The organism is Bradyrhizobium cedriense, assembly GCF_054602315.1.
Window position 1 is genome coordinate 115,344 of record NZ_JBTSWB010000003.1, and the last position, 896,678, is coordinate 1,012,021.

General features: G+C 64.0%; 895 protein-coding genes, 8 tRNA genes, 6 pseudogenes and 2 riboswitches (2 of these 911 cut by a window edge). Of the genes and pseudogenes, 401 read left to right on the plus strand and 508 right to left on the minus strand.

Annotated elements, in window-relative coordinates:
• On the minus strand, positions 1-91 hold the 5' portion of the coding sequence (locus ACYCVF_RS12100; RefSeq protein WP_061027306.1) for an amino acid ABC transporter substrate-binding protein. 926 nt of this gene lie to the left of the window's left edge; only the first 91 of its 1,017 coding nucleotides appear in the window; its start codon is at positions 89-91; its stop codon lies beyond the left edge, outside the window.
• A gap of 379 nt (positions 92-470) precedes the next feature.
• Here ACYCVF_RS12100 and metC point away from each other — a divergent pair, with 379 nt between their 5' ends.
• On the plus strand, positions 471-1,655 hold the full coding sequence (gene metC / locus ACYCVF_RS12105; RefSeq protein WP_459595748.1) for a cystathionine beta-lyase: 1,185 nt from the start codon (positions 471-473) through the stop codon (positions 1,653-1,655).
• 175 nt (positions 1,656-1,830) lie between these two features.
• Positions 1,831-3,522 carry a Na/Pi cotransporter family protein gene (locus ACYCVF_RS12110; protein ID WP_459595749.1) on the plus strand — a complete coding sequence of 564 codons (1,692 nt, stop codon included), beginning with the start codon at positions 1,831-1,833 and terminating at the stop codon, positions 3,520-3,522.
• Between the two features lie 9 nt (positions 3,523-3,531).
• On the opposite strand, the gene ACYCVF_RS12115 is transcribed toward ACYCVF_RS12110, so the two are convergent.
• The 6 genes from ACYCVF_RS12115 to ACYCVF_RS12140 all read right to left on the minus strand — a co-directional run bounded on the left by ACYCVF_RS12115 (position 3,532) and on the right by ACYCVF_RS12140 (position 14,708).
• On the minus strand, positions 3,532-3,870 hold the full coding sequence (locus ACYCVF_RS12115) for a lipid-A-disaccharide synthase N-terminal domain-containing protein (RefSeq protein WP_028176420.1): 339 nt from the start codon (positions 3,868-3,870) through the stop codon (positions 3,532-3,534).
• Positions 3,867-4,604, minus strand: a complete 738-nt coding sequence (locus ACYCVF_RS12120; protein WP_459595750.1) for a glycosyltransferase family 2 protein — start codon at positions 4,602-4,604, stop codon at positions 3,867-3,869. The genes ACYCVF_RS12115 and ACYCVF_RS12120 overlap by 4 nt, the downstream gene beginning before the upstream one ends.
• A 64-nt stretch (positions 4,605-4,668) precedes the next feature.
• A complete protein-coding gene (locus tag ACYCVF_RS12125; protein ID WP_459595751.1) occupies positions 4,669-5,514 on the minus strand; it encodes a phosphatase PAP2 family protein in 846 nt (281 codons plus the stop codon).
• A gap of 1 nt (position 5,515) precedes the next feature.
• Complete coding sequence (locus tag ACYCVF_RS12130; protein ID WP_459595752.1) at positions 5,516-7,258, minus strand: ArnT family glycosyltransferase; 1,743 nt, start codon at positions 7,256-7,258, stop codon at positions 5,516-5,518.
• Between the two features lie 50 nt (positions 7,259-7,308).
• Positions 7,309-9,369, minus strand: coding sequence for a penicillin-binding protein 1C (gene pbpC / locus ACYCVF_RS12135; protein WP_459595753.1), 2,061 nt, complete (start codon positions 9,367-9,369; stop codon positions 7,309-7,311).
• 134 nt (positions 9,370-9,503) lie between these two features.
• Positions 9,504-14,708 carry an alpha-2-macroglobulin family protein gene (locus ACYCVF_RS12140; protein ID WP_459595754.1) on the minus strand — a complete coding sequence of 1,735 codons (5,205 nt, stop codon included), beginning with the start codon at positions 14,706-14,708 and terminating at the stop codon, positions 9,504-9,506.
• A gap of 84 nt (positions 14,709-14,792) precedes the next feature.
• On the opposite strand from ACYCVF_RS12140, the gene ACYCVF_RS12145 reads away from it, so the two are divergent.
• From ACYCVF_RS12145 to ACYCVF_RS12160, 4 genes are all read left to right on the plus strand, one after another.
• On the plus strand, positions 14,793-15,116 hold the full coding sequence (locus tag ACYCVF_RS12145; RefSeq protein ID WP_459595755.1) for a hypothetical protein: 324 nt from the start codon (positions 14,793-14,795) through the stop codon (positions 15,114-15,116).
• A 245-nt stretch (positions 15,117-15,361) separates the two neighbouring features.
• On the plus strand, positions 15,362-16,237 hold the full coding sequence (locus ACYCVF_RS12150; protein ID WP_459595756.1) for a helix-turn-helix transcriptional regulator: 876 nt from the start codon (positions 15,362-15,364) through the stop codon (positions 16,235-16,237).
• 139 nt (positions 16,238-16,376) lie between these two features.
• Positions 16,377-17,810, plus strand: a complete 1,434-nt coding sequence (locus tag ACYCVF_RS12155) for an amidase (RefSeq protein ID WP_459595757.1) — start codon at positions 16,377-16,379, stop codon at positions 17,808-17,810.
• Between the two features lie 259 nt (positions 17,811-18,069).
• A tRNA-Arg gene (locus ACYCVF_RS12160) sits at positions 18,070-18,146 on the plus strand.
• Positions 18,147-18,525: 379 nt separating this feature from the next.
• Here the strand turns inward: ACYCVF_RS12160 and ACYCVF_RS12165 are convergent.
• Positions 18,526-18,882, minus strand: a complete 357-nt coding sequence (locus ACYCVF_RS12165; RefSeq protein WP_459595758.1) for a hypothetical protein — start codon at positions 18,880-18,882, stop codon at positions 18,526-18,528.
• A gap of 308 nt (positions 18,883-19,190) precedes the next feature.
• Here ACYCVF_RS12165 and ACYCVF_RS12170 point away from each other — a divergent pair, with 308 nt between their 5' ends.
• Positions 19,191-19,409, plus strand: a complete 219-nt coding sequence (locus ACYCVF_RS12170; RefSeq protein ID WP_459595759.1) for a hypothetical protein — start codon at positions 19,191-19,193, stop codon at positions 19,407-19,409.
• Positions 19,410-19,447: 38 nt separating this feature from the next.
• Here the strand turns inward: ACYCVF_RS12170 and ACYCVF_RS12175 are convergent, their stop codons facing one another.
• Positions 19,448-20,725, minus strand: a complete 1,278-nt coding sequence (locus ACYCVF_RS12175; protein ID WP_459595760.1) for a hypothetical protein — start codon at positions 20,723-20,725, stop codon at positions 19,448-19,450.
• Positions 20,726-20,838: 113 nt separating this feature from the next.
• Here ACYCVF_RS12175 and ACYCVF_RS12180 point away from each other — a divergent pair, with 113 nt between their 5' ends.
• Complete coding sequence (locus ACYCVF_RS12180) at positions 20,839-21,066, plus strand: DUF2171 domain-containing protein (protein ID WP_459595761.1); 228 nt, start codon at positions 20,839-20,841, stop codon at positions 21,064-21,066.
• Between the two features lie 126 nt (positions 21,067-21,192).
• On the opposite strand, the gene ACYCVF_RS12185 is transcribed toward ACYCVF_RS12180, so the two are convergent.
• The gene (locus ACYCVF_RS12185; protein WP_459595762.1) at positions 21,193-21,405 is read right to left on the minus strand and encodes a hypothetical protein; all 213 of its coding nucleotides are present in this window, start codon (positions 21,403-21,405) and stop codon (positions 21,193-21,195) included.
• A 573-nt stretch (positions 21,406-21,978) separates the two neighbouring features.
• On the opposite strand from ACYCVF_RS12185, the gene ACYCVF_RS12190 reads away from it, so the two are divergent.
• Complete coding sequence (locus tag ACYCVF_RS12190) at positions 21,979-22,140, plus strand: hypothetical protein (protein ID WP_459595763.1); 162 nt, start codon at positions 21,979-21,981, stop codon at positions 22,138-22,140.
• 298 nt (positions 22,141-22,438) lie between these two features.
• Here ACYCVF_RS12190 and ACYCVF_RS12195 read toward each other — a convergent pair whose 3' ends face one another.
• From ACYCVF_RS12195 to ACYCVF_RS12205, 3 genes are all read right to left on the minus strand, one after another.
• On the minus strand, positions 22,439-23,206 hold the full coding sequence (locus tag ACYCVF_RS12195) for a hypothetical protein (protein WP_459595764.1): 768 nt from the start codon (positions 23,204-23,206) through the stop codon (positions 22,439-22,441).
• A gap of 173 nt (positions 23,207-23,379) precedes the next feature.
• Positions 23,380-23,616, minus strand: a complete 237-nt coding sequence (locus tag ACYCVF_RS12200) for a hypothetical protein (RefSeq protein WP_459595765.1) — start codon at positions 23,614-23,616, stop codon at positions 23,380-23,382.
• A gap of 76 nt (positions 23,617-23,692) precedes the next feature.
• Positions 23,693-23,929: a hypothetical protein gene (locus ACYCVF_RS12205; protein WP_459595766.1), complete on the minus strand. Its 237-nt coding sequence runs from the start codon at positions 23,927-23,929 to the stop codon at positions 23,693-23,695.
• 265 nt (positions 23,930-24,194) lie between these two features.
• On the opposite strand from ACYCVF_RS12205, the gene ACYCVF_RS12210 reads away from it, so the two are divergent.
• On the plus strand, positions 24,195-24,542 hold the full coding sequence (locus ACYCVF_RS12210) for a DUF6481 family protein (protein WP_459595767.1): 348 nt from the start codon (positions 24,195-24,197) through the stop codon (positions 24,540-24,542).
• 124 nt (positions 24,543-24,666) lie between these two features.
• Here ACYCVF_RS12210 and ACYCVF_RS12215 read toward each other — a convergent pair whose 3' ends face one another.
• Positions 24,667-24,912 (minus strand): pentapeptide MXKDX repeat protein, encoded by a 246-nt coding sequence (locus ACYCVF_RS12215; RefSeq protein WP_061020816.1) that lies wholly within the window; start codon positions 24,910-24,912, stop codon positions 24,667-24,669.
• Positions 24,913-25,229: 317 nt separating this feature from the next.
• Here ACYCVF_RS12215 and ACYCVF_RS12220 point away from each other — a divergent pair, with 317 nt between their 5' ends.
• The 3 genes from ACYCVF_RS12220 to ACYCVF_RS12230 are packed head-to-tail and all read left to right on the plus strand — an operon-like array spanning position 25,230 to position 28,158.
• Positions 25,230-26,252, plus strand: coding sequence for a TRAP transporter substrate-binding protein (locus tag ACYCVF_RS12220; protein WP_459595768.1), 1,023 nt, complete (start codon positions 25,230-25,232; stop codon positions 26,250-26,252).
• Positions 26,249-26,803 (plus strand): TRAP transporter small permease, encoded by a 555-nt coding sequence (locus tag ACYCVF_RS12225; RefSeq protein ID WP_459595769.1) that lies wholly within the window; start codon positions 26,249-26,251, stop codon positions 26,801-26,803. The genes ACYCVF_RS12220 and ACYCVF_RS12225 overlap by 4 nt, the downstream gene beginning before the upstream one ends.
• Positions 26,800-28,158 carry a TRAP transporter large permease gene (locus ACYCVF_RS12230; RefSeq protein WP_459595770.1) on the plus strand — a complete coding sequence of 453 codons (1,359 nt, stop codon included), beginning with the start codon at positions 26,800-26,802 and terminating at the stop codon, positions 28,156-28,158. Before ACYCVF_RS12225 ends, ACYCVF_RS12230 begins: the two co-directional genes overlap by 4 nt.
• Before the next feature lie 103 nt (positions 28,159-28,261).
• Here ACYCVF_RS12230 and ACYCVF_RS12235 read toward each other — a convergent pair whose 3' ends face one another.
• Complete coding sequence (locus ACYCVF_RS12235; protein ID WP_459595771.1) at positions 28,262-28,945, minus strand: GntR family transcriptional regulator; 684 nt, start codon at positions 28,943-28,945, stop codon at positions 28,262-28,264.
• Positions 28,946-29,177: 232 nt separating this feature from the next.
• Here ACYCVF_RS12235 and ACYCVF_RS12240 point away from each other — a divergent pair, with 232 nt between their 5' ends.
• From ACYCVF_RS12240 to ACYCVF_RS12255, 4 genes are all read left to right on the plus strand, one after another.
• Positions 29,178-29,786 carry a TRAP transporter small permease gene (locus ACYCVF_RS12240; protein ID WP_459596455.1) on the plus strand — a complete coding sequence of 203 codons (609 nt, stop codon included), beginning with the start codon at positions 29,178-29,180 and terminating at the stop codon, positions 29,784-29,786.
• Positions 29,786-31,051 (plus strand): TRAP transporter large permease, encoded by a 1,266-nt coding sequence (locus ACYCVF_RS12245; RefSeq protein WP_459595772.1) that lies wholly within the window; start codon positions 29,786-29,788, stop codon positions 31,049-31,051. Before ACYCVF_RS12240 ends, ACYCVF_RS12245 begins: the two co-directional genes overlap by 1 nt.
• A gap of 23 nt (positions 31,052-31,074) precedes the next feature.
• Positions 31,075-32,058: a TRAP transporter substrate-binding protein gene (locus ACYCVF_RS12250; RefSeq protein ID WP_459595773.1), complete on the plus strand. Its 984-nt coding sequence runs from the start codon at positions 31,075-31,077 to the stop codon at positions 32,056-32,058.
• A 75-nt stretch (positions 32,059-32,133) separates the two neighbouring features.
• Entirely contained in the window at positions 32,134-33,060 is a 927-nt protein-coding gene (locus ACYCVF_RS12255) for a dihydrodipicolinate synthase family protein (RefSeq protein ID WP_459595774.1), read from the plus strand.
• Between the two features lie 101 nt (positions 33,061-33,161).
• Here ACYCVF_RS12255 and ACYCVF_RS12260 read toward each other — a convergent pair whose 3' ends face one another.
• The 4 genes from ACYCVF_RS12260 to ACYCVF_RS12275 are packed head-to-tail and all read right to left on the minus strand — an operon-like array spanning position 33,162 to position 38,883.
• On the minus strand, positions 33,162-34,073 hold the full coding sequence (locus ACYCVF_RS12260; RefSeq protein ID WP_459595775.1) for a hydroxymethylglutaryl-CoA lyase: 912 nt from the start codon (positions 34,071-34,073) through the stop codon (positions 33,162-33,164).
• Between the two features lies 1 nt (position 34,074).
• The gene (locus tag ACYCVF_RS12265; RefSeq protein ID WP_459595776.1) at positions 34,075-36,078 is read right to left on the minus strand and encodes an acetyl/propionyl/methylcrotonyl-CoA carboxylase subunit alpha; all 2,004 of its coding nucleotides are present in this window, start codon (positions 36,076-36,078) and stop codon (positions 34,075-34,077) included.
• A gap of 4 nt (positions 36,079-36,082) precedes the next feature.
• On the minus strand, positions 36,083-37,687 hold the full coding sequence (locus ACYCVF_RS12270) for a carboxyl transferase domain-containing protein (RefSeq protein WP_459595777.1): 1,605 nt from the start codon (positions 37,685-37,687) through the stop codon (positions 36,083-36,085).
• A 23-nt stretch (positions 37,688-37,710) separates the two neighbouring features.
• Complete coding sequence (locus ACYCVF_RS12275) at positions 37,711-38,883, minus strand: isovaleryl-CoA dehydrogenase (protein ID WP_459595778.1); 1,173 nt, start codon at positions 38,881-38,883, stop codon at positions 37,711-37,713.
• Positions 38,884-38,996: 113 nt separating this feature from the next.
• Between ACYCVF_RS12275 and ACYCVF_RS12280 the strand changes: the two genes are divergently transcribed.
• Positions 38,997-40,025: an AraC family transcriptional regulator gene (locus ACYCVF_RS12280; protein WP_459595779.1), complete on the plus strand. Its 1,029-nt coding sequence runs from the start codon at positions 38,997-38,999 to the stop codon at positions 40,023-40,025.
• A gap of 103 nt (positions 40,026-40,128) precedes the next feature.
• Here the strand turns inward: ACYCVF_RS12280 and ACYCVF_RS12285 are convergent, their stop codons facing one another.
• The 5 genes from ACYCVF_RS12285 to ACYCVF_RS12305 form a co-directional block, all read right to left on the minus strand.
• Entirely contained in the window at positions 40,129-40,425 is a 297-nt protein-coding gene (locus ACYCVF_RS12285) for a DUF3551 domain-containing protein (RefSeq protein ID WP_459595780.1), read from the minus strand.
• Positions 40,426-40,638: 213 nt separating this feature from the next.
• Entirely contained in the window at positions 40,639-41,130 is a 492-nt protein-coding gene (locus tag ACYCVF_RS12290; protein WP_459595781.1) for an Lrp/AsnC family transcriptional regulator, read from the minus strand.
• Positions 41,131-41,259: 129 nt separating this feature from the next.
• Complete coding sequence (locus ACYCVF_RS12295; RefSeq protein ID WP_459606426.1) at positions 41,260-42,120, minus strand: DMT family transporter; 861 nt, start codon at positions 42,118-42,120, stop codon at positions 41,260-41,262.
• 71 nt (positions 42,121-42,191) lie between these two features.
• Positions 42,192-42,728: a TetR/AcrR family transcriptional regulator gene (locus tag ACYCVF_RS12300; protein ID WP_459596456.1), complete on the minus strand. Its 537-nt coding sequence runs from the start codon at positions 42,726-42,728 to the stop codon at positions 42,192-42,194.
• Between the two features lie 312 nt (positions 42,729-43,040).
• Complete coding sequence (locus ACYCVF_RS12305) at positions 43,041-43,346, minus strand: ETC complex I subunit (RefSeq protein WP_061020800.1); 306 nt, start codon at positions 43,344-43,346, stop codon at positions 43,041-43,043.
• A gap of 258 nt (positions 43,347-43,604) precedes the next feature.
• Here ACYCVF_RS12305 and ACYCVF_RS12310 point away from each other — a divergent pair, with 258 nt between their 5' ends.
• Together ACYCVF_RS12310 and ACYCVF_RS12315 are read left to right on the plus strand one after the other, a co-directional pair.
• Positions 43,605-44,780, plus strand: coding sequence for an OpgC domain-containing protein (locus ACYCVF_RS12310; RefSeq protein WP_459595783.1), 1,176 nt, complete (start codon positions 43,605-43,607; stop codon positions 44,778-44,780).
• Positions 44,781-44,947: 167 nt separating this feature from the next.
• Positions 44,948-45,373 carry a translational machinery protein gene (locus tag ACYCVF_RS12315; RefSeq protein ID WP_459595784.1) on the plus strand — a complete coding sequence of 142 codons (426 nt, stop codon included), beginning with the start codon at positions 44,948-44,950 and terminating at the stop codon, positions 45,371-45,373.
• A gap of 59 nt (positions 45,374-45,432) precedes the next feature.
• On the opposite strand, the gene ACYCVF_RS12320 is transcribed toward ACYCVF_RS12315, so the two are convergent.
• The 5 genes from ACYCVF_RS12320 to ACYCVF_RS12340 all read right to left on the minus strand — a co-directional run bounded on the left by ACYCVF_RS12320 (position 45,433) and on the right by ACYCVF_RS12340 (position 48,807).
• Positions 45,433-45,627 carry a hypothetical protein gene (locus tag ACYCVF_RS12320; protein WP_061020797.1) on the minus strand — a complete coding sequence of 65 codons (195 nt, stop codon included), beginning with the start codon at positions 45,625-45,627 and terminating at the stop codon, positions 45,433-45,435.
• 779 nt (positions 45,628-46,406) lie between these two features.
• Positions 46,407-46,483, minus strand: a tRNA-Pro gene (locus tag ACYCVF_RS12325).
• 101 nt (positions 46,484-46,584) lie between these two features.
• The gene (locus tag ACYCVF_RS12330; protein WP_459595785.1) at positions 46,585-47,070 is read right to left on the minus strand and encodes a DUF192 domain-containing protein; all 486 of its coding nucleotides are present in this window, start codon (positions 47,068-47,070) and stop codon (positions 46,585-46,587) included.
• A 114-nt stretch (positions 47,071-47,184) separates the two neighbouring features.
• Positions 47,185-47,847 carry a cold-shock protein gene (locus ACYCVF_RS12335; RefSeq protein ID WP_459595786.1) on the minus strand — a complete coding sequence of 221 codons (663 nt, stop codon included), beginning with the start codon at positions 47,845-47,847 and terminating at the stop codon, positions 47,185-47,187.
• Positions 47,848-48,045: 198 nt separating this feature from the next.
• Entirely contained in the window at positions 48,046-48,807 is a 762-nt protein-coding gene (locus tag ACYCVF_RS12340; protein WP_459595787.1) for an SIR2 family NAD-dependent protein deacylase, read from the minus strand.
• 235 nt (positions 48,808-49,042) lie between these two features.
• On the opposite strand from ACYCVF_RS12340, the gene ACYCVF_RS12345 reads away from it, so the two are divergent.
• Entirely contained in the window at positions 49,043-49,207 is a 165-nt protein-coding gene (locus ACYCVF_RS12345; protein WP_271528287.1) for a hypothetical protein, read from the plus strand.
• A gap of 72 nt (positions 49,208-49,279) precedes the next feature.
• Here the strand turns inward: ACYCVF_RS12345 and ACYCVF_RS12350 are convergent, their stop codons facing one another.
• On the minus strand, positions 49,280-49,567 hold the full coding sequence (locus ACYCVF_RS12350) for a hypothetical protein (protein WP_459595788.1): 288 nt from the start codon (positions 49,565-49,567) through the stop codon (positions 49,280-49,282).
• A gap of 281 nt (positions 49,568-49,848) precedes the next feature.
• On the opposite strand from ACYCVF_RS12350, the gene ACYCVF_RS12355 reads away from it, so the two are divergent.
• Both ACYCVF_RS12355 and ACYCVF_RS12360 read left to right on the plus strand, forming a co-directional pair.
• Positions 49,849-50,079, plus strand: a complete 231-nt coding sequence (locus tag ACYCVF_RS12355) for a hypothetical protein (RefSeq protein WP_459595789.1) — start codon at positions 49,849-49,851, stop codon at positions 50,077-50,079.
• Between the two features lie 74 nt (positions 50,080-50,153).
• Entirely contained in the window at positions 50,154-50,279 is a 126-nt protein-coding gene (locus ACYCVF_RS12360; RefSeq protein ID WP_459595790.1) for a hypothetical protein, read from the plus strand.
• Here ACYCVF_RS12360 and ACYCVF_RS12365 read toward each other — a convergent pair.
• The 3 genes from ACYCVF_RS12365 to ACYCVF_RS12375 form a co-directional block, all read right to left on the minus strand.
• Positions 50,276-50,488, minus strand: a complete 213-nt coding sequence (locus ACYCVF_RS12365; protein WP_459595791.1) for a hypothetical protein — start codon at positions 50,486-50,488, stop codon at positions 50,276-50,278. The two genes, ACYCVF_RS12360 and ACYCVF_RS12365, sit on opposite strands and share 4 nt — an antisense overlap.
• Before the next feature lie 628 nt (positions 50,489-51,116).
• The gene (locus ACYCVF_RS12370) at positions 51,117-51,311 is read right to left on the minus strand and encodes a hypothetical protein (RefSeq protein WP_459596496.1); all 195 of its coding nucleotides are present in this window, start codon (positions 51,309-51,311) and stop codon (positions 51,117-51,119) included.
• A 657-nt stretch (positions 51,312-51,968) separates the two neighbouring features.
• A complete protein-coding gene (locus ACYCVF_RS12375) occupies positions 51,969-52,265 on the minus strand; it encodes an HU family DNA-binding protein (RefSeq protein ID WP_018323108.1) in 297 nt (98 codons plus the stop codon).
• Between the two features lie 330 nt (positions 52,266-52,595).
• On the opposite strand from ACYCVF_RS12375, the gene ACYCVF_RS12380 reads away from it, so the two are divergent.
• On the plus strand, positions 52,596-53,090 hold the full coding sequence (locus tag ACYCVF_RS12380) for a hypothetical protein (protein WP_459595792.1): 495 nt from the start codon (positions 52,596-52,598) through the stop codon (positions 53,088-53,090).
• A gap of 331 nt (positions 53,091-53,421) precedes the next feature.
• The gene (locus ACYCVF_RS12385) at positions 53,422-53,724 is read left to right on the plus strand and encodes a hypothetical protein (RefSeq protein ID WP_459595793.1); all 303 of its coding nucleotides are present in this window, start codon (positions 53,422-53,424) and stop codon (positions 53,722-53,724) included.
• 619 nt (positions 53,725-54,343) lie between these two features.
• Here ACYCVF_RS12385 and ACYCVF_RS12390 read toward each other — a convergent pair.
• From ACYCVF_RS12390 to ACYCVF_RS12400, 3 genes are all read right to left on the minus strand, one after another.
• On the minus strand, positions 54,344-54,556 hold the full coding sequence (locus ACYCVF_RS12390; protein WP_459595794.1) for a DUF2934 domain-containing protein: 213 nt from the start codon (positions 54,554-54,556) through the stop codon (positions 54,344-54,346).
• 174 nt (positions 54,557-54,730) lie between these two features.
• Positions 54,731-54,955 carry a hypothetical protein gene (locus tag ACYCVF_RS12395; RefSeq protein WP_459612931.1) on the minus strand — a complete coding sequence of 75 codons (225 nt, stop codon included), beginning with the start codon at positions 54,953-54,955 and terminating at the stop codon, positions 54,731-54,733.
• Positions 54,952-55,146, minus strand: coding sequence for a hypothetical protein (locus tag ACYCVF_RS12400; protein WP_459606425.1), 195 nt, complete (start codon positions 55,144-55,146; stop codon positions 54,952-54,954). Before ACYCVF_RS12400 ends, ACYCVF_RS12395 begins: the two co-directional genes overlap by 4 nt.
• 128 nt (positions 55,147-55,274) lie before the next feature.
• Here ACYCVF_RS12400 and ACYCVF_RS12405 point away from each other — a divergent pair, with 128 nt between their 5' ends.
• Genes ACYCVF_RS12405 through ACYCVF_RS12415 form a run of 3 tightly spaced genes read left to right on the plus strand, consistent with a single transcriptional unit; the run spans position 55,275 to position 55,863 of the window.
• Entirely contained in the window at positions 55,275-55,466 is a 192-nt protein-coding gene (locus tag ACYCVF_RS12405; protein ID WP_459595797.1) for a DUF3072 domain-containing protein, read from the plus strand.
• A gap of 58 nt (positions 55,467-55,524) precedes the next feature.
• Positions 55,525-55,677 carry a hypothetical protein gene (locus tag ACYCVF_RS12410; protein ID WP_459595798.1) on the plus strand — a complete coding sequence of 51 codons (153 nt, stop codon included), beginning with the start codon at positions 55,525-55,527 and terminating at the stop codon, positions 55,675-55,677.
• Between the two features lie 33 nt (positions 55,678-55,710).
• The gene (locus ACYCVF_RS12415; protein WP_459595799.1) at positions 55,711-55,863 is read left to right on the plus strand and encodes a hypothetical protein; all 153 of its coding nucleotides are present in this window, start codon (positions 55,711-55,713) and stop codon (positions 55,861-55,863) included.
• 289 nt (positions 55,864-56,152) lie between these two features.
• On the opposite strand, the gene ACYCVF_RS12420 is transcribed toward ACYCVF_RS12415, so the two are convergent.
• Positions 56,153-56,284, minus strand: a complete 132-nt coding sequence (locus tag ACYCVF_RS12420; RefSeq protein ID WP_459595800.1) for a hypothetical protein — start codon at positions 56,282-56,284, stop codon at positions 56,153-56,155.
• A gap of 315 nt (positions 56,285-56,599) precedes the next feature.
• Positions 56,600-56,794, minus strand: a complete 195-nt coding sequence (locus tag ACYCVF_RS12425) for a hypothetical protein (protein WP_459595801.1) — start codon at positions 56,792-56,794, stop codon at positions 56,600-56,602.
• A gap of 766 nt (positions 56,795-57,560) precedes the next feature.
• Between ACYCVF_RS12425 and ACYCVF_RS12430 the strand changes: the two genes are divergently transcribed.
• Together ACYCVF_RS12430 and ACYCVF_RS12435 are read left to right on the plus strand one after the other, a co-directional pair.
• On the plus strand, positions 57,561-58,013 hold the full coding sequence (locus ACYCVF_RS12430) for a VOC family protein (RefSeq protein WP_459595802.1): 453 nt from the start codon (positions 57,561-57,563) through the stop codon (positions 58,011-58,013).
• Positions 58,014-58,301: 288 nt separating this feature from the next.
• Positions 58,302-58,940 carry a glutathione S-transferase family protein gene (locus ACYCVF_RS12435; protein ID WP_459595803.1) on the plus strand — a complete coding sequence of 213 codons (639 nt, stop codon included), beginning with the start codon at positions 58,302-58,304 and terminating at the stop codon, positions 58,938-58,940.
• Positions 58,941-59,217: 277 nt separating this feature from the next.
• On the opposite strand, the gene ACYCVF_RS12440 is transcribed toward ACYCVF_RS12435, so the two are convergent.
• The 3 genes from ACYCVF_RS12440 to ACYCVF_RS12450 are packed head-to-tail and all read right to left on the minus strand — an operon-like array spanning position 59,218 to position 59,947.
• Positions 59,218-59,385 carry a hypothetical protein gene (locus ACYCVF_RS12440; protein WP_459595804.1) on the minus strand — a complete coding sequence of 56 codons (168 nt, stop codon included), beginning with the start codon at positions 59,383-59,385 and terminating at the stop codon, positions 59,218-59,220.
• 5 nt (positions 59,386-59,390) lie between these two features.
• Complete coding sequence (locus ACYCVF_RS12445; RefSeq protein WP_459596457.1) at positions 59,391-59,636, minus strand: hypothetical protein; 246 nt, start codon at positions 59,634-59,636, stop codon at positions 59,391-59,393.
• 56 nt (positions 59,637-59,692) lie between these two features.
• Positions 59,693-59,947 carry a PilZ domain-containing protein gene (locus ACYCVF_RS12450; RefSeq protein ID WP_440640194.1) on the minus strand — a complete coding sequence of 85 codons (255 nt, stop codon included), beginning with the start codon at positions 59,945-59,947 and terminating at the stop codon, positions 59,693-59,695.
• 225 nt (positions 59,948-60,172) lie between these two features.
• On the opposite strand from ACYCVF_RS12450, the gene ACYCVF_RS12455 reads away from it, so the two are divergent.
• A tRNA-Glu gene (locus tag ACYCVF_RS12455) sits at positions 60,173-60,247 on the plus strand.
• A 15-nt stretch (positions 60,248-60,262) separates the two neighbouring features.
• Here the strand turns inward: ACYCVF_RS12455 and ACYCVF_RS12460 are convergent.
• Both ACYCVF_RS12460 and ACYCVF_RS12465 read right to left on the minus strand, forming a co-directional pair.
• On the minus strand, positions 60,263-60,772 hold the full coding sequence (locus ACYCVF_RS12460; protein ID WP_459595805.1) for a site-specific integrase: 510 nt from the start codon (positions 60,770-60,772) through the stop codon (positions 60,263-60,265).
• 145 nt (positions 60,773-60,917) lie between these two features.
• The gene (locus ACYCVF_RS12465; protein ID WP_459595806.1) at positions 60,918-62,189 is read right to left on the minus strand and encodes a hypothetical protein; all 1,272 of its coding nucleotides are present in this window, start codon (positions 62,187-62,189) and stop codon (positions 60,918-60,920) included.
• A gap of 378 nt (positions 62,190-62,567) precedes the next feature.
• On the opposite strand from ACYCVF_RS12465, the gene ACYCVF_RS12470 reads away from it, so the two are divergent.
• The 5 genes from ACYCVF_RS12470 (at position 62,568) to ACYCVF_RS12490 (ending at position 67,272) form a co-directional block, all read left to right on the plus strand.
• A complete protein-coding gene (locus ACYCVF_RS12470; protein WP_459595807.1) occupies positions 62,568-63,233 on the plus strand; it encodes a hypothetical protein in 666 nt (221 codons plus the stop codon).
• Between the two features lie 229 nt (positions 63,234-63,462).
• Positions 63,463-63,720: a hypothetical protein gene (locus tag ACYCVF_RS12475; protein WP_459595808.1), complete on the plus strand. Its 258-nt coding sequence runs from the start codon at positions 63,463-63,465 to the stop codon at positions 63,718-63,720.
• Positions 63,721-64,246: 526 nt separating this feature from the next.
• A complete protein-coding gene (locus ACYCVF_RS12480; RefSeq protein WP_459595809.1) occupies positions 64,247-65,287 on the plus strand; it encodes a PrsW family glutamic-type intramembrane protease in 1,041 nt (346 codons plus the stop codon).
• An 85-nt stretch (positions 65,288-65,372) separates the two neighbouring features.
• Positions 65,373-65,951, plus strand: coding sequence for an HdeD family acid-resistance protein (locus ACYCVF_RS12485; protein WP_459595810.1), 579 nt, complete (start codon positions 65,373-65,375; stop codon positions 65,949-65,951).
• 235 nt (positions 65,952-66,186) lie between these two features.
• Entirely contained in the window at positions 66,187-67,272 is a 1,086-nt protein-coding gene (locus ACYCVF_RS12490) for a 3-deoxy-7-phosphoheptulonate synthase (RefSeq protein WP_459595811.1), read from the plus strand.
• A 43-nt stretch (positions 67,273-67,315) separates the two neighbouring features.
• On the opposite strand, the gene ACYCVF_RS12495 is transcribed toward ACYCVF_RS12490, so the two are convergent.
• Genes ACYCVF_RS12495 through epmA form a run of 3 tightly spaced genes read right to left on the minus strand, consistent with a single transcriptional unit; the run spans position 67,316 to position 69,757 of the window.
• Entirely contained in the window at positions 67,316-67,570 is a 255-nt protein-coding gene (locus ACYCVF_RS12495; protein WP_061026813.1) for a hypothetical protein, read from the minus strand.
• Between the two features lie 43 nt (positions 67,571-67,613).
• A complete protein-coding gene (locus ACYCVF_RS12500) occupies positions 67,614-68,708 on the minus strand; it encodes a lysine-2,3-aminomutase-like protein (protein ID WP_459595812.1) in 1,095 nt (364 codons plus the stop codon).
• The gene (epmA, locus tag ACYCVF_RS12505; protein WP_459595813.1) at positions 68,705-69,757 is read right to left on the minus strand and encodes an EF-P lysine aminoacylase EpmA; all 1,053 of its coding nucleotides are present in this window, start codon (positions 69,755-69,757) and stop codon (positions 68,705-68,707) included. The genes ACYCVF_RS12500 and epmA overlap by 4 nt, the downstream gene beginning before the upstream one ends.
• A 162-nt stretch (positions 69,758-69,919) precedes the next feature.
• On the opposite strand from epmA, the gene efp reads away from it, so the two are divergent.
• The 3 genes from efp to ACYCVF_RS12520 all read left to right on the plus strand — a co-directional run bounded on the left by efp (position 69,920) and on the right by ACYCVF_RS12520 (position 73,190).
• On the plus strand, positions 69,920-70,486 hold the full coding sequence (efp, locus tag ACYCVF_RS12510; RefSeq protein ID WP_459595814.1) for an elongation factor P: 567 nt from the start codon (positions 69,920-69,922) through the stop codon (positions 70,484-70,486).
• A gap of 43 nt (positions 70,487-70,529) precedes the next feature.
• Complete coding sequence (locus ACYCVF_RS12515) at positions 70,530-72,131, plus strand: M23 family peptidase (protein ID WP_459595815.1); 1,602 nt, start codon at positions 70,530-70,532, stop codon at positions 72,129-72,131.
• Between the two features lie 78 nt (positions 72,132-72,209).
• Positions 72,210-73,190 (plus strand): DUF808 domain-containing protein, encoded by a 981-nt coding sequence (locus ACYCVF_RS12520; RefSeq protein ID WP_459595816.1) that lies wholly within the window; start codon positions 72,210-72,212, stop codon positions 73,188-73,190.
• Positions 73,191-73,242: 52 nt separating this feature from the next.
• Here ACYCVF_RS12520 and ACYCVF_RS12525 read toward each other — a convergent pair whose 3' ends face one another.
• On the minus strand, positions 73,243-73,746 hold the full coding sequence (locus tag ACYCVF_RS12525) for a cupin domain-containing protein (protein ID WP_459595817.1): 504 nt from the start codon (positions 73,744-73,746) through the stop codon (positions 73,243-73,245).
• A gap of 21 nt (positions 73,747-73,767) precedes the next feature.
• A complete protein-coding gene (locus ACYCVF_RS12530) occupies positions 73,768-74,247 on the minus strand; it encodes a carboxymuconolactone decarboxylase family protein (RefSeq protein WP_459595818.1) in 480 nt (159 codons plus the stop codon).
• A gap of 53 nt (positions 74,248-74,300) precedes the next feature.
• Between ACYCVF_RS12530 and ACYCVF_RS12535 the strand changes: the two genes are divergently transcribed.
• A complete protein-coding gene (locus tag ACYCVF_RS12535; protein ID WP_459595819.1) occupies positions 74,301-74,822 on the plus strand; it encodes a MarR family winged helix-turn-helix transcriptional regulator in 522 nt (173 codons plus the stop codon).
• Positions 74,823-74,844: 22 nt separating this feature from the next.
• Here ACYCVF_RS12535 and ACYCVF_RS12540 read toward each other — a convergent pair whose 3' ends face one another.
• Both ACYCVF_RS12540 and ACYCVF_RS12545 read right to left on the minus strand, forming a co-directional pair.
• Positions 74,845-75,096, minus strand: coding sequence for a hypothetical protein (locus ACYCVF_RS12540; protein ID WP_459595820.1), 252 nt, complete (start codon positions 75,094-75,096; stop codon positions 74,845-74,847).
• Positions 75,097-75,168: 72 nt separating this feature from the next.
• Entirely contained in the window at positions 75,169-75,426 is a 258-nt protein-coding gene (locus tag ACYCVF_RS12545) for a hypothetical protein (RefSeq protein ID WP_459596458.1), read from the minus strand.
• Positions 75,427-75,559: 133 nt separating this feature from the next.
• Here ACYCVF_RS12545 and ACYCVF_RS12550 point away from each other — a divergent pair, with 133 nt between their 5' ends.
• Positions 75,560-76,789 (plus strand): lytic murein transglycosylase, encoded by a 1,230-nt coding sequence (locus ACYCVF_RS12550; RefSeq protein WP_459595821.1) that lies wholly within the window; start codon positions 75,560-75,562, stop codon positions 76,787-76,789.
• 69 nt (positions 76,790-76,858) lie between these two features.
• Here the strand turns inward: ACYCVF_RS12550 and ACYCVF_RS12555 are convergent, their stop codons facing one another.
• The 3 genes from ACYCVF_RS12555 to recJ form a co-directional block, all read right to left on the minus strand.
• Positions 76,859-77,650, minus strand: coding sequence for an aldolase (locus ACYCVF_RS12555; RefSeq protein WP_459595822.1), 792 nt, complete (start codon positions 77,648-77,650; stop codon positions 76,859-76,861).
• Positions 77,651-77,745: 95 nt separating this feature from the next.
• The gene (locus ACYCVF_RS12560) at positions 77,746-78,555 is read right to left on the minus strand and encodes an SDR family NAD(P)-dependent oxidoreductase (protein ID WP_459595823.1); all 810 of its coding nucleotides are present in this window, start codon (positions 78,553-78,555) and stop codon (positions 77,746-77,748) included.
• Positions 78,556-78,646: 91 nt separating this feature from the next.
• Positions 78,647-80,488 (minus strand): single-stranded-DNA-specific exonuclease RecJ, encoded by a 1,842-nt coding sequence (gene recJ / locus ACYCVF_RS12565; RefSeq protein ID WP_459595824.1) that lies wholly within the window; start codon positions 80,486-80,488, stop codon positions 78,647-78,649.
• A 286-nt stretch (positions 80,489-80,774) separates the two neighbouring features.
• On the opposite strand from recJ, the gene ACYCVF_RS12570 reads away from it, so the two are divergent.
• The gene (locus ACYCVF_RS12570; RefSeq protein ID WP_459595825.1) at positions 80,775-81,851 is read left to right on the plus strand and encodes a methyl-accepting chemotaxis protein; all 1,077 of its coding nucleotides are present in this window, start codon (positions 80,775-80,777) and stop codon (positions 81,849-81,851) included.
• A 162-nt stretch (positions 81,852-82,013) separates the two neighbouring features.
• Here ACYCVF_RS12570 and ACYCVF_RS12575 read toward each other — a convergent pair whose 3' ends face one another.
• On the minus strand, positions 82,014-82,964 hold the full coding sequence (locus ACYCVF_RS12575; RefSeq protein WP_459595826.1) for a LysR substrate-binding domain-containing protein: 951 nt from the start codon (positions 82,962-82,964) through the stop codon (positions 82,014-82,016).
• 66 nt (positions 82,965-83,030) lie between these two features.
• Between ACYCVF_RS12575 and ACYCVF_RS12580 the strand changes: the two genes are divergently transcribed.
• Positions 83,031-84,419, plus strand: a complete 1,389-nt coding sequence (locus tag ACYCVF_RS12580) for an MFS transporter (RefSeq protein WP_459595827.1) — start codon at positions 83,031-83,033, stop codon at positions 84,417-84,419.
• Positions 84,420-84,632: 213 nt separating this feature from the next.
• Here the strand turns inward: ACYCVF_RS12580 and ACYCVF_RS12585 are convergent, their stop codons facing one another.
• A complete protein-coding gene (locus ACYCVF_RS12585; protein ID WP_459595828.1) occupies positions 84,633-85,664 on the minus strand; it encodes a glycosyltransferase family 4 protein in 1,032 nt (343 codons plus the stop codon).
• Between the two features lie 726 nt (positions 85,665-86,390).
• On the opposite strand from ACYCVF_RS12585, the gene ACYCVF_RS12590 reads away from it, so the two are divergent.
• Positions 86,391-87,362, plus strand: a complete 972-nt coding sequence (locus tag ACYCVF_RS12590; protein WP_459595829.1) for an MBL fold metallo-hydrolase — start codon at positions 86,391-86,393, stop codon at positions 87,360-87,362.
• 51 nt (positions 87,363-87,413) lie between these two features.
• Here ACYCVF_RS12590 and ACYCVF_RS12595 read toward each other — a convergent pair whose 3' ends face one another.
• The 3 genes from ACYCVF_RS12595 to ACYCVF_RS12605 all read right to left on the minus strand — a co-directional run bounded on the left by ACYCVF_RS12595 (position 87,414) and on the right by ACYCVF_RS12605 (position 92,109).
• The gene (locus tag ACYCVF_RS12595; RefSeq protein ID WP_459595830.1) at positions 87,414-90,560 is read right to left on the minus strand and encodes an efflux RND transporter permease subunit; all 3,147 of its coding nucleotides are present in this window, start codon (positions 90,558-90,560) and stop codon (positions 87,414-87,416) included.
• Positions 90,561-90,565: 5 nt separating this feature from the next.
• Complete coding sequence (locus ACYCVF_RS12600) at positions 90,566-91,678, minus strand: efflux RND transporter periplasmic adaptor subunit (RefSeq protein WP_459595831.1); 1,113 nt, start codon at positions 91,676-91,678, stop codon at positions 90,566-90,568.
• Positions 91,679-91,908: 230 nt separating this feature from the next.
• Positions 91,909-92,109 carry a hypothetical protein gene (locus ACYCVF_RS12605; protein WP_459606423.1) on the minus strand — a complete coding sequence of 67 codons (201 nt, stop codon included), beginning with the start codon at positions 92,107-92,109 and terminating at the stop codon, positions 91,909-91,911.
• On the opposite strand from ACYCVF_RS12605, the gene ACYCVF_RS12610 reads away from it, so the two are divergent.
• Positions 92,099-92,629 carry a TetR/AcrR family transcriptional regulator gene (locus ACYCVF_RS12610; protein ID WP_459606422.1) on the plus strand — a complete coding sequence of 177 codons (531 nt, stop codon included), beginning with the start codon at positions 92,099-92,101 and terminating at the stop codon, positions 92,627-92,629. The two genes, ACYCVF_RS12605 and ACYCVF_RS12610, sit on opposite strands and share 11 nt — an antisense overlap.
• Positions 92,630-92,636: 7 nt before the next feature.
• Here the strand turns inward: ACYCVF_RS12610 and ACYCVF_RS12615 are convergent, their stop codons facing one another.
• Positions 92,637-93,365 (minus strand): haloacid dehalogenase type II, encoded by a 729-nt coding sequence (locus tag ACYCVF_RS12615; protein ID WP_459595832.1) that lies wholly within the window; start codon positions 93,363-93,365, stop codon positions 92,637-92,639.
• 157 nt (positions 93,366-93,522) lie between these two features.
• Here ACYCVF_RS12615 and ACYCVF_RS12620 point away from each other — a divergent pair, with 157 nt between their 5' ends.
• Positions 93,523-94,719: a hypothetical protein gene (locus ACYCVF_RS12620; RefSeq protein ID WP_459595833.1), complete on the plus strand. Its 1,197-nt coding sequence runs from the start codon at positions 93,523-93,525 to the stop codon at positions 94,717-94,719.
• A gap of 77 nt (positions 94,720-94,796) precedes the next feature.
• Here ACYCVF_RS12620 and glpX read toward each other — a convergent pair whose 3' ends face one another.
• From glpX to ACYCVF_RS12640, 4 genes are all read right to left on the minus strand, one after another.
• A complete protein-coding gene (glpX, locus tag ACYCVF_RS12625; protein ID WP_015686400.1) occupies positions 94,797-95,798 on the minus strand; it encodes a class II fructose-bisphosphatase in 1,002 nt (333 codons plus the stop codon).
• Between the two features lie 80 nt (positions 95,799-95,878).
• Entirely contained in the window at positions 95,879-97,195 is a 1,317-nt protein-coding gene (locus tag ACYCVF_RS12630; protein ID WP_459595834.1) for a homoserine dehydrogenase, read from the minus strand.
• A gap of 29 nt (positions 97,196-97,224) precedes the next feature.
• Complete coding sequence (locus ACYCVF_RS12635) at positions 97,225-98,445, minus strand: LL-diaminopimelate aminotransferase (RefSeq protein ID WP_459595835.1); 1,221 nt, start codon at positions 98,443-98,445, stop codon at positions 97,225-97,227.
• A gap of 226 nt (positions 98,446-98,671) precedes the next feature.
• Positions 98,672-98,947: a hypothetical protein gene (locus ACYCVF_RS12640; RefSeq protein ID WP_459595836.1), complete on the minus strand. Its 276-nt coding sequence runs from the start codon at positions 98,945-98,947 to the stop codon at positions 98,672-98,674.
• Positions 98,948-99,200: 253 nt separating this feature from the next.
• On the opposite strand from ACYCVF_RS12640, the gene ACYCVF_RS12645 reads away from it, so the two are divergent.
• Positions 99,201-101,009 carry a PHA/PHB synthase family protein gene (locus ACYCVF_RS12645; protein ID WP_459595837.1) on the plus strand — a complete coding sequence of 603 codons (1,809 nt, stop codon included), beginning with the start codon at positions 99,201-99,203 and terminating at the stop codon, positions 101,007-101,009.
• A gap of 62 nt (positions 101,010-101,071) precedes the next feature.
• Positions 101,072-101,470, plus strand: a complete 399-nt coding sequence (locus ACYCVF_RS12650; protein WP_459595838.1) for an MAPEG family protein — start codon at positions 101,072-101,074, stop codon at positions 101,468-101,470.
• Between the two features lie 150 nt (positions 101,471-101,620).
• Here ACYCVF_RS12650 and argC read toward each other — a convergent pair whose 3' ends face one another.
• The 3 genes from argC to ACYCVF_RS12665 all read right to left on the minus strand — a co-directional run bounded on the left by argC (position 101,621) and on the right by ACYCVF_RS12665 (position 104,022).
• Positions 101,621-102,604 carry an N-acetyl-gamma-glutamyl-phosphate reductase gene (gene argC / locus ACYCVF_RS12655; RefSeq protein ID WP_459595839.1) on the minus strand — a complete coding sequence of 328 codons (984 nt, stop codon included), beginning with the start codon at positions 102,602-102,604 and terminating at the stop codon, positions 101,621-101,623.
• A complete protein-coding gene (locus tag ACYCVF_RS12660) occupies positions 102,601-103,266 on the minus strand; it encodes an FMN-binding negative transcriptional regulator (RefSeq protein WP_459595840.1) in 666 nt (221 codons plus the stop codon). Before ACYCVF_RS12660 ends, argC begins: the two co-directional genes overlap by 4 nt.
• A 225-nt stretch (positions 103,267-103,491) precedes the next feature.
• Entirely contained in the window at positions 103,492-104,022 is a 531-nt protein-coding gene (locus ACYCVF_RS12665) for a DedA family protein (protein WP_459595841.1), read from the minus strand.
• Between the two features lie 271 nt (positions 104,023-104,293).
• Between ACYCVF_RS12665 and parE the strand changes: the two genes are divergently transcribed.
• From parE to ACYCVF_RS12685, 4 genes are all read left to right on the plus strand, one after another.
• The gene (gene parE / locus ACYCVF_RS12670) at positions 104,294-106,336 is read left to right on the plus strand and encodes a DNA topoisomerase IV subunit B (protein WP_459595842.1); all 2,043 of its coding nucleotides are present in this window, start codon (positions 104,294-104,296) and stop codon (positions 106,334-106,336) included.
• Between the two features lie 444 nt (positions 106,337-106,780).
• Positions 106,781-107,563 (plus strand): outer membrane protein, encoded by a 783-nt coding sequence (locus ACYCVF_RS12675; RefSeq protein WP_459595843.1) that lies wholly within the window; start codon positions 106,781-106,783, stop codon positions 107,561-107,563.
• A 296-nt stretch (positions 107,564-107,859) separates the two neighbouring features.
• Positions 107,860-108,045, plus strand: a complete 186-nt coding sequence (locus ACYCVF_RS12680) for a hypothetical protein (RefSeq protein ID WP_018641722.1) — start codon at positions 107,860-107,862, stop codon at positions 108,043-108,045.
• Positions 108,046-108,066: 21 nt separating this feature from the next.
• Entirely contained in the window at positions 108,067-108,837 is a 771-nt protein-coding gene (locus tag ACYCVF_RS12685; RefSeq protein ID WP_459595844.1) for an SDR family NAD(P)-dependent oxidoreductase, read from the plus strand.
• 108 nt (positions 108,838-108,945) lie between these two features.
• On the opposite strand, the gene ACYCVF_RS12690 is transcribed toward ACYCVF_RS12685, so the two are convergent.
• From ACYCVF_RS12690 to ACYCVF_RS12710, 5 genes are all read right to left on the minus strand, one after another.
• The gene (locus ACYCVF_RS12690; protein WP_459595845.1) at positions 108,946-109,713 is read right to left on the minus strand and encodes an outer membrane protein; all 768 of its coding nucleotides are present in this window, start codon (positions 109,711-109,713) and stop codon (positions 108,946-108,948) included.
• Positions 109,714-109,892: 179 nt separating this feature from the next.
• Positions 109,893-111,140 (minus strand): FAD-dependent oxidoreductase, encoded by a 1,248-nt coding sequence (locus tag ACYCVF_RS12695; protein ID WP_459606421.1) that lies wholly within the window; start codon positions 111,138-111,140, stop codon positions 109,893-109,895.
• 164 nt (positions 111,141-111,304) lie between these two features.
• Positions 111,305-111,715 carry a hypothetical protein gene (locus ACYCVF_RS12700; RefSeq protein WP_459595847.1) on the minus strand — a complete coding sequence of 137 codons (411 nt, stop codon included), beginning with the start codon at positions 111,713-111,715 and terminating at the stop codon, positions 111,305-111,307.
• Positions 111,716-111,791: 76 nt separating this feature from the next.
• Positions 111,792-112,007 (minus strand): hypothetical protein, encoded by a 216-nt coding sequence (locus tag ACYCVF_RS12705; RefSeq protein ID WP_459606420.1) that lies wholly within the window; start codon positions 112,005-112,007, stop codon positions 111,792-111,794.
• A gap of 91 nt (positions 112,008-112,098) precedes the next feature.
• Positions 112,099-113,610, minus strand: coding sequence for a caspase family protein (locus ACYCVF_RS12710; protein WP_459595848.1), 1,512 nt, complete (start codon positions 113,608-113,610; stop codon positions 112,099-112,101).
• A 197-nt stretch (positions 113,611-113,807) separates the two neighbouring features.
• On the opposite strand from ACYCVF_RS12710, the gene ACYCVF_RS12715 reads away from it, so the two are divergent.
• From ACYCVF_RS12715 to ACYCVF_RS12725, 3 genes are all read left to right on the plus strand, one after another.
• Positions 113,808-114,767, plus strand: coding sequence for a helix-turn-helix domain-containing protein (locus tag ACYCVF_RS12715; RefSeq protein WP_459595849.1), 960 nt, complete (start codon positions 113,808-113,810; stop codon positions 114,765-114,767).
• A gap of 298 nt (positions 114,768-115,065) precedes the next feature.
• Positions 115,066-116,580: a DEAD/DEAH box helicase gene (locus tag ACYCVF_RS12720; RefSeq protein WP_459595850.1), complete on the plus strand. Its 1,515-nt coding sequence runs from the start codon at positions 115,066-115,068 to the stop codon at positions 116,578-116,580.
• 154 nt (positions 116,581-116,734) lie between these two features.
• Complete coding sequence (locus ACYCVF_RS12725; protein WP_459595851.1) at positions 116,735-117,802, plus strand: GGDEF domain-containing protein; 1,068 nt, start codon at positions 116,735-116,737, stop codon at positions 117,800-117,802.
• A gap of 45 nt (positions 117,803-117,847) precedes the next feature.
• On the opposite strand, the gene ACYCVF_RS12730 is transcribed toward ACYCVF_RS12725, so the two are convergent.
• From ACYCVF_RS12730 to ACYCVF_RS12765, 8 genes are all read right to left on the minus strand, one after another.
• Positions 117,848-118,312 (minus strand): TfoX/Sxy family protein, encoded by a 465-nt coding sequence (locus ACYCVF_RS12730; RefSeq protein ID WP_459595852.1) that lies wholly within the window; start codon positions 118,310-118,312, stop codon positions 117,848-117,850.
• Between the two features lie 198 nt (positions 118,313-118,510).
• Positions 118,511-118,852, minus strand: a complete 342-nt coding sequence (locus tag ACYCVF_RS12735; protein WP_014495548.1) for a HesB/IscA family protein — start codon at positions 118,850-118,852, stop codon at positions 118,511-118,513.
• 118 nt (positions 118,853-118,970) lie between these two features.
• Positions 118,971-119,342 (minus strand): SUF system Fe-S cluster assembly protein, encoded by a 372-nt coding sequence (locus tag ACYCVF_RS12740; protein ID WP_459595853.1) that lies wholly within the window; start codon positions 119,340-119,342, stop codon positions 118,971-118,973.
• Positions 119,339-120,586: a cysteine desulfurase gene (locus ACYCVF_RS12745; RefSeq protein ID WP_459595854.1), complete on the minus strand. Its 1,248-nt coding sequence runs from the start codon at positions 120,584-120,586 to the stop codon at positions 119,339-119,341. The genes ACYCVF_RS12740 and ACYCVF_RS12745 overlap by 4 nt, the downstream gene beginning before the upstream one ends.
• Positions 120,583-121,905, minus strand: coding sequence for a Fe-S cluster assembly protein SufD (gene sufD, locus ACYCVF_RS12750; RefSeq protein ID WP_459595855.1), 1,323 nt, complete (start codon positions 121,903-121,905; stop codon positions 120,583-120,585). Before sufD ends, ACYCVF_RS12745 begins: the two co-directional genes overlap by 4 nt.
• A 12-nt stretch (positions 121,906-121,917) precedes the next feature.
• Positions 121,918-122,670, minus strand: a complete 753-nt coding sequence (gene sufC, locus ACYCVF_RS12755) for a Fe-S cluster assembly ATPase SufC (RefSeq protein WP_459595856.1) — start codon at positions 122,668-122,670, stop codon at positions 121,918-121,920.
• A 61-nt stretch (positions 122,671-122,731) separates the two neighbouring features.
• Positions 122,732-124,228 (minus strand): Fe-S cluster assembly protein SufB, encoded by a 1,497-nt coding sequence (gene sufB / locus ACYCVF_RS12760; RefSeq protein WP_459595857.1) that lies wholly within the window; start codon positions 124,226-124,228, stop codon positions 122,732-122,734.
• Positions 124,229-124,341: 113 nt separating this feature from the next.
• Complete coding sequence (locus ACYCVF_RS12765) at positions 124,342-125,481, minus strand: cysteine desulfurase family protein (protein ID WP_459595858.1); 1,140 nt, start codon at positions 125,479-125,481, stop codon at positions 124,342-124,344.
• 346 nt (positions 125,482-125,827) lie between these two features.
• On the opposite strand from ACYCVF_RS12765, the gene ACYCVF_RS12770 reads away from it, so the two are divergent.
• Positions 125,828-126,475: an alpha/beta hydrolase gene (locus ACYCVF_RS12770; protein WP_024337874.1), complete on the plus strand. Its 648-nt coding sequence runs from the start codon at positions 125,828-125,830 to the stop codon at positions 126,473-126,475.
• On the opposite strand, the gene ACYCVF_RS12775 is transcribed toward ACYCVF_RS12770, so the two are convergent.
• The 3 genes from ACYCVF_RS12775 to ACYCVF_RS12785 all read right to left on the minus strand — a co-directional run bounded on the left by ACYCVF_RS12775 (position 126,472) and on the right by ACYCVF_RS12785 (position 128,677).
• Positions 126,472-126,795, minus strand: a complete 324-nt coding sequence (locus tag ACYCVF_RS12775; RefSeq protein WP_459595859.1) for a DMT family transporter — start codon at positions 126,793-126,795, stop codon at positions 126,472-126,474. The two genes, ACYCVF_RS12770 and ACYCVF_RS12775, sit on opposite strands and share 4 nt — an antisense overlap.
• Positions 126,796-126,803: 8 nt before the next feature.
• On the minus strand, positions 126,804-127,481 hold the full coding sequence (locus tag ACYCVF_RS12780) for a glutathione S-transferase family protein (protein WP_459595860.1): 678 nt from the start codon (positions 127,479-127,481) through the stop codon (positions 126,804-126,806).
• A gap of 92 nt (positions 127,482-127,573) precedes the next feature.
• Complete coding sequence (locus ACYCVF_RS12785) at positions 127,574-128,677, minus strand: anhydro-N-acetylmuramic acid kinase (RefSeq protein WP_459595861.1); 1,104 nt, start codon at positions 128,675-128,677, stop codon at positions 127,574-127,576.
• A gap of 165 nt (positions 128,678-128,842) precedes the next feature.
• On the opposite strand from ACYCVF_RS12785, the gene tyrS reads away from it, so the two are divergent.
• The 4 genes from tyrS (at position 128,843) to ACYCVF_RS12805 (ending at position 134,127) form a co-directional block, all read left to right on the plus strand.
• Complete coding sequence (tyrS, locus tag ACYCVF_RS12790; protein WP_459595862.1) at positions 128,843-130,096, plus strand: tyrosine--tRNA ligase; 1,254 nt, start codon at positions 128,843-128,845, stop codon at positions 130,094-130,096.
• Between the two features lie 56 nt (positions 130,097-130,152).
• A complete protein-coding gene (locus ACYCVF_RS12795) occupies positions 130,153-131,412 on the plus strand; it encodes an MFS transporter (RefSeq protein WP_459596460.1) in 1,260 nt (419 codons plus the stop codon).
• Between the two features lie 219 nt (positions 131,413-131,631).
• Positions 131,632-132,042: a DoxX family protein gene (locus tag ACYCVF_RS12800; protein WP_459596461.1), complete on the plus strand. Its 411-nt coding sequence runs from the start codon at positions 131,632-131,634 to the stop codon at positions 132,040-132,042.
• Between the two features lie 390 nt (positions 132,043-132,432).
• Positions 132,433-134,127 carry a methyl-accepting chemotaxis protein gene (locus ACYCVF_RS12805; RefSeq protein WP_459595863.1) on the plus strand — a complete coding sequence of 565 codons (1,695 nt, stop codon included), beginning with the start codon at positions 132,433-132,435 and terminating at the stop codon, positions 134,125-134,127.
• A 140-nt stretch (positions 134,128-134,267) separates the two neighbouring features.
• Here ACYCVF_RS12805 and ACYCVF_RS12810 read toward each other — a convergent pair whose 3' ends face one another.
• Positions 134,268-138,077: a hypothetical protein gene (locus ACYCVF_RS12810; protein WP_459595864.1), complete on the minus strand. Its 3,810-nt coding sequence runs from the start codon at positions 138,075-138,077 to the stop codon at positions 134,268-134,270.
• Between the two features lie 195 nt (positions 138,078-138,272).
• On the opposite strand from ACYCVF_RS12810, the gene ACYCVF_RS12815 reads away from it, so the two are divergent.
• Both ACYCVF_RS12815 and ACYCVF_RS12820 read left to right on the plus strand, forming a co-directional pair.
• Positions 138,273-138,962 carry a peroxiredoxin gene (locus ACYCVF_RS12815; protein WP_459595865.1) on the plus strand — a complete coding sequence of 230 codons (690 nt, stop codon included), beginning with the start codon at positions 138,273-138,275 and terminating at the stop codon, positions 138,960-138,962.
• Between the two features lie 111 nt (positions 138,963-139,073).
• Positions 139,074-140,429 (plus strand): M23 family metallopeptidase, encoded by a 1,356-nt coding sequence (locus tag ACYCVF_RS12820; RefSeq protein ID WP_459595866.1) that lies wholly within the window; start codon positions 139,074-139,076, stop codon positions 140,427-140,429.
• An 82-nt stretch (positions 140,430-140,511) separates the two neighbouring features.
• On the opposite strand, the gene ACYCVF_RS12825 is transcribed toward ACYCVF_RS12820, so the two are convergent.
• The 6 genes from ACYCVF_RS12825 to ACYCVF_RS12850 all read right to left on the minus strand — a co-directional run bounded on the left by ACYCVF_RS12825 (position 140,512) and on the right by ACYCVF_RS12850 (position 149,161).
• Complete coding sequence (locus tag ACYCVF_RS12825) at positions 140,512-141,444, minus strand: DMT family transporter (protein WP_459596462.1); 933 nt, start codon at positions 141,442-141,444, stop codon at positions 140,512-140,514.
• Between the two features lie 190 nt (positions 141,445-141,634).
• On the minus strand, positions 141,635-142,507 hold the full coding sequence (locus ACYCVF_RS12830) for an NAD(P)-dependent oxidoreductase (RefSeq protein WP_459595867.1): 873 nt from the start codon (positions 142,505-142,507) through the stop codon (positions 141,635-141,637).
• 2 nt (positions 142,508-142,509) lie between these two features.
• Positions 142,510-143,641 (minus strand): peptide chain release factor 2 gene (gene prfB, locus ACYCVF_RS12835; RefSeq protein WP_459595868.1). Its coding sequence is split into 2 segments (ribosomal slippage): positions 142,510-143,571 and positions 143,573-143,641, totalling 1,131 coding nucleotides; the frame shifts between segments, so codons are not numbered across the junction.
• A gap of 109 nt (positions 143,642-143,750) precedes the next feature.
• Positions 143,751-146,252 (minus strand): penicillin-binding protein 1A, encoded by a 2,502-nt coding sequence (locus ACYCVF_RS12840; protein WP_459595869.1) that lies wholly within the window; start codon positions 146,250-146,252, stop codon positions 143,751-143,753.
• 230 nt (positions 146,253-146,482) lie between these two features.
• On the minus strand, positions 146,483-147,778 hold the full coding sequence (locus ACYCVF_RS12845) for an N-acetylmuramoyl-L-alanine amidase (protein WP_459595870.1): 1,296 nt from the start codon (positions 147,776-147,778) through the stop codon (positions 146,483-146,485).
• A gap of 615 nt (positions 147,779-148,393) precedes the next feature.
• Positions 148,394-149,161 (minus strand): hypothetical protein, encoded by a 768-nt coding sequence (locus tag ACYCVF_RS12850; protein WP_459595871.1) that lies wholly within the window; start codon positions 149,159-149,161, stop codon positions 148,394-148,396.
• A gap of 51 nt (positions 149,162-149,212) precedes the next feature.
• Between ACYCVF_RS12850 and ACYCVF_RS12855 the strand changes: the two genes are divergently transcribed.
• Both ACYCVF_RS12855 and ACYCVF_RS12860 read left to right on the plus strand, forming a co-directional pair.
• Positions 149,213-151,627 carry an Rne/Rng family ribonuclease gene (locus ACYCVF_RS12855; protein ID WP_459595872.1) on the plus strand — a complete coding sequence of 805 codons (2,415 nt, stop codon included), beginning with the start codon at positions 149,213-149,215 and terminating at the stop codon, positions 151,625-151,627.
• A 65-nt stretch (positions 151,628-151,692) separates the two neighbouring features.
• The gene (locus tag ACYCVF_RS12860; RefSeq protein ID WP_459595873.1) at positions 151,693-152,925 is read left to right on the plus strand and encodes an NAD(P)/FAD-dependent oxidoreductase; all 1,233 of its coding nucleotides are present in this window, start codon (positions 151,693-151,695) and stop codon (positions 152,923-152,925) included.
• 88 nt (positions 152,926-153,013) lie between these two features.
• Here the strand turns inward: ACYCVF_RS12860 and ACYCVF_RS12865 are convergent, their stop codons facing one another.
• The 3 genes from ACYCVF_RS12865 to ACYCVF_RS12875 form a co-directional block, all read right to left on the minus strand.
• Complete coding sequence (locus ACYCVF_RS12865) at positions 153,014-154,348, minus strand: dicarboxylate/amino acid:cation symporter (RefSeq protein ID WP_459595874.1); 1,335 nt, start codon at positions 154,346-154,348, stop codon at positions 153,014-153,016.
• A gap of 96 nt (positions 154,349-154,444) precedes the next feature.
• Positions 154,445-155,002 carry a biotin transporter BioY gene (locus ACYCVF_RS12870; RefSeq protein WP_459596463.1) on the minus strand — a complete coding sequence of 186 codons (558 nt, stop codon included), beginning with the start codon at positions 155,000-155,002 and terminating at the stop codon, positions 154,445-154,447.
• 90 nt (positions 155,003-155,092) lie between these two features.
• Entirely contained in the window at positions 155,093-156,280 is a 1,188-nt protein-coding gene (locus tag ACYCVF_RS12875; RefSeq protein ID WP_459595875.1) for a pyridoxal phosphate-dependent aminotransferase, read from the minus strand.
• Between the two features lie 190 nt (positions 156,281-156,470).
• On the opposite strand from ACYCVF_RS12875, the gene ACYCVF_RS12880 reads away from it, so the two are divergent.
• From ACYCVF_RS12880 to aat, 10 genes are all read left to right on the plus strand, one after another.
• A complete protein-coding gene (locus ACYCVF_RS12880; protein ID WP_459595876.1) occupies positions 156,471-157,871 on the plus strand; it encodes a M48 family metalloprotease in 1,401 nt (466 codons plus the stop codon).
• A gap of 98 nt (positions 157,872-157,969) precedes the next feature.
• Positions 157,970-158,737: a DsbA family protein gene (locus ACYCVF_RS12885; RefSeq protein ID WP_459595877.1), complete on the plus strand. Its 768-nt coding sequence runs from the start codon at positions 157,970-157,972 to the stop codon at positions 158,735-158,737.
• Between the two features lie 211 nt (positions 158,738-158,948).
• Complete coding sequence (locus tag ACYCVF_RS12890) at positions 158,949-159,791, plus strand: DUF1236 domain-containing protein (RefSeq protein WP_459595878.1); 843 nt, start codon at positions 158,949-158,951, stop codon at positions 159,789-159,791.
• 230 nt (positions 159,792-160,021) lie between these two features.
• Positions 160,022-160,489 carry a type II 3-dehydroquinate dehydratase gene (gene aroQ / locus ACYCVF_RS12895; protein WP_459595879.1) on the plus strand — a complete coding sequence of 156 codons (468 nt, stop codon included), beginning with the start codon at positions 160,022-160,024 and terminating at the stop codon, positions 160,487-160,489.
• A gap of 35 nt (positions 160,490-160,524) precedes the next feature.
• Positions 160,525-161,019, plus strand: a complete 495-nt coding sequence (gene accB, locus ACYCVF_RS12900; protein WP_459595880.1) for an acetyl-CoA carboxylase biotin carboxyl carrier protein — start codon at positions 160,525-160,527, stop codon at positions 161,017-161,019.
• Positions 161,020-161,109: 90 nt separating this feature from the next.
• On the plus strand, positions 161,110-162,465 hold the full coding sequence (gene accC / locus ACYCVF_RS12905; RefSeq protein WP_459595881.1) for an acetyl-CoA carboxylase biotin carboxylase subunit: 1,356 nt from the start codon (positions 161,110-161,112) through the stop codon (positions 162,463-162,465).
• A gap of 104 nt (positions 162,466-162,569) precedes the next feature.
• The gene (locus ACYCVF_RS12910) at positions 162,570-164,096 is read left to right on the plus strand and encodes a sensor histidine kinase (RefSeq protein ID WP_459606418.1); all 1,527 of its coding nucleotides are present in this window, start codon (positions 162,570-162,572) and stop codon (positions 164,094-164,096) included.
• Complete coding sequence (locus ACYCVF_RS12915; RefSeq protein WP_459595883.1) at positions 164,093-164,533, plus strand: response regulator; 441 nt, start codon at positions 164,093-164,095, stop codon at positions 164,531-164,533. Before ACYCVF_RS12910 ends, ACYCVF_RS12915 begins: the two co-directional genes overlap by 4 nt.
• A complete protein-coding gene (locus ACYCVF_RS12920; RefSeq protein WP_459595884.1) occupies positions 164,530-165,633 on the plus strand; it encodes a sensor histidine kinase in 1,104 nt (367 codons plus the stop codon). Before ACYCVF_RS12915 ends, ACYCVF_RS12920 begins: the two co-directional genes overlap by 4 nt.
• Before the next feature lie 57 nt (positions 165,634-165,690).
• Complete coding sequence (gene aat, locus ACYCVF_RS12925; protein ID WP_459595885.1) at positions 165,691-166,371, plus strand: leucyl/phenylalanyl-tRNA--protein transferase; 681 nt, start codon at positions 165,691-165,693, stop codon at positions 166,369-166,371.
• A gap of 112 nt (positions 166,372-166,483) precedes the next feature.
• Here aat and ACYCVF_RS12930 read toward each other — a convergent pair whose 3' ends face one another.
• The gene (locus ACYCVF_RS12930; RefSeq protein ID WP_459595886.1) at positions 166,484-167,521 is read right to left on the minus strand and encodes a DUF2155 domain-containing protein; all 1,038 of its coding nucleotides are present in this window, start codon (positions 167,519-167,521) and stop codon (positions 166,484-166,486) included.
• A 209-nt stretch (positions 167,522-167,730) separates the two neighbouring features.
• Between ACYCVF_RS12930 and ACYCVF_RS12935 the strand changes: the two genes are divergently transcribed.
• The 3 genes from ACYCVF_RS12935 (at position 167,731) to ACYCVF_RS12945 (ending at position 170,073) form a co-directional block, all read left to right on the plus strand.
• Positions 167,731-168,678 (plus strand): alpha/beta hydrolase, encoded by a 948-nt coding sequence (locus ACYCVF_RS12935; protein WP_459595887.1) that lies wholly within the window; start codon positions 167,731-167,733, stop codon positions 168,676-168,678.
• Between the two features lie 14 nt (positions 168,679-168,692).
• Entirely contained in the window at positions 168,693-169,700 is a 1,008-nt protein-coding gene (locus ACYCVF_RS12940; RefSeq protein ID WP_459596464.1) for a Na+-dependent transporter, read from the plus strand.
• A gap of 121 nt (positions 169,701-169,821) precedes the next feature.
• Positions 169,822-170,073: a PepSY domain-containing protein gene (locus ACYCVF_RS12945; protein ID WP_459595888.1), complete on the plus strand. Its 252-nt coding sequence runs from the start codon at positions 169,822-169,824 to the stop codon at positions 170,071-170,073.
• 75 nt (positions 170,074-170,148) lie between these two features.
• On the opposite strand, the gene ACYCVF_RS12950 is transcribed toward ACYCVF_RS12945, so the two are convergent.
• Entirely contained in the window at positions 170,149-171,087 is a 939-nt protein-coding gene (locus ACYCVF_RS12950) for a GlxA family transcriptional regulator (RefSeq protein ID WP_459595889.1), read from the minus strand.
• Between the two features lie 112 nt (positions 171,088-171,199).
• Here ACYCVF_RS12950 and ACYCVF_RS12955 point away from each other — a divergent pair, with 112 nt between their 5' ends.
• The gene (locus ACYCVF_RS12955) at positions 171,200-171,886 is read left to right on the plus strand and encodes a DJ-1/PfpI family protein (RefSeq protein ID WP_459595890.1); all 687 of its coding nucleotides are present in this window, start codon (positions 171,200-171,202) and stop codon (positions 171,884-171,886) included.
• Positions 171,887-172,283: 397 nt separating this feature from the next.
• On the opposite strand, the gene ACYCVF_RS12960 is transcribed toward ACYCVF_RS12955, so the two are convergent.
• Positions 172,284-172,691 carry an NADH:ubiquinone oxidoreductase subunit NDUFA12 gene (locus ACYCVF_RS12960; protein ID WP_459595891.1) on the minus strand — a complete coding sequence of 136 codons (408 nt, stop codon included), beginning with the start codon at positions 172,689-172,691 and terminating at the stop codon, positions 172,284-172,286.
• Between the two features lie 243 nt (positions 172,692-172,934).
• Here ACYCVF_RS12960 and ACYCVF_RS12965 point away from each other — a divergent pair, with 243 nt between their 5' ends.
• The 3 genes from ACYCVF_RS12965 to ACYCVF_RS12975 all read left to right on the plus strand — a co-directional run bounded on the left by ACYCVF_RS12965 (position 172,935) and on the right by ACYCVF_RS12975 (position 176,608).
• On the plus strand, positions 172,935-173,687 hold the full coding sequence (locus ACYCVF_RS12965; RefSeq protein WP_459595892.1) for a BA14K family protein: 753 nt from the start codon (positions 172,935-172,937) through the stop codon (positions 173,685-173,687).
• A gap of 246 nt (positions 173,688-173,933) precedes the next feature.
• Positions 173,934-174,356, plus strand: coding sequence for a response regulator (locus tag ACYCVF_RS12970; RefSeq protein ID WP_459595893.1), 423 nt, complete (start codon positions 173,934-173,936; stop codon positions 174,354-174,356).
• Entirely contained in the window at positions 174,353-176,608 is a 2,256-nt protein-coding gene (locus ACYCVF_RS12975; RefSeq protein WP_459595894.1) for a CHASE3 domain-containing protein, read from the plus strand. The genes ACYCVF_RS12970 and ACYCVF_RS12975 overlap by 4 nt, the downstream gene beginning before the upstream one ends.
• A gap of 14 nt (positions 176,609-176,622) precedes the next feature.
• On the opposite strand, the gene ACYCVF_RS12980 is transcribed toward ACYCVF_RS12975, so the two are convergent.
• Entirely contained in the window at positions 176,623-177,318 is a 696-nt protein-coding gene (locus ACYCVF_RS12980; RefSeq protein WP_459595895.1) for a Crp/Fnr family transcriptional regulator, read from the minus strand.
• A 301-nt stretch (positions 177,319-177,619) separates the two neighbouring features.
• On the opposite strand from ACYCVF_RS12980, the gene ACYCVF_RS12985 reads away from it, so the two are divergent.
• The 5 genes from ACYCVF_RS12985 to ACYCVF_RS13005 all read left to right on the plus strand — a co-directional run bounded on the left by ACYCVF_RS12985 (position 177,620) and on the right by ACYCVF_RS13005 (position 182,458).
• Entirely contained in the window at positions 177,620-179,614 is a 1,995-nt protein-coding gene (locus tag ACYCVF_RS12985) for a DUF3604 domain-containing protein (RefSeq protein ID WP_459612934.1), read from the plus strand.
• Between the two features lie 15 nt (positions 179,615-179,629).
• The gene (locus tag ACYCVF_RS12990) at positions 179,630-180,493 is read left to right on the plus strand and encodes a peptidyl-prolyl cis-trans isomerase (RefSeq protein WP_459595897.1); all 864 of its coding nucleotides are present in this window, start codon (positions 179,630-179,632) and stop codon (positions 180,491-180,493) included.
• Complete coding sequence (locus tag ACYCVF_RS12995; RefSeq protein WP_459606417.1) at positions 180,490-181,485, plus strand: HupE/UreJ family protein; 996 nt, start codon at positions 180,490-180,492, stop codon at positions 181,483-181,485. Before ACYCVF_RS12990 ends, ACYCVF_RS12995 begins: the two co-directional genes overlap by 4 nt.
• Before the next feature lie 203 nt (positions 181,486-181,688).
• Positions 181,689-182,009: a hypothetical protein gene (locus tag ACYCVF_RS13000; protein WP_459595899.1), complete on the plus strand. Its 321-nt coding sequence runs from the start codon at positions 181,689-181,691 to the stop codon at positions 182,007-182,009.
• A 17-nt stretch (positions 182,010-182,026) separates the two neighbouring features.
• Positions 182,027-182,458: a hypothetical protein gene (locus ACYCVF_RS13005; RefSeq protein WP_459595900.1), complete on the plus strand. Its 432-nt coding sequence runs from the start codon at positions 182,027-182,029 to the stop codon at positions 182,456-182,458.
• Positions 182,459-182,497: 39 nt separating this feature from the next.
• Here ACYCVF_RS13005 and ACYCVF_RS13010 read toward each other — a convergent pair whose 3' ends face one another.
• Positions 182,498-184,423, minus strand: a complete 1,926-nt coding sequence (locus ACYCVF_RS13010) for a DUF3604 domain-containing protein (RefSeq protein WP_459595901.1) — start codon at positions 184,421-184,423, stop codon at positions 182,498-182,500.
• 127 nt (positions 184,424-184,550) lie between these two features.
• Positions 184,551-185,447, minus strand: a complete 897-nt coding sequence (locus ACYCVF_RS13015) for a DMT family transporter (protein ID WP_459595902.1) — start codon at positions 185,445-185,447, stop codon at positions 184,551-184,553.
• 760 nt (positions 185,448-186,207) lie between these two features.
• Between ACYCVF_RS13015 and ACYCVF_RS13020 the strand changes: the two genes are divergently transcribed.
• The 5 genes from ACYCVF_RS13020 (at position 186,208) to ACYCVF_RS13040 (ending at position 194,641) form a co-directional block, all read left to right on the plus strand.
• Positions 186,208-189,978 carry a vitamin B12-dependent ribonucleotide reductase gene (locus ACYCVF_RS13020; RefSeq protein ID WP_459595903.1) on the plus strand — a complete coding sequence of 1,257 codons (3,771 nt, stop codon included), beginning with the start codon at positions 186,208-186,210 and terminating at the stop codon, positions 189,976-189,978.
• A 139-nt stretch (positions 189,979-190,117) separates the two neighbouring features.
• A complete protein-coding gene (locus ACYCVF_RS13025) occupies positions 190,118-191,398 on the plus strand; it encodes a nucleotidyltransferase domain-containing protein (RefSeq protein WP_459606416.1) in 1,281 nt (426 codons plus the stop codon).
• A gap of 432 nt (positions 191,399-191,830) precedes the next feature.
• Positions 191,831-192,886, plus strand: a complete 1,056-nt coding sequence (locus tag ACYCVF_RS13030; protein WP_459606415.1) for a CBASS cGAMP-activated phospholipase — start codon at positions 191,831-191,833, stop codon at positions 192,884-192,886.
• Positions 192,887-193,084: 198 nt separating this feature from the next.
• Complete coding sequence (locus ACYCVF_RS13035; RefSeq protein WP_459595905.1) at positions 193,085-193,600, plus strand: chromosome partitioning protein ParB; 516 nt, start codon at positions 193,085-193,087, stop codon at positions 193,598-193,600.
• A gap of 177 nt (positions 193,601-193,777) precedes the next feature.
• Positions 193,778-194,641, plus strand: coding sequence for a nitroreductase family protein (locus ACYCVF_RS13040; protein WP_459595906.1), 864 nt, complete (start codon positions 193,778-193,780; stop codon positions 194,639-194,641).
• Positions 194,642-194,849: 208 nt separating this feature from the next.
• Here the strand turns inward: ACYCVF_RS13040 and ACYCVF_RS13045 are convergent, their stop codons facing one another.
• Entirely contained in the window at positions 194,850-195,116 is a 267-nt protein-coding gene (locus tag ACYCVF_RS13045; protein WP_061848285.1) for a DUF2312 domain-containing protein, read from the minus strand.
• 110 nt (positions 195,117-195,226) lie between these two features.
• Here ACYCVF_RS13045 and ACYCVF_RS13050 point away from each other — a divergent pair, with 110 nt between their 5' ends.
• Positions 195,227-196,009: a methyltransferase domain-containing protein gene (locus tag ACYCVF_RS13050; protein WP_459595907.1), complete on the plus strand. Its 783-nt coding sequence runs from the start codon at positions 195,227-195,229 to the stop codon at positions 196,007-196,009.
• Positions 196,010-196,091: 82 nt separating this feature from the next.
• The gene (locus ACYCVF_RS13055) at positions 196,092-196,793 is read left to right on the plus strand and encodes a transglycosylase SLT domain-containing protein (RefSeq protein ID WP_459595908.1); all 702 of its coding nucleotides are present in this window, start codon (positions 196,092-196,094) and stop codon (positions 196,791-196,793) included.
• Positions 196,794-196,896: 103 nt separating this feature from the next.
• Here ACYCVF_RS13055 and ACYCVF_RS13060 read toward each other — a convergent pair whose 3' ends face one another.
• Positions 196,897-197,175 carry a hypothetical protein gene (locus ACYCVF_RS13060; RefSeq protein ID WP_459595909.1) on the minus strand — a complete coding sequence of 93 codons (279 nt, stop codon included), beginning with the start codon at positions 197,173-197,175 and terminating at the stop codon, positions 196,897-196,899.
• Between the two features lie 258 nt (positions 197,176-197,433).
• Between ACYCVF_RS13060 and ACYCVF_RS13065 the strand changes: the two genes are divergently transcribed.
• The gene (locus ACYCVF_RS13065; RefSeq protein WP_459595910.1) at positions 197,434-197,589 is read left to right on the plus strand and encodes a hypothetical protein; all 156 of its coding nucleotides are present in this window, start codon (positions 197,434-197,436) and stop codon (positions 197,587-197,589) included.
• Here the strand turns inward: ACYCVF_RS13065 and ACYCVF_RS13070 are convergent.
• The 5 genes from ACYCVF_RS13070 to ACYCVF_RS13090 form a co-directional block, all read right to left on the minus strand.
• Positions 197,573-197,866, minus strand: a complete 294-nt coding sequence (locus ACYCVF_RS13070; protein WP_459595911.1) for a hypothetical protein — start codon at positions 197,864-197,866, stop codon at positions 197,573-197,575. The two genes, ACYCVF_RS13065 and ACYCVF_RS13070, sit on opposite strands and share 17 nt — an antisense overlap.
• A gap of 139 nt (positions 197,867-198,005) precedes the next feature.
• Positions 198,006-198,671 (minus strand): cell envelope biogenesis protein TolA, encoded by a 666-nt coding sequence (locus tag ACYCVF_RS13075; RefSeq protein WP_459595912.1) that lies wholly within the window; start codon positions 198,669-198,671, stop codon positions 198,006-198,008.
• Between the two features lie 145 nt (positions 198,672-198,816).
• Entirely contained in the window at positions 198,817-199,221 is a 405-nt protein-coding gene (locus tag ACYCVF_RS13080) for a VOC family protein (protein WP_459595913.1), read from the minus strand.
• 209 nt (positions 199,222-199,430) lie between these two features.
• Positions 199,431-199,790, minus strand: a complete 360-nt coding sequence (locus ACYCVF_RS13085) for a c-type cytochrome (RefSeq protein WP_459595914.1) — start codon at positions 199,788-199,790, stop codon at positions 199,431-199,433.
• Positions 199,791-199,913: 123 nt separating this feature from the next.
• Complete coding sequence (locus ACYCVF_RS13090; protein ID WP_459595915.1) at positions 199,914-200,366, minus strand: pyridoxamine 5'-phosphate oxidase family protein; 453 nt, start codon at positions 200,364-200,366, stop codon at positions 199,914-199,916.
• A gap of 166 nt (positions 200,367-200,532) precedes the next feature.
• Here ACYCVF_RS13090 and ACYCVF_RS13095 point away from each other — a divergent pair, with 166 nt between their 5' ends.
• Together ACYCVF_RS13095 and ACYCVF_RS13100 are read left to right on the plus strand one after the other, a co-directional pair.
• On the plus strand, positions 200,533-200,706 hold the full coding sequence (locus ACYCVF_RS13095; protein ID WP_459595916.1) for a hypothetical protein: 174 nt from the start codon (positions 200,533-200,535) through the stop codon (positions 200,704-200,706).
• A gap of 111 nt (positions 200,707-200,817) precedes the next feature.
• Complete coding sequence (locus tag ACYCVF_RS13100) at positions 200,818-201,174, plus strand: zinc ribbon domain-containing protein YjdM (RefSeq protein ID WP_459595917.1); 357 nt, start codon at positions 200,818-200,820, stop codon at positions 201,172-201,174.
• A gap of 6 nt (positions 201,175-201,180) precedes the next feature.
• On the opposite strand, the gene ACYCVF_RS13105 is transcribed toward ACYCVF_RS13100, so the two are convergent.
• The 4 genes from ACYCVF_RS13105 to ACYCVF_RS13120 all read right to left on the minus strand — a co-directional run bounded on the left by ACYCVF_RS13105 (position 201,181) and on the right by ACYCVF_RS13120 (position 203,246).
• Positions 201,181-202,101, minus strand: a complete 921-nt coding sequence (locus tag ACYCVF_RS13105; RefSeq protein WP_459595918.1) for a DMT family transporter — start codon at positions 202,099-202,101, stop codon at positions 201,181-201,183.
• A gap of 179 nt (positions 202,102-202,280) precedes the next feature.
• Complete coding sequence (locus ACYCVF_RS13110) at positions 202,281-202,535, minus strand: hypothetical protein (protein WP_459595919.1); 255 nt, start codon at positions 202,533-202,535, stop codon at positions 202,281-202,283.
• A gap of 172 nt (positions 202,536-202,707) precedes the next feature.
• A complete protein-coding gene (locus tag ACYCVF_RS13115; RefSeq protein WP_459595920.1) occupies positions 202,708-202,911 on the minus strand; it encodes a hypothetical protein in 204 nt (67 codons plus the stop codon).
• A gap of 164 nt (positions 202,912-203,075) precedes the next feature.
• Positions 203,076-203,246: a Flp family type IVb pilin gene (locus tag ACYCVF_RS13120; protein ID WP_459595921.1), complete on the minus strand. Its 171-nt coding sequence runs from the start codon at positions 203,244-203,246 to the stop codon at positions 203,076-203,078.
• Between the two features lie 363 nt (positions 203,247-203,609).
• Here ACYCVF_RS13120 and ACYCVF_RS13125 point away from each other — a divergent pair, with 363 nt between their 5' ends.
• Positions 203,610-204,917, plus strand: coding sequence for a M15 family metallopeptidase domain-containing protein (locus tag ACYCVF_RS13125; RefSeq protein ID WP_459595922.1), 1,308 nt, complete (start codon positions 203,610-203,612; stop codon positions 204,915-204,917).
• 4 nt (positions 204,918-204,921) lie between these two features.
• On the opposite strand, the gene pdxY is transcribed toward ACYCVF_RS13125, so the two are convergent.
• The 3 genes from pdxY to ACYCVF_RS13140 all read right to left on the minus strand — a co-directional run bounded on the left by pdxY (position 204,922) and on the right by ACYCVF_RS13140 (position 207,090).
• Positions 204,922-205,740 carry a pyridoxal kinase gene (gene pdxY / locus ACYCVF_RS13130; protein ID WP_459595923.1) on the minus strand — a complete coding sequence of 273 codons (819 nt, stop codon included), beginning with the start codon at positions 205,738-205,740 and terminating at the stop codon, positions 204,922-204,924.
• Between the two features lie 40 nt (positions 205,741-205,780).
• Positions 205,781-206,422 (minus strand): FMN-binding negative transcriptional regulator, encoded by a 642-nt coding sequence (locus ACYCVF_RS13135; RefSeq protein WP_459595924.1) that lies wholly within the window; start codon positions 206,420-206,422, stop codon positions 205,781-205,783.
• Positions 206,423-206,526: 104 nt separating this feature from the next.
• On the minus strand, positions 206,527-207,090 hold the full coding sequence (locus ACYCVF_RS13140; RefSeq protein WP_459595925.1) for a TetR family transcriptional regulator: 564 nt from the start codon (positions 207,088-207,090) through the stop codon (positions 206,527-206,529).
• 241 nt (positions 207,091-207,331) lie between these two features.
• On the opposite strand from ACYCVF_RS13140, the gene ACYCVF_RS13145 reads away from it, so the two are divergent.
• Positions 207,332-207,676 (plus strand): DMT family transporter, encoded by a 345-nt coding sequence (locus tag ACYCVF_RS13145; RefSeq protein ID WP_028179789.1) that lies wholly within the window; start codon positions 207,332-207,334, stop codon positions 207,674-207,676.
• Positions 207,677-207,697: 21 nt separating this feature from the next.
• Here the strand turns inward: ACYCVF_RS13145 and ACYCVF_RS13150 are convergent, their stop codons facing one another.
• From ACYCVF_RS13150 to ACYCVF_RS13165, 4 genes are all read right to left on the minus strand, one after another.
• Entirely contained in the window at positions 207,698-208,018 is a 321-nt protein-coding gene (locus tag ACYCVF_RS13150; protein ID WP_459595926.1) for a hypothetical protein, read from the minus strand.
• A 73-nt stretch (positions 208,019-208,091) separates the two neighbouring features.
• Complete coding sequence (locus ACYCVF_RS13155) at positions 208,092-208,298, minus strand: hypothetical protein (protein WP_459595927.1); 207 nt, start codon at positions 208,296-208,298, stop codon at positions 208,092-208,094.
• A 227-nt stretch (positions 208,299-208,525) separates the two neighbouring features.
• A complete protein-coding gene (locus tag ACYCVF_RS13160; RefSeq protein WP_459595928.1) occupies positions 208,526-208,807 on the minus strand; it encodes a hypothetical protein in 282 nt (93 codons plus the stop codon).
• A 185-nt stretch (positions 208,808-208,992) separates the two neighbouring features.
• Positions 208,993-210,915, minus strand: coding sequence for an FAD-binding monooxygenase (locus ACYCVF_RS13165; RefSeq protein WP_459595929.1), 1,923 nt, complete (start codon positions 210,913-210,915; stop codon positions 208,993-208,995).
• Between the two features lie 103 nt (positions 210,916-211,018).
• Between ACYCVF_RS13165 and ACYCVF_RS13170 the strand changes: the two genes are divergently transcribed.
• Both ACYCVF_RS13170 and ACYCVF_RS13175 read left to right on the plus strand, forming a co-directional pair.
• Positions 211,019-211,483, plus strand: a complete 465-nt coding sequence (locus ACYCVF_RS13170) for a MarR family winged helix-turn-helix transcriptional regulator (protein WP_459595930.1) — start codon at positions 211,019-211,021, stop codon at positions 211,481-211,483.
• Between the two features lie 116 nt (positions 211,484-211,599).
• Positions 211,600-212,028: a COG4315 family predicted lipoprotein gene (locus ACYCVF_RS13175; RefSeq protein ID WP_459595931.1), complete on the plus strand. Its 429-nt coding sequence runs from the start codon at positions 211,600-211,602 to the stop codon at positions 212,026-212,028.
• Between the two features lie 51 nt (positions 212,029-212,079).
• On the opposite strand, the gene ACYCVF_RS13180 is transcribed toward ACYCVF_RS13175, so the two are convergent.
• Positions 212,080-212,676: a L,D-transpeptidase gene (locus tag ACYCVF_RS13180; protein ID WP_459595932.1), complete on the minus strand. Its 597-nt coding sequence runs from the start codon at positions 212,674-212,676 to the stop codon at positions 212,080-212,082.
• Between the two features lie 343 nt (positions 212,677-213,019).
• On the opposite strand from ACYCVF_RS13180, the gene ACYCVF_RS13185 reads away from it, so the two are divergent.
• Complete coding sequence (locus ACYCVF_RS13185) at positions 213,020-214,018, plus strand: hypothetical protein (RefSeq protein ID WP_459595933.1); 999 nt, start codon at positions 213,020-213,022, stop codon at positions 214,016-214,018.
• Between the two features lie 356 nt (positions 214,019-214,374).
• Positions 214,375-214,605: a DUF6894 family protein gene (locus tag ACYCVF_RS13190; RefSeq protein WP_459595934.1), complete on the plus strand. Its 231-nt coding sequence runs from the start codon at positions 214,375-214,377 to the stop codon at positions 214,603-214,605.
• Positions 214,606-214,701: 96 nt separating this feature from the next.
• Here the strand turns inward: ACYCVF_RS13190 and ACYCVF_RS13195 are convergent, their stop codons facing one another.
• Positions 214,702-215,487, minus strand: a complete 786-nt coding sequence (locus ACYCVF_RS13195) for an SDR family NAD(P)-dependent oxidoreductase (protein WP_459595935.1) — start codon at positions 215,485-215,487, stop codon at positions 214,702-214,704.
• 127 nt (positions 215,488-215,614) lie between these two features.
• On the opposite strand from ACYCVF_RS13195, the gene ACYCVF_RS13200 reads away from it, so the two are divergent.
• Both ACYCVF_RS13200 and ACYCVF_RS13205 read left to right on the plus strand, forming a co-directional pair.
• The gene (locus ACYCVF_RS13200) at positions 215,615-216,007 is read left to right on the plus strand and encodes a hypothetical protein (RefSeq protein ID WP_459595936.1); all 393 of its coding nucleotides are present in this window, start codon (positions 215,615-215,617) and stop codon (positions 216,005-216,007) included.
• A gap of 110 nt (positions 216,008-216,117) precedes the next feature.
• Positions 216,118-216,366 (plus strand): hypothetical protein, encoded by a 249-nt coding sequence (locus ACYCVF_RS13205; RefSeq protein ID WP_459595937.1) that lies wholly within the window; start codon positions 216,118-216,120, stop codon positions 216,364-216,366.
• Positions 216,367-216,382: 16 nt separating this feature from the next.
• Here ACYCVF_RS13205 and ACYCVF_RS13210 read toward each other — a convergent pair whose 3' ends face one another.
• The 5 genes from ACYCVF_RS13210 to ACYCVF_RS13230 all read right to left on the minus strand — a co-directional run bounded on the left by ACYCVF_RS13210 (position 216,383) and on the right by ACYCVF_RS13230 (position 219,800).
• Entirely contained in the window at positions 216,383-216,568 is a 186-nt protein-coding gene (locus ACYCVF_RS13210) for a hypothetical protein (protein WP_459595938.1), read from the minus strand.
• 172 nt (positions 216,569-216,740) lie between these two features.
• Complete coding sequence (gene minE / locus ACYCVF_RS13215; protein WP_459595939.1) at positions 216,741-217,022, minus strand: cell division topological specificity factor MinE; 282 nt, start codon at positions 217,020-217,022, stop codon at positions 216,741-216,743.
• Complete coding sequence (gene minD, locus ACYCVF_RS13220) at positions 217,019-217,834, minus strand: septum site-determining protein MinD (RefSeq protein WP_454648164.1); 816 nt, start codon at positions 217,832-217,834, stop codon at positions 217,019-217,021. Before minD ends, minE begins: the two co-directional genes overlap by 4 nt.
• Positions 217,835-217,853: 19 nt before the next feature.
• Complete coding sequence (gene minC / locus ACYCVF_RS13225; RefSeq protein ID WP_459595940.1) at positions 217,854-218,552, minus strand: septum site-determining protein MinC; 699 nt, start codon at positions 218,550-218,552, stop codon at positions 217,854-217,856.
• Between the two features lie 231 nt (positions 218,553-218,783).
• Positions 218,784-219,800, minus strand: a complete 1,017-nt coding sequence (locus ACYCVF_RS13230; protein ID WP_459595941.1) for an ABC transporter substrate-binding protein — start codon at positions 219,798-219,800, stop codon at positions 218,784-218,786.
• 100 nt (positions 219,801-219,900) lie between these two features.
• On the opposite strand from ACYCVF_RS13230, the gene ACYCVF_RS13235 reads away from it, so the two are divergent.
• The 6 genes from ACYCVF_RS13235 (at position 219,901) to ACYCVF_RS13260 (ending at position 225,111) form a co-directional block, all read left to right on the plus strand.
• The gene (locus ACYCVF_RS13235; RefSeq protein ID WP_459595942.1) at positions 219,901-220,548 is read left to right on the plus strand and encodes a TetR family transcriptional regulator; all 648 of its coding nucleotides are present in this window, start codon (positions 219,901-219,903) and stop codon (positions 220,546-220,548) included.
• An 84-nt stretch (positions 220,549-220,632) separates the two neighbouring features.
• A complete protein-coding gene (locus ACYCVF_RS13240) occupies positions 220,633-221,403 on the plus strand; it encodes an ABC transporter permease (protein ID WP_459595943.1) in 771 nt (256 codons plus the stop codon).
• A gap of 30 nt (positions 221,404-221,433) precedes the next feature.
• Entirely contained in the window at positions 221,434-222,471 is a 1,038-nt protein-coding gene (locus ACYCVF_RS13245; protein WP_459595944.1) for an NAD-dependent epimerase/dehydratase family protein, read from the plus strand.
• A complete protein-coding gene (locus tag ACYCVF_RS13250) occupies positions 222,458-223,279 on the plus strand; it encodes a GNAT family N-acetyltransferase (RefSeq protein ID WP_459595945.1) in 822 nt (273 codons plus the stop codon). Before ACYCVF_RS13245 ends, ACYCVF_RS13250 begins: the two co-directional genes overlap by 14 nt.
• Before the next feature lie 6 nt (positions 223,280-223,285).
• The gene (locus ACYCVF_RS13255; protein WP_459595946.1) at positions 223,286-224,341 is read left to right on the plus strand and encodes a dihydrodipicolinate synthase family protein; all 1,056 of its coding nucleotides are present in this window, start codon (positions 223,286-223,288) and stop codon (positions 224,339-224,341) included.
• Positions 224,329-225,111: an ABC transporter ATP-binding protein gene (locus ACYCVF_RS13260; protein WP_459595947.1), complete on the plus strand. Its 783-nt coding sequence runs from the start codon at positions 224,329-224,331 to the stop codon at positions 225,109-225,111. The genes ACYCVF_RS13255 and ACYCVF_RS13260 overlap by 13 nt, the downstream gene beginning before the upstream one ends.
• A gap of 24 nt (positions 225,112-225,135) precedes the next feature.
• Here ACYCVF_RS13260 and ACYCVF_RS13265 read toward each other — a convergent pair whose 3' ends face one another.
• The 4 genes from ACYCVF_RS13265 to ACYCVF_RS13280 all read right to left on the minus strand — a co-directional run bounded on the left by ACYCVF_RS13265 (position 225,136) and on the right by ACYCVF_RS13280 (position 228,371).
• Entirely contained in the window at positions 225,136-226,227 is a 1,092-nt protein-coding gene (locus ACYCVF_RS13265) for a TRAP transporter substrate-binding protein (protein ID WP_459595948.1), read from the minus strand.
• A 202-nt stretch (positions 226,228-226,429) separates the two neighbouring features.
• Positions 226,430-226,933: an SMI1/KNR4 family protein gene (locus ACYCVF_RS13270; RefSeq protein WP_459595949.1), complete on the minus strand. Its 504-nt coding sequence runs from the start codon at positions 226,931-226,933 to the stop codon at positions 226,430-226,432.
• Positions 226,934-227,027: 94 nt separating this feature from the next.
• Positions 227,028-227,285, minus strand: a complete 258-nt coding sequence (locus tag ACYCVF_RS13275) for a hypothetical protein (RefSeq protein ID WP_061021784.1) — start codon at positions 227,283-227,285, stop codon at positions 227,028-227,030.
• A gap of 66 nt (positions 227,286-227,351) precedes the next feature.
• Positions 227,352-228,371 carry a DUF2778 domain-containing protein gene (locus tag ACYCVF_RS13280; protein WP_459595950.1) on the minus strand — a complete coding sequence of 340 codons (1,020 nt, stop codon included), beginning with the start codon at positions 228,369-228,371 and terminating at the stop codon, positions 227,352-227,354.
• 131 nt (positions 228,372-228,502) lie between these two features.
• Here ACYCVF_RS13280 and ACYCVF_RS13285 point away from each other — a divergent pair, with 131 nt between their 5' ends.
• Positions 228,503-228,964 carry a DUF1810 domain-containing protein gene (locus ACYCVF_RS13285; RefSeq protein ID WP_459595951.1) on the plus strand — a complete coding sequence of 154 codons (462 nt, stop codon included), beginning with the start codon at positions 228,503-228,505 and terminating at the stop codon, positions 228,962-228,964.
• 72 nt (positions 228,965-229,036) lie between these two features.
• Positions 229,037-231,118 (plus strand): methyl-accepting chemotaxis protein, encoded by a 2,082-nt coding sequence (locus tag ACYCVF_RS13290; RefSeq protein WP_459595952.1) that lies wholly within the window; start codon positions 229,037-229,039, stop codon positions 231,116-231,118.
• A gap of 97 nt (positions 231,119-231,215) precedes the next feature.
• Here the strand turns inward: ACYCVF_RS13290 and ACYCVF_RS13295 are convergent, their stop codons facing one another.
• Together ACYCVF_RS13295 and ACYCVF_RS13300 are read right to left on the minus strand one after the other, a co-directional pair.
• Positions 231,216-231,806, minus strand: a complete 591-nt coding sequence (locus ACYCVF_RS13295) for an NADPH-dependent FMN reductase (RefSeq protein ID WP_459595953.1) — start codon at positions 231,804-231,806, stop codon at positions 231,216-231,218.
• Between the two features lie 50 nt (positions 231,807-231,856).
• Entirely contained in the window at positions 231,857-232,816 is a 960-nt protein-coding gene (locus ACYCVF_RS13300; RefSeq protein ID WP_459595954.1) for an AraC family transcriptional regulator, read from the minus strand.
• A gap of 291 nt (positions 232,817-233,107) precedes the next feature.
• On the opposite strand from ACYCVF_RS13300, the gene ACYCVF_RS13305 reads away from it, so the two are divergent.
• The 3 genes from ACYCVF_RS13305 to ACYCVF_RS13315 are packed head-to-tail and all read left to right on the plus strand — an operon-like array spanning position 233,108 to position 235,724.
• Entirely contained in the window at positions 233,108-234,217 is a 1,110-nt protein-coding gene (locus ACYCVF_RS13305) for a DUF2336 domain-containing protein (RefSeq protein WP_459595955.1), read from the plus strand.
• Positions 234,214-234,543, plus strand: coding sequence for a PilZ domain-containing protein (locus ACYCVF_RS13310; protein ID WP_459595956.1), 330 nt, complete (start codon positions 234,214-234,216; stop codon positions 234,541-234,543). The genes ACYCVF_RS13305 and ACYCVF_RS13310 overlap by 4 nt, the downstream gene beginning before the upstream one ends.
• Positions 234,544-234,602: 59 nt before the next feature.
• Positions 234,603-235,724 carry an HD-GYP domain-containing protein gene (locus ACYCVF_RS13315; protein WP_459595957.1) on the plus strand — a complete coding sequence of 374 codons (1,122 nt, stop codon included), beginning with the start codon at positions 234,603-234,605 and terminating at the stop codon, positions 235,722-235,724.
• Positions 235,725-236,043: 319 nt separating this feature from the next.
• On the opposite strand, the gene ACYCVF_RS13320 is transcribed toward ACYCVF_RS13315, so the two are convergent.
• The 11 genes from ACYCVF_RS13320 to ACYCVF_RS13370 all read right to left on the minus strand — a co-directional run bounded on the left by ACYCVF_RS13320 (position 236,044) and on the right by ACYCVF_RS13370 (position 245,726).
• Positions 236,044-237,003, minus strand: coding sequence for a threonine ammonia-lyase (locus ACYCVF_RS13320; RefSeq protein ID WP_459595958.1), 960 nt, complete (start codon positions 237,001-237,003; stop codon positions 236,044-236,046).
• Positions 237,004-237,008: 5 nt separating this feature from the next.
• The gene (locus tag ACYCVF_RS13325; RefSeq protein WP_459595959.1) at positions 237,009-237,725 is read right to left on the minus strand and encodes an ABC transporter ATP-binding protein; all 717 of its coding nucleotides are present in this window, start codon (positions 237,723-237,725) and stop codon (positions 237,009-237,011) included.
• Positions 237,722-238,471, minus strand: coding sequence for an ABC transporter ATP-binding protein (locus ACYCVF_RS13330; protein ID WP_459595960.1), 750 nt, complete (start codon positions 238,469-238,471; stop codon positions 237,722-237,724). The genes ACYCVF_RS13325 and ACYCVF_RS13330 overlap by 4 nt, the downstream gene beginning before the upstream one ends.
• Positions 238,468-239,412 (minus strand): branched-chain amino acid ABC transporter permease, encoded by a 945-nt coding sequence (locus ACYCVF_RS13335; RefSeq protein ID WP_459595961.1) that lies wholly within the window; start codon positions 239,410-239,412, stop codon positions 238,468-238,470. Before ACYCVF_RS13335 ends, ACYCVF_RS13330 begins: the two co-directional genes overlap by 4 nt.
• A 2-nt stretch (positions 239,413-239,414) precedes the next feature.
• On the minus strand, positions 239,415-240,281 hold the full coding sequence (locus tag ACYCVF_RS13340; RefSeq protein ID WP_459595962.1) for a branched-chain amino acid ABC transporter permease: 867 nt from the start codon (positions 240,279-240,281) through the stop codon (positions 239,415-239,417).
• Positions 240,282-240,292: 11 nt separating this feature from the next.
• Positions 240,293-241,507 (minus strand): amino acid ABC transporter substrate-binding protein, encoded by a 1,215-nt coding sequence (locus ACYCVF_RS13345; protein WP_459606414.1) that lies wholly within the window; start codon positions 241,505-241,507, stop codon positions 240,293-240,295.
• Between the two features lie 31 nt (positions 241,508-241,538).
• On the minus strand, positions 241,539-241,937 hold the full coding sequence (locus tag ACYCVF_RS13350) for a RidA family protein (RefSeq protein ID WP_459595964.1): 399 nt from the start codon (positions 241,935-241,937) through the stop codon (positions 241,539-241,541).
• Positions 241,938-241,971: 34 nt separating this feature from the next.
• On the minus strand, positions 241,972-242,517 hold the full coding sequence (locus ACYCVF_RS13355) for a RidA family protein (RefSeq protein ID WP_459595965.1): 546 nt from the start codon (positions 242,515-242,517) through the stop codon (positions 241,972-241,974).
• The gene (locus tag ACYCVF_RS13360; protein WP_459606413.1) at positions 242,511-243,569 is read right to left on the minus strand and encodes a carbon-nitrogen hydrolase family protein; all 1,059 of its coding nucleotides are present in this window, start codon (positions 243,567-243,569) and stop codon (positions 242,511-242,513) included. The genes ACYCVF_RS13355 and ACYCVF_RS13360 overlap by 7 nt, the downstream gene beginning before the upstream one ends.
• A 176-nt stretch (positions 243,570-243,745) precedes the next feature.
• Positions 243,746-244,723 (minus strand): LysR family transcriptional regulator, encoded by a 978-nt coding sequence (locus ACYCVF_RS13365; protein ID WP_459595967.1) that lies wholly within the window; start codon positions 244,721-244,723, stop codon positions 243,746-243,748.
• A 67-nt stretch (positions 244,724-244,790) separates the two neighbouring features.
• Entirely contained in the window at positions 244,791-245,726 is a 936-nt protein-coding gene (locus tag ACYCVF_RS13370; RefSeq protein WP_459595968.1) for an ornithine cyclodeaminase family protein, read from the minus strand.
• Positions 245,727-245,939: 213 nt separating this feature from the next.
• Between ACYCVF_RS13370 and ACYCVF_RS13375 the strand changes: the two genes are divergently transcribed.
• Positions 245,940-246,089 (plus strand): hypothetical protein, encoded by a 150-nt coding sequence (locus ACYCVF_RS13375; protein ID WP_459595969.1) that lies wholly within the window; start codon positions 245,940-245,942, stop codon positions 246,087-246,089.
• A 175-nt stretch (positions 246,090-246,264) separates the two neighbouring features.
• On the opposite strand, the gene ACYCVF_RS13380 is transcribed toward ACYCVF_RS13375, so the two are convergent.
• Together ACYCVF_RS13380 and ACYCVF_RS13385 are read right to left on the minus strand one after the other, a co-directional pair.
• Entirely contained in the window at positions 246,265-246,468 is a 204-nt protein-coding gene (locus ACYCVF_RS13380) for a hypothetical protein (RefSeq protein WP_459595970.1), read from the minus strand.
• 132 nt (positions 246,469-246,600) lie between these two features.
• A complete protein-coding gene (locus tag ACYCVF_RS13385; protein WP_459595971.1) occupies positions 246,601-247,278 on the minus strand; it encodes a nitroreductase in 678 nt (225 codons plus the stop codon).
• 110 nt (positions 247,279-247,388) lie between these two features.
• On the opposite strand from ACYCVF_RS13385, the gene ACYCVF_RS13390 reads away from it, so the two are divergent.
• Complete coding sequence (locus ACYCVF_RS13390) at positions 247,389-248,351, plus strand: alpha/beta hydrolase (RefSeq protein ID WP_459595972.1); 963 nt, start codon at positions 247,389-247,391, stop codon at positions 248,349-248,351.
• A 5-nt stretch (positions 248,352-248,356) separates the two neighbouring features.
• Here the strand turns inward: ACYCVF_RS13390 and ACYCVF_RS13395 are convergent, their stop codons facing one another.
• Complete coding sequence (locus tag ACYCVF_RS13395) at positions 248,357-248,821, minus strand: cupin domain-containing protein (protein ID WP_459596466.1); 465 nt, start codon at positions 248,819-248,821, stop codon at positions 248,357-248,359.
• A 202-nt stretch (positions 248,822-249,023) separates the two neighbouring features.
• Between ACYCVF_RS13395 and ACYCVF_RS13400 the strand changes: the two genes are divergently transcribed.
• Positions 249,024-249,272, plus strand: a complete 249-nt coding sequence (locus tag ACYCVF_RS13400) for a hypothetical protein (protein ID WP_459595973.1) — start codon at positions 249,024-249,026, stop codon at positions 249,270-249,272.
• 140 nt (positions 249,273-249,412) lie between these two features.
• On the opposite strand, the gene ACYCVF_RS13405 is transcribed toward ACYCVF_RS13400, so the two are convergent.
• Positions 249,413-250,288 (minus strand): MBL fold metallo-hydrolase, encoded by an 876-nt coding sequence (locus ACYCVF_RS13405; protein ID WP_459595974.1) that lies wholly within the window; start codon positions 250,286-250,288, stop codon positions 249,413-249,415.
• Positions 250,289-250,430: 142 nt separating this feature from the next.
• On the opposite strand from ACYCVF_RS13405, the gene ACYCVF_RS13410 reads away from it, so the two are divergent.
• Entirely contained in the window at positions 250,431-251,408 is a 978-nt protein-coding gene (locus ACYCVF_RS13410; RefSeq protein ID WP_459595975.1) for a glycerophosphodiester phosphodiesterase family protein, read from the plus strand.
• Between the two features lie 173 nt (positions 251,409-251,581).
• Here the strand turns inward: ACYCVF_RS13410 and ACYCVF_RS13415 are convergent, their stop codons facing one another.
• Together ACYCVF_RS13415 and ACYCVF_RS13420 are read right to left on the minus strand one after the other, a co-directional pair.
• Positions 251,582-253,204: an ABC-F family ATP-binding cassette domain-containing protein gene (locus ACYCVF_RS13415; protein WP_459595976.1), complete on the minus strand. Its 1,623-nt coding sequence runs from the start codon at positions 253,202-253,204 to the stop codon at positions 251,582-251,584.
• Between the two features lie 122 nt (positions 253,205-253,326).
• Positions 253,327-254,925 carry a multicopper oxidase family protein gene (locus tag ACYCVF_RS13420; RefSeq protein ID WP_459595977.1) on the minus strand — a complete coding sequence of 533 codons (1,599 nt, stop codon included), beginning with the start codon at positions 254,923-254,925 and terminating at the stop codon, positions 253,327-253,329.
• Between the two features lie 342 nt (positions 254,926-255,267).
• On the opposite strand from ACYCVF_RS13420, the gene ACYCVF_RS13425 reads away from it, so the two are divergent.
• From ACYCVF_RS13425 to ACYCVF_RS13435, 3 genes are read left to right on the plus strand one after another with little or no spacing between them, the layout of a single operon-like run.
• The gene (locus tag ACYCVF_RS13425) at positions 255,268-258,039 is read left to right on the plus strand and encodes a xanthine dehydrogenase family protein molybdopterin-binding subunit (protein ID WP_459595978.1); all 2,772 of its coding nucleotides are present in this window, start codon (positions 255,268-255,270) and stop codon (positions 258,037-258,039) included.
• Positions 258,036-258,560 (plus strand): (2Fe-2S)-binding protein, encoded by a 525-nt coding sequence (locus ACYCVF_RS13430; protein ID WP_459595979.1) that lies wholly within the window; start codon positions 258,036-258,038, stop codon positions 258,558-258,560. Before ACYCVF_RS13425 ends, ACYCVF_RS13430 begins: the two co-directional genes overlap by 4 nt.
• Before the next feature lie 7 nt (positions 258,561-258,567).
• Positions 258,568-259,185, plus strand: a complete 618-nt coding sequence (locus ACYCVF_RS13435; protein WP_459595980.1) for an Isoquinoline 1-oxidoreductase subunit — start codon at positions 258,568-258,570, stop codon at positions 259,183-259,185.
• A 528-nt stretch (positions 259,186-259,713) separates the two neighbouring features.
• Here ACYCVF_RS13435 and ACYCVF_RS13440 read toward each other — a convergent pair.
• A complete protein-coding gene (locus ACYCVF_RS13440; protein WP_459595981.1) occupies positions 259,714-259,968 on the minus strand; it encodes a hypothetical protein in 255 nt (84 codons plus the stop codon).
• Between the two features lie 144 nt (positions 259,969-260,112).
• Between ACYCVF_RS13440 and ACYCVF_RS13445 the strand changes: the two genes are divergently transcribed.
• Positions 260,113-260,844, plus strand: coding sequence for a DUF3750 domain-containing protein (locus ACYCVF_RS13445; RefSeq protein WP_459595982.1), 732 nt, complete (start codon positions 260,113-260,115; stop codon positions 260,842-260,844).
• A gap of 36 nt (positions 260,845-260,880) precedes the next feature.
• Here the strand turns inward: ACYCVF_RS13445 and ACYCVF_RS13450 are convergent, their stop codons facing one another.
• The 8 genes from ACYCVF_RS13450 to ACYCVF_RS13485 are packed head-to-tail and all read right to left on the minus strand — an operon-like array spanning position 260,881 to position 269,715.
• The gene (locus tag ACYCVF_RS13450) at positions 260,881-261,891 is read right to left on the minus strand and encodes an FAD-binding oxidoreductase (protein WP_459595983.1); all 1,011 of its coding nucleotides are present in this window, start codon (positions 261,889-261,891) and stop codon (positions 260,881-260,883) included.
• A 25-nt stretch (positions 261,892-261,916) separates the two neighbouring features.
• On the minus strand, positions 261,917-263,059 hold the full coding sequence (locus ACYCVF_RS13455) for an ABC transporter substrate-binding protein (protein ID WP_459595984.1): 1,143 nt from the start codon (positions 263,057-263,059) through the stop codon (positions 261,917-261,919).
• Positions 263,060-263,072: 13 nt separating this feature from the next.
• Positions 263,073-264,263, minus strand: a complete 1,191-nt coding sequence (locus ACYCVF_RS13460) for a YlbE family protein (RefSeq protein WP_459595985.1) — start codon at positions 264,261-264,263, stop codon at positions 263,073-263,075.
• Position 264,264: 1 nt separating this feature from the next.
• On the minus strand, positions 264,265-265,881 hold the full coding sequence (locus tag ACYCVF_RS13465) for an ATP-binding cassette domain-containing protein (RefSeq protein WP_459595986.1): 1,617 nt from the start codon (positions 265,879-265,881) through the stop codon (positions 264,265-264,267).
• Positions 265,878-266,828: a branched-chain amino acid ABC transporter permease gene (locus tag ACYCVF_RS13470; RefSeq protein ID WP_459595987.1), complete on the minus strand. Its 951-nt coding sequence runs from the start codon at positions 266,826-266,828 to the stop codon at positions 265,878-265,880. The genes ACYCVF_RS13465 and ACYCVF_RS13470 overlap by 4 nt, the downstream gene beginning before the upstream one ends.
• The gene (locus ACYCVF_RS13475) at positions 266,825-267,694 is read right to left on the minus strand and encodes a branched-chain amino acid ABC transporter permease (RefSeq protein ID WP_459595988.1); all 870 of its coding nucleotides are present in this window, start codon (positions 267,692-267,694) and stop codon (positions 266,825-266,827) included. The genes ACYCVF_RS13470 and ACYCVF_RS13475 overlap by 4 nt, the downstream gene beginning before the upstream one ends.
• An 18-nt stretch (positions 267,695-267,712) precedes the next feature.
• Positions 267,713-268,327, minus strand: a complete 615-nt coding sequence (locus ACYCVF_RS13480; RefSeq protein ID WP_459595989.1) for a hypothetical protein — start codon at positions 268,325-268,327, stop codon at positions 267,713-267,715.
• Between the two features lie 23 nt (positions 268,328-268,350).
• Positions 268,351-269,715, minus strand: coding sequence for a Rieske 2Fe-2S domain-containing protein (locus ACYCVF_RS13485; RefSeq protein WP_459595990.1), 1,365 nt, complete (start codon positions 269,713-269,715; stop codon positions 268,351-268,353).
• 155 nt (positions 269,716-269,870) lie between these two features.
• On the opposite strand from ACYCVF_RS13485, the gene ACYCVF_RS13490 reads away from it, so the two are divergent.
• Positions 269,871-270,866, plus strand: a complete 996-nt coding sequence (locus ACYCVF_RS13490; RefSeq protein ID WP_459595991.1) for a LysR substrate-binding domain-containing protein — start codon at positions 269,871-269,873, stop codon at positions 270,864-270,866.
• A 175-nt stretch (positions 270,867-271,041) separates the two neighbouring features.
• Here the strand turns inward: ACYCVF_RS13490 and ACYCVF_RS13495 are convergent, their stop codons facing one another.
• Positions 271,042-271,746 (minus strand): GrlR family regulatory protein, encoded by a 705-nt coding sequence (locus tag ACYCVF_RS13495; RefSeq protein ID WP_459595992.1) that lies wholly within the window; start codon positions 271,744-271,746, stop codon positions 271,042-271,044.
• A 312-nt stretch (positions 271,747-272,058) separates the two neighbouring features.
• Positions 272,059-272,529: a hypothetical protein gene (locus ACYCVF_RS13500; protein ID WP_459595993.1), complete on the minus strand. Its 471-nt coding sequence runs from the start codon at positions 272,527-272,529 to the stop codon at positions 272,059-272,061.
• 150 nt (positions 272,530-272,679) lie between these two features.
• On the opposite strand from ACYCVF_RS13500, the gene ACYCVF_RS13505 reads away from it, so the two are divergent.
• Positions 272,680-273,138 carry a hypothetical protein gene (locus ACYCVF_RS13505; RefSeq protein WP_459595994.1) on the plus strand — a complete coding sequence of 153 codons (459 nt, stop codon included), beginning with the start codon at positions 272,680-272,682 and terminating at the stop codon, positions 273,136-273,138.
• Between the two features lies 1 nt (position 273,139).
• Here ACYCVF_RS13505 and ACYCVF_RS13510 read toward each other — a convergent pair whose 3' ends face one another.
• From ACYCVF_RS13510 to ACYCVF_RS13525, 4 genes are all read right to left on the minus strand, one after another.
• A complete protein-coding gene (locus ACYCVF_RS13510; protein WP_459595995.1) occupies positions 273,140-273,961 on the minus strand; it encodes a tetratricopeptide repeat protein in 822 nt (273 codons plus the stop codon).
• A gap of 32 nt (positions 273,962-273,993) precedes the next feature.
• Entirely contained in the window at positions 273,994-274,677 is a 684-nt protein-coding gene (locus tag ACYCVF_RS13515; protein WP_459595996.1) for a substrate-binding domain-containing protein, read from the minus strand.
• A gap of 18 nt (positions 274,678-274,695) precedes the next feature.
• Complete coding sequence (locus tag ACYCVF_RS13520) at positions 274,696-275,397, minus strand: GrlR family regulatory protein (protein WP_459595997.1); 702 nt, start codon at positions 275,395-275,397, stop codon at positions 274,696-274,698.
• 192 nt (positions 275,398-275,589) lie between these two features.
• Positions 275,590-276,624 carry a glutamine synthetase beta-grasp domain-containing protein gene (locus ACYCVF_RS13525; protein ID WP_035672635.1) on the minus strand — a complete coding sequence of 345 codons (1,035 nt, stop codon included), beginning with the start codon at positions 276,622-276,624 and terminating at the stop codon, positions 275,590-275,592.
• A 540-nt stretch (positions 276,625-277,164) separates the two neighbouring features.
• Here ACYCVF_RS13525 and ACYCVF_RS13530 point away from each other — a divergent pair.
• A complete protein-coding gene (locus tag ACYCVF_RS13530) occupies positions 277,165-277,368 on the plus strand; it encodes a DUF2735 domain-containing protein (RefSeq protein WP_459595998.1) in 204 nt (67 codons plus the stop codon).
• Positions 277,369-277,481: 113 nt separating this feature from the next.
• Here ACYCVF_RS13530 and ACYCVF_RS13535 read toward each other — a convergent pair whose 3' ends face one another.
• Positions 277,482-277,793 carry an MliC family protein gene (locus ACYCVF_RS13535; RefSeq protein WP_459595999.1) on the minus strand — a complete coding sequence of 104 codons (312 nt, stop codon included), beginning with the start codon at positions 277,791-277,793 and terminating at the stop codon, positions 277,482-277,484.
• 66 nt (positions 277,794-277,859) lie between these two features.
• Between ACYCVF_RS13535 and ACYCVF_RS13540 the strand changes: the two genes are divergently transcribed.
• The 4 genes from ACYCVF_RS13540 to ACYCVF_RS13555 all read left to right on the plus strand — a co-directional run bounded on the left by ACYCVF_RS13540 (position 277,860) and on the right by ACYCVF_RS13555 (position 280,490).
• The gene (locus tag ACYCVF_RS13540; RefSeq protein WP_459596000.1) at positions 277,860-278,603 is read left to right on the plus strand and encodes a tyrosine-protein phosphatase; all 744 of its coding nucleotides are present in this window, start codon (positions 277,860-277,862) and stop codon (positions 278,601-278,603) included.
• Between the two features lie 22 nt (positions 278,604-278,625).
• Positions 278,626-279,306 (plus strand): SDR family oxidoreductase, encoded by a 681-nt coding sequence (locus ACYCVF_RS13545; protein ID WP_459596001.1) that lies wholly within the window; start codon positions 278,626-278,628, stop codon positions 279,304-279,306.
• 96 nt (positions 279,307-279,402) lie between these two features.
• Positions 279,403-280,089: a DUF2161 domain-containing phosphodiesterase gene (locus tag ACYCVF_RS13550; RefSeq protein WP_459596002.1), complete on the plus strand. Its 687-nt coding sequence runs from the start codon at positions 279,403-279,405 to the stop codon at positions 280,087-280,089.
• Between the two features lie 95 nt (positions 280,090-280,184).
• Positions 280,185-280,490, plus strand: coding sequence for a hypothetical protein (locus ACYCVF_RS13555; RefSeq protein WP_028182079.1), 306 nt, complete (start codon positions 280,185-280,187; stop codon positions 280,488-280,490).
• A 78-nt stretch (positions 280,491-280,568) separates the two neighbouring features.
• On the opposite strand, the gene ACYCVF_RS13560 is transcribed toward ACYCVF_RS13555, so the two are convergent.
• Both ACYCVF_RS13560 and ACYCVF_RS13565 read right to left on the minus strand, forming a co-directional pair.
• Positions 280,569-281,174: an N-acetyltransferase family protein gene (locus ACYCVF_RS13560; RefSeq protein WP_459596003.1), complete on the minus strand. Its 606-nt coding sequence runs from the start codon at positions 281,172-281,174 to the stop codon at positions 280,569-280,571.
• A gap of 152 nt (positions 281,175-281,326) precedes the next feature.
• Positions 281,327-281,725, minus strand: a complete 399-nt coding sequence (locus ACYCVF_RS13565) for a PaaI family thioesterase (RefSeq protein ID WP_459596004.1) — start codon at positions 281,723-281,725, stop codon at positions 281,327-281,329.
• A 118-nt stretch (positions 281,726-281,843) separates the two neighbouring features.
• Between ACYCVF_RS13565 and ACYCVF_RS13570 the strand changes: the two genes are divergently transcribed.
• Positions 281,844-282,623 carry a cobalamin-binding protein gene (locus ACYCVF_RS13570; RefSeq protein ID WP_459596005.1) on the plus strand — a complete coding sequence of 260 codons (780 nt, stop codon included), beginning with the start codon at positions 281,844-281,846 and terminating at the stop codon, positions 282,621-282,623.
• A 151-nt stretch (positions 282,624-282,774) separates the two neighbouring features.
• Here the strand turns inward: ACYCVF_RS13570 and kynU are convergent, their stop codons facing one another.
• From kynU to ACYCVF_RS13595, 5 genes are all read right to left on the minus strand, one after another.
• The gene (kynU, locus tag ACYCVF_RS13575) at positions 282,775-283,977 is read right to left on the minus strand and encodes a kynureninase (RefSeq protein WP_459596006.1); all 1,203 of its coding nucleotides are present in this window, start codon (positions 283,975-283,977) and stop codon (positions 282,775-282,777) included.
• 8 nt (positions 283,978-283,985) lie between these two features.
• Positions 283,986-284,825 (minus strand): tryptophan 2,3-dioxygenase, encoded by an 840-nt coding sequence (gene kynA / locus ACYCVF_RS13580; protein ID WP_459596007.1) that lies wholly within the window; start codon positions 284,823-284,825, stop codon positions 283,986-283,988.
• A 36-nt stretch (positions 284,826-284,861) separates the two neighbouring features.
• Positions 284,862-285,671, minus strand: coding sequence for an alpha/beta hydrolase (locus tag ACYCVF_RS13585; protein WP_459596008.1), 810 nt, complete (start codon positions 285,669-285,671; stop codon positions 284,862-284,864).
• A 274-nt stretch (positions 285,672-285,945) separates the two neighbouring features.
• On the minus strand, positions 285,946-287,223 hold the full coding sequence (locus ACYCVF_RS13590; protein ID WP_459596009.1) for an ArgE/DapE family deacylase: 1,278 nt from the start codon (positions 287,221-287,223) through the stop codon (positions 285,946-285,948).
• 55 nt (positions 287,224-287,278) lie between these two features.
• Positions 287,279-288,004, minus strand: coding sequence for a pyridoxamine 5'-phosphate oxidase family protein (locus ACYCVF_RS13595; RefSeq protein WP_459596010.1), 726 nt, complete (start codon positions 288,002-288,004; stop codon positions 287,279-287,281).
• 75 nt (positions 288,005-288,079) lie between these two features.
• Between ACYCVF_RS13595 and pdxR the strand changes: the two genes are divergently transcribed.
• Entirely contained in the window at positions 288,080-289,549 is a 1,470-nt protein-coding gene (pdxR, locus tag ACYCVF_RS13600; protein ID WP_459596011.1) for a MocR-like pyridoxine biosynthesis transcription factor PdxR, read from the plus strand.
• 66 nt (positions 289,550-289,615) lie between these two features.
• Entirely contained in the window at positions 289,616-289,861 is a 246-nt protein-coding gene (locus ACYCVF_RS13605) for a DUF6719 family protein (RefSeq protein WP_459596012.1), read from the plus strand.
• A gap of 12 nt (positions 289,862-289,873) precedes the next feature.
• Here the strand turns inward: ACYCVF_RS13605 and ACYCVF_RS13610 are convergent, their stop codons facing one another.
• Positions 289,874-290,236 (minus strand): hypothetical protein, encoded by a 363-nt coding sequence (locus ACYCVF_RS13610; protein WP_459596467.1) that lies wholly within the window; start codon positions 290,234-290,236, stop codon positions 289,874-289,876.
• A 33-nt stretch (positions 290,237-290,269) separates the two neighbouring features.
• Positions 290,270-290,434: a hypothetical protein gene (locus tag ACYCVF_RS13615; protein ID WP_459596013.1), complete on the minus strand. Its 165-nt coding sequence runs from the start codon at positions 290,432-290,434 to the stop codon at positions 290,270-290,272.
• A gap of 405 nt (positions 290,435-290,839) precedes the next feature.
• Between ACYCVF_RS13615 and ACYCVF_RS13620 the strand changes: the two genes are divergently transcribed.
• Positions 290,840-291,058 carry a hypothetical protein gene (locus ACYCVF_RS13620; protein ID WP_459596014.1) on the plus strand — a complete coding sequence of 73 codons (219 nt, stop codon included), beginning with the start codon at positions 290,840-290,842 and terminating at the stop codon, positions 291,056-291,058.
• Here ACYCVF_RS13620 and ACYCVF_RS13625 read toward each other — a convergent pair.
• Positions 291,048-291,596: a CreA family protein gene (locus ACYCVF_RS13625; RefSeq protein ID WP_459596015.1), complete on the minus strand. Its 549-nt coding sequence runs from the start codon at positions 291,594-291,596 to the stop codon at positions 291,048-291,050. The genes ACYCVF_RS13620 and ACYCVF_RS13625 overlap by 11 nt on opposite strands.
• 231 nt (positions 291,597-291,827) lie before the next feature.
• Here ACYCVF_RS13625 and ACYCVF_RS13630 point away from each other — a divergent pair, with 231 nt between their 5' ends.
• The 4 genes from ACYCVF_RS13630 to ACYCVF_RS13645 all read left to right on the plus strand — a co-directional run bounded on the left by ACYCVF_RS13630 (position 291,828) and on the right by ACYCVF_RS13645 (position 295,758).
• On the plus strand, positions 291,828-293,345 hold the full coding sequence (locus ACYCVF_RS13630) for a L,D-transpeptidase (RefSeq protein ID WP_459596016.1): 1,518 nt from the start codon (positions 291,828-291,830) through the stop codon (positions 293,343-293,345).
• 91 nt (positions 293,346-293,436) lie between these two features.
• Positions 293,437-294,006, plus strand: coding sequence for a glutathione peroxidase (locus ACYCVF_RS13635; protein WP_459596017.1), 570 nt, complete (start codon positions 293,437-293,439; stop codon positions 294,004-294,006).
• A 164-nt stretch (positions 294,007-294,170) separates the two neighbouring features.
• Entirely contained in the window at positions 294,171-295,199 is a 1,029-nt protein-coding gene (locus tag ACYCVF_RS13640) for a polysaccharide deacetylase family protein (RefSeq protein WP_459596018.1), read from the plus strand.
• Between the two features lie 7 nt (positions 295,200-295,206).
• Complete coding sequence (locus tag ACYCVF_RS13645) at positions 295,207-295,758, plus strand: dihydrofolate reductase (RefSeq protein ID WP_459596019.1); 552 nt, start codon at positions 295,207-295,209, stop codon at positions 295,756-295,758.
• A 3-nt stretch (positions 295,759-295,761) separates the two neighbouring features.
• Here ACYCVF_RS13645 and ACYCVF_RS13650 read toward each other — a convergent pair whose 3' ends face one another.
• Together ACYCVF_RS13650 and ACYCVF_RS13655 are read right to left on the minus strand one after the other, a co-directional pair.
• Positions 295,762-296,214, minus strand: a complete 453-nt coding sequence (locus ACYCVF_RS13650) for a DoxX family protein (RefSeq protein ID WP_459596020.1) — start codon at positions 296,212-296,214, stop codon at positions 295,762-295,764.
• Between the two features lie 182 nt (positions 296,215-296,396).
• Positions 296,397-298,706 carry an NADP-dependent malic enzyme gene (locus ACYCVF_RS13655; protein ID WP_459596021.1) on the minus strand — a complete coding sequence of 770 codons (2,310 nt, stop codon included), beginning with the start codon at positions 298,704-298,706 and terminating at the stop codon, positions 296,397-296,399.
• A 247-nt stretch (positions 298,707-298,953) separates the two neighbouring features.
• Between ACYCVF_RS13655 and ACYCVF_RS13660 the strand changes: the two genes are divergently transcribed.
• Entirely contained in the window at positions 298,954-300,921 is a 1,968-nt protein-coding gene (locus tag ACYCVF_RS13660) for a hypothetical protein (RefSeq protein WP_459596022.1), read from the plus strand.
• Positions 300,922-301,171: 250 nt separating this feature from the next.
• Here ACYCVF_RS13660 and aspS read toward each other — a convergent pair whose 3' ends face one another.
• Complete coding sequence (gene aspS, locus ACYCVF_RS13665; protein ID WP_459596023.1) at positions 301,172-302,944, minus strand: aspartate--tRNA ligase; 1,773 nt, start codon at positions 302,942-302,944, stop codon at positions 301,172-301,174.
• A 196-nt stretch (positions 302,945-303,140) separates the two neighbouring features.
• Here aspS and ACYCVF_RS13670 point away from each other — a divergent pair, with 196 nt between their 5' ends.
• Positions 303,141-304,613, plus strand: a complete 1,473-nt coding sequence (locus tag ACYCVF_RS13670; protein ID WP_459596024.1) for a protein adenylyltransferase SelO — start codon at positions 303,141-303,143, stop codon at positions 304,611-304,613.
• Between the two features lie 15 nt (positions 304,614-304,628).
• On the opposite strand, the gene ACYCVF_RS13675 is transcribed toward ACYCVF_RS13670, so the two are convergent.
• The gene (locus ACYCVF_RS13675) at positions 304,629-305,639 is read right to left on the minus strand and encodes a M23 family metallopeptidase (RefSeq protein WP_459596025.1); all 1,011 of its coding nucleotides are present in this window, start codon (positions 305,637-305,639) and stop codon (positions 304,629-304,631) included.
• A gap of 252 nt (positions 305,640-305,891) precedes the next feature.
• Here ACYCVF_RS13675 and ACYCVF_RS13680 point away from each other — a divergent pair, with 252 nt between their 5' ends.
• Genes ACYCVF_RS13680 through ACYCVF_RS13695 form a run of 4 tightly spaced genes read left to right on the plus strand, consistent with a single transcriptional unit; the run spans position 305,892 to position 309,901 of the window.
• Positions 305,892-306,740, plus strand: a complete 849-nt coding sequence (locus ACYCVF_RS13680; protein ID WP_459596026.1) for a phosphodiesterase — start codon at positions 305,892-305,894, stop codon at positions 306,738-306,740.
• A 1-nt stretch (position 306,741) separates the two neighbouring features.
• Positions 306,742-307,692 (plus strand): carbohydrate ABC transporter permease, encoded by a 951-nt coding sequence (locus ACYCVF_RS13685; protein WP_459596027.1) that lies wholly within the window; start codon positions 306,742-306,744, stop codon positions 307,690-307,692.
• On the plus strand, positions 307,689-308,558 hold the full coding sequence (locus ACYCVF_RS13690; protein ID WP_459596028.1) for a carbohydrate ABC transporter permease: 870 nt from the start codon (positions 307,689-307,691) through the stop codon (positions 308,556-308,558). The genes ACYCVF_RS13685 and ACYCVF_RS13690 overlap by 4 nt, the downstream gene beginning before the upstream one ends.
• 11 nt (positions 308,559-308,569) lie before the next feature.
• Positions 308,570-309,901 carry an ABC transporter substrate-binding protein gene (locus ACYCVF_RS13695; protein WP_459596029.1) on the plus strand — a complete coding sequence of 444 codons (1,332 nt, stop codon included), beginning with the start codon at positions 308,570-308,572 and terminating at the stop codon, positions 309,899-309,901.
• A gap of 75 nt (positions 309,902-309,976) precedes the next feature.
• Here the strand turns inward: ACYCVF_RS13695 and ACYCVF_RS13700 are convergent, their stop codons facing one another.
• A complete protein-coding gene (locus ACYCVF_RS13700) occupies positions 309,977-310,966 on the minus strand; it encodes a zinc-dependent alcohol dehydrogenase family protein (RefSeq protein WP_459596030.1) in 990 nt (329 codons plus the stop codon).
• Positions 310,967-311,069: 103 nt separating this feature from the next.
• On the opposite strand from ACYCVF_RS13700, the gene ACYCVF_RS13705 reads away from it, so the two are divergent.
• Positions 311,070-311,969: a LysR family transcriptional regulator gene (locus ACYCVF_RS13705; protein ID WP_459596031.1), complete on the plus strand. Its 900-nt coding sequence runs from the start codon at positions 311,070-311,072 to the stop codon at positions 311,967-311,969.
• A 352-nt stretch (positions 311,970-312,321) separates the two neighbouring features.
• Positions 312,322-313,470 carry a ribonuclease D gene (gene rnd / locus ACYCVF_RS13710; RefSeq protein ID WP_459596032.1) on the plus strand — a complete coding sequence of 383 codons (1,149 nt, stop codon included), beginning with the start codon at positions 312,322-312,324 and terminating at the stop codon, positions 313,468-313,470.
• Positions 313,471-313,596: 126 nt separating this feature from the next.
• Here rnd and ACYCVF_RS13715 read toward each other — a convergent pair whose 3' ends face one another.
• The 5 genes from ACYCVF_RS13715 to ACYCVF_RS13735 form a co-directional block, all read right to left on the minus strand.
• The gene (locus tag ACYCVF_RS13715; protein WP_459596033.1) at positions 313,597-314,979 is read right to left on the minus strand and encodes an aspartate aminotransferase family protein; all 1,383 of its coding nucleotides are present in this window, start codon (positions 314,977-314,979) and stop codon (positions 313,597-313,599) included.
• A 229-nt stretch (positions 314,980-315,208) separates the two neighbouring features.
• Entirely contained in the window at positions 315,209-315,379 is a 171-nt protein-coding gene (locus ACYCVF_RS13720) for a hypothetical protein (protein ID WP_459596034.1), read from the minus strand.
• Between the two features lie 30 nt (positions 315,380-315,409).
• Entirely contained in the window at positions 315,410-315,973 is a 564-nt protein-coding gene (locus ACYCVF_RS13725; RefSeq protein WP_459596035.1) for an isochorismatase family protein, read from the minus strand.
• Positions 315,974-315,998: 25 nt separating this feature from the next.
• The gene (locus tag ACYCVF_RS13730) at positions 315,999-316,619 is read right to left on the minus strand and encodes a GNAT family N-acetyltransferase (protein WP_459596036.1); all 621 of its coding nucleotides are present in this window, start codon (positions 316,617-316,619) and stop codon (positions 315,999-316,001) included.
• Complete coding sequence (locus ACYCVF_RS13735; RefSeq protein ID WP_459596037.1) at positions 316,606-317,223, minus strand: hypothetical protein; 618 nt, start codon at positions 317,221-317,223, stop codon at positions 316,606-316,608. Before ACYCVF_RS13735 ends, ACYCVF_RS13730 begins: the two co-directional genes overlap by 14 nt.
• A gap of 71 nt (positions 317,224-317,294) precedes the next feature.
• Between ACYCVF_RS13735 and ACYCVF_RS13740 the strand changes: the two genes are divergently transcribed.
• Positions 317,295-318,335: a LysR family transcriptional regulator gene (locus ACYCVF_RS13740; RefSeq protein WP_459596038.1), complete on the plus strand. Its 1,041-nt coding sequence runs from the start codon at positions 317,295-317,297 to the stop codon at positions 318,333-318,335.
• A gap of 18 nt (positions 318,336-318,353) precedes the next feature.
• On the opposite strand, the gene ACYCVF_RS13745 is transcribed toward ACYCVF_RS13740, so the two are convergent.
• Complete coding sequence (locus ACYCVF_RS13745; RefSeq protein WP_459596468.1) at positions 318,354-319,304, minus strand: autotransporter outer membrane beta-barrel domain-containing protein; 951 nt, start codon at positions 319,302-319,304, stop codon at positions 318,354-318,356.
• Between ACYCVF_RS13745 and ACYCVF_RS13750 the strand changes: the two genes are divergently transcribed.
• Entirely contained in the window at positions 319,273-319,653 is a 381-nt protein-coding gene (locus ACYCVF_RS13750) for a hypothetical protein (RefSeq protein WP_459596497.1), read from the plus strand. The genes ACYCVF_RS13745 and ACYCVF_RS13750 overlap by 32 nt on opposite strands.
• A gap of 215 nt (positions 319,654-319,868) precedes the next feature.
• A complete protein-coding gene (locus tag ACYCVF_RS13755; protein WP_459596039.1) occupies positions 319,869-320,075 on the plus strand; it encodes a cold-shock protein in 207 nt (68 codons plus the stop codon).
• Between the two features lie 94 nt (positions 320,076-320,169).
• On the opposite strand, the gene purN is transcribed toward ACYCVF_RS13755, so the two are convergent.
• Positions 320,170-320,823, minus strand: a complete 654-nt coding sequence (gene purN, locus ACYCVF_RS13760) for a phosphoribosylglycinamide formyltransferase (RefSeq protein WP_459596040.1) — start codon at positions 320,821-320,823, stop codon at positions 320,170-320,172.
• Positions 320,823-321,896, minus strand: coding sequence for a phosphoribosylformylglycinamidine cyclo-ligase (gene purM / locus ACYCVF_RS13765; RefSeq protein ID WP_459596041.1), 1,074 nt, complete (start codon positions 321,894-321,896; stop codon positions 320,823-320,825). Before purM ends, purN begins: the two co-directional genes overlap by 1 nt.
• A 156-nt stretch (positions 321,897-322,052) precedes the next feature.
• On the opposite strand from purM, the gene ACYCVF_RS13770 reads away from it, so the two are divergent.
• The 4 genes from ACYCVF_RS13770 (at position 322,053) to ppx (ending at position 327,224) form a co-directional block, all read left to right on the plus strand.
• Positions 322,053-322,595 (plus strand): CDP-alcohol phosphatidyltransferase family protein, encoded by a 543-nt coding sequence (locus ACYCVF_RS13770; protein ID WP_459596042.1) that lies wholly within the window; start codon positions 322,053-322,055, stop codon positions 322,593-322,595.
• Positions 322,596-322,686: 91 nt separating this feature from the next.
• Complete coding sequence (locus tag ACYCVF_RS13775; RefSeq protein WP_459596043.1) at positions 322,687-323,364, plus strand: P-loop NTPase family protein; 678 nt, start codon at positions 322,687-322,689, stop codon at positions 323,362-323,364.
• 152 nt (positions 323,365-323,516) lie between these two features.
• Positions 323,517-325,706, plus strand: a complete 2,190-nt coding sequence (locus ACYCVF_RS13780; RefSeq protein WP_459596469.1) for an RNA degradosome polyphosphate kinase — start codon at positions 323,517-323,519, stop codon at positions 325,704-325,706.
• Positions 325,707-325,721: 15 nt separating this feature from the next.
• Entirely contained in the window at positions 325,722-327,224 is a 1,503-nt protein-coding gene (ppx, locus tag ACYCVF_RS13785; RefSeq protein WP_459596044.1) for an exopolyphosphatase, read from the plus strand.
• 55 nt (positions 327,225-327,279) lie between these two features.
• On the opposite strand, the gene ACYCVF_RS13790 is transcribed toward ppx, so the two are convergent.
• From ACYCVF_RS13790 to ACYCVF_RS13800, 3 genes are read right to left on the minus strand one after another with little or no spacing between them, the layout of a single operon-like run.
• A complete protein-coding gene (locus ACYCVF_RS13790; protein WP_459596045.1) occupies positions 327,280-328,650 on the minus strand; it encodes a sensor histidine kinase in 1,371 nt (456 codons plus the stop codon).
• On the minus strand, positions 328,647-329,312 hold the full coding sequence (locus ACYCVF_RS13795) for a response regulator transcription factor (protein WP_459596046.1): 666 nt from the start codon (positions 329,310-329,312) through the stop codon (positions 328,647-328,649). Before ACYCVF_RS13795 ends, ACYCVF_RS13790 begins: the two co-directional genes overlap by 4 nt.
• The gene (locus ACYCVF_RS13800; RefSeq protein ID WP_459596470.1) at positions 329,312-329,638 is read right to left on the minus strand and encodes a PepSY domain-containing protein; all 327 of its coding nucleotides are present in this window, start codon (positions 329,636-329,638) and stop codon (positions 329,312-329,314) included. Before ACYCVF_RS13800 ends, ACYCVF_RS13795 begins: the two co-directional genes overlap by 1 nt.
• Before the next feature lie 236 nt (positions 329,639-329,874).
• Between ACYCVF_RS13800 and ACYCVF_RS13805 the strand changes: the two genes are divergently transcribed.
• The 5 genes from ACYCVF_RS13805 to ACYCVF_RS13825 all read left to right on the plus strand — a co-directional run bounded on the left by ACYCVF_RS13805 (position 329,875) and on the right by ACYCVF_RS13825 (position 335,462).
• A complete protein-coding gene (locus tag ACYCVF_RS13805) occupies positions 329,875-330,150 on the plus strand; it encodes a PepSY domain-containing protein (RefSeq protein ID WP_459596047.1) in 276 nt (91 codons plus the stop codon).
• Positions 330,151-330,161: 11 nt separating this feature from the next.
• On the plus strand, positions 330,162-330,725 hold the full coding sequence (locus ACYCVF_RS13810) for a cytochrome b/b6 domain-containing protein (RefSeq protein ID WP_459596048.1): 564 nt from the start codon (positions 330,162-330,164) through the stop codon (positions 330,723-330,725).
• A gap of 217 nt (positions 330,726-330,942) precedes the next feature.
• Entirely contained in the window at positions 330,943-332,076 is a 1,134-nt protein-coding gene (locus tag ACYCVF_RS13815) for an efflux RND transporter periplasmic adaptor subunit (RefSeq protein ID WP_459596049.1), read from the plus strand.
• A complete protein-coding gene (locus ACYCVF_RS13820; RefSeq protein ID WP_459596050.1) occupies positions 332,077-335,154 on the plus strand; it encodes an efflux RND transporter permease subunit in 3,078 nt (1,025 codons plus the stop codon). It begins immediately after the preceding gene.
• Complete coding sequence (locus ACYCVF_RS13825) at positions 335,151-335,462, plus strand: DUF3240 family protein (RefSeq protein WP_459596051.1); 312 nt, start codon at positions 335,151-335,153, stop codon at positions 335,460-335,462. Before ACYCVF_RS13820 ends, ACYCVF_RS13825 begins: the two co-directional genes overlap by 4 nt.
• 7 nt (positions 335,463-335,469) lie before the next feature.
• Here the strand turns inward: ACYCVF_RS13825 and ACYCVF_RS13830 are convergent, their stop codons facing one another.
• The 3 genes from ACYCVF_RS13830 to ndk all read right to left on the minus strand — a co-directional run bounded on the left by ACYCVF_RS13830 (position 335,470) and on the right by ndk (position 339,324).
• Positions 335,470-337,803, minus strand: a complete 2,334-nt coding sequence (locus tag ACYCVF_RS13830) for a TonB-dependent receptor (protein WP_459596052.1) — start codon at positions 337,801-337,803, stop codon at positions 335,470-335,472.
• Between the two features lie 193 nt (positions 337,804-337,996).
• Positions 337,997-338,857 carry a TerC family protein gene (locus ACYCVF_RS13835; protein WP_459596053.1) on the minus strand — a complete coding sequence of 287 codons (861 nt, stop codon included), beginning with the start codon at positions 338,855-338,857 and terminating at the stop codon, positions 337,997-337,999.
• Between the two features lie 44 nt (positions 338,858-338,901).
• Positions 338,902-339,324 (minus strand): nucleoside-diphosphate kinase, encoded by a 423-nt coding sequence (gene ndk, locus ACYCVF_RS13840; RefSeq protein ID WP_459596054.1) that lies wholly within the window; start codon positions 339,322-339,324, stop codon positions 338,902-338,904.
• 300 nt (positions 339,325-339,624) lie between these two features.
• Between ndk and ACYCVF_RS13845 the strand changes: the two genes are divergently transcribed.
• The 3 genes from ACYCVF_RS13845 (at position 339,625) to ACYCVF_RS13855 (ending at position 342,178) form a co-directional block, all read left to right on the plus strand.
• Entirely contained in the window at positions 339,625-339,882 is a 258-nt protein-coding gene (locus ACYCVF_RS13845) for a sulfur globule protein precursor (protein WP_459596472.1), read from the plus strand.
• Positions 339,883-340,095: 213 nt separating this feature from the next.
• Positions 340,096-340,269 carry a hypothetical protein gene (locus tag ACYCVF_RS13850; RefSeq protein WP_459596055.1) on the plus strand — a complete coding sequence of 58 codons (174 nt, stop codon included), beginning with the start codon at positions 340,096-340,098 and terminating at the stop codon, positions 340,267-340,269.
• A gap of 46 nt (positions 340,270-340,315) precedes the next feature.
• Positions 340,316-342,178 carry an ABC-F family ATP-binding cassette domain-containing protein gene (locus ACYCVF_RS13855; protein ID WP_459596056.1) on the plus strand — a complete coding sequence of 621 codons (1,863 nt, stop codon included), beginning with the start codon at positions 340,316-340,318 and terminating at the stop codon, positions 342,176-342,178.
• Between the two features lie 298 nt (positions 342,179-342,476).
• Here the strand turns inward: ACYCVF_RS13855 and ACYCVF_RS13860 are convergent, their stop codons facing one another.
• The gene (locus ACYCVF_RS13860; RefSeq protein WP_459596057.1) at positions 342,477-342,947 is read right to left on the minus strand and encodes a MarR family winged helix-turn-helix transcriptional regulator; all 471 of its coding nucleotides are present in this window, start codon (positions 342,945-342,947) and stop codon (positions 342,477-342,479) included.
• Between the two features lie 98 nt (positions 342,948-343,045).
• Here ACYCVF_RS13860 and ACYCVF_RS13865 point away from each other — a divergent pair, with 98 nt between their 5' ends.
• From ACYCVF_RS13865 to ACYCVF_RS13875, 3 genes are read left to right on the plus strand one after another with little or no spacing between them, the layout of a single operon-like run.
• Positions 343,046-343,414, plus strand: a complete 369-nt coding sequence (locus tag ACYCVF_RS13865) for an antibiotic biosynthesis monooxygenase family protein (RefSeq protein ID WP_459596058.1) — start codon at positions 343,046-343,048, stop codon at positions 343,412-343,414.
• Between the two features lie 13 nt (positions 343,415-343,427).
• Positions 343,428-343,895 carry a hypothetical protein gene (locus ACYCVF_RS13870; RefSeq protein WP_459596059.1) on the plus strand — a complete coding sequence of 156 codons (468 nt, stop codon included), beginning with the start codon at positions 343,428-343,430 and terminating at the stop codon, positions 343,893-343,895.
• Complete coding sequence (locus tag ACYCVF_RS13875) at positions 343,861-344,151, plus strand: tripartite tricarboxylate transporter substrate-binding protein (RefSeq protein ID WP_459596060.1); 291 nt, start codon at positions 343,861-343,863, stop codon at positions 344,149-344,151. The genes ACYCVF_RS13870 and ACYCVF_RS13875 overlap by 35 nt, the downstream gene beginning before the upstream one ends.
• A 231-nt stretch (positions 344,152-344,382) precedes the next feature.
• On the opposite strand, the gene ACYCVF_RS13880 is transcribed toward ACYCVF_RS13875, so the two are convergent.
• The 3 genes from ACYCVF_RS13880 to ACYCVF_RS13890 form a co-directional block, all read right to left on the minus strand.
• Positions 344,383-344,871, minus strand: coding sequence for a hypothetical protein (locus ACYCVF_RS13880; protein WP_459596473.1), 489 nt, complete (start codon positions 344,869-344,871; stop codon positions 344,383-344,385).
• Between the two features lie 165 nt (positions 344,872-345,036).
• Positions 345,037-345,489: a DNA polymerase III subunit chi gene (locus ACYCVF_RS13885; protein WP_459596061.1), complete on the minus strand. Its 453-nt coding sequence runs from the start codon at positions 345,487-345,489 to the stop codon at positions 345,037-345,039.
• Positions 345,490-345,495: 6 nt separating this feature from the next.
• The gene (locus ACYCVF_RS13890) at positions 345,496-346,995 is read right to left on the minus strand and encodes a leucyl aminopeptidase (protein ID WP_459596062.1); all 1,500 of its coding nucleotides are present in this window, start codon (positions 346,993-346,995) and stop codon (positions 345,496-345,498) included.
• A 339-nt stretch (positions 346,996-347,334) separates the two neighbouring features.
• Here ACYCVF_RS13890 and lptF point away from each other — a divergent pair, with 339 nt between their 5' ends.
• From lptF to ACYCVF_RS13935, 9 genes are all read left to right on the plus strand, one after another.
• Positions 347,335-348,504: an LPS export ABC transporter permease LptF gene (lptF, locus tag ACYCVF_RS13895; protein WP_459596063.1), complete on the plus strand. Its 1,170-nt coding sequence runs from the start codon at positions 347,335-347,337 to the stop codon at positions 348,502-348,504.
• Complete coding sequence (lptG, locus tag ACYCVF_RS13900) at positions 348,501-349,598, plus strand: LPS export ABC transporter permease LptG (protein WP_459596064.1); 1,098 nt, start codon at positions 348,501-348,503, stop codon at positions 349,596-349,598. Before lptF ends, lptG begins: the two co-directional genes overlap by 4 nt.
• On the plus strand, positions 349,598-352,087 hold the full coding sequence (locus tag ACYCVF_RS13905; RefSeq protein WP_459596065.1) for an LPS-assembly protein LptD: 2,490 nt from the start codon (positions 349,598-349,600) through the stop codon (positions 352,085-352,087). The genes lptG and ACYCVF_RS13905 overlap by 1 nt, the downstream gene beginning before the upstream one ends.
• A 61-nt stretch (positions 352,088-352,148) precedes the next feature.
• A complete protein-coding gene (locus ACYCVF_RS13910) occupies positions 352,149-353,084 on the plus strand; it encodes a peptidylprolyl isomerase (RefSeq protein WP_459596066.1) in 936 nt (311 codons plus the stop codon).
• Positions 353,084-354,124: a 4-hydroxythreonine-4-phosphate dehydrogenase PdxA gene (gene pdxA / locus ACYCVF_RS13915; protein ID WP_459596067.1), complete on the plus strand. Its 1,041-nt coding sequence runs from the start codon at positions 353,084-353,086 to the stop codon at positions 354,122-354,124. The genes ACYCVF_RS13910 and pdxA overlap by 1 nt, the downstream gene beginning before the upstream one ends.
• Complete coding sequence (gene rsmA / locus ACYCVF_RS13920; protein ID WP_459596068.1) at positions 354,121-354,978, plus strand: 16S rRNA (adenine(1518)-N(6)/adenine(1519)-N(6))-dimethyltransferase RsmA; 858 nt, start codon at positions 354,121-354,123, stop codon at positions 354,976-354,978. Before pdxA ends, rsmA begins: the two co-directional genes overlap by 4 nt.
• A gap of 93 nt (positions 354,979-355,071) precedes the next feature.
• On the plus strand, positions 355,072-356,130 hold the full coding sequence (locus tag ACYCVF_RS13925; protein WP_459596069.1) for an alcohol dehydrogenase: 1,059 nt from the start codon (positions 355,072-355,074) through the stop codon (positions 356,128-356,130).
• Positions 356,131-356,206: 76 nt separating this feature from the next.
• A complete protein-coding gene (locus ACYCVF_RS13930; protein ID WP_459596070.1) occupies positions 356,207-356,443 on the plus strand; it encodes a hypothetical protein in 237 nt (78 codons plus the stop codon).
• 211 nt (positions 356,444-356,654) lie between these two features.
• Positions 356,655-357,374 carry a Crp/Fnr family transcriptional regulator gene (locus tag ACYCVF_RS13935; protein WP_459596071.1) on the plus strand — a complete coding sequence of 240 codons (720 nt, stop codon included), beginning with the start codon at positions 356,655-356,657 and terminating at the stop codon, positions 357,372-357,374.
• A gap of 24 nt (positions 357,375-357,398) precedes the next feature.
• Here the strand turns inward: ACYCVF_RS13935 and ACYCVF_RS13940 are convergent, their stop codons facing one another.
• Positions 357,399-358,136, minus strand: coding sequence for a Crp/Fnr family transcriptional regulator (locus ACYCVF_RS13940; protein ID WP_459596072.1), 738 nt, complete (start codon positions 358,134-358,136; stop codon positions 357,399-357,401).
• A gap of 154 nt (positions 358,137-358,290) precedes the next feature.
• Between ACYCVF_RS13940 and ACYCVF_RS13945 the strand changes: the two genes are divergently transcribed.
• Together ACYCVF_RS13945 and ACYCVF_RS13950 are read left to right on the plus strand one after the other, a co-directional pair.
• Positions 358,291-358,533, plus strand: a complete 243-nt coding sequence (locus ACYCVF_RS13945; RefSeq protein ID WP_459596073.1) for a hypothetical protein — start codon at positions 358,291-358,293, stop codon at positions 358,531-358,533.
• Positions 358,534-358,551: 18 nt separating this feature from the next.
• The gene (locus tag ACYCVF_RS13950; protein WP_459596074.1) at positions 358,552-359,253 is read left to right on the plus strand and encodes a Crp/Fnr family transcriptional regulator; all 702 of its coding nucleotides are present in this window, start codon (positions 358,552-358,554) and stop codon (positions 359,251-359,253) included.
• A gap of 20 nt (positions 359,254-359,273) precedes the next feature.
• On the opposite strand, the gene ACYCVF_RS13955 is transcribed toward ACYCVF_RS13950, so the two are convergent.
• Both ACYCVF_RS13955 and ACYCVF_RS13960 read right to left on the minus strand, forming a co-directional pair.
• Positions 359,274-359,594 carry a low affinity iron permease family protein gene (locus tag ACYCVF_RS13955; RefSeq protein WP_459596075.1) on the minus strand — a complete coding sequence of 107 codons (321 nt, stop codon included), beginning with the start codon at positions 359,592-359,594 and terminating at the stop codon, positions 359,274-359,276.
• A gap of 72 nt (positions 359,595-359,666) precedes the next feature.
• The gene (locus ACYCVF_RS13960) at positions 359,667-360,275 is read right to left on the minus strand and encodes a cupin (protein ID WP_459596076.1); all 609 of its coding nucleotides are present in this window, start codon (positions 360,273-360,275) and stop codon (positions 359,667-359,669) included.
• A gap of 243 nt (positions 360,276-360,518) precedes the next feature.
• On the opposite strand from ACYCVF_RS13960, the gene ACYCVF_RS13965 reads away from it, so the two are divergent.
• The 4 genes from ACYCVF_RS13965 to ACYCVF_RS13980 all read left to right on the plus strand — a co-directional run bounded on the left by ACYCVF_RS13965 (position 360,519) and on the right by ACYCVF_RS13980 (position 366,151).
• Positions 360,519-361,679: a helix-turn-helix transcriptional regulator gene (locus ACYCVF_RS13965; RefSeq protein ID WP_459596077.1), complete on the plus strand. Its 1,161-nt coding sequence runs from the start codon at positions 360,519-360,521 to the stop codon at positions 361,677-361,679.
• Positions 361,680-362,885: 1,206 nt separating this feature from the next.
• A complete protein-coding gene (locus ACYCVF_RS13970; RefSeq protein WP_459596078.1) occupies positions 362,886-364,229 on the plus strand; it encodes a caspase family protein in 1,344 nt (447 codons plus the stop codon).
• Positions 364,230-364,259: 30 nt separating this feature from the next.
• Entirely contained in the window at positions 364,260-364,757 is a 498-nt protein-coding gene (locus tag ACYCVF_RS13975) for a hypothetical protein (RefSeq protein ID WP_459596079.1), read from the plus strand.
• A 152-nt stretch (positions 364,758-364,909) separates the two neighbouring features.
• Entirely contained in the window at positions 364,910-366,151 is a 1,242-nt protein-coding gene (locus ACYCVF_RS13980; RefSeq protein ID WP_459596080.1) for a hypothetical protein, read from the plus strand.
• Here the strand turns inward: ACYCVF_RS13980 and gmk are convergent.
• From gmk to ACYCVF_RS14025, 9 genes are all read right to left on the minus strand, one after another.
• Entirely contained in the window at positions 366,084-366,743 is a 660-nt protein-coding gene (gene gmk / locus ACYCVF_RS13985) for a guanylate kinase (RefSeq protein ID WP_459596081.1), read from the minus strand. The genes ACYCVF_RS13980 and gmk overlap by 68 nt on opposite strands.
• Positions 366,744-366,746: 3 nt before the next feature.
• Positions 366,747-367,634: a YicC/YloC family endoribonuclease gene (locus ACYCVF_RS13990; RefSeq protein WP_459596082.1), complete on the minus strand. Its 888-nt coding sequence runs from the start codon at positions 367,632-367,634 to the stop codon at positions 366,747-366,749.
• 115 nt (positions 367,635-367,749) lie between these two features.
• Positions 367,750-369,039, minus strand: a complete 1,290-nt coding sequence (gene mltG / locus ACYCVF_RS13995) for an endolytic transglycosylase MltG (protein ID WP_459596083.1) — start codon at positions 369,037-369,039, stop codon at positions 367,750-367,752.
• Positions 369,040-369,164: 125 nt separating this feature from the next.
• Positions 369,165-370,430 carry a beta-ketoacyl-ACP synthase II gene (fabF, locus tag ACYCVF_RS14000; RefSeq protein WP_459596084.1) on the minus strand — a complete coding sequence of 422 codons (1,266 nt, stop codon included), beginning with the start codon at positions 370,428-370,430 and terminating at the stop codon, positions 369,165-369,167.
• A gap of 107 nt (positions 370,431-370,537) precedes the next feature.
• The gene (locus ACYCVF_RS14005; protein WP_008551805.1) at positions 370,538-370,777 is read right to left on the minus strand and encodes an acyl carrier protein; all 240 of its coding nucleotides are present in this window, start codon (positions 370,775-370,777) and stop codon (positions 370,538-370,540) included.
• 311 nt (positions 370,778-371,088) lie between these two features.
• Positions 371,089-371,826 (minus strand): 3-oxoacyl-[acyl-carrier-protein] reductase, encoded by a 738-nt coding sequence (gene fabG, locus ACYCVF_RS14010; RefSeq protein ID WP_459596085.1) that lies wholly within the window; start codon positions 371,824-371,826, stop codon positions 371,089-371,091.
• Between the two features lie 104 nt (positions 371,827-371,930).
• Positions 371,931-372,890, minus strand: coding sequence for an ACP S-malonyltransferase (fabD, locus tag ACYCVF_RS14015; protein WP_459596086.1), 960 nt, complete (start codon positions 372,888-372,890; stop codon positions 371,931-371,933).
• A gap of 173 nt (positions 372,891-373,063) precedes the next feature.
• The gene (locus ACYCVF_RS14020) at positions 373,064-374,089 is read right to left on the minus strand and encodes a fatty acid desaturase family protein (RefSeq protein WP_459596087.1); all 1,026 of its coding nucleotides are present in this window, start codon (positions 374,087-374,089) and stop codon (positions 373,064-373,066) included.
• 3 nt (positions 374,090-374,092) lie between these two features.
• Positions 374,093-374,797, minus strand: a complete 705-nt coding sequence (locus ACYCVF_RS14025) for a TetR/AcrR family transcriptional regulator C-terminal domain-containing protein (RefSeq protein WP_459596088.1) — start codon at positions 374,795-374,797, stop codon at positions 374,093-374,095.
• Positions 374,798-375,142: 345 nt separating this feature from the next.
• Between ACYCVF_RS14025 and rpsF the strand changes: the two genes are divergently transcribed.
• From rpsF to rplI, 4 genes are all read left to right on the plus strand, one after another.
• Entirely contained in the window at positions 375,143-375,610 is a 468-nt protein-coding gene (gene rpsF / locus ACYCVF_RS14030; protein ID WP_456746988.1) for a 30S ribosomal protein S6, read from the plus strand.
• Positions 375,611-375,615: 5 nt separating this feature from the next.
• Positions 375,616-375,855, plus strand: a complete 240-nt coding sequence (gene rpsR / locus ACYCVF_RS14035; RefSeq protein WP_212371059.1) for a 30S ribosomal protein S18 — start codon at positions 375,616-375,618, stop codon at positions 375,853-375,855.
• Between the two features lie 129 nt (positions 375,856-375,984).
• Entirely contained in the window at positions 375,985-376,962 is a 978-nt protein-coding gene (locus tag ACYCVF_RS14040; RefSeq protein WP_459596089.1) for a DUF2232 domain-containing protein, read from the plus strand.
• A 47-nt stretch (positions 376,963-377,009) separates the two neighbouring features.
• Entirely contained in the window at positions 377,010-377,612 is a 603-nt protein-coding gene (gene rplI, locus ACYCVF_RS14045; RefSeq protein WP_459596090.1) for a 50S ribosomal protein L9, read from the plus strand.
• A 113-nt stretch (positions 377,613-377,725) separates the two neighbouring features.
• Here rplI and ACYCVF_RS14050 read toward each other — a convergent pair whose 3' ends face one another.
• The 3 genes from ACYCVF_RS14050 to ACYCVF_RS14060 all read right to left on the minus strand — a co-directional run bounded on the left by ACYCVF_RS14050 (position 377,726) and on the right by ACYCVF_RS14060 (position 379,862).
• A complete protein-coding gene (locus tag ACYCVF_RS14050) occupies positions 377,726-378,193 on the minus strand; it encodes a PaaI family thioesterase (protein WP_459596091.1) in 468 nt (155 codons plus the stop codon).
• 11 nt (positions 378,194-378,204) lie between these two features.
• On the minus strand, positions 378,205-378,801 hold the full coding sequence (locus tag ACYCVF_RS14055) for a TetR/AcrR family transcriptional regulator (RefSeq protein ID WP_459596092.1): 597 nt from the start codon (positions 378,799-378,801) through the stop codon (positions 378,205-378,207).
• 104 nt (positions 378,802-378,905) lie between these two features.
• Positions 378,906-379,862, minus strand: coding sequence for a hypothetical protein (locus ACYCVF_RS14060; RefSeq protein ID WP_459596093.1), 957 nt, complete (start codon positions 379,860-379,862; stop codon positions 378,906-378,908).
• Between the two features lie 274 nt (positions 379,863-380,136).
• On the opposite strand from ACYCVF_RS14060, the gene ACYCVF_RS14065 reads away from it, so the two are divergent.
• From ACYCVF_RS14065 to alr, 3 genes are all read left to right on the plus strand, one after another.
• Entirely contained in the window at positions 380,137-381,387 is a 1,251-nt protein-coding gene (locus ACYCVF_RS14065) for a class I SAM-dependent methyltransferase (protein ID WP_459596094.1), read from the plus strand.
• A gap of 756 nt (positions 381,388-382,143) precedes the next feature.
• The gene (locus tag ACYCVF_RS14070; protein WP_459596095.1) at positions 382,144-383,652 is read left to right on the plus strand and encodes a replicative DNA helicase; all 1,509 of its coding nucleotides are present in this window, start codon (positions 382,144-382,146) and stop codon (positions 383,650-383,652) included.
• A gap of 46 nt (positions 383,653-383,698) precedes the next feature.
• Complete coding sequence (gene alr / locus ACYCVF_RS14075; RefSeq protein WP_459596474.1) at positions 383,699-384,922, plus strand: alanine racemase; 1,224 nt, start codon at positions 383,699-383,701, stop codon at positions 384,920-384,922.
• 13 nt (positions 384,923-384,935) lie between these two features.
• Here the strand turns inward: alr and ACYCVF_RS14080 are convergent, their stop codons facing one another.
• Positions 384,936-385,154, minus strand: coding sequence for a hypothetical protein (locus ACYCVF_RS14080; protein WP_459596096.1), 219 nt, complete (start codon positions 385,152-385,154; stop codon positions 384,936-384,938).
• Positions 385,155-385,193: 39 nt separating this feature from the next.
• Here ACYCVF_RS14080 and ACYCVF_RS14085 point away from each other — a divergent pair, with 39 nt between their 5' ends.
• Positions 385,194-385,964, plus strand: coding sequence for an exodeoxyribonuclease III (locus ACYCVF_RS14085; protein ID WP_459596097.1), 771 nt, complete (start codon positions 385,194-385,196; stop codon positions 385,962-385,964).
• A gap of 202 nt (positions 385,965-386,166) precedes the next feature.
• On the opposite strand, the gene ACYCVF_RS14090 is transcribed toward ACYCVF_RS14085, so the two are convergent.
• On the minus strand, positions 386,167-386,943 hold the full coding sequence (locus ACYCVF_RS14090) for a potassium channel family protein (protein ID WP_459596098.1): 777 nt from the start codon (positions 386,941-386,943) through the stop codon (positions 386,167-386,169).
• A gap of 301 nt (positions 386,944-387,244) precedes the next feature.
• Between ACYCVF_RS14090 and ACYCVF_RS14095 the strand changes: the two genes are divergently transcribed.
• Positions 387,245-387,970: a sulfite exporter TauE/SafE family protein gene (locus ACYCVF_RS14095; protein WP_459596099.1), complete on the plus strand. Its 726-nt coding sequence runs from the start codon at positions 387,245-387,247 to the stop codon at positions 387,968-387,970.
• 7 nt (positions 387,971-387,977) lie between these two features.
• On the opposite strand, the gene ACYCVF_RS14100 is transcribed toward ACYCVF_RS14095, so the two are convergent.
• Positions 387,978-390,029 carry a putative bifunctional diguanylate cyclase/phosphodiesterase gene (locus tag ACYCVF_RS14100; protein WP_459596100.1) on the minus strand — a complete coding sequence of 684 codons (2,052 nt, stop codon included), beginning with the start codon at positions 390,027-390,029 and terminating at the stop codon, positions 387,978-387,980.
• A gap of 17 nt (positions 390,030-390,046) precedes the next feature.
• Positions 390,047-391,195 (minus strand): ABC transporter substrate-binding protein, encoded by a 1,149-nt coding sequence (locus ACYCVF_RS14105; RefSeq protein WP_459596101.1) that lies wholly within the window; start codon positions 391,193-391,195, stop codon positions 390,047-390,049.
• Positions 391,196-391,590: 395 nt separating this feature from the next.
• On the opposite strand from ACYCVF_RS14105, the gene ACYCVF_RS14110 reads away from it, so the two are divergent.
• The 7 genes from ACYCVF_RS14110 (at position 391,591) to ACYCVF_RS14140 (ending at position 400,610) form a co-directional block, all read left to right on the plus strand.
• Positions 391,591-392,994, plus strand: a complete 1,404-nt coding sequence (locus tag ACYCVF_RS14110) for an adenylate/guanylate cyclase domain-containing protein (RefSeq protein ID WP_459596102.1) — start codon at positions 391,591-391,593, stop codon at positions 392,992-392,994.
• A gap of 97 nt (positions 392,995-393,091) precedes the next feature.
• Positions 393,092-394,537 carry a DNA repair protein RadA gene (gene radA, locus ACYCVF_RS14115; protein WP_459596103.1) on the plus strand — a complete coding sequence of 482 codons (1,446 nt, stop codon included), beginning with the start codon at positions 393,092-393,094 and terminating at the stop codon, positions 394,535-394,537.
• 169 nt (positions 394,538-394,706) lie between these two features.
• Positions 394,707-395,336, plus strand: coding sequence for a CvpA family protein (locus ACYCVF_RS14120; RefSeq protein ID WP_459596104.1), 630 nt, complete (start codon positions 394,707-394,709; stop codon positions 395,334-395,336).
• A 28-nt stretch (positions 395,337-395,364) separates the two neighbouring features.
• A complete protein-coding gene (purF, locus tag ACYCVF_RS14125) occupies positions 395,365-396,888 on the plus strand; it encodes an amidophosphoribosyltransferase (RefSeq protein ID WP_459596105.1) in 1,524 nt (507 codons plus the stop codon).
• A gap of 257 nt (positions 396,889-397,145) precedes the next feature.
• Entirely contained in the window at positions 397,146-397,886 is a 741-nt protein-coding gene (locus ACYCVF_RS14130; protein ID WP_459596106.1) for an SDR family NAD(P)-dependent oxidoreductase, read from the plus strand.
• 81 nt (positions 397,887-397,967) lie between these two features.
• Positions 397,968-399,116 (plus strand): NHL repeat-containing protein, encoded by a 1,149-nt coding sequence (locus ACYCVF_RS14135; RefSeq protein ID WP_459596107.1) that lies wholly within the window; start codon positions 397,968-397,970, stop codon positions 399,114-399,116.
• Between the two features lie 267 nt (positions 399,117-399,383).
• Positions 399,384-400,610: an ABC transporter substrate-binding protein gene (locus ACYCVF_RS14140; protein ID WP_459596108.1), complete on the plus strand. Its 1,227-nt coding sequence runs from the start codon at positions 399,384-399,386 to the stop codon at positions 400,608-400,610.
• A gap of 185 nt (positions 400,611-400,795) precedes the next feature.
• On the opposite strand, the gene der is transcribed toward ACYCVF_RS14140, so the two are convergent.
• The 8 genes from der to ACYCVF_RS14180 all read right to left on the minus strand — a co-directional run bounded on the left by der (position 400,796) and on the right by ACYCVF_RS14180 (position 409,433).
• A complete protein-coding gene (gene der, locus ACYCVF_RS14145) occupies positions 400,796-402,178 on the minus strand; it encodes a ribosome biogenesis GTPase Der (protein ID WP_459596109.1) in 1,383 nt (460 codons plus the stop codon).
• A gap of 50 nt (positions 402,179-402,228) precedes the next feature.
• Positions 402,229-402,771, minus strand: coding sequence for a hypothetical protein (locus ACYCVF_RS14150; RefSeq protein WP_459596110.1), 543 nt, complete (start codon positions 402,769-402,771; stop codon positions 402,229-402,231).
• A gap of 31 nt (positions 402,772-402,802) precedes the next feature.
• On the minus strand, positions 402,803-403,456 hold the full coding sequence (locus tag ACYCVF_RS14155; RefSeq protein WP_459596111.1) for a tetratricopeptide repeat protein: 654 nt from the start codon (positions 403,454-403,456) through the stop codon (positions 402,803-402,805).
• Positions 403,457-404,023: 567 nt separating this feature from the next.
• Positions 404,024-404,428: a P-loop NTPase gene (locus ACYCVF_RS14160; protein ID WP_459606412.1), complete on the minus strand. Its 405-nt coding sequence runs from the start codon at positions 404,426-404,428 to the stop codon at positions 404,024-404,026.
• A 128-nt stretch (positions 404,429-404,556) separates the two neighbouring features.
• Complete coding sequence (locus ACYCVF_RS14165) at positions 404,557-406,149, minus strand: class I adenylate-forming enzyme family protein (RefSeq protein WP_459596113.1); 1,593 nt, start codon at positions 406,147-406,149, stop codon at positions 404,557-404,559.
• A 73-nt stretch (positions 406,150-406,222) separates the two neighbouring features.
• Positions 406,223-406,807, minus strand: a complete 585-nt coding sequence (locus tag ACYCVF_RS14170) for an NnrU family protein (RefSeq protein WP_459596114.1) — start codon at positions 406,805-406,807, stop codon at positions 406,223-406,225.
• A gap of 194 nt (positions 406,808-407,001) precedes the next feature.
• On the minus strand, positions 407,002-407,580 hold the full coding sequence (locus tag ACYCVF_RS14175; protein ID WP_459596475.1) for a hypothetical protein: 579 nt from the start codon (positions 407,578-407,580) through the stop codon (positions 407,002-407,004).
• A 230-nt stretch (positions 407,581-407,810) separates the two neighbouring features.
• Positions 407,811-409,433 (minus strand): peptide chain release factor 3, encoded by a 1,623-nt coding sequence (locus ACYCVF_RS14180; protein WP_459596115.1) that lies wholly within the window; start codon positions 409,431-409,433, stop codon positions 407,811-407,813.
• 159 nt (positions 409,434-409,592) lie between these two features.
• On the opposite strand from ACYCVF_RS14180, the gene sugE reads away from it, so the two are divergent.
• Entirely contained in the window at positions 409,593-409,907 is a 315-nt protein-coding gene (sugE, locus tag ACYCVF_RS14185) for a quaternary ammonium compound efflux SMR transporter SugE (protein ID WP_459596116.1), read from the plus strand.
• On the opposite strand, the gene ACYCVF_RS14190 is transcribed toward sugE, so the two are convergent.
• From ACYCVF_RS14190 to ACYCVF_RS14220, 7 genes are all read right to left on the minus strand, one after another.
• The gene (locus ACYCVF_RS14190) at positions 409,900-410,907 is read right to left on the minus strand and encodes an inorganic phosphate transporter (RefSeq protein WP_459596117.1); all 1,008 of its coding nucleotides are present in this window, start codon (positions 410,905-410,907) and stop codon (positions 409,900-409,902) included. The genes sugE and ACYCVF_RS14190 overlap by 8 nt on opposite strands.
• 69 nt (positions 410,908-410,976) lie before the next feature.
• Entirely contained in the window at positions 410,977-411,621 is a 645-nt protein-coding gene (locus tag ACYCVF_RS14195; RefSeq protein WP_459596118.1) for a DUF47 domain-containing protein, read from the minus strand.
• Between the two features lie 155 nt (positions 411,622-411,776).
• Complete coding sequence (locus ACYCVF_RS14200) at positions 411,777-412,745, minus strand: branched-chain amino acid ABC transporter permease (RefSeq protein ID WP_459596119.1); 969 nt, start codon at positions 412,743-412,745, stop codon at positions 411,777-411,779.
• A 1-nt stretch (position 412,746) separates the two neighbouring features.
• Positions 412,747-413,610, minus strand: coding sequence for a branched-chain amino acid ABC transporter permease (locus ACYCVF_RS14205; protein ID WP_027574219.1), 864 nt, complete (start codon positions 413,608-413,610; stop codon positions 412,747-412,749).
• A 67-nt stretch (positions 413,611-413,677) separates the two neighbouring features.
• Positions 413,678-414,895 carry an ABC transporter substrate-binding protein gene (locus ACYCVF_RS14210; RefSeq protein ID WP_459596121.1) on the minus strand — a complete coding sequence of 406 codons (1,218 nt, stop codon included), beginning with the start codon at positions 414,893-414,895 and terminating at the stop codon, positions 413,678-413,680.
• 40 nt (positions 414,896-414,935) lie between these two features.
• Positions 414,936-415,682: an ABC transporter ATP-binding protein gene (locus tag ACYCVF_RS14215; protein ID WP_459596122.1), complete on the minus strand. Its 747-nt coding sequence runs from the start codon at positions 415,680-415,682 to the stop codon at positions 414,936-414,938.
• Entirely contained in the window at positions 415,675-416,430 is a 756-nt protein-coding gene (locus ACYCVF_RS14220) for an ABC transporter ATP-binding protein (protein ID WP_027574222.1), read from the minus strand. The genes ACYCVF_RS14215 and ACYCVF_RS14220 overlap by 8 nt, the downstream gene beginning before the upstream one ends.
• A gap of 308 nt (positions 416,431-416,738) precedes the next feature.
• Here ACYCVF_RS14220 and ACYCVF_RS14225 point away from each other — a divergent pair, with 308 nt between their 5' ends.
• Positions 416,739-417,419: a PAS domain-containing protein gene (locus ACYCVF_RS14225; protein WP_459596123.1), complete on the plus strand. Its 681-nt coding sequence runs from the start codon at positions 416,739-416,741 to the stop codon at positions 417,417-417,419.
• Here the strand turns inward: ACYCVF_RS14225 and ACYCVF_RS14230 are convergent.
• Positions 417,416-417,775: an ArsC family reductase gene (locus ACYCVF_RS14230; protein WP_459606459.1), complete on the minus strand. Its 360-nt coding sequence runs from the start codon at positions 417,773-417,775 to the stop codon at positions 417,416-417,418. The two genes, ACYCVF_RS14225 and ACYCVF_RS14230, sit on opposite strands and share 4 nt — an antisense overlap.
• A gap of 102 nt (positions 417,776-417,877) precedes the next feature.
• Here ACYCVF_RS14230 and ACYCVF_RS14235 point away from each other — a divergent pair, with 102 nt between their 5' ends.
• The gene (locus tag ACYCVF_RS14235) at positions 417,878-418,249 is read left to right on the plus strand and encodes a tRNA-binding protein (protein WP_459596124.1); all 372 of its coding nucleotides are present in this window, start codon (positions 417,878-417,880) and stop codon (positions 418,247-418,249) included.
• 8 nt (positions 418,250-418,257) lie between these two features.
• Here ACYCVF_RS14235 and ACYCVF_RS14240 read toward each other — a convergent pair whose 3' ends face one another.
• Complete coding sequence (locus ACYCVF_RS14240) at positions 418,258-418,962, minus strand: glutathione S-transferase family protein (protein ID WP_459596125.1); 705 nt, start codon at positions 418,960-418,962, stop codon at positions 418,258-418,260.
• Between the two features lie 85 nt (positions 418,963-419,047).
• On the minus strand, positions 419,048-419,245 hold the full coding sequence (locus tag ACYCVF_RS14245; RefSeq protein WP_459596126.1) for a hypothetical protein: 198 nt from the start codon (positions 419,243-419,245) through the stop codon (positions 419,048-419,050).
• Between the two features lie 106 nt (positions 419,246-419,351).
• Between ACYCVF_RS14245 and ACYCVF_RS14250 the strand changes: the two genes are divergently transcribed.
• The gene (locus tag ACYCVF_RS14250; RefSeq protein WP_459596127.1) at positions 419,352-419,573 is read left to right on the plus strand and encodes a hypothetical protein; all 222 of its coding nucleotides are present in this window, start codon (positions 419,352-419,354) and stop codon (positions 419,571-419,573) included.
• Here the strand turns inward: ACYCVF_RS14250 and ACYCVF_RS14255 are convergent.
• Complete coding sequence (locus ACYCVF_RS14255; RefSeq protein ID WP_459596477.1) at positions 419,567-420,232, minus strand: DUF429 domain-containing protein; 666 nt, start codon at positions 420,230-420,232, stop codon at positions 419,567-419,569. The two genes, ACYCVF_RS14250 and ACYCVF_RS14255, sit on opposite strands and share 7 nt — an antisense overlap.
• A gap of 556 nt (positions 420,233-420,788) precedes the next feature.
• Here ACYCVF_RS14255 and ACYCVF_RS14260 point away from each other — a divergent pair.
• Positions 420,789-422,129 carry an RtcB family protein gene (locus tag ACYCVF_RS14260; protein ID WP_459596128.1) on the plus strand — a complete coding sequence of 447 codons (1,341 nt, stop codon included), beginning with the start codon at positions 420,789-420,791 and terminating at the stop codon, positions 422,127-422,129.
• Positions 422,130-422,212: 83 nt separating this feature from the next.
• Here the strand turns inward: ACYCVF_RS14260 and ACYCVF_RS14265 are convergent, their stop codons facing one another.
• The 4 genes from ACYCVF_RS14265 to ACYCVF_RS14280 all read right to left on the minus strand — a co-directional run bounded on the left by ACYCVF_RS14265 (position 422,213) and on the right by ACYCVF_RS14280 (position 426,404).
• Positions 422,213-423,400, minus strand: coding sequence for a serine hydrolase domain-containing protein (locus ACYCVF_RS14265; protein ID WP_459596129.1), 1,188 nt, complete (start codon positions 423,398-423,400; stop codon positions 422,213-422,215).
• A 69-nt stretch (positions 423,401-423,469) separates the two neighbouring features.
• A complete protein-coding gene (locus tag ACYCVF_RS14270; RefSeq protein ID WP_459596130.1) occupies positions 423,470-424,201 on the minus strand; it encodes a GNAT family N-acetyltransferase in 732 nt (243 codons plus the stop codon).
• Positions 424,167-424,514 (minus strand): Lin0512 family protein, encoded by a 348-nt coding sequence (locus ACYCVF_RS14275; RefSeq protein WP_239623194.1) that lies wholly within the window; start codon positions 424,512-424,514, stop codon positions 424,167-424,169. Before ACYCVF_RS14275 ends, ACYCVF_RS14270 begins: the two co-directional genes overlap by 35 nt.
• Before the next feature lie 225 nt (positions 424,515-424,739).
• Complete coding sequence (locus tag ACYCVF_RS14280) at positions 424,740-426,404, minus strand: acetolactate synthase large subunit (protein ID WP_459596131.1); 1,665 nt, start codon at positions 426,402-426,404, stop codon at positions 424,740-424,742.
• A gap of 215 nt (positions 426,405-426,619) precedes the next feature.
• On the opposite strand from ACYCVF_RS14280, the gene ACYCVF_RS14285 reads away from it, so the two are divergent.
• Complete coding sequence (locus ACYCVF_RS14285) at positions 426,620-427,498, plus strand: bifunctional helix-turn-helix transcriptional regulator/GNAT family N-acetyltransferase (protein WP_459596132.1); 879 nt, start codon at positions 426,620-426,622, stop codon at positions 427,496-427,498.
• 288 nt (positions 427,499-427,786) lie between these two features.
• Positions 427,787-429,442: a YHYH protein gene (locus ACYCVF_RS14290; protein WP_459596133.1), complete on the plus strand. Its 1,656-nt coding sequence runs from the start codon at positions 427,787-427,789 to the stop codon at positions 429,440-429,442.
• A 60-nt stretch (positions 429,443-429,502) separates the two neighbouring features.
• Here the strand turns inward: ACYCVF_RS14290 and ACYCVF_RS14295 are convergent, their stop codons facing one another.
• The 3 genes from ACYCVF_RS14295 to ACYCVF_RS14305 form a co-directional block, all read right to left on the minus strand.
• A complete protein-coding gene (locus tag ACYCVF_RS14295) occupies positions 429,503-430,723 on the minus strand; it encodes an MFS transporter (protein ID WP_459596134.1) in 1,221 nt (406 codons plus the stop codon).
• Between the two features lie 246 nt (positions 430,724-430,969).
• Positions 430,970-431,953 (minus strand): NAD(P)H-quinone oxidoreductase, encoded by a 984-nt coding sequence (locus tag ACYCVF_RS14300; protein ID WP_459596135.1) that lies wholly within the window; start codon positions 431,951-431,953, stop codon positions 430,970-430,972.
• The gene (locus ACYCVF_RS14305; RefSeq protein WP_459596136.1) at positions 431,950-432,501 is read right to left on the minus strand and encodes a hypothetical protein; all 552 of its coding nucleotides are present in this window, start codon (positions 432,499-432,501) and stop codon (positions 431,950-431,952) included. The genes ACYCVF_RS14300 and ACYCVF_RS14305 overlap by 4 nt, the downstream gene beginning before the upstream one ends.
• Before the next feature lie 123 nt (positions 432,502-432,624).
• Here ACYCVF_RS14305 and ACYCVF_RS14310 point away from each other — a divergent pair, with 123 nt between their 5' ends.
• Entirely contained in the window at positions 432,625-433,542 is a 918-nt protein-coding gene (locus ACYCVF_RS14310) for a LysR family transcriptional regulator (RefSeq protein ID WP_459596137.1), read from the plus strand.
• Positions 433,543-433,611: 69 nt separating this feature from the next.
• Positions 433,612-434,071 (plus strand): annotated as a pseudogene (locus tag ACYCVF_RS14315) (cupin domain-containing protein).
• A 16-nt stretch (positions 434,072-434,087) separates the two neighbouring features.
• Here the strand turns inward: ACYCVF_RS14315 and ACYCVF_RS14320 are convergent.
• Together ACYCVF_RS14320 and ACYCVF_RS14325 are read right to left on the minus strand one after the other, a co-directional pair.
• Positions 434,088-434,666, minus strand: a complete 579-nt coding sequence (locus tag ACYCVF_RS14320; RefSeq protein ID WP_459596138.1) for a DUF308 domain-containing protein — start codon at positions 434,664-434,666, stop codon at positions 434,088-434,090.
• A gap of 83 nt (positions 434,667-434,749) precedes the next feature.
• Positions 434,750-435,334: a TetR/AcrR family transcriptional regulator gene (locus ACYCVF_RS14325; protein ID WP_459596139.1), complete on the minus strand. Its 585-nt coding sequence runs from the start codon at positions 435,332-435,334 to the stop codon at positions 434,750-434,752.
• A gap of 77 nt (positions 435,335-435,411) precedes the next feature.
• Between ACYCVF_RS14325 and ACYCVF_RS14330 the strand changes: the two genes are divergently transcribed.
• Complete coding sequence (locus ACYCVF_RS14330; RefSeq protein ID WP_459596140.1) at positions 435,412-435,909, plus strand: peptide deformylase; 498 nt, start codon at positions 435,412-435,414, stop codon at positions 435,907-435,909.
• 107 nt (positions 435,910-436,016) lie between these two features.
• Here the strand turns inward: ACYCVF_RS14330 and ACYCVF_RS14335 are convergent, their stop codons facing one another.
• Positions 436,017-436,670, minus strand: a complete 654-nt coding sequence (locus ACYCVF_RS14335; RefSeq protein WP_459596141.1) for a hydrolase — start codon at positions 436,668-436,670, stop codon at positions 436,017-436,019.
• Between the two features lie 151 nt (positions 436,671-436,821).
• Between ACYCVF_RS14335 and ACYCVF_RS14340 the strand changes: the two genes are divergently transcribed.
• The gene (locus ACYCVF_RS14340) at positions 436,822-437,697 is read left to right on the plus strand and encodes a LysR family transcriptional regulator (protein ID WP_459606411.1); all 876 of its coding nucleotides are present in this window, start codon (positions 436,822-436,824) and stop codon (positions 437,695-437,697) included.
• Positions 437,698-437,728: 31 nt separating this feature from the next.
• On the opposite strand, the gene ACYCVF_RS14345 is transcribed toward ACYCVF_RS14340, so the two are convergent.
• Both ACYCVF_RS14345 and ACYCVF_RS14350 read right to left on the minus strand, forming a co-directional pair.
• Positions 437,729-438,091, minus strand: coding sequence for an ArsR/SmtB family transcription factor (locus tag ACYCVF_RS14345; RefSeq protein WP_459596143.1), 363 nt, complete (start codon positions 438,089-438,091; stop codon positions 437,729-437,731).
• Complete coding sequence (locus tag ACYCVF_RS14350) at positions 438,091-438,753, minus strand: SRPBCC family protein (RefSeq protein ID WP_459596144.1); 663 nt, start codon at positions 438,751-438,753, stop codon at positions 438,091-438,093. Before ACYCVF_RS14350 ends, ACYCVF_RS14345 begins: the two co-directional genes overlap by 1 nt.
• Before the next feature lie 175 nt (positions 438,754-438,928).
• Between ACYCVF_RS14350 and ACYCVF_RS14355 the strand changes: the two genes are divergently transcribed.
• A complete protein-coding gene (locus tag ACYCVF_RS14355; protein ID WP_459596145.1) occupies positions 438,929-439,279 on the plus strand; it encodes a cupin domain-containing protein in 351 nt (116 codons plus the stop codon).
• Between the two features lie 124 nt (positions 439,280-439,403).
• On the opposite strand, the pseudogene ACYCVF_RS14360 reads toward ACYCVF_RS14355, so the two are convergent.
• Positions 439,404-439,529: pseudogene (locus ACYCVF_RS14360) on the minus strand (AraC family transcriptional regulator); the annotation flags it as partial.
• A 231-nt stretch (positions 439,530-439,760) separates the two neighbouring features.
• Positions 439,761-441,020, minus strand: a complete 1,260-nt coding sequence (locus ACYCVF_RS14365; protein ID WP_459596146.1) for a serine hydrolase domain-containing protein — start codon at positions 441,018-441,020, stop codon at positions 439,761-439,763.
• 490 nt (positions 441,021-441,510) lie between these two features.
• On the opposite strand from ACYCVF_RS14365, the gene ACYCVF_RS14370 reads away from it, so the two are divergent.
• A complete protein-coding gene (locus ACYCVF_RS14370; protein ID WP_459596147.1) occupies positions 441,511-443,703 on the plus strand; it encodes a right-handed parallel beta-helix repeat-containing protein in 2,193 nt (730 codons plus the stop codon).
• A gap of 285 nt (positions 443,704-443,988) precedes the next feature.
• Here the strand turns inward: ACYCVF_RS14370 and ACYCVF_RS14375 are convergent, their stop codons facing one another.
• Both ACYCVF_RS14375 and ACYCVF_RS14380 read right to left on the minus strand, forming a co-directional pair.
• Positions 443,989-444,768, minus strand: coding sequence for an SDR family oxidoreductase (locus ACYCVF_RS14375; protein WP_459596478.1), 780 nt, complete (start codon positions 444,766-444,768; stop codon positions 443,989-443,991).
• A 35-nt stretch (positions 444,769-444,803) separates the two neighbouring features.
• On the minus strand, positions 444,804-445,133 hold the full coding sequence (locus tag ACYCVF_RS14380; RefSeq protein WP_459596148.1) for a nuclear transport factor 2 family protein: 330 nt from the start codon (positions 445,131-445,133) through the stop codon (positions 444,804-444,806).
• A 93-nt stretch (positions 445,134-445,226) separates the two neighbouring features.
• Here ACYCVF_RS14380 and ACYCVF_RS14385 point away from each other — a divergent pair, with 93 nt between their 5' ends.
• Positions 445,227-446,174 (plus strand): LysR family transcriptional regulator, encoded by a 948-nt coding sequence (locus ACYCVF_RS14385; protein WP_459596479.1) that lies wholly within the window; start codon positions 445,227-445,229, stop codon positions 446,172-446,174.
• 278 nt (positions 446,175-446,452) lie between these two features.
• Here ACYCVF_RS14385 and ACYCVF_RS14390 read toward each other — a convergent pair whose 3' ends face one another.
• Positions 446,453-447,187, minus strand: coding sequence for an SDR family oxidoreductase (locus tag ACYCVF_RS14390; RefSeq protein WP_459596149.1), 735 nt, complete (start codon positions 447,185-447,187; stop codon positions 446,453-446,455).
• A 48-nt stretch (positions 447,188-447,235) separates the two neighbouring features.
• Here ACYCVF_RS14390 and ACYCVF_RS14395 point away from each other — a divergent pair, with 48 nt between their 5' ends.
• From ACYCVF_RS14395 to ACYCVF_RS14405, 3 genes are all read left to right on the plus strand, one after another.
• The gene (locus ACYCVF_RS14395) at positions 447,236-448,180 is read left to right on the plus strand and encodes an AraC family transcriptional regulator (RefSeq protein WP_459596150.1); all 945 of its coding nucleotides are present in this window, start codon (positions 447,236-447,238) and stop codon (positions 448,178-448,180) included.
• A 562-nt stretch (positions 448,181-448,742) separates the two neighbouring features.
• Positions 448,743-449,132, plus strand: coding sequence for an ester cyclase (locus ACYCVF_RS14400; RefSeq protein WP_459596151.1), 390 nt, complete (start codon positions 448,743-448,745; stop codon positions 449,130-449,132).
• A 41-nt stretch (positions 449,133-449,173) separates the two neighbouring features.
• Positions 449,174-449,527: a helix-turn-helix transcriptional regulator gene (locus ACYCVF_RS14405; protein WP_459596152.1), complete on the plus strand. Its 354-nt coding sequence runs from the start codon at positions 449,174-449,176 to the stop codon at positions 449,525-449,527.
• A 168-nt stretch (positions 449,528-449,695) separates the two neighbouring features.
• On the opposite strand, the gene ACYCVF_RS14410 is transcribed toward ACYCVF_RS14405, so the two are convergent.
• From ACYCVF_RS14410 to ACYCVF_RS14425, 4 genes are all read right to left on the minus strand, one after another.
• Positions 449,696-450,676, minus strand: a complete 981-nt coding sequence (locus tag ACYCVF_RS14410) for an AraC family transcriptional regulator (protein ID WP_459612932.1) — start codon at positions 450,674-450,676, stop codon at positions 449,696-449,698.
• A 59-nt stretch (positions 450,677-450,735) separates the two neighbouring features.
• Entirely contained in the window at positions 450,736-451,575 is an 840-nt protein-coding gene (locus ACYCVF_RS14415; protein ID WP_459596154.1) for an oxidoreductase, read from the minus strand.
• Positions 451,576-451,734: 159 nt separating this feature from the next.
• Positions 451,735-452,139, minus strand: coding sequence for a PIN domain-containing protein (locus ACYCVF_RS14420; RefSeq protein WP_459596155.1), 405 nt, complete (start codon positions 452,137-452,139; stop codon positions 451,735-451,737).
• The gene (locus tag ACYCVF_RS14425; RefSeq protein WP_459596156.1) at positions 452,136-452,378 is read right to left on the minus strand and encodes a ribbon-helix-helix domain-containing protein; all 243 of its coding nucleotides are present in this window, start codon (positions 452,376-452,378) and stop codon (positions 452,136-452,138) included. The genes ACYCVF_RS14420 and ACYCVF_RS14425 overlap by 4 nt, the downstream gene beginning before the upstream one ends.
• A 165-nt stretch (positions 452,379-452,543) precedes the next feature.
• Between ACYCVF_RS14425 and ACYCVF_RS14430 the strand changes: the two genes are divergently transcribed.
• Together ACYCVF_RS14430 and ACYCVF_RS14435 are read left to right on the plus strand one after the other, a co-directional pair.
• Positions 452,544-452,843 (plus strand): hypothetical protein, encoded by a 300-nt coding sequence (locus ACYCVF_RS14430; RefSeq protein WP_459596480.1) that lies wholly within the window; start codon positions 452,544-452,546, stop codon positions 452,841-452,843.
• Entirely contained in the window at positions 452,840-453,271 is a 432-nt protein-coding gene (locus ACYCVF_RS14435) for a PIN domain-containing protein (protein ID WP_459596157.1), read from the plus strand. The genes ACYCVF_RS14430 and ACYCVF_RS14435 overlap by 4 nt, the downstream gene beginning before the upstream one ends.
• 335 nt (positions 453,272-453,606) lie before the next feature.
• Here the strand turns inward: ACYCVF_RS14435 and ACYCVF_RS14440 are convergent, their stop codons facing one another.
• The 3 genes from ACYCVF_RS14440 to guaA are packed head-to-tail and all read right to left on the minus strand — an operon-like array spanning position 453,607 to position 457,466.
• Complete coding sequence (locus ACYCVF_RS14440) at positions 453,607-455,064, minus strand: phosphoribosyltransferase-like protein (RefSeq protein WP_459606410.1); 1,458 nt, start codon at positions 455,062-455,064, stop codon at positions 453,607-453,609.
• A 59-nt stretch (positions 455,065-455,123) separates the two neighbouring features.
• Positions 455,124-455,864, minus strand: coding sequence for a DUF6602 domain-containing protein (locus ACYCVF_RS14445; protein ID WP_459606409.1), 741 nt, complete (start codon positions 455,862-455,864; stop codon positions 455,124-455,126).
• 3 nt (positions 455,865-455,867) lie between these two features.
• Entirely contained in the window at positions 455,868-457,466 is a 1,599-nt protein-coding gene (guaA, locus tag ACYCVF_RS14450) for a glutamine-hydrolyzing GMP synthase (protein ID WP_459596160.1), read from the minus strand.
• 146 nt (positions 457,467-457,612) lie between these two features.
• Between guaA and ACYCVF_RS14455 the strand changes: the two genes are divergently transcribed.
• A complete protein-coding gene (locus tag ACYCVF_RS14455; RefSeq protein WP_459596161.1) occupies positions 457,613-457,984 on the plus strand; it encodes a nuclear transport factor 2 family protein in 372 nt (123 codons plus the stop codon).
• Between the two features lie 18 nt (positions 457,985-458,002).
• Here the strand turns inward: ACYCVF_RS14455 and ACYCVF_RS14460 are convergent, their stop codons facing one another.
• Entirely contained in the window at positions 458,003-458,455 is a 453-nt protein-coding gene (locus tag ACYCVF_RS14460; protein ID WP_459596162.1) for a winged helix-turn-helix transcriptional regulator, read from the minus strand.
• Between the two features lie 86 nt (positions 458,456-458,541).
• Here ACYCVF_RS14460 and ACYCVF_RS14465 point away from each other — a divergent pair, with 86 nt between their 5' ends.
• From ACYCVF_RS14465 to ACYCVF_RS14475, 3 genes are all read left to right on the plus strand, one after another.
• Complete coding sequence (locus ACYCVF_RS14465; protein WP_459596163.1) at positions 458,542-459,804, plus strand: MFS transporter; 1,263 nt, start codon at positions 458,542-458,544, stop codon at positions 459,802-459,804.
• A 67-nt stretch (positions 459,805-459,871) separates the two neighbouring features.
• Complete coding sequence (locus tag ACYCVF_RS14470) at positions 459,872-460,204, plus strand: DHCW motif cupin fold protein (RefSeq protein WP_459596164.1); 333 nt, start codon at positions 459,872-459,874, stop codon at positions 460,202-460,204.
• Between the two features lie 259 nt (positions 460,205-460,463).
• Positions 460,464-460,673 (plus strand): cold-shock protein, encoded by a 210-nt coding sequence (locus tag ACYCVF_RS14475; protein WP_015686739.1) that lies wholly within the window; start codon positions 460,464-460,466, stop codon positions 460,671-460,673.
• Positions 460,674-460,880: 207 nt separating this feature from the next.
• Here ACYCVF_RS14475 and ACYCVF_RS14480 read toward each other — a convergent pair whose 3' ends face one another.
• Both ACYCVF_RS14480 and ACYCVF_RS14485 read right to left on the minus strand, forming a co-directional pair.
• Positions 460,881-462,182 (minus strand): RsmB/NOP family class I SAM-dependent RNA methyltransferase, encoded by a 1,302-nt coding sequence (locus tag ACYCVF_RS14480; RefSeq protein ID WP_459596165.1) that lies wholly within the window; start codon positions 462,180-462,182, stop codon positions 460,881-460,883.
• A 68-nt stretch (positions 462,183-462,250) separates the two neighbouring features.
• Positions 462,251-462,673 carry an MAPEG family protein gene (locus tag ACYCVF_RS14485; protein WP_459596166.1) on the minus strand — a complete coding sequence of 141 codons (423 nt, stop codon included), beginning with the start codon at positions 462,671-462,673 and terminating at the stop codon, positions 462,251-462,253.
• Positions 462,674-462,827: 154 nt separating this feature from the next.
• Here ACYCVF_RS14485 and ACYCVF_RS14490 point away from each other — a divergent pair, with 154 nt between their 5' ends.
• Together ACYCVF_RS14490 and ACYCVF_RS14495 are read left to right on the plus strand one after the other, a co-directional pair.
• Positions 462,828-463,442, plus strand: coding sequence for an acriflavin resistance protein (locus ACYCVF_RS14490; RefSeq protein WP_459596167.1), 615 nt, complete (start codon positions 462,828-462,830; stop codon positions 463,440-463,442).
• A gap of 68 nt (positions 463,443-463,510) precedes the next feature.
• Positions 463,511-464,350, plus strand: coding sequence for a metallophosphoesterase family protein (locus tag ACYCVF_RS14495; protein WP_459596168.1), 840 nt, complete (start codon positions 463,511-463,513; stop codon positions 464,348-464,350).
• Position 464,351: 1 nt separating this feature from the next.
• On the opposite strand, the gene ACYCVF_RS14500 is transcribed toward ACYCVF_RS14495, so the two are convergent.
• From ACYCVF_RS14500 to ACYCVF_RS14510, 3 genes are all read right to left on the minus strand, one after another.
• A complete protein-coding gene (locus tag ACYCVF_RS14500; protein ID WP_459596169.1) occupies positions 464,352-464,651 on the minus strand; it encodes a hypothetical protein in 300 nt (99 codons plus the stop codon).
• A 148-nt stretch (positions 464,652-464,799) separates the two neighbouring features.
• On the minus strand, positions 464,800-465,822 hold the full coding sequence (locus ACYCVF_RS14505; protein WP_459596170.1) for an NADP-dependent oxidoreductase: 1,023 nt from the start codon (positions 465,820-465,822) through the stop codon (positions 464,800-464,802).
• A gap of 193 nt (positions 465,823-466,015) precedes the next feature.
• Positions 466,016-467,581, minus strand: a complete 1,566-nt coding sequence (locus ACYCVF_RS14510) for a winged helix-turn-helix domain-containing protein (RefSeq protein WP_459596171.1) — start codon at positions 467,579-467,581, stop codon at positions 466,016-466,018.
• 194 nt (positions 467,582-467,775) lie between these two features.
• Between ACYCVF_RS14510 and ACYCVF_RS14515 the strand changes: the two genes are divergently transcribed.
• The 3 genes from ACYCVF_RS14515 to ACYCVF_RS14525 all read left to right on the plus strand — a co-directional run bounded on the left by ACYCVF_RS14515 (position 467,776) and on the right by ACYCVF_RS14525 (position 470,220).
• Positions 467,776-468,528, plus strand: a complete 753-nt coding sequence (locus ACYCVF_RS14515; protein ID WP_459596172.1) for an SDR family oxidoreductase — start codon at positions 467,776-467,778, stop codon at positions 468,526-468,528.
• A gap of 175 nt (positions 468,529-468,703) precedes the next feature.
• Entirely contained in the window at positions 468,704-469,525 is an 822-nt protein-coding gene (locus tag ACYCVF_RS14520) for an alpha/beta fold hydrolase (protein ID WP_459596173.1), read from the plus strand.
• A 47-nt stretch (positions 469,526-469,572) separates the two neighbouring features.
• On the plus strand, positions 469,573-470,220 hold the full coding sequence (locus ACYCVF_RS14525; RefSeq protein ID WP_459596174.1) for an HD domain-containing protein: 648 nt from the start codon (positions 469,573-469,575) through the stop codon (positions 470,218-470,220).
• 134 nt (positions 470,221-470,354) lie between these two features.
• Here the strand turns inward: ACYCVF_RS14525 and guaB are convergent, their stop codons facing one another.
• Positions 470,355-471,848: an IMP dehydrogenase gene (guaB, locus tag ACYCVF_RS14530; RefSeq protein WP_459596175.1), complete on the minus strand. Its 1,494-nt coding sequence runs from the start codon at positions 471,846-471,848 to the stop codon at positions 470,355-470,357.
• A 388-nt stretch (positions 471,849-472,236) separates the two neighbouring features.
• On the opposite strand from guaB, the gene ACYCVF_RS14535 reads away from it, so the two are divergent.
• A complete protein-coding gene (locus ACYCVF_RS14535; RefSeq protein WP_459596176.1) occupies positions 472,237-473,727 on the plus strand; it encodes a DHA2 family efflux MFS transporter permease subunit in 1,491 nt (496 codons plus the stop codon).
• Positions 473,728-474,080: 353 nt separating this feature from the next.
• Positions 474,081-475,694: a calcium-binding protein gene (locus tag ACYCVF_RS14540; RefSeq protein ID WP_459596177.1), complete on the plus strand. Its 1,614-nt coding sequence runs from the start codon at positions 474,081-474,083 to the stop codon at positions 475,692-475,694.
• Here ACYCVF_RS14540 and ACYCVF_RS14545 read toward each other — a convergent pair.
• On the minus strand, positions 475,691-476,395 hold the full coding sequence (locus ACYCVF_RS14545; RefSeq protein ID WP_459596178.1) for an RlmE family RNA methyltransferase: 705 nt from the start codon (positions 476,393-476,395) through the stop codon (positions 475,691-475,693). The genes ACYCVF_RS14540 and ACYCVF_RS14545 overlap by 4 nt on opposite strands.
• 1 nt (position 476,396) lies before the next feature.
• A complete protein-coding gene (locus ACYCVF_RS14550) occupies positions 476,397-477,470 on the minus strand; it encodes a Ppx/GppA phosphatase family protein (RefSeq protein ID WP_459596179.1) in 1,074 nt (357 codons plus the stop codon).
• Positions 477,471-477,680: 210 nt separating this feature from the next.
• Here ACYCVF_RS14550 and ACYCVF_RS14555 point away from each other — a divergent pair, with 210 nt between their 5' ends.
• The gene (locus ACYCVF_RS14555) at positions 477,681-480,053 is read left to right on the plus strand and encodes a xanthine dehydrogenase family protein molybdopterin-binding subunit (RefSeq protein ID WP_459596180.1); all 2,373 of its coding nucleotides are present in this window, start codon (positions 477,681-477,683) and stop codon (positions 480,051-480,053) included.
• Positions 480,054-480,305: 252 nt separating this feature from the next.
• Here the strand turns inward: ACYCVF_RS14555 and ACYCVF_RS14560 are convergent, their stop codons facing one another.
• Positions 480,306-481,106, minus strand: a complete 801-nt coding sequence (locus tag ACYCVF_RS14560; protein WP_459596181.1) for a hypothetical protein — start codon at positions 481,104-481,106, stop codon at positions 480,306-480,308.
• Positions 481,107-481,211: 105 nt separating this feature from the next.
• On the opposite strand from ACYCVF_RS14560, the gene ACYCVF_RS14565 reads away from it, so the two are divergent.
• Genes ACYCVF_RS14565 through ACYCVF_RS14575 form a run of 3 tightly spaced genes read left to right on the plus strand, consistent with a single transcriptional unit; the run spans position 481,212 to position 484,600 of the window.
• Positions 481,212-481,703: a YaiI/YqxD family protein gene (locus ACYCVF_RS14565; protein ID WP_459596182.1), complete on the plus strand. Its 492-nt coding sequence runs from the start codon at positions 481,212-481,214 to the stop codon at positions 481,701-481,703.
• 2 nt (positions 481,704-481,705) lie between these two features.
• Complete coding sequence (locus tag ACYCVF_RS14570; protein WP_459606408.1) at positions 481,706-483,517, plus strand: ABC-F family ATP-binding cassette domain-containing protein; 1,812 nt, start codon at positions 481,706-481,708, stop codon at positions 483,515-483,517.
• A 3-nt stretch (positions 483,518-483,520) separates the two neighbouring features.
• Positions 483,521-484,600 carry a D-TA family PLP-dependent enzyme gene (locus tag ACYCVF_RS14575; protein ID WP_459596184.1) on the plus strand — a complete coding sequence of 360 codons (1,080 nt, stop codon included), beginning with the start codon at positions 483,521-483,523 and terminating at the stop codon, positions 484,598-484,600.
• Between the two features lie 70 nt (positions 484,601-484,670).
• Here the strand turns inward: ACYCVF_RS14575 and ACYCVF_RS14580 are convergent, their stop codons facing one another.
• From ACYCVF_RS14580 to ACYCVF_RS14615, 8 genes and pseudogenes are all read right to left on the minus strand, one after another.
• Positions 484,671-485,888, minus strand: coding sequence for a BaiN/RdsA family NAD(P)/FAD-dependent oxidoreductase (locus ACYCVF_RS14580; RefSeq protein WP_459596481.1), 1,218 nt, complete (start codon positions 485,886-485,888; stop codon positions 484,671-484,673).
• A complete protein-coding gene (locus ACYCVF_RS14585; RefSeq protein WP_459596185.1) occupies positions 485,885-486,802 on the minus strand; it encodes an SDR family NAD(P)-dependent oxidoreductase in 918 nt (305 codons plus the stop codon). Before ACYCVF_RS14585 ends, ACYCVF_RS14580 begins: the two co-directional genes overlap by 4 nt.
• Positions 486,803-487,082: 280 nt before the next feature.
• Positions 487,083-487,562: a MaoC family dehydratase gene (locus ACYCVF_RS14590; protein ID WP_459596186.1), complete on the minus strand. Its 480-nt coding sequence runs from the start codon at positions 487,560-487,562 to the stop codon at positions 487,083-487,085.
• 130 nt (positions 487,563-487,692) lie between these two features.
• Positions 487,693-489,411, minus strand: a complete 1,719-nt coding sequence (locus ACYCVF_RS14595; RefSeq protein WP_459606407.1) for an AMP-binding protein — start codon at positions 489,409-489,411, stop codon at positions 487,693-487,695.
• Positions 489,411-490,313, minus strand: a pseudogene (gene mmsB, locus ACYCVF_RS14600) (3-hydroxyisobutyrate dehydrogenase); the annotation flags it as partial. The gene ACYCVF_RS14595 and the pseudogene mmsB, both read right to left, overlap by 1 nt.
• 13 nt (positions 490,314-490,326) lie before the next feature.
• Entirely contained in the window at positions 490,327-491,394 is a 1,068-nt protein-coding gene (locus tag ACYCVF_RS14605; RefSeq protein WP_459596188.1) for an enoyl-CoA hydratase/isomerase family protein, read from the minus strand.
• Complete coding sequence (locus ACYCVF_RS14610; protein WP_459596189.1) at positions 491,391-492,536, minus strand: isobutyryl-CoA dehydrogenase; 1,146 nt, start codon at positions 492,534-492,536, stop codon at positions 491,391-491,393. Before ACYCVF_RS14610 ends, ACYCVF_RS14605 begins: the two co-directional genes overlap by 4 nt.
• A 122-nt stretch (positions 492,537-492,658) precedes the next feature.
• On the minus strand, positions 492,659-494,155 hold the full coding sequence (locus ACYCVF_RS14615; RefSeq protein ID WP_459606406.1) for a CoA-acylating methylmalonate-semialdehyde dehydrogenase: 1,497 nt from the start codon (positions 494,153-494,155) through the stop codon (positions 492,659-492,661).
• A gap of 102 nt (positions 494,156-494,257) precedes the next feature.
• On the opposite strand from ACYCVF_RS14615, the gene ACYCVF_RS14620 reads away from it, so the two are divergent.
• Positions 494,258-495,166, plus strand: coding sequence for a LysR family transcriptional regulator (locus ACYCVF_RS14620; RefSeq protein ID WP_459596191.1), 909 nt, complete (start codon positions 494,258-494,260; stop codon positions 495,164-495,166).
• A gap of 21 nt (positions 495,167-495,187) precedes the next feature.
• Here the strand turns inward: ACYCVF_RS14620 and ACYCVF_RS14625 are convergent, their stop codons facing one another.
• Together ACYCVF_RS14625 and ACYCVF_RS14630 are read right to left on the minus strand one after the other, a co-directional pair.
• The gene (locus tag ACYCVF_RS14625; RefSeq protein ID WP_459596192.1) at positions 495,188-495,814 is read right to left on the minus strand and encodes a TetR/AcrR family transcriptional regulator; all 627 of its coding nucleotides are present in this window, start codon (positions 495,812-495,814) and stop codon (positions 495,188-495,190) included.
• A gap of 64 nt (positions 495,815-495,878) precedes the next feature.
• Positions 495,879-496,412, minus strand: coding sequence for a PaaI family thioesterase (locus ACYCVF_RS14630; protein WP_459596193.1), 534 nt, complete (start codon positions 496,410-496,412; stop codon positions 495,879-495,881).
• Positions 496,413-496,567: 155 nt separating this feature from the next.
• On the opposite strand from ACYCVF_RS14630, the gene ACYCVF_RS14635 reads away from it, so the two are divergent.
• The 3 genes from ACYCVF_RS14635 (at position 496,568) to ACYCVF_RS14645 (ending at position 500,242) form a co-directional block, all read left to right on the plus strand.
• Positions 496,568-497,338 (plus strand): enoyl-CoA hydratase, encoded by a 771-nt coding sequence (locus tag ACYCVF_RS14635; protein WP_459596194.1) that lies wholly within the window; start codon positions 496,568-496,570, stop codon positions 497,336-497,338.
• Positions 497,339-497,643: 305 nt separating this feature from the next.
• Entirely contained in the window at positions 497,644-498,840 is a 1,197-nt protein-coding gene (locus ACYCVF_RS14640) for an acetyl-CoA C-acyltransferase (RefSeq protein ID WP_459596195.1), read from the plus strand.
• A 112-nt stretch (positions 498,841-498,952) separates the two neighbouring features.
• Positions 498,953-500,242 (plus strand): MFS transporter, encoded by a 1,290-nt coding sequence (locus ACYCVF_RS14645; protein ID WP_459596196.1) that lies wholly within the window; start codon positions 498,953-498,955, stop codon positions 500,240-500,242.
• Between the two features lie 73 nt (positions 500,243-500,315).
• Here the strand turns inward: ACYCVF_RS14645 and ACYCVF_RS14650 are convergent, their stop codons facing one another.
• The gene (locus tag ACYCVF_RS14650) at positions 500,316-500,783 is read right to left on the minus strand and encodes a hypothetical protein (protein ID WP_459606405.1); all 468 of its coding nucleotides are present in this window, start codon (positions 500,781-500,783) and stop codon (positions 500,316-500,318) included.
• 367 nt (positions 500,784-501,150) lie between these two features.
• On the opposite strand from ACYCVF_RS14650, the gene ACYCVF_RS14655 reads away from it, so the two are divergent.
• Positions 501,151-502,626 carry an FAD-binding oxidoreductase gene (locus ACYCVF_RS14655; protein WP_459596198.1) on the plus strand — a complete coding sequence of 492 codons (1,476 nt, stop codon included), beginning with the start codon at positions 501,151-501,153 and terminating at the stop codon, positions 502,624-502,626.
• A gap of 97 nt (positions 502,627-502,723) precedes the next feature.
• On the opposite strand, the gene ACYCVF_RS14660 is transcribed toward ACYCVF_RS14655, so the two are convergent.
• From ACYCVF_RS14660 to ACYCVF_RS14675, 4 genes are all read right to left on the minus strand, one after another.
• The gene (locus tag ACYCVF_RS14660; protein ID WP_459596199.1) at positions 502,724-503,335 is read right to left on the minus strand and encodes a hypothetical protein; all 612 of its coding nucleotides are present in this window, start codon (positions 503,333-503,335) and stop codon (positions 502,724-502,726) included.
• 343 nt (positions 503,336-503,678) lie between these two features.
• Complete coding sequence (locus ACYCVF_RS14665; protein WP_459596200.1) at positions 503,679-505,376, minus strand: GMC family oxidoreductase; 1,698 nt, start codon at positions 505,374-505,376, stop codon at positions 503,679-503,681.
• Positions 505,377-505,485: 109 nt separating this feature from the next.
• Positions 505,486-507,045, minus strand: a complete 1,560-nt coding sequence (locus ACYCVF_RS14670) for an acyl-CoA carboxylase subunit beta (protein ID WP_459596201.1) — start codon at positions 507,043-507,045, stop codon at positions 505,486-505,488.
• Positions 506,975-507,949 carry an IclR family transcriptional regulator gene (locus ACYCVF_RS14675; protein WP_459596202.1) on the minus strand — a complete coding sequence of 325 codons (975 nt, stop codon included), beginning with the start codon at positions 507,947-507,949 and terminating at the stop codon, positions 506,975-506,977. The genes ACYCVF_RS14670 and ACYCVF_RS14675 overlap by 71 nt, the downstream gene beginning before the upstream one ends.
• 94 nt (positions 507,950-508,043) lie before the next feature.
• Between ACYCVF_RS14675 and ACYCVF_RS14680 the strand changes: the two genes are divergently transcribed.
• The 4 genes from ACYCVF_RS14680 to glsA all read left to right on the plus strand — a co-directional run bounded on the left by ACYCVF_RS14680 (position 508,044) and on the right by glsA (position 513,750).
• Positions 508,044-508,265 (plus strand): biotin/lipoyl-containing protein, encoded by a 222-nt coding sequence (locus tag ACYCVF_RS14680; protein ID WP_459596203.1) that lies wholly within the window; start codon positions 508,044-508,046, stop codon positions 508,263-508,265.
• Between the two features lie 143 nt (positions 508,266-508,408).
• Positions 508,409-509,575 carry a TAXI family TRAP transporter solute-binding subunit gene (locus ACYCVF_RS14685; RefSeq protein WP_459596204.1) on the plus strand — a complete coding sequence of 389 codons (1,167 nt, stop codon included), beginning with the start codon at positions 508,409-508,411 and terminating at the stop codon, positions 509,573-509,575.
• 233 nt (positions 509,576-509,808) lie between these two features.
• Positions 509,809-511,881, plus strand: a complete 2,073-nt coding sequence (locus ACYCVF_RS14690; RefSeq protein ID WP_459596205.1) for a TRAP transporter permease — start codon at positions 509,809-509,811, stop codon at positions 511,879-511,881.
• Positions 511,882-511,902: 21 nt separating this feature from the next.
• The gene (gene glsA, locus ACYCVF_RS14695) at positions 511,903-513,750 is read left to right on the plus strand and encodes a glutaminase A (protein WP_459596206.1); all 1,848 of its coding nucleotides are present in this window, start codon (positions 511,903-511,905) and stop codon (positions 513,748-513,750) included.
• A gap of 68 nt (positions 513,751-513,818) precedes the next feature.
• Here the strand turns inward: glsA and ACYCVF_RS14700 are convergent, their stop codons facing one another.
• From ACYCVF_RS14700 to ACYCVF_RS14765, 14 genes are all read right to left on the minus strand, one after another.
• The gene (locus ACYCVF_RS14700; protein ID WP_459596208.1) at positions 513,819-514,121 is read right to left on the minus strand and encodes a nucleoside triphosphate pyrophosphohydrolase family protein; all 303 of its coding nucleotides are present in this window, start codon (positions 514,119-514,121) and stop codon (positions 513,819-513,821) included.
• Between the two features lie 26 nt (positions 514,122-514,147).
• Positions 514,148-514,675: a carboxymuconolactone decarboxylase family protein gene (locus ACYCVF_RS14705; protein ID WP_459596209.1), complete on the minus strand. Its 528-nt coding sequence runs from the start codon at positions 514,673-514,675 to the stop codon at positions 514,148-514,150.
• A gap of 466 nt (positions 514,676-515,141) precedes the next feature.
• A complete protein-coding gene (locus tag ACYCVF_RS14710; RefSeq protein WP_459596210.1) occupies positions 515,142-515,501 on the minus strand; it encodes a Zn-ribbon domain-containing OB-fold protein in 360 nt (119 codons plus the stop codon).
• Complete coding sequence (locus tag ACYCVF_RS14715; RefSeq protein ID WP_459596212.1) at positions 515,501-516,634, minus strand: thiolase family protein; 1,134 nt, start codon at positions 516,632-516,634, stop codon at positions 515,501-515,503. Before ACYCVF_RS14715 ends, ACYCVF_RS14710 begins: the two co-directional genes overlap by 1 nt.
• 147 nt (positions 516,635-516,781) lie before the next feature.
• Positions 516,782-517,981 carry a CaiB/BaiF CoA transferase family protein gene (locus ACYCVF_RS14720; RefSeq protein ID WP_459596213.1) on the minus strand — a complete coding sequence of 400 codons (1,200 nt, stop codon included), beginning with the start codon at positions 517,979-517,981 and terminating at the stop codon, positions 516,782-516,784.
• Positions 517,982-518,105: 124 nt separating this feature from the next.
• Positions 518,106-518,312 carry a hypothetical protein gene (locus ACYCVF_RS14725; protein WP_061026411.1) on the minus strand — a complete coding sequence of 69 codons (207 nt, stop codon included), beginning with the start codon at positions 518,310-518,312 and terminating at the stop codon, positions 518,106-518,108.
• Positions 518,313-518,433: 121 nt separating this feature from the next.
• Entirely contained in the window at positions 518,434-519,603 is a 1,170-nt protein-coding gene (locus ACYCVF_RS14730) for an acetyl-CoA acetyltransferase (RefSeq protein WP_459596214.1), read from the minus strand.
• A gap of 60 nt (positions 519,604-519,663) precedes the next feature.
• Positions 519,664-520,314 (minus strand): bifunctional 4-hydroxy-2-oxoglutarate aldolase/2-dehydro-3-deoxy-phosphogluconate aldolase, encoded by a 651-nt coding sequence (eda, locus tag ACYCVF_RS14735; protein WP_459596215.1) that lies wholly within the window; start codon positions 520,312-520,314, stop codon positions 519,664-519,666.
• Between the two features lie 10 nt (positions 520,315-520,324).
• The gene (locus tag ACYCVF_RS14740) at positions 520,325-521,299 is read right to left on the minus strand and encodes a sugar kinase (RefSeq protein WP_459596482.1); all 975 of its coding nucleotides are present in this window, start codon (positions 521,297-521,299) and stop codon (positions 520,325-520,327) included.
• A gap of 23 nt (positions 521,300-521,322) precedes the next feature.
• Complete coding sequence (gene denD, locus ACYCVF_RS14745) at positions 521,323-522,309, minus strand: D-erythronate dehydrogenase (protein WP_459596216.1); 987 nt, start codon at positions 522,307-522,309, stop codon at positions 521,323-521,325.
• A 63-nt stretch (positions 522,310-522,372) separates the two neighbouring features.
• Positions 522,373-523,296: a carbohydrate ABC transporter permease gene (locus ACYCVF_RS14750; RefSeq protein ID WP_459596217.1), complete on the minus strand. Its 924-nt coding sequence runs from the start codon at positions 523,294-523,296 to the stop codon at positions 522,373-522,375.
• Positions 523,297-523,377: 81 nt separating this feature from the next.
• Complete coding sequence (locus tag ACYCVF_RS14755; RefSeq protein ID WP_459596484.1) at positions 523,378-524,295, minus strand: carbohydrate ABC transporter permease; 918 nt, start codon at positions 524,293-524,295, stop codon at positions 523,378-523,380.
• A 100-nt stretch (positions 524,296-524,395) separates the two neighbouring features.
• Entirely contained in the window at positions 524,396-525,715 is a 1,320-nt protein-coding gene (locus ACYCVF_RS14760; RefSeq protein ID WP_459596218.1) for an ABC transporter substrate-binding protein, read from the minus strand.
• Positions 525,716-525,783: 68 nt separating this feature from the next.
• Positions 525,784-526,851: an ABC transporter ATP-binding protein gene (locus ACYCVF_RS14765; RefSeq protein WP_459596219.1), complete on the minus strand. Its 1,068-nt coding sequence runs from the start codon at positions 526,849-526,851 to the stop codon at positions 525,784-525,786.
• Positions 526,852-527,052: 201 nt separating this feature from the next.
• Between ACYCVF_RS14765 and gntR the strand changes: the two genes are divergently transcribed.
• The 7 genes from gntR (at position 527,053) to ACYCVF_RS14800 (ending at position 533,436) form a co-directional block, all read left to right on the plus strand.
• The gene (gntR, locus tag ACYCVF_RS14770; RefSeq protein ID WP_459596220.1) at positions 527,053-528,153 is read left to right on the plus strand and encodes an HTH-type transcriptional regulator GntR; all 1,101 of its coding nucleotides are present in this window, start codon (positions 527,053-527,055) and stop codon (positions 528,151-528,153) included.
• A gap of 120 nt (positions 528,154-528,273) precedes the next feature.
• Positions 528,274-530,103, plus strand: a complete 1,830-nt coding sequence (locus tag ACYCVF_RS14775; protein WP_459596221.1) for an IlvD/Edd family dehydratase — start codon at positions 528,274-528,276, stop codon at positions 530,101-530,103.
• 118 nt (positions 530,104-530,221) lie between these two features.
• Positions 530,222-530,953, plus strand: coding sequence for an SDR family oxidoreductase (locus ACYCVF_RS14780; protein WP_459596222.1), 732 nt, complete (start codon positions 530,222-530,224; stop codon positions 530,951-530,953).
• Positions 530,954-530,971: 18 nt separating this feature from the next.
• Positions 530,972-531,718: an SDR family NAD(P)-dependent oxidoreductase gene (locus ACYCVF_RS14785; protein ID WP_459596223.1), complete on the plus strand. Its 747-nt coding sequence runs from the start codon at positions 530,972-530,974 to the stop codon at positions 531,716-531,718.
• Positions 531,719-531,725: 7 nt separating this feature from the next.
• Complete coding sequence (locus ACYCVF_RS14790) at positions 531,726-532,118, plus strand: GFA family protein (protein WP_459596224.1); 393 nt, start codon at positions 531,726-531,728, stop codon at positions 532,116-532,118.
• 152 nt (positions 532,119-532,270) lie between these two features.
• Complete coding sequence (locus tag ACYCVF_RS14795) at positions 532,271-532,951, plus strand: site-2 protease family protein (RefSeq protein ID WP_459596225.1); 681 nt, start codon at positions 532,271-532,273, stop codon at positions 532,949-532,951.
• 62 nt (positions 532,952-533,013) lie between these two features.
• Entirely contained in the window at positions 533,014-533,436 is a 423-nt protein-coding gene (locus tag ACYCVF_RS14800; protein WP_459596485.1) for a hypothetical protein, read from the plus strand.
• Here ACYCVF_RS14800 and ACYCVF_RS14805 read toward each other — a convergent pair.
• The 6 genes from ACYCVF_RS14805 to ACYCVF_RS14830 form a co-directional block, all read right to left on the minus strand.
• Positions 533,424-534,236 (minus strand): energy transducer TonB family protein, encoded by an 813-nt coding sequence (locus ACYCVF_RS14805; RefSeq protein ID WP_459596226.1) that lies wholly within the window; start codon positions 534,234-534,236, stop codon positions 533,424-533,426. The genes ACYCVF_RS14800 and ACYCVF_RS14805 overlap by 13 nt on opposite strands.
• 10 nt (positions 534,237-534,246) lie before the next feature.
• On the minus strand, positions 534,247-534,705 hold the full coding sequence (exbD, locus tag ACYCVF_RS14810) for a TonB system transport protein ExbD (protein ID WP_061026395.1): 459 nt from the start codon (positions 534,703-534,705) through the stop codon (positions 534,247-534,249).
• A 3-nt stretch (positions 534,706-534,708) separates the two neighbouring features.
• On the minus strand, positions 534,709-535,674 hold the full coding sequence (exbB, locus tag ACYCVF_RS14815; protein ID WP_459596227.1) for a tonB-system energizer ExbB: 966 nt from the start codon (positions 535,672-535,674) through the stop codon (positions 534,709-534,711).
• Positions 535,671-536,360, minus strand: a complete 690-nt coding sequence (locus ACYCVF_RS14820) for a Fe2+-dependent dioxygenase (RefSeq protein WP_459596228.1) — start codon at positions 536,358-536,360, stop codon at positions 535,671-535,673. The genes exbB and ACYCVF_RS14820 overlap by 4 nt, the downstream gene beginning before the upstream one ends.
• A gap of 2 nt (positions 536,361-536,362) precedes the next feature.
• Positions 536,363-538,768 (minus strand): TonB-dependent receptor, encoded by a 2,406-nt coding sequence (locus tag ACYCVF_RS14825; protein WP_459596486.1) that lies wholly within the window; start codon positions 538,766-538,768, stop codon positions 536,363-536,365.
• Positions 538,769-538,974: 206 nt separating this feature from the next.
• Positions 538,975-539,214, minus strand: a complete 240-nt coding sequence (locus ACYCVF_RS14830; RefSeq protein ID WP_459596229.1) for a hypothetical protein — start codon at positions 539,212-539,214, stop codon at positions 538,975-538,977.
• A gap of 372 nt (positions 539,215-539,586) precedes the next feature.
• Between ACYCVF_RS14830 and ACYCVF_RS14835 the strand changes: the two genes are divergently transcribed.
• The 3 genes from ACYCVF_RS14835 (at position 539,587) to ACYCVF_RS14845 (ending at position 544,531) form a co-directional block, all read left to right on the plus strand.
• Complete coding sequence (locus tag ACYCVF_RS14835; protein WP_459596230.1) at positions 539,587-540,753, plus strand: efflux RND transporter periplasmic adaptor subunit; 1,167 nt, start codon at positions 539,587-539,589, stop codon at positions 540,751-540,753.
• The gene (locus tag ACYCVF_RS14840) at positions 540,750-543,896 is read left to right on the plus strand and encodes a multidrug efflux RND transporter permease subunit (RefSeq protein WP_459596231.1); all 3,147 of its coding nucleotides are present in this window, start codon (positions 540,750-540,752) and stop codon (positions 543,894-543,896) included. Before ACYCVF_RS14835 ends, ACYCVF_RS14840 begins: the two co-directional genes overlap by 4 nt.
• Positions 543,897-543,961: 65 nt before the next feature.
• Positions 543,962-544,531 carry an invasion associated locus B family protein gene (locus tag ACYCVF_RS14845; RefSeq protein ID WP_459596232.1) on the plus strand — a complete coding sequence of 190 codons (570 nt, stop codon included), beginning with the start codon at positions 543,962-543,964 and terminating at the stop codon, positions 544,529-544,531.
• A 13-nt stretch (positions 544,532-544,544) separates the two neighbouring features.
• On the opposite strand, the gene ACYCVF_RS14850 is transcribed toward ACYCVF_RS14845, so the two are convergent.
• Positions 544,545-546,833: an arylsulfatase gene (locus ACYCVF_RS14850; protein WP_459596233.1), complete on the minus strand. Its 2,289-nt coding sequence runs from the start codon at positions 546,831-546,833 to the stop codon at positions 544,545-544,547.
• A gap of 107 nt (positions 546,834-546,940) precedes the next feature.
• Here ACYCVF_RS14850 and ACYCVF_RS14855 point away from each other — a divergent pair, with 107 nt between their 5' ends.
• Positions 546,941-547,615 (plus strand): TetR/AcrR family transcriptional regulator, encoded by a 675-nt coding sequence (locus ACYCVF_RS14855; protein ID WP_459596234.1) that lies wholly within the window; start codon positions 546,941-546,943, stop codon positions 547,613-547,615.
• Between the two features lie 15 nt (positions 547,616-547,630).
• On the opposite strand, the gene ACYCVF_RS14860 is transcribed toward ACYCVF_RS14855, so the two are convergent.
• The 4 genes from ACYCVF_RS14860 to ACYCVF_RS14875 form a co-directional block, all read right to left on the minus strand.
• Entirely contained in the window at positions 547,631-547,993 is a 363-nt protein-coding gene (locus tag ACYCVF_RS14860; protein WP_459596235.1) for a DUF1428 domain-containing protein, read from the minus strand.
• A 162-nt stretch (positions 547,994-548,155) separates the two neighbouring features.
• Positions 548,156-548,229: transfer RNA gene (locus ACYCVF_RS14865), tRNA-Gln, on the minus strand.
• 307 nt (positions 548,230-548,536) lie between these two features.
• A complete protein-coding gene (rnz, locus tag ACYCVF_RS14870; RefSeq protein ID WP_459596236.1) occupies positions 548,537-549,439 on the minus strand; it encodes a ribonuclease Z in 903 nt (300 codons plus the stop codon).
• A 30-nt stretch (positions 549,440-549,469) separates the two neighbouring features.
• Positions 549,470-550,096, minus strand: coding sequence for a TetR/AcrR family transcriptional regulator (locus ACYCVF_RS14875; RefSeq protein ID WP_459596237.1), 627 nt, complete (start codon positions 550,094-550,096; stop codon positions 549,470-549,472).
• Positions 550,097-550,295: 199 nt separating this feature from the next.
• On the opposite strand from ACYCVF_RS14875, the gene ACYCVF_RS14880 reads away from it, so the two are divergent.
• Together ACYCVF_RS14880 and ACYCVF_RS14885 are read left to right on the plus strand one after the other, a co-directional pair.
• Complete coding sequence (locus ACYCVF_RS14880; RefSeq protein WP_459596238.1) at positions 550,296-551,540, plus strand: efflux RND transporter periplasmic adaptor subunit; 1,245 nt, start codon at positions 550,296-550,298, stop codon at positions 551,538-551,540.
• A gap of 176 nt (positions 551,541-551,716) precedes the next feature.
• Entirely contained in the window at positions 551,717-554,905 is a 3,189-nt protein-coding gene (locus ACYCVF_RS14885) for an efflux RND transporter permease subunit (protein WP_459596239.1), read from the plus strand.
• A gap of 215 nt (positions 554,906-555,120) precedes the next feature.
• Here the strand turns inward: ACYCVF_RS14885 and ACYCVF_RS14890 are convergent, their stop codons facing one another.
• The 6 genes from ACYCVF_RS14890 to ACYCVF_RS14915 form a co-directional block, all read right to left on the minus strand.
• Positions 555,121-555,618: a hypothetical protein gene (locus tag ACYCVF_RS14890; protein ID WP_459596240.1), complete on the minus strand. Its 498-nt coding sequence runs from the start codon at positions 555,616-555,618 to the stop codon at positions 555,121-555,123.
• Between the two features lie 86 nt (positions 555,619-555,704).
• Complete coding sequence (locus tag ACYCVF_RS14895) at positions 555,705-556,151, minus strand: MaoC family dehydratase (protein WP_459596241.1); 447 nt, start codon at positions 556,149-556,151, stop codon at positions 555,705-555,707.
• A 385-nt stretch (positions 556,152-556,536) separates the two neighbouring features.
• Positions 556,537-556,959, minus strand: coding sequence for a hypothetical protein (locus tag ACYCVF_RS14900; RefSeq protein ID WP_459596242.1), 423 nt, complete (start codon positions 556,957-556,959; stop codon positions 556,537-556,539).
• Between the two features lie 12 nt (positions 556,960-556,971).
• Complete coding sequence (locus tag ACYCVF_RS14905; RefSeq protein ID WP_007592399.1) at positions 556,972-557,193, minus strand: hypothetical protein; 222 nt, start codon at positions 557,191-557,193, stop codon at positions 556,972-556,974.
• A 200-nt stretch (positions 557,194-557,393) separates the two neighbouring features.
• Positions 557,394-558,212 (minus strand): lytic murein transglycosylase, encoded by an 819-nt coding sequence (locus ACYCVF_RS14910; RefSeq protein ID WP_459596243.1) that lies wholly within the window; start codon positions 558,210-558,212, stop codon positions 557,394-557,396.
• A gap of 34 nt (positions 558,213-558,246) precedes the next feature.
• Positions 558,247-560,100, minus strand: a complete 1,854-nt coding sequence (locus ACYCVF_RS14915; RefSeq protein ID WP_459596244.1) for a flavin-containing monooxygenase — start codon at positions 560,098-560,100, stop codon at positions 558,247-558,249.
• Positions 560,101-560,278: 178 nt separating this feature from the next.
• On the opposite strand from ACYCVF_RS14915, the gene ACYCVF_RS14920 reads away from it, so the two are divergent.
• Entirely contained in the window at positions 560,279-561,904 is a 1,626-nt protein-coding gene (locus ACYCVF_RS14920; RefSeq protein ID WP_459596245.1) for a long-chain fatty acid--CoA ligase, read from the plus strand.
• A gap of 58 nt (positions 561,905-561,962) precedes the next feature.
• Entirely contained in the window at positions 561,963-563,174 is a 1,212-nt protein-coding gene (locus ACYCVF_RS14925) for an acyl-CoA dehydrogenase family protein (protein WP_459596246.1), read from the plus strand.
• 129 nt (positions 563,175-563,303) lie between these two features.
• Here the strand turns inward: ACYCVF_RS14925 and ACYCVF_RS14930 are convergent, their stop codons facing one another.
• The 5 genes from ACYCVF_RS14930 to ACYCVF_RS14950 form a co-directional block, all read right to left on the minus strand.
• Positions 563,304-564,212, minus strand: a complete 909-nt coding sequence (locus ACYCVF_RS14930; protein ID WP_459596248.1) for an amino acid ABC transporter substrate-binding protein — start codon at positions 564,210-564,212, stop codon at positions 563,304-563,306.
• A 146-nt stretch (positions 564,213-564,358) separates the two neighbouring features.
• Entirely contained in the window at positions 564,359-565,792 is a 1,434-nt protein-coding gene (locus tag ACYCVF_RS14935; RefSeq protein WP_459596249.1) for an amidohydrolase family protein, read from the minus strand.
• A gap of 16 nt (positions 565,793-565,808) precedes the next feature.
• Positions 565,809-566,834: an ABC transporter substrate-binding protein gene (locus ACYCVF_RS14940; protein WP_459596250.1), complete on the minus strand. Its 1,026-nt coding sequence runs from the start codon at positions 566,832-566,834 to the stop codon at positions 565,809-565,811.
• 42 nt (positions 566,835-566,876) lie between these two features.
• Positions 566,877-567,653 (minus strand): ABC transporter permease, encoded by a 777-nt coding sequence (locus ACYCVF_RS14945; protein WP_061026348.1) that lies wholly within the window; start codon positions 567,651-567,653, stop codon positions 566,877-566,879.
• Complete coding sequence (locus tag ACYCVF_RS14950; RefSeq protein WP_459596251.1) at positions 567,653-568,516, minus strand: ABC transporter ATP-binding protein; 864 nt, start codon at positions 568,514-568,516, stop codon at positions 567,653-567,655. Before ACYCVF_RS14950 ends, ACYCVF_RS14945 begins: the two co-directional genes overlap by 1 nt.
• A gap of 190 nt (positions 568,517-568,706) precedes the next feature.
• On the opposite strand from ACYCVF_RS14950, the gene ACYCVF_RS14955 reads away from it, so the two are divergent.
• Positions 568,707-569,465 (plus strand): GntR family transcriptional regulator, encoded by a 759-nt coding sequence (locus tag ACYCVF_RS14955; protein ID WP_459596252.1) that lies wholly within the window; start codon positions 568,707-568,709, stop codon positions 569,463-569,465.
• Here ACYCVF_RS14955 and ACYCVF_RS14960 read toward each other — a convergent pair.
• Positions 569,462-569,878, minus strand: a complete 417-nt coding sequence (locus ACYCVF_RS14960; protein ID WP_459596253.1) for a nuclear transport factor 2-like protein — start codon at positions 569,876-569,878, stop codon at positions 569,462-569,464. The genes ACYCVF_RS14955 and ACYCVF_RS14960 overlap by 4 nt on opposite strands.
• Positions 569,879-570,025: 147 nt before the next feature.
• Here ACYCVF_RS14960 and ACYCVF_RS14965 point away from each other — a divergent pair, with 147 nt between their 5' ends.
• Both ACYCVF_RS14965 and ACYCVF_RS14970 read left to right on the plus strand, forming a co-directional pair.
• Positions 570,026-571,267 (plus strand): amidohydrolase family protein, encoded by a 1,242-nt coding sequence (locus ACYCVF_RS14965; RefSeq protein WP_459596254.1) that lies wholly within the window; start codon positions 570,026-570,028, stop codon positions 571,265-571,267.
• A gap of 182 nt (positions 571,268-571,449) precedes the next feature.
• Positions 571,450-571,764, plus strand: coding sequence for a hypothetical protein (locus ACYCVF_RS14970; protein WP_459596255.1), 315 nt, complete (start codon positions 571,450-571,452; stop codon positions 571,762-571,764).
• Here the strand turns inward: ACYCVF_RS14970 and ACYCVF_RS14975 are convergent.
• Genes ACYCVF_RS14975 through ACYCVF_RS15000 form a run of 6 tightly spaced genes read right to left on the minus strand, consistent with a single transcriptional unit; the run spans position 571,743 to position 576,655 of the window.
• Positions 571,743-572,693 carry a DUF1932 domain-containing protein gene (locus ACYCVF_RS14975; protein WP_459596256.1) on the minus strand — a complete coding sequence of 317 codons (951 nt, stop codon included), beginning with the start codon at positions 572,691-572,693 and terminating at the stop codon, positions 571,743-571,745. The genes ACYCVF_RS14970 and ACYCVF_RS14975 overlap by 22 nt on opposite strands.
• On the minus strand, positions 572,690-573,559 hold the full coding sequence (locus tag ACYCVF_RS14980; protein WP_459596257.1) for a substrate-binding domain-containing protein: 870 nt from the start codon (positions 573,557-573,559) through the stop codon (positions 572,690-572,692). Before ACYCVF_RS14980 ends, ACYCVF_RS14975 begins: the two co-directional genes overlap by 4 nt.
• A 24-nt stretch (positions 573,560-573,583) precedes the next feature.
• Positions 573,584-574,267: a 4-carboxy-4-hydroxy-2-oxoadipate aldolase/oxaloacetate decarboxylase gene (locus ACYCVF_RS14985; protein ID WP_459596259.1), complete on the minus strand. Its 684-nt coding sequence runs from the start codon at positions 574,265-574,267 to the stop codon at positions 573,584-573,586.
• A complete protein-coding gene (locus ACYCVF_RS14990) occupies positions 574,264-574,977 on the minus strand; it encodes a PIG-L deacetylase family protein (protein ID WP_459596260.1) in 714 nt (237 codons plus the stop codon). Before ACYCVF_RS14990 ends, ACYCVF_RS14985 begins: the two co-directional genes overlap by 4 nt.
• Before the next feature lie 51 nt (positions 574,978-575,028).
• The gene (locus tag ACYCVF_RS14995) at positions 575,029-575,913 is read right to left on the minus strand and encodes an amidohydrolase family protein (protein ID WP_459596261.1); all 885 of its coding nucleotides are present in this window, start codon (positions 575,911-575,913) and stop codon (positions 575,029-575,031) included.
• Between the two features lie 31 nt (positions 575,914-575,944).
• Positions 575,945-576,655: a TetR/AcrR family transcriptional regulator gene (locus ACYCVF_RS15000; RefSeq protein WP_459596262.1), complete on the minus strand. Its 711-nt coding sequence runs from the start codon at positions 576,653-576,655 to the stop codon at positions 575,945-575,947.
• An 84-nt stretch (positions 576,656-576,739) separates the two neighbouring features.
• Between ACYCVF_RS15000 and ACYCVF_RS15005 the strand changes: the two are divergent.
• Positions 576,740-577,282 (plus strand): annotated as a pseudogene (locus tag ACYCVF_RS15005) (tripartite tricarboxylate transporter substrate-binding protein); the annotation flags it as partial.
• Between the two features lie 189 nt (positions 577,283-577,471).
• Positions 577,472-578,392 (plus strand): PepSY domain-containing protein, encoded by a 921-nt coding sequence (locus ACYCVF_RS15010; RefSeq protein ID WP_459596263.1) that lies wholly within the window; start codon positions 577,472-577,474, stop codon positions 578,390-578,392.
• 14 nt (positions 578,393-578,406) lie between these two features.
• Here the strand turns inward: ACYCVF_RS15010 and ACYCVF_RS15015 are convergent, their stop codons facing one another.
• Positions 578,407-579,552 (minus strand): mechanosensitive ion channel family protein, encoded by a 1,146-nt coding sequence (locus ACYCVF_RS15015; RefSeq protein ID WP_459596264.1) that lies wholly within the window; start codon positions 579,550-579,552, stop codon positions 578,407-578,409.
• A gap of 127 nt (positions 579,553-579,679) precedes the next feature.
• Between ACYCVF_RS15015 and ACYCVF_RS15020 the strand changes: the two genes are divergently transcribed.
• A complete protein-coding gene (locus ACYCVF_RS15020; RefSeq protein WP_459596265.1) occupies positions 579,680-580,930 on the plus strand; it encodes a DUF763 domain-containing protein in 1,251 nt (416 codons plus the stop codon).
• Positions 580,931-580,966: 36 nt separating this feature from the next.
• Here the strand turns inward: ACYCVF_RS15020 and ACYCVF_RS15025 are convergent, their stop codons facing one another.
• The 8 genes from ACYCVF_RS15025 to ACYCVF_RS15060 form a co-directional block, all read right to left on the minus strand.
• Entirely contained in the window at positions 580,967-581,209 is a 243-nt protein-coding gene (locus tag ACYCVF_RS15025) for a hypothetical protein (RefSeq protein WP_459596266.1), read from the minus strand.
• Between the two features lie 33 nt (positions 581,210-581,242).
• Entirely contained in the window at positions 581,243-581,506 is a 264-nt protein-coding gene (locus ACYCVF_RS15030; RefSeq protein ID WP_459596267.1) for a hypothetical protein, read from the minus strand.
• Between the two features lie 15 nt (positions 581,507-581,521).
• Positions 581,522-581,662, minus strand: a complete 141-nt coding sequence (locus ACYCVF_RS15035; protein WP_459596269.1) for a hypothetical protein — start codon at positions 581,660-581,662, stop codon at positions 581,522-581,524.
• 88 nt (positions 581,663-581,750) lie between these two features.
• Positions 581,751-581,951, minus strand: coding sequence for a hypothetical protein (locus ACYCVF_RS15040; RefSeq protein ID WP_459596271.1), 201 nt, complete (start codon positions 581,949-581,951; stop codon positions 581,751-581,753).
• Positions 581,952-581,964: 13 nt separating this feature from the next.
• Positions 581,965-582,150 carry a hypothetical protein gene (locus ACYCVF_RS15045; RefSeq protein WP_459596273.1) on the minus strand — a complete coding sequence of 62 codons (186 nt, stop codon included), beginning with the start codon at positions 582,148-582,150 and terminating at the stop codon, positions 581,965-581,967.
• A gap of 144 nt (positions 582,151-582,294) precedes the next feature.
• Positions 582,295-583,548, minus strand: a complete 1,254-nt coding sequence (locus tag ACYCVF_RS15050) for a cytochrome P450 (RefSeq protein ID WP_459596274.1) — start codon at positions 583,546-583,548, stop codon at positions 582,295-582,297.
• 91 nt (positions 583,549-583,639) lie between these two features.
• Positions 583,640-583,963 (minus strand): hypothetical protein, encoded by a 324-nt coding sequence (locus ACYCVF_RS15055; RefSeq protein ID WP_459596275.1) that lies wholly within the window; start codon positions 583,961-583,963, stop codon positions 583,640-583,642.
• Positions 583,964-584,069: 106 nt separating this feature from the next.
• Entirely contained in the window at positions 584,070-584,843 is a 774-nt protein-coding gene (locus tag ACYCVF_RS15060; protein WP_459596276.1) for a ferredoxin--NADP reductase, read from the minus strand.
• A 155-nt stretch (positions 584,844-584,998) separates the two neighbouring features.
• Here ACYCVF_RS15060 and ACYCVF_RS15065 point away from each other — a divergent pair, with 155 nt between their 5' ends.
• Positions 584,999-586,195 (plus strand): amidohydrolase family protein, encoded by a 1,197-nt coding sequence (locus ACYCVF_RS15065; RefSeq protein ID WP_459596277.1) that lies wholly within the window; start codon positions 584,999-585,001, stop codon positions 586,193-586,195.
• A 122-nt stretch (positions 586,196-586,317) separates the two neighbouring features.
• Positions 586,318-587,007: a hypothetical protein gene (locus ACYCVF_RS15070; RefSeq protein WP_459596278.1), complete on the plus strand. Its 690-nt coding sequence runs from the start codon at positions 586,318-586,320 to the stop codon at positions 587,005-587,007.
• A gap of 16 nt (positions 587,008-587,023) precedes the next feature.
• Here ACYCVF_RS15070 and ACYCVF_RS15075 read toward each other — a convergent pair whose 3' ends face one another.
• The 8 genes from ACYCVF_RS15075 to ACYCVF_RS15110 form a co-directional block, all read right to left on the minus strand.
• Positions 587,024-587,479 carry a MarR family winged helix-turn-helix transcriptional regulator gene (locus ACYCVF_RS15075; RefSeq protein WP_459596280.1) on the minus strand — a complete coding sequence of 152 codons (456 nt, stop codon included), beginning with the start codon at positions 587,477-587,479 and terminating at the stop codon, positions 587,024-587,026.
• Positions 587,480-587,492: 13 nt separating this feature from the next.
• Positions 587,493-588,197, minus strand: coding sequence for an ABC transporter ATP-binding protein (locus ACYCVF_RS15080; protein WP_057028850.1), 705 nt, complete (start codon positions 588,195-588,197; stop codon positions 587,493-587,495).
• Complete coding sequence (locus ACYCVF_RS15085; RefSeq protein WP_459596281.1) at positions 588,194-588,985, minus strand: ABC transporter ATP-binding protein; 792 nt, start codon at positions 588,983-588,985, stop codon at positions 588,194-588,196. The genes ACYCVF_RS15080 and ACYCVF_RS15085 overlap by 4 nt, the downstream gene beginning before the upstream one ends.
• Positions 588,982-590,871, minus strand: coding sequence for an ABC transporter permease (locus tag ACYCVF_RS15090; RefSeq protein WP_459596282.1), 1,890 nt, complete (start codon positions 590,869-590,871; stop codon positions 588,982-588,984). The genes ACYCVF_RS15085 and ACYCVF_RS15090 overlap by 4 nt, the downstream gene beginning before the upstream one ends.
• Before the next feature lie 149 nt (positions 590,872-591,020).
• Entirely contained in the window at positions 591,021-592,223 is a 1,203-nt protein-coding gene (locus ACYCVF_RS15095; RefSeq protein ID WP_459596283.1) for an ABC transporter substrate-binding protein, read from the minus strand.
• A gap of 29 nt (positions 592,224-592,252) precedes the next feature.
• Positions 592,253-592,837: an amino acid synthesis family protein gene (locus tag ACYCVF_RS15100; RefSeq protein ID WP_459596284.1), complete on the minus strand. Its 585-nt coding sequence runs from the start codon at positions 592,835-592,837 to the stop codon at positions 592,253-592,255.
• A gap of 27 nt (positions 592,838-592,864) precedes the next feature.
• Complete coding sequence (locus ACYCVF_RS15105; RefSeq protein WP_459596285.1) at positions 592,865-593,761, minus strand: UPF0280 family protein; 897 nt, start codon at positions 593,759-593,761, stop codon at positions 592,865-592,867.
• Positions 593,758-595,215 carry a 6-hydroxynicotinate reductase gene (locus tag ACYCVF_RS15110; RefSeq protein WP_459596487.1) on the minus strand — a complete coding sequence of 486 codons (1,458 nt, stop codon included), beginning with the start codon at positions 595,213-595,215 and terminating at the stop codon, positions 593,758-593,760. Before ACYCVF_RS15110 ends, ACYCVF_RS15105 begins: the two co-directional genes overlap by 4 nt.
• Positions 595,216-595,456: 241 nt before the next feature.
• Here ACYCVF_RS15110 and ACYCVF_RS15115 point away from each other — a divergent pair, with 241 nt between their 5' ends.
• Both ACYCVF_RS15115 and ACYCVF_RS15120 read left to right on the plus strand, forming a co-directional pair.
• Positions 595,457-595,939: a (2Fe-2S)-binding protein gene (locus ACYCVF_RS15115; protein WP_459596286.1), complete on the plus strand. Its 483-nt coding sequence runs from the start codon at positions 595,457-595,459 to the stop codon at positions 595,937-595,939.
• A complete protein-coding gene (locus ACYCVF_RS15120; RefSeq protein ID WP_459596287.1) occupies positions 595,939-599,469 on the plus strand; it encodes a molybdopterin cofactor-binding domain-containing protein in 3,531 nt (1,176 codons plus the stop codon). The genes ACYCVF_RS15115 and ACYCVF_RS15120 overlap by 1 nt, the downstream gene beginning before the upstream one ends.
• Here ACYCVF_RS15120 and ACYCVF_RS15125 read toward each other — a convergent pair.
• Positions 599,466-600,434: a catechol 2,3-dioxygenase gene (locus ACYCVF_RS15125; protein ID WP_459596288.1), complete on the minus strand. Its 969-nt coding sequence runs from the start codon at positions 600,432-600,434 to the stop codon at positions 599,466-599,468. The two genes, ACYCVF_RS15120 and ACYCVF_RS15125, sit on opposite strands and share 4 nt — an antisense overlap.
• A gap of 422 nt (positions 600,435-600,856) precedes the next feature.
• On the opposite strand from ACYCVF_RS15125, the gene ACYCVF_RS15130 reads away from it, so the two are divergent.
• From ACYCVF_RS15130 to ACYCVF_RS15140, 3 genes are all read left to right on the plus strand, one after another.
• Positions 600,857-602,596 (plus strand): ATP-binding protein, encoded by a 1,740-nt coding sequence (locus ACYCVF_RS15130; protein WP_459596289.1) that lies wholly within the window; start codon positions 600,857-600,859, stop codon positions 602,594-602,596.
• A gap of 103 nt (positions 602,597-602,699) precedes the next feature.
• Positions 602,700-603,278, plus strand: a complete 579-nt coding sequence (locus ACYCVF_RS15135) for a peroxidase-related enzyme (RefSeq protein ID WP_459596290.1) — start codon at positions 602,700-602,702, stop codon at positions 603,276-603,278.
• Between the two features lie 10 nt (positions 603,279-603,288).
• Entirely contained in the window at positions 603,289-603,783 is a 495-nt protein-coding gene (locus ACYCVF_RS15140; RefSeq protein ID WP_459596291.1) for an MgtC/SapB family protein, read from the plus strand.
• A 43-nt stretch (positions 603,784-603,826) separates the two neighbouring features.
• Here ACYCVF_RS15140 and ACYCVF_RS15145 read toward each other — a convergent pair whose 3' ends face one another.
• The 4 genes from ACYCVF_RS15145 to ACYCVF_RS15160 all read right to left on the minus strand — a co-directional run bounded on the left by ACYCVF_RS15145 (position 603,827) and on the right by ACYCVF_RS15160 (position 607,623).
• Entirely contained in the window at positions 603,827-606,388 is a 2,562-nt protein-coding gene (locus ACYCVF_RS15145) for a cation-translocating P-type ATPase (protein WP_459596489.1), read from the minus strand.
• Positions 606,388-606,630 (minus strand): hypothetical protein, encoded by a 243-nt coding sequence (locus tag ACYCVF_RS15150; protein WP_459596292.1) that lies wholly within the window; start codon positions 606,628-606,630, stop codon positions 606,388-606,390. Before ACYCVF_RS15150 ends, ACYCVF_RS15145 begins: the two co-directional genes overlap by 1 nt.
• An 88-nt stretch (positions 606,631-606,718) precedes the next feature.
• A complete protein-coding gene (locus ACYCVF_RS15155) occupies positions 606,719-606,862 on the minus strand; it encodes a hypothetical protein (protein WP_459596293.1) in 144 nt (47 codons plus the stop codon).
• Between the two features lie 137 nt (positions 606,863-606,999).
• Positions 607,000-607,623 carry a ParB-like protein gene (locus tag ACYCVF_RS15160; RefSeq protein ID WP_459596294.1) on the minus strand — a complete coding sequence of 208 codons (624 nt, stop codon included), beginning with the start codon at positions 607,621-607,623 and terminating at the stop codon, positions 607,000-607,002.
• Positions 607,624-607,939: 316 nt separating this feature from the next.
• On the opposite strand from ACYCVF_RS15160, the gene ACYCVF_RS15165 reads away from it, so the two are divergent.
• From ACYCVF_RS15165 to ACYCVF_RS15190, 6 genes are all read left to right on the plus strand, one after another.
• A complete protein-coding gene (locus ACYCVF_RS15165) occupies positions 607,940-608,281 on the plus strand; it encodes a hypothetical protein (protein ID WP_459596295.1) in 342 nt (113 codons plus the stop codon).
• Positions 608,282-608,528: 247 nt separating this feature from the next.
• Positions 608,529-608,816 carry an acyl carrier protein gene (locus ACYCVF_RS15170; protein WP_007592476.1) on the plus strand — a complete coding sequence of 96 codons (288 nt, stop codon included), beginning with the start codon at positions 608,529-608,531 and terminating at the stop codon, positions 608,814-608,816.
• Positions 608,817-608,826: 10 nt separating this feature from the next.
• Positions 608,827-609,297, plus strand: coding sequence for a 3-hydroxyacyl-ACP dehydratase FabZ family protein (locus ACYCVF_RS15175; protein ID WP_459596296.1), 471 nt, complete (start codon positions 608,827-608,829; stop codon positions 609,295-609,297).
• Complete coding sequence (locus tag ACYCVF_RS15180; RefSeq protein WP_459596297.1) at positions 609,294-610,496, plus strand: beta-ketoacyl-ACP synthase; 1,203 nt, start codon at positions 609,294-609,296, stop codon at positions 610,494-610,496. Before ACYCVF_RS15175 ends, ACYCVF_RS15180 begins: the two co-directional genes overlap by 4 nt.
• 17 nt (positions 610,497-610,513) lie before the next feature.
• Positions 610,514-611,791, plus strand: a complete 1,278-nt coding sequence (locus tag ACYCVF_RS15185; protein ID WP_459596298.1) for a beta-ketoacyl-ACP synthase — start codon at positions 610,514-610,516, stop codon at positions 611,789-611,791.
• Positions 611,792-611,799: 8 nt separating this feature from the next.
• Complete coding sequence (locus ACYCVF_RS15190) at positions 611,800-612,732, plus strand: lipid A biosynthesis lauroyl acyltransferase (protein WP_459596299.1); 933 nt, start codon at positions 611,800-611,802, stop codon at positions 612,730-612,732.
• A gap of 139 nt (positions 612,733-612,871) precedes the next feature.
• On the opposite strand, the gene ACYCVF_RS15195 is transcribed toward ACYCVF_RS15190, so the two are convergent.
• The 7 genes from ACYCVF_RS15195 to ACYCVF_RS15225 form a co-directional block, all read right to left on the minus strand.
• Positions 612,872-613,981, minus strand: a complete 1,110-nt coding sequence (locus tag ACYCVF_RS15195) for a polyamine ABC transporter substrate-binding protein (protein WP_459596300.1) — start codon at positions 613,979-613,981, stop codon at positions 612,872-612,874.
• A 6-nt stretch (positions 613,982-613,987) separates the two neighbouring features.
• On the minus strand, positions 613,988-615,181 hold the full coding sequence (locus ACYCVF_RS15200) for an aminotransferase (protein WP_459596301.1): 1,194 nt from the start codon (positions 615,179-615,181) through the stop codon (positions 613,988-613,990).
• A gap of 8 nt (positions 615,182-615,189) precedes the next feature.
• Positions 615,190-615,516 (minus strand): rhodanese-like domain-containing protein, encoded by a 327-nt coding sequence (locus ACYCVF_RS15205; RefSeq protein ID WP_459596302.1) that lies wholly within the window; start codon positions 615,514-615,516, stop codon positions 615,190-615,192.
• Positions 615,517-615,673: 157 nt separating this feature from the next.
• Entirely contained in the window at positions 615,674-617,602 is a 1,929-nt protein-coding gene (locus ACYCVF_RS15210; RefSeq protein WP_459596303.1) for a potassium transporter Kup, read from the minus strand.
• Positions 617,603-617,742: 140 nt separating this feature from the next.
• Complete coding sequence (locus ACYCVF_RS15215; RefSeq protein ID WP_459596304.1) at positions 617,743-619,644, minus strand: potassium transporter Kup; 1,902 nt, start codon at positions 619,642-619,644, stop codon at positions 617,743-617,745.
• 175 nt (positions 619,645-619,819) lie between these two features.
• Positions 619,820-620,650 carry a flagellar motor protein MotB gene (locus ACYCVF_RS15220; RefSeq protein ID WP_459596305.1) on the minus strand — a complete coding sequence of 277 codons (831 nt, stop codon included), beginning with the start codon at positions 620,648-620,650 and terminating at the stop codon, positions 619,820-619,822.
• A gap of 23 nt (positions 620,651-620,673) precedes the next feature.
• A complete protein-coding gene (locus tag ACYCVF_RS15225) occupies positions 620,674-621,447 on the minus strand; it encodes a motility protein A (RefSeq protein ID WP_459596306.1) in 774 nt (257 codons plus the stop codon).
• 302 nt (positions 621,448-621,749) lie between these two features.
• Here ACYCVF_RS15225 and ACYCVF_RS15230 point away from each other — a divergent pair, with 302 nt between their 5' ends.
• Entirely contained in the window at positions 621,750-622,043 is a 294-nt protein-coding gene (locus tag ACYCVF_RS15230) for a hypothetical protein (protein WP_459596307.1), read from the plus strand.
• A 10-nt stretch (positions 622,044-622,053) separates the two neighbouring features.
• On the opposite strand, the gene ACYCVF_RS15235 is transcribed toward ACYCVF_RS15230, so the two are convergent.
• The 4 genes from ACYCVF_RS15235 to ACYCVF_RS15250 form a co-directional block, all read right to left on the minus strand.
• Positions 622,054-622,773, minus strand: a complete 720-nt coding sequence (locus tag ACYCVF_RS15235; RefSeq protein WP_459596308.1) for an RraA family protein — start codon at positions 622,771-622,773, stop codon at positions 622,054-622,056.
• Between the two features lie 124 nt (positions 622,774-622,897).
• Positions 622,898-623,779, minus strand: coding sequence for a CDP-alcohol phosphatidyltransferase family protein (locus ACYCVF_RS15240; RefSeq protein ID WP_459596309.1), 882 nt, complete (start codon positions 623,777-623,779; stop codon positions 622,898-622,900).
• Between the two features lie 79 nt (positions 623,780-623,858).
• Complete coding sequence (locus tag ACYCVF_RS15245; RefSeq protein WP_459596490.1) at positions 623,859-624,563, minus strand: phosphatidylserine decarboxylase; 705 nt, start codon at positions 624,561-624,563, stop codon at positions 623,859-623,861.
• A 72-nt stretch (positions 624,564-624,635) separates the two neighbouring features.
• Positions 624,636-626,594, minus strand: coding sequence for an ABCB family ABC transporter ATP-binding protein/permease (locus ACYCVF_RS15250; RefSeq protein ID WP_459596310.1), 1,959 nt, complete (start codon positions 626,592-626,594; stop codon positions 624,636-624,638).
• Between the two features lie 201 nt (positions 626,595-626,795).
• Between ACYCVF_RS15250 and ACYCVF_RS15255 the strand changes: the two genes are divergently transcribed.
• Positions 626,796-627,401, plus strand: a complete 606-nt coding sequence (locus ACYCVF_RS15255) for an LOG family protein (RefSeq protein WP_459596311.1) — start codon at positions 626,796-626,798, stop codon at positions 627,399-627,401.
• Between the two features lie 3 nt (positions 627,402-627,404).
• Here the strand turns inward: ACYCVF_RS15255 and ACYCVF_RS15260 are convergent, their stop codons facing one another.
• From ACYCVF_RS15260 to cysS, 4 genes are all read right to left on the minus strand, one after another.
• Positions 627,405-627,782 carry a VOC family protein gene (locus ACYCVF_RS15260; protein ID WP_459596312.1) on the minus strand — a complete coding sequence of 126 codons (378 nt, stop codon included), beginning with the start codon at positions 627,780-627,782 and terminating at the stop codon, positions 627,405-627,407.
• Positions 627,783-627,905: 123 nt separating this feature from the next.
• Entirely contained in the window at positions 627,906-629,504 is a 1,599-nt protein-coding gene (gene cimA / locus ACYCVF_RS15265; protein ID WP_459596313.1) for a citramalate synthase, read from the minus strand.
• Positions 629,501-629,992 carry a GNAT family N-acetyltransferase gene (locus tag ACYCVF_RS15270; protein WP_061023993.1) on the minus strand — a complete coding sequence of 164 codons (492 nt, stop codon included), beginning with the start codon at positions 629,990-629,992 and terminating at the stop codon, positions 629,501-629,503. Before ACYCVF_RS15270 ends, cimA begins: the two co-directional genes overlap by 4 nt.
• 115 nt (positions 629,993-630,107) lie before the next feature.
• Complete coding sequence (cysS, locus tag ACYCVF_RS15275; RefSeq protein ID WP_459596314.1) at positions 630,108-631,490, minus strand: cysteine--tRNA ligase; 1,383 nt, start codon at positions 631,488-631,490, stop codon at positions 630,108-630,110.
• Between the two features lie 291 nt (positions 631,491-631,781).
• Between cysS and ACYCVF_RS15280 the strand changes: the two genes are divergently transcribed.
• On the plus strand, positions 631,782-632,075 hold the full coding sequence (locus ACYCVF_RS15280; RefSeq protein WP_459596315.1) for a hypothetical protein: 294 nt from the start codon (positions 631,782-631,784) through the stop codon (positions 632,073-632,075).
• A 144-nt stretch (positions 632,076-632,219) separates the two neighbouring features.
• Complete coding sequence (locus ACYCVF_RS15285; RefSeq protein WP_459596316.1) at positions 632,220-633,398, plus strand: DUF2865 domain-containing protein; 1,179 nt, start codon at positions 632,220-632,222, stop codon at positions 633,396-633,398.
• A gap of 22 nt (positions 633,399-633,420) precedes the next feature.
• On the opposite strand, the gene ACYCVF_RS15290 is transcribed toward ACYCVF_RS15285, so the two are convergent.
• Genes ACYCVF_RS15290 through ACYCVF_RS15300 form a run of 3 tightly spaced genes read right to left on the minus strand, consistent with a single transcriptional unit; the run spans position 633,421 to position 636,944 of the window.
• Positions 633,421-635,178 (minus strand): NAD+ synthase, encoded by a 1,758-nt coding sequence (locus tag ACYCVF_RS15290; protein WP_459596317.1) that lies wholly within the window; start codon positions 635,176-635,178, stop codon positions 633,421-633,423.
• Between the two features lie 19 nt (positions 635,179-635,197).
• Positions 635,198-635,551, minus strand: coding sequence for a diacylglycerol kinase (locus tag ACYCVF_RS15295; RefSeq protein ID WP_459596318.1), 354 nt, complete (start codon positions 635,549-635,551; stop codon positions 635,198-635,200).
• Between the two features lie 4 nt (positions 635,552-635,555).
• Complete coding sequence (locus tag ACYCVF_RS15300) at positions 635,556-636,944, minus strand: class II 3-deoxy-7-phosphoheptulonate synthase (RefSeq protein ID WP_459596319.1); 1,389 nt, start codon at positions 636,942-636,944, stop codon at positions 635,556-635,558.
• 182 nt (positions 636,945-637,126) lie between these two features.
• Here ACYCVF_RS15300 and ACYCVF_RS15305 point away from each other — a divergent pair, with 182 nt between their 5' ends.
• The gene (locus ACYCVF_RS15305; protein ID WP_459596320.1) at positions 637,127-638,023 is read left to right on the plus strand and encodes an alpha/beta hydrolase family protein; all 897 of its coding nucleotides are present in this window, start codon (positions 637,127-637,129) and stop codon (positions 638,021-638,023) included.
• 7 nt (positions 638,024-638,030) lie between these two features.
• On the opposite strand, the gene ACYCVF_RS15310 is transcribed toward ACYCVF_RS15305, so the two are convergent.
• Positions 638,031-638,294, minus strand: a complete 264-nt coding sequence (locus ACYCVF_RS15310; RefSeq protein ID WP_459596321.1) for a hypothetical protein — start codon at positions 638,292-638,294, stop codon at positions 638,031-638,033.
• A 153-nt stretch (positions 638,295-638,447) separates the two neighbouring features.
• Positions 638,448-639,161 (minus strand): response regulator transcription factor, encoded by a 714-nt coding sequence (locus tag ACYCVF_RS15315; RefSeq protein WP_459596322.1) that lies wholly within the window; start codon positions 639,159-639,161, stop codon positions 638,448-638,450.
• A 444-nt stretch (positions 639,162-639,605) separates the two neighbouring features.
• Here ACYCVF_RS15315 and ACYCVF_RS15320 point away from each other — a divergent pair, with 444 nt between their 5' ends.
• The 5 genes from ACYCVF_RS15320 to ACYCVF_RS15340 are packed head-to-tail and all read left to right on the plus strand — an operon-like array spanning position 639,606 to position 644,050.
• Complete coding sequence (locus tag ACYCVF_RS15320; protein ID WP_459596323.1) at positions 639,606-640,838, plus strand: acyl-CoA dehydrogenase family protein; 1,233 nt, start codon at positions 639,606-639,608, stop codon at positions 640,836-640,838.
• A 17-nt stretch (positions 640,839-640,855) separates the two neighbouring features.
• Positions 640,856-641,404, plus strand: a complete 549-nt coding sequence (locus ACYCVF_RS15325; RefSeq protein ID WP_459596324.1) for an NAD(P)H-dependent oxidoreductase — start codon at positions 640,856-640,858, stop codon at positions 641,402-641,404.
• Between the two features lie 54 nt (positions 641,405-641,458).
• A complete protein-coding gene (locus ACYCVF_RS15330; RefSeq protein ID WP_459596325.1) occupies positions 641,459-642,259 on the plus strand; it encodes an alpha/beta fold hydrolase in 801 nt (266 codons plus the stop codon).
• A gap of 20 nt (positions 642,260-642,279) precedes the next feature.
• Positions 642,280-642,723: a cupin domain-containing protein gene (locus tag ACYCVF_RS15335; RefSeq protein ID WP_459596326.1), complete on the plus strand. Its 444-nt coding sequence runs from the start codon at positions 642,280-642,282 to the stop codon at positions 642,721-642,723.
• 49 nt (positions 642,724-642,772) lie between these two features.
• Positions 642,773-644,050, plus strand: coding sequence for an MFS transporter (locus ACYCVF_RS15340; protein ID WP_459596327.1), 1,278 nt, complete (start codon positions 642,773-642,775; stop codon positions 644,048-644,050).
• A 72-nt stretch (positions 644,051-644,122) separates the two neighbouring features.
• On the opposite strand, the gene ACYCVF_RS15345 is transcribed toward ACYCVF_RS15340, so the two are convergent.
• Genes ACYCVF_RS15345 through ACYCVF_RS15360 form a run of 4 tightly spaced genes read right to left on the minus strand, consistent with a single transcriptional unit; the run spans position 644,123 to position 646,207 of the window.
• Positions 644,123-644,707, minus strand: coding sequence for a TIGR00645 family protein (locus ACYCVF_RS15345; RefSeq protein ID WP_459596328.1), 585 nt, complete (start codon positions 644,705-644,707; stop codon positions 644,123-644,125).
• 32 nt (positions 644,708-644,739) lie between these two features.
• Positions 644,740-645,378 carry a TerC family protein gene (locus ACYCVF_RS15350; protein ID WP_459596329.1) on the minus strand — a complete coding sequence of 213 codons (639 nt, stop codon included), beginning with the start codon at positions 645,376-645,378 and terminating at the stop codon, positions 644,740-644,742.
• Complete coding sequence (locus tag ACYCVF_RS15355; protein ID WP_459596330.1) at positions 645,375-645,737, minus strand: hypothetical protein; 363 nt, start codon at positions 645,735-645,737, stop codon at positions 645,375-645,377. The genes ACYCVF_RS15350 and ACYCVF_RS15355 overlap by 4 nt, the downstream gene beginning before the upstream one ends.
• The gene (locus ACYCVF_RS15360; RefSeq protein ID WP_459596331.1) at positions 645,734-646,207 is read right to left on the minus strand and encodes a TerB family tellurite resistance protein; all 474 of its coding nucleotides are present in this window, start codon (positions 646,205-646,207) and stop codon (positions 645,734-645,736) included. The genes ACYCVF_RS15355 and ACYCVF_RS15360 overlap by 4 nt, the downstream gene beginning before the upstream one ends.
• A gap of 392 nt (positions 646,208-646,599) precedes the next feature.
• Here ACYCVF_RS15360 and ACYCVF_RS15365 point away from each other — a divergent pair, with 392 nt between their 5' ends.
• The 4 genes from ACYCVF_RS15365 (at position 646,600) to ACYCVF_RS15380 (ending at position 650,408) form a co-directional block, all read left to right on the plus strand.
• The gene (locus tag ACYCVF_RS15365) at positions 646,600-647,427 is read left to right on the plus strand and encodes a class II glutamine amidotransferase (protein ID WP_459596332.1); all 828 of its coding nucleotides are present in this window, start codon (positions 646,600-646,602) and stop codon (positions 647,425-647,427) included.
• A 19-nt stretch (positions 647,428-647,446) separates the two neighbouring features.
• Positions 647,447-648,676: a carboxylate-amine ligase gene (locus ACYCVF_RS15370; RefSeq protein ID WP_459596333.1), complete on the plus strand. Its 1,230-nt coding sequence runs from the start codon at positions 647,447-647,449 to the stop codon at positions 648,674-648,676.
• Positions 648,677-648,738: 62 nt separating this feature from the next.
• A complete protein-coding gene (locus ACYCVF_RS15375) occupies positions 648,739-648,924 on the plus strand; it encodes a hypothetical protein (RefSeq protein ID WP_459596334.1) in 186 nt (61 codons plus the stop codon).
• Between the two features lie 344 nt (positions 648,925-649,268).
• On the plus strand, positions 649,269-650,408 hold the full coding sequence (locus ACYCVF_RS15380) for a hypothetical protein (RefSeq protein ID WP_459596335.1): 1,140 nt from the start codon (positions 649,269-649,271) through the stop codon (positions 650,406-650,408).
• 9 nt (positions 650,409-650,417) lie between these two features.
• On the opposite strand, the gene gor is transcribed toward ACYCVF_RS15380, so the two are convergent.
• From gor to rpiA, 3 genes are read right to left on the minus strand one after another with little or no spacing between them, the layout of a single operon-like run.
• Positions 650,418-651,806 (minus strand): glutathione-disulfide reductase, encoded by a 1,389-nt coding sequence (gene gor / locus ACYCVF_RS15385; RefSeq protein ID WP_459596336.1) that lies wholly within the window; start codon positions 651,804-651,806, stop codon positions 650,418-650,420.
• A 46-nt stretch (positions 651,807-651,852) separates the two neighbouring features.
• Complete coding sequence (locus ACYCVF_RS15390; RefSeq protein WP_459596337.1) at positions 651,853-652,401, minus strand: DUF2059 domain-containing protein; 549 nt, start codon at positions 652,399-652,401, stop codon at positions 651,853-651,855.
• Complete coding sequence (gene rpiA, locus ACYCVF_RS15395) at positions 652,398-653,117, minus strand: ribose-5-phosphate isomerase RpiA (RefSeq protein ID WP_459596338.1); 720 nt, start codon at positions 653,115-653,117, stop codon at positions 652,398-652,400. Before rpiA ends, ACYCVF_RS15390 begins: the two co-directional genes overlap by 4 nt.
• Positions 653,118-653,273: 156 nt before the next feature.
• Between rpiA and ACYCVF_RS15400 the strand changes: the two genes are divergently transcribed.
• The 4 genes from ACYCVF_RS15400 to ACYCVF_RS15415 all read left to right on the plus strand — a co-directional run bounded on the left by ACYCVF_RS15400 (position 653,274) and on the right by ACYCVF_RS15415 (position 657,734).
• Positions 653,274-653,948 (plus strand): HAD family hydrolase, encoded by a 675-nt coding sequence (locus ACYCVF_RS15400; protein ID WP_459596339.1) that lies wholly within the window; start codon positions 653,274-653,276, stop codon positions 653,946-653,948.
• Between the two features lie 316 nt (positions 653,949-654,264).
• Positions 654,265-655,299 (plus strand): GTP 3',8-cyclase MoaA, encoded by a 1,035-nt coding sequence (gene moaA / locus ACYCVF_RS15405; protein WP_459596340.1) that lies wholly within the window; start codon positions 654,265-654,267, stop codon positions 655,297-655,299.
• Between the two features lie 170 nt (positions 655,300-655,469).
• Positions 655,470-656,051 (plus strand): TRAP transporter small permease subunit, encoded by a 582-nt coding sequence (locus tag ACYCVF_RS15410; protein WP_459596342.1) that lies wholly within the window; start codon positions 655,470-655,472, stop codon positions 656,049-656,051.
• A 27-nt stretch (positions 656,052-656,078) separates the two neighbouring features.
• The gene (locus tag ACYCVF_RS15415; RefSeq protein ID WP_459596343.1) at positions 656,079-657,734 is read left to right on the plus strand and encodes a TRAP transporter large permease; all 1,656 of its coding nucleotides are present in this window, start codon (positions 656,079-656,081) and stop codon (positions 657,732-657,734) included.
• 210 nt (positions 657,735-657,944) lie between these two features.
• Here the strand turns inward: ACYCVF_RS15415 and ACYCVF_RS15420 are convergent, their stop codons facing one another.
• A complete protein-coding gene (locus ACYCVF_RS15420; protein WP_459596344.1) occupies positions 657,945-659,324 on the minus strand; it encodes a sensor histidine kinase in 1,380 nt (459 codons plus the stop codon).
• A 1-nt stretch (position 659,325) separates the two neighbouring features.
• Positions 659,326-660,000, minus strand: coding sequence for a response regulator (locus ACYCVF_RS15425; RefSeq protein WP_459596345.1), 675 nt, complete (start codon positions 659,998-660,000; stop codon positions 659,326-659,328).
• Positions 660,001-660,349: 349 nt separating this feature from the next.
• On the opposite strand from ACYCVF_RS15425, the gene ACYCVF_RS15430 reads away from it, so the two are divergent.
• Positions 660,350-660,559: a hypothetical protein gene (locus tag ACYCVF_RS15430; RefSeq protein ID WP_459596346.1), complete on the plus strand. Its 210-nt coding sequence runs from the start codon at positions 660,350-660,352 to the stop codon at positions 660,557-660,559.
• A 152-nt stretch (positions 660,560-660,711) separates the two neighbouring features.
• Here ACYCVF_RS15430 and ACYCVF_RS15435 read toward each other — a convergent pair whose 3' ends face one another.
• From ACYCVF_RS15435 to ACYCVF_RS15455, 5 genes are all read right to left on the minus strand, one after another.
• Positions 660,712-660,999, minus strand: coding sequence for a YunG family protein (locus ACYCVF_RS15435; RefSeq protein ID WP_459596347.1), 288 nt, complete (start codon positions 660,997-660,999; stop codon positions 660,712-660,714).
• A 241-nt stretch (positions 661,000-661,240) separates the two neighbouring features.
• Complete coding sequence (locus tag ACYCVF_RS15440) at positions 661,241-662,329, minus strand: TRAP transporter substrate-binding protein (protein ID WP_459596348.1); 1,089 nt, start codon at positions 662,327-662,329, stop codon at positions 661,241-661,243.
• A 165-nt stretch (positions 662,330-662,494) separates the two neighbouring features.
• On the minus strand, positions 662,495-663,583 hold the full coding sequence (locus tag ACYCVF_RS15445) for a TRAP transporter substrate-binding protein (protein ID WP_459596349.1): 1,089 nt from the start codon (positions 663,581-663,583) through the stop codon (positions 662,495-662,497).
• 203 nt (positions 663,584-663,786) lie between these two features.
• Positions 663,787-664,923, minus strand: coding sequence for an Mrp/NBP35 family ATP-binding protein (locus tag ACYCVF_RS15450; protein WP_459596350.1), 1,137 nt, complete (start codon positions 664,921-664,923; stop codon positions 663,787-663,789).
• 129 nt (positions 664,924-665,052) lie between these two features.
• Entirely contained in the window at positions 665,053-665,490 is a 438-nt protein-coding gene (locus ACYCVF_RS15455) for a VOC family protein (RefSeq protein ID WP_459596351.1), read from the minus strand.
• A 185-nt stretch (positions 665,491-665,675) separates the two neighbouring features.
• On the opposite strand from ACYCVF_RS15455, the gene ACYCVF_RS15460 reads away from it, so the two are divergent.
• The 5 genes from ACYCVF_RS15460 to ACYCVF_RS15480 all read left to right on the plus strand — a co-directional run bounded on the left by ACYCVF_RS15460 (position 665,676) and on the right by ACYCVF_RS15480 (position 670,766).
• Positions 665,676-666,548, plus strand: a complete 873-nt coding sequence (locus ACYCVF_RS15460) for an NAD(P)-dependent oxidoreductase (protein ID WP_459596352.1) — start codon at positions 665,676-665,678, stop codon at positions 666,546-666,548.
• A 230-nt stretch (positions 666,549-666,778) separates the two neighbouring features.
• A complete protein-coding gene (locus tag ACYCVF_RS15465) occupies positions 666,779-668,179 on the plus strand; it encodes a sodium:proton antiporter (protein WP_459596491.1) in 1,401 nt (466 codons plus the stop codon).
• Positions 668,180-668,339: 160 nt separating this feature from the next.
• Complete coding sequence (locus tag ACYCVF_RS15470) at positions 668,340-669,935, plus strand: sensor histidine kinase (RefSeq protein WP_459596353.1); 1,596 nt, start codon at positions 668,340-668,342, stop codon at positions 669,933-669,935.
• A 44-nt stretch (positions 669,936-669,979) separates the two neighbouring features.
• Complete coding sequence (locus ACYCVF_RS15475) at positions 669,980-670,183, plus strand: DUF1289 domain-containing protein (protein ID WP_459596354.1); 204 nt, start codon at positions 669,980-669,982, stop codon at positions 670,181-670,183.
• Positions 670,184-670,211: 28 nt separating this feature from the next.
• Positions 670,212-670,766, plus strand: coding sequence for a TIGR02281 family clan AA aspartic protease (locus ACYCVF_RS15480; RefSeq protein WP_459596355.1), 555 nt, complete (start codon positions 670,212-670,214; stop codon positions 670,764-670,766).
• 110 nt (positions 670,767-670,876) lie between these two features.
• Here the strand turns inward: ACYCVF_RS15480 and dusA are convergent, their stop codons facing one another.
• On the minus strand, positions 670,877-671,872 hold the full coding sequence (dusA, locus tag ACYCVF_RS15485) for a tRNA dihydrouridine(20/20a) synthase DusA (RefSeq protein WP_459606404.1): 996 nt from the start codon (positions 671,870-671,872) through the stop codon (positions 670,877-670,879).
• Positions 671,873-672,005: 133 nt separating this feature from the next.
• Between dusA and ACYCVF_RS15490 the strand changes: the two genes are divergently transcribed.
• Positions 672,006-673,094, plus strand: coding sequence for a site-specific integrase (locus ACYCVF_RS15490; RefSeq protein WP_448042957.1), 1,089 nt, complete (start codon positions 672,006-672,008; stop codon positions 673,092-673,094).
• Between the two features lie 344 nt (positions 673,095-673,438).
• Here ACYCVF_RS15490 and ACYCVF_RS15495 read toward each other — a convergent pair whose 3' ends face one another.
• The gene (locus ACYCVF_RS15495) at positions 673,439-673,891 is read right to left on the minus strand and encodes a hypothetical protein (protein ID WP_459606403.1); all 453 of its coding nucleotides are present in this window, start codon (positions 673,889-673,891) and stop codon (positions 673,439-673,441) included.
• Between the two features lie 60 nt (positions 673,892-673,951).
• Between ACYCVF_RS15495 and ACYCVF_RS15500 the strand changes: the two genes are divergently transcribed.
• Positions 673,952-674,449 (plus strand): hypothetical protein, encoded by a 498-nt coding sequence (locus tag ACYCVF_RS15500; protein ID WP_448042955.1) that lies wholly within the window; start codon positions 673,952-673,954, stop codon positions 674,447-674,449.
• A 287-nt stretch (positions 674,450-674,736) separates the two neighbouring features.
• Here ACYCVF_RS15500 and ACYCVF_RS15505 read toward each other — a convergent pair whose 3' ends face one another.
• On the minus strand, positions 674,737-675,054 hold the full coding sequence (locus tag ACYCVF_RS15505) for a hypothetical protein (protein ID WP_448042954.1): 318 nt from the start codon (positions 675,052-675,054) through the stop codon (positions 674,737-674,739).
• A 379-nt stretch (positions 675,055-675,433) separates the two neighbouring features.
• Here ACYCVF_RS15505 and ACYCVF_RS15510 point away from each other — a divergent pair, with 379 nt between their 5' ends.
• Positions 675,434-676,447 (plus strand): PIN domain-containing protein, encoded by a 1,014-nt coding sequence (locus tag ACYCVF_RS15510; protein WP_448042953.1) that lies wholly within the window; start codon positions 675,434-675,436, stop codon positions 676,445-676,447.
• Positions 676,448-676,564: 117 nt separating this feature from the next.
• Entirely contained in the window at positions 676,565-677,830 is a 1,266-nt protein-coding gene (locus tag ACYCVF_RS15515) for a transposase (RefSeq protein WP_448042952.1), read from the plus strand.
• A gap of 67 nt (positions 677,831-677,897) precedes the next feature.
• On the opposite strand, the gene ACYCVF_RS15520 is transcribed toward ACYCVF_RS15515, so the two are convergent.
• From ACYCVF_RS15520 to ACYCVF_RS15535, 4 genes are all read right to left on the minus strand, one after another.
• A complete protein-coding gene (locus ACYCVF_RS15520; RefSeq protein ID WP_448042951.1) occupies positions 677,898-679,532 on the minus strand; it encodes a hypothetical protein in 1,635 nt (544 codons plus the stop codon).
• Between the two features lie 86 nt (positions 679,533-679,618).
• The gene (locus tag ACYCVF_RS15525) at positions 679,619-680,512 is read right to left on the minus strand and encodes a hypothetical protein (protein ID WP_448042950.1); all 894 of its coding nucleotides are present in this window, start codon (positions 680,510-680,512) and stop codon (positions 679,619-679,621) included.
• Positions 680,513-680,573: 61 nt separating this feature from the next.
• Complete coding sequence (locus ACYCVF_RS15530; RefSeq protein ID WP_448042949.1) at positions 680,574-682,886, minus strand: ThiF family adenylyltransferase; 2,313 nt, start codon at positions 682,884-682,886, stop codon at positions 680,574-680,576.
• A 4-nt stretch (positions 682,887-682,890) separates the two neighbouring features.
• Positions 682,891-684,042 (minus strand): ComEC/Rec2 family competence protein, encoded by a 1,152-nt coding sequence (locus ACYCVF_RS15535; protein WP_448042948.1) that lies wholly within the window; start codon positions 684,040-684,042, stop codon positions 682,891-682,893.
• A gap of 277 nt (positions 684,043-684,319) precedes the next feature.
• Between ACYCVF_RS15535 and ACYCVF_RS15540 the strand changes: the two genes are divergently transcribed.
• Together ACYCVF_RS15540 and ACYCVF_RS15545 are read left to right on the plus strand one after the other, a co-directional pair.
• Positions 684,320-685,894, plus strand: coding sequence for a DUF2235 domain-containing protein (locus tag ACYCVF_RS15540; protein ID WP_448042947.1), 1,575 nt, complete (start codon positions 684,320-684,322; stop codon positions 685,892-685,894).
• A 42-nt stretch (positions 685,895-685,936) separates the two neighbouring features.
• Entirely contained in the window at positions 685,937-686,482 is a 546-nt protein-coding gene (locus ACYCVF_RS15545) for a hypothetical protein (protein WP_448042946.1), read from the plus strand.
• Positions 686,483-686,526: 44 nt separating this feature from the next.
• On the opposite strand, the gene ACYCVF_RS15550 is transcribed toward ACYCVF_RS15545, so the two are convergent.
• Positions 686,527-686,712, minus strand: a complete 186-nt coding sequence (locus ACYCVF_RS15550; protein WP_448046270.1) for a hypothetical protein — start codon at positions 686,710-686,712, stop codon at positions 686,527-686,529.
• 26 nt (positions 686,713-686,738) lie between these two features.
• Positions 686,739-686,972: a hypothetical protein gene (locus ACYCVF_RS15555; RefSeq protein WP_448042945.1), complete on the minus strand. Its 234-nt coding sequence runs from the start codon at positions 686,970-686,972 to the stop codon at positions 686,739-686,741.
• A gap of 125 nt (positions 686,973-687,097) precedes the next feature.
• Between ACYCVF_RS15555 and ACYCVF_RS15560 the strand changes: the two genes are divergently transcribed.
• The 3 genes from ACYCVF_RS15560 to ACYCVF_RS15570 all read left to right on the plus strand — a co-directional run bounded on the left by ACYCVF_RS15560 (position 687,098) and on the right by ACYCVF_RS15570 (position 689,520).
• Entirely contained in the window at positions 687,098-687,976 is an 879-nt protein-coding gene (locus ACYCVF_RS15560) for a CBASS oligonucleotide cyclase (RefSeq protein ID WP_448042944.1), read from the plus strand.
• A complete protein-coding gene (locus ACYCVF_RS15565; RefSeq protein WP_448042943.1) occupies positions 687,969-688,628 on the plus strand; it encodes an SLATT domain-containing protein in 660 nt (219 codons plus the stop codon). The genes ACYCVF_RS15560 and ACYCVF_RS15565 overlap by 8 nt, the downstream gene beginning before the upstream one ends.
• A gap of 208 nt (positions 688,629-688,836) precedes the next feature.
• Positions 688,837-689,520 carry a DNA-3-methyladenine glycosylase gene (locus ACYCVF_RS15570; RefSeq protein ID WP_448042942.1) on the plus strand — a complete coding sequence of 228 codons (684 nt, stop codon included), beginning with the start codon at positions 688,837-688,839 and terminating at the stop codon, positions 689,518-689,520.
• Positions 689,521-690,215: 695 nt separating this feature from the next.
• Here the strand turns inward: ACYCVF_RS15570 and ACYCVF_RS15575 are convergent.
• Complete coding sequence (locus ACYCVF_RS15575; protein WP_459606402.1) at positions 690,216-690,455, minus strand: helix-turn-helix domain-containing protein; 240 nt, start codon at positions 690,453-690,455, stop codon at positions 690,216-690,218.
• Between the two features lie 94 nt (positions 690,456-690,549).
• On the opposite strand from ACYCVF_RS15575, the gene ACYCVF_RS15580 reads away from it, so the two are divergent.
• Positions 690,550-690,951 (plus strand): hypothetical protein, encoded by a 402-nt coding sequence (locus tag ACYCVF_RS15580; RefSeq protein WP_448042940.1) that lies wholly within the window; start codon positions 690,550-690,552, stop codon positions 690,949-690,951.
• 36 nt (positions 690,952-690,987) lie between these two features.
• Here ACYCVF_RS15580 and ACYCVF_RS15585 read toward each other — a convergent pair whose 3' ends face one another.
• From ACYCVF_RS15585 to ACYCVF_RS15640, 12 genes are all read right to left on the minus strand, one after another.
• Positions 690,988-691,203, minus strand: coding sequence for a DUF2274 domain-containing protein (locus tag ACYCVF_RS15585; protein ID WP_448042939.1), 216 nt, complete (start codon positions 691,201-691,203; stop codon positions 690,988-690,990).
• Between the two features lie 3 nt (positions 691,204-691,206).
• Positions 691,207-692,397 (minus strand): TraB/TrbI/VirB10 family type IV secretion system protein, encoded by a 1,191-nt coding sequence (locus ACYCVF_RS15590; protein ID WP_448042938.1) that lies wholly within the window; start codon positions 692,395-692,397, stop codon positions 691,207-691,209.
• 80 nt (positions 692,398-692,477) lie between these two features.
• Positions 692,478-693,503: a P-type conjugative transfer protein TrbG gene (gene trbG / locus ACYCVF_RS15595; protein WP_448042937.1), complete on the minus strand. Its 1,026-nt coding sequence runs from the start codon at positions 693,501-693,503 to the stop codon at positions 692,478-692,480.
• Positions 693,500-694,204 (minus strand): conjugal transfer protein TrbF, encoded by a 705-nt coding sequence (gene trbF / locus ACYCVF_RS15600; protein ID WP_448042936.1) that lies wholly within the window; start codon positions 694,202-694,204, stop codon positions 693,500-693,502. The genes trbG and trbF overlap by 4 nt, the downstream gene beginning before the upstream one ends.
• Positions 694,205-694,569: 365 nt before the next feature.
• Complete coding sequence (gene trbL / locus ACYCVF_RS15605) at positions 694,570-695,370, minus strand: P-type conjugative transfer protein TrbL (protein ID WP_459606401.1); 801 nt, start codon at positions 695,368-695,370, stop codon at positions 694,570-694,572.
• Between the two features lie 11 nt (positions 695,371-695,381).
• Complete coding sequence (trbJ, locus tag ACYCVF_RS15610; protein ID WP_448042934.1) at positions 695,382-696,134, minus strand: P-type conjugative transfer protein TrbJ; 753 nt, start codon at positions 696,132-696,134, stop codon at positions 695,382-695,384.
• 27 nt (positions 696,135-696,161) lie between these two features.
• Entirely contained in the window at positions 696,162-698,732 is a 2,571-nt protein-coding gene (gene trbE, locus ACYCVF_RS15615) for a conjugal transfer protein TrbE (RefSeq protein ID WP_448042933.1), read from the minus strand.
• Positions 698,726-698,983, minus strand: a complete 258-nt coding sequence (locus ACYCVF_RS15620) for a VirB3 family type IV secretion system protein (protein WP_448042932.1) — start codon at positions 698,981-698,983, stop codon at positions 698,726-698,728. Before ACYCVF_RS15620 ends, trbE begins: the two co-directional genes overlap by 7 nt.
• Entirely contained in the window at positions 698,983-699,351 is a 369-nt protein-coding gene (locus ACYCVF_RS15625) for a TrbC/VirB2 family type IV secretion system protein (protein WP_448042931.1), read from the minus strand. The genes ACYCVF_RS15620 and ACYCVF_RS15625 overlap by 1 nt, the downstream gene beginning before the upstream one ends.
• Before the next feature lie 18 nt (positions 699,352-699,369).
• On the minus strand, positions 699,370-700,353 hold the full coding sequence (trbB, locus tag ACYCVF_RS15630) for a P-type conjugative transfer ATPase TrbB (protein ID WP_448046269.1): 984 nt from the start codon (positions 700,351-700,353) through the stop codon (positions 699,370-699,372).
• Entirely contained in the window at positions 700,346-700,897 is a 552-nt protein-coding gene (locus ACYCVF_RS15635) for a CopG family transcriptional regulator (protein ID WP_459606400.1), read from the minus strand. The genes trbB and ACYCVF_RS15635 overlap by 8 nt, the downstream gene beginning before the upstream one ends.
• 11 nt (positions 700,898-700,908) lie before the next feature.
• Positions 700,909-702,933 (minus strand): conjugal transfer protein TraG, encoded by a 2,025-nt coding sequence (locus ACYCVF_RS15640; protein ID WP_448042929.1) that lies wholly within the window; start codon positions 702,931-702,933, stop codon positions 700,909-700,911.
• 424 nt (positions 702,934-703,357) lie between these two features.
• On the opposite strand from ACYCVF_RS15640, the gene ACYCVF_RS15645 reads away from it, so the two are divergent.
• The gene (locus tag ACYCVF_RS15645) at positions 703,358-704,707 is read left to right on the plus strand and encodes a GSU2403 family nucleotidyltransferase fold protein (protein ID WP_448042928.1); all 1,350 of its coding nucleotides are present in this window, start codon (positions 703,358-703,360) and stop codon (positions 704,705-704,707) included.
• Positions 704,708-704,715: 8 nt separating this feature from the next.
• Here the strand turns inward: ACYCVF_RS15645 and rlxS are convergent, their stop codons facing one another.
• Positions 704,716-707,028: a relaxase/mobilization nuclease RlxS gene (rlxS, locus tag ACYCVF_RS15650; RefSeq protein ID WP_459606399.1), complete on the minus strand. Its 2,313-nt coding sequence runs from the start codon at positions 707,026-707,028 to the stop codon at positions 704,716-704,718.
• Here rlxS and tnpA point away from each other — a divergent pair.
• The 3 genes from tnpA to tnpC all read left to right on the plus strand — a co-directional run bounded on the left by tnpA (position 707,021) and on the right by tnpC (position 709,804).
• Positions 707,021-707,851 (plus strand): IS66 family insertion sequence element accessory protein TnpA, encoded by an 831-nt coding sequence (gene tnpA, locus ACYCVF_RS15655; protein ID WP_459606398.1) that lies wholly within the window; start codon positions 707,021-707,023, stop codon positions 707,849-707,851. The two genes, rlxS and tnpA, sit on opposite strands and share 8 nt — an antisense overlap.
• The gene (gene tnpB, locus ACYCVF_RS15660; RefSeq protein WP_459606397.1) at positions 707,848-708,201 is read left to right on the plus strand and encodes an IS66 family insertion sequence element accessory protein TnpB; all 354 of its coding nucleotides are present in this window, start codon (positions 707,848-707,850) and stop codon (positions 708,199-708,201) included. Before tnpA ends, tnpB begins: the two co-directional genes overlap by 4 nt.
• A gap of 67 nt (positions 708,202-708,268) precedes the next feature.
• Entirely contained in the window at positions 708,269-709,804 is a 1,536-nt protein-coding gene (tnpC, locus tag ACYCVF_RS15665) for an IS66 family transposase (RefSeq protein WP_459606396.1), read from the plus strand.
• 572 nt (positions 709,805-710,376) lie between these two features.
• On the opposite strand, the gene ACYCVF_RS15670 is transcribed toward tnpC, so the two are convergent.
• The 6 genes from ACYCVF_RS15670 to ACYCVF_RS15695 all read right to left on the minus strand — a co-directional run bounded on the left by ACYCVF_RS15670 (position 710,377) and on the right by ACYCVF_RS15695 (position 714,413).
• On the minus strand, positions 710,377-710,592 hold the full coding sequence (locus tag ACYCVF_RS15670; protein WP_459606395.1) for a hypothetical protein: 216 nt from the start codon (positions 710,590-710,592) through the stop codon (positions 710,377-710,379).
• Between the two features lie 240 nt (positions 710,593-710,832).
• Positions 710,833-711,846 (minus strand): class I SAM-dependent methyltransferase, encoded by a 1,014-nt coding sequence (locus ACYCVF_RS15675; protein WP_459606394.1) that lies wholly within the window; start codon positions 711,844-711,846, stop codon positions 710,833-710,835.
• A gap of 428 nt (positions 711,847-712,274) precedes the next feature.
• Positions 712,275-712,814: a S26 family signal peptidase gene (locus tag ACYCVF_RS15680; RefSeq protein WP_459606393.1), complete on the minus strand. Its 540-nt coding sequence runs from the start codon at positions 712,812-712,814 to the stop codon at positions 712,275-712,277.
• Complete coding sequence (locus tag ACYCVF_RS15685) at positions 712,804-713,025, minus strand: helix-turn-helix domain-containing protein (RefSeq protein WP_074447823.1); 222 nt, start codon at positions 713,023-713,025, stop codon at positions 712,804-712,806. The genes ACYCVF_RS15680 and ACYCVF_RS15685 overlap by 11 nt, the downstream gene beginning before the upstream one ends.
• Positions 713,026-713,174: 149 nt before the next feature.
• Entirely contained in the window at positions 713,175-713,990 is an 816-nt protein-coding gene (locus tag ACYCVF_RS15690; RefSeq protein WP_459606392.1) for a DUF2285 domain-containing protein, read from the minus strand.
• Between the two features lie 99 nt (positions 713,991-714,089).
• Complete coding sequence (locus ACYCVF_RS15695; protein ID WP_440640818.1) at positions 714,090-714,413, minus strand: DUF736 domain-containing protein; 324 nt, start codon at positions 714,411-714,413, stop codon at positions 714,090-714,092.
• A gap of 337 nt (positions 714,414-714,750) precedes the next feature.
• On the opposite strand from ACYCVF_RS15695, the gene ACYCVF_RS15700 reads away from it, so the two are divergent.
• The gene (locus ACYCVF_RS15700; protein WP_459606391.1) at positions 714,751-714,996 is read left to right on the plus strand and encodes a DUF736 family protein; all 246 of its coding nucleotides are present in this window, start codon (positions 714,751-714,753) and stop codon (positions 714,994-714,996) included.
• A 504-nt stretch (positions 714,997-715,500) separates the two neighbouring features.
• Here the strand turns inward: ACYCVF_RS15700 and ACYCVF_RS15705 are convergent.
• From ACYCVF_RS15705 to ACYCVF_RS15755, 11 genes are all read right to left on the minus strand, one after another.
• The gene (locus ACYCVF_RS15705) at positions 715,501-715,653 is read right to left on the minus strand and encodes a hypothetical protein (RefSeq protein ID WP_448042923.1); all 153 of its coding nucleotides are present in this window, start codon (positions 715,651-715,653) and stop codon (positions 715,501-715,503) included.
• Positions 715,654-715,815: 162 nt separating this feature from the next.
• Complete coding sequence (locus tag ACYCVF_RS15710; protein WP_459606390.1) at positions 715,816-717,678, minus strand: ParB/RepB/Spo0J family partition protein; 1,863 nt, start codon at positions 717,676-717,678, stop codon at positions 715,816-715,818.
• Positions 717,679-717,708: 30 nt separating this feature from the next.
• Positions 717,709-718,722 (minus strand): ArdC family protein, encoded by a 1,014-nt coding sequence (locus tag ACYCVF_RS15715; protein ID WP_459606389.1) that lies wholly within the window; start codon positions 718,720-718,722, stop codon positions 717,709-717,711.
• A gap of 455 nt (positions 718,723-719,177) precedes the next feature.
• Entirely contained in the window at positions 719,178-719,714 is a 537-nt protein-coding gene (locus ACYCVF_RS15720; protein ID WP_459606388.1) for a cysteine hydrolase family protein, read from the minus strand.
• A gap of 33 nt (positions 719,715-719,747) precedes the next feature.
• Positions 719,748-720,386, minus strand: a complete 639-nt coding sequence (locus tag ACYCVF_RS15725) for an acyl-homoserine-lactone synthase (protein WP_459606387.1) — start codon at positions 720,384-720,386, stop codon at positions 719,748-719,750.
• Between the two features lie 186 nt (positions 720,387-720,572).
• Positions 720,573-721,301, minus strand: coding sequence for an autoinducer binding domain-containing protein (locus ACYCVF_RS15730; protein WP_459606386.1), 729 nt, complete (start codon positions 721,299-721,301; stop codon positions 720,573-720,575).
• 87 nt (positions 721,302-721,388) lie between these two features.
• Entirely contained in the window at positions 721,389-722,321 is a 933-nt protein-coding gene (locus ACYCVF_RS15735) for an electron transfer flavoprotein subunit alpha/FixB family protein (RefSeq protein ID WP_459606385.1), read from the minus strand.
• Positions 722,321-723,070 carry an electron transfer flavoprotein subunit beta/FixA family protein gene (locus ACYCVF_RS15740; protein WP_459606384.1) on the minus strand — a complete coding sequence of 250 codons (750 nt, stop codon included), beginning with the start codon at positions 723,068-723,070 and terminating at the stop codon, positions 722,321-722,323. The genes ACYCVF_RS15735 and ACYCVF_RS15740 overlap by 1 nt, the downstream gene beginning before the upstream one ends.
• A gap of 15 nt (positions 723,071-723,085) precedes the next feature.
• Positions 723,086-724,108, minus strand: coding sequence for an NADP-dependent oxidoreductase (locus tag ACYCVF_RS15745; RefSeq protein ID WP_440640826.1), 1,023 nt, complete (start codon positions 724,106-724,108; stop codon positions 723,086-723,088).
• Between the two features lie 63 nt (positions 724,109-724,171).
• Positions 724,172-725,329 carry an acyl-CoA dehydrogenase family protein gene (locus tag ACYCVF_RS15750; RefSeq protein ID WP_440640827.1) on the minus strand — a complete coding sequence of 386 codons (1,158 nt, stop codon included), beginning with the start codon at positions 725,327-725,329 and terminating at the stop codon, positions 724,172-724,174.
• A gap of 54 nt (positions 725,330-725,383) precedes the next feature.
• A complete protein-coding gene (locus ACYCVF_RS15755; RefSeq protein ID WP_448042920.1) occupies positions 725,384-726,172 on the minus strand; it encodes an enoyl-CoA hydratase/isomerase family protein in 789 nt (262 codons plus the stop codon).
• A gap of 238 nt (positions 726,173-726,410) precedes the next feature.
• On the opposite strand from ACYCVF_RS15755, the gene ACYCVF_RS15760 reads away from it, so the two are divergent.
• Genes ACYCVF_RS15760 through ACYCVF_RS15770 form a run of 3 tightly spaced genes read left to right on the plus strand, consistent with a single transcriptional unit; the run spans position 726,411 to position 729,123 of the window.
• The gene (locus ACYCVF_RS15760; protein WP_459606383.1) at positions 726,411-727,511 is read left to right on the plus strand and encodes a phosphotransferase family protein; all 1,101 of its coding nucleotides are present in this window, start codon (positions 726,411-726,413) and stop codon (positions 727,509-727,511) included.
• Positions 727,508-727,993 (plus strand): hypothetical protein, encoded by a 486-nt coding sequence (locus ACYCVF_RS15765; RefSeq protein ID WP_440640830.1) that lies wholly within the window; start codon positions 727,508-727,510, stop codon positions 727,991-727,993. The genes ACYCVF_RS15760 and ACYCVF_RS15765 overlap by 4 nt, the downstream gene beginning before the upstream one ends.
• 14 nt (positions 727,994-728,007) lie before the next feature.
• A complete protein-coding gene (locus ACYCVF_RS15770; protein ID WP_448042918.1) occupies positions 728,008-729,123 on the plus strand; it encodes a hypothetical protein in 1,116 nt (371 codons plus the stop codon).
• Between the two features lie 96 nt (positions 729,124-729,219).
• Here the strand turns inward: ACYCVF_RS15770 and ACYCVF_RS15775 are convergent, their stop codons facing one another.
• From ACYCVF_RS15775 to ACYCVF_RS15805, 7 genes are read right to left on the minus strand one after another with little or no spacing between them, the layout of a single operon-like run.
• Positions 729,220-730,206 carry an NAD(P)H-dependent flavin oxidoreductase gene (locus tag ACYCVF_RS15775; RefSeq protein WP_459606382.1) on the minus strand — a complete coding sequence of 329 codons (987 nt, stop codon included), beginning with the start codon at positions 730,204-730,206 and terminating at the stop codon, positions 729,220-729,222.
• Complete coding sequence (locus tag ACYCVF_RS15780; RefSeq protein WP_459606381.1) at positions 730,206-731,117, minus strand: SDR family oxidoreductase; 912 nt, start codon at positions 731,115-731,117, stop codon at positions 730,206-730,208. Before ACYCVF_RS15780 ends, ACYCVF_RS15775 begins: the two co-directional genes overlap by 1 nt.
• Before the next feature lie 10 nt (positions 731,118-731,127).
• Positions 731,128-732,306 carry an acyl-CoA dehydrogenase family protein gene (locus ACYCVF_RS15785; protein WP_459606380.1) on the minus strand — a complete coding sequence of 393 codons (1,179 nt, stop codon included), beginning with the start codon at positions 732,304-732,306 and terminating at the stop codon, positions 731,128-731,130.
• A gap of 30 nt (positions 732,307-732,336) precedes the next feature.
• A complete protein-coding gene (locus ACYCVF_RS15790; RefSeq protein WP_459606458.1) occupies positions 732,337-733,194 on the minus strand; it encodes an HpcH/HpaI aldolase/citrate lyase family protein in 858 nt (285 codons plus the stop codon).
• Positions 733,195-733,196: 2 nt separating this feature from the next.
• Positions 733,197-733,652, minus strand: coding sequence for a MaoC family dehydratase (locus ACYCVF_RS15795; protein ID WP_061879093.1), 456 nt, complete (start codon positions 733,650-733,652; stop codon positions 733,197-733,199).
• 12 nt (positions 733,653-733,664) lie between these two features.
• Positions 733,665-734,864, minus strand: coding sequence for an acetyl-CoA acetyltransferase (locus tag ACYCVF_RS15800; protein WP_061879094.1), 1,200 nt, complete (start codon positions 734,862-734,864; stop codon positions 733,665-733,667).
• A gap of 2 nt (positions 734,865-734,866) precedes the next feature.
• Positions 734,867-736,138, minus strand: a complete 1,272-nt coding sequence (locus tag ACYCVF_RS15805; protein ID WP_459606379.1) for a hypothetical protein — start codon at positions 736,136-736,138, stop codon at positions 734,867-734,869.
• A 288-nt stretch (positions 736,139-736,426) separates the two neighbouring features.
• Here ACYCVF_RS15805 and ACYCVF_RS15810 point away from each other — a divergent pair, with 288 nt between their 5' ends.
• From ACYCVF_RS15810 to ACYCVF_RS15845, 8 genes are all read left to right on the plus strand, one after another.
• Complete coding sequence (locus ACYCVF_RS15810) at positions 736,427-737,317, plus strand: SDR family oxidoreductase (RefSeq protein WP_459606378.1); 891 nt, start codon at positions 736,427-736,429, stop codon at positions 737,315-737,317.
• A gap of 30 nt (positions 737,318-737,347) precedes the next feature.
• The gene (locus ACYCVF_RS15815) at positions 737,348-738,520 is read left to right on the plus strand and encodes an acyl-CoA dehydrogenase family protein (RefSeq protein ID WP_459606377.1); all 1,173 of its coding nucleotides are present in this window, start codon (positions 737,348-737,350) and stop codon (positions 738,518-738,520) included.
• A gap of 62 nt (positions 738,521-738,582) precedes the next feature.
• A complete protein-coding gene (locus tag ACYCVF_RS15820; RefSeq protein ID WP_440640837.1) occupies positions 738,583-739,071 on the plus strand; it encodes a MarR family winged helix-turn-helix transcriptional regulator in 489 nt (162 codons plus the stop codon).
• A gap of 16 nt (positions 739,072-739,087) precedes the next feature.
• A complete protein-coding gene (locus tag ACYCVF_RS15825; protein ID WP_459606376.1) occupies positions 739,088-739,849 on the plus strand; it encodes an SDR family oxidoreductase in 762 nt (253 codons plus the stop codon).
• Positions 739,850-739,923: 74 nt separating this feature from the next.
• Positions 739,924-740,718, plus strand: a complete 795-nt coding sequence (locus ACYCVF_RS15830) for an enoyl-CoA hydratase-related protein (RefSeq protein ID WP_448042908.1) — start codon at positions 739,924-739,926, stop codon at positions 740,716-740,718.
• 17 nt (positions 740,719-740,735) lie between these two features.
• A complete protein-coding gene (locus ACYCVF_RS15835; protein ID WP_459606375.1) occupies positions 740,736-741,977 on the plus strand; it encodes an acetyl-CoA hydrolase/transferase family protein in 1,242 nt (413 codons plus the stop codon).
• Positions 741,978-741,994: 17 nt separating this feature from the next.
• Entirely contained in the window at positions 741,995-742,924 is a 930-nt protein-coding gene (locus ACYCVF_RS15840; protein WP_197968768.1) for a beta-keto acid cleavage family enzyme, read from the plus strand.
• 46 nt (positions 742,925-742,970) lie between these two features.
• Entirely contained in the window at positions 742,971-744,278 is a 1,308-nt protein-coding gene (locus tag ACYCVF_RS15845; protein WP_459606374.1) for an enoyl-CoA hydratase-related protein, read from the plus strand.
• Positions 744,279-744,353: 75 nt separating this feature from the next.
• Here the strand turns inward: ACYCVF_RS15845 and ACYCVF_RS15850 are convergent, their stop codons facing one another.
• Complete coding sequence (locus ACYCVF_RS15850; RefSeq protein ID WP_459606373.1) at positions 744,354-745,136, minus strand: enoyl-CoA hydratase/isomerase family protein; 783 nt, start codon at positions 745,134-745,136, stop codon at positions 744,354-744,356.
• Between the two features lie 73 nt (positions 745,137-745,209).
• The gene (locus tag ACYCVF_RS15855) at positions 745,210-746,400 is read right to left on the minus strand and encodes a CaiB/BaiF CoA transferase family protein (RefSeq protein ID WP_459606372.1); all 1,191 of its coding nucleotides are present in this window, start codon (positions 746,398-746,400) and stop codon (positions 745,210-745,212) included.
• 289 nt (positions 746,401-746,689) lie between these two features.
• Between ACYCVF_RS15855 and ACYCVF_RS15860 the strand changes: the two genes are divergently transcribed.
• The 4 genes from ACYCVF_RS15860 to ACYCVF_RS15875 all read left to right on the plus strand — a co-directional run bounded on the left by ACYCVF_RS15860 (position 746,690) and on the right by ACYCVF_RS15875 (position 750,220).
• On the plus strand, positions 746,690-747,304 hold the full coding sequence (locus ACYCVF_RS15860) for a histidine phosphatase family protein (RefSeq protein ID WP_459606371.1): 615 nt from the start codon (positions 746,690-746,692) through the stop codon (positions 747,302-747,304).
• A gap of 10 nt (positions 747,305-747,314) precedes the next feature.
• Complete coding sequence (locus tag ACYCVF_RS15865; RefSeq protein WP_459606370.1) at positions 747,315-748,400, plus strand: acyl-CoA dehydrogenase family protein; 1,086 nt, start codon at positions 747,315-747,317, stop codon at positions 748,398-748,400.
• 25 nt (positions 748,401-748,425) lie between these two features.
• Positions 748,426-749,568 carry an acyl-CoA dehydrogenase family protein gene (locus ACYCVF_RS15870; protein WP_459606369.1) on the plus strand — a complete coding sequence of 381 codons (1,143 nt, stop codon included), beginning with the start codon at positions 748,426-748,428 and terminating at the stop codon, positions 749,566-749,568.
• A 208-nt stretch (positions 749,569-749,776) separates the two neighbouring features.
• A complete protein-coding gene (locus ACYCVF_RS15875) occupies positions 749,777-750,220 on the plus strand; it encodes a MarR family winged helix-turn-helix transcriptional regulator (protein WP_459606368.1) in 444 nt (147 codons plus the stop codon).
• 24 nt (positions 750,221-750,244) lie between these two features.
• Here the strand turns inward: ACYCVF_RS15875 and ACYCVF_RS15880 are convergent, their stop codons facing one another.
• Complete coding sequence (locus tag ACYCVF_RS15880; RefSeq protein WP_459606367.1) at positions 750,245-751,426, minus strand: ABC transporter substrate-binding protein; 1,182 nt, start codon at positions 751,424-751,426, stop codon at positions 750,245-750,247.
• A gap of 186 nt (positions 751,427-751,612) precedes the next feature.
• Here ACYCVF_RS15880 and ACYCVF_RS15885 point away from each other — a divergent pair, with 186 nt between their 5' ends.
• Positions 751,613-752,506 carry a MaoC/PaaZ C-terminal domain-containing protein gene (locus tag ACYCVF_RS15885; protein WP_459606366.1) on the plus strand — a complete coding sequence of 298 codons (894 nt, stop codon included), beginning with the start codon at positions 751,613-751,615 and terminating at the stop codon, positions 752,504-752,506.
• 29 nt (positions 752,507-752,535) lie between these two features.
• Here the strand turns inward: ACYCVF_RS15885 and ACYCVF_RS15890 are convergent, their stop codons facing one another.
• From ACYCVF_RS15890 to ACYCVF_RS15935, 10 genes are all read right to left on the minus strand, one after another.
• Positions 752,536-753,456, minus strand: coding sequence for a Bug family tripartite tricarboxylate transporter substrate binding protein (locus ACYCVF_RS15890; protein ID WP_459606365.1), 921 nt, complete (start codon positions 753,454-753,456; stop codon positions 752,536-752,538).
• A 135-nt stretch (positions 753,457-753,591) separates the two neighbouring features.
• Positions 753,592-754,188 (minus strand): histidine phosphatase family protein, encoded by a 597-nt coding sequence (locus tag ACYCVF_RS15895; RefSeq protein ID WP_448042896.1) that lies wholly within the window; start codon positions 754,186-754,188, stop codon positions 753,592-753,594.
• A 137-nt stretch (positions 754,189-754,325) separates the two neighbouring features.
• Positions 754,326-755,477, minus strand: coding sequence for a CaiB/BaiF CoA transferase family protein (locus tag ACYCVF_RS15900; protein WP_459606364.1), 1,152 nt, complete (start codon positions 755,475-755,477; stop codon positions 754,326-754,328).
• A complete protein-coding gene (locus tag ACYCVF_RS15905) occupies positions 755,474-756,727 on the minus strand; it encodes a 3-hydroxyacyl-CoA dehydrogenase (protein ID WP_459606363.1) in 1,254 nt (417 codons plus the stop codon). The genes ACYCVF_RS15900 and ACYCVF_RS15905 overlap by 4 nt, the downstream gene beginning before the upstream one ends.
• Complete coding sequence (locus ACYCVF_RS15910; RefSeq protein WP_459606362.1) at positions 756,702-757,382, minus strand: nitroreductase; 681 nt, start codon at positions 757,380-757,382, stop codon at positions 756,702-756,704. Before ACYCVF_RS15910 ends, ACYCVF_RS15905 begins: the two co-directional genes overlap by 26 nt.
• The gene (locus ACYCVF_RS15915; RefSeq protein WP_459606361.1) at positions 757,375-758,424 is read right to left on the minus strand and encodes a phosphotransferase family protein; all 1,050 of its coding nucleotides are present in this window, start codon (positions 758,422-758,424) and stop codon (positions 757,375-757,377) included. Before ACYCVF_RS15915 ends, ACYCVF_RS15910 begins: the two co-directional genes overlap by 8 nt.
• 5 nt (positions 758,425-758,429) lie before the next feature.
• Positions 758,430-759,674 carry an acyl-CoA dehydrogenase family protein gene (locus tag ACYCVF_RS15920; RefSeq protein ID WP_459606457.1) on the minus strand — a complete coding sequence of 415 codons (1,245 nt, stop codon included), beginning with the start codon at positions 759,672-759,674 and terminating at the stop codon, positions 758,430-758,432.
• Between the two features lie 22 nt (positions 759,675-759,696).
• On the minus strand, positions 759,697-760,491 hold the full coding sequence (locus ACYCVF_RS15925) for an SDR family NAD(P)-dependent oxidoreductase (protein ID WP_459606360.1): 795 nt from the start codon (positions 760,489-760,491) through the stop codon (positions 759,697-759,699).
• A gap of 10 nt (positions 760,492-760,501) precedes the next feature.
• Entirely contained in the window at positions 760,502-761,263 is a 762-nt protein-coding gene (locus tag ACYCVF_RS15930) for an SDR family NAD(P)-dependent oxidoreductase (RefSeq protein WP_459606359.1), read from the minus strand.
• Positions 761,260-762,912: an AMP-binding protein gene (locus ACYCVF_RS15935; RefSeq protein WP_459606358.1), complete on the minus strand. Its 1,653-nt coding sequence runs from the start codon at positions 762,910-762,912 to the stop codon at positions 761,260-761,262. Before ACYCVF_RS15935 ends, ACYCVF_RS15930 begins: the two co-directional genes overlap by 4 nt.
• Before the next feature lie 204 nt (positions 762,913-763,116).
• On the opposite strand from ACYCVF_RS15935, the gene ACYCVF_RS15940 reads away from it, so the two are divergent.
• Positions 763,117-764,136, plus strand: coding sequence for a zinc-binding dehydrogenase (locus ACYCVF_RS15940; RefSeq protein WP_459606357.1), 1,020 nt, complete (start codon positions 763,117-763,119; stop codon positions 764,134-764,136).
• A gap of 50 nt (positions 764,137-764,186) precedes the next feature.
• Here the strand turns inward: ACYCVF_RS15940 and ACYCVF_RS15945 are convergent, their stop codons facing one another.
• The 5 genes from ACYCVF_RS15945 to ACYCVF_RS15965 are packed head-to-tail and all read right to left on the minus strand — an operon-like array spanning position 764,187 to position 768,731.
• Positions 764,187-765,398 carry an ABC transporter substrate-binding protein gene (locus ACYCVF_RS15945; RefSeq protein ID WP_459606356.1) on the minus strand — a complete coding sequence of 404 codons (1,212 nt, stop codon included), beginning with the start codon at positions 765,396-765,398 and terminating at the stop codon, positions 764,187-764,189.
• A gap of 36 nt (positions 765,399-765,434) precedes the next feature.
• Positions 765,435-766,130: an ABC transporter ATP-binding protein gene (locus ACYCVF_RS15950; protein WP_459606355.1), complete on the minus strand. Its 696-nt coding sequence runs from the start codon at positions 766,128-766,130 to the stop codon at positions 765,435-765,437.
• On the minus strand, positions 766,127-766,825 hold the full coding sequence (locus tag ACYCVF_RS15955; protein ID WP_459606354.1) for an ABC transporter ATP-binding protein: 699 nt from the start codon (positions 766,823-766,825) through the stop codon (positions 766,127-766,129). Before ACYCVF_RS15955 ends, ACYCVF_RS15950 begins: the two co-directional genes overlap by 4 nt.
• 2 nt (positions 766,826-766,827) lie before the next feature.
• Positions 766,828-767,832, minus strand: coding sequence for a branched-chain amino acid ABC transporter permease (locus ACYCVF_RS15960; protein ID WP_459606353.1), 1,005 nt, complete (start codon positions 767,830-767,832; stop codon positions 766,828-766,830).
• A 41-nt stretch (positions 767,833-767,873) separates the two neighbouring features.
• On the minus strand, positions 767,874-768,731 hold the full coding sequence (locus ACYCVF_RS15965) for a branched-chain amino acid ABC transporter permease (protein WP_061879125.1): 858 nt from the start codon (positions 768,729-768,731) through the stop codon (positions 767,874-767,876).
• Positions 768,732-769,069: 338 nt separating this feature from the next.
• On the opposite strand from ACYCVF_RS15965, the gene ACYCVF_RS15970 reads away from it, so the two are divergent.
• Positions 769,070-769,936: a MaoC/PaaZ C-terminal domain-containing protein gene (locus ACYCVF_RS15970; RefSeq protein WP_459606352.1), complete on the plus strand. Its 867-nt coding sequence runs from the start codon at positions 769,070-769,072 to the stop codon at positions 769,934-769,936.
• A 409-nt stretch (positions 769,937-770,345) separates the two neighbouring features.
• On the opposite strand, the gene ACYCVF_RS15975 is transcribed toward ACYCVF_RS15970, so the two are convergent.
• The 4 genes from ACYCVF_RS15975 to ACYCVF_RS15990 all read right to left on the minus strand — a co-directional run bounded on the left by ACYCVF_RS15975 (position 770,346) and on the right by ACYCVF_RS15990 (position 773,949).
• The gene (locus ACYCVF_RS15975; RefSeq protein ID WP_459606351.1) at positions 770,346-771,125 is read right to left on the minus strand and encodes an SDR family NAD(P)-dependent oxidoreductase; all 780 of its coding nucleotides are present in this window, start codon (positions 771,123-771,125) and stop codon (positions 770,346-770,348) included.
• A gap of 28 nt (positions 771,126-771,153) precedes the next feature.
• Positions 771,154-772,371 carry an ABC transporter substrate-binding protein gene (locus ACYCVF_RS15980; RefSeq protein ID WP_459606350.1) on the minus strand — a complete coding sequence of 406 codons (1,218 nt, stop codon included), beginning with the start codon at positions 772,369-772,371 and terminating at the stop codon, positions 771,154-771,156.
• A gap of 65 nt (positions 772,372-772,436) precedes the next feature.
• On the minus strand, positions 772,437-772,919 hold the full coding sequence (locus ACYCVF_RS15985) for a hypothetical protein (RefSeq protein ID WP_459606349.1): 483 nt from the start codon (positions 772,917-772,919) through the stop codon (positions 772,437-772,439).
• Entirely contained in the window at positions 772,912-773,949 is a 1,038-nt protein-coding gene (locus ACYCVF_RS15990; RefSeq protein ID WP_061879131.1) for an amidohydrolase family protein, read from the minus strand. Before ACYCVF_RS15990 ends, ACYCVF_RS15985 begins: the two co-directional genes overlap by 8 nt.
• Positions 773,950-774,120: 171 nt before the next feature.
• Here ACYCVF_RS15990 and ACYCVF_RS15995 point away from each other — a divergent pair, with 171 nt between their 5' ends.
• The 6 genes from ACYCVF_RS15995 to ACYCVF_RS16020 are packed head-to-tail and all read left to right on the plus strand — an operon-like array spanning position 774,121 to position 779,248.
• On the plus strand, positions 774,121-775,413 hold the full coding sequence (locus ACYCVF_RS15995) for an aromatic ring-hydroxylating oxygenase subunit alpha (protein ID WP_459606348.1): 1,293 nt from the start codon (positions 774,121-774,123) through the stop codon (positions 775,411-775,413).
• Positions 775,414-775,424: 11 nt separating this feature from the next.
• A complete protein-coding gene (locus ACYCVF_RS16000; RefSeq protein ID WP_061879133.1) occupies positions 775,425-775,910 on the plus strand; it encodes an aromatic-ring-hydroxylating dioxygenase subunit beta in 486 nt (161 codons plus the stop codon).
• Positions 775,911-775,925: 15 nt separating this feature from the next.
• Positions 775,926-776,687: an SDR family NAD(P)-dependent oxidoreductase gene (locus tag ACYCVF_RS16005; RefSeq protein WP_459606347.1), complete on the plus strand. Its 762-nt coding sequence runs from the start codon at positions 775,926-775,928 to the stop codon at positions 776,685-776,687.
• Positions 776,688-776,743: 56 nt separating this feature from the next.
• Complete coding sequence (locus ACYCVF_RS16010; RefSeq protein WP_459606346.1) at positions 776,744-777,487, plus strand: TetR/AcrR family transcriptional regulator; 744 nt, start codon at positions 776,744-776,746, stop codon at positions 777,485-777,487.
• Complete coding sequence (locus ACYCVF_RS16015) at positions 777,484-778,380, plus strand: VOC family protein (RefSeq protein ID WP_459606345.1); 897 nt, start codon at positions 777,484-777,486, stop codon at positions 778,378-778,380. Before ACYCVF_RS16010 ends, ACYCVF_RS16015 begins: the two co-directional genes overlap by 4 nt.
• A gap of 25 nt (positions 778,381-778,405) precedes the next feature.
• Positions 778,406-779,248, plus strand: a complete 843-nt coding sequence (locus ACYCVF_RS16020) for a VOC family protein (protein WP_459606344.1) — start codon at positions 778,406-778,408, stop codon at positions 779,246-779,248.
• Here ACYCVF_RS16020 and ACYCVF_RS16025 read toward each other — a convergent pair.
• Both ACYCVF_RS16025 and ACYCVF_RS16030 read right to left on the minus strand, forming a co-directional pair.
• Positions 779,233-779,402 (minus strand): annotated as a pseudogene (locus ACYCVF_RS16025) (ABC transporter substrate-binding protein); the annotation flags it as partial. The gene ACYCVF_RS16020 and the pseudogene ACYCVF_RS16025 sit on opposite strands and share 16 nt — an antisense overlap.
• 1,003 nt (positions 779,403-780,405) lie before the next feature.
• Complete coding sequence (locus ACYCVF_RS16030) at positions 780,406-781,044, minus strand: TetR/AcrR family transcriptional regulator (protein WP_239622987.1); 639 nt, start codon at positions 781,042-781,044, stop codon at positions 780,406-780,408.
• 242 nt (positions 781,045-781,286) lie between these two features.
• Between ACYCVF_RS16030 and ACYCVF_RS16035 the strand changes: the two genes are divergently transcribed.
• From ACYCVF_RS16035 to ACYCVF_RS16065, 7 genes are read left to right on the plus strand one after another with little or no spacing between them, the layout of a single operon-like run.
• The gene (locus ACYCVF_RS16035; protein ID WP_239622986.1) at positions 781,287-782,600 is read left to right on the plus strand and encodes a phytoene desaturase family protein; all 1,314 of its coding nucleotides are present in this window, start codon (positions 781,287-781,289) and stop codon (positions 782,598-782,600) included.
• 3 nt (positions 782,601-782,603) lie between these two features.
• Positions 782,604-783,458, plus strand: coding sequence for an ABC transporter ATP-binding protein (locus tag ACYCVF_RS16040; RefSeq protein WP_459606343.1), 855 nt, complete (start codon positions 782,604-782,606; stop codon positions 783,456-783,458).
• Positions 783,455-784,252, plus strand: a complete 798-nt coding sequence (locus tag ACYCVF_RS16045; protein ID WP_239622985.1) for an ABC transporter ATP-binding protein — start codon at positions 783,455-783,457, stop codon at positions 784,250-784,252. The genes ACYCVF_RS16040 and ACYCVF_RS16045 overlap by 4 nt, the downstream gene beginning before the upstream one ends.
• The gene (locus ACYCVF_RS16050; RefSeq protein WP_239622984.1) at positions 784,252-786,186 is read left to right on the plus strand and encodes an AMP-dependent synthetase/ligase; all 1,935 of its coding nucleotides are present in this window, start codon (positions 784,252-784,254) and stop codon (positions 786,184-786,186) included. The genes ACYCVF_RS16045 and ACYCVF_RS16050 overlap by 1 nt, the downstream gene beginning before the upstream one ends.
• Positions 786,187-787,059 carry a branched-chain amino acid ABC transporter permease gene (locus ACYCVF_RS16055; RefSeq protein WP_239622983.1) on the plus strand — a complete coding sequence of 291 codons (873 nt, stop codon included), beginning with the start codon at positions 786,187-786,189 and terminating at the stop codon, positions 787,057-787,059.
• Positions 787,060-787,063: 4 nt separating this feature from the next.
• Positions 787,064-788,110, plus strand: coding sequence for a branched-chain amino acid ABC transporter permease (locus ACYCVF_RS16060; protein WP_459606342.1), 1,047 nt, complete (start codon positions 787,064-787,066; stop codon positions 788,108-788,110).
• Between the two features lie 34 nt (positions 788,111-788,144).
• Positions 788,145-789,305, plus strand: a complete 1,161-nt coding sequence (locus ACYCVF_RS16065; protein WP_459606341.1) for an ABC transporter substrate-binding protein — start codon at positions 788,145-788,147, stop codon at positions 789,303-789,305.
• Positions 789,306-789,337: 32 nt separating this feature from the next.
• Here ACYCVF_RS16065 and ACYCVF_RS16070 read toward each other — a convergent pair whose 3' ends face one another.
• The 7 genes from ACYCVF_RS16070 to ACYCVF_RS16100 are packed head-to-tail and all read right to left on the minus strand — an operon-like array spanning position 789,338 to position 795,997.
• Positions 789,338-790,522 (minus strand): enoyl-CoA hydratase-related protein, encoded by a 1,185-nt coding sequence (locus ACYCVF_RS16070; protein ID WP_459606340.1) that lies wholly within the window; start codon positions 790,520-790,522, stop codon positions 789,338-789,340.
• A 29-nt stretch (positions 790,523-790,551) separates the two neighbouring features.
• Positions 790,552-791,745 (minus strand): acyl-CoA dehydrogenase family protein, encoded by a 1,194-nt coding sequence (locus ACYCVF_RS16075; protein ID WP_459606339.1) that lies wholly within the window; start codon positions 791,743-791,745, stop codon positions 790,552-790,554.
• The gene (locus tag ACYCVF_RS16080; RefSeq protein ID WP_459606338.1) at positions 791,742-792,677 is read right to left on the minus strand and encodes an alpha/beta hydrolase; all 936 of its coding nucleotides are present in this window, start codon (positions 792,675-792,677) and stop codon (positions 791,742-791,744) included. The genes ACYCVF_RS16075 and ACYCVF_RS16080 overlap by 4 nt, the downstream gene beginning before the upstream one ends.
• 1 nt (position 792,678) lies before the next feature.
• Positions 792,679-793,431, minus strand: coding sequence for an SDR family NAD(P)-dependent oxidoreductase (locus ACYCVF_RS16085; protein ID WP_459606337.1), 753 nt, complete (start codon positions 793,429-793,431; stop codon positions 792,679-792,681).
• Between the two features lie 2 nt (positions 793,432-793,433).
• Positions 793,434-794,228, minus strand: a complete 795-nt coding sequence (locus ACYCVF_RS16090) for an enoyl-CoA hydratase/isomerase family protein (RefSeq protein ID WP_459606336.1) — start codon at positions 794,226-794,228, stop codon at positions 793,434-793,436.
• 15 nt (positions 794,229-794,243) lie between these two features.
• Positions 794,244-794,738 carry an aromatic-ring-hydroxylating dioxygenase subunit beta gene (locus ACYCVF_RS16095; protein WP_239622975.1) on the minus strand — a complete coding sequence of 165 codons (495 nt, stop codon included), beginning with the start codon at positions 794,736-794,738 and terminating at the stop codon, positions 794,244-794,246.
• Positions 794,738-795,997, minus strand: coding sequence for an aromatic ring-hydroxylating oxygenase subunit alpha (locus ACYCVF_RS16100; protein ID WP_239622974.1), 1,260 nt, complete (start codon positions 795,995-795,997; stop codon positions 794,738-794,740). The genes ACYCVF_RS16095 and ACYCVF_RS16100 overlap by 1 nt, the downstream gene beginning before the upstream one ends.
• Before the next feature lie 1,521 nt (positions 795,998-797,518).
• Here ACYCVF_RS16100 and ACYCVF_RS16105 point away from each other — a divergent pair.
• On the plus strand, positions 797,519-798,763 hold the full coding sequence (locus tag ACYCVF_RS16105; protein WP_459606335.1) for a hypothetical protein: 1,245 nt from the start codon (positions 797,519-797,521) through the stop codon (positions 798,761-798,763).
• Positions 798,764-798,835: 72 nt separating this feature from the next.
• Here the strand turns inward: ACYCVF_RS16105 and ACYCVF_RS16110 are convergent.
• The 3 genes from ACYCVF_RS16110 to ACYCVF_RS16120 form a co-directional block, all read right to left on the minus strand.
• Positions 798,836-798,909: transfer RNA gene (locus tag ACYCVF_RS16110), tRNA-Gly, on the minus strand.
• A 332-nt stretch (positions 798,910-799,241) separates the two neighbouring features.
• A complete protein-coding gene (locus tag ACYCVF_RS16115; protein WP_459604466.1) occupies positions 799,242-799,445 on the minus strand; it encodes a hypothetical protein in 204 nt (67 codons plus the stop codon).
• Positions 799,446-799,471: 26 nt separating this feature from the next.
• Positions 799,472-799,657 (minus strand): hypothetical protein, encoded by a 186-nt coding sequence (locus tag ACYCVF_RS16120; RefSeq protein WP_459604465.1) that lies wholly within the window; start codon positions 799,655-799,657, stop codon positions 799,472-799,474.
• 193 nt (positions 799,658-799,850) lie between these two features.
• Between ACYCVF_RS16120 and ACYCVF_RS16125 the strand changes: the two genes are divergently transcribed.
• Positions 799,851-800,231 (plus strand): YciI family protein, encoded by a 381-nt coding sequence (locus ACYCVF_RS16125; RefSeq protein WP_061030100.1) that lies wholly within the window; start codon positions 799,851-799,853, stop codon positions 800,229-800,231.
• A 9-nt stretch (positions 800,232-800,240) separates the two neighbouring features.
• Here ACYCVF_RS16125 and ACYCVF_RS16130 read toward each other — a convergent pair whose 3' ends face one another.
• Entirely contained in the window at positions 800,241-800,831 is a 591-nt protein-coding gene (locus ACYCVF_RS16130; RefSeq protein WP_459604504.1) for a TMEM175 family protein, read from the minus strand.
• A 121-nt stretch (positions 800,832-800,952) separates the two neighbouring features.
• Between ACYCVF_RS16130 and ACYCVF_RS16135 the strand changes: the two genes are divergently transcribed.
• The 4 genes from ACYCVF_RS16135 to ppk2 all read left to right on the plus strand — a co-directional run bounded on the left by ACYCVF_RS16135 (position 800,953) and on the right by ppk2 (position 806,404).
• Positions 800,953-803,010 (plus strand): ATP-dependent helicase, encoded by a 2,058-nt coding sequence (locus tag ACYCVF_RS16135; protein WP_459604464.1) that lies wholly within the window; start codon positions 800,953-800,955, stop codon positions 803,008-803,010.
• 57 nt (positions 803,011-803,067) lie between these two features.
• A complete protein-coding gene (locus ACYCVF_RS16140; protein ID WP_459604463.1) occupies positions 803,068-804,048 on the plus strand; it encodes an NADPH:quinone oxidoreductase family protein in 981 nt (326 codons plus the stop codon).
• A gap of 95 nt (positions 804,049-804,143) precedes the next feature.
• Positions 804,144-805,175 carry an LLM class flavin-dependent oxidoreductase gene (locus ACYCVF_RS16145; protein ID WP_459604462.1) on the plus strand — a complete coding sequence of 344 codons (1,032 nt, stop codon included), beginning with the start codon at positions 804,144-804,146 and terminating at the stop codon, positions 805,173-805,175.
• A 95-nt stretch (positions 805,176-805,270) separates the two neighbouring features.
• Positions 805,271-806,404 (plus strand): polyphosphate kinase 2, encoded by a 1,134-nt coding sequence (gene ppk2, locus ACYCVF_RS16150; protein ID WP_459604461.1) that lies wholly within the window; start codon positions 805,271-805,273, stop codon positions 806,402-806,404.
• A gap of 34 nt (positions 806,405-806,438) precedes the next feature.
• On the opposite strand, the gene ACYCVF_RS16155 is transcribed toward ppk2, so the two are convergent.
• Positions 806,439-806,810, minus strand: a complete 372-nt coding sequence (locus ACYCVF_RS16155) for a GIY-YIG nuclease family protein (RefSeq protein WP_459612933.1) — start codon at positions 806,808-806,810, stop codon at positions 806,439-806,441.
• A tRNA-Tyr gene (locus ACYCVF_RS16160) sits at positions 806,775-806,860 on the minus strand. The genes ACYCVF_RS16155 and ACYCVF_RS16160 overlap by 36 nt, the downstream gene beginning before the upstream one ends.
• Before the next feature lie 206 nt (positions 806,861-807,066).
• Between ACYCVF_RS16160 and rlmB the strand changes: the two genes are divergently transcribed.
• Positions 807,067-807,897, plus strand: coding sequence for a 23S rRNA (guanosine(2251)-2'-O)-methyltransferase RlmB (gene rlmB, locus ACYCVF_RS16165; protein WP_459604460.1), 831 nt, complete (start codon positions 807,067-807,069; stop codon positions 807,895-807,897).
• A 72-nt stretch (positions 807,898-807,969) separates the two neighbouring features.
• Here the strand turns inward: rlmB and ACYCVF_RS16170 are convergent, their stop codons facing one another.
• Both ACYCVF_RS16170 and ACYCVF_RS16175 read right to left on the minus strand, forming a co-directional pair.
• Complete coding sequence (locus ACYCVF_RS16170) at positions 807,970-808,503, minus strand: hypothetical protein (protein WP_459604459.1); 534 nt, start codon at positions 808,501-808,503, stop codon at positions 807,970-807,972.
• Positions 808,504-808,547: 44 nt separating this feature from the next.
• The gene (locus ACYCVF_RS16175; protein ID WP_459604458.1) at positions 808,548-809,033 is read right to left on the minus strand and encodes a hypothetical protein; all 486 of its coding nucleotides are present in this window, start codon (positions 809,031-809,033) and stop codon (positions 808,548-808,550) included.
• Positions 809,034-809,315: 282 nt separating this feature from the next.
• Between ACYCVF_RS16175 and ACYCVF_RS16180 the strand changes: the two genes are divergently transcribed.
• Together ACYCVF_RS16180 and ACYCVF_RS16185 are read left to right on the plus strand one after the other, a co-directional pair.
• On the plus strand, positions 809,316-809,789 hold the full coding sequence (locus tag ACYCVF_RS16180) for a hypothetical protein (RefSeq protein ID WP_459604457.1): 474 nt from the start codon (positions 809,316-809,318) through the stop codon (positions 809,787-809,789).
• 181 nt (positions 809,790-809,970) lie between these two features.
• Positions 809,971-810,045 (plus strand) — tRNA-Thr (locus tag ACYCVF_RS16185).
• A 33-nt stretch (positions 810,046-810,078) separates the two neighbouring features.
• Here the strand turns inward: ACYCVF_RS16185 and ACYCVF_RS16190 are convergent.
• On the minus strand, positions 810,079-810,792 hold the full coding sequence (locus ACYCVF_RS16190; RefSeq protein WP_459604456.1) for a class I SAM-dependent methyltransferase: 714 nt from the start codon (positions 810,790-810,792) through the stop codon (positions 810,079-810,081).
• Positions 810,793-810,960: 168 nt separating this feature from the next.
• Here ACYCVF_RS16190 and ACYCVF_RS16195 point away from each other — a divergent pair, with 168 nt between their 5' ends.
• From ACYCVF_RS16195 to ACYCVF_RS16205, 3 genes are all read left to right on the plus strand, one after another.
• Positions 810,961-811,158: a hypothetical protein gene (locus tag ACYCVF_RS16195; RefSeq protein ID WP_459604455.1), complete on the plus strand. Its 198-nt coding sequence runs from the start codon at positions 810,961-810,963 to the stop codon at positions 811,156-811,158.
• Positions 811,159-811,427: 269 nt separating this feature from the next.
• Positions 811,428-811,802: a hypothetical protein gene (locus ACYCVF_RS16200; RefSeq protein ID WP_459604454.1), complete on the plus strand. Its 375-nt coding sequence runs from the start codon at positions 811,428-811,430 to the stop codon at positions 811,800-811,802.
• A 299-nt stretch (positions 811,803-812,101) separates the two neighbouring features.
• On the plus strand, positions 812,102-812,356 hold the full coding sequence (locus ACYCVF_RS16205) for a hypothetical protein (RefSeq protein ID WP_459604453.1): 255 nt from the start codon (positions 812,102-812,104) through the stop codon (positions 812,354-812,356).
• Between the two features lie 15 nt (positions 812,357-812,371).
• Here the strand turns inward: ACYCVF_RS16205 and ACYCVF_RS16210 are convergent, their stop codons facing one another.
• From ACYCVF_RS16210 to ACYCVF_RS16225, 4 genes are all read right to left on the minus strand, one after another.
• A complete protein-coding gene (locus ACYCVF_RS16210) occupies positions 812,372-812,614 on the minus strand; it encodes a DUF6719 family protein (protein ID WP_061030075.1) in 243 nt (80 codons plus the stop codon).
• A 242-nt stretch (positions 812,615-812,856) separates the two neighbouring features.
• Positions 812,857-813,564, minus strand: coding sequence for an outer membrane protein (locus ACYCVF_RS16215; RefSeq protein WP_459604452.1), 708 nt, complete (start codon positions 813,562-813,564; stop codon positions 812,857-812,859).
• A gap of 284 nt (positions 813,565-813,848) precedes the next feature.
• Positions 813,849-814,244: a hypothetical protein gene (locus ACYCVF_RS16220; protein ID WP_459604502.1), complete on the minus strand. Its 396-nt coding sequence runs from the start codon at positions 814,242-814,244 to the stop codon at positions 813,849-813,851.
• 228 nt (positions 814,245-814,472) lie between these two features.
• Positions 814,473-814,865: a His-rich protein BRANT gene (locus ACYCVF_RS16225; protein WP_459604451.1), complete on the minus strand. Its 393-nt coding sequence runs from the start codon at positions 814,863-814,865 to the stop codon at positions 814,473-814,475.
• A gap of 249 nt (positions 814,866-815,114) precedes the next feature.
• On the opposite strand from ACYCVF_RS16225, the gene ACYCVF_RS16230 reads away from it, so the two are divergent.
• Both ACYCVF_RS16230 and ACYCVF_RS16235 read left to right on the plus strand, forming a co-directional pair.
• Positions 815,115-815,657, plus strand: a complete 543-nt coding sequence (locus ACYCVF_RS16230) for a tetratricopeptide repeat protein (RefSeq protein WP_459604450.1) — start codon at positions 815,115-815,117, stop codon at positions 815,655-815,657.
• Positions 815,658-815,779: 122 nt separating this feature from the next.
• Positions 815,780-817,168: a serine hydrolase domain-containing protein gene (locus ACYCVF_RS16235; RefSeq protein ID WP_459604449.1), complete on the plus strand. Its 1,389-nt coding sequence runs from the start codon at positions 815,780-815,782 to the stop codon at positions 817,166-817,168.
• On the opposite strand, the gene ACYCVF_RS16240 is transcribed toward ACYCVF_RS16235, so the two are convergent.
• Complete coding sequence (locus tag ACYCVF_RS16240; RefSeq protein ID WP_459604448.1) at positions 817,155-818,723, minus strand: S10 family peptidase; 1,569 nt, start codon at positions 818,721-818,723, stop codon at positions 817,155-817,157. The genes ACYCVF_RS16235 and ACYCVF_RS16240 overlap by 14 nt on opposite strands.
• A gap of 256 nt (positions 818,724-818,979) precedes the next feature.
• Here ACYCVF_RS16240 and ACYCVF_RS16245 point away from each other — a divergent pair, with 256 nt between their 5' ends.
• The 3 genes from ACYCVF_RS16245 to ACYCVF_RS16255 all read left to right on the plus strand — a co-directional run bounded on the left by ACYCVF_RS16245 (position 818,980) and on the right by ACYCVF_RS16255 (position 821,014).
• Positions 818,980-819,759: an NAD kinase gene (locus ACYCVF_RS16245; RefSeq protein WP_459604447.1), complete on the plus strand. Its 780-nt coding sequence runs from the start codon at positions 818,980-818,982 to the stop codon at positions 819,757-819,759.
• Positions 819,760-819,861: 102 nt separating this feature from the next.
• Complete coding sequence (locus ACYCVF_RS16250; protein WP_008549760.1) at positions 819,862-820,407, plus strand: response regulator; 546 nt, start codon at positions 819,862-819,864, stop codon at positions 820,405-820,407.
• A gap of 28 nt (positions 820,408-820,435) precedes the next feature.
• Positions 820,436-821,014: an Hpt domain-containing protein gene (locus tag ACYCVF_RS16255; RefSeq protein WP_459604446.1), complete on the plus strand. Its 579-nt coding sequence runs from the start codon at positions 820,436-820,438 to the stop codon at positions 821,012-821,014.
• 122 nt (positions 821,015-821,136) lie between these two features.
• Here the strand turns inward: ACYCVF_RS16255 and ACYCVF_RS16260 are convergent, their stop codons facing one another.
• The 4 genes from ACYCVF_RS16260 to folE all read right to left on the minus strand — a co-directional run bounded on the left by ACYCVF_RS16260 (position 821,137) and on the right by folE (position 824,932).
• Positions 821,137-822,312 (minus strand): DUF2336 domain-containing protein, encoded by a 1,176-nt coding sequence (locus ACYCVF_RS16260; protein WP_459604445.1) that lies wholly within the window; start codon positions 822,310-822,312, stop codon positions 821,137-821,139.
• A gap of 231 nt (positions 822,313-822,543) precedes the next feature.
• A complete protein-coding gene (locus ACYCVF_RS16265) occupies positions 822,544-823,617 on the minus strand; it encodes a lytic transglycosylase domain-containing protein (RefSeq protein WP_459604444.1) in 1,074 nt (357 codons plus the stop codon).
• Between the two features lie 172 nt (positions 823,618-823,789).
• Positions 823,790-824,212, minus strand: a complete 423-nt coding sequence (gene hisI, locus ACYCVF_RS16270; protein ID WP_459604443.1) for a phosphoribosyl-AMP cyclohydrolase — start codon at positions 824,210-824,212, stop codon at positions 823,790-823,792.
• A 27-nt stretch (positions 824,213-824,239) separates the two neighbouring features.
• A complete protein-coding gene (folE, locus tag ACYCVF_RS16275) occupies positions 824,240-824,932 on the minus strand; it encodes a GTP cyclohydrolase I FolE (protein ID WP_459604442.1) in 693 nt (230 codons plus the stop codon).
• A 241-nt stretch (positions 824,933-825,173) separates the two neighbouring features.
• Between folE and ACYCVF_RS16280 the strand changes: the two genes are divergently transcribed.
• The gene (locus ACYCVF_RS16280) at positions 825,174-825,641 is read left to right on the plus strand and encodes an iron-sulfur cluster assembly scaffold protein (RefSeq protein WP_459604441.1); all 468 of its coding nucleotides are present in this window, start codon (positions 825,174-825,176) and stop codon (positions 825,639-825,641) included.
• 115 nt (positions 825,642-825,756) lie between these two features.
• Here ACYCVF_RS16280 and ACYCVF_RS16285 read toward each other — a convergent pair whose 3' ends face one another.
• Complete coding sequence (locus ACYCVF_RS16285; protein WP_459604440.1) at positions 825,757-826,656, minus strand: COG3904 family protein; 900 nt, start codon at positions 826,654-826,656, stop codon at positions 825,757-825,759.
• Positions 826,657-826,886: 230 nt separating this feature from the next.
• On the opposite strand from ACYCVF_RS16285, the gene yidD reads away from it, so the two are divergent.
• From yidD to ACYCVF_RS16300, 3 genes are all read left to right on the plus strand, one after another.
• Positions 826,887-827,219 carry a membrane protein insertion efficiency factor YidD gene (yidD, locus tag ACYCVF_RS16290; RefSeq protein ID WP_459604439.1) on the plus strand — a complete coding sequence of 111 codons (333 nt, stop codon included), beginning with the start codon at positions 826,887-826,889 and terminating at the stop codon, positions 827,217-827,219.
• Positions 827,220-827,310: 91 nt separating this feature from the next.
• A complete protein-coding gene (locus tag ACYCVF_RS16295) occupies positions 827,311-827,517 on the plus strand; it encodes a hypothetical protein (protein ID WP_459604438.1) in 207 nt (68 codons plus the stop codon).
• A gap of 247 nt (positions 827,518-827,764) precedes the next feature.
• Complete coding sequence (locus tag ACYCVF_RS16300) at positions 827,765-827,899, plus strand: cupin domain-containing protein (protein WP_459612935.1); 135 nt, start codon at positions 827,765-827,767, stop codon at positions 827,897-827,899.
• Between the two features lie 15 nt (positions 827,900-827,914).
• Here ACYCVF_RS16300 and ACYCVF_RS16305 read toward each other — a convergent pair whose 3' ends face one another.
• Together ACYCVF_RS16305 and ACYCVF_RS16310 are read right to left on the minus strand one after the other, a co-directional pair.
• Positions 827,915-829,129, minus strand: a complete 1,215-nt coding sequence (locus ACYCVF_RS16305) for a hypothetical protein (RefSeq protein ID WP_459604437.1) — start codon at positions 829,127-829,129, stop codon at positions 827,915-827,917.
• Between the two features lies 1 nt (position 829,130).
• The gene (locus ACYCVF_RS16310; RefSeq protein WP_459604436.1) at positions 829,131-830,498 is read right to left on the minus strand and encodes an APC family permease; all 1,368 of its coding nucleotides are present in this window, start codon (positions 830,496-830,498) and stop codon (positions 829,131-829,133) included.
• 328 nt (positions 830,499-830,826) lie between these two features.
• On the opposite strand from ACYCVF_RS16310, the gene ACYCVF_RS16315 reads away from it, so the two are divergent.
• Positions 830,827-832,164: an alpha/beta hydrolase gene (locus tag ACYCVF_RS16315; protein ID WP_459604435.1), complete on the plus strand. Its 1,338-nt coding sequence runs from the start codon at positions 830,827-830,829 to the stop codon at positions 832,162-832,164.
• Between the two features lie 64 nt (positions 832,165-832,228).
• On the opposite strand, the gene ACYCVF_RS16320 is transcribed toward ACYCVF_RS16315, so the two are convergent.
• Together ACYCVF_RS16320 and ACYCVF_RS16325 are read right to left on the minus strand one after the other, a co-directional pair.
• On the minus strand, positions 832,229-832,606 hold the full coding sequence (locus tag ACYCVF_RS16320) for a hypothetical protein (RefSeq protein ID WP_459604434.1): 378 nt from the start codon (positions 832,604-832,606) through the stop codon (positions 832,229-832,231).
• Between the two features lie 91 nt (positions 832,607-832,697).
• The gene (locus ACYCVF_RS16325) at positions 832,698-833,873 is read right to left on the minus strand and encodes an MFS transporter (RefSeq protein ID WP_459604433.1); all 1,176 of its coding nucleotides are present in this window, start codon (positions 833,871-833,873) and stop codon (positions 832,698-832,700) included.
• 184 nt (positions 833,874-834,057) lie between these two features.
• Here ACYCVF_RS16325 and thrS point away from each other — a divergent pair, with 184 nt between their 5' ends.
• The 3 genes from thrS to ACYCVF_RS16340 all read left to right on the plus strand — a co-directional run bounded on the left by thrS (position 834,058) and on the right by ACYCVF_RS16340 (position 838,087).
• The gene (thrS, locus tag ACYCVF_RS16330; RefSeq protein ID WP_459604432.1) at positions 834,058-836,100 is read left to right on the plus strand and encodes a threonine--tRNA ligase; all 2,043 of its coding nucleotides are present in this window, start codon (positions 834,058-834,060) and stop codon (positions 836,098-836,100) included.
• Positions 836,101-836,192: 92 nt separating this feature from the next.
• The gene (locus tag ACYCVF_RS16335) at positions 836,193-836,756 is read left to right on the plus strand and encodes a nitroreductase family protein (protein ID WP_459604431.1); all 564 of its coding nucleotides are present in this window, start codon (positions 836,193-836,195) and stop codon (positions 836,754-836,756) included.
• A gap of 62 nt (positions 836,757-836,818) precedes the next feature.
• Entirely contained in the window at positions 836,819-838,087 is a 1,269-nt protein-coding gene (locus ACYCVF_RS16340; protein WP_459604430.1) for a serine hydrolase domain-containing protein, read from the plus strand.
• On the opposite strand, the gene ACYCVF_RS16345 is transcribed toward ACYCVF_RS16340, so the two are convergent.
• Together ACYCVF_RS16345 and ACYCVF_RS16350 are read right to left on the minus strand one after the other, a co-directional pair.
• A complete protein-coding gene (locus ACYCVF_RS16345; RefSeq protein ID WP_459604429.1) occupies positions 838,073-840,535 on the minus strand; it encodes a putative bifunctional diguanylate cyclase/phosphodiesterase in 2,463 nt (820 codons plus the stop codon). The two genes, ACYCVF_RS16340 and ACYCVF_RS16345, sit on opposite strands and share 15 nt — an antisense overlap.
• A 231-nt stretch (positions 840,536-840,766) precedes the next feature.
• The gene (locus tag ACYCVF_RS16350; protein WP_459604428.1) at positions 840,767-841,627 is read right to left on the minus strand and encodes a LysR family transcriptional regulator; all 861 of its coding nucleotides are present in this window, start codon (positions 841,625-841,627) and stop codon (positions 840,767-840,769) included.
• A gap of 122 nt (positions 841,628-841,749) precedes the next feature.
• On the opposite strand from ACYCVF_RS16350, the gene ACYCVF_RS16355 reads away from it, so the two are divergent.
• Entirely contained in the window at positions 841,750-842,724 is a 975-nt protein-coding gene (locus tag ACYCVF_RS16355; RefSeq protein WP_459606334.1) for a zinc-dependent alcohol dehydrogenase family protein, read from the plus strand.
• A gap of 51 nt (positions 842,725-842,775) precedes the next feature.
• Here ACYCVF_RS16355 and ACYCVF_RS16360 read toward each other — a convergent pair whose 3' ends face one another.
• Positions 842,776-842,970 (minus strand): hypothetical protein, encoded by a 195-nt coding sequence (locus ACYCVF_RS16360; RefSeq protein WP_061019875.1) that lies wholly within the window; start codon positions 842,968-842,970, stop codon positions 842,776-842,778.
• A 334-nt stretch (positions 842,971-843,304) separates the two neighbouring features.
• Positions 843,305-844,378, minus strand: coding sequence for a hypothetical protein (locus tag ACYCVF_RS16365; RefSeq protein ID WP_459604426.1), 1,074 nt, complete (start codon positions 844,376-844,378; stop codon positions 843,305-843,307).
• A 249-nt stretch (positions 844,379-844,627) separates the two neighbouring features.
• On the opposite strand from ACYCVF_RS16365, the gene ACYCVF_RS16370 reads away from it, so the two are divergent.
• Positions 844,628-845,656: a patatin-like phospholipase family protein gene (locus ACYCVF_RS16370; RefSeq protein ID WP_459604425.1), complete on the plus strand. Its 1,029-nt coding sequence runs from the start codon at positions 844,628-844,630 to the stop codon at positions 845,654-845,656.
• Positions 845,657-845,662: 6 nt separating this feature from the next.
• On the opposite strand, the gene ACYCVF_RS16375 is transcribed toward ACYCVF_RS16370, so the two are convergent.
• Positions 845,663-846,091, minus strand: a complete 429-nt coding sequence (locus tag ACYCVF_RS16375) for a CBS domain-containing protein (protein ID WP_459604424.1) — start codon at positions 846,089-846,091, stop codon at positions 845,663-845,665.
• Positions 846,092-846,274: 183 nt separating this feature from the next.
• Positions 846,275-847,081, minus strand: a complete 807-nt coding sequence (locus tag ACYCVF_RS16380; protein WP_459604423.1) for a rhomboid family intramembrane serine protease — start codon at positions 847,079-847,081, stop codon at positions 846,275-846,277.
• Between the two features lie 688 nt (positions 847,082-847,769).
• Here ACYCVF_RS16380 and ACYCVF_RS16385 point away from each other — a divergent pair.
• Positions 847,770-848,192: a hypothetical protein gene (locus ACYCVF_RS16385; RefSeq protein ID WP_459604422.1), complete on the plus strand. Its 423-nt coding sequence runs from the start codon at positions 847,770-847,772 to the stop codon at positions 848,190-848,192.
• Between the two features lie 194 nt (positions 848,193-848,386).
• Here ACYCVF_RS16385 and ACYCVF_RS16390 read toward each other — a convergent pair whose 3' ends face one another.
• The gene (locus tag ACYCVF_RS16390) at positions 848,387-848,806 is read right to left on the minus strand and encodes a response regulator (protein ID WP_459604421.1); all 420 of its coding nucleotides are present in this window, start codon (positions 848,804-848,806) and stop codon (positions 848,387-848,389) included.
• Positions 848,807-849,114: 308 nt separating this feature from the next.
• Between ACYCVF_RS16390 and ACYCVF_RS16395 the strand changes: the two genes are divergently transcribed.
• On the plus strand, positions 849,115-849,669 hold the full coding sequence (locus ACYCVF_RS16395; RefSeq protein WP_459604420.1) for a PAS domain-containing protein: 555 nt from the start codon (positions 849,115-849,117) through the stop codon (positions 849,667-849,669).
• A gap of 141 nt (positions 849,670-849,810) precedes the next feature.
• Positions 849,811-850,944 (plus strand): DJ-1/PfpI family protein, encoded by a 1,134-nt coding sequence (locus ACYCVF_RS16400; RefSeq protein WP_459604419.1) that lies wholly within the window; start codon positions 849,811-849,813, stop codon positions 850,942-850,944.
• 64 nt (positions 850,945-851,008) lie between these two features.
• Here ACYCVF_RS16400 and ACYCVF_RS16405 read toward each other — a convergent pair whose 3' ends face one another.
• Positions 851,009-851,395, minus strand: coding sequence for a COG4315 family predicted lipoprotein (locus ACYCVF_RS16405; protein ID WP_459604418.1), 387 nt, complete (start codon positions 851,393-851,395; stop codon positions 851,009-851,011).
• A gap of 145 nt (positions 851,396-851,540) precedes the next feature.
• On the opposite strand from ACYCVF_RS16405, the gene ACYCVF_RS16410 reads away from it, so the two are divergent.
• Positions 851,541-852,047 (plus strand): GNAT family N-acetyltransferase, encoded by a 507-nt coding sequence (locus ACYCVF_RS16410; protein WP_459604417.1) that lies wholly within the window; start codon positions 851,541-851,543, stop codon positions 852,045-852,047.
• A gap of 128 nt (positions 852,048-852,175) precedes the next feature.
• Entirely contained in the window at positions 852,176-852,472 is a 297-nt protein-coding gene (locus ACYCVF_RS16415) for a hypothetical protein (protein ID WP_459604416.1), read from the plus strand.
• 75 nt (positions 852,473-852,547) lie between these two features.
• On the opposite strand, the gene ACYCVF_RS16420 is transcribed toward ACYCVF_RS16415, so the two are convergent.
• The 3 genes from ACYCVF_RS16420 to ACYCVF_RS16430 form a co-directional block, all read right to left on the minus strand.
• On the minus strand, positions 852,548-854,488 hold the full coding sequence (locus ACYCVF_RS16420; RefSeq protein WP_459604415.1) for a DEAD/DEAH box helicase: 1,941 nt from the start codon (positions 854,486-854,488) through the stop codon (positions 852,548-852,550).
• Between the two features lie 232 nt (positions 854,489-854,720).
• Positions 854,721-855,149, minus strand: coding sequence for a VOC family protein (locus ACYCVF_RS16425; RefSeq protein ID WP_459604414.1), 429 nt, complete (start codon positions 855,147-855,149; stop codon positions 854,721-854,723).
• A 102-nt stretch (positions 855,150-855,251) separates the two neighbouring features.
• Positions 855,252-856,403, minus strand: coding sequence for a zinc-binding dehydrogenase (locus ACYCVF_RS16430; RefSeq protein WP_459604413.1), 1,152 nt, complete (start codon positions 856,401-856,403; stop codon positions 855,252-855,254).
• A 237-nt stretch (positions 856,404-856,640) separates the two neighbouring features.
• On the opposite strand from ACYCVF_RS16430, the gene ACYCVF_RS16435 reads away from it, so the two are divergent.
• The 4 genes from ACYCVF_RS16435 (at position 856,641) to ACYCVF_RS16450 (ending at position 860,044) form a co-directional block, all read left to right on the plus strand.
• Positions 856,641-857,882, plus strand: a complete 1,242-nt coding sequence (locus tag ACYCVF_RS16435; RefSeq protein ID WP_459606333.1) for an MFS transporter — start codon at positions 856,641-856,643, stop codon at positions 857,880-857,882.
• Between the two features lie 175 nt (positions 857,883-858,057).
• A complete protein-coding gene (locus tag ACYCVF_RS16440; RefSeq protein ID WP_024340745.1) occupies positions 858,058-858,669 on the plus strand; it encodes a PilZ domain-containing protein in 612 nt (203 codons plus the stop codon).
• A 320-nt stretch (positions 858,670-858,989) separates the two neighbouring features.
• Positions 858,990-859,613, plus strand: coding sequence for a transglutaminase-like cysteine peptidase (locus ACYCVF_RS16445; protein WP_459604411.1), 624 nt, complete (start codon positions 858,990-858,992; stop codon positions 859,611-859,613).
• Positions 859,614-859,816: 203 nt separating this feature from the next.
• Complete coding sequence (locus tag ACYCVF_RS16450) at positions 859,817-860,044, plus strand: hypothetical protein (RefSeq protein ID WP_459604410.1); 228 nt, start codon at positions 859,817-859,819, stop codon at positions 860,042-860,044.
• A gap of 42 nt (positions 860,045-860,086) precedes the next feature.
• On the opposite strand, the gene ACYCVF_RS16455 is transcribed toward ACYCVF_RS16450, so the two are convergent.
• Complete coding sequence (locus ACYCVF_RS16455) at positions 860,087-860,794, minus strand: GntR family transcriptional regulator (protein ID WP_459604409.1); 708 nt, start codon at positions 860,792-860,794, stop codon at positions 860,087-860,089.
• A gap of 253 nt (positions 860,795-861,047) precedes the next feature.
• On the opposite strand from ACYCVF_RS16455, the gene ACYCVF_RS16460 reads away from it, so the two are divergent.
• The 9 genes and pseudogenes from ACYCVF_RS16460 (at position 861,048) to ACYCVF_RS16500 (ending at position 868,845) form a co-directional block, all read left to right on the plus strand.
• Positions 861,048-862,034, plus strand: coding sequence for an ABC transporter ATP-binding protein (locus tag ACYCVF_RS16460; protein ID WP_459604408.1), 987 nt, complete (start codon positions 861,048-861,050; stop codon positions 862,032-862,034).
• Between the two features lie 41 nt (positions 862,035-862,075).
• On the plus strand, positions 862,076-863,365 hold the full coding sequence (locus tag ACYCVF_RS16465; protein WP_459604407.1) for an ABC transporter substrate-binding protein: 1,290 nt from the start codon (positions 862,076-862,078) through the stop codon (positions 863,363-863,365).
• Between the two features lie 5 nt (positions 863,366-863,370).
• Positions 863,371-864,324, plus strand: coding sequence for an ABC transporter permease (locus ACYCVF_RS16470; protein WP_459604406.1), 954 nt, complete (start codon positions 863,371-863,373; stop codon positions 864,322-864,324).
• A gap of 2 nt (positions 864,325-864,326) precedes the next feature.
• On the plus strand, positions 864,327-865,205 hold the full coding sequence (locus ACYCVF_RS16475) for an ABC transporter permease (protein ID WP_459604405.1): 879 nt from the start codon (positions 864,327-864,329) through the stop codon (positions 865,203-865,205).
• A 20-nt stretch (positions 865,206-865,225) separates the two neighbouring features.
• Positions 865,226-865,957, plus strand: coding sequence for an aspartate/glutamate racemase family protein (locus tag ACYCVF_RS16480; RefSeq protein ID WP_459604500.1), 732 nt, complete (start codon positions 865,226-865,228; stop codon positions 865,955-865,957).
• A gap of 163 nt (positions 865,958-866,120) precedes the next feature.
• Complete coding sequence (locus tag ACYCVF_RS16485) at positions 866,121-866,930, plus strand: outer membrane protein (protein ID WP_459604404.1); 810 nt, start codon at positions 866,121-866,123, stop codon at positions 866,928-866,930.
• A gap of 20 nt (positions 866,931-866,950) precedes the next feature.
• Positions 866,951-867,132 (plus strand): annotated as a pseudogene (locus ACYCVF_RS16490) (aspartate/glutamate racemase family protein); the annotation flags it as partial.
• A 156-nt stretch (positions 867,133-867,288) separates the two neighbouring features.
• Positions 867,289-868,095: an outer membrane protein gene (locus ACYCVF_RS16495; RefSeq protein WP_459604403.1), complete on the plus strand. Its 807-nt coding sequence runs from the start codon at positions 867,289-867,291 to the stop codon at positions 868,093-868,095.
• Positions 868,096-868,350: 255 nt separating this feature from the next.
• Positions 868,351-868,845: a hypothetical protein gene (locus ACYCVF_RS16500; protein WP_459604402.1), complete on the plus strand. Its 495-nt coding sequence runs from the start codon at positions 868,351-868,353 to the stop codon at positions 868,843-868,845.
• A 177-nt stretch (positions 868,846-869,022) separates the two neighbouring features.
• Here ACYCVF_RS16500 and ACYCVF_RS16505 read toward each other — a convergent pair whose 3' ends face one another.
• Entirely contained in the window at positions 869,023-869,400 is a 378-nt protein-coding gene (locus ACYCVF_RS16505) for a hypothetical protein (RefSeq protein ID WP_459604401.1), read from the minus strand.
• Positions 869,401-869,502: 102 nt separating this feature from the next.
• Positions 869,503-869,820, minus strand: a complete 318-nt coding sequence (locus ACYCVF_RS16510) for a hypothetical protein (RefSeq protein WP_459604400.1) — start codon at positions 869,818-869,820, stop codon at positions 869,503-869,505.
• Between the two features lie 112 nt (positions 869,821-869,932).
• On the opposite strand from ACYCVF_RS16510, the gene ACYCVF_RS16515 reads away from it, so the two are divergent.
• On the plus strand, positions 869,933-870,097 hold the full coding sequence (locus ACYCVF_RS16515) for a hypothetical protein (RefSeq protein ID WP_197433510.1): 165 nt from the start codon (positions 869,933-869,935) through the stop codon (positions 870,095-870,097).
• A 2-nt stretch (positions 870,098-870,099) separates the two neighbouring features.
• On the opposite strand, the gene ACYCVF_RS16520 is transcribed toward ACYCVF_RS16515, so the two are convergent.
• Both ACYCVF_RS16520 and ACYCVF_RS16525 read right to left on the minus strand, forming a co-directional pair.
• Positions 870,100-870,630 carry a gamma carbonic anhydrase family protein gene (locus ACYCVF_RS16520; RefSeq protein WP_459604399.1) on the minus strand — a complete coding sequence of 177 codons (531 nt, stop codon included), beginning with the start codon at positions 870,628-870,630 and terminating at the stop codon, positions 870,100-870,102.
• Between the two features lie 83 nt (positions 870,631-870,713).
• Positions 870,714-871,043 (minus strand): DUF6949 family protein, encoded by a 330-nt coding sequence (locus ACYCVF_RS16525; RefSeq protein ID WP_459604398.1) that lies wholly within the window; start codon positions 871,041-871,043, stop codon positions 870,714-870,716.
• Positions 871,044-871,264: 221 nt separating this feature from the next.
• Between ACYCVF_RS16525 and ACYCVF_RS16530 the strand changes: the two genes are divergently transcribed.
• Positions 871,265-871,972, plus strand: a complete 708-nt coding sequence (locus ACYCVF_RS16530; RefSeq protein ID WP_459604397.1) for a hypothetical protein — start codon at positions 871,265-871,267, stop codon at positions 871,970-871,972.
• Between the two features lie 240 nt (positions 871,973-872,212).
• Here the strand turns inward: ACYCVF_RS16530 and ACYCVF_RS16535 are convergent, their stop codons facing one another.
• Positions 872,213-873,067, minus strand: coding sequence for an AraC family transcriptional regulator (locus ACYCVF_RS16535; protein ID WP_459604396.1), 855 nt, complete (start codon positions 873,065-873,067; stop codon positions 872,213-872,215).
• 240 nt (positions 873,068-873,307) lie between these two features.
• Between ACYCVF_RS16535 and ACYCVF_RS16540 the strand changes: the two genes are divergently transcribed.
• The 3 genes from ACYCVF_RS16540 to ACYCVF_RS16550 are packed head-to-tail and all read left to right on the plus strand — an operon-like array spanning position 873,308 to position 877,055.
• Complete coding sequence (locus ACYCVF_RS16540) at positions 873,308-875,434, plus strand: molybdopterin-containing oxidoreductase family protein (RefSeq protein WP_459604395.1); 2,127 nt, start codon at positions 873,308-873,310, stop codon at positions 875,432-875,434.
• 2 nt (positions 875,435-875,436) lie between these two features.
• Entirely contained in the window at positions 875,437-875,742 is a 306-nt protein-coding gene (locus ACYCVF_RS16545; RefSeq protein WP_091889461.1) for a ferredoxin family protein, read from the plus strand.
• The gene (locus ACYCVF_RS16550) at positions 875,739-877,055 is read left to right on the plus strand and encodes an FAD-dependent oxidoreductase (RefSeq protein WP_459604394.1); all 1,317 of its coding nucleotides are present in this window, start codon (positions 875,739-875,741) and stop codon (positions 877,053-877,055) included. Before ACYCVF_RS16545 ends, ACYCVF_RS16550 begins: the two co-directional genes overlap by 4 nt.
• A gap of 26 nt (positions 877,056-877,081) precedes the next feature.
• Here ACYCVF_RS16550 and ACYCVF_RS16555 read toward each other — a convergent pair whose 3' ends face one another.
• Positions 877,082-877,300 (minus strand): DUF3126 family protein, encoded by a 219-nt coding sequence (locus ACYCVF_RS16555; RefSeq protein ID WP_007602550.1) that lies wholly within the window; start codon positions 877,298-877,300, stop codon positions 877,082-877,084.
• Positions 877,301-877,423: 123 nt separating this feature from the next.
• The gene (gene cysE, locus ACYCVF_RS16560) at positions 877,424-878,248 is read right to left on the minus strand and encodes a serine O-acetyltransferase (protein WP_459604393.1); all 825 of its coding nucleotides are present in this window, start codon (positions 878,246-878,248) and stop codon (positions 877,424-877,426) included.
• 276 nt (positions 878,249-878,524) lie between these two features.
• Here cysE and ACYCVF_RS16565 point away from each other — a divergent pair, with 276 nt between their 5' ends.
• The gene (locus ACYCVF_RS16565; protein ID WP_459604392.1) at positions 878,525-879,883 is read left to right on the plus strand and encodes a hypothetical protein; all 1,359 of its coding nucleotides are present in this window, start codon (positions 878,525-878,527) and stop codon (positions 879,881-879,883) included.
• Here the strand turns inward: ACYCVF_RS16565 and ACYCVF_RS16570 are convergent.
• A complete protein-coding gene (locus ACYCVF_RS16570; RefSeq protein ID WP_459606332.1) occupies positions 879,870-880,205 on the minus strand; it encodes a hypothetical protein in 336 nt (111 codons plus the stop codon). The genes ACYCVF_RS16565 and ACYCVF_RS16570 overlap by 14 nt on opposite strands.
• A gap of 923 nt (positions 880,206-881,128) precedes the next feature.
• Here ACYCVF_RS16570 and ACYCVF_RS16575 point away from each other — a divergent pair.
• Entirely contained in the window at positions 881,129-881,593 is a 465-nt protein-coding gene (locus ACYCVF_RS16575) for a hypothetical protein (protein ID WP_459604390.1), read from the plus strand.
• 80 nt (positions 881,594-881,673) lie between these two features.
• Here the strand turns inward: ACYCVF_RS16575 and ACYCVF_RS16580 are convergent, their stop codons facing one another.
• The 4 genes from ACYCVF_RS16580 to ACYCVF_RS16595 all read right to left on the minus strand — a co-directional run bounded on the left by ACYCVF_RS16580 (position 881,674) and on the right by ACYCVF_RS16595 (position 887,735).
• The gene (locus tag ACYCVF_RS16580; protein ID WP_459604389.1) at positions 881,674-882,330 is read right to left on the minus strand and encodes a Crp/Fnr family transcriptional regulator; all 657 of its coding nucleotides are present in this window, start codon (positions 882,328-882,330) and stop codon (positions 881,674-881,676) included.
• Between the two features lie 339 nt (positions 882,331-882,669).
• Positions 882,670-885,228: an autotransporter family protein gene (locus ACYCVF_RS16585; protein ID WP_459604388.1), complete on the minus strand. Its 2,559-nt coding sequence runs from the start codon at positions 885,226-885,228 to the stop codon at positions 882,670-882,672.
• Positions 885,229-885,678: 450 nt separating this feature from the next.
• On the minus strand, positions 885,679-886,434 hold the full coding sequence (locus ACYCVF_RS16590) for an alpha/beta fold hydrolase (protein ID WP_459604387.1): 756 nt from the start codon (positions 886,432-886,434) through the stop codon (positions 885,679-885,681).
• Positions 886,435-886,598: 164 nt separating this feature from the next.
• Positions 886,599-887,735, minus strand: a complete 1,137-nt coding sequence (locus ACYCVF_RS16595; RefSeq protein WP_459604386.1) for a hypothetical protein — start codon at positions 887,733-887,735, stop codon at positions 886,599-886,601.
• A 304-nt stretch (positions 887,736-888,039) separates the two neighbouring features.
• Between ACYCVF_RS16595 and ACYCVF_RS16600 the strand changes: the two genes are divergently transcribed.
• Complete coding sequence (locus ACYCVF_RS16600) at positions 888,040-888,285, plus strand: zinc-finger domain-containing protein (protein ID WP_131871198.1); 246 nt, start codon at positions 888,040-888,042, stop codon at positions 888,283-888,285.
• Between the two features lie 19 nt (positions 888,286-888,304).
• Positions 888,305-889,507 (plus strand): FAD-dependent monooxygenase, encoded by a 1,203-nt coding sequence (locus tag ACYCVF_RS16605; RefSeq protein WP_459604385.1) that lies wholly within the window; start codon positions 888,305-888,307, stop codon positions 889,505-889,507.
• Positions 889,508-889,532: 25 nt separating this feature from the next.
• On the opposite strand, the gene ACYCVF_RS16610 is transcribed toward ACYCVF_RS16605, so the two are convergent.
• The gene (locus tag ACYCVF_RS16610) at positions 889,533-889,958 is read right to left on the minus strand and encodes a twin-arginine translocation pathway signal (RefSeq protein WP_459604384.1); all 426 of its coding nucleotides are present in this window, start codon (positions 889,956-889,958) and stop codon (positions 889,533-889,535) included.
• Positions 889,959-890,132: 174 nt separating this feature from the next.
• On the opposite strand from ACYCVF_RS16610, the gene ACYCVF_RS16615 reads away from it, so the two are divergent.
• The 3 genes from ACYCVF_RS16615 (at position 890,133) to ACYCVF_RS16625 (ending at position 891,977) form a co-directional block, all read left to right on the plus strand.
• Positions 890,133-890,221: transfer RNA gene (locus ACYCVF_RS16615), tRNA-Leu, on the plus strand.
• A gap of 359 nt (positions 890,222-890,580) precedes the next feature.
• Entirely contained in the window at positions 890,581-891,783 is a 1,203-nt protein-coding gene (locus tag ACYCVF_RS16620) for a multidrug effflux MFS transporter (RefSeq protein ID WP_459604383.1), read from the plus strand.
• A 53-nt stretch (positions 891,784-891,836) separates the two neighbouring features.
• The gene (locus ACYCVF_RS16625) at positions 891,837-891,977 is read left to right on the plus strand and encodes a hypothetical protein (RefSeq protein WP_459604382.1); all 141 of its coding nucleotides are present in this window, start codon (positions 891,837-891,839) and stop codon (positions 891,975-891,977) included.
• A gap of 180 nt (positions 891,978-892,157) precedes the next feature.
• Here the strand turns inward: ACYCVF_RS16625 and ACYCVF_RS16630 are convergent, their stop codons facing one another.
• Positions 892,158-893,765, minus strand: coding sequence for an ABC transporter substrate-binding protein (locus tag ACYCVF_RS16630; protein WP_459604381.1), 1,608 nt, complete (start codon positions 893,763-893,765; stop codon positions 892,158-892,160).
• A 269-nt stretch (positions 893,766-894,034) separates the two neighbouring features.
• Here ACYCVF_RS16630 and ACYCVF_RS16635 point away from each other — a divergent pair, with 269 nt between their 5' ends.
• A complete protein-coding gene (locus ACYCVF_RS16635; protein WP_459604380.1) occupies positions 894,035-895,165 on the plus strand; it encodes a M20/M25/M40 family metallo-hydrolase in 1,131 nt (376 codons plus the stop codon).
• Between the two features lie 201 nt (positions 895,166-895,366).
• Positions 895,367-895,471: riboswitch (glycine riboswitch) on the plus strand.
• 3 nt (positions 895,472-895,474) lie between these two features.
• A riboswitch (glycine riboswitch) is annotated at positions 895,475-895,580 on the plus strand.
• Between the two features lie 67 nt (positions 895,581-895,647).
• Positions 895,648-896,678 carry the 5' portion of a D-amino acid dehydrogenase gene (locus ACYCVF_RS16640; protein WP_459604379.1) on the plus strand. 271 nt of this gene lie beyond the right edge of the window, so only the first 1,031 of its 1,302 coding nucleotides appear in the window; the start codon lies at positions 895,648-895,650; the stop codon falls past the right edge of the window.

Genomic DNA, 896,678 nt, shown 5'->3' on the forward strand with positions numbered 1-896,678 from the left:
CCTTGACGGTCTTGAGCGTCTGCGCATCGGCGGCTTGGGCAGAGAGGCCGGCGGTGAGAGCAAGAGTGAGAGCCAGGGTTACGCGTTTCATGGGCTTCGGGCCTTTCAAGGTCGTCTCAAGTTCAGGAACGTTGCACAGGATCATCTCCGCCAGGCTGGGCCTTGCAAGAGTCATGCTGGAAAAACTCTGCCGAACACTCGCCGATGCCGGGAGGCCATACCTTAATCCCTGCCGAACGGCGCCCGCCATGTTGGCTGCGGCACCTCGTCCGGTCAGACGATGGATCGAAGGTCGCGGCAGGCCCCTCAACATGCGGCGACTGAATAGCGCCTGCACATCACAGAACGACTGGCCTGCCGGGTCAAGGGGTTGACGGGACTCTTCTGTGTTCTGTTATTAACGACCACGGCCTTTCGGCCGGCCCGCGGGCGAGACACCCCGGTGGAAACGCGATTTTGAAGGCAGGCGCATGGATTCCTCGCACCCCCAAGAGCAGCACGCCGAGACCCGGCTGGTCACCTCCGGCCGCGACACCAAGGCGCAGAAGGGGTTCGTCAATCCGCCGGTGTTCCACGGCTCCACCGTGCTCTATCCCACCGCCGAGGACCTGCACGCCCATCGCGGCGAGTTCACCTATGGCCGCCACGGCAGCCCGACGACAAGGGCGTTCCAGGACACGCTTATGGCGCTGGAGGGCCCACAATGCGCCGGCGTCGGCATCGTCCCGTCCGGGCTGTCGGCGATCTCCACCACGCTGCTCTCGGTGCTGAAGGCCGGCGACCACATCCTGGTCGTCGACAACGTCTATCGGCCCTCGCGCAATTTCTGCAACGGCATGCTCGCCCGCTACGGCGTCGAGACCAGCTATTTCGATCCGCTGATCGGCGCCGGCATCGACAAGCTGTTTAAGCCCAACACGCGCGCGGTGCTGGTCGAGGCGCCGGGCTCGCAATCGTTCGAGATGCCCGATATCCGCGCCATCGCCGAGGTCGCGCATGCCCGCGGCGCGCTCGTCATCGACGACAACACCTGGGCGACTCCGCTCTATCACCGCTCGCTCGAACAGGGCGTCGACATCAGCATGCAGGCGGCCACCAAATATATCGGCGGCCATTCCGACATCATGTTCGGCACCATCTCGGCCAACGCCAAGGCCTGGCCGCAGATCGCCGAAGGCATCCGCCTGCTCGGCGTCTGCGCGGGCCCCGACGACGTTTTTCTGGCGCTGCGCGGATTGCGCACGCTGTCGGTGCGGCTGGCGCAGCATCATCGCTCCGGGCTCGACATGGCGCGCTGGCTCGCTGCCAGACCCGAGGTCGCGCGGGTGCTGCATCCGGGACTCGAAACCGATCCCGGTCATGCGATCTGGAAGCGTGACTTCACCGGTGCGTCGGGCCTGTTCAGCATCGTGTTGAATCCGGCACCGCAGAAAGCGGTCGACGCCATGCTCAATGCGCTCAAGCTGTTCGGCATGGGCTTCTCCTGGGGCGGTTTCGAGAGCCTCGCGATTCCGTTCGACTGCGATGCCTATCGTACCGCGACCAAGTGGGCGCCAGGCGGCCCGACGCTGCGTCTCCACATCGGGCTGGAGAGTATCGACGACCTCAAAGCCGACCTCGATCGCGGCTTCGCAGCCCTCAAGGCGGCAATGTGAGCCCGCTCACAAGGCATTGTGCACGATGACGCGGCATCCTCCCGGCAGGCGCGCAATCGCGAGCCCCAGGAACATGCGGCACTCGTAAACGTTAGCGTCGATGCGCCAACAAAGGGTTTGATACGCTGCCGTTTGGCGCTAGCCTCACCAATCGACTCCAATCCGGATACGGAGCATGGGAACGTTGGTTCTGCTCGATCTCATGGGCGGCGTTGCGCTGCTGTTGTGGGGCCTGCACATGGTCCACAGCGGGATCCTGCGCGCCTTCGGCCCCGACTTGCGGCGCCTGCTCGGCAAGGCGCTGAGCAACCGCGCCAGTGCCTTCGCCGCCGGCCTCGGGCTCACGGCGCTGCTCCAGAGCAGCACGGCGACCGCCCTGATCACCAGCTCGTTCGCCGCCGAGGGCCTCGTGAGCCTCGCCGCCGCGCTCGCCATCATGCTCGGGGCCAATGTCGGCACGACGCTGATCGTCCAGGTGTTGTCGTTCAACATCGCGGCCGTTGCGCCGGTGCTGTTCGTGCTCGGCCTCGTCGCCTTTCGCTCCGGCCCGCGCTCCCGGATCAAGGACATCGGCCGCGTCTGCATCGGCCTCGGCCTGATGCTGCTCTCGCTGCATATCCTGCTCGACACGCTGGCGCCGGCGGAGAACGCGCCCGGCGTCCGCGTCGTGATGTCGGCGATCACCGGTGATCCCACCCTGTGCATCGTCATCGCGGCCCTCGTCACCTGGGCGGTGCATTCGAGCGTCGCCAGCGTGCTGCTGATCATGTCGCTGGCCTATTCGCAGTTCATTACGCCTTACGCAGCCCTTGCATTGGTGCTCGGGGCCAATCTCGGCAGCGCCATCAATCCGATATTCGAGGGCTCAAGGCGCGACGATCCCGCGAGCTATCGCCTGCCCGTCGGCAATCTCGTCAACCGCGTGGTCGGGATCGCCCTCGTCCTGCCCTTCCTAGGCGCGATCGCCGAGCACATGCACGCCTGGCAGCCCGATCTCGCCAAGATGACGGCGGCTTTCCACATTGCGTTCAATCTCGGCACCGCCGTCGTCTTCATCGGGCTGGTCGACACCATTTCGCGCCTGCTCACCCGCCTGTTGCCGGATCGCGTGCACGAGCCCGACCCGGCCCGGCCGCGCTATCTCGACGAGAGCGCGCTGGAGACGCCGTCCCTGGCGCTCGCCGATGCCGCCCGCGAGACGTTGCGCATGGGTGATCTCGTCGAGGTGATGCTGCGCAAGGTGATGGCGGCGATGATGACGGGCGACCGTGCGCTGGTCGATCAGGTCTCCAAGATGGACAATCTCGTCGACGGTCTCGACGAGGCCATCAAGCTCTACGTGACCAAGCTCATGCGGGGCAGCCTCGACGAGAGCGAAGGACGGCGCGCGATGGAGATCATCTCCTTCGCGATCAACCTCGAACACATCGGCGACATCATCGACAAGAGTCTGAGCGAGCTCGCCACCAAGAAGATCAAGCGGCGCTTCCAGTTCTCGGCGGAAGGGGCCGACGAGCTCGCCGCTTTCCACAAGCGAACGATGGACTCGCTGCGGATCGCGTTCGGCGTCTTCATGTCGGGCGATTCCAACGAGGCGCGCAAGCTGCTCGTGGAGAAAGCCGCGCTACGCAACACCGAGCTCGCCGCCGTCGAGCGCCATCTGGATCGGCTGCGCGAGGGCCGCCCCGAAACCATCGAGACCACCTCGCTGCATCTCGACGTGCTGCGCGACCTGCGCCGCATCCACTCGCATATCTGCTCGGTCGCCTATCCCGTGCTCGATGCGGCCGGGGAGCGCTCCCGCAGGACCGAGGCGGATACGGCCGCCCTGCCCGCCTCGGGTGCCGCGTCGGCGCTGCCGCGATGAGACCCGGGATCAGCGATCCAGCGTCTTCGAGGCGCTGCCGCGGTTCTTCCAGATCAGCATGATGTTCCTGATGTAGATGACGGTCGCGAGCGACTGTCCGAGGATGATGACCGGCTCGCGCTTCACGACGCCGTAGACCAGCGTCATCAGCCCGCCGCCCATCGAGCAGAACCAGAACGCCATCGGCACCACGCTGTTGCCGGCGCGCTCGCTTGCGATCCACTGCACCAGGAAGCGCGCGGTGAAGAACAATTGCGCGACGAGCCCGAATGCGAGCCAGAAATCGAACTTGGCGACGAAGACGTCGTAGAGATAATTGCTCAGCGCCTGACCGTATTGAATGATCATGCGTTCACCTCGGTCACTTCCGGAGTCGGCTTCTTGCGGCGGATCAACCACCACACGCCGGCGAGGTCCATGATGCCGATCCACAGCCGGTCGAAGAAGCCATAGTTCGATACGCCGGAATGGCGCGGCCGGTCGATCACGTCGACATAGGCGATGTCGTAGCCTTCGCGGCGCACCAGCGCGGGCAGGAAGCGATGCAGTCCGTCGAAATAGGGCAGCATCAGGAAGACGTCGCGCCGGAACGCCTTCAGCCCGCAGCCGGTGTCGCGCGTGCCGTCCTTGAGGATGGCATTGCGAACCCCGTTGGCGACGCGCGACTGCAACTTCTTGAAGCCGGTGTCCTTGCGTCCGATCCGCTGGCCGGCGGCGAGCCCGACACGTCCCGCTCCCTTCTCGACCGCCGCGATTAAATCCGGCAGGAACGCCGGATTGTTCTGGCCGTCGCCATCGAGCGTCGCCACGATCCCGCCCCGCGCTGCGCGCACGCCGCTGCGCACGGCCGCGGATTGGCCGCCCGATCTGGCATGGCGGAGCTGACGCAGATTGTCCCGCTGCTTCATGATGGCGGCAAGCCGCTCGCCGGTCGCATCGGTCGAGCCGTCATTGACGTAGATGATCTCGTAGGCCCAGCGGCCATCGAGCGCGGCGCCGATCTCCGCGATCAGCGGCGCGATATTGTCGGCTTCGTTGCGCACGGGAACGACGATGGAAACCGAGGGCTGGGACGTCGACAAATCAAGGCTCGTGGTTGGAAATTGACCCGCCTCGGGGAACCGGCGTCCCGGCAGGCAGCCGCTTTTATGGGGCGGATGCCCGGTGGGCAACCCTTTTGAGCCGGTCCGAAACCGTCCCCGGAAGAGGCACGATGGTGCCGTCGGAGCGGATGGCAAAACCTAGTCTTCGGGCTGCGAACCAGTAGCGAACCGCCATGGCGCAAACCGTTCCGACCAGGGCACCGGCCACGACGTCGCTTGGGTGATGCGCAAGCAGCACCAGGCGCGTCAAAAGGATCACGATTGCGTAAGTGAACATGAACACGCGCAGGCGCGGCCACAGTGCCGAGACGGCGAACGCCAGGGCGAACGCGGCCACCGCATGGCCCGATGGCAGGCTCGCATAAGCTCCCGTCCCCTCGAACGGAACGAAGTTGAACGGATTGGCCTTGCCGCCGACGAACGGACGGCCGCGCCCGATGACATATTTCAGGATCTCGGCGACCAGCGCCGCCACGGCAACAGACAGAAACACGAATTGCAGCCGCGTGCCGAAGTCGAGCAGCAGCGCGCGGCGGGTCCCCTGCAGCCCGGCCGCGACAAGAGCCAGCACCACGAGCGCAGCCCCCAGCACCGAGAGCAGATACTCGTCCTTGCCGAAATCGGTGAGGATGCGGATCGGCCACAGGCTGGGCGTGCCGCGCGGCGGCATCAGCAGGATCCCGGTCTGATCGAACCCGACCATCAGCACGATGACCAGCGCCGCGCCCGCTGCGCTCAGCCAGAGCGAATGCCGCGCCAGATTTCGGGCGGCCTCGGCCCGCCGCGAATGCGAGGGCGAACGCACGAGCTGCGCCAACCCGCGCCAGGACACGGCGAGCAGCTGCGCGGGATAGCCGTCACGCGGAGCAAGGTCGGTCGGCGCCCGCATGCTATTCAGTGCCTTCGGAGCGGAAGATCGAGATCGAGATGGCGCGCCCTTGCGAGAAGTTATAGCCGTCGATGCGCGCGCCGACCTTGTAGCGCAGGCCGATCGCCTCGGCGCGCTGCACGAAGCTGCGCTCCGAGCGCTGCTCGATCAGCGCGAAGCGACAACTTCCCTGCCGCAGGAAATCCGCCGCACCGGACCCGTCGGTGAGCACGGTCCGGGTGCCCGCCAGGAAGACGAGGCTCGGCTCGTGATAGCCGGCCGCGGCCGCCCTCGGTCCGACGCAGGCAACGTTGCGAAGCGCGCGCGCGATCTCGACGCTCGGAAACAGCGGCGTCAGCGACGGCAGCACGATTCCGTAGACCACCACCGCCAGCGCCAACGCTGCGACCAGTGCGTTGAGCAGCGAGCGCTCGGCGCGATTGTTGTCGTAGAGCCACCAGGCGAACAGGCCGAAGATCAGCGAAGCCGCGATGAACGGCCAGGCCACGAAGGCCGGCTGCCGCGTCAGCATCACCGCGCCGACGACCGCGATGATCGAGGCGGCTGCGGGGATGGCGAACCACCAGGCCGAACCGCGCATCAGCCAGGAGCGTGACAGAACGCGCCGCTCCACCGCGCCTGCGGTGAGGATCGCGATCGCAGGGTACAACGGCAGCACGTAATGCGGCAGCTTGGTCAGCACCGCCTCGAACACAATCCATGACGGGATCAGCCACGCCAGCAGGAACTGCGCGCCAGGCTCGCGCCGCGCCCGCCACACCGCGGGCGCAGCCATCGCCGCGAGCGGTGCGCCCGGCCAGAACGTGATCCAGAACAGCGCGAGGTACAGTCCGGGCGGCGCGCCATGGGATTCCTGGGCCCCCAACTTGCTCAGCATGTCGCCGCCGACCGAGTCGGCGAAGAAGGCATCGCCCGCGCGCCAGAAGATCGCGAGGAACCAGGGCAGCACCAGCACCAGCATCCACATCAGGCCCCAGAGCGGGCGCAGCTTCCACAGCCAGGACGCATCCCGATCCTGGATCGCAAGCACGACGATGGTGAAGCCAGCGAACATCAGGATCAGCGGGCCCTTGATCAGGACGCCGACAGCGAGCGCGGTCCAGAAGATCGCGGGCCAGCTCCAGGGCGGATGCGTCTCGTCCTCGGCGCGCTGCCAGGATAGATAGGCCCGCGCCATCGCGCCCATCGCGGCGACGACGCAGAACAGCAGCATCGCGTCGGTCTTCGCCAGCCGCGCCTCGACGCCGAGCAGCACCGAGGCGCACATCATCAGCGCCGCCAGCACTGCGGCGCGCCGCGTGACGAAGCCGAGCGCGGCCCAATAGGTCATGAGCACGGCGCCGATCGCGCCCATCAGTGACGGCAACCGGTAGACCCAGATGCGCAATTCGGCCTTGGGCAGCTTGAGCATCGATGCTGCCTCGACGGTCGCCGATTGCAACCAGTAGATGCCGACCGGCTTCTTGTAGCGGACGTCATCCTGAAAGCGGATGTCGACATAGTCGCCGCTCTCGACCATCTGCTTGGTGGCCTGGGCGAACCGCGCTTCGTCGCGATCGATCGGCGGGATGGTGAAGAAGCCCGGCAGAAACAGCAGCAGCGCGCAGAGCACCAGGAAGCCGACCGCGCGCGCATGGCTGGCCGTGACGATGTCGAGCAGGCGCACGAGCCCGCTGCCCGGATTTGCGGGCGATTTCGACTCGCGGGGCGCTCCAAAACGGGGGCTTGGGTAGGTCTCGGCCATTGGTTCCGCTTACGCCGAAACCGCCATCGCCACAACCGCTTGAGGCAGGGTCATTGAATTCGAATGACGACTGTGTCCGCGGCGCCCGTGGCGTCGATCACGGTGAGCCGGGCAAAGCCTGGACCGGGCGGATCGATCAGCCGCTGACGGCGGCCGTCGATCTCCCCGAGCGCGTTGCCGTTAACCATGACGGTCATGGGCAGCACGCCGCCGGCGACTTTGACCGGCATGGCTGCGCTTTCCCTGCCAGCCGATCGATCGACGTCGATGCGCGAGCCGTTGAGCGGAAACTGGATATGCAGCGCCTGCTCGTTCCCGGTCCGCACCAGTTCCCCGACCGGGCGGAACCGCTTCAGGGGCAGCGGCAGCTTGGCGTTGCCGGCCACCAGGGTTCCCTTGGGAGCCTTCGGCAGTGGGGCGAGCGTCTTGCCGGATCTGGCGAACGCATCGAACAGGATCGGCGCGGCAGCGACGCGGCCGATCAGGCCGGGAACGGGAGCGCCGTCGGGCCGGCCGACCCAGACGCCAATCGTCATGCGGCCGTCGAAGCCGACCGACCAGGCATCGCGATAACCGTAGGAGGTCCCGGTCTTGAACGCGATCCGATTGTGGGCGGCGTTCTCCGGCGGCGGCGTTCCCAACAGCACGTTGCCGACCTGCCACGCCGCGACCTGATCCAGCAGCCGGAGCGGCTCGCGGTCATCCTTATCAGTCATGATCTCGCGCAGCGGCTTGGTGGTGCCGAGCCGGGCGAAACCTGCATAGAGGTGTGCGAGGTCCTGGAGCGTCACGCCGACGCCGCCGAGCCCCATGGCAAGCCCTGGGGTCTCGTCCTTGGGGAGAACCAGATTGCCGCCAGCTTGCCGCAAGCGTGAGGACAGGCGGCTCGAGCCGACGCGGTCGAGCAGCACGATGGCCGGCACGTTCAGCGACAATTGCAGCGCCTTCCGCACCGGTACCGTGCCCTGGAAGGTCATGTCGAAATTTTCCGGCGCGTAGGAGCCGAAGCGGACCGGCCGGTCATCGATCAGGCTGTCTGGATGGACAAAGCCGTCCTCGAAGGCGAGCCCGTAGATGAACGGCTTCAGCGTCGAGCCCGGCGAGCGGATGGCGCGCGTCATGTCGACCTGCCCTGCCCTGCTCTCGTCGAAATAATCGGCCGAGCCGACGCGGGCGAGCACGTCGCCGCTTTCATTGTCGACCACGACGATGCCGACCGAGATGTTCGGCCCGAGCGCGATGGCGCGGTCGCGCGCCAGCGGCTCCAGGACCTTCTGCAGGTTCGCGTCCAGCGTCAGCTTGATGACCGGCGTGTCCTTGACCGTCGAAAGCGCGGTGTCCGAGGCGTGCGGCGCCAGGATCGGCATCGGCTTGCGCAGTTTCGGCACGGGCACCGCCTTGGCCTGCTTGGCTTCGTCGGCGCTGACCACGTTTTCCTCGACCATGCGGTCGAGCACACGGTCACGCGCCTTGCGCGCTGCCTCCGGATGGCGGTCGAGACGGCGCGTTTCCGGCGATTGCGGCAGCGCCACCAGCAACGCAGCTTCGGCCAGCGACAGCCGCTTCGGCTCCTTGCCGAGATAGGCGATCGAGGCGGCGCGGATGCCTTCGAGATTGCCGCCATAGGGCGCGAGTGCGAGATAGAGGTCGAGGATCTCGTCCTTGCTCAGCGTCCGCTCGATCTCGATGGCGCGCACCATTTGCCGCAGCTTGGCGTAGAGCGAACGCTGCCGTCGCGGCTCCATGAGGCGCGCAAGCTGCATGGTGATGGTCGAGCCGCCAGAGACGATGTGGCCGCGCGTTCCGAGCTGCAACGCCGCGCGCCCCAGCGCCAGCGGATCGATGCCGTCATGGGCATAGAAGCGCTGGTCCTCATAGGCAAACAGCAGTTTCAGGTATGTCGGATCGACGTTCGCTCTGGCATCGACCGGCAGCCGCCAACGCCCGTCGGCCATGGCATAGGCACGCAGCAGCTTGCCGTTGCGGTCGACGATGGTGGTGGAGACCTGCCGCGCTTCGCCGAGCGGGAGAGGACCGAGGGAATAGACCCAGGCGACGAAGCCGACGATGGCGAGGATGACCGTGAGCGCCAGGGCGGAGAGGATACGCATGATTGAGCGCTTTGCTCCTCCGTCATTCCGGGGCGGCTCGAAGAGCCGAACCCGGAATCTCGAGATTCCGGGTATGGTCCTTCGGACCATCCCGGAATGACGAGATACTCGGTTGACCTCGCTCATCTCATCGCTCACTTCGCCGCCCGCACCTCGACGCTTCCCGTGCCGGTCCGCCCATAGCGCGAGGGATTGTACATGTCCTCGACATAGGCTTGCGGCAGCACGTATTTGCCGGGCGAAACCGCGCGCACCACATAGGCGACGGTGAAGACCGACTTGGAATCCGAGGCGCGGTCGACGGCCGCGGTGAAGCGGTCGTCGCGGAACTCGGTATCTTCAGGTTCCTCTCCGTCCTCGATCCAGTCCAGCGTACCACTGTCGCCGGAGGACACCAGCTTGGGATTGTCGATCTCCAGGCCCGCCGGCAGATAGTCGGACACCATGATGTGACCGTATTCCGGCTTGGCCTCGGTGATCTTCAGCACCACCGCAAAGCGCTGGTTCTGCTTGACCTTGCTGATGTCGGCCGGCTTGCCGTCCAGAGTGAAGTAGCTCCGCTCGATCTTGAAGCCGTTCGATGCGGCGGGCTCCGGCGTCACCGGCGAACCCGAGACCGAGACCACCGCCTGCACAGGTGCATCGCCGGCGTTGGTGATCTTCAGCGGCTTGCCCTCCAGCGTCGCGGCCTTGTAGCTGCGGTACAGCGCGGTCTTGACCGGCTGGCCGTCCACTTCCATGGAGAGGTTTTCCTTGGCCAGCGCCCGGGCCGCCAGCACAAGCCACGCATTCTCCTGCGTGGAGGTGTAGGGCGTTAGCCCGCGCGCGGTCTCGACCCGCGACACCGCCTGGATCAGCGTCGCCTTCGGCGCATTGCCTTCGCTCGCGAGCGACACCAGCGCTGCGGCATCGCGGAGCTGCGAACCGTAATCGGTGCGGCCGAACTCCAGCACTGGCTTGGGGGCGAGGCTGTCGAGCGCGGCGCCATAGACGCGCTCGGCGCGGTTGCGGTCACCGACCAGGGCGAGTGCTGCCGCAAGCTGCGACTTCGCGATCGGCGTCGCGAGGTTGGCGAGCTTGGTGTCGGCGAGATAGCGGAGATCGCCGATGGGCGCAGCGCCGTTCCGCGCGAGTACGTAGAGCCCGTAAGCGAGATCGCGTCCGCCGTCCTTCTCCGGCTCGTCGGCGTTGACGACCGAATTGCGGATGCGGTCGAGCGCGTTCTTGAACAGCACGTCCGGCACCGCAAAACCCTTCTCGCGGGCGCGGGTCAGGAAGTCCGTGACATAGGCGTCCAGCCAGGCATCGTCGCCGCCGGCGGACCAGAGGCCGAACGAGCCGTTCGAGCCCTGACGCGCCAGCAGCCGCTCGATCGCGTCGCGGATGCGCTGGTCGACCTCGGTGTCCATGGCCAGATGCGCACCGGCGGCGAGATCATTGACGTAGAGCAGCGGCATGGCGCGGCTCGTGATCTGCTCCGAGCAGCCATAGGGATAGCGGTCGAGTGCTTTGAGGATCGTCGCCGCGTCGAGCGCGGTCGACAGGCTCGCCGAGACCGAGACGCTGCCGGTGCCCGGCACGAGGTCGGAGAACATGTCCGAGGTCAGCGTCAGGCTCTCGCCCTTGGCGAGCGTCCGGATCGAGCGCCGCGCCAGCACCTGTGTCGCCGCCTTGACGTCGAGCGCGTAGTGGCGCGCGAGCGCAAGGCCGTTCGGCCCCTTGATGTCGACGTCGAGCGTCGCCTGCCCCGACGCCGTCGCGTCGATCGCCAGCGAGAAGGAGTTGCGCTGCTTGGCGGCGAGCTTGACCGTGGTGGCGGGATTGCCGGTCATCTTCACCGGGCCGCCCGTCTTCACGTTGATGACGTAGTCGCCGGCCTGGCCCTCGACATTGTCGATCTCGAGGTTGACCGTGCCGCGGTCGCCGTTGAGCAGGAAGCGCGGCAGGGTCGTTGTCAGCACCACGGGATCGCGGATCACGACGTCGGTGTTGGCGCGGCCGAGCTTGGTCGCGGTCCATGCCACCGCCATCACGCGTGCCGTGCCGGCGAACTCCGGAACGTCGAAGTTCACTTCAGCGGTGCCGTCGGCGGCGACCGTGACGATGCCCGAATACAGCGCCAGCGGCCTTTGCGCGGGCGGGGAGCCCTGGAGCTCGCCCGCACCGGCGTCGCCGCCGGACTTGATCTGGCCGCGGGTGCCCGACATGCCGTCGATCAAGTGCCCGTAGAGATCGCGGATCTCGGAGGTCAGGCGGCGCTGGCCGAGATAGTAATCGTCGGGTGCCGGCGGCTTGTAATTGGTGAGGTTGAGGATGCCCACATCGACCGCGGCGATGACGATCTTGGCGTCCTCGCCCGGATTGAGCCCGTCGAGCTTGACGGGGATCTTCAACGTGGAGTTCGGCCGGATCAGCGCCGGGGGCGTCAGCTTCACCTGCAACGTGCGGGCCTGCTTGTCGATGCCGAACCATTTCAGCCCGATCGCCCGGCCAGGCATGCGCTGGGCGGCCGCATCGAGGGGACGGCGCAGCGTCGCCACGACGTAGGCGCCGGTGCCCCAATCCTTGCCGATCGGGAGCTTCACCTGGGCGGTGCCCTCCTTGACGTCGATGGTCTGCGTCGTCAGCAGTCGGTCGCCGACCACGTTGATGGTCAGCTTGCCGGCGCTGCGGACGTTGACCGACACCGTCATGGTGTCACCCGAGGCGTATTGCGGCTTGTCGATCGACGTCTCCAGCAGGTCCGGCGTGTCGGCGCTGCCGTCCGAATACCAGCCGACGTCGAACTGCACCGAGGTCACCGGGCCGTCGGCATCAGCCGACTTCACATCGAGACGATAGCGGCCGGGCTGGGGGTTCAACGAAATTCGCGACGGCTTGTCGGCGGCGATCACGACATCGCCGTCGGCAACGCGCGAGGTCGACTTGACCGGCTCGTACTCCCAGTAATTGTTCTGGCGATACCATTGGTAGCGCGACTCCATCTTCAGGAGCTCATAGCGCAGCCCGTCGCGCGGCAGTGTCTTGCCCTCAGGCGAGACGAACACGACGTCGAACTCGGCCTTGTCGCCGTCGGCGACGTTCTTGTCGCCGAACAGCGGCTTCACGCCGATCATGGCGGTCGCCGGCGCGATCGGCAGCACCAGCTTGCGCTCGACGGCGCGGCCGCCGGTCTCGACCATGCGCACGAAGATCTGCGCCTCCTGCGGACGGGTCGAGCCCGGCTGCTTGTCCAGCGTCACCGGGAAGGTCGCAACGCCGTTGGCGTCGGCCTCGGGCAGGTTCTCCAGCGGCGTGCGCTCGTTCGAGGTGGTCTCCTCGTCGTCGACACCGAATTGGTAACCGGCAAAGCCCGGACGCTCGCTTGCGGGCGCGACAAGCATGTCGCCCTCGAGCTGGAGACCGGAGGCCGGCGCGCCGTAGAGGAAATGGCCGTCCGCCTTCAGCTCCACTGGAGCATTAGCTTTGATCAGCTTGTCCTTGGCCGACAAGTCGAATTCGATCCGGTGGGGGACGTAATCCTCGACCAGGAAGGTGGTCTCGCCGACCGAAGAGCCTTTCGGGTCGGTGAAGGCGCGCACGCGCCACGTTCCGGTCGGGACGGCCGAGTTGAGCGGCACGGCCAGCGTGCGGCCGCCGGCGCCCTGGTCGGCCAGCACGGCGCGGCGGAATTCGACGCCGTCCGGGCGCTCAACCACCAGCGTCATCGGCCCGCCCGTCACGGCGTTGCCCTGCCCGTCGCGCAGGAGCGCCGTGAGATAGACGGTTTCGCTGGAACGGTAGACGCCGCGCTCGGCGTAGACGAACGCGTCGGCGCCGGCCGGCACCGCTCGCCCCGAGACGCCGCGGTCGGACAGATCGAAGGCGGAGGACTTGAGGCTGAGGAAGGCATAGTCGGCCTTATCACCCGTGACGGTGAGCATTGCCGGCGACAAGCCGCCCTCGCCGCGCGCGAGCCCGGCCTCGAACAGGACGTGGCCGCTGTCGTCGGTCTTGCGGGTGGCCAAGATCTCGTTGTTGCGGGCGATCAGCCGCACCTCGGCCTTACCCACCGGATCGGTCGAGGCCAGCGAGTTGACGAAGACATGGATGCCGTCATTGCCGGAGTAAGCGGCGACTCCGAGGTCGGAGACGATGAACCATTGCGTCGCGAGCTGGGACTCGTCGTCCGAGCCCGGCCCCTTGGCCGCGGCCGTCATGACGTAGACGCCGGGCTGAAGCTCGCCGAGCGCCTGGTCAACCGGGAATGCAGTGGTGACGTCCTGGTTCAGCGTCATCGCGGTCGCAAGCTCGCCCGACCAGACCTTGACACCGCGCTCGTTGCCGAGATCGCTGAGCTGGTACTTGGACAGCGTCCTCTGGAAATCGCTGTCGACCACCGTGTTGATCAGATTGCGGTCGCCGATGCGGAACACGTCGATGTTGACCGCAGGCGTATTGACGCTGACCACGGGAATGCCGCGCTGGCCGGTCCGCGGCAACACATAGGCGCGGCTGGTGAAGCGTACGAAGGGTTTGCGGTCGCGCACATAGATGTTGAATTCGGCCGATTTCGGCAGCCCCTCCTTCACGGTGGACGGCAGGCCGGCGCGCAAGTTGACGTTGTAGCGCTCGCCGTGCTTCAGCCCGTCGACGCAGAGCTGCTTGCCCTCGGCCGACAGCGCCGGCTTGTCGGTCCCAGCCAGCGCCAGGAACGGCGCGAAATCCGTACGCTTGGCAAGCTCTTCCGAGAACTGGAAGCAGGCGCGCGGGCTCGCCGAGTCCGAGTCCACGGTGTAGTCGAGCAGTCGGAAACCGTGCTCGTCGCGCAGCTTCTCATATTGGCCGCGGACGTCGGCGACTTCGCGCATGTCGAGCGAAAGCCGCAGCGAATCCAGCGCCGGCCGCCACAATTTTCGTTCGGCCAGCGACTTGCCGAGCACGGCGAGCGCGTCGGCCTCTTCGCCCGGATTTCCGGCGCGCTGGTAGGCGATGTAGGCCGCGGTCGAAGCGCGTTCGAGCAGGAAGGTCTGCTCGCTCGAGTTCTTCGGGGTGATCTGGAAGATGACCTTTGCGAGCCGCAGCCAGTTGCCGGCATCGTCAGGCGTGGTCGCTGCGATCTGGCCGAGCACCGAGAGGCCGGTGCGATAATCATTGCGGCGGAAGGCGGCGTCGGCGTCCGTCTTGAGCGTCGCGTTGGACTTGGCGACCGGCCCCGCCTCGCTCTTGATCTGGGCCTCCAGCTTGATCGCGGAATCCGCGAGATCGTCGCGCTTGAACGCCTTGTCCGCGGCGTGCGCGGCGACAAGGCCGAACGCCAGCGCGGCGCAGAGTGTGACGGCGCGAACCAGACCGATCATGATGGACTCCCGGATATCGCAGCGAACGCCGCGGTCAGATGAAATGCTCGGAAAGGTGACGGACTCAAGGCGAAGGAACCAAAGGTGCAAATCGTCGCTTTCGCCATGGCAAAGCAAGCCCAAAGCTGCCCCAAGGACCGCCGCCTCGAAGCGGCGGCAGAGGATGAGATTTCCCGGCATAGCACGTCCCGGGAGCGCGACATGGTCTGCCGCGAAGTCCAAGTAGCGCATCAAACGCACCGCCGCTGCGCTTTGTCGCTTGCCGGACGAAAACGGTTCGGTTCAGGCTTGGCGGATGTCAGATTTTTTTTGCGCTGGTCGAGAATCGCCAAGGCATCGCTTGCCTCTGGCCGGCGCGTTCCGAAGTCAGCCATCTCCCCCACTGGCACTCAAATTGCTTTCGTGTGACACTGATAGCGATCGGAGTAGACAGTTCGCCCCTGGGCCGCGTGAAATAAAGTGCGCAAGGTTGACCAACGAGCTGCTATCCACCTCCCGGCATACGGATCGGCCGCTCGGGCCTGTGTACGACTGACATGACTGTCCGTGATCGATCAGGAACCAGCCTCGCTCGACGTACCAGTGCCTTCCTGCTTGAACTTTACGCACTGGCGCGCGCGCTGCCGCTCGACCGCTTTCAGGAAGCCACACTTTTGCGGCTGCGCGACCATTTACCGTTTCGGTCTGCCTATTGGGGCATGCTGCGGGCGCAACCGCGCGGGGCGCTGACGCTGCACAGTTCTTTCGTCGACGTTTTGCCGCACGACTTTGTCCGCGACTGGGAGACCGTCAAGCACAAGGATGCACTGGCGGCAAAGGTGGTTGCCACACCCGGCGTCGCGGCCAGTATGAGTGCGAGGGCCATGGGCCATGCCGAATTTGTCGCCCTGGGCAATCGGTTCGACATCGCCAGCGCAATGTCGATCGCGGTCGCCACGCCAATCCCTTGCTTGTTTGCCTTCCTGTCACTTTATCGGCCGGCCGATACCCCCGGATTTGGCCCCGCCGACCGGTCCTTTCAGGAGCTCATCATGCCGCATGTCGCAGCTGCCTGGCATGCGAACCGGCTGCACCATGTCGAAGGCCTGCGGGCGCGCTCGGACGTCCTTCGAGAGGGCTTTGCCGTTGCCGATCAGCACGGCCTGCTACATGCGAGTGACGCAACCTTTGCCGCGTTGATGAGCCTTGAATGGCCGCGCTGGCGTGGACCGGAGTTGCCTCGCTTGCTGCGCGACGCAACGAACGCCGGTCACAGGTATGACGGCCGTGCCTTGAGCGTCGATGCCGCCCCCCACCATGGCCTGGCCGTGCTTCGCGTCCGTCCCCGCGACGCGACGGGCCGCTTGTCGCCGCGCGAGACAGAAATCGTGGACTTGTATCGCGAGGGCCGATCCTACAAGGAGATCGCGGCGTTCCTCGGCTGCTCGCCCTATACAGTGCGGCACCATCTTCGCGCGATCTACGACAAGCTGGGCGTGAACAACAAGGTTGCGCTCCTGCATCTCGCCAGTCGCCCCCGCTCCTCCTAGCTGGGTCGCGCGCCCCGGCGCCGCCACGACCGCGCAGGGGGGTGGAACATCTGGTCGATGGTGAACCATCTGCAATCCCGCTTTCCTGATCGAGGCTCTCGAGACTCGAGCCATGTCACGAGCCATGTCAGGAGACAAGATGAAGCTCGACGAATACGCAAGGTACGACGGATTGGGGCTCGCCGAATTAGTTCGAAACGGTGAGGTGAGCGCGGCAGAGTTGGCGGCAACCGCCCGCTTGGGCATCGAAAAGGTCAACCCCACCATCAATGCCGTCATAGGTAATATCGACTCGCAATCGCCCGAGCCGGCCGACGGCCCGTTCGCTGGGCTGCCGTTCCTCATCAAAGACCTGGTCATGCACGCTGAAGGCGTCCGCTGCGACATGGGCAGCCGGCTTGTCGAGGACAGCTTCGTCTCGCCGCATGACACCGAGTTGATGCGCCGCTTCAAGGCCGCAGGCTTCGTCGCGATCGGTCGCACCAATACCCCCGAATTCGGCTTCTGCTCCACGACAGAACCTGTTCTCTACGGGCCGACACGTAACCCATGGAATGTCGGGCGCTCCCCGGGCGGCTCCAGCGGGGGTTCCGCCGCCGCCGTCGCCGCAGGTATCGTGCCCATCGCCCATGCCAATGACGGGGGTGGCTCCATTCGGATCCCCGCGGCCATGTGCGGCGTGGTCGGCCTGAAACCTACTCGTGGACGCACCCCGACCGGTCCCGAGTTCGGCCAACCCCTGCACGGCCTGGGCATCGAACACGTGGTCACACGTACGGTGCGCGATTGCGCGGCGGTGCTCGATTCGGTGCTAGGGCCGGGGGTCGGAGATCCCTTCGTCATTCCGCCGCCGTCGCGGCCCTACGCCGATGAAATCGGCGCTCCGACAGGGCGGCTGCGCGTCGCGGTGTCCTTGTCCGGCATGAAGGGAGCGCGTGCCGGAGGCGATGTGCGCGATGCCGTCATGCGGGTGGTACGCGAACTCGAAACTCTCGGTCATGAGGTGAGCGAAGCCTCGCCCGCCTATGACGAAACCATGTTCCACAAGGCGAATATCGTCTATTGGTGCGGCTTCCTGGCTGCGGGGATTCTCGGCACAACCCAGCTCAACGGACGCCGCCCTTCTCCGGAGACGCTCGAAGCCACGACCCTCGCCTGCTACCAATACGGGTTGGGCCTAAAGCTCGTCGATCTCGAAATGGCCGACGCATTCGCAAACGTCGTCTGCCGGTCGGTTGCGCCCTTCTTCAACGAGTACGACGTGCTGCTCACACCGACCCTCGGAGAGCGGACCGTGGCGCTGGGGCATCTCGACGCCAACGATCCATCGCTGGATGCGCAGGGCTGGTACGATCGCCTGTTCAATCACGCCTCATACACGGCCCTTTACAACATGACCGGGCAGCCCGCGATTAGCCTGCCACTGACGACGGACTCCGAAGGAATGCCCCTGGGCATGCAGTTCGTCGCACGTTTCGGGGCCGAGGATATTCTGCTGCGGCTCGCGGCCCAGCTCGAGCAGGCCCTGCCGTGGACGGGCCGACGGCCCGGGGTGCATGTTGGAGCGGCATAGTCCCATGGCTGCCGGGATGACCGCGCACCGCTGCTCGTGGAGCGGCACGTGATCTTTATCTATCCCACGCCTCGCCTTGACGCCTCGCCTTGACTCCTCGCCCTGGCCCCGGGACCAGCAAGAGCCGAACTCAGCGCTTTTGGGGTTGAGGCGGAAAGGGCGCGGATCGGGCTTGGCCAACCCGCGGATTTTTCATATTTGGAGTGATAGAAGACAGGCAGGCGGTTAACCGAGGCCGGCGCAAGGCCCGCCTCGAGACGGTCCCGTAGCTCAACTGGATAGAGCATCAGATTTCTACTCTGAGGGTTGCAGGTTCGATTCCTGCCGGGATCGCCAATTGTTGCCCACACTAACAATAGCCTCACCGCGTTGTGGGTTTGTTCCCTCCAGGCGATGCTGACAAGGTGCGGCTGTCTGATAGCGAGCGGCGCTTCGTCTGTTGGCCTGCGGGAGTCGCGGCGTCGACGTTCGTACAGCTTGGCGACCGTAGCTGCGAAAGAGGCCGGAAGCCAAGCCGGTCTAATCGTCTGTGCGGGAAAGCGCCTTCGCCGTGCGCGCTGCCTTGCGCACGGCCGTCTCGCTTGCAGCGAGTACCCGATAACTGTGTTCCAGGGCCTCGAGGTGATGGCGGGCGAAATCGTTTCTGGCACTCTCTTTTGCCGCCCGGTAGTGCTCGGCTCGCTCTAGAAATTCCTCCGGCGTCACCTGAGCGGTCTCAATTCAACTTGCGTCGGAGCTTCTCGATCAGGGCGCGCTGCTCCTCGATGCTCTCGCTGACAACTTGCTTGAGGTCCTCCGTCGCCTTTTCATTGTCGACGTTGGAGTCCTTCGATGTTTCGGAGGCTTCTTTGTTCATGTGGTTCAATCCGTCGTTGCAGGCAACGATTGACTTCCTCTCCGGTTTCAAAGGAACCCCACCACCAATCGCCCGCAGCGGCTCTCGTGTCAGCCGGGCACTATTGTCACACAATCTAAGTTCCTGGAAAGGAACAGCATTTTCTTCGCGCGACGAAACACTGCTGAAACAAAGTAGTGTTTTGTTGAGGAAACCGGGGCTGGCTGCATAGTTCACTTACATCTTTTCACCCGGAGTTTTTTGACAGTGGGGCCGCAGCGGATGTCCGCTGCGGCCTTTCTGTTTGCCGTCAGAAAACGCCGGCCCGGCAGCCTGGTCTTCGTCTTGCCGCCGGCGCCTCATTCCGTCGATCTGCGCACTCTGAGACAAGGGGTCGCTTGAGGAGACCAAGGACGCCCCGTCGTCCTTCACGAACGCGTGGGTAGTTTCGCTCCGGGCTTTGAACCGAGCACATGAGCCCTATCTATGCGCCGGGCGACGTGTGCCCAAAAAGGATCCCGATGCCTCAATCTGAATGGACCAGAATGGCCGTCGCATCCGCGGTGGCGATCGTCGCGATGTCGTACCTGGCGATTGACGCAGGCGTCGTAACCACCAACGTGGTCACAAAGCCCATCAAGGTGGCGCAAGCATCGATCGTCGGCGCCGCGATGGGCCAGCATCACCTTGCCTTCGCAGTTCAGGAGTGGGCGCGCGGCGGCCACGAGAGGCCGGCCTTGGAGCAATGCCTGGCGATCGATTGATCCCGGCATATCCTCACGCGGCTACCGACGATGTCTATTCACCCTTCTCCCTGATGCGTCCGCCACCACCGCGCAATCGCGGCCGCCAGACCTTTCCAAAGCTCCGTCGGAAGATCCGAGACGGCCACCCGGACGCTGTACTGATCCGTGGTCGCATCGTGAAACCACTCGGTTGCCGCGAAATCGAAGCCGAAACTGCCGGCGTGGCGGATGGGAAAGCCCTCTTGGCGCAATTCGCCGCTCATGTCTTCGGCAGCCTGCCGCGCTGTCGCCTCGTCGAGCGCGCGTTTTCCCCGTAAGGTCACATAGAGGCCATGGGCGAAATGAAGCTCGGCCGAGAGCGCCGGGAGCGTCGCGGCAAAATACCGGGCTGAGCTTCGGCCGTTGCGCAGGATCGCCGCGACGCGCCTCTTCGTAAGGACCCAGTACTCCGTGCTGCCCGCGAAGGGCGGGAAGTGAGCCGGCAACGCCGCGCCACCGAGCAGCCGCACCGCGTTGCGGGTTTCCGCCGCGAGACGTGTCCATTCAGGGCGCCCTGCCCGCTGCTGGTGCTCAGTCCCATGCACGAAAACGGCCGAGCCGAGCCGGCCATATTCCGCTCCGAGCGAATCGAGCTTGTTGTGGCTTCGCACCAGCACCAGCGGAATTCCGTATCGCCGGGCCCACCTCAAGACACGCCTGATGCGGCCTGACCTGCCGGCGAAACACGTCGTATCGAAGATCAGGAGGTCGAGGCCCGAGCCGTCACAGCGTAGCGCCGCCTCGAAGGCGCCGGCCAGGGAGCAGGAATCCAGCAGAAGTATTCGCGGCAAACTCGACGGAGCAAACGCATCGCCCAGCGGCAGCTTCAAGGCTTCGAGCCGCAAATGAGGGACGAAGCCCCGGATCAGCTCCAGCGTTTCGCCGTAGGAACCTGGAAGCGCCAGGACATCAGCCTTCTCGACGATTTGCGCGGAAGCGAGCAGCACGGCGGAGAGCGCCGCCATGCCTGAAGCTGTGTAGATCGCCGTGCTCGTGCAGCCGCAGTCGAACTCATAGAACGAAGGACCGCGGACCGTCAGATCGGCCCGCTGGTAGTCGTAACTGAACTGGAACGGCCCGCTGGCGGGATCGGCGGTGTGCGACCAGGCCGTCTCCGTCGCCTGCCACTCCTGCAATTCGTGCTCCGCCCTCAGCGCCGCAGTGATCCGGAATTTGGATCTGACGACGTCCTCGACGGAACGCGGACGCGCCAACTCGAGCCGGTTTCTCAGGCAATCGTTCAACAGCCCGAGTTCCTGATGCTTTCGTTCCAGATAGGCTGGAATGGTCTCCATGCGCGTCTTGACAGATCCGGTGCGGCGTCAACGTGCAGAAGGCGCCATGGGTCCAAAGCGCCTGCTGCAACGAACATCGATCTTCGCCGTTGAATGGGTGCAAGGAGGACAGCATGTCTGACATCAGAGAGCACATGAAGATCATCGGCAAGGACGGAGCACATGTCGGTACCGTCGATCGCGTCGAGGGCAACCGCATCAAGCTGACGCGGAAGGACAGCCCGGAAGGTCACAAGGACCATCATCACTACATCGACACGAAATATGTCGGTGCCGTCGAAGGCGATGTCGTCAAGCTGTCGGTGAATGCCGACGCCGTGCCGAAGACGGAAGCCGCCTGAAACACTGAGCCCCTTCGGGGGCTTTTTGTTTGTTCATGGTCCGACTCCCCTTCGTTCGCAAGGCACGAATCGCGATCGCAAATCGAGGGGCCGAGCATTCGTTAATGAACGGTTCAACCAGATCGGTCATGCACTCACGAGGACCGGCCGCAACCGGTAGGCATCGATCGCCGCGTTCGACAAAAGCAATCGGCGTCGCTCTCCACGCAGCATCATGCGGTCGATACGGTTCAGGATGAAGCGTGCCGATTCCTTGTGCTCGCCCGTGAGCAGGCCGGATTGGTCGAGGTAGCTCCAGGCGATCTCGAACGATTGTGCGCGTAGCTCTGGGTCGGTCATGGCCGCACAACGTTGCCGCGGAACGAATGTTCCTGCCTGCCGAGTTGGGCAGCCTCTCGAGCCGCCCGGGATTTCAGCGGCGGAGTTGATCCGGAACGAACCTGCGCGCAGAGCGTTGCATGTGCGAAACGAGTGGTGCCGACCTACCAGCCCGGGTCGGCTTTGAAGGGCCCCGTGCTTGTCCCCCGAGCACGGGGCTTTCTCATGTGGGGCAGCCTATCAGCTTTGGATGCGCCCAGCCCGATCCGCCAAGCCCGCTTGCTCCTCGCGCGGACCGCGGGCGAGCTGCTGCCATGCCAGAGCCAGCTGAATCAATCGTTGCCGATCGGCGCCCTCGGATTCCGCGGCCAGCTTCATTGCGGCCTCAGCTTCGTGCTGTGGATCGTACTGAGTACTCATGAGACCGAGTTTAGACAGCCGATCTGGACAGGCGCATGGCAATTTCGCCCGTATGATTGCGGGGTGCCTTCCTCGTCGCGCATGCCTCATTCGATGGATCTGTGAACTGCGTCACAGCCTGCACCTGTTATCTCCGCTAAAAACGATTCAACGCTCCATGGCGGAGGTCAGGTCATGACACACAAGGCGGCGGCAGAGACGATCGCCCCGACCCAGCGACATAGGTCCGACCTGCTCGGCATCGCCTATCTCGGCACCATCGCCATCGTGATGCTGGCCTGGATCGGCGGCCTGGTCTGGGGCACGATCGCATTCTTCACCTGGCTCGTGTCCTGACGCGCGAAGCAATCGGCTCGCTTGCCACACGCATAAGCTGCGTGAGCCGATCTCCGCTAGAGCAGGAAAGGCAGTGCCTGAGAGAGTTTGATCCCGCCGCAAACGATCATGGCCCAGAGCGCCACGCTGATCTGGATGGCATCCAGCATGTCCCTACATCCCCGCGAATCATCCCGATTTTTCTTTTGAGATTTGCGTGAGGCGACAACGAGCGCCAGCGCTAATTTCAAGCTTCGCCGGCGCGCAAAAAAAGAGGCGGGCTCAGCCCGCCTCCGCACTCCAATGTGGCTCGCAGAACTCAGTAGCACGCGCGGGGATCGGCCTGCACGTACTGCCCGTTCGGATAGCGGTAGTAGCAGGTGCCCTGCGCCCAATAATAGCCGGGCTGGGATGCCGCGGTGGCGCCTGCAATTGCGCCCGTTGCGCCACCGAGAACCGCGCCTGCCGCAGCCCCCGTTGCGTTGCCCGAGATCAGGCCGCCAAGCACGCCGCCAACGATCGCGCCACCCAAGGCACTCACGCCGGGATCAGCCGGCGGCGGCGGCGGCGGTGGCGGCGGGGCATACGCGACCGGCGGCGGAGCATAGGCCACCGGCACGTCGTCGATGTAGTCCTCCGAGATGTACGCGGGCGGGCCAGCCATTCGTTGCGGATAGTAATACCAGACGCCGCCAACGTCCCACCACCAGCCGGAGCGGCCGTTGCGGACTTCGTGGCGCCAGCGTCCGCCGTCCCAAGCGCGATTGCCGCGATAGCTATGTCCACCCCAGTCCCGCGCCGGGGCAGGACCACGCGCATGACGTCCCTGCGGCGGGCCGCCGGCATCGTGCCCGCGAGGCCCAGCATGGGGCTGGCCGCCGGATTGAACGGGCCGGGTCGCCTGCTGCGGCGGGGGGCCCCTGCGCATGTTCTGATTGGCCTGAGGCGGCGCGCCTGCAGCCGGCCCGGCCGACGGCTGGCCGGCATCTCTCGGCGATCTGGCGTCTTGCGCCTGCGCCGACAGCGCAAGCAGCGACATGGCCGAAACCACGGGAATGACAATCTTCATGCGTTTGGACGCACTCATGCGTGCTCGCCCCCTGCTCTCTCGATGGCCGCGGTCCCGGGTGCGATCGGCGAATCGCCGCGTCCCGGGCTGATGCCGGCCGAAACAACTGCCCTGCTTGATCGGCCAAGTCCCGTTACAAATGATTAAGATCACGACATTTTTTCGGCCCAACGGGGCACGTTGGAGCGCGCCTAGCGAGCCGGCTCGATCACGTTGCAGTTGCTTCGCCCGGACATCAGGCAGTCCTGCATCTTGCTGGCTGCCGTGAGATTCCGGGTGAGCCACCAACCGACGCCCAGGATCGCGATCGCAATGATCAATCCGGCGATTGCACCCCGGCGGTTGTCACCGGACTGCCGATTGGGCTGACGGTTCGGTCGAGGATTGAGCCCGTCGCCCGGCTCGGATCTGGATTCTGGCTTCGACATGCCGCCTGGTCGCACTGGGGAGCCGGCTTTTATCACCTCTGCGGCGTCGCGTCACATCCCGATCAGACCGCGCAATTCAGCCTCGGGTCGGCGGAATCGCATCCTTGCGCGAGGTTTCGACCGCTGGAATGGCCTGCTGGACCCGCGGTGCGCAGCTCGTGAGCACGAATGCGGTCTGGGTGCATTCCCAATCCGCGCCTAACAAGGCACTTTCAACGGGCTGTGGACGAGCGAGCAGCAGCGCGGCTGCGGCCACGCCTGCGAGGACGAAAGCGATCGCGAGCGCCTTCAGACTTGGTTTTGAGATCATCATGCCCGTACTCCGTCTCGTATCGGGGGGACGCTAGGCGTCGCCCTCGTGCTCCCTTATGAGGGAAATCACAATTCGGCAGTTTTTCCGGGCTACGAGAGATCGTCGGGGTGGGCGATTTTTCGTCGACCTGATCGGCTGCGAATATAGTGGCTTCGCGACGCGCGCCGATGTACACGCTTCTGCGTCGCGTGGCGCCTGCTATGCCCAGCCGACGTACCAACAGGCAGCGATGTAGGATCGAAAGCGAGGAAGACAAGGCTCGTCGATGAGTGGATTCAGGGAACCCGGCTTCACAGACCGGCAAAAGGCAGCGCAGGACGCTCGCAAGAATCTGTTGAACAAATTCAAGTCGCAGCCGGGTCCCGATGATCCGGCCGTTGCGGCTCGTCGCGCCGAGCGCGAAGCCCTCGCCGCCAAGCGCGCCGAGGCCAAGGCCGCGCGCGAAGCCGAGAAGGCCGAGCAGAAGCGCCGCGAGGAAGAAGCCAAGGCGGCCGAAGCCGAGCGGACAGCACGCGAGGCCCAGGAAACCGCCGAACGGCTGGCGGCGCTCGAAGCCGAACAGAAGGCCAAGCGGGACGCCCGCTACGCGGCCCGCAAGGCCAAGCGCAAGTAAGGCACGCTGGTCACGTTCAATTGTAATTGAACGAAAGCCCGTTCCGGAGGCGGCCCAAAGGCCGCCGCCGGAATTAGGGCTGCGCGGCCGCCCCAAGATGGCGCCGCGCGATGACGACGAAGGATCAATTCTTCTTCATCATCCCGTCGTCCTTCTTCATGCCATCCTTCGACATGTGGTCCTTCTTCATGCCGTCGTCCTTGGACATGGTGTCCTTCTTCATCATGCCGTCCTTGGACATCGTGTCCTTTTTCATCATGCCGTCATCCTTGCCCATCTTGTCCTGAGCAAAGGCGGCCGGCGCAAACGCGAGGCCAAGCGAGAGAGCGGCAGCCGAGACGCCGAGCACGATGCGGGTGCGAGTGGTCATGGTTCAACTTCCCTTCGAGATGGTGTTGTCAGCGACGGACGCCGCTATTCAATCTCGACGGATCGACAGCCGGCGTCGTTACGCCGCCTGCCGATAAATTTTCGCGAGCGCTCCGCTATCCCGCCGCGCGGCCTGCTCCCGCACTCGCAACCTGAAAGTGTGCAGCGCAGCACGGCCGGCACTTGCCTGGGCACTCGGTCTCGAACTATCAGATGAGAGACTATCGGGTGAATGACCGGCTCGGATGGGCCTACGGGCCGGTCTCGCAGCCTCAAGCCCAACCAAAGCAAACAAGAAGCGTCCGAGGAAATCCCATCATGCTCACGCGCCGCCATCTGCTCGCGACCGCTGTCGCGGCACCCGCAATCCTTCGCTTCGGCACCGGCACCGCGCAGGCCGCGACCACGCTGAAGATCTCGCACCAGTTCCCGGGCGGCACCATCGACAAGGGCGATTTCCGCGACCGGCTCTGCCGCATGTTCGCCGCCGAGGTCGCCAAGCGCAGCAATGGCGACATCGCCGCCGAGATCTACCCGAACTCCTCGCTGATCAAGACCAACGCGCAGTTCTCCGCGATGCGCAAGGGCGCGCTCGACATCAGCCTCTATCCGATGCCCTATGCCGGCGGCGAGGTGCCGGAAACCAATATCGGCCTGATGCCGGGCCTCGTGACCACCTACGACCAGGGCCTGCGCTGGAAGAAGGAGCCGGTCGGCAAGGCGCTGACCGATTTCCTTGCCGACAAGGGCATCATCCTGCTCACCTGGGTCTGGCAGGCCGGCGGCGTCGCCAGCCGCTCCAGGCCCATCGTCGCGCCCGAGGATGCCAAGGGCATGAAGGTGCGCGGCGGCTCGCGCGAGATGGACATGGTGCTTCAGACCGCCGGGGCCTCGGTGCTGTCGGTGCCGTCGAACGAAATCTACGCGGCGATGCAGACCGGCGCCTGCGATGCCGGCATCACCTCCTCCACCAGCCTGATCTCGTTCCGACTCGAAGAGGTCGCGAAGTCGCTGACGTCAGGCGCCGGCACGTCCTACTGGTTCATGCTCGAGCCGCTGATGATGTCGAAGACGATCTTCGACAAGCTGCCGAAAAACCACCAGGACATCCTGCTCTCGGTCGGCACCGAGCTCGAAGCCTTCGGCCGCAAAGGCGCGCAGGATGACGACATCGAGGTCGCCAAGGTCTATGAGAAGGCCGGCGCCAAGGTCTCGGCGCTCGACGCAGCGACTGTCGGCAAGTGGCGCGACATCGCCCGCGACACCGCCTGGAAGGACTACAGCGGCAAGACCGCGACCGCGGCGAACCTGCTCAAGCTCGCGATCGACGTCGCGGCATGAGCCACGGTCCGCTTCCGGATCGTGACACCCCGTCGAGCGCTGCCGCAGGGCCCGGCCTTGCGGCAGCAATCGATCGCAGTCTCGCCATCCTCAACAGCATCATCGTGGTGTTCGCGGCGATCGCCCTAGTCGCGGCCTGCAGCATCCTGAGCTACAGCGTGCTCAGCCGCGCTCTCTACAAGGCCGCCAATTACTGGCAGGACGAGGCCGCCGTGTTCCTGCTGGTCGGCGCGACCTTCATGACGGCGGCTTACGTGCAGCAGAACCGCGGTCACATCGGCATCGAGGCCTTTGTCGGACTGCTCTCGCCTCTGGCGAACCGGATCAGGCTCTGGCTGGTCGACGCCGCCACCTTTCTGTTCTGCGCTTTCTTCACCTGGAAATCCTGGACGCTGGCGCACGAGGCCTATGTCGATGGCCAGGTCTCGAACTCGATGTGGTCGCCGCCGCTGGCCATTCCTTATACGCTGATGGCGCTCGGCATGAGCCTGCTCTGCATCCAGATCCTCGTGCAGCTTGCGCTGCCTTTCACCGGAGCCCGGCGGCCATGAGCGTCTTCGGTATTGGCCTCGCTTACGGGATCGTGACGCTGCTCGTAATGTTTTCGGGCATGCCGATTGCATTCGCGCTCGGCGCGGTCGCGGTCGCGTTCATGGCGATCTATATGCCTGCCGCGTCGCTCGATACGGTGACGCAGAACGTCTACGAGGAAATGGCCTCGATCACGCTGCTGTCGATCCCGCTCTTCATCCTGAAGGGCGCCGCGATCGGCAAGTCCCGCGCCGGCCAGGATCTCTATTTGGCGCTGCATGCCTGGCTGCACCGCGTGCCCGGCGGCCTCGGCGTCGCCAACGTGTTCGCCTGTGCGCTGTTCGCGGCCATGGCGGGCTCCTCGCCTGCGACCTGCTCGGCGATCGGATCGGCCGGCATCCCCGAGATGCGCAAACGCGGCTATTCCGGCGGCTTCGCCGCCGGCATCATCGCGGCAGGCGGCACGCTGGGCATCCTGCTGCCGCCCTCGATTACCATGATCCTGTTCGCGGTCGCCGCCGAGAAGTCGCTTGGGCGCCTGTTCCTCGCCGGCATCGGTCCCGGCCTGCTGCTGGTCTTCCTGTTCGGCGCCTATGCCGTCGTTCGCTTCCGCCAGGAATATGCCGCTGCCGAAGCGGTCTACAAGAACGGCGGACCGGAGGCTCCGATCCTGCATCGTGACGAGTACACGCTCGCCGAACGCTTCAGCGTGCTGCCGCGCGTGATCCCGTTCGTGCTGCTGCTGACCGGCGTCATGGTCGCGCTCTATGGCGGCTACGCCACCCCGTCGGAAACGGCCGGCCTCGGCGGCCTGCTCGCGCTGGCGCTGATCGCCGCGATCTACAGCGTGTGGCGCCCGAGCGACCTCGCTCCGATCATGAAGTCGACGATCCGGGAATCGACCATGCTGATGATGATCATCGGCATGTCGCTGCTCTATTCCTACGTGATGAGCTATCTGCACATCTCGCAGTCGGTCGCCGAATCCATCGTCGCGATGCACCTGCCGCGGTGGGAGCTGCTGTTCGCGATCCTCGTCATGGTCGTCGTGCTGGGCTTCTTCCTGCCGCCGGTCTCGATCATCCTGATGACGGCGCCGATCATCCTGCCGCCCTTACGCGCCGCCAATTTCGACATCATCTGGTTCGGCGTGGTCATGACCATCGTGATGGAGATGGGGCTGATCCATCCTCCGGTCGGCCTCAACATCTTCGTCATCCGCAACGTCGCGCCGGACATTCCCCTGCGCGAGGTGATCTGGGGCACCCTGCCCTTCGTGCTGCTGATGATGCTCGCGGTGCTGCTGCTGTGCCTGGTGCCGGGAATCTCGACCTGGCTGCCGGATCTCGTGATGGGGCCGGACGGGAGCAGGTAGCGCCAGTCGCTACTGCCTTGGAGTGAGCAAGGCGGAGCGTGCAAACTATCTGTGGGCGATTTCGGAAGCATGGTGGGCACGGCGCTCAGCGCCTTTGCTCACCCTACGATTTCTCCTTGCGCCGCGACCGCGGTGCGTTCGCCACGACCTGCAACAGATCCTTCCGCACGGCCTCGATGTGCCGCTCCAGGAAGCGGCAGGCCTCCTCCACCTTCTGCGCGCGGCAGAGCGCGATCAGATGGGCGTGCTCCTTTTCCGCTGTCCCCATCGCCTTGGTGTTGGAGAGCTGGAGACGAGTATAGCGGTCGCTGGTCTGGAGCAGTGACAGCACGATCGCGCGCGTACGCGGCTGCGGCGCGTGGACGTAGAGCGCCATGTGGAAGTCGGCGTTCAGCTGGCCCCAGTCGCTGACGTTCCTCGCCTTGATCGCCTTCTCGAATCTCTTGTGGATGTCGTCGAGTCCCTCGAAATCCTCCGCGGTGAAGCGCGGCGCCGATTGCGCGAGCAGGCGCGGCTCCAGGATGCAACGCAGGTCGAACACGTCGTTGATCTCGTCCAACGACAGCTCCGAGACGATGGCGCCCTTCTGCGGCACGATGCGCACCAGGCCTTCGGCCTCGAGCTGAAACAGCGCTTCGCGGACGGGAATGCGACTGACGCCATAGACCTCACCGAGCGCATCCTGACGCAACTGCGATCCCGCCGGATGGGTGCCGTCGAGTATCGCCTGCCGGAGCTGGTCGACGATCGCAGCCGACAGGGTGCGATGCTTCAGAGGCTGTTTCATCTGACCTTCCGACTTCCCTTCCCGACTCATCCGGCCGAAGCGGTCTCTCTCTTGCATGGTGAAGCGCCCGGCAAAAGCCGAGTGCGCACAAAAACCGGGTGCCCAGCAAAAGCGCGTCCTGCCGCCGAATTGACCGCAAACTCCGTTTGACTCCCAAAATGTATAAATTATACATTTGGTAATCGCACGCCAAATCTTCGGGGTTGGGTCCTCTTTCATGATCGAGCAGACGATGCCGGCCACGCGTGCATTCAGCGTCCGACGCATGGTCGTTCGTATGTCGGGCGCCCTGCTCGCGGGCGAGCGCCTGGCGCTGATGGGGCTGATGTACCTGCTCACCGGATTGATCCTGGTGAACGTCGTCACCCGCTACTCGCATTTCCCGATCTACTGGATCGATGAATCCGCGGTCTATTGCGTGGTCTGGCTGACCTTCATCGGCGCCTCCGCGATGACGCGGCTGCGGCTCGATTTCGCGGTCACCATGCTGACGGAGCGCCTGTCGGCGCAACATCAGAAGCTCGCCAAGGTAATTTCGACCGGCCTCGTCGTCGTGTTCGGCGTCGCCCTGATCGTGACCTGCGTGCTCTGGATGGACCCGATCGGGCTCGCCCGCGCCGGCTTCGACGGGCGCAAGCTCGCGGCGGAAACCTTCAACTTCCTCTACACCGAGCGCACCCAGACGCTGAACTGGCCGACATGGGTGCTCTATCTGACGCTGCCGATCTTCGCGATGTCGATGACCATTCACGGCCTCGCCAATCTGCTGGAAGATCTCGAGCTGGTCCCGCGCACGTCGCCAAGAGGTTTCCAGCTGTCCGAGCTGGACGGGGTCAACTGATGATCACGTCAGCGGCCTTCATGACGTTCATGCTGGTCGGCGTGCCGATCGGCCTCTGCCTGTGCCTCGCCGGCCTCGTCTATATCGCCGCGTCCGGCAATCCCGTGCTGTTCCAGTCCTATCCGCTCCAGCTGTTCGGCGGCGTCGACAGCTATGGCCTGATCGCCATCCCGCTCTTCATCCTGATCGGCGAGATCATGAACGGCGGCGGCATCACACGGCGCATCGTCGACATGGCGATGGCCTTCGTCGGCTCGCTCAAGGGCGGGCTCGCCTACGTCAACATCCTCGCCAACATGTTCATCTCCTCCATCCTGGGATCTGCGACGGCGCAGGTCGCCATCATGGCCCAGATCATGGTGCCGGAGATGGAGAAGAAGGGCTACGACAAGACCTTCGCAGCCGGACTGACCGCCTATGGCGGCATGCTCGGCCCGATCATCCCGCCGTCGGTGATGTTCGTCGTCTACAGCGTGCTGGCGCAGGTTTCGGTCAGCGACATGCTGATTGCCGGCATCGTGCCCGGCGTCATTCTCACGGTGATGTTCTGCCTCGTCATCGCGCTGATGGGCTATGTCTACAACTATCCGCGCGCGGACTATCAGACGCCGCGCCAGCGGATCATGACGATCCTGCGGACCTCGCCGACGCTGCTGATCCCAATCGTCATCGTCGGCACCATTCTCGGCGGCCTCGCCAACGCGACCGAATCCGCGGCCGTCGGCGCGGTCGCCGCCGCGCTGGTCGGAAAGTTCTGGACCAGGGAGTTCGAGTTCTCCCAGCTGCCGCAGATGATGCTGCGCAGCGCGATCTATTCGGCGATCGTGCTGTTCCTGGTGGCGGCCGCGGCCGTGTTCTCCTGGGTCCTGATCTTCGGCAAGGTTCCACAGGAGACCGCCGCCTGGATCCAGACGGTCGCCAAGGATCCGGTCAGCTTCATGCTGATCTGCAACGTCATCCTGCTGCTGATCGGCACGGTGATCGACGGCATTCCCGGCCTGATCATGACGGTGCCGATCCTGCTGCCGGTTGCGACCGAGGTCTATCACATCGATCCCAGGCATTTCGGCGTCGTGGTGGTGATCAACCTGGTGCTCGGCCTGCTGTCGCCCCCTGTCGGGCTCTGCTTCTTCGTCGCGGCCGCCGTCACGGGCGCCAAGCCCGGCAAGATGTTCATGGTGACGCTGCCCTTCTTCGTCATCTCCTGCGTCCTCCTCGTGCTGCTCTCGCTCTATCCGTCGCTCTCGCTGATCCTCGTCAAATAGGCCATCCAATAAGGAGCCCGACCATGTCGCTTTCTCGCCGCCGCTTTCTCGCCGCCAGCGCCGCCGCATCGGTGTTCGCGCCGTCGCTGGCGCTCGCCCAGGCCAAGGAATTCCGCCTCGGCCTGATCACACCGAACGGTCATTCCTGGAACAAGGCTGCGCTCAAATTCGGCGAAGATCTCAAGGCCGCCACCAACGGTCGCCTGACATTGACCGTGTTCCACTCCGGCCAGCTCGGCAACGAGCCCGCGATGATGCAGCAATTGCAGTCCGGAGCGCTCGACATGGGCTTTATCCAGGCCGCCGAGCTCGGCTCGCGCGTGCCGCACATCGCCGCGATCAACGCACCTTACATCGTCCGCTCGACGCCGGCGGTGGCGAAGTTCGTGCGGCATCCGGCGGCGGTCAAGCTGTTCGACGTGCTGCCGCAGGAGACCGGCACCATCGGGCTCGGTTGGGGCATCACCGGTATGCGCGCGGTGTTCTCGTCCAGGGATCTGCACTCGCTAGCCGACATCAAGGGCATGAAGCTGCGCATCAACCCGACGCCGGTCTATCGCGACTTCTATTCTTCGCTTGGCGCAGCTCCAACCCCGATCCCGACGCCGCAGGTGTTCGACGCAATGGCGAACGGCCAGGTCGACGGCCTGGAGGCCGATCTCGAATTCTCCTGGAATCAGCGCTTCGACAAGGTGTCCAAGGTCATCCTGCAGATGAACGCCGTCTTCATGCCGATGGCAGCCGTCGTCTCGGGTCGGATCTGGCAATCGCTGCCTGCAGCCGATCGCGAACTGATCACCAAGACCATCAAGTCCACGCTGGACACGCAGATCGACGAGCTCGCCGGCAACGAACCCGCGCTGATCGAGAACTTCAAGAACGCGCCGATCCCGATCCGCCAGGTCGACGCCAAGGACACCGAGGCCGTCGTCGCCGAGTTCGACAAGATCTGGCTGCCCAAAGCCCCCGTCCTCGCCGAGCTGCGCAAGGTCGGCGCGACGCTCTGATCCCAACCATCGTCCTCACGTCAATGCCCGGCGGATCGAACGATCCGCCGGCACAATTCCAATCGGAGCCAAGCAATGAGCCCACGCATCTCCTGGGAAGGCGTCTTCCCGGCCGTCACCACGCAATTCAACGACGACCTGTCGCTCAATATCGATGCGACCGCGAAGGTCATGGACGGGCTGATCCGCGACGGCGTTTCGGGTCTGATCGTCTGCGGCTCGGTCGGCGAGAACACCTCGCTCGAACGCAAGGAAAAGATCGCGATCATGGAGACCGCGAAGTCGGTCGCGGCCGGCCGGGTGCCCGTGCTGTGCGGCATCGCCGAATTCACCACGGCCTTTGCGGTCGAGACCGCGAAGGAAGCCGCGCGCATCGGCATCGACGGTGTCATGGTGATGCCGGCGCTGGTCTATTCCTCCAAGCCGCACGAGACGGCCGCGCATTTCCGCGCCGTCGCCTCGGCAACCGACCTGCCGGTGATGCTCTACAACAATCCGCCGATCTACAAGAACGACGTCACCCCGGACATCCTTGCCTCGCTCGCCGACGTCGAGACCGTCGTCTGCTTCAAGGACTCCTCCGGCGACACCCGGCGCTTCATCGACACCCGCAACATGGTCGGTGACCGCTTCGTGCTTTTCGCAGGCCTCGACGACGTCATCGTCGAAAGCGTCGCCATGGGCGCGGTGGGCTGGGTCTCCGGCATGTCGAACGCCTTCCCGCGCGAGGGCGAGACACTGTTCCGCCTCGCCAAGGCAGGACGCTTCCCTGAGGCGATGCCGCTCTACGAATGGTTCATGCCGCTCTTGCATCTCGACGCACGGCCGGACCTGGTCCAGTGCATCAAGCTCTGCGAGCACATCATGGGCCGCGGCACCGCACTGACCCGCCCGCCCCGCTTGGCACTGCTGCCGCAGGAAAAGGCCGAGGTCGAGGCCATGATGGCCAAGGCGCTGAAGAACCGTCCGCGTCTGCCGGATGTCGGCCTGAAGGCGGCCTGACCGTCTCCGTTGTCATTGCGAGGAGCGAAGCGACGAAGCAATCCAGGCTGCTACCTCGGAGAGATTCTGGATTGCTTCGCTGCGCTCGCAATGACGGAGGACTAGGAAGCCGCCCGCTTCCGCTTGGCGTTCAGCGCGGACGCCACGCGGCTCACGGGCGGCTTGCCCAGCACGCCGCTCATCGCGTTGGTGGCCGCCAGGAGCTTGTCCATATCGACGCCGGTCCTGATGCCCATGCCTTCGAGCATGTAGACGACGTCCTCGGTCGCGACATTACCGGTCGCGCCCGGAGCGTAGGGGCAGCCGCCGAGGCCTCCCGCAGCGCTATCGATGACGCGGACGCCCTCTTCCATCCCTGCATAGAGGTTGGCGAGCGCCTGGCCGTAAGTGTCGTGGAAATGCATCGCGAGCTTGGCTGCGGGAATGTTGGCCGCAACCGCACGCAGCATCTCCTTGGCCTTATCAGGCGTGCCGACCCCGATAGTGTCCCCCAGCGAGATCTCGTAGCAGCCGAGATCGAACAGCGTGCTGGCGAGATCGGCCACCGCCTTCGGCTTGATCTCGCCGTCGAACGGGCAGCCGAGCACGCAGGAGATATACCCGCGCACCCTGACGCCGTCGGCCCTGGCGCGCGCCAGCACCGGCTTGAACCGCTCGATGGACTCCGCGACCGTGCAGTTGATGTTGGCGCGCGAGAAGCCTTCGGAAGCCGCCGCGAACACCGAGACGACTTTCGCGCCGGCCGCGCGCGCGGCATCATAGCCCTTCTCGTTCGGCACCAGCACGTGGAACTCGGCGCCCTGCACGTGGTTGACGCCGCGCAGCACGGCGTCCGAGCTTGCCATCTGCGGAATCGCCTTGGGCGACACGAAGGCGCCGACCTCGACCGTATCGAGACCGGCCGCGACCAGCGCCTCGACGAAAGCAATGCGGCCCTCGACGCTGACCGGCGTCTTCTCGTTCTGGAGGCCGTCGCGCGGCCCCATTTCAATGATGCGGACGGGATCGCTCATGTCACTCTCCGGACGGTTCGACCACGGCGAGCTCGACGCCCTCCTGCACGATGTCGCCGACCTTGCATTTGATGGACTTCAATACCCCGGCATAGGGCGCGCGCAGCGTCTGCTCCATCTTCATCACTTCCAGGGTCAGGATCGGGGCGCCCTTGTCGAGCTTCGCTCCTTCCTCGGCCAGCACGGCGACGACGGTGCCTGGCAAGGGCGCCGCAATCTTGTCCTCCCCGGTCTGCTCCTCGCTCTCGCCGCCGAACGGATCGACCCAGTGCAGGTCGAAGCGGCCGTTGCGCGTGCGCAAGTAAAGCTCATGGCCGTCGATCACGGCCGCGACGGACGATTTGACGCCGTCGAGTGTCAGGTCGAAGCCGCCCTCCCTCGCCGCGATCGCGAACGCCAATTCGCGCTCGCCGATCACCAGCGTCGAGGGCCCACTGCCGTAATTCAGCGTGATCTTCTGCTCCGGTCCGTGACCGACGCGGAAGGCAAAGCTGCGCTGGCGGCGGCCGACCGGCTGCCAGCCGAAGGTCTGCCAGGGCGAATTTGCCTGCGCACCGGCCGCCTGTTGCTCGTCATTGAGGATCGACGCCACCGCGGCGCAAAGCTCGAGCTCGCCGGGTGCCGGCGCGGCCTGTGTCAGAACCGCAAGCTCACGCTCGATGAAGCCGGTGTCGATCGCATTCATGCGCACCTTGGGATGCGTCATCAGCGCCGACAGGAACGGGATGTTCGTCACGATGCCGCGGACGTCGGACTCTTCCAGCCCGCGATTGAGCCGCTCGATCGCGACATCCCGCGTCGGCGCCCAGGCGATCATCTTGGCCAGCATGGCGTCGTAGTAAGGCGACACGCTGTCGCCTTCGCGATAGCCGGCGTCGATGCGCAAGCCCCCGGTTTCCGCCGGCAGCCGCCAGGTCGATATCCTGCCCACCGACGGCATGAAGTTCTTGGTCGGGTTCTCGGCGTAGACGCGCGCCTCCACCGCATGGCCGTTGAGCCGGATCTCGTCCTGCTTCAGCGGCAGCGCCTCGCCGAAGGCGACACGCAGCTGCCATTCGACGAGGTCGATGCCCGTGATCAGCTCGGTCACGGGATGCTCGACCTGGAGGCGCGTGTTCATCTCGATGAAGAACACGTCCTTGCCGTCGGAGACGAACTCGATCGTGCCGGCGCCGACATAGTTGACGGCACCCGCCGCCTTTCGTGCGGCGGCGCAGACGGTCTCGCGCTGGGCGGCGTTCAGCGTCGGTGACGGCGCCTCCTCGATCACCTTCTGGTGCCGGCGCTGCAAGGTGCACTCACGCTCGAACAGCGAAAGCAGGTTGCCGTGGCTGTCCCCGATCACCTGGACCTCGATGTGGCGGGGATTGTCGACATATTTTTCGATCAGCATGCGGTCGTCGCCGAATGCCGCCTTGGCCTCGCGCTTGGCGCTGACGATCGCGGGCCCAAGCTCGGCCGCCGAGCGTACGATGCGCATGCCGCGCCCGCCGCCGCCGGCCGAGGCCTTCACCAGGATGGGGAAGCCGATCCTGTCCGCGGCCTTCGAAAGCGTCGCCTCGTCCTGGGCCTCGCCGTGATAGCCGGGCACCAGCGGCACGCCGGCCTTCTCCATCAGCGCCTTGGAGCCGGACTTCGAGCCCATGGCATTCATCATGTCGGCGGTCGGGCCGATGAAGACGAGGCCGGCGTCATAGCAAGCCTGCGCGAATTGGGCATTCTCCGACAGGAACCCATAGCCGGGATGCACGGCCTCGGCACCGGTCTTGCGCGCCGCTTCGATCAGCCGCTCGACATTGAGATAACTGTCGCGGGCCCGCGCGGGCCCCAACAGCACGGCTTCGTCCGCCAGCGCGACATGCATCGCGTCGCGGTCGGCCTCGGAATAGACCGCGACCGTGCGCAGGCCCATGGCGCGCGCGGTGCTGATGACCCGGCAGGCGATCTCGCCGCGGTTGGCGATCAGGAGCGTGCGAAAACGCCGGTAGAGCTTTGAGCGGTCCATCGCATCACATCCTGAACAGGCCGAATTTCGTCGGCTCGATCGGCGCATTCGACGCCGCCGAGAGGCCGAGGCCGAGCACGAGGCGCGTGTCGGCCGGGTCGATCACACCGTCGTCCCACAGGCGCGCGGTCGCGTAGTAGGGATGCCCCTGGCTCTCATATTGCGCGCGAATGGGCTCGCGGAACTTGTCTTCCTCTTCCTTCGACCAGCTCTCGCCCTTGGCCTCGATGTTGTCGCGCCGTACCTGGCTCAGCACCATCGAGGCCTGCTCGCCGCCCATCACCGAGATGCGCGCGTTCGGCCACATCCAGAGGAAACGCGGCGAGTAGGCGCGGCCGCACATGCCGTAATTGCCGGCGCCATAGGAGCCGCCGATCACGACGGTGAATTTCGGCACCGAGGCGGTCGCGACCGCCGTCACCAGCTTGGCGCCGTCGCGCGCGATACCGCCGGCCTCGTATTTCTTTCCGACCATGAAGCCCGTGATGTTCTGCAGGAACACAAGGGGAATGCCGCGCTGGCAGCACAGCTCGATGAAATGCGCGCCCTTCAGCGAGCTTTCGCTGAAGAGAATGCCGTTGTTGGCGATGATGCCGACCGGATAACCCCAGATATGGGCGAAGCCGCAGACCAGCGTCGTGCCGTAGAGCTTCTTGAATTCGTCGAACTCGGAGCCATCCACCACACGCGCGATGATGTCGCGCACGTCGAACGGCTTGCGGCCGTCGACCGGCACCACGCCGTAGATCTCCTCCGCCGCAAACAGCGGATCGCGCGGCGGATGCATGTTGAGGTTCGGCCGTGCCGACGGCTTCAGCGTGCCGACGATGCGCCGCGCGATGCCGATCGCATGGGCATCGTTCTGGGCATAGTGATCGGTCACGCCGGACTGGCGCGAGTGCACGTCGGCGCCGCCGAGCTCCTCGGCGCTGACGACCTCGCCGGTCGCTGCCTTCACCAGCGGCGGGCCACCGAGGAAGATAGTGCCCTGGTTGCGCACGATGATGCTCTCGTCCGACATCGCCGGCACATAGGCGCCGCCTGCCGTGCAGGAGCCCATCACGATCGCGACCTGCGGAATGCCCTGTGAGGACATCTGCGCCTGGTTGTAGAAGATGCGGCCGAAATGCCGCTCGTCCGGGAAAATCTCGTCCTGCAGCGGCAAGAAGGCGCCGCCGGAATCGACCATGTAGACGCAGGGAAGATTGTTCTGTCGCGCGATGTCCTGCGCGCGCAGATGCTTCTTCACCGTCATTGGATAATAGGTGCCGCCCTTGATGGTGGCGTCGTTGGCGACGATCACGCATTCCCGGCCCGAGATGCGCCCGACCCCGGTGACGACGCTCGCCGAATGCACGTCACCGCCATAAAGGCCATAGGCCGCAAGCGGCGACAGTTCCAGGAACGAGGTGCCGGGGTCGACCAGCAGGTCGACGCGCTGGCGCGCCAGCATCTTGCCACGCGCGGTGTGGCGATTGCGCGAGACCTCGCCTCCGCCGCCCGCGACCTGGCTCAGCTTCTCGCGCAAGTCGGCGACGAGCGCGCGCATCGCCTCGGAATTGCGCGCATAGTCTGATGAAGAAACATCGATGCTGGAATGGAGCGGCATGGTGATTCCAATGAGGTGAACGTTTAGGCCGTCTCGGCCATGAGCTCGCGGCCGATCAGCATGCGGCGAACCTCGGAGGTGCCGGCGCCGATTTCGTAGAGCTTGGCGTCGCGCCACAAACGCCCCACAGGGAATTCGCTGGTATAGCCGACGCCGCCGAGCGCCTGGATCGCCTCGCCCGCCATCCACGTCGCCTTCTCCGCGGAATAGAGGATCGCGGCGGCCGCGTCCTTGCGCAAGCTGCGCGCGTGGTCGGCGCGGTCGCAGGCGCGCCCCACGGCGTAGACATAGGCTCGCGTGGCCTGCCAGGTCGAATACATGTCGGCGAGCTTGCCCTGCATGAGCTGGAAATCGCCGATCGGCTGGCCGAACTGCTTGCGCTCGTGCATGTAGGGTACCACCGCGTCCATGCAGGCCGCCATGATCCCGAGCGGGCCGCCCGAGAGCACGGCGCGCTCATAGTCCAGGCCGGACATCAGCACCTTGACGCCCTCGCCCACCTTGCCGAGCACGTTCTCCTCCGGCACCTCGCACTCGTCGAAGAACAGCGGATAGGTGTTGGAGCCACGCATGCCGAGCTTGTCGAGATGCTGGCCGTGGGTGAAGCCCTTGAAACCCTTCTCGATCAGGAAGGCGGTCATGCCGCGCGGGCCGGCCTCCGGATCGGTCTTGGCATAGACGACCAGCACGTCGGCGTCGCCGCCATTTGTGATCCACATCTTGGAACCGTTGAGCACGTAGCGGTCGCCGCGCTTGTCGGCGCGCAGCTTCATCGAGACGACGTCGGATCCGGCTCCCGGCTCGGACATCGCGAGCGCGCCGACATATTCGCCCGAGATCAGCTTCGGCAGATAGCGCTGCCGTTGCGCGTCGTTGCCGTTGCGGCGGATCTGGTTGACGCACAGGTTTGAATGGGCGCCGTAGGACAGGCCCACCGCCGCCGAGCCGCGCGAGATCTCCTCCATGGCGACGATGTGGGCGAGATAGCCCATGCTGGAGCCGCCATATTGCTCCGGGGCGGTCATGCCGAGCAGGCCGAGGTCGCCAAAGCGCTTCCAGAGGTCCGCCGGAAACAGGTTTGCCTTCTCAATCTCGGCGGCACGCGGGGTGATCTCCGCCTCCACGAAGGCGCGAAGCGTGTCGCGCAGCAGGCTGATGTCTTCGCCCAGATCGAAATCGATGCTCGGGATGTTCAAGGCGATTTCCTCCGTATTTTGGGGTCCGAACCTAGCGGGGTCCCGGGCCTCTTGCAGTCGAAAAGGTTGCATTTTCCGCCAAACTTGGCGAGGATTTTCCGGAGGGATTTCCGATGCCTTTTCAAGCCGCCACAGCAATCCCGCGCCGCGCCGTCACCCCTGCCGCCTTCGTCCGCGGTGTGGTGGCAGCCTATGAGCGATACGGCCGCGATCCCGCGGAGGCATTGAGCCGTGGCCAGGTCGCGCCGGACTTCCTCAATTCTCCGGATGGGCGGGTCACCGCCGCCCAGTTCGAGGCCCTGGCGGGCCATGCCATGCGCGAGCTCGACGACGAGGCGCTCGGCTGGTTCTCGCGGCGGCTGCCTTGGGGCACCTACGGCATGCTGTGCCGGGCCTCCATCACCGCTCCGACGCTGGAGGTCGCGCTCAGGCGCTGGTGCCGGCATCACCGTCTGGTCACCGAGGACGTGCTGCTCGACCTCGAGGTTGGCGAGGAGACCGCAATCGTGTCGATCAGTGAGTTGCGCGATCTCGGGACTTTCCGCGAGTTCTGCCTGGTCACCCTGTTCCGCTACGTGCTCGGCTTCTCCTGTTGGGCCGTTGATTCCAGGATCGCGCTCCGCGCAGCTGAATTCCCTTACCCCGAGCCCGGCCACGTCTCGGTCTATCCGACCATCTTTTGCCGGACCGTCCGCTTCGATGCGGACCGCTCGGCCATCGTCTTCGACAAGCACTATCTTTCGCTGCCGCTGACGCGCAGCGCGGCCGATCTCGACAACATGCTCAAGGGCGCGTTGCGGCTGACCGTGCTTCCCTACCGGCGCGACCGGCTGCTGGTCGAGCGCGTGCGCCGCGTGCTTCGCCATGCGCGCGGACGCGCGCTCGGCGCCGAGGACGTCGCGCGCGAGCTGGCGCTGTCCACCCGCACGATGCATCGGCGCCTGCGCGAGGAGGCGACCTCGCTGCGCGATCTCAAGGAAGAGGCGAAGTTCGAGCTCGCCAAGCAGGAGCTGATGCGCGGCCGCACCCCGATCAAGCGGATCGCGGAGATCGCCGGCTTCCGCAACGAAAAGAGCTTCTCGCGCGCGTTCCGCGGCTGGACCGGCACAAGCCCGCGCGAGTTTCGCGGCCGTTACCGGTGAGGCGCGAGCCAGCGCGACCTTGTGAGTCCATCATGGACGGGGGGCGGCCCCGGAGACGGATCCCGGAGTCCGCAACGTCTCCAAGCCGGTCCGGATTGCAACGTCAGTTCGAGTTGGTCTGCCCGCCCGGCCGAAGCTTGCGCGATTGCGACCGCTTGGGCTGATAGGCCAATGCGTCATTCGGTGTCTTCGCTCCACCGCTCTGCGCACACATGCCGCCGATGCCGTCGGCCGCGGCGCGGCAGGCCTCCATCGTCGGATAGCCGCAACCGTGGGCGGCCTGTGCACCATTGGTGATGCAGTAGTCCTCGGCCTGCGCGGCGGGCGCGGCCATCATGAGAAACGCAGATGCAAACAGCGTCGCAGCGGATGCAACGAACGTCTTCGAGATAGATGTCATGGTGTCTTTCCTGCTTCAGGGTCCCACAAAGGGGAGGCCTCGGCATGCCAACACGCTGAGGTCCGCGCCTCGCATCTAGGCGGCACAGGGGAACCGGCAATCACGGCTCGCGCATCGCAGGGCTTCCCGGTTCTCATGTCACAGTTACGTGACTTACTCACGCATCGGAATTCGGATTATCGACATTTCGACGCCGGGGAGTGTTCGGATCCCCTATCCTGCAGTCGCCGCGACGACCTCCTGCAACGGCAGCGGCACGTCCTTTGCGACGCCAAGCACCGGGAAGCTCCGGACGTTCTTCACGTCAGGCATCGCCGCGAAATGCAGGAGCTGCTGGCGCATGCTCTCGACGCTCGGCGCCACGCATTTGAGGAGATAATCGGTGTCGCCCGAAATCCGCCAGCACTGCTGGATGCGCGGGATCGCGGCGATCGAGCTCTCGAACGCCTCCAGCACTGGCTGTGCCTGACTGCCAAGCTGGATCGAGACGAACGATACAACCTCATAGCCGAGCCGCCGCTCGTCGATCACGGCCCGCACCGCCCGGATCACGCCACGGCTGAACAACGACTTCAGCCGCCGCAGGCAGTTCGGCGCGGACACGCCGACGCGCAGCGCAAGCTCGTTGTTGCGAACCCGCCCGTCCTGCTGCAGCTCGGATAAGATCTTCAGATCGACGCCGTCGAGCTGGTCACGCCCGGCCATCCCCCACCTCGTCACGCTCCCGTCAGGCCCGCCAGCGAAGCACGCGGCGGAATCGATGCCAAGGCCCGGAAAAGGGATCCTGGCCGATTATGTCGCGCGGCCGACGTCACAGCTGAACAGGACAGGGATTCAAATTGGTCGAGCGCTCGGCCTGACTTGTGTCATGGCGACGCCGGCGATCGCGAGCAGCCCACCGATGATCAACCTTGGGGTCATGCGGTCGCCAAGAAATAACACGCTCGAAACCAAGGCGAACACCGGGAGCAGCAGACCGAAGGGGGCGACGCGGTTCATGGAGCAACGGGCGATCAGCCAGAACCAAAGGCCGAATCCGACAATTCCTCCGATGAAAATCGTGTAGGCGAGTGCCAGCCAACCGCGTCCATCCGCCGTGACAAGGCTGGCCATTTGACCATGTTCAATGAGCAGCGACATCAACATGACCTGCGGCACCGTGAGCAGTGACGACCACCCCATCAACATTAACGGATCAAAAGGGCCGTAGCGTTTCGTCAAGACGTTTGACACTGCGAATGCGAACGCCGCCCCGATCACAAGCAGGAGGGGAAGGATGTTTGCCGATGGGCCGGGCTCCGCTGCCAACACGACCACGCCGACGCATGCAAGGACCACTCCGGCGGACGTGGTGACAGACGGTCTCTCCGCGAGCAGCGGCCAGGCCAACAGGACGGTGAAGGGCGTGGCGAGTTGATACGCGACGGCCGACATGCTTCCCGAGCCGAGCCCAAGGCCAACATAGAACAGCCCGAAGTTCAGGCCGCCAAGGAAGAGCGAAATGGCTGCGACCGGGCCGACCTGCCCACGTGTGGGCCTCTTGACGAACGGAACAAGCAACAGCGCGATGGCCAGGAAGCGCAGTGCGAGGAAGAAGAGCGGCGGAAACTCCGTGACGCCCGCCTTGATCGCCACGAACTGGTAGCCCCAGAGCAAGGGAACGGCCACCGCGCAGATGATCTGGATGGCAGACATGGCACTTCTCCTTTAAAGACCGATCAGTCCAGATATTGGCGCGCCGATAGCGGAGCCACGCCATGGGTTATTCACTTGATGAAGCGATCGAGAAGAGCCTCGACGGTGGCTTGCGACGTGATCCGTGTCGGTGCCGTTTTGCCGACCACGCGTAGCCCCTCGACGAAACAGACGAGGATTCGGGCGGCACTTGAAGGGTCGACACCATCAGCCAACCTGCCCGCCGTCTCCGCGCGGGAAAGTGCATCCGCCACCCTTGCCTCCATGGCTTTGAAAAAGCTCGCGACGCGACGACCGACTTCAGCATCCTGGCCGGCCAGTTCCATGGCCGTGGCCACGAGCAGGCATCCGCGCCGGCCATTGGCGCCGCTCGTGCGGTCAACATAGCCCGCAAGGTAGGCCCGCAGGCCCTCGACCGGCTCGTTGTGGGGATCGAATTCGATATCCATTCGTGTCAGGGCATCGGCGATGTAGCGATCAAGCGCCCGCAGGAAGAGCGAGTGCTTGTCGCCGAAGGCGGCGTAGAGGCTGCCACGCGAGAGTTTCGTCGCACGAAGAAGATCCGGGAGCGCCGTCGCGTGATAGCCGCGCGACCAGAATACGCCCATGGCGCGTTCGACAGCAGCATCCACGTCGAAGCTTCGGGGCCGGCCTCGGGGCAACTGCGCTGGGGTTCGGGACCTCATTACTCATATATAGACCAATCGGTCTTTAAATCGCAAGGACCGCCCTGGGTCGGAAGCGGTATCGGCTGACGGGGTGCTATTTCTCTCGATAATGAGGCCGGCTGCATGGTCGGTCGTCAGGCTGCGACCATGCCGATAACCGGAGCTGACGATCTCCCCCGCGTCATGACGACCGGGATTTCGGCCCTCAAGGCCTTTCATGCGTCGGCAGGTAGCGCCTGCGCAGCCCGCCCCTCAATGCGTCCAGGGCTCGCCGCGCCGGAAGGAGAAATTGTCCGCATAGGCAACCGGGCGGCGGATCGACTCCTTCGGCTCGATGACCTGGTAGGCGATGCCTTTGCGCTCGCAATAGGCGATCGCCTCTTCCTTGCTATGGAAGCGCAGCGTGATCTGCTGCTTCATGTCGCCCGACGAGGTCCAGCCCATCAGCGGCTCGACCGAACGCGGCTGCTCCGGCTCGTAGTCGAGCTGCCATTCCTTCGTCTTGGACCGGCCGGATTGCATCGCGTTCTTGGCGGGCTTGAAAATGCGTGCGGTCATGGGTGGTCCGGGCCTCTTGGTCTTTTCGTTCGATTCCGATGCGTCACGGTGGCAGTTGGTGGAAACCGCCGGCATAGTATAGAGACACCGTTCGGGAAATGTTCGGTTGATTCCGGCTCCCGGGGTGCCCTGTTTATTGGGTATAGTCATTATGCTGCACCGTGACAATTGCGTACCCGCCTTCCTCGCCGGGATGCCGCCCGGCGGCTCGACCTCACCGATCGCCGCGCTTCTGTCCTATCCGAAAGCTTCCGTCGCATGGCCCTCCTGAACATCAGTGCAACGCTTCCCGACAAGGGCCGCGATCTCCGGCTCGACCTGTTTCGCGGCGTCGCGAACTGGGCGATCTTCCTCGACCACATCCCCGACAACGTCGTGAACTGGATCACGACGCGCAACTACGGCTTTTCCGACGCCGCCGACCTGTTCGTCTTCATCTCCGGCTATACGGCGTCCTTCGTCTACGCTCGGATGATGCTGGAGCGCGGCTTCATCGTCGGTGCCACGCGGCTCACCAAGCGGGTCTGGCAGCTCTACGTCGCCCACATCATCCTGTTCGTGATCTACATCGCCTCGATCAGCTATCTCGCGCTACGCTTCGGCGACTCCGAGATGATCAACGAGTTCAACGTCGCCGGCCTCGTCGACAACGCCACCGAGACGCTGCGCCAGGGCCTGTTCCTGCGCTTCAAGCCGCTCAATCTCGACGTGCTGCCGCTCTACATCGTGTTGATGGGGCTGTTCCCGCCCGTGCTGTGGTTCATGCTGCGCAAGCCCGATTTGACGATGGCGCTATCCATCGTGCTGTGGCTCACCGCCCGCCATTTCGGCTGGAATCTGACGGCGTATCCAGCCGGGCAGTGGTACTTCAACCCGTATTGCTGGCAGGTGCTGTTCGTGTTCGGCGCCTGGTGCGCGCTGGGCGGTGCACGCCGCTCGATGGCGCTGATCAACGCGCCGATCACGCTCTGGCTGTGCCTCGGCTATCTGCTGTTCGCGTTGGTCATGACCATGGCCGGCCGCTTCCCCACCTTCGCCGGCATGTTCCCGGAGTGGCTGTTCTCGGCCTTCAACCCGAATGACAAGACCAACCTTGCACCGTACCGCTTCCTCCATTTCGTGGTGATCGTGATCCTGGTGATCCGCTTCGTGCCGAAGGAGTGGCCGGGGCTGGAGTGGAGGGTGTTCGATCCCTTGATCGTTTGCGGCCAGCAGTCGCTCGCCGTGTTCTGCGTCGGCGTGTTCCTGTCCTTCGTCGGCCATTTCGAGCTGTCGATGAGCTCGGGCTCGCTACTCGCGCAGGTCTTCGTCAGCATCGCCGGCATCGCGATCATGACGACGGTGGCCTATTACATCTCGTGGTCGAAGAAGCAGGACAAGCCGCTGAAGCCGCCGCCGCCCAAGCCGGAGGCAGCCGCGCCAAAGGCGGCCTGAGCCGGCGATTCCTGCTCTTCGGAGCGCCCTCCCCCGTTGCCCCGCTCGTTGAGCCGGGATCGAATTGACATGGGTCAACAGGGGCACAGCCGGTCCGCATAGTGTCGCCGCGACATGCGCCGCCGCACCGAACTTCGGCGGCCTCCTCTCGCACAAGGCCCAGACACATGCCCACTCATTTTCACGCCGTGATATGGATCGACCATTCGCAGGCCAGGATCTTCCATCTCGGCCTCAGCGGCTCGGACGAAATCACGCTGCATCCGCATCTGGCGACACGCCATCTTCATCACAAGGCCAATGCGATCGGCAGCGGCCATGCAGCTCCCGACAAGGCATTCTACACTGAGGTGACCAAAGCCCTCGCCGACGCCGGCGAGATCCTCATCATCGGTCCGGCGAACGCGAAGACGGAGCTTGCCAGCCACATTCGCGCGAGCTTACCCGATCTGGCCAAGCGGATTGTCGCGGTGGAAGCAGCCGATCATCCTTCCGACGCCGAGATCGTCGCCTATGCGAAGCGTCACTTCAAACTGCCGCTGCCGCGCGTGCAGACACCGGGCTCGGCAGCAGGCGAGCGGCATTCGGGTTAGGACCGCACGGCCTCAACAACCAGGGGCGAGATGATGGTTCATCCCAATCTCACCGCGCTTCATGCCGCCTCTTCGTCGTCGAACTCGGTGAATTTCCTGTAGATCCAGTCGCGGCCGTCGTGGCGGCGCCAGACCTTGCCGACCACGAACTGCCCATTGATGGAGCGGCGCGGCACGATCACTGTCCACAGGTGCCAGATCTCGGTCCAGCTCGACTGCGGACCGACGGCCTTGAGGTTGCGATCAAGAGACATGGGCAGAACTCGCTGGCGCAGGACTCAACCGACTCGCGCCGCGACGAACCGTGATCTGTGGTCGCACAGATTGAAGAAGCCGATCGCGAGCCTGGCCCAATCTGATAGCAGCCGCCAAGACGGCCGCAACAACCGCTCGCCTTTAACCTAACCGATCAACCTTACTCCTTGGGATGGATCCGCGCTTTCGGTTGAAAGCCCGCGCCGGGTTTCCTAGAATGCGCGCGATTTGAGAATGAGCGCGCTGTTTCGGCGCACGGTGATTTTCGAAGTGACCTCGAACTTTGCAAGCAGTCTCACGTTTTGAAAAACAATTGGTTTGCGGGGGACAACAATAATGAAGCTGCAATGTGCACGTCTGCGCCTCGCGCTGTTGGGGCCGCCGGCGCCAGTCCAAAGGACGCCGTCACAAGAGCCGCCGCAAGCCGCCAACGACAACCAGGCCGTCTGGTCATACATCCCGTTTCCGCCGGGCTGGCACGCCTCGAACTGACTCCTCCCGGCGGTACAACGCCGCGCAAGCGGAATCTCGGGGCTTGGCGGCGGCGTCACTTCGAACGTTGCGCGCTGAAACCGCAGCACACAAACGCCTGTGGCGAATGCTGAAGGTTCGAGGCGGCTGTGCCGGCAAGCAGTCTCCGGAATAGGCGTGGTCGGATGGTGATGTTGCGGTTGGGGTTGACCTGCGCTCTCGCCTGAACCGCCTGGCGCATCGCCGGCTGGAGCCCGTGTCGAGGACCAGCGCCTCCGAGCATTAGATTGGCGTTGAAGCTCGGGACTGGTCGGGGCAGCTGGATTCGAACCAACGACCTGCAGTACCCAAAACTGCCGCGCTACCAGGCTGCGCTATACCCCGAATGTCCGGCGAGCCCCGTCGATACACGCTTCCAGAGGCGCCAGCAAGCTTCCCAAGCGGGGCTTCAAACCCGCCAGCAAGGCCGGCGTCCCCGCTCCGCCCTATTTGCTGCTGAACAGGGGGTGGCCGACGCGGTCACCCGGGCGGATGCCGTACTTCTGCGCCGTTCCCGCTACCACCTCCAGCACGGCCCGGGCGGGGCCCCGGGACGAGATGACCTTCGTCGACAGCGGCTCGGTGTTCTCGGCGATACGCAGGATGCGGCCATCGGCGCGGATGAAGATCATGTCGAGCGAAACATAAGTGTTCTTCATCCACATCGAGATTTCCTGCTCGGGATTGAAGTCGAACAGCATGCCTTTGCCGTCCGGCAGCTCCTTGCGATACATCAGGCCGGTCTGCTTCTCTTCCTCGGTCGTTGCCATTTCCACCGAGAACACCTGCACGCCGTTCTTGGTGACGATCTCGAGCGGCTGGAAGCTTGCGGCGCCGACGGGCGCGCTGGCGACGGCACAGCCGGCGATGACGAGGATGGCGGCAAGCCAGCCCTTCGCAACGGACCAGACGGCCTTTCGGTCAAAACTCATGGGGGCTCTCGAGGCGTGGGACTTTTCCAGTCCTTACGCGGCGGCCGCCGGAAAGAAAAGAGGCGCGCCGGCCAGCCGGCACGCCTCTGCTCACGATTGCGGGAATTGGTGCCTTCAGTGCGACTGCAATCCCGGCGATCCGGTCTCGGGATGGATCTCGGCTGCCATCATGCCCTTGGAGCCGGGCCCGAAGCGGACGAGCACATACTGGCCCGGCCTGAGTTCGGTCATGCCGAAGCGGCGCAGCGTCTCCATGTGCACGAAAATGTCGGGCGTGCCCTCGCCGCAGGTCAGGAAGCCGAAGCCGCGCAGCCGGTTGAACCATTTGACCTGGGCCCGTTCCAGCCCGCTGGTCGGGGTGACCGTGACATGGGTGCGCGGCGGCAGCATCTGCGCCGGATGGATCGCGGTCGACTCGTCCATCGAGACCACGCGGAACGCCTGGTAACCCTTGGCCCGCTGGATGCACTCGACGACGATGCGGGCGCCTTCATAAGCGGTCTGGAAGCCGTCGCGCCTCAACACGGTCACGTGCAGGAGGACGTCCGGCCATCCATTGTCTGGAACGATGAAGCCATAGCCCTTGGAAGCGTCGAACCATTTGATGACGCCATGGACCTCGACCAGATTGGCGCCCGTCTCGCCAAGCCCGCTGAAGGGACTGAGGGCGCTGTCGCGGCCGGCACCGCCGTGCTCGCCCGGCGTCATTCGCCCGGGCGATACTCCCTGCCCGGGAATCCCGAGCTTCTTGGACTCAAATCCGTCCGACGACCCCATAACCCCGGACCCCACACTGCCATGCAACCCGCCACATTGGCGGCGCTCGAATCACGCGTCTTTGGAGAACCTTCTCGACTCGACGCGACGCGAATCTTTCGACTCAAAAGATAACACTCCCGGTTGCGAGGCATAGACAAAAAAGAGATTCGCCGGAACCTATGAACAGCTTGCACTGCCGCGAATCAAACTGATGCCTCAATTACCGACAAAGGGCCCGAGCGCTTCGCCGATGTCGTGGCGGATCACGAGGTCGGCGATGTCGTCCTGATCGGTCGGCTCGCGATTGATGATCACCAGGCGGGCACCGGCGCGCTTGGCCATCATCGGGAATCCCGCCGCGGGCCAGACCACGAGCGAGGAACCGATCGCGATGAAGAGGTTGCAGGCTTGCGACAGCGCAGTGGCGCGCTGCATTTCGTCGTCCGGCATCATCTGGCCGAAGGAGATCGTGGCGGCTTTCACCGGCTCGTCGCACGCGGTGCAGCTCGGCGCCGCGCCGTCGCGCTCGAAACGGTGCTTCACCCAGTCGAGCGGATAGGCCTGCCCACATCCGATGCAGCGCGCATAAGTTGTATTCCCATGAAGTTCAATTACGTGCTCGGCGGCGAAGCCCGAGGCTTGGTGCAGATTGTCGATATTCTGGGTGATGACGGCGGGAACCTTGCCGGCGCGGTAGAGCGAGGCCAGCGCGCGGTGGCCGCGACCGGGCTTCGCAGCGGCAAAAATCTCCTCCATCGCGAAGCGGCGGCGCCAGGATTCGTCGCGCGCGCCCTGGCTCGCCACGAACTCGTCGAACGGGATCGGACGATAGCGCGTCCAGATTCCGCCGGGCGATCGGAAGTCGGGAATGCCGCACTCGGTCGAGATGCCGGCGCCGGTGAACGGCACGATGGACTTGGCCTCGGCGATCATCTCGCCGAGCCGCTCGACGCCGCTCCGAAGATCCGTTGCGATCAATCGCGCCTCCCGACTCGTTTTGCCTGACAGCAACATGCGCAAACGGCAAGATTGCTGACGCTCTTATCAAGCGCGAACGCGATGCGCTCGGCAATTTTTACAATCCTGCAATGCCTCCTCCCCATTGACGCCCCAATCAGGAGCGCCAATGGATGTATTGACGCGACTCAAAGTGATTGCGGCGGCAGTGCTTGGGTTCAGGTGTGCACATGCTCAGGTGTAGAGGGGATTTGACATGACCGAGGACGAAGAACGCAAAGCTCGTGAGCGCGATGAGATCGCCGCCCGTGTCGCCGCCTTCCGTGCCACGCAGGAAAAGTTCCAGCGCGAGCGCGAAGAATACTTCGTGTCGACGCTGGAGAACGCACGCAAGGTCGAGCGGCCATCGCTCTGGCCGTAGATCATCGCGAAAGCAAACGCGAAGACGTGAGAAAAGCCCGGAGCATCGCTCCGGGCTTTTCTCTATTGGCGACTACCAATGCCGCCAGTGGTGATGGTGGTGGCGGTAATACGGCCCGCCGCCGTAATAAGCGTAGGGACCGGGTCCGTAATAGTAGCTCGGCCCGCCGTAATAGCCGTAGCCCGGACCGTAATAGGGACGGGATGCGGCGACGGCGCCCGCGGTGATCGCGCCGGCGGCAAGGCCGAACGCAAGGCCCGGGCCGATACCGCGCCCGCGCGCCTCGGCCGGCGCTGGCGCCGCGACCGCGGTCACACCGACCGCCGCGACGGTGGCCAGAACTGCCAATGTCTTCGTCATGCTCTTCTCCTTCGCGTGTCCTGGAGACAACCGCGAGCGCCTGCGATGGTTGCGCAACGGGCGGGAACCGCCCCCTGTCAAAAAAGATCGAATGGCGGGAACGAAATCGCCGGACACGGATTGATGTTCCAAGTGCGGGAGCCTCCGCCATCCGGGTTGAGGCAACAGCACGAAGACCCCGCCAGCATCTCCGCGATGCTGGCGGGGTTTTCAGTTTCACGGGAGCAAATGGCAGCAGACAGTGATTGCTGCCAGCGGGGCGAACGATCGAGGAGAAGAGTTTGCCGCTATCCGCTTTGCTCGCCCGTATCCGCAGGCTCGTTCCCAAGTCCGATGATCAGCATTACGACGAGATCGTCCGCGGCTTCGGTGTCGGCACGCTGCGCCCGCCGGCGACGCCCATGAGCGACCGCGAATTGGCCCAGGCGATCGCCGAGTTCCTGAAGGAGCAGCCCTCCAGCGAAACCGTCGCGACGCTTGGCCGCCGGCTCGACCCCTCCTCTCCGGTCTGAGCAGCGCTCGCCCTGGCCGCGGAACATGCGCTCGCCGGGCACGTTGACGGTGCCTTAAGACGAGGAGATGCGACATGCCTGTTTGGCTTGAAGTGCTGGTGAACCTGTCCGGCTATGCGGGCTTCGTTGCGCTGGCGACGCGTGGCGCCGGCTGCCCTGATACCGCGACGAACGATCCGATCTGCGGCGGCGAGCGTTAATTGGCGTGCGGCGGCTGTCCCGCCGTGCGCACCAGCCGGTCCGCCTTGACCGCAACGCGTGTGTCCTCGGCCTGTGGCCGCAGCGAGAAGCTGATCAAAACGAAAGCGAGACAGAACAGCGTGCCGACGATGGCGACGCGCCGGTAAGTCTGCCGGTCGCCCTGGTAAAAGGACGGCTCTGAAAGAGGTGTCTCTGAAAAAGGCGTCATGGCAAAATTGCTTCTTGGCAAAGTCGTTCTTGCTTGTCCTTGCCAGACACCTACGCCAACCCGCAGCAAGCGCAACGCGATTGGGCTTTTAACCTAACCGAATAGGGTTATCGGCATCCCCGCAAGCAATCGTTAGGCAGTCCGAGGCGGGCACCTTTGCAGGAGCCCCGAACGGTGACCGGCTTTGTTCCAGCTTCGACTCCATTTCGTTCTCGAGGAACGAATCGGAATCGCAGAAATCGACGCAGGGCAATTCCTAACAAAAGGCGTGCATGGCCACCCGAACGCGTCATCCCGTTCAACATCGATCCGGCGGCGGCGCTTGCGCGCTGACGGCTGTCTTGGCGCAAGCGCAGCGATCGTACAGAACATTTTGCAGCCTCGATCAGAAGCGGCACGCATCCATTGTGGCTCCTCACCTCACTCTCGCGCGGAGGATGCGGACGGGATCGTGCCAAGCATCACGCCATCGATCCGATACGCGCGGCCGCATCACCGGCAAGCCAACGCGTTCTGCATCCGACTCCATTTCGTTCTCGAAGAACGAATCGGAGTCGCGAAAATCAGTGCGGAGCGATTCCTAACGATCGATGAAGGCGCGCGCGTCGGCAAACTCCTCGGCGGCCCATCAAGCGCGAGCCGTCAGAGCGACATCGCGCTTGCCCGTTGCTGGGTATCGCCGACTGAGGTCGGCCGGCCGCTTCGGCTTCCCCTTCGAGAAGCATTCGAGGATCTGGATGCGGAGCTCTTCGGCGGCGGGGCCCTCGACCTTCCTGAGCTCGTTCCAGAGTCTGATCACTTCGCGCTGTTTATCCACGGTCATGAGTCACCTCCAAATCGTCCATCAAGGCGGCTCACACTAGAACAAAATAAGAACAAAAGTCCAGCCCTTCGCGAGACGTTTCGCGGGCGTGTCGCGCTGAACCTTTTCGGCGCAGCAAAGACACATAGGAGCTGGGGATTTCAGCGCCCAGTTACACGGCAGCGCCGCGTGGCGAACATATTCCGTCACCGCGGCGCTGTTGCTTTTTAGAATTTCAACTTTAAGTTACGCGCATGGCTGACGGCCAGGCGCTGAAATCCCAGCGCCGTCAGCCCGAAGAGCCTCGCGCGAAAGCGCGGGGTTTTTCTTCTTTTGTGAAGCCGTAATTTGGCTGGGCGCGCCGATTGCAGCGACCCGAAAGCGGCACCGCCCCTCGCACCGACCGGGGAAAATCATCGCAGCCGTTCGGCTTCAAGAACCTCGCACCGAGAGATACTCATCGAGGCGCGGATCGTTTGCGAACCTCGTGAGAACGAAATCCCGATGGATTTCGCTCTCCCGGCTTGGGGAAAACCGCACAGCCCGTCGGCGCAGCGACGGGCGCGCTTTATTGATCGCCGTGGCGATCTCCGGCATCGTCACTGCCGGGCACCACCTTGTCGTCAGCCATTGATCGCTGCGCTGTCTGGCGAAAGCGGCAACGACATTGCCGGCGCCTCAGACGGCGTCCTTGGCCACCTTCAGCGGCGAGGCCTTGACCGACTTGCTCGCGGGCTTCGCCGCAAACTGCATCGGCTCCTTGGTGAAGGGATTGACGCCCATGCGGGCTTCGGTCGCGGGCTTGTTCACCACCGACATCTTCACGAAGCCTGGAATGACGAACTCGCCGGACTCGTTGAGCTCCTTGTAGCCGACCGTCGCCATGTACTCGATCACCGACTTCACGTCGTTCTTCGAAAGCTGCGTGCCCTCGGCGATCGCATCGATCAGCTGGGTCTTCGTCATCTTCGCCATGTTTCTGAATTCCTTTGAATGGGTGCGCGCGTAAACTCTGCTGTGGACGCGGACGGACCCGCGGAGGCGCGCTTCTGATTCATGCCAGAGGTCATGAAGTGACCGGGCTTAGAGCCCATCGAAGCTGAAAACGCAAGCAGGGCTTCTGCGGAGTTCCCGACTTCCCACCGCTTGTGTTGAACCATATGCCGGCTGGCGCGTCTCATTGTTGAAGTCCCCAAGCTTCACCCCATTCAGGGAGCCCCGCTTCCCCCAAGCGAGGTTTTCGCTTTTGATTCCCGGCAGAACACCGCGGCTGCTATATGGTCCGGTATTTCTTGCGAGGGGCTCATGAAGGTTGCCATCGTCATCGCCGGCTTGATCGTTGTCGCCGCTGCCGCCGTGATGGCGATCCGGCCAGACCTCTTGAAGCCTGCATCCCTGGCACATGTGAAGAAGTCCGACATTTTCGGCTTCTCCCCCGGCATGACGTTCGAGGAGACCGACAGGCTCGTCGGTCAACGTCGTTACCGCTGCCGCCAGGGTGGGGGTTCGTACATCCTCGAATGCGACATCAATGGCGCCAAGGTCACGGTCACCAGCGACGACGCGGACTCCAGGCATCCCATCCGGCGCGTCACTGCGGAGTTGAATAGTCCCGCACCACAAGACGCTGCGGTCAAATCGATCTCGGAGCAGTTCAATTCCGAGCCCATCAAGGACTCCCGCGAGGGATGGACATGGATCGTCGGCCGCGGATTCAAGCTGAGCTATGACGGCATCGCCCTGCAGCTCACCGACGAGGCCACGGACGCGCGGCCCCGGAAGGAAGAAGCAAAGCGCTAAGAGCGTCTTCGAGCGAAGTGGACAACGGTTTCGCGTCAACAAAACGCGTCAAGGCAAGAATCTAGAGCCGCGCTCCGATTCCACGGAACGCGAAAGTCTCCAGGCGGAGCATGATCCGGAGCCGGACGGCTCATCGCCGCAAAGTGTGCGGCGTTTTTTCCGGAGGATCAGGCGCAGACGACGAGCGCGCCACGATCATTCATCCTGATCTCGTCGCGCCTTTGGCACGTCGCCTCGTCGAGAAACATGTGGCCAGCCTCGTTTGTTGAGACTTCGGTAACCTAACGCAGCCACTCTCCTCACCAGGTATTGTTGCGTTGGAGTATCCGCCGTGCTGGATTTTGACGAGCTGCGTGAACTCGCGGCAGACGTTCGCGTGTTTATCGACCTCGCCGACGACAAGGCCGAAGCGGTCAAGGCCGTCATCGCGGCCTACGACGTGGTCCTGGCCATCTTCCCGTCGCAGGAAGGCATGGGTCTCCATGTCATCAAAGGCAAAGAGATCCTCAGCGAAATCGCGACGTCCCGCACCCATGCGGTCTACAGCCACACGGCCATCGCGGTCCCGGACCTCGAGCATGCAGAAGTGCTCAAATACCTGACCGCTCCGGTCGAGCAGCGGATCGCGGCCTGATTGCAATTGGCGCATCAACCTCCTGAGGGCCCGCCGCGGGCGGACGTCTCGAATGGGCCGCGAGAGATAACCGTGGCGCGTGCCGTTCGTTTTGAACCTTCCGCCGGCTGAAGCGTCTTACAGTTGAAGCGTCCCCAAGCTTCACCCCGACAGAGAACCCCGCTTCCCCCCGGCGGGGTTTTCGCCTTTGGCGCTGCATCAGCCCGCCCCTGATTTCAAGCCCTTCTTTGCCGTTGACCCGGCGATCGCTTGCCCGCACCATTTACGATGGGCAGCGTTTTGAGGAGGCGTGATGCCGAAAACCCTGGTGGAATTCAGAGCGCAGAACCTTCGTTTGCTTCAACGGCTTTGTCCCGACGACCCGCGATATATTGAATCCTGGCTGAAGCAATTCGATGAGCAGAACGGGATCGCATCCGAAGTTCATTTGAAGTCCGGCAAGACCCGAGGTGCTTCTCCGCGCAAGCGGGCGTCCGCAACGGGCAGGACCAGATCATCTCGTCGTTCGGTTCATTCGGTTTCATGAGACGGGAGCCGTTCGCGCCGGACCGGCGCGAAGCGGCGCGTCAAGACGAGAGTCCGGCGCTTCGGTTCTGCTTCAAGCAGAACCGCTAATCCTCTATGCGGCGCGGCGCTTCTTTCGCTGAGCCGCAGGTTTGGCTTTCTGCTTATCGGAGCTTGTCCTCGAGACCCGCGCAACGGTTGCGAGAGATGCGGAGAGGATCTCGCGTTGCGCTTCGAGCCAGTGTCTTTCGGCGTGGCCGTGCTCGGCACCGCCCTCCATCCAAAGCTGATAGGCACGCTCGCGGATCGCTCGTTCCAAGTCTGACATCGCTGTCCTCTCCGATTTCGAGCGGCATCCTGAGCGGGGTCGGTTAACAAGCTCTCAAGCGAGAGACGTTCCGTTGCCGGAACACAAGGCCTCGTCTGCCAAGCTGCATTCGCAAAGCGCAAACGTAAGCACCGAGCCGCGCGGACGCACCAGCGCCGGCACTGGCCGCGCGCCTCACGGAATGTCCCCCACTTTCCGGCTGTCGCCGATTGAAACCGGCTTGTTGAGGAAATACTCGCGGTTGCCCGTCGCGGCCTCCGCATACTGATCGATCGCCACGATGATGGCCTGGACATGGGCATAGCACCACCCTTCCCGCGTTGCCCTTCGGCGAACGTCCTCGAGCGCGGTCAGGAAGGGCGACAGCTCTCTCTCGTCGTCGAACCAGCGCCGGCTCACCATGTCCTCCCGCCGAGAACCCTGCCCTTGGTCGGGCGCGGTTGCGCCGCCTTCAGCGCATCTCGCTCCGCGCAAAGGGCTTCAATCTTCGCCTCCATCCGCGACAGCAGCGCTTCGGCCGAAGCAGTCCCGATCCCTGCCCGTTGCAGCTGGAGGATCTCCTTCCGCTGCCTGCCCATCTGGATGCGCATCCGTTCGATCTCCCGCCTGACGAAGTCCAGATCCGGCATGTTCCGCCTCGCGATTTTGAATATGGTCCAAGAGAACAAAAAAGGAACGGAAAGTCGAGTCCGACGTTGGACGGAAAAGGAGATTGGTGATGGCCGACAACACCCAGAAGGACCCGAAGGACTGGGTTTCCGGGGACGATCCGATGACGGGAGCCCAGGAATCCTACCTCAAGACCCTCGCCGAGCAGGCGCATCGGGACCTGCCCAGAGAAGAGCTGACCAAAGCCGAGGCCTCGGAGCTGATCGACGAGATGCGGCAAAAGGCCGGGCTGGAGCGCTGACCCGTATTCTTGCGGGAATGCGGAGCCATGTGTATGCAAACGAAATTGGGAATCGAAAATGCCTTATTTCGTTTGCGCCCGCGACGGAGCGGGCCAGATCATCCTGAAGCGCGACACACGCGAAGCGGCCGAGAAGAAGGCCGCCGAGCTCCGCGACATGGGCTATTTCGAAGTCGAGATCATCGCGAAGGATGTCGAGAAGGCGGCGTGAGGAACGGGTGTCTTGCGGCCGAGTTGGCCATGCATGACCAAAGCATCGCTCCAGCACCAGGCCGACCACGCCGAAGCTCTCGCCGCACAGACGGCGGATGGCGAAATCAGAGAAGCTCTGCTGAAGGCTGCGGAGGAATACCGGGCCCAGCTTGAGAGCGGTGAGGACAAAGCCGAGCCTGAGTAAGGCGCGCCGTATTGGATCAGCAAGCTATCGCGTCTGATCTCGGCGGAAGCTTGCGCGCGCCTCGCCTTCGAGACGACCACCTTTCTGTGATCTCCTTAGCATGAAGCTCATCGGTTAGTGCGGGTGGAAGCTGCGGCCGCGCACTCTGTATTCAAACTGAGGAGCCCCCCGCGACGAGCGTCTCGAAGGAAGGCTGCAGGAAACACACTCAAATGCGAAGCCCAGCTTTTCGCTCCGGCGCGACCATGATGGTTTTCGCACAAGATGCCGATCGTGGCATTGGACTTCTTCAAAAAAGGTCGCCGGCGAACTTTATGATGCTGACGATCAGGCCTGATAGGCATGCCGCGATGCCGAGATCGGCCAGGTAAAGCAATGCCCGACGTTCGTCCTCGGTCAGTTCTGCCAGAGCCTTGCGCATCTTCCCTCTCCATGGCTTCGATGGAGCTCGTCGTCATAGAGGACATTCAGCAGATTGCTGATAGCTCGCCAGAACACCGAGGTCTGTTTGACGGCTTCCCATCACGCCGCATGCTGGTACTCCACCCACTTTGCGGAGCAACGCGAATACGAACGGAGCGTTCCTTGCACAGTCCTTTGAATGAGCTCACCTGCAGCCTTTCAGAATTTGCCGGAGGCTTTGCACGGCTGCGCCCCGGCGGAATTTCGGCCGGTGAAAAGCCCCGCTTAGGTGCTCACGGCCTTGAGTGAAAGCCTGCGGGGGAAATCGTATCCTTCAAACGCTATCGCGCATTTGTTTCCGTCCGATGCGATGACCAATCGCACCAAGGACTCCGGCCAGGAAACACATTACGAGGAACTTGCTCCAACCCGGTCCGTCGAAAACGAACTTGTTCACGATGAGTGCAATCAAAACGCCGTAGCCGGCGAAGATCAGGCCTTTCCACCGTATCGTCCAGTCGTAGCTCATCGCCGTCCCCTTAGTTGAGAGTTGGACAAGCAGTACCGCAAGGCAATCGGGCCATCTGTGAGTAACCGCACTCAAGAATGCTTGATGAATATATGTTCTGGCTCAAGCTTCTCCGCATATCCAAGACCTCAACCATTTCTGCGGAGGCGCTTACGCCGGCATGCTTCTTCTGTTTGAACAGGAAATAGTCATTCCCTTTCTGGCGCCATGCGTCTCTAGGCGAGTGCATTGGCTCTCAAACTATTCTCAATGCATCGGTTGATGGCACCTCTCGGGGGGGCTCCTGTCCTTGCGGGTCGGTCATCTACACCTCCTCGATTCAAGCTAGCCAAAGTTCCTGAAGCCGATGAAGAGCAACCCGAACATCAGGAATTATCAGACCCGTTCCGGCAATCACCAGCAGTGCCGCTTTCCACCACGCGAGGCCGCGCTTCTGTACCCGCAAGGAAAGCGCGGCTGCGAAGCTGGCGAAAGCGTCCAGGGTGAACGCTGCATCGTGACTAGGTCACGATACGTAATTCAGGTTCATTTTACACCCCGCCTGCGGCGCTATCCCGGCCCGCCCCAGGCCCTTTGGGCATTAAGGCGGTTCGGCACCCACACGGGTTGGTCAGAACTGCAGCAGATCCTGCATCTGGGGTCATCAGGGCAACGTGAGTTTCACCCGCACGTATGTCAGTGCCACCATACGGATTTTGCTGCTAGTTTATGCTCCCAGTGCCCAGCCGCACGTAAGAACTGCAAACGTCTCAAGGAGTCTTCCAAAATGCGATACCTTCACACCATGCTGCGCGTGCGCAATCTCGATGTCGCGCTGAAGTTCTATCAGGATGCGCTGGGCTTGAAGGAGGTGCGGCGGATCGAGAACGACAAGGGACGCTTCACGCTGGTTTTCCTCTGCTCGGCGGACGATCTCGAGGCACTGAAGAAGCAGCCGCAGACGCGCGGCGCGCCGCTGGTCGAGCTCACTTACAACTGGGACGAGGAGAAATATGGCGAGGATCGCTTCTTCGGCCATCTCGCCTATGAGGTCGACGACATCTACGCCACCTGCGAGAAGCTGATGAAGGCCGGCGTCACCATCAACCGGCCGCCGCGCGACGGCAACATGGCTTTCGTCCGCTCGCCGGACCTGCATTCGATCGAGCTCTTGCAGAAGGGCGATCCGAAGCCGCCGCAGGAGCCGTGGCTGTCGATGCCCAACATCGGTCACTGGTAGGTTTGCGCGCGGGAACAAGCGCGCACGGTCCGCGTTCATCCTCCAGTGATGCGATTGGAGGAGAATACAATGGCGAGAGGGCTGTTGCTGTGGATGGTTGGCGTGCCGATCCCCGTGATCATTTTGTTGTGGCTGTTCTTCGGCCGCTGACCGTCGGGTTGAACCTTGCAATGGAAGCTCCGCCTCGTGCGGAGCTTTTTGCATGAGGGGCGCGCCGCAATCTCGCATCGCGCAAAGCAGCGAATTCCGCTATCACCCGCAGCAATCGACAATGCGGGGAGACGCTTCATGCCTGATACCAAGCTCACGATCTGGGGCCGCGCCAATTCGGTCAACGTGCAGAAGGCGCTGTGGTGCCTGACCGAGCTTGGCCTCGCTTACGAGCGCATCGACGCCGGCATGAGTTACGGCAGGACGCGCGAGGTCGAGTATCTCGCCATGAACCCCAATGCGCGGATCCCGACGCTGGTCGAGGGCGACTTCGTGCTGTGGGAGTCCAATTCCATCATGCGCTATCTTTGCCTCGCACATGGCCTGGGCACGCCGATCTATCCGGAGGCGCCGAAGCTGCGCGCCAGCGTCGACCGCTGGCTCGACTGGACGCTGTCGACGGTGCAGCCGGTCGATCGCCCGGTGTTCTGGGGCATCGTGCGCACGCCGCCCGCCGAGCGCGACATGATCCAGGTGCAGCGGGATGCCGACGCCGCCGCCGAGGTCTGGGCCATCGCCGACCGCCTGCTCTCCTCGCGCCGCTTCATCGAGGGCGATGCATTCACGCTCGCCGACATCGCGATCGGATCCTATGCGCGGCGCTGGCTCGGGGTCGAAGGCATCAGCCGGCCGGCGCAGCCGCACCTCACCCGCTGGCTCGCCGAACTCGGCAAACGGCCAGGATTTGCACAGTTCGTGGCACCGCCGATGTCGTGAGCGCTGGCCGGGCGCACGCGGCCGCGATCACGCGAGGAATCGTCGTCGTGGCGCAGCCGCTCCGCGCTCGAGCAGCCTGCGGACGTCGTCGCGTGAGCGGAGGTGATGTCTGAGCAGCCGCGCGTTCGATCGGCCGCATCTTCAACGATGACATCATACCCCTGTTTTGCCCGACGCGTCAAAGACACATTCGCAAAATCCTAAAAGTGACAATGCTCAGCGTTTTCCGTGGCTTGGCTACTGTGCATGGGGTTGTTTTCGCGGTTTTGTCGGGGTGCTAGCGCCAGCCGCGCTCCGCCACCAGGACGGCGATGATGAGCACCAGCGTCACCGCGGCGGTCGCCAGCCGTGCCGTCCAGCTCAGCCCGCGGCCGATCCACCACAGCAGCGCGCAGTACATCAGCACGGGGACGATGATATCGAGCCGCAACAGATCCGCCGGCATGGCCGTCAGCGCCGGATGGCGGTGTCGATGCTGATCGAGCCGCCGATCTTCACGCAGGTCCCGGTGCCCTCGACCATGACGAAGCGCGGGCCGTAGGCGGCACAGGAGCCTGCCCTCGCCTTCCCGGCGGTGCTCTTTAACGGCAGGGCGTTGCCCGCCTGCGGCCGTTCGGCAGGCGGCAGACGCAGGCTCTCTGCCGCGGTCGCGGACGTGGCCAGCAGCGAGATCAGGATGAGGAGCGGCGTGCGCATCGCCGCCTTGTAGCCCGGACCGGCGCCGCGCGCCATCGGGGCGGCCGGGTCTGCGATCAGATGAACCTGACGCCCGCCGACTTGCCGCGGCGCCAGACCACCTGGCAGCTCCGCCCGGTGCGTGCGTCGCGTGCGAACGCCATCCGGATCACGCCGGGAAGCTGGCTCGCGTCCTCGTCCATCGTGATCTTCGCGCCCGTGTCCGAGATGTCCTGCACCAGGCAGTGCCGCGCAGCGAATCCGCCGTCGAGCGTGATCCAGGCGTGCTGGGACAGCAGCTTGCGGGCTGCGCGCTTTTTCGGCGGTGGCATTAGCGAAAATCTCCCCGTCCAGCGCTACGCAGGGAACCCTAAGAAATCGTTGAAATCGCCTCCGAATGTTCCCGGAGCCGGCGCTGTCCACCGGAGCCGGAAGTCCGTTCCCGAACGGCTTGCCCGGGAGCGCAAAGGCCACTATACGTTCGCCCGCTGCAAGCCGCCGGGCCCTGTTCGGCCGGCCAGCGGCCGTGCCGCGGAAAGCGGCGGGGCCCTGCGTTTGCTCCCTTCGTCTATCGGTTAGGACGCCACCCTTTCACGGTGGAGAGAGCGGTTCGATTCCGCTAGGGAGCGCCAAAAAAGACCGAACAATCATAGCGTTGTAGGCAGATTAGCCAGCCCGGTTAGCCAGGCTTCGGGCGCCGCCAATTCATCAGCGGTTCCATCGCCATCCCCGCCATGACCTCCTGCTCGGCCTCCCGGCTGTAAAGCTCGGCGTGCTCGATGTTGTCGATCAGGCGCCCCCGGGTTGTCGCCATGTGCAGCGCCAGTTGCTTCCGAGCGTCTTGCGCAGCCCGTCCGGCGGCATGCCGGCGGCCTTGGTCCAGCGCCGCATGCGACCGTCAGGCCCTTGGCGCTGAACGGCTTGCCCCGAGCGGTCATGACCACGAACGACCGCTCCTCAAGATCCCGGATCGCGTCGAGCGCGTCCTGTAGATTCGGATGGATGGGCAGCACCAGCGCCTTGCCCGTCTTTTGCTTGAACTCGGCCGGCTTAACCCGCGTCACGTCCGACCGGCGGTGCCCGAAATAGAGCGCCGCCGAATAGACCAGCCGCGGCGTTGTGCCGACAGGCCAGCGGGCCTCGAACTTGTCGAGCATCTCGTCCGGCCACGCCTTCCAACCCTTATAGCCGGGCCGATACTTCACCCGGTGAGTCGGATCGTTCCGCGCCGACCAGCTTGCGGATCACCCGCAGCAAATGAGCCGCAGCGTGCGGCGTTTCGGACCTGCGCGCGAGCAGAGGTCAAGAGCCGCGCTCCGACATACTGAGGCCGACGCGCATTGTACTCGCAGCTTCGAAGATCGTAATGCCGCGGGACCGGATCAAATCGTCGACCTGGTCAGGTGTCAGCTTGCCGGCTGCGATCATCTGATCCGTCTTGAAGTCGTCAACCACAAATGCCTTGCCAGCATCGCGGCAAATAAGGTTGGCTTGGCGGCAGAGCACCGGCCCATGCAGTTGAGCGACCCTGTTGACCATGTCGATGTGCCGACGCTCTGCAGCATAGACACTTGCCCGAAATGACTGGTTCAACAGCACCTCCGCGCTTTCCTGTCGCGTGGAGGCGATCAGGCGAAGCGCCAGCAAGGCAACTGCGATGTCACGTCTCGGCCCGCTGTTGGTTTGCGCGAGCGCCGTACCGACGCCGACACCCGCTGCAAACATCAGATCGAAGGCGGCGTTGCCAAAGACTCCATCGCCAAGCCATTGCACCATGCAGGAAAGCAGCCCCCAGCCTACCATAAGTGCTGTAAACCGCGCGCCGCGGCCGCCTTCGACAACTGCCCATATGCCCCAGATCACAACAGCAAGAACGATCCATTGCAGGTGACCGAGTTGGCTAATCAGGTGCCCAAGCCTATACGCGCGAGGCGTCAGCAAGTTATCGACGAATCCGAGTCCGAAAATCGCGACGCAAATAGCTAGGCCCGCACCAGCGGCAAGACCGCTCATCACGACCGGACGCAGCCGTCCTTGTAACAATAGCCACGAGACTGCCGTGAGTGGGATGCCGATGTTGTTGTGCTTCCAGAATCCAGCGACCACCATCACGAGCAGCGCCGGCTCGACTGTCTTTCCCACCTTGTCCCTCTTAAGAAACCAAACGAGGCCAGCGCCCATGATCGCAAGGCCGGCAATCTGAGGATCATTCGCTCCAACGTAAGAGGTCGCGTTGTGCGCCATTAAAGATACGTACCAGAGCGCGCCGAGCACCCCGCCCAGAATCGCTCCCGTGAGGAACCGCACGATCAGCACGATCTCGATGGCAATGCCGATCAGCCCCACGATCGAGAGAGCGCGCCCGGCAAACAGAGGATCGCCGAAAATCCTCCCGAGCCAGCCGACTACGAAAAACGAAAGTGGCGGGTAGTTGTTTACGATAAGCTGATCGGAGCCAGGATACAGCGGCAGGCCGGCCGCCGCGGCATCCTGATGATAGGCGTTCCACGATTCGGTAAACCAGATCTCGATCGGGAACTGCGCCCGCCAGATCGGCCATACCATGAAATACACTGCGAGCGCGCCCAGCGCGCACACGTGCACGATGCCCCGTTTAGTCAGCTCCCCAGCCATATCTGGCTAATAGGCACAACTACTGAGGGAGTGCAACCGTGGCGCTACCGGACAACGCGGTAAACCTTCGCCCAGCGTGTCGCCCGGAAGACGACCCGAGCGCCGACGCAAATGAACGACCGGTTAGCCAGGCGTGAAGAACGTGCGAGCAACATGCCGGCGAAACTACTGGGCTAACCATTTGACTTATCGAATCGTGGCGCTTCCGCTAGGGAGCGCCAGCTGCGCGATGGCCTGCCAACGCAGGCAATCCTGAGCCGGCATGAACTCCCGGCCTCCGACTTCCGACCAATCTCCGATCGGAACCGGTATAGGCCCATGGAGCAGCGCGAAACCATCCCCGAAAGCCATTCCGGCGCTGCCCTGCAGCCGCCGCCCTGGATGCATCGTGCGCCCTCCCATGCCCCGGACCGGCGTGCCAGGATGCTGGAGCACATGGCGCGTGCCAGATCGCTTCCGCAGCGCCAGGCTGCGGCCACGCGGCCCCTCGCATCGTCGCCGCTCGCGGCCGGCATGACGATTCTCGGTGATGCCTACGGCTACGCAGTCCTGTTCGGCATCATTACGCTCCTGGTCCAGTCCAGCATTCCTCTCTACCTCGGCGCGTTTCTCTTCCTGAGCGACGGCACGCGCATCGAAAGCGCACTCGGAACGATAGGGATCAGGTTCGAGCCCGACACGATCGGGCCCGACATCGTCAAGGGCTCCGCGTTCTGGTTCACCTGGATCGCGCTGCTCGTGTCCATGAGAAGCTCCGTCCCCGCCTGGCTCGCCGCTTGGACGCCACCGGCCGTCTCATGGTCATCGGTCGCCGGCATCGCTCTCGCGCTCGCCATTTTCGATGCGCTCGCAGCGCTGACGCTCCGGCGCGCAGGTCCGACGTTCGGATTGGCGATCAGCCCGGACGGCCCGGCTTGGACGACGATCAAGCTCGTCCTACTCGCTGGCGCGCTGGCGCTGCTGGTGTTGCTCGGGCTGGTCTGAACGCTATCGCTTGCGCCGCGACGAGATTGCGACTTTACGCCGCCAGCTATCGCGCCAGCTCCGTTCGCGCGCTTCCCGGAAATTGACCCTGCCGATATGCGCCGCCGCAGTCGGCCCGAGGACAGGCCGGACGAATCATTGCCCTATCATGGCCCCATTTGCGGGATCAGTTTTTATGGGTCCGGCCTCGCGACGGGCGTCATTTGCGGACTTGCGATCGGGGAACCGAATGGCAGTCGACAAGATCGCAGTTGAGAAGATCACGTGGGACAGGGTCGGCCGGGTCACCCAGCCCGGACGCTATATGTACACGTTCGGCTGGCTCACCATCACCGCCGGCGACCTCGAGATCTGGAGGCGATATCCGCAGGCTGCCTTCACGCTGCTCGCGCAGCATTCCGAGCCGCACGAGACCGTCGGCGAGGAATTCCATCTGGGCGCCTTCGACATCGCACCCGACGCCCCGCCACCGTTCACCCGGCACTGAGGGCCGAAAGCGCGGGCCATTCGCGGGAACGCTGGCACGAGCGTTGCTTCATCATCGCCATGATACACATCCCTGCCGTCGATCAGGCCTTCCTGCTGCTGCTCATCGTCTTCTGCCTCGGCACGTGCCTCGTCCGCGCGTTCTGGGAGCTGAAGCAAATCCGGGCACGCCGGATCGCTCCACCGCCCCGGGGGCGGATGACCAAGCGGGGCTAAGGCCGCCGGCAGCGCACTCTGCCATGGAGAGAGGCCATCCCCCTCCGCGGATCCGCTGCCGAGACACATGCGCCGTGAATCGAGGAAACCCGCACATTCCTTTGATCGGACTTGCCAATCTGAACCGGGCCCTGGGCGCGCGGCAATTGCCATGGATGACGAGCATCTTTTGTCATGCAATTGATTACGCTTGTATTCGCCGATGAACGGAAGCCGTCGCGCGCGTTAAGCGAGCCGACAGCAGGCGCATGACACATGGTCGCATCGGTGAACGTAGATAAGCGGATCAAGGGAACCTATTTTCGGCGCCAATGTACCTGATCGAAGCGCTCCCCACCGTCATTGGAACTGCCGCCATCGCCCCGGCGCTGCTCATGCTGTGGCTCGTCATCGCGGCTGAAGAGCGCCCCGGCCCGCCAGCCCAGGTCTGGACTGCGTTCCTGCTCGGCGCGGCCAGCATTTCCCTCCTCGGCCTCGCCCGCGCCCCCTTCGCCAAGATGGTCGCAGCCCCCGACGATCCCTGGGCGGCCTTGGCCATGCATTCGATCTTCGGCGTCGCGCTGCCCGAGGAAGCCGTCAAGGTGATCGCCATCGTGCTGATCTCCTCGACCAAGCGGCGGACCTTCGCCAATCCGATGGACACCGTGGTCTATGGCGCCGCGGTCGGCCTCGGCTTCGCCGCTTACGAGAACCTCGCCTATCTGGTCCAGCACGCGGAGATGTGGCGTTCGCTGGCCGCCCTGCGCAGCGTGCTGACCGTGCCCTTCCACGGCGCGCTCGGCATCATTGCGGGCGCTTACCTGACGATTGCGCGCGCCGGCACGGCGTTGGGCGCGAACCGCCACCATCGCGACTGGGCCCGTCTTTCCAGCCGGCTGTTGATCTTCGCCGCTCCGCTCGCGCTGCATTCGGCCTTCGACTTTCCGCTGCTGACGCTGCAGCGCATGCCCGATCTCGATCCGACGCTCCGGATGTGGCTGGGTGCCGCGAGCCTCTTGATCGGCTTCGGCTCGATTGCTTTCGCCATCCGCCTGGTTCGGCGTGTCGCGCGCCACCATGCGCCGCGGACCGACGTCGCACGCGAGCGGCTCAGCCAGCTCCGCCGGATGTGGGCGCTGCTGCTGGCCGGCGGCGGCATCGGCTTTCTCGGGCTCGCCTTCGTGCTGACCTCGATCCATCACTGGCTGATCAACCCCGAGCGCAACCTGACACTGGCGCTGATTCCGATCGGCTTCGTCTCGATCCTCCTCGGCCTTGCGCTTCTGATTGTCACAACGGCGATCTACATTCTCGGCCGCAACCGCATCCGCACAAGCGCGGACGGGTTTTCCTCGGCGCCTGGCGGCGGCTGAGGCGCGGGATGGTAAGCACCGTGCACACCGAGTAGATTGAGCTCAGATTGAGCTGCATGGGCGGCTTTGCGAGATCGAGACCATCATGACATCGCCTGAGGAATTTTCACGGCTGCAATCCGCAATGAACCAGGCGGTCAAGACGCATTGGAAGGCCTTCCTGTTCGAGGGCATCCTGCTCGTGGTTCTCGGCGTTGCCGCATTGGTGCTCCCGCCGCTCGCGAGTCTTGCGACCGCGATCTTCCTCGGCTGGATGTTCCTGATCGGCGGCATCGGCGGACTGATCGCGACCTATTGGGCGCGCAGCACGCCTGGCTTCTGGTGGTCGCTGGTCTCGGCCGCGCTGGCCGTGCTCACCGGTATGCTGCTGCTGGCCCGGCCGATGCAGGCCGTGCTGACGCTGACCATCGTGCTCGGCGCCTATTTCCTCGCCGAGGGCGTCGCCACCATCATGTATGCGCTGGAGCATCGCCGCGAGCTCAGCGGCCGCTGGTCGTGGCTCCTGGTCTCCGGCCTCGTCGACATCGCGATCTCGTTCATGGTGATCACGGGACTGCCGAGCTCGGCGGACTGGGCGATCGGCGTCCTCGTCGGTATCAACCTGCTTTTCGGCGGCGCCACCCTGATCGGCATGGCGCTGGCGGCACGCAAGAACAACACCTGAAGTTTCCCGCTGCCCGACGCGCGCTTTGGGGGGTGACAACCCGCCAGCGGCACGCTATATGGCCGGTCATGATCACCGTCGCCACCAGCTATTTTTGGTACTTTAGCTACGACAGCTCGCTGGCGGCGGGAGGATCGCGCTCAATCTGACACATTGCAGCAAACGTCCGAACAAGCCGCCAGACCTGGCGGCTTTTTTAATGGCCGGCAGGTTCTAAAACAGACAGGAGCCCGCCGTGCTGAGCACGACCGACGATCTTCGCATCCGTGAACTGAAAGAGCTGAGCACACCGGAAGAGGTGATGCGGGAGGTCCCGCGCACGCTCACCGCGACGCGCGTGGTGATGGCCGCCCGCAACGCCATCCACGCCACCCTGGGCGGCCAGGACGACCGCCTGCTGGTCGTGGTCGGCCCCTGCTCGGTGCATGATCCAAAGGCCGCGCTCGACTACGCCGAGCGGCTTGCGCGCCTGCGCGAAGACCTTTCCGACCAGCTCGAGATCGTCATGCGCGTCTATTTCGAGAAGCCGCGCACCACCGTCGGCTGGAAGGGCCTGATCAACGACCCCGATCTCGACGGCAGCTTCGACATCAACAAGGGCCTGAGGCTGGCGCGTAACGTGCTGTTGGCGGTGAACAATCTCGGCCTGCCCGCCGGCACCGAATTCCTCGACATGACGACGCCACAATACATCGCCGACCTCGTCTCCTGGGCCGCAATCGGCGCCCGCACCACCGAGAGCCAGATCCATCGCGAGCTGGCTTCTGGGTTGTCCTGTCCGGTCGGCTTCAAGAACGGCACCGACGGCAATGTGCGGATCGCGGCGGACGCGGTGAAGTCGGCCTCGCATCCGCATCATTTCATGGCGGTGACCAAGCTCGGCCGCTCGGCGATCGCCTCGACCGCGGGCAACGAGGATTGCCACATCATCCTGCGCGGCGGCAGCAAGCCCAACTACGACGCGGCAAGCGTTGCGGCCGCCTGTAATGAATTGACCAAATCCGGCGTCGCGCCGCTCGTGATGGTGGATGCAAGCCATGCCAATTCGAGCAAGAAGCCGGAGAACCAGCCGCTGGTGATGGCCGACATCGCCGGCCAGATCTCGGGCGGCGAGAGTCGCATCATGGGCGTGATGATCGAGAGCAATCTCGTCGCCGGCCGCCAGGACGTGGTGCCCGGCAAGCCGCTCACCTACGGCCAGAGCATCACCGACGGCTGCATCGACTGGCCCACCACGGCGACCGTGCTCGAGCAACTCGCCGACGCGGTCGAGATCCGGCGCAACGGCCAGCGCGCAGGGCTGCACGAGCGATCGGCCTAGCTGAAGCAAAGCGGGCGGGGCAATGCCCTGCCCGCCTCACCGCCTAGCAGCCGCGGCAAATGCTCTTGATCTTGCGATCAAGCTCCGCGTCTTCCTTGTTCGCCGGCGTGTTCGGATTGCTCAGATTCTTCTCGCTCGGCACGTCGGCCGCACGCGGCTGGCGGTGACCGACGGGCGCCGGCAATACCGATCCGGGGATCGCACCGCCGGATGTCGAGCCTTTCGAGCCACCGGTCTGCGCAACCGCCGCGTCGCCAAGCAAGACTGCGAGCGAAACTGCCAGCATGATCTTCTTCATTTTCACTTCTCCATGCTCAAACCGGCGCGCTCTCAATCCCCGCTCAGCTCTCGGGCGGGTAAAGGTGAACGTCGCCGCAATAGTCCACGATACGATAGCGCGTTTCGGCTCCGGCATCACCCGCGTCGGCTGCGGTATTATACGGCGCCAGCACGTAGCCTGGCCCTGCGGGCGCTTTGCCGGCGCCGCCGGGTATGTCGATGACGTAGTCCGGCTGGCACAGTCCTGACACCCGGCCACGCAACTGCCGCATCAGGTACTGCCCCTGCGCCAGCGTCGTTCGCAAATGCGCGGTGCCCGGCGCGAGATCTCCGTGATGCAGATAGTAGGGCTTGATCCTGCATTCGACGAAAGCTCTCATCAAATCCGACAGAGCGGCGACGTTGTCATTGACGCCGCGCAACAGTACGGACTGGCTCACCAGGGGAATTCCGGCATCGACGAGCCGCGCACAGGCAGCCCGCGCGGGCCCCGCCAGTTCGCGCGCGTGGTTGGCGTGCACCGCCAGCCAGGTGGCCGCGCCCGTGACCTTCAGCGCCGCAACCATCTCCTCGCTGACGCGCGCGGGATCGGCCACGGGAACGCGGGTGTGCAGGCGGATGATCTTGACGTGATCGATCGCAGCGAGCTCGGCCATAATCTCGCTCATGCGACGCGGCGACAGCATCAGGGGGTCGCCGCCGGTCAGGATCACTTCCCATATCTCGCCATGCGAGCGGATGTAGTCGATCGCCGCGCGGTAGGCGCTGTCCGATAGCGCATTCTCCTTGCTAGGCCCCACCATCTCGCGGCGGAAGCAGAAGCGGCAATAGACCGCGCAGACGTGAACGAGCTTGAACAACACGCGGTCGGGATAGCGGTGCACGATCCCGGGAACCGGCGAATGCGGATGGTCGCCGATCGGATCGGCGTTCTCGCCAGGCTTCAGGTCCAGCTCGGCTGCGGTCGGAACGAATTGTCGGGCGATGGGATCGTCGGGATCAGTCGTGTCGATCAGCTCGACCAGCGCCGGCGTGATCGCCACCGCATAGCGCGCGGCAACGCGTTCGAGCGCCGGCAGCGCTGCTGCGGGGGCCAGACCCTCGGCGACGAGCTCGGCAGGCTCGCGCAGGGTGCGTGCAAGATTCGTCTTCGTCATCTCTCATCCGCAGGCGGTGTCCAGACCACCTGATCAATTCGTGTTGCGCCGCTCGCCAGCATCACCAGCCGGTCGAAGCCGAGCGCGACGCCGCTCGCCTCCGGCATTTCGGCAACGGCAGCCAGAAAATCCTCGTCGAGCGGATAGGCTTCGCCGTAGCGGCGCTGCTTCTCCGTCATCGATTCCGTGAAGCGCTTTCGCTGCTCCTCGGCGTCGGTCAACTCGCCAAAGCCGTTGGCGAGCTCGACGCCGCATGCATAGACCTCGAATCGCTCGGCGACCCTCGGATCGTCCGGCTTCACCCGCGCCAGCGCCGCCTCTGGAGATGGGTATTCGAACAGGATGGTCAAACGCCCCTGCCCCAGATGCGGCTCGACATGCTCGACCAGGACCTTGCTGAAGATGTCCGACCAGGTGTCGTCCTCGGCCACACGGACCTTGCCGCCGGCGGCCGCGGCGAGCGCGGCACGGTTACCCTCGCCGCCCGAGATTGTCGACAGCAGATCGATGTCGGCGAGGCGTTCGAAGGCACCCGCGACCGTCAGGAGCTCCGGCTCGGCGAAGGGATCGGCGGTCCGGCCCCGGAAGGAGAAAGTCCCGATTCCGGTTGCCTGCGCCGCACGAGCGATCACGACGACGCAATCGGCCATGATGGCATCGTAGGGGGCACCCGCCCGGTACCATTCAAGCATGGTGAATTCGGGCAGATGCAGGTCGCCGCGCTCGCGATCCCGGAACACCCGGGCGAACTCGAAAATCCGCGTCTCGCCTGCCGCCAGCAGCTTCTTGCAGGCGAATTCGGGCGAGGTCCGCAAGTATCGGCTGGCCCGGCTGCCGTCGGGCCGCATGATCTCGGTCCGGGGGGCGTGCAGATGGGTCTCATTGCCCGGAGAGACCTGAAGGACCGAGGTTTCGACCTCCATGAAGCCCTGTTCGGCGAAAAAGCCCCGCAAAGCTCCGGTCACCACGGCCCTGGACTGGAGGAACGGCCGCCGGTCAAGGTGCCTGCCCGGCGACCAGAAAGGCGACATCGGCTTGTCCCCAGCCATTAGCCGAGGGCCCCAACCGACAGCAAAGTGCTGGCATCCAACGGCAAAATCAGTATGTTGCGGCCCGAAACGGGCGCCGAGGTCCGATTTGAGGCCCCAAGTCCCCCAGCAATTTGACCACGTCCTGGCCGCAGCCGGGCCAAGCAAGCAGGAAATACACCTTTGAGAGTCATCGCCAGTTCCATTCGCAAGGGCAACGTGATCGAGCAAGACGGCAAGCTTTATGTCGTCGTGAGCGCCGAGAACATTCATCCCGGCAAGGGCACCCCGGTCAGCCAGATCGAAATGCGCCGAATTTCGGACGGGGTAAAGATTTCCGAGCGCTACAAGACCACCGATCAGGTCGAGAAGGCCACGATCGAAGAGCGCAACTACACCTACCTGTATGAGGACGGCGACGGCTACCACTTCATGAACCCTGAAAGCTACGATCAGGTCCAGGTGTCGAAGGACGTCGTCGGCGACGCGGCCGCGTATCTTCAGGAGAGCATGACCGTCAAGCTGTCCATGCACGATACCAACCCGGTGTCGATCGCACTGCCACAGCGCGTGACGCTGGAGGTGGTCGATACCGAGCCGGTGACCAAGGGGCAGACCGCCTCCTCCTCCTACAAGCCCGCGGTGCTCTCCAACGGCGTGCGCACCACCGTGCCGCCGCACATCACGGTCGGCACGCGCGTCGTGGTGATGACCGAAGACGGCTCCTACGCCGAGCGCGCCAAGGACTAACGAGCAATCGAGGATCGGAACAGGTGCCGCCGGGGGCGAGGCAGTGAGCAGGAAGAGTTTCCGCTTCGTCTCGCTTCTTCTGGCGTCGCTGTCGCTGCTCATTGCCGCACCGCTCGCTGCGGATGAATTCCGCAGCCCGTCGCTCACGGCCCTGCGCGTCGACTGGCGCGCAGCGCTTGACCAACTCCGTGACGAGATCAAGAGCCACCCCCAGATCGCGGGCGACTTCATCTTTGCACCCCGCCGTTCGGTGCCGCGCTACGATCCACGCGCGATGCCCGCACTGGTGCAGCTCAACGCGATTTCCTCGCGCTTCTTCACCGGCATTGCCCGAAGTCCCGTACCCGTGCTGCTGCCGTTTGACGCCGCCGCGTACCTCGCGGCGCAGCGCAGCGGCGCCCCGGCGACGCTCGCGCCGTCGCGGTACCAGGCCGACTTCAATCCCGTCGACATGTTCGATGCCGGTCCTGCCGGCTATAGCGCGACCTTCTCGTTCGAGCCCGGCGCCGGCGAGGGCATGCCGAGCCGGGTGTTCGCAAGGCCGGTCGAGGTGCAGATCACGGGCTCGGCGCTCGTCTACGACATCGCCGATCCCGCCGGCGGCAAGGGGGAGCCAGTCAAGCCGCTCGTGACAACCTACCCGGACCTGCGCAAGTTCATTCGCGAAGGCTATGTGCGCTACGCTTTCACGCGCTTCGGTGTCGCCTATGTGGTGTCGATCCAGTGCCTCGACAGCGTCACGAGGCCGCGGCGGCTCGCCTGCAAGGAGGCCTATCCGGTCGCCGAGCGCTTCCTGAAGGCGCTGCGCGTCGCGGGCGGCCAGCGCATGCGGCCATTGATGGACATTGCCTCCAGCATCATCGATCGCCCGGCGGGACGCTCGCCGGATTTCAGCTACAGGCCGAGCGGCGACATCATCCCGAACACCGGCTACCGCAAGCAAGGCGGCCATCCCGACCCAATGGCTTATGCGCAAATACGCTTTCCGCTCGAGAAGGCACCGGCCTTCGTGCGCTCGCAATCGTACGGCAAACGCGACAAGAGCGAAGGTCCGACCGCCTACCCCTGGCGCGACAATTTCTGCGAGTCGCGCAGTTTCGAGGTGTGGCAATGTGGCGGTGGCTACGGCCACCAGGGCGAGGACATTCGCGCCGCCGACTGCCCACCGCCCGGGGAGCGCCGCGAACCCTGCGATCCCAAGCAGCGCGCCGTCGTCGCAGTGCGAGACGCCGTCGTGATCCGCGGCGCCAAGGACCAGGCTGCGACGCTTCAAGTCAACAGCCGCACCGAGCACATCCGCTTCCGCTACATGCACATGAACCCGCATGCGATGAACGCCGACGGCGTGCTTAATGGCCGCATCGTCACCGAAGGCGAGAAGATCGGCGTGATCTCGAACTATCTCGACCATCCAGCCGGCACGTCGATGCACCTGCATTTCGACGTGCAGGTTTTCACCCGCGACGGCTGGATCTGGGTCAGCCCCTACGTCACGCTGGTCTCGGCCTATGAGCGCCTGATCCGCGCCCGCGGTCGCGAGATCGGCCCGGAGATCGCAGGAGGCCCGCAGCCTGTGGCGCATGTGCTGCCCGGGGACGTGATCAAGCCGGACCTGCGCGAGGGGTCGAGCGGCGAGGACAATTGACGACGTGCTCGTTCCGACGCCGGGGGGAGCGTGCTGTCGGGCACTCCGCCGGCCCGAACGAAGAAGGGACAGGGTTTGATGAGTGTCGGACTGATCGGTCTTCTCGACGATATCGCGGCGATAGCAAAGATGGCGGCGGCCTCGCTCGACGATGTGGCGAGCCAGGCGGCCAAGGCCGGCACAAAGGCCGCTGGCGTGGTCATCGATGATGCAGCCGTGACGCCAAACTACGTCATCGGCTTTGCCTCGAAGCGGGAGCTGCCGATCGTCGGCAAGATCGCGCTCGGATCGCTGCGCAATAAGCTGCTGGTTCTGCTTCCGATTGCCCTGCTGCTCGGCTATTTCCTTCCCGCCGCGGTCACGCCGCTGCTCATGCTTGGCGGAGCCTTTCTCTGCTACGAGGGAGCCGAGAAAGTGCTCGAAGCGGTGCTGCCGCATCATGCGCATCACCACGAAGCGCAGCTCCAACCGATTGCGTTGAATGCCCGCTCGGTCGAGGACGAGAAGGTCGCGAGCGCCATCAAGACGGATTTCATCCTGTCGGCGGAGATCATGGCCATCACGCTGGCCGCCATCCCCGCGGGCAGCATCTGGACGCAGGCACTGGTGCTGGCCCTCGTCGCCATCTTCATCACGGTTGGAGTCTACGGCGTGGTCGCACTGATCGTGAAGGCGGACGATGTCGGCGTGGCCCTTGCCCGCTACGATGGCGTCTCGGTCATTGGCGGCGCAATCCGTTTGCTTGGACGCGCGCTCGTCCGCGGCATGCCCGCTTTCCTCGCGGTGCTGAGCACCATCGGCACGGCCGCCATGATCTGGGTCGGCGGCGGCATCATCCTGCACGGCATCGAGAAATACGGCCCGCCCGCAGTGGGCCGCACGGTCCATGCCGCAACCGAGGCTGCCGCACACGCCCTTCCATCCGTTGCGGGCATCGTCGAATGGTCGGTCGAGGCAGCCATCTCAGGCGTACTTGGACTGCTTGTCGGCGCGCTTGCGATTCCGGTCGTCGAATACGGGCTCTCACCGGCATGGAAACGGTTGAAGCGACCGGCCTGAACAGAGGCTGGTCGTGGATCGAGCTTGCTCGCCGCTTCGGGCCGACGCGGGCCTACTCCAAGAACGTCGTGAGCTGCGCACCCTCGTCGACCACGAACACCGCAATCAATTCCGCCGGCTCCGTGGCGCTGGCATTGGCCGAGACCAGATGCGTCGAGCCCGGCGGCTCGAAGAAGGACTGGCCGACGCCAAACGTCTCGACAGGACCGCCGCCGAGCTGGGACCGGATCTCGCCCTTGGTGATGTAGGCGGTCACCGACCCCGCGTGACGATGCGGGCGCGAGAATCCGCCGGGACCGTAGGACACGCGCACGATGGTGACGCGCTTGCCCGGGACGTTGGGCAGCGCATAGGAGCCGATCGGTTCGACCTTGTCGAGCGGCGAGCCCTCCGCCGCGGTGGCGCAAAGTGGGGCCAGCGCGCCCGACACAGTATCCATCGTCACCGGCAGCGCCTTGCCGATCGCAAGCGCGCAGGCAAGCCCTGCGATGACGGCGAGCGCCGTCGAACGTGACGGCGCCGGACGCGGCACGGCGGAAAAGCTCATCGCTGTCATCGTGACCTCCCCTCGTGCCGATCAGGACGCAGCGGCGGCTGCGGCAGCCGGCCGCTTCGCCGGCGTCCAGCGATAGGCGGCGCCAAAGCGATTCCAGACATTGATCGATGCGACTGCCGAGGTCAGGTACATCAGCTCGGATTGGGAAAACTCGCGGGCAGCTTCCGCATAGATCTCCTCGCTGACGCCGTCCGGCAAGAAGGTGAGCACCTCCGCCCAGGCCAGCGCGGCCCGTTCGCGCGGCGAAAAGATCGGCGCCTCGCGCCAGACCGCCACGAGGTTCAGTTTATCCACGGGCACCCCGATGCGTTCGGACAACAGAACATGATGCTGCACACAGAAGGCACAGCCATTAATCTGCGAGACGCGCAGCTTGACGAGCTCAAGAAGCTGCTTGTCGAGCCCGGCCTTGGCCGCGACCTGGCCCAGCGCCAGCACCAAGTCGTAAGCATCGGGCGCGATCCGCTTGAAATCCTCATATTCGCTGCGGGCGTGTGACATTGCCGTTCACCTCGTCTATTATAAGAGCACTTATATCTTATAAGAGCTCTTATATGTCGCGCAAGATGAACGACGTCGCAAAATCGCGAACGCGGCGAAAGACGGTGGAAACCGGCGCCGCCCATGTTCCGGCTCCCGGCGAAGGCAAGCGCGGCGAGCAAGGCTATCTCGGCTACCTGCTGCGACAGGCCCATGCCGCGGTCCGGCTGAAGATGGAGCGCACCCTCGCCGATCTCGGCGTGACCTCACCACAATTCGCGGTGTTGACCATGCTCAACGCTTATCCGGGTCTCTCGGGGGCCGATGTCGCCCGCCTGACCTTCCTGACCCCCCAGACCGTCGGCGTCATCACTCGCAACCTCGAGCGCGACGGCGCGATCGCGATGACGCCCCATCCGGTCCACGGCCGCATCCAGCAATGGACGCTCACACCGCGCGGCGCGACTCTCTTGAACGCATGCCGACAGCGGGTGCTCGAATTGGAGAAGCGCCTCGCTCGGGGGCTGGACATCAAGGCGGAAACCGCGGTCCGACGGTGGCTTGCCGGCATCGCGGCCGAGTTGCACGAGGGCTAGACGCCTTCGCGCCCGAGGGATGCTACCCGCCCTTCAACACGTTCTTGACCTCGCCGTCAGGCCAGGTCTCGTCGGCCGCGATCACCCGCACGCGGCTCTGGTCGGCGGTATTCACCAGCACGTGCGAACTCATCCCCTCGCCGCTGTGCTCGAGACGCAAATCGGTTTCGGGCTTCCAGCCCAGCGTGATCGCGAGGTCACCGGGAAAGATCTGCCATTGCGATCCATCGTCGAGTTCGACGACGTGGCTTTCCGCATGCGTTCGTATTTTCATTCCACCCCGATCTTCGATGAACAGACTGCATGCGGACGCGGGGCCCCGGCATGTGGCCGGGGCCCTGGTCCGTCAGTCGTCGTGGTGAATGACGGTCTTGCTGCGGTTGCCGAATTCGTCTTCCTTCTTGATCACCGTGGTCCGATCTGCGGGCTCGCGTTCCCTGATGACCGTGGTACGGTCCCGATCGCGGTCCCGCTCACGATGTTCGTGCGACTGGCCAACCGTCACGCCAGCGCCGCCCGGACCGACATGAACGCCCACTTCATCGGCGAACGCCGGCGCCGCGAGGGCTGTCACCATGGCAGCGGCAAATAGATGCTTCTTCATCTTCTCCTCCTCGCTCTCATGGGGGAATGCGGGACTGCGACGGTTTGTTCCGGTGAAACAAGGCATGGAATCGGGCGCGCAGATGTTCCAGGAACCCACTCACATGCGCCATGTTTCCGGCTAGGATGCGCCCATGACGCACGCTGATTCCTCACCTCATCCAACGCGCCGCGCCCTGCTCCAGTCGACGCTCGGCGCAGCCGCCTTGCTTGCGCTCCCGTCCCGCGCCGTCGCCGCGCCCCCGGGTTTCGACGAATGGCGCGAGAGCTTTCGCGCACGCGCGATGGCGAAAGGCATTTCGGCCACGACCTGGCAGCGCGTGATGGGGCGGGTCGAGCCGGACATGAGCGTGTTCAAGCAGATGCGCAACCAGCCGGAATTCAACGAGCAGCTCTGGCAATACATCAACCGCCGCGTCTCCGACTGGCGCATCATCAACGGCAAGATCGCGCTGAAGAACAACGAGGCGCTGCTTGCGCGCGTCGAGCGCGATTTCGGCGTCGAGCGCGGCACGCTGCTGGCGCTGTGGGGCGTCGAGTCCGCCTATGGTGATCCCCTGGTGCAGCAGAACCACATGAGGCCGGTGTTTCCCTCGCTCGCCGCGCTCGCCTGGAACGAGCCGCGGCGCAAGGCCTATTGGGAGACCGAGTTGATCAACGCCTTGCGCATCGTCGACAAGGGCTGGAGCACTCCCGAGGAGATGCGCGGCTCTTGGGCCGGCGCGATGGGGCATTCGCAATGGATGCCGGAGGTCTGGCTCAATGTCGGCATCGACTATGACGGCGACGGCAAGGTGTCGCCGTTCGGCAAGCCGGACGACGCGCTGGGCTCGACCGCGAAATATCTCGTCAATCGCGGCAAGTGGCACCGCGGCGAGCACTGGGGCTACGAGGTGCGCGCGCCCGGCAACATGAACGGAAGCCGCACCTACGCGGCATGGCAGGCGGCAGGCGTGGCCCGCGCCGACGGTCAGCCGTTCCCGCAGCCGAACGCATCCGCGCAGATGTGGACGCCGGTCGCGGGCGGACCGACCTTCCTGCTGGGACCGAACTTCTATTCAGTAAAAAGCTACAACCCTTCGATGAACTATGCGCTCGCAATCTGCCATCTCGGCGATCGCTGCCTGGGCGCCCCGCCCTTCATCCAGCCCTTCCCCGGTTCTGAGCGCGCACTGACGCTCGCCGAGGTGCAGGAGATGCAGACGCGCCTGACCAAGGCCGGCTTCGACACCGGCGGCACCGACGGCCGCGTCGGCAACGACACGATGAAGGCGGTCAAGGATTTTCAGCAGCGTGCCGGGATCACGCCGGCGGATGGCTATGGCGGGCTGAAGGTGCTGGCGAAGCTCCGGCAGGGATTGTAGGAGCGCGCTCTCTCGCTCCGTCATTTCCGGGCGCGCCACTTGGCGCGCGCCCCGGAATGACAGTCTGCCTCAGTGCCTGTACTGCGGCTCCTCCGCATCGAGCTGGCGGCGGATGGCGGCGAGATGGAGCCGCGCGGATTCGGCATCGCCTTCGCGCATCTGCTTGTAAGTCGCGGCTGCAATCGCGGGATCGACCGGAAACACCTTTCGTCCCGTCGACATCGCCAGCACCTGCACCTCGGCGGCACGTTCGAGGTAGTAGAGATCGTCCCAGGCCTCGGCAATCGTCGGGGCAAGCACCATCACGCCGTGATGTTTCATGAAGACGATATCGGCATCGCCGACGCTCGAAGCGATGCGTGCACCTTCGCGGTTGTCGAGCGCAAGCCCGTTGTAGTCGCGATCCACCGCGGTGCGGCCATAGAATTTCAGCGCGGTCTGGCCGGCCCAGATCAGGGGATCGCCCTCGGTCATCGACAGCGCCGTCGCATAGGGCATGTGGGTGTGGAAGGCCACCTTGGCACGCGGCAGGCGCTTGTGCATTTCGGCATGGATGTAGAAGGCGGTCGCTTCCGGCACGCCCTCGCCGTCGAGCACGTTGCCATGGAAGTCGCAGATCAGGAGCTTCGACGCAGTCAGCTCGCGGAAGGCGTAGCCATAGGGATTGACGAGGAACAGGTCATCATGGCCGGGCACCACGGCCGAGAAGTGGTTGCAGATGCCCTCCTCGAAGCCGTTGCGCGCCGCCATGCGGAAGCAGGCTGCCAGATCCTCGCGCGCGGTGCGGATCGCATCGGTGGCGAGGTCCGGCCGGTTCGAACGATGGGGCGCGGGTGAGGACGCGTGAAGACTGTGCGCCATGCGAAGGACACCTGTGTCGGTTGGAAGCTTCCTGCGTTGTACAGGGCTGGCGCCTGCGCGTCAGCCCCTGCAACCGCCACCCTGCCCTGCGCGGCTCAGGTCCGCCGCGGCACGCCGCCGGCATTCATGCCGCCGTCGATGACGAGCTCGCTGCCGGTGACGTAGCGCGAGGCATCGGAGGCCAGATACAGCACGCCGGAGGCGATCTCCGCGGCATGGCCGGCACGGCCAAGGGGCGTGATGACCTTGGCGCGCTCCTCCGGATCGATCGGGGCGTTCTGACCTGCGCCGGTCGCCCCCGTCGGGATCTTGCCCCAGATCGGGGTATCGATGATGCCGGGATGAACCGAGTTGACGCGGATGCCGTCGCCCGCGGTCGCGCACTCCATCGCGATCGATTTGGCGAACAACCGCACGCCGCCCTTGGTGGCCGAATAGGCCGACAATCCGGGCGAGCCGCGCAGGCCCGCCAGTGAGGACATCATGACGATCGAGCCGCCGCCGGTCTTGCGCATCAAGGGGAGGCAATGCTTGACCGAGAGAAACACGCCATCGAGATTGATCGCATTCTGCTTGCGCCAGTCGGCGAGCGTCATGTCGACGATCGAGGGGACGGAAATGCCGATGCCGGCATTGGAGACCATGATGTCGAGCCGGCCATAACGCTTGGCGACCTCGGCGACGACCTCGATCCAGCGTTCCTCGCTGGTAACGTCCTGCTCCAGGAAGATCGCCTTGCCGTCGGCTTTGGTGACGCGTTTGATCAGCGCTTGGCCCCTCAGTTCATCGATGTCGGTCGCGATAACTGTGGCGCCTTCGCGCGCGAACAGCTCGACGATTGCCTCGCCGATGCCGGAGGCACCGCCGGTCACCAGCGCGACCTTGCCCTCAACCTGCCCTGCCATGTTCACTCCCTTTCTTCTTTGTTGTTTGAGGCCGTCATCTTTCGCGCACGATCCTTGTCGGAAACCGCTTCGCGCTTTACCGGACCGTGCACTATCTAATCACGGATGGCCCCTGGTCCGGTAGCGCCACGTCGACGACGCGGAATTGCACGCGCTCGGCGCCCTGGTAGCGATCGACCGACAATGATCCCGCGACATGCAGCTGCTGGCCACGGTTGGCGAGCAGCGCGTTGCCAAGCTTCTGGCCGACCGAACGGAACGCGATGCCGTTGACGATGGCGCCGTCGCCGGACTTGAAGCGCAGGCGCAGATGCGCCTGGCCGACCTCGTCGGCAAATACCAGTTGGTGCGCCGGCAGCGCCAGCACGGGCTCTGGATTGCCGCTGCCGAAAGGACCGGCGCGGTTGAGGATCGTCGCAAGCTCCGGCGTCACCGCCCGTGCGGAGACCGCGCCGTCGATATAGAGCTCGTTGACGTGGCGCGCCTCCGCCACGTCGCGCGCCAGCGCGTTCTCCAGATAGGCGCGGAATTCGGCGAGCTTCTCTTTGCGCAGCGTCACGCCCGCCGCCATTGCGTGGCCGCCGCCCTTGAGCAGGATGCCGTCGGCGACCGCCTGCCGCACCGCCTTGCCGAGATCGACGCCGGCGATCGAGCGGCCCGAGCCCGTGCCGATCCCACCGGGCTCGAGCGCAATGGCGAAAGCCGGCCGTGAGAATTTCTCCTTCAGGCGCGAGGCGACGAGGCCGACCACGCCGGGATGCCAGCCTTCCGATGCCGTGACGATGACGGCGAGCTTGTCCTCGAGCCCGATCGAGGCCAGCGCCTCGGCTTCAGCCTGCGCTTCCGCGGCCTGCTCGATGACACGGCGTTCGCTGTTGAGTCGGTCGAGCTCCGCGGCGATCCGTGCCGCCTCGACGCTATCGCTTTCCAGCAGCAGCCGCACGCCGAGATCGGCGCGGCCGATGCGGCCGCCGGCATTGATGCGTGGCCCCAGCATGAAGCCGAGATGCCAGGCTTCGGGTGGACCGTTGAGCCGTGCGACGTCCATCAGGGCGGTGTGACCCACATGGTCGCGGCGCCGCATCGCGATCAGCCCCTTGGCGACGAAGGCGCGGTTGAGGCCGATCAGCGGCGCCACGTCCGCGACCGTGCCGAGCGCAACATGATGCAGCATGCCGAGCAGATCGGGCTCGGGCATCTCGCTGCTCCAGAAGCCCCGCTGGCGCAACTCGCGGTTGACGGCGACCAGTGTCACCAGCACGAGGCCGACGGCGGCGAGATGGCCGAGGCCCGAGAGGTCGTCGGGGCGGTTCGGATTGACCAGCGCGTCGACCTCGGGAAGATCGAGGCCGCATTGGTGATGGTCGATCACGACGACGGACATGCCGAGGCGCTTGGCTTCCGCCAGCGGTTCCATGCTGGTGGTGCCGCAATCGACGGTGATCAGCAGCGTCGCACCCTTTTCGGCCAGCGCACGAACGGCTTCAATGTTCGGGCCGTAGCCCTCGAAGATGCGGTCGGGAATGTGGATCAGCGGATCGAGCCCGCAATGGCGCAGGTGCCAGGCGAGCAGTGCCGCCGAGGTCGCGCCATCGACGTCGTAATCGCCGAAGATCGCGACCTTCTCGCCCCTCGCCGCGGCATCGGCGATTCGCTTGGCGGCGGCTTCCATCTCCGTCACGGTGAAGGGATCCGGCAGCAGCTTTCGGATGGTCGGATCGAGGAAGTCGGGCACGGCGTCGATGTCGACCCCGCGGCCTGCCAGCACCCGCGCCAGCAGTTCGGGCAATTGGTGCCGCTGCACGATGGCGAGCGCCTGTGCCGCCCCGCGACCGTCCAGACGGTCGCGCCAGAGCTTGTCGGTCAGCGAGCGCGCCACGCCCAGGAAAGCCTGGGGCGCTTCGACGGGCAAGGCGGTGGCGGGCGGCGTCATGACGGGGGGCAACTTGTTGGAAACTCGGGTCCAGGCGATCACGCGGACGCACGGTCACTGGCTTTCCGGAGGATTGGCCGGCAATTGGCCCGGATTTGCAACGGCCCGACCGCACAAACCGGTGGATGGCCGCTCGACCGGCCGGGTGACTACCATTTAGGCATTCCGCGGAGCAGCAAATTAAGCAGGCGTTAGGCGGAATCTTCGAAAAAGAATCGTATTCGATCTGTAAGTCGTTGTTCCCCGTTCATTGCAGATCAGGCCTCATTGCCAAGGGAAGTCCCCGATGTCTGCTGCGCTGGGTCTCAAAGCCAAGCCGATCGCCACCGACCCCACCGAAGATGATTCCGACATCTCCGTGCTGATCAACCGCCTCACTGCGGAGGTCAACCAGATCGCGGTCGACAAGACCAAGTCGATCCAGCAGATCACCAACCAGATGAAGATGCTGGCGCTGAACGCGCTGATCGAGAGTTCGCGCGCCGGCGCACAAGGCGCAGGCTTTGCCGTGGTGGCGCAGGAGGTGCGCGGCGTCGGCCAGCAGGTCGAGACCATCGCCCGCGAACTCGAAACCCAATTGACGAAACGCACCGGCGATCTCGTCTCCTCGATCGAACGGATGAGCCAGCGTTCGCGCGGCGAACGCATGGTCGACCTGTCGCTCAATGCCATCGAGCTGATCGACCGCAATCTCTATGAGCGCACGTGCGACGTCCGCTGGTGGGCCACCGATTCCGCCGTCGTCGACTGCGCGGCTGAGCCGAGCGCTGCGGCCGTAAATCACGCCTCGCAGCGCCTCGGCGTGATCCTGGGGGCCTACACGGTCTACCTCGATCTCTGGCTCTGCGATCTCGACGGCAACGTCATCGCCAACGGCCGCGCCGACCGATTTCGCGTCGTCGGCCAGAACGTCGCCCACACCAAATGGTTTCGCGAGGCGCGGTCCCTGCGCTCCGGTGACGACTACGTCGCCGGCGACGTCGAGAACCAGCCGCTGCTCGGCAACGCGCAGGTCGCGACCTATTGCGCCAGCGTCCGCGCCGGCGGTCAGGCCAATGGCGCGCCGATCGGCGTGCTCGCCATCCATTTCGACTGGGAGCCGCAGGCTCGCGCCATCGTCCAGGGCGTCCGTGTCGGCGACAACGACAGGGCCCGCGTGCTGCTGGTCGATTCGAGTTTTCGCGTCATCGCAGCGTCCGACGGCCATGGCATCCTCAGCGAGCGCATCTCGATCTCGCTGAACGGCCAGCGCTCCGGCTTCTATCACGAGCGCAACGGCACACTGGTCGCCTTTCATGCGACGCCCGGCTACGAGACCTATCGGGGACTCGGCTGGTATGGCGTGATCGTCTGCGGAGCGTGAGCCCGGGCACGGCCAGCTGAAAAGCGCGAAAACAACCCCATGCACAGTAGGCAGGCCGTTGTTTGCACAACGTTTTCGAAGGCGCCTTGAGATGCAATCCCGCCGTTTGACACGTCAGGCAAAACAGCGTGAACGCACAAGATGCGGAAGGCGCGAGCTTTCTCACGAACCTTTCGAAGCACCGGCAGCCTGAGTTGCGATCCAATCTGTAAAGTGGCGCACGCGCTTGTCTCCCGTCAGAGCGGCACGCCAGCGCACAAAGTGAGCCTTCCCGGACGGCATGTCCCATTTCGACGGCAAGACCCTGCAGAGCCGGCGAGCGGCGATTGCGTCCTGAACCAGCAGAGAGCGCGCCAGCACCACGCCTGTCCCCTCGATGGCGGCTGCGAGCGCGAGACTGAGTGAACTGCAGCGCATGGCTTCTTGGACCGGCGCCGAGATGCCCAATCTTTCGAACCAGACCGGCCAAGACCACTCTGCTCCATCGTTGCGACCGGGTGGACCTTTGTGGACGATCGGCAGGTCGACGAGCATCCTCGGACTCGACAGAGGCCGACCTCCCGGGACGAGGGCTGGCGCAGCGACAGGGAAAACATACTCGTTGAAGAGCAGGCGTTGCGTCGAGTTCGGGCGCGCTGATGATTTCGGCAGCCACAGGATCAGGACATCGACGTCCGCGGCACGCGCCTGCGCCTCGCTTTCGACGACGACAAGGTCGAGACCAACGTCGGGATAAGCCGTCGTGAAGGTCGGCAGCCGCCGCACCAGCCAATAATGCGCCAAGGCGGAGCCTACGCCAACCTTCAGGATGGCGGGTCGCACCGCAGCCCTCGACCGGGCGCGCAGACCTGCCATGTCATCGAGCAGTCGACCAATGTCGTCCAGCAAAGACTGTCCCGCCGAGGTCGGCGACAGGCCGTTGCCCGTCCGGTTCAGAAGCAACGCGCCGACGAAACTCTCGAGTCTCTTCAGACGATGGCTGATCGCACTTTGCGTGATGCGTAGTTCGCTCGCGGCGAGCGTCATGCTGCGATGGCGGGCGGCGGCTTCAAATGCGACGAGGCCGTCGAACGGCGGAAGGGCTCTCATGTTGCACTTATGAACGAGATTCATGGTGACGTGAAGCGAACAAGACCGGAGAAAGCGGTTGTCTTTCCTACCTCATCAGCGAATGCACGCATGTCAGCATCTCAGCGACCGCCACTATCCCATGATTTGGCGGCCTTGCCCGGCATGACGCCGGCCGTCATTCTCGGCCTTGCCGCGTTCCTCACCAACTTCGATGTCACCGCCGTGATTGTCGGTTTGCCCGCGATCGCTGGTGATCTTGGACTGGGCTTCGCCGGCTACGCCTGGGTGATGGATGCCTACAGCCTTGCATTCACCGGCTCGTTGCTGATTGCCGGAGCGCTCTGCGACCGCTATGGCCGTCGCAAGGCGATGCTGGGGGGAAATCTCGTCTTTGCTGCGGCCTCCGTGGCCTGTGGTACGGCATGGGACGGCCTGTCCCTCTCACTTGCCCGCGCGCTTCAGGGAATCGGAGCGGCTTTTGTCGTCACAGGCGGCATGGCGCTGATTGCCACGACTTACGCGGACGCGAGCGCCCGAACGCGCGCGTTTTCCTGGCTCGGCGTCATGTCCGGCGTTGCGATGGCGGTGGGCCCCACAGTCGGCGGCATTGTCGCCACTTGGATGGGATGGCGGTGGATATTCCTGGCCAACGTTCCGCTTTGCTGCCTTGCCGGCTGGGCCATCCCCCACTTCGTGAAGGAGTCGCGGGAGGCTGCGCCCCGGTCCATCGACATACTCGGAATGGCTCTCCTCATCGCTGCCCTGTTCGCCATGATCGAAGCCTTGCTGCAAGCACGATCCGCACCGACACTCGCCTTGGTGGGCTGCTCTGTTAGCCTGCTGCTGATGGCTGTCTTCGTTGTTCAGCAGATGCGGCAAGATCAGCCTCTTTTCGCTCCCGGCATCTTCCTGCATCGTTCGATGATCGGGATCGCGGTGCTTCTCGCGGCGGTTTCAGTCGGATATTGGGCCCTGCTTGTTTACCTGCCGCCGTTTCTTGCCGCGGCCGCAGGACTCGGTACCGACGCGGGCGGCGCCGCTATGCTCGCAGCCACCCTTCCGATGTTGTTCATCCCGTCTTTCGGCGGTAGGAGCATCCTGGCACTCGGGTGGCGGCGGCATTTTGCTCTTGCCATGACGATCTCGACCATCGGTATCTCGCTTCTCCTTGCGTCATCGCTCTGCCGCGATCAGATGCCGATATGGCTCATCGGGACCGCCATGATGCTCTGCGGCGTCGGGGCGGCACTGGCACATCCTCAGCTGTCAGGGGCAGTCGTCGCATTGGCGCCGATGGAGCAAGCCGGCATGGCGTCCGCCGTGACCATCGTCGTTCGGCAGGCTGGCTTCGCCATAGGCATCGCCGCGATGGCTGCACTGCTCGGTAATGCCGGCGAGGTTGACGGCTATATCTGGCCGTTCGCATGCGCGACGCTGGCGAGCGGATTGGGAGTTCTGGCGGCTATTGTATTACTGCCGCGCCGATCGCCACGCTGAACACTAGACGAAATAATTCCGGGCGGGGCGCGCCGCAACGACAAGGAGTTGACGACGTCGATCGCGAGGTAGCGCCGGAGCAGCAGACGATAGGCTGACGTCAACCGGGGGCCCATCGCGAACGCGGCCGGCCTCTCTGAAGCGAGAGAGATGAACATCCGCCCCGCTTCTTTCGCGAGCGACAACGGCACTTCCGCCGTCGCGTGTTAGTTCTCAAGCCGGGGTGGCAACCAACTCGCGGTATCGGTCTTCGTACTGTCGCGCCATTCGGCCTGCGGTGAAACGTTCCTCAAAGCGGGCGCGCACCCTCCTTCGATCCAGCTTGCCCAATTCGCCGACCGCCTTGACGGCCTGCTCCTCGTTCTCGACGATGAAACCGGTCAGGCCGTGCTCGATGACCTCAGGGACGGAACCAGCGCGGTAGGCGATCACGGGCGTTCCGCAGGCCATCGCCTCGATCATGACCAACCCGAAAGGCTCCGGCCAAGCGATCGGAAACAGCAGAGCGGCTGCTCCGCCAAGGAATGATTGCTTCTTCACGTCGTCGACTTCGCCGACAAGCTGGATCTTCTCGCCGTCGATCCTGGGCGCGAGGTGTTTCCTGAAGTAGGCGGTCTCGGCGCGCGGAATCTTCGCGGCGATTCGGAGAGGCATCCGGACTGCCTGCGCGATGCGGATGGCGTCCTCCGGCCCCTTGTCTGGCGTGAGGCGGCCAAGAAACGCCAGATAGGACCCGTCCTCAGAGGAGGCGCACAGCAGCTCCGCGGGTAGCCCGTGTTGGATCGTTTCAATCCATTTCGCATCCGGGAGTGGCAGGCGCTGGTGATTGGAAATCGAGACGAAACTCGCATCGGGGAATTGCCGAGCTACATCAGGCAACCCGGGCAGATCGAGCCGGCCGTGCAGGGTTGTCAGGAACGGCACGCCAAGGCGGCTGAGCAATGGCAGATGCAGCCAGTCGACATGGGCGTGGATCACATCGAAGTCTCTGGCTCTCAGCGCGATTGCCTCCATCAGCATCGCGCAGGCAGCGCTCGGATCGGCACCCTTCCGGCCGAGACGCAGCGCGCGCGGCCACACCGGGTGAAGCTTGCCGGCCGTTCGGGAGTCGCCGCTGGCAAACAGCGTGACATCGTGGCCAAGCTTGACAAGTTCATCCACCAGCCAGGCCACCACCCGCTCGGTGCCGCCGTAAAGCTTCGGAGGGACGCTTTCGGCCAAGGGGGCGAGCTGAGCGATGCGCATGAGGGGCCCTATACCGCTGAACGCATGATCAACACGATGGCCGCAGATAAAAGGTTCGAGATTGCAAGCAACGTCCAATCCGGCCTCGCGCTTGCGCTCGCCAGGCGGCAGATGCGCCTCTCAATGAGTCTCAACATTCGTCATCGGAAAGCCGCTCGAGATAGGCAAGCCCGAATCCCGCGAGTTCCTGGGCGTCACCGTTGCTCTCGTGTGCTTCCCACCTCCCTTGCAGATGACGCTCGAGGAGGCACCGACGGCCATCCGCAGCATCGACATCGCGATGCCGCGCGCGATACACGCACCAAGCAGTATCAACCGCTGTTCGTAGAGGGCCGTCTTCGACCATGTTCCCAGTTCCGACGCAGAGATATCCATGGGACGCCAACTCGTCGCGATGACGGAAGTTTCCAACTTTTCCCGAAAACGTCCAAGCCTGCGCGCTGTTGCGAGCGCAGTCAGCGCTCGCAATGACCTCACTTTGAAAATTGCGTAACGCGCAATTCCGCGTGCTCTGGTTGGACGGGGCGTGCCCATGCATGCCGCATTCGCGCTCTGCATATCGTTCTCGCTCAGGCTGCGGAGCCAATTGATTCTACTTGCGAGCCTTCCGTAACCGGCGCAGCATGGCCTCTGCCGACCTTCGGCCGCAAGGCTGATCAGGCCGGTCGCAACGCGCGAACAATTGCGCAAGATACGCAAGACAAAAGACTAAAGCGGAGGAAATGCATGACAATCGATGTCTCTCGTCGGTCCCTGCTCGCGCTTGGCGCGGGCCTCGGCGCCAGCGCCATGCTCGGCAGCAGCGCGATGGCGCGGGCTCCCAAGCTCGGCACGCAGACGCCCTACTGGCACCGCTTCATTCTCGGCGATGCCGAGGTGACCGTCGTGTCCGATGGACCGTTGCCGCTCGGCGACCCCTCCGGAACGTTCACCGGCGTGCCCAAGGAAGAAGTCAAGAAGATGCTTGCCGACAATTTCCTGTCGCCGGACAACGTCGTGCTCGAACAGAACTCGCCGATCGTGAACACCGGCGACAAGCTCATCCTGTTCGATACCGGCATGGGCAGCTCGAAAATGTTCGGCGCCAGCACCGGGCGACAACAGAAGAGCATGACCGAGGCCGGCATCAAGCCGGGCGACATCGACGCCGTGGTCTGCTCGCATGCCCATATCGACCATATCGGCGGCATCGTCGACGAAGGCGGCAAGCCACTGTTTCCGAACGCGCAAGTCTACATCTCACAGACCGATTTCGACTTCTGGACCGACGAGGGCAAGCTCGGCAGCCCGGCCAAGGACTTCGTCGTCCACGCCCGCAAGAACCTGCTGCCGGTTCGCGACCGCATCGTGTTCTTCAAGGACGGCCAGGAATTCCTGCCCGGCGTGCAGGCGATCGCGGCGCCCGGCCACACCGTCGGCCACACCATCTTCATGGTCTCGTCGGCGGGAAAATCGTTCGCCTTCCTCGGCGACCTCTCGCATCATTCGGTGCTGCTATTGGAGCGGCCGCGGATGGAGTTCTCTTACGACACCGATCCGAAGCAGGCGGCGGACACGCGCGTCAAGCTGCTGACGATGCTCGCGGCCAACAAGACCCCAGTGATGTCCTATCACTTCGCCTGGCCGGGTTACGGCCATGTCGCCAAAGCGGGCGACGGATTCCACTACTATCCGGAACCGATGAAGATGACGCTGTAGGCCGGCAAATCAGCTCCGGGCGGCGCCAGCGGCCCGGAGCCGCGATTGAGCTCATTCGGCGGGCTCCGCGTGGGCAAGTGGCGTCGAGCCGGCTGCGTCGGGCTGCGCCCCCGGAAACATCCGTCGGACGAGCACGAACAGCGCAGGGACGAAGAAGATGCCGAGCGCGGTTGCCGCGATCATGCCGCCGGCTACTCCGATGCCGACCGCGTTCTGGCTGGCGGAGCCGGCGCCGGTCGCGACCGCCAGCGGCAGCACGCCGAGAATGAAGGCGAGCGAAGTCATTAGGATCGGGCGCAGCCGCTGGCGCGCGGCGTGTAGCGTGGCCTCCACGAGGCTGCGGCCGGCCGCGATCTGCTCAAGGGCGAACTCGACGATCAGGATCGCGTTCTTCGAGGCAAGACCGATGGTGGTGAGCAGACCGACCTGGAAATAGACGTCGTTGGCCTGGCTGAAAAGCGTCGCCCCGAGCAGCGCGCCGAGTACGCCGATCGGCACCGTCAGCATCACCGCGAACGGAACCGACCAGCTCTCATAGAGCGCGGCGAGGCTGAGGAACACGATCAGCAGCGAGATCGAATACAGGTACAGCGTCTGGCTGCCGGTCAGCCGCTCCTGGAACGACAAACCGGTCCATTCGTGACCGTAGCCCTTGGGGAGCTTCGCCATCTGCTCCTCCACCGCCTGCATGGCGACGCCCGAGCTGATGCCCTGCCCCGATTGTCCCTGAAGCTCGACGGCGGCGACGCCGTTGTAGCGCTCCAGGCGCGGCGAACCAAAGCTCCAGCGATTGGTAGCGAGCGCCGAGAACGGCACCATCGAGCCCGCGGTGTTACGCACGTACCAGCGTCCGATGTCGCTGGTATCCATGCGGAACGGTGCATCGCTCTGGACATAGACCTGCTTGACGCGGCCTCGGTCGATGAAGTCGTTGACATAAGCGCCGCCCCACGCCGCCGACAGCGTGGTGTTGAGATCGCTCAGGCTCACGCCGAGCGCCGTGGCCTTGGCCTGGTCGACGTCGAGATTGAATTGCGGCGTGTCGTCCTGACCGTTCGGCCGCGCCTGCGCCACGCGCTTGTCCGCCGCGAGCTGGCCGAGAAGCTGGTTGCGCGCCTGGATCAGCGCCTCGTGGCCGTTCCCGCCGGTGTCCTGAAGATAGACGTCGAAGCCACCAGCATTGCCGAAGCCCGGGATCGGTGGCGGCAGCACGGCAAACACCATCGCATCGCGGATCCGGGCAAACGCACCCATGGCGCGGCCGACCACGGCCTGCGCCGAGGCCCCCGCATGCTTGCGCTCGTCGAACGATTTCAGGCTGACGAAGGCAAGACCAACGTTCTGCCCCTGGCCGGCGAAGCTGTACCCACTGATCGCGAACACGCCTTGCACGGCATCTTTCTCGTTGTCGAGGTACTGGTGCTCGACCTGCTTGATGACGTCGAGCGTCCGCGTCGAGGTGGCGCCGACCGGAAGCTGGATCAGGGTCATGATCGAGCCCTGGTCCTCCTCGGGCAGGAACGAGCTCGGCAGCCGCTGGAACAGGACGACCATGGCGGCGACGATCGCTGCGAATGCGATCAGGACGCCGGCGACACGCTTGATCGCGCCGGCCGCTCCGCGCTGGTAACCATCGGCCATGCGGTCGAAACCGCGGTTGAACGCGCCGAAGAAGCCGCGCCTGGCGCCGTGATCCTTCGGCGGCTTCAGGATGGTGGCGCACAGCGCCGGCGTCAGCACCAGCGCTACTAGAACGGAGAGCAGCATCGCCGTGACGATGGTCAGCGCGAATTGCCGATAGATGATGCCGACCGAGCCGTTGAAGAACGCCATCGGGATGAACACGGCCGACAGCACGACCCCGATCCCGACCAGCGCGCCGGTGATCTCGCGCATGGACTTCTCGGTCGCCTCGCGCGGGGAGAGATGCTCCTCCGCCATCACGCGCTCGACGTTTTCGACCACGACGATGGCGTCGTCGACCAGCAGGCCGATCGCGAGCACCATCGCGAACATCGTCAACGTGTTGATGGAATAGCCAGCCAGCGCGAGCACGCCGAACGTCCCGAGCAGCACCACCGGCACGGCGATGGTCGGAATGATGGTGGCGCGCCAGCTCTGAAGGAACACGAACATCACGACGAAGACGAGAGCGATCGCCTCGAACAACGTATGGATCACCTTCTCGATCGACAGTTTCACGAACGGCGTGGTGTCGTAGGGATAGATGACGCGAAGCCCCTCCGGCATGGTGGCCGTGAGCTGGGCGATGCGCGCCTTCACCGCTTCGGAGGTGGCAACGGCATTGGCGCCGGTCGCGAGGCTGATGCCCATGCCGGCCGCCGGCTTGCCGTTGTAACGCGCGGTGGAATCGTAGGATTTCGAGCCGAGCTCGACGCGAGCGACGTCGCCGATACGGACGGTCTGGCCCGTCGTGGCGGTGCGCAGGATGATGTCCTTGAACTGCTCGACGGTCTGCAGGCGGCTCTGCGAGGTGATGGTCGCGTTGAGCTGCTGGCCGCCGACGGCCGGAAGACCGCCGAGCTGCCCGGCCGTCACCTGGGTGTTCTGGGTCTGGATCGCCGCAGTGACGTCGCCCGGCATCAGATTGTATTTGGCGAGCTTGTCGGGATCGAGCCAGATCCGCATGGCGTATTCGGCGCCGAACAGCTGCACCTGGCCGACGCCGGCGACGCGGCTGATCGGGTCGTTGATCGAGGACGCGACGTAATCGGCGATGTCGCTGGCACTGAGCCGGCCGTCATCGGAGACGAAGCCGAGCACCATCAGGAAGCTCGACGACGACTTCACGACCTTGATGCCCTGCTGCTGCACGACCTGCGGCAGCAGCGGGGTGGCGAGCTGAAGCTTGTTCTGCACCTGCACCTGGGCGATGTCGGCATCCGCCTCGTTGGTAAAGGTCAGCGAAATCGACACGGCGCCGGTCGAGGTGCTCGACGACGACATGTATTGCAGATGGTCGAGGCCGGTCATGTTCTGCTCGATGACCTTGGTCACCGAGTTCTCGGCGGTCTGGGCGTTGGCGCCGGGATAGGTCGCGCTGATCGTGACGACGGTCGGCGCGATCTGTGGGTATTGCGCGATCGGCAGGCGCATGATCGCGAGCACGCCGCCCAGCATGATCAGGATGGCGATGACCCAGGCGAAGATCGGCCGCTTGATGAAGAAATGCGACATGACGATTACCGCTCCGTTACCGCGACTGCCGGCTGCGCCTCGGCCCGCCGGGTCGGGCTCACCGTGAGGCCGGTCGCCGGATCAACCGCGATCTCGACGGTCTTGACGGGCGCGCCGGGACGCGCCTTTTGCGTTCCGTCGACGACCAGACGGTCGCCCGACTTGGCGCCGGCGCGAACGAGCCAGTTGCCGTCGACCGCCTCTCCGAGGTCCAGCGTCCGCTGCTCGACTTTGCCGTCCTCGTCGACGAACATCGCCACCGCCTGCCCGAGCGGATTGCGCGAGACCGCCCGCTGCGGCACCAGGATCGCGTCCGTGTCGACGCCGGCAACGACGCGTGCGCGCACATACATGCCGGGAAGCAGCAGGCGCTCGGGATTGGCGAAGATCGCGCGCGATGAGACCGAGCCGGTGCTCTCGTTGACGCTCGTATCGGTGAAACCATACTTGCCCTTGTGGCCATAGACCTTGCCGCTCTCCATCAGGAGTTCGACCTGCACGCCCCCCGCCGGACGCTTGAGCTGGCCGCTGGCGACCTCGCTCCGCAGCCGCTCCATCTCGGAGGTCGACTGGTCGAGATCGACATAGACCGGATCCAGCTGCTGGATCGTCGTCATCGCGGTGGCCTGGCTCGCGGTGACGAGTGCGCCTGGCGTGATGGTCGACTTGCCGATCCGGCCCGAGATCGACGCGGTCACCCTGGTGCGGTCGAGCGAGATCGCCGCGGTGTCGCGGTTGGCCTGCGCCGCATGCAGATCGGCCTCGCCCTGCTTGTAGGCGGCAACGGCGTCGTCGACGTCCTGCTGGCTGGCGGCATTGGTCTGAAGCAGCTGGGTCTTGCGCGCCGCCTTCAGGCGCACGCTGACGAGCGTCGCCTCCGCCCGTTGCACCGACGCCTCGGCGCTCGCCAGCCCGGCCTTGTACTGCACCGGATCGATCTCATAGAGCAGGTCGCCCTCCCTCACCTCGGCGCCTTCCACGAAGTCGCGCTTGAGCAGAATGCCCGTGACCTGCGGCCGGACCTCCGAGACCTGATAGGCGACGACGCGCCCCGGCAGGACGGTCGATATCTTCGCCTCCTGCGGCTTCAAGGTCACGATGCCCACCTCCGGCACCATGTGTGGTGGTCCGGCCTGCTGATTCTGGTCCCCGCAAGCTGCAAGCAACAGGGCAAATAACGGAACAGCTCGGGCGATCAAAGGACGCATGATGACGATCCATCGGGTGAGTTGCGGCCCTCGATTTGGGGGCGGCGCGCGGAAACATCCGGAAACTCTTCGGTTTCCATCAGGAAACTTGATAGTTTCCTTCACCGAAGTCAAGTGCTAGGCTGCGCATGAAACTGCGTTCAAGCAGTCGTGAAGCAGCTCAAGTCGGATGATCCCATGGCTAGAGAATCCAGCAGTCTCAGGCGCACGGCGCCGTCTTCGGAGCGAGCCAAGCCTGCCATCGAACTGCCCGCCCCGGACGCGCGCATGACGCAATTGCTGGCGGCGGCGAAGGACACCTTCACCAGCAAGGGATTCGCCGCAACGACGATGGACGACATCGCCAGGGCTGCCGGAATGTCGAAGAAGACGCTCTACAAATTGTTCGAGAGCAAGACCGACCTGTTCCGCGCCATGCTGCTGCGCAGTCTGCCCGCCGCCGATTATGCAGAGGCGCCTTTGGAAGGGTCACCCGTCAGCCGGCTTCGAAACATGCTCCGGGAGGCTGCAGACGTGGCGCTGTCGCCCGGCGAGATTGCGCTGCAGCGGCTGATCATCGGTGAACGCCAGGCCTCACCGGCGCTGGGGCGCATGTTCGCCGAAGTCATCATCGAAAGCGGCATGAATCACATCATCGAGCTGCTCAAGACGATTCGCCTCGAGCCGCGTTTTCAAGGCGTGCCCCTCCGCCTGATCGCCGAGATGCTGTTCGGCATGGTGTTCAGTCACGATCACTTCAGGCTGCTGACCGACACCGGATTCAAACTCAATCGCCGCGTGCTGGACAAGCGGATCGACCTTGCGATCGCAACTTTCTGTGCGCCCGAGGACCAGGCCGGCGAACTGCCTCGCCCGGGCTAAGCGGCGATCAGCAGCCGAGCCTATCGGCGATCCCGCCGAAATCCCTCGCGACGATATCCCAATTGCCCGTCGCCTCGAAGTCGACCTTCTGCAACGGTCCGTACTCCGTCGGCCGCGCCACGAAGGCGGTCTTGAGCCCGTTCTTCTGCGCGGCCGCAAGATCGCCGTTGTGGGCGGCGACCATCATCACCTCTTCCGGCTTGAGGCAAAGCAGGCGCGCGGCGCCGAGATAGGTTTCCGGATCGGGCTTGTAGTGCTCGAACAGCTCGGCCGACAGGATGAGGTCCCAGGGCAGGCCGGCGAATTTCGCCATGTTGGTGAGCAGCGCGACATTGCCGTTCGAGAGCGGCGCGATGACGAACTTGGACTTGAGCCGGGTCAGGCCGGCGACGCTGTCCGGCCAGGCATGCAGGCGGTGCCAGCCCTTGGTGAGATAATCGAGATCGGCTTCCGTCAGCCCCTTGATCGCGAACTTCTCGACAAGCTTGTCGAGCGAGCGGCGGTGCAGATCATCCAGCATGACATAGCCGCGCTCTGGATGTTTGCGCACGTCGTCCATCGAGGCCATGTACATGCCGCGCCAGCCGTCGACCAGAGCGGTCCAGTCGGCGCTGATGCCGCGTCCCTTGGCCCACCACATGAAGTCAGTGATCAGGCTGGTGCGCCAGTCCACGACGGTGCCGAACACGTCGAAGACAAGGGCTTTGACGGCGGAGAGATCGGATGCTGGCGTCATGTTTCGCTCCGCGGATTTTTCCTGCGCCCGGTTGGCTCCGGCTGAGATCGAGAGCTTTAAAGCATGATCCTTTCCATGCAACAATAGCGGTTGTCCGCCACACCTCGTCCGTCCGCGACGAGCAAAGACTCCGCCCCAGCGTGCGCATGCATCTGCCATGACGACCTTCCCTGTCGCATACGTTCTGCTCGATCATGCCCGCCTCCCGGATGAGGAGGCGTTGATCCGGACACTGCGCATTCGTCATCCCGACTTGCAGTGGAGCCCCGGCGGGCTCTCACGCAGCAACGCTGCCGACGATCCGATGTTCATCCGTGCCGGCGATCATCTCATGACGATCCTCATGATGCCGGCGCCGATACCTTACGATCAGGAATTGTGGCAGCGGGCTTCCTGGCTTTGGCCGGAAGCTTTCCACGCCGTTGGCCGGCATCGTGCGCACCTCATCGTGGCGCCGATGGGCTCTGCCGAAAGCAATAAGGCAATGAAGGCGCTGAATTATGCCGAGAATACGCAGCTCACGACCGCTTTTGTCGGGGCCGTGGTCGCGGCATTGCCGGAAGTTGCCGCCGTCGTCTGGCGGGGAAATGTCGGCCGCTCGCCCGAGATGTGGCTGGACCAGTCACGTAACGCCTTTGCTCCCTATCCAAATCAACCCTTCGCATTGTGGATCGAGATCGTCCCCTATCTTGCGGGCAAGACCCTGGGAGCATTGACGATCGGATTGTCCGCATTCACGGGACGAGAGATCGAATTCGAGGTGGATGGGCTCGATCAACGCACCGTCACCTCCCGTGTTGCCCAGCTTTCATCCTACCTTATTGCCCACGGCCTGGACGACGGTCCCAGGAGCGGCGCGGTATTCGAGGCCGACTCCGAAATTGACCATCGCGTCGCGGTGTTACATCGCAGTTCCCGCTTCAATATCGGACCCGTCATTTCGTTTGCATCCCTTGATGATCGATCCGGGAGAGTCAGGACCTTTCCGATCATTCCCGCCGCCATCGCCCGAGATCATCCGTTGCTGGTCATGCTGGGCAAGGTCGGGCTTTTCGATCCGGCACAGGCCGAGAACCAAATCAGGCTCAGGCCCGATCATTATGAATCGGAGGTCCGCCTCGAGGCCTTCGACCGAGGCCTCTCGCAGGCCCTGTCCGGCATGATCGCAACCGACATCTATGCCGAGGCCAATACGAACGCGCGCCGCGCGCTCGCGAATGGAGATATGGCGTCCGCGAAAGCCGTTCTCCAGCCCTGGGCCGATGAAGTCGGCGAGCTTCAACAGGCTGTCAAATTCGCCCTGACCGTTTGCGACGCGTTCCTGTTCATGCCCGCGCCGCTCCGCAGCCCATAACAGACAAGCGCGGAATCACGTCTGCGGCGCGCGTCCGATCGGAGCAGCCGAACGATCGCGCGCGGACGGTCGCGACATCAATCCAGATGGAACTTGGCGAGTTCCCGGTGCTCGGCCTTGATGTAGCGCACGGTGCCGGTGACGGAGCGCATCACCACCGTCTCGGTCTCGATCACGCCGTCCTTGCGGAACTTGACGCCCGAGAGCAGCGAGCCCGTGGTGACGCCGGTGGCGGCGAACAGGCAGTCGCCGCGCGCCATGTCCTCGATGCCGTAGATCATCTTGGGATCGTTGACGCCCATCTTGGCGGCGCGCTCGATCTTCTCCCCGGAATCGAGGATCAGGCGGCACTGCATCTGGCCGCCGATGCAGCGCAGCGCCACGGCCGCGAGCACGCCTTCCGGCGCACCGCCGGTACCGAGATACATGTCGACGCCGGTGTTGTCGGGGTCGGCGCAGTGGATCACGCCGGCGACGTCGCCGTCGGTGATCAGGCGCACCGCGGCGCCGGTCGAGCGCACGCTCTCGATGATGCTGGCATGGCGCGGACGGTCGAGCACGAGAACGGTGATGCCATCCGGCTGGACGCCCTTGGCCTTGGCGAGGCGGCGGACGTTCTCGGCCGGTGTGGCATCGAGCTCGACGACGCCCTTGGCGTAGCCGGGGCCGATCGCGAGCTTCTGCATGTAGACGTCGGGCGCGTGCAGCAGCGTGCCGCCGTCGGCCATCGCCATCGTGGCGATCGAGCCCGGCATGTTCTTGGCGCACAGCGTGGTGCCTTCGAGCGGATCGACCGCGATGTCGACCTGCGGGCCGGCGTTCATGCCGACCTTCTCGCCGATGAAGAGCATCGGCGCCTCGTCGCGCTCGCCCTCGCCGATCACGATGGTGCCCTCGATCGGCAGCTTGTTGAGCTCGCGCCGCATGGCGTCCACCGCGGCCTGGTCGGCCGCCTTCTCGTTGCCGTGCCCGCGCAGTCGCGCCGACGACACCGCCGCCCGCTCGGTCACGCGCACGATCTCCAGCGTGAGAATACGCTCGAGCAACGCTTGCGGCGGGACTGAAATATGGGTCGACATCGGCTTACTCCTTCGAAACGGTTCTGGACGGACATTCCGCCCGCATCAACTCGCAGCACCCACGGTTCGTTCGAACCGTGTCAGTTCTTCTCGATCCGGATTACCTGCGGCCGTCCGCTGATCACCTTGTCGCGCTGCACGGCGGCGAGCGCGCGGCGCACGGCGTCCTCATGCGTCGCATAGGTGATCAGGATGACAGGCACGGGCACCGCCTTGCCGTTGCCGGGCGGAGCACCGCCATTGGGGTGGCGCTGCACGATCGACTCGATCGAAATCTTCTGCTCGGCGAGCCGCGTCGCGATCGCGGCCGCAGTGCCGGGGAAATCGCGCGCGAGCAGGCGGATGTAGTAACCACCTTCATGCCGTTCCATCGGCGCCTTCTTGGTGTCGCGCAGTTGCGAAATCGGCCGGCCGAACGGATTGGCGCGGATGCCGCGCGCGACATCGGCGATGTCGGCGACCACGGCGGATGCGGTCGCCGCGCCGCCAGCGCCGGGGCCGACCAGCGTGATCGGCGGAATGCCCTCGCCGTCGATCGTGACCGCATTTGTGACGCCCATCACCTGCGCGATCGAGGACGATTTCGGAACCATGGTCGGATGCACGCGCTGCTCGATGCCCTTGGCGGTGCGAACGGCGACGCCGAGCAGCTTGACGCGGTAACCGAGATCGGCGGCCGCCCGAAGATCTTCCGGCGCGATGGAGGAGATGCCTTCGACATACACTGCGCTCTGAGCAACTTTCGTGCCGAAGGCGAGGCTGGCGAGAATGGCGAGCTTCTGCGCGGTGTCGTGGCCGTCGACGTCGAAGGACGGATTGGCTTCGGCATAGCCGAGCCGCTGCGCATCCTTCAGGCACTCGGCGAAGGACAGGCCCTCCTGCTCCATTCTCGTCAGGATGTAATTGCAGGTGCCGTTGAGGATGCCGTAGACGCGGTTGACGCCGGTTCCGGCAAGACCTTCGCGCAACGTCTTGATGACGGGAATGGCAGCCCCGACCGCTGCCTCGAAATTCAGCGCACCGCCGTGCTTTTCAGCCGCCTTCGCGAGCTTGAGGCCGTGCTTGGCCAGCAGCGCCTTGTTGGCGGTGACGACGGACTTGCCGGCGTGGAGCGCAGCTTCGACCGCGGAGAGCGACGGATCGCCTGCGCCGCCGATCAACTCGACGAAGCAGTCGACCTCGGGGTGGGTGGCCAGCGCCATCGGATCCTTGGCCCATTCGAGGCCGCGCAGGTCGATGCCGCGCTTCTTCGCCTTCGAGCGCGCAGTGACGGCGACGACGCGGATGCCGCGGCCGCTGCGGCCCGCGAGCACGCGCGCCTGGGTTTCGATCAAACGGATAACTTCGGCGCCCACGGTGCCGAGCCCCGCTATGCCCACTTTCAGGGGTGCAACCATGATGTCTTAGAAAACCTGCCGAAGAGAACTCAACGCCGATTGGCGAGCGGAACGACGTTGTGCAACGTTTCGATGCCGCTTTCAAGGAAGCGGCGTACGCCGCGCGCGGCCTGCCTGATCCGTTGCTCGTTTTCCACCATGGCGATGCGGACATATCCTTCACCATGCTCGCCGAAGCCGACGCCTGGCGAGACCGCGACACCGGACTTCTCGACCATCAGGGTTGCGAACTGCATGCTGCCGACGCTGCGGAAGGCTTCCGGCAACGGCACCCAGGCGAACATCGAGGCTTCCGGCGGCGGGATCTCCCAGCCGGCGCGGCCGAACGATTCCACCAGCGCGTCGCGGCGCTTGCGGTAGGTGTCGCGCATCTCCTTGATGCAATCGTCCGGACCGTTCAGCGCGGCGGTCGCGGCAACCTGCACCGGCGTGAACGCGCCGTAATCGAGGTAGGATTTGACGCGGGCGAGCGCGGCGATCACACGCTCATTGCCGACCGCAAAGCCCATGCGCCAGCCCGCCATCGAATAGGTCTTCGACATCGACGTGAACTCGACCGTGACGTCCATCGCGCCCGGCACCTGGAGCACCGAGGGCGGCGGATTGCTCTCGTCGAAATAGACTTCGGCATAGGCGAGATCGGACAGGATCAGGATCTCGTGCTTCTTCGCGAACGCAACGAGGTCCTTGTAGAAGTCGAGGCTCGCGACATAGGCGGTCGGATTCGAGGGATAGCAGACGACCAGCGCGAGCGGCTTGGGAATCGAATGCACGATCGCGCGCTCGGCCGCCTCGAAGAATTGCGGCGTCGGCTCCGAGGGCACCGAGCGGATCACGCCGCCCGCCATCAAAAAGCCGAAGGCATGAATCGGGTAGCTCGGGTTCGGACAGAGGATGACGTCGCCGGGCGCGGTGATCGCCTGCGCCACGTTGGCAAAACCTTCCTTCGAACCCAGCGTCGCCACCACCTCGGTGTCGGGGTTCAGCTTCACGCCGAAGCGGCGGGCGTAGTAGGCGGCCTGGGCCCTGCGCAGCCCCGGGATACCGCGCGAAGCCGAGTAACGGTCGGTGCGTGGCTTGCCGAGCGTCTCCTTCAGCTTCTCCAGCACATGTGGCGGCGCCGGCAGGTCCGGATTGCCCATGCCGAGGTCGATGATGTCGGCGCCGGCATTCCGCGCAGCCGCCTTGGCCCGGTTGACCTGCTCGAACACGTAAGGCGGAAGGCGGCGAATGCGGTAAAATTCTTCCATGGCTCTCTGGGCTCCGGGCAACCGGTCAGGACAGAATCGACAGGCCACGAGGGCCATTCCAAGGGGCGCTCAATCCAGTCGCGAAACTCACTCAAAATCAAATGTTTAGAGCAATCATCGACGACCAAGGCTGAAGTCGTTCGCCCTGACTCTTGGCTGAACCGTGATCTTTTAGCACGGCAAGGCGCAGGCGCCAGCGATTACCTTGCCCGCTAACTTCATGGACCTATTTGGCGTCCTTTGCGGCAGCCGCCTGGCGATCGCGTGCGGCGGCCAGCTCGGCTTCGATCTTGGCGCGCTGCTCCGGCGGAATGATCGCCTGATCGCGATCCGGCGGTAGATCGTGCACCGGCAGATAGGTGCCCGGCTCCCTGACATGCGCCTGCGCATCCGCGGGCGTCAAATCCGCGAACTGGCTCGAACACCCGCCGAGGGCGAGTGCCGCAATCAGCAGCGCGCCGCAGATCGGCAGCGTCTTTTGCAGGTCCCATAACGCCAACACTTGGGAAATCCCCTACTCGTCCCAAAGCACGGCCCCGGGCAACCTTACCCAAGACCGCGCCCAAGCTCAAACCATTGCTGCCCAAATGGTGCGAGCGAGAAAATAGCCCATGCCCAACAAGCCGAGCGGTGCGGCCCGATTGTGACGGAACCAAGAAGATTTGTCGCAGTGCAACACATCTTCGAGAGTGTTTAACGTCAAACATGCGAGCTTCGCGGTGACGAATACGGAATGAATCGTTACTGTTCTGCTCATGAGTATGGCCACGACCGACACGCCGAAACCCGGGACGAAGTTCGATGCGGAAGCCTTCGCGATGAATGTCGCGCGGGCGATGGAGAGCGGCGGCAAGGCACTCGCCGCTTACCTCAAGCCGCGCGAGAGCGGCGAGGTGCAGGATCGCCCGCCGGCCGAGCTTGCCGAGGTCATCAAGACCTTCACGTCGGTCGCCGAATATTGGCTTTCGGATACGTCCCGCTCCTCCGATCTCCAGACCAAGCTCGCGAAGGACTATCTCGACCTCTGGGGCGCGGCGGTGCGCCGCATGGCAGGTCAGGACGCTCCACCGGCGATCGCGCCCTCGCCGCGCGACAAGCGCTTTGCCGATCCGGAATGGAAGTCGAACCAGTTCTTCGACTTCGTCATGCAGCTCTATCTGCTCACGGCCAAGTGGGCGCAAGATCTGGTGCGCGATGCCGATGGGCTTGATCCGCAGACCCGCCGCAAGGCGGAGTTCTACGTCCAGCAGGTCATCAACGCCGTGTCGCCCTCCAACTTCGTGCTGACCAATCCGGAGGTGCTGCGCGAGACGGTGGCCAGCAGTGGCGAGAACCTCGCGCGCGGCCTGAAGATGCTGGCCGAGGACATCGCGGCCGGCAAGGGCATGCTGAAGATCCGCCAGTCCGATCCGGACAACCTCGTCGTCGGCGTCAACATGGCGACGACGCCGGGCAAGGTGATCTACCAGAACGGGATGATGCAGCTGATCCAGTACGCTCCGACCACGGAGACGGTGCTGCGCACCCCGCTCCTGATCGTGCCGCCCTGGATCAACAAGTTCTACATCCTCGATCTCAAGCCGGAGAAATCCTACATCAAGTGGTGCGTCGACCAGGGCATCACCGTCTTCGTGATCTCATGGGTCAATCCCGACAAGCAGCTCGGCAACAAGAGCTGGGAAGACTACATGAAGGAAGGCCCGCTCACGGCGATGGACGTGATCGAGAAGGTCACCGGCGAGATGAAGGTGCACACCGCCGGCTATTGCGTCGGCGGCACCATGCTCGCGACCACGCTGGCCTGGCTCGCCGAAAAGCGCCGCCAGCGCGTGTCGTCCGCGACGTTCTTCGCCGCCCAGGTCGACTTCACCCATGCCGGTGATCTCCTGGTATTCGTCAACGAGGAGCAGATCGCAGCGCTCGAGCAGGACATGAAGGCGGCCGGCGTGCTCGAAGGCTCGAAGATGGCGATGGCCTTCAACATGCTGCGCTCCAACGATCTGATCTGGTCTTACGTCGTCAGCAACTACCTGAAGGGCCAGCAGCCGAGCGCGTTCGACCTGTTGCACTGGAACTCCGACGCGACACGGATGACCGCGGCCAACCATTCCTACTACTTGCGCAATTGCTATCTGGAGAACCGGCTCTCCACCGGCACGATGGTGCTCGACAACACCCTGCTCGATCTCTCCAGGGTGAAGGTGCCCATCTATAATCTCGCCACCCGCGAGGACCACATCGCGCCCGCGGAATCGGTGCTGTACGGCTCGCAGTTCTTCGGCGGTCCGGTGAAGTACGTCCTGTCCGGCTCGGGCCACATCGCCGGCGTCGTCAATCCGCCTGCCTCGAACAAGTACCAGTACTGGACCAACGACAACATCAAGGACGTCAGCATCGCGCAGTGGATGAAGGGCGCCGAGGAGCACAAGGGCTCCTGGTGGCCGGACTGGCGCCAATGGCTGGGCGGGCTCGATCCCGAGGAAGTTCCCGCGCGCTTGGTCGGCAGTGAAGCATTCCCACCGATCGAGGACGCACCCGGCAGCTATGTCAGAGTTCGCGCATAGCGGAATCTCCCGCGCTTTTGTATAGACAGGCCTTCGGCACAGCGACGAGAGGGGACCGGACTATGACGCGCGAATTGTTCTGGCTGACGTGTACGGTGATCCTGACCGGGATCCTCTGGGTTCCCTACATCATCAACCGTTGCCAGGTTCGGGGGCTGAGCGGTGCCATGGCCAACCCGGCGCGCGGCGACAAGCCGCAGGCGGAATGGGCCAACCGGCTGATGTTCGCGCATGACAACGCGGTCGAGAACCTCGTCATCTTCGCGCCGCTGGTCCTGATCCTGAACGCGATCGACTATTCCACGAAATGGACCGTGCTCGCCTGCGCCGTTTATTTCTGGTCGCGCGTCGCACATGTGATCGTGTACGCGCTCGGAGTCCCGGTGTTCCGTACGCTGGCCTTCACCGTCGGCTTCCTTGCCCAGGCCGTGCTGGCGCTGGCGATCTTCAAGGTGCTGTAATCCCGTCTCCTTGATAAGGCCGCGGCGCATCAGTGACGCGCCGCAGAGCCGGGCCAGCAGGCCACAAGCGAAGCAGGAATGGGCTCGGCTCTGCAGCGCATCACCGACTAAGTGCTGCGCTGCGTCCGGGTCATCAGTGAGTGGCTGCCCCTACTCCTCCGGCAATCCCAGCATCAGCCGCATGTTCTGCACGGCTGCCCCGGATGCACCCTTGCCGAGATTGTCGAGCCGGGCGACCAGCAACGCCTGATGATATTTGTCGCTGGCGAAGACGTAGAGCTCGAGCATGTTGGTCTCGTTCAGCGCCTCCGGCTCGATCCGGCCGCCCTTGGTCGCCTCGTTCTGGAGCGGCATCACCTTGACGTATTTCGAACCCGCGTAACGCTTTGCCATCGCCGCTTGCAGGTCGGCACCGCCAGGCTTGCCCGGCAGCGCGTCGAGCTGCAGCGGCACCGAGACCAGCATGCCTTGCCGGTAGTTGCCGACCGAGGGAATGAAGATCGGCCGCCGCGTCAGGTTGGAATAGAGCTGCATCTCCGGCAGATGCTTGTGCTCGAAGCCGAGGCCATAGAGCTCGAAGGACGGCGCGCTGCCATCTTCGAAGCTCGCGATCATCGACTTGCCGCCGCCGGAATAGCCGCTCACGGCATTGACGGTGACGGGATAATCCTGCGGCAGCAGGCCGGCATCGACGATCGGCCGCAGCAGCGCGATCGCGCCGGTCGGATAGCAACCGGGATTGGAAACCTTGTTCGCCGCCTTGATCTTGCCGGCCTGGTCCGGGGTCAGTTCGGGAAAGCCATAGGCCCAGTCGGGCGCGACCCGGTATGCCGTCGAAGCGTCCAGCACCTTCGGCGCAGACGTGCCCATGCTGTCGACCAGCGCAACGGTTTCCTTGGCGGCGTCGTCGGGCAGGCAGAGGATGACGAGGTCCACCTCCTCCATCAGCGCCTTCTTGGCCGCGGGGTCCTTGCGCTTGTCGTCGGCGATGGTCTTCACCGCAACATCGCTCTGGAGCTTCAGCCGCTCGTTGATGCCGAGGCCGGTGGTGCCGGAGCCACCGTCGACGAAGACGGTGGCAGGCTTCCTTGCCGCGCCGGTGGTCGAGGCTTTCGTCGTCTCAGCGAGGCTCATGGCGCGCTCCTTTCGAGCTTGTTCGTGTCGTCTGCGAAGATCTGCGGGCGGGTCTGCAGCATCAACCGTGAAATCTCTCCGGCGTCGGCATCACCGGCGCCGAGCGCATTTGCGATCGCTGCGAAATCGGCGTCCGACTTGTGCTGGTTGAGCTTGAAGCTGCCCTCGACCTCTTCAACCGTCATGACCAGACCCACGATCGCCTTCTTCATCGCCTCGAACCGCCCGGCGTTCATCTTGCCCGACGTCCATGGCTTCTTCGGCAACAGCCGGCTCTCGAACTTGTCGCTGAGCGTGTCGACCTGCACCGACAGTTCCTCGTCCGTCAGGAGCCGCACCGGCCCGCTCAGATGCACCGACTGGTAGAGCCAGGTCGGGACCTGATCCGGCGAGACGTACCAGTCCGGCGATACATAGGCATCGGGGCCGTTGACCGCGAGCAGCCAGGACGCGGCGCCATCCGCCAGCTTTAGCAGCGGATTGTGACGGGCGAGATGGAAGGCCGCCTGCGGCGTGCCGTCAGCGGCATAGGTCAGGTAGAACGGCAATGGCGAGGCGACCGGCTTGTGACCGTCGAAGGCGCACACTGTCCCGAAGCCGCGCTCCTCGGCGAACTTCAGGCTCGCGGCGCGGTCCTGTTTGAAGAAGGGTGGTGTGTACATCGTGGTCTCCTGCTGGGCCTCCGTGGGGAGCCGCCGGATCAGATCGCGCTGACAGGAGAGAGGATGCCGCGGATCGGGTCCAGCGGCAAAGACGATGATCTCAAACGCGATCGACCGCCCAAACCGCTAAAGAGCGGCGGCGGCGAGGGGCGAACATGATGGTCGCGGCGTTGATCATGGCGCGCGGCTATAAGGCCAGATCGGGTTTCGGTCAAGGTGCCGGCGTCAGATGACGCGCCAGATCCATTCCATGAGCTTCGCGAGCACGTCGCCGAACAGCAGAAGCACGGCCGACCAGATCAGGGCCGAGACGAAATTAGCGGCCTGGAAGCTCCAATAGGGCATCTCGAAGATCCCGGCCGCGAGCGGCACGGAGGCCCTCAAGGGGCCGAAGAAGCGCCCGATGAAGATGCTGGGTATGCCCCACTTGCGCACGAAGGCCTCCCCTCTGGGCAGCAGGTCCGGATAAAGCGAGAGCGGCCATATCTGGGCAACTCTTTCCTTGTAGCGGTAGCCGAACCAGTAGGAGACCCAGTCGCCCAGCGCCGCGCCGAGCCCGCCGGCGATCCAGACCGGGAAGAAACTGATGCCGCTGACCCCGATCAGCGCTCCGATGGCCACCAGCGCGCCCCAGGCCGGCACCAGCAACGATATGAACGCCAGCGACTCCCCGAAGGCGAGCAGGAAAACGACCGGTGCCGCCCAAGCCTGGTGAACGCGCACGAAGTCGGCCAGGGCGTGCGCAATCTGCTCCATTCAAAATAGCCTTCCGCCCCGTCTCAAGGTGCTGCCGATGAAAAGGACTGGTAAGCCAAGGACTTGTGTGACATCAAGTCACAAAAGCCGAGATGGACCGGACCGGGGCGTCAATTTGCCGGGAACTGGCCGGCCTGCGGCGTAAAATCGCCGGGATTGGCTCCCAACCACACCGCCCCGGGTGCCCTGCGATAACCTTTCCCAGTCAGAAGTGGCATAGTCGCCCCAACCGATTCGCCGCCCTTGCGGCCTCAGAAGCGCATCAAGATATATGTCCAAGCAGTTGAAGCCCAAAGCAAAAGACGACTTTTTCGGCGGCGACGAGCCGAAACCCCGCGCCGCCAAGCCGGCGCCGCGCGGAAGCGGCGGAGAAGCCGACTACACGGCCGCCGACATTGAGGTCCTCGAGGGCCTGGAACCGGTGCGGCGGCGGCCTGGCATGTATATCGGCGGCACCGACGAGAAGGCGCTGCATCACCTGTTCGCCGAAGTCATCGACAACTCGATGGACGAGGCGCTGGCCGGACACGCGACCTTCATCGAAGTCGATCTGAGCGCGGATGGATTCCTGACCGTCACCGACAACGGCCGCGGCATCCCAATCGATCCTCATCCGAAGTTCCCGAAGAAGTCGGCACTCGAAGTCATCATGTGCACGCTGCATTCGGGCGGCAAGTTCGACAGCAAGGTCTACGAGACGTCGGGCGGCCTGCACGGCGTCGGCATCTCCGTGGTGAACGCCCTCTCCTCGCGTCTCGAGGTCGAGGTCGCGCGCAGCCAGAAGCTCTATCGCATGAGCTTCGAGCGCGGACATCCCAAGGGCAAGCTCGAGGATCTCGGCAAGATCAACAACCGTCGCGGCACGCGTGTGCGTTTCAAGCCCGACACCGACATCTTCGGCGCCAAGGCCGCGTTCAAGCCGCAGCGCCTGTTCAAGATGACGCGCTCGAAGGCGTATCTTTTCGGCGGAGTCGAGATCCGCTGGAACTGTGCGCCCGAGTTGCTCAAGGGCGTCGAGGACGTACCGGCGGAGGCGACGTTCCACTTCCCCGGCGGCCTCAAGGATTATCTCGCAGCCGCGATCCATGCCGACACGCTGGTGCATCCCGATATCTTCTCCGGAAAATCGGGCCGCAACGGCGCGCACGGCGCCTGCGAATGGGCCGTGGCCTGGACCGCGGATGCCGACGGATTCCTCTCCTCCTACACCAACACCGTGCCGACACCGGATGGCGGCACGCATGAATCCGGCCTGCGCAGCGCGCTGTTGCGCGGCTTGAAGGATCATGCCGAGCGCGTCGGTCAGGGCAAGCGCGCGGCCTCCGTCACCTCGGAAGACGTGATGGTCGGCGCCGCCGTGATGCTCTCGGTGTTCGTGCGCGAGCCCGAATTCCAAGGCCAGACCAAGGATCGTCTCGCCACCGCGGAAGCGCAGCGCATCGTCGAGCAGGCGATGAAGGACCCGTTCGACCATTGGCTCTCGGGCAATCCGAACATGGCCAACCGGCTGCTCGACTTCGTGATCGACCGCGCCGAAGAACGGCTGCGCCGGCGGCAAGAGAAAGAGACCGCGCGAAAAACCGCCGGCAAGAAGCTGCGCCTGCCCGGCAAGCTCGCCGACTGCACGGACGCCGGCACCGACGGCTCGGAGCTGTTCATCGTCGAGGGCGACTCGGCCGGCGGCAGCGCCAAGCAGGCGCGCGACCGCAAGACCCAGGCCGTGCTGCCGCTGCGCGGCAAGATCCTCAACGTCGCCTCCGCCGGCAAGGACAAGCTGACGGCGAACGCCCAGCTCTCCGATCTCGTGCAGGCGATCGGCTGCGGCACGCTCGCGCAGTATCGCGAAGAGGATCTGCGCTATCAGCGCATCATCATCATGACCGACGCCGACGTCGACGGTGCGCACATCGCTTCGCTGCTGATCACCTTCTTCTACCGGCAAATGCCCCGGCTGATCGACGAGGGCCACCTCTTCCTCGCGGTGCCGCCGCTCTACAAGCTGACCCACGGCACCAAATCGGTCTACGCCCGCGACGACAAGCACAAGGACGAGCTGACCAAGAGCGCGTTCAACGCCAACGCCAAGGTCGAGGTGAACCGCTTCAAAGGCCTCGGCGAGATGATGCCGGCGCAGCTCAAGGAAACCACCATGGATCCGGCCAAGCGGACGCTGCTCAAGGTGGTGCTGCTCGCCGACGATCGCGATACCACGGCCGATTCGGTTGAGCGCCTGATGGGCACCAAGGCCGAGGCGCGATTCGCGTTCATCTCCGACAAGGCCGAATTCGCCAACGAGGATCTGCTGGACGTCTGAGGCCGCAACCAGGCGGCGAATTCCAGGACAGCCCCGGCCCTAAAGCCGAGGCTGTTTTGTTTTGAAGGGATGCCTGTTCCAGGCTTGCCCCGTGCGCCGCCGGTGCTTTTCGTTGATTCCCAGATCGTCGCAGAGCGACTCGGCCAGCGACTCACAGGCGCCGAGGCCGAGGCAGGATTGCCTTCACTTCAGCCAGAGCCGAATTTGCTAACGAGACGTTACCCGAAACCCAATCTTCAACAATCCGACAAGATACTGAAATATATCGCCTTTTATGGATGCCGGCGGCAGCACTGCAATTACCCCCGCACCGGCGTTTTCCGGCGACTGTGCCTGCCCGGCAACAGCATTTTGGCGAGAACCGTCTATAGTCCGGGACATCAGATGAAACGAACTTCAGTGCGCTCGCGCCTGCTACGACATACCAAGGTTGGGGATTTTGACATGAAGAAGACTCTGCTCGCTCTGACCGCGGTTGCCGCGATGACCGGTTCGGCCTCGGCGGCTGACCTCGGTGCCCGTCCCTATGCGAAGGCCCCGATGGCCGCTCCCGTTGCCAACTGGACCGGGTTCTACGTGTTCGGCGGCGGCGGCGGTGGGCTCTCGAACGCCGACCAGAGCATCGTGGATACGGCCACCGGCACGCCGTTGACGATCACGCAGCGCCAGGGTGGCTCCGGCTGGTTCGGCACCGTCGGCGCCGGCTATGACTGGCAGTTCAGCGGCACCTGGGTCGCCGGTGTGTTTGGCGACGCCCAGTTCGGCAGCATCCGCGCCACCATCCAGGATCCGATCTTTAGCATCACCGGCAACCAAAAGCTGGAAACCTCCTGGGCCGCGGGTGTGCGCCTCGGCTGGCTGGTCGCCCCGAACGTTCTCTCCTACGTCAACGGCGGTTACTCCGGCGCTCACTTCGGTCAGACCAACTTCACGACGCTGGGCGGCACTCCCGTGGGCGTCCATCTCGCCAGCTACGATCGTCACGGCTGGTTCATCGGCGGCGGCGTCGAGAACAGCCTGAACATCTTCGGCCTCACCTCGCCCGGCTGGTTCATGAAGACCGAGTATCGTTCGGCCTTCTACAACGCCAAGACCCAGACCGAGCTCTTGGATGGCACCAACGCGCCGCTCATCAACAGCGTCCGCGCCAACAGCTGGAACCAGACGATCTCGACCTCGCTGGTCTACCGCTTCAACTGGACCGGTCCGGTCGTCGCGAAGTACTGATCTGATCTCACGATCAAACGTCAAAGCCCCGGCATCGTCCGGGGCTTTTCGTTTGGGGGCGGCTTGCCGGCAATGCCTTGCACGTCGGCGCACCGGATTTCGCTCGCGGACCAACCGGCCCCGCCGATTGCACAGCCGCGAGTTGCAGGGACACGCTCCCTCCCCGCGGACGGCCCGCGCCGGCGCCGCCATTGTGTCCGAGCCGAAGCTGCGGCTACTGTACGAGCAAGCTTTCGCGGGCGGCGGTCATCCTTCTTTGCCGCTCGCGACAGAAGCGGGCCGATAGGGAGGAATGCATGCGCAGATTTCTGCTTGTTGCAGGCCTGTTTGCGACTGCCGTCGGGCTGCTGTGGATCGGACAGGGCACGGGCACCGTTCCGTGGCCGCGATCAAGCTTCATGGTCAACCAGCTGCAATGGGCGGGCTATGGCGCAGCCATGGCCGGCTTTGGGCTGGTGCTGATCTGGCAGAGCAACCAATAGAAGAAACCAGGGAATAAAAGCATGACATCCAGCCGGTTCGATCTTCGCGGCAAGGTCGCGATCGTCACGGGAGGCAATGGCGGCATCGGGCTCGGCATGGCGCGCGGCCTGGCCGATGCAGGCGCCGACATCGTCGTGGTCGGACGCAACGAGACCAAGTCCGCCGCCGCCGTGGCCGACCTCAAGCAACGCGGCGCGAAGGCGATCGCAATCACCACGGACGTGACCGACAAGGCGGCCGTCGCCGCCATGATCGAGCGCGTCGTCAAGGAGCTTGGACGCATCGACGTGCTCATCAACAATGCCGGCATGAGCATCCGCAAGCCGCCGCACGAGCTCGAGCTCGACGAGTGGAACAAGGTGATCGACACCAATCTCACCAGCGCCTTCGTGTGCTCGAAGCTGGCCTATCCGGCGCTGAAGGCATCCGGCAACGGCAAGGTGATCAACATCGGCTCGATGATGTCGATCTTCGGCGCGAGCTTCGCGACAGCCTATGCGGCGAGCAAGGGCGGCATCGTGCAGTACACCCGCGCCTGCGCCAACGCCTGGGCGCCCGACAACATCCAGGTCAACGCGATCCTGCCGGGCTGGATCGACACCGATCTCACCCGCGGCGCGCGGCAGCAGGTCTCGGGACTGCACGAGCGCGTGCTGGCGCGCACGCCTGCGGGGCGTTGGGGTGACATCGACGACTTCGCCGGCATCGCCGTGTTCCTCGCCTCGCCGGCGTCGAACTTCGTCACGGGCACCGCGATCCCCGTCGACGGCGGATTCTCCGTGATGGCTTAGTCCCGGCCCGCACGCAAAGAGCCTGCTCGCAAAAAAGGAGCCCCGGACGAAGCCGGGGCTCTCAGAGTTTGGCAGTGATCGTCTTTTGTTGGTGCTTGGTTGACGTGCTCAGTAACGGGCGATGGTCGGCGCATCGAACTTGTAGCTCGCGCGCACGACGGCCCACTGGATGTCGCGCGGCTTGGCATCGAAGGTGTAGTTACCCGAGGTGCCGCCGAGCTGATAGGTCTGGCTGCCGAAGGCCGCATAGTTGTATTCGACGCCGACGATCCAGTTACGGGTGACGCCGTATTCCCAGCCGGCGCCGATGGTCCAGCCGTTCGCCCAGTGCGTCTGTCCGCCCGAGCCTGTCGCCGGGCCGACCGTGTCGGTCACCGAGAGGCGGTTGTTCACGCCGGCATAGCCGCCCTTGATGTAGAAGAGGTTGTTCTGAACGGCGAAGCCGGCGCGACCGACGACAGTCGCGAGCACGTTGGCGCGCCAGGAGAACACGTCGTCCCCAGCACCAAAGGCGGTGTTCGTGAACGACCCCTTGTTGTCGAGGCCGGAGATCGTGCCTTCCATGCCGAACACGAAGTTGTTGGCCTGCCAGTTGTAGCCGATCTGGGCGCCGCCCATGATGCCCGAGCCGCGTTGACGATAGCCCTCTCCCGGGATCAAATCGCCGAACGCGGCGCCAGTCCCGTTGTTGATGAACTGCTCGTTGGTCCAGGCGCCGCCGATATGGCCGCCGACATAGAAGCCGGTCCAGTTGAACAGCGGCTCGACGTAGGCGGGCGCTTTCGTGTAACGCGCACCGAGATCGGCGGCGGAAGCAGCACCGGTCGAAACCAGAGCGGTCGTGCAGGCGAAGGCAGCAATCAATTTATTACGCATGGTACACCCCGTGTCCTCAGATGGGCGCACGGTCACACGCAGCTCTTACTCAAATTTGAATCAAGATAGTTAAGACGCCGAATCGACGAGTATCGCGAATGGAATCCGTCCTCGCTGTTGCATGCTGGCAACGCGCGAGACGCGATATAAGGCGGCATTATTCCTAACGAACTGCCGCGCTATGGCGCCGGCGCCGCCTTCGAATGCACGTGCTCGGGCCGCACACCGAGCGCAAGAAGGCGCGCCGGGATGCCCTGGAGCCAAGGCAACGCGGTGATGAGGCGCACGATCAGCGGCACCTTCAGCGGCCGGTCGCCGCTCTGGAGCGCGCCGCTGATGACGTTGTTCTGGACGGCCATCTGCATGCGCTGCGTCATCTTCACGGGGAATTCGCGGCGGTGGCGCACGGCATCAAGTTCGTGTTCGGACGGGCAGCCGTCGCGCAGCTTCTCGGCAAGAAGATTGGCGGTAGCGACCGCATCCTGCACGGCGAGATTGACGCCGACGCCGCCGACCGGCGACATCGCGTGGGCGGCGTCGCCGATGCACAGCAGGCCCGGCTGCGTCCAGCGCGGCAGGCGGTTGATGGCGACGGTCAGCAGCTTGACGTCGTCAAAGCTCTTCACGTCGGCGATCCCATGTCGAAGGACCGGGGCCATGCGCACGACATCGTCGAGCAGCGCCTGCAATCCCCTCGCCTTCACCGCCCCGTGCTGTCCCTTGGCGATGACATAGGCGCATTGCCAATAGTCGCCGCGGTCGAAGGTGATCATCATCTTGCCGGGCTCGACCCGTGCGAACACGTTTTCGGTCTCGTCTGGCCTGCGGCCGGCGCGAAACCAGAGCACGTCCATCGGCGCGCCGATCTCCTCGACGGCGAGGCCGGCGCGCTCGCGCACCGTCGAATGCCGGCCGTCGCAGGCAATGGTGAGATCAGCCTCGATGTCGATGAAACCGTCAGGCCTCTTCGCCCGCACGCCGGCGATCGTCTCGCCGCGGCGGATCAGATCCACCGCCTCCGTGCTCATCATCACCTCGAGCGAGGCAAAGCGCTGGCCGGCCTCACGCAGGAAGTTGAGAAAATCCCATTGCGGCATGAAGGCGATGAAAGGGTACTTCGTACGCAGCCGGCCGAGATCGGCGATGCGCACCGGCGTCCCGCCGAACAGACCGTCCATCTTCTGCAGGCGCTGGTGCGGCAGCTCCAGGAACCCGTCGATCAGGCCGAGTTCGTCCATGACCTCCAGCGTCGAGGGATGCACGGTGTCGCCGCGGAAATCGCGAAAGAAATCCGCATGCTTCTCCAGCACCACGACATCGATGCCGGCCCGTCCCAGCAAATAGCCGAGCATCATGCCCGCCGGTCCGCCGCCGACGATGCAGCAGCGGACTTTCATGGTCCCGTTGGATGTTGGATCGGATGTCATGGCCGCCGCGATCTGCGAGTATGGTCAAGATGACGATACTAACGCGATTCAGGCCGGGTGCAGTCTCAATTCGTCGGCGCAGGCCGAGGTTGGCAGCGACAAACCAATGCCAGCTTGCAGAGAAGGCCCGCTTTGCGCGGGCCTTTCACGAAAAGCGAGTTGGACTATTTCTGATCTTCGTTGCTGGTCCCGGTGCCCGGACTGCCAATCGGCAACCCGTTCGCCGCACGACCGACGCCCGAGTTTCGCTCGGCTTGCGCCGCCGCAGGCGTCTTTCCGTTCGCGGTCGGAGGCTGAACGTTCGGATTGTTCTGACTGTTGTTCGTGTTGACGTTGGCCCCGGTAGTGGTGCCGTGCGTCCCCATGCCCGACGGAGCCGACGGCCCGGAATTGGCGCTGCTGGACGATGTGCCCGTTCCGGCTCCTGAACTCGCCGCGGATCCTGAGCTGGCGCCGCCCGCACCGCCACCTGCACCACCGCCGCCGCCGCCGCCGCCGCCGCCACCTCCTTGAGCAAGGGCAGCCGTCGAAAGTGCAGCACAAGCGATGGTCACGAGGATGGTTCTGCGGATCATGATCGTCTCCCTGGTTTGACAGACAATCCAAGTCAGCAGGGGTTGTTCCTTCCGCGGGAGATCACGTTCGCCGGCCTCAGGGCTTTGGTGACTTCCGGTCCCAGGGGCGCTTGCCGTCGGCGTCGCGGTCCCATGGTCGCGCGGTTGGAGCTATCCGATCATCCTCGGCGGCCCTCGCTCGATCGGCCTGGACGCGTTCGCGGTCGGTGAGCGGTGGGGCTGTGGGGACCGGATTCGTCTGGGCCAGAACCGGAAACGTCGTCAGCAGCGCGACGATGAAGAACTTTGTCATCCCCGGTGCTAGCACTTTCGCCTTGGCCTGTCCGGATTAAGTGCGTCCACTCCGCATGACAATCCCGTCACAATCCCCGCTGAGCAGCGCATCAATTGTTGCTGCGGTTCACGCTGCGAAAGCTCTTGATCTCCGAGACGCTGCCGTCGCGATAGGTCAGCTCCACCGAGACGGACTGCGTGCTTGGCGCCAGCTTCATGTAGAGCGGCATGCCGGCGGTGACCGCGCTGGGGTCGCGCATGTCGCAAGGCGGCATCTTCAGCACCTGGTTGGGCACGGCGCTATCGATGCCGATACGCACCTCGCGGATGGCACAGCGGTAGGACACGAGGTGCGTGTAGTAGACCAGAAGCCCGTTGAACTCGCGGAACGACAGCCAGCTCGTCGAGGTCATGTCGAGGATCTTGCGCTGGTCGCGGATCAGCGCGGCCTCGGGATCGAACCTGATCGGGAACGGCCCCTGCATCTCGCCGGACTGATCGACATAGCGGACCTCGATGGTGCCGGCCGCAGCATCCGGCGGCAGTTCGATCGACGGGTTCGGCATGCGCTTGCGCGTGCGCGGATCGAGCGTGTCGATGAATCCGGTTTCGCGGAAATCGCCCTTGCCGGCCATACGCCAGGAAATACCAAGTGTCGGGTCGGCGAAGGAGAACGTAACGCTCCAGCCGCCATTGTGCCGCGAGAAGCTCGCGATCGGCGCGTTGATGGTCTCCTCCCTCGGCATCTGCGGCACCGAGACGGGAGGCAGCGCCGCAAGCTTCTGCGGCGGCGGATCGGCCGGCCGCGCTCCCTCCTTGGACACGCCGCTGAGGAAGACATCGTCGACCATCTGATCGAAATAGACCGGGACCTGCCTGTGCTTGACGGTCTCGGCCATCTCGCTGACGGCACGGCGCGTGCGCTGCGCCACCTGCACGAGGTTCTCGCCGGGCTTGAGCAGCTCCCTGGCGAAGGTGCGCGTGAACACCGAATTGGGATTGGCATCGTCATTGGACAGACGATCGAGCGCGGTCTGGCGCGGTCCTGCCGAGAACACCGAGAACACGCCTTCCGGCAGTTGCGTCATCGGCGCGAGCCCGCCGCCTCCGGCGACTGCGCGGGTCCCCCTGCGCTCGAACGGGTTGTTGCGGCAGGCGTCGAATACCAGGATCGAGGTCCGCGCCTTCTTGTTCTGGAGACGCTCGACGATGCGGTCGGCCAGGATCGAGGCGTCGCGCACCAGCTCTTCCTGCCCTTCCGTCGCCGCCGGCACGTCGGTCGGCAGCAAATAGTTCTGTCCGGCGATCTCGAAGCCGTGGCCGGCATAGAAGAAGAACGCGGTGTCGCCGGGCTCGATCGCCTTGTCGAAGGCAAGCAGCGTCTCGGAGAATTGCTGCCGGTTCTGGTTCTCGGCGACCATCACCGAAAAGCCGAGCTGCTTCAGCGTGTCGCCCATCGTGCGGGCGTCGTTGACGGCCTTGAGCAGCTTCGGCACGTTCCGGTAGTCGTTGTTGCCGACCACGAGCGCGACGCGCTTCTCGGCATGCGCGGGAGCTGCGAAGCCACTCAGGCTCGCCACAAGGCCAAAGGCAGCCAGTATTCTGAAAAGCCGACGCGTCATCGCATGTTTCCCGCTGCAGAACGGCCTGTGCCGGCTCCCTCGAACGGTCGTTCATGGAAGCCCTCAACCGTCGATCTGATAGTCGGCCCAGCCACAACGACGGTTCAAGGGCCTTTGTCGTCCGATTCCATCCTCGGCCTATGGCAGATTCGCGCGGAATCTGCTTTTTCTTGGGCATTCCGCTGAGAGGGGCTGCCGTGTATCGCTGGTGCACCGACGAGGTCGAGCCGCACGACCGCTTCGACTATTGGCGTGACGTGCGCGCCAAGGGATTGTTCGGCGTCACCGCCGAGCTCGCGCGCGAACGGCGGGCGGACTTCTTCGGCGAATTCTCGCTGCGCCAGCTTGGCGGCGCGGGCCTCGTCGAGCTGAAGGCCTCGCCCTACGCGGTCGAGCGCAGCACGTCCGACATCGCCGAGGCCCCCGGTGACGCGATCTGCGTCTACCAGCAGCTCGGCAGCGGCGGCCGGTTCTCCGGCATGCGCGCAAGCGACTTTGCGATCGCCAACGGCGCGTTCGCCACCAGCCATACCGACCTGCCCTACCGTACCGCGCCGCTGGGCGCAGGCGGCTTCCACCTGCGCATCCTGAAGATCCCGATGGGCATCATCCCGGCGCAGGACAAGCGCATGCGCGAGCTCGCGCCCCGGACGTTCAGCGATCCGGCCCTGGCGCCTCTGCTCGGCGCCTGCTTTGCCGATCTCGACGAGACCAGCGAAGATACCGGCGTCGATGCAGCCTCGCTGGTCCAGGCGCTGGCCCATCTGGCGCTGATTGACCGCGGCATCGTGCGGCCCGGCAGCCGGCGCGGACAAGCCGCACTGCGGACCGCCCGCCTCTCGTGGGCCCGGCGCCTGATCGCACGCCACCTGCAAGACCCCCGTCTCGCCCCAGCCATGGTGGCGGACCAGCTCGGCGTATCCGTGCGCCACCTGCACATGCTGTTCGAGACGGCAGCAAAGAGCTTCTCGCAGACCGTGACGGAGGAGCGCCTGAAGCAGAGCCGCCGCCTGTTGCGCGAGGCGCCGGAACGGCTGATCGCCGACATCGCGGCCTCCTGCGGCTTCGAAAGCGTGGCGACCTATTACCGGGTCTTCAATGCCGCCTATGGCATGGCCCCCGGCGACTTCCGGGCAAGGGGTTCGGATGGGCTTTAGCCGTCGTCTTGCCGTTGCGGCCGGAACGACGGGGTGACCGGAAAATCCCAACGAAGCCCGTCATTTGAGCAAAAACCTCAGGTTTTTTAGGGTCTTCCCGCGCCCACTCCATTGACTTTGGCCGATTCCTGCCTATGTTCCGGGTCGACGCGGCTCAGATCGAAGAGCGATTCTTGAGCCTTGCGCTTTGTTCGCGTGAGTCAGCACCCCCAGCTTCCTAGAGAGCGCGCCGTTTAGGGGTGGAACGCGACAGCCTTATTACCCTCGATTCCGAACGGCGGTTTCGACCAGAGGCTCAATGTCCTTTTCAAATCTCGGACTGTCCGAAAAAGTCCTCGCCGCAGTGGCGGCCACCGGTTACACCACCCCCACCCCCATCCAGGAACAGGCGATCCCCCACGTCCTCGCACGCAAGGATGTGCTCGGCATCGCCCAGACCGGCACCGGCAAGACAGCTGCCTTCGTGCTGCCTATGCTCACCATCCTCGAAAAGGGTCGGGCCCGCGCGCGCATGCCGCGCACGCTGATCCTTGAGCCGACCCGCGAACTCGCGGCCCAGGTGAAGGAAAACTTCGACCGCTACGGCGTCGGCCAGAAACTCAACGTCGCGCTCCTGATCGGCGGCGTTTCCTTTGGCGACCAGGACGCCAAGCTGATGCGCGGCGTCGACGTGCTGATCGCAACCCCGGGCCGCCTGCTCGACCACACCGAGCGCGGCGGCCTGCTGCTCACCGGCGTCGAGCTGCTCGTCATCGACGAAGCCGACCGCATGCTGGACATGGGCTTCATTCCCGACATCGAGCGCGTCTGCAAGCTCGTCCCGTTCACGCGGCAGACGCTGTTCTTCACCGCGACCATGCCGCCGGAAATCCGGCGCATCACCGAGACTTTCCTGCACAATCCGCAGAAGATCGAGGTCTCCAAACCCGCCACGACGGCCGTGACGGTCACGCAGGCCCAGGTGCCCGCCGGGCGCGAGGCGCATGAGAAGCGCGAACTGCTCCGCCGCCTGCTGCGCGAGGCCAAGGATCTCAAGAACGCGATCATCTTCTGCAATCGCAAGCGCGAAGTCGCCATCGTTCACAAATCGCTTCAGAAGCACGGCTTCAGCGTCGGCGCGCTGCACGGTGACATGGACCAGTCGGCCCGCACAGCGGCACTCGAACAATTCCGCAAGGGTGAGCTTCCGCTGCTCGTCGCATCCGACGTCGCCGCCCGCGGCCTCGACATTCCCGAGGTCAGCCACGTCTTCAATTTCGACGTTCCCCACCACGCCGACGATTACGTCCACCGCATCGGCCGCACCGGCCGCGCCGGTCGCACCGGCACCGCGATCTCGATCGTGACTCCGCTCGACCAGAAGTCGATGGTGGCCATCGAGAAGCTGATCGGCCAGAGCATTCCACGCGCCGAAGGCGATTTCGAAGTCCACGCTGAAGCTTCCGACGCAACCGAGCGTCCGCGCGAGTCGCGTGGCCGCGAACGTTCACGCGGCGGACGCGGCAAGCCGCAGCGCGGCCGCGAGCGCAGCCACGAGCCGCGCGAGGCAAGACATGCTTCCGAGGCGAGGCATTCTCCGGAGGCAAAGCATTCTTCAGAGGAACGGCAGCCCGCCGAGGCAAGGCATCGGTCTGACGAGAAGCGTCGGGCGGAGCCCCGTCAAGCGGCGCGCCAGCAGCCCGGCACGTCGCACGTGCCCTCGATCGGCCGTCCCGAGCCGCGCCGCCAGCGCGAGATCGACACCGAGCCGGGCGATCACTCGCATCTGCCGGCGTTCCTGCTGCGGCCGGTTCGCTCCCCTGCCGGGGCCTGAAGCGCGGGTTTCGGTTGAGCTAAGACAAAGCACACTTTTCGAGACGCTTCGTGGACGTATATTTACGGGGCGTTCACGATCGTCCGTTAGCCTACGAACATAATTTAAGCATTGCTGCGGTCGATGGCGCGCCGACCGCTGTGGGGTATGTTCCGTGGTCAAGGTGCTCGACGAACACGAACGCACGATGGCGTTCGCCGAGGTTGCGCTCGGTCAGATCCGATCGCTTCGGCAGACGGCAATTCCCCGCAATTACGAGATCTGGTACGTCTATGCCACGGGCTATAACGCACCGCTCAACAAGATCATCAACGAGACGCTGGCGCGCAGCGGCAAGCTGACCGAAGCCGATCTCGAACAGATTTACGAGACCTATCTCTCCCACATCAAGACCACCGACCGAATCGACAAGGTTGGCGCGCGCGTCATCGGCGAGATCGACGACGTGATGAAAGTCCTGGGTGACGCGCTCGGCAGAACCGGCGCTTACGATGCCAGCCTGTCTGGCGCGGCAGACAAGCTGGCTTCGGCCAAGAGCCGCGACCAGATCAAGGCGGTCGTCGAGGCGCTGCTGCGTTCGACCAGCGAGATGCGCGAGACCAACAAGGCGCTGGAAGACCGGCTGACACTGTCGAAGAACGAGATCAGCAATCTCCAGCAGAGCCTGGAAGCGATCCGCGCCGAGAGCCTGACCGATCCGCTCACCGGCCTCGGCAACCGCAAATATTTCGACCGCATGATCGGCATGGCCGTGCAGAGCGCGCTCGCCTCGGGCGAGCCGCTGTCGCTGCTGCTGTTCGACATCGATCACTTCAAGTCGTTCAACGATTCCTACGGCCATCTCACCGGCGATCAGGTGCTGCGGCTCGTCGGCCTTTCGCTGAAGCAGACCATCAAGGGCCAGGATATCACCGCACGGTATGGCGGCGAGGAATTCGCGGTCGTGCTACCCAACACCTCGCTGCGCCAGGCGCTCACGGTGGCCGACCACATCCGCCGCGCCGTGATGGCGAAGGAATTGAAAAAGAAATCGACGGGCGAGATCCTCGGCCGCGTCACCATCTCCGTCGGCGTCTCCTTGCTCAAGGAGGGCGACGACACCGACGCGCTCATCGAGCGTGCGGATGCCTGCCTCTACGCCGCCAAGCGCAACGGCCGCAATCGCGTGATTTGCGAGGCCGATCCGGAATACGCGGCGGAGACGCGCAGCCGGGTGGCGTAGGTCTTCACCTGGCTCCTGTGGGCGGGCACGTGACGCCCAGCATCTCTATCCTGGAGGGTGGGCACGCTTTGCTGCTTTGCCCACGCTGCGGACCGCCTTCTTGGCGGTCTTCTTGGCCGGCCGCTTCTTCGCAACGGGCTTCTTCGGCTCCACTTTCTTCGCCGTCGCCTTCTTCGCCTTCGGCCGCTTCTTCACCTTCGCGCGTTGGGCGGCGGCGAGCGCCGCCCTCGCCCATTGTGCAAGCTCTGCGGAATCGTCGAACAGGCGTGCGGGCAGCTCCCAGTAGGAGTTGACCACCACGGTCTTGGCGCGGGTCGAGTATTGAAACGGCTTTGAGCCTTCGGCTTCAAAGTCCGGAATGGTTTGCTGGTCGGCACGGAAGAACAGGCCGGCGCGCAACGACAGAGCGAAGTTGGTCCCATCTGCCGAGATACCGTAGCCGGAGAACATCTTTCGGATGGTGACCGGGCCGAAATCGGCGAACAGGTCGATCAGGAATTCGCGGTCCATGGCTGAACATTCTCCCCAACCTCGTCCCGGCGAACGCCGGGACCCGCAACTACGGGGAGCAGTTTAGCGAAGACTGGCAGCTGTAACAGTACGGTACTGGTCCGCTCCTCCCCGAGGGATCACGCGGTATGGGCCCGAAGCCCCGTGCGCAATTACGCACCAGGCCGGGACGACGGCAGCCTGATTGCGCCAGCCGGGTTACCCGTCGATCTTGGCCGGCCGCAGCTCGACCGATTCGCCGCAGCCGCAGGCGGAGACCTGGTTGGGGTTGTTGAACACGAACTGGGCCTGCATCTTGTCGGCCTTGTAGTCCATCTCGGTGCCGAGAAGGAACAGCACGGCCTTGGGATCGACCAGGATCTTGACGCCCTTGTCCTCGACGACCTCGTCGGTTGGGCGGACGTCATGGGCGTATTCGACCGTGTAGGACTGGCCGGCGCAGCCCCCGTTCTTCACGCCGACGCGCAAGCCGACGATCTCCGAATCGGCGCGCTGGGTCAGTTCGCTGATGCGCTGGGCAGCGGCATCCGTCAGCCGCATCACTTGCGGGCGGGGCCGCCGCGGCTTCGGAGGCGATGCTGGTGTCGAGCCTGACGAGATCTGGGTCATGTTATCTATGTGGTCCGTTGCGGAGCGATTTCAATGCGGCCTGGAACCGTCACCACATATTGAGCACGAGGCGCGCCTCGTCGCTCATGCGTTCCGGGGACCACGGCGGCTCCCAGACGACCTTGACGTCGACCACGCCGACGCCGGGCACGCTGGCCACCGCGTTCTCGACCATGGTCGGCAACTCGCCGGCGGCCGGGCAGTTCGGCGTCGTCAGCGTCATCTGCACGTCGACCGAGCGATCGTCCTTGATCTCGACCTTGTAGATCAGGCCGAGCTCGTAGATATCGGCGGGGATTTCCGGGTCGAACACCGTCTTGAGCCCGGCGATGATCTCGGTGGTCAGACGCTCGGTCTCCTCCGGCGGCAGCGCCGAGTGAGTTTCCATCGGATTGGCTTTGACTTCAGCCGTGTCACTCATGCGAACAAATCCCGCGCTTTCAGCAGCGCCTGTGTCAGATGGTCGACCTCTTCCCGCGTATTATACATGCCGAACGAGGCCCGGCACGTTGCAGTCACGTTGAACCGCTCTAAAAGCGGCATCACGCAATGCGTGCCGGCGCGCACCGCGATGCCCTGGCGGTCGATCACGGTTGCGACGTCATGGGCATGCGCGCCCTTGAGCTCGAAGGAGATCACCGGGCCCTTGCCTCGCGCCGTACCGATCAGCCGCAGCGAATTGATCTCGCGTAGGCGCTCCTGGGCATAGGTGGTGAGATCGTGCTCGTGGGCGGCGATGCGCTCCTTGCCGATCGAATTGACGTAGTCGATGGCGGCGCCAAGGCCGACGGCTTCGACGATGGGCGGGGTTCCGGCCTCGAACTTGTGCGGCGGGTCGCCGTAGGTGACGATGTCGCGCGAGACTTCGCGGATCATCTCGCCGCCGCCGTTGTAAGGGCGCATCGCGACGAGGTGGTCGTACTTGGCCCAGAGCACGCCGATGCCGGTCGGTCCGTAGACCTTGTGGCCGGTGAAGACGTAGAAGTCGCAGCCGATGTCCTGGACGTCGACCGGCAGATGCACCGCGCCCTGGCTGCCGTCAACGAGCACGGGGATGCCGCGGGCATGGGCGATCTTGACGACGTCCTTGACCGGCACGATGGTGCCGAGTGCATTCGACATCTGCGTGATCGCGACCAGCTTGGTCTTCGGCGTCAGCAGCTTCTCGAACTCGTCGATGAGGAAATTGCCCTCATCGTCGACCGGTGCCCATTTGATCACGGCACCCTGGCGTTCCCTGAGGAAGTGCCACGGCACGATGTTGGAGTGGTGCTCCATGATCGAGAGGACGATCTCGTCGCCTTCTTTGATGTTCGGGCCGCCCCAGGACGAGGCGACCAGGTTGATCGCCTCGGTCGCGTTGCGGGTGAAGATCACTTCTTCGGTGCGGGGCGCGTTGATGAACTGGGCGACCTTGGTGCGGCCGCCCTCGTAGGCTTCGGTCGCGGCATTGGCGAGGTAGTGCAGGCCGCGATGCACGTTGGCGTATTCGCTGGTATAGGCCTGCGTCATGCGATCGAGGACAGCACTCGGCTTCTGCGCGGAGGCCGCGTTGTCCAGATAGACCAGCTTCTTGCCGTAGACCGGCATTGCGAGCGCCGGGAAATCCTGGCGCACGCGCGCGACGTCATAGGTGCCGTTCTTGACTGCCGGATGCGTGCTCATGACCGCCGCTCCAGCCAGCGCTCGGCGATGCCGATCACGTGCTCCCGCAAACTGTCGTCGGCGATCTGCTCGATCGCCTCGCCCACGAAGGCCTGGATCAGCAGTGCCTGGGCCTGCTTCTCCGGCAGGCCGCGCGCCTTCAGGTAGAACAGCAGGCTGTCGTCAAGCGCGCCGGCAGTGGCGCCGTGGCCGCAGGAGACGTCGTCGGCAAAGATCTCGAGCTCGGGCTTGTTGTCCGCCTCGGCTTCGTCCGAGAGCAGCAGCGCGCGCGTCATCATCTTGCCGTCGGTCTTCTGCGCGTCGGGACGGACGATGATGCGACCCTGGAACACCGAATGGGCGCGGTCGTCGATCACGGCGCGGAAGATCTCGCGGCTGACGCAGTTCGGCACAGCATGATCGACCACCAGCGTGGTGTCGCCATGCTCGGTCTTCTGCAACAGGTTGACGCCGTTGATGGAGAGCTCGCTGCCCTCGCCCGCCAGCGTGATGAAGCCCTGCAGACGGCTGACGGCTGCGCCGCTGGTCATGTTGAAGAAATTGAGCTTGGTATTGGCGCCCACGGTGACGAACTGCGAGGTGATGTTCACCGCATCCGGCGCATCGTCCATCAGGCGAATGTGCGCGACATCGGCACCATCGCCGATCCAGAGGATCACCGCATCGTTGACCTGATAGCCGCCTGCCTTTCCGGCCGCGACGAATGTCTCGATGATCGTGGCACGAGCACCTTTGCCAATCCGCAGATGCGAGCGGGTGAACGCGGACGCGCCAGCCGCCGTCGCAACATGGATGATTTGGATCGGCGCGGCCAGTTGCACGCCGTCGGCGATCGTGACGACCACCCCATCCGTCGCCATGGCTGCATTGAGCGAGATCACTGCATCGGTCGAGGTGGTCCGGAGGAGATCGCCGGCGACCGGGTTGGCCCCATTGTCCAGGATATCGCGCAGCGTCGTGACACCCGCTTCTGAAACCAGCGCGCTCGCGTCGGAAAGATCGGCCGCGAAGACGCCGTCGACCAGCACCAGCTTGCGTGCGCCCGCGATCGCATGCGCCTTCACCGCGTCCACGGCGCGCTTCAACGCAGCCGCATCGGGCGCGGCTGCCAGCGGCAGCACCTCGCCGACCAATGCACGCAGGTCGGTGTATTTCCATTCCTCGATCCGGCGGTGCGGCAGGCCGAGACGCTCATAGGTCTCGAAGGCCTCGCGGCGCACTGCGGTGACCGCGGGCGTACCCGGCAGCCGGCCCTCGGCGCTGGCGAAGAGATCGCTCACCGCGCGGCTCTTTCCGGTCTTTGCCACAGCAACGTTCATCACAAACAATCCTTACGCGGCATCCTCGAACTGGGCGTAGCCGGACGCTTCCAGCTCCAGCGCCAGCTCCTTGCCGCCGCTCTTCACGACGCGGCCCTTCGACATCACGTGCACGACGTCGGGCACGATGTAGTTCAGCAACCGCTGATAGTGGGTGATGACGACCATCGAACGCTTGGGCGAACGCAGCGCGTTGACGCCGTCGGCCGCGATGCGCAGCGCGTCGATGTCGAGGCCGGAATCCATCTCGTCGAGGATGCACAGGCTCGGCTCGAACAGCGCCATCTGCAGCACCTCGTTGCGCTTCTTCTCGCCGCCGGAGAAGCCGACATTGACGCCGCGCTTGAGCATGTCCTGCGGAATATTCAGCGATTTCGAGACTTCACGGACCTTCTTCAGGAAATCGGGTGTCGAATATTCGCTCTCGCCGCGCGCCTTGCGTTGCGCGTTGAGCGCGGTGCGCAGGAAGTTCATGGTGGCGACGCCGGGAATCTCGACCGGATACTGGAACGCCAGGAACACGCCCTTTGCCGCGCGCATGTCCGGTGACATCTCCAGAAGGTCCTCGCCCCTGAAAAGGATCTGGCCGTCGGTGACCTCGTAGCCGGGCTTGCCGGCAATGACGTGCGAAAGCGTCGATTTCCCGGAGCCGTTCGGCCCCATGATCGCATGCACCTCGCCCTCGTTCACGGTCAGCGTCAACCCGTGGAGGATTTCACGCTCCTCGACACGAACCTTCAGGTCTTTCACTTCAAGCAAAGCCATTTTGGTGTCCAGTTTATTCAATTGGTGCATGGCGCGCCGGGGCGCACCGCAAGGGTCGGGATTAACCGACCGACCCTTCGAGCGAGATCGAGATCAGCTTCTGCGCTTCCACCGCGAACTCCATCGGCAGTTGCTGCAGCACGTCCTTGACGAAGCCGTTGACGACGAGGCCGACCGCTTCTTCCTGGCTGAGCCCGCGCTGGATGCAGTAGAACAGCACGTCCTCGGAGATCTTCGAGGTGGTCGCCTCGTGCTCGAATGTCGCCGACGAGTTCTTGGCCTCGATGTACGGCACGGTGTGCGCACCGCATTTGTCGCCGATCAGCAGCGAGTCGCAGGCGGTGAAGTTGCGCGCGCCGGTGGCCTTGCGGTGCGCCGTGACCAGGCCGCGATAGGTGTTCTGCGACTTGCCGGCGGCGATGCCCTTGGAGATGATCCGGCTCGTCGTGTTCTTGCCGAGATGGATCATCTTGGTGCCGCTATCGACCTGCTGATAGCCGTTCGAGATCGCGATCGAGTAGAACTCGCCGCGCGAATTGTCGCCGCGCAGGATGCAGCTCGGGTACTTCCAGGTGATCGCCGAACCGGTCTCGACCTGGGTCCAGGAGATCTTGGAGTTGTTGCCGCGGCAGTCGCCCCGCTTGGTGACGAAATTGTAGATGCCGCCCTTGCCTTCCGAATTGCCGGGATACCAGTTCTGCACCGTCGAATATTTGATCTCGGCGTCGTCATGCGCGACGAGCTCGACCACGGCGGCGTGCAGCTGGTTCTCGTCGCGCTGCGGCGCGGTGCAGCCTTCGAGATAGGAGACGTAGGAGCCCTTGTCGGCGATGATCAGCGTGCGCTCGAACTGGCCGGTGTTGCGCTCGTTGATGCGGAAATAGGTCGACAGCTCCATCGGGCAGCGCACGCCCGGCGGCACGTAGACGAACGAGCCGTCGGAGAACACCGCCGAGTTCAAGGTCGCATAGAAATTGTCCGAGGTCGGAACCACCGATCCCAGATATTTCTGCACCAGTTCAGGATGCTCGCGGATCGCCTCCGAGATCGGCATGAAGATCACACCGGCCTTCTTCAGCTCCGCCTTGAAGGTGGTCGCAACCGAAACCGAATCGAAGACAGCATCGACCGCAATCTTGCGCCGGGCCGGGTCTTCCTCGCCCACCTTGGGCTCGACCCCTTCGAGCATGGCGACTTCCCGCAAGGGGATGCCGAGCTTCTCGTAGGTCTTGAGGATCTCCGGATCGATCTCGTCGAGCGAGGTGATCGTCTTCTTCGGCTTCGGCGCCGAATAGTAATAGAGATCCTGGAAATCGATCCTGGGGTAGTCGACGCGCGCCCAGGTTGGCTCGGTCATGGTGAGCCAGCGCCGATAGGCTTCCAGCCGCCACTGGAGCATCCAGGCGGGCTCATTCTTCTTCTCGGAGATGAACTTGACGGTCTCTTCCGACAATCCCTTGGGGGCCTTGTCGGACTCGATTAGGGTCTCAAACCCATAACGATACTGGTCGACGTCGATGCGCTTCACGCGCTCGACCGTCTCTTGTACGGCTGGCATTCTATCCTCCGCTCGCGGTTTCAAGGACCGCGGTGGATCAAACTTGGTCGAGTATTACGATATTTCTCTGCGGAAAGCACGGGCTTAGAACCGTTCAAGCCGTGTTTCGTCGCTTAGCCCTTAAGTAGGGTATTACCAAGCTTTCGCCAAGCCTCTAACGCCCTCTTGATGTCCTCTGGCTCCGTGGACCAGCCAAGACTGAGGCGCACTGCTCCCTGGGCGACCGCAGGGTCGCAGCCCATGGCAGACAGGACGTGGGACGGCTGGACCTTTCCCGAGGAACAGGCGGAGCCTGAGGAAACCGCGATGCCCTCCAGGTCGAAGCCGATCACCGCGGTTTCGGCCTTCAGACCCGCCGCGGTGAACAGTACGGTATTTGGCAACCGCTCCACATCGTCGGCAAAGATCGTCGCTGCAGCAATGCCGCGAAGGCCATTTTCCAAACGATCTCTGAGAGTTGTCATTCGGTTCACATCTTCCGGCAGAGTCTGAAGCGCGGCCTTCACCGCCGCCCCGAATCCGGCGATGCCCGGCACATTCTCGGTTCCTGCACGACGGTTGAGCTCCTGCCCGCCGCCCCGCAGCACCGGATCCATGCCGGCGATCCCTTCCGCCATCACCAGTGCGCCAACTCCCTTGGGGCCGCCGATCTTGTGCGCAGAAAACGTCGCAAGGTCGGCACCTACGGAATTGATGTCGAACGGGATTTTACCGAGTGCCTGGATCGCATCCGTGTGCAGGAGGCCGCCTGCCGCGTGGACGATGCTTGCGGCCTCAGCAATGGGCTGGAGCGCACCGGTCTCGTTGTTGGCGGCCATGATCGAGACCAGGGCCGGCGGGCCGTCCTTGAGCTGCATCTTCAGATGATCGAGATCGACCACCCCGGAGCGCGTGACTTCGATCAGGCCAATCTTGTCCGCCGGGAACCGGCCTCCGGCGAGCACCGAAGCATGCTCGACTGCCGACACCAGCAGCCGCTCGACTGGGCCGCCAAGGGGGCCCCGCAACCCCGGCGATAGCGCCAGTGCATTGGCCTCGGTTCCAGCGGAGGTGAAGACGACGTTCCGCGGCAGCGCTCCCACCGCGGCTGCCAACATGGCACGGGCCTCCTCCACCAGCCGTCGCGCCGCTCGCCCCTCGGCATGGACCGACGACGGATTGCCAGCCAAATCCCAGGCGGCCAGCATTGCGCTGCGCGCCTCGGCGCGCAGCGGCGTGGTCGCATTCCAATCGAGATAGACGCGGCTCGGCATATGGTAATATATTACTTTCTGAGGAACCGTGGCCTGCTGGCCTGCCCGCGGGACATGGCGCGCCGTCGCGCCCTTGGCAACCGCGATTCCGTCTCCGCGGCGCCCGATGACATGGCCATGACACGCTAACACCTTGAGCCAATTGGGTGATGTTCAAGATGCTTGCTTTTTGACCCTCAGCCTATGTTAGAACGCGCACCGTCAAGTCACCGCGCGCTCTCAGCGCATCACCGCAAGGCGCGCCTTCTCACCCTTCATTCGCGCTTCCATCGGCATCTGCCGACGAGGCTACAATCGGTTGATTGCTAGGGATCATCTCTCCAGGAAATCAATCAAGAGATCACCGATGCCCGAAGTCATTTTCACCGGCCCTGCTGGCCGTCTCGAAGGCCGCTATCACCCGGCCAAGCAGAAGAACGCGCCGATCGCGATGATCCTGCATCCGCATCCGCAGTTCCACGGCACGATGAACCATCAGATCGTGTACCAGTGCTACTACGCCTTCGCGCATCGCGGCTTCTCGGTGCTGCGCTTCAACTTCCGCGGCGTCGGCCGCAGCCAGGGCTCGTTCGACCATGGCACCGGCGAATTGTCGGATGCGGCGGCAGCCCTCGACTGGGCGCAGACCATCAACCCGGAAGCGCGCGCCTGCTGGGTCGCCGGCTTCTCCTTCGGCGCCTGGATCGGCATGCAGCTCCTGATGCGCCGGCCCGAGGTCGAGGGCTTCATCTCGATCGCGCCGCCCGCGAACCTCTACGACTTCTCGTTCCTCGCGCCCTGCCCGTCGTCGGGCCTGATCGTGCATGGCGAGAAGGACGCGGTGGTGCCTCCGAAGGACGTCAACACGCTGGTCGAGAAGCTGAAGACGCAGAAGGGCATCGTGATTGATCAACAGATCATCCCCGGCGCCAACCATTTCTTCGACGCCAAGCTCGAGCCGCTGATGGAAACCATCACGGCCTATCTCGACATGCGTCTGGCGAACGTGCGCTAAGCGAGTTTCAGCGCGACGATCCCCAACAGCACGAGCGCGATGCCCGCAAGCTTCATCGCGCTCAAGGTCTCTCCGAACAGCACCACGCCCATCAGGAGGGTCCCGGCGGCGCCAATGCCGGTCCACACCGAATAGGCGACGCCGACCTCGAGCACTTTCAAGGCGCGTCCGAGCAGGAAGACGAACGCGGCGAGCAGCACCAGCGAAGCGATGCTCCAGCCCGGCCGCGTGTAGCCTTCCGCATATTTCATCGCGATCGCCCAGCCGACGTCGAGCAGGCCTGCGAGCACGAGCATGGCCCAAGCCGATGACGGCGACATCGGCGCGCTCAGGCGGCAAGCTTGAGCAGATGCGCGTCGTGTCGCACGAGGAAGGCACGCAGCAATTGGGGGTAATCCGCGCCGACCGCCGAGCGGACGCTCGGACGTTTCGCGAGCTCGGCGCGCCACGACCGCACCTTCGGCAAGTCTTCGAAGACGCCGAGCTCCGCAATCTCATCGAACACATCGAAATAGCGGAAGACGGGTGCGAACACCGCATCGACCAGGCTGAACGCCTCCCCCGCGAAATACGGCCCCGCGCCCAGCGCCGCTTCGACGCGCGCGAACTTCGCGGCGAGCGCCTGGCGCTTGCTCTCGAACGTTGCCGGGTCGGTCGTCGTCTCCAGGCCCCAGAGATCGCCGAGAATGGCCGATCCGAACTCCATCCAGGCGCGGTGCTCGGCACGCTTGAGCGCATCCGCCGGATGCAGCTTTGCGCCGCCTTGGGTTTCATCGATGTATTCGCAGATCACATTGCTCTCGAACAGCGTGACCTCGCCCTTCTCCGTCGACACCACCAGCACCGGCACCTTGCCGAGTGGCGATAGTCTCAGAAACCAGTCGGGTTTGCCGGCGAGATCGATATCGATCCGCTCGAACGGCGCGCCCTTCTCCTTGAGCGCGATCACCGCGCGCTGCACGTAGGGGCAAAGCTTGTGGCTGATCAGTTTGAGCGTAGCGGTCATGGCGAGGATTCCGGCAATTAGATGCAACTGCATAAATATAGATGCACTTGCATTAACCCGTCAAGATGGATGCATCTGCATACATCCCGTCCTCAGGGCCGCGCGATCACTCCGCCCGTCATCGGCATCGGCACGCCGGTCGTTGCGGGATAGGACAGTGGCAGGCCCTTCAGGCCGCGCGCAGCGAGGAAGCCGAAGGCCTGCGCCTCGATGGCGTCGGAGGCCCAGCCGAGCGTCTCGGCGGCCTCGACGGTTGCCGAGCCCACGCGGTCCCGCAGCATCCGCAGCAGGGTCAGGTTGCGGGCGCCGCCGCCGCAGACGATCCAGCTGCGCGGCCGTCGCGGCAGCAGCGGAATGATGCGCGCGATCGCGGCGGCGGTGAAGGCGGTCAGCGTCGCGGCGCCGTCGGCCGGCGCGACGTCGCCGAGCCTCAGCGCGGCAAAATCGTTGCGGTCGAGCGATTTCGGCGGCGGCAGCGCAAAGAACGGCAGCTCCAGCGCCCGGGCGATCCAGGCTTCATCCACTTTGCCGAGCGCCGCGAATTTGCCTTCCGCATCGAACGCCTTACTCATGGTGCGATACATGAAATCGTCGAGCAGTGCGTTGCCGGGGCCGGTATCGCAGGCAATCAACGCGTCGTTTCCGTCGATATAGGTGATGTTGGAGACGCCGCCGATATTGACCACGACGATCGGCGGCTCGCGCTGCAGCGAATGGACGAGCGCGCGGTGGTAGACCGGCACCAGAGGCGCACCCTGCCCGCCGGCCTCGACGTCGGCGGCGCGGAAATCATGCATCACCGGGATATGGATCGCCCTGGCCAGCGCCGGCGCGTCGCCAATCTGCACCGTCAGCCGTTTCTCGGGCCGGTGCAGCACAGTCTGGCCGTGGAAGCCGACGATGTCGATATCCTCCGGCCTCATGCGGTTCTGGGCGAGGAACGCCGTGACCGCCTCGGCATGGGCCCGCGTCACCGCGCGCTCCGCCTCGGCCAGAATGCCCGGCCGGGCGTCGCGTTGCTGCAGATGCACGGCCTCGCTCAGCGCCTGGCGCAGCAGGTTGCGCTCGGCCGGGCTGTAGGCCCGGTAGCCGGACGGCCCGAACGCCTTCACCTGTTTTCCGTCGGTTTCGATCAGCGCCACATCCACCCCGTCCAGCGAGGTGCCGCTCATCAAACCGAGTGCCGTCAACATCATGGATCAGCGTCCTCAAGAGACCCTCCCTGGCCTGCCGATCTTGTGCCAGAGGGACACATCTTATAATGCCAACGCGCCAAGTGGCGGGCGGCAAGCGGGTTCCCACGCTAGACCCCTAAATTGCCCCCAAAACAGTAAACCAAGAATTGTTGGGCATGCCGACAGATGACTGCATTTAAATCGGACTTCCTCAATACCTTGCAGGAACGTGGTTTCATCCACCAGTGCTCCGATTTCGAGGGGCTGGACGCCCTCGCCGCCAAGGGCGAGGCCACCGCCTATGTCGGCTACGATTGCACCGCCCGCTCGCTCCACATCGGCAATTACCTGACCATGATGATGCTGCACTGGCTCCAGCAGTCCGGCAACAAGCCGATCACGCTGATGGGCGGCGGTACCACCATGGTGGGCGACCCCTCCGGCAAGGACGAGACGCGCGCGATGCGCACCGTCGCCGAGATCGAGGCCAACAAGGAATCGATCCGCGGCGTGTTCGCAAAGGTGCTGCGCTATGGCGAGGGCAAGAGCGACGCCATCATGCTCGACAATGCGGAGTGGCTAACAAGGCTGAACTGGATCGAGATGCTGCGCGACGTCGGCCGGCATTTCTCGGTGAACCGAATGCTGACCATGGACTCCGTGCGGCTGCGTCTCGAGCGCGAGCAGGAGATGAGCTTCATCGAGTTCAACTACATGGTCTGCCAGGCCTACGACTTCGTCGAGCTCGCCAAGCGCACCGGCTGCCGCCTCCAGATGGGCGGTTCGGACCAGTGGGGCAACATCATCATGGGCGTCGATCTCGGCCGCCGCATGGGCACGCACCAGTTGTTCGCGTTGACGACGCCGCTGCTGACCACTGCATCGGGCGCCAAGATGGGCAAGACGGCGCAAGGCGCGGTATGGCTCAATGCCGACCAGTTCTCGCCGTATGACTTCTGGCAGTACTGGCGCAACACTGAAGACGCCGACGTCGGCAAGTTCCTAAAGCTGTTCACGACGCTGCCGATGGCCGAGATCAAGAAGCTCGAAACGCTCGGCGGCTCGGAGATCAACGAGGCCAAGAAGGTGCTTGCGACCGAAGCAACCGCGCTGCTGCACGGCCGGGACGCTGCGAACGAAGCAGCGGAGACCGCGCGCCGCACCTTCGAGGAAGGCGCGCTCGCCGAAAGCCTGCCCACCGTGGAAATTCCGCGAGGCGAGATCGACGCCGGCCTCGGCGTGCTCAACGCCTTCGTCAAGGCAGGCTTGGTTGCCTCCAACGGCGAAGCGAGGCGCCAGATCAAGGGCGGCGGCCTGCGCGTCAACGACGCGCCCGTCACCGACGAGAAAATGGCACTGTCCCTCGGCGATCTGACGCCGGAAGGCGTGATCAAGCTGTCCTTCGGCAAGAAGAAGCACGTCCTCATCAAGCCTGCATAGGCGTATGAGCTTTTCACTGCTTGTCAGGTCGCGCCGAAGCGCGCTCCCTGACGGCAATGGACCAGAACACGCCCAGGGGAACTAGCAGGGAGCAGGTCGGAAGCACCCAGCGGAACGCAGTGCGCACCGCACTCCTCGTGCTTGGCCTGTGCTTTACGCTGGCTGTTCTTGGCCGCGGACTCAGCGAGAGCTTCACCGTCTTCCTCAAGCCGATTTCCGAAAACCTCGGCTGGGATCGCGCCCAGGCCGTCTCGATCTATTCCCTCACCTGGCTTGTCAGCGGGCTGACCGCACCACTGGTAGGCCGCCTGTTCGACCATTCCGGACCGCGCATCGTCTATGCGCTCGGGTTGCTCTTGCTCGGTTCGGCCTTTCTGATCGCGAGCCATGCGCAAGCACTCTGGCAATTCCAGCTTTCGATCGGCATCTGCGTCGGCATCGGCGTTGCCTTCATCGGCAATGTGCCCAACTCGATCCTGCTCGGGCGCTGGTTCGGCCCAAAGTTGCCGACCGCCATGGCGGTGGTCTATTCGGCGATGGGCGGCGGCGTGCTGGCACTGCTGCCGGCCTCGCAGCTTCTGATTGATCGTCTCGGCTGGCGCGAAACCTACCAGGTCTATGGCATCGCCGCGCTCGGGCTGCTGGTGCCGCTGCTGCTCCTGCCCTGGCGCATGTTCGCGGCCGGGTCACCGCACGTCGCCAAGAAGAGCGATCCGGATTTCGTCGACAACGGCTGGACGCTTCTGAGCGCGATGCGACACCACGCGTTCTGGGCGCTGTTCTCGACCTTCTTCTTCACCGCGGTCGGCATGTACGCGATCGCGGCACAGATCGTGACCTATCTGATCGACGCCGGCTTTCCGCCGCTCCAGGCCGCGACCGCCTGGGGTTTTTCGGGCGTCGTCCTGGTGTTCGGCATGCTCGGCGTCTCCGCGCTCGACGGCCTGATCGGACGCCGGCCGTCGGTCCTGCTCAGCTACGCGATCTCGATCCTCGGCATCGTTCTGCTCTGGCTGCTGCAGTACTATCCTAACGTCATCCTGCTCACCGGCTTCGTCGTCTGCTTCGGCAGCATGATGGGCTCCCGCGGCCCGCTGATTACGGCAACCGCGATGAAGATCTTTCGCGGCAAGCGCGTCGGGACGATCTTCGGCACCATCTCGATCGGCAGCGGATTGGGCTCGGCCTTCGGTTCATGGAGCGGCGGTCTGATTCACGACGCAACGCACGGCTACAATCTCCTGCTCGCCTTCGCACTTGCGAGCGTAGTCCTCGGAATGATTCCATTTCTGGTCGTCCCCGCCTTGCGCGAGTAAGTCTCCCCGCCGTAACCAGCATCCCTCGGCATCACCGGGATATTACGGACCAGCGCGACGAACGCCGGCGAAAAAAGCCGCCCTCGTCCGGCTGAAGGGCCAAGCCTGCCGTATTTTTTCAGACATGACGAAAATGTCAGCGTGGAATTGCTCCTGGGTGGCTTGCGAGACGAAACTGAATACGATCCAAGTCGCGCATTGGATGGAGGGCACAAACCAATGGACTTTCCCTATCTCACTCGCTTTCAACCGGTTCTCTTGAGCCTGTTTCGCTTCGTCACCGGCCTCTTGCTGTTCCAGTATGGCGTCGCCAAGCTGTTCAAGTTTCCGGCTGTTCCGATGTTCGCTAAAGTCGAACTGATGTCACTTTACGGCGCTGCCGGGACGCTTGAACTGGTGCTCGGCGGTTTGCTGATGATCGGCCTGTTCTCGCGACTGTCAGCCTTCATCCTGTCCGGTGAAATGGCGTTTGCCTACTTCATGGGCCACATGTTCAGGGGCGAAACGCCGGTGTTCCTGCCATTGCTGAACAATGGCACGCTCGCAATCCTGTTCTGCTTCGCCTGCCTATACCTGTCGGCAGCCGGCGGTGGCCCGATCAGCGTCGATGCAGCAATGGGCAAGAAATAGCCGCTGCAACCGCCGGCGCACGCGCGCCGCGTACACACACCCGTCTTACCCGCCAAGCACGACGGCACCGGCAGATTTCCGGTGCCGTTTCAGCGCGCCCCCAGCACGTTCCAGATGAGAACGAGGGCCGCGACGAGCAGCACGGACATAATGATGCGATGAACGAATCGTTTCATTGCCGTCCAGCCAGGCTCTTTAACTACCAACGTCCAAGATCGGCTCTCTCCCTCATACGGCAAAAGCCTGCCGGCAAGGCTGTTTGCCTGCACGATTGCGCATGAGCCTGCGAACCTTGTCCTGCGGGGCGGGCGGCGCATGCCTCCCGTTCAGGATTGGTAAGAACTTCATGCTACCCATGCGAGCAATAACAACCATTCCGTAGGGGCTGTGATGAAGCTGCTGAGTCACCTGAAGATCCGCACGAAGCTTGCAAGCATGGTCTGCCTTGCGGCTCTCACAGTCACGGCCATCATCGGCGTATCGGCCGTGCTCAGCAAGAGCCGCATGGTGGAGGATAGGGTCCAGCAGATGCGGACCGCCGTCGAGCTCCTCTATACCTACGCACAATCGCTTCAGGACGAAGTGACCGCCGGCAAGATCACGCAAGCCGAGGCCAAGAGCCTGTTCCACCAGCGCGGCCGCCGCATGAGCTTCAACGGCGGCCAGGGCTACCCGGTGGTCTACAATCAGGACACCTCCCTGGTCGTGAACGGCGCCAATCAGCAGCTCGAAGGCAAGATCACCGGCGCCAAGGATTCCAACGGCGTGCTCATCGCCGACGCCATCATCAAGGCCGGCAGCGAGACCGCGCAGGGCGGCGTGACATCCTATCTCTACCCCCGCCCCGGCCAGACCGAGCCGGTTCGCAAGACCGTCTTCGCGCGCAAATTCGCACCCTGGAACGTGACCATCAGCTATGGCCTCTACGTCGACGACATCGATGCCGACGTGCGCGCGCTGACGCTGGAGCTGGCCGCGATCGGCGCCGGCCTGATGCTGCTGATGGCGACCTTGTCCTGGCTGATCGCCCGCGACGTGCTCAGCGCGCTCGACCGCCAGAAGACCCGCATGCAGGTGATCTCCGAAGGCGCCATCGACCAGCCGGTCGAGGAGACCGACCGCGGCGACGAGATCGGCCGCATGGCCGAGACCCTTGAAATCCTGCGCCAGACTGCATTGACAGCGCGCGCGCTGGAGGCCGAACAGGCCGCCACCAAGACGCGCAGCGAGCAGGAGAAGCGCGACGCCCTGATTGCGCTTGCCGACCGCTTCGATGCCTCCGTCGGCCAGCTCGTCGGCCTGATGGCCTCCGGCTCCGGTGAGCTCGAGGCTACCGCCCAGTCGATGTCGTCGACCGCCGAAGGCACCAATCGCCGTGCCGCCGTGGTCGGCTCCGCCGCCACCGAAGCCAGCCAGCGCGTCCAGACGGTCGCGGCTGCCGCCGAAGAGCTCTCTTCCTCCATCACCGAGATCAGCCGTCAGGTCGCGCAATCCGCCGAAGTGACGGGACGCGCGGTGGACAGCGCCCGCCGCACCGACACCATCGTTCGCGCGCTCTCCGACGGAGCCCAGCAGATCGAGCACGTCGCCGAACTGATCTCCAGCATCGCGGCACAGACCAACCTGCTCGCCCTCAATGCCACCATCGAGGCCGCACGTGCCGGCGAAGCCGGCCGCGGCTTTGCCGTCGTCGCCTCCGAGGTGAAGTCGCTGGCGAGCCAGACCGCGGAAGCCACCCGCGAGATCGGCGACAAGATCGCCCAGATCCAGGGGGCCACCAGGGAGGCCGTGGACGCGATCGGCGGCATCACCGCCACCATCGAGGAGGTCAGCCGCATCGCAACCTCGATCGGCGCAGCCATCGAGGAGCAAGGCGCCGCCACCGCCGAGATTGCCCGCAGCGTCTCGCAGACCGCGGAGGCGACCAAGGAGGTCACAACCAATATCGGCGTCGTCAGCACCGCTGCGAACGAGACCGGCAACGCCGCCGGGATGGTGCTCGCCGCAGCCTCGAACCTGTCCAAGCAGGCCGAGCAGCTCTCCGGTGAAGTCGGCACGTTCCTCGCCGGCGTGCGCGCGGCCTAACCGCCGCCATCACCTGAATATCCACAAGAGGTCGCTATGCCCGGGCTTGTCCCGGGCATTCACGTACTTGGCGTCGTATGGTCAGACGTGGCTGCCTGGGACACGGCGGCCAGGACGCCGGGGACAACGGAGCCCGGCGTCTATCGCCGCGGGAGGCTGCAACCGCTCGACAGCTGGCGCGTCGATCCGGTCGAGCCGTCGCTGGACTGCGAAGGAAATTCGTCGAAGGGCGAGTTCTGCTTGCCGGTGTTGAATTCGAAGATCTTGCGGAATAGGCCCGGAGCCATCGCCGAGATTGGATTGACGCGCATCACCGGCGCAGCAGGAGTGCCGACGACCTCATAGGTCACGCCGATCAACCCCTCCTTGTCGCCGCCGCCGAGGAAGATGCCGAACAATGGGATCTGGCCGAAGATGTTGTTGACGCCATACATCGGCACAAACGTGCCGCTCATGCAGACCTGGTTGCCGGGATAGTCGATCGAGCCTTCGATGGTGGCACCGATCATCGGTCCTTTGACCACGCCGTCGCGAATCGTGAGCGCGCCGTTCTGCCGGGTGAATTCGGCACGCAGCGCGCTGAAGGAGACGCCGCTGCCCGTGCCGTTTGGCGCGCCCGCGGCGACGCGCTCGAGCTGCGCCTCGCCCTTCACCGTGAAGTCGCGGACGTTGATGAGGCCCTCGCGCGCGCTGTTCGGCTCCGACGTCGGCGGCTCCATCGCCACCACCATCTGGCCGCCGACCGCCTTGGTGTAGGTGTCGGTGAAGCGTAGCAGCGCGCCGGCATCGTTGGTCTGAAGGTAGATCACCTCGCGATTGCCCTGGGCGCGGCCGCCGCGCAAATCGGCGGCCACCGGAGTGTCGCGGCCGATCTTGCCGCTGAGCGTGAAGGCCTTGATGGCGCCGTTGCGCTTCGACATCTTTGCATCGACGCTGCGCATGGCCTCGCCGTTGAACCCCGCGACTGCACCGAGCTTCACGTCGATGTCGAAATCGACGTTCTTCATCTTGTTCTTGGCGTCGTCCTTGGCGTTGCCTGAGATCGCCGACTTCAGGAAGCCGCGGCCGTCGAACACGTCGCCGCGCATCGTGCCGCGCACCACACCGTCCTGGCTGCGCTCCACTTTGAGCGACGCCTTGTCGCCGTCGGACGGCGCGTAGGTCGGGAAATTCGCGCTCATGAGATCGCCGTTCGCATCGACCTCGAGCGAGCCCTTGATCGAGGCGCCGCCGCCCTCGATCACGATGTCCTCGAAACGGGTCGACTGCGCCGTCGGCACCACCTTGAAGCTGGCCTTGCCGGACTTGCCGGGCAGCTTGACCCAGCCGGGAAGGATGTTGTCGAGCTTGACGGAGGTCAGGTCGGCCTCGACGCCGAGCTTGGTCGTCTGCTCCGCACCGCCCGCGATCTTGCCCGACAACCTGATCGGCAACGATCCGCTGACTGCGGGGCTCAGATCGAATCCCAGTCGCGCGCGGCTGGCATCGTCCAGCGTCGCCTGCAATCTGACATCCGCATCGCCCTCGGCCGGCTTGCGATAGTCGAGCGAGGCCGCCTGGCCGTTGATCTTCACGTCGCCCTTGACCTGATAGCCCTGGTTGCTGGCGACGATCTTGAGGGTGTTGGCCTCCAGTTTCTGATTCATCACGAGCTTCTCGGCGGCAAAGCCGTTGAGGTCGGCGGTGACGGAATAGGTCGTGTCAGCCTTGGTCAGCTCGCCCTTGACCGGCATTCCGAGCTGGATGGTCGCCGAGAACGTCCCTTTGCTGGTGTTGGGATCGACGACGGTCGCCGACAGATCGCTCAGCCGATCGTTGGCGAGCATTTCCGCAGCCGCAGGCACGGGGCCATCGACACGGAACCTGCTTCGCGACGGCGACGGCTTGGGCGCCATGTCAGGCACCTCGAAGACGAAGTCGGAGATCGTGACCTTGCGACCCGAGGGCGTATCCGCAACGCCCTGCCCGATGTTCACGGTGGCGGTGCGCCCGGTCACGCGCGCCTTCAAATCGGCATCGCGTACCACCGGCATGCCATCCACGGGGCGGACCGCGACACCGCTCGCCACGATGTTGACCGACAGGCCGTCGTCCGGAATCGGCGGGCCCTTGCGCGGAAGATTCTTGGTCGGCGAGTTGACGCCGATTTCGATGCGCTGGAGCGTGCCGCGCTCGATCCGCTCGATGACCCATTCGCGCAGTTCGGGGACGATCAGCGTCGGCCACATCCGCTTCAGCGCGGAGGCCGACATCGGCGTTCCCGCAAAGCCGAGCGTGAGCCGCGGCTCGCCGGAATAGTCGATCGCGCCGGTGCCGGCGACGCCAATCTCCCCGTTGGACACATCGGCCTGGGTCAACAAGAGGCGCTTGTGGTCGGTGTCGAAGCGGAAGCCGATCGCAATGCGGTTGAACACGAGCGGCGGCTCGTTGTCGATGCCGCCGAGCAGGATCGAGCCGCCGCTGAAACCGAGCTGCCAGTCATTGGTGGTGCCGTTGGGCGGCTCCAGATGAGCCAGCAGCGTCAGGCGGTTCGCGCCGGAGAGAATCTTGAACGGTGCGACCAGCACGCGCCGGTTGGCGTCCCACTCGACATTGATCTCGGCCGAGTCGATCCCCATCGGATAGTCGGGCGTGTCGGTGTCGATGATGTTGCCGGCGCCGACCGCGATCTTGCCGCGGAAAAACGTCGGCACGCCATCGCGGCCGAGCTCGCCCTTGAGCTCGCCCGTGAGCGGCAGGTCGGCGGTATAGGTGAGGTCCTTCACCCGCAGAGCCAGGAGGATGTTGGAGGTCGAGACCTTGTCGGCCTTGATGTCGACCGAACGTACGCCGTTCTCGGCCGGGCCGATCGTGGCGCGCAGCATCCACGGGCGCGCGCCCTCCTCGCCGAGGCTGAGCGCGACGCCGCCGCGGCTCGGCCGGCGCAGGTTGAGCGTGATGTTCTCGAACGACCATTTGCTGCCGCGCTGCTGATCGTCGACGATCAGATTGCCGTTCTTGAGACCGATCTCGTTGAGGTTCTGGCCGTCGAGGCCGGTCATGCTCAGACTGTCGAGCCAGTCGAGGCCCTGGAGGATGCCGCTCTGCGCGGCTGCCTGCGGTGCGGCAGGCGGCACATCCGGGCTAGCAGGCGCGGTCGCGAACGGCGGCGGCGGGACACTGTTGCGCGGGAATGTCGGCGGCAGGCCCGCGTCCTTCTTGGACGCGACACCGGTCGCAAGCGGTTTCGCGGTGTCGCCGGCGGACACGGTGACGGTGCCGTCGGGCGCAATGCGAATTGCGAGCTCGGCATCGACGAGATTGAGGCTTTCGGCGCGCAGCCGCCCCATCAGGAGACCGGCACCCGACAGTTTCACCTCGGCCTTCGGTGCGCTGGCGACCACGGCGTGATCGCGGTCGCGAACGATGATGTCTCGGATGCGGACGGCGATGCGGACCCGGCCGGTGCGCTCGATCTGAGTGCCGCCAATCTCAACCGTGTTGCCGTGTCCGATATTGTCTTCGATCGCAGCCGCCAGCCATGGCGTCGCGATGTCCAGATTGATGGGACCGGCGCCGAGCCGCCACCACAGCGCACCGAAACAGCCCGCGAAAACGACGACCAGAGTGCTGACGACGACGACCAGACGCTTCAACCAGCGACCGCCACCCTGCCATCGGCGCAACGCGCCGAATCCGTCGCCGAAGCGGTGGAAGCGCGAACCGGAACGCGCCAGCAGCCGGCGTGCACGATGGCGCGCCGCCGCTTCCTGATCCGGATCCCAGTCGGCGTCGTCCCATTCCTGCGGCTCAGGTTGGCCGCCGCGCCGATCGAAGTCCCGATTGTAGTCCTGGGGCGACGTATTCCTTGCCATTGCCTCTCGATACAGGCGCCCATCATAGGATTGAGCGCCGCCCGGACCGCAGCCGCCCGCGGGAAGCGAAGCTCCCTGCGCCGGCACTGCCGCCATTCCTCGAATATTCCTGCTGTTCGTCATTTCGCCCCGGGAGCGCGTTCAACGAGCAGTGGGGTGGTCTGTGGAATTCCTTGTAACCATACTCCGGCGTCGTCAGACTTGCCCAGCCGAGGGCGCGAGTCCGGCACGCCGGACGAGAGCTGCAATACCGCTTCGGTTGACCCGCCGAAAGCGTCGAAAGGAAGGCGTATGTCCAAGAAATCCCGAAAGAAATCGTCCAAAACGTCCTCCGGCAACCCGACCGCCAAAAAGAAGACCGCGAAAACGCGGGCATCGACTCAGGCAAGGTCCGTGAAAACACAGCGGACAGCGGCCCGCAAATCAACCGGGACCATAGCAAAAGCAGGATCACATAAGGCCGCGTCGAAACAGTTAAATTCATCCAAATCGGCCTCCCCGCCGGCCGAGGCGAAGTCGGGCTTGGCCGAAGGTCAAAAGGCCCCCGCCTTCCGCCTGCCTCGCGATGGCGGCGACGTGGTCACACTGGCGGACTTTGCCGGCCGAAAGCTTGTCCTCTTCTTCTACCCCCGGGCCGACACGCCAGGCTGCACCCGGGAAGCGGTCGACTTCACCCGCCTGGCCGACGCCTTCGCTGCCGCCGGCACGGCCGTGCTCGGCATTTCCGCTGATCCCTTAAAGGCCCAGGAGAAGTTTCGCGACAAGCACAAGCTCGGCATTCCTCTGATTTCAGATGAGCGGCACGAGATGCTGGACGCCTATGGCGCCTGGGGCCAAAAATCCATGTATGGCAAGAGCTTCCTGGGGATTCTTCGCACCACGATCCTGATCGGGACCGACGGCAGGGTGGCCCGGGTCTGGCGCAATGTCCGGGTCGACGGCCATGCCGACGAAGTGCTGGAAGCGGCAAGGAGCCTTTAACCAGTCCTTCAAATTCGCGCGCTCCCGTTTCCGGAAAATTAACCATGACCGGCCCAGATTGCCGCGGCAATGAGGCCGCAAGGAACCCATCCGACCGGCGCGGGAGTGCCGATGTCGAAAAGTTCTGCCCAATACTCGCACTACCCCCAGCATCATCCTCACGACCACGGGCGGACTCTCCACCGCCGTCCGGCTGCCGCCGCGGCAGCAACCGTGATTCCCCTGCCCGCCACCGACGACGCCTACACCATCGTCCATGCCGGCAAGCAGGTGCGCTTCGGCCCTGTCGTATTCTGGATCGTGGTTGGTACCGTGGTGCTGCTCGGGCTGTGGTCGGCAGCGACGGCCACCTATTTTGCCTTCCGTGACGATGTCCTGACCCGCCTGATCGCCCGCCAGGCCGAGATGCAATACGCTTATGAGGATCGCATCGCCGAGTTGCGGGCCAAGGTCGACCGCACCACCAGCCGTCAGTTGCTCGACCAGGAACAGTTCGACCAGAAGCTCGACCAGATCATGAAGCGCCAGACGGCGCTGGAGTCCCGAGCCACGGCGCTTGGGGCCATGCCCGACGTGACCGGCTCGATTCCCCGTTCCGCCCCGCAGCGCGGCGATGCTGGCCAGGCCACGCCGAAGCCGTCGCCAATCAGCGATACAGTCATCTTCGTCGCGCCGCCGGACCGCGAAGCGCGCCTCGAATCGCGCGCCCCGACCGTCGCGGCGCCGCCGACCAGCCAATTCGCCAGGAATCAGGGTTTCGACAATGTCCTGGTCCGGCTCACGACTTCGCTTGACCAGGTCGAGCGACGCCAGATGGCGGCGCTCAGCGCCGTCGAGGAAAGCATGGATTCGCGCATGCGCCGGATGCGCAGCGTGGTTAGCGATCTCGGCCTGAACCTCGCCAATCTCGAAGCCGCGGTGCCGCGCAGCGCGATGGGCGGGCCGTTCGTACCCGTCAAATTGACGGCGAATGCCGGACCCTTCGAAAAGCAGCTGTACCGCATCAACACCACGCGCGCCGAGATGGACCGTCTCAACCGGACGCTGGCGCTGGTGCCCTACCGCAAGCCCGTCATCGGCGAAGTCGAGTTTACCTCCGGCTTCGGCGTGCGCAGCGATCCTTTCCTCGGACGGCCCGCGATGCATACCGGGCTCGACTTCCGCGCAGCAACCGGCGATCCCGTTCGCGTCACCGCCAATGGCAAGGTGGTGTCGGCGGGCTGGTCCGGCGGCTACGGCCGCATGGTCGAGGTCGATCACGGTAACGGGCTGTCGACCCGCTATGGCCATCTCTCGGAGATCAATGTCAGGGTCGGCGAGATCGTGAAGATCGGCCAGGTCGTCGGGCTCGTCGGCTCGACCGGCCGTTCCACCGGTCCGCATCTGCACTATGAGACCCGCATCGAGGGTGAGGCGGTGGACCCGCAGAAATTCTTGCGCGCCGGCGTGCGGCTGAGCGCGGGCTAGTTTCCAACCTCGTCACCGGACGAGACCGGCACGTCGCTGGCAAATGTCGCGAGGTCGCCAGCCCCTGGCAGCGTCACGATTTTCACGGAGTTGAACGCCGCGTCGGAACCTCCACTGCGCGCCGGCGCAATACGCGTCCATCGATCACGAGTAGCGCGCTGGCAATGACCAGGGCGCCGGCAATCTCGCGTACTGAAATCGGCTCGCCCAAGACGAGATAGCCGAGCAGGATTGCAGTGACGGGAACGAGGAGCGTTACCAACGTCACGTTTGTTGCCCCTGAGCGCCGCAACACTTGGAAAAAGACGAGATACGCGAGCGCGGTCGAGAGACCAGCCGAGCCGAGCACGGCGAGCCAGGTCGTCACGCCGGGCATCGGCAAGCGCCATGGCCGGTCGAACACGAAAGCCAACACCGTCATCATGACCGTCGATGCGAGCAATTGACATGTCGCCGTCGCAAGCGGAGGTGATTTCGACAGCCAGCGCCGTGCCACCAAGGCCGCGAATCCGTAGCTGAGAGCCGCACCCAGGCAAAGCAGGATCCCGATCCCCTGGCCGGTCAGCAATTCGATCCCAGCCCCCTTGAGAATGATGACGCCGATCAGGCCCACGACAACACCTGCAGCCCGACGCGCTATCAGCCTCTCCTCTCCGACGACCGCCATGACGACGACGGTGAATAAGGGTGTGGTAGCGTTGAGGATCGACGCCAGCCCGCTAGAAATGTACAATTGCGCCGTCACGATCATAGAAAAAGGCAATACATTGTTGAGCAACGCCATGGCGGCATACGGCCACCAACTCGCGACGTCTCCCGGAAGGCTGATCCGATAAAGCCGCAGCAGAGGCAGAAGCAAGGCCGCACCCACCGCCACTCGCAGCAGCACTAGCGTCAATGGCGGCAATTCCCTCAAGGCTGCGCTGTTGAAAAAGAACGAGCCGCCCCACAGGATCGAAAGGAGGGCCAACAGCAACCAGTCGCGTGCGTCGATCCTGTTATCCGTCGGAAGCATGACGTCTCGCATCTGGCGCCCAGAGCCGTCGCCTAAAGCCTGATCCGGAAAAATGCGAAGCGGTTTTCCGGAAAGATCATGCGTAAACAACAACCCAAAGCGCGATGACGATTCATCCAAATCTCATCGCGCTTTAGCGCGAAGCCATGGAAGTGACCACCCGATTTCCGGCAGCAGGTTTCGCGCCCCGTTATTTCGGCCGCGACACCAGCTCGATCATCCTGCCCTCGTCCGCGTCGGGCATCGCCGCCTTCGCCTGTGCGTAGGCCTCGACTGCGGCGCGTGCGACCAGGGGCTTGTCGGCCAGCAGGCTCTCGGCGAGCTTCACGGCATAGGCGGCATCCTTGTGCCGCAGTGCCGTCGTGAACGTCGCGCCGGAAAAATCGCGGGCGACCATGCGCCTGGAGTGACGCTGCACCTGCGGGCTTGCGGCAACGCCCGCCTGGATCGAGTCCAGCACGAGGTTCATGTCGAGACCGGCCTGCTCGGCGATCGCGAGGCCTTCGGCAAGACCAGCGATCTGGATCGCCCCCATCAGGTTGTTGATGAGCTTGTAGACCGTGCCCGAGCCGACCGGCCCGAAATGGCGGATGGTCGAGCCGATCGGTTCGAGATAGGGCCGCGCGCGTTCGAGATCGGCGGCGTCGGCACCGACCAGCAGCGTCAACTTCCCGGCCGCCGCCGCGTCCGGCAATCCGGTCACGGGGCAATCGATATAGATCAGCCCGCGCGCGTTCAGCTCGCGCCCCATCTCGCGAGCATGGTCATAGGAGACGGTGGAGCATTCGATCGCGATGGTACCGGCCTTCGCTGTCTTGGCCGCGCCGTTCGGACCGAGCCAGACCGCGCGCGAGGCCTCGTCGTCGGCGACCATGGTCACGACCGCGTCGGCATCGATTGCGGCGTCCTCGGGCGAGGTCGCCCAATGCGCACCGCGCGCGATCAGGTCTGCCGCCTTGGCCTTGCTGCGATTCCACAGCGTCACCGTGAAGCCGGCATCGATATAGCGGCCGGCCATGCCGTGACCCATCCGCCCAAGCCCGATGAAGGCGACACGGGGCATGGCTATTCCACGTCCTCGATCTCGCCGGTCGTGGTGCCGAACGCGCGCTGCGCCAGCGTCGCGGCCATGAACTCATCGAGTTCCCCATTGAGGACGCCCGCGGTGTCGGAGGTCTGCACACCCGTACGCAGATCCTTCACCATCTGGTAGGGCTGAAGCACGTAGGAGCGGATCTGGTGGCCCCAGCCAATGTCGGTCTTGGCGGCCTGGTCGGCAGCAGCCTTTTCCTCGCGCTTCTTCAGCTCCATCTCGTAGAGCCGCGCGCGCAGCATGTCCCAGGCCTGCGCCCGGTTCTTGTGCTGGGAGCGGCCGGCCTGGCAGACCACGGCCACGCCGGTCGGGATATGCGTCAGGCGCACTGCGGATTCAGTCTTGTTGACGTGCTGGCCGCCGGCGCCGCCCGAGCGCATGGTGTCGACGCGGACGTCGGATTCCTTGATGTCGATCTTGATGCTGTCGTCGATGACGGGGAAGACCTGCACGCTCGAGAACGAGGTGTGCCGCCGCGCGTTGGAATCGAACGGCGAGATGCGCACCAGGCGATGCACGCCGGCTTCCGTCTTCAGCCAGCCATAGGCGTTGTGCCCGGAGACCTGGATGGTCGCAGATTTGATGCCGGCCTCTTCGCCCTCGGATTCTTCCAGGAACTCGACCTTGAAGCCGTGGGTTTCGGCCCAACGCGTGTACATGCGCAGCAGCATCTGCGCCCAGTCCTGGCTCTCGGTGCCGCCGGCGCCGGCATGGACTTCGAGATAGGAATCGAAGCGGTCCGCTTCGCCCGACAGCAGCGCCTCGAGCTCGCGCCGCGCCACTTCCTTCTTGAGGTTCTTCAGCGCAGCTTCGGCTTCGGCAACGACGCCGTCATCGCCCTCTGCCTCGCCGAGTTCGATCATGCCGATGTCGTCTTCGAGCTCCTGCTCGACCTTGCCGATGCCCGATAGCGCATCCTCGAGCGAGGTGCGCTCCTGCATCAGCTTCTGGGCTTTCTGAGGATCGTTCCAGAGGTTGGGATCTTCTGCGAGCTTGTTCAGCTCGGCGAGGCGCGCCGTCGATTTCTCGACGTCAAAGATGCCTCCTCAGCAGCCCGACTGACTGCTTGATCTCTTCTACCAACCGTTCGATTTCGGCGCGCATGTCGTTCTCTGATCTCGCGGAATCCGTCCGCGTTCGATTGCAATCGGGATGTAACGGCGGCGGCGCCAAAGCGCAACCGCCGGGCGACGGGAAACGAGGGCGTTATCCGCTAATACAGCCCGCCGGTGCCCGGCCGCATGAAGAAACCGGAATCCGGCTGTTGCTGCTGCGAGGCCGGCATGCGGCCGTCGGCGTCGGCAACGCCGATGACCGAATAATTATCCGGCGGCGCCGTGCCCGGCTTGAACGCTTCGAGGATGGTTCCGCCGGTCTCGCCCGGGCCTGCGCGCATGCCGGTCTTGGAGACGACGCGCACGAGCTTGATGCCGGCCGGCACCTTGAACGGCACGGCGGGCTTGTCGGCGAGCGCGAGCTTGAGGAAATCGCGCGCGATCGGAGCTGCGAGATGGCCGCCCGTCGCGGCATTGCCCTTACCGAGCGGACGCGGCTTGTCGTAGCCCATGTAAATGGCGACGGCGATGTCGGGCGAGAAGCCGACGAACCAGGCGTCCTTCGCCTCGTTGGTGGTGCCGGTCTTGCCGGCGACGGGTTTGCCGACGTCCTTGATGACCGTGGCCGTACCGGCCTGCACCACGCCTTCCATCAGCTCGGTGATCTGATAGGCCGTCATGGAGTCCAGCACTTGCTCGCGGCGGTCGATCAGCTGCGGCTCGGGCTGGTTCTTCCAGCCGCCCGGCGCGTCGCAGCCGCGGCATTCGCGCTGGTCATGCTTGAAGATGGTGTGGCCGTAACGGTCCTGGATACGGTCGATCAGCGTCGGCTTCACCCGGCGGCCGCCATTGGCGAGCATCGAGTATGCCGTGACCATGCGCATCGCCGTCGTCTCGCCGGCGCCGAGCGCGTAGGAGAGATAGTTCGGCAGCTCGTCATAGACGCCGAAACGGCGGGCGTACTCGCCGATCAGCGGCATGCCGATGTCCTGCGCGAGGCGCACCGTCACGGTGTTGAGCGACTGCCGCAATGCATTGCGCAGCGTTACCGGTCCCTGGAATTTGCCGGAGGAGAAGTTTTCAGGCCGCCACACGCCGGCGCCCTGCCCCTGGTCGATTTCGATGGGCGCGTCCAGCACCACCGTCGACGGCGTATAGCCGTTGTCGAGCGCGGCCGAATAGACGATTGGCTTGAACGACGAACCCGGCTGCCGATACGCTTGCGTGGCGCGATTGAACTGGCTCTGGTCGAACGAGAAGCCGCCGACCATCGCGAGCACGCGGCCGGTCCAGGGATCCATCACCACCATGGCGCCGGAGACTTCGGGGATCTGGCGGAGCCGGTACTGGCCTTCGACGGGGTGACCGTCCTTGTAGAGCGGATCGGCATAAATCACGTCGCCGGGTTGAAGCACCTGCGACACCGCCGTCGGCGTCTTGCCCTTCGTGCCGCCCTGCAGGGCCCGCGCCCAGCGCACGCCGTCGACCGTGACGATGCCGGTCTCGCGCTGCTTGCTGACGGCGCCGCCAAGCTCGCGGCTCGGCTGGAAGCCGATGCGCGCCGACTGGTCGCTGGTCTCCAGCACGACCGCCATGCGCCATGGCGAGATGTCGGAGAGCGACTTGATCTCGGCGAGCTTCACGCCCCAATCACCCGAAATATCGAGCTTGCTCATGGCGCCGCGATAGCCCTGCTGCTCGTCATAGTTCACGAGGCCGGCGACCATGGCCTTGCGCGCCATGACCTGGATCTTCGGATCGAGCGTGGTGCGAACCGACAGGCCGCCCTCGTAGAGCTTCTTCTCGCCGTAGCGCTCGAAGATGTCGCGGCGGACTTCCTCGGCGAAATATTCGCCGGCGAAGGTGTGGGCGCCGTTGGAACGGCTGGTGACAGCCAGCGGCTCCTTGCGCGACTTGTCGGCGTCGGCCTGCTTGATCCAGCCGTTCTCCACCAGACGGTCGATGACGTAGTTGCGGCGCTCGATGGCGCGGTCGCGGTTACGAACCGGATGCAGCGTCGCCGGCATCTTCGGCAGCGCCGCCAGATAGGACGCTTCCGCCACCGTCAGCTCGTTCACCGACTTGTCGAAGTAAACGAGCGAAGCGGCCGCGATACCGTAGGCGCCGAGGCCGAGATAGATTTCGTTCAGGTACAGCTCGAGGATCTTGTCCTTCGAGTAGGTCTTCTCGATCCGCATCGCCAGCAAGGCTTCCTTGATCTTGCGGGCGAAGGAGACCTCGTTGGTGAGCAGGAAGTTCTTGGCGACCTGCTGGGTGATCGTGGAGGCCCCCTGCGGACGGCGGTTGGAGCCGTAGTTCTGCAGATAGAGCAATCCGGCGCGCGCCATGCCGGTGTAGTCGATGCCGCCATGCTCGTAGAAATTCTTGTCCTCGGCGGCCAGGAACGCGTTGATCACGAGCTTGGGCACTGCCTGGATCGGCAGATAGAGCCGCCGCTCCTTGGCGTATTCGCCGAGCAGCGAACCATCGACCGCGTGCACGCGAGTCATCACCGGCGGCTCGTAATCCTGAAGCTGAGAGTAGTCCGGCAAGTCCTTGGAGAAATGCCAGATCAGGCCTGCCACGGCCCCGACACCGACAAGGAACACCACTGTTCCCGCGGCGAACAGGAAGCCCATGAACCGCACCAGCAAGCGCATTATCTGTTTATCCGTTCAAACTCTGGATCAGCCAAGTATCAGCCCCTGGCGCCCCCAAACAGGCGCCAACCTCACGTCACGAATTCACCGACTTACGCAATCACATCAATGCCGGACTTGAGACGCTTGCCGAACAGGATTCTCGCCGATTCCGGAACCCCATGCGGCGTTTTTATAAAGCGTCCGCTGTGGCCAAACTAGGGCTTTTGGGGCGGGAGGGACAAACCCTTTCAGTTCGAGGCCCCGGCTGTGGCCATCCGCTTGGTCAAAAAGCCGTCGATCGCCTGCGCCATCGAGCTCACGGCGCGGGACCGCCAGCCTTCGGAGACCAAGTGCTCGAGGTCACCCTTGTTGGAGACATAGCCGATCTCGACCAACACCGAGGGCACATCGGGCGCCTTCAGGACCCGGAAGCCGGCGGACTTCAAGGGATGCTTGTGCATCCGCACCGTCGACTTCATTTCGCCCATCAGAAGGCGGGCGAAACGGTTTGAAAAGGTGCGGGTTTCGCGTTGCGTGAGGTCGATCAATATGTCGGCGACGTCGGTCGGCTCCTCCGCGAGGTTGAACCCGGCGATCGCATCGGCCCGGTTCTCCGCGTCCGCGAGGCGCTGGGCCTCGGCATCGGACGCCTTGTCGGAGAGCGTATAGATGGTCGCGCCCTGCGCGTCGCCCTCGGCTCGTGGCAGCGCATCCGCGTGAATCGAGATGAACAAAGCCGCCTTGAGGTTACGGGCGATTTTGGTCCGGTCAGCGAGGGGAATGAAGGTGTCGTCTTCCCGGGTCATGACCACGCGGTACTTCCCGGCCTTCTCCAGCTTGTCGCGCAGCGCGCGGCCAAAAGCCAGCACCAGGTTCTTCTCGCTCTCGCCGCTCGACTGCGTGCCGTTGTCGATGCCGCCGTGACCGGGATCGATCACGACCACCGGTCGACCGTCGGCCTTCTGCTGCGCGCCATCTGGTGCCGCGGCGACGGGAACTGTGGCAGGCGGCGCCTCCGCGATCGCTGGCCGCAGCTCGGGACGGTGTTCGGGGGCAAGCGATGACACGAAAGCGGCGCGCTCGACCTCCTCCAATTCCAGCACGAGCCGAGCCGGCTGGCCGTTGGCCGCCTCCACGACGTAGGAATTGGCGATCTTCGCCGGACCGGTCAGATCGAACACGATTCGCGAGCCGCCGGGCATGACGAGCCCATACCGGAAGGCCTTGACCAGTCCCCGCCCCCCGCTCCCCGCGCCGGCGGGCAGCTGAAAATTGAGTTGCGGCACGTCCACCACCACGCGGTAGGGGTCGGCCAGCGTGACGGCGCGGAACGTAACCGTCTGGTCGATGTCCAGGATGAAGCGTGTCTGCTTGCCGTCGCCGGCAAGCCTGGCGGCCGAGGCGGTCGGAAAATTCACTGCGGCGACAGCGGCTTGCCGCTGGCTTTCCGCAGCAATGAGGCGCGAGGAATCAGCGCACGGCAATGCCGCGGTGCACAGCAACACGCTTCCAAGCAAAACCCGTCGATTTGTGCGGCTCGCCACCGATTCCGTGCCTCCGAGCAGCCCTTTTAACGCAATAGAACCACAGGGTTAATCGATCCTTAATGACGGAAACGCGAAACTCGGCGACTGTGACCGCCGTGCGACGCTTCGCTTGCACGGATGGCTCATTCCTCGTATGTACGGAATGCTGACGGCCGATATTTTCGGTTGTGTCGTATTCAGCCTCCCGGTGCAGCGCCGGAACTCTCAAGGTTTGGGAATTCCAGCGTTTTCCGTTTCCCTCTAAGACCAGCGCGGTGCGCGGCAGCGAGGTGGAACGGGGGCAAGCCCCGGTGGCGGACGGTCTCGGGTTACCACTCATGTTACCGGGACGGTTCTGACGGCGGCGTAACCCATTACCCGGTCCCTTGATCCCAAGGGAGCGGTTCGTTCCCCAAGGCGAGCGCGCTCGCGCCGTGCCTGGCCAGCAGCAACTGATTGAAGGGCGGCCTCGCCGCCCAGTGTTTCATACGGGCCGACGCTTGATGCGCCAGACTGTGCCGACGAAATCTGAAGGACCATTCGCGACGCTGCGGAGTGACAATCCCGCGCGTCGCAACGGTCCTGAAGCTTCCGGTTCGGCAAGGCGCGAGAGACGGCGTTTCGGCCTTCCCCTCACCCCCGAATCAGGTGGACCGTCGCGTCACCCGGCGGCGCGATACGCGCCCACGGTTTATCGCGTCCGCCGCCGCCAAGAGTTAAGACATGCCCAACAAGATGTTGATCGATGCCACCCACCCGGAAGAGACCCGGGTCGTCGTGGTCCGCGGCAATCGCGTCGAAGAGTTTGATTTCGAGACCGCGCAACGCAAGCAACTGCGCGGGAACATTTACCTCGCCAAGGTCACAAGGGTCGAACCCTCGCTCCAGGCCGCCTTCGTCGAATATGGCGGCAACCGCCACGGCTTCCTCGCCTTCAGCGAAATCCATCCCGACTATTATCAGATCCCTGTCGCCGACCGGCAGGCGCTGATCGAGGCCGAGGAACAGGCCCATCGCGAGGCCGAGGAAGAGAGCGAGAACCGCTCGCACGGCCGCCGCCGTTCCCGCCACCGCAACGCCCGCCGCCGCGGTCATGGCGAGCGCGTGCGCAGCGACGTCGTCGAAGGCCTCGACGCCGGCGCCGATCCCGCAGCCCTGCCCGTCGAGGGACAGGACCTGTCGGCACAGGCCGAGGGCACTTCGCACGAAGGCGAACACCTGCACGCCGATGCGGACCATCACGGCGAGCACGAGGGCGACGATCATCACGACCACGACCATGGCGATCATGATCACGGCGGTCATCTGGCCCATGATGACGATCACCATCACGACCACGATCATGACGATCATGGTCACCACGGCGAGCACGATCATCACGACCACGATGATCACGGCCATGATCATGCCGACGAGGCGCCCGCGCCTGTCGCGGCCGTCGGCGCCGAGCCCGTGGTCGCGACCGAGACCGCTGCCGAGCCGCAGGAGGCCGTCGCCTCCGAATGGCCCGCGGAGGCTCTGGCCGAGACCGTGACCTCTGCCGCCGAGCCGGCCGACGCCGTCTACGCAGCCGGCGAGATCATCGAGGCGCCCCACCCCGAGACCTCGGATGAAGCCGGCGAAGACGACGAGGAAGACGACGAGGACGAGGACGGCGAGGAAGCCGAAGAGGAAGTCGTCGAATCCGTCGGCGGCGACGACGTGCTGGAGGAAGTGCCGGAGCGCACCTTCCGCCCGCGCCGCCAGTACAAGATCCAGGAAGTGATCAAGCGCCGCCAGGTGATGCTGGTGCAGGTGGTCAAGGAAGAGCGCGGCAACAAGGGCGCGGCGCTGACGACCTACCTCTCGCTCGCCGGTCGCTACGCCGTGCTGATGCCCAACACCGCGCGCGGCGGCGGCATCAGCCGCAAGATCACCAGCGCGCAGGATCGTTCGCGCCTCAAGGAAGTGGTGCAGGATCTCGACGTACCCGAGGGCATGGGAATCATCCTGCGCACCGCCGGCGCCGCCCGCACCAAGCCCGAGATCAAGCGCGACTTCGAATATCTGATCCGGATGTGGGAGACGGTGCGCGACCTGACGCTGAAGTCGCAGGCCCCCACCCTCGTCTACGAGGAAGGCTCGCTGATCAAGCGCTCGCTGCGCGATCTCTACAACAAGGAGATCGACGAGATCTCGGTTGCCGGTGAGGCCGGCTACCGCGAAGCCCGCGACTTCATGAAGATGCTGATGCCCGCCAATGTCAGCGCGGTGAAGCAGTATCGCGACGGCCAGCCGCTGTTCTCGCGCATGGGCGTCGAAAGCCAGCTCGACGCGATGTTCTCGCCGACCGTGCAGCTCCGCTCCGGCGGCTACATCGTGATCAACCAGACCGAGGCGCTGGTCTCGATCGACGTCAACTCGGGACGATCGACCCGCGAGCACCATATCGAGGACACCGCGCTCAAGACCAATCTGGAAGCGTCCGAAGAGGTCGCCCGCCAGCTTCGTCTGCGCGACCTCGCCGGCCTGATCGTCATCGACTTCATCGACATGGACGAGAAGCGCAACAACCGCGCGGTCGAGCGCAAGCTGTCGGATTGCCTGCGGCAGGACCGCGCGCGCATCCAGGTCGGCCGCATCTCGCATTTCGGCCTGCTCGAGATGTCGCGCCAGCGCATCCGCGCCAGCGTGCTCGAGAGCTCGACCGATCCGTGCCCGCATTGCGGCGGCACCGGCCATGTCCGCTCGGTGTCTTCGGTGGCGCTGCAGCTGCTGCGCGGCCTCGAAGAGATCCTGATGAAGGGCGCGACCCACAATCTGGTGGTCCGCACCCGCACCGATGTCGCGCTCTATGTGCTCAACCACAAGCGCGGCCATCTGCGCGATCTCGAGAACGGCTTCAAGGTCACGCTGTCGGTCATCGCCGACCCCAGCGTCAGCGGCCCGCAGGCGTATGTGATCGACCGCGGCGAGCAGGTGCATACGCTCGAAGCCGCCAAGGCGCTGCTCGCGGCCCAGGCGGCTGCGAGCCCGCCGCCCCAGGCCGAAGAAGCCTATGACGAAGAGGACGGCTTTGACCTGGAGACTGAATCCGAGGTCGAAACCGAGGAGACGGAAGGTCTTGCCGACGAGCAGGCTGCCGGCGAGGCTGCCTCCGAGCAGGACGGCCAGCGCCGCAAGCGCCGTCGCCGCCGGCGCGGCCGCAGTGGCCCGCGCGACGGCGAGTTGCGCGAGGATACCGCCCCCACGCTGCCCGAAGCGGCCGTGATGGCCGGAGAAGGTGAAGAGGATGCCGAGTCCGAGCCGGAAGGCGAGGACGGCGAAGAACAAGCAGCGCGTGGCGAGCAGCAGGGCAGCGGCGAGCGCCGGCGCCGGCGTGGTCGCCGCGGCGGACGCCGCCGTCGCGGTGGCGGCGAGGAAGGTCTTGCCGGCTCCATCGGCGACGAGCTCGGCGCCAGTCTGCCATCGGAGGCGACCGAAGCGGTTGCCGATTTCGACGGCTTCAGCAGCGAGGCCGCGCCCTCGATCGCGGAGGCCGAGCACATCCAGGCCGAGCACACCGACGAGCCGCAAATCGCGCAGCCCGAGCCGCACGCCGAGGTGCAGACCGAGGCGCCGGCCCAGCCGGAGCCGGTTCCCGCCACGACGATCGCAACGCCAGAAGAAGAGCCCGCCGGCGACAAGGCCGCGCGGCGTCGCTCCACAGTCCGGGAAAAGGTGAGCTTCCAGCTGAACAGCCAGGCGGAGCCCGCAACGCCGGTGGCGCAGGCGCCCGAACCTGTTGCTGCGCCGGCAGCCGAGCCCGCACCGGAGGCCGCAAGCGAAACCACGGCTGCCCCGCGTCGTGCCGGCTGGTGGTCACGCCGTTTCGGCGGCGGCGAGTAAACGAACAGTGGAGTTGAAACCGCCCGGCCAAACCGGGCGGTTTTGATTTGGCGAGGTCAGCTTCGATGCAAAGCGCGATCGTTCTCGGCGGCGGCATGATCGGCGTGAGCGCGGCGCTGCACCTGCGGCAGCGCGGCTGGTCCGTCACCCTCGTCGATCGCAGGGAGCCGGGCCGCGAGACCAGCTACGGCAACGCCGGGATGATCCAGGCCGAAGCGGTGCGCCCCTATCCCATGCCGCGCGACTTCGCCTCGCTCTTGAAGATCGCGACCGGCCGTACCAACGACGTGCGCTACAGCCTGTCCTCCCTCCACCTCCACGTCGAGCCCCTGCTCCGCTACTGGTGGCATTCGGCGCCGAAGCGGCATCGCGAGGCAATCGAGGCTTGGGCACGGCTGATCGCGCACGCAACGGCCGAGCACGACATCCTGATCCGCGAAGCGCATGCCGACAATCTCATCCGTCGCGCCGGCTACCGCGCATTGTTTCGCGACCCCGCTTCTTTTGATCTCTCGATCAAGGCCGCGGAGGAAGATGGGCGCGAGTTCGGCGTGAACTTTCGCGTGCTGTCGGGCAGCGAGCTTGCCAAGGCCGAGCCGATCCTTCGCGACGATCTCCCCGGAGCGATCCATTGGCTCGACACCTGGACGGTGTCCGATCCCGGCGCGCTGGTCACGGCCTATGCCGATTTGTTCGAGCGCCTCGGCGGCACGATCGTGCTCGGCGATGCACGATCGCTGCAACAGACCGCGACCGGCTGGTCGGTCGACACCGACAGCGGACGCCTCGATGCGCCCCACGCCGTCGTGACGCTCGGGCCGTGGTCGCCCGACCTCCTTCACAAATTCGGCTATCGCATCCCGCTGGTGCGCAAGCGCGGCTACCACATGCATTACAGCGGCGGCGCTTCGCTCGACCTGCCGCTGATCGACAAGACGGGCGGCTATGCCATGGGCCCGATGGCCAAGGGCATCCGCATCACGACAGGAGCGGAGCTGACGCGCCCGGAGGCGCTCGCAACGCCGGTTCAACTCGCCAGCGCCGAGGCCTCCGCGCGTGAGCTGATCGACCTTGGCCGTCGCGTCGAGCCGGATCCATGGTTCGGCACCCGGCCCTGCACGCCCGACATGCTGCCGGTGCTCGGCCAGGCTCCCCGTCATCCAGGCCTCTGGATGAACTTCGGCCACGGACATCAGGGCTTTACGCTTGGGCCCGCCACCGGACGTCTGCTCGCGGAGATGATGAGCGGCGAGACGCCGGCGATTGATCCTGCGCCGTACAGGCCGGGACGGTTTTAGACTGGACGCAAAGGAAAAGGGCCGGTCGAGGATATCGACCAGCCCTTTGCTTCGAGAGAAGACGGCGCCGTCAGCTACGGCTTGCGGATCAGTCCGTCGTGATCGCGGTCTCCATGTCGGTCGGATCGATCTCCTTGGCGAGGTTGGCATTGAGCTTGTCGCGATCGAGCTCGCCTTCCCACCAGGCGACGACCACGCAGGCAACGCCGTTGCCGCACAGGTTGGTCAGGGCCCGGCACTCGCTCATGAACTTGTCGATGCCGAGCACGATCGCCATGCCCGGCACGAGGCGCGGATCGACCACGGCCAGCGTCGCCGCCAGCGTGATGAAGCCTGCGCCGGTGATGCCGGAGGCGCCCTTCGAGGTCAGCATCGCCACGACCAGGATCGTGGCCTGCTGGCTGAAGCTGAGGTCATAGCCGAGCGCCTGCGCGATGAAGAGCGTCGCGAGCGTCATGTAGATGTTGGTGCCGTCGAGGTTGAACGAGTAACCCGTGGGCACGACGAGACCGACCACCGACTTGGAGCAGCCGAGGCGCTCCAGCTTCTCCATCAGGGACGGCAGCGCGCTTTCCGAGGACGAGGTACCGAGCACGATCAGCAACTCGTCCTTGATGTAGGCCAGGAACTTGAAGATCGAGAACCCTGCCATTCGGGCGATGAGACCGAGCACGACGAACACGAACAGCGCCGCGGTGACGTAGAACGTGGCGATCAGCCCGACCAGGTTGAGGATCGCGCCGGTGCCGAACTTGCCGATCGTATAGGCCATCGCGCCGAACGCGCCGACCGGGGCTGCACGCATGATGATGGAGATGACTCCGAACACGGCGTGCGCGGCATCGTCTATGAAGCTGCGGATGGTGTGGCCGCGCTCACCGAGGCTCATCAATGCGAAGCCGAACAGCACCGCGAACAGCAGCACCTGCAGGATCTCGCCTTGCGCGAAGGCGCCGACCACGGTGTCCGGAATGATGTGCAGCACGAAGTCGACCGACCTCTGACCGGCCGCCTGCTTGGCGTAATTTGCGACTGCGGCCTCGTTAGCCGCGCCACCGCCGAAGCCGGCGCCGGGCTTCACCAGATTGCCGATAACGAGACCGATCACCAGTGCGAAAGTCGAGACGACCTCGAAATAGAGCAGCGCCTTGACGCCGATGCGGCCGACCTTCTTGGCGTCCTGGATGTGGGCGATGCCGGAGACGACGGTGCAGAAGATGATCGGAGCGATCACCATCTTGATCAGCTTGATGAAGCCGTCGCCGAGCGCCTTGATCCATTCGTTGGTGGCGACCTGCGGCCAGAGCCAGCCGACGATGGCACCGAGCACGATGGCGATCAGCACCTGGACGTAAAGGACCTTGTACCACGGCTTGGCCGCGGGCGGCGCGACCGGCGCCCCCGCCATCGTTGTCGTCGTCATCGGGTTCACTCCCCCTCAAGACACAGGGCCAGCCAAGATCAACTTCAAGATCAACTTGGCCGCCCCGTCAATTGGAACTGCTCGTGACGGCGCGTATTACCCGCGGCGCTCGACGATACGACGTGCCGCCGGCATCAGCATCGCGCCGAGCGCATTCTTGATCAGCGAGGCCGCAATGAACGGCACGATGCCGACCTGCCAGGCCTTGGCGGCGCCGAGACCAAGGCCGAATGCCAGCCAGCCGAAGCCGGCGGCGAGAATCACGACATGGCCGACGGCCATGGCCGCAAACAGCAGCATCACGTTGCGATCCCAGCCGCGCTCGGCCAGCCAGCCGGTCAAGAAGGCTGCCGCAATGAAGCCGAACAGGTAGCCCGCGGTCGGTCCGACCAGCGGTGCAATTCCACCCACCGGGCCGGCAAACACCGGAAGGCCAAGCGCGCCCTCGGCGAGGTAGGCGATCATGGTTGCGCTGCCAAGGCGCCAGCCATAGGCGGCTCCGATCATCAGCACCACCAGCGTCTGCAATGTCATGGGCACATAGGGCAGTGGCAGGCTGACCTTTGCTGACAGCGCCATCAGCGCGCTGCCGAATGCAATCAGCACCACGGCGCGCAGGGCGCCGACGGCTTCGCCCGGGCTGCTCGGCCAGATCAATGCGGCAAGAGATGAATGCGAAGCGGCGGCAGGCGAAGCAGATTGATCAGACAAGTTGAACTCCGGAAGGCTGTCGAAAACTGGCGGCTATTTAAGCCAGTGAGCGATCCGGTCAACTGCCTCGCGCATCTCTTCGGCTGAACGTGCGTAGGAAAACCGAACGAACGAGCGTCCATGGATGGGATCGAAATCGAGGCCCGGAGTCGCCGCAACATGCGCCTGCTCCAGCATTTGCTTGGCGAATTCGAAGCTGTCGGAGGTGAAGTCGGAGACGTCGGCATAAAGATAGAAGGCGCCGTCGGCCGGCAGGAATCTCGTCAGTCCAGCCTTGGGCAGTCCATCGATCAGGATACGCCCGTTTTCCTGATAGCCGTGCTTGATCTCCTCCATCTCGGCCGCGCCGTCGAAGGCTGCCTCTGCCGCGATCTGCGACAGCGTCGGCACCGAGATCGACAGGTTCTGCTGGAGCCGCTCGATCGGCCGGACCAGGATTTCGGGCACGACGATCCAGCCGACGCGCCAGCCCGTCATGCAAAAATACTTCGAGAACGAGTTGATCACGAGCGCGTGCTCGGACAGCGCCGCCGCCGTCACTGCCGGAAACGCGTAGTCGAGCCCGTGATAGATCTCATCCGAGATGAAGCGGATGCCAGCATCTTCCGCCGCCGCAATGAGGCCCGAGAGCGCCTCGCGCGACATCATCGTGCCCGTCGGATTCGCGGGGCTGCCGACCAGCACGCCCTTCAGCGGCGCCTTGCGATGGGCGGCGAGCAGCGCCTCGCCGGTGAGCGCATGGCGCGTCTCGTTCGTGGTCTCGATCAGCACCGGCTCGCAGCCGAGCGCGGTGAGGATATGACGGTATGGCGGATAGCCCGGCACGGTCACGGCGACGCGATCGCCGGGCTCGAACATCGACAGGAAAGCCAGAACGAAGCCGCCGGAGGACCCTGTGGTCACCACGATCCGCTCGGGGCTGACGTCACAGCCATAGGTGTCGCGATAATGGCGCGCGATGCGCTCGCGCAGACTGGGGATGCCGAGGGCGGAAGTATAGTCGATCCGCGCCGCCTCGAGCGCGGCATGGGCGGCGGCGACCGCGGTCTTCGGCGCGCGGGCCGCGGGCTGGCCGACCTCCATGTGGATGACACGGCCGCCGGCGGCCTCGATTCGGGCCGCCGCGGCCATGACGTCCATCACCATGAACGGGGGAACGTCGCTGCGGCGGGAGGGTTCGAGCCACTGCCCCAACCGGTTCCTCAATGTCGCATCGTGCATCGATCTCTGCTATCGCTGGCGACCGATCCGTCCGGTCCGGAAAACGGAGCGCTTGCGCCCCAGACTGGCCGCATTGTACGGGTCATAAAGGGCACGGCTCATAGGGGCATATCGCGTATCCGGGCCGCCGCCAACCGCCAAAACCAATCACGACACTGCTTGATCAAGACCGTTTGACCCAGATCACTTGATGTTGCTCAAGATTGCATCGCGCCAAAAGGCCTCCGCCCTCACTGCGCTCGTCACCGCCATGGCGATCGCGCTGACGCCGTTCCCGGCCGCGCATGCGCAGGCCAAGGGGCCGCCGGTGCTGCGCGACACCGAGACCGAGCAGCTGCTGCGCGAATACACGCGCCCGATCCTCCGGGTCGCCGGTCTGGAGAAGCACAACATCCAGATGGTGATCATCAACGACGGCTCGTTCAACGCGTTCGTCGCGGACGGCCGCCGCATCTTCGTCAATTGGGGTGCCCTGCTCCAGTCGGAGACGCCGAACCAGATCATCGGCGTGCTCGCGCACGAGACCGGGCATCTGGCGGGCGGCCATCTGTCCAAGCTGCGCGAACAGCTCGCCACCGCCCAGACCCAGATGATCATCGCGATGCTGCTCGGCGCCGGCGCGATCGCTGCGGGCAGCACCCGCAGCTCGAGCGCCGGCAACAACGGGCTGGCAAATGCCGGCGCGGCCGCGATCGCCGCTCCGCAGGAGATGATCCGCCGTACGCTGCTGTCCTACCAGCGCCAGCAGGAGGAGAACGCCGACCGCGCCGGCGTGAAATTCCTGACGGCGACCCAGCAATCGCCGAAGGGCATGTACGAGACCTTCAAGCGCTTCACCAGCGAGAGCCTGTTCGCCTCGCGCGGCGCCGATCCCTATCTTCAGTCGCATCCGATGCCGGCCGAGCGCGTCGCCGCGCTCCAGGAATTCGCCAGCTCCAGCCCATACTGGAACAAGAAGGACGATCCCGCGCTTCAGCTCCGGCACGACATGGTTCGCGCCAAGATCTCCGCCTTCATGGAGCGGCCGGAGACGGTGTACCGCCGCTATCCCCAGACCAACGACAGCTTGCCGGCGCGCTATGCCCGCGCCATCAGTACCTATCTGCACGGGGATTTGCGCAGCGCGCTCACCCAGATCGACGCGCTGATCCAGGTGCAGCCGAACAACCCATATTTCTACGAGGTGCGCGGCCAGGCCCTTCTGGAAAGCGGCAAACCGGCCGAGGCGATCGCCCCCCTGCGCAAGGCGGCGCAGCTCTCGAACAACGCACCCCTCATCGAGATGTTACTTGGGCAGGCTCTGGTTGGAACCGATAATAAGGCCTACACCGATGATGCCGTTCGGATTCTCCGCGCCGCTGTGGCGCGAGAGCCCGAGGCGGCCCTCGGCTATACCCAACTCGCGATGGCCTACGGCCGGAAGGGAGACTATGCCGAGGCAGATCTCGCCTCGGCCCAGGCCGCCTACCTGCGCGGCGACAACAAGACCGCCCGCGAGCTTGCCACGCGCGCGAAAACCCGTTTCGCCGTCGGCACGCCTGGATGGGTCAAGGCCGACGACATCGTGGCGGCGAAGCCGTCGCGCAACTGACGCAACTCGAACGACGCCTGATACCACGACGTCACGACACCGAGCTCAAGTCCATCGGGACTTTTCTCGAAACCTGCTTTGGATAAGAGGATTTCACCATGCCTTCGCTGCGCCTGCTTGCTCCTGCGTTGTTTGCGCTCGCCATGTTCGGCGCAGCCGTGCCCGCCTCGGCCGACGGTTTCTCCGACAGCCAGCGCACCGACATCGAGAAGATCATCAAGAACTATCTCGTCAGCCATCCCGAAGTGCTCGAGGAGGCCATGGCTGAACTCAGCAAGCGCCAGGCCGCGGCGGAAACGCAGAAGCACGAGGCCAGCATCGCACAGAATGCCGATGCGATCTTCAACTCGCCGCGCCAGGTCGTGCTCGGCAACAAGGATGGCGACGTCACCTTCGTCGAGTTCTTCGACTACAATTGCGGCTACTGCAAACGCGCCATGGGCGACATGCTCGAACTCATGAAGAGCGATCCGAAGCTGAAGGTGGTGCTGAAGGAGTTTCCGGTGCTGAGCCAGGGCTCCGTCGAAGCGGCCCAGGTCGCGGTCGCCGTGCGCATGCAGGATCCCTCGGGCAAGAAATACCTCGATTTCCACCAGAGGCTGCTCAATGGTCGTGGTGCGGCGGACAAGGCGCGTGCGATTCAGGCGGCCAAGGAAGCCGGCCTCGACACTGCGAAAATCGAAAAGGACATCGCCAGCCCCGAGGTGCGCGCCACCATCGAGGAGAACTTCAAGCTTGCAGAAGCGATGGGCATGAACGGTACGCCGAGCTACGTGATCGGCAAGCAGATCGTGATCGGAGCCGTCGGCGTAGAAAGCCTCAGGGAAAAGATCGGCATTGCCCGCTGCGGCAAAGCGACTTGTTGATCACACGTTCTACGATAACGAAGACGCGCAAAAGGCCGGCTGAAAAGCCGGCCTTTCTTCTTGCGCCAGACCTTGGCGCGATTTTGCAAAGTCATTCATCTGGCGTTCAACAAACAAATGCCGCGGAACAGCCAATGTTCCGGAACAAGTCAAATCTCCTTTCGTTGTCGGCGCGGGCAATGACGCAGAGAAACACGTGAGGAGAATTTCGATGTTGAACCGCTTTATGATCTCAGTTGCCGCAGCAGCACTCGTGGCGGGCACCGGTCTGGCGAACGCACAGGGTACCATGGGCCGCGACAGCGGCGGCGGCGCAGGTGGCGCGCAGACGCAGCAATCGCAGCCCTCTGGCGGCGGTGCCGAGCGTGGTGGCGCGATGGGTCGCGATTCCATGAGCCATGACAAGGGTACTGTCGGCCAGTCCGGCGGCTCCAGCGGCATGAAGTCCGATCGGGCCTCCGAGGACAAATCCGGCGCGATGAAGGACGATCGCTCCTCGGGTGGTGCGATGAACAAGAACGCGGCCGAAGACAAGGCCGGCGCCACCAAGGGCCAGCGCACGGATGACCGCGCACAGGGCCAGATGGACAAGTCCCAGCAGGACAAGTCCAAGAGCATGAGCCAGGACACGACCAAGTCCGGAAGCAAGGACCAGAAGGACATGAAGGCTGAGGGCAGCAAGAGCGGCACCTCGACCAACAACGCCGACAGCCGTCAGGGCACCGGCACGAACCAGAACGCGCAGGGCCAGAGCTCGACCTCATCCTCGACCACGGTGGGACAGGCCGGGGCCGCTGCCAAGCTTTCGACCGAGCAGCGCACGCAGATCACGTCGGTGATCCGCGAGCAGCGCGTGCAGCCCGTGACCAACGTCAACTTCTCGATCTCCGTCGGCACCCGCGTGCCGCGCGAGGGCATCACGCTTCACGCCCTGCCGTCCCGGGTCGTGTCCATCTATCCGGAGTGGCGGACCTACAGGTACGTCCTGGTCCGCGATGAGATCGTGATCATCAATCCGGACACCTACGAGATCGTGGCAGTGCTGAACGTCTAAGGCCGGATACCGGCAACCCCAGGGGGCGGGCAGCGATGCCCGCCCCCCTTCGCATGCGGCCGGCAGCCCATGCTTCGGACTGGTTAACAAGCAATTTCCGTAGTTTCCGCACAGGTTTTTGCGCACTGGATGAGGTGCCTGACCCCGCCCCTCAGGCCCTTCAAGGCTTCCCCTCACGCGCTTTGTTACCTATAACCCCGCCACGCCGAAGCACCTCTTCCGGGATTGGAATGGCCGAACCTGCAACCGACACGATCCTCGTCCTGAACGGGCCGAACCTCAACATGCTGGGGACGCGCGAGCCCGAAAAGTACGGCCACGGAACGCTGGCCGACGTCGAGGTGCTGTGCCGGGAGACGGCGGCGACGTTCGGCCTCAAGGTCGATTGCCGCCAGTCCAACCGCGAAGGCGAATTGATCGACTTCATCCACGAGGCGCATCGGCGCAGGATGAAGGGCATCGTGATCAATGCCGGCGGCTATTCCCACACCTCGATCGCGCTGCACGACGCGCTGCTCGCGGTGCAAATTCCGGCGGTCGAAGTGCACGTGACCAACATCCACGCCCGCGAGAGCTTTCGTCATCACTCCTACACCGCACGCGCGGCCTTCGCCTCGCTCTGCGGCTTCGGCATCGAGGGCTACCGCCTCGCCATTCAGGGCCTTGCCGCCAAGCTCGGCATCAAGCCCAACGCCTGACGCTCCCTTCCAACAGAACATTCGGATCAAACAACATGGCGCGCCAGCCAGACGACAAAGCAGCCGCAAAGTTTTCCAGCGAGGATTCCGCGCTCGTCCGCGAGCTTGCCTTGCTGCTCGATGAGACCAGCCTCACCGAAATCGAGATCGAACGGGCAGGCCTGCGCCTGCGCGTCGCCCGCAACATCAGCATTGCCGCGACGATGCCGATGCCGATGACAGCCGCTCCCGCCGCACTTCCGATGACTGCAGGCGCCGCCGCGCCCGGCACTGCTGCGCCCGATCTGTCGAAGCATCCCGGCGCCGTGATCTCGCCGATGGTCGGCACGGCCTATTGGGCGCCGGAGCCGGGCGCAAAACCGTTCATCGAGGTCGGCACCAAGGTCTCGGTCGGCCAGACGCTGCTCATCATCGAAGCCATGAAGACGATGAACCAGATCCCCTCGCCGCGCGCCGGCACGGTGACGCAGATCCTGGTCGAGGACGGCCAGCCGGTCGAGTACGGCGAGCCGCTCGTGATCATTGAGTAAGCGAATGAGGAATAGCGAATAGCGAATGGTCCAGCCCTTCCCTACTCGCCATTCGCCACTCGCCATTCGCTACTTCGCCCCTGAGGCACCATGTTCGACAAGATCCTCATAGCCAATCGCGGCGAGATCGCCCTTCGCATCCTCAGGGCCTGCAAGGAGCTCGGGATCGCGACCGTGGCCGTGCACTCCACCGCCGACGCCGACGCCATGCATGTGCGCCTGTCGGACGAGAGCGTGTGCATCGGGCCGCCGCCGTCCAAGGACAGCTATCTCAACGTGCCCGCGCTGCTCGCGGCCTGCGAGATCACGGGCGCCGACGCCGTGCATCCCGGCTACGGCTTCCTGTCGGAGAACGCGCGCTTTGCGGAAATTCTCGAAGAGCACAATCTGCACTTCATCGGTCCCAAGGCCGAGCACATCCGCCTGATGGGCGACAAGATCGAGGCGAAGAAGACCGCCAAGCGCCTCGGCATACCCGTGGTGCCCGGCTCCGACGGCGCTGTCGGTCCAGATGACGACTCGATGGCGATCGCGAAGGCGATCGGCTTCCCGGTCCTGGTCAAGGCGGCAGCCGGCGGCGGCGGCCGCGGCATGAAGGTCGCCCACAGCGAGGCCGACCTGCAGGTAGCCTTGTCGACGGCGGCCAACGAGGCCAAATCCGCCTTTGGCGATGCCTCCGTCTATCTCGAAAAGTACCTCGAGAAGCCGCGTCACATCGAGATCCAGATCCTCGGCGACGGCCGCGGCGGCGCGATCCATCTGGGCGAGCGCGACTGCTCGCTGCAGCGCCGGCACCAGAAGGTCTGGGAAGAAGGCCCCTCGCCCGTCCTCGCGGCGGCCGCACGCGCCAGGATCGGCGAGACCTGCGCGAAAGCGATGCGCGAGATGAAATATCTCGGCGTCGGCACCATCGAGTTCCTGTTCGAGGACGGCGAGTTCTACTTCATCGAGATGAACACCCGCATCCAGGTGGAGCATCCCGTCACCGAGAGCATCACCGACATCGACCTCGTGCTGGAACAGATCCGCATCGCCGCCGGCGGGGATCTGCCGGCCAGGCAGGACGAAGTCCAGGTCATCGGCCACGCGATCGAATGCCGCATCAACGCCGAGAATCCGCAGACCTTCCGACCCTCGCCGGGCCGGATCCTGCAATATCACCCGCCGGGTGGCCTGGGCGTCCGGATCGATTCCGCCGTCTATCAGGGTTACACGATCCCGCCCTATTACGATTCCCTCGTCGGCAAGCTGATCGTGCATGGTAAGACCCGCGCCGAATGCCTGATGCGGCTGCGCCGGGCGCTGGACGAGATGGTGGTCGAAGGCATCGAGACCACACTGCCGCTGTTCCGGGCCCTGGTGCGCGAGGACGACATCATCAACGGCGACTACCACATCCACTGGCTGGAACAGTATCTGGCCGGCAAGGAACCCGCCGCCAAATAATCTGCCGGCCTGGAACCCTTTGGCCCCTCTCGCGTTCTGGACGGTCGGGGCCAGTTCCAAGGGGGCGTTTTGAACTTCACTGAACATAAAGCAGGTGAACCGTCGTGACGGCTGAAGCCCTCCGGCGGCGCGCGTTTTGGCTGGTCCTGCTGTTCGCGGCGGGCCTTTTGGTGCTGACCGCGATCAGCGCCGGCTCCGTCTATCTCGTCAACAAGGCCAGAGACGACAACAAATGGGTCGTCCACACCATCGAGGCCCAGAACCGGATCAACGCCCTGCTGCTGGAAATCCGGCGGGCCGAAAGTTCAGCTCGGGGTTTCCTCCTGACCCAGGGCACGAACTTCAAGGCCGACCATGACAAGGCCGTGGCGGCGATCGTCCCCGCGCTCGATAAGCTCACTCGACTGACCGGCGACAATCCGGCGCAACGCCAAAACATCGAAAAGCTGAGCACCGCGATCGAGACCCGGCTTGGCCAGTTTACGCAGGAAATGGAATTCATCGGCCAGGGCCAGCCGGACAAGGCCGCAGATGTGGTGCGCGAAGCCGCCTCCACCGACACCACGGCCGCCATCGCCCAAGTTGCGACGGCCATGCTCCAGGAAGAGGAACGGCTGTTTCGTCTGCGCTCGACCAACGCGGATCGCAGCCAAACCCTGGCGGCATCGATGACGGGCGTCGGCTCCGGTCTGGTCGTGCTGCTCGCGCTGATTTCGATCTGGCTGGTGCGGCGCTCGATCCGCGCCCGCGACGAGGCCGAAAGGCGCCTGCGCGATGCCAACGTCAATCTGGAGGCTGTCGTCGACGAACGCACGGCCGATTTGCGCGAAGCCAATGACGAGATCCAGCGCTTTGCCTATATCGTCAGCCACGATCTGCGCTCGCCGCTCGTCAACATCATGGGCTTCACCAGCGAGCTCGAGGAGCTCGGCGGCGACATTTTCCGGCGGATCGGCAGCCTCGCCCAGGTCCCCGCGGGCGGGCCGCCACTGGCCCCCGCCGCGCCGGGCGAGACCACGCTGGACGGCGCCGACAAGCAGCTTTCGGAGGATTTTTCCGAAGCGCTCGGCTTCATCAAGACGTCGATCGCCAAGATGGACCGGCTGATCTCGGCCATCCTCAATCTCACCCGCGAGGGCCGGCGCGAATTCCAGCCGGTGAAGATCGACACGCGCGAGCTGATCGAGGCCATCGTCTCGACGCTGGCGCACCAGGCGGCCGAGGCGCAGGCCGAGATCCACCTCGAGCCCCTGCCAAACCTCGTGAGCGACCGTCTGGCCCTCGAGCAGATCTTCTCGAACCTGATCGACAATGCGGTCAAATATCTCAAGCCCGGCATACCCGGCGAGATCAGAATCCGCGGGCGCACCAAGCTCGGCTACGCTATCTTCGAGATCAGCGACAACGGCCGCGGGATCGATCCGAAGGACCACCAGCGGATATTCGACCTGTTCCGCCGCGCGGGAACCCAGGACAAGCCCGGCCAGGGCATTGGCCTTGCGCATGTACGTGCACTTGTGCGTCGCCTCGGCGGCACCATGTCGGTATCATCGGAACTGAACGCGGGCAGCACCTTCACGATCACGCTGCCGATCGCCTGGAATGTGAGCAACCGGAACACAGATCGATGACCCAGCCTGTCACCATCATCATGATCGAGGACGACGAGGGCCACGCCCGCCTGATCGAGCGCAATATCCGCCGCTCCGGCGTCAACAACGAGATCGTCTCCTTCCAGAACGGCACGGACGCGATGATGCACCTGTTCGGAGCCGACCGCTCCGGGCTGGTTCAGAAGGGCAATGCGCTCCTGATCCTGCTCGATCTCAACCTCCCCGACATGACCGGGATCGACATTCTGAAGCAGATCAAGGAGAACAAATATCTGAAGGCCTCGCCCGTGGTGGTGCTGACCACCACCGACGACTCCCAGGAAATCAAGCGCTGCTACGAGCTGGGCTGCAACGTCTACATCACCAAGCCCGTCAACTACGAGAATTTCGCCAATGCCATCCGGCAGCTCGGCTTGTTCTTCTCGGTCATCCAGGTCCCGCCCGCCGCCTCATGAACCAGCACACGCCGACACTGCTCTATATCGACGACGACGCCGCGCTGGCGCGCCTGGTCGACCGCGGCCTGACGCGGCGCGGCTACAGGGTCGTTCACGCCGCGAGCGGCGAGGAAGGCCTGGAGCGCATCCGCAGCGCGCAGACGAGCGGCGGCATCGACGTCGTCGCGCTCGACCAGTACATGCCGGGTCTCGACGGGCTGGAGACGCTCGAGCAGATCATGGCCATCCCGGACGCGCCGCCGGTCGTATTCGTCACTGCATCGCAGGATTCCAGCATCGCGGTGACCGCGCTGAAGGCGGGCGCGGCCGACTATCTGGTGAAGGACGTCCAGGGCGACTTCATCCCGCTCCTCCACGTCGCTGCCGAAGGCGCGCTGCGCCAGGCCGAGTTGCAGAGGGCACGCGAGGAAGCCGAAGCCGAGATCCACGCCTCGCGCGACCGCTACGCGGCGCTTGCTGCCGAACGCGAGCTCTTGCTGCGCGAGGTCAACCACCGCGTCGGCAACTCGCTCCAGATCATCGCCTCGCTGCTGCACCTCCAGGCGAGCTCCGCCGCGCAGGACGAGGTCAAGGTGGCACTGACCAATGCGATGGGCCGTGTCGCCGCGGTCGCTCAGGTGCACCGCCGGCTCTATACCTCGCAGGACCTCAAGAGCGTGGTCCTGAACCAGTACCTGGATTCGCTGCTCGAGGATCTCCGCCGCTCCGCCGAAGGCAACCGGATGTCGCGCCTGACGCTGAAGGCCGAGCCGATCGAGATCGATCCCGACCGCGCGGTCGCCGTCGGCATCATCGTCAACGAGCTGGTGATGAACGCGGTGAAATACGCCTATCCCGACGGCGCCGGCCCGATCCATGTCGAGCTGGTCTCGCAGGGCGAAGATCTCCTGCTCTCGATCACCGACGATGGCGTCGGCGACAACGTCAAGGCCGATCCGCGCTCCACCGGCATGGGCCAGCGCATCGTCGCGGCCATGGCCTCGAAGCTCGACGCTTCGGTCGAGCGCGATCCCGCGCATTCCGGAACCCGGATCGTCCTGAAGTTCGGCCGCCTGCCCGCTCTCCCCGGCAAGACCAGCACCGCCGCCGCAAGCTGACCTCGCGCCCCGCTGCCCCCATCGCAAGCGCAAGACGATCCTGCTATGATCTGGGCCATGACTTCGCGCGACTCCGCCCCGTCTGAAATCACGCCGGCCGTGCTGCTGCGCGCTTATGCCTGCGGCATCTTCCCGATGGCGGAAAGTGCCGACGATCCGACCCTGTTCTGGGTCGAGCCGGAGCTGCGCGGCGTCATCCCGCTCGACGGATTTCGCGTCGCCTCGCGGCTCGCGCGCACCGTGCGTTCGGATCAGTTCCGCGTGACCGTCAACACCGCGTTCAAGGCGACCATCGCCGGCTGCGCCGCGCCGCAGGCCGGGCGCGAGGACACCTGGATCAACAAGCGCATCCGCGACCTCTATGGCGGCCTCTTCGACCTCGGCCATTGTCACAGCGTCGAAGCCTGGCAGGGGGACGACCTCGTCGGCGGGCTCTACGGCGTCAGCCTCGGGCGGGCGTTCTTCGGCGAGAGCATGTTCCACACCGCGCGCGATGCCTCGAAGGTTGCGCTGGTGCATTTGGTCGCGCGGCTCATTCATGGCGGCTTCGAGCTGCTCGACACTCAATATGTCACCGATCATCTCAAGAGCTTTGGCGCGGTCGAGATTTCGCGGCGACGCTACACGGCACTGCTCGACAAGGCGCTTGCAGGTGACCCCGGCGATTTCCTGAGGCTCTCGGCCGGCGAAGCCATCCCGGGCGCACGCGCGCTCGAGATCATCGCCTCACGGCAATGATCAATAGCCGCACTTAAATCCCGATGCGGTCAGGATGAATCGTCCGCGCTTCAGGTTGTCGTTGAAGCATGATCGTTTCGGAAAACCGCTGCGCACTTTTCCGGATCATGCTTTAGCGGCCGAGCCCGGGGATACCGAACAGGCCTGGCCGCTGCTCCGGCGGCGGAGGCGGCGGCGGTGCCGGTTGCTGCTGCTGGATCGGCGGCAGAGGCTGCGGCGGACGCTGCTGCACGGCCTGCTTGGGCGCGGCCTTCTTCTGCGCGGCCGGCGGAGGTGCGGGCTTGCTCGACGGATCTGGCGCCGCGGTCGCGATCGTCTGCTGCGGCTCTTTGCAGTCGGTGAGCCAGATGTCGTAGATCGGATGCTCCACGCCGTGCAGGCCGGGGCTCGCGGCATACATCCAGCCCGAGAAGATGCGTTTCACCTCGCCCTGCAAGGTGATCTCGTCGACCTCGACGAAGGCATCGGTGTTGGCGGCCTCCGTCGCCGGCCGCGTGTAGCAGGCGTCCGTCTTGACGCGGAGCGCGCCGAACTGGACGGTCTCGCCGATCTCCTCGTCGAAATTGATGATGCGCCCGGTGATCTTGTCGAGGCCCGAGAAGGTGGCCTTCTTGTTCACGATCTTCTGGGCAGGCGGCTCGGTCACGACCTCGTCGCCCGGCTGGAGGCTCGCCGGCGTCTGCGGAACCGCTCCCGGGGCGCCCTTCTGCTGGGGCTGGCGCTGACCGGGTGCACCCGGGGCGCCCTGCGGACCGGGCGGCGAGATCGCGGCGGACGGTGGCTGGTTCGGCGGCGCGACGGTCGAACCCGGCGGCGGCGCCAGGGGCTGGGTCTCGACCGGGCCCGGCATCACGTTGCCCTGCCGACCGGGAGGCGGCAGCATCGGACGCGACGGCAGCACGCGGCCCTGCGGCGGCAGCTCCGGCACCTCTTCGTCGTCGTCGGGAATCTGCTGCGGCTGCGGCTGACCGCGCGGAATGCTGCCGGGCGGTCGCAGCGGCGGCGGATCCGAAAAGATCGTGCCGATCTGCGCCTGAGCCGGCGTCGCAACCGTCAGTCCGGTGGCGGCCAAAAGCGCCGCAAGACCTGTCAGGGTAATGGTTCGAAACATCTCGCGCGGCTTCAACAGCGAATCGGGCTTGTTGGACATTCTACAGGGGATACCGCCGCTCGCAGGCCATCCGGTTAACACGCCGAATACGGCGGGGGAAGGGCGGCATCCCTGCCCTTCCTGGCGCGCTCTGGCCAGACCGGCGCCTGGATGGGATAGTCAAAGGCCCCTCCCCGGGGCGAAGTCAGGCGCCGCCCCCCAAAAAATGACACCAGCCGGAAACCCCCAGGTCCCCTAGGTCCCCCTTCATGCCCGTTGTGCTCGATCCCGATGCCGCCGCCGTCTACAAGGCCTTCCAGGAGGCCGGTCGCCCCGCCTACGAGACGCTGACCGCGGACGAAGCGCGCGCCTATTACTCGCAGGCGCGCTTTGCCACCAACCCCGAACCGCCGGAGCTCGCCCGCATCGCGCCGCTGGCCATCCCGGCGCCGCACGGCGCGATTCCAGCCCGCATCTACGTTCCGAACGAACTGCGCCGGCACGACGGCCTGTCGCCGGCGCTGGTGTTCTTCCATGGCGGCGGCTGGGTGATCGGCGATCTCGACTCCCACGACGTCGTCTGCCGCCAGCTTGCCGTTTCAGGCGCACTGATCGTGATCTCGGTCGACTACCGTCTCGCCCCCGAGCACAAGTTTCCCGCCGCGGCCGAAGACGCCATCGCCGCGACCAAATGGGTCGCCGCGAACGCGCGCGAACTCGGCATCGACGCCGCGCGCCTTGCGATCGGCGGCGACAGCGCCGGCGGCAATCTCGCCGCGGTCGTGGCGCTCGCCGCGCGTGACGCCGGCGGTCCGGCCATCGCGGGCCAGGCGTTGATCTATCCGGCGACCGATTTCGCCATGACGCACGGCTCCCACATCGAGCCTGAGACCAGTGTGCTGCTGACGCATTCGGTGATCCGCTGGTTCCGCGATCACTATCTCAACGGCGCTGCCGACATCCACGACTGGCGCGCCTCGCCCGCGCGCGCTGCGAGCCTCATTGGACTCCCGCCGGCCTACGTGCTGACCGCCGGCGCAGATCCCTTGCGCGACGAAGGCGACGAATATGCCGCGCGCCTCAAGCAGGCCGGCGTACCCGTGACTTACAAGCACTATCCGGGCCAATTCCATGGCTTCTTCACCATGGGGAAATTGTTGCGAGAGGCCAATGTCGCCGTCGGCGAGATCGGTGCGTGGCTGAAGGGATTGGGCTGACGCCGCCGTCCCGCATGCCTTCCGTTCTTCATACGATCTTCGCTCTCCCCCTCCGCGCTCTGACATGGCTCGGCGGCCAGGGCACCCGCGCGGTGGCGGCCATCGCCTTCATCGCGGTCGCGGTGCCGCCGCTCGGTGCAGTGCTGCGGCCCTACGTCACCGAGGCGATTTTCCTCCTGCTCTGCATCTCCTTCATGCGCGTCGATCTCGTGGCGCTGTACGGACATCTGCGCAGGCCTGCGCTGGTCGCAGCCGCCACGGCCTGGACCACGATCGCCGTGCCGCTGGTCTTCGGATTGATCTCCCATGCGACCGGGCTCACCAATAATTCGCCCGGCCTGGCGCTCGCGCTGATGCTCCAGGGCGTGGCCTCGCCGATGATGGCCGCACCGGCCCTTGCCGCGCTGATGGGGCTGGACGCCACCCTCGTGCTGGTCACGCTGGTGACCTCGACTGCGCTCGTTCCCTTCACCGCCTCGTTGTTCGCAAGCCTCTTTCTCGGCGGCATGCTCAGCATCTCGCCGCTGACGCTCGGCCTCAAGCTGCTCGGCATCCTCGCGGCATCGCTGCTGGCAGCGACCATCATCCGCCGCCTGTTCGGCAGCGAGGCGATCCAGCGCCACAAGCAGCCGATCGACGGGCTCAACATCATCATCCTCCTGGTGTTCGCCTCGGCGGTGATGGGCGACGTCGCCAGCGACCTGGTCGCCGCCCCCCTGTTCACGATCGCCGTCGCGCTGCTGGCCTTTACGGTCTATTTCACCCTGCTCGCGGTCACGACGCTGATCTTCCGCCGCGTCGGCACCGAGCGCGCCTTCGCGATCGGCCTGATGGTGTCACAGCGCAATCTCGGCCTGATGCTGGCGGCGACCGCGGGCGCGCTGCCGGCAACGACCTGGCTGTATTTTGCGCTGACGCAGTTTCCCATTCATCTTGCGCCGTACATGCTGATGCCGATCGCAAGGCGCCTGACCGCGCGCGCAGATGCATCTGGCGAGGCGCCGGCAAATGGCACCACATAGCATTCCTCATCAGTTCGGGAATTGCCGCCCCGAGCCGGCTGTTCACTCATTTGCACCGCCGCAGACGAGGAACATCAGTTCCGCGATCCCGTTGAAGCTTCTCACGATCAGGAGGTTCGCGATGAAGTTTGCCACAATTCTGGTTCTCGGTTCGCTCGCCTTGGCCTCAGCAGCAAGAGCAGATCAGCCTGGACCTGACTGGATGCCGATGGAGCAGGTGAAGGCCAAGGTCATGGAATCAGGCTATTCGCAGGTGACGAAGCTCGAAGCCGACGATGGCCAGTGGGAGGGCGAAGGCGTCAAGAACGGACAGAAGATGGAATTCCATGCCGACCCCAAGACCGGCGTGATCGTGAGCGAAAAGCCGGATTGATAGGCATCGTCAATCTCCGCTCTTGAACGCGGACGTCGCCGTTCCGCAGGGCGCACCGAGTTCAAGAGCACACGCCTAACCCGTCCGCGCCGCACGCCGCAGCGCCTGTGGCGGCTGACCGAAGGCGCGGATGAAGGCGCGCCGCATTCGCTCGGGGTCGCGGAATCCGGTCGTTTCCGCCACGAGCTCGATCGCCTCGCGCGAGGACTGCACGCGTTCGCGCGCGACTTCGAGCCGCAACCGCTCGATGGCCTTGGATGGCGTGGTGCCGGTCTCGGCCGCAAAGGCGCGGGCAAAGTGCCGCGCGCTCATGCCGGCACGATCGGCGAGGTCCTCCACCGTCAGCGGCGCGTCGAGGTTTTCGCGCGCCCAGGACAACAGCGCGCCGAAGCGTCCGTTCGGCGCCTTCAACTCCAGCAGCGATGAGAACTGCGACTGCCCGCCGCTGCGGCGGTGATAGAGCACGAGCTGGCGCGCAGTCTCTTGCGCGATCTCCTCGCCATGATCCTCGGTGACCATCGCCAGCGCGAGATCGATGCCGGCCGTGATGCCCGCCGACGTCCACACATTGCCGTCGCGGGTGAAAATATGGTCCGGCTCGAACTTCACCTTCGGATAGCGCGCGACGAAATCGCGGGTGCGGCCCCAATGGGTGGTGGCGCGGCGGCCATCGAGCAGTCCGGCCTCGGCCAGCACATAGGCGCCAGAGCAGACGCTGGCGACGCGCACGCCGCGCCGCGCCAAGCGCTGCACGAAGGCGCGCGTGATCTCGCAGCGCGCGGCGTCGGCAACGCCCATGCCGCCGGCCACGACCAGCGTCGTGATGGCGTTCGCCGCCTTGAGATCGCGCGCCATCATCTCGACGCCCGATGAGCTCCGCACCAGTCCCGGCTTCGCCGCCAGCACGCGAATGCCGGGCGCTTTGCCGGTGCAGCGCGCTGCGACCTCGAACGCCGAGATCGGGCCTGCGGCATCGAGCAGCTGGAAATCAGGAAAGATCAGGATGCCGATCATGCGCTGTGTCCGAAAGAGAGGCTGTGTCCGAAAGTGAGGGAATTATGCCATTTCGGACAGGAAAGCACCATGCCATCCTGCCGGCGTCAAGCTCGCAATTGGAGATCTCCCGATGTCGTCACCGCTCCAGATCGGAATCCTGGTGTTTCCGCGCGTCACCCAGCTCGACTTCACGGGCCCCCTGCAGGTCTTCGCCATGGTTCCCGGCGCGAAACTGCATCTGATCTGGAAGCGGATCGAACCGGTGCCGAGCGATTCTGTCCTGACGCTGACGCCGACCACGACCTTTGCGGATTGCCCTCAGCTCGACGTGATCTGCGTGCCCGGCGGCCACGGCACCAACGACCTGCTCAACGACGAGGAGGTGCTGGATTTCCTGCGGCGGCAGGCCGCAGGCGCCAGATACGTCACCTCGGTCTGCACGGGATCGCTGGCACTCGGCGCCGCCGGCCTTCTGAAGGGCTACCGCGCCGCCACCCATTGGAGCGCGATGGACATGCTCGCCCAGTTCGGCGCGACACCGACGAAGACGCGCGTCTGCATCGATCGAAACCGCATCACCGGCGGCGGCGTCACCGCCGGCATCGACTTCGCGTTGACGCTGGTGTCGATCATGGTCGATCGCACCACGGCGGAAGCGATCCAGCTCCAGATGGAATACAATCCGGCCCCGCCGTTCAGTTCGGGCTCGCCCGAGACGGCACCGGCGGACGTGCTGGCGTTGCTGAAGGAACGCGGCGCACAGAACCAGGCGCAACGCCTGGAAGCGGTCAAGCGCGCGGCTGAAAAGGTGAATTAGGCTCCGCTGCATCGCTGAGCCGCCGAAGAAGCTGCGCCGCGTCCGGGGCACGAGGCTTCGCATACAGAAAAAGGCCGCTCGGTTTCCCAAGCGGCCTTTCCTGTCTCACGGCGGCTGCACATTCACATCGGGCGATTTCGGAGCTTCCAGACCGGGGGCCTATCTCCCGATCGAGTCCTGGTCGGCGGCCGCTGCATTTCGGGACAGTCGCGAGCTGTTGCCCGAACCGAACGCGATGGTCTCCCATCTCCGTAAGATGGGATCATTGAGCCGCATCGCCCGCATCAGCGCAACGTCCACGCAGGCGGCATCCCCGCTCTTCCCGCTGTCCACAGCGGGGCGGCGCGGATGCATGTGCATCCGCTTCGGACGAACGGGGTTTGGGGGCAGATTAAGCCTAGCCGGGAGTCCAGGGCTGGTAGTCGCCGGTCGCCTTCGGACGCTTGCCGCTGGCAAGCGTCGAGCCGGAGGGCCGATAAGCCTTCGCCGTGCCGGTGAGATTCGGCTGGTGCGGCTTTTCCCACTCGCGCGGCTGGTAGTTGTCCTGCGTCGGCGGCACATCAACGGTGTGATGGATCCAGCCGTGCCAGGATGGCGGGATCCGGCTCGCTTCGGCATAGCCGTTATAGACCACCCAGCGCCGCTCGAAGCCGAGCGTCGGATCGATCGCCCCGCCGCGCGTGCGATAATAGAGATTGCCCTGCTCGTCCTGGCCGACCAGTTCCCCGTACCGCTTGGTCCAGAGCTGGGTGCCAAAGGTTTGGCCATTCCACCAGGTGAAGAACTTGAGGAAGAATTGTTTCATGCGGCAAGGGCCCTGCTTCGTCCGGGTCCTGATGCCATCCGGGCAGCGAAATGTCCAGTTCGGCGGGTGCGTCGCTGCCCTCCGCTGGTCCGGCTACCAAGCAAGCCCCTGCCGCAAAGCGGACGCGATCCGTTCATGCCGGGTACAGCAGCGACGAGCGAGGCTCCGCTCAAGCGCAAACCGGCGTGATCCCAGGAACTCCAAGCCATTCATAGGGTTTGCTTCCGGGAAAGGAGTTTCATCATGAACAGTCTGAAAGTATTGGGTGCCGCCGCGGCGGTGGCATTGGTTCTACCCTTGGCGAGCCCGAGCTTTGCCCAGCGTCCCGGAGTAGGCGGAGGCGGTGGCGGTGGCGCGCACGTCGGTGGCGGTGGCGGCGGCGGCGGTGCTCACTTCGGTGGCGGCGGTGGCGGCGCGCGCATGGGTGGCGGCGGTATGGGCGGTGGCGCCCAGATTGGCGGCGGCGGTGCTGGCTTCCAACGAGGTGGCGGCAACTTTGCGGCCGGCGCGGCCGTTCGTCCGGGCGGTGGTAGTTTCGCAGGCGGCGCGGTCCGTCCGGGTGGCGGCGGCTTCGTAGGCAGCGGGGTCCGTCCCGGCGGCGGCAGCTTCGTAGGCGGCATGGGGAGCCGTCCTATTGCCTCGCCGTCTTTCAGCGGTACGCGTCCCGTCGCAACTGCAGGCAATTGGCAGGGCGGAAGCAACTGGAGCGGTCGCCACGGGCATCATCATCATCGCCGCGGCGGATTCTGGCCGGGCTTTGCGGCAGGCGCGGCAATCGGCGGCCTCGGCTCGTATGCCTATTACGGCGGCGGCTACGGCTACGGCTACTACGATGATCCCTACTACTACGGCAGCTACTATGACGAGCCGTCGGTCGCGGTGGTTGCGGATGGCGGCGGCGACTCCGCTGCCTATTGCGCGCAGCGCTTCAAATCGTACGACCCGGCCTCTGGCACCTATCTCGGTTACGACGGTAGGCGTCATCCCTGCCCGTAAGCAGACCCCGAAAAGCTGGAACAAGGGCGTCGCAGCGATGCGGCGCCCTTTTTCACGCTTGGCGTAGCCTCTCCTGTCGCGGCTGCGGCATGCTCGCACCGCGCGAAGATGCGTACAAGTCGATGCAAATGGACCTCTATGCACCACGCCGTGCATATCCTTCGCGATTCAGTCCTAAATTGACCGGACACACGATTCGCGGATATCACCAATCGCAGTGGAGGCTTCGATCACTTGGGAAGTGTCATGCCGCGTATTCTCGTGGTTGACGACGATCCGATGGTCGGCGCGACCATCGAAGTCCTCCTGCAACGTAAGGGCTTCGACGTGACGCTGACCGACGGCGGAGAAACAGGACTGGCTGCGCTGGAATCGCAGGCCTTCGACGCGATGCTGGTCGATATCTTCATGCCCCACATGCGCGGTTTCGAATCCATCCGCATCTTTCACGAGCGCGCACCGGCCACTCCGCTGATCGCGATGTCCGGCTACGCCTTCGCCTCGTCCTCCTCGCCATCACCCGACTTTCTCCGCATGGCACTTGAGCTCGGCGCAACGCGCTGCCTGCGCAAGCCGTTCACGCCGGAAGCGCTGCTGACCACGATCCGCGAATGCCTCGCCGGCGCGGCCGGGAGCGCACAGCCGAAGGACGAGAAAGAAGCCCCTTGATTCCAACGCAGCGCGTCATTCTCGGTACCGGACTTGCCATCCTCCTGATCATCGCCACGGCTTCGATCGCCCTCGACGTCAAGTCGCGATCCGACGCAGTATGGGTGAATCATACGATTAAGGTGCAGAAGAAGATCTCCGATCTGCGCGTGCTGCTGCGCCGTGCCGAGAGCGCCGCGCGCGGCTACGAGCTCTATCGCACCCCGGGCTTCAGCGACGAATTCCAGGCGGTGCAAGCCAGCATCGCGCCGGCCCTCGCCGACCTCAAGCGCGAAGTGCGCGACAATCCCGATCACGTCGCTTTGCTGGAAGGCACCGAGCCGCTGGCGCTGCGCCGGATCGAGATTGCCGCCACCGCGATGCGCCTGCGCGCCGAGAACGACGAAGCCGGCATCGCCGCGCTCAACGGCAAGGCCGAGGGCCGCGGCCTCATGGACACGGTGATGCGCAATCTCGACCATCTGAGCGCCGAGGAAGAGCGCCTGCTCGCCGAGCGATCCCAGGATTCGCGCCGCACCGGCATCGTGCTGCTCGGTATCGACGTCGCCGGTGCCGTGCTGATCCTGCTCCTGGTCGCGCTGGTGATGCGCGAAAGCCGGCGCGCCACGGGTGAGCTCCAGAGCTCTCTCGAGCAAACACAGGCCGCCAAGGAGGCGCTCGCGGCGGCGGTGGCTGAACGCACCGAGCATCTGGTCACCGCGCATGACGAGCTGCGCCTGTCGGTCAACGTGCTGCAAAGCACGTTCCACAGCATGGCGGAGGCGGTGCTGGTCATCGACGACGAGGGCAATGTCCTGCTCTCCAATCCGGCCGCGGAGCGTATGCTGCTGCATCGCGTCGGCATGAACGTGAGCAACCTGCGCGCGCTGTCCGATGTGTTTCGCGGCGATGGCGTCACGACTCTCGAGGACGACGAGCTGCCGTCGACGCGCGTGCTGCGCGGCGAGCACTTCGAAGAGCTGGAGATGATCGTCCACCCGCGCAGCGGCAATCCTCCCCGCCATCTCATGATCAGCGGCCGGCCGATGCGGGACGGGCGCGGCAACATCTCGGGGGCGGTGCTGGTCTATCACGACGCGACGACCTCGCGCGAGACGGAACGGCAGCTCTACCAGTCGCAGAAGCTGGATGCGATCGGCAAGCTGACCGGCGGCGTCGCACACGACTTCAACAACATGCTGACCGTGATCTCCGGCAACACCGAGACGCTGGTGGAGAGCCTGAAGGGCCAGCCCGAGCTCCAGCGCACGGCGCGGCTGATCGACGATGCCGCCGAGCGCTGCGCCGAGCTGATCCAGCATCTGCTGGCGTTCGCGCGCCGGCAGCCGCTCGAGCCGCGCAACGTCGACATCAACGCCGCGATATCGGACATCGCGAAGCTCCTGCGTCCCACCCTCGGCGAGCAGATCCAGATCGAGACCGCGCTGGAGCTGGGGCCGATGACCACGCATATCGATCCGTCCCGGCTGACCAATGCCGTCCTCAACATGGCGATCAACGCGCGCGACGCGATGCCGAACGGCGGCAAGCTGCTGCTGGAGACCCATCGCGTCGTGCTCGATGAAGCCTATGCGCAGGCCAATGCCGACGTGACGCCCGGCCCCTATGTCATGCTCGCGGTCAGCGACACCGGCACCGGCATGCCCTCCGACGTCCAGCAAAAGGCGTTCGAGCCCTTTTTCACCACCAAGGAGGTCGGCAAGGGCAGCGGGCTCGGCCTCTCCATGGTCTACGGCTTCGTCAAGCAATCCGGCGGCCACATCAAGATCTACAGCGAGGAAGGCTACGGCACCACGATCAAGCTCTACCTGCCGCCGGGCGAAGGCATGTCGGACGCGGCCGCTCCCGTCGCTCCGCAAGCCGAGGGCGGCGCCGAGACCATCTTCGTTGTCGAGGACGACCCCTTGGTGCGCAACTTCGTCACCACCCAGCTCCAGAGCCTCGGCTACAAGACGGTGGCCGCGCCCGACGGCAGAACTGCGCTGGAATTGATCGAGGCCGGCCAGAGGTTCGATCTGCTGTTCACCGACGTCGTCATCCCCGGCGGCATGAGCGGCCGCGACCTCGCCGAGGAGGTCGCCAGGCGCCGGCCGGGCCTGAAAGTGCTCTACACCTCCGGCTACACCGACAACGCCATCGTCCATCACGGCAAGCTCGATGAAGGCGTGCTGCTGCTGACGAAACCCTACCGCCGCAATCAGCTCGCCGAGATGATCCGCAAGGCGCTGGGCGGCGGAACGGTGGCGCGCTAGCTTGGCGCGCGAAGTCATTCGCGCAGCATTCTCCTCAGCCGGTCCGGCGCAAGCAGCTCGATGCGGCGGTACGACAGCGCCACGCATCCATCGGATTCCAGCGCGCGCAAGATCGCGCCGGCAGTCGTACGCGCCACATTGGCCATATGCGCGAGATCCTCGTGATTGATGTCGATCTCAATCGGACATTGGCTTGGCGGGGTTGTCAGCCGACAACCCGCCGTCCGAAGCAGAACGGCGACGAACCGCTTGACGTGGTTGCGTATCATCAGGTCGTCGGCTCCTCCCAGAGCCAAGCGAAGATGATCGAGCGTTACGAGACCCAAATAGCGCCACGCTGAAGGATCGCGCTTGACGATCTTGTCCACGGCAGCAAGAGGCAAATGGAACAATTCGCTGTCTCGCGTGGCCGTGAGGCCGATCATCCGAGGCTGACGCGTAAAGGCGGCCGCCTCTCCAAACCAGGTACCCGGCATCGCGAAATGTGCGACGTAGGGCCCCTGCTCCTGCGGTGCCATCGTGACGCCAAGGCCACCGGCCACGAGACCGAACATGCCGCCGGGCTTGTCTCCGATCGAGTAGACCGACGCGCCCTGCTGGAATCGCTTGAGCAGGCATCGAGCCAGCACTTCGTCTTGGAACGATGCAGGTGTCTGGCTCAGCCAGCCTTGGCTGAGGACCGTCCTGCGCGCGGCATCGCGGTGCAACATCCGGCCTCCAATTGACCACCCGTGAACATTTGCCGATGCCATCTCCTGATAGTCTGTCGCAATAATTCGTCTTTTGATCCATCTCAACGTGTGCAGTGGCGCGCAAGGCCGAATGCCACGGCCTGCCCGCGCATATTGTAATCTGGGCTTGGGCTTGAGCGCAGGCCGTTACGTCGGCCGTCTCACCGCGAGTCGACGCACATCAACGCACCAACGTCGAGGTGCATGAGCGAATTGATGCGAACGCCAGCCGGCGCGCCAGCGAAGGACGAACACAATGGTGGCTCGACGCTCGATCGCGATGGCAGTTGCAGCATTTTGGCTTGCTGTCGCCGTTCCCGAAAACACCCAGTCGCAATCCGCGGCGGCTGGAACGACCAGCGATGATGTTTCGGTGAAAGGAGCCTTTGATCCGGACGACGGTGTCGACCGCGTAACCACCCCGGAGATGCCGGCCAACACCGGGGCGAATAAACATTACTCACCCTATGCCGGCAGAAACTATCCCACCCGCGTGTTCTTTGGCGACACCCATCACCACACCGCCAATTCAGGCGACGCCTTCATGGCGGGCGACCGCCTGACGCCCGAGCAATCCTATCGTTTCGCGCGCGGCGAGGAGGTCGTCTCCTCATCCGGCGTGCCGGCGAAGCTGTCGCGTCCGCTGGATTTCCTTGTCGTGTCCGATCACGCCGAGGGTCTTGGCCTCGTCTATCAGATCTATGACGGCAATCCAGCGTTCGCCTCCGATCCCACCTTGGCCCGATGGGGTCAGGTAATGAAGACCGGCAGTCCGACCGAGGTGGCTGCGGCCAAGACTGAACTCACCTCTGCGCAAGCACAAGGCACGCTGCCGCCTGCGATCAAGGACCCGAAAATCGTCGGCCCAATCATGCGGACGGCTTGGCAGGATTACACGGCGACCGCGGAAAAGTTCAACGAGCCCGGCCGTTTCACCGCGATGATCGGCTTCGAGTGGACCTCGGTTCCCGGGGGCAACAATCTGCACCGCAACGTGCTGTTCCGCGACAACAAGGACAAGGCCGACCAGATCGTGGTGCCATTCTCGGCCTGGCAGAGCGAAGACCCGGAAAAGCTTTGGGACTGGATGGACCGGCAGGAGAAGAAGATCGGGATCCAGCTTCTGGCGATCCCGCACAACGGCAATCTGTCGAACGGTCGAATGTTCGAGTCGGTGGATTTCGCCGGCAGGCCGCTTTCCAGGGACTACGCCGAGCGCCGTGCTCGCTGGGAGGTGTTGCAGGAAGTAATGCAGACCAAGGGTAGCAGCGAGACGCACCCGACGCTGTCGCCGAACGACGAGTTTGCCAATTTTGGTATCCAGGGCTGGGACAACGGCAACCTGACACTTCAGGACAAGCCGGCCACGCCCGCAATGCGTCCGTTCATGTACCTGCGCGGAGGACTGCTGCAGGGTCTGGTGCAGGAACAGAAACTTGGCGTGAACCCATTCAAGTTTGGGTTCATCGGCGGCACCGATGTTCACAATTCCCTGACCGCGATCGAATCCGACAATTACTACGGGAAGCATGTCGAGCAGGAGCCGCATCCCGACCGCTGGTCGTTCATCGAGAAGAAGGGTTTCGGCTTCACCCGCTACACATGGAACTACGAAGCCGCGGGATACGCCGGAGTATGGGCAACCGACAATACGCGCGAGGCCCTGTGGGACGCGATGAAGCGCAAGGAAGTCTATGCGACGTCGGGGACCCGACTGACGCTACGCTTCTTCGGCGGCTGGGACTTCAAGCCGGACGATGCCCGCTCGCGCTATCTTGCCGACGCCGGATATGCCAAGGGCGTGCCGATGGGAGCGGACCTGCCAAGCGCACCTTCGGGCACCGGGGCGCCAACCTTCCTCGTCGCGGCAATGAAGGATGCGCTGGGGGGCAATCTCGACCGCATCCAGATCGTCAAGGGATGGCTCGACAAGGCCGGGCGGCCGCAGGAGCAGATATACAACGTGGCGTGGGGCAATGCCCAGCGCCGGAAGCCCGGCAAGGACGGCAGGCTGCCGCCGGTGGGAGACACGGTCGACGTGGCGCACGCCACCTGGACCAACACGATCGGCGAGTCCGAACTCTCGGCCGTCTGGAAGGACCCGGATTTCGATCCGTCGGTTCGTGCCTTCTACTATGCGCGCGCCATCGAGATCCCGACCCCGCGTTGGACCGCTTATGATCAAGTCCGATTCAAAGTCAAAATGTCGCCGGAAGTGCCGATGAAGCATCAGCAGCGCGCATGGGCGTCGCCGATCTGGTACACACCACCGTAGGCGATCATCGCAATCATGCTGAAACATCTCCTCAAAGAGCCGCTGCTGCATTTCCTGGCGCTGGCTGTCGCTGTCTTCGTCGCCTACAACGTCTTCAATCGCTTTGAAGCCGGCAAGCCTGACGAAATCATCATCACGGACGCCCGGGTTGATCGACTTGCCGCGCAGTTCAACGCGATCTGGCAACGGCCGCCGACATCCGCGGAGCTGAAGAGCCTGATCGACGACTATGTCAAGGAGGAGATCTTCGTCCGTGAGGCGCTCGCACTTGGCCTCGACAAGGACGACGTAATCATTCGCCGTCGTCTGCGCCTCAAGATGGAGCTCCTGAGCGGCGCCGAAAGCGCGACCCTGGCGCCGACCGAAGCCGAGCTGGAAAAGTATCTGAAGGATAACTCCGCCAGGTTCGAAGTCGATCCCGCTTATGCTTTCGCGCAGGTGCTGCTGAGCCCGGACCGGCACGGCGACAATATCGAACAGGACGCCGCTTCTGTGCTCCAGGCCCTGCGCACGACATTGTCGATTGATCCAGGCGAGCTCGGGGACGCGACGCTGCTTCCGCCCAAGCTCGGGCTCACCGGCAAGGCAACGATCGGCCGGACGTTTGGTCCCGCGTTCGCCGAGGCGCTCGGCAAGATCGTCCCCGGGCAGTGGAGCGGCCCCATCGAGTCGGACTTCGGGCTGCATGTCGTCCTGATCACCGAGCATCAGGCTGGGCGCACACCTGCGCTTGCCGACGTTCGTGCCGCAGTCGAACGCGAGTGGGCGACCGATAAACGGAAGGCGATCGAGGAGCACCTTGCCGCACTGCTGACGCGCTACCGGATCACGGTGGAGGAAACACCGAAGGGCGAACCTCGACAGGCGACCGCTCCATGATCCGTCTGGCCGGCGTTTTCCTGGTTCTCGCGCAGTTGTTCGCAGTCGATCTCGCCACGGCCGATGAACTCCGGCCCGCCTATCTCGACATCAGGGAAACGGCAGCCGACGAATTCGCGGTCGTTTGGAAAGTGCCTGCGCTCGGCGATTTGCGACTGAGCGTCTACGTTCGCATGCCCGAGTCGTGCCGATCAAAAGTCGATCCGGTCAGGACGATCCAGGCGGGGTCCTTTTTCGAACGATCGCGCGTTGTCTGCGCCGGCGGATTGAAGGGCCAGAAGATTGCGCTCGATGGCCTCAAATCGGGCGTGACGGACGCGCTGGCGCGAATTGAGTACCGCAACGGCACCACCGAAGTTGCCCGGATCACCCCTGACTCACCGATCATCGTCGTCGTGGGCTCCCAGAGCAGCTTCGACGTTGCGAAAACCTACCTGTTGCTGGGAATCGACCACATTCTCACCGGTTTCGACCATTTGCTCTTCGTGCTGGTGTTGATGCTGCTGATCCGCGATCCATGGATGCTGGCGAAGACGATCACCGCGTTCACGATCGCCCACAGCATCACGCTCGCGGGCGCCACCCTTGGCTATTTCAGCTTGCCGCAAAAGCCCGTCGAGGCCGCCATCGCGCTCAGCATCGCCTTCGTGGCCAGCGAGCTCATCAAGATCAAGGCGGGCGAACGGCGGCTCTCGCAAGCCTATCCATGGGTAGTGGCCTTTGCCTTCGGCCTGCTCCACGGCTTCGGCTTTGCCGGGGCGCTCAAGGAGACCGGATTGCCGCAACTGGACATCCCGCTGGCTCTCCTCATGTTCAACGCCGGCGTTGAAGCCGGCCAGCTGCTGTTCGTCGCAACGATCCTCGTGGCGGTCAGATCAGCGCTCGCGCTCGTCACCTTGCCAGTCGTTCCGACCCGCCTCGCCGCGGCCTACGTGATCGGCACGACGTCGATGGTATGGTTTGTCACGCGGATCGCCAGCTTCGCGATCTAGCGATCGCTCGGCGCGCGCGGCCATCATGCGTGCTCCAGCACGGTGTTCGGAATTTGCGGCGCGAGACTGCACAGCGCAGACCTGCATCGCACCGCAAGATTCGGCCGTGGATTGATCGCCCGTGATCAGTGTCGACTCCGTCCCCTGTTATTCTTTGCTCAAACGGCGGCTTTTCGCGTGTATGCGAGCTGGAGGAGGCACAAATGAAAGCATCCGCCATCTTGATCAGAGCGCTCCTGGCAATGCCTTTGTCGCTGGTTGAGGTCGTGCCGGAGGTATTGCCGGATGCGCGCAGCCATCTGCACGACGGCCGTCAGCATCTGCGGCTGGATGGGCTTCACTACGCTCGTGTTTTGGCCCTTTGCGATGGTATGGGCACATCTCGACCGGCCGATCGCGGCAACCGAAGGGCCACGCAAGGCGACGCCGCAGTCCATGGCGGCCACATACAGATCGCCGGCGTCATGCGAATGGCGCCGATGCGGATCACGAGTTGGACCAGCTACCTGCATTTCACGTCGTGAACCGGGGAGACGCCGCCATGATCAGAAACGGGCTGTACGCACTATCGGTCGAATTGCGGGACGGGATCGAAGGTGGAGGCAACGGCGTCCTCGTCCTGCGCGACGGCACGATCCGCGGCGGCGATTCCTTCTTCTATTTCACCGGCAGCTACGTCTGCTGTGAGGGCAAGTGGAAGGGCCAAGTCACATCCCGGGAGCACACGCTCAACGTGGCGACGCGGCCCTTTGCTCGAAAGGTCGCTACCATCGGCTTTAGTGGAACCTATACGCTTCACGGTGCCGAAGCCGACAACACCGCATTGCTTGGCAAGCGGAGCATCCCGTTCAGCACATCCTTGCGGCTGCTGCTGCCGGACCAAATCGGGGAAATGCCGATACTCGATGGCCGGCGCGAGGAACATCTCCGATATGAGCAAGCAGGAGCGCTCGCCTTGGTCGGCCGGCGATAAGACCGGTCGATGTAGCGAGGCTCCGCGATCCGGCGATATCTACCTGGCAGCCGTGTACCAGATCGGCGACGTCCAGGCCCGTTCCTGCACCTTGGCTGCGACGCTATCAAGCAACGGCAGCTTCGAGCGCACGGCGTCGTAAGTGCTCCAGCGCGGCGTTGGGATCTGCAGCACGCGACCGTAGTACAGCGCATGCTGGGCGGGATCGAACTCGTCGTCGACCCAGGTGCCGGTCAATTGCGAGCTGCCGGCCGAATTGCTGTAGGTTGCCGTCTTCACGTCGACCGTATCGGCCACCGTAGGCAGCTTGCCATCCGGGCCAATCTTCCGGTCGCCCGACCATGCGACGTCGACGATCCTCTCCTGCGGCGTGCCGTCTGCACCGACCCAGCCCTTGATGATCTGGATGCGATCGAGACTGGCGTCCTTCGGCCCCTTCAGCGCCATCACGTTGAAGCGTAACGGGCGCTTCTCGCCGGCGGCAACCGCCGGCAAGGTGCCCCCCATCGGCACGCCGAGCCGGTAGCCGTTCTCGGCCATGGCTTTTGGATTGGCGTCGGGTCCCGGAAGATCGAATCCTGCGAACATGCGGACCTTGATGCGGACACCGCTGGTGGCAAAGGTCTCTTTTGCCTTCATCGCGTCCCAGATGGCGCCGCGCGTGTTGCTGGTCGCCCAGACGCCGGTGAGCGCGCCGGGATTCAGATCTGTGCCGGCGATCCAGCCACCGACCTCCGCCGTCCGGCGTCGCTCGACCGTGCCGTCAGCGGCGCCGTGGCTGCCGACCCGGAAATTGCCTTCGTCGGTATCGCCGGGTGTCCCGTTGTGACTGTCGGTTCCCCCGACGACACCATACTTGTAGGGGTTGGCGCCCAGATTGCGCTCATACTCGAGCCCTTTCACGAGCCCGTAGCGAACGAAATTTTCCTTCTTGGTCACGCGTCCGCTGTAGCTCGCCATCGAGTCCGCGTTCTCGAAGTTCGCAAATTCGTCGGCGGCCCAGAATTTGCGATGAACCTCCGAATTGCCCTTCACCTGCATCATCTCGATCAGCGGCTCGAAATGGGCGCGCGTCTTCGCGTAGGCTGCATCGATCGGTTGGCCTTGCGGATCGAGCGGGTCGAACATCATGGCTTTGCTGGCGTTCGAATTGTGCGGGATCGCAATCACGGATGCGCCGATCTTTTCCAGGCCGCCCATCCATGCCCAAAGCGCGTCCTCGCGGTTGATCTCGATGTAGCTCATCGGGATCTCGGGCACACGGATGTCCCGGAAGAAGACGTTGCGATGCAGATTGCCGCCCTTTGGCGCGGCGCTCCACTCGAACGCGGGAATGGTCGTGAACTTGCCGGGATGATAGTTCCGCTCGGCGGCCTCGATTTCGATCACCCAGGCACTTTTCGTCGTGTCTGGACCGGCGAAAAAAGGCGGGTGTTGCGGCGTATCGGACCGGTTGCTTTTCACGACGTAGTTCAGGAACCAGGCTTCGCGATCCTCGATCGAGGTCATCGACCGCAGCTCCTTCAGCTTGTCCTGATCGTGTCCAGGCGCCCGTTCGATCAAAGTCGAATACATCTCGCCGAGATACTCGGCGTGGTCGGTCACCGCAGCGAAGTCGAGCGGCTCGGCGATGCGATGCGGCTGCCCGTTGACCACCATCTTCTCGCCCTGGGCGAAGCGATAGGCGGCATCCGGCGTGAGTCGCGCACCGCCGAGATAGGCATCCAGCGAATAGGCGGTGTGAACATGCGTTTCGCCGAAATAGGCGTCCCGGAGCGGATTTGACGGAGCCCGGGCCTCGGCGGCCACGATGCGCGCCTGCTCCTTCTGAATGGCCGGATTGGCCACCAAGAGCTTCAGATCGCCCGCGTGCGCCGAAAGCGCCAACAAGGATGCGACCAGCAGCACGCTGCTGCCGACGGCACAATGGCCGATGGTGGCAACATCACGCGTGTCAGGCTCCACGATCGGGCTCCGCATTGCCTCGCCAGCAGGCGCTCTTCTATCATGCGCCTGCTGGCCTGATTGTTCGCCGGCGAACAGTGCGGCCTTCACTGCAGCAGAGCCGTCTTGCCAAGGTAGGCTGCTCGCCCTAACGCGTCGCCAGCACCACCGCGGCCAGCGTGAAGATCAGCGCCGCGATCTGCCCTGGCCCGAGCGGCTCGCCGAGCGCGAAGGCCGAGGCCACGACACCGATCACCGGCACCGCCATGGTGCCGATCGCGGCGACCGAGGCCGGCAGGCGCGCCAGCGCCGCGAACCAGCTGACATAGGCGATGCAGAACTGCACCACGGTCGAATAGAGCAGCAGCCACCAGCCGAGCGGCGTCACCTTGGACAGATGCGTGGTCTCCACCAGCAGGCCGATGATGGAGATCGGCAGGCAGCCGATGCCGATCTGCCAGGCGGCGGCCGTGAGCGGCGGCAGATGGATCGGATACTTCTTCGAGAACACCGTGCCGACGGCGAAGCCGAACGCGCCGGCCAGCGCCATGATGATTCCAGGCGCTTTCTCCGCGCTGGCGGCGATGCCGTTGCCGCCCATGATCGTGGCAAGGCCCGCAAAGGCCATCACCAGCCCCAGCGTGCGCAGCACGGTCGGCCGCTCGCCCAAGACAGGCCAGGCGATGATCGAGGCCCACACCGGCATGGTGTAGGCGATCAGCGCCGCCTCGCTCGCCGGCAGCCAGAGCAGCGCGAGGCCCATCAGCACCATCCAGCCGGTGACGTTGAGCAGGGCTGCGATCAGCAGGCGCGGCCAGATCGGCCCCTCCACGCGCAGGCTTTGCCGGCGCATGATCGCGAGCAGCGCCAGCAGCACGGCGCCGAGCACGCCGGTCACCCCACGCAGGGTCAGCGGCGGCAGCTCGGCGAGCAGGAATTTCGTCACCGGCCAGTTGAAGCCCCAGCCGATCGAGGTGATCGCGAGGAACATCAGGCCGGCCGGGGCGATGCGCGCTCGCGCATCCCGGCGGGTCGAATCATGCATGTGGGCAGTCCGGCAAAATCTTGCGGCCAGCTTGGCCCGGATTCGCAGGGCAAACCACCGTCCCGGCGGGCATGCCTGCCCTCACCTGCCGTAGGGCTACGTGAGTCCCGCCGGCGCAATCCCGGTCGGGAAAAATATACCTGCCCTGTGAACAGCGGGATGAAGCCTGCGCATCACCACAAGATGCGAATTTTTTCGGTTGGGAATCCGTGAGGACTCACTGATACTTGGCTCCACAACAGGCGCGGCGAAGACCCCTGTTATCCCCCATAATCCACCATATTTAGTATTTGATTCAGGAACTCGCACTAGTTCTTGACGGGCGCAACGGAGAGTCCTAGCTTTCGATCCGTTCGGCGCGAGTGAGTTTGCGTCCCGCCGGCACTCCCCCAAAGGGTCTCGCAAATCTCAGCTCCGCCGGCCAGCCAAAGGCTGCGGAATGAGGGCTTGTCTGCCCGCGAGATGCGGACTTTTCGGGCGCCAGAACGGGCCGGCAACAGGCTCGGATGGCATCGGTAGACGTTGTGACAGTGGGGCGTTGAACGCATGTCGGGCCCATCCCCTTGGGGGCGGATGTGTCAGGGCATGCCGGCCGAATCGATGCACGCATCGACATCGCGCCGGGAGAACAAGGGCCGGGTCCACCGGCTGAGCTGCGGTGCGCTGAGGCCATATGGCCGACGGTGCCGCGAATGAAATGACGACCCGGCACGTCCTCAACGAGGGGCGGGACCGGTCAACGAATAGGACGGGGCAAGACATGCGGATTGAGCGGCGCCACACCACTGCGGGACAGTCACCTTATGCCGGGATCGAGTTCCGGCTGACCACGTCGGAGATTCGCAATCCCGACGGTTCGGTCGTGTTCAAGCTGGACAATGTCGAAGTGCCGACCGAGTGGTCGCAGGTCGCCTCCGACGTGCTGGCCCAGAAGTATTTCCGCAAAGCCGGCGTTGCCGCGCGCTTGAAGAAGGTCGAGGAGGAATCCGTCCCCTCCTTCCTGTGGCGCTCCGTGCCCGACACTGAAGCTCTCGCCGCGCTGCCCGAGAAGGAGCGCTATGTCAGCGAGCTCTCGGCCAAGCAGGTGTTCGACCGCCTCGCCGGCTGCTGGACCTACTGGGGCTGGAAGGGCAAGTATTTCACGACCGACGAGGATGCCCAGGCCTTCTACGACGAGCTCCGCTACATGCTCGCCAGGCAGATGGTCGCGCCGAACTCGCCGCAATGGTTCAACACCGGCCTGCACTGGGCCTATGGCATCGACGGCCCCGGCCAGGGCCACTATTACGTCGACCCCTTCACCGGCAAGCTGACCAAGTCGAAGTCCGCCTATGAGCATCCGCAGCCGCACGCCTGCTTCATCCAGGGCGTGGGTGACGACCTCGTCAACGAGGGCGGCATCATGGACCTCTGGGTCCGCGAAGCGCGCCTGTTCAAGTACGGCTCCGGCACCGGCTCCAACTTCTCGCGCCTGCGCGGCGAAGGCGAGAAGCTCTCCGGCGGCGGCCGCTCGAGCGGCCTGATGAGCTTCCTCAAGATCGGCGACCGTGCGGCGGGCGCCATCAAGAGCGGCGGCACCACGCGCCGCGCCGCCAAGATGGTCGTGGTCGACGTCGATCACCCCGACATCGAGACCTATATCGACTGGAAGGTGAAGGAGGAGCAGAAGGTCGCCGCCCTCGTCACGGGCTCCAAGATCAACCAGAAGCACCTCAAGGCCGTGCTGAAGGCCTGCGTCAACTGCGAGGGCTCCGGCGACGATTGCTTCGACCCCGAGAAGAACCCGGCGCTCCGCCGCGAGATCAAGCTCGCGCGCCGCAGCCTCGTGCCCGACAATTACATCAAGCGCGTCATCCAGTTCGCCAAGCAGGGCTACAAGGACATCCAGTTCGACACCTACGACACCGACTGGGATAGCGAAGCCTATCTCACCGTGTCCGGCCAGAACTCCAACAACTCGGTCTCGCTGCGGGACGACTTCCTGCGCGCGGTCGAGACCGACGGCGACTGGAATCTCACCGCCCGCACCTCGAAGAAGGTGACGAAGACGCTGAAGGCGCGCGATCTCTGGGAAAAAATCGGCTACGCCGCCTGGGCCTCGGCCGACCCCGGCCTGCACTTCAACACCACGATGAACGACTGGCACACCTGCAAGGCGTCCGGCGACATCCGCGCGTCCAATCCGTGCTCGGAATACATGTTCCTGGACGACACGGCGTGCAACCTCGCCTCCGCCAACCTGCTGACGTTCTACAACACCGAGACCAAGCGCTTCGACGTCGAGGGCTACGAGCATCTCTGCCGCTTGTGGACGCTCGTGCTCGAAATCTCCGTGATGATGGCGCAGTTCCCGTCGAAGGCGATCGCCGAGCTCTCCTACGAGTTCCGCACGCTCGGCCTCGGCTACGCCAATATCGGCGGCCTCTTGATGACCATGGGCCTGCCCTATGACAGCAAGGAAGGCCGTGCGATCGCCGGCGCGCTGACCGCGATCATGACCGGCATCACCTACAAGACCTCGGCGGAGATGGCCTCCGAGCTCGGCACCTTCCCCGGCTACAAGAAGAACGCCGCGCACATGCTGCGCGTGATCCGCAACCACCGCCGCGCAGCGCACGGCCAGTCCAACGGCTATGAGGCGCTCAGCGTCAACCCGGTGCCGATGGACCTCGTGTCCTGCCCGCAAGCGGACCTCGTCACCCACGCCCAGGCGGCCTGGGATGCGGCGCTCGAGCTCGGCGAGAAGCACGGCTATCGCAACGCCCAGACCACCGTCATCGCGCCGACCGGCACGATCGGCCTCGTCATGGATTGCGACACCACCGGCATCGAGCCCGACTTCGCCCTGGTGAAGTTCAAGAAGCTCGCCGGCGGCGGCTACTTCAAGATCATCAACCGCGCCGTGCCGGCCGCGCTGCGCGCGCTCGGCTATCGCGAGAGCGAGATCGCCGAGATCGAGGCCTACGCCGTCGGCCACGGCTCGCTCTCCAACGCGCCCGGCATCAACGCCTCGACGCTGAAGTCCAAGGGCTTCACCGATGAAGCCATCGCCAAGGTCGAGAAGGCGCTGCCGACCGCCTTCGACATCAAGTTCGCCTTCAACAAATGGACTTTCGGCGAGGACTTCATCCGCGACCAGCTCGGCATCGGCGCCGAGGCGATCGCGGCCCCCGGCTTCGACCTGCTCCAGGCCGTCGGCTTCACCAAGCGCGAGATCGAGGCGGCCAACGTCCACATCTGCGGCGCGATGACGGTGGAAGGTGCCCCGCACCTCAGGCCTGAGCACTATCCGGTGTTCGACTGCGCCAATCCCTGCGGCAAGATCGGCAAGCGCTATCTGTCGGTCGAGAGCCACATCCGCATGATGGCGGCGGCGCAGCCCTTCATCTCGGGCGCGATCTCCAAGACCATCAACATGCCGAACGACGCCACGGTGGAGGACTGCAAGTCCGCCTACATGCTGTCGTGGAAACTGGCATTGAAGGCCAACGCGCTCTATCGCGACGGCTCCAAGCTGTCCCAGCCGCTCAACTCGCAGCTCATCAGCGACGATGAGGACGAGGACGATGCGGTCGAGACCCTCTACGAGAAGCCGATGGCGGCGCGCACCGCCCAGGTCTCGGAGAAGATCGTCGAGAAGCTGGTCGAGCGCATCATCGTGATGCGCGAGCGCGAGAAGATGCCGGATCGCCGCAAGGGCTACACCCAGAAGGCGGTCGTCGGCGGCCACAAGGTCTATCTCCGAACCGGCGAGTATGACGACGGCCGTCTCGGCGAGATCTTCATCGACATGCACAAGGAAGGCGCGGCGCTGCGCTCCTTCATCAACAACTTCGCCATCGCGGTGTCGCTCGGCCTGCAATACGGCGTGCCGCTGGACGAATATGTCGACGCCTTCACCTTCACCCGCTTCGAGCCGGCGGGCCCCGTGCAGGGCAACGACAGCATCAAGTACGCGACCTCGATCCTCGACTACGTCTTCCGCGAGCTCGCGGTGAGCTACATGTCGCGGTTCGACCTCGCCCATGTCGATCCCAATGAGACCGGATTCGACGCGCTCGGCAAGGGCGTCGACGAAGGCAAGGAGCCGGACGAGGACGGCGGCCACCAAGCCACCCGCCTGGTCTCGCGCGGCCTCACCCGCTCCCGCACCGACAACCTGGTGGTGATGCGCGGCGGCTCGGCCGCGGTCAGCCAGGGCAACGACAGCGCACCCTCCGGCGGCAGCAAGGTCACGGCGATGGCCTCGCATGGCGCGAGCCCCCGCCTCAGTGACGCCCTCGAGGGCGCCGTCGCCCTGAAGCAGGAAGTCCAGCACGACCTCTCCCCCACGGAGAAGCTGGAGCAGCTCCAGTGGAGCAAGGCCGGCAGCGCCGCCACCGCCGTCCCGTCAAAGGCCGAGCGACGCGCGGAAGCCAAGGCCAAGGGCTACGAAGGCGAGATGTGCTCGGAGTGCGGCAACTTCACGCTGGTGCGGAATGGGACCTGCATGAAGTGTGATACGTGCGGAAGTACGACGGGGTGTAGCTGATCACCCGAGAAGATGACACAACGATAGACTGCGCACTTTACCACTGAAAGGCACGATTCCGGCGGTCGCCATCGACCGCCGGAAAATGGTGGAAGGAACGAAACGGGAATTGAAGCTAGAGTTGTAGAGGAGCATCGATATGAACTATTCCGATCGCCATCTGCGTCAGATCGCAAGTTACTCCACTATTGATGTCATGCTGGCCGACGTCGCGATCCGGATTCAGCTTAGTCCTACCGATTACCAGCTCGCAGTCGACCATTACCACGCGATCAACGAGTGGCTCGAACGCGATGATAGCCCGCTCAAGGGTTACGTTCGCGACTTCTACACGCAGGGTGGCTTCGCAATCGGCGCTACAGTCGCGCGCCACTCCAGCGACGACGAATTCGACATCGACGTAATGGCCGATCTTGCCTACCCCGTCGACGTTGATCCTGAAGATGCGCTTGCGACACTGCATGACGCAATCCGCGGCGAACGCGGCTCGCGATACTACCTCAAGAGCGACCGAAAGACCCGCTGCAGCACCGTCAACTACGATGGCATGCATCTCGACGTGACGCCCACAGTCCGGCTGATGGGCACCGTGGAGAAGACTGGGCTGATCTTCCATTCCAAGCCCCAAGACCCTTCTGAGCCGAAGATGTCGCTGTATGCGAACCCACACGGCTTCGCGCAGTGGTTCATCGCCCGGACGCCGCCGGACCAAGACTTCGGAACCTTCTTCGAGCGCAGGTCCTTGGACTACGATCGCGAACGTGCGATCCTGTCGAGGCGCGCCGATGCGGCACCGGTGCCTGATCAGTGCCCCGCATATCAGAAATCGCGCGCCGTCATCGCGCTGCAGTTGATCAAGCGCTGGCGCAACTTAGCTTACGACAAGCGGCACCCAAGCCGGAGGCTGCCTCCCTCGGTTCTGCTGGCATTCTACGTGGCTAACCACGCTAACCAGACGACCTCGCTGGCAGAAGAGCTCGGCCACCAAGTCGAGTGCTTGCTGGCCATCGTACGAGAGGCGAACGACCGTGGCGAGAGGGTCTTCGCCAGCAACCCGATGTGCCGTGAGGACATCCTCACTGATCGCTGGCCTGCGGATCTCAGCGACCAGGCGATCTTCATCCGCGAACTTACCGACTTCGCCGTGAAGATCCGGCGGCTGCGCGGAGATATCGCCCTCCCCGAGATGCAGCAGATCCTCGAAGATCTGTTCGGAGAGAAGCCGGCGCGCTCGGCGATAAAGGAGCATGTTCAACGCGTCGCCAAGGACGTGGGCTCAAGCGGCACTCGCTTCATGCCCGGCAAGGCCGCGATTCCTGTCGCGGTCGCGGGCGGCGCTTCGGCGCCGAGTACCTCCAAATCCGCGCCGCCGCACCGTTTTTTCGGCGAGCATCCCGATGACCTACCTAAGCGTAAATGAGCAAGACGCCGCGATCCGGCGCCTCTTTCCAGATTTCCGGCTGACGGCTTCGGCTGATTGGATAGGGATTTGGGAAGGTCCGGTAAGGCCGGCGGCCAAGACCTACACGATTCGGATTGTGTACTTCCGGAGAAGGTACTTTGACGGTTGGCATCTCGCAAATCCATACGTCACGGTTCATGTCGTGAACCCACTGATAGGCGAGTCCATGGTGGAAGGCGACATTCTCCCACACATCTACTGGAACGATCGCGCACCTCTGTGGCCCGCGCTCTGCCTCTGGGATCCAGATGAGATGTACTGGGGTCCGGAGATGGCGATCGCTACCACGATCATCCCGTGGACGTCGGAATGGCTGTTGTTCTTTGAATACTGGCAGGTATCCGGAGAATTCCTAGGACCCGGTCGTCACCCGCCGAGGAGGCGCAACAAATGCCCGAACCCGCCAGCAACTTTAGACCCGGCGACCCGCGCTCAAAGGGAGCGATTCCTCAACGCCGAATTCCACAGGATTGGCCAAAAGGCCGGCGTTTTCGGATCTTATCTATCGATGGGGGCGGCATTAAGGGACTGTTCCCTGCAACTGTTCTTGCCGAACTCGAGCAGCGATTTCTGGACGGCGGTCCCATCACCAAGTATTTCGATTTGGTCGCAGGCACCTCGACTGGAGGAATCATTGCGCTTGGCCTCGGCGCCGGCCTAAGGGCATCAGAGCTCGCAGAGCTTTATTCCAGCCGAGGCGCGGAGATATTTCCGGAGCGCGGTCTCATCCGCAAAAATCTCCGCGTCGCACGAAATCTTCTACGCTATCAGTATGAACGAACGGCTCTAGAAAGCATTCTGCTCGATACCCTTGGCGCTAAGCTCTTGGGAGATTCTGTTGTTCGTCTTTGTATTCCGTCTTTCGAAGGCAAGCACAGCGAGGTCTTTGTCTTTAAGACGCCGCACCATCCCGATTATAAAGTCGACCGCTTTGAGCCAATGGTAAAAGTCGCCTTGGCGACTTCCGCTGCGCCGACCTATTTTCGTCCACTAGAGCACAACGGCTACACACTCGTGGATGGAGGTGTTTGGGCCAATAATCCCATTATGTTAGCGATTATTGAGGCCTTAATCTGTTTTAATCTCGAGCGTGATCAGATTGACGTCCTGAGCTTAGGTTGCGGCGAGGACCCATACGTCGTGTCAGCAGATCAGATAAATTCAGGCGGCCAATTGGCTTGGTCTGACGTAATTTTCGCTGCCATGCGTTTGCAATCCCTGTCCGCTACCAATCAAGCGCGCCTCCTTCTTGGTCCACCCGCTATTCGACGTTTCGAACCACCATCAAACTCCGTGCCAATTCCTCTCGATGATTTCCGTCGATCCTTCATTGAATTAGTGCCCGCAGCGCGCGCAGTCGCGGACCGACATGGAGATCAACTCGCAGAAAGCTTCTTCTCTACCCCGGCAACTCCGTATACGCCTCAGCCACTACCCGAAGCATAGATTTGATTGGAAGGCGAGCACGTAGGAATTGCACTTACAATGCAAGCTGCGCTGTTGCCGTAGTCACAGCTTGGTTCCGGCATCGATGCTCATCAATACCCTGCTGCCGAATTGCCTTTGCGGTCGAGCCCTTCCCTCCTAAACTCCCGACACCACCGTCACGGGTTCCGACGGGTCCGGTAGAAGCGGAGTCGAGTTATGCCCACACCGGAAAGCTTCCCGATCGAGAAGATCTTCGTTCCCACGAAGCAGAAGAAAGCTATCAAGCCGGAGATCGTCGGGGAGATCGCGGAAAGTATTCTGGAGATCGGGCAACAGGCCCCGATTTCCGTTCGGCTCGACGGAGACCGCCTCGTTCTGGTCGAGGGACTGCATCGGTTAGAGGCCTGCAAGGCGCTTGGCGAGACGACCATTCTCGGTGTCCTGGTCCCGGCGGAGCTTGCTCAGCACAAGCCGCTGCTGGCCGAGCGACCCGAAGTCGAGGCAGAGCGCATCAAGATGGCGCGATTGAAACAGTTGCGCCTGGAAAAGGAAGCCGCGGAGGCTTCGAGTGCTGGCTTCAAGAGCGCCAACGCAACGCAAGCGTCGCGCACCCGTCCGGCGAAAGGCGTCCGCGACAATCCGAAGGCATCACCGGGCCGGATTGCGAAATCGAAACCGAAATCATTGTCGGCCTGGATCACGCAGCAAAAGGGCAGCGGCGACCGCTATTGATGGCGGGGATCAGCTCGTAGGATGGGTAGAGCCCTTGCGAAACCCATCATCCTGCGACGTTTGATGGGTTTCGCTCCGCTCTACCCATCCTACTCACTACACCCCCGCCAAGTCCGCCTTCCGCCACCGCCCCCTCCGCCCTAAACTCCCGCCAAACACAATCGGGAGGACTGTCCGATGACCGAGGGGCCGCTATTCCATGACATCATTCGCAAACGCCGCAGCGTGCGCAAGTTCGAGCCGGGCCGCAGCGTCGGGCGTGATGTGCTGGAGCGGATCGTCGATTGCGGGCGGTGGGCGCCGTCGGGGGCGAACGTGCAGTGCTGGGATATCATCGTCGTCGACGATACAGCGATGCGCGACAAGGTGCTCGCGGTGTTCCTGCGCCAGGCGCAGCGGCTGGTCGATCATGCCAAGGGCTTTCCGGCGGTGAAGAAAACTTATCTGGCCAACACCGTCGCGATCATCCTCGTGCTCGGCGATCCCCGCTGGAAGGTCTGCTTTCCGCAGGCGACCTCGCCCGAGTTCGATGCCGAGTATAGGGACAACAACGAAGCGATCTTCTACTGCTCGCTCGGCGCGGCCATCCAGAACATCCAGCTCGGCGTCACCGCGGAAGGACTGACCTCGGCCTGGCTCTCCGGCGGCGGCGAGGCCGAGACCAATCGCGAGCTTGCGGACGTGCTCGGCTATCCCGAGTGGATGACGGCCTATGGCACCATCCCGATCGGCTATCCCGCCGTCGACCAGGATCGCCGCTATCGCCGTCCGCTCGGCCAGCTCCTGCACTGGAACGGCTACCAGCCGGCGCAATATCGCCGCCACGCCCAGGTCGATTTCTACGAGAGCACGCTGCGTCCCTTCGCGATGTATCGCGACCAGGAGTCCATGGACGCCTGGCCGGACCGCAACGAGATGCTGGGCGAGTGGACGGACGCCTTCACAGGTCCCGTCAGCAACCCCGCGCAAGCCCTCGAAAGCGAAGCCGACTTCTCCCACCCGCGGGTGATCGGCCAGGCCACCAAGCGGCGTCGGAGCTGAAGCGTCCTTGCACGAGCTGAGCGCGCGCCTCGTCCTTCGAGACGACCGCTTCGCGGTCTCCTCAGATGAGGCTAAGCAGCATCGGAGGTTGAAACTGGCGCAAAGCCCTCGGTCCTCATCCTGAGGGCCCGCCAACGGCGGGCGTCTCGAAGGATGGCCACAGGCGAGATCGCTCTATATGCGATTCCCCTGCATCAACCCGCTTCCCTCACGCCGCCTTCGCCTGCTCCGGCGAGGCCGTTTCCATCGCGCGCATGTAGAGGTCGAGCAGGCTTTCGCGCTCGTCGCGCTCGTTCTTGTCTTCCTTGCGCAGCTTGATGATCTCCTTGAGGATCTTCACATCGAAACCCTCGCCCTTGGCTTCCGCGAAGACTTCCTTCTTCTGTTCGCTCAACTCCTGCATTTCGGTGTCGAGGTTCTCGATCCGCTCGACGAAGGAACGGATCTTGCCGCCGGGAATGGTGATGTCGGACATGGTGCCTCTTTGCTGACTGAGGTCGTGAAAATGACCGCAGAAAAATGACCAATGTGTTAACCTCGCCGCCCGCGCATTGCGCCCTGTGGAAACGCCGAGGGAGCCGTTTCATGCCCGAGATTCGCTTCGATGACGGTGCCGCCTATGAGCAGATGATGGGAGTCTGGAGCCGTTCGGTCGGCGAGGTCTTTCTCGACTGGCTCAGGCCGGCACAAGGGCTGCGCTGGATCGATGTCGGCTGCGGCAATGGCGCCTTCACCGAGCTCATCCTGGCACGTTGCGCGCCAACCGACGTGCAGGGCATCGATCCCTCGCAGGGACAGCTCGCCTTTGCCCGCACGCGTCCCGGTGCGCGCGGCGCGGTGTTTCAAACGGGCGATGCCATGGCACTGCCATTTGAGGCGGAAAGTTTCGACGCCGCGGTGATGGCCCTGGTTCTCGTCTTCGTGCCGGACCCGACGAAAGGTGTGGCCGAATTGGCGCGAGTCGTTCGCCCCGGCGGCCTGGTTGCGACCTACATGTGGGACATGCTGGGCGGCGGAAATCCGCTCGATCCGATCCTCGAGGAGATGCGCGCGATGGATCTGTCGCCGACGCGTCCCCCGCACATGGAAGTGGCCACCCTTGCCGCTCTCCAGGACCTTTGGCGCGCGGCCGGACTGCAGCAGATCGAGACCCGCGAGATCACCGTGCAGCGGACGCTCCGCGATTTCGACGAGTTCTGGACCGTGGAGACGAAGTCCCCCTCCATCGCCCCGGTGATCGCTTCCATGCCGGCGGCCGATGTCGCCGCACTGATGCAGCGCGTGAAGGCGCGCCTGCCAACGGATGCGGACGGCCGCATCACCTGCAGTGCCCGCGCGCACGCGATCAGCGGACGCAAGCCGGGCTGACGACTTGGCGCGGCGGGGGATTGGTCGCAACGCCCGGCGAGGCGCTCGCTGGGTCCGCAGGAGATTCGCGCGAGCGCCGCGGATGGTTGGGATCGCGACCATTGCGGCGCTTCTGCTTGCAGCCGTCGCACTCCTGAACACCGCCTATCAAATCATCCGCAAGCCGACCGAGCTGTTCGCCGTCCTCGGTCACGCTCTCGACAAGGAGCCGGCCGAGACGTGGGCGAGATACGGGCCGCTGTTCCGGAAAGCCTCCACCGCGGCGATCACGCCGGAATTGCTGGCCGCGCTGGCGCAGGTGGAGAGTTCAGGCAATCCGGTGGCGCGCACCTATTGGCGCTGGCGATGGAGCCTCAACCCGCTCGCGATCTACCGCCCCGCCTCCAGCGCCGTCGGCCTGTTCCAGATGACCGACCCGGCCTTCACCGAAGCCGCCCGGTTCTGCGTCCGCGGCAACGCGGTCACGGAGACCGGCTGCGGGCCGGGCTTCCTTTATGTCCGCGCGATCCCGAGCCACGCCATCGAGCTGGCGTCGGTGTATCTCGACCGCCAGCTGGCGCTGGTTCTCACCCTCGCGGGCGATGTGAAGGCAAGCGCGCAGCAGAAGCAGGATCTGGCCGCCTTCATCCATCTCTGCGGCGCAGGCCCGGCAACCGCCTACGCGCGCCGCAAGTTTCAGATGATATCAGGCGAACGCTGCGGCGATCACCTCGTCGCGGGCTATGTCGGCCGGGTCAACGCGATGAAGCGGCAGTTCCTGCGGCTTGCGGCGGAGGGCGATTAGCCGTAGCCCGGATGAGCGAAGCGACATCCGGGACTTCCGTTGCCGAAGCACCCCGGATATCGCTTCGCTCATCCGGGCACCGAGACCACGCGAGTGGCCGGCTCTACCACCAATACGGCCAGCGCCATCCCTCGTAACGAACATAGGACGACACCAGCGGCGGACCGTAGGGATCGACCTTGTCGTCTTCCGGGCGATAGCGATAGCGCGGAACGATGTTGTAATCCCATGGCGTCGGCCGCAGCACCGGCGCCGTGACGATCAGCCTCTCCTGCGGCGCGCGAACCACTTGCTTCCGCGGCTTTGCTTCGGCAGCCGATGTTGCAAGGCCGCTCAGCACCAGGGCCGTTCCGAGCGCATAGGCGATGGTCATTGTCTTCATTGCATGGGTCTCCTTGCTGCCAGAGTGCAAAAGGACGCACGGCAAGGCAAGCGAATTTGCGCGCGAGCTTTGCGGGAATGACCGATGCCGGCCCGGCGTCGCTGCGAAGAGCGAAGGCGGAAGCAATCCAGGCCGTCTCGGCCGGAACAGGCTATCGCACATGACAATTTTTCCCTGCGGCCATCCTTCGAGACGCCCGCCTTCGGCGGGCCCTCAGGATGAGACGCGAGTGCGCGGCGGCAGTTTCGGCGGGCACCGATGCTGATGAGCCTCATCCTGCAGATGCTGATGAGCCTCATCCTGAGGAGACCGCTGAAAGCGGTCGTCTCGAAGGACGAGGCGCTTGCTCGAACCGATCCCAGCCGTGCCACGGCCCTGCGTCGCCCGCGCGTGAGCCTCACGCGCCGCCTTTAACATCCAACAACGCAAGCGCCCGCGGCACCTGATCGCGATCGGCAACCAGCACATATTCCTGTCGCGACAGGCTGGCGCCGCTCGCGAGCACGATCGCGTTCTTCGGGCAAAGGCCGAAACATCCGGTCATGATCAGCTTCGCCGGCTTGGGGCCGTCGCGCCTGCTCGCCTTCAGTTCGGATTTCAGCGCACGCCTGACGTCGCGGCCCTCGTCGCTGCGCTTCAGGCATTTTCGGCAGACCATGATCGGCGCCGCGCGGCGCGATCTGGCGATCATCGGAGATTTGGGGCTTGCAGATTTCGGCGGCTTTTCAGGCATTGCAGACCTATATGGGACGTCAGCTCATATAGGGATGGAACGGCGATCTCGCTGCCTGAACGAATGCGATGCACGGTGGATCCGGGTTTGCGCGGCCCTACTCCCGCGCCCGGCGCAGCGCCTGCTCCAGCTTCATTCGCTGCTTGTCCCAGCGGTCCTGCTCGGCCTCGGCGCGCGCGTCCAGCGCAGCCCGATCGGCCTCGATCTCCTCGCTCCGCGATTCGTGCTCCCGCCTCGCTTTGTCCAGCGCCGCCTGCGCGGTCGCGACCGCCTTGTCCCGGCGTGCGCGCTCTTTGGCGCGGGCGGCCTCCTCCTTCCTTCGCTCGGCTTCGCGCCGGCGCTCCTCCTTCTCGAACGCCGCCGCAGCCTTGCGTGCGGCTTGATCGTCGATCTTGCGGGACGGCTTCCTTGCGGCCCTGGCCGGACGCTTCGTGGACTCGCGTTTGGGCTTGCGTTCGGGCCTGCGTTGGCGCTTGCCCTCGTCCTCGCCGAGATCGGTCGGCAGCTCCGCGCTCTCGCTGAACGGCCCGTCCGAGCCGACCGGACGCCTGAGCACGATGCCGGGCTTCGCCATGGTCGCCGCGACGATGTCGGGGTCCTCGGTCTCCGTCGCGGCGCCCTGATGGAAGAGATTGGAGCTGGCGCCCCAAGCTTCGAGCGCGGCCTTCATCGAGGGCGCGGCGATCGCCTGGTCGTAGAAGCCGAGCGAGGTCCGGTAGGTCTTCAGCTTCCTCGTCGTTTTGCTTTTCTGCTTTTTTGCCATGTCGCCCCGATGTCAGCTTCGCCGCCGTCCGCCGGCGATCGCAGCAAGCGTAGCCCGGATGAGCGAAGCGATATCCGGGATTGATCCTGCCGAGCTATTTCCCGGATGTCGCTCCGCTCATCCGGGCTACGAACCCGATCGCGAACTACGAACTCTCCAACAACGCGTCATACCCTTTCTCGCTGAACGCCAGCAGGCAGAACCCGTGCCCGAACGGATCGGCCAGCATCGCGATCCGGCCATAGGGCGCGTCGCGCGCGGGCGCCTCCAGGATCGCACCGGCACGAAGCGCACGCGCGACGGCGGCGTCGACGTCCTCAACGACGACGTCGAGATGCACGGGCGTCCAGTGCCGCTCGTAGCGGCGGCGGTCGCCGCCGGCGCCGACCGTGCCGGCCTGCTTGGTCAAGAGATACACCGGCGCCGGCCAGCCGAGCAGCTCGACGAAGTCTGCGCCGAAGCGGCGGCCGACCGTCAGGCCGAAGGCTTCGGTGTAGAAGGTCGTGGCTTTGGCGACGTCGGGGACGTCGATGTTGAGGAGGAAGGTCATGACAGGCTCGTCGCGCGTTACGGAGCGGGCGGAGGCTACGCATCGAACGCCGGGGCGTCGAGAGGACTCCACCGTGACATCATGCACCTGTTTTGCCCGACGACGCAAAGAAAATTCGGTATCGCCGAAGTCAAATCAAATCCCGAGCGATTCCAAGGCGATGTCTACTGTGCATGGGGTTGTTTTCGCGAAATGTCGTTTGGCCGGTCCTATTTGCTCTTCAGGCTCAGGATATAGGCCGAAAGCGCATCGGCCTGCTCCGGCGAGATCACGAGGTTCGGCATGTTCCGGTGGCTGGTCCGCCAGAACACCTTGAGCGACAGCGCGGTGGTGCCGCTGCGGTCGGCGATGGCCTGGAAGCTCGGGGCCTCGTCGAAGAAATCGGTGATGCTCCGCTCGACCGCGTGACATGACTGGCACCACGCCTGCGCCAGGCGTTGTCCTTCGGCAACCGTGCGCGAGACGGGCCTCGGGGCCCCCGCGGCGGTGTGGACGACGCTGAAGAGGAACAGCACCGACAGAATGATCAGGATAACGATGCCGATGGAGATTCGAACACTGTGCGACATCGCCAAACCTCACCGCGATTGAATCATCGAGCCAGCCTAGATTTGCACCACAAGGCCAGGTTGATCTGCGTCAAGGAAGGAGCGGATGATCGCCCTGGTCCTCGCAGCCTGCCGCCCGCGTCCTCAGCACGTCACGAGATCGGTGTGGCCGAATCCCTTGGAGTAGTCGAGCAGCGAGATCACCGTCGGTGTGAGGCGGATCAGCCGCACCTCGGAAGGCTTCGGCACCGTCAGGCCCAGCGCCTTCTGCTCGGGATAGCGCGCCATCAACAGGGCGATCGCCTTCTCGGCCTCGGCCGGGTCGGTCACGGCCGCCGCCCGCGCCGCCATGGACAGGCCGGTGATCTCCATCACTTCCGCCGGGTCGTCATCGATCGCCAGCGACACGCGGTCGTCGCGGGACAGGTTCTGCGCCTTCTGGCTGTCGATGCCGCAGAGGAAGTAGATGGTGAAGCCTTCGTTGGCATAGCCGACGGTCGTCACCTGCGGCCAGCCGTCCGGGCGAACGGTTGCGATCCGCATCGTACGGTGCTGGTCCAGCAAGGCCTGGATCTTGTGTCTGAAAGCGTCGTCCATCGCGCGGCCTCCGGTGGTCATTGCCGGAGAAGGATACGACCCTCGCGCGCGATGCCGTTGACGCAGCTCAACTCGCGCGGACGGCATTGCCTCATTGATCTCGCCGCTCGCCAAGTTCACGGCGACCGCATAGGCTCGCGCGCATTCGACGTCAGGAGGCATCATCATGAACGAGAACCGCTATTACGGCGTCCGGGTCGAGGGCGCGAAATACGGCGTGGGGTTCGGCTCGGCGCTGGCCATCGCGATCTCCTACACCAATAACCAATCGATCCTGTGGGCGATCATCCACGGCATCCTGGGCTGGCTCTACGTGATCTTCGTCGCGCTGTTTCGGTGACATCGCACCGGCGGGCCGGGCGCGGCCTGCGCCGTTCGCAGCTTTTCCTTGCTTTCCCGGTTCCCGCCCCTACGGTCGCGCCGCGAACGAACCGGGGAGACGAGACAGACAATGACCGACACGATGAAATGCCCGGCCTGCAATTCCGAGCACGCCTATCAGGACCGCGATCTCTGGGTTTGCCCGGAATGCGGCCATGAATGGAGCGGCGCGGCGGACGCGGCCGCGGCCGCGGACACCGCGCAGGATGCCGGCGTGCGCGATGCCAACGGCAATTTGCTCGCCGACGGCGACAGCGTCATCGTGATCAAGGATCTCAAGATCAAGGGCTCCTCCTCGGTCGTCAAGGGCGGCACCAAGGTGCGCAACATCCGCCTGCAGGAGGCCAGCGACGGCCACGACATCGCCTGCAAGATCGACGGCATCGGCGCGATGAACCTGAAATCGGAGTTCGTGCGGAAGGCGTGAGGTCCGCTAGCTTTGCCGCTGCGCCAGATAGAACCCGCACAGCACCGTCACGAGCCCCGCCGTCTGCAACATCGTCGGCGGCTCGCCGAGCAGCAGCCAGCCGATGAGCACGGTCAGCGCCGGCACGCAGGCCGGAAACACCGAGGCGCGGGCAACGCCGAGGCGCTGGACCGAGACGGCGTAGAGATAGAGCGCGGCGGGCCCGGCGAGCACGCCCTGCACCAGTGCCTGGATGGCGTTCTCGGTCACGCCGATCGCCGCGATATGGGCGAGGCCGACGGTCGCGATGTAGATCGGCAACAGCAGCAGCGACAGCGCGTTGATCACCAGCGCAGCCGACACGGCCGAGACGCGCCAGCGGCGCAGGGCGGCACCGAAGCCGGCGAACATGAACCCGGCGAGCACGAAGATCAGATCGCCCTGCACGCCCTCGGCCCCGATATGGCCGATCGATTCCGCGCCGATCACGCCGAGGCCGCCGACGATGACGACCGCGCCGGCAAACCTCGAGGCGGAAATCCGCTCCTTCAGCACGACCGCCGCGAGCAGGAGGCCGCCCAGCGTCGCGCAAGAGGGCTGGATCACGCTGCCATGGCCGAGCGGCACGAACAGGAAGCCGGTATAGGAGATCAGCGACATCACGGGGCCGCCGAGCACCATCAGCACGAGCCCCCTGCTCCAGCCGATGCCGCAGAGATCGGAGAAGCCCGCGCGCGCCACCAGCGGCAGGAACGCGATCCCCGACCAGACATAGCGATGAACGAGGAGATCGACCGGCGTGAAGCCGACCTTGAGGCCGTGCCGCGTGCCGGCGAAGCCGAGCGCCCAGAACAGCGCCGCGGCAAGGCCGCAGACGATGCCGAGCATGGCCGGCGCTGCGTCGTTCTTCTGAGTGGGAGCGTCAGCGCCGCTCGTCCGCTGATCCATGGATCAAGCGATACGTCGGCGCGTTTGGCGGCTCAACCCACGCTGCTGCAGGGCTGGCACGCGGGCCGCAGTGATTGCCGCACGCGCGATGCACATGGGGCATGGTGATGTTCAACGGCCGCAGGGGCGGTGAATCTCGCGCCAGGCGAGGCTCCACCTGACCCCGCTCGAGTTCAGCCTCAGCGGGCTGCACCCGTGGTGACGTCCGCGGTCGTCACCTTGCGGGGGCCGAGCACCTTCGCCTGGTGGACCGAGGCGGCCGTTGTCGGCGCCGAGACCTGCTGCTCGACATGCGCAGCGCCGAGCACGCGCACCTGCAGCGGAGAAACCGGCAAACCGTTGGCCGCATAGGTCGGCAGTTCGGCCGCGACGGCCGCAGTACCGCCCACGATCGTCAGGATGGCGGCGGCGATCGACAAAGTCTTCTTGTTCATTGGTGATGCTCCAGGAAATACGGGTCGGAGCATATTTAGGCGCGCTTTGCTGCATTGCGACATGTTTTGTTGCATTGCAACAACGCGCATGATGCATGGCAATAGCCGAATAAGCGCAAGGCCTTGGACGAATCACGCTGTCTGCGACATTGCCGCTTCTTTGGGCAGCAACTCAACCGCCGAGCACGTTCCCCCAGCCATCGAAGAGATAAGTCTTCCAGGCCACGGTTCCGTCCCCGCCGGGTCGGCTGGCACGCCGGTAGTCGTCGGCCTGATCGGCGGTCCAGGTAATGATCGTGTCCGAAAGACGGTCGTGCAGGATGGCCGGCTCGCTGGGATCGAAGGCGTCCATGGGACGAAGGGTAGGATGCGTCATGGCCGACCAAACGCGCCGGCCGCAGCAAAGTTGCGGCACGGCCTCGGGCAAAACATAGCGCCGAGGAAAGGCGAACTCAAAGAGCGATGCCACAGGCCTCACTCGTGGCAGCGGCGCAAAAGCGTTGCGGCGCGTGCGGCACACGAGAGGGGGATGCACGCGCCCTATTTCAACGCGGTTGCCAGCGATTGCAGCTTTGCGACGAGATCGGTGCCGAGGGCGTAGATGATCTCGATGATGGCGAGCGCGATTGCGGCTGCGATCAGGCCGTATTCGATCGCGGTGGCGCCGGATTCATCGGCGGCGAACTCGGCCAATATGCATTTCAATTTCACAGGCGCCGCCCTTCAAAAACCCATCGGATATTGATTCTACCGAAGATTGTCAGAACGGGAGAAATGCACGACAACAATCCAAGATTGCGCCAATGCGATCGCTGCAAATTGACGAAAAATGCTGCTGTCGCCGACATTTGCGTGCCGGGTGAGGCTCGCGCCATCATGGAACCCGCGTTGCGCCTCGGCAACACTCGCCCAGAAAGGATATTCTCGCCCATTTGCGCCATTGCGCCGCCACACCCTCCCCCGAACAATCGACGCGCTGCGTGCCTTTACGTGCAAGACTGTTTTCGTCACGTCTGTTTGCATCATGATGTTCGGACGAGATGGTTCGAACAGAACCGTTTGGAGGCAGGGATCATGAACGATCGGCGGTCTCTTCTGGTGGCGGTGTCGTGTCCCTCGGCTGTTCTGGCCGGCTGGCTGGCGTTGTCTCTCTCCGCCTATGCACCCGCCCTCATCGAGAACAGCGGCGCCAACGTGGCGGCTGTCTCGCGTGCCAAGGATCTCAGCCGCCTTGAGCTCGCCGACGTGCCGCGCGCTGCGACCCTCGAGGATGGCCTCGCCCTGACCGCCGATATCGCCGCCGCGGTCGCTGCGCCGATTGCCCCGGCAGCGACGGCGCAGGAAACGCCCGAGGAGGCCGCTCCCGCAGTCAAGCTCGCTTCGGCCGATCCGGTGCTGATCCTGCCGCCGGAGCCGGCACCCGCGCCGCAGATCTCACCTGAACCGGAGCCCGTCGTCAGCGAGGCAGCCCCAGCTCCTGCTCCAGAACCCGTCAAGCTCGCGTCCGCCGATCCCACCGAGATCGTGGCGACGGATGCATTGTCCCCCGCGGCGATTGCGAGCGGGCCCGTCACGCTTGCCAGCAAGCCATCTCCGCCGGCCGACACCGTCGCGGTGCTCGACGAATGCTTCGTCATCGAGGCCTGTATCGACCGCTACCTCTGGGCGCTTTATCAGCGCACCGCGAAGGAGGACACGATCAAGGTCCAGGAGCGGCGCGCCGTCACCATCAAGCGCAAGGGCAAGACCGTCACGGTGATGCGCAGCTTCACCAAGCTGGTCGATCAGGACTTCGGCTGGAAGGATCCGAAGGCGGCCGAGCGCGCGGGCATGTCGATGATGGATTACGTCATCGGCGGCATGGACAAGAGTTTCAAGCAGAAGCTGTTCCGCACGCTGCTCGCGGCCGAAGCCGCCGGCCTGTCGCCGGGTATCACCAGCGCGTTCCGCGACGACTACCGCCAGTCCATCGCGAGCGGCCTGAAGGCCGCCTCCGACCGTTCCTATCATGGCGGCAGCACACGCGGCGGCTATGGCCACGGCATGGCGGCCGACATCGTCAGCACCCAGGGCAACAACCGAGCGCAGCGCTGGGTCTCGACCGAGATCCTGTGGAAGTGGGTCGACGCCAACGGCAAGGCGTTCGGCATCGGCCGCCCCTATCTCGGCCGCGATCCGCCGCATGTCGGCCCCATCGACGGAAAGGAATATATCTCGCGCCGCGGCGTTGCGACCGACCGCAAGGAAGCCGCCAACGTCAAGCCGAAGAAGACGCGTGCCGTCGCCAGCGCCAAGCCGCCCAAGGCGCAGGCCGCGCGGGAGCAGAGGAGCCCGGCCAAGCCGCAGAAATCGGCGCAATCGGCCGTGAAGCCCGCGACCTGAACCGTCAGGCGTCGCGTGCGAGTGTCGGCAGCGGCACGAGCCGCATCTCGGCGGTGCCGGCTTCCTGCGTGCGCACCAGCACCGCAAAGATCGTGTCGACCGAAAGACGTACTGCCGACTCGATCGCTTCGCCCTTGGCGAGATGCGCCGCGATCAGCCCGGCGAGAAGATCGCCGGTGCCGTAGGGGCGGATGGACAGGCGCGGCGTCGCGAAGCGCGACAACTGCCCGTCGGCGCACAGGATCGTCTCCACCTGCCCCTCCGCCGTATCAGCGAGGGTGCAGCCGGTGGCGACGACGTCGGTGCGGCCTGCGCCTGTCAGCGCGGCGCACGCCACGCTGAGACCCTGGACATCGGCCACGGCGAGACCGGAGAGCAATTCGAGCTCGAACTGGTTCGGAGTCGTGAGGTTCGCCGCCGGCAGCAGCCGGTGCCGGACCACGTCCAATATGCCATCAGCAACATAGACGCGGCCGTCATCGCCGATCACGGGATCGCAGAGATAGACGAGCTTCGCATTCCGCGTGCGTGCCCGCTCCACGAAATCGGCGATCACGGCGGCATTGCCGGGTGAGCCAACATAGCCGGTGACGAGCACGGTGGCTTCGTCGACCAGGCCGCGCTCCTCGACGCCCTTCAGGAGATCGGCGACGAGTTCGGTCTCCAGCACCCGACCGCGCAGGCTGGGATAGCGTGGATGGTTCGACAGCAGCGTCGTCGGCACCGCCGCAACGTTCACGCCCTCCGCCTGCATGGCGTAGACGGCCGCGCTGTTGCCGACATGGCCGTGGACCACTTGGCTCTGAATGGAGATGACGAGCATGAGGAAGGTCCGTAAGGTCAAACGTTGCGCGGGGCAAGAGTTACGGCATCTCGTATCCAAGCCCCTGCCGCAGCGCCTGCATCTTGCGCGCCAACCGCCGGTGACCCGACTCCTCCGACCGCGCCAATCGATCGGCGACCGCGACATGGTCAGCATCGCTCTTGTGCTGGTTGAGCTTGGCCTGCCCTTCGACCTCATCCACCACGAGATCGACGACGCGGATCGCAGCCAGCATGCTCTCGCGCTTGCCCGGCTCCATCTGCGCGAGGTCCCAGGGTTCTTTCGGCAAACGCGCTTCGGAGACTGCGAGCAGCGCATCGCCGTGTCCGCGGTTCTCGTCGAGCCCGCGCAGATGGGCCACGCCCGACAGGTGCACCGCTTCGTAAAGCCAGGTCGAGACGTTGTCGCGTGAGGCATACCAATCGTTGGAGACATAGGCATCGTCGCCGGTAACGATCAGCAGAAATCGTCTGCTGCCATCGGCCAGCGCCACAAGCGGATTTTTGGCGGTGAAGTGAATCTGCACGACAGTATGCCCGCCGCGCTCGGTCAGCACGAATGGCACGTGCGAGGCCCGCGGCCCGCGCTCGTCCGCCGCCACGATCACGCCGAAGCCGCGAGATGCGGCAAATTCCAGCGCGCGCTGCGTCTCGATGCGGAACTGGGCGCGGAGAATGTGCATGGCGCGGGGACTCGATGAATGGATGACGAACGCGGCGAGGCTCACCCATAATCCCCCGAAATCTGAATAACAATCAACCTTCGAACGCTGATACCAGCAATCCCTCAGCGCCGCGACAACCTCGCGAGATAGGCGCAGAACATGTCGGCCATGGCGTCGGCATAGGCTGCGATCTCCGCCTCACTCCGCATCTGTTCCGAAAAACTCTTGCTGACTTCGCTCAGCGTCCTCGTGATCAGTTCGCCGGCGAGGGTGCGCGTCGCATCCGAAGCTTTGGACAGCGTCTCGCGCATGAAGGCGGCGACGATGCCCTCGCCGGCCGCCCGTGCGTCCCGCGCCTCGGGCGCATCGCGATAAAGCGGCGCGGCATCATTGAGCGCGATTCGTATGACAGCTTCCTCGCACTCGGAGCGGATGAAAGCGTGAACCAGTGTGCGCAGCCGTGCCCGCGGCGGCCTCGCCCGGTCGGCGAGGATGACTTCGAGCAGCCCGCTGGCGCGCCGCCACTCATCGCTCTGGAGACGAAACAGGATCGCCGCCTTGTTCGGAAAATATTGATAGGCCGATCCGACGCTCACGCCGGCCCGCTCTGCCATCCGCGCCGTCGCGAAGCGCTGCGCTCCCTCCTTCGCCAGAACCTGAACAGCGGCATCCAGGATGGCCGCCACCAACTCCGTGGAGCGGGCCTGTTGCGGCTGTTTTCGTGAGGAAACTGAAAGGCTGCGGATCGATTGAAGCCCACGTTCGACCGTCGCTATGTCACGGAGCCGCTGCGCGATTCATCGCGCGGCGGTCTGGTCATCCGGACCGACCGCGGAGCCTTTGCGCCGCGCTCCAAGCTGTCGCAGGCTCGTCACCCCCGCGTGGTATGCGCCGTCATATGTCAGCCCTCGTCGGCCTGGTCTCCGCATGAGCTCCGTCTTCAACGCCTATACGGCTCTTGCCCTCGCCATCGTGTTCGAGGTCACCGCGTCGGCGTTCCTGCAGCAGTCCGCGCAGTTCACCCGTCCCTGGCCGACGCTGGCGATGGTGCTGTTCTACGTCGCCTCGTTCTACGCGCTGTCGGTGGCGATCCGGGTCATCCCGTTGAGCATCGCCTATGCGATCTGGGGCGGGGTCGGCATCATCCTAACCGCCACCGTCTCCTTCGTGCTGTTCCGCCAGATCCTGGACGCCGCAGCCTTCGTCGGCATCGCGCTGATCGTGTCCGGGGTCGTGGTCATCAACCTGTTCTCGGAGACCACGGTGCGTTGATGCCGCCCGGTGCCGGCGCGCCTACTGGCTCTGCACCGGCTTGGGCTGACGCGGCGCGGATTGAGGCGGCTTTGCGCCAGGCTTGGCCGCACCCCGGGGCGGCGATTCATCGACCGACACGAGGTAGGCGGCGAGTGCCCTGGCCGAGTCGGCGCTGGTTGCGTAGTGGTCCTTCAGGAACCATGACAGCGTCAGGGTGAAGCGGCCCTTGGCCAAGCCGCGCGGGCTGCGATGGCAGGTCGCGCAGCCGTCAGCAAACAGCTTCGCGGGCGATTTGCCGGCGTCGAGATTTTGCGCGGCCGCGTCCGTCACCGTCAGCCCGGTGGCGGCTGCGACAGTCATCAGGGGCACAGTCAGGCCGCGCCAAGGTCGAAACAACGACGTCAAACTGTCGTCCCCTCGCCCTGTCTCGCGATCACGCCGCCGACAGCTGATCGAATTCGGGCGGCGCGTAAGCCTTGCCGTCCTGGTCGGTGACGACGACCCGCCACCCCTCGCTCGCCCACACTTTTGCCTTCGCCACGATGACCAACCGGCTCTCGCGGGCGAAACTGTACTTCTCGTTGTCGCGTTCTGCGACCATTTTGTAGGCCAATTCGCATCCCCTTGCGTCGCCCTGCACCCAACTTCGTCGTGGCAGCGGGCTTTGGCGGCAATTCGCCGGGAGCGTGGCAATTTGGTGCCATCCGCAGGTATGGCCGGCCCCGTGCCTTCCGGCTACGGAGCCGATTCTCACATGTAGAGCTGCGATAGAACACGATCCGGGAAAGTGTGAAACGGTTCTCCGAAAAGATCATGCTCGCGCAAAGATCCGCGCGCGATGACGGTTCATCCGGATCTCATCGCGCTTCAGTGCACGCGGATAATATGGGGTCGGCCGAGATTGATCAGGCCTTGCACCGCCGAGAGGCGGTCATCGAGAGCTGCAATGGTGAGCAGCAGGTTGTTACGGCGCTCGTCGAGCAAGCCCATCTCGGCGCCGGTGAGCTTTGGGCTCGCCCGCTCCTTGTTGATCGCTTCGAGGGACTTGCGCAGGCCGGCAATCAGGGCGGCCAGCTGTTTGGCCTCCTTGGTCATCGACCGCTTCGCGACGTCGTGCTGACGGCGCGTCTCTGCTTGGCTCTGTCTCATCGTCATCCTCCCGTGCCCCGCTGCCCCGAGTGGATGCTTACAGCTTTGAGTAGACATATTACGATCGATGAAATCTGTCCGCGAAGAACTTTCTTAAATTGTACGCGCACGGAACCGGGCCACCGAAAGAAGCCCGGCGGGTTCACTATTCATCCGTCGTCCATCGCAGCAGGTGCGGCGCTGCGTCAGTTCAATTTCAGCATGAAGCCGTCGAAGTACGACGCAAGCCCGGCATAATCGTCGAGCGGCAGCACATGCGCGACATACTGATCTGGCCGCACCACGACCATGCAGCCGTTGTTTCGATCGATGCCTCGCATTGCGAAAACGTCGTGGCCACCCTTCAGGTCCGGGCAAAACATCTTCTCGTAGTCGATCAGACCATAGCGGCCCTTGCGCGGAAGCAGCAGCGACGGCATCGCCACGACGGCAAGCTCGCGATGGTCCTGCTGGAAGACGGCGCGCAAGTCGATCACGCTGTCGATGTCGGCGCCCGCTCGCGTATAGCGTCTGATCGGCGACTCCCTGGCTTCGGCGAGGAAGCTGCACAGCGCGCGAATGGCCGAGCCGGGAGCCGCAGGATCTTCCGCGGGCGCGAACGCGTAGAGGCGGAAACGGCCGTCGGCCTGCGCGGCGTGGCCGAGATGGACCGACTTGGCATCCGCCAGTCGGATCACCGGCGCGGAATGGAAGCGCTTGCCGATGACGAAACCTTGCGCCAGGTGCTGATGCGAAGCCGTGCCGGTGAGCACCGATGACTTGTAATGCGTTGCCGTGCCTGCGGTGTAGCGGCCGTGCCTGACGAAATAGTCCTGCGTCTTAGCGGCATCGGCGCCGCCGGCCTTGGCAGCGGAGGCGAGAATCGCCGCCCATTCGCGGTCGAAATCGATCAGCTCCTTCGCGACCGCCTGGCGCTCCGCCGAATAGGAATGCAGCAGGCTTGGGGCACACTGTCTCCGCAAGACGGCAGCGAGCTTCCAACCGAGATTGAAGGCATCCTGCATCGAGACGTTCATGCCCTGCCCGGCCTTCGGGCTGTGGGTATGGCAGGCATCGCCGGCGATGAAGATGCGCGGCAGGCACGTTGCGATCTCGTTCTCCGGCGCGTCGTCGAACTTGTCGGCAAGGCGCTGGCCGATCTCATAGACCGACCACCAGGCGACCTCCTTCACGTCGAGTGTATGCGGCTTCAGGATGCGCTGCGCCTTGGCGATCACATCGTCGGAGGTGATGTTGCGGTTCGCGACGCGCTCGCCGACATTGAGCTTTGCGAGCTCGACATAGATGCGGACCATGTAGCCGCCTTCACGCGGAATGATCAGCAGGCTGCCGTCCCCGGCCGACTGGATCAGCGACTTGAATCGGATGTCCGGGAAATTCGTCACGGCCAGCACGTCCATCACGCCCCAGGCGTGGTTGGCGGAATCGCCATGCAGTTCGCGCCCGATCGACTTGCGCACCGTGCTGCGTGCGCCGTCGCAGCCGACGACGTAGCGCGCCCTGATGGTCTCGACCTTGCCCTCGTTCGCGGCATCGACGCGTTCGAGGCGCACGGTCACGGCATGATCGGCGGCACCGGCTGCCGCATCGACATGGAGGTCAAGCACGCGTCGGCTGTAATACGGCTCGAGCTTCGCCGGTGATCTGCGCATGAGGTGGAGGAAGCAGTCATGGATGCGCGCCTGGTTGAGGATGACATGCGGGAATTCCGACAGCCCGTCCTCGACATCCTGAACCCGGCCGCTGCGGGTGATGGTCTCCGGTGTCCGCTCTTCCGGCTTCCAGAACGTCGTTTCGTTGACCCAATAGGCCTCCTTCAGCACCCGTTCGCTGAAGCCGTAGGCGTGAAACATCTCCATGGTGCGGCAGGCAATGCCATCGGCCTGCCCGACCAGCAGGCGGCCCGGCTTCTGCTCGACGATGCAGGTCTTGATGTCGGGGAATTGCGCAAGCTGGGCGGCGAGCGTCAGGCCCGCAGGCCCGCAGCCCACGATGAGAACATCGACCTCGTCAGGCAGGGTGCCTGTCGCGCCCAGCGCCTGAACACGCTCGGCGGGATCGGCAATTTCGGGATCGCCCGGCTGAAATCCATTCAGATGGAATTGCATGAGCACCTCTCCCGGCGATGTTCTATTTGGATATTGATCAGTATGCTGACTATCAGTATACTTGTCAACGACCCGCATCTTGCTGCGAGCTCCGGAGGATTCGGTGAAAGACAACAACGAGATGCCGGGACATCTGGCGCGCCGCTTCCAGCAGATCGCGGTCGCGGTATTCCTGGCCGAAGTCGAAGGCGCCGGCTTCGATCTCACGCCGGTGCAGTACGCCGCGCTCGCGACCATCAAGGCCAATCCGGGGCTCGACCAGGTGACGCTCGCGGGATTGATCGCCTACGACCGCACCACCATCACCGGCGTGATCGATCGCCTCGTCCAGAAGGGCCTCGCGGAGCGCCGCGCCTCCAGCCGCGACCGCCGCGCGCGGGAGCTCGAGATTACCGACGAAGGCCGGCGCACGCTGCGCAAGATCACGCCGGCCGTCGAATCCGCGCAGCGCATCATGCTGCGTGGCTTGAGCGCCAAAGAAGGCAACGAGTTGATGCGGCTGTTGCGCAAGGCCATCGCCGCCGGCAACGAGCTCAGCCGCGCCCCGCAACGTGACGCGCAAGTCTAATCCCAAACCATGTCCGAATTTGTCGCAGCGCACGAAACCAGGAACTAACCTTCGCCTGCTAACCTCGGCCGCATTGGGCTTAACGCGCAATTAACTTTGCGGGGCGGAGTTTCGGAATGTTCAGGTTCCTCGTTATGGCCGCAGCCATAGCGCTCTCGACAAGTCATGCGGTCGCAGGCGGCCATGGCGGCGGCGACCCACCTCCGCCGAAGGTCGAGGCGCCGGTGGCTCCAGCGAAGGTCATCCTGACCAAACAGGGCCCCAAGCTCGTCGATCTCAACGGCATGACGCTCTATACCTACGAGCGCGATACCACCGGAAAGACCTCGAGCTGCAACGGCAAGTGCACCGAGAGCTGGGTTCCGCTGACAGCAACGGCCGACGCCAGGGCCGTCGGCGACTTCACCGTGATCAGCCGCGACGACGGCAGCAAGATGTGGGCGTACCGCTATCGTCCGCTCTACACCTCACCCGCCGACAAGGCGCCGGGCGACGCCAACGGCATCGCCACGACGTTACAATGGCGAATCGCTCGGCCTGAGTAGCGGCGCCCAACGACCTCTATCCAGGACGCGAATTGATCGCTCGCGGAGCACTCACCCGCGCCAGCGCGCGCCCGTGGCAGCCTGCGCGTTCTGCCCGGGCGGCAGCACCACGACCATCGAATTGAGCTTTACCCGGTCGTAGAGATCGATCACGTCCTCGTTGCGCATCCGGATGCAGCCGGAGGAGATCGCCTGCCCGATATATTCGGGCTGGTTGGTGCCATGGATGCGGTAGAGCGTGTCCTTGTTGCCGACATACAGATAGATGCCCCGCGCGCCCAGCGGATTGGCGGGACCGCCGGGAACCCGCGCCGGATAGGGACCGAGCCGCGCCTGGATATCCGCGGTTGGAACCCAGTCCGGCCATTCCGCCAGACGGCCGACCCGCGCGACACCGGAGAACGCCATGGCCTCCTCTCCGACCGCCACGCCGTAGCGGATCGCCTTGCCGTCAGGCAGCACATAGTAAAGGTAGCGCGCATCAGTATCGACCAGGATCGTGCCCGGCTGTTCCTTGCGGTGGTAGTCGACGATATGGCGGAGATATTGCTCAGACACTTTCGCCTGCGCATAAGGCGCGTGCGCGAGCAACTGACGATCGCGCGGCGTCATGCTCGCATCCGTCGACGGCGAAAGTGTCGTCTGCATGCAGCCGCCCAACGGCAACAAGGCCGCAACGAACAAAACGAGTAGAGATCTTGGCACCGCCGGCCCCCCATAAAGCATAGGCTAACCCCCAGATTCCCCACATGCTGCCAAAATCGTGCAGAAAACAAGGCGGGGCGGAACACGTGCGCGTGTTCGACGGACGGGTTCCATGATCACAAACGGCGGAGGACTGTCTCATCATCTCCATCCCCACGCCTTGCTTTGGTCAAACCCGGCTGGACTCGTGCGCATGGGAGCTCGGGGTGGGTTCACCTCGACAGATCGGCCTCCGCGCCGATACGGACAACCAATATTTCAAACACTGGGCTTCAAAGGAGCTGCAATGCTCGCGACGCTGAACGCCAAGCAAATCGTCGATGAGATCGTGAAGGACACGGTCAAGGACAACGATCCGCACGACGCGGTTCAGATCTCTCCCGAGATCGTGCTGGCCTCGCGGCCCACCAACGTGTCGCCTGCGCTGGCGCCGGAGATTGCACCGCGTCCGGAGCCGAAGTTCGCGCCGGAGCCGGCGCGCGCGCCAGAGCCCACCATCAACGTCGTCTACGGAAAACCCGCCGTGCTACCATCGGTCGACACGGCTGTCCGCGTCGCATCCAGCGTTGATCCCGTCAGGCAGAAGCGATCCTCGGTCGGCAAGTGGCTGCGGGGCGCGTCGGTCGCGTTTTTGTTCGCGGGCGCCAGCGTGGCGGCCTCGATTGCCTGGGAGCAACACGGCGACACCGCAAAGAAGATGCTCGCCGAATGGACGCCGATGCTGGCGTCGTTGATGTCTTCGTTGATGCCTTCGGCATCGCAGACGACACCTGTTGCCGCCTTGCAGGCTGCGCCGCCTCCGGCACAAGCAACAGCCGATCAAACGATCGATCCGTCAGCGCCGCCGCCCCCAACTCAAGCCGCCGTTGCGGCGACGTCGGCCCAGCCCGACCCCGCGCAATCGGTGCAGTCGATGTCGAACGACCTCGCCGCGATGGCGCAGCAGATCGAGCAGCTCAAGGCCAACATCGCCGAGCTGAAGGCCGGACAGGAGCAGATGGCCCGCGAGATGGCGAAAGCAGCTGCGCCGAGGCCGGTGACTGCCGAGACCAGGCCGGTCGATCCACGCGCCCGCGCTGCTGCGCTCCCGGCACAGCCCACCGCACCGCCGGTTCGCAAGCCGAAGCCGCCTGTGACGCGGACCTACATGCCGGCCTCTTCGCCCGCGTCGCTCGCACCTCCGCCATCGCAGGCTGCCACGGTTCCGCCGCCCCCGGTTGCGACCACACAAGCCGTTGCCGATGACGATGGACCCATCGTGCGTCCGCCGTTGCCGCTCCGCTAGTGTCGTAAGGTGGCGCAGGCTGCCCGAGTCGATGTGATGCAGTGAGTCCGGGCGATTACGGGAGCGATGTCTCGCTCGTTTTTCCGTTCAAGAGAAAAGGCCGTCGGGATCTATGCCGCCGGCCTTCTCTTGCAGCTGCCGGTTCCCGGAGCCCGGTTCTGCTGCAATTCCATGCCTTAAGATCGCGTACGCATATTTAATAAATTCTTAACGAGCCTGCGGGCTGCACATCATTTCTGCGTCATACGCACAGAGATTCCGCGTCCTGTTCATTCGGCAGATGTCGACTCAGTGGTACCATCGGATTCGTGTTGAGACTTGCTCTGAAGCTCAGATCGTCACACCGGGGAATTCGGATGCCCTACTACTATTTCGATCTTGTGGTTGGTGGTGAGTTCAAGAACCAGGGTGGAATCATCCTCGAAGACATCGAGGTTGCCTCCGATCGCGCCAATCAATTGGCTTGCGAGCTGTCGCAGGTGAAGCCCGAGCTGCAACAGAAGGGTTGTGCGGTGCGCGTCACCGATCGCGACCACAACGAGCTCTACCGCACGCCGCTCGATCCGGTGCCGGCCTGGCAACGCTAGGCAGGACTTCTTCAAGCGAAGTGGATGCCGGTTCGCGTTGAGAAAAACGCGACGAACCGGACCCCAAAGATCGCTCCGACGGCATCGGAACGATCTCTACTCTTCGAGCGCCGGCGGCTCGAACCAATTGGTCAGCGACAGGCCGCCGTCGACGACGAAGGCTGCGCCGGTGACGTACGCCGAGAGCTTGTTCGACAGCACCGTGAGTGCCATCGGCACCAGATCGCCGGCCTCACCGAGACGCCCGAGCGGAATGTGCCGCGCCAGCGCAGGATCCGCAACGAAGCCGCCCGCCGCTATCGCTCCGGGCACCAGCGCGTTGACGCGAATATCGTGGCGGCCAAACGTCTTGGCCAGCTCCTTCACCAGCATGCCCAGCCCCGCCTTCGCCGTCGAATAATGCGGCAGGTTGCGGGGCGTGCCCGCGTGCAGCGAGGTGAGAAGCAGGAACGAGCCCGGCCGCCTCGCTGCGATGAGCCGCTTTGCGATCTCGCGCGCCAGGTGAAAGCCGGCGTCGAGATTGACGGCATGCATCTCCTGCCAGGTCCTGCGATCGACCGCGAACGCATGATCGGCCTCCCGCCGCGGCGGCGAGGCGCTTTGGACGAAATGCGTGACCTCGCCCAGCGCGGCATGCGCGGCCGCCAGCAGCTCATCGCAGGCCTCGAGCCTGGCGAGATCGCCGACCCAAGGCACGGCCAGAGCGGGCCGCTCGCTGGCGCTGATCGCGTCACGCACCCGCTCGGCGCTCACGTCCGCGAACACGGTCCGCACGCCCTCGCCGACCAGGCCCTGCGCGATCGCGCGGCCGATGCCATTGCCCGCGCCGGTGACGAGCGCGGTGTCGCGTGCGGGATCGAACGGCGTGCTGAACAGGCTCATGTCGCTCTCCGAGACTGGGGAGCGTCAGGTTAGCCTACTGCCCCGACGCAGGACAATTGCGCCGCGCGCCATTGCGGAGCGGCGCGCCGACCGCTAGCCTCTCAAAAAAACGGAGGAGGTTCCAAGGATGCGCGCCGGTTTTCTCATGACGGGGCTGTTGCTGCTGGCTGCGCCGGCCCAGGCGGCTGACGCTCCGCCGCGATCGACCTATGTGACGATGGTCTTGCAGGCCTTCGCCGCCAAGGTCGAGTGCCCCAACACGGATCTCGTCTATCAGGACCTGGTGCAGAAGGCGCAGCAGATGCACCTGCCCGACGGTACCACCGAGAAGGTGCGCAAGGCGATCGCCTGGATGCACACCGGCGGCAAGTTGGGCGAGAAGCAGGACGACGATCTGATGGCCGAGGTCGCGGTCGCGACCCAGGCGACCGACATGGACCAGCGCCGCCTCGGCATGACCGGCTGGTGTGAGGCCCAGAAGACCAACCTCGCCGGCCTGATCCGCAGCAAGGGCGGCTAGCGAGCCGGCTTCGCCGGTTAAGCACGCCGCGACGGAACCTCCGCTGCGGCCCAAAATCGTCACAATCCTTGAAAGTATGCAGCCTCTTCGAATTCGAACAGGAGGCCCTCATGCGGAGTATCCATTTCGTTTTCGCCGGCGCGATTGCAGCCGCCACGGTGCTGACTGCGCCCGTACTGGCGAGGAATTCAGACACCCAGAAGGGCGAGGAAAAATCCAACTCGTCGTCCTGCAGCGCCTATCAGCAGGGGCCGGACGGCTCGTGGGAGCCGCTCCCCTGCAAGGGGATGGGCGAACGCGCGCAGCCGCAGACGCAGAACCGCACATCGCCCCACGGCGCCGATCGCGGAGAGCGTTGAAGCGCGCTTACGACTCTCAGCTCTGATGGGGGCCGCGCATGATCTTCATGGCATCGGCGATGTGGCGCCATTCCCTGGCCTCGTCGGCCTCGCCGCGGTCCTCGCAGGCCTGCGCCTGCTCGGCGGCCTTCGCGATCGCAGCAAAACCGTGCTGTTCGAGCATCTGCCGCGCGACGGTGTGGACCTGAACCTCGGACATCATGGGCGCTCTCCCGGCTGGCGGAAACCGCGGTGCCCGGTCCGGCGTTCCGCGGGTCCCGGACAACGATCTCGTTGCGCGTCCCGTTCCCGCCCGCCACGACAAAGGCGGCCCGCCATGCCCGGCGGACCGCCTTCTCACCCACCCCAAAACGAGTAGTCCTCGGCCGCGGTCCCTACGCGACCGCCACGCGCTTGCCCTCGAAATCGTTGGGCACTTCGATGTCGACCTCCAGGGTCGAAACCTCGTCGCCGCGCTCGAGCCGGACGATGACCTTGGTCGGGTCCAGCGCCACATGCCTGGACACTACGGCGAGAATTTCCTCGCGCAGCACACCGAGCAGATCGGGCTGGCCGCGCATTCCACGTTCATGGGCAAGCAGGATCTGCAGCCGTTCGCGAGCGACGGGTGCCGAGGCCTTCTTGCCGCGGAGAAGTCGAAGCAGACCCATGCTCATGCAGCCCTCCGTCGCAGCAAACGATCCATCAGACCTCTGCGCTCGGCAGGAACATGCATCGTGACGTTCTCTCCGCAGAGGCGCTTGGCCGCGTCCATATAGGCCCGCGCCGGCGCTCCATCCGCGTTCGACAAGGTCACCGGCGTGCCGACGTTGGACGCCTTCAACACATCCTGGCTCTCCGGGATGATGCCGAGCAGGGGTGTCGCCAGGATCTCGAGGATGTCGTCGATGGTCAGCATCTCGCCGCGCGCGGCGCGGGAGGGATCGTAACGGGTGATGAGGATGTGCTTCTCGACGCGCTCGCCCTTCTCGGCCCGCACCGTCTTGGAATCGAGCATGCCGATGATACGGTCGGAATCGCGCACCGAGGAGACTTCCGGATTGGTGACGATCACGGCCTCGTCGGCGAAGCGCATCGCCATGGAGGCGCCGCGCTCGATGCCGGCCGGGCTGTCGCAGATCACCCAGTCGAAGCGGCTGCGCAGATCGTCGATGACCTTGCCGACGCCCTCTTCCGTCAGCGCGTCCTTGTCGCGGGTCTGCGAGGCCGGCAGCAGCCAGAGATTCTCCAGCCGCTTGTCGCGGATCAGCGCCTGCGGCAGTTTCGCGACGCCCTGCACCACGTTGATGAGGTCGAACACGACACGGCGCTCGGCCCCCATCACGAGGTCGAGATTGCGCAGGCCGACGTCGAAATCGACGACGACGACCTTGTCGCCGCGCTGCGCGAGCGCCGCTCCCAGCGCGGCGGTCGTGGTGGTCTTGCCGACCCCGCCCTTGCCTGATGTCACGACCAGTACCTTGGCCATCTCGATTGTCTCCTTCTGGTCAGTTCAGCGCGGTAATTCGCATGGTATTGCCTTGCAGGAAGGCCTGGGCCGGCCGCCCCCGCAAGGCCTCGTCGATGTCGTCGGCGGTCTGATAAAACCCATCGATTGCAAGCAGTTCGGCTTCGATCTTCTGACAATAGATGCGCGCGCTGGTGTGACCGTTCACGCCAGCCATCGCGCGGCCGCGGAGCGCGCCGTAAACGTGGATGGAGCCGCCGGCGACCACCTCGGCGCCGGACCCGACCGAGCCGAGAATGGTGACGTCGCCTTCCGGAAAGATCACGGTCTGCCCGGAGCGCACGGGCGCTTCGAGCAGCAGCGAGGTCGGCTTGACCTCGGCCTTCGTCTCGGTTTTCTTCGGTGCGCTCGGCCCGACCACGCAGCTGCGCCCGCCCGACAGCAGCGGCGGCATCATGGGGGTCAGCTTTCCCTCCTCCACCCCTTCGATACCGAGCACGCGGATGTTGCGGTCCTGAAGGCTGGTGAGCAGATGGCCTATGCCGGACTGGCTGAGATCAACCGAAGACAGATCGATAACCACCGGCCGGCCGGCGAAGAAGCCCGGCGAACGCGCGATCGTCGCGTCGATCTCCTGCAGCCAGTCCTGGATCGGGACCGTCGGCGTGAACACGAAAGCCACATAGGAGCGCCCGCGCAGGCGCACCATCTGACGTTGGACTTTTGCTGCAGCCTCCATAGCGGCCGACTCGTTCCCTGTTATTGAATGGTTAACGATGCGGCGGATATGGTTAACGGCCGGTTAATTTCTCCTTGGCCACGTGAATGGGTCGGCCGGGGACGCCGGCTGCTCCCGCACCGTCACTGCGAGGAACCCTCGCGACGAAGCAAATCCAGCCTGCCTCCGCAGAGGCAGTTTCCGGATTGTTTCGCTACGCTCGCGATGAAGCAGGATGGAGCTGCCCTCCCCCTACTTCTTCACCTTGCTCGCATCCATCTTGATGTTCGGATCCAGCATCTTCGTCGTGAACACCGTCGTCACGTCGAACGGCTTTTCCATCCCTAGATAGGTATGGACCAGCTCGTAATCCTTCTTCATCCGCTCGCCGTCGATCCAGCCGAGCGCCTTGGTGGTCGTGAACTCGTCCGTCATCAGGAACTTGATGCGCTCCCACTGGCGTTCCTGGTTGGCGCGGTCGAGCCCCGAGACCTGCGCGAGCAGCGCGTTCAGGCACGGGGCTACGTCGGCGACGCAGGCCGCAAATGCCTTCTGCGTGACGCGCACGAAATCTTCGGCGACCTTCGGATTCTTCTGAAGATAGGCACCGTTGACGATCAGCGAATTGCCGTAAGGGTTGAGCCCGATGTCCTTCCAGTTGACGTAGCCGAGATCGCCACCGAACTCGATCACCTTCAGATCGTGCTCGTTGTAGAAGTCGCTGATGATATCGACCGTGTGGCTCTTGAGCGCCGCGATCTTCGCAGTCGGGCCGACATTGACGAAACCGACGGAGTCCGGTGCAAGACCTGCGGCCTTGGCGAAGGCCGGCCACATCACGCGCGAGGCATCGCCGGGCGGATTGCCGATCTTGTGGCCCGCGAAATCCTTCACCCCGTTCACGCCGTAGCTCTTCAACCAGTAGAAGGTCTGGCCGGTATTGGCATAGACGCTCATCACGGCAACCGTGTCGGCGCCCTTGCTCTTGGCGACCAGCATGGTCGCGAGATCGGCAACGCCGAAGGGCGAGCCGCCGGAGCCAACCTTGGCGGCGGAGACGCCGGAGCCCTTGCCGGTCTCGATGGTGAGATCGATGCCCGCCTTCTCGTACCAGCCCTGCGCCTTGGCGTAGTAATACGGCGAGTGGTCGGCCGTCGGCGTCCAGTTCAGGATCAGATTGACCGCCTCGCCCGCGCACGCGGGCACCGCCGACACACCGAGCATCAGGGCCAACACCAGGGCAGATCCCGCCGCCTGCAAACGCTTCATCGCATCTCTCCTCATTGCCGCGACCCGGCTTGTCGCTCTCCCCGTGTGAGGATACCAATGCAACAAGCCCGCCCTCAACTTGTCAACTGTTTGGTTGGAAATGCCCGCGAAACGATCTGGCGACACCGTGCCGCAGCGCCGCGACCCCGTCGCCACCCGCAAGAAACTGCTGACCGCGGCGCGCCAGGAATTCGCCCGGCACGGCCTTGCGGGCGCCCGCGTCGACGAGATCGCAGATCGCGCCGGCGTCAACAAGCAGCTCGTCTATCATTACTTCGGCGACAAGGACGCCCTCTACCTCGCCGTGCTCGAATGGGTCTATGAGGACATCCGCGAGCAGGAGCGCAGGCTCAATCTCGAAGGCCTGCCGCCGGAAAAGGCGATCCGCAAGCTGATCGAAGCCTCGTTCGACCATCTCGCGGCGAACCCTGATTTTATCGTGCTTCTGAACGACGAGAACCGCGGCGGCGCCCGTCATGTCCGCGGCTCGACCCGGCTGGAAGCGATGCACTCCCCACTGGTCACCAGCGTCTCCCACATCCTCAACGAGGGAGTCCGTTCGGGCGTATTCCGCAAGGGGATCGATCCCGTCCAGCTCTACATCTCGATTGCCGGCCTCAGCTATTTCTTCTTCTCCAACACGCCGACGCTGTCGGCGATCTTCGGCAAGGACCTGTCGAGCCGGACCCAGCGGCGCGCCCGCCGGCGGCATGTCGCAGACCTCGTGCTGCAGTCGCTCCGGCCATAATCAACCAACTGGTTGAAAGTTTCCGCAAGGCCGGTTAGGCTTGCGACCTGCGGCAGGGTGGCTGCCGGCAACGGGGAGCAATCGGTGGCAGGAGACGGGGCACGCACCTGGCGCAGCTTTGCGATCATCCTGATCGTGCACCTCGTCGTGCTCGTGCTGTGGCAGGTCGCGGTCGACGCCTTCCAGGTGCCGAAATTCATCCTGCCCTCTCCGCTCGCGACAATTCAAACATTGGGAACCACAGGCTATGCCTGGGGCGCCAACACGCTGGTGACGGCAATCGAGATCCTCGGCGGCTTCGCGCTCGGCGCCTTCGTCGGCGTCGCGCTCGCCGTGATCTTCAGCTGGGCACCGCTGCTGAGCCTCGTGCTGCTGCCGCTGTTCGTGACGCTGAACATGATCCCGAAGGTCGCGCTCGGCCCGCTCTTCATTGTCTGGTTCTCCTACGGCATCGTGCCGAACATCCTGATCGCCTTCAGCATATGCTTCTTCCCGATCCTGCTCACGACCGCGCGGGGCCTGCGGGAAGTCGAGCCGGACCTGCTCGATCTCGTGAAATCGCTGCGCGGATCGCGCTGGACGCTGTTCCGCAAGATCCAGCTGCCGGGATCGCTGCCCTACATCTTCTCCGGGATGAAGGTCGGTGCCATCCTCGCGGTCGCCGGCGCCATCGTCGGCGAGTTCATCGCTTCCGAGCGCGGGCTCGGCTACCTCATGATCCAGGTGCAGTCCTCGCTCGACACGCCCGCGATGGTGATGGCCGTCGTGCTGCTGACACTGCTCGGGGTCGCTCTCTACGGCCTGGTGCTCGCGCTCGAACGCATGTTCGTGGTCGGCGACGCAAGACAAAACTGAAACGGCAGAACTAAGACCAAGGACAAATCCATGCTGCTCACCCGCCAGACGCTGCCGAAGACCATCCCTGACATCGCGGCCCTCGACGATCTCCTGTGCCGGCCGACGCAGGCCCTGATCGACGACCTCAAGAAGGTCGATGGCGACATTATGATCCTCGGCGTCGCCGGCAAAATGGGGCCGACGCTGGCGGGCCTTGCGAAAGCGGCCGCGCCGGATCGCCGCGTCATCGGCGTTGCGCGCTTCAGCGAACCCGGCGTGAAGGAGTGGCTGCAGGCGCGCGGCGTCGAGACGATCAACTGCGATCTGATGGACGAGAAGGCTATTCAAGCCCTGCCGAAAGCGCCCAACATCGTCTTCATGGCCGGCCGCAAGTTCGGCGCCGAGGGCGATCTGTCGCTGACCTGGGCGATGAACGCGCATGTGCCGGCGCTGGTCGCGCAGGCCTTCCCTTCGTCCCGCATCGTGGCGTTCTCCACCGGCTGCATCTATCCGTTCGTGCCGGTCGACGGCAAAGGCTCGACCGAGGACATGGCGCCGAACCCGCCGGGCGAATACGCGCAGTCCTGCGTCGGCCGCGAGCGCATGTTCGAGTATTTCTCGCGCAAGTTCGGAACGCCGGGCCGCCTGTTCCGCCTCAACTACGCGATCGACATGCGCTATGGCGTGCTGCACGACATCGCGACGAAAGTGCTGACGGGCGCACCGATCGACGTCAGCCTCGGCCATGTCAATTTCATCTGGCAGGGCGATGCGTCCGCGCAGGCGCTGCGCTGCCTCGCCCATTGCACGACGCCGACCTCGCCGATCAACGTCAGCGGCCACGAGATTTTGGCCGTGCGCGATCTCGCCCAAAAATTCGGTGCAAGGTTCGGCCGCGCACCGGTGCTGACAGGCAAGGAAGAGCCGACCGCGTGGCTGACCGACACGTCGAAGGCGGTCGAACTGTTCGGCCTGCCCGTCGTTGACACCGAGCAGCTGATCGCCTGGACCGCGGATTGGGTCTCTCGCGCCATGCCGAGCCTGGGCAAGCCCACCAAATACGAGGTGCGCGATGGCCGCTACTGACGGTCCGCGCATCGACCGGCTCGGCGTCGAGGATGCAGACGCGGGCCTTGCGCTCTCGACCGAAGCGCACTGGAACCAGACTATCGAGGACTGGCGCTTCTTCTTGAGAGAGGGCTTCGTCTTCGGCATCCGTGACGGCGCACGGCTCGTCGCGACTGCGGCCCTGCTGCCCTATTCCGGCAACAATGCGTGGATCAGCATGGTGCTGGTGACGGCGACGCATCGGCGCCGCGGCCTTGCGACGCGCCTGGTTGATGCTTGCATGGATACGGCGCGCCAGAATGGCCTGACGAGCTGGCTCGACGCCACACCCGACGGGGCCGCGGTCTACGGGCCGCTCGGCTTCACGCCGACGCTCGAATTGCGTCGGCTGAAGCTAGCGAATCCCGAGCCGTCACGCGGTCCGGCACCGGGGCCCGCAACGCTCGAGGCGCTTCGTGCCCGGGACCGGCGGGCGACTGGTCTCGACCGAACCGCCCTGCTCGCCGCCTTCGCGCAGCGCTCCGGCTCCCGCATCGTCGCCGCCAACGGCGCCATCGCGCTGGTCCGCGACGGCAGAACCGCGCGCCATATCGGGCCGCTGTTCGCTGATCATCCTGCCGAAGCGCTGGCTCTGGTTGACGTGATCACGCGGTCCGAGAGCCGTCCTCTCCTGCTCGACGCCGTCGCCGAGCAAAGCGCGTTCTTGGATGGATTGCTAGCCGCTGGCTGGACCATCGAGCGGCCGTTCCAGCGCATGCGGTTCGGCCCCGCCACCATCGCCGCCGAAGAAACGCCATTCGCCGTCGCCGGCCCCGAATTCGGATAGGACATCATGCATCACAGCCAGATCAATGCCGACGTCCGCAAGCTGATTGCCGACGGCACCGTGCTGCCGGCGCATCCGCTTGCGCTCACCGCCGAGCGACAGCTCGACAAGACGTACCAGCGTGCGCTGACGCGCTATTACATCGACGCCGGCTCGGGAGGCCTTGCCGTCGGTGTGCATACCACGCAGTTCGCGATCCGCGACGTCGGCCTCTACCGTCCCGTGCTCGAGCTCGCCGCCGAGACCGCAGCACACTGGACCAAGCGGCCGCTGGCGCTGGTAGCGGGCCTCGCCGGACCGACCTCACAGGCAATCGCCGAGGCCCGTACCGCGCGCGACATCGGTTACCATGCGGGCCTGCTGAGCCTCGCCGCGATGAAGAGCGGCTCCGAGGACGAGATCATCGCGCATTGCACCTCCGTCGCCGCCGAGATTCCACTGGTCGGCTTCTATCTCCAGCCCGCCGTCGGCGGCGTCGTCCTGTCCAGCCGGTTCTGGCAGCGCTTCGCCTCGATCGACAATGTCATCGCGATCAAGATCGCGCCGTTCAACCGCTATCGCACGCTGGATGTGCTCCGCGGCGTGGCAGCCGCCGGCGCGCTCGACCGCGTCGCGCTCTACACCGGCAACGACGACCACATCCTGCTCGACCTGATGCTGCCGTTCGATCTTCGCGACAAGGGCATCACCACACGCACTTATTTCAAAGGCGGCCTGCTCGGCCACTGGTCGGTGTGGACCGCGAGCGCCATCAAGCTGTTCGAGCGCTGCAAGGCTGCGCGGCACAAGGACAGCGTGCCCGCGGACCTGCTCGCGCTCGACGCCCGCGTCACCGACTGCAACAGCGCTTTCTTCGACGTCGCGAACAATTTCCACGGCTGCATCGCCGGCTGCCACGAGGTGCTGCGGCGCCAGGGCCTGATGAAGGGCCTGTGGTGCCTCGATCCGAACGAGGGCCTTAGCCCCGGCCAGAAGGAGGAGATCGACCGCGTCACGCGCGAGCACGCCGACCTCAGCGACGATGCCTTCGTCGCCGCGAACCTGGACAAATGGCTGGCATGAGCTCGGATCCCTTCATCAGCCTGCAAGGCGTCCGAAAGGTCTATCGCTCCGGCGGCATCGAGTTTCTCGCGGTGTCCGACGTCACCATGGACGTGCAGGAAGGTGAGCTCGTCTCGCTGGTCGGCCCCTCCGGCTGCGGCAAGACGACGGTGATGAAGATACTGGCCGGTCTCCATGGCGCCGACGGCGGCACCGTCAAGATGGGTAATGCCAGGAGCCCGTTCGATCCGACGCGGGACATCGGCATGGTGTTCCAGCAGGCACTGCTCTTGAAATGGCGGACCATCCTCGACAACGTGCTGCTGCCGGCCGAGATCGTCGGCCTGCCGATGAAGGCCGCGCGCGAACGGGCGCGCGATCTGCTCCACCTCGTCGGGCTTGCCGGCTACGAGCAGAAATATCCGCAGCAGCTCTCCGGCGGCATGCAGCAGCGCACCGCAATCGCGCGCGCCTTCATCCACGATCCGAAACTGATCCTGATGGACGAGCCGTTCGGCGCACTGGACGCGCTGACGCGCGAGCAGATGAATCTGGAGATGCTGCGGATCTGGCGGGAGAGCGGCAAGACCATCATCTTCGTCACGCATTCGATCCAGGAAGCCGTCTTCCTGTCCTCGCACTGTGCCGTGCTGACAGCGGGTCCGGCGAAAATGGCCGACTATTTCGCGATCGACCTGCCCTTCCCACGCGACCTGCCGCTGAAAACGACGGACGCATTCGGCGCCTATGCGCGAAGGATCTATGCGAAGCTGGGATTGGGCGCGGCGTAAGACACCGCGCCCACGTTCTTGCGCTCAGGTCTTGTTGCGCATCTTGCTGAGCAGATAGTTGTCGTAGAAGTTCTCTGCGATCTGCGTGTAGAACAAGAGCTCCTTCATATACGCGTCGTGGCTCTCCTTGGTCCGCTTGAACAGGTCGCTCTTGGCGGCGAGCTCGTTCAGATGATCCTGGGTCGCGTTGTAGCAGGCCTCCAGCACCGGCTGCGGGAACGCCTTCAGCTCCGTGCCGTTTGCGATCAGCCGCTTCAGCGCACCCGGGTTCACGCTGTCGTATTTCTCGAGCATCCAGGCACCGGCCGCCGAGCCCGCCTGGTTGACGATCGCCTGATATTGCTTGGGCAGCGAATTCCACTTCTCGTCGTTGACGATCATGTGCAGCATGGCGCCCCCTTCCCACCAGCCGGGAAAGTAATAATACTTTGCGACCTTGTAGAAGCCGAGCTTCTCGTCGTCATAGGGGCCGACGAATTCGACCGCGTCGATCGTGCCCTTCTCCAGCGCCGGATAGATGTCGCCGCCCGCGATCTGCTGCGGGACGACCCCGAGCCGCGCCAGCACGTGGCCGCCCATGCCGGCGATGCGGAATTTGAGACCCTTGAGGTCGTCGACCGTCTTGATCTCCTTGCGGAACCAGCCGCCCATCTGGGTGCCGGAATTGCCGCAGAGGATGGCGTGCGCCTTGAAGGGCTTGAGCGCCTCATTGGTGAGATCGGCGCCGCCGCCGAAATGCCACCAGGATTCCTGGTGGCGGTGATTCATGCCGAACGGCGCACCGGTCGCATAGGCCAGCGCCGGCTCCTTGCCGATGTAGAAATAGAGCGGCGTCTGCGCCATCTCCACCGACGCGGTGCTGACCGCATCGAGCGCCTGAAGGCCGGGCACGAGCTCGCCCGCCGAGAAGGTCTGGATCTGGAATTTGTTGTCGGTGGCTTCCGCGACGTATTTCGCGAAGGTCTGCGCCGTGCCGTAGATCGTGTCGAGCGATCTCGGGAAGCTCGAGGTCAGGCGCCATTTGATCTCGGGCGCGCTCTGCGCGATTGCAGGTGCGGCAATCAGCGTGGCGGCGCCGGCGACTGCGCCGCCGCTTAGGAATGTACGGCGTTTCATGATGGTCTCTCTCCCTTGAACTCAGCATCGATGGATGGCTTGGGCCACCGGCTTGGCGAACCGTTTGCCCGTTCCTGGAGCGGAGTTCAAGCTGGGACGGAGAAGACAGTGCCCGCTTGCATCAGATACCGATCCGCGGCCGACGGGAGCCTCGCGCAGCCCGCACCTCTGCGCGGGACACGCCGCTCAGCCGGCGCCTCGCTCACGTAGCTGCGGCTTCCTCGTACAGTCCGGCGATGAAATCGCTGAATGTCGATGCAAGCGGCAGGACATAGCCCCACTTGTCGGACATGGCCTGCGCCAGGGTCCATGGTTTCTCGTACTCGGCAACCTCGTGGTCCATGAACCAGATGCTGCCGAAATGGGCCTTGTCGATTGTCATGCAGATCGGATTGCCGCCGTGGTCGCTCATGATCCACAACAGCTCATCCACAGTCGGCCATTGCGGCGTCTGACGCGTCCGCACCAGCGAGCACTCGTCGGACCGCAATCCCAGGACCTCTTGCACCGCACCCGCCCAGTGCCCCTGCGGCCAGTTGAACTCGGCCGACCCCTGGTGATAGCCACCGGCGCAGGCCAGCAGGAAGCGGCGATAGTCGTCCGGCAATCGGCAGCCGATCGAGGTCTCGAACGCTGCAAGCGCCGCCTCGGACGGCTGCTCCGCGCCGTCGCTGTCGATGCCCGCGATGAACTCTGCTAATTTCATGAACCCTCTCTCTGGCGCGGAAACGCGCATGCCTTCGTCGCACCCGTCTTGCAGCGGGTTCGAGCGAAGGATCAGAACGAAAGGAGCGTTTCTCTCAGAGCAGCTTCGCGCTCACGAACAGCGCGCGCACGGCGTTGGTGGCCTGCACCGCGAGCATGGCATTGTCGGCAGCGCCCTCCAGGGCCGCGACGGCATCCTCGTGCAGCGAGCGGAATTCCATCCACTCGACCGATTTGAAATTGGTCAGGAATTGATAGGCCTGACCCACGGTCGCGATCGCCAGCGTGTCGCCGTTCAGCTTGATCTTGAACGTCGTGCGCAGCGGGGTCTCGGAGCTGGATGGATCACTCATGGGCTGCTTCTGGACGAGGACGACTTGACGAAGGGGAAATGGCAGCCCCGCCGTGACGGGAGAATATCAGGAATTGGTGCTGGCGCGCTGGGAGGCGGTCGCAGACCCGCGCAGGCTGGGCACCACGACCAGACGATTGAACTCGCCATTGTCGTAGGCCTTGATGAAACGGTCATAATCCTTGATCGAGACGCAACCGTTGGAATCGCCGCGCGGTCCGAGCATGTAGTTGTGGGTGAGCAGGCCCACGCGGCCGAGCGCGCTGGTGCCTTCGACCGGAGTCATGCGCAACGCGCGGACGCCGTGGAACGGCTTTTCGCGCGGCTTCAGATCGTAGGTCGCCGGCGGCGTCGCGCCGACCATGCGACGGTCGACATGGTCAGGGTTGTCCATCAGCGGGCCCAAGCCGGAATGGGCTTCCAGCGTCACGCCGCTGGGCAGATAAACCGCCTTGGCCGAGATGTCATAGACCGCCGTCCGCGAATCGTAGCCGAGGGCGGCAAGATCCGGCGCCTTTGTGAACAGCCCGCTATCCGGCGTCAGAGAGGCCAGCTTGATCTTGTCCGTGAATTTTTCGAAGAAATTGCGGTTATCGGTCCTGGTGCCGGTGTCGGCATAGGCCTGGCTGGATGCGATCTGGGATGCCAGATCGGCCTGGACGGGACGCGAGCGCGGCATCGGAACGGCGTCGGCCCGCTGCGAGGGCCTTGCCTCCTCGGCCGCAGACCGGTCGTCATCGGTCAGCATCGAGCGCCAATCGTCGCCCTGGAGCTTCTGCGCGAGCATCGCCTTGGCATCCCGCAGCCTGAGCTGGACCGCATTCACGGCAGAGCGCTCCAGCGTCCGCAGCCCGAGCTCGCGGGCGGGAGGATTGCCGGAGACCGAAGCGAAGCGGTCATCAAACGAAGGAGGATTGGCCGGCGGCAAGGCTGCGGAGACGAGCGGGGTCGAATCGCCCATGTCCGTGACCCACGCGGCAGCGCCGACCGCCAGCGCGATCGCGGCCAGTGACAACAGAATCGTTTCGGCCCGCCCGACACGGCGGCGCGACAACAGCCTCTCGGCATGTCCTGCGTCGGAAACCATCAGATCCCCAAATCGACCCCCGGGGGAGCCCACCCCCACCCGGAGACTCTGTACCAGCTACCACATTGGGAGCCAAAAGTTAGGCATAATCGCGGCCGACGAGGCTCCGGCAAGGTAACCTGAGGTATCCAATGACCGATCCTTTCGATCTGGAGCGCTTTGTTCAGGCCCAGGACCCCGTCTATCGCGACGTCCAGGACGAGCTGGCCCGGGGCCGGAAGCAGACTCACTGGATGTGGTTCATCTTCCCGCAGGTGGCAGGCCTCGGCTTCAGCGCCATGTCGCAGCGCTACGCCCTTCGCTCCCGCGCCGAGGCCGAAGCCTATCTCGCCCACCCCATCCTCGGGGAACGCCTGATCGACTGCACCGGGCTCGTGCTCGCGGTCGAGGGCAGGACCATCAACGCGATCCTCGGCGCACCGGACGACGTGAAATTCCGCTCGTCGATGACGCTGTTCGGCGCGGTCTCCGACGAGCCCGTCTTCGATCGGGCCATCGCCCGATATTTCGCGGGCGTACCAGACGCCGCCACGCTGCAGATTCTGGCGAAGCTCGACCGCGCGTCTGGCTGGATTGACCGCCAGGGAGCGTAACCCGAGATTAACACGGGTTATCTATTGTCCGTGCAAATTGAACTCTCGTCGCACGTCATTGCCGGACAGATCATGAAAATCGGTACGCTCCTGACCACCGCCATCGTCTCGCTCTCGACCGTGGGCGGCGGCCTCGCCGTCTATGTCGCCGTGACGAGATACCAGACGATGGAACGGATCACCGAGGCGCAAGGCCGTCTGGCGATCGTTCGCGCCGTCAGCGACATTCCGCGCTATCTCAACCCCGAGCGCGGCTTCTCCACCAACATTCTCTATGGCCCTGCCACGATCGATCCGGCGCTGCTCACCGAACAGGACAAGCTGCGCAAGGCAACCAACGGCGCGCGCGACAAGATGAACGCGCTGCGCAAGGAGTTGCCCGGCTCGTTCGACGACGGCAACACCATCGGCAGCAACATCGACGGCATCAATGCGAAATTCACCGCGTTGCGGGAGGCCATCGACAAGGCGCTCACGGGCCCGGCGGAGGCGCGCAAGGACGCGGCCAAGAAGATCGTCGCCGAGAACGCCGTGCTCAACGGCGGCGTGACCGCACTGCTCAACGAGCAGGTCCGCCGCATGGCAATCCTGAACGGCGACGCCTATCGGCAGGCTAGCTACGCCAACATCGCCATGACGCTGCGCGATGTTGGCGGCTTCAATTCCAGCCTGCACAAGAATCTCGTCGGCGGCAAGAAACCGGCGACTGACGCCGAGAAGGCGGACATCGCTCGCTCGCAAGGGCGCAACGACCAGATCGTGATGTCGCTGCAGGAACTGCGCGGCAATCCGGCAACCCCGGCGAATGTCGCCGCGGCGCTCGAGAAGTTCAATTCGATCTATGTCGAGGAGTTCGGCCGCGAGCTCAAGCTGGTGAAGGACGGCGCGGTCAGCGGCAAGTACGAACACGACATGGACACCTATTACGCCGCGACCCAGCGGGGGCTTGGCACCATCATCGAAGTCCGCGACGCCTTCTATGACAACGCCGAGCAAATCCTCGCCGGAGCCTCCTCGGCCGCTCGCACCAGCTTCACCATCGCGCTGCTCGGCCTCGTCGCCGTGCTGATCGCGAGCGTCGGCCTTGTCGTGACGGTCCGCCGCCGCGTCTGCGCCCCGATCGTCAGCCTGACGAGCCGGATGTCGCGCCTTGCCGACGGCGACCTTGCCGACGAGATCCCCGGCGCCGAGCGCTCCGACGAGATCGGGGCGATGGCCGCGGCAGTCCAGGTCTTCAAGGACAACATGATTCGAGCCGACCGGCTTGCCGCAGAGAAGCAGGCCGAGAATGACGGCAAGATGCGCCGCGCGCAGGCGCTCGACGACCTCACTCGCGCCTTCGAGGCCAAGATCACCGAGCTGGTCGGCGGCCTCTCGCGGGCCTCCGCGACGATGGAGAGCACGGCGAAGTCGATGACGTCGACCGCGGCGCAGACCAACAGCCAGGCCGCGGTGGTCGCCGCCGCCTCCGAACAGACCTCGACCAACGTGCAGACCGTCGCCAGCGCCACCGAAGAGCTGACCTCCTCGATCGCCGAGATCGGCCGTCAGGTCGCCCAATCCACCGAGATCGCGGCCCGCGCCGTCGACAATGCCCGCCGCACCGGCGACACCGCCCGTGCGCTCGCCGAGGGCGCGCAGAAGATCGGCGACGTCGTCACGCTGATCCAGAGCATCGCCGAGCAGACCAACCTGCTCGCCCTGAACGCGACCATCGAGGCCGCCCGTGCCGGCGATGCCGGCCGCGGCTTTGCCGTGGTCGCCTCCGAGGTGAAGTCGCTGGCCGGCCAGACCGCCAAGGCCACCACCGAGATTTCCGAGCAGATCGCGGCGATCCAGACCGCGAGCGACGAGACCGTGGCCGCGATCCGCAACGTCGCCGACGTCATCGCCGAGATCGACCAGATCGGCGCCGCCATCGCCGCCGCGATCGAGGAACAGGGCTCCGCGACCAAGGAGATCGCCCGCAGCGTCCAGGAGGCCGCCCGCGGCACCCAGGAGGTCAACAGCAACATCTCCGGCGTGCAGCGCGCCGCCGACGACACGGGCGCCGCCGCGAGCGAGGTGCTGGGCGCCGCCGAGCAGCTTTCGACGCAATCGCGCGATCTGGCCGGACAGTTCGACCGCTTCCTCGGCGAGGTCAGGGCCGCTTAAAGCATGATCCGGAAAAGCGCGCAGCGGTTTTCCGAAAAGATCCTGCTTGAACAACGACCTAAAGCGCGATGACGGTTCATCCTGGTCGCATCGCGCTTTAGTACGGCGGCGCCTTGCGCGCCCGCTGCGCCTTGGCGGCTTCGATCCACCAGGCGAGATCGTCGGCAAAGCGCGGGAAAGAGCGCTCCAGGGCCTTGCCGCCATCGCCGATCGGCTCGCCATCCTCCGACAGCGTCTGCGCGATCGGGCCGACGCCGATGGTGCTCGACACCACCACCATGCCCATCTCCGACAGCGTTCCGTGCCAGGCCGTCGCGGCGCGCGCGCCGGACAGCCGGCCGGCCGAGTAGCTCACGATCGCGGCCGGGCGCCAGAACCACTCTTCGAGGAAATGGTCGGTAAGATTCTTCAGGCCGGGCTGGATGCCCCAATTGTACTCGCCGGTGACGAAGACGAAGCCGTCGGCGCCGCGGATCTGCCCGGCAAGCTTCTCCAGCGCTTCGGGCGCCGCGCCCTTGGGATATTCCTTGTACATGCGGTCCAGCATCGGCAGGCCGATCGCCTTGGCGTCGATGAATTCGACGTCCTCGCCGCGGCCGCGCAGGCGATTGATGACGAAATTCGCAAGGCGGACGCCCATGCGGTCGGAACGGTAGGAACCGTAGAGGACGAGAATGCGGTTGCTCATGGCCGGACGGTACCACAAAACCGGCGCAAGGCCCTACTCGATTCGTCGGCCTATCGCCGGCGACCGCGCTCCAGCGTTTGCGACGGCGTCTCGCCGAACTGGTCGCGGTAGCTCCTTGAGAAATCGCTGAGATGCCAGAAGCCAAACGCCAGCGCGACCGCCTTGACGCTATCGGCCCCGGCAAGAAGCCGGTGGCGGACCAGCCACAGCCGGCGCAAGCGCAAATAGCGATGCAGGCTTAGGCCCCGATAACGGCGGACGACGTCGTTCATGGTGCGGACGGACAGCCCGAGCCTGCGCGCGATCTCATCGCTGTAGATCGGCTGCGACAGGTCGTCAGAGAGCAGCGCTCGGACGTTCTGGAATGTCTTGAAACTTCGTCCGTCGTTGGGGCGCAGGGTCCAGCGGGACGAAACGACGTTTTCGAAGGCCTCGTCGACAGCTGCGAGCAGGGACTCCCTCATCGCCACGCCGTCTAAGGAAAGCCCCGGTGACTCGACCGGGTCGGACGCCGCGGCCAGCACCTCACGAACCACGCTGCGCAGCCGGTGCAAGCCGGCCGCTGAGACCTCAAAAATCTTGAAGTTCGAAAGGGTCGGCGGCCAGCCACGCCCCCTCACCTCCGGCCTGAAAACCACCGAGGCGATTTGCCGCTGCACCTCCTCGACGATGGTGTAGGCCGCGCCGCCACGGCCAATGACCACGGCGGGTCGCGCACCTTGCGAGCCATTGAAGCGAATGGGTACGTCGAGGGCGTCCATCGTGAAGCCAATGGCCGTGCAATTTTCGACGAGCTGTGCATCGACAACCCGAGGAAACGCGCGCGTCAAATTCACGTCGCAGCCCGGCAGCGACAGGATCGTCTGCTCAGCCGAAGTCTCAGCCGAAATCCTCCGTACGAGAGGCGTAAATTCGAAATTCAGCCCGCGTATGGCGCTTCGGAATTCGTCGACGTCTGAAAAGCGAAACGTCTTGAGTGCCAACCTGGACACATCATCAATGTTGTTCATGGAAATAGGAACGCAGCGTCGCACTGAACCTTGGACCCGGCCGCGCCCCCGGCCCCTTCGATTTTCCGTTAATTCGAAAGAAATCAATCTTAACGTGTCTTGATCAATAGGCGAAGGGTCCAGATTAAAGAATAAGCCTCGACGCCCGTCTCGCCGAATTTCGATAGCGTTTTCGGCCCGGTCGGCGGTGCTTCAATACCGAACCTTCCTAATTTAAAATGAGAATTAACTCCTTTGAGGCGCAATGACGGGGGTTTAATCGTCGAAATTATTTCATTTTCAGGCTCCGCCATGATGGCAAATCCGCCTGCTGATATTCTGGTCGAGTTGGAAGACGCGGTCGCAACGTGTCCGCCCGATCGCTGTACCCGCATCCTCTCCGGCATTTTGCAGCTGGTCACCAGCAGCCGCGACCGGCCTCAGCAATTGCTCGCCAATGTAGCCGACGGGGTTCTGCTGCGATTGACGGAGCGGGTTGATACCAGTGCGCTGATTGATCTCAGCACCGCGCTCGCGGAGCTCGAGCTGGCTCCGCCGAAGACCGTGCGACGCCTCGCCTCGCATCGCGATCCGGAGGTGGCGTGTCCTGTCCTGCTCAGGTCGCAGTCACTGTCGACCGCCGATCTCAAGTCGATCGCGGCCGCGAGCGACGAGCGGCAGCAATGTGCGATCGCCAACCGCGCGCCTATCGATCCGACGGTGGTCGAGACGCTGATCAACGGCGGCGCTCGCAACGTATGCATTGCCCTGATCGGCAATCCAGAAGCACGATTCTCCGATACCGCCTACATTGCGCTCGTTGAGAAGTGCGTGACGGATGATGAACTCACCAAGGCGCTGGCGCTCAGGCCGGACACGCCCGACGCGGTCATGCAGAAGCTGCTGCCGGCCTCACCAGCTCCGAAATCCAGCATGGCGCCGAAGGCCACTGTCTCGGTTCAAGCCGCAACGGCCGCGCCAATCGTCCCCAAGCTGCCCTGCGCGGCCGCCTATGCCAGCGCACGGCCGGAGATCGTCGCGCTCAACCGCATCGGCAAGCTCAACGATTCCACGGTGAACCGCTTCGCCATCCGCGGCGAGACCGCCAACCTCTTCACGGCGCTATCGGTTCTTTCGGGAGCCCCCATCGGGATCGTCGAGCACGTCATGACCGATGACGATTGCGAGGGTCTCGTCATGGCTTGCCGCGCCTCGCGGCTGAACTGGCAGACCACGCTGGCCATCTTGAGCAACCGCGGCGGCAAGAGGCTTTCCTTCGCCGAACGCGAGCGCGCGCAGCACATTTTCGAGACGTTGCTCCTGTCGACCAGCCAGTGGACGGTGCGCTGGGGGGAAATTGCCGCGGACGCCGAGGGGAGCAATCGGGGAAACCGCGGCGCTAAAATGGGGGTCAGCCGATGAAATTCGACGGTCGTAAAGCCGCTCGCGTGAAAATGGACCACAGGCAGCCGATCAATCTTATGGGTTCGGACGGGACCTGGCGACGCAGCTGCGTCCTGCTGGACATATCGCAAAGCGGTGCCAAGATCGAGGTCGAGGGCACGCTCGACGTGCTCCAGGCCAAGGAGTTCTTCATGCTGCTGTCGTCGACCGGCCTCGCCTACCGGCGCTGCGAACTGGTCTGGATCGACGGCACCACGGCCGGCGTCCATTTCGTTACCGCTGACGGCAAGAAGAAGCCCGCAGCCACACCAGCGCCTGCGCAGGACGCCGTTCAGAGCAAGTAGATCCTAACGTTCGATCCTTCGTTTCGGCATCCCTACAGTCGCAGACACCAGGTCAGACCGTGCAGCACGCGCGAACCAGATCCGGCCCCGTCAATGGTGGCGGCGGCATCCGAGACAAGGGAGCGGCTCGTCCCTTCCTTCATGTGCTTGCCGACACGTCCGACAAGCTCTCGGGTGTCTGCTCGCTCCTCGAAGAGAAGTTCACCATCTCGGGCGAGCGGCTCGATGCCGATTCCAGGCTGTCGCAGACGCCGGCTGCCATCGTCATCCGCGCCGAGCTGCGGGACGTCGATAATATCGCCGCCATCAAGAAGCGTGCGGGCAAGCTGGCCAAGGCCGGCAAGCGCATTTTCCTGCTCGAGCACACTTCGCACGTCTGCATTTCGCAGGCCTACGCGCTCGGAGCAACGCTGGTCCTTCCCAGCACCGTCGGCCGGAGCAGACTGCTGGCGGCGCTGACCGACCCGGCCGACGCGGTTTCCGCTTCGTCAGGCGACGCACTGCAACCGGATAGCGCCGTCGAGACCGCGGCGACGGCGATCGCTTCGATGTTCACGGCCGTGACGCTCGGCCAACCGCTTGACGTCGACGGCACCAAGGAAGCCGGTCGCCAGATCGCCGATCGCATCACCCAGCATGGCCTGACGGAGTGGCTCATGACGGTGCGGCGCCATCACGAAGGAACCTATCAGCATTGCCTGCTCGTGACGGGTGTTGCCATCGACTTCGGTCTGAGCCTCGGCGTCGGCAAGGCCGACCTCGAACGTCTCTACTCGGCTGCCATGTTCCACGACATCGGCAAGGCGAAGATTCCGCTCGCCATCCTCGACAAGCCGAGTCGCCTCGATGATTCAGAACGAGCGCTGATCGAAACGCATCCGACCGCCGGCTACGAGTTCCTCAAGGGGCACGACGGAATCTCGCCGGAGATACTCGATGCCGTTCGCCATCATCACGAGTACCTCGACGGGAGCGGCTATCCCGATGCGCTCAGCGCCGAGAGCATTGGCGACATCGTACGGATTCTGACGATCTCGGACATCTTCGCGGCGCTGATCGAACACCGGCACTACAAGTCGACCATGCCGCGCGCAGAGGCCTATGACGTTCTGTGCGGGATGAATGGCAAGCTGGAAAAGGCATTGGTCCACTCGTTCAAGCAGGTCGCGCTCACGCGTTGAGCGCGGCAGACCGTGCTCGACGCGACCTTAGGCTTTCGAAGGATCACCAAGGCCATTCATGACAAGCATGCCGCACATTTTTTCGAGATGACTTTTGCGAGGCTCAGAAACCGCCCAACGCAGGGTTGTCGTTCCTCTGCGACCATACTGCGCAAAAGGAGCGTAACGCGTGCGGGAAGCGCAAAGGCGCGGCGCAATCCATCAGCCGCAGTCAAGCTATAGTCGATCCGCTCCTACACCGGCGATCCGGGGGTCGTTGATAGCTTTTGTTTCGCGATTCAGGGCCATGGCTGCCGCCCTTGGGACGACATCGGAATGATCACTTGGCATCGACCAGTTGCTGGAAACGGTCTTCCGTCACATTTTGTCCAGTACCGATGCAGACAATCTTCCCTGCGGTGCCAACGGCATCTGTCGATGCCAGGACCGCAGCCAATGCTGCCGCACCGGCAGGTTCAAGCCGGTAACCGGTTTTACTGAAATACTGCCGCATCGCCTCGACGATCTGGCTGTCATCGACCAGCACAATGTCGTCCACATAGCGCTGCATCAGAGGGAACGTATTTTCTCCGGGAATCTGCACCTTGATGGCATCGGCAATCGACGAACTGGGGCCGGGCAATCCGATCCGACGGCCCGCGATCAAGGACTCGAATGTATCGAGTTCCTCGCGGGGCTCGACACCGATGATCCGAACGGACGGCTCCTGCTGCTTGATAGCGGCCGCAATACCAGCAATTAGGCCGCCACCACCGACCGGTACATATACCATCGCTGGCAGCATCTCGTTCAGGATTTCGAGGCCAATGGTCGCCTGGCCGGCCATGACTGCTGGATGATCGTAAGGCGGGATCAGCGCGAGCCCTTCGGTGGTAGCGTGCTGCTCCGCCAGCCGGCGCCGCGCCTCAGACGACGTCTCCGCCATTAGCACCCTTGCCCCTAGGCTTTGCGTCTTTTCGACCTTGTGTTCGGGAACATCTGGCGACATGACGATGGTCGCCGCCGCCCCCGCAGTCTTCGCCGCCAGCGCGACAGCCTGCGCATGATTGCCGGTTGAATAGGCGATTACACCCCGTTGCCTCTGTGCATCCGACAGCTGAGCGATAGCGTTCGTTGCTCCGCGAATCTTGAAAGAGCCGGTGGGCTGCAGGTGTTCGGGCTTCACATAGATCGCATGCCCCGCCTGTGACAGGCCCAAATTAATCAATGGCGACGTCGCGATCCTTCCCTGTATCCGGGTATGAGCCTGCTGAATTTCTTCAAGAGGTAAGAATGTCATCGCGTTTACTGTCCCAAATAGGCCGCCTGGATACCGCCATCGGCGGCCAGATCCGCCGCCCTCCCAGACTTGGTGATCCTGCCCTGATCGAGGACGAAGCCGTATTGCGCAACATCCAGCGCTGTCATGACATCCTGCTCAATCAGAAGCACCGAGATACCCTGATCATTGACCGTCTTCAGCGCAGCCACCAGCTCATCGACTAGACGGGGGGAAAGGCCGAGCGACAGTTCGTCGATCAGCAGCAGCTTTGGCTGGGCCATAAGCCCGCGACCAATCGCACACATCTGCTGTTCGCCGCCGGACATGGTGGAGGCATCCTGGCTGGCGCGCTCGCGCAGCTTGGGAAAGATGGTCATGACCCTATCGAGATCGGCGGCGATGCCGCCGCGGTCATTGCGCAGGTAGGCGCCCATCAGCAGGTTGTCTTTGACCGACATGGTCTGGAACAGACGCCGTCCCTCCGGGACATGCACCAGACCCAACGCCACTATATCCTGGGGCGTCATACGCCGCATATCCTCGCCCCGGAATCTGCAGGTCTCGCCGTCGCGGCGGACCAGACCGGAAAGGGCGCGCAGCAGGGTCGTCTTGCCGGCACCATTGGAGCCGATCAGGCAGACGATCTGCCCGTCCGAAACCTGCAGGCTAGCATCACGCACGACGGTAATGTCGCCATACCCCGCCGTCATGCGCCTGACAGAAAGCAGACAGCCAGTCATGCCGACCCTCCGTTACGCTCGGCATAGCGCTTGCCCAGATAGGCTTCGATCACCTGTGGGTCGCGCATGACATACTCTGGCTTGTTGTCCGCGATCAGCCGGCCGTTATGCAGGACCACCAGACGGGTGCTGACATTCAGGACTACCTTCATCAGATGCTCGATCAGCAGAATGGTGATGCCCTGCCGAGCCAGGGCGCGGATCATATCGAGGGCACTATCGATCTCGGTGGAGTTCAGTCCGGCATTGACCTCGTCCAGCAACAGAAGGCGGGGCTTCATGGCCAAGCTCTTGGCAAACTCCAGCCGCTTGCGGCCAGCCAGCGGCAACACTGACGCGAGCAGATTGGCCTTGTCGGCGAGAGCGGTGAACTCCAGATGCGCCATGGCAGCATCCCGCGCCGCCGCAAGGCTTGCGGCTTGGCCAGCGAATAGCGCTGCGGCAGCAACGTTATCCAGCACGGTCATGCGCGGGAACGGCTGCATCACCTGGAAGGTGCGCGATATCCCGATTCGACCGATGCAGTGCGACGGCAGACGGTCGATCCGCCGTTTCTCGAAGAACACCGCGCCCGATGTTGGCGGATGAACGCCAGTAATGGCATTGACCAGTGTGGTCTTGCCTGCGCCGTTCGGGCCAATCAGGCCAATGATCTCGCCGGCACCGACTTCGAAGCTGACATCATCGAGCGCAGTCAGACCACCAAACCGCCGCGTGACATGAGACAGGGAGAGCAATGTCGTCACACCCCCTCCTTACCGACCGGTTTGCGGATCAGGGCCCTGATCAGAGCCAGCGGCGACAGCCGGGCTACGCCCTGCGGTAGGTACAGGATCAGCAGCACGATAATCAGGCCCAGAATACCGGTATGAACCGTGAGGAAATTGCGCCAGATCACTTCCTCAAGCAGAACGAAGACGGCTGCGCCCAGCAGCGGTCCGTACACCGTTCCGGCACCACCCAGCAGCACCATGACGATCGGCTTGACCGATATCAGGATGTCAAACACATCCGAGGGATCGATATAGTTTATCCAGTTTGCATAGACCCCGCCCACGCCGCCAGCCAGAAGGCCCGACAGCGTGAAGGCAGCGACCTTGTAGAAGGTGGCATTGACGCCGATCATCACGGCGGCCGCCTCATTCTGCTCGATACAGCGGAAGGCAATGCCAAGCCGTCCCCTGTCGATCCGCATTGTTATGATCAGGGCTGCAATGACGATAATGCCCATGGCCGCCAGGAACAGGCAGCCCTGCTGCTGGATGCTCAGTCTTGCCACCGGCAGGTTGAGGCCCATGCCGCCACCCGTGAGGTTGGCCGCGCCGTTCACGATTTCACGCAACACTTCAGGAATGACTAGACTGCCAACAGCAAAGTAATGCCCGCGCAGCCGCAGGATGGCGACGCCGATGGCGGCTGCCAGGGCCGCGGAGACCAGTGGGGCCACCAGCCAGGCCTGCCAGAGCGGCAGACCGGCATTCTGCATGATGGCAGCTGTATAGGCGCCCACACCGAAGAAGGCGGCCGTTGCGAAGGAAGGATACCCGGTATAGCCGCCGATGATGTTCCACGACAACGCCAGCCCAGCATACATCAGCGCCGTGGTCGCAACTCGCATCGCGTAAGGGTCGCCCGCCATGGACAAGGCGATACCGCCCGCGACAAGCGCAGCGATGACAATCGCCATTCTCACTGATAACCCTTTCGACCCATGATGCCCTGAGGACGCACCAGCAGCAGGACGATTAGCAACAGAAACGCGACGGTCAGCGCGTGATCGGGGCCGAGCAGAACAGCGCCGGCGCTTTCCACTAGCCCTAGCGCGATGCCGCCGACCAGCACGCCGGGCACGCTGCCCAGACCGCCCAGCACGCAGACGATGAAGGCTTTGCCCAGATAGACGCTGCTGGTGGTCGGCGAGATCGGAAAGATCATACTGAGGATCGCACCGGCCGCCCCGGCCAGTGCGGCACCGATAGCAAAAGTCAGCGCATAGGTCCGCACCACATTCACGCCCATCAGGGCGGCCGCATCGCGATCCATGCGCACCGCCACGATGGCACGGCCCATCCTGGTATACTTGAGCAGCAGAAACAGCGCCGCCACGATCAGAACGGCCAGTGCAGTCCCGGCTACACGGTCGGCGGGCAACGCCGCGCCGAGGACATCATAGCTGCCGCGTGCCCCTTCGATGGTCACCTTGCGGAAATCGGCCTTGAAGGCGACGATCATCGCATTGTCGAGCATCAGGTTGAGTCCGAAGGTCAGCGTCAGAGTCACCAACACCGTGGTATTGATGACCGGGTTGATGACGATGGCCTGCAGGCCGTATCCGATCACGAACAGCAGGGCAGCGGCCGGAACGATGGCCAGAAACGGCTGCACGCCGAGCATCTGGTGTGCGAAGAACGCCACATATGCGCCCAGCAGAATGAACGAGCCGTGCAGGATGTTTATGATATTCAGCACGCCCCAAACCAGGGAGAACCCGGCGGCAATACATCCGTATATGCCGCCGAGCACCAGTCCGTTGGCTATGACCTGAGTGACAAGCATGTCTGTGGCCGTCAGCGCGGATTGATTTTCAGGTCGCCGGTTTTGATGCTGTCAGGATAGATCGCCACAGGTCGCTTGTCCTGGATTTGGAACACGGGCGGCACGTAGGAATTCGCCTGACCCGTAGCGCCGAAGGCAATTGGGCCGAAGAAGGTGTCGGCCTTCAGCGCGACCAAGGCATCGCGGACCTTTGCCGCCTCGATGCTGCCGGCCTTTTCGACAGCGAGCTGCAGGGTCGTACCGGCTAGGCTGCCCACGGCATTGGTATAATCGGGATCGTTGCCGAACTTCTTGCGGAAGCTGTCGCTATCAGCCTGCGCCGTGGCGAACGGTCCTTCACCGCCATAGCGCACCGCCGGATGCCACCAGGTCGCGCTCAGCACATTCTCGCTCAGCGGGCCAAGAGCCTCGATGAATTCGCGGTAGGACGGACCGATGATCATACTGACCACCGGCAGGTTGACGCCCAGTTCCGACATCTGCTTGCGAACGAGGATCATGTCGTTCGTATAGCCGGTGACAAACAGCCAGTCGGGCTTCAGCGACTTGATCTGCGCTAGGGCGGAGGAATGATCCAGCGTACCGATGGCGTATTTCTCCGAATACACCACCTCCATGTCGCGCTTCTTGGCCGACTTTTCGGCGTCCCGCGACAGCGCCAGCGGGAACAGATCGTTGCGCGATAGGATGGCGACACGCACCTTGCCCGACAGCTTCTGCTTGATCAGGTCGGCCAGTGGCTCGGTCAAGGTGTCATTCGGCGTGAACAGGCCGAACAGATACTTGTAGCCCTGGTCAAAGACTTCGGCCGAGGACGCCGTGCCGGCAACGGTGGGGATGCCGTATTTCTCCGACGTCGCGCTAGCTGCCTTCGTGGCACCGGAACCGAACGGCGAGAACAGGAAGTTCACCTTGTCCTGACTTACCAACTTGTCCACCAACTGCACCGCACGGGGCGTGTTGGACTGATAGTCAGCATAGACCATCTCGACCTTGTAGGTCTTGCCGCCTGCCCTGATGCCGCCCCGCGCGTTGACCGCTTCGCTCCACAGGTCATAGCCCTGCTGCAGCTTCTGACCTTCCGGGGACAGCGCGCCCGTCAGCGGCAGCGGCGCACCGATCCTGATGACTTCGGCAGCGAATGCCGGAACACCATACACGACGGAACCTAGGAGAAGCGATGCCACCACAAGACTGCGGCGCGTGTAGACGATATTGTGAATCATGAATGTCCCCCGTTTATTCCGTTGCGGTATTTCAGTCGGCAGCGATGGCGATGGCTTCAACCTCAAGATCGGCTTCAAACGGCCAGGATCCGACAGCCACGCAGGTGCGCGCAGGCGGCAGGCCCGGAAAATATTCTTTGTACGTTTTGTTGATCGTCCCGAAGAATCCCGAGTTGGAGACATAAAGCGTCACCATCACGCAATTTTCCAATGCACTGCCCGCATGCTCTAGCGCCAACTTGAGGTTGGCCATCGCCTGCCGCAGTTGCGCGACGATGTCGCCCTGCAGCATGATCTGGGTCGCAGGATCAATCGGCGGCAGGCCGGACACGAACACAAACCCCTTGGCCTTCGTAGCCACCGTCAGAGGCACCCCGCGATTGGCAATCGCTTCGGAAAGGCCTGGTACGTGGATTTTCTCGATCGACATTGCTTCTCTCGGGATGCCTCTTCTGAGAGTCAACTCAGATGGCGAATTCGGCGTTGATCTCGCAGGGAGCGTTCAGCGGCAGGACGTTGACGCCGACCGCGGTGCGGGTGTGCTTGCCGGCATCGCCGAACACCTCGACCATCAGATCGGAAATACCATTCATCACCTGCGGCTGCTGGTAGAAATCCTGCGCCGAGGACACGAAGCCATCGATGCGCACCACAGCCTTGATGCGATCAAGATCGCCGTTCAGATGCCGCTTGACCAAGGCCAGCATGTTGATGCCGACGATGCGCGCCGCGGCCCGGCCTTCTTCCAAGCTCAGGTCGCTGCCGACGCGCCCCTTAAAAGCGAGCTCCTTGCCGCGGAATGGAATCTGGCCGGCGACATACAGCGTGCTGCCATGGGTCAGGGTCGGCGTGTAATTGGCCACCGGCGCGGGACCGCTTTCGGGCAGTTCGATGCCAAGTTGCTTGAGCCGCATTTCAATGCGGCCCTGCGTCTGCGCTACAACAGGCTGGGCAATGGCGGCGGCGACGGCTGCCGCACCTAACATGACTTCACGACGCGCAATCAGCATGACTTAGTCTCCTTGAATTCTGTTTCACTGTTCAGGAAATCAGATCTCTGCGATGCGGGATCGGCCTGCCGTGCGGGTGCGCGATTGACTACGTGCAGATTGCTGCGGGGCGTTTCATCCACAGTCAGCTGGAAGATGTCCGGCCGCGAATAGTGGCCGACCGGATCGAAATCGAAGCGGGCGCGATCAATCGCGTTCAGATCCAGGCTGGCACGAAGGATGGCCTCGCCTTCAAAATTCGGCGCGGCGATCACTTCCCCCAAAGGGTCGATAATGCAGCTGCCGCCCGGCGACACCACCGTTGCCGGATCGTCGCCGAACTCGGTTTTAAAGAACTCTGGATAGTCTGAGCGGCGGGCATACTGCGCGGCAGAGAGGACAAAGACCCGACCTTCCAGCGCGATATGGCGCATGCTGGGCAGCCAGGTTTCGCGGCTGTCGACGGTGGGAACGCAGTAGAGCTCAACGCCCTTGGCATACATGGTCTGCCGCAGCAGCGGCATGTAATTTTCCCAGCAGATCACCGCACCCATGCGACCGATCTCGGTCTGGATCACGGGCAACGTCGAACCGTCACCCTGCCCCCAGATTAGCCGCTCCGCCGCGGTCGGCATCAACTTGCGATGCTTGCCCAGCAAGGCACCGGTCGGCCCGAAAAACAGCACAGCGCAATACAGCGTGCCGCCATCGCGCTCCAGCACGCCGATTACGAGATACACGCGGTTCTGGCGCGCCACATCACTCAGCCGGTCGAAGTCCGGACCATACAGCGGCAACGCGCTCTCGTAATAGCGGCGGAACAGTTCACGGCCCTCCGGCTTGCGGGAACCGACCACCACGCCAAAGCTCATGCCGCGCGGATAGGCGGACAGGAACGCTTCGGGAAAGACAACGAGTCTAGCACCCTGCCGGGCCGCGTCGCGGGTCAAGTCAGCGACCTTCTGGATGCTGCGCCCCAGATCGAAGCCCACGGGCGCCGCTTGGACAACCGCTACTTCCACCGGAGCTGAACGTTCCGTGCCGCTGCTTGCGTGTAACCAGGACCCGCTCATGCTTGTGCTCCCGCGTGACAATCGTGCTGCAGGCATTGTAGAACTGAAACGAGCGGTCAAAAGAAGTAGAATTGAGACACCGTCGCGTTCTCGAAAAGAGAACGCTCCTCGTGCGCAAAACAGGCACTCCCAACTCAACAAATGAGCATTGCCACCGGAAGTACGCCTTGTGGATTCTAGCGCGTGCGTTTGGCCGGCTTTGCGGCTTTGCCCTTGCGCAGCAGGAAGTTCTCGGCTGTGAAGGCCTTCAGCGCGGCACTGATTTCGACAAGTAGCCGCTGACCTGCCGAGGACAGCCCGCGATCGCGATGGGTGCACAGCGTCACCGTCGCACTGGTCAGGCCGGTATCGCGAATCTGGATCGCCACCAGTTCACCGGCCGCGCATTCCCGCACCACGGCGAAAGCCGGCAGAACCGTCAGTCCCATACCCGACCGCGCATAGGCCTTCGCCATTTCGATGGAGTTGATGGTCAGCAAGGGTTTGAGCGATATGCCCTGCTGGGCCGCGGCTTCGTCCAGCAGGCGCCGGATGCCGAAAGAGCGGTCGGGGAGACCTAGCGGCTGCGTGCAGAGTTCTTTCACCGTCAGGGCGGAGCGCCCGGCCAGCGAATGCCCCTTCGCCACGATCACATAGACAGGGTGCTTAGCCTCATAAGCCACATCGATTGCGCGATCGGGTTGCGGATTGAAGGCAATGCCGATGTCGCCGCGATCCTCGATCAGCGCATCGATCACATCCTGCGTGCCCGTCACGACCACATCATAGGTGATCTGCGGATAGGTCCGGTTGAAATCGGCCAGTAGCGGTAGCAGGAAATCCGCCACCACGCCCTCAACGGCATAGATCGTCACGTGGCCACGACGCAGGTCGCGCAGGTCGTCGATCTCGCTGCGAATGCGCTCGATCTGACGCAGTGTCTGCCGCGCGCCGACCGCGAAGACCTCTCCTGCTGCTGTCAGCCGCAGTCCACGGGCGTGCCGCTCGAACAAGGCGACGCCGAATTCGTATTCGAGGTTGGAAACATGCCGGCTCAGCGCTGACGCTGCGATATTGAGCTCTTCAGCCGCCTGCCGGATGGACTGGCATCTTACGATTTCCAGAAAATAGCGCAGTACGTTAGTTTGCACCGGATGCAGGGCCCTCTCCGTCAAGGAGGTGACCCTATCATAAGTGGCGCTGGCAGAAACGGGGCGTCTGGCCCGGGAAGTCGGCATCGAGTCAGGCAGAATTCAGCGAGGAGAGTACCAGCTCCGCCCCCACCGCATCCTGGAAGCCAAGCCCGGTCGAATCGAAGACCAGCACATCATCCGGCCGCCGGTTCAGCCCGGCCGTGCCGGCCAGCACCTCACCCAGATTATAGGCGGACCGCGTCGCCAAGTCGGGCCACTGCAGTTCGCCATACTGGCGGCATTGCGGCACGCTGTCGGCCACCACATGAGCGACCTGATTCATGAAGGCCGCAGACAGCTCGCGCTTGCCCTTGGCGTCCGCCCCCATGGCGACAATCACGGCGCCTTTCTTGGGCGCCTGGGTTGTCAGGATCGGCTCCTGGGCAGGCGTGGCCGTCACCACCACATCGCTGGCCACCACCTCGTCGAGCGAACCCAGCGTGACCGGGATGCGCAACTCGCCAGTGATCCGGTCGGCCAGCAATGCGGCCTTGGCCCGGTTGCGGCCCCAGATGCGGATCTGCGAGATGGCACGCACGCTGCTGATGGCGCGCGCATGCCAGTAAGCTTGGGTCCCGGTGCCCACCAGGCCGAGCTCTATCTCATTCGGCCGAGCCAGCGCGCCGATGGCAACCGCGCTGGCGCCTGCCGTACGCATATCGGTGATATGACCGGAATCGCACAGGATCGCCCTCATCTTGCCGGTCGTGCGATCCGCCACCACGATGGCGCCATCGCGCGTGGGCATACCCTTCGAGGGATTGTCGTAAAAGCAGGTGACGATCTTCACGCAGGCATCGTTGTTCGACATCAGATAGCCCGGCTTGACATGCATCTCGCCATTGGCTTCCGGGAAATCGATGTTTGTAATCGGGGCAGACCGCGCCTTACCCTGGTTATAATCGATGAACCCCCGCTCCAGGGCCGGCACTAGACGAGCAAAATCAAGGACGCGCTTGATTTCATCGGTGGAAACAATGCGCATGACGCCGCTCTCCAAAACACTTGTGCGGTCGAGGATGGAGAAAACCGGGCGTACAGAATAGTGCCGTTTCTCTCACGGCCCGTTATCCGATTGGCAACGCTTGACCGGACCGGCCGATCGTTCGCCGGCAACGCAGGGTTCTCCAGATCGCCTCTACTCGCATGCCGCGCCGGGGCCTATCGCTTTCTGATCGCAATTTCAGGACGATTGACCATGAACGCGGATATGCGCGCGCCCCGCCTTGAGCATGACTCTCTTGGTGAGATGGCCGTTCCGGCGGGGGCGTATTACGGAATCCAGACGCAGCCAGCGCTGGACAACTTCCGCATCTCTGGCATTGGCATCAACCATTCCCCAACCTGATCAGTGCCTTTGGCATGGCGAGGAAGGCCAGCGCCAGGGCCAACAGAAAGCTTGGCTACCTAGAGGCCGAGAAGCACAGGAGCATTGCCTAGGCTTGCGACGAGCTAATCGCCGGCAGGCTGCATGAGTGGTTCACCGTCCACGTATTTCAAGGCGGTGTGGTACCTCAACCGACTTAGTGAGTAGCGCGATAGCTGGCGCGGCGCCGGATGGACCGGCAGGCCAGCCCTTCGGCCAGCAGCTTCATGTCCTCGTGCCGGCCGCTGCGAATGAGGCGGCCGAACTCGTCGGGTGTGAAAGGAAGACTTGGATCATCGTCGATCTTGTGCCGCATTCGCGGACCGAAGAACCGCCGAACCAGGCTAGCCAGCCGCCGCATGTCAATTCCCTCGCGCCAGCAACAAACCTCTTAGTCCGCATATTGTTCCTCCCGCACCTTCGAGATTGCAAGAGGCCGCTTGGGGCTCCGCACCAAATATTTCCGCCGGAGAATAATCTCCTCCTCATCGCGCTAATCGGCAAAACCAACGTAGCGCACGAACTCGTCGTTGTGCTCGCGGTCTGAGCGAACGGCGTTCGCGGCAAAGTTGTCGTCGGGATAACCCATCGCGACGCAGGTCATGATGATCTCGTCCTCCGGAATCCTCGCGACCTCGCGCACGATGTCGGAACGCATGATGCCCTGCCCGTTGATCACCGAGCCGAGGCCACGGTCCCACGCCGCGAGCACGATGCCATAGCAGAGCGCGCCGAGGTCGAAATGGCAGACCGCGCCGGGATCGAGTACGCGGTCGTAGGTCAGGACCAGCGAGACCGGCGCGTCGAACTGGCGGAAACCGCGCAGCACCCAGTCCTGCCGCATCGGCTTGTCGTCGCGCGCAATGCCCATCGCGCCGAACAGCTTCTTGGCGATGTCGACCTGCCGCGTGCGATGCACGCCCTGATACTCGCCATGGCTGACGATGTCGCGCTTGACCTTGGCGCCGCCGATCATCTCCTCCATGTTGCGTCGGCGCACCTCCTCGAGCGGATGACCCGCGAGCACGTGGACATGCCAGGGCTGGGTGTTCATCGACGACGGCGCGCGCTTGGCGCTCTCGATGATCGCCTCGATCACCGCGCGGGGCACCGGCTCGTTCCTGAAGCCGCGCACGCTGCGGCGCGACTGGACCAGCGTTTCGAATTCCACCTCTTGAACCTCCCTGCCCGTTCGTCCGGCGTTGCGGCGGCGGTTGCCGACGCCGCGCGCAAAATCTATGCTGGCCCGCAAGCAAGACCAAAAATCCCGGAGGACCCGCCATGGCCGCGCCGCTCGATCCCGTCATCGCCCAGATCATTCCGCTCATGCCGATGCGAGATCCCACGGTCATGACGCCACAGAGCGCCCGCGATTCCTTGCGCGCACTGGCTGCCTCGCGCGCCGCCATTCCACCCCCGCCGGTCGATAGCGTGCAGGATACCAAGGTGAAAGGCGGCGCCGGCCCGCTCGATGCGCGCGTCTACCGGGTCGGCACCACGCCGGCACCGACCGTGGCTTTCTTCCATGGCGGCGGCTGGGTCGCGGGCGACCTCGAGACCCACGACCGGCAGGCGCGCAACCTCGCGATCGAGACCGGCGCGGTGGTCGTCTCCGTCGACTATCGCCGCCCGCCCGAGACGCGCTTTCCCGGCGCCTTCGAGGACGCCTTCGCAGCGGTCAGCGACGTCTTCAACCGCGTCGCGGAATTTGGCGGCGATGCGAAGCGCCTCGGCGTTGCCGGCGACAGCGCCGGGGGCAATCTCGCGGCGACGACCGCGATCGCCTGCCGCGATGCCGGCATCAAGCTCGCCGCGCAATTGCTGGTCTATCCCGTGACCGACGTTCTCGGCAGCTACGCGGACGCGCGCGAGAACGCGCGCTATCCCTCGCGCGCGGAGAATGCCGAGGGCTACTTCCTGACGCGCGCCACGATGGAATGGTTCTGCGGCCATTATCTCGCCGATCCCGGCCATGCTTCGGACTGGCGTGTCTCGCCGCTGCGTGCGGCATCCCTCGCCGGTGTCGCGCCCGCGATTGTCACCACCGCCTGGTTCGATCCGCTGCGCGACGAGGGCGCAGCCTATGCGCGGGCACTGGAGGCGGCCGGCGTCCGGGTCAAGCACCATGAGGGCCCCGGCCTGATCCACGGCTATTTCGGCATGGGCGATGCCTCGGACGTTGCGCGGGCCGAGGCCCAGCGCGCGCGAGCCGACTTCAAGGCGTTGCTCATGCGGGAAGTCTGAGGCTGCTAGGTTCGGTGCGCCCGCTGCGCGCCAGTGTGTCCCCAGGTCTCGTCCCAATCCTGGCCGGCGGCGTCGACAACGCGGCCGTCGGCTTCGAAGAACTTGTTCGGCACCTGGAAGATCGCCAGGATCAAGGCGCCATCGGGACACCAGGCGGCATGCCGGCTACCTGCCTCGCGCCAGATGAATTCGCCCGCCTTGCAGGCGATCCCCCTGGCCGGCCCGTCCTTGTCGACGAGGGCGCCTTCGATGACGTAGCTCTGCTCGATGCCGACATGCTCGTGGTCGGGCAGCACGGATCCCGGCGCAAAGCGCATCAGCGCGGTCATCAGGCCTGTGCGGCGATCAAAAAGCAGCGTCTTGGCCTCGCAGCCCGGAAAGCGCGTCTTCTGCCATTCCATGCCTTGCGGCTGAACCAGGTGAGAATGCTGTTCGGCGACTTCCTCACCCTTCGGGATCGCGGCGTCCATCATGATGCTCCCTCTCCACTCTCGACCGCCCAACGCTAGCAGGATCGCGCGGCCGGGTCAGCGAGCAGTGCAACAAGAATAGACCGTCACCGACCGCGGCGTAAAAATCGGCACGACGACCGAACATATCCGCTCATCCTGCTTGATTGCGCCATGATTCCCGGTTCCAATCTCCCGGCCATTTCTGGTTCAGGAGACACCCATGATGAAGCGGATTTTTCTCGCGGCGATCGTCGCTACCTTTGCGGCGGGATCGGCCTTCGCACAAGAAACCTGCGAGAGCAAAGCCGTCAGCAAGGACGGCAAACCGCTGGCCGGCGCCGCCAAGACCTCGTTCCTGAAAAAGTGCAAGGCGGATGCCTGCGCGCCCAAGGCGGTCAGCGCCGATGGCAAGCCGCTCGCCGGCGCCGCCAAGAACAGCTTCATGAAGAAGTGCGAGACCGGCGCCTGATCGCAGCGGACTCGCTGCTTTTCTGGCGAGTATTCGCGCTACGCACTCGTCATGCCCGGGCTTGTCCCGGGCATCCACGTTCTTCGTGCAGCGCTAAAGATCGTGGATGGCCGGGACGAGCCCGGCCATGACAGAGGACTTCACGCCCTCCTGAACCGATAATCGAACGCATCGCCGAGCGGCTTGATCAGCCCCACCGTCGGCGCCGGAAAATGCACCGGCAGGATCAGCGTGTCGGTGTCCGCAACCGACGCAAAGAATTTTCGCCGTGAGACCGCCGACTGCTTCGGATCCCAATCCGGCATCGCCGACCAGTCCGGCTCGCGGCACTGGATCTGGTGGTGCATGAGATCGCCCGCGACCACCGCACGCTGGCCCTTTGAGAAGATGTTCACGCAGCAATGGCACGGCGAATGCCCGGGCGTCGGCGTCAGCGTCACGGTGTCGTCGAGCGCGTAGTCGTCATCCACCAGCAACGCCTGCCCGGCCTCGACGATCGGCAGGCAATTGTCGCGGAAGACCGTGCCCGGCGGATTATTGCCCTTGGCATGCTCGGACTCCCAGGCCGCGTACTCGCCCTTGTGGAAGACGTACTTCGCGTTCGGAAACGTCGGCACCCAGCGTCCGTTGCGCAAACTCGTATTCCAGCCGGTGTGGTCGATGTGCAGATGGGTGCAGAAGACGTAGTCGATCTGCTCGAAGCCGATACCGAGCGCGAACAATTCGTTGCGCCAGCGCTCCTTGCCGGGGAAATCGAATGGCGGCGGATGGCCCTTGTCCTCGCCAGTGCAGGTATCGACCAGAATGGTATAGCGCGGCGTGCGCACCACGAAGGTCTGATAGGTGATCACCATCATGCCGCGCGCGGCGTCGAACACCTCCGGCTCCATCGTCGGCAGGTGGCGGTTGAACACGCCTTCGTCATAGACCGGGAAAAAGTCCTGCGGCCGCCGCCACGGCCCCTCCCGCTCGATCACCGCATCGATGGTGATGTCGCCGATCCGAAGTTGCTTCATGGTGCTCGCTCCCCTTTTTGTGAAAGCGTAGCGACCGGACTCGGAGCATTCAAGACAACGCTTGCACGGGGCCGCCATGCGCTGAGTGCCGCAAATCAACCTCAAACACCGGAGATACAGATCGTGGAATGAGGAATGTCTGGTGGGCAGGAAACTGAGAATGACCGCGGCAATCATGATTGCCGTCGCAGCTGGAATCTACGTCAACAACTCAAGCCTTCTGGCGCCGCATCAGGGTGGCAAGCCGGTCCTGCTCGCGCATCGCGGCATGGCGCAGCGCTTCGACGAGCGGGACCTGAAGAACGACACCTGCACCGCCGCGCGGATGTTGCCGCCCGCGCACGATTATCTCGAGAACACGCTGCGCTCGATGCGCGCGAGCTTCGAGGCTGGTGCGGATGTCGTCGAACTCGACGTGCACCCGACCATCGACGACGAGTTTGCCGTCTTCCACGACTGGACGCTCGACTGCCGGACCGACGGCAACGGCGTTACCCGCGCGCAGAGCATGGCAAAGCTGAAGACGCTCGACATCGGCTACGGCTACACCGCCGACGGCGGCAAGACCTTCCCGTTCCGCGGCAAGGGCGTCGGCATGATGCCGTCGTTATCGGAGGTGTTCACCGCCTTCCCCGACAAGAAGGTCCTCATCAACGTGAAGAGCCGCGACCCAGACGAAGGCGAGAGACTTGCCGGCGTGCTGAACGCACTGTCGGCCGAGCGGCGCCGGTTGGTCATGGTCTATGGCGGTGACGAGCCCATCGACGCGATCCGTCGCCTCACCCCCGATGTCCGCACGATCTCGCGCAGGACTATCCGGAGTTGCCTGACCCGCTATATCGGATATGGCTGGACCGGCCTCGTCCCGGCGGACTGCCGCAACGCGATGGTGCTGGTGCCGATCAACGCCGCTCCCTGGCTATGGGGCTGGCCCGATCGTTTCCTCGCACGCATGAACGACGTCAACAGCGCGGTGTTCGCGCTCGGTCCCTACAGCGGCGGCAACTTCTCCACCGGAATCGATACCCCGGAGATGTTCGCGCGGCTTCCGCAAGGCTACTCCGGCGGCATCTGGACCAACGAGATCGAGGCAATCGCCAAGATCGCGGGCAAGAACTGAAGCGCTGAGCTTGACTGCGCGATGCCAATCGGCGGGTCACCTCTCCCGCAGGGACAGGTCGGAGCGCACGAAAGATGCGCTCTGGGTGAGGGGCTACTGTCTCACGGCTTGTTGCATCCCTCACCCCGACCTCTGCCCGCCGGACAGAGGTGAATGACGACCGCTAGCACGCGCTAGCTCCGCAACCCCGGCGCCTCCTGCCCGGTCTTCGCGACATACTCCGTGTAGCCGCCGCCGTACTGGTGGATGCCGTCCGGCGTCAGCTCCAGCACGCGATTCGACAGGACGCTGAGGAAATGCCGGTCATGCGAGACGAACAGCATGGTGCCATCGAAATCCGACAGCGCATTGATCAGCATTTCCTTGGTGGCGAGGTCGAGATGGTTGGTCGGCTCGTCCAGCACCAGGAAGTTCGGCGGGTCGAACAGCATCTTGGCCATCACGAGGCGCGCCTTCTCGCCGCCCGACAGAACGCGGCAGCGCTTCTCGACATCGTCGCCGGAGAAACCGAAGCAGCCAGCGAGCGCGCGCAAGGAGCCCTGCCCCGCGGTCGGAAACTGATCTTCGAGCGATTGGAACACGGTGCGCTCGCCGTCGAGCAGGTCCATCGCGTGCTGGGCGAAATAGCCCATCTTGACGCTGCCCCCGAGCGCCACCGTGCCTTCGTCCGGCTCGCTCGCACCGGCAATCAGCTTGAGCAGCGTCGACTTGCCGGCGCCGTTGACGCCCATCACGCACCAGCGCTCGCGGCGGCGGATCATGAAGTCGAGGCCGTCATAGATGCGCTTGCTGCCGTAGCCCTTGTGCACGTTCTTGAGCGCGACGACATCCTCGCCCGAGCGCGGCGCCGGCGGAAAGTCGAACGCCACGCTCTGGCGGCGGCGCGGCGGTTCGACCCGCTCGATCTTGTCGAGCTTCTTCACCCGGCTCTGCACCTGCGCGGCATGCGAGGCGCGCGCCTTGAAGCGCTCGATGAACTTGATTTCCTTGGCAAGCATGGCCTGCTGGCGCTCGAACTGCGCCTGCTGCTGCTTCTCGTTCTGCGCGCGCTGCTGCTCGTAGAACTCGTAATCGCCGGTGTAGGTCGTGAGCGAGCCGCTATCGATCTCGATCACCTTGGAGATGACGCGGTTGATGAACTCGCGGTCGTGCGAGGTCATCAGCAGCGTGCCTTCGTAGTCGTGCAGGAATTTTTCCAGCCAGATCAGGCTTTCGAGATCGAGATGGTTGCTCGGCTCGTCGAGCAGCATGACGTCGGGACGCATCAGGAGGATGCGCGCCAGCGCCACGCGCATCTTCCAGCCGCCGGAGAGCTTGCCGACGTCGCCGTCCATCATCTCCTGGCTGAAGCCGAGACCGGACAGCGCCTCGCGCGCACGCCCATCGAGCGCATAGCCATCCAGCTCCTCGAACCGGTGTTGCACCTCGCCGTAGCGCGCGATAATCTCGTCCATCTGGTCGGCCTTGTCGGGGTCCGCCATGGCGGCCTCGAGCTCGCGCAGTTCGGCCGCCACTTCGCTGACGGGACCCGCCCCATTCATCACCTCGGCCACAGCGCTGCGGCCGCTCATCTCGCCCACATCCTGGTTGAAATAGCCGATGGTGATGCCGCGATCGGTGGAGACCTGACCCTCGTCGGGCAGTTCCTCGCCGGCAATCATCCGGAACAGGGTGGTCTTGCCGGCGCCGTTCGGGCCGACAAGCCCGATCTTCTCGCCCTTGTTGAGGGCGGCGGAGGCTTCGATGAACAGGATCTGGTGGCCGGCTTGCTTGCTGACGTTGTCGAGGCGGATCATGAGGTCTTTTTGGGGGATTTTTGCGTTGCAGCGTCATAGGCCATGCGGGCTTCCAGGGGAAGCCCGGCCGCACCCGGATTCCGCCTCGCTGGAGGCCGAATTCCCGCAATTCGTCCATCGGCTTAGGGCTTGTAGACCTCCACCGTCTGCATCATGCCCATCTCCTCATGGTTCATCATGTGGCAGTGGAGCATGAAGACGCCGGTGAAATCGAGGAAGCGGGAGCGGAATACGACCTCGCCGCCCTTGCGCTCGACGATCACCGAATCCCGCCATTCCGGGGTCGCCAGCGCCTTGCGGTTGACCGAGACCACCTGGAACGGATTGGTATGAATGTGGAAGACGTGGTCGTCATGTTCATGCGTGTTGACGATGGTCCATTCCTCGACCGCGCCCAGCTTGACCCGGTGATCGATCCGCGACGGATCGAACTTCTTGCCGTCGATGAAGAAGCCGAACTCCTGCCAATGCCCCGCGGCATCCGCTTCCGGCGCGGTGGCGGAGAGAACCAGCTTGCGGCGGCCCGTGATCTCCGCGTCCTTGATGGTTGCGAGCGGCGCCGGAGAAAGATTGCGCGGCAGCTTCATGTCCATCGGCGTGCCCGAGACCACGATGCGCGCCAGCGGCCCGGTGGGCGACGGATGGCCCTGATCGTAGGGCGCCGCGTTGAAGGCGTAGGTGCCGGCAGCGCCTGCCTTGACCAGGATGTCCGCCCGCTGGCCCGGCGCGATCAGGAGCTGCTTCATCGGCTGCACCGCGCCGAGCTGGATGCCGTCATAGGCGATCGCATGCAGATCGTGCTTCTCGAGATCGAGCAGCATGTCGTCCTGATAGGCCGCATTGAGAATGCGCCAGCGCTGCACCTCGCCCGGCCGCATCTCGATCATCGGCCGCCGCTGACCGTTGATCGCGAGGAAGCGCGTCGCGGTCTCCGGAAACAGCGTCTCGAAATTCTCCACCATGCCGTTGGCGTCGAACACCACCTGCGTCAGCACCAGCAGGCGCTCGCGTGCGGCCGTGATCTCCGGCACGTCGGCAAAATCGCCTTCGACGATGATGGCGCCAACCATGCCGCTCGACATCTGGATGTCGGCGCTGCCGTGGTGGTGCGGATGGTACCAGTAGGTGCCGCGCGTGTGGTCGGCCGGTAGCGTGATCTCGATGTTGTAGCTGTGGCCGGGCGCCATTGAGCGCATGACGTTGTCGGCGATGCCGCTCGGGCTCGCATGGGCGCCGTGGAAATGAAAATTGGTGTTGTTGAACTGATGCGGACGGCTGATGTCGGCCGGCAGCGCGTCGCGGTTCGGCGGCAAATCGTTGGTCATCTTGATCCGCAGCGTCTCGCCGGGCTTCATGCGCAACGTCGGTCCGGGGCTGCCGCCTTCGTAGGACCGGACATAGAGCCTGACCCCGCCGATCTGGCGATAGGCGTAACCGACGCGCAAGGTCGTGCTCAACACGCCGCCCACCGACCGCCGCACCTCGGGCTCGACCAGCGGCTGATCCATGGCGGGAACCGGCGGCTCCGGCACCATGCCCATGGCCGGCGACATGTCCGCATTGCGCGAGGCGCCCGCATGGTCGTGCATCGCATGCTGCGCCTTCGCGCCACCTGCGATCAGCGATAACGCGCCCACTCCGCCAAGCAGCTGGCGCCGCGACAATGTCGTGGTGCCGGTCACGAAGCTGGCCGAAGCGCCGTCGTTCGGATCGTGCTGCATTGTCGGTCTCCCGCCCCGTTGCTGCGATCCGTTCTTTCAATTTGATTCGACTGCAAGGCAAGCGGAAACGGCTTCTCGATCCGTGCACGCACGACACGCGGCGTCTTCATCGGATGTAAACGGCCTGCCGATTCTATGCGTGCATGACGAATCGTGACAGCTTCGGGCCAGCGTTGGCACGTACCAATGGCAGGGATGCCGTCAGCATCGTGAGCCTCTAAAGCATGATCCGCAAAAGTGCGCAGCGGTTTTCCGAAAAGACCATGCTTAAACAACAACCTAGCGCGATGACGATTCATCCTGATCGCATCGCGCTTTAGAACCTTGCACAAGGATCAGATCATGCGGCCTTCGCGACGCACGTTCGTGAAGTGGTTGTCGGCGGGAGGCATTTCAGTCAGCCTGGCGCACCTCGCTTCGGCGGCAAGCGTCCCCTTCGCGGCGCACGAGACGCTTCCCGGACGGGGGCAGTTCAACCCCGCGGCCAAAGGCGCCGGCCGCGTCGACGGCGTCGCAAAAGTCACGGGTGCAAAGCTTTACGCCTCCGACTTCCGTGCCAACGATCTCCCCGGCTGGCCGCAGACCACCTCGCATGCGATCCTGATCCGCGCCAACGACGCCACGCATGTCTATGCCGGCCTCGACCTCGCCCGCCTCGACGGCGCGCTAAAACCTTCCGTCGTCGTCACCGCCGCCGATCTCGACCGCATCGGCACGCAGGTTCCGGAGTTCTACGCCGGCGACCTGTTCTGCCCGCTCGGCAGGACGCCGCTCTATCTGGGGCAGCCGGTGGCGCTGCTGATCTTCGAGAAATTCGACGCCTTCGACCGGGCACGCCTCGCCCTGCGCGACGGCACCTTTGTGAGGTTCGGGGAGGAGACCGGCCCGGTGATTGCGCCCGACTACGGCGCCTATCGCTTCACGCGCGTGGCTGGCCCCTCGCCCGAGAAGCCCGACCTCTATTCGCCGATCCAGGCCGGCTGGGTCTCGCCCAAGAAGGTGCAGAACGCCGCGCTACCGGTGTGGTCGCCGCTTGCGAAGGAGATGCCGCCCGATTACGCCAAGGCCGCCAGATACGGCGAACAGATCCGCGCCGAGCTCGCGGCGGAGGATGCTTCGCTCCTGGTGCTGGACCGCGAGTTCGAGACGCAGTCGGTCGATCCGATGTTCCTGGAGCCGGAATGCGGGCTCGCCTGGTACAGCGGCAAAGGCGGCAATCTCGAGCTCGTGCTCGGCGTACAGTCGCCTTACGAGGCCGCGGAGTCGCTCGCACATCTGCTCGCCAAGGCGCGCGCCCCCTACAAGCCCTCGCACATCAACGCGCAATTCGCCCATGTCGGCGGCGGTTTTGGCGGGCGCGACCACACCTCCTTCATCCTCTATGTCGCGCTGGCCGCGATCTGCTTTCCCGGCAAGCCGGTGCGGCTGGCGCACGACCGCTACCAGCAGTTCCAGGGCGGCATCAAGCGTCACCCGATCAAGATGCGCTCGCGCATCGGCATCGATCGCAACACCGGCCTGATCAAGGCCTTCGCCGCCGATCACGTACTCGACGGCGGCGGGCTCGTCAATTTCTCCGCCAATGTCGCCGTGGTGGCCGCGACCGGCGCGATCGGCATCTACGACATCCCCAAGGTCGACGTCACCACGGTGGCGTTGCATTCGCGCGGCGTGACCGCAGGCTCGATGCGCGGCTACGGCACGCTGCAGACCATGACCGCGCTCGAAGTGCTGATCGACGAGGCGGCCAGCGAGCTCAAGCTTGATCCGATCGCGTTCCGCCGCCGTAACGCACTCAAGCAGAACGGCCGGACCATGACCGGCAATCCCTACATCGTCTCGGTGCGCACACCCGAGATCCTGGACAAGCTGGAACGGCATCCGATCTGGCAGCAGCGCGCGCAGTTCAAGCAGGCGTCGTCCGACCGGCTGGTCGGCACGGGGGTTGCCTGCGTGACCAAGGACTACGGCTCCGGTGCGGACTGCTCGCTCGGCCGCGTCGAGCTCTCCCCTGAGGGCAGAATCGCGATCTTCTGCGACCACGTCGAGATGGGCAACGGCATCGGCACGGCGCTGGCGAATCGCGTTGCTGGCCATCTCGGCGCCATCGCCGACGAGGTCTCGGTCGCCCGCGTCGACAGCTACGACGTCCTCGGCCTCGTCACCTCGGGCGATCCTTACACGATGGACCAGAAAACCCAGGACGCCGCCGAGCGCAATCCGCGCTGGGTGCCCTCGATCAGCTCGGCGACTTCGGCTTCGATCGGCGCGCATGTCGGCACGCATTCCTCGGCGGAAGCTGCCCGCGTCATCTTCCGCTTCGGCCTGTGGGCCGCGGCGCTGGAGCTGTGGCGCATCCCGAAGAGCGATCCGCGCGCCAGGCAATGGGCAAGCGCGCGCTGGCAGAACGGCCAGCTCACGATGCCCGGCCTCGCGCCGCTGGCCCTGCCGGTGCTCGCGGCCACCGCCCATGCGCGCGGCTTCGTCACCGGCGCGGTGGCGCACAGCTTCTCCCGCTGGGCCTGGTCGCGCGCCCGCTTCCCCCTGTTCGGCGAGCAGTACCGCGCCGAGATCGACGCGCTGGCGATCCGCCGCGGCAACGGCAGGTTCGAGCGGATCGGCCGCGCCAGCGTCAAGTTTCCGCCGACCGACAACAACCGCATCGGCACCGCCTACACCTCGATGTGCGGCACCCTCGTTCGCGTCGAGATCGAGCGTGCCAGCGGGAATCTGCGCATCGCCAAGGCCTACAGCGTGTTCGAATGCGGCACGGCGCTCGTGCCGGAGGTGGTGATGGGCCAGTCCCACGGCGGCTTTGCCATGGGCGTCGGCTACGCGCTGCTGGAATCCCTGCCGCCGTTCGAAGGCGGGCCCGGCAACGGTGAATGGAATCTCGGCCGCTACCTGGTCGCGCGCGGCTCGGACCTGCCGCTGCGCGATCTCGAGATCGAGATGCTGGAGCCGCAGACCGCGGATGAGGCCCCCAAGGGCATGGCGGAGGTCGTCATGATCCCGATCGTGCCGGCGCTGATCAACGCCATTCATGACGCCACCGGTCACCGCTTCCGCGCGCTGCCGGTCACCTCGAACCTCCTGAAGGGAGTGCTGGCGTGACGACCCTCAGCCTCACCATCAACGGCCAGAAGCACGGTCCGATGGAGGTCCGCGACGATCTCTCGATGAACGATTTTTTGCGCGAAGTGCTGGGCATGACCGGGACCAAGTTCGGCTGCGGCGCCGCGCAATGCCTGAGCTGCGCCATCATCGTCGATGCGCCCGACGGCATCAGCTACACCAGCCCCACCTGCGTCGTTCCCGCCGTAAGCTTCGACGGCAAGTCGATCCGCACCGTCGAAGGCCACGCCAGGGACGGCCAGCTCTCAGCCCTGCAACAGGCCTTCATCGACCATTTCGCCTTCCAGTGCGGCTATTGCACCGCCGGCTTTCTTGGCGAAGGCCAGGTGCTGCTGGAACGCCTGGCGCGCAAGCCGGTGCCGCGCGAGGCGCTGGAGCAGACGATCGCGGATGCGCTCGACGGTCATCTCTGCCGCTGCACCGGCTACATCAAATACCACGAGGCGGTGCGCGACGTGATCCTCGCCGATCCCAATCGCTACCTCGTCGCGACCAAATGAGCGGCCAATGATGTCAGATGCCCGGTTCAAGACGATGGCCGTGATCGCCGCGCTCGCGGGCAGCCTTGGTGCCGGCTACGCTGCATCGGACGCGGCGAGCCACGCGCTGGCCTCGCCCGAGAGCTTTGCCGGCATCGTCGACAGCGAGAAACGCTCGGCGGCGATCTTCACCGAGCTCGGAAAAGTCCTGACCCATCCGCGCTGCACCAATTGCCATCCGGCGGGCGACAGCCCACGCCAGGGCGACAATCCCCGCCCGCATCAGCCGCCGGTCACGCGCGGCGCCGACGGCCACGGCCTCGAGACGATGCGCTGCCACACCTGCCACCAGAACGCCAATTTCGAACCGGGCCGCATCCCCGGCCATCCCGAATGGCACCTCGCCCCGCGCGAGATGGCCTGGGAGGGCAAGAGCATCGGTGATATCTGTCGGCAGATCAGCGATCCCAAGCGCAACGGCGGGCGCAAGATCGAAGAACTGATCGACCACATCGGCAAGGACACCCTGGTCGGCTGGGCCTGGAAGCCGGGCTTCGGACGCGCACCCGTGCCCGGCACGCAGGATCAGGCCGGCGCGCTGGTCGAGGCCTGGGTGAAGACCGGAGCGACCTGTCCGGCGCCGTGAGCCGGCGAAGGCGAATACTCGCGACTTCGGCTTCCAAGGGACTTCGGCTTCCAAGCGACTTCGGCTTCCAAGGATCGTGCGCACCGCGGATGGTTGGTCGTCACTTCCTGAGGATGCCCGTATTGGTATTTCCAAGCTGCTGGATGGCGGCGTTTGCCGCTGGCGTGTTGTAGGTCGGTCGAGATCCACCGCCGTCCTGACCCGGAGGGGTCGCGCCGAGTCTCTCGCCCGTGGTTCCCCGGCTTTTTGCATTGGACGTATTGGGCCCTGGGGAACCGCCGGTCCCGCTCAGCGTGGTCCCGTTCGAGAGTGTCGAGCCACCCGCGCCGCCCGAACCAGCTGCGCCCGCGCCGCCCGCGGATGACGAGCTCCCGGAAGCGCCGCCTGAGCTTTGCGCCACGGAGCACGAAATGGTGCCCAGGAGGATAACAATTGCGACCGCGATACGCCTCATTTGACCTGTCCTCCATCTGCCAGCAGCTTCGAAAGCGCTGGAGTTCCTCGTGATGAAACGCGCAAGCTCACAGCCTATCGGCGGCGAGCGATCCATGCTCCAGCTAGAAAAGCAATGAACAGCGACCGTAAAGGCGCCTTCACCGTCGCCTCGCGCAACTGGTCGGCCCATCGCCTCGAAGAGGCCAAAGAAGGCGAGTGGAGCTGCGGATCGACAGCTCCTCGCTGCTCTCGGGAACCCGGACGCAGGCTGGAGGTCCGCTCCATCCCGGCCTGATCGTTCGTCAGCCCGGAGGCTTCCGTCATTGCCTCGGCTTCCTTCATGTCCATTCGCGTGGTCCAATCCTGTTGCCGCCCGTCCGGCTGTGGTGACAAGGTCCGTCCGGAACAGTGAGCGCGGCTATGGCGGCGGCATTCATGCGAACTATATGGTTTGTCGAAGGTCCCCGCCGTACCGCTCCCTTGAAGAAGCCCTTGCTGATCTTTCTGTTCCTCGTCTTCGCACCGCTTACCGCGTCAGCGGTGAGATATTTCTGGCTGAGCGATGGCCGCGAGAACTGGCAAACGGCCGATCGGTCGAGCGCAGGTCTTCTGGCCGCCGCTGCGGATCATCCCGAAGCCGTCGTAAGGGTGTTCGCAGCGAGAACGGTGCGATGGCGCAGCATCTTCGCAGTCCACACCTGGATCGTCGTAAAGGAGAAAAGCGCGGCGACCTACACCCGTTACGACTACACGGCGTGGGGCGAGCCGATCCGCACCAACGGCTTTGCTCCGGACGGGCGGTGGTTCGGCGCTGCGCCAGAAACCATTGTAGCTGTAGATGGAGCGCGCGCGGAGGCGCTGATCCCCAAGATCCGGTACGTGGTCGAGAATTACAGGTTTCGGTCTTACGGAGATTACAGCGTCTGGCCGGGTCCCAATTCGAACACCTTCGTACAGGCCGCACTCGACTCCGTCCCGGAGCTCCGAGCCGTCCTGCCGCCGACCGCGATCGGCAAGGACTTCCCGTACACCGGCAAATGGTTCGGCGTAACGGCGTCCGGCACGGGCATCTATGCTTCGCTTGCCGGGTACCTCGGCTTTTCGGTTGGCTGGGTCGAAGGCCTGGAGCTCAATTTCTTCGGCGCCGTGCTCGGCTTCGACGTCCGACGCCCGGCGCTCAAGCTCCCGGGCCTCGGCCGCCTTGGGGTACCCCCGGGCCTGTGAGGACGCTTGGATCACCGTTCGGAACTTGCGTCCTGCTCAAGCCGGCGCCCCGGTCGCCACGAACCGCTCTGCAATGATGTTGTCGGCAGCAGCGCCCAGCTCGATCGCAACGCGACGCGCGCTGTCGGCCATTGCCGGCGGGCCGCACAGATAGACATCGTGTCCCGCGAGAGATCGGTCTCCGATCAGATCGGTCACGAGTCCTTGGCTGATATCGGGCGGGCTGGGCCCATGGGTCACGGATATCTGCAGGTCCAATTCCGGAATCGCCTCGGCGAGCGCGTGCAGTTCGTCGAGGAAGAACAGATCACTGGCGGAGTTCACACCGAAGCACAGCGTAACCTTCCGCTTTTCGCCAGGCGCGTTGATCTGCCGCAGCATGGACACCATCGGCGCCACGCCCGTGCCTCCCGCGACCATCAGCACCGGCCGACCGCTGGACCTCAGATAGAAGACGCCCTGCGGACCCCGGCACTGAATGACGTCGCCGGCCGCAGCCTGCGACGTCAGGTAGCGGGACATCGCCCCGTCGTCGATCAGCCGAACCAGAAACTCCAGGGCGCGGTCGTCGCCGGGTGCGTTGGCCATCGAGTACGATCGCCACTGGGTCGTGCCCGGCACCTGCAGATTGACATACTGTCCCGGCAGAAACCTGATCGGCGAAAGCCCAAGCGTTTGCGCGACGACCCGGACCACGGACGTGCTTAGCCGTTCGATGCTGGCGAGCTTCATCGAGAACGGCTTCGCCGGGATCAGCTTGCCGCGCTCATAGGGTAGCCGTATCTCGACGTCGTTTCGGGCTATGGCGACGCAGGGCAGCATCTCGCCGGCGTCGATCTCGTCCTGCGACAGCGACACCGACGAGCCGTCTTCGTAGTCGAGATCGCCGCCGAGACAGGTCGCGCGGCAGGTCTGGCAGTCGCCGACCTCGCAATCCGAGCTCAGCGGAACTCCGGCACGGCGCGCCGCGGCGAGGACGGTCTCGCCGGACTTCGCCTCGACGCGGACGCAATCGTCGTCCGCGAAGCGGAGGGAAAGGTTCGGCATGGCTTCGCTCCTGTCCGTACGGCGTTCACTGCGCGAGCGTGAACTTGCCGTCCTTTACGGTCAGCATCACGACGCTGTCGGCCTTGGCGCCGAAATGATCGTCGGGACCATAGGAATACACCGCGGTCACGCCGACATAGTCCTTCAGGCCTTCGATGGCGTCCCGAATTCTGGCGCGGTCGGTCCCCGCCTTGCCGATCGCCGCCGCGATCATGTTGACGGCGTCGTAGGCGTTCCCCGCGAAGGTCGCCGGCGGCTTGCCGTACTTGCTCTGATAATCCGTTACGAAGCTTCGCAGAGCCGCTTTCTGCGGATCGGAATCCTTGAGCGAGTCGATCACGTAGATCTTCGACGACGGGATCAGCACGTCGTCAGCTGATCCGCCGGCCAGCCGGAGGAAATTGAAATCGTTGGCGGCGTGCGACATGTACAAGGGCGCGGCTAGGCCGAGCTGACGATAGTTCTTGGCTGCGATCGCCTGCCCAGGACCGGTCGCCCAGATCACCACCGCATCGGGCTGCGCGCTACGGATCTTGGTGAGCTGCGGCGTCATATCCTTGTCGGCATTGGCGTAGGATTCCTGGGCGACGATGGTCAGGCCGAATGAGTCCGCATTCTTGACGAGCTGATCGCGACCGCTGGTGCCGAACGGAGAATCCGCATACAGGAGCGCGATCTTCTTGGCTCCGCGCTTGCGCATGTCGTTCATCATGACGCTCTGAACCAACACGTCGGTCAGCGGCGACAGGAACATCCATTTTTTGTCCTGCGCGGGCAGTACGATGCCGCGGGAGCCGCCATTGGATATCATGGGCGTCGCGGCATTCTGAACCGTGTCGATGATCGCGTAGGACGAACCGCTGTTCATCGGGCCGACCAGGGCGACCACGGCGCTCTGTTCCAGCAGCCGCTTGGCAGCAGTGACCGATTTGGTGTTGTCACCCTCGGTGTTGACGTTGTCGAGTTCGAGCTTTTTGCCGGCGATGCCGCCTTTGGCATTGATCTGCTCGATCGCGAGCATCGCGCCCTCGAGTCCCGGCTGGCCGAGCGAGGCCAAGGGACCGGATGTCTCGAGCAGGCCACCGATCTTGATCGTGTCTTCCGCGTGCGCTCCGGCGACGGACGTCATGAGCACAAGAGCAGCCAGTATGGCTTTGGTCGTCATCATCAGATCCCCTGGGTTAGGAAGTCGTAGGTACGAGCGAAGTGACGGCTTCGGCGAACGGATCCGAGGGCGGCCGAAAGATTCCGCCGCCGATCCTGCCGTTGTTTCCCTTGCGGTCGAGAATGCCGAGTACGATGTCGAGTGGCGAGCCGCCGCGCGCGAGGCTCCGAGCGACCGTCCCGACTCTGATTCCGCTCCGCGCGAAGCCGGGATGAATCGCGGGCAGCAGTTCCGCGGCTTCAGCCGCGGGCCCGCCGGCTCGTGGCAGTGACATTGCGGTCATGGCCCCGAAGCCCATGGCGTCGACCAGGGCACTGTCGCCGATCGCGCCGAGGCGGTCGCTGCTCTGAAAGCCGGGCAGCAGATTGCCCTGTGGCGGCTCTGCCGGCGCGACGAACCAGCGCGCGCCGCTGCCGCCGAGCTTGACGCCGCAATCGATACCGTTGCCGCCGAGCACAGTTACAATGCTGCTGCCCTCCCCCACCCCGGCCTTGGCGATGCACTTCACCGCCGCCATCCAGAGATTCAGGAAGAAGGCCGAGGCCCTGTCCAGAAAGCGACGCTCCGGCGTATCGCCACCGAGACGCGGCGCGAGTTGCTCGATCAGATTGCGTGTCGCAGCGGAGGTTCGCGAATGGCAATCGTCGCCGTCCATCAGCGCGCGGTCGGCAATCTCGATCAGGGAGATATCCCGGTCGGCGACGATCTCCAGCGTCGCAGCAAGATTGCCGTTCATCCAGCGCAGATGGGTCAGCACCTCGCGACTGCACAGCCCCAGCCGCTGCGCCAGCGCCATCCCTCCGTTGAGCGGACTGAAAGCGACGTTCGCCGGTTCGGCGGCATCGGTGACGATCTGCACCGCCATGTTGGGCGACAGCACCGCGGCGAGCGGCACGACCGCGTCGAAATCTTGCGCGGGCGCCAATTGAACCTCGCCGCGCGTCAGCATCGCGCGGGCCGAACTCTCGTCCGAAGCCCAGCGCTCGAACAGGATTGCCATCACTGCACTGTTGACGATCGGCGCCGCAACCGCATCGGGGCGGACGGGAGGGCCGGCATGGAGGATGGTCCGGTCCGGAAACACCATGACGTCGCGTGCCGCCGCGACGCCGCGCCAGACCGGCCGCACCGCATGCATCCGCGTGAGCGCGGCGCGATCGGCGGGGTGAAGGTCGGTTTCGACTGCGACGGCGGATGGATCGGGCAATTCAGCCTCCGTTGATCGCGACGACGTTACGGCCCGCTTCGGCTCCGTCCACACCGGCCTCGCTCGACCCGAGATAGGCCTCGGTGAGGTGGCGGTCCTGAAGCAGCGTGCGACCAGGCCCCTCTGCGATGACCCGTCCGTTCGCGAGCACATAGCCGCGGTCCGCGATGGACAAGGCCGCGGTCACGTTCTGCTCCACCAGCAGGATCGTCAGCCCCTGCTCGCGCAGCCGTTCGACACAGCGCAGAATCTCGGTCAGCACCTGCGGCGCGAGGCCAAGCGACGGCTCGTCCAGCATCAGCAATTTGGGCTCGCCCATCAGGGCGCGGCCGATCGCCACCATTTGCTGCTGCCCTCCGCTGAGGGTACCGGCGAGTTGGTCGGCACGCTCCTTGAGCACGGGAAACAGCTCGTACACCGTCTCCAGCCGCTGCTCGAAGCTGATCCGCTCGGCGGAACTTCGCCAGATGACGTGATGAAAACCGCGCGCGCGGCGCAGCGCGTAGCGTCCCGCCGCGAGGTTTTGAAGGACCGTGAGCGAGCGGAACAACGCACGCCCCTCCGGCACAAGGCTGATGCCGCTCGCCACACGCTGGTCCGCCGCAGTGCCACGCAGGTCCATCTGACCGAACATCATCTTTTCGGCGGCGCAGTTCTCCACTCCGGCGATCGCCCGCAGCAAGCTGCTCTTGCCAGCACCATTGGCGCCGACCAGCGCGACGATCTCTCCGCGGCCGATCCCGAGCGAGACGCGATCCAGCGCGAGCAGGCCGCCGTAATTGACGCCAAGACCGTCGATTTCGAGCAACGGAGGCGCGACGGCGCGGGTCACTTTCGTCGCTTGCGGCGGAGCGTCGCGACGACCCAGATAGGCATCGAGCACGCGCGGATCTCGGCGCACTTCCACCGGCTCGCCGTCGGCGATGATGCGGCCTTGGTCCAACACCAGGATGCGGCGCGCCAGCCGGCTCACCAGGGGCATGTCGTGGTCGATGAACAGGATGGTCTTGCCGGCGCGCGAGAGTGACAGGATGATGTCGCCGAGCGCCCGTTTCTCGAGATCGTTCAGGCCGGCGCCGGGCTCGTCCAGCACGAGCATACGTGCACCGGAGGCGAGCACGCGCGCAATGCTGAGGAGCCGTCGCTGCCCGGCGGTCAGAACCGATGCTGGTTGATCGGCGAGGTCGGTCAATCCAACCGCCGCGAGATGCTCGTCGGCCTCGCACCTCAGACTGCCATGATCGAGCAGCGCCGCGCCGCGGCCGATGATCGAGGACAGCAGACCGAGACGATGATGCGCGACGCCGCCAACCATCACGTTCTCGCGCACCGTGAGTTGCTGGAAGGGCTCGGCTGCCTGGAACGTACGCGCCAGTCCGCGGGCGACGACGCTGTGGGGCGCTTCGCCGGTGATGGTCTCGCCGTCGAACCGCACCACCCCGGTCTGCGGAGCGATCTCGCCGGAGAGGACGTTGAGCAGCGTGGTCTTTCCGGCGCCGTTCGGGCCGATCAGCGCGACGAGCTCACCGCCATGGACGTCGAAGCTGACGTCGGTCAGCGCACGGAACGCGCCGAAGCTCACCGAGGCGCCCGCGACCGAGAGAAACGGACCGCTCATCGCGTGCTCCCCGCGGTCGCCGTCCCCCGGGCGCGCCTCGCGATCGTCCCGAGAGCGCGCAACAATCCGTTGGGGCAGTAGATCACGCTGACGACCAGCAGCGCCCCGTAAGCCACGATGTCGTAGGCGCCGAGCGGCTTCAGAAGCTCGCCGATAATGGTGATGAAGATGACGCCCAGCAGCACGCCCCAGACATCGGCGAAACCTCCGATCGCCACCATCAGCAACAGCTTGATCGAGAAGCCGACGTCGAACGGGCCCGGGCTGAGATAACCGATATAATGCGCGTAGAGGCCGCCGCCGAGCGCGCAGAACAGGCCGCTCACCATCATGATCAGACGCTTGATGGACTGGACGTTGTTGCCGACCGAGCGCGCCGTGGCTTCGTTTTCCGCGATCGCCCGCATTGCAAGGCCGGTGGGCGAGGCCACGAGATTCTGCGCGCCGAGGATCGCGGCGATCGTCGCCGCCCCGACCACCGACAGCATGGCGAGATCGCTGCGCAGCGTGAATCCGAACAGGCTCAGCGGTGGGATGCCCGACAGCCCGTCCTGACCACCCGTGACGCCGTGCATTTCGGTGAAACAAATCTGAACGATGATGCCGAATGCCAGAGTCGCCATCGCCAGGTAATGTCCCTTGAGACGGAACACCAGCCAGCCGATAGCCCAGGCCAGCAAAGCCACCAGCGCGGTTGACAGCAGGATATCGACCCAGGCGGGGACACCAAGCCATCTTCCGATCAGCGCGGCACCATAGGCTCCGAGGCCATAGAACGCGGCGTGGCCGAGCGAGATCTGGCCGGTGAAGCCGGCGATCAACGCCAAGCCGATGGCAGGGAGTGCCTGCAAGCCGATCACCACCAGCAGGCTCACCACATAGCCATTGCCGATCGCGGCACAAGCCAGCAGAACGACGATCAGTGCGAGGACGCGCCACCACGTCATGCGCGCACCCGATCATAGTCGCCGAGCAGCCCGCCGGGACGGAACAGCAGAAAGCCGAGCAGCAGCGCGAAGGCGATCGCGTTCTTGTAGCCGGAGGAAACATAGCCTGCGGAGAACGCCTCCAGCACGCCGAGCACGAGGCCGCCGACCGCGGCGCCGACCGGCCCGCCAAAGCCGCCGACGATGCAGGCGACGAACCCCTTTATTCCCAGTTGCAGGCCGCTGTCGTATTGGGTCAGCGCGATGGGCGCGACCACGATCCCGGCGATTGCCCCGAGTGCACCCGACATGACGAAGCCGACCAGGCTCATGGTCTCGACTTTCATTCCGACCAGCCGCGCTGCGAATGGATTCATGGCGCAGGCCCGGAACATCTGGCCGAGATAGGTGCGGCGAAACAGCAGGTCGAGCCCGCCCATCGCCACGATGCCAACGCCGATGACCCACAGCGACTGCGGCATCACGGTCGCGCCCAGGAAGTGGATCAGCTTTTCGCCCGAGAACGCCGGCATTGGCTGCGCGTCGGTTCCCCAGACGATCGCTGCCATGCCTTGCAGCACCACCCCCACCCCAATGGTGACGATGATCCCGCGCATGACGTCGCCGCGGACAGGCTGAATGGCTGTGCGCTCGATCAGCACCGCCACCACGCTGGTGATTACGATGGCGAGCAGGATCGCCAGCCACAGGGGCGCGCCAGCGACATTCAGCGCGATCGCACTCATCGCGCCCACCATCGCGAAATCGCCTTGCGCGAAGTTGACGATGCCGGTGACGTTGTAGATGCAGGTGAAACCGACGCCGATCAGCCCATAGATGCTGCCCACCACCAGTCCACTGATGAGAAACTGTAAGGCGTCGGACATCAGTCCTTCCTCCGCGCGTTAGACCTGCATCCAGGATTCGGAAAACGCCAGAAACGCCGTGCTCTTGCGTGTCCCGGCAAAATCGCGCTGCATCACCTTGCCGGCGAGCGGGCGGCCGTTGATGGTCACGGCCCCCTCGCCCGCGTCGAGGAACAGGCTGTACATCTGGTGGAGCTTCGTTGGGCCGTTTTCAGCGGGCATGTCGACCGCGTAGGGCGCGCCGAGCTTCGACCAGGTCGCGACCACCTCGACATCGGCGGCGCGCACGACCTCCGAGTAGGTCGACAGCGTGCTGCCTTCGCGGCGGCATTCGATCAAAGGCAGGTGCGTGACCGCGCCGATGCCGGGAGACACCCGGAAGGACGCAAACTTCGAGAAGAACTCGGCGATCAGATATCTGGCGAGCGGCTCGTTGTCGCTGATGCAGAAATTGTCGACCTCGGGACGGCCCTTCGCAATGCCGGGCTTGTCCAGCACGACGATTCCGCTGCCCATGCCGTGCGCTGAGTAGAAGATGCGGAAGAAGCACATCAGTCCAGTCCACGGACCGTCCTGCGTGTCCTTCAGATAGATGCCGGGATTCTCGCCGGTCCAGGCCACTGCACCCGGATGAATGGGACTCTTGTTGGACACGTTGAAACTCTCTTATTCGAGGCTCAGGCCGCAGCCTGCGATGCGACGGTGCGTTCGTATTCGCTCAGAAGCTTGCGGACGACGTCGTGTCTGTCGTCGGCGGCGTGATGATCGCCCGCGATCACGATCTCGGTCACACGGCGTCCGATCTCTTCCTGGAGTTCGAGATCGTCGACACCGGCGATCGTCGGGATCGCCAACACTGTGTCGTGGCAGTATGTCGGGATCAACCCGCTCGAGCGGAGCGTCGAGCGCGGCGGCTCCTCGCCGGCGGCGACTTTCCGGATGTCGCGACGCAGCAGCTTGCGCAGCATCACCACTCCCTTGTCGCAGTAGGTAAGGTGCTCGAGCGAATGAAGCGCGATCGGCCGTTGGGTGACGATGGCGTCGTAGTCGCCCGGCAGACGCTGCCGGTCCTCGAACGACCCGCCGGCGCCCTGACCGTAGAAGTCGACCTTCTCCAGGCCGCAATCCTCTTCCTTGCCGATCCCGCGGGGGTTGACCTCGGGATGGAAGTGCCGCCATCCGATCACCTTGCACGTCGTGTTGTCGATCGGCGTGGTCCAGCGGGTGATGCCGACGCGACCGAACTGCTTGGCATCCTGGCCATCCTCCCAGATATGCCCGACCTGCGCGAGGTTCGGCATGATGATGTCGTTGGAACGGACCCAGACCTTGTCCTTCCAACGCCGCGTGGTGACGTAGATCATTCCGGTCGGCGTCTCGACAAAGTCCATCACCGGCAATTCGCCCCACGTGTCGGAGAAATGCGAAAAGGTGACGCGGGTGTGCAGGAACACGGCATGGGCGGGGTCCATGACGTTTTCCTGTACCTGCAGCCAGTTGCAGGGATAGGTGATGCAGTACGGCACCAGCTTGTCGCCCGGATACTCGTAGCTGTCGAAGACTGGAAACTCCGGAATGCTGTCGGGTGGCCCGAAGTAACCGAAAATCAGGCCTTTGTACTCCTTGCAGGGATAAGCGCCGTGAAACAGCCGGTCCTTGAGCGCACTTCCGGGGGGATCGCCCGGCGTTTCCAGCACCTGCCCATTCACGCCGAACAGCCAGCCGTGATAGCAGCAACGCAATCCATTCTCCGTCGGCAGCCCAAACTCCAGCGACGTGCCGCGGTGGCTGCAATGCCGGTCCAGGATGCCGTACTCGCCCTGGGTGGTGCGAAACACAACAAGGTCTTCACCGAACATGCGGAAGCCGAGGGGCACGTCCGAGAGTTCGGACGTCAACGCGATCGGTTGCCAATAGCGCCGCAGCAGCTCGCCGGCTGGCGCCCCCTTCTCCACATGCGTGAGTTCGACGTTCTCTCCAGGTATCTCCCGCTTGAGATAGCCACCATAGGCTGTCGTAAGAAACTGCTTTTGCGCAACCATCGCCGCCCTCGTCCGCTCGCGCGGGTTTTTGAATTAGTCTCATTCGAGTATTGTGCGGGGCTCTGGTTCTGCCAATAATAGTTACTTGCACGATGAGTTTGGAAATCTTGAACTGCTCATTCGGACAGCGGTAATGCTCACGATCAGAGCAGGAAATGCCCCAAATTAGAGCCTTTGAGGAGGTCGGCCGGTTGGCGAGCGAGAAATACAGGGACCAGATCGAAGTTGGCGAGGCCGTCCCCAAGCTATCGCTGCGACAGCTCACTTATTTTCTCGCAACTGCGAACCATGAGAGCGTATTGCGCGCCTCGGAAACCCTGAACGTGTCGTCCGCTTCGATCTCGACTGCGATCTCCCAGATCGAGGAATTCCTTCAGACACAGCTCTTCATCCGGCGTCACGCGCGCGGCCTGGTGCTGACCTCGGCCGGACAGGATCTCGCCGCTCACGCGCGAAACATTCTGCTCCACGCGCGCGAGATCGAGGCTGTTGCGCAGCGGGGCCCGTTTCGAGCCGCTGGCCGCATCAGCGTCGGATGCCTCGCAACCATCGCGCCCTATCTGGTTCCTCTGGTGTTGCGAGACCTGCAGGAGAAGCATCCCGACATTGAGATGCGATGGCGAGCGGACAAGCACGAAGCGCTGCTCGACGGTCTGCACAACGGAAGTTTCGACCTGATCATCGTCTACGACTACGATATTCCGACAACGCTTCACGCCCTGCCGTTAAGGTCGATGCCCATCCAGGTCGTGCTGCCGAGTGGCCATCCGCTCGCCTCCAGTCAGAGTTGCGCCCTGTCTGATCTGGTTGGCCTGCCGATGGTGCTGCTCGATCAGCCCCGGACTCGCGACTACTTCTTGTCGTTGTTCGGAAATCGGGGTCTCAGCCCAACCATCGCGCACCGCGTCGACTCGTTCGAGATGGTACGCAGCCTCGTGGCAAACGGATTCGGCTTCGCACTGCTGAACTTTGTGCCGCCCTATAATGTCTGCGGCCATGGTACGCTGACGTCCCGGCCGGTCGCCGATGTGGACCGGCCGCAGAACCTCGTGCTCGCCCGATTGTACCGATTTCGCGCTCCACGGCTGGTCGACGAGTTCTTCAACAGCGTCAGCTTCGCCGCCCAGCAGCTGACAATATCGACCCCCTAGCCAAGCTGCACGATGCGGCCGGCATGGCCGGCCCGAGCCGGCACGATATTTGCTCTCTCATGCCAGGCTGGGTCAGATGCGAGGCGATCGATGTTTCTCGATGCGATAAAGGCAGACGTGAAGTTTCTCGCCGAGGGTGCGAGGTTCATTCCCTACCATTGAGCGAGCGGGTGGTTTACGCCCGCCGCATCAGCTTGAGCGAGGCCGCGAGGCGCAGGCTGCGCTTGCCGGCGAGCGCGATGCCTTCGAGTTCGCCGCTGTCCTCGTTGCACGTTCCGGAGAATCCGATCCCCACCTCAAGGCCGCCGAACACCGGGTTGTCGCCCTTCGCCGGCGTGTGCTCTTGGTTCAGCATCTCGCCCTTCCAACGGCCGTCCGCCGAGGAATAGGAGCCGAGATAATAGAAGAACGCATCGCCCCCGAGGATGCGGCCGTCGATCAGCAGCATCACGCCGGACAGTCCGGCATCAACGCCGTCGAGCGCGCGCAGGCTCATCCCGTAGAGCCCGTTGGCGATGCCGCCTTGGCCAATCGTCCCGCGTGACGGCAGCACACCGTCATCGAGCCGCGTGAGATTGGCCCAGAACCTGGCACCCGGCATGGTATCCGCGCCGCCCTCGAGACGGATCTGGTTGCCGTGGAGCCGGCCGCGCGCCCCGATCGAGGCGACGTCCGCTCCCATCAGCGGCTTGTAGTTGGGATCGTGGTTGTGCCGCTCGGTGATCACCTCGGCGACGATCTCGCCGTCGCGCTCGAGATAGGTGCCGAGATGCGCGAAGCCCGAATTGCCGCCCAGCATCTTGCCGTCATGCAGGCACATGATGCTGCGGCCGAAGCCGTCGTTGACGCCGTATTCAACCTTGTAGAGCCCGTCCAGCAACGCAATGAACCCACGAAATTGAAAAGGGATTGCGGGCTACCTAGCATCGCCGCCGCACTGAAGCCACCGGCTTTCCGCAGGACCGCTCACAGGACGTTCGCCCGCCACGATGCCATCATGCCCCTGTTTTGCCCGACCGGTCAATAATCCTTTTCGTAAAATCAGCAATAAGCGATTTCAATGACTTGGCTACTGTGCATGGGGTTGTTTTCGAGGTTTTGTTCTGGAGGACACCCCGCCCGCCTCAGTGACGTCTAGTCATAATCGCGCCTGTCGGGTTTGCGGACTCACCCCGCTGCGCTCGACATTCGTTCATGGCTTGGACGGCGGCGCAAACTGCTGATTGGCGAATGGCTCCTGCTCGGAAGGAACCTTCATGATGACGAAGTTACGATTCATCGAGCGGTGGCAGGCATTGCAGCCCTCGGTCAGATTGCCGAAGGCTTTTGCGAATTTGCGGCCGTCCTTCGCCGTGAGCGCGTCGGTGATCGATTGCAGCGACGGCTCCAGCGTCGTGACGTTGCTGACGGGAATGCCCGAGTACAGCACGGCGGCCTCGACCAGGCTGGTCTTGAGCTGGCGCAGCTCATAGGCCGCAAGCTCCCAGTGCTGGGCCTTGCCGGCCAGCCAGAGTTTCTGGTGACGCGTCTGCGCGATGCCCATGATGTCGCCGAGGCGCGGGACGTACAGGTCCGAGGATGGCGATTTGAGGTCCTGCGCCGTTGCCACGGCGGTTATCGCGCTTAGGCCGGCCAGGGCCAGTATCCAACTCGTGAGCCTCATCGCAGATCTCCATTCCCGTGAGATCCAAGTGTAAGCCGGCGCGGCGCCCGGGAGTCTTGCGCTCGATCAAGGGCGGCGTCGATCCCGTCGGCGCAAGCACGCGATAATCTGCGGTTCGAACCCGCCTGCGCGGACATGCGACCAAGTGGCATGGATACGCTGCAGCCATCAGCAGAAGACGAGATCAGCGCAATCATCGCCAGGGCGGCGAAGCAGCCGCTGCTCGATACGGCCTACGAGCTCTGGCGCCAGCGCTACCGGTTCGACACGATCGAGGGGCGCCCGACCGCCGAGGAGATCCGCATCAATCGGACGCTGACGCCGGAACAGTTCAGCGCGAAACGCCGATATGAACGCGACCACGCCCATGAAGGGCCGATGTTCGGCTATGTGAAGCGCGCCCATCCGCGCGCTGACGATGAGGCGATCAGGCAGGCCATCATCACCGCCGTCAATTTCGAGGACGCGTATAGCGAGCATTTCGACTGGGACGGCGATTTCGGGGACTGCGTGGCGCGCGCGGTGGCGCAGGCCGCGCGAACACATTCCTTCTATCTCGAGACGACCTATCGTGACGCCCGCAACGATCTCGCCTATTACATGAAGTGAGTTAGAAGCACAGCGTGGTGACGAGCTTGCCCTGCTTGTCCTTGATCGCATAGGGACAGCGCAGCCGCTCCAGCGCCTTCTTGGCGTCGTCGTCGCCGAGCGCCGCGGCCCGCTCGTAATAGGCTTTCGCCGCGTCCTTGTCCTTGGGCCCGCCGCGGCCTTCCTGCGCGAAGGCGCCCATCCGCTCGAGCGCGCCGGGATGGTTCTGCACCGCCGCCTTCTCGAACAGCGCACGCGCCGCGACATCGTCCTTGGCACCGCCCTCGCCTTCGGAGAGCATCAGGCCGAGCTGATACTGCGCTTCAGCGTTGGTCTCGGCAGCCTTGCCGAGCAGCGCGCGCGCCTGCGCGGGATCGGCGGGCGCGCTGCCACCTGCGCCGCCGAGTGCGGCAAGATTGCTGACACCGCGAGGATTGCCTGATTGCGCCGCCTTCTCGAACAGCTTTCGCGCCTGCGCATCGTCCTTCGCAACGCCCGTACCGGTGGCATAGGACACGCCGAGTTCGACCATCGCCGCACTCGATCCCTTTTCGGCGGCCTTGCGCCAGGCCGCGATCGCCTCCGCCGTCTGCCGGTTGGCGGCATAGGCGCGTCCGAGCGCGAACATGGCGCGCCGTGACGATGCTGCGGCCTGTTTGCAGAACTTGACCGCGGTCGCGACGTCGGCGGCAGCGATCTCCGCCACGCCCTTCACGTCAGCCGGCTTGTCGGGATCGCTGGGATCGGCAGCGACCCGGTCGCACAGAACGAGGTCGGCCGTTTGCGCCTGCGCCGTCAGCGGCGCGGCGAGCGCGAAGAGAATGGCAAGGAGATAAGTCCGCATGAGCATCACGTTGCGTCCCCGTCCCGGCAAATTCAAGGCTCGAGTCCCGATTGGCGCAGCACGGGCACGACATCAGGCGATGCCAGATAGCGCAGCAGCCGGTCGGCGGCTTCGGCATGTTCCGCAGTCGCCATGCGGCCGGCCGAGAACACAGCTGGCGTCTGCAGATCATGCGGGATCGGGCCCACGACCTCAATGCCGCCGACCTGCTTCAACTCGCTGATCTGCTGCACGGCGAGGTCAGCCTCGCCGGTCACCAGCCGCTCCGCCGTGAATCCCTGCTCGACGATGGTGGCCCCAGCGTTGATCTCGGCCTCAATGCCCATCCGCACGATCAGCTGGGCGAAGTACACGCCGCTGGCGCCGAGCCGCGAATAGGCGACGGACCGCGCCGCGAGCAACGTCCTGCGCAGCGCGGCTTCACTGCCGATCTCGGGATGCGCCTGCCCGGCTCTCACGGCGATGCCGACGAAGGAGCGCGCCAGATCGGACGCGCCGCCGGCAATCACGCGCCCTTCGTCGATCATCTCATCGAGCCCTTCGCGGGTGAGGATGACGAGATCGGCGGTCTCCCCTTCGCGCAAGCGCTTGAGCAGCGCCAGGGTCGGCGCGAAGTCGGCATCGACATGGATGCCCGTCGTAGTCTCGAAGGCCGAGGACAGGCTGCGCATCGCGCCCATCAGGCCGAGCGTCGAGAGCATGCGGACATTTTCCATGAGCAGTTCCCGGCGCGATCAGGCGCGATGCATCAGCTTGAGTGCGGCGGTCAGGCGCAGACTGCGCTTGCCGGCAAGCGCGGTCGCCTCCAGCACCGCCTGGTCCGCATCGTAGCTGCCGGAGAAGCCGATGCCGACCTCATGGCCGCCGAAGATCGGATCGTCCTTGGCCGGCGTATGCTCCTGGTTCAGAATCTGCCCCTTCCAGCGTCCTTTCGCGGCGGTGTAGCTGCCGAGATAATGGAACGCAGCATCGCCGCCGAGGATGCGGCCCTGGTTGAGCAGCATCACGCCGCTGAGGCCGCCGTCGAGTCCGTCGAGCATGCGCAGATGGATCGAATAGAGACCGTCGGCGATGCCGGCCTCGCCGACGCCGCCGGCGATCGGCACTTCGTCTTCGGTGATCGGCGTCATCAGCGACTGGAAAGGCACGCCGGGCAGCTCCTTGAGCTCGCCCTTGAAACGATAGAGGTCGCCGTCGGCCCAGCCCTTGGCGAGCAAGGTCGCATCGTCGGTGCCCGCCATAGCGCGGTAGTTCGGATCGGGGTTATGGCGGACGGTATTGATCACGACGTCCACGCCATCGCCGGTCTTCTCGTAGGTGCCGATATGCGCAAAGGCCGAATTGCCGCCGAGCATCTTGCCGTTGCCGGCATGCATCACGCTCCGGCCGACGGCATCGCCGAGCTGAAACCGCACCTTGTAGAAGCCTTCAAACACCAGCTGTGTCCCCGGCCCTGCGCGCATCCTGGAGCACTATCCCGCTTTCGGCGGCGATGGACAAGTTTCGCGAAGCTGAGCTCGGCAGAGACAGGAACGGTTTCGATCCAAATGCAAAATCCGCCGGAGCCTTGCAGCTCCGGCGGATTGAGACCAACCCGGGCCAGCCCCCCAGCCCGGGCCGGGAGGATCTTAGGCCGCGGCCTTCTTGTCGGTCGGCACGGACGCGATCGTCTTCAGGATCTGCGAAGCGATCTGGTAGGGGTCGCCCTGCGAGTTCGGACGACGGTCTTCCAGATAGCCCTTGTAGCCGTTGTTGACGAAGGAGTGCGGAACGCGGATCGAAGCGCCGCGATCGGCAACGCCGTAGCTGAACTTGTTCCACGGCGCGGTCTCGTGCTTGCCGGTCAGACGCTTGTCGTTGTCCGGGCCGTAGACGGCGATGTGGTCCATCAGGTTCTTGTCGAAGGCGGCCATAAGCGCCTCGAAATACTCCTTGCCGCCGACCGTCCGCATGTACTCGGTCGAGAAGTTGGCGTGCATGCCCGAGCCGTTCCAGTCGGTGTCGCCGAGCGGCTTGCAGTGGAATTCGATGTCGATGCCGTACTTCTCGGTCAGGCGCAGCATCAGGTAGCGAGCCATCCACATTTCGTCAGCGGCCTTCTTGGAGCCCTTGCCGAAGATCTGGAATTCCCACTGGCCCTTTGCGACTTCCGCGTTGATGCCTTCATGGTTGATGCCGGCAGCGAGGCAGAGGTCGAGATGCTCTTCGACGATCTTGCGGGCGACGTCGCCGACGTTCGAGTAGCCGACGCCGGTGTAGTACGGGCCCTGCGGCGCCGGGTAACCCGAGGCCGGGAAGCCGAGCGGACGGCCGTCCTTGTAGAAGAAGTACTCCTGCTCGAAACCGAACCAGGCGCCGGCGTCGTCGAGGATGGTGGCGCGCTTGTTGGACGGATGCGGGGTCTTGCCATCGGGCATCATGACTTCGCACATCACGAGCACGCCGTTGGTGCGCGCAGCGTCCGGGAAGACGGCGACCGGCTTCAGCACGCAATCGGAGCTGTGGCCTTCGGCCTGCTGGGTGGAGGAGCCATCGAAGCCCCAGAGCGGAAGCTGCTCGAGCGTCGGGAACGACGCGAATTCCTTGATCTGAGTCTTGCCGCGCAAATTCGGAGTCGGCGTATATCCGTCGAGCCAAATGTACTCGAGCTTATACTTGGTCATTGAGCCTCTCTGTAGATGATGCGAAAGGTTTGGGGGCCCGGAGGCCCCTGAACGTTTTGTACCCGGCCATCATCGGCCGACCCTTTACAAGCATTTGTCGTGCCAAAAGGCCGCAGTACGGCAGGTTTTACCCCGCGCCCGATCGATCCGACGCCAGGCGTGCCACCCACCCCCGCCTGCGTCATAGCCGCGCACCTTCGCGTGAAGCTGCACCGCAAAAACCCCGCGGAAATCGCCCGATTCTGCAGCAGATCAGGCCGCCCTGGATGGTGCCGATGAAACGCGCATCAACGCCTCGCAACTTTCGTAAAGTCTGGCGTCGTGCCCAGCAACCTTTGGAATAGCCCAGGCGTTGATCACGGAGAGGGTGCCTTGGAGGATGCACAAGGCTACCTGCCCACAAATTGGGCGGCAACTGATTTGCTTTTCAGCACTTTCCAATGAGGGAAGCGCGGCCGATATGGGGACTCCAGTAACCACAATCGAACGAGTCGGGCGCACCATTGGAGGCCAAGGCGCTTCGACCAAGGAGAAATCGCAATGATGAACAATGGTCTGAGTCATGGATCTGCGAAGATCTATCAATTCCCCGCCGGGGGCCGCGCGGCTCTTGCCGGACGCCGCTATGGCGAGACCCGCCTTCCTGCCGATCACGCCTCGCTTCCTGCGAACGTCTCGATCTGCAGCGATAGCTGGTACCATCAGGACGCGGTCGACGAAGCCAAGCCGAAGTGGGATCGCTGATGTCCACGGCCGGTTTGATACCGCCGCGCCCTCGCAAGCGCCCGGCGGCAGTTTGAAAAGGGTCGAAACAACGAAGTTTCGGCCTTTTTTGATTCTTCCACGAGCGACGCAGCTCAGGTCACTCCGCAGGCCGTGACCGGCCGCTTCAGGTGCTTGACCGTGGTGGCCCCCGTCTTCCCAATGGTCAGTGTGATACCGCCCCCCGAATAGCGCACGCCAGAAACCGCCAACCGCTTGGCGAGCGTGACGGGTTCGCCGTCGATCTGAAGAAAGGCGCGCTTGTCGCCATCATAAAAACCAACGATGAACCGGGTACCATCGGCACAGCGATAGGTCTGGAACGTCTGCGCATCAGCCTGTCGCCCGTACCAAATTCCGCCCGCCAGCATCGTGATCGCCAAAAGAATGGCCTTTTGCCGACCCATGATTGCCCCCTTAGGTCTCAAGGACGCCCGTCGTACGTCCAGTGGAACATAATCGAAGCTGATCTCATGTCAGACTCCCCTGCCCGCCATCTCGCCCTGCAAGGCGCCAGCAATTTTCGCGATCTCGGCGGCTATCCGACCACCGATGGCCGTATCACGCGCTGGCGGCACATCTTCCGCTCCAATCATCTCGGCCAGCTCACCGCTGCCGACGTCGAGATCGTCCGCGCGCTGGGCGTCAGAAGCGCATTCGATTTCCGTGGCCTGGAGGAGCGCGCAGCCGGCATCTGCGTCGTGAACGAGATCACGGTGCACTCCCTGCCGATCGAGCCAACCGTCGTCGCCGCGTTGCGCGCCGAACTCGCCCGGGGCACGCTCACCGCGCCGGTGGCGCTCGAACTCATGCGCGAGTCCTATCGCAACTATGTTCGCCACAACACGCACTGTTTTCGCGCGCTGTTCGGCCATCTTCTGGAAGACTGCGTGCCGCTCGTGATCCACTGCACTGCCGGCAAGGACCGCACCGGCTTCGCCAGCGCGCTGATCCTGCATGCGCTGGGCGTACCTGACGACGTCATTGCCGATGATTACCTCTTGACCAACCGGCACTACAAGCGCGACGCAGCAAACGCCTCCGATCTTCCTGCCGATGTTCTCGACGCGATCGGCGGCGTCGAGGCCTCTTACCTGGCGGCCGCTCTCGAAGCGGTCGGCAGCGAATATGGCGATCTCGAAACCTATTTGCGCGAAGGGCTCAAGCTCGGCACCGCAGAGCGGACCGCGCTCAAGGAGCGCTATCTCCAATCTTAGGCCCCGCGCCGGGAGAACGATGATGCAAGACAAGGTCCTGATCGTGACGGGCGCAAGCGGCGCGCTTGGCAAGGTGGTCGCCGAAATGGCGCTGGCACGCGGCGCGCGCGTGGCCGGCATCGATCACGCGCCTTCGCAAGCCTCCACAGGCGCTGGCCGCATCGAGATCGGCGGCGTCGACCTGTCCGACGCGGCGCAGGCGAAGACGGCCGTTGAGACGGCGGCCAAACATTTCGGCCGGCTCGATGCGCTGATCAACATTGCCGGCGGCTTCGCCTTCGAGACCGTCGGCGACGGCGACATCAAAACGTGGCAGCGCATGCATGCGCTCAACGTGCTCACCGCGCTCAACGCCTCACGCGCGGCGCTGCCGCACCTCGCCGCGTCCAAGGCTGGCCGCATCGTCAACATCGGCGCCATGGGCGCGCTCCAGGCCGGCAGCGGCATGGGGCCCTATGCGGCCTCGAAGGCAGGCGTGCATCGCCTCACCGAAGCGCTCGCTCAGGAGTGGAAGGGTAAGGTCACCGTCAACGCCGTGCTGCCCTCGATCATCGACACCAAGGCCAACCGCGCCGACATGCCGAAAGCCGATTTCTCCAAATGGGTGACGCCGCAGGAACTCGCCGAGGTCATCCTGTTCCTTGCCAGCGACGCCGCGAGCGGCGTCACCGGCGCGCTGATCCCGGTCGCAGGACGGGTATGATTGCGTCTTGCTCGAATCGTCCGAACACCGGCTGGATTCAATCGGAGCCGAGAAGGCTCTAGACTAGCCGCAACTGATTCTCCGATCGGAACTCCCTTGGAAACCGCGCTTTACCTGCCCGTCAAACGCTTCCTCGAAGAGCTCGGCTTCACGGTGAAGGGCGAGATCGGCGGCTGCGATCTCGTCGGCCTCAGCGGCGGCGACCCGCCGGTGGTGGTGGTCGGCGAGCTCAAGCTCGCCTTCAATCTCGAGCTGATTCTCCAGGCGGTCGACCGCGCACCGGCGGGCGATGAGGTCTGGATCGCGGCGAAGATGTCGGCACGCGGCAAGGGACGCGAGAGCGACGCGCGCTACCGCAATCTCTGCCGCCGTCTCGGCTTCGGCATGCTCGGGGTGACCGATCGCGGTCAGGTCGAGGTGCTGGTGAAGCCGCCGACAGCGGCGGCGCGTCGCGAGCCGAAGATTCGCTCACGGCTCGTTGCCGAGCATCAGCGGCGCCAGGGCGATCCCGTGCTCGGCGGCAGCACCCGCGCACCGATCATGACGGCCTATCGGCAGCAGGCACTGGCGTGCGCCTCGGCGCTTTCCGAAGGCCCAAAGCGGGTGCGCGAATTGCGCGAACGCTGTCCCGACGCCGGCAAGATCTTGCTTAACAATGTGTATGGCTGGTTCGAACGCGCTGAACGCGGAATCTACGCACTCACCGAAGCCGGACGCGCCGCGCTGAAGCGCTGGCCGCAGCAGCGGGTCGAGCCCGATGCAGGTGTTGCGTCACCGCCATGACACCCGACCGGTGCATAGCTGAGATGCCACACCGATTTCATATTGCAATGCAACATTCTCGGCACTAGGTATCCCGGCATCACGATGAGGCCGTTATGAGCGCAGACTGGAATACCAAATATGGCACGCGGCGCGTCCGCCACGATCCGCCCACCCTGGACGAGGCGATCTTCGCCGCCGTCGGCATCACCGACGACCAGGCTCAGCAGGCCGAAATCGCTGCAGCCTTGATGGGGATGCCGCTCGATGTCGTTCAGGCCGAGGTGAAGAAGCAGGCCCGCACCAACAGCCGTATCACTGCGACGCGCGTGATCGCCGGCGAGCAGGGCGCGCAGCGCTCCGTGGTGGTCGAACGCCGCGTCGTGCGCCGTTTCGGCAACGACAAGCGCACCGGCACCTGAACGTTCATTTCACTGCCCAGAATACAAAGCGGACCGGCCTTGCCGGTCCGCTTTGTGATTCCGTCTGCCATTTTCAGGCTATGCGGCGCGATTGCCGTACATGCTCGAGATCAGCTTCCAGCAAGTGCTGTTGAAGCTGAGAAGCGCGTGCCCGGCCGTGAAGGGCGAGGCCGCGAGATCGGCAAGCTCGGCCTCAGGCGTCTTGGCGAGGTCGATTGTACCGGTCGATTCACCGTGGCGGAAAGCGAGATGCGCCCCGAACTTCCTGGCGAGCGCCCGCATCGCGTGATTCTCGGCGCCCGTGGTGATGCGCAACTGCTTGTAGCCCCTCCAGCGCGCTTCCGCGATCAGGCGGCGGAACAGCGCGGTGCCGACACCCTGGCGGCGCGCCGAGGCTTCCACGCTGAAGGCGACCTCAGGCAAGGAATCACCCTCCGGCGGATGCAGTTCGGCCGCACCGCGGACCATGCCGTCGACGATATAGGCAACGATCACGGTGCCGTCGTCGGCGCAGCGGGCGGCGTAGCGCTCGATGAAGCTGTCGTCGAGAAAGCCGTTGAAGCGGTCGTGCCTGCTGCCGGCATCCAGCCTCAACAGGTGATCGCGCAGAAGCGGCAATTCTTCCTTCTGGATCAAGGTCCGTACATAGCCGGGAGCGGTCCGGACGGTCTCTTCAAGTACCACGTCAAAACTCCTCTTGGTGTCCCTCGAGGAGGCGTTCGAATCCCTAGGTCTCCTATATTGTGCATCGCACCATAATTTTCAAGCCGGAGGCCTGCCCAAGTTTCGGGCATCGAAAGCGACTAATTCGTTAATGGAATCAAAGTCTCGTAGTCTTACAGGACCAGCTGCGTCTGGGTCACCACGGCGACCAGCTTGCCGTCCTCGGTCTCCAGCCGGGTGGTCCAGATCTGGGTCCTCCGGCCACGATGAACCGGAGTGGCCGTGGCGATGACCGTGGTTCCCTCCTTGGCTCCGCCGATGAAATTGGTCTTGCTCTCCAGCGTGGTCGTGCCCTTGGCATCCTCGGGCAGATTGATCACGGTCGCCGCCGCGCCGACGGAATCGGCCAGGGCCATCACGGCCCCGCCATGGATGGTGTGGTGAAGCGTGCAGAGATCGGGGCGGACCGTCATCCGCGCCACCACGCGGTCCTTCCCAGCCTCGACGAACTCGACGCCCTTGAGCTCGGCGAACGGCATCTTCATCGCTTTAAGTCTATCGAGCGGCGTCATCACATCTCCTCCCAATTGCTTGTTGTCTCAGGGTGAATTGCTTCGCGCGGCAAAGCAATGACGTCCGAGGTAATGGCGGTGCTGACATATGCGCCGCGTTTGCGCATATGCTCCCTCCATGCGCCACTTCCCGCCCCGCCGCGTCGTCTGTCTCACCGAAGAGACGGTCGAGACGCTCTATCTGCTCGGCGAGCAGGACCGTATCGTCGGTGTCTCCGGCTATGCGGTGCGCCCACCGCAGGTGCGGCGCGAGAAGCCACGGGTGTCGGCTTTCGTCTCAGCGGACATCCCGAAAATCCTGGCCTTGGAGCCGGACCTCGTGCTCGCGTTCTCCGATCTCCAGGCCGGCATCGTCGCGGACCTCGTCCGCGCCGGCATCGCTGTCCACGTCTTCAACCAGCGCGACATCGCCGGGATCCTGGCGATGATCCGCACGCTGGGTGCACTGGTTGGCGCCGCCGGCTGCGCGGAAGACCTCGCGCGGGGCTTCGAGCGGCGCCTTGCGGCAATCGCAGTAATGCCCCGCCCCGCACCGCCGCCAAAGGTCTATTTCGAGGAATGGGATGATCCGCTGATTTCGGGCATCGGATGGGTGTCCGAGCTGATCGAGATTGCCGGTGGCAAGGACGCCTTTCCGGACTTGCGCCATCGGCAGGCGGCGAAGGATCGCATCATTTCACCGGACGACGTGCGTAAGGCTGCGCCCGACGTGATCCTCGCATCGTGGTGCGGCAAGAAGGTCGTACCCACCCGCATCAAGCAGCGCGACGGATGGAGCGGCATCCCGGCCGTGCGCGACAATCGCATCACCGAGATCAAGTCGCCGATCATTTTGCAGCCGGGACCCGCGGCGCTGACGGACGGCCTCGATGCGATCGTGACGGCGTTGTGGGGATGAACGCGCCCAATCTGCTCACCGTCATTACGAGGGAAGCGAAGCAATCCAGCGTGTCACTGCGGAGGGATTCTGGATTGCTTCATCGCATCAGCGCAAAATTGCTTCGCAATTTTTTCGCGGGCTCCTCGCAATGGCGGCTGGGCCGGCGTCCTCACGTCACCGCGTTCACGACCTGGTACTCCGGCCGACGCCACACCTCTCCCCTGATCACCTCCTCGATGATCTCAGCCGCCCGCATGATCTCGGCTTCGCCGATGTACAGCGGCGTGAGGCCGAACCGCATGATGTCAGGGGCGCGGAAATCGCCGATGACGCCGCGGGCGATCAGGGCCTGCATGGCGGCGTAACCACCATCGAAAGCGAAGGAGACTTGCGATCCGCGCTGCGCATACGCGCGTGGCGTCACCAGCTTCAGCGACGGACAGCGGTGTTCCACCTCGGCGATCAGGAGATCACCGAGCGCCAGCGAGCGTGCGCGGACTTCAGCGATATCGACGCGGTCCCAGATGTCGAGCGAGGCTTCCAGCGCCCCCATTGCCAGCACTGGGGGCGTACCGACGCGCATGCGCTCGACGCCACCGGCGGCTGCGTAAGCGAGTTCAAATGCAAACGGCTTTGCGTGGCCCATCCATCCCGACAAGGCTGCGCGCGCAGTATCGGCGTGGCGCGGCGCGACGTAGAGGAAGGCGGGCGCGCCCGGGCCGGCGTTGATGTATTTGTAAGTGCATCCCGCGGCGAAATCGGCGCCACAGCCGGCGAGATCGACCGGCAGCGCACCGGCGGAATGGGCAAGGTCCCAGACCGTGACAATGCCGAGCGCATGTGCTTTCGCGGTCAGCTTCGCCATGTCGTGGCGGCGGCCGGTGCGGTAGTCGATCTCGGTGACGTAGAGGACTGCGATCTCCTCCGACAGCGCCAAGTCGATCTCTTCCGGTGCCACCAGGCGCAATTGATGGCCGCGCCCGAGCGTTTCGATCAGACCCTCGGCCATGTAGAGATCGGTCGGGAAATTGCCGGTGTCCGACAGGATCACCTTGCGCGACGCGTTCATGTCGAGCGCGGCGGCGAGCGCCTGATAGACCTTGAGCGACAGCGTGTCGCCGACCATCACGGAACCGGCTTCCGCGCCGATCAGCCGCGCGATGCGGTCGCCGACATGGCGCGGCTGGGCATACCAGCCAGCGGTGTTCCAGGCGCGGATCAGCTCATTGCCCCACTCTTCTGTGATGACCCGGTTGACGCGCTCGGCAACGCCCAGCGGCAGCGCACCAAGCGAGTTGCCGTCGAGATAGATCACGCCGTCAGGCAAATGGAACAATGCCCTGGTGTCGTCGTAGACGCGAAGCCTGGTCATGGACATCCCTACAGAATGGTGCGCACGCGCCAGAGTTCGGGAAACAGTTCGACCTCCAGCATGCGCTTGAGATAGCTGACGCCGCCGGTGCCGCCGGTGCCGCGCTTGAAGCCGATGACCCTCTCGACCGTCGTCACATGGTTGAAGCGCCAGCGCCGGAAATAGTCCTCAAAATCGACCAGCTTCTCGGCGAGCTCATAGAGCATCCAGTGCGTCTCCGGCGCCTCGTAGACGATACGCCAGGCCTGCAGCACGCCTTCGTTGAAGCTGTGGGTCTCGCGAACATCGCGAGCCAGCACCGCCGCGGGCATCTTGAGCCCGTTGCGGTCCGCAAGCCGCAGCACCTCGTCATAGAGGCTTGGCGTCGCAAGCTCGGCTTCGAGCAGTTTCGTCGTCGCCGCGTCGTGCGCGTGCGGCTTCAGCATGGCGTGGTTGCGGTTGCCGAGCAGAAACTCGATCAGCCGGTATTGCCGCGACTGGAAACCCGAGGACTGGCCGAGTTGCGAGCGGAAGCGCGTGTATTCGCTCGGCGTCATGGTGCGCAGCACGTCCCAGGCGCCGTTCAGCTGCTCGAAGATGCGCGACATCCGTGCCAGCATCTTCATGGCGGGCTGCACCTCGTCTTTGGCGATGGCCCGGCGCGCGGCGCTGAGTTCGTGGATGGCAAGCCGCATCCAGAGCTCCGTGGTCTGATGCTGGATGATGAACAGCATCTCGTCATGCGCCTCCGACAGCGGATGCTGCGCGCCAAGGATCGAATCCAGCGCAAGGTAGTCGCCGTAGGACATTCTCCGGGCGAAATCAGTCTCGGCGCCTTCGCTCGTGGGATCGTAGTCGCTGGACGTCATGACAAGGTCCTTTCGATCTATCTTCCCGGGCTTTGCTCAGTCGAGGCCGATCAGGCGGGCGGTGATCAGCGAGGATGGATCCTTCAGTCCGTCGATCACAGTAAAATGGTTCCGGCCGGGCTCGACGACGAGGTGGGTCGGCACATCGAAGCCGGTCCAGACATTGGCCAGCAGATCGGACTGGCGGATGAACTCGGGCCGCTCGCTGGCGCCGACCCAGGCGGTCACAGACGAACGCCCGCGCGGCAGATGCAGCGCGGCGCTTTCCAGCGTCGCCTCCTCCATCGTCATGCGCAGCGTGTCGTTCATCTTGGTCTTCAGGAGCGGACGCAGATCGTGCAGGCCGCTGATCGAGAGCGTACCGGCGACGCGATTGTAGACGGCCGACTCGAGGCGACTGTCGTCGCACAGCATGCGGGTGACGAGATGGCCGCCGGCGGAATGGCCGGCGAGTCGGATCGGACCTGCGACGAGCGAGGCCGCCTTGGCGATGGCTGCGGCGATCTCGGCCGTGATGTCGGAGATGCGCGCGGCCGGTGTCAGCGTGTAGCTCGGCAGCGCCACCGTCCAGCCGTGATGCCGCGCGCCTTCGGCCAGATCGGTCCAGGTCGATTTATCGAAGCGCATCCAGTAGCCGCCATGGACGAACACGACGAGGCCCTTGCTGTCGCCGTCCGGTAGGACCAGGTCGAGCTTCTGGCGCTCGCCGGCGCCATAGGGAATATCGGCACGAAACTCCCTCTGTCCCGCGCGATACGTCGCCGCCCGCTCCGCCCACAGCGCCGGCATCTTGTCCGAGCCCGGGATATGGGCCGAATTGGCATAAGCGTCATCCCAATCGCGCATCGTGATTTCCTCGACGGACTCAAGTCCAACAAAGCGGAGACCAGTCTGCCACCGGCAAGGCCGCCATCCTAGTCTTTATTTTAAGCTTAAAGGATTTGCGCGCGCCCGTGTTTCGGGCAGCGGAGCGGCAACTATTCCCGCCTGAATAGGGATCTGGCGGGCCGCCTCCCTCATTGCGAGCGAAGCGAAGCAATCCAAATCTTGCCGCACGGCAGCCTGGATTGCTTCGTCGTTTCGCTCTCGCAATGACGGCGGAAAGAGCGACGCTCGATCGCTACGCCTTCTCGACCCCGCACCATTCCGCGATGAACAGGGCCATCGCCTTGGTCGTCTTCTTCAGCGAGTCCAGGTCGACATATTCGTTGAAGCCATGCATCTCGCCGCCGCTGGCGCCGAAGCAGAGGCTCGGGATACCGTGATTCAGGCCGTAGAAGCGGGTGTCGGTCAGCGCGGTGAAGACGAGATCCTCGACCGCGCCGCCGTAAACGGCGTTGAAGGCCTTGCCGAACGCTGCTTCCGGCGCGGCGGCGTCGGTCAGTTCATAGCCTTCCGAAAGGAAGCCCGACCATTCGATCTCCGGCGGATTGTTGGCGAGGAAGCGGTGGTTGCGCGCCGCGGCCGCGACGCAAGCCATGATCTCCTTCTGGTGATCGGCGATCGACCAGCCCGGCAACACGGCAATCCGGCAGTCGACGTCGCACCAGGCCGGCACGCTCGAGGCCCAGTCGCCGCCCTTGATGATGCCGGGGTTGAAGTTGATGGGATGGTTGAGCGTCTTGAAGTGACGATCGGCCTTGGCGCGCTCGTTCCATTCGATCTCGAGCTTTTGCAGTGCCTGGATCAGGTGGTACGCCGCCATGATCGCGTTCGCGCCAGAACCTGCGAAGGCAACGTGGGTCGGATGCCCCTTCACGCGCAGGCGAAACCAGATCACGCCGACCTGCGAGCGCACCATCTTGCCGCCGGTCGGCTCCGGAATGAAGCAGGCGTCCGCGCGATAGCCGCGCTGCAACGTCGAGAGTGCTCCGACGCCGGTGCTCTCCTCCTCGATCACCGACTGGAAATGGATCCGCGCCGTCGGCCTGAAGCCCGCCGCCTTGATCGCATCGAGGGCATAGAGCGCACCGATCGTGCCCGACTTCATGTCGCAGGCACCGCGGCCGAACATCTTGCCGTCCTTGATGACCGGCGAGAAGGGCGGCGTATCCCACAATTCCAGCGGGCCCGCCGGAACCACATCGCAGTGCCCCTGCAGGATCAGCGATTTGCCGCCGTTGGTTTGCGGACGGTAAGTACCCACCACCGTGCGCGCCTTGGAGAAATCGTGCTCGATCGGACCGAAGCCGCGCAGATCTTTGAGGTCATCGACATTGATGTGCCAGTCGTCGACCTCGTAGCCGCGCTCGCGCAAGAGGTCGCCGATCATGTCCTGGCACGGCCCCTCCGCCCCGCGGGTCGAAGGGATTGCGACGAAATCGCGGGTGGCTGCAAGCTGAGCTTCGAAGCCGCTGTCGACGGCGTCCAAAATCCTCTGCTGCGTTTCGGCATTCATCAGGGCAACTCCAGGCATCTCAATGGTTCTCAAGGAGTGCGCAAACTAACCGATTTCAGCCGTTCGGGTACTCCACAAAATAGGCATCCCGCAATGCATCTTCGAGCAGCCGGCCTTCGGCATAGCCATTCAGCGTGGCGGGCCGGCTCACGCCGTCCAGCAGGCGCGGGCACGGCTCCGGAGCGCCGAGCACGGTGCGCACCGGGATGCGCTCGGCATAGATCGGCAAGGCATAATCCTCGTCGTCGTCAGCCACGCCCTTGGCGCGGATCTTGGCCGAGGCTTCCTCGATTGCCATCGCGATGAAGGACGTCGCCTTGATCTCCTGCGTGGTGCTCTGTCGCAGCCCAGCGGTGCGATCGGGAAAGAAGCGGTCGACCATGGCGATGACCGCCCGCTCCTTCTCCTCGGGATCGGTGACGAGATAAGCGGCTCCAAACGCCATCACCGCGCGGTAGTCGGCGGAATGGTTGAAGCCGCAGCGCGCCAGCACGAGGCTGTCGAGATGAGCGACCGTCAGGCAGACGCGTTCGCCCTTGGTCTGGTTGCGCAACATGCGGCTGGCGCTCGAACCGTGCCAGTAGAGCCTGGTGCCCTCGCGCCAGAAGAATGTCGGGGTGCAATAGGGCTGGCCGTCGATCACGTAGGAGACGTGACAGAGCATCGAGGAATCCAGGATGCGATGAACCGTGTCGTGATCATAGAAGCCGCGGTCGTGCCGGCGCTTCACCTGGTTGCGCGCCGATGTCGGATAGGAATTTGAGGTCTTGGTCTGGCTCACGGCCGCTCCCGCTCGGATTGGAGGAATTCCAGAGCAGTTGTAGCGGGGCTTTTGGTCTGCGATAGTTCCAATTCCATGCGAAAAATTCCGACCAATTCCTCGACCCGCAGCAAGTCCGAGCTACCGCTCGACCTCACGGGGCCGCACGTCACGGCCGGCGCCTCCGCCGCGCACCGGCTCTATCAGGCGCTGTGCGAGACTATCGTCTCCGGCCTCGTCAAGCCCGGCGAGCTGCTGCCGCCATCGCGGACGCTGGCCAGCCAGACCGGCTTCCGGCGTAACGCGGTCGTCACCGCTTATGAGCGTCTGATCGCCGACGGCTTTGCCGACGCGACCGTCGGCTCCGGAACGTTCGTCGCCGCACGTATCCCTGCGCGGCCGACCGAGCCAGACAAGCCGAAGGCGGTTGTCGAAACGCCCACGCAGGGTGCATTCGCGCTCGGCTGCACCCATATCGACGAGCGTGCGGTGCAGCGTTTTCGTGCTTTCGTCGGTCGGCGCATGCGCGCGTTCGGGTCCGAGCACCTGCATTATGGCGACCCCCGCGGCAGCCGCGAGCTACGTGCAGCGATCGCCGATCATCTGCTGTCGGCGCGCGGACTGCGCTGCGACCCCGATCAGATCATGCTGACGTCGGGCACGCTGCACGCGCTGCGCATCGTGATGAGCGCGATCCTGAAATCCAACGACCAGGTCTGGTGCGAGGATCCCGGCTACCCGGCCGTGCGGAAAACAATCGCGCTTTGCGGCTACCGCACCGTGCCCGTCCCCGTCGACGAGCACGGAATGCGCGTCGCCAAAGGCCGCATCGCGGCGCCGTCCGCGCGCGCGGCCTACGTCACACCGTCGCACCAGTTTCCACTGGGCGTACAGATGTCGATGCCGCGGCGGCTCGAGCTTCTGGACTGGGCCAGGCAAGCCGGCGCATTCGTGCTCGAGGACGATTACGACAGCGAGTTCCGCTATGACGGCGCACCGCTGATGTCGCTCGCCGGTATCGATCGCCTCCAGCGCGTGATCTACCTGGGCACGTTTGCCAAGACGCTGTTTCCGGGCCTTCGCATGGGCTATTGCGCCCTGCCCGAACGCCTGATCGCGGAGGTGACGACAGCGCGCGCGGCGCTCGACCGCTTTCCCGGCACGCTGATGGAAGGCGCGGTGGCCGACATGCTCAATTCCGGCGCCTTCGCCGCGAACCTGAAGCGCGTGCGAAAGCTCTATCGCGAGGCGCGCGATGCGCTCGCCGAGACGCTGGAGGCCAAATCCGACGGCGCGCTATCCGTGCCGATGCCGTCCCAGGGCCTGCATCTTGTCGCCCGGTTCGATCCTTCGGTGGCCCTGTCGGTGGCAGCGCAGGCCAAACACGCGGCCGGCGCCGAAGGCTGGCTATTGGCCGACACTTATTCACGTGCGCGTCCACTGCCCGGCTTCGTGCTGGGATTTTCGGGGCAAGCAATTCCACAACTCGTGGCGTCCGCCGACCGGCTGGCGCGGGAATCGCGCTCGGCCTTGCGCGCGAAAAGCAGATCGGGCCGGCGAGTATAGCCAAGCTTCACTATCAGAATCGCTGACCGGCCCCTACATTGCGGCTTCAATTCCGGGAGCTTCGTCATGTCCCTCCTTCGCGCCGCCTGCTTTTCGCTCCTGATCGCCTCCGCGCTTGCCTCGACGGCGCGTGCAGGCAGCGTCGGACGCGAGCAGGACATCGTCGATCTGAAGCTCGGCCAGCGTGTGCTCGTGGATGACGGCACCTGCCCCGCCGGTCAGGTCAAGGAGGTGCGCGGCGCCAGGATGACGGACAAGGGTGTCTCGCGCACGAGTTCCTGCGTGCCGCGGCGCGGGCCGAAAGCGAAATGATCAGCTGAGAAGCTACTTTGCCGGATCGAACATGCACTGCAGGGTCGGCTTGGCGATCTTGGTGAAGGTCGGACCGATCTCGCCCTGCTTGGAGGCCGGCACCCAATCGGTCTCGATGGTGGGAACGCCCGTCTCGCTGATGCCGCGCAGCAGCGCTTCGCGCAAATCGCGGTCCTCGACGGCCGCGGCGGCGTGGTCGTGCAGACAGCCACAGACCTCCTCCGGATGCTCCCAGCGCCCCTGCATGCGGGGCGCGCACTGGCGCACGAATTCGCCGCGGGGATCTGGCAGCCTGGAGGGTGCGCGGACTTGCGCCTCAGCGGCGCCGATCGTCAGAACGGATATGAACGCTGCGGCGTAGATACGGACGATCATGATGGCCATTGCCGGCTGATTTTCTGTTGGCGATCAGAGGCGCGTGGCAAGCACGATCGGCTGCGGTGCGGTAGTCGTCAGCGGGGAACCGGTGTACTGGAAAGTGCCGACACCGGGCAGGCTTCCGTCCGGCGCGCCGGCGAAGGAGGAACCAGCGAGCACGAAAGCGAAGGCAAGGATGAAACTGAGCGCGCGCATGGTCTCGTCTCCGAATTCGTCGCCGGCGATACGCCGTCGTCGTTGCGAAGCTGATAACCATGGGTGGTTTCGCGCGTGATGCGCCAAACACGGAAAATGGTTTCATCCTTGGCGAGAATTGTTTCGTGGCGCTCGGGACGACGAAACACTCAGCCAAAATCTCAATCATTTCAGGTGGCTATCCCCGATGCCCAAAGCATCCTGACAAGTTCCCGCCCGAGCCTGGATCGGGCTCGAGCGCAGCGTCGTCATGCTCCCGCCTCACGGGCTTCACACGCATTTTACGTTTTTCTGCTGAAGAGACCCAAACGAAGGCTGGGCCCTGTCGAACCGGGGGCGCTTCGGCTGCGACCCAAGCCATCGAGATCGAGACGCCCGGGATCACCGGGCGCGTTTCACGTGAGGATGGCCATCATGATGGCGACAGATCGCGCAGCGAAGCGCGAGGCGGTCCAACCGACGGGCCGCGGAGATCAACAACCAGTTCGCAGCGGCGCCATATCGGCTGGCGAAATGGCGCTGCAATCGAGCCGCGGCTTTGAAGCCGCGCCCCAGACATTCGTGCGGCTCACCGGCTCACATCTTGCGAAGCCGCGCGCGGGCAGCACCGTCGTCACTGAGTGAAGAACTCGCCGCACTTCTGGACGTTCGCGTCCGTCGGTCCCCAGGGCATGATCGGTACGGTCGAAGTCGAGTTCTTCGGCGAGCCCTCGATCAGCCTGTCTGAATAGACCATGTAGACCAGCACGTTGCGCTTGGCGTCGCAGCCGCGCACAATCTGCATCTTCTTGAAGAATAGCGAGCGCCGCTGACGGAACATGTCGTCGCCCTGCTCCATCTTGTTCTTGAACCTGATCGGAGCGACCTGGCGGCAGGCCAGCGAGATGTCCGAGACCTCCTCGGCCAGGCCAAGCCAACCCTTGAAGCCCCCCTTCTCCGGCACTGTGAAATGACAGGCGACGCCCTCGACTTCTGGATCGTCGAGACCATAGGTCGCGAGCTTGTCGTTCGGGCTCATCCATTTGAACACGGTCGAGCGGCGGAAGATCAGATCGGGCTCGTCAGCGGCAGATGCCGATGCCATCGTCGCGGCCAGAGCCAGGAGGAATAAAGCGAACCCTTTCAAGCGGATGCCCAAAGGACTGGGGAAACGAGATGACATGAAGCTCTCCGGTAACAAGTCCCCGCAATGTAGGAACGCGACAGCCCGACAGGAAGGCGATAGGCTGCCGGGCGCGGCCTCCGTTTACCGCTCCGTGAGGCTTTTTTGCTACGGCTTGGACAAATGCAACTGATCGCAGAACCACCCTGCTGGTGAACGCGTATCCCCTCTGTGAGACTAACGCGTATCCCCTCTGCGAGACTAATGTTGATTTGGATTATGGATTCGAGGATGAACAGCGTGAACGGGTCAGGTTCTTCTGCCAAGCCGGCGCGGCTGTGGCAGGTCGCCATTTTGACGGCGGCGGGCGCGATCGGCGCGACCGGCCAGGCGGACGCAGCGTTTTATTATTGGGCGGACTATTCCGACGGATACTATTACGCCCGGCAGGACCGGCTTCCCGAAATACCGCGCCAGAAGCCGCTGAAGCGAGGCTCCGCAAGCAAGAAAGGAAGCGTCGTCGAGAAGGAAGCCGGTGCCAAGCCGCAGGGACCGCTCGTCATCGTCGTGTCGATCGACCGGCAGAAGATGACGGTCTACGACAGCACCGGCGTGCTCGCGGAATCCCCGGTGTCGACGGGCATGAAGGGCCACTCGACGCCGATGGGTGTGTTCAGCGTCATCCAGAAGCACAAATTCCACCATTCCAACATCTATAGCGGCGCGCCGATGCCGTACATGCAGCGGATCACCTGGTCCGGCGTCGCCATGCATGCCGGCGCGCTGCCGGGCTATCCTGCTTCGCATGGCTGCATCCGCATGCCCATGGCGTTCGCGATGAAGATGTGGAATTGGACCCGGATGGGCGCACGGGTCATCGTCGCGCCGGGCCAGATATCACCCCAAGGCTTCTCCCATCCCCTGCTCGCCTCCGTGCGCGTGCCGCCTCAGCCCACGGCAAGCCTCGAGCCGCAGACCAATGTCGGCGACAAGGCCGACAAGGGCGCCGCCAAGCCCATGGAGACGAAGACTGCCAGCGCCGACAGCGTCCTCGATCTGCGCGCGTCCGTCGGCCACGCCGTGATGTCGGATGTAACGACGGGCAATGCGCCAGCGCGCGAGGAAGCCGCACCGGCCGCCAAGGTCAAGACGGCCGAGGCAACTGATACGCCCAAGCCGGCCAGCGACGACAAGCTCGAGGCCGTCAAGGCCGAACCGGTCACGACGGAGGCGGGGGAAGCCACGAAGCCCAGCGCACAGGCCACTGCACCGGCGCCCGCCACCTCGCTCGATGCGAAGGACGTGAGCCGCGTTGCCGATCCTGCGCCGGCCGCAAAGCCGGAAGCGCCCAAGCGGAGCGGCCGGATCGCCGTCTTCATCAGCCGCAAGGATTCCAAGCTCTACGTGCGGCAGAATTTTGCGCCGCTGTTCGAGGTGCCCGTCACGATCGCCGCCGGCGACCGGCCGCTCGGCACCCATGTCTTCACCGCCGAAGTCGACAAGACCGATGCCAATGCGCTGCGTTGGTCGGTGACGTCGCTACCGATTTCCGTTCGCGCAGCCGCGCGCGATGACGACGGACGCGCGTCGCGCCGCCCGCGTGGCGCCAACGTGATCCCCGTTGCCGCAAAGCCCATGATCGCGTCGGACAGCCCGGCTGAGGCTCTCGACCGCATCTCGGTCCCCGCCGACACCATGGCGAAGATCAACGAGATGCTGACGTCAGGCGGCTCGATCATCGTCTCTGACCAGGGCATCAACCAGGGCGAGACCGGCGAGGGCACAGACTTCATCGTGCGGCTGTACTAGCAGCGTCACTGCCCCGATAACGCGGTGTTGACGAGGCGGGGTCGCGCCGGCGGAGTATCGTGCTCTCCGGGTCATTTCGGGGGACGCCGTCATGATGAACCGCAGGACCATGCTCACCGCGGCGCTTGCGGGTGCCCTCGTACCAACGACGCGCGCCCTTGCCGCAGGCGGCATGAGCCGGATCTCGGCCTACGCCTTCTCCTTCCCCGCCTTGTCCGGCGACGACATCCGTCTTGCCGCGTTCACCGGCAAACCGCTGCTGGTGGTGAACACCGCCTCGCTCTGTGGCTACACCCCGCAATATGCGGGTCTGCAAGAGCTCTGGGGCGAGTTTCGCGAGCGTGGGCTCACCGTGATCGGCGTGCCATCGAACGATTTCGGCGGCCAAGAGCCCGGCGGCACGAGCGAGATCACGGAGACCGCGCACCACCAATATGGTGTTACCTTCCCGGTCACCGCCAAAGCCGTGGTGGTCGGAGCAAAAGCGCACCCCTTCTACAAATGGGCCGCTGACGCCCGACCGAAGGAAGTTCCGCGCTGGAACTTCCACAAATACCTGATCGGGCGAGACGGCTATATTGCCGATGTCTTTCCGTCAGCCGTCGAACCAGCCGACACGCGAATCAAGACGGCCATTGCCAGGGCGCTGGCCGATAGTTGACCGCAGGCGCCCCATCCGGTTGGGCACAATTGTGGCGCGGCATCAAACAGCCGTTGCAATGGCGAGGGCCCACCATCTAGGCTAGGATCGTTTTGGGCAGGACGGTTCTTGCTGCGAGCGAAAAGCCGCGGTGGAACAACGGGATCAATCTCGAGGACAACACCATGCGCGTGGCGGCAGGACTGATTTTGGCAGGCACGATGTCGGTGGCGATGACCGGCGCAGCATGGGCGCAAACAGCGGCCGCGAAGCCGGCAGCCGCGACGCAGGCCGCACCGGCGGCAGCAATGCCGGTCGCGTCGGCGCCTGCTACGACTCCGGCAGCCGCTCCAGTTACGGGCGCAGCACCAGCGGGGTTCGTCAATCCGCCCCCGCCCAAACAGGCGCCGCAGCCGGCCCGCGCCGCCTGCAACACGCCGGGCGCGCTCGGTGTGGCCCGCACGGTCGAGATCGACACCACCGGCGGTCCCGGCTTCGGCTTCGAGCACTTCAAGGAGCTCGACTTCCTGCGCGACAAGGAGGTGGTGCTGACCTTCGACGACGGCCCCTGGCCGCGCAACACGCCTGCGGTTTTGAAGGCGCTCGCTGACGAATGCACCACCGGCATCTTCTTCATCATCGGCAAGCACGCGACCTACGAGCCGGAGATCCTGAAGCAGGTCTACGCGGCCGGCCACACGGTCGGCGCCCACACCTGGTCGCACGCCAACCTCAACAACAAGAAGTTCACCGAGGCGCAGCGCAAGGACGAGATCGAGAAAGGCTTTGCGGCCGTGAAGTGGGCGCTCGGCGGCATCTCGCCCTCGCCGTTCTTCCGCTTCCCGGCCCTCCAGCATCCGCCGGAGATGGTCACCTATCTCGGCAACCGCAATGTCGGGATATTCTCCTGCGACATCGACTCGTTCGACTTCAAGGCTTCGAAGCCCGAGAAGATCGTCGAGACCGTGATGAAGAAGCTCGACACCAAGGGCAAGGGCATCATCCTGATGCACGACTTCCAGAAGCATACCGCCGAAGCCCTGCCCGAGCTGCTCAAGCGTCTGAAGGCCGGCGGCTACAAGGTGGTCGCGATGCGGGCGAAATTCCCGGCTTCGACACTGCCCGAATACGATCAGGAACTGGTCAAGGACCTCAAGCTCCCGACGGTAAGCCAGCGCCCGGTCAGTTCCGTGGTGACGACCGTTTCCGAATAGAAGGCCGTTGTCTTTCCGCATCGAAGGCTACGTCATCGTCTCCGCGGACGGCATGCTTGCCGACGCCGATCGCGTCATGCCGGACAGCCTGAAGTTCGAAGGCGACAAGCTGTTCTTCGAGCAGGCGCTCGATCGCGCCGCGCTGATCGTGCATGGCCGCAACTCGCACGAGCGGCAGCCGAATTCGCCGAAGCGCAAGCGCCTGATCCTGACCCGCAAGATCAGGGACCTCACCGTCGATCCGGAGATGCCGAATGCGACGCTGTGGAATCCGCAGCACGCGAGCTTCGAGGCGGCCTGCGCCTTCGCGGACGTCGCCTCCGGCATGATCGCCATCATCGGCGGCCCGGTCGTATTCGACATGTTCATGGACCGTTACGACGCATTCTGGCTATCGGAAGCTCCGCATGTGCGGCTGCCCGGTGGCGAAGGCTGCTTTGTCGGTGTGCCGGCGCGGACACCTCGCGAGGTACTGACTTCGCACGGGATGAAGCCGGGCGGGCCGTATCTGCTCGATGCGGCGCATGAGGTGACTGTGACCCCTTGGCGCAGGAGCTAGGCGCTACACGTCGCCATAGGCCGCCTCGGCCGGGCGCGTGGTGCGGCCGTAGCCGATGATCATGCAAAGTGCGCCGATGATCGACAGGTTCTTGAGCGCGTCGACCAGCATCTTGGCGTTGTCCGGCGGGGTCTGGTTCCAGAAATCGTAGAACAGGATGGTTGCGACGGCGACGTAGATGATCAGCAGCATCGCGAAGAAACGCGCGGCAAAATTCAGCGCGATCATCAGCCCCGCGATGATCTCGAGCCCGCCGATCGCGATCGCCAGCAGCTGCGGCGTGGTCATGGCCGTCGCCTCCTCGACCTGCGTGGCGTAAGGCGCGATGACATCAGGCACCACGAGCTTGGTGGCGATGAAATCGGCGGTCGCCTGGATGGCAAAGAGCTTGGTCGCGCCCGTGTAGATGAACAGCACGGCGAACAGGATTCGCCCGAAAGTCACGAACGCTGGCATGATCGGCCTCTTGGCAAAGCGCTACCGCACGGAACGCTTGAGGGGATTATGAAGAGTCGGCTTGCGCTTTTCAAACGGGCAAATGGAGAACTGCGAGGAATTCAAAACGCGCCTCGCATTCGCTACCCCTTCTCCCACAAGGGAGAAGGAACAGCACCTCCGGCGGCACTGCAGCCCGCTCTTCAGGTGAACAACGTCGGCTGCTGCCGGGCTGCCCGCTCCTGCGCTTCGACGACGGCCACGGCCGTCATGTTGAGAATGCCGCGCGCCGTCACCGACGGCGTCAGGATATGCGCGGGGCGCGCCGGACCGACCAGGATCGGGCCGACGGGAAGCGCATCCGCCAGCGCCTTGATCATCTGATAGGCGACGTTGGCAGTGTCGAGGGTCGGCATGATCAGGATGTTGGCCTCGCCCTCGAGCTTGGAGTGCGGCAGCACCATTCTTCGCGCAGCGGCTGAAAGTGCAGTGTCGCCCTGCATCTCGCCGTCGGCCTCGATCTCCGGATGCTTGTCCTTCAACAGCTGGGTCGCCCGCCGCATCTTGCGTGAGGACTCGGTGTCGTAGCTGCCGAAATCAGAGTGCGAGACGAAGGCGATCTTCGGCTTGATGTTGAAGCGCTGCACATGAACCGCCGCGAGTGAAGCGATCTCCGCAAGCTCCTCCGCGCTCGGATTGGGGCGCACCTGCGTGTCGGCAATAAAGAAGGCGCCCTTGCTGGTGATCAGCAACGCCAGCGCCGCGTAGTCGCTGATCCCGGGCGAGAAGCCGATGATCTCGCGCACGTGGCGCAGATGGCTCATGTAGCGGCCCTCGACGCCGCAGAGCATCGCATCGGCCTCCCCGCGCACCACGGCAAGTGCGGCAATGACCGTGTTGTTGGTGCGCACCACCGTGCGTGCCGCATCCGGCGTCACGCCGCGTCGGCCGGCGACCTCGACATAGGACTGCACGTAGGAGCGGTAGCGCGGATCGTCCTCGGGATTGACCAGGTCGAAATCCTTGCCGGCGCGGATCGAGAGGCCGAAGCGCTTGATGCGCGTTTCCACGACCGAAGGACGGCCGACCAGGATCGGCCGCGCCAGGTTCTCCTCCAGCACAACTTGCGTCGCGCGCAACACGCGCTCATCCTCGCCTTCGGCATAGATCACGCGGACCGGCTGGGTCTTTGCCTTGGCGAACATCGGCTTCATCACGAGGCCGGAGCGGAAGGCGAAGCGCTCGAGCAGTGCGGTGTACTCGTCGAAATTGGTGATGGGCCGCGTCGCGACACCCGACTCCATTGCCGCCTTGGCGACGGCCGGCGCAATGCGCAGAATCAGGCGCGGGTCGAACGGACTCGGGATCAGCGAACCCGGGCCGAACCCTTGCGTCTCGCCGGTGTCGAAGCCTTGTGCGACCGCATCCGACGGAGCCTCGCGCGCGAGCTGCGCGATGGCCTCGACGGCGGCATGCTTCATCTCCTCGTTGATCGCGGTGGCGCCGACGTCGAGCGCGCCGCGGAAGATGAAGGGGAAGCACAGGACGTTGTTGACCTGGTTCGGATAGTCGGAGCGTCCGGTGCAGATCATGGCGTCGGGGCGCGCCTTTCGCGCCTCCTCCGGCATGATCTCCGGCGTCGGGTTGGCGAGCGCCATGATCAGGGGCTTTTCGCCCATCGCCTTGGCCATCTCGGGCTTGAGCACGCCGGGTGCCGAGAGCCCGATGAAGATGTCGGCGCCGCCGATCACGTCGGCGAGCGTGCGCTTGTCGGTCTTCTGCGCATAGACCGCCTTCCAGCGATCCATCGAGGTGTTGCGCCCCTCATGCACGAGACCGTCGATGTCGCAGACCCAGATATTCTTGTGCTGGGCGCCCATCGAGACGAGCAAGTTCAGCGTGGCGAGCGCGGCGGCCCCTGCCCCCGATGCCACGATCTTGACGTCCGACAGCTTCTTGCCGTTCAGCCTGAGGCCGTTGGTGATCGCCGCGGCGACGATGATGGCGGTACCGTGCTGGTCGTCATGGAAGACCGGGATCTTCATGCGCTCCTTCAAGCGCGTTTCAATCTCGAAGCATTCCGGACCGCGGATGTCTTCCAGATTGATGCCGCCGAAGGTCGGCTCTAGCGCCGCAACCGTCTCGACCACGCGGTCGATGGTGTCGGCAGCGATCTCGATGTCGAACACGTCGATACCGGCGAATTTCTTGAACAGGACCGCCTTGCCTTCCATTACCGGCTTGGAAGCCAGCGGGCCGATATTGCCGAGGCCGAGCACGGCGGTGCCGTTCGAGACCACCGCGACCAGATTGGCGCGGGTGGTAAGCGTGGCCGCCTCGGCCGGGTTCTTGGCGATCTCGGTGCAGGCCGCGGCGACGCCCGGAGAGTAGGCGAGCGCGAGGTCGCGCTGGTTGGCAAGCGGCTTGCTTGCCTGGATCTCGAGCTTCCCGGGGCGCGGCAGACGATGGTAGGCCAGCGCCGCCTGGTGGAGATCATCAGAATAGGACGACATGCGGAGTCTTGCCTCACGTTACCGGCATCAAAATGCATGATCCGGAGCTGCCGCCCAAGCGAAACGGTATTTCCGGGTCATGGAAACGGGATGAAGCACGCCGGGTGCCCCGGTGGCAACATCCGATTGCTCCCCCGTCAACAGGGCGCGCAGTCAACTGTCTGAAAACCATAGCTTTCCCTGGACCGCGTGGCGTTTGCCGAATATGGCAGGTTGCACGGTTTGGAACGAGCAACTGGAGCTGGGAATGAAGCGAATCCTGATCGGCGTGATCGCGGCAGCCGTGCTCGGAGCCAGCGGATGGTTCGGCTTCAATCTCTACGTCCAGCACCGGGCCACCGCCGAGGTCGAGGCGGCGTTCGAACAGATGCGCTCGGGCGGCGGCAAGGCCAGCCATGGCAAGATCACGTTCGAGCTCGCGACCCGGACGCTGACGATCGAGGACATCAACGTGGAGCCCGCCCATTCGGACCTCGCCAACGTCAAGATCGCGAAGGTCACGGCAATCGGCATACGCCAGCCAGATGAGGCTCATTTCTCGGCCGAGAGTATTGAAGCGTCGGGTGTCGAGGCCGCCTTCACATACGCCGAGCAGACGAAGCTCAAAGCGAACTACAAGATCCCGCTGATCAGCGCTCGCGACTTTTCCGGTCCTACCCGTGCAGCCAGCGCTCCGCCGTCCGGCTCGATCATCGACATGTACCGCTTCGTGCTCGCGCAATACGCGACCATCTCGGCGTCCTCGATCGCGGCGCCCACCGTCGCGGTGAACATCGATGCGGGCACCGGCAATGCCGGCGGCGGAGATTATGTCTATTCGGGTCTGTCGGTTTGGAACGTCAACCGCGGCAAGATCGAAACGGCGAAGACTGACCGCGTCACCTATACGCTCGACCTGCCCCAGCCGGGCAGGCCCGCGAAAATGACGGGCGAGCTGTCCGGTTTGGCCATCTACGATTTCGACGCAAGCGTCCTGACGGCCGCGCTCGATCAGCAAGGGGCGAGCGACGACGGTTTTCACAAAATCTATCGACGCATCTCAGCCGATTCCTACGTGGCGACAATGGCTCCAGGCGTGCGCGTAAAGATCGACGGCATGACTTTCGACGACATTGCGATCCGGCCCTCGAAATTCCGTCCGGCCGAAATCATCGCGCTGCTGCCGGCTGACGGCTCGACCCCGACGCCAGCGCAGTCGCGCGACATGATCGCGAAGGTGGCCGACTGCTTCGACGGGTTTCAGATCGGCAAGGTCGAAATCGGCAGGCAAACGGTCGAGACGCCGCAAGGGACGGGGCGGCTCAACGCCGTGAAATACGATCAGGACAGACTAGCGCTGGAGGGCCTCGACATGCCGCTGCCACAGGGGCAGCTCAAGATGGAACGCTTCGCGCTGAAATCCTTCAGCGCCGCGAATCTGATGCGCTGGGCGGCCAGCCTCAAAATTCCCGGACAGCCGCCCTCGCCCGATCAGATGCTGGGCCTGTTCCGCGTGCTCGAAGGGGCCGAGATCAAGGGCGTTGTGGCGCCCTACAAGAACACACGCCAGCTCGTCACGATCGACACGCTCAGCCTGAACTGGGGCCAGCTTGTCGGATCGATTCCGAGCAAGGCCGATCTGGTCCTGAAAATGGTTACGCCCACCGATCCCGCCAATCCGGCGCAACGGCCGCTGATCATGGCGGGCATCGACAAGCTCGCGATCAACCTCGATTTCGGCGCCGCCTGGACGGAGTCTTCGGGTGCCTTTGCGCTCGCGCCCGCCATGATCGATCTCGGCAATCTCGCCAGAGCCCAGGCCCGCTTCACACTCGCCAACGTGCCGCGCGGCGTGTTCACGACCGATCCGGAGCAGGCCATGAACGATGCCGGCCAGATCGAGACCGGCGCGATCGAGCTCTCCTTGTTCGACAGCGGTGCCGTGGATCTCGTCGTGGCGCAGTTTTCACGCATCCAGAATGTCAGCCGCGACGCCGCGCGCAGCGCCATCGTCGAGATGATCCGCGCGCAGGGCGAGAGGTTCGCGGCATCCAATCTCGACGCAAAGACGACGGCGGACGCGCTGGCCGACTTCGTCTCGACGTCGGGGCAGACGCTCTCCCTCAAGCTGACGCCGCTTGGCAAGCTGCCGGCGCTTCAGCTCATGGACCTCCTGAACAGCGAGCCGGTTATCGCGCTGGCGCAGTTCAGGATCGAGGCGTCGACGGGGCTGTAGGAGAACGAGGCGCAGCACTCTCCACGTCATTGCGAGCGTAGCGAAGCAATCCAGAGTCCCTCCGCGGAAAGGTAATGGATTGCTTCGCTACGCTCGCAAAGACGACGCGGAGAGCTGACGCGATTTCAGACGCGGTAGGTGGGCAAAGCGAAGCGTGCCCACCGCCTTACAGCAAGCACTAAAGCCGGATGGTGGGCGCGGCGCTATGCGCCTTTGCCGCCCAACGGGACTGCGTCCGAGGCACGCAGCCTCACTTCTGCGGCAGGTTCACCCGCACATGCAGCTCGCGGAGCTGCTTGGTGGTGGCTTCCGATGGCGCGCCCATCAGCAGGTCCATGGCCTGCTGGTTCATCGGGAACAGCGAGATCTCGCGCAGATTGGTGGTGCCGCAAAGCAGCATCACGATGCGGTCGACACCCGCCGCCATGCCGCCATGCGGCGGCGCGCCGTACTGGAAGGCGCGGTACATGCCGCCGAAGCGCTCGACCACTTCCTGCTCGCCATAGCCGGCGATCTCGAATGCCTTCACCATGGCTTCCGGCACGTGGTTGCGGATGCCGCCGGAGGCGATCTCGTAGCCGTTGCAGGTGATGTCGTACTGGAACGCCTTGATGGTCAGCGGGTCCTGGCCCTTCAGTGCGTCGAGGCCGCCCTGCGGCATCGAGAACGGGTTGTGCGAGAAGTCGACCTTCTTGTCGTCCTCGTTGTACTCGTACATCGGGAAGTCGACGATCCAGGCAAGCTCGAACCGCTCCTTGTCGGTGAGGTTCAATTCCTCGCCGACCTTGTTGCGGGCAAGGCCCGAAAACTTCCAGAACTTGTCGGGATCGCCGGCGACGAAGAAGGCGGCATCGCCCTCCTTCACGCCGAGCTGCGCACGGATCGCGGCGGTGCGCTCGGGCCCGATGTTGTTCGCGAGCGGGCCTGCACCCTCACCGCCCTCGCGCCACATGATGTAGCCGAGGCCGGGCTGGCCTTCGCCCTGCGCCCAAGAGTTCATGCGGTCGCAGAACGCGCGGCTGCCGCCGCCCGGTGCCGGGATCGCCCACACCTGGTTCTTGGGGTCCTCGAGCATGCGCGCGAACACCTTGAAGCCGGAACCGCGGAAGTGCTCGGAGACGTCCTGCATCTCGATGGGGTTGCGCAGGTCCGGCTTGTCACTGCCGTATTTACGCAAGGCTTCCGCGAAAGGAATCCGGCGCCAGCCCTTCGTGACTGGCTTGCCCTTCGCGAACTCCTCGAACACGCCGGTGATGACGGGCTCCATCGCCGCGAACACGTCTTCCTGCGTGACGAAGCTCATCTCGACGTCGAGCTGGTAGAACTCGCCCGGCAGGCGATCGGCGCGCGGATCCTCGTCGCGGAAGCAGGGCGCGATCTGGAAATAGCGATCGAAGCCCGACATCATCAGCAGCTGCTTGTACTGCTGCGGCGCCTGCGGCAGCGCGTAGAACTTGCCGGGATGAATGCGCGAGGGCACCAGGAAGTCGCGCGCGCCTTCCGGCGAAGACGCGGTCAGGATCGGCGTGTTGAACTCGAAGAAGCCCTGCCCCTCCATGCGCCGACGCATCGACTTGATGATCTCGACGCGCGTCATGATGTTCTGGTGCAGTTTTTCGCGACGCAGGTCCAGGAAGCGATATTTGAGCCTGATGTCTTCGGGGTATTCCTGATCGCCGAACACCGGCAACGGCAGGTCGCCGGCCGGGCCGAGCACCTCGATCTCGCTGACATAGACCTCGACCTTGCCGGTCGGCAGATCGTCATTGTCGGTGCCCTCGGGGCGGCGGCGAGCCTTGCCGTCCATTCGCACCACGTATTCCGAGCGCAGCTTTTCGGCGAGCGAGAATGCCGGCGAGTCCGGGTCGACCACGCACTGGGTCAGGCCGTAATGGTCGCGCAGGTCGATGAACAGCACGCCGCCATGGTCGCGGACGCGATGGACCCAGCCCGACAGGCGGACCGTCTCGCCAATGTTGCTCTCGCGGAGCGCGCCGCATGTATGTGACCGGTAGCGATGCATGGTCGTCCCAAAATCAATGTCGGAGGATACGAATCGAACGGCCCGTCACGGCCGGTCCGAAGTTGCGGCAGGGTTTACCCGACGAGGACCAAGGCGGCAACCAAGGGAACGCCCTGTTTTGGACCCGGAAGGCCCATTTTTGGCTTATCAGAGACCGAGCCTTTGCCATCAGGCGTTCCAGCCCTATCTTGAGACCATGACCGTGCATTTCCCCTTCCAGAACTCCTATTCGGCCCTGCCGGACAGCTTCTACGCCCGCGTCGCGCCGACCCCCGTCGCAGCCCCCCGGCTGATCAAGCTGAACCGGCGGCTGGCAATCCAGCTAGGGCTCGATCCCGACCTGCTGGAGACCCCGGAGGGCACCGAGATCCTGGCCGGCAAGACGGTTCCCGCCGGCGCGGATCCCATCGCGATGGCCTATGCCGGCCATCAGTTCGGGCATTTCGTTCCCCAGCTCGGCGACGGGCGCGCCATCCTGCTGGGCGAGGTCATCGATAAGGACGGCGTCCGCCGCGACATCCAGCTCAAGGGCTCGGGCCCGACCCCGTTCTCCCGCCGCGGCGACGGCCGCGCCGCGCTCGGCCCGGTGCTGCGCGAGTACATCGTCAGCGAGGCGATGCATGCGCTGGGAATCCCGACCACGCGCTCGCTCGCCGCCGTCGTCACCGGCGAGCACGTCCTCCGCGAGACCGCGCTGCCCGGCGCGGTACTGACGCGCGTTGCCTCCAGCCACATTCGCGTCGGCACCTTCCAGTTCTTCGCTGTCCGCCGCGACACCGAGGCGATCCGCCGGCTCGCCGATCACGTCATCACCCGCCATTATCCGGACCTGCTTCAATCGAAGCGGCCGTATCACGACTTGCTTGCCGCCGTCGTCGCGCGCCAGGCCGAGCTCGTCGCGCGATGGCTGCTGGTCGGCTTCATCCACGGCGTGATGAACACCGACAACACGTCGATATCAGGCGAGACGATCGACTACGGCCCATGCGCCTTCATGGACGCCTACAACCCCGCGCAGGTCTTTTCCTCGATCGACGAGATGGGCCGCTACGCCTATGCCAACCAGCCGCGCATCGCGCTGTGGAATCTGACGCGCCTCGCCGAATGCCTGCTGCCGCTGTTCTCGGACGAGCAGGAGAAGGCGGTCGCCGAAGCCCAGGACATCCTCGGCGCCTTCTCGGACACCTTCAGCGCCGCCTATCAGGCAGGCCTGCGCAGGAAGGTCGGCTTGTTCACGGAGCGCGACGGCGACGAGGCGCTGATCCAGGACCTGCTGGATGCCATGGCGAAGAACCAGGCCGACTTCACCCTCACCTTCCGCAAGCTCGGCGACGCCGCGGCCGATGATGGCGCCGACGTGCGCGCCCAGTTCATGGAGCCCGCAGCTTTCGACGAATGGGCCGGACGCTGGCGCGCGCGCCTCGCGCTCGAACCGCAGACGGCGGCGGAGCGGCGCGCGGCGATGCACGCCGTCAACCCGATGTTCATCCCGCGCAACCACCGCGTCGAAGCCGTGATCCAGGCCGCGGTGAACGATGACGACTACGCGCCATTCGAGGAATTGGTGAAGGTGCTGGCGAGACCGTTCGAGGATCAGCCGGAGCATGCGGCCTACGCCGACCCGCCGCTGCCGGACCAACGGGTGTTGCAGACGTTCTGCGGGACGTGAGGCGCGCCAGCGTCCCTACTTCGTCGCCTTCCTGACCCCGCCGAACGAGGCCGCATCGAACTTCTGGGGATCGACGGGCTCGTAGCGTGACCACTCCATGTCGGACATCTTGCCGTAACGCTCGGTCCACGCCTTGTCCGTCGTTATGTTGCCAGGCGCGACCGGGCGAAGCTCGAAATGCAGCACCTTGTTCGGGCCGATCTCACCGATCGTATCCTTCGCCTTGACGCTCGCGCCCACCGCAAGCGGCTCGCCCTTCGGCCCATTGATGCGGCCGAGCTGGACGTAGCGCGTGTAGACGATGCCGCCGTTGGGATAGCTGTGCCTGAGCACGACATAGCGGCCGCAGCCGCCGATCACAGGCAGATCGGCCGGCGCCTGCTCGCTGGTCTCGATCTTGATGACGATGCCGTCCGCCATTGCGGCCACCGGGCCGCCCGCCTTGTCGGAGGTGAAATCGATGCCCGGATGCTCATCCTTGGTCCAGCATCCGCAGGACGTCACGGACTTGTCCTCCGCTTTGTCGGCACGCGGAAAACTGCGCGGGGTCAGGAATTCGTTGACCAGCAATCCCGGCCCTTCCGGCGAGGTGAAGGCGTGGATCGCATAAAGCGAGAGCTTCTCGCCGACCGGCACCTCGTTCGGAAGAAACCCATAGACCACATCCTGGATGAAGACTTTCAGCTCCTGCCCCTTGGTGGAGCGGACCGTGATGCAGTTGGTCGCCTGCAGGCCGTCGGCATCCGGCTTGGGCATGCCGCTCATGATCAGCGATCGCTTGAGCGCTCCGCTTGCGCATGGCGCCCCGTGCGAGGCCAGCGTTACGTCGAGCTTCAGCGGCGACATCGGATAGACGTCGAGGCCGCTCGCAGGCCGCCGCCGCGCCAGCAATTCGTCGAGATCGATCTCCTTGTAGCGTGCGAAATTGAATTCCGCGCGGGCCGCATCGGGGATGGCATAGGAAACGATAGTCAGCAGAAGGGCCGCAGGCCATCCCAGCTTGCGGAGAACACGCGGCGTCAACATGCGAAGATCTCGTGATGCAAATTCAATGAGCAGCCCGAGCAAACCATAGCCGCACCTTCGCGGCAAGGTAGATCGCGCCATGCGCCTCAATCGGGACAGGTCATCCCGCGGCAGGCGGACTGTCAAAGCCTATCCACACCATCGGTGTGATGCGGGAACCGCTGTCATCAAACTGAAACACACGCGCTCTAACCGCCTGTCAGGGTCGTCTTGCCGGAGACGTCCATCCTCCAACGGTCCCGACAGCGCGCCATGCCATTCAAGTTCATCCACCTCACCGACACGCATCTCGCGAACCCCGGCTCGATGCTCTACGGCCTCGACCCGCGCGCCCGGCTGGATGCGGCGATCGCCGACATCAACCAGCATCAGTCCGACGCTGCGTTTGCGGTGGTCACCGGCGATCTCACCCATTGGGGCGAGGCTGAGTCCTACGCCAACTTCGCTGAGGCGATGGCGGCGCTGAAGATTCCCTACATCGCGATGGTCGGCAATCACGACAAGCGCGTCACCTGCCTCGACACACTGAAGGCCTCGCCGCGCGATTCCAACGGCTTCGTGCAGGGCACGCGCACAACCGAGCATGGCCTGTTCGTCTTCCTCGACACGCTGGACGAGACCAGCCATGCTGGCGAGATGTGCGCCAAGCGCCTCGGCTGGCTCGCGAACACGCTGGCGGCTGCGCCCGCGGACATGCCGCTCGTCGTGTTCATGCACCATCCGCCCTTCCCGGTCGGCGTGCACGCGATGGACGAGATCGGACTGAAGCAGAGCGCGGAGTTTGCCGAGGTGATCGCGCCCTATCGCGCGCGCATCCGTCATCTCTTCTTCGGCCATGTGCACCGGCCGATCTTCGGCAGCTGGGGCAAGATTCCATTCTCGACCCTGCGCGGCACCAACCACCAGGTCTGGTTCGAGCTCGACCAGAGCGCGACGCATCTCGCCAGCCACGAGCCGCCGGCCTACGGCGTCGTGCTGATCGACGACGAGAACCTCGTCGTGCACAGCCACGACTTCCTCGACCAGAGTTTGCGCTTCCCGTTCGCCCCGCCCGCGGGAATGGACGGCCGCGACTACGCGCTCAATTTCCCGGCGCGGTGAGATGAGCCTCGCCGAATCCGCGGCTCTCTCCGTCGCGACCCCGGCAGCGCCGCGCCTCCACCTCCTCAAGCGCGTCACGAGGCGTCTCAAAGCCTCGCTGCCGGCCTATCTGCTGCTGCTGCCCTCGCTGATCTTCCTCGCGCTGTTCACCTACGGCGCGATGGGCCGCGTGCTCGTGGACGCGCTCTATCAGCGCGCCACACCGAAGGCGCCGCTCCGCTTCGTCGGTCTCGACAATATCGCGGCGGTGCTGGGCGACCCTGCCTTCACCGGCGCCGTCATCAACAACCTGATCTACGCCGTGGGCACGGCGGTGCCGAGCATCGCCCTTGCGCTGCTGTTCGCGCTGGCGCTCTCGCGCACCAACGCGGTGACCAGCGCGCTCCGTGCCGCGCTGTTCCTGCCGGTGCTGATCCCGATGGTCGCGGCGTCCGCGCTGTTCCTGTTCATCTTCCTGCCCAATGTCGGCCTGCTCGACTACTACATCGGCCGGCTGCTGCCGGTGCTGCCGAACTGGCTGGGCGACCCCGACATCGCGCTCACTGCGATCATGATCATCACGATCTGGAAGAACGCCGGCTATTACATGCTGTTCTTCCTCGCCGGCCTCCAGGCCGTGCCCGAGGACGTGATGGAAGCCGCGCATCTCGACGGCGCGGGTCCATATCAGCGCCTGCGCCATATCATCCTGCCGGAGCTCAAGCCCACCTTCCTGTTCGTCACCGTCATCGCAATCCTCAACGCGGTGACGCAGGTGGACCATGTCTTCGTCATGACCCAGGGCGGGCCATCCAATTCGACCAGCCTCGTGCTGTTCTATATCTACCAGCAGGCGGTCGAGCATTACGATATCGGCAAGGCCTCCGCGGCGACGCTGCTGACGCTGGCTGCGCTGATGAGCCTCACCGCGCTCTCCTTCCGTACCATGGCGAACCGCGAGGGCGGGGCATGAAGCTGTTCGACCACCTGTTCAGGGACGCCCCGCTCGCCACCCGGGGCGAGATCACGCCGAAGCTCGGCTTCGCGCTGACGGTGCTGCTCGCGATCGTCTGGCTGATCCCGTTCCTGTGGATGGGCGTGGCGACGCTGCGCCCGGCCTCGGACGGCATCAACGCCATGGCCGAGCTGATGCCCAGTCTGAAGCCGACGCTCGACAATGTCAGGGATGCCTGGGAGATCGGCGATTTCCCGCGCTACACGCTCAACACGACGATCATCTGCGCCGGCATCCTGCTGGTGCAGTTCGTCACCATCACGCTGGCGGGCTTTGCCTTCGCCCGCCTCGACTTTCCCGGCAAGACGCTGATCTTCTACCTGTTCCTGATGCAGCTGATGCTGGTGCCGGTGCTGCTGATCGTGCCGAACTTGAGCCTGGTGGCGCAGCTCGGCCTCTATGACACCCTCCTTGGGGTGATGATGCCGTTCTTCGCCTCCGCCTTCGGCACGTTCCTGATGCGCCAGGCGTTCGAGGCCATCCCGACCGAGCTGGAAGACGCCGCCCTGATCGACGGCGCCAGCCTGCTCCAGCGCATCCGTCACATCTACGTGCCGCTGTCCATGCCGAGCTTCTCGGCCTTCGCCATCATCTCCGTGACAAGCCACTGGAACGACTTCCTGTGGCCGCTGATGGTGATCAATTCGCCGGACAAGCGGCCGCTCACGGTCGGCCTCTCCGTCTTCACCAAGACCGCGGAAGGCACCCAGGCCTGGGGCACCATCGCCGCGGGCACGCTGATGGTGATCGCGCCGCTGCTCGTCGCCTTCCTGATCTTCCAGAAGCGCTTCATCAGTTCTTTCGTCACCTCAGGCATCAAATAGGAGATTTTCCGATGCTGTTTTCCCGCAGGATCATGCTCGGCCTCGCCATGGCCGGCACTTTGGCAGGCGCCCTCGCCTTCCCGGCGATGGCCGAAGGCCCGACCGAGATCGACCTGTTCTTCCCCGTCCCCGTCGACGGCAAGCTCGCCCGCGACATGGGCACGTTGATCAAGGAGTTCAACGAGACCCATCCGAACGTCAAGGCGACCGCCGTCTACACCGGTTCCTATGACGATACGCTGATCAAGACGCGCGCCGCGATCAAGGCCGGCAAGCCGCCGGCCGCCGTGATCATGTCGGCGAACTTCCTGCTCGACATGCAGATCGAGAACGAACTCACCAATCTCGACAGCCTGATCGCCGCCGACGGCAGCACCAAGGAGAAATTCCTGGGGCAGTTCTTCCCGGCGCTGCAGGGCAACGCCGTGATCAACCGCTCGGTCTACGGCGTGCCGTTCCACAATTCGACGCCGCTGCTCTACATCAACGCCGACAAGGCCAAGGAAGCCGGCCTTGATCCGAGCAAGCCGCCGCAGACCTGGGCCGAGCTCACCGACTGGGCCAAGAAGCTCACCAAGCGCGAGGGCGACAAGGTGACCCAATGGGGCATCGCGATCCCCTGCGCCTACGACTATTGCGGCTGGATGATGGAAACGCTCACCATGAGCAATGGCGGGCGCTACTACAACGAGGAGTTCGGCGGCGAGGTCTACTACGACACGCCTTCGATGCTCGGTGCGCTCAGCTGGTGGAACGACCTCATCCATAAGCACAAGGTGCATGCGCCCGGCGCGACGCCCGGTCCGGCCGTCAGCACCTCCTTCATCTCCGGCAATGCCGCGATGATGATGCTGTCGACGGGCTCGCTCACTTACGTGCGCGACAACGCCAAGTTCAACTACAAGGTTGCCTTCATTCCGCGCAACGTCCGCAACGCCGTGCCGATCGGCGGCGCCTCGCTGATCGTGCCGGCCGGCCTCGAGGCCGACAAGCAGAAGGCCGCCTGGACGCTGATCAAGTGGATGACCTCGCCCGAGAAGAGCGCCTGGTGGAGCCGCGCCACCGGCTATTTCGCGCCCAATATGGCCGCCTACAAGACGCCCGACATGGTCGAATTCCTCAACAAGAACCCGGACGCCAAGACCGCCGTCGAGCAGCTCGACGTCGCCAAGCCCTGGTTTGCGACCTACAAGACCGTCCCGGTCCGCAAGAACCTCGAGGACGAGGTGATGCTGGTCCTGAACGGCAAGAAGCAGCCGAAGGAAGCCCTCGCCGCCGCCCAGAAGGCCGCCGACGAGACGCTGAAGCCGTACAACGCAGAGACCTCGTTGAAGCTGCCGTAGGGCCGCCGACAACGCGCATACGACTTCGGCGCTCCACAGCGTGGAGCGCCGAAGCCGTCGCTGGGCGACGCGATTTCAGATCGTCACCACGATCTTGCCGAACTGCGTGTTCGACTCCAGAAAGCGATGCGCCTCGACGATCTCCTCGAACCGGAACGTCCTGGCAATGATCGGCTTCAACGTTCGGTCCGACAGCCCATCGAGAATGAACGCCTTTGCCTTCGCAAGACGCGCGGGATCGCAGATGATCTCGTGCACGAGGTAGCCGCGCAGCGTCAGGCTCTTGCCGAGCACGTTGAAGAGCGGGAACGGCGTCGGTTCGGGGCTCAAGCCGCCATACTCGATCAGGACCCCGCCCGGCGACATCGCCGTGGTCAATGGCTCGAATGCGGGACCGCCGACAGCGTCAAATACTACGCGGACGCCCTTTGAACCGGCGATCTCCGTCAGCCGCGCACCGATGTTCTCCTCGTCCGAGACGACAATTTGAGCGGCGCCGGCATCGTGCAAGGCTTGCCGCTTGACGGAGGTCCGTGTCAGGGCGACCGGAACGGCACCGATCCGGTTCGCAATCTGGATCGCCGCGAGCCCGACACTGCTCGACGCCGCCGTGACGGCGACGACGTCCCCTGGCCCAAGCCCGGCGATGTCGACCAGCGCGCCATAGGCCGTCAGATACTGCATCCATATTGAAGCCGCCGCCTCGAAGCCGAGTTTGGGCGGATGCTTCACGACGAGTTCGGCTGGAAAGGACGCAAGCTCGGCATAAGCCGGCCATCGCACCATCGACAGCGGCGGGACGATGCTCACGGCATCACCTGGCGCGACGCTGGTCACGTCATCCCCGACCGCCTCGACGACGCCTGCCGCCTCCAGACCCAGCCCCGACGGAAATGTCGTGGTCTCGATGTAGGTGCCCCTCCGCAACAGGGCCTCGGCCCGGTTGAGACCGAGGGCTCTGACCCTGATCTGCACCTCGCCCGTTGCCGGCGGCTGAACATCGACGGTCTCGATGCGCAGCACTTCGGGACCACCATGGCGATGAAAGCGAACGGCGCGGACCATGGAGACACTCCAAAACAGTTGAACTGAATGGAGCTATGCCTATCCCGCGGACGCGGATAAATCGTCGAACCAAGCAAACAGTCGAAACCAGGAGTTTTCAATCATGGACCGCCTGACCAGCATGGCTGTTTTCGTCAGGGCTGCCGATCTCGGCTCGTTCGCGGCGGCAGCCGACGCCCTGGAGATGTCGGGGCCCATGGTCGGCAAGCATGTGCGCGTTCTCGAAGAGCGCCTCGGCGTCCGCCTGCTCAACCGCACCACGCGGCGCCAGAGCCTGACCGAAGCGGGCCAGGCCTATTACGAGCGCTGCCGCGCGGTCCTCGCCGAGGCGGAAGCTGCCGACGCCGCCGTCACCGACGAGCTCTCCGAGCCGCGCGGCAGGCTGCGCGTGACCATGCCGTCCCTGCTGGGACGGCACTGCATCGCTCCCTTGCTGATGAAGCTCGCGCGGAAATATCCGCATCTCGAGCTCGACCTTTCCTTCGGCGATCCGATCGCTGACATCATCGAAGCCGGCTATGATCTTGCGATCCGGACCGGCGATCTTGCCGACCAGTCCGGTCTGATCGCGCGGCGCATCGCGAGCCAGCGGATGGTGGTGTGCGCCGGGCGCTCGTATTTGCGGACGAACGGCAAGCCAAAATCGCTCGACGATCTCGCTGCACATCAGGCGATCATCTATCGTCGCTCAGGGCGCGTCAGGCCGTGGCTGTTCCCGCAGCAAGGCGAGCCTCCGCGCGAGATCCTGCCCGCAGGCAGGCTGAGGCTCGACGATCTCGAGGCCATCGCCGATGCCGCCGCGCAAGGCATGGGACTCGCGTGGCTGCCCTACTGGCTCGTTCGCGAACGTCTCGACACCGGTGCTCTGGTCCGGCTCTTCGGCGGCCAGCCTGAATTCCTCTACGACTGCCACGCGCTCTGGCCACGTTCGCCCCGGCTGCCGCCAAAAGTCCGCAGCGCCGTAGACACATTGGCCGTCGCTCTACCGAAGCTGATGACGTGACGGTGGCTTGCCGCCATTAACTCCCCGTCCACCATGCGGCCCGCCCCGCCGCCGGTAACCACGAGAATTAACAGACCCTCAACGTACGCCCGACAAATCTATCAATGTTTCTGGAGATTTCGCCGTGGATTTGTTGGTTATCGAGTTCCTGGGACTGGCTCTGGTCGTCATGTGCGTGCTCGTGGTGGCGCTGCCCTGTGCGCGAAAATCCTCGCAGCGGGTCCGCTACGAATAGGATTTTCGTCGGAAAAAGGCGCTTCCGGCCCAAAAGCAAGGCTCGAATTCGCTTAGAGCCCCTTGACATCACAGCACTTTCGGCAGAACGGCTGATGTCAAGTGTCATGGGCCGTTCATGGATTTGATTACCACTACCGCTGACCTCACGGCTGCCTGCAGCCGACTGGCCAAGCATCCCGTCATCACCGTCGATACGGAGTTCCTCCGCGAGACCACCTATTACCCGCTGCTGTGCGTGGTGCAGATGGCCAGCGCCGAGGAGGCCGTGGTCATCGACACCCTGGCCGAGGGCATCGACCTCAAGCCGTTCTTCGAGCTGATGGCCAACGAGGGTGTGCTGAAGGTGTTTCACGCTGCCCGCCAGGACATCGAGATCATCTGGCACCAGGCCAACATCATCCCGCATCCGGTGTTCGACACCCAGGTTGCCGCGATGGTGCTCGGCTACGGCGACAGCATCGCCTACGACGCGTTGGTCGAGAAGGTCACCGGCCACCGCCCGGACAAGACCCACCGCTTCACCGATTGGTCGCGCCGCCCGCTGACCAAGGAGCAGATGCATTACGCCGTGTCCGACGTCACCCATTTGCGCGACGTGTTCGCAGCGCTCGACGCCGACCTCAAGAAGCGCCGCCGCAGCGAATGGGTCTCCATCGAGATGGAAGTCCTGACCTCGCCCAGGACCTACGACTTCCACCCCGAGCGCGCCTGGGAGCGACTAAAGACGCGGGTGCGCAAACCCAAGGACCTCGCGGTGCTGATGGAGGTCGCGGCCTGGCGCGAGCAGGAGGCGCAGAGCCGCGACGTGCCGCGCGGCCGCGTACTGCGCGACGACGCAATCACGGACATCGCGACCCACGCGCCGACCACGCTGGAGAAGCTCGCACATCTACGCTCGGTGCCGAAAGGGTTCGAGAAATCCAAATGGGGCGCGGACATCGTCGCCGCGGTCGAGCGCGGACTGGCGCGGGACTTTTCGAAACTCCCCAAGCTGGAAAAACCACGCAACAACTCCAACGGCGCCGCCATCGTCGAGCTGTTGAAGGTGCTGCTGCGGATGACCGCCGAGCGCCATGCGGTCGCGAGCAAGGTGATCGCGACCATCGACGATCTCGAAGAGATCGCGGCAGACGATGACGCCGACGTGCCGGCCTTGCACGGCTGGCGCCGCGAGCTGTTCGGCGATGCCGCGCTGAAGCTGAAGCGCGGCGAGCTGGCGCTGGCGATCGAGAAAGGCCGTGTGATCGGGGTGCAGCGGGCCTAGCGAACAGCTTCGCTGCCTTCACATCGTTGTTGCGAGCGAAGCAAAGCAATCCAATCTGCCTCCGCGGAGCCGATCTGGATTGGTTCGTCGCTTCGCTCCTCGCAATGACGAGGAGAGAGCGAGGCCTTACGCCGGCGTCAGCTTCGCCACTTCGCCCTTCATGTCGTTCAGCACGCCCGAGATCGCGGCGACCAGTTCGTCGATCTGGGCCTTGTTGACGATCAGCGGGGGGCAGATGGCGATGGCATCCAGCATGTTGCGCGAGATCACGCCGCGCTCCTGGAGCATGCGGCTGGCGATGCCGCCGACCGCGCCCGGTGTCGCCGCTGCGGTTTTGCGGCCCTTGTCGAGCACGAGTTCTAGGGCCGCGATCATGCCGACGCCGCGGACCTCGCCGACCAGCGGATGGCTGGCGAGCTCGCGCAGCTTGCCCTGCATGTAGGCACCGAGCTCGGCGGCATGCGCGACCAGGCCACGCTCCTCGATGATCTTCAAATTTTCCAGCGCAATCGCCGAGCCGACCGGATGGCCGCCCGCGGTGAAACCGTGGCCGAGCACGCCGATCTTGTTGCTCTCGTCCGCGATCGGCTCGAACATGCGGTCGTTCATGATGATCGCCGACAGCGGGAAATAGCTCGACGTGATCTGCTTGGAGACGACCATCACGTCCGGCTTGATGCCGTAGGTCTCGCAGCCGAACATCCTGCCGGTGCGGCCGAAGCCGCAGATCACCTCGTCGGCGACCAGCAGGATGTCGTACTTCTTCAAGACCGCCTGAATCTTCTCCCAATAAGTCGCCGGCGGCACGACGACGCCGCCCGCGCCCATCACGGGCTCGCCGAAGAAGGCCGCGATCGTCTCAGGCCCCTCCTTCTGGATCAGCGCATCGAGCTCCTCGGCCCGCCGCGTCGCGAAGGCCTCCTCGCTCTCGCCGGGCGCACCGTCCTTGTAGAAATGCGGCGACCCCGTGTGCAGGATGTTCGGCAGCGGCAGGTCGAACGAGCGGTGGTTGTTCGGCAGGCCCGTCAGGCTGGCGGATGCAATTGTGACGCCGTGATAGCCGCGCATGCGGCTGATGATCTTCTTGCGCTGCGGCTGGCCGAGCGAATTCGAACGATAGGCGATCAGCTTCAACACGGTGTCGTTGGCTTCCGAGCCGGAATTGGTGAAGAACACCTTGCTCATCGGCACAGGCGCGAGCGCGACCAGCTTCTCGGCAAGGTCGATCGAGGGTCCGTGCGATTTGGCGGAGAAGGTGTGGTAGAATGGCAGCGCCAGCATCTGCTTGTGCGCGGCCTCGACCAGCCGCTTCTCGTTGAAGCCGAGTCCGACACTCCACAGGCCTGCCATCGCCTCGAAATAGCGCTTGCCCGATGCGTCGAACACGTAAGGCCCCTCGCCACGCTCGATCACCAGCGGACCGGCCTGCTGGTGGGCACGCGCATTGGTGTACGAATGGAGCTGATAGGCCACATCCCGGGCCTCTTGCGAATTGGGCAGCATGGACATTTGCGAGATCCTTGAAAGCGTCACGTCGCAGGCAGAGCCGGCGTCATCACTCGATGGCAAGTACCTTGGCTATTGCGACAGCGCAGAACTTGCAACGCCAATTCGTCGGCAGCAAGCGCTCAGCTGCAATGCACAAAGCCGCACGACCAGGAGCGCGCGTGCCACGAACGCACATGCCAGGAGCGCACATGCCAGGAGCGCACCTGCCGGGACCGCGCTCGGCCAGCTCTCACGGCGCGCGGTCGTCGTCCCCATCGCCGGCGGCGGCAACGGCCTCCCTCACCTCCACCAGCGCCATCGAGAGCAAATAGACTGTGGTGGCCAGGCCAAGCCGGCGCGCCCTCTCGGCGGCACGCGACAGATCGCTGGCCAGCTCCTCGAGCTCGTCTCCCCGTGACAATTTCTCACCCCATCCGCCGGTTGCGGCCGCCTACACCGCAACAGCGCCGCTGGTTCTGATCAGTTCGGCGCTGGACTGGATCGTAGCAAAATTCCCGATGACATTCACTACCGCACGCCGGTAGGCAGCGGCGTCGTCCGTGCCCGGCTGCCGGCAAGCCACGGCGTCAGCGACCACCTGGTACCGATGGCTGCGGTGAAACCCGTCGATGGCGGTGGCCAGGATGGTCTCGTCCAGAGAGAATCCGATCAGAATGCAGCGCGTCGTCCGGATACTGGACATGTGGTCCACGAACCGCGACGAGCTGTAGGCGGACGGCAGCGGATGCTCGAACGTCATCTCTCCCGGACGCGGCCTGGTCTGGGCGATCCAATCGGTCAGCCTGGATGCCGGATTGAACCAGGCCGCCTGCGCGATGCGCTTCAGATGCATCACCGGCCACAGGTTACCGCGCCACAGCGTCAGGAGTTCCAGGCAGCGCGCCGTCGCCGCATCGCCCTCCAGGATGACGTGGCGACGGCCAGGGGTCAGATATTCGACCTGGAGATCCGCACAGACCAGGATCGGCGGATCATCATGGATGGAAGCCGGCATCTTGTTGCGCGCTGTTGCATCTGTTTCAGCGATCGGCGAGTGCGAGGTCCCGTAGCGGCGATGTGACCGCCCGCCCCGCCGAGGCATCGAGGACGCCAGGCCGGTCCCAATCGCCCTCGGGGCGGATGATCACATAGGGATCGCTGTCCAGCGTGATGGCATCCGGGCCCGGCTCGATCTCCAGCAGCATTTCCGTATAGGAAAAATCCGAGAAGGTGATCTTGCGGCTGTGACCGAGCGGCTTGGCGCCGAAATGGGCCCAGAAATCGACCAGCCGGTCCTGCGCCTGACCGTAGATCTTGCGAAAGCCCTTGCGCTTCACATAGTCGACGCTGGCCTGCACCAGCTTGAACGAGATGCGCGAGCGCCGATGTTGGTGACGCACCGCCAGCCGCTCCACCTTGGCGAAATCGCCGAAAAAGCGCACTCGCAGACAGCCCGCAGGCTCGTTGCCGACGAAGCCGATGAAATGCGCCGCGACCATGTCGTTGCCGTCGAACTCCTCCTCGAACGGACAATCCTGCTCGGCGAGATAGACCGCCGAGCGGATGGCGGTCACCAGCATGAGATCGCTCGGATCGCGCGCGAGGCGGATGGTGATGGCGCGGGAACAGGGCTTGGCGAGAGGAATCCTAGTACCGTGCATCTGCAAAACTCCTTGCTTGGACGATCGCACCCGGCATGCGCATCGGCTGCCGATGCCAGGGGCGCTCGTAACACCACAGTTCGGGTTGGAAGCTCGGGACAGGCGCAAAGCCTGTCGCCTTCATGATCTCGCGTCCGGCCACCGTTGACGGCTGCGCATAGCAATCGGCGCCGCGAAACCTTATCTGGCGCAGGTGAGCCGCGGCCTTGCCGAGACCGGCGACGCCGCGGCCCGTCGCCGCGATCGCCCAGATGTAGATGGCAGCGACGTCTTCGTTCGCCGATGCGAGATAGCACGTCTCGGGCGCGGTGAGACGGATCTCGTCGAGCAGCAGCGCATCGTGTCCGCGGTCGTTGAGAAACAGGAGCGCCATGCCGCCGACGAGCTTGCCCTTCCGGCTGAAGGTGAGAATACTTTGAGGGTCGAGAGTGAAGTATCGCGCAAGCTCCGCTGTGCCGATCTGTACGCCCGGAACCAGTTGATGCGCCATATCCGAAAGCGCCTCGATTTCGGAGAATTGCGCACAGCGGACGTCGACGTCCGGGCTCAGCGGCAAGGCATCGAAATCATGCCTTGCGGCAAACGAGCCCCTTTCCATACTCATGTCACGCCTCTATCGTTCGAGGCTTTCGTGCCCCGCTATGACGATGAGCTTAGCGGCTGGGGATCAGGAGTATGCAGCAGTTATTGCACCGGGGTGCTGCGATGATGCAGCACCGTGAAGAAGCCCTGGATGCGTCCTGGGACGATTTGAAGCTGTTTTTAGCGTGCGCAAAGTATAAAAGTTTTCGTAATGCCGCCGAAGAGCTCGGACTCACATCCACCACCCTGATGCGCCGCATCGACCGGCTCGAAGAGAGCATCGGGTGCAAGCTGTTCCTGCGCGACCAGAGCGGACTCACGCTCAGCGATGAAGGCACGGCCATGATCGCCGACGTTGCGCTTATGGAACGTCATGCCTTCAACATCTTCCGCCGCGCCTCGCGCTCGTCGAACGACACCTCGGGCACCGTGCGCGTCGCCGTGACGGAAGGCCCCGGCAATTTCTGGATCCTGCCGCGACTGATCGATTTCCAGAAGACCTACCGCAAGATCACGGTCGACCTGCGCTGTGCGATGGAGCAGGCCGACGTGGCCCGGCTTGAATCGGACATCGCCATCCAGCTCGAGCCGCCGACCAATCCCGATCTGATCGTCGCCAAGCTCGGCCGCCTCCACATCTATCCCTTCGCTTCCAAGGAATACGAAAGACTCTACGGCGTGCCGGCAACGCTCGCCGAATTGAAGAACCACCGCATCGTCAAGCAGAGCGCGCCGCAGGTCGATGACGGCGCCTATGCCCGCGTGCTCGGGCTGAAGTCGCTCGAGGGCATCGTCGGCATCAAGACCAATTCCTCGGTCGGCGTGCTCTATGCGGTGGAGCGCGGCGCCGGCATCGGCTTCCTGCCGACCGTGTCGATCGCGCTCGGTGCGCCGCTCGTTGCCGTCGATCTCGGCGTCAGCCATCACGCAGATCTCTGGCTCACCTATCACAAGGAGTTCCGCACCTCCGAGCGTCACAAGATCGTCGTCGACTGGCTGAAGAAGATCTTCGATGCCAGAACCTATCCCTGCTTCCGCGACGAGTTCATCCATCCGAACGCGCTGGTACCGATGATGACGGCCGCGCGCGAGGGATTTGGATTGACGGGCTATGTCGCGGCAACGCCGGCTTGAGCGCGGGCGAGCTTCAGCTCACCATTTGTATTCGAAGCCGGCCATGCCCTGGTGCGAGGTGAGCTCGTTGCGGAACTTGCCGTCGTAATTGATGTAGAGTCGTGCCACGTTGGTCAGGCTGAGCGAAGCCGAGGCACCCGCATCCACGCCATAGCGGCTCTCCCCGATACCGGGGACCACGATGCTTTGGGCGCCCAGGCTGACCTGAATGGATCCCAGATCCTGGTGGAAATTGTCGACGAACTTGCCATACGCCGACAGATCCAAAACCTTCTGCTCGATGATGAAGTAACGGCCGATCTCGGCCCCGACCATGAGACGCGCGCGCGAGACCGCCGTCGAGCCGACGTTGAGCGGATCAAGACCGCCGGCTTCCTGGAACGTCGCGCTGGTGGCGCGCACATATTCCAGCGCGCCCTTGGGCACGATGCGCATCTGGTCCTTGGTCCAGTAGTAACTGATTTCGGTCAGCGCGCCGTCGACCGCGGCGCGATAGGCCGCGGTCGCAGCGCCAAGGCCGGTGTCGCGGCTGGACCGAACCTTTCCGAAGCCGTGCACCACCGCAAAGGCCCACGTCCACGGGCCCTTGTCGACCGAGCCGCTGAAGCCAAGCTGGGTGAGGTCGAGCGTTGCGGACTGCAGCGCCAGCGGCACGTCGATGTCGGTGTGGCTCTGATCGACGGAGAAGCCGAGATTGACGCCTGGCGCCACACGCGCGCCAAAGCCGGCGACGCCGCCCAAGGTCTTGCGCATGTCGCCGACGAAGTCTCCTTGCGCGTCGGTCCGAACCGAGATGCCGTAGCCCTCGAACCAGGTGCGATAGCGCGGATCCTCCGTGCTCGCCGCCGCGCCGCCGCCGCCGGGATTGGTCCGGAACGCCCGAGCGAAACCGTTCGAGGCCTGATTGCCCAGCCGTTCCAGGAAACCGGAGCCGAGATTGAGCATGCTGCTTCCGGTCGAGCTCGGCATCGGGACCGGGGTTGGCGAGGGCGTGGGTGTCGGGGTCGGCGTAGGCGTCGGGCTTTGTGCAAGGACGGGCGTCGCCGCCGACAGCGCAACGATGAGCGCAACGGCCATCGCGACCGCTGCCGCGACCCGACGGACGCGGTTCAGCCCGATCGTCTGCCGTGTCCCTGGTGGCTGCGCGGTGCAGCGCATGACGAGAAATCCCGAAGCAAAGGGCGACGCGCAAAAACAACACGAACTCGCGGCGCAGGTGGCGATTTGGGCCGAACTGCCACGGAGCGTCAATCGGCTGGAGCGCCGAGGCACCGGTGATTGCTCGATTGTGGTTCCGCTGCAACAGGTCGCAAATTGAAGCCGGACACGCCTGCGTCGGGCTTGAAATTTACGCACAGCTTGCTAGCGGGCGATTTTCATGTTGCAATATCGGGCACAATCGGAATTGGCCGCTCGACTGTGCGTTTCGCGACATTGAGATTCAAGACTCGAACAGACTTCCGGAAGCCCGTTTGTGGCGTGGCACGCGAAGAGCGGCCGCGTCCTTTTTTATCTAGTGGAGGAGACTAAGCGATGCCGCAAAAGGGCACGGTCAAATGGTTCAACCCGACCAAGGGCTATGGGTTCATCAAGCCGAACGGCAGCGACAAGGACGTGTTCGTCCATATCTCCGCCGTCGAGCGTGCCGGACTCTCCACCCTCAACGAAAACCAGGTGGTTGAATTCGACCTCGTGGAGAACCGCGGCAAATCATCCGCGGAGAACCTCAAGGTCACCTGATTTCTCTCGAGCCTGACAAGCGAGAGATCATGACACCGCCCCCGGCTCTGGCCGGGGGATTTTGTTATTAGGCAAGCGCCGCGGGATTGTCGCGTCAGCTCACCACCGGCGACACCAGGAAATTCTCCGACGGGCCGCTCCCCGTCGTCCTGCAGACATCACCTTCGATCCGGACCTTGCCGGTCGCGAGCAGCCGCAGCGCCTCGGGATAGATGCGATGCTCGACTTCGAGGATACGCTCCGACAGCGTATCCCCCGTATCGTGGTCGCTGACGGGCACAGCGCCCTGCATCACGATCGGACCGGCATCGGTCTCGGGAATCACGAAGTGCACCGTCGCGCCCGACAGCTTGACGCCTGCGCGCAGGGCCTGTCCGTGCGGGTCGAGGCCGGGGAAGGACGGCAGCAACGAGGGGTGGATATTGAGCATCCGCCCGTACCAGGCCTTGGTGAATTCCGCCGTGAACAGGCGCATGAAGCCGCCCAGACAAATCAGCTCGATGCCGTGCCGGTCGAGCGCTGCCTGCAGCACCTTCTCGAAACCGGCGCGGTCCTTGCCGAACGACTTGCTCTCGATCACCTCGGTCTTCACGCCGCTCGCCCTCGCCTTCTCGAGTCCGGGCGCATCGGGCTTGTTCGAGATGACGAGCGAGATCTCTGCCGGAAAATCCGGCGTGCTTGCTGCCCTGATCAGCGCGGCCATGTTGGAGCCGCGCCCGGAGATCAGGATGGCGACGCGGCGCTTCATCACAGCGCCAGATCGAGATGGCCGTTATAGACGACGCGGTGCTCGCCCTCGGCAGGGATCACGGTGCCGAGCTGCGCCACGGTCTCGCCGGCATCGGTGAAGACCTCGACGACCTTGTCGACCTTGTCGGGCTCGACGATGGCGATCATCCCGATGCCGCAATTGAAGGTGCGGAGCATTTCCAGCTCGGCGATGCCGGCCTGCGCGGCCAGCCATTTGAACACCGGCAGGACCGGCAAGCGTGCGAGGTCAATGCCGACGCCGAGGTGCTTTGGCAGCACGCGCGGGATGTTATCGGTGAAGCCGCCGCCGGTGATGTGGGCGAGCCCCTTCACCGCGCCGGTCTCGCGGATCGCGCGCAGGCAGGATTTGACGTAGAGCCGCGTCGGCGTCAGCAGCGCACCGCCGAGCGTCATCACCGGTGCGAACGGCGCTTGCGCCCCGAAGCCGAGGCCGGATTGTTCCACGATCTTGCGCACCAGCGAAAAGCCGTTGGAATGCACGCCCGACGAGGCCAGACCGATCACGGCATCGCCCGCAGCGATGTCGTTGCGCGGCAACAGAGTACCGCGCTCGGCGGCACCGACGGCAAAGCCGCCGAGGTCGTAGTCGCCGTCTTTGTAGAGGCCTGGCATCTCGGCGGTCTCCCCGCCGATCAGGGCGCAGCCGGATTCGCGGCAGCCCTCCGCAACGCCGGCGACGATCGAGGCCGTGGCCTCCGGATCAAGCTTGCCGCAGGCGAAATAATCCAGGAAAAACAGCGGCTCTGCGCCCTGCACCACGAGGTCGTTGACGCTCATGGCGACGAGGTCGATGCCGATGCCGCCATGCAGGCCGGTCTCGATCGCGATCTTGACCTTGGTGCCGACTCCGTCGGTTGCGGCTACGAGTATAGGGTCCTTGAAGCCGGCCGCCTTGAGGTCGAAAAGGCCGCCGAAGCCGCCGATCTCGGCGTCGGCACCCGGCCGCGCGGTGGCACGCACCATCGGCTTGATCAGGTCGACCAGGCGGTTGCCCGCGTCGATATCGACGCCTGAATCGGCGTAAGTGAGGCCGTTTTTGCGGTCGGTCATGCCCGATTTCCAGTGGGTTTGCGGCTGGTTACGTCGAATTCCGGGGACGCGCAATGGCTCGCATGGCGCTCCTCCCTATACTATGTAGATATCAACCGGTTCAGCCTCCCGAGGGGGCCGGATTCGAGGTCAGACCGGGTGCCGGGAAGCGCTTTCGTGAGTATTCCGAACATCATTACTCTGGGCCGCATCATGCTGGTCCCGATCATCGTCTGGGCCATCGTGTCGAGCCAAATGGAGGTGGCGTTCGCCGTCTTCCTGATCGCCGGCATCAGCGATGCCGTGGACGGCTTTTTGGCCAAGCGCTTCAACATGACGAGCGAACTCGGGGCCCTGCTCGATCCGCTCGCAGACAAGGCGCTACTGGTTTCGATCTACATGGCGCTCGGCATCTGGGGCGCAATTCCGCGCTGGATTGTGATCCTGGTGGTCTCGCGCGACATCATGATCGTCGCCGCCGTGATGGTATCCTGGCTGTTCGATCGGCCGGTCGAGATGAAGCCGTCCAAGGTGTCCAAGCTCAATACTGTGGTACAGGTGGCGTTCGCGGCGCTGGTGCTGGCGGCGCTTGCCTTCGGCTTCAAGCCGGCACCTTATGATATCATCCTGATGGGCCTCGTCACGCTCTTCACGCTCTCCTCCGTGTCGCTCTATCTCGTCGAGTGGCTGCGGCACATGAGCACGATCGAGGCCAAATGAGCCAGGATGCGGCCTGCAAGAGGCCAAGTCCCGCATCATCAGGTCGAATCTCTTCAAACGGGCCGGCGCGCCGGCATGGAGCAAAGCAAGCGTGGCAGGCCGCGTCCATCCCCGACAATTGGCGTTCTCGCTTCCGCACGCGGAGAGCCTCAGCCGGGACAATTTCCTCGAAGGTCCGGCCAACGCTGCCGGCGTCGGCCTGATCGACAGCTGGCCGGAATGGCCAAACCGGGTCATGTGGCTGGCCGGCCCGGAAGGCAGCGGCAAGAGCCATCTCGCCGCGATCTGGGCCGAGCTTTCAGGCGCCCGCTCGACCACCGCCAACGCCCTGACCGCGGCAGGCGTGCCGGGCGCGCTCGCCACCGGCGCGCTGGTGGTCGAAGATCTCAAGGCAAAGGATTTTGACGAGCGCGCCCTCTTTCACCTGATGAACCTCGCCCGCGAGGAAGGCGCCTACGTCCTCTTCACCGGGCGCGAGGCGCCGGCCTCGCTGGAGATCGAGCTTCGCGACCTGCGCTCGCGTCTGCGGGCCGTTCCGGTGGTCGCGCTCCTGCCCCCCGACGACCAGCTCTTCCGCGGCCTGATCGTCAAGTTCTGCGCCGACCGCCAGCTCACGGTGGATGAGAGCGTGGTGGGCTACCTCGCCACCCGCCTGGAGCGGTCCTCGGCCGCCGCCCGGCAGGCCGTGGAACTGCTCGACGCTGAAGCCCTCCGCCTCGGCCGTCCCGTAACCCGGGCTCTAGCGGCAGAGCTGCTCAGGGACGCCTGATCGGCGCGGCTCCTTCAAGTCCCCGAAGCCAGCTTGACGCCGCGGAGAGGCGGAACATCAATGTCATCGAAACGTCATCGGTGTAACACATGCTCCCCGGGGTTTTGCGCATAAGTCGCAAAGTGAGGCGAGACAGGATGGACCGACTTCTGATGGACTCTGCGCAAGCTGTTGAAACTAAAGAGAAAGCCCAAGAACCCGAGGGCTTGCCGGCGATCGCATCCAGCCCTGAACGGTTCATCAACCGCGAGCTGTCCTGGCTGCACTTCAACCGCCGCGTCCTGGAGGAAGCGGTCAATCCCAACCACCCCGTGCTGGAGCGGGTGCGTTTCCTGTCGATTTCGGCGAATAACCTCGACGAGTTCTTCATGGTCCGCGTCGCCGGCATCAAGGCCCAGGTGCGCGAGGGCATTGCCGAGCGCAGCCCCGACGGCCTGACGCCGTCCGAGCAGCTCGCGCTGATCAACCGCACCGTCTCCCAACTCGCCTCCGACCAGCAGGCGATCTGGCGCGACCTGCGCAGCGCGCTGGCCGAGGTCGGCATCGTGCTGGTCGACGGCAAGGAAGTCTCCAAGGCGGAACGGACCTGGATCGAGGACTATTTCCTCAACAACGTCTTCCCACTGCTGACACCGCTCGCGATCGATCCCGCCCACCCTTTCCCGTTCATTCCGAGCCTCGGCTTCACCATCGCGCTCCAGCTCACGCGCGCCGCCGACGGCAAGCAGATGAACGCGCTGATCCGCATGCCCGGCAAGATCGACCGCTTCATCCGCCTGCCGGCCGAAGGCACGGTGCGGCTGATCTCGCTGGAGCAGGCAACCGCCCTTTTTATCAACCGCCTGTTCCCCGGCTACAATCTGCACGGCCAGGGCGCCTTCCGGATCATCCGCGACTCCGAGCTCGAAATCGAGGAAGAGGCCGAGGACCTCGTCCGCCTGTTCGAGACCGCCCTCAAGCGCCGCCGGCGCGGCTCCGTCATCCGGCTCGAGATCGATGCCAAGATGCCGGAGCAGTTGCGCAGCTTCGTGCAGCACGCGCTGTCGGCCGCCGATGACGAGGTCTTCCTGGTCGACGGCGTGCAGGCGATGAACGAGCTCTCGCAGCTCACCCGCCTCGACCGGCCCGATCTCGAATTCACCCCTTACGTGCCGCGCCATCCCGAGCGCGTGCGCGAGCACGGCGGCGACATCTTTGCGGCGATCCGGCAGAAGGATCTCGTCGTCCATCACCCCTACGAATCCTTCGACGTCGTCGTGCAGTTTCTGCAGCAGGCCGCACGCGACCCAGATGTCGTCGCGATCAAGCAGACGCTCTACCGCACCTCCAACAACTCGCCGATCGTGCGCGCGCTCGCCGAAGCGGCCGAAGCCGGCAAATCCGTCACGGCCTTGATCGAGTTGAAGGCTCGCTTCGACGAAGAGGCCAACATCCGCTGGGCGCGCGACCTCGAACGCGCCGGCGTGCAGGTCGTCTACGGCTTCCTCGAACTGAAGACGCACGCAAAACTCTCGATGGTGGTGCGCCGCGAGGGCGGCAGCCTCACGACTTACGTCCATACCGGCACCGGCAACTATCACCCGGTCACCGCGCGCATCTACACCGACCTCTCCTACTTCACCTCCGATCCGACCATTGGCCGCGACGCCGCGCGCGTGTTCAATTTCATCACCGGCTATGCCGCGCCGAGCGATCTGGAAAGGATGGCGGTGTCGCCGCTGACCTTGCGCAAGCGCATCATCGAGCACATCCAAGGCGAGACCGCGCATGCGCGGCACGGCCGGCCCAGCGCGGTCTGGATGAAGATGAACGCGCTGGTCGACCCCGACATCATCGACGCGCTCTACGAGGCCTCCCAGGCCGGCGTCCAGGTCGAGCTCGTGGTGCGCGGTATCTGCTGCCTCAGGCCCGGCATCCCGGGCCTGTCGGAGAACATCCGCGTCAAGTCAATCATCGGGCGCTTCCTGGAACACGGCCGAATCTACTGCTTCGGCATGGGCCAGGGCCTGCCGAGCGCCAAAGCGGCTGTGTATATCTCGTCCGCCGACATGATGCCGCGCAACCTCGACCGCCGCGTCGAGGTGCTGTGCCCGCTGCAAAATCCCACGGTGCATCAGCAGGTTCTCGAACAGATCATGGTCGCCAATCTGAAGGACAATGAACAGAGCTGGCAGTTGTTGCCGGACGGGTCGTCAACGCGTATGAAGACCGCGAAGGGCGAGGAGCCTTTCAACGTCCACAACTACTTCATGACAAATCCGAGTCTGTCTGGCCGTGGAAAGTCGCTCAAGGAATCCTCGCCGCGTCGTCTCACGCGCCGGAACGAACGCCATCAATCCTGACCGGGGATTTGCGACGTGAAGCGGCCGCGCAAGCGCGGCTCGAGCGTCGCGGTGATCGACATCGGCTCCAACTCGGTCCGTCTCGTCGTCTACGAGCGACTGTCGCGAAGCCTCATCCCGATCTTCAACGAGAAGACGCTGTGCGGCCTCGGGCGCGAGGTGCAGAGCACGGGCCTGCTCGCGCCCGACGCCGTCGACAAGGCGCTGACCTCGCTCAAGCGTTTCCGCGCATTGTGCCGCGTGATGCAGGTCGGGCGGGTGTTCGCGATCGCGACCGCGGCCTGCCGCGACGCCTCCAACGGCCCCGACTTCATCGCCAGGGCCGAGCGCATCTGCGCGGTGAAGATCGAGATCCTGTCGGGCCCGCGCGAGGCGCGGCTGTCGGCGCTCGGCGTGATCTCGGGCATCCATCATCCCGACGGCATCGTCGGAGACCTCGGCGGCGGCTCGCTCGAGCTGATCGACGTGCGCCGGAACACCGTACGCAGCGGCGTGACGCTGCCGCTCGGCGGTCTCGCGCTCCAGGATCTCGCGCACAAGTCGCTCAAGCGCGCCGATCGCATCGTACGCGAGGAGCTCGACGAGGTGCCGCAGCTCACCGCAGGCCGCGGCCGGACCTTCTACGCCGTCGGCGGCACCTGGCGCGCGCTCGCGCGCATCCACATCATCCAGAGCGGCTATCCGCTCCAGGTGATGCATGGCTACTCGATTTCTGCCGCCGAGGCCCTCGACTTCTCGCGCCGCCTTCGGCGCCTCGCAGCCGCCGATATGCTCGCGGACATCGAGATCGTCGCCGATGCGCGGCGGCCGCTCCTCACCTATGCGGCGCTGGTGCTCGAGCACATCATTCGCGTGGCAAAACCCAAGAACATCGTGTTCTCGACCTTCGGTGTGCGCGAGGGCCTGCTGCACGAGAAGCTGCCGGAGATCGAGCGCAACAGGGACGGGCTGATCTGCGCGGCCGAGGAGCTGAACCAGTTGCTGTCGCGCTCGGCCAAACACGCCCGCGAGCTGATCGCCTGGACTGACCGCCTCGTGCGCATCGTCAAGCTGCGCGAAAGCGAAGCGGACCGCCGCTTGCGCCACACCGCATGTCTGCTGTCCGACATCGGCTGGCGCGTGCATCCCGATCATCGCGGCGAGCAGACGCTGAGTCTCGTCGTCAACGGCAATTTCGGGGCGATCACGCACATCGAGCGCGCCTTCGTCGGCCTGTCGGTGTTCTATCGCTATGCCGGCCTGAACGAGGAGAACCAGCCGCCGGTCACCATGCAGGAGCTGTTGACGCCGGCCCAGCTCGAACGCGCGCGCCTGCTGGGCGCAGCGTTGCGCGTCGCGCATCTGATCTCGGCAGCGCGTCCGGGCGTCCTGCCCGCCACGCATTTCCGCAGCCAGAGCCGCAAACTGATGCTGGTGTTCGAGCACCGCCTCTCCGACCTCGTCGCCGACCGCGTCGGCAGCCGCTTCCGCCAGCTCGCCCGCCTGATCAACCGCACCGGCTCGATCGTGAGGCGCTGACAAACAGAGCCAGCGCGATGCGCCCTGGGGTTGAGACGCGCAACGAGCAGGCTGGTCACGCAACGAGGAGACGACTGTCCTGTGGCGCGACGACGGCCTTCAGTCCGCCGAGTTCGGAATCGGTGAGAACAAGCTGCCACCCATAAGCGCTGAGCACGTCCTGAACGATAGCGAGGCCGAGGCCGGCCCCCTCGCCACGTTCATCAAGCCTTACTCCACGCTCGAGTACGCGGGCGCGCTCGGCGAACGCGATTCCCGGGCCGTCGTCCTCGACGGAAATCGCCGGATTCGCGGTGGCATTGGCCCCAATGCGCACCTGCGTCCTGGCGTGACGGGCGGCATTCTCCAGGAGATTGCCGAGCACTTCGGCCAGATCGGTGCGATCGAGCGGTACGCTCGGCTCGCCCGCTATGCAGGTCTTGAACTCGAGCCGTTGCGCTGCGGGCGTGCGCGCCAGCGTCAGCATCAGGGACTGGACAAGCGATCTGAGGGGCGTGGAAATTGCGCCGCGCCGTCGTGCCGTCCCCCGCGCCCGGGCGCGTGCCAACTCGCGGTCGACGTGACGGCTCATCGTGTCGCCGACGGCTTCGATTGCCTGGGCGACGTCCTGCTCACCGCGCTGACGCAAGCGCGCGACATCTGCCGCGAGTGCGGCGAGCGGCGTCTTCAGCCCATGAGCCAGGTCGGCGGCGCGGCTGCGCGAACGCTCGATCTCGCGTTCCTGGGCGTCGATGAGGCTGTTCATCTCTTCCACCAGAGGCTTCACCTCGGCAGGAACATCGGCGGGGAGATGCTTGCGCTGCCCGGAGCGGACGTCCGCGACGCCGCGGCGAAGAGCGTCGAGCGGACGTAAGCCCAGCGCGACCTGGATCGAGGTGGCCGCCGCCAGCACCAGCCCCAGCATCCCGAGCGCCAACGCCAGATCCCTTGCGAATTGCGATGCGGCGACCGCCACGCGGGCGAGATCGGCCGCCACAGCGACACGCACCGGCGCGCGGCGGTCGCCCATGGTCAGCAACACGCGGCGTTCACTGGCCAGGAGCCGTGCGTTCGCAGGCCCGGGGATGACATGACGGTGCAATTCGCGAGGCGACGGTTCGTCCTGCGGCAGATCCAACGCCGTGTCCCACAGCGAACGCGAACGCAGCACCTGACTGCCGTCGTCTGATACCTGCCAGTACAAGCCAGAAAGTGGATCTGCGAAACGCGGATCGGCCGGCGGCCGGCCCACCACCAGCCTGCCCTGCGCATCGACGTCGATACCCGCGACGAGTTGCTTCAGATAGACGTCGAGGTCGTCGCCGATGGTGCGCGTGACGTGGCGTTCGAACAGCAGCGTCAGCCCGGCGCCGGCAATCGTCAGCGCGACCAGGATGGCTACAATTCCGCCAGCGACCAGTCGCAGCCGCAGGGAGCCCCAGCTCACGGTGTCGTCTCCGGTACCAGATAGCCGAAGCCGCGCCTGGTCTCGATCAGATCGGCACCGAGCTTCTTGCGCACTCGGCCGACCAGCACCTCGAGCGCGTTCGACTCGTGGTCCTCGCCGTGGCCGTAGACGTTCTCGTCGAGCTCCTGCTGCGACACCACGCGGCCTCGGTGGTGCAAGAGAAAGGCGATCAGGCGATATTCCAGCGGCGACAACGCGACGTGTACGCCGCGCAGTGTCACTTTCATCTGACGCTCGTCGAGTTCGACCTCGCCGGCGGCAATCCGAGGAGAAGCTTGCCCCACCGAGCGGCGCACGATCGAGCGCAGGCGCGCCAGCAATTCTTCCATGCGAAACGGCTTGGGCAGGTAGTCGTCGGCGCCGGCGTCGATACCATCGACGCGCTCGGCCCAGCTGCCGCGCGCCGTCAGTATCAGCACCGGCATCGACCTTCCGTTGGCGCGCCAGCGCTTGAGCACCGCCAGACCGTCCATGCCGGGCAAGCCGAGATCGAGGACGACGGCGCCGTAATCCTCGGTGTCACCGCGGAACCAGGCTTCCTCGCCGTTGCGGACCATCTCGACCACATAGCCGGCCGCGCGTAGCGCCCTCTCCACATCGGCCGATATCCGTCGGTCATCCTCCACGAGCAGCAGGCGCATCACTTCTCCTTGATGCGTTCAATCTCGCCGCTGCGCGCGTCCACGTACGCTTCGTAGAGGCGGCCCTTGTCATCGACCAGGCGAAACTCATAGATCCAGCGGCCGCGCGCACGCTCTATTTCGACGCCGGCAACCTCGCCCGGCAGCTTGCCACGCACGGATGCGAGGATATCGGCGAGCGGCTTGATTTCGCCAGCCTCGACAGCGCGGCGAACCGCGTCGGGGGCACCTTTGTCGTGATCGCTTGCTGACGCAGGCACGGACGCAAGCAGCACTCCCGCCAGCAATGGCACTGCAAGGAATTCCAAAAGGCGAGGTCGTTGCATGGGCAAAGCATGCCCTATTCGACCTGACAGATCGCTGACGTGGATCAACAAGGCCCGTCAGGGGCGGCGGCCGCGGTTGCCGCCAGCTCTTTCTGCTCGGGCGCGTGACCCTCGTTGGCCGCTCGGCTGACAATTCACTGACATGCTCCAACAGGTGGCGGTCAGGGCTCTTCTGCCAATGTCCGCACATCGCCTCGCCGCATGCCGCGGCCTGGCGCCACAAGCCGGAGAGACCCATGCGCAAGATCACCTTCTTCACCGTTACCGCCGCCGTGCTCGCAGCCGCCGCGACCGCTCATGCCGGCAGCCTCGGGCGTCCCTGCACAGCAGCGCCACAGACGAGCTGGCTCCCGCTTCAGCAATTGCAGGCCAAGATCGAAGCCCAGGGCTACAAGGTTCAGAAGGCCAAGCTCAAGAATGCATGCGGTGAACTCTACACGATCGACAGGTTTGGCAGCCGGATCGAATTGTTCGTCGATCCGACCAGCGGCCAGATCGTCGGTCAGCTGTAGGGAGCTGAGCGATGAGCGCCATTCACGAGACGACCCTAGCCGGCGGCGAGACGCCGACGGCCAAGGTCAAGGTCTGGGATCCCTTCGTGCGCGTATTCCATTGGTCGCTGGCCGGGCTGTTTCTGCTCGCTTATGCGACCGGCGACGAGATCGAAAGTGTCCATATCGCAGCCGGCTACACGATTGCCGGCTTGCTTGCGGTACGAATTGCGTGGGGTTTCGTGGGGCCCCGCCATGCGCGCTTCAGAGACTTCGTGCGCTCGCCGCACGCCGTCTTCGCCTATATGCGCGACGTGGCACTGCTCAAGGCGCCCCGCTATCTCGGTCACAATCCCGCCGGCGGCGCGATGGTCGTGGCGCTGATCGTCACGCTGATCGGCACCTGCACCACCGGCTGCATGATGACCAGCGGCAGCTTCTGGGGAGAAAAATGGGTGGAGGAGGTGCATGAGTCGTTCGCCAACCTCATGATCGGCCTCGTCGTCGTCCACGTGCTCGGCGTCCTGGTGGCGAGCTTCGAGCACAGCGAGAATCTGGTGAAGGCGATGATCACGGGAAGCAAGCGTCCATCGTAACCGGGGCCGAGGAGCCGGTTCATTATCTCTCGACGAACTGGCTCCCGTTCCACCACAGCGTTCGGCGCTTGCCGCGCCCGTCCAGGACTTCAAGGAAGGCCCGATCGCGGGAAGAAGATAAATGCCGCTTGAGGCAAATCAACCAAGGCGGTGGTGGAGTAAGGCAAAGATGCAATCGAACAGCACTTCGCCCGCCGGTGAGCGTGGGACATCCCTAATGCGAGTCAGTCGCGCCACTCTCCTTCTCGCCTCTTCTCGGGCCACGCTCGCTCGTACGCTCGTTGTGATGGCATTGAGCTTCTTACCTTCCGTGGCGATGGCGGAGAATGAGCTGAAGCTGAGCGATGTGCAGGCGCGCAATCTCGGAGTGCGCGTGACCCACCCGGTCGCGATCCGGACCGATCTGACGCTGCCCTATCCCGTCAAGATCGTGATCCCCACACAGCAATTGTGGGTCGTCAGCGCGCCGGTGGCCGGCATGGTCGCCACTCTCCTCGTCGGGCGCGGAGACCGCGCCTCGGCCGGCCAGCCGCTTGTCACGCTGGAGAGTCCAAGTTTCGTCTCCCAGCAGCGCGACTACCTGCACGCGATCGCTCAGGAGCATCTGGCCAGCCAGCAGCTGAGGCGGAACGCCGATCTGTTCGAGGGCAAGGCCGTGCCGCAGCGCGTGCTGGAGGCCAGCCAGGCTGAAGCGCGCCAGGCCGCTCTCGTGGTCGCCGAGCGGCGTCAGATGCTGCATCTGAGCGGGATGTCCGACGAAGCCATTTCTCGGCTGGCCCAGGAGGCGGCGATCAGCGCGACGCTCACGGTCAATGCGCCGCAAACCGCATCCGTCGTCGAGGTCGCGGTGTCGCCGGGACAGCGGCTCGAACAATCCGCGCCGCTCGTCAAGCTGGCGCGGCTCTCACCACTATGGGCTGAAATCGCGGTTCCTGCAGCCAATATTCGCGCAATCCGCACCGGTGCGAAAGTCGAGATCGAGGGCTATACCTCCCCCGGCAAGGTCGTGCTGGTCTCCGACACCATCGACCCTGCCACCCAGACCATCCTGGTTCGCGCAGAAATCCCCAACGACGGAGAGCTGCATCCCGGTCAGACCACCGTTGCCCGCATCGGCTTTCTCTCCGCCGGCGAAAGCACATGGGAGATTCCCTATAGTGGGCTGGTGCGGCGGGGCGAACGGACCTCGGTGTTCGTTGCAATAGCCGGCGGCTTCCGGCTGGTCCCGGTCAAGCTTGTTGCGGACGACCAGGACCATGTCGTGGTGTCCGGTCCTATCACGGAGCAGGACGAGATCGCGATCGGTGGCATCTCGGCGCTTCGCGGCATTCTCTCGGGGCTGGGGCAATAGATGCTCCGGCGCCTGGTTGCGTTCGCGCTTTCGCAGCGACTGTTCGTCCTGCTGAGCGTGCTGCTGCTGGTCGGCGCCGGCGCCGTCCTGCTACCCGGCCTGCCGATCGACGCGTTTCCCGACGTATCGCCGGTTCAGGTCAAGATCATCATGAAGGCGCCGGGCCTGACGCCCGAGGAGGTCGAGCAGCGCATCACGGTTCCCATCGAGCTCGAACTGCTCGGACTGCCGAACAAGAAGGTCCTTCGTTCGACCACGAAATATGCACTGGCCGACATCACCGTCGATTTCGAGGACGGCACCGACATCTACTGGGCGCGCAACCAGGTGTCGGAGCGGCTGTCGAACATCGCCCGTGACTTTCCCGACGGGGTGACCGGAGGTCTTGCGCCGATCACGAGCCCCCTCGGCGAGATGTTCATGTTCACGATCGACAGTCCCGAGCTTTCGCTCGCCGAGCGCCGAACCTTGCTGGATTGGGTGATCCGTCCCGCGCTGCGAACGGTCCCCGGCGTTGCCGACGTCAATGCGCTCGGCGGTTACGTCCGCGCCTTCGAGATCGTGCCGCGCAACGATGCGCTCGCCGCGCGCGGCATTTCCTACGACGTGTTTCGCCGGGCCATCGAAGCCAATAGCCGCAACGATGGTGCCGGTCGGGTGAACCAGGGCGAGGACAGCGCGCTGGTCCGGATCGAGGGCAGCATCCGGTCGATCGAAGACATCAAGGCCATCGTCGTCGACGCCCGCGAGGGCGTGCCGATCCTGGTCAACGACGTGGCGAACGTCAAAATCGGGACGCTGACCCGCTACGGCGCAGTCACCTCGGACGGCGGCGGCGAGACCGTCGAAGGGCTCGTCCTCGGCTTGCGCGGCGCCAACGCCGGTCAGCTCGTCCGCGACGTGCGCGCCCGGCTCGCCGAGCTGCAACCCTCGCTGCCGAAAGGCGTCTCCATCAACGTGTTCTATGACCGCAGCCACCTGGTCAACCGCGCGGTAGGCACCGTGGTGCGGGCGCTCGGCGAGGCCACTGCCCTGGTCATCGTCCTCCTGCTGCTTTTCCTCGGCAACTGGCGGGCCTCGCTGGTGATCGCTCTCAGCCTGCCGCTGGCCATCGTCTTCGCATTGATCGTCATGCGCGTGGTCGGCATGTCGGCCAACCTGATGAGCCTAGGCGGACTTGCGATCGCGATCGGCATGTTGATCGACGCACTGGTCGTCGTGGTCGAGAACATCGTCGGCAATCTCGGCAAGCACGAACCGGGCAAAGCTGCTGTTCCGCTGATCCACCTGGTGTACCGTTCGGTGTGCGAAGTCCTGGAACCGGTCGCCTCGGGCGTGCTCATCATCATCATCGTGTTCATACCCCTCCTGACGCTGCAGGGACTGGAGGGAAAGCTGTTCATCCCGGTCGCGCTGGCCATCATCTTCGCTCTCACCGGTTCACTGCTGCTGGCGCTCACCGTGATCCCGGTCATGACCTCCTTTGTACTCAAGTCAGGATCGCATCGCGATCCCATGCTGGTCCGTGCGGCGCAATGGGTCTACGCGCCTGCATTGGATTGGGCCCTGAAGAACGAACGCAAGGTGATGGCTGCGGCGCTCATCGGCCTGGTCGCTGCGGGATTCGCCTATACCAGGCTCGGCAAGACCTTCATGCCGACGATGGACGAAGGCGACGTCATCGTCAGCGTGGAGACGCTGCCTTCCGTCAATCTCGACGAGTCGCTTGCCATGAATGCGAGGATTCAGAAAGCGCTTCTGGCCGTGCCGGACGTTGCCGGCATCGTCGCGCGGACCGGGTCGGACGAGCTCGGCCTCGATCCCATGGGCCCCAACCAGACCGACACGTTCCTCGTGCTCAAGCCCGCCGCCGAGAGGCAGACCGACAATCGGGAGGCTTTGCTGCAGAAGCTCCGCGAGGTCCTCGCCGGCTTTCCCGGCATCTCGCTCAGCTTCACCCAGCCCATCGACATGCGCGTGCAGGAGATGATCAGCGGCGTGCGCGGCGACGTCGCCGTCAAGATCTTCGGCCCGGACATCACGAGGCTGAACGAAGCCGCAGCCAAGTTGTCGGCTATCCTGTCCAGCATCGACGGTGCCGAGGACGTCTACACGACGCTGAACGAAGGCGCTCAATATTACACTGTTGCGGTCAATCGCATGGAGGCGGGCCGCCTCGGCCTGACCGTGGATTCCATCGTCAACTCGCTCCGGACCCAGATCGAGGGCCGAACGATCGGGACCGCACTCGAGGAGGGCCGACGCACACCCATTCTCGTCCGCGGCAGCGAGACGACCAGGGAGGCCCCGACGCTGTTGGCGAGCCTGCCGCTGACTCTCGCTTCCGGACAGCACGTCGCGCTGTCGCAGGTCGCGCGAATCCAGCGTGTCGACGGACCGGTGAAGATCGACCGCGAAGATGGGGCGCGCATGAGCGTCGTTCGCGCCAACGTCCGCGGGCGCGACATGGTCGGCTTCGTCGAAGCGGCCCGCCAGAAGGTTGCGACCGAACTCCCGCTCCCGAACGGCTACCGGCTGACATGGGGCGGACAGTTCGAGAACCAGCAACGCGCCGCCGCACGCCTGTCCATCGTGGTTCCGGTCGCGATTGGTCTGATCTTCCTGCTGCTCTTCACCACATTCGGCGCCATCCGGCAGGCCTTGCTGGTCCTGGTCAACATCCCCTTTGCCCTGATCGGGGGCGTCTTCGCACTGGTCCTGACGGGCGAGTATCTGTCGGTGCCGGCCTCGGTTGGATTCATCGCGCTGCTCGGCATCGCCGTCCTCAATGGCGTCGTTCTGGTGTCCTACTTCAACCAACTCCGCGCCCATGGCCTAAGCGAAGATCGCATCGTCGTCGAGGGCGCCAAGCGCAGGCTTCGGCCCGTGCTGATGACCGCGAGCATCACGGCGCTCGGCTTGATCCCGTTGCTGTTCGCCTCCGGGCCAGGATCCGAAGTGCAGCGACCGCTTGCCATCGTCGTGATCGGCGGGCTGCTGTCGTCCACCCTGCTCACCCTGATTCTCCTGCCGATCCTGTATCGCCGCTATGGTGGAACGTCGAAGGTGGCGAAATGAGCGATCGGCCGGTCTGTCTCACGCTGATCGTACCGCGTCAGCTCCGCGACGAGGTGTTCGACTATCTCATCGAACAGACCGACCTCCTTTCGGGATTCACGGCATCGCACGGAGCCGGTCACGGCGCCGAAGTCCGATTGCAGACGGCCGCCGAACGCGTGAAGGGCCACGCCGATCAGACCGTCGTGCAGATGGTCCTGGCAGAGAGAAACGCCGCCGGCCTGCTCGACCGGCTGCGGGCTTCATTCGCCGGAACGAAGCTCGTCTATTGGACGATGCCCGTGACGGAGTTCGGCACGATCGATTGAGACCACCTCAGAAATCCGTCGACATCGACAAGAGCAGGGTTCGCGGCGCCCCTTGCGCCAGTGCCGAGTAGCTTGCGACGCCGGCCCAGTAATTGGTGTCGAACACGTTCTGGACCAGGGCCCGCAGCGTGACGGGCCGGTTGTTGATGCGCGTGCTATAGCGCGCGCCGAGATCGAGCCGGGTCCAGGCCGGAACGACCTGCGTGTTTGCCCCATTCAGATATTGGTGCCCGGTATAGATGGTGTTTGCGACCAGCGTCAGTCCGGGTGCGAACGGGGTGTCCCATTCAGCGGACAGATTGGCCTGCACCTCGGGCACTCCTATCGGCGTCTTGCCGATATTTGCCAGCGTGCTCGTCTTCGTCAGCACGGCGTCGATCAGCGTCACGCCGCCAAGGACGCGAATGCCCGGCTGCACTTCTCCGAACACGGTGAATTCCACGCCGCGATTGCGCTGCTCCTGATCGGCCCGGAAGATGTTGTCGGCTCCCGTCTGCCCCGACGGCTTGGTAATCTCGAACAGGCTGATCGTGGTCGCCAGCATGCCGAAATCGACCTTGACGCCTGCTTCCTTCTGCTTGCTGAGATAGGGTGCAAGGACCTCGCCTTGATTGCTCGCCGTGTTCGGTGCCAAGTCGCCCTTGCTGAGCCCTTCGATGTAATTGGCGTAGAGCGAAACGTTGCTCCAGGGCTTGACGACGACGCCAACCATCGGCGTGTACGCCGTCTGGTCATAAGCGGCGGTCACAGCTCCCGTGGTTGTGTTGTAGTTGTTCGACTTGACGCCCTGCTGCCTGACGCCGACGGTCAATTGCAGGCGTTCCTGGAAAATTGACATGGTGTCGGCCAGCGCAAGGCCGGTGAGTTCGGTATCCGACAGCTTCGGCACGGTCGCGGGAGCCGGTACGAGCTGCTGGGGACGCGCGATCGGCGCATAGATGTTGGACAGCACCGGCGTGCCGTTCACCGAGCCGCGCGCGATTTCGTCCGTGTAGTAGCTTCCCTGGAAGGTCACGACGTGACTGATCGCGGCGGTGTCGAACCGCGCGCGCACGCCGGCGTCGGCCACGTTCCTGTCGATGTCGAACTTGAAGCGTCCCGGAGTGGAGGTGGTGTTGCCCGCCGCATTCAGGATCGTCGGCGTGCCGAACAGACGATCGACCTGGGTCCTGCCGCCACCGGCGTCGGCAAACACGGTCACAGTTTCAGTCACATCGTATTCGGCGCGCGCCAGCAACGAGTTGTCGTGAACCTTGGCCCATTCCCAGGCCTGCGTCACGTTGCGCCGACCGACCGGCGCCGTCGGGACCGCGACGCCCATTGCGACCAGGAACGGCCGCGTGGGGGCGTCGAACTTTTCTTCCTGGTCGATGAAGTCGAGCGAAGCTCTGAATTTCTCGCCGCGATAATCGAACGCCGCGGAGCCGACATGCGCCTCCCGGCTCTGGTTGTCCAGCGGCGTATCGCCGTTGTGATAGCTGCCATTGACGCGAATGCCGAATTCGCGGTTCTCGCCGAACCTTCGGCTCACGTCGAGATGCGTACCGAACTGTGATCGCGTCGCGTAGTCGGTCGTCACCCGTGTAAGATCGACGTCTCCCGCACGCTTCGGCACGATGTTGATGGTGCCGCCGACGCTGCTGTTTGGCGCCATGCCGTAAAGCAGCGCAGTCGGCCCCTTGATGATTTCGATGCGCTCGACATAGTCGGTGAACACACGGTAGTTCGGCGCAACGCCATAGACTCCGTTGAAGGCAATCTCTCCGACGTTGCCCTCCCCGATCGGAAAGCCGCGGATGAAGAAAGAGTCGAGGATGCCGCCGGTCTGCCCCGTGAAACGGACCGAAGGATCGTTGCTGACGACGTCTGCGACCGTAACGGCCTGTTGATCTTCGATCTTCTTCGCCGTGTAGCTCGTGATGTTGAACGGCGTATCCATGAAATCCTTGTTGCCGAGCAAGCCGACCTGACCTCCCCGGGCGACCTGCCCGCCTGCGTAGGTCGGCGGCAGTGCGCCGGGCCTCGCAGCCGTGGGGGTCGCTTCCGCCTGCAACTTGGCCCGCTCGTTCGCGGGCGCGCTACGGCCCGCCCTGCGGCCTGGATTGGAGCGCGGACGTGCGCGCGGCTTCGGCGCGTCTGCTGTGACCGTCACGGCCGGCAACGTCGCCTGCTCTGCCCCCGTCCCGGCGCTTTGCGCGTTGGCGCCGTGCAGGAAGCCGTCGGCGAACAAGGCGATCGAGACAAGGGAGGCGGCGAATGCCGCGGGGCTGGAGAACCTCGGAGGCGCTTTGACGGTGGACGCCAGAACAGCAGTGGAACGGCAAATGACTTTCGACGGCATCTCGCAGCAGCTTCCGGTTTGATGAATACCGGGGCGACGTGATGGTGGAACAGTCACCGAGTCAACGAAAGAGCCTTTACTTTCAGTAGTTTAGAATAAGACAAGATCTAAATATGGGGAGAAGCGCCGGCTGCTGGCCGCGGCTGTCCCCTGGATCGCAACCGGCTCAGTGCGGACACCGCTGCCGTCCCAATCACTCCGCTGAGGCCTTGGCGTGGCGCTCGGAGGATTCGAGCGCCTCCTGGGTCAGGCTGCGTCGGCGCCAGATGTAGCCGACCACCAGCACGACCACGACGCCGAGCATGGCGCAGAGATATTCGCCACCTGCCCCGCCATGGCCGAACTGCGGAGGAATACGCAGCGCGCCGAGCATGCTGTCCAACGAGGTGCCCAGCGGGCCGTCGAGCAGCGCATGCAGCTTCGGCGCGATGCCCGGGTCGGTCGCGATCACCTCACCCGCAACCCAGCCGAGCAGCGCAGCGCCGGCCCAGACCAGGACCGGCAGCTTCGCGAGCAGCGCCATGATCAGCGCGGCGCCGGCGACGATCAGCGGCACGCTGATGGCGAGGCCGAGGATCAAGAGCGGCACGCTGCCATTGGCCGCGGCGGCGACCGCAATGACGTTGTCGAGACTCATGACGATGTCGGCGACCACGACGATCTGGATGGCGTGCCACAGATGCGAGGCGGACTCGACGTCGTCCTCGTCCTCGTTTTCCGGCACCAGCAGCTTGGCCGCGATCACGATCAGCGCGAGACCGCCGGCGAGCTTGAGGTACGGCAGCCCCATCAGGGTGGCGACGATTCCGGTGAAGATGATCCGCAGCATCACCGCTGCGCCGGCGCCGAAGATCATGCCCCAGAGCCGATGGCGCGGCGAGAGACCGCGGCAGGCGAGCGCAATCACCAGCGCGTTGTCGCCGGAGAGCAGAATGTTGATCCAGATGATCTTGCCGACCGCAATCCAGAAGGTCGGTTCGGCCATCTCATTGCGGAACTGGGTGAAGAATGCCCCGATCGTAGCGGGATCGAAGATCTGCCAAAGCCAGTCCACAATGAGTCCTTTCGCCCGTCGTCCCTAACCTGTCGGCCGATGGATCAGCCGACGATCTCGTTGCCAGAGAAGAACTGCGCGATCTCAATCGCGGCGGTCTCGGGCGCATCCGAACCGTGCACCGAGTTTTCGCCGATCGACTTGGCGTAGAGCTTGCGGACGGTGCCCTCGGCAGCCTTGGCCGGATCGGTCGCGCCCATCACCTCACGGTACTTGGCGATCGCGCCCTCGCCTTCCAGAACCTGCACCACGACCGGACCGGAGATCATGAAGTCCACGAGTTCGCCAAAGAAGGGGCGCGCCTTGTGGACGGCATAGAAGGTCTCGGCCTGCTCCCTGGTCATGCGAATGCGCTTCTGCGCGACGATGCGCAGACCCGCCTTCTCGATGACGGCGTTGACCGCGCCGGTCAGGTTACGCTCGGTCGCGTCGGGCTTGATGATCGAGAAGGTGCGTTCGATGGCCATAAATCTTGTCCCTGGGAAAAGCGGTGGTTCGGAGTTGCGGGGCTTATATCGGCGCCTTTGCCGGACGGCAAGCGATCGCGAAACCGCCGCACAGGAGCTTCGCCGCTGAGACGGGCTGCAATTTCAGCAAGGATGACAACAATTTCACCCAGATGAACCCAATCTGAAACCGCCGTCAGGGATCGGTTCAGCTTCCCCGGAGTAAGGTCGGATGCATCGAAGCCGAGGCCTGATCGTCGGGCGGATCGTTCCGACGGTCTTTCCATCGACGCGATAGCCCCGCACCGGCAGTCTTAGGAGATCACCACGTTGAGGAAACTTTCGCTTGCCGCCGTCGCCGCGGTCGCGCTGGGTGGCGCGCTGGCGCCGACCTCCGCTTCCGCCCATTGGCACGGCGGCTGGCATCGCGGCGGCTGGCACCATGGCCACCACGGCTGGGGTGGGCCGCGCTTCTATGCCGGCGGCCCGGTCTCTTACGGTTATGGCGGTTGCTATGTGCGCCGGCTGGTCCCGACCCCCTGGGGACCCCGCTGGCGGCTGATCAACCGCTGCTACTGAGCCCGTCAGCACCTTTCCAAGGGTACCTAAGCCCCCCAGGTACCTTCCAGGAGAAGCCCCGGCGCTCCCCTCGCCGGGGCTTTGCCTTGAGCGGACAAGGCCCGGTTCATACAATTTTTACGAGAATGCCCGGCATTTCCCACAATCAGCGAAACCAATTGGGCAGCAATGACTTGGTACCGTGTCCTCACTTTGCGAACACGGAACCCCGCGATGGCTGGCCTTCTTGCCAATGACAGCGAACAGATCGACCGGCGTACCAGCCGCTCGATTTGCGACGCCGTGGCCGAACGGCTGCAGCAGAACCTCCGGCCCGAACCGCGCCTCCCGACACATCTCGAGGAGCTCCTCAACCAGTTGAGGCAGCGCGAGCGCGAGGCGCACTGACGGAAAAACGAGTTGCGTTCGACGCGCCTTGCGGTGACAAGGCCGCATGCTGTCCATCACCGATCTCTCAATCCGTCTCGCCGGACGCCTTTTGATCGACAACAGTTCCGTGCAGATCACGCCCGGATCACGCGTTGGCCTGGTCGGACGCAACGGCACCGGCAAGTCGACCCTGTTCAAGGTGATCCGCGGCGAGCTTGCGGCCGAGCACGGCTCGGTCACGCTGCCGCCCCGCTGGCGCATCGGCAGCCTCGCGCAGGAAGCGCCGAACGGGCCCGAAAGCCTGATCTCCGTCGTGCTCAAGGCCGACCTCGAACGCGACACGCTGCTCGCTGAGGCCGAACACGCGACCGATCCGCACCGGATCGCCGAGATCCAGACCCGGCTCGTCGACATCGACGCGCATTCGGCGCCGAGCCGCGCCGCCGCCATCCTCTCCGGCCTCGGCTTCTCCGCCGCCGATCAGCTCCGCCCCTGCGCCGAGTTCTCCGGCGGCTGGCGCATGCGTGTCGCGCTCGCCGCGACGCTGTTCGCGGCTCCCGACCTCCTGCTGCTCGACGAGCCCACCAATTATCTCGATCTTGAAGGCACGCTGTGGCTGGAGGATCACCTCGCGCATTATCCGCGCACGGTGATCGTGATCAGCCACGACCGCGACCTCCTGGAAAGCTCGGTCGACCAGATCCTGCACCTGGAGCGCGGCAAGCTCACGCTCTACAAGGGCACCTATTCCTCGTTCGAGGAGCAGCGCGCCGCGCGCGAGTTGCTCGATGCCAAGCAGCTCAAGCGCCAGGAAGCGGAGCGCGCGCGGCTGCAAGCCTTCGTCGACCGCTTCAAGGCCAAGGCTTCCAAGGCGCGGCAGGCACAGTCTCGCGTGAAGATGCTGGAGCGGCTGAAGCCGATCACGGCGCTGGTCACCGAGGACGTGCGCGAGATCAGCTTTCCCGCGCCGGAGAAGATCCTGTCGCCGCCGATCATCGCGGCGGACAACGTGTCGGTCGGCTACGACCCGGCCAGCCCCGTGCTCAATCGCGTCACCCTGCGCATCGACAATGACGACCGCATCGCGCTTCTCGGTGCCAACGGCAACGGCAAGTCGACGCTCGTGAAGCTGCTCGCCGGGCGGCTCGCGCCGTTCTCCGGCAGGGTCACGCGCGCGGACAAGCTGTCGATCGCCTATTTCGCGCAGCATCAGCTCGACGAGCTGAACGAGGACGCCTCCACCTACGACCACGTCCGCAAGCTGATGGGCGATGCGCCCGAAGCCAAGGTGCGCGCCCGCGCCGGCGCGATCGGCTTTTCCGGCAAGGCGGCCGACACCAAGGCCGGCAAGCTCTCGGGCGGCGAGAAGGCGCGGCTGCTGCTGGGGCTGGCGACCTTCTTCGGCCCCAACATGATCATTCTGGACGAGCCGACCAACCATCTCGACATCGACAGCCGCGCCGCGCTCGCCGAAGCCATCAACGAATTCCCCGGCGCTGTCATCATGGTCTCGCACGACCGCTACCTGATCGAGGCCTGCGCCGACCGGCTCTGGATCGTCGCCGACCGCACCGTCACCAACTACGACGGCGACCTCGACGAATACCGCCGCCTGGTGCTGTCCGCGCGCAACGCGGAAAGCTCCCCGCGCGAGCGCAGCGCCGCGCTCGAGAAGCCGCAGCGCGCGAGGTCGGACAATCGCGGCTCGCTGAAGAAACGCATCGCGGACGCCGAAGCCGAGATCGCCCGCGTCACCGAGATCATCGCCAAGATCGACACCGCGCTGGCGCTACCCGACATCTTCAGCCGCGATCCCAAGCAGGCCGCGCAACTGTCGAAGGCGCGCGTGAACGCAGCCGAGGCACTGGCGCGTGCGGAGGAGCAATGGCTCGAGGCGAGCGCACAATACGACGAGGCGGCAGGGTAGCGCCTCCGTCGCGTGGGCTGCTCGATCAAAATGTGACGAAACAACCCCATGCACAGCACCGGTGCCAGAATACCGATCAATGAACGATTGAATTTGCAGCCCTTTAGTGGCTCCACTCTCGTGGTTCCGAGGTCGCGATTGCTCGCCGCAATGGCTCAGTCCGCGTATTGCCCGGCTGCCTTGATGGTCGGAGTCCACCGGTCGATCTCAAGCGTCAGCATCGCGCCCAGGGCCGCGGGCGGCGTTCCGGCAGCACATCGCGAAGAGCAGCCGTCAACTCTCACCGGTTCGCCGCGCCCTAAGCCTCGCTCTCCGTATCGCTCTCGAGCCTCGTCCGCAGGTCCGCGACGATGCGATGAACGGTTTGCAGGTCCTTGACCGAAAGCCCCTTCGAAAGGCTATTGACCCACGGCGCCTGCAAAGCCATGGCGGCATCGAAAGCGCGCCGCCCCTTGTCTGTCAGGACGACAAGCTGCGCGCGGCGGTGATGCGGATTGGCCTCGAAAGCAACAAGTCCTTCCGCGTTCAGGTCATTGACGATGCGCTGCACGTTTTGGCGATTGGCACCCAGATCGCGGGCAAGCCAGGCCACCGGCTGGGGACGCTCTGCGTCCATGATGGCGCCAAGGATCTGCCAGCGGGCGCTCGTGAGCCCGAGCCGGGCCACCAGGCGGTCCCCTGCGGTCAGGAGCAGGCTATTCAGCCGGAACAAGTCAAGCATGAGGTTCGTCAGAGCATCACCGGCCGGCGTTCGTTGGGGCTTCGGCATCCGTCACCATGGACTGTTATTGACATGATGATGTCAAATAGCTAGTTTGCTCAGGATACCCCATTGACAACATGACACCAAACTGAACGGAGCCGGCCATGGCGCACCTCCGCCCACTGGACCCCGACTTTCCCATCGAACGCCAGCTTGGCATCGACACCAGCCCTGTGGTCCTAGTGAATGTGTTCACCCTCGACCAAGCCCACGAACAAAGCTTCCTCCAAATCTGGCAAGACGATGCCGCCTTCATGAAACGGCAGCCGGGCTTCATTGCCACCCAGCTTCATCGTGCGATCGGTGAAAGCCCGACATATCTGAACTACGCCATCTGGGAATCGACTGCCCACTTCCGGGCTGCATTCAAGCACCCTGAGTTCAGATCGAAGATCTCAGCCTATCCCTCGACCGCAGTCGCCTCTCCGCATCTGTTCCGCAAGGTCGCCGTGCCCGGCATCTGCGTCGCGTAGCTTCGGCAGGCCCATGACAGGGATCATCCATCCATTGGCGGGCGCGATCGCGCTGACGACCATCGCGACCTTCTGGCTTTCCACGGCTCTCTCCGAGCTGTTTGCGTCACACGCGAGCGTGGCCATGGTCAAGACGGCGATACCCTGGGGCTTCCTGTTACTGGTTCCGGCGATTGCGGTGACGGGGGGCTCAGGGTTCCTCCTCGCAAAGGGGCGACGCGCTGGCCTGATCGGGGCAAAGATCAAGCGCATGCCTTTCATCATCGGCAACGGCATCCTGGTTCTCATTCCCGTCGCCTTGTTTCTTGCCTCCAAGGCGAAGGCCGCCGAGTTCGACACCACGTTCTACGCGGCGCAGACTCTCGAATTGCTTGCAGGCGCGCTGAACATCGTTCTTCTCGGCCTAAACATGCGCGACGGTTTCAAGATGAAGGGCCGTTTCCGCGTTGGCCAATCTGACAACACCAAGGCTCTGCCCTGAGGGGCGCTACACGGCTTTTGATCGGTCCGCCCGAGACGAGCAATCCACCGCTTTTCGCGAGGAGACCGAACCTGATCCGCTTCGCGCTTGCCTTGCTCTTGCTGCTATCGCTGGCAGCATCGCCTCGGTGCTGCCGCATGTCCGCGACGGCAGTTTGCGCGCTCTCGCGACCACATCGCTGCGGCGCTCACCAGCCGCGCCCGATGTGCCGCCGCTGGACGAGCTTGGCTTTCATGGCTTTGAAGCGAACGCCTGAATGGCAACGGCCGGAACGCCGGCTGCGATCGTCTCACGCCTGCACGAGGAGGCTGAGAAGGCCGTGGCAGCGCCGACTGCGCGACAGAAGTTCGCGGCCCTCGGCATGGAAACGGTCAAGCGTCTGCCGAGCGAGTTTGCCGATCAAATCCGGGCCGAGGCTCGGAAATGGGCAGAGCTGATCAAGCGGTGGGATTGCGCCGATCCAGTGATCGGCAACCGAGGCCGAGCCTCAGGCCGCGTGTTTCTTCTTCGGCTTCGCCGTCCTCGGCATCGGCTGCGGATCCGGATTGCCCTCGATCGAGGACAGCCGACCGGCCGTGAAGGTGTAGATGCCCGCACGCGGCCCGGTGGTCCACGTGACCACCGCAACGCGGCGGCCGGCGGCATCATTGGAGAGGTTGACGTTCGAGGGTGCGCCGATGCCGCGCACCACGTCGCATTCGGTATGGCCGAGCGCGACCGTACCGCCCATCGGCGCCGGTGCCGTGGTCGATGCATTGGCATCGGCCGGTCCGGGCGGCGGCGCCATGCCGGGACAGGCACCGTCGGCGCTGACGAGATCCTCAGCACCCACCGGCTTGTCCGGCGTCAGCGGCGGCGATTCGATCGAGATGTTCTTGATGAAGAGGCGGCCGGGCCGCTGGAACCATTCTGCGTCCTTCGACAACAGATCGGTCCCGCCCGAGCAGCCCGCGACCAGCGGTGCTACGGCAGCCAACGCAATCATGAGCGAGCCGGGAAGCTTTTGATGTCGCACGATAAACTAATTCCCCGCCTGAAGGACCAGCCCTAAACGATTGTCCCAACATCCCTTTGCGGCACGAAGGTGGCCGAGGCCATCATCCTTCGAAAAGTGCAAATTATCATTAATTGCGGACCGTTGCTAATTCCGCTTCTGCCACCTGCCCCGCTCGTCGGCCTGCCAATAGGTGACATCAAATCCCCGCGCCTTGCAATCCGTCCAGGCGCTGCGCGCCAGCGCCAGCGCGTCCGGATCGTCGCCGTTGAAGAGCAGCACCATGCGCTCATAGGCCTGTGCGTCCTGCGGCAGCGCAGCGTTGTCGATCAGGAAGCGGACATTGGCGCCGTTCGGATTGTCCGCCTCGATCGCCAGCACGATCGGCTGGTCAGCGGCATCGTTCACGCGCCATGTCGCATGTGGCAGGAAGGAATCGTCGCGATAGGTCCATAAATGCGCGTCCAGCGCCTCGGCGCGCTCTTCCGAGCTCGACTGCACCACGACGCGCCAGCCGCGCTCGAGCGATTTCTCGAGAAGCGGCGGCAACACATTCTCCACCGTCATGTTTTGCAGATGGTAGAACAGCACTTCAGTCATCTCGGATCATTTGCGCTCGTAGTGGTCGGAGACCAGGCGGTCGAGCAGGCGAACGCCGTAGCCACTTCCCCAGCTCTGGTTGATGTCGGTCTTCGGCGCGCCCATGGCGGTGCCTGCGATGTCGAGATGCGCCCAGGGCGTGCCGTCGACGAAGCGCTGGAGGAACTGCGCCGCGGTGATCGAGCCGCCGTGGCGGCCGCCGGTGTTCTTCATGTCGGCAAACTGGGAATCGATCAGCTTGTCGTATTCGGGGCCGAGCGGCATGCGCCAGACCTTCTCCCCGCTTTCGACGCCGGCCACGAGCAGCCGGTCGGCGAGCTCATCATTGTTGGAGAACATGCCGGCGTGCTCGGTGCCGAGCGCCACCATGATCGCGCCTGTCAGCGTGGCCAGATCCACCATGAATTTCGGCTTCACTCTCTTGGCGACGTACCAGAGCACGTCGGCCAGCACGAGGCGGCCCTCTGCGTCGGTATTGATGATCTCGATGGTCTGACCGGACATCGAGGTGACGATATCGCCCGGCCGCTGCGCGTTGCCGTCGGGCATGTTCTCGACGAGGCCGATGGCGCCGACCACGTTGACCTTGGCTTTGCGCGCAGCGAGCGCATGCATCAGGCCGACGACGCAGGCCGCGCCGCCCATGTCGCCCTTCATGTCCTCCATGCTCCCGGCCGGCTTGATCGAGATGCCGCCGGTGTCGAAACAGACGCCCTTGCCGACGAAAGCGACGGGCGCCTCGCCTTTCCTGCCTCCGTCCCAGCGCATGATCACGGTGCGGCTCGGCCGCGCCGAACCCTGGCCGACGCCGAGCAGCGCGCCCATGCCGAGCTTCTGCATCGCCTTGACGTCGAGCACCTCGACCTTGACGCCGAGCTTGCGGAGCTGAGCGGCGCGGCGCGCGAATTCCTCGGGGAAAAGCACGTTCGGCGGTTCGTTGACGAGGTCGCGCGCGATGATCACGCCGTCGATGACGTGACCGGCCGAGGCAAACGCCTTCTTCGCAGAACCTGCGTCGCCCACTGCAAGCGACACGTCGGCGCGCGAGCCGCCCTCCTCGCCATCCTTCTTCTTGGTCTTGTAGCGGTCGAACTTATAAGTGCGCAGGCGCAGGCCCGAGGCGAGCGCGACCGCCTGCTCGCTCGTCATGGCGCCACCGGGCAGCTCCGCCATGACGGTCATGGCGGTGGTGCCAGCGGGCAGCTTGCTGGCGGCCACGCCGCCGAATTTGAGGAAATCGTTCGTCTTGAGGCCGGTCGCCTTGCCGGCGCCGATCACGATCAGCCGGGTCGCCTTCACGCCCTCCGGCGCCAGAATGTCCAGCGCGGCCGCGCTTTTACCCTTGAAGGCGGCGGCGGCAGCCGCGCGCTTCACAAGATCGACACCGCCACCCAGTGCCTTGGCCGTCGCCGGGCCGAGCTTCAGGCCCTCGTCGCAGAACACCACCAGGATGCCACGAGGAGCGGCAGACAACGGGACAAAGCCGACCTTGATGGCATCGGACATGGGTAACTCCTTTAATGCATGGAACTTTCGCCGTTCGGCGGTGCCGGCCACGGGCCGGAGCTGAACGGCGATTCACTGAGGCTTTCCCCACTATGGGCCAGCGGCCCGCCCGATGCCAAGCGTCGCCGTTGCCGCCTGGCCACAACCAGCAAAATATTAACCATATATTGAAGGTGCCACGGGGCAGCCATTTTGTTGACGGATCAAAGGGATGGTAGTGAGAAAATGAACCGCCGGAAGAGCTGTTGGTCAACCATGGGGCCCCCCTGACCGGGGATTGGTTGGCAGCCGGAATTCTGGTCGACATTCGGGGGCTGATGGGGATTCGTGCGGTAGCGCATGGGGTCGATCGATAGGTATATCTTCCGCACGACGCTGGCGTCGTTTGCGCTGGTCCTGGTCAGCCTCACCGGCGTGATCTGGATTACGCAGGCGCTGCGCGGCATCGACCTCATGACCAGCCAGGGTCAGACCATCCTCACCTTCCTCGGCATCACCAGCCTCGTCATCCCGGCCCTGGTCCTGATCATCTCGCCGATCGCGCTGATGATCGCGATCTCGCACACGCTGAACAAGCTCGCGACCGATTCCGAGATCATCGTGATGAATGCCGCCGGCTTCTCGCCATTCCGGCTGTTCTATCCCTTCTTCTACGCCACCTGCGTAGTGGCGCTGCTGGTCGCCTTCATCGCGGCCTATCTCGCCCCCGACGGCATGCGGCGGATCAAGCAGTGGGATGCCGAGATCACCGCCGACGTGCTCACCAACATTCTCCAGCCCGGCCGCTTCGCCCAGCTCGACAAGAACCTGACGATCCGGATCCGCGAGCGCCAGCCGGGCGGCATCCTCGCCGGCATCTTCATCGACGACCGCCGCGATCCGAACGAGCGCGTGTCGATCGTCGCCGAGCACGGGGAGATCGTGAAGAACGAGACCGGCTCGTTCCTGGTGCTGGAGACAGGCAATCTCCAGCGCTTCGAGGCGGGCAAGCGCGACCCCGCGCTCGTGGCGTTCGGCCGCTACGGCTTCGACATGTCGAAGTTCTCGGGCCAGGGCCGCGACGTCACCCTCGGCATCCGCGAGCGCTATCTCTGGGAGCTGTTCTCGCCGTCCGAGAACGACCCCGTCTACAAGCAGATTCCCGGCCAGTTCCGCTCGGCGCTGCACGACAGCATTCTGGCGCCGATCTATCCCTTCGCCTTTGCCGTCCTGACATTCGCTTTCCTGGGGGCGCCGCGCACCACCCGTCAGAGCCGCAATTTCTCGATCGGCTCCTCGATTGTCGCGGTGTTCGGCCTGCGCATGGCCGGATTCGCCTGTTCGGTGGTCGCGGTGAAATCGCCGGGCGCAGTGCTGGTCCAATATGCGCTGGTCGGCGGCGCGATCGGCATCGGGCTCGCGATGATCATCGGCGGCGTCGTGGTCGAGCCGCCCGCCGGCCTGATGGAAGCCATCAACAGGTCGAACGCGCGGATCGCGCGGCTGTTCGGACGTCCGGCCACCGCATGAGCATGCTCACCAACACACTCGGGCGTTATTTCGCCGGCCGCTTCGTCGTCGCAGCGCTCGGCGTCTTCGGCGGCATTTTCCTGCTGCTGGTGCTGGTCGACTACATCGAGATGGTGCGCAAGACCTCGGGGCTGGCCTCCGCGTCCGCGATCATGGTGGCCGAGACCTCGCTGTTCCGTGTGCCGCAACTGCTGGAGAAGCTGACGCCGTTCTGCATGCTGATCGGCGCCATGACCTGCTATCTCGCCCTCTCCCGCCGGCTCGAGCTCGTGGTGGCGCGCGCCGCCGGCATCTCTGCATGGCAATTCATCTCGCCCGCGCTCGGCAGCGCGCTTTTGATCGGGGTGATCGCCACGGTCGCCTACAATCCGATGTCCGCGAACCTGCGCGAGTTGTCCAAGCGCATGGAAGCCGAGCTGTTCGGCTCGGCGCCCGGCGGCGGCATCCAGGACGCCTCCGGCTTCTGGCTGAATCAGGTGACCAGCGACGGCCAGACCATCATCAATGCGGCACGCAGCGAGCAGCAGGGCATCCGACTCACCGGGCTGACGCTGTTCCGTTTTGACCCGGACCAGCACTTCAAGGAGCGGGTCGAGGCGCGCGAGGCGACGCTCGAGGCCGGCCGCTGGCTGTTCAAGGGCGTCCGCCGTTTCTCGCTGGACGCCCCGCCGATCGATCAGGCCAACCTGGAGATTCCGACCACGTTGACCGAGGCGCAGGTCCGCAACAGCTTTTCCACCCCCGAGACTGTGTCTTTTTGGCAACTACCGAGCTACATCCGCTCATCCGAGAGCTCGGGCTTCGCGACAGCCGGATACCGACTCCAGTATCAGAAGCTGCTGGCGCAGCCGTTTTTGCTTGCCGCAATGGTGATGCTCGCGGCCTCCGTGTCGTTGCGCTTCTTCCGGATGGGCGGCGTGCAGAAGATGGTTTTGAGTGGCGTGGGCGCAGGCTTTCTGCTCTACGTTCTGTCGAAAGTAACTGAGGATTTGAGCAAGGCTGAGTTGATGCATCCGATCGCTGCGGCGTGGTTGCCCGTTGTGGTGGGCGGCCTCACCGGCTTTTTGGCCTTGCTCTATCAGGAGGACGGATAGTGACTGCCGTCCACCGAGGGCTCGTGTCCCGTTTGACGCGGCGCATTTCGGTGCGCGCGAGCGGGCGCGGCTTGTCCGTCCGCAGGCTCCTGATTGCCGTCGTCGCTGCGTCCTCGCTCGGCGGGTTGATCGACGTTGCCGCCGTGGCGCCGGCCCATGCCCAGAGCTTCACCTATAATCCGCTGCCGCCGCGTCCGAAGCCGCCGAAGATCGCCAACGACAACCAGATGCTGGTTCAGGCGACCGAGGTCAATTACGACTACAACAATTCGCGCGTCTCCGCTGTCGGTAACGTTCAGCTGTTCTACAACGGCACCAGCGTCGAGGCCGACAGGGTCATCTACGACCAGAAGACCAAGCGGCTGCATGCCGAAGGCAACATCCGCATGACGGATGCCGACGGCAAGATCACCTATGCCGAGATCCTGGATCTCTCCGACGATTACCGCGACGGTTTCGTCGATTCGCTGCGCGTGGACACGGCCGACCAGACCCGCATGGCCGCGAGCCGCGCCGACCGCTCCAGCGGCAACTACACGGTGTTCGAGAACGGTGTCTACACGGCCTGCGCGCCGTGCAAGGACGATCCGAAGAAGCCGCCGCTGTGGCAGGTCAAGGGTGCGCGCATCATCCACGACCAGCAGGAGAAGATGCTGTACTTCGAGACGGCACAGCTCGAATTCTTCGGCGTGCCGCTCGCCTACATGCCCTATTTCTCGACGCCCGACCCGACCGTGAAGCGCAAGTCCGGCTTCCTGATGCCTGGCTATTTCCCGGGCACTGCGAACACGGGATTCGGCGCCGAGGTTCCCTATTACTGGGCGATCGCGCCCGACATGGACGCCACCTTCACCCCCCGCTTCATGACGCGGCAAGGCGTGATGCTACAGGGCGAATTCCGCCAGCGCCTGATCGACGGCGCCTACCAGATCCGCGCCTACGGCATCAACCAGCTCGATCCCGGCGCGTTTTCCGGGCAGCCCGGCGACCGCGACTTCCGCGGCGCCGTCGACACCAAGGGGCAGTTCGCGCTGAACGACAAATGGGTCTGGGGCTGGGACGGCGTCCTGATGTCCGACTACTATTTCTTCTCGGACTACCGGCTCTATCAGTACCGCGATCCGCTCGGCTCGTTCCTGCTGCTGCCGACGGAAGCGCTATCGCAGCTCTATCTCACCGGCGTCGGCAACCGCAGCTTCTTCGATGCCCGCACGATGTACTGGCTGAGCTATTCGGGCAACCAGAGCCAGGTGCCGATCGTCTATCCGGTGATCGACTATTCCAACGTGCTGAACTATCCCGTCTTCGGCGGCGAGTTCAGCTACAAGACTAATTTCGTGAACCTGTCGCGCGACGAGGCGGTGTTCGATCCGATCACGACGGTCGCCAACACCAGCAGCCTGTGCACCACGGCGTCGGCCGATCCGCTGGCCCGCACGCCTTCGCAGTGCCTGCTGCGCGGCTTCCCCGGCACCTACACTCGCCTCACGGCGGAAGCGCAGTGGCGCAGATCCTTCACCGATCCGTTCGGCCAGATCTGGACGCCGTTCGCCAGCCTGCGCGCCGACGCGATCAACTCCTCGGTCTCCAACCAGCCCGGCGTCTCGAACTACCTCCCCGTGGGCGACACCCAGGCGTTCCGCCTGATGCCGACCGTGGGCCTGGAGTACCGCTACCCCTTCATCAACATTCAGCCCTGGGGCTCGACCACCGTCGAGCCGATCGCGCAGATCATCATCCGGCCGAACGAGACCTATGCCGGCAAACTGCCGAACGAGGACGCCCAGAGCATGGTGTTCGACGCCTCGAACCTGTTCAGCGTCGACAAGTTCTCCGGCTATGACCGCGTCGAGGGCGGCGGACGCGCCAATGTCGGCGTGCAGTCCACCACGCAGTTCGACCAGGGCGGCGCCATCAAGGTGCTGTTCGGCCAGTCCTACCACCTGTTCGGCCTCAACTCCTTCGCGGTCCAGGACACCATCAATACGGGCCTGGATTCCGGCCTCGACAAGCCGCGCTCCGATTACGTCGCGAGCGCCAGCTACTCGCCCAACAGCACCTACACGTTCAGCGTCCGCTCCCGCATGGACGAGCAGACCTGGAACGTGCAGCGCTTCGAGGCGGAAGGCCGCGCCAACTTCAACCGCTGGTCGGTCAGCATGCTGTACGGCAATTACGCGCCGCAGCCGGAGCTCGGCTATCTGACCCGCCGCGAGGGCATCCTGACCACAGGCTCGGTGAAGATCGCGACCAACTGGGTGGTGTCGGGCTCGGCGCGCTGGGACCTCGAGGCCAACAAGATCAACCAGTATGTGCTCGGTGCCGGCTATGTCGACGATTGCTTCGTGCTGGCGGCGAACTATGTAACTTCGTATAGCTACGCGGCCGGCACTGCGCCGCCCACGCTGAGCCACGCGTTCATGTTCCAAATCGGCCTGCGCACGCTGGCGACCTCGTCGACGACCAACAGTTCCGCCGGCCTCCAGTGAACGGTTTGAAGTGCCGGCCGCGTTTGCCTCATCACGACGTGGCTGACATGCGAGCGACATCATGACGACCCCATTGCCAGTCTTCCGCCTCCTTCTCGCCATCGGTGCCGGGCTCATGCTGACCGCCCTGCCCGCGCCGTCGCACGCGCAGAATATCGTCGTCATGGTCAACGGCGACCCGATCACCGATTTCGACATCGAGCAGCGCGCCAAGCTCGACCAGCTGACGACGCAGAAGACCCCAAGCCGGCAGGAGGTCATCAACCAGCTGATCGACGACAGGGTGAAGCTCAAGGAAGGCAGGAAGTACGGCGTCAATCCCGGCGTCTCCGACGTCAACCAGTCCTACGAGGGCATGGCGCAGCGTATGCGCATCACGCCGGATCAGCTCACCAAGTCGCTCGAATCCAAGGGCGTCCGCCCGGAGACGCTCAAAGGCCGCATGAAGGCCGAGATGGTCTGGACCAGCCTCGTGCGCGGCCGCTACAAGGAGCGCCTCCAGGTCGGCGAACGCGACGTCGCGCAAGCGGTGCAGGCCCAGACCGGCGAGAAGCTCCAGGTCGAGGGCACCGAATACAAGATGCAGCCGATCGTGCTGATCGTGCCGCGCGGCTCGTCGCCGGCGTTCCTTGAAACCCGGAAGAAGGAAGCCGAGAACTATCGCGCGCGCGTCGGCAGCTGCGAGGAAGCCAACTCGCTGTTCCGCTCGACGCCGAACGCCACCATCCGCGACACCGTCACCAAGACCACGGCGGAGCTTCCCGAGCCGCTGCGCAAGGTGCTGGACGACACGCCGATCGGCCACATGACCGCGCCCGAGATGACCAAGAACGGCATCGAGATGGTGGTGCTGTGTTCGCGCAAGCCGACCATGATCGACACGCCGAAGAAGCGCGAGGTCCGCGAGAAGATGTATCAGGAGAAGTACGAGAAGACCCAGAAGGCCTATCTCGACGAGCTCCGCAAGGCGGCGATGATCGAATATCGCAACCGCTGATGGCCAAGCCCCTCTCAGAGTCGTCCACCAAGTCCGCAGCCAAGCCCCTTGCCCTGACCTTGGGAGAACCCGCCGGCATCGGCCCCGACATCGCGATCGCGGCCTGGCTGAGGCGCCGCGAGCTGAACCTGCCCGCCTTCTACCTGCTCGGCGACGAAGCGCTGATCGCGCGTCGCGCCAAGGCGCTCGGCGCCGGGATCAGGATCGCGTCGTCGAGCGCCGGCGAGGCCGCTTCCGCCTTCGCCGATGCCCTCCCCGTGGTCGCGACCGGCGAGCATGCGACCGCCGAGCCCGGCAAGCCCGATGCATCCAGCGCGCCGGCCGCGCTCGCCTCGATCCGTCAGGCGGTCATTGACGTGCGCGCGGGCCGTGCCGGCGCCGTCGTCACCAACCCGATCGCCAAGAGCGTGCTCTACCGATCGGGCTTCCGCCATCCCGGCCACACCGAATTCCTCGCCGAGCTTGCCGCGGAGAACGGCCGCGTTCCGCAGCCGGTGATGATGCTGTGGTCGCCGCGGCTCGCCGTGGTGCCCGTGACCATCCATGTCTCGCTGCGCGATGCGCTGGCCCAGCTCACCAGTTCCCTGATCGTCTCGACCGTACGCATCGTCGCCACGGAGCTGAAGTCCCGCTTCGGCATCGCAAAGCCGCGCATCGCGATCTCGGGCCTCAATCCGCATGCCGGCGAAGACGGATCGCTCGGCCACGAGGAGCAGACCGTCATCGCCCCGGCGCTGAAGGTGCTGCGCAACGACGGCATCGAGGCCAGGGGCCCGCTGCCCGCCGACACCATGTTCCACGAGGCCGCGCGGCAAACCTATGACTGCGCGGTCTGCATGTATCACGACCAGGCGCTGATCCCGATCAAGACGGTCGCCTTCGAGGACGCCGTCAACGTCACGCTCGGCCTGCCCTTCATCCGCACCTCGCCCGACCACGGCACCGCCTTCGACATCGCAGGCACCGGCAAGGCAAATCCGGCGAGCCTGATCGCGGCGCTCGAGCTTGCGAGCCGCATGGCCGCTTCCCAAAGCCGATGAGCGCGATCGACGACCTCCCGCCGCTGCGCGAGGTCATTCGCCAGCACGCGCTGTCGGCCAGGAAATCGCTCGGCCAGAACTTCCTGCTCGACCTCAATCTGACCGCGCGCATCGCGCGCGCGGCCGCGCCGCTGGACGAGGCGACGATCGTCGAGATCGGCCCCGGCCCGGGCGGGCTGACGCGGGCGCTCCTCGCGCTCGGCGCCAAACGCGTCATCGCCATCGAGCATGACGAGCGCGCAATCCCTGCGCTGGAGGATATTTCGGCACGCTATCCCGGCCGCCTCGAGATCGTGCATGGCGATGCCATGACCTTCGATCCGCGCCCGCTGCTCGGCGATGGCAAGGCCAAGATCGTCGCCAACCTGCCCTACAACATTGCCACCCAGCTTCTCATCAACTGGCTCACCATCGAGCCCTGGCCGCCCTGGTACGAGATGATGGTCCTGATGTTCCAGCGCGAGGTCGGCGAGCGCATCGTGGCGCGCGAGGACGAGGAGGCCTATGGCCGGCTCGGCGTGCTCGCCAACTGGCGCTGCGAGACCAGGATCCTGTTCGACATTGCGCCGTCCGCCTTCGTGCCGCCGCCGAAGGTCACCTCCTCCGTCGTGCGCCTCGTGCCGCGCCCAGAACCTCTGCCGTGCGATCGCAGGCTGCTGGAGCAGGTCGCCGCAGCAGCCTTCGGCCAGCGGCGCAAGATGCTGCGGCAAAGCCTGAAGTCGCTCGGCGTCGATCCCGCGCGGCTCGCACAGGCCGCCGGCGTCGATGCGACGCGGCGCGCCGAGACCGTTCCGATTCCAGGCTTTGTTGCCATGGCGCGCGAATTGGCCGATATACGCGGCGAAGCAGCATGATCCGGACCCGAAGGGCCGCGTTAGCGCAAAGCGCGACGCCGTTCTCCGAAACAGACCATGCTCAAACAATGAGCTAATTTCGGAGGAAGAAATATGGCGTTGATGCGCAGGCAGTCCCTGGTCAAGTTCGACGCGCCCTTGTGCGAGACCGTCATCGACACGCCGAAGCCGCAAGGCCGCGAGGTGCTGGTGCGCATCGAGCGCTGCGGCCTCTGCCATTCCGACCTGCACATCCAGGACGGCTATGCCGATCTCGGCGGCGGCAAGAAGCTCGACACCACGCGCGGCATGACGCTACCGTTCACGCTCGGCCACGAGATCGCCGGCGTCGTCGACGAAGTCGGCCCGGACGTGCCCGCCGGCCTCATCGGCGCGAAGAAGGCGGTGTTTCCGTGGATCGGTTGCGGCCAGTGCCGCGATTGCCTGAACGGCGACGAGAACCTCTGCGTCAAGCAGCGCTTCCTCGGCGTCTCCATCGACGGCGGCTTCGCCACCCACGTGCTTGTTCCCGACGCCAAATATCTGCTCGACTACGATCCCCTGCCCGTCAACCAGGCCGCGACCTTGATGTGCTCCGGCGTCACCGCCTATGGCGCGCTCAAGCGCCTGGTCGATCGTCCGCGCCAGCGCAACCTCTTGCTGATCGGCCTCGGCGGCGTCGGCATGATGGGCCTGTCGTTCGCGCAGGCGATGTTCAAGCAGCCGATCACGGTCGCTGACCTCTCACCGGCCGCGCGCGACACCGCGCTGAAGAACGGCGCCGCCGTCGCCTACGATCCGGCCGAGCCTGACGTCATCAAGCGCATCCTCAAGGAGACCGAAGGCGGCTTCGACGAGATCGTGGATTTCGCCGGCAACGAGAAGTCGATGGCCTTTGCCGTCGCGGTCGCTGCGCGCGGCGGCAAAATCGTGGTCTCCGGCCTCATGGGTGGCCAGTTCACGCTGCCCATGGTGCAATGGGTCTACAAGCGCATGACCATCGAAGGCTTCATGGTGGGCACGCTCAGCGAGGCTCACGAGCTGATGGCGCTGGCACGCGCCGGAAAGATCAAGCCGACTCCGATGCGCGAGGAGCCGATGGGCGACGTGCAGAAATGGATCGACGAATTACGTGCCGGCAAGGTCGTCGGCCGCATCGTGCTGACGAACTGACTAACTCCAGCGGCGGGCCTGACGGAAGTCTCGCCCGCCGCACGGAACGCCTTCGACCCGGCCGCGTTGGCTGCCCATGTCCATTCGCTGCACTGTCGAAAGCGCGTTCTTCATCGCCTGGAGCTGCCTGGAGACGAGCGGCGAGCTCGGTCCGCCGGACGAGAGCGCGAACGTCCTTCTCGACTCCATCGAAGCGCAGCTCAAGACTGGTGAACGCCGGCAGTTGATGCTGGCGAACAAGGCGATCGACGCCTACCGCGCGCACGTCGCGCTGAACCGATCGTCGCGGGACTGCGAAGCCCATTTCGGGTGAACGATCGATCGCCCCACTCGGACCCGACGGCTTTCGGGCGGATCGGGGCCGGCGGTCCGCCGACCAGAGCACATGGCACGGCGTCAGCCGCACGCCTTCCAAGTTTTCAACGCCCGAACATCCGTTGTGTGCACTTTGGAACCGTCGGTTCCGCCGCGGAAACGTAGGTTTCCCGCTGGCGCCGATTCCCGGCTTGCCAAGAGAACACGTTGTGCCCGGTCGGCCCCAGAACGATCTGCTCCGGCAGCTCACCCATCAGGACTTCGAACTGCTCGCGCCTCACCTTCAGCCAGTCGAGGTCGAGGCGAGCCACATCCTGCATCACGCCGGCGACAGCGTGGCGGCGGTTCATTTTCCCTGCGGTCCGGCGCTCGTGTCGTTCGCCGTCCCCGTTGATGACGACCGCGAGGTCGAGAGCTTGCTGGTGGGCCGCGAGGGTGCGGTGGGCATTGCCCCCGGCCGCACGCCCTCGCTCGCCTATTCGCGGATTGTCGTGAAGCTCGGCGGCACACTGGTCCGGCTGCCGCTTCGGGCCTTCGAGCAGGCGCAGCAAAGGTCACCCACGCTCCAGGAGGTGTTCTCGCGCTATGCCGACTGCCAGTTCGCGCAGCTGCTGCAGACCGCGGCCTGCAACGCCGCCCATTCCATCGAGCAGCGCGCCGCCAAGTGGATCATCTCCGCGCAGGAACATATCGGCGGGGCCGAGATTCCCGTTACGCACGAGCAGCTCGCCGGCATGCTGGGCGTCTCCCGCAGCTATGCCAGCCGCGTTATCCAGATGTTCAAGGCGAGGCGCATACTCGCGACGCGCCGCGGCGCCCTCCTGGTCCTCGACGCGTCGGCGCTCGCCGCAAGGGCCTGCTGCTGCGACGTTTGGGTGAACAGGTATTTTGACGAGGTCCGGGGCCAAGCGGCAACCGCCGAGGGCTAAACTGTCTCGTCTAATGCCTCCGTCTCACCCGCGCGGCGGCGACTGCCGCTTCAGGTGCAGATAGATTGGGCTGAAATCCCCGAGCCGCTGCAATTCACGCCATTGCGACACGATCAGCTCGCCCTCGCGCAGGTCCATGGCTCCGCTCCGCCTGAGGTCGGCGAGTGTCCGATTCACCGTCGCGATCGCCATGCCCAGCGTCTCGCCGAGCTGGGCCAGGCTGATCGGCACGCGGCAGCGATTGCCGCGGACCAGCTGCGCGGCGCGCGCGCGGTAGAACAGCTCGCAGAACAGGTGCGCCATGCGCGCCTGCATCGGCCGGGCGCTGTTGTTGGTGATGGCCTCGCGAAAGATTGCGGCATCGAGCAGCGTCTCGCGCCAGACGGCCAGCCCCAGGGCGGGCCGCCGCCGGAACGCGGCGATCAATTCGCGATGCGGGATGAAGGCCACCGACGCCGACCCAAGCGCGCAGAGCCCGTGGTCCATCTGGTCGATGAAAAGACCCTGCGAGTCCGGCAGGTCACCGGCGAGATGAAACGAGAGATATTGTCGTCCACCGCTGAAAAGCAGATGGTAGCGCGCGACCATGCCGGAGACGACCAGCGCCGAATGTTCGGGCTCGTCGCCCTGCCGGATGAAATCCTCGTTGGGCGCGAAATCACGCTGCGTGAAGGTGAGTGCCCGGATTTCGGCAATATCCTCCTCTGCCAGAGCGGTATGCTCGGAGAGGTTCCGGATCAGCACGTCGTGGGCTTTTTCCATGGGGCAGCCAAAAATCGCGCCGGTTCTATCAAATGATACGTCCGGCTTGGTTCAGCGGACTAGAACGCTGGTCAGAAGCACAGGTTGCTAACCGGCCTGCGACGCATCGGATCGCAGCCGCACATTCCATATTTCGGACCGAGCCGACCTTCTCATGAGCCCTACGACGACGATTCTGGAGCGCATCCGCGGCCTGTTCGCATCTGACACGGGCGGCCACCTGGACAGCATCAGCGACGCCCTCCTCAAGGCAACGCTGAAACAGCCGGCCCGCCCGATGTCGGATCAAGAACTCGCCCGTGCCATCCGCGAGTTCCGCGCCGCTCCGGTCTCCGACTGGAGCATCGCAAAACTCTCGCGGCGCTTCGTCGAGGCGTCGGCGCCGCACGACAGCTGAAGCGCGCACACGATTCTCATGCCGCATCCCAAGTTTCTCGCGCGCCTCCAGACGATCGAAGGACTTTCCGAGCAGGAACGCCGGCAAATCGCCGGCTTGCCGTCCACACTGCGCCAGGTCGCGGATGGCGAGATCGTGCTGCGGCAGGGTGAGACCGCTTCACGGTGCGTCTTCGTCGTCAGCGGTTTCCTTTACCAGTCCCGCATCGTCGGCGATCGCAGCCAGACCCTCGCGTTTCACGTTCCCGGCGACATGCCGTGCCTGCACACGCTGCTGGTGTCGCCGCTGGATGCGGACCTGGTCGGGCTCGGCCCGACCATCGTCGGCTCCGTCGCGCATGGCCAGCTTCGCCAGCTTCTCGACAGCTCCATCCACTTGACCCACGCCTTCTGGCGCGAAACGCTGATCGACGCGGCGATCTCGCGGCAGTGGATCGCGCGCCTCGGCGCCCAGGCGGCGCTGCCCAAGGTCGCGCATCTCATCTGCGAGCTCTCAGCGAGGCTGGAAATCGTCGGCCTCGTCAAGGACGGCAGTTTCCAGATGCCAATGACGCAGCGGCACGTTGCGGATGCCTGCGGGCTGTCGATCGTCCACGTCAACCGTACCATCCAGGAGCTGAGGCATCGCGGGCTGATCGCGTGGGAGGGCAGCGAGATCGAGCTGCTGCAGCCCGACGAGCTGCGCAAGCTTGCGGATTTCAGGCCTGACTATCTGAGCTGAGCGCGGCGGCATACGAGGCACTAGCTCGTCCGTCGAATCTCCTCCCGTTGGGACTCGACCTCCTCGGCGTCCTCGTCGTCGACCTTCATGACGTGGTCGCGGCCGGCCACCTTGAGCAGCTCATCGAGCTTGGCGTGGATCGCCTGGGTGTCGCGGTGCTCGGCGCGCTGGATCACCAGCGTCATGCCCCACGTCGCCAGCGTCGCGAACGAGTGCCATTCGAGTCCATTGCCCAAGGTGATCCAGGCCACGCCATAGGCCAGGAACACCGCGAACGCGGCCGGGCGGGACGTGGCGACGCCGATCTCGGTGAGCCAGCCTTTTGACTTGGGCAGAGCCATGCGCGGCAACTCGCGTAGGGCACCGCCGTTCCCGGAAAAGCTGAGGACGTGTCGCTCCAGTCGCCTCTTGCTCTAGGATCGCGACGAATGCGGCCGCCAGTGTTCGAGCAGCGGACCGCCGGACCCCAGCACCGGATCGGTCTTCGGCTTGCGGACCTTGGCGATGCGCTTGACCGCGTCGGGACGCTCCCGCGTGTCGGTGCACTCGTCGTACGTGCCGTCCTGCGGGTAGGCTCCGACGACCAGAAAGTCCCGGCTGGACTCGATCAGCCGGTGTCCCGTGCCCGCGGGCAGGATCAGAACGTCGCCGGCCTTCACATTCAGGATGCGCCCCTTGATGCCGCCGCACTCGATCCTGGCGGAGCCGCGCGCCACGCCCATCACTTCGTGGATCTGCGAATGATAATGGACGAAGTCGTACACGGTGTCGCGCCACGACCGGCCCCAGCCGTTCGTGTCGAACAGCGTGTCGATGATGACCTCCGGCGGAAAACGCCCGGGCTTCAGATTCACCGCGCCGCGATAGAACAGCAGCGGAAGCTTCGGATTGTTCGGCACGATTCCATCGTCGCGAAAATGGATGGCTGCCGGCTTCCGCGCCCGCACCCGCAAAGTTGCCGCATCGGGATGGTCTTCCACGAGCTTCTTGGCAAAATTCTTGATCTGATCCTTGACCGGCATGCTTTCTCCTCAGCCGCGATTCAACGGCGGCAGAGGTGAGAAGTTTCGAGGTGGAACGGGCCTCATGGAAGAAGGACTCAATCCGTCAAGCTGCCGCCGGCTGAGCAATGCAGGACTCCGGCTCGAAGGAAATCGTGCCGCAAGCCGAGCCGCTGGCTCGCCGCCGCGCCACCCGGGCGACCACCGCGGCAGGGATTTGGCGAGCCGGCTCGTTCCATAGGAGCCTCCGGAGGCTCCCTCCATATGGCTGATTGCGTCGCTAGGGCATCCAGCTATAATTGCGTCATTGGCTCTTTCGCACTGCGCATGAGTGGATCTGGGCATCTCGATCAACTGATTGACCGCATCTACGAGGCCGGGCTGATACCCTCATTGTGGCCCGAGGTCCTCAATGAGATCGGTATCGCTATCGGCGGGAATGGCGGCCTGCTTTTCGCAGTACGCGACGGCTATGTCAGTGCGGTCAATTCCGCTAATCACGATCAGACGATGCCTCTTTTCCTGAAGGAGGGATGGAGCGAGCGCGATCCGTTGCTGCCGCGTGCCGCCGCTCTGAACTATGCTGGCTTCCTCAATGATGGAGACCTTCTGTCGGAGGAGGAGATTGCGACCAATGACGTGTATTGCAATTTCTACCGCAGGCACGGAATTGGCTACAGAGCCGGAACAATCATCCCAATACCGAGCGGAGATTCGATTGCGATAGTCATGCCGCGGCACCAGGACAATGGACCGGTGCCGCGCAACATCGTCCAGGTCCTTGATGACTTGAGGCCGCATCTGGCTCGCGCATCCCTGACCGCAAACCGGCTTGGCTTCGAACGCGCTCGCGCGCAGGCCGATGCGTTGCAGGCGATCGGGCTCCCCGGAGCGATATTGCGCGAAGGTGGCCGATTGCTGACGGCAAACGGCCTGTTCGAAGCACTCATGCCGTCGCTATTCCACGATCGCGCCGAACGGTTGACTTTGACCGATGCTGCCGCGGACGGGTTGTTCTTGGCAGCGCTGGCGACTTCGTTCGCCGGCAACAGTCGGATGGTCAACTCCGTTGCCATCGCAGCGGCGATGGATCGCGTGCCGATGGTCCTGCATGTCATCCCCGTGCGCGGATTGGCACGCGATATCTTCACTCGAGCCACTTTCATGCTCGTCGTGACTCCAGTCGATCGCGGCGCGGTACCGACTGCGGAAGTTCTGCAAGGGCTGTTCGACCTGACGCCGGCAGAGGCCCAGGTAGCGCGTGGCGTTGCACAGGCGGAATCGCTCGACGCGCTCGCCGCAGCAATCGGCGTAGCGCGAGAGACAGTACGCACGCAGCTCAAAGCCGTGCTTTCAAAGACCGGTCTATCGCGTCAGCAGGAGCTCGTCAGCCTGCTCGCCGGCAAGGCATTGCGCGGCGACTAGACTGTTATGCATCCGCAAAGCGTGGATCAGACCAGGATAATCTTACGCTGGCTTCTCGCGCGGCGTGAACTCCCTTGGGCTTTTGATCGCCTGTCCTCGTTATGGCACGCGCCGGGCTGGATCAGACGTGCCTGAGTCACGCAAGCTCCTCTTCACCCAAATGGGTGAAGACATAAGTCGGCCCTCCGGGTTCAAGTCTGTCCAAGTTGGATGTTTGACGAGAAGCGGCAGCGATGGTCAGACCGGCGTTTTCGATATTCGAAGTGATCTTGGTGCAGCGCAGAAGAAAATGGACCTGGAGCATCTGCACAAGCGAGGGAGCAGTCGTGGTGCACGGGCGGGAACCAAGTCGACCTGCCGCAAAGTACCAAGCTGAAAGAGCACTTTTCATGCTGCTTCTGACCGCGCCCTACCGGTCGCGACTTCCTGTATAACGAAGCCCTCATTGAGCTGCGTCTGGCTCAACCGACGTTGACCGACCGAGGCGTCGGGCAAAACAGCTCGTCAATCCCTCGGCGTAAAAACATTTTACTTTTCCGAATTTCGGTTTTATGGCATATCCACGTCATCCCGGCCCTGCCAAAGGGGCGCTTCGCGATCGTCACGAGATGCGGGCCGGGTGGCGGTGGACGCGGCAGCGCCGGCGCGGATCAGCGTGATGACAGGGCGGGCAACCGTGAGGCATCGCGCAGACGCGATACGACACGGCGCCGTAACAGCGGTCTCGTCTGTGCCGGGGGCGAGCACACGCAAGCCCTCGGGCATTGAGGCGGGACCGTCCGCGGACGGAGAAGTCGTGTGGTCCTGACGCCCGGGGTCTGTGCGTCAAGGCTTGCGGTGATGTGGCGGCCCGACCGGGTGCGCGCATCAGCCATCTGCAAGGCGACGGGGGCAATAGTGCATCGCTCCCCGAGGAGAGCACGAAGGACACCGTTAAAACCAGCCGCGCAGGGAAGGCCGAGCGTTCGGCCAATCCGTGATCCACCCCGTGTGCATTTCTATGGCGCACGGATCTGCGGGTGCCGCCGGCGCCCGGCCTTCCCTGCGCCCTTTGGCCTCCATCGGGCGATGTGACGAAGCAAGACTCGGGCGAAACGCGCCGCGAGATCGCCTGGGCATGGTCCCTCGCACGGGCACAGGCCGCCGCGCTGCTTTTCGCCTGCACGCCGGGGTGTTAGACTAACGCCATTGCTTTGGGGATTTTTGATGCGCGCGAGGATTTTCAATCGCGTTGCGGGGCTGGCGGCACTGGTCGCGGCATCGCTTGCCGCCATGCAACCAGCCTCGGCCGAGAAGCGCATCGCGCTCGTGGTGGGCAACTCCGCCTACAAGAACATCACCCCGCTCGACAACCCGTCGAGGGACGCGAGCCTGATGGCGGAGACGCTCGGCGCTCTCGGCTTCACGCTGGTCGGCGGGCGCGCCCAGCTCGATCTCGACAAGAGCGCGATGGACCTCGCGGTGCAGAACTTCGGGCGACAGGTCCAGGGTGCCGACGTCGCATTGTTCTATTATGCCGGCCACGGCGTACAGGTCGCGGGCTCCAACTACCTCGTGCCCGTCGGCGCCAACCCGACCCGCGAGGCCGATGTCGATTTCCAGATGACCGACGTCAACCTCGTGCTGCGCCAGATGCAGGGCTCCGGTACGCGCCTCAATCTCGTGATCCTCGATGCCTGCCGCAACAACCCCTTCGGCTCGCGAGGCCTGCGCGCATCGGACGGCGGCCTTGCACAGATGCGCGCGCCCGAGGGCACACTGATTTCCTATGCGACCCAGCCCGGCAACGTCGCCCAGGACGGCAGCGACGGCCACAGCCCCTATACCAAGGCCCTGGCAACAACGATCCGGGTCGCGGGCCTCGACGTGTTCCAGACCTTCAACCAGGTCGGCCTCGCGGTGAAGCGCGCCACCGCGGGCGCGCAGCAGCCCTGGGTCTCGTCCTCGCCGATCGACGGTACCTTCTATTTCGTCCCGCCGACGCAAGCCGCCCCGCCGCAGGTCGCCACGATGCGGCCCGATCCGCTGCCGGCGGAACGCCTGCGCGCCGATCCCGACCGCGTTCCCTTGCGCGATGCCGTGCTGCTGAGCGAACTCAGCGAGCGGCTCTACGAGCTCAATTTCGACCCCGATACACCCGACGGCCTGACGCGCGCCATTACGAAGCTCCAACAGCGGATCTCCATGACGCCAACGGGCGAAGCGACCGAGGGCCTGCTGCTGCGGATGCGCAGGATGGAGGATCTGAAGCCCTGGGGCTCGATCGTCTACGGGCCTGATAGCAGCAAATGGGGGATATCGTGGAACCACGCCTCGCGGCGGGCGGCCGTGGCGGATGCGCGCGGCAATTGCGGCGGCGCCAAATGCCCGATCGAACTCTCGTTCTACGGCAGAAGCTGCGGTGCCTTCGCCATCTCCGACAAGTCGTGGTCGCTTGTCCAGCGCGACAGCGTGCAGCGCGCGAAGGAAGCCGCGCTTGACGAATGCGGCAAGGCTGGCAAAGCTTGCCGCATTATCGGATCCGTCTGTGCCGACGGCTCCGGCCGCTGATGCCCTTTTTCATTTTTGGATTGCCTGCCCATGCCCAACGCCGCCGTGCGCACGATTGCCCTCGCCTGTCTCCTCAACCTCGCCTTCGTCCTCCCTTCCGCCTTCGGCCAGTCCGGCAGCGCCGGCGGCTCGATCGGCAATGACGAGAAATCGCTATCCGGCTCGCGGTCGGACCGCTCGGCCGAGCCGGCACCGACCTCACGCCGGAGCAAGCCTGCCGAAGAACCGCGCTCGTCCTCGCGAAGAAGCGGCGGAGGTGGTGGAGGTGGCGGGGGCTTTGACGGCGCCTGGATCGTCACCAGCGTCGGCTGCGGCGGCTCGACGAGCGGCGCAGTCGTCGTCACCTCCGGGAAGGTCATCGGTGAAGGCGTGAGCGGAACGGTCAGCCCGAGCGGCTCGGTCAGCACCCGCGGCCAGGGCCAGGGTGTCACCTTCACCGGGGCAGGCCGCCTCTCCGGCCGAAGCGGTTCCGGTACGTGGCGTCGCTCCGACGGCTGCGGGGGAACCTGGACCTCAGCCAAGCAATAAAGGCGGGCCATGCCCTGAATCCGCGGCGGAATGAGCGTCGCGCAGGCCCGATTCAAGCCACATCCTCTCCGGATTTGCGGCTCATTGCCACCCAACTCTTTGACGAGAAGGGACTGGTTGAGAGTTGCGTCATGCGTAAACGGGAGACCAGGATGGGCAACCGCACCGCAAAATTCGTATCTGCGCTTGTAGGCAGCATCATTGCCGGCGCACCACTGGCCGCCCTGTCGCAGAACGCGCCGAGCGCATCGAGCACCGCCAACGCGGCCGCCGAGTGCCTCACCTCGCCGAAGGGCGCAGCGCCGCAGGGGCAGCACTGGTACTATCGCCTCGAGCGTTCGACCAAGCGTCAATGCTGGTATCTGCGCGCCGCGGCCGACAAGAATGGTGCGAAAGCCGCGCAGACCGCACAGGCCACGAGCGATACGCCGACAGCGGATGCCCCGGCGCCGCAGCAGCACACGGTGCAGGACGCGCGCGCCGAATATCTCGCGCCGCCGAGCAGCGGTGCAGCCCCCAAGACGCCAAGCGCTCTCGCACAAGCTCCAGCCGCCACGCCGACGCAACACTCTGCGGACCAGACGACCGACGGCAACGCCCCCCAGCCCGCCGCGCCCTGGCCAGATGTCCCCACGGCGTCCGCTCCGCCGGCGACGCAGCCGGCACCTGCCGCGGTCGCAGCCGCGCAGCCGGCAAAACCATCCAAATCGCTTTCCCCCGTGGCGCTCGCTGCCGCTGACAGCACAGTCGACAAGCCGACCGGCTCGCTCCAGATGCTGCTGCTCGTGATCGGCGGCGCGTTGGCGCTGGCCGGCATCCTCGCCAGCGTCATCTATCGCTTCGCCGGCGGGCGCGTCCGCGTCCACTCCGCGGACCGTCACAGCTATTGGGACGATTGGGAGCCGCAGCAGCAGGATGCAAGCCGCGCGCCCTGGCACGCTGCACCGACGGCTGACGCCCATCCGCCGCGGCCGGTCGACTTCGATGCGGCTCGTCCGCAAGCGCGGAAGGCGACAAAGCAGGTGACCAAGCTTGCGACGCTCGGCCGCGAGATCAATCTGATCGACGCGCGAAAGCCGGCTGCTACCACTCCGGCCGCAGGCCACGCCCAGCTCAAAAGCAGCGAGGTCGAGCCCAAGACGTTCGACAAAGCGTTCGACAGGAAATTCGAGGTCGTGGCCACAGCGCCCAAACTCGCCACGAACGAGATCGGCGAACACCGCGCAGAGCCGGCGGCTGATCGCGACGACACGGAGGCCGTCGACATCGACGTCATCACGACGATGCTGGAACAGCTGGCGAAGGAAGGGCCGCGCCTGTCGCGGCCTAACCTTGAAGCTGACCTTGCAAATTTCGCACGAAGCCTACGAGGCCAATCTGCCGCTCGCGCTTGAGGCGCTCGGCCTTCAGGATCGACTGCACCTCGGAGAAGGCCTCGTCGACGTCGTGGTTGATCACGATGTAGTCGTACTCGGCCCAGTGGCTCATCTCGTGGCTGGCGCGGCTCATCCGCTTGCGGATCACCTCGTCGGAATCCTGCGCCCGTGAGTGCAGGCGCCTCTCGAGGTCGGCTGCCGAAGGCGGCAGGATGAAGACGCTGACGACGTCGGCGCGCGCCTTCTGGCGCAGCTGCTGCGTGCCCTGCCAGTCGATGTCGAACAGCACGTCCTGTCCCGCCGAAAGCGCCGCCTCTACCGGGCCGCGCGGCGTGCCGTAGCTGTTGTCGAACACGGTCGCCCATTCCAGGAGCTCGTCGGCCTTCACCATCGCGTCGAACGTGGCCTTGTCGACGAAGGAATAATCCTTGCCGTTGACCTCGCCCGGACGCATCGGCCGCGTCGTTGCGGACACCGACATTTTCAAGCCGGGCATCCGCTCGATCAGGAGACGCGACAGCGTCGTCTTGCCCGCGCCCGACGGCGAGGACAGCACGAACATCAGTCCACGCCGTTCGAGACCGTCAGTTCCGTGACCGCCCGTCGTCATCGATCACTCCAGATTCTGGACCTGCTCGCGGAACTGCTCGACCACGTTCTTCATGGCCAGCCCGGTGTTGGTCAGCTCGATGTCGTTCGACTTCGAGCAGCAGGTGTTGACTTCCCGGTGAAACTCCTGCGCCAGGAAATCGAGCTTGCGCCCGATCGGGCCGCCCTTGCCGATCAGCTCGCGCGCCTGTGCGATGTGCGAGGCGATGCGGTCGAGCTCCTCGCGGATGTCGGCCTTGGTCGCGATCAGGATCGCTTCCTGCATCAGCCGGTCTGAATCGAAGCGGTCGGAGGTGTCGAGCAGGGTCGCGATCTGCTCGGCGAGCTTGGCCTTGATCGCCTCCGGCTTGCGGCCGGGTGCGGCCTCGGCCTTGGTGGCGAGCTGCTCGATCTCGTCGACGCGCTGGGTCAGGATCTGCCCCAGCGACGTGCCCTCGCGCTTGCGCATCTCGACGAGGTCGGCGAGCGCCTTGTCGAATGCGTCGGCTGCAGCGGCCCGCGCGGCCTTGTCCTCCTCCTCGTCGCCTTCGGGCTCGGCGACCTCGACGACGCCCTTGATGGCGAGCAGGCCGTCGATGCTCGGCGCCACCGCGTCGACCTTGCCGGAGATCAACACGGCCGCCTTCAGGACTGCGTTGAGCACGTCCTCGTTCACGCGCACCGTGGCGGCGGCGTTGGCGCGCTTGACGTTGAGATTGGCGTAGACCGTGCCGCGCGACAGCAGCTCTCCGGCGCGCTTCTTGGCGTGAGCCTCGAGCTCGTCGAACCCCTGCGGCAACCGCACCCTGAGGTCAAAGCCCTTGGCGTTGACCGACTTCAGTTCCCATTCGAACGTGTACGGCCCGCTCGCGCCGTGGCTTCGGGCAAAGCCGGTCATGGACGACAGAGCCATCAGTTCAAATTCTCCAGAACACGGGATTCGCGAGGCCATCAAGCCACGCGAATCTTAAGACTATTTTGCCGGAAAGTGGAATCCGCAATGTCCACAGGCAGGTCCGCGCGCAAGCCTAGCGCTGGACCACCGGCGGCGAGGACTGCACCGCGCCTTGCCTTCCCGGCGCGGGATTGGCGGGAGTGGCTGGATTGGCCGGGCGCGTCGCCGGCCTTTTCTGCTGGTTCGGGCGCGCCGGTGCGGTCGCGGTCGGCGCATCGGCGGCGGCCGGCGCGCTGGCCGCCGGCGGCTGCGCGTCCTCGGGCGGCTCGACCGTGTCGTTCTGGATCTGCTTCTCCAGCGCACGGAGCTTTGCGACGTTCTTCTGGTGCGCGTCGTAGGTCTCGGTGAAGGAGTGCCCGCCGGTGCCGTCCGCGACGAAATAGAGATCGCGGGTGCGCGCCGGGTTGGCGGCGGCCTCGAGCGAGGCGCGGCCCGGATTGGAGATCGGGCCCGGCGGCAGGCCGTCGATGACGTAGGTGTTGTAGGGCGAGGGCTGCGTGATCTCGCTGCGCTTGATCGGACGGCCCAGCGTGCCCTTGCCGCCGACGAGGCCGTAGATGATCGTCGGATCCGACTGCAGCTTGATCCTCTGCTTCAACCGGTTGACGAACACCGCGGCGACGCGGCTGCGCTCGTCCGGTTTGCCGGTTTCCTTCTCGACGATGGATGCCAGCGTGACGAGCTGCTCCGGCGTCTTGACCGGAATGTCCTGGTTGCGGCGCTCCCAGATCTCGGCCAGCACGCGCTTGTGCGCCTGCTGCATGCGCTGGACCACCTGCTCGCGTGGGGTGCCGCGCGGGAATTTGTAGGTTTCCGGCAACAGCGTGCCTTCGCGCGGCAGCTCGCGCACGCTGCCGGTGAAGATGTCGTTGTCGGACAGCCGCGCCACGATCTGCTCGGAGGTCAGGCCCTCCGGAATCGTGACGGCATGCTGCACCACCTTGCCCTCGACGATGGTGGCGATGACGTCGCGAAGCGACGCGCTCTTCTGGAACGAGTACTCGCCCGGCTTGAGGTCCGAGCTCGCCTTCAGAGCGGCGACGCTGGCGATGAACACCCATGGATTGACGTCGGTGACGCCTTCCCGGTTCAGCGTCTCGGCGATGTCGCGCTTGCCCGCCCGCTGCGGGATGTTGACGATCTTGTCTTCCCTGAGCGGCCCGGGTGCTTCCAGCAATTGCCGGCCGTAGTAATAGATGCCGCCCGCGCCGAGCATGGAGATCAGCAGCAGGGTGATGATGGCATTGCCGACGATCACGAACGGATTGCGCGCGCGGTCCGATCGCTTGGGCGGCGGCGGGAGTTGCTCGGGCTCGAGCGCTGCCCGCGGACTCCGGGGTGAAATGGGCGGCCTTTCACTCATCGAAACAACCTGAATCCTGCCGGTTCAATCGCGGCCCGACAATCGCTTGCCCTGCCAAAATGCACGCGCCCACGTCCATGACTATCGCCGAATGCGGCAAAACGGTGGATTCGTCTCAAACGCAACTAACTGACCAAGCGCCGGACGATCACCGACGCGTTGGTACCGCCAAAACCGAAAGAATTCGACAATGCGACGTTGACCTCGCGCTGCTTCGCCTTGTGCGGCACGAGATCAATCGCGGTCTCGACCGACGGGTTGTCGAGATTGATCGTTGGCGGCACGACATTATCGCGAATCGCGAGAATAGCGAAGATCGCTTCGATCGCGCCGGCCGCGCCGAGAAGATGGCCGGTCGACGACTTGGTCGAGGACATCGCCACCTTGGAAGCGGCATTGCCGAGCAGACGCTCGACCGCGCCGAGCTCGATCTCGTCACCGAGCGGCGTCGAAGTGCCGTGCGCATTGATGTAGTCGAGATCGGATGCGGTGAGGCCGGCGCGCTTCAGCGCCGCCAACATGCTGCGGAAACCGCCATCGCCGTCGGGCGACGGCGAGGTGATGTGATAGGCATCGCCCGACAGGCCATAGCCGATCACCTCGGCGTAGATCCTCGCGCCACGGCGCCTGGCGTGCTCGAGCTCTTCCAGCACCAGGACGCCGGCCCCCTCGCCCATCACGAAACCGTCGCGGTCCTTGTCGTAGGGACGCGAGGCCTTCTCTGGTGTTTCATTGAAACCGGTCGAGAGCGCGCGCGCGGCGTTGAAGCCGGCAATGCCGATGCGGCTGATCGGCGACTCGGCGCCGCCTGCGACCATGACGTCCGCATCGCCCAACGCGATCATGCGCGCGGCATCGCCGACCGCGTGTGCGCCGGTCGAGCAGGCCGTGACCACTGAATGGTTCGGCCCTTTCAGCCCGTGCGCGATCGAGACGTAGCCGGAGGCGAGATTGATCAGACGTCCGGGAATGAAGAACGGCGACACCCGGCGCGGGCCGCGCTCCTTCAAGAGGATTGCGGTGTCGGCGATGCCGTTGAGGCCGCCGATGCCGGACCCGATCATGGTGCCGGTCGCACACTTGTCCTCTTCGGACTCCGGGTGCCAGTTGGCGTCGTCGAGCGCCTGGCCGGCTGCGGCCATGCCGAAGATGATGAAGTCGTCGACCTTGCGCTGGTCCTTCGGCTCCATCCACTTGTCGGGATTGAAGCTGTCGTTCGTACCGTCGCCGCGCACGACCGTGCAGGCGATCTTGGTCTGAAGATCGGAAGCGTCGAATCTCTCGATCCTGCGCGCGCCGCTTTCGCCGTTCAGGATGCGCTTCCAGGTCGGCTCTACGCCACAGCCGAGTGGCGAGACCATGCCGAGACCCGTGACGACGACCCGCCTCATATCCGAAAACTCCGCATCGAAAGATTCACGGCCAATAACAAGAAACCGGCTGACCGCTGCGAAACGGCCCGTCCGGTTTCAATGTTGTCCCCGCGAAATGAAGAGCGTCAGCTCTTCGCGTTCTTCTCGAGAAACTTCGTGGCGTCGCCCACGGTGAGAATCGTTTCCGCAGCGTCGTCCGGAATCTCGCAACCGAATTCCTCTTCGAACGCCATCACCAGCTCGACGGTGTCCAGACTGTCGGCGCCGAGGTCGTCGATGAAGCTCGCGTTGTCGACAACCTTCTCGGGCTCAACACCAAGGTGTTCGACCACGATCTTCTTAACCCGCTCGCCAATGTCACTCATTGCTTAACCTCGTGTTGTTCCCTGTAGACCCGACCCCCCGGGACGATACGAGCCGTCGTGGTCGTTTGACTGCCTTCGCTTACGAACTTGATTTGGCCCATCCTAACCGATGCAGGCCCGGCGAACGACGGCCAAAGGCTCCGCATCGCCAATATACAGGGTTTCAAAAACCTGCAATGGCGTTCTTTGCCCATCCGTTGAAGGTCCGGTTATCATACTTCAATTGCCTTGACTACAAGCCTCATTTCGCTCCGGAAACGGCCGTTTGCCTCATCCGGCACCGGCCTGACGGGCGGTGCGGCAACGAGGCATCAGATCATGGCCATGCCGCCGTTGACGTGGATAGTTTGCCCGGTGACATAGGATGCTTCGTTCGAGCTCAGGTAAACAGCGGCGGCCGCGATGTCTTCGGGCGTCCCCAGGCGGGCCGCCGGAACCTTGGTTAGAATCGTTTCACGCTGCTTGTCGTTGAGCGCGTCCGTCATCGGCGTCTTGATGAAGCCCGGTGCGATGCAGTTGGCGGTGACGCCACGCTTGGCGTATTCGGCGCCCAACGTCTTGATCATGCCGATCAGGCCCGCCTTCGATGCAGTATAGTTGCCCTGCCCCGGATTGCCGGTGACGCCGACCACCGAGGTGATGGCGATGATGCGGCCGAAGCGCTTGCGCATCATCAGCTTGGTCGCGGCACGCGCGAGGCGGAAGGTCGCGGTCAGATTGACGTTGATGACCTCGTCCCAGTCCTCGTCACGCAGTTGCACGAAGAGATTGTCGCGCGTGATACCGGCATTGGCGATGAGAATGTCGACCTGGCCCATCGCCGCTTCCGCAGCCGGCACCAAGGCCTCGACCTCATCGGCCTTGGAAAGATTGCAGGGCAGCACATGGGCACGCTCGCCGAGCTTGCCCGCAAGCTCGTCCAGCACGTCCTTCCGCGTTCCTGATATCGCGACAGTGGCCCCCTGCGCGTGCAGCGCCTGCGCGATCGCCCCGCCGATGCCGCCGGTCGCGCCGGTGACGAGCGCCTTTCGGCCAGTCAGATCGAACATCGATAACAACTCCTCCAAAGCACGATCCGGAAAAGTGCGCAGCGGTTTTCCGAAAGATCGTGCGTAAACCGAAAAACTCAACCGCGATGAGGAATCATCGCGCTTTAGCCCTGCTTCGCAACGGCCAACGCATCCTTGGCGGCAGCAATATCGTTCGGTCCGCCAACCGCAATGCCGACGGCACCGTCCGTAATGCGTTTGACGAGACCGGTCAGCACCTTTCCGGCGCCGATCTCGAAGAAGCGGGTGACGCCCTGCCCGGCCATATAAGCGACCGACTCGCGCCAGCGCACGGTGCCGGTGACCTGTTCGACCAGACGGCGGCGAATCTCGTCGGGATCGGTGATGGCGCTCGCCAGCACGTTCGACACCAGCGGCGCGGCCGGCGCCTTGATCGTGACCGTGGCCAGCGCGTCTGCCATGGCATCCGCAGCCGGCTGCATCAGCTTGCAATGGAAGGGGGCGGATACCGGCAGCAGCATCGCGCGCTTGGCGCCCTTGGTCTTGGCAATCTCGACGGCGCGATCGACCGCAGCCTTGTCGCCTGAGACAACCACCTGCCCGCCGCCATTGTCATTGGCTGCCTGGCAGACCTGACCTTGCGCTGCCTCGCCAGCGACCTCCATGGCGGCCTCGTAGTCGAGACCGAGCAGCGCGGCCATCGCACCGGCGCCGACCGGGACGGCCTTTTGCATTGCGAGACCGCGCGTGCGAAGCAGGCGGGCGGTATCCGAAACCGTCAGGCTGCCGGCCGCGGCCAGCGCCGAATATTCACCGAGCGAGTGGCCGGCAACGAAGGCCGCATCTCGTCCCACGGAAAAACCAGCCTCAGCCTCGAGCACGCGCAGGGTGGCGATGGACACCGCCATCAGCGCCGGCTGCGCGTTCTCGGTGAGCTGGAGGGTTTCGGCCGGCCCTTCCCAGATGATGGCCGTCAGCTTCTCGCCAAGCGCGGCATCGACCTCGTCGAACACTGCGCGGGCTGCCGGGAAGGCGTCGGCGAGGGCCTTGCCCATGCCAACGGCTTGGGAACCCTGCCCAGGAAATGTGAATGCAGCCGTCATCGGCGCTCCCTGCTTGTCGGGCATGATCCCTGCGAGAACCGGCAGCCGATGACGCACGGCCTTGGGCCATAGTTCCGGATCATGCTCCAAAGGGGGCCGTAGACACCGTCCGGGGCCGCACTGTCAAGCCGAGACGGGAGCTTCGACCAGCATTCAACGGGGAATGCGCTCCCTCAAAACCCGCCGGCGGTCTGGTTGCCATCGACTTCGGCCCCGGCCTGCGCGCGGCGCGCGCTGTTGACGAGTTGCCCCGGACGATCCTCGCGGTTCGGCTTTGCCGTCGCCAGCCCCAGCACCGCCGCGTAGTTCGGCTGCACTTCCATGCGATCCGCATACCGGCTCGCGCTCAACAGGCGATGCACCTTCGGAAGATTGTAGCAGGGCACGTAGAATAGCAGGTGATGCTCGAGATGATAGTTCACATAGTACGGCGCAATGAACAGGCGCTCGAGAAAATTTGCATGCGTGGTACGGGTGTTGCGCAGGGGATCGCTGCTGTCGGGGACAACGGCGTGCTCGGCGATGTTGCGGATGCGGGTAATGACCATCATCCAGGTCAGGAGCGGCACCAGCCACAGCAGCGGATAGGCCCACCACACGCCCGCCGCCGCGAGCGCTGCGAACATCGCGGCGTTGACCATACATTGCGGGCCGAGCTTGTCCCAAAAATGCGCCGCGCGCTGGCGCCACGGCCAGTCCTTCGGACCGAGCGCGTTGAACAGTTGCGCCTTGCGCTGCTGGTAGCCGGTCTGTCCGGTAATGTCGCGAATGAACTTGCGGCGGTAGCTCAGCTTCGTAATCGGAAACGGCGCCGATAGCACGAGGTCGGGATCATCCTCCTGCTGCGTGCGCGCATGGTGCTGAAGGTGATAGCGCCGGTAGCTGCGCGTCTCCGCAAACAGGGGATAGGCGCAGAACCACTGGCTCAGCGCCAGATTGGTTTTCTCGTCGGCGGACAGGCAGCCATGCGCACCGTCATGCATCAGGATCGCAAGGCCGAGCTGGCGCGAGCCGATGATGGCGACTGCGAAAATATAGGTGAGCGGATTGGGCCACCACGCGACCAGGGCGATTGCTCCTGATATCAGCGCCCAGGCGTGCGCGATCAGCGCAATGCCTTTCCAAGTCACGCGCTGGCGAACGTCGGCCAGTTGATCGTCGGTCAGGAAATCGCGGGCACGCATGCGAAGCGCGGTCATGGCCTAACTCTCCTCGTCCGAAGGGATCGTCGCGTCGCGCGGCTCGACCAGACGCAGGCGCGCAGCATCGCCCGTCGATTTCGCCTGCTCGCCGAGCACGCGCAGCATCTCGGCGCATAATTCATCCGGCGAACGGCCCATGGCGTAGCCTTCGAGAATGACGCCGATGGCGACGGCCCAGAAGCGCCGCGAACTTTCGTCGGGCGCACGTAGCGAGCGCCAACCATGGCGCGCCACCTGGCTCGCATAGGCCCGTGCGCCTTCGCCCTGCAGGCGCTCGATGGTGCGCTCGACCAATGGCGCGAGATCCTGGCGCCGCCGCGTCAGTGTCAGGGCCTCGGCGAAGAAGGCGACCGAATCGCTCGCGGTGACCGTCTCGGCCAGCGCACGGGTGTAGTCACGCGGCGTGCGGGCGTTCAGCGCCGCCTGCTCGGTCGCACGCGCGAGGTACAGCAGATCGCGACAGGCGCATTCGACGAACAGCGCCTCCTTGGTGCGGAAGTAATAGGTGATCTGACTCGGGAACGCGTCTGCGGCAGCGGCGATGTCGGCGATCGCCGTGCCGGACAATCCCCGCTCCCGAAACAGCGGGCTCGCAGCATCCAGGAGCAGCGACCTCATTTTGCGGCCCGCCGACCGCGTCGCGCGCACGGCGTGCTTGGGGTCGCCTGCCGCCTCAAGTGGCGCACCGGCCGACGTTTCCGCCATCGGGGTTCTCTCCTGCCTGTTATTTGTATGTCATACAAACAAATAGATCAAGCTGAAGATGGTGTGGAAGGATGGGTTGACCTCACCGTGCCAGGAAGCACCGGGGTCGAGATTGCCTCTCCAACCTTGCAAAGCCAGCCAAAATCCGTATAAGGCGCGCATCCGCAGACCCCGGCCGGGAGCTGAACGGACGGTCTCAGCAAATCATTCGTGATTTTGATGTGGCAGGGCCAGTCGGCCCGTCGTCCCGTGTTTCCGCCTTCTGAGCTTGATCCCAGAGTCCTTTCCGAAGGCCTCTTAAGGGTTTGACGCCGGGCGATGCGCCAACATGAGGAAAGGACGTCCATGCCTCTTTACGAGCATGTTTTTCTCGCGCGTCAGGACGCGAGCCCGCAGCAGGTCGAAGAGCTGACTGCGCAGATGACCGGCATCGTCGAAGGTCTCGGCGGCAAGATCACCAAGACCGAGAATTGGGGCGTGCGCTCCCTCACCTACCGCATGAACAAGAACCGCAAGGCGCACTTCGTACTGCTCAACATCGACGCGCCGTCTGCGGCCATCGCCGAGATCGAGCGTCAGGAGCGCATCAGCGAAGACGTGATCCGCTATCTCAGCGTCCGCGTCGAGGAACTCGAGGAAGGCCCGTCCGCGATGATGCGCAAGGCCGATCGCGATCGCGAGCGTGACGACCGTGGCGGCGGCTTCCGCGGCGAGCGTGAAGGCGGCTTCCGCGGCGACCGCGAGGGCGGTTTCCGGGGTGATCGCGGTCCGCGTCGTCCGCGCGACGAAGCTGAAACTACGGAAGGGGAGTAAGACCAATGGCTGAAGCTGGTGCACGTCGCCCGTTTTTCCGTCGTCGCAAGAGCTGCCCCTTCACGGGCACCAATGCTCCGAAGATCGACTACAAGGACTCCAAGCTGCTGATGCGTTACGTCTCCGAGCGCGGCAAGATCGTGCCGAGCCGCATCACGGCGGTGTCCGCGAAGAAGCAGCGTGAGCTCGCCCGCGCGATCAAGCGCGCGCGCTTCCTGGGCCTCCTGCCCTACGTCATTCGCTGATACGACATTCGACCGGCGGCGGTCGCGCCGCCGGTCGTGACTTTCTGAATTCATAAGGCTTCCGGGTCGTCCGGTTGCCGATGGTTGGGGCGAAATGCCTCTAACCGCTCGAAGGGAGCGGGACAGCTGATGATGGCATTTGTACTCATAGCCCTGATCGCCGGCGCTGCGTCGGCGCTGATGTTCGCCTCGATCATCTCGGGCGCGCTGATCTCGCTCGTCCTGTTCTATCTCGCGCCTCTGCCGCTGATGGTTGCCGCGATCGGCTGGGGACCGCTTTGCGCCAGCCTCGGCGGTATTGCCGCCGCGATCGGACTCGGCGCCCTGTTCGGCCTGCCCTATTGCATCGCCTTCGCCGTCACCGTCGCGTTGCCCGCCTGGTGGCTCGGCCATCTCGTCCTGCTCGGCCGGCAGGTGGGACCTGTCGCGCCTGCTGGCGGCGCCGAGCCGGCAGCGGAGCCGAATGTCGAATGGTATCCGGTCGGACGGGTCCTGCTCTGGATTGCAGCCTTCGCCACGCTGACCACGATCGCCGCCCTGCTCACGCTCGGCACCGACGCCGAGAGCATTACCGGCTCGCTGCGACGCGGGCTGATGCGCCTCCTCCGCTCCACCGACCCGCAAACGTCGGGCGAAGTCGGCCAGTACGTCGACGCGCTGGTGCGCATCGTGCCGGCCGCCGCCACCATCATCGCGATGATGACGCTCACGCTGAATCTCTGGCTCAGCGCCAAGGTGACCGCGACGTCGGGCCGGCTGCGTCGTCCCTGGCCGGATCTGAAGACAGCGGAGCTGCCGCCGATGACGCTGGTCGCGCTCTGCATCGCACTCGCGTTCTGCTTCACCGGCGGACTCCTTGGGATCGTGGCCCAGATCATCACCGCGGCGCTCATGATGGCCTATGCGCTGACCGGTTTCGCCGTGCTGCACACGCTGACGCTGGCGCTGAAGAGCCGCACGTTCTGGCTCAGCTCGACCTACGCCGTGGTCGTCGTGTTCGGATGGCCCGTGATCGCCATGGTGATTCTCGGTCTTGCCGATGCCGTGTTCGGTTTCCGCGAGCGTTTCCTGCGCAGCCGGCAGCCGCCGCCGCTGCCGACCCCTTAAGTCCAACCCGAAACCTGCAACTCAGATCACTTCAAAGGAGAACGAATATGGAAGTCATTTTGCTGGAGCGCGTCAACAAGCTCGGCCATATGGGCGAAGTCGTGAAGGTTCGCGATGGCTACGCCCGCAATTTCCTGCTCAAGCGGGGCAAGGCGCTGCGCGCCACCGCCGACAACCGGGCCAAGTATGACGGCATGAAGGCGGAACTCGAAGCCCGCAACATTCAGGCCAAGGGCGAAGCGTCCAAGGTCGCCGAGAAGATCAAGGACAAGAACATCATCGTGATCCGTCAGGCTTCGGAATCCGGCCAGCTGTTCGGCTCGGTCACCGTGCGCGACATCGTCATGGCGTTCGAGGCCGACGGCGTCCACGTCGACCGTCCGCAGGTGCAGCTCGACGCGCCGATCAAGACCATCGGCAAGCACACGGTCATCGTCGCCGTTCACCCCGAGGTCGAGATCGAGATCACCGTGACGGTCGCGCGCAGCCAGGACGAGGCCGAGCGCATCAATCGCGGCGAGGACATCTCGACCCGCAACGAGGATCGCGACGCAGCCGCCGAGGCGATCGCCGCCGCCGGCGAGTTCTTCGATCCGGAAGCCCAGCAGGACGACGAGGTCGCACCGGCGCCGGCTGCGGAAGAGAAGTAGGCAGGAGTCGTCATTTCTGGGGTAGACCGAAGGACCAGACTCGGAATGTCCAGGTTCCGGGTTCTCGCTTCGCGAGCCCCGGAACGACGAACAGAACTAAAAGCCCGGTCACCTCAGGCGGCCGGGCTTTTCGCTTTGGCGGCCACGTCCTCGCTCAACATCGCGATCGAGGCCAACGCGGTCGCCGTATGCTTCTCGACACCGCCGCTGACGCAGAACACGTCGGCCGCAACCACCGACACTTGACGGCCCGGCTTGATCACCCTGGCACGGCAGATCAGCTTGTCGCCCACCGCGGGCGACAACAGATTGAGCTTGTATTCCGCCGTCAGCGCCGCCTGGCCACGCGAGGTGGCGGCCGCGATCGTCGTGGCGTTATCGACCAGGAACGCCGTCACGCCACCATGGAAGAAGCCGTGCTGCTGAAGCAACTCCGGCCGGCGCTCCACGGCGATGGTGCAGGTGCCGCGCGACAATTCGGACAGCTCGGCGCCGACCAGGTTCATGAAGCCTTGCCGGCCGACATTGGCGTGGATGCGCTCGGCAATCGGCGCGAATTCCGGATCAGCTTCGGCTCGCATGCAGTCTCTCCTCATTGCTTGTTGATGCGATCGAGGGGCCGAAGCGCCCGGATGGCGCAGGCGATCAGCGTGTCGGCCTCGGCGCGCGGGTCGGAGCGGTCTCGCCCCGACAGGAACGCGCGGCAGAAGATCTGCGCCGGCCCGATGAGCTGGCTGACGAACATGACCGGGGTCATCGGCAGAAGCTCGCCGGTCGCAACTAGCGGCGCGCGCCAGCGTTCAATGCCGTCGGCAAGCCGCGCATTCTGGGCGCGTTGGGCGTCACGCACGTCCTCGCCCCATTCGCTACGCGAAATCTCGAACAGATAGCGCGCCTCGCGCCGGCTGGTGACCACCCAGCCGAGATGTGCCCGGACCAGGCGATCGATGCCCTGCTCCGCGCCCGGCAGGGGATCGAGCGCGGCCAGCATCGCTGCGTGATAGAGCCGCAAGACCTCCAGGAACAGCGCGCCCGCGAGCTCCTTCTTGGAGCCGAAGGCATGAAAGAAGCTGCCGTTGGAGGCGCGCGCCCGCGCGCGGATCGCGGCGACAGTTGCGGCTTCGAAGCCGACTCGGTCGAAGACGATAAGCCCGGCTGCCAACAGGTCGTCTCGCACGCTCGTCGTCATCGACCCTCCTAGAGCAATACTCTAGAGTGACACTCTAGACTTGGTCAATACGATATGGAGGCCGCCATGAAGGCGGCCTCCGCGTATCGCATAAGGTAACGGATCTAGCGCGAGATCGGCGGTGCGGGCGGACCGGACGACCCGGTTGGCGCCGGGGGCGGGGCTGCAGCGGCCGCGGGCGGTGCTGGCTCCTGCTGGGGCTTGGCCGCCGGTTCGGAGCTGGCCGCAGGCGCGGCCGGTTTGGAAGCGGCCTCTTCTGCCGGCTTCGGCGCGGCCGGCTCGGCTGGTTTTGCGGCGGCAGGTGGAACCGGCGTCACCTGCGGGACCGGATCGGGTCGCAATGGAGCTTCGTTACCGGCCGGCGCGACCCTCGCGCTATCCGGTTTGGTGTCGGCGGGCTTCTCCGACGCCTTGCTGCCATCGGGCTCGGCCTTGGCGCCGTCAGGCTTGATGGCTTCAGGCTTTGGCTCGGTCTTCTTGTCCTCGGCAGCCGGCACGGCGGCATCGACCTTGGGGGCTTCCTCGGTCCCGGGCTTAGCGCGCCGCTTGCCTTTGCGGGCCTCCGGTGCTGCCTGCCCCTCCGGCTTCGCGCCTTCCTCGGCTGGCCGTGCAGCGCGCTTCTGGCGCGCGCCGTCGGCGGCCGGAGCGGCACCCTCGTCCTCCGTCCTCGCGGCATCTTGCGAGCGCTGGCGGCGGCCCTGATGCTCGGGCGACTGGGCTGGAGCAGTGGTGGCTTCCTTTTCCTTGGCGCCGTCCTTCTTGCCGTCCTTGGCCTGGTAGCGGGTGTCGGTGGCGCCGTTGGAGATCAGGTAGGTGGCGAGGACGCCCGCCATGTCCGAGCTCGTGGTGTAGTGCTGGCGCAGGAAGCCTGGAAGCGAACCCGGGGCTACAGACTTCAACAGTCCGCGCGGGCTCTTGTGGCAGACATTGCAGGTCTGCGAGAAGAGCTGGGACGGGGTCTTGCCGGCTTCGAGGTTCGTTGCCTGCGCATAAACGGAATCGGCCGCGCCGAAGCCGATCAGAAGCAATACCGTCGCGAGGCTGAGCGCTCGGCTCGACATTCTAATTATCTCCGTTGAAATCCGCCAACCAGCCCGCATTCGGCGCGGCGGCGGTCACCTTTTAACCGATTGAGCCGCGAATGGAAGCAGGTCCACGCGCAAGGATGTGATTAAGCGGTTTTCGAATATCGGCTTTGAATACAGTGCAATAGCGCAAGCGGAACCGCCTCGCTAGATTTGGATGCAAACGCATAGGAACCGCTGCGGCGCCTGGGCGTCAGACGTGAAAGCCGGGTTAGTCGCATCTTTCGGGTTCGCTCGAGAGGAAGTGTCGATGGACCGTTTGTTGCGCAGATTCCTGTCTCAATTCATTCGCCGCGGGTCGATGACGGTGACCAGCGCGAGCGGATCGAAGTTCACCTTCGGCGATGGCTCCGGCGAGCCGGTCGCGGTGCGCTTCGCGACTGCGGACGCGGAGCGCAGGATCCTCCTCAATCCCGAACTGGGGCTCGGCGAGGCCTATATGGACGGCGAGTTCGTGGTCGAGCGCGGCACCATAGCTGATGCCCTCGCGATCCTGCTCGATCAACCCGACCTATTGCCGCAGTGGGCAAAACCGTGGTGGCACCTGCGCTACCTGACGCGGCACCTGAAGCAGTTCAATCCCCCCACCCGCTCCCGGAACAACGTCGCTCATCACTACGATCTCGACGGACGGCTCTATTCACTCTTTCTCGATGCCGACAAGCAATACAGCTGTGCCTATTTCGAAACGCCGGAGATGTCGCTGGACGACGCGCAGCTGGCCAAGAAGCGCCACATCGCAGCGAAGCTTCTGATCAAGGACGGCCAGCGCGTGCTCGACATCGGCTCGGGCTGGGGCGGCCTCGGTCTTTATCTCGCCGAGATCGCGGCCGCCGACGTCACCGGCATCACGCTATCGACCGAGCAGTTGCAGGTCGCCAATTCGCGCGCCGCTGAAAAGGGCCTGACGGACTCGGCCAGATTCCAGCTCCAGGATTATCGGGACGTTGACGGCACGTTCGACCGCATCGTCTCGGTCGGCATGCTCGAACATGTCGGGGCAAGGTTCTATGACGCCTATTTCAAGCGCTGCGCCGAACTGCTGAACGAGGACGGCGTCATGCTGCTGCACTCGATCGGCCGTTCGCAAGGCCCTGACTCGACCAATCCCTGGATCGCCAAATACATCTTTCCCGGAGGCTACATCCCCGCGCTTTCGGAGGTGCTGCCGGCGATCGAGCGAGCGGGCCTCCTGGTCTGCGACATCGAGATACTGCGCCTGCACTATGCCGAGACGCTGAAGGCCTGGCGGGAGCGTTTCATGGCGCGGCGCGAGGAGGCCGTCCAGCTCTACGACGAGCGCTTCGCCCTGATGTGGGAGTTCTATCTGGCGGCCTGTGAGATGACGTTCCGCAAGCAGGACATGATGAACTTCCAGATCCAGATTACCCGCCGCCAGGGCGTGGTGCCCATGACGCGCGACTACATCGCTCGGGAAGAGGCCCGGCTGCGAGGCCTCGAAAGCGGCACCAAGCCCAGGCTAAAGCTCGCCGGCGAATGAGCGCTAATGACGCAGGGTCGAAATCTGGGAGAGCCGGAAAGATTCCGTTAACGCCAATTGGGCGCGCACCTCCGCGAGGAGTTCGGGTGCGACAGGCTGGCGCCGCACATCCGGTCGCTCGATGTGCTCCATCGCCGCAATCAGGCCGGACAGCCATAGCCGGCTGCCTGCCTCGCTCCGCCACATCTGGTGCTGCCGTTCTGGCCGCATCGTCTGCCTCGTCTCTCTGCTGGCCGGACGGGGATAACCCCCTGCCCGCCTGCCTGTTCCGGCACTACCCCGAAAGAATCCGGGGAGATGTGATCTGCTTCACATAAGTCTGATCGGTCCTGGCTTAGATCGTCGCCATGAGCAAAGAGACCCAAACCTCATTCGACGTGCAGGACGACCTCCGCACCGATTTTGCCCTGATCGTCACCGGAGTCGGGGCGGCCCTGGTTGCGCTGGTCTATCTCCTGCTGGTCTGATCCGAGCCGCAGCTCTCGGCGCGCGTCGTTCGGCGCGCTTTTGAATACGTCGGCGCGCCAATCCATTAGGTTCACGGTTTCATTATATTTCCATGCCGCGGTCGCGGCCGTTTCCAGCCCGAGCGGTTCCGCGAAAATGCGTCAAGCGCGGCGCGTGCTGCGGCTGCCAATCATCCACCATTTTAACTGAGCGGTTGATAGCGGTCAGCTTTTGCTTCCGCTTTCGCCTGCGGCGGCGCTTTATCCCGGCCCCGCATCCGCCAAAGAAAATTGCTAAGCACGTCCGACCATGGCCCTGACTGATTCGAACGTTCTCAAACTCGCGCCCGATTCCGGAACTCCCGCCTATCGGAGCGCGCCGCATAATATCGAGGCGGAACAGAGCCTTCTCGGCGCGATCCTGGTCAACAACGACGCCTTCTACCGCGTCTCCGACTTCCTGGAGGCGAAGCATTTCTTCGAGCCGCTGCACCAGACCATCTTTGAGACCGCCGGCAGCCTGATCCGGATGGGCAAGATCGCGACGCCCGTCACGCTGAAGACGTTCCTGCCCGCCGATACCGATGTCGGCGGCATGACCATCGGGCAATATCTTGCGCGGCTCGCCGCCGAAGCGACCACCATCATCAACGCCCAGGATTATGGCCGCACCGTCTACGACCTGTCGCTGAGGCGCGACCTGATCGGCATCGGCGAGGACATGGTCAACGTCGCCTATGACGCGCCTGTTGATTTCCAGCCGCGGGCGCAAATCGAGGACGCCGAGCGGAAGCTTTACGAGCTTGCTGAATCCGGCCGCTATGACGGCGGCTTCCAGAAATTCTCGCAGGCACTGGCGGTCGCGGTCGATCTCGCCGCAAAGGCGTTCCAGCGCGACGGCAAGCTGTCCGGCATCTCGACGGGCATGCGCGACCTCGACACCAAGATGGGGGGCCTGCAGCACTCCGACCTCATCATCGTCGCGGGCCGTCCGGGCATGGGCAAGACCTCTCTTGCGACCAACATCGCCTACAATGTCGCACGAGCCTACGTTCCGGAAGTCCAGGCCGACGGTACCACGAAGGCCGCCAATGGCGGCGTGATCGGCTTTTTCTCCTGCGAAATGTCGGCCGACCAGCTCGCAACGCGTATCGTGGCCGAGCGCACCGGCGTCCCCTCCTCCCACATCCGTCGCGGCGGCATCTCGGAAGCCGATTTCGAGAAGATCCGGGAGGTCTCGATCGAGCTGCAGTCGCTGCCATTCTATGTCGACGCCACCGGCGGCCTGTCGATCGCACAGCTGATGGCGCGCGCCCGCCGGCTGAAACGCCAGAAGGGCCTCGATCTCCTCGTGATCGACTACATCCAGCTGCTCTCGGGTTCGGGCAAGCGGAGCGATAATCGCGTGCAGGAAATCACGGAGATCACGACCAGCCTGAAGGCACTGGCCAAGGAGCTCAACGTTCCCGTGATCGCGCTGTCGCAGCTCTCGCGCCAGGTCGAATCGCGCGACGACAAGCGGCCGCAGCTCTCGGACCTGCGTGAATCCGGCTCGATCGAGCAGGACGCCGACGTTGTGTTGTTCGTTTACCGCGAGGAATATTACCTCGCCATGAAGGAGCCGCGCCCCGGTACGCCCGAGCACGAGAAGTGGCAGCTCGACATGAGTCTTGCGCACGGAAAAGCCGAGGTCATCATCGGCAAGCAGCGCCACGGCCCGACCGGCACCGTCGATTTGGCGTTCGAAGCCTCAGTCACGCGGTTCGGCGACCTCGCGCCTGACAGTCAGGTTCCGGCTCGCAGTGGTAACGACTACTGAGTTCCTTGAACCACGCAGGCCTCTTGCGTAAAACGGCGCCATGACAATGGCGTCCGACCCGAAAACCACCCCGCAATCCGGCCTTCTCTCCGCAGAGGCCAATCAGGCTGCTGCGCTCGCGGCCTATGGCGGCGCACTGACCGTCGATCTCGACGCCATCATCGCCAACTGGCGCAAGCTCGAGAAGACGGCGGTGCCGGCCGAGTGTTCGGCCGTGATCAAGGCCGACGCCTATGGCTGCGGCGCCGAGCAGGTGTCGCGAGCCCTCAGCAAGGCGGGCTGCAGGACCTTCTTCGTTGCCACCATCGAGGAGGCGCGCAAGGTGCGCGCGGCCGTGCCCGAGCCCACGATCTACGTGCTCGGCGGCTACTTCCAGAACACCGGCGAGCACTATGCGAAGATCAATTGCCGGCCGGTGATCGGCGATCTCAACGAGCTCGCCGAATGGGACGTGTTCTGCCGCCGCACCGGCTGGACCGGGGGCGCCGCAATCCACATCGACACCGGCATGAACCGGCTCGGTCTGACGCTGGCGGAGGCGCAGGCCATCATCCCCCGCATCAACGCGGGCGATCACGGCATCACGCTTGTGATGAGCCATCTGGTCTCGGCCGAGCAGCTCAACAGCCCGGTCAATGCAAGACAGCTCGCGGCCTTCCGCAGCATCGCCAGCGAATTCGCCGGCGTGCCCGCGGCCCTCGCCAACTCCTCCGGCATCTTCCTGGGCGCGCCCTTCCAGTTCGACCTGGTGCGGCCGGGAGCCGCGCTCTACGGCGTCAACCCGACGCCGGAGGCCGACAATCCCATGCAGCAGGTGGTCGACCTCAAGGCGCGCATCGTGCAGATCCGCACCATCGACCGCGGCGAGACCGTCGGCTATGGCGGCACCTGGACCGCACGGCGGCCGACCAAGCTCGCCATCATCGCAGTCGGCTATGCCGACGGCTATTTCCGCGCCGCCAGCTCCAACGACGGAACCCGCGGCGCCGATGTCATCGTGGCCGGCAAACGCTGCCCGGTCGCAGGCCGTGTCTCCATGGATCTGATCGCGATCGACATCACCGACCTGCCGCCGAATGCAGCGCGACGCGGCCACATGGTGACCTTGATCGGCGACGGCATCACCGTCGACGAGCTCGCGCATCATTTCGGCACGATCGGCTATGAGGTGCTGACGAGCCTCGGCCACCGCTATGCGCGCATCTACAGGGGCGGCAATGTCGAGGAGCCGCTGGCGCCAGCGCCGGTGCCCTCGCCGCCGCCGAGCTGATCGCGCTGCCTGTTCACTTCTTCTTTCGGTTGTCCAGCGCCGCCTTGCAGGTCGCGCTGAGCTGATCACGCTTGCCGTTGAGACACGCGACGATGCCTCCGCCGGGTGCGATGCCGGCGCAAAACTTGTCATAGTCCGCCTTGCACGCGCCGCGCTGATCGGACGATTGTGCCGATGCGCCTCCGGAGACCACGATGACGAGGGCGATGGCAACAAAGCTCGACTTGGACATTGTATCTCCGGTGACGGAAGGCAGGAGCCGTAGCTCTACATGAAGATCGCGACATTCAACATCAACAACATCAACCGCCGCCTGCCCAACCTGTTGGCATGGATGCGCGTCGCGAAGCCCGACGTCGTCGCGCTTCAGGAGTTGAAGGCAAGTGATGGCGAATTTCCGGCGGCGGCCATCGAAAAAGCCGGCTATGGCGCAGTCTGGCGTGGACAAAAGACCTGGAACGGCGTGGCGATCCTCGCCCGCAACGCCGAGCCCGTGTTGACTCGCGATCGCCTGCCCGGGAAGGCCGGCGATCACGAAGCCCGCTACATCGAAGCCGCCGTGCGCGGCGTCATCGTCACCAGCATCTATCTGCCCAATGGCAATCCGCAGCCCGGGCCGAAATTCGACTACAAGCTCGACTGGTTCGCGCGGCTCAGGCGCCACGCCAAAACCTTGATCAAGCAGGACCTGCCCGTGGTGCTCGCCGGCGACTACAACGTCGCGCCGACCGAGCTCGACATCTATCCGACGCGCTCATGGGACAAGGATGCGCTGATCCAGCCGAAGAGCCGCGCGGCCTTTGCCGTGCTGGTCGAACAAGGCTGGTGCGATGCGATCCGCGAGCAGCATCCGAGCAAGCGCATTTATACCTTCTGGGACTACAAGCGAAACCGCTGGCTGCGCGATGCGGGCCTGCGGCTCGATCATCTCCTGCTCAGCCCTGCCCTCGCCCCGCGTCTGGCCAGAGCGGGCGTCGACAAGAATATCCGCGGCGAGGAAGGCGCGAGCGATCACGCGCCCGCCTGGGTGGTGTTGCGGTGACCGTCACCACAGGTTCCTGCCGTACCGGTCAGCCAGCGGACCGCCCAGCACAAAAGTGAAAAACAACCCCATGCACAGTAGAGGAGCCGAGCCGAATCAATATCTTACCGATATTCCGAAATTCAATTTGACTCGTCGGGCAAAACACTGGCAGAATGTCATCATCGAGGATCTCCCGCTCGTCGCCGGCAGCGAGAGTTCTTCAGATTGCTCCTTCATCCGGAATGTTGAGAAGAGTTCCACAGGCCTTGCAGTGCACGGCGTCGGCATCATGCCTCTGGAGCCCGCAAGCCGGGCAAGGAAATCGCACCTTGTGGGGGCTTATGAGTGCCCGCGCGAGATTGAAGAATAGAGTTACGCCAAAAATCATGATCACGACGGTGATCAGACGGCCCAACGTTCCCGGCAAGGTAATGTCGCCAAAGCCGGTCGTTGTCAGCGCCGTGACGGTGAAATACAGAGCATCGGCATAGTTCCGGATCTCATCGTTCCGAAACTTCTGAGTCTCGTAGACGATCCCGGTCATGACAAATATGAAAACTGCCAGGTTCGTGACGGCGAAGATGACGTCTTCGTTGCGACGAAAGAACGGAGAATCGATGCGCAGCCTCACCAGCATCTGGTAGTCACGAAGCAGCCCCAAGGTTCGCAGAATCCGGAGAAATCCGCCCGCCTCGCCGGCAAGCGGCGCCAGGAAAGACACAATGGCAACCATGTCAGCCCACGTCGCGAGCTGAGTGAACTTCCGAAGTGGATGCGGATCGACGAGGAGCCGCGCCGAGAAGTCGGCAAGCAACATCGCCCCAAACAGGACATCGAGCGCTTCAACGATCTCACTGGGATGGAGGAACGAGGTTGCGATGATGAACAGCACCGTCACGATGTCGAAGGCGAGCAGAGCGTAGCGGAAGCGCACGCCACTCGGCGTCGCGCCCTCGTAAAGGCGGCGAACGCTGCTTCTCAAGGACGTGAGGGTCACGACATCAGATCTCAGTTCGCTCGGATGATTGCAATTCGGAAGGCGCGCCGCAAGATCAATCCAAATTCAGCCACTCTGCGCCTGAAAAGGGCGAATTTGATCTCGGGGCATCGTCGTCTGAAATCTCGCTCGGTTACGGAGAGATGCGCCCCGGATGGCGACGGAGATTCTCGACCTCACCGCCTGCATTCAAGGCGGGAGCTCACACCGGCATGCCATACGCAACACAGTTCCCTCGCTGAACGCGGATCGCCGGCATCGCTGGTCGGGGCTAGACTGTTGCGATTCGCGGAGACCGGTTTTGGCCTTCCTCTTCGTCCTCACCGTCGGCCTCGCGGCCGGCACCATCTCAGGCATCGTCGGCACGGGCTCGTCGATCATGCTGATGCCGGTGCTGGTCTATGCCTATGGGCCGAAGGAAGCCGTGCCGATCATGGCTGTGGCTTCAGTGATGGCGAATTTTTCGCGCATCCTGGCGTGGTGGCGCGAGGTCGACTGGCGGGCCTGCGCGGCCTATTCGGTGACCGGCATTCCGGCGGCAGCGCTCGGCGCGCGGACGCTGCTGGCGCTGCCCTCGCATACCGTCGATCTCACGATCGGCATCTTCCTGATCGCCATGGTGCCGGTGCGGCACTGGCTGGCGCGGCACGATCTGAAGGCCAATCTCTGGCACCTCGCCATCGGCGGCGCGGTCATCGGCTATCTCACCGGCGTCGTGGTCTCGACCGGCCCGCTCAGCGTGCCGCTGTTCCTGTTCTACGGCCTGTCCAGGGGCGCCTTCCTCGCCACCGAAGCGGCTTCCTCGCTCGGCCTCTACTTCGCGAAATCCGTGACCTTCGAGCGTTTCGGCGCGCTGACCGGCGAGATCTTCATCAAGGGCCTGATCGCGGGCTCCTCGCTGATGTCGGGCGCATTCATCGCCAAGCGCTTCGTGCTTCACCTCAAGCCGGAGGCCTTCCGTCTGCTGATGGACGGGATCATGATTGCGGCCGGGCTCTCGATGCTCTGGACCGCGACGCAGACGTGAAGGAGTCTCAGGCGGCGAATTCGGGCGCGATCGATGGGCTGGCGGCGAGGACGCGACTTCCGGCTGCCGGTTGACCCTCGAGCCATTGCAGCACGGCGTCGATCGATTGCGGCCTGTGATACAGGAAGCCCTGCCCGAATCTCACGCCCATCTCGCGCATGGCCAGTGCCTGCTCGGCGCGCTCGATGCCTTCTGCGACCAGCGTCAGCCCCAGCGTGCCGGCGAGCGATGCGATGACGCCGACGATGGCCTTGTCTTCGGCGCTGTCGGGAATCTCCCGGATGAACGCCTTGTCGATCTTGACCTTGTCGAGCGGGAAGCGCCTGAGATGAGCGAGCGAGCTATAGCCGGTGCCGAAATCGTCGAGCGCGATCGTGGCGCCGAGGCGCCGAAGGCGATGCAGCGTTTCGGAGGCGCTGGCGATGTTGTTGATCAGCGATCCCTCGGTGATCTCGAGCTCGAGCATTGATGCCGCGACACCGAAGCGCGCGCAAGTCGCGCGCAGCTCGGCGGCGAGCGAATGGTCGGCAAGTTCGGACGGCGGCAAATTGATCGCGATCCGTATCTGCGGCTTGCCGGCGGCCGCCAGCCGCTGCAAGGCCCAGCAGGCATCGGTCAATACGTAGCGGGTCAACCGCGCATTGTTGCCGCTGCGCTCGATCAGCGGCAAGAACTCGCCGGGGCCGATCACGCCATGTTCGGGATGGCGCCAGCGGATCAGCGCTTCCAGACCGACGACCTCGTGGCTTTCGAGATCGACCTGACTCTGGTACCAGACCTCGAACTGCCCCTCGGCGAAGCCGGTGGGAATTGCGAGCTCGAGATCCCTGCGGCGGCGGTAGTCGCGCTGGAGCGCTTCGTCCAGCACGGCAACCGTGCCTGGCGCCTTGCTCTTGGCATGATAGAGCGCGATGTCGGCGAGTGTCGGCAGATGCGACAGCTCCGGATCGTCGGCGCGGCGTACGGCAAGGCCGATGCTGGCGCGCGGCACCACCTGTTTGTCGTGGAGGCGGATCGGCTCGGAAATGGCCTCCAGCACCTGCTGCGCGAATGCGTACGCGGCCTGCTCGTGGCTCACCTCGGGACGAATGACGACGAACTCGTCGCCGCCGAGTCGGGCAACCCAGTCCTCCGCTTCGACCGCGCTACGAAGACGCTCCGAAATCTGAATCAGGAACTTGTCGCCGGCCTCGTGACCGAAGGTGTCGTTGACGCCCTTGAAGTCGTCGAGATCGATGAAGCAGAACGCGACCAGCGTATCCGGCGAGCCTCCGTCCCGGCTTGCTACCGCCAGGCGCTCGGTCAGAGAGCGTCGGTTCGGCAGCCCCGTGAGCGGATCGTGCGTGGCCATGTGCCCGAGCCGGTCCAGCGCGCCTGAGGTCGTATGCTGCATGGCGTTGAAGGCGCGCGCGAGCTGGCCGAATTCATTGGAGGACATGACGTCCGCCGGATAGGCCCGGCCATCCTGCTTGCTGCGCTGGATCGCCGACATCATGACCGCCAGCGGCCGGCCGATGAAGATGTTGGCGGAGATCCGCATGGCGATCAGGGTCGCAAACGTTGCGAGCAGGCCGACCACCAACAGCAGCACCAGGCGGCTGCCCGCATCCGCGTAGAGCGTCGCACGGGAATAGGCGATGCCGATGCGGCCGGCCTGAACGGCCATGTTGCCGTTGCTGTACCGGATCGGGCGCGAGACTTCCGCGACCGCCTGGTCTTCGGGCCGCGCAACGACGCGGGCAATCGCCGCGCCGGTATCGTCATAGACGGCCGCTGCCGCGATCGTCTCGTCGTGCATGATCTCGTTGAGCACGCCCGTGACTTGGTCGTAGCGCATCTTCCAGAGCGGCTCGGCGATCAACTCGGCCCGGCTCTCCGCGACGCGGGCCATGCGGGCGTCGAGCTGCCTGACCTGCGACCAGAAGCTCGATGCCTCCACGCCGGCGGAGGCGAGCAGTTGCACCAGCAACAGAACGGGCACGGTGGCCCAGATCATCGCGTGGACGACCGAGCCCAAGCGTGCCGGCGCCGCCTGCTCGTTGCGATCCGGATCGGTCATCGCCTCATCCTTGTGCATCAGTCCGCAACGCCTTCGGCAAGCGGCAGCGACGAGATGAGCGCATCAAGCGAGAAGTCATATTGGCCGCAGCGCCCGGCCTTCGCCCGGAACCGCGTAAAGTCGATCCGGTCGAACGCGCGCGTCCTGATGAGATCGCCGACCGAAGCGAGATTGTCGCGCGTGATCGCGGACGTCTTGACCTCGACACGGGGGGAAACGGCGGCGAAATCGCAGCCGTCGGCATAGTCGCGCAGGAGAACGATCGACCAGCCGCCGAGCAGGAAGTGCCCGCCGTCGGTCAGGAGCAAACGACCCGCCTTGATCTCGCGCAACGCGGCCTCGGACCAGTTGAGACCCACGACCTGGATGTTGTGGCCGGGGACAAGGCCGGCGGCGGTTGCAGCGCGCAGCGCGCCGATCGCCATCGGATCGTTTCCGGCCCATATGCCCGCAGGCCGGATCTCCTTGCGAGACGCCCAGCCCAGGTAATTCGCCGTGACCCGCTCGGCCTCCGACTGCGTCCAGTTGGCGAACAGCAGCCGGTCCACCACGACGTCTGGCGCGGCATCCACGGCGAGCTTGAGACCGGCGTTACGGGCGATCGAGGCGGGCGTGATCTCGTCGCCACCGATGCCGAGAATGTGGATCTTGCCGTCGGGGCTCTGCCATTTTTCGGCGCGCGCCACCCCGATCAGCGCATTGGCCATCCGCGCGCCCGCGGTCTGAAGATCGGTGGTGATGTCGCCGAGCCAGGTCTTGAGCTTTTGACGCGGCGGTCCAAAACGCGCCGCATCCTCGCCGATCAGCGTGTTCGAGAGCAGCAGCGTCTTGATGCCCGCAGCCTCGGCCGCCTCCAGGATCGGGACGGCGGCGGACTCCTCGTTCGACAGGATGAGGAAATCGGGCTTGTCGGGACGTGCCACCACGCCCAAGCCGAGCTCCTGCATCGTGCGGTAATTCCGCTCGCTGGTCAGCACCTCGACATGCGCGTCGAGCTTGCGACCGGCGGCCTGCATGGTCTGCGCGACCATATCCCAGTAGACCTCACCGGTCTTGCCAGGATTGACGAAGACGACGTCGATGGGCTTGGCAAGGCTACCGCCGGCATACGCGAAGATGCTGCAGGCCGTGCCCGCAGCGAGCAATATTCGTCGGAATCTCGGCATTTCCATTCCCACCCCGATCGGTTCCGAGATTGGACCCGCGTCCGCTAACACTTTGCAAATCCAGCCGGTGAGAGCGGCAAAGGGCTAATGAAAAGTATATCTGCCGTGCCGAATTGAGATAATCGGAGCGCCGGCGATCGGCGCCCCTCCTTGGCCTCAGCAATCTCAAACCTGCAACTGCTATCCATCGGAAGGGCGACGCACGCGCGAGAGAGCGGCGTCGCCCTCGCGTCCCGTGCTGAACAAGCGAGCCGCCCGAATTTATCCGAGGGCCTGACCGCTGCTGCGTTTATCAGATATGACATCGCTGGGTGGCCGCGAGTTCTCAGGCGTGCCACCTTGATCGACGCTCCGTGCACGATCGCACGATCTGATGTTGACGGGGGAGATGTGTCTTGAGCGCACTGGCGGAAGCGGCGGATATCACAAGGCTCCGAAGCAAAGCGGCTGGGCGAACCGACGACCAACAAGACACCCTGAAATTCGCCGAAGCTGCCCTTGCCGACAGCAAGCGTGACGGCCTGTTGCTGGCGGTCCGGGCCCGCTGGGTCGCGCTCGCGGTTACTGCCGTTACCCTGTCGCTCATTAATCCGAACTGGGACGTCGTCTATTACATCCTGATGCTAGGCTTCTTTGCCGTCATCGGCTGGGCGCAATTGAAGGTGGGCAAGGTGGGCCGTTCGCGTCCCGAGCTTTTCCTGATACTTTGCGACCTGGCGCTGTTGACCTTCCTCAGTGTCGTGCCCAATCCCTGGAGCAACGTCCACTGGCCGATCGGAATGCAATTCCGGTTCGACAGCTTCATCTATTTCTTTATCTTCCTTGCCACCGCCACGCTCGCCTATTCCTGGCGAACGGTACTCGCGATGGGCATCTGGACCGGAACACTCTGGGCCATTGCCGTCGGCTGGGCTTATCTGCAACCGGAAACCCATGCCGCGCTGTCGGAGCGCGTCAGGGAGGCGATCGGTGCGGATATTCGCATGTTCAACATCCTCGACCCCTCCTCGATCGGTTTCGGCGAGCGTTTCCAGCAAGTGATCGTATTCATCGTCGTGGCCGCTATCCTGGCACTGGCGGTGCGCCGTTCGAATGCGCTCCTGATCAGTCATGCCGGACTCGAGCGCCAACGTGCCAACCTGGCGCGTTACTTCTCCCCCAATGTCGTCGATGAGCTCTCCGGCAATGACGAGCCCCTCGCGAGGGTCCGCACGCAGGACGTCGCGGTGCTGTTTGCAGATATCGTGGGATTCACCGCCTATGCCGATGGACGCGACCCGAAGGACGTCATCGAGACGCTGCGGCAATTCCATGAGCGAATGGAACGGGAGGTGTTCCAGCACGGCGGAACGCTCGACAAGTATCTCGGGGATGGACTAATGGCGACTTTCGGTACGCCGTTCGTCGGCGATTCCGATGCGCTGAACGCCTTGCGATGCGCGAGGGGCATGATCGCCTCGATCGCCAAGTTGAACAGCGAGCGTAGCGATCGCAACGAACCGCCGATCCAAGTCAGCGTCGGCCTGCACTACGGGCAAGTGGTGCTGGGCGATATCGGCCTCAACCGACTGGAATTCGCCGTGATCGGCACCACCGTGAATGCGGCGAGCCGCCTCGAGGCGCTGACCCGCGAATTCGGATGCGCTATCGTCGTCAGCGACGCGCTGGTACAACAGGCCCAGGCCGAACCGAATCACTCGAGTATCGATTTCGCAGCGCTGGTCGAGCGGCCGGCACAGACCATTCGCGGCCTCGAGCAACCCGTCGGCATCTGGACATGCGCTAACGTCGGGCCTTGAAGCTTGCGGTGGATGCATCGGCACCCATCGCCCTTCACAGCCTCTATTCGTGCTAAGAACTCCCCGCCCGTTCCACCGAGACCGCTATTTCCCTCCCATGGCCAAATCCACCCTCTCCTTCGTCTGCCAGAACTGCGGCGCGGCCTATAATCGCTGGCAGGGCAAATGCGAGTCCTGCGGCGAGTGGAATACGCTCGCGGAAGAAGACACCAGCGGCAGCGTGCCGGTGTCGATCCGCTCCAAACGCAAAGGCCGAACGTTTGCGCTGGAGAGCCTTGCCGGAAAAAGCCCCGATGCGCCGCGCCTATCCTCGGGGATGACCGAGCTCGACCGCGTCACCGGCGGCGGCTTCGTTCGCGGCTCGGTGCTGCTGGTCGGCGGCGATCCCGGCATCGGCAAGTCGACGCTGCTGACGCAGGCGACCAGCCTGCTGGCGCGTGCCGGCCACCGCGTCGTCTACATCTCCGGCGAAGAGGCGGTCGCCCAGGTGCGCCTGCGCGCCGAGCGGCTCGGGCTGTCGGATGCGCCGGTGCAGCTCGCCGCCGAAACCTCCGTTGAGGATATCGTCTCGACGCTGTCGGAGGGCGCGGTGCCCCGGCTGATCGTGATCGATTCGATCCAGACCATGTGGACCGACACGGTGGAATCCGCGCCCGGGACCGTCACCCAGGTGCGCGCCTCGGCACAGGCGCTGATCCGTTTTGCCAAGAAGACCGGCGCCGCCATCATCCTGGTCGGCCACGTCACCAAGGATGGCCAGATCGCAGGTCCCCGCGTGGTCGAGCACATGGTCGATGCGGTGATGTCGTTCGAGGGCGAAGGCTCGCAGCAATTCCGCATCCTGCGCGCCGTGAAGAACCGCTTCGGCCCGACCGACGAGATCGGCGTGTTCGAGATGACGGGCCTTGGCTTGCGCGAGGTCACCAACCCCTCGGAGCTGTTCCTCTCCGAGCGCGATCTCGGCACGCCCGGCACCGCAGTCTTTGCGGGCATCGAAGGCACGAGGCCCGTCCTGGTCGAATTGCAGGCGCTGGTGGCTCCGACCTCGCTCGGCACCCCGCGCCGCGCCGTGGTCGGCTGGGATCCGAGCCGGCTGTCGATGGTGCTGGCGGTGCTGGAGGCGCATTGCGGGGTCAAGCTGTCCGGCCACGACGTCTATCTCAACGTGGCGGGCGGCCTGCGCATCCATGAGCCGGCGGCTGATCTCGCCGCAGCAGCCGCGCTGGTGTCATCCCTGGTTAATGCACAGTTACCGACCGATGCCGTCTATTTTGGCGAGATCTCGCTTTCTGGCGTGGTCCGCCCGGTGGCGCAGACCCCGGCCCGGCTGAAAGAAGCTGCAAAACTCGGCTTCCAGCGCGCCGTGCTGCCCGAATCGGCCCGCGGCGAGACCGGCGGCGATGCCGGATTGTCGCTGAATGCGGTGAACAGCCTGACGACGCTGGTCGCCGAAATCGCGGCCCGCGGCTCCCGCCGGGGCGAATCGAACGGACCGGCCGAGAAAAATGCCACACCGGCAAGATTCCGCCGCGGAGAGGGCTAGGTGGAGGTGACGACGGAGGCCCCCGCCGCTATACAGCCGTCACAAAAGCAGCATGGGATTGCGTGGTTGCGGCCTTGCCGGGAACGCCGTCTGCCCCTCTTTTAGGGCAGCGGCCCAACACCGATTCGGCTAGAGCACCTTTGAGAGTACGAGCGGACCAGACCAGCCGATGCCAGTTACACTCCTCGACCTGATCCTGCTCGGTGTGATGCTGATCTCGGGCCTGCTCGCCATGGTCCGCGGGTTCATGCGCGAAATCCTGTCGATCGCGGCCTGGGGCGCGGCGGCGATCGTGACGCTGTACTCGTTCTCGAAACTGCTGCCGACCGCCAAGACCTACTTCAACAACGACACGGTCGCGAGCGTGGTCGTCGTCGCCGGCGTGTTCGTCGGTACTCTGGTCGTGGTCTCCGTGATCACCGTCCGCATCTCCGACATGATCCTGGATTCGCGGATCGGCGCGCTGGATCGCACCCTCGGCTTCCTGTTCGGTCTGGCTCGCGGGCTTTTGATCGTCGTGGTCGCCTTCCTGTTCTTCACTTGGCTGGTGCCGGACAAGCAGCGCCCGGACTGGGTCACGGGGGCCAAGTCCCGCGTCGTGCTCCAGGGAACCGGGGATTGGCTGATGGCCCTCTTGCCTGACGACCCCGAGAACACCATCTTGAAGAAATTCAAGAAAAACAAACCAGAAGATGATCAAGCTGAATCCGAGCAGCAGCCTTCGGGCAGTGGCGACGGGTACAGTAAATCCGCTCGCGACGGCATGAAAAAGCTGATCGAGAAACCTGCGGCGCGTTGATTGGCCCTTAAAGAGAGGCGAGAACGAGATGCGATACCCTGACCAGGACGCCCAACTTGATCTCGACCCGAACGCCGTTCCGGGCCCGGCCGCGCTGGAGGTTCAGGACGATCTGGAGGGAGATACGCTGCGCGAGGAATGCGGCGTGTTCGGCATCTACGGTCACCCCGATGCGGCCGCCATCACGGCGCTCGGCCTTCACGCCCTCCAGCACCGCGGCCAGGAAGCCGCCGGCATCGTCTCCTACGACGGCAGCCGCTTCCACAGCGAACGCCGCCTCGGCCTCGTCGGCGACACCTTCTCCCGCCGCGAGGTGATCGACCGCCTGCCCGGCAATGTCGCGGTCGGCCATGTCCGCTATTCCACCACCGGCGCCACCATCCTGCGCAACGTCCAGCCGCTGTTCGCCGAGCTCAATGCCGGCGGTCTGGCCGTCGCCCATAACGGCAATCTCACCAACGGCCTGACGCTGCGCCGCGAGCTCGTCAGAAGCGGCGCGATGATGCAGTCGACCACCGACACCGAGGTGATCCTGCACCTGGTCGCGCGCTCCAAGCGCAGCCGTTTCATCGAGCGCTATATCGACGCGCTGCGCGAGATCGAGGGCGCCTATGCGCTGGTCTCGCTGACCAACAAGAAGCTGGTCGGCGCGCGCGATCCGCGCGGCATCCGCCCGCTGGTGCTCGGCGAGCTCGACGGCTGCCCGATCCTGACGTCGGAGACCTGCGCGCTCGACATTATCGGCGCCCGCTTCGTGCGCGACATCGAGCCCGGCGAAGTCATCGTGTTCGACGAGAACGGCCAGGACATCCACAAGCCCTTCCCGCCGATGGCGCCGCGTCCCTGCATCTTCGAATACATCTACTTCTCGCGTCCGGACTCCATCGTCCATGGCCGCTCGGTCTACGAGGTGCGCAAGGCCTTCGGCGCGCAGCTCGCACGCGAAAGCCACGTGCCGATCGACGTCGTCGTGCCGGTGCCCGATTCAGGCGTGCCTGCCGCGGTCGGCTACAGCCAGCATTCCGGGGTGCCGTTCGAGCTCGGCATCATCCGCAACCACTATGTGGGCCGCACCTTCATCCAGCCGACGCAGGCGATCCGCGAATCCGGCGTGCGCATGAAGCATTCGGCCAACCGCGCCGCGATCGAAGGCAAGCGCATCATCCTGATCGACGACTCGCTGGTGCGCGGCACCACCTCGAAGAAGATCGTGCGCATGATGCGCGATGCCGGCGCCAAGGAAGTCCATTTCCGCCTCGCCTCGCCTCCGATCCTCTATCCCGATTATTACGGCATCGACTTGCCCGACCGCGGCGGCCTTCTCGCCGCGACGCATTCGCTGGAGGAGATGCGCGAGATCATCGGCGCGGACTCGCTCGCCTTCCTGTCCATCGATGGCATGTACCGCGCCATGGGCGAGCCCGGCCGCGATCCCGCCAATCCGAAGTTCTCGGATCACTGCTTCACCGGGGCCTATCCGACCCACCTCACCGACCAGACCCAGACCGAGCCGCAGCCGCGGCAATTGTCTTTGCTGGCGGAGGCGAGCTAGTGCAACGACTCAGCCACTCGTTGCGATTGTCGGCGGGTTGCTATTGGTCGGATTTATCATCTTTGCTTCCGGCAAGGCATGAAGGTTAAGCCTGACGATCGTGAAGATCGCGGGCCCTCGGTCGGTGGTCCATAGATCACTATCATTGCTATTTTTTCGTCATGGCCGGGCTTGTCCCGGCCATCCACGTCTGCAAAAACCCGCCGCAAAGACGTGGATGGCCGGGACAAGCCCGGGCATGACGGAGAATAATGTAAATGTCCCGTTCCCTCGCTGATCGCATCGCTCTCGTCACCGGCGCCTCGCGCGGCATCGGCTTCGCCACGGCCAAGGCGCTGGCCAAGGCCGGCGCGCATATCGTCGCCGTGGCGCGCACGCAGGGCGGTCTGGAAGAGCTCGACGACGAAATCCGCAAGGACGGCGGCAGCGCCACGCTGGTACCGCTCAACCTCACGGACTCCGACGGCATCGCGCGGCTGGGCGCCGGCCTGCACGAACGCTACGGCAAGCTCGACATCCTCGTCGGCAATGCCGGCGTGCTCGGACCCTCCTCGCCGATCGGCCATATCGAGCTGAAGGCCTTCAACGACGTGATGGCCGTCAACGTCTCCGCGAACTTCCAGCTGATCCGCTGCATGGAGCCGCTGCTGAGGCAGTCCGATGCCGGGCGCGCCGTGTTCGTCACCTCGGGCGCCGCCAACAAGGCGACCGCCTATGTCAGCCCCTACGCGGCATCCAAGGCCGCGCTGGAAACGCTGGGGCGCGCCTGGGCGCAGGAGACCGCGAACACCAAGCTGCGCGTCAATCTGTTCAATCCGGGCCCGGTCCGCACGCGCATGCGCGCAACCCTGATGCCGGGCGAGGATCCGGAGACGCTCGACACGCCCGAGCAGGTTGCCGAATTCATCGTGCCGATGTGTGCGCCTGACTGGACCGAGACCGGGAAGTTCTACGACTACAAGACGCGCAGCCTGATGAGCTTCCGCGCGCCGGCCTGATTGACTCGCTGACCTCCCCGCGATTGACTGCCAGCGCTTGGTCGGCAGCAAGCCGTCAAGCCAACAACAAGGGAGGTTGCCATGGCGCCATGGCATGATCGCGCAAGCTCAGCGCATGCGCCTGCAAAGGTCTCTCGAGCCATCTTCATCCTCATCGCAGCCATTGCCTTCGCGCTTCCGCGCGCGGCGAACGCCGGCGATGTCCCGACCTTCGCAGTCGATCCCTCCTGGCCAAAGCAGCTGCCGAACAACTGGATTCTCGGCCAGGTCGGCGGCATCACCGTCGATTGGCAGGGCCACATCTGGGTAATCCATCGTCCGCGCTCGCTCACCGACGACGAGAAGGGCGCGAGCCTCAACCCGCCGCGCTCGAAATGCTGCGTCTCGGCGCCGCCGGTGCTCGAATTCGACTCTGACGGCAATCTGCTACGCTCCTGGGGCGGTCCAGGCCAGGGCTACGAGTGGGTCGGCCGCGAGCATGGCATCGAGGTCGACGAGCGCGGCTTCGTCTGGGTCGGCGGCAATGCCGACAACGACAATGCGATCCTGAAATTCACGCTCGACGGCAAGTTCGTCGCCCAGATCGGGAAATTCGCGCCGAGCCTCGGCAGCAACGATACGTCGCAGCTCGGCAAGCCCGCCGAGACCGCGCTCGACAAGGAGGCGAACGAGATCTACGTCGCCGACGGCTACGGCAACCGCCGCGTCATCGTGTTCGACGCCACGACGCTCGCCTACAAGCGGCACTGGGGCGCCTATGGCAACAAGCCTGAGGACGGCAAGCAGACGCCCTACGATCCCAAGGGCCCGGTCGCCCAGCAATTCGGCAACCCGGTCCACTGCGTGAAGCTCTCCAACGACGGACTGGTTTACGTCTGCGACCGCATCAACAACCGGATTCAGGTGTTCAGGAAGGACGGCACCTTCGTGAAGGAGTTCTTCTTCGAGAAGAACACGCTCGGCAACGGCGCGGTGTGGGACATCGCGATCTGGCCCGACCCGAAGCAGACCTATCTGCTCAGCGCCGACGGCGAGAACAACGAGATCCGGGTGATCAAGCGCGAAGACGGCAGCGTGGTCGGCAGCTTCGGGCATAGCGGCCGCAATGCCGGACAATTCCACTGGGTGCACGCCATGGCGATCGACGCCAAGGGTAACGTCTATACCGCCGAGGTTGATACCGGGAAGCGCATCCAGAAGTTCAGGCTGACGTCGGATGCACTCAAATAGCGTCTCAACGTATCTTGTCGTAAGGTTAACCGCCGGATGACGCTCGAGCGCGACGAGATTGCGACGAATAGTCATCGCGCCTTAGGCTGGTATTTGAGCATGATCTTTTCGAAAAGCCGCTTCCCATTTTTCCGGATCATGCACTATGGCGCAGCGGCATCCGGCTTTAGATGCATTGCCGCCGGCCGTGGGACAGGCTAGAGCCATCAGCCGGAACAAGGCTCCGCAAGAGGGCCGTCCGCATATTTGACAATGGAGGAAACTTTCATGACGACGACGTTCGCACGCAGCACCGCGGCCCTTCTGGCCTGTGCCGCTTTCGGTTTTGCCACTTCCGCCTTCGCCCAGGACAAGACCATCAAGATCGGCGTGCTCAACGACATGTCGAGCCTGTACGCCGACATCGGGGGCCCGAATTCCGTGGTGGCAATCAAGCTGGCGGTCGAGGATTCCGGCCTGCTGAAGAAGGGCTGGAAGATTGACGTCATTAGCGGCGACCATCAGAACAAGCCCGACGTCGGCGTCAACATCGCCCGGCAGTGGATCGATAACGAGAAGGTCGACGCGATCGCCGATACTCCGAATTCCGGCGTCGCGCTGGCGGTCAGCAATCTCGTCAAGGAAAAGAATGCGGTGCTGCTGAATTCAGGCGCCGCTTCCGCCGACCTGACCGGCAAGGCCTGCACACCGAACACGATCTCCTACACCTATGACACCTACATGCTGGCGAACGGCACCGGCAAGGCGCTGACCAAGGCCGGCGGGGACAGCTGGTTCTTCCTGACCGCGGACTATGCCTTCGGCCACGCGCTGGAACGCGACACCACGGCCGTTGTGACCGCGAACGGCGGAAAGGTCCTCGGCAGCGTCAAGCATCCGATCAATACCGCGGACTTCTCCTCGTTCCTGCTCCAGGCGCAATCTTCCAAGGCCAAGGTAGTGGGCCTCGCCAATGCCGGCGGGGACACCACGAACTCGATCAAGCAGGCGGCCGAATTCGGCATCGTCTCCGCGGGCCAAAAGCTCGCCGCGCTGCTGCTGTTCATCAACGACGTGCATTCGCTGGGCCTGAAGACCGCCCAGGGCCTGACCTTCACGGAGTCCTTCTACTGGGACATGAACGAGCAGACTCGCGCCTGGTCGAAGCGCTTCTCGGCGCTGGCGAACAAGAACGCGATGCCCTCGATGACGCAGGCCGGCAGCTACGCGATGGTGCTGCACTATCTCAAGGCAATGGACGCGCTCGGCAGCAATCCGCATGACGGTGCCAAGGTCGTCGCCAAGATGAAGGAGCTGCCGACCGACGACCCGCTGTTCGGCAAGGGCCCGCTGCGCGCCGACGGCCGCCGCCTCATCCCGGCTTACCTGTTCGAGGTGAAGAAGCCCGAGGAGTCGAAGGGCCCGTGGGACTATTACAAGCAGATCGCCACGATCTCGGCGGAAGACGCGGCCAAGCCGCTCAAGGACAGCGACTGCCCGCTGTTGAAGAAGTGACCGCCTAGCGGTCGTGCAAAGGTTTTGACGGCGTCATGCCCGGGCTCGTCCCGGGCATTGGCGTTTCAGACCGTCCTCGTCGCGCCCAGCGACCGCATCGCGAGATCCCCACGCAACCCACCATCAACATCGCCAAAGCAGGAACGGCGCCCCGGGCAGATGCAACGGCGCGCCGGCACCGTCACTCACGACGGCCGCTTGCGCTTGTGTGCGAAGGGATTGGCCTTCTCGCGCAGGGTGATGCGCACCGGCGTGCCCGGCAGCTCGAAGGTCTCGCGCATGGAATTGGTGAGGTACCGCAAATACGACTGCGGCACCGCATCGGCGCGCGAGCAGAACAGCACGAAGCTCGGCGGGCGCGCCTTCGTCTGTGTGATGTAGTTCAGCTTCAGCCGGCGGCCCGAGACCGCCGGCGGCGGATTGGCCTGGATCGCCTGCTCGAACCAGCGATTGAGCGCGGCCGTCGGCACGCGCCTGTTCCAGATCGCATAGGCGTCCTGGACCGCCTGCATCAGACGGTCGATGCCCTCGCCCATCAGGCCCGAGACGGCAACGATCGGCACGCCCTTGAGTTGCGGCAGCCAATGATCGGCATCGCGGCGCAGCCCCGAAATGGCGCCACCGCCCTTGGTCTCCATCAGGTCCCATTTGTTGACCGCGAGCACGACCGCCCTTCCCTCGCGCTCGATCAGATCGGCGATGCGCAGATCCTGCTCCTCGAAGCGGTTCTGCGTGTCCATCATCAACACGACGACTTCCGCAAAGCGCACCGCGCGCAGCGCGTCCGCAACCGAGAGCTTCTCCAGCTTCTCCTCGATGCGCGAGCGCCGGCGCAGGCCAGCGGTGTCGAACACGCGGAAATCGCGCCCCTTCCAGTTGATCTCGACCGCAATGGAATCCCGCGTGGTGCCGGCTTCCGGGCTCGTCAGCAGGCGTTCCTCGCCGAGCAGATGGTTGATCAGCGTCGACTTGCCGGCATTGGGACGGCCGACGATGGCGACCCGGATCGGGCGCGTCGCAGCCTCTTCCTCCGAGATCGGCGCGTCGTCCTCGTCTTCGTCTTCCTCGACCGGCTCGGGCATCAGCGTGGCCAGCGCATCGTAGAGTTCGCCCATGCCCTCGCCATGCTCGGCGGAGATCTGGATGGGATCGCCGAGGCCGAGCGCAAAAGACTCCATGGCTCCGGCGTCGCCATGCTTGCCCTCGCTCTTGTTGGCGATCAGCAGCACCGGCTTGTCGGCCTTGCGGGCGAAATCGGCGAAGGCGCGATCGGTGGGCGTGAGGCCGATACGGGCATCGATGACGAAGAACAGCGCGTCGGCCTGCGCGATCGCGGCCTCGGTCTGCTCCTGCATGCGCGCGGTCAGCGAGCCCTTGGCGCCCTCGTCGAGCCCGGCAGTGTCGATGATGGTGAACTGGAGGTCGCCGAGTCTGGCCTCGCCTTCGCGGCGGTCGCGGGTGACGCCCGGCAGGTCATCGACGAGCGCGAGCTTCTGTCCGACCAGGCGGTTGAACAGCGTCGATTTGCCGACATTGGGCCGGCCGATGATGGCAATCGTGAAGGGCATCAGTCATTCGTGCGCTGCCGGAGCCGCGTCTGTCAATGCAGTGAAGAATATCAGCGAGAGAAGCTCCCGCTCGGCAGCGGCGCCGGGAAAGCGCCCTGCGATTGCTGCTGCGTGGTCTGGGCCGGTTGCGTCTGCTGGACCGGCTGATCCGGCGGCGGCGCGGTGGTGCGCCTGCGGACGATCTTGTGCTTGGGCGGCGGTGCGGCCGTGGACGGCGCGGCCTCCGGCTGGGCCTCGCCATCGATCTCGCCGGCCGGGGCTTCAGCCGGCGCCACAGCTGCTGCGGCCGGCTGCCGCGCCTTTGCACCTTTGGCCGGCCTGGCGGGTTCCGGCGGCGGCTCGGCGGGCAGAGCCGCGACGGCAGGCGCGTTCGGATCGGGCTGCTGCTGGGCGCCCTTGTAAAGATCCCTCGGCACGCCCTGCTCGAGACCCGGCACGCCTTCCGGGAACACAGGCTTGCGGTCGCCCGGCAGCTTCTTCTTGGTATCGAGGAAGTCGAACATGTCGCTCGGATCGAAGCTGGAGCAGCCGCCCAGGACGCCCGTGAAGGCGATCAGGACGGCGGCTGCGATCAAGCGTTGCGTGCGGCGCATCTTGTGTCTCGTCTACGTCAGAGGGCCGTCGTCAGCTCTTGGCGACAGGCGGCAGCAGGGCCTGGAGTGCCTCGGCGCGCGAGCGCAGGCCGGGCGGTGTTTCGCCGTCTCCGTCAATCGCATCGAGCCATTTGCGGGCTGCGGTCAGGTCGTTGTTACGCCAGGCCGACAGCGCCAGCATCTCCCGGGCGGTGTGACGGAAGGTCGATTTCGGTGCGGCGGAGGGCTCCAGCCGCTGCTGCATGTCGGCGTAGCTGGCGCCGTCGAGCAGCAGGCCGGCGGCACGGATCTTCGCCAGGTCCTGCCACTCGCCCTCGACGCTGCGATCGGCGGCAATGTCGTCATACATCTTCGCGGCGGCCTTGGGATCGCGGCTCGCGGCCTCGGCGGCAGCGCGCAACCGTGCCAGGGTGCGATAGCCGGACGGAGCCTTGGCGGCGAGTTCGGTGAAGGCCTTCTCGGCGTCAGCGTGCTTGTCTTGCTCGGACAGCTCAACGGCCTTCTCGAAGGCGGCGCCGGCCTCGGCGGCCTTCTTGGCCTCCAGATACTGGTACCCGCGCCAGCCACCGATGGCGGCCACGACCAGCACCATCAGGGCGATGAAGTAGATCGAATACTTGTCCCACAGCTTCTTGAGCTGTTCGCGACGTACTTCCTCATCGATTTCGTTAAATAATTCAGACACTTATGCCAATCCCATGCCCGGCCGAGTGCGCGCGCGAAAGCGTTCGCGTCAGGAATCCCGTCCCCACGTGGCGGCGAGGTACCCCAACGATATGGCGGTGGCAAGGCAAAGCCAGCCCGATCAAGGCGTTAACCACCCGGCAGAAGCCCTTGAGACCACCCGCCCCGGCTCAGGTTCCCGTCAGCTCCCGCAACTGCCGCTTCAGCACCTTGCCGTTGGCATTGCGCGGCAGCGGGTCGGCGGTAATCGCCATGGTTTCGGGCACCTTGTAATCCGACAGCCTTTCGGCGCACCAGGCGCGCAGAGCACTGCAGCGCTCTATCGCACCGCAGCAAATTCAGTATCGTAGCGCTGCAAATTCAGTTTCTACCGAAGCGCAGACTTCCTGGATCTCGTTGTCCCTGCCCCAAATCGACTTCGCGTTCTCTACCAGAGACATGATTTTCTCTATTTGCTTTGCGCTCAGTCGACCGCCGCTCCTGATATAATCAGCCGAACCTCTGAACAGTAGAACGTAAGGCTGAACAGCTTTCCGGTGCCATTTTGATTCCAGAATTATGGCATCAGTCAATCTCTCGTACGCTTCTTCGTAAGCTGCCGCGGCGGAATGTCCTTCTTCTCCAGCAGATCGATCACGTCGCGAAACACATAAGCTTGATCGGCGAAGTTATCGACAAAGACAACAAGCGGATCATCAATTAGATCGATAATTGAAGCCGTGGACTTTGGCTCGACTCGACTTAAAGCCGAACAGTTCAGAACAAGGAGCCCACGCTGGGCCAATTCAAACGCAGCTCGTCGCATAACAGTCGTTTTTCCGGTTCCAGTCTCCTCGCGAACAACCAAAATTCTTGGAGCGTTCGATTCAGGTTTCAGACGGCGCTCAACGTCAGTTACTAAAGGAGCCGCGCTCAAATCTTTAGTCCCAGTTGAAGTTGATACGGCAGCATGGATGCGATTGACGAACCCCAAGCGGCATAGCAATTCCGGTTGACAGACATAAAGCGACGCGATCGGAGGAGCCAGGACTGTTCGCCGCGATGTGCATCAATGCACTCTACGAGAATGCGGTTGAATCATCGTGCTCCCGACTAAGCGGCTCAGGTTCCCGTCAGCTCCCGCAACTGCCGCTTCAGCACCTTGCCGTTGGCATTGCGCGGCAGCGGGTCGGCGGTGATCGCCATGGTTTCGGGCACCTTGTAATCCGACAGCCTTTCGGCGCACCAGGCGCGCAAGGCCTCGCCGGAGACCGGCGTGCGCGTCACGACGACCGCGTGGACGCGTTCACCCAGCACGGGGCAAGCCTTGGCGATAATCGCGCTCTCGACCACGGCTGGATGGCCGGCCAGCACGGATTCGACCTCGGCCGAATAGATCTTCAGGCCGCCACGATTAATCATGTCCTTCTGCCGATCGAACACACGGACGAAGCCTTCGGCGTCGACCGAGCCGAGGTCGCCGGAGTGCCAGAACCCGCCGGTGAAGCTCTCGGCCGTGGCCTTCGCGTTGTTCCAATAGCCCTTGATGACGGATGCACTCTGGATCCAGAGCTCGCCGATCTCGCCACGGGGCAGCTCGCGCCCGTCCGCCCCCATCGCGACGATGTGCGCGCCCGGGCACGGCAGGCCGACGCTGTCGATATGGCTCTCGGTCAGTTCACCCGGCATGATCGTCGAGGGCGACGTCGTCTCGGTCGCGCCGTAGCAATTCATCAGCTTCAGGCCGGGGATCTTCGCCTTGAGCTTCTCGATCGTCGCGACCGGCATCGGCGCGCCGCCAAAACCTCCGATGCGCCAGCTCGACAGGTCGTAGCTGTCGAAATCGCTCTGGAGCAGGCAAAGATTGTACATCGCCGGCACCATCACCGTGTAGGTGACGCGCTCGCGCGCGGCGAGCTTGAGGTATTCGGCGGCCTTGAACTCCGGCATGATGATCAGCGCGCCGCCGCAGCGGATCATGGTCGTGATGTTGGCGACGACGCCGGTGACATGGCCGAGCGGCACGGCCGCGATCGAGCGATCCGCCTCCGTCAATTGCAGGCAGGACGCGAACACCATCGAGGAATGGACGATGTTGCAATGTGCCAGCATCGCGCCTTTCGGCTTTCCTGTCGTCCCCGAGGTGTAGAGGATCATCGCGGTGTCCTCCTCGCTCGTCTCCGCCGGCGCCCCCTCCGGGGGATTGTCGGCGAGCAGAGCGAACCGCGACAGAGCCGGATCGTCGTCGACGGCGATACGGTGGATCACATCGGGCACATCCCGCGCATCGGGAAGCCGCTCGGCGAGCGCGGCTTCGTGGATCAGGATCTTGGCGCCGCAATCGGCCAGCACGTAGGCGATTTCCGGCTTCTGCTGCCGCGTGCTGAGCAGCACCGTCACCAGGCCCTCATGCGCAGCGGCGAACAGCAGCAACGGAAATTCGATGCGGTTACCGAGCAGGATCGCGACACGATCGCCGCGCTGCAATCCGAGCCTGCGAAATCCCGCTGCAATCCGTGCGGCCTGCTCGACGGCCTGCTGCCAGCTCAGGCGGACGTCGCCTGCGATCAGCGCTTCGCCCTCGGCGTTGCGGGCGCGGGCTTCCGCGATCATCGCCCACAGGCTCTCGGGCCGGTCCGCGAACGCAGGCACGATTCTATCGCCAAAACGCGCCTCGTACCGCATTGACGGAAGTTGCGATCGCAACCAAATCATCGGCGTGCCTCGGTTTTGTTGCTCTTGCTACCTTCCGCGCATGGTCGGGCAGATCCTGTCTTGTGCTGATCGGCTAGACGCCGATGACGGGAACACCGATCACGACCGGATGGAACGCGAATGCCAGCGCCAGATAAGCAACGACGCCGACTGCCACCGCAATCAGGTCGTTGCTGACGCCCCCCACCGGGATCGGCGGAGCGCCGGCATCGGTGCGGCGCTTCAGCGAAATGCGATCATACACCGCCCACCCCAGGAACGAGCCAAACAGGATGATGGAGCCGAGATCGCCATTGGCAAGGAGATGCGCCGCCGCCCACAGCTTGATGCCGGCCAGCATCGGATGCTTCAGCGTCGCATAGATGCGACCGCGCAAATATGACGCGACCACCAGGATGACGGCGGGCAGCATCAAGGCGAGCGTGATGTGCTTCATCGCCTTCGGCGGATACCAGACGTCGATCCAGCCGGTCGCGCGATAGTGGGCATAGCCCCAGATGATCAACGCGAGCCCCACAAGCGAGACGAGCGAATAGAGGATCTTGTAGGTGCCCTCGCCAAGCCTTGCGATCGCCTGCGCGCGAACCTCGCGCTTCGTCGTGAAAACATGGGCCGCAAAGAACAGCACCAGCCCCAGTATCATGACCAGCAGACCCACGACATCCTCCCCTTCGGCGAGCGCCCCGCCTCTGAGGTATCATCGATTGGCCGCCGCTCGCAACTCTCGGCCCTCATGGTGAGGAGCGCGCCCTTGCGCGCGTCTCGAACCATGCAGGCCCGGCTGCCGCAACAGCGGGGCCTTCCATCCTTCGAGACGCGCGCGAGCGCGCTACTCAGGATGAGGAGATAGAGCTATTTGCCGAGCTCGCGATTGTCGACATATCGGATCGCGATCGGTCGGCCAGCCAGCGCGCCGCCAAGACCGCTGGTAAACTTCAGCGGCAGGCAGGCCTTCAGCGACGAATTGATCGCGTTCAGATATGACGCTCGCGTGTCAGCCGGCACGCCCGCGGTCGCAAATGTCATGCGCGGCGGGCCGATCAGGCCGCCCGATCGGTTGAGGCTGAATCGCACCGACATCTGCATGCCCGCGCGGGCATTGTCCGATGGCGGCGACCAGCAGCTGCGCAGCTCTGCGAAGAGGTCGCCGATCGTATCGAGATCGTGATCGGGCTTGCGGTACTTGGCGCGGTCGGCCTCTGCAGGCACGCTCTCGATCGTGAGCTGGAGGTTCTGGCCGTAGGGATAATCGATCTCGGGAATGCAGGGACCGGGCTCGAGCGGGCTGCAGTAGGACGGCGTGCAGGGCCTGCCGTCGAGCACGCTGCACGGCTCGTGCGAAAACGGAATCGGATTGATCTGCCGGGGCCGCGCGTCGGCGGCGGCGGCCGATACCGCCAGCAGCGTGAAAACGAGAATGCCGCGCCACATGCTCTGAGCTCGCGATGTCATGTGAGTGAAACGTGGCATCGTCTGTGAAAGCATCAAGCCTGCGTGCGTTCACATGCCCGCGTTCAATACCCGGGTCGCCCGGCTGACCGGGCGCCCCGGTACGCCGAGACGCTTGTGGTTGAATAGAGGGGCCGCAGTGCACTGGATGCCCCGCTCGAGCCGGGGCATGGCAGCGGAGGGAATGGCTACAGAGCGGGCGGAACACCACCCTACCCCTTTTTCTTGACGTCCTTGACGTTGGTGAACTCGATGCCCTCGGCGCGCTCCCTGGTATAGCCGAGATAGAACTCGTTCCGCGCGAGATACACGGGATCGCCGTCGACGTCGTCCGCGATGCTGGAGGTGTTTGCGGCGATGAAGGCGTCGAGCTTCTTGCGGTCCTCCGAGGAGACCCACCGCGCCAGCTGGAACTCGCTGACCTCGAATTCGACCGGCAGCGAATATTCGGCCTCGAGCCGGGCCTTCAGCACGTCGAGCTGGAGCGCCCCGACGACGCCGACCAGCGCCGGCGCGCCGTCGCGCGGGCGGAACACCTGCACCACGCCCTCTTCCGACATCTGCTGCAGGGCTTCCTTCAGCTTCTTCGCCTTCATCGCGTCGGTGAGACGGACGCGGCGGACGATTTCCGGCGCGAAGCTCGGCACGCCGACGAAGTTGAAATCCTCGCCCTCGGTCAAGGTATCGCCGATGCGCAGCGTGCCGTGATTGGGAATGCCGACGACGTCGCCCGCAAAGGCTTCGTCCGCGACCGAGCGGTCCTGGGCGAAGAAGAATTGCGGGCTCGACAGCGGCATGCTCTTGCCGGTGCGGACCAGCTTGGCCTTCATGCCGCGGCTGAGCTTGCCAGAGCACAGCCGCGCGAAGGCGATGCGGTCGCGGTGATTCGGATCCATGTTGGCCTGGATCTTGAACACGAAGGCGCTCATGCGCGGATCGGTAGCCTCGACCTTGCGCTGGTCGCTGTCCTGCGCGCGCGGCTCGGGCGCGAACTTGCCGAGGCCTTCCAGGAGGTCGCCGACGCCGAAATTGCGTAGCGCGCTGCCGAAATAGACCGGCGTAAGATGGCCTTCGCGGAACGCTTCGAGCTCGAACGGCTTCGACGCCGCGGTGACGAGCTCCAGCTCGTCCTTCACGGCGGAAACGTCGAGATTGGCGTTGAGCTTGGCGAGCTCTTCGATCTCGATCTGCTGCGCCGCGCCGGTCTTGGCGCCTCCGCCTTCGAGCAGGCGCACGCCGCCATTGACGACGTCATAGGTGCCGAGGAAGTCGCGGCCGCGGCCGACCGGCCAGGTCATCGGGGTGGTGTCGAGCGCCAGCGTCTTCTCGATCTCGTCGAGCAGATCGAAGACGTCGCGGCTTTCGCGGTCCATCTTGTTGATGAAGGTGATGATCGGAATATCCCGCAGACGGCACACCTCGAACAGCTTCCGGGTGCGCGCCTCGATGCCCTTGGCGGCGTCGATCACCATGACGGCCGAATCGACTGCCGTCAGCGTGCGATAGGTGTCTTCCGAGAAGTCCTCGTGGCCCGGCGTGTCCAGGAGGTTGAAGACGAGGCCTTCGAACTCGAAGGTCATGACCGACGTCACGACCGAGATGCCGCGCTCGCGCTCGATCTTCATCCAGTCCGAGCGCGTGTTGCGCCGCTCGCCCTTGGCCTTGACCTGGCCGGCCAGGTTGATGGCGCCGCCGAACAGCAGCAGCTTCTCGGTCAGCGTGGTCTTGCCGGCGTCGGGGTGGGAGATGATCGCGAAGGTCCGCCGCCGCGCCACTTCAGCGGCAAGCGGGGATCGGGCCGGCGATTCGGCTGTGGTGGTGGCGATGTCGGACATGGCGGGAGCGTGTGGCAGGGAAAACGGGCCTTATCAAGCCTCATTTGGTGATTGCGGAGGCTTCCGGCCAGCCCCATATCGGCTTTCGGGAAGGACGACCTTCCCATTTCTCAGCCTGTCAGCCGCGGGGACGACCCTGCCTTGGTACGGAGGGTCGTCATGGCCTGGAGCATCCTGTTCGTCGCGGGCCTTCTCGAGATCACCTGGGCGATCGGCCTGAAATACACCGAGGGTTTCAGCAGGCTTGTTCCATCCGTCATCACGCTGGTGGCGATGGCCGGCAGCGTCATCCTGCTCGGACTCGCGCTCAAGTCGCTTCCCGTCGGAACCGCCTACGCGGTCTGGACCGGCATCGGCGCGGTCGGGACCGCGACGCTCGGCATCATCCTGTTCGGAGAGCCCGCCACTGCATTCCGCCTCGCCAGCATCGGCCTGATCGTCGCCGGGATCGTCGGATTGAAGTTCGTTACCTGACGAAGATCTGGACCATCCACCAGGTCAGCGCTGCCACGATGGCCGAGGCAGGGATCGTGATCACCCAGGCATAGACGATCGAGCTGGCGACGTTCCAGCGCACCGCCGAGACGCGACGGGCGGCGCCGACGCCGACGATCGCGCCGGTGATGGTGTGGGTGGTCGAAACGGGAACGCCGAGGAACGTCGCCATGAACAGAGTGGCGGCCCCTCCGGTCTCGGCGCAAAAGCCCTGCATCGGGGTCAGTTTCGTGATGCGCAGGCCCATGGTGCGGACGATGCGCCAGCCGCCCATCAGCGTGCCCAGCGCCATCGCCGCCTGGCAGGACAGCACCACCCAGAACGGCACGGAAAATTCGCTGCCGAGATGGCCTTGCGAATAAAGCAGCACCGCGATGATGCCCATGGTCTTCTGTGCGTCGTTGCCGCCATGACCGAGCGAATAGAGCGAGGCGGAGGCGAACTGGAGGATGCGGAAGGCGCGATCGACCGCGAACGGTGTCGAACGCACCGAGGCCCACGACACGATCGCCACCAGCATCATGGCGAGCAGGAAGCCGACCAGCGGCGACAGCACGATCGCCAGCACCGTCTTAGACAGGCCGCTCCACACCGCGGCCGAGATCCCCGCCTTCGCCATGCCGCCGCCGACGAGCCCGCCGATCAGCGCGTGCGACGACGAGGACGGGATTCCGAGCGCCCAGGTCACGAGGTTCCAGACGATGGCCCCGACCAGCGCAGCGAAGATCACCTGGGCATCGACGACCGAAGGATCGATGATGCCGGTGCCGATGGTCTGAGCGACGTGCAGGCCGAAGACCATGAAGGCGATGAAATTGAAGAACGCGGCCCAGAACACCGCGTATTGCGGCCGCAATACCCGGGTCGAGACGATGGTCGCGATCGAATTGGCGGCGTCGTGCAGGCCGTTCAGGAAGTCGAACAGCAGCGCGACGGCGATCAAGCCGACCAGGATGGGAAAGCCCAACGCTGCATCCACGGCGGCCCCGCCTTACACTTTGCGCATGATCTGTGCGGAAAACCGCAGGACACTTTTCCGGATCATGCGTTACACTTGCTCGATGACGATGCTGTTGATCTCGTTCGCGACGTCGTCGAAGCGATCGGCCACCTTCTCGAGATGGTCGTAGATCTCGGCGCCGACGATGAAGTCCATCGCATTGCCCTGGCGATGCTTGAGGAACAGCTCCTTCAGGCCGATGTCGTGGAGATCGTCGACCCGCCCCTCCAGCTTGCCGAGTTCTTCGGTGATGGCGGTCAGCATGGCGACGTTCGGACCTATCGATTGCATCAGCGGCAGCGCACGCCCGACCAGATTGGCGCATTCGATCAGAAGCCCGCCGATCTCGCGCATGGGAGGCTCGAAGGTTCGGACTTCGAACAGCATCACGGCCTTGGCGGTCTGCTGCATCTGGTCGATGGCATCGTCCAGCGACGTGATCAGGTTCTTGATGTCCCCGCGGTCGAAAGGGGTGATGAAGGTGCGGCGCACCGCCGTCAGCACCTCGCGCGTGATGTTGTCGGCGTCGTTCTCGAATTGGTTGACGCGCTGGCAATAGACCGGCGTCTCCTCGCCTCCATTGAGCATGCCCTGGAGCGCGATCGCGCCCTGGATCACCGTCTGGGCATGCCGGTCGAACAGGTCGAAGAACCGCTCTTCCTTGGGCAGGAATGCACGAAACCATCGCATCATGTGGATAGGCTACCGGTTGGAAATGGTCAGGCCCGAAGGGCTGTCATGAAACTGTCATAGACCATTTTCGATCCGCGCGCGTGTCATCTCACGCCTGCGAAGCCGGGTCATCCACCGCTTTCCAACTGCTCGCAAACAGCTTTTGAATCAGCCAGTTAGAGAGATCGCCGGAAGTAATGCGCGATTTCGCCGATGACGCCGCGGCGGAAGGTGAGCACGCAGACCACGAAGATCGTGCCCTGGATCACCGTCACCCACTGGCCGAAACCCGCCAGATATTGCTGCATGGCGATGATCGCGAAGGCGCCGACCACGGGACCGAAAATGGTTCCGAGACCACCGACCAGGGTCATCAGCACGACCTCGCCCGACATCGTCCAGTGCACGTCGGTGAGCGATGCGTTCTGCGCCACGAACACTTTCAGCGCGCCGGCAAAGCCAGCCAGCGTGCCGGACAGGACGAAGGCCAGGAACTTGTACTGGTCGGTGCGGTAGCCGAGCGAGATCGCCCGCGGCTCGTTCTCGCGGATCGCCTTCAGGACTTCGCCGAATGGCGAGTTGATGATGCGGAAGATCAGGAGGAAGCCGGCGAGGAAGCCGACCAGGACGACATAATACAATACCGTCGGCTTCGAGAGGTCGAGCATGCCGAACATGTGTCCCTGCGGGATGCCCTGGATGCCGTCTTCGCCATGGGTGAACGGCGCCTGGAGATAGATGAAGTACAGGAGCTGCGACAGCGCCAGCGTGATCATCGAGAAATAGATGCCCTGGCGGCGAATCGAGATGTAGCCGGTGATGATCGACAGCACGAACGCCGCGGCGATGCCGACGAGGATGCCGAGCTCGGGCGGCAGCGCCCATACTTTCAGCGCATGCGCGCTGCAATAGCCCGCCGTTCCCAGGAACATCGCGTGGCCGAAGGACAGCAATCCGCCGTAGCCGATCAGCAGGTTGAAGGCGCAGGCGAGGAGCGCAAAGCACAGCGCCTGCATCACGAAGAACGGGTAGACTCCCGTGAACGGCACCGCCGCCAGCAGCAGCGCCATCAGCACGAACACGATCATCTCGTCGCGCACCGCGCGAGGGGTCACCGGCAGCGTGTCGTCCGTCAGGGTTGTCATCTCAGGCCGCCCTTCCCGTCAATCCCGTTGGCTTCACCAAGAGCACCAGCACCATCAGCACGAACACGACGGTGTTGGAGGCCTCGGGGTAGAAATACTTGGTCAGGCCCTCGATCACACCGAGCGCAAAGCCGGTGATGATGGAGCCCATGATCGATCCCATGCCGCCGATCACGACCACCGCGAACACGACGATGATGAGGTCGGCGCCCATCAGCGGCCGCACCTGGTTGATCGGCGCCGAGAGCACGCCGGCCAGCGCGGCAAGGCCGACGCCGAGACCGTAGGTCAGCGTGATCATGCGCGGCACGTTGATGCCGAAAGCGCGCACCAGTGTCGGATTTTCGGTGGCGGCGCGCAGATAGGCGCCGAGCTGCGTCTTCTCGATCAGGAACCAGGTCGCCAAGCATACGACGAGGGAAAACACGACGACCCAGCCGCGATAGACCGGCAGGAACATGAATCCGAGATTCATGCCGCCCCTGAGCTGGTCCGGAATGGCGTAAGGCAGGCCGGAGGAGCCGAAATAGTTCTGGAACACGCCCTGCACGATCAGCGCGATGCCGAAGGTCAGGAGCAGTCCATAGAGATGATCGAGCCCGGTCAGCCATTGCAGCATGGTCCGTTCCAGGATCATGCCGAAGATGCCGACGATGATCGGCGCCAGCAACAGCGCCCACCAATAGTTGATGCCGCCGAGGTTCAACAGGAAGTAGGCGACGAAGGCGCCCATCATGTAGAGCGCGCCATGGGCGAAATTGATGATGTTGAGCATGCCGAAGATCACGGCAAGCCCGAGACTGAGCAGCGCGTAGAACGAGCCGTTGATCAGTCCCACCAGTAGTTGTGCGTAGAGAGCCTGCATCGGGATTAGCTTCCGCCACCAATATGAAAGCCCGCCTGCGGCACGACCGCGCGGCGGGCCACGAGAGTTACTTCTTCACCAGCGGACAGACGCTCTCGGAGAGCGGCCGGAACGCCTGGTCCGCGGGGACGGAGCCCACCAGCTTGTAATAGTCCCACGGCCCCTTCGACTCCGAGGGCTTCTTGACCTCGAACAGGTAGGCCGGGTGAATCTTGCGGCCATCGACCCGGATACTGCCCTGACCGAACAACGGATCGTCGGTCGGCATCGACTTCATCTTCTCGACCGCCTTGACGCCGTCATGCGGATTGCCGCCCATCGCCTCCAGCGCCTTGAAGTAATGGATCAGTCCCGAATAGACACCGGCCTGCACCATCGAAGGCATCGCCTTGTTCTTCATGCGCTCCGAAAAGCGCTTGGAGAAGGCGCGCGTTCCGTCGTTGAGATCCCAGTAGAAAGTCTCGGTGAAATTGAGCCCTTGCGCCACGTTGAGGCCGAGCGAATGAACATCGGTGATGAACAAGAGCAGTCCGGCAAGCTTCTGTCCGCCAGCAACGATGCCGAACTCGGCAGCCTGCTTGATCGAATTGGTGGTATCGCCGCCGGCATTCGCAAGACCGACAATCTTCGCCTTCGATGCCTGCGCCTGCAAAAGGAACGAGGAGAAGTCCGAGGAATTGAGCGGGTGCTTGACGCTGCCGAGCACCGTGCCGCCGGCCTTTTGCACCACCGCCGCCGTGTCGCGCTCCAGCGCCGCGCCGAACGCGTAGTCCGCCGTGAGGAAGTACCAGGTATCGCCGCCGGCCTTCACCAGCGCCTGACCGGTGCTGTTGGCCAGCATGTAGGTATCATAGACCCAATGGATTGTGTTCGGCGAACACTGGGCGTTCGTCAGATCCGAGGTCGCCGCACCCGTGTCGATCAGGATCGAATTCTTCTCCTTGACGACATTGTTGACCGCGAGCGCGACACCGGAGTTCAGCACATCCATGAAGATGTCGACCTTCTCGACGTCGATCCATTGGCGCGCGATGGTGGCGCCGATGTCGGGCTTGTTCTGATGATCAGCGGAGATCAAGTCGACCTTCCAACCCTTGGCGGCAAGGCCGGAATCCTCGATCGCCATCTGGGCGGCCAGCGTCGAGCCCGCGCCACCGAGGTCGGAATAGAGACCGGAATTATCGGTCAGCACGCCGACCTTGACGGTCTTGTCCTGTGCCGACGCGCCGCTCGCGACGAATCCCAACGCCATGCCGAGAACAATTGCAGAAAAACGCTGTTTCATAATTCCCTCCGGGAAATCCACTATTGAATGCGTCGAGGCGTCAGACACCGAGATAGGTGTGGAGCTTGTCCATGTTGGCGGCAAGCTCCGAATTGGAGAACCCGTCAATGATCTTGCCGTGCTCGACCACGTAATACCGGTCGGCGACGGTCGATGCGAAGCGGAAGTTCTGCTCGACCAGCAGGATCGTGAAGCCTTCCTTCTTGAGCCGCGCAATGGTGTGGCCGATCTGCTGGATGATGACCGGAGCGAGGCCCTCCGTCGGCTCGTCCAGCATCAGGAAGCTCGCGCCGGTGCGCAGGATACGCGCGATCGCGAGCATCTGCTGCTCGCCGCCCGACAGCTTGGTGCCCTGGCTGTTGAGCCGCTCCTTCAGGTTCGGAAACAGCTCGAAGATCTGATCGAGCGGCAATCCGCCTTCGCGGACCACCGGCGGCAGCATCAGATTCTCCCGCACGTCGAGACTGGCGAATATGCCTCGCTCCTCCGGGCAGAACGCGATGCCCATGCGCGCGATCCTGTCGGAGGTCGCGCGGATGATCTCCTGATCGTTGAACTTCACCGAGCCGGTACGCTTGCCGATGATGCCCATGATCGACTTCAGCGTGGTGGTCTTGCCGGCGCCGTTGCGCCCGAGCAAGGTTACGACCTCGCCGGCGTTCACGTCGAAGTTGATCCCGTGCAGGATGTGGGACTCGCCATACCATGCTTCGAGGTTGCGGACTTGAAGGATGTTTCCGCCGGTCGCGGCCCTGGCCGGAGCCTCGGCGATCGCAGTGTCAGGCATGACCGGCTCCCAGATAGGCTTCCTTGACGCGCTCGTCCTTGGTGAGCTCGGAGTAATGGCCCTGCGCGAGCACCTGCCCGCGCGTCAGCACGGTGATGATGTCGGAGAGATTGGCCACCACGCTCAGATTATGCTCGACCATCAGGATGGTATATTTCGCCGAGATGCGCTTGATCAGCGCCGCGATCTTGTCGATGTCCTCGTGGCCCATTCCGGCCATCGGCTCGTCGAGCAGCATCATCTCTGGGTCGAGTGCGAGCGTGGTTGCGATCTCAAGTGCACGCTTGCGCCCATAGGGCATCTCGACCGCGGGCGTGCTCGCAAACTCGCTGAGGCCCACGTCATTGAGCAACTCGCGCGCGCGGTCGTTGAAGCGGTTCAGCACGGACTTGGAGCGCCAGAAGTCGAACGAAGAGCCGTGCTGGCGCTGAAGCGCCACGCGGACGTTCTCCAGCGCGGTGAGATGCGGAAACACCGCCGAAATCTGGAACGAACGCACAAGACCCATGCGGGCGACGTCCGCCGGCGCCATCGCCGTGATGTCCTGTCCCTTGTACAGGATCTTTCCGGCTGACGGCTTCAGGAACTTGGTCAGAAGATTGAAGCAGGTCGTCTTGCCGGCCCCGTTCGGGCCGATCAACGCATGGATGCTCCCACGGCGAACCTTGAGCGCAACGTCGCGGACGGCGAAGAAGCCCGCAAACTCCTTGGTCAAGCCTTCCGTTTCGAGAATGAACTCATCGGCCAAACAGATTTCCCCCTGCCCGCGCAAGGCGCGTGGCTGTCCTTGTTGCTTCGGCTGTCCGGAGGACTTGCAGCCCACCCGGGGCGCCGCCTCCGGGCGCGGAATATGCCGGAGGTGACGGGGGTTAGGCAAGGCGGAAAGCTGAGCAGATCAGGCCTCCGGCTGGGATACAAATGCTCCCTTAGTCGGACGCGTTTCGATGTCGTGCCTGCCCGGCTCCCGGTTCGCAAGACACCGGCCATCAAGCCGTCGTTAACGGTCTTTCGTTCGGTGCGCCAGCCTTCATAGAAAATTTTCCTGCAAGCCGGATCATGCGCGGGGGTTTTCACGTGGGGAATATTGTTTTGGATTTCGCAAGCGCCGCGCCCTCCGTCGTCAAGTCGATCAGGCAGCGTGATCTCCTGAATACGTGGCTGCGGCTCTATGCGCGCCATGAGGTCGCACCGGCGATCTGGGAGTACCAGCCTGCGCGGCTCGAGGAAGAGCTTTCCGATCTCATCTACTACACGGTGGAATTCTCGGCGCCGACGCCGCGCCTCATCATCCAAAGCGAAGGCACGCGCATCTCGCGTGCCTATGGACAAACCGGCAAGGGGGTCCTGCTCGATGATTATGTCGGGCCGCGGCTAGCCCCATTCGTGATGCCCATCTATCACGAATGCTTGGCACGCGCGCTGCCCGTCTACAGTGTGGCCGACGTCGAGGACATAAGCGGGCGCATCGTGGCCTACGAACGGCTGCTGCTGCCTTTCATGACCGACGGGAAGGTCAGCCACATCATCGCGTCGGTCAAGACGTTCTGCGAGGACGGCGGCTTCGAGATCAAGAATCTGATGCGCGGAAATGACGCGCTGCCGCGTCCGAATCTGCGTGCCGTGATCGATCGCGAGTTGTTTCATCGCGCGCCCGGCCGCATCGCGGCGGCCGATGTCGTCGAGCTCGCAGATCCGTCCGGCCCGAGCGTCACCACCGAGATCATCGAGCTGAACTAGCGAGACTTGGCCCCGACTTCCTTGGCATAGGTCTCCGGCTTGAAGCCGACCAACAGCTTGCCGCCAACCTCCAGCACCGGCCGCTTGATCATCGATGGTTGCGCTAGCATCAGGGCCAGCGCATGCTTCTCGGAAAGGCCTTCCTTTTCGGCCTCGGGGAGCTTCTTGAAGGTCGTGCCGGCGCGATTGAGCAGCGTCTCCCACCCGACCTTGTCGCTCCACTGCTTGAGCTTGTCCTTTTCGACGCCCGCCGCCTTGTAGTCGTGAAACTCGTACGGCACGCCATGGGCATCGAGCCAGACGCGCGCCTTCTTCATGGTGTCACAGTTCTTGATGCCGTAGATGATGTTGGGCAAGACGTCCTCGCGCATGCCTGATGCCAGGGGGTGCGACGTTGTACGAAACTCCGGTTCGCGCGACAATATCGCGGACAACGCCACCCTCCGGACGGAACGACCATGCACGTCACCCACGATCCCGCGGCCGACGCCTCGCCGACCATCGACTTCAATGCCTTCCTCGCGGTCGACATTCGCGTCGGCACCATCGTCGAGGCCAAGCCGTTTCCGGAAGCGCGCAAGCCGGCCTTTCGGCTATGGATCGATTTCGGCCCCACGATCGGCGTCCGCAAGAGCTCGGCCCAGATCACCGAGCATCATCCGCTCGAGACGCTGGTCGGGCAACAGGTCGCCGCCGTCGTGAATTTCCCGCCGCGCCAGATCGGCCCTGTTGTCTCCGAAGTGTTGACGCTCGGCTTTCCCGACGCCGCCGGCAAGGTCGTGCTGGTGCACCCGAGCAAGCCCGTGCCGAACGGTGGACGGCTGTTTTAGGAAACGATCTACGGCCGCTTCGGAATATTCAGCCCGCGTTGCACCGCCGGACGTGCCAGCCCGCGTTCGAGCCAATTGCCGACCGCCTCGAATTGACCGAACTCAACGAGATCGCCGGCACCGTAGAATCCGATGAGATTGCGCACCCAGCCGAGCATGGAAATGTCGGCAATGGTGTAGTCGTCATCCATGAACCACTGCCGGCCGGAAAGATGCGTCTCCATCACGCCGAGCAGGCGCTTGGCCTCGTTGACGTAGCGCTCCAGCGGCCGCTTGTCCTCGAAATCCTTGCCGGCGAACTTGTGGAAGAAGCCGACCTGCCCGAACATCGGCCCGACACCGCCCATCTGAAAGTGCAGCCACTGGATGGTCTGGTAGCGGCGCGCGGCATCCTGCGGCACGAGCTTGCCGGACTTCTCGGCGAGGTACTGCAGGATCGCCCCGGACTCGAACAGCGGCAGCGGCCGGCCCCCGGGACCGTTGGGATCGAGGATCGCCGGGATCTTGCCGTTCGGATTGAGCGAGAGGAATTCCGGCGTCTTCTGATCGTCCTTGCCGAAGTCCACGAGGTGAACTTCGTAAGGTAATCCGATCTCTTCCAGCATGATCGAGGCCTTGACGCCATTCGGCGTCGGCAGGGAATAAAGCTGAAGCAGCTCAGGATGTTTCGCCGGCCAGCGTTTGGTGATGGGAAAAGCTGCAAGATCTGACATCGGGACCTTTGTGCACGGACTGAGGCGAGCTCAATCTAGGCGAGGCGCCGTGCGGCGCAAGTCACATCGTCCCGGCGACCTGCGACTATGGCGGCAGCGTTGCCATCACCACGGTCGGGATCATTGCCTCATGCTGCAGTCGAGACTCGATGAAGCGCTCACCCGTGATCAACAGCAGGGCCGTAAAGGCGATCGCGAGCGTCCCGGTCGCCAATTGGCACATGTCGTACATGGCGTTTTGTCCCTCAGCAGGCTTTGGCCTCAACGTCGGCTGATGCGCCATGTTCCTGGGCTCGTGCGAAAATATTGCTACTTTTTCCCAAGTGAGACGAAGCCGCTGTTTCAACGAGGCTGCAGGGACCAATGGTCGTTCCAGGCGTTGTCTCCGAATGAACATCGAGAAGCGCGCCCTGCTCGACCATGCTGAACGCTGTCGCCGCGTCGCCAGCGATCTCGCACATAGCGAAGCCGCGCGGCGCTTGCAGGCAATGGCCGAGGCCTACGAGAAGAGAGCCGCAAGACTGGACGACGATGCCGAGGATCGTGAGCAGAGCCATGCTCGTCGCGACCGCTCGCGCGACGGAGGGGTCCGCGAGGAGGAAACTCAATAGTTGATCTCCATTCGCAGCCCGCGCGGATCGATCTCGTCGCCGCCGATACGTTGCGTGCTATCGCGCGCCGCTGCCGCACAGGCGCAGGCGTCGATGAGATCGTCGCGGCCAATGCCGGTGCCGTGGCGAAGCGTCAGCCATCGTTCGATCCCAGTGAAGCCCCGGTCTCTCAGCAGGGCAATACGCTGCTCGCGGCCTCGCAGCGACGTCTTCGGTTCAAGCCTGATCCGGCCTGCGAGATTCCAGAAGATCAACTCCGGATGCGCTTCCCCCACCGTCGCTTGTCGCGCCGGCGTCATGACATCGTCGACCTCCTTGAGCTTGTCTCTGATATTCCAGAGCTGCGCCGAAACGCCCCTGCCCCTGCCTTCATGCGTCCAATAGAAGCGATTGGCCGCCGCCATGTCGGGAAAGCCCCAGAGGTCTCTGCGCGCGCCGAGAAACACGGCCGGGCCGATCAGCTCGCGCGCCCGCAGATCGCATGCGCGATAGCCGCTTGGATTCAAGCCGATCGGCATGTCGATCATCGCACGCGCATGCGGTAGCGCGAGCAGACGCGTCAGGCCCGGCGAGTAATCGAAGCCATGATCGCCACGCTCATCGATCCAGGCAGCGACCCAGCCGAAGCGAAATCCGTCGATACCGAGATAGGTTGGCACGTCGTTGGCTGACCCCATACAATCTCACACGCGCCTTTGCTTGACATCCGCAGGTTGCAGGCGTATGTCCCGCGGCCTCGCGAACACTTCCGTTCGCGACAGACAACATGAACCGAGCGATGCCGTACCGCTACGAAATCCTAGTCTGCACATCGAATGGCTTCCGGCCAATCGACGGTGCACGCCCGGCTCATGGGAGCGATCCTGCCTGAACGGCAAGATCGACAGTCCGCTTCTCACGGACCCTCCCGAGCCTGCCGCTCCGGAGGGTTTTTTGTTGCCCGCGGCGCGGCCCGTTCGAACATCCCGGCAATGGCCGGACGGGAGACCCGGATCCCGGGGCTCGCGCTCGAAAGGCGTGCCCAGGCGCGCGGCGCCCTCGACGGCTTCTCCGACGCCGTGGCCGCGTGGATCGCGGCGTTGGAGACGGCGTTGAACCGATGCGCAACGACAACGGCCCCAGAAGCGGAGCACCGCGCCGGGGACCGGCCCAAACTCTGAAATGCCCGCGCGCACCTCAAGAGGTGCGCGCGGGATGTGATGCAGGACCAAGACCATGCGAAGATCCGATCCCTACATGGCACGCGCCCGCGAGCTCTGTCTCGCCGCCGGTGTCGATCCCGACTCGCGCGTCGGCGAGGGACGCGGGCAGCCGGCCTGGTGCGCGTACCGGGACGCCGCGCGCAAGGAGCATCTTGCGCGCGAGGCCGATGCTGCCGCGGGCGAGATCGCGAACCTGCGCCCGCAGGAGGCCCGTTTCCAGAATACGCCGCTGAAGGTCTTCGGCCCGCATGAGGAGGCGACCGTGGCGCAGATGCGCAACTGCATGGTGGTCGGCCACGTAGTCTCCGGCGTGATCTGCGCCGACGGTCATCTCGGCTACGCTCAGCCGGTCGGCGGCGTCATCGCCTATGAGAAACAGATCAGCATCTCCGGCGTCGGCTTCGACATCGGCTGCGGCAACATGGCAGCGAAGCTCGACACGCGCTTCGACGACATCGCAGGTCTCGTGCCCACGATCATCCGCGACGTCGCCAAGACGATCTCGTTCGGCGTGGGACGAGCCAATGCCGAACGGGCGGAGCACGCGCTGTTCGACGACGGCGATGCCTGGCGCGAGAGCGACATGGAGGCCTACCGTCAGAAGGCGGTGAGCCAGCTCGGCACGGTCGGATCGGGCAACCATTATGTCGACCTCATGCGCGACGAAGAAGGCTTCGTCTGGATCGGCGTCCACTTCGGAAGCCGCGGTCTCGGACACACCTCCGCGACGCGCTACCTCAAGGCTGCCGGCGGCAAGGACGGCATGAACGTCCCGCCTGCCGTGGTCGACGAGGATTCGGAGCTCGGCCGCCGCTACATCGCGGCGATGCAGCTCGCCGGGCGTTATGCCTATGCGGGTCGCGAATGGGTCGTCGAGCGCGTCCGCCAGATCATCGGCGGCAGCGTGACCGAGAGCGTGCACAACCACCACAATTATGCCTGGCGTGAAACCCACGACGGCAAGGATCTGTGGGTGGTGCGCAAGGGCGCGACGCCGGCGTTTCCCGGCCAGAAGGGATTCGTCGGCGGCTCGATGGGCGACGACGCCGTTATTCTCGAAGGCGTCGACAGTCCGGAAGCGAAGGCTTCGCTGTACTCGACCGTGCACGGCGCCGGCCGCCTGTTCGGACGAAGGGAAGCGAAGCGGCGCTTCTCGCGCGAAGAGATGGACCGCTGGCTGAACGAGCGCGGCGTCACCTTGATCGGTGCCGAGCTCGACGAGAGCCCGATGGCCTATCGCCGCCTGCCGGAGGTGCTTGCCCAGCACGTCGGCACCGTGCGGGTGCTGCACACGTTGCGGCCGTTCGCCGTCGCCATGGCTGGCGAAGGCGAGTTCGATCCGTGGAAGGACTGACGAAAACATCGCGAGCGGGAGGCAACTGCCTTCCGCTCGCTTGCCCTTCACGCCAGAGCTCGATGATCAGGCCGCGCTTCGCGTCAGCCCGCGCCGACTGCCTGATAGGCCAGGCGCTTGAACTCGAAGAAGAACGGATTCCAGAAGCCCATGTAGCGCTGCGTCATCAGCACGCCGGCGGTATTGGCCTCAGGACAAATCCACCAATGGGTGCCGGCAAGGCCGCCCCACTGGAATTCGCCGGTCGAATTCGGGGGATCGAACGGCGTCGGCGCAAAGGTGACGGCGCCGCCGAGACCAAAACCCTTGCCGGGGATCGGGCCGAGATTGGCAAAGCGGATGGTCTGGCCTTCGGGCAATTGGTTCGTCATCATCTGCCGCAGCGTCTCCGGCTTCAACAGCGTGTCCGAACCGGGCAGAAGCGCGCGGACCAGCGCCAGCATGTCGGGTAAGGTCGAGACCAGGCCGCCGCCACCCGACAGCCGCGGCAGCGGCCGACGATAAGCCTGCGGGTAAGGCAGATGGTCCGCCCGGGTGAGGCCGGGCTTCATCGGATCGAGCACGTCAGCGCCATTGTAGAGCGCAACCAGCCTGCCCTGCTCTGCTTCCGGCACGTAAAAGCCGGTATCGGTCATGCCGAGCGGACCGAAGATGCGCGCCTTGAGGAAAGCATCGAGCGGCTGGCCGGAGACGACCTCCACGACACGGCCGAGCACGTCGGTCGCCACCGAATATTCCCAGGCCGTACCAGGATGATAGGACAGCGGCAGATCAGCCAGCCTGTCGATCAGGTCGGTGAGCGGTGTCAGCGGATTGAGCACGCGCGCTTCGTTGTAGCCTTTGAACAGCACCGTGCCAGGGTCGAAGATGCCGTAACTGAGACCGGAGGTATGGGTCAGGAGTTGTCGGATCGTGATCGAGCTCTTCGCCGGCTCGACGTCCGAAAGACTTGCCGCGTCCTGCTTCAGCACCTTGCGATTGCCGAGCTGCGGCAGGAACTTCTCGATCGCATCATCGAGTCCGATGCGGCCTTCCTCGACCAGCAGCATGATCGCGCAGGTGACGAAGATCTTGGTGTTCGAAAACGCGCGGAAGATATGGTCGGGCCGAAGCGTCGTGTTCGCCTCGCGGTCGGCAAAGCCCACGCATTGCTGGTCGACCACCTCGCGCCCGCGCAGCACCGCCCAGGATGCGCCCGGAATGATCTCCTGATCGACATAGCGCTGCATCGCCGTCCGCGCGGCGGAAAAATCAGGTGTCCTCACGTCCATGTATTCCCCCCAATTGTGGTTGCGATCGATATAGCGCGAATTCGCGGGATATGAAGCCCACAGCGCAGCTCATCCCTGTTTCATCAGCACTGTGACGTGCAGGCGACGCCGAATTCGCATGCCTTGCCGCTGGTACAGCGCAATCGCGGACGTATTGCTCGAAAACACGTGCAGGAACGGAATTTCGCCGCGCGCCTCGATCCGGCGCGCGACCGCCGCGAGCAGCGCCTGTGCATAGCCGCGCCCACGATATTCTGGATGCACGCAGACGGCCGTCATCTCGACGAACCTTCCCGGCTTCATCCGCTCCCCCGTCATCGCAACCAATTCGCCGCCGGAGCGAATGCCGAGGAACGTGCCGAGCTCATGTGTGCGCAGCGCGAACGGACCGGGCTTCGTCAGCTCGGTCAGCGCCATCATGGCGGGAACGTCGGCAGCACCCAATGTGACGATCTCGGCATCACGAAGCGAGCTGTCGGCCGGCGAGCCGATCATCTGCTCACCGGTCTCGGCGAGCACCACCTTGAAGCCGGCGGGAATTTCGACCGGCTCCGGCGTGAACAGCGCGGCGACCTGAGTGCCGGACAGCAAATCTCCCAGCGCGGCAAAGCTTGCGGCGGACATGTCGACCATGTCGGCAAAGGGCGTCATGTCCACGGGGTAGCGCAGCGCCCGCGTGCCACCTTCGGCCAGGTGTTTCTGGCTCGTCGTCAGTGCGCTCCAGATCGGACGATCCAGCAGCGCCTCATCGCTGTCGGGCACCGGCCTAGTCCTTGTCGAAGCTGACGATGACGGCGGCATTGGCGATGAGGATGGGGTCGTTGGCCACTTCCGTAGCCGAGGGGATCTCCAGCCCGCCCTTGACCGCAGTCACGGTCACCGTGCCGTAAGGCAGCTCCTTGGCAACGGCTTCCTTGTCCACGCTTTCCGGATTGGGCACCGCGATCGTGACATCGACGAACATGTCGTTTGCGGTCTTGCCGATCATCCGGAAGAAGCCGAGGCTCGAATGCCTGATGGCATCTGACACAGCACGCTTGGCCGCCTTGGTGGCGTCCCTGCCGTGAACGTCGACGCCCATGCCCATCTCGGTGACACAACGAACGCGGGTCATTTTCTATTCCTGTGGTTGGTTGAGTGATAGGGAGTGTCGGCGATCGGGACGCGCGGCACAAGTACGGTTGCTCCCTCGTGTCCCGGACGCGTTGCAACGCTCTTGGCGTTGCTGTGCAGAGCCGGGACCCAGGACGCCACAGAGCTCGCTGATGCATGGGCCCCGGCTCTGCAGCGCACCACCGAAGAGGCGCTGCGCCGCGTCCGGGGCACGAGACTGTAGCCTTTACGCCTTCGATTTCTCATGCGCCCGCAATTCGTCCACGAGCACGCGCACATTCTCCGAATAGTCGATCGGGATCGAGACGAGATGCACGCCGCCTTCCCTGAAGGCCGCATCCAGCGTCGGGACAAAACTGTCGATCGTCTCGATGCGGTGCCCCTTGGCGCCATAGGCCTTGGCGTACAGGACGAAGTCGGGATTGCCGAAGGTCATGCCGTAATCGGCGAAATGATCGACCGCCTGCTTCCATCGGATCATGCCGTATGCCTTGTCCTCCAGCACCAGCACGACCAGATTGAGCTTGAGGCGAACGGCGGTCTCCATCTCCTGGCTGTTCATCATGAATCCGCCGTCGCCGGCGACGGCAAGCACGCGGCAGTCGGGGTAGAGCATGGCCGCCATCATCGCCGACGGCAGGCCGGCGCCCATCGTCGCCAGCGCATTGTCGAGCAACAGCGTGTTGGCGACGCGGGTTCGGTAGTTGCGCGCGAACCAGATCTTGTACATGCCGTTGTCGAGCGCAACAATGCCGTTTTCCGGGATCACCTGGCGGATATCGTGCACGATGCGCTGCGGCGTCGGTGGCCAGCGCGCCTCGGTGGCGCGATCGGCGATGTGCCTCAGGATCTTCTCGCGCAGCGGGAGCAGCGCCGCGGCCTGCGGCAGCTTGCCTTCGAGCCGATCCGCCAGCAGTTCCAGGCTCGGCCCGACGTCGCCGACGACCTCGGCATCGGGGAAATAGACCTGCTCGACGCTCGCCGGCGTGTAGCTGACGTGAATGACCTTCGGCCCCGAGGGGCCCATGATGAAGGGGGGCTTCTCGACCGGATCATGACCGATGGCGACGATCAGATCGGCGGCGTCGATCGCGTCATGGATGTAATCGCGCTCCGACAGCGCCGCAGTGCCCATGTAGAGATTGGTGCCGCCGGGCACGGTCCCCTTGCCCATCTGCGTCGTGAAGAACGGAATGCCGGTCCGCCGCACGAAGCTGGCAATGCCGTGGGTCGACCGCGGCCGGCTGGTCGCAGCACCCATCATGACCAAAGGACGCTTCGCAGCCAGGATCATGTCTGCTGCGCGGTCGAGCGCGGCACGATGGGCGACCGGAATCTCGATCGGATGGACCGGAACCACGGGGACATCAGGCACTTCATCGCCGGCGATGTCCTCGGGCAACTCGAGATGGACCGGCCCCGGGCGCTCCTCCATCGCCACGCGAAAGGCGTCGCGCACCACGGTCGGGATGCTGGAAGCGCTGACGATCTGCCGCGACAGCTTCGTCAGCGGCTTCATGGTCGCGACCACGTCGACGATCTGGAAGCGTGCCTGCCGGCTGCTCATGATCGGCTTCTGGCCGGTGATCAGGATCATCGGCATCGCACCGAGATGCGCATAGGCTGCGCCCGTGGACAGATTGAGCGCACCGGGTCCGAGCGTCGACAGACAGACGCCGGGTTTGCCGGTCAGCCGACCATGCGTTGCGGCCATGAAGGCGGCGGCCTGCTCGTGCCGGGTCAGGATCAGCTCGATCTTTGACGAGCGCAGCGATTCGACCAGATCGAGATTCTCTTCGCCGGGAACGCCGAAGATACGATCGACGCCTTCGTTCTCCAGCGCCGCGACGAACAGGTCCGATCCCTTCATTTTGTGGTCCTGCGCGCTCATGCCGCCTCCCGATTGTTGTGTGTCCCACACGCTGAGAACGACCGATCGTAGCGGTCCATAGCTGCGGCACAACTCACAAAGAGGCGCGCGGCGGCTTCGAGACGGACGGGCCGTTCTCGCGGGGACAGCCCTCGACCAGGGTCCAGCATCGTGCTCGTCCTGCCGGCTGCCCGTCGCAATTGACATGGGAATATATCTGACTAAAGTCAGACATTATGCTTGATGCCGTCTCCCGCGTTCGCCGCTTCAATCGTGCGGTCACCTCTGCCGTCGGTGCGCTCGACAGCTCGTTCCTCGGACGCGGCCGCCCGCTGGGTGCGGCGCGCGTGCTCAACGCGATCGGGCACGGCCGCGCCGACGTGGCGGAGATCCGCGACTATCTCGGTCTCGATTCCGGGCTGATGAGCCGGCTGCTCCGCAGCCTCGAAGAGGAAGGGCTGGTCGAGACCGCCGCGCATGAGGATGATGCCCGCCGGCGCGTGGCAAAGCTCACGCGCACGGGCCGGCGCGAGTTCGCGGCCTATGAAGCGCTGTCGAACGCGCAGGCCGAGGGCTTGCTCGCGCAGCATTCGCAACGCGACGCGCTGCTGGCGGCGATGGATCTGATCGCCTCGGCGCTCACGCGCGAGCGTGTTGCGCTGAACGAGATCGACCCGCAGAGCCATGAGGCGCGCTGTTGCCTTGGCGAGTATTATGACGAGCTCGGCCGCCGCTTCAGGCAGGGCTTTGACGTCTCGCTCTCGCGCGATCCCGATGCCAAGGACATGCGAAGGCCGCGCGGCACGTTCATCGTCGCGATGTCGGATACGCTGCCGATCGGCTGCGTCGGATTGAAGGGCACCGATCACGGCTACGCCGAGATCAAGCGGCTGTGGGTCGCGCCCGCCGCGCGCGGATTGCGGCTCGGCCGGCGCCTGATGGACGCCGCCGAAAGCACGGCGCGCGAGTTGGGCGTCGAGTTGCTGCGGCTCGATACCAATAGCGCACTCGTGGAAGCAGGCCAGCTCTATCGCCGAAATGGCTGGAGCGAGATCCCCCGCTTCAATGACGATCCGTATCCGGATCTGTTCTTCGAAAAGCGGCTGGCGACCTAGACCTGCCACGGCAACGCACGCGCGCGATCGCGGACTGCCCGGGCCTACGCCGCCCGGCGGCATGCGGTCAAAAACCTCTGCCCGCGCAGCAGCGTTATTGCATAATGCGCATCGAATCAGGCGGGTACAGCGCTTTCCGAACTCATGATGACTTCCATCGCCCAGAGCCGGTTACCTTCCGTCTGGCCTCATGGTGCTGTGACGTCATACGCCTCGGGCCAAAAGGTGCATCGTGTCTGGAGAATTTGAATGACTGCATGCTTCCGCCCCCGCCGACCTTCGATGGGAATGACGTTGCTGGCATGCGGCACCATCTGTGCCACAGCACTCAACTGGCCGGCCGCCGCCCACGACACCGCGCCCCATGGAAACGGCAAGACGACATCCTGTCGGACCGCGACCTTCCTCGGCAGCAAGATCGTCAAGAGACTGAGTCCGCCCTACAACGAACGGACGGCATTCGCGGATCTTCAGACCAAGCCGATCTGGACGGGCGTCCTCTCGAATCTCTGGGTCAACACCGACAAGACGAGGCCGTGCTTCGCCAACAGCGACACGGCGGTCTGGGGCAAGGTCGTCTCCCGCATCCCCGCCGACGTCGTCGGGCTGGAAGTCTCCGGCAATTTCGACAACGCCCTGGTCTATGTCACCGGTATTCCCGACTACACGATGGAAACGCCGAAGCTGTTCGCCGGCTTCAAGCCCGGCAACATCTATGGCGCCTACAAGATCTCCGCCGAACCGAAACCCGACACGGTGGCCCTGCATACGTTCGCCTCGAAAGGAGCCATCGGCATCTTCGTCAACGGCGTCAGCATCTTCAACTATACCGACACGTTCTCCTACAACGACAAGGGCGCGTGGGCCTACGACGCGAACGTCGCCGAAGCCACGATCGTCAATTCGGACATCTCGCACGCGACACCGAGCAACCTGCCGCAATTCCCGAGGAGCCGCGGCATCTTTCATAACCACCAGATGTCGCGTGAATTGCTCGAACAGCTCAAGGATCCCTTTGCGCTCGGATTGCGCGCGCATTCCAGGGTCGTCGGCTTCGCCATCGACAGCTACCCGATCTACGGACCGCTCGGATACGCGTCCATGGACAAGTCCTCCGGGATCAAGACGCTGCGGTCGAGCTATGTGAAGCGCGACTGGATCGAAGCCGGCAAGGGCGGCACCGGCCACCGCAGCTCCATGCCGGAATGGTCGGTGCGCAACTGGGATCGCGGCAACGACACCGGCGCGAGCCTCGTCAATCTGTTCCAGAAGGCCAAGGCGGACATGCTGTACGCCGACAAGACGACGGAAGGGCCCGTGCGGTACAGCGGAGACGACGCCAAACTGGCGGCCGAGATCAAGGCGCTCAGCGACAAGAAGGACCTCAAGCGCGACGGTCAGGGTTATGTCTATTGGGAGGCCAGTGTCAGGCTCCCGAACGGCAAGAGCGCCGTGGTCCGCAACTACCTACTAAAATCCTCCGAACTGTGGGGGGCCGACATCGGCCAGTCGATCCTGCCCGTCAGCTATCAGATCGCGGACAAGGACAAGTTTCTGTTCAACGCCGTGACCGGCTCTTTCGCCGAGGATTATGAATTCGTGTCCGGCTATGGCGACCTCGATTTCTACAACGGCATCGAGAGCTTTGTTCCAGGACAAAACCGCGCCGTGTATCACTACGTCGCGACATTCGGCGCCGAGGTTTCTGACCGCAAGCGCCTGAGCAAGGCCGCCTTCCCCTACTTCATCGGCATCCAGTACCGGGGCGTCGTCGATCCCTTCAATGCCACGCTCGATGACAAGGTGAAGGCCAAATATCTCACCGAGACCCGGGCAACGTACAAGCCCGTGTTCGACCTCGGCATTCTCGGAAAAGGAGAGGACGGCAAGCTGCAGCCAGGTGCCGTGATCCCGACCTGGCAGAAGGTGCTGGCCGGGGAGTGACGGCAGACTCGCTGCAATGAAGGGGCGATGCTGCGCGCATCGCCCGGAATGAATGACAGCTCACGCCGTTGCCGGCGCCGCCGCGGCCTGCGGCCTTGGAAATGGCCGAAACATCATCGCCATCAGGAAGGCACCCAAGCCCATCGCCCAGGAGGCGATGTAGAGCCAGGCGTAGCTGGAGAACGCGTCGTAGATCAGTCCTCCGGCAAGCGGGCCTGTCGCCATGCCGAGGCTGCCGGCCATGGCCGTGCCGCCGATCACCGTGCCCATCATCTTGAGCGGGAAGTTCTCGCGGATGAGCACGGCGTAGAGCGGCATGGTGCCGGCATAGATGAAGCCGAAGACGGCCCCGACCGCATAGAACGTCGTGAGCTGATGCGCGAAGACATAGGCGAGCGCGCCGAACGCCTGCAGCAGCAGGCCCGAGACCAGCACGCGCTTGGCGCCGAAACGGTCGCCCATCAGTCCGAAGGCGATGCGCCCGCCGAGGCCGGCAAACCCCTCGATGCTGTAGATCGTCACCGCCGCGACCAGCGGGATGCCGCAGCTCACGGCATAACTGACGGTATGGATGATCGGGCCGGAATGGGTCGCGCAGCAGAAGAAGTTCGTGGCAAGCAGAATGACGAATTGCGGCGAGCGCAGCGCCTCGCCCATCGACATCTCGCCTTGCGCAGCGCCCTCGCCCCCCGGTGCGGCCGCGGCATGCACCAGCGCCGGCGGACGGCGGACCAGGAACGAGACCGGGATCATGATCGCGCCGACCACGAGCGCGACGATCTGCATCGAGGTCCGCCAGTCGTGGCCGGAGACGAGCCAGGCCGCGAGCGGTGCCATCGTCATCGGCGCCATGCCCATGCCCGCGGAGACCAGCGACACCGCGAGGCTGCGATTTGTGTCGAACCAGCCGGTGACGGTTGCCATCATCGGCGCGAAGATCGCCGCACAGGAGGCGCCGACCAGGAGGCCGAACACGACCTGGAACACGAGAAGCGAGGTCGCGTGGCTCGCCGCGAACAGGCTGAGCGTCAGCACGGTCGATCCCGTCAGCACCACCGGCAGCGGCCCGAACCTGTCCGTCGCCGCGCCCCAGGCCATGCTGGTGAAGGCCATCGCCAGAAATCCGATCGTCATCGCGCTGGAAATGCCGGTCACCGACCAGCCCGTATCCTTCGCGATCGGCTGCAGGAACACCGGCAGCGAAAACATGCCGCCGGCCGCGACGCAGCCGAGCAGGCCGCCGGCCGCGACGATCACCCAGCGATAGTTGGAAGAGGTCATTTCGGTCTCCGTCAGGTCTGTCTGGGTGAAAGACGAACGGGAACAGCCGCAGTCGACAAGCTGACGTCAAATTTTGCGGCACTGTTTGCGAGCTGCCAACGAACTGGCGAAAACAACCCCATGCACAGTAGCCGGCCGCTGCAGGATCAATGACTTACGATGCCGGCAACATGCAATGCCTGGACCGTGGTTTGACTCGTCGGGCAAAACACCGGCACAATGCCATCATCCCACCCCTGCCCGCGCTCAATCCACCACCAAGACAACCTTTCCAAATCCTCCGCCGCGCTCCACGCTGCGATGGGCATCGGCGGCGCGTTCCAGCGGAAACACCCGGTCGACCAACGGTTTCAGCCCACCCGACTCAAACAGCGGCAAGAAGCCTTCGGAGAAACGACGGACCATCGCCCGCTTCGCGTCCAGGCCTTGCGATTTCATGACGGTGCCCACCAAATGCAAATGGTTGTGGAGCAGCAGGTTGAGCGGAATCGAGGGGGCGTGCTGGCCACTCAAAATGCCGACTTGAACCAGGGTTCCGCCAGGCCGAAGGCTGCGAAGGTTGCGCGGCAGGTAATCGCCGCCGACGAAATCGATCACGGCGTCAGCGCCGCGATGATCGGTAAGCCTCGCGACGACGCTTTCGAAATCGTCGGCCCGATAGTCGATCACAGCGGCGGCGCCGATGCTGCCGACGTCCGCCAGCCGCGAAGCGCTCGCCGTTGCGTAGACGGTGGCGCCCAACGCATGGGCAACCTGCACGCAGGCGGAGCCCACTCCGCCCGCGGCGCCGTGAACCAGGACGGTTTGACCTTGCCCGACGCCGGCAACATGTGAGACCGCTTCGACGGCCGTAACGAATGATTCCATGATCGCCGCAGCCTCGACGAACGAGACGTTGCCTGGAATGTTGATCGCCATGCGACGGTCGACCCGGGCGAATTCGGCATACGCGCCCCCGCCGACGATCGCCATCACACGCTGCCCGATCGAGACGTCGTCGACTTCGGCGCCGACGCCAACGACTTCACCGGCCAGTTCGAGGCCAAGCAGGGTGCTCTCGCCAAAGCTCTGGTTGCCGTAGGCGCCGTTTCGCTGGAGAATATCCGCGCGGTTGACGCCTGCCGCCTTGACACGCACCAGCAGGTCCTGGGGACGAACCTCCGGCCTCGGCACTTCGTCCAGGCGGAGAACCTCCGCGGGACCGAAGCCGTCATAGACGACGCCCTTCATTTTGCCTGCTCCTGCGTATGGGCCTTGGCGCGCCGCGCGATGCTGGCGGCGAACAACGGCGTCTCGCGGCGATTGTGGTCGCTTCCGGCCGCTTGGCGCGCGTTGGCGGCGTCTTCGAAGGAAATGCCGTGCTTTTCCAGGAATGCCATGAACACATCGGTCGGGTGTGCCGTGACGCTGTTCGTGTAGCGTGTTCGCCCTTCATCGATGGCTTCGGCCTTCAGCTCCCAGATCACGTTGACCTGGGTCCGGCCATTTGTCGTAAACACGTCCGAGATTGAATTCATGCGGCAGTAGGTCTTGCCGGCCTCTTCCGCGACGTAGTGTTGGATGACCAGCCCGGTGCCGATCTGCTCGACGTTGATCATCATGCGGCGTCCGCCGTCCGTGGTGCTGACGCCGGCCGCAATGTGATCAGGCGGGCAGCAGCGCAGATATTCGGCTTCGGAGAGCGTGAACAGCCATTCGGCGATGTCCACTCGGTCGAGCGGCACATCAATGACTGCGGTATAGGCCGATTGTGACAGGAGGCGATCGAGAACCTTCATGATAATCTCTTTTCATTCAAGGGCTTGGGCCGGTAAGGCCCGCCTTCGAGAGACGAGATACGGCTTTTGAGAGTTGATGATAATGAACCTTGAGCTCGAAACGCTTTTGCGAAAGGCGCAAAGATGAAAGACCCGCGGTTTGCGGAACATCTGGCCATCTATGTTGACGTGGTTCGTGGCGGGAGTTTCTCCAGCGCCGCGCGTCATCGCGGTGTGACGCCCTCGGCCATCGTCAGGCAGATCGACGCGCTGGAGCACAGTGTCGGCGTGCCGCTGCTGGTGCGCTCGACCCGCGCTCTCGCGGTGACCGACGCCGGAGAACGACTGTTCGAACGCGCGCAGCGGTTGCTCGACGACCTGGCCGACACGCACGCAGAGATCGCCGCTTTCGATGGGGCGGTCGCCGGCGTTCTTCGCCTTGCCTGCTTTCCGACCTTTGGCAAGCGCTACGTGATCCCCACCCTGGAAACGGTCATGCGGGATCATCCCGGCCTCACGGTCGAGCTCGATCTCACGGAAAGGCTCGCTGACCCCGTGCTGGAGCGGCTCGATGCCGTGATCCGGATCGGCGAACTTGCCGACAGCACCCTGATCGCGACCAAGCTGGCATCGCAGAACAGACTACTGGTCGCCACCCCTGCTTATCTCGATCGTCACGGCACACCGACCGAAGCGAAAGACCTCACCGGCCATCGGCTGATCGACAAACTGCACGGCGCCGACCTGCTGGGCTGGACGGACGTGCTTGGTCACCCCGCGGGCGCAGCGCCCGGGCCGCAAGCCGTTTTTCGATGCGACGACTTCGAAGCGATGCGGCTCGCGGCACTCGCCGGCATCGGCATCGCATTCCTGGCAGACTGGGTCGTCGGGACAGATTTACGCGCCGGTTCATTGACACGAATCCCGCTTGACGACGAACGGTGGAATGAGACGAAGGCCGGCGTCTATCTGTTGCGTGCCCTCGCCCAGCCGTCTGCCAAACTGACGATCCTGACAGCCGCGTTGCGGGATTCAATCGGTTCGCCGCCGGTGTGGGCGTAGTTGCCGACGCCGACTACGTCATGATCAACCGCCCCGTCATCCGTGCCTGGAATTACAGGAGATCCCTCCATGCCAAAGATCGACATTGCCGTCGTGCCGCTTCGCAAGGGGTCCGGCTATCCGGTGCCCTTCGACGCACCTTGCGCCGGTCGCATCCGGCAGCGGCTCGGCGATGCCGGCGGCCTGAAGGACTTCGGGGTCAACCTGATGCGCCTGCCGCCGGGCGGCTGGTCCAGCCAGCGGCACTGGCATTCGCACGAGGACGAGTTCGTCTACATCCTCGAAGGCGAAGTGACGTTGATCGAGGACGACGGTGAAACCCTGCTGCGCGCGGGCGATTGCGCGGCCTTCCCCAAGGCCAGCGGCAACGGCCATCACATGATCAACAGGTCGAATGCGACGGCGATCTATCTCGAGGTCGGCTCGCGCTCGCAAGAGGACCTCATCACCTGTTCCGATGTCGACATGATGAGCCCGGCCTCCGACGGCCGCTTCCTGCACAAGGGACGGCACGCCGTATCCGGCGTGACGTCCCCGGCGAATCTTCACGTGGCCGCACGTCGCCGCCAGTCCGTGACGGTCAACCAGACCGCCGAGACCAGGAAGTAGAGCGCGCCGACCGCGGCATAGCCCGCGACGTTCGCGATCGACGGGACCACAGGCATCGTGGCCTGGAAAACGAAGAAGCCGCCCGCCAGCGCGGATTGGCCGCCGCTGAGCACCATGGCCCATTGCGCGCCAAACAGCTTCCAGCGCCGCACGGCCGTGCCGAGCTGGAGCAATCCGGACAGGATCGCCCAGGCGCCGAAGATTCCGAGCACCCAGTTCATGCTGACCTGCAGGGCCAGGATGACCGCGATGGTGGTCGCCAGGCTGACCACCACGTTGAGGCTTTGCGTGCGGTTCTGGTTCAACCCGCCGCTCGAGAGCGCGTCGAGATAATTGGCCGCAGCGTCCCATGCCGGATAGGCAACGAGCAGCGTCGCTGCGATCACCGCAGATGTCGGCGCGATGGCAAAGGCCACAATGACCCAGCCAACGGAAAACGCCGCCCGCAGGAAATAGTACTGCTTCAGCCATTGTGAATGATCGGTCGTATCCGACGCCAGTTCATGAGTTCTCATTTCTTCTCCTTACCTACTAGTTGGTAGATCACTTGCGAAACGGAAGCATGCCCCGCCACGACGGCTTTCCCGTATCGATTTCGTCAGTGTCTGGTGGAAAGCCGGTCCAGCAGCGGCCGGGTGATGGTCCCGAACATCTTGGGATCGCCATAGGCGCGCGACGACAGCATCGCGCCGTGAACGGTTGCCATGAACCCTTCAGCCTCGATCCGGGCCGTGCTGGCGAGTTGCAATCGCCCCTGCCGCTTGCCGCGCTCCATCGCCGAGGTCAGCCACGAGGCCAGCGCGCGGAAATGAGCCCGCACTTCAATGGCGACTTCCTCGGGCAAGATCGGAAGCTCGCTTGCCAGGAGCGCACACACGCAGAACGAAGCCGTCGCGTCCTTGATACATGCCTCCCAGTACGCGATATAGCTTCTGAGCTGCTCGCCGGGATCCGTAACGTTGCGTTCGAGCGCCGCGAGCCCCGCAGCAGCCTCCTCGCGATAGCGCGACACGAGGGTCCGGACCAGATCGACCTTGCTGGCGAAATGATGGTGGATGCTCGGCTTGCGGATGCCGACGACCTCGGCGATGTCGGCATAGCTGAAACCGTTGTAGCCGCCCGCAATGATCAGCGTGCGGGCGCAGGCGAGAATATCGTCGGCCGTGGATGACGTGGTGCTCATGCGAGCATTCTACCTTCCAGTTGGTAGATGCTCAAGAATGGGGTGCTTCAATGATCCGTGAGTGGTAGGAGCCTCGCATGACCATCCGCCCCATCATCCGCTATCCCGACCGCCGGCTCATGGCCCCTGCCCGCCCCGTCACCGCGTTCGACGCCGGCTTGCGCGAACTCGCGCAGGATTTGCTCGACACGATGCGTGCCGCGCCCGGCATCGGCATCACGGCGCCGCATATCGGCGTGCCCTTGCGTGTCGTCGTGCTGGAGCTCGATGCCAAGGCCGGCCCGCAGACCTACGTCAACCCGGCGATCACATGGGCCTCGCCCGAGATGATCCTGCATCGCGAAGGCAGCGTGTCGATGCCGGGCGTCAATGACGAGGTGCAGCGCCATGCGCGGGTCCGGATCAGCTATCAGGATCTCGACGGCGATACACGAACCGAAGAGTCGGAGGCCTTGCGCGCCGTCTGCCACCAGCACGAGATCGACCAGCTCGACGGCATGTTCTGGATCCAACGCTTGTCCCGGCTGAAGCGGGAACGGCTGGTGAAGAAGTACGAGAAGATGCAGAGATATTGAGGGGATCAGCCAAATGAATCCGCTACCGCTAGCGCCGAAAGCTAGACGGATGGACTACGCCAGCGGCCCTCGCTTTCGCGCAGCCGCTGGCGCCTCACACATTCAGATCATCCGGCCTTGGCGGGTACGGGCGTGTTGAGCAGTTGCTGCTCCCACAGGTACGCGATGCCGCTACCGCCGGCATGCTGGGTGATCACCTCCGTCAGCGCGGCAGCTTGATCGACCCGAGCCCAGTCGCGCTGCCATTCGGCCGCGAGCGCAAGCCAGGTCATCATATTCACGCCCGCCGCGATCATGCGCTGGATTGCGACCTCGTGGGCCTCCACCGAAACGGCGCCAGAGGCGTCGGTGATCACCGTTACATCCCAGCCTTCGCCGCGAGCTTGAATCGCCGGCATCGCAACGCAGATTTCGGTCCACAGGCCAGCAATGATGAGCTGCTTGCGGCCAGTTTTCTTGACTGCGTCCACCACCTTTCGATCCTCCCAGGTGTTGATGAACGTCCGGTCGATCACTTCCTGGCCGGGGAAAACGTCGGTGATCTGAGGAAAAAGGAGACCACCCCGTTCAGCGATCACCGTGGTCAGGATCGTGGGGACGCCGAAAGCTTTGGCGGCCTTGGCCAGACCGGCCGTATTGTTGATCACCATCTGCGGTTCGTGGCTGTTCACATTCGCAAGCTGGTAAGGCTGGTGGTCGATCAGAACGAGCACGGAGTCTTCAGGACGAAGAAGCGAAGCAAGGCCGTTACGAAAAGTCATCGTTGCATCCTTTACTACCGCTGTGAGCGGCACTGGTTTTTCGGAGACGTACGCCAACAGCGACGTAGCCCGATGCGAGATTGGTGTTCCCGGATGCGATACGGTAGTGTCACGCCGCGGTACACTGTGTCGCCGAAGTAGGAACGCTGAATTGGATATTGAAGACATACGGACGTTCGTCGAAATTGCCGAAGCTGGGGGGATTTCGTCGGCCGCGACCCGACTGGGCATCGCCAAATCGATCGTCAGTCGTCGGCTCCTGCGGCTTGAAGCGGAACTTGGCGTCCAACTGCTTGCAAGAACGACCCGCGGTGCTGCGCTCACGGAAGCCGGCGTCACTTTCCGAGACCATTCCGCCAGAGTCATTACCGATGCAGCGAGAGAGGCAGTTCTACCCGCCGGAGACTTGCGCGGCCGCTTGCGAGTTGCAGTGCCGCTTTCTTTTGGCCCGATCCACTTCGCACCCATCCTTGCGGAAATGGGCCGGCGCCATCCCCATCTTCAGATCCAAACCTGCTACAGTGATCGGTTCGTCGATCTCATCGCAGAAGGATATGATTGCGCGATACGAGTTGGCTATCTTCAGGACTCCAATCTGATCGCAAGACGCGTTGGACCTGTATATGGGAAGCTTGTCGCGAGCCCGGACTACATCAAGACCCATGGGTCGCCTGAATCGCCGGAGGAACTCGTCGCCCATGAAGCCCTCATGCAGGGCACCGAAGCGTGGCAACTCATGGATGGCGACAAGATCATCACGGTGCGTCCGCAGGGTCGCTTCAAGGCCGACAACGGCACCGCTCTGGTTTTCGCTGCAGTGGCAGGACTTGGGATCGCCTATCTTCCCGACAGGCTCACCCATGAATACGTAGCCTCCGGCGCGCTTGTGCCGGTCATGACACGATATCCCCCGTCTCCGGCGGGTGCATATGTGATCCGCCCGCCGGGCCAGCATCCCGCACGGAAGATACGGGTCCTCACCGAGTTGCTGATTGAGTATTGCGAGCCGGCTCCGCAACCCGCGTAACCTCGTTCCTCACTCCCAATTCGCGATCATCTCAAGCTCTCTTCCCGCTCCTTTTGGTGAGCGGCGCGATGCGACGCTCTCGTTTGCCGCGGGCGATCTCAGTTGCCAGTGCGTCCAGCTTCGGCTCCCAGAAATTCCTGAACTGACCGATCCAGGCATCGACCGCTTGAAGCCCGGCAGCGTCGACCGAATAGAGGCGTCTTTGCGCCTCCGCCCGAACCGTTGCGAAGCCGCTCTCGCGCAGCACCTTGAGGTGCTGCGAGACCGCCGCCTGGGTAATCCCGAACTCGGCCCCGATTGCCTCGACGACCTCGCCGGACGCCATCTCCCCGGGCGCGAGCAGCTCGAGGATGCGACGGCGCACGGGATCGGCGAGGACCTCGAAGACGTGCATCAGCTTCCTGTGCCGGGATGAGCGATGCCCGGCGGCATCTCACCGCGATAGAACGCAATGGTACGGTCCGAGCGCTCCTTCGCCGTGTCGGGATCGACCCCGCTCGCAACATGCGCCGCACGCCAATATTCGCCGCTTGTCGTCATGAAGTCCTTGCCCTCAGGCGAGACCATCCACGCCTCGGCCGTCTCGTGGTCGACCGACGCCCCGGTCGCAAGATATCGCTCAAGTCCCGCAAGAGCGAGGTCCCAACCGACGCCCACCGCACCGGGGCCGAACTGATTCCAATGATCCTCGATGATCGCGGTATGCTCAAGCGTCAAGCGCGCCTGACGTCGTTCTGCCGACAGCTTGACGTCGATCCAACTCGTCGCGCCACCGAATTCCCATGTCGCGGCAAAATGGGTCGGCGGCGTACACGCCGTGATGGTGCCGCCCGCATTGCCCTTGATTTGATACCTCCCGCCGAGCTGGAGGTCTCCCTCGACCGGCGCAAACCAGCGCGGAATACGCTCCCTGCTGGTCACCGCGTCCCAGAGATCGTCGAGGCCGGTGTCGTAGAGACGCGTCAGAGTCACCGCGCTCGCCGGCTTCCCGTCCTTGTCGAAATTGCGCACTGAACGCGCAACAAGCCCCAGCACCCTCGCGACGTCGATTTCCATTGCATCTCTCCCCACCGCTCGCGACGGGAATATCAATCGCCACGAATATAAGTCAATACTTATATTTAGAGCTTCCGCTGCGTCAAACCGCCTCGCAGGCAGCGTGAACAAAACTGCGATTTAGGAGTCTATCGGTTCCCACCCCGCCAGGCCTGGCACAGCACGGAAGGACCTCATGAAAGTTCGCAAATTTGCCATCTCCGACGTCTCGCTCGAGCGCTCGCCGGGACAGAACGGCGATATCTTGGTCGGCAATTTGGTCGACCAACGTCACGGCGGACCGATCACGATCGGCTATGGCCGCTACGCGCCGAATCAGAATCTCGAGGAGACGATGAAGGTCGACGATGTCATGATCGTCCTCGAGGGGAAGCTCTCGGTCACGAGCGGCGGCAACACCGTGACCGCGGGTCCCGGCGAGATCGTCTACATGCCGAAGGGTGAGACCGTCACCATCCGCTCGCACGAGCAAGGCGCCCTCACCGCCTACGTCACCTACCCGCATTGGCAGGAGGCGCATGAGTGAGCCGCGGGCCCGCCCGCGGCCCATCCTTCGAGGCGCCCGACTACGGGCGGGACTTAGGATGAAGTCTCATTTTGTGGCTAGGCCTGGACCCTCATGGTGAGGGCCTCGCCGAAGCGGGCGTTTCGAGGCCGAAGCTCGCCGTTAGCTGGCGGTGGAAATGGAATCTCGAGAAGGCGGCAACACCGCTCGGCGTGCCCAGATCCAGATCATCGTCGAGATGCCGGTCGATACGGTCCAGCACCCGCCGCATCCGATCCTGATAGTCTTGCGGCGCCGCTTCATCGTCGCTCCTTCCGTGGCGGCTCCAGTTAGGCGCTGGCGGCGGTGACGTGCTCGACCAATCTTGCGGTTTGGCACACTGTCTTGGCACACTGTCGTCGCCGCGGCTCGGTTGAGCCACGATCGCCTCTGGAATACTGGATCGCCCGATCAAAGTCGGGCGATCAGCGAGTGAGAGGCGCGAGATCGCGATGCGTCAGCATTACCCGCCCGCCATCAGCGCCTTCGCCAGCGCCATGTAGGCCGGTAGCGTCACGGGATCGTTGGCGGCGTTGCCGGCCATGGGATGCGAGGCATAGCGCGCGATCACCATTTCGGCCCTGGGATCGATGTAGATGCCCTGGCCGTAGACTCCACGCGCCATGTAGGCGCCGTGTTCATTGTGCGTAACCCACCATTGATTGCGATACGACGCGCCGGGCAGCGTGGTGTAGCCGGCCGGCTTGAACTTTTCGGGATCGCCGCCGCGCGCGATGTCCTCAACCACCTGTGACGGCACGATCTGGCGGCCGTTGAAGCGGCCGTGATTGCGCATGGTCTCGCCGAAGCGGGCGAGATCGCGAAGCGTGGTGGAGAGACCGCCACCGCCGCTCTCGGTGCCGATGCGATCAACGTGATAATGTGCGTCCTCCTCCGCACCCATCGGCTGCCAAATGCGCTCGGAGAGACAATCGGACAGCGTCATGCCGCTGGCGCGCCGGATGATCCAGGCCAGCACGTCGGTGTTGACGGTCTTGTAGGCAAAGGTCTTGCCGTGCTCGCCCTGCTTCTTCTGAGCGACGAGGAAATCGAAAATGGTGGTCGGGCCGTCATAGTCGGGCGGAATCGGCGCCATGCCGTTGGCGCGCCGCAGCCCCCACACGTCCGAATTCTTGTCGGTATAGACCTCGGTGTAGGCAAGCCCCGTGGTCATATCCATGACCTCGTGCACGCGCGCGTCGCCGAACGCGCTCGCCTTCAGCTCCGGCACATAATCCGTCACCGGCGCCTGCGGATCGATTTTGCCCTCGGCGACCAGTATGCCGGCTAGCACGCCGGTGAACGACTTCGTCACCGACATCCCGATATGCGGCTTGTGCGGCTTCAACGCGCCGAAATAGCGCTCATAGATCAGCTTACCCCGATGCAGCACGGCGATGCCGTCGGCATAAGTCTCCTCCAGCATTTCTGCGAAGGTCGTGGGCCGGCCGTCCATCGTGGTCGAAACCACCGCGCCGATGTCGTGGTCCTCCCGCGGCAGCACCGAGGCGGGCCCTGCCCCGCGCCAGACGTTCACCGTCGGCACCAGCTGGCGGATGTTGCTCCAGGCCCAGCGCAGCTCGGGGAAGCTGCGGAACGAGCCGTCCTGGAAGGTGATGAGGCGATCGGGGGACGGCGGGAAGCCGCGCATCCAGCCGAGGGTTTCGGGGTCGGTGGAGATAGAGGTGACAGGTAGTCTGGCGGTGTCAGGCACGGACGACATCAACGGTTGCTCCAGAGAGGCAATGCTGACGTCGTAGCATGGGAGAGCGTAGCAGGCATCTCGCCCGCGCGCTGGGCAGCTACGCAGCGACGGGGGGCGCGGCCAGACTTGCTTTGCGCCACGCGCCCGCAGATCGCGTGGATGGACATGGACGGCCGCCATCAACAAGCGTGCCTGCGAAGTCATCATCGGGGCGCAGCACCGGATCCACAGATCAAGCCAAACACGAATCGCGCGCATCAGGCGATGACGCTGCATTGACTCAAATCAACGCGAACGATCGAGGTCGAGCGCGTGGCGGCGCTGCCGCACATTGTGGTCAGCCGTAGAATCGTGCAGGCACGGAACCTGCCCAATGTGCATGTCACCCGCCAGCCGACGACGATCTTGCTCCGTCAAGCTGTGACGCCTGCGGAGCCACCGGACGCGCGTCGCGTCAACTACCTTGTCAGGAACGACGATGAAGTACACTTTCTCGGTATTGCTCGCAGTGATCGTCGTGGCCCTTGCTTCGGGCGTGTCACAGGCTGCATCCGGAAAAATCTGGTACGTGAATCACGAAAGCAGGTCTGCGGGAGACGGGCGCGCCTGGAAGACGGCGTTCCGGTCTCTCCAGGATGCGCTGACGGTGGCCTCCAAGGATGACGAGATCTGGGTGGCACGCGGCGCCTATTATCCCGATGCGAGCGACCAGACCAAATCCTTCGTGCTCAAAGAGGACGTGGCCGTCTATGGAGGCTTCGCCGGCACCGAAACCGCGCGGCAGCAAAGAAACTTCCGAAGGAACGTGACTGTCCTCAGCGGCAATATCGGCAAGGGCGACAAGGCAAAGAACACGAAAACCATCATCATGGGGGCCGATCGGGCCATTCTGGATGGATTCACGGTCTCGGATGCTTATGGGACCGATGTCCCGCGCATGCACCTCGTACCTGCCGACATCCTCAAGAACGACATGGTGGTCGGCGGCGGCATGAGGAATTTCATGACCAGCCCCGTCGTGCGCAACACCATTTTCAAGAACAACTATTCTCCGAAGGGTGGCGCCGTTTACAACGTGCATAAGCCCGGCGCCGACCAAGCGACTTTCATCAACGTCGACTTCATCGACAACGTGGCGGAGCTGCGCGGCGGCGGCGTGAGCAACGACCTCGGCGCGATGCCGCGCTTCATCAACTGCCGGTTCATCGGCAACCGCAGCAACGACAAGGGCGGCGCCCTCTACAACGATTTTGCCGCCTCGCCTCTCGTCTTCAACGCATTGTTCACGCGCAACTCGGCGGTCAGCGCCGGCGGCGTCGGCAACGATGGCGGCGCAGCGCCACTGCTCGTCAACGTGACGATCGTCGACAACAAGGCTAGCAGTGAACTGGGGCCGGGCCTCTACCAGGGGACCGGAGCGAACAGCAATCCGATCCTGGTCCGCAGCATCGTCGATAACGTCTACAATTGGCATGAAGACACTGTGTCGGAGGTCGGCTCGTCGGTTCCTCCGGGCAAGACGTTGCCGCTGGCCGAATTCATTCCGATCAGCAATCTGAGGGGACAGTTGGCGCCCAGCGAGCTCAAGTCTGCGCCGGCCTATGGGCGTGGCTATCAGCCGAGATTGGACGGCGCGCTCCTGTTGAAGAACGGCTTGATCGAGAAACTCGTCCAGCTCTATGTGAAGAACGACGGCGCAGTCGAATACCGCGGTGAGTACACGCGGCCGAGCGTGACCAGTAAAGCCGTGTCCGCGACCGTCATCTATGCCACCCCCAACAGCCCTGCCAAAGTTCAGGACGGGCTTTCCTGGGCGACCGCGTTCTCGGATCTGCAGGCAGCTATCGATCTGGCGTCGGTTTCGAATGCGGCGGTCTGGATCAAGGCAGGCACGTATCGACCCGCCAGGAAGGACGGCGGAATCGCTGCTTTCACTCTCTACGACGGCGTGAAGCTGTACGGCGGCTTTGCCGGAACTGAAACCGCTCTGGAGCAGCGGCCCGCGTCGGGCGCGCGGACGATCTTGAGCGCGAGGGCTGCCAAAGACGGCTATCACTATCCCCACGTCCTTTATGGCGCCGACAATACACTGCTGGACGGCCTGACGGCGCGTGATGGCCGCGCGACTGGATTGACCTACAACGGCAAGGGCGGAGGATTGCTCGCCTATCACGCCGGCAAGAAATTTCTGCCACGGGAAGCTGCGATTGGGTTCAAGATGACCCTCCAGAATTGCCGCTTCGAGCACAACGAAGCTCTGGAGGGCGGTGCAATTTACGCTTTCGGCAAGGCCAATCTCACCATTTCGGATACCGTTTTCGCAGGCAACCGGGCTGTCTATGGCGGGGCAAACGTCAACCGCGAGGGTGTCGTCGCCGTCTGCCAGAAGTGCTCATTTGTCGGCAACAACGCTCATCAGGATGGCGGCGCAACCTATGAGGACTACGGCTCTCATGTGAGCTACGCCAAAACCAAATTCACGGGCAACAGGGCTCGCCACCAGGGTGGCGCCATCTACGAGATCAGCCGCGCCTCGCAATTGGAGGCGACGATCCTCGAGGTGAGCCAATCCACGTTCTCAAAGAACAAGGCCCGAGATGGGGCGAGCATCTACAACCTCGATGCAAGCACGTTGACGATCACGACTTCGACGTATCCGGCGAACTCGGTGTACAGCCCGAAGCCGTCTGGGGGAAAATAGCGCCGCGGCGGCGCCTGCGCGGTCGAACTGGCTTGCTGGCTTCGATTTCGAAATCAAGGTGATCGCTCGCATTCCCCAAAAGACTTACCTGCAATCGTCGCCCGTCCCGTGGGCCTACAGGATTATCGCGCCACTGAAATGCGCGATAATAATCCTGACCACCTACCTACCTGACCCGTGCGAATGCCGCTTCCCCTTCGGTTGCGACGCCCGTGCGCAGGTTCGGCCTCGCCCAAGGGGACCGAGCGAGTCGGAAATTCTACGCTGAGCGATAAACCAGGGCTGTCAAACTGTCGGCACGGTTCCGCCGTCAATCACATATTCGGTCCCAGTGATGGTGCTCGCACGATCCGACGCCAGGAAGGCGATCAGGTTTGCCACTTCGTCGGGCGTCGAGGGGCGACCGATCGGTATCCCGCCAAGCGATTCCATGATCATTCTCTTGCCTTGCTCGATGTCACCGCCGTGTTCCGCCGCCAACCGCGCCGCCAGGTGAATGGACGCCTCAGTCTCGATCCAACCGGGAGACACTCGAACAACGCGGATGCCTTGAGGCGACACCTGCTTTGAAAGGCTCTTGCTGTAAGTCGATAGCGCCGCCTTTGCTGCCGCATAGGCCGTCGTCGCATCAGGCAGAGGCAACTGGCGCTGAATGGAGGTCACATGAATTACGACGCCGTTGCCCCGTGACACCATCTCTGGAAGGAGCTCGCGATCCAGGCGCACCGCCGGCATCAGATTCAAAGCCAGTTCTCTACCCCAGATCTCGTCACTCAAAGCCTCGAAGCCACCCGCGGGAGCTGCGGAGCCGCCCAGCATGTGGACGATGATGTCCACCCCTCCCATGCGCTCCCGCACGGCCGCCGCCAAAGCCGCGCAACCGTGGCTGCTTGTGAGATCAGCAGCGACGAACAGCGGGTCAGGGAGATCGGAAGGCTGGGCACGGGCGGTCGTCAGCACTTGCGCGCCGAGTTTGCGAAAGAGGGCGACTGTCGCCGCTCCCGCACCTCGCGTACCCGACGTGATCAATGCCCTTTTCCCAAGCAAGGTAAGAAACGGGACCATGCTCGTGTCCTGGCCGGCGCTTTGAGCGTCGACGCTCATAGGATGATCTCCAGCGCCGCGATCTTCGCGTCCTGCAGGACGAAGAAGTAGCGCAGATCGACCGGGCTACCGGGGAAATCGCCGACGAGATGGCTCGTGACGACCGTTCGGTTGCCTTCGCTCGCTATCGCGAATGGCTCGACGGTATATTTGTACTTCTGGGAGGAGCCTGCCTTCCACCGCCGGATCGCATCGCGGCCGGTGTAGATATTGCCTTCGTCACGAACCACACCGTCTTCGGTGAAGCATTGAGAAACAGCATCAGCGCCTCGCTCCTTGTCTGCGGCAAAATACTCGGCAACTGCTTTGGGGAGCTCGACGGCCATCGTTCTTCTCGGTTCTAAGATTTGATCGGCTGGGCAGATCGTCGGCTACGATCTGCCCTCGACTGTCGCGCGAACTTAGAGATAGACGTTAGCATTGATAATCAGGACAAAGCGCAATGCGACGTTGCGATATGCAGGACAATGACCGGACCTAGCCTGAATGAGCTCGATTCCGTCCTCGCCATCGCGCGCCGGGGCTCGTTTCGGGCGGCGGCACTGGATTTGGGCATGTCGACGACGGCGCTCAGCAACGCCATCGGCAAGCTGGAACGCCAACTCGGGGTTCGCTTGTTCAACCGGACGACCCGAAGCGTCTCGCTCACCGATGCCGGCCACAACTTCGTCAATAAAATCGGACCTGCGCTCCACGACATCCACGATGCGATGGACGCCGCGCGATCGCAGCAGGAGACGCCATCTGGAACGCTGCGCATAAATGCGTATCCGACCGCCGCGCGTGAGGTCCTCTCGCCCCTTCTCCTGCAATTCCTTCGGCGCTATCCTCAGGTGCATATCGATCTCGTCACCGAGGGCAGGCTTGTCGACATCGTCGCCGATGGGTTCGACATCGGCATCCGGAACGCGGATCTCGTCCCGAGCGACATGATCGCAATCCCGCTGGAGCGTGCTCGGCGTCATGCCGTGGTCGCCTCGCCGTCTTACTTCCGAAACAACGACAGACCGCGTGTTCCTCCCGATCTGCTTGCTCATTCCTGCATCCGTGTCCGGCTACCGAACGGAGCGCTTTACCGATGGCATTTCGAGAAGGAGGGGCAACCGATCCAGATTGACGTTCACGGCCCCATCACGCTCGATGAGGCCAGCCTCTCGCGGATCGTTGTGCTGGAAGATTTCGGCATTGGCTTCTTCATGGAATCTGACGTTCGCGAGGACATCGCGACGGGGCGGCTCGTCCGCGTCCTGGAAGATTGGACGCCACCACTTGCACCACTGTGCCTGTACTACCCGAGCCGACGAAATCCTCCGGCCGCGTTCAGAGCCTTCATCGACCTTGCACGCGAAGTTGCCGGTCAAGGATAGGAGAAGCATCGGCGGCAACACGCCGAAATAGCGAAGCGGATTGCGCGACAAGCGCTGGAGGCGCCGGCGATCGCCCAAACGGCTGAGGGTTAGGCACGGATGATGCGAGGACCGTAATCCCAGCTAGCTTTTATGCACCGTCACCGTAATCTCCCAGCACTGTCACCGTAATTCCGGCACATGTGAGGGTCGTCTTGAGGCGAGCCAGCCCGATTCCGGCCGCAACGTCCCCCTTCGATTGGCCGATAAGGCTCACAACCGGTCGCAAGAAGCTCTCCTCAGTCCTGCGCTGTCGGCCGAATGACTATGCTGCCGACATCGACTTCGGGCGGCTGCTCCAGCGCGAAGAGAATGCCCCGTGCGACTGCATCGGGAGGGATTGCGATATTTTCTAAGCGCTTCCCTATGGCCTCCTTGACTGCCTGGTCTGTAATCGAATCTCCGAAGTTGGTGGCGATCATTCCCGGCGAAATCTCTGTGACGCGAAGTTTCGGTCCCGCCTCCTGCCGCAGCGCTTCCGTCACCGTACGGACTGCGTTCTTGGTCGCGGCATAGACGCCCATTGTCGGCAGTATCTTAAGTCCCGCCGTCGAGATGACGTTGATCACGTGGCCGCTTCCCTGTCGCGCGAAGATCGGTAGCGCGGCGGCGATTCCGTAAAGAGTGCCGCGTAGATTGACGTCGATCATGGCATCCCAATCCTCGACACGTAGTGCGTCGAAGCGCGAGATCGGTCCGATCCCGGCGTTGTTGACGATTGCATCAAGCTTGCCGCCCCTTTCGACCGCCAATCCGACAAGCGCTTCAAGATCGCACCGGCGGCGGACATCGGTTGCTTGGAACGCAGCCTTGCCGCCCGCAGCGATCGTCTCGTCCGTGATCGCTGCGAGCGCCTTCTCGTTGCGGGCGCCCAGCACGACAAAAGCGCCATGTTTGGCCAGCAGTTTCGCCGTCGCGCATCCAATCCCGCTGCTCGCCCCAGTGATCGCGACGACTTTGCCTTCGACGCTCATTGCCGATCTCCATTGCCGAGTTCTTCGAAGATAGTCAGGTGTGGCAAGATGATCTATGCTGCACGGGCTATGAAATTGTCGCAATCGTCCAGCTTGGTGGCCGACCCACTATCGAATGTGCTCGATGTCCTTGGTGCGAGGGTGACCCGGCGCACCCGCATGGAGGCCGCGGGGGACTGGGCTCTCGCATTTCCCGCGCTGGACCGGCTCAAATTCGTTGCGGTGCTGCGCGGAAGCTCCTGGATGCTGCTGCCGTCGCGAGCGCCCCAGTTGATGTGTGCAGGCGATGTGTGTCTGCTCGGATGCACACCCTATGTGGTGGCGAGCGACCCGGCGCAGACGCCGGTCGACGGACAGATCTTTTATGGAACTTCGGGGTGCGATGTCGCGCGCTTTGGAGGCGACGACATAATAGGAATCGGAGGAACTGTCACATTTGCCGCTGACAATGCAGACTTCCTGCTCAATATGCTGCCGAACTTCCTGCTCGTCTCCCGCGGTTCGCCTGCGTCGGGAGCAATAGCAACGATCCTCGGCCTGATGAACGACGAGATCCATCGAGACAGAATTGGCGGAGAGATCGTAAGTTCACGGCTGGCCGACTTATTGGTGGTAGAAGCGATCCGCGCTTACGCAAGCCAGTCCGAGCAAGTCGGGATTGGATGGTTTGGCGCGCTTTCCGACCCTCGGCTAGGTCGGGTTCTTCATGCGATCCACGAAAATGTCTCGCGGCGTTGGACGGTGGCCGGGCTCGCGAGCGTCGCCGGTATGTCGCGCGCCGCTTTTTCCGCCGCTTTCACCCGCCGCGTGGGGCAACCGCCGCTCGCCTATCTGCGGGCGTGGCGTCTAACCATCGCTCGTGCGGCGCTGGTTAGAGGTGATGCGACTGTTGCTACGATAGCAAGGACAGTTGGCTACGAGTCGCAAAGCGCATTCGGTCACGCCTATAAGCGCGAGTTCGGCACTCCTCCGAAAGCTGGCCTGGCATCGTGACGCAAGTACAGACGTGACACGACCGGAACCCATTTTTGGCATCGGCTCTGGCGAAAAAGTGGACGCTGGCGACAAACCAAAAGTCGACGCGACTGGCCGATTGCCGCACTCGAATTGTTATAGCCCCACTGAAGCTGAAATGGTTTGGGCTTGGCGATTGCTTCCGAACACTGGACAACCGATCATGGAGAGGAAGATGGCCAAGCCTTATACCATCCATGTTCCCGACCGGCGACTCAATGGGATCAGGGGCAAGGTCGAAGCTTATGGCCTATGGCCGTCTACAAGCGTTGCTTGGCATCCACCTGAATATGGTCCCAGTCACGGCTGCTGATGTGCGTGCCACGCCATCCGCGGAGAAGGACTGGCGGGCCCGTTTCGCTGCCAATTTCGAGCGCGAGAACGGTTACAGCCATGTGCGAGGGACGCGGCCACAAACTGGGCGTCGGATATCTCGCAATTGCTATCGTTAGACCGCCATTGCGCGCTTAACGCGGGCGCATAGATTCAATCCTGAACGCGAACTTCAAACATTCGCCAGACACGTATCCGAGGGCCGCCGATGATCACAGTTGATCTTGCAAACATCTACCGCGGATACATCGCCTGCCTGAACAATCAAGATTGGGACAATCTCGGACGCTTCGTCCAGGATCATGTTCGTCACAACAACGCTACGCTTGGATTGAGTGGATACCGACGAATGCTCGAGGATGATTTCGAGCAGATACCGGACCTCCATTTCGACACTCAGATCCTCGTTGCCGAACCACCCCACATCGCAGCCCGGCTGTGGTTCGATGTCACGCCGAAAGGGCAATTTCTTGGCCTCCCTGTGAACGGTCGGAAGGTGACCTTCGCGGAGAACGCCTTCTACGAATTCCGGGAGGGCCGTATCCAAGAGGTTTGGTCGGTCATCGACAAGGCCGCTATCGAGGACCAGCTTAGATAAGCTCCTAAGAGAACGACATTTGTCGAGGAAGAGCCCTGTATATGTCGAGAACGGGACGTCTGTTTGAAATTATAAACGTGCTGCGAGCACGCAGGATGCCCGTTACGGCGCAGCATTTAGCGCGTGAACTGGGTATCTCGCAGCGGAGCGTATACCGAGACATCGAGACGCTACGCTCACTCGGAGCGCCTCTCGATGGACAGGCGGGTATCGGCTATCGTTTGGAAGAGGGCTTCTTTCTCCCCGAATTCGCGTTTTCATCGGATGAACTGGACGCGGTAATCCTCGGTTTGGACTGGGTGCGGCAGCGCGCCGATCCTGCCTTGGCACAGGGCAGAGAGAGCGCTCTGGCGAAGATCCTTTCCGCCTCCGCGTACCGTCAGAAATCGGGCTAATGATTTCATTGGGGATTTTAACCCCTTGGCACAAACCGACCTGTCCAGATCGATCGCTACCTTTCGCCCCACTCGCCGCATTTTAAGTGCTTCAGCGCGTGCTGGTCACCTACGAAGACGTCAAAAATGTCGTCAAAGCCGCACCCTTGGTCTTCTTTGGTGTCAAGATCAGAGCGGCGTGTGGGTGGCATCACTGGCACGTAGTTCCCGCCAACGTCCGGGCGTAACGCCTTCCCACTCGCGAAAGGCGCGATGAAACGAGGTCGCGTCCTGGTAGCCGAGAAGAAACGCGATCTCGTCGAGTTCAAGGGCTTCGTCGCTGAGAAGGCGGTATCCAAGCTCCCGCCGGGCCTCGACCAGCAGCTCGCGGAAGCTACGGCCTTCCTCGGTAATCCGACGTTGCAACGTCCGCTCGCTCATACCCATCCTGCGGGCGACCTCGCTTACGTCTGGTCGACCGCTCGGCAGGCTGCGCTTGAGTTCGAGGACCACCTGTTCGCTCAGAGTCCGCGCCTGCATCTCCTCGAGCGCGGTGCCCAACGCCGGCGTCAGCATGGCGAGCAGTTCAGGGTTGTGGCCTGGAAACGGTCGGTCGAGATCGGCGGCGTCGAGCACGAGGAGGTCGCGCGGCGCGCCGAGCCGGACCGGCGCGGCGAAGTATCTTTCATGGGCAGCGCTTCGCGCGCCGGGCCGGGCGAGGTCGACGCGCAAGGGGCGTATGTCAGTCCCCGTGCCGCGGCGTGCCAGCTCCATCAGCGTGGAAAAGGTTGCGTCCACACTCACCGACGGCTCGGCCTCGCTGGCGTGAAACCATGTCATTCCCACGGTGCAGCTGCGCCGTCCCCCATCCAGACCTTCGGTGACCTCCAGAGTCTCCGGCGTGCAAAGCCGCTTGAACCGCGCCAGCCGTTCGAGCCCGTCGCGCAGATCGCGGGCATAAAAGGCGGCGAGCGTGGAAGGCGGATGGACGGCCGTGTCGGCGCTGCGCACGATCTTGAGGCCAACCGCAGGATCGTCGGACAGCGTCTCCAGCGCCCGCATCAGCGCGAAATACTGCGCAGTCGTGATGCCTTCCCCGGTTTGGGCGAGCGTTACCGGCAGCCGCGCCTGGCGCAGCAGCGCCGGGGGCGGGATGCCGATCGCCTTCACCGCGTTCCACAATCCGTGCGGCACCTTGCACCGGTCAGCGGGAGCGGGCCGCATGACGCTCAGGCGCCTTTCGGCAGCTGGCTGAGGATGATGCGATCGAACATGCGGTCGCCCAACCACGTGCGCATCGCAATCAGCAGCGCACCGAACTTGCCCCTGACATAGCGGGTGCGTGGACGGGCGGCGGCGACCGCTGTGCCGACCACATCCGCGATCACGCGCGGGTGGCTGTTGCGTCCCTTGGCATAGGTGTCGCGGGTTCCGGCCGCGACCGCACGGGTCAACCCTGCATAGGGCCCGGTGCCGGAACGCTTGAGCAGGCTATCCGCCACCACGTCGCCAAATCCCGTTTCGATCAAGCCGGGTTCGATGACGACCACATCGATGCCCAGTGGGGCGAGTTCGAGACGCAGGCAATCGGACCAGCCCTCCAGTGCATGTTTAGTGGCGTGATACCAACTGCCCAGCGGCGTGTAGATCTTGCCACCCATCGACGTGATGTTGATGATCCGGCCGGCCTTTTTTGCGCGCATCGCCGGCAGCAACAGCTGCGTGAGCCGACCGGGGCCGAAGACATTCACCTCGAACTGGTATCGCGCCTCGTCCAAACCGATCTCCTCCATCGGCCCATAGAGGCCGAAGCCGGCATTGTTGACCAGCACGTCCACGCCGCCCGTCTGCGCCGTGATCGTATCGACCGCCGCCACGATATCGGCCTCGCTGGCGATGTCCATGCGGAGCGGATGCGCCCCGAGCGCCTTCAGGTCATCCATTTCGGCCATGCGGCGGGCGGCCACATAGACCTGGTAGCCGTCGGCCATCAGCCGCTTTGCGATCTCCTTGCCCATTCCGGACGACGCCCCCGTGACGAGAGCGGATTTTTTGTTGCGATCGAACATGTGTCACCTTCCTTGCTTGTGCGAGGAAGATAGGCCAGCGCCGGACCAGCGGCATTGACGGAAGGCGCCAAGTGGTGGGCAGATTGCGCCATCTTTGAGCGCGGACCTCCCTTTGAAGATTGTAAAGCGGCGGCGCGCAGCCCAAGCCTCGACGTCTGATTATGGGGTACGCCAGTCCTCGAGCCCGAGGCCACCGACGCGACCGAACTCCCGCGCATTGTGCGTCACGATCTTCAGTCCACGCCGCAAGGCAGAGGCTGCGAGCAGCACATCGTAGGCGCCGATGGGAGTTCCCTGGCTGTTCAGGCTCGCGCGCAATTGCGCTGCCACGCGCGCATCCTCACGCTCGAATGGCAGGACGGAGATCGTGTTCAGCAGCGTCCTCATCACGTCCCGCACACGTGGCGCCAGGTTGGGATTGCGGGCGAGCCCATACTCGACCTCCATCTCGGTGATCACCGAGACGGCCAGTTGCGATGGCGCTTCCTGACGGAGCCGCGCCGCCACGGCCTGCTCGCCACGCGCGAAATCGCTCAGCACGTTGGTGTCGAGCAGATACTTCACGACAATGCATCTTCGCGCGGCGGCAGCAATTCGTCGCGATGCGACTCGAAGGGCTGAATGTCGGGAGCGCCCTGCCATTCCAGGATGGCCGGTGGCCAACCGGGACTGCCGAGCGTCTTCTTGTCCAGCCACTCGCGCAGCGCCTTGCGGATCAATCCGCTCCGGGTCTCGCCCAGCGTCTTCGCCGTCTGGTCCAATTCCTCGGCGGTCTTGTCGTCGAGATACAGGTTGAAGTTCATCAGGAAGCATCCTCCATGATATAACCTATATGAGGTTATATCCAGAGACCGATGCTGGGCAAGCAAAATCCCGGCATGGTTGGCTAGGCCGGGCGCGTCCTTGAACATGCCTTGCAGAACGCAGCACTTTCTGGATATATTACTGGAAATCTTCTGGAGGACTCCATGGGAAATTCACAGAAGCGCGCCATCCAGAATTACCGCTCCCGGCTCGCCGAGCGCGGGTTGGCGCGTTTCGAAGTGCTCGGCCGGGACGCCGATCGCGATCTGATCCGTTCGTTCGCCAGACGTTTGTCGGAGGATACACCCGAGGCCTCGGCGCTTCGTGCCGCCGTGAGCAAGTCGATCGCGGGCGAGCCGCCCAGGCTTGGCCGGATTCTTGCCGCACTGCGTCGTTCACCGCTCGTCGGCGCCGATCTAGATCTCTCCCGGCCTCGTGAAAAGGGGCGCAAGGTCGACTTGTGATGCGCTATCTCCTCGATACCAACATCCTCAGCAACGTCGTCAAACCGCGACCATCGGAATCGCTGCTGTCATGGATGTCGGCGCAGCGCGACGAGGATCTGTTCATCGCCTCGTTGACCGTTGCAGAAATCCGCCGCGGCATTCTGGAGAAGCCGGGCGGCAAGAAGCGCGATATCCTCGACAATTGGTTCTCCGGACCTGAAGGACCGCAGGCGCTTTTTGCCGGCCGCATCCTGTCCTTCGATGACAAGGCGGGACTGGTCTGGGCACGGCTGATGGCCGAAGGGAAAACGGCGGGCAAACCGCGAAGCGCGCTCGACATGATCATCGCCGCGGTGGCCGATGCAAACGACTGTATCGTGGTGACGGATAACGAAAAGGACTTCGCCGGACTTCAGGTCGTCAATCCGGTGCGCGGGGCGATCTGATGCGGGTCGTGGGATGACGGGATCGCGGCAATACCCGTCAATCTCAATTGCAGTCGCGATCGTCTTCGCTGCGTCCTACCTATCCCCGCGCGGCTCCCAAGCCGCGGACACTCCACACTCCAAGGTATTGAGTGCACTGGACTGCACTGGACTGCACCCCTGAAGTGAGACACATAATTGCAGTGACACCGCGATTGTCACAATGCGTTACCGTACCTACTTAAGGGGTGCAGTCCGACGTTGTCACCGTAATGCCCGGCGCACACCCCGCGTTTGCGCTGTGTGGCCATCGCTGCGCGCGGCGGATTACTGCACAGATCCATCCCGTTACGCGGCTAGCTCGTCGTCGGCTCAGTCGCCTGACCTCGCGGTTGACCGATCACTCCGCGAAGCTGCTCAACAAACCCGTCCACCTCCCGCCAATCGATGTAGCGCTCGATCAACTCCCTTGTAAGTCGTAGCGACCGCTCAATCGGGCCCGTCCGAACGAGATTGCGCTCGACCTCGATTGCAATCACCTCGCGCGGCGCCCCATGTAGACGTGCCGCCACCTCCTCCGGCAGGACCTCTCTGAGACGTTCGAGATCGAAGAATTGAAAATAGGACGGCTTCAAGAAGATAACCGGCGCCATCCTCTGAAGGCGCTCATGGGCGCGCGCCGCCCCATGGCGATCGTCATCGACCACGAAGACGGCATTCGGGGTGGTACTTGCAAGCAGTTCGGCGAGTCGTTCGGGCGCTACGTTGCTGCCCAAACTCACGACCGAAACGCTCTTCGCGCCGATCTGTTCGGCCAAGCCCCGCTTCACAAGCTCGTCGAAAAAGGCCTCGTCGCGCTTCCCCTCGACGAACAGCGTAACCTCACCGAGCGCCGCTCCCTCCTCTGCAGGTTTCTCCGCATGAGTCTTCTTCTCAACTGCCTGCTTGAACTGCTTGTAGTAAGCAGAGATCCCGTTCACCTTGCGGACGCGGCGGAACAGCGGTATCCACTCGTTATTGTCGCTCCACACGATCGGAAGCGTGAAGTTGGGAGTGTTATAGGGCAGGACCAGCAGCCCGGCGAGATCGCCGTAGCCCAACGGATTGCTCTTGTAACAGATCCGCCCGTAATCCTTCAGCCTATTCTTGAGGCGAAGTCGCTCATCATAGGGTACGCCGGCATAGAATGGAGAATCCAACGACGAGGCGGTGTCTGCGGCATTGTACTCGAATGCGGAGAATGTGAACGCCTTCGTCTTCTCCTCAATCTCCTCGATAGCGTTCTTCATACCGCAAACAGACAGCACGAAGATGTTCTTCACCCCGAGTGGCAGGACACTTACGGCGAGCCTCTCTATCTCGTCCGCAGCCTGATGACCCGTGCCGATCACATCATCAAGAAGCACAAGGTTCTCTACGCGACCGGCTTCGATGTGATGAAAAGACTCGGGACCCAGGAAGTTCTCCTCGGAGATCGAGGCGTTCATCCGGAGATGATACCCGATCATAGCGCCGCTCTTGCCGACATCGCCCATCGCGGCATACATTGTGTTCACCCCCGTAATGCGGGAATTCTTCTCGACCGCCTTCCGCACCAGCTTTGAGAAAGCAATCTGCAGCCCCCGGTCGATGTCGCGCTGCCCGACAACGTTCAGATTCTGCACAACGCGGAGCGCTAGCCCAAAGTCTTCTTCATCAAACTGAAGGACCCACTTGATGACGTCGTCAAACGAAGCAGCCATATCCGCTGGCCAAGTCGAGATTGCCTTTTCAATACGTTCAACCTGGTCGGCGATGGACTTCGGATATCGCATGCATCCCCTCCTGATGCCCAAAGGGGGCATTCACTGCTTATGCGCTGACACGTTCTCGGTTACAGCAGGCGCACTCGGTCCCCCTCGGGAATAATGTAATGGCCGAATCTAGTGCCAAATCTCTGGAATCGAAAATCCACTAGTGAGTTCGCGATGCCGCCAACAAAGTTGACTACTTCTTGAAGTCCATCGGCAACACCGCACTTGTACCAAACGACCTGCCCCTGAACGGGATCAGCATAACAGTACCCCTTTCCGACAACGCAGATGATTGTGGCGGCGCTTAGTGTCATCGCTTCCTGATCGACATCAATGTATCGCGCTAATTCAGCTTCGATTGTCTCCTCTTTAAGATCTGAGCTCCATGCAAACAAAAAGCGTGGACCGATCATGCGTTGCCCACGCACGTTTGGTAGAGAACTCATCGCCAACAGAGATCGAAACTTCTGCACCGAGTCGCGCAATTCTTGTTTAGTCAGGCGGGATTTAACCTCGCCATAGTAATACACTCCTTCAATTGGAAAGAGCCCATCACGCTCACTGTAAAGAACAGCGGGCACGTGGAATTTATCAAATATGATCACGTCCGCTTCTTGCGATGTCCCGCCTGCAGCATCGACCACAACGCCCGAGCCCGCAATGAAGTCCGAGCTGAGTATACGGCTTAGCAGGTCGGAAACGAAAATCTCTCGAAACTTGCCCTTGACGCCAGCGTGGCTCATTGCTGCCGTTTCTTTAAACTTGGCTACCGCCGCAGCCACCTCGTTGCGAAATCTCTCTTGGACCTGCGGGTGAGTCACACCTCACTCCCACTCAATCGTCCCAGGCGGCTTGCTCGTCACGTCATACACCACCCTATTCACGCCCTTGACCTCGTTGATGATGCGCGTGGCGGTCTCGCCTAAGAATTTCATGTCGAACTGGTAGAAATCCGCGGTCATGCCGTCGGTGGAGGTGACGGCGCGCAGGCCGACCACGAAGTCGTAGGTGCGGCCGTCGCCCATGACGCCGACCGTCTTGACGGGGAGCAGCACGGCGAAGGCCTGCCAGATGTCGTCGTAGAGGCCGTGCTTGCGGATCTGGTCGATGTAGACGGCATCCGCCTTGCGCAGGATGTCGAGCTTGTCCCTGGTGATCTCGCCGGGGCAGCGGATGGCAAGGCCCGGGCCCGGGAACGGGTGGCGGCCGACGAAGATTTCGGGGAGGCCCAACTCACGGCCGAGCTTGCGCACCTCGTCCTTGAACAGCTCGCGCAGGGGCTCGACGAGCTTCATGTTCATGCGCTCAGGGAGTCCGCCGACATTGTGGTGCGACTTGATCGTCACCGAGGGGCCGCCGGTGAAGGAGACGCTCTCGATCACGTCAGGATAGAGCGTGCCTTGTGCGAGGAAGTCGGCGCCGCCGATCTTCTTGGCCTCGGCCTCGAACACCTCGATGAAGAGGCGGCCGATGGTCTTGCGCTTCGCTTCCGGGTCGGTGACGCCTTCGAGCTCGCCCAGAAACTGTTTCGAGGCATCCACGTGCACGAGCGGGATGTTGTAGTGGTGGCGGAAGAGGTCGACGACCTGCTCGGCCTCGTTGAGACGCATCAGGCCGTGATCGACGAAAACGCAGGTGAGCTGGTCGCCAATGGCCTCGTGGATCAAGACGGCCGCAACGGCCGAATCGACGCCGCCGGAGAGGCCGCAGATCACCCTGCCCTTGCCGACCTGCGCGCGGATCTTCGCGATCTCCTCCTCGCGGAAGGCGCGCATGGTCCAATCGCCGGAAAGGCCCGCGATCTTGCGCACGAAATTGCGGATCAGCTTGGCGCCGTCGGGCGTGTGCACCACTTCGGGGTGGAACATCAGGCCGTAATATTTGCGCGTCTCGTCCTGGATGATCGCAAACGGCGCGTTCGGCGAGGTGCCGGCGACGGAGAAGCCGGGCGGCATCCTGGTGATGCGGTCACCGTGGCTCATCCAGACCTGGTTCTTGCTGCCTGACGACCAGACGTCCGCGAACAGCTTGCTGTCGGCCTTCACCTCGACATCGGCGCGGCCGAATTCGCGGTGATGGCCCCCCTCGACCTCGCCGCCGAGCTGGGCCGCCATGGTCATCTGTCCGTAGCAGATCCCCATCACCGGCACGCCGGAATCGAAGATCGCTTGCGGGGCGCGAGGCGAGCCGGCCTCGTGCACGGACTCGGGGCCGCCGGAGAGAATCACGGCTTTCGGCTTCATCTCATCGAAGGCCACTTCGGCCTTGTTGAACGGGACGATCTCGCAATAGACGCCGTCCTCGCGGACGCGGCGTGCGATCAGCTGCGTCACCTGGCTGCCGAAGTCGACGATGAGAATCTTGTCGTGCGCCGAGACCACCGAGGGCGTCGACGCGGAGCGGTCGTTCTGTGCTGCTGTCATGGCCAGCAGATACGCTGGCAGCGGGCGCGCCGCAACCGCGCACGCCGCGTGCCCACATTCTTCTTTGGGCATGGACAAACTGATATAGGTCAGTATTATTGACCTAATATGCCCGCTCTAATAATGGGCCAATGAGGGGGAATGCCATGTCACAGCATCATCAGCCATCGACGCTTGCCGCGCTCGGCCGGACCTGGGTCGAGGCCTGGAATACTGGCGATCTCGAGCGCGTGCTCGCGCTCTATGACGAGGCGGCCGTGATGACTTCCGACGGTATCCCCGCGATGGGGTTCGACGCCAGCGGCACCGTGCGCGGCAAGGACGCCTTGCGCGCCTATTGGGGCAAGGCGCTCGGGCTGCTGCCGGAGTTGCACTTCTCGCTGATCGATCTGTTCGTCAGCCCGGACAGCGTGGTGGTGCTCTATGCGAATGAGCGGGGCAAGAAGATCTGCGAGTATCTGCGGGTGAACGACGCCGGGCTGATCGTGCAGGGCTCGGCGAATCATTTGCCCCATTGATCCGTCTGCGCCGCGACATCAGCGCTTGCGTGCGCCGGCCTTTCGCACCCGCGTGTCGGCCCACGTCAGCGGCCGGCCGGTTCGCGACGGCAGCACCAGTTGCCCCACCGGCTGGCCTGTCTGGTCCACCAGACTGGAATGCGCCTCGCCGTGCGCATAGAGATGCGCCTCGCCCCATTGGCGCAAGCCGACGATGACAGGAAACAGCTCGCGTCCCCGCCTCGTCAGCGCGTATTCCTGATACGCGCTGCCGTCGGAAGCCGGAACCAGTTCGAGCACGTCGAGCTCTACCAGCTTGCGCAGGCGCGTGCTGAGCATGCCCTTGGCAATGCCGAGGTTCTTCTGGAAATCGCCGAACCGGCGCAGCCCGTCGAAAGCATCGCGCACGATCAGGAGCGACCACCAGTCTCCGATTGCATCGAGCGCGCGCGCCACCGGGCAGTCGGCCCCGGAAAAACCTGTCCGCTTCATGCTCCCACTCCAATCTGGTTCTAAAATAAGACTAGACAGGGCGGCACGCAACTGGTCTCATTATAAGACCAGATTGGAGATGACGGATGACGAGCAATGACCCTGCCGGGGCCAATCCAAAGAATAGTGCCGGGCCGGCCGGGCACGGGCTTTCTTCCGCGATGGCGCTGCTGCTCGCGCTGGCTTGCGGCCTCAGCGTTGCCAACGTCTACTTCGCCCAGCCACTGCTCGACGCTATGGCCCATGACCTCGGCATCGCTCCCGCGGCGATCGGCATGGTCGTGACCTTCACGCAGATCGGCTACGCGCTCGGCCTGATCCTGATCGTGCCGCTCGGCGACCTCTGGGATCGCCGACGGCTGATAGCCGGCCAGATTGCACTGTCAGCGACCGGGCTCGTGGTCGTCGGCACCGCATCGCACACGGCGGTCCTGCTCGCGGGGCTGACGCTGGTCGGCGTGCTTGCCGTCGTCGTGCAGATCCTTGTCGCCTTTGCCGCAACGCTCGCAACGCCGGACGGCCGGGGCCGCGCCATCGGGACAGTTACCAGCGGCGTCGTCGGGGGAATCCTGCTCGCGCGTTTTGCCTCGGGCGCGCTGGCCGATATCGGCGGCTGGCGCACGGTCTACCTGGTTTCGGCCGGCCTCATGCTCGCCATGGCCGTCTTGCTGTTGCGCGTCCTGCCCCGCGGTCCGCACGCGGCAATGGCCGACTCCTCGTATCTGTCGCTGTTGCGCTCGACGGCAGCGCTGTTCGTCGAGGAGCCGATCCTGCGCGAGCGCGCCTTGTTTGCGTTCCTGATCTTTGCCGATCTCAACGTGTTCTGGACGTCGATCGTACTGCCGCTTTCGGCGCCCCCTTTCGTGCTGTCACACACGACGATTGGACTGCTGGGGGTCGCCGGGTTCGCCGGAGCACTGGGCGCGCGCAACGCCGGCCGTCTCGCCGACCTGGGATGGGCCCAACGCACCACCGGACTGTCGCTGATGCTGATGCTCGCCGCCTGGGCCGCGATCGCCGGCCTGCACGTCTCGCTCTGGTTCGTCGTCGCGGGCGTGATCATGCTGGATCTGGGGCTGCAGGCCGTCCATGTGACCAGCCAGAGCCTGATTGTCGCCGCGCGCCCCGACGCAGCAAGCAGGCTGGTCGGCGGCTACATGGTGTTCTACTCGATCGGCAGCGCGGCTGGCGGAATCGCGGCGACCATGGTGTACGCGATGGTGGGCTGGAGCGGCGTTTGCATGCTGGGTTCCGGCATCAGCGCCGCCGCTCTGCTGGTCTGGGTCATCAATGCGAGCAGGATGCAAGAGGTGGCCGGCTGCGCGCTGACGACCTCGCCGCCCAGGTAAAGTGCACGACCTGGAAATCGGCATCGGCTAACAAGCGATGCACGGCATCAAGGCAGGATCTTCCCTCATGAAACTCCCCACCTCCCCTTTTACCGTCACCGACTGGAGCCGGATCGAGGCAACCACGCATCCCGGCGAGAGCGGTGAGGCCAAATGGCGCACGCTCAATATCGGCGATCTCCGGGTGCGGATGGTGGAGTATTCGCCGGGTTATCGCGCCGACCATTGGTGCGATCGCGGCCACGTGCTTTATGTGCTGAAGGGCGAGCTGGACAGCGAGCTGCGCGACGGGCGAACGTTCAAGCTCACGGCGGGGATGAGCTACCAGGTGTCGGATTTTGGCGACGCCGCGCACCGGTCCTCGACGGCCATCGGCGCCACGCTCTTCATCGTCGACTGATGCGTCTGGCCCGGTTCATTGCAGCGCAAAATAGCAAAGAGGCGCGACATCCCGAGCCACGGGTGGTGCCTTGAAGTAGCCCCAAATTCTCGCTATATTGTGATCATCGATACTTGGCCGAACGACTGGGCCGCTTCGCTTCGTTACAGACGGGCGCGCACGCTTCAGATGACTTCTCCAAACATCGACTGAACAGGATCAAGGGCGCAGCGACGCGTACCGGTCCGCGTGCGTACCCTCTCTAACAAAGGAAATTCCCATGGCTATGGGCACCGTGAAGTGGTTCAACACCCAAAAGGGTTATGGTTTCATCCAGCCGGACGACGGGCAGAAGGACGTGTTCGTGCACATCAGCGCGGTCGAGCGCGCCGGCCTCTCCACCCTCAACGAGGGCCAGAAGGTCTCGTTCGACATCGTCGCCGACCGCCGCAGCGGCAAGTCCTCGGCTGACAATCTCCGCGTCGGCTAACCGCCGGCGCAACGTTCTGACCGCGGACGTACCGGCAGAACGCTAGAAAAAGAAAGCCCCGCGACCGGGATCGGTCTGCGGGGCTTTTGTTTGGCCCGGTCATTCCGGGGCTCGCGAAGCGAGAGCCCGGAATCCATCGAACCGCACACACTGCCGCACGAGGGATTCCGGGCTCGCCCTGCGGGCGCGCCGGAATGACGGCGTTGATCAGTTCGTCTTCTTCAATACCGCCACGAAAAATCCATCCGTCCCGGTCCGCCGCGGTGTCATCAGCCAGCCTTCCGCCGACCGGAGCGCGGCATCGCCGAAAGCTTCGGCCTTGTCCCAGAGCACGCTCGCGGTCTGCTCGGGCGGGACGACGGCGAATTCGGGATGGCGCCCGACGAACGCCCTCACCTGCTCGCCGTTCTCCTCCGACAGCACCGAGCAGGTGATGTAGGCGATGCGGCCGCCCGGCTTCACCAGCGGAACCGCACGCTCCAGCACCTCGGCCTGGTCGCGCAGGCGAATCTCCAGCGCGCCCGGGCGCATCCGCCATTTGGCATCGGGGTTGCGGCGCCAGGTGCCGGTTCCCGTGCAGGGGGCGTCGATCACGACGAGGTCGGCCGAGGCGCGAATGTCGGCAAGCGGATCGGCCTCGCCCTTGGGCGTGCGCACGTCGGCATTGTGGACGCCGGCGCGCGACAGCCGCTCATGGATCGGGACGAGCTGGCGCTTGTCGCGGTCGGTCGCGATCAGGCGGCCCTTGCCCTGCATCAAGGCGGCGAGCGCCAGCGTCTTGCCGCCGGCGCCGGCGCAGAGATCGATCACCTGCTCGCCGGGCTTTGCCGCGGTGAATTGGGCCGCAAGCTGCGATCCTTCATCCTGCACTTCAATTGCGCCCTTGATGAAATCCTCTTCCGCCTGGATGCCGGGGTTGCGCGCATCGGCGGAAAGCTCGATGCGCAGGCCGGTTGCCGACCAGGGCGTCGGTTTCGCATGAAGATGAGCAAGCGCACGCAGCGCCTTGTCGCGATTGGACTTTAGCGTGTTGACGCGCAGGTCGAGCGGGGCCCGGCTCGCCATCGCCGTGGTCTCCTCGGCACGGTCCTCGCCGAACACTTTCGCAAAGTGCGGATCGAGCCATTCCGGATAGTCGCCGGCCACGGCAGCAGGCGCGTGCTCGAGGGAGCGCGAGGCGAGCGCGGCCTGCTCGGCATCCGTCAGCGGCGCCGGCGCATACCGGCTGCCGTCGAACAGCGCGGCCATCGTGGCCGTGTCCATGTTGCGCTCGAGGCGGAGCATGCCGATCAGCCGGGCCCGCGCGGTATCGGAATCCATCAGGAACGCGCTCGAGGCGTAGCGGCGCAGCACGTCCCAGACGAGACCGGCAATGGCGGCACGGTCGCCGGAACCGGCGAAACGGTGCGCGGTGCCCCACTCCTTCAGCGCCTTGGCCGCGGGCACGCGGTCCCTCTCGATGGTGTCGATCAGTTCGATGGCTGCGGACAGCCGGGCAGCGGGGGTCATCTAAATCTTTCGGTTTTGCGCATGATCTTCTCGGAAAACCGGGATCCACTTTTCCGGATCATGCGCGCTCAGATCAGCAGCAAGAGCTTCAGCGCGAAGTAGAACCACATCGCCAGCAACACCAGCACGCCGGCAAGCCAGACCGTCGAGCGGCGGCCGAGATCGTTCGAGGAGACGAACACGCCGGCATGGGCAAAGCGCGTCACTACGAACACCCAGGACATCAGCACGATGAAGAGATCGGCGCGGCGCAAGGGCAATGCCAGCGCGATCAGGACGTAGAACAGCACCGGCAGTTCGAACTGGTTGCGGTAGCAATTGGCGATTTGTGTGGCACCCTTCGGCCAGTTCGGCTCGCCCAGCGCAATGTCGCGGATCCTGGTCTCGCCCGAAACCAGCGTCTTGCGCCGCGCCAACACCATGCCAATCAGGAGTGCGAAGGTGAGAGCGACCTGCACGAAGACCGGCAGCAGGACCATTTGAACGGACATCGGAACTTTCCCGGGAGGCGAAATGCCGCCGACCGTCATTAGCCGCGACTTTTGCCGCTGACAATGAACGACTTGAACCGGCGTTCCCGATCACGCGACCAAGGCTCGACAATCAAAGCGATTTTGCCCTCCGGGCCCGAGGCGAGATACCGCCATGAACACGCTGTCCAGCCTTTTCGCCGAATCCGCCGACGGGCGGCTCGGCATTCTGATGTCGGCCCTATCAGGCATCGCCGCCGCGCTTGCGGTGGCGCTGGCAATGACGGTCTATTTCCGCCTGAGCTACCGGACCTGGCGCGACGTCGTCCGGCACGGCCTGGCCACCCTGGCCGCGATGATCCTGTTCGCCTTCGCCGCCTACGACATGCGCCATGCCGCGCTCGCCTATCTCGGTCTCAATCCGTCCAAGCCCGCGGTCGAGTTCGAGATCCGCATGCCGCGGGAGACGCTGACGGCGGCGGCCGACACCCAGATCGAGTTGCACACCGACCGCAACCAGACGCTGGCGCTGGTCGAGGGGGTGCGGGACCTTGCGGATGGCCGCGCGCTGCTGCGCGGCGCAGTGGCGCTCAACCACCGCACCGCGGACCGGCTGCTGGTCGTGAACATGCCGGGCAAGGGGACGTTCGAATTCCGCCTCCGCCTGCCGGCCGACCCGTATCGCTCCGGGCAATTCAGTCCCTGGCATCTCGCCGACCGCATCGCCTCACCGCTCGCAGGCCCGATCGCGCCCCAGGACGACTACACGATCCGCTACCGCGTGCTTTAAACTTTGTTCGATGCATCCATGCCCGCGCCGTCATCGTTCCGACGCGTGGCGATGGGTATGATGCGCCCATGTCCGAATTTCGCCTCACGCAGATTTCCGACACCCATCTTGGCCGGCGCTTTCCCGGCCTGATCGCCAACTTTCACTGCATCTGCGAGCACATCGATGCTGGCAGGCCCGATCTCGTCATCAACACCGGCGACGTCTCGTTCGACGGCCCGACCAGCCGCGACGACGTCGAGTTCGCGAAAGGCCTGCACGACGCCCTGCCCGTCGCCTGCCGCTACCTCCCCGGAAATCACGACATCGGCGACAATCCGACCGCAATCGGACCTGCGCCGAAGCCGTCGGTCAGCGAGGCGCAACGCCAGCAGTTCTGCGACATCATCGGCGAAGACCATTGGTCGTTCGAGGCTGCCGGCTGGCGCTTCATCGGCCTCAACTCGCTGGTGATGAACTCAGGGCTTGGCTTCGAGGGCGAGCAGTTCGACTGGCTCGCCTCGGAAGTTGCGCGCACGAACGGCAGGCCGGTCGCGCTGTTCCTGCACAAGCCGCTATTTCTCAACCTGCCCGACGATCCCGAGACGCCTGAGACCTCGATCCGCTACGTCCCACAGCCGGCGCGGGCGCGGCTGATCGAGATGTTCGCGCCTGTCGACCTGCGCCTCATCGCCAGCGGCCACGTGCACCAGCGGCGCGATTTCACCCATCGCGACACCCGCCATGTGTGGGCGCCATCCGCGGGCTTCGTGATCAATGATGCGCGCCAGGACCGGATCGCGATCAAGGAAGTCGGCCTCGTCGAATACCGCTTCCAGCCCGACAGTTTCGAGGTCCGCCACGTCAGGGCCGCGGGCCAGCGCGATGTCGATATCGAGGAGCTGCTCGCCCAGATCGGCGAGCACTGACTCAGGCGACGCTCTTGAGATCCTGCTGGATCGCGGCGAGCAAGGATTGCAATGCCTCGCTGTTCACCGGCTTGGCTGCCGGATCATTGGCGCGCGGTTGCCTCGCAGTTTGCGCGGCGTGGAGCGGGCGCTTCGGAAACGGCGGCGGTGGCGTCGGCATCGGGGGGCGGGCAAAATCGGCCTCGTCCTCCGTGTGAACGAACTTGCCGTGGATGACGTCGTCACGCCGGCCCATGACGAACATGGTCGTCCAGTAACCGGCGGCCAGCAAGATGACGCAGAAAACACTGATCTCTAACATCGCAACACCAAAAATATGCGCGATGATTCAATGCCTTCGCCGGCCCGTCAATCAACAGGCGTTCACACCTGCGGCTTTTGCCGCAAGGTGTGGCCAATTGGTGACTCTTTCTTAACTATCCCCGGCCGGAAACGGCCTGACGCGACGATCAAGCCTTGTCCGGCCCGACCCGGACCAGCTGCTTGCCGAAATTGGCACCCTTCAGGAGGCCCATGAAGGCACCGGGGGCGCTCTCCAGGCCCTCGGTCACGAATTCCTTGTACTTGACCTTGCCTTCGCGAACCCAGGCCGACATGTCGCGCAGGAAGTCGCCATGACGGGACGCGAAGTCGGAGACGATGAAGCCGCGGAAGGTCAGCCGCTTGGTCAGGGTCGCGCGCATCATGCTGGCGGCCCATTTCGGCGGCTTGGCCTCGGTGTCGTTGTAATGGGCGATCAGGCCGCAGACCGGCACGCGCGCGAACTGATTCAGCAGCGGGAACACCGCCTCGAACACGGCGCCGCCGACATTCTCGAAATAGACGTCGATGCCCTTCGGGCAGGCATCCTTCAACTTGGCGGCGAGATCGGGATCGCGGTGATCGATGCAGGCATCGAAGCCGAGCTCCTTCACCACATAATCGCACTTGTCTTTGCCGCCGGCGATGCCGACGGCGCGAGCGCCCTTGATCCTCGCGATCTGGCCGACGGCCGAGCCGACCGCACCGGAGGCGCCGGCGACGACGACGGTCTCGCCTTGTTGCGGCTTGCCGATGTCGAGCAGGCCCGTATACGCGGTCATCCCGGGCATGCCGAGCACGCCGATCGAGGTCGAGATCGGGCCGAGCTTCGGATCGACCTTGATCAGGCCCTTGCCGTTGGAGATCGCGTGCGTCTGCCAGCCGGTGCGGGCGCGAACGATGTCGCCGACCGCGAAATCAGGATTGTCCGACGCTGCGACCTCGCTGACCGCTTCGCCTTCCATCACGCCGCCGAGCGGCACCGGCGCGGCATAGGACGGCCCGTCGCTCATGCGTCCGCGCATATAGGGATCGAGCGACAGCCAGATCGTGCGCAGCAGGACCTCGCCGTTCCCCGGCGTCGGGACGGCGAATTCCTCCAGGCGAAAATCGGACGGCTTTGGCTCGCCGACGGGACGTGCGGCGAGAACGATGCGTTGTGCCTGGGACATGGTGGCTTCCTCCAGATTGGCTTTCGCCGTGAACGGAAGCGGAGGGGCGTAGCTACGTCAATACAAAAGCGAGGTGCGGCTGGCTCCCCGGCACCGAGGGGGCGTCGCCGTTCATGCAGGGCCTGTCGCCGACCAAGCCTTTCTCAGGTCCGTTGTCGCCGTTTCCAGCATTTGGTGCCGACGCGGCGTCCCTTCATTCAGGTAGTCCGGCCATCCGCATGCCCTCCGAGGCGAGCGCGAAATCCTGCGGGCGGCGGACGAGCAGCCAATCCTGCAAAACGCCAACCCGTAAGGTCGGATCCAGCCTGCGGACGTGGGCCATCGCCTCGCGGGCTTCGTCCATCCGCCCGGCCAGCGCGTGGCTCGCCGCCATGAAGGCGGCCACCCGCAAGACGTTCGGCATCTGCCGCGACGCCCGCTGCAGCGACGCCACCGCGTCGTCGAAGCGGCGGCAATACAGGTGCCCCATCGCGATCCCGGTCTGCATCTGGAATATCTCCGGATCGAGCGGGCTGAGCCGCATGGCACGGCTGAAATGGGTGATCGCGCTGTCGTGTTCGCCCATCGAGATTCGCTGATAGCCGCCGAGATACCAGATCGTCGACGAATTCGGATTGAGCACCAGCGCGCGGTCAACATGGGCGACACAGGTGTCCAGGTCGCCGCCGAAATGCGGCCAGGCGTGGCCGCCGCGGCACAGCGCAACCGCGTCGTTCTTGTTCAACGTCACCGCGCTCTGGCACAACCGCGCCGCCTCGGCGCCGTCGGCGGCGCGATCTGTGAGCCAGCGATTCATCTTGCGCCAGTAGAAGCACCACGCCGCCATGCCATAAGCCGCGGCGAAGTCCGGATCGCGATCGATCGCCCGGTAGAACAGCGGCAACGCCGCATCGATTCCGTCCCGCGTCGCCGTGTGGAATTGCGCCAGCCCGCGGAGATAATAGTCGTAGGCATCGAGGCTTTCGGTCGGTTTGCGCTTGGCGCGTTCGATTTCGGCCAGTTCGAGCTGCGGCGCGATCGCGCCAACGACGCTGGCGGTGATCTGGTCCTGCAGTTCGAAGATATCCTCCATGGTGCTCTCGAATCGCTCGGCCCACAGATGGGCGCCGGTGGAGGCGTCGATGAATTGCCCCGTGATGCGCACACGGCCGGCGGAGCGGCGCACGCTGCCCTCCAGCACGTAGCGCACGCCCAGTTCGCGGCCGACCTTCTTCACATCGACCGCGCGGCCCTTGTATGTGAAGCTGGAATTGCGCGCGATCACGAACAGCCAGCGGATTCGAGACAGACCGAAGATGATGTCCTCGACTACGCCGTCGGCGAAATAGTCCTGATCGGCGTCCCCGCTCAGGTTCAGAAACGGCAGCACTGCGATCGAGGGTCGGTCGGGCAGGTCGAGCGTGGCGACCGGCTTCTCCACCGACGGGACGATCGCGATGCGCGGATCGGCCGCTTCGTGCACCTCGCCGACAAAGCGAAACCCCTTGCGCGGAACGGTGCGGATCAGCCGCTGCCCCTCGCCACTGTCCTCCAGCGCCTTGCGCACAGCGTTGATGTGGCTGGCCAGCGTCGATTCCGAGACGATCCGCCCGCCCCACACCGTGTCGAACAGATCGTTCTTGGTAACGACGTGGTCGCGGTTGCGCACCAGATACAGCAGCAGATCGAAAGCCTGCGGCGTGATGCTGACCGCCTCGGAGTTCCGCCGCAACTCCCGCCGGTCAGCATCGAGGACATAGGCTCCGAAGGTGAACCGCACCACAAAGACCCCAATTGAAACCAAGTGGCAACCCGCCCTCGACGCCCCCCAACAGAAGCCGCCGCGCCCTGTTTGGACGAAACTGCAAGTGAAATTCAAGCAAAAACCAAGGGCGATGCAAGTCCGCAACAAGGTCTCGGGCCGGTTTTCGGCGCATCCTCCCGTCTCCGGATCGAACGAGGCGAGAGGGCGAAATGAAGATCGTGGTGATCGGCGGCAGCGGCTTGATCGGTAGCAATGTGGTGCGCAGGCTTCAGGCAAGAGGCCACGAGGTGGTCGCGGCCTCGCCCTCCTCCGGCGTCAACACGGTGACCCGCGAGGGCCTCGCCGAAGCGGTCTACGGCGCACAAGTCGTAATCGACGTCGCGAACTCGCCGGCCTTCGACGACAAGACGGCGATGGATTTTTTCCAGACCTCGGGCCGCAACCTGCTGGCTGCCGAAACCGCCGCTCAGGTGAAGCATCATCTCGCGCTGTCGGTGGTCGGCACGGACCGGCTGCAGACGAGCGGCTATTTCCGCGCAAAGCTGGTGCAAGAAGACCTCATCCGAGCATCAAGCCTTCCCTACACCATCCTGCGCGCGACACAGTTCTTCGAGTTCATCGGCGCGATCATCGCAGGCGGTGCCGAAGGCGATGTGATCCGGCTGTCGCCCGCGCATTTCCAGCCCGTAGCCGCCGACGACGTCGCGGCCACGCTGACCGAACTGGCGCTCGGTCCGCCTCGTAACGGCACTGTCGAGATCGCTGGTCCCGAAAGGCTTGGCCTCGATGACTTCGCGCAGCAGGTTCTTGCCGCCAGGGGCGACTCGCGCCGAGTGATCCCCGACATCCACGCCGACTATTTCGGCCTGACCCTGAACGATCAGTCACTGACGCCGGGCGACGAGCCGCGGCTCGGGCCGACCCGGCTCACGGACTGGCTCCGCAACTCCCACCCGGCGTGAAAGGACAAGTCATGGACCGGACTTGGTCTCCCTCAGCAGATGCATCTCGCCGTGACGTGCTCCTGGGAGGACTCGCCGTTGCCGCCGCGATCGCACCTCCCGGCGCCGGCCTCGCCAAAGTACGGCGGCCGCAGCAGTCCACCCTCTCCCCTACCTTTACGAAGGACGCAAAACGATGAGCACGATCACCACCAAGGACGGCACCGAGATCTACTACAAGGACTGGGGCAAAGGCCCGGTCGTCACCTTCTCGCACGGCTGGCCGCTGAATGCAGACGCCTGGGACGGCCAGATGCTGTTCCTTGCTCAGCACGGTTTTCGCGTCGTCGCGCACGACCGGCGCGGCCATGGTCGCTCCAGCCAGGCCTCGGAGCACAACGACATGAACGGCTATGCGGACGATCTCGCCGCGGTGATCGAAGCGCTTGATCTACGTGACGCCACGCTGATCGGCCATTCCACCGGCGGTGGCGAGGTCGCACGCTACATAGGCCGCCACGGTACCGGCCGCGTCGCCAAGGCGGTGCTGATCGCGGCGGTGCCGCCGATCATGCTCAAGACCGAAGCCAACCCGGAAGGACTTCCGATCGAGGTGTTCGACGCCATTCGCGCAGGCGTCGCAGGCGACCGTTCGCAATACTACAAGGATCTGGCGATTGCCTTCTACGGTGCAAACCGGCCGGGCGCAAAAGTCTCGCAGGGCACGCTCGACCAGTTCTGGCTTTGGAGCATGCAGGCAGGTGCCAAGAACGCCTATGAGAGTGTCAAGGCATTCTCCGAAACCGATTTCACCGAGGACCTGAAGAAGTTCGACGTGCCCACGCTGGTGCTGCACGGCGAAGACGACCAGATCGTGCCGGTCAAGGACTCCGCACGCAAATCGGCGAAGCTCATTGAGGGCGCCAAGGACGTCTATTACCCCGGCGCCCCGCACGGCCTGACCGCCACCCATCAGGATCAGGTCAACGCCGAGCTCCTGAGGTTCATCCGGGGCTAGCGATCTCGTTCACTCGAATTGCAGACCCCAGCGAGAAAGACAGCAGCATGGACAAACCTGCCAACCGCACCCTCGCGGGCGTAGCCGTTCCCGACACCCCGATCGTCGATGCCGCGATCGAACATGCGCGGCAGCACTGCGAGCCGTATCTGTTCAACCACGTCGTGCGCTCGTGGCTGTTCGCGGCGCGGCTCGGGCAATTGCAGAACGTCGAGCACGATGAGGAAGTGCTCGCGGTCGGTACCCTGCTGCACGACATCACGCTGAACGAAAGCTTCGCCGGACCGCGCCGCTTCGAGATCGAAGGCGCGGACCTGGCGCGGCACTTTGCCGCCGAGCGCGGCTTCGACCAACGCCGTACCCAGCTGATTTGGGACAGCGTCGCGCTGAACTCGACCCCGTCGATCGGTCTCTACAAGGAGAGCGAGGTTGCGCTGTGCACCGCCGGCATCTGCTTCGACGTCATCGGGCTGCAATACAACGTCATTCCCGCCGCCGAAGTGGAACGGATCGTCGCCGAATTCCCGCGAATGCAGATCAAGCGACAATTCCGCCGCTGCTTCTGCCATATCGCAAGCACCAGACCGGAAACAAGCTACGACAATTTCATCCGCGATTTCGGCGAGCGCTTTGTCGAAGGATACAGCGCGCCTTCGGTGGTCGATCTGGTGGATGCAGCGCCATTCGCCGAGTAGGATGACATCTCAACAGACCGAAGCGACCGCGACAACGGGGATGTCCGAGATCCGGTCGCGGGCTGCCCCGGTCAAACGGGGCACGGCAGAACTCTTGTGGGCGAGCGCGCAAATCCCGCGCGCCACCGAAGCAACTACCCTCCGCCCGGGTAATTCGGGCTCTCGCGCGTGATCGTCACGTCGTGGACATGGCTCTCGCGCAGGCCGGCGCCGGTGATACGGACGAACTGGGCCTTCTCGTGCAGCTCCTTCATGTCGCGCGCGCCGACATAGCCCATTGCTGCGCGCAAGCCGCCGGCGAGCTGGTGCATGACGTTGCCGACCGGGCCCTTGTACGGCACCTGCCCCTCGATGCCTTCAGGCACGAGCTTGAGCGTGTCCTTGATGTCCTGCTGGAAGTAACGATCGGCAGATCCCCGCGCCATTGCGCCGACAGATCCCATGCCGCGATAGGCCTTGTAGGAGCGGCCCTGCCACAGGAACACTTCGCCGGGCGTCTCGTCGGTGCCGGCGAGCAGCGAGCCGACCATCGCGATGTCGGCACCGGCGGCGAGCGCCTTGGCGAGATCGCCGGAGAATTTGATGCCGCCGTCGGCGATGACGGGGATGTCGGCTTTCTTCGCCGCTTCCACCGCGTCCATGATCGCGGTGAGTTGGGGAACGCCGACGCCGGCGACGATGCGGGTGGTGCAGATCGAGCCCGGGCCGATGCCGACCTTGATGCAATCCGCGCCTGCATCGATCAGCGCCTGCGCGCCTTCCGTGGTGGCAACGTTGCCGGCGACGACCTGCACCGAGTTGGACAGGCGCTTGATGCGGTTCACCGCATGCAGCACGTGACGGGAATGGCCATGCGCAGTGTCGACGACGACGAGGTCGACGCCAGCATCGATCAGCCGCTCAGTCCGCTCAAAGCCGCTGTCACCGACGGTGGTGGCGGCGGCAACGCGCAGGCGGCCCTGCGCGTCCTTGCAGGCGAGCGGATGGGCGACCGCCTTCTCCATGTCTTTCACGGTGATCAGGCCGACGCAGCGATATTGGTCGTCGACGACGAGCAGCTTCTCGATGCGGTGCTGATGCAGCATCCGACGCGCCTCGTCCTGGCTGACATTCTCACGCACCGTGACGAGATTTTCGTGCGTCATCAGCTCGGAGATCTTCTGCTGACGGTTGGTCGCAAAGCGAACGTCGCGGTTGGTGAGGATGCCGACCAGCTTGCCGGGCGTCGATTTGCCGGCGCCGGTGACGACGGGAATGCCGGAGATGCCGTGATCGCTCATCAGCTTCAGCGCATCGTCGAGCGTGGCGTCGGGGCTGATGGTGAGCGGATTCACCACCATGCCGGACTCGTAGCGCTTCACCTGGCGGACCTGGGCGGCCTGCCCTTCCGGATCGAAATTGCGGTGGATGACGCCGAGGCCGCCGGCCTGCGCCATGGCGATCGCCATGCGGGCCTCGGTGACGGTGTCCATGGCGGAGGCCATGATCGGGATGTTGAGCGGAATGGCGCGGGTGACTCGGGACCGGATGTCGACCTCGCCCGGCATGACATCCGACAGGCCCGGCTTCAACAGCACGTCGTCGAACGTGAAGGCTTCGCGAATGCCCTGAAGTTGCACCGTGGCCATCTGCCAACTCCTTCCTGCGGCCCTGCCGCAAATGCTTATGGATGAGCGCCGCCCTCGGCGTACCTTGCGGCAACGCCGGAGAATCGGAGCCCATCGGTGGGGTTGACGCGGGTCGATAGCACGGCTGCGTGACGAATCAAAGCAATTCGGACCGCTGGCCAGCCATGCACAGGCTTTTTGCGTTAATTCGGCGGGGACAGCCCATACGCGACCCAACCGCCGCCATTCCACTCCACGGCGAAGGCGCGACCCGGAATGCGAGGGGGAACGGTCACACCGTTGTTACGCGGGACCTAGGTGCCATGCGTTGATGTGCAATGGTCCCGGAGGGAGGGCGGTGATAAGCCGCGAGTCCGCCCGTCCTTCCGATTTTCATTACCAATCCGTCATGGTCGACAAGCAACGCGTCATCCCGCTGATCGTGGCCACCGCTCTCTTCATGGAGAACATGGATTCCACTGTCATCGCGACCTCGCTGCCGGCGATCGCCGCCGACATCGGCACCAGCCCGCTGACGCTGAAGCTCGCGATCACCTCGTACCTGCTGTCGCTGGCGGTGTTCATCCCGGCGAGCGGTTGGACCGCGGACCGCTTCGGCGCGCGCATGGTGTTCGCGATCGCCGTCGGCGTGTTCATGGTCGGCTCCGTCGGCTGCGCGCTCTCGACCTCGGTCACCGATTTCGTGTTCGCGCGCATCCTGCAAGGCATGGGCGGGGCGATGATGACGCCGGTCGGACGCCTCGTGCTGCTGCGCTCGGTCGACAAGAGCGCACTGGTCAACGCCATGGCCTGGGTGACGGTCCCTGCCCTGATCGGTCCCGTGATCGGCCCGCCGCTCGGCGGCTTCATCACCACCTACGCTTCCTGGCACTGGATCTTCCTGATCAACATTCCGATCGGTCTGCTCGGCATCTTCATGGCGTTGCGCTTCATCGATCCGATCAAGAGCGAGGAACGCGAGCCGTTCGATCTCTACGGCATGGTGCTCGCGGGCATCGGCCTCGCAGGCATCGCCTTCGGCCTGTCGGTGGCCGGTCTCAACCTGCTGCCGTGGAGCACCGTTGCCGCGTTGATCGCGGGCGGTGCGATCTCGATGACGCTTTATGTCATCCACGCCCGGCGCACCGGGTCTCCGGTGCTTGATTTCTCGCTTCTGAAGCTGCCAACGCTGCGCGCGGCCGTGTTCGGCGGCTTCCTGTTCCGGCTCGGCATCGGCGCGTTGCCGTTCCTGCTGCCGCTGCTCATGCAGATCGGCTTCGGCCTGTCCCCGTTCCATTCGGGTCTCGTCACCTTTGCCTCCTCGCTGGGGGCCATGGGCATGAAAACGCTGGCGGCGCGCATCATCCGCACCTTCGGCTTCCGGAATCTGATGACGGTGAACGCGGTCGTCAGCGCGTTCTTCCTCGGCGTCTGCGCCCTGTTCACCGTGACGACGCCGCTGCTCATCATCATGGTGATCCTGGTCGTCGGCGGCTTCTTCCGCTCGCTCGAGTTCACCGCGATCAACACGGTCGCCTATGCCGAAGTCGAGACCGCGCAAATGAGCCGTGCGACCACCCTCGTCAGCGTCAACCAGCAGCTCGCGGTTTCCGCCGGCGTCGCCGTCGGCGCGGCTTGCGTCGAAACGACCATGTGGTTCAACCATGTCAGCGAGATCGACGCGACCGTGTTCGCCCCCGCCTTCCTCGTGGTTGCGCTGACCTCCGCGGCGTCGAGCTGGTTCTTCTGGCAGATGCCTGCCGATGCCGGAAACGAGATCTCCGGCCGCAAGGCGGTGGAGATCGCAAGCCGCAAGGGTGCCGGCAAAGGCGCGGCGAAGGCCGCCGTCAAGGCGGCGAGCGAGGATACGCAGGACGTTGGGGATCAGCGGCTGGGATAGGCCATTGCTTGCGTTTGCAAGTGGGCCAAGCACACGTTCCCTGCCGTAGGGGCCTACGCGGGCCTAATGTTGAGCGCCCCTATTAAATCACATCAATTAATATTACGTGATTTAAATTTTATTAGACATTAATGCAACTTATGATTTAATGGCACACGCCTGCGGAAGGTTCGCGGTACTGCGGCGACGGAAGCCCTCGGGAAGACTAATGCAGACCGGCGCTGATAAGGCCCGGTAGCGCGTCGGCACGCTGAATGCGTGAGGCGGCAGCGCGAAGCGATTGTTCAGTTTGGTCGCGCAATCCCGGAGCCGAGTTCTGTTGACCTCAATATTTCATGCCCAAGGAGGAAAACATGGCGAATACCAATCAAACAAAAAGCCAAGTCGCCCAGCAATTGCTTCGAACCGACGGAACTCTCGCAGATTCTCGCCTATTCGACTGGATTTCCCTCCTGGAGACCATCAACGGTCTGATCATCGGCAGCAGGCACGACGATGTCCTGAGCGCGAACGCCGAGGGCGACATTGTCTTGGGACTTGCCGGCAATGATCATCTGGACAGCGCATTTAACCGGACAGCATTGATCGGCGGCAGCGGCAACGACACTTTGACGACCAACGTCGTCGTCCCGCTGCAGGACAACGCGCCTTTGCACGGCCTCGCCATTCAGTTCGGCGGGACAGGCAGCGACGACCTCAACGCGACCGTAACCCTTCAAGGTGGGAACGCGCCTCAGAATCCGGAGCAGGTCGCTGATGTCCGGCTCGATGGCGGCAGCGGACACGACACCATCAGCGCCACGGCAAATGTGGCGCTTCCTGTGATCGGAGATGTAACGGTGAGGACCGATTTGTTCGGCGGAAGCGGCAACGATACCATTCACGCCGTTGCCGACGGTCGCAACACCCTCGGAAACAGCATCGCCTTGAACACCGTCGACGGCGGCTCCGGCGATGACCGGGTCACCGCTCATGCCGAAACGGCATTTTCCGCGTTCCACGGCACAGCCAGCAACGTCCTCTTCGGCGGTGCCGGCAACGATGAATTGAATGCAAGCGCCGAGGGCGTATCCAATCAGACCGATTTGGTCACCAATGAGCTGCACGGTGGCCAGGGCGACGACGTCTTGCACGCCTTCAACCTGACCGACTCCAATAGCCGGACTCCGGTGGGTATCAACCAGCTCTGGGGCGATGACGGCAACGACACCCTCGAGGCGATCCACTCCACCGACGGGGAGAACTCTGTCACAGATGTTACCAATTACCTGGATGGCGGGAGAGGCAATGACAGTCTGGTCGCAGACTCCACCGCGCTCGGCGGGTTTGTTCTCGCGCTCAATCAACTCGAGGGAGGCAATGGACGAGACAGTCTCACGGCGCACCTCCACGCCGTAGCTCACGGTGGGTTCGGTCCGGAGCAGGCTCTATACGATGTCGCGAACGTTCTGAATGGCGGCGCCGGAGATGACCAGCTCACTGCGTTTCTTTCGGCAACTCCTGATCCTGCGGTTACAGACGATTCGACTGCCGAGAACCGTCTGGATGGCGGCGCTGGAAACGATGTGCTGGCCGCAACCGTTGCGCCGGGTTCGCTCGGATCGAGCTTCCTTGCTGGCGGTACAGGCAATGATCAACTCACGGTGTTTGGCGGGTCGGGAAATGTCCTCAATGGAGGCGACGGCAACGACACGCTCGTGAGCGGCATCGGGAACGATGGCATGTTTGGCGGATGCGGCGCGGATACGTTCGTCTTTGCCGACCAGAACGGGCATGACACGGCCGTTTTCGATCAGGGCCACGATAGAATCGATCTCACGGGCCTGGCCGCGAATGACATCCACGGTTTTGAAGACTTGAATATCGAAGTGACCGGGGGAGACACCATCATTCGCTTCGATGCAAATAACGACCTCACTATCGTGGGCGTTGTGAATCTCAACACGCAGGATTTCTTGTTCGCCTAGCCGGCCCTATCCGACTCGCTCCTGGTGGCGCCCCGAAAGCCCGTCGCCAGCACGTAGCGCTCCGAGGAATCCTGCCGGCTCGCCGCCGGCTTGACGTGACGCACCGTCGCGAAATCGCGCTTGAGCTGCGCCAGAAGCTCGGCATCGGCGCCGCTCTGGAACGTTTTCGCCAGGAACGTGCCGCCGGGCTTGAGCACGTCGCAGGCGAACGCGGCCGCGGTCTCGACCAGGCCGACGATGCGGAGCTGGTCGGTCTTGCGGTGACCGGTGGTATTGGCGGCCATGTCGGACATTACGACGTCGGCCCCGCCGCCCAGCATCGCAGTGAGCTTTTCGGGCGCGTCATTGTCCATGAAGTCGAGCTGCGCGAAATCGACGCCGGGAATCTCCGGCATTTCCAACAGATCGATCGCGACGACCTTGCCCTTGCCGTCCGCGGAGCCGACACGCTTGGCCGCGATCTGGCTCCAGCCGCCCGGTGCGGCGCCGAGGTCGACCACCGCCATGCCGGGTTTCAGAAAATGATACTTGTCGTCGATCTCCAGGAGCTTGAAGGCCGCGCGCGAGCGATAACCCGCCGCCTTGGCTTTGGCGACATAGGGATCATTGAGCTGTCGCTCCAGCCAGAGCTTGGACGAGAGCTTGCGCTTGCCGCCGGTCTTGACCTGGACGTGCAAGCGGCCGGTGGTATCCTTGGCCATCTCACCAGCTCCTGAGCGCGCCGTCCTCGCGCATCATCTCGACCAGCATGCCCTCGCGCAGCCCGCGATCGGCGACGCGCAGGCGCGGCAGCGGGAAGGCCCGGCGGATGGCGTCGAGGATGGCGCAGCCGGCCAGCACGAGGTCGGCACGCTCGACGCTGATGCAGCTGTTGTTCGCGCGCTCCTCATAGCTCATGCCGAGCAGCTTGTTGATGGTCGCGGTGATGTCGGCATCGTCCAACCAGATGCTGTCGATGCGGCGACGGTCATAGCGCGCAAGGTTGAGATGGATGCCGGCGAGCGTCGTGACCGTGCCCGACGTGCCGAGCAGATGCATGCCGGCGAGCTCGCTGCCGTGCTCCTCCGCGAACGGCGCGACGTGGCTCGCGACCTCGCGCTCCATCGCGGCGTAGATCTCCGGCGTCACGTCGCGGCCGCCGAACTGCTCCGCGAGCGTGACCACGCCGTACGGGATTGACATCCAGGCCTTGATGCGCGGTGCGGGATTCTGCGGATCGCGCTCGATCCGCACCAGCTCGGTCGAGCCGCCGCCGATGTCGAACAGGATCGCACCTCGTCCCCTGGGGTCGACCAGCGGCGAGCAGCCGAGCACGGCGAGCGCCGCCTCGGTCTCACGGTCGATCACCTCGAGCTCGATCCCGGTCTCGGCCGCGACGCGGCTGCGGAAACCTTCCGCATTCGAGGCTGCGCGGCAGGCTTCGGTCGCGATCAGCCGCAGCCTCCGCGCCTTTCTCAGGTTGATCTTGTCGCGGCAGATGCTGAGCGCTGCGATGGCGCGCTCGATCGCGGCGTCGCTGATGCAGCCCGTCGCCGATACACCCTCACCGAGCCGGATGATGCGCGAGAAGGAATCAACCACGCGAAAGCCGTCGTGAGTCGGACAGGCGATCAGCAGCCGGCAATTGTTGGTGCCGAGGTCCAGCGCCGCGTAGACGCCGGTTCCCGGCGCCTGTGCGGGGACGGCCGTTTCGGTGGCCAATACCACCGCCGCCATCGACCCCTCCAGCTCACCGTGCGGCCCATGGCCGTCGCGGAGCCGCGTGTGGTCATTCATACAAACTGTCTTTCCGCGGCCCAACGGGCCGATCTGGAATTGCTTTTTCGCCTCAAACATTAGCAGCGCGGCAGGCCTGCGCAACAACGCATCACATAGGACCATGCCCATTCGTGCGTTGTCGTGAACGGGGCCGTGGGTTATCTGAACAGGGTCCGGTCCTCCCCTGCCGCGAAAATGCGCAAATGCCGGCTTTTCAGGTCATTCTCCATGCAAGAACACGCCAAATCGTCCACGCTTGAAAACGCTATTGCACTGCAAAAATATGGCGTCGGGCAGCCCGTCCGCCGAAAGGAGGACGACACGCTGGTGCGCGGCAAGGGCCGCTATACCGACGATTTCAACCTGCCCGGCCAGGCCTATGCCGTGATCGTCCGCTCGACCCATGCCCACGGCATCATCCGCGGCATCGGCATCGATGCCGCCAAGGCGATGCCGGGCGTGCTGGGGGTGTGGACCGGCAAGGATCTCGATGCCGCCGGCTACGGCCCCTTTACCTGCGGCCTGCCGCTGAAGAGCCGCGACGGCTCGCCCCTGCTCCAGACCAACCGCCAGCCGCTCGCGACCGACAAGGTCCGCTTCGTCGGCGATCCCGTCGCCTTCGTGGTCGCGGAGACGCTGGCGCAGGCGCGCGACGCGGCCGAAGCGGTCGAGCTCGACATCGAACCTCTGCCGTCGGTGACCGATCCCGAGGAAGCCGCCAGGCCCGGGGCGCCGCAGCTTTACGAGCACATCCCGAACAACGTCGCGCTCGACTACCATTATGGCGACATGGACAAGGTCGACGCGGCCTTCGCCAACGCCGCCCATGTGACCAAGCTCGACATCGAGAACACTCGCGTCGCCGTGGTCTCGATGGAGCCCCGGGTGGGCCTTGCCTCCTATGACAAGAAGACCGAGCGCTACACGCTCCAGGTGCCGACGCAGGGGGTCGCCGGCAACCGCGCCAACCTCGCCAAGAACCTGAAAGTGCCGAACGAGAAGGTGCGCATCCTCACTGCCAATGTCGGCGGCTCCTTCGGCATGAAGAACATCAACTATCCTGAATACATGTGCATCCTGTACGCGGCGAAGGAACTGGGAAGGCCGGTGAAGTGGCTCGACGAGCGCTCCACCAGCTTCCTCTCCGACAGCCACGGCCGTGCGCAGAAGATCCATGCCGAACTTGCGCTCGACGCCGAGGGCCATTTCCTGGCGGCAAAACTGTCCGGCTACGGCAATCTCGGCGCCTACATCACCGGAGTCGCGCCGGGGCCGCTCTCGCTCAACACCGGCAAGAATTTTTCCAGCGTCTATCGCACCCCGCTGATGGGCGTCGACATCAAGGTGGTGCTGACCAATACCACCCTGATGGGCGCCTATCGCGGCGCCGGCCGCCCCGAGGCGAACTATTACATGGAGCGGCTGATCGACAGCGCGGCCGACGAGATGGGCATCAACCGGCTGACCTTGCGCAAGCGCAACTTCATCAAGCCGAGCCAGATCCCGTTCGCGGCGTCCTCCGGCGTCACCTACGACAGCGGCGACTTCCAGGCCGTGTTCAACAAGGCACTCGAGATCTCCGACCACGAGAACTTCGCCAAGCGCAAGAAAGAGAGCAAGAAGGCCGGCAAGCTGCGCGGCATCGCTGTCGGCTCCTACCTCGAGGTCACCGCACCGCCAAGCCCCGAGCTCGGCAAGATCGTGTTCGATCCCGACGGCAGCGTGCAACTCATCACCGGCACGCTCGATTACGGCCAGGGTCATGCGACGCCGTTCGCGCAGGTGCTGTGCGAGCAGCTGGGCGTACCGTTCGAGAGCGTCAAGCTGGTGCAGGGTGACAGCGACGTCGTTCACTCCGGCAACGGCACCGGCGGGTCGCGCTCGATTACCGCGAGCGGCATGGCGATCGTGGGCGCCGCCAAGCTCGTGATCGAGAAGGGCAAGCGCGCCGCCGCGCACATGCTGGAGGCGTCCGAGGCCGACATCGAGTTCGAAGGCGGCAGCTTCACCATCGCCGGCACGGACCGCAGCATCGACATCATGGAGCTGGCCAAGCGCTTGCATGACGGCAAGACGCCGGAGGGCGTGCCCGACAGCCTCGACGTCGACCACACCAGCGAGCCGGTGCCATCGGCGTTCCCGAACGGCTGCCACGTCGCCGAAGTCGAGGTCGATCCGGAGACCGGCGTGGTACAGATCGTGCGCTATAGCGCGGTCAACGATTTCGGCACGGTGATCAACCCGATGCTGGTCGCGGGCCAGCTGCATGGCGGCGTCGTCCAGGGCATCGGCCAGGCGCTGATGGAGCACGTCCGCTACGACGAAAGCGGCCAGCCGATCACGGGCTCGCTGATGGACTACGCCCTGCCCCGCGCCGAGGACGTACCTAACATGACGGTCGGCGATCACCCGGTGCCGGCCACGACCAATCCGCTCGGCAGCAAGGGCTGCGGCGAAGCCGGCTGCGCCGGCAGCCTGTCGACGGTGGTGAATGCGGTGATCGATGCGCTCTCCGACTACGGCATCAAGCACATCGACATGCCGCTGACCCCGGAGCGCGTGTGGCGGGCGATCCAGGAGGCGAAGCAAAAGGCGGCGTAAGGCTGCTCTTCCGCATGCACAACGATGCTGTCATCGGCCGGCTTGACCGGGCGATCCAGTATTCCAGAGGCACGCGTTGGAGACCTTGCTCTCACCACATCCGCCGCGGCGTACTGGATTCCCCGCCTTCGCGGGGCATGACACCGCGTTTGAACCTCACCAGTCGTTCCGGGGCGATGCGAAGCATCGAACCCGGAACCTCGAGATTCCGGGTTCGGTCCTCGCGGACCGCCCCGGAATGACGGTCAACACCTACGCCGCTGCCTGCTCGCGCGGCTGGTAGATCGCGGTGTGATGGCAATGCGCCAGCGGCGTGGTGCCGTTGGCGACGACCAGCGCGTCGAGCTCTACGAATCGATGGCCCTTCTTCTCGTAATTCGCGGTGACCCTCGCCCGCGCGGTGATATCGTCACCCGCACGAGCCGCCGACAGCAGCTGCATGCGGCTGCCGACATGAATCCAAGGACCCAGAATCGTGTTGTCGACCAGCACGCGGTTCATCACGCGCTGGATCAGGCCGGGATGGCCGAGCCCCTCGCGCGCGAAGATCGGATCGGCCTCCCTGACGTCGGCGAGATAATCCGTTGCGTCCTGTCCGGCCCAGCGTCGGGGTGTCGTGCCGAGCCATTTGTATGTTTCGAACGTCGAGGGGCTGACCGGCTTGCGCTCGGCAACCGCTGGGACCGCGACATAGTCACTCAATGACACGGCAGGCGCCTTCTCCGGCAGCGACGCCGTGCCGGTCGCGCAAAGCTCGGTGCGGCTGAACACCTCGATCGTGAGCAGGCCGTTGTGCTCGGTGGCATCGACGTCGGCGGCCTCGCCGTCATAGACCGGCTTGATGAAACGGGCCTCGATCAGGCCCCGGCTGAGGAAATCGCGGCCCCAGCGCGCCACCGGCACGTGCATCATATAGGCAAAGACGTCGACGCCCGGGACCAGCCCGCCGGAGAAGCCGAAGCGGCGCGCGACCGTGTCGTCATGCATCTTGTTTTCGGACTGTTTTGCGGTGTTGTAGGCTTGGACACGGTAGGTTTCGAGCCGGTTCGGCATGGGGCATCTTCCCTGTTTTCTTGTTGTTCAGGAGCGATCGTAGGGCCTGAGGAACCAGGGTCAATCCCCTCGCCTTTAGGGCCTGAATGGGGTACCACGCGGCGAATGACTGACACCCCTACCCGCATCTATGTCGACGCCGACGCCTGTCCGGTGAAGGACGAGATCTACCGTGTCGCGCTCAGGCACGGCGTGCCCGTGAGCGTCGTCGCCGGCAATTTCATTCGCGTACCGCAGGACCCATTGATCGAGCGGATCGCCGCAGGTGCCGGCATGGATGCGGCCGACGACTGGATCGCGGAGCGCTCCAGGCCCGGCGACGTCGTCGTGACATCGGACATTCCGCTGGCGAGCCGCTGCGTGAAGGCGGGCGCTGACGTGATTGCGCCGAACGGAAAACCGTTCACGGAAGAGTCGATCGGGATGACGCTGGCGGTGCGCAACCTCATGACGGATCTGCGCTCGGCCGGCGAGGTCACGGGCGGCCCGCGATCGTTCGCGCCGCGCGACCGCTCCGCCTTCCTCTCGGCGCTCGACCAGACGCTGCGCCGGATCCAGCGCCGCCGCGCCGATCAGGCCGCAACAAGTCAGGGCTGATCATGGCGCCGCCGCTGATCCAACTGAAAGACATCAGGCTGACCTTTGGCGGCACACCGCTACTGAACGGCGTCGAGCTCAACGTCGCGCCCAGCGAGCGCGTCTGCCTGATCGGCCGCAACGGCTCGGGCAAGTCGACGCTGCTGAAGATCGCAGCCGGCCTCGTCGAGCCCGATGGCGGCACCCGCTTCGTGCAGCCGGGCGCGACGGTACGCTACCTGCCGCAGGAGCCGGATTTTGGCGACCACAAGACCACGCTCGCTTATGTCGAGGCGGGGCTCGCACCGGGCGATGATCCATACCAAGCGCGCTACCTGGTTGAGCAGCTCGGGCTCACCGGCAACGAGAGCCCGGCCAACGTTTCCGGCGGCGAGGCCCGTCGTGCCGCTCTGGCTCGGGTGCTGGCGCCCTCGCCGGACATCCTGTTGCTGGACGAGCCGACCAATCACCTCGATCTCTCCACCATCGAGTGGCTGGAGAAGGAGCTCGATGGTCGCCGCAGCGCGCTGGTGATCATCAGCCACGACCGCCGCTTCCTCACCAATCTATCGCGCTCGACCGCCTGGCTCGACCGCGGCAGGATCAAGCAGATCGATCGCGGCTTTGCCTCGTTCGAGGCCTGGCGCGACGAAGTGCTCGCTGAGGAAGAGCGCGACCAGCACAAGCTCGACCGCAAGATCGTTGACGAGGAGCACTGGCTGCGCCACGGCGTGTCCGGTCGCCGCAAGCGCAACGTCAAGCGGCTCGCGAACCTGCATACGCTGCGCGACCAGCGCCGCAATTATCGCGGCACCGCCGGCAGCGCCAATCTCGCGGCGGCTGAAGCCGAGCAGTCCGGCAAACTGGTGATCGAGGCGAAGGGCATCACCAAGGCGTATGGCGAGCGCAAGATCGTCGAGAATTTCTCGACCCGCATCCAGCGCGGCGATCGGCTCGGTATCATCGGCCCAAACGGCGCCGGGAAGACTACGCTGGTCAACCTGCTCACCGGTGGGATGCAGCCTGATTCCGGAACGATACGTCTCGGGGCCAATCTGGAGACGGCGACGCTCGACCAGCACCGCGAAAGCCTCGATCCAAAATCCACGCTGGCGGAAGCGCTGACCGGCGGGCGGGGCGATCAAATCATGGTCGGCGGCAGGCCGAAGCACGTCGTCGGCTACATGAAGGACTTTCTGTTCGCACAGGAGCAGCGCGGCACTCCGGTGGAGGTACTCTCCGGCGGCGAGCGCGGCCGGCTGATGCTGGCCCGCGCGCTGGCAAAGCCATCGAACCTCCTGGTGCTGGACGAGCCGACCAACGACCTCGATCTCGAGACGCTCGACGTGCTCGAGGAGATGCTCGGCGACTATGAGGGCACCGTCATCCTGATCAGCCACGACCGCGATTTCCTCGATCGCGTCGTCACCTCAGTGATCGCGCCCGAAGGCAACGGCAAGTGGATCGAATATGCCGGCGGCTACAGCGACATGCTGGCGCAACGCGGCGCCGACCTGAAGCGTGAGACGGCGAAGGCGCAAGTCCCGACGGAGAAGAAAGAGCAGCGTTCCGCTGCCCCGGCGTCGGCGCCGAAGCGGAAGCTGAGCTTCAACGAGAAGCACGCGCTGGAAACGCTGCCGAAGAAGATGGAGACGTTGCAGGCCGATATCGCCAGGCTGCAACGCGTGCTCGACGATCCCAACCTCTACGCCAAGGATCGCAAGAAGTTCGACGATACGTCAGCCGCGATCGCCAAGGTCCACGAAGAACTGTCTGCCGCTGAAGAGCGATGGCTCGAACTTGAGATGCTCCGCGAAGAGATAGAACAGGCTTGAATCATGACCACGACCCTTGCCGCCAAGATCGCCCGCGAATATGGCACGCCCTGCGCCGTCATCGACATGGACAGGGTGGAACGCAACATCGCGCGGATCCAGAAAGCCTGCGACGACGCCGGGATCGCCAACCGTCCGCACATTAAGACGCACAAGAATCCGACCATCGCCAAGATGCAGGTCGCGGCCGGTGCCAAGGGCATCACCTGCCAAAAGCTCGGCGAAGCCGAGATCATGGCGAATGCCGGCATCGACGACATCCTGATCAGCTACAATCTGCTCGGTGAGGAGAAGATGGCGCGCCTCGGCGCGTTGCAGACGAAGGCGAATATGACGGTGGCCGCCGACAATTCGACCGTCGTTGCAGGGCTGCCCAAAGCCGCGGCCGCATCGGGCCGCCCGCTCTCCGTCGTGGTAGAATGCGATACGGGGCGCAAGCGCGCCGGCGTCGAGACGCCGGCCGAGGCGATCGCCCTCGCCCGCGAGATCGCGGCATCGAAGGGGCTGCAATTCGCCGGCTTCATGATGTACCCGACCGAGACCGGCTGGGCGGACGCGCAGAAATTCTACGACGAAGCACTGGCCGGCGTGCGCGCACACGGGCTGGATGCGAAGATCGTCTCGACCGGCGGCACGCCGAACCTGAAGAATCTCGGCAAGCTCAAGGGCGGCACCGAGCATCGCTTCGGCACCTATATCTACAACGACCGCATGCAGGTCGCCGCTGGCGTCGCCAGCTGGGACGACTGCGCGCTGCACATCTATTCGACCGTGGTGAGCCGCGCCGCGCCCGAGCGCGGCATCCTCGACGCCGGCTCGAAGACGCTGACGACAGACACCGGCGGGCTCGACGGCCATGGCCTGATCCTCGAGCATCCCGAGGCGAAGATCGCGAAATTCGCCGAGGAGCACGGCTTCCTCGACCTTTCCCGCAGCAACACCCGGCCCAATGTCGGCGACGTCGTCCGCATCGTACCGAACCATGTCTGCGTCGTCGTCAACATGATGGACGAAGTGGTGATGGTGCGCGGCGAGGAGATCATCGGCACGCTGCCGGTCGCGGCGCGGGGAAAGCTGCGGTAGAGCACTTCGCGAAGCAATCCAGGCCCCCTGCGCGGAAAAGACTCAGGATTGCTTCGCTCGCAATGACGCCCTAGCGGTCGAGCCAGCTCAAAACACCTGTCCCTGCGGCCGCGCCTGTCGCGAACGAGGCCTGCAACAAATAGCCGCCCGTCGGCGCCTCCCAGTCCAGCATCTCACCGGCGGCGAACACGCCGGGCAATTTGCACAGCATGAAATGCCGATCGAGCTCATCGAAAGCAATCCCGCCCGCGGTCGAGATCGCGCGATCGATCGGGGCGACGCCGGTGAGCCGAACCGGAATTGCATTGATCAAGCGCGCGAGTTCGGCCGGTGAGAACGACGACAGCGGCCGGCCCGATGCGATCGCCGCCTCCTGCATCAGGCCGATGCCGACCGGCGACAATTGCACCGCCTTGCGCAGGAAGTTCGCGAGCGATTGCTTGCCGCGCGTACCCGACAGGCGCGTTGCCAGGTCGGCGACGGCAAGGTCGGGCCGCAGCGCGATCATCAGCGTCGCCTGCCCGAGATCCAGCACCGCCTCGCGCAGCTCGGCCGACAGCGCGTAAATCGCACCGCCTTCGATGCCGCTACGCGTGATCATCGCTTCGCCGCGCACCGTGTGTGCACCGATCGTCAGCGCCACGCCCTTGAGCGGCTGGCCCTCGAAACGGTCGCGGAACACATCGGACCAAGCGACCGTAAAGCCGGAATTGGCCGGCCGGAGCTGCGAGACGGCAATGCCCTTTGCGGCGAGAAGATCGACCCAGCCGCCGTCCGATCCGAGCCGCGGCCAGCTTGCGCCGCCAAGGGCGAGCACCACTGCCCCGGCCTCGGTCGACCGTTGGCCGCCGCTGGTGCGAAACAGCAATCGGCCGTGCTCGTCCCAGCCAATCCAGCGATGGCGAAACGCAAAGCGCACGCCGGCGGCATCGAGCCGCCGCAGCCACGCGCGCAGCAAGGGTGAAGCCTTGAACGCCTTTGGAAACACGCGTCCGCTGGTGCCGGCGAAGGTCGGCTCACCCAGCGCCTCACTCCAGGCGCGAAGCGCGTCTGGCGGAAGCGCGTCGATGGCAGCCTTCAGATTCGGCCCGGCCTCGCGGTAACGCGCGATGAATTGCGGCAGCGGTTCGCTGTGGGTGAGATTGAGCCCGCCGCGGCCCGCCATCAGGAACTTGCGGCCCGCGGACGGCATTGCGTCGTAGACGGTGACACGGGCACCGCCCAGCGCTAGCACCTCAGCCGCCATCAACCCGGCGGGGCCGGCGCCGATGACGGCGACGGCCGTCAGAGCTTTATCCCCGCCCGCGCCGCCGCTTGCGCCACGTATTTCTGCGTCTGCTCGAACGCACCCGTTAGCGCCTTCGCCTTCGACATGTCGCTGATCTCTTCGAAATGCGCGGCGACCGCGTCCGGCGTCCATTCGGACTCCGGCAGGTTGATGCCTTCGCTCTCCAGAATCTTGATCACCGCGAAGGAGCCGGCCCCGGCGCCCATGATGGTGCGGGTCGGCGCGTCCTCACTGAGCATGTACTCGACCGCCGGCGTGATCGCGTTCGGCTTCATCAATTGCAGCGCCTGCGGCGGCAGCAATTCTTCGGTCATGCGGGTCGCCGCCGTGGGCGAGATGATGTTGACGCGGATGTCGTTCTTGCGGCCTTCTTCCGCGAGCACGTTCATCAGGCCGACCATGCCCGACTTCGCCGCACCGTAATTGGCCTGACCGAAATTGCCGTAGAGGCCGGAGGACGAGGTGGTCAGAACGATGCGGCCGTAATTGCGGTCGCGCATGCCGGCCCAGGCCGCCTTGCAGCAATAGAAGCTGCCAACGAGGTGCACGTCGAGCACCTTCTGGAAATCGGCGGCTTCCATCTTGCCGAACGACTTGTCGCGCAGGATGCCGGCATTGGCGCACATCAGGTCGACGCTGCCCCATTCCTTGGTGGCGCGCTCGACCATGGCGGTGACCTGCTCGAAATTGGATACGTCCGCGCCGTCGGCCATCGCGGTGCCGCCGGCCTTGCGAATCTCCTCGACCACGGCTTCGGCCGGCGACAGCGAGCCGCCGGTGCCGTCGCGCGCGCCGCCGAAATCGTTGACCACGACCTTGGCGCCGCGGCTGGCCAATCCCAGCGCATGCGCACGTCCCAGACCATTGCCCGCGCCGGTGACGATGGCGACGCGTCCGTCGAACCTGATTGCCATTGTGCAGTTCCTGCTTCTACTTCCTTCTCCCCTTGTGGGAGAAGGTGGCATAGGCGGCCTACGGCCGCCGTACCTAAAATGGATGCCGACGCGTAGCGTCGGCTACGGCGCCGGATGAGGGGTCTCTCTCGACAGATGCACTCGCGGAGAGAGACCCCTCACCCGCCTCGCGTTCAGCGAGGCACCCTCTCCCACAAGGGGCGAGGGTAAAACCCCGCTCTGGGGCACCTTTTTGACCAGTGATGGGTTGCCGGGTCAAGCCCGGCAACGACGGGTGGTCTCAGGCGAAATAGATCAGGCCCAGCCACTCCGCGACCAGCGCCGGCTTGTCCTCGCCTTCGATCTCGACCGTGACGTTGGTGCGGGACAGCAACTCGTTGGGCTTGCGGAGCTTCGCTTCGGCCAGCACGAAGCGACCGCGGACGCGCTTGCCGGAGCGCACCGGCGAGATGAAACGCAGCTTATCGAAGCCGTAGTTCACCCCCATCGTGGTGCCCGCGATCACCGGCATCACCTCATAGGACATGATCGACAGCAGCGACATCGTCAGGAAGCCGTGCGCGATGGTGGTGCCGAAGGCGGTCTCTTTCTTCGCACGCTCGGGATCGACGTGAATGAACTGATGGTCCTCAATCACGTCGGCATAGGTGTCGATGCGGGGCTGGTCGATCAGGTGCCACGACGACACACCGATCTCCTTGCCGACCATAGCCTGATAGGCTTGAAGCGTAATCGGCGGCTTCTTCCAGACTTCGTTCATTGATCGCTCCTGGTATCGTCATTCCAGGGCGATGCGGAGCATCGAGCCCGGAATCCATCGCGCCGCCGAGCGTGTTGCGAAATGGATTCCGGGCTCGCGCTTCGCGCGCCCCGGAATGACGAGATCTCACTTAACTTTCACCCCTGGCTTTCGGCAACTCCGGAAAGTCCTCCTCGCGGAATTCCCGGCCGCGCAGCGGATCGTCGCGATCACCGTCGCGTTCCAGCCGTCGTAGCTGGACGCGACGAATTTTTCCAGAGATCGTCTTGGGCAGCTCGGTGACGATTTCGAGACGGCGGATGCGCTTGAATGGCGCGAGGCGCGCGTGCAGATGCTTGAAGATGGAGAGCGCGGTCTCGGGCGAACGCTCCGCACCCGACGTCAACAGCACGAAGGCCTTGGGGATTGCGAGCCGGATCGGGTCCGGACTCGGCACCACGGCGGCCTCCGCCACCAGCTCATGTTCGAGCAGCACGCTTTCCAGCTCGAACGGGCTGATACGGTAGTCCGACGACTTGAACACGTCGTCGGAGCGACCGACGAAGGTGAGATAGCCCTCGTCGTCTTCGAAGACGACGTCGCCGCTGCGGTAGAGCTCGCCTTCCGCGCCGGACAGGTTGCCGTCGTCGCTTTGATAGCCTTGCATCAGACCGGCCGGGCGCACAGTCCCGAGCACCAGCGTGACCTCGCCTTCCTTCGCCGGGTTCCCGTCGGCGTCGCTGATCTGGACGCGATAGCCCGGCAGCGGCCGGCCCATCGAGCCGACCTTGATCTTCTGGCCCGGCGAGTTGCCGGCGAGCGCCGTGGTCTCGGTCTGGCCGTATCCGTCACGGATGGTCAGGCCCCAGGCCGCCCGCACCTGGTCGATCACTTCGGGGTTCAGTGGTTCGCCGGCGCCGCAGACCTCGCGCAAGGCCACCTTGAATGATGCAAGGTTTTCCTGGATGAACAGCCGCCATACCGTCGGCGGCGCACACAGCGTGGTGACGCCGCAGCGGCCGATGGTGGCGAGCAGCGCTTTGGCATCGAAGCGCGGCTGGTTGACCACGAACACGGTCGCGCCCGCGTTCCACGGCGCGAAAAAACAGCTCCAGGCATGCTTGGCCCAGCCGGGCGAAGAGATGTTGAGATGGATGTCACCGGGCTTCAGCCCGATCCAGTACATGGTCGAGAGATGGCCGACCGGATAGCTGCTCTGGCTGTGCCGGACCAGCTTTGGCTTCGCCGTAGTGCCCGAGGTAAAATACAGCAGCATGGGATCGTCGGCGTTGGTCAGGCCATCCGGCGTGAAGCCCTCCGGCATTTTGGCCGCCTCGTCATAGGCAAGCCAGCCGTTGGAAGCCGCGCCGACCACGATGCGGACGGCATTCTCGGTGCCAAGGCTCGCGAATTTTGCGACCTGATCCTCGGCGGCCACCACCGCTTTCGCCTTGCCGCGATCGAGCCGGTCCCGAAGTTCGTCAGCCGTGAGCAGCGTGGTCGCGGGAATCACGACGACGCCGAGCTTCATCGCCGCCAGCATGGTCTCCCACAGCGGAACCACGTTGCCGAGCAGCAGCAAAAGATGGTCGCCGCGCTTGAGCCCCTGCGCGCGGAGGAAGTTGGCGACCTGGTTCGAGCGCTTCGAGAGCGCCGCGAATGACAGCTTCGTCTGCTTGTCCAGTGCCGCATCGACGATCCAGAGCGCAGGCCGGTCCTTGCTGTCCGCACTCGCCGCCAGCTCGGCGTCGAACCAGTCGAGCGCCCAGTTGAAGGGAACTGGATCAGGCCAGTGGAATCCTTTGACCGCTGCCTCGTAATCCGTGCGGTGCTTTAGCAAAAACGCGCGCGCTTCCTGAAATGTCGTCATCAAGCTTTCCCGGCTAGACTCCTAACGTGCTTGATAATTCCGGAAAAATCCACCCCACCCTGGCCGGCTGCGTCGAAAGACTGATAGATCTCCTGCGCATGCTTGCCGAGCGGCGTCGCCGCGCCTGCGGCCTTTGCCGCGTCCTGCGCCAGCGTCAGATCCTTCACCATCAGCGCAGAAGCAAATCCCGGCTTGTAATCGTTGTTCGCCGGCGAGGTCGGCACCGGGCCCGGCACCGGGCAATAAGTCGTCAGCGACCAGCACTGGCCTGACGAGGTCGAGGCGACGTCGAACAGCGCCTGGTGCGAAAGCCCGAGCTTTTCGCCGAGCGCAAACGCCTCGCTAACGGCGATCATGGAGATGCCGAGGATCATGTTGTTGCAGATCTTGGCCGCCTGTCCCGCGCCGGCGCCCCCGCAATGCACGATCTTCTTGCCCATGTTTTCGAGCACGGGCTTTGCCACAGCGAACGCTTTCTCCTCGCCGCCACACATGAAGGTAAGCGTCGCACCCTTGGCGCCGCCGGTCCCGCCGGAGACGGGCGCATCGACCGAGAGCACGCCGTGCTTGGCGGCCAGCGCGTGCGCCTGCCGCGCGCTTTCGACGTCGATGGTGGAGGAGTCAATGATCAGCGCGCCCTTGGACATGGCTGGAACGACTTCGCTCCAGACGCCGAGCACGTGCTTGCCGGCCGGCAGCATGGTGACGACGACATCGGCGCCCTTCACCGCGCCCGCGGCGCTGTCGGCGATGCTGGCGCCGTCGGCCTTGGCCTGATTGCGGGAGGCCTCGACGAGGTCGAACGCCACCACCTTGTGGCCGGCCTTGACCAGATTGGCGGCCATCGGGCCGCCCATGTTGCCGAGACCGATGAATGCGATCGTGGCCATTTTCGTTTCCTCCGCTGTAGCGTTGTTAGTTGAACTTCAGCTCGTCGGCGCCGATCTCGGCGAGATACGGCGCAAGCATCTCTGGCGTCACATCCTCGATCCTGGGTGGCGACCAGATCGGATTGCGGTCCTTATCGATCACGGCGGCACGCACGCCCTCGCGGAAATCGTCGCTGCGGAAGACTTCCAGCGCGGCGCGGTATTCGCGCACCAGGCACTCTTCCAGGCTCGATGCGCTGCGCGCCAGCCGCAACAGTTTCAGCGTCACCACCATGCCCCGCGGCGACTTTTCGTTGAGCGCCTTCAGCGTAGCCAGCGCGAATTCGGAGCCGTCGCGATCGAGCGCAGCGAAGATGTCCTCCATGCGATCGAAACCGAACAGTGCGTCGATCGCCGCCTGCCTCGCGGCGACCGGCCCTGCGGTCTCGCCGGTCGCGAAGCCATTGATGAGCTTGCTGACGTCGGCTGCGGTCGCGCCCCGGCGAGCCCTGGTCAGCGCCTCGCGCAGCTCCGGCCATTTGGCCGCCGGCACCACGGCGTCGGCGAACTTTGCGTGGATTGCGTCCGGCCCGTTCATGGTCTGCCCGGTCAGGCCGAAATAGGTGCCGATCTCGCCGGGCGAGCGCGACAACAGCCAGGTGCCGCCGACATCGGGAAAGAAGCCGAGACCGACTTCGGGCATCGCCAGCTTGGTGCGGTCGGTGACGACGCGATGACTGGCATGGCCCGAGAGACCAACGCCGCCGCCCATCACGAGACCATCCATGAACGCGACATACGGCTTCGGATACTTCGCGATCCGCGCATTCATGATGTATTCCTGGCGCCAGAACCGCGCGCCGAGATCGCCGCCCTCGCGCGAACTGTCCCAGAGGCCGCGGATGTCGCCGCCCGCGCACAGGCCGCGCTCGCCGGCGCCTTCAAGCACGATGACGGCAACGTCCGGATCGGTTTCGAACCGGTCGAGCGCCGCATCGATGCCGATGGACATTTCCAGCGTCATGGCGTTGAGCGCCTTGGGCCGGTTGAGCCGGATCACGCCCGCAGTGCCCTCGCGGCGAACGATGAGATCGCCCTCTTCCGCTGAACTCATCGCGCGCCCTCTATCAGTTTGCGCGCCACGATGAGCCGCATGATTTCGTTGGTGCCTTCGAGGATCTGGTGCACGCGCAGATCGCGCACGATCTTCTCGATGCCGTATTCGCTGAGATAGCCGTAGCCGCCGTGGAGCTGCAGCGCCTGATTGGCGACCTCGAAACCGGCATCGGTGCCGAAGCGCTTGGCCATCGCGCACAGCATGGTGGCATCGGGGTCCTTGCGGTCCAGCGCCGCAGCCGCCCGCCACAGGAACGTGCGCGCAGCCTCGAGCTCGATCGCCATGTCGGCAAGGCGGAATTGCAGCGCCTGGAATTCGTCGAGACGCTTTCCGAACGCCTTGCGCTCCTTCATGTAGGCGCGCGCCTTGTCGAGCGCGGTCTGGGCGCCGCCGATCGAACAGGCCGTGATGTTGAGGCGGCCGCCGTCGAGGCCCGCCATCGCGATCTTGAAGCCGACGCCCTCCTCGCTGAGGCGATTGGCCACGGGCACGCGGGCGTTCTCGAACATCACAGCGCGGGTCGGCTGCGCGTTCCAGCCCATCTTGCGCTCATTGGCACCGAAGGAGACGCCCGGCGTCTTGCCATCGATGACGAGGGTCGAGATACCGCCGGGACCGTCGCCGCCGGTGCGCACCATCGCGACCAGCAGATCGGTACCGCCGGCGCCGGAGATGAACTGCTTCTGGCCGTTGAGGACGTAGTGGTCGCCGTCGCGCACCGCGCGGGTCCGCAGCGCCGCTGCATCCGAGCCGGCGCCCGGCTCGGTCAGGCAATAGCTCGCGATCAACTCCATGGTGCAGAGTTTCGGCAACCATGTGTGGCGCTGGGTGTCGCTGCCGTAGGCATCGATCATCCAGCTCGCCATGTTGTGGATGGATATGAAGGCCGACGTGGTCGGGCAGCCCGTCGCCAGCGCCTCGAAGATCAGCGCCGCGTCGAACCGCGACATCGCGGAGCCGCCGACGTCGTCGCGGATGTAGATGCCGCCCATGCCGAGCGCGGCGGCCTCGCGCATGACGTCGACGGGGAAATGCTTCTCCTCGTCCCAGCGCAGCGCGTGCGGCGCGATCTTCTCCGCGGCGAACGCGAGCGCCATGTCGCGAACCGCGATCTGATCCTCGTTCAGAGCGAACTGCATGTCGTCGCCTATCGCTGTTGTCCCTTCGTCATTGCGAGCGCAGCGAAGCAATCCAGCATCCCTCCGCAGAGACAGTCTGGATTGCTTCGTCGCAAGAGCTCCTCGCAATGACGTTTAGGAGATCACTTCATCAGCGGGATCGAGAACTCCGCACCTTCCTTGACGCCGGACGGCCAGCGCGAGGTCACCGTCTTGGTCTTGGTGTAGAAGCGGATCGAGTCCGGGCCGTGCTGGTTGAGATCGCCGAAACCCGACTTCTTCCAGCCGCCGAAGGTGTAGTAGGCAATCGGCACCGGGATCGGTACGTTGATGCCGACCATGCCGACGTTCACCTTGGCTGCGAAGTCGCGCGCGGCATCGCCGTCGCGGGTGAAGATGGCAACGCCGTTGCCGTAGTCATGATCCGCCGGCAGCGCCAGCGCCTCCTTGTAGTCGTGCGCGCGCACGACCGAGAGGACCGGTCCGAAGATCTCTTCCTTGTAGATCCGCATGTCCTTGGTGACGTTGTCGAACAGCGAACCGCCGAGATAAAAGCCCTTCTCGTAGCCCTGCATCTTGAAGCCGCGGCCGTCGACGGCGAGCGTCGCGCCTTCCTTGATGCCGATGTCGATGTAGCTCTTGACCTTCTCGACCGCCTCGCGCGTGACCAGCGGACCGTAATCGGCCGAGGGATCGATCGAGGTACCGATCTTGAGGCTCTCAACGCGCGGGATCAGCTTCTCCATCAGGCGGTCGGCAGTCGATTTGCCGACGGGCACCGCGACCGAGACGGCCATGCAGCGTTCGCCGGCCGAGCCGTAGCCTGCGCCGATCAACGCGTCGACGGCCTGGTCCATGTCGGCGTCGGGCATGATGATGGCGTGGTTCTTGGCGCCGCCGAAGCACTGGCAGCGCTTTCCAGTCTGCGCGGCGCGCTCGTAGATGTACTGCGCGATCGGAGTCGAGCCGACGAAGCCGATGGCCTTGATGTCGGGATCGTCGAGGATGGCGTCGACCGCCTCCTTGTCGCCGTTGACGACGTTGAGGATGCCGGCCGGCAGGCCCGCTTCCATCATGAGTTCAGCGAGCAGCATCGGCACGCCGGGGTCGCGCTCCGACGGCTTCAGGATGAAGGCGTTGCCGCAGGCGATCGCGGGCGCAAACTTCCACATCGGGATCATCGCCGGGAAATTGAACGGCGTGATGCCAGCGACGACGCCGAGCGGCTGGCGCATGGAATAGATGTCGATGCCGGGGCCGGCGCCCTCGGTGTATTCGCCCTTCATCAGATGCGGAATGCCGCAGGCGAATTCCGCGACCTCGAGGCCGCGCTGGATGTCGCCCTTGGCGTCAGGCACGGTCTTGCCGTGCTCGCGCGCGAGCAGCTCGGCGAGCTTGTCGTAATCGCGCTGAACCAGCTCGACGAACTTCATCATCACCCGGGCGCGGCGCTGCGGGTTGGTCGCGGCCCACTCGGGCTGTGCTGCGCGCGCGTTCTCGACGGCGGCACGGACCTCGGCCTTGGACGCCAGCGCCACTTTGGCCTGGACGTCACCAGTCATCGGCTCGAAGACGTCGGCAGTGCGGCCCGAGGTACCCTTGACCTCCTTGCCACCGATGAAATGTCCGACTGCGCGCATGGAAAGAACTCCTTAGGTCAAGGTCTGATCGCTTTGACAAATCCTATCGACCTGCATTTTATAGGATTCAAGTCTGAGATAATGCACCATAGATGTGCGAAAATGCTGGATCAAGGCGCTATCGATTGGGACGACTTTCGCTTCGTGCTGGCCATCGTGCGGGGCGGCTCGGTCTCGGCTGCGGCAAAACAGCTCGGCGTCGACCATGCCACGGTGATCCGCCGCGTCGACCGGCTGGAGAAGCACCTTTCGGCCAAGCTGTTCGACCGCCGCAAGACCGGCTACCTCCTCACCGAGGCCGGCCAGCGTGTCGCCGACAGCGCCGAAGCCATGGAATCGACCATCGTCGCCAACCAGGAGCAGGTCGGCGGCTCCGTGGCGCGGCTGACCGGAACGGTGCGGATCGGCGCACCTGACGGCTTCGGCACCGCCTTCCTGGCGCCGCGGCTCGCCCCCTTCGCCGACCGCTACCCCGATCTCGACCTGCAACTTGTGGCTACTGCGCGGCTGTTCAGCCTCTCCAAGCGCGAGGCCGATATCGCCATCAGCCTGACCATGCCGAAGGAAGGCCGCATCGTCGGCCGCAAGCTGCTCGACTACCGACTCGGGCTCTACGCCGCGCCCGGATATCTCGACCGCTTCCCTGAGATCACTTCGCGGCAGGACCTGCCGCAGCACCGTTTCGTCGGTTATATCGAAGAGCTGCTGTTCACGCCGGAGCTCGACTACCTGCCGCAGGTGTCCCCGAAGATTTCCGCACGCTTCCGCAGCGCCAATCTGATCGCACAGCTCAACGCCACGCTCTCGGGCTTCGGCATCGCGGTGCTGCCGCATTTCATGGCGAACGACTATCCGCAGCTCAAGGCGGTGCTGCCCGACGACATCTCGATCACGCGGACCTTCTGGATGCTGATGCACGCCGACAGCAAGGATCTTGCGCGGATCAGGGCGGTGGCCGATTACATCAGCGAGATCGTCGAGCGCGAGCGGGCGTTGTTCGCGGGGCGATGAATATGCGGGATGTAGCTGTCGCTAATTCTGCTTCTCGCGTGCCTTCTTCGCCACGGTGACCTTCGACTCACGCTTCGCGCCATCCAGCACGCTGTCCCTGCCCGCCTTCAGCACCTCATCCGACAGCTCGCTGGAGCCGGCAATACGCGCCAGCAGCATGGTACCGGCCATAGCCGCCAGCGTCGCGATCGCCTGTTTGCGGGCGGCCTTGCGCGGCATGTTTGGCATGTAGTCCGTCATCATCTCGATCATCTGATCCAGCTTGCCGGCAAAGGCTTTTCGCGTCTTCGGGCTCTCGCGGGCAATCTCTGCGCCAAGTGCGGGAATCGAACAGCCGTGGCCGGGATTGTCGCGATGCAGCGTCGAGAGATAGCTCTCCGCGACCAGCGCCAACCGCTTTTCAGGAGCGGCTTCGCCCGTGAGCTTGCGCCAGTGCTCCATCGAGCGGTCCATGGCATAGCCAAAGGCCTCGATCACCAGCGCCTCGCGGGAATCGAAATGCGCGTAGAAGCCGCCATGGGTCAGGCCTGCCTCCTTCATCAGGTCGGCGACGCCGACGCCATGGGCACCCTTCTCGCGCAGCCGCACTGAGGCTTTCTTCACGATCCGGTCGTGGGTTTCCTGCTTGTGTTCCCGGGAATAGCGCATGGGGATCTCATTGAATGTCGGAGATCATTTCATATCACGAAAGCAATCCGAACGGTGCATTAATTCATGTTAAGTTGTTACCGATCATGGAGAAGGTTGCAGTTGCATGCACCGCAAGGGCCCCCTTACCATCGCGGACGAAGCCTTCAGTGTAGCTGGTCTGACGTCCGAGCTTGATGATCTTGCCTTCGGCCGAGATCAGGCCGGACCGGACCGAGAGCGGCCGCAGGAAGGTCAGCTTCAGGTCGAGGGTCACAGAGCTTTGTCCGGCCTCGAGCCGGGTCGAGATCGCACATCCCATGGCCGTATCGATCAACGCCGCCGCCGTCGCGCCGTGCAGGAGGCCGATGGTATTTTCAAGATCCTCGCGCGGCTCCAGTTCCATGACGATCCGGCCGGGCTCGACAACTGCCATGGTGAACCCGATCAGCTTTGCAAAGGGCGGCGGCGGCAGACGGCCGTCGCGAATTCCGAGCATGGCGTCCATGCCCGAGAGCCCGATGGCTGCTCTCGCGACCGGCGCCGGCACCTGCCAATCCACGACGCGCTCACGCCGCTGCGCCGGCGAAAACAGGGCGAGTTGATCGATGTCGGCCATGGCCACCTCTTTGAATGATATACATCATACTATGTCACGGACTTCGCGCTGGCAACTCACGATCGTCTCCTGCTTGACAAGCCGGGCATTTCGGCCCGGAAGTGATCCCGACCAGTGCGCCTCGCACGCGTCCACGAAACCTTCGAGATGCCAAGATGGAAATGCTCAACGATCACTGCGGCGTGACTCGCGATGAGCGCGGCGTCGTTCACGTCGCGATCTGCAACGCCGGCCCGCTCAACATTCTCGGCTCGCCGGTGACCGACGCCGTGCGCGAAGGCCTCCAGCAGCTCAGCTCGGACCGCAGCATCCGGGTCCTGGTGCTGCGCGGCCAGAGCGAGAAGAGCATGATCGGCGGTGCAGACATCAAGGAGATGGCCAAGCTCGACCAGAAATCCGCCGAAGCCTTCATCAGTCGCCTGCGCGATCTCTGCGAGGCGGTGCGTGCTTTCCCCGCCCCGGTGATCGCACGGATGCCCGGCTGGTGCCTCGGCGGCGGGCTCGAAGTGGCGGCGGCCTGCGACTTCCGGATCGCGGCGCATGATGCGCATTTCGGCATGCCGGAGGTTCGCGTCGGCATCCCCTCGGTGATCCATGCCGCGCTGCTGCCGCGCCTGATCGGCTGGGCCCGCGCCCGCTGGCTGGTGATGACGGCGGAGAACATCGACGCCCCGACCGCGCTGGCCTGGGGCCTGGTCGACAAGGTCGCCGCGCCAGGCGAACTGGATGCCGCGGTCGAGCACGTCGTGAAGGCGCTGCTCGAATGCGGTCCCGAGGCGCTGCGATCGCAGAAGGCATTGCTGCGGCAATGGGAGGAGTTGCCGCTGACGGAGTCGGTAAATCTGAGCGTGAAGGTCTTCGGCGAGTCGTTCCTGACGGACGAACCGACGCGCCTGATGCAAGCGTTCGTGAATCGGAAGCGGTAGGACGATCTCCCCATCACGATCGCTGCCACGCGCAGGATGTCATGCCCCGGCTTGACCGGACCATCCAGTACGTGGGGACTTTTGCGTATCCCACGCTCGTCTGTGGAAAACTGGATCGCCCGCCTTAGCGCCCAACGACTGCGCTCTGTGTAGAGACTACCGCCCCGCAACGTGCTCTGGCCACAGCTCTCCACGACCAAATCTCATCCGAACCACGACAATTTCTCATCACTGGCGCGGTTGCATTTCTCGCGTCGCATCATATGATGACCATAATCTTACCCATCATCTCAGGGAGTTCCGTCATGGCCGAAGCCGCCGATCCCGTCGTCATCGTCTCCGCCGCCCGCACCCCGCTCGGCCGCTTCATGGGCGAATTGTCGCCGCTTCCCGCACACAAGCTCGGATCACACGTCATCGGCGCGGCGTTGGAGCGCGCCAAGCTTGCACTCGAGAAGGTCGACGAGGTCTTCATGGGCTGCGTGCTGCCGGCCGGACAAGGCCAGGCGCCGGCGCGACAGGCGGCGCGCGCGGCCGGCCTGCCCGATGCCACCGGCGCCACGACGGTCAACAAGGTCTGCGGCTCCGGCATGAAGGCGACCATGCTAGCGCACGACATCATCCGCGCCGGCTCGGCCGAGATCGTCGTCTCCGGCGGCATGGAGAGCATGAGCAATGCGCCTTATCTGCTCGCCAAGGCGCGCGGCGGCTATCGCGTCGGCCATGACCGCATCATCGACCACATGATGATGGACGGACTGGAGGATGCCTATGAGACGGGCCGCTCCATGGGCGATTTCGGCGAGGCGACGGCTGAAGCCTATCAGTTCACCCGCAAGGACCAGGATGCCTATGCGATGGAGACGCTTAGCCGGGCGCGCAAGGCGGTCGAGGGCGGCGCGTTCAAGGCCGAGATCGCGCCGATCACGCTCACCGAGAAGGCCGGCCCGCGCGTCATCGCCAATGACGAGCATCCGCTGAAGGTTGATCCCGCCAAGATTCCCGGATTGAAGCCGGCGTTCCGCGCCAACGGCACCATCACGCCGGCGGCCTCCTCCGCCAATGCCGACGGCGCTGCGGCGCTTGTGCTGACGAAGCGCTCGCTCGCCGATCGGAGCGGCCTGCCCGTTCTGGCCGAGATCAAGGGGCACGCCACCCATAGCCAGGAACCGCAATGGTTCACCACGGCGCCGATCCCGGCGATCCGCAAGCTGCTCGACAAGGTCGGCTGGGCTGCCTCCGATGTCGACCTGTTCGAGATCAACGAGGCCTTTGCCGTCGTGGCGATGGCGGCGCAGCGTGATCTCGGCATTCCCCGCGAGAAGCTGAACATCAACGGCGGCGCCTGCGCGCTCGGTCATCCGATCGGTGCCACCGGCGCGCGGCTGGTCGTGACGCTGCTGCATGCGCTCGAGGCGCAGAACCTCAAACGCGGTATCGCCGCGCTCTGCATCGGTGGCGGCGAAGCTACCGCGATCGCGGTGGAGCGGCTGGGGCACTGAGGCGCAAACGCCCGAAAACGAGGGAACTCTGGCATTTCCGACAGACTCGTCCCGTGTCATCCTGCAAACTGACGCAGGTCTCTTGCGACCTGCCCATCAATACCGAGGCCCAATGATTTCGAACTGGCTCGCGGCAGCACTTTCCCGCCGCAACATCCATTACGGCTGGGTGATGGTCGGCGTGACCTTTCTCGCCGCGCTGATCAGCGCCGGCACGGTCGGCGCGCCCGGTGTATTCATCGTCCCGCTTCAGAAGGAGTTCGGCTGGAGCACGGCAGAGATCTCCTCCGCTTTGTCAATCCGGTTCATCCTGTTCGGGCTGATGGCACCGTTCGCCGCCGCCCTGCTCAACCGCTACGGCCTGCGCAACGTGACGCTGGTCGCGCAACTGATCGTGGTCTCGGCGCTCGTGCTCTCCCTCGGCATGACCGAGGTCTGGCAGCTCATCGCCCTCTGGGGCGTGGTGATCGGGATCGGCACGGGCATGACCGCCCTGGTGCTCGGCGCGACCATTGCCACGCGCTGGTTCGCGGCAAGACGCGGCCTCGTCGTCGGCATCATGACCGCGAGCGTCGCCACCGGCCAGCTCGTGTTCCTGCCGCTGCTGGCAAGCCTCACCGACCGCTATGGCTGGCGGCTTACCCTCGGCCTCGTCTGCATCATGCTCGGCGTGTCGGCGCTGGCGGTGCTGCTCGCGATGCGTGACAGGCCGAGCGATGTCGGCCTGCGCCCCTTCGGCGACGAAGGCACCGCGCCGTTGCCCGCCCCGCCCACGAGCCACGGCTCGATCACGGGCGTTGCGCTGGGCACGCTGCGCGACGTCTCCAGATCGGGAACGTTCTGGATCCTGTTTGCGACCTTCTTCATCTGTGGTGCCTCGACCAACGGTCTCGTGCAGGTGCACCTGATCCCGATGTGTCTCGATTTCGGCATCCCTCAGGTGCAGGCGGCGAGCCTGCTGGCTGCGATGGGCATCTTCGACTTCGTCGGCACCATCCTGTCGGGCTGGCTGTCCGACCGCTACGACAATCGCTGGCTCCTGTTCTGGTACTATGGGCTACGCGGGCTCTCGCTGATCTTCCTGCCCTTCAGCGACTTCTCATTCTACGGCCTCTCTGTGTTCGCGATGTTCTACGGGCTCGACTGGATCGCCACGGTGCCGCCGACCGTGCGGCTCACCGCGCAGAAGTTCGGTCCGGAGCGCGCCAATCTGGTGTTCGGCTGGATCTTCGCCGGCCATCAGCTCGGCGCAGGCGCCGCCGCCTTCAGCGCAGGCCTGTCGCGCACCATCTATGAGAGCTATCTGCCTGCATTCTTCATTGCCGGCGCGCTGTGCGTGTTCGCCGCGCTAATCGTGCTGGCGCTGTCGCGGCAGCCGATGCGACAGACGGCAGCGGCCTGAAGCCGGCCTAATAGCTGACCGTGCTGACGCCGAACACGCCGGCGTCACCAATCCGCCCGGCGCGAGAAGCGCCTCACTTCGAATCCTTGTTCAATTCGATCGCGACCTCCGACATCCAGGATCCCGGCGCCTCCATCAGAAAGGATTGACGATTGCTCTTGGTCTGGATGGTCACCAGCGCCGCCACCGTGTTTCCCTCAATTCGCGCCTCGATCAGGCCGTCCTTGTTCGTGCCATAGACCTTGCCGCCCTGTCGGTATTCGCTCTCGAACCAGTTGCCGGAAAGCTCCGTCCCGCTCTGCTCGATGTTCGCCGACAGGACCATTTTGTACGCATCGCTTGCGCAGCGCAGATCGAGCGTCAACGACCGTCCCGGCCTGGTGACGTTATAGGCCACTTTGCAGCGAACCTTCTCACGTGGACCATCGGACGGCTTCATCGTGCCGACGCCCGACCATGCGCCGGCCAAACCGTCGAACACCGGCTCTGCGCATAACGGGCTGATGCCGACGAGCGCGAGGCAGGCTGCGCCAATACCCATGCGAGCCGCCAAAACCTTCAGTAGCATTCTTCCGATCCTGATCCGCAACGTGGGCGTCCTACGCGCGAACAGCCACGGAATGTTGGCGAAGATGTTTGGAAATGTTGCAAGGATTGCCTGAACATTGCCGGCATCGGGAAAAGTCGCGGGCAAAGAAACATCCGGATCTGGTCTCGATGGCGAGCGCGCCGGATTCCGTTGTCGCTTCGGTCCTGTCCGGCCGGGGTGTTGGTGACACACCCCTGGGCTCCCCCTGGGGGTCCACAGGTTCGGGCAACATCCCGTTAGACTCCGCGGCCCAAACGTGGACAATAGCCTCCGCACGTTACGTGCGCAGTGCACACCAAGATGCGCCAGAGGAAACAGAATGCCGGCTGCCTTCCTATCCGCCGATCCCATCATCCCGACTGCTCCTTTGACCTCTGAACTTCGCGATGCCCTGCGCGCGATTGTCGGCGAGAAGGGCCTGATCGAGGACGACCACGGCAAACAGCCGTTCGTGACGGACTGGCGGGGCTTGCTGGTTGGCGGTGCCGGCGCCGTCGTTCGGCCTGGCAGTACCGCGGAAGTCTCGAACGTGGTCCGGCTCTGCCATGAGCACGGCATCGCGATCGTGCCGCAGGGCGGCAACACAGGCCTGATGGGCGGGGCGACGCCCTGGCCTGCGCATACCGGCATCGTGCTGTCGCTCGGCCGCATGAACCGCGTGCTGGACGTCGATCCCGTTGGCTATTCAATGACGGTCGAAGCCGGCTGCGTGTTGCAGACACTTCAGGAGACGGCAAGCCAAAACGACAGGTTCCTGCCGCTCAGCCTTGGCGCCCAGGGCTCGTGCATGATCGGCGGCAACCTCTCGACCAACGCCGGCGGCGTGCAGGTGCTGCGCTACGGCAATGCCCGCAATCTCGTGCTCGGGCTCGAGGTCGTCTTGCCCAACGGCGAGGTCTGGGACGGACTGCGCGCGCTCAAGAAGGACAATACCGGCTATGACCTCAAGCACCTCTTCATGGGCGCCGAAGGCACGCTCGGCGTCATCACCAAGGCCGTGCTCAAGCTATGGCCCGCACCGAAGGACGTTTGCACCGCATGGCTGGCGATCCGGGATCCACGCGCGGCCCTGGAGATCCTGTCCGAAGCCCATGCGGCATCCGAGGACAACGTCGGCTCCTGCGAGCTGATGAGTCGCAGCGCCATCGACATGGTGCTGCGCCACATCCCCGGCACCCAGGATCCGCTGAGGGCGGACACACGATGGTATCTCCTGCTCGAATGGTCGTCGGCGCGGGCACGCCGTGATGGGACCGAGGGCATGTCCGAGAAGCTGGAGCAGTTTCTCGCCGATCAGCTCGAGGCGGGTCGTGTGCTCGATGCTGCGATCGCTCAGACGGTCGGCCAGTCGCGCAACATGTGGCGCATTCGGGAGGGTGTCGCCGAGGCCTCGCGGGCCGAAGGACCTGGGCTGAGCTTCGACGTGTCGGTGGCGATCTCCCGGATACCGGAGTTCATCGACAAGGGGACCAAGGCCGTGCTCGACATCCTCCCCAGCATCAGGCCCTACCCGCTCGGACACATCGGCGACGGTAACCTGCATTTCTCGTTCACGGGGCCGGTCGGCATGGATCAGCAGACGCTGGCCCAGTACAAGGGCGCCATCACGCGGGCCGTGAACGACCTCATCACCTCCATGGGCGGCTCGATCTCGGCGGAGCATGGCATCGGTATCGACAAGCTCGACGAGCTCAGCCACTACCGGACAAAGACCGAGCTCGACATCATGCGCACCATCAAGCGCGCGCTCGATCCGCAAAACATCATGAATCCCGGCAAGGTGCTGCGGCTGTGATCGAGGCTGAGCCGGGCGCCAGATTGATTGAGCGTGGAAAGGCCGCAAAATTTTTGCGACCCTTCCGTGGTCTTGTCGAGCGTGGTGTTCGCTGTTCTCAAGCTACCGAACCGCCGCGGGGGTTGACGATCGTATACCCTCGCAATGAACGTGCGTGGATCCGCGTCGCGCGCCCGCCCGAGTTGGCGTCATAGGCCATCCAGACGTCGCCACCGACGTGCTGCTCCAGGACGAAAACGTGCCCTCGTCGCGCAGCAACCATGCCTGGTGCGGGTGATGTCCGCGGAAAGCGCAGCCAGTTGGACGCCAGGTTCAATTCCGGCACAATACGGCCAAACACGCGCAGGGCCGCGCCGCAGCCGCAGAAGGATGAAGGGCAGCCGGCCGGGCGGCCGCCGACAACGCGAGCGCCGGAGACATTCGCCGTCGCGGCGGTGCCCCCTGCATCAGTCACCGTCAGTTGCGTCGAGCGGTAGGCTTGCAGCGAGGATCTGGAAACTACTGAAGACCCGTAAACTGAAGACTTGTAAGCTGAAGACTTGTAAACTGAAGACTTGTAGATCCGCTCGCTACGCGTCTGCGAAAACGAGAAGTCGCAGGGCATGGTGACATTGCATTCAGGGGCTTGGTGAACGCGATAAGGCCGTGCTTCCGAAGCGACAGAACCTAGGACAAAGAAGACGCACGCAGAAAATACTCGCTTGAACATTGCAGGACTCCAATGAGAGACCCTGCCCCGGACAGCGAGAGATCAACAACAGTTTGGCTGAAATGGGCCTAAAGAGCGGCTGAAAGTGGCTGCGTTGCGCAACGCGACCAGCAACCGTCATCGTCTACATGTAGCAACTGAGATGATTCACTCGTAGCGCACGAAGCCCGCCAAGCGGGTCAATCTTGTGGCATGCAACCAATCCAATTCGCAGACTGCGCTGGCGAGAGCGCCGACGCCGGACTACAGGTTCGCATGCGCGTTGGATGCAGGACGCCAGACCAAATGCGTATCAGCGTTCCTGTTCACCGCACTGCTCCGGATCGCCAGACGCGGCTGCCGCTCACTGCATCATCGCGGCCGCGATCTTCTCCGCCGACATGAGGACCGGGAAGTTGGTGTTGGCGCACGGCACCACCGGAAAGATCGAGGCGTCGACCACGCGCAGGCCCTGGATGCCCCTGACGCGGCCCTGATTGTCGACCACCGCCATCGGATCGTCGGCGCGGCCCATGCGGCACGAGCACGAGGCATGCCACACGCCGATGGTCGCCTTGCGCACGAAGGCTTCCAACGCCTCGTCGTCGTTCATCACCTGATCGAAGGTAAAACCTTCGACCACAAAATTGTCGATCATGTAGTGACGTAGCGCCGCTGGCCCGTCCATCAGCGTTGCGGCGATCCTGGTGAGGATTTTGTTCCTGGTGTTGACCACGCCGATCTTGCGGACCTTGTCGGTATAGGCGGCCGGAAATGGCTTGTCCGTCACCTTTTTCACGATGTCGCTCATTTGAATCGCCGCCATCTTGCGGAAGCCGCTCATCAGGCGATCGAGGTCGCGCCGGTCGGACAACAGGTTGAACTCGACGACCGGTTCTGCCGAGGGATCGCGCGCGGCAAGCTTGACCTGTCCGGTCTCGGAATAGGTCTTGTTGACGAAGGTGAGCAACGAGCCGATCTGCTCCCCGACCGCATGCCAGGCCGACTTGGAGAGCAGGACGACGAACATGTCGCCCTTCGGTACGCCCGGCAGCCCGGACGAATAACGCAGGCCGAGTTGCATGTGGCGCCTGGTGTGCTCGTTCATGCGCGCGCCGCGGCGGACGAAGGACGACAGCGAGATCGAGGGATGATCCATCAGGCGCTGGCCGACGCCTGGCAAGCCCATCAGCACGGGAATGCCCAGATCCTTGAGGTGACCGACCGGGCCGATGCCGGCGCGGAGCAGATGCGCCGGCGAATGGATCGCGCCGCTGGAGAGAATGATCTCGCGTCCGCGGAATTCCTGCCCTCGCCCATCGACCACGGCCTTTACGCCGACGCATTGCGTGCCTTCGAACAGCAGCTCTCGAACCTGCGTGTTGGTGGAGATCGTGAGGTTGGCACGCTTGCGGGTGTCGCGATCGAGATATCCCATGGCGGCCGAGACGCGTTGCTCGGCCTGGTTGGAATGCGTCACCGGGAAAAAGCCGTCGACGAACTCGCCGTTCTGGTCCGGCAGGAACTGATGGCCGGCCTGTTGGAAGGCTTGCGCGAACGCCTCTGAATGCTGCGTCCAGTGCTCCCGCGGGATGCGGCGGACCGGGATCCGGCCTTCCTTGCCGTGATAGGGCCCGTCGAAATCGAGGTCACGTTCGACCTTCTTGAAAAAGGGCAGCACATCCTTCCAGCTCCACCCGTCGGCGCCCCGTGCCTCCCATTCGTCGTAATCGGTCGGCGCGCCGCGATTGGCCATCTGGCCGTTGATTGACGAGCCGCCGCCGAGCACGCGCGCCTGCTCGTATTTACGCAAGGGCGGACGGGCTTCGTTGGGATTGTTGTGACTGACGACTTGCGTCGTGACCTTGAGCTCGGTCCAGTGGAAGCGCGGATCGAAATACGCCGTGCCGGGATAGCTGTCCCTGATCTCAGCCGGCTCGTTACCGGGCGGCGTGTCCTGCCCGGCCTCGCACAGCAGGACCTTGTTGGCGCTTTTCGCGGAGAGCCGGTGGGCCAGCACGGACCCCGCCGAGCCGCCGCCCACGATGATGAAGTCGTACACGATTGGCGCTTCCTCTTGTTCTTGTCGGGGGACCGTAGCGCGTTATTGTTTTGAGGTCACGCCATCGCCGCCGCGACAAGATTGCCGCGGCGGCGATGATGACAGAACATCAAGGCCTGATCGAAAAATTCTCCGGCGGCCCCGGCTTGCGCAGCGGCTCCGCGAGGCGCGCGAACTCGCACAGCAGCGACCGTGTCTTTCGGGGATCGATGATCTCCTCGACCCAGAATTTCTCGGCCGAGCGGAACGGCGAGCGCAGCTTGTTGAGCCGCGCCTCGATCTCCTTCAGCTTCGCCGCTTTGTCCTCCGCCGCATCGATGTCGGCGCGATAGGCGGCTTCGATGCCGCCTTCGAGCGGCAACGAGCCCCAATAGGCTGACGGCCAGGCATAGCGGATCGAGAAGCGGTCGGCAGGCTGATGCACCACACCGGCGACACCGAAGGCGTTGCGCAGGATCACGGTGCACCAGGGCACCGTGGTCTGGTTGACCGCGGCCATGGCGCGGACGCCGTGGCGGATGGTCGCCGCCTTCTCGGCATCGAGACCGATCATGAAGCCGGGGCAGTCCATGAGATAGACGATCGGCAGATGGAAGGTCTCGGCGAAGTCGACCCAGCGCACCACCTTCTGGCAGGCGTCGGCCGTCCAGGAGCCGCCATAGTGAAAGCTGTCGCTGGCCAGCAGCAGCACCGCCCTGCCCTCGAGCCGGGCGAGGCCGACAATGATCGGCTTACCGAAATTCCTGGCGACCTCGAAGAACGAGCCCTTGTCGACGACGGACTCGATGATCGGCCGTATCTTGTAGACCTGCTTGCGGTTGCGCGGCACCGCATTCATCAGCGCTTCGTCGCTGCGCTCCGGATTGTCGGTGCAGGGCAATGTCGGCGGCAACTCGTAGACCGATGACGGCAGATAAGAAAGGAATCGTCGCGCACAGGCGAACGCCTCCTCCTCGGTATCGACGGCATGATCGACCGCACCGGCGCGGGTCTGGATATCGGCGCCCCCGAGCTCCTCCTTCGTGAGATCCTGCCCCAGCGCCTTCACCACCGGCGGCCCAGCGACGAACATCGCGGACTTCCGGGTCATGATGGAATAGTGACTGGCGGCAAGTCGCGCCGCTCCCAAGCCAGCCACGGAGCCGAGGCCGAGTGCGACCACCGGCACGCGCGACAGATTTTCCGTCGTGAAGCGATACCAGCGCGTGCCGCCGATGCCTCCAGGCAGATTCGCCGCGCCCTTGGTCTCGATGGTCTTGACCGAACCGCCGCCGCCGGAGCCCTCGATGATGCGGACGATGGGCAGACGAAAGTCGTGCGCCATCTCCTCCGCCATCAACGGCTTCGCGGAGATCGATGCATCGGCCGAGCCGCCGCGCACCGTGAAATCGTCACCGACCACGACCACGGTGCGGCCGTCGACACGCGCGCGGCCGAAAACGCAGTTCGCCGGCGTCAATTTCTGAAGTTCGCCGCTGGAATCGTACTCACCGATGCCGGAGACGGCACCGATCTCGTGAAAGCTGCCTCTGTCGATCAGCTTGTCGATACGCTCCCGAACAGTCAGCCGGCCCTGGTCATGCTGTCGCTTGACCTTGTCAACGCCGCCCATCTCCCGCGCGAAGGCTTCGCGCCGGGCGAGCTCGTCGAGTTCCGGCTTCCAGTTCATTCACTCCCTCCGAATTGATCGGCTTGTTATTGTTGTGCACGGCCATGGCGACCGGCTTGCGCGAGATACGGTTGTTGAAGGCGTCGCCTTCCGCGCCTTCCATCAGGCTGCCGAGCGAGCGACCGAGTGCGAGCATCAGCGGAGCCACTTCATCATGCAGACGCTGCTCGTCGTACATCGCTGAGAGAAGGCCGATGGTGATGACCACGAACGTCTGGTACTGCGGCGACCAGATCGGCACCGCGAGCCCGTTGATGTGCGGGCTCCACAAGCCGCAGGCCACGACATAGCCGCGCTCTCGCAGCGACTCACGGTTGGCCTCGATGCGAGGCTTCAGAATCTTCGCAGCCTCGGGCGCTTCGCGCTCCATCTCCGCGATGAAGGCATCGCCGACTTCCGGCGCCAGGGCTGCGGTGTAAGCGGCCCCCGCGGCGGTCGAAGCCATCGAGATGCGGCTGCCGGTGCCCTCGTGCAGGCCGAGTGCGGTCGCCGAGCGCGCGAACTGGAGATAAACGAGATGGAAGCGATCGGGGACGACGAAGCCGACGGTGCCAGGCAGTTGCTCGGCCACTTCCTGGAGCCGCTGCCGGATCATGCTGCGCAGCTGAGCGCCCTTCATCATAGAAGCGCTCATCGCCACGGCGCTCGGGCCGATGCGATATTTTTGATCGCGGGGGAGATACACGAGCTGACCCATGCGGGTCAGCGTGTGCGTGAGCCGCGACACCGTCGAGCGCGGCAGACCGCAGCGGTTTGAAATCTCGAGATTGCCGAGCCTGCTATCGTGGCCCTCGAAGCATCGCAACACGTCGAACGCGCGCGAGACCACCTGGATGACATCACTCTCGCCGGCATCGCCAGCGAGCACGCCTTGCCTACTCAACCGCTCCGATCGTCGTCCCATGTTCCCTACCGTTTGTTCCGCTGTGCGGAATTAAATTCCACTTGCAGACGACGCTACCTCAGGCATTTTGCGACGACAACAAAAAGGCGATGGCATGCCAGAAATTAAGATCGTCACGGAGATCGCGGGACGCATCTGCGCAACTCCCGTGCAAGTTGGAGGAACCGTCGCAGATGGCGATGACGTTGTGGTTGTCGAGGCCATGAAGATGGAGATACCGGTCCCCTCACCCGCAAGCGGCACGATCACATCGCTCCTCGTCAAGTTGGACGACGTCGTTGCCGAGGGACAGGCGATCGCGATCGTCGTGAGCTGAGTGGTTTATCTGCCGTTTCCGCGACAATCTGTCAGCCGCATTAGCGCAAGCGTGGTACGGCGTTGCCATCGCCGGTTACGGATGACATGATCCGGTTCAAGCAAGAATGTCCTCGCGCTGAAGCGAGGATCATGGAGGGAAACATGCTTCGTGGGCTGCTCGTGCTCGCGCCTGCCTTGGTGGCGGGCATTTCGTTTGCGTCTACACGCTACTCGTTCGCCGAAGACATCAAGCTGCCGGCGACGTTGACCTTCACGGCGTATGACACCGGCACCGCCGGTTTCAACATCGCGGTCGGCGTCGGCAAGATGATGAAGGACAAATACGGCACCGACGTCCGCGTGCTCCCCGCCGGCAATGACGTCGCCCGCCTTGCGCCGCTGCGCGCCAAGCGCGCGGCTTCCGCGGCGATGGGATCGGGCACCTATTTCGCACAGGAAGGTGTGTTCGAGTTCGGCTCGAAAGAATGGGGCCCGCAGCCGCTCCAGATCCTGCTCTCGACGGTCGACTGCAATTGCGGTTCGCTCGGCGTCGCCGCCGACACCGGCGTGAAGGAGCTGAAAGACCTCAAGGGCAAGCGCGTCGGGTTCGTGGTCGGCTCGCCCGCGCTGAATCAGAATTCGCTCGCGGTGCTCGCCTTCGCCGGCCTCACTCAGAAGGACGTCAAGGTCGTCGAATTCGCGAGCTACGGCGCGATGTGGAAAGGGCTGATCAACAACGACGTCGATGCCGCCTTCGGCACCACCATCACCGGACCCGCCAAGGAGGCCGAGAGTTCGCCGCGCGGGCTGATCTGGCCGCCGCTGCCGGCCAAGGACAAGGAAGGCTGGGCGCGGATGCAGAAGGTCGGCTCGTTCTTCTTCCCACAGCTTGCGACCTGCGGCGCCGGCATCTCGCCCGAGAAACCAGTCGAGCTCGGCAACTACCCATACCCGATCTTCGTCGCCTACGCCTCGCAGCCGGCCGACCAGGTCTATGCGATCACCAAGGCGATGATCGTGAACTACGACGCCTACAAGGACTCCGCGCCCGGTGCAGGCGGGCTTGCCGCGGACCGCCAGACCAAGAACTGGGTGGTGCCGGTGCATCCCGGCTCGGTGAAGGCGCTGAAGGAAGCCGGGCAATGGAGCGATGCGCAGGAGGTGCACAACAACAAGCTGATCAAGCGCCAGGAGGTGCTGGCGGCCGCCTGGGCCGATTACGGCAAGTCCAATCCAGCGTCGGACGACAAGGCCTTCCTGGACGGTTGGGTGAAGGCGCGCGCCGCCGCGCTTGCAAAGGCCGGCATGGCGAACGGGTTCGAGGAGTGAGGCGAATAGACTCCTTCGTTGCCACGCGCAAGCTGCACTCCCTCTCCCGCTTGCGGGAGAGGGTTGGGGAGAGGGTATCTCCGCGATGGGAATCCCCAGCGGAGAAAGTCCTTACCCGCGCCTTCGGCGCGACCTCTCCCGCAGGCGGGAGAGGTTGAGGAGCAAGCGGCCCGATCGAGGCAACCAACGTGCCGCCGCCTAATTATCTTATCAACCCAGACGCGGGATCGGAGATGTCTTCTGCCTCTACTTCCACAGCCTCGCAGGACGAGGCCAAGCGGATTGTGTTCGACGATCCGCATGGCGCCGCCGCCAACATGCAGGAAGCGGAGGTCACGCGCGTGCGCACCCTGCGCGGCGCCTGGCGCTGGATGCTTGTGGTGGCAACCGCGGCGACCATCCTGCTCTGCATCAACCAGCAATTCTCGCTACGCTTCTTCATCGGCTACACCCAGCTCAATACGGAGTATTTCTATCTCCTGATCGCCTTGATGCTGCCCTTCACCTTCCTGATCTTTCCCGGCACGGAGCGTGCCCCCCTCGACCGCATTCCCTGGTACGACCTCGTCCTGTTCGTCGCGACTTTCGCGGCAGCGCTCATTTTGATGTCGAACGTGCGCAAGGCGGCGGAGGCCGGCTGGGAATTCGGCGGCGCGCCGAACGGCGTCATCGCCGCCGGCCTCGTGATGTGGGCGATGTTGATGGAGGCGCTGCGCCGCACCGGCGGCTGGAGCCTGCTCTTGAGCGTCTTGCCGTTCACGGTCTATCCGCTGTTCGCGGAGGCCGGTTGGCTCGGACCGTTCCGCGGCACGCAATCGACGCTGGAGCAGGCGACCGCCTATCACGTGCTGTCGGGCGAAAGCCTGCTCGGCATTCCCATCCAGGCCTTTGCCGACACCGTGATCGGCTTCCTGGTGTTCGGCACCGCGCTGATGATGACCGGGGCCGGAAAATTCTTCATCAATCTCGCCTTCGCACTGTGCGGCACGTTCCGCGGCGGCGCGGCAAAAGTCTGCATCTTTGCCAGCGGCCTGCTCGGCATGATGTCAGGCTCGATCATCTCCAACGTGCTGACCGCCGGCACCATGACCATCCCCGTCATGAAGAAAAGCGGCTTTCGCGCCTCCTATGCCGCCGCGATCGAGGCCTGCGCCTCGACAGGCGCGGTGCTGGCGCCGCCGGTGATGGGCGCCACCGCCTTCGTGATCGCGCAATTCCTCAACGTCAGCTATGCCGACGTCGCGATCGCCGCCATCATCCCCGCCGTGCTCTATTACATCGGCCTGTTCATGCAGGTCGACGCCTACGCCGCCCGTCACAAGCTGAAGGGGATTCCGCGCGCCGAGCTGCCGCGCATCATGGATACGATCAAGGACGGCTGGTACTACGTCTTCGTCATCGCCCTCCTGGTCGTGATGCTGCTCTACTTCAAACGCGAGAGCCACGCGCCGTTCTATGCCACCGCGCTGCTGCTGGTCCTCAACCAGCTCTTCTCCAAGGACACGCGCTGGACGTTGGCGACAATCGGAAAATTCCTTGAGGTGAACGGACGCACCTTCGTGGAACTCGTCGGCATTCTCGCCGGCTGCGGCCTGCTGATCGGCGCCTTCTCGATGACCGGCGTCGTCTCGAGCCTCGCCAACGACCTCCTGCACATCGCCGGCGACAACCCGCTCCTGCTGCTCGGCATGTGCGCGCTCACCAGCCTCATCCTCGGCCTCGGGCTGACCACGACGGCCTGCTACATCTTCCTCGCCATACTGGTCGCGCCCGCATTGGAGAAGCTCGGTCTCAACCGCATGGCCGTGCACATGTTCATCTTCTACTGGGGCATGCTGTCCTCGATCACCCCGCCGGTCGCTATCGCCTCCTTCGCGGCCGCAGGCATCGCCGGTTCGCCCGCGATGAAGACGGGCTGGGAATCGATGTGGGTCGGTAGCATCATCTATTTCCTGCCGTTCTTCTTCGTGCTCAATCCGGCGCTGGTGCTGCAAGGGCCGAGCCCCTATCTTGCCGGCCTCGGCCTGATGGGGCTTGCCGCCTTCGGCACGCTGTTCATCTGTGGCGGCATCCAGGGCTATCAGCCCTTCGTCGGCGATCTGCGCCGCGCCGGCGCGCTGGAATGGCCCATTCGCGTGCTGCTCGTGATCGGCGGCTTCGTGGTGGCGACCCCCGGCGGCGGAATCATGCCGCTATCGCAGATGCAGGTCACGATGCTGGGGCTGGCGATTCTGCTGCCGACGCTTCTGCTTGCCCTGCTGCTGCGGCGGCAGACCATCGTTCCGGACGGGTTGCGCGTGCCTTGATTGCGTTGCACAAGAGAGGCGATGACGCCGCATTCGCCACTCGAAACCGCATGGACCCGCTCCAAACCGCCTTTGCTGCGGTTTCTGAACAATTGCCTGAGCGAGTTCGCCGCCGAGACCTCTGGTAAGGTCGCCGACTACATTCCAGAGCTGGGCAAGGCCGATCCTGCCTATTTTGGCATCAGCCTGGCGACGCTGGACGGCCATGTCTATGAAGTCGGCGACAGCCGGGTGCCCTTCACCATCCAGTCGATGTCCAAGCCGTTCGTGTTCGCGTTGGCGCTGGACCTGCTCGGTGCCGGCAGGGTCGAGAGCGCGATCGGAGTCGAGCCCTCGGGCGACCCCTTCAACTCGATCCGGCTCAATTCCGAGAACCATCCGTTCAACCCGATGGTCAATGCCGGCGCAATCGCCTGCACCGGCCTGATCTACGACAGCAAGGGTGCGGAAGCATTCGAGCAGATTCGCACGGCGCTCAGCCGCTTTGCCGGACGCGACCTCGCGCTCGACGAGGCGGTCTATGCATCCGAGAGCCAGACCGGCGACCGCAACCGCGCCATCGGCTATCTGCTGAAGACCAATGCGGTCATCTCGGACAATGTCGCCGGCGTCCTCGACGTCTATTTCCGGCAGTGCGCCGTGCTGGTCACCGCGCGGGACATCGCGGTGATGGCGGCGACGCTCGCCAATCGCGGCGTCAATCCGGTCACGGGCGAGCAGGTGCTCACGCCCTACGCCATCTCGCGCACGCTCTCGGTGATGACGTCGTCGGGCATGTACGACTATGCCGGCGAATGGATCTACCGCATCGGCATTCCCGCCAAGAGCGGGGTCGGTGGCGGCATTTTGGCCGCTCTGCCCGCTCGTCTCGGTCTCGGCAGCTATTCGCCGCGCCTGGACAAGCATGGCAACAGCGTGCGCGGCATCAAGGTCTGCGAAGCACTGTCGTCGCACTACGACCTGCACATGCTCAACCGCAGCGACGATGCGCGCAACGCCGTCATCGCCGACTACGACATCGGCAAGAGCCCTTCGCGACGCGTGCGCCGCCCGCAGGAGCGCGAGATTTTGGCGGCACACGAACAGGAAGTGCGGATCATCGAGCTGGTCGGCACGCTGTCACTGTCCGCGGTCGACTACGTCTCGAGGCGGCTTGCCGGGCGCCCGCGGCCGCAATTCGTGATCTTCGATCTGCACCGCGTGACCTCGACCACGCGCGCCGGCGCCCGGCTGGTCGCCGAAGCGTTCGAGGAGCTTGCGGCGCTGAACGTGACGGTCGTGCTGTCAGGCGTCAGGCGTGCCTCCAAGGAATGGAACACGTTGCGCGAATGGACCGCCGAGTTGAAGAACGTTCGCGATTTCTACCTGCTCGACACCGCGATCGAATGGGCCGAAGACCAGATCGTGTATCGCTACGGCGGCTCGATCGATTTTCACGAGACCACAGAACTGGCCGAGCAGCCGCTGCTGGCAGGGCTGAGCGAGGAAGAGCTGACCGATCTGGCCTCGCTCTGCATCATCCGAACCTATCAGTCCGGCGGGAAGATTCTCACAACCGGCGATCCCGCGGATGCCCTGTATTTCCTGCGCAGCGGCGCGGTGCACGTCACGCTGCCCGATGGCGTGCGGCTGGCGACGCTCACCGCCGGCATGGCGTTCGGCGAGATGGCGCTGCTGGAGACGACGCGCTCGGCCGACGTATTCGCCGACATGGCCGCAACCGCATGCGAGGTACCGCTGAAGGATTTCGAACGCTTCCGGAGGCAGCACCCACGCGCCAGCGAGCGCATCATGCGCAACCTCGCCCAGCTTCTGGCCGACCGCCTGATCGTCGCCAACGCGAAGGTGGATATTCTGACGGCGACGTGAGCGATGGCCGAGATCCTTCATCTCTCACCGAGGGGAGAGGTGATCCACGCCTCCCGCTCATATAGGCTCTAACGGCTCGCCGCTTCGCTCAGCCGCCGCTTGACTTTGGCAGCGCTCGCTTCGAGCAGTTCGGACGGCTTCTGGCCGGCCGCGGCGCAGAGGCAGGCCCAGTAATAGATGACATCGCCGAGCTCATCGACGAGGCCTGCCTTGTCGAGCCAATCATCGCGCAAGAGCTTCTTGATGTGGTCGGCGACCTCGCCGGATTCACCGGCAAGGCCGAGACCGAGATAGGACAACCGCTCGTTGGACGGATGCTCGTCGACTTTGGCAACGCCGGCGGCCCAAGCCGCATATTCATCGATCGTCATCGGCTTCCCTCGCCGCTTCTGTCTGATCAGCCCACCACTTCGGTGACCGGCTGAAGGTCGATCTCGAACGTCTCGAGGAATTTCGAGGTCATGATGTAGAATCCGACCGAGAGCTGAAGCTCGACCAGTGCAGCCGGCGTCAGCTTCGATGCAATCGCCTTGAAGGTCGCGTCCGTCGGCTTGTTCAGCTTCACGACCTCGTCGGTGAACGCGAGCGCAGCACGCTGCACCTCATTGAAGCAAGACGCGGCCTGCCAGTTCTCGAGTGCCTCGTTCTGCTCGTCTGTGACGCCGACGTTCTTGCCGATGCGCTTGTGGGCGACGATCTCGTACGGCGCCTCGCACAAGATGCCGGTGCGGGTGATTGCAAGCTCGCGCACGATGGGATCGAGCTCGCCCTTGTGGCGGATGGCGCCCCCCAGGCGGCAGTACTGCTCGAAGTAGCTCGGCGAGTGCGCCATCATGCGGAAGATGTTGGCGTTGCGGTTCTTGTCGAGGATTTCGCGGGTGCGGTCGGATGCCTTGGACGGGTCGCTGTAACCGATGCGGGCCATGATTTTCCTGAGCTTTTGATGCTTTTTGTCGTTGCCGGCGAGAGTGCTCCGAAACTCTATTCTTGCGCCGACGCAGGAGCAACATCATCGAGTCAAATTGCCGCCGCATTGCTGATCGACCCTGAGACAGTCGATATTCGACGCGTGGGGACAGATCGCGGCGAATACTCGAGAAGTGGGGTGTTCCGAGTAAAAACAATTGGCCGTCGTGTGCGCTGGCCGCGCAACGATGAGTCACGCCCAAGTCTAGGGAGAGAACGGCATGAAGGAAGCCACCAAGGGGGCGGCCTCGGGAGCGCTTGCGCATATGCTGGCGGTGACGGCGATGCTCGTCATCGCCAGCATCTTGTTCTACGGGCGCTAGTTCAGAGTTTTCGTCATTCCGGGGTGGCCCTCGCACAGGCCAGGCCCAGAATACCCGTTCCAGGCTCGGTCCCTAGGACCGCCCCCGAATGACGAAATCCCTCTAAGCCGTCTTTATGAAGAACGGCACGAGCTTTCCCGCAAAGGACTTGAAGCTCGCGACGACCGAATCGCCGATGGCGAGATCGTTCGCGCCGTGCGCCATCATGCGAAAGCCCTCGGGGCAGTCGACCAGCAGGATGTTGTAGGGTACGTGCGCGCGCGTCTCCGGCGTGGCGGCGCGGCAGACCAGCGAGGTCGCGTAGACCTTGCCTTTGCCGCTCGCACGCTGCTCGCGCGGATCGGGCGCGCCGCAGGCCGCGCAGAAGGCACGATGGAAATACTGGACATTCCCGCAGACGGCGCAGGTCTGAAAGGTGATGGCCTGTTCGCCCTTGGTCCAGTCGGACAGTCGCTCGCTCATCACACCCGCTCCAGAAACATGCTCACATGGGACGACAGCACGCCGCCGTCGCCGTGCAGCAGCGCGATCGAGGCATCGCGCACCTGCCGATTCGCCGCCCGTCCTGTCATCTGCAAATGCGCTTCGACCAGATGCGCCATGGCGCCGCCGACGCCGCAATGGCCGTAGCTGAGCAGGCCGCCATGGGTGTTCAGCGGCATTGCGCCGTCACGGCCGAAATGGCCGGCGCGGACGCGCGCGGACGCTTCGCCGCGGCCGGCAAGGCCAAGGTCTTCCAGCAGCATCGCGAGCGTAATCGTAAAGCTGTCGTAGATTGCGGCGTAGCACACGTCGGAAATCGCAAGGCCCGCCGCCTCCTTGGCACGCGCGATGGAGATCTCGGCGCCGAGCTCACTGAGGCCAGGCGCGGCCGTGACGTGCTGATGGGTGTGCGCCTGGGCGCAGCCGCGGATGCGCACGCCCTCCTCCCCGGTCCGCTCGCGGCTGATGACGAAGGCGGCGCCGCCATCGGACACCGGACAGCAGTCGAGCAGCTTGAGCGGCATCGCTACCGGCTTGGACGCCATGACGTCGGCGACCGTGATGGGATCGTGGAATTGCGCGCCGGGATGGGTGCAGGCGTGCTTGCGCATCAGCACCGCGAACTCGGCGAGGTCCTCTTCGGTCACGCCATATTCGTGCATGTAGCGGCTCGCGACGAGTCCGTAGTAAGCGGGAATGGTCGGGCCGAGCGGCACCTCGTAATCGGGATGGCCAACCTGCGCCAGCGCCTGGATCGAGGCATCGCGGCTCTGTCCCGTGAGCCGGTTCTCACCGGCGACGACGAGCACGTGGCGCGCGACGCCCGCATCGACGAGATGATGCGCCAGCATCGTCATCGCGAGCCCCGTGGCGCCACCGACCTGCACGGCGTGGGCGTAACTCGGCCGTATCCCGAAATGCTCGGCGAAGACGGTGGCGAGCATGATGTGCGGGGAGACGGTGGAGTAGCCGCAGAGGATGCCGTCGATGTCTGAGCGTTTCAGCCCGGCATCGTCGAGCGCGGCTTGCGCGGCCCTGCTCATCAGGTCGAGCGAGGACGAGCCTTCATACTTGCCGAAAGGCGTGAGGCCGACGCCGGTGATGAAGGTCATGCTCTCTCCTCCTCGTCATTCCGGGGCGCGCCTGCTTGAGGCGCGAGCGCGGAATCCATACTCACGATGGTGGTTATGGATTCCGAGCTCGCAACTCCGTCGCGCCCCGGTATGACGGATGAGAGAGTTTGCGCCATCACGTCCTCCCTACTCCGGCGCCGTGCGCGTGACGCCGTCGCGGACCATGGCGGCGATCTCGTCGGCGGAATAGCCGATCTCGCGCAAGATCCCCGCGCCGTGCTCGTTGAGGCGCGGCGCGAGGCGAACCGGCTCCGCCTCGGTCTCCGACCAGGTCGCGGTCACCTTCATGCTGCGGATCGGACCTTCGGTCGGATGCTCGACGACAGGGAAGAAACCGGTCGCCTCCAGATGCTCGTCGTGCAGGATCGACGCGAGGTCGTGCATCGGCATGACCGGCACATCCGCCTTGGTCAGCAGGTCGATCCACCCGGCCGTCGTCCGGGTCTCGAAAATGCGCGCGAGCTCGGCATAGACGACGTCGATATTGGCGGCGCGGCCCGCGAAGGTCGCGAATTTGGGATCGGCACGCAGATCGTCGCGTCCGGTGGCCTTGAAGAAGTTCTCCCACTGCTTGTCGTTGTAGACAATGACGCTGAGATAGCCATCGGAAGTCTTGTAGGGCCTGCGGTCGCGCGAGAGGTGGCGGGCATAGCCGCCCTTGTCGAGCGGTGGCTCGAAGGTGAGCCCACCCATGTGGTCGCCCATGACGAATGCCGCCATGGTCTCGAACATCGGGATGTCGACGCGCTGGCCGCGGCCGGTGCGGTCGCGGTGCACGAGGCTGGCGCAGATCGCCCCGACGGCGGTGAGGCCGACGATGCGATCGACAAGCGCATTCGGCACGTAGCGCGGCACGCCGTCGCCGGTCTGCGCCATCAGCGCCGGCAGCGCGGTGGCGCCCTGGATCAGATCGTCATAGGCGGGCTTCGCGGCATAAGGCCCGTCCTGACCGAATCCGAACACGCCGGCATAGACCAGGCGCGGGTTGATGGCGGAAACGACCTCGTAGCCGAGTTGAAGCCGCGCCATGGCCTGCGGGCGGACGTTATAGACCAGGACATCGGCGTCCTTCAGCAACCGCAGCACGGCCTCGCGGCCGGCGGGCTTTTTCAGGTCGAGGCAGATCGAGCGCTTGCTACGGTTGGTGTTGAGGAACACCGGGCCCATGCCGGCGTGTCGCATCGGGCCGATCAGCCGGGTGACGTCGCCGTCCAGCGACTCCACCTTGATGACGTCGGCGCCGTAATCCCCGAGCATCTGGGTCGCATACGGCCCCATCAGCACGGTGGTCATGTCGATGACCTTGACGCCCTTCAGCGGCCCCATCGCTCGCTCCCGATTGCGCGAGGCTCAAGCGCCCCGCGATTTCGGTCCAGCTAACGGCAGCACCGTTGCCCGCGCAAGGGCGAACGGCGTATGGCGGCATGCATCGCGCGGCGATATCGGGCCGCTATTTCTTCTGGCGGGATTCGCGAATCTTCAGGAGCCGCTCGAGCTCATCGTTCTGCTGATTGATGCGGTCGGCGATGCGCGACTCGTTCTGCTCGCCCGAGGCGGCGGCGGCCTGCTCGATGAGCTGGCGGATATTGTCCTCGAGGATCGCGATGCGATCGTTCAGCGCGTCCATCGACAGTGAATCTTCGTAGTCATTGCTCATGATGCATTCCCTGCAATTCAATCAAGAGCATTAAGGCTGGCCCGGGCGGGCCCACCATGATCTAGCGCAAGAAAGAAAGGTGGGCCCGGCGGTTACGCGCCTTTGCCCACCCTACGAAATCTTACTTCAATGGCTCCAGCACGGAGACATAGTTGGCGACGGCAGCGCCGCCCATGTTGAAGATGCCGCCGAGCTTGGCGTTCTTCAGCTGCATGCCCTCGGGCGCCTGCCCTGCAAGCTGCATCGCCGTCATCACATGCATGGAGACGCCGGTGGCCCCGATGGGGTGCCCCTTGGCCTTGAGGCCGCCGGACGGATTGACCGGCAGCTTGCCGTCCTTCAGCGTCCAGCCTTCCTTGATGGCGCGGGCGCCCTGCCCCTTCGGCGTCAGGCCCATGGCTTCGTATTCGATCAGCTCGGCGACCGTGAAGCAGTCATGGGTCTCGACGAAGGAGAGATCGGAAAGCGTCACACCTGCCTTTTCCAGGGCGCGCTGCCAGGCGACCGTGCAGCCCTCGAACTGGAGGATGTCGCGCTTGCTCATAGGCAGGAAGTCCTGGGCGTGCGCGGTGGCGCGGAAGCCGATCGACTTGCTCATGCCCTTCGCCGTCTCGGAATCGGCCAGCACCAGCGCGGCGGCGCCGTCGGACACCAGCGAGCAGTCGGTGCGCTTCAAGGGACCAGCGACGTAAGGGTTCTTCTCGCTCTCGGCGCGGCAGAAGTCGAAGCCAAAGTCCTTGCGCATCTGGGCAAAGGGATTGGCGACGCCGTTCTTGTGGTTCTTGGCCGCGATCAGCGCCAGCGCATCGGACTGGTCGCCGTATTTCTGGAAATAGGAACTGGCGATCTTGCCGAACACACCCGCGAAACCGCCGACGGTGTAGCCGTCCTCGGGCAGATAGGATGCCTTGAGCAGGTTCTTGCCGATCTCGGCGCCAGGGGTGCGCGTCATCTGCTCGACACCGACGACCAGGACGATCTTGGCGGCCCCTGCGGCAATCGCGCGCAGGCCCTGGTGAACTGCGGCGGAGCCGGTGGCGCAGGCGTTCTCGACGCGGGTCGCCGGCTTGAAGCGCAGCTTCGGGTCGGCCTGGAGCACCAGCGAGGCGGTAAAATCCTGCGGGGAGAAGCCGGCGTTGAAATGGCCGAGCACGATCTCGTCGACGTCGGAAGCGGAAATGCCGGCATCGGCCAGCGCCTCATTGGCGACGCGAGTGACGAGGCTTTCGACGGTTTCGGTGTCGAACTTGCCGAACGGCGTGTGCGCCCATCCGACGATGCTGGCGGTCATGATGTTCTCTCCCTGGGGATCTCTTCCTGAGCTAAGTCTTAGCCCAGAGATGGCAAGACTTCACGCGGCTTTCAGGGCCTTGAGGGTGCGCTGGCAGATGGCAGTTATGCCGTCCCAGTTCCCGGCCCGGATCTCCGCCGTCGGACATAGCCAGGACCCGCCGACCGCGACTACATTGGGTTCGGCGAGCCAGGTTGCCGCATTGCCCTCACCGATGCCGCCGGTCGGGCAGAACCGCACGTTGGGGAACGGCCCGCCGAGAGCGCGCAGGCCCTTGATGCCGCCGGCTTGCTCGGCCGGGAAGAATTTTGCGACGTCGAAGCCGTAGGACAGCGCCATCATCAGCTCGGAGGCCGTGGCAATGCCCGGCGCGAACGGCAGGGAGCTGTCGGTTGCGGCCTTGAGCAGATCGGGTGTCAGGCCCGGGCTGATGCCGAACGCGACGCCGAGCTTTTCGACACGGGTGAAGTCGGCCGGATTGACAATCGTGCCGATGCCGACGATCGCCTCGGGTACTTCGGCCATCATCGCCCTCGCCGCCTCGATCGCAACGGGGGTCCGCAGGGTCACCTCAAGCGTGCGAACCCCGCCGGCAACCAGCGCACGCGCCAGCGGCACCGCATCCTGGATGCGTTCGATTGTGAGGACGGGAATGACGGTCGCCGCCTTGAACAGCGCGACGAGGTGATTCTGTTGGGCAGTCGTGGTCATGGGTCTCGATTCATTTGGTCGCCTGGCGAGAGGCCGCCGGCCGGTGCCGTTTCCTCGGCGGCATGGCATAGCCCGGAATGATGGCGCCGGGATAGCAGATCACAAGGCTGGCGAGGCGATGCCCGGCGTGGGCGGCCTCCACCGGGTCCGAGCCGGCCAGCCGGGCGGCGATGTAGGCCGCGGCAAAGCTGTCGCCAGCCGCGGTGGTGTCTACCACCGGCTTGGTCATCGGCTCGGCGCGGACCTCGCTGGTGCCGCCGGGAAAGCGCAAGAGACTAACCGGCTCCGCCAGGCGGAACACCAGCTCCGGGCTCGGAATGCGCGCCATCAGCTGGTCGTGGCTCTCGCCGGGATAGAGCGCAAGCAGATCCTCGGTCGAGGTCAGCGCGATGTCGGCGGTCGCAAGCGCCCTGGCAAGCATCTCCCGAGCGGTCTCGGGATCCGGCCATCCCCGCGCGCGAAAATTGGTGTCGAACACGAAGCGGGTGCCGAGCAGGCGCGCGCGCTTGATCGCGGCGAACAGGCGCTCGCGTCCGGGCCCATCGTAGATCGAGAGCGTGATCGCGGAGAGATAGATGATGTCGTAGCTCATCAGCGAATTGAGCAGTTCATCCGTCTCCGGCAGGTTCATCAGTTGACGCGCTGCCGCGCAGTCGCGCCAGTGGAAGAACTGGCGCTCACCCTTCGCATCCGTCTGGATCATGTACAGGCCGGGCAGCTTGCCCGCCAGCCGCACGACGCGCCTGGTGCCGACACCCTCCGCATTCCAGGCCGCGATCATCTCATCGCTCAAGGTATCGTCGCCAAGCGCGGTGAGATAGTCGACCTTGGTTTCGAGCCGCGCCAGATAGACGGCCGTGTTGAGGGTGTCGCCGCCGAAGCCACGCGAGTAAAGCCCGCCGCCCTGTCCCTGTCCGGCAGAGGCGCCCCCCTGGGCCTGCCGAAGCTCGACCATGCATTCGCCGATGCAAGCTACGCTCGCCATCATGTGACCCGATCAGTCAACGATCAGGCGACGAAGTCGCCGCCGAGCTCGTCCTCGATGTGAATGCGGATGATGTCGTCGAAATTCCTCTCGGCCGTGGTGAAGCCGAGCTCAAGCGCCCGCTTGGCGTTGAAATTGCGCGGCCAGCCGCCGACGATGCCGACGATGAAAGGATCCGGCTCGCGCTTGATCCGCGCTGCGACCTTTTCACCGGCGACCCGCTTCAGCGCGGCGATCTGCTCGCCGACCGTGGCCGACAGGCCCGGCATGGTCAGATTGCGGCGCGGGCCGACGGCGGCGAGGTCCATCGTGCCGGCGTGAAGCAGGAAGCCGACTGCCGAGCGCGGCGTCGCGTGCCAGTGGCGGACGTCCTCGGAGACCGGCAGGATCGCTTCTTTGCCGGCGAGCGGCTCGCGCAGGATGTTGGAGAAGAAGCCCGATGCCGCCTTGTTGGGCAGACCCGGCCGGATGCAGATGGTCGGCAGGCGGATGCCGATGCCGTCGAGGAAGCCCCGGCGGGAATAGTCGGCGAGCAGGAGTTCGCCGATCGCCTTCTGGGTGCCGTAGCTGAGCAGCGGCGTATGGAAGAACTCGTCGCCGATCGCGTCCGGGAACGGCGCGCCGAACACCGCGATCGAGGATGTAAACACCACGCGCGGCTTGTAGCCTCCGCCAGCGAGACGGATGGCATCGAGCAGCATCCGCGTGCCGTCGAGATTGATGCGGTAGCCCTTGTCGAAATCGAGCTCGGCTTCGCCGGAGACGATGGCGGCCAGATGGAAGATCACGTCGGGGCGGCCGGCGATCAGCTTTTCGGCCGCTCCCGGCACGGCGAAATCGCCCGACACGGTCTCGACGGGGAAGCCGGCACTTTCCGGCTTCTTCGGCTCGACCACGTCGTGCATGGTCAATTTGGTGATGTCGCTCTTGCCGAGCCGGCCGTCGCGCAACAGCCGTTCACAGAGTTTGCGGCCGACCATGCCGGCGGCGCCCAGAACCAGGATGTGCAAGAGCCTACTCCTTCTTGTCGGCCGGAGCGCGCCGTTCCTGACGCGCCCTCGGCAAGCCCGTGATCATTCCTTCACGGCACCTGTCATCGCCGACACATAATGCTCCACGAAGAAGGCGTAAAGGATCACGAGCGGCAGCGAGCCGGCCAGCGCTCCGGCCATCAGCGACCCCCACCGGTAGATGTCACCATCCACGAACTCGTTGACGATCGCGACCGGCACCGTCTTGTTGCTGGTCGACTGCAGGAAAGTCAGGGCGTAGATGAACTCGTTCCAGCACAGCGTGAAGCAGAAAATGAAGGCCGAGATGAGGCCGGGGATTGCGAGCGGCACGACGATCTTGGTCAGGATCTGCCAGCGGCTCGCTCCGTCGATCAGCGCGCATTCCTCGAGCTCGAAGGGGATGGTCTTGAAATAGCCCATCAAGAGCCAGGTCGAGAACGGGATCAGGATCGTCGGATAGGTCAGGATCAGCGCCAGCGGCGAGTCGAAAAGGCCGTATTGAAACACCACGGTGGCGAGCGGAATGAACAGGATCGAAGGCGGCACGAGATAGGCGAGGAAAATCAGTCCGCCGACGAGATTCGCGCCCTTGTAACGCAACCGCACGATCGCGTAGGCCGCAAACACCGATGCGATGATCGAGAGAATGGTGGCGCAGATCGCCACGTACATCGTGTTCCAGAGCCAATACGGATAGTAGCTCTCGAACAGCAGCTTGTGGAAGTGCTTGAACGTCGGATTCCAGGTCCAGAACGGATTGTACTTGTCGAGATCGAGCAGTTGTTCGTCGGGCTTCACCGACGTCAGCGCCATCCAGTAGAACGGAAACAGCAGGACGACGACGATGATCGTGAGCGGCAGATAGAGCGTCACGAGCCTGCGTGGTACCGACTGCAGGTAGCTCATGCCCTCGCTGTTGTCGACGCGCGACGGCGCCGCTATGACGGCCTTGAGATCCAGTTTCGAGGCAGGAAGATCAGTCATTGCTTTCTCCCTGTTGCCACTTGCGACAGCGCGCGGGGCTTGCCTCGTTCGCGCAAAGAAGAAGCCGAAACGGCGCGGGGATCAGTCATTGTTTTCCCCCTGCTGCCACTTACGACGCTGCAGGCCGAACCATGACACCATGATCGCAGCGAGCAGGAACGGAATCATGGCGCTGGAGATCGCTGCCCCCTCGCCCAACTGCCCGGCGATGATCGCGCGCTGGTAGGACAGGGTTGCCATCAGATGCGTGGCGTTGACCGGGCCGCCACGGGTCATCGCCCAGATCAGCTGGAAGTCGGTGAAGGTGAAGAGCACGGAGAAGGTCATCACGACGGCGATGATCGGCGTCAGAAGCGGATAGGTGATGAAGCGGAAGTTCTGCCACCGCGTGGCGCCGTCGAGCGTTGCCGCTTCATAGAGCGAGGGCGAGACGGTCTGCAGGCCTGCGAGCAGCGTGATCGCGACGAACGGCACGCCGCGCCAGACATTGGCGAAGATCACGCAAATCCGTGCCCAGGTCGTGTCGCCGAGGAAGTTGATGTTCTGGCTGATCAGGCCGAGTTGCTTCAGCGACCAGGAAATGATCGAGAATTGCGAGTCGAAGATCCACCAGAATGCGAGCGCCGAGAGCACCGTCGGAACGATGAAGGGAATGAGCACCATCGCGCGCAGCATCGCCTTGAAAGGCATGTGCTCGTTGAGCAGCAGCGCGAGATAGAGTCCGATCGCGAATTTGAAGGCGCTGGCGACGAAGGTGTAGAGCAGCGTATTGAATACGGACAGCCAGAAAATGGAGTCGTCCCAGAGCCATTCGTAGTTCTCGGTGGCGATGAAGTGCCCGACCCTGCCGATGCGCGTGTCCGTGAATGACAACCAGATGCCGAGCCCGAGCGGATAGGCCAGGAAGAAGATCAGGAACGCCATGGCCGGCACCATGAACCAGAAGCCGAGCCAGTTGCGATTGTATTTGAGCTGGGTCCAGGCGCTCGCCTCGTTCATCTGAGGCTTGGCCCGGGGTATTGCGACATCAGCCATGCCCGATATCCCTGATCGAAATGTTGGCGAGCGGGCGGCCGGACGGCCGCCCGCTCCGTGACCGTCAGCGATAGATGCGCTTCAGCTGGCGCTCGGCGTCCGCCATCGCGCCCTTCGTATCCTTGGCGCCGGTGCAGTAATTGGCGAACATGTCGACGACGATGAAATCGGCGATCGCGGTTGCCGCCTTCTCGCCGACCGTGCCGACGCCGGAGGCCGGCAGCGTGCGCTTGGAGGCCTGCGAGAACACGGCATTCTTGGGATCGGCCGTCCAGATCGGCGCCGACTCGTAGGCGTTCAAGGTCTGCGTCAGATAGCCCTGCGCGCCATCCAGCCACTTCTCGTAGTTCTCCTTCTCCAGCATGAAAGCGACGAAGGCCTTCGCCGCGTTCGGATATTTGGTGAAGTTGAAGGCGAGGATCGGCAGCGCAAGCTGCAGCTCGGTCGGCTTTCCGACCGGTCCGACCGGCCAGAGCGCGTGATAGGTGTCCGCGGCGAGCTCCTTCTTGCTCGCATCGGTCTTGGCAGCGACGTAGATCGAGATGCCGTTCGCCGTGCAGTGGAGCTCGCCGGCGAGGAACGCCTTGTTGTTGGAGGAATCGTTCCAGGACGCCGTGCCCGGGATGAAGCTTTCGTACAGCGCCTTGCAATATTCCAGAGCCTTCGCGGTCTCCGGCGAATTGATGATGATCTTGTCGTTCTGGTCGACCGTGTAGGCGCCGTGCCCCCACAGCACCCAGTGCAGCCACGAATTGCCGTCGCCCGAAGCATGCCCGAGCGCGAAGCCGGCCGGCGTGTTGTTGGCCTTCAGGGCCTTGCACATTTCGAGGAAGCCGGGGAAATCCTTCGGGAATTCCTTGAAGCCGGCCTTCTCGAGCGCCGACTTGCGGTAAGTCATGTAACCGCCGTTGGTCGCGACGGGAATGCCGAGCCAGTCGTTGCCTTGCTTGCAAGTCTTGGCGGCCGCATCGGTCCAGCCGCCATATTTCTTGCCGAGATAATCGGCGACGTCGTTCATCTTCAGCACTTTGGTGGGGAAGAGCTGCGGCAGCGTGTGCAGGCCCCAGGCGAGATCGAGCCCGGAGCCGGTATTGGCCGCAACCGAGGCCTTCGGCTGCACGTCCTCGAAGGATTCGCTGAACACGTTCATCTCGGTGCCGGTGGCAGCCTTGAACGCCGCCACCATCGCGTTGAACGCATCGTCCTCCTGCGGCACGAAGCGCTTCCATCGCATCACGGTCAGCTTGGCGCCGGGCTCCGCCTTCCAGGGCGCGCTCTGCGCCCAGGCCTTGGCGAAGTCGAACAGTGCCGGCCCGGTCAGCATGCCGGTCGCAGCCAATGCCGTTCCGCCTTGAAGCAGACTCCGGCGGGTAAAGTCTTGCATGTCGTCCTCCCTGTGATGCTTTTTTGTCGTCTTATGCTTTGTCGTCTTATGGTTTTTCGTCTTATGAACTACGCGTTCATGCGCTTGCCCGTTGCATCGTCGAACAGATGAACGAGGGACGGGTCGGGCTTCAGCCGCACCTTGTCGCCCGGGTTGAACTGGTGACGCTCGCGGAAGACCGCGACGACCTGCTCGCCACCGACCTTGGCAAACACTTGCGTCTCCGAGCCGGTCGGCTCGACCACGATGATCTCGGCCTCGGCGCCGTCATCGGCGATGGTGAAATGCTCCGGCCGCACGCCGTAGACTGCGGGCCGGCCGTCCGAGGCCGCCGGCGCGGTCTTGAGCGGCAACTTGACGCCGTTCGGTCCCTCGAAGGTGGCAACGCCGTTCACGCGAACATGACCTTTGAGAAAGTTCATCGCGGGCGAGCCGATGAAGCCGGCGACGAACTGATTGTCGGGCTTGTCGTAAAGCTCGAGCGGCGTGCCCATCTGCTCGACGATGCCGTCATGCATGACGACGATCTTGTCGGCCATGGTCATGGCCTCGATCTGGTCGTGGGTGACGTAGACGGTCGTCGTCTTCAGCCGCTGGTGCAGCTCCTTGATCTCGGTGCGCATGGCGACGCGCAGCTTGGCGTCCAGGTTCGACAAGGGTTCGTCGAACAGGAAGACCTGCGGATCGCGCACGATGGCGCGGCCCATGGCGACGCGCTGGCGCTGGCCGCCGGAGAGCTGGCGCGGATAGCGGTCGAGCAGCGGCGACAGCGCCAGGATCTCGGCGGCGCGCTTGACGCGCTTGTTGATCTCGTCCGAGCTGGCATTGCGCAGCTTCAGCGAGAAGCCCATGTTCTCGGCCACCGTCATGTGCGGATAGAGCGCGTAATTCTGGAACACCATCGCAATGTCCCGCTCCTTGGGCTGGACATTGTTGACGACGCGGTCGCCGATCGAGATCGTGCCGGAGGTGATGTTCTCGAGACCGGCGAGCATGCGCAGAAGCGTCGACTTGCCGCATCCGGAAGGACCGACCAGAACGACGAACTGGCCGTCCTCGATCGGAATCGTCACGCCGTGCAGGACTTCAAAATTGCCGAACGATTTCCGCACGTCGCGGATTTGCACAGACGACATCTAGCTCCCTCCTCGAAAGTCCACGACGCCTCTAGCGCCGTGACCGTCTTGTTTTTCAGACTTCACCGAACGAAGCCCGATCTTAGCGGGCGACATTGTCGGTAGTTTGTGCGGTTTTGGCAATTTGTCTTTGGTTAGTCGTTGCTGGTAGCGCTGTCAACGTTCCTTTGTTTGCAGGACTGACTGTGTTAAGAGCAGCAAATGGGTCGAAAACGCACCAAGTCAGGCAAAATCCGGCTGGCCGAAGTGGCCGAGCTCGCCGGCGTCAGCCCGATTACCGCGTCCCGCTTCTTCCGCAATCCCGAGGCGCTTTCGGTCGCCAAGCGGACACGGGTCGAGAGCGCCGCCAAGGAGCTCGGCTATGTGCCCAACCTTGCCGCACGCGCGTTGGCCTCGCAACGCACCGAAGTCATCGGTGTATTGATCCCTTCCCTCACCAATAACGTGTTCTCGGACGTACTGCGCGGCATCTATGATGCGTCGGAGGGCAGCCGTTACTCGATCCAGTTGTCCAACACGCGCTACAGCATTCTCCAGGAAGAGAGATTGCTGCGCCTGTTCCTGGCGCAGAAGCCGGCCGGGCTGATCGTCACCGGCATCGACCAGACCGCGGAATCCCGCGCGATGCTGGAAGCCGCGGACTGCCCGATCGTGCAGATCATGGAAATCGGCCCGGATCCGGTCGACATGATGATCGGCTTTTCGCACTACGATGCAGCTCGTGCGGCGGTTGCGCACCTGTTCGAACAAGGTCACCGCATGATCGGCTTCGTCGGCGCGCGCATGGATCCGCGGGTGCAGCGGCGGCTGGACGGATATGTCTCGGCCATGAAGGACGCTGGACTGTTCGAGCAACGCCTCGTCGTCACGACCGCTACACCGACTTCTGTGACGCTCGGCGGAGCTTTGTTCACCGATCTCCTGGCGCGGGAGCCTGACATCGATGCGGTGTTCTGCGCCAATGACGATCTCGCGCTCGGCGTGCTGTTCGAATGCCGGCGCCGGGAGATCGAGGTGCCCGGGCAGATCGCCATCGTGGGCTTCAACGACCTCGAATTCATGGCCTCCGCCGTCCCCACCCTCACCAGCGTCCGCACCAACCGCTATGAGATGGGGAAGACGGCCGCCACCATGCTGATCAACGCCATCGAAGGGCAGCGCCCGGAGCAGCCGGTGCTCGATCTCGGCTTCAAGGTGATCGAGCGGCAAAGCTCATTGGCACGGCGTTCGGACAGCAGGCCAGCCATTTCCGCCGCGGGTGCGGTGAACAAAATGATAGCGTTACCAAGTAGCGGCGACTAGTATCGGACTCGTGAGGAAACGACCCGCCAGCGGGAACGCAGATCATCGCTCGCGCCGTTGGGCATTGCATGCCGACACGATGAGACGGGCGCCAGTGCGTTTGCATTGCAGGAGAAACCAATGACAAAGAAACCAACCAATGGGCATGCGACCGGCAGCAACGGTACTCGCCGTCATCTTCGCTCGCAGGAATGGTTCAACAACCCGCATAATCCGGGCATGACCGCTCTCTATATGGAGCGTTACCTCAATTACGGTCTCACCCGCGCCGAATTGCAGTCCGGCAAGCCGATCATCGGCATCGCCCAGACAGGCAACGATCTCTCTCCCTGCAACCGCCACCACATCGAACTCGCCCATCGCGTCCGCGAGGGCATCCGCGAAGCCGGCGGCATCGCGATGGAATTCCCGACGCATCCGATCCAGGAGACCGGCAAGCGCCCAACGGCGGCGCTCGACCGCAACCTCGCCTATCTCGGCCTCGTCGAAATCCTCTACGGCTATCCGCTCGACGGCGTGGTGCTCACCACCGGCTGCGACAAGACCACGCCGGCCTGCATGATGGCGGCGGCGACCGTCAATCTGCCCGCAATCGTGCTGTCGGGCGGCCCGATGCTCAACGGCTGGCACGCTGGCGAGCGCACGGGCTCCGGCACCATCGTCTGGAAGTCGCGCGAGCGGCTTGCGGCCGGCGAGATCGACTATGAAGAGTTCATGGAGATCGTGGCCTCCTCGGCCCCCTCCGTCGGCCATTGCAACACCATGGGCACGGCGTCGACCATGAACGGCCTTGCCGAGGCGCTCGGCTTCTCGCTGCCGGGCTGCGCGGCGATCCCCGCGCCCTATCGCGAGCGCGGCCAGATCGCTTATGAGACGGGCAAGCGCATCGTCGAGATGGTCTGGGAGGACCTCAAGCCCTCGGACATTCTGACTCGCAAGGCTTTCGAGAACTGCATCGTGATCAACTCGGCGATCGGCGGCTCGACCAACGCGCCGATCCACATCAACGCACTGGCCCGCCACATCGGCGTCGAGCTCTCGATCGAGGACTGGCAGAAGGTCGGCCACGACGTGCCGCTGCTGGTCAACATGCAGCCGGCCGGCTTCTATCTCGGCGAGGAATTCCACCGCGCCGGCGGCGTGCCGGCGGTGGTGCGCGAGCTGATGAAGCACAAGCGCATCCATGAGGATGCGGTCACGGTCAACGGCCGCGGTATCGGCGAGAACTGCAAGAACGCACCGGAGCCAGACAACGACGTGATCTGGACTTACGACAAGCCGCTGGTGAAGGACGCCGGCTTCCTGGTGCTGAAGGGCAATCTGTTCGATTCCGCGATCATGAAGACCAGCGTGATCTCCAAGGAATTCCGCGACCGCTACCTCAGCAACCCGAAGGACCTCAACGCCTTCGAGGGCCGCGCCATCGTGTTCGAAGGGCCCGAGGATTACCACGAGCGGATCGACGATCCCTCCCTCGATATCGACGAACGCTGCGTGCTGTTCATCCGCGGCACCGGTCCGATCGGCTACCCCGGCGGCGCCGAGGTCGTGAACATGCAGCCGCCGGCAGCATTGATCAAACGCGGCATCCTGTCCCTGCCCTGCATCGGCGACGGCCGGCAGTCCGGCACCTCGGGCTCGCCCTCCATCCTCAATGCTTCGCCGGAAGCCGCCGCCAATGGCGGTCTTGCGATCCTCAAGACCGGCGACAAGGTGCGCATCGACCTCAACAAGGGCAGCGCCAACATCCTGATCTCGGACGAGGAGCTGAAGAAGCGCCATGCCGAGCTCAAGGCCAATGGCGGCTTCAAGCATCCGCCGAACCAGACGCCGTGGCAGGAGATCTACCGCAACACCGTCGGCCAGCAATCGACCGGTGCCTGCATGGAGCTCGCGACACGCTATCAGAACGTCGCCGGCACGTTTGGCGTGGCGCGGGATAATCACTAGGCGAAGTGCGCGTAGCCCAAGCGAGCGAAGCGACACCCGGGACACCGCTCCCGGATATCGCGCTCGCGCGCTTATCCGAGCTACGGCACCTCAAATTCAAGGTGAGGAGAACAACAACATGGCAGATCGCCTCAAGGGAAAGCGCGCCGTCGTCACGGCGGCTGCGGCAGGAATCGGGCGCGCATGCGCCATCGCCTTCGCGCGTGAAGGCGCGACCGTCATCGCCACCGACATCAACGAGAGCGGCATCGCGAGCCTGACCAAGGAAGGCATCGCCGAGGTCGCAAAGCTCGACGTCCGCAACACTGCCGAAGTCAACGCCTTTGCCAAGCGCGTCGGCAAGATCGACATCCTGCTCAACGCCGCCGGCTTCGTCCATCACGGCACCATCCTGGAGTGCTCGGAAGAAGATTTCGACTTTTCGTTCGACCTCAACGTCAAGTCGATGCACCGGACCATCAAGGCCTTCCTGCCGGACATGCTGGCGGGCGGTGGCGGCAGCATCGTCAACATCTCGTCTTGCGCCGCGCTGAGGCCGCCGGCAAACCGCTATGTCTACAGCGCGTCGAAAGCGGCCGTGTCGCTACTGACGCGCGCGGTCGCGCTTGACTTCATCACCAAGGGCATCCGCTGCAACTCGATCTGCCCCGGCACCGTCGAGACGCCCTCGATGCTCGACCGCGCCGCAGCGCAGGGGCCGCAAGGCAAGGAGATGTTCATCTCCCGCCAGAAGATGGGCCGCCTCGGCACTGCGGAGGAGATCGCATCCATGGCGGTTTATCTCGGCAGCGACGAGAGCGCCTTCACCACCGGCGTCGACCTCGTCGTCGACGGCGGCTACATGCTCTGAGGCTGGGGATCAAATTTCATGAACAGGATCGATCTCAACGGCCGTGTCGCCGTCGTCACTGGCGGAGCGCAGGGCTTTGGCCGCGCAATCACCAGCCGCTTTGTCGCCTCCGGCGCCAAGGTCGCGATCTGGGATTTCGACGCTGCACTCGCAGATAAGACGGCAAAAGAGATTGGCGGCGAAATAAAAGTCTTCAAGGTCGACGTCACCGACACCGCGGCCGTCGAGCAGGCGCGCGATGCGACTCTGGCCGCCTTCGGCAAGATCGACATCCTCGTCAACAATGCAGGCATTGCCGGAATCAACAAACCAGTCTGGGAGACTGATCTCGAGGAATGGCGCAAGGTGCTGCGCATCAACCTCGACGGCCCTTTCATCTGCTGCAAGGCGATCGTGCCGGCGATGCTCGAGCGGAAATACGGGCGCATCGTGAACATCGCTTCCATCGCAGGCAAGGAAGGCAATCCGAACGCGGCGCACTATTCGGCGTCCAAGGCCGGCCTGATCGCGCTGACGAAATCGCTCGGCAAGGAATTGGCGGCACACGACATTCTCGTCAACGCGGTGACGCCGGCAGCAGCGAAGACCGCAATCTTCGACCAGATGACGCAGCAGCATATCGATTTCATGCTGTCGAAGATCCCGAAGGGGCGCTTCGTGCTGGTGGAGGAACTCGCTGCGATGGTAGCCTGGCTCGCGTCCGAGGACTGCGCGTTCTCGACCGGGGCGGTGTTCGACATTTCGGGTGGACGGGCGACCTATTGAGGACATCATGATCCGGGAAGGTGGATGCCTATGCGGCGCGGTGCGGTTCAAGGCGGACGGCGAGCCGCTCAACGTCCGCATCTGTCATTGCCGCATCTGCCAGAAGGCGATGGGCTCACCCTATTTCGCTCGCGCGCAGTTTGATCAGCGCGCGCTGGCCGTCGAGGGCGATACTGCGCGCTACCCGTCGTCGGAGAACATCGACCGCGTGTTCTGCAAGCACTGCGGCACGCGCCTGTTCGCCTGGCGGCGCAACGGCACGCTGGCGGGCGTGGCGCTTGCGACCTTCGACGACCGCAACGCCTTTGCGCCGACCGAGCACATCTGGGTGTCGGAAAAGCTCGCCTGGCTGAAGCTCGACGACGGCTTGATCCAATATCAGACGACGATCCCTGTATGAGTTGCGAGATGGCACGGCGGCCTGCTGCTGGTAGTCCATTTGCAGCGTGGCATTTCGGAACCGGTCTCCCTATGTTGAGCTGAAGCGTTGCTGCACCGGCGGGTTGGCTGGGTCGGCTGCAAGGCCACGAGGCAAACCGGGACAGACGAGCCGTGAACATCTCTTTCTATGATCTTTCCGTCTGGGCGCTGCCACTGGTGCTCGCCATCACCTTCCATGAGGCCGCGCACGCCTTCGTCGCGGACAGGCTCGGGGACAACACAGCTTCGCAGCTCGGCCGCGTCAGCTTCAACCCGCTCCGGCATATCGATCCGTTCGGAACCGTGATCCTGCCGGCGATGCTGCTGTTCGCACATTCGCCGTTCTTGTTCGGCTATGCCAAGCCGGTGCCGGTGAACTTCCGCAAGCTGAACAATCCCAGGCTCGACATGGTCTGGGTTGCACTGGCCGGGCCCGTCACGAACATCCTGCTGGCGCTAGCCGCAGCCTTCGCCTTCCACGCCCTGCCGCTGGTGCCCGCAAGCGCGGCGAAATGGGTTGCCGACAACCTCAAGAATGCCCTCATCATCAACGCGGTGCTGGCCGTCTTCAACATGATGCCGATCCCGCCGCTCGACGGGGGCCGCGTCGCGGTCGGATTGTTGCCGCGGCAGCTCGCTTGGCCACTCGCCCGTCTCGAGCCTTTCGGTATGCTGATCCTGATCGGCCTCTTGATCCTGCTGCCGCTCGCGGGCTCGCAGTTCGGTCTAAATCTTGATGTTATTTCAGCAATACTGCGAACGTTGACCGGTCATGTGATTCAGGCTGTTCTGTTCCTGACCGGCAACGCGTAGTTGAACATGACACCCGAACACAGGCCGAAGGGCCAGAGGCCGACTTGGTCAAAGCTGCCGATATGCTGATCGCGCGACGCGCCGACACCCGCGCCCGTGCGGATTTTGCCACCTGGAAAATGATGGCCAAGCTCAACGGCGCGTCGGCGCTGCCTCCGGAAGCCCAGGAGTTCCTCAACAGCTACAAGAACCTGCTGACGCAGATCAGCGAGGACGAGGCTACCGAAGCCACCATTGGCGCGATCTACAAGGCCTACTACGCGGAGATGGGCGGTGCAGGCACCCCGCCCGACGTTCGCCCACGCCAACCTGAAACTGCGGCGGACAATGTTACCGCCTTTCGCCGCCCGGCGCCGAAGCCGAAGCAGGCAGCCTCCTTTGGGGCGGCGGCATTCGCCGGAACCCAGAAACGGCCCCTTCCCGTGGCGCTGATCTTCGTCTGCCTGGTCGTGGTCTATGTTGGTATCCGGCTCTACTGGCGCTGAACCGTCTTTTTCTTCTTCGCGTCCGGAGGGGTGAAGATGATATCGACGGTACGTTCGAACCGGTCCTCGGTCAGTCCTGCAGGCGGCTGCGGGATGGGATCCGACTTGCGGACGATCGATACCGCCGCAGCATCGTAGGCCGTATCCCCCGACGACTCCACGACGTCCACCGACAGCACGTTGCCCTTCCGGTTGATCGCGAAGCTCACCTTGACCTTCTGGTTATTGGGCACTTTGCCTTCCGGATTGACCTTGTGCAGCGCCAGATGCGCGCTGATTTTGCGATTCCAATCGGCCGTCAGCTTCAGGATGTCCTTGCCGATACCGATGACCGGCGCCAGCGCCTTCTCGGCCTCGCGGGCATCCTCCTCCAGCGTCTGCCGCGCGGTCGCAACGGATTTCGGCGACGCCTCGGCGGACGGAGTCTCGACCGCCTGAATCTTCGGATCGTCTTCCGCCGGCTTCTTTGCGTTGTTCTCGGTCACGACCCGGTCGGGATCCTCGACCTCCTGCGATTGATCCTTTGGAAGCTCGGTCTCCTTGGTCTCGGCCTTCTGCTCGGGAAGCGCCTGCTGCTCCTGCATGGCTTCGCTGTCGGGCCCCGGCGGCAGATCGGTTTCTGGCGCCTTGGGCGAGGCCATCTCCACGGCGAACTCTGCACCGTTGGCGCCAAGGCCGTCGCCGTCGTCGTCGGTGCGCAAATGAGCCAGCGCCAGCGCTGCACCACCCAGATGGAGCGCCAGCGCCGCCACTGCCGCCAAGATCCAGAGCCTCCGGGATGGTCTGAGTTCGTCCGACATGAACCGGCCTCTAAGGCTGAGCGGCGCCTGGCGCAGGCGCCCCCGGCGCGCCTTCCAGCGCGACCAGTTTCACCCGCGTATAGCCGCCCGAACGCAGGAGTTCCATGACGCCCATCAACTCGCCGTACGGCACCGACTTGTCGGCGCGAAGGAAGACATACTTATCCTTGCTCATATCGGACAGGCCGTCGAGGGTCCCGATCAACTCGGCCCGGTGAACCGGGTTCTCTCCGATCGCAAGCGTCAGATCGGGCTTGATGCTGAGATAAGTCGGCTTGTCCGGTTTCTTCTGCGGCGTCGCGCTCGACGTCGGCAGATCGATCGGCAGGTCGACGGTGGAAAGCGGCGCTGCGACCATGAAGATGATCAGCAGCACCAGGATGACGTCGATGAACGGCGTGACGTTGATGTCATGCGTTTCAGAGAAATCGTCGTCTTCGCCGTCGTTGTCTGCAAGCGAAACGCCCATGGTTCACTCCGCTGCGCGCGAATGCACGCTGCCGTGGCTGCGGTCGAGGTCGCGCGAGAGCAGCCGTCCCGCCGCGCCCGACGCGCGGCTGACCAGCTCGAGATAGCTCTTCGTCACGCGCGAAAAGTGGTTGTAGATGATGACGGCGGGAATGGCGGCCACGAGGCCGATCGCGGTGGCGAGCAGCGCTTCGGCGATGCCGGGCGCGACGACCGCGAGGTTTGTAGTCTGCGACTTCGAGATGCCGATGAAGCTGTTCATGATGCCCCAGACCGTGCCGAACAGACCGACGAACGGCGAGGTCGAACCGATGGTGGCGAGCACGCCCATGCCGATGCGGATGCGCCGCTGTTCGGCCCGCACGATTTCGGAGAAGCTCGAAGCCGCCCGCTCCTTGATGCCGGCATCGCTGGACAATCCGGCCGACATCCGCGCCTCACGCAGCGCTGCCGCCAGGAAGGACGGCAGGATGCCGGGCTTGGTGCCGAGGGCCATCTGCGCTTCGGCGAGCGAGCGCGCCTCCGCGATCTTCTTCAGTGCCGAACGAAGCTTGGTGGAGGCGACCGACAGTTCGATCGACTTGGCGATGAAGACGGTCCAGGTCATCAGCGATGCGAAGGCGAGCCCGACCATTACCGCTTTCACGATGACGTCCGCCGACATGAACATCACCCACGGCGACAATTCCTTCATGGCCGGCGCGACGGCGGCCGCATCGGGCTTTGCTGTCGTCGAAACGGTGGCCGCGGGAGCAGCGGGCGCAGCGGGAGCAGTTGCCGTCGAGGCCGAAGGCGCTGGGGTTGCAGGCGCGGTGGCTGCTGGCGCCACCGGCGTCGGGTCGGCCGGCTGAGCCACCGATTGCGCCGGTGCCGGGGGGCTTTGTGTCTGAGCAGAAACGGGAGATGCGAGCCAGATGCCCGCCAACATCAAAGCTGCGGCAAAGCTTGCTTGCAAGGACATGGTCTTCATACTTCGGCCCAGTAGCGAATGAGGTTGTGATAGATACCCGTCAATTTGACCGTTTCGGGATCGTCACGCCCGAGCCGTTCCACCAGCGCCTGTATCGCGGTGTCGAGGTCGAAGATCATGCTCCGGGCTTGATCGTCCCGTATCATGCTCTGAAGCCAGAAGAAAGACGCAACCCGCGTTCCCCTCGTCACCGGGGTGACCAGATGGAGGCTGGTCGAGGGATAGAGCACGCAGTCCCCGGCTGGCAACTTGACTTCGTGCGAACCGTAGGTGTCCTCGATCACGAGTTCGCCACCGTCGTACTCCTCCGGCTCGGCGAGGAACAGCGTGACCGACAGGTCCGTGCGGATGCGAAGGCCGGTCAGGCGATCGCCGCGGATCGCATTGTCGACATGCAGGCCGAAATGATGGCCGCTGCTCGCCGCATAGCGGTTGAACAGCGGCGGGAAAATCTGCAGCGGAATCGCCGCCGCGATGAAGCGCGGATTCGATGTCAGCGCCGAGATGATCCGGTTGCCGAGCTTGCGCGCGACCTCGCTGTCCGGCGTCAATTGCTCGTTGCGCTTGACCATGGCCGACTGCGCACCGGCGGTGGAGCGACCGTCCTCCCAGTCACTGACGTCCATGATGCGGCGGAAATCCGCCACATCATCCTTGCTGAGAATGCCAGGCAGGCACGTCAACATGATCAGAACTTCGCTGTCGTCACGACGTAGAACGCCCGTCCCGGCGCAACCGCCACGAAAGGTACTGCGCTGCGATAGAGCGTATCGTAGTACAGCTTGTTGGTGAGATTCTGTGCGTAGAGCTTCATGGTCCAGTTCTGGTCGATCTTCTTTTCGACGAACGCGTCGAAGCGCCAATAGCTCGGCAGTTCGTTGCCGGTGTTGGCCGCGAACGTGCCGCCATAGACCTTGGAACGGTACACCGCCTGACCGCCAATCTCCCAACCGTCATCGAACTTGTACTTCGAGAGCATGCTGAACGACTGGTGGGCAATATTGGCAAGCTGCAGCCCGCGATTCGAGGCGACGCCACTCTGCGTAACCTTCGACTGCATCAGCACCAGGCCGCCGAAGATGCTCCAGCGGTCGGTGATCTTGCCCTCCGCCTCGATGTCGATGCCCTGGATTCTGTAGGCTGCGCCGGAGGTGAGAAGACCGCTGACGGTCTCGCGTGCGTTGTCCTTCGTTGTCTGGAACAGCGCGGCGGTGACCAGCAGGTGCCGATCAGCCAGTTCCCATTTGGTTCCGAGTTCGGCAGCCTTGTTGCGCTCAGGCCCCAGCAAAATGGTCGAGTTGGCGGGAACGCCGCCGTAGTCGGTGCCCGTCGCGTCCAGCTCCGAACCGAACGGATTGGCCGAGGTAGCATACGCCGCATAGATGCTGCCGATCGACACCGGCTTGTAGACCACGCCGACGTTATAATTGACGAGATCGGCGGTCTGCTTGAGGTAGGCCGAGTTTGTGGACGAGCTCTGGCTATAGCCGTCGTAGCGGACGCCGCCATTGACGATGACCGTGTCCTGCCAGTTCGCGGTGTCCATGACATAGACGCTGCTGGTGTTGACGCCATAGCGCGTCGGATTTCCCACCAGCGAGGGCGTGTTGCTGAAGGGAATGTTGGTGTACTGCGGAGAGTACAGATTGACTCCCGTGACAGCCCCGTTGCTCGTCGAACCGCCGCCGAACAGTTCCGACGAGAGACCGGTGTAGCGGTCGATCGAGATGTTCTCGTTCGAATATTCGACACCGAGCACGGCGGTGTGCTTGACCCCTCCGGTGTCGAGCTTGAACGTGGCCTCGTTCTGGTTGGCCCACACGTCAACGTTCTGGTAGCGGCTCTGCGCGCTCGCCGTCGTCGTCCAGAGCAGCGGATTGGGATTGGTCGTGTTCGGGTTCTGCGGCAGCGTGCCGATGTAATTGAGCAGCGCGTGCTCGCCGCGCACCTTGCTGGTCAGGGTAATGGCCTCGTTGACCTTGTACTCGATCGTGCCGGTACCGAAATCCTGCCGCGCGGTCTGGAAGTCACGGTTGAGGAAGCCGTACCAATTTCCACGCGGAATGCCCGCCGAGGTCACCGGCACGTTGCCTTGCTTGTAATAGGGTACGCCGAAATCGGGATAGCCGCTGAGATCGGTATGGACGTAGTTCGTCGTGATCTTGATGTCGTTGGTCGGGGTATACTTGGTCGAGATGAAGCTGCCCCAGCGATTGTCCGTGACGTAGTTGCGTCCGGCGACGTTGGCGTCCTGGAACAGACCACCGGTACGCACCGAGAAGGTCGGGTCGATGACCTGGTTGACGTCGAGCGTAACGCGCTTGGTCATATCGGTACCGAACTCGGTGCCGATGCGCTTGAAGTTGACGTCGCCCGCCTGCTTGGTGACGATGTTGATGGCGCCGCCGGCGGTGCCGCGGCCGGCATAGGAGGATGCAGGACCGCGCAGAATCTCGATCTGCTCGGTGAAGAAGTTCTCGCGGATGGAAACGGCGGGATCGCGGATGCCGTCGATGAAGACGTCGTTGCGTGCGTCGAATCCGCGGATGAAGAAGCGGTCGCCGAACGCGTTGCCGCCCTCGCCCGAGCCGAGCGTCACGCCCGCGGTCGAGCGTCCGATCTCCTTCAGCGTCGTGGCGTTCTTGTCCTCGAGCACTTCCTTGCTCAGCACCGTAATGGTCTTCGGTGTGTTCAGCATCTTCTCGGGAAACTTGCCCGAGGCCTGGACATGATCGACCTTGTAGGGCGCCGCCGGATCGGCATAGGGATTGCCATCGGGCGCGCCCGATGGCGTCGTGGGAGCCGACTGCTGGGCCGTCTGCAGGGGCTGCGCGGCACGGCGAAGCGCGTTGCGCGCACGCACCTGCTCCGGCGAGGGCTTCGAGGTCGTCGGGCGCGGACGCTCGACCGGAGCATCGACCGTCACCGGCGGCAGGCTCGACTGCTGCGCTTGCGCGCCGCCCGACACCGACGCCACCGCGATCAAGCTCGCAACCGCCGAAGCCCTTTTGCCGGAAACGCCCGCGAACCTCTCATCCACCGGATCGAATGCTGCGACCGAACGCAACGACTTCGGTGCGACCACCTGCCCCATTACCAAACGCCCCATCTTCCTGTTCGCTCATTCAATTCGACGAACGATGGCTGTTGGTATCGGCGACAAAATAGCGGGTCAATGCGAGCCGCTCGCGAGAACCCTTAAATCAATCCAGATCAAAGCGATTCTAAACTGCAGTTTGAAATCGTTCTAAAACATGATTGGATTCGTTCTAAAGATAACTCAGAAAGACCCGCTCGCTCTCAGTCGCTGCTGGGCGGCTTCATCAGCGAAAACAATTCGTCGACAGTCTTTTGCGCGACGGCGCGCACGCGATCAGTGCCCTCCATGCCGGCAATGTTGACGCCGTTGACGACGGCTTTGATCTCGTCGCGAAAGTCAGTGAGGAAGCGCAAGGGATCGCGCTGCTCGTTGGCGACACGCGCGATCAATCCCGTGATCAGAATCTGACACGCGATCAGCTTGCCGTTCAGCTCGTCCATCCTGCGCTCCATTCGTGGCGGCGCCGATATGAACGATGCCGAAATGCCTGACAACCGAAACGGCCGCTACGCGACTTAGAACCGTTCTTGCAATCGATCCGAACACCGTTCAGTGCAACGGCACTCGGCCTGAGCGCTCCGCTGCAGGTGCCATGCGAGAGCGGCCAGCGGATCGGTCATGCCGGGAACATGCATCGCATCACATCACCGCGCCAGACCACTGCCGAGGGGCGCAAAGCTTTCCAATTGTTTAGGATTCTCAACCGATAGTGCTGTTTACACTTGAACTTGGCGTGTAATATACATCGCGATGGAACTCTACGACTGCCCCATTATTCGTAGCTGAGGGCATGCGAGCCGACACGAGACCACATGAAAACGTCCCGGCCGATCCTCTGGCTTCTGATCATCGCGGCCGTGGCCTCCGCGGGCTATTATAGTTGGCAGAAATTCGGCTCGTCCCAAGCTGAAAAAGCCCGGACCGCACAAGCGCCTCGCCCGTCCGCTGTCCCCGTCAGCGTTGCTCCGGTCCAGAGGACCGACTTTCCTGTCTACCTCACTGGTCTGGGCACGGTTCAGGGCTTCAATACGGTTCAGATCAGAAGCCGCGTGGATGGCCAGATCAACAAGCTCGAGTTCAAAGAGGGCCAGATCGTCAAGCAAGGCGAGCTTCTGGTATCGATCGATCCCCGCCCTTATCAAGCCGCGCTCGACCAGGCCAAGGCCAAGAAGGCGCAAGACGAGGCTAGTCTCGCCAACGCCAATCTCGAGCTCCAGCGGGCCATGAGGCTCGGCGAGTTCGCCACGGCGCAGCGGGTCGATACCCAGCGCTCGACCGTGGCCCAGCTCACCGCCCAGATCGCCGCCGACGAAGCCGCCGTCGCCAACGCCCAGACCCAGCTCGACTACACCCAGATCAAGGCACCGATAACCGGTGTCGCAGGGCTCCGCCAGGTCGACATCGGTAACATCGTCAACGCATCGACGCAGACGGGCATCGTCACGATCTCGCAGGTCGAGCCGATCACGGTGATCTTCACGGCACCGGAAGACCAGCTCCCCTATATCAGCGAGGGCCAGAAGGCCGGCGCCCTGAAGGTGATCGCCTTCACAACGGACGGCAAGAAGACGCTGGCCGAGGGCAAGCTCGCGGTCATCAACAACCAGGTCGACACCACCAGCGGAACGATCCGGCTCAAGGCGGTGTTCGACAACAAGGACCACGCGCTGTGGCCGGGCCAATCGGTCTCGACGCGGCTCCTGGTACGGACGCTGAAGGATGCGACCGTGGTTCCGGATGACGCGGTCCAGCATTCGACCAACGGCCTCTACGCCTATACGGTCAATCAGGACAACAAGGCCGAGCTGCACAAGGTCAAGGTCCGTTATGCCATCGACGGACGTTCGGTCATTGAGGAAGGGCTGAGCCCCGGCCAGCAGGTCATCGTCGGCGGTCAGTTCAAGGTGCAACCCGGAAGCCTCGTCTCGACGGCGGTGGCAAGCTCGGATCCAGCCCAGAACAAGGTGCGACAGGAATGATCGGAGGCGGGATTTCGGCACCTTTCATCCGTTATCCCATCGGCACCTCGCTGCTGATGGCCGGCATTCTCTTCGTCGGTCTCGTCGCCTATCCCCTGCTGCCGGTCGCGCCGCTGCCGCAGGTGGACTTCCCGACCATCCAGATCACCGCCAACCTGCCGGGCGGCAGCCCCGAGACGATGGCCTCGTCGGTGGCGCAACCGCTCGAGCGGCAATTCGCCCAGATTCCGGGCATCGCGCAGATGACCTCGACGAGCTATCTGGGCACGGCATCGATCACCATCCAGTTCGATCTCAATCGCAGCATCGACGGCGCGGCCAACGACGTCCAGGGGGCGATCAACGCCGCCAGCGGGCAATTGCCGAAAAACCTGCCCTCGCCGCCGACCTACCGCAAGGTCAATCCGGCGGATGCCCCGATCCTGCTGCTGTCGGCGACGTCAGAGACGCTACCTCTGACCAGCGTCAGCGACGCGGTCGACGCCCAGCTCGCGCAGCAGATCAGCCAGCTTTCGGGCGTCGCGCAGGTCTTCATCGGCGGCCAGCAGAAACCATCCATCCGCATTCAGGTCGATCCCGGCAAGCTTGTGGCAAAGGGCCTGTCGCTGGAAGACGTGCGCAGCGCGATCGCGATCACCACGGTCGACAGCCCCAAGGGCAATATCGACGGCGAGAAGCGCGCCTATACGATCTACGCCAACGACCAGCTCACGCAGTCGAAGGACTGGAACGACGTTATCATCGCCTATCGCAACGGCGGTCCGTTGCGAATCCGCGACATCGGCCAGGCTGTCAGCGCTGCCGAGGACGCCAAGCAGGCGGCCTGGGCGAACGGGAAGCGCGGCGTGTTCCTGGTGATATTCAAGCAGCCCGGTGCCAATGTCATCGAGACCGTCGACCGCATCAAGGCGACCCTTCCCCGCCTCGTGGCCGCAATTCCGCCTGCCATCAAGATCGAGCTGATCAGCGACCGGACCACGACCATCCGTGCCGCGGTCGAAGACGTCCAGTTCACGCTGCTGCTGACCATCGCCCTCGTGGTGATGGTCATCTTCGTCTTCCTGCGTAACTTCTGGGCCACCGTCATTCCCACGGTGACGGTGCCATTGGCATTGTTGGGCGCGTGCGCCTTGATGTGGGTGGTCGGCTATTCGCTCGATAATTTGTCGCTGATGGCGCTCACCATTGCGGTCGGATTCGTGGTCGACGACGCCATCGTGATGCTCGAGAACATCACCCGCTACATCGAAGAAGGCGACTCGCCGATGGAGGCCGCCTTCAAGGGCTCCAAGGAAATCGGCTTCACCATTGTGTCTATCAGCATCTCGCTGGTCGCGGTGCTGATCCCCCTGTTGCTGATGGGTGGCATCATCGGGCGCCTGTTCCGCGAGTTCGCGGTGGTGCTCGCGATGACCATCTTCGTCTCGATGTTCGTGTCGCTGACGCTGACGCCGATGATGGCTTCACGCTTCCTGCGCGCGCATGGCGAGGTGACCCACGGCAGGGTCTACCAATGGAGCGAGCGCGCCTTCGACGGATTGCTGCGCGGCTACGAGTATGTGCTCGACCACGCCCTGGCCTGGCGCCGTACTACGCTGGCGATCTTCTTCGTCACGCTCGGATTGTCGATCTACCTGTTCGTCCTGATTCCGAAGGGCTTCTTCCCGCAGCAGGACGTCGGCCTCATCACGGCGACATCCGAAGCCTCCCAGGACATTTCGTTCAAGGAAATGGTCAGACGTCAGGAGCAGCTCGGCAAGATCATCCTGGCAGATCCGGACGTGGCCAGCGTTGCCATGTCGATCGGCGGCAGCGGCCGCGCCGGCAACAACGGCAACCTGTTCATCACGCTGAAGCCGCGCGAAATGCGGGAGGCCTCGGCGCAGCAGATCATCGCGCGGCTGCGTCCGCAGTTCGACAAGGTCGAGGGCGCCCGCCTCTACATGCAGGCCGCCCAGGACGTCCGGCTTGGCGGCCGGCCGACGCGGACGCAGTTCGAGTTCACGCTCCAGGACGCCAATCTGGACGAGCTCAACGAATGGGCGCCGAAGATCCTGGCCAAGATGCAGACGCTGCCGGAGCTGCGCGACGTCGCGACCGACCAGCAGACGCGGGGCACTACGGTGCAGCTCAAGATCAACCGCGACACCGCCGCCCGTTACGGCATCCAGCCGCAGCTGATCGACGACACGCTCTATGACGCATTCGGACAGCGGCAGGTCACGCAATATTTCACCCAGCTCAACACCTACAAGGTGATCCTCGAAGTCCTGCCGGAGATGCAGGGTAATCTCGACACCTTGAACAAGCTCTATTTGAAATCGCCGCTAACCGGCGAACAGGTGCCGCTCTCGACCTTTGCGACCTGGAGCACCGATCCGGTCCGCCCGCTCTCGATCAGCCATCAGGGCCAGTTCCCGTCGATCACGATCAGCTTCAACCTCGCTCAAGGTGTGGCGCTCGGTCAGGCGACTGAGGCCGTGCAGCGGGCGATGGCCGAGCTCGGCACGCCGCCGACACTCAATTCCAGCTTCCAGGGCACCGCGCAGGCGTTCCAGCAATCGCTCGGCACCGTGCCACTGTTGATCCTCGCGGCCCTCGTCGTGGTCTATCTGATCCTCGGCATCCTCTACGAGAGCTACATCCATCCGATCACAATTCTGTCCACCCTGCCCTCGGCCGGCGTCGGCGCGCTCGCGATCCTGATGGCCGCCGGCTTCGATTTCAGCCTGATCGCGCTGATCGGCATCATCCTGCTGATCGGCATCGTGAAGAAGAACGGCATCATGATGGTGGACTTTGCGATCGCCGCCGAACGCGACGAGCACAAGACACCGGAGGAATCGATCCGCCAGGCCGCGCTGCTGCGCTTCCGCCCGATCATGATGACGACGATGGCCGCGCTCTTGGGCGGCGTGCCGCTGATGCTCGGTCACGGGACCGGCGCCGAGATCCGTCAGCCGCTCGGCTACGCCATGGTCGGCGGCCTGCTCGTCAGCCAGGCGCTGACCCTGTTCACCACGCCGGTGGTCTATCTCTATCTCGACGAGCTCAACAACTGGTTCTCCACCTGGGGCCGCTCGGCTGACGGCGAAGGCGACGAGGCGCCCGCGCACGGGAACGTCAAGGAAGCCGCCGAGTAGGCTTGCGCCGTGCCTCCCGCAACGCTACAGCGGGGGCCTTCGCTACACGCCAATGTGGTTTCGTCATGCTCATACAATTCCGACTTGTCGCCCTCGCTGCCGCTGCCATTTTGTCGACCGGCGCCGCGAATGCCCAGCAGAGTGCCAAGAAGAACGCCGCCGCTCCTGCCCCGGCAGCGCAGCCGGCTCCCGCTCCGACGCAAGCGCAGGCGGACGGCACTCCGGGGCAACCCGGCTGGATCGTCCGCTGCAGCAGCCCGAGCCGCGACGCGCCGCTCGAATGCGCGATGGAGCAGAACGCAGTGCTGACCAAGACCGGTCAAACCGTCGTCCTGATTAACATTCGTATCGCGCCCGACACTCGTACGCCGATCGCCCTGCTTCAATTGCCACTCGGCCTCAATCTTCCCCTCGGCGCCAAGCTCCAGGTCGACGAGGGCAAGACGTTCGATCTGCAGATCCAGACCTGTGAGAACCGTGGCTGCTACGCCTCGATACCCGTGGCGCCGGATCTGCTCGCCGCCTTGCGATCAGGCAAGCAGTTGAAGGTCTCCTTCCAGAACATGGCCAAGGAGACGATCGCGATCCCGATGCCGCTGAACGATTTCGCAGCGGCCTACGACAAGATCAAGTAGCGGGCTTCTTCCGCTATTGCCGCGCCATCTGCGCGTTGCCGACAGCATCGCCATCGAGCTTCTGGTCGTCGTGCATGGTGACCGTAACACGCAGCAGACGTCCCTCGTACTCGAACGGCGCCTCGTAATGCGATACGGGGCTGCCACGATCGCGCCCGATGTCGAGCCCGGACCACGAGATCAAGGTGTGGAAGCCGAGCTGGGTCTGGAGCGAACCCGCCGGCTCGCCGTCGATCAGCAGCGTGTATTCCGAGACACCCGTGCGCGCGCCCTTCGCCGGCGGCTCCTTGCGCACGAGCCGCTCGACGTGAACGCCGAGGCGCCGCGCACCCGGAGGCACCTTGCGGTCCGACCGTACGATCTGATGGCTGCCGCCGATGTTGAGATCGTGCGCGAGGAGGCCGCCCTTGACGTAAAGGCTGTAGCCCGAGGTCGCATCGCCGTGTGAGATCAGCACGCCGTCTGCGCCTGCCTCGCCGACCTCGACATGCGCCTCGATCGTGTAGCTGCGGCTGCGTACATCGGGCGCCACGTCCGTCGGCACATGCCCCATCCCGGCGTGGAAGACGAAGCGCCGGCGCGCGCCGTGGAAGCGCGCGGCATTCTCCGCGAAGCGCGGCCCGAAGCGGTCGTCGAGCGGCAATACCTTGTGTTTCCCGGCTTCCTCCCACCATGCGGCGATCATCCGGGCAAGACGCTCCGGCTCCTCGGCCGCGAGGTCGTCGGTTTCGGAGAAATCCTCGTCGAGATGGAACAGCTCCCACTTGTCGTTCTCGAACGGCGTGCCCGACGGATGAAAGGCGACGGCCTTCCATCCGCCGTGCCATAGCCCGCGATGGCCGAACATCTCGAAATATTGCGGCGAGCTCTTCGAGGGTGCAGATGCTTCCGTGATCGAACGCGCAAAGCTCTCGCCTTCCAGCGGCATTTGTTGGCAGCCCGCGATGGTCGCGGGGGCCTCGATGCCGATCAGTTCCAGCAGCGTCGGCGTAAGATCGCAGGCATGAACGAACTGGTGCCGCAACTCGCCTCGGCTTGCGATCTTCTTCGGCCAGTTGATCACGAGGGGATCGCGGATACCGCCGCCATGGGTGTTCTGCTTGTAGCGGCGCAGCGGCGTGTTCGAGGCCATCGCCCAGCCATGCGGGAAATTGCTGTGTGTGTCGGGCCCGCCGATGTCGTCGATGCGGCTGAGCTTTTCAGCGATCGGCTCTGGCTTGAAATTGAACGGTCCCATTGCGTTAACGAAGCCGAGCGGCCCACCCTCCTGGCTCGCGCCGTTGTCGGACATCACGATGATCATGGTGTTGTCGCGGATGCCGGCCGTGTCCAGGAACGAGACGAGCCGGGCGAGATGCCGATCGGAATGGTCGAGCATGCCTGCGAAGGCTGCTTGCAGCCGCGTGAAGACCCTGCGCTCGTCGGCCGAATGCTCCTCCCAGGCCTTGACGCCGTCATTGCGCGCCGGCATCCGCGTTGCCTCCGGCACCAACCCCATGGCCTTCTGGCGCGCCAGTCGCTGCTCGCGCTCGACGTCCCAGCCGTGCGCGAAGGCGGCGTCGTAGCTCATGATGATCTCGGCCGGCGCCTGGTGCGGCGCGTGGCAGGCGCCGAGCGCGACCCAGGTGAGCCAAGGGACATCCGGACGGTCGGCATGATGATCGCCGATGAAGCGGATGGTCTGGTCGATCAGATCCTCGGTCAGATGATAACCCTCGGCATAGGTGCCCGGCGGATCGATATGCGTGTTGTCGGAGACGAGCTCCGGCGCATACTGGTCAGTCTCGGCATCGAGGAAGCCGTAGAAGCGGTCGAAGCCGCGCCCGAGCGGCCAGCCGTCGAACGGACCGGTGGCGCCGCTCTCGGTCAGCGGCGTGACATGCCATTTGCCCACCATGTAGTTGCGGTAGCCGTGCACGCGCAGCATCTCGGCGAGCGTCCCCGCCTCACGCGCGATCTTGCCGCGATAACCGGGATAGCCGGAATCGAAATTGGCAAGACAGCCGACGCCGACCGAATGGTGGTTGCGCCCGGTGAGCAGCGCCGCACGCGTGGTCGAGCACATGGCCGTGGTGTGGAAGCCACTGTAACGCAGGCCGCCCGCAGCGAGCTTGTCGATGGTCGGAGTCCTGATCGCCGAGCCGTAGCAGCCGAAATCGGAGAAGCCGACATCGTCGAACAGCACCACCAGGATGTTCGGCGCGTCTTCGGGCGGCCTCGTCGCCTCCGGCCACCAGGGTTTTGACTCCGCAACCGTCTTGCCGACGGTGCCGCCAAACGGCGTGCCGCTGCCTGCGCTCATCTGCTCCTCCCCGTTCGGCCGGTGAAGGACCGCGTTGACCCAGATCCCGTCCCGGTCTAAATTATAATCAGAATTATGATTATGGTTTCACGCGGATGCAAGCGCGGATGCGGCCATTGTTGAATGAGCCCGAGTTTCGCGACTTCGACCTGCCCGGCGTCGCCCCGTCGCGGCAGAAGCGCAGCCGCGAGACGACGATGGCGCTGCTGCGCGCCGGCGCCGACATGCTGCGGACGCGCAGTCTTGCCGAGCTCTCGATCGAGACGCTCTGCACCGAGGTCGGCGCTACCGTGGGCGCCTTCTACAGCCGCTTCGAGAGCAAGGAGGCCTATTTCAACGCCCTGATGGCCCTGGCCGCGCGCGACGGCGAGCAGCGACTGGGCGAGATCAGGCGACCGTCACCGGATTCAAGCCTCGACCAGCTCTGCCAGATCATCGTCAGCGGCATCGTGGCCTGGATGCGCAGCCACGAGGGTGTGTTGCGCGCCGCGCTCCAACATGACGACACCCGCCCGGACAAATGGACGCCGTTCAAGGCGCTCGCCCAGGCGACCACGATGCGCGCCACCCCTCTCCTGCTCCCGGCCATGGGCAGGGGCCGCAAAGCGGCAAAAGCCCGTGCCATCGCGTTCGGCTTCCAGGTCGTGCTGGGCACGCTGGTGAACGCGATTCTCAATGATCCCGGGCCGCTATCGCTGTCGTCGAAAGAGATGGAGACGCGGCTCGCGGGCTGCCTGTCGCTGCTGCTGCAGGCCGAGGTCGGTCGACCTGCCGCGCGATAGGCCTGCCGCCCGCTGTCAGCCGATGATGTCGTTCGCCCGGAGCAGCGTCGTGAAGCCGCCATAGATCATGCGCTTGCCATCGAACGGCATGCCCTCGAGCTTCAGCCGCGGGTCCGCCATCACCTTCTTGTTGACGGCATCGCGACTCTCCCGGTCTCGGTAGACGATCCAGGCGAACACCACGACCTCGTTCTCTTTCGCCATCACCGCGCGCGGAAACGAGGTGAGTTCTCCATAGGGAACGTCGTCACCGATGCATTCGACATAATCGAGCGCGCCGTGCTCCATCCAAATCGCGCAGGCGGTCGTCGCCAGCGCCTTGTAGGACTCGATGTTGTCCTTCGGCACGGCAAGAACGAAACCATCGACATAGGGCATTAGTATCTCCTTGGTTGTATGGCCCAAGGACGATAGAACGCGCGGCGATCCGACTTGGAAATCCGATGTTGGATGAGACAAACCGTCGCGAGCAGCGAAGCGGCGACGAACCATGTCATCCGGTCCGGAGCTGGAACTAGATCTTGGGAAAGCGCCCGGAACTGGCTGGGGAACCTGGATTCGAACCAAGACAAACAGAGTCAGAGTCTGTTGTGCTACCGTTACACCATTCCCCACCGAAGCGCTTGATATTACTTAGCTTTCTTCGGAAGTCTTGCAAGGCTGGCTGACAATTTTGCAAATCAGCGGCTCGCAGGCCGCTCATATAGCCGCGCTGACCTTCGCGGTCCAGTCCTTCTGTGAACATCGTCACTTGTTCTCGCTGCGTTCATGCCCCTCACTCGAAATTACAGGGTCCGGGGGTGTCCTTTGCGCGCGTGGATCGTCGTGCATCGCTCCTTCGCGCGATCACAGGAACGATGAAGATCAGCAGCTCCGATCGGCATCGCGTGCACGTTCCAGGCAACCGACCTGAACACTTGTCTAGATGACGATGCGATCGAAATCAGCTGCGATCCGGGTGTTCGGAAAAATCCCGGCGGCCTCCGCAAGAACCTCGTCGTCCTCATAGCGGCCCGATTGGTGCGTGAGCACGAGCTGGCCGACATTGGACGCCGCCGCAAACGCCGCCGCCTCTGCCGCAGTGAGATGGCCGTAGGCCCGGGCCGTCGATGCGTCGCGGTCCAGGAACGTCGCTTCGATCACCAGCACGTCTGCGCCGGCGATAGCGTCAGACAGCCCCTCCGTGGTCTCAGTATCGCCGACCACCACGAGCTTCCTGCCGCCGCTTGGCGGTCCCAGCACGTCCTCCGGGTCGATCGTACGCCCGGCGATCACGACCGGTCGTCCCTCGGCCAGCCCTCCTCGCAAAGGACCGTCCGGAACGCCCAGCGCAGCGAGGCGGTCGGGTTGGAGATGACGGCGCGCGGGACTCTGGAAAACGAAACCAAAACTGTCGGTGTCGCGGTGGCGAACCGGAAAACAATCGATGGTGAATTCACCGGCATCGATGACCTGTCCGGCGGTCAGCGGCGCGAACTCCACCGCGATCGGCGCCCTGCCTGCACCCCAGAGGCCTGCAAGCATTCGGATGACCATGTCGAGCGTCCCTTGCCCGCCGTGAATTGTCATCGCGTCGGAAGTCTTGCGCAATCCCAGTGTTGAAAATAGGCCGGGGATACCAAGCACGTGATCGAGATGAGCGTGCGTCAGCAGGATGCGGTCGAGCCGCCGAAAGCCGGCGCCGCTGCGCAGCAACTGGCGCTGCGTGCCCTCGCCGCAGTCAATCAGGATGCGCTTGCCCGACGCCTCCACCAGGAGCGCGGGATGGTTGCGCTCCGCCGAGGGAACGCTGGCGGAGGTACCGAGAAATGTCAGGGCGAACATTGGCGCGACTCGTCCAGCAGGCCGGCGAGCTCATCCGCCCGGCTTGGCAGAATCTGACCCCGGCTCCGATTGCGCTTCGACAGCCTGCACGGCGACACTTGCCACCTGCCGCAACGCTTCGCGATCCGCACCTGAAGATGCCATCACACCCATGCCGACCGACACTGCCGACACATAGCGCGCGAGCGCAGCGGGATCCGACGTCGGCTTGAGATCACCTTCGGCCTTGGCACGAACAAAACGGTCGCGGAGCTGGTCCTCGTTCTGGGCGCGGCGCGCGGCCAATTCGAAGGGGACGTTCTCGGAGCCGGTGCCGCAGGCAATGCCGCCTTGCACCAGCAGGCAGCCGGGTGGATTGGCAGGATCGGTCTGCTTGTCGGCGATGCCCATCAGCATCCGCTCGGCGACGGCGCGGGCGGTCGGTGCTGCCACCACCTCCTCCAGCCAGATGTCGCGCAGCTTGGTGTAGCGGTCGAGCGCGGCCTTCAGCAGACCTTCCTTGTTGCCGAAGCAGGCGTAAAGACTGGGCGGGTTGATGCCCATAGCCTCGGTGAGCTGGGCAATGGTCGCGCCCTCATAGCCATGGCGCCAAAACACTTCCATCGCTTGGTCCAACGCCATTTCGGCGTCGAATTCGCGGGGACGTCCCATGCCCATATGCCTGTCTCCTCGGATCTGGCGTTCCGTCCAACCCTAACGCCAAACCCTATCTGATTGTTCTAACTCTCTTTTTCTTGCGTCTTCCAATCGTCGCGGTATCGCCGTACAATTTTCTTAGTGAATGGTACATAAGTATCTTGCACTGCGGTATCCAGCTCCACATCTGTAGTGAACACTACATATCTGGAGCGCGCAAATGCACCCCTCCCAAAATACCCCCCGCACTGGCCGTTTCCGCCGCCTTATCGGCGGCGTGGCCGTCGTGGGCGCCCTCGCCGCGGCCGGTTCGATTGCAACCGGCCGCTACTTTCACGCGGCGCAGGCGACCGCACCGGCGGCCGCGGCCGAACAAGCCGTTTCCGTCACCGTCGCGGTGATCGAGCCCCGACAGACTGTTCTGTGGGACGATTTCTCCGGCCGACTGGAGGCTATCAACCGGGTCGAGTTGCGTCCGCGCGTGGCGGGAGCGATCATGGCGGCCAACTTCACTGAAGGCGCGCTGGTGAGGGCCGGCGATCTGCTGTTCAAGATTGATCCCGCCCCTTACGCGGCCGAGGTCGACAAGGCTGCCGCCCAGCTCGAAGCTGCGAAAGCGCGCGTCGTCTTCACCCAGAGCGAGCTCGAACGCGGCGCGCAGCTCGTCGGCAACGCCGTGGTGACGCGGCGCGATTTCGATCAGCGAGAGAATGCCCATCGCGAAGCGGTCGCGAACGTGAAGGCGGCCGAGGCAACGCTCCAGACCGCAAAGCTCAATCTCGACTATACCGAAGTGCGCGCGCCCGTTGACGGCCGCGTCGGCAAGATCGAAGTGACCGTCGGCAATCTCGTTGCCGCCGGCACCGCGTCCCCGGTGCTGACCTCGCTGGTCTCGGTCAATCCGATCTACGCCTCGTTCGATGCGGATGAAGAGATCGTGCTGCGCGCGCTCAACTCGATCGCGGATGCTTCCGGCCAACGCGGCAAGCTCGACCAGATTCCCGTCGAGATGACGACGTCGGGCGGCCTGTCCGCGAAGGGTCACATCCAGCTGATCGACAACCAGGTCAACGGCCAGAGCGGCACCATCCGTGTCCGCGCGGTGTTCCGCAACGAGGACGGGCGCCTCATCCCCGGCCAGTTCGCCCGCGTGCGCATGGGGCAGCCGAAGCAGCAGTCGCTGGTGATAATCGACGAGCGCGCAATCGGCACCGATCAGGACAAGAAGTTCGTGATGGCCGTCGGCGACGACAGCCGCGCCGTTTACCGGCCGGTCACGCTTGGCGGCGCCGTCGAGGGACTCCGCATCGTCACCGCGGGCCTCAAGCCCGGCGACAGGATCGTGGTCAACGGTTTGCAGCGCGTGCGTCCCGGCGCCCTCCTCAAGACGGAGATCGCGCAGATGGGTGCGCGTGGGCCGCAGCAGGCCTCGAATCACAGCAATCAGGACGTGGTGCAACGCTAAGCACGTCATTCCGGAGCGCGACGACGTCGCGTTACTAAGGTGCGCAGATTGCGCACCTGAAACTCTCGAAGTTGCGAGACTCCGATACTTCACCTCTGCATTCCGGGCCGCGCTGCGCGCGCCCCGGAATGACGGGGAGTTGGCGGAGACGCAGGACATTGCCCAGGGGCAAAGCCATGAATCTCTCGAAGTTCTTCATCGACCGTCCAATATTCGCCGGCGTGTTGTCGGTGCTGATTTTCCTCGCCGGTCTGATCTCGCTGTTCGCGATGCCGATCTCGGAATACCCGGAGGTGGTACCGCCCTCCGTCGTCGTGCGCGCGACCTATCCCGGCGCCAACCCAAAGGTGATCGCGGAGACGGTGGCAACGCCTATCGAGGAGCAGATCAACGGCGTCGAGAACATGCTGTACATGTCGAGCCAGGCGACCACCGACGGCGCGATGACGCTGACGGTCACGTTCCGTCTCGGCACCGACCCGGACAAGGCGACGCAGCTGGTGCAGAACCGCGTGCAGCAGGCCGAGCCGCGCCTGCCCGCCGTGGTGCGCCAGCTCGGCATCATCACCAAGAAGTCCTCCCCAGACCTCACCATGGTCGTGCATCTGTTGTCGCCGAATGGCCGCTACGACATGACGTATTTGCGCAATTACGCGGTGCTCAACGTCAAGGATCGCCTCGCCCGCATCGACGGCGTCGGAGACGTGCAGCTCTACGGCGCCGGCGACTATTCGATGCGGGTCTGGGTCGATCCGCAGAAGGCCGCCGAGCATGGCCTGACCGCGAGCGACATCGTGCGGGCGATCCAGGCGCAGAACGTCGAGGCCGCTGCCGGCGTCGTCGGCTCCTCCCCGAACGTCGCAGGTATCGACCTGCAACTCTCGGTCAACGCGGAAGGCCGCCTGGCGAACGAGGACCAGTTCGGCGACATCGTGGTCAAGACCGGCGGGCGCGGCGAAGTGGTGCGCCTGCGCGACGTCGCGCGCGTCGAGCTCGGCGCCTCCGAATACGGCCTGCGCTCGCTGCTGGACAACAAGCAGGCGGTGGCGATTCCGATCTTCCAGGCACCGGGCTCCAACGCGCTGCAGATCTCCGACAATGTCCGCGCCACCATGGCCGAGATCAAGAAGAACATGCCGGAGGGCGTATCCTACCAGATCGTCTACGACCCCACGCAGTTCGTGCGCTCCTCGATCGAGGCGGTGATCCATACGCTGCTGGAGGCGATTGCGCTGGTCGTGCTGGTCGTGATCCTGTTCCTGCAGACCTGGCGCGCCTCGATCATCCCGCTGCTGGCCGTGCCCGTGTCGATCGTCGGCACCTTCGCCGTGATGCACGTGTTCGGCTTCTCCATCAACGCGCTCAGCTTGTTCGGCCTCGTGCTCGCGATCGGCATCGTCGTCGATGACGCCATCGTCGTCGTCGAGAACGTCGAGCGCAACATCGAGGCCGGGCTGTCTCCGCGCGACGCCACCTATCAGGCGATGCGCGAGGTCTCGGGCCCGATCATCGCGATCGCCTTGGTGTTGGTCGCGGTGTTCGTGCCGCTCGCCTTCATCTCCGGCCTCACGGGTCAGTTCTACAAGCAGTTCGCGCTGACGATCGCGATCTCGACCGTGATCTCGGCCGTCAACTCCCTGACGCTGTCGCCGGCGCTGTCGGCGCTGCTGCTCAAGGGCCACAATGAGCCGAAGGACCGGCTGACGCTGATCCTCGAAAAGGGCCTCGGCTGGTTCTTCCGCGGCTTCAACAAGGCCTTCACGCGCTCCTCGGAGAGTTACAGCGGCACCGTCAGCAAGGTGATCTCGGGCAAGGCCGCGGTGATGGGCGTCTACGTCGTGCTGGTCGGTCTCACCGCGCTCATGTTCCAGCAGGTGCCGAGCGGCTTTGTGCCGGGACAGGACAAGCAATACCTCGTCGGCTTTGCCCGCCTGCCCGATGGCGCGACGCTCGACCGCAGCGAGGAGGTGATCCGCAAGATGAGCGACATCGCGCTGACCCAGCCCGGCGTCGAAAGCTCGGTCGCCTTCCCGGGCCTGTCGATCTCCGGCTTCACGAACTCCTCCAACGCCGGCATCGTGTTCTCGACCCTCAAACCGTTCGACGAGCGCAAGGATCCCTCACTCAGTGGCCCCGCGATCGCGGCCGACCTGAACAAGAAATATGCCGGCATCCAGGAAGCATTCATCGCCATGTTTCCGCCGCCGCCGGTCAACGGCCTCGGCACCATCGGAGGCTTCAAGCTGCAGATCGAGGACCGCGCCGGTCTCGGCTATGACGCCCTGAATGACGCGACGAACGCATTCATGGCTGCGATGCAGAAGGCGCCGGAGATCGCCGGCGTGTTCTCTAGCTTCCAGGTCAACGTGCCCCAGCTGTTCGCCGACATCGACCGCACCAAGGCGCTTCAGCTTGGCGTGCCCGTGACCGAGGTGTTCAACACGCTCCAGATCTACCTCGGCTCCTACTACGTCAACGACTTCAACAAGTTCGGCCGCACCTATTCCGTCCGGGTTCAAGCCGACGCGCCGTTTCGCGCGCGCGCCGACGACATCAGGCAGTTGAAGGTGCGCTCGTCATCGGGCGACATGGTGCCATTGTCCGCGCTGCTCACGATCCGCCAGAGCGCGGGCCCGGAGCGCGCAATCCGCTACAACGGCTTCCTGTCATCCGACATCAACGCGGCGGCTGCGCCCGGCTTCTCATCGGGCCAGGCGCAGGAGGCCGCGACGCGGATCGCTGCGGAAGTGCTGCCGCCGGGCTTTGCCTTCGAATGGACCGACCTGACCTATCAGGAGTTCATCGCTGGCAATTCCGGCATCTGGGTGTTTCCGCTGGCGATTCTCTTGGTGTTCCTGGTGCTGGCCGCACTCTATGAGAGCCTGACCCTGCCGCTCTCTATCATCATGATCGTGCCGATGGGGCTCTTGGCGGCGATGTTCGGCGTCTGGATCTCGAAGGGCGACAACAACGTCTTCACCCAAATCGGCTTGATCGTGCTGGTCGGCCTCTCGGCCAAGAACGCGATCCTGATCGTCGAATTCGCGCGGGAGCTCGAATTCGCGGGACGCACGCCGATCCGGGCTGCGATCGAGGCGAGCCGGCTGCGGCTGCGTCCGATCCTGATGACGTCGATGGCGTTCATCATGGGCGTCCTGCCGCTGGTGCTCTCGACCGGCGCCGGCTCGGAGATGCGGCGAGCCATGGGCGTCGCGGTATTTTCCGGCATGATCGGGGTCACCGTGTTCGGCCTGTTCTTGACGCCGGTGTTCTACGTACTGCTGAGGACCGTCACCGGCATGAAGCCACTGACGCATCACGGCAGCGACATCAGCGCTGCACCGGTTCAGGGCGCCGGGCACTGATCTGACGCCCACGTAACAAAGTCGCGTCATTCGATCGAATGACGCGCGATAGCCTTCTGATGATGTCTCGGTTTGAACCTGTCTCCGGCTGCAGCGACTCGCCTGCAACCGGAATGGGCTTTCGAGCACGAGCGGTTTGGAAAGGCCTTGCGGGCCTGACGAGACCTAGCGCGCCCGCTATGGAGCCGGGGCCGGTGCATTGCCGGCTTCGAGACCTACTTCCTGTTCTCCTCGCAGAACTTCAATGCAGCCACCGCCTCGCCGGCCCGCGGAATCTGCATCTCGATGCTGTCTTCCTCGTCGTCCTCGAAATCAAGCGTGAGGCGCTTCGCCTTAGCCAGCCGGTCCATGATCGACTGATCATACTCGAAGATGCCGCGCACCGTGGTCTTGTCCATGACCTCCCACTTCGCCTTCTTCATGATGTCGGCGTCGTCGGTGCCGACATCGGCCCGGAGGATCTCTCCTGTCTTGTCCCATTCCCAGCCGTCGTAGATCATGACGATCACAATCGCCTTCTCGGAATAGGTGATCACGATGACGTAGTCGCGGTTCTCGTCATCCTTGTCCTTGTAGCCGCGGCTTGCATTGCAATGCGTATCCTGCGCGCGCTTCTCGATGGTCCAGTCGCCGACTTTGGATTGTTGGGCAACGGCGAGCCCGGCGCTCAATGCGCCTGAAAGCAGTGCAGCGCCGAGAATGAACCGTTTCATGTCGGCCTCCAGCGTTGTTCCCCGACCTGAGATGACCATCTCTGCCGGTGACCCGCAAGGGTTTCTGGCACAGAGCCGCCTGTGCCCTACTCCCGTCGCGGCACGATCGCGATCGGCGTGAACGTGTAAACCTCCTCGCGGTTCTGGTTGAACATGGTCCATTTCACCAGCGCGATACCCTGCGGCTTCGACTTGGATGGCGTCAGGCTCATGACCTCGCCGACCAGATGCAGACGATCATTGGGTCGCACCGGAAGCGTCCAGCGCAGGCCGTCGACACCGGCGCCAATCAGCGGATGCGGGCCGAACGGGCGGGCCTGGATCGCGAGGTTCATGGCAATGGCTGCGGTGTGCCATCCGGAAGCTGCGAGCCCCTTGAACAGGGTCGCCTTGGCGGCCTCGTGGTCGAGATGCATCGGCTGCGGATCGAACTCGGCGGCAAAGCGCTTGATGTCGGCCTCGGTGACCTGAACTTCGGGGGATTTGAATTGCATTCCGACGGTGAGATCGTCGAACCACTCGACCGGCGCCATGATTCTGCCTCGCAATATGACCCGCCGCCCCGAAGAAGCGGCTCAAAGGGCTTCAGCAATAACGGGATATAGCGGGCCCGCAGCGCACAAACCAGTCATGGGTTCCACGCGAAACCCCTTTCCCGATGCGACGAAACACGCCTGAAACAGATGGCCGGTTAAGTCGTTGTCAAAATAAGCACAGGGAAGGCCACCATGCAGTTCATCCTCGACCTGATCTACGAATATTCTTGCTGCCAGAACCTCGTTGCCCAGACGCCACGGGAGGATGAGCTATGATCGAAGTCATCTCAGCTCTGCTCGCTTTGTGCAGCATCGGTGTATTCGCGGCGCACGCCCTCGACGCATACCGCACCTCGCATTCCTGACCGCCTTGCCCTTCGCGCTAAAAGGGCCGCCGGTAGAAGTGCTCGGAGTGCGTGGCCGGTGGAAACCGGTTTGCGAGCGCAAGCGCTGCCTTCTCGTCCGTCTCGAGCGCGATCTTCTGCGCCAGCATCACGTCGCCCGGCACAAGGAAGCCTGACGGGACGAAGCACCAGCCCATCGTCGCGCGGCCCTCGCCGTCGATCTCGTGAACGTTGGCGGCCGTGCCATAGTGGATGCGATAAGTCCTGCCGGTGTCGCAGCCGACCACGTCGAAATACCGATGTTGCTCGAACTGCGTGCGCTGCGCCGGCGACAGCCATTCAGCCAGAAGCCGGCGGCCGCGGGCGTCCGGCGTGTTCTCGCCGAAGAAGCGGCGATAGAGTTCACGCAGCGCATGCAGGCGTGCACGCGCGGGCGCGCGGAGCCAAACTGCCGCGATCATGAGCAGCTCGGATCAGCCGCCGACCAAGCGGGGATAGAACAGCGTTTCCTGCGCGGTCGGGTCGAACGATCGGATCCGGGTGACTTCGCCGGGGCCGGTCCGAAGAGCGGCGGTGAACCCGGCTCCGGTCAGCTCCCGAAAGCGCCGTTCGGCTCGTGCCAGCGCTTCGGCATTGCCCGGATCAAACTCGTGGCGCGTGTCGCCCGTCTGGTCCATCACGATCTGGGTAGCCATGTTGAGTCTCCTCATGCCCAGCCCTGAACTTGAACAAAGCAAACCTCGTGCCGTCGGTTCCTGATGGCAACAACTTTCTCGCGCCCGCGCATCACGCCTTGCTGAGCAGCCTAAGCGCGATGAGATCATCATCGCGCTTTAGGTTATTGTTTAAGCATGATCTTTTCGGAAATCCGCTGCACACTTTATCGGATCATGCTTCAGCGCGAGGCTGCGGCGCTCCCGCCCTCGTCGATTTGCCGGCCCATCAGCGCGATGGCCTTCTGATAGACACCCGCGGCATTCCAAGCCTCGATCGCGGCGAAATTCGGCTCGCCCGGCTGGTAACCGGCTCCCGCGCGCCAGCCATGGGCCTTCAAGAAATTCGCCGTCGAGTTCAGCGCATTGGCAGCAACTTCGAGGTTGCCGGTGCCGTAGGCCAGAATGCTCTTGGGCATGAACTGGGTCTGACCGACCTCGCCATGCATGGAGCCGCGGGTCGATCCCGACAGCGTTCCGCGATCGATGAGCTTCAAGGCAGCATAGAGCTGGTCGGTGAAGAATTCGGGACGACGGCAGTCATAAGCAAGAGTCGCGATGGACGACAGCATGTTCTGGTTGCCGCGCTGACTGCCGAAGCCGGTCTCCATGCCCCAGATTGCGATCAAGGGTCCGGGCGGCACGCCATAGCGCTGCTGGATCGAGGCGAACAAGGCGGCCTGCGACTGCTTGAGCTGCCGTCCCTTGGCAACGATGGTGGTGGCGCCGCGCTTGGCGAGGAACTGGTCGAGCGTCAGCGAAAAGCTGCGCTGGCCGCGGTCGGCCGCGATGGTGGCGCTGGCATAGTTCGTCTGCATGAGAGCCGAGAGTGCGGTGGGGCCGATGCCCTTACCCTGCGCCTCCGCGCTGAACTCGCGCTTCCACGCCTCGAAGCCGGCCGGCGAGCTGCCGCATTGCGCGGCCTCGGCGGTGGACGCCAAGCAACCCAGCAGTGCCATCACGCCAAAAACCGCCCCCGCAAGAGCCCTGCCCCTGATCATAACCAATATCTCCGTCCTGGACCGATCGGCAATCTTACCCGCTCGAGGGCGCCGACTCCATGGCCTGATCATAGGACAATTCGAGACCTTCCAGATTACCTTCCTTGCGCCATTTTGCGAGCAGCCGCAGGAATGCCACCGGCCCGCGCCAATACTGGCTGTTTCTTGCCGCGGTTGGATCGAATACGCCTTCGTTGTTGTAGTAGCCCGGCGTGCATTCGGCGAGATAGGTCTGCCGGCCGAGTGCGGCCTTGACGACCTCGTCGACCCAGGCGCTCTCGGCGGCAAGCGTCGGCTCCAGGGTGCGCGCCTTGCGCTCGCGGGCCTGCTTGATCACATACGCGATGTGCTGCGATTGCTCGTCGATGATGTGCGGAAAATTGGCGCTCTGTCCGGCCTGCACCGTGACAATGAGGAAGCAGTTCGGGAAACCGCGGCTGTAGAAGCCGTGCAGCGTCTTGACGCCATCACGCCATCGCTCGGACAGGCTGATGCCGTCGCGGCCATAAACCTCAAAGCCCATGCGGCGGGCGTAGTCGGTACCGACCTCGAAACCGCTGGCATAGATCAGACAGTCGAGCTCATGGGCCTTGCCATCGACGATGACCGCATTCTCGGTGATGCGCTCGACGCCCTGCCCCTTGGTGTCGACGAGGTGCACGTTCGGACGATTGAACGTATCGAGATATTCATCATGGAAGCACGGCCGCTTGCAGAATGCCTTGTACCAGGGCTTGAGCGCCGCAGCGGTTGCTTCGTCCTTCACGACGGCGTCGACGCGGGCGCGGATCTCCTCCATCTTGCGGTAATCCGCCTGCTCGATCACCTTCAACGCCTCATCCATCGAGGTGACCGGCTGGGCTTGGCGGCGCGGCGCCAGCAGGATCTCGCCGAGCAGGCCGGTCCAACCGTCCTGCACTAGATCCTGCTCGAACGGCTCGCCTGAAATGACGGCCGTAAAATTGTCCATGCGCTCGCGCTGCCAGCCCGGCTTCAGGCTCTGGGCCCAGGCCTGATCCGTTGAACGGTCGTCGCGAACGCCGATCGCAGACGGCGTGCGCTGGAACACATAGAGCTCCTTCGCCGACCGGCCGAGGTGCGGCACGCATTGCACGGCGGTGGCGCCGGTGCCGATGATGCCGACGCGCTTGTCGGCGAGACCGTTCAGACCACCGTCCGCGCTACCGCCGGTGTAGCCGTAATCCCAACGACTGGTATGAAAGCTGTGGCCCTTGAACGTCTCGATGCCGGGAATGCCCGGCAGCTTCGGACGGCTCAGCGGACCTCCGGCGAGAATGACGAATCGTGCGCGGATGCGATCGCCCCGATCCGTCTCGACCAGCCAACGCCCTTCCCGCTCCTGCCAGGCCATCCGCGAGATGACGGTCTGAAACAGCGCACGCTCGTAGAGCTTGAAATGATTGCCGATGCGGCGCGAGTGCTCGTAGATCTCCGGCGCCCGGGCGTATTTGCGCACCGGCATGTAGCCGGTCTCTTCGAGAAGCGGCAAATAGATATAGCTCTCCGTATCGCAGGCGGCGCCGGGATAACGATTCCAGTACCAGGTGCCGCCGAAGTCGGCGGCCTTTTCCACGATACGAAACTCCTTGATGCCGGCCTCGCGCAACCGCGCGCCGCACAACAGGCCGCCGAAGCCACCGCCGACGATGAGCACTTCGGTGGTCTCGCTGACGGCTGCGCGCGCAAATCCGGGATCGGCCCACGGATCGTCAAGATAGCGGCCGAACTCGCCCGTAACGTCGACATACTGCGCCTTGCCTTCGGCGCGCAGACGACGATCGCGCTCGTCGCGATAGCGGGCACGAAGGGCGGAGATATCGAGCGTAGATGCGCCGGTTGAGCCGGTCTTGTGTCTTTCCGCTGACATCCATCTCCTCCACCGCGAACGCTGCTTCGCCGGCAGCTCTTCTCACGTTAGCCCCGAAAAAGCGCGGCATGCAATCTCGCTCGTTGTTTTTTGCGTGAACGCTGCGTGGCGTTCCGCTAACCTTCCGCGCAAATCACGAGCCTACGCCGCGCAACGACGCGGCGATCTGGAGGAGACCATGCAGGGATTGATGATGGACATGCCGCTTCTGATCAGCGGCCTGATCCAGTATGCAGCCGACTATCACGGCGAAGCCGAGATCGTCGCGCGCGAGATCGAGGGCGACATCCATCGCTATACCTATGCGGACGCCCATCCACGCATCAAGCGCATGGCGCTGGCGCTCAAGCGGCTCGGAGTGAAGCCCGGCGACCGCGTCGGCACGTTGGCCTGGAATACCCATCGCCATTTCGAGATGTTCTACGCCGCGCCCGGCATGAACTATGTGTTGCACACAGTGAATCCGCGGCTGTTTCCCGAGCAGCTCGTCTACATCATCAACCATGCCGAAGACCGTCTCCTGTTCATCGACCGCGCCACGCTGCCGCTCGTCGAGGCGATCGCGCCGCAATTGAAGACGGTCGAGGCTTACATCGTGATGTCCTCGCGCGAGCGGATGCCCGAGACGACGCTCGCGAATGTTCATTGCTACGAAGAGCTTCTGGAGAAGGAGAACGACGCCGGCTTCGTCTGGCCGGAGTTCGACGAGAAGTCCGCCTCGACCATCTGCTACACGTCGGGCACCACCGGAAATCCAAAGGGCGTGATCTATTCGCACCGCGCCGCGATCCTGCAGACAATGACCTGCTGCAATTTCGACTTCCTGCCTGGCCATGTCGAGGGCGTCCGCGAGGTGATGATGCCGATGGCGCCCCTCTTCCACGGCAATGGCTGGAATATGCCGTTCACGGCTCCCTATACCGGCTCGAAGCTGGTGCTGCCCGGACGCAATTACGAGCCCGACAAGCTCTATGAGCTGCTCGAAGGCGAGAAGGTGACGCTCTCGGCGGGCGTGCCCAGCTTCTGGCTGATCCTGCTCGACTGGCTCGGCCGCACCGGCAACAAATTCTCCACGCTGCGCGCAACGCTGTCGTCCGGCTCGGCTCCGCCGCGCGCAATGGTCGAGAAGCTCAAGCGCGAATATGGCATCGACTATATCCAGGCCTGGGGCATGACCGAGGCCCTGGGCTGCTCGATGCCGGGCCTGCGGCCCGGCTCGGACCATCTCAGCGAGACCGAGAAATTCGATCGGCGCCAGGTCTCGGGGCGCGCCTGTTTCGGCACCGCCTTGCGCATCGTCGACGATGCCGGCAACGAATTGCCGCGCGACGGCAAGACCGTCGGTCATCTGCGCGCCAGGGGACCCTGGGTCGCTTCCGGCTACATGAAATTGGAGGAAGGCCTCGATCACGACGGCTGGCTGATCACCGGCGACATGGCGGTGATCGACCAGCAAGGCCACGTCACGCTGACCGATCGCTCCAAGGACGTGATCAAGTCCGGCGGCGAGTGGATCTCCTCGATCCAGCTCGAGGACATCGCCTTGTCTCACCCCGACGTGCTGCAAGCTGCCGTGGTCGCGATCGCGCACGAGAAATGGCAGGAGCGACCCTTGCTCCTCGTCGTCCGCAAGAAGGGCGCGACCGTCGACGGCAAGACGCTGCTCGACCACATGCGCCCAAAGATCGCGAGTTGGTGGATGCCGGACGCGGTGGAATTCCTGGACGAATTCCCCATGACCGGCACGGGCAAGGTGCTGAAGTCCGCACTGCGCGAGAAATTCAGGGAATACCGCGTCGCGTGAAGCGACGCATCATCGCGCACCGAAGTCCGCAGCCACCCTTCGATCGAGGAGACGAAAGATGCTCTACCCGATGTCGCCCAAAATCGTCGAACTCAAGCGCAAGCTCGAAAGCTTCATGGACCGGCACATCTATCCGAACGAGGAGCGCTTCTATCGCGAGGCCGAGGAGCTTGGGCCGTGGAAGGTCTATCCTGTCGTCGAGGAATTGAAGCCGCTGGCGCGCGCCGAGGGACTCTGGAATCTGTTCCTGCCTGAAAGCCGCCACGGCGCCGGCCTCACCAATCTCGAATATGCCCCGCTCTGCGAGGTCATGGGCCGCTCGCATCTCGCCCCCGAAGTGTTCAATTGCTCGGCGCCCGACACCGGCAACATGGAGGTGCTGGAGCGCTACGGCTCGGAGAAGGACAAGGAGCGCTGGCTGAAGCCGCTGCTCGCCGGCGAGATCCGCTCCTGCTTCGCCATGACCGAGCCGGCGGTCGCCTCATCCGATGCGACCAACATCGAGAGCTCGATCGTGCGCGACGGCGACCATTACGTCATCAACGGCCGCAAATGGTACACCACGAACGCGACCGACCCGCGCTGCAAGATCTGCATCTTCATGGGCAAGACCGATCCTGACAATCCCGACCGGCACAAGCAGCAATCGATGATCCTGGTGCCGATGGACACGCCCGGCATCGAGGTGAAGCGCCCGCTGCCCGTGTTCGGCTTCTACGGCGTGCCCGACCGCGCCTCCGAAGTCGTGTTCACCAATGTCCGCGTTCCCAAGGAGAACATCCTGCTCGGCGAGGGCCGTGGCTTCGAGATCGCGCAAGGCCGTCTCGGGCCCGGCCGCATCCATCACTGCATGCGGCTGATTGGACTTGCCGAACGCACGCTGGAGAAGATGTGCCGGCGCGTGCGCAGCCGCGTGGCGTTCGGCAAGCCGGTCTCCGAGCAGACCGTGACACAGGAACGCATCGCGGAGGCCCGCATCATGATCGAGCAGGCTCGGCTGCTGACGCTCAATGCCGCCTACGCGATGGACACGGTCGGCAACAAGGTGGCGAAGGCCGAGATCGCGATGATCAAGGTTGCCGTGCCAAACATGGCCTGCCAGATCATCGACTGGGCCATCCAGGCGCACGGCGGCGGCGGCACCTCGAACGATTTCGGTTTGACACAGGCCTACGCGACCGCACGTCTTCTGCGTCTTGCCGATGGGCCGGACGAGGTGCACCGGAACCAGATCGCGCGGTTCGAGCTGAAGAAGTATTCGAACGCCTAGCCAGAGAGCTCGCGAGGCGCTGTTTCCGTCTCCCATGTCCGTCGAAGCCCTGGCGAAGGCGGATGCGCGGGCGTGGAGAGGGCACAATCATGCGCCTCGCGATGACAATCAACGCCTCGGCACCCCGCCTCAGTTCACCACATAGACATCAGGATCGGCGCTCGAGCTCGGCTTCTTGAAGGCGTTGCGCAAGGCGGACGATATGGGGACGTTGTAGTTGAGGCCGCTTGGCGGCGTCGGCGATTGCAGCCATTTCCGGTAAAGGACTTCGATCTTCGGGCTCGCATAGAGCTCCGCCGTGGCGCGGTCGGCGAGCGTCTTGAACGGTGCATCCTCCCGCCGCAGCATGATCCCGTAGGGCTCGGGCTTGGAGAACGCCTCCTCGCTGATCATGTAAGCTTGCGGCTCCTTCGACCGCGCGATCGCGACCGCGAGTTGCACGTCGTCGAGCGCGTAGGCCTGGGCGCGGTCGGTCTCCAGCAACAGGAACGCCTCGGCCTGGTCCTTGGCCGGCATCAGATTGATTCCGAGATTGCGCTCGGTGTTGACCTTGGCAAGCTGCGTCAGGTTGACCGATCCCGCCACCGCAGTGACCGCCTTGCCCTTGAGATCGTCGATGGTGCTGATCTTGGCGGCCTTCTTGGCTGCGAACCGCGTCGCGCTCAGGAAATGCGTGTTGGTGAAGGCGACCTGCTTCTGGCGCTCGGCATTGTTCGTGGTCGCCGAGCAATGCAGATCGAGCGTTCCGTTGACCATCAGCGGAATACGGTTCGACGACGTTACCGCGAGCGTGTCGACCGCGATGTCGGGCATGCCGAGCTGCTTCTTCACTGCGTCCACGATCTCGAGACAGATATCCATGGCAAAGCCGACCGGCTTCTGATTGCCATCCAGATAGCTGAAGGGGACCGAGGCCTCCTGATAACCGAGCGTGATCTTCTTGGTCTCCTTGATCTTCTGCAGCGTGCCGGAAAGATCTTCGGCATAAGCGGCACCCGCTAGACATGTCACGGCCAGGAGAGCGGTGGGTAGTCGCATCGGAAGGTTCCTTAAAGGGGCGTCGACGGGTGTCAGGAAGCGATCGCGGAGCTGATAGCCTACACATGCGTCAGCCGCCAGCCGAGGCTGCGTCTACCACCTATCTCCCTTTGACAGACGTTCCCCTCGCGGCGCCGTTCCTTGGTCTACTGGCAGGTCAGCTGCTGCTCGAACCAGCCGCCCAGCCGTTCCGACAGCGGCGGCCACATCCGTCGGAAGCTTTCAAGCTTGCCGACATTGCCACGGTACATGGCCCGCAACTGCTCTTCGATACCCGGCAGATCAATGCCAGAGCAGCTTCCGTCCTTCACGATCGTCTTGCCGGCGACGACGACCTCCTTGACCAGCGATGCATTGCCCCGCGCGAACAGGAGCGCCATGGGATCGACCGGCATGATCTGGTCGCGATCCAGCCGATCGAGATCGATCACGACGTAATCGGCGGGGTTGCCTGCGTTGAGTTCGCCGCTGCCCGGCGCGCCGGTGGCGCGGCGCCCATTACGAATGGCGAGCGCGAACATTTCGGCCGGGGTCCATGTCTGCTTGAATCCGAGCTCGCCATGGACCATCTGCACCAGCCGCATCTCGCGCAGGATGTCGTCGTCCTCGTCCAGCGCGAGGCCGTCGACGCCGACGGCGACGGCGCAGCCGCATTTGTGGGCAACGGCGATCGGGGCGAGCCCCGAGCGCAAATGCATGTTCGAGCTGAAATTGGTGACGATGCGCGCGCCGGAGGCCGCGATCATCTCCAGCTCATCCGGCCTCGCGTGGATGCAATGCGCCAGCGTCAGCCGATCCGAGAGGAAGCCGATGTCGCGCAGCCAGCGCACCATGTCCGGAAAGTGCTGATCGGCCCAGGCCCGCTGGTACACGGTCTCTAGCAGGTGCATGTGGATCCGGCGGCCCGTCAGCGCCGAGTTTTCGGCGACGGCCTCCAGCAATGGCTTCGAGCACCATTGCACGCCGGCGGGCCCGAGTTGCACATCGACCATTGGGCCTGCAATGGCCCCGGCAGTGGCGTCGGTGAGTTCAATATACGCCTTCGGCGACATCGGCGCGCGGACGAACAGCTCCTCGATGGTTCTGCGATCATCGCCGGAGAGACCCGAGAGCACCGGCTCGGCATCACCGTAGACGATCGGATTCTGGTCACGCACGGCCATCGCAAAGGCGATGCGGATGCCGACGTCGGAGCCCGCCTTCGCGATTGCCTTGGCCTCGTCGACCAAGGGCATCGTCCCGCTCGGGCGCGTGTAGTGCACCATCATGGCCGCGCAGCCGGCCTTTGCGGATCGCGCCAAGGCAGAGACCGCGGTCAGATAGGGATCAACGGGCGCGCCCAGCGCGGTGCGCAGTATCCAGCTTTCCAGGGGCATGCCGACCGCGCCGAAGGACGATGCGGTGGCACGAGCGTGGTCGTGGGCGTTGACGAAGGCCGGGATGACGAAGGAGCGCGGCCCAGGGCCCGCTCCTTCCGCGATATCCGTGATGATGCCTCCATCATGCCGCAGCACGACATTGTCGCTGACACCGAGGTCGGGACCACGGAACAGGCTCGTTGCCGAAATCTCCGTGGCCATGGCCGTCGCTCCAGGATCAGTTGGCCGTATACACCAGTTCCCGCTCTGCGCGCGGCGGCAGGAACTCGCGCGAGAACACTTCGGCGGACGTCGGTGCCCGGGCGAGCTGATAGCCTTCGACCACGATGCCGATGGCGCGCGCCATACGATCGTCCTTGATGTCGCCGATGCCAATCTCCTTCATCTCGGGTGAGACGATCAGCTTCTCGAAGGAATATTGCAGTCGGCGCTTCTCGACATCGGCGTTGATGAGGTTGTCGTAGTTCATCGCCGCCTTCATGCCGGCATTCTGGTCCTTCGCAACCGCGATCGCGCCCTTGTTGATGGCGCGCACCAGACCCGCGACGGCCTTCGGGTTCGATGCGATCAGCTTGCGCGACACCATCACGCCGTTGGAGTAGAGGTCGAGACCGTACTCACCGAACGAGAACCATTTGAAGTCCTTGTCCGGGTCCTGGCGGTTGAGCACGAGGTTGAAATAGCTGGTGATATTGAAGACGAGCGCAGCATCGATGTCGCCCTTGATCAGCATCGGCTCCTGGAGGTTCGGGGCCATATTGGAGATCTTGATCTTCTCGCCGTCGAGCCCGTTCTTGCGCGTGAACACCGGCAGGAGGCGCGTCGTCGGCGTGCCCTGCGCGCCGCCGAGAGTGCGGCCCTCGAAATCCTTGATGGTGTTGATGCCGCTTGACTTCTTGGCGACGATCGCAAACGGCGGCTGGTTCCACATCATGTAGACCATGACCGGCGCATCCTGCGGCTTGGTCGAGGCGTTCTGGATGATGGCGTTGACGTCGCCGAAGCCGGCGTCATAGGCACCCGACATGACGCGCGTGACGGTGGCGCCGGAGCCCTCGCCCTGGTCGATGACGACGTTGAGGCCTTCCGCTTTGAAGTAGCCATTGTCCTTGGCGTAGAAGAACGCAGCGTCGCTGCCTTGGGTCTTCCAGCCAAGCGTGAACTTGATCGTGGTGTCTTCAGCCAGGGCTGCGCCCGTGGACAGGGCTAGTCCCACGAGCGTGGCAGCTAGTTTTCTCAACATCGAGACCTCCTCAGCTTCGTTGCGTGATGATTGTTCATTCGGTCAGGTGGCAATCACGTCGTTCTTGCGCGTCGCCCAGCCCGTGACCCGCCCTTCGATCAGCGAGAACACGACGTAGAGCGCAACGCCGAGGCCGGCGAGCACGAACAGGCCGGCGAACACCAGCGGCACGTTGAAATTGGACGAGGCGGTCATCATGACGTTGCCGATGCCGCGATTGGAGGCGACCGTCTCCGACAGCACCGCCCCGACGAAAGCGTAGGAGATCGCGACCTTCAGCGACGCGAAGAAGAACGGCATGGTCCTGGGCAGGCCGACGTTCCAGAGAATGTCGAGCTTGCTGGCGCCGAGCGCCTTCAACACGTCCTCAAGTTCGGGCTCGGTGGTCGCAAGGCCCGTCGCGATGTTGACGACGATCGGGAAGAAGCAGATCGACAGTGCGGTCAGCACCGCCGGCACCGTACCGGAGCCGAACCACAGTACGAAGATCGGCACCACCGCCACTTTCGGGATCGATGAGAATCCGATCAGCAGCGGATAGCAGGTGTCATAGGCCGTCCTGGAGACACCGATGATGGCACCGAGGGTCACCCCGAGGGCGACGCCGAGCACGAAACCGAGCATCGTGGTTGCCAGTGTCTGCACGATGTGCGGCCACAACACCGGGAAGCGCTCGACGAGTGTCACGAACACCTGCGACGGGCGCGGCAGCACCAGATCCGACATGCCCGTCATCAGGCAAAACAATTCCCAGGCGACGAAGAACAGCACGATCAGGCCCGCCGACCACGCCTTCTGCCTGACATCGATCCCGAACATCAACTTGCCCCCTGCTCAGCCGCGCTGCGCGCGTCCTCGATGAAGGCGCGCAGCTTCTGGTTCAGCGCGACGAAATCGGGCTCGAACGTCATGGCGACCGTGCGCGGCCGCGCGAACTCGACGCGGCTGTCGTCGAGGATGCGGCCGGGACGCGCGCTCATCACGCAGATCCGGCTCGCAAGGAAGCCGGCTTCGCGCAGGTCATGCGTCACCAACAGCACGGTCGGCTTGCGCGTCATCCAGAGAGTCTGAAGGATCGCCCACAGCTCCTCCCGGGTGAACTGGTCGAGCGCACCGAACGGCTCGTCCAGCAGCAGCAGACGCGGCTCGTGGATCAGCGCGCGGCAGAGATTGGCGCGCTGGAGCATGCCGCCGGAGAGCTGCCAGGGGTAGCGGCTGCCGAACCCCTTGAGGCCGACCTGCTCCAGCAGCGCGTTGGCCTTGTCGCGGAATTCGGTCTTGCGCAGCTTCCGAAAGTTCGAACGGAACGGCTCGACGATCTTCAGCGGCAGCATGATGTTTCGCTCGATCGTCATCCACGGCAGCATGGTCGGGTTCTGGAAGGCCATACCGACCCGCATCGCCCGCGCCGCGACCTCGCGGCCGCCGACGATGACGACGCCGCTGGTCGGCTGCACCAGACCGCTGACGAGCCGCAAGATGGTCGATTTGCCGCATCCGGAAGGGCCGACCAATGCGACAAACTCGCCGTCGGCGATCCGCAAGCTGGTTGTCGACAGCGCGGGCACGGCGCGGTCGCCGCGCCCGAAGGTCACGGAGGCCTCGGATAGCTCAATGGCAACACGGCCGGAGCCTTCGGGAACGGGCTGGCCGTCAAACTGGGCGTTGGGCTGCATGCGCATCACAGCCAAAGTGCATGCAAACTGGATGCCAGCCATCGACTTGTGCCAAATCAAGGAACTAGCCGAACACTCCGCCAAATAGCCGGATTCGATTTAAGCAATGCGCACGCCAAACTGCATGCAATTGGAGCGCTGGATTGGCGTCAGAGCGTGCTAAAGAAGAGGCGACCCTCCCCTCAAGGATTCGCCGATGGCGGCGCGCTCCACCAGCAAGACTTCTGAATCATCGGACAAGGTCAGTCTGATCTGCCGCGCGCTCAGGCGCGCGATCATCGAGCAGGCGCTGGAGCCCGGCACAAAGCTGCCGGAGGATGCGCTCGGCGAGCGTTTCGGCGTCAGCCGCACCATTGCCCGCCACGCGCTTGGGCAACTTGCCGCGGAGGGCCTCGTTGAGCTGCGCCGCAACCGGATCGCGGTGGTAGCGACGCCGAGCTGGCAGGAGGCGCGCGATGCCTTCGACATCCGCATCGAGCTCGAACGATTGGTCGTGCGCCAACTCGCGGGCAAGCTGACCAAGGCGCAGATCGCCGAGCTGAACGCTCATGTCGACGCCGAGGATCGCGCGCGCGGCGGCACGGATGCGGTGTCGATCCGCCTCGCGACCGAATTCCACATCCTGCTCGCGCACATGACGAACAGCCCGATCCTGGTGCGCTATGTCAGCGAGGTCGCCTATCGCTGTTGCTTGACGCTCTCGCTCTACAGCCGCCCGCATTCCAGCGAATGTGCCATCAACGAGCACCGCGCCATCATCGCCGCGCTTGCGAAGGGCGCCGAAGTCAAGGTGATGGAACTGATGCATCATCACCTGGATTCCGTGGCAAATCGCGCGCTGGTGGCCCCGACTCCCCAGCGCGGCCGGGATCTGCTCGATATCCTCGCGCCCTACGCCGACGAGGTGACGAGCGACCGCGTCGTCAAGCTGCAGAAAGTTGCCCGCAGGAATTAGGCCTCGATTCCACGCTGGACCAGGATGCGCTCGGCGCTGTCGTTCCACACGTCCATCTTCACGATCTGGCCGCCCTTGACGACGAAACGATCGACGAAACGATTGCCCTCGAACGGCGTGCCGTCCATCCACTCGCCGTAGAGCGTGCCGACGCTGTAGACGACGGTCTCGTCCGCGCCGGGGCAGACATCGAACCGATCCATCTTCTTCTTGACCCAGCGATAGCGCTTGGCGTTGAAACCGGTCGGCCCGCGCGGATGATCGAACTCGCGCCCGCCGGTAAAGGTGATCACCGTGCCCGGCTTCATATAGGCTGAAGCTGCGTCAGGATCGGGTATCATCGACGCCGTGAGATAGGCTTCCACGATCTGGGCGTCGGTCATCGGGCGTTCGGTGTTTGCGGGGGCGGACATGCTGGATTCTCCGGGTGTCAGCAATTTACAATTCGTATCTCGAAGTGCATGCACATTTTTTGAACAATTTGACGGCAAGAGTGCACACAATCTGGAGCTGCCCGCCCCGAGACCTTCCGCTAGGCTATCACAGCTGAATCCGATGCCATGACCACCCAGACCGCTTTCGACCTGATTGTCCGCAACGCGCTGTTGCGCTCATCCGCCGCACCCGTCGATATCGGTGTGAAGAGCGGTCGGATTGCCGCGATCGAGCCGAAGCTCGCCTGCGAGGGCGTCGAGGTCGACCTCGGCGGGCGTCTTGCCCTGCCCGGATTCGTCGACACCCATATTCATCTCGATAAGGCCTGCCTGCTCGGCCGCTGCGGGCACAATCACGGCAGCGTCTCGGACGCCATCCGCGCCGTGGCCGGGATGAAGAAGGATTTCACCGTCGAGGATGTCTACGCGCGTGGCGCCAGAGTGCTCGAACGCGCGATCGTGCACGGCACGACGCGCATGCGCACCCATGTTGAAATCGACCCGCGCATCGCCTTGCGGGGCTTCGAGGCGATCAAGGCACTGAAGCGCGACTATGCCTGGGCGATCGATCTGTCGCTCTGTGTCTTTCCGCAGGAGGGCCTGACCAACGATCCCGGCAGCGAAGAGCTGCTGATCCAGACGCTGCGCGACGGCGGCGAGGTGATCGGCGGTTGTCCCTATATGGACCGCGACCCGGTCGCGCATCTCGAACGCATCTTCGATCTCGCGCAGGAATTCGACGTCGATGTCGACCTCCATCTCGATTTCGATCTTGATCCGTCCTGGTGGCACCTCGACGAGGTCTGCCGGCAGACCGAGCGGCGCAACTATCACGGCCGCGTGGCGATCGGCCACGCCACGAAGCTCTCGGCGTTGCCGCCCGACAGGATGCAAGCCGCCACCGCGCAATTGGCAAGAGCCGGCGTTGCCGTCACCGTTCTGCCGGCGACCGATCTCTATCTGATGGGGCGCGATGCCACCCATAACGCGCCGCGGGGACTGACGCTCGCCCACAAGCTCGCCGGTGACGGCGTATTGTGTTCAGTGGCGACCAACAACGTGCTCAATCCCTTCACGCCGTTCGGCGATGCCTCGTTGCTGCGCATGGCGAACTTCTATGCCAATGTCGCGCATGCCGCCGTCAGTGACTTCGACACTTGCCTCGATCTCGTCACCGAGCTGCCGGCACGGCTGATGAACCTCGGGGACTACGGCATCAAGATCGGCAATCCCGCAGATCTCGTCGTGCTCGACACGCAGGACAGCCGTTTCGCCATCGCCGAGCTGCCCGACATCGTGACGGGTTTCAAGGGTGGCCGGCAGACATTCGAGCGGCCTCGGGCCACGTTGTTCAAGCCCGGACGCTGAGCACAGCCACCTGACGCAGGAACGTCAGGAAGTGGCCGCTTCCCATTCCATACTACCGCCGCTTCAGCTCAGCCGAGTCGGTAGAATCCCGGACCGTAGCCCCCACGCGTTGCGAGATCGGCCACGCCGATCTTAACTGGGGCTTGTACTGACCGTTTGCGTGCGATCGGGGAAGTAGAGTTATGTTCAGCGCGTTCCGCAGCATCGACGATCGTTCGATCCAAGCCAGCACACCCACCGATACCGCGGTGAAGCGGCTCGAAGGCATCGGCCACGTTCTGTCGGATCTCGATCTCGCGGCGATCCAGACGCAGGACGACGTGAATCGTACGCTGTGGACGCTCGACGCCGCGAGCAAATGCGTTCGGTCTGTGCTGGCCGAATTCCGCACCCAGCCGGCGACGGAGCAACTCGTAGGCAAATCCCGCAATCTGATAGAGCTGATCCAGCGCGCCCGCGACCAGGTCGTGACCTTTCACGTCCTGGTGCGGTCCTGAGCTGACGGCTTGGCGCGCTTGATCGTCGCGAGGATCCGGTCGGCCTCGGTACGCCAGTCAGCACTGCGCGCAAACTCCTTGGTTCCCTTGACTCCGAACAGCCCCTCATCAGCGAGATCGGCTACCCAGGCCTGCCGTTCGGCCGTGCCCTGCGCCCACCACGGCGTCAGGCCGACCTCGCGCACGGTCTCCGCCACCTCGCGCACCTCTTCGGCACGACGGCGGCCGTGCTCGATCGCGCGCTGGAAGAAATAGGCGCCCTGCTTCTCCCAATCGATGCCCGGAAAGGTTTCCGCCAACGAGGCCAGCACGGCATCCTCGACACCATAGGCGCGCGCGGTGGTAAAGCTCTCGATGACCATGGCCTCCAGGCCCTTGATCATGATGCTGCGGCACATCTTGACGGCCGAGGACACACCGAGCTCGTCGCTGGCAACCTTCGCCGCGAAGCCGATCGCATTCAGCAGCGGCTCCAGCTCCCTTGCGCCGGGCCCGCCGAGCAGCAGCGGCACCTTGATGCGGTAAGGCGGCACCGAGGTCATCACGGCACCCTCGACATAGCGGCCGGCCGCGCCGTCGACCAGTGCAGCGGCGCGCTGCTTGGCACCCGGAGACGCCGAGTTGAAATCGAGAAACCAGGTACCCTGATTGAGTGCCGCCGCACAGGCTTTTGCGACCGGTACGGCTTGGCTGGCGGTGACCGCGGAGACGATGAGATCAGACTTCCCACTCAGCTCGGCATGAGAGCCCACGAGCACCACGCCGAATCTCGCCGCATGCTCCTTCAGTGATGCGCCCTGCTCGCCGCCGAGCTTGATGTCGTAGGCGGCAACCTTGATATTCTGCTGGCGCAAATCCTCGGCAAGAATCCTGCCGACCTCGCCGTAGCCCACCAGCCCGATCTGCCACCGTCCCGGATCAGACATCAATTCAATCCTCGCGTCGTTTCGTCGAACAGTTCCTCGACCGCGTAGCGGCGCGGGATCAGCGCCTGCTGGAATGCGTAGTCGACGATCAGTTCGAGCGATTTCCTGTTCGCCTCGATTCCGAACGGAACGAGATCTGGCGAGCCGGCCGGCCCCGCCTGCGCCTTGTTTCGCTTCAGAAGATCATAGACGCCTGCGACAACATCGGGGCGCGATCGCGCCAGTTTTTCGGTCATGACCACGAGATGATTGACCGGCACGACGCTGCGACGCGCGTACCATCGGGTGGCCTCCGCAGACGGATCGGAAAACAGCGGCTTCAGCTCGGGACTATCAGAGGTCTCGCCGAGGACGGCGTCGAGCTCGCCGTCGAGCAGCATCTGCAGGATCTTCTTGTTCCTGGGCGCTCGCTCGGTGGTGTCGACATATTCGGCGACATGCGGATCCTCGAACGTCACCCAATTGATCTTGTCGAGGTTGACGCCATAGTCATTGGCGAGGATCCCCCTGATCCAGGCGCCTGTCGTCGTCGTGAACGAACGGATACCGATGCGCTTGCCTTCGAGGTCGGACGGTCCCAACCTCGCTCGCGCGGGATTGTAGAGCGCGTAGGCATGCTGGAAGCGGCCGAGCATGGTTGCCGGCAGCAGCACCAGCGGCTTGCCGTGCGCCTTTGCCATCAAGTAGGTGACGATCGCCATCTCGCAGACGTCGAAGGCCTGCTCGCGCACCATCGGCTTGAACGCGGTGTTGGTCGGCGTATATTCGATGAAGTCGAGATCGAAAAGATCGGAGCAGAGTTCTCCGCTCTTCACCGCCCGGACATGGGGGTGACTGCCGAGCACGGCCTTCACTTTCAGACGATCCATCCGTCCGCTCCGTTTCCCGTCGCTTCAGACGTCCTCGGGATTGTCGACATACATCAGCCCGGCCTTCGCCAGCGCCTCGCGCATGTTGTACATGTCGAGGCCGAGCTCGCCGGAGGCCAGCCGCTTGCGCTTGCCGCCTTCGTCCACATTGCGCTTCTTCGCCTTCTCGGCGACATCAATGGCATAGCGCTTCGGCACCACCACGACACCGTCGTCGTCGGCAACGACGATGTCGCCGGGATCGACATTGACGCCCGCGCAGACGACGGGGACGTTGACCGAGCCGAGCGTGGCCTTGACCGTTCCCTTGGCCGAGACCGCGCGCGACCACACCGGAAACTTCATCTCGTGCAGCGCCTTGACGTCGCGGCAGCCCGCATCAATGATCAGCCCCTGCACACCGCGTGCCTGCAGCGAGGTCGCCAGCAATTCGCCGAACATGCCGTCGGTATTGTCGGTGGTGCAGCCGACGACGAGGATGTCGCCTTCCCTGCACTGCTCGACCGCGACATGGATCATCCAGTTGTCGCCGGGCTGCGCAAGCACGGTGACGGCGGGTCCGGCAATCGACGCACCCGGCCAGACCGGTCGCAGATACGGCTTCATCAGGCCGATCCGCCCATAGGCTTCGTGCACGGTCGAGACGCCGTACGCCGCCATGCCGGCGGGATCGGCACGCCTGATGTTGCGAACGACGACCGGCTTCATGCAAACTCCTCCGCGACGGTCGGAAACAGGCGCTGATAGGCCTCGCCATACGTCATGGGTACACCGGTGTTGCGGCTGCCCTGGATGCCGCGGTTGAGCGCGACCCGCTCGTAGTAGCCCCAGAGATGCTTCTGCGCAGCGAGGATCTGGAACGCTTCGTATTTCTCCTTCCACACGTCGTCGATCTTGAGAAGCAGGTCCGGCTTGTAGTTGCACTGCTCCGGCTGGTGCGGCTCGAACAGGAATACCGGCGGCGCGGAGTATTTGTACTGCGCGCCAGGCTTGTGGCCCATCGCCTGCGCCACCACACGCGTCTCCTGTGCAAAGTGCGCGGCGTTGGGATGGTCGAAATTATAGGGATCCTCCAGCGCATGCGTCAGCACGAAGCTCGGATTGAGCTCGCGGTAAATGTCGACCATGCGGTCGAAATGCGCCTCGGTCAGCTTCAGCGGATAGTCACCGCAATCGAAGAACTCGATCTCGGCCCCCAGCAACCTTGCCGCCCGCTCCGCCTCGTCCTTGCGGCCGGCCTTGACCGACTCGAGCGTCGCGCCCTTTTCCTTCCAGGCGAACTGGCTCTCGCCGCGCTCGCCGAAAGACAGGCAGACGATCTTCATGCGATAGCCCTTCTTCGCGTGAAGCGCGATGGCCCCGCCGGCGCGCCAGACGAAATCGCCGGGATGGGCGGTGATCACGAGACCTGTTTTCATGGGACGAACTCCCTTCTTTCGTTGGTGGGCATCATTTCGATCGCTGCCCCCTCATTGGCCGAAGCCAAACAGGCGCGCGGGATTGTCGACCAGAATCTTCCGCTGTAACTCCGACTCCGGCGCGAACAACGGAATCAGATCGACGAGATCACCGTCGTTCGGCATCACCTTGACGTTGGGATGCGGCCAGTCGGTGCCCCAGATGACGCGATCGGGTGCCGTCTCGACGATCTTTCGCGCGAACGGCACCGCGTCCGTGAATGGCGGCCCCGCCGACGACACCCGCTCCGAGCCGCAGATCTTGACCCAGCATTTGTCGTCACGCTTCATCAGCTCGATCAGGATCCTGAACGGCAGCTGGTCGAGCCCCTCGGACGCCCTCACCCGTCCCATGTGATCGATCGTGTAGTTGAGCGGAAGCTTTGCCAACATGTCGGCATATTCAGGCAGGTCGATCGCGTCAAAATGCAGGTCGATATGCCAGCCGAACGGCGCGACCATCGCAATGACGCGGTCGAACACGCCCTTGTCAGGGACACCGCCGAGATGACGGACGAAATTGAAGCGGCAACCGCGAAAGCCGCCTTCGTGCAACGCGCGAAGCCCGCGCTCGGTGATGTCGTCGTCGATATTGGCGACCGCGCGGTAGGCGCCGTTGCTTTGCGCAATCGCATCGAGCGCAACCGTATTGTCGGTGCCGTGCACACTGGCATTGACGATGACGGCGCGCTCGACGCCGAGCTTGGCATGCAGCGCGCGAAAATCCTCCAGCGGCGCGTCCGGCGGCGTGTAGGATCGGTCGGGCGCGTAAGGATATTTCGCGCCGGGCCCGAAGATGTGGCAATGCGCATCGCACGAGTGCTTCGGCAGCTTGAATTTGGGCGTGCGCGTGTTCGGGTCAGGCGGCGGAATGGTCGGCGTGTACATCATCGTCATCGGGTGAACCCGCCGAAGCGAGACGCTTGTTTCAAGTCTTGCTGCTGACGACCGGCCGCTGCCTCGCCGGGACGATTTGATCCAGCGCCGGCGCCTGGAACGCGGCAACGGTGGCCTGCACCAATTGCTCGATGGCCTTGGCGGCGTCGCCGCCATCGGCCTCACCGCGCGACAGGCGCGAGACACGTTCCGGCGTCACCAGCGAATAATAGAGCGCGCCGAGCAGGAAGTGACTGCGCCAGACGATGTCGGTGCGCGGAATGTGCGGCAGGCTCTCGTGGATCGCGTCGATGAAGGCATGGCTGGTGTCGTCGAACGTCTGCGCAATGATTTTTCGCGCGACGTCATTGCCTTCCGCCGACATCACGGCACGCAGGCGCGTGAAGCGCGCCCCGCCTCCGGCGAGATCGCTGCCGGAGGTGAAAGCCGGCACCACATAGGCGCGCACGATCGCCTCCAGCCGGTCCTGCAGATCGCGCACGCGCTTGGCGGCCGCGAGCAACTCGGAGCGACGCAGGTTCATCGGCCCGCAATGGCGCCGGTAGATCTCGAGCAGCAGGCCGTCCTTGGTCTTGAAGTGATAGGTCACGCTGCCGGGATTGGCGCCTGCGGCTTGCGCAATGTCGCGTACGGAGACGGCATTGAAGCCGTTGATGGCGAACAACTCCTCGGCCGCGGCGAGGATTGCCTCGCGCATGTTCGGCTTGCGGGTCGCTTCCGGACTGGTGGACTTGCGTACCATGGTATTTGTACTATCGTACAAAAGATCAGGTCTCGTCAACAAAGAACCAGGGGCGCGTCCGGAACGGATTGGAGCCGCCGGCAGGCGCAAATGACGAAGGAGCCTGACAAACTCTCCTACGGCATGTCTGGCAACGGCACCTCGGCACATCTGGCCGGCGAGCTGCTCAAATACATGTCAGGCACCAAGATCGTCGCGATCCCCTCCAAAGGCGGCGCACCGGCGCTCACGGCCGTGATCGCCGGCGAGATCCCGCTCAGCATCAATCCGCTCGCGGAAGCCATCGGCCAGCTCGAGGGCGGCCCGGTGCGCGCGCTCGCGGTGACCTCGGCCGAACGCTCCAAAGCGCTGCCCAATGTGCCGACGATCGCGGAGTCCGGTATCGCGGGCTACGATGTCTCGGTTTGGTGGGGCGTGCTTGGTCCGGCAAAGATGCCGCCGGAGATCGTGGCCAAGCTCGAGACCGATCTGAAGGCAGCACTGCAAGACCCAAACGTGCTGTCGACGCTTGGCAAGATCGGCGCAACCCCGGTCGGTTCATCCGCCAAGGACTTTGACGCCTACATGCGCGCCGAGGCGACCAAATGGGAGCCGGTGCTGAAGGCCGCCAACATTCGCGCGCAGTGAGGCGGGTCATCGCGAGTCGCGCGATCCGCCGCGATCCGCCAGACGATCTCCGACCAGGTGCAAACGATTGGCGTTCGCCAACATTGCCAACTTCGTTTGCTGCAAATCAACGCAACAACATGGACAAAGCGTCATTTGTCATCGGGGCTCCGCTGGGCGACGAAAGCGTGAGCTCGCCGGAGACTGAGAATGAGCAAACCTTTGTTGTTGGCACTGCATCGCTGGATCACCCTGGTCTTCGCACTACCCCTGCTCACGATCATCGCCACCGGACTGATCCTGTCCTTTGAGCCCCTGGTGCAGGTCAGCGGCATCAGCGGTCCGGCGATTGAATCCGGACGCATCGTCGAGCTGGTGAAACGGTATGATCCGAATAGCAACGCACGCGGGCTTTCGATCAATGCCGCTGCGCAGCGGATGACGCTGCAGGGCGCGGGAGCACCTGCGATCGATCTCGCAACCGGCGAAGTCGCTGCCTCAAGGTCCAGCCTCCCCGATCTCTTCCTGTGGGCACGCGTCACGCATGAACGGCTGCTCGGCCAGGCGTGGCTGGTGAAAAGCTCGACGATCGCCATGGTGACCTTGATGTTGCTCGGCGTTCTCATGGGGCTGCCAAGGCTGCGCAACACGCTGTCCGGATGGCACAAGGGCACGGCCTGGTTGGCATTGCCGCTGACTCTCCTGAGCCCCCTGACCGGCCTGTGCATGGCGCTCGGCCTGACGTTCCAGAGCATCGCCGCTCCAGCGGGCGGACGTCCCGTTGCCCTGCCCGACGCCGTTCGCATGGTCGCAGACTCGCACGAGCTGTCGCATGTGATCTCGATCGGCGCCCGCGGCGGGCGCATGATGGCGCGGATCTATGAGGACGGGGAGCTGCGCGCCTACGCCGTCAATTCATCCGGCGTCACACCGCTGCCGCGCAACTGGCCGCGCCTGATTCACGAGGGAAACTGGTCGGCCCTGATCGCTTCGCCTCTGAACGTCGTCACCTCGATCGCACTTCTGATCTTGCTGTCGACCGGACTCCTGATCTGGACCCGGCGCAAACTGCGCAAACCGCGACGGCGCGCCGGCGGACAGACCGACGCAGCCATGGCTGGAGCGGCGTAACATCCGCCCGGCATTCAATTGCGTGCACCAGCCCGCACCTTCTCCGGCGGCGCGGGACGCTGCCGAAGATCGAGATCGTCGTCTCCACCCGACGGGATGAGAATCGCGCGCTCGCGCGGCAGGGCCTCCGGCATCTCGTCGCGGATGAAGGCGATGAGCTTCTCCCTGATCTCGCAGCGCAGGTCCCAGGATTGCGGTGCATTCCTGGCGCTGACCAGAGCGCGAAGCTCGATGGTGCGAGAGTCCGCATCGATGACCTGGAGATTGACCACCGCTCCATCCCAAAGCTTGGACTCCTTGACCGCTCCCTCCAGCCAGCGCCGGATACGCGGAACGTCGGCGCGGTAATCGACATGAAGCGCGATCACACCGATCAGAGAGGCTGTATCGCGCGTCCAGTTCTGGAACGGCTTTTCGATGAAATAGGACAGCGGCACCACCATGCGCCGCCAGTCCCACAGCCGGATCACGACATAGGTCGAGGCAATGTCCTCGACCCAGCCCCATTCGTTCTCGATGATCACGGCATCCTCGATGCGGATTGGCTGGGTGATGGCGATCTGCAGGCCGGCAATCAGATTGCTGAGCAGCGGCCGCGCGGCCAAACCGACGATGATACCCGCGGCACCGGCGGAGGCGAACAGGCTGACCCCGTATTGCCGGACAGAATCGAACGTCATCAGCGCGGCAGAGATCGTGATGACGACGATGATGGTGTCCGTGACGCGCTTGAACACGCGCACCTGCGTGACGTGCTTGCGCGCCACGAAATTCTCGGTGACGTCGCGAAAGTTCTGGAGATAGCGCGCCGCACTCATGTCGACGATCCGGATCGAGATCCAGCCGATCAGCGCGATGAAAGCCACGACGAACAGCCGCATCAGCGGCGTGCGGATGGCGTCGTCCAGCGGTGCGAGCGGCAGCACCAGGGCGACGGCAGCGAGACACAGAGCGAGCCGGGCCGGACCTGCGGTCCGATCGACAAACACGCTCAGAATGGGAAAGCGGGTTCCGAATGTGCGGCCGAGCAGCCATATGGCCACACGATAGGTCAACAAGGCGAGCAGCATCGCGCCGACAACAAGGCTGAGGCCAATGAACCATGAGGGTATCCAGCCGAGCATCCCATCGATGTCGGCCATGAGAGCCTGCCAATTCATTGCGTCCCCGTCATTGCATGCGCACCAGCGCGCTCAACGCCTTCTGGCCGGCTTGGCTCCCCCCGTTCAATGCAATGCAGCATCCCGCTGATGCAACCGTCCCTGAAGTGCGCTAGATTGAACTCCCATGACTCGACGAACCGGCAGCGCCGATCTCCCTCTTCACACCGGACGGGTTCCACCGTGGCTGGCGAGCCGCATGTCCTCGCTGGGGGCGATTGTCACCCAGGCGATCGTGCATCATTACGGCCGCGATGCGTTCCTCCAACGGTTGTCGCATCCGTTCTGGTTCCAGTCTTTTGGCGCCGTAATGGGGATGGATTGGCACTCTTCCGGCATCACCACCTCGGTGATCGGCGCACTGAAGCGCGGGCTCGGACCACTTCAGGACGAACTCGGAATTTATGTCTGTGGCGGCCGAGGTCAGCATTCGCGCAAGACGCCGGACGAGTTGTTGCAACTCGCCGACCGTGTCGGTTTCGACGGCGCAAGGCTGACGCGTGCCAGCCGCCTGGTGGCGAAGGTCGACAGTGCCGCGGTCCAGGATGGCTTCGACCTCTATCTGCACGGATTTTTCGTCACGGCCGACGGCAAATGGACCGTGGTGCAGCAGGGCATGAACGGCGACAAGCGCCAGGCCCGCCGCTATCACTGGCATTCAGAGGCGCTGCAGAGCTTTGTCGATGCGCCGCACAGCGCGATCGATGGTCCGCAGCAGGGCGAGATCGTCAACCTTACCGACCGTCGCGCCGACGTCTCGCGAACCGCTCAGCTCGAGCTTCTGGGCAATCTCGGCCCCGACCGCATCGTCTCCGAACTCGAGCGGCTCACCGGGACTGCGCCCGAACCGGCGCAGGCGATGCTGCCGCATCTGATCATGCCCGCGCATCACGATGTGCGCCCCAAGGACGTGTTCGCGCGGCGCCTGCACGGCACGCTGGCCGCGGCAGCCGAGCGCGGTCCGGTCGATTTTCCCGAGCTGCTGCTGTCGCCGGGCGTCGGCGCGCGCACCGTGCGCTCATTGGCGATGGTCGCCGAGGTCGTGCACGGCGCGCCGTATCGCTTCAAGGATCCAGCGCGCTTCTCGCTCGCGCATGGCGGCAAGGACCGGCATCCCTACCCCGTTCCGATCAAGGTCTATGACGAGACCATTCGCGTGCTCAAGGGCGCGATCCAGAGCGCCAAGCTCGGACGCGAAGAAGAGATGCAGGCGATCAAGCGCCTTGACGATCAGGCGCGGCGGCTCGAGCGGACTGCAACCGGGCCATCGGTTGAGGCTTTCATCGTCGGCGAACTTGCCGCCTCGCCGGATCTCAATGGCCGCTCGGTGTTCGGATGGGAGCGCGACCTTGCGCCTACAAAAAAGCGGACCGGCTGAACACCGGTCCGCAAGTTGGCGGGAGGAACGCTCGTCTCAAGCCTTGTCAGGCCCCGGCTCCTCCTCGAGCCGGTTCGCAGCGTGGTCCTGATACTGTTCGGTCTGGATGGACTTGCCATCCATGCCACGAATGTCCGAATGCTGCTTCTTGTCGCGGTTTGACAGCACCATGTTGTCGCCGATCATGTCCTTGGACACATCGGTCAGTGCGCCGGTGCCGTCGCCCTTGCCATGCATGCCCGATCTGAAATGCGTCTTGCTGCCATGCCCACCTGGCATTTGTCTCTCCTCTTGCAGTGACCTTCCGAAGACTTAGTGCTTTTGCTGCGCTGGCGTCGGTTTCGGTGGCTTGTGCCCGCTCTGACCGGGATCGTTGTGCTTGTTGTGATCGCTCTCCTGATTGAGACCGCCGCGGCTGACCGGAAATTCGCTGTGGCGCGCAGCGGGATTGGCACGATGGACGCGCGTGTCTTGCGGGTTATGACCCGTGGCCTGCTCAAGTTCTCGCGCATCCGGAACATCCGGTTTCCGCTCCAGGATGCGCACTTGCTGCTCATGTGTCTTCTTTCCTTGCATCCTGCGCCTCCAGTCTTAGCGGCCTCTTCGGGGCGAACCGCTCCGCGCCGCATCCTTGTCAACGCCGCCGCTGATGTTCACGTCGTTCTCGACGTCACCTTCGATCGTGTTTTGGCCGAAGGCGTCCTCGATGTCCTCGGGCGACGCGTCGGCCATTCTCGTCCCCTTCGATCCGCCGATCAGGGGATTATCACGGACGTCCTTTTCGCTCGGCGCGTACAGCTTGGGTTGCTTGTTGGCCATATCACCTGCCTCCGCCTTTCCCGGCCTCGTCGTGGCTGTGGTGGGAATCGTGCTCGCCGCCGCCGCCGGACACCCGGCTGTGGCTGCGCTGTAGGCCATCCGCCGGCGGCTTCTTCACCTCCAGCGGCGCCTTCGCGTTCTCATGCGACGCGCCGGGGCCGCCCTGACGAATGCTGTTCGGTGTCTTGGTGGATGTCGACATGGATGTCGCCTCCTCAGCGATCTTGCTGATAGCCTTGATTGGTCGTGTTCTGCTTGATGTTGCCCTGCTGCCCCTGCTGGTCCGGATTTTGCGCACGTTGCTGCCCGTGCGGCACCTGATCTGCGGGCGTTTGCTTGCTGTCGCCAGTTCCCTTGCGGCTCTGATTCTCCGATGGAACAGGCGGCATCTTGCTGGTCATGATCTTGTCTCCCGTTAAGACGTCGATCTGCGAGATGCACGGTCAAGGAATTCGCAGCCGTGCGTCCCAGGAGACAACAGGTCCAGCGGCACACCGTTCCTGATTGACAACGCGCAGCAGAGATTTTCCGAAGGGACGCTGATCTCAACTCGTCGCGAGGGAACGCTCGACCGCCCGTCCCGGTGTTCCACGGCCATCAGCCGTGACGGGAAGTTTCGCGATCGCGCGCAAGCCCGGCCGCCTGCGCCAATGGACCTCGGCGGGCTCGACGGCAAGACCGAGTTTCGGCCATCGCACGAACAGCGCTTCCAGCGCGCAGGCCGCCTCGATGCGCGCGAGCTGATGACCCAGGCAGAAATGGATTCCCGTCCCGAACGAGACGTGACGATTGGGTTTGCGTTCGAGATCGAGAATTTCGGGACGGTCATGCATCGCGGGATCCATGTTCGCTGCCGCGAGCATCACCATGACACGATCGCCCTTCTTCAGGAGTATCCCCTCGACCTCCACATCCCGTCGCACATAGCGCGGCTTGGAGAACTGCACTGGCGAGACGAAGCGCAGGAACTCCTCGACGGCGAGGCCGACCCGGCTCCAGTCCTCTTCGAGCCAATTGCGCAAGCCGGGATTCCTGAGCAGCTCGTAAGCCGAACCGCTGATGAGATGCGTGGTGGTCTCGGAGCCCGCCGCGAGCAGCAGAAACACCATCGAGACCATCTCATCCGGCGTGATCTGGCCGCCTTCGCGCTCGACCTGGATCAGCTCGGCGATCAGGCCCTCGCCGCCCTGCACGCGGGCGATCTGCAGCTGCCGTTGGAGATAGGCGCGCATCTTGCGGAACGCGAACAGCAGGCGAAAGAAGCTGACGACATTCGTCAGCGAAGACATCTCGTTGGCCCACGCGATGAACTTCGGGCGATCGGCCGGCGGCAGACCCAGGAGCTCCGAGATCACCGCGAGCGGCAGGATGCGCGCGTAGCGCTGGACCAGATCGGCCGGGCTTCCGGCTACGAACAGTTCGTCCGCAAGCGTGTCGGCGATGGCACGGATGCGCGGCTCCATCGCAACGATCGCGCGGCGGCGAAACGCTTCGTCCACGATGCTGCGCAACCGCGTGTGATCCGGCTCGTCCATCGTCAGCATGTTGTTGGCGATGGTCCTGACGTATCTCGGCATCCACCAGCGCAGACCCGCGACATCGCCGTCCTCCTTGCGCAGCGTGAAGGTCGTGGCGTCCTTCAGGATCTGCGCGGTGGCGTCATGGGTCGTCGTGATCCAAACGTCGCCGATGAGAGGAAATCGCGTCGCGACCACGGGGCCGGACATACGCAGCGTCGCGATCGCCTTCGGCGGATCGCGGAAAAAAGCCTCGTTGGTAAAATCGAGGCGCACAGTCATGTGATCACCGGACTGATTGCTGGCGTTTCACCCAGATGGTGCGCGGCGCGGCCGGTGCAAGGGGCGCCTCGTCGACCGACAACGAGAGGCGCTATCCGCGCCCCGGCGAACGCTGCCCGGTCTTCCGCTGCTGTTGCGTGTAGGCGTCCCAATGGCTCCAGCTGCCATTGCTGAGGCTCTGCAGGTCGGTTGCGAGCGGGCGGCGTGTGCGCTTGTCGTGATCGGCGATCGCGCGTTCCGACTGCACGATCTTCCGCTTGAGCTCCGCGACCGCCTTCTGGGTTTGGCCATTCCGCTTCGATGAGGCGATCTCGCCCATCGTGAAGCGCGCGGTCTCCAGCGCCTTCAACTCGGCGCGGTTCTTCTTCAACTGGACCCGGTGCCAGGCGATATTGCTGTCGCTGTCCGCAACCATGTGGGAACTCCGCTGATTCGTTCCCACATAGTATCAAGCGCCGAATCGGCGCCGCAACGGGCCGCAGGCGGCGAAAATACGGTCTTATTGCGCAGGAATTCCGGGATTACCGCTCGGCAAAGGCCTTTTCGACCACAAACTGGGCCGGTTCGCCATGGTTGCCCTCGGCGAAGCCGCGTTCGCCCAGGAGCACGCGGGTGTCCGCGACCAGCGCCGGGCTACCGCAGATCATGACGCGATCCCGGGCTGCTTCCAGCACGGGCAGGCCGATATCGGCGAACAGCTTGCCTGACGTGATGAGGTCGGTGATACGGCCGCGGTTGCGGAAGGGATCGCGGGTCACGGTCGGGTAGTAGATCAGCTGATTGCGAATGTACTCGCCGAGCAGCTCGTCCTTCGGCAGATGCTCGTTGATCATCTCGCCGTAGGCGAGCTCCTTAACGTGCCGGCAGCCGTGTAGCAGCACCACCTTCTCGAACCGCTCATAGGTCTCGGGGTCCTTGATCACGCTCAGGAACGGCGCCAGGCCGGTACCGGTGCCGATCAGGTAGAGGTTACGCCCCTCCTCCAGATTGTCGATCACGAGCGTACCGGTCGCCTTGCGGCTGACGATGATCTCGTCGCCTTCCTTCAAATGCTGAAGCCGCGAGGTCAGTGGGCCGTCCGGCACCTTGATCGAGAAGAACTCCAGCGTGTCCTCGTAATTGGCGCTGGCGACGCTGTAGGCCCGCAGCAGCGGCTTCTCGCCAACCCGGAGCCCGATCATGGTGAATTCGCCATTGCGGAAACGGAAGGTCGGGCTGCGAGTGGTCTTGAAGGAGAAAAGCGTATCGGTCCAATGGTGGACGCTCAAAACGCTTTCCTGGTTAAAATTGCTCATCACACCTTCCCTGTCGCGTCATTGCGGTTACGAGGTGGGCAGCTATGCGTCGTTTGTACACGATCATTCGTATACTAATGAATAATCCTGCTTGATCCCGCGGTCAAGGCTGCCCAAGATCGGAAGCGTTGCAATTGAGGACAAGGATCCCTTCCATGGCGCATGACGCACCCCAGGCCACCGGACCCTCGAAGCTCGTGATCCGAAATATCGGCCTGATCCTGTCCGGCGCTTTGGAGAAGCCGATCCTGGACGGGGACACCATCGTCTCCGAGAATGGCAAGATCACCGCGATCGGCCGCTACAAGGACGTCAACACCGAGGGCGCGACCACCATCGTCGATGCCCAGGGCACCACGGTCGCACCGGGCCTGATCGACAGCCACGTCCATCCCGTTGCGGGTGACTGGACGCCGCGCCAGAACCAGATCAACTGGATCGACAGCTACCTCCATGGCGGCGTCACCACGATGATCTCCGCCGGCGAGGTGCACATGCCCGGCCGTCCCCGCGACGTCGTGGGCCTGAAGGCCATGGCCGTGTTCGCCCAGCGTGCGTTCTGGACCCTGCGTCCCGGCGGCGTGAAGGTTCACGCGGGTGCGCCGGTGATCGAATGCGAGATGGTCGAGGAAGATTTCAAGGAGATGGCCGCCAACGGCGTCAAGCTGCTCGGCGAAGTCGGTCTCGGCGGCGTCAAGGACGGTCCGACGGCCCGGAAAATGGTCGGATGGGCGCGCAAATACGGCATCCAGAGCACGATTCACACCGGTGGCCCTTCGATCCCCGGCTCCGGTCTGATCGACAAGGACGTCGTGCTGGAGGCCGACACCGATGTGGTAGGTCATATCAATGGCGGCCACACCGCCCTGCCCGACGACCAGATCCGCTGCATCTGCGAGGGCTGCAAGCGCGGCCTCGAGCTCGTGCACAACGGCAATGAGCGCTCCGCCCTGTTCACCCTGCGCACGGCGCGCGAGATGGGCGATCTGCACCGCGTCATCCTCGGCACCGACGCACCGGCCGGCTCCGGCGTGCAGCCGCTCGGCATCTTGCGCATGGTCTCGATGCTCTCCTCGCTCGGCGATCTGCCGGCTGAGACCGCGTTCTGCCTTGCCACCGGCAACACCGCGCGGATGCGGCAGCTCGACTGCGGCCTGATCGAGGTCGGCCGTTCCGCCGATTTCGTCATCATGGACAAGGCGCAGCACTCGCCCGGCAAGAACATCCTGGAGAGCGTTCAGCTCGGCGACCTCCCCGGCATCGGCATGACCATCATCGACGGCATCGTGCGCACGCAGCGCAGCCGCAATACGCCGCCGGCAGGCAAGGTGCCGGAGGTGGTCGCGAAGTGACGCAGCCGGCGCGCGCGGCGCTCTGCGGGGGCCCCCAAGGGCCTTGAACGAATTTCCTCTCTGCTGCGTCTAATCCGAGCAGCCCGGCGAAGGCCGTGCATTGCTGGAGCGTCGAGGAGATCATGAAGAGTTCGTCGCGGATAGCCGCCGGCGTCGCCGGCGCGGTGGCGGGTTACGTCGCGATCTTTCTTGTGTTCTCCGTGCTCGACTTTGGCAACCGGGCCGACCCGATCACATCGGGTCTTTTGGGACTGTTCGTCTACTCCCCCATCGGCGCGATCGCGGGCGCGGTGCTCGCCAGCTGGCTGGCGACGCGCACAGGCAGCGACGCCAGCAACGAAAGCGTCGCGCGCACCAGCCTGAAGTCCCTTGGTATCGTCGCCCTCTTCTGCGTCGCAGCTGCCGCCACTTACCTCGCCTACGCCTATGCGACCGCGACGCCGTGGCTCAACCCGAACGCGGCCAATCCTCTTCTCGTGTTCGAGGTCCGTTTTCCTGTGGGGGCAACGGTGCCGACATCAGCGCAAGGCATCACCATCGAATTGCAAACCGATCTCAACACCATGCCCGGCGAAGTGACCCCGGCCGCCTTCTATCGCGACGGCGACCAGCCCGTCATCGCAGGCGAAGTCGAACTCGCCTTTCGAACCTCGCACCGGCAACTCGCCGTGAACATCCAGGGCCAGCCGACCCGAATTTTTCCGATCGACTTAACGGCACGGGCGCCGCATACGCCGGAATTCGGAACGTGGCGGCGCCTCAGCGATGGCAGCGAAATCCGCTACCGCGCCAAATGGCCGGGCAAAACCTGATCTCCTGTCGTCTTCGCTACCGCAGCTTGTTCAGCAGCGCCATCAGCATCTCACGCTCCTTCGCGTCAAGCGGCGCCAGCGTCTCGCGGGTGATCGCGATCGCGTTCGGCGCCAGCTTCTCGGCGAGCTGCTGACCGGCGCGCGTCAAGCTCACCAGCAAGCGGCGTCCGTCTTCGGGATCCTGGCTGGTCTCGGTCAGCCCGCGCGCCGTCAGGCGGTCGATCACGCCCTTGATGGTTGCGACATCCATCGCGGTGAGGCGACCGAGCTGGTTTTGCGAGCACGGTCCGGTCTCGGCGAGCTTCGACAGCGCCGCCCATTGCGTCGGTGTCAAATTGGTGCCGATATCGCGCGAAAAGATCGAACTGTGGCGTTGCCAGACCTGGCGCAGAATGAAGCCGACCTGCTCGTCGAGCACGTAAGGCGGTTTTGCCGGTTTGCCGTTCTTCTTGGCCGCAACGCTTCTCGCCATCCGTTTCCCGCCCTCACAACGACAGATGCGCGTCGCGGATATCCGGACGCGCGTCGAGCTCGGCCATGGTGCCGCCGAAGCAGATGCGGCCGCGCTCGATGATATAGGCGCGATCCGAAATCAGCCGCGCAAAATGCAGATTCTGCTCGGAGACGACGATGCTGACGCCCTCCTTCTTCATGGTCAGGATCGCATCGACCATCTGCTCGACGATCTTCGGCGACAGGCCCTCTGAAGGCTCGTCCAGCAGCACCAGCGAGGGATTACCCATCAGCGTGCGCGCAATGGTGAGCATCTGTTGCTCGCCGCCGCTCATGCGTCCGCCGGGACGATTCTTCATCTCTCCCAGATTTGGAAACAGAGCGAACAGTTTTTCGCGCGTCCAGTGCGGTGCGTTCGGGCGCTTCGGCTGGCGGCCGACTTCGAGGTTCTCCTCGACGGTCAAGTCGGTGAAGATGCGCCGCTCCTCCGGTACGTAGCCGAGCCCCTCGCGCACGATCTCGTGTGTCGGCTTTGTCGAGACGTCCTTGCCCTCGAATGTGATGCGGCCGGATCGCTGCGCGACGAGGCCGACGATCGAGCGGAACGTCGTCGACTTGCCCGCACCGTTGCGGCCCAGCAGCGCCACCACTTCGCCCTCACCGACCTCGAAGCCGATGTCGAACAGGATATGGGCCGGGCCGTAATGGCTATTGAGGTCTTGCACCGTGAGCTTCATGCCGATGCTCCTTCGCGGTGGCGCGCATCGTAGACGAGGCCTTCGCCGAGATAGACGGCCTGCACCTGCGGATTGCCGCGTACCTCCGCCGGCGAGCCCTCGGCGATCAACGTCCCGCGGTTGAGCACGATGATGCGGTCGGCATGCTCGAACACGACGTCCATGTCGTGCTCGGTGAAGAGCACGCCGATCGATTTTTCCCGTGCAATGCTCGCAGTCAACCGCATCAGGTCAACGCGCTCACGCGGCGCCATGCCCGCGGTCGGCTCGTCCATCAACAGCAGCTTCGGCTGGTTGGCGAGCGCGACCGCAAGCTCGAGCCGCTTGAGGTCGCCATAGGCGAGCTCGCCGCAGGGACGGTCCGCGTAGCCACCCATGCCGACCAGTTCGAGCAGCCGCCCAGCCTCGCCGCGGTCGAACTTGGGCGCTGAGCCGAATGGATTGAACAGTTGCTTTCGGTGCGAGATCAGCGCGACCTGCACGTTCTCGCGCACGGTCATGGTGGCGAAGGTCGCGGTGATCTGAAACGTGCGCCCGACGCCGAGCCGCCAGACCTCACGCGGCTTCCTGCCTGTGATCTCTTCGCCGAGCAGGCGGACGTGCCCGGAATCCGGCTTGTTCTGGCCGTTGAGCATATCGAAGCAGGTGCTCTTGCCGGCGCCGTTCGGACCGATCAGCGCCAGGATCTCGCCGGCACGCAGCGCGAACGAGACGCCGCGCACGGCATGGATGCCGCCATAGGATTTGGTCAGGCCTTCGACCGCGAGAAGTGGGGGTATGGCGCTCATTCGGCAGACTCGATCGGCTTGGCAAGCAAGGGGGATCCCGGTGGCGATGCCTTCTTCCGGCGCTGCGCCAGCATCTCCAACATGCCGACGATGCCCTTGGGGAAGACGACGACGATCAGCATAATGAAGCCGCCGAGCACGAGCTTGGACAGATCGGTCTGGCTCACCAGCCAGATGTTCAAGGCCTTGTAGACGATGGCGCCGATCACGGCACCGGACACCGTCTCGACGCCGCCGAGCAGCACCATGACCAGTGCGTCGACCGACAGCGAGATGCCGAGATTGTCGGGGAACACACTGCCCTTGAGGTAGGCGAACAATGCGCCGCCGATGCCGGCCGTCGTGCCGGCGATCACGAAGGCGGTCCACTGGATGCGCTTGGCGTCGATGCCGATCGCTTCGCTGCGCAACAGCGAATCGCGCGTTGCCCGCAGCGCGTAACCGAACGGCGAGAACACCATGCCTCGTAGCGCAACCGTCACCAGCGCCGCGACGCCGAGCGCAAGCCAGTAGAAATGCGACGGGCTCGCCGCCCAGCTCGACGGCCAGAGGCCGAGAATGCCGTTGTCGCCGCCCGTCACGCTCACCCATTGGAACGCGATCGACCACACGATCTGCGCAAAGGCGAGCGTCAGCATCGCGAAATAGACGCCGGAGAGCTGCACGGCAAAGAAGCCGAACACGGCGGCGCCCATGCAGCCGAGCAGCGGGCCGAGCAAAAGGCAGACGATCATCGGCAGCCCCGCCATCTTGGCGAGGAAGGCGATGCCGTAGGCGCCGAGCCCGAAATAGGCCGCGTGACCGAACGAAGCGAGGCCGCCGACCGACATCAGGAAGTGCAGGCTGACGGCGAAGATCACGAAGATCGCGATCTCCGAGCCCACGGTCAGCAGATAATTGCCCGCGAACAGCGGCAGCGTCGCTGCGACGATGAGCGCCGCAAGCGCGGCCAGCCGTTCGTTCGACGTCAGTGGGCGCCAGGGATTGACGGTGAGGCCGGGCGTCTTGCGCGCGGCCGCCTCCGGCTTGCCGAACAGGCCCCAGGGCCGCACGATCAGCACCACCGCCATCACCAGGAAGACCAGGATGATGGAAATCTTCGGAAAGATCAGGATGCCGAAGGCGTTGAGCTCGGAGACCAGCACCGCCGCGACGAACGCACCGACGATGCTGCCGAGACCGCCGATCACGACAACGACGAACACCTCGACGATGATGCGCAGATCCATGGCGTGATGCACGGCGTCGCGCGGGATCTGAAGCGCGCCGCCGAGCGCCGCGAGGAAGACGCCGACAGCGAACACCGACGTGAACAGCCATTTCTGGTTGACGCCGAGCGCCGCGACCATGTCGCGGTCCTGCGTCGCAGCGCGCACCAGCACGCCCCAGCGTGTGCGCTGGAACAGCAGCCAGAGAATGCCGAGCACGACGGGCCCGAGCACGATCAGGAACAGGTCGTAGCTGGGGATGTTCTGGCCGAAGAAATCGACCGCACCCCTGAAGCCCGGCGCGCGGCGGCCGACGAGATCGTCGGGCCCCCAGATCAGGACCACGAGGTCCTCGACCATCAAGGTCAAGCCGAAGGTCGCGAGCAGCTGGAACAGTTCAGGCGCATGATAGATGCGCCGGAGCAGCACCATCTCGACGACGACGCCGATCACCGCCACGGCCAGCGCGGCCAGAACGATCGCGCCCCAGAAGCCGAATGCGCCGGACAGGCGTTCCGTCAGCGTGAAGGCGATGTAGGCACCGATCATGTAGAAGGCGCCGTGGGCGAAATTCACGATCCGGGTCACGCCGAAGATGATCGACAGGCCCGAGGCCACCAGGAACAGCGACGCTGCGCTGGCGAGACCGGTCAGAAACTGTACGACATAGAAGGCCATCGGCGGTCCGGGCTGGTTGAAGTCGTAGGGTGGGTTAGCGCAGCGTAACCCACCGCTTGTTCTCGAATTGCACCGAAGGTGGTGGGTTACGCCAAGCGGTCTGCGCTACGCGCAGTCCGCAGGGCTAACCCACCCTACGGCGGCGGCGATCAATCCTTCGGGCGCAGCTTCGCGACTTCGGCATCGCTCGGCAGATAGTCCGCACCCTTCTTGTATGACGAGTCCACCATCACGCCCTTGCCGTCCTTCAGCGCGGTCTTGCCGACATAGGCACCGAGCGTCGACTGGTGGTCGATCTTGCGGAAGGTGATCTCGCCGAATGGCGAGGGCATGGACAGCCCTTCCGCCGCGGCGATCAGCTTCTCCGGATCGGTCGAGCCGGCCTTCGTGAGAATGGCGGCTGCCGACTTGATGGTCTGGTAGCCGACGATCGAGCCGAGACGCGGATAGTCGTTGTACTTGGCCTGATAGGCCTTCAGGAACGCGTCATGCTCGGGCGTCTTGATCGAGTACCAGGGATAGCCGGTAACGATCCAGCCCTCGGGCGTTTCGTCCTTGAGCGGATCGAGATATTCGGGCTCGCCCGTCAGGAACGAGACGACCTCGCGCCCCTTGAACAGGCCGCGGGTGTTCCCCTCACGCACGAGCTTGACGAGATCGGCGCCGAAGGTGACGTTGAGGATCGCTTCGGGATTGGCGGCGGCAACTGCCTGCACCACCGGACCTGCGTCGATCTTGCCCTGCGGCGGCCACTGTTCGTCGACCCACTGGATGTCCGGACGCTTCTCCGACATCAGCTTCTTGAACACCGCAACCGCCGACTGGCCGTATTCGTAGTTCGGCGCGATCGTGGCCCAGCGCTTGGCCGGCAGCTTCGCCGCTGCCTCGACCAGCATCGCCGCCTGCATGTAGTTGGAGGGACGCAGGCGGAAGGTGTACTTGTTGCCCTTGGACCAGGTGATGGCGTCCGTCAGCGGCTCTGCCGCGAGGAAGAACACCTTCTTCTGGTTGGCGAAGTCGCTGACCGCAAGGCCGATGTTCGACAGGAACGTGCCGGTCAGCATCGCGACACCCTCGCTCGAGACGAGCTCGTTGGCCGCGGTCTGCGCATCCGCCGGCTTGCCGCCGTCGTCCTTGGAGACGACGACGAGCTTCTTGCCGTTGATGCCACCCGCCGCGTTGATCTCCTCGACCGCGAGCTGCCAGCCCTTGCGATAGGGCTCGGTGAACGCCGGCAGCAGCGAGTAGCTGTTGATCTCGCCGATCTTGATGTCCTGCGCCAGGGCCGAATGAGCCATGCCGCTCGCCAGAAGCGCGAAGGCCGCGCCGACGATAGTATTTCTTGCTCGCATCCCAACCTCCAGTTTGAACTCTCTACGTCTTATCTCAGACCGTCTTCGCCCTTGATCTCCGCGACCGTCAGCCCGCCGACGCGCGGCAGCGGACGGCCGCTATCGGTGACGGCGACCGCGACCATGATCTCGTTGGCGCGCGGCGCGTCGTTGATCTGCACTTCCATGCCGTCGAAGTGACTGCGCACGAAGGCAGCGTCCTTGTGGCCGAGCGGAATGTCGAGCGTCGCGCCCGGGCCGCCGCGCTTCTTCGAGGACGGGATCAGCGCTGCGCCCTTGGTCAGCACCTTTCGCACCGGCGCGCCCATCTTCGGGTGAAGGATGGCGGCGGCATGCTCCAGCTCGCCGTTTTCGCCGACCGCGGCCGCCTTGCCATAACTCTGCGCCTTGGCGCCATCGATGCCGAGCGCCGCTACGGCTCGCTTCGACAGGAGCTCGCCGAGCTCCTCTCCGATCGCGATCAGCGGCGACAGATCCTCGACATATTTTCCGGCAAAGGGGTTCTCGATCACGGCAATCGCAGCCGCACGCCGGGTCGGCGGCGAAACCTGACGGCCCATCTCCATCTGCGTCTCTTCGACGACGGTGACGATCTTGCGGATGATCGCGCTCATGACTGCTTCCCCTGGACTCTTCCCTGTTCAGGCATGAACCGCGTTCTCCAGCGGGAGCGGGCGCGATCGTTGCCGTTCAATATCTTTCGGTCCGATGACAAGCATATCACCACAAAGCTGCAACACGGCACCCTCGATCAGTCCGCGATCGAATAATTGCCGTGCACGTTCCGCGCCAGATTTGAGCGCGCCGGCTATCTCGTTGTGAGACAGCTCGCCGACGTCTCGGGTGATCAGGCGCGCGCCCAGATCGCTGTCGGGTTGAAGCTCGTTCGCAGGTTTCCGGATGATGGCGGGATGCCCGGGCAGATCGACGGCATTGGCGATCACCGTCGCCGCCGCATCGGCCTGCGATGCGGTTGCCGCAAGCACCGTCACAGCATCGGCGATCCCGAGCGAAAAGCTTCGGCCGTGCCGGCCGCTGGTCGCGACGCCTCGCGCCGGGTCATGCGCATCGACCCTCATCGTCCGCATCACGCCGTCGCAGTCGGGCCGATCCATCAAGCCGACGGAAAAATGCTCGCCTGCATCGAGATGGACTGCGATGTCGCCACCATTGTTGACGTAAGCCCGATCGAGCTTCGCAGCGCGCAGCATCGCCCCCAAAATCTCCTCCGCCACGCTGCCGGCCACCGCCGCCATCGGTGTGATGAAGCAATCGGCGGCATAGGGCGCGACAGCGGCGTGCATACGACGCGCCACGGCGCCCTTCAGCGAAGTTCGCGTCGCAGCAGGCCTTCGCAGTTCAGTCAGTTCCGCGCATAGCTCGTCGAGAAGCCCGGTGAACCGGCGCGCCGCAGCCTCGTAGGCCACCCGCACCTCGTCTTCGCGCCCCCTCGCCTCGACGATCAGATCGATCGGACCATCCTGCAAATGCAGCCGCCGGCCATCAGACAGCAATGCGATTTGCGGGAGCCTTGTCATGTCCGCGGTCCCGGGATCGGATTTTGCCACGGCAGTTGCCGGACATCGTCACCGTTCTGCACCTCGGACAGCGGCTTCACATAATCCATGTGGCCGCCGAGCGCAGCGTAGTCGGACAGCTTCATCGTGAACTCGATCGGCGCGACCAGGGCCGGCGTCGGCACGTAGCCGAACGCGCCCGCCGGCATCTGCGTCACGTCGACCATGTAGGTGATGCCGCCGCCGGGCCAGACATAGACCGGCGCGCCGCCGCTGGTGACACGCGTCAGCGCATCCTTGACTGAACGCGTCAGCCGCACCGGATTGTCGGTGACTCCCGCCCGCAGGGACCCGCCGGCGCCGGCCATGAACAGCACCGTGCACAGCGCGGGCTCGCAATTTTCCTGGATACGCTCGACCGAGAACCTCAACTCAGCAGGTATCTCGGTCTCGATCGGCTTCAAGGCCTCGTCGAGCACGTAATACGACGAGTGCTCGCCGGTGGTGGAGACCATCAGCATGGTCAGACCGGGCCTCGCTTCCTTGGAATCGAAGGGACCGAGGATCGACAAGGGATCGGAAATGTTGGTGCCGCCCCAGCCCGTGCCGGGATCGGCGACCTGGAAATAGCGGCCGGGCGTCGAGCGCCGTCCCTTCATCTTGATGCCGGTGTCGGCGATGTCGAGCAGCTTACCCGCCTGATGCTCCGAGAGCACGCCGGTGATGTGGTCGTCAACGACGACGACCTCGTCGACCTTGCCGTGCCATTGCTTGGCGAACATGCCGATCGTCGCCGAGCCGCAGCCGACACGCATGCGCTCTTCTTTCATGCCATTGACGATCGGCGGTTGCCCGGCCTGCACCACCACCGTGGCGCCACCGTCAATGGTCAGCTCGACCGCCTTGCAGTTGGCGAGATCCATCAGCGTGTCGCAGGTGACACGACCCTCCTTCTTGGAGCCGCCGGTGAGATGATGCACGCCGCCGAGCGACAGCATCTGCGAACCATATTCGCTGGTCGTGACGTGGCCGACGGCCTCGCCCTGCGCGCGCACGGTCGCGGTCTCCGGACCAAGATAGCGGTCGGTGTCGATCTTCACCTTGATGCCGCAGTAGGAGAAGATGCCCTCGGTGACCACGGTCACCATGTCGACGCCGTCGACCTCCGCCGAGACGATGAACGGCGCCGGCTTGTAGTCGGGATAGGTTGTGCCTGCGCCGATCGCGGTGACGAAGGTCGAAGGTTCGTGGACGATCTTGCCGTCCCAGTCTTCCGTGCGGCTGAAGGGAACGAGCTTGCCGCCATGCGAGACCGTGCGCTCCAGGATGACATGCGGATCGACGCGGACGAGCTTGCCGTCGTGATTGGCGTAACGATCGCAAGCACCCGCCGCGCCCGGCTTGATGTAGCACATCACCGGACAAGCATCGCAGCGGATCTTGTCGATGACGGCGCTCGTCGTTTCAATCACCATGTCGGGGCCAGCGGACACTGCGGTTATCATTCGTATACGAACGATGTTGCGCGCGGTCCCCTGCGGCTGTCAAGCGGCGGTGCAGTGCAAAAGAGGCGGCTGCCGCATAATGCCTCATTTGCCTACGCGCCTTGTCCACAAAGAAGGCAATCGCGCTGCAGTGCGGCATGCGCCGCTTGCACGTTTGTGTACAAACGGTATCGTCGCGGCGTTGAATTCCACACGGAGCTGGGGAGCGAGGATGAAGCAGACACCGATCCGCCTCACCGTGAACGGCAGGATCCACGAGGTCACGGCGGCGCGGGACACGCCGCTGCTCTATGTGCTGCGCAACGATCTCGCGCTCAACGGCCCGAAATATGGTTGCGGCCTCGGTGAATGCGGCACCTGTACTGTCCTGATTGACGGCGCGGCGGCGCGCTCCTGCGTGATTCCGGTGAGCGGCTGCGCCGGCCGCGACATCGTGACGCTCGAAGGGCTTGGCAAACGCGACGCGCCCGACGTCGTCCAACAGGCCTTCATCGACGAACAGGCCGCACAATGCGGCTACTGTCTCAACGGCATGATCATGACCACCAAGGCACTGCTCGCGATCAATCCACGGCCGACCGAGCAGGAGGCGCTCGCGGCGCTGCGCTACAATCTTTGCCGCTGCGGCACCCATGTCGAGATTCTGCGCGCGGTGATGCGCGCATCGGGCCAGCTCACCGAGGCCGCAGATTGATGGCCTTGCCTGTTTCGAACGGAGCTGAGCGGCCAGCGGGCTCGCTCGTCGTCATCCGCACGGTGGACGAGGTCACATCAGAGACTTTCGTCCGCATCACCGCGGACGGGTCGGTCACCGCCTATAACGGCCACGTCGATCTCGGCACCGGCATCCGCACGGCGCTTGGCCAGATCGTCGCCGAGGAGCTCGACGTTTCCTTTGCGCGCGTCGTGGTCGTGCTCGGCGACACGTCGGTGGTGCCGAACCAGGGCGCGACGATCGCCAGCGAAACCATCCAGATCACGGCCGTGCCCCTGCGCAAGGCCGCCGCGCAGGCGAGACACTTCCTGATCACGCGCGCGGCCGAGCAGCTGGAGCTGCCGGCCTCCGAGTTGCGGATCGAGGACGGCCTCATCCGCGGGCGCGACAACCGCAGCGTCAGCTATGGCGAGTTGATTGGTGGCGAAGAGATCCGGCTCGAGCTTGCCGACGACGTCGCGGTCAAATCTGTCGGCGACTACGCGATCGTCGGCCAGTCGATGCCGCGCGTGGATCTGCCCGCCAAGGCCACGGGCGAGCTGACCTTCGTGCACGACATCCGCGTGCCCGGCATGCTGCACGGCCGCGTCGTACGGCCGCCCTATGCCGGCGTCGACGCCGGACCGTTCGTCGGAACCAGCCTGCTCGCCGTCGATGAATCCTCGGTGCGTGACATTCCCGGCGTCATGGCCGTGGTGCGCATCGGTGATTTCGTCGGAATCGTCGCCGAGCGCGAGGAGAACGCGATCCGCGCGGCAGAGCAGCTCAAGGTGAGCTGGAAGCCCACGCCAACCCTCACCGACCTTGCCGACGTCGAAAACGCGCTGCGCACCAATCCTTCGACCCCGCGCACGCTGATCGACAAGGGCGACGTCGGTGCGGCTATCGCGGGCGCTGCCAAGCCGATGCAGCGGACTTATGTCTGGCCGTATCAGATGCACGCCTCGATCGGCCCGTCCTGTGCCGTCGCGGACTACAGGGACGGCAATATCCGCGTCTGGTCGGGCACTCAGAACCCGCACGTGCTGCGCGGCGATCTGGCGCTGCTGATCGAGCGCCCCGAGAGCGAAATCGAGGTTATCCGGCTCGAAGCCGCCGGCTGCTACGGACGCAACTGTGCTGACGACGTCACTGCCGACGCGCTGCTGCTGTCACGCGCGGTCGGCCGGCCCGTGCGCGTGCAATTGACACGCGAGCAGGAGCACGCCTGGGAGCCTAAAGGCACCGCGCAGCTCATCGACGTCAACGGCGGGCTCGATGCCGACGGCGGCATTGCCGGTTACGATCTCGCCACGCGCTATCCCTCGAACGCCGCGCCAACGCTGGCACTGCTGCTGACCGGCCGCATCTCGCCTGATCCCGCGGTGCTTCAAATGGGCGACCGCACCGCGATCCCGCCCTACGACTACGACAACATGCGCGTCATTGCCCATGACATGGCGCCGATCGTGCGTGCCTCCTGGTTTCGCGGTGTCTCGGCGCTGCCAAACACCTTCGCGCATGAATCCTACATCGATGAAGCCGCGACCGAGGCCGGCGTCGACCCGATCGAATATCGCCTTCGCTATCTGAAAGACCAGCGCGCGATCGACCTCGTCAATGCAGTGGCCGAGCGTGCCGGTTGGAAGCCCCGACCGGCCCGCGAGGACAAGGACGGCGAAGTCGTGCACGGGCGTGGCTTTGCCTACGCGCTTTATGTCCACAGCAAGTTTCCCGGCTATGGCGCCGCGTGGTCGGCCTGGGTCGCCGACGTCGCGGTGAACAAGACGACCGGCGATGTCAGCGTCACGCGCGTCGTCGCGGGACAGGATTCCGGCCTGATGATCAATCCCGACGGCGTGCGCCACCAGATCCACGGCAACGTCATCCAGTCCACCAGCCGCGCGCTGATGGAGGAGGTATCGTTCGAGCGCGGCACGGTCGCGGCACGCGAATGGGGCGCCTATCCGATCATCCCCTTCCCCGACGTGCCCAAGATCGACGTGCTGATGCTGCCGCGTCAGGATCAGCCGCCCCTCGGCGTCGGCGAATCCGCCTCGGTGCCGAGCGCGGCGGCGATCGCCAACGCGATCTTCGATGCCACCGGCGTGCGCTTTCGCGAACCGCCGTTCACGCCTGAGCGCATCCTGAAAGGGCTGCACGGCGATGCGCCGGCAACGCCACAGGCCCTGCCAGCTCCCGCGACGTCGCAGCCGGCTCGCATCTGGCAAAATCCGTTCGCAAAACGCGCCGGCGTCTTCGCGACCATTGCGGCTCTCTGCACGGCTGCCATCGGCGTCGGCGCCGCGCTGCTGCCGGGCCGCGCGATTGCACCCATCGCGCGCCCTGACGCGTCAGTCTATTCCGCGGCGACGATCGCGCGCGGAGAGCTGCTCGCGGCGCTCGGCAATTGCGCGGAGTGCCACACCTCGAACGGCGGCGCGCTCAACGCCGGCGGCCGCGCGCTTCAGACGCCGTTCGGCACGATCTACGCGACCAACATCACGCCCGACGTCGAGACCGGCATCGGCGCCTGGTCCTATCCTGCCTTCGAACGCGCCATGCGCGACGGGCTGCATCGCGACGGACGGCAGCTCTACCCCGCGTTCCCCTACACGCATTTTGCGAAGACCAGCGATGCCGACATGCAGGCGCTGTATGCCTACCTGATGGCCCAGCCTGCGGTGCGCGCGACAACGCCGGACAACAGGCTCGCCTTCCCGTTCAATCTCCGGCCGCTGCTCGCCGGGTGGAATGCGCTGTTCCATCAGACCAAAGAGTTCAAACCAGATCCTGCCCGATCCGAGGTCTGGAATCGCGGGGCCTATCTGGTCGAGGGCCTCGGCCATTGCAACGCCTGCCATTCGCCGCGCAACGCGCTCGGCGCCGAGCAGCGCGAGGCCTATCTCGCCGGCGGATTTGCCGAGGGCTGGGAGGCGCCGGCCTTGACCTCACTATCGCGCGCGCCGATCCCGTGGAGCGAGGATGAACTTTTCGCCTATTTGCGAACCGGCCATTCGCGCTATCACGGCGTCGCGGCCGGCCCGATGGCGCCGATCGTCCGGGACCTCAAGGCGCTGCCCGACCAGGACATCCGCGCGATGGCGGTCTACCTCAACTCGTTCAACGACGCCGCAACCGACCGGCCGACGTCGGATGCACTCGCGGCAAAGCTCGAGACCGCAACCCGGGTCACGGTCGCGTCCTCCACCGGCGCGCGCCTCTACCAGGGCGCCTGCGCCGTGTGCCACGAGGTCGGCGGCCTGCCGCTGTTCGGCAGCCGCCCCTCACTCGCGCTGAACAGCAACCTGCACAGCGCGACTGCGGACAATCTGGTGCAGGTGATCCTGCATGGGATCGCCGAACCGGTCACCAGCGATCTCGGCTACATGCCCGCCTTCAAAGGCAGCATGAACGACGCGCAGGTCGAGGAGCTCGTCACCTTCCTGCGCAAGCAGTTCGCGCCGGACAAGCCAGCCTGGACCGGCGTGCGCGAGACGATCGAGCGGGTGCGGGCGCCCACACATTAGGTGTGCGTCTTGATCTCCACCGGCGGCGTACCGTGGGTGTGGAACGACTCGATCGTCTTCAATCCCCAGGCCTGGCCCTTCTTGCGCTCCTCCTCGGTCCACACGATCGGCTTCCAATCGGGCGCGAGGATCAGGCGCGCGCCGGCATTGGCGACCTCGACGCGGTTGCCGCCGGGCTCGTAGACATAGAGGAAGAAAGTCTGCTGGATCGCGTGTTTGTGCGGTCCGGTCTCGATGTGCACCCCATTCTCCAGGAAGATGTCGGCAGCGCGCAGAATCTCCTCGCGGCTGTCGAGCGCATAGGTGACATGGTGGAAGCGGCCGGGCACGCCGGAATGGTCGAGCGAATAGGCGAAGTCGTAGCTCTTGTTCGACATCGTCAGCCACATCGCCGCTTCCCGGCCGTCATTGAGCACGATCTGCTCGGTGAGACGGCAGCCGAGATAGGTCTCGAAGAACTCGCGGTTGGCCTTGATGTCGACGGCGAGGCAGTTGAGATGGTCGAGGCGGCGGACATTGACGCCGCGGGCGGGAAAGCGTTGCGCCTGGTTCTTTAGTGCCGGCTTGAGCTCCGGCGGCGCCTGATACCATTCGGTCTCGTAGTAGAGCTCGACGATGTGTCCATCGGGATCGCGGCAGCGGAAGGTCGGCCCCTGCCCCATGTCGCCGTCGATCCAGCCGATGTCGAAACCGGAACCTTTCAGTGCGGCGACGCGGCGCTCCAGCGCCTGCTGGCTACGCGCGCGTAGCGCCATGTGGCCCATGCCCGAGGTTTTCGACGCCGTGAGCTTGAGCGAATAGCGCTCATAGTCGTCCCAGCCGCGCAAGTAGATCGACTCGCCCTTCTGTCCGCTGACGGTCATGCCCATCACGTCGACGAAGAATTTCAAGCTCTCGTCCGGCTTCGGCGTCAGCAGCTCCATGTGGCCGAGATGGGCGAGATCGAGGATCGGTTCGGGCTGCATGATTCCTCCAGGGAGTGCTGCGGGCCGCCTGACCGGACGGCGCGCCTGGACACCAGGCACAACGGCGCGGGCTCCGCACGGCATCGAGGGTGGCCGGCTTGATTTGTACTAATGTACAAATCATTAGGTCCAGTCAACAAATCACTGGCGCTGCAAATGGCCTCCAATGGCGGCGATGAGTGCCCCGGAGCGAACGGCACCCTGTCCGGATGGTAAAATCTTCCTTAAGGCCTCTCGAGCTGGCGGCCTAGAAATGCAGCATTTTCCCGGCAATCGCGCCCGAGAGTATGCATTGGCCACAAAGCTCCCGACCAAATTACCGCAGATTTAACGAAGCGCCCGCGCCCGGCGTTTAACCGTTTGTGCAGCGACGGCCGCGCATAGTCCGGGGCAAATCCCTTGCTCTTGCAGGTTCATCGATCGTGACATCCTTTGGACGCGTGATTTCGGTTCGCGGATCGCTCGCCCGGGTCGGGCTTTTGGCCGCAAGCCAGATGCCGATCTCGGAGGTTCGGGCGACCGTCGGCCGCTTCGTCAGCATTCGTTGCGCCAGTTCGGTCATCGTTGCGATGATCACCGAGGTCTCCTGCGAGAATTTGTCGAGTTCCGACAATTACATCGCCATCGCCTCGGTCGACCTGCTCGGCGAGATCCTCAATGCCGCGGACAAGGCCAAATTCCAGCGTGGCGTCACCAACTATCCGACCATCGGCGATGCCGTCGACCTGATCACCAGCCAGGAGCTGCGCACGATCTACGCGCCGACCGGGTCGGACCAGATCAACGTGGGTTTTCTCCAGCAGGACCGCTCCGTCGTCGCCTATGTCGACGTCGAGGAAATGCTGTCCAAGCATTTTGCCGTGCTGGGATCGACCGGCGTCGGCAAATCGACCGGCGTCTCGCTCCTGCTCAACGAGATCCTGAAGGCACGGCCGAACCTGCGCATCTTCCTGCTCGACGTGCACAACGAATATGGCCGCTGCTTCGGCGACCGTGCGCTCGTGCTCAACCCGCGGAACCTGAAGCTGCCGTTCTGGCTGTTCAATTTCGAGGAAATCGTCGACGTGCTGTTCGGCGGCCGCTCCGGCGTGCCGGAGGAGCTCGACGTCCTCGCCGAGGTGATCCCGATCGCCAAGGGCATCTACACGCAGTATCAGAACTCCGACCGCCTCGGCCTGAAGCGCATCGATCCCAAGCAAGTCGGCTTCACCGTCGACACGCCGGTGCCGTATCGCCTGGTCGATTTGATCTCGCTGATCGACGAGCGCATGGGCAAGCTCGAGAACCGCTCCTCGCGCATCATCTATCACAAGCTGATCTCGCGCATCGAGGCGGTGCGCAACGACCCGCGCTACGCCTTCATGTTCGACAATGCCAATGTCGGCGGCGACACCATGGCCGAGGTGATCAGCCATCTGTTCCGCCTGCCCGCCAACGGCAAGCCGATGACGGTGATGCAGCTCGCCGGCTTCCCGGCCGAGGTCATCGACTCCGTCGTCTCGGTGCTCTGCCGCATGGCCTTCGACTTCGGCCTGTGGAGCGACGGCGTGTCGCCGATGCTGTTCGTCTGCGAAGAAGCGCACCGCTACGCTTCCGCCGACCGCAATGTCGGCTTCGGCCCAACCCGCAAGGCAGTCTCGCGCATCGCCAAGGAAGGCCGCAAATACGGCGTCTATCTCGGCCTCATCACCCAGCGCCCGGCCGAGCTCGACGCCACCATCATCTCCCAATGCAACACGCTGTTCACAATGCGTCTTGCCAACGAGCGCGACCAGGCACTGCTGCGTGCCGCGGTGTCTGATGCGGCCGCGAATTTGCTGTCCTTCGTACCCTCGCTCGGCACCCGCGAGGTGCTGGCGTTCGGCGAAGGCGTCGCGCTGCCGACGCGCCTGCGCTTCAAGGAGGTGCCGCCGCATCAATTGCCGCGCGGCGAAGCCACCATCAGCAGCGTGCCGTCCGTCACCTCCGGCCACGACATGCATTTCGTCGGCGCCGTGCTCGAGCGCTGGCGCGGCGCCACCTCGCAGCGCGACGTGCCGAACGATCCGGTGTTCTCGCAGCCGCCGGCGAAGATGCTCACCACCGCCGAAGCCCCGATGCTGCAACCATCGATGGGCCTCGATCCGGACCGCTTCTCGCTGCTGAAGAAGCCACTGCGGTAAAACCTCTTGTGTTCCGGACGCGGGCACATTCGCGCGACTGCGGCGCGTTGAGCCCGTCGCCCGCTTCGACTATGGTTGCCTGCCCCAAGCCGGAACCATGCCCATGACAAAGCCAGCGCAACGCTTTCCCGCACCCGCCCTCGACACGCTGCCCGACGACATCCGCACGCGGCTTCTCGCCGTTCAGGAGAAGAGCGGCTTCGTGCCGAACGTGTTCTTGACGCTGGCCTATCGTCCCGACGAGTTCCGCGCCTTCTTCGCCTATCACGACGCGCTGATGGAGAAGGACGGCGGCCTCACCAAGGCCGAGCGCGAAATGATCGTGGTGGCGACTTCGGCGGCGAACCAGTGCCAGTATTGCGTGATCGCCCACGGTGCAATCCTGCGCATCCGCGCAAAGAATCCACTCATCGCCGACCAGGTCGCGGTGAACTACCGCAAGGCCGACATCACGCCGAGACAGAAGGCGATGCTCGACTTCGCCATGAAGGTCTCGGCCGACGCGCAGCGGATATCCGAGGAGGATTTCGCCGCGCTCGCGCCGCACGGCTTCAGCGACGACGACGTCTGGGACATCGCCGCGATCTCCGCCTTCTTTGCGCTGTCGAACCGGCTGGCGAATTTCACGGGCATGCGGCCGAACGAGGAGTTCTATCTGATGGGACGACTGCCGAAGAAATGATCGACACGCCATGAGCGAGCTCGATTGGCCCGATGTCCTGTTGCGTCTCGGCGTTGCGACGCTCGCCGGGGGCGCGATCGGCCTCAACCGCGATCTGCACGGCAAGCCGATCGGGCTGAAGACGCTCGGCATCGTCGGGCTCTCCACTGCGACCGTGGTTCTGCTCGCACTGCAGCTCGCTGAGCCGACCAAGGTCGCCGACGCTGCCAGCCGTGTCATCCAGGGCGTCCTCACCGGGATCGGCTTTCTCGGCGCTGGCGTCATCGTGCACCAAAGCACGGGGTTTCGCGTTCGAGGCCTGACCAGCGCCGCCTGCACCTTCCTTGCCGCCTGCCTCGGCATCGTCTGCGGCGCCGGACAATGGAAGATCGTCGCCGTCGCCTTGGCGCTGGCCTTCGTCCTGCTGACCATCGGCCGCCGCATCGAGCGCCGGCTGCACCGTATGCTTGGCGGCCAGGACGAGGCGCACGAGGTCGAAAGCGGCCCGGGGGAGCAGCACCCATAGCCGCGTCTTCGACGGTTCGGCCGTCAGTGCGCCGCATCACGATTCAAAACCGCAGCCGCCGTGCCCACAACGGTTTCAGCAGTTCCAGCACCGTCAGCACAAACAATCCTGCGCCGAGCGTGATCATCAGGTCGTCGAGGTGCAGTGGACCGAAACGAAAGAGACCGGACGCCGGCGGCCAGAGCAGGGCCGTGGCGAGAACGAGCGCAATCGAGAGGAATATCCCGAGCAATGCCGGGTTTGGACGGAAGAAGGCGGACAAGAAGGATGCGCTGAAGGACCGATTGACCAGCACCAGCGCGGCGATGCAGACGACGAGGGCAATGAATGCGAGCGTGCGCGCCTCATCGGACGGAATACCGGAGCGAAGCGCGCCGACGAAGATCACGGCGATCAAAGCGAACGCCATGGCGCCCTGCAGGACACTCCAGGCGATCAGGGGCCAAGAGAACAGCTCCGCATCGGCACGCCGCGGCGGACGCTTCATGACATCGCGCTCCTCCCGCTCGGCTTCGAACACCAGCGAGCAGACGGGATCGATGATCAGCTCCAGAAACGCGATGTGAACGGGGCCCAGAACCAGAGGTAGCCCGAAGACCAGGGGAAGAAGCGCAAGTCCCGCGATCGGCACGTGAACGGCGAAAATGAACGCCATCGCCTTGCGCAGATTGTCGTAGATCCGGCGTCCCAGGCGGATGGATGCGACGATGGAGCCGAAATCATCATCGAGCAGGACGATCGAGGATGCCTCGCGAGCGACATCGGTGCCGCGCCCCCCCATCGCGATCCCGATATGGGCAGCCTTCAGGGAGGGCGCGTCGTTGACGCCGTCGCCGGTCATCGCGACGATCTCGCCGCCGCGCTTCAGCGCCTGAACGATCCGCAGCTTCTGCTCCGGCAAAATCCGCGCGAAGACGTTCCCGTTCCTGACAAGTGCCTCGAGCTCGCTCTCGTCCGCGAGCTTGACCTGCTCGCCGGTCACGACCTCGTTGACGTCGAGCCCGGCCTCCCCAGCGATTGCCATGGCTGTCGCCGGATAATCGCCCGTGATCATGACGACGCGAATGCCAGCCGAACGGCATTCAGCCACCGCCTCGGGGACGCCGGGGCGAAGCGGATCGGCCAAGCCGACGAGACCGACGAAGCGAAATGCGAAGCCTTCCTGCGAAGACGGCAGATCCTGGCGGTCGCAGGTTGCAGCGGCCACCCCCAGCACCCGAAGACCATCCTTCGCCATCGCCGCGACCGCAGCGCGCATCGCCTCCTGGTCCGCTCCGTCCAGCTTGCAGAGCCGCGCAATCGCCTCGGGAGCGCCTTTCGCGGCGGCGAAAACTCCCTGGCGATGCGACGATCGCCAGACCTGGGTCATCGCCAGCAGTTCGGGACGCAGGCCGTAGGTGCGGATCAAGGTCCGATCGCCATCGGCGTCGACATCCAGCGGCAGACCGGCACGCGCGAACGCGTGCAAGGCCTTCTCCATCGGATCGAACGGTTCTGGCGAGCTCGCCAGAACGCTGCAACGCGCCAGCTCGAAGAACTCTTCTCCCGCGGGAGCGGGCTGCGAGGGCGCAGGCCGCACGCATGTCCCGTCGCGCAATCTCAGCTCCGCAACCGACATCCGGTTCTGCGTCAACGTCCCGGTCTTGTCGGTGCATAGCACCGTGGCAGAGCCAAGCACCTCGATTGCGGCGGCGCGCCGCGTCAGCACGCGTGCCTTCGAGATGCGCCAGGCACCCATGGCCATGAACACCGTGAGGACGACGGCAAACTCCTCAGGAAGCATGGACATGCCGATTGCGATGCCCCCGAGCAACGCTTGCAGCCAATCTCCGCGCAAAAATCCGTAAAGCAGGACAGCGGCCAGACTGATCGCTGCGCCACCGAGAAAGCAAAGCCGTACGAGCCGTGCGGTCTGCTGCTGTAGCCGAGGCGGCTCCGGCTGCAAGCCATGCAGAGACAGCCCGATCTTCCCGATTTCGCTGCGAGGGCCGGTGGCCTCGACCTCGGCGAGGCCCTCGCCTCTTACGACGAGTGAGCCGGAATACACGAAGGGCTGGTCGTCGCCGCCCGGACGATGATCGGCCAAGGCCGATTCGGCGGCCGGCATCTTGACGTGCTGCTTGCGAACCGGGACCGACTCTCCGGTAAGCAGGGATTCGTCCACAGCCAGATCTCGTGCGCTCGTGAGCACCGCATCCGCCGGAACCCGATCGCCCTCGGAGAGGACGAGGAGATCACCACGGACGACGTCCCGGCCTGCGATCCGCCGGCGTTCCCCATCTCTGACCACGAGCGCTCGCGGGCTGGTCAGCTCTCGCAATGCTTCCAGCACGCGTTCGGTACGGGCCTCCTGCACGATGGTGATCACGATGGTGATGCCGCCGAACGCCAGCAGAATTAGTGCTTCGCGGAGATCGCCCAGCAGGAGGTAGATCAGCCCGCCGCACAGAAGGAGCGCCAGCATCGGCTCCCGAAGGACTTCCAAGACGATGCGCAAAGGCGTGCGCCGTTCGGACCGCGGCAGCTCGTTGTAGCCCTCCTGTTGCAGTCGCAACCGGGCCTCGGCTTCGCTCAGGCCGGCTTTACTGCCGCGTTCTGCCTCGATCACGTCTTCCGCCGCAGGCTCCAGAGACTTCCAACGCCCACGATAGCGGTCACGAGCATAATCGCAACAAAGGTCTGGATGATCGTGAAGTTCAGGGCATCACGCGCAACGAACAGCGCGGTGACCGCGCCGGCGACGATGAAAAGGATGCGAAAGATGAGGCTCATTGCCATGTCTCCAGTCGGCATGACCTTGAGCCCACCGCCCTCGACATCGGGACGCAACGCTGCTTCGGCAATCATGCAGGCGGACGATAGCCTCCGGCCGCGCTTGCGAATTGCGGAAGATCAAGCGCACCCGGACTGCAAGAGTGCCCTGGCCGCCGAGCCGCTAGCGCTTTGCCATCAACTCGAGCGCCGGGGCGAAGCGTTCGGCAAATGTCAACGACTTGGCGTGATGAACTGCGGCAAACGATGCCGAAATCCCTGCCGTGGCGACGGCGAGCAAGGCAATGGCAAAAACCAGACGGCGCATTCCGGCCTCCTGTGTGAGCTCGTACCCCAATGAGATGGGACGGCCCTGTTTCAGGACCACTTCATGGAGACGGGAAAGTGATTTCGCTCAAGCGACCGTGATCTGGCGCGGTTGGTGGTGCCGCACGGCGCCATCGCCTAATCATCGTCCTCCGGACCGCACCAGCCGGGCAGATAGATTGCATCCTTGCTTCGGGCCGCGGCCATGGCCTTCTCGAGCGCCTTGTCGAAATCGGCCTCCACCACCTTGCGCGAGACCTGTCGACGCAGGAAGTCGGCCCACAGGAATTCGGAGAACGGCGTGGTGTCCTTGGCGAAGCCGCCTATGCGGCGGAGCTCGCCGGCAAGGCTGCGGAAAGGGTCGTCCTTGAGGCCGGCGACCGATTTCGGCAAGTCGCGGAACGGCCGTCTTTCGCCCTTGGCGTCGTAGGGATAGACCCAGCGCTTGTTGTCCATCACGCCCCAGAACGCATCGCGCCCGACCATCCTGAGGTCGCCGATAACGGTCACCAGCACCTCCTTGACGCCCTCGTCGTGCAATGCGCGGCCGAGATGATGATGGTCGATCACGTAATAGCGCTTCTCCGGCCCGTAGACGACCGGGATCATGTGCTTGCCAAGCAGATCGGCCTGCTTGTCCTTGTCTTGCCCGCGCCAGCGCTTGCGCTTCTCCTTGACCTCGCGCATTCCGACCGTCATCTGCGTCGGCCGGAGCGACAGGATCGGGACCGGATGCACTCGCGGCTCGCGCGTATTGGTCATGTTCGAAAGGTCCTCACATGTTGCAGCCGATGATCGGGGCTCCCACGACTATGCCATGGGCCCTGTGACGACAAAATCCACGCGGAAGGGACGCGGAGATCACAAGTCGGTCCCGTGACGAACTCCATGGCTGTCGTCATGCCTGCTGTTGCATCGCAACCCGCGCATCACCGCACGAGGGCCGGTTCCCTGATCGCTCCACCGGTCCATGCACAATAGTGCGTACTCAGAAACACACGCGGACATTGACAAGATTTTCTGCAACGCGCCCGTCACATATGATATCAAAATGTCTGCTTCGGAATGATCCCGCCCCATGAACAACCAGCGGCCCAAAGGCTCTGATGACGAGCACCGGGTGCTCCAGTTCAGGCCGCGCACCTCGCCTTCCCCGGCGGTCCAGCGCGGCAACGGCGCCGTGCAACCGTTGCGCGTCGCGCCCGAACGGCTGGATCTGTCTCGCTACGAGCAGCCGCGCGCCGAACCCGACAATTTCCGCCAACGCATGCTTGCCAATATTGCGGCGCTGGCCTTCACCATCGCGCTGACCGCGATCGGGATTTGGCTCGCAGTCAGCATCGCCGAGTTGCGCCGGACCCAGGATTGCCTGCTGATGGGCCGCCGCGACTGCGCCAAGATCGCGACTCCGCATATTTAGGATCGGCATATTTAGGATCGGCCTGGCGCCAGCCCCTCCGCGGAAGGGTCCCAGCGGGCATCCTCAATCCTGTCCACTTGCTGCCCCGGGGCCGGCCCGGCTCCATTGAACTCAGGGCGGCGCTCCGATATACGGGCTCTCGACCCGGCCAGAGGGTGTTTGAGGGCGTCATCAGGGGCGCGACGCCCGCCCACCGTGCCACTCTGGACAATCTGACAAATATCCGCAATATATCAAAGGCTTAGTGATGTCTTCCACATTCGATCAGGTCGCCACGATCATCGCTGAAACCTGCGACATCCCGCGCGACACGATCACGCCCGATAGCCATGCCATCGATGACCTTGGCATCGACAGCCTCGATTTCCTGGACATCGCGTTCGCGATCGACAAGCAATTCGGCATCAAGCTGCCCCTGGAAAAGTGGACTCAAGAGGTCAACGACGGCAAGGCGACCACCGAGCAGTATTTCGTGCTGAAGAACCTGTGTGCCCGCATCGACGAACTGGTTGCGGCCAAGGGCGCGAGCGCCTAAGGGCGCAGTCATGCAACTCGAATACTTCCACATGATCGATCGCATCGTCGACCTCAAGGTCGACGAGAAGACGATCGTCGTCGAAGCGCAGGTCCCAAAGGAGAGCACCATCTTCGAGGGGCACTTCCCCGGCTATCCCTTGATGCCCGGCGTGCTCCTGATCGAATCGATGGCGCAGGCTTCGGGCTGGCTCCAGCTCGGCGTGTTCAAGTTCGAACGTATGCCGATCCTGGCCGCCGTGAAGGAGGCCAAGGTCCGCGGTTCGGTCTTCCCGGGCGACCTCATGAGCATCGAGGCGAGCCTCACCCATGAGGGCTCCGGCTACGCCATGACCGAGGCCAAGATCAGGGTCGGCGGCAAGCTGCGCGCGAATTCGGCGCTCACCTTCACGCTGATCCCCTTCCCCAATGCGGATATGCGCTCCCACATGGACGCCATCGCCAAACGCGTCGGGTTTCCGCAACAGGCCATATCGCCATGACCAACACTGCTTCGAAGCCCGGCCAGACGGAAGTCTGGATCACCGGCATTGGCCTTGCCACCTCGCTCGGCGAGGGTCTGGACGCAAACTGGGCCGCGCTTCAGGAAAAGCGCATCAATGTCGACGAGAAGGGCTTTGCACCCTACATCGTGCATCCGCTGATGCCGGTATCCTTCGACAGTCAGATCCCGAAGAAGGGCGACCAGCGCCAGATGGAAGCCTGGCAGCGCATCGGCACCTATGCCGCAGGTCTCGCGCTCGATTCGGCAGGCATCAAGGGCAACAAGGACATCCTGTCGAAGATCGACATGGTGATCGCCGCCGGCGGCGGAGAGCGCGATCTCAACGTCGACACCGGCGTGCTGACGGCCGAGGCCAAGGGGGCCAACGCGCCGGGCTTCCTCAACGAGCGGCTGATGAGCGATCTCAGGCCGACGCTGTTCCTGGCCCAGCTTTCCAACCTGCTAGCGGGCAACATCGCCATCGTGCACGGCTTGGGCGGCACCTCGCGCACCTTCATGGGCGAAGAAGTCGCCGGCGCCGACGCCGCCCGCATTGCGCTCGCGCGCATCGCCTCGGGCGAGAGCGACATCGCGCTGGTCGGCGGCTCGCACAATGGCGAGCGCAAGGACTTGCTGGTCCTCTATGAATTCGGCGACTTCAACCTCAAGGACAAGTTCGCTCCCGTGTGGGCCCGTAAGGACCACGCCGGCTTCGCGCTCGGATCGGCCGGCGCCTTCCTGGTGCTGGAATCGAAGGCGCATGCGGAAGCGCGCGGCGCAAAGCCGTTCGCAAAACTGTCGAGCGTGGTCGCGGACCTCGCCAAACGCACGCAGCCCGGCGACATGGCCGCGACGCTGGAGAAGCTGTGGGACAAGCTGCCTAAGCACGACGGCAAGGGCGCGATCATCACCGGGGCAACCGGTGCGGAGCCCGCGACTTCGGAAGAGCGCGACTTCCTGAAGAGCCATACCGACTTTCCGGTGCGCTCGACCGGCACGATGTTCGGGCACGCCATGGAAACTCAATTCCCGCTCGGAGTCGCGCTCGCTGCGCTGTCGATCTCGCGTGGTGCTCTGTTCCCGCCGAACGATTCCACCGGGACCGAGATTGAAATGCAGGGGGCGCCCACCCAGATTGTGGTGGTGGGAGCCGGACACTGGCGCGGCGAAGGCATGGCGCTGGTCGAGGCGGTTTAGCTCAAGCGGGGATCGACATGACTGCACCACGAGACAAACTCGGGCGTCCCGTTGTCGTCGTCACCGGCATGGGCATCATGACGTCGCTCGGTGCCGGCAAGGCCGACAATTGGGCGAAGCTCGTCGCCGGTGAATCCGGCATCCGCACGATCACGCGTTTTCCGGTCGACGGCCTGAAGACCACGATGGCCGGCACGGTCGATTTCGTCAGCGTCGATCCGTTCTCCTCCACCGCCCTGTCGGAGCGGATGGCCGAGCTGGTGACGCAGGAAGCGCTGGAGCAGGCCGGAATCGGCGCCAAGGCCGATTTCCCGGGCCCTCTTTTCCTCGCGGTTGCGCCGGTCGAGGTCGAATGGCCTCAGCGTCGAGAACTCGGTCGCGCCGTTGGCCAGCAAGACATCACTTATGACGATCTGCTCCGCATTTCCGGCGGCGGCAAGTACGCCGCTTATCATCATCGCTTCATGTTCGGCTCGGTCGCCGCGCACCTCGCCGAGGTGTTCGGCACCAAGGGTTCGCCGATCTCGCTGTCCACCGCATGCGCCTCGGGCGCGACGTCGATCCAGCTCGGCGTCGAAGCGATCCGCCGCGGCGAGACTGATGCCGCGCTGTGTGTCGCGACCGACGGCACCGTGAACCCGGAAGCGCTGGTGCGCTTCTCGCTGCTCTCGGCGCTGTCGACACAGAACGATCCGCCCCAGGCGGCTTCCCGTCCCTTCTCCAAGAACCGCGATGGCTTTGTGATGGCCGAAGGCGCCGGCGCCCTGGTGCTCGAAAGCTACGAGGCGGCGACGGCGCGCGGCGCAAAGATCCTCGGCGTGATCGCCGGCTGCGGCGAGCTCACCGATTCCTTCCACCGCACCCGCTCCTCGCCCGACGGCAAGCCGATCATCGGCTGCATGAACAAGACCCTGGCCGACGCCGGCATGACGCCGGACCAGATCGACCACATCAACGCGCACGGCACCGCGACACCAGAAAACGACAAGATGGAGTTCAACACGACATCGGCCGTGTTCGGCGAGCTCGCGCAGAAGATTCCGGTCACCTCCAACAAGTCGATGGTCGGCCACACCATCTCGGCCGCCGGCGCCGTCGAGGCGATCTTCTCGCTGCTCACGCTCGAGCATCAGCGCATCCCGCCGACGATCAACTACGAAACTCCGGATCCCACGATCCTGTTCAACGTCGTCGGCAACAAGGCGCGCGACGCCCGCGTTACCGCCGTGATGTCGAACTCGTTCGGCTTCGGCGGCCAGAACGCCTCGCTGATCCTGACCCGCGAACCGGCCTGACCGGACGCATGACGCTGCTTCCGGCGAGCACGAAGGCCCGCGCGCGGGAGGCTGCCAAGTCGCTCGGGGGCAGCCTGATCGGCGCCGCCACCGTCGGCCTGCTCCGCACCACGCGCTATTTCGATCCGGTCAAGACCTCGAACTTTTTCGCGCGCGCCGTAAAGCTGATCGGCCAGCGCCTGCGCGAGCACCGTATCGGCCGCGACAATCTCACCGCCGCCTTTCCGGAGAAATCGCCGGAGGAGATCGAGCAGATCCTGATGGGCGTCTGGGACAATCTCGGCCGCGTCGGCGCCGAATTCGCCCATATGGACCGCGTCTGGGACTACGATCGCGACCATCCGGAGAAGAGTCGGATCGAATTGTCCGAGCGCAGCATCGAGCTGTTCGACCGGATCCGGGACGACGGCAAGCCGGCGCTGATCTTCGCCGCGCATCTGGCCAATTGGGAATTGCCGGCACTTGCCGCGGTCGCGCATGGACTGGACACCGCGATCCTCTATCGCCGCCCGAACATCGCCTCGGCCGACCGCATCATCCAGGAGATGCGGCAGGTCAACATGGGGACACTGATCCCCGCGGGCCGCGACGCGCCGCTGCGGCTCGCGCAGTCGCTGAAGGACGGCAAGCACGTCGCGATGCTGATCGACCAATACCTGACCGGCGGCGTCGAGGTCACCTTCTTCGGCCGCAAGACCCGCGCCAACCCGATGCTGGCGCGGCTGCTCCGCCAGGTCGAGTGCCCGATCCACGGCGTGCGCATCATCCGCCTGCCCGGCGGCCGCTTCCGCGGCGAGCTCACGGAAGAGGTCACACCGGTCCGCGATGCCGACGGCAAGATCGACATCCAGGGCACGACCCAGGCGGTCACCAATGTGGTGGAAGGCTGGGTGCGCGAGCATCCCGAGCAGTGGCTGTGGCTGCACCGCAGGTGGCGGTAAACCGGGCTCGCCGCTCCGTCACGGCCGGGCGTGGCGCGGCCATCCACGGGCCGACCCCCTACAGGAGAACGTGGATGCGCGGGACACGCTCGGGCATGACGACTGCGAGGAAGGTGCGCCTTCGCTCTCGCTGTGGCCTCTACCGCCCCGTCTTCACCTTGGTCCAGAGCCGGTTGATGATCCGCTGCGTCGCCGGCTCGCGCGCCGTGATGACGAACAGCTTTGCGAGCGTCGCGTCGTCCGGATAGATGTTCCTGTCGTTCAGGATCTTCGGATCGATGAGCTTCTGGCTGGCGAGATTGCCGCTCGCGTAGGACAGGAAGTCCGAGTTCTTGGCGGCGACATCGGGGCGATAGAGATAGTTGATCAATTCGTAGGCTTCGCTGACGTTCTTGGCATCGGCGGGGATCGCGAGATTGTCGAAGAACATCTGCGCGCCCTCCTTCGGGATCGCATAGCCGATCTCGATGCCGCTCTTGGCCTCGGCCGCGCGGGCGCGGGCCTGCATGATGTCGCCGGACCAGCCGACCACGAAGCAGATCTCGCCGGTGGCGAGTGCGCTCAGATATTCGGACGAATGAAACTTGCGCACGGAGGGGCGAACTTTCGCGACGACATCGGCCGCCTTCTCCAGATCCGCCTGCTTGGTCGAGTTCGGATCGAGCCCGAGATAGTTCAGCGCCGCCGGAAAGATGTCGTCGGCGGAGTCGAGCATGTGCACGCCGCAGTCCTTGAACCTGGCGAGGTTCTCCGGCTTGAAGACGATGTCCCAGCTGTCGATCCTGGCGTCGGGCCCGAGGACCTGCCTCACCTTGGCGACGTTGTAGCCGATGCCGGTCGTGCCCCACATATAGTTGGCGGCGTAGACGTTACCGGGGTCGTAGGTCGCAAGGTGCTTGGTGACCATCGGCCACGCATTGGCGAGGTTCGGCAGCTTCGACTTATCGAGCTTCTGGAAGATGCTGGCCTTGATCTGGCGCTGCAGGAAATAGGCGGTGGGCACCACCACGTCATAGCCGGACTTGCCGGCCATCAGGCGCGTCTCCAGCGTCTCGTTTGCATCGAAGGTGTCGTAGACAACCTTGATGCCGGTCTCCTTGGTGAAGGCCTCGAGGACGCCAGGCGCCATATAGTTGGACCAGTTGTAGAAATTGACGACCCGCTCCTCGGCGGTCGCTGGCGCGGTCCAGAACATCAGCACTGCGGCGGCGAGACCAAGGTGGAATCCCGAGCGGCCGATCGTCGTCATCTCTCTCTACCTCTTGCGTCCACGCACCGCGTCCGACAGCCGCTCCAGCGCGGTGTCGAGCGTCTCGTCCTTCTTGGCGAAGCAGAAGCGCACCACGGACGTCACCGGGTCCTGCTCGTAGAATGCCGAGACCGGGATCGCCGCGACCTTGTAATCTTTCACGATCCGCCAGCAGAACTCGGTGTCGCTCTCGTTGAGCCCCAGCGGCGACAGGTCGACGGTGAGGAAGTAGGTACCTTGCGACTTCAGCACGGGGAAGCCGAGGCTCTCGAGCCCCTTGGTCAGACGGTCCCTGCTCCGCGCCAGATCCTTGCGCATCGACAGGAAGTAGTCGTCGGACTTGCCGAGGCCGTAGGCGACCGCGGCCTGGAGGTTCGGCGCGGTGGTGAAGGTCAGGAACTGGTGCACCTTGGCTGCGACGCGCAGCAGCGGCGGCGCAGCGCAGACGAAGCCGATCTTCCATCCGGTCAGCGAGAAGATCTTGCCGGCAGAGCCGACCTTGATGGTGCGCTCGCGCATGCCGGGGATGGTGATGAGCGGGATGTGCTCGTGCTCATCGAAGGTAACGTGCTCCCAAACCTCGTCGCAGATCGCGATGACGTCGAACTCCTGGCAATAACGCGCAAGCAGCTCGAGATCCCCGCGCGGATAGACCACCGCTGACGGATTCAAGGGATTGTTGAACAGCACCGCCTTGGTCTTTGAATTGAAGACGCTTTTCAGCATGTCCTCATTCAGCCGCCAGTGCGGCGGCTCGAGCCGGACCAGGCGCGGAATGCCGCCCGCCTGGCGGATGATGGGCAAATAGGAATCATAGACAGGCTGGAAGCAGACCACCTCGTCGCCGGGCTGGACCACCGCGAGAATCGCCGAGGTCAGCGCCTCGGTGCCGCCGGAGGTCACCATCACCTCGCTCATCGGATCGAGCTTGAGGCCATGCCAATGACCGTAATGGGTCGCGATCGCCTGACGCAGTTCCGGCAGCCCCATCATCGACGGGTACTGGTTGTAGCCGTTCAGCGAGGCCTCGGCCGCGGCGCGCCGGATGTCCTCGGGGCCGGGATCATCAGGGAAGCCCTGGCCGAGATTGATGGCATTGTTGTCGCGCGCGGCCTGCGACATCGCCTCGAAGATCGTGACGGGAAGGTCGGCGAAGACCTTGTTCAGGGACGAGCTCTTGTTCAGGGAAGTGATGGACATCGGGCCGATCAGCCACCGACCTTGCTGGGAAGTCCCGCCGCCTTCCAGCCGAGCATGCCGCCAGCCAGATGCTTGTCGTAAGGCAGGCCCGCCGCCTGCGCCGCGAGCGAGGCGGTCACCGAGCGCTTGCCTGAGCGGCAGGCGAACACGACCTGCTTGCCCTGGGGATCAGGGATCGCCTTGGGATCGAAGGTCGAGAGCGGCACCACGACGCCGTAGGGATAGGCTTCGGCCTGAACCTCGTTCGGCTCGCGGACGTCCACGAGCAGATAGCGGCCTTCCACGACACCCTTGGCGACCTCGTCCGGGGTCAGATCCTGCACTTGATTTGCCACATCATCCTCCAACGTCGCAGCCGCGCGCCGGGGCGATCCCGGCCGGCGGCAACCTCGCCTCTCGGGAGGCGAAAATCAAGCGCTACAAAGGCTTGAGCCGTGCGGCGCAAGTTAAAGCTAAATCGCAGCGACTTGAAGTGCGCATCGAATCCCGGCCCTAGATGGTCACCTGCGTACCGACTTCGACGACGCGGCCGGAGGGGATCTGGAAATAGTCGGTGGCGTCGTTGGCGGAGCGGCTGAGCGAGATGAACAGCCGGTCCTGCCAGCGCGGCATGCCGGAATGGACCGCGGGTTTCAGCGCCCGGCGCGACAGGAAGAACGAGGTCGACATGATGTCGAACTGCCAGCCCAGCTTGCGGGCGATCGCCAGCGCCTTCGGCACGTTGGGCGATTCCATGAAGCCGAATTTCAGCGTCACCTTAGAGAAGGTCGGTGAGATCTGTTCAAGCCTCACGCGGTCCGCCGGATCGATCCGCGGGGTTTGCGCGGTCTCGATGGTCAGAATGACGTTCTTCTCGTGCAGCACCTTGTAGTGCTTCAGACTATGCATCAGCGCGGTCGGCGCGCTGAGGGGGTCCGACGTCAGGAACACGGCGGTACCGGGCACCCGCTGCGGCGGCCGCTTCTCCAGCATCGCCACGAGATCGGCGAGCGGGAATTCCAGCTTGCGCGACTTCTCGAACAAGAGCCGGCTGCCGCGCCGCCACGTGTACATCAGGATGATCATGAGCGCGCCGAGCGCCAGCGGCACCCAGCCGCCCTCGAACACCTTGAGCAGGTTGGCGGAGAGGAAGGTCAGATCGAGGAACAGGAACGGCGCAATGAGAGCGGCGGCGGCGAATGGCGACCACCGCCAGACCTTCCAGATCACGACAAAGCCCATCATGGCGGTGACCACCATGGTGCCGGTGACCGAGATGCCGTAGGCCGAGGCCAGCGCACTGGAGGAGCGGAACATGAGCACCAGCAGCACCACCGCGACCAGCAGCAGCTGATTGATGCGAGGGATGAATATCTGGCCCGAATGGGCTTCGGATGTATGGCGAATTTCAAATCGCGGCAGCAGACCGAGCTGAATCGCCTGCCGCGTCAGCGAATAGGCGCCGGTAATGACGGCCTGGCTCGCGATGACGGTGGCGGCAGTGGCCAGCACGACCATGCAGCCGCGGAGAACGCCTTGCGGGAAGAGCTGGAAGAACGGGCTCACGATCGCACCGGGGTCGCTGAGGACGAGCGCCCCCTGCCCCAGATAGTTCAGCGCCAGCGAGGGCAGCACGATCGACAGCCAGGCGAACTGGATCGGGCGCTTGCCGAAGTGGCCGAGGTCGGCATAGAGCGCCTCGGCGCCGGTGACGGCCAGGAAAACCGCCCCCAATGTCACGAAGCCGATGATGCCATGGTTGAGCATAAAGGACACGGCATAGATCGGGTTCAGCGCAAGCAGGACCTGCGGCTGCTGGATGATCGGATGGATCGCCGCCGCCGCGATAACCGCGAACCACACGCACATGATCGGACCGAAAAAGGCCGCGACGCGCGCCGTGCCGCGGGACTGCACGGCGAACAGACAGACCAGGATCACGATGGTCAGCGGAACGATGTAAGGCTCGAATCTTAGAGTGACATCCTTCATGCCCTCGATCGCCGACAGCACCGAGAGGGCCGGCGTGATCACGGCATCGCCGTAGAACAGGGCTCCGGAAATGATGCCGAGCAGCACGATGGCGGACCCGCCGGTGCCGACCGCCCGCTGGGCGAGCGCCATCAGCGCCAGCGTGCCGCCCTCGCCGTTGTTGTCTGCGCGGAGCAGGATCACGACGTATTTGAGCGTCACCACGATGATGAGCGCCCACAGGATCAGGGAGAGCACGCCGAGCACGGCCGCAGCGGTCGGCAGGCCCTCGTGCCCGGAAGCCGCCGTCACCGCCTCGCGGAACGCATAGAGCGGGCTGGTACCGATATCGCCATAGACGACGCCGATACTGCCGAGCGTCAGCGCGCCGAAGCTGGCCGTGGTATGGGCCTCGCCATGTCCGTTGGCCGCCGCCGTCTCCGGGGCGGGAACTGCTACGTCACTGGTCATGGAAGAGCCCTATGGCCTCTAGAATGCTTCACGGCACAACGGCGGAAGAGCGCGCGGCTTATAGTCCTGCGCTGCCGGCATAGCCTAGGCCAATTCCGGACCATAGCCATGCTAATTTTGCATGGATTTGCCAGTTGCGCTCAAATAGTGACTTGGGTTCCGACTTCAACCACCCGCCCTGTGGGAATCTGGAAATAGTCGGTGGCATCGTTGGCCGACCGGCTCAGCGCGATGAACAAATGGTCCTGCCACAGCGGCATGCCCGACTGAGCCGAGGCCTTCAGCGATCTCCGCGACACGAAGAACGACGTCGACATGATGTCGAACTGCCAGCCCTGCTTGCGCGCGATGGCGAGCGCCTTCGGCACGTTCGGCTGCTCCATATAGCCGAAGCGCAGACGAACCTTGGAGAACTTGTCGCTGATCTTCTCCATGCGGAACCGCTCCGACAGTTCGACCCGCGGCGTATGCGCGGTCTCGATCGTCAGGATCACGTTGTGCTCGTGCAGCACCTTGTTGTGCTTGAGGTTGTGCAGCAGCGCGGTCGGCACGAAGGCGGGATCGCTGGTCAGGAATACCGCAGTGCCCTTGACGACGTGCGGCGGGCGCTTCTCCAGGCTTCGGATCAGGTCGTCCAGCGGCACCTCGATCCGGCGCGTCTTCTGGATCAGGATTGCCGAGCCTTTCCGCCAGGTCCAGATCGTCCCCGCCATGGCAGCGCCGAACAGGAGCGGCACCCAGGCGCCCTCGAGCAGCTTCAGGAGATTGGCGCTGAAGAAGCTCAGGTCGACGATGACGAAGGGCACGATCACGGCCGCAGCCGTCGCCGCACGCCAGTTCCACAGTTTCCAGATCACGACGAATCCCATGATGCCGTCGACGACCATGGTAGTGGACACCGCGATGCCGTAGGCCGAGGCCAGATTGCTGGGGGTGTGAAACAGCAGCACCAGCAGCATCACGCCGATCAGCAGCAGACGATTCACACGGGGAAGATAGATCTGGCCGGCATGGGTTTCGGAGGTGTAGCGCACCTCGAAGCGCGGCAGGAGGCCGAGTTGCACCGCCTGATAGACCAGCGAATAGGCGCCGGTGATCACCGCCTGGCTCGCGATCACGGTCGCCGCGGTCGCAAGCCCGACCAGCGGCAGCACCAGGTTTTCGGGCACCATGCGATAGAAAGAATGCTCGATCGCGCTTGGATCGGACAGCACGAGCGCACCCTGCCCGAAATAGTTGATCAGGAGCGCGGGCAGCACGAAGAACATCCAGGCCGACTGAATCGGTTTGCGGCCGAAATGGCCGAGATCGGCATAAAGCGCCTCACCGCCCGTCACCGCCAGGAACACGGCGCCGAGCGTCACGAGTCCGATCACGCCGTGCGACAGCACGAATTGCACCGCGTAATAGGGATTGATTGCCGCCAGCACGGAAGGGTCGTCGGCGATGTGGACGGCCCCCATCACGGCGATGACGGCGAACCAGACCACCATGACCGGACCGAAGGCCGAGGCGACCAGTGCGGTCCCCTTGCTCTGGACGGCGAACAGCAGCACCAGAATGAGGACGGTGAGCGGCACGACATAGTGCTCGAGCGCGGGCGTCGCGAGCTTGAGGCCCTGGACAGCCGAGAGAACCGAGATCGCCGGCGTGATCATGGAATCGCCGATGAACATGGAGGCGCCGACCACACCGAGCGCGAGCAAGACCCAGCTTCGCCGCCCGAGCGCGCGCTGGCCGAGTGCCATCAGCGAGAGCGTGCCGCCCTCCCCGTTATTGTCGGCGCGCAGCAGCAACAGGACGTATTTGGCGGTGACGACGATCAGCAGCGCCCACAGGATCAGCGAGAGCACGCCCAGCACGATCACCCGCGAGACCGGCTCTCCGTGAGCCGCGCCCTTGACCGCCTCATGGAATGCATAGAGTGGCGAGGTGCCGATATCGCCGAAGACGACGCCGATGCTCCCAAGCGTGAGGGCCCAAAAACCTGAGGTGACCGGTTGCCCGTCCTGGGTCTCGGTCGATGAGGTGCTCGCCGTCATGGGGGTGAAAAACGCCTCGTCCCTGGAATTGATCCGGCGCCTTTTGACGCTTCCGCCACGACTGTCAATCGGCACACCACCATAACAGGACCCCGGGCAGTTGCTGTGACGGCGCGGCAACGTTCGTCGCTGGCGTGACCACATGCCTCAGGTAGGATGGTAGCGCAAGAGCCCTCTAAGGCTTCAAATTCGGCGGCAGCGGCGGATCTTCGCGCATCAGGGTGATGGTCACCCGCCGATTGGCCGCAAGCGAGGGATCGTCCGGAAACAGCGGCTGGGTATCCGCCTTGCCGGAGACGGCGAAAATATGCGACGGCGGCAGGCCCTCGCGTTCGAGGATCTGGCGCACCGCATTGGCGCGGTCGGCCGACAGATCGAAGGCGCCGTAATCGCTGCGGGTGGGCACGAATCCGGCCGCGGTATGGCCGGCGATGGAGACGCGGAGCGGCGTCGCCTTCAGCGGGATCGCGAGTTTCTCGACCAGTCGCCGGGTACGGTCATAAGGAACCTTGGAGCCGTCGGCGAACATCGAGCGGCCGTCCTGGTCGACGATCTCCAGATTGAGGCCCTGCTTGGTCTCCTCGAACATGATGTGCTTGGACATTTCGGTCAGTTCCGGCATGTCCTGCAAGGCCTGGCGCAGCGAGGCCGCGGCGAGCGCAAAGTTGCGGTCGACCTTGATCTTCGCGCCGGACGTCTTCTCGCGATCTTCCTGGTCCGGGGTCGGCGTGTTGGAGGCATCCTCGGGCTGGATGTGATCGACGTTCTTCAGCCGCGGGCGTGTCGGCAGGCCGTCGGACTCGACGATGCCGGAGTAGCGCGCTTCGCTCTGAACGCCGAACGCCTCGCGCATCGAGCCCGCGACGATCTTCAGCTTGTTGGCGTCCTGCGTGGAGAACGCAACCAGCATCACGAAAAACGCCAGCAGCAGCGCCATCAGGTCGGCGAAGGTCACGAACCAGCCGTGACCGCCGCCGTGAGCATCGCCGCGCTTTTTCTTGGCCATCTCTCAAATCCCGGCGGGCGGCCTTAGGCCGGAACCGGCTCTCCCTCGGTGTGACGATGCTTCTCCGGCAGATAAGCCAGCAGCATTTCGCGCACGAGCGTCGGGCTCTTGGAGTCGCGGATCATCAGGATGCCGTCGATGATCAAGGTACGGTTCGTTTCTTCGTCGAGCAGCTTGCCATGCAGCTTGTCGGCAATGGGCAGGCAGATCAGGTTGGCGACGACGGCGCCATACAGGGTCGCCAGCAGCGCGGTGGCCATGAATGGGCCGAGCTTGGAAGGGTCCGACATGTTGGAGAACATCTGCACCATGCCGAGCAGCGTGCCGATCATGCCGAAGGCCGGGGCGCAGTCGCCGACGGCGCGATAGATCTTGCTGCCTTCGTCGAGATGCATCAGGAAGTTGTCGCGGTCGCGCTCCAGATTGTCGCGAATGAAGTCGAGATCGTAGCCGTCGGCGACGTAGCGGATCCCCTTGGCAAGGAACGGCTCGTCGGTCTCGACCTTTTCCAGCCCGACCGGCCCCTGCTTGCGCGCGATTTCGGCGATGCGGGCGAGTTCGTCGACGAGGTCGTGGGCCGAAAGGCGGCTCAGGGTGAAGGCAAACTTTGCGCCCAGCGGTACGCCGTGCAGCATCGCCGACAATGGAAAGCGGATCATCGTTGCGGCGAAGGAACCGCCGAAGATGACGATCACGGCGTGGATGTCGTAGAACATCCCGAAGCTGCCGCCCATCAGGATCAGCGTCGACACAACAACGGCGCCCGCGACAAGGCCGACAAGTGTTGCGATATCCATTCTCGACTCCAACGCGTACGCGACAACGGCCGTCCTGGCCGCTGGTGCGGCCCAACCCCGAACCGCATCGGAAACCCTAGAGGCCCGCCCTTAAAGCCGCGTAAAGGTTAAGTCCGGGCAGTACGCCCGGGCCGCGGACGCGAACTGCAATTGCCGTCCAGCGACACGAATTTCAATCATTCGCTAACCATTCCGGCCCCGCCGCAATGACGCCCGTGCTGCGGCCCTGCGCCGCATCGAGGAAGAGGACCATTTGGTATCTTCTGGAGTTGGGGCATCCTCATGGCCCGGAGCCATTCGCCATGTTGACGCTGTTCGGTCTGCTCACCGCGCTGCCCGCCGTGCTGGCGCTTCATCTGCTCGAGCCGGAACTGGTCCTGCCGGCGTTCAGCGTCCTGCTCTTTATCGAGGCGGCCTTCGCCGTGATCGCAGCGCGCTTGATTCACGTCCCCGACGATGCGAACGGCATCACCCTGTGGGATCTCGCCGGCGGCTTCACCCTGATCGGATGCGCCGCCGCGGTGTTCAGCGAGCCGGATCAGGCCGCCCTGTTTTTTGCAGAGCAAGGCGGCCCACGTCCGGCGTCATCTCCGTAAGTCGGTCGCTTCAGTGGATTTCGGATGAGCGCTTCAGCGCGGCCTTCAGCTTCTCCAGGGAGAAGTCGGGGCTGCGGGCGATCTCGAGGATCGGCGTCTCGCGGCGGCCGCAGAGTTCGGCAGCCTCCGGCAGCTTTGCGGCGACGTCGAGCGGGATCACGATGGCGCCGTGCTGGTCGGCGTGGATGAGATCATCGGACTTCACGGTCATGCCGGCGACGCGCACTTCCCCGCCAAAGCTTTCCGCATGCACCCAGGCGTGCGACGGGCCGATCGAGCCGGCCAGCGCCTGGAAGCCTGGGGCCCATTGGGGGATGTCGCGGATCGAGCCGTCCGTGATCACGCCGAGACAGCCGAGCGCCTTGTGCACGTTGCTCTGCACTTCGCCCCAGAACGCGCCGTAGCCGACATCCGGGCCGTCGATGTCCTGGATCACCGAAATGCGCGGTCCGTAGCCGGTGCCCACATACTCGTAGTATTCGATGCGGCGCCTGGACTGCTCTTCGGCCGGGAGGGATGATTTCAGCACCGAGCGGATCGCGACCGTGCGGGCATAGCCGACGATTGGCGGCAGGTCGGGGAACGGGCAGACCAGCTGCTTGGTGGTGTAGCCGATCAGCCGCCGCTCGGGCGCCACGATCTCCATGGCGTTGCAGATCGTCGGCGTGTCGTAGCGGCCCAGCGCCTCGAGGACGGAAGCGGGCAGCGGCCCGGTCGCGGAATTGGTCACGGCGTTCTCTCCCAGATTGCGGCGGCTTGATTGCGCGATGCCGCCGGCTCAAGGGCGATATAGCCGAGATCGGGCCTCGACCCAACTCAGACAGGTCTCATGGCAGATATCCGCGCGCGACCGCTCAGTGCAGCCGTCCGGTCCGGTCGTCATCGTGCGGCGGCTCCGACAAATTCGCCATAGTCGGCGCCGAGGGCGGCGAGGAGAGCTCGCCCTCCGCCGGTGCGTTGGCTTCCATCGCGCGTGCCTGGTCGCGATAGGATTTGTAGCCGAGCGGCAAGCAGAGCAGATAGAGCACCGTGCCGATCGAGAGCACGTGCCAGGGATAGGCGATCAAGAGCGCGATGAAGACGATCACGGCGACGAAGGCCGGTAGCACCAGCTCCGGCGGCACGCGCATGCGCTTGGTCTTGCCGGAGAACACCGGCAGCCGCGATACCATCAGAAAGGCGATCAGAAGCGTATAGGCGGCGGTTACCGCCGCAGGGGTGCGGCCGAGTTCGAGGAACGCGATGTAGATCGGCAGCAGCACCGTGATGGCACCGGCGGGCGCGGGCACGCCGGTGAAGAAATTGGCCGCGAAGGCCGGCTTGTTCGGATCATCCATGGTGGCGTTGAAGCGCGCCAGCCGCAGGCCGCCGGAGATCGCGAACACCATAGCGGCGATCCAGCCGGCATTGCCGAGTTCGTGCAGCTGCCAGAAGTACAGCATCAAGCCCGGCGCCACCCCGAAATTGACGAAATCGGCGAGGCTGTCGAGCTCGGCGCCGAACTTGGACTGGCCCTTGATCATGCGCGCGATGCGTCCGTCGATGCCGTCGAGCGCGGCCGCGAACACGATGGCGTAGACGGCGAGCGTCATCCGCCCCTCGATCGACAGCCGGATCGAGGTCAGGCCGGCGCAGATCGCCAGCAGCGTGATGACGTTGGGGACCAGCATCCGTACCGGGATCGGCCGGAACCGGCGGCGGCGCGTATCGGGGTCTTTGAAATCATAGGGCGTCATTGCTCACCTCGAGGCGAGATATAGCAAGCCGCGCCCCCCTCCGCCATTGCAGCGGACGCCCACGAGCACCGACTATTGGTTAACTGGCACGGTAGGCGCGGCTCGGGTCGTCGCCGGCGAGGTCGGCCAGGATCGTCTCTCCGGCGATCGCGGTCTGCCCCTCCGACACCAGCGCCTTGGTGCCGGCCGGCAGATAGACGTCGAGGCGCGAGCCGAAGCGGATCAGGCCGAAGCGCTCGCCGGCACCGATCGCCTGGCCTTCCCGGACGAAGCAGACGATGCGCTTGGCAACGAGGCCTGCGATCTGGACGACGCCGATCCGCGCATTGGACGTCGAGATCACCAGCGAGTTGCGTTCATTGTCCTCGCTCGCCTTGTCGAGTTCGGCATTTATGAACAGACCTGGGCGGTACGCGATGCGGTCCACCCTGCCCGCTACGGGAGCGCGGTTCACGTGGCAGTTGAACACGCTCATGAACACCGAGATGCGCGGCAGCGGCCGGTCGCCGAGGCCGAGCTCGGCCGGCGGCAGCGCCATGGTGATCATCGAGACGCGGCCGTCGGCCGGCGACACCACGAGGCCCTCGCGCACCGGTGTCACGCGGACGGGGTCGCGGAAGAACAGCGCGCACCACACGGTCAGGATCGTGCCGATCCACCCCAAAGGCGACCACAGCCAGAACAGGATCAGGCTTGCCAGCGCAAATCCGCCGATGAAGGGATAACCCTCCTTGTGGATCGGCGGAATCTGACGCTGGATCGAATCGAGAATGGACATCGCTATCTGCCGCTCGGGGTTAATGGCGCGGATCGTCGCGCGCGCTTGTTTAGGCCAGAGTTGGGACCGGAGACAAGGTCACTCCACCGCCGCAGGCGTCGTCAGCATGTCATCGACCGGCGGCGGCTCCCGGTTGGGCGCCACGCTGGCGTCGGCCATCTTGGCCAATTTCTCGCGTGCCGCCTCGGCCTCGCGCTGCCTGTTCCACATGCTGGCATAGAGGCCGCCCTGCGCGAGCAGTCTGGCGTGGGTGCCGCGCTCGGCGATCCGGCCTTGATCCAGCACGATGATCTCGTCGGCCCCGACGATGGTCGAGAGCCGGTGCGCGATCACGACCGACGTGCGGTTCTTCGCCACGCGTTCGAGCGCACCCTGGATCTCGTGCTCGGTGTGGGTATCGAGTGCCGACGTCGCCTCGTCGAGCACCAGGATCGGCGGCGCCTTCAGGACGGTGCGGGCGATCGCGACGCGCTGCTTCTCGCCCCCGGACAGCTTCAGGCCGCGCTCGCCGACCTGGGTCTCATAACCCTTCGGCGCCAGCCGGATGAAATGATCGATCTGGGCCAGCCGCGCCGCCTCCTCGACTTCGGCATCGCTGGCGTCCCAGCGACCGTAGCGGATGTTGTAGCGAATGGTGTCGTTGAACAGCACGGTGTCCTGCGGCACCATGCCGATCGAGGCGCGCAAGCTGGCCTGCGTGACCTCGCGGATGTCCTGGCCGTCGATCAGGATCCTGCCGCCCGAAACATCGTAGAGACGGAACAGCAGGCGGGAGATCGTCGACTTGCCCGCACCGGACGGGCCGACGATCGCGACCGTCTTGCCGGCCGGCACCTCGAAACTGATGCCCTTGAGGATCGGCCGCGTGGGCTCATAGGCAAAACGAACGTCCTCGAAGCGCACCGTGCCGGCGGAGACGACCAGCGGCTTCGCGCCGGGCGTATCCTTGATCTCGGCCTCGCGCTCAAGAACGCCGAACATCTTCTCGATGTCGATGATCGCCTGCTTGATCTCGCGATAGACCATGCCCATGAAATTCAGCGGCTGGTAGAGCTGGATCATCATGGCGTTGACCAGCACGAAATCGCCGACCGTGTTGGTGCCGTTGCGCACGCCGATCGCGCACATCAGCATGGTCGCGGTCAGGCCCAGCGTGAAGATCACGGCCTGGCCGGTGTTGAGCACCGCAAGCGAGGTATAGGTGCGGACGCTCGCCTCCTCGTAGCGCTCCACCGATTTGTCATAGCGCTGCGCCTCGCGCGCCTCGGCGCTGAAATACTTGACGGTCTCGTAATTGAGCAGCGAGTCGATCGCCTTGGTGTTCGCCTCGGTATCGGAATCGTTCATCTTGCGACGGATGCCGATGCGCCACTCGGTCGCGACGTAGGTGTAGTACATGTAGAGCGTGACGGTGATCAGGGTGGCGACCACGTAACGCCAGTCGAATTGCCAGAGCAGCACGGCCATCAGCAGCGAAACCTCGACGATGGTCGGGATCAGCTGCAGGATCACCATGCGCACGATGACCTCGATGCCCTCGCGGCCGCGCTCGAGCACGCGAGTCAGGCCGCCGGTCTTGCGCTCGAGATGAAAGCGCAGCGACAGCTCGTGCATGTGGATGAAGGTGATGGTGGCGAGCTTGCGCACCGCATGCATGGCGACGCGGGCGAAGATGCCGTCGCGCCATTGCGTCAGCACCGCCATCACGATGCGCATCGCGCCGTAACTCGCGGTGAGCAGCAGCGGCGAGGCGATCACCCAGAGATGCCAGTTGTCGGCCTGTACGGGCGCGGTGTTGGAGCCCGTCAGCGCATCCGTCGCCCACTTGAAGCTGAACGGCACCGCGAGCGTAATCAGCTTGGCGGCAAGCAGCAGCACCAGCGACCAGACCACCCGCATCTTCAGATCGAAGCGGTCGCCCGGCCATATGTAGGGCCACAGACGCGCCAGCGTGCCCATCAGCGTGGCCCCGTCCGGCGGTCCTCCGGCGGGAGGATCAGGAACGTCGGCGCCGTCGAGCGATTGAGGTTGGTCCATCAAAAAGCCTGAAAGCCCGCCGGATGCGGGCGCAACTGCAATTAACGATTTTCGCCCGTCATATAGAGCCTTTCCGATGCAAGCGCACCCCGCCAGATGGCGAATCTTCGATTGTTTATCGTCATTTACCGGTAGATTTCCGGGAGTATCGAATCACCGATTGGGCTTGACGCCTCTCCGCTGCAATGCATCATGGCACCAATGAGCACGATCAAAACCGTCTGTGTCTATTGCGGCTCCGGCCCTGGAACCAATCCCCGCTTCACCGAAGGCGCAAAGGCGTTCGGCAAGACGCTCGCCGAGAACGACATCCGCCTGGTCTATGGCGGCGGCTCGCTCGGCCTGATGGGCGCGGTCGCGACCTCGGTGCTGGATCATGGCGGCACCGTCACCGGCATCATTCCCGACTTCCTGCGAATGCGCGAGAACGCGCTGACGCGCGTACAGGAGATGATCGTCACCCCCGATATGCACGAGCGCAAGCGGCTGATGTTCGAGCGCTCCGACGCTTTCGTGGCGCTGCCGGGCGGCGTCGGCACGCTGGAAGAGCTGGTCGAGCAGATGACCTGGAAGCAACTCGGCCGGCACGCCAAGCCAGTGCTGCTCGCCAACATCGACAATTTCTGGGAGCCGCTGTTCTCGCTGCTGTCGCATATGCGTCAGACCGAGTTCATACGCGCGGGCCTTTCGATCGACATCCTCAAGGCCGATCGCGTCGAGGATATTTTGCCGAAGCTGAAGGCGGCGGCCGCCCAGGTCGCCGAGGCGGAAAAGCAGATGGCTCCCGAAGTGGCACGCCGGCTGTAAGGATTACGCGCTCGGAAACGTCACCGCCTCGATGCGGTTGCCGTCGGGATCGGTGACGAACGCTGCATAGTAGCGCACACGATCATGCGGGCGGGTGCCCGGCGCACCTTCGGAGGCGCCACCGGCGGACAGCGCGGCAGCGTGAAACGCATCGACCTCATCAGTCGTTTTCGCCCGCAGGCAGATATGCACGCCGCTCTCGGGGCTCACGAGCGGCATGCCCTCGCGCAGATTGATCCAGAACTCCGGATAAGTCTTGCCGAAGCCGACCGTCCGCGGCCGGGTGACGAGACGCGCGAGCCCGAGCGCTGAGAGCGTCGCCTCATAGAAGCGAGCGGAGCGATCGAGATCGCTCACGCCGACGGAGATGTGGTCTATCATGGTCGTGCTCCCTCCCTCGTCATTGCGAGCGAAGCGAAGCAATCCAGAAATGCTTCCGCATAGACAGTCTGGATTGCTTCGTCGCTGCGCTCCTCGCAATGACGGTGCGTGCGGCGGCGCCTCCTACGCCGGCGCGCCCGATCTCACGAGCTTGTAGATCACCGAATCCATCAGCGCCTGGAAGGAGGCGTCGATGATGTTCGGGGAGACGCCGACCGTGGTCCAGCGGTCGCCGTTCTCGTCCTCGCTCTCGATCAGCACGCGCGTGACAGCGCCGGTACCGCCGTTGAGGATACGGACGCGATAGTCGATCAGCGTCAAGCCCTCGATGTATTTCTGGTACTTGCCGAGATCCTTGCGCAAGGCGACATCCAGCGCGTTGACGGGGCCGTTGCCTTCGGCCGCCGAGATCAGATGCTCGCCGGCGACGTCCACCTTGACCACCGCAAGCGCGACGGTGACGCGCTCGCCGTGCGAATTGTAGCGCTGCTCGACATTGACGTCGAACTGCTCGACCTCGAAATAATGCGGCACCTTGCCCAGCGTACGGCGCGCCAGCAGCTCGAACGAAGCGTTGGCGGACTCATAGGCATAGCCTTGCGCCTCCCGCTCCTTCAGCTCCTCGACGAGGCGCGTCAGCTTCGGATCGCTTTTCTCGTATGGAATGCCGGCGCGGTCGAGTTCGGCGATCACATTGGAGCGGCCGGCCTGGTCGGACACCAGCACCTTGCGGTGGTTGCCGACGAGCTCCGGCGACACGTGCTCATAGGTGTGCGGATCCTTCAGCACGGCCGAGGCATGGATGCCGGTCTTGGTGACGAAGGCGCTCTCACCGACGTAAGCCGCATGCCGGTTGGGCACGCGGTTGAGCATGTCATCGAGCGTGCGCGAGACTTTGACGAGAGTCGCCAGCTTCTCCGTGCTGACCCCGATCTCGAAAGCGTCCGAAAACCCTTTCTTCAATTTCAGCGTCGGGATCAGCGAGCAGAGATTGGCGTTGCCGCAGCGCTCGCCGAGACCGTTCAGCGTGCCCTGGATCTGCCGGGCGCCGGCGCGGACCGCGGCCAGCGAATTGGCCACCGCCTGCTCGGTGTCGTTATGGGCGTGGATGCCGACGTGATCGCCGGGGATGTGCTTCGTTACCTCGGTGACGATGGCCTCGACCTCATCGGGCATGGTGCCGCCATTGGTGTCGCACAGCACCACCCAGCGCGCACCCGCCTCATAGGCGGCCATGGCGCAGGCGAGCGCGAAGCTCGGGTCTTCCTTGTAGCCGTCGAAGAAATGCTCGCAGTCGAGCATGACCTCGCGGCCCACGGCCTTCGCGGCTGCGACGCTGTCACGGATCGAGGCGAGGTTCTCCTCCTTCGTCGTCTCCAGCGCCACGCGCACCTGATAGGCAGAGGATTTGGCCACGAAGCAGATCGCGTCCGCCTTCGCCTCCAGCAGCCCGGCGACGCCGGGATCGTTGGAGACCGAGCGCCCCGCCCGGCGCGTCATGCCGAACGCGGTGAAGCGGGCATGGGCGAGCTTGGGCTTGGTCGCAAAGAATTCGTTGTCGAGCGGATTGGCGCCGGGATAACCGCCCTCGACATAATCGATACCGAGATCATCGAGCATCGCCGCGATGACCTGCTTGTCCGTCAGCGTGAAGTCGACACCGTTGGTCTGCGCGCCGTCGCGCAACGTGGTGTCGAACAGATAGAGGCGCTCCTTGCTCATTGCGGCGCTCCGAGCGTCTTCTTCATGGTCGTGTTGGCGAGCCATTCGTCGTTGATGGTGACGCTGTTGCGCTGCTGGGCGGTGTAGCCGCGCTTGGCGAAGAAGCCCTGCGCGTTGTCGCTGGCATCGACCGACAGGCTCGCCGCACCGCGTCCGCCCGCAAGCTTCTCCAGCGCGTCGACCAGCATGGTCGCGATGCCCTGCCCGGCCACGGCCGGATGGACATAGAGCATGTGGATGTGATCGTTGCCGCGCAGCGAGGCGAAGCCGACGGGCGAGCCCTCCAGCGTCGCGATCAGCGTCAAGTCGGACGCAAGCCGCTTGCCGAACTCGTCGCTTTCCGCCGCCGCCATCCAGGCTTCCTGCTGCGCCTCGCTGTAGTCCTCGCCGGTCAGCTCCTCGATGCTGGCGGTGAAGATCGCAGCGAGCACCGGCACGTCTGCGGGCAGGAACGGCCGCAAGCCGGGCTTTGGCAAACTCTGTCCCATCGTTTTCACCACATCCCGTAGAGCTTGAGCACCAGCGCCACGGCGCCGGCGAGCAGCGCGATCTTCAGCGCGATGTAATAGAGCCAGTGCCGCGGGAAAGGCGTGTCGGGCCGCTTCATCGCGCAATCTCCCAGGTGGTGCCTTCCTTTGAGTCCTTGATGGCAACTCCCATTGCAGCCAGCAGATCGCGAATGCGATCGGACTCCCCAAAGTCCTTGCGGCTTCGGGCGGCCGTCCGTTCGGCGATGAGGCGCTCGACCTCCTTCGCATCGACGCCGCTCGCCTGCTGCTTGCGCCCTTCCCATTGCGCGGCGCTCTCGGACAGGAATCCGAGCAGCCGCAACGAACCCGCCAGGGCGCCAACGTCGCTGCCGCGCAGACCATGCAGCGCCGCGATCGCCAGCGGCGTGTTCAGGTCGTCGAGCAGCGGCTCGACCACGGACGCGGCCGCCTTGCCGGGCTCGACATCGGCCGCGACGCGATACCAGTCGTCGAGCGTCTTGGCGCTCTCCTCCAGCGACTTCATGGTCCAGTCGATCGGCGATCGATAATGCGTCTTCAGCATGTTCAGGCGCAGCACCTCGCCCGGCCAGTCGGCAAGCAGCTCGCGGATCGTGATGAAGTTGCCGAGACTCTTCGACATCTTCTCACTCTCGACCTGCAGGAAGCCGTTGTGCATCCAATAGTTCGCCATGCGCTCGCGGTGGAAGGCGCAGCAGGTCTGCGCGACCTCGTTCTCGTGATGCGGAAACACGAGATCGATGCCGCCGCCATGGATGTCGAAATGCTCGCCGAGATGCTTCCAGGCCATCGCCGAGCACTCGACGTGCCAACCCGGACGCCCCTCAGCTTTGATACCGGCCGGCGATGGCCATGATGGCTCGCCGGGCTTGGATGGCTTCCACAGCACGAAATCGGTAGCATCGCGCTTGTAAGGTGCGACATCGACGCGGGCGCCGGCGATCATCTCGTCAAGCGAGCGCTTCGACAGCGCGCCATAGCGCGGCAGGCCGGCATCGGCCGCATTCATCGCCTGCGGCGAGAACAGCACGTGGTCCTCGGCGACATAGGCAAAGCCGCCCTTGACCAGCCGCTCGATGATCTCGCGCATCTCGCCGATATGCTCGGTCGCGCGCGGCTCGACAGTCGGCCGCAAGCAGCCCAGCGCGTCGACGTCGGCATGAAACTGCCGGCCCGTCTCCTCCGTGACCTTGCGGATCGCCTCGTTCAGCGGCAGGCCGGGGAAATCGCGCGCGGCGCGGTCGTTGATCTTGTCGTCGACGTCGGTGATGTTGCGGACATATTTGACGTGCGCCTCGCCATAGAGGTGGCGCAGCAGCCGAAACAGCACGTCGAACACGATCACCGGCCGGGCATTGCCGATATGGGCGAAGTCATAGACGGTCGGTCCGCAGACATACATGCGGACGTTGTTCGCATCGAGCGGCACAAAGGTGCGCTTTTCGCGGCTCAGCGTATCGTAGAGGCGCAATTCCATGACAACCCATCCCTTGCGGCCGGGCGTCCAGTGCTCTCAATGTTCTTTGAGAAAAGACGGCTCCAGCCAGCGAATCGCTAGCTCGTAATCTCGCGGCAAATGGCGCAAATGGCGAGGAGACCGTTCATCCCGCCACATATGGGCTATGAGGCATCCCCGCGTCAAGAGAGCCGCGAAAAGGCCATTTTACCTCCACAAAGCACGGCGGTTCGCCTTGATGGTTCATCATCCTTAACCATTTGGGCCCATTCTGGAACCGGCAATTCCCCTTTTCGCCCCCGGTGCATTTTCATGCGATTCTTGCCCACGCTCATTTCCGGCGCCCTCATCATTGCGACATCCAGCGCGTTCGCGGAGACCCGCGTCTTCATCATCGCCAACCAGGGGGGCGACCAGTGCCTGGCCAAGGCTGACAAATGCGGCGCCTCCGTCGCACGCACCTATTGCCAGTCACGAGATTTTGCCCAGGCTTCGGCCTATCGCCGGGTCGATCCCGACGAAATTACCGGCTCTGTCCCCAAAACCGGCACAAATTGCTCCCATGGCCATTGCGACGAATATGTCGCAATCACCTGCCAGCGCTGAATTCGCTCGGCGCTGGCGCAGCTTAGGCCGGTCATTGGGCCCCCGAAACGACGTGACGATGCCGCTGGAAGCGGCTATTGGGAGGGCGCGCTTCGGCCGCCCAAAGTCACTTAGAAAGTCACATTGGGCCGTGACCTCGCTAGAATGGCGGATATGCCTGAATTCCTGTCTTCCTCCCGCGCTCGCTTTCTCCATGCCTGCACCGTGCTTTTGAGCACGGCCGTGCTCGTCACCGGCGTTTTCGCGCAGGCCGGACCGCCCGGACCACCGCCTCAGCCCGGCCAGAACGGGCTTGGACCGAACCCGATGTGCGTGCGGCTGGAAGGCCAGCTCGCCGCGCTCGATCGTGGCGGCGGCGACCCCGCGCGCGAAGAGCAGGTTCGCCGCTACCAGGACTCCCAGGCCAGGCAGCAGGCCGAACTCGACCGCGTCACCATGCAGGCCAAGCGCATGGGCTGCGATTCCTCCGGCTTCTTCTCGCTGTTCAACGGCCAGTCGGCGCAGTGCGGCCCGGTCAACACCCAGATCCAGCAGATGCGCGCCAATCTGGACCAGATCACCGTCAATCTCGAGCGACTGCGCGGCGGCTCCGGCGGCAGCCCTGAGCGCGACAATCAGCGCCGCTCGGTGCTGTTGGCGCTCGCCCAGAACAATTGCGGCCCGCAATATGCCAATGCCGCGCAGTCACAGGGCGGCGGCAACTTCCTGAGCAACCTCTTCGGCGGCAACAACGCGGGCAATCCGCAAGCCATGCCGCCCTCCGATCTCGGCCCGCAATCCGGCACTTTCCGCACCGTATGCGTGCGTACCTGTGACGGCGCCTATTTCCCGATCTCGTTCGCGACGGTGCCGGCGCGCTTTCCGGACGACGAGAAGACCTGCAAGAATCTCTGTCCGGCTGCCGAAGCCGTGCTCTACACCCATCGCAATCCCGGCGAAGACATGAACTCCGCGGTCTCCATCGGCGGCCAGCCCTACACGGCCCTGCCGACCGCGTTCAAATTCCGCAGCGAGTTCAACCCGTCCTGCTCCTGCAAGGCGGCCGGCCAGACCTGGGCCGATGCGCTGAAATCGGCCGACGACAAGGCATCGGCCGAGCAACAGGGCGACATCATCGTCACCGAGGAGAGCGCCAAGAAGATGCAGCAGCAGCGGCTCAACAAGGGCACGCCTGCGAGTGCCAAGAAGGGCGCAACTCCCGCGCCGACGACGGCGAACGCACCGGCCGCAACGCCGCCGACGGAGACAGGCCCCGCTGCGAGCTCCGAGAACAAGCCGATCCGCTCGGTCGGACCGACTTTCCTGCCGCAGCAGCAGAAATAGGCAGCAACAAACTCGGCTGCCTCTATCCCTCGAACGCGTCGATCGACGCCTTGCTGCCGCGTGACACCAGCGTCTCGTCGGCGACCGGCAACAGCTCGCCCTTGTCGCGAAACCGGTTCGTGATCGGATAGCGGCGGTCGCGACCGAAGATCCTTCGCGTCACCTTCACGCCGGGCGCGGCCTGGCGGCGCTTGTATTCGGCGACGTTGAGCAGATGGTCGATGCGGGTGACCGTCTCGCGATCGAAGCCAGCGGCAATGATCTGATCCAGCGGCTGCTCGCGCTCGACAAGGCGCTCCAGGATGGCATCGAGCACGTCATAGGGCGGCAGCGAATCCTGGTCGGTCTGGTTCTCGCGCAGCTCCGCGGTCGGCGGACGCGCGATGATATCGGGCGGGATCACCTCGCCGACGGGGCCAAGCGCGCCTTCCGGCTTCCAGCTGTTGCGCAACGCCGCCAGGCGAAACACCTCAGTCTTGTAGATGTCCTTGATCGGATTGAAGCCGCCATTCATGTCGCCGTAGAGCGTGGCATAACCGACCGACATTTCCGACTTGTTGCCGGTCGTCACCACCATCAACCCGGTCTTGTTGGAGATCGCCATCAACAGCGTGCCGCGGGTGCGGGCCTGAAGGTTTTCCTCGGTGATGTCAGGCGGCAGATTCTTGAAGATGCCGGACAGGATGGTCTCGAAGCCGTTCACAGCCTCGGCGATTGGCAAGACCTCGTAGCGAATGCCGAGATGGCCGGCGAGCTCGCCGGCATCCGCGATCGAATGTGGCGCGGTGTAGCGATAAGGCAGCATCACGCCATGCACCTGGTCGGCACCGAGCGCATCGACCGCGATCGCGGCACACAGTGCGGAATCGATGCCGCCGGAAATGCCGAGCAGCACGCCGGGAAAGCCGTTCTTGGCGACGTAGTCGCGCAGGCCCAGCACGCAGGCGGCGTAGTCGGCTTTGTCACCCTCGGGCAGCTCGGCAATCGGGCCCGTGCAGCGCCAGTCGTCGCCGTTACGAGTGAAGCGCAGCGTGACGATGCTCTCCTCGAAGGCGGGCAATTGCGCCGCAAGCGAGAGATCGCCGTTGAGCGCGAAGGATGCACCGTCGAACACCAGTTCGTCCTGGCCGCAGACCTGGTTCAGGTAAACCAGCGGCAGTCCGCTCTCGGTCACGCGCGCGACCGCGACCGACAGGCGCACGTCGTTCTTGTCGCGGGCGTAAGGCGAGCCGTTCGGCACGAGGATGATCTCGGCGCCGGTCTCCGCCAGCGTCTCGACCACGTTCTCGTAGTCCTCGGACTCTTCCAGCCAGATGTCCTCGCAGATCGGCACGCCGATCCGCACGCCGCGCACGGTGACGGGACCGGCGGCAGGGCCGCGCGAAAACAGCCGCTTCTCGTCGAATACGCCGTAATTCGGCAGGTTGCACTTGAAGCGCAAGCTCGCGATGCGGCCGCCGTCGAGCAGCGCGCAGGCATTGTAGAGCCTGCCGTCCTCGACCCAGGGCGTGCCGACCAGCATCGCGGGCCCGCCATCGGCGGTCTCGCGCGCGAGGCTTTCGATCGTGGCGCGGCAGGCGGCCTGGAACGCCGGCTTCTGCACCAGGTCTTCCGGCGGATAGCCGGCGATGAACAGCTCCGGAAACAGCACGAGATCTGCACCGTCGGCGGCAGCGCGCGCACGCGCGGCGCGCGCCTTCTCCGCATTGCCCTCCACGTCGCCCATGGTCGGGTTGAGCTGGGCGAGCGTGACCGCGAATGCATTGAGACGTTCGGTCATGGCGCTCCCAATCCCCAGGCTAGAGATACCCCAGTCGCTCGATGATGGCGATGATCCAGAACGCGCCGGTCATCAGGAGCGCGACGCCGACTGCGGCCGAGCCCATGTCCTTGACGCGGCCGATCTGCTTGTCGTGGTCGAGGGTCAGGCGGTCGGCGAGCTTCTCGATCGCGGTGTTGAGCAGTTCGACGACCAGAACGAACGCGACGGAACACACCAGTTCGACCGCGCGCATCGCGGTCGCGCCGATGAACCAGGCGAGCGGCACCGACAGCAGGAGCGCAAAGATCTCCTCGCGAACGGCCTGCTCCGACTGGAAGGCAAAGGTCAGACCGTTCCGGGAATTGATCGTGGCCTTCCAGATCCGCAGCAAGGTTTCAGAGCCCCGCAGCGGCCGGAATTGGCTGAGCCTTGCCGGCGCGCTCCTGTTTGAGGAGTTCCGCGACCAGGAAAGCCATGTCGATGGATTGCTCGGCATTGAGGCGGGGATCGCAGACCGTGTGGTAGCGGTCGTTGAGATCCTCGTCCGTGATCGCACGGGCGCCGCCGAGGCATTCGGTGACGTCCTGCCCGGTCATCTCCAGATGCACGCCGCCGGCGTGGGTGCCCTCGGCGGCATGGATCGCGAAGAACGACTTCACCTCGGACAGGATGCGGTCGAACGGCCGCGTCTTGTAGCCCGAGTTGGAGGTGATCGTGTTGCCGTGCATGGGATCGCAGGACCAGACCACCACCCTGCCCTCGCGCTTCACGGCGCGCACCATGTTCGGCATATGCTCGCCGATCTTGTCCGAACCGAAGCGGCCGATCAGCGTCAGCCGGCCCGGCTCGTTGTCCGGGTTGAGCACGTCGATGAGCTTGAGCAGCTCGTCGGCCTTCAGCGACGGTCCGCACTTCAGCCCGATCGGGTTCTTGATGCCGCGGAAATATTCGACATGGCCGTGATCGAGCTGGCGGGTGCGATCGCCGATCCAGATCATGTGGCCGCTCGTCGCGTACCAGTCGCCGGTCGTGGAATCGACGCGGGTCATGGCCTGCTCGTAGCCGAGCAGCAGCGCCTCGTGGCTGGTGTAGAAATCGGTAGCGCGCAGCTCGGGATGGCTCTCGAGATCGAGGCCGCAGGCGCGCATGAAGTTGAGCGCGTCGGAGATGCGGTCGGCCAGCTCCTTGTAGCGGCGGGACTGCGGCGAATCCTTGAGGAAGCCGAGCATCCATTGATGCACGCTGCCGAGATTGGCGTAGCCGCCGGTGGCGAAGGCTCGCAGCAGGTTCAGCGTCGCGGCCGACTGGCGATAGGCCATCAGCTGGCGCTGCGGATCGGGTACGCGCGCTTCCCTGGTGAAGGCGATGTCGTTGACGATGTCGCCGCGATAGCTCGGCAGCTCGACCCCGTTCACCTTCTCGGTCGGCGATGAGCGCGGCTTCGCGAACTGGCCGGCGACGCGGCCGACCTTCACCACCGGCACCGCGCCGGCATAGGTCAGCACCACCGCCATCTGGAGCAGCACGCGGAAGAAGTCGCGGATGTTGTTGGCCCCGTGCTCGGCGAAGCTCTCGGCACAGTCGCCGCCCTGGAGCAGGAAAGCCTCGCCGGCCGCAACCCGCGCCAGCGCCTTCTTCAGATTGCGCGCCTCGCCGGCGAACACCAGCGGCGGAAACGTCGCAAGTTGCGCCTCGACGTCGGCCAACGCCTTGGCGTCGGGATAGTCGGGCACCTGTAGCACCGGCTTGCTGCGCCAGGACTCGGGCGTCCACCGCTCGGACATTGCAATCTCTCCGTGAAGCAAAAAGCACAACCCGATCTGTGGGTTGCGAGGGCCGCCTTATACACAGGCTGGCTCCCGACCGCCAGTTGTAAATCCATTTCGCACCGCAAGCCCTTGCGGGAAAAGCCGGATTCGCATTTGCTTGGCGCCGGCAAAGAAACTCAGAGGACACCGACCGCCCCATGGATGCGGCACTGGACGACGTCTTCATCGACGAGATCAACTTCCCGGCGACCGACGGCTATGCGCTGGCCGGCACCCTGTTTCTGCCGCGCGGCGCCAAGCGCCATGCCGTCCTGATCAATTCAGCGACCGCCGTGCCACGCAAGATCTATCGGGGCTTTGCCTCCTACCTCGCCCATCGCGGCTGCGCGGTGCTGACCTACGACTATCGCGGCATCGGCGACTCCCGGCTGCCGGCGATGGTCGGCTACAACCGCCCGAAATCGCTGGTCGGCTTCAAGGCCTCGATGTCCGACTGGGCCGCGCTCGACGTCACCGCCGCGGTCAGCTGGATGCGTGGGCGCTATGGCAGCCTGCCGCTTGCCTATGTCGGCCATTCCTTCGGCGGCCAGGCGCTCGGACTGATCGTGAACAACAGCGAGATTTCGCGTGCCGCGTTCGTGGCCTCGCAAGCGGCAACCTGGCGGCTGATGACATCGCCGGAAAAATATCGCGTCTTCGCTTTCATGAACCTCGTTGGCGTACCGCTGACGCACGCGCTCGGTTATGCGCCGGGCTGGGCCGGAGTCGGCGAGGATTTACCCAAGGGCGTCTTCCTGCAGTGGGCCGAATGGGTCTCGAGCCCCCGCTATCTCTTCGATTCAAAACTGCCGGCGCTCGAGAACTTCGCGAGGTTCAAGGGCGAGCTGCGCGCGCTGTGCTTCTCCGACGATCCCTGGGCCACGCGCCCCGCGGTCGAGCTGCTGGCGAGCGGTTTCTCCGCCATCAAGCCGGAGGTGCTCACGGTCAAGCCGTCCGAGGTCGGCGCCAAGGCGATCGGCCATTTCGGCTTCTTCCGCCCCGATCACCGCGACACGCTATGGCGCGGCGTGGCGGAATGGATTCAGGGGGAATGAAGCGACGTCACCGGATGATCGTCGTCAGAGACGAGTAGCGCCTGTTCGGCTTGGCTTCGCCCGGCGCAAACTGCGCGAAGGCGTCGCTGACCCGCACCGCCGGCGGCGTGTCACCGGCGAAGCGGAATTCCTTCGGCCGGGGCGCGTAGAAGCTGGCGCGATAATATGCGTCGTCGAAGCGTGCCTCGCCGACCCCGAACAATGAGTCGCAGGCGAGCAGGAGCGCGTAGACTCCCGCGACCGCTGCGACGGTCTCCCTGAGAATTGACATGCTGATGCCCTGCCCTGTTGCAGGCAGGATGCAGATCAGTTCCAAAGCTCTGGTTTAAAGCGCAGTGCTTCTCGTCCGCAGGGTTTGCCGCTGCTGAACGGATTGCAGACAATTTTAATGGACCCCGCCGAACGCGCCCTGTGACCGCGGGCTTTACTGCCGCGCGCTGAGAAGGCAGGCCGCAAGTTCGGTCCGGTTGTGCACGCCGAAGCGGCGGCACAGATTCGCGACGTGCTCCTTCACGGTCTGGTCGGAGATCCCCATTTCGCGGGCAATCTCCTTGTTGGTCTGGCCACGGCAAACCCGGATGGCGACATCCGCCGAGCGCGGCGGCAGCGATGCCGACACCATCCCGGCCGTTTCGGGCTGACGGCCCGGGCTACGATCGGTTTGGAGCTCGCCCGCATTCATCATGTTGTTCAGCGCCAGCGAGCCGGCGCGGCACAACATCTCCATGCGCAGTCGTGCGCGCGGCGTGTAGGGCGCGCCTGTCTCTGTCGTCGCGGTGAAGAGCACACCGATGATCTTCCGGCCGCACCACAGCGGCCCACCCATATTGTAGGCGAAGCCCCATTCATGCAGCATCTCGAAGGTCGGGCTGTGCCGCCATTGCTGGGGACCGATCACGGTCTCGCCGTCGACCGCGCAGCCGCGGGTCATGATGCAGTCGAGCACGGGGTCGTGCTTCCAGAACCCGGCCTTGTAATTGTCGAGCAGACCATCGGCGACGTGGCGGCTATAGACCAGGGCGGGCTCGATCCCGTCGAGCAGGTAGAGACCGACGGTCGGCGATCCCGTCAGTTCGGTAATTGCTGAGCAACAGGCCGCGCCCAGCGCGCGAACCGAGCGGCTCTCGGCGATGGACATCAAACGATCCGCCAGCTGGCCCTCAGGCAGACCGTCAAACTGCTCCTGCTCGGACCTCACCGCCACTCCTCGCGCGACGTGCGCCATTTCGTTTTGTTATAAGCTTAAAATTTCTTCTTCGCCTGTTCTCGGGTCAAGCGAAAAGAAGCGGCAGGACCGTGCTTCTCCGGCTCAGCTTTACGGCACAGCAGCAACGGCGATCCCCCCATGATGGGGGATTGCCGGTCTGCCCGCTTCATCCCTAGCATTCGGCCATCGTGATCGCGTGATGACATCACGCGGTTCCGACGGGGTCACGTCACCATCGCGAACTGTCTGCTCACCCGCGCGCCAACAGCCTTGGCACGCGACGGCGGAGCTTTGCCGACGGGCGCCGTCCCCGCGGTCCCGATCCTCCCCGCCGATCGCACGGCGGAGCAACAGCTTGACGTGGAGATACCGACCATGAGCCTTTCCATGCAACGCGCCGCCAGGCCTTCCACGACGCCATCAGCGGCCGAGTTCCACGCGCGCCTCGACGCCTTGCTGCCACTGGTCGAGTCCCGCGCGGCCGAAGCCGAAGCGCAGGGCTATCTCACCGACGACGTCGTCGCCGCACTTCGCAAGGCCGGCATCTACACGATGCTGTTTCCGCGCGAGGTCGGTGGCGCAGAGCTCCTGCCCTACGACGCCATGACCGTGATCGAGCGCCTTGCCTACACGCATGCATCCGCCGGATGGTGTGCGATCGGCAACAACATGGAAGGCACGACGCTCGCCATCTACGTCGAGGACGAGGGCATCAAGAAGGTCTTCGCAAAAGGCGCCGACATCACCATCGCCGGCAACGGCGTCCCGCGGGGCTTCGCCCGTCCGGTCGACGGCGGCTACATGATCCGCGGCAACTGGGCCTATGGCAGCGGCATCCAGCATGCCGAATGGGTCCATTCCGGCTGCTTCGTGACCGACGCCTCCGGCAAGGACATGGTGTTCGGTCCCAACGGACAGCCCAAGATCGTCGTCACCCACCATCCGCGGGCGACCATCAAGCTGATGGGCAATTGGGACGTGCTCGGCCTGCGCGCCACCGGAAGCTTCGACTACACGCTCAGCGAGGGCGACGAGCTGTTCGTGCCGACACACATGACCTACGACTTCGACATCGGCGCGCCGCGTCGCGGCGGCGTCCAGGGCGCGCTGGGGCTTGCGGGCTATAGCGCCTGGGCGCACTCGAGCTGGGCGGTCGGGGTCGGCCGCCGCATGCTCGACGAACTCGTGAAGGTCATCGTCCTGCGCCAGGATCCCTTCGGCAAGTCGTGCGAGAGCGCCAGCTTCAAGTTCCAGTTCGCGCAGGCCGAGGCTCGCTTTCGCGCGGCACGTGCGCTGGTGCACGAAACCTGGAAGGAGGTCTCCGAGACCTGCGCCGGCGGCGAAAGTCCCTCGCTGGCGCAAATGACAATGATCAAGCTGTCGCTGCGCCACATCCACGACGTCCTGTCCGACGTCTCGACCTTCGCGCACCGCGCAGCCCGAGGCGCCTCGCTGCACAACACGCCGATGCAGCGCTTCTATCGCGACATCCACTCAGGTACCCAGCACATCCTGATGGCCGACCAGATCGTCGAGGAATGCGGCCGTGCGCTGCTCGGCCTTCCCGGGCCCGGCGCGCAATGGACTGTGTTCGGTGTGACTGGCTGAGCGCGCAGGAGGTCAGCGTGAACAGATCCCGCATCGTTGGTTTCTGCGGCAGCAGCTGGCGCCCGGCAAAGTCGCGCGTGCTTGTTGAAGCCATTGCGGCCGATCTCCTGGCACAACACGCGCTCAAGACCGACATCCTCGACCTCGTCGATGCCGGCCAAGGCATCGCCGCGTTTACCCGCATCGGGCTCGACGACCGCGCGCGCGACCTCGTTGAGGCGATCGAGCATGCCGATGGCCTGGTGATCGGTTGCCCGGTGTTCCAGGGCTCCTATCCCGGCCTGTTCAAGCATGTCTTTGACCTGATCAAGCCCGGCGTGCTGCGCAATCGCCCGGTGCTGCTGACAGCGGTCGGCGGCGGGCTGCGCCACTCGCTGGTGGTCGAGCATCAGCTCCGTCCGTTGTTCGGGTTCTTCGAGGCCCGCACGGTGTCGACCGCGATCTATGCGAGCAGCGACGAACTGGCGCCGGGCGCCCCCCTGGCACCGATGATTGCCGCTCGCCTCGCCAACGCCGTGGAACAATTCGCAGCGCTTGTCGGCGACCGCCGGGCCACCGCCGCATGACCCCTCTTCCGCTGCGGTGCCCAGACAGGCTGCCTTCAACCGGAGACATCCATCATGCTTAAGACCGTCAAACCCTCGCCCGACCTCACCGGCTTTGCTCGCACGGAATACGACATCAACGGCGTGCGCACCGTCGTTCACACCATCGGAAGCGGGCCCCCGCTGGTGTTCCTGCACGGTACCGGAACGTTTACCGGCTTCGAGATGGCGCGCGACTGGGCGAAGCGGCACACCGTCATCATTCCCTATCAGGCCGGTTTCGGCGACTCCGGCGATGCGGTCTGGATCGATACGATCGAGGATCATGTCCTCCAGACCACGGACTTGCTCGACAAGCTGGGGCTCGCGAAGTTCGATCTTGCCGGATTCTCGCTCGGTGGGTGGCTCGCCGCCGAGTTCGCCATCCGCCAGCCTCATCGCGTCCGCAAGCTGGTGCTGGTCGCGCCCGCCGGTCTTGTGGTTGCGAGCGCGCCGGCCCCCGGCCTGTTCGAAATCGCGCCACAGGATTTGCCGGCCTATCTCGCGAACGATCCGTCGAACGCGCTCCGTTACTTTCCCAAGTCGCCGGATCCTGCATTCGATGCCCGCCTCGGGCGCGAAGTGACTGGCTTCGCCAAGCTGATCCGCAACGATCCACAAGGCAATCCGAAGCTCGCGCATTGGCTGCACCGGATCACAATGCCGGCACTGGTCTTGTGGGGTGCTTCGGATCGCCTGCGCCCAGCGGCGCAGTCCGAAGCCTGGAAGGCGGGGCTGCCCGACGCGCGCGTGACGCTGGTGCCAGACACCGGACATCTTGTGTTCGAGGAAACGCCCTCCGCCGCGCACCACGTCACCAATTTTTTCGCCGAGTAGCTCAACAGAAGGACACCACCATGATCGAGATGCCGCCGGGCGTAACCCCTGCCAAGGACGGTTTTGGGAACATCGTCTGGAACATTCTGGGCCAGACCTACACGCTGAAGCAACACTCCGAGGCGTCGATGGCCTGGCATGCCGTATTCCCCGACGGCACCTTCGTGCCGCCACACGTTCATCCGACCCAGGACGAATTCGTCTACGTGCTGAGCGGCCGCTACGATCTCTGGCTCGACGGCAAGGACCTGATGGCGACCGCCGGGGACCTCGTGCGCATGCCCAAAGGCATTCCCCACGGCATCTTCAACAAGTCCGGCCAAACCGCGACCAGCCTGTTCTGGGTTGCGCCGACGCGATCGCTCAAGGAGCTGTTCGAGCGCATCCACAACCTGCCCGATCCGCAGGAAGTCGTTCGGCGTGCCGCCGAGCACGAGGTCAATTTCCTGCCGCCCCCGGCCTGATGCTGGTCTCCCGCCGAAAGACGACAGCTCAAAACCGCGAGGATCGATCATGACGACCGACTGGACCACCATTTCCGAGAGCGACCGCCGACGGATCGCGGGCTGGCAAAAGGGCATGCTGGCGCTCGCCATTTTCTGCGAGATATTCCTCGCGGCCGACTGGTACGCCTTCGCGGCCGTGCTGCCGTTCGTCTCCGAGAGCCTGAAACTCAATCCCGCCGAGGCCGGTCTGGCGCAGGGCATCTTCGCACTGACCTATGGCGTCGGCATGGTGGTGTGGTCTCCGGTAAGCCGCTCGATGACGGCACGCAACATGCTGCTGGTTGGCCTTGCCGGCACCGGTCTCGGGATGATGCTACAGGTGTTCGTCCAGACCTATACCCAGCTCGTGCTGCTGCGGCTCCTCATCGGCTTCTTCGACGCCGGCATTTTCATCGGCAACATGAAGCTGATCTTCGGCTGGTTTCCGCAGAGCCGGCGCGGCTCGGTGGTCGGAATCATCCTTGCGGCCTACAGCCTCGCCATCACACTGGATTTCGCACTCGGCATTCCCCTGACCATCGCGACCGGATGGCGGACCTTCTTCGCAGTACTGGCGGTGGGCACCCTGCTCGTCGCCGCGATCGACGCCCTCGTCGTTCGCAATAGCCCGCGCGAGATCGGCATCGCCGACTTCACCTGGGGCAATGAGACGCCTCAGAAGCACCTGCCTCTTGGCGAAATCTTCCGCTCGAAATGGATCGCGGTCGGTGGTTTCGGCATCGTGGCCTGTACCTTCGCAATCGCCGGCACGGCCACCTGGGTGGTGCCCGCTTTCATCGCCGTGCAGCACATGCCGCCGGAAGCCGGCGCCGTGATCGGCACCGTGATGGGATTGTCGCAGGTCCTGTTCCTGGTGATCGGCGGCTACATGTCCGACCGGCTCGGCAAACCGTTCATGATCAAGCTCACCGCGGGGCTCGCCTTCCTGACCGCCCTCATGTTCCTCTGGAGCGTCGTCACGCCGATGCCGTTCGGAATGCTCGTGCTGTTCGCAGCGCTCAGCGGCATCGCGCTGCTCGGCGGCGGTGCGATCTTCGCGCTGCTCAGCGACAAATACTCCGACGCGCTCGCACCGGCGGCGATCGGCTATGCGGAGGTGTTCGGCATCTTGTCGGCCTTCGTGGCGCCCTGGATGATGGGAGCCATCATCAACGCCTCTTCCGGCGCGTTCACCGGGGCTTTCGTCGCCTTCGCCGTGGTCGAGTTGATCATCGTCGGCCTCCTGCTGATCCTCGCCCGCGAAGACGTCAGGCAGGGTGCGGTCGTCGGCAGTCCAGCGGAATGAATAACGCTTGGAGCGGACGGGACCGCACCCCGTGAAGGGACGCCGGCAACCTCCCGTCAGAGGGACGCCCCCTCAGCCGTGGCCGGCCTCTTCCTGGCGATGGCCGCTCTCGCTGAGGCGATCGACCCAGGCGATGCCGACCGCCGAGATGATGAAGGTCAGGTGGATCAGCACCTGCCACATCACGCCGGTCTCGGTGAAATTGCTCCGCGTGGTGCCGAGATTGCCGGCCTCGATGAAGGTCCGAAGCAGCGAGATCGAGGAAATGCCGATGATCGCCATCGCGAGCTTGATCTTGAGCACGCTGGCATTGACGTGACTGAGCCATTCCGGCTCGTCGGGATGGCCGGTCAGGTTCAGCCGGGACACGAAGGTCTCGTAGCCGCCGACGATCACCATGATCAGGAGGTTGGAGATCATGACGACGTCGATCAGCCCGAGCACGACCAGCATGATCTGCTGCTCGCTGGCATCGAAGGAGTGCGCGACCAGGTGCCAGAGCTCTTTCAGGAACAGCAACACATAGACGGCCTGCGCGACGATCAGGCCGATATAGAGCGGAAACTGCAGCCACCGCGAGCCGAAGATGAGCTGGGCGAACACGCCGAGTCGCGGCGGCACGGCCTGCGCCGAAGGTGCTTTGGGTTCAGACGTCATTGATCGCTCCGGATTGCAGACAGGAATGCCCCTCAGAGACCCGCGATGACCGGCGCGAGCTCGAGCGACCCCCGATAGATCATCTCGAAGGCGACGTAAATGATGATGGCGAGGCCGACATAGGCGACCCAGCGATGCTTCTGGAGCACGCGGCCGAGCAGATCGGCGGCGACGCCCATCATCGCGACCGACAGCAAAAGGCCGAAGGCGAGGATGTAGGGATGCTCGCGGGCCGCGCCCGCAACCGCGAGCACGTTGTCGAGCGACATCGAGACGTCGGCGGCGACGATCTGCAGCGCCGCCTGGCCGAAGGTCTTTCGCTGCGCCGGCGCGGCATCCGCGCCTCCCCCATGGTTGAAGGCGAGTTGCTCCGAATGCGTAGCCTGGTCGCGCAGCTCGCGCCACATCTTCCAGCACACCCAGAGCAGCAGCACGCCGCCGGCGAGCAGCAGCCCGATGACCTGCAGGAGCTGGGTCGCAACGCCGGCAAAAGCAATGCGCAGCACCGTGGCTGCGGCGATGCCGACGATGATGGCGCGGCGGCGCTGCTCCGCCGGCAGGCCCGCCGCGGCGAGGCCAATGACGACCGCGTTGTCGCCGGCGAGCACCAGGTCGATCAGGACGACTTGAAACAGCGCGGTCAGCGCCTCGGCGGTGATGAATTCAGTCATGTTTGATCATTTTTCGATGTCGACGGATCGAGCCAATGCGGCTTGTGGTGCTCGATCCAGTCGAAGACCTTCGAACGGGATGAGCGCAGCGCAGGCACGTCCTCGGCCAGCAGCGCGAGGCCGAGCGGCAGCATCCAGACGCCGAGCAGCGGCAGGAAGGAGAGCACGCCGCCGGCGATCAGCAGCGTGCCAGAGGGAATCCTGACCCAGCGGCTGGACGGCTTGAGGAGATAGGAGAAGGTGTCGCCCATGCGCGATGGGAGACGGTCGACGAGCTTGGCCAGACGCGGGTCTCCGCCGGCGATCTCGCCGGTCGGGCCCTCGGTTTGCGCGGTGCGCTCGCCCGCAACTGTGCTCATGCCTGCTCCTTCAAGGCGACCTGCAGCTCGGCGCCCGCGGTACTCGACGAGACCGGCTTCGCGCGCGGCAGCACAAGTGTCAGCAAGCGCAACAATTTGATCGCCTGGACTTCGTGGGGATGGACGTCCTGATCTGCGGCAGCAACACGTTCCGACAGCTCCATCAGGTGGGACGAGAGCGACAAATTCGAAACCGGCCGCAGCGTGTCGATCACGACATTGGCAAAATCCGGTTCTTCCAGCCGTTCGGCGAGTTCATCGAACATCGCATAGAGCCGTTCGCTCGAAACGTGCGGCGCGAGCTTGCGATCCCTGATGAAACGAATCACCTCGTCGCGTTCGACGGCCGAGACGCGCCTGTCGGCAACCGCAACCAGTGCGCCGACGATCACCAGCGCGACCGCTGCCTGCTCGTTCAGGATGGACGGCTCCGTGATCTCGACCGGATTTGAGGTTTCGACGTCAGACATCGTAGCTCCCTTAGCTTGCGAAATGGCCGCACGGGACTGCGATGGGGGACGATGGGGTCGGAGAGAACATCAAGGGCCCGACGATCGGCCGATCCATCGCATCCGCGCGGGACAGGTCATCCGACATCGCGAGGTTGGCCGACATCGTCGACGTCCTCGCCAGAGGGGCCCGGATTCTTGTTCGTTCCAGACATAAAGACGGGGCTGTCGGAATCAAGGCGGGAACACTGCGACCAGCCGCCGCATCGAGATACCGCACCCCTGATCCTTCGTCGCTCCTGAGCCCTTGCTGGGCCCCGGCACTTCGATGCGGGAACCACCTCCTGGTCAGATAAGTTGTCGCATCTCAGCACGCATCTTCTGACAAATTTCTGACAAGGCCAAAGGACCGCATGTGCCGCTGGATCGCATACCGGGGCGAAACCACGTCTTTCGAGCCCTACGTGACCGAGCCCGAGCATTCGCTGGTCGCGCAAAGCATCCGCTCGCTTCAATCGACGGCGGGCTCGAATGGCGATGGCTTCGGTCTCGGCTGGTACGGTGAGCACCCGGAGCCCGGCCTCTATCGCGAGACCCGTCCGGCCTGGTCGGACGAAAACTTGCGCTATCTCTGCCGTCATCTCCGCTCGCACCTTTTCTTCGCACACGTACGCGCCGCCACCGGCACCGCCGTGACACGACAGAACTGTCATCCGTTTGCCTGCGGACACTGGATGTTCATGCACAACGGATTCGTCGGAAGCTGGAGCCGACTGCGGCGGAAGGTCGAGGCGCTGATTCCCGATGCCTATTATCCGTCGAGGCTGGGCACGACCGACTCGGAAGCCGTGTTCCTGGCGATGATGGGCGCCGGCCTCGACGAAGATCCCCTCGGGGCAACGAGACGCGTCCTTCAAAATCTCTCGTGCTTCGTCAACGAAGGCCAGCTTCGCGAACGGCTGCGCTTCACCAGCGCGATCGCCAACGGCAAGGATCTGTACGCCTTCCGCGTTGCGGTGAACGATGCCGCCAACACGCTCTATTTCCGTGAGGATGGCGGCCAGGTCATCGTCGTCTCCGAACCGTTCGACAAGGAATCGGACTGGGCCGAGGTGCCGCCCAATCACGCCTTGATCGCACGCGCATCCGAAGACGTAAAAGTTGTTCCGTTCGACCTTGCAATTTCAGGTGAACACCGCGTGGAACCCGCCTCTGTCGGAAGGATTATCGCCTGCAGATAATGCCTTTGCCGGGTGCCCAATGAGACTTGCTTCAGACGTTTTGAAACTGCTGCGCGTCGATTCCTCTGATGACAAGCAGCACCTCGTCATCCGCTCTGCCGGTGGACGCGGCAAGGCCGCCGAATATTCCTTCGGCATCGAGGAGGAGTACTTCCTCGCCGACCGGCGCAGCTTCGAGGTCGCGATCGAAACGCCCAACGAACTGTTCGAATCGGCGAACTGGTCGACCGGCGGCCAGGCCATGCGGGAGATGCTGCAATCCCAGCTCGAGGTCGCCACCAACGTCCACGTCGACGTCAACGATGCGCGCGAAGAGCTGCGCTTCTTGCGCCGCGAGGTTGCAGCCGTCGCCGCGCAATACGGCTTCGTGATCATGGCCTGCGGCACCCATCCTACGGCAGTCTGGCGCATGTCTCAGCCGAGCCCGAAGCCGCGCTACGAGGAGATGATCGAGGACCTGCGCAGCATCGGTCACCGCAACATGATGTGCGGCATGCATGTGCACGTCCAGCTGCCCGACCCGGAGAAGCGGATGGCGGTGATGCGGGCGATGCTGCCGCATCTGCCGCTGTTCATCGCGCTGTCGGCGTCCTCGCCGTTCTGGAATTCGCACAAGACCGGCCTGAAGGGCTACCGCCTCGCCGCCTATTCCGAGCTGCCGCGCACCGGCCTTCCTGAATTGTTCGAAAGCAGGCGGGACTACGATGAATATGTCGGCGCGCTGCAGCGCTCCGGCGTGATTCCCGATGAGAGCCACATCTGGTGGGCGATGCGTCCTGCGATGCGGCACCCGACCCTGGAGCTTCGCGCGCCCGACACCTGCACCTTCATCGACGACGCCGTCGCCATCGCCTCGCTCTATCGCTGCCTGACACGACACCTCTATCAGCGGCCTCATCTGTCGAAGGACGTCACCGCGGTCGAACGTGCGATTGCGGTGGAGAACAAATGGCGCGCCCAGCGTTACGGCACCGACTGCATCTTTGCCTCCAGGGAGGGACCGGTCACGATCTCGGAGCTTCTCGCGAGGGTGATCGGCGACGTCGCGGAGGACGCTGCCGCGCTCAACTGTACCGCCGAGGTCGAGCACTGCCGGATGATCGTGGAGCGCGGCAGCTCGGCGGAGTTCCAGCTTCGCGCCTATCGCGAGAACGGCGACGACATCACAGCCGTGTCACGATGGATCGCTACATCTACGATCTCGGAAACAAGCGCCACTGTCGAACGCATCGCATCTGCGCCGTCATAGTGCCCGCGCAAGCTTCGGCAACGAGAATGCCATTCCCGAATTCGACGATCGCGGAGGACCGCATGAATCGCATCACATCCTGCACCGGCTGCGGCCATGCACTCGTCCCGATGCTCTCGTCCAAAGGCCGCGTGGAGTTGAGCTGCATCTGGTGCGAAGGCCTCGACGCCCGGGCGTTGGACATGGCGAAGTGGGCGGACAGCCCGTTCGGCAAGCCGCAGCCGACCATCCGTCGATCGTTCGAATGAACGGCCTCGGACGCTGAGCCGCGGCATTTGCGTGCCGCCGCGACCTGCACAGCTGCATGAGCATTGCAGGACATGCCGACAAATTAGACAAGACGGCCGCTCCAACCGACTTGCGCGCCGTGCGGAAAAGCCAGGCAGGTCGGCGACCCCTGTCAACTAACCTCAGGCGCAATCTCGTTTTTTTCGCGCCGCGTGCGGCTGGCTGGCTTACGCGCCGCGCCGCAACCCGACTGGCCTAAAATTCGCAAGGCAGTATCTGGCCCAATCCCTGCTCTCTCGCGACGAGAAGCGGCAAGTTGCGTGCGCCCAGCTCCGGGATGAACGGCCTCAGATCGGAGAATGACATGAATGTGCATGCTGCCGGGGATCTCAAATTTACCGGCCTCACCCATCCGAACGGCGCGCGCCTGCGCCTCAACGACCGGGATTTCGTGGCGATTGATCGCGACCGGGATGCGAAGTTCGAGGCGACGTACCGGCCGCAGGCCCTCTACAACCGCGCCAACGAAGGCTTTCACGCCAACAACGAGACCTTTCTCCTGCACGAGGTCGCGACCAATCTGCCGATCTACCGGCCCGACACCGGCCCTACCGATTTCCATCTGCATCTGCCGCCGGGCGGCTTTCAGCTCGTGCTGGTCACCTCGGGCGCGTTCACCTTCGACTATGATGGGCGCTTCTACAATGTCGGCCCCGGCGCGGTGATGCTGCAAAGCGCGATCGTCCATCGCCAGCTCTTCTACACCTGGTCGGGATTGTCGACCGATGAGAACCTGAAGACGCCGCAAACCGTGGTGCCCGATCCGATCTCGATGGGCTATTCGGGCAAATTCCTCGAAGCCTTCATCACCGATCCGACGACGTTTCCCAACCCGACGATCGTCGGTCCGGACCAGATCAACGAGGCCGAGACGCCGCGCGTGGCCTGGAGCCACCCTCTGCACGACCGGCCGGCCGATGCCGGCTTCTGGCTCCAGGATCCCCTGGCGCTGGACGCGCTGTTCAAGCCGCTCGCCGATGGTCCGGTGAAATCGACGATGCCGGTCCATGTGCGCGATATCGGCATCGAGATTCCGAGCGGCCATCTCGTCACCGGCCACATCATCGCGACCGACCCGCGCGGTCAGTCGCTGCTGCCGAAGAGCACGTCGATCGCCGCGGACCCGGCCTGTTTCGCCAAGGGCGAGGTCGTGATCTATCGCGTCATTCGCGGCACGGCCGAGTTCAGGAACAAGGCCGGCGAGAGCTTTGAACTTGCGGCCGGCGACGTGGTGACGGCGGGCAAAAACGCCATCAGCCTGGCGGGGATCGGCGAAAACACCCAGGTCCTGCGGCTCGGGCTGCTCAAGGGCATGAACGAGCTGCGCAGCTGGACGCCGACCCAGCGTGACGAGATCGACGGTCTCGCCGGCCAGATCATCACGCACAAGGACGTGCGTCCCCTGCGCACCGAAGGCAATCCGGTCGGGTATCTGTACGGCTGAGCGCCGAGCCTACTCTGCCGCCTGCCGCACGTGGCGTGCGGTCGGCGTGCGCATCGTGACCAGTTCTTCGGCCGCGGTCGGATGCAACGCGACGGTCGCGTCGAAATCGGCTTTGGTCGCCTTCATCTTCACCGCGATTGCGACGGCTTGCGTGATCTCGGCGGCGGCATCGCCGACGATGTGGCAACCGAGCACGCGATCGGTCGCGCCGTCGACGACGAGCTTCATCAGCACGCGGGTATCGCGGCCCGACATCGTCGCCTTGATGGGACGGAACGTCGTCTTGTAGATGTCGACGTGGCTGAACTGCGCGCGCGCCTCGGTTTCCGTCAGGCCGACCGTCCCGACCTCCGGCTGCGAGAACACGGCGGTCGGGATACTGGCATGATCGACCCTGACCTCGCGATTGCCGAACACGGTGTCGGCGAAGGCATGGCCCTCGCGAATCGCGACCGGCGTCAGGTTGAAGCGGTGGGTGACATCGCCGATCGCATAGATGCTGTCGACCGAGCTCTTCGAGAAATGATCGACCGCGATGCCGCCATTGTTCGGGTTGATGGCAACGCCGGCGTTCTCGAGCCCGAGATTGGCGACGTTGGGGTGGCGGCCGATCGCGAACATCACCTGATCCGAGGCGAGGCTCGAGCCGTTCGACAGATGCGTGGTGAATTCCTCACGGTGGCGATCGACCTTGGCCACCGTGCAGCCGGTGAGGATGGTGATCCCCTGCTTCTCCATCTCGGCGCGAACATGGGTTCGAACGTCCTCGTCGAAACCGCGGAGAATGTTGTCGCCACGATAGATCACGGTGACGTCGGAGCCGAAGCCGGCGAAGATGCCGGCGAATTCAAGCGCAATATAGCCGCCGCCCTGGATCACGATCCGCTTCGGCTGCCGCGCAAGGTGGAACGCCTCGTTGGAGGAGATCACGTGCTCGATGCCGGGAATCGCCGCGCCATGGTTCGGCGCGCCGCCGGTGGCGATCAGGATGTATTTTGCGGTGATCTTCCTGTCGTTCTCGAGCAGGCGCACCGTGTGCTCGTCTTCGATCACCGCGCGGCTCTTGACGATCTGCGCGCCCGATTTCTCGACATTGGCGGTGTAGGCCGCCTCCAGCCGCGCGATCTCCTTGTCCTTGTTGGCGATCAGCGTCGCCCAGTCGAAGCTGGCCGGCGGAACGGTCCAGCCGAAACCCGCGGCATCCTCGAGCTCGTGACGAAAATGCGAGCCGATCACGAACAGCTTCTTCGGCACGCAGCCCCGGATCACGCAGGTGCCGCCCATGCGGTACTCTTCCGCGATCATCACCCGGGCGCCGTGGCCGGCCGCGATGCGGGCGGCACGCACGCCGCCCGAGCCGCCGCCGATGACGAAGAGGTCGACGTCGAATTCAGCCATTGTCCACTCCGACCCCTTTCAAGAACGACCTTTTAGATAGGTGCGCTCAGATCTCCTTGCCACGCTTGCGCATCTCGGCACGGAAGGCACCCATCACGGTTTCGGAGAAGTTCTGGGCCCAGGCGTTCATGAACGCCATGCTCAGCCCGATGGCGCGCGGCTCGGCCTCGATCAGCTTCTTGCCGAGCGGCGACTTGTAGAAGGTGACGAGATCCTTCAGCTCCTGCTCGGTGAACTCGCTGGCATAGATCTGCGCCATGCCCTCGCCGACCTCGTTCTGGCGGCCGTTGAGCTGCTGGGCCACGATCGGGGCGACCTCGTTGAGATCCTTCTGATAGTTGAGGTTCTGCTGGATCAGCGCGACCTTGGTCTTCTCGACGACGCCGGGCACGGCGCCGGCATACATCGCCGTCGCGTTCTTGATCTGCAATATCTCCCTGGCCGCCGCGATCGCGGCAGGCGATGCCTTCGGCTGCGCCGGTGCGGCGGCGGCTTTGGGCGCCGGCGTCGCCTGCTGCGCCATGGCCGGGAGGGCCGAGAGGGCCAATCCCACGGTCAGGATCGCGGCCGGCACAAACTTCAATACGCTCTTCATTCCTGGTCTCCTTTCGGCTTGCGCCGTTCAATCACGCGAATTCCTTCGCCGCCCGCCAAAACGGCCGAGCTGGCCAAGCCGATGAACAATCCATGCTCGACCACCCCGGGGATGGCGCTCAACGCCTTGGCGAGACCGGGGGGATCAACAATACGACCGAGCTGGGCATCGACGATCCAGTGGCCGCCGTCGGTGACGAAAACGTGGCCGTCCTTGGCCTTGCGGACCGCCATTTGCCCGGAAACGCCGCATTCGGCAAATGCCTTTTCGATCGCCCGCCGCGTCGCCCCGAGGCCAAACGGGATGACCTCGACCGGCAGCGGAAAACGGCCGAGCGTCGGCACCCATTTGGTGTCGTCCGCAATCACGATCATGCGATCCGAGGCGGCCGCCACGATCTTCTCGCGCAGCAGCGCGCCGCCGCCTCCCTTGATCAGGTTGAGCTCGGGATCGATCTCGTCGGCGCCGTCCACGGTGATGTCGAGATGGTCGATCTCGTCCAGCGTGGTCAGCGGCACGCCGCAGCGCTCCGCATCGAGGCGCGTCGCCTCGGACGTCGGCACGCCGACCACCTTGAGCCCGGCGGCGACGCGTTCGCCGAGCAGCTCGACGAAATGCTTGGCGGTCGAGCCGGTGCCGAGCCCGAGCTGCATGCCGTCTCGCACCTCATCGAGGGCGCGCGCCGCAGCCTGCCGCTTCAACTGGTCCATGTTCACGTGTGCGCCCGCCCCTGAATTCGGAGGATGAGCCGCCGGTCGCGGCCGCTTTCGGCGGCCTATGTAGCCTCGTTTTCCCCGCGGGAACAGGCCTATAAGGTGATCTTATGGCCCGGCCCCTTGCGCGCATACGACCGGGCCGGTAGCGCTTGGACCATGACCTCCCCTCACACCATCGTTTTCGATCTCGACGGCACGCTTGTGGATACGGCGCCCGATCTGATCACCGCCCTGAACTACGTGCTCGACCGCGAAGGGCTGCCGCCCGTGCCGATGGCTTCGGCCCGCAACATGATCGGCGCCGGCGCCCGCAAGCTGATCGAGCGGGGGCTGGAGGCCGAGGGCCGCACCGTCACCCCCAAAGACATGGACCGGATGACCGCGGATTTCATCGCCTATTACGCCGACCATATCGCGGTCGAATCCCTCCCGTTCGAAGGGCTCGAGGCCGCGCTCGACCACTTTGAGGCGCAAGGCCATCGCCTCGCGGTCTGCACCAACAAGCTGGAATGGCTGTCGAAGCGGCTGCTGGACCAGCTCGACCTCAGCCGCCGCTTCGCCGCGATCTGCGGCGCGGACACCTTTGGCGTCCAGAAGCCCGATCCGACCATTTACCGCGAGACGGTGGCCCGAGCCGGCGGGGATGTGAAGGCCAGCATCATGGTCGGCGATGCCGGAACCGACGTCGGGGTCGCCCGCCGGGCCGGCGTGCCCGTGATCGGGGTCAGCTTCGGCTACACCGACGTGCCGATCGCCGAGTTGAAGCCGGACCGGCTGATCCATCACATGCGCGACCTGCCGGCGGCGGCGATCAGCCTGATGACGCGCTAAGCTCAAGCGCCTGATTAGACGCCGGTTTTCGCGTACCTTGCGTTAGCCATAGGCCCCGTTCATTGCGAATGCGTCAGGGGGCGCGTCTGGGGTGGCTGCTTCTCGATCTCCGCGCCGCCCAAAGCCCCAGCCGGCGGCGCGCCGCAGCGCTGGCCGGGCCGGTCCCGCTGCGGGCACGCCGTTCCCCGATCCGAATGCAGACAGGCATTGTTCCGAGTATACCACCCGATTGTGCTAGCCGCGTCCAATGCTTAGATTGCTTGGACCGCATCGCTAAAGCGAACATGCGCCGGCGCCGCAAGTGAAGGCATTTGGTATGAACGGACTTTCTGCGAGCCCCCGCACCGCGCTGTCGAGCGCGATGACCGATCCGTTCGGGCGAACCATCAGCTATCTGCGTGTCTCGGTCACCGACCGCTGCGACCTGCGCTGCTTCTATTGCATGTCGGAAGACATGACGTTCCTGCCCAAGGCCGACCTTCTGACGCTGGAGGAACTTGACCGGCTCTGCACGGCCTTCATCGCCAAGGGCGTGAAGAAGCTGCGGCTCACCGGCGGCGAGCCGCTGGTCCGGCGCAACGTAATGACGCTGGTTCGCTCGCTGTCGCGGCATCTGTCGAGCGGCGCGTTGAACGAGCTGACGCTGACCACCAACGGCACCCAGCTTGCGAAACACGCGCGGGAGCTCGCCGATTGCGGCGTTCGCCGCATCAACGTCTCCCTCGATACGCTCGATCCCCGGAAATTTCGCGAGATCACCCGCTGGGGCGAGATCGACAAGGTGCTGGAAGGCATCGAGGCTGCCCGCGCCGCAGGCCTCGCCGTCAAGATCAACGCCGTCGCGCTGAAGAACCTCAACGAGGACGAGCTTCCCGAGCTGATGCGTTGGGCGCACGGCAACGGCATGGGCCTCACGCTGATCGAAGTCATGCCGATGGGCGAGATCGGATCGGGCCGGATCGACCAGTATCTGCCGCTATCGCTGGTCCGGGCCCGCCTAGCCCAGCAATTCACGTTGACGGACTTGGCCGAGACCACCGGCGGGCCTGCGCGCTACGTCAGCGTCGCCGAGACCGGCGGCAAGCTCGGCTTCATCACGCCGATGACCCATAATTTCTGCGAATCCTGCAACCGGGTCCGCATCACCTGCACCGGCACGTTGCACACATGCCTCGGACACGAGGACGCCTCCGATTTGCGTAAACCTCTGCGTGCATCGAGCGAGGATGACCTGCTTGCGGATGCGATCGACCGCGCCATCGGGCTTAAGCCCAAGGGCCATGACTTCATCATCGACCGCCGCCACGACCGTCCCAGCGTGTCCAGGCACATGAGCGTCACCGGCGGCTGACACCGTCGGAATGCGGCCCTATTCCCCTTAACTATCAACAAACTTCCAATTGACTGGCGGCACGCCCGCTGGTTTGGTGCCTGCTGCCTCAAGCCGTTGCGGCGAGACAAGCCGCGCGCCGCGTCGGCGTAATCAAGACGGTTGAGGTGGAATCGGGGGAGGACCTATCGTTGCAAGCGCTCCTAAAGCTGAGCCAAGGGATTGACGCGTTCACACGCTGGACGGGCAAACGCATCGCGTGGTTGATCGTGCTCGCCGTCATCATCTCGGCGGTCAATGCGATTATCCGCAAGACTTTCGATACGTCCTCCAATTCATGGCTCGAGCTGCAATGGGTCCTGTTCAGCATCGTCTTCCTGCTCTGCGCGCCCTGGACGCTGCTGGACAACGAGCACATCCGCATCGACATCGTGAGCAACGCGCTGCCGAAGAAGGCTCGCAACGTGATCGAACTCGTCGGCCACGTATTCTTCCTCTTTCCGATTTGCATCATCATGATCGTTACGGGGGTGCCGTTCTTCCAACGCTCCTTCCACGTCAACGAGCAATCCGGCAACGCCGGCGGCCTGCCGCAATGGCCCGCCAAGGCCCTGATCATGATCGCATTCGCTTTCCTGCTCGTTCAAGGCATCTCCGAGCTGATCAAGCGAATTGCGGTGATGCGCGGATTGATGCCCGACCCGCATGAATCCCAGGTGTCGGCCTTGGAGGCGGAAGTCGAGCATCTCGTCGAAGCGATCGAGAAGAAGTAGCCGTTGGCGACGGTGTAGGGGGAAATCATGACCGCATTCATCATCGCCAATATGGCGCCCATCATGTTCGTGTCGCTGGTGGTCATGCTGCTGCTCGGCTATCCCGCGGCATTCTCGCTCGGAGCCGTCGGCCTGTTCTATGCCGTGATCGGCGTCCAGCTCGGCCAGTTCCACCCCGACTTTCTGCAAGCCCTTCCCGAGCGCGTCTACGGCGTGATGAACAACGACACGCTGCTGGCCATCCCCTTCTTCACCTTCATGGGACTGGTGCTGGAGCGATCGGGCATGGCGGAGGACCTGCTCGACACCATCGGCCAATTGTTCGGCACCATCCGTGGTGGTCTCGCCTATGCCGTGATCTTCGTCGGCGCGCTGCTCGCCGCGACGACGGGCGTGGTGGCGGCGTCCGTGATCTCGATGGGTCTGATCTCGCTGCCGATCATGCTGCGCTATGGCTATGACCGCCGCGTGGCCTCGGGCGTCATCGCCGCGTCCGGCACGCTCGCGCAGATCATTCCGCCCTCGCTCGTTCTGATCGTGATGGCCGACCAGCTCGGCAAGTCCGTCGGCGACATGTACGAGGGCGCCTTCATCCCCGGCCTCGTGCTCGCGGGGCTCTACGCAAGCTACGCCTTCCTCGTCAGCATGATCTTCCCGGCGGCCGCGCCGGGCCTACCGAAGGACGCCATCGGTTTCCGGGAAGACAATGGCGACCGCGGCCTGGTCTCGCTTGGCATGCTGTTCCTCGCGAGCTGCGTGTTCGGATGGTTCATGATGCGCGGTTCGAGCACGCATGGCGCCGATTACGTCGTGCTCAGCATGTTCTACGGCATCGTCTTCGCGTTCGCCGTCGCCGTGGTGAACTGGGTGATCGACAAGACGACCGGCTTCCGCTTCCTGTCGAAGATGGCGCAGCAGACCACCTTCGTGATGGTGCCGCCGCTGTTCCTGATCTTCCTGGTGCTCGGCACCATCTTCATCGGTATCGCAACCCCGACCGAAGGCGGCGCGATGGGCGCGGCCGGCGCCCTCCTCCTGGGCGCTGCGAAGCGCCGGCTGAGCTGGGACCTCATCCGGCAAGCCACGGAATCGACCGCCAAGCTGTCGGCTTTCGTCGTGTTCATCCTGGTCGGCGCCCGCATCTTCTCGCTCACCTTCTATGGCGTCAACGGCCACGTCTGGGTCGAGCACCTGCTCACCTCCCTGCCCGGCGGCCAGATCGGCTTCCTGATCTTCGTCAACGCGCTCGTCTTCGTGCTGGCCTTCTTCCTCGACTTCTTCGAGCTGGCCTTCATTGTGATTCCGCTGCTCGGACCGGCCGCCGAGAAACTCGGCATCGACCTGATCTGGTTCGGCGTCATTCTCGGCGTCAACATGCAAACCTCGTTCATGCATCCCCCCTTCGGCTTCGCCCTGTTCTATCTCCGGTCGGTCGCACCGAAGGAGCGGTACACCGACCGCCTCACTGGCAAGAGGATGGAGCCCGTCACAACTGGCCAGATCTATTGGGGCGCGGTGCCGTTCGTCGTCATCCAGATGATCATGGTCGGTCTGGTCATCGCTTTCCCCGCGATGGTGATGCACTACAAGGGCGTAGCGTCGAACATCGATCCCAACACGATCAAGATCGAGGTCCCACAAATCGAGCTGCCGCCGCTCGATTTGGGACCACCGCAGAAGTAAGCGGCGTCAACGCAGTAGCCCCTTCCCCTGCGGGGAGGGCTTTCGCGTCTGGGAGTGTTTCCTGCGGCCATCCTTCCTTTGGGCGGACTCCTCAGGGGCGGAGTGCGCGACACCAGTTTCTGAGGGCAGCGACGCTGACTAGCCTCATCCTGAGGAGATCGCGCAGCGATCGTCCCGAAGGACGAGGCGTGCGCGCCGGCGGTTCAAATGTCATGTGCATGCCTGCTCTCCTGGTGACGGTGGTGCGCCAGCGCCCTCCGCCAGCCGAAAGCGCAGCGTGAACTCCGCGCCGCCGCCGGGGAGGTTTGCCACCGCAACCGTCGCGGCATGATCGTCCGCCACCGCACGCACGATCGAGAGCCCCAGGCCCGCGCCGTCGCTGCGCTGGCGGTCACGGCGCCAGAAACGCTGGAAGATCAATTCGCGTTCGGCTTCCGGGATGCCCGGGCCGCGATCGCGTACGCGCACCGAACCGTCTGCCCTGACCTCCACATCCACCGCGGTGTCCCTGGCCGTGAACTTGATGGCATTTTCGGCGAGGTTGAAGATCGCGCGCTGGAGCATTTCCGAATTGCCGTGGATCATGACCGGCGCGTCCGTACCCTTGAGTGCGATGTCCTTGCGCTGCGCGATCGCGAACGGCGCGATAGCGGTGACGACCTCGGCGCAGACGGCGCGCAAATCCGCGGTCTCGCCGGGATCGAGCACCAGCGTGTCGAGCTCGGCTATCTCCAGCAGCTGGGCGACGATCCGGCTCATGGCTTCGATGTCCGCGTGAAGCGCCTGCCGAGCCGTCCCATCGCCCAGCGTTTCGATCCGCGTGCGCAGGATCGTGAGCGGCGTGCGGAGCTGATGCGCGGCGTCGGCCGTGAACTGCCGCTGCACCCGAAAGCCGTCCTCGAGGCGATCGAGCGCCTGGTTCACCGCGATGACGAGCGGCATGATCTCTCGGGGGATCTGCTTGGTCGGCAGGCGGATGTCGGTGCGTGCCGGGCCGATATTGCTGGCCTCCTCTGAAGCCTTCCAGAGCGGCGCGATGGCACGGCGGAAGATGATGATGTCGGTAGCGAGCAGGACCAGCAGGATCGGGATGGTGATCCACCCGACCCGCCGGAAGAAGTTCGAGACGATGTCGTCGATGATGACGTCGCGGTGCGCGAGATCCTCGGCGACCCGGACACGGACGGTCTTGCCGTCGATGACCCGGGTGACGCCCGCGCCGGCAATCGTTTCGGTCGGTCGAGGCGCCGCGGCGTCGCTCCGTCGGTGCGAGGAGAACAGCAACCGGCCCTCGTCATCGCGAATGTCGTATCGATAGCGGCCGTAAGCGTCCGAATAGAGCCCGCGCAGACTGTCGGGCAGGTTGAACGTCAGCGAGCCATCCGGCTGGGCAGCGATGCGCTCCGCCAGCACCTCGGCCTGTGCGCGCATGCCGTCGCGGTGCAATTGGTCGATCTCGGAATTGAGCAGCCAGAACAGCACCAGCGGCAGGAGGATCGCGACCATCGCGACCGCCACGATGTGCAGGAAGACGATCCGCCAGATCAGCGATTTGAACGTGAACGATCTGGCATGGCCACCGAGAGCCACGCTATTTTTCCTCGGTCATGAGATAGCCGACCCCGCGGACGGTGTGGATCACCACCTTGGCGCCGTGCTCGGCGAGCTGCTTGCGCAGCCGCGAGACGTAGACCTCGACCGCATTGGAGGCGACCTCGCCCTCGAGCCCGAAGATGTGGTCCTCGACGTTCTTCTTCGGCACCACCCGCCCCTGCCGGCGCAGCAGGATCTCCAGCACGGAGGTCTCGCGCGCCGAGATGATCCGCGGCTGATCGTCGACGAAGATCTGGCGGCTCTCGGTGTCGTAGACGAGGTTGGCGAGACTGAGCGAGCGGCCGAGCAACTGGCCCGGCCGGCGCAGGATCGCCTCCAGACGGGCCACCAGCTCCTCCATCGCGAACGGCTTTGCGAGATAGTCGTCGGCCCCGCTGCGCAGGCCGGTGACGCGGTCCTGCAAGCCGCCGCGGGCGGTCAGCACCAGCACCGGCAGCGGCTCCATGTCGAGGCGCAGTTCGCGCAGCACCGAGAGGCCGTCGCCATCGGGCAGACCGAGATCAAGGATCATCGCAGCATAGCTGACGCTGCTCACCGCCTCTCGCGCCTCCGCAGCGCTGCCGACGATGTCGCTCTGGTAGCCGGCCGCCGCCAGCCCGGCAGCAACGAGCCGGGACAGCTCGACATTGTCCTCGACGATCAGAAGGCGCATCGTAGTCCCGCCAGATACTCCGGTGTCATCCCACGGCTCGCACCGCATCTGAGCCTTTTCCAGCATTCGGGGCGGCTCGGCCAGCGAAAAAGCACCCGATGGCCCCCTATCCCATGTCAGGTCCATGTAAGCCGCCGTCGCGCATCAACGGTAGAATGGCTCGAGCCCCGCTGCCCATTCAAAGACCTCGTGTGGTCATCATCACGGAGCGGCTGGCGGACATCCCACGATCGACCACATGCTCGCCGCCAGCTCAAGAATTGGTGCGCGGAACATATGATTTCGCCCGTGGTTGATCTATTTGCCTTGGTTGAATCCAAGGCTCAGGATCAACGCCTGGAGAAGCTCGATGCCGTATTATCCATCCGACCAAAACCAGGACCTGCGCATCTACAAGGTGCTTGCCGACGTCTTTTGCGCGATCCTGCTCGCCACCTTTTCCATCGTCTTTTTCGGCTGGCTTGGCGGCATCGTCGCCTTCGTCATCCTCGAAGCCGGCCTGCTCGGGCTCGATTGGCTCATGCCAAGCGCGAAAGACGCGGCAGGCGTCGTTCGCTGACGGTATTTCCAATCTGCAGAACCCGGCCAGTAGCGAACCTAACGAAATAGGGCAGCTCGGCGCGGCGGCTAGCCTGGTCCGGTCCAGTGCTGATGAACGCCGCTCTGAGTTCAGCCAGTTGCTCGTTCCTCGCCCCTGACCGTGCGTCGACCCTATTCGTAGGCATATCCATGTAGGCGATCGGCTGAGCGAACTGGCACGCCGTGAAGTCGTACCTCTTGCCTCCGACCCCGGTTGTAGAAATGATCGCCGATCGGAAGCAGCGTCTTCAGCAAGTCACCACCGAAGAGTTCGTGAACGAGCAGCGACGTGACGCTGCATTGCCCTGCCGCCGGATTGTTGGCCGTCCATTGGCTGCTCGTCGACAACGACCATGCCTTGCGCAGCGCGTCTTGGACTTGATCGGGATCGAAGCGCAATGGATTTTTCGGGTCCGTCATCGATACAAATTCGGATTATGCGATTGTAGGTTTCTACCACTGTTTTGCCCGACGCATCAAGAAACTTCGGTCTTTCCGCAAATCTTCGCGCTACGTCGCCAAGTCATTGAAAACGCTGTCCTCGCCTACTGTGCATGGGGTTGTTTTCGAAGTTTTCGTTCTGGACGCCCTCCCGGGACGCTGCAACGACAACGCCCCGAAGCCTTCACTCCGGGGCGCTGCATGCGACAGGTGGCGCTGATCAGCTCTGCGAACGGCGCGCCATGAAGATGTCGTAGCCGACCTCGGCGACCTGGAACCAGGAGTAGCCGTCGCTCGTGAATTTGGCGAGGGAATCGTGGACCTTCTTGAAGTTGGGGTTGGTCGCAGCGACTTCGGCGTGCAGCTCCTTGGCGGCCTTGTGGCAGGCATCCATGATCGAGGGCGAGAAGGCGTGCAGCTTGGTGCCGCCCGCGAGCAGCTTTTTCAGCGCCAGCGGATTGGCGTTGTCGTAGCGCGCCATCATGTAGTTGTTGGCATAGTGGCCGGCCTGCTCCAGCACGCTCTGGTAATATTTCGGCAGCGCGTTCCACTTGTCGAGGTTGACGAAGGCCATCAGCATCGGTCCGCCTTCCCACCAGCCGGGATAGTAGTAGTGCGGCGCGATCTTGTAGAAGCCGAGCTTCTCGTCGTCATAGGGGCCGACCCATTCGGCGGCGTCGATGGTGCCCTTCTCCAGCGCCGGATAGATGTCGCCGCCGGCGAGCTGCTGCGGCACCACACCCAGCTTCTGGAGCACGCGGCCGGCAAAGCCGCCGATGCGGAATTTCATGCCCTTGAGATCCTCGGGCGTGTTGACCTCTTTCCTGAACCAGCCGCCCATCTGGCAGCCCGTGTTGCCCGCGAGCAGCGAGACGACGTTGTAGCTCTTGTAGAACTCGTTGAGCACGTCGCGCCCGCCGCCCTGCATGTACCAGGCCTGGTTGAGCCGCATGTTGGGACCGAACGGCACGGCCGAGCCGAAGGTGAAGGTCGGGTCCTTGCCGAAATAATAGTAGGATGCGGTGTGCCCGATCTCGCAGGTGCCGTTCTGCACGGCATCGAGCACCTGGAGGCCCGGCACGATCTCGCCGGCGGCGAATATCTGGATCTGGAATTTGTTGTCGGTCGCCTCCGCGACCATCTTGCACATCATCTCGGCGCCGCCAAACAGCGTATCGAGCGATTTCGGCCAGCTCGTCGGCATGCGCCATTTGATTTCCGGCATCGACTGCGCGATCGCGGGAGCCGCGAGCGTGGCGGCGCCGGCCGCACCAAGTCCGGTGACCTTGATGAAGTCTCTTCTCTTCATGATTTCCTGCCCTAATGGATTGTGATTGTGGGCCTTCTTGTCGAGGCTTGCCGCCAGCATGACGCAAGCCGGGGCCGAATGCCATCCCGATCGCGCTGCGGCAAAGAAAAAGCCCGGCCTCGCGAGCGAGGCCGGGCCATTCGGTGTTGCGACTTAAGCCGTAGATCAGCCGCGGGTGCGCGAGCGGATCATGAAGCTGTCGTAGGTGTATTCGGCGACCTGCCACCACAGATATTCGTCGGAGCGGTAGGCCTGCATGGCGTCAATTACCTTCTTGAAGTCGGCGTTCTTGGCCGAGATCTCCGCCCACAGCTCGTTGGTCGACTTGAGGCAGGCTTCCAGCACTTCGTTGGTGAACGGCCGAAGCTGAGTACCGCCGGCGACCAGGCGCTTCAGCGCTGCCGGGTTCTGCATGTCGTAGCGCGCGGCCATCCAGGTATTGGCATGGGTGGTCGCGTTGGCGAGGATGGCCTGGTAGTTCTTCGGCAGCGCATTGAACTTTTCCAGGTTGGCGAAGGCATGGACGGTCGGACCGCCTTCCCAGAAGCCCGGATAGTAGTAGTACTTGGCGACCTTGGCGAAGCCGAGCTTCTCGTCATCATAGGGGCCGACCCACTCGGCCGCGTCGATGGTGCCCTTCTCCAGCGCCGGATAGATGTCGCCGCCGGCGAGCTGCTGCGGCACGACGCCGACCTTCTGAAGCACCTGGCCGGCGATACCGCCGATGCGCATCTTCAGGCCCGAGAGGTCGGCAACGGACTTGATCTCCTTGCGGAACCAGCCGCCCATCTGGGTGCCGGTGTTGCCGCAGGGGAAGCCGACCACGTTCGACTTCTTGAAGAACTCGTTGGCGAGCTCGTTGCCACCGCCCTGAAAGAGCCAGGAATTCTGCTGGCGTGCATTGAGGCCGAACGGCACCGAGGCGAAGATCGCGAAGGTCGGGTCCTTGCCGACATAGTAGTAGGAAACGGTGTGGCACATCTCGACCGTGCCGCTCGACGTCGCATCGAGCGCCTGCAGACCGGGGACGATTTCGCCGGCCGCGAACACCTGGATCTGGAATTTGTTGTCGGTCATCTCGGCGACGTACTTCGCGACCTGCTCGGCGCCGCCATAGATGGTGTCGAGCGACTTCGGGAAGCTCGAAGTCAGGCGCCACTTCACCTCGGGCGAGGACTGCGCGATCGCCGGCGACGCCACCGCGGTCGCCGCCGCGCCTGCTGCCGACACTTTCAGAAAATCACGACGCTTCATCTTCAGGTCTCTCCTTGCTGGGGCGTTTCCCCTTGACTTCTCTTATGCCGCCGCTCGTTCCGGCAACGCGTCGATGCCGCGTCGAACCGAAGGGGCTTGACTGCCGTGGGCCTTTAACACGGACCGGGCGGTTACGGAACGCGACAATGGCATGGCGGGGCTCTACGAAAGTCGCATGTCCCGGGGGCCCGCGGCCGGCCGGTTCATGCTGCCGCAATGACGCCCTTCAGCTGGTCCCGGACCTGCCCCGCAATGGCGCGGTAGATCGCCGCATGAGGGCCGTCCGGCTCGCTGTCGACCACGGGATTGCCGGCATCCGAGGTGGCGCGAATCGCCATGTGCAGGGGGATCTCACCCAGGAACGGCACCTTGAGTTTCTCGGCCTCGTGCCGGGCCCCGCCATGGCCGAAAATGTCCGACTTGGTCCCGCAATGCGGGCACTGGAAGTAGCTCATATTCTCGACGATGCCGAGCACGGGCACGTTGACCTTCTTGAACATGGCAAGCCCCCGCCGCGCGTCGATCAGGGACAGGTCCTGCGGGGTCGAGACGATCACGGCGCCCTTGAGCGGCACGTTCTGCGCCAGCGTGAGCTGGGCGTCGCCGGTGCCCGGCGGCATGTCGACCACCAGTACGTCGAGCTGGCCCCATTCGACGTCGCGCAGCATCTGCGTCACCGCCGACATCACCATGGGCCCGCGCCAGATCATCGCCGTCTCTTCCTCGACCAGGAAGCCGATCGACATGATGGCGAGGCCGAAACGCCGAAGCGGAATCATCTTGCGGTCGCCGTTCAGCTCCGGCTTGTCGCGCAGCCCCGTGAGGCGCGGCACCGAGGGGCCGTAGATGTCGGCATCGAGCAGCCCGACCCTGAGGCCGAGATCGCGCAGGCCAAGCGCCAGGTTGAGCGCCGTCGTCGACTTGCCGACGCCGCCCTTGCCGGAGGCGACCGCGATCACGGCGGCAACGCCGGGGATTTCCGACTGCCGCGCCATGGGCGACCCGCCGCCCTGCGGCGGTTTGTGGGCATGGACCGGCTGCACGCCGGGCGCGCCGCGGCTCGGCTGCGGGGGTGGCGGCGGCGCGGAGCCCGGCTTGCGCTCGGCGGTCAGCGCCACCATCACGGTGGTGACGCCTGGAATGGCGCGCACGGCCGCCTCCGCTTCGGCCCGGACGGATTCCCAAGCCCTCGCCTCGGCAGCATCGACGTTGATCGAGAAGAACACCTTGCCGTCGGAGGCGTTGATCGCGCTCAGCACGTTGGCATTGGTGAGCGCGACCCCGCGCGGTGACTTGATCCGGCCGAGGCTGTCGAGAACCTGTTGCTGCGTCACGCTCAAAGCGCATCTCCTGAACGGAGCATGATCCGGACCCGAAGGGTCGCGCCAGCGCAAAGTGTGGAGCGTTGTTCCGACAAGATCATGCTCAAGCCTTTAGGATGCCCCATTAGAGCGGAAACGCCCAAAAGGCTACTGCCTGCCGATGTCGTCGGCCTTTTCGGCCGGCGCCGCCCCCTGCTCCCTGGCGGCCTCGTAGTTCAGCTCGATCATGACCCCGTTGGGATCGTGAACGAAGATCTGCCAGAGGTCGCCGCCGGGCACCTGACGGGAGTCGAATGTCATCCCCTTTGACGTCAGCCGCCGCTTCATGCCTTCAAAGCCGCGACTGACGAAGGCGACGTGGTGGACAACGCCGGAATCCGGCTTTTGTGGCTCGGCGGTCGCAGAAATATCAACCAGATGCACCACGGGCTTACCCTCGCTGTACATCCAGGCGCCCGGGAAGGCGAAATTCGGCCGGGCGCCTTTTTCCAGGCCCAGCACATCCTCGTAGAAGCGGACGGTCTCGGCCAGATTCCGGGTCCGGATATTGAAATGATCGAGGACGCCAACGCTCACGCCGTCCATGCTTTCGCTCCCTTGTTTTGAAGTCCTTGAGCCCGGCATCCTAGCACAGGAGGCTGGGCCAAACGAAGCCGTTGCCCTCTGGCCTCAAGGGTTTATGGTGCGCCTCCGATCCGCCCTCACCGCGGAACCAGGCGCCCCTCGCTTGGCAAGAACCGTAAAACCCAAACTACGGACAAGGTACCACAATGGCTAAAGTCGCTTTCCTCGGCCTCGGCGTGATGGGCTTTCCCATGGCCGGACACCTCGCCAAAAAAGGGGGCCATGAGGTCACCGTCTACAACCGCACCGCGGCCAAGGCGAAGGAATGGGCGGACAAGTTCGGCGGCAAGACCGCGCCGACCCCGAAGGCGGCCGCCGAAGGCCAGGATTTCGTGATGTGCTGCGTCGGCAACGACAGCGATCTGCGCGCGGTCACGATCGGCCCCGACGGCGCGTTCGCCGGCATGAAGAAGGGAGCGACCTTCGTCGACCACACCACCGCCTCCGCCGAGGTCGCGCGTGAGCTGGACGCAGCCGCCACCAAGGCCGGCTTCAAGTTCGTCGACGCCCCGGTCTCCGGCGGCCAGGCCGGCGCCGAGAACGGCGTGCTGACGGTGATGTGCGGCGGCGCGCAGGACGCGTATTCCGGCGCTGAGCCGATCATCACGGGCGCCTATGCGCGGATGTGCAAACTGCTCGGGCCCGCTGGCTCCGGCCAGCTGACGAAGATGGTCAACCAGATCTGCATCGCCGGCCTGGTGCAGGGTCTCTCCGAGGGTATCCACTTCGCCAAAAAGAGCGGCCTCGACGTCGCCGCAGTGATCGAGACCATCTCAAAGGGAGCCGCGCAATCCTGGCAGATGGAAAATCGCTACAAGACCATGAACGAGGACAAGTACGATTTCGGCTTCGCGGTCGAATGGATGCGCAAGGACCTCTCGATCTCGCTGGCTGAGGCCCGCCGCAACGGTGCCAGCCTGCCTGTCACCGCGCTGGTCGACCAGTTCTACGCCGAAGTCGAGAAGATGGGCGGCAAGCGCTGGGATACGTCGAGCCTGCTCGCACGCCTGCAACGCTGAGGCTCTGTTGCGGCCTCGTCCAGGACCGTGCAGCATCGCACTTCGTCGCGACCTCGGCCGCGACGAAGTTCTAAGTGCGCTGACCGAAACAAGCATGAACTTTTGGGGGAGCCTTGCTTAGCGTGATCGCCGCCATCCTCGTTGTTGCCTGCGTCGGCGTCGCGCCGGAGCTCCGTCCCGGAAGCGTCGGGTTGGCCGCGAGTGGTGCCTGTCGGCGCCGATCCCGCCTCATTGCTCGCCTGCTCCCGGTCGTGCTCCTGATCCTTGTTGCATCACCTTCGCAGGCGCTCGCCGGATCGATCGACGGGGCGAGCATTCGCCCGCAATGGGCGCTCCCCTTCGCCGGCATGCTGCTGTCGATCGCGATCTTTCCGCTCTTGGCGCCTCACTTCTGGGAGCACCACCAGGGCAAGATTGCCGCGATGTGGGCCGCCCTGATCGTGCTGCCGTTTGCGATCTGGTATGGCCCGCTTCCGACCATCCAGGCGCTCGTGCATACCGCGCTGCTCGAATACATCCCGTTCATTCTGCTGCTCCTTGCCCTGTTCACCGTGGCCGGCGGAATCGTGGTCCGCGGCAATCTTCACGGCTCCCCGGTTCTGAATACGCTGCTGCTCGCGCTAGGCACCCTGATTGCCAGCATCATCGGTACGACCGGCGCGTCGATGGTCATGATCCGGCCGGTGATCCGTGCAAATGACGACCGGCGGCACAATGCGCACGTCGTCATCTTCTTCATCTTTCTGGTGTCCAACATCGGCGGTTCGCTCTCCCCCTTGGGAGATCCGCCGCTGTTTCTGGGCTTCCTGCGCGGCGTTGATTTCTTCTGGACGACGACGCACCTGTTCGCCCCGACCACCTTCGTGGCTTGGATTCTGCTCGCCCTGTTCTTCTGCATCGATACCTATCTTTATCGCAAAGAGGGCCGCGTCAGACCGGACCCAACTCCGGACAATCCGTTGCGGATCAGCGGCGGCCTCAACTTCGTGCTGATGGGAGTCATCATTGCCGCGATCCTCTTGAGCGCCAAGCTCGACCTTGGCGGATTTGAGATTCTCGGCACGCACCTCCAGCTCCAGAATCTTCTGCGCGATGCCGTGATGATCGGCGTCGTGTTCACATCTCTTGCCGTCACCTCGAAGGAGGACCACGACGCGAACGGCTTCTCCTGGGGCCCCATGATCGAAGTGGCGAAGCTATTCGCCGCTATCTTCATCACCATCATTCCCGTGCTTGCGATTCTCAACGCGGGCCGATCCGGGGCGTTTGCCTTGGTCGTAAACATGGTCACCAATGCCGACGGCACGCCGAACAATGCCGCCTATTTCTGGTTGTCCGGCCTGCTCTCATCCTTCCTCGACAATGCGCCGACCTATCTGGTCTTCTTCGAACTCGCCGGAGGCGACGCCAAGCAACTGATGACGAATGGCGCCCTGACCCTTGCGGCGATTTCCGCAGGCGCGGTGTTCATGGGCGCCAACTCGTATATCGGCAACGCGCCCAACTTCATGGTCTACGCGATCGCGCGGTCGGGTGGCGTCGCAATGCCGGGCTTCTTCGGGTACATGGCTTGGACCTCCGTGCTGCTGCTGCCTGTCTTCGCATTGGTCACGCTCGTCTTCTTCAGGTGACGGGACGCGGGTTCCCGCGGCACGACGCTCGAACCGGGTGTGAATTAACGCCCGGTTAACGTAATTCTTTAGCTCCTTAAGTCACCTCTTAAGGATTTCTTGCCAGAGATAGACAATGCAGAAGGCCCGCGTCCGCCGTGGGCAGGAATCGTGTTGCTTGATGAGTAACCCCGCTGAAAAGCCCGAGGTTGTGCAGCTTCCGGCCGAGCCGGTGAGCGCGCCATCGGCGAGCAGCCGAAGGGCTGCGGCGCAGCGGGTGCGCGAGGCGCGCGACAAGTTAACCTCGACCAGCGGAACCCGCCCGGCGTTCGACGCCGAGATGTTGCGCCAATACGCCCAGACGCGGTTGTCGGCCTCCTATGTCGTGATGCTGCTGGTGGTCGCGACCGGCATATTGTTCGGACTGTGGATGCAACCGATCCCCGCCGCGGCATGGACCGTGGGCATGCTTTGCATCCATGCTGCGATGGTCCGGAGCTGCCGGCGGTTCCTGACCGAGCCCACCTCTCCAGCCGCAACGCGGTCATGGCGAACGCGGTTCGTCGTGCTCGACCTGCTCTATGGCCTGTGCTGGATGGCTATCCTGATCCACCCCGTGCTCGACATGGTCACGGAAACGCTGATGATGTTCCTGATGCTGCTGGTGATCGCAGTGTCGAGCATGCTGGCCGCCAATCTGCCGATCGCGGCCCTTGCCGCCACGGCTCCGGTCGCCGTCGCGATGGCGCTGAGCTTCGTGATGATCGGGTCGCTCGACAATTACATCCTGGCGGCACTCGCGCTCGCGGCCGAAGGCTATTTCGTGCTGCTGGCACACCGCCTGCACTCCTCGACGTTCGCCACGCTGGAAGCGCGCGCAGAGAAGGACGCGCTGATCGGCGAACTCGAACAGGCCAAGGCCATCTCGGACGAAGCGCGCCACCGCGCCGAAGCCGCCAATGTCGCCAAGTCACGGTTTCTCGCGCAGATGAGCCACGAGCTGCGCACGCCGCTGAACGCGATCCTCGGTTTCTCCGAGGTGATGAAGAGCGAGATTTTCGGCGCACACGCGGTGCCGGTCTACAAGGATTATTCGGCGGACATCCATAATTCCGGCGTGCACCTGCTCAACCTCATCAACGAGATTCTCGACCTGTCGCGGATCGAAGCCGGCCGCTACGAGCTCAACGAGGAAGCGGTGTCGCTGGTCGGCATCGTCGCCGACTGCCACCATCTGATGAAGCTGCGTGCCTCGAGCCGCGGCATCACCATCCACGAAGTGTTCGAGCAGGGAATGCCTCGGCTCTGGGCCGACGAGCGCGCGATCCGCCAGGTCGTGCTCAACCTGCTCTCCAATTCGATCAAGTTCACGCCGCAGGGCGGCGAGATCTGGCTCAAGGCGGGATGGACCGCCTCGGGCGGACAATACCTTTCGGTGAAGGATTCCGGGTCCGGCATCCCGGAGGACGAGATCCCGGTCGTGCTCGCCTCGTTCGGCCAGGGCTCCAATTCGATCAAATCGGCAGAACAGGGCGCCGGCCTCGGCCTGCCGATCGCCAAGAATTTGATCGACCTGCATGGCGGCACGTTCACGCTGAAATCGAAGCTGCGCATCGGCACGGAGGTGATCGTCACCTTCCCGCCGGAGCGCGTGATGAGCGCGCTGGCGCCGCTGTCGGACGATTCCCCGCCGCTTCAGCCCGAGAGTTCGGTCCTTTCCGAGGAGAAACGCCGGCCGCGCCAGAGGCCAATCATGAGCGCAGGCACGGGCTCTTAACGAGATGCTTGCAGAAATGTCCGACGATCCCTCACTATGTCCGAATGAGCAAAGAAACGCCGTGCGTCGCCGTCTGCATGATCGACCCCAAGACCAAGCTATGCTTCGGTTGCGGCCGCACATTGCCCGAGATCGCGCGCTGGCATGCCATGGCGAGCGCGGATCGGCTCGCGATCATGGCTCTCTTGCCGGCGCGCATGACGGAAGCTGGACTTGCGCCGATCGCAGGATCGCCGAAAAGCACCTGACCAGCCAGGGCGTATCCGAGGGTGCGCAATGATACGCGTTCTACTCGTCCTCATCACGCTCGCCGGCACGGCAGGTGCCGTCGTCGCCTATGGCGACCCCGATCGGATCGCCCGCGCCGGCCACAAGGTCTCGCACATCTTCCGCGGACAGACCGCCTCTCCGGCGCCAGCCGTCCAGATCCCGCGCGGCCAGGGCGGCGAATTCACGCTGCGTGCGAAGATCAACGGCGTCAGCGCGCCGATGGTGATCGATACCGGCGCGACGTCGGTGGTGCTGACCTGGGAGACGGCGAAAGCAATTGGGCTGCCGCTCGAGATGCTTGAATACGATGTCGACCTCGAGACTGCGGGCGGCCATACCAAGGCGGCGCGACTCACGCTTGCTCGTCTCGCCGTCGGCCATCTCGTCGAGAAGTCGGTGCCGGCGCTCGTCGTGCAGCGCGGTCAATTGAAGACCAATCTGCTCGGCATGAGTTTCCTCGACCGCCTGGAGAGCTGGGGCGTGCGTGCGGACACCCTGATGCTCACCGGCTATCCGGAGCTGCGGAACAGCAACCGTCGCTCGCGGACGGCAATCGACTAAACTAGTCTTTTCCACTCTTTCCGCGTCGGCGTGAACTATCACTTCGACCTGTTGCGCTGAGACGGATCGATGAAGCGCCGGACGTTGCGATCCGGCTCTTCACGAGAATGCTAGGCAGCCGCTTCTGCGGGCGGGCGTTCGCCGACACGCGCGATCGCGTCGCGCAGCACGTCGAGACCGGCGCCGGGCTTTACGCCCTGCTCGGCCAGATGGCGACGGAAGGCTCGCGCGCCGGGCACGGCATGGAATGCACCGACGAAATGCCGCGTGATCGCATGCAGCCGCGTGCCGTTCGCGAGTTGCTGCTCGATATAGGGCATCATCGCCTCGAACGCGTCCTGCATGGTCGGATGCGGTGCCGCTTCGCCGAAGATCTCCGGATCCACGGAGAGAAGCCGCCACGGTTCCTGATAGGCGGCGCGGCCGAGCATCACGCCGTCGACATGGGCGAGATGTGCTTTCGCCTCCTCGACGCCAGGGATGCCGCCGTTGATGATGACAGGCACATCAGGCATTGCGCGCTTGAGCCGATAGACACGCCCATAGTCGAGCGGGGGGATGTCGCGATTCTCCTTTGGCGACAACCCATTGAGCCAGGCCTTGCGGGCATGCACGATCAGCGCGTCGCAGCCGGAGGCGACCACCGCGCGCGCAAGCGTATCGAGCGCCGTCTCCGGATCCTGATCGTCGATGCCGATACGGCATTTCACGGTGACGGGAACGGCGACGGCGCGCTTCATCGCATCGACGCACCTTGCCACCAGGTCCGGCTCCGCCATCAGGCATGCCCCGAAGCGGCCATCCTTCACGCGATCGGACGGGCAACCAACGTTTAGATTGATCTCGTCGTAGCCGTGGTCCTCGCCAATCCGCGCGGCCAGCGCGAGCTCGCGCGGATCCGCCCCACCAAGCTGAAGCGCCACGGGATGCTCGACCGCATCGAACCCAAGCAGCCGTTTCCGGTCGCCATGAATCACCGCGCCGGTCGTCAGCATCTCCGTATAAAGCAGCGCCCGCCGGGTCAGGTGACGGTGGAACACCCGACAGTGTCGGTCGGTCCAATCCATCATGGGTGCCACGGAAAAGCGATAGTCTTGATATTTCAATCGTTTATCCTATCCTCTCAATGGGATGGAAGAAGAACGTGTGCACTCCAAACTAGCCGAAATTGCACACGTTTGTACCCGTTTTGACCTCCCGGTGCACACATAGTGCACACGAAAGCCGGAGTGCACACGCGTGGCGACCTTCACTCAATTGGGATCGGGAAACTGGCGCGTTCAAGTCCGCCGCAAGAACCGTTATGTGGCCGAGACTTTCCGGCGGCGCAAGGACGGCGAAGAATGGGCGCTCGAGATGGAGCGCAACATTGACCGCAATGGATCGTCCAAACCACGCGTAGTGCGAGACGTTCGCACATTTGGCGATCTGATTGATCTGCACGACGAAGACATGCGCGATGTCGGAAAGCCCCCTCGCCGTTCAAAGGCTGCTGTGATGGCATCGCTCAAGGCTGAGCTCGGTAGTGTAAAGCTGCCGGCGCTCAATCGAGAGCGGCTGATCGAGTTTGGGAGAAAGCGGGCCAAGCAAGGCGCTGGTCCAGCGACGTTGGCGATCGATTTGTCATTTATCCGAACCATCATAACCCACGCGGCCGCTGTGCATGGCATCGAGGTTTCAGCCGAGGAAGCCCGCCTCGCGCGCGTGGCGTTAAGCCACCTCAATTTGGTTGGAAAGAGCAAGGAGCGTGACCGACGGCCCACGCAAGACGAACTCGACGAGCTAATTGAATACTTCGAGACGAACCGTCGGCAATTTATACCGATGGGGCGCATCGTCAGATTTGCCGTCGCAACGACATTGCGCCAGGAAGAGATCTGCAAACCCGAGTGGCCGCTGGTTGACATGAAAAAGCGACTGGTGGTCATTCAGGATAGAAAGGACCCCAGGAATAAGGATGGAAATGACCAGAAAGTGCCTTTGCTCAACCTAACGGGCTATGATGCGTGGGAAGTCGTGCTTCAGCAGCGGATTGTGACTCGAGGCTATGGACGGGTCTTTCCCCATAACCATAGATCCGTAAGTGCGGCATTCACCCGGGCATGCCATGAACTCAAGATCGAAGACCTGCACTTCCACGATCTGCGTCACGAGGGAACGAGCCGCCTGTTCGAAGCGGGACTTCCAATCGAAAAGGTGGCACTGGTCACCGGCCACAAGGATTGGCGGCAGCTCCAACGCTATACCAACCTCAAGGTCGAAGATCTTCTCAAGCTGCAGTACGCCCAGCAGCCGTCAATGGAAGAATTTATAAAGATGTTGGCGTGAGGTGTCCGCCAAATTGATACGGAGTTCATTCGGCGAGACTCAGGTTAATTTCACCACCATTGGCCGAATTCACTGAGCGTCGTTGCGCTCACATAAAAAGCGGATTTTACGGAGAGTCACTCAAAAGCACGCGGGCCTGTGTGCGCCCGCGAATCAGCCCTTCATTTCCGGACGGGTACTGTCGATGGAACGCTCGGGTCTACGTGCTCGATGAACGAAATGCCGCCGTCGCCGCTGATCATCGTGTCCCAAAGGTTAAAACCGGACTTCTGGATCATCAGCTTCCACAGATCCTCAAGATCCTCCCTCGCTTGCTTGACCACCTCCGGCTTGCACTCCGTTTCCTAGCCTGCGCTCAAACCTCCGCCGCCGAAGAGGTCGATTTCCTCCGGCGCTCCTATCAGAACCTCGTCGTATTCGGCATAGGCCGGCTTACCGTGAGCGAGGGTGTCGCGAAGTATCTTCATCCGCTCCATGGATTTCAGCGGGCGCTTGTCCAGTACGACCGGGATGCCAAGCGCACCAAACACCTTCTTCAGCTTCTCCATGAAGGCTTCGCGCTCCTTCCGGTCGGCAAGCTTGCCGGCCTCGTTGAGTTCGAAGCCCATGAAGTTGACGTTGGCCTCGAACGTGAAGGCCACCATGACCGCGCAGGCCATACCGTCGTACATGATAGCGTCGCGCGAGCCCTCCTGAATGACATCAGCGTGGTACGTCGCGGCCTGGGAGAGGTCGTTGTGGACGAACACGCGTTTCAACTTCTGAACCCGCGCTTTAATCTTCTTTTTCATCTGCAATCATGGTCCCTTTATGCCACCTCGCCGCTTGGCGTGGAAAGCATACCCTCAGAGACCCGCATGACAAAGCCTCCCAAAAAACCCAGCGTCCAACTCCTGATAGATGACGCGACCCTGCGCGCCATCGGACATGTGGCCGCCCAATGGGCGGTGCTAGAGATCGAGTTCGATATCTTGCTAGGCCGGCTACTCAGGCATCCGGATGCCAAGAAAATAGTACCCAAGGCCATGCCCCAGTCATTCGACCGGCGAGCGAAGCTGTTCCGAGAATGCGCCAAGCTGCTGTTGCACGACCAGCCTAACCTTCGGAAGCAACTGATCGCAATCATCAACGATGCCACTTCAGCACGAAAAAAGAGAGACGATGTAATCCACGGACAGTGGCATCTCGGTCGCAAGAAAGGCAAGGTCGGGACAGCGGTGACGGTTGTCAAGCAGCGCCCACAATTCAAAGCGCAGCTTCAGCACATGTCGGATGCACAAGTTGAGAATGTTGCTGCCACCATATCCGAGGTGACATTAAAGCTGATCTGGTGGGCCCAAATGAACGTAGGCTGAAGGCCTCGAGCATTCCTGAATTTTTCAACTCGTGCTCCCTCCGCTCCGATCCTCTTTCGTCCTGCACGCTTCACGTGTGACTCGAGGATACGACGCATCTTCCGGCAGGAGGTCTTCCTCGGAGTCGGCCCGGGCTATGCGGTGGACGAAGGATGAACAGTCGTTCCTAATAGGCGCTGCGCGTCGACGCCACGCCGATGCTCGATCCACACCTATAATGGCATGCTCAAGCACGATGTCAGCAACGACACTGAATCGTATGTCATAAAGCCGGTAGCTCGAACTAATTACCTGCATTGCCAGCGGACACCTCGGTCCGTTTCCCAGATGACGCCGGTGATCCACGCAGGGATCTCCTTCAGCTTGCGATCGGCGAGCATGATCCGCTCGCCGGAAGCCAGTTCGAAGACCGGGCATGAAACTCTGGCGGATATCCGCTCCGAGCCCTTCGACGAGACCGATACGGTCCGCTGCGCCGACAGCAGGCAAACCTTTTGGCCGATCCGGTATTTCTTCACGTACTCCTGATCAGGAAGCAAAAGTACGTCAGGACCCGAGGAGACGGCGCTCGAGCCCTCAGCGAATCCATCCGACGCGATATCCATTGCCATCCATCGATTGGGCTTGTCAGCCGGGTTTCAACCGACGATGGGCGATTGATCAGGACGCGCGATCGATTCAGGGGTCGGATCGAAAGTCAACTCCGCAAGTTGCGTAATCCACCGCAACTACCAGGACGGACCCGGTACCCAAAATGACGTCAGGCATAGCGGCCGACCAAATCTCAGACATCGATAACCCAGTCCATGTCGGCCAGAGGTCCCCATGGCACGCGAGCCTCGAGATCAGGGCCTCGCACACCGCCGATATCGATCTATATGACGAATTTACGCGGTCGAGGTTGGGAACGACATACCGACTGATACGAATGGCCTTACCGAGCTCAAACGATTAGACTGCCGGTCGCTCTCGCTGGGATCGAATATGGAGAAGAAACCACCAAGCTTCACGGTATTGCTCGATGCAAATGTATGGATCGAGGAACGGATGCTGAAATCCGCGCTGGGCAGTGCGCTGCTGTATGCGCTCGCCGGAGCCAAGGCCACACTGGCGTTGCCGGAGATCGTCGAGCGCGAGGTGAACCAAGTCCTGCCGGATCTTGCGCGTCGCGCCGTTCACAACATTCGTCGAGACATGACGCTCCTTACCCATTTATCTGGCCGCGACATGAACGCCAGTGGACCGACGCCTAAGGCAATCTCCGACGGAATGTCGGCGCGTTGGCAGCAACTTTCTGGATCGATAGAAAGGATCGGGTTCACATTCGAACAGGCCAACGCAGCTCTTTCTCGGATCATCGCGAAGACGGCTCCCTGCGGCGATAACAACGAGCAATTCCGCGATTGTTGCATCTGGGAAGCCGGGCTGTCGCTGGCCGATACGCGGACGCTGTATCTCGTCAGCGCGGACCATGCATTCTACGATGGCCGAAAGTATGCGAACGGTCTCGCAAGATCTTTGCGGGCCGAAATCGATAGGCGGAACGTTCAGCTATTCCTGCACCCGACGATTCAGGATCTCCTCAGTGCTTTGGGGAATACCGTCGTGTCGATCGACGAGCGCGCGATCGCGACATCCATCATCGATTCTGTGTCATCGGACGCTCGCACTATCGCCAGCGAAAAGGGGCCGTTCGAATTGGGACGTGCCTTGGCTGCCCAAATCAAGGGCTACGCGACTCCCAAGGAAGCCCTCGTCGCGGTTTCATTCGAGTTGTATTTCGAATTGGATCGGGTGGGTGCCGCCGGCGCGTTCGGGGAGGATGAGAAGGCGCTTCTCACTCTAAAAGGAGAGTGCGACTTCGATCCGAACAGGAACGCGGTCTCGGCGATCGCCGTTAAATCATGGTCGCAGCGAATCGGCCATTCTTGGGGCAGTGCCCACTATTTTTCCGAGACCCGCGACGACCAAAAATCCGATGAACCACGCGTTTCGTAATCCATGACAAGCAGGCGTCGAGACTACGGCCCTCCAAAGGAGTTGCCGGAGACTTTATTTCGGGCTCCAGAAGAACGGGGCGAAGACTGGCCGGATGAGCCGGATGTCCGGCGGGCTGTGAACTACTTTCGCGACCTTATTGGCCAGGACGAGTGGAAGAAACGGCGCAATGCTGCGGCCAATCGCTTGTACGCGGCGTCGCTCGGTCGTGTCGACGAGACCGACCGCGGCAGATATTTCGAGGAGTCCGACGTATTCGGCTGGTATCTCTTCCTGGCCGAGGCCTTCATCGATCATGTCTGGAATTTCGAGCCGACGTTCGGTTCGCGGGTAGTGCCGGTGTTCAAGGCGATCGGGCGTGGTCTCGATCTGCTTCTTTCGGTCGACGGCGTCGAAGAACGGGCACGTCGCCTGGTCAGCAGTGAACGGCGTCAACCAAATGGTGGGCTCTTCGAGCTGCTCGTCGCATCCGCCTATCGCTCGTCTGGCGCGCGGGTAAAATTCGTACCTGAGCGACGCGGGCTGAGCCGGACATACGACATGGACATCGAAATCGGCTCGCGCTCCTTCGCGGTCGAGTGCAAGCGCTTGGAAACTAGCCAATACGGCGAACGGGAACGAGCCGCGATGCGCGAGTTATGGCGCCCCAGCGCGACAGGGTTTTCCCAGAACGAGCAGAGCGCATTTTGCGATGTCCATTTCCGCATCCCTATCGATCGGGTGCCCCCCACCTATCTGACCGAGAAGTCGCTCGAGTGGCTCCGGTCCGACATGCCTTCGCTGCTCTGGAGCGATGATATATCGTACGGCGCGATGGGCGAACTCGATCTCGATCCGTTGCGCGAAGTTCTCGACGATCACCATGTGCTCGCGTCGAGCTCGCGCATGTTGGAGCTGCTCTCGGGCCGCTACGTGAGGCACGCCAACTACATTCAGTTGAGCCGCTTAAAGCTCGCGGAGAACCCGAGATATGTGCGCGAGTGCGATCTTGCCGTACTGCTCCGTTGGGAATCGGCCTCTCCCGAAGCCATTGATGCCAAGGCCCGCGACATCACGACGAAACTATCGGAGGCCAGCGACCAGCTTCCAGCGGATCGCCCCGGTATTGTCCATATCGGCTTCGAGGCCGTCGAAGGAGACGACGTGGAGCGCGCCAGACATCGGAAGATCATCGAGAGAGCACAAGCTTTCGATCCGAGGGGAAAACTTCTTGAGTACGTGTATTGCCATTACTTCGTACCCGAAAGCCCGCCGGACCAAGCGTGGGCGTTCGACGAGACGCTCCAGTGGGTGGGCATCGCGCCGACCGGTCCTCATCCCCTCGGAGAAACCATGCTGATCCTTCCGGCCGAGGGCGTTCGCGAAGGACCTCACTGGCGTTGAAAATCATAAGGACCAGGGTGGTGCAGGCAGCGTGCCTCCAGCCAGGATCTGAGCATCAGGACAACCATTACCTGCGCAAGCGAGCCGCAAAGCGTTGAAGCGTAACCCGATCGCCATCGGTCATCAGAAAGCCGCGTGATGGGTAGTCTTCCGTGCCTCCGTGGAGGACCCGTCGATCGTCGATCTGCGACACTAGGTAGGCGAAAGGTGGGTTGAAGCGCCGAAGCGGCCAGCCAGAGGCCGCATGCAATTCTTCCGCATCGACGGTCCCGATTCCAGGCTTGCCGAGGGCAAAATCGATGAGCGCAACCACGTCCGTTTCGGGATTGCTTTGCCCGATATGGGGATCGAACGTGATAAAGAGCTCTGCGGTGGTGAACATCCGCGGAAGCCGCGTGGAAATCACCGAATTCGTTCTCAGATAGCCATCATTTTCGAGCTCGGCGACGGCAAACGCCAAATCGTTGATATTGGATTCCGGGAACGCCTCGATGAGATCCTGCTCGGGAATGAAGCAGTCGAAGCCCTTCTGGGACTGCTCCGATACCCACAACCCTATCCGGATCGCCAATGGCCCGAGTTCGCCGATCTTCAACTCGACCTTCCTCTTTGCTGGAGGCGCGACTAGCGGAGTGCTCAGCCAGTCCTCGGCCGGCGGCGGAGCTTCGCCTGCAGCGAGCCATCCGTCGAGACCGTCGATCACCAACTGACCAATCGCGGCGAATTGCAGGATGTCGTCGCCGACTAAGGGCACGGTTTCGCCCAGTCGGGCCTCAGCAGCATGTTCGGCAAACTTCGCGTCGGCCACGCCGAGATTGTGTCCGATGACATGGCGCTTCTGAATGTTCAGCGTCAGGACGGCAAGAGCGTCGGCCGTCAAAGTTTCGAACGGATCGAAGTCGAACTCGGCGAAGCGTTTGCGTCCGCGCTCGATGTTCTGGAAATCGTTGGCGACCGGCTTCGTCGCTGGCACATCGGGCGGCCGAGTGGTCTCCCTGTAATGGTATACCGTCTTCAAGGTCGCTTCGAAGGCCGTCAGTACGTCCTCATGCGCATTGCCCATCATCCTGTATGCGAGCTCATGCCTTTCCGAGCCAAGTTGGCCCGCGAGTTCGACCTGCTCCCGGACGAGCGCGATTTCCCGCGCAAAGTGCAAATGAATGTTCGGCGCTCCGCAATCCGGACAGAACAAGGAAATGGCGTAAACGCCGTAGTCCCGGCCGCACTCGTCGCATACCAATTCGCGCAGGAGATCGTTTCGAGCGAACCGCGGTGCGGGTTTGGGCGATGGCCGTGCGCCAGTCGTCACCTTGAAAAACTTGTTGCCAGCGCTCTTCCGGGCGAGGTCATCGAACATGCCGTGGATTGCCGCCGCAGCGTCGGCGTGAAAGGCATGAGCGACGATTTCCTTGGCAGCCGCGAGGTCGTCGGGATGCGTGAAGTTCTCGTCGTCGTCCAGAACGCCGCTATACGGACAGACTGTGCCTGGGGTACCGGGCAGATGCGTCATGCGCGACGTCAAGGTCTCTGGTAGAGCGAAATCCGATACTCGGTCGCCCAGAAGAAAGAGGCGCGGATGTGCGTTTTCGTTAGGTGAATACCGGTACACTCGGCCATCCGGCGTCTTCGGCAGCGGAATGCCAAGCGTCAGGTTGTTGCCAGAACCACCCGTCTTGTACTTCTCCAAATTCCGCAAGCGCATGAGACCACCTCGGATAGTTGAGCCTAAGTTTGTCGTTCAATCGATGGATCGACGCGAGGAGATCCGTCCTCTTCTGGCGTCGGAGATCATGATTCCTCTCGTTCCGGGCGAGCCTGCCGGGACCGGGTCTCCCCAGCCGCCGTCGATGCCCGCCGCGTACGTTTTGCGGATGAGGCCTGACCCGGCTGGGCGGCAGCCGGCACATCAAGCGTGTCGCAGCAGGCCAACAAGGCCCGCGCGAACTGATCGCCGGCACCCCAAACCCAATCGTCGCGTACGACGGTAAACCAGGCCGCCAATGCGACCAGATCGACGCAGATCGCTCCGATCGCTGCGGGCTTGATAGCGGCCAACGCCGCTAGAAGTGTCGGCATGGAGAAACTGGACACGGCAGGGATAATGTTGTCGTAGCGCCAGACGACCGTGAGAACCGAAATCAGAAGAGCCGCCAAACAGGCAATAACCCCTATCGGTTTCAATCCACGCAGGTTCCGGCGAAAGCCGTATTCGGCATTCTCCTTCTCGACGAGCGGATAGGCTTTCCCACGGCAACGTTCCTGAAGCCACTTCACCCCCGATGCGTACATGGTGTCCGCGGCCTTCGGATCTGCCCTCTCCTGTTCCGGGCTTGGCGTAACGAACAGTGGCACGTTCTTCGCGAAGAACGCGTGGTATCGAGCCAATACCGGAGGCGGAAGATGTTCTTCCCGATGGCGCAGCCAGATCGTCGACGGCCAACCTCCCCATTCAGCCAAGAGACGCTTCTCCACCTTCTTACCGCGCGATCTGCTCAGGACGCTCAAGCCATACAGGAGCCCGCAGGACGTCGCGATGGTCACCAGCGTGGCGCCCCAGCTCGAGGTGACCAGCCGAGGAAACCACGCGATCGCGGTGAGGATGATTGGAAACAGCGTGAGCAAGCCCGGAAACAGGCGAGCCTGTCGTGAATAGGGATCGAAGAGCTTCGAAATATCGATCATCGGAACGTCCCTGTGCAGTCGTAGGTGCTGTCCTGCGCCAGATCCGGAGATCTCGGGTCCTTCATCTTGCCACCTTGACTACGGCGCTTTCCGAGCTTGAGGTCCCTGACAAGGCTTCAGCGGTGAAATGTACGTAACCAGCCGTCGTATGGATCAGCATCACCAATGGAAAATACTGCCTGATCGAAAGTAGAGCGGCTGTCTTCACATCCTTCCCGGACGGGCCGCTGGGGACGAGGTGATTGTGCCAGGTCCCGAGCGCGTAGAGCGCACCGCCAGATCCTTCGATCAGATCTTCCAGCATGGGGCGCAATCCCTCGGTGCCTAGCACGAACTCGTCGCGCGAGAATTTGCTGTCGGGCGGCGCGGGCATCGTGCCGACGACGTGGAAGACGTTGGCGACGTCCGAATAGCGGCCTACTATGATGCCGCCCGTCTCCGAACCACGGCGCGCAGCGACCTCTCGACGGATCGTGTCGTCGACATCCGGGCTAAGGCGCACGATGCTGGCCGTGCCGTCGCCTACGATGATGCGCGGCCGGATATCCTTACGATGCCATATCTGGTTTAGCCCATCGGACGCCAAACTGCCGACTAGCACCTCGCCGGTCTCGGGAAGACCGTCGCGTTGGAGCCGGCGGATCTGCTCGGACATCGGCGCCGCGAATGAGGACAAGCGGCCATCCGACAGCGGCAACGTGATGGCCGAGCAACCCTGACCGATCGCGATCGCTTCGGCCTTCGTGTTGAAGACCTCGTTCCTGAGGGTGGGATCCGAATGGATCAGACGATAGGTCTCGCAGATGAGATCGGTCGCCGACGGATTGGCCGCCGGCCCCTCCACCGACATCAGGCCGACGCTTCCGATGCCCAGCATGCACGCCTCGATCACTCGGGGCCGGTCGACAGTGACCCCATGCAAGGCTAGCGCCTCGCGCACGCTCGCGGACCCAGTCGTATTGACGACGGCAAAGCTGTCTCGGGCCACCAAAGGGGCGATCGACTTGTCATCGAATGCGCGCGCGACGACGTCAACGACGTGCGGCACCGTCGGCTGCTTGAGGGTCGCGAGTGCCTCGGCCAAATAGTGCGCCTTTGGAATGGACCAGAAGCTTTCGACTTTCGTGTCAGAGGGAAGCGTGGCGTAGCGAGCGAAATTGTGAGGTTGCAGAATGCCGTCGTCGATGAGGGCCGCGGGTCCACGTCCGGACCTGGCGAGATGGACGGCGAGTTTGGATCCGATGCTTCCGCAGCCAAGAAGCGTCCAGGGACGCAGCGCCTGCCCGTCGTCGCCCGAAGCGCGTCGCAGCAATTCCGGAGATACCTCATCCCGGTGCGTGGCGGTCCTGACCAGCTTGCCGCTGCCGGACGAGAGCGCCTCGCCGCCGCGCAATTCCACGACATAGGGACATATCTCGATCGGCGAAGTCGTGCCGATCACCTCGAACGGGCGGCGCGCCAGCAGAACGACGACTATAGGCTGCTTCTCCTTCAATTTAGATTGCGAAACCCGCTCCTGCAGGATTCCGAGCTTCGGCTCCAGGAATTCGCGGCACCCCAATTCGCCCGCCCGCTTCAGGAGTTCGTCAATCGTCGTGACCGTTTCCGGAAGATAGCGATCCGCCACGAACGGCCGACCGGTCGGGAGTTTTCCCGACCACGCGACCAAAGCATTGGTGATGCCCCTCCTCCCTCGGGCACCGACGGGCTCGAACCACCACTGGTCGGCCATTTCCGGCCGCAACGGCAACTTTTCTCCTTGCGGAACCTCCATTCGATAAGTAACGAGCTCGCCTCGATCGGAGGCGTAATACCAGGCCGCAAAGGCAGCGCAGCCGCCCTCTCGGGTGGGCAGACCCGTCAACCAGCTCGGGTCCGCGACGATCACGTCGTCGATCCCATCCCGCCGCACCGGCTCCCAGCCGTGCTCCGGATCGATCAGCTGCGCCATCGCAGCCTTGTCCAGCCAGTCGACCAGTTGCTCGAAAAGGCCACCTATTCCGCGAACGCGCAGAACCTCGCGCGGCGAACCGGCGACGAGACACGGTTCAGGTGGACCGCCATTCCTCGAGGGCTGAATGTGCGGATGGCTGCGATTGAAGTCCGCACGGAGGCGGATAAGCGGCGCCCCCAGGGGATATCCTGCCGTGAAGATGAACGTCACGGGCTCGACCGCGCGGACGCCCGACGGGCTCTCGCCCGCCGCCCTCCACGCATTCGGGAGTTCAGTCCGGATGTCCACGATGGCCCGGATGACGTCGCTTCCTTCATCCAGTTCGGCCGTCACCCGTTCGACGGACGGATGAGCCTCGATGAGGCGCAGCGCCCGTCGGACGGGTATCGGAAGGTCGTCTGCCGCGGAGATCGCCGCCATCGGCTCATCCGTGGGCGAGCGGCTGGCTTCCGATACCGGTGCCCGCGGCGACGCTCACGGCGACCGCAGCGCGCTTGATGCGGGGTCCGGCCGAAGTGACCTCGATCGCCAGCGGGTCGTCGCCCGGACTGTCGGCGACGCACTTGAATTCGCCCTTCACGCGATCGAGGATATCGATGTATTCGCGCTTCGCACGGATACACGGCGGGTCGTTCTTGTCGTCTTTGATGGTCTTACTGCTAGCCACGATCAGCGCGCCGTCCAGCGGCTGCCCGAGGGCGCTCCGGGCGGGCTCGGACACCTTGGCGTTCTCGCCCTTTTCGGACCAGCTATCGTAGGAAAGGCTGTGCCACGAACAGTGGTGCGGAGCGGTCAGAACGTCGTACTGCAGACGCTCGGGCCACTTCTTGTTGCGCTCCCAGATGCGGTCCCAGATCGCGACCTCCGCGTCGCCACCGAGAAGAAAGCGTCCCTGGGTGACCTTGGACACTTTCAGGTCCAGGCGCATGATGACGCTGGAGTTGTTCTTCGTGAGAACCTCCTCCTCCGCTTCGTCGTCGGCAGGCATCGGCGCTAGCAGCCGCGCCTCGAAGGAAGTGTCCTGTACGCCGCAGATCTTCGAGAAAACCTCGTCGACCTTCACCAAGATTTCCGTCAGGTCATCGGTCTTGCCGTCGACGTCCTCGCCCAGGATCAGGATGCGGTTGCCGTCCTCGGCGGTCCGTTCCTTCTTGAACCTGTTGGCGCGGCGGCGGGCCTCGTCGCGCCAAGTCTCGGCGTCGGCGCAAAGGACGTGATCCTCGTCCTTCGCCTTCGCCCGGCGGAACACGATCGGTGAGGACCACATTTCGCGGATGATGATCTTGTCGTCGGCCTTCACCCAGGTCGACGGGTCGCCGAGATGGAAATGCTTGACCAGGCCCCGGATGTGGTCAGCGTCCGGATGGGTGTTCAGAAAGCCGTCGACGAACAGCCTCCCCTCATCGTCCCGGTCGAGCTTGTTCCGGAGCTGTTTGCCCACGTTGGGTGTGTCGTCGTCCTCGTCGTCGGCCGCCTCTCGGATGTTGATATCCGTCAGGATCCTGCGACCGGACTCGGTCTCGAACAATACCATATCGCCGTTGTCGACTTTGAAAAGTGATGCTTTAACTGCCATTCCCATCCCCCTGATTCAACGATCGAAAGGTCGGTCGCGGCTCCTTGACCGATTGCAGATCGGACGGGCGCACTTAAGAAGATATGATGGCAATTTGGCCACGCAAGATGTGCTACCAGAATAATTTCATCACGCTATATATATGGAATTGTTCAAGTATTAGGCATCTGGAACCGGCTTTGTTCACTCGGTGTTCTTGGTTTTCCAGACGACAAGCGGCATGATTGGACAACCTGGGTACCTGGGTGAGCGGCGTCCTCGCAGCGGATGAACAGGCATGAGCAAGAACATCGTCGTCTTCTCCGACGGAACCGGCCAAGACGGCGGCGCGCGTCCGGAGCAGCGCATCAGCAACATCTACAAAATGTACCGTGTGAGCCGCGACCATGCGGACACGGCCATTGATCCGTCCAAGCAAGTGGTCTTCTACGACGCGGGCCTTGGGACGGATATCGGGGCTACCGCCCTCACCGCTCCGGTGCGCTTCATCCAGAAGATGCTTGGATCGATCGCCGGCGATGGGATCAAGCGCAACATCGCCGACTGCTACGAATTCATCATCAACCACTACGAAGATGGTGACAGGATATTTCTGTTCGGGTTCAGCCGGGGCGCCTACACGGTCCGAAGCGTGGCGAACCTACTGATGCTGTGCGGCGTCCCCACCAAGACGCCCGCCGGCCCATTGATGCGCTACCGCAAGGCCGTGAAGGACATCGCTTGGGAAGCCGTGGATACCGTGCTGGAACACGGCGCCGGCCACCCGCGGGAGCAGTTCGAGGCGGAGAGGCTCGAACTGGCGCGGCGATTTCAGACCAAGTATGGCTCCGGCGACGGCTCGGATGCCGATGCCGCGGCATATTTCGTCGGAGTGTTCGATACCGTCGCGGCCCTTGGCGCCAGCGGTCCGCGACGCCGGATGATTCAGGGTGGCTTGACTCTCGGCGTCGCCGCCCTCGCCTTCTTCGCTTCGCTCGTTCCGGCCGCGATCATCGGCGCGCTGACGGCCATCCTGTCGGACGCCGGCCTGCTATGGGGCTTCATCGTGCCGGCCTGGCTGGTCACGCACCTGGCGATGCTGATCGCCGTCATCTGGTTCTGGAAACGGCAGCGCACGGTCAACCGCAAGACCATCTACGACTTCCCGAAAAAGGGCGATCCGCCGCGATCACACACCGCCGAGTGGACGGGAAAGCACTTCGATCGCCTTCTCAGCAAACATGTCCGCTTTGCGCGATCGGCGAACGCGGTCGACGAGACGCGTAAGGATTTTGCTCGCGTCGGCTGGGGCGGTACCGAGCCGTCTGTTCACCCCCCAACTCCGGGTGTTCCGCTTCTCATCCAGCTTTGGTTCGCAGGCAACCACTCGGACATCGGCGGATCTTATCCCGAACCTGAATCGCGTTTGTCGGATATCGCCCTCGCCTGGATGTGCGAGCAGGCTACGTCCGTCCCGGACGGCTTGTTGACGGGGCCTATCTACGTCGACGGGATCAAGATGCCGAACACCGGTGACGATGGGCCGGTGCTAAACGTCTTCCCCGGCGCGGACGGCGTTCAGCATTGCGAGATCGCGGGCATGCGCGACACGCTCGACGCCTACGCCGCCAGTTTGCCGAAATGGCGATGGCTTCAAAACCTCGTCGGCACCAGAAACTGGGAAGTCGAAGTCCGCGAGATCAACCACCAGGCGCCGGTACATCCGACCGTGCGGACGCGCTTCGACCTGCCTGAAGTCAGGCAATGTGCCGGCGTCGGCGCATATCGCCCAAGCGCGCTCGCGAACCATGACGGCTTCAAACGCTACTATCTGCAGGCCGAAACGACAGCGCAATCGCCCAGGCCCGTCTGAACGCTCAAGGAGAGGCCCTCTTTCGAGCCATGAAGGAATCATATGGTCGCTCTTGCCGACATCAAAGCTGACCTGCCGGATTGGCCGGACGACGTGGTGGACCAATGGCTACTCAATCTGGCGAACCAGGAAGGCATGGGCTGGCCCCCGCCCGTCCCTTTCAACGGCCATCGGTGGCAGTACATCATCGTGAATCCGGTATCGTGGTGGAAGAAGGTCACGTGGACGAAAGTGTCGCGCGACTGTAGCTTCGACGAGTTGTCGTTGAATTCCCGTAAAATCATGAATTCCATGTTCGAGGCGTTGGTCCTCGGAATCGAGAATGGCTATGGCGGCGACAACAGCAAGCAGCGCTTCGAATCTTGTGTGAGCTATCTGGCGGTGAAAGGACAGTTCCCCCGCGTGCCTGTCACCATGCCGATAGCAACGGGTTTAAGTATCCTCGACGGCAATCATCGAGTTTATTCGCTGACGTTCCTGCAAAGCGTTCCTGAGCCGGATTTGAAGAAGCAAGGCATCAGTCGCCCGTCCGTCATCCACGATGTTTGGGTAGCGAAGCACGCTGATGGGGAGGTTCTGGACAGCTGACGCGGTTCTAGTGGCAGTCGATCGAGAAAGTGGTGCCGCCCAATTCACTGACGGCTGCCACCGATGCTGTGCGGCATGTTCAGGAAGAACTCGCGGTTGCCCATGGCGGCCTCGGCATACTGGTCGATGGCGACCTGGATGGCCTCGACTTGCGCCCGGCACCATCCTTCCTGACAAGAGAGCCGCCTCGACCTTTCGAGCGACTTCAAGAACTCGGGCGGGTTCTCCATGTCGGTAAAGTATTTCGGTCGTCCACTCACCACTTCCGGCCTCCTAGGACGCGAGTCTTCTTCTCCCGCGCTTCGGTGCTCTTCATCTCATCCCGTTGGGTGACGAGCTGGTCCACCTTCGCCTGCATGCGGGCGAGAAGGGCTTCGGCCGAAGCCGTCCCTATCCCCGCCCGCTGGAGTTGGAGGATTTCCTTCCGCTGGCGACCAATTTGACCGCGCATCCGCTCGATCTCGGACCGGACATCTTCGAGTGTGGGCATGGGTGAACCCGGGATTTTGCCCAATAGAACAAAACTAGAACACGAGAGTCAAGGCGGGTATAAGCACGGAATTCACCTTCCATCCCCGGTTGCACGGTGTATCCTGACACTTTCCCGGATTTCCTATGCCTATTACCGTCAACGACTCTTTCCTGCGGTTCAAATCGAACCTCGAAATCACCGACCCTCAATCCACCACGGTCTCTGTCCGACAGCAGACCATCCGGAGGGTATTGGCCAATGACTTCCAGATCGTGGACGACTTCCTGACCGGGTCATATGCGAGATCCACCATGATCTCCCCGCTGAGCGAAGCCGACATCGACATCTTCATTTGCCTCGACCCTTCGTACTTCCGCGCCTTCAACGGGCTTAACGGCGGCCCTGCAGGCTTGCTCGACCGAGTGAAGAACTCTCTCCGGAAGACCTACACCACCACCCCGAACATCAGCCGCAACGGACAGGCGGTGACTATCCGGTTTGCAGACTTCGTCGTTGACGTGGTGGTGGGCTTCCACCGTCAGGGCGGCGGCTACATCATCGCCAACGCCGTGAACAACTTCTGGCTGGAGACCGACCCGAAGAGGCACGTCGAGATTTTCAGCCAGGCCAATAAGGTCCACAATGGCAACCTCGTCCCGCTCATCAAGATGATTAAGAGCTGGAACAGGTCAAAGAAGTCGTTCTTCCGTTCCTTCCATCTCGAAGTGCTCGCGCTCGAAGCGCTCACCAACGTCACCATCACCGATTTTCCGTCAGGCCTGAGGTTCTTCTTCCAGAAAGCGCAGACCCTTGTTCGCGGTCAAAACCTCGATCCGGCTGGGTACGGTGACGATATCGGACGCTACCTCAACCAAGCCACCCTTCCCGAGGCGGTGAGGTATTTCCAAGGTGCATTCAATTCGGCGGCGGCTGCCGAGCAATACGCCACCCGAGGGCAGCACAAGCAGTCCATTGAACTCTGGCGTCATCTCCTCCCCAACCATTTCCCCGCATATGGCTGACACATCAGAAAGACCGCCCTCGAAAGTTCGAGACGAGATCATTCTTGAGGCACAGCGCATCGAGGAGAGAACGCGAGACTCATCCAAGGGGCACCACTGCGCCGCCGAGGGATGGAATAAACGCGCTTTCCGGCTGGGTCTCCCCACCGCGATCATTTCAGCGGTGACGAGCCTTGCCGTTTTTGCGCAGGCCGCGAAGGACTATTGGTGGATTGGACTCATCGCCATCACCCTTTCCATCACTGTGACCATTCTCACAACCCTCGCAACGTTCCTCAAACCCGAAGAAAAGCAGAGCGCACACTTCAACGCCGCCATCGCTTACGACAAACTGAATGGCGAAGCCCGGATGTTCTGGTCGTTCGAGTGCTGGCGCAGCAACGCGACCGAGGAAGTTCTCACCGCCCGCATCATGGAGTTGACCGAGCGGAAGGATAAACTCAACCAGGACAGCCCTCAAATTCCGCCGTGGGCATGGAAAGAAGCGAAGGCGCGTATCGACAAGGGCGAGACAGATTTCGCGGTAGACAGGGTCAATCGAAACGGGCCGACGCCGGCCATTGCCCCCGCGGCAGAGCCGGTCGCACTATCCGCGCCCGCCGAACCAGTTGTCGAGGCGAATTCCGTCGCCGCTGATAGGCCAGCCGGTTAAAGAGCGTCTTCTCCTTTTGCAGCAAGGGCAAGGACCGTTGATGGATTGAAGCACACGACGGTAGCGCGAGCCATTACGCTCCGCTCCATGCCTATTTCTTTCAGGCAACCTGTAAGGCGTGGTGGCCACATCGGCGACGGACGGAGGTTCGGCAGCGGGAATACAGCGAGCGCACGGCGCCGGTCAGCTTGCTTGCTAAGGATTTCGGATGATTGAATACTTCGGAACGCAATACGTCCCCGTCGAGCCCGACTTCTTCGCGCCGCACTCCTTCGAGGTGGCGCCGCGCCTGATTGGGTGCGTGGTCAGCATGGACAATCGGGATGGCGACGTTGCTATCGGCCTGTCTGATCTCGAGGCATACGACGAGATCGAAGGCGCGTTCCATGACGCCGCCTCGCAGCGCCTTGCCCACGGCCACGCCTACGTCCACCCCTACCGTCGCTCGACGATGTGGGCCATCGACCTGGTCTGCGGACCCAAGGGCCATGGTAGCTCCGTGCTGATCCGAGCCGGCATCCCGCTCGTTGGGCTCGAGATCATGGCTGCACGTCGCAGCCGCCATCCTGCCGCCGATCGAAACGTCCGAACTCGAGCCAAGGGCTACGAAAAGCGGATCAGCCACGGTCCCTGCGCTGTGGGCGAGGCCCTCGACGTCCAGCCAGCGCTCGATGGAGCCAGTCTCTTCGAGAAGCCGTTCCGCATCTACCGTCCCGTTAAAGCGATCACTGACATCGACATCGGGAAACGACTCAACATCACCAAAGATGCCCAACTCCCATGGCGCTGGAAGTGGCGCAACCCGCCGCTTCAATTGAACCGCCCGGCAGGAGGTTGTCTCCAAACCCTGCCGGGATTGGCACGTCCCATAACGTATCGCAAATCGAAGTAAGTCGCGATTGGTAGAATGGTGGTCGATCGTGGGAGCCGTTTCCTGATAGCGATTGAAGATCGCGGCAAAAAGCCGGATAACTTCAATCTTGGTGGGCCGCGCGCTGGCCGAAGGTTTTCCGCCAGCCGATAAGCTATCCTCCGATGAGACCTTGGCGTTCCTTAGGGCAGCTTCGGCCTGGCAGCCGCATTGATGACCGCAGGCCTCGAAAGCTAATGGTTCTGAGGGGAGACACCCCGGTGCAGAGGACGGCGCTGCGATTGCTTTACTCATAGTACGATCGGCGAACTTATACGTCCGCGCAGGCTTGGGACGCAGACCACATGTTCGACGAACTTTTTCGTGCTCGCGGGCATGAGTTCGGCGGGGCTGACGAATTGGAATCTCAGCGGGCCAACGAAGCCTGCCCGAGCGCCAATCGCGACCCGCCGGGCGACCCCTACTCAGTATAGCCAGCTCCTGTGGATCGACTTTCAACTACGCAGTAGCGGACAACCGGGCGCGCGTCTTGTCGATAGCATTTCATCGTATAGCGGGCACCTTTCGAGAGCGCTAAGGTGCGGCCCGGGAATCCCACGTTTGTGACCCAGGCGTGACCTAAGTGAACGAGCGAGATGTTCGCCTCACGAGGATCGCCGACGGATTTTTCTGAGAGATTGATGGGCACACCAAGGTTAGAACCTTGGATCCTCTGATTAGGAGTCACCGGCTCCGCCGGTTCGCCGTCGTCGCCGACGAACTAGTTCCTCGGCGTCGACGTCCAAAGCTCTAGCTATCCGCTCGAGTACTAAGAGAGAGGGATTCCTCTTACCCGTTTCGACGCCACTAAGATACGTCTGGTGGACCTTGCACCTGTCGGCGAGCTCCTCCTGGCTGAGTTTCTTTGCTCGGCGCAACTCCTGAATATTTAAGCCGACTCGGTCCTGCAGGCGCATGCAGGAAAATCGGGATAAACAGCACTATCAGCCCATAGACTATGAGTCATAAAGCGACTAGACTCGACAACTTCTGATGCAAGTCCCGAGAGCTATGTCAACAGAACAAATCGACCTCAATTTTGGTCCCTTCGCTAAATGCGACCAATGCTCAGCAACCGTCGGTTACCGTGATGCGTTGACAGGAAGCGTGATAGCCTCGATCGAAATTCCGGCCCGCGTGATCCAAGGTGCGGTCTTCGAGAATGCTTCGGTGGAAATCAACTTGTTAGGCGATGGACAGATCGCCTCCGCTGTCACTGGACCTGCATCTGATTGCTTTTCGGCAAGGACGACTGTTTCCATTGACCACCTAGTGGACGCGTTCGTAGCCAGCCAAAATCTCCACAAGGAAGAGACGACGGAAGCGGAGCTGAGAACATTGCTCGGACGCCTTCACAAGTCCGTTGAAGCGGTTGAGCGCACGATCCGTCTCCTCGGAGGTGAGGCGAAATAAGGACGCACAATTGCTACTTGGGATGCCAGTGCCCATTTACCCGTCGTGTCTCTTCTTGCTACCTCTCTTAAAGTCCGCGTCACCATCAAGAAACGCCTCAAGCATAAACGGTATCAGGTCAGCCACTTCTTCCTTGTTGCCGTAAGTCTCTGCATAGAAAACGGCGTACTCGCGCAGCCGCTGCGCCAGGCTCGGCGCAAGCACAATGGTCGTTTTGACCGGGGTCCGATCAGGCAGCTTCGCAAGCTTCATCCCTCACCTGCCTTTCGCCGCTGTCTGAACGTCCTGGTACGGCTTCAGCACCAGATCCTTCGAAACAATCACCCGTAGCGGCCATCCCGGTCGTACTGTAATCGTCGGCTGCACGTCGAGCTCGCGCTCCACCAAGCGCTGGCCGGCGCGATTGGTCGTTTGCTGGGTGCTTTCGCGCAGCGCTTTCACGAGATCGCTCTCGTCGTTGCCGATCGATAGCTGCGTCCCCACCCCGATCAGGGTCGCCAGGGCCACGCCCTTGAGCAACTGCCAGGTATGGAAGTCCACCTGGTCTTCAAGCCCGGCATAGCCTGCGATGTCTGTAGCCGGAAGGTTCTCGATCACGATCGAATTGCCGTTCGGCAGGATAAGTCGCGTCCAGACCACGAGCGCGCGCTTTTGGCCAAACGCGACGACGCTATCGTATTTGCCCATGAGCCGGGTCCCCTGCGGGATCAGGAGATGCTCGCCCGTCACTGTATCGTAGACGTTCTCGGTCACCTGGCCGATCGTCGCCCCGGGCAAGTCCGAATTCAGTCCCGTGACGAGGCTCGCAGGGATGATTGATCCTGCCATCACTGAATAAGTGGATGGCGCAGGTTTGAGCGCATGAGGATTGGTGGTCTCCGTGTCAGCCTTCGCGCCGGCGAAGGCCAGTTTTCGCGCCTGCGACGAGGGAATGATTTCGCTGGAGCGATCCATCATCGCCTGCGCCGTCTTTGCAAGTTCCGCGGCAGATGGACCGGTGTCGGGCGCTGGAGGCCGGAATGCCGACGGAGTGGTCGCCGGAGCGTCAGTCGGGCTTGCCTGCTTGCGCTTCTCCTGTTTTTCCGACAGGCGGACGAACAAGCCGGACTCCTTTGCCTGTTGAGCGACTCGCGTCTGGCGGATCCGCTCAGCCCGTTCGGCGTCTTCCTCCGGGTTGGTTCGGAAGCCAGCGTCCGGAGCGACGCCAGCCTTCTTCTCGTTTTCGGCAAAGGCCCTGCCAATGTCCCCTGGCGATGGCGGTCCAAGCCGCGGCGTCGATGGCGGCAGGTCTTCGTAGGACTTTGGCAGCTTGCTCAGGCCCTCGGCCGTCTGCTTGCGGTCGGTATTGTACAGCTCCGTTCGGTCAGACTGCTTGAAGGAGTTCGGCCTCAGCGCAATGAGTATCGCACCACCAAGAAACAGCGCCGCTACAGCGCAGCCGATCATGAGAGCGCGCCTATTGAGGCGCCGCACGGGCCGTGGCCGAGCCCGGAGTTCAAGCGGCTCCGGATCCTGATCCAAGCTCGTCATGAGGCACTCCCGATGCTGAAGGCTTGCGACACGGGGCGCGCGTCGATGCGGATGATCCGGACGATGCGTTGCGGATCTTCGCCAAGACGAAGCTCAGCGGCGCCGAACATCCGATCGACGATGTAGTAGGAACCGCGGACCCGGTAGTTGACGAGGTTCGGCCGGCCATCGGCTCCCGCGACGAACAAAGGCGGCGCTTCGCCTTGCGACAGGCCGGACGGCATCTGGATATAGACCTTGCGGCCGTCGTCGAAGGCGCGCACCGGCCGCCACGGCGGATCGTCGCCTTCGATGCGATAGCGGAAATTCAGGCTGTCGAGCCGCACACCGCGATCGGCGACCCGCTCCTCGCTTTGCTGTGCCGCGGCGTTCTGCTTGTGGAGGGCAACGAGCGTATCGGTCGGATAAGTCCACGAGATGGACGCCATGTAGGTCTGCTTGGTCGAGACGAGCTCGAGGTGATAGGCGCGTCGATCAGTCAGGACCACGAGGTTGGTTTGGATATCAGGTAGCGTCGGCTTCACCAGGATGTGCACGCGCCGGGAGATACCCTGCCCGCTCGAGGTATCGCCAACCACCCAGCGAACCGTATCTCCCGTGGAGACGTCGATCAGTTCCTCACCGGGTTGAAGCGCGATGGTCGAGACCTTTTCTGGACTTGCATAAAGCCGGTACAGTGCGCCCTCCGTCCAGGGGTACACTTGGATGGCATTGATGTAGCCGGCCCGCGTCGGCTCCATCCGCGCCGCCTTGTTCGCCTTCGCGATCGCCTGCTCCGGCGGTAGTTTTTCGTCCTTGGCTGCTTTTGTCGGTAGGGGTTTCAACTGGCCAGGCAACGGCAGGACCTTGGGGGTTTCGACGACCTGTACCGGCGCCGGCGGATCGGCCTCTGGAAGTCCCTTCTCAAAGACCATTTCATCATAGGGCGCTTCGAGATTCAACTTGGTGGCGCATCCGGCAAGGCCAAGCGACAAGGCAAGGACACTGGCCGACGCGAGCTTGGTAAGAGCAGTAGAATTCATTTGGCGTCTCCGATGAGGTCGCGCGACCAGTTGAGGGAATGGACGTAGAGGCCGAGAGGGTTCTTCCGCAGGGTTTCGGCATCTGCGGGCGGCTTGAGAACGGTGGTGACGAGACCGGTGAAGCGCTCGGTCTTTGCGATCGCGCCGTTCTCGTAGGCGTTCTCTTTCCAGCGGATCTCGAAGCTGTCGCCAGACGCGCGCACCACGGACGTGACTTCGGCGGTCACGGTCTTCGAGCCAATCTTTGTAAAAGGATCGGCTTCGCGCGCGTAGTCGTTCAAGGCTTGCGCGCCGCGGTCGGTGACGAAGTCATAGGCACGCAGCCAGTTCGCGCGGACGATGACCGGATCGATCGACAGCGAGCGGACATTCTCGATGAACCGCGCAAGGAAATGTGCGATCTGCGCGTCTGACGGCTGGTAGGCCTCGAGGGCCGGCCCGACTGCTCGCACTTCACCGAGCCGATCGACCTCGACCACGTAGGGAACGACACCCGAGCGCGCGATCTGGGTGAAGATCGTCAATCCGAGAACGCTAGACAGGCCGATCGCTGCCAGCGCCGCCAGTCGCCAGTTGCTGGCCTGCACCCGGGCCGACCCGAGCCGCTCGTCCCAGACCTGGGCTGCTTTCTGATAGGGTGTGACAGGCTCGGGCGTCTCGCCATAGCGAACGGACACGCGCTGAAACGGATGACTTGCCATATCTTACTCCTCCCCCAACTTCGGGCCCGACGAATGCCCGCCTTTGTCACCCTCCTTCAGAGTGTGGGCAGCGACCTGGGCCGCTTCCCTCGCGTGTCCGCGTGCTGACGACGCCCTCGCACGCCCCGCGCCTGAAGCGGCCGCTCCGTTCGTTGCGCCGCCAGTGCTCGCACTCGATAGCTGATCCACGGCCGCGGCCCGCGCTGACGTGCCCGCAGCCGAAGACGCTCCGGTAAGCGATGCTGCGGAGCGAACCGCAGCCATTGAACCGCCCGCGGCAAGGCGTAAGCCTCCTGCGGCTGCCGCTCCGCCGCCGATCACGACAGCCGCAGCGCCCGCCACTGTTCCTGCTGCCGCGCCGGCTCCTAGCTGGGGCGCACCCGAGACCAACCCCGCTGCGATCCCTGGTCCGAAGATGCCAAGGCCAAACAAGAAAGGGCCGCCAGCAGCAAGCTCATGGCCGATACGATATCGACCGGCCGCGTCAGCGTGCTGGCAAGCTGACCGAAGATGGTCGAGCCGATGCCGATGATGATCGCGAGAACCATCACCTTCACCCCCGAGGCGACCACGTTGCCGAGCGTCTTTTCCGCGAGGAATGCGGTCTTTCCCCACAGGGCGAACGGCACAAGGATGAAGCTTGCGAGCGTTGTCAGCTTGAACTCGATCAGCGTGACGAAGAGCTGCACCGAAAGGACGAAGAACGCGAGCACGATCAGGATCCAGCAGAACAACAGGATCAGAATCGTCGGCAGGTTGGTCAGGACATCGAAGCCAGAGAACTGGCCGGTCTCCTCCAGAAGAGGATGGGCAGCCGTAAAGCCTGCGGAGGCGACAAACCCTGGCCGCGCCAGGTCGGCCGCGCTTAAGGTCCCGCCGGACGCCTTCAGTCCGATGCTGGAGAACGACGCAAGGACAATATCGGCGAGGCTCTTGAAGTTGCCGATAATGAACGCGAAGGCGCCGACATAGAGCACCTTCTTGGCGAGCGTCACCATGATGTGGTCGTCCGCGCGCATGCTCCAGGCAAGGCCCGCTAGAGTGAGGTCGATGCCGATCAACGTCGAGCTCAATAATGAGACGTCGCCCGACAGGAGACCAAATCCAGAGTCGATGTAGCGCGAGAAGGTTTCGGTGAAGCGGTCGATGACGGAGAGATCAGCCATGGCGCCCTCTCCTACTTGCCGCTGGCGTAGGCATGGCCATCGCCGATGAAGCGAGTAAAGCGCTCCCTCGCGGCAGCCGATGATGCTTGCTGTTCGGCAGCGCGCAACGTGTCCGCGCGCGCCTGGGTCGCCATGAGTGCTTGGGCCTGCAACGACTGCTTGATCTGGAGGCCGAGCAGTTCGTTGCCGGATTGTTGGGCCTGCAGCGAGCCAACCGCCGCGGACGAATTCGCCATTAGCGTTCGAAGCGTCTGGCCATCCTGATCCAAGCCGCTGACAATGGCTGATTGAACTGCGAGCGACTGCTTCAATCCGTCGTAGCTATTGTCCCAGCGCGACGCCGCATCCTGCACCATCTTGTCCGACGAGACGGCTGCCGCGTACTGCCGAGGATAAAAGCGCTCAAAATCCTGCTGGGTCTTCTGGACATCGAATGAGACGTTCTTTGCTTGACCAATCAGCGTGTTCATCTGATTGATTGTTGACGTGAGCTGGCCGACGACGCTTGTGGGGAGGCTCGTAAGGTTCCTGGCTTGATTGAGCAGGGACTGTGTCTGGTTTTGCAGACTCCTGACCTGGTTGTTGATTTGCTCAAGCGTGCGAGCAGCCGTTAGGAGATTTTGGCTGTAGTTCGATGGATCGAAGACGACGACTTGCGCCCCGAGACGTCGAGATCCATTCAGCGCAATGACGAGGGACAGCGCGACGATTACCGTCGCCTTTAGTGTCTGGCATGCGACAGGCGTGCCGAAGATCTTCAGCATAGATGGCTCCTTAAACGTTGGGTTGGATCAGGCTTTCCGGGCCTGTTCGAAGGTGCTGATCAGGTTCGCCGCCCAGTGCAGATCTCGTTCAGCGAGATAGCGCTTGGCAAAGTGATGGGGGCCGGAGCGGGACAGGACCGCATCGATGGTCCGTTGATCCTCAGGCGAGGACGCCGCGACGAGCGCGAGCGCCACTGGTCCGAGACCCAGCTCGAACAGGCGGTTTCCGGCGCGGGACTGCAGGTAGTACTCGCGCTTGGGGAATGCTTCGGCGATCAGGCGAATTTGCGTGTCGTTCAAGCCGAACCGACGATAGGTCTCGGTTTGGGTCGGCTCCAACGCACGGGAATTTGGGAGGAATATCCGGCTTGGACAGGATTCGATGATCGCGGGTGCAATCTGGCTGTCGGCAATATCGGCCAGCGACTGGGTCGCAAAAATGACCGAGACGTTCTTCTTGCGCAGCGTCTTGAGCCATTCGCGAATCCGGCTCGCGAACAGCGGATCGTCCAGAAACACCCAGGCCTCGTCCAGCACCAATAGCGTAGGCCGGCCATCAAAGCGCTCTTCAAGGGTATGGAAGAGATAGGTCAGAACCGGCGCCACCAGACCTGGCAACGCCATCAGTTCTTCCATCTCGAAGGTCAGCACGTCGGCGCCGGAAAGACGATCAGCGTCGGCATCCAGGAAACGGCCGTACGGTCCTTCCAGTGTGTAGGGCTGCAGCGCCTGCCGCAGCGCGTCGCGGGCAAGCAGCGCCACGAGGCCAGTCATGGTCCGCTGCGAGACGGGCGCCGACCCGAGGCTCCTCAGCGCCGACCACAGCGTCTCTTTGACGTCGGGTGTCACGGTGACGCGCTCATGGGCAAGCACGCCGCAGAGCCAGTCCAGCGCCCAAAGTCTCGCCCCCTCCTCCGCGACGTCCTTGAGCGGCTGAAAAGCGATACCGCCTTTGGCGCCTAGTTCGTACCAAGACCCCGACAACGCGAGCGTCGTGACCCGTGCCGACCGGCCCTTGTCAAACGTGATCAACTGAGCGTTTGGGTAGCGGCGGAATTGAAGGGCGAGCATCGACAGCAAGACCGACTTGCCCGCTCCGGTCGGACCGACAATGATGGTATGCCCGACATCGCCGGCGTGAAGCGACAGCCTGAATGGGGTCGCACCCTTGGTCTTGGCGATCAAAAGCGGCGGGCCGTCGAGGTGCTCACACCGTTCGGGCCCGGCCCATACAGCCGACAATGGGCACATGTGGGCGAGGTTCAGCGTGTGAACGATCGGCTGGCGTATGTTGGCATAGGCTTGCCCCGGCAGACCACCGAGCCAGGCTTCCACCGCGTTGACGCTTTCGCGAATAGCCGTGAAACCCCGGCTATTGATCACCCGCTCGACTGCGCGGATTTTCTCATCCGCCTGGTGCGAATCCTCATCGCTGACGGTGACGGTCGTGGTGATATAGCCGAACGCAACCAGATCGTCGCCAAGTTCGGAGAGCGCCGCGTCGGCGTCAAGAGCCTTGTTGCTGGCGTCGGTGTCGAGCAGCGCCGCCTGCTCGTTGAACATGACTTCCTTCAGGATAGCGCCGAGCGACTTTCGCTTCGCGAACCACTGCCGCCGGTAGCGCGACAGCGTCGCGTTTGCCTGCGTGCGATCCAACGGAATGAACCGTGTCCCCCAGCGGTAGGAAACGCCGAGCCGGTTCAGCTCATCAAGCAGGCCGGGAAAGGTAACGTGCGGAAATCCAAGGACGGTCAGCACACGCAGATGGCTTCGTCCGATCGCGGGCGACAATCCGCCAGTCAGCGGCTCATCAGCGAGGAAACAGTCGAGATAGGCTGGAATCTTGGGAACGCCGACCGGATGGCGCTTGGTCGAGACGCAGCCATGAAGATAGGTGAGCGTCTCCTCATCGTTGAGGGGCCAGATCTCGGGTAAGACTGACGAGAGCAGATCGATCGCCCGATCAGTTTCCTGGATGAACCTCTGGAGATGATCGCGATAACCTCTCTCATTGCTATCAAATCTCTGTTGGCCATCGATTTCACCGTCGTCGATGTCACCTTGCGCAGCAGTTTTGGTCGATTGGCCACGTCGAATGCGTTGTCCTTTTTCCGCCACGCTATCCCTAGCCTTAGGGCGCTCGAGGAAAAGACCTTCGAGGCGGGAGACCCTTTCGGCCGGCGGCAGATACATCAACGTCAGATGCAGCACACTCTCGAAATGCTGTCCGCCCGGGCGCGACGGATCCTCCCATGCCACGCCGGCGGGGCCTTCGAAGCCGGCCCGTCGCTCTTCATCCACCAGCCAGGACACCGGATCGGGAAAATCCGACCTCGGATATTCGCCAGTCGGGATGCGCGTGGCATCAAAGAACAGCGCCCAGCCTGAGCCAAAGCGCTTCAGGACGTTATTGACGCGTGATGTAACGCTCATCAGCTCGGCTTCGGTCGCACTGTCGAGGTCCGGCCCGCGATAGCGCATCGTCCGCTGAAAGCTGCCATCCTTGTTCAGGATGACGCCAGGAGCGACCAGGCATGCCCATGGCAACCAATCAGCCAGGCGATAGGCGTTGCCGCGGAATTCCTTCAGGTTCAACATGCGAGTCGCCCTTTGTGTTTGGTGTGACGGATGGCGACCTCGACAAAGGCCGGATCGCGTTTGGCAAGCCAAACGGCTGCACTGTGTCCGATGACCCAGAGCACGAGTCCGGCGAGCCAAAGGCGCATTCCGAGTGCGAGCACGGCCGAGAGGGTCCCGATCAGGATGGCGGCGGCACGCGGGGCGCCGCCGATCAGGATGGGTTCGGTCAACGAGCGGTGGAGCACGAGTTCAAAACCATCGGGGCGCATCAGATCAGCGCTCCGCCACCGAACGAGAAGAAGGAAAGGAAGAACGAACTCGCAGCGAAGGCGATCGAGAGGCCAAACACGACCTGGACCATCTTGCGGAATCCGCCGGAGGTGTCGCCGAAGGCGAGCGATATGCCGGTCACCGTGATGATGATGACGGCGACGATCTTGGCGACGGGCCCCTGCACGGATTCCAGGACACGCTCGAGCGGTGCTTCCCAGGGCATGCCGGAGCCAGCGGCGTGTGCCGCAGTGACACTGAGGAGCACGCAAGCCGAGGCCACGCCGAGTTCGACCAAGGGCAACCCGCTGATCGAACAGAAGCCGCGAAGACGCGAACGCACGTTTAGACGCAGTCGAATGGACATATTTCAGTCTCCTTCAGGTCAGGGGCGGTGGGAGGTGTTTGGAAGCCCGGGTGGCGTTTCGAGCAGGTAGTCGCCTGACGGATCGAGGCCTTTGAGTTCGGCAACGGCTTCGATGCGCCGTGCGGGTCCCCGCCCCTTGATGAAGACAATCAGGTCGATCGCCTCGGCAATGAGCCGGCGCGGCACGGTTGCGACCGCTTCCTGGATCAGTTGTTCGATCCGGTAGAGCGCAGCTCGTGCCGAGTTGGCATGAACCGTGGCAATTCCACCGGGATGACCGGTATTCCAGGCTTTCAGCATGTCGAGGGCTTCAGCGCCTCTGACCTCACCGACGATGATGCGGTCAGGCCGCAGGCGCAGCGTGGAGCGGACAAGATCGGCAAGGCTCGCCACGCCTGGCTTGGTCCGGAGCGTCACTGCATCCTTTGCATCGCAGCGAAGCTCACGAGTGTCCTCGATGATGACCACCCGCTCTTCGAGGCCGGCGATCTCCGCAAGAAGCGCATTGGCAAGCGTGGTCTTGCCCGAGCCGGTTCCACCGGCGATCAGGATGCTGCGCGCCTCAGTGACTGCGGTAGTCAGCACCTTCGCCATCAGCGGCGAGGCAATCTGCGCCTTGACGTAGTCGGACAGGCGGAACGTGGTCGTTGCCGGCTTGCGGATGGAAAAGCAAGGCGCGAGCGCGACCGGTGGCAAGACACCTTCAAAGCGTTCACCCGTTTCGGGGAGTTCCGCCGAGACGATCGGAGACGAACCGCTCGCTTCCGCCCGCACATGGCTGGCGACAAGGCGGATAATCCGCTCCGACTCCTGCGGCGTCAGAACAACGCCGGTATCAGCGCGGCCCGTCCCGTGCCGATCAAGCCAGAGCCTCCCATCGGGATTGACCATGACTTCAACGACATCAGGCTCTTCCAGAGCGAGCGCGATTGCAGGTCCCATGGCGGTCCGCAGCATGCCCCGGCGTCGTTCGCGGGTTTCTGGCGAGAGGAGATCAGACATTGCCGATCTCCTCTCGCCCTGCCGGAGAATGCTCCGGCGGCTCACCCGTCGCGCCGTGCGCGCGGGATCCAGTGTCGCTGGCTTGGGCGGCGCCCAGAGGGGCGCCCTCCTCGAGATTCCGCATGAAGAGATCCGGCTTCGAGGCGCTGACGCGATCCATGACGTCGGCGACAAGCCTGCCGCCAGCGGCGACGCGTTTGCCGACCTGGGCGACAAACATTTCGAACCGCTCACGTCCCAGCGCACGCGCGGCGTCCTGATCTTGCGAAGGCAGCGGCGGGGTGATCGTCAAGTAGTAGCGGATGAACAGCGCGATGGTCTCCGCCAGGACACTCACGTCGCGGTCGACGCGTTCCAGTTGCCGGCTCATCCGGTCCAGCCTTCGGATCAGCGCCGCATCGCCGCTGGCATCGCGCTCGGGGTTGAGGAAGCGATCGAGCGCAGCATCGACAATGGCTGACTTGTTGGCTCCGGGACGCTTGGCAGCGAGCTCGAGGCGCTGCGCCACACTTTCAGAGACGTAGGCGGATAGCTTCGGTTTCATCGGGATTCTCTTCAGAACGAGGGGAGAAGATCATCGTCGTCGCGGGTGACCGCATGGGCTCGACGTACGGCGCTGGACGCGCTTGCTTGCTGCATCTGGCTGCGGTCGGCGGCCACGTCTGTCTCATCGTCGAGCAGTCGTTCCTCGAAGGCGCGCGGCTCGTTCGCGGTCGGCGCGGCCTCGTCGAACAACGCCAATTGCTGCTTGAGCCCGCCTTCCTCGCCGCCCGTCTGCATGAGTTCGCGATACGGCAGGGTTGCAAGACGAAGGTCGGGGTTGCGCACCTCGCCGCGCCAATCGTCAGTACGAGCCGGCGGCCGATCGGCGTACTCATCGCCCACCAAGGACGGCGGCTTCCGCAGACGGCTGACGAAGTTTGCGTCCTCATAGTGCCGCAGCTTGATCGCGCGGACTGGTGCGAGCCCTGAAACCAGCACGATGGCCTGATCCGGCGGCAGTTGCATCACCTCGCCTGGCGTCAGCAAAGGACGCGCAGTCTCCTGACGGCTGACCATGACATGGCCGAGCCAGGGGGCCAGCCGGTGACCTGCATAGTTGCGCTGTGCACGCAATTCCGTCGCGGTGCCGAGGGCGTCTGAGATGCGTTTGGCGGTACGCTCGTCGTTGGCGGCAAAGGCGATGCGGACGTGGCAATTGTCCAGGATCGCATTGTTCTCGCCATACGCCTTTGCGATCTGGTTGAGCGACTGCGCGATCAGATAGGCACGGATGCCATAGCCGGCCATGAAGGCGAGCGCGCTTTCGAAGAAGTCGAGCCGGCCAAGCGCGGGAAACTCATCCAGCATCATCAGAAGCTGGCGGTGCTTGGGGTCGCCTGCCTTGGTGTTCAGCGTCTCGGTCAGCCGGCGGCCGATCTGGTTGAGGATCAGCCTGATCAGCGGCTTGGTCCTACTGATGTCCGACGGCGGAACGACGAGATAGAGCGTGACCGGCTTGTCGGCGCTCACGAGGTCGGCGATGCGCCAATCACAGGACTCGGTGTTTCGGCTGACGACGGGATCGCGGTAGAGCCCGAGAAAGCTCACTGCGGTCGACAGAACGCCGGAGCGCTCGTTTTCCGACTTGTTGAGCAACTCTCGTGCGGTCGCGGCGACGACGGGGTGGACTTTCGGGTCCGCCTCGGTGCCGAGGTGATTGGTTGCCAGCATGATCCTAAGCGTCTTCTCAAAGGACTGCGCGGGGTCGGCCAGGATCTCGGTGACACGGGTGAGCGTCTTCTTCTCTTCCGCGTAAAGGACGTGAAGGATGACGCCGACCAGCAGGGAGTGACTGGTCTTTTCCCAATGGGTTCGGCGTTCGAGCGCGCCTTCCGGGTCGACCAGGATGTCGGCGATGTTCTGGACGTCGCGGACTTCGGCGGCTCCTTTGCGCACCTCAAGCAGCGGATTGTAGCGGGCGCTCCGCTCGTCCGTGGGATTGAACAGGAGGCAATGCGAGAACGTCGAGCGCCAGCCCGAGGTCAACTCCCAGTTTTCGCCTTTGATGTCATGCACCACCGCCGACGACGTCCACGAGAGCAGTGTGGGCAAGACCAGTCCGACGCCCTTGCCCGAGCGGGTCGGCGCAAAGCACATGACGTGTTCCGGTCCATCGTGGCGCAGGTAGTTATTTTCGAGGGCACCTAAGAAAACGCCCTTGGACGCGAATAGACCGGCGGTCTTGATTTCCTTCGGCGTTGCCCACCGAGCCGAACCGTAAGTCGTCACCAACTGGCTTTGGCGCGCACGCCACACCGAATTGACGATGGCAAACAGTGCGCCTGCGATGCCGCCGGCGGCAGCGATGGCTCCGCCCTCTTCGAATATCTCGGGCGCATAGGCTTCGTACGCGAACCACCATTCGAACAAACGCCAAGGCAGATAGACGCGATAACCGACGATCAGGAACCATGGTTCACCGAGGCGCTGCTGATAGCCGAGAGCTGCGGCGGTCCATTGCGTCGCGCCCCATGTCGACACAACGACAATGCCGAGTACGACGGCGATCTGACCGACATAGATTTTTGCTGGAAACATTCCGCTCGCCCCACTCACTCACCCCACGTGAGCGGCGCGATGAAAGGGACCAATGCGCTTTGCGTTCAATCGAAATAAAAATGGCGTCCGGCAAGCAAGAGCAATGTCGATCAGGTGTGCGAAGGCGAGAAGGATCTCGGTCCAGTCTCGGCGAGGATGATCCAACAGCTCAACAAAAGGTGAGCTGCGGGCTCTAGCTGGACGATTTTTGATGCGGATCGGGTCGTGGCCGAGGCGGGTATGGAACAGAGGGGCGGAACCGGGCAGTCGTTGCTACTGACGGGGCTGGCGCGCCGATTCGCCTCTGAAACCAGGGTTAACCGCCTTATACTCACCCCGCGAAGTGAGTATAAACCCGCTGGACGCCGGGTTCCATCCCCCTTATACTCAATCCGCAGACTGAGTATAACTCTGGACAACGACCATGCCGGCCCCTTCCCTGGTGAGCCAGACGACCTACGCCGAGCTCCTCGAGCGCACCGCGACCGCGGCCTTCCAGGACGCCTTTGCGGACAGCGGCTCGTTCACGGCCAAGAGCATCAATGGCCGCAAATATTGGTATTTCCAGACTGGCACCGGAGCCGAACGGTCGCAGCGCTATGTCGGGCCAGAGACGCCAGAGCTGCTGGAGCGCATTGCCCACCACCAGGAAGTTCGAGAAGACGAGCGGGAGCGCCGGGCCCTTGTGTCCACCCTCGTCCGCTCGTTCAGCTTTCCTCGCCCCATTCCCGAGATCGGCGACGTCATCGCGGCGCTTGCCAAGGCCGGCGTGTTCCGCCTTCGCGGCGTTCTCGTTGGGACGATCGCCTACCAGACCTATGCCGCCATGCTTGGCGTTCGCCTCTCCGCCGGCTCGCTCCAGACCGGCGACGTCGACATTGCCCAGTTCAAGAATGTCTCAGTGGCGGTCGAGGACTCAACGCCGCCCGTTCTGGACGTGCTGAAGGAAGTCGACAAGACCTTTCGTGCCGTTCCTCACGTATCTGATGGCCGGCGCGTGACGAGCTATGCCGCCAAGGGCGGCTTGCGCGTCGACTTCCTGACGCCCCACGAGGGCAAGGAGACTGCCCGCCCTCAGAAGCTGCCTGCCCTGAACACAGACGCCCAGCCGCTGCGCTTCCTGGACTTCCTGATCCGCGATCCCGAACCCGCGGTCATCCTGCATGGCGCCGGCATCTATGTTCACGTGCCGGCGCCCGCGCGCTATGCCGTCCACAAGCTGATCATCTCCCGCAGGCGCCCGGAGGGGTTTGCAAAGCGCGACAAGGACCTGCAGCAGTCCGAGGCCTTGCTCGCGGTCCTGGCGGAAAAACGCCCCCATGAGCTGAAATCAGCCTGGGAGGAAGCTCACGCTCGTGGTCCCAAATGGCGCCAATTGATGCTCGAAGGGCTCAGTTTGCTTGCGGCTTCCGTTCGGGACGTGGTGCTCAAGACCATTGGCGCGCCTCGCTCGATCATTCCGGGCATCGATCTTGCGTTCGACAATCCCCCTGCTCGCTATGACTTCAGCCGCGACGTCGTAACGTTCCAGGGAAAAGAGCTCGACGGCTCAGTCAGCTGCGCAGTCAGCCGCGAGGCCCTGGACGACCATTTCGGTGCCGATGGGCTCGGACAAGAGGGTCGGGTGGAAGCGTTCCTCAAGAACAGGTCGAGGATCGAGGACATCGCTCGCGCCAAATACCTTTCCTCGCCAGTCGACGAGCCCGGCGCCGTCCTGGTCAAGACCTCTGACGTCGATAGTTTTTCGGCACGACGAGCGCCCAAGCGGAAGTAAGTCTCTCGTCATCGTCCAATCCCGCGCTTGATGCCGATCGACCAGGATATGCCCTCCCCGCCGACTTGGCCGGTGACCAATTGCCCGCGCGCCCGCTCCAGCACCGGCCGCCACGGCACCAGCACGAACTCGTGGGATCGCTCGATCAGGGCGAACCGCCCGCTGTTCAACGTCAGCATGCGCCGGTAGACGCCATCGATCTTGCCGCCGACCTTGACGTCGACATGTTCAAGGCCGGTGCGCGCGGATATGTCGGCCGCGGTCCGCGCCAGCTCGCGCGCCTCGAGCGTCTCGAGCATGTTTCGTGCAAAGCGCATCTGGCCACCCTCCTCTCGCGCCAGCCCCTGCTCGATCAGCCACTGCCGCCTTGCTCGCTGGGCGGTCTCGACTTCCGCGCCAAAGCCGGCCGATGCGAGCTCATCCGGCTCCTTCCCAACGAGCTTGCGATCGAGCCAAGTTGCGCCTACCGCCTGCGGCAGGTCCTCGAGCCTTTGCCATGACAGCACCGCGACCCGCACCGGATTGCGCGTTTGCTGGAGCTTCTCGTATCGAAGCGCCCGGTCCAGGTAATCCTGCCCGGCGCTCCAACTGCCATCGGCAAGCCGGCTTACCATCCCTTCGCGCCGCATCGCTTCCAGGCGCCGCACGTGGGATCCGACAAATTCGCCCGACGCATGCGGGTCAAATTCCTGATGCAGGCGGTCGCTATAGATGCCGCCATTGCGGGCGGCAACGCTAGCGATCGTGCGATCGATCGCGCCCGGTTCAGCGACGCGCGACCTGAGTTCCAGAATCGTGTTGCGGACAGGTGCCTCCTCGTTGACACGAAGGGTTCCGAGCTCGGCATAGTGCGTCCGTCCGTCCACCCCATCGATCACGACATAGCGGCGCTCCGTCAGTTCGTCCGCAAACCCCTCGCCAACGACCCGCCCGACCAGGCGATGAGCGCTTCGTTCCGGATCAAAGATCGTGTAGTCGCTGGCGGCCCGCGAAACTCCCGCCGCAGCCATCTCACGGTGCATGGTCTTGATGATATCGCCGCGTTCCCCCATGCGTCTCAGCTTGGGCTCAAGCTCAGGGTCGATCCGCCAACGCCCCGGCTCGCTCTCTTCTGCCAACCCCATCCGCTCCAGGGTTCGCAGCCGTCCGATCCGTGCCGTTTGCCAGGCAGGCTCCCGTCCCGACAGCGCCCCAAGCTGAAGAGCTCCGCTAGGGGCATCTCGCAGGATGCTCCGGTCAAGCCGCGTGAGCCGCTCGGCCGTGATCTCCTGCTGAAGCTTGCGCGCGACCTCGATCTCCGTTTCCGGACCGAGCTCTCGCGTGATGAGCTCCGCTGCCCGCGACCGAAAGCCGTGAGCGATATAGTCGCGTGCGATGACGAGGTCGTTTCCTTCGCCGTCCTTGCCGCGCAAGAGGATGTGCGTGTGGGGATGGCCGGTGTTGAAATGATCAGCAGCAACCCAGTCCAACTTAATGCCGAGGTCCTGCTCCATCTGCCGCATGAGGTCGCGGACGAATGGCTTCAGGTCCGTCAGTTCCGCGCTGTCCTCCGGCGCCACGATAAACCGGAACTGGTGGCGATCGCCAGCGCTGCGCTCCGTAAAGCTCTTGCCATCGGCGCGGTCGTTGCTGGCGTCGTAAAGCTCTCCAGGCTCGCCCTCACGCGTGACGCCGTCGCGCTGGACGTATCGGAGGTGAGCTCGCACCGCACCGGTGTCACCTGACTTGATCCGCACGATCCTGGCCTTGATCACGACACGGCGCTGGCCGGAGCTTCGTCCGCGCCCGGCCAACACTGCTCCCTGCGCGTGGCCGCGGCCGATGCGGCCGCCTGAGAACGACGAACCTGTTCGCACACTGGCACCGGCCTTGGTCGCCTCCTGGCGGACGCGTCGAAGATAGCTGGTCGCCCTCCGGGCCCTGCGGTTGCCGATCCGTCCAAGCTTCACTTCGAATTCGTCGTCGATCTCTCGCATGGCCTGCACCCGACGTCTGGAGAAGACGCCGATATGTGAAGCCGACGAGGGCTCGCCAAGACGCAGACGCAATTGCCCAAGTTCGCCATTGCGTTGGGTCTCACTTGGCGACAGCGAGGGTACGGAGAGCGCCAAATCTTGGATGTGCAGACAACAGCTTAGGCGCTCCGTGGCGCCAGTGCTTTTATCTTGCCCTCCCGCTTTTTTTGTAAGCGTCCGGTTCTTGCACGTCTTTCGAGAATGCCTCGTCGTTCCATATTGGATTTTCCTGCAACATGGAGAATCTCTTGTGGGGCGGAAACAATATGAGAACAGAGCGCGCCGAACCTGGTGGTCAGTGCACATCGAGGCGTGGCGGAAGAGCGGCCTCAGCCGGCGCGGTTACTGCCGTCAGCATCGCCTGGATCAGGGCACTTTTGCGCGCTGGCTGAACGCCCTCGTCGACGTGGAAGCCATTCGAGTACAAGCCGAATTGAAGCGTGAGGAGCGCCGTTTGCGGCGACCTCTCAAGCTGTCCAGCGACGCGCGCAGCCGTGCCGTCCAGGCGTTCTGGGCCATGCATGTGGAGGCGATGACGTGGTCCGGAATGAGCGTGCGGGCGTACGCCAAGGCCCATGGAATATCGCGATTTGGCCTGCAGCGATGGCGCGATCTGATCGATGCCCAGGAGGTGGAAATCGACTGGCGAGCGCAACTCCACCCCAGTGCCCGCGCGCAAATAAGCACTAGTGCTAGCAGCGCTGCTAAGGAGTCCACCGTCGAAAGCGGCTTGACAGAGGCTTCGAGCGTCGATCCATCGGACGACGGACGCGCCAGCCGACGTCGCTTCAGCGACGGGGAGAAACTCGCGATCGTACGCGAATCCGAGGCTCCTGATGCCAGCGCCGCCGAGGTCTGCCGGCGCCACGGCATCGTCACCAGCATGCTGTTCCGGTGGCGAGTTCAGTTCGGATTTGGACGACAAGCGCGGGCGGAATTGGCTCGGGTCGAGGTCGCAAACGAAGTGTCAGACTCTCCTTCGCCCGCGCTTGTTCTCCATGATTTATTGCAGCCGCCTGATGGTATGGTGGCGGTCGAATTGGCCGACGGGCGTCGCGTCTTCGCACCCGCCGATGCTGATCCGGACGCCGTCCGTCGACACGTCGCCGACCGGGAGATCGCATCATGATGATCGTTCCGGCGGGCGTGAAGGTGCACCTGGCGCTGGGTTACACCGATATGAGAAAGGGCCTCGACGGGCTCGCGATCACCGTCCAGGAAACGTTGAAGAAGGACCCGTTCTCAGGCCATCTGTTTGCCTTCCGAGGCAAGCGGGCGAGCATGCTGAAGATCATGTTCTGGGACGGCAACGGGCTCTGTCTGTTCAGCAAGAAGCTCGATCAAGGCGGCTTTATCTGGCCCAGAATGAGCGATCCAGGCGGCACGGTCACGTTGTCGCCGGCGCAACTGGCCATGCTGATCGAAGGCATCGACTGGCGAACACCGGAGCGCCGATGGCGGCCCGCAATCGCGGGCTGAGAGCGCAAAACCCTTGTAGTATAGCGAATCTGCTTCATCGAATCAGCATGTCCGAGTAGAATCGGATATGCAGCTTGACCTCAACAATCTGCCGTCGGACCCAGCGCTTCTGCATCGTCTGGTCCGCGATATTGCCTCACTCATCGAGCATCGAAACAGTGAGATCGAGCGCCTCCGTCTGATCATCAAACAGCTTCAGCGCGCGCAATATGGCCGTCGCTCCGAGCGTCTCGACGCCGACCAGTTTGCTCTCGGACTTGAAGATCTGGACACCGATCTGGCGGTTGCCGAGACCAATCCGGAGGCCTTCGAGGCACCCGCGCCGTCTCCATCCGCGCCGCCAAAACGCAGATCATTGCCCGATCATCTGCCGCGCGAAGAGATCGTTCTCGGCGCCGGCAGCGAGGCTTGCGCGTGCTGCGGCGGCGCCTTGCATGCCATCGGCGAGAGCGTCAGCGAGATGCTGGATTGGGTGCCGGCTCAGCTGCGCGTCCTGCGTATTTGCCGCCCGAAATTTGCCTGCCGCGCCTGCGGAACCATCACCCAGGCCCCTGCTCCTGAACGGCCGATCGCGGGCGGATTGGCTACGCCGGCCCTGCTCGCCCAGGTGCTGGTCAGCAAGTATTGTGACCACACGCCGCTCTATCGCCAGGCGCAGATTTTTGCACGCCACGGCGTCGAACTGGAGCGCTCGACGCTCGCTGGCTGGGTTGGTGGGGCCTGCTGGTGGTTCGAGGCTTTGCACGAACGGCTGTGCAAAAACGTGTTCGCTTCCGACCATCTCTTTGCCGATGACACGCCTATCCCGGTGCTGGATCCAGGCAGAGGACGGACGAAAACGGGGCGATTGTGGGTCTACGCCCGCGATCAGCGCGGCTGGGGCGGACCGGCGCCGCCGGCAGCAGTTTACCTGTTCGCACCGGATCGAAAAGCCGAGCGTCCCGCCTCGCATCTCGAGCAATTTAAGGGCGTTCTGCACGTCGATGGTTATGCCGGCTTCGAGCGGTTGACCGGCAGCGGCGACATCATTCTTGCCGCCTGTTGGGCCCATGCAAGGCGCAAGTTTTACGAGATTGCAGAGGCTGACGGTGCGCCGTTGGCGTTGGAAGCACTGCGCCGGATCAGCGAAATCTATGCCGTCGAGGCCCAAATCCGCGGTCAATCGCCTGCGCACCGACTGGCCGCGAGGCGCTCAATATCGAGGTCGCTCGTCGATAGATTCCGGCTCTGGATCGAGACGCAGCTGCCCCTGCTACCCGGTCGCGCCAAGCTCGCCGAGGCGATGCGCTACGCGCTCTCGCGATGGGATGGGCTGACGCGCTTCCTGAACGACGGCCGCGTTGAGCTCGATACCAACCCGGTCGAACGCGCGATCCGTCCCGTGGCACTGGGGCGCAAAAACCACCTCTTTGCCGGCAGCGATGGCGGTGGGACGCGGTGGGCGATCCTCTGTTCGCTGATCGAAACTTGCAAACTGAACGGCGTCGAACCCCACGAATACCTTCGCGACGTGCTCGCGCGGATGGTCGATGGACATCCCGTCAACCGCCTCGACGCACTGCTGCCATGGGCTTGGAAAGCTGAAAATCCTGTCAAGGGATGAGGCCAGGTGCAAGCTCTGGACGCTTACCTTTTTTGCTTTTTTGCTTTCCTAGGGAAAGAGCCGCCGCGACCTCGCAGTTGACTTGCGAAGCCCCACTGTTTCCGAGCGTTTGCGATAGCGATCGTTACCCGAAGGGCCGAGACACCCGTAGGGTGGCTCGGTGAGGAGCGAAGCGACGAGTAGAGCGCGGGCCGAAGGCATCGCCCGTATGCCATCAGCAGTTACTATCGCACTCCTCCGCGAACTCTTGCCCACGTGAGCGGGGGTCCTAGGGGCTGGCAGACTGATTTCCGCTTAGGCCCGAACAGTGGCGCAGAACCAGCAATCTTCCGGTGTACCTGAAGGCAATGAGCGGAAGTCGGCGCGGGCATTGGCTCCGACCTAAGCGGCTTAATGCATCTTTTGGCGGGGCTTCTTGATTATCTCGCGGAGGTCGGCCGTGTACTCCTCGATGATACGTCGGGCCTCTTCCAAGCGCGTCGGCTTGGAGGCGGAATGTGCCTCTGGTTTCGGATCATTCATGCCTGAAGCTTGACCGGAGCCGCTGGTGGCCCTTGATCCAGATCAAGGGCCTACTGTCCCAATTCCCTCAAGATGCGGTCCCGGTCGTCTATATGGAGAGACTGCGTTTCCACCATTGTGGCCAACACGTCCCTTGCGCCCTTGGTATCATGGCTGTGCCGGCCCAGCTCGGCGATCAGCGCTTCCTGCTTGGCAAGAAGCTTCACGCCAAGGGCAATGTGGCGCTCCGATATCGCTAAGTGCTCTTGAAGCATGCCGCGGTCCATCCGCTATCATACAACAAGTCCGGCCGCCGCTGGATTGAAAACCCGGCGGCATACTTGTCGCTCCCTGACCACGAGCTCAAAGGTGGTCCGCGTCTGAATGAAACGGCTATTGACGGCCCGTTGGGCCGCAACGACAAGCGCTGAAGTTCATCAGCCGCAGGGAGATCGACCGAGCGAACCAGGCTTGGCAGCCTGGCTCGCTCAGGCAGTTTGCGAGACGAAAATTCGCCGCAAAGACCGTCAGCGCTTGGGTGCAGAAGGCCCAAGATCAGTGAACAAGTCCGCCTGGACGGGGCGTTCGTCAAACCGAATTCCGCCCTTTGCTTTGGCCTCGACCTCGCGAATTATTGCGTCCTGCCGGTCCACCGGAACGCCGTTTTTGCTCCAGAGAGCACGCAGCTCGGCCTCTGGCTCGGCCGAAGATCGAGCCTTATTGCGAAGGATTTCCTCGAAGTTGGCGCAGACGATTTCGACATTGGGCACGACGCCTTTCCATGTGTCACGATAGAAAGAGCAGTCCACGCCGCAGCCTGCTTCGAGATGAATTCCGGTCTGTTCATTGAACTTGAGATAATCCGCGCTCTTGCGTTCTCGGTAGCACTGCACGCCGCTATATTGGAATGGCGCAGACGCCTGGGGGATGATGAAGGCGCCATAATCGGCGATATCAGAGGCGATATCGATCACGTGAAACTCGAAAGAGCGCCCGGTGTAGCGGGGTCCGCTTCCGATCCTGGGGGTGGCTCCGAACGGAGGATTTGCGATCGCACAGCCGAAATGACCGAGGCTTGGCAAGTCCAGATCGAACACGTCGGCGCAAATCCATTTGGCTTCCGGCAGCACCTTGCGCCCGACCTCGATATAGGCAGGATTGCGCTCGATGCAGACGATCTCTTTCTGTGGTTCGTCCTGGCTACGCGCATAGTGTGCCCGCCAATAGACATGGAATGCAAGCGCGCCAATGCCGGCGCAAAGGTCGACGGTTCGGCCGCCGTAAGCATCGATTGCGAAGTCTCCGGCGAGGCCCGTAGGAGTAAAGAACGCCCCCGCCGATCCATTGATGTGGCTTGCGCCCTCGTGCCAATTGTCGAGCACAAACACGCGCTCATCGTAGGTGAGGACGTCTTTCTTGAGCAGTTCGACGGCCTCGGCATGTGCCTTGGCCTCCGCCTTCGTCAGTTTTGCCATCGTGATGTCTCGCTTGTGGGCCCTTGCTGGGCGTTTGATCGGCGCGGCGCGCATGGCCTTCGCCATGCCGCCTGCCCGTCGGCGAGACCGGGGTTTCGGGGGGCAAGAGCTTGTTTCGGCGCCGGCTTTGCCGGCGCGCATCCGATGGTGCGCAACGCGGTTGCACCGAGCAGCGTGAGCTGCGACGTGCGACCGACTTGCTGCACCGGACGACGAAAGAAGGTCTTGCGGGGGTGACGGGGCAGCGCCCCTCAAGTCCCCCATTCAAGAGAAAAGCGGCTTACGCGTGCCAACCTGCGCACGAGCTAGCGAGATCGAGGACGTGACTATCAACGTTTCGATCCGGTCGCTCGTCGTGGAGGTTTTATAGGCCCTGTGCTCTGGGAGACCTGGCCCACCGGCCCGACGCGGGTGCTGACGAATGGGCTCGAGCCGAGCAAGAAATACGCCGGGCGCGCGCCTTGTTGCAGACGCGCGCCCGTAGAACCTACCGCTCACATGTCCGGATTCCATGTCCAGAGCGGATGCGCGACGCCCAGGATATCGCAGCGGAGCACCGGGCCGAAGTACCGCGAGTCAAAGGAATTCGGGTGGGGCTGCAGCAGGAAAAACTCCCCTTCCACGAGCCGCATGCAGCCCTCCCAGATCGGCAAAGGCCGCCCTTGTCGGTCTTTCTTGAGCACCTCGGCAACGACTTTTCCGTTGATGGAGATCGTACCGATCGGATCCTTGGCACGGCAGATTTCGTCTCCGCCTGTCGCCTCGATCCGCTTCAGGAGCGGCACGGGCATGGGGAGGATCTCGTGCGCGGTGATCAGGATCTCAATTCCGGGGGGTGGCTTGAAGACGGCGAGCTCGCCGCGCGCCGGCAGCCGTGGCTCCACATAGTAGAAGCCGAGCTGCGCACTGCCGGTGGCGTTGTAGATCAGAAGGGGCACCGCTGGCGCAGACGACATCAGAAGTGTAATGACGCCGGCGCACATGGCCGAGAGCGTGGAAGCCTGGCGCCAAAGTCTTGTGCGATCAATCGGCATCGGAGGTCGACCTCCTCTTGCTCGCGTGCGACCATTCGACGAGGTCTTCGATGTGATAGCGGACATAGCGTCCGTGCTTGCGGTAGGCCGGTCCCCTGCCCTGGACCCGCATCTTCTCCAACGTGTTCTTGGTGAGCCTGAGCCAGGCGGCCGCCTCCACCGTGTTGAGGAACGGCTTGTCGGGCTCCTTGTCGTCTGCTTTCGTCGTCATCCAACTTTCCTTCCCACACCCCGTACAACCGAGAGGTGCGAGAAGAAGCGTCGTCCGAACGGGAAGGCTTTGTGGAGTGGCGAAGATAAGAGCTTCCGTTTCGCCATCCCGCGCGGGCAAAGTTCATCAAAGGAGAAGGAAAAAATCCATCAGGCCAAAAGGTGGCGGTAACCGCCCTTCATCAATTCGGTGCCCTTTGCCACGAGGCGTCTCGTACGATCGCGCAAGAATTGACTATGACCGTGCCATTCTTCAGTGACTTTTTTCTCTCCAAAGATCGCAATCGCGATCTGTCGATAGGTCTTGCCTTTAAGGCTCTCGTCGAGCGCGATGAGAGCCTGATGCAGGCGCTCGTCGGCTGCAAAGGAAGGCTTTTGAACCGCTCTAAAGTCCGCCTCAGTAAATCGCTGCAAGCGCTTTAGAAGCTCGGCTTGAGCTGTAAGATCGTCGAGATCGTGCAGCTCATACACAGGCGTAAAGGCAGCGGTCAGCACCGAAAGACCGCGGATTTCGAGAGGGACACGGACGCCATTGCGCTTCATGACCACCAGCGGGACACCGTCCACGCCGATCACCGCATGCCGCTCGGCGTTGAAATCGGCAAGCCGCCGGACGCTTGCCTCGCCCTCGCTCGGGTTCCTGGCACTGAGGCGAACCACGCGCTTCAGAGCGCTGACATGCCAAAACGCGGTTGTCTTGTGAGCGCAGAGTCTTGGATCGGCGAAGGCATAAAGCCCCCACTTCTCTGCTTGCGGAAACCGTCGCCTGAGCCGCAACAGCTTGGTGCCATCCTTGAGCATGATGCACGGCAAGTGCTGAGGAACGCTGCTTCGCCAGTCGGCGACATAGTCGCCATTTCGCCGCAGGAACTCCCACGCCCAGTCTCCGGCATCATACGCGGCGGAGAGGCAGGAAGCGGCGTCATCGTCGTCTCGACCTGCCTTTGAATTGACCGAACGGTTCAATACTACTCCCCACCAAAGTACTTATACAACTTTGGATGGTTCTGTCCAAATGGGGCAAGAGCACGGCCCCCGCGAGCAGCTCTCGCGGGGGCCGGCAGGTCAGTCCGCCGGATTCCAGATCAGGGCAAATACGCTGTCGTCGTCCTGGCCGGCGGCGCGACCGAGATTGGCGTAGAGCTTGCGGGGGCCGAACTCGGGCGCTGCCAGCGACAGGCTCACATAGTCCTTGCGGCTGTTCTCTCCGCGGCGGATCCAGCCTGCCCCGATCTCGACGCCCTGGGTGAAGACACGGAAGTCGGGCTGGGTCTCGGCGCTCTTGTCGCGGTTCGGGATGATGTCGATGTCGGCCCGGATAGAAACGGTCTTGAGCTGACCCTTGTAGCTGCCGTTGTCGTTCTTGGTGACGTATCCGATCGCGGTCATGGTCTTGTCCTCTTCTGTTGTTCCCGCGAGGGGCCGATCCCCTCGCGATGGCGAGACCGTGATGGGAGGCGAAACGCCTTCGAACCCGTCTTCGGGGCGCAGCGCATGCGGAGCACCTGAACCAACGGCTTTTTTGGAAGCGAAGCGGCCGCGAGGAGCCGGACCTTTGTCCGGCGGGGAAAAAAGCTGGCGGGGAAGGTTTTGACAGGCGGAGCGCTTCCCATAGGTCTGTTCGCCACGCATGAGGGGATCGGCCTTGCCGACAACAGAAGAAGACAAGGCCCGCCCGATCGGAACAAGACGATTGAGCAGCGACATTGGGAAGACGTGACAGGCCTTGCTGCCGGCCTACATCTCCACCATCCAAACCCGCGGGAAGAGCGCCGAGACCCAGCCCGATTTCCGCGCCTTCACCCAGGGCGTCGAGATCGGGGCAGGCTGGATCCGCCGCGGAGAGAACAGCCGCAAGGACTATGTGAGCCCATCGACGGCAGCGGCTGACTTGGCGCCGAGGCAGGCTCTCTCCCCGTCTCGGCGGTGCTTCCGGCCGGGACGACGACAGCGTATTTGTACTGATCTGTAACGCCGGCGGACCGACACTCATCGGCGCATCGGGGCTGCTCGCGAGGGCCGTGCCGCTCCTCCTTGCCGCAAGCTTGAGGGGAAGAAGGGCGCGACGCGAAGGCGCAACATCCGTGTCGGCGTGCCGTGATGTCAATCTCGCATGTTCGATGTTACGATCATGTCGTGCATGCCGATTCCCGGTCTGCACCTTTTAGCTTGATGCATTGACGGAGGGCACATGGCCAAGAAAGCGAAGAAGACCGCGCCGAAGAAGGCGAAGAAAACCACCGCGAAAAAAGCCGCGAAGAAAAAGAAGTAGCTCTTCGCTTAACCCGCTTTCAGTCTCAAGAGACGCCGTGGCCGACGCAACGTGCTTGCGTGAAGCCGATGAGGCGTCCTGGCCGAGGGGGTCTGAAGCAACTGTGAGGCCGGTTCGCTAAGCGCGACATGCGTGGAACGGTCCGGCTTCTCTTTCTAAGGCCTGCTTTCCTGGGCTTTGACCTTCATGCCGGATACAGCACGATCAGTTGAACCCGCTGATCATGGTCGGCAGGATCTTCGACAACAGGACGACATTGGAGGCGAGCGCGGAGAGGCAGACGACGGTTTGCGCGAGGCAGATGCGGCTAAGCCTCACTGTCTGCGGTTCAGGAAACAGCTTGTATGGGTTCGCCATCGTCGGCTCCATGATGCAGTGCTCAACTCAACGGACCGAGCTATAGGATGAGTCGTCCCATTCTCGATTCCCGGAATTTGCTGTTCACCGGATTGACTGAGATGCGACTCGGGCGCCGCAAAATCGGGCGCGGAAGGGCGTTCCGCGCCCGAATCGTCAGGCCTAAATTGAGGTAAACAGAGCGTTAATATTGTCCGACGCCCGGGCGATTTCAAAAGCCTTGTTGGGATCGTAGTGGCTTGGCGGAAACGCCATGTAGCGCGGCACGAATCCCTCCACGCGCTCCCGTCCCTCGCCTGTTAGGCAGTCGCGAATGATGGTCTTCTGCACCTTACCGGTCTCGGTCACGTTGCCGTCGGCCGTCGCCTGGCCTGCGACTTCGGCAACCAGCGCATTGATCGCGGTGCGGTCCTTGAGAAGGTCGAGGAAGGCGTCGTCGAGTTTCCACCATCGTTTGACGTCGGGCTGGATCACGAGGCCTGCCGCCTCGGTCAGCGCCGATCCCGCGGCAAGCGTCTCGGCCATCGCGAGTGCGATCACCCTGAGCACCCCCTCGTCCGGAAGCGCAAGCAGCCGGGCGAACAGGGCCGCCCCGGTATGGGCATCGCCGTTGCCTCGGGTGAGCGTGCCGTAGTAGCTCTTCTCGATCTGGAGCAGGTCGAGCACCGCGGCCCGCTCGGCTGTCAGCGCGGCCTGCGCGGGACTGGCAGCCAAGCTTTCGGCGGTCGTTTCTTTCTCCGCGCGCTGCGGATCAGGCTTGACGCTCCAGAGCGCAGAGCCGGCGATCATATGGGCCGCTGCGAGGCGCAGCGCGATGGGCGGATGGGCGAGCAGCTCGGCGCGAACGATGGCATGCCGGTGCAGCGCCAAATAGTTCTCGGCGGCCTTGGTGAGTTCGGGCTTCGCGGCGGGCGTCTTGCGCTTGCCGTCGCCATCCCGGCTGTCTTCACCGGCGGCGTGCGGGCTGTCATAAGCCCGGTAGCCTCGGTGAATCTCGACCTCGCCGTTGGTCCGGACTTCAATGAAGGCTTCGCCGCCCTCCTCCAGCTCGGCTTCGTCATATTGCCATGCCGGAAAGCGTGTTCCCTTGTCGAGCACAGTAACCGTCCAGCCCTGCCCCGCCAGTTCGTCCCTCAGCCCGGCTATGGCTGCATTCTGCAAGACCCAGAAGGCATCGACATCGGCGAAGTAGCTGAAATCGCCAAAGAGGTCGGTGATTACATCGCCCTTGTAGGTACCGAGCGGAAATCGCGCCACGCTGATTGCGATCTGGTTGCTGCCGAACAGCCATTGCCTGAGCTGCCGCCCTCGTGGCGCGCCCTCGTCAACGGTCGGGTCCTTCTCGGCCGCAAATGCCGCAACCCATTCCTTTTGCTGTCGCCGGGTGGCGGAGGCGAGCAGTTGCAGCTCCTCGGCTTCGATGTCGCCGTTGCGGTAGGCGTCCTTGATGGCGCTTTGGAGCGAAGCGAGCGCTAGACGCTGTTTGACGTAGCGCTCGCTCTGGCCGAACGTCCGCGCGATGTCCGCGACGCTGCGTCCCTGTTTCAGGAGCTTGGCGAAGGCCTCGTATTCCTCAAGCTCGTCCATGCCGGCGCGCGCCACATTCTCGATCAGGGATGCTTCCAGGGCGTCGGCGTCGTTGTCCCCGACGGCGATCGCGCAAGGTAGCAAGACCTCGCTGATTGCCGTCCCCTGTTCTTCGGCGACCTTGTTTGCCGCGAAGTAACGCCGCCTGCCCGCGACGATCTCGAATGTCTCGCCGTCAGGCCGGACCAGCAGGGGCTGCAGGACGCCGCGCGCGCGGATCGACGGCAGGATATCGGAGATGTCGGGGGCTTTCCGGCTGTGGCGGACGTTGACGCTTGCGATCTTGAGATCGCTGAGAGCGATGTTGCGCAGTTCCATGATCGTTTCCTCTCGTTTGCAAAGATGGGCTCGGCTGGTTGGGGGTGAGGCCTCGTCGAGGGCCCGATGTCGCGAGGCGATGGGGTGTGCTGGCCAAGAGCTGCGGCGGTCGGCCGACACCGTTGGCGGCGCGGACGGCGTCGGCCGCAGCTAACCTGCGGCGCTCATCTCGGCGGCTGGGATTGCCGCATGCCGGTTATCCAGCCCTTCGGGCTCGGCCTCGTGCTCGCCGGAGGAGATGTCGCCTCCGAAGGCGAGCAGGAAATCGGCGGCCTTGCTCGCCTTGCTAGCCGCTCGGAAGATCGCGCGGTTATCCTCGCGAAGCACCTTCAGCCATGAGCCCAGATAGTCGGCATGTCGGACGGAGGGCCTGATGCACAGGGCAGCGCAAACGAAGGCTGCGGTCAGCTCGGCGACCAGTTCTTCATTGGCGTAGGGCTTTGAGCCAAAGGCGCCCGAGAGATCGCGGTTCAAGCGGCGCGGATGGCCGGTCCAGTGCCCGAGTTCATGAAACAGCGTCCGGTAATAATTGATCTGCTCGAAGAATGCAGGTTGCGGCGGAATATGGACGGTATCATCCGACGGTTGGTAGAAGGCCTTGGCGCCACCGATGCGAACGTCGGCGAGCGTCGCGGCGGCCAGCGCCTCGGCCTGTGGCACGATCTCGCGCTCGGGAAGCGGCGGCCGCTCAGCGATGCAGTGATCCGGCAGGTTGTCGCATTGATCGACATTGAACACGGTATATCGGCGAAGAAATGGAACGGACGCCTCTTCCTTTGCGGGCTGTTCCTGACCTGTGGTGCTCGTGCCGCCCTGCTCGCGCTTGGGAACGAAGCGATCGGCATAACAGACGGTGACACCGCGTTCGCCCTTGCGCACGGTGCCGCCGAGGCTTGAGGCCTGACGGAAGGTCAGCCACCGCTGCGAAGAGAAGCCGCATTCAAACAGCCGACCCCAGAGGATCAGGACGTTGATCCCGGAATAGGCCTTGCCCGTTACGGCATTGCGCGGCAACGCGAATGCCTGATTGCCGCCCCCGCTCCCCCATGGCCGCGCCCATGGAAAGACGCCAGCCTCAAGATCCGCGACGATGTGCGCTGTAATCTCCTCATAGAGGCTCGCTTTCGGCTTAGTCGCTTGGCTGTTCGTTGGACGTTTGGACATGACGATCTCCGCTCACTTTCCTTCCGCGCCCTGCCCCCGGAAGGCGGGGTGGGCGGCGAAGAGCGACCGGACAGCCCCGAACAGTTGAGGCGGGATGCACCGGAACGGCCGGAGCGACAGCGGAGGACCGCGCAACGAAAGAAGTCGTCATTTCGAATTGTAAGAACGCGCGGTTGCGGCGCGCCGGTTCGGGGCTATACGGGAGCGCCGCCCACCCCGACTGCCGGGGTCAACGAAATGCGCCGGCCGCCTGCGGCCGGCTCAATAAAGGGCTGCTGTAGCGTCCCGTCGGATCTGCCGCGCCGTTGTTTGAACCCCATGTCCGCATCGACACATGAGCAACCGCTCATTCACGAACGGAGTGTTTCCGCCAGGGATCGAAGCCGAAGGCCGAGACCGCGGAGCGGGCTCGGTTCACGAGAGCCCGGCCCGCAAGCACAGCTTGAGGGGGCGGCCTATGACAGCAGATCCTGAATTTTCCTGCTCACGATTCGATCATCTTTCGATGCTGCCCATTCCAGCAACGCCTGACGCAGAGTGGTTGCGAGGATTCCATGATGAGCAAGCCGGTCGAGTACAAGCGCCCGGTCAGACTCATGGCGGGCAATCGACAGATCCGAGAGCAGCCGGACGTCGTAGCCAAGTCTCGCGCCTTGCAAAGCCGAGATCAACACCTCTTCCTCCAGAAAAGCTCCCCCTAGAAAAATCGCGCCAACATCCGAATGGGCCAGCCGCTCGGCAAGCCGGCTGTCGCGCCAGATGGACAGCGCGTCGATATCGACATGCTCAAGGGACGAGGAGATCTCGTCCGGTACGAGAGTCTGTTCGTATTCGCCGATCGCAAATTGAGGAATCGCGAAGAACGCGCGGCATGCCGAGAGCAAAGACAAATTCGCGCGGCAGCGTCCTGCGAACGCGTCGATGGCGCTCGTTGCTGCCCGCCGCGTGACGTTCAACAGGATGATGCAGCTATGGTGTGGATCGGCCAACATGGGGGTATCCCGAGCCACAGGCGGCTCTGTCGATTACGCGGCCCTGCGCTCGGCGCCGGGGACGACGAGCACCGGCCCCTCGATTCCGGCCTGGCAGTACATGGCCGCAAGCGCGTGGTCGGAATTGTGGAGAAGTCCCGCAAGCGCCGTGGTCTGTCCAAGCGGCTGCGGCTCGGCCAATCGTTCAATCGGCCATCCTGCTCGCCTGAGGATACGTTCCATTCTTATATCCGTGACCGTAGCAATCGCCCGCGCGCCTCGGGCGCGCATCGCCTCGATCATTGCAGCGAACAGGATGAACGTCACGCGATTGAGATTGCCTCGACCAACCTCGCCGGCGCGCGCGGTGTCGACGCAGAAGCGCGAACTTTCCAGGATGTCATCGCTACGCGGCGCCTGACCATCACCGAGGAGAAACGGGAATGTATCGGCCAACATGTTTGGGCCCGTCGACGGAAGGAGACGGACGCATCCCAGCACGTCGTTGGCATCCGAGATCGCCAGGAGATGCGTGGGATTGAGCGCATCATAGATGTCGATCTCGAAATCGCCGGAGACGGAGACGGTCCAGTCGAGGCGGTCCTTGAAGACACGCCGGCGCAGGCGAAACATCTCTGCGAGCAACGCAAGGTGCGGCCCGGCGTGACGGTGGTCGAGGGACAGGACGTGCATGAGGAGCTCCATGAAGAGAGGGAGCTCAACTGAACAGAAACCCGAACGGCCGACACCTGTGGCTTTTGACAGGTCGGTGGGAAGGATCAGGAAGTTTAATCAAGTGCTAGCAGGCGAACGGCACCGCTTCCAGACAAAAGCTTCTCCAGCTTTTGGGATGGTCGCATCCGCTCTGCGAATTCCGTTTTAGGGTAGGAAGCCCCGGCGAACCGCCTGCGCCACCGCGTGCGCAATGGTCACTGCGCCGAGCTTGCGGCGGGCATTCTCGAGATGAAACTCGACAGTTCGCGGCGTGATGCCCATCAGCACCGCCGCCTCCGCCAATGTCTTGCCACGAGCCGCCCAGGCGAGGCATTGCCGCTCACGCTGACTGAGGGGCGCAGCTTCTTTGTCTGCGACCCAGGTCGCGATCGTCCGCTCGGATAGATGTGCGTGAAAGTAGATTCCGACAAATTGCACGATGTCGCCCGAGCCGGCGAGCACGTGGTCCGGCCGCATCAGCGGATCGTCCGTTGCCAAGGTGAAGGCTGCCATCTGGCCGAACCCGCCTCTGATCGGCACGGTGATGCCTGACCTGATCCCGTACGTTGTCGCTTCTTCGAAGAACCTCAATTGCGCCCTGTTCGACCGCGGCGTCGCACCCTGCGCGTCCCAACTGAAGACACCGCGCTCGGCCCGGGCACGTTGCACAACCGGATCCAAGCTCTGGTAGTTCAGGCGAAGATACCGGCTGGTCCAGGACTTTGGATACGATGAGATGAGGCTTGGCTGGCCGTCGCCCACGCGCAAATAGGCGAACCAGCGGAAGCCAAGCCCATGCGCTACGCGCGACGCGACCCGTTCAAACGCGTGACCGTCCTCTGCCGTCTGGAGCGCATCAACGAACTCCTCGAACAAGTACTCAGTGCGCTTCATCTGGAATCAAGCCAAGCCCCTGACTATGCGCTCATACCTTCCGCGGATCTTCGGCGTCCACGGCCAAGCGGGTGCGCTGAACGACCGTTAGTCGAGCTCTTCCGTCAGCTCCGGAACCGCCTGGTAGAGATCGGCGACCAGGCCGTAATCCGCAACCTGGAAGATCGGTGCGTCCTCGTCCTTGTTGATCGCAACGATCACCTTGGAGTCCTTCATGCCGGCCAGATGCTGGATGGCGCCGGAAATGCCGACCGCAACATAGAGCTCGGGCGCCACGACCTTGCCGGTCTGCCCGACCTGCCAGTCGTTCGGCGCATAGCCCGCATCGACCGCCGCGCGCGAGGCACCGACACCAGCGCCCAGCTTGTCGGCGAGCGGCTCGATGTATTTGGCGAAGTTCTCGCGGCTCTGCATGGCACGGCCACCGGAGACGATGATCTTAGCCGAGGTCAGCTCGGGACGGTCGCTCTTGGCAACCTCCTCGCCGACGAAGGACGACAGGGCCGGATCAGCGGCCGCCGCGACGCTCTCGACCGGCGCGCTGCCGCCTTCACCCGCCGCGGCGAAGGTCGAGGTCCGCACCGTGATGACCTTCTTGGCATCCTTCGACTTCACCGTCTGGATGGCGTTGCCGGCATAGATCGGACGCTCGAAGGTATCGGGCGCGACCACCTTGATGATCTCGGAGACCTGCATCACGTCGAGCAGAGCGGCGACGCGAGGCATCACGTTCTTGAAGCGCGAGGTCGCCGGCGCAACGATCGCGTCATAGCCGGAAGCCAGCGAGACGATCAGCGCAGCCAGCGGCTCGGCGAGATCGTGCGCGTAGAGGTCGCCATCGGCGAGCAGCACCTTCTTGACGCCGGCGAGCTTGGCGGCGGCATCCGCCGCGCCCTTGGCGTTCTGGCCGGCGACCAGCACCTCGACATCCGCGCCGAGCGCGCTAGCCGCGGTCAGGGCCTTGTTGGTCGAATCCTTGAGCGACGCATTGTCGTGTTCGGCAATCAGAAGCGTCGTCATCAGAGCACCCCGGCTTCGTTCTTGAGTTTCGACACCAGCTCGGCGACGTCCTTGACCTTGACGCCGGCCTTGCGGCCCGCCGGCTCCGTCGTCTTGAGAACCTCGAGACGCGCGGCGACATCGACGCCGTAATCGGCGACGGTCTTCTCCGCGATCGGCTTCTTCTTGGCCTTCATGATGTTGGGCAGCGAGGCGTAGCGCGGCTCGTTGAGGCGGAGATCGGTGGTGACGATCGCCGGTCCCTTCAGCTTCACGGTCTGCAAACCGCCGTCGACTTCGCGGGTCACCTTGAAGTCGGAGCCTTCGACCTCGAGCTTGGAGGCGAACGTCGCCTGCGACCAGCCGAGCAGCGCGGCCAGCATCTGGCCGGTCTGATTGGAGTCGTCGTCGATCGCCTGCTTGCCGAGGATGATCAGGCCCGGCTGCTCTTCGTCGGCAACCTTCTTCAGGATCTTGGCGACGGCGAGCGGCTCGACGGCGCCTTCGGCCTTCACCAGGATGCCGCGGTCGGCGCCCATGGCGAGGCCAGTGCGGATCGTCTCCGATGCCTGCGCCGGTCCGATCGAGACCACCACGACCTCGGTGGCCTTGCCGGCTTCCTTCAGCCGCAGCGCTTCCTCGACTGCGATTTCATCGAACGGATTCATGGACATTTTGACGTTGGCGAGTTCAACGCCCGATCCATCGCCCTTAACGCGGACCTTGACGTTGTAATCGACCACCCGCTTAACCGGCACTAAGACCTTCATCGATCCTCTCCGACGCTACGTCGCGGCTTCGAGCCGAATGATCGGCTTGCCGCGGTTTCTGCCTTCATACAGGCCCGCCAATGCTGCCGGCGCCTGTTCCAGCCCAAGAAGAACATCCTCGTCGTAGACGAGGGCGCCGCTCAAGGCGAGGCGCGTCAGTTCGTCGGCGGCCTCTGGAAAGGCCGCGACATGATCGAAGATTATGAATCCCGCCCAATGCAGGCGACGTGTCAGCACCTCGCGTTCGGGACGCAAACCCGTCGGCGGCGGCGACCAGGACGCGATCGATGCCGTGCCGCACTGAATCATCCGCCCGCTCCTGCGCATCGATCGAATGGCCGCATCGGCGATTGCGCCACCGGTGTTGTCGAAGAAGATGTCGTTGCCGTCAGGGCACGCGCGGCGAATGGCCGCCGTCAGATCGTTCTCGCTGCGGTAGTCGATCATGTCGGCATAGCCGTACCGCTCCCGCGCAAGCGCCGCCTTCTCCGCCGAGCTGGTCAGACCGACTGCCCTGCACCCGGCAAGTCGGGCCAGTTGCCCGACGAAACTGCCGACGCTGCCGGCCGCCGTCGACACCAGCACATGTTCGCCCGGCTGCGGCCTGCCGAGACCGTTGAACGCGAGATAGGCCGTCAGGCCGTTTATGCCGAGCAGGCTGAGATTTGCGCTGAGCGGCAGCGCCGACGGCGTCACCCGCCGCAGGATCGCATCGGGCGTCGTCGTGCAATGTGACTGCCACCCGAACCATCCGTACAGGAAGTCGCCCTCTCCGATGCCGGGACTGCGGCTCTCGACGACCTCGCCGACCGCGAGCGCGCGCATCGGCGTATCGAGCGGCACAGGTGCGCTGTAGTTGCCTTCATCATTGGCCCATCCGCGTTGCGCCGGATCAACCGACAGATAATGGTTGCGCACGAGGATCTCGCCGTCCGCCGGGCGCCTGACCGGCTCGCGCACCAGCGCGAAATCCGCCAGCTGCGGCACTCCCCTCGGACGGGTAACGAGCCGCATCTGCAGGTTCACGGTCCGCGTCATCTCGCCTACCTCCCGGATATCGGGCCCGGGAAGGCTCTGCCTCCAAGACCCGTTTTATCGGTGTTATCGCTTGGCGTATTGCACGGCGGCGCGTCCGATGCGTTCGCGGGCGACAATCAGCTTCATGATGCCCGCGGTGCCGTCCCCGATCTCCAGCCCCATCACGTCGCGCATGCGTTGCTGATGCGGTGATTCCAGTGTCCAGCCGTAGTGGCCGAAGGTCAGCAGGCACTGATGGATGGTGTCGAAAGCGGTCTTCGGACCCATCCATTTCACCATCGCCGCCTCCGCGGTGTGAGGCTGCCCGGCATCGCGCAGCGCGATCGCGTGATAGGACAATTGCCGGATCGCGGCCAACTGGCTTTCATATTCGACGAGCGGAAACGTCACGCCCTGGTACTGGGCGATCGGCGCGTTGAAGGCGTTGCGCGTCTTCGTGTACTCCCAGGCTTCGTCAAGGGATGCCTGCGCGCAGCCGATGCATTCCAGCGCGATCAGCGCGCGACTATAGTCGAACCCGCGCATCACATGAGTAAAGCCCTGGTTCTCCGCGCCGAGACGGTCGGCCACGGGGACACGGACATTGTCGAAGAACACCGACCCCCGGCCGATGATCCGGCTTCCGACGTCGTTGAACCGCGTACGCGACAGACCCGGGCTGTCCGCCGAAACGACCATCGCCGTGATGCCGCCGGCGCCGCTTTCGGCCGTGCCGGTGCGCGCGAAGACGATGAAGGCGTCGGCGCAATCGGCGAAGGTGATCGAGGTCTTTTCACCGTTCAGGACGTAGTGATTGCCTTCGCGGCGGCAGCGCAATTTCATATTGCCCGCGTCCGACCCGCCGCCCGGCTCGGTGACGCAAATGCCGAGCAGCTTCTCGCCGCTGATCATGCGTGGCAGCCATTCCTGCACGAGATCCGGGGAACCGCTGTTGGCGAGGATGGCACCCAGCAGCGAGACGTTGACCTGCACGGTGCTGATGTTGAAATCGCCGTAGGCCAGCTCCTCGGCGATCACGCCCGCGGTAACGCCCGGTGCCGCCAGACCGCCGAACTCCTCGGGCAAATCAACTCCTAGCAGGCCGAGGTCACCCAGCTCCCTGACGAGATCGCGATCCATGACTGCCGCTCGTTCGCGGGCCTGATAGCTCGGAGCAAGCCGCTGCCGCGCGAAACGGCGTGCCAGGTCGCGAATTGCCAGTTGATCCTCATTGAGCAGCATTCGATCTGGTCCTTCCGGTCAACTCAACAGACTTCGATAGAAGAGCCGATTGCCCTAACGCGCCTCGAAAGTCGGCTTCCTCTTGCCGAGAACCGCCTGCATGGCATTCCACGCATCCTCGGTCCGAGTGATGCGCGCCATGGCCCTCGCCTCGTTCTCGAGCTGTCCTTCCAAGCCCTCGGTCTCGCTGCTGATCAGAAGGTTCTTGATCTCGCCATAGGCCAGCGTCGGGCCGGCCGCCAATAGCCTGGCCAGCGCCCACGCCTCGTCGTTGAGCGACTCCGCGGCAACCACCCGGTTGATCAATCCCGCCGCGGCGGCTTCGTCGGCCGAGAGCGTCTCGTTCAGCATCAGGAATTGCGACGCCCGCCGGCTGCCCATGCGCCGCGGCAGATAGTATGAGCCGCCGCTGTCGCTTACGATGCCGATCCCAGCGAAGGCTGCGTAGAACTTCGCCGCTGGCGATGCCAGCACGAAATCCGCGCCTGCGACCAGCGCCACAGCTCCGCCCGCGGCGAGGGCATGGACCGCCATGACGACAGGTGCGTTCATCCGCGCAAAGCGCGAAATCGCCATGTGCAGGTCGGCCGTCGCAGTCGACACGAAATTCGCCAGATGATGCCGGTCGCGCGCCAGCGAGTTGAGATCTCCCCCCACGCTGAAAAAGCGGCCCTTGGCATCGATGAGCACAGACCTGACGTCCGGATTGACCGTGCATTCCGTCGCAAGCCTGTTCAAATCCTCGGCGAACTGTCCGTCCAGCGGGTTGCCGCGCTCGGCTTGATTAAAGGTAATATGCGCAACGCCGTCCTTGATTGCGAACTCAAATGCGGTGAGCTTCATCGCTGCCTCCCCATACCCGACATCTTGCTTGTTTGGTAAACTACATTACCTTTTTCTCGCGCATCGTGCCAAGCTCTTTTTTCGCCGCGCAAAGCCGTGGGGGCGACTGTGCAAAATGCAGCCGCAACCGGCGAACATTGCGACCCGATGTCAGGCTGGACAATTTGGTGTGCTAGTTTATCATAAGTGTCGGCAGACGGCGCATCGGTCGTCTTTCATCCCGGACCCTTGAGGGAGCATGGACCAGGCCGTGACGCGGCAGCAGGAAGATATTCAACGTCCGGCGGGACGCTCGGCGCAGACAGCACAACGTGGTCTCGCGCCGTTCGAGGATCCATTGGCCCTGCAGACTGCGATCGGCGATTTTCTTAGCAAGGACGCGGGGCGTCCCATCGTCATCGAGCGGCTTCAGAAATTTCCCGCCGGCTTTTCGTGGATCACCTACGGCGTCAAGCTGCGCGGGCATCCGCGCGCCGACGACATGATCCTGCGCATCGGTCCTCCCTACGGCCTTTTCGCGCCTTACAGCGCGATGCCGGAATTCCAATCGTTATCCGCGCTGGAGGGCAGCGGCGTGCCCGTGCCCCGGGCGTTCGCGGCCAGCGATGATCATTCCATCCTCGGCGCTCCGTTCTTCTTCTGTGAGCGCGTCGCCGGCGATACGCCGCTCCCCTGGGGCGGTGGCGATGGCGCCATGAATGATGCCCGTCGCGAGAGCCTCGCAGCGGACTTCATCGATTCGCTCGCCGCGCTCCACAATTTCGATTGGAGGCGCACAGAGCTGGAGCAGTGGGACCCCGCTATTACCGTGGACAACGCCGCCGATCGTCAACTGGACTTCTGGTGGGAGCGGTTCCAGCGCTGGTCCCTGCGCGCGCACCCGATGGCACATCGAACCTTCGCTTGGCTGCGTCGCAACAAGCCGCGGGCTCCCCGCGTCACCCTTGTCCATGGCGACTATCGGCTAGGAAACTTCCTGGAACAGGATCAGCGGATTTCCGCCATTCTCGATTGGGAACTGGTCCATCTCGGGGACCCGACCGAGGACCTTGGCTGGGCGTTTTTGCCGCAATATCGCGGCGGCACCCGCATGGTCTGCGCCCTCGCCGACGAGGACGCCTTCCTGACGCGCTACCAGGACAAAGTGGGCTACAAGATCGACCGCGCGGCGCTTCACTTCTATATCGTGTTCTCGCTGCTCAAGCTGGCCCTCACCCACATGGCGGCGGCACGGTGCTTCGAGGATGGCCTGTTCAACGACATGCGGATGCCCGCGATGGCGACGCAAATCGGCCCGGTATTTCGCCAGATCGCCAAGATCATGGAGCGCAGCTCGTGAACAACTCGCTTCCCAGGCTGATCGACGGGATGATCGCCACCTTGCGGCGTGAAGTCCTTCCCAACCTCGAAGGGGAGTTCGCGCGCGGCCAGGCTATCGGCATCATCTACATGCTCAACAGCATCCAGCGCCGCGCCAGCTGGTCGAACCGCTTCTTCCAGGAGCAGCTGATCGCTTTCAGCAAGGCCAGCAAGGAACTTCAGGCCATGGCGGGCGAATTGCCCGGCGCGCCTTTGCCGGGCGTCACGAACATCCCCGATCTGCCGGATGAAGGTGCGCTGGAGGCCAGGCGCAACGCCGGTGATGAGCAGCTCTGCCACATGATCGACTGGCTGGCCGAACGCCGCGACAGCCTGCCCGCCGGCGTCGTGGCTCAAGTGGAGACCATCCTGGACGACTATCTCCACCGCCAGCTCAAGTGGGACATCGAAACCAGTGCCAAACCGATGTTCACCGAGATTTCGCGGGGCCGCGAAGACTGAAGAGGAATACCCGCATGCTATCAGCTCAAGACGACTTTATTGGACACCAGCTTCCCACGACGTTCGACCACGTCATGAACAGCGATCCGAGCTGGATGGAGCGCTACTGGTACACCGGTCATCCGAAGCCGGACGGCGATTTCATCTTCGACGTCGGGCTCGGCTGGCACCCGAACCGCAATGTGATGGACGGCTTCGCTGGCGTTACCGTCGACGGCCGGCAGCACAACTTCAGGGTCTCCCGCAGGATGCGGCCGAATCCGCTCACCACCTCGATCGGCCCCCTCCACATCCAGATCCTCGAGGGGCTGCGGCGTCATCGCCTGCTGCTCGAGCCGAACGAGTCCAGCCTCACGTTCGACATCGAGTTCATCGCCACCATGAACCCACACGAGGAGGAAGAGCATTTCCGCCGTCGTAATGGCCGGGTTACGGAGCACATGGCGCGCGCCCAGCAGCTCGGCGCCTACCGCGGCTGGATCGCGGTCGACGGCAAGCGCCGTGACATCGAGGCCGCGCGCTGGCTCGGCCAACGTGATCATTCCTGGGGAATTCGCGGCGAGATGCGCACCGACGAGACGAGCCCGCCCGTCACGTTCTATCCGCCTTTCTTCTACTGCTGGACGACGGCGCAGTTCGCGAACCGCGGCCTGCACCTGTTCTTCAAGGAGCGCGCCCCCGGCGACCTCATCTACATTTCCGGCGAGGAGGTGACGACCATCGGCGAGAGGTCAAGGACGACGCGGAAATTGGCTGGAATCGCTCACGACGTCGTCTGGGCCAACGATCCTCACGGTCAAACGGTCGAGCGCGCCGTGTTCGACGCCGTGTTCTCGGATGGAACCAACCGGAAGGTGAAGGTCCGCACGCTGCCGGCCCGCTACTTCCTCAAGGGGGGCTTGTACGGCGGCTTGCGCGGCTGGTTCCACGGCGACGACAAGGGCAAATTCTACTCGGAGCACGATGTCTGGACCCTCGCTGACCCGGACACGCGGCGGCTGGTGCGCACACTTTCCGACCACGTGATCGAAGTCGTCGATGGCGACGAGGTCGGATACGGCATCATCGAGTACGGCGTCGGCAAGGGCTACGAGAAGTACGCCGAGGTGCAGCAGCATCCGCCGATCTGACGGCGCGAACCAGCCAGCCGCAATCAAAGGATCAGGCGAAGCGGCTCCCTGCTCTGCCGACTTCCATTCCGGGGCCCCTAGGGGCAGCGCAGAGCGCTACACTGCGGCAATCGCGCGCCGCGCCCGAGCGTAATCGTCGGCCAGCCATGCAATGAAGTCGGCAGCAGGTTCGACCCGTTTGACCGCGCCAATGCCCTGCCCCGCGCTCCAGATATCGCGCCAGGCTTTCCGATCGGATCCACCGCCCGAGATGTCAACTGCCCCGCGATCCGGGCGCCACAACGATGCCGGGTCCAGTCCGTTGGCCATCACGGAGGGCAGCAAGAAGGACGCATTGGCCCCCGTGAAGCAATTGGCGATCACGACATCCTTGGCCGCGCAATCCACGATCATCTGCTTGAAAGCCGGCTCCGTGTTGGCCTCGGTCGAGGCCAGGAAGGGCGAACCGACATAGGCCAGATCCGCCCCGAGCGCCTCAGCTGCCAATATGGCGCTTCCCGTGGCGATGCAGCCCGAGAGGATCAAGAGCCCGTGCCACCATTCGCGGATCTCCGCCATCAGCGCAAATGGAGACACATTGCCGGTGTGACCACCGGCGCCGGTCGCGACGGCGATGATGCCATCAACCCCGATATCTGCACATTTGCGCGCCTGGCGATCATTGATCACATCGTTGAGCACGATGCCGCCGTAGCCGTGAATGGCATCCACGATCTTCGCACTTGCCGCCAGCGCCAGAACCACGATCGGCACCCGATGCTTGATCGTCAGTTCCAGATCGGCGTCGAGCCTGTCATTCGACTTGTGCGCCACCAGATTGACCGCATAGGGAATCTGACATCCTTCCAGCCCCTGCTCGATCCGTGTCAGGTCATTGTCAAGCTCTGCGCTGGTGCGCGCATTCAGCGCCGGGATCGAGCCGATGATGCCAGAACGACATTGCGCGATCACAAGATCGGGGGTTGACGCGATGAACATCGGTGCAGCCATGACAGGGATCTTCAGGCCGCTGCGCAACCGCTTTGCGACATCCCGATTGGACTTCACGCTGCTTTTCTCCCGCGCGCGGGCATCCACGTTCATCAGACGGGATCCCAAGTGAAGATGTCGGCCGAGCGATGCAGCGGATAGAGATCGTTCGCAAACATCGGAAACACTCGATCGATCACCGTCTCCGGTGTCCACCCTTCCGCTGTGTGCGCGGTCCGGACCGGGCGCGGCTGCGAGAACAGGTAGATCTCGTTGTTGCGGACCCCGAAGATCTGGCCGGTGACATGTGCCGCCGCATCGCTTGCGAGCGCGACCACGAACGGCGCGATCTTCTCCGGCTCCAGTTTCTTCAGGCCGTCGACGCGCCGTTGCTGCTCCGGCGTATTGGTTGGAATGGAATCGATCATGCGGGTCCATGCGAATGGCGCGACGGCATTCGAACGGACGTTGAAGCGCTGCATGTCGAGAGCGATTGATTTCGACAGGCCGACGATGCCCAGCTTGGCCGCCGCGTAGTTGGCTTGCCCGAAATTGCCGACCAGCCCGGATGTCGACGTCATGTGAACGTAAGCACCTGAAGCCTGGGTCTTGAAGAACGGTGCCGCGGCGCGGCTGACGTGGAAGCTGCCCCGCAGATGAACGCTGATGACGGATTCGAACTCCTCCTCCGTCATCTTGTGAAACAGTCCATCGCGCAGATTCCCGGCATTGTTCACGACAGCATCGATCCGGCCGAACGTGTCGATCGCCATCTGCACCATGGATTGAGCGCCCTTCGCGCTTGTGACGCTGTCCGTGTTGGCGACGGCCCGGCCCCCGGTCGCATTGATCTCGTCAGCCACCTCCTTGGCCGGCGTGCTCTCGCCGGCCTCGCCTGCAAGATTGACCCCGAGATCGTTGACCACCACGGCCGCCCCCGCTTTGGCGAACGCCAACGCGATGCCTCGTCCGACCCCACGGCCCGCGCCCGTGACCAGTGCGACCTTTCCGTCCACAATTCCCATAGTGTGCGCCTCAATAGCTTTTTGGCAGGCCAAGAACCTTCTCGGCCACGAACGAGAGGATGAGCTGTTCGGTGATCGGCGCGAGCCGCGTGAGCGAGACCTCGCGATAGAGCCGCTCGACGTGATATTCCTTGGCATAGCCGAAGCCGCCATGGGTCATGACCGCCTGCCAGGCTGCGTCGTGCCCGGCGCGGGCGCCGAGGAACTTCGCCGAATTCGCTTCGGCTCCGCACGGCAGTCCCTGGTCGTAAAGCTCAGCCGCCTTGACCGCCATCAGCCACGCGGATTCGAGATACATCCAATTCTCGGCCAGCGGATGCTGGATGCTCTGGTTCTGCCCGATCGGCCGGTCGAACACGACGCGCTCCTGGGCATAGCGGGTCGCCCTGCGCAATGCATCCTGTCCGATCCCGATCGCCTCCGAGGCGATCAGCACGCGTTCCGGGTTGAGGCTATGAAGGATATACGAGAAGCCCTTGCCTTCCTCGCCGATCCTGTCCTCTTCGGGAATGAACAACCCGTCGATGAAGATCGCATTCGAATCCACGGCTTTACGCGCCATCTTGGGAATGCGCTGGACATCGATCTTGCTGCGATCCAGATCCGTGTAGAAGATCGTGATGCCGTCGGTCGGCCGCGCACAATCCTCGTATTTCGTGGTGCGCGTCAGCAGCATGATCTTGTTGGCGACCTGTGCCGTCGACGTCCACACCTTCTGGCCACGCACGATGTAGCCGCCCTTGACCTTCTCGGCGAAAGTCTTGATCCGCGTCGTGTTCAACCCAGCGTCCGGCTCGGTAAAGCCGAAGCAGCACTGGTCCTTGCCGGCGATCAGCTGCGGCACCCAACGCACCTTCTGCTCGGGCGTGCCTTTCACCACGATCGGATGCGGTCCGAAGAGGTTGATATGAACGGTCGAAGCCGCCGCCATTCCCCCGCCATGGCTTGCCACCTCATGCATCATGATGGCGGCTTCAGTGACACCAAGCCCGGATCCGCCGTACTCCTCGGGCATCGTAATGCCCAGCCAACCGGCCTCGGCCATGGCGCGATGGAATTCATGCGGGAACTTGCCGTCTTCGTCGCGTGCGAGCCAGTACTCGTCATCGAACCGGGTGACGACCGCGCGCACGCCCTCGCGGATCGCATTTCGTTCGTCGTCCGTCGGTAAGGGTCTCGCTTCCGTCATGGGCATATGCTCTTCGCAAACCAGCTGAACCTAGAGAGAAGCCAGCGTCTTTCGCGCGGCCTTCAGGTGGGGAATGTCGTACATCTTGCCGTCGATCCCGAGCGTTCCGGCCCCCGGATTGGCTTCGAACGCCGCGACAATCTTGCGCGCCTGCGCAATCTCGGCCTCGGACGGCGCAAAACACCGGTTGATCACAGGAACCTGGTCGGGGTGAATCGCCACGCGCCCGACGAAGCCGTCTCGTCGCGAGCGACGGCAATCGCGCTCGAGCCCTTCCGAATCCCTGAAGTCCGCAAACAGCGTATCGATCGGCGCGACCTCCGCTGCGGCCGCGGCGAACAAGCATTGCGTCCTTGCCACCTGATACGGCCAGGTCCAGCTCCCGTCGCTTTCCTTGTTGTCGGTCCCACCGATCACCGCAGACAGATCTTCTGCGCCCCAAGTCAGCGCCGCGAGCCGCGGGTGTGCTGGCGCGTAGGAGCCCAGCGCAAACATTGCCCGCGGGGTCTCGGTACAAACCACGGCAATCCGCACCGAACCGCGCTCCATGCCGGACCGCACTTCGAGGGCATCGAGGTAATAAGCGATGCGCTCGATGTCCGCGGCACCGTTGGCCTTTGGGATCAGCAGCCCGTCCAGCCCGGGTTTGACCACCGCGGCCATGTCGTCGAGCGTCAAGCCGGTATCGAGCGCGTTGACGCGTACGAAGAACGCCCAGTCACGGGACGCCTGGCCTTCGAGAAGCTGGCCCACATGACCTCGAGCCGCTGCCTTCTGGGCAGGCGCCACGGAGTCCTCGAGATCGAGGATCAGGGCGTCAGCGCCTGACTCCCGCCCGCGGGCAAATTTACGTTCGGAATCGCCGGGTACGAACAATAGTGAGCGCAGCCTCATTGTCGGGGCACTCGCAACATGAGCGCGGCCCGCTTACAGGTCGCAATGAGTTCGTTCCGCTGGTTATAGCCGCGATGCTCGAAGGTCACGATGCCCTGCTGAGGCCTCGATTTGCTGTCGCGCAGGGCGACCACCGTCGTCTCCGCGCGGATGGTGTCGCCGGCAAAGACAGGTTTCGGAAAGGCGACTTCCTCCCAGCCAAGATTGCCGACGGTCGTTCCCAGCGTAGTCTCCTGCACCGACAGGCCGACGATCAGCCCCAGGGTGAAGATCGAATTGATCAGTGGACGCCCGAATTCGGTGGTTTTCGCGTACTCGTGGTCGATGTGGATCGCCGCAGGATTGTGCGTCAACGTCGAGAACAGAATGTTGTCCATGTCGGTGACCGTGCGCCGCACCTCATGAACGAACTTCTGGCCGATTTCGAACTGCTCGAAATATTTCCCCGCCACTTGCGGTTCCTCCTAATGCAGGCGCCCGAGAATCGAGACCGCCGCGATGCTGTTGAACGGAGCCCCTCCGAGATTGTGCACCAATCCGAGATCAACCGTGCCGCGCTGCCGATCTCCGGCACGCCCAAGCAATTGAGTATAGACTTCGTAAGCCATTCGCAGCCCCGAGGCGCCGACAGGATGACCGAAGCACTTGAGCCCCCCGTCAATCTGACAGGGCTGCGCACCCGCGCGATCGAAACGACCATCCAGAATGTCGAAAGGCGCCCGCCCCTCGTCGGAGAGATTCAGATCCTCCATCGTGACGAGCTCGGTGATCGAGAAGCAGTCATGCACCTCGGTGACCGATAGATCGCGCCGCGGCGCTTCGACACCTGCTTCTGCATAGGCGCGCTTCGCAGCCTGCCGCGTGTTTGCGACGTAACTTCCGTCCCATTCGTCATACTGGAGCTCCCAACCATGGCTAGCGCACAATTGGATTGCCTTGACGGTGACGGGATTGGCGATGCCCAGCCCCTTCGCGATGTCGGGCGTCGTCACGATGGCGCAGGCTGCGCCGTCCGACACGCCGCAGCAATCGAACAGCCCCAGCGGATCGGCGATCATCGGCGCCTTGAGGATGGTCTCCACGTCGACCGCCTTGCGCAGATGCGCCTTCGGGTTCAGCGCCGCGTTCTGGTGGCTCTTCCAGCTCACGTGAGCCATCGCCCGCTTTAGATCGGATTTGTCGATACCGTGACGCGCGGCATAGGCACCGGCCAATTGCGCGAATGATCCCGGCGCCGAGCCGTAGGGCATCCACAGATCGTTGGCCAGGCCCTTGGTCCGGAGCGGCAGTCCGCCGTAACCGGTGTCCTTGAGCTTCTCGACCCCGACCGCAAGCGCGATGTCGACCGCGCCGGCGGCAACGGCATAGCTTGCCGCGCGCAACGCTTCCGAGCCCGTGGCACACATGTTCTCCACGCGCGACACGGGTATGCCGCGCAGGCGAAGCGCGTGCGCGAGCGGCAAGGCGCTGTTGCCGACGTTGATGTCATCGAGAGCGTTGCCCATCCAGGCAGCCTCGATCTGGCTCTTCTCGATGCCGGCGTCGGCAATCGCCTCGACAAAGGCGTCGACCATCAGGTCCTCGGGGCCCTTGTTCCAGTGCTCCCCGAACGACGTGCAGCCCATGCCGATGACGGCGACCTTGTCCTTAATGCCTGTGGCCATGTCTATCCCTCGATGCTGGGACGGTCCGCGGGAGCCGCCTTCCAGAAGTAGGTCCTGAAGCCGCGCCGGGCGTCGCGCGACTTGATGCGCAACAGCGGCCGCACCGCGTCTCCGACCGAAAATCCAAGACTGTCCCCGTCCGTGAACTCCATCATCACGCGCGCGCCGTTGTCGAACTGCACCAGTCCGAACCAGAACGGTGGATCAGGCGTGAAGTTGAGCCGGTCAGCGGTCACCGAGACGATCCTGGCAGTACAGTCGGCCAGTCGAACGTCCTCGAACTGTTCAGGAGCCGCAGCGTCCGGCCGTACCGGAAAGCGGCTTTTCGGAAACTGAACATTGCCCTCGGCGTCGCGGCCGCCGACGAATCCGATCATGTCGCGGCCGTAACGCTCCAGCACCGTCGCCTGGGCCTTCTGCTCGAACTCGGATCGTACGCCCCAATCGAGCTGGACGGCCCCCGTCAAGCTGAGGAAGCGCATGTAGTCATCGAATGCCACCCCTTTGCTCAGTAGCGCCGCCGCTTCGCGCGCGCCCGGCATCTCGCCCGTGAGCTGGAACACCATCGCATCGCAGCCACTGCCGAACCCGGCCAGCAGGACGAGATCTCCCTCGCGCGCGCCCGCGCAAGCCACGGCAAACGCGAACAGCGCGTGCGCCGCTCCGAGATCACCCACGGCTTGCGCCAGATCAGCCGCGACATTCGGAGCAGTCACCCCCGTCAACCGCGAAATCTCGCGCCAGCATCCCGCAAGCGGCTCGTGCACCGCTGCGCGCGCGATCTCCGAGGGCGCGACCCCCGCCGCAGCGCAGGCGGCCTCGATCGTCGGCGCGATCACTTTCCCAATTGCGGCGTCGCGGACGAATCGTTCCTCATACGCATAGGATTGCGGACGCTCCCGGGATGCGTAGATGTCAACGAGGTCATGAGACAGGCTCGCGTGGCCGAGCAATTGCGCGGCGCCGCGATCAGAGACGAACGCAGCCGCGCCGCCATCGCCGTCGGATAGGTGCTGCGAACTGCCAGCGGTCGCCGGCCGCTTCTCCCCGGCTGCGATAAGCGTATCGCCACGGCCCAGCAAGGCATCGCGAAGCGCCGACACCGCACATCGGCGCGAGCCGGCCACGTCAGCAGTGCGCACGCTGGGATCGAGGGCGAGCGCATCGACGAGCAATGTCGCTTGCGATCGCTCGATAAACGGCGCGGACGTCGACGCGAAAATCACGGCCTGAGGCCGCGGCAATCCACGCGCCGCCTCGACGGCGAGCGTCAACGCGTCTTCGTCCCACCCGGCAACGGCACGCCGACCGGACGGCCTGCCGCCTAATCCCGAAAATTTGAGAGCTTTACCGGCAGCGGCGCGCTCCAGCCGCAGCAGCGGGGCATAAGCTCCAACTGCGGCAACGAAGCGCCCAGTCCGAGATTGACTTGGCGTAGTGGGCAATTTCCGTCCCTCGTTTGTAGGCGCGCAACTTGACAGCAATGCCCAATCTTGTAAATAGGTTTACGAATTTTTCGGGCCAACGTCAAAAAAGGCCATAAACGGAGGCTTTGCCCTATTATGAGCATGGATATCTTTCGGCCCGATGCGTTGGCCGGGAAGTCGATCCTGGTTACCGGCGGGGGCAGCGGTCTCGGCAAGGAGATCAGCAAGGCGCTGGCGGACCGGGGAGCCACCGTTCACATCTGCGGGCGACGCGCCCAGGTGCTGGAAGCCGCGGCCCGCGAGATCGCGTCGTCGGACAAGGCAAAGATTTACACGCACGTTTGCGACATCCGCGATGCCGACCAGGTCGACCAGATGATGGAGGCCATCTGGAGCGTCGGCCCCCTCACCGGTCTCCTCAACAACGCTGCCGCCAATTTCATCGCACCGACCAAGGAACTCAGCCCGCGCGGATTTCGCGCCGTCACCTCCACCGTCATGGACGGCAGCTTCCACGTCACCTTGGCGGCCGGCAAGCGATGGATCGCAGGCGGCCTCAAAGGCTCCGTGGTCAGCAATCTCGTAACCTGGGTCTGGACCGGATCGGCCTTCGTCGTCCCCTCCGCCATGGCGAAAACCGCGCTGCACGCAATGACGATGTCCCTTGCGGTCGAATGGGGCCCTTACGGCATCCGGCTCAACGCCACCGCGCCGGGACCGTTTCCAACCGAGAGCGCCTGGGAAAAGCTCAATCCGTTACCTGACACCAAATCCAGCGCGACCAGTGCCGATACCGTTCCGATGCGCCGGTTCGGCCAGATGCGCGAACTGCAAAGCCTCATCATCTTTCTGATGTCGGACGCCTGCGAATACCTGACCGGGCAAACAATCGCGATCGATGGCGGTCAACATCTCGCTGGACCTGGGACGTTCGCCGACCTGTCGGTGCTCACGGACGAGCAGTGGAAGGCCGCGCGTGATGCGATCGTCAAGTCGACCGAGCGCGACAAGTCACAACGGGCCTAAGGCAGAGACAGGCAGGCGGGCAGAGCACCAATGATCGAGCGCTCCATTTTTCGCGAAGAACATGAGATCTGGCGCGCGACGGTTCGTCGTTTCGTCGAGAAGGAGATCGTGCCGTTCCACGCCAAGTGGGAGGAAGACGGCATCGTTCCCCGGGACCTCTGGCTCAAGGCAGGCGCGGCCGGCCTCCTCTGCTGCACGGTGCCTGAAGAGTTCGGCGGCGCCGGCCTCGACTACCTATTCGACGTCGTCGTGTTCGAGGAATTGTGGCGCGTCGGGGCGAGCGGTCCTGGCTTCCTCATCCATACCGATCTCGTCGCGACCTACATCCTCTCGTTCGGCACCGACGAACAGAAGCGCCACTGGCTGCCCAAGATGGTCCGAGGCGAAGCCATCGGTTCATTGGGCATGACCGAGCCGCACGCTGGCAGCGATCTTAAGGCGGTCCGTACCCAGGCCGTACGCGACGGCAACGAGTATGTGATCAACGGCCAGAAAGTCTTTATTTCCAACGGCCAGCTCTGCGACGTGATCGTGCTGGCGACCAAAACGGATACGTCCGCCGGCGCGAATGGGATTACGCTTTTCCTCGTGGAATCCAATCGCGAGGGCTTCCAGCGCGGACGCAACCTTGAAAAACTTGGCATGAAGGCGCAGGACACGTCCGAGCTATTCTTCGACAACGTTCGGGTGCCCCCCGCCAACATGCTCGGCTCTGAGGGGCGCGGCTTTCAGCACATGATGACCAAGCTGGCGCAGGAACGCCTCGCCCAGGCGATCCGCTCCGCGACGGTCACCGAGACCGTGATCGGATGGACGGTCGACTACACGACCGAGCGCAAGGCATTCGGCCAGACCATCGCCGATTTTCAAAACACCCAGTTCGTTCTCGCCGATCTGAAGGCCCGGGCCACCATGGCCAGGGTGTTCACCGACAGATGCATCGACCTGTTCATCTCCGGAAAGCTGGATGCCGTCGATGCCGCCATGGCCAAGATGGTCACGTCGGAGCTGCACTGCGAGGCCGTCGACAAATGCCTGCAGCTTTTCGGCGGATGGGGCTATATGTGGGAATACCCGATCTGCCGGGCTTATGCCGACGCACGCGTCGTCAAAATCGCCGGCGGTTCGATCGAGGTGATGAAGACCATCATCGCGAGAGAAATGTTCAAGGACCGCCCGAAATCGAGGGCCCGGCGCGAATGACGACGGAATGGCGCGCCGCCCCGGAACTCGACCAAGGGCGGTCGCATCCGTAAGGACCTTCGATGGCTAGAGATCTCAATTCAAGCCTCCGCTTCGGCTTCCTCATTCACGACGTCTCGCGTCTGCGACGGGTCGTCGTCGACAGGTCGCTGAAGCCACTCGGCATCACCCGTTCTCAATGGTGGGTGCTCGCCTTCCTTTCGCGGCGTGATGGCATGACACAAACTGCCCTTGCAGCAGATCTTGATCTGACAAAAGTAGCGATCGGCGGTCTGCTCGATCGCATGGAAGCTGCTGGCTTCATCGAACGTCGCGCCGACCGAAATGATGGGCGCGCCCGACGCGTGTATCTGACCCGCGCCGGCGCAAAGATGGTTAACACCATTCGCGAACACGTCGAAGCGGTCGAGCTTGAAATTCTAAGCCGCGTACCTGAGGAGCAACTGAACCAGGCGGCGGATACGCTGCGCACACTCAAGGATACGCTGCTCGAGATGCTGGGCGGTGAAGCCGAAGAGGCCGAAGGCGCCGAATTGGACCTCATGGGATGAAACACGGAGACTTGCGATGCGTGGATTGAAAGACAAGGTAGCGATCGTCACGGGCGGAGGACAAGGCATAGGCCGCGCGCTTAGCCTTCGCCTGGCGCAGGAAGGATGCAAGGTCGCCATTTTCGATCTCAAGCCTGAAGCCGGCGCCGAGACCGCCAAGCTGGCGGGTGCGGGCACCACCATCAAGACCTACGAGCTCGACGTCGGCGATTACGCGGCGGTCAAGGATGCCGTGGGCAAGGTTGAAGCCGAACTCGGTCCGATCTGGGCCCTCGTCAACAACGCCGGCTGGGACAAGCCGATGCCCTTCCTCGCGACTGACCAGGCGCTCTGGGACAAGATCATTCGCATAAATATGCTTGGCCCGCTCAATACCCACCACGTGGTTGCGCCGCTCATGGTCGAACGCCGGGCCGGGCGCATCATCAACATCGCGTCGGATGCGGCCCGCGTCGGCACCAGCAACGAGGCCGTCTACTCGGCCTGCAAGGGTGGCCTGATCAGCTTCACCAAATCGGTGGCACGCGAACTCGCCAGCAAGGGCGTCCTCCTCAACGCGGTTTGCCCCGGCCCGACCAATACGCCGATGATGGCGGCCGTTCTCGGCGAAGGCGAGCAGGCGGTGAAGTGGAAGGACGCGATGGTTCGCGGCATCCCGCTCAAGCGGATGGGTGAGCCGGAGGATTACGCAGGTATCGTCGCATTTCTCGCCTCCGACGACGCTGGCTTCATGACCGGACAGACCATCTCGGTCGCCGGCGGCATGAACATGATCTGACCGCGACCGCGGTCTTTCCCATCAAGACTTTCGACCCAGCAGCGCGCCTTTTCGTGCGCGCAAGAGAGGAAACCATGACCAATCTGCCGACATTCGAAGACATCATCTACGAAAAGCGCGACCGCGCCGCCTGGGTCATCATCAATCGCCCCAAGCTCTACAACGCCTTCCGCGCCAAGACGATCGACGAGCTCATCCGCGCGTTCCAGATTGCCGGCGACGACAAGGGCGTATCGAGCATCGTTCTGACGGGCGCAGGCGACAAGGCCTTCTGCACCGGTGGCGATCAAAGCGCGCATGAAGGCCAGTATGACGGCCGCGGCATCGTGGGTCTGCCCATCGACGAATTCCAGTCGATCATCCGCGACGTGCCGAAGCCGGTGATCGCTCGCGTGAACGGCTTTGCCATCGGCGGCGGCAACGTTTTCGCGACCCTATGCGATCTCACCATCGCGGCGGACACCGCCGTTTTTGGCCAGGTCGGACCAAAGGTCGGATCGGTCGATCCGGGTTGGGGCACCGCCCTGCTTGCCCGGCACGTCGGCGACAAGCGCGCCCGTGAGATCTGGTATCTGAACGAGCGCTATAGCGCGCAGCAAGCCTATGACATGGGCCTGGTCAACAAGGTCGTGCCGGCGGCCGAACTCGACGCAGCGGTCAAGGTCTGGACGGACACGCTTGCGGAGCGGTCACCCACTGCGCTCGCTCTCGCCAAACGGTCGTTCAATGCCGACAGCGAGAACATCCGCGGCATCAGCATGGCTTCACTTTACTCCGTGAAGCTGTTCTACGAGACCGAGGAATCGAAGGAAGGCGTCCGCGCGTTCAACGAGAAGCGCAAACCCGACTTCCACAAATACGCGAAGTGATCGACCGGAGAGCGAACGTGGCGCCTCGTCGCTTTGAGCCCGCTTCGCTCGCCTCCGTCCTGCCTCCGGACGGGCGTACCCTCGTGGTCGCCTGTTCCGGAGAATCCCTCCTTCTCGCCGACGCGGTGATGTGCGCCGGCGAGACCCTCGGTGCCATGACGTTCACCGGCATCTTTGTCCCCGGCTTGAACACTCGGACATATCTCGCCAATCCGCGCTGCCGGGTCGAGACGTTCTTCATGACGCCCGAGCTCAGGGCTGCTGGCGGCGCGGTGTCGTTCTTTCCTCTTTGCTATGGCGACATCCTCGCGCGCTTGCGGACCGTGCAGATAGACGCTGCGCTGTTCATGGTCGCTCCGCCCGATGACAACGGCATGTGCAGTTTCGGTCCCATCGCGGATTTCCTTGCGGACATCTGGCCTCGCATTCCCGTTCGGATTGCGCACATCAATCCGCTGATGCCGAGAACGCATGGCCATCACGGCATTCCCCTTTCCGAACTGACAGCGGTGATCGAGGCAGAACAGCGGCTGCTCGGCTTCAGCGAGGGGACGCCTGACCCGGTTGCCCAAACCATCGCCAGCCATGTCGCTGGATTTATTCCGAACGGCGGGACCGTACAGACAGGACTCGGAAAGATCCCGACCGCCGTCCTGCGCGCTTTGACCCGCCACCGCGATATCAGAATCCATTCCGGACTGATCGGAGATGCCGTCCTCGATCTCGCCGACGCAGGCGCCCTCGCCTCCGGCTGTGCTGTCACCGGCGGCGTCGCCATCGGCTCTCAACGGCTCTATTCCGCCGTCTCGAGCCCCTCCTTCGCGTTCACGCCCGTCTCGAACACCCATGGTCCGAGGGTCGTCGCCGATATCGATCGGTTCGTGGCGGTCAATTCTGCGATCGAAGTCGACCTGTTCGGCCAGGTCTATGCCGAAATGACGGCTCAAGGCCTCATTTCGGGGCCGGGCGGCGCCTCGGACTTCGCGCGCGGCGCCTGGTGTGGTGGTGGCCTGCGCATCATCGCACTTCCTGCGACTGCCGCTGGTGGCACCATCAGCCGTATCGTTGGACCGAATGGCGGCGCCGGCCCCGTATCGCTCGGACGCATGGACACCGACATCATCGTCACCGAGAACGGCGGGGCCGACCTCCGCGGACTCTCTCATCGCGGCCGGGCCGAAGCCCTCATCGGGATTGCCGCCGAACATCATCGCGATACTTTGTCGAACAGCTGGACCGCCTTCGAGTCCAGATTCTAAGTGGGAGGATACACTTCATGGCGAAGAACAAAGTCATCATCAGTTGCGCCATCACCGGCTCCATCCATACGCCGTCGATGTCGCCGCATCTGCCGGTAACCGCAGAACAGATCGCGAGCTCAGCCCTCGAGGCGGCCGACGCCGGCGCCGCCATCGTCCATCTGCATGCCCGCAATCCCGAGGACGGCCGGCCAGATCAGAGCCCCGAAGCGTTCGAGCCGTTTCTGCGAGTCATCAAGCAGTCGTCGAACGTGGTCGTGAACCTCACGACGGGCGGCTCGCCGTACATGACGGTCGAGGAACGCGTTCGTCCCGCGGCCAAGTGGCGGCCTGAGGTTGCTTCTTTGAATATGGGCTCGATGAATTTCGGGCTCTTCCCGATGCTGAAGCGCTACAAGGAGTTCAAGCACGACTGGGAGCCGGCCATGCTCGAAGGCTCCCACGATCTGGTCTTCCGAAACAGCTTCAAGGACATCCGCTATGCGCTTGAAACGTTGAATGCGACCGGAGCGCGCTACGAGTTCGAGTGTTACGACACCAGCCATCTCTACAATCTGCATTACTTCTTCACCGAGGGCCTGGTTCAGGCGCCTCTCTTTATCCAGACCTGCTTCGGCCTGCTCGGCGGCATCGGCGCGCACCCCGATGATGTCATGCACATGAAACGTACGGCCGATCGCCTGTTTGGAAACTCCTACCGCTGGTCCGTGCTTGGCGCAGGTCGCAATCAGATGCCCGTCGCGGCCATGGCTGCGTCCATGGGCGGGCACGTCCGTGTCGGCCTCGAAGACAGCTTGTGGGTCGGCGCCGGTCAGCTCGCGACCTCGAATGCGGCGCAGGTGCGCCAGGTTCGCAAGATCATCGAAGGCCTTGGCCTGGAAGCGGCGACCGCCGACGAGGCTCGGGAAATCCTCTCGCTCAAGGGTGGCGACCGGGTCGGATTCTGATCGCCCCGTACGCCTCGCTCCCCTCAAGAAGACAAGGGAATACTCCATGACGCTGGCTCCGCCCAAGCTCGAGCAGTTCCGGCTCGAATTGAAAGACAACGGCCTCGCTCACTTCATATTCGACGCGCCCGGCCGCACGATGAACGTGTTTTCGGAAGCCGCCATCGTCGAGCTCGGCGCATTCGCCCGCTGGCTCGCGCAGAGCGACGTACGAGGCGTCGTCGTTCGATCCGGCAAGAGCAGCGCATTCTGCGCCGGCGCCGATCTCACCGAACTCGGCGTCGCCTACGACATGATCATGGCGAAGCCTGCTCACGCTCGGTTCAATGCCGCTTACGATCATTTCTTCCGCCTGAGCCTGGCCATTCGCGCCTTGGAAAGCTGTGGCAAGCCCGTCGCGTCCGCAATCGCGGGGCTCGCCCTCGGCGGTGGCTGCGAGCTCGCGCTCGGAACGCACTACCGCGTGCTGACCAACGATCCGCGGGCCGCGCTCGGCCTGCCTGAATCCCTGGTCGGCCTGTTGCCGGGCGGAGGCGGTACTCAGCGCCTGCCACGGCTGATCGGCGTCGAACGCGCTCTCCCGGTGCTTCTGGAGGGCGCAAGGCTCTCAGGCACGGCAGCTCTGGAAGGTGGGCTGGTCGACGCGCTCGTCGCCCCTGGCGAAGAAGTGGCGGCCGCGGAATCGTGGCTGCTCTCGACGCCGACCGCTCAGCAACCGTGGGATCGCGCGGATTGGAAGGATCCGTCGTCGCTCGAGGTGAGCAAGCTTCTCGGCCCCGTCCGCGAGCGCGTGCTTGCGGAAACGCTCGGGCACTATCCAGCGCCCCTTGCGATCCTCGATTGCGTCGAGTTCGGCCTGACGCAATGTTTTGATGGCGCCATTCGCAGCGAAATGGCGATCTTCTCCCATCTGATCCAACGAGCCGAAGCTCGCAACATGATCCAGACCCTTTTCCTCGGTCGAACCGATCATGATCGGATGGCAAAGTCCGGCGAACGACCTGCCTTCATCGCAGATTTCGTCACCACGACGAAATCGGTACTTGAGGAGGCAAGCCCCAGCGACGAACTCCTCGCGACGCTCGGTTTCACGCGGCCCGGTTTGCCAAGTGTTCCGGCGCTTCGCCGCAACGCGGGCGCTGGCTATTGGCTGAACCAATCAGATCCGGATCCTCGGCGCCAGCCCGCGCTGGCACTGATGCAGCGCCTGAGCCAGGCGGTCCTCCCGCTGACATTCAATTTGACCGCAGAGCAGCTTCGCATGGCGGACTACGCCGTCGTACGCGAGCTCGGTTATCCCGCCTATCTGGGCGGCCCGTGTGCTTTCGGCCAGCGCGAATCCCCTGCGTCCTAACGATCGATCAAGGACCGCTGATCCAACGCCTCAAGCGTCGCCAGCGGGCGCGAAGCACGAAGCTCGCGTCCCGTCCTAGAGATCGCTATAGCTCGGCTCCCGCTTTTCCCGGAACGCCGCCACGGCTTCGCGGTGGTCGGCCGTTTCGAGCAGCATGACCTGCTGACGGTCTTCCATCGCGAGCGCGGCCTCCAGGCCCGGCGCGTCGATCAGCGCGTTGAGCGTCTGCTTTGTCATGCGCAAGCCCATCGGCGCTGTCCGCAGCAGGTCGCCGGCATAGGCCAAGCCCGTGGCCAGCAGTTGATCGGCCGGCACGACGTCGCTGACCAATCCAACCGCCTTGGCTCTTTCGGCCTCGATAAATCGGCCGCTCAGCAGCAGCTCCGAAGCCACGGACAATCCGATCAATCGCGGCAGCAGATAGCCCGACCCCATGTCGCAGCCGCCGACGCCGACGCGGATATAAGCGGCGTTCATCCGAGCGTGCGGCGAGGCGAAGCGGACGTCGGCGGCGAGCGCCAGGGAAAAGCCGGCTCCGCACGCCGCACCCTGAACCAGTGCGACGATGGGCTGAGGACAGCTCCTCATCAGCCGAATGATACCGGAGTATTGCTGCTGCATTCGCAGCTGGCGCTGCGGCCGCCCCTCTCCAGGCTTGGCGAAAGCCTCTGAACCAAGCTCCGCGCCGGCGCAAAATGCGCGGCCGTTGGCACGAAGGATCACCACGCGTGTCCTGAGCTTGTCGTGCACTGAAGAAAAGTAGGTGGTTAGCTCCGCGGCCATCGCCGGCGTCACCGCATTCAGCGCATCGGGCCGGTTCAACGACACGATGTCGATCCCGGGCCGCTCCTCGATCATGATCGTGGTGAAATTGTTCGCCGTTGGCTCGCTCATCGATATCCTCCCTCTCTCGTCCTTCTACGCGCATACCTCATCCGATGATGCCGGCGCCGCGCAACGACTCGATCCGCTCCGACGACATGCCGAGTTCGGACAGCACTTCGTCCGTATGCTGGCCGAGCTCAGGCGGCGGCTTTCCCGCCGTCCGCGCCTGGCCGTTGATGCGGACAGGGTGTGCCACGCCCTTCAGATGCCCGGCCGCGGCATGATCATATTCGACGATGATCCCACTGGCGTCGGTATGCGGATGGCTCAGCACTTGGGCGAGCGAGTTGATCGGCGAACAGGGCACGCCGGCCGCCGCCAGCACCTCGTTCCACGCCGCGGCAGAGCGCGACATCAGCGCCTTCTGCACAAGGCGGAGCGTCTCTGCCCTGTTTTGAACTCGATCGGCATTGGTCCGGAAACGCGGGTCGTTCACGATCTCCGTGAGCCCCACAACGCCGCAGAACTTCCGCCACAGATTGTCGTTCGCCACGCCGATCATGATCGGCCCGTCGCCGGTTTCGAAGGCCTGATAGGGACACAGCGACTCGTGGCTCGAACCGCATTTCGCCGGCTGGACCCCGCGCTCCCAAAAGGTCTGCAGGTTATAGCCAAGCAGCCCCATCGCGGTCTCGAACAGCGACACCTGAACCGTTCCGCCTTGCCCGGTCTTCTCCCGTGCATAGAGCAGCCCGAGAATCCCGCTGAATGCATGCACACCGGTCATCTGGTCGATCGGCGAGATCGGGCTGCGGATATATCCTCCGCCCTCGTCGCCCGTCATCGCCATGATGCCGCAAAAGGCCTGAAGGATCACATCATAGCCGGGCGCATTCTTCAAAGGACCACTTCGGCCGAAGCCCGAGATGCTGCAATGGATCAGTCGTTCATTCAGCGGACGCAGTGTCGCAGCATCGATTCCGAGACGCTCGGCAACGCCCGAGCCGAAGCTCTCGATCGCCACATCAGCCCTCCTCGCCAGTTCATGCGCGATTTTCCGACCGCGGTCGGTCTTGAGATCGATGGCGATGCTGCGCTTGTTGCGGTTCGCGCTGAGAAACACCGTTCCGAAGCCTGGCGCAGGAAATGGGGGCCATCCCCGGGTTTCGTCGCCCTGCCCCTTCATTTCGACCTTGATGACATCCGCCCCAAGGTCGCCGAGATACTGGCTGCATAGCGGGCCCGCCAGCACCTTGGAGAAATCCAGCACCTTGATCCCTGCGAGAGGCTTCGACATGGACATGTCCTCAATGATCCGCGCCGTCCATTGATACGCTGGCGTACTTGATCTGTAAATCACGCATCAGGAAGCGCATGCATGCGATGGCCGCACGGCGATCCGTAGCGGGCTCAGTCTCCTGCAATCTCGCTTGAAAACATCAAGATGAGCGACGAGACATCGGAAGCAGCGGCGTACCCTCCACTCGCTTGACACATTAGTTCACTACTATACCATATTCCAAAACAATGACGGTCCAACCTGCCGCTCGCGGGTTGCTGCCGGAGAAGCGCATCTGGGACGGACCATGAAAATCATTCTTGTGCGCCACGGCCGGCCGGACGAGAACGATTCCGCGAACCCCGGCGATCCGCCCTTGAACAACGACGGACGGCGGCAAGCGGGCGCCATCGCCGACCTTCTCAGTTTAGAAACCATCGACCGCATCGTCGCGAGCCCGTTGCGGCGCGCTCGGCAAACGGCGGAGCCCCTGGCGCAACGCATCGGCAGGCGAATCGACGTCGTCGACGGCTGGGCCGAGGCTGACCGGTTCGGTGCGCGATATCGCTCCACTGAAACGCTGCGCGGTCTGGGGCAGGAAGAATGGAAGCGCTTCCTGACAGACCCGATCCGCTACCTCGGAGGAGATCCCAATCGTTTCCAGGCCGAAGTCCTCGGTGCCCTCAATACCATCGCCGCCGAAGGCCACGCAACACAGAAGGTTGCGATCTTCACTCACGGCATGCCCATCAACGTCGTGCTCTCGCAGGCACTCGCATTGAACGGCTTCGTGCATTTCCTTCCAGGTTACGGCTCGGTCACCCGCCTCCGCCTGCGCAGCGACGGAGGCATCGGCATCATCAGCATCAACGAGAGCGCTCACCACGCACTCGCGACGCCGATAGCATCAACAGGCTCATGAGGAGTTCCAGGTGATTTCGTTTGAACTGAGCGAGGAACAGGAGATCGCCCGCTCGGCCGCCTCCGGCCTGGCGCGATCCACGCTCGCGCCAGCTGCCCGCGCCGCGGATGAAGCCGCGCAAATTCCTTCCTCCACACTCAATGAGGCCTGGGCGCTGGGCATCGTACAGGCGGTTGCCGACCCCGCTTTTCGGACAATGGAGCAGCCGACCGTCTTGAACGCGCTCGTCCTCGAAGAACTCGCGGCCGGAGACGCAACCGTGGCGACCGCCATCGCCGCGTCCGTCGGCTTCGCCAAGGCCGTCGCCGAGCAAGGGTCCGATCGGCAGCGCGAAGAATTGCTCCCGTCGTTCGTCTCGGACATTCCGCGATTTGCTGCGGTGGTCGAGCTCGACGGCCCCTTGCCCGACGACACGGCGGCGAGGGCCAGCGTCACGCGAACAGCCGATGGATTTCGGCTGCGAGGCGGTGCGACAATGGTGCTGCTCGCAAAGCCCAGCACTCACCTGCTAACGCTGGTCAAGTGCGATGGCCGCGACGAGGCGCTCATTGTCCCGCTCGATACGGACGGCGTGCGCGTCTCGAAAATCGATGGCACGCTTGGGCTGCGCGGCCTCGATTGGGCATCGGTCGCATTCAACGGCGTTACGGTTCCCGCATCCATGCGTCTCGGCGGGACTGCCGGCGCCAATGTCCAGCGTATCCGCGACGCGTCCCGGATCGCCCTCTGCGCGATGCTTTCAGGACTGTCACGCGCCGTGTTCGACTTCGCTCTTCCCTACACCAAGACCCGCATCGTCCACGGCGAGGCCATCGCCCGCAAGCAGGCCATCGCATTCAAGCTGGCGGACATGCATGTCGCGATCGATGCGATGCGCTGGATGGGACTGAAGGCGGCAGCCGAACTGGATAGAAGCCCCGAGGCGCCGCGCAGCGCACGCCTGGCGCAGCTCTATGCGAGCGATGCCGCCATGCGCATCGCCGATGAGGGCGTGCAGCTGTTCGGTGGCCACGGCTTCGTCCGCGACCTTCCGCTGGAGATGTGGTACCGCAACGCCCGCTCCCTGTCGGTTCTCGATGGCCTGGTCGGCGCATGACTGGCGGAATTCGGAGAGACCCCTCATGATCAGCTTTGAGTTCACTGAGCGCGACCGCCAATTGATCGAAGAGGCACGTCGTCAGGCAAAGTTGGCGGCCAAGTATGCCCGCGATTTCGAGAACGCCGAGGACAGCCTTCTGCCGCACGCATACCCAGAAGCGGACGAATGCCCCGACGTGCGAGCTCTGCTCGAGGCCTTTGTCCATGAGACCAGCGGCCACAAGATCATCAACGCGCTCCTGTACCTCGAAGATTGGTACGGTGGCGTTCCACTCCGCGAGCATAGATATTCGCTCGGCAACACCGTGCTGAAGATCGCCGGAACGGCCGAGCAATATGACCGTTGGCACGACTGGACCATCGCGATCGGGTTGACCGAACCGGTTGGCGGTTCCGATCCGGCTTCGGTGAGGACCACGGCGCGATTCGATCCGGTCAGCCGCAACTGGGTCATCAACGGCGAGAAGATTTTCATTACCTACGCTGAAGGATGCGACGCGGTCCTCGTCCTCGCGCGCGTGCTGCATCCAGATCAGCCGCAGCGCCTGTCCACCTTCATCGTCGAAAAGGGCACACCGGGATTCAATGTCGGCCCTCAGATCCGGAAGATGGGCATCCGTTGGGAAGATACCGCGGCGCTTTCCTTTGTTGATTGCCCGGTTCCGGCCTTCAATCATGTCGATGGCGACCTGAAGAAGACGCTCCAATCGTTCAGCGAATCCCGTCCGGTCGTCGCGGCTTACGCTCTGGGCGTTTCGCGGGCGGCGCTCGACTACACCTGGATCCAGCTTGGCAACGCCGGCGTCAAGCCCGACTACAATGCGCGGCTGGCGACGCAACCGATGGCGGCCGCCCGCCTCCTGTCTCTGGAAGCCGAATGGGAAGCGACCTGGCTCACCGTGGTCCGTGCCAAGTGGATCGAGCAGCGAGAGGGGCCGGGCAAGGTCGACTCGTCCATGGCCAAAGCCATGGGCGGGATGCTGGCACGCCGCGTCACCCAGGCCTGCATCGACGTCCTCGGCGCCGCGGGCCTGTCCGCCGCCGGTCCCCTGGAAAAGCTGTTCCGCGATGCGCGGATCTTCGACATCTACGAGGGGACCGGGGAAATCCAGCGGCTAATCATCGCCCGCCATATCCTCGGCTATTCGCCCAAAGAGCTTAACTAAAGGGAAGCGCGCGCATCGCTATACCCTCCAGCCTGGCCCTGGAGGGCTGAGGGCCGTTTCTTGATCGCCCATTAAAATACGCTAGTGTATGGTATGAGCTCAGCGGTCCCCTCGGGCCTGCTCCAGGGGACACTGGATGGTTGATCAGCCGGCTTGGGATCTGCGACTCGGATACCTCATTCATGACGTGTCGCGACTGAGGAGGATGATGTTCGATCGCGCCCTTGCGCCGCTCGGAATTACCCGTTCGCAATGGTGGGTGCTGGCGTTCATTTCCCGCAAGGACGGCCTGCCCCAGGTCCAGTTGGCCAACGAGCTCGATGTCGGCAAGGTTGCGGTGGGTGCCCTGATCGACCGCTTGGAATCGTCGGGATTTGTGGTCCGTCACCCCGATCCGGTCGACCGGCGTGTCAAGCGCGTCTTCGTGACCAAGCAAGCCAAGGGCTTCCTCGAACGAATCCGCAAGGAGACCGACAAGTTCAACGCCAGCATCGCCAAAGGCATCGACCGCAAGGCTCTGGAAGCCGCCTCCCACGCCCTACTGGCCATGAAGCACAACCTGCTCGCCTTGTCTGACGTCAACGCGTCCAACGGAGCAAAGGAGGAGCCGGTCACCAAGCCGAAGCCGCGACGGCGGCGGCGCGCCTCCTAGTCTCCCCCCGAGTCCAGCGCCGGCCTAGCGTGGCTTATTACTGTCGGCATCGAGAAGATGCCATGTCGATTCTTCGAACCGCATCAACCGCCAGTTCTTGATGGGAGCGAAGTCGTCCGGCGACGTATGCAGGCGAATTCCGGGCAACAGCATCCCAAGCTCGACATCCTTGAGATTTGCCGCAACTCTCATGACGTTCTCTCGCGAGAGATCATCGCCGCACTGCTTCAGCACATGAACCAGTGCCTGTGCCGTATTGTAGCCGTTGACGATCAACGTATCGCTGCGGTCCGCGGCAGGAAGATACTGGTCCACGAATTCACTGAATGCGACAAACCCGGCGTCGGCTTTCCACGCTGGGTCGTTCGGATCCTTGAAATAAGCCGCGGAAATCGCGCCCTGAGCGGTCTCGATGCCCGCTGGCTTGATCACGCTCCCGATTGAGGCCGATACGTAGCTCAGAATGTGCAACGGTTGCCAACCGATCTCCGCCATCCGCTTGAGGACTTGGGCGGCGAACTTCGGCGTTGCGACGTCGAGCAGCACGTCGGCGCCAGTCGCCTTCAGCTTGACGAGATGAGAGTCAATGGTCGGCTCCGATACGTCGAACGGCTCTTCAGTGACGATCATCGATTGCGCTTTCAGGCCTAGCCCTCGCTTCAGTCCCCGAACGTAGTCCCTGCCGAGATCATCGTTCTGAAACAGGATCGCGATCCTTGCCTCGGGCCGATGTTCCAGAAGATACTTCGCGTAGAATTCCGCCTCGGTCTCGTAGCTGGGCGTGAATCCGATCGTCCACGGGAAATTCCTGGGATCGTTCCACTTCGCAGCTCCGCTCGACACGAACAGTTGCGGCACTTTCTTCGCGTTAAGGTACTTCTGAACGGCGGAGTTCGTTGCCGTTCCCATGGCGTTGAACACCAACAGCACCTCGTCGCTCTCGACCAGCCGGCGCGTCTGCTCGACGGTCTTAGGCGGCGAGTAGCCGTCGTCATACGACAGAAACGTGATCTTGCGGCCGTTGATACCACCCTCCTCGTTGATTTTCCTGAAATAGGCCGCCTCCGTCTTGGCGACCATGCTGAAGGCAGACGCCGGTCCACTATAGGGCGAAGTGTTTCCGATCTTGATCTCGGTGTCGCTGACGCCGGGTCCGTATCTCTTGTCAGCAGCCAAGACCCACCCGCAGGAAACGATCGTAGCCATCGCGATGCAGACAGCAGCTAGGCGATTTCGTCCGAAGGTTCGGGCTTTCGTTCCGACGGCCGCGTCCCATGACAGTGCGCCCGGCACCGACCGTTGATCGAGACCTCGCATGACATTGCTCCCACCCGCAGCGCACTTACATCAGCCACTTTATTTAGTACACTATCGTACTATAAGGAGCCTTTCTTGGAAGCAACTGCCAACCTGCGCAATCTGGAGCATCACGTGAACTTGGAAGCCGTCCGCAATTTCCGCTTCAACTCCGTCTCCCAAGACTTCAGCCGCCGCGACACGATCCTGTACGCACTCGGTCTCGGCTTCGGCTCCGATGCGCTCGATCCCGACCAATTGCGTTTCCTGCTGGAAGACAGGCTCGTGGCCGTCCCGTCGATCTGCTGCGTTCTTGCGCATCCTGGCCGTTGGGTCGCAGCGCCCGAACTGGCCATCGACTGGATCAGGCTGTTGCACGGAGAGCAGACTTTCGAGATTCACCACCCGATTCCGCCCGAAGGCTCCGTCAAGGGCGACTATCAAATTGCGGCGGTCGAGGACAAGGGCGTGGACAAAGGAGCCATTCTTCACCTCGTGAAAACCCTGAGCGACGCAGCGACGGGAACACGCCTCGCAACCGTCCGCTCGGTGCTGTTCCTTCGCGGCGATGGCGGCTGCGGCGGCTTTGGCGACCCGGGCCAGTCCGCCGGGCCGCTGCCGGGCAGTCCGCCGGCGCTCACACTGGAAATTCCGACGCTGCCGCAGTCGGCGCTGATCTACCGGCTCAGTGGCGACTACAACCCCATTCACGCCGATCCGGAGGCTGCCCGCAAGGCGGGGTTCGAACGGCCCATCCTGCACGGCCTCTGCACATTCGGGGTCGCGACCCGTGCCATCCTGTCCGCTTTTGCCGGCAACGCTCCGGAGCGGCTCCAATCGCTTTCAGCTCGCTTCAGCCGCCCCGTATTCCCGGGCGAGACAATCCGCACCGAGTTTTTCCCCTCCGGCGACGAAATCCGCTTTCGCTCGATTGCGGTTGAGCGCAACCTCGTTGTGCTCGATCGCGGCACGGCTCGCTTGACGATGTGAGGCCGCTCCACGCGCGACCGCTCGCCAAATTACTTCTTTTCGATCTTCGCGATTTCCACGATCTGCGCCCATCGCCTGGTGTCCGCGTCGGCGAACGCGCCGAGTTCTGCCGGCGTCGTCAGGAACGGCTTGGCGCCAACCGATTCCAGATAGGCGCGTGTCTCCGCGCTCTCCAGAAACGCGACCACAAGACGGTTGAGTCGATCGACGACATCAGGCGGCGTCCCCGACCGCACGAACACGCCGACCCAGGCGGTCAGCTCCGATCTCTGCAGCCCGATCTCCTTCATCGTGGGCGCATCCGGGAGGCTCGCAATCCTCTCCCCGCTGGTGACGGCGAGCACCCGAAGCTGGTGATCCTGAATCAGCCCTTGGGCACTCGCTGGGTCGGCGAAAACACAATCGATCTGACCGCTCAGCAAATCCGTCAGCGCTTGCGGCATGCCGCGATAGGGCACGTGCTGCATCTGGATGCCGGCGTCATAGCGAAATAGTTCGGCGGCGCCCCTGCTCGATGTGTTTCCGCTGCCGAAGGACAAGGGCTGCGCGCGCGTCTTTGCGAGTGCGACGAATTCTGCGACGGTTCGCGCCGGGAAGTCGTTCTTGACGGTGAGCAGCAATGGAATGCTCATGACGCCCGCAACCGGCGCAAAATCCGCCTTGGGGTCGAACGGCATCGCATTGAACAGATTGACGTTGGCTGCATGGGTCGAGTTCGTGGTGACAAACACGCTGTAGCCGTCCGCGTCCGCCTTCAGCACCGACAGCGCCGCGAGATTGCCGTCGGCGCCGGGCTTGTTCTCCACCAGGACCGTCACGCCGGCCTGGTTCTGGATGCTCTCGGCGAGGTGCCTGGTTACGCCGTCGGTCGCGCTGCCGGCCGGAAACGGCACCGTCAAGGTCACGCGCCGCGAAGGATACGTCTCCGCGGAGGCGCTTTGCGCAGTCATTGTCGTGGAACTCACGGCCAAGGCAAGACAGGTAATTGCGAGCATGCGAATTGTCATGAAAGACGGCTCCGAGGGGACAGCTTCAACACAGGCGACATTGCTCCGCCGCACGGCTCGTGGTCAGCGGATGCCACACTAGCGATATTCGTCGTTGATGCATTCAACCGCCAGATCGGCAAGCGTCGTACCGGATATGCGCGTTAGGGAACAATGACCGATCCGCAACTTGCTCCGACTCTCAAGCCTGAGGGCGTGCTGCACCAGAACCTTGACCGGCGTACCGTGGCTGAAGACCGCGATGACGCGCGCTCGCGAAGCCAGCAGTTGCTCGCATGCGCGAAGTACCGTGGCATTGAATTCGGCCTCATCCTTCCCGAAGAACGCGGCGGGCGACGCCAGGAACTCCGTCCATCGATCCGGATACTCGCGCTTGATGGTTTCGGGCGAGCGGTAGCGGTCGGTGTGCAAGTCGACCTCGGCAAGCCCATCAACAATTTCGACCGGCAGATCGATCAGGGCCGCCAGCGGCTCCGCCGTCAGACGCGCCCGCCGCTGCGGGCTCGACACGATCCGATCGATACCATCGCCGGCGAGCAATTCGGCGACACGGCGCGCCTGCAAAGCCCCCTCGCCGGTCAAGGGAGGATCGCCGGGATCCAGCGGATTCCCCTCGTCCGGCTCGCCGTGCCTGACGAGAATGAGGCGGGTCGCACCAAGGTGCTTTTCAGCCATCTTCGTTCTCCGCTCGAAGCGCATCGGCAGGTTTTGCTCCGAAAATCGGCCGCCGCAATCAAGCGGCGGCCAAGTCACGGGAGAGCAGGCATACCGGCCTGCCAGCGGAACCTTTCATTCCGACAATCCACATCGTTTCAGGGATCAGCCATCGCGCCGGCGGCCACCAAAGCCTGACGATCCCCTGGCGAAATCCCCCAGTCCACCAGGGCCGCGCGGTCATCCGCGCCGGGGCGCGGTGCCGGTCGCGCGAGTTCGGATACGGTGCGCGAAAACCGGGGCGCCGGACTCGGATGGCGGACACCGTCGAACATGGCATAGACGTCGCGCGTCATCATCTGCGGGTGTGACGGCGCTTCGTCCATGGCCAGTACCGGAGAAAGGCAGGCGTCACGTCCTGTGGCTGCCGCGACCCATTCATCCCTCGTCCGCGACGCGAAGACGCGCGCAAACACGCTGCGCATCATGGGCCACGCCGACCGATCGTTCTGGGCTGGCATCTGCGTCGGATCCAGACCCATGACCTCGACGAGATTGGCGTAGAAATGCGGTTCGATAGCGCCGACTGCGACGTACTTTCCGTCTTTGGTCTCATAGGTGCGGTAGAACGGCGCCCCGCCATCTACGATGTTGTCGGCACGTTTCTGCGACCATGTGCCCTGTTGGCGAAACGCCTGGAATGCCGACATGAGATGGGTGACCCCATCGATCATGGCGACGTCGATCGTTTGTCCTCGCCCCGATCGCTTCGCTTCCCATGCCGCCGCCAGCACGCCGACGACCAGATAGAGAGCGCCTCCGCCCAGATCGGCCACCAGGTTGAGCGGCGGCGGCGGCGGCCGATCATCGTCGCCGAGGCAGTGCAGCGCGCCCGTCAGCGCCAGGTAATTGATATCGTGACCAGCCTCCTTCGCCAGCGGTCCGGATTGTCCCCAACCCGTCATGCGTGCGTAGACCAATGAAGGATTGGCAGCGTGGCAGGCGTCGGGCCCCAGCCCCAACCGTTCCATCACGCCCGGACGAAATCCCTCCACGAGGACGTCCGCCTGCCTCAGCAGCTTTACGATCGTCGCGATCGCCTCCGGCTTCTTCACGTCCAATGCGATCGAGCGCTTGCTTCGATTGTAGAAATCGAACTGCGGCGGCAATTCCGGCTCGCTTCCCGGCTTGAGAATGCGATCGATCCGCAACACATCGGCTCCAAGATCTCCCAGCAGCGCGCAAGCGAACGGCGCGGGGCCGATGCCTCCCATTTCAACGACACGAAAACCATCGAGCGGGCCCGTCACGATTCACTCTCCGTCTTTCGATATTTCGACAACCCCGTGCCGCCGCGCGCGAGTTCGCGCAGCCACGGGCTTGGCGCAAACCGCTCGCCATGGGCAACCGCGAACCGACAGCATAGTTCGACGAATTCGTTGATGCCGAATGTCTCGATCCAGCTCGCAATCCCTCCCGAGGATTTTGGAAATCCGAGACCGAGAACAGAGGCCGTATCGGCGTCATCCGCGCTAGAGATGGTCCCTTCCTCGAGGCAGCGCATGGCCTCGCGCGCTTCCGCCGCGAGCAGACGCAGTTCTACAGTTCGCGCGCCGGGCTGGCCGTCTGCTCGCGGATAGAGCGAAGCCAGACCGGCCCATAGCTTGCGTTCGCCGCTTGCCGGCCAATCGTAGAAACCGCCGCCACGACCGCGACCGCATCGCCCGCTCTCGACCAGAACTTTGAGCACCGGTTCGGCCAAAGGCCGACAGAAGCGGGCTTGCTGGCCGTCGGCGCGAGCTTGCCTTGCCTGCTGCAAATTCAGCGCGATCCCGGTCTCATCCAGAGTTGCCAGCGGGCCTATCGCGCGACCGACGGCGATCGCAGCCGCTTCAATGCGCTCGGCTTCGACGCCTTCCCGCAGCATGCAGACCGCCTCGTCCAGATAAGCGGCGAAGACGCGTGTCGCGAAAAAGGATGGACCATCGCGGACGACGATCGGCACCTTGCCGATCGCTTTCACGAAGGCAAGACCGTTCCGCAAGGCGGGCACCCATGTTCGCTCTCCCCGGACAACCTCGACCAGGGGCATCCGCTCGGCCGGAGAAAAGAAGTGCAGTCCCAGGAACCGCTCCGGACGGCGCAGCGCCGTCGCAAGACCCGACACCGCGAGCCCCGACGTATTCGTCGCCACGACCGTGTCCGGGGTGACCGCTTGTTCGATCATCCCCAGCACGTCTGCTTTCGCGGACCGGTCTTCTGCCACGCTCTCGATGACAAGGCCGCATCGGCCCAGCTCTTGCGGGGTGAAGGGCCTGATTGCGATCAGGTCCAGAATCCGACGGCTTTTGTCCTCCGACATCCGGCCCCGGCTGACCTGACGCGCGACCGATGTTCGGATGCGCGCTGTCGTGTCCGACACCCGATCCGCATTCCTCGCGCAAAGGACGACCTGCCGCCCGGCAGCCGCGATGGCCTGAGCGATGCCGCACCCCATGAGGCCGGCTCCGACGATCCCAATCGGGTTTGCCGCATCAGCGATGGAATTGGACGACGTCATCGATCTCTGCCCGGCCGACACGAGCCGTGTTCGCTTTCACGTCCGGATCTTCGTATCCGAACGATATTCCAAAGAGCAATTTGAAGTTCGAGGGCACACCGAGATGGTCGCGAACCACATCCGGAAACAGGCCGAGAGCCCCTTGCGCACAGGACGCAATTCCATACGCCGTCAGCAGAAGCATCACGGTCTGCGCATACATGCCGATATCGGTCGCCTCACGCGTATCGAACGGCTCGGACATGAAGATGAACGCCGCATGGGGCGCGTCAAAGAAGGCGTGGTTTCGGATATAGGCCATCTTCCGGCCGACCGCGTCGTGACGCTCGACGCCCATGGCTCCATACAACGTCCTCGCCGCATCGACCTGACGCTCGCGATAGATGCCGGTGAACACGCCGTCGGCCGGCCAGTCCGGCTTGATCGGCTCGTCGCGCATCCCCGCCGACGTCAGCGCCTCACGAAGCCGCTTCAACGTTTGCCCCGAGACGACATGGGGCGTCCAGGGTTGGACATTGCAGTTCGACGGCGTCCACTGCGCCAACGCAAAGACCTTGCGCAGGACATCATCGGGAACCTCGCGCTGGAGAAATCCCCGGACCGACCGTCGCGTCCGGATTGCTTCCTCAACGCTCATGGCGCCTTGCTCACTCACGGTCGCCACCCTCCTCGATCAAGTCGAGCCCTCGCTTGGCATAGGCACGCGCAAGCCTGCGTCCAATCCGTGCCGCGTCAGGCAAGACGTTGTTGCCCTGATCACCGCGTACGGCGACGCCCGCGCTGCCGACGGCTCCGCGGAACATAGCGAACACCTGATGAAACCGCCCCAGCCGCTCCTGCGCCCCCGACAATTTATAGTAGCGCTCGAGATAGTCCTGCTCGGGGGGAATCCCGAGCTCATCGAGTGCAAGGCCGAGCAGGCCGCCGTTCTCGTCGGGCGCCATCTGATAGGCCTGACTGTTGAATGCCAGATCGACCAGGGGATGACCCAGCGTCGACAGCTCCCAGTCAAGGACGCCGATGACGCGCGGCTCCTTTGCGTCGAACATCACATTGGCGATGCGGAAGTCGCCGTGGCATAGCGCAAGTGTCTGGCTCTCCGGAACGCGCTCTCCCAGCCACCTGACGATCTTGTCCAGGTCCGGATTATCGTCGTCACCGCGCCGGAACTGCTGCCATTGCGACGACCAACGCGTGAACTGGCGAGCAAAGTAGTTTCCTGGCCGTCCGAAATCGCCAAGCCCGAGCTTCTGATAATCGAGACGATGGATCGCGGCCAGCGTCGCGCACATGGAGCGATAACATTCGGTACGTTCGGCCGGAGTCAGGCCGTTCAGGGCAAATTCCTGAAAGACGCGCCCATCCAACCACTCCATCAGATAGAACGGCGTGCCGAGGACCTCCCGGTCCTCGCAGTAACGGTAGGGCTTGGGCGTCTTCACGTCACTGCCCTGCAATGCGGTCAGCACCCGATATTCACGATCGATCGCGTGCGCCGACGGCATGAGGACACTCCCCGGCTGCTTCCTCAACACCCCGCGCCAGTCGCCCCGCGTCACGAAATAAGTCGGGTTCGACATACCGCCGCGGGTCCGCTCGACTTCCGTGCGAGCGGCGCCGCCGAGCCAGGACTTCAGGTAATCGTCCAGTCGAGCGATATCGAAATCGACATTGCGATCTGCCGCTGTCGCGCTCATGCCGGTCAGCTCGCGCGCTTGCCGCTGAAGCCGAATAAGTATTGGGCCACGCGCCGCATCTGGACCTCTTCGGTCCCCTCCGTGATCCGGTAGCGACGATGGTGACGATAGATGTGCTCGAACGGCAGGGCTCGGCTGTACCCCATACCGCCATGGACCTGCATGGCACGGTCCGCCGCCTCGCAGCAGAGGCGATTTGCGCGGAAATTGCAGATCGAAACCATGTCGCTAATCTGCAGCGGATTCTGCCTGTCCATCTGCCAAGCCGTGCGGAAGATGAAGTTCCGCAACATCTGGTACTCCGCCCACAGCTCAACGAGAGGGAATTGAACCGCCTGCTTCTTGGCGAGGGGCTCACCGAAGGCCTTTCTCTTGTTGGCGTATTTGACCGCTTCCTGGATGCAGTAGCGCGCAGCGCCAACGCTCGCGGCCGCCTGCCGAATCCTGTTCTCGTGCACGAAGCGCTGAGCGACGACGAGCCCTTCGCCCTCCTTGTGAAGGATTGCGCTGTCGGGCACGCGTACGTCCTTCAGCTCGGTCTCCGCGTGGTCGCTCGGCATATTGAACGTCCAATGGTTGTACAGGACATTGTGGCCAGGCGCGTCGGTCGGGACGACGAACGCGGTGATACCCTTGGCATCGCCCGGCTTTCCCGAGGTTCGCGCGAAGATCAGATTGGCATGGGCTCTTGCAACTTGGCTATTCCACCGCTTGCGCCCGTTGATGACCCAGTGCGCACCGTCTTTCACAGCATTGGTTTCCAGCCAGGTTGCGTCGCTGCCGTGTCCGGGCTCGGTCAGGCCGAAGGACAGATGCTTCTTGCCGGTGATGATCCCTTCGATATAGGTCTTCTGCTCCTCGCTGCCGTAATCGGCGAGCGCGGGGATGATCGGAAAGTTGCCTACGATCGAGGATTCATCCTGCAGATCGTTGTGCAGTCCGAGCCCGCGCGCCGCGAGGTGCTCGCGAATGGCGGCGATCGCCAGGTTGGAAGCGGCCTGCCCGCCGCAGGATTTGGGCAGCCCGTAGCGCAGATGCCCTGCCTTGTCTGCTCTGCGTTCCATCTCGCTGATCAGCGCGCGCCACTCGGCGCGGGGGCGGCCATCGTGGTCCCAATCGGTCCGCGCATTCTCGCGGCGATGGTCGAAGAACTGCATGTTGTCGCGCTCAAGGGGCTTGATCTCGGCCTCGATGAACGCATCAAGCTCCGCGAGCTTGTCGGCAATCTCCTGCGGCAATTCGAAATCCACGGCCCTGCTTCCTTCCTTTTTGTTATTTGTTCGGGAGTGCGATCCGCCCGTATGGATGTGTGCTGCTGACGCCGCCGTCGACCGACAGCAACTGGCCGTCGACATAGGATGAGTCGTCGCTCGCCAGGAACGCGGCCGCGGCCGCGATCTCGTCCGCGCGCCCGGGGCGCTTCAGCGGCGTGACATGGCCGAGCTTGCCCTCGATGCCGCGCGACCGCGCATCTTCGAAGACCTTGCTGGTCAGTTTGGTCTCCACGAGTCCGGGCAGTACGGCATTCACGCGCACGCCCGTCCCGGCAAGGGCATTGGCGGCGGTCTGCGCGAGATTGTTCACGGCCGCCTTGCTTGCGCTGTAGGAGATCGCGCCGGCATTTGCCCGCAGAGATGCCGCCGACGACGTCAGGATGATCGATCCATAGCCCTGCGCCGCCATGTGCCTGCCCGCGTACTTGATCGCCAGGAAACAACTGATGGTGTTGATCCGGTAGACTTCGCTCCATTCCTCCGTGGTCTGCTCGAGCAGCGGCGTGTTTGTTCCGGTCACGCCGATATTGGCGAAGAAGACCTCAAGTCCGCCGAGATCAGAAACGCACCGCGACACGATGGCTTCGACATTCGCCTCGACCGAAGCGTCTGTGATCATCGCCGCTGCCTTTCCGCCATTTGCATTGATGAAGGCCGCGGTCTCTTCCGCATTGTTGGCCCGCCCGACGACCAGAACCGAGGCGCCCTCGTTCGCGAAACGAATGGCGCTGGCGCGCCCGATACCGCTGCCGCCCCCGGTTACCACCGCACGTTTGCCCTCCAGCCGCTTCATCGTGGCGCTCCTATCTGCTGGGAACAGTCCATCCGCCGTCGGCCGTGACCGACGCTCCTTGGACGTAACTCGCCTCGTCGCTGGCAAGAAAAGCGGCCAGAGCCGCGATCTCCTCCGGCTCGCCGAAGCGGCCCCTCGGCATCTCGCCACGCCGTTTGGCGATCGTGGCGTCGTCGTATTGAGCGATCGAGGCAGGGGTCCCGATCATTCCGGGCGCGATCGCATTGACGCGGATGTTGTGCGCGCAGAGCTCGACAGCCGACGCTCGCGTCAGCCCGACCACCCCGGCTTTCACCGCGGCATAGGCGATGGCATCCTTGGTCGGATGTTCGGCTGCGATCGAGCTCAGATTGACGATCGATCCTCCGCCCCGCTGCACCATTTGTGGGACAGCTGCCTGCGTGGTCCAGATCAGGCCAAGTAGGCCGACCCCGATCATCTTCTCGGCCGTCTCGGCATCGATTTGATCGAGCGGCTGAAACCTGGCGAATACAGCGTTGTTGATCAGCGACGCAATCGGCAATGCAAAACCCCGCTGGATAGCCTCGAACGCGGAATGAACCTCGGTGCGCTTTCCGACATCGGCCGTGTAGGCCCGGGCCTGGAAGCCCTTGGACTGCAGCTCCTCGACCGCGGGTCCCAACCTGCGCGCGCTGACATCAACGCAGGCGAGGTGCGCTCCCTCGCTTCCAAGGCGCTCGGCAATGGCCAACCCGATGCCCCGTGCCGCCCCGGTCACGACGCAGACGCGGCCCGAGAAGCGCCCGCTCATGCACTCGCCTTCTGAGCGTCGTCGACGAACTCCTTCGCTTTTTCCTTCAGCAGGAACTTCTGAACCTTGCCGGCGGGCGTGCGCGGCAGATCGTCGATGAAAATGATGCGCTCGGGCCAGTACTGTTTCGCGACCTTGTTTCCGGCCATGTAGGCTTGAAGACCGGGAAGATCGAGAGTCTGCCCCGGCCGCAGGACAACGAACGCACAGGCCTTTTCTCCCAGCCGCTCGTCCGGATATCCGACGATCGAGGCAGATAAAACCGATGGATGTTTGAACAAAAGGTTCTCGATTTCGAGGACTGGCACGTTCTCGCCACCACGGATAATGATATCCTTGGAGCGGCCGTTGATGCGGATGTAGCCTTCCTCGTCCATGAAAGCCAAATCACCGGTGTCGAACCAGCCTTCCGCATCGAAGGGATTGAGATCCTCGCGCTTGTAGTAGCCGAGGCACATCTGGGCACCGCGGACCTTGAGCGCCCCCGTCTCTCCGACCGGAGCGGAAGAGCCATCCGGCCGCAGGACTTTCACCTCGACACCATCCAAGGGACGACCATCGGTCTTGGAGGATTTCTCGAGTGCCCGCTCCGGCTCTGTCAGCGTGCTTGACAGTGATTCCGTCATCCCCCAGAGCGAACAGACCTTCAGACTGAGCTCGCGATAGACGCGATCGATCAAGGCAGGAGGAATGGGCGCGCCGGCACAAAGGAATTTGCGCAGCTTCTCCGGTTTTGGCGCCCCCGCCGCGACCGCCTCACACATGTCGGCCAAGAACGTGGCGGCACCCGCCGAATAGGTAACGCCGTTCTCCGACATGATCGACACACCGCGTGACGGTTCCCAGACATCCTGGAAGATCACGGACGCACCGATCTTCAGACCAAGCAACATCCCCGCCGCAAAACCCGTCATGTGCCCGAGGGGCGAGCACACGAGCATCGTATCGTCGCTGCCAAGACCAAAACGTCCCGCGAGGGCGATGTTGCATGCCAGGAGCGTGTTCAAGCAGTGCATAACGCCTTTGGGAGATCCTGTCGTTCCCGACGTGAACATCAGGACCGCCATCTGATCGGGCGGAAGCGCGCCGACTTCACTTGGAGGAGGCGCTTCGAGGCGCTCATCCGTTGCGAGCAGCGCTTGACGGAAGCTATTGGCTCCCATTCCGTCGACGACGATCACATGCTCGAGCTTCGGCTGCGCCGCCTTCAGGGCCTGCGCCATTTCCTCATGATCGAAGCCCCGGAACGACTTGGGGACGACCAGCAGCTTGGTCTCGGCAAATCCCAGCATGTAGTTGAGTTCATGCTCGCGAAAGATCGGCATCAGGGGGTTGACGACAGCGCCGACCCGAAACGCAGCCAGCGCGATGACGGCGGACTCCCACCAGTTTGGCAGTTGCACCGAGACCACGTCGCCCCGTCCGATCCCAAGCCGCTTCAGCGAAGATGCCGCGCACGCGATCCGGTCCGCCAACTCACGATAAGAGAGCCGGACCGGCTCATTGGGACGATCCGCCCGGTAGGCCAGCAGCGCAAGCTTGTCCGGCGTCGAGGTCACGCTGGCCTGGAGAAACTCGTCGAAATTCTTGTCAATCCAGAAGCCCTGCGATCGCATCGACTGCGCGTGCTTCGCTGCATCGAACCCCATGCTATCCTCCCTTAGCCAACCAAGGCCCCGCGACTACGGGCTTATTTGATGTGCTAGTGTACTATTTTTTCTTCGGCTAGCAAGCTCGATTATTCCGGTGGAAGGCGGTTGTTATGGCGGCGCCGCAACTTTCGTGCTTTCATTTCTGGTACACTAGCATCCTAATGCGAAGAAGATCTCGAAAGCTGGACAGGGAAGACGCGAATGAAGGCAGCAGTTCTAGAGCGACGCGGAGCAGATGGTCTGAGCTGGCGTGAGTTTCCTGACCCCGCTCCGAGGCCGGGCGAGTCGATCCTGAAGGTTGCCGCATCGTCGCTCAATCGCGTGGATCTCTACATGCGCGACAACGGCGCTGGCATTACGCATACGCTCCCGCAGGTCCTCGGCGTCGAGGCCGCAGGCGAAATCGTCGAGACCGAGCCCAGCAGCGGATTGCGCCGGGGCGCAAAGGCGATCCTCTACTCCGTCGCATTCTGCGGCAAGTGCCGCTATTGCGAGGCCGGCGACCAGCCGCTCTGCGTCAGCGCGCGGTTGATGGGAGAGCATCGCCACGGCGGCTTCGCCCAATATGTTGCCATGCCCAATCGCTGCTTTTTTGAGCTGCCGGACGAGGCGGACCTGGCCTCGGCCGGGTCGCTGATGGTCGGGCATCTGACGGCGTGGCGAATGATCTTCGGCAAGCGCGCACTTCAGCCGGGCGAAAGCGTTCTCATTGTCGGCATCGGCGGAGGGGTCGCTGTCGCGTGCCTTCAACTCGCCCTTCTCGTGGGAGCTCGCGTCTACGTTACATCCTCGGGCGATGCGAAAATCGCACGTGCGATGTCCCTGGGTGCGTCGGGCGGGGTCAACTACACCAGGGACCCGGTTTCCAGCTCAATACTGGAACTAAGCGGCGGCGGCGTCGACATGGTGATCGACTCCGTCGGGCAGTCGAGCTGGGGCGAGTCTCTGAAGTCGCTTCGTCGGGGAGGCAGGATCGTCACCTGCGGAGCGACGAGCGGCTCAAATCCCTCCGCAGATCTGCAGCGCCTCTTCATTCGGCAGCTTGAGGTGTACGGCTCGACGGGCGGCAGCGTCGGCGAGTTTCGTCAGCTGCTCGACGTCTTCAACCGCGGGCTGATCAAGCCTGTCACCGATGAGACGTTCGAGATGGCTGACATCCGCTCCGCCTGTGCTCGCCTGGCGGCCGGTTCTCAGTTTGGAAAGATCTCGCTCCAGACTTGAAACCATTGGTGAAAGCCCGCGGCTGCACACCGCGGGCTTTCTGTCGTCGGTCACATCTTGCAGGCGGGATCGACCGCCGGGATGATATCGGAGCCGGCCTCGATCTTCTTGATCTCATAGGTGGGCTTGCCTTCAGAACCGGTGACGATCTGGTTGATGGCCATCGGACGTATGGTTTGATGGTCTCCTGCCCGGATTTCGACATCACCCAGAACTGTCGTGGCCTTCAGGCCTTCGAGCGCGGAGCGCAAGGCATTGACATCGGTTGACTTCGACTTGTTGAGGGCAGCAGCCATCAGCTCGATCGCAGCGTATTGGTCCGCAGCGGTATAGGGAGGCAATTGGCCGTTGTACTTCTCCTTCCAGGCCTTGACGAACGCTTCTGCCTTCGCGCCCGGAAAACCCGGCACGAAGCCAAGCGGCTGATAGACGCCCAGCACGGATTCACCCATCGCAGGAAGCACCTGCGGAATCACGAACGAGTTGCCGAGCACCATCTTGTACTTCTTGAACAGGCCGAACTGTTGCTGCTGCTTCGCAAGGTTGATCGCATCGCTTCCGAATATGGTGACGAAGAGCCCTTCCGCTGGATCGTTGCCCAACTCCGAGATCCTCGCGCCGAAGTCGGCCGTTCCGGACGGCGCGAACAGGACTTTTCCGACCGAACCGCCGAGGCCGGCGACCAGCGTCTTGAACTTGTCCGCGGCGTCGCGTCCGGCTGCGTAGTCAACCGCAAGAATGTCCCATTTCTTGACGCCCTGCGTCTTCAGGAAGTCCTTGACCGCTCCCATGATGATGGAGTCGCTCACATTGACGCGGAACAGGTTCGTCGAGCAGCCCTTCCCCGTGAGGCCATCCGCCTGGGCGAACACCTCCAGCATCAATGCTTTCAGCGCCGGCAGCTTGGCAGCAAGCGCCGGCGAAACGGCCGAGGTGTCCATGCCGGTGATGAAGACGGCTCCGTTCTTCTGGATCGCTCTCGTCGCGCCGTCGACCGCTGTATCGGGCGTGCCGGGATAGGTGATGAAATCAGCCTCGAGCTTCTTTCCCATGACGCCGCCCGCCGCGTTGACATGCTCGATCGCGAGGTTGACGGCGTTGGTCTGGCTTTCCTTAAGGCCAGCTAGTGGACCGCTGTCGATCAAGAGGACGCCGACCTTCACGGACTCTTGCGCCGATGCTGCCCCGGCGACCAGACCCAAGGTGGCACCGAGCGTCGCCAGTTGGATCGACCGAAGGACAGATTGACCGAAACTTCTCATATGCTTCCCTCCTCTTCTGATGATTGATTGCTCGCCTTACAAGGCCATGAGCGCCTGGTTTTCGGCGGCGCCTATCAGCTCGATCGGTCCCGCCCCGACAACCTCTCCCTTGGAGAGGATCACGAAGCGCTCGGCTGCTCGTTTCACGAGACTCAAATGCTGTTCGACCACAAGAACGCCCGTGCCGGCCTTGCGGATGTCGATCAAGGTATCGACCAAGCCGTCGACGAGCACCGGTGAAAGCCCCTCCGAGGGCTCGTCGAGCAGAAGCAAGTTCGGGTTGGCCATCAGTGCGCGGCCGATCGCCAGCATCTGCTGCTGACCGCCGCTGAGCATCGTTCCCATCTGGCCGGCCCGTTCCTCCAGAACCGGAAACAGCTTGAAGATGCTGCGCAGGTCCCATGGCCCGGCCCGGCCGGTCGCCTTGCCGAGAAGCAGGTTTTCCCTGACGGTCAGATTCGGCAGGAGCCGGCGTCCTTGGGGCGCGATCGAGATGCCCAGCTTGGCGGCCGCATATCCTGGCATCCGCTCAATGCGGGAGTCGCCGACCCAAATCGCGCCGCCGGTGACGTTCGTTTCCCGAAACAGGGAGAGCAACAGAGTCGATTTTCCGGCGCCGTTGCGGCCCACAACCGCCACCGACTCCCCGGCTTCGATCGTCAGGTCGGCGCCGTGCAGCACCGTCGATGCACCGTAGCCGGCGAACAACGCTTCGATCCGGAGCAGGCTCATGCCGCGCTCCCAAGATATGCAGCGATCACTCGGCTATCCTTGCGGATCTCGACGGGCGTCCCGGTGGCCAAATGCCGTCCGAGGTCGAGTACCGTAACCATGCCACAGCAGGCGAACACGGCTTCGACATCATGCTCGACGACCACGGCAACAATCTTCTGTTCGCTGACGAGCGCGCGAAGATGTTCGAACAGCCGTAAGGTTTCGACCGCCGACAAGCCCGCGCCCGGCTCGTCCATGAGAAGGATGTTGGGCCGACCGAGGAGCGCCAAGGCGACGTCGACCCTGCGCTGCACGCCGTATGCGATCCGGCCGGCCTGCTGATCGAGATAGGACCCTAGATCCATGAGGCGGATGATGTCGTCCAGCCGGTCGTCACCGAGATGCGCGGCGACCAGCTCAAGCTGCTCTCGGACGGTCAGGTCGGGAAAGATGCTCGTGCGCTGGAACGAGCGCGACATGCCATTGCGTCGCCGCCAGGCCACCGACCGCTTTGTAATGTCCTCTCCCCGATAGCGAACCAAGCCGGCGGTGGGACGCCGCCGGCCGCAGGCCGCGTCGAGCAAGGTGGACTTGCCCGCTCCGTTCGGGCCGATGATCCCATGCAGGACGCCTTGATCATGCACGTCGAGATCGACGTCTGCAAGCGCTCGAAGCGAGCCATAGTTGACCGATAGTCCCTCGATCTTCAGCATGTTCAGGTCTTCCCTCGCGGACGATCGATACCCGGCAAGACGCGTCGCACGGCCGCAACGAGACCTCCGACGACTCCGCGCGGAAACACCACGATGAAGAGCACGATCGCTACACCGGTCAGCAACTGCGTTGCGCCCCGCGCTCCGAACTCATCCTGCGCGAACGCAAAAATCAAGCCGCCGGCCAAGGGCCCGACCGATCCGGCGGTGCCGCCCATGAGCGCGGCGACCAGCGCATTCGTGCTCACCCCGAGACCAAGGCTTTCCGGCGACACGAAGCCGGCGTTCAGGACGTGAAGCAGGCCGGAAACCGCAGCGACGGTGTTGACCAGGATGTAGGCAACGACTCGCGGGACATAGGTGTTGAACCCGGAGAAGCGCATGCGCTCCTCGTTCTGACGGACCGCGCGCAGCGTCGCGCCGAGCCTCGACCGCGAGACGCTCCAGAGCGTCACTCCTATCAACCACACTGCGGTCCAGCCGATCGGCCAGAAATGCTGCGGATTGGCGAAGTCGGCCGCTTGCATGCCCAAAATCGTCCCCTTGAAGCTGACGACGAGGCCGTCGGCGCCGCCGGTATAATCGTGCACGGCTTCCAGCATCACGACATGCCTGATCATTTCGCCGGCAGCCAGCGTCAACATCATGAAGGCGAGCGGATTGGTGCGGACGATCAATGCGCCAAGCACAGCCGCATATGCGACCACCGCTAGAAAAGCGAAGACGATCGCAGCGCCCGGGCTCATGCCCCATTCGCTCATCGCGATCGCGAACAGATATCCGCTGCCGCCGTAAATGCTGGCCGCACCGAGCGCTACGAGACCGGCCTCGCTCATCAGGAAGGCGACACTCAATGCGAGCAAGCCCAAAAGCAGGCCTTCATTGGCCAGCTTGAGCGTGAAATCGCTCGCGAGATATCCCGGCAACACGCCTCCCAGGCCGAACAGGATCGCGCCTGCAACGATCGCAGCTGGCACACGAAAGGACGAACTCGCGTGCCCCAACATCGTGACCTCACGCAGATTCTTCTGAACAGGGGTTCCGCTGGTCAATTCAACACCCTTCCCCGACCGATCCCGCCGGGCGCGATCAGCAGCACGATCATGAGCAGCACATAGGGCACCAGCGCTGCCACATTCGGCAGAAATACCGAGCCCGCAACCTGGACGAAGCCGAACAGCAGAGCGGCAATGATCGCTCCCGCGATGCTGCCGGTGCCACCAATCACCACGATGATGAGGCAATCGACGATCATGACGATGTCCATGCCCGGATCGATCGACAGATACGGACCGGCCAACACGCCAGCGATTCCAGCGAAGGCCGCACTGAGGCTGGTGACCAGCAAGCTCAGCTGATCGGAATTGATCCCCATCATGCGAGCGACGCCAGGATCCTGGCTGACGGCCCGGACAAACAGACCCGACGACGTGAATCTCAGCCAGACAGCCAGCGACACGCAGGACCCTAGCCCCATCAGGATCAGGAACACGCGGTACACGGGATAGGACAGGCCCAACACTGTGACTGATCCCGACAGGATCGCCGGCGCATCAATGCTGCGCGCCTCGCCGCCATAGATGAAGATAATGATCTGACCGAGAATGATACCGAGACCGAGCGTCACGAGCGCGACTTCGATGTGTGAACGGCTCTTGAGCGGCCGCAATACCAGAAATTCGAGAACGATCCCGACGAGGGCCAGCAGGATCGGAACGATCAGCAGCGCGAGCCAGAACCCCGTCACCTTGGCGACGGTGTAGCCAAGGTACGCACCCAACATATAGAGCGCGCCATGTCCGAAATTGATGACGTCACGCAACCCGTAGATCAATGCCAGACCGCTCGCGAGCATGATCAGGAGAGAGGCGAGCGCCAAGGAATTGGCGATGAGAAGCGCGATCAAAGTGAAGCCTCAGAACGCTGGGCGGCACCGTCGCACATGCTCAATGACCGCGCCGAAGGCGCGCCTTCTTCCTCTCGCAATTTGGCCTCCCTTTGCGCCTTGTCGAAACGGACCGGCACCGTCGTTATATTTCCCAGCTGAAGGGGTCGCCCCAAAACTGGTACACCTCTTTATTATATCTCTGCGTTCCGCGCAAACGATGTTTTGTCGCATTCTTGGGGGTTTTTGCGATGCATTGAGGATTTGTCGCAGTACAACACAGTCTGGAGAGTGCAAATCGGTACGCATATAAACCAATAATCTCACCTAGCTTCACCGGCCTTGCAGAGGACGACAGGATGAACCTCGAGAACGTCACGGCGCGCCATTTCCCGCCTATCTTCCAAACCTACGACTGGCGGTCCGCCGCGCTTTATGCGCTGAGCCTGGGAATGGGAATGGACCCGACGGACGAAGAGGAACTGCCTTACATCTACGAAGGCCGCGATCAACGACCTGTGCCGAGCATGTGCGTCACCCTCGGTTGGCCGCCCCTCTGGATCGCCGAACCGGCAATGGAGATCAGCTGGCCCCGCGTACTCCACGGCGAGCAACGGTTCGAACTTCATCGCTCTCTTCCCCTTGGCGCAACGATAAGGGCCTCGCATCGGGTGAGAGCGGTGGCCGACAAGGGTGCCGGCCGTGGCGCGGTGCTATATTTCGATACGGAGATCGAGGACGCCGCGACCGAAACGCCCTTGGCGAGCCTGACGGCCGCCAATTTCTTGCGGGACGACGGTGGCTGCGGCAATTTCGGAGACGTACCGGCCCCCTTGTCCGCATTTTCCTCTCGGGATCCCCCGGATCACGCGATCGACTATTCCACGTTGGGACAGGCCGCGCTGCTGTACCGGCTCGCCAGCCACGACTACATGCCGATTCACGCCGATCCCAGACTCGCGCGCAGCGCCGGCTTCGACCGTCCCATCGCCCACGGCCTCAACACGCTGGGCATCGCCTGCCGCGCGATCCTCAAGCTCGTCCTGCCGCACGCGCCTCACCGCCTGCGAACGATGGCCGTGCGTTTCGTCTCGCCGGCATTCCCCGGCGACACCATTCGGGTTGAGCTGTTCAGGAGACCCGAGGGGATACGCTTTCGCGCATGGGCGGTCGAGCGGCAAACCCTCGTGCTCGACCGCGGCCACTGCGAAATTTCTGATGGGTAACGAGCCTTCACTAGGATATGGCCAGGCTATCGGCCAAGTCTGGCCCGGCTGGGTCTAGTTCGTGATGGCCTGTATGCTTGGCGGGCCTCGTTCCGAACGGCGTTGCCGCACGCCCCGTCGCGTCGCCAGCGCTGACCGTTCCGTTTTCCCTGGTCTGGCGGAGCGAACCGCACAATCTGGTCGTCGACCGTTCGTGACGATCGCGCGCCAGATGACCGGCTGCGAGGCCAAATGAGCGATATGGAGAGCACGTCGTCTGGATCGGCGCAACCCGCGTCTCGGCCATCGATCTACCTCGCGCTGGCCGACATTCCCGTCCCGTCCGGCAATTTCCAGGACTTTCTTTGAACTTTGCAAGCGGAGGGATCCGTGCGGCGCGTGATCGTCCGGCGTCGTGCTCATCGCGATCCTAGAAAACGGCGGGATAGCGCCCACCGTCCAGCATGACGTTCTGGCCAGTCAGGTAGCCCGCATGGGTGCTGCAATAGAATGCACAGACGGCGCCAAACTCCTCGACACGCCCCATGCGCTTCGCCGGGCTGCTGGCGGCGGACGCGGCGACCTCTTCGTCCAGGGTCCGGCCGCTTTTTGCGGTCAGCTTCTGGATGTTGGAGCGGAGCCGGTCGGTTTCGAACTGCTCGGGCAGGAGACTATTGATCGTCACGTTCGCGCCGACGTACTGGGCTGCGATCGCCTTCGTGAACCCGGTCAGCCCGATCCGCGCCGCGACGGACAGACTCAGAGCTGCGTGCGGCTGCTTTACCATGGCCGAGGTGATGTTGATGATCCTGCCAAACTTGCGTTCGGCCATACCGTCGATCACGGCGCGCATCAGCATGATCGCCGCGACCATGTTGCTGTCGGCCGCCGCCAGCCATTGCTCGCGCTCGAAGCTGCGCCAGTCACCCACCGGCGGACCGCCGGCATTGTTGACCAGGATATCCGGCGCGGGACAGGCCGCCAGCGCCGCCGCGCGTCCGGCCTCCGTGGTGATGTCTCCGGCCGCAGTGGCGACCGTCACGGAGAACTTCTGACGGATGTCGGCCGCAACCTGCTCCAGCAGGTCGGAGCCGCGCGCCGTCAGCACCAGATTGACCCCCTCTGCGGCGAGCGCCTCGGCGCACGCCCGTCCCAGCCCTTTGCTCGCCGCGCAGATCAGCGCGGTGCGTCCACGAATTCCAAGGTCCATTGTCAGCTCGCCGCGTTTGCAGGTTGGCCTAGATCTGGATGACGTCGCCTTGGCCGACGAATTTCTCGCCGTCGAATTGGATCAGTTCCATGGCGTGAAAGGCGGCGTAGTCCGTCGACGAGTTCGAGAGCTTGATTCCGTTCAGCAGCAGAGGCAGCGACAGGTCCTTCAGCGAGGTCGCCTGCTTCAGGAGATTCTCCCGTGTCAGCTCGTTGCCGCAGCGCTTCAGCACCTCGGCGATCGCACAGGCGCAATTGTAGCCGGGGACCGCGTTGAGATCCTCCAGATTATAGCGCGGCATGTATTCGCTGACGAACTTCTTGAACTCCTCGACGCCCGGATCGTTCGCGAAGGCCGCGTCGCTCGGCGCCTTCTCCCACCGCGCGGAGTAGATGCCCTTGCAGTTCTCGAGACCCGCGGGAACCAGGGTCTGCGCGATACTGGCCGCGTTGGAGGCGATGATCTGGAGCGGCTTCCAGTTCGAGACCGCAACTTTGCGGATCCCCTGCGCGGCATAGCGCTGGTTGGTGAACTGGATGAACGTATCCGCCCCGGCTGCCTGGATCGAGATGACCGCGCTGTCGATGGTCGGGTCGGTGATCTCGTGGGATTTCTCAGCGACGATCATCGTGTCGGCCTTGCCGCCGAGGCCCTGCTTCAGGCCGCGCAGATAGTCCCGTCCAAGATCGTCGTTTTCGAACAGCACGCCGATCTTCGCGGTCGGCTTGTTCTGCAGCAGGAAGCGCCCGTAGATCATTCCCTGCGCGACATAGGAGGGATACAGCGGAACGATCCACGGGAAGTTCGCGGGGTCATTGAACCGCTCCGATCCCGATGTGAGGAACAGGTTCGGGACCTTCTTGGAATTGAGGTACTTCTGAACGGCAGCGTTGGTCGGTGTGCCCAAAGCTCCCGCAATCGCGAAGACGCCGTCAGACTCGACCAGTCTTCGCGTTTGCTCGATCGTTTTCGGCGGAGAGAATGCGTTGTCGAGCGAGATCAAATTGATCTTGCGACCGTTGATGCCGCCGCGATCATTGATCATCTTGAAAAAGGCCACTTGTGCCTCGCCATAAGAGGCGATCGCCGAAACCGGGCCGCTATACGCCGCCGTCGTTCCAAGCTTGATCTCGGTGTCGGTGACGCCCTCGTCGTAGGCGGCTCGCGCCTGCCGCCACAGGAAGGGCGCGGCAATAGCGGACCCGGTGAGCGCGAGCGCGCGACGGCGCGTGAACTTGAATGTCATGCTCTCCCCACAATCTTGCGAGCCCTGGACGCGCTCTCTTTTGTTTTGTCATCAGCCCGACTGTGCTATTCGAGGAATATCGTCACCTCGGCACGGACGGACGGAAGCACCACGTTATCGATCTCTTCAAAGTCCGCGTCGCTCATCTCGACGGCCGCCGAAAAGCTGAGCGCGTCCATGTGGCCATTGAGAACGGCCGGGTACGACCATTCGACCCTGGCGAGGGTGCGATCGCCGGCGCGGAGTTCGATCGCGAGCGGCTGCGGATCACTCGATCCTTGCCCGCTCTGATAGCCGTCGCCGATGCAATACATCTCGAATTGGAACGTCCCGGGCGCGCGGCGCTGGATCGCGATTTCGATGTCCAGTAGGCCGAACGCTGGATCGTCCTGCGCGTCCTCATGATAGAAATAGACGAAGGGGATCCGGCCGTACCGGCTCGCGCCCCGGCTCAGATCCGACGGCACTTGGGCATCGCTCCGGCCCGGCGTCCGGGGCGGCACCGGGCCGAGCAGACACATCTGAGGGAGCGATCTGCACTCAGTCATGGGAGTGCGCCCGTAGCGATCCGGACTTTGCGTCGGCCGCGCCCGAAAGTCCCTTCACGTCGTAGACCTTGCCGAGAACGCCGAAGGCATTTTCCGTCAGGACGGCCGGGTCCAGCACGCGATGGGCGAACGCGCCGGGCTGTCGCTGCATGATCGTGAATGGGTAATCGGACCCGACCACGATGCGATCGCTTCCGACGGATTCGGCCAGGAACGACAACGACTCGGCGTCGTAGAGAATGGTGTCGTACCAGAATTTTCTGGCGATCTTCGAGGGCTCCTGCTGCATCTGGCCCTTGAGACCCAGCGACCAGCCGACATCGAGGCGCGGCAGGATCCAGGACAGCGCCCCGCCGCCGTGACTGAGTAAGACCCTCAGGCGTGGAAACCGCTCTAGAATGCCTGCCGCCAGCAACGACACCGAGGCAAGCGCGGTTTCGAGCGGGAATATCGCAACCGCACCGAACTCCGGACCGGCCCCTATCCTCTCGACGCCGGCGGGATGCAGCGGATGGACGAAGATCGTGAGATCCATCGCTTCCGCGGCCTCGTAGAGTGGCAACAGCGTTCTACTTCCCAGCGCGACGCCGTCGATGTGCGTTCCAATTTCGAAACCGGCAAACCCTAGCGCCTTGAGTGTGGTAAGCTGGCGAACGGCGCGTGGAACGTCCTGCGCACAGACCATTCCGATGCCGGCGAAATTGCGCGGTGCGCGCGAGATCATTCCGGCGATCTGCGCGTTCATGATGTCGGCGAGGTATTCCGCGTCGTGCGGCGGCAGCCAATGCGACAGCAACTCCGGCATCGGCGAGAGCACCTGCATGTCGATGCCTTCGTCGACCATGTCCGACAGCCGCCGCTCGATGTCCCAGGAGCGCGAATCGATTTTGCGAAAGACCTTGCCGGCGATCATCACAGCGGCCTGGTCGCCGCCGGTGAGTTGAATACTCGGCCAGCGCGCGTCGCGGGCGGAATCCGCCAGAAGACGCGAAGGCACGACGTGGGTGTGAACATCGATCACGGCGCCCACCGCGTTTCTCCCTGCTGCTTCGCCGCACCGATGTGTCCGCGGCTGCCCGCGCTCAGAGCGATCGTGTTTTTACTTTACAAACAGGATTGATTGTTTCTAATCTTGAGTCAAGACGCGTTTAAAGCGTCGGGACCGCCTCCAAGGCGGCCCGTGACATCGAAGGGAAACGCCATGGATGCGAACAGTGCCGAGCCGGCCTTGCTAGTGGATCCCGCCCAGCGAATCTTCAAGGTCGCCCGCCGCAACTTCGTCGATCACGACATATTCGAGGCGGAGAAGGCGAGGATCTTCGACCGATGTTGGCTTTATCTCGGCCACTCCTCAGAATTGCCGAAGCCTGGCGACTTCATCACCCGCACCGTAGCGGGCCGCAACATCCTGTTCACGCGCGACGTGAAGGGCCGGCTTCGCGCCCTGATGAACACCTGCCCGCATCGCGGCGCCCAGGTCTGCCGCGAGCGGAAGGGCAACGCCAAATCGTTCCAGTGCTTCTACCACGGCTGGACTTTCAGCGCTGACGGCAAGTTGCGGGGCCAGCCAGGGGAGGAATCCTATCCCGACGACTTCAAGTCTCGCAGCACCTCGAACATGCAGCCGGTGCCGCGCTACGAGAGCTATCGCGACTTCAACTTCGTGTCCTTCGACCCGAATATCGTGTCGCTCGAGCAATATCTCGGTAACGCCAAGGAGTATCTCGACGTCATCTGCGATCAGACCGACGCGGGCATGTCGATCGTGGCCGGCAGCCAGGAATACTCGATCCGCGCCAACTGGAAGCTGCTGACCGAGAACAGTATCGACGGCTACCACGCGGTCACGACGCATGCGAGCTATTTCGATATCCTGATGAACACTACTGACAATATGAGCTCGGGCACCGGCGGCGGCTTTGGATACGATCTCGGCGGCGGACATGCGGTGCTGGAGTATGGCGCGCCGTGGGGCCGTCCCGTCGCACAATGGATTCCCGGATGGGGCGAGGCCGGCAAGACGGAAATTGCCCGGCTGTACGACAAGCTGGTGGCGCAGCACGGCAAGAACCGCGCCGACCGCATCGCGCTGAAAAACCGCAACCTGTTCATTTTCCCCAACCTCGTCGTCAACGACATCATGGCCCTCACGGTGAGGACCTATTTCCCAATGGCCCCGGACTACATGGTGATCAACGCTTGGGCGCTCGCGCCGAACGACGAGACCACATGGGCGCGCAAATACCGCCTCAACAATTTCCTCGAATTCCTGGGACCCGGCGGTTTCGCGACGCCGGACGACGCTGAAGCCCTCGAGCATTGCCAGCGCGGTTTCAAGAATTCGAAAGAAGCGTTGTGGAACGACATCTCGAAGGGCATGGGCAAGGAGAACCCATCGCACAACGACGAGCTGCAGATGCGCGCGTTCTGGACGCAGTGGAATCGCCTGATGTTTCCGGGGCCGGTCCCGAACATCAAAGACGTTGCGGCTTGAGGAGGCGGAGCATGAACGCGGTCAACCGTTCGGACGTCGAGGACTTTCTGTTCGCCGAAGCCGACCTGCTCGATCAATGGCGACTGCCTGAATGGCTGACGCTGTTCACGGAGGACGCCAAATACGAGGTGCCCTGCACCGACCTCGCGCCCGACGCATCGCCGGACACCAGCCTGTTCTATATCGCCGACGACCGCGTCCGGCTTGGCGAGCGGGTCAAGCGGCTGATGAAGCGAACCGCTCACGCCGAATTCCCGCATTCAAGGACAAGCCGGATCGTCGGCAACGTCCGCATCCGTGGCCGGACCGAGCGCGAGATCGACGTGAGCTGCGTGTTCCAGACGCTGCGAACCAAGGACGGCACCACTGATCTCTATTTCGGGACCAGCAACTACAAGCTTGCGACCGATGGCGAGGGCCTCAAGATCCGGGAGAAGCGCTGCCTGCTCGGCAGCGAGGGGCTGCGCCCCTCAGGCCGCATCAGCATCGTGCTCTGACCTGACGGACAGTGGATGAACGCTCGTTTTACCAACCAGGTGGTCGTCGTCACCGGCGCCGCCAGCGGAATTGGCGCCGTCATCGCTAGGCATTTTGCCGAAGGCGGCGCTCGCCTTGTCCTGTCGGACGTCGACGACAAGCAGCTCGACGCAGTGGCGCGGGATATCGCAGCAAGCGGGCATGAGAAGCCGACGATCAAGGCCGGCGACCTCTCGAAGGAGGAGATCGCCGGCGCCCTCATCCGCACGGCAGTCGACACCCATGGAACGCTTGACGTGCTCGTGAACAATGCCGGCGGCGGCATCATCAAGCCTTTCCTCGAACATACGCCGGACACCCTACGCAGGACCATCGACCGCAATCTGTGGACGACGGTGTGGTGCACGTGGCACGCCGTTCCCGTCATGAAGGAGAAGGGGTACGGCCGGGTGGTCAATATCGGCGCCGACTCGGTCCGCAACGGCCTGTGGGACCACGCCGCCTACAATGCCGCCAAGGGAGGCGTGCATGCTATCGCGACGGGCCTCGCCCGCGAGTTCGCCAAGGACGGCATCACCTTCAACGTAGTCGCACCCTGCATCGTCAATACGCCGCAAGTGCAGAAGGCCACGCTGATGTCGGCGCAGGCGCTGCAACGATTTGTCGATGTCGTCCCGATGGGCCGGGCCGGCGATATGGACGAGATCGCGTCGATGGTATGCTACCTCGCCTCGAAGGAGGCGTCGTTCGTCACCGGCCAAGTTATCAGCGTGAATGGCGGCAGCACGATGCTGTGACGGAAGTGGTCGCCGGCTCGCTGGCGAAGACGTCTCCGATCCCGAAGAGAGTGCCCATGTCGAATACCAAGGATCCCAAACCGGCCGACCAGTCCGGCGCCCGAATACTGAAGGCGCCCGCCCCGCGCCAGAAGCTCCGCTCGCGCCGCGACAGCTCGGCCGAACCGACCTATGCCCCGCGTCGGACCCAGGCTGAGCGCAGCGAGACCACGCGCAAGCTCCTGCTCGAGGCCGCAGCAAAGCTGATCCGGAAGGACGGATTCGGCGGCTTGCGGACCATCGAAGTCGCCAAGCTGGCCGGGGTCTCCCGCGGGGCCCTGCTCCACCATTTTCCGAGCAAGCACGCTCTCGTGGTGGAGCTCATGACCTACGTCAATGAAATGACCTTCGCGCAAAGCACGCGCCGCGCCCGGTTGGCCCGCAGCAGCGGCGATCTGATCAGCGAAATCATGGACGACGCCAAGGACTATTTCTTCGGGGATCACTTCTTCATCGGGCTCGCGCTCGCCATGAGCGACGAGAGCACGCGCCGGCTCAGGCACGAGACCTCGCAGTTCACGCGCCAGATCCGCTTCTCGATCGAGGCCGCCTGGCTGGATACGCTGATTGCATCGGGTCTGCCCAAACAGTCGGCCAGCGACATTCTCGCGCTGACGTTGAGCGTGGTCCGCGGATTTGCGGTGCGAACGCTGATCGAGAACGATCCCGAGCAGTTCACGCGACTGATGGGCGCCTGGCGCATGATCGTCGGCCAGCACATCGCGGCCTTGAAGTCCAAGCGATCGGGGAAGCAGAAATGACAGCGACGAAGCAGCCGCCTGCATCACCACGCGGCCCAGCGATCCAGCTCTGCTACGTCCGGCTCGCGATGCAAGCCCCGGAGCCGGCGGCGGCCTTCGCCACCAAGATTCTTGGTCTGCAGCACGTCAAGAGCGATCTGGAGCCCTTCCTCTATCGCTCCGACCAGCGTTACTATACGCTTTGTCTGGCCGGCGGCGCCGAGAAGCCGAGCATCGGCATCGAGATCGCGGACGATCGCGAGCTCGAGCGCATCGCGCAGGCGCTGGCGAGCCGCGGCTTGTCCACGCGCGAGGCATCGAAGGATGAGTGCGCCCAGCGCTTCGTCCGCCGCGCACTGATTGTCGAGGACGCCAGCGGCAACGAGATTGATCTGGTGCTGCGGCCCGCTCTGAGCGGCCGCCGCTATTTTCCGAGCCGCGACGCCGGCGTCACGGGTTTGCAGGGGGTCGGTCTGCGCAGCCGCGCGATGCAGGACGATCTCGATTTGTGGACCGCCATTCTCGGTGCCAGGATTACCGACAGGGTCGGCGAGATCGCCTACCTCGGGATCGATCAAATGCATCATCGCGTGGCGCTCTACCCATCGGACCGAGCCGGGCTCGTCTACGTCTGCTACGGGGTCGAGAGCATGGATGCCCTTATGCAAAACAACTACTTCGTCGAGGAGCGGCAGATCAGGATCGTGCACGGCCCGGGACGCGAGCCGGCCTCGCGGCAGATGTTCGTCCGGTTTGCCGGGCCGGAAGGCTACATTTTCTGCTATGGCTACGGCCTCGAGGATTTGCAGCCCGATCATCGTCCGCGGCAGTTTACGCCTGAAGCGTCCTCGCTCTGCGAATGGGGCAGCCGGTGCATCGACATCGCGGAAATGCAGCCGGCGCCAGCCGGTTGAACTGACGTCCACCGAGGAAAAACACATGATCGAGCTCAAGGATCTCTCATACGTCCGCTTCGGGACGTCGAACCTCGAGGACGCCGAAAGTTTCGCGACCAAGTGTCTTGGCCTGCAGGTCGGTGAACAATCGGGGAAGGCGCTCTACCTTCGCTCCGACGACCGTGCTCATACGCTGTGCTATTTCGAGGGCGATCCCGCCGAGCAGACCGTCGGGTTCGAAGTCGATGACGAGGCCCAGCTCGATGCGGCGGCGGCGACGCTGGACCAGTTGGGCCACCCCGTGCATGCGGGAACGGCGGGCGAATGCGCGTCGCGCAAGGTCAAGGCATTCATCGGCTTCAAGGACCCGAGCGGCAACCACATCGAGCTGGTGGTACGGCCGGACCGCAGCGGCAAGCGCTATTTCGCGTCCCGCGACGCCGGCATCACCGGCTTCAGCCATGTCGGCCTGTTCACGACAGATCCCGCGCGGGACGAGCGGTTCTGGACCCAGGTCTGCAACGCACGCGTCAGTGACCGCATCGGCGACGTCGCGCTTATGCGGGTCAACGCCATCCATCACACGATCGCCCTGGCACCGGGACCGAAAGCTGGCGTGCACCACGTCAATCATCAGGTCGAGAGCAATGACGACGTGCTGCGCTCCTACTATCATTTGTCGGAGCAGCGTGTGCCGATCGTGTTCGGCCCCGGCCGTCATCCGACATCAGGCGCGCGCTTCCTCTATTTCCGTGGCCCGGATGGCATGGTGTTCGAATATTCGATCGGCGTGGACGAGATCGAGGACGAGGACACGCACCGGCCGCGCCAGTTCGGTTTCGAGCCGTCGAGCCTTTGCATGTGGGGTTCCAAGCGCAGCTGGTGAGTGGACGCGCCGCCCGCCACATTGATTTCTTTCGCCGCCATCTCAGCGCCGCGTAGCGAAAACGCGCCGTATCGCGCGTTGGGAACGCTCATCGGCGCAAAGAGGCGAGCTTGACCGTGCCGTCAACGGCTCGGGCCAGCGCACGTGAGGAAATGGCTGAAGCCCAATCAGGGGGTTCCGATGCAAAATCCCCGCCGGCTCATATCATTCGTCATCTCACCGCCCCTTACTGCCAAGATTTATGCATCTGCTAAGTCCGCTGCGTTTTTGAACTTGCGCTAGAATTTTTTGCTTCCGCCGACGGCAGAAAATAGATTTACGCTCGCTCGTGGGGGAAGCACGACTGCGGTCTGCTGCTATATCGGATTTTATGGCAAGGGCGCGCCTGGCCCCAATTGGTTTGCCGCGCTCAAGATAGAGCTTGTGGCGCGACCCAGCACTGGGACGGCCTCTTGCGAACTCACCTATCTACCTGCCCGATGCATCGTCCCAAGTGCTTTTCGCACGTCACTGCGCAGCATTTCGCGTACGGGCTTGTCGCCTGCCTCCATTGAACGTCGCGCAGACTTTCCGCTCTTGCCGAATGACGACTAAGTATCGTCAGATCAGGCGCGCAGACATGGCGCTAACAAATGTTCGCTTGAATCAGATTGTCCCTGTTTGGCTCGCTGCCTGCCGCTCCTTTCGTCTTGCAGGCAAGCCGGGAAGCGTCGTTTCCGTGGTCTGGCCAAAACTCCTAAATCGGCATACGGGCGTCCGCCGACCAATGACGCCCGTCGGGAAGCCGTGTGACATTGGCCATCATGAGATTTTTCTTGATCTCCATTGCACACGTTGTGCACACACCGCCTTCTAAGAAATTGACAACCTTGAACTCGCGCTCCAGTCCATCATGGGCAAGCTTGGGCTAGCTCCAGCAGTCGATATCCAATTGCAGCCAAGTAGCGAAACCTTTGTCCATTACCTAGGGAGCGAAGCTCAACAAGGATGTGGTGCGGGGCCCTAATTAAAAAGACTGAACTCTCGCTCCAATCCATCGTGCGCAAGTTGAGCTAGCTCCAACAATCGATATCTCAGCTGGAGAAGCAGAGAAAGGTGAAGTACCTGAAGATCACCTCGCTTGCTCAGCCTTGACCATTGTGGCGTTGGCGGGTCAGCTAGGACTTGGCAGAGCGCGCGGATATCGCGGGATGCCGTGACACAACGGGACTTGCGATCCCATACAGGAATTGATCCACGATCATGTCCGCGAACTCTGCCGGCCCGATCCCTCCCTTGGGATCGTACCAAGTGTGGCTGAAGTTCAGTGTGCCAAAGAGCATCATGGCGTAGACCTTCCGCGTCCGCTTGACGATCTTGCCCTGATTATCGAGCTGGAGCAGCAGGCCGGAAACCAGATCGACAATCCGGCGCTCCAGAGATTTGATCGTCTGTTGGTCGTCTTCGGCGAGGAACGTGAGATCGTTGAGGATCAGGCGCTGTTCTTGCGGCGAACGCGCGTTGAGATCGACGATGGCACGGATCGCCGCGCGAAACTGATCAGGCGTTTCGGCATGTTTCGCGATCGCGTTCTCGACGTCCGCGATCATCTGGCGCACGTGCTCGTCCAGGATTGCGAACAGGATCGCCTCCTTGGACTCGAAGTAGTGATACAGCGCCCCGCGGGACAGCTTGCACGCCTCGGCAAGATCGGCGATCGAGGCGCGCATATAGCCGTATTCGGCGAACAGGCCGCGGGCCGCCACGATAATTCCGCGGTGGATGTCGTCGTAGTTCTCGGAGCGCGTCCGCGCCATCGGCCTCTCTCGCTCAAACGAACGCCGCCGAATCCGGCGACCCGCTCCTCTATACAACCGCTTCGGCCATCGCGCTCAACCCGCGGACACAAGTCCACCAGAACCGTAGCCACGGCGTCCAAAAATTTGATCCAGATCAAAAAATAATTTGAACGGCCGGTCGGATTATAATATCGTCCGATCTCGTCAGGCAAGCAATTCAGGCACGCGGGACCAACCCGGCGGCATCAGGGAGGTTGTGCGTGGACAGTCGGAAGGTCGATGCTGTCGTGATCGGTGCCGGCGCTGGCGGCCTGTGCGCTGCGGCGCGGCTGGCGCATGCCGGGCTCTACACCGTCCTGGTCGACGATCACGACAAGCTGGGCGGCCGCGCCTCCACCGAGGAAATCGACGGCTTCAAGGTCAATATCGGCGCGATCGCGATCGAGTTCGGCGGCGTGTTCGAGGAGACGTTTCGCACCGTCGGCGTCCCGCTCGACATTCGCGCGCCGGAGCCGGCAAGCTCCTTCTTCATCGACGGCAAGCTGATCGACGTCGGCCGCGGCGGCTGGTCGCTCCTGCTCGGGCAACTGACCAAGCAGGCCTCCCGCATCCTCGAGAAATTCGCCGACGCCCGCTCCGGCAATCTGCCCGACGGCCGGCAATCGACCGAAGACTGGCTGAAGGGCTACACCAGCAACGCCACCGTACATGCGCTCTTCCGCAATCTCTGTGCGGCGATCTTCGCCTGCAATGCGGCCGAGCTGCCGGCTCGCGCCTTCCTCACCTATTTCACCAGCAAGGGCGCCTTCAAGAAGTTCGGCTTCTGCCCGGAAGGGACAGTCGGCGTCTGGAACAGCCTTGCGACGGCGGTCGGGCGCAATGGCGAGGTCTGGCTTGGCACACCGGCCACCCAAATCCACACGACGAACGGACAGGTGAGCGGCGTGACTCTGCTCCGGGACGGCAAGCCGACGCGGATCGACACCGATCTCGTCATCAGCAATGCCGGCCCGAAGACAACCGTCGCGCTTGCCGGCGAAACCGCCTTCCCCGCTGATTATGTCACGAGAGTCAGGAACGATCTTCGCCCGGCCGCCAACATCGTCATCAATGTCGCGAGCCGCGAGCCGCTGCTGAACCATCCCGGTATCGTGACGTTCGGCAAGACGCGCCGGCTGTGCAACATGGCGAACCTCTCCGCCACCTGCCCCGAGCTCGCGCCGCCCGGCTGGCATCTGTATGTTGCCTATGCCGTGCCGGTTCCCGCGCTCGGCGTGTTCGACTCCGATGCCGAAATTGCGCTCGCACTGGCCGATCTGCGCGAGCAGTTCAGCAATTTCGATCAGGCCAAGATCCTCTCCATCCGCGTGATGCGCGGCGACTGGCCGGCGCAACGGAGCTGCGCCGGCTACGACCTGCCGCGCGAGACCGGCATCGAGGGCCTGTGGTGCGTCGGCGATGCGGTCAAGCAATACGGCAATGGCGGCACGCAGGCCTGCGCCGAGACGGCGAAGATCGTCACCGACGCCATCCTCGCCACGCGGCCGCCTGCGGCCCAGGCGAGCCGGATCTGATCGATGCCGACCACGATCCGGACACCGACCTCCTGCCCTGCGACGCAAGCGATGCCCGCGCCGGATGGCCTGCTCGAATTCCGCAACATCCGCATCGTCTACGACAACGCGATCGAGGCCATTCGCGACGTCTCGATTGCGGTGCCCGAGGGTCGCATCGTCGCCCTGCTCGGCTCCAACGGCGCCGGCAAGTCGACGCTGCTGAAGGCGATGTCCGGCATCCTCTACACCGAGGAAGGCGTGATCGAGAACGGCAGCATCCGCTTCCACGGCGAGGACGTGCATCAGCTCGCCCCCGACGAGCTCGTACGCCGCGGAATCGTGCAGGTACCCGAGGGCCGTCGCGTCTTCGCTGCGTTGACGATCGACGAAAATCTCCAGATGGGAGGCTACACGAGGACCGCTGCGGAAGCGCGCGAGCGTCGCGACAAGGTATTCTCGCTGTTCCCGCGACTCCACGAACGGCGCGACCAGATCGCCGGCTACATGTCCGGCGGGGAACAGCAGATGCTGGCGATCGGCCGCGCGCTCATGACCGATCCGGTCCTGCTCGCGCTCGACGAGCCGTCGCTGGGGCTCGCACCTTTGATCATCGACCGCATCTACGAGGTGATCGCCCGCCTGCGCGACGAATTGAAGATGACGGTGCTTCTGGTCGAGCAGAACGCGCAGCGAGCGCTCGACCTTGCCGACTGCGGCTACATCCTCGAAACGGGGCGCGTCGTGCTCGACGGCACTGCCAGCAAGCTCACAGCCAACGAGGATGTCCAGGAATTCTACCTCGGCGTCTCCTCGGCCGGCCGCAAGAGCCTGCGCGAGGTCAAGCACTACAAGCGGCGCAAGCGGTGGCTATCGTGACCGCGCTCCTCACCGTCGAAAACCTCAGCAAGCGTTTCGGCGGCCTCCAGGCCATTGCCGACGTCAGCCTCACGGTCGCGCCCGGTGAGATCTGCAGCGTGATCGGCCCGAACGGCGCCGGCAAGACCACCCTGTTCAACATGATCTCCGGCGTGCTGCGGCCGAGCGGCGGGCGCATCGTATTCGAAGGCGTCGATGTTTCGACCATCTCGCCCTGGAGGTTTGCCGCCGCCGGGATCGGCCGCACCTTCCAGAACCTCGCTCTGTTCAAACACGGCACGGTGGTCGAGAACATCCTGACCGGCCGCCACACCCACCTGCGTTCCAACGTGATCGATGCCGTGGTCTTCTTCGGCCGCACCCGCCGCGAGGAGATTGCGGCGCGGCAACGGGTCGAGCACATCATCGAGTTCCTCGAGATCGAGCATGTCAGGGACGCCGTCGTCGGGACACTGTCCTATGGCCAGCAGAAGCGCGTCGAGCTTGCACGCGCGCTCGCCTCGGAGCCCAAGATACTGCTGCTCGACGAGATGGTCTCGGGCATGAACCAGGAGGAGACGGAGGACATCGCCCGTTTCGTCCTCGACATCAGAGACGAGCTCGGCATCACCGTATTGATGATCGAGCATGAGATGCGGATCGTCATGGACATCTCCGATCGCGTCCACGTGCTCAATTTTGGCCGCAAGATTGCCGAAGGCACGCCCCACGAGATCAGGCACCACCCGGCCGTCGCCGAAGCCTATCTCGGCGGCAAGCGCCCCGGCGGCGCCATTGCACAGGCGGGATCGTGATGTCGACGCTCGACAGCCTCCGCTCCACACTTCCGCCGCTCCAGGCCACAGCTCCCCGCAGCGCGCCAGCGAGCGACGCGGCGCCCTTCCGCGCCTCGCTCCGGGACGGCGCCATCACCATTCCGCAACTCTTGCGCCAGCGTGCCGCCATGCATGGCGAAGCGCGGGCCTTGCGCGAAAAGGACTACGGCATCTGGAATCCCCACTCCTGGCGCCACTATCACGAGACGGCGCGTGCGGTGGCGCTGGGCCTGCTGTCGCTCGGCATCAAGGCGGGAGACCGCGTCGCCATCGCCGGCGAGAATACGCCGGAATGGTTTTACGCCGATCTCGGCGCGCAGATGATCGGGGCCGTGACCGTCGGCATCTATCCAACCAACCCCTGGGTCGAGCTGCAATACATCGTCAAGCATTCCGGCGCGCGTGTCGTCGTCACCGGCGACCAGGAGCAGACCGACAAGGTGCTGGACGCCATGGCCAACAATGGCGGGCTTCCCGGTGTCGAGGCCATCGTCTGCATCGACATGAAGGGCCTGCGGCACTACCGCCAGCCGGCGCTGATGTCGTTCGACGCGCTGTGCCAGCGCGGCCTTGCCCATGCGCGTGAGACTCCGGACGCGAACGCGACGCTCGACCGCCTAATCTCGCAAGGCGCGCCCGACGACGTCTGCATCCTGGTCTACACCTCCGGCACGACGGGCCCGCCCAAGGGCGCGATGCTGACGCATCGCAATCTCGTCTACGCCGCCTTCACCTACGCAGAAGCCGTCGGCATCGCCGACAAGCCGTTCGAGGCCGTCAGCTACCTGCCGCTGTGCCACGTCGCGGAGCGTTGCTACGGTATGGTGACGCATCTGGTGCTCGGGGGCACGGTGAGCTTTGCCGAATCGATCGACACCGTCGCCACCAATATCCGCGAGATCGCGCCGACCTTCTTCGTCGGCGTGCCACGCATCTACGAGAAGCTGCAGCACGGCTTTCTGTTCCGGCTCGGCGAAAGCGGCAGGCTGCGGCAAGGCCTGACCAGGGCCTGCCTCGCCTGGGGCCGCACACTTTCCGACCGCCGGCAGGCGGGCAAGGAAAGTCTCATCGATCGTGCCGCTTACGGCCTCCTCTATCTCCTGATGTTCCGGAATCTGCAGCGTCACCTCGGCTTCGCCTATAGCCGCCATCGGCTCTGCGCAGGCGCGTCGATCTCACCCGAGACCCTGCGCTTCTTCGACATCATCGGCCGCCCGGTCTCGCAGGGCTATGGGCTCACCGAAAGCGGCGGCGTCGCCTTCGTCCAGTCGGCAGGCCACCACCGGATCGGCGGCTGCGGCCTGCCCCTTCCCGGGACGGAATGGAAACTCGACGACGACGGCGAGATCCTGCTGCGCAGTCCCGGTGTCTTCAAGGGCTACTTCCTCGACGAAAAGGCCTCGACGGCCTCCCTCGAGGCCGGCGGCTGGCTGCGCAGCGGCGACATCGTCGAGGTGCTCGACGATGGCGAGATCGCCGTGGTCGACCGCAAGAAGGCCATCATCATCACCGCCGGCGGCAAGAACATCGCGCCCTCCGAGATCGAGAACGCGCTGAAGGATTCCGAGTTCGTCAAGGAAGCGATCGTGGTCGGCGAGGCCAAGAAGTATCTCGGCGCCATCATCCAGGTCGACTACGACAATGTGGGCCGCTGGGCGCGCGACCGGGCGCTGACCTACACCAATTACAAGTCGCTGTCGCAGCTTCCCGAGGTGCACGAGCTGGTCGAGCGCATCGTTGGTGAGACCAACAAACGCTTTGCCCGGGTCGAGAACGTCAGACGGTTCGCGATCCTGGAGAAGGAGCTCGACCACGATGACGGCGAGCTGACCGCCACGCAGAAGGTACGCCGCGCCATGATCGAGAAGAAGTTCGCGCGCGAGCTCGCCATCATCTATCCCGCGGAGGACTGAATGCAGTATCTCCTGCAGCTCCTGATCTCGGGCCTTGCGATCGGCGCGATATACGGCCTGATCGCGATGGGCTTTGCGGTCATCTACAAATCGACCGGGCTGGTCAATTTCGCGCAGGGCGAGATGACCATGATCACGGCCTATATCGCCTGGACCATCTCGACCACCGTCAGCGGAAACGTCGTCATGGTCGCGTTCGGCGCCATCCTCGCCGCGGTCCTGCTCGGCCTGATCATCGAGCGCGTCGTGATGCGGCCGATGCTGGGCGAGCCGGTGTTCGCGACCGTGATGGTGACCATTGGGCTCGCGGTGATCCTGCGCTCGACGATCAACTTCGTCTGGGACGCCTATCCGCATGGCCTCGACGTCGGCATGGGGCGCGACATCGTCCGCCTGGGTGGAATTGGCGTCCGCACCGGCCAGATCGCCGTCATCGCGACGCTGCTGGCGCTGCTCGCGGCGATCTGGGCGTTCTTCCGCTACAGCAAGATGGGGGTCGCGATGCGAGCGGTTGCGGCCGACGACCGGACCGCGTTGCTGATGGGCATCAGCGCCACCCGCGTCCATGCACTGGCCTGGGCGGCCTCTTCGGTCATCGCCGGGATCGGCGGGGTGTTCTTCGCGCTTTCCTACGATCTGTCGCCGGCCATGTTCCAGCTCGGGCTCAAGGCCTTTCCAGCCACCATTTTGGGCGGGCTCGATGCCGTGCTCGGCTCCGGCCTCGGCGGCCTTTTGATCGGCATCACCGAAAATCTCGCCGGCGGCTATCTCGGCTCCGGCATGAAGGAGATCGCGGGCTTCGCGATGATCATCGTCGTGCTGATGATCCGCCCGTTCGGCATGTTCGGCGAACGCGACATCGAGAGGGTCTAGGACGATGCGCACCGGCGACTACAAGCAGACCTATGGCGAACTCGTCGCCCTGATCGATTCACCCCCGGTCTGGCTGTGGTCGGCGGTGCTGATGCTGGCGCTGATCGCCGCGCCCCACGTGCTGAACGCCTACGCGCTGTCGTTCCTGATGATCATCCTGATCACCGTGACCGGCGCGCTCGGCCTCAACATCATGACCGGCTACACCGGATTGATCTCGCTTGGCCACGTCGGCTTCCTCGTCACCGGCGCCTATGCTTACGCCATCCTGGTGTCGAAATATCACATGCCGCCCCTGGTCGGCTTCCTCGGCGCGGGGCTCGTCCCGGCGCTGGCCAGCCTGATCGTCGGTGCGCCGTCGCTGCGCCTGAAGGGCCTCTACCTCGCGATCACGACGCTTGCCTTTTCGTTCATCATCAACACGGTGATCCTGGAGATGCGCTGGCTCACCAACGGCGCCCGCGGCATCTCCGTGCAGCGGCCGGAGATTCTCGGCATCAGCTTTGACGGCGACGCGGCCTTCACCTACCTTTGCCTCGGGATTGCCACGCTGACCCTGTTCGCCACGCTCAACATTCGCCGCAGCCGGGTCGGTCGGGCTTTTGTCGCGATCCGCGACAACGACACCGCGGCCCGCGTCATGGGCATCAACCTGCATGCCTACAAGCTGCTCGCCTTCGTCACGTCGGCCTTCATTACCGGCCTCGCCGGCGCCCTTTACGGCATCTACCTCTCCTTCGTCAGCGTCGAAGGCTTTCCGTTCCTGCTATCGATCGAGGCGCTCGCGATCCTGATCGTCGGCGGCCTCGGCTCGGCGCTCGGCGCCGTGCTCGGGACCGTTCTGATCGTGCTGCTTCCCGAGGCGACGCGCCTCGTCTTCAGCGTCTTCAGCGCGCAGCTCGACGCGGTGTTCACGACCGGGGCGCAGGAGCTGAAGAGCATGCTCTACGGCCTCGTCATCATCCTGTTCCTTCGCTTTCAGCCGCGCGGCCTGGTCGGTGCCTGGCACGACATCCGCCGCGCCTGGGTGAACTGGCCACTGCGATACTGAATACAAAGATCAATTTTTGAGGGAGGACAGAGACATGAGAAATCATCCAATGACTGCGTCCCTGCTGCTCGCAGCGGCCCTGCTCGCCGGCGGCAGCGCGTTGGCTGCCGACCCTGGTATCACCGACACGGAGATCCTGATCGGCGACGTCGAACCGCTCACCGGTCCGCCGGCGCTCCTCGGCGTCGCCGCTTCGATCGGCCACAAGATCGCGATCGCGGAAGCCAACAACGCCGGTGGCATCAACGGCCGCAAGATCAAGTACGTGCTGGAGGATGACGGCTACGTCACTGCGCGCACCATCCAGGGCGCCAAGAAGCTGATCGAGGTCGACAAGGTCTTTGCCATGCTCGGCATGTCCGGCTCCGGCCAGTCGATCGCCGTGATGCCCGTGCTCGAGAAGGCAGGCATCCCGACGGTGATTGACGTCGCGCCGGTCAAGCTGCTGTGGGAGCCGCCGCGCAAGAACGTGTTCGTGGTCGGTCAATCCTACGAAGAAGGAATCATTCATCTCGTCAACTACCTCGCGGAAAAGAACCCTGGCAAGAAATGGGGCCTCATCACGCAGGACGACGACTACGGCATCACGGTGCGCGATGGCTTCGATTCCGTGGTCAAGTCGAAGAAGCTGAACGTCGTCTACAGCGGCAATTACAAGAAGGGCCAGCAGGATTTCTCGTCCGACATGCTCCAACTGAAGGATTCCGGCGCCGAAGTATTCTTGGCCGGCGGCATAATCGCGGAGAATATCGCGATGATGAAGGAGCTCGAGAAGCTCAACGTCAAGCCGGTGACCGGCATCTTCTGGCCCGGCCGCGTCGAGCCGGTGCTCAAGCTGATGGGACCGGCCGGCGATGGCATCTTCGCGGTGGACTATGTCGAGCCTTTTGCCGGCGAAGCCGGCAAGGCGTTCCTCGAGAAGGCAAAGCCGCTCGTGTCGGAAGCCGAGTTCAAGGGGATCAATCGCTACACGATGAGCGGCTATGCCGCGGCCAAGGTCCTGATCGCGGCGGTCGAGCGTTGCGGCAAGCAGCCGACCTGGGCCTGTACGATCAGCGAGCTGGAGAAGACCAAGAATGTCGAGACCGGCGTGATGGCTCCGATCAGCTTCGGACCCGGCGTCCGCTTCTCAAACCAGAAGCTGCAGATCATGCAGGCCGACACGGCTACGGTCAGCTTTAAGCCGGTGAAGTGATCACCACCGGCGGATGGCCGTGCAGCGCCCGGTCATCCGCCTTTGAAGACGGGCCGACGCCTGGCCGCGAAGGCGGCGATGCCCTCGCGCGCATCGTCGGACTGGCTCGCGCCGACGATGGATTGCATTTCGGCTTCGAGTTGATTGCCGAGGCTCGTTTCAAAGGACTGCCGTAGCATGCGCCGCATGGCGCCAAAGGCCCGCGTCGGCCCCACCGCCAGCTCGCGGGCGATGGCAAGTGCTTCCGCTTCCACCGCATCGTCCGGCACCAGGCGGGAGACCAAGCCGAATTCTAGGGCCTCCTGCGCCGACAGGCGGCGATTGAGCAGGAACAGTTCCTGCACCCGCCGCATGCCGACCATCCGTGGCAGGAACCAGGTGTTACCGCCGTCGGAGGTCAGGCCCAGCGCGCCATATCCGAGCGCAAACCGCGCGTCGGTGGATGCGACCACGATGTCCGCAATGTAGAGGAGGCCCAATCCGCCTCCGGCCGCCGCGCCGCGCACCGCCGCCACGACCGGTGCATCGATGCTAGTCAAGCGATCGATGGCGCGATGGTAGCCATCGATCATGCGACGAAGCTTGCCCGGCAACTCGGCGGACGGCGTGCCGGCGAAGAGAGTGACATCGCCTCCCACGGTGAAGTTCGAACCGTTTCCTGCAATCAGCACGGCGCGCAAGCCCGGGGCTTCGGCAATTCGTACTGAAACTTCCTCAAGATCCGCGGCCATCTCTTCGTTGATGGCATTGCCCTTGTCGGGACGATTGAGCCTAAGCGTTGCAACACCATCCGCGATATCGAGGAGGACGGTCTTGAACGGGCTCGCGGCATCATGCCAGCGAGCCGTATCGGTATATTGCTCGAGACGCGTGATGCGCTCGCCCTCGAACGTGATGAGGTGCGCGAAGGAGGCGTCGAGAGAGGCTCCTCCATGCCTGCCCTCGCCACGATACCGGCCGGTCACGAGCAGGCACGCCTTTCCGACCTCGAGAAAGCGCTCCGGCTCCGCACGTGCCGCAAAATGCCGGGCGATCGCGCCCCACCCATTGCGGCGCATCGCAGAGGAGCCCTCGTGCCGGCCGCCAATGCCGAAGGGCATTCCCTCGGCGATCTCGCCGACGAAATCCGGATGGAGCAGCATCTCGAGCTGCTCCCTGTTTCCGGCCGCCAGCGCCGCGTAGAGCGCCCGCGCGGTGTCGGAACGCGTGTTCTGCATTCTCGTGCTCCCCGTCAGCAAGGGTCCGGCTATATCCGTTTCGCGACTTCTTCCAGCATGACTTCGGTGGCGCCGCCGCCGATGGTCAGGACCCGCGCGTCCCGAACCATACGCTCGATCGGCGTGCCGCGCATAAAGCCACTGCCGCCGTGCAACTGCAGACAGCCGTGCACGACTTCGTGCAGCACCTCGGGCGACAGCGCCTTAACCATCGACACCTCGCGCAAGCACGGCTGCCCGGCCGCGGCGAGCTCGGCGGCGTGATAGGCAAGCTGGCGCGCGGCGGCGGCCTTGGCCGCGAGCTGCGCGAGCTTCAGCCGCACGGCCTGCTGATTCCAGAGCGGTCCGCCGAACGCCTGCCGCGTCTTCACGTAGCTTGCCGTCAGCTCGATCGCCTTGGCGGATTCGCCGGCACAGATGCCGCCGATGCAGATGCGCTCGTTCTGGAACGTCTCCATGATGCCGTAGAAGCCCTTGTTCTCCTCCCCGAGCAGGGCATTCGCCGGTACACGGACGTCCTGGAAGGCGATCTCGGCGGTGTCCGAGCAGAGCCAGCCATGCTTGTCGAGCTCGGTCACGGCGATGCCGGGCAAATTGCGATCGACGATGAATAGCGAAAGACCGCGGCTGCCTTTGGCATGCGGATCGGTACGGGCCGCGACGATCAGGATGTCGCCGTAGACCGCGTTGGTGATGAACATCTTGGAGCCGTTGATCACCCAGCCGTCGCCATCGCGGGTCGCGCGGGTCTTCAGGCCGGCGACGTCGGAGCCGGCGTCCGGCTCGGTCACTGCGATCGAGCAGATGGTCTCGCCGCGGATGATTGCCGGGAGGTATTTCTGCTTCTGCTCCGGCGTGCCGCGCAGCGAGATGTGCACCGCCGACATGTCGGTGTGCACCAGGATCGACGACGTGAAACCGCCGAAACTCGAGCGCCCCAATTCCTCGGCGAACACCATCGAGGCCAGCGGGCCCATGTCGGTGCCGCCATACTCCGGCGCGTGGCGCATGCCGAGGAATCCGAGCGCCCCCATGCGGCGAAAGATCTCGCGCGGGATCTTGCCGTCGCGCTCCCAGGCGTCGCCCTGCGGCACGACCTCCTTCTCGACGAAGCGGCGTACCTGCTCGCGCAGCATGCGAAGCTCTTCGGGCAGATTGGGCTGCTCCGAAAATTGGAATTCGGCGTCAACCGGCTGGCGGGAACCTGAAGTCATGACGTTCATTGTGCCGCCCTCCCATCTTCAATGTGCAGATGTCCGCGCAGGAAATTTGCAAGCGCGGCGATCGCTTCTCCAGCCTGCGGGATTTCCGGGAACATCTGGAACACGTGGATCATGCCATCGAAGATCTGCAGCTCGACGTTGACGGCGGCAGCCCTGGCTCTTGCAGCGAGCTCGGTCGAATCGTCGCGCACCGTCTCGCGGTCGCCGACCTGGATCAGAAGCGGCGGCAAGCCGGACAGATCGGCGTAGAGCGGTGAGCCCAGCGGATGACGCGGATCGCCATCCCGGCCCAGATAGTTCTTCGCAAGCGCGAGGATCATCGCACGCTGATGGATCGGGTCGGCCTTCGCGCGGCTTTCGTAGCTCGCACCTGTCACGGCGAGGTCGGTCCAGGGCGACATCAGCACGGCGGCAGCCGGCAGGGGCTCGCCGCCATCACGCAACGCCAGCATGGCGCCCAGTACGAGATTGCCGCCGGCCGAATCTCCCGCGAGCGCGATGTCGGCCGGCCGCAAGCCTTGGTCGAGCAGGTATCGATAGGCGCTCAAGGCATCGTCCAGCGCGGCTGGAAAGCGATGCTCCGGCGCCAGGCGGTAGTTGATCGCCAGGAGACGGCAGCCGCAGGCGTGAACGATGCGCGCGATCAGATCGCGGTGCGAGGCGATCGAGCCGACACGGAAGCCACCGCCGTGCAGATAGAGGATGGCTCTCTCCTGCAGCGCGGCGGCCGGCACGATCCACTCGCCCTCGACACCGCCGGCGGAGACCTGACGGCAGGTCACCGGCACGGAGCAGCCCGCGAACGCTTCATCCCAATCGCGACGCATCTGCTCGACGCCCGTATCGCGCGTCCATTTGCGGTAAATCGACTGCAGCCGCTCGACCGCACGATCCACGGGGGTCACCGCAATATCGCTGGCCGCATCCTTCATCTCAACCGCCGATCCCCATGCCGCCGGACACGCCGAGCGTCTCACCCGTGATGTAAGCGGCCTGGTCGGAAGCGAGGAACAGCGCGGCCGCTGCCACCTCATCGGGCTCGCCGAGTCGGCCCAGCAAGGTTGCGTCGGTCATCGCGCGAAGAATCCTGTCGCCACCGCGGGCGACCGCCTGATCCAGCATTGGCGTGCGGATCGGGCCGGGCGCAATCGCGTTCGCCGTGATGCCGTAGCGCGCGTTCTCTCGCGCCATGCTCTTGGTGAAGGCGATGACCCCGCCCTTGGCGGCGGAGTAAACCGCCCCGCCCCTGGAGCCGAGCCGGGCGGCTTCGGAAGTGATGTTGATGATGCGGCCGTACCTTGCAGCCTGCATCGCCGGCAGTGCGGCGTGGGTGCAGGCCAGAACGGACGTGAGATTGACCGCGATCAGCTTCGCCCAGTCCTGCGGCGTTGTTTCCGTGAAAAAGGCGTGCTGGTCGATCCCGGCATTGTTGACCAGGATGTCGAACGGCCCGTGCTGCGCCATCGCCGCCTGCACCGCGCCCGCATCGCTGACGTCGAGACGAACCGCCACGGCGCCCATCTGCCGCGCTGTTTCGGAAGCCTGAGCCATGTCGAGATCGGCAATCACGACATTGGCGCCCGCGCCGACGAAGTTCTTTGCAATCGCGGCGCCAATGCCGCGCGCGCCGCCCGACACGAAGGCGCGCCGGCCGTCCAGACGTCCGAATGGAAGCGTATCGGCCACGCTCAGCGTCCCGCGAAGACGGGCTTGCGCCGCTCGATGACGGCGGCAAGGCCCTCGCGCGCGTCGGCCATGCCCGACAGCTCCGAGACCGTGCGCGCCTCTTCGGATAGGCATTGCTCGATACTCGTCCCGGTGCCGGCCCAGACCAGGCGCTTGGTCGCGGCAAGCGCCTTCGGCGCGCCGGCGGCGAGCTCGCGCGCCAGCGCCAGCGAGGCCTCAGTGAGTTCGTCGTCAGGAACGACCTTGGTGAGGATTCCCATGTGTAGCGCCTCGGCCGCCGTAATCACGGGATTGGTGAGGAGGATCGACATCGCGCGCCGCAGGCCCACCAGGCGGGACAGCGTGACGGATACGCCCGCATCCGGCGCCATCGCCACCCGCGTCGCCCCCGCAAGGAACCTGGCCGACTCGGCCGCGATGACGATGTCGGAGGCGCAGACGAGGCCGAAGCCGCCGCCGCCCGCCGCAAAGCCGTGCACCGAGGCGATGACGGGCGCTTCGAGCCGCAGCAAACCGGTGACCGCATTCTGCAGATAGGCCGTCGCCTGGCGGATATAGTCCGGCAATTTCTCGCCCTTGGATGCAAAGGCACGCACGTCGCCACCGGCGCAGAAGTTCGCGCCCTCGCCGCTCAGCAGCACCACGCGCAGATCGGGGTGGCCGTGACACGCCATGATGGCATCGCAGAGCGCGCCGAGAAGCTCGACGCTCATCCCGTTCGCGGCATCGGGCCGGTTGAGACGCAGGCGCGCGATGCCGTCATCGATGTCGAGCAGAACGGGTCCCTTGTCGATCATGGCGCGAGAGCTTTCCTAGACCAGGAATGACAGCGTGTAGATCGCCTTGTCGTTGTTGACGAGCACCACCTTCTTGTAAGCCATGCGCAGGTCGCCATCGACATGGCGCAGTCGATACTCGTTGCGGGCGGCCCACAGCGTGTCGTCGCGCAAGCTCGATTCGAAGATCAGGCTGTTGCTGGCCACCGCAATGTCGCCGCCCGGTCGCTCGTCCATCAGCTCGATGTTGGAGACGAGCCGGCGCAGGTTCGATTGCGGAGTCTGGGTGAAATGCTTGCCTGTCATGAGCTGGCGCACGCGCAGGGCTATCCGCGAGCGGTTGTCGTAGATGATGGACATCTCCCGCTCCGGATCGATATTGGCGCCGTTGGCCGGCACCCAGTAGACGCCGTCATCGGTCCAGAGCCTTTCCCAGGCTTCGTATTGATGCTCGTCCTGCAGGCGCGCCTCGCGATTCAGGAAGGCGGTCACCGCGCTCATCAGCGTGGCGCTGCTCTCGCGCGACAGCATCAGGCGGCCTCCATCAGCTTGCGATAGTGGGCCCAGATGCCGCGCGACGGCACTTCGTCGGTGACGTGGCCGACCTTGAAGCCGAGCTCGTCCCGGCGCTCGCGCTTTTCGCCGCGGCCGAGAAAGACCCATTCCGGATTGCGCGCCAGCACGCCGCGATGGCAGCGCTCGTACATCTCGGAATCGTCGGCGAGCAGGAAGCCGGCCGGGCCGACGGAGCCCATGGTCTGCTGGCGCAGGCGGCGGTTGAGGTCGGGCGCCCCCTTGAACTGGAGCGCAGTGACGTGCTGCACGCTGTCGTCGACACCGAGCGGCTGAATGACGAACATCTGGATTTCGGCAATGAACAGGTTCGGGAAGATCATCACATGCGGCGTGCCGTCGATCATGATCTCGCGCGCGGACGTATCGCCATAAGCCGCCTTCATGCGCGCCGCGTAGGCGGGCAAGCGCTCTTCACTGGTGCCGAACCAGCTCATCGGCAGGTCGCGCTTGCGGAACTCCGGCCGCAGGTCGATCTCCGTGTGGCCGTTGCCGTAGTCGCGGGTCAGTGCGGTCGAGGTCCCGCCGTAGAGCTTGCCGATCATGCTGTCGGCGACGCCGAAGATCGAGGTGTGAACGAAGGCCGGATGATAGCCGTCGCACTCGTTCTCAAGGATGAACTTCCAGTTCGCCTTCACGCGATGCTTGAGGAAGCCCGCCGTGATCTCGACCTCGCCCTCCGGCGACGTGCGCGCCAGCCGGTCGATGGTCTCCGTGGCGCCCCCGAGATGCTCCTTCAGCGTTGGCCCATCGGCGGCGAAGGAGCCGAACACAAACCCGCGATAGGATTCGACGCGCGTCACCCGACCGAGCGCGAGCTCGGCCCTGTCCTGTCCCTCGTAGCCATCGGGGAAGGCATAGCCAACCAGGCGGCCGTCATTGGCGAAGGTCCATGAGTGGAACGGACAGGTGAAGGACCGCGCATTGCCGCGCTCATAGGAGCAGACCTGATTGCCGCGATGGGAACAGCGGTTGAGCAGCAGGTTGACCTTGCCCTGCTCGTCGCGCGTCATGATCACGGATTGCGGGCCGATCGACTTGATTACGTAGTCGTTGGTCTTCGGGACCTCGCTCTCGTGGCCGACGTAGACCCAGGTCCGGTACCAGATGTTCTGCAGCTCCGCCTCGAAGATGGAACGATCGGTGTAGAGCGAGCCATGGACCCGATCGGGGTGGATCAGCTCGTTCCATTGCGCCATCCGTCGCACAACGTTCATCGTCCGGCCCTCGAGCGAATAATAATCCGACTGACCGTTTAACTATTAGCAGAGCTACCGCCGTCAGGCAAGTTCGAATGCACGGTCTGACACCATTGCCCCCGGCGATAGGGTGCAACTGCCAGGGCCGGTCGGCCAGCGCCGGGGTTCAAACGCCGCTGCCGGCAGCCGGAGCAGAAGCCCTCGCGGAGAGCCGTTCGGCGCGCAAAGGTTCGGGTTGCCGTGTCAGCGGCAACCGAAACTCGAAGGCTGAGTTGCCGGCCCGCTGCCATTCCATCTTTCATCAGCGAAGACACAGGCCGGATAGCTTACGCTGTTGTCGCGCGACTCCAGCAGAATCCCCTCCGGAGGCGCGGTCGCGCTTGCCCGCAGTACCGAGGATCATCGACTTGAAATCTCGGTCGGGCAGTCGGCGATCATCGCCTGAACAAGTTGGTAGTCCGCGACCGGCTCGCTTCAACTGAACGCGGCTGCTGGTTTGGCGGATCGCCGTGCCGAGCATCCGGAACGCCGCGCTCGAAGTGCGGCCACGTGAACGCGCTGCTCGTTCAGGGCCTTCATGGTTGTTCTTTTCGCGCTCGAGAGCTCTTGGTAGCAGATGTAGCCGGACATACGCTCTCTGCGTCGGGGGCACTACTCAACTAAAAATTGTAGAATTGATCAAATGCGTTTGCCACTCTCGGGCGTTGGGCCGGGCTCGTCGAAATGGAACCGTTGAGCGAATACTTTCGCCCATTCTCGCGTCTTTGACCGTGGAAGAGATGGACATTCTCGAGGGGACAGAACGGATCGACTGACTGACCGTCGGCCCTCCCTCGGCGCTTCTAAGTTTGTGGTCGTCGGCCCGCTCTGGTTTGAGCAATTCATCAGACGCTCATTGAGGCTGCCACATCGGCAGGGCCCCGGCGAAGACATACGCACGTCAATCCTATCGCACGAAACTACCTCCCGAGCCCCATCATCGCTCCAAGGCCGCTTGCCAAAGCTGGCTAATGATGGATTTTTCTTGATCTACCGGTGCACACGTCGTGCACACGCGGCCTTCTAACTGGCTGGAATTACTAAACTCTCGCTCCAATCCATCATGGGGAAGTTTGAACTAGCTCCAGCCACACAGCGGCAACTAGGTAAGGCTTCGGTAATTGCGCCCACGATTTGCCGCCCCATCAGATCAAGTGAAGATGATCTGCATCTTCTCACACGACCTACTTGCCGCAAGACGATCTTCTGACACGTTTAATTTCGCCACGGTGCTCCAAGCTTTCCCTCATTTCAGTTGAGCCACAACTGATCGACATGATTTGATGGGCCACCGCTCCCATACTTCAGAACTAACATGTCCCGGGCCAAATTTACCGAGGCAGATATTAAGCGCGCTGTTAGAGGTGTTCTCGACAGTGGTGGCAAAGTCGCGCGTGTCGAGATCTGGCCTGACGGACGCATTTCTGTGTTGATACGGGAAGAAAGATCGATTCCAATAGGTCCTGAGGACGATCCGGAGGTGTCCAGGAGTTTATTGTGATGAGGGTGGGACGTTCGGCACTGCCGCTGCCTCGCTACACAAGGCGCAAACGCCTTCAGAAAGGGAGCCTTGCGTATTTTTTTGACGTGCCGACGTGGGCACGTAAGAAAGGTTGCCCAGTCAAGAACGAACCGCTCGGCACCGATTACGAGTTGGCCGTGCAGCGCGCCGAGAGGATTTTGCTGCCCGCGTTCGACAGTTGGCTGACGGGTGGCGATGACGCGAATCCCGTGGGCATTGGAGTGGTGATCGGAACGCTGGATTGGATGTTTCACGAGTATCGTCGAACGTGGAAACAGAAGTCGGCAAAGCGTTTGCAGCCTTTGAGCCCCGGTCAATGTCGTGTGCATGAGACGGGCATCAAGATGATCTGCGAATATTTGTTGAAGGACGGAAGGCGCCTTGGCACGCTACGCGTTTCGAGCATCGATACGGCGTTTGCGGACGATCTGTTCGAGAAACTGCTCTACAAGAGTGTCGACGGCGAGAAGGTCGAACGCCGCACGACCGTGAACCACGCGATGAAGAGCGCGCGCGGCGCATGGAATACGATTTCACGGGCACACCCTCACCTCTTTCCGCCGAAGAACCCATTTGAGAAGATGGGCCTGCAATCCACCTCGCGCGAAACGCCACATGCCAATTTTGACGAGTTGGCGGCATTCCGCGCGAAAGCGATCGAGTTGGGATATCCGTCGTTAGCAACGGGTGTCCTAATCGGCTGGGAATGGCTGCAGCGTAAGGCCCATATCTTCATCCGGTTTATGGCGGAGCACTACCGGCCTGATAGCCGCCCGAACCATGTCTATGTCATCAACTACAAGACGAGCACGGGCTCGTGGGAGCCGCTCTTCGACAGGAAGGGTAAGCCGCTCTATCCCCTGCTGATGGCTGAGCTCGACGCCGTGAAAGCATTGCGACCGACGGGCGGCCTCATGCTGCGCCGAGATGGCAGTAGTTTACCTTGGAGCGGCAAGGGCGAGATGCTGACTCAAGTCGAACGCATTTCGAAGAAGATCATTCTGGCCGCGGGTTTGCGTCCTGAGCTGACTTTCACGTCGTTTGGCCGGCATGGTGGGACCACCGAGGCGAGCACGTCCGGCCTCACAGAAACGCAGCTGATGAAGAAGGGGCAATGGTCATCGACCAAGGCGATGGCGCACTACCTCCATCACGACGACGAGGCAAAGCAGGACGCGCAGATCAAGCGCATCAAGCGGCGCAAGCAAGCGGCCAGAAAGTGAACATTTGTCGGAATGGATTCCGCGGCCTTGTCGGAATGGAAATTAACAAGTCCGATAAGTACTTGAAAACATTGGAGCGGGTGAAGGGAATCGAACCCTCGTATTCAGCTTGGAAGGCTGCTGCTCTACCATTGAGCTACACCCGCGTAAGTCGCTCCCTAACACGCCCGGACGGCGGTCTCAACTGCCGCGACGGCGCCTTGTCGGCAGCTAGCCGGCCTTGCGAACAGGGCACGGTTCCGGCCGATCCCGCTCCCCTTAACAGCGGCGGCAATGCCGCCTATATTGGAATCTCCCGAAACCAACGAAAGGAGGTGATCCAGTGTCTTTTACCAAGCGCTGTCACCTCGCTGGGATCGCCCGCTGAGCTTTGAATAGAGGCTTGGCATCGGGGCGCTCTCAGCCCTGGACCAGCGAGCAAGAAATCGGGCGCGACGGGGGGCCTCCCCCGCCGCGTCTTTCTTTGCAGTGTCCCGGGTCAGCCGGCGCGAAGCCGTTCGCGCAGCGCGACGGCGGCTATCAGCATGCCGACACACCAGGCGACGACTGCGCGGTGCGGCTCCTCGCCTAGCAGCACCGTGAAGAGGCTCGTCAGAAGGCAGGGCGCGATGGCCTTGCGCATCCGGCTCGTCAACGCCAGCAGGAACGGCATCGCCGCGATCGATATCTGCAGGACGTTCATTTGAACGACCGGCTCTTCCAGAGGCTTCAGAAGCCGCAGACGTTGGGCGCGCGCGGCCGTTTGCCGCGCCGGCTCTCGACAATTCGCTCGCCGCCGTTCTCGGCCGAGCTGCCGTAATAGCGGTGATGGCCGGCCTGATCGTGCAAGTCAGACGGCTCTGACTGTCCCGCCCGCCGCGCGTCGCAGATGATCTTGATGGTGTGACCCGACATTGCCGCCTCCAGCAAAAGCTTGTTGTTTATGGTCCATCAGTCGCGACCCGCTCCGGCGGCGTTCACACGGCAGGATCGCAATCGGGTTTCAGAACGGTTTCGCCGCTTGCCGGGCACGCAATATTTGCGTCGGAATTGTCGGGACGGGCTGCCGTGCTACGTCCTTGGGACCTGTGCAAAAAAAGAGGTGACGATGCTCTACGCAATCCTGGCCTACCATGTGGAAGACGAAATCCTGTCCTGGACGCCGGAGCAGGACGCCGCAGTCGTGGCCAAAGTCATCGAGGTTCAGGCGCCCCTCCGCGAAAGCGGACAGTTTGGACCGGCGGCCCGCCTGGATGAGACCCGTAAGGCCCGCACCTTGCGTGGTCCCGGCGCGGGAATGGTGCTGGACGGGCCGTTTGCCGAGACCAAGGAACAGCTTCTCGGCTTCCACCTGATGCAATGCGAAACCGAGGATGAGGCGATCGCGGCGGCGCGGAAGCTGCGTGCGGTGAATCCGACGGCGGTCTATGAAATCCGCCCGGTCAAGCTTTACGTGCCGGCCGATGGGTTCGGCGCGACACAAGGCTGAGCATCGGCCTCACGCGCCCGGCTCGGTCCGCGCGCTATAGAAGCGCTGGATCAGGAGCCCGCCGAAAGCGAGGAACCACAGGAAGGGCGCGACATGCGGCGCGAAGGCCGCCACGATCGTGCCCGGAATGAACACGAGCAGCGGAAACAGCGAGGCCATGATCTCATGGCTCCAGCCGCCCAATATCCTCCACCAAAGCCAGGCGTTGAGTCCGGCGATCGCGCTCAGATGCACGCCGTAGAGCACGGCGACCGCGCTGCTCATGGGATAATTGGTGTAGAGGCCGTTGGTCACCGGCAGCAGCACGATCGACAGCAGGAAGAACAAATTGAGCATCACCGCGCCGCGGCTGCCGACCGGCTGGCGCGCCAGCCGCCGGTGATGGCTGATCCAGAACACGCCGGCGATGATAAAGCTGAGCGCAAAGCCTATCAGCTTGCCCGAATAGACCCGGGCGAGATCGTTCCAGTCGGGGGCGCCGGCGAACACGGCCGCCTTGGGCAGGTCGTAGGCCAGCAACGTCATGGCGACGCCGAAGATGGTGTTGCTGAGCGACTCCAGCCGCCGCATCTCGAACTGGTGGGGCTTGAGCTCGGTCATGTCGGACATGGGGTGCTGGAACCAGGGACCGTCTCCCCCTAAATCCTAATCCCGATTCAGTCCAGCCGCATTGCGATTCGCGCCGGGATCGCCGACCCTCGTCCTTTCACCGGGGCGATTCGTGGCGACATATCTGGACACGCTCAATGCGGAGCAGCGCCGCGCCGTCGAGCATGGCGTCGCGGACGGTGCGACCGTGGGTGCCCCCCTGCTCGTCATCGCCGGAGCCGGCTCGGGCAAGACCAACACGCTCGCCCACCGCGTCGCGCATCTGATCGTCGCAGGCGCCGATCCGCGCCGCATCCTGCTGATGACGTTCTCCCGCCGCGCGGCGGCGGAGATGGCCGGCCGGGTCGAGCGTATCGCCCGAAAGGTTCTGGGCGAGAACAACGCCGCGATCATGCGCGACGCGCTCAGCTGGGCCGGCACCTTCCACGGCATCGGCGCGCGCCTCCTGCGCGAGTATGCCGAGCGGATCGGCCTGGATCCCGCCTTCACCATCCACGATCGCGAAGATTCCGCCGACCTGATGAATCTGGTCCGGCATGAGCGCGGCCTGTCGAAGACCGAGAGTCGCTTTCCCGCCAAAGGCACCTGCCTGTCGATCTACTCTCGCTGCGTCAATGCCGAGATGGAGATCGAGAAAGTGCTTGGCCAACACTATCCCTGGTGCGCGGGATGGGCGGCCGAGCTGAAGGGCCTGTTCGCGGCTTACGTCGAGGCCAAGCAGGCCCAGCACGTGCTCGATTACGACGACCTGCTGCTCTACTGGTCGCAGATGATGAGCGATGCGCCGATCGCCGAGGAGATCGGCGGCCGCTTCGATCACGTGCTGGTCGACGAATACCAGGACACCAACCGCCTGCAATCGTCGATCCTGCTGGCACTCAAGCCCGACGGGCGCGGCCTCACCGTGGTCGGCGACGACGCACAATCGATCTATTCGTTCCGCGCCGCCACCGTGCGCAACATCCTGGAGTTTCCGCAAAGCTTCTCGCCGCGCGCCGAGATGATCACCCTCGACCGCAACTACCGCTCGACGCAAGCGGTGCTGGCGGCGGCGAACGGGGTCATTGGTCTCGCGCGCGAGCGCTTCACGAAAAATCTCTGGACCGACCGCACCTCCGGGCGGAAGCCGCAACTCGTCACCGTGCACGACGAGGCCGATCAGGCGCGCTACATCGTCGAGGCGGTGCTGGCGAACCGCGAGCAAGGCGCGCTGCTCAAGCACCAGGCGGTGCTGTTCCGGACGTCCTCGCATTCGGGTCCGCTGGAGATCGAGCTCACGCGTCGCAACATCCCCTTCGTCAAATTCGGCGGACTGAAATTCCTCGACGCAGCGCACGTCAAGGACGTGCTGGCGCTGCTGCGCTTCGCCGAAAATCCGCGCGACCGCGTCGCCGGCTTTCGCATCCTGCACCTGTTGCCGGGCATCGGGCCCGCGACCGCGCAGCGCGTGCTCGACCAGATGGCCGAGAGCACCGATCCGCTTGCCGCGCTCGGCCAGATGCCGGTACCGCCGCGCACCGGATCCGACTGGCCCGACTTCGTCCGCACGGTCGAGAATCTGCGCTATTCGGAATGGCCTGTCGATCTCGAACGCGTGCGGCTCTGGTACGAGCCGCATCTGGATCGCATCCACGAGGATTCGGAAACGCGGCGCGCCGATCTGATGCAGCTCGAACAGATCGCGAGCGGCTATGTCTCGCGCGAGAAATTCCTGACCGAGCTCACGCTCGATCCGCCGGATGCGACCAGCGACAAGTCCGGACCGCCTTTGCGCGACGAAGACTATCTGATCCTCTCCACCATCCACTCCGCCAAGGGCCAGGAGTGGAAATCGGTGTTCGTGCTCAACGTCGTCGATGGCTGCATGCCCTCCGACCTCGGCGCCGGCACCAGCGCCGAGATCGAGGAGGAGCGCCGCCTGCTCTATGTCGCGATGACGCGCGCCAAGGACGATCTCCATCTCGCCGTGCCGCAGCGCTTCTTCGTGCACGGCCAGGCGGCCAAGGGCGACCGCCACGTCTACGCCTCGCGCACCCGCTTCATCCCGGAATCCCTGGTCTATCTGTTCGAACGCACCGCCTGGCCGAAGGCAGGCGCAGGTACGGCCCGCGCTGCGGCGCAGGGACCGAAGATCGACATCGGGGCGAAGATGCGCGGGATGTGGCGATAGACGCAAGAGGCTGGTGTCGAGACCTGCCAATATAACTGGAACTACAGAGGGTCCGACATGAAAGCCGTCGTCGTCGAGCAATACGCGCCTATCGATCAGATCGAGTTGAAGGACATTCCGTCGCCGCCCATCGAGACCGGACAGCTGCGCATCCGGGTGGAGGCGGCCGGGATCGGTTTCGTCGACGGCTTGAAGATTCAAGGGCTCTACCAGACCAAGGATCCCCTTCCCTTCATTCCCGGAACGGAGTTCGCGGGAATCGTGGAGGACGCTTCCGGCGCGGCGGGCAGCTATCGGCCCGGCATGCGCGTGATGGGCATGACGCGGTCGGGCGCGCTCGCCGAAGAGATCGTCGTCGATCCCGCCGCGCTCCATCCCCTGCCGGATGGCGTTTCGGCCGAGCTCGCGGCCTCGTTTCGCGCCAATTACCTGACTGCGCTCTACGCGCTGAGCGCCCGTGCCATGTTGTGCGAAGGCGAGCAGCTGCTCGTGCTGGGCGCCGCCGGCGGCACCGGGACCGCGGCCGTGCAGATCGGCAAGCTGCTGGGCGCCCGCGTGATCGCGGCGGCCTCGACACCGGACAAGCGCGAGTTCGCGCAGCAACACGGTGCCGACGCCGTGATCGACTATACGCAGCCCGGCTGGCGCGACACGCTCAAGGAGTTGACGGGCGGACGCGGCGCCGACGTGATCTTCGACCCCGTTGGCGGCGAGATCTCGGTGCAGGCTTTTCGCTCCATCGCCTGGCGCGGACGTCATCTCGTGGTCGGCTTTGCCGCAGGCGCCATCCCCGCGCTGCCGTTCAACCTGCCGCTGCTCAAGGGCGCCGCCCTGCTCGGCGTCGACCTCGCGCAGATTCCCGTGCGCGAGCCGGACGTGCAGACGCGCCTGATGTCGCAGCTGATCGGCTGGCTCGCCGACGGCAAGCTGAAGCCCGCAGTCGGGCGCGTCTTCGCGCTGGAGGATTTTCGCGAGGCGTTCAGGACGATGCAGACGCGCGCCGCGCTCGGCAAGATGGTCGTGCGGATCGCACCGTAGGACTCACAAACGGAAACCGAGCATTTCCGAAAGCCGGCTTGCGGCGCGGCAGCGGTCCATTAAATCTGGTCGATCATCCCGCAGAGACCTGATCGATGACCGCACCGCTTCAATTCGGACTGGATACCTTTGGCGACGTCACAAGGAATGCTGCCGGCGACATGCTCCCGCATGCGCAGGTGATCCGCAACGTCGTGGACGAAGCCGTCCTCGCCGACGAGCTCGGCCTCGACTTCATCGGCCTTGGCGAACACCACCGCTCTGACTTTGCGATCTCCTCGCCCGAGACGGTGCTGGCGGCGATCGCTTCGCGCACAAAACGCATCCATCTGGGCTCGGCCGTGACGGTGCTGAGCTCGGACGATCCGATCCGCGTATTCCAGCGCTTTGCCACGCTCGATGCACTCTCGGGCGGACGCGCCGAGGTGATCCTCGGCCGCGGCTCGTTCACGGAATCCTTTCCGCTGTTCGGCTTCGACTTGCGCAAATACGAGGAGCTGTTCGAGGAGAAGCTCGACCTGTTCGCGGCGCTGCTCTCGCAGGAGCCCGTGACATGGGAAGGGAAACTGCGTCCGCCGCTGAAGGCCCAGCTGGTCTATCCGCCGGTCGAGAACGGCCGGCTCAAGACCTGGATCGGCGTCGGCGGCAGTCCGCAATCGGTGGTTCGCGCCGCGCATTACGATCTGCCTTTGATGCTGGCGATCATCGGCGGCGATCCGAAGCGGTTCGCGCCCTACGTCGATCTCTATCACCGCGCCTTCAAGGAGTTCGGCCGCCCGGCACGGCCGATCGGCGTGCATTCGCCCGGCTATGTCGCCGAGACCGACGAACAGGCGCGTGAAGAGTTGTGGCCCGACTACAAGGCCATGCGCGACCGCATCGGCAAGGAGCGCGGCTGGCCTCCGATGGGACGTGACGAGTTCGTCAGCGAGGCCGAGCACGGCTCGCTCTATGTCGGCTCGCCGGAAACCGTCGCGCGCAAGATCGCCGCGACCGCAAAGTCGCTCGGCATTTCGCGGTTTCAGCTGAAGTACTCGGCCGGTCCGCTGCCGCATGAGAAGCTGATGCGAAGCATCGAGCTTTATGGACGCAAGGTGGTGCCGATGGTGAAAGATTTACTCTCCTGACGCACCGCTTGCCGTCCCTTGATCCACGTCAAGCCGGATCGACCGGAATCCCGGGTAGAAGCCGAATCCCGTGGATCACCCGACAAGGCAGGCCGATGGCACCTCTCTCCCGAAAGTCCAGGCAGGTTCGCTCCCGCAAGAGCGGCGCCAAGCCGATCAGAGAGGTCAAGGCAGCGGCGGCGCGGGCACGCGCGATCCAGCTGACGCCGGTGGAGCGCTCGCTCGCGGAACAATCGCGCACGGGCGCGCTGCAAAGCGAGATGGCCGCTCTCGACAGCGTCTTGAAGGGAACGCCGGCACTCGCCCCGGACAGCGAGCCGGTGCAGGCGATGCTCACGGGCGCAGCGCCCGACGATGCCAGAGAGTTGCAGGCGCTGCTCGTCGGCAGAGAAGCCAAGCGTGCCAGGCGCACCACCAGCGACGAACTGGCCGACGACTGGCGGTTCGGCGGCTACCCATACAAATTGCGAATGTATCGCCGCGACTATGAGGAGCAGAAATTCGTGCTCCAGACCGAACTGCTGAAGTTGCAGAACTGGATGAAAGAGACGAGGCAGCGGCTCGTGCTCCTGTTCGAGGGCCGCGATGCCGCCGGCAAGGGCGGCGCCATCAAGCGGTTCATGGAGCATCTCAATCCGCGCGGCGCCCGCGTCGTGGCACTGGAGAAGCCGAGCGAGGTCGAGCGCGGCCAGTGGTATTTCCAGCGCTATGTACAGCACCTGCCAACCGCAGGCGAGATCGTGCTGTTCGACCGCAGCTGGTACAACCGCGCCGGCGTGGAACGCGTCATGAGCTTCTGCTCGCCGTCGGAATACGAGGAATTCCTTCGCCAAGCGCCGGAGTTCGAGCGCAACCTCGTCCGTAGCGGCCTGCACCTGATCAAGTTCTGGTTCTCGGTCAGCCGCGAGGAGCAGCACCGACGCTTCAAGGAGCGCGAAGGTCATCCGCTCAAGCAGTGGAAGCTGTCGCCGATCGACCTCGCTTCGCTCGACAAATGGGACGACTACACACGGGCCAAGGAAGGCATGTTCTTCCACACCGACACCGCCGACTGTCCCTGGATCGTCATCAAGTCCGACGACAAGAAGCGCGCGCGACTCAATGCGATGCGCTACGTACTGCACGCAATGCCCTATGCGGGCAAGGACGCCAAGCGCATCGGCATGGTCGACGACCTCCTGGTCGGCCGCGCCAACGTAATCCACGAGCGCGAGGAACATGGGAGGTAGGGGTTGGCTGTGAGATGACAGTCTGTCGCTATCATCACCAAAGTCGCTTCTTCGCGAACGCGTAGCCTGACCCAGACTTCAGGTAACATTCGAAAGCTCGCGCTTTCTCGAGGTCCGAAAAGGCCACGTATGTCACCATGCGCCACGGCCCGTACTTGGAGGTGTGCAACAATTTTCCGGCGTTGTGATCCTGGAGGCGCTGCTTGATATCCGTGGTCAGGCCGATATAGCGCTGGCCTGCGATCGCTTCACTTTCCAAAAGACAGACACAATGCGTGAATTTCGCCCTCTTTCGCCAATGCTTCGGAGGCATCCTGCTCGCGCAGGTTAAGGCTGCAAATCCTGCGAAGCGCGTCAGCGCGAAGCAGGATGGTGGGGGAGGCAGGACTCGAACCTGCGAAGCCATGAGGCGGCTGATTTACAGTCAGCTCCCTTTGCCACTCGGGACACTCCCCCGCTCGACGGCAGCACAATCGGGCCGGGCCATGCCGGCGACCGAGAACGGCCGTGAAACGTGAAGGCCGCAACAGCCCGGATCGGGGCGCGACCGGGCGCGGTTATGGGCGATGCGGTGGGGCAAAGTCAACCGAGGTGGGCGGCTAAAATCGCCTCCAGGCGAACCCAAATTGCCATATTTGGGCACCCGTGACACAAGCAAGCTCATGAAGGACAAGAAATTCGCCCCGAGGGGCCCCCGCGGCGGGGCTAAGCCTTTCAACAGGCCGGGGAAATCGGGCGGCCGCCCGGCCTGGCGCGAGCGCGATTCGTCGCCCGACGGTCCGGTCATCCTCTACGGCTGGCACACCGTGACCATGGCGCTCGCCAACGCGCAGCGCCGGATCCGCAAGCTCACGCTGACCGAGAACGCCGCAAGGCGCCTCGCCGAGGAGAACATCCAGACCCGCGTGACGCCGGAGATTGTCCGGCCCCAGGAAATCGACCGGTTGCTGTCGCCCGACGCCGTGCACCAGGGCCTGCTCGCCGAGGCCGATCCCCTGCCCTCGCCCGACATCGAGACTTTGACCCAGGAGGGCATGGTGCTGGTGCTCGACCAGATCACCGATCCGCACAATGTCGGCGCCATCCTGCGTTCCGCCGCCGCCTTCGCGGTGAAGGCGGTCGTGACCACCGCGCGCCACAGCCCAGAAGCAACCGGCGTGCTGGCCAAGGCCGCCTCCGGTGCGCTCGAACTGGTGCCGATGATCACCGTGCAGAACCTTGCCCGCGCGCTCACGGCGCTGAACGAGCGCGGCTTCCAGACCGTCGGTCTCGACAGCGAAGGCAGCAGCGACTTGTCCGAGGTCGCCTTGCGCGAGCCGCTTGCGATGGTGCTCGGCGCCGAAGGCAAGGGCCTGCGCCAACTAACGCGCGAGACCTGCAGCGTCGTGGCGCGGCTCGATATGCCCGGCGAGATCAAGAGCCTCAACGTGTCGAATGCCGCCGTGCTTTCGCTCTATGTCGGCGCCAGCCGGCTCGGACTGATGAAACGCTGAGCCAAGGTCACAAAGCAAAGCGCCCGTCCGCATCACGCGAACGGGCGCCTGGTCGGCTCAACCGATCAGAGATCAGTGGTAGCGGCGCATCGCGCGATGGCCGCCGTAGTACGGCGCGGCGCGGTGGGCATAGCCATAGCGCGGGCCGTAGCCGTAGTGCGTGCGCGGCAGATAGCCGGCGCGCGGGCCATAGCCATAGCGGTACGGGCGATAGTACGGCCGACGGTAGGGATAGGCGCCCGGGGCGACAACCGCCGCGGCACGATAGCCATAGCCGTTTCCATAGCCATAGCCACGGCCGTAGCCGTAGCCGTAATTGGCGGGCGCAACGACCGCGTCCTCACGGTAGGTCGGATACGGCGCGAAGGCGCCCGGGCCGGTGTAGGTCGGCCCCTGGTTGACGTAATAATACTGCGTGGTCGGTTCGGCGAGACGCTCGTAGGCGCCATAGCCGTAACCGTAGCCATAACCGCCGCAACCGGTGTTGCAGCCGGAATAGACGGGTGCGACAGGCGCGCACGCGGTGAAGCCGCAGGCCGCGGCGGGCGCGGTGGCGGCGAACATCGCGGCAGCAGCCACGACCAGTCCTGAAATCATCTGACGCATTACTCTCTCCTGTTGATTTCCGTTTTTTTGGATTTTCGCGTTTCTCAACCCGGCGGCTTGCCGGGCAACTCCGTATGCGGCCTCGGCCGAGGGGGCCGAGGACGATCGTTGAACTCGGGAGCGTAGATCACCGGCGGCGGATCGACGGGCGCGTCCATCTGCGGCGGCAGCGGCGCGGACGACGCGCCCCAACTCTGGTGATAGCTCTCCGCGGGCTTCGGCAATTTGCGGTTCGCGGGCGGCTCAACCTCGAGCCGACCGTAGCCGGGCCGCAGGCCGAGCGTCGGATAGTAGTGGCCGACATGGTCGGGCTGCCGATCGGCGATATAGCGTCCGCCATAGATCGTTGGCTGCACCTGCTGGTTCTTGCCCAGACCCCAGACACCTTCGACGACGCTATAGGACGCGTCGATGTTGTTGATGATGATCGGCACGCCGGGTCGGCCCGGAACGACGATATCGAAACCCTCGCCGGCAAACGCCGTCGCAGGCAGTCCGATCAAAAAGGCGGCGAGCGCCACGGCGCGCATGAGGAGACCCCGATTGTCCGGCGACAACCTAACCGATCGCGACTCAGAGAGGGTTAAGGCCTGCTCACCAAATTCCGGTAAGCCTAACGTGCAAGGATTGCGCGCCACTCAAATGCTGCGCAGCGAACTAGTGAAGCGTTAACGGCGCGGAACGCCGCCGCCGGAACAACGCCTTGTGCTCACATCCGTTTGAATGTCCAGCGGCGAAAATCCCCCGGTTGCATCGGAACGTCCGGTGTCGTCCGCGTTTAGCCCCCGTCAACAAAATGGGAGCGAAGAACCATGAACATCAAGCTTCTCGGGGCTACGGCGATTGCAGCGACCATGCTGGCGGGCTCCGCCATGGCGCAGGCCGTCATCACCAATCCCGGCCGCTGTTCGGCGCAATTCCCCAACGCCAACTGCCAGAATCTCGGCCCCGGAAACCCATATACCGATAGCGGATATCGTCATCGCCGCGCGACCTATCGTCAGACCAATGGCGACTGGAACAACGACTGGAACAGGAGCCGCACCGGCTTCTGGCCGACCGACGTCGCAGCCGGCGTCGCCGGGGCCGCGATCGGCACCGCCGGCGCGATTGCCACCGCCCCATTCCGCGCCTGGGACAACTCCTACGCCTATGACAATTCGTGGGATCGCGGCTGGGACAATCGTGGCTGGGACACCCGCACCTACGCCCAGCGCAACGGCTTCGTCTGTACGCCCGGCACCTGGTTCAAGGGCGAAGACGGCCGCCGGCACATCTGCCAGTAAGGCGGCTTGAGCCGGGCGCGGCACGTCAGGCGGTTCACATCAGGCGGTCTTCGGGCCGCCTGATTTCATGTCTGCGACCAGGATTTGCGGGTTCTGGCACTTTCCAGCCAAGTCTGGTATTGCCGCGCGCACGGGCGGACAGCCCCGGTGCAGGCCGGGCCTTGCACCGCAGTCCATCGTTGCCGGCTTAGCTCAGCGGTAGAGCAGCGGTTTTGTAAACCGAAGGTCGGGGGTTCAATCCCCTCAGCCGGCACCAGTTCTTGACGCAGTTCAGTTCGCCGGCGCGCTGCTATTGCAGGGCGCGATCGGGCGCAGCATTCGGCAATTGATCCAGCTGCCAGAGCCCGAGGCTTTTGTCGCGCCAGCCGCCACCGCCCTCCTCGCAGCACTCGTTGACCAGCGCGTGCGGTGCCGGCCAGTCGAACGGTGGCTCCTCCATGTTCAGCGCGCGCCAGTCGCCGTCCTCGCAATCCCGATTGTCCTCCCATTTCGGAAAGGTGGTGACGAGCAGGAAGCGCGCGCGGCTCATCCGAAATTGCGTGAGTGCGCGATCGATGTTCGCAAAGCTCAGATGCACCAGACAGTCTCGGCAGAGGATGATGTCGGCACGCGGCAGTGCATCGCGCGTGATGTCGGCGACGAGAAATCGGACCGACGCGCTGCCGCCTGCCATGCGCCGGCGGTTGGCTTCGATCAGCGACGGCACGATGTCGACGCCGGTGTAATCGACATCGAGTTCGAGCCGGGTAATCCATCCGGCATCGCCGCAGGGCGCATCGAGCAGCGAGCGCACGCCGAGCCGTTGCAGCAGCGCAGGTAGCGCTTCCCGGATTGCGGCGGTCGCGGGGTCCTCCGAGCCGAGGCCCGACACGGAGGTTGCCGCGCCCCACAAGTTCGTGCGCGCGATGCGCTCGAAACGGGCGGCGAGATCGAGGCCCGCGAAATTCTCGCGATCAGCGAGGAAACGTTCGTGGGCGAGCACCGGAGGACGGCGTGAAATCATCGGACGAGCCTCAAGCGAGGTGTATGGGCGACGCCTCGTGGTCGTCATCAGCACGCGTCTTCTGATCCGATCAGCGGTGTCGGGGCGCCTGGAGATGGGGCCGGATCGGAACAAAAGACGGGCGTCGTTCGTTCTCGAACCATGCGGATCAAGGAAGAAAACCGAAACATGTTTCTGCTGACGACGGTGACGCTGTGCTGCGGCGCCGTGGCCGGCACGTTGACGCTGTTCGAACCTGTTTCTGGTCCCGTAGCCGGACCGCCGGAGAAGCCGGCCACGGAGCGGGTGGCGATGGGCGAGATCGCGCAGGCGGTTCGGGTGGTCGGCGCGCCGTTTGAGCCGAATGTCAATCCCCGCGAGCGGTAGCGCTCACCTTGGCGACGCCTCCGGACCCTCCCCGGGCCGGGCATGAGTCCGCACCAATTCTTCCACGAACGCGATCACCTGCGCCCGCTTGTCGGGCGGCAGCGACAGGAATGCCCGGAGGAGCCTCAGCCCCTCCACTTCGTCCGACCGTTCTGATCCGGCAATCATCCGGCGAGTGTCGGGCGACCGGGAAAAATATGCAATCCCCTTGCTAAGCTTCTTGATTCGACCCGGCCGCTTTGCTGGAATGAGCGCGGCTGAGGTGGATCATGAAATGGATCAGGCAGCGCGACGCTCTGATCGCGCAGACAATGGCCTTCGTCCAATCGGTGACCGGCAGGAAGGATGATGCCCTCCAGCCGGATGCGCCCGCGTCTCGCCTGGGAGGCGCGGTGGAGATCGTCGCCCTGGAGGCAGTTGCGGTCGAGAACGAACTGCCGCAAGCCCCCCTTCCGCCTCCTCCCGCACCTCTCTCGCCACCGCGCGCAAGAGGCGATTTCCGCACCGAGATGCAGGCCCGCATCGCCGATTTCCGCAGGCATCAGGAGCGCTTCGAACGCGAGCGTGAGGAATATTGTGCGGCGACCCTGACCAGATTGCGTGCTGCCCTCCGCGATGCTTCCGACCCGTCGGCCAAGAAATAAGGCCGCCTGTTCAACGGCCTACAGCCAGGACCACACCAGCCAGAGATTGGCCGCGCAGGCCCCGAACAGCGCCAGCGTGAGCGGCAGGAGCATGTGCCCGCAGGAGGTATTCAGGTCGCTCGTCATGGCGCAAAACATCTGCTGATTCCGGTCAGAGAGTCCCAGGGATTCTTTTTTTACGGATTCAGGACTCGTTAAGGACTCAGGGACCGACGCTTTGATCACGGCGCCGTGATCATCTGGAGGTCGGAACCGCCTGCCCCGCAAGCTCGTTAACTGGCTTTCCTGGAGCGGGAAGAATGCCCTACGCCCTGTTCTGCAACGACGCCCAGATCAGCAAGGCCTATCCGAGCGAGTCGGACGTCTGGAAGCTCGCGCAGCGAAGTGGTCTCGTCGTGGATGTGGTTGCGGACGACGGGCGGCCGGGACCGCGCCGGGTGCTCGACAACGGCTACGAGATTGCGCCTTGCCAGGCGGCTCAGGGCGAGGACCCCGTCAAGAACAAAGCCGAGGCCGATCAGCAGTCACGGATGGAGCTTGAGCTGAATTCTTGAGCTCCGGCGCGGAACTCAGGGCGTGGCGGCTGCAAGCGAGGCCTGCTCGCCCGGCATCGCCACGCAGGCCTTGCGGCGATGCAGCCCGCGGATGGCGCCGGTGACCTTCATCACCTTGCCCGAGGGACAGGACGCGTCCTTGACGAAGGCGACCTCATAAGGTGCCAGCATCAGGGGCTCAGATCTCAGGATCGTCTGTGCAGAGCACGGCAGGCCGAAGAAGCACGAGAGCACCACTGCCGACACCAAGATGCGCATGTCCGTTGTCCCACCAGCCCGGTAATTCTCATATAACGCGTTCCGGAGCGCGAGTTCCGTAAATCGCAAAAATTATTTTTGCTTTACCCCAGCCCCATGACGCGCGTGAGAAGGCGCGCCAACAACCGTTTGCAAGCAAATGACGCGCCAGATGGTTCACGCACCGCAAACGGGGCCCGGCCGGACGGCCGACAAACGAAAGGCCGGCGGGGCCGGCCTTTGAGAAAATCGTTGCGGCTGGCTCAGTAGCGTGAGGCCGCCGGGCCGCCCCAGCCGAAGCGGTAGTTCACGCCGACCTTGACGGTATGCTCGTCCTCCCGACCCCGGACGCCGACGACGTCGGCCGGGCCGGAAGTGAAGGTGGTGCTGCCGAAATTGTAGTACTGGTACTCGGCCTTGGCCGACCAGCTCGGCGCGAACATGTATTCGAGACCTGCGCCGACGGTGTAGCCGTCCTTGCTGTTGCCGGTGGTGGTGAAACCCTGCGGCACGCCAGCAATGTTGACGCCGAGATTGTTGTTACGCCAGGCGTAACCGCCCTTGGCGTAAAGCAGCGTCGGCCCCCAAGTGTAGCCGATCCGACCGGTCACCGACCCGATCTGGTCGGTGTTGGAGGTGACCTGCGTGCCCAGCGGGAAGGTGACGCCGTTGTTGTTGGTCGGCAGCCAGGAATACTGAGCCTCGATACCTACCACCCAGTTGGGTGCGAACTGGTAGTCGAAGCCGCCCTGCACGCCGCCCATGAAGCGGGCGTCGCTCGACTGGAAGCTGCTGTCGCCGGCAAACGCGCCGCCGACATGGCCGCCGATGTAGAAACCGGTCCAGTTGTAGATCACCTGCGGCGGCGTATAGGCCGGAGCCTTGGTGTAGGGCCGCGGCTGCATGTCGGCGGCGGCGGCCGGCGCGGCCAATGCCAGCAGAGCGACTGCGCCCAGCAAAATTGACTTCATGATCATCCCCGTTCTTTCATCTTCGACACTCAGGAAACAACGTGGCGTGAATTGGGTTGCTTCGCGGCAATGCCGGAACGTTGATCGTTCGTGACTGTGACGGGTTGGCAACAACGCGATTTTGTTCCGCCACGTCGCCCTGTGCGCCCTGTTTTTGTGTCCGCGCAGGGGCTGCCGTAAGATTTGTCGCAACACGAAACCACCCCGTTCAAAACTCGCCGAAACGTGATCCAGCGGCTCCGGCGCCTCTTTCCTAGCACCCGGCGATGAAGGTCGGCTTTGCGCTACCGCGTCATCTTTTCCAGTTCCGGAAAGGGTGCGTAAACCGCGCCGGCGCACAGATCCGTGGTCCGGTCGACCACGCGGTCCGCGCGGCCATTGACGAAGATCACGGCGCGCTCGCGCATGGCCTTGTAGCTCCCATCGGTCTCGCGCGGGATGAAGTGCAGGCAGCTCACGTAGAACTGCCGGCCGCCGACCTCGCGCTGGACCGGCTCGGCCATGCTGGCCTCGCGCACGCCGACCGGATTGTTCAGATAGGTGCGCATCAGGGCCAGCGTGTCACTCCGGAAATTGTCGGGAAACGGCTGCGGCCCGCCGGCCTGCGTCCCACCCAGCAGGGTCGGACGGTCACCGTCGCTGCCGAAACACGCCGTGAGTGCCAGTGGCAAAGCCAATATCACCGCACATGTTGCCAATCGCCCCACAGGCCCGCTCTCCGCTCGATCAGGTCAGGGGACGTTCTAGCCCCAAGCCTGCACGAAGGGAATTCGCTTGCAGAGGCGCAAACAGCGCACCGGTCCGCCGCCAACACCTCGAGCTTTCGCGCGTGACATGGCAACGGACCTGCCTGAAGTCCGCACGCGGCGACGGGGCAATGCCAGGGATGCCGCCGCGCGGGATCAGCCTCAGTTGCGCTTGTCTGACGTCGCCGGCTTGGTCACGTCCGGCTGCGCCTTCTGCGACTCCTTGGCCGTGACCTGCTCGTGCTGATGGCGATCCTTGCGCACGGTCTTGTGCTCGTCCGACGTGACGGCGGCGTTGGCGTTCATCGCGTTCGATTTGCCATCCGTCTTGCCATCCGTCTTGCCATCCGTCTTGGCATCCGCCTTGACGTCGGCAGCCTTCGTGTCGGCTTTGACGCCCGCCTCCGGCTTCACGGCGGTGTTCCCCGCCTTGGTCTGGCCCTGCTCCGCCTTGATGACAGGCGAAGTCGTGGTGGTCTTGTTTGCCTCGGCAGCGAACGCCGGGGCGGCGATCACGGAAGCTGCCAGCAGGGCTGCGGAAATGGTCTTCAACATGGTGGTCTCCTCTTGGAAGGATCTTGAGGCGGCGCCCTCTCGTCACCCCTTCGATCGTGGTGTGAGCCTAGGAGGCACCCACTGAACCGGTTCTGAAGGCGGTTGCAGGCTTCCGTTCATCTCGATGACGAGTTTGTCATCTGCGGGTCGGACGATAGATCGTGCGAAGCGGGAATGTTTTTGCCCCACGGGTGTTCCGGTCTTCAGGCAATCGTGTAGGATCGCCTCGTTCCATACGGGAGAACATCAATGCGCAGACTCTCAATGCTTCTGGTGTCGGGACTGGTCTCGATGGCGCTGGCGACCGGGCCGATGCTGACCACCGCCTATGCCGCCGGCAGCGATGAACCTTCGTCGCCACCGAAGTCGGACACTTCGACGAAGAAGGGGAAAAAGAAGAGCTCCTCCGTCAGCGATCCCAAGTTCCTGGCAGCCTATCGCACCGCCTACACCGCGATCTACGACCGCCACGACTACACCGGCGCGATCGACCAGCTGAAGTCGCTCAAGCGCGATGACGTCGCCGATGTCGCCAATCTGATCGGCTACTCCTATCGCAAGCTCGGCGACTACCAATCGTCGAAGGCCTATTACGAGCTGGCGCTGAAGGACGATCCGAACCACGTCCGCACGTGGCAATACTACGGTCTCTGGCAGCTCGAGCAGGGCAACCGCGAACAGGCGCAATACCACCTCAATAAGATCGCCTCGCTCGCCGGCACCGATAGCTCGGAGTATCGCTCGCTCGCCGCCGCGCTCGACAAGCCGACCGGCGCGACGCTCGTCTACTAAGAAGCGGCCTATCGAGACCTGGCGGTTTTGAACGACGAGAACGGGCACAACCTTCCGGGTTGTGCCCGATCCGCTTTCTCGGCTAGCTTCGCGTACCTTTTTCCCTCGCAAATCGGTGCGCAATGGACAAGTGGCTGCGGTCCGCGATCGACTACGTCGGCTCATGGATCGAATTCCAACAGACGACGTTGCAGCAGCCGGGCGTCATCGTCGCATTTGCTCACCGCGGCGAGATCATTGCCGAGCATGCGTTCGGCCTCGCCAATCTCGATACCGGCGAGAAGCTCACGCCGCGCCACCGCTTCCGCATCGCCTCGCACTCCAAGAGCTTTACCTCGGCCGGCATCATGAAGCTGCGCGAGCAGCGCAAGATCCGCCTCGACGACACGGTCGGCCAATATGTCGACGGCCTGCATCCGCGCGTCGCCGAGACGACCATCGCGCAAGTGCTCTCGCACAGCGCGGGGTTGACGCGCGACGGCGCCGATTCCGGCCAGTTCATCGACAGCCGCCCCTATCTCGGCGCCAAGGAGCTGCTTGCGGAATTGAAGCTGACCACAGCGATCGAGCCCGGCACCCGCTTCAAATACTCCAATCACGGGTTCGGGCTGATCGGTCTCGTGATTGAAGCCGTGACCAAGGAGCCCTACCCGGTCTGGATCAAGCGTGAGATCATTGAACCGGCCGGCTTGCGGGAGACCGAGCCCGACGCACCGCTTCCGAAGGGCGCCGTGCTCGCGAAAGGCCATACGCGAAAGGTGCCGTTTGGCGAGCGCTGCGTGATACCCGGCGACAATCCCGCACATGCTATGGCATCAGCCGCAGGCTTCGTCGCCACCGCCGCCGATACCGCCCGCTTCTTCGCGCAGTTGGCCCCCAACGCGAAGAAGAGCGTGATCTCGCTCACGAGCCGCCGCGAGATGACGCGGCACCATTGGCGCATCCCGCAGAGCTTCGAGGGCTATTACGGCCTCGGCGTCAATGCCGGCAAGACCGACGGTTGGGACTGGTTCGGCCATGGCGGCGGTTTCCAGGGCTACATCTCCCGGACCTGCTGCATTCCCGCTTGCGAGCTCGCGATCAGCATCCTCAGCAACTCCATCGATGGCGCGGCACCGGTCTGGATGGACGGCGCGATGCAGATCCTGCGGGTGTTCGAGACTCGCGGCGGGCCCGACCGGCGCGTGCGCGACTGGACCGGCCGCTGGTGGACGATCTGGGGGGCAACCGATCTCGTCCCCGCGGGCAACCGTGTGCTCGTCGCCAACCCGCAGTTCAACAATCCGTTCATGGATGCCGCCGAGATCGAAGTCACCGGCCGCGACAGCGGCAAGCTCGCCTGGGCCGCCGGCTATTCCAGCCACGGCGAGCCGGTGCGCCGCGTCCGCAACGCGCGCGGCAAGGTCAGCGACATCTGGATCGCCGGGGCCAACGTCAAGCCTGCAAGCGCCGTGGCACGTGAGATCGCACGACGATACAAGCCGCGCAAGCGGCGCCCTACTCCCGAATGAGCGCCTCGACCTCGCTCCGAAATGCCTGCCGCGAACCATCGCGCGAATAGAACATGTGGCCGCCAGGGTAGACGACGAACTTCGCGCGCCGCGTCACGAAGGCCGGCAACTGGTCGAGCACCCGCTTCGTTGCAAAATAGGGCGTGGCGAGATCGAACAGGCCGTGCGCGACCAGCACGTTCAACTTCGCATCGGTGGCGATGATCTGGCGCAGCTCCGAGACCGATTGCGGCGGGTTGATGCCACGTCCGAAATCCCACTGGCCTTCGACCGCGCCGTTCAGGACTTCATAGGAGCCGCCGGGCCGCCAGTTGAGCTTGCGCGTCAGGACGTCGACGGCGGCGCTCGTCAGCGGCGCCTGAAGCGCATCGCCCGAGGGATCGCCGAAGCGTGAGCTGGTGGAATCAGGATACGGATCGAAGCCCCGCACGGAGGCGTCGTAGCGTCCCGTCACCTTGCCGCTCTTGCGATCGAATTCGCGGCGGAATTCGCCGACGTCGAAGCGGCCGGCGAGCCTGCGGCTCACCGCCTGGTCGATGCCGGTGAGTTCGGCGACCTTGTCGGCGAGCCTGTTGGTGGCTTCCCTGTCCGCCTCGCCCTTGGCGAGATCGGTCAGGAATTCGCCGCGCGCGTAAGCCTCGACGTCGGCGAGGTCGGCACGCTTGACCGGGCCTTTGGCTTCGCGGGCGACCGCGACATAGCTCGGCAGCGTCGCGACATATTGCAGGAGGCTCGTGCCGGTGAATTCACGGAAATCGAGCAGCGGCGATACCAGGATCAATCCCCTGACACCCACGCCGTGCTGAAGTTGCAACTGTCGCACTACCTTGGGTCCGCGAATGCCGCCATAACTCTCGCCCGCGACGTATTTCGGCGAGACCAACCGGTCGTGCTTCTCGAGCCAGCGGCGGATCACGAGCGCGATCGAATTGGCGTCACCGTCGACGGAGTAGAAGGACTTGCGCGCATCTTCGCCGCTGGCGACGAAGCGGCTGTAGCCGGTGCTGACGGGATCGATGAAGACCAGGTCGGTGAAGTCGAGCCAGGTCTCCGCGTTGGGCCTCACCTCGGGCGAGGCCGAGGGCGACAGGGCCTCGCCGTCGAGCGGCAGCCGCCACGGACCGGCCGCGCCGAACTGGAGCCACGCCGAGGACGCGCCGGGCCCGCCATTGAACAGAAACGTCACGGGACGCGTCGCGCGGTCGGCACCGTCGAGCTCATAGGAGGTGACGGCGATGTCGGCCAGCGGCTCACCCTTGCCGTCGAACACCCGGATCGAACCGGCAGTCGCAGCGAAATTGAGGGTTCGGCCGGGCAGATCGAGCGTCTGCTTCGTGGTCGAGTCCGGAGGGAGACGACGTGCATCGGCCGCCGATTGGGAAGCCTGTGTCACGCTTTGCGCGTTGCTGCTGCGGCCACCCTTCTGTCCGGCCGGCGATGCCGCCTCGGCGCGAGGTTGCGGCGGATCATCCGCGCGTGCAACGCCCGAAAGCGCAAAAGCCGACACCGCCAGCACCAGGCTCGCGCGGCGCAGCGTCTGTAAATTCGTGACCATGGTCGTTCTCCCTGCCCGGCTGTGACAGCCGGTGCGGACGGAAGGATTAGCGCGGAATTGCGACGGTTTGGGGGATCATTGGTCTGGTGGGGCCTGAGGACGCCGTCCCAGTCCGAATCGCACGGTTGTGTCCTCAAATCCGGATGGACGGTCTCCGTTAGCTTTGGAAGGCGGTCCTCCTCGACAATGCAGGCCCACCTCGTATAGACGAGCCCGGCGGAACTTACTCGAGCCAGCGGCACCTGCCCGGGAAGCCATGACAAAGCCCTCGCGATACGACCGGATCGCCTTCGTCGCCAGCCCGAGCAGCGAGGCGCAGGCCGCCTTCAGCCAGCTCACCAGGGACTACGGCAATTGCGACCTCGGAGAAGCCGACGTCGTCGTTGCGCTCGGCGGCGACGGGCTCATGCTCCAGACGCTGCATCAGAACATGCGGACGGGAAAGCCGATCTACGGCATGCATCGCGGCACGGTCGGCTTCCTGATGAACGAATACTCGACCCACGATTTGCGCGCGCGGCTCGAGGCGGCCCACGAATCCGAGATCAATCCGCTCCTGATGCGCGCGACCGACGTCAATGACCGCGTCCATCTGCACCACGCCATCAACGAGGTTGCCCTGTTCCGGCAGACCTACCAGGCCGCGCGCCTGCGGATCCTGATCGACGAGCGCGAGCGCATGTCCGAGCTGATCGCGGACGGCATCATGGTGGCGACGCCGGCCGGCTCGACCGCCTATAACCTGTCCGCGCAGGGGCCGATCCTGCCGATCAACGCCGCGCTGCTGGCGCTGACGCCGATCAGCGCCTTCCGCCCGCGCCGCTGGCGCGGCGCGCTGCTGCCCAACACGGCCTATGTCGTGATCGAGGTGCTGGAGGGCGACAAGCGCCCGGTGGCGGCGGTCGCCGATCACGACGAAGTGCGCGACGTCCGCCGCGTCGAGGTGCTCTCCGACAGGACCATTTCAATGCGGATGCTGTTCGACCCCGGCCACAGCCTGGAAGAGCGTATCCTGCGCGAACAGTTCGGCTACTGAACCGCCTGCCCCGCAACGCCTCCAGAGCCCCGGTCGCAACCCTTCGTTAACCCCCGGCACGATATGGTTAACGAAGGTTGACCCGCTTTTGGCCCGGGCGTCATGTTCCGTATCGACTTCAACAAGCTGCGCTTCCTCGTCTGCGACGACAATCCGCACATGCGCCGCATCCTGCGGACGCTGCTGCATTCGTTCGGCGCGCGCGAGGTCTATGAAGCCGAGGACGGCGCAACCGCGCTCGAAATGTACAGCCACTACGTGCCCGACATCGTCATCACCGACTGGGCCATGCCGATCTTCGACGGGCTCGAGCTCGCGCAGATGATCCGGCAGCCGGAATCCAAGGGCAATCCTTACGCACCGATCATCATGCTGACCGGTCATTCCGAGAAGCGCCGCGTCACGGTGGCGCGCGATGCCGGCGTCACAGAATTCCTCGCCAAGCCGATCTCGGCCAAAGGCCTCTACCAGCGCATTCTCAACGTGGTCGCCAATCCCCGCCCCTTCATCAAGACCAAGACCTATTTCGGACCGGACCGGCGCCGCAACACCAACTCCGCCTATATGGGTCCCGAGCGCCGCGTGGGCGAAAAGCACGAGGTGCTGCAGCAGCCCTCGCTGCTCGACAAGGCCCGCTCCTCCATCTAGCGCAACGTCTTCAACCGAGGCAGGTATCATGGCGAGGAACAGCGCAAAGGACATCGAGGTCAAAGCCTTCGCCACGCATCACGTCATCACCCAGCCCAACCCGTTGCGCAAGGTCCTGCGCCGCGTCGAAGAGAAGGACATGGACGATCCGGTCGCCCGCGCCGAACAGGCGCTCGCGAGCCTCGCCAGTGAGTTCGATGACTGGATGGCGATCGAGGTCGAGAGACTGTCCGCCGCCTGGGCTGCCGTGCAGAAGGACGGCTTCACGAAGAAATTGCGCGACGAAATGTTCCACGCCGCACACGATATCAAGGGCGATGCGGCGACTTTCGGCTTTCCTTCCGCGGCTGGAATCGCCGAGAGCCTGTGCCGCGTCATCGAGCACGCGCCTGATCTGGCAAAGGTGCCGGCCGAGCTCTTCACGCACCACATCAACGCCATTCTCGCCATCGTGCACGAGAACACCAGGCTCGACAGCAGCAGCGTCTCCGCCGAGCTCAGCCGCCGCCTGCGCAAGGTCGCGGACGATTATCTCGCCCACGTCAACCGCGACCGCCCCGAGCATCTCGAGATGATCCTGGCCCCGAGCATCGCGCCGGCGGAGTAGGTTTCGGAGCTCTCTCCCCGTCATTGCGAGGAGCCCTTGCGGCGAAGCAATCCAGAGTCTTTCCGCGGAGGGACTCTGGATTTGCTTCGCTGCGCTCGCCGTAACGGCGCTTGCGCATCCAGCTAGGCCGCAATCAGGTCATCATACGCCGGGTCCACCGCGTCGTCCGCGACGAGCTCATCGCAGAACAACCGCGCCTCTTCGCGCGCGGATTCGGTGGCGAACCGGCGCAGCAGCACCATCAGCGGCTCGGTGGCGCCGCGGTCGGTCTCGCAATGGGTGAGCACGCGTTCGACCATGCGCCGGCGCAGTCGCACCGCGCCGTCGTCGCTGTCGACGAAGCCCTGCTCGTGGCAGGCGTCGAGCGCGACCTGGAACGCCGCAAACGTCGTCTCCGGAAGCCCGGCGCGACGGAGCAACGCGTGCAGGCTGTTGCCGCCGCGCTCGTGCAGCAGCGCGGACACGCGTGGCAGCGGCAGATCGGCCAGTTCGGCGAGGGCCGCGTCGAACAAATCGAGATTGCCCGACAGGAGTGCACGCAGGATCAGCCCCGCGGTAAGCTGGCCGGTGATGCGCAGGTGCCGGACCAGGCCTTCCATGTCCTCGCCGCGCGAGCGCGCTGCGATATTCATGGTGGAGCGGTCACGTGCCTCGATCGTGATGCGCTCGGCACGGTCCGCACTCAGCCAGTTCCGCGCCACGACGAATTGCGCAAGCGTCTCCGAGAGCTTGGCCACCAGCGCCGCACGCGTTGCGGCCGGCAGATCCTCCAGCACCAGCATCGCTTCGCGGATCGCGGCGAGATGGCCGTGGCGTTCAACGATACGGTCCCAGGAGAACGGCGCGAGCTCGGCATGGGGGTTCTCGATCAGCTCCAGCGCGGCCGCGGCGCAGCCGACTTCGGCGATCGCGGCGCAGACCGATACCGGCAATGCGATGCGGCGGGCCACCGCGCATTGCACTTCCTCGTTGCCGGTCGCGACGATGTCGACGAGATCGGCGTCGACCAGAAGCGGAGAATGTTCGAGCAGGGGCAGCGCGACGGTCGGCTGATCTGCCGAGAGCGCGCGGACGATTGCGGCCGGCGCCTCGCCGCTGCGGGCGAAGGCCTCGGCCATCGCCTGCCGCACCAGCGGCGAGGGATCGTCGAGCAACATCAGCAGCGCGCCTTCGGCGGCGATGCGGTCGTCTGCAGAAAGGTCCGAGATCAGCCAGGCACGGGCCAACGCCCGTGTTGCCTCGGCCCGCTCGCCGGCAGGCGCCGTCCTGATCCAAGCAATGAATTGCCGAACAATCATCCTGCTTCCGGCTTACACAACGAAACCAAAACGGTGACGGCTCGTCACCTGCAACACAAAATAAACCACGACGCTTAACAAAGCGTTCACCATAACCGACTGGTATTATTGACGTTTTGTTAAGGGAACAAAGCTGCTTCAAGACAGATGCGCTGCTGGGCCGAGCGCTGAATCACGGCTCGTTCTGTGGGCGCGCCGCTTTGAGCTGCGTTTGCCCAAGAGCGGATGATGTCAGCTCGAGAACGTACCGCTACGATCGCTGAAGAGATCCAGCGGCTGCGGCGCACGCACGTCTGGGGTCGCCGATGCGACCGAGGTGAGCGAGGCATTGTTGCCCCACAATTTCTGCACCGTGGTCGAGACCGGCTGCGTGGCATCGCCGGGCTGATAGATTGAACGAAACACCGGCGTGCTCGGGGCATTGTCTGCGACGGTCGTCGACGACGTTGCACTGACGGGCGTTACGGCGCGTGCATTCGGAAAGGTCTGAAGATAGGCGGCATTGTCGATCACCGGTGCGGTCGGCTGCACACCGCTGGCGCTCGCAACCTCAGTGGGCGACGGCGTGCCACCATACATCGCCATCGCGCTGCGGGTCACTTTCGAATTTGCCGCGCTGGCATAGCGCGTATCCAGGACCGAGTAGACCTCGGACACGCTGCGCGCGCGGCCGTCCTTGGCATAGAAGATCGAGCGATTGGCGGCCGCCGCGTTGGGAAACAGCCGCGCGCCGACCGCTTGCGGATTGTCCTCGGCGTTGGCGATGAGTTTCGCGGCTCCGCCGACGCCCATGAAATGCGCCATGTAGAGCTCGCTGTCGCTCGGCCTGCGGCCGAGCAGACCGGTGAGCTTGAAGCCGTTCGACTGCGTCAGTGCAGCCGCCATAGTGGATGCGGCTTCGGGGTCGTCGCGCAGCTTCATGATCGACCGCTTCATCGCGGGATCATCGACGGTGTAGGTGCCCGACGGCGTCCTGGTGATGGCCTCGGCGTAGCTGCCATAGCCGAGCTGGGCGCCCGCCTCCTTGACCGTGCCGAGCCAGGTCTGGTCGATGAACTGGTAGAGCCCGTGCGCGGACGAGGTCGTGGCCCCCGCCGTCGGATCGAAATCCGATTCCATCTTGGCGGTGGTCAGCATGTACTGAAAGCTGACGCCGCTGATGTTCGAGGCTTGCTTGATCGCGCCGGCAACACGCGCCCGCGACGGATCGAGTCCGACCGTCTGCGGAGCACTGGAATTATCGACCGACATGATGACGTGCCCGCCCCGCGCGGCATTGAGCGGCGCCGGCAATCCGGCACCCATGCGTCTCACCGTGGGACAGACATGGTTAATGCGGGGTTAATTCGGGCTTCGCCCTTTCACCGAGTCATTCCGGGGCATCGCGAAGCAATGAGCCCGGAATCCATCGGGCTGCAGATAATGCATCACGATGGATTCCGGGCTCGCGCTACCGCGCGCCCCGGAATGACGGAAGCTACTCCTTGTAGACGGCGCTCGGATCGAACAGCCGCTCCGCATCGGCGAAGACGAGCCTGGCGCCGCCGCCTTCGGCCTCGACCTTGCGGTAGAAACACGACCGCCGCCCGGTGTGGCAGGCTGCACCTACCTGTTCGACGCGGATCCAGACCGCATCCTGATCGCAATCAGTGCGCATCTCGATGACGCGCTGGGTCTGACCCGAACTCTCACCTTTTCGCCACAGGGCATTGCGCGAGCGACTGAAGTACCAGGCATCGCCGGTCGCAATCGTCCTGCGCAGCGCCTCCTCGTTCATGTGCGCAACCATGAGCACGTCGCCGGTTGCGACGTCGGTCACGACGGCCGTCACGAGGCCGCTCGCGTCGAAGCGCGGGTGGAAGGACAAGCCTTCCTCGATCTCATGGGAGTGAGCGGACACAGGACCCTCGCGAGTTCACTTGCGAGGTCAGCGCTGCAGGCCTCGCACCAGGGACAGGAAACGGGCCTGCTCCGCCGGATTGTCGCGGAACATGCCGGTGAAGCGGCTGGTGAAGGTGGAGGCGCCATGCTTGGCGACGCCGCGCACCGACATGCAGGTATGCTCGGCCTCGATCAGCACGGCAACGCCGCGCGGCTTGAGGACCTCGTCGATGGCGGCGGCGATCTGCGCCGTCAGGTGCTCCTGGGTCTGGAGCCTGCGGGCGAAGATGTCGGTCAGGCGCGCAAGCTTGGACAGGCCGACCACGCGTTCCACCGGCGTATAGGCGATGTGGGCCTTGCCGTAGAACGGCATCATGTGATGCTCGCACTGCGAGGTGAATTCGATGTCACGCACCAGGACGAAATCGTCATAGCCGGCGGTTTCGCCAAATGTGCGGTCTAGCACCTCGGCTGGGCACTGGTGGTAACCCTGGTAGAGCTCGTCGAAGGCCTCGACCACGCGGCGCGGCGTATCGAGCAGGCCCTCGCGCTCGGTGTCCTCGCCGATATAGGCGAGCAGCGTCTTCACCGCGGCTTCCGCCTCGGCGCGTGCCGGGCGCGGCTGGTCGGCGCGAACGGCGGCTGCGAGGAATTCGGCAGGATCAAGTTCGGCCGGGCGGCTCTCGGGCTGCCGGTCGGAAGGCTTGCTGGGGCGGATGGATTTGATTGCAGCGTCCATATCGACTCCGTTCGACGGCCTCAACGGCCGGAGTGTCACCGGCAGACGGGGCGGCCAAGCCGCCGGACGCCTGAAGAGAACAGTTCTGGCGAAACGTCCGCAAGCTATAACGTCGGAGCCACGGTTCTGGATCACCGCCGCCGCAATGCTGGACTGTTTTTCCGCGAGTTCCGACCCTATATAGGACCCTGAACGCCGCCCGCCAAGGCCGATCGGGTGCGGAAGTGCTGGACTCCATCACATGCTGAACGACATCTACAACAAGCGCATCATCGAGCTGGCCGGAAATATTCCGCGCCTCGGGCGGCTGTCGGACCCCGACGCCTCCGCCACTGCCCACTCCAAGCTGTGCGGCTCGACCGTGAAGGTCGACCTCAAGATGAACGGGGATACCGTGACCGACTTCGCGCATGACGTGAAGGCGTGCGCCTTGGGCCAGGCCTCTTCATCCATCATGGCAAGTCACGTGGTCGGCTCGACTGCGAGCGAACTCCGTGAGTTACGCGAAACCGTTCGCAAGATGCTGAAGGAGAACGGCGCACCTCCTGAAGGCAAATGGGAGGAGATCAAGTTCCTCGAGCCGGTCCGCGACTACAAGGCGCGCCATGCCTCGACGCTTCTAACCTTCGATGCGGTGGTCGATGCGATCAGCCAGATCGAGGCGAAAGCCAAGGCCGGGATCAAGCAGCCGGCCGCAGCACAGGGCTGATCCCAAGCCGATGTCACTCTGCGGCGCCCGAAGGACTAAGCCGGGATATTGCGCCACAGCATCTGGATTCATGGCTCGTCGCCTTGCGACGCCCCGGAATGACCGAGCGGAGAGCTTACTTCTGCGTTGCAGCAGGCGGCGTGGCAACGCCGCCCGTCGGCACCAGGGCTTCCGCCGTCTTGGTCGACTTCGCAGGCTGCCCCTGCTCCGGTTCCGCTCCGAACCTGGCCTGGGACTTCGGCGCAAGCTCCGCCATTGCCGGCGCTGAGATATCCATATGTGGGAGCACATCGGACACGAGATCGGTCGTAACCAGATTGGTCAGCTTGAGCTCGCCAGCGTCGAGCTCGTGCAGGTCTTCCCAAGGCGGAACGCTGAGCGCAAGCGACAGCAAGTCGCCGGTGCCGCCCATATCGAAGGTGTATTTTGCAAGCCGGCCGATGTCGCGCTCCACGATCATCAGATCCTGCGCGCTGTAGCTCGCCGCCTTGGCATCGTCGGCCCGGTCACCCATCCAGATCTGATGGACACGGACATGGGCCGCTTCCGGCACGTAACGCTTCTTGCCGGCCAGCAGCAGGAACACGCACATGGATTCGCAATAGGCCTCCGGCGCGACCGCCGGGCGAGTCGATGCTGCACCGCGGAGACTCACGCCGACCGTGGTCATAAGCCCGAGATTGCGGAAGCGCCGGCCAAGCGTGATCGCGTCATTGACAGAGCCGCCGCTCGAATCGAGCACAACGGTCGCGCCCCCGAGCTGACGTCCACGCGAAAACTCTTCGAATTCCCTGGGCGTATCGGCGGTGATGATGCCGACCGCACTGACCCAGCCGCGGCAGTTCGGCTCGCAGGCGACCCAGCTGAACTTCATCGGCAGCTTGCGCTCTTCGAGGGTGCTGCCCGCCCGGGCCGACGACCCGAAAGTCGCGATGGCGCCGGCCATCACGACCCCACAAACGACGGTTCCCACCAGCAACCAGCCGCGAAGTTTGAGCGACGTCAGGAGTTTCAAACTGGTCCCTTCCCCAAGCCCCAAAGCGATTCAGGCAAGCCCCGTCTTGTAGTTTCAATGAGTCTACACACGAGCGTCATAAAAATGGTATCCGGGGGAATACAGATCGTCCATAGGTACTTGCTGCACTGCTCCCAAAAAGCACGCAAAATATGGCGCATAAACAACAGCTTACAGTTCCCTGCGCCGGAACCGGGCAATCCGCCGCTTAACGTCGCAGCACAGCGCACATGAAGCATTCAGCATGCGAGCACTGTTCCTGTTCCGGCGTGCTCCGGCTGCCGCGCAGATTCGGCCGCGCGCTGATCTGGCTCTATCGGCACACATTGTCACCCCTGGTCGGCTACAACTGCCGGCACCTGCCGACCTGCTCCGTCTATGGCGATGAGGCGATCGAGCGGTTCGGCCTTTGGGCGGGCGGCTGGATGACGCTCGCACGCCTGCTCCGCTGCCACCCTTTCGGCACGTCCGGCATCGACAACGTGCCCCTCGCCGCGCCGAAAGGGGCACGCTGGTATATGCCTTGGCGCTACGGCCGCTGGCGCGGGGTCAATGCACCCTGATGAAGGCTGCGAAGCTTGTGCATCGCTGCCCAGGCAGGAACCGGCACTTTCCGCTCGCGTTGTTTCGATGCTCCCACGGGAGGAAACAACAATGCGCTGGAAAATCAGCCCTCATTTTCACTTCAGGCCCGGTCCGACTGTCGGTCACAGGGGACACGATCCCAGAACCATCGACCTTCTCGCCATCATCGCACTGCTCGCGCTTGTCCTCGGCTCAGGCTGGTATCTGGCGAGAAGCGTTGCGATACAGCCGAGCACGACGACCTTCATCGTGCCGAGCCAGAGCGTGCATTGGTAGCTCAGAGGTCCGGCACCAGCCGCTCGGCATCAGAGCCCGCCACGCAAACCATGAGATGGCACTCGCGCTCATAGGCGACGGGACGCGGTCGAGCGTGCTTGGCGTCAGCAAAGCGACCTTTGGCGACACCTTTGGCGTGGTCCCACCGGCGACCGCTCGCACTCGGAGAATGATGGATTCTTTGTGCTGAGTCCCCGCGGGCTCGCACGGGCGAGGAGCTGCCGTTCGTCACAACGGCAAGATCGCGATCAAGCGCGACCGCGAAGAGCGGACGCTTGGCAGGGGCGACTGCTTGTATTTTTCAGGCGAGACGCCGCACGAGGTCCGAAGCCTCGGCCGGCAGAAGGCCGAAGTGCTGGACGGGGTCGCCCAGCCCCCTTGACGCGCCGACTTCTGCCTAGCGGTACCAGAAGAAACGCCCCTGCGACGGCGGGATCGTTTCCGGCGGCCGCAGCCGCTTCGGCCGCGCCGGCCTTGGCGCCGGCTCAGCAGCCGAAGTTGTCTCCGGAGGCGGGGCGGTCTCGCTGCCGGGCACCTTCACTGACAGCAGCAAGTTCGATTCGTGCATCCGCCAGCGATAGCCGACGCCGAAATCGATCGGCTGGGCGCGCCTGAACAATTCGGCGTAACGCTCCTGGTAGCGGCCGGGGAATTCGTCGATCGGACCGAGATAGCGGCCGAACGGGAAGAACCGCCATTGCCGTGCGTTGTAGTTCGCAAGCGGAATGCCGGAATCGTCCTGGATGATGGTGGTGCTGTTGGCGAGCAGCCAGTCGCGCACGACGGTGAAATTGCCGGAGTGCATCAGATAGGACGCGCTCTTGATCAGGCTGTTTCCGGGCCCGAGCGTCTCGCAGAACTTCAGGAAACCGGTCGCGCGCGCGCCGGAATTGGAAAGATCGGTCGAGAAATAATACAGCGTGCGCGCTTCCCCATCGCTGCCGGCGAAGGTGATGCGGACGCCGCGTGTCGCGTTCCGTCCCGGAGTGTCGTCGCCGACATGAACCCCGCCCTTGTCGTCGAGCGCGACCATCTCGACATTGCGGATCGTCTTGCCGGAGCGCGCGAGGAAGACATAGAGGATCGGCAAGGTGCCGTTCACCTGGTTGGCGCGCAGGTCGACCTTCATCTGCTTGGTGATGAAGAAGGAGAAGCTCAGGATCGAGCCCAGCGAGCGCTCGACGTTGTAGAGCGCGGCGCCGACCGAACCGCGCGGCAGCCGCGTCAGATCGGGCACGGCGCCGACCGGCTCCAGCGCACCGAGCACATAGGTATTGGCCTTGGAATAGAAGGCGTCGGCGTAGAGGAAATCCGGGCCGCTGAACATGTAGAACATGGTCGGCCGGGGCGCAGCGAGGTTGACGTCGGCCCAGCTTCGGATCTTGGAGAGCTGCCGCTGCTCGAGCTGAGCGAACGCACCGTCGAAGAACTTTGCATGGCGCTGCCAGCCCGGGTCCCTAGTGAGCGGGACCAGCGGCGATTCCGCCGAAGGCTGCATGCCTGCAAGGAAGCGCGCGGTGTCGTCGAAGGTGACGTCGGCGGCACGCGTGGACGAGACGAACGCGGTCAGCAGGGCAAGAGCGAGCGCCGCAATTCTCATGGGTCGGAACATGTCATTCGCGATGCGGTAAAGCGGCAGCGGCGACCGGCCGCCTGCGGAAGACAGCATAAATCAACAGGCCCGAGAGCATGACGAACATCCCCGAGAGCGATTGCACCGGCCGCTCGGTCAAGAGGTAATACATCATGAACGCGGTCACGAGCAGGAAAACGAGCGGTGTGAACGGGTATCCCCAGGCGCGATAGGGCCGCGGCAGGTCGGGATCGGTGATGCGCAGCTTGATGACGCCGGCGACCGTGAAGAACGAGCAGAACAACAGCGCGAACTGGATGAAGTCGAGCACCGCCTCGAAGCTGCGCGTGAACAGCAGCAGGTTGGCAATGGCGAGCTGGAACAGGACGGCATAGGCCGGCGCGCCGCTGACCGAGCGCCTCGAAAACACGCGCAGGGCCGGAATGTCCTCCCCCATCGTCATCATCACGCGCGGCCCGATCCACATCATCGCGCTGATCGAGGAGATCAGGCCGACGCAAATCATGGCGCCGACGATCCGGCCGCCGAGGTCGCCGAAGATGGCGCTGCCGGCGACGCTGGCGACGTCGAGCTGGCCGGCAAGGGCACTGACCGGCGTGGAATAGAGAAAGACCGCGTTCAGCGCGACGTACAGCACGAGCACGATCAGCGTGCCCGCGAGCAGCGCGCGCGGCAGGCTTTGCTGCGGCGCCTTCATCTCGCCGATGATGTAGGTCGCGGCATTCCAGCCCGAGAACGAATACATCACGAAGACGAGGCCGATCGCGAAAGGCGCGCTGACGATATGGGCGAGGTCGCCCGGCTGCGGCGTGAAGGCGATCTGCTGCGGCACGCCGATGACGAAGCCGGTGACCAGGAACGCGACGATCAGCACGACCTTCAGAATCGTCGAGATCAGCTGGAAGATGGCGGAGTGCCTGACCCCGGTCAGCTGCACGAGCGAAACCAGCCACACCACGCCGATGGCCAGCGGAATCGGCGGCAGATCGGGCATGACCGACTTGGCGTATTCGCCGAAGGCCATCGCGGCGAGCGCAACCGGCGCCGCGAAACCCACCGTCGCCGAGACCCAGCCGGCGAGAAAGCCGAAAGCCGGATGATAGGCGCGGCCGAGGAAATTGTACTCGCCGCTCGAGCGCGGAAACATCGCGCCCAATTCGCTGTATGCGAACACCCCACACAGCGCGACGATGCCGCCGATCGTCCAGAGCAGCAGGATCGAGAAGCCGGACGGGATGTCCTTGACCTGGAAGCCGAGGCTGGTGAAGACGCCGACCCCGATCATGTCGGCCACGACGATGGCGGTTGCGACCGGAACGGAGATCCCGACCCCTCCCCCGGTCAGCCGGCCAATCCAGGGCGCGGGTCCCGCATCTGATGCCGTCATCGGGGTCCTTAAGCTCAGGCGTCACGGCTCGTGGACGCGTCCTGCAGATTGATCCAGTCAATTCAAGCAGGGTTAACGAGGGTTAAATGAGGCAGCGGCAGGGGGTATTTCGGCACCAATTTGTATGGTCTTTGGCCAATAATCCTGGGCAAGCCGGCGGAAATGCCCACTCCCCGCCCCCACAATCAGGACACGATTGCATGGTCCTTTTGAGCGTTCCGGATGTGGGGAAGTCTATCCGGACGCTTAACGTCGCCTAAACGCCAGTCGGCTCAATTGTCTTGAAATTGCCGACGGACTTGATGTCGTGGCTTGGGATCATGGGTGGATGTTCGGGGCCGTTCCAAGACTGAGCGCTGACCTTCGTGCCGATCGGACGACGTCCGGCGCGCGCGGTCGCGCGCTCCGGATCGGCCTGATCTCAGCCTTGGCGCCGTTGTCCCTGATGCTGGTTCAATGCGGCAAGGCGCCCGATCCGGCGGCGCTGGCGGCGAACTCGCAGGCCAATGTCCAGGTCGTCGCCAAAACCAATTCGCAGACCTCGAACCCACGCGCAACGAGCGGCGACACGTTCGAAGACCGCTTTCCGGCTCCGCAGTTCAGGGAACGTTTTCCTTCGGCGAGCGAAAGCTTACTGCAGCGGCAGATGTCGGACTTCTCGCCCAAGCGCGCCGTCCAGCCGCAACCGGCGGAGCAGGCGCCCTACAAGGTGGCTTCGCTCGAGCCGCAAGTCCCCTACAAGCGTCCGCCGCGCGACGACCTGACGACGCTCGTCAGCATGAAGTCCTCGGCCTTCCCCTATTTCGGCAACAACCCCGCCTCCGATGCGCCCTTCCTGAACATCTCCAAGGGCGAGCGCCGCGGCCATCGCAGCTATTCGGGGCGCGTCTACTGGCAGGACGAAACCTACAGCGACAGCCGCGTGCTGGTGCACGTGCCCGAGCATTTCGACGTGCGCAAGCCGGGCGTGATCGTGGTGTTCTTCCACGGCAACGGCGCGACGCTCGAACGCGACGTACGCAATCGCCAGCTGGTGCCCAAGCAAATCACCGATTCCGGCGCCAATGCGGTGCTCCTTGCACCGCAGATGGCCGTCGATGCCGCCGATTCCAGCGCCGGCAAATTCTGGCAACCGGGCGGCTTCAAGCGCTTCATGGCGGAATCGGCCGACCATCTCGCCCGCATCAGCGGCGATCCCAACAGCGCGCGCGCTTTCGCCAACATGCCGATCGTGATCGTCGGCTACAGCGGCGGCTTCCTGCCGACGGCCTGGAGCCTGGAGGTCGGCGGCATCAGCGACCGCGTCCGCGGCGTGGTGTTGCTCGACGCCGTCTACGGCGAAATGGACAAGTTCGCCTCCTGGATCGAGAGCCACCGTTCCGGTTTCTTCGTCAGCTCCTATACTCGCCACACGGCACGGCGCGACCGCGAGCTCATGAGCATGCTGCGGCAGAAGGGCATCAGCGTCTCCGAGGACATGGACGGGCCGTTACAACCCGGCAGCGTGGTATTCGTCGAGACCGGCGAAGGCATCACGCATCGCGATTACGTGACGCGGGCCTGGACGCAGGATCCGCTCAAGGACGTGCTGGTGAAGATGTCGGCGACGCCCTCGCTCGCGCTTACGCGCGTCGCCTCAACCAATCCATCCGCATCGGGCCGTTAGACGCACTTGCCCAGTTCGATCGGGGGTGAGCCTTGGAGCGCATCGCGCTTTGGGCTCGCGAAGATCAGTTCTTGGGCAGCTTCGGAATGCTCTCGGCAAAGCCGTTGAAGCAGGTCAGCCGCTCGTCCTCTTCCTTGAAGAAACGGCAGTCTGCGTAACCCTTGGCTTTCGCCGGCTTCGGCTTCGGGGCCGGCGGGATCACGGCGTCGTAGCAGTTGAGGCGATCCTTGGTGCCGTCATCGATCTCGAGGCAGGCCTGAAGTCGGACGGCGATCGACTGCGGCTTGCCCTTCGCCGCCGCGGCGGGCTTGGCCGCAGCCTCTGTTGTCCCCTTGGGCTTGACCTGCACCAGCGGCTTGTCCCCCACCATCGGGGGCTTGTCGGCTTGCGCAAATGCGGAGGCTGAATAGAGCACCGCGGCAACCGCCAGAATCATCCTCATTTCAGTCAACTCTCTTTGGTCCCCATGACCGGCCTTCTAGCGCCCTCGCGCGCGGTTTGCCAAGCACCTTGCGCACGGGAAAAGGCGGCGCTCAGGCGGTTGCGGCAGCAGCAGGCCGCGGCCGGGTCAGCACCACCAGGATCAGCGCCAGCACGACGAAACCCGTCGCCACGAAGCCGAGCGTATGCAGGGACTCGCGGGCGAAGAGCAGTCCGCCGATGGCCGAGCCGACCGCCTGCCCGATATAGAGGACGGAGGTGTTGAGTGCGACGGTGGCCGATGCCAGCGGCGGCGCGGCGGCGACCAATCGCACCTGTTGCATCGAATTGGTCGAGGCAAAGCCGAGGCCCCAGATCGCGACCGCGCCCGCCATCAAGAGAAGCGAGCCGGCGCCAAGCGCCCAGCCGGCAATCCCGCCAAACAGCAGGCAGGTGAACAGCAACGAGGTGCGATAGGGCCCCGAGGTGTCGACGATGCGGGTCGCGATGACAACGCCCAGGAAGCCGCAGACGCCGTAAAGCGCGAACACAATGCCGACCGCATCGGGACCGGCGCCGGCGAGCCTGTTGAGCAGCGGGCCCATGTAGGTGAACACGACGAACTGTCCCGACATTTGCAGCATCGTGATCGCGAGCAGCAACAGGATCGTCCTGCTGCGGCCGACCGCGGCCCATGTCTTCAGATCCACCGGAGCGCCCTTCAAGCCCGCCGGCAGACGCAGCAGCAACAGCAGGAAGCTGATGCAGCCGAGCGCACCGATCCCGCCATAGGCCGCGCGCCAGCCATAGCGGCTGGCGATGAAGGTGATCAGCGGCAGGCCGACGGCGGCTGCCAGCGACCAGCCGAGGAAAATGTACGCAATGGTGCTGCCGCGCCGCGCCGTGGGCACGATCAGCGCCGCCGTGCCGGCGGCTTGCGGCGTGTAGAGCGCACCCACCGCGAGCATCACGAGGCGGATGACGAGGAGGCTGGTGTAGTCGGGCGCAAAGGCCGATGCGAGATTCCCGAAGGCGAGCACCACGAGCGTCGCCGTGAGCAACATCCGCCGCTCGATGCGACTGGTCAGCCAGGCCGTGAGCGGCGAGCCGATGCACAACGTGACGGCGCCGAAGGTTATCAGAAGCCCGGCCGCATGGATGCTGACACCGAGCCCGGTTGCCAATTCCGGCAGCATCCCCGCGGGCGCCAGTACCGAGCAGCCGGTGACGAGATTGCCGAGCATCAGCGCGGTCGGCGCGAAACGGCCGGCGGCGGGAGATTTTTCCATGCAAACGCATGTAGCTGCGGCTCGCGACGAGTTAAAGGCCACAACGCCAAATAGTTGGCGAACTGCCCGCTTTTGCGCGCCACTTTCTTGGAAATGCCGGATTGCACAGGCCGAATCGCCTGATATATCGCTCGTTCCCGCTTACCTGCGCTCGTTCGCAGGAGTGAGCCTCAGGAGAAAAGCAATGACCGACCAGCCCAAATCCGAATCCGGCTTCCAGTACAGCCTCTCGAATCTGAAGCCCGTGACCCCCGCCGCCAAAGTCACCCTTACGTTCCCCGACGGCGCCCGGCGCGAATACGACAAGAGCATCACCGGCCTCGACATCGCCAAGGGCATCTCGCCGTCGCTCGCCAAGCGCACGGTCGCGATGGCACTCGACGGAGTCGTCGCCGACCTCGACGATCCCATCGAAGCCGATGCCAGGATCGAGTTCGTCAACCGCGACGACCCGCGCGCGCTGGAGCTGATCCGCCACGACTGCGCGCACGTGCTCGCCGAAGCCGTGCAGACGCTGTGGCCGGGCACCCAGGTCACCATCGGCCCGGTGATCGAGAACGGCTTCTATTACGACTTCTTCCGCAACGAGCCGTTCACGCCGGAAGACTTTGCCGCGATCGAGAAGAAGATGCGCGAGATCATCGCGCGCGACAAACCCTTCACGAAGGAGGTCTGGGATCGCGAGAAGACCAAGCAGGTGTTCCGCGACAAGGGCGAGGCCTTCAAGGTCGAGCTGGTCGATGCCATTCCCGGCAACGAGCCGATCAAGATCTACTATCAGGGCGACTGGTTCGATCTCTGCCGCGGACCGCACATGACCTCGACCGGCAAGGTCGGCAACGCATTCAAGCTGATGAAGGTGGCTGGTGCCTATTGGCGCGGCGATTCAAACAACCCGATGCTGACCCGCATCTACGGCACCGCTTTCGCCAAGCAGGAGGATCTCGACGCCTACCTCAGGCAGATCGAGGAAGCCGAGAAGCGCGACCATCGCAAGCTCGGACGCGAACTCGACCTCTTCCACTTCCAGGAGGAAGGCCCGGGCGTGGTGTTCTGGCATCCGAAGGGCTGGACCATCTTCCAGCAGCTGATCGCCTATATGCGGCGACGCCTGACCGGCGACTACAACGAGGTCAATGCGCCGCAGATCCTCGACAAGGCCCTGTGGGAGACCTCGGGCCATTGGGGCTGGTATCGCGAGAACATGTTCGCGGCGCAGTCGGCCGGCGACGAGGCCGAGGACAAGCGCTGGTTTGCGCTCAAGCCGATGAACTGCCCCGGTCACGTGCAGATCTTCAAGCACGGGCTGAAGAGCTACCGGGACCTGCCCCTGCGTCTTGCCGAGTTCGGCGTGGTGCATCGCTATGAACCGTCGGGCGCCATGCACGGCCTGATGCGCGTGCGCGGCTTCACCCAGGACGACGCGCACATCTTCTGCACCGAGGACCAGCTCGCCGAGGAGTGCCTGAAGATCAACGATCTCATCCTGTCGACCTACGCCGACTTCGGCTTCACCGGCGATCTCACGGTGAAGCTCTCGACCCGGCCGGAGAAACGTGTCGGCACCGATGCGATGTGGGATCACGCCGAGCGCGTGATGGCGACCGTGCTGCGCGAAATCCAGTCGCAGAACAATCACATCAAGACCGAGATCAATCCCGGCGAAGGCGCCTTCTACGGGCCGAAGTTCGAATACGTGCTGCGCGATGCCATCGGGCGCGACTGGCAGTGCGGCACGACGCAGGTCGACTTCAACCTGCCGGAGCGGTTCGGTGCGTTCTACATCGACCACGACGGTGGCAAGAAGCCGCCCGTGATGGTGCACCGCGCAATCTGCGGCTCGATGGAACGCTACATCGGCATCCTGATCGAGCACTATGCCGGCAACTTCCCGCTCTGGCTCTCGCCCGTGCAGGCGGTGGTCACGACCATCACCTCGGAAGGCGACGAATACGCCAAGCAGGTTCTCGAACAGGCGCGGCGCGCCGGGCTTCGGGTCGAGATCGATCTGCGCAACGAGAAGATCAACTACAAGGTCCGCGAGCATTCGCTGGCCAAGATCCCGGCTCTGCTCGTGGTCGGCAAGAAGGAAGCCGAGACGCATTCGGTCTCGGTCCGCCGGCTTGGCAGCGACGGCCAGAAGGTGATGACGACGGCCGAGGCAATCGCCGCCCTCGTCGACGAGGCGACGCCGCCGGATGTCCGGCGGGCTCGTGGCGGCGTCTGATCCTGAAATCGATCTAAATTCGCTTCCGGTTGTGGGCGTGCATGACTATCTCGGCATGGCACGCCCGACGACCAGCCGAAGAGGATATCGCAGTGCCTGACGCCATCGAACTCCTGAAAACCCGCCGCTCTGTCAAGCCGCGCGACATGACCGGCCCCGGCCCCTCGCCGGCCGAACTCGAGACGATCCTCACGATTGGCGCGCGCGTGCCCGACCATGGCAAGCTCGCGCCCTGGCGCTTCATCATCTTCGAGGGCGACGCCCGCCAGCGCGCCGGCGAGGTGATCGCGAAGGTGTTCACCCGCAAGAATCCCGGTGCGCCCGCCGCCGATATCGACACCGAGCGCAACCGCCTCATGGATGCACCGCTGGTGATCGGCATCGTCAGCTTCACCAAGCCGCATCCGAAGGTGCCGGCCTTCGAGCAGGAATTGTCGGCGGGCGCCAGCGCCATGAACATCGTCACTGCCGCAACCGCGCTCGGCTACGGCGCATGCTGGCTCACCGGCTGGTTCTCGTTCGACCGCGACGTGCTCGACGGGCTCGGCCTCAAGCCGGACGAGAAACTCGCCGGCTTCATTCATATCGGCACGCCGGCCAAGCCCAGCGAGGACCGTCCGCGACCGTTCCTTTCGGAAATCGTGACGCGATTCTGATCGATGTCTTGTTGACGCCACGAACGTTGTACGGCTTTGATCCCGCGAGGGAGGAAGCCCAGATGCGACGGCGTGAATTTCTTGTCGGTGCCGCGATGCTCGCCGGCTCGATGGCGCGAAGCGGTGCTACCGCTATTCCCGCTCCCTCGTCCGAGGGACTCGACCGCATCACGGCGTATTTTGACAACGAGGTGGGAAGCGGCCGGCTGCCGGGCGCTGTGATCCTGGTTCAGCAGCATGGCAAGCCGGTCTACCTGAAGACCTTCGGCGTGCGCGACACCAGGACCGGCCTTGCCATGACGCCGGACACGATCTTCTCCATCCACTCCATGACCAAGCCGATCACCTGCCTTGGCGCGATGATGCTGATCGACGAGGGCCGGCTCGCGCTCACCGACCCGGTGTCGAAATACGTCCCCCTCTTCGCCGACACCAAGGTGGGCCTCGAGATCACCAGGCCGGACGGCAAGATGGAGCTCGACCTCGTTCCGCCGCTCCGTCCCGTCAACATCGAGGACCTGCTGCGACACACCTCGGGCATCAGCTACGACTACATCGGCGGCAGATGGGTCGAGCAAGCCTACAAGGCCGCCAATATTTTCGAAGGCCCGTTCAACAACAGGGAGTTCGCCGATCGCATCGCCAAGCTGCCGCTGGCACGGCAGCCGGGAACGCTATGGCGTTACGGCCACTCCACCGACGTGCTCGGCAGCGTCATCGAGATCGTCTCGGGACAGACGCTGTATCAGTTCCTGAAACAGCGCATCTTCGATCCGCTCGGCATGAACAGCACCAAATTCGTGCTCGCGACCGAGGACGAACTGGCGCGGATGGCACGGCCGCTGCCGAACGATTACATCCTGCTTGCTGGCGAGCGCGAGCGTCTCGACCATCCCGAATGGCAATCCGGCGGCGGAGGGCTGCTCTCGACCATCACCGACTATCAGCGCTTCGCACAGATGCTGCTCAACGGCGGCGAGTTCGAGGGCAAACGCTATCTGAGCCAAGCCGCTTTCAAGGCCATGACGACGGATCACATCGGGCCGGGCTCCGGCGTCGGACGCGACTATTTCTATTTCCCGGGCGACGGCTTCGGCTATGGCTACGGCCTTGCGGTGCGGACGGATCCCGGCAACGCGAAGCCGCCGCCGCCGGGCTCGCTCGGCGAGCTGAAATGGGACAGCGGCAGCGGCACCTATTTCGGCGTCGATCCCAAGCTCGACATGGTCTACGTCATGATGCAGCAGACCCAGAGCGAGCGCGGCCGCATCACGCCTGCGTTCAAGGCGCTGGTCTACGACTGCTACCCCGAGGGGCTACGCCGCCCGTGAGGCGCGCTGGCCAAAATCGGCGAGCAGTTTGCCGATCTCAGCGGCCGGTCGCGCCGCGCTGAACAGGAAGCCTTGCACCTCGTTGCAGCCTTCGGCGCGCAGCCAGTCGAGCTGATCCTCGGTCTCGACGCCCTCCGCGGTCGTGGTGATGTTGAGGCTGCGCCCGAGCCCTGAGATCGCGCGCACGATCGCGCTGCAATCGGGCCGCTGCGCCAGATCCTTGACGAAGGACCGGTCGATCTTGATCTTGTCGAAGGGAAAGCTGCGGAGATAGCTCAGGCTGGAATAGCCCGTACCGAAATCATCCATGGAGATGCCGACGCCGAGCTCGCGCAACTGATGCAGGATGGCGAGATTGGCCTCGGTCTCGGCCAGGAAGATCGATTCGGTGATCTCGAGCTCGAGCCGCTTGGGCGACAGGCCGGATTGCGCCAGGGCCGAGATCACGACCTGAACTAGGTTGCGGCTGCGGAATTGCGCCGGCGACAGATTGACTGCCACCTTGATGTCGACAGGCCATTTGACGGCTTCGGCGCAAGCCTCGCGCAGCACCCATTCGCCAAGCTGGGTGATCAGGCCGATGTCTTCGGCGACCGGGATGAACTCGGCGGGCGAGATCATGCCCTTGGCCGGGTGACGCCAGCGCAGCAACGATTCGAATCCCGAGATGCGATCGGAGGCGATCGACACCAACGGCTGGTAGTGCAGCTCGAACTCGCCATTGGCAAACGCGCGGCGCAGGTCGAGCTCCATGTCGCGGCGCTTCTGCGCCTGCAGGTCCATCTCGCGCTCGAAGAAACGATGCACGCCGCCGCCGTCGGACTTCGCCCGGTACAGCGCCATGTCGGCGTTGCGCATCAACTCCTCGGACGTCGTGCCGTCACCCGGCGAGAGCGCGATGCCGATGCTGGCGCCGATCATCATCTCCTGGCCGTCGATGTCATAGGGTGCCTTCAGCATGTCGATCAGCAGGGTCGCGCAGGCGCTGGATTCGTTCGGGGAGACGTCGGCCGCCAGGATGACGGCGAATTCATCGCCCCCGAGCCGGGCCGCGAGATTGGCGCCGCGGACCGCGGTGGACAGGCGCTCGGCGACTTGCTTGAGCAGGCGATCGCCCGCCGGATGCCCGAACGAATCGTTGATGTTCTTGAACAGGTCGAGATCGATGTAGAGCACACCGACCGGCCTTCCCCCGGCCTGGTCGAGCGCCTGCTTCAGCCGCTCCCGGAAATATTCGCGGTTCGGCAGATCGGTGAGCCCGTCATGATGGGCCATGTGGGCGATCCGCGCCTCGGCCTTGCGCCGCTCTGTGATGTCGACGACCGCGACCAGGTAGCCGTCGCGGTCATCGAAGGCGACGCGGCGTCCGAAGGTGAGCACCTCGATCTCGCTGCCGTCGGCGCGCAGGTGCCGCCAGTTGCGCGGTGAATGATAGGAATCGCCGACGCGTTCGAGCTCCTCGGCGTGGCGCTCCCACTCGTCCTCGGGCCAGATCTCATGCAGTTTCATGCGCAGGAAGGTGGCGCGGCTGTAGCCATAATGCTGGACCGCGGCGTCGTTGACGCTGAGGAAATCCCTGGTCTTTGCGTCAAACACCCACATCGGCATCGGATTGTTGTCGAACAGCAGGCGGAACGAAGCATCGCGCCGCTTCAGCGCGGTGACGTCGGAGATCGTCAGCGAGACCACGTCGGCGAAGGCCGTGACGCTGAGCCTGAGGTAGCGCCCATCGCACTCGAGCTCGAGCTGCTGGCAGCCGCCGCCCGCAAGGGCCTCGAGCAGGAATTCCGACACCTCAGGCGTGGCCAGCAGCGTGCCGCCCTCGCCGATCCGCCGCCACAACAGGCTTCCGCCCGCAACCTCCAGCAGCTCGGCCGCGCTCTTGTTGTGATGCACGACCTGCAGGTCGAACGGCTTGCCGCCGGCATCGCGCATCGTCACCAGCGAGACCACCGCGTCGTCGGTCGAGGAGAAGATTGCGTCGAGAAGATTGTATTGCGCGCCGCGCTCGTTGACGTAGGTACCGACCAGCGTGGCGCCCCAGCGCGAGGCCGTCGGCAGCGCCAGCACGTCGTAGGTCCTGACCATGCCGTCGCGCACGCAATGCGCCCTCGCCTGGTACGGACGTCCGGTCGCAAGCGCGCTCGCCGCAGTTTCCGACAGCGCCGTGGCGCAATCGGGCGACAGCTCGGCGACCGCAATGTCCCAGCGTTCCTCGCCGAGCCATTTCTGCACGTAGCGTCCGCTGCGCGACAGCTCGAGCACACCGTCGTTCTTGAGCAATGCTATGTGATCGGCGAGCCGACCGAGGCTGCCGAGCATCACGTCCTCGTAGCGCGGAAGCCGCTCGCCCGGCTTCAACGCCGCACGCCATTTGCGCTGAAGCACCGGGATGTCATCGAACATTTCGGCGGCCGGTTTCCCCGGCGTCTTCTTCGCGGCAGTCATTGCAGTCCCCAACGCACTTTGCCGCTGCATCCAATGCAGGCGCGCTTAACGACGTGTAAAAAGCGCGCAGGCGCGGGTTCCATTCAGCGATTATGACGGTTTTAAGTCAGGTGTTGGTTAGTGGGCGTTAGAGACCATGACGGTTGTGCGAAGGCGATGCCGGCGCGTCTTGACCGACGCCTTCGGTGTTTTGCCCGAAGACGACACAAGGGATCGTGTGGCTCGGATGAGCTACGACGACCGATCTACCAGCCGCTCGATCACGAGATCGAGCAGCGCGCGCAGACGGGCGAGGCGCCTCATGTCGCGATGATAGCCGACATATGTATCGCGGCCCGGCGGAGTCGCGCCGATGTCGATCTCGACCAGACGGCGGTCGCGGTCGCCGAGTGGACGCGGCAGCACGGCCAATCCGCCGCCGCTCGCACAGAGCTCGGCCTGCACCTGTCTGTTGTTGCTGCGCGAGGCGATGTCCGCATTCGGCAGCGTGCGCTTCAGCCAGACAGCGTCCGGCATGTCGGCGAACTCGGCATTCATCGTCACGACTCGGACACCGTTGCCGTCGCCGGCGCGCGGCGGTTTGCTGCCCTTCCTGCCATAGAGCGCGTAGGGAATGTGCAGCAGCTTTCGGGAGATCACCTCGGGCTCGCTGAATGGCTTGATGCGGAAGACGAGATCGGCTTCACGGCGCGGCAGACTGTAGAGCCGCGCATCGGTCAGGAGTTCCACCGTCACCTTTGGATGGCGCTTGCCGAAGGCGGCAATCACCGGCGACAACATCACCGTCCCGAACCAGTCCGACGACGACAGACGCAATAGGCCATCGAGCTGCGTTTCCGCACCGGACACACGGCGCTCCAGCGCGAGGGCTTCGTCCTCGATCCGCTCGGCATGGCGAAGCACAGCCGTGCCCTCGTCGGTCAGCACGAAGCCATCCGCCGTGCGCTGGAACAGCGCATGTCCCAACGATGTTTCGAGCGCGCGAAGCCGCCGACCCATCGTCGGCTGGGTCCGGCCGACTTTCCGTGCCGCAGCGCCGAGCGTGCCTTCGCGCGCAATCGCGAGAAAGATGCGCAGATCGCTCCAGTCCATCGAAATCCTTCCAAACAGAAATGTATGATGATCGTACGCCTTTGTTCCTTCTCATGCAAAAATTCATGGGCATATTGAGGGGCAGACAAGGGAGCAAGACGACCATGACGAGACGACCAACGATGCGTGCAGCCGTCCTGGAGACCCATAATGCTCCGTTACGCCTCTCAACCCTCTCCACGCCCGAGATCGGCCCGCGCGAGGTGCTGGTGCGGGTGCGCACCAGCGGGGTCAATCCGCTCGACACCAAGATCCATGCCGGCGCCGCCGCGCATGCGCGCCATCCGCTGCCTGCGATTCCCGGGATAGATCTCGCCGGCGTGGTCGAACTTGCCGGGCGCGAGGTGACGCAGTTCGAGCCCGGCGACGAGGTCTACGGCATGGCAGGAGGTGTCGGCGGCATACAGGGATCGCTGGCGGAATTCGCCGCGGTCGACGCCGATCTCCTCGCGGTGAAGCCCGTCAATCTCAGCATGCGCGAAGCAGCCGCCCTGCCGCTGGTCGTCATCACGGCCTGGGAAGGCCTGATCGACCGCGCCGCCTTGAAGCCCGGTCAGAAGGTGGTGATCCATGGCGGCGCGGGCGGCGTCGGTCATGTCGCTATCCAGATCGCGCGCGCGTTCGGAGCGGAAGTATTCGCGACCGGCTCCGCCTCACAGCGCGCCACCATCGAAAGTCTTGGCGCGGTGTTCATCGACCGCGACAGTTCAGTCGAAGCCTACGTTGCGCAGCATACCCGCGGCCGCGGCTTCGACGTCGTCTACGATACCGTCGGCGGCAAGGTGCTCGATGCCTCCTTTGAAGCGGTGCGCCGCTTCGGGCATGTGGTGAGTGCACTCGGCTGGGGGACGCACGCGCTTGCGCCACTTTCGTTCCGCGCCGCAACCTATTCCGGCGTGTTCACGCTGCTGCCGCTGCTGTCGGGCGAAGGTCGCGCGCATCATGGGCAGATCATGATGGAGGCGACGCGACTGGTGGAGACAGGCAAGTTGGTGCCGCTGCTCGATCCCAGGAGTTTTACGTTGGAGAATGTCTCCGACTCCTATGCGCTGATCCGCGATCACGCGGCGAAGGGCAAGCTGGTCGTCGATGTCTGAGCGAGGCTGTAACCCGTTGGCTCCATCCGGATCACGAGGCTGTCCCCGCCACTAGTCCTCGCTCGAGGCCGCCGAGCGGTTGTGCAGATAGGCTTGCGACAACAGGAAGAACAACGCGCGCTCGCCTTGATACTTGGCGGCCGGCCGGGTGCGCTCGAAGCCGTCGGCAAATATCTTGCCGGACTGGTCGCACACCTGCCATCGCCAGCCAAACCGCTTGCGCCTGGTGAGTATCACTTCGAACATGCCGACGGGTTAGCCCCTGCTGTTGCCGGTCTCGCAGGGCATATGCCCGCTCCGGCCCCCATTTGACGGATGCCCGACATATAGCCCAGCAGGGCGGAAAGAGAATAAAATTGATGATCGGAAATTCGCCTCGTGCACGGGCTGTGAGGAAGCGGCGTCGCTTGGGAATAAGTCGGAGCCGTTGGTGTTGCTGCAGCGCGGCTTGATCGCGCTGCGCCGCGGCAGAGGTAATCAGGGATGGCATTACCGTGCACCGGATGAGAAATCGCGGGCGGCAGCAAGTTCGGACTCTGGCTGCTCGCGGCCAAGGCCCGGGCGCCGTCAGCGCGGGGCGCTATCGGGCCACGACCTCGACTTCGCCATCGACGCCGTTGACGACATTGAAGCCGCGCTCATAGACCTTGCCCTCGTTCTTGGCGATGGCGCGGTATTCGCCTTCGGAGAGAACGACGCGCGGAAAGGCGCCGATCGATTCCTTGATGACGTCGCCACCCGGGGTCAGCACCGACCAGGCGGTGTTGGCGAGCGCCTCGCCGCCCCGGTCGCTGACCAGCTTGAGCGTGATGACGGCGGCACGGTGGGTGATGGTGACGTCGGTGAGCTTGCCGGCCTGGACGCGGATGTCCGAGCGCACCACCGAATTGGCGTCGCCGTAGTTGGAGACGATGTAGTAGGTGCCCTCCGGAATCAGCACGACGTCGCCGGCGGCGACGTTCGGCACTAGCGATGCGCGCTCGCCGGATTCGAACTGGCTGCCCTTGTAAATCGCAAACGAGATCTGGTTCTGCGGAATGCGGCTGGTGCCGACGCGGCCCTCGATGCGCAGTCCGCCCGCCGGCAGCACGAAGGATTCGCGGTCCGTCTCCGCCTTCAGGGCGACGGTGCGCACCGCACTGACGAGACCAAAGGCGACGTGGACGACGTAATTGCCGGGCGGCAGCACGATGTTGGGCGCGGCGTTACGGTCCTCGCGGATCAACTTGAAGGTGCCGTTCTCGTCGGGACGGTCGGCGAACACCCGCCACACCAGGCCGCTGTTGATGGGGGGAGAGTCCTTGCCGTATTTCGCCGTCAGCGACAGCACGCCCTGTCCGGGCACGGCCGCGTTCAGCGGGGCGGCCGGTGGCACGGTCGTGACCGCTGGCGGCGGCATGCTGGGCGTTGCGGGCTGCATCAGCGTCGGCGGCAGGCTTGGGGGTCCCGCGCCAAGGCCGGAGGGCGGCGCCAGGCTGACGGCGCCACCGGGGTCTGGCACCGAGGCCGGCGGCACCGGAGGCGGGCGATCGGAGAAAAGCTGCGCCTGTGCAGCATTTTGGCCTGAGGTAACGAGGCACGCGGCAAGGATCAGCGCCGGCAGCAGCCTGCTGCTGCGCCGCCATTCGATGATGCCGTCACCCCCGCGTGTCATACCCCCTGCTTTTCACCGAAAACGCGGCAAATTCAAGCCACTGAAACCCTGGGAAACACGCCCGCACGGCCAAGCGCGGGAACCCGGTTGACGCCTGCGTGATTACCTCCGAGGCAACCATCCATCGCCATACTCCTGCCCCGTGCCCTTCGCAAAGCGGCATAAACCATGCTTCGCCCATGATATGGCGGAGTGCAAGGGCGATGCCTAGTCTGGCGATGCGGGCTGCCCCGGCGTAGGAGAGTTTCGGTGCTGGATAGATTGAAGGGTCGGGGCGCGAGCAGCTCGAACGGCGAGAAGGTGGGCCTCGGCAGCATCCGCCGACCGGTCATCGGCCTTGCCCTCGGCGGCGGCGCGGCGCGCGGTTTCGCTCATATCGGCATCATCAGGACCCTGCTCGCGAACGGCATCGTGCCCGATGTCGTGGTCGGCACCTCGATCGGCGCCGTGGTCGGCGGCGTCTACGCGGCCGGCCAGCTCGATACGCTGGAAGAATGGGGCCGCAGCCTGCAAGGCATGCGCAACATCCTCGGCTATCTCGACATCCGCCTCAACGGCTCCGGCCTGATCGGCGGCGAGAAGCTCGCCACCAGGCTCGAGGAAGCCATCGGTCAGACCTTGATCGAGGATCTCGGTATCAAGTTCGCCAGCGTGGCGACCGAGGTGCGTACCGGCCACGAGATCTGGCTGACGCGCGGCCGCCTGGTCGATGCGATGCGGGCGTCCTATGCGCTGCCCGGCATCTTCTCCCCGGTGATGATCGGCGACCGATGGCTGGTCGATGGCGCGCTGGTCAATCCGGTGCCCGTCTCGGCAGCCCGCGCGCTCGGCGCCGAAATCGTCATTGCTGCAAACCTTTCCAGCGACATCTTCACCCATTCCACGACGATCTACTCGCACGGCGCCATGCCCACGCCGGACGCACCGGCGGCCGAGGAGACGACCGCCAAGCGGCGTTTCCCGCGGCTCTTCTCGCCCGAGAAGACGATGAAGCGCGAGTTCTTCGGCGGTGGCGGACGCCCCGGGATCTCATCGGTGATGGTGGATGCCTTCAATATCATGCAGGACCGCATCACCCGCGCCCGCCTCGCCGGCGATCCGCCCGATCTGCTGATCACGCCTCGGGTCGGTCAGTTCGGCTGGTTCGACTTCCACCGCGCCGAGGATCTGATCGCGCACGGCACGCGCGCGGCCGAGCGCGCGCTCGACTCGATCCAGGAAGCGATCCACGTGCTGGCGCCGCCGCCAGAAGGCGCGGCACCCAAGGTCGCCGAGTAGGGCCGGTCAGGCCGTCTTGATGTAGTCGCGCAGGGCTTCCTGCTCGGCTTCGTATTCCTGGACCCGGCGCTTGACGATGTCGCCGATCGAGATCAGACCGACCACCTTGCCGTTGTCGATCACGGGCAGATGGCGGAACTTGCCCGTCGTCATCATCTCCATGAGTTCGGCCACCGTGTCGGCCTCCTTGCAGGTTACGACCTTGCGGGTCATCACCTCCGAGACCGGCGCTTCCAGCACGCCGGCACCGCGCTCGCCGAGCACGCGCACGATGTCGCGCTCCGACAGGATGCCCTCGAGGCGACTCTGGTTCATCACCAGCACCGCGCCGATCTTCTTTTCAGCGAGCAGTCTGATTGCAGCCGACAGCTTGACGTCGGGCTCGACGCTCATGATCTGATGGCCCTTGGTGTTGAGAATGGAACGCACCGTCATTGTCGCCTCCTGAATCCGAGCCGTCCGCCTCGAGCGGTCCGGACTTGTTCGAGTCTTCGACTAACAGTTTCGCGCCTGTACACGCTCGGGCGCGTCGCGAAGCCTGGCCTCTGTGGGCTTGCAGCTTCGGAACATTCTTCTCGGGAATGATGGATGAATTCGGGCCGGGCCGCAAGCGCCGCTTCAAATACGGTCTGAAACGTCCCGTGACGACGCAGCCGCAGCATCGCTTCGAACCCGCGGCACGGGATCGAACAAGGCGAACAGCAACAGGCCGGCGAAGAAGCCGCCGATATGCGCCTGCCAGGCGACGCTCGTGGTCTCGGAGTCGATGCCGATCGCGCCGACGCCGAAGATGATGTTGACGCCGAACCAGACGCCGAGGAAGCCGACCACCCGCCCGTCGCGCAGCGCGCGCGACAACGGCAGCGCCGGAACCTTTGCGGCGGTATCGGCGTCCGAACGGCTGAACGACAGGAAGCTGCCGCGGACGAAGGCGAAGCGGATCGCGGCTGCCATCGCACCCGACACCGAGGCCGAGGCGCCGATCATCGGCGCGACCGCATGCTCATGCGTGATGAGGTGGGCGAGCGCACCGGCCGCCGCGGTCACCGCGAGAAACAGGAAGAATCTGACCGTGCCGAAGCGCCGCGCCAACGCGCTGCCGAACGGCAGCAGCCACAGCACGTTGAAGCCGAGATGGGTGAGATTGGCATGGAGCAGCGAATAGGTGACGAAAGTCCAGACCTTCGCACCCGCCCCGCCCGGGATCTGCAAATTGAGCAGCGAGGAATCGTAGCGCTTCGGGATGAAGCCGAACACGTCGATGGTCCAGTTCTCGAGCTCCGGCGGCAGCAGCACCCGCAGATGGACCACCGCCAAAAGCAGGATATAGGCGGTCAGCGCCGCCGGCAGCGTCAGGATCGGCTCGCGCGGAGCCTCCTCGGCGACGGCCGGCACGTCCGGTGACGAATCTTGCGGGGAATCCAAGGCAGCTTCGCTTTCAGGCGTGATCGGAGCGATCAGACTGGAGATAGTCGCCTTTGCCGCCCCTGCGCAAGTGCGCAGAAGGAAAAGGCAGGGCCCTGGGAAAGCCCTGCCTGTCCGTGTCGGTCTTCCGGAGCCGGAGAGATAAGGCGTATCCCCACCCCTCCCCGCGGCCCCTGACCAAACTGTTTGACGCCCTGTGTACAGGCCCCGCCGAGAACCTGGAGAAAAGCGGCGAAGCTTGCGACCGCGGTCACCATAGCAGTCGCGCGGCCGGCACAAAGCGCATAGTTAACTTATCGTTAACGACGCCCTCCGCAGGCCAAGTCGAAAGCCTTGGCGTTAGGCGCAGCACGCAACCGAGCGGGAACGGGGTGATCTGTTCGCGCGCTGTTCACACGAGAAAGTTCAACCGGCCTTCGATGCCCGTCCCGTCATCATTGTCGGCCCGCAGTCTGCCAACGGTCGTGGATGTGAAAGGATGTGGCCGCGGGCTTTCTGCGTCTCGATGCCGCCGCCCTGCACACTGTCGAGCACGCTCGACTCGGACGTTCCAGACACACAACGAAATTCCACAAAGCCGGCTCAGAAGACCAGTGCCCCATGAAGCAAGCCCGGCCAAAGTCTAACTTCGGTGCTGTTGTTCGGCGTTAGGTTGATAATTAACCTATGGTTGTTTGAGCCAGAGCGAATGCCTGCAGTGAAACTGCTACCGTTCGACCCCAGCACTGGCGTTGGCTTGCGAGAGGCGCTGCTTCTCGCGGTGATCGCATACGCCATTTGGACGCCGTTCTATTTTTTCCTGCAACCGGATCCGGTGATTCCGCCGGCGGGTGACCGCGTTGAGCTGATCATGAAGGTTGGCCGCAATGAAGAGGCTGGAAGATCGGTCGACGTCTACGGGTTCAGGCAGCGCGAAGCCGATTTGAAAGACCCGAGGCCGCTTGTGGTTTACGAAGACGCAGCGCCGCTCCCGGTTGATCACTACGAATTCGAGCCGGTCAACCCGCAGAGCAAATGGCGCGTTGTGAAGTTCAAGGCCAGCGACGGGAGCGACCCTCGATACAATGGACGCCGCTACTACGCCGTTTTACCGAAGGCGCCGTCATCCTAGGGGCGTGTAGTCATGAAGTTCAGACCGCGAAGTAGAAGGTGTCCGTTTGCCGTTCGAAACTGGATAAGGCCTTCTTTCGCGATTCTGCGTGCACGCGATCAGCACGTCGAACAGATCACGAGCTTCGTCAGAGCCTGGGGGCCCACCTCTCTCCAAGTGTAGGTGGAACCACGAAAATCTCTGGGCGTCGGCGTCTATTCACCCTGTGGCGGCGGCGCCTGGTTGAGCAATTGAGAAATCGCGGTAACGACCTGCGCAGGCGCGAAAGGCTTGTTCAAAAGCACACTGTTCGGGACGCCGTGAGACGGCCATTGATCGGCAGCAGCACCCGTCGTGTAAACCACGGGTATGTCCGGATTGACCTCTCTGGCACGCTTGGCAACGTCCCAACCAGACAGTTTTCCGCCCAAGTGAATGTCGGTCAGCAACGCCCGGTATTTCGTTGCGTCGCGCTGTAGCACGGTCACGGCTTCCTCGCCCGAGGCCGTAATCTCCGTCTGAAAGCCGCCTTCCGTCAGGGCGCTGCCGACCAGTTCCTGGATTAGAAAGTCATCCTCGACGACGAGGATCAGCAATACCGGATTATCCACGCCCCGATCCTCCCGCAATGCCATCGTGGCAGATAGTAAGTTTAAAAGTGAACATAAGTTCCCGAAGGCGCTTCACGCCGATGGCAAGTCGTCAGACAAACCGCGGGGAACAGCGGGAAAACACCCCGCGTGAGTCACGGAAGTTACCGATCCGTCAAGGATCATGGTGAATTTAACGTTAACGAGTCAAAGCCAGGCCAAGAAGTCCGAAAACGGCTCTGCGGCATGGACGCTGCAAATCCCCTCCTGCAGAACAACAGAAGGGATCGCGGGTGCATTGAAGCGGGACAGGTCTGTCCCGCGAGGTTGCGCCCGGGGGTTAGCGTTCAGACATGAAACATCCGTCGAGCCGCGAGTTCTTCGCGTATTGGGACAAGAAGCGCGGTACGGAGCGCGCGCCTGACAGGGCCGATATCGATCCTGCCGCCGTTCGCGGCCTGCTCGGGGACATCTTTGTCCTGTCCTGCGAGCCAAATCTCGGCTTCCCGTTCCGGGTCGCTGGAACCCGCGTCTGCGCGCTCGCAGGGGCAGACCTCAAGGACCGGAGCTTCGCGGCGCTGTTCGTCCATGCGAGCCGCAGCGAGATCGAGGAGATCACGACGATCGTCGCCGACGAGACGCTCGGCGCGATCGCCGGCGTCACCGCCGCGCGCGCGGACGGCAGCAAGGCATATCTCGAACTGCTGCTGCTGCCCTTCAACGCCCGACCGCATACGCCGGTGAGCGTGACGGGCGTGCTCGCCCCGTTCGACGACGAATGCGGCGCGCTTTCCGCCTTCACCCTCACATCCTGGCGCTATCTGCACCAGCCGGAGAAGCTGCTGCCGCGCGCGATCCGCAAATTGCAGATCGCACGCGGGCTTATGGTGTATGAGGGGCTGAGGTAGATTTGGAAGCGCATGCGGCGGGCGATCGCGCGATCGATCGCCAAGTACGGCGTGACCGTTTTTGCCGGATTTGCGTCATTCCTGAACGCGTTGCGAGCGGATAGCTTCTGCTGCCTGAGACGACGAGCAGGTGACAATATCATGAGCTGGCGCATTCTGGCGTGGAGCGTTCTCGGCGTCGTGGCGTTGCTGGCGGCGATCGGCGGAACCTGGCTGCTCCTGTTGCCCGGGGAGCCGGCAAAGGGGCCCGCGCCTGCAATTTCCAGAGATGAAGTCGAGGCGACACTAGCCGCGCTGAAACCGCCGAAACGAAAGCGCCCGCTGATCGCCATCGTCGGCATCAACGACATGAGCGAGACCACCGACTATCTGATGCCCTATGGCATCCTTGCGCGCGCGGACGTCGCCGACGTCCTCACCCTCGCGACGCAACCAGGGCCCGTCACGCTCTATCCCGCCCTGAAGGTGCAGCCGCACGCGACCATCGCCGAGTTCGATGCCGCGCATCCCGACGGCGCCGACTACGTCATCGTGCCCGCGATGAGCCGCGACGACGATGCAGTCGTCCTGCAGTGGATCAGGAGCCAGGCCGGCAAGGGCGCGATCGTGATCGGCGTCTGCGTGGGCGCGACGGTCGTCGCCAATACCGGGCTGCTCGACGGCAAGTGGGCCACGACGCATTGGTACTCCGTGCGCAACCTTCAGAAGCATCCGGCGATCCGCTATGCGGCGGATCGCAGACTGGTCGTCGACCAGGGCGTCGCAACGACGACCGGCATCACCGCGTCCATGCCGATGGCCCTCACATTGATCGAAGCGATCGCCGGGCGGGCCAGGGCCGAGGCGGTCGCCCGCGACATCGGCCTTGCGGCCTGGGATGCGCGCCACCGCAGCGATGCGTTCGGCTTCACGCGCCGCTTCGCGCTGACGGCGATCGCGAACACGCTCGCATTCTGGAATCGCGAGCAGCTTGGAATCGCGCTGACGCCTGATATCGACGAGGTGTCGCTTGCGCTGATCGCCGATGCGTGGTCGCGCACCTATCGTTCGCGCGCCCTCACTTTCGCGGCCACGGCCGAGGCGCGGACGAGCCGCGGCGGTCTTCGCATCCTGCCTGACGAGGTCACTGCCGACTGGCCGGCGATGCTGACGCCGCCGGCGGCCGTCGACCTGCCGCCGGCACGGGCGCTGGACCGGACGTTGCAGGCCATCGACGCGCGCTACGGACTGCGCACGGCCGACTTCGTCGCGATGCAGCTCGAATATCCGAGATAACGACGCAGCAACGCATCGGCGGTCGCGTGCAACGGCCGACGCACCGTGTTTGTGCAGAGCGCCGTTACGGCATCGCCAGATGCCAAGCGCCGTTCAAGAAGCCGTCGCCGGTGATGTCGCCGGGCTTCTGGTCCTTGGCGAAGGTGTAGAGCGGCTTGCCCTTGTAGGCCCACTGCCGGGAGCCGTCGTCACGGGTGATGATGGTGTAGCCGTCGCTGGCGGCGTCGCCCGTCTCGGCCTTCAGCACCGGCCAGTTCGTCGCACATGGACCGTTGCAGGCCGACTTGCCGTCCGCATCCTTGTCGAAGGTGTAGAGCGTCATGCCCTTGGCGTCGGTGAGCACGTTGCCCTTGTCGGACTTGCCCGTCTTGGTCGGCGGTGCGGCGAAGGCGGCGGGAACGATCGCGAGCGATATTGCCAGCGCGAGCGCGAGGCGGATCGAGGACGTCATAATGTCTCCTGTCATGCAATTGGCTTGCATGGGTAGGACGCCGCGCACGGCCTCGTATTCCTCGGATGGCAGAAAGATATTTTTCACTGCGCGCGTCAACGCAGCGGAATAAACTGGACCGACCAAGACGGAACGACGAAGAGACATGAACAAGCCGCACTGGCGTCCCGCCCACCCATCCGATCTGCCCACGATCAGCGCCATCGCGGCGCGGATCCATCCTGATCTTCCGGAAGGCCCCGAAGTGCTCGCAGAGAAGATCCGGCTCTATCCCGATGGCTGCCGCGTGCTTGTTGCCGGCAACGAGATCACCGGCTACGGACTCGCGCATCCCTGGAAGCGGCATCAGATCCCGCCGCTCGATCGCTTCCTCGAACGCCTCCCCGAAGATGCAGACTGCCTCTACGTGCACGATATCGCCGTGCTGCCGGATCGGCGGGGCGGCGTTGCGCGCGCCTATGTGACCGGGATCGCGGAGCTGGCGCGCGCGTCCGGCATCGCGATGCTCGCTCTGGTCTCGGTCTACACCACGCGGCCGTTGTGGGAACGTCTCGGCTTCCGTCCCGTGGCGGCGGATGCGGCGCTGCACGCGAAGCTGGCCTCCTACGGAGAAGGCGCGACCTATATGTTGCGCGACCTCGCTGCGACGTAACATAGCTCCCCGACCGCCCCCAGCTCACGCGGGCGTGAAACCGCTTCCTCGAACCTTGTCAGATCAGCTTCCGTCGAAGGTGGGTGCGGGCCCTTCCGGTCTCGCCGAACCGAGGCTGGAGAACATCCATGAAGCTTTCATTGTCGAAAGTTGCTTTGATTACCTGTGCTGGAATTGCCGCGTTCACCGCGACAAGCGCCAACGCGACGCAGTACCGGACCTATGGCTGCGACACCGCCTTCTTCGAAGGCTGCGGCTTCCTGATCGAGACACCGGCTGGCAAAAGCCGCCCCAGCACCATCCATCGTGACACCTCGCCGATCTACATGAAGCAGACCGACCCGCGCTACAGCTCGTCGCTGCGCGATGCCGGCGGCGGAGGTGGTGGCGGTGGTGGTGGTGGTGGTGGTGGCGGCGGCCGCTGAACTCACGCCGAATTCAGATGATGTCGCCGGTGCAATCCGGCGGCATCATTGCCGTCCACGCTGATCGGTGACCGATCAACCTCGCCGTTTCTTCTTTGCTTTCTTTCCCGACGCGCTCTTGCCGGGCCACGGCGTGACCGACGGCTCGGCGTGGCCCGGCCTGCTCTTGTGCTTCTTCTTTCCGAAAGAAGGAGCTTCGTCGAACTTCGGCGCGCGCTCGCCGTGAGGCTTGCTGCGTGGCTTAAATCCACTTGCCTCACGCGGACGATCGTCGCGCCGTTCCCGATGATCGACGGTCTCGCGCCGGGGCGCGTGAGCGTGCTCCCTCGAGGCTTCTTGCCGCGGGGGCGCGTCCGCCATCGGCTCGATGCGGATGCTGTCTTCCTTGTCCGGACGCTTGACCTTGGCGGCGAAAGACTCCGCGACCCGCTCTGAAATCTCGAACTCGGTCGTGGTATCCATGATCTTGATGGCGCCGATGTCGTGCTTGTCGATGCCGCCGCGGCGGCAGATCATCGGCAGCAGCCAGCGCGCCTCCGCATTCTTGCGTCGTCCGATGGCGGCGCGGAACCAGACGCTGCCTTCGGCCATGCCGTGTTTCGACGATGCCTTGCCGGATTTCGATCGGAGCCGCGCTGGGCGATCCTCGCCACCCGCGCCTTGAGATTTGTCGCGGCCGCGATCCTCGCGCGGTCTCGCCGTCCGCTCGCCGGGATCGATGATGTCCTCGGGAGACGGCAGCCGCGCACGGTAAAGCCGTGCCAGCGCGGCGGCGATGTCTTCGGCGGGACGCTCGGCGAGCAGCGCCTGCGCCAGTGCGAGATCGTCGGCGGTGGTCTCCTCGGTGAACAGCACGTCCTTCATGCGCGCATGATCGAGCTTGCGGATTTCGTCGGCTTGCGGTGCCGTGCCCCAAACGGCATCGATGCCGGAGACGTTGAGCAGCATCTCGGCGCGTCGGCGTCGCGCAGGCGGCACGAGCAGGACGCTGGTGCCCTTGCGGCCGGCCCGTCCGGTGCGGCCCGAGCGATGCTGCATGACCTCGGCATCATTGGGCAGATCGGCATGGATGACCAGATCGAGACTCGGCAGGTCGATGCCGCGCGCGGCGACATCGGTCGCAACGCAGACGCGGGCGCGGCCGTCGCGTAGCGACTGCAGCGCCATGGTCCGCTCGTTCTGCGTCAATTCGCCGGAGAGAGCGACGACGGAAAAGCCGCGCTCCAGCAGCGCCGCCTGCAGATGCCTGACGGCATCGCGCGTGCTGCAGAACACCAACGCGCTCGGCGCCTCGTAGAAGCGCAGCACGTTGACGACGGCATGCTCGACATCGGCGGGCGCGATGCGGATCGCGCGATACTCGATATCGGCGTGACCGCCCTCGTCGCCGGCGACCTCGATCCGGAACGCGTCGCGCTGATATTGCCTGGCGAGCGCCACGATGCCGCGGGGAAAGGTCGCCGAGAACAGCAGCGTGCGGCGCGTCTCCGGCGTGGTCTCGAGAATGAACTCCATGTCCTCGCGAAAGCCCAGATTGAGCATCTCGTCGGCCTCGTCGAGGACGACCGCCTTCAATTCGGAGATGTCGAGACGGCCGCGGCGCAGATGATCGCAGAGCCGCCCGGGCGTGCCGACGACGATGTGGGCGCCTGCCGCCAGCTCGCGCTGCTCGCGCCGCGGATCCATGCCGCCGACACAGGAGACGACACGCCCACCGGTATGCCCATAGAGCCAGGCCAGCTCGCGCTGGACCTGAAGGGCGAGCTCCCGGGTCGGCGCGACGATCAGGGCGAGCGGCGCGCCCGCCTGATCGAACCGCTCGGCCTCGCCCAGCAGGTCCTCGGCCATGGCAAGGCCATAAGCGAGAGTCTTGCCGGAGCCGGTCTGGGCCGAAACCAGGAGGTCGCGGCCAGAGGCTTCGTCCGCAAGCACGGCGAGCTGAACGGGGGTTGGGGAGTCATAGTTCCGCTCGGCCAAAGCGCGGGCGAGCGGCGGGGTCAGGGCCGGAAAAGACACGGGATGGAGAACCTTGGTTAATTCAGGCGCGCAAACGGTCGGCGGCGGACCTGAGCTCGCGTGCGCGGCAGGAGGCCAGCAGCACGGGGCGATTTGATTGGATGCTCTTTACGCCAAGCGCCCGGAAATCGCCATGCCTATGTTGCATGGCTTGATGGAAAGCACCGCGCCCGAAGGTTGCAAACGATCGTTCGCGGTCGTTCATCCATGCGTTTGCGCCACCGGCGTCTTTTCATATCTCCGCGTAGATCTCCAGCAAATTGCCGTCGGGATCGCGGAAGAACAGCGTGCGGTGACCGAAGGGCTGGTCCGTCGGCGGCGACACCATGGCTACGCCCTGCCGCAGCAGTTCATCGGCGCACTGATCGACCTCGGCTGCGGCCACCTTGAAAGCCAATTGCAGCGAGGCGCTGCCCGGCGGGACCGGCGCGTCGGCCGCGGTCCGGCTCGGCCTCGCCAAAGCCAGCGTGTTGCTGCCCAAGCCGTATTCGATCCAGTTCGGCGACAGCTCGCGCAGCAGCGGAAAGGCGAGGACGTCTTCGTAGAAGCGGCGCATCGCGGCCATGTCGCGCACGAAGATGACGGTGTAGTCGATCGCGCGGATGGCGCTGAAGGGCGAGCGGGTCCCCCGACCAGGTTCGCTTGTCTTCTCAGCCATCATTTGGTCCTTTACTCCAAACTGTCGCAGCCAATAGCCCGCAAAGGGAAGCGAATGCCGGACCGACTGCCCCGGATCTCGCCCCCCCATCAGGCCTGCGCATTCTCATTCCACCAGCTCCGGCCACGGCACGATGGTCGACTTCACCGTCTTCATCGCCATCGCATCCCTCACCGCCTGTGCGACGCCCTCTTCCGTGAACGGATAGATCGTCTGCATCTTCAGCCAAGGGTATTTGTCGCGCGTCCGATACAGCATGTCCACGCCGAGCGGCAGGTCGTTGCCGGTGAAGCCCCAGGATCCCAGCACGTTGAGATCCTTGGTGCAGATGCGATGCCATGACGTGTCGATCGAGCCGGCGTCGGTGAACTGGCCCATCTCGACATAGGTGCCGCCGTCGCGCAGCATCTCGATGCCTTCAGGGCCCGCAGTCGGATGACCCGAGCAGTCCATGACAATATCGGCACCGAAGCCGCCGACGATCTCGCGCACGCGCGCGATGCGCTCTTGCGGCGACTTGAGCTCCTCGATGTTCACCGTCTCTTCTGCGCCGAACTCCCGCGCAAGCTTGAGCCGCGGCTCCTCCGGCGCGCCGACGCAGATCACACGCCCTGCTCCCATCTCCCTTGCGGCCGCAACCGCCAGAATGCCGATCGGGCCCGAGCCCTGGATCACCACGGTCTCGCCCCAGCTGAAACCGCCAGCGCGGGTGGCGCGATTGAAGGCGCGGATGCAGGAGGTCAGCGGTTCGGACAGCGCCCCTAAGCGCAGCGACATGTCGTCGGGCAGCTTGTAGATCTTGGTGCCCGGCAGCATGTCGAGATCGACATAGACATATTCGGCCCAGCCGCCCCACATGTGCGGCGCCTTGTCGAAGCCGAGATAGCGGCCGTAATAGACCGGCGTCAGGCATTTGTTCGCGGTCTGTGGATAGTGGATGCAGTAATAGCAGCGACCGCAAGGCATCAAGGGCGGGATCATCACCTTCGAGCCGACCGACAGCGGCTTGCTCATGAAGTCCTCGGTGAACTCTTCGCCGCATTCGACGATGACACCACCGAGCTCGTGTCCCAGCGTGAATGGCCAGGGCAGCGGCTTCGGCCAATGTCCCTTGAGGATATGCAAATCGGTGCCGCAGACGCCGCAGGCGCCGATCTTGATCAGCGCGGCCTTCTTGCCGACCTTCGGCCACGGCACGGTGCGGATGACGGGCTCTGAGCCGGGACCAGCGTGGGTGCAGACGCGGATCTGTTGCATGGCTGTTTCCTCGATGCTCGCTTGTTATGATTGGTGGTGCGGGCTGCGGCGAAGCGTATGTGAGATGCGCGGTCGTGCCAAGATGCAGGAATTCGTAGCCCGCATGAGCGCAGCGATATGCGGGAAACAGCGGCCCCGGATATCGCTGCGCTCATCCGGGCTACGGGACACATCCAAGTGTCTTGAGCCTTCACCGGCGAACGTGTAAGGCGCAAGAGTCCCACCCTCGGTGCTCGCTTGAATCCCCTCCCCCACAATCCCGTCGCTGCGTCAGGCTCGTTCGCGGCAATGAAGTCCGTGCCCTACCGCCTCCAGTTCATCGCCTACGTGCTGGCGATGATGGCCGACAACATCGAGCATGTGATCAGCTATTGGGTGGTGTTCCAGAAATTCCATTCGCCTGCGCTGGCGGGCTTTGCGGTGCTGTCGCACTGGCTACCGTTCCTGCTGTTTTCGGTCGCGGTCGGGGGGCTCGCCGACCGGTTCGATCCGCGCCGCATCATCCAGTGCGGCATGCTGCTGTTCATCGTGGCATCGAGCGGCTGGGGCTTCTTCTTCCTCACCGATACGATCGAGATGTGGCACGCGATGCTCCTGCTGGTGATCCACGGCTGCGCCGGCGTGCTCTGGCAGACGCCGAATCAGCTGCTGCTCTACGACCTCGTCGGTCCCGCCGATCTTCCGAGCGCCGTGCGGCTCAACGCAATGGCGCGCTATCTCGGCATCCTGGTCGGGCCTGCGGTGGGCGGAATCATCATGCTGACCCTCGGCACCTCGCACGGCATCATCTTCAACACGCTGTTCTATCTGCCGATGCTGCTTTGGCTGTTCTGGGCGCCGGTGCGCGACAAGAGCATCGCCGTGCGGCGCTTCGCGGTGCGCGGCCTTGCCGACGTCGTGCTGACCATCCGCGCGATCGGCACCCAGCCGGTGCTCGCGGCGATGACCTGGCTCGCCGGCCTCACCTCCTTCATGATCGGCAATGCCTATCACGCCCAGATGCCGGGCTATGCCGGCGATCTCGGCCATGGCGATCCCGGCGTTTCCTACAGCGTGCTGCTCGCCGCGGACGCGGCCGGCGCTCTGCTCGCCGGCATCGCGCTGGAGTCGTGGGGACGACTGAAGGGATCGCCGCGCACCGCGATCACGCTCGCGATGCTCTGGAGCGCGGCGCTGCTCGGCTTCGCCCTGGTGCCGATCTATCCGATCGCGATCGCGCTGTTGTTCCTTGCAGGCTTTTTCGAGCTGTCGTTCAACACCATGGCGCAGGCGCTGGTGCAGCTGAACGCGCCGCACGACCTCCGCGGCCGCGTCGTCGGGCTGTATAACATGGCAGGGCTGGGGATGCGGGCTTTCAGCGGCATCACGGTGGGGCTGTTCGGCGCGGCGATCGGCATTCACTGGTCGCTTGGGCTCTCGGCTTTGCTGCTGCTGGCCCTGCTTTGCCTTCTTTACGGGCGCGTGGCGAAGAAGGCCTGAAGACGGCCGGGGATTGCAGCCTGCCCCGCCGGGAGCGCTGCGATCCCCCGGTGTGGCGTTTTCGATCGCATTGTGTCTGTCCGTTACCGCCAGCGTCCAATCCTAACGCGACATTAACCCTATGCACCTTACGGTCGTCCCGGACTCCGCCCGGGCGGGGGGTCGGGTGTTGAAAATGGCGTTGGCGAACAAAAAATTTCTTCCGGCCGCCGAGGAGCGCAGGCGCTTCCAGCGGGTGAAGGTTCACCTGCTCGGCCGCTACATGCTGCCGGACCGCCGGGAATTCCCCTGCCAGGTGATCAATATGTCGCCGGGCGGCCTCGCTTTGCTCGCGCCCGGAATCGGCAATGTCGGGGACCGCGTGGTCGCCTATCTCGACCATATCGGCCGCGTCGAGGGCAAGATCACCCGCATCATCGACAACGGCTTCGCCATGACGATCGGTGCGACGCCGAGGAAGCGCGACAAGCTCGCGGCCCAGCTGACCTGGCTCGCCAACCGCGACATCCTCAATCTGCCGGAGGACCGCCGCCACGACCGCATCGTGCCGCGCAACCCCATCGCGGTGTTGACGCTCGAGGACGGCACCAAGATGACCTGCCGCATCATCGACCTCTCGCTGTCGGGCGCCGCGATCGCCGCGGAGAACCGCCCGCCATTGAAATCGACGGTTCTGCTCGGGCGGGTCCAGGGCCGCGTGGTCCGAAACCTCGAAGACGGCTTCGCGCTGGAGTTCTTGCACGAGCAGCCGATCGAGACTCTCGAAGAGAGCGTTACCGCGCGGTAAAGCGCGAGGACGCGAAAATCCCGGTATTTCCAGGCTCGAAGGCGGCCTCCGCGATGCGGACGCCGCCTTTTTCATGTCCCGCTTGCGGTTAACGCGTCGGTCGCGGTGGGGCGCGAACGCCGCCTCCGCCAGCGTTTCCGGGTTAATCGGTAAAATTTGAATCGATTGCAGACTTGTCGAATTTTACTCGAATTCGATTCAAGTACAGATCGAATTCGCCGCGCGTTTTAGTTGCATTCGTCTCGACTTGACCTGACTGACTTAGCGGCAGCTCAAAAGCTCCGTGTGCAATGTGGTCCCAACAAGAAACGGGGGCCGCAATGTTTGACTTCAGGGGACAGGGGAAGAGGCTGGCGCTGGTCGCCATGCTCTTCGGGATCAGCGCAGCAGCGCAGGCCGGCGAAAGCCGTCTGCTCTATGCGAGCCTCGGCGACACCACGCGTGCGCCGATCGGCTGGGTCGAGTTCTGCACGGACAATGCCGCCCAGTGCCAGGGCGCACCGATGCAGCCGCGCGACATCGTGATGTCGCAGGCTGCATGGCGCGACCTCGTCAAGGTCAATCGCTGGGTCAACGAGACCGTCAAGCCTTTGACCGACCAGGAGCACTGGGGCGTGATCGAGAAGTGGTCGCTGCCATCAGATGGCTACGGCGACTGTGAAGACTACGTGCTGTTGAAGCGCAAGATGCTGATCGACGCCGGATGGCCGCGCCAGGCCCTGCTGATCACCGTCGTGCGCGACAAGAAGGGCGAAGGCCACGCGGTGCTGACGGTGAAGACCGACAAGGGCGAGTTCGTTCTGGACAATCAGAACGAGAGCGTCGTTGCCTGGACGGAGACCGGCTACCGCTTCGTCAAGCGCCAGTCACAGAGCGACCCCAACGTCTGGGTCTCGCTCGGCGATACCAAGCCGGCGGTCTCCACCGCCAGCGCGAGAGACTAGCAGGAACGAGACAACGAGACACGCGACCCGGTCACATCCCCACCCCTCCCCGTCCCAGACCGGTTCGCGCGCGGCCAGCCATCCCCCAATGGCTGGCCGCAACCTTTTCAGGGACGACCGCTCGATGGGGCATCTTGCCGAATGCAAATGCCCGTTCCGGTCCGTTGATTAGGAACCTTCATCGTGCTCGCGCTTGAACCGGCATGAAAAATCCATCACCGGGAATGCGCAGGGCGCTACGCCAGGCTCAATTGTACGGGCACCTGCTCGTCCGAAATGACAGGCTGTATCACCCTGGAGGCAATCATCCGATCTGCTCGATACAGCTTGCACGAGAGATGGTCAGGTCAGGATGGATGACCAAGCAGGACGGCGAATACGAGATCACGCCTGACGGGCAGCTTGCCGCCGAAAGTGAACTCAATCGCTGATGCGATCCCGCATGCCCCGGCCGCAACTCGTCGCAGTATAGGTCAGGCGCCCAGTACATCCGCGAGCCGCAGGTCGTCGGCGGCGGGATCCTTCAGGAACAGTTCGGCCTCGATCTCGTTCAGGTGCGACAGCATCAAGGCCCCCGCGCGCGCCCTGTCGCCCTCGCCGATCGCCTCGACGATTCCCGCGTGATGATCGGTGCCGCACGCCGGCGTGTCGTGGCGGCGGTAGAGCAGGATGATGAGCGAGGAGCGCGCGATCAGTTCCTTCAGGAAGCCGAGATAGATGCTGTGACCGCTCATCTCGGCGACGAGACGATGGAATTCGCCGGAGAGCCTCACCGAGGCGCGCGTATCGCCGCGCAGCTCCGCCTCGCGCTCCTCGGTGAGATGGCGCTGCAGGCGATTGATCCAGGCCGGGGACGCCGCATCGATTGCGTGATCGACGATGGCAGGCTCGATCAGGCGGCGCGCCTCGAACACTTCGCGGGCGTCGGCGGGAGTCGGGCGCGCGACGAAGGCGCCACGGTTCTTCTCGATGTTGACGATACCCTCATGCACGAGCTGCTGCAGCGCGCTGCGCACCAGCGTGCGGCTCGCGCCGTAGATATCGCCGATCTCGTCCTCGCCGAGCTTCGTGCCCGGCAGCAGGCGATGCTCGAGGATCGCGGCGGTCACGCCCTCCCGGATACGGCTGACGCGGTCGCTCGCATCTGGCGCATCGGATTTCTGGCGGGTCTTGGCGGCCATTGCTGTGAGGGCTCGATCGGCGACGTTCGGCCGAAATGTTAGTCGACGAGTTGTATCCAATCACAGGCGAAACTTTATACAATTTTCGCTCATTTTGTGTGCAGAGGGCAAGCCGGCGCTGGCCGGCGAGACGGGACCGGAATCTGACCTAACGATCTGACTCCACTGCACAGTTTCTTGAAATCAGTTGGCTGAAGGCTATTGGCACGGAGCTTGCGGAGAGAGGCGAGCATCGCCCCTGCTCGGACACGCCATGGCCACTCCCGCCGCTCTCGAACTGGTCGCCGTCACCAAGCGCTACGACACCACGCTGGCGGTCGACAACATCAACCTGAAGATCCCGGCCGGCACCTATTGCTGCCTGCTCGGCCCCTCCGGCTGCGGCAAGACCTCGACCCTGCGCATGATCGCGGGGCACGAGGCGGTCAGCGAGGGCGACATCATCCTCGGCGCGCAAAACGTCACCGATCTCGAGCCGGCCAAGCGCGGCACGGCGATGATGTTTCAGTCCTACGCGCTGTTTCCGCACGTTTCCGTGCTGGACAATGTGGCCTTCGCCTTGAAGATGCGCGGCATCGACAAGCCGACGCGGCACAAGCGCGCCGGCGAGTTGCTCGAGCTGGTTGCGATGAGCCAATATGCGGGCCGTCTCCCGGCGCAGCTGTCCGGCGGCCAGCAGCAGCGCGTGGCGCTCGCCCGTGCGCTGATCACCGAGCCGCAGATCCTCCTGCTCGACGAGCCGCTCTCCGCACTCGATCCGTTTCTGCGCGTCAGGATGCGCGGCGAGCTGAAACGGCTGCAACGCGAACTCGGCATCAGCTTCATCCAGGTCACCCACGGCCAGGAAGAGGCGATGGCTCTCGCCGATCACATCGTGGTGATGAATCACGGCCGCATCGAGCAGCAGGGCACGGCCCGCGACATCTTCCATCATCCCCGCACAGAATTCGTGGCGCGCTTCATCGGCGGCCACAACGTGCTCAGCGACGCCGGCAAACTCATCGCCGTCCGCGCCGATCAGCTCGGCATCGTGCCGTTCACTGACGGCGCGTTCGGTGCGCCGGCGCTGCTGACCCAGACCGAATATCAGGGCTCCTACATCGCCGTCTCGCTCACGCTCGACGACGGCACGGCCCTGTTCTCCCACGTTCCCGAAGCCGCCTTCGACGTCCATCCGTTCCGTCCGGGCGACCGCGTACTGGCGACCTGGGATCCCGCCAAGGCGCAACCCCTGCAATAGCGCCGATCGACCACTGGAATGCGCAACAGAGGAGTGATGACATGACCGAGACCACCAGGACGAAAGGCGTCAGCCGCCGCACGCTGCTCAAGGGCACCGCAGGTCTCGCCGGCCTTGCCGCCGGCTCGGGGGCGATCACCGGCTTTCCCTATGTGAAGTCGGCCGACGCGAAGGTGCTTCGCTATCTCGGCACCGCCGTCAACGAGGGCGACGACATCGCGAAGCAGTGCCTGAAGGACACCGGCATCAAGATCGAATACATCACCGCGACCACCGACGACGTCACCAAACGCGTGATGACCCAGCCAAACTCCTTCGACGTGCTGGACACCGAATATTTCTCGCTGAAGAAGATCGTTCCGTCTGGCAACATCCTCGCGCTCGACGCCAGGAAGATCAAGCAGTTCGACAACATCACGCCCGTCTTCACCAAGGGTGAGACGCCCGGCGGCAAGAAGATCGGCGGCCAGGGCACGGCGCCCTGGAAGGTGCTCTACCTCGAAGGCAAGGACTCCAAGAAGTTCGCGACGTCGGCGACCGAATTCGTGACGCTGATTCCAACCGTCTACAACGCCGACACACTCGGCATCCGCCCCGACCTGATCAAGCGGCCGATCAGTTCCTGGTCCGAACTGCTCAACCCCGAGTTCAAGGGCAAGGCCTCGATCCTCAACATCCCATCGATCGGCATCATGGATGCCGCGATGGTCGTGGAAGCCTCCGGCAAGTACAAATATGCCGACAAGGGCAACATGACCAAGGAAGAGATCGATCTCACCATGAAGGTGATGACAGAAGCCAAGAAGGCCGGCCAGTTCCGCGCCTTCTGGAAGGACTTCAACGAAAGCGTCAACCTGATGGCCTCGGGCGAGACCGTGATCCAGTCGATGTGGTCGCCGGCGGTGACGAAGGTGCGCTCGATGGGCATCCCCTGCACCTTCCAGCCGCTCAAGGAAGGCTACCGCTCCTGGGCCTCGGGCTTCTGCGTCTCCAAGGGCGTCTCGGGTGCCAAGCTCGAATGGGCCTATGAGTTCGTCAACTGGTTCCTGTCCGGCTATGCCGGCGCCTATCTCAACCGCCAGGGCTATTACTCCGCCGTGCTCTCCACCGCGAAGGCACATATGGAGCCCTACGAGTGGGCGTACTGGATGGAAGGCAAGCCGGCCGAGAAGGACATCAAGGCGCCCGACGGCTCGCTGCTCGAGAAGGCCGGCGCGGTGCGCGATGGCGGCTCCTACGAGGACCGCATGGGCGGCGTCGCCTGCTGGAACGCGGTGATGGACGAGAACGACTACATGGTCCGCAAGTGGAACGAGTTCATCGCGGCGTAACGGACATGTCGGAAGAAGTCCTGCAACGGGCGTCCCCGGGCTTGATCCCGGGGTCGGACACAGCGTGCGCCGCGAAACCGACGCGCCTGTCACCGACCTTCATCTCCTGGCTCCAGGCCGGGCCGATGATGCTGGTGTTTCTTGCCTTCTTTCTCATTCCACTGGTGTTCGTCGTCATCGTCTCCTTCTGGGACTACAACGAATACCAGCTGCTGCCGGCCTTCTCGGGCCGCGGCTACACCGACACGTTCGAGGGGTGCATCGCGCAGCTCCCCGACCTCTGCACGATCGGCAAGACCTATGTGAAGACGCTGAAGCTGTGCTTCATGGTCTGGGCGATCACGTTGTTCATCGGCTTCTGGGTCGCCTATTTCCTCGCCTTCCACGTCAAGTCCAAGACCTGGCAGATGGGACTATCGCTGCTCTGCACGATCCCGTTCTGGACCTCCAACGTGATCCGCATGATCGCCTGGATTCCATTGCTCGGGCGCAATGGCCTCGTCAATTCCGGTCTCGTCAAAACAGGCCTGATCAACCATCCCGTGGAATGGCTGCTGTTCTCCGAATTCTCCGTGGTGCTGGCGCTGGTGCACCTCTTCACCTTCTTCATGGTGGTGCCGATCTTCAACTCGATGATCCGCATCGACAAGTCGCTGATCGAGGCCGCCTATGACGCCGGCGCCACCGGCTTCCAAACCCTCGTCAACGTCATCATTCCGCTTGCGAAGCCCGGCATCGTGATCGGTTCGATCTTCGTCATCACCATCGTGATGGGCGATTTCATCACCATCGGCGTAATGGGCGGCCAGCAGATCGCGGCAGCCGGCAAGATCATCGAGACGCGGGTGAACGCGCTGCAGTTCCCCGCAGCAGCGGCCAACGCCGTGATCCTGCTTGTCATCACCTTCCTGATCATCACGATGATGTCCCGGATCGTCGACATCAAGAAGGAGCTCTGAGCATGAGGGAAGGACGTCCGCGCTCCTTCTACGTGCTCGCGATCTTCTTCGCGGCCTATGTACTGTTCCTCTACGGACCGATGATCGCGATCTACGTGCTGTCGTTCCAGGGACCGCAGGGCGGCCTCACCTTCCCGATGAACGGCGTCTCGACCTTCTGGATCGCGAAACTGTTCCAGGGCACGGGCATCGTCGATCTCGGCGCGGCCTTTCGCCGCTCGCTGCTGCTCGGCCTTGTCGTGATGGTCCTCACCGTCGTGCTGTCGGTCGCCGCGGGCATGGCGTTCCGCCGCAGGTTCAAGGCGCAAAGCATCCTGTTCTATTCGGCGATCGCGAGCCTGATCGTGCCCTCGATCATCACCTCGCTCGGCATCTCGCTGGAATTCCGCATCATCGACGACCTGATCAAGGCGCATTGGAACGAGAACTTCGAGACCTCGATGGGCCTGCTTACTTCGGGTCTCGGCGCGCATCTGACCTGGACGCTGCCGTTCGGGCTTCTGATCATGTTCGCGATCTTCAACCGCTTCGACCCGCGCCTCGAGGAAGCCGCGCGCGATCTCGGCGCGACGCCGTGGCAGACCTTTCGCCACGTCGTGCTTCCGATCATACTGCCCTCGGTGATCGGCATCGGCCTGTTCGGCTTCACGCTGTCCTGGGACGAGCTCGCCCGCTCCAGCCAGGCGATCGGGGCCGTGAATACCTTGCCGCTCGATCTTCAGGGCCTCACCACCACCGTGACGAACCCCGACATCTACGCGCTCGGCACCGTGATCTCGGCGGTCTCGTTCACGATGATCGCCCTTGCGCTCGGCACCATCCACATGCTCAACAAGCGGCAGGCGGCCAAGGGTTCGGACGCCGGCAAGGGACTCGTCTGACAAGGGACTTGTCTGATCCGATGCGGCTGCACGTCGTCAATCCAAACACCACCGCGTCGATGACGGCGAAGATCGCCGCTGCGGCGCGCAGCGTTGCCCTGCCCGGCACGGTGATTGACGCGCGCCAGCCGGCAATGGGCCCGGTTTCGATCGAAGGATTTTACGACGAAGCTTTCGCCGTGCCCGGCATGCTCGGCTGCATCCGCGAGGCCGACCGCGACGGTGCGGATGCCCACATCATCGCCTGCTTCGACGACACCGGCCTGGATGCCGCGCGCGCCGTCGCGAAGGCGCCGGTGGTCGGCATCGGCGAGGCCGGCTTCCATATGGCGAGCCTGATTGCGGCGCGCTTCGCCGTGGTGACGACGCTCGGTGTCTCGATCGTGCCGATCGAGCATAATCTGAAAAAGTACGGCCTCGCCGAACGCTGCGCCCGCGTCCGCGCCGCCGAAGTGCCCGTGCTGGCACTGGAAGAGCGCAACACCGATGCGCTCGGCAAAATTTCGGCGGAGATCACTTCCGCAATCCGCGACGACCGCGCCGAGGCCATCGTGCTAGGCTGCGCCGGCATGGCCGATCTCGCCGCGGAGCTCGCCGCCACGCACGGCCTGCCCGTGGTCGACGGCGTCGCCGCAGCGGTGACGCTGGCCGAATCACTGGTGCGGCTGGGACTGACGACGTCGCGGCTCGGCCCGTACGCCGCGCCGCGGGCGAAACCCTATGATGGATTGTTGTCGGGCTTTCGTCCGTAGGCGCGGCACCACATACCTCTGGACGGAATCAGCAGAGCGTAAGTGTGCCCGGCCGACAACAGCTCAAGCTTTTCGCGGCATCGGGTTCCACAATTGTTGTCGCGCTCGCTGCGACCTGCGAATCTGCGAGAATTCAGATTCGGGGCGCACGCGGGGGCGGAGCATGACGAGATACTTTACTGCAAAGATTGCAGGAGCACTGGCATGGGCCGCTGTAGCGGGTTCGGCGCTGGCCGCCGACATGCCGGTGAAGGCGCCGCTGGCGGCACCGTCATGGTCTGGCTTCTATGCCGGCCTCTCGCTGGGCGCCCGCTGGGCGGCCAACGACTGGCAGACCAGTGACGTCTCCCCGAACTTTGCCGGCGCGATCGTCCCGACAGCGGGCACAGGCGGCGCAATCGACAGCGTCGCGGCCAGGTTCGGGGGCTATCTCGGCTACAACGCACAGATATCGACATCCTGGATCGCCGGCGTGGAGGCCGATTTCGGGTGGGCCGACAACAAGAAGACGGCGACTCCCTTACCGGGCACAGCTGGGCTCTTCTTAGGCGCCCCTTTGGTCGGCCTTCCATCCGGCACCGTTAAGGAAACATGGGACGGCAGCCTCCGTGGTCGTCTCGGTTATCTCGTCGGGCCCGCTACCTTGGTCTACGGCACGGGCGGCGTGGCGTGGCAGCGCCTCGAACTGAGCGCCAATTGCACCGTGGTTCCCGGAAACTCGTTCTGCTTCGGCAGTGCTCACAATGAAACCTATGCATCGACCAGAGTCGGCTGGACCCTCGGTGGCGGTGTCGAGCACATGATTGGCGGCAATTGGCTTGCGCGCGTCGATTACCGCTATGCCGATTTCGGGACTTGGACCCAGACCTTCTTCACCGCAGGGGGAGTCGGGATCGGGTTCGACGACCGCTTCACCGCGCACGTGAAGGCCCGTACCCACACCGCGACGGTCGGCATCGCCTACAAGTTCTGAAGCGGACTCACTGACGAGCGGCCGCGATCCGCGACGACCCTGCCGAAGCCATACACGGTCTCTGCCGTGATCGACGGCGTCGATGGCAGCTGTGACGCTGGCCGAATCACTGGTGCGGCTTGGGCTGACGACATCGCGGCTCGGCCCGTATGCGGCCCCGCGGTCGAAGACTTCCGGAATGTTGTCGAGCTTCGAGTCGTAAGCGTTGCGCAACTGTGCCGCTCCCTGCCGGAAGCGGCGTGTCCTGTCGGCAACATCGCGACCCTATTGCAGCATCGAGTTCCACAATCGTTGTCGCGCTCGCTGCGACCTGCGAGTCTGCAAGAATTCTGATTCGGGACGCGCGCGGGGGCGGTGCATGACGAAATACTTGATCTCGATCGTTGCCGGGACGCTGGCATGGGCTGCCTTGATAGGCCCGGCGCTGGCGGCCGATATGCCGGTGAAGGCGCCGCCAGCTGCGGCGACGTCATGGTCGGGATTTTACGCCGGTGTTTCGATCGGCGCACGCTGGGGAGACAATGACTGGCGGACGAGCGACGTCGCCCCCGGTCTCGGCGTCGGCATATTCGTTCCAACGGCCGGGACCGGCGGCGCGATGGATAGCGTCGCGGCCAGGTTCGGCGGCTATCTCGGCTACAGCGCGCAAATCTCGACGTCCTGGGTTGCCGGTGTCGAAGCCAATTTCGGCTGGGCCGATGCCAGCAAGAGGGCCAATCCCGCACCGGGGATCACAGGTCTCTTTTTCGGCGCACCGGTGAATGGACTCCCCACCGCCTCGGTGAAGGAAACGTGGGACGGCAGCCTCCGCGGCCGCCTCGGCTATCTCGTCGCACCCGCCACTTTGGTCTACGGCACGGGGGGCGTGGCGTGGCAACGCCTCGAATTGAACGCCAATTGCACCGTGTTTCCCGGAAGCTTCTGCACCGGCGCCACTTACAACGAAACCCATGCGTCGACTCGAGTCGGATGGACCGTCGGCGGCGGCGTCGAGCAGATGATCGCCGGTCACTGGCTGGTGCGCGCCGACTACAGCTACGCCGATTTCGGGACGTTCACCCAGACCTTCTTCACCGCAAACGGGATGGCGTTCGACGACCGCTTCACCGCACATGTGAAGGCCCGCACCCACACCGCAACGGTCGGCCTCGCGTACAAGTTCTGAAGCGGACTCACTGACCCGCACTGCGTCGAATCAGCTTGGCATCACCTGCCCGGTCAGGGCCGGCCGCCTACCGCTGCATCGAGACAAATCGGTATCTCGAGACCTTTTTTCGCCAAATTCCGTTTGTTCTCATAGGGCCAGCCTCTTTTTGGTCCCATTTGTTGCTGATCAGTAACACTTTCGGGACGTCCACGGCCGCCCTCCGGGCAGCCGGCCTTCGCCACGCACCAAGTTTCAATTTGGGTTTAGTCAGCGATGATCGATCTCGCAGCGGACACTCGGTCCAATCCCCTGCTTCGTCTTGGCGCCCAGCCAATCGCGCTGACTGCCGCCACCCTTCTCCTTTTGATCGCAGGCGTGACCTCGATCGCGATCTGGCGTGCCTATACCGGTGCCGCCCCGGAGACCGACCGGGTGGTGGCATCGCGGCAGCTCCAGGCCCGCACGGCCCAGGCATCCGAGCAGCTGGTTGAGAAGACCAAGGGACTGGAGGCGACGCAGCAGGAATCCATCGATCAGCTCCAGCTGGTGCAGGACCAGCTCCTGACGATGAAGCGGCTGATGGCGGCGCAACAGGCCGATACCAAGCGCTTGTCCGAGCAGGTCACGGCGCTGAATGAGTCCATCGACGGCTTGCGGCAGTCCTTTGCCAGTGCACGCACGACCGAAGTCGAAACACCGTCGGTTACCCGCAGGAAACCGGCACGGCACCGCGTCCAGGCCACCGCGCGCAAACGCTCGCGCGGCTGAGCCGGTTGCGAAGGCGCTTTATTTTCGCCACTTGTGAACTGGATCACATTCGCCCGTATGATTCCGCGCGATGCTCGCCCTTACCGGATGGCGTGAGCCGATTTCAATATCCGGGGCTGGCAAGGTCGTTGACGGTATACTGCGTCAACGGCCTTGTTTTTTAACAGGCGTTCCATCTCACTCGCAGACGTCGACCCGACGGTATCGCCATCCCGCTGGCGTCATGACCCGCTTTCGCGCGACGTAGCAGCCGCCATAACCATCGTTGTAGTCGTCGTAGCCGGTACGATAATAGTAGGGAGCGCCGTAATAGGGGTAGCCGTAGCCGTAATAGCCGCCGTAGTAGCCGGCGCCGGCGATGCCCGCACCGATTGCGAAGCCCGGCCAGAAACCGCCGCCATGCCAATGGCGGTGTCCCCAGCCGCCTCCCCCATGGAAGCCGCCGCCATGGAAGCCTCCAGCATGTCCGAAACCGCCCCGAGCCTCAGCCACTTGCGGCACCGACAGCCCGACCGCCACCACGGTCAGCGCCGTCATGATCATCTTGCGTAACATCACTCGATCCTCCGCGTGGACACGCTCCACGCTTCAAGCAGGACCAAGCTAACGTCACTTGGGAATCCGTGACAGCCACACTGTCTCACTTCCGCGCGAGCGTCAGCAGCCGCGGCAGATGCTCTTGACCTTCTTGTCGAGCTGCCTGTTCTCGGCGTTGATGGTGGCATCAGCCGCTCCGCCTGCGCCGGTGCCGGTGGTGACTCCGGAGCCGGGGCCGGATGATTGAGCCGTACCCAAACTGTTGGTACCGGGGGGCGGAGCCGGCGAATTGGCAACACCTCCGGTCGATCCCGCAGAGCCTCCGGTCGATCCGCCAACGCCGCCGGTCGCTTGAGCGAACGATACGGCCGGCATCGCCGCCAGTGCGAAGATCACGGTCATGGTCTTGATGGAGCTGATTGCGGACGCTCGGGCCATCGGAATTCTCCTTTGCCGGTCAACCGCTGCGGCGAAGACCGGTTCCGGAACAAATGCCGTCACATCAGCTTGAAAACGAGGATCAGCTTGAAAACGAGGAGGCGAAATCAAGATGACCGATCGCGATCCCTTTGCAGAGGGCGAACGCGCCGCGCGCGAGAACATTCCGGCTGAAGCCAATCCGTATTCAGACGGCAGCGACGAGCATGCGCTCTGGGCCGCCGGCCATGAGAGGATTGCAGGCGCGATCGAAGCGAGCGAATCCGAGGGAAGCTGATCTCAGCCGATCCGCTTCAAGCCTTTCTTGAAGCGCGGACCGTTGGCCACGTAGAACCTGGCCGCACTGCCCATCTTCTGGACCTGCGCATCATCGAGCGTGCGGATCACGCGCGCCGGCGAGCCGATGATCAGCGAGCGCTCGGGGAACTCCTTGCCCTCGGTGATGACGGAGCCGGCACCGACGATGCTGTTGCGGCCGATCTTCGCGCCGTTCATCACGATCGAGCCCATGCCGATCAGCGCGCCCTCCTCGATCGTGCAGCCGTGCAGGATGACGTTGTGGCCGACGGTGCAGTTCTTCCCGATCACGAGCGGAAAGCCGAGATCGGTGTGGCAGGTCGAGCCGTCCTGCACGTTGGCGCCCTCGCCGATCTCGATCCACTCATTGTCGCCGCGCAGCACCGCGCCGAACCAGACGCTCGCACCCGGTTTCAGGCGCACGCGGCCGATCACGGTGGCGGTCTCGGCGATGAAATAGTCGCCGTCGGCGGGAAGATCGGGCGCCTGCCCGTCGAGCTCGTAGATCGCCATGGAGGACTCCTGTCGCGTTGACCCCTGGCATAGACAAACGGCGGCGCAGAGGCAAAGGGCCGGCCGCGCTCAAAGCACGAGCATCAGACCAGAATGCCGGCCGCCCGCAGCGTCATCAGGACGAAGGTGCCGCTCATCATGCTCCAGAAGCTGGCGATGACGGTCGCCATCATCACGAATTCGACACGGCGGCTTTCCACCCGGATGCCGCGAAGCGTGTTGCGCATGATGATGAAGGGCGCGGCGAACACCAGGAACGGAACCGCCGCGAAGGTTTTCGGCGCGACGCCGTCCTGCAGAAGGCCGAATCCGGCGGGCCGCTGCGCAAGCGCCTGGTACCCGTTCACGAGCGCCCCCGCGAGCGCGAAACCGATGCCGATCGCGAAGAAAGTATTGAGAGCTTCAGGTGTCATCGGAACGGTTCGCCCTTACGCAACGCCACCGCCTTCCTGTGACAAAGAGCAGGGGTTAACGCTACATTATCCTTAAGGGAAGGTTAACAGGGCTGGCCGGTCCATGCAGGGCCGTCCCCGTTCGCCGCAGGCGGGAACGCTCTGCGAAATCGCCGTCGCATGCCATATTCGCCGCTGATTCGTCGGCCACCGGCCGATGTCCGGCTCGACTTGCGCAACTCATGACGGTCTTTTCGGCAGCTCCCATCAGGTCCCCCCGCACGCGCACCCGCGCGCACGTCGTTCCGATCGTGCTCGGGGGCATTGCCGCCGCATGTGCCGTCGCACTCGTCGCCTATCTGCTGTGGCCGACCTGGCGCAGCAGGGGCGCGAACGCGCCGGACAAGCTGCCGGTGAGCATCGGCGGCACGCTGTTCAATCTGCCGACGGCGGCCATCCGCATGAAGATCCAGCGGCACTCGGGGCCGCAGGAGCGCATCGATCTCGACTTCCTCTATCCGTCGCTGGAGCCCCCCGGCGCGCCCAGGCACGTCACCGCCGACACGGCGGAAGTGGCGCTGCAATCGATCGACCGCATCTTCCTGTCGATCTCGGCCCATCACGAAGCGCTCGCGCCCGAGCAGCGGACGGCCACGATCTATCCGCGTTACCTCGATCAGGCCGCGACGACGCCCGTGGACGGCCTGACAATGCGGATGTTCCGCACCGACACACCTTACGGCAGCGAGGATCTCTATTCCGCTGCGAGCCCCGCGCTGACCGCGCGCTGCACGCGCGATGCGGCCACCCCGGGCATGTGCCTCTCGGAGCGCCGCGTCGGCGGTGCCGACCTCACCTTCCGCTTTCCGCGGAGCTGGCTGTCGCAGTGGCGTGACGTCGCAGAAGCATTGGACAGGCTGACGGCGCAGCTGCGCGGGCCGAAGGGCTGAGCTCGGCCGCTCTCCCTTGGCCCGCCGCAAGACCGAAGCCCTGGCAAAACATCGAAAACAACCCCATGCACAGTAGCCAAGCCTCTGCGCTTATTCATATTTTTCGAAGTCAACTTGACCCGTCGGGCATGGGTGACGGTCGCGGAGGCGACCGCGCGGCTCCGGGTTCTCGACAAGACCGGGTTCTCGACAAGACATGGCTCTTGCGGCGGCGAGGTCCGTCCTCCCCTGACGGAGGCCTCAGTCCCGAACCTTCTGCGCCCGATACAGGCTCGGCGTCGTCCCGACCGCCTTGCGGAAGGCGCGGTTGAAATTGGCCTGCGACGAAAATCCGGCGGCGTAAGCAATGTCGACCAGCGGACGATCGCTGGTGGACAAGAGGTGCCTGGCGAAGTCGAGGCGCTGCCGGCTGACATATTCATGCGGCGCCGCGCCGGTCGCCGCCTTGAAGCTGCGGGAGAAATGCGCCGGACTCATGCACGCCACCGACGCCAGGTCCTTCACCGTGAAATCGCGATCGACGGACGCCGCGATGAACTCCGTGACACGCGACAGCCGCCTGGCGTCGAGCGGTTTCTGAACGGCATGGGATTGCTTCAGCCGGACTGACGTCGCCGCATAGCTGTGCACCAGATGAGCCGACAGGGCCCGCCCCAGGCTCTCGATCAGAAGGCGGCCGGTCGAGGTCTCATGTTCGAGCTCGCCAAGGATCCGGTCCGCGACGTGCTCGATGAAGATGTCCCGGTCGATGCTCTCGTAGCGGATCGACATTCCGGACGGGTCGATGTCGAGATCCCGAAGCATGGTGTCGTCGAACGGGTGTCCGGGAAGAAAGATATGCAGGCACTCCTGCATCTGGTTCTCGACACGGATGAAGTCCTCGCGGATGCCGGCCGGACACAGCCACACGGTGCCCCTTCTGCCGAAAGTGCGCTGCCGCATGCCTGCACCTTCCCGATCGACGACCGAGTTGCCGCGCAGCAGGATCGCGATCTCGGTGTCGCGCGGCAATTGTGGCGGCAGATCGCCCGGATCATGGCTCCACCGCTCCGCGAGCAGGTGCGACCATCGCCGCTCGTTGGATGTCTGAAGCATTCTGCCGGTAACGTATTTATCGACAGAATTGCCGAGCATACCCATCGTGTCTCTCCGTCAGATAACGCGATGTGCAGGTAAAGGTAGTACCGGGTCCAGCAATTAGCATGCCAGAGACCGGCCCGGGCGTCCACCGGCCGAGAGCAGGCTGGGACAACAACACCGCACATTTTGAGAAGCCAGGCCGGGCCCGACCACCGCATCCTTCGGATTGCCTCAAATCAGGAAGCGGAGAGATCCATGGCAAGGACCACGGTCATCGGCGCATGCCCCCACGATTGCCCGGACACCTGCTCGATTCTGACCACGGTCGAGGACGGCAAGGCCGTCGCCGTCCGCGGCAATCCCGACCATCCGTTCACGCGCGGGCGGCTTTGCGTCAAGGTCAACAACTACGAGGAGCGTGTCTACAGTGACAAGCGTGTCCTGTATCCGCTCAAACGCGTCGGACCGAAGGGCACCAGGCAGTTCCAGCGGATCTCCTGGGAGGAAGCGCTCGCGACCATTGCCTCGCGCTGGACATCCATTATTGCCGAGCACGGTGCGCAGGCGATCCTGCCCTACAGCTATCTGGGCACGCAGGGCATCATCAATGGGCTGAACGTCGGCGATCCCCTCTTCAACAAGCTCGGCGCGACGGTTCTGGAGCGCACCTTCTGCGATTCCGGCTCTTGCACCGCGTACATGATGACGATCGGGCACACGCCGGGCGTCGATCCCGAAAGCTTCGTGCACTCGAAGTACATCATCCTGTGGGCCTGCAACACACTGAGCACGAATTCGCATCACTGGCCGTTCATCGAGCAGGCGAAAAAGGCCGGTGCCAAGCTGGTGGTGATCGATCCCGTCCGCACCCGCACCGCGCGCCTCGCCGACTGGCATATTCCGATCCGTCCCGGCACCGATGCTGCGTTGGCGCTCGCGATGATCCACGTCATCATCAAGGAGAATTTGGTCGATCGCGACTATATCGACAGATACACCGTAGGCTACGACGATCTGGCCGAACGGGCGTCCGGCTACACACCCGAATTCGCTTCGCAGGAAACCGGCATTCCCGTCGACGACATCGTCAAGCTGGCACGGGAGTATGCGACGACACCTCCGGCCGTCGTGCGCATCGGCGTCGCGGTCGAGCGGCATGCTGGCGGCGGTCAGACCGTGCGCGCGATCGCCTGTCTTCCGGGACTGATCGGCGCCTGGAAGCACGTCGGCGGCGGGCTGCTCCAGCTCCCGATCTGGGCGTTCCCGGTCAGATGGGACGTGCTGATGCGTCCCGATCTCCAGCCGGAGAAGATGCGCGTGCTCAATTCCTGGCGCCTCGGAGCGGCGCTGACCGGCGAACTCGACTTCGATCCGCCGATCAAGGCGCTGTTCGTCTACAATGCCAATCCAATGGCGATGGTGACCGAACAAGCCAAGCTCGAAAAGGGACTGGAACGCGAGGATCTCTTCACCGTCGTCAGCGAGCACTTCCTGACCGATACTGCCAAATACGCCGACATCGTTCTGCCCGCGACCACTCAGCTCGAGCAGGAGGACATCATGTTCTCCTGGGGGCATCTCTATCTATCCTACAACAACCAGGCGATCGCGCCGCTCGGCGAAGCCGTGTCCAACACCGAGCTGTTCCGCCGGCTCGCGCGAGCGATGGGCATCACGGACCCCTCCTTCTTCCGGAGCGATGACGAAATCATCGAAGCTTCCCTCGACTGGAGCAGCCCGGTGCTCGCAGGCATCACGCTCGACGACGTCAAGGCCAAAGGCTATGCGCGCCTCAACATGCCCGCGGCGGCCGACTGGGCGCCGCACCGCGAGGGCAATTTTCCGACCGCATCGGGGAAGTGCGAATTCAGTTCGACCATCGCCGCCGGCGGCAACTTCGTGGTGCCGCTGTTCCGCCAGGGCTACAATGGCGATCAGGACGCCGCGCCGGTCGATCCTCTGCCCCACTACATCCCGCCGAACGAGAACCCGCGCACCGCGCCCATGCTCGCAACGCGCTATCCACTCAGCCTGATCTCGCCGAAGAGCCACGCCTTCCTGAATTCGAACTACGGCAACCTGCCGGCGCAGACCGCGCAGGCGGGCGAGGAACAGGCGGTGCTCCTCAATCCGGACGATGCGGCGCAGCGTGGCATCGTCGCGGGCACGCCCATTCGCGTGTTCAACGACCGTGGCGCGTTCGAGGCCTTCGCGACCGTTTCGGCCGACGTCATGCCGGGTGTGGTGGTGGCCCCGTCCGGCTACTGGCAGCGGTCCAATCGCAGGGGCGCGACGGTTCACGTATTGACGCCTCCCGCCTTCGCCGACCTCGGCCGTGCCCCGACCTTCTCGGACATCCTCGTTCAGGTCAGCGGGGCCTGACGATGACATATGTGGTCACCGACAATTGCCGCGGCTGCCGCTACACCGAATGCGTTACCGTCTGTCCCGTGGAGTGTTTCCACGTCGACGACACCATGACGTACATCGATCCGGAAAACTGCATCGATTGCGGTGGCTGCGCGCCGGCTTGCCCGGTCGGCGCGATCGAGCCCGACTATCGCCTCGCCGCGGACAAGAAGTACTGGATCGACGTCAACCGCAAGCGCGCGACTGAAACTCCCGTCATCAGTGCGCGCCTGCCGGCGCTGCCGGGGGCCGATGAACGCAGGCAGGCGCTGGGCCGATGACGGGGTCCGCTGCAAACGAAAACCGCATCGCCGTCGTCGGCAGCGGACCGAGCGGCTTCTACACCACCGAGGCCCTGTTGCGCTCGGGCGTGCCCTTGACCGTCGACATGTTCGAACGGCTCCCGGTGCCGTACGGGCTGGTGCGGTTCGGCGTGGCCCCCGACCATCCGAAGCTCAAGCAGGTCACGGCGGCCTTCGACCGGATCGCCGCCATGCCAGGGTTTCGTTTCATCGGCGGCGTGACCATCGGAGACGACCTCGCAATCGACGAGCTGCGCGAGGCCTATGACGCCGTCGTGCTCGCGACAGGCGCGGAACTGAGCCGGGCGCTCGACATCCCCGGCGAAGCTCTCCCGGGCAGCCACACGGCGGGCGATTTCGTCGCGTGGTACAACGGGCATCCGCAGTTTGCGGATCTGCGGTTCGATCTTCATCATGAGACCGCGATCGTCATCGGCCACGGCAACGTCGCTCTCGACGTGGCGCGCATCCTCGCCAAGACCGCGGACGAGCTACGCCGGACCGACATCGCGCGCCACGCGCTCGACGTGCTCGCCGAGAGCCGGATCCGCGAAATCCACGTCGTCGGCCGCGGCGGACCGGCGCAGGCCAGGTTCACCGCAAAGGAATTGCGTGACTTTCTCGAACTCGACACATGCGACACATGCGTCGACATGCTCAACGTCGCCCCCGATAAATTCGAGTCGCGACCTCCCGACGATCCGGAGCTGACCGAAAAATTGTCGTTGCTGCGCGCGTTCTCGCGAACGTCCGTGACGAAGCCGCGGCGCTGCGTTTTTCGATTTCGTCTGTCACCCGTCGCGCTCCGAGGACGGGACCGCCTGGAGGCCATCGCGTTCAAGCAGGAATCGGGCGCTATCGAGGACGTCGCATGCGGTCTCTCGCTCAGCAGCGTCGGCCGGAAGACCACGCCGGTGGCTGGGGTTCCGTATGACGCGCGTCGGGGCGTGCATGCGAACGTCGACGGACGTGTCGCAGTCGATGGTTCGGTGATCGAGGGCCTCTATGTCTGCGGATGGAGCAAGCGCGGGCCGAACGGCACGATCGGCACCAATCGCGGCTGCGGGATTGCGACCGCAGAGGCCGTCCTGGCGGATATCACCCATCGACGGCCGCGCTCGGATACGCCTGACGCACTGCTTGCGCGCCTGACCGGCCGCGTCGCACGCATCGTGAGCTATCCGGATTGGGGCACGATCGATGCGGCCGAGAAGCGCAGGGGAGCCGTGCTGGGCAAGCCCCGGGAAAAGTTTGTCACGATTCCCGACATGCTCGCGGCGATGGATGCTTGACTCCGAGGCGCAACAGGACGCCTGCACTACTCCTGATCGACGAGATCGTCCTCGAGAATGGCCATCTGGAACTGGAACGAGCGATCGTCGTCCTCGTCGTCGACGAAGAGCACGCCGATGAATTCCTCGCCGATATAGACTTCGGCGGAATCGTCCTTCTTCGGCCGCGGCACGACGCGGATCTTGGGATTGCCGAATACGCGCTTCAGGTACGCGTCGAGCTTTCTGACTTCTTTGACGTCCACGGCAAGTCTCCGATCGAAATTGGTCGGCGGGGTTTTAGGACGAGACGCGACGAACCGCCAGCATGAATTGCCAAACAATTTGGGGACGAAAAAGGGCCGGAAAATCGGCCCTTCCACGCGATCTCAAAGGCCCATCGCGTTGATCATCTGATCCATGGTGCGCGACGGCTCGGCACAGCCGGCCTCGCCGACGATCTTGGCGGGCACGCCCGCGACGGTGACGTTGTGCGGCACGGGCTTGACCACGACCGAGCCGGCGGCGATGCGCGCGCAATGGCCGATCTCGATGTTGCCGAGGATCTTCGCGCCGGCGCCGATGAGCACGCCATGGCGGATCTTCGGATGACGGTCCTCGTTCTCCTTGCCGGTGCCGCCGAGCGTGACGCCGTGCAGGATCGAGACGTCGTCCTCGATCACCGCCGTCTCGCCGCAGACGAAGCCGGTGGCGTGATCGAGGAAGATGCCGCGGCCGATGCGCGCGGCGGGATTGATGTCGGTCTGGAACACCGCCGACGATCGGCTCTGAAGGTAATACGCGAAATCCTTGCGCCCCTTCAAATAGAGCCAGTGCGCGAGACGATGGGTCTCGATGGCGTGGAAGCCCTTGAAGTAGAGCAAGGGGTCGATGAAGCGCGACGTCGCGGGATCGCGATCGTAGATGGCGACGAGATCGGCCCGGAAGGCGTTGCCGAGATCGGGATCGTCGCGCAGCGCCTCGTCATAGGTCTGGCGCACGAGATCGCCCGACAACGCGGAGTGATCGAGCCGGTCGGCGAGACGGTGGATCACCGAATCCTCGAGGCGGCTGTGGTGCAGCACCGTCGAATAGATGAAGGTCGCAAGCTCGGGCTCACGGTGGACGATATCCTCCGCCTCGCTCCGGATCCGGTCCCAGATCGGATCGAGGGATGCGAGCTTTCCTCCCGGATTGACCTGATGCATTGCCATGGATTGCTCTCTCGAATTGGCTTCTTTTGTTGGCTGTATAGCACAGTCTAGGCGACAAAATCCTGACGGGCTTGCCTGAGAGTGAACAGCACCTTGCCCCGCGGAGGCGTGCCAAGGCTTTGAAACACAACAGTTTCTTCTGACGCCCCCAAACGGCGAGGTCAGTTCAACGTGGTCAGGGTTTTGCCAAATTCAAGCGGGGCGGCATCAAACTATTGGTGAATTCTCCCCGAACCGTTATTGCGGTCATGGGTCCGAACGAGGGCGGGAGCGGATTTGAGCATCACCACCGATCGATTGCGCGCGCGCGCCGCCGATACGTTCTGGCTGCGGCTAGCCGCAATGGCCCTGCCCCTCCTGTTGATCGCACCGGCGTTCTGGAACGGCTATCCGCTGTTGCAATGGGATACCGGCGGCTATCTGGCGCGGTGGTATGAGGGCTATCTGGTCCCCAGCCGCTCCACGGTGTTCGGCCTTTATCTTCACTATGGCGAGGGTTTCGGCTTCTGGATCAACCTCGCCGTCCAGTCGCTGGCGACGCTGTGGCTGCTGCAGCTCAGCTTGCGCGTGCTCTCGATGATGCAAACCTTCCGCTTCGTCGCGATCAGCCTTGGCCTGATCCTGGCGACCGCGCTGCCCTGGCTTGCGAGCATGCTGCTCACCGACATCTTCGCAGGACTTTCGGTGCTGTCGCTGTTCCTGCTGGTCGTCGGAGAACAGCGCACGTCCCGGCTCGAAAAAATCGCGCTGTTTGTCTTCACCGCCTTTGCGGCCGCGACCCACAGCGCCACGCTCGGCGTGCTCCTCGGCCTGTGCGCCGCTGGCTGGATGGCGCGGCCGTTCCTGGGCAAGCGGCTTCCGCTCGCCGGATTGACACAGGCGAGCCTCACGATCGTTGCGGGCGGCCTGATGCTGGTGTCGGCGAATTATGCGCTGTCGGGCAAATGGGCGTGGACACCCGGCGGCTATGGCGTCGCCTTCGGCCGCATGATGCAGGACGGCATCGTTGCACAGTATCTCAACGACCGTTGCCCGCGGGAACGTTACAAGCTCTGCCCCTATCGCAACGAGCTGCCGGCGAGCGCCGACGAATTCCTGTGGGGCAAGAGCATGTTCAACACGCTGGGCCGCTTCGAAGGCATGAACCAGGAAATGAGCTACATCGTCGTGCATTCGCTTGCGGACTATCCGGCCTGGCAGGCCGGCGCGGCGCTGCGGGCCATGGGCCAGCAATTGCTGCATGTGGCAACCGGCGAAGGCACCAATGGCTGGATCCCGCACACCCGCGGCATCATCGAGCGCTACATCCCCGCACAGGTCGCCGCAATGCGGGCGGCGCGCCAGCAGCACTGGGACGTCGATTTCGCCTACGTCAACTGGCTGCATGTCCCCGTCGCGCTGGCGTCGATGCTGGCGCTGGTCCTGCTGCTCGCGCATGCGCTGGCGACCCGCCGGCTGGACGATCTGACGCTGCTGGCGGCGACGGTGACGCTGGCCTTGCTCGGCAACGCCTTCATCTGCGGCGTGATCTCCGGCCCGCACGACCGCTACGGCGCACGGATGGTGTGGGTCGCCACCTTCGTGGTGCTGATCGCGGTGATGCGCCGTCTCGGCGACGACGTCAAAGCGCGATGAGGTCGGGATGAAGAGTCATCGCGCCTGGTTCGTCCGAGCAGCGATCGCTTAACACCCAGAACTTGCGAGCGGTGCGTAAACAGTGAAGCCGACCCCAAGCGTCCTTGGCAACTAGCGTGCCGATGATCTCGATCATACCTAGTGCGGCCTCCTCAAGCGAGCCAAAGTCCGTGATCAGTTCTACAGATGCTTGTTCGCCGTCGTGACGCAGAACCGAGACTGCGGATTCAATGGACCTCAAAAATGCCTCTACGTCGCTGGCACTTCCGCGAATGTCGAGGCCAATATTCAGAAACTCGGTGATATTCTGAGCTGCGGTCATTGTCGTCCTCCCTTTAGAAGGTGTTGGGCCCGTTCAATGACTTGAAGCATGGTCGTTTCGAAGTAATGGACGACGCGGTCCGTCAAGCAACGAGAAGGATCTGGGCCGGAGGGGCAAAAGCTCACTTCAGTCGGGAATTCATGATGAGATTTTCGAATGTCAGCGTGGTATGGGCCCGGTGCCATTCGGTCTTTGTAATGACTGTGCATGGTCAGTGAGAGGACCAGCCGACGCGGATGGCCAGGGTCATAGACCGCCCGCGCATAGAACCAGAGGCTAAGTTGCAGTGGCGCCTCTGCTCGCTCTCTAAAGCAGGCAGGACCGGTAAGAACCGGATAGGACAAACCAAGCGCGCGAAGTCGCTGTTCGACCGCGGCCCCGACCTCTTTATTGATTGCTGTGAGAGGCAAGCGCGGTTCGACTTCCGAATCTGCAGAGATCTGCACCCAAGTACACACACTTCGAAATGCACCATATTCGAAGGGCAGAGTAGTCGCCTGCAACGGCGACACGCTGACGACTATTGCAGTAAGTGCAATCGCGAATCGTCGCATGTGCGCCGTGACCTCGTTCACTTGACTCATCGGTATATGCTCACATTGTTGAGAACAATCGCGCGGAGCGAATTGATTCCAAACGAGCATTAACGCAACCTCAGATTGCTAACGCTATGGACGAATGTCAATGGCGCTGCTATGTCGCGCGCGAGCTCACGTCGCGCTCCGTGTTTCACGTACCTCGACAAACGCAGAGCGGACCAGATTTGCTTAACCTGAGTTCTTCGCATTTTTGACCAGTAGCCGATCATCGCTCTCGCACTGCTACGTCGCAAGGCTTTCCGAAAGCATGAGATTGCTTTGAAATCCTAGACTACTAGCCATTTACAACCATGAGCTACTGTCGGGTGTCCCGCGAGGCAGCAAATGAAAACAGCGGTCCCCATTCTCGTTCTTCTCTTAAGCATAGTTCCCGCTCGTGCGGATGAGCGCGTTTGGTGCTTGGACGAGGGATCGGCGGGCTACGGCTTCGATCGGAATCGGCCAGTATTCGACGACAAGTCAAAGCCTCAGGCCTTTATGCGCGACCAAACCGCCCTGAGGCTGACTGAACAGAACGCCTACCTAAATTTCCAAGGGCTGGGCGAAAAGGAGTTCTCATGCTCAGCGGTACATGACGATGTCATTCAGTGTGTCCGCCCGTTTCAGCTCTTTGTTTTCGACAAGAAGCTATATCGCTTCAATCTGGCTGAGCTGGGTGGATACGTAGCCGATGATCCTCTCGATCGTACTAAGGTTCGGGACGTGCGTGCCACCATCCCGTTAATGCAGTTGCGCCCTCCCGTCCACGCGCATGACTGCTTCTGGCCCGTGGCTCTGCGTCGTTCTTGATCATCTGTGGCCGGTAAAGAGTTCGGTGATGTTCTGGGGCCGGTCATTGTCGTCCTCCCCTTAGAAGCTGTTGGGCTCGTTCAATGCGGACCATCAGGGGCGATCCGATCCAAGATCTCAGTTGGACTGGCGACGGCGATAGGAGCTAGCCGGGAGGCATTTTGCGTCATTCGAGTAGCCGTCAGTCGCAGGAAGTACAACGATAAGCCGGGATTGCGCTCGCAGAGCTTTTTCAATGCTTCGTCGCTGATGCAAAGTAAATCCAGATTGGTTGCTGCGACTGCGGTCTGCGTGCGTCGCCTCTCTAAAGAGAACAATCCGATCTCACCGAAGAGATCACCTGCCGAAAGTCGCTGCTCAATCTCCGGAAGCCCGACTTCGCCCGATACCACCATATAGAGCAGATCGGCGTGCTGGCCCTTCTTGAAGATCGTCTCCCCCGCCTTGAAATGCTTCGGCCACATGAATGGCTGCATCCACAATGGAGAAAGATCCGTGGCCGCCGCTAGCTTCGCTTTCCGAAGCAAAGTCATCATGCGAACGAGCAATACTATGTTCAAAGGAAGCAGGACGACGTGCAGAATAAGGACAGGGTACAGCCCGGCGCCGAAACCGTAGCTGATGAAGGCGAAGTTACTGCAAATTGCCACGGCACGCAGGCTCAACATGGTGCTCATGCAGAATGTGAGCAGGACAAGAGCCGACGCCAAATAGCCGATAGCTTCAATCAAGGTCATTTCGGCCCCCAACCGGAGCAATCAATTCATAAAGAATGCTGCCAGCATCGCTTGCGATACCGGGCAGAAATGAGGCTGGCGGAGAGCTTTGGGGTCTGCCCCCCACCTTCACCGGATTATTCTTCTTCTGGACGCCTGCATCTGGCCCGTAGGCCGAAGGTCTCAAAGACATGTCATGTCGGCAGTCAGGTGCAAACCGGACGTCGATCCGGCTGGCGTCTACCGCCGGCTTTTGCCCCAGAGCGGAAGTCAGCTACCCGTGCTCGCGACGTTTAAAGGTCTTACCGCTTCAACCCTACTGCTCTCGCATTCAGCGTGCCGCTGGGGCAAGGCTCGTGACTACCAGGTGAGGCGGAAGCCCCCGGTCCCCCTGTAGTTTCGGTTGTCTGAGCTGTTGTTGAGGCTGGCGTTGTAGGAAAGCTCGCCAAACACAGCGTAGCGCCCGTTGGCCCAACTGTAGGTGCCGCCGCCGCCGACGCTGCCCCATAGCCGATCTTGCGCATTGGCAAAACCGGTTCCCGCGACGTCAATGTTGGTCCCGCTGAGAAATTCGTAACGCAGATTGGCAATGGCGTAGACGTCGGACCGCACGATGCCCGTGCCGTCGGTCCAGGTCCTCTGATGGTTGAGTGCAAGTCCCGCGCGGCCCAGCAGGCTGTCGCCATCGCGCAACGCGACCTGCGTGCCGAACCGATCGGCAAAACTGTCGAAAGCGACCTTCGCATAGGAAAGCTGCGCCTGCGGCGTCAGGAGCCAGCCATTGCCCAGGCCGATCCGCTTGCCGGTTTCGGCGCTGACGGCATAGCCGAGCCCTTCATTGCCATGGGTCATGCTGCCGGCCAGCACGGACGACAGATCACTGCGGTAGAACATCGACTGCGCCTGACCGTCGGCATAGAAGCCGTTGTCGCCATACCAGGTCAGTGTGCTGCCGACACCGGTCCCCTCGACGCGGATACGTCCATTGCCGAAGAACGAGGCGACATTGGCGGTGGTCAGGCCATATTGCGCGGTGAGACCGACGAACAGCCGGCCCCGCTCGTTCTCCAGCACGAGGCCGTCGAGCCCCGTCTGCACCTTGAGGTGGTCGGCCTTATAGGTCGAGCCCGTTGTGTTGGAAGGCTGCAAGTCAGAATGCCCGCCTTCGATGCGCCCCCAGAACGCCGTGGGCGCCGGCGAAGCCGCGCCCGGCACCGGCGCGGCGCCGGCGCGCGCCAACGCTTCGCTGCCGCCCCAATAGCGGTTGCCGACGCGCTGCTGCAGCGTCGGCAGATCGTTCATGCCGAGCAGCACCTGCGCATAGTTCTCGTACAGCGGAACGCCCGGCTGATAGAGCGGACCGGCAGGTGTCGCGGGCGGCGGATTGATCAGGCTCGAGCGCAGATACCAGTCGCCGTCGCCGGGACTGGCGATGCCGTTCTTCTGCAACGTATAGGCATAAGCGCCGCCGACCACGGCCTGCTCGCCGTTAAGGACGTAGCTGCCGAGCAGCGAAAAGCTGCCGTTGGACGCGCCGACCACGTCGATCACCTTGATGCCCTCGACCGTCTGCGCGCCGGTGCCGCCGACATTGGTGACGCGCAGCGACGACGTGCCCGACGTGCTTCCCAGCACCCGCAACAGGTCGGTCGGCGAATTGTCGCCGCCCAGCCGGGTGTTGAGCTGCACCGTTCCGCCACTACCGACATAATTGCCGCTTACGGTCAGCGTGGTGCCGGGCGCGCCGCCGAGGCTCACCGTGCCTGCGTTCGCGAGCGAGGTGAGCGTTTGATTGAAGCCGGCGAGGTCGAGCGTACCGCCGGAGGCTACGGTGAAGGCCGAGGCGGTGCTGAAGGTATTCGCCGCTCCGGCGCGGAGGGTGCCGCCGCTCACATTGGTCGCGCCGTTGTAGGTATTGGCGCCCGCCAGCGTCTGCGTGCCGCCGGTGACTGTCAGACCGCCGGTGCCGCCGATCACGCCGGCGAACTGATCGTTCGCGTTGGTGATGGTGAGGTTCTTCGCGCCGAGCGCGACGGTGCCGGTTCCCGCCAGGCTTTGAATGCTCGTGCCGGCGGCCGTGATGGCCGAGACGCTGAAGGTTCCGTTTGCCACGACCCGGCTTGACGCGGCTACCGAGCCATTAACGGCGAGGGCAAGCGTGCCGGCCTGGATCACCGTCGCACCGGTATAGGTATTGGCTGCGCGGAGATTAAAGGTACCCGTGCCCGTCTTGGTCAATCCGCCGACGCCGGAAAAACCGGAGCTCGCGCTCACGGTGAAAGCCTGGGTGTCGACGGTCAGCCCGCCTGTGGCGATGTTGAGTGTTCCCGCCGAAAATCCACCGATGAAGAAGGCGGTATTTATCCGGGCGCGCAGGATGGCGTTATCGAAATTGACCTGTCCGGTTCCGACAGCGACGCGTGCGAGAGTGTTCGTCTCGAGTGTGCCGCCACTATTGATATTGAGCGTGCCCGCGCCGCCAGCGAAGGTTCCGAACGCAACCCCTGATTGGGCGACGACTCTGGCGCCGTTCTGGATGTTGAGTGTGCCATTGCCACTGGCGCCGATTTCGATCTGGTCGCCGGATGTAATCCATTGCGAACCGGCGCCGCTGACGGTCACGGTACCATTGTCTCCGCCTGCGACGCCAATCGCAATCGACGCGCCGCTGCTCGTCAGCGTGCTGCCGTTCTGGATCGTCAGATTGCTCGAAGATCCGCCAAGGAAGATGCTTCCGGTCGCTCCGACCGCCGCGCCACTGGCGCCGAGCACGGTCGGGTTTGGCGAGGTCGTATTGATGTTGACGACATTTCCCGCGATTGGGACCGCGCCACCGGACCAGTTGCTCCCGATCGTCCAGTCATTGCTTGTCGTACCGGTCCAGCTTTGGGCCGATGCCGATCCGGTGAACAGGGCCATCAGCCCCGTCGCTGCTGCGCTCGCTAGCAGCGAGAGAAGCCATCGCCGCCGGGCCTTGCTGGCCGAAAATAGCTGAGCTCGAATCGAACTTCTCGGAAGCGTACCGTCATGTTGTCCGCAGATCGACGTAACACCGATGCATTCGCGCATACGCTATTCCCACTGCGTCCACAACGTTCGCACATCTGAACCTTTGTGGTGTCGTCGATGAAAGACAACCACGACGATAGGGGAGCAGAAATAATCGGACAACACTCCGTACGTGTTCCTGCTGAGAAACCCGTGGTGTGTGCCGTTCCGGCAACGAAAGACACTTAACAGTTCCTTCCATAGAGAATCCGCGTTTGCCGTCTTCAGTGGCCGGCTGCCCTGAAGGGAGTGGACGCGCCCTAGTGATGGAACCTCTCAGAAAATTTGAGCAACAACCTCATCGCCTCAGACAACATGGCCTCAGCCGCGGCGTGAGAGGAAGTCGAGCACGCCGGTCTTGTAGACCTTGTCGCCGACCGCACGCATGTGATCGCGGTTGGGAATATCAAGCACTTCCGACCTCGGGATGATCGCGCCGAGCGCGCTCGCAGAGCCCGCTACATCGTCGGCGGTGCCGACCGCGATCAGCACCGGCACCTCGATGCGTGCGGCCTGCTGCCTCGTCATCAGTTCGCGCGTGCCGCGCAGGCAGGCGGCGAGCGCGCGATGGTCGGAGCGAGTCTGGTCCGCGAACGCACGAAAGGTGCGGCCCACGGGATCGGTGACGTCGTCGAGCGATTGCGCCTCCAGCGCCTTCGCGACATTCTCGCCGGGGCCGGTGCCCTCGATCAGGCCGCCGATGCCGATGCCGCCAAGGATCGCCGAGCGCAGGCGCTGCGGCTCGTTCAGCGCGAGCCACGCCGTCATGCGTCCGCCCATCGAATAACCCATGATGTCGGCCTGCGGGATGGCGAGATGATCCATCAGCGCGACCACGTCGCCGGCCATCACGGGAATTGAATACTGTGCGGGCTCGTAGAGCTTTGCGCTTTCGCCGTGGCCGCGATTGTCGAGCGCAATCACGCGCCGGCCGTTCTTGCGCAGCTCCGAAACCCAGGTCGGATAGACCCAGTTCACGTTCTTGCTCGAGGCAAATCCGTGCACCAGGACGATCGGATCGCCCTCGCCTTCGTCGAGATAGGCAATTTCAACGGCGCCGTTGTGGAAGCTCGGCATCATCAGTTCCAGAGGTCTCGAGGGGAAAAGCCGATCTTAAAACACGATCCGGAAGACTGTGCAGCGGTTTTTCCAAGCGATGAACGCGGAACGCGTTTGCACGGAGAACATGCTCAAACAATCGCCCGAAACGCGACGACGAATTTCCTCAATCTCACCGTGATTCAGGCCCTGAGGGCTGCATCCGCCAGAGCGGCCTCGGCAGCGGCCTGCGCGCGGCGAAGCCGACGCGCCCGCCTGCGATCGCACCAGGCCTGGGTCAGTCGCTCGGTCGTCGCCTTGATGGAGGAGAGAAGGCCGAACAACGTCAGCGCCGCGCCGAACAGCCAGAGCGTCAGATTGAACGCGCCGCCGACCAGCAACAGCGCGCCACGGCCCAGCAGCTTCATGACCGCACGCGTCTTGCTGCCCTGCGCTTCCGCAAGCCGCGCCGCGCGCGCGACGTCCTTGGGACCGTCGGCGATGCGGAGCGTGTCCATCGCCCCGCGCGTGCCGGTCTTTCCGGCAACGCGCGTGACGTCCTTGCCGAGCCGGACCAGCGCTCCCGCCTTCTCGGCGCGAAACGCGGCCTTGATCGCACTCACGGTCTGGCCCGGACGCAGCACCGAGCCTGATACCACCGCGTTCCGGAGCATCGGCGCATCGACGACCTCGCGCGCGGACCGGCCGGCCCACGCCGCAAGCCCCTCGCCGAGCCGCCCCACCTTGCGCGCGTCCTTCACCAGCGTCAGGCCGGCGCGCACCGGCGCGGCACCGCCGACGGAGACATAGGTCGCCGCAGTCACCACAAGACCCGCGGCCGCAAGCCCCAGCACGAGGCGGTCGGTGTCCTCGCCCATGGCGAGGTGCTTGCCCTCGCGGACGACGTCCCTGATGTCGCCGAACACGAAGAGATCGCCGGCCACCGTTCCCGACAGGCTCGCGACGTCGTCGGCGTTGCCGGTGACGAGACCGGCGGCAAATCGTTTGGCGAAATGGGATGTGGAGCTCTCGGCCTTGACCGCATCGCTTACGCGGCCGAGGAGATCGTCCGGCAGCGCGATGTTGCGGTCACGCGCGAGCGCCACGAAACTGTCGGCGAGGTCGGCATCGCCGGCGGCGAGCGCGGCCTCGATGTTGTCCTGAACGAGGCGCTCGTTCTGCCGCAGCAATGCGTCGAGCTTCAGCTCGGAGAGCACGGCCGGATCATCCTGGGCGGCGAGGATGGCGCCGGCCTCGCGGGCGTGCGGCGCTACCTGCGCGAGCATGAAGCTGCACGCCGCGACGCCGGCCAACGCTGTGCTGATTCGCAGCCATTTCATGCGGAAAACCTGGAGGGTCCTGGAATCGTTGACCTGACGATTCGTCTTTGGTCGCAAATGCGCTCGTCCACAGACATAGTATGCCAAAATTGCGACACAACGTCCCCGACGAAAGAAGGGCTTCTCTCAGGCCGCAAGATTGTGTCGAATTTGCTGGAGCAAATGAGCATGGGGCAATTGCGGAGCTTTCGGTTCCGCTGGACTAGCAATCATCTGCACCCGCCTTTATGGTCCGCGGCGCCTCAAAGATGCCGCGTCAGTTGTGATTGTATCTGCCGCCATTGCCACTCCAGGATGAGTTACGATGTCCGACCATGTCGTCCCGCACTTCCATAACGATGCCGGTGTCCCCGTCATCGAGATCGGCTCGAAAGAGTTCATGTGTGTGGGCGCCAATCCTCCGTTCGACCATCCGCACGTCTTCCTCGACCTCGGCAACGACAACGAGATCATCTGCCCCTACTGCTCTACGCTGTACCGCTTCGCGGCCGACCTGAAGCCGGGCGAAGCCCGCCCGCCGGAATGTGTGCTGAAGGACAAGGTGGCCTGACCGCGTCCGTCGGTCAGGGGTGGCGCTCTCCCGAACGATTGTCATCGCCGGTGCCGGGATCGGTGGCCTGACGGCCGCGCTTGCGCTTGCGGCCCGCGGCTTCCGCATCGTCGTGCTGGAAAAGGCCGAGCGCCTCGAGGAAGTCGGCGCCGGGCTGCAACTCTCCCCCAATGCCAGCCGGGTCCTGGTCGAGCTCGGCCTGACCGAACGTCTCGAATTGCGCGCGGTGACCCCGGAGGCGGTCTCGATCATGAGCGCGCGCGCCGGCGGCGAGCTCCTGCGCATGCCGCTCGGTGAAGCAGCTTCCGCGCGTGCCGGTGGCCCGTATTGGGTGGTGCACCGCGCCGACCTGCAATCCGCACTCGCCGGCGCCGTGGCCGATCATCCCGATATCGACCTGAAGCTGGGTGCAGCCTTCGAGGACGTCGCGCCCCACGCCAAGGGGCTGACGGTGGTTCATCGCAGCGGCACGATCCGCCGCAGCGATCTCGCCAGCGCCCTGATCGGCGCCGACGGCATCTGGTCGACGGTGCGCCAGCATCTGTTTCCCGAGGTGCAGCCGCGCTTCTCCGGCCTGATCGCCTGGCGCGGCACGCTCGACGCGACGCAACTTCCGAAGGACCATACCGCGCGCCGGGTGCAACTCTGGATGGGGCCGAACGCCCATCTGGTCGCCTATCCGATCGCGGGCGGACGCCAGATCAACGTGGTCGCTGTGCTGCCCGGAACCTGGAACCGGCCGGGCTGGAGCACGCCCGGCGATCGCCAGGAGGTGATGGACGCCTTTGCCGCCCCGCGCTGGCCGCCGCCGGCGCGGATGATGCTCGCCGCGGTCGACAGCTGGCGGAAATGGGCGCTGTTCGGCGTGCCGGATGGCTGCCCCTGGAGCAAAGGTCCGGTCGCCCTGCTCGGCGACGCCGTGCATGCGATGCTGCCGTTCGCAGCCCAGGGCGCCGGCATGGCGATCGAGGACGCCGCCGTGCTCGCCCGGCATCTGAGCCTCGAGGCTGCCGAGAGCACCGAGGGCATCGCCACCGCGCTGACGCAATACGGCCGTGCGCGGCAGGCGCGGGTACGGCGGGTGCAGCAAACCGCGCGGCAGCAGGGCCGCATCTACCATCTCGGCGGGCCGCTCGCGCTCGCACGAGATCTTGCGATCCGCGCGCTCGGCCCGGAACGCATGCTGGCGCGGCAGGACTGGATCTACGGCTGGCGGCCTTGATGCCAGGCGTCGCCGGCGCGGCGCCTCAGCGGACCGCTTTCCCGGACTTCGAAGCGGGCCTGGCGGGGGCCGCAGGCGACAATGGCACAGCAGCCGTCGTCGCCTCGGGCGTCTCGCGGCACCTGTTGCGCCGCCAGGCGTCCTCGGCCAATTGCGACTGCCCGCGCACCGCGATGTAGTCGTTACGATAGGCGAGCTCGGACACGACCGCGCCACCCGCCCCGGTCTCGGCCTTATCCATCAGCCTCTTCAAATCGTCAGTGCGCTTGGCGAGCAGCTTGCGCTCACCCTCGAGCTGCTTGCAGTCGTACAATTCGTATTTGGCGGGATCGGCAAAGGCCGGTGCAATCGTCTCGCTCATGCCGGCGCAGCCGGACAGCACGGCGCCGGCGGCAAGCAGCGCGAGGATTGCGCCAAAGCCGCGCAGCGATGAGGAAAACGAAGCAGTCATGCCGGATGAATAGCCCCCGTGGATTGAGAATGCCTAAAGCAACAACAGATGTCCGGATTGAGGCTTTGCCTTGGGCGCCCGGCTCGCTTAAGGAAGAACCGTCCCTCCCGGTCCGCAACACGCCGATTCCAGACGGCCGGAGATGGACTTAAGTGTTTGATCTCGTTGGATCAAGCGGGCATGGCGGAATTGGTAGACGCAAGGGACTTAAAATCCCTCGGTGCGCAAGCGCTGTGCCGGTTCGACCCCGGCTGCCCGCACCAGCAGATCCGCGGCCTCCGGGAGCACTTCGGCCAACCGCGCCTCTCTTCGCCGATGCTGCCGCGTCGACGGTCGAGGCGGGAATTCAGCGCGCGATGAGATCCATCGCGATGCCGACCATGTCGAAGCCTCAGGACAATTGGCGATCGGCGATCGCGCTGACCGAAACGCAAGCTGATTGAAGAAGCCCATTCCGGGCCGCTCTCCCGCAAATGTGTCCGGCCCGGTCCGCCTGCCAGCCATCCCGAAACGAGGGTTGTGCAATGCAGCATCGACGATGGATAACGCCACTGAATTTCAGAGGTGAGCTTCTTTGTCCGACGTCAATGCCGACGATTGGGTGTCCGCCGGACACCGTCCCATGGGTTTTCCCGAGTTCGTCATCGTAATCGCGGCCATCATGGCGCTCAATCCGCTGGCGATGGACATGATGCTGCCGGCGCTGCCCAATATCGGGGCGGCCTTCAAGATTCCTGTCGCGAACCATCTCCAGCTGGTGCTGTCGACCTTCCTGATCGGCTTCGGTGTCGGCCAATTCGTGATGGGCCCGCTGTCGGATCGCTTCGGCCGCCGGCCGGTGCTGCTCGGCGGCATGGCGGTCTACGCGGTGGCGAGCGTGCTTGCGGTGGCAGCGCCCTCGTTCGAGACGCTGCTGCTGGCGCGTGCGCTGCAGGGGCTCGGCACCGCCGCCACGCGCGTCATCGCAACCTCGATCGTGCGCGACTGCTATGTCGGCCGCCGCATGGCGAGCGTGATGTCGCTGGCCATGATGGTGTTCATCGCGGTGCCCGTGATCGCGCCCTCGTTCGGGCAGGCGGTGCTGCTGGTGACGGCGTGGCGCGGCATCTTCGTGGTGCTGATGCTCTATGGCCTGCTCGCGCTCGCATGGTGCGTGTTGCGACTGCCCGAGACCCTTCCCGAGTCCGAACGCAGATCGCTGGCGCCCGCCGACATACTCTCGGCCTTCCAGCAGACCCTGACCAATAGACAGACCATTGGCTACGCAATGGCGGCCGGCAGCGTCATCGGCGCACTGTTCGCTTACGTCTTCTGCGCCCAGCAGATCTTCACCGGCATCTATCATCTCGGTCATCATTTCCCGCTCGCCTTCGCGGCGATCGCCGCCGGCACCGCCATCGCCGGCTTCCTCAATGCGAGGCTGGTCGGGCGACTCGGCATGCGCGTGATCTCGCACGGGGCGCTGACGCTCTACACGGTAGTGGCCGGCGTGATGCTGCTGACGGAAAGCCTCGGCGTGCTGCCGCTCGCCTTGTTCATGGCGCTCTCCGCTCTGATGATGTTCTCGTTCGGCATGATGGTCGCCAACTTCACTGCGCTCGCGATGGAGCCGCAGGGACACATCGCCGGCACCGCCTCTTCGCTCTACGGCTCGATCACGACGCTGATCGGGATCGTCGTCGGCATGGCGATCGGACAGAGCTTCGACGGCACGCTGCTGCCGTTCTCGGTCGGCTTCTTCCTGTCGACGCTCGCGGCAGTCGCGATCGTGCTGGTGGTGGAGAAAGGGCGGCTGTTCAAGCCGCATCATCGCCCCATCGCGTGAGGAACTTCTCTCGATCGTTGATGTTGTACCGCAGCAATCGAGAGGATGCCGTCATGGAACCGGAACACAGCGAAGTCAGCCACGAGCCGGGACGGCAAACCCCGGAACGTTCGGAGCCGAGCGCAGAGCAGGCTGCGTTCACGGTGCCGTTCGCAAGCGAAGGGTTGGAGCGCGTGCGCGACAGCCACTGCTAGGACGATCCGGACGAGCGTGCAGAGGTCCGAGAAGATCTGCTCGCCACCAAGCCTAAAGCGCGATCTCGACTCAACGTAATCTCATCGCGCTTCGGACAGTTCGAGCCCATTTCTCAAAAGAGAACGGCGCCGCGATCTGACTCGCGGCGCCGTTTCATTTTTCAGATGCAGGCGAGCCGCCTACTCCGACTTGCTGACGTTCCAGAACAGCGGCGTCGCCGGACCGTCGAGCAGGCCGGTCAGCGATTTGCGCCAGCCGCTCGGCAACAGATACTGCCCCAGCGGGATGTAGATCACCTGCTCATAGGCCTGCTTCTGGATCTCAGCAGCGATCTTCTTCTGCTCGTCGATCGAGGACGCGCGGACGAAGGCATCCTTGAGCTGCTCGATCTTGGCGTCTTCAGCCCAGCCGAACCAGCCCTTCTTGCCCAGGCCGCTGATCGAGAGATTGGCGATCGGGTTCGCAACGTCGGCCGCGACCCAGTTGGTGAAGAACATATTCCAGCCGCCCTCCTTCGGCGGCTTCTGGCTGGCGCGGCGGCTCACCACCGTCTGCCAATCGGTCGCTTGCAGGTCGACCTTGAAGCCGGCTTCGCGCAGCAGCTGGGCCGCAACGATCGGCTGCGCCTTGAGCGTCGTGACGTCGCCGGGCGCCATGATGACGATCGGCGTGCCGTCGTAGCCGGATTCGGCGAGCGCCTTCTTGGCTTGCGCCATGCCATTGCCCTTGATGAGGGTCTCGGCACCGACGTCAGTTTCGAGCGGCGTACCGCACACGAAGAAGGCACCGCAGATCTTCTGATACTTCGGGTTGCCCACCAGCGCGTCCAGCACGTCCTTCTGGTTCATCGCCAGGAGGGCGGCACGGCGCACCTTCACGTTGTCGAATGGCGGATGCAGGAAGTTCATGCGGCCGAGGGTCTGGAAGCCGAACTTGTTCGAGACCTCGAGCGTGAGATCCTTGTTCGCTTCCAGCACCGGCAGCATGTCGTAGGGCAGGTTCTCCATGAAGTCGATGTCGCCCGACTGCAGCGCGTTCACCGCGGTCTGCGAGTCCGGCATGGTGATCCACTCGACGCGGTCGACCTTCACCACCTTGCCGCCGGAGGTCCAACTCGCCGGCTCCTTGCGCGGCACGTAGTCGGTGTTCTTGACGTAGACCGCCTTCACGCCGGGCTGGAATTCGCCCTGCACGAACTTGAAGGGACCCGAGCCGATCTGCTCGGGGATCTGCTTGTCCGGCGGCGTCTCGGCGAGGCGCTTGGGCATCATGAAGGCGACGCGCGAGGACGGCTTGCCGATGGAATCGAGCACCAGGCCGTAGGGCTCCTTCAGCTTCAGCGTGATCGTCTTGGCGTCGGTCGCCTCGATGCTCGCGGTGAAGTCCATGAGCTTCTGGCCCATGCCGTCGACGGCGGCCCAGCGCTTCAGCGAGGCGACGCAGTCTTCCGCCGTCACCGGCGCGCCGTCATGCCACTTCAGACCGTCACGCAGCGTGAAGGTGTAGGTGAGCTTGTCGTCGGAGATCTTCCAGTCCGCCATCTGCGGCTGGATCTTGAAGGTCGAATCCGGGGCCACCAGGGTGTCGTAGATCATGTAGCCATGGTCGCGCGTGATGTAGGCCGTGGTGAAGATCGGATCGATGATGCGCAGATCCGAATGCATCACCGCCGTGATGGTCTTGCCCGCCGCAAATACCGGCGCGGCCATCGCCGTGGACAACGCGACGACCGACAGCGCAAGTTTGGAGGCGAACGCGCGAGGCCCCCGGCGCATGAAGTGGAACATAGAAACTTCTCCTGACGTGAAACTGTTCAAAGGCAGGTTATTGGTTGAGCATATGGTTCGTTCGTTGGGCGAACTAACCTCATGCAATGCCTTTATCTTTTCGAGACTTGCAGACAGTGTCGAGCGCGTCAATCCGGTTTCGTTGCAAGCCCTCGCGGCGTGCGCACGGGCTCCACAAAGATCGGTTTGGCTCTACAACACCCTCCGCTCGTCCTGCCCCGCGCCAATGCAATGCGCGTTCCATCTTTCGAAGCTTGAGAGACATTAAGATGAATCCTGCCAATCTTCCCTTTGATTCCGAGGCGATGCTCGAGGGCCTGCGCGGCTGGGTCGAATGCGAAAGCCCGACCTGGGACGCCGGCGCCGTGGACCGCATGCTCGATATCGCAGCGCGGGATATGGCGATCATGGGTGCGACGATCGAGCGCATCGCTGGCCGCCAGGGCTTTGGCGGGGTCATCCGCGCGCGCTTTCCCCATCCCAAGCAGGGCGAGCCGGGCATCCTGATCGCGGGACACATGGATACCGTTCATCCGGTCGGCACCATCGAGAAGCTGAAATGGCGGCGCGAGGGCAACAGATGCTATGGCCCGGGCATCTACGACATGAAGGGCGGCAATTACCTCTCGCTGGAAGCGATCCGGCAGCTCGCGCGCGCGTCGTTCACCACGCCGCTGCCGGTCACCGTGCTGTTCACGCCGGACGAGGAAGTCGGCACACCTTCGACGCGGGACATCATCGAGGCGGAGGCCGCACGCAATAAATACGTGCTGGTGCCCGAGCCCGGCCGCGCTGACAACGGCGTCACCACCGGACGCTACGCCATCGCACGCTTCAATCTCGAGGCGACCGGACGGCCAAGCCACGCCGGAGCGACGCTGTCGGCGGGACGTTCGGCGATCCGCGAAATGGCGCGCCAGATTCTCGCGATCGATGCGATGACGACGGAAGACTGTACCTTCTCGGTCGGCGTCGTCCACGGCGGACAATGGGTCAATTGCGTTGCCACGACGGCCACGGGCGAGGCCCTCTCCATGGCCAAACGCCAGGCCGATCTCGACCGCGGCGTCGAGAGAATGCTGGCGCTGTCGGGCACCAGCAACGACGTCACCTTCAAGGTGACGCGCGGCGTGACGCGTCCGGTTTGGGAGCCGGATGCCGGCACCATGGCGCTCTATGAAAAGGCGCGGGGCATCGCCAAATCGCTCGGGGCCGAGCTCCCGCATGCGAGCTCCGGCGGCGGCTCCGACGGCAATTTCACGGGTGCGATGGGTATCCCGACGCTCGACGGCTTGGGCGTGCGCGGCGGCAACGGCCACACGCTGGAGGAGTTCATCGAGGTCGATAGCCTGGTCGAGCGCGGTCGTTTGATGGCGGGATTGCTGGCGACGCTGGAATAGTGAGCTCGTCATTCCGGGGCGATGCGATAGCATCGAACCCGGAATCTCGAGGTCCCGGGTTCGATGCTTCGCATCGCCCCGGGACGACAGCCCGAAACAACACGCAATTGAATCAACTTCGCACTGCACAATGCGTTGGCAGTCGCGGTCGAAATTTAGCCTTGTCTAAAAATGAGGCGTATCGTACTGCTCCGCCGTCCAAGCGACGATGCGGGAGAGATCGCGACGAAGGCTTTCAGCGTTCGTTGCGGCGCCGACGGAGCAACCGCCCCGGAAACTCTCAGGCAAAAGGACCGTTTCGTCAGGACGATCTGGAGAGAGGCGGCGCGATTTCAGGCAATCGTGACGTCCACCGAAGGGGATAGTCCGTTGCGAGACCCGCAGCGGATCAAGCTCTCAGGTAACCGTGACAGATGGGGCGCCGCCAACGGCCTTCGGCCGGCGGTTAGCCGACTCTAAACACGGGAGCCCCGAACCTCATCATGACCCATATCGCCATCATCGGCGCCGGCATCACCGGCGTCACGACCGCCTATGCCCTGCTCGAACGCGGCTACAAGGTGACGGTGCTCGACAAGCACCGCTACGCCGCGATGGAGACCTCCTTCGCCAATGGCGGACAGCTCTCCGCCTCGAACGCCGAAGTGTGGAACAGCACGGCGACGATCCTGAAGGGTCTGCGCTGGATGTTTCGGCGCGACGCGCCGCTGCTGATGAACCCGCGGCCGAACTGGCACAAATATTCGTGGATGAGCGAGTTCGTCGCCAACATCGGCAACTACCGCGCCAACACCATCGAGACCACGCGGCTCGCGATCGAAGCGCGCAGGCATCTGTTCGACATCGCGGCGCGCGAAGGGATCGACTTCGATCTCGAACGCCGCGGCATCCTCCACATCTATCGTGACAAGGCCGGGTTCGAATCCGGTCTGCGCGTCAACGCGCTGTTGCAGGAAGGCGGCCTCGACCGCCGCCCGGTGACGTCAGAGGAAATCCGCGCGATCGAGCCGACACTGCGCAACGACTATTACGGCGGCTTCTTCACGCCGTCCGATGCGACCGGCGATATCCACAAGTTCACCCGCGGGCTGGCGGAAGCCTGCAAGCGGCGTGGCGCGAACTTCATCCACGAGGTCAATATCGATTCGATCGCACGTGCCGGCAGCGGCTTCGTCATCGGCTGGGCCGATCTGGCCGCGAGCGATACTGTCGCGACCGCGCGCGGCGCACTGAACGCGGACGGCGTCGTGGTCTGCGCGGGCGTTGCGAGCCGTCACTTCGCCGCCCTGCTCGACGAGCGCGTCAACGTGTACCCGGTGAAGGGCTACTCGATCACCGTGCAGCTCGATACCGCCGATAGCAGTAACGCCACCCCGACGGTGAGCCTCCTCGACGAGGCCGCCAAGATCGTCACCAGCCGGCTCGGCGCCGATCGTTTTCGGGTCGCCGGCACCGCCGAATTCAACGACTTCAACCGCGACATCCGCGCCGACCGCGTGCAGCCCCTGATCGA

Bases quoted from the DNA above. Each gene is read 5' to 3' on its own strand.
- metC (WP_459595748.1), top strand. From the start codon at position 471: ATGGATTCCTCGCACCCCCAAGAGCAGCACGCCGAGACCCGGCTGGTC.
- ACYCVF_RS12110 (WP_459595749.1), top strand. From the start codon at position 1,831: ATGGGAACGTTGGTTCTGCTCGATCTCATGGGCGGCGTTGCGCTGCTG.
- ACYCVF_RS12115 (WP_028176420.1), bottom strand. From the start codon at position 3,870: ATGATCATTCAATACGGTCAGGCGCTGAGCAATTATCTCTACGACGTC.
- ACYCVF_RS12125 (WP_459595751.1), bottom strand. From the start codon at position 5,514: ATGCGGGCGCCGACCGACCTTGCTCCGCGTGACGGCTATCCCGCGCAG.
- ACYCVF_RS12130 (WP_459595752.1), bottom strand. From the start codon at position 7,258: ATGGCCGAGACCTACCCAAGCCCCCGTTTTGGAGCGCCCCGCGAGTCG.
- pbpC (WP_459595753.1), bottom strand. From the start codon at position 9,369: ATGCGTATCCTCTCCGCCCTGGCGCTCACGGTCATCCTCGCCATCGTC.
- ACYCVF_RS12140 (WP_459595754.1), bottom strand. From the start codon at position 14,708: ATGATCGGTCTGGTTCGCGCCGTCACACTCTGCGCCGCGCTGGCGTTC.
- ACYCVF_RS12155 (WP_459595757.1), top strand. From the start codon at position 16,377: ATGAAGCTCGACGAATACGCAAGGTACGACGGATTGGGGCTCGCCGAA.
- ACYCVF_RS12170 (WP_459595759.1), top strand. From the start codon at position 19,191: ATGGCCGTCGCATCCGCGGTGGCGATCGTCGCGATGTCGTACCTGGCG.
- ACYCVF_RS12175 (WP_459595760.1), bottom strand. From the start codon at position 20,725: ATGGAGACCATTCCAGCCTATCTGGAACGAAAGCATCAGGAACTCGGG.
- ACYCVF_RS12180 (WP_459595761.1), top strand. From the start codon at position 20,839: ATGTCTGACATCAGAGAGCACATGAAGATCATCGGCAAGGACGGAGCA.
- ACYCVF_RS12185 (WP_459595762.1), bottom strand. From the start codon at position 21,405: ATGACCGACCCAGAGCTACGCGCACAATCGTTCGAGATCGCCTGGAGC.
- ACYCVF_RS12190 (WP_459595763.1), top strand. From the start codon at position 21,979: ATGACACACAAGGCGGCGGCAGAGACGATCGCCCCGACCCAGCGACAT.
- ACYCVF_RS12195 (WP_459595764.1), bottom strand. From the start codon at position 23,206: ATGAGTGCGTCCAAACGCATGAAGATTGTCATTCCCGTGGTTTCGGCC.
- ACYCVF_RS12200 (WP_459595765.1), bottom strand. From the start codon at position 23,616: ATGTCGAAGCCAGAATCCAGATCCGAGCCGGGCGACGGGCTCAATCCT.
- ACYCVF_RS12205 (WP_459595766.1), bottom strand. From the start codon at position 23,929: ATGATGATCTCAAAACCAAGTCTGAAGGCGCTCGCGATCGCTTTCGTC.
- ACYCVF_RS12210 (WP_459595767.1), top strand. From the start codon at position 24,195: ATGAGTGGATTCAGGGAACCCGGCTTCACAGACCGGCAAAAGGCAGCG.
- ACYCVF_RS12215 (WP_061020816.1), bottom strand. From the start codon at position 24,912: ATGACCACTCGCACCCGCATCGTGCTCGGCGTCTCGGCTGCCGCTCTC.
- ACYCVF_RS12220 (WP_459595768.1), top strand. From the start codon at position 25,230: ATGCTCACGCGCCGCCATCTGCTCGCGACCGCTGTCGCGGCACCCGCA.
- ACYCVF_RS12225 (WP_459595769.1), top strand. From the start codon at position 26,249: ATGAGCCACGGTCCGCTTCCGGATCGTGACACCCCGTCGAGCGCTGCC.
- ACYCVF_RS12230 (WP_459595770.1), top strand. From the start codon at position 26,800: ATGAGCGTCTTCGGTATTGGCCTCGCTTACGGGATCGTGACGCTGCTC.
- ACYCVF_RS12235 (WP_459595771.1), bottom strand. From the start codon at position 28,945: ATGAAACAGCCTCTGAAGCATCGCACCCTGTCGGCTGCGATCGTCGAC.
- ACYCVF_RS12240 (WP_459596455.1), top strand. From the start codon at position 29,178: ATGCCGGCCACGCGTGCATTCAGCGTCCGACGCATGGTCGTTCGTATG.
- ACYCVF_RS12245 (WP_459595772.1), top strand. From the start codon at position 29,786: ATGATCACGTCAGCGGCCTTCATGACGTTCATGCTGGTCGGCGTGCCG.
- ACYCVF_RS12250 (WP_459595773.1), top strand. From the start codon at position 31,075: ATGTCGCTTTCTCGCCGCCGCTTTCTCGCCGCCAGCGCCGCCGCATCG.
- ACYCVF_RS12255 (WP_459595774.1), top strand. From the start codon at position 32,134: ATGAGCCCACGCATCTCCTGGGAAGGCGTCTTCCCGGCCGTCACCACG.
- ACYCVF_RS12260 (WP_459595775.1), bottom strand. From the start codon at position 34,073: ATGAGCGATCCCGTCCGCATCATTGAAATGGGGCCGCGCGACGGCCTC.
- ACYCVF_RS12265 (WP_459595776.1), bottom strand. From the start codon at position 36,078: ATGGACCGCTCAAAGCTCTACCGGCGTTTTCGCACGCTCCTGATCGCC.
- ACYCVF_RS12270 (WP_459595777.1), bottom strand. From the start codon at position 37,687: ATGCCGCTCCATTCCAGCATCGATGTTTCTTCATCAGACTATGCGCGC.
- ACYCVF_RS12280 (WP_459595779.1), top strand. From the start codon at position 38,997: ATGCCTTTTCAAGCCGCCACAGCAATCCCGCGCCGCGCCGTCACCCCT.
- ACYCVF_RS12285 (WP_459595780.1), bottom strand. From the start codon at position 40,425: ATGACATCTATCTCGAAGACGTTCGTTGCATCCGCTGCGACGCTGTTT.
- ACYCVF_RS12290 (WP_459595781.1), bottom strand. From the start codon at position 41,130: ATGGCCGGGCGTGACCAGCTCGACGGCGTCGATCTGAAGATCTTATCC.
- ACYCVF_RS12295 (WP_459606426.1), bottom strand. From the start codon at position 42,120: ATGTCTGCCATCCAGATCATCTGCGCGGTGGCCGTTCCCTTGCTCTGG.
- ACYCVF_RS12300 (WP_459596456.1), bottom strand. From the start codon at position 42,728: ATGGGCGTATTCTGGTCGCGCGGCTATCACGCGACGGCGCTCCCGGAT.
- ACYCVF_RS12305 (WP_061020800.1), bottom strand. From the start codon at position 43,346: ATGACCGCACGCATTTTCAAGCCCGCCAAGAACGCGATGCAATCCGGC.
- ACYCVF_RS12310 (WP_459595783.1), top strand. From the start codon at position 43,605: ATGGCCCTCCTGAACATCAGTGCAACGCTTCCCGACAAGGGCCGCGAT.
- ACYCVF_RS12315 (WP_459595784.1), top strand. From the start codon at position 44,948: ATGCCCACTCATTTTCACGCCGTGATATGGATCGACCATTCGCAGGCC.
- ACYCVF_RS12320 (WP_061020797.1), bottom strand. From the start codon at position 45,627: ATGTCTCTTGATCGCAACCTCAAGGCCGTCGGTCCGCAGTCGAGCTGG.
- ACYCVF_RS12330 (WP_459595785.1), bottom strand. From the start codon at position 47,070: ATGAGTTTTGACCGAAAGGCCGTCTGGTCCGTTGCGAAGGGCTGGCTT.
- ACYCVF_RS12335 (WP_459595786.1), bottom strand. From the start codon at position 47,847: ATGGGGTCGTCGGACGGATTTGAGTCCAAGAAGCTCGGGATTCCCGGG.
- ACYCVF_RS12345 (WP_271528287.1), top strand. From the start codon at position 49,043: ATGACCGAGGACGAAGAACGCAAAGCTCGTGAGCGCGATGAGATCGCC.
- ACYCVF_RS12350 (WP_459595788.1), bottom strand. From the start codon at position 49,567: ATGACGAAGACATTGGCAGTTCTGGCCACCGTCGCGGCGGTCGGTGTG.
- ACYCVF_RS12360 (WP_459595790.1), top strand. From the start codon at position 50,154: ATGCCTGTTTGGCTTGAAGTGCTGGTGAACCTGTCCGGCTATGCGGGC.
- ACYCVF_RS12365 (WP_459595791.1), bottom strand. From the start codon at position 50,488: ATGACGCCTTTTTCAGAGACACCTCTTTCAGAGCCGTCCTTTTACCAG.
- ACYCVF_RS12370 (WP_459596496.1), bottom strand. From the start codon at position 51,311: ATGACCGTGGATAAACAGCGCGAAGTGATCAGACTCTGGAACGAGCTC.
- ACYCVF_RS12375 (WP_018323108.1), bottom strand. From the start codon at position 52,265: ATGGCGAAGATGACGAAGACCCAGCTGATCGATGCGATCGCCGAGGGC.
- ACYCVF_RS12380 (WP_459595792.1), top strand. From the start codon at position 52,596: ATGAAGGTTGCCATCGTCATCGCCGGCTTGATCGTTGTCGCCGCTGCC.
- ACYCVF_RS12390 (WP_459595794.1), bottom strand. From the start codon at position 54,556: ATGTCAGACTTGGAACGAGCGATCCGCGAGCGTGCCTATCAGCTTTGG.
- ACYCVF_RS12400 (WP_459606425.1), bottom strand. From the start codon at position 55,146: ATGCGCATCCAGATGGGCAGGCAGCGGAAGGAGATCCTCCAGCTGCAA.
- ACYCVF_RS12405 (WP_459595797.1), top strand. From the start codon at position 55,275: ATGGCCGACAACACCCAGAAGGACCCGAAGGACTGGGTTTCCGGGGAC.
- ACYCVF_RS12410 (WP_459595798.1), top strand. From the start codon at position 55,525: ATGCCTTATTTCGTTTGCGCCCGCGACGGAGCGGGCCAGATCATCCTG.
- ACYCVF_RS12415 (WP_459595799.1), top strand. From the start codon at position 55,711: ATGACCAAAGCATCGCTCCAGCACCAGGCCGACCACGCCGAAGCTCTC.
- ACYCVF_RS12420 (WP_459595800.1), bottom strand. From the start codon at position 56,284: ATGCGCAAGGCTCTGGCAGAACTGACCGAGGACGAACGTCGGGCATTG.
- ACYCVF_RS12425 (WP_459595801.1), bottom strand. From the start codon at position 56,794: ATGAGCTACGACTGGACGATACGGTGGAAAGGCCTGATCTTCGCCGGC.
- ACYCVF_RS12430 (WP_459595802.1), top strand. From the start codon at position 57,561: ATGCGATACCTTCACACCATGCTGCGCGTGCGCAATCTCGATGTCGCG.
- ACYCVF_RS12435 (WP_459595803.1), top strand. From the start codon at position 58,302: ATGCCTGATACCAAGCTCACGATCTGGGGCCGCGCCAATTCGGTCAAC.
- ACYCVF_RS12440 (WP_459595804.1), bottom strand. From the start codon at position 59,385: ATGCCGGCGGATCTGTTGCGGCTCGATATCATCGTCCCCGTGCTGATG.
- ACYCVF_RS12445 (WP_459596457.1), bottom strand. From the start codon at position 59,636: ATGCGCACGCCGCTCCTCATCCTGATCTCGCTGCTGGCCACGTCCGCG.
- ACYCVF_RS12450 (WP_440640194.1), bottom strand. From the start codon at position 59,947: ATGCCACCGCCGAAAAAGCGCGCAGCCCGCAAGCTGCTGTCCCAGCAC.
- ACYCVF_RS12460 (WP_459595805.1), bottom strand. From the start codon at position 60,772: ATGCTCGACAAGTTCGAGGCCCGCTGGCCTGTCGGCACAACGCCGCGG.
- ACYCVF_RS12470 (WP_459595807.1), top strand. From the start codon at position 62,568: ATGGAGCAGCGCGAAACCATCCCCGAAAGCCATTCCGGCGCTGCCCTG.
- ACYCVF_RS12475 (WP_459595808.1), top strand. From the start codon at position 63,463: ATGGCAGTCGACAAGATCGCAGTTGAGAAGATCACGTGGGACAGGGTC.
- ACYCVF_RS12480 (WP_459595809.1), top strand. From the start codon at position 64,247: ATGTACCTGATCGAAGCGCTCCCCACCGTCATTGGAACTGCCGCCATC.
- ACYCVF_RS12485 (WP_459595810.1), top strand. From the start codon at position 65,373: ATGACATCGCCTGAGGAATTTTCACGGCTGCAATCCGCAATGAACCAG.
- ACYCVF_RS12495 (WP_061026813.1), bottom strand. From the start codon at position 67,570: ATGAAGAAGATCATGCTGGCAGTTTCGCTCGCAGTCTTGCTTGGCGAC.
- ACYCVF_RS12500 (WP_459595812.1), bottom strand. From the start codon at position 68,708: ATGACGAAGACGAATCTTGCACGCACCCTGCGCGAGCCTGCCGAGCTC.
- epmA (WP_459595813.1), bottom strand. From the start codon at position 69,757: ATGGCTGGGGACAAGCCGATGTCGCCTTTCTGGTCGCCGGGCAGGCAC.
- ACYCVF_RS12520 (WP_459595816.1), top strand. From the start codon at position 72,210: ATGAGTGTCGGACTGATCGGTCTTCTCGACGATATCGCGGCGATAGCA.
- ACYCVF_RS12525 (WP_459595817.1), bottom strand. From the start codon at position 73,746: ATGACAGCGATGAGCTTTTCCGCCGTGCCGCGTCCGGCGCCGTCACGT.
- ACYCVF_RS12530 (WP_459595818.1), bottom strand. From the start codon at position 74,247: ATGTCACACGCCCGCAGCGAATATGAGGATTTCAAGCGGATCGCGCCC.
- ACYCVF_RS12535 (WP_459595819.1), top strand. From the start codon at position 74,301: ATGTCGCGCAAGATGAACGACGTCGCAAAATCGCGAACGCGGCGAAAG.
- ACYCVF_RS12540 (WP_459595820.1), bottom strand. From the start codon at position 75,096: ATGAAAATACGAACGCATGCGGAAAGCCACGTCGTCGAACTCGACGAT.
- ACYCVF_RS12545 (WP_459596458.1), bottom strand. From the start codon at position 75,426: ATGAAGAAGCATCTATTTGCCGCTGCCATGGTGACAGCCCTCGCGGCG.
- ACYCVF_RS12550 (WP_459595821.1), top strand. From the start codon at position 75,560: ATGACGCACGCTGATTCCTCACCTCATCCAACGCGCCGCGCCCTGCTC.
- ACYCVF_RS12555 (WP_459595822.1), bottom strand. From the start codon at position 77,650: ATGGCGCACAGTCTTCACGCGTCCTCACCCGCGCCCCATCGTTCGAAC.
- ACYCVF_RS12560 (WP_459595823.1), bottom strand. From the start codon at position 78,555: ATGGCAGGGCAGGTTGAGGGCAAGGTCGCGCTGGTGACCGGCGGTGCC.
- recJ (WP_459595824.1), bottom strand. From the start codon at position 80,488: ATGACGCCGCCCGCCACCGCCTTGCCCGTCGAAGCGCCCCAGGCTTTC.
- ACYCVF_RS12570 (WP_459595825.1), top strand. From the start codon at position 80,775: ATGTCTGCTGCGCTGGGTCTCAAAGCCAAGCCGATCGCCACCGACCCC.
- ACYCVF_RS12575 (WP_459595826.1), bottom strand. From the start codon at position 82,964: ATGAATCTCGTTCATAAGTGCAACATGAGAGCCCTTCCGCCGTTCGAC.
- ACYCVF_RS12580 (WP_459595827.1), top strand. From the start codon at position 83,031: ATGTCAGCATCTCAGCGACCGCCACTATCCCATGATTTGGCGGCCTTG.
- ACYCVF_RS12585 (WP_459595828.1), bottom strand. From the start codon at position 85,664: ATGCGCATCGCTCAGCTCGCCCCCTTGGCCGAAAGCGTCCCTCCGAAG.
- ACYCVF_RS12590 (WP_459595829.1), top strand. From the start codon at position 86,391: ATGACAATCGATGTCTCTCGTCGGTCCCTGCTCGCGCTTGGCGCGGGC.
- ACYCVF_RS12595 (WP_459595830.1), bottom strand. From the start codon at position 90,560: ATGTCGCATTTCTTCATCAAGCGGCCGATCTTCGCCTGGGTCATCGCC.
- ACYCVF_RS12600 (WP_459595831.1), bottom strand. From the start codon at position 91,678: ATGGTGCCGGAGGTGGGCATCGTGACCTTGAAGCCGCAGGAGGCGAAG.
- ACYCVF_RS12610 (WP_459606422.1), top strand. From the start codon at position 92,099: ATGGACGACATCGCCAGGGCTGCCGGAATGTCGAAGAAGACGCTCTAC.
- ACYCVF_RS12605 (WP_459606423.1), bottom strand. From the start codon at position 92,109: ATGTCGTCCATCGTCGTTGCGGCGAATCCCTTGCTGGTGAAGGTGTCC.
- ACYCVF_RS12615 (WP_459595832.1), bottom strand. From the start codon at position 93,365: ATGACGCCAGCATCCGATCTCTCCGCCGTCAAAGCCCTTGTCTTCGAC.
- ACYCVF_RS12620 (WP_459595833.1), top strand. From the start codon at position 93,523: ATGACGACCTTCCCTGTCGCATACGTTCTGCTCGATCATGCCCGCCTC.
- glpX (WP_015686400.1), bottom strand. From the start codon at position 95,798: ATGTCGACCCATATTTCAGTCCCGCCGCAAGCGTTGCTCGAGCGTATT.
- ACYCVF_RS12630 (WP_459595834.1), bottom strand. From the start codon at position 97,195: ATGGTTGCACCCCTGAAAGTGGGCATAGCGGGGCTCGGCACCGTGGGC.
- ACYCVF_RS12635 (WP_459595835.1), bottom strand. From the start codon at position 98,445: ATGGAAGAATTTTACCGCATTCGCCGCCTTCCGCCTTACGTGTTCGAG.
- ACYCVF_RS12645 (WP_459595837.1), top strand. From the start codon at position 99,201: ATGAGTATGGCCACGACCGACACGCCGAAACCCGGGACGAAGTTCGAT.
- ACYCVF_RS12650 (WP_459595838.1), top strand. From the start codon at position 101,072: ATGACGCGCGAATTGTTCTGGCTGACGTGTACGGTGATCCTGACCGGG.
- argC (WP_459595839.1), bottom strand. From the start codon at position 102,604: ATGAGCCTCGCTGAGACGACGAAAGCCTCGACCACCGGCGCGGCAAGG.
- ACYCVF_RS12660 (WP_459595840.1), bottom strand. From the start codon at position 103,266: ATGTACACACCACCCTTCTTCAAACAGGACCGCGCCGCGAGCCTGAAG.
- ACYCVF_RS12665 (WP_459595841.1), bottom strand. From the start codon at position 104,022: ATGGAGCAGATTGCGCACGCCCTGGCCGACTTCGTGCGCGTTCACCAG.
- parE (WP_459595842.1), top strand. From the start codon at position 104,294: ATGTCCAAGCAGTTGAAGCCCAAAGCAAAAGACGACTTTTTCGGCGGC.
- ACYCVF_RS12675 (WP_459595843.1), top strand. From the start codon at position 106,781: ATGAAGAAGACTCTGCTCGCTCTGACCGCGGTTGCCGCGATGACCGGT.
- ACYCVF_RS12680 (WP_018641722.1), top strand. From the start codon at position 107,860: ATGCGCAGATTTCTGCTTGTTGCAGGCCTGTTTGCGACTGCCGTCGGG.
- ACYCVF_RS12685 (WP_459595844.1), top strand. From the start codon at position 108,067: ATGACATCCAGCCGGTTCGATCTTCGCGGCAAGGTCGCGATCGTCACG.
- ACYCVF_RS12690 (WP_459595845.1), bottom strand. From the start codon at position 109,713: ATGCGTAATAAATTGATTGCTGCCTTCGCCTGCACGACCGCTCTGGTT.
- ACYCVF_RS12695 (WP_459606421.1), bottom strand. From the start codon at position 111,140: ATGACATCCGATCCAACATCCAACGGGACCATGAAAGTCCGCTGCTGC.
- ACYCVF_RS12700 (WP_459595847.1), bottom strand. From the start codon at position 111,715: ATGATCCGCAGAACCATCCTCGTGACCATCGCTTGTGCTGCACTTTCG.
- ACYCVF_RS12705 (WP_459606420.1), bottom strand. From the start codon at position 112,007: ATGACAAAGTTCTTCATCGTCGCGCTGCTGACGACGTTTCCGGTTCTG.
- ACYCVF_RS12710 (WP_459595848.1), bottom strand. From the start codon at position 113,610: ATGACGCGTCGGCTTTTCAGAATACTGGCTGCCTTTGGCCTTGTGGCG.
- ACYCVF_RS12720 (WP_459595850.1), top strand. From the start codon at position 115,066: ATGTCCTTTTCAAATCTCGGACTGTCCGAAAAAGTCCTCGCCGCAGTG.
- ACYCVF_RS12730 (WP_459595852.1), bottom strand. From the start codon at position 118,312: ATGGACCGCGAATTCCTGATCGACCTGTTCGCCGATTTCGGCCCGGTC.
- ACYCVF_RS12735 (WP_014495548.1), bottom strand. From the start codon at position 118,852: ATGCGGCTGACGGATGCCGCTGCCCAGCGCATCAGCGAACTGACCCAG.
- ACYCVF_RS12740 (WP_459595853.1), bottom strand. From the start codon at position 119,342: ATGAGTGACACGGCTGAAGTCAAAGCCAATCCGATGGAAACTCACTCG.
- ACYCVF_RS12745 (WP_459595854.1), bottom strand. From the start codon at position 120,586: ATGAGCACGCATCCGGCAGTCAAGAACGGCACCTATGACGTCGCGCGC.
- sufD (WP_459595855.1), bottom strand. From the start codon at position 121,905: ATGAACGTTGCTGTGGCAAAGACCGGAAAGAGCCGCGCGGTGAGCGAT.
- sufC (WP_459595856.1), bottom strand. From the start codon at position 122,670: ATGGCTTTGCTTGAAGTGAAAGACCTGAAGGTTCGTGTCGAGGAGCGT.
- sufB (WP_459595857.1), bottom strand. From the start codon at position 124,228: ATGCCAGCCGTACAAGAGACGGTCGAGCGCGTGAAGCGCATCGACGTC.
- ACYCVF_RS12765 (WP_459595858.1), bottom strand. From the start codon at position 125,481: ATGCCGAGCCGCGTCTATCTCGATTGGAATGCGACCACGCCGCTGCGC.
- ACYCVF_RS12770 (WP_024337874.1), top strand. From the start codon at position 125,828: ATGCCCGAAGTCATTTTCACCGGCCCTGCTGGCCGTCTCGAAGGCCGC.
- ACYCVF_RS12775 (WP_459595859.1), bottom strand. From the start codon at position 126,795: ATGTCGCCGTCATCGGCTTGGGCCATGCTCGTGCTCGCAGGCCTGCTC.
- ACYCVF_RS12780 (WP_459595860.1), bottom strand. From the start codon at position 127,481: ATGACCGCTACGCTCAAACTGATCAGCCACAAGCTTTGCCCCTACGTG.
- ACYCVF_RS12785 (WP_459595861.1), bottom strand. From the start codon at position 128,677: ATGATGTTGACGGCACTCGGTTTGATGAGCGGCACCTCGCTGGACGGG.
- tyrS (WP_459595862.1), top strand. From the start codon at position 128,843: ATGACTGCATTTAAATCGGACTTCCTCAATACCTTGCAGGAACGTGGT.
- ACYCVF_RS12795 (WP_459596460.1), top strand. From the start codon at position 130,153: ATGGACCAGAACACGCCCAGGGGAACTAGCAGGGAGCAGGTCGGAAGC.
- ACYCVF_RS12800 (WP_459596461.1), top strand. From the start codon at position 131,632: ATGGACTTTCCCTATCTCACTCGCTTTCAACCGGTTCTCTTGAGCCTG.
- ACYCVF_RS12805 (WP_459595863.1), top strand. From the start codon at position 132,433: ATGAAGCTGCTGAGTCACCTGAAGATCCGCACGAAGCTTGCAAGCATG.
- ACYCVF_RS12810 (WP_459595864.1), bottom strand. From the start codon at position 138,077: ATGGCGGCAGTGCCGGCGCAGGGAGCTTCGCTTCCCGCGGGCGGCTGC.
- ACYCVF_RS12815 (WP_459595865.1), top strand. From the start codon at position 138,273: ATGTCCAAGAAATCCCGAAAGAAATCGTCCAAAACGTCCTCCGGCAAC.
- ACYCVF_RS12820 (WP_459595866.1), top strand. From the start codon at position 139,074: ATGTCGAAAAGTTCTGCCCAATACTCGCACTACCCCCAGCATCATCCT.
- ACYCVF_RS12825 (WP_459596462.1), bottom strand. From the start codon at position 141,444: ATGCTTCCGACGGATAACAGGATCGACGCACGCGACTGGTTGCTGTTG.
- ACYCVF_RS12830 (WP_459595867.1), bottom strand. From the start codon at position 142,507: ATGCCCCGTGTCGCCTTCATCGGGCTTGGGCGGATGGGTCACGGCATG.
- ACYCVF_RS12840 (WP_459595869.1), bottom strand. From the start codon at position 146,252: ATGCGCTTGCTGGTGCGGTTCATGGGCTTCCTGTTCGCCGCGGGAACA.
- ACYCVF_RS12850 (WP_459595871.1), bottom strand. From the start codon at position 149,161: ATGGCCGTGATCATCGTGGTCGTGATGATCGTGCTCGCCGTGGTGACC.
- ACYCVF_RS12860 (WP_459595873.1), top strand. From the start codon at position 151,693: ATGCAAAGCGCGATCGTTCTCGGCGGCGGCATGATCGGCGTGAGCGCG.
- ACYCVF_RS12865 (WP_459595874.1), bottom strand. From the start codon at position 154,348: ATGACGACGACAACGATGGCGGGGGCGCCGGTCGCGCCGCCCGCGGCC.
- ACYCVF_RS12875 (WP_459595875.1), bottom strand. From the start codon at position 156,280: ATGCACGATGCGACATTGAGGAACCGGTTGGGGCAGTGGCTCGAACCC.
- ACYCVF_RS12880 (WP_459595876.1), top strand. From the start codon at position 156,471: ATGTTGCTCAAGATTGCATCGCGCCAAAAGGCCTCCGCCCTCACTGCG.
- ACYCVF_RS12885 (WP_459595877.1), top strand. From the start codon at position 157,970: ATGCCTTCGCTGCGCCTGCTTGCTCCTGCGTTGTTTGCGCTCGCCATG.
- ACYCVF_RS12890 (WP_459595878.1), top strand. From the start codon at position 158,949: ATGTTGAACCGCTTTATGATCTCAGTTGCCGCAGCAGCACTCGTGGCG.
- aroQ (WP_459595879.1), top strand. From the start codon at position 160,022: ATGGCCGAACCTGCAACCGACACGATCCTCGTCCTGAACGGGCCGAAC.
- accB (WP_459595880.1), top strand. From the start codon at position 160,525: ATGGCGCGCCAGCCAGACGACAAAGCAGCCGCAAAGTTTTCCAGCGAG.
- accC (WP_459595881.1), top strand. From the start codon at position 161,110: ATGTTCGACAAGATCCTCATAGCCAATCGCGGCGAGATCGCCCTTCGC.
- ACYCVF_RS12915 (WP_459595883.1), top strand. From the start codon at position 164,093: ATGACCCAGCCTGTCACCATCATCATGATCGAGGACGACGAGGGCCAC.
- ACYCVF_RS12920 (WP_459595884.1), top strand. From the start codon at position 164,530: ATGAACCAGCACACGCCGACACTGCTCTATATCGACGACGACGCCGCG.
- aat (WP_459595885.1), top strand. From the start codon at position 165,691: ATGACTTCGCGCGACTCCGCCCCGTCTGAAATCACGCCGGCCGTGCTG.
- ACYCVF_RS12930 (WP_459595886.1), bottom strand. From the start codon at position 167,521: ATGTCCAACAAGCCCGATTCGCTGTTGAAGCCGCGCGAGATGTTTCGA.
- ACYCVF_RS12935 (WP_459595887.1), top strand. From the start codon at position 167,731: ATGCCCGTTGTGCTCGATCCCGATGCCGCCGCCGTCTACAAGGCCTTC.
- ACYCVF_RS12940 (WP_459596464.1), top strand. From the start codon at position 168,693: ATGCCTTCCGTTCTTCATACGATCTTCGCTCTCCCCCTCCGCGCTCTG.
- ACYCVF_RS12945 (WP_459595888.1), top strand. From the start codon at position 169,822: ATGAAGTTTGCCACAATTCTGGTTCTCGGTTCGCTCGCCTTGGCCTCA.
- ACYCVF_RS12950 (WP_459595889.1), bottom strand. From the start codon at position 171,087: ATGATCGGCATCCTGATCTTTCCTGATTTCCAGCTGCTCGATGCCGCA.
- ACYCVF_RS12955 (WP_459595890.1), top strand. From the start codon at position 171,200: ATGTCGTCACCGCTCCAGATCGGAATCCTGGTGTTTCCGCGCGTCACC.
- ACYCVF_RS12960 (WP_459595891.1), bottom strand. From the start codon at position 172,691: ATGAAACAATTCTTCCTCAAGTTCTTCACCTGGTGGAATGGCCAAACC.
- ACYCVF_RS12965 (WP_459595892.1), top strand. From the start codon at position 172,935: ATGAACAGTCTGAAAGTATTGGGTGCCGCCGCGGCGGTGGCATTGGTT.
- ACYCVF_RS12970 (WP_459595893.1), top strand. From the start codon at position 173,934: ATGCCGCGTATTCTCGTGGTTGACGACGATCCGATGGTCGGCGCGACC.
- ACYCVF_RS12980 (WP_459595895.1), bottom strand. From the start codon at position 177,318: ATGTTGCACCGCGATGCCGCGCGCAGGACGGTCCTCAGCCAAGGCTGG.
- ACYCVF_RS12985 (WP_459612934.1), top strand. From the start codon at position 177,620: ATGGCAGTTGCAGCATTTTGGCTTGCTGTCGCCGTTCCCGAAAACACC.
- ACYCVF_RS12990 (WP_459595897.1), top strand. From the start codon at position 179,630: ATGCTGAAACATCTCCTCAAAGAGCCGCTGCTGCATTTCCTGGCGCTG.
- ACYCVF_RS12995 (WP_459606417.1), top strand. From the start codon at position 180,490: ATGATCCGTCTGGCCGGCGTTTTCCTGGTTCTCGCGCAGTTGTTCGCA.
- ACYCVF_RS13000 (WP_459595899.1), top strand. From the start codon at position 181,689: ATGAAAGCATCCGCCATCTTGATCAGAGCGCTCCTGGCAATGCCTTTG.
- ACYCVF_RS13005 (WP_459595900.1), top strand. From the start codon at position 182,027: ATGATCAGAAACGGGCTGTACGCACTATCGGTCGAATTGCGGGACGGG.
- ACYCVF_RS13015 (WP_459595902.1), bottom strand. From the start codon at position 185,447: ATGCATGATTCGACCCGCCGGGATGCGCGAGCGCGCATCGCCCCGGCC.
- ACYCVF_RS13020 (WP_459595903.1), top strand. From the start codon at position 186,208: ATGCGGATTGAGCGGCGCCACACCACTGCGGGACAGTCACCTTATGCC.
- ACYCVF_RS13025 (WP_459606416.1), top strand. From the start codon at position 190,118: ATGAACTATTCCGATCGCCATCTGCGTCAGATCGCAAGTTACTCCACT.
- ACYCVF_RS13030 (WP_459606415.1), top strand. From the start codon at position 191,831: ATGCCCGAACCCGCCAGCAACTTTAGACCCGGCGACCCGCGCTCAAAG.
- ACYCVF_RS13035 (WP_459595905.1), top strand. From the start codon at position 193,085: ATGCCCACACCGGAAAGCTTCCCGATCGAGAAGATCTTCGTTCCCACG.
- ACYCVF_RS13040 (WP_459595906.1), top strand. From the start codon at position 193,778: ATGACCGAGGGGCCGCTATTCCATGACATCATTCGCAAACGCCGCAGC.
- ACYCVF_RS13045 (WP_061848285.1), bottom strand. From the start codon at position 195,116: ATGTCCGACATCACCATTCCCGGCGGCAAGATCCGTTCCTTCGTCGAG.
- ACYCVF_RS13050 (WP_459595907.1), top strand. From the start codon at position 195,227: ATGCCCGAGATTCGCTTCGATGACGGTGCCGCCTATGAGCAGATGATG.
- ACYCVF_RS13055 (WP_459595908.1), top strand. From the start codon at position 196,092: ATGGTTGGGATCGCGACCATTGCGGCGCTTCTGCTTGCAGCCGTCGCA.
- ACYCVF_RS13060 (WP_459595909.1), bottom strand. From the start codon at position 197,175: ATGAAGACAATGACCATCGCCTATGCGCTCGGAACGGCCCTGGTGCTG.
- ACYCVF_RS13065 (WP_459595910.1), top strand. From the start codon at position 197,434: ATGCTGATGAGCCTCATCCTGCAGATGCTGATGAGCCTCATCCTGAGG.
- ACYCVF_RS13070 (WP_459595911.1), bottom strand. From the start codon at position 197,866: ATGATCGCCAGATCGCGCCGCGCGGCGCCGATCATGGTCTGCCGAAAA.
- ACYCVF_RS13075 (WP_459595912.1), bottom strand. From the start codon at position 198,671: ATGGCAAAAAAGCAGAAAAGCAAAACGACGAGGAAGCTGAAGACCTAC.
- ACYCVF_RS13080 (WP_459595913.1), bottom strand. From the start codon at position 199,221: ATGACCTTCCTCCTCAACATCGACGTCCCCGACGTCGCCAAAGCCACG.
- ACYCVF_RS13085 (WP_459595914.1), bottom strand. From the start codon at position 199,790: ATGTCGCACAGTGTTCGAATCTCCATCGGCATCGTTATCCTGATCATT.
- ACYCVF_RS13090 (WP_459595915.1), bottom strand. From the start codon at position 200,366: ATGGACGACGCTTTCAGACACAAGATCCAGGCCTTGCTGGACCAGCAC.
- ACYCVF_RS13095 (WP_459595916.1), top strand. From the start codon at position 200,533: ATGAACGAGAACCGCTATTACGGCGTCCGGGTCGAGGGCGCGAAATAC.
- ACYCVF_RS13100 (WP_459595917.1), top strand. From the start codon at position 200,818: ATGACCGACACGATGAAATGCCCGGCCTGCAATTCCGAGCACGCCTAT.
- ACYCVF_RS13105 (WP_459595918.1), bottom strand. From the start codon at position 202,101: ATGGATCAGCGGACGAGCGGCGCTGACGCTCCCACTCAGAAGAACGAC.
- ACYCVF_RS13110 (WP_459595919.1), bottom strand. From the start codon at position 202,535: ATGAACAAGAAGACTTTGTCGATCGCCGCCGCCATCCTGACGATCGTG.
- ACYCVF_RS13115 (WP_459595920.1), bottom strand. From the start codon at position 202,911: ATGACGCATCCTACCCTTCGTCCCATGGACGCCTTCGATCCCAGCGAG.
- ACYCVF_RS13125 (WP_459595922.1), top strand. From the start codon at position 203,610: ATGAACGATCGGCGGTCTCTTCTGGTGGCGGTGTCGTGTCCCTCGGCT.
- pdxY (WP_459595923.1), bottom strand. From the start codon at position 205,740: ATGCTCGTCATCTCCATTCAGAGCCAAGTGGTCCACGGCCATGTCGGC.
- ACYCVF_RS13135 (WP_459595924.1), bottom strand. From the start codon at position 206,422: ATGCACATTCTCCGCGCCCAGTTCCGCATCGAGACGCAGCGCGCGCTG.
- ACYCVF_RS13145 (WP_028179789.1), top strand. From the start codon at position 207,332: ATGAGCTCCGTCTTCAACGCCTATACGGCTCTTGCCCTCGCCATCGTG.
- ACYCVF_RS13150 (WP_459595926.1), bottom strand. From the start codon at position 208,018: ATGACTGTCGCAGCCGCCACCGGGCTGACGGTGACGGACGCGGCCGCG.
- ACYCVF_RS13160 (WP_459595928.1), bottom strand. From the start codon at position 208,807: ATGAGACAGAGCCAAGCAGAGACGCGCCGTCAGCACGACGTCGCGAAG.
- ACYCVF_RS13165 (WP_459595929.1), bottom strand. From the start codon at position 210,915: ATGCAATTCCATCTGAATGGATTTCAGCCGGGCGATCCCGAAATTGCC.
- ACYCVF_RS13175 (WP_459595931.1), top strand. From the start codon at position 211,600: ATGTTCAGGTTCCTCGTTATGGCCGCAGCCATAGCGCTCTCGACAAGT.
- ACYCVF_RS13180 (WP_459595932.1), bottom strand. From the start codon at position 212,676: ATGCAGACGACACTTTCGCCGTCGACGGATGCGAGCATGACGCCGCGC.
- ACYCVF_RS13185 (WP_459595933.1), top strand. From the start codon at position 213,020: ATGCTCGCGACGCTGAACGCCAAGCAAATCGTCGATGAGATCGTGAAG.
- ACYCVF_RS13190 (WP_459595934.1), top strand. From the start codon at position 214,375: ATGCCCTACTACTATTTCGATCTTGTGGTTGGTGGTGAGTTCAAGAAC.
- ACYCVF_RS13195 (WP_459595935.1), bottom strand. From the start codon at position 215,487: ATGAGCCTGTTCAGCACGCCGTTCGATCCCGCACGCGACACCGCGCTC.
- ACYCVF_RS13200 (WP_459595936.1), top strand. From the start codon at position 215,615: ATGCGCGCCGGTTTTCTCATGACGGGGCTGTTGCTGCTGGCTGCGCCG.
- ACYCVF_RS13205 (WP_459595937.1), top strand. From the start codon at position 216,118: ATGCGGAGTATCCATTTCGTTTTCGCCGGCGCGATTGCAGCCGCCACG.
- ACYCVF_RS13210 (WP_459595938.1), bottom strand. From the start codon at position 216,568: ATGATGTCCGAGGTTCAGGTCCACACCGTCGCGCGGCAGATGCTCGAA.
- minE (WP_459595939.1), bottom strand. From the start codon at position 217,022: ATGAGCATGGGTCTGCTTCGACTTCTCCGCGGCAAGAAGGCCTCGGCA.
- minD (WP_454648164.1), bottom strand. From the start codon at position 217,834: ATGGCCAAGGTACTGGTCGTGACATCAGGCAAGGGCGGGGTCGGCAAG.
- minC (WP_459595940.1), bottom strand. From the start codon at position 218,552: ATGGAGGCTGCAGCAAAAGTCCAACGTCAGATGGTGCGCCTGCGCGGG.
- ACYCVF_RS13230 (WP_459595941.1), bottom strand. From the start codon at position 219,800: ATGAAGCGTTTGCAGGCGGCGGGATCTGCCCTGGTGTTGGCCCTGATG.
- ACYCVF_RS13235 (WP_459595942.1), top strand. From the start codon at position 219,901: ATGCCCGCGAAACGATCTGGCGACACCGTGCCGCAGCGCCGCGACCCC.
- ACYCVF_RS13245 (WP_459595944.1), top strand. From the start codon at position 221,434: ATGCTGCTCACCCGCCAGACGCTGCCGAAGACCATCCCTGACATCGCG.
- ACYCVF_RS13250 (WP_459595945.1), top strand. From the start codon at position 222,458: ATGGCCGCTACTGACGGTCCGCGCATCGACCGGCTCGGCGTCGAGGAT.
- ACYCVF_RS13255 (WP_459595946.1), top strand. From the start codon at position 223,286: ATGCATCACAGCCAGATCAATGCCGACGTCCGCAAGCTGATTGCCGAC.
- ACYCVF_RS13260 (WP_459595947.1), top strand. From the start codon at position 224,329: ATGGCTGGCATGAGCTCGGATCCCTTCATCAGCCTGCAAGGCGTCCGA.
- ACYCVF_RS13265 (WP_459595948.1), bottom strand. From the start codon at position 226,227: ATGAAACGCCGTACATTCCTAAGCGGCGGCGCAGTCGCCGGCGCCGCC.
- ACYCVF_RS13270 (WP_459595949.1), bottom strand. From the start codon at position 226,933: ATGAAATTAGCAGAGTTCATCGCGGGCATCGACAGCGACGGCGCGGAG.
- ACYCVF_RS13275 (WP_061021784.1), bottom strand. From the start codon at position 227,285: ATGAGTGATCCATCCAGCTCCGAGACCCCGCTGCGCACGACGTTCAAG.
- ACYCVF_RS13280 (WP_459595950.1), bottom strand. From the start codon at position 228,371: ATGGTTTCCGACGCAGGACATGCCGAGAGGCTGTTGTCGCGCCGCCGT.
- ACYCVF_RS13285 (WP_459595951.1), top strand. From the start codon at position 228,503: ATGACCGATCCTTTCGATCTGGAGCGCTTTGTTCAGGCCCAGGACCCC.
- ACYCVF_RS13290 (WP_459595952.1), top strand. From the start codon at position 229,037: ATGAAAATCGGTACGCTCCTGACCACCGCCATCGTCTCGCTCTCGACC.
- ACYCVF_RS13295 (WP_459595953.1), bottom strand. From the start codon at position 231,806: ATGAGCAACCGCATTCTCGTCCTCTACGGTTCCTACCGTTCCGACCGC.
- ACYCVF_RS13300 (WP_459595954.1), bottom strand. From the start codon at position 232,816: ATGAACAACATTGATGATGTGTCCAGGTTGGCACTCAAGACGTTTCGC.
- ACYCVF_RS13305 (WP_459595955.1), top strand. From the start codon at position 233,108: ATGATGGCAAATCCGCCTGCTGATATTCTGGTCGAGTTGGAAGACGCG.
- ACYCVF_RS13310 (WP_459595956.1), top strand. From the start codon at position 234,214: ATGAAATTCGACGGTCGTAAAGCCGCTCGCGTGAAAATGGACCACAGG.
- ACYCVF_RS13320 (WP_459595958.1), bottom strand. From the start codon at position 237,003: ATGACATTCTTACCTCTTGAAGAAATTCAGCAGGCTCATACCCGGATA.
- ACYCVF_RS13325 (WP_459595959.1), bottom strand. From the start codon at position 237,725: ATGACTGGCTGTCTGCTTTCTGTCAGGCGCATGACGGCGGGGTATGGC.
- ACYCVF_RS13335 (WP_459595961.1), bottom strand. From the start codon at position 239,412: ATGGCGATTGTCATCGCTGCGCTTGTCGCGGGCGGTATCGCCTTGTCC.
- ACYCVF_RS13340 (WP_459595962.1), bottom strand. From the start codon at position 240,281: ATGCTTGTCACTCAGGTCATAGCCAACGGACTGGTGCTCGGCGGCATA.
- ACYCVF_RS13345 (WP_459606414.1), bottom strand. From the start codon at position 241,507: ATGATTCACAATATCGTCTACACGCGCCGCAGTCTTGTGGTGGCATCG.
- ACYCVF_RS13350 (WP_459595964.1), bottom strand. From the start codon at position 241,937: ATGTCGATCGAGAAAATCCACGTACCAGGCCTTTCCGAAGCGATTGCC.
- ACYCVF_RS13355 (WP_459595965.1), bottom strand. From the start codon at position 242,517: ATGCTGATTGCGCGTCGTGAAGTCATGTTAGGTGCGGCAGCCGTCGCC.
- ACYCVF_RS13360 (WP_459606413.1), bottom strand. From the start codon at position 243,569: ATGAGCGGGTCCTGGTTACACGCAAGCAGCGGCACGGAACGTTCAGCT.
- ACYCVF_RS13370 (WP_459595968.1), bottom strand. From the start codon at position 245,726: ATGCGCATTGTTTCCACCGATGAAATCAAGCGCGTCCTTGATTTTGCT.
- ACYCVF_RS13375 (WP_459595969.1), top strand. From the start codon at position 245,940: ATGAACGCGGATATGCGCGCGCCCCGCCTTGAGCATGACTCTCTTGGT.
- ACYCVF_RS13380 (WP_459595970.1), bottom strand. From the start codon at position 246,468: ATGCGGCGGCTGGCTAGCCTGGTTCGGCGGTTCTTCGGTCCGCGAATG.
- ACYCVF_RS13390 (WP_459595972.1), top strand. From the start codon at position 247,389: ATGGCCGCGCCGCTCGATCCCGTCATCGCCCAGATCATTCCGCTCATG.
- ACYCVF_RS13395 (WP_459596466.1), bottom strand. From the start codon at position 248,821: ATGGACGCCGCGATCCCGAAGGGTGAGGAAGTCGCCGAACAGCATTCT.
- ACYCVF_RS13400 (WP_459595973.1), top strand. From the start codon at position 249,024: ATGATGAAGCGGATTTTTCTCGCGGCGATCGTCGCTACCTTTGCGGCG.
- ACYCVF_RS13405 (WP_459595974.1), bottom strand. From the start codon at position 250,288: ATGAAGCAACTTCGGATCGGCGACATCACCATCGATGCGGTGATCGAG.
- ACYCVF_RS13415 (WP_459595976.1), bottom strand. From the start codon at position 253,204: ATGATCCGCCTCGACAACGTCAGCAAGCAAGCCGGCCACCAGATCCTG.
- ACYCVF_RS13420 (WP_459595977.1), bottom strand. From the start codon at position 254,925: ATGCAGCACGATCCGAACGACGGCGCTTCGGCCAGCTTCGTGACCGGC.
- ACYCVF_RS13425 (WP_459595978.1), top strand. From the start codon at position 255,268: ATGCGGCCTTCGCGACGCACGTTCGTGAAGTGGTTGTCGGCGGGAGGC.
- ACYCVF_RS13435 (WP_459595980.1), top strand. From the start codon at position 258,568: ATGATGTCAGATGCCCGGTTCAAGACGATGGCCGTGATCGCCGCGCTC.
- ACYCVF_RS13440 (WP_459595981.1), bottom strand. From the start codon at position 259,968: ATGGACATGAAGGAAGCCGAGGCAATGACGGAAGCCTCCGGGCTGACG.
- ACYCVF_RS13450 (WP_459595983.1), bottom strand. From the start codon at position 261,891: ATGCCGAACCTTTCCCTCCGCTTCGCGGACGACGATTGCGTCCGCGTC.
- ACYCVF_RS13455 (WP_459595984.1), bottom strand. From the start codon at position 263,059: ATGATGACGACCAAAGCCATACTGGCTGCTCTTGTGCTCATGACGTCC.
- ACYCVF_RS13465 (WP_459595986.1), bottom strand. From the start codon at position 265,881: ATGAGCGGTCCGTTTCTCTCGGTCGCGGGCGCCTCGGTGAGCTTCGGC.
- ACYCVF_RS13470 (WP_459595987.1), bottom strand. From the start codon at position 266,828: ATGACGTGGTGGCGCGTCCTCGCACTGATCGTCGTTCTGCTGGCTTGT.
- ACYCVF_RS13475 (WP_459595988.1), bottom strand. From the start codon at position 267,694: ATGTCCGACGCCTTACAGTTTCTCATCAGTGGACTGGTGGTGGGCAGC.
- ACYCVF_RS13485 (WP_459595990.1), bottom strand. From the start codon at position 269,715: ATGGTTGCGCAAAAGCAGTTTCTTACGACAGCCTATGGTGGCTATCTC.
- ACYCVF_RS13490 (WP_459595991.1), top strand. From the start codon at position 269,871: ATGCCCCAAATTAGAGCCTTTGAGGAGGTCGGCCGGTTGGCGAGCGAG.
- ACYCVF_RS13500 (WP_459595993.1), bottom strand. From the start codon at position 272,529: ATGAGGCTCACGAGTTGGATACTGGCCCTGGCCGGCCTAAGCGCGATA.
- ACYCVF_RS13505 (WP_459595994.1), top strand. From the start codon at position 272,680: ATGGATACGCTGCAGCCATCAGCAGAAGACGAGATCAGCGCAATCATC.
- ACYCVF_RS13510 (WP_459595995.1), bottom strand. From the start codon at position 273,961: ATGCGGACTTATCTCCTTGCCATTCTCTTCGCGCTCGCCGCGCCGCTG.
- ACYCVF_RS13515 (WP_459595996.1), bottom strand. From the start codon at position 274,677: ATGGAAAATGTCCGCATGCTCTCGACGCTCGGCCTGATGGGCGCGATG.
- ACYCVF_RS13525 (WP_035672635.1), bottom strand. From the start codon at position 276,624: ATGACCAAGTATAAGCTCGAGTACATTTGGCTCGACGGATATACGCCG.
- ACYCVF_RS13530 (WP_459595998.1), top strand. From the start codon at position 277,165: ATGATGAACAATGGTCTGAGTCATGGATCTGCGAAGATCTATCAATTC.
- ACYCVF_RS13535 (WP_459595999.1), bottom strand. From the start codon at position 277,793: ATGGGTCGGCAAAAGGCCATTCTTTTGGCGATCACGATGCTGGCGGGC.
- ACYCVF_RS13540 (WP_459596000.1), top strand. From the start codon at position 277,860: ATGTCAGACTCCCCTGCCCGCCATCTCGCCCTGCAAGGCGCCAGCAAT.
- ACYCVF_RS13545 (WP_459596001.1), top strand. From the start codon at position 278,626: ATGCAAGACAAGGTCCTGATCGTGACGGGCGCAAGCGGCGCGCTTGGC.
- ACYCVF_RS13555 (WP_028182079.1), top strand. From the start codon at position 280,185: ATGAGCGCAGACTGGAATACCAAATATGGCACGCGGCGCGTCCGCCAC.
- ACYCVF_RS13565 (WP_459596004.1), bottom strand. From the start codon at position 281,725: ATGACGCCGCTCGATAGACTTAAAGCGATGAAGATGCCGTTCGCCGAG.
- ACYCVF_RS13570 (WP_459596005.1), top strand. From the start codon at position 281,844: ATGCGCCACTTCCCGCCCCGCCGCGTCGTCTGTCTCACCGAAGAGACG.
- kynU (WP_459596006.1), bottom strand. From the start codon at position 283,977: ATGACCAGGCTTCGCGTCTACGACGACACCAGGGCATTGTTCCATTTG.
- kynA (WP_459596007.1), bottom strand. From the start codon at position 284,825: ATGACGTCCAGCGACTACGATCCCACGAGCGAAGGCGCCGAGACTGAT.
- ACYCVF_RS13585 (WP_459596008.1), bottom strand. From the start codon at position 285,671: ATGCGCGATTGGGATGACGCTTATGCCAATTCGGCCCATATCCCGGGC.
- ACYCVF_RS13590 (WP_459596009.1), bottom strand. From the start codon at position 287,223: ATGAATGCCGAAACGCAGCAGAGGATTTTGGACGCCGTCGACAGCGGC.
- pdxR (WP_459596011.1), top strand. From the start codon at position 288,080: ATGCGAAAAATTCCGACCAATTCCTCGACCCGCAGCAAGTCCGAGCTA.
- ACYCVF_RS13605 (WP_459596012.1), top strand. From the start codon at position 289,616: ATGTCCCTCCTTCGCGCCGCCTGCTTTTCGCTCCTGATCGCCTCCGCG.
- ACYCVF_RS13610 (WP_459596467.1), bottom strand. From the start codon at position 290,236: ATGATCGTCCGTATCTACGCCGCAGCGTTCATATCCGTTCTGACGATC.
- ACYCVF_RS13615 (WP_459596013.1), bottom strand. From the start codon at position 290,434: ATGCGCGCGCTCAGTTTCATCCTTGCCTTCGCTTTCGTGCTCGCTGGT.
- ACYCVF_RS13620 (WP_459596014.1), top strand. From the start codon at position 290,840: ATGGCCATCATGATGGCGACAGATCGCGCAGCGAAGCGCGAGGCGGTC.
- ACYCVF_RS13625 (WP_459596015.1), bottom strand. From the start codon at position 291,596: ATGTCATCTCGTTTCCCCAGTCCTTTGGGCATCCGCTTGAAAGGGTTC.
- ACYCVF_RS13630 (WP_459596016.1), top strand. From the start codon at position 291,828: ATGAACAGCGTGAACGGGTCAGGTTCTTCTGCCAAGCCGGCGCGGCTG.
- ACYCVF_RS13635 (WP_459596017.1), top strand. From the start codon at position 293,437: ATGATGAACCGCAGGACCATGCTCACCGCGGCGCTTGCGGGTGCCCTC.
- ACYCVF_RS13640 (WP_459596018.1), top strand. From the start codon at position 294,171: ATGCGCGTGGCGGCAGGACTGATTTTGGCAGGCACGATGTCGGTGGCG.
- ACYCVF_RS13650 (WP_459596020.1), bottom strand. From the start codon at position 296,214: ATGCCAGCGTTCGTGACTTTCGGGCGAATCCTGTTCGCCGTGCTGTTC.
- ACYCVF_RS13655 (WP_459596021.1), bottom strand. From the start codon at position 298,706: ATGTCGTCCTATTCTGATGATCTCCACCAGGCGGCGCTGGCCTACCAT.
- ACYCVF_RS13660 (WP_459596022.1), top strand. From the start codon at position 298,954: ATGAAGCGAATCCTGATCGGCGTGATCGCGGCAGCCGTGCTCGGAGCC.
- aspS (WP_459596023.1), bottom strand. From the start codon at position 302,944: ATGCATCGCTACCGGTCACATACATGCGGCGCGCTCCGCGAGAGCAAC.
- ACYCVF_RS13670 (WP_459596024.1), top strand. From the start codon at position 303,141: ATGACCGTGCATTTCCCCTTCCAGAACTCCTATTCGGCCCTGCCGGAC.
- ACYCVF_RS13675 (WP_459596025.1), bottom strand. From the start codon at position 305,639: ATGTTGACGCCGCGTGTTCTCCGCAAGCTGGGATGGCCTGCGGCCCTT.
- ACYCVF_RS13680 (WP_459596026.1), top strand. From the start codon at position 305,892: ATGCCATTCAAGTTCATCCACCTCACCGACACGCATCTCGCGAACCCC.
- ACYCVF_RS13685 (WP_459596027.1), top strand. From the start codon at position 306,742: ATGAGCCTCGCCGAATCCGCGGCTCTCTCCGTCGCGACCCCGGCAGCG.
- ACYCVF_RS13690 (WP_459596028.1), top strand. From the start codon at position 307,689: ATGAAGCTGTTCGACCACCTGTTCAGGGACGCCCCGCTCGCCACCCGG.
- ACYCVF_RS13695 (WP_459596029.1), top strand. From the start codon at position 308,570: ATGCTGTTTTCCCGCAGGATCATGCTCGGCCTCGCCATGGCCGGCACT.
- ACYCVF_RS13700 (WP_459596030.1), bottom strand. From the start codon at position 310,966: ATGGTCCGCGCCGTTCGCTTTCATCGCCATGGTGGTCCCGAAGTGCTG.
- ACYCVF_RS13705 (WP_459596031.1), top strand. From the start codon at position 311,070: ATGGACCGCCTGACCAGCATGGCTGTTTTCGTCAGGGCTGCCGATCTC.
- rnd (WP_459596032.1), top strand. From the start codon at position 312,322: ATGGATTTGATTACCACTACCGCTGACCTCACGGCTGCCTGCAGCCGA.
- ACYCVF_RS13715 (WP_459596033.1), bottom strand. From the start codon at position 314,979: ATGTCCATGCTGCCCAATTCGCAAGAGGCCCGGGATGTGGCCTATCAG.
- ACYCVF_RS13725 (WP_459596035.1), bottom strand. From the start codon at position 315,973: ATGCCGGCTTCCATCCATGATGATCCGCCGATCCTGGTCTGTGCGGAT.
- ACYCVF_RS13730 (WP_459596036.1), bottom strand. From the start codon at position 316,619: ATGCACGGTACTAGGATTCCTCTCGCCAAGCCCTGTTCCCGCGCCATC.
- ACYCVF_RS13735 (WP_459596037.1), bottom strand. From the start codon at position 317,223: ATGAGTATGGAAAGGGGCTCGTTTGCCGCAAGGCATGATTTCGATGCC.
- ACYCVF_RS13740 (WP_459596038.1), top strand. From the start codon at position 317,295: ATGCAGCAGTTATTGCACCGGGGTGCTGCGATGATGCAGCACCGTGAA.
- ACYCVF_RS13745 (WP_459596468.1), bottom strand. From the start codon at position 319,304: ATGCCGAGCTCGACCGGAAGCAGCATGCTCAATCTCGGCTCCGGTTTC.
- ACYCVF_RS13755 (WP_459596039.1), top strand. From the start codon at position 319,869: ATGCCGCAAAAGGGCACGGTCAAATGGTTCAACCCGACCAAGGGCTAT.
- purN (WP_459596040.1), bottom strand. From the start codon at position 320,823: ATGAAGCGCCGCGTCGCCATCCTGATCTCCGGGCGCGGCTCCAACATG.
- purM (WP_459596041.1), bottom strand. From the start codon at position 321,896: ATGACCGACCGCAAAAACGGCCTCACTTACGCCGATTCAGGCGTCGAT.
- ACYCVF_RS13780 (WP_459596469.1), top strand. From the start codon at position 323,517: ATGGACTCTGCGCAAGCTGTTGAAACTAAAGAGAAAGCCCAAGAACCC.
- ACYCVF_RS13795 (WP_459596046.1), bottom strand. From the start codon at position 329,312: ATGCGCCTGCTGCTCGTGGAGGATGACCGACGGATATCGGCCGATGTG.
- ACYCVF_RS13800 (WP_459596470.1), bottom strand. From the start codon at position 329,638: ATGCAACGACCTCGCCTTTTGGAATTCCTTGCAGTGCCATTGCTGGCG.
- ACYCVF_RS13805 (WP_459596047.1), top strand. From the start codon at position 329,875: ATGCGCAAGATCACCTTCTTCACCGTTACCGCCGCCGTGCTCGCAGCC.
- ACYCVF_RS13810 (WP_459596048.1), top strand. From the start codon at position 330,162: ATGAGCGCCATTCACGAGACGACCCTAGCCGGCGGCGAGACGCCGACG.
- ACYCVF_RS13815 (WP_459596049.1), top strand. From the start codon at position 330,943: ATGCGAGTCAGTCGCGCCACTCTCCTTCTCGCCTCTTCTCGGGCCACG.
- ACYCVF_RS13820 (WP_459596050.1), top strand. From the start codon at position 332,077: ATGCTCCGGCGCCTGGTTGCGTTCGCGCTTTCGCAGCGACTGTTCGTC.
- ACYCVF_RS13825 (WP_459596051.1), top strand. From the start codon at position 335,151: ATGAGCGATCGGCCGGTCTGTCTCACGCTGATCGTACCGCGTCAGCTC.
- ACYCVF_RS13830 (WP_459596052.1), bottom strand. From the start codon at position 337,803: ATGCCGTCGAAAGTCATTTGCCGTTCCACTGCTGTTCTGGCGTCCACC.
- ndk (WP_459596054.1), bottom strand. From the start codon at position 339,324: ATGGCCATCGAACGCACCTTCTCGATCATCAAGCCCGACGCGACCGAG.
- ACYCVF_RS13850 (WP_459596055.1), top strand. From the start codon at position 340,096: ATGGCTGGCCTTCTTGCCAATGACAGCGAACAGATCGACCGGCGTACC.
- ACYCVF_RS13855 (WP_459596056.1), top strand. From the start codon at position 340,316: ATGCTGTCCATCACCGATCTCTCAATCCGTCTCGCCGGACGCCTTTTG.
- ACYCVF_RS13860 (WP_459596057.1), bottom strand. From the start codon at position 342,947: ATGCCGAAGCCCCAACGAACGCCGGCCGGTGATGCTCTGACGAACCTC.
- ACYCVF_RS13865 (WP_459596058.1), top strand. From the start codon at position 343,046: ATGGCGCACCTCCGCCCACTGGACCCCGACTTTCCCATCGAACGCCAG.
- ACYCVF_RS13870 (WP_459596059.1), top strand. From the start codon at position 343,428: ATGACAGGGATCATCCATCCATTGGCGGGCGCGATCGCGCTGACGACC.
- ACYCVF_RS13885 (WP_459596061.1), bottom strand. From the start codon at position 345,489: ATGACTGAAGTGCTGTTCTACCATCTGCAAAACATGACGGTGGAGAAT.
- ACYCVF_RS13890 (WP_459596062.1), bottom strand. From the start codon at position 346,995: ATGTCCGATGCCATCAAGGTCGGCTTTGTCCCGTTGTCTGCCGCTCCT.
- lptF (WP_459596063.1), top strand. From the start codon at position 347,335: ATGGGGTCGATCGATAGGTATATCTTCCGCACGACGCTGGCGTCGTTT.
- lptG (WP_459596064.1), top strand. From the start codon at position 348,501: ATGAGCATGCTCACCAACACACTCGGGCGTTATTTCGCCGGCCGCTTC.
- ACYCVF_RS13910 (WP_459596066.1), top strand. From the start codon at position 352,149: ATGACGACCCCATTGCCAGTCTTCCGCCTCCTTCTCGCCATCGGTGCC.
- pdxA (WP_459596067.1), top strand. From the start codon at position 353,084: ATGGCCAAGCCCCTCTCAGAGTCGTCCACCAAGTCCGCAGCCAAGCCC.
- rsmA (WP_459596068.1), top strand. From the start codon at position 354,121: ATGAGCGCGATCGACGACCTCCCGCCGCTGCGCGAGGTCATTCGCCAG.
- ACYCVF_RS13925 (WP_459596069.1), top strand. From the start codon at position 355,072: ATGGCGTTGATGCGCAGGCAGTCCCTGGTCAAGTTCGACGCGCCCTTG.
- ACYCVF_RS13930 (WP_459596070.1), top strand. From the start codon at position 356,207: ATGTCCATTCGCTGCACTGTCGAAAGCGCGTTCTTCATCGCCTGGAGC.
- ACYCVF_RS13940 (WP_459596072.1), bottom strand. From the start codon at position 358,136: ATGGAAAAAGCCCACGACGTGCTGATCCGGAACCTCTCCGAGCATACC.
- ACYCVF_RS13945 (WP_459596073.1), top strand. From the start codon at position 358,291: ATGAGCCCTACGACGACGATTCTGGAGCGCATCCGCGGCCTGTTCGCA.
- ACYCVF_RS13950 (WP_459596074.1), top strand. From the start codon at position 358,552: ATGCCGCATCCCAAGTTTCTCGCGCGCCTCCAGACGATCGAAGGACTT.
- ACYCVF_RS13955 (WP_459596075.1), bottom strand. From the start codon at position 359,594: ATGGCTCTGCCCAAGTCAAAAGGCTGGCTCACCGAGATCGGCGTCGCC.
- ACYCVF_RS13960 (WP_459596076.1), bottom strand. From the start codon at position 360,275: ATGCCGGTCAAGGATCAGATCAAGAATTTTGCCAAGAAGCTCGTGGAA.
- ACYCVF_RS13965 (WP_459596077.1), top strand. From the start codon at position 360,519: ATGGCTGATTGCGTCGCTAGGGCATCCAGCTATAATTGCGTCATTGGC.
- ACYCVF_RS13970 (WP_459596078.1), top strand. From the start codon at position 362,886: ATGCGCGCGAGGATTTTCAATCGCGTTGCGGGGCTGGCGGCACTGGTC.
- ACYCVF_RS13975 (WP_459596079.1), top strand. From the start codon at position 364,260: ATGCCCAACGCCGCCGTGCGCACGATTGCCCTCGCCTGTCTCCTCAAC.
- ACYCVF_RS13980 (WP_459596080.1), top strand. From the start codon at position 364,910: ATGGGCAACCGCACCGCAAAATTCGTATCTGCGCTTGTAGGCAGCATC.
- gmk (WP_459596081.1), bottom strand. From the start codon at position 366,743: ATGACGACGGGCGGTCACGGAACTGACGGTCTCGAACGGCGTGGACTG.
- ACYCVF_RS13990 (WP_459596082.1), bottom strand. From the start codon at position 367,634: ATGGCTCTGTCGTCCATGACCGGCTTTGCCCGAAGCCACGGCGCGAGC.
- mltG (WP_459596083.1), bottom strand. From the start codon at position 369,039: ATGAGTGAAAGGCCGCCCATTTCACCCCGGAGTCCGCGGGCAGCGCTC.
- fabF (WP_459596084.1), bottom strand. From the start codon at position 370,430: ATGAGGCGGGTCGTCGTCACGGGTCTCGGCATGGTCTCGCCACTCGGC.
- ACYCVF_RS14005 (WP_008551805.1), bottom strand. From the start codon at position 370,777: ATGAGTGACATTGGCGAGCGGGTTAAGAAGATCGTGGTCGAACACCTT.
- fabG (WP_459596085.1), bottom strand. From the start codon at position 371,826: ATGTTCGATCTGACTGGCCGAAAGGCGCTCGTCACCGGCGCGACCGGC.
- fabD (WP_459596086.1), bottom strand. From the start codon at position 372,890: ATGACGGCTGCATTCACATTTCCTGGGCAGGGTTCCCAAGCCGTTGGC.
- ACYCVF_RS14020 (WP_459596087.1), bottom strand. From the start codon at position 374,089: ATGACCGCGCTTCGCATGCGTGCCCGCGATTTCCTGACCGACGATCAA.
- ACYCVF_RS14025 (WP_459596088.1), bottom strand. From the start codon at position 374,797: ATGGCGGAAACGTCGGCCGGTGCGCCACTTGAGGCGGCAGGCGACCCC.
- rpsF (WP_456746988.1), top strand. From the start codon at position 375,143: ATGCCTCTTTACGAGCATGTTTTTCTCGCGCGTCAGGACGCGAGCCCG.
- rpsR (WP_212371059.1), top strand. From the start codon at position 375,616: ATGGCTGAAGCTGGTGCACGTCGCCCGTTTTTCCGTCGTCGCAAGAGC.
- ACYCVF_RS14040 (WP_459596089.1), top strand. From the start codon at position 375,985: ATGATGGCATTTGTACTCATAGCCCTGATCGCCGGCGCTGCGTCGGCG.
- rplI (WP_459596090.1), top strand. From the start codon at position 377,010: ATGGAAGTCATTTTGCTGGAGCGCGTCAACAAGCTCGGCCATATGGGC.
- ACYCVF_RS14050 (WP_459596091.1), bottom strand. From the start codon at position 378,193: ATGCGAGCCGAAGCTGATCCGGAATTCGCGCCGATTGCCGAGCGCATC.
- ACYCVF_RS14055 (WP_459596092.1), bottom strand. From the start codon at position 378,801: ATGACGACGAGCGTGCGAGACGACCTGTTGGCAGCCGGGCTTATCGTC.
- ACYCVF_RS14060 (WP_459596093.1), bottom strand. From the start codon at position 379,862: ATGTCGAGCCGAGCGCTCAGCCTCGCGACGGTATTGCTTCTGATCGGC.
- ACYCVF_RS14065 (WP_459596094.1), top strand. From the start codon at position 380,137: ATGGACCGTTTGTTGCGCAGATTCCTGTCTCAATTCATTCGCCGCGGG.
- ACYCVF_RS14070 (WP_459596095.1), top strand. From the start codon at position 382,144: ATGGCCCTGACTGATTCGAACGTTCTCAAACTCGCGCCCGATTCCGGA.
- alr (WP_459596474.1), top strand. From the start codon at position 383,699: ATGGCGTCCGACCCGAAAACCACCCCGCAATCCGGCCTTCTCTCCGCA.
- ACYCVF_RS14080 (WP_459596096.1), bottom strand. From the start codon at position 385,154: ATGTCCAAGTCGAGCTTTGTTGCCATCGCCCTCGTCATCGTGGTCTCC.
- ACYCVF_RS14085 (WP_459596097.1), top strand. From the start codon at position 385,194: ATGAAGATCGCGACATTCAACATCAACAACATCAACCGCCGCCTGCCC.
- ACYCVF_RS14100 (WP_459596100.1), bottom strand. From the start codon at position 390,029: ATGACCGATCCGGATCGCAACGAGCAGGCGGCGCCGGCACGCTTGGGC.
- ACYCVF_RS14105 (WP_459596101.1), bottom strand. From the start codon at position 391,195: ATGCCGAGATTCCGACGAATATTGCTCGCTGCGGGCACGGCCTGCAGC.
- radA (WP_459596103.1), top strand. From the start codon at position 393,092: ATGGCCAAATCCACCCTCTCCTTCGTCTGCCAGAACTGCGGCGCGGCC.
- ACYCVF_RS14120 (WP_459596104.1), top strand. From the start codon at position 394,707: ATGCCAGTTACACTCCTCGACCTGATCCTGCTCGGTGTGATGCTGATC.
- purF (WP_459596105.1), top strand. From the start codon at position 395,365: ATGCGATACCCTGACCAGGACGCCCAACTTGATCTCGACCCGAACGCC.
- ACYCVF_RS14130 (WP_459596106.1), top strand. From the start codon at position 397,146: ATGTCCCGTTCCCTCGCTGATCGCATCGCTCTCGTCACCGGCGCCTCG.
- ACYCVF_RS14135 (WP_459596107.1), top strand. From the start codon at position 397,968: ATGGCGCCATGGCATGATCGCGCAAGCTCAGCGCATGCGCCTGCAAAG.
- ACYCVF_RS14140 (WP_459596108.1), top strand. From the start codon at position 399,384: ATGACGACGACGTTCGCACGCAGCACCGCGGCCCTTCTGGCCTGTGCC.
- der (WP_459596109.1), bottom strand. From the start codon at position 402,178: ATGCCCTTCACGATTGCCATCATCGGCCGGCCCAATGTCGGCAAATCG.
- ACYCVF_RS14150 (WP_459596110.1), bottom strand. From the start codon at position 402,771: ATGCGCCGCACGCAACGCTTGATCGCAGCCGCCGTCCTGATCGCCTTC.
- ACYCVF_RS14165 (WP_459596113.1), bottom strand. From the start codon at position 406,149: ATGATTTGGTTGCGATCGCAACTTCCGTCAATGCGGTACGAGGCGCGT.
- ACYCVF_RS14175 (WP_459596475.1), bottom strand. From the start codon at position 407,580: ATGTGGCGCGGCATTCTCGTTTTCACGCTGCTGGCGGTATCGGCCGCC.
- ACYCVF_RS14180 (WP_459596115.1), bottom strand. From the start codon at position 409,433: ATGTCCGACATCGCCACCACCACAGCCGAATCGCCGGCCCGATCCCCG.
- sugE (WP_459596116.1), top strand. From the start codon at position 409,593: ATGGCCTGGAGCATCCTGTTCGTCGCGGGCCTTCTCGAGATCACCTGG.
- ACYCVF_RS14195 (WP_459596118.1), bottom strand. From the start codon at position 411,621: ATGATGCGATGGTTTCGTGCATTCCTGCCCAAGGAAGAGCGGTTCTTC.
- ACYCVF_RS14200 (WP_459596119.1), bottom strand. From the start codon at position 412,745: ATGACAACCCTGACGGACGACACGCTGCCGGTGACCCCTCGCGCGGTG.
- ACYCVF_RS14205 (WP_027574219.1), bottom strand. From the start codon at position 413,610: ATGCAGGCTCTCTACGCACAACTACTGGTGGGACTGATCAACGGCTCG.
- ACYCVF_RS14210 (WP_459596121.1), bottom strand. From the start codon at position 414,895: ATGAAACAGCGTTTTTCTGCAATTGTTCTCGGCATGGCGTTGGGATTC.
- ACYCVF_RS14215 (WP_459596122.1), bottom strand. From the start codon at position 415,682: ATGCCTGACACTGCGATCGCCGAGGCTCCGGCCAGGGCCGCGACCGGC.
- ACYCVF_RS14225 (WP_459596123.1), top strand. From the start codon at position 416,739: ATGCGCGGGGGTTTTCACGTGGGGAATATTGTTTTGGATTTCGCAAGC.
- ACYCVF_RS14235 (WP_459596124.1), top strand. From the start codon at position 417,878: ATGCACGTCACCCACGATCCCGCGGCCGACGCCTCGCCGACCATCGAC.
- ACYCVF_RS14240 (WP_459596125.1), bottom strand. From the start codon at position 418,962: ATGTCAGATCTTGCAGCTTTTCCCATCACCAAACGCTGGCCGGCGAAA.
- ACYCVF_RS14245 (WP_459596126.1), bottom strand. From the start codon at position 419,245: ATGGCGCATCAGCCGACGTTGAGGCCAAAGCCTGCTGAGGGACAAAAC.
- ACYCVF_RS14250 (WP_459596127.1), top strand. From the start codon at position 419,352: ATGAACATCGAGAAGCGCGCCCTGCTCGACCATGCTGAACGCTGTCGC.
- ACYCVF_RS14260 (WP_459596128.1), top strand. From the start codon at position 420,789: ATGCGAAGATCCGATCCCTACATGGCACGCGCCCGCGAGCTCTGTCTC.
- ACYCVF_RS14265 (WP_459596129.1), bottom strand. From the start codon at position 423,400: ATGGACGTGAGGACACCTGATTTTTCCGCCGCGCGGACGGCGATGCAG.
- ACYCVF_RS14270 (WP_459596130.1), bottom strand. From the start codon at position 424,201: ATGCCGCCGTCATCGTCAGCTTCGACAAGGACTAGGCCGGTGCCCGAC.
- ACYCVF_RS14275 (WP_239623194.1), bottom strand. From the start codon at position 424,514: ATGACCCGCGTTCGTTGTGTCACCGAGATGGGCATGGGCGTCGACGTT.
- ACYCVF_RS14280 (WP_459596131.1), bottom strand. From the start codon at position 426,404: ATGAGCGCGCAGGACCACAAAATGAAGGGATCGGACCTGTTCGTCGCG.
- ACYCVF_RS14285 (WP_459596132.1), top strand. From the start codon at position 426,620: ATGCTTGATGCCGTCTCCCGCGTTCGCCGCTTCAATCGTGCGGTCACC.
- ACYCVF_RS14290 (WP_459596133.1), top strand. From the start codon at position 427,787: ATGACGTTGCTGGCATGCGGCACCATCTGTGCCACAGCACTCAACTGG.
- ACYCVF_RS14295 (WP_459596134.1), bottom strand. From the start codon at position 430,723: ATGACCTCTTCCAACTATCGCTGGGTGATCGTCGCGGCCGGCGGCCTG.
- ACYCVF_RS14300 (WP_459596135.1), bottom strand. From the start codon at position 431,953: ATGAAGGGCGTCGTCTATGACGGCTTCGGTCCCGCGGAGGTTCTCCGC.
- ACYCVF_RS14305 (WP_459596136.1), bottom strand. From the start codon at position 432,501: ATGAAGGTTCTCGATCGCCTCCTGTCACAATCGGCCTATACCGCAGTC.
- ACYCVF_RS14310 (WP_459596137.1), top strand. From the start codon at position 432,625: ATGAAAGACCCGCGGTTTGCGGAACATCTGGCCATCTATGTTGACGTG.
- ACYCVF_RS14320 (WP_459596138.1), bottom strand. From the start codon at position 434,666: ATGAGAACTCATGAACTGGCGTCGGATACGACCGATCATTCACAATGG.
- ACYCVF_RS14325 (WP_459596139.1), bottom strand. From the start codon at position 435,334: ATGAGCACCACGTCATCCACGGCCGACGATATTCTCGCCTGCGCCCGC.
- ACYCVF_RS14330 (WP_459596140.1), top strand. From the start codon at position 435,412: ATGACCATCCGCCCCATCATCCGCTATCCCGACCGCCGGCTCATGGCC.
- ACYCVF_RS14335 (WP_459596141.1), bottom strand. From the start codon at position 436,670: ATGACTTTTCGTAACGGCCTTGCTTCGCTTCTTCGTCCTGAAGACTCC.
- ACYCVF_RS14345 (WP_459596143.1), bottom strand. From the start codon at position 438,091: ATGCACGTCTTCGAGGTCCTCGCCGATCCCGTGCGCCGTCGCATCCTC.
- ACYCVF_RS14350 (WP_459596144.1), bottom strand. From the start codon at position 438,753: ATGGAAATCGACGTCGCGAGGGTGCTGGGGCTTGTTGCGCGTTCAGTG.
- ACYCVF_RS14355 (WP_459596145.1), top strand. From the start codon at position 438,929: ATGAAAGTTCGCAAATTTGCCATCTCCGACGTCTCGCTCGAGCGCTCG.
- ACYCVF_RS14365 (WP_459596146.1), bottom strand. From the start codon at position 441,020: ATGTCGTCCGTGCCTGACACCGCCAGACTACCTGTCACCTCTATCTCC.
- ACYCVF_RS14375 (WP_459596478.1), bottom strand. From the start codon at position 444,768: ATGGTCCCGTTTCTTACCTTGCTTGGGAAAAGGGCATTGATCACGTCG.
- ACYCVF_RS14380 (WP_459596148.1), bottom strand. From the start codon at position 445,133: ATGGCCGTCGAGCTCCCCAAAGCAGTTGCCGAGTATTTTGCCGCAGAC.
- ACYCVF_RS14390 (WP_459596149.1), bottom strand. From the start codon at position 447,187: ATGAGCGTCGAAGGCAAAGTCGTCGCGATCACTGGGGCGAGCAGCGGG.
- ACYCVF_RS14395 (WP_459596150.1), top strand. From the start codon at position 447,236: ATGATCTATGCTGCACGGGCTATGAAATTGTCGCAATCGTCCAGCTTG.
- ACYCVF_RS14400 (WP_459596151.1), top strand. From the start codon at position 448,743: ATGATCACAGTTGATCTTGCAAACATCTACCGCGGATACATCGCCTGC.
- ACYCVF_RS14405 (WP_459596152.1), top strand. From the start codon at position 449,174: ATGTCGAGAACGGGACGTCTGTTTGAAATTATAAACGTGCTGCGAGCA.
- ACYCVF_RS14415 (WP_459596154.1), bottom strand. From the start codon at position 451,575: ATGTTCGATCGCAACAAAAAATCCGCTCTCGTCACGGGGGCGTCGTCC.
- ACYCVF_RS14425 (WP_459596156.1), bottom strand. From the start codon at position 452,378: ATGAACTTCAACCTGTATCTCGACGACAAGACCGCCGAGGAATTGGAC.
- ACYCVF_RS14430 (WP_459596480.1), top strand. From the start codon at position 452,544: ATGGGAAATTCACAGAAGCGCGCCATCCAGAATTACCGCTCCCGGCTC.
- ACYCVF_RS14440 (WP_459606410.1), bottom strand. From the start codon at position 455,064: ATGCGATATCCGAAGTCCATCGCCGACCAGGTTGAACGTATTGAAAAG.
- guaA (WP_459596160.1), bottom strand. From the start codon at position 457,466: ATGACAGCAGCACAGAACGACCGCTCCGCGTCGACGCCCTCGGTGGTC.
- ACYCVF_RS14455 (WP_459596161.1), top strand. From the start codon at position 457,613: ATGTCACAGCATCATCAGCCATCGACGCTTGCCGCGCTCGGCCGGACC.
- ACYCVF_RS14460 (WP_459596162.1), bottom strand. From the start codon at position 458,455: ATGAAGCGGACAGGTTTTTCCGGGGCCGACTGCCCGGTGGCGCGCGCG.
- ACYCVF_RS14465 (WP_459596163.1), top strand. From the start codon at position 458,542: ATGACGAGCAATGACCCTGCCGGGGCCAATCCAAAGAATAGTGCCGGG.
- ACYCVF_RS14470 (WP_459596164.1), top strand. From the start codon at position 459,872: ATGAAACTCCCCACCTCCCCTTTTACCGTCACCGACTGGAGCCGGATC.
- ACYCVF_RS14475 (WP_015686739.1), top strand. From the start codon at position 460,464: ATGGCTATGGGCACCGTGAAGTGGTTCAACACCCAAAAGGGTTATGGT.
- ACYCVF_RS14480 (WP_459596165.1), bottom strand. From the start codon at position 462,182: ATGACCCCCGCTGCCCGGCTGTCCGCAGCCATCGAACTGATCGACACC.
- ACYCVF_RS14485 (WP_459596166.1), bottom strand. From the start codon at position 462,673: ATGTCCGTTCAAATGGTCCTGCTGCCGGTCTTCGTGCAGGTCGCTCTC.
- ACYCVF_RS14490 (WP_459596167.1), top strand. From the start codon at position 462,828: ATGAACACGCTGTCCAGCCTTTTCGCCGAATCCGCCGACGGGCGGCTC.
- ACYCVF_RS14495 (WP_459596168.1), top strand. From the start codon at position 463,511: ATGTCCGAATTTCGCCTCACGCAGATTTCCGACACCCATCTTGGCCGG.
- ACYCVF_RS14500 (WP_459596169.1), bottom strand. From the start codon at position 464,651: ATGTTAGAGATCAGTGTTTTCTGCGTCATCTTGCTGGCCGCCGGTTAC.
- ACYCVF_RS14505 (WP_459596170.1), bottom strand. From the start codon at position 465,822: ATGTCCCAGGCACAACGCATCGTTCTCGCCGCACGTCCCGTCGGCGAG.
- ACYCVF_RS14515 (WP_459596172.1), top strand. From the start codon at position 467,776: ATGAAGATCGTGGTGATCGGCGGCAGCGGCTTGATCGGTAGCAATGTG.
- ACYCVF_RS14520 (WP_459596173.1), top strand. From the start codon at position 468,704: ATGAGCACGATCACCACCAAGGACGGCACCGAGATCTACTACAAGGAC.
- ACYCVF_RS14525 (WP_459596174.1), top strand. From the start codon at position 469,573: ATGGACAAACCTGCCAACCGCACCCTCGCGGGCGTAGCCGTTCCCGAC.
- guaB (WP_459596175.1), bottom strand. From the start codon at position 471,848: ATGGCCACGGTGCAACTTCAGGGCATTCGCGAAGCCTTCACGTTCGAC.
- ACYCVF_RS14535 (WP_459596176.1), top strand. From the start codon at position 472,237: ATGGTCGACAAGCAACGCGTCATCCCGCTGATCGTGGCCACCGCTCTC.
- ACYCVF_RS14540 (WP_459596177.1), top strand. From the start codon at position 474,081: ATGGCGAATACCAATCAAACAAAAAGCCAAGTCGCCCAGCAATTGCTT.
- ACYCVF_RS14545 (WP_459596178.1), bottom strand. From the start codon at position 476,395: ATGGCCAAGGATACCACCGGCCGCTTGCACGTCCAGGTCAAGACCGGC.
- ACYCVF_RS14550 (WP_459596179.1), bottom strand. From the start codon at position 477,470: ATGAATGACCACACGCGGCTCCGCGACGGCCATGGGCCGCACGGTGAG.
- ACYCVF_RS14555 (WP_459596180.1), top strand. From the start codon at position 477,681: ATGCAAGAACACGCCAAATCGTCCACGCTTGAAAACGCTATTGCACTG.
- ACYCVF_RS14560 (WP_459596181.1), bottom strand. From the start codon at position 481,106: ATGCCGAACCGGCTCGAAACCTACCGTGTCCAAGCCTACAACACCGCA.
- ACYCVF_RS14565 (WP_459596182.1), top strand. From the start codon at position 481,212: ATGACTGACACCCCTACCCGCATCTATGTCGACGCCGACGCCTGTCCG.
- ACYCVF_RS14570 (WP_459606408.1), top strand. From the start codon at position 481,706: ATGGCGCCGCCGCTGATCCAACTGAAAGACATCAGGCTGACCTTTGGC.
- ACYCVF_RS14575 (WP_459596184.1), top strand. From the start codon at position 483,521: ATGACCACGACCCTTGCCGCCAAGATCGCCCGCGAATATGGCACGCCC.
- ACYCVF_RS14585 (WP_459596185.1), bottom strand. From the start codon at position 486,802: ATGGCAATCAGGTTCGACGGACGCGTCGCCATCGTCACCGGCGCGGGC.
- ACYCVF_RS14590 (WP_459596186.1), bottom strand. From the start codon at position 487,562: ATGAACGAAGTCTGGAAGAAGCCGCCGATTACGCTTCAAGCCTATCAG.
- ACYCVF_RS14595 (WP_459606407.1), bottom strand. From the start codon at position 489,411: ATGACGACATTTCAGGAAGCGCGCGCGTTTTTGCTAAAGCACCGCACG.
- ACYCVF_RS14605 (WP_459596188.1), bottom strand. From the start codon at position 491,394: ATGAGTTCAGCGGAAGAGGGCGATCTCATCGTTCGCCGCGAGGGCACT.
- ACYCVF_RS14610 (WP_459596189.1), bottom strand. From the start codon at position 492,536: ATGCAGTTCGCTCTGAACGAGGATCAGATCGCGGTTCGCGACATGGCG.
- ACYCVF_RS14615 (WP_459606406.1), bottom strand. From the start codon at position 494,155: ATGCGCGCAGTCGGACATTTCATCGGTGGCAAGGAGGTCAAGGGTACC.
- ACYCVF_RS14620 (WP_459596191.1), top strand. From the start codon at position 494,258: ATGCTGGATCAAGGCGCTATCGATTGGGACGACTTTCGCTTCGTGCTG.
- ACYCVF_RS14625 (WP_459596192.1), bottom strand. From the start codon at position 495,814: ATGCGCTATTCCCGGGAACACAAGCAGGAAACCCACGACCGGATCGTG.
- ACYCVF_RS14630 (WP_459596193.1), bottom strand. From the start codon at position 496,412: ATGGCCGACATCGATCAACTCGCCCTGTTTTCGCCGGCGCAGCGGCGT.
- ACYCVF_RS14635 (WP_459596194.1), top strand. From the start codon at position 496,568: ATGGAAATGCTCAACGATCACTGCGGCGTGACTCGCGATGAGCGCGGC.
- ACYCVF_RS14640 (WP_459596195.1), top strand. From the start codon at position 497,644: ATGGCCGAAGCCGCCGATCCCGTCGTCATCGTCTCCGCCGCCCGCACC.
- ACYCVF_RS14645 (WP_459596196.1), top strand. From the start codon at position 498,953: ATGATTTCGAACTGGCTCGCGGCAGCACTTTCCCGCCGCAACATCCAT.
- ACYCVF_RS14650 (WP_459606405.1), bottom strand. From the start codon at position 500,783: ATGGGTATTGGCGCAGCCTGCCTCGCGCTCGTCGGCATCAGCCCGTTA.
- ACYCVF_RS14655 (WP_459596198.1), top strand. From the start codon at position 501,151: ATGCCGGCTGCCTTCCTATCCGCCGATCCCATCATCCCGACTGCTCCT.
- ACYCVF_RS14660 (WP_459596199.1), bottom strand. From the start codon at position 503,335: ATGTTCAAGCGAGTATTTTCTGCGTGCGTCTTCTTTGTCCTAGGTTCT.
- ACYCVF_RS14670 (WP_459596201.1), bottom strand. From the start codon at position 507,045: ATGAACTGGAAGCCGGAACTCGACGAGCTCGCCCGGCGCGAAGCCTTC.
- ACYCVF_RS14675 (WP_459596202.1), bottom strand. From the start codon at position 507,949: ATGGGACGACGATCGGAGCGGTTGAGTAGGCAAGGCGTGCTCGCTGGC.
- ACYCVF_RS14680 (WP_459596203.1), top strand. From the start codon at position 508,044: ATGCCAGAAATTAAGATCGTCACGGAGATCGCGGGACGCATCTGCGCA.
- ACYCVF_RS14685 (WP_459596204.1), top strand. From the start codon at position 508,409: ATGCTTCGTGGGCTGCTCGTGCTCGCGCCTGCCTTGGTGGCGGGCATT.
- ACYCVF_RS14690 (WP_459596205.1), top strand. From the start codon at position 509,809: ATGTCTTCTGCCTCTACTTCCACAGCCTCGCAGGACGAGGCCAAGCGG.
- glsA (WP_459596206.1), top strand. From the start codon at position 511,903: ATGACGCCGCATTCGCCACTCGAAACCGCATGGACCCGCTCCAAACCG.
- ACYCVF_RS14700 (WP_459596208.1), bottom strand. From the start codon at position 514,121: ATGACGATCGATGAATATGCGGCTTGGGCCGCCGGCGTTGCCAAAGTC.
- ACYCVF_RS14705 (WP_459596209.1), bottom strand. From the start codon at position 514,675: ATGGCCCGCATCGGTTACAGCGACCCGTCCAAGGCATCCGACCGCACC.
- ACYCVF_RS14710 (WP_459596210.1), bottom strand. From the start codon at position 515,501: ATGAGCGAGCGACTGTCCGACTGGACCAAGGGCGAACAGGCCATCACC.
- ACYCVF_RS14715 (WP_459596212.1), bottom strand. From the start codon at position 516,634: ATGACCTTCATCACCGGCGTCGGCCTCACGCCTTTCGGCAAGTATGAA.
- ACYCVF_RS14720 (WP_459596213.1), bottom strand. From the start codon at position 517,981: ATGGGGCCGCTGAAGGGCGTCAAGGTCATCGACATGACCACCGTGCTG.
- ACYCVF_RS14725 (WP_061026411.1), bottom strand. From the start codon at position 518,312: ATGAGCAATGACTACGAAGATTCACTGTCGATGGACGCGCTGAACGAT.
- ACYCVF_RS14730 (WP_459596214.1), bottom strand. From the start codon at position 519,603: ATGACCGCCAGCATCGTCGGATGGGCGCACACGCCGTTCGGCAAGTTC.
- eda (WP_459596215.1), bottom strand. From the start codon at position 520,314: ATGACCACGACTGCCCAACAGAATCACCTCGTCGCGCTGTTCAAGGCG.
- ACYCVF_RS14740 (WP_459596482.1), bottom strand. From the start codon at position 521,299: ATGGCGAGCGTAGCTTGCATCGGCGAATGCATGGTCGAGCTTCGGCAG.
- ACYCVF_RS14750 (WP_459596217.1), bottom strand. From the start codon at position 523,296: ATGACTGATCTTCCTGCCTCGAAACTGGATCTCAAGGCCGTCATAGCG.
- ACYCVF_RS14755 (WP_459596484.1), bottom strand. From the start codon at position 524,295: ATGAACGAGGCGAGCGCCTGGACCCAGCTCAAATACAATCGCAACTGG.
- ACYCVF_RS14760 (WP_459596218.1), bottom strand. From the start codon at position 525,715: ATGCAAGACTTTACCCGCCGGAGTCTGCTTCAAGGCGGAACGGCATTG.
- ACYCVF_RS14765 (WP_459596219.1), bottom strand. From the start codon at position 526,851: ATGTCGTCTGTGCAAATCCGCGACGTGCGGAAATCGTTCGGCAATTTT.
- gntR (WP_459596220.1), top strand. From the start codon at position 527,053: ATGGGTCGAAAACGCACCAAGTCAGGCAAAATCCGGCTGGCCGAAGTG.
- ACYCVF_RS14775 (WP_459596221.1), top strand. From the start codon at position 528,274: ATGACAAAGAAACCAACCAATGGGCATGCGACCGGCAGCAACGGTACT.
- ACYCVF_RS14780 (WP_459596222.1), top strand. From the start codon at position 530,222: ATGGCAGATCGCCTCAAGGGAAAGCGCGCCGTCGTCACGGCGGCTGCG.
- ACYCVF_RS14785 (WP_459596223.1), top strand. From the start codon at position 530,972: ATGAACAGGATCGATCTCAACGGCCGTGTCGCCGTCGTCACTGGCGGA.
- ACYCVF_RS14790 (WP_459596224.1), top strand. From the start codon at position 531,726: ATGATCCGGGAAGGTGGATGCCTATGCGGCGCGGTGCGGTTCAAGGCG.
- ACYCVF_RS14800 (WP_459596485.1), top strand. From the start codon at position 533,014: ATGCTGATCGCGCGACGCGCCGACACCCGCGCCCGTGCGGATTTTGCC.
- ACYCVF_RS14805 (WP_459596226.1), bottom strand. From the start codon at position 534,236: ATGTCGGACGAACTCAGACCATCCCGGAGGCTCTGGATCTTGGCGGCA.
- exbD (WP_061026395.1), bottom strand. From the start codon at position 534,705: ATGGGCGTTTCGCTTGCAGACAACGACGGCGAAGACGACGATTTCTCT.
- exbB (WP_459596227.1), bottom strand. From the start codon at position 535,674: ATGAAGACCATGTCCTTGCAAGCAAGCTTTGCCGCAGCTTTGATGTTG.
- ACYCVF_RS14820 (WP_459596228.1), bottom strand. From the start codon at position 536,360: ATGTTGACGTGCCTGCCTGGCATTCTCAGCAAGGATGATGTGGCGGAT.
- ACYCVF_RS14825 (WP_459596486.1), bottom strand. From the start codon at position 538,768: ATGGGGCAGGTGGTCGCACCGAAGTCGTTGCGTTCGGTCGCAGCATTC.
- ACYCVF_RS14830 (WP_459596229.1), bottom strand. From the start codon at position 539,214: ATGGACGAGCTGAACGGCAAGCTGATCGCGTGTCAGATTCTGATCACG.
- ACYCVF_RS14835 (WP_459596230.1), top strand. From the start codon at position 539,587: ATGAAAACGTCCCGGCCGATCCTCTGGCTTCTGATCATCGCGGCCGTG.
- ACYCVF_RS14840 (WP_459596231.1), top strand. From the start codon at position 540,750: ATGATCGGAGGCGGGATTTCGGCACCTTTCATCCGTTATCCCATCGGC.
- ACYCVF_RS14845 (WP_459596232.1), top strand. From the start codon at position 543,962: ATGCTCATACAATTCCGACTTGTCGCCCTCGCTGCCGCTGCCATTTTG.
- ACYCVF_RS14850 (WP_459596233.1), bottom strand. From the start codon at position 546,833: ATGAGCGCAGGCAGCGGCACGCCGTTTGGCGGCACCGTCGGCAAGACG.
- ACYCVF_RS14855 (WP_459596234.1), top strand. From the start codon at position 546,941: ATGCGGCCATTGTTGAATGAGCCCGAGTTTCGCGACTTCGACCTGCCC.
- ACYCVF_RS14860 (WP_459596235.1), bottom strand. From the start codon at position 547,993: ATGCCCTATGTCGATGGTTTCGTTCTTGCCGTGCCGAAGGACAACATC.
- rnz (WP_459596236.1), bottom strand. From the start codon at position 549,439: ATGTTCGCCCTGACATTTCTCGGTACCTCCGCCAGCGTTCCCTCGGCG.
- ACYCVF_RS14875 (WP_459596237.1), bottom strand. From the start codon at position 550,096: ATGGGCATGGGACGTCCCCGCGAATTCGACGCCGAAATGGCGTTGGAC.
- ACYCVF_RS14880 (WP_459596238.1), top strand. From the start codon at position 550,296: ATGCACCCCTCCCAAAATACCCCCCGCACTGGCCGTTTCCGCCGCCTT.
- ACYCVF_RS14885 (WP_459596239.1), top strand. From the start codon at position 551,717: ATGAATCTCTCGAAGTTCTTCATCGACCGTCCAATATTCGCCGGCGTG.
- ACYCVF_RS14890 (WP_459596240.1), bottom strand. From the start codon at position 555,618: ATGAAACGGTTCATTCTCGGCGCTGCACTGCTTTCAGGCGCATTGAGC.
- ACYCVF_RS14895 (WP_459596241.1), bottom strand. From the start codon at position 556,151: ATGGCGCCGGTCGAGTGGTTCGACGATCTCACCGTCGGAATGCAATTC.
- ACYCVF_RS14900 (WP_459596242.1), bottom strand. From the start codon at position 556,959: ATGATCGCGGCAGTTTGGCTCCGCGCGCCCGCGCGTGCACGCCTGCAT.
- ACYCVF_RS14905 (WP_007592399.1), bottom strand. From the start codon at position 557,193: ATGGCTACCCAGATCGTGATGGACCAGACGGGCGACACGCGCCACGAG.
- ACYCVF_RS14910 (WP_459596243.1), bottom strand. From the start codon at position 558,212: ATGATCAGGGGCAGGGCTCTTGCGGGGGCGGTTTTTGGCGTGATGGCA.
- ACYCVF_RS14915 (WP_459596244.1), bottom strand. From the start codon at position 560,100: ATGTCAGCGGAAAGACACAAGACCGGCTCAACCGGCGCATCTACGCTC.
- ACYCVF_RS14920 (WP_459596245.1), top strand. From the start codon at position 560,279: ATGCAGGGATTGATGATGGACATGCCGCTTCTGATCAGCGGCCTGATC.
- ACYCVF_RS14925 (WP_459596246.1), top strand. From the start codon at position 561,963: ATGCTCTACCCGATGTCGCCCAAAATCGTCGAACTCAAGCGCAAGCTC.
- ACYCVF_RS14930 (WP_459596248.1), bottom strand. From the start codon at position 564,212: ATGCGACTACCCACCGCTCTCCTGGCCGTGACATGTCTAGCGGGTGCC.
- ACYCVF_RS14935 (WP_459596249.1), bottom strand. From the start codon at position 565,792: ATGGCCACGGAGATTTCGGCAACGAGCCTGTTCCGTGGTCCCGACCTC.
- ACYCVF_RS14940 (WP_459596250.1), bottom strand. From the start codon at position 566,834: ATGTTGAGAAAACTAGCTGCCACGCTCGTGGGACTAGCCCTGTCCACG.
- ACYCVF_RS14945 (WP_061026348.1), bottom strand. From the start codon at position 567,653: ATGTTCGGGATCGATGTCAGGCAGAAGGCGTGGTCGGCGGGCCTGATC.
- ACYCVF_RS14950 (WP_459596251.1), bottom strand. From the start codon at position 568,516: ATGCGCATGCAGCCCAACGCCCAGTTTGACGGCCAGCCCGTTCCCGAA.
- ACYCVF_RS14955 (WP_459596252.1), top strand. From the start codon at position 568,707: ATGGCGGCGCGCTCCACCAGCAAGACTTCTGAATCATCGGACAAGGTC.
- ACYCVF_RS14960 (WP_459596253.1), bottom strand. From the start codon at position 569,878: ATGTCCGCCCCCGCAAACACCGAACGCCCGATGACCGACGCCCAGATC.
- ACYCVF_RS14965 (WP_459596254.1), top strand. From the start codon at position 570,026: ATGACCACCCAGACCGCTTTCGACCTGATTGTCCGCAACGCGCTGTTG.
- ACYCVF_RS14970 (WP_459596255.1), top strand. From the start codon at position 571,450: ATGTTCAGCGCGTTCCGCAGCATCGACGATCGTTCGATCCAAGCCAGC.
- ACYCVF_RS14980 (WP_459596257.1), bottom strand. From the start codon at position 573,559: ATGGATCGTCTGAAAGTGAAGGCCGTGCTCGGCAGTCACCCCCATGTC.
- ACYCVF_RS14985 (WP_459596259.1), bottom strand. From the start codon at position 574,267: ATGAAGCCGGTCGTCGTTCGCAACATCAGGCGTGCCGATCCCGCCGGC.
- ACYCVF_RS14990 (WP_459596260.1), bottom strand. From the start codon at position 574,977: ATGAAAACAGGTCTCGTGATCACCGCCCATCCCGGCGATTTCGTCTGG.
- ACYCVF_RS14995 (WP_459596261.1), bottom strand. From the start codon at position 575,913: ATGACGATGATGTACACGCCGACCATTCCGCCGCCTGACCCGAACACG.
- ACYCVF_RS15000 (WP_459596262.1), bottom strand. From the start codon at position 576,655: ATGGTACGCAAGTCCACCAGTCCGGAAGCGACCCGCAAGCCGAACATG.
- ACYCVF_RS15010 (WP_459596263.1), top strand. From the start codon at position 577,472: ATGAGCAAACCTTTGTTGTTGGCACTGCATCGCTGGATCACCCTGGTC.
- ACYCVF_RS15015 (WP_459596264.1), bottom strand. From the start codon at position 579,552: ATGAATTGGCAGGCTCTCATGGCCGACATCGATGGGATGCTCGGCTGG.
- ACYCVF_RS15020 (WP_459596265.1), top strand. From the start codon at position 579,680: ATGACTCGACGAACCGGCAGCGCCGATCTCCCTCTTCACACCGGACGG.
- ACYCVF_RS15025 (WP_459596266.1), bottom strand. From the start codon at position 581,209: ATGCCAGGTGGGCATGGCAGCAAGACGCATTTCAGATCGGGCATGCAT.
- ACYCVF_RS15030 (WP_459596267.1), bottom strand. From the start codon at position 581,506: ATGCAAGGAAAGAAGACACATGAGCAGCAAGTGCGCATCCTGGAGCGG.
- ACYCVF_RS15035 (WP_459596269.1), bottom strand. From the start codon at position 581,662: ATGGCCGACGCGTCGCCCGAGGACATCGAGGACGCCTTCGGCCAAAAC.
- ACYCVF_RS15040 (WP_459596271.1), bottom strand. From the start codon at position 581,951: ATGTCGACATCCACCAAGACACCGAACAGCATTCGTCAGGGCGGCCCC.
- ACYCVF_RS15045 (WP_459596273.1), bottom strand. From the start codon at position 582,150: ATGACCAGCAAGATGCCGCCTGTTCCATCGGAGAATCAGAGCCGCAAG.
- ACYCVF_RS15050 (WP_459596274.1), bottom strand. From the start codon at position 583,548: ATGACTGTGCGCCTCGATTTTACCAACGAGGCTTTTTTCCGCGATCCG.
- ACYCVF_RS15055 (WP_459596275.1), bottom strand. From the start codon at position 583,963: ATGGTTGCGGACAGCGACAGCAATATCGCCTGGCACCGGGTCCAGTTG.
- ACYCVF_RS15060 (WP_459596276.1), bottom strand. From the start codon at position 584,843: ATGAGCAATTTTAACCAGGAAAGCGTTTTGAGCGTCCACCATTGGACC.
- ACYCVF_RS15065 (WP_459596277.1), top strand. From the start codon at position 584,999: ATGGCGCATGACGCACCCCAGGCCACCGGACCCTCGAAGCTCGTGATC.
- ACYCVF_RS15070 (WP_459596278.1), top strand. From the start codon at position 586,318: ATGAAGAGTTCGTCGCGGATAGCCGCCGGCGTCGCCGGCGCGGTGGCG.
- ACYCVF_RS15075 (WP_459596280.1), bottom strand. From the start codon at position 587,479: ATGGCGAGAAGCGTTGCGGCCAAGAAGAACGGCAAACCGGCAAAACCG.
- ACYCVF_RS15080 (WP_057028850.1), bottom strand. From the start codon at position 588,197: ATGAAGCTCACGGTGCAAGACCTCAATAGCCATTACGGCCCGGCCCAT.
- ACYCVF_RS15085 (WP_459596281.1), bottom strand. From the start codon at position 588,985: ATGAGCGCCATACCCCCACTTCTCGCGGTCGAAGGCCTGACCAAATCC.
- ACYCVF_RS15090 (WP_459596282.1), bottom strand. From the start codon at position 590,871: ATGGCCTTCTATGTCGTACAGTTTCTGACCGGTCTCGCCAGCGCAGCG.
- ACYCVF_RS15095 (WP_459596283.1), bottom strand. From the start codon at position 592,223: ATGCGAGCAAGAAATACTATCGTCGGCGCGGCCTTCGCGCTTCTGGCG.
- ACYCVF_RS15100 (WP_459596284.1), bottom strand. From the start codon at position 592,837: ATGAGCGCGATCATCCGCAAGATCGTCACCGTCGTCGAAGAGACGCAG.
- ACYCVF_RS15105 (WP_459596285.1), bottom strand. From the start codon at position 593,761: ATGACAAGGCTCCCGCAAATCGCATTGCTGTCTGATGGCCGGCGGCTG.
- ACYCVF_RS15110 (WP_459596487.1), bottom strand. From the start codon at position 595,215: ATGGTGATTGAAACGACGAGCGCCGTCATCGACAAGATCCGCTGCGAT.
- ACYCVF_RS15115 (WP_459596286.1), top strand. From the start codon at position 595,457: ATGAAGCAGACACCGATCCGCCTCACCGTGAACGGCAGGATCCACGAG.
- ACYCVF_RS15120 (WP_459596287.1), top strand. From the start codon at position 595,939: ATGGCCTTGCCTGTTTCGAACGGAGCTGAGCGGCCAGCGGGCTCGCTC.
- ACYCVF_RS15125 (WP_459596288.1), bottom strand. From the start codon at position 600,434: ATGCAGCCCGAACCGATCCTCGATCTCGCCCATCTCGGCCACATGGAG.
- ACYCVF_RS15135 (WP_459596290.1), top strand. From the start codon at position 602,700: ATGACAAAGCCAGCGCAACGCTTTCCCGCACCCGCCCTCGACACGCTG.
- ACYCVF_RS15140 (WP_459596291.1), top strand. From the start codon at position 603,289: ATGAGCGAGCTCGATTGGCCCGATGTCCTGTTGCGTCTCGGCGTTGCG.
- ACYCVF_RS15150 (WP_459596292.1), bottom strand. From the start codon at position 606,630: ATGATTGCCGAAGCAGCGTTGCGTCCCGATGTCGAGGGCGGTGGGCTC.
- ACYCVF_RS15155 (WP_459596293.1), bottom strand. From the start codon at position 606,862: ATGCGCCGTCTGGTTTTTGCCATTGCCTTGCTCGCCGTCGCCACGGCA.
- ACYCVF_RS15160 (WP_459596294.1), bottom strand. From the start codon at position 607,623: ATGACCAATACGCGCGAGCCGCGAGTGCATCCGGTCCCGATCCTGTCG.
- ACYCVF_RS15165 (WP_459596295.1), top strand. From the start codon at position 607,940: ATGAACAACCAGCGGCCCAAAGGCTCTGATGACGAGCACCGGGTGCTC.
- ACYCVF_RS15170 (WP_007592476.1), top strand. From the start codon at position 608,529: ATGTCTTCCACATTCGATCAGGTCGCCACGATCATCGCTGAAACCTGC.
- ACYCVF_RS15175 (WP_459596296.1), top strand. From the start codon at position 608,827: ATGCAACTCGAATACTTCCACATGATCGATCGCATCGTCGACCTCAAG.
- ACYCVF_RS15180 (WP_459596297.1), top strand. From the start codon at position 609,294: ATGACCAACACTGCTTCGAAGCCCGGCCAGACGGAAGTCTGGATCACC.
- ACYCVF_RS15185 (WP_459596298.1), top strand. From the start codon at position 610,514: ATGACTGCACCACGAGACAAACTCGGGCGTCCCGTTGTCGTCGTCACC.
- ACYCVF_RS15190 (WP_459596299.1), top strand. From the start codon at position 611,800: ATGACGCTGCTTCCGGCGAGCACGAAGGCCCGCGCGCGGGAGGCTGCC.
- ACYCVF_RS15195 (WP_459596300.1), bottom strand. From the start codon at position 613,981: ATGACGACGATCGGCCGCTCGGGATTCCACCTTGGTCTCGCCGCCGCA.
- ACYCVF_RS15200 (WP_459596301.1), bottom strand. From the start codon at position 615,181: ATGTCCATCACTTCCCTGAACAAGAGCTCGTCCCTGAACAAGGTCTTC.
- ACYCVF_RS15210 (WP_459596303.1), bottom strand. From the start codon at position 617,602: ATGACCAGTGACGTAGCAGTTCCCGCCCCGGAGACGGCGGCGGCCAAC.
- ACYCVF_RS15215 (WP_459596304.1), bottom strand. From the start codon at position 619,644: ATGACGGCGAGCACCTCATCGACCGAGACCCAGGACGGGCAACCGGTC.
- ACYCVF_RS15220 (WP_459596305.1), bottom strand. From the start codon at position 620,650: ATGGCCAAGAAAAAGCGCGGCGATGCTCACGGCGGCGGTCACGGCTGG.
- ACYCVF_RS15225 (WP_459596306.1), bottom strand. From the start codon at position 621,447: ATGGATATCGCAACACTTGTCGGCCTTGTCGCGGGCGCCGTTGTTGTG.
- ACYCVF_RS15230 (WP_459596307.1), top strand. From the start codon at position 621,750: ATGTTGACGCTGTTCGGTCTGCTCACCGCGCTGCCCGCCGTGCTGGCG.
- ACYCVF_RS15240 (WP_459596309.1), bottom strand. From the start codon at position 623,779: ATGACGCCCTATGATTTCAAAGACCCCGATACGCGCCGCCGCCGGTTC.
- ACYCVF_RS15250 (WP_459596310.1), bottom strand. From the start codon at position 626,594: ATGGACCAACCTCAATCGCTCGACGGCGCCGACGTTCCTGATCCTCCC.
- ACYCVF_RS15255 (WP_459596311.1), top strand. From the start codon at position 626,796: ATGAGCACGATCAAAACCGTCTGTGTCTATTGCGGCTCCGGCCCTGGA.
- ACYCVF_RS15260 (WP_459596312.1), bottom strand. From the start codon at position 627,782: ATGATAGACCACATCTCCGTCGGCGTGAGCGATCTCGATCGCTCCGCT.
- cimA (WP_459596313.1), bottom strand. From the start codon at position 629,504: ATGAGCAAGGAGCGCCTCTATCTGTTCGACACCACGTTGCGCGACGGC.
- ACYCVF_RS15270 (WP_061023993.1), bottom strand. From the start codon at position 629,992: ATGGGACAGAGTTTGCCAAAGCCCGGCTTGCGGCCGTTCCTGCCCGCA.
- cysS (WP_459596314.1), bottom strand. From the start codon at position 631,490: ATGGAATTGCGCCTCTACGATACGCTGAGCCGCGAAAAGCGCACCTTT.
- ACYCVF_RS15280 (WP_459596315.1), top strand. From the start codon at position 631,782: ATGCGATTCTTGCCCACGCTCATTTCCGGCGCCCTCATCATTGCGACA.
- ACYCVF_RS15285 (WP_459596316.1), top strand. From the start codon at position 632,220: ATGGCGGATATGCCTGAATTCCTGTCTTCCTCCCGCGCTCGCTTTCTC.
- ACYCVF_RS15290 (WP_459596317.1), bottom strand. From the start codon at position 635,178: ATGACCGAACGTCTCAATGCATTCGCGGTCACGCTCGCCCAGCTCAAC.
- ACYCVF_RS15300 (WP_459596319.1), bottom strand. From the start codon at position 636,944: ATGTCCGAGCGGTGGACGCCCGAGTCCTGGCGCAGCAAGCCGGTGCTA.
- ACYCVF_RS15305 (WP_459596320.1), top strand. From the start codon at position 637,127: ATGGATGCGGCACTGGACGACGTCTTCATCGACGAGATCAACTTCCCG.
- ACYCVF_RS15310 (WP_459596321.1), bottom strand. From the start codon at position 638,294: ATGTCAATTCTCAGGGAGACCGTCGCAGCGGTCGCGGGAGTCTACGCG.
- ACYCVF_RS15315 (WP_459596322.1), bottom strand. From the start codon at position 639,161: ATGTCCATCGCCGAGAGCCGCTCGGTTCGCGCGCTGGGCGCGGCCTGT.
- ACYCVF_RS15320 (WP_459596323.1), top strand. From the start codon at position 639,606: ATGAGCCTTTCCATGCAACGCGCCGCCAGGCCTTCCACGACGCCATCA.
- ACYCVF_RS15330 (WP_459596325.1), top strand. From the start codon at position 641,459: ATGCTTAAGACCGTCAAACCCTCGCCCGACCTCACCGGCTTTGCTCGC.
- ACYCVF_RS15335 (WP_459596326.1), top strand. From the start codon at position 642,280: ATGATCGAGATGCCGCCGGGCGTAACCCCTGCCAAGGACGGTTTTGGG.
- ACYCVF_RS15340 (WP_459596327.1), top strand. From the start codon at position 642,773: ATGACGACCGACTGGACCACCATTTCCGAGAGCGACCGCCGACGGATC.
- ACYCVF_RS15345 (WP_459596328.1), bottom strand. From the start codon at position 644,707: ATGACGTCTGAACCCAAAGCACCTTCGGCGCAGGCCGTGCCGCCGCGA.
- ACYCVF_RS15350 (WP_459596329.1), bottom strand. From the start codon at position 645,378: ATGACTGAATTCATCACCGCCGAGGCGCTGACCGCGCTGTTTCAAGTC.
- ACYCVF_RS15355 (WP_459596330.1), bottom strand. From the start codon at position 645,737: ATGAGCACAGTTGCGGGCGAGCGCACCGCGCAAACCGAGGGCCCGACC.
- ACYCVF_RS15360 (WP_459596331.1), bottom strand. From the start codon at position 646,207: ATGTCTGACGTCGAAACCTCAAATCCGGTCGAGATCACGGAGCCGTCC.
- ACYCVF_RS15365 (WP_459596332.1), top strand. From the start codon at position 646,600: ATGTGCCGCTGGATCGCATACCGGGGCGAAACCACGTCTTTCGAGCCC.
- ACYCVF_RS15370 (WP_459596333.1), top strand. From the start codon at position 647,447: ATGAGACTTGCTTCAGACGTTTTGAAACTGCTGCGCGTCGATTCCTCT.
- ACYCVF_RS15375 (WP_459596334.1), top strand. From the start codon at position 648,739: ATGAATCGCATCACATCCTGCACCGGCTGCGGCCATGCACTCGTCCCG.
- ACYCVF_RS15380 (WP_459596335.1), top strand. From the start codon at position 649,269: ATGAATGTGCATGCTGCCGGGGATCTCAAATTTACCGGCCTCACCCAT.
- gor (WP_459596336.1), bottom strand. From the start codon at position 651,806: ATGGCTGAATTCGACGTCGACCTCTTCGTCATCGGCGGCGGCTCGGGC.
- ACYCVF_RS15390 (WP_459596337.1), bottom strand. From the start codon at position 652,401: ATGAAGAGCGTATTGAAGTTTGTGCCGGCCGCGATCCTGACCGTGGGA.
- ACYCVF_RS15400 (WP_459596339.1), top strand. From the start codon at position 653,274: ATGACCTCCCCTCACACCATCGTTTTCGATCTCGACGGCACGCTTGTG.
- moaA (WP_459596340.1), top strand. From the start codon at position 654,265: ATGAACGGACTTTCTGCGAGCCCCCGCACCGCGCTGTCGAGCGCGATG.
- ACYCVF_RS15415 (WP_459596343.1), top strand. From the start codon at position 656,079: ATGACCGCATTCATCATCGCCAATATGGCGCCCATCATGTTCGTGTCG.
- ACYCVF_RS15425 (WP_459596345.1), bottom strand. From the start codon at position 660,000: ATGCGCCTTCTGATCGTCGAGGACAATGTCGAGCTGTCCCGGCTCGTT.
- ACYCVF_RS15430 (WP_459596346.1), top strand. From the start codon at position 660,350: ATGCCGTATTATCCATCCGACCAAAACCAGGACCTGCGCATCTACAAG.
- ACYCVF_RS15435 (WP_459596347.1), bottom strand. From the start codon at position 660,999: ATGACGGACCCGAAAAATCCATTGCGCTTCGATCCCGATCAAGTCCAA.
- ACYCVF_RS15440 (WP_459596348.1), bottom strand. From the start codon at position 662,329: ATGAAGAGAAGAGACTTCATCAAGGTCACCGGACTTGGTGCGGCCGGC.
- ACYCVF_RS15445 (WP_459596349.1), bottom strand. From the start codon at position 663,583: ATGAAGCGTCGTGATTTTCTGAAAGTGTCGGCAGCAGGCGCGGCGGCG.
- ACYCVF_RS15455 (WP_459596351.1), bottom strand. From the start codon at position 665,490: ATGGACGGCGTGAGCGTTGGCGTCCTCGATCATTTCAATATCCGGACC.
- ACYCVF_RS15460 (WP_459596352.1), top strand. From the start codon at position 665,676: ATGGCTAAAGTCGCTTTCCTCGGCCTCGGCGTGATGGGCTTTCCCATG.
- ACYCVF_RS15470 (WP_459596353.1), top strand. From the start codon at position 668,340: ATGAGTAACCCCGCTGAAAAGCCCGAGGTTGTGCAGCTTCCGGCCGAG.
- ACYCVF_RS15475 (WP_459596354.1), top strand. From the start codon at position 669,980: ATGAGCAAAGAAACGCCGTGCGTCGCCGTCTGCATGATCGACCCCAAG.
- ACYCVF_RS15480 (WP_459596355.1), top strand. From the start codon at position 670,212: ATGATACGCGTTCTACTCGTCCTCATCACGCTCGCCGGCACGGCAGGT.
- ACYCVF_RS15500 (WP_448042955.1), top strand. From the start codon at position 673,952: ATGACAAAGCCTCCCAAAAAACCCAGCGTCCAACTCCTGATAGATGAC.
- ACYCVF_RS15505 (WP_448042954.1), bottom strand. From the start codon at position 675,054: ATGGATATCGCGTCGGATGGATTCGCTGAGGGCTCGAGCGCCGTCTCC.
- ACYCVF_RS15510 (WP_448042953.1), top strand. From the start codon at position 675,434: ATGGAGAAGAAACCACCAAGCTTCACGGTATTGCTCGATGCAAATGTA.
- ACYCVF_RS15520 (WP_448042951.1), bottom strand. From the start codon at position 679,532: ATGCGCTTGCGGAATTTGGAGAAGTACAAGACGGGTGGTTCTGGCAAC.
- ACYCVF_RS15525 (WP_448042950.1), bottom strand. From the start codon at position 680,512: ATGATCGATATTTCGAAGCTCTTCGATCCCTATTCACGACAGGCTCGC.
- ACYCVF_RS15530 (WP_448042949.1), bottom strand. From the start codon at position 682,886: ATGGCGGCGATCTCCGCGGCAGACGACCTTCCGATACCCGTCCGACGG.
- ACYCVF_RS15535 (WP_448042948.1), bottom strand. From the start codon at position 684,042: ATGGCAGTTAAAGCATCACTTTTCAAAGTCGACAACGGCGATATGGTA.
- ACYCVF_RS15540 (WP_448042947.1), top strand. From the start codon at position 684,320: ATGAGCAAGAACATCGTCGTCTTCTCCGACGGAACCGGCCAAGACGGC.
- ACYCVF_RS15545 (WP_448042946.1), top strand. From the start codon at position 685,937: ATGGTCGCTCTTGCCGACATCAAAGCTGACCTGCCGGATTGGCCGGAC.
- ACYCVF_RS15550 (WP_448046270.1), bottom strand. From the start codon at position 686,712: ATGGAGAACCCGCCCGAGTTCTTGAAGTCGCTCGAAAGGTCGAGGCGG.
- ACYCVF_RS15555 (WP_448042945.1), bottom strand. From the start codon at position 686,972: ATGCCCACACTCGAAGATGTCCGGTCCGAGATCGAGCGGATGCGCGGT.
- ACYCVF_RS15560 (WP_448042944.1), top strand. From the start codon at position 687,098: ATGCCTATTACCGTCAACGACTCTTTCCTGCGGTTCAAATCGAACCTC.
- ACYCVF_RS15565 (WP_448042943.1), top strand. From the start codon at position 687,969: ATGGCTGACACATCAGAAAGACCGCCCTCGAAAGTTCGAGACGAGATC.
- ACYCVF_RS15570 (WP_448042942.1), top strand. From the start codon at position 688,837: ATGATTGAATACTTCGGAACGCAATACGTCCCCGTCGAGCCCGACTTC.
- ACYCVF_RS15575 (WP_459606402.1), bottom strand. From the start codon at position 690,455: ATGCGCCTGCAGGACCGAGTCGGCTTAAATATTCAGGAGTTGCGCCGA.
- ACYCVF_RS15580 (WP_448042940.1), top strand. From the start codon at position 690,550: ATGTCAACAGAACAAATCGACCTCAATTTTGGTCCCTTCGCTAAATGC.
- ACYCVF_RS15585 (WP_448042939.1), bottom strand. From the start codon at position 691,203: ATGAAGCTTGCGAAGCTGCCTGATCGGACCCCGGTCAAAACGACCATT.
- ACYCVF_RS15590 (WP_448042938.1), bottom strand. From the start codon at position 692,397: ATGATCGGCTGCGCTGTAGCGGCGCTGTTTCTTGGTGGTGCGATACTC.
- trbG (WP_448042937.1), bottom strand. From the start codon at position 693,503: ATGAATTCTACTGCTCTTACCAAGCTCGCGTCGGCCAGTGTCCTTGCC.
- trbF (WP_448042936.1), bottom strand. From the start codon at position 694,204: ATGGCAAGTCATCCGTTTCAGCGCGTGTCCGTTCGCTATGGCGAGACG.
- trbL (WP_459606401.1), bottom strand. From the start codon at position 695,370: ATGGCTGATCTCTCCGTCATCGACCGCTTCACCGAAACCTTCTCGCGC.
- trbJ (WP_448042934.1), bottom strand. From the start codon at position 696,134: ATGCTGAAGATCTTCGGCACGCCTGTCGCATGCCAGACACTAAAGGCG.
- trbE (WP_448042933.1), bottom strand. From the start codon at position 698,732: ATGTTGAACCTGAAGGAATTCCGCGGCAACGCCTATCGCCTGGCTGAT.
- ACYCVF_RS15620 (WP_448042932.1), bottom strand. From the start codon at position 698,983: ATGCGCCCCGATGGTTTTGAACTCGTGCTCCACCGCTCGTTGACCGAA.
- ACYCVF_RS15625 (WP_448042931.1), bottom strand. From the start codon at position 699,351: ATGTCCATTCGACTGCGTCTAAACGTGCGTTCGCGTCTTCGCGGCTTC.
- trbB (WP_448046269.1), bottom strand. From the start codon at position 700,353: ATGTCTGATCTCCTCTCGCCAGAAACCCGCGAACGACGCCGGGGCATG.
- ACYCVF_RS15635 (WP_459606400.1), bottom strand. From the start codon at position 700,897: ATGAAACCGAAGCTATCCGCCTACGTCTCTGAAAGTGTGGCGCAGCGC.
- ACYCVF_RS15640 (WP_448042929.1), bottom strand. From the start codon at position 702,933: ATGTTTCCAGCAAAAATCTATGTCGGTCAGATCGCCGTCGTACTCGGC.
- ACYCVF_RS15645 (WP_448042928.1), top strand. From the start codon at position 703,358: ATGCCGGCCCCTTCCCTGGTGAGCCAGACGACCTACGCCGAGCTCCTC.
- rlxS (WP_459606399.1), bottom strand. From the start codon at position 707,028: ATGTGCACTGACCACCAGGTTCGGCGCGCTCTGTTCTCATATTGTTTC.
- tnpB (WP_459606397.1), top strand. From the start codon at position 707,848: ATGATGATCGTTCCGGCGGGCGTGAAGGTGCACCTGGCGCTGGGTTAC.
- tnpC (WP_459606396.1), top strand. From the start codon at position 708,269: ATGCAGCTTGACCTCAACAATCTGCCGTCGGACCCAGCGCTTCTGCAT.
- ACYCVF_RS15670 (WP_459606395.1), bottom strand. From the start codon at position 710,592: ATGGACCGCGGCATGCTTCAAGAGCACTTAGCGATATCGGAGCGCCAC.
- ACYCVF_RS15675 (WP_459606394.1), bottom strand. From the start codon at position 711,846: ATGGCGAAGGCCATGCGCGCCGCGCCGATCAAACGCCCAGCAAGGGCC.
- ACYCVF_RS15680 (WP_459606393.1), bottom strand. From the start codon at position 712,814: ATGCCGATTGATCGCACAAGACTTTGGCGCCAGGCTTCCACGCTCTCG.
- ACYCVF_RS15685 (WP_074447823.1), bottom strand. From the start codon at position 713,025: ATGACGACGAAAGCAGACGACAAGGAGCCCGACAAGCCGTTCCTCAAC.
- ACYCVF_RS15695 (WP_440640818.1), bottom strand. From the start codon at position 714,413: ATGACCGCGATCGGATACGTCACCAAGAACGACAACGGCAGCTACAAG.
- ACYCVF_RS15705 (WP_448042923.1), bottom strand. From the start codon at position 715,653: ATGGCGAACCCATACAAGCTGTTTCCTGAACCGCAGACAGTGAGGCTT.
- ACYCVF_RS15715 (WP_459606389.1), bottom strand. From the start codon at position 718,722: ATGTCCAAACGTCCAACGAACAGCCAAGCGACTAAGCCGAAAGCGAGC.
- ACYCVF_RS15720 (WP_459606388.1), bottom strand. From the start codon at position 719,714: ATGTTGGCCGATCCACACCATAGCTGCATCATCCTGTTGAACGTCACG.
- ACYCVF_RS15725 (WP_459606387.1), bottom strand. From the start codon at position 720,386: ATGCACGTCCTGTCCCTCGACCACCGTCACGCCGGGCCGCACCTTGCG.
- ACYCVF_RS15730 (WP_459606386.1), bottom strand. From the start codon at position 721,301: ATGAAGCGCACTGAGTACTTGTTCGAGGAGTTCGTTGATGCGCTCCAG.
- ACYCVF_RS15735 (WP_459606385.1), bottom strand. From the start codon at position 722,321: ATGACGACGCTTCTGATTGCCGAACACGACAATGCGTCGCTCAAGGAT.
- ACYCVF_RS15740 (WP_459606384.1), bottom strand. From the start codon at position 723,070: ATGAAGGTCTTAGTGCCGGTTAAGCGGGTGGTCGATTACAACGTCAAG.
- ACYCVF_RS15745 (WP_440640826.1), bottom strand. From the start codon at position 724,108: ATGACGCGGACCGTGAACCTGCAGATGCGGCTCGTTACCCGTCCGAGG.
- ACYCVF_RS15750 (WP_440640827.1), bottom strand. From the start codon at position 725,329: ATGCTGCTCAATGAGGATCAACTGGCAATTCGCGACCTGGCACGCCGT.
- ACYCVF_RS15755 (WP_448042920.1), bottom strand. From the start codon at position 726,172: ATGAAGCTCACCGCATTTGAGTTCGCAATCAAGGACGGCGTTGCGCAT.
- ACYCVF_RS15760 (WP_459606383.1), top strand. From the start codon at position 726,411: ATGGACCAGGCCGTGACGCGGCAGCAGGAAGATATTCAACGTCCGGCG.
- ACYCVF_RS15770 (WP_448042918.1), top strand. From the start codon at position 728,008: ATGCTATCAGCTCAAGACGACTTTATTGGACACCAGCTTCCCACGACG.
- ACYCVF_RS15775 (WP_459606382.1), bottom strand. From the start codon at position 730,206: ATGAACGTGGATGCCCGCGCGCGGGAGAAAAGCAGCGTGAAGTCCAAT.
- ACYCVF_RS15780 (WP_459606381.1), bottom strand. From the start codon at position 731,117: ATGGGAATTGTGGACGGAAAGGTCGCACTGGTCACGGGCGCGGGCCGT.
- ACYCVF_RS15785 (WP_459606380.1), bottom strand. From the start codon at position 732,306: ATGACGGAAGCGAGACCCTTACCGACGGACGACGAACGAAATGCGATC.
- ACYCVF_RS15800 (WP_061879094.1), bottom strand. From the start codon at position 734,864: ATGGCCACAGGCATTAAGGACAAGGTCGCCGTCATCGGCATGGGCTGC.
- ACYCVF_RS15810 (WP_459606378.1), top strand. From the start codon at position 736,427: ATGAGCATGGATATCTTTCGGCCCGATGCGTTGGCCGGGAAGTCGATC.
- ACYCVF_RS15815 (WP_459606377.1), top strand. From the start codon at position 737,348: ATGATCGAGCGCTCCATTTTTCGCGAAGAACATGAGATCTGGCGCGCG.
- ACYCVF_RS15820 (WP_440640837.1), top strand. From the start codon at position 738,583: ATGGCTAGAGATCTCAATTCAAGCCTCCGCTTCGGCTTCCTCATTCAC.
- ACYCVF_RS15825 (WP_459606376.1), top strand. From the start codon at position 739,088: ATGCGTGGATTGAAAGACAAGGTAGCGATCGTCACGGGCGGAGGACAA.
- ACYCVF_RS15830 (WP_448042908.1), top strand. From the start codon at position 739,924: ATGACCAATCTGCCGACATTCGAAGACATCATCTACGAAAAGCGCGAC.
- ACYCVF_RS15840 (WP_197968768.1), top strand. From the start codon at position 741,995: ATGGCGAAGAACAAAGTCATCATCAGTTGCGCCATCACCGGCTCCATC.
- ACYCVF_RS15845 (WP_459606374.1), top strand. From the start codon at position 742,971: ATGACGCTGGCTCCGCCCAAGCTCGAGCAGTTCCGGCTCGAATTGAAA.
- ACYCVF_RS15850 (WP_459606373.1), bottom strand. From the start codon at position 745,136: ATGATCGAGGAGCGGCCCGGGATCGACATCGTGTCGTTGAACCGGCCC.
- ACYCVF_RS15855 (WP_459606372.1), bottom strand. From the start codon at position 746,400: ATGTCGAAGCCTCTCGCAGGGATCAAGGTGCTGGATTTCTCCAAGGTG.
- ACYCVF_RS15860 (WP_459606371.1), top strand. From the start codon at position 746,690: ATGAAAATCATTCTTGTGCGCCACGGCCGGCCGGACGAGAACGATTCC.
- ACYCVF_RS15870 (WP_459606369.1), top strand. From the start codon at position 748,426: ATGATCAGCTTTGAGTTCACTGAGCGCGACCGCCAATTGATCGAAGAG.
- ACYCVF_RS15875 (WP_459606368.1), top strand. From the start codon at position 749,777: ATGTTCGATCGCGCCCTTGCGCCGCTCGGAATTACCCGTTCGCAATGG.
- ACYCVF_RS15880 (WP_459606367.1), bottom strand. From the start codon at position 751,426: ATGGCTACGATCGTTTCCTGCGGGTGGGTCTTGGCTGCTGACAAGAGA.
- ACYCVF_RS15890 (WP_459606365.1), bottom strand. From the start codon at position 753,456: ATGACTGCGCAAAGCGCCTCCGCGGAGACGTATCCTTCGCGGCGCGTG.
- ACYCVF_RS15895 (WP_448042896.1), bottom strand. From the start codon at position 754,188: ATGGCTGAAAAGCACCTTGGTGCGACCCGCCTCATTCTCGTCAGGCAC.
- ACYCVF_RS15905 (WP_459606363.1), bottom strand. From the start codon at position 756,727: ATGACGTCGTCCAATTCCATCGCTGATGCGGCAAACCCGATTGGGATC.
- ACYCVF_RS15915 (WP_459606361.1), bottom strand. From the start codon at position 758,424: ATGAGCGCGACAGCGGCAGATCGCAATGTCGATTTCGATATCGCTCGA.
- ACYCVF_RS15925 (WP_459606360.1), bottom strand. From the start codon at position 760,491: ATGAAGCGGCTGGAGGGCAAACGTGCGGTGGTAACCGGGGGCGGCAGC.
- ACYCVF_RS15930 (WP_459606359.1), bottom strand. From the start codon at position 761,263: ATGAGCGGGCGCTTCTCGGGCCGCGTCTGCGTCGTGACCGGGGCGGCA.
- ACYCVF_RS15935 (WP_459606358.1), bottom strand. From the start codon at position 762,912: ATGGGGTTCGATGCAGCGAAGCACGCGCAGTCGATGCGATCGCAGGGC.
- ACYCVF_RS15940 (WP_459606357.1), top strand. From the start codon at position 763,117: ATGAAGGCAGCAGTTCTAGAGCGACGCGGAGCAGATGGTCTGAGCTGG.
- ACYCVF_RS15945 (WP_459606356.1), bottom strand. From the start codon at position 765,398: ATGAGAAGTTTCGGTCAATCTGTCCTTCGGTCGATCCAACTGGCGACG.
- ACYCVF_RS15950 (WP_459606355.1), bottom strand. From the start codon at position 766,130: ATGAGCCTGCTCCGGATCGAAGCGTTGTTCGCCGGCTACGGTGCATCG.
- ACYCVF_RS15955 (WP_459606354.1), bottom strand. From the start codon at position 766,825: ATGCTGAAGATCGAGGGACTATCGGTCAACTATGGCTCGCTTCGAGCG.
- ACYCVF_RS15960 (WP_459606353.1), bottom strand. From the start codon at position 767,832: ATGTTGGGGCACGCGAGTTCGTCCTTTCGTGTGCCAGCTGCGATCGTT.
- ACYCVF_RS15970 (WP_459606352.1), top strand. From the start codon at position 769,070: ATGAACCTCGAGAACGTCACGGCGCGCCATTTCCCGCCTATCTTCCAA.
- ACYCVF_RS15975 (WP_459606351.1), bottom strand. From the start codon at position 771,125: ATGGACCTTGGAATTCGTGGACGCACCGCGCTGATCTGCGCGGCGAGC.
- ACYCVF_RS15980 (WP_459606350.1), bottom strand. From the start codon at position 772,371: ATGACATTCAAGTTCACGCGCCGTCGCGCGCTCGCGCTCACCGGGTCC.
- ACYCVF_RS15985 (WP_459606349.1), bottom strand. From the start codon at position 772,919: ATGACTGAGTGCAGATCGCTCCCTCAGATGTGTCTGCTCGGCCCGGTG.
- ACYCVF_RS15995 (WP_459606348.1), top strand. From the start codon at position 774,121: ATGGATGCGAACAGTGCCGAGCCGGCCTTGCTAGTGGATCCCGCCCAG.
- ACYCVF_RS16000 (WP_061879133.1), top strand. From the start codon at position 775,425: ATGAACGCGGTCAACCGTTCGGACGTCGAGGACTTTCTGTTCGCCGAA.
- ACYCVF_RS16005 (WP_459606347.1), top strand. From the start codon at position 775,926: ATGAACGCTCGTTTTACCAACCAGGTGGTCGTCGTCACCGGCGCCGCC.
- ACYCVF_RS16010 (WP_459606346.1), top strand. From the start codon at position 776,744: ATGTCGAATACCAAGGATCCCAAACCGGCCGACCAGTCCGGCGCCCGA.
- ACYCVF_RS16015 (WP_459606345.1), top strand. From the start codon at position 777,484: ATGACAGCGACGAAGCAGCCGCCTGCATCACCACGCGGCCCAGCGATC.
- ACYCVF_RS16020 (WP_459606344.1), top strand. From the start codon at position 778,406: ATGATCGAGCTCAAGGATCTCTCATACGTCCGCTTCGGGACGTCGAAC.
- ACYCVF_RS16030 (WP_239622987.1), bottom strand. From the start codon at position 781,044: ATGGCGCGGACGCGCTCCGAGAACTACGACGACATCCACCGCGGAATT.
- ACYCVF_RS16040 (WP_459606343.1), top strand. From the start codon at position 782,604: ATGCCGACCACGATCCGGACACCGACCTCCTGCCCTGCGACGCAAGCG.
- ACYCVF_RS16050 (WP_239622984.1), top strand. From the start codon at position 784,252: ATGTCGACGCTCGACAGCCTCCGCTCCACACTTCCGCCGCTCCAGGCC.
- ACYCVF_RS16055 (WP_239622983.1), top strand. From the start codon at position 786,187: ATGCAGTATCTCCTGCAGCTCCTGATCTCGGGCCTTGCGATCGGCGCG.
- ACYCVF_RS16060 (WP_459606342.1), top strand. From the start codon at position 787,064: ATGCGCACCGGCGACTACAAGCAGACCTATGGCGAACTCGTCGCCCTG.
- ACYCVF_RS16065 (WP_459606341.1), top strand. From the start codon at position 788,145: ATGAGAAATCATCCAATGACTGCGTCCCTGCTGCTCGCAGCGGCCCTG.
- ACYCVF_RS16070 (WP_459606340.1), bottom strand. From the start codon at position 790,522: ATGCAGAACACGCGTTCCGACACCGCGCGGGCGCTCTACGCGGCGCTG.
- ACYCVF_RS16075 (WP_459606339.1), bottom strand. From the start codon at position 791,745: ATGAACGTCATGACTTCAGGTTCCCGCCAGCCGGTTGACGCCGAATTC.
- ACYCVF_RS16080 (WP_459606338.1), bottom strand. From the start codon at position 792,677: ATGAAGGATGCGGCCAGCGATATTGCGGTGACCCCCGTGGATCGTGCG.
- ACYCVF_RS16090 (WP_459606336.1), bottom strand. From the start codon at position 794,228: ATGATCGACAAGGGACCCGTTCTGCTCGACATCGATGACGGCATCGCG.
- ACYCVF_RS16095 (WP_239622975.1), bottom strand. From the start codon at position 794,738: ATGCTGTCGCGCGAGAGCAGCGCCACGCTGATGAGCGCGGTGACCGCC.
- ACYCVF_RS16100 (WP_239622974.1), bottom strand. From the start codon at position 795,997: ATGAACGTTGTGCGACGGATGGCGCAATGGAACGAGCTGATCCACCCC.
- ACYCVF_RS16105 (WP_459606335.1), top strand. From the start codon at position 797,519: ATGAGGGTGGGACGTTCGGCACTGCCGCTGCCTCGCTACACAAGGCGC.
- ACYCVF_RS16115 (WP_459604466.1), bottom strand. From the start codon at position 799,445: ATGAACGTCCTGCAGATATCGATCGCGGCGATGCCGTTCCTGCTGGCG.
- ACYCVF_RS16120 (WP_459604465.1), bottom strand. From the start codon at position 799,657: ATGTCGGGTCACACCATCAAGATCATCTGCGACGCGCGGCGGGCGGGA.
- ACYCVF_RS16125 (WP_061030100.1), top strand. From the start codon at position 799,851: ATGCTCTACGCAATCCTGGCCTACCATGTGGAAGACGAAATCCTGTCC.
- ACYCVF_RS16130 (WP_459604504.1), bottom strand. From the start codon at position 800,831: ATGACCGAGCTCAAGCCCCACCAGTTCGAGATGCGGCGGCTGGAGTCG.
- ACYCVF_RS16140 (WP_459604463.1), top strand. From the start codon at position 803,068: ATGAAAGCCGTCGTCGTCGAGCAATACGCGCCTATCGATCAGATCGAG.
- ACYCVF_RS16145 (WP_459604462.1), top strand. From the start codon at position 804,144: ATGACCGCACCGCTTCAATTCGGACTGGATACCTTTGGCGACGTCACA.
- ppk2 (WP_459604461.1), top strand. From the start codon at position 805,271: ATGGCACCTCTCTCCCGAAAGTCCAGGCAGGTTCGCTCCCGCAAGAGC.
- ACYCVF_RS16155 (WP_459612933.1), bottom strand. From the start codon at position 806,810: ATGGCTTCGCAGGTTCGAGTCCTGCCTCCCCCACCATCCTGCTTCGCG.
- rlmB (WP_459604460.1), top strand. From the start codon at position 807,067: ATGAAGGACAAGAAATTCGCCCCGAGGGGCCCCCGCGGCGGGGCTAAG.
- ACYCVF_RS16170 (WP_459604459.1), bottom strand. From the start codon at position 808,503: ATGCGTCAGATGATTTCAGGACTGGTCGTGGCTGCTGCCGCGATGTTC.
- ACYCVF_RS16175 (WP_459604458.1), bottom strand. From the start codon at position 809,033: ATGCGCGCCGTGGCGCTCGCCGCCTTTTTGATCGGACTGCCTGCGACG.
- ACYCVF_RS16180 (WP_459604457.1), top strand. From the start codon at position 809,316: ATGAACATCAAGCTTCTCGGGGCTACGGCGATTGCAGCGACCATGCTG.
- ACYCVF_RS16190 (WP_459604456.1), bottom strand. From the start codon at position 810,792: ATGATTTCACGCCGTCCTCCGGTGCTCGCCCACGAACGTTTCCTCGCT.
- ACYCVF_RS16195 (WP_459604455.1), top strand. From the start codon at position 810,961: ATGTTTCTGCTGACGACGGTGACGCTGTGCTGCGGCGCCGTGGCCGGC.
- ACYCVF_RS16200 (WP_459604454.1), top strand. From the start codon at position 811,428: ATGAAATGGATCAGGCAGCGCGACGCTCTGATCGCGCAGACAATGGCC.
- ACYCVF_RS16205 (WP_459604453.1), top strand. From the start codon at position 812,102: ATGCCCTACGCCCTGTTCTGCAACGACGCCCAGATCAGCAAGGCCTAT.
- ACYCVF_RS16210 (WP_061030075.1), bottom strand. From the start codon at position 812,614: ATGCGCATCTTGGTGTCGGCAGTGGTGCTCTCGTGCTTCTTCGGCCTG.
- ACYCVF_RS16215 (WP_459604452.1), bottom strand. From the start codon at position 813,564: ATGAAGTCAATTTTGCTGGGCGCAGTCGCTCTGCTGGCATTGGCCGCG.
- ACYCVF_RS16225 (WP_459604451.1), bottom strand. From the start codon at position 814,865: ATGTTGAAGACCATTTCCGCAGCCCTGCTGGCAGCTTCCGTGATCGCC.
- ACYCVF_RS16230 (WP_459604450.1), top strand. From the start codon at position 815,115: ATGCGCAGACTCTCAATGCTTCTGGTGTCGGGACTGGTCTCGATGGCG.
- ACYCVF_RS16235 (WP_459604449.1), top strand. From the start codon at position 815,780: ATGGACAAGTGGCTGCGGTCCGCGATCGACTACGTCGGCTCATGGATC.
- ACYCVF_RS16240 (WP_459604448.1), bottom strand. From the start codon at position 818,723: ATGGTCACGAATTTACAGACGCTGCGCCGCGCGAGCCTGGTGCTGGCG.
- ACYCVF_RS16245 (WP_459604447.1), top strand. From the start codon at position 818,980: ATGACAAAGCCCTCGCGATACGACCGGATCGCCTTCGTCGCCAGCCCG.
- ACYCVF_RS16250 (WP_008549760.1), top strand. From the start codon at position 819,862: ATGTTCCGTATCGACTTCAACAAGCTGCGCTTCCTCGTCTGCGACGAC.
- ACYCVF_RS16255 (WP_459604446.1), top strand. From the start codon at position 820,436: ATGGCGAGGAACAGCGCAAAGGACATCGAGGTCAAAGCCTTCGCCACG.
- ACYCVF_RS16260 (WP_459604445.1), bottom strand. From the start codon at position 822,312: ATGATTGTTCGGCAATTCATTGCTTGGATCAGGACGGCGCCTGCCGGC.
- ACYCVF_RS16265 (WP_459604444.1), bottom strand. From the start codon at position 823,617: ATGGGTGCCGGATTGCCGGCGCCGCTCAATGCCGCGCGGGGCGGGCAC.
- folE (WP_459604442.1), bottom strand. From the start codon at position 824,932: ATGGACGCTGCAATCAAATCCATCCGCCCCAGCAAGCCTTCCGACCGG.
- ACYCVF_RS16280 (WP_459604441.1), top strand. From the start codon at position 825,174: ATGCTGAACGACATCTACAACAAGCGCATCATCGAGCTGGCCGGAAAT.
- yidD (WP_459604439.1), top strand. From the start codon at position 826,887: ATGAAGCATTCAGCATGCGAGCACTGTTCCTGTTCCGGCGTGCTCCGG.
- ACYCVF_RS16295 (WP_459604438.1), top strand. From the start codon at position 827,311: ATGCGCTGGAAAATCAGCCCTCATTTTCACTTCAGGCCCGGTCCGACT.
- ACYCVF_RS16305 (WP_459604437.1), bottom strand. From the start codon at position 829,129: ATGTTCCGACCCATGAGAATTGCGGCGCTCGCTCTTGCCCTGCTGACC.
- ACYCVF_RS16310 (WP_459604436.1), bottom strand. From the start codon at position 830,498: ATGACGGCATCAGATGCGGGACCCGCGCCCTGGATTGGCCGGCTGACC.
- ACYCVF_RS16315 (WP_459604435.1), top strand. From the start codon at position 830,827: ATGTTCGGGGCCGTTCCAAGACTGAGCGCTGACCTTCGTGCCGATCGG.
- ACYCVF_RS16320 (WP_459604434.1), bottom strand. From the start codon at position 832,606: ATGAGGATGATTCTGGCGGTTGCCGCGGTGCTCTATTCAGCCTCCGCA.
- ACYCVF_RS16325 (WP_459604433.1), bottom strand. From the start codon at position 833,873: ATGGAAAAATCTCCCGCCGCCGGCCGTTTCGCGCCGACCGCGCTGATG.
- thrS (WP_459604432.1), top strand. From the start codon at position 834,058: ATGACCGACCAGCCCAAATCCGAATCCGGCTTCCAGTACAGCCTCTCG.
- ACYCVF_RS16340 (WP_459604430.1), top strand. From the start codon at position 836,819: ATGCGACGGCGTGAATTTCTTGTCGGTGCCGCGATGCTCGCCGGCTCG.
- ACYCVF_RS16345 (WP_459604429.1), bottom strand. From the start codon at position 840,535: ATGACTGCCGCGAAGAAGACGCCGGGGAAACCGGCCGCCGAAATGTTC.
- ACYCVF_RS16350 (WP_459604428.1), bottom strand. From the start codon at position 841,627: ATGGACTGGAGCGATCTGCGCATCTTTCTCGCGATTGCGCGCGAAGGC.
- ACYCVF_RS16355 (WP_459606334.1), top strand. From the start codon at position 841,750: ATGCGTGCAGCCGTCCTGGAGACCCATAATGCTCCGTTACGCCTCTCA.
- ACYCVF_RS16360 (WP_061019875.1), bottom strand. From the start codon at position 842,970: ATGTTCGAAGTGATACTCACCAGGCGCAAGCGGTTTGGCTGGCGATGG.
- ACYCVF_RS16365 (WP_459604426.1), bottom strand. From the start codon at position 844,378: ATGACACGCGGGGGTGACGGCATCATCGAATGGCGGCGCAGCAGCAGG.
- ACYCVF_RS16375 (WP_459604424.1), bottom strand. From the start codon at position 846,091: ATGACGGTGCGTTCCATTCTCAACACCAAGGGCCATCAGATCATGAGC.
- ACYCVF_RS16385 (WP_459604422.1), top strand. From the start codon at position 847,770: ATGCCTGCAGTGAAACTGCTACCGTTCGACCCCAGCACTGGCGTTGGC.
- ACYCVF_RS16390 (WP_459604421.1), bottom strand. From the start codon at position 848,806: ATGGCATTGCGGGAGGATCGGGGCGTGGATAATCCGGTATTGCTGATC.
- ACYCVF_RS16395 (WP_459604420.1), top strand. From the start codon at position 849,115: ATGAAACATCCGTCGAGCCGCGAGTTCTTCGCGTATTGGGACAAGAAG.
- ACYCVF_RS16400 (WP_459604419.1), top strand. From the start codon at position 849,811: ATGAGCTGGCGCATTCTGGCGTGGAGCGTTCTCGGCGTCGTGGCGTTG.
- ACYCVF_RS16405 (WP_459604418.1), bottom strand. From the start codon at position 851,395: ATGACGTCCTCGATCCGCCTCGCGCTCGCGCTGGCAATATCGCTCGCG.
- ACYCVF_RS16410 (WP_459604417.1), top strand. From the start codon at position 851,541: ATGAACAAGCCGCACTGGCGTCCCGCCCACCCATCCGATCTGCCCACG.
- ACYCVF_RS16415 (WP_459604416.1), top strand. From the start codon at position 852,176: ATGAAGCTTTCATTGTCGAAAGTTGCTTTGATTACCTGTGCTGGAATT.
- ACYCVF_RS16425 (WP_459604414.1), bottom strand. From the start codon at position 855,149: ATGATGGCTGAGAAGACAAGCGAACCTGGTCGGGGGACCCGCTCGCCC.
- ACYCVF_RS16430 (WP_459604413.1), bottom strand. From the start codon at position 856,403: ATGCAACAGATCCGCGTCTGCACCCACGCTGGTCCCGGCTCAGAGCCC.
- ACYCVF_RS16440 (WP_024340745.1), top strand. From the start codon at position 858,058: ATGGCGTTGGCGAACAAAAAATTTCTTCCGGCCGCCGAGGAGCGCAGG.
- ACYCVF_RS16445 (WP_459604411.1), top strand. From the start codon at position 858,990: ATGTTTGACTTCAGGGGACAGGGGAAGAGGCTGGCGCTGGTCGCCATG.
- ACYCVF_RS16450 (WP_459604410.1), top strand. From the start codon at position 859,817: ATGAAAAATCCATCACCGGGAATGCGCAGGGCGCTACGCCAGGCTCAA.
- ACYCVF_RS16455 (WP_459604409.1), bottom strand. From the start codon at position 860,794: ATGGCCGCCAAGACCCGCCAGAAATCCGATGCGCCAGATGCGAGCGAC.
- ACYCVF_RS16460 (WP_459604408.1), top strand. From the start codon at position 861,048: ATGGCCACTCCCGCCGCTCTCGAACTGGTCGCCGTCACCAAGCGCTAC.
- ACYCVF_RS16465 (WP_459604407.1), top strand. From the start codon at position 862,076: ATGACCGAGACCACCAGGACGAAAGGCGTCAGCCGCCGCACGCTGCTC.
- ACYCVF_RS16470 (WP_459604406.1), top strand. From the start codon at position 863,371: ATGTCGGAAGAAGTCCTGCAACGGGCGTCCCCGGGCTTGATCCCGGGG.
- ACYCVF_RS16475 (WP_459604405.1), top strand. From the start codon at position 864,327: ATGAGGGAAGGACGTCCGCGCTCCTTCTACGTGCTCGCGATCTTCTTC.
- ACYCVF_RS16480 (WP_459604500.1), top strand. From the start codon at position 865,226: ATGCGGCTGCACGTCGTCAATCCAAACACCACCGCGTCGATGACGGCG.
- ACYCVF_RS16485 (WP_459604404.1), top strand. From the start codon at position 866,121: ATGACGAGATACTTTACTGCAAAGATTGCAGGAGCACTGGCATGGGCC.
- ACYCVF_RS16495 (WP_459604403.1), top strand. From the start codon at position 867,289: ATGACGAAATACTTGATCTCGATCGTTGCCGGGACGCTGGCATGGGCT.
- ACYCVF_RS16500 (WP_459604402.1), top strand. From the start codon at position 868,351: ATGATCGATCTCGCAGCGGACACTCGGTCCAATCCCCTGCTTCGTCTT.
- ACYCVF_RS16505 (WP_459604401.1), bottom strand. From the start codon at position 869,400: ATGTTACGCAAGATGATCATGACGGCGCTGACCGTGGTGGCGGTCGGG.
- ACYCVF_RS16510 (WP_459604400.1), bottom strand. From the start codon at position 869,820: ATGGCCCGAGCGTCCGCAATCAGCTCCATCAAGACCATGACCGTGATC.
- ACYCVF_RS16515 (WP_197433510.1), top strand. From the start codon at position 869,933: ATGACCGATCGCGATCCCTTTGCAGAGGGCGAACGCGCCGCGCGCGAG.
- ACYCVF_RS16520 (WP_459604399.1), bottom strand. From the start codon at position 870,630: ATGGCGATCTACGAGCTCGACGGGCAGGCGCCCGATCTTCCCGCCGAC.
- ACYCVF_RS16525 (WP_459604398.1), bottom strand. From the start codon at position 871,043: ATGACACCTGAAGCTCTCAATACTTTCTTCGCGATCGGCATCGGTTTC.
- ACYCVF_RS16530 (WP_459604397.1), top strand. From the start codon at position 871,265: ATGACGGTCTTTTCGGCAGCTCCCATCAGGTCCCCCCGCACGCGCACC.
- ACYCVF_RS16535 (WP_459604396.1), bottom strand. From the start codon at position 873,067: ATGCTTCAGACATCCAACGAGCGGCGATGGTCGCACCTGCTCGCGGAG.
- ACYCVF_RS16540 (WP_459604395.1), top strand. From the start codon at position 873,308: ATGGCAAGGACCACGGTCATCGGCGCATGCCCCCACGATTGCCCGGAC.
- ACYCVF_RS16545 (WP_091889461.1), top strand. From the start codon at position 875,437: ATGACATATGTGGTCACCGACAATTGCCGCGGCTGCCGCTACACCGAA.
- ACYCVF_RS16550 (WP_459604394.1), top strand. From the start codon at position 875,739: ATGACGGGGTCCGCTGCAAACGAAAACCGCATCGCCGTCGTCGGCAGC.
- cysE (WP_459604393.1), bottom strand. From the start codon at position 878,248: ATGGCAATGCATCAGGTCAATCCGGGAGGAAAGCTCGCATCCCTCGAT.
- ACYCVF_RS16570 (WP_459606332.1), bottom strand. From the start codon at position 880,205: ATGACCGCAGCTCAGAATATCACCGAGTTTCTGAATATTGGCCTCGAC.
- ACYCVF_RS16575 (WP_459604390.1), top strand. From the start codon at position 881,129: ATGAAAACAGCGGTCCCCATTCTCGTTCTTCTCTTAAGCATAGTTCCC.
- ACYCVF_RS16580 (WP_459604389.1), bottom strand. From the start codon at position 882,330: ATGACCTTGATTGAAGCTATCGGCTATTTGGCGTCGGCTCTTGTCCTG.
- ACYCVF_RS16585 (WP_459604388.1), bottom strand. From the start codon at position 885,228: ATGGCCCTGTTCACCGGATCGGCATCGGCCCAAAGCTGGACCGGTACG.
- ACYCVF_RS16590 (WP_459604387.1), bottom strand. From the start codon at position 886,434: ATGCCGAGCTTCCACAACGGCGCCGTTGAAATTGCCTATCTCGACGAA.
- ACYCVF_RS16595 (WP_459604386.1), bottom strand. From the start codon at position 887,735: ATGAAATGGCTGCGAATCAGCACAGCGTTGGCCGGCGTCGCGGCGTGC.
- ACYCVF_RS16600 (WP_131871198.1), top strand. From the start codon at position 888,040: ATGTCCGACCATGTCGTCCCGCACTTCCATAACGATGCCGGTGTCCCC.
- ACYCVF_RS16610 (WP_459604384.1), bottom strand. From the start codon at position 889,958: ATGACTGCTTCGTTTTCCTCATCGCTGCGCGGCTTTGGCGCAATCCTC.
- ACYCVF_RS16620 (WP_459604383.1), top strand. From the start codon at position 890,581: ATGGGTTTTCCCGAGTTCGTCATCGTAATCGCGGCCATCATGGCGCTC.
- ACYCVF_RS16625 (WP_459604382.1), top strand. From the start codon at position 891,837: ATGGAACCGGAACACAGCGAAGTCAGCCACGAGCCGGGACGGCAAACC.
- ACYCVF_RS16630 (WP_459604381.1), bottom strand. From the start codon at position 893,765: ATGTTCCACTTCATGCGCCGGGGGCCTCGCGCGTTCGCCTCCAAACTT.
- ACYCVF_RS16635 (WP_459604380.1), top strand. From the start codon at position 894,035: ATGAATCCTGCCAATCTTCCCTTTGATTCCGAGGCGATGCTCGAGGGC.